Source organism: Citrobacter sp. LST-B2, from assembly GCF_057983045.1.
Genome location: NZ_CP192598.1, coordinates 1 through 922746, shown reverse-complemented (window position 1 = coordinate 922746; position 922746 = coordinate 1). Strand labels below are relative to the sequence as shown.

The following is a 922746-nucleotide window of genomic DNA, read 5'->3' as shown; positions in this document are numbered from 1 at the left end:
GACTCTTCGCCACGACGACTGGCGCGCGCCACTTCCATATGCACTTTGGTTACCAGCGGACAGGTCGCATCAAAGACAGTGAGGTCACGGCCTTTCGCTTCGTTGCGCACCGCCTGAGAGACGCCGTGCGCGGAGAAGATCAGGATCGCGCCGTCTGGCACTTCGCTGATCTGCTCGATGAAAATCGCCCCGCGTTCGCGCAGGCTGTCGACCACGTAGCGGTTATGTACCACTTCATGACGAACGTAAATCGGCGCGCCGTAGATGGCCAGCGCGTTTTCAACAATGCTGATAGCGCGGTCTACACCAGCGCAAAAACCGCGCGGGTTGGCCAACAGGATCTGCATGTTACGCCTCCAGTGCCGGATCGACTTCCAGCACTTCAATATCAAAATGAACGGTATGCCCGGCCAGCGGATGGTTAAAATCAACGGTGATGGAGTCACCGTTGATTTCGCGGATCACACCAGGCATCTCACTGCCGTCCATTGCGGTAAAGAGCATAATAGCCCCGATTTCAGGTTCGCCGGCGTCCATAAATTCGCGGCGCGAGAAATACTGAATCAGGTCAGGCGTCGTGATGCCAAACGCGGCATCCGGCTCCAGGGAAAAAGTGGTTTTATCGCCGTCTTTCAGTCCGAGAAGATGTTGCTCCAGTCCTTCAGACAGAGAGCCATCCCCCAGGCGAAAAAGCGCGGGCTTGCCGTTATTACGGGTTGACTCTGCGGTGGAGCCATCATCGAGTTTTAAGGTGAAGTGCACCAGCACCGCACTGTTACTCTGTACTGATTTAGACATGCAGGTTGCTCACTTGTTGTGACTCACCAGTTAGCCCGATGGCGCTTGCACTTATCGGGCCTACAAGGATCGCGCTATTTTATAGGCCGGATAAGGCGATTACGCCACCATCCGGCACTGTATTACGCCTGCTTTTTCGGCAGGAATCCTTCCAGGACAATCATTGCGGCGCCGATACAGATCGCACTATCGGCGAGGTTAAACGTAGCAAAATGCCAGTCCCCAACGTAGAAATCGATCATATCGACCACGAAACCATGCCACAGGCGATCGAACAGGTTCCCCAGCGCGCCGCCAATGATTAGCGCATACGCGATGTTATTCAGCTTTTGCGTCGCGCTGGAGCGATACATCATCACCGCCAGAATGACACAGATACCGATCGCGATACCGGCAAAGAACCAGCGCTGCCAGCCGCCGCTATCGGCGAGGAAGCTAAATGCCGCACCATAGTTACGCGCATAATGCAGATTAAGCGACGGGAACAGCGGCACCGTATCCCCCAGAGCAAAATTCTGGAGGATCAGGTACTTGCTGCCCAAATCGATAATCAGCACGACTACCACCAGCCACAGCCAGCGTAGCCCTGTTGAACAAAGAGGCTTACTCATCAGGCAAACTTACGTTTTTCGCCATCACCGGCGATGTTGCTGACACAGCGTCCGCAAATTTCTGCGTGTTCCGCTACCTTGCCGACATCCGTCGTGTAATGCCAGCAACGCGGGCACTTATCACCTTCGGCTTTACTCAGGGCGATTTTCAGCCCTTTGAGCAGTTCGCTCTGCTGCGCATCTGCAGGAGCCCCGGCATAGTCAGCGACTTTCGCCCCGGAGGTCAACAGGACAAATCGTAATTCATCGCCCAGTGCGGTCAGCTTCGCAGCCAGTTCAGGTTCGGCGTACAGGGTGACTGCCGCTTCCAGAGAACCGCCCACTTTCTTATCCGCACGCGCCTGTTCGATCACTTTGTTCACTTCGCCACGCACTTTCAGCAGCTCGTCCCAGAAGCTATCGTTCATCGCTTCGCTGTCCGCCAGACCAAACAAGCCTTCGTACCACTCACCGGTGAAGACATACTGCTCACGAGAACCCGGCAGGTAGCCCCAGATTTCATCTGCGGTGAAGGACATGATCGGCGCCATCCAGCGTACCAGCGCTTCCGCGATATGGTACAGCGCGGTCTGACAGCTGCGACGCGCCCGGCTTTCCGCTTTCGCGGTGTACTGACGGTCTTTGATGATGTCGAGATAGAACGACCCCATTTCGACGGAGCAGAAACGCATCAGGCGCTGTACCACTTCGTGGAAATCGTAGGCTTCGTACGCTTTCAGAATATCTTCCTGCGCCGCTTTCGCGCAGCCCACCGCCCATCTGTCCAGTACCACCATCTCTTCCGGTTTCACCATGTCTTTAGCCGGATCAAACCCGTTCAGGTTCGCCAGCAGGAAGCGCGCGGTGTTACGGATACGACGATAGCTGTCGGCAGCACGTTTGAGGATCTCATCCGATACCGCCATTTCACCAGTGTAGTCGGTTGATGCCACCCACAGACGCAGAATGTCAGCGCCCAGTTTGTTCATCACATCCTGCGGCGAAACGGTGTTACCGATAGACTTGGACATCTTGCGGCCCTGACCATCGACGGTAAAACCGTGCGTCAGTACCTGGCGATACGGCGCTTTGCCTTTCATCGCGGTGGAGATCATCAGAGACGACATGAACCAACCACGATGCTGGTCGGAGCCTTCCAGATACATATCCGCAGCATGACCGGCGAACTCCGGGCGGACATCCACGACGGAGGAGTGCGTTGAACCAGAGTCAAACCAGACGTCCAGGGTATCCGGCACTTTCACGTACTGATCGGCTTCGTCACCCAGAATGTCTTTCGGGTCGAGATCCCACCAGGCCTGAATACCGTCAACTTCAACGCGTTTTGCCACTTCTTCCATCAGTTCGATGGCGCGCGGGTGCAGCTCTTCAGTGTCCTTGTGAACGAACAGAGACATCGGCACGCCCCAGGTACGCTGACGAGAAATACACCAGTCAGGACGGTTCGCTACCATCGATTCGATACGCGCCTGACCCCAGTCCGGGATCCACTGCACGCCTTTGATCTCTTTCAGAGACTGCTCGCGCAGACCTTTCTGATCCATGCTGATGAACCACTGCGGGGTTGCACGGAAGATGATAGGTGATTTGTGACGCCAGCAGCACGGATAGCTGTGCTGCATTTTCTCAACGTGCAGCAGCGCGCCTTTTTCGGTCAGCAGCGCAACCACAATATCGTTCGCTTTAAAGACGTTCACACCGTCCAGTGTCGGATAAGTACCCGGCAGATAAGCGCCGTCCGGACCTACCGGGTTAGCAACTTCCAGACCGTATTTCTGGCCGATGACATAGTCATCCGGACCATGGCCTGGCGCGGTATGTACCGCGCCAGTACCGGCATCCAGCGTCACGTGATCGCCGAGGATCGCCGGAACGTCGAAGCCCATAAACGGATGGGTAAAGCGCAGCAGTTCAAGCTCCGCCCCTTTTACGGTGGCGAGAACGGTATAATCTGTCGCGCCAATGCGCTGCATCACGCTTTCAACCAGATCTTTTGCCAGGATCACCGCCTGACCGTCGATTTGTACCAGCGCGTAATCAAAGTCCGGCGCCACGGAAATCGCGCGGTTTGCCGGCAGCGTCCACGGTGTGGTGGTCCAGATGACCAACGAGATTGGCCCGTTGACATTCGCCACGCCAAATTTTGCCTTCACCGCGTCCTGATCCGCAGCAACAAAGGCCACGTCGATCGACGGAGAGGTTTTGTCGTAGTATTCCACTTCCGCTTCTGCCAGCGCAGAACGGCAGTCTACGCACCAGTGCACCGGTTTCGCGCCTTTATGCAGATGACCATTACCGATGATTTTGCCCAGCGCGCGGATGATGTTGGCTTCCGTTTTGAAGTCCATCGTCAGATACGGATGCGACCAGTCGCCGAGCACGCCCAGACGGATAAAGTCTTTACGTTGCCCGTCAACCTGAGTTGCAGCGTACTCACGGCACTTCGCACGGAACTCCGCCGCGGTGAATTTTTCGCCCGGCTTGCCGAATTCCTGCTCCACTTTCAGTTCGATCGGCAGACCGTGACAGTCCCAACCCGGAACGTAAGGCGAGTCATATCCCGCGAGTCCTTTGGACTTCACGATAATGTCTTTCAGAATCTTGTTAACCGAGTGACCAATATGAATGCTGCCATTCGCATAAGGAGGGCCATCATGCAGAATGAAGGTTTTTTTGCCTTTTTTGGCCGCACGAATGATGCCGTACAGGTCATCATCAGTCCAACGCGCCAGCATTCCCGGTTCACGCTTGGCGAGATCGCCGCGCATCGGGAACCCTGTTTCCGGCAAATTCAGGGTTGATTTATAGTCACTCATCAGATTCTCGGTTCCGTATTGATTACCCAGGCCTTTAAGCCGGTTTTGATAGCCCAAAAAAATCACGGGCAGTTAATTCATCTCGCGCAATCTGCGCTTTGAGTTCATCCAGCGAAGCAAATCGCTGTTCATTGCGTATTTTTTTACGCAGCACTACATCTATATGGCGACCATAGAGGTCCATTGCAACATCCAGCAGATGCACTTCCAGTTGCTGGCGCACGCCCGAAACCGTCGGACGGGTCCCGATGTTCGCCACGCCGGGCAATGGCTTCTCGCCAAGCCCCATCACTTCAACCGCATAGACCCCTTTTACCGGGGAAACCTGACGACGCAGCGGTAAGTTTGCCGTCGGGAAACCAATGGTGCGCCCGAGTTCATCACCGTGTACAACACGGCCTGAAATGGTAAACGGATGGCCCAGCAGGCTTTCGGCGAGGGCCAGGTTGTCCTGTGCCAGCGCCTGACGCACGGCGGTACTGCTGATACGCACGCCGCCTTCGCAGAAGGTTTGGGTGCTGGTAATATCGAAACCATATTCCACACCCGCCTTCTGTAATAACAAGAAATCGCCTTCGCGACCAGCGCCAAAGCGGAAATCATCTCCCACCGCGAGAAATTGCACCCCAAGACGATTCACCAGCAGTTCGCTGATAAAGGTCTGTGCCGTCAGGGCGGCGAAACGGCGGTCAAAGCGCACGCACAGCACGTAATCGACGCCGCATTGCGCGAGATAACGCAATTTTTCACGCAGGCGGGTCAGCCGCGCAGGGGCTTTGTCTGTCGCAAACAGTTCGAGCGGCTGCGGCTCAAAAATCATCACCATCACCGGTAAGCCACGCCTGCGCCCTTCTTCCTGCAAACCTTGCAGCAGCGCACGATGACCACGATGCACGCCGTCGAAATTACCAATAGTCAGCACACACCCGTGTGGGGCCTGACTGAGATTATGTATGCCGCGTATCAGCTTCATGTCTGGCTCAAAACAGTGAAAATCGCCAAAGTATACCTTGTACGGCGGTCAAGGTTAACCGGCGATTGATGTGGCGAAACAGAAAGCAGATGGATTTCATTACCCTGAGGCAAATACCGACCACAAACTGACAAAGCAATTCAATTTTTATCGCTGAAAAGCTGTATTCACAGACCGCAAGCTGGTAGAATCCTGCGCCATCACTACGTAACGAGTGCCGCTAGATTAACGGCGCTTATTTGCACAAATCCATTGACAAAAGAAGGCTAAAAGGGCATATTCCTCGGCCTTTGAATTGTCCATATAGAACACATTTGGGAGTTGGACCTTGGCTAATATCAAATCAGCTAAGAAGCGCGCCGTTCAGTCTGAAAAGGCTCGTAAGCACAACGCAAGCCGTCGCTCTATGATGCGTACTTTCATCAAGAAAGTATACGCAGCTATCGAAGCTGGCGACAAAGCTACTGCACTGAAAGCATTTAACGAAATGCAACCAATCGTGGACCGTCAGGCTGCTAAAGGTCTGATCCACAAAAACAAAGCTGCACGTCATAAAGCTAACCTGACTGCACAGATCAACAAACTGGCTTAATCGCCTGTTGATTGTTGCTTTGTGAAAAAACCCGCGCAAGCGGGTTTTTTTATGTCTGGACTATTTGTTCTGGGGCGTAAATAACGCCGAATAGTTCGTATTACAGATACGCTGTACCGCCGGATGCTGAATCATCCTCTCAGCAAAGATGGCATGGTATTCCTCCATCACATTCTCCACGCGACCGATTTCGACCACCGAATCGTCTGCGTAAAAGTCATGCGCATAGAGCGTCGGGGCCACGAAAATCGCGTTGTGCGTTGCGCCAAAGGCTTTCATCAATGCGGCGTCATCGAACTCTCCCAGAATCTCGACCTTCAGCCCCTGGGAATTAATCCAGTTCAGCAACTTGCGTCCTAACATCGAACGCCGGCCGGGGATCAGCAAACGTCGCTCTTCCAGACAGGCCGGGAAGGATTTTTCCGGTAACGGCTGGGTACACCAGAAGCTCACGCTACACTCGCCAATCTTCACCGAAAACAGCCCTTCCTGTTGCGTCGAGTCAATCGGGCAATCCGAGATAATCATATCCAGCTTATGCTGGCTGAGCTGTTCCAGCAGCATTTCGTGGGTTGATTCAAAACAGCGCAGGTGGATCTGTTCCCCTTCAACGACGGCGGCATCCAGTACGTTGCTGACCAGTCGCTTCGACAGCGCATCCGCCACCCCCACATCAAATAACAGATTGGACTCTTTGCGGTAGTTCACGATATCCAGCATCTCCTGGCTGAGAGTAAACATTTTATCCGCATAGCGAAAAACCAGCTCACCGAGCTCGCTGGGCTCCAGACCTCGCCCCTTACGCTTGAAGAGTTTGCCCTGCAGGCGTTCCTCAAGCGCTTTAATCTGTCCGGTGATAGTTTGCGGCGTTAAATAAAGCGCTTCCGCCGCACCGACCACGGACCCCTCCTTATAGACGTGCCAAAAGTAATAGAGATGGTTGTAATTAATGTGGGACATACACTCTCTCTGATAAATATCACAAAGGGGGAGCCGAACGAGGCTCCCCTGCTAACTCGCCCAATCAGACTGACGGGCGTAAACGTGCGCGCAGCAAGCTGTAGCCAATCACCGCTGACAGCAAGGAGCCAATCAGGATCCCCAGCTTCGCCCAGTTAATCAGCTCCGGATCCACGCTGCCAAAGGCCAGGCTGGCGATAAAGATCGACATCGTAAAACCAATGCCGCACAGGATGCCGACCGCCATGATTTGCGGGAATGAGGTTCCTTCCGGCAGTTGCGCCAGCTTCAGACGCAGCGCCAACCAACAGAACAGGCTGATCCCCAGCGGCTTACCTACCAGCAGGCCCGCAATAATGCCGAGCGGCAGAATGGACGTCAGTCCGTCCATCGTCACGCCCTGCAATGAAACGCCCGCATTGGCAAAAGCAAACAGCGGCAGGATCAGATACGCCACCCACGGATGCAGAACATGTTCCAGACGCTTTGCCGGGGAACGCCCGTGTTTCTCTTTCAATGGAATGAAAAAGCCGACGATCACCCCTGCCAGCGTCGCATGGACGCCGGATTTCAGCACCGCGGTCCACAGTATTGCGCCAATGAGGATGTACACCCCCGTGCGCCGGACGCCGCACAGATTCAGAATCGCCAGCAATGCTATGGCAAACGCCGCAACGCCCAGCGAAACCATCGACAGATCGTTGGTATAAAACAGAGCAATAATGACTATCGCGCCGAGATCGTCGATGATCGCCAGCGCCATCAGGAAAATTTTCAGCGCCAACGGCACCCGACTGCCGAGCAGCGCCAGAACGCCCAGTGCAAACGCAATATCCGTGGCGGCCGGGATCGCCCAGCCTTCGCGAGTGATCGGATCGGCATAGTTAAAGGCCAGGTACAGCAGCGCCGGGACAATCATTCCGCCGATGGCGGCAATCACCGGGAAAGCCGCCTGACGCAAACTCGCCAGTGAGCCCTGCATCAGCTCACGCTTAACCTCAAGGCCAATCAACAGGAAAAACACCGCCATCAGGGCGTCATTGATCCATAACAGCATGTTTTTATTGATCTCAAGCGCACCAACGCGCAGTTGGACAGGCGTCTCGAGAAAGGCGTGGTACCATCCACTGGTTACACCCATGTTGGCCATCAGCATGGCCAGTGCGGCGGCGATGATAAGAATGATGCCCCCAGAGGCATCACTGCTGAAGAAACGATGCAGATGTTTCACTTTTTATTCTCTCTATAAGGTGAATACTTCGTAATTACTATCATACTCCTCACAACTCATCGTTAAAATTAGATTATATATGGTTAAAAGATCGGTTTTTTCGAGTGAATTGTGTCATGAAGTATGACGGAATCAGCGATCGTACTGTTCGTTGCACAGACGATTGAAGGTGTAGCGGAGGTAGTCCAGCGTGGCGGTGACATTGGCTGGGGACATACGATTAAGCTGCGGTAGAAACGGATGATTATTGATGTATTGAATGAACGCCGTTGCGCCAGCAAGCGTGGCATAGCGCAACATGCTCGTTTTTTTAGTACCGGTGAGATTACATATCGCCAGTGCATAATCCCGGGTAGAAAAGGTGCGCCAGACATTGTTACGAATACCGCCACTCTGAAACATTCGGTACGGAATGTCGTTTTGCCGCGCTGAACACCCTCTTTCTCTCACAAAGGAAATATGGCAACGGCCTTGCTGAACATGCTGCAAATTCGCCATCAGGCATCCACCAAAGATAAAACATTCCTGTTCTATGTAATGTTGAACGTTGAGGGAACGTTCATCCGTCAACGCTTTCACTAACTCAAAATGTCGGTAAGCAGGCAGAACCGGTTTGACCAACATCCCTGGATCGTTTTTATGCAGCGACGCGGGGCCATAGTCCACATCGAATAAGATATTGCGGCGCATGATGATCAGCTCTTTACGCTGGACGAGATGCGTTAATGTGCCGGGTGCTAGGCGCTCTTCATAATAAGATGTGTACCGGTATTCGTCTTCTACAGGCAGCGTTGAATAATTCGTGGTGACGGCAATCACCCTGCCACTGTTCTCCTCTGCCGTGACCAGAACATACAAACAGCCGTCGCCGCCGTTAAACTTTACCCGAAAAGCACGGGTACTCATGATTAAATCCAATTTTTGGAAAATATACGCACGTTCCACCTGATTCGACTGGCGGGATAATTTTTGTAATAGCCGGTTCAGGCCCGTGCTATCGAGCGTTAACGAGGTACGAATATCTGCCAGCGAGTGTCCTTCTTGAATAAGCCTGGCGAGCGCTTCCTGGCGAGGATCGGTTTTATCCCCAACGGGAGAAATAAAAGTTTTATGGCACTGGAGACAATAGAGCCGCGGCGCTCCCTGTGTGGAAAAGCCATATTTCTTTAATGTGGCCCCTCCACAGCCCGGGCAAACTTTAATCAGACCTGACCATAGCTGATTAGCCGATTGGCGAAAAAGGTTCAGTGAACGTTCAGAAATCAGAGGGAACAAAAATCCACACGCACGACACAGGACATATTTCCCCTGCACCGAATAGTCAGGGCTATTCAACACGCCGAGGTTTTTACAGCCTGACGTTTTGCATGCATCGACATTAATACGTGAAAACATATTCACTCCCTGCGAATATCGCCTTCAAGCGAATAACGATTTTATCTCTGAAGGTGAAATACCTTTTTCATAGAGCGCTTTCATTGATTTCATTGCGGGTGCGGTGTGGGCAAAAAAGGCCTGGTAGCCCGCGCACAGGTAGTTTTGTGCAAAAGAGCCGAAGTCGGTCGGCAAAAAGCGGTGCTTAGGACAGCCGCCGTGACAGGCAAACTGCCACGGACAGGAATGGCACTCCTGCGCCATGGTTCGACGCTTCTCATCGCCAAACCGCATATTTTGCTCACTGTTATTCATCGCACGCAGTGTCGTGTTCTTAATATTTCCCAACGCGTACTGCGGATAAACAAAGTGATCGCAGTTATAGACATCACCGTTCATTTCCATTGCAAAAGCACTGCCACACGTTGGAGAAAATACGCATACCTGCGGCGGCAACCCACACCAGGCCGCCAGCGTCTGCTCAAATAACTGTATACCGATATCGCCAATATCCTGACGGAGCCAGACATCAAAAATGGCATTAAGAAACTGGCCAAATACCAGGGATTCAACAGACCATGGCATCACTGCGGCTTGCTTATCCGCAGGCGTCGCCAGCATCGAATTATTACTGGCAGACCTTCGTTCGACCAGTGGAATAAACTGCATATAGCGACTCCCGATACTTTTCAGAAACTGATAGACCAGGAGTGGATGGTGCATATTCGTGCCGTTCACCACCGTGAGCGTATTAAATTCAACATCATGGCGCACCAGACATTGAAGCGCCCGGACAACGTTAGCATGCGTCGATTTGCCGGCACGCGTCACCCGCCATTCATCATGCAATGCAGCATCACCATCAATAGAGATGCCGACCAGAAAATCCTGTTGCCTGAAAAAACGCGCCCATGCATCGTCGATCAAAATGCCGTTCGTCTGAAAGGTATTAATGATTGTTTTTCCGGCCGCATAACGCTGCTGGAGTTCAACGGCCCGCCGATAAAACGCAATCCCCATCAGCGTAGGCTCTCCTCCCTGCCACGCAAAAATAACGTCATCCACATCCTGTGCGGCGATATGCTGTTTGACGAATAATTCAAGCATCTCATCTGACATTCTGTAATGACTTTTTCTATCGGGATAGAGCTTCTCTTTCTCCAGATAAAAACAGTATTTACAGTCCAGATTGCAGACCGATCCTGTTGGTTTCACCATGACCTGACAGCTTTTTCTTTGCATCACCCTTCAGCCCTATTAATAAAAGGACCTGATTCAGCACGATGTACTGAATCAGGCGGGCAGCGCCCTAAGTGGCATACTTACTGTTCTTATTATTCGTCCATTAACTCCAGGTAACCGGTGTCGGTTTATCACCGCGAGCCTTCATTAAAGAATCATTATCAATGTTCTGTTTATATTTCAGGAATTCGCCATACATTCTTTTTTCGATTTCAGGCTGTTTACCCAACTGATTAAGCGTCTCGGAACGATCCTTTTTCAGGTTATAGAGATACTTGGGTTTATTTTCACGATCGATGATCATTTTCCAGTCGCCATCCCGAATCGCCCATTCATCGGTCGGATCATCCTGTAAAGGCATATCAATACCAAAGATCATCGGTTTTTCGCGTTTTAAGGTTTTATGCGCCAGTACGGGAGCCAGGGATTGCCCGTCATATGTACGATCGGTTGGCAGTTTAAAATTCATCATGCTTGCCAGCGTCGGCAGCCAGTCAAGACCGTAAGCCGGTGTATCCGTGACCATTCCCTGTGGAAGATGATTGCCATACTTAATAATTGCCGGAACACGAATCCCACCTTCCCACAGGTTATCTTTACGGCCACGTAACCCATCCGTCTCACCCGCGAGATTCAGTTCATATATTTTACGCGCCTCACGCGTCACCGGGCCGTTATCGCTGGTAAAAATCACAATGGTGTTCTCTTCTTCACCCATTGCTTTTATCTTATCCAGCACTTTACCGACCTGGGCATCCAGGTAACTGATGTTCGCGTAATATTCTCCCGTGCCGCGCCAGGGTTTATCCGCCCAGTCACCGTAGAACTCCTCCGGATGCTGTTTCTGATAAGCGCTCATATATTGCGAATACATATCGAGGTATTTTTTCGGAGAAGCCAACGGGCTGTGGACCTCCGTAAAGGCGACATACAAGAAAAACGGATTATCATCTTTTTTGTTATCCAGCCAGTTAACCGCTTCTGAACTGACCAGTTCACCGCTGTAAGTTTCCGCTCGACCAATGGGTTTGCCATTACGCAAAAATCCGGTCGGATACACCATGCCGTTACGCGGTCGTTCTTTTGCATTATCTAACGTGGAATCTGTCACGAACCCCGCCGCATTCACCAGACTGTAGTCAAAGCCCATATCTTTTGCCTGCGGCTGATCGGTACGCTCACCTCCCGCATTGAGGTGTAATTTCCCCATCATCGCCGTGTCATAACCCTGCTGCTTTAACAGGTTGGCAATCGTCAGTTCGTTACGGCCCAGTGCGACATTTTTTCCTTCCGGGATCCAGGAGCGGATCCCGGTGCGAAATGGCATTCGTCCGGTTAATAACCCGGCCCGAGAAGGAGAACACAACGGAGCGGGCGCATAGTAGTCGGTGAATTTCACCCCGTCCTGCGCCAGTTTGTCGATATTAGGAGTTTTTACGATTTGATGTCCATAAGTGGCCAAATCACCATAGCCCAGATCATCAGCCATAATAATGACCAGATTAGGCCGTTTATCCAACGCCGCCTGCACGGTTTGCAATGTGCTTCCGGCACATAACGCCAGACCAATCATACTGGCAACGATTGTTCTTTTCATTTCAACTCCTTTGCCTTTTATTAAAATTCATATCCGACCATATAAATCATCTGGTCACCGAAACCGTCGTAACCTAATTTATTTTCGAAATAACGCCAGGTGACCGTCGCCTTCCAGCAGGGATAGAATTTCCATGCCAGCGTCAGACCGCCATTAATGCCATAGTTACCATATTGCTGTTCCGCGTAAGCGTTATTGCGATCGAATTCAATTTCATTCCAGTTTGAGAGAACGAATTTCTCCTCAAGAAGCGTAAAATTATAGGCCGCAGTCCATCCCAGCACATAACCGTTCCAGCCACTGGTTTGCCCGTATTTCTGCGAAACATAATCGCCAGATTGATTATGTAATCCAATATACGGTTTAAAGAACCCCCAATTACCTGTCCAGCCGAGATAGCCCAGGCCATAAAACATATCAAGGTCATCGCCCCAGGTGTTTTCCCACTGACCATAAAGTTTGCCGAAGAAGGTATAGTTGGAATCAAACAGGCGGACATGGGTCATGGCTGATACCGTATGGTTACGCCCGGCAACAGAGTGATTTAAGACATTGCTTTCATAAAATGAATAAAACTCAGCCTCTTTAAAATTGATACCGAAATCTGCTGTCGCTTTCCAGACTTCGCCACGATGAACATTGACAAACCCGCTATTCCAGTCAGCATAACCCGCATTAATTGAACCGAACGCATTTTTATATTCCAGCGCCTGTGCGGAGTGGCTAAAAAGAGAAGGCGCAGCCAGCACCAGACTGGTTAATAATACGTTTTTTATCCGAGGCATTTAATCTATTCCTCATAGCTATATTTTATTCCGCAGTAAAACCCCTTTACCACGGCGACAAATACTAACTGAACAGAATCGAAGAAGAGTGATGTAAATCTCACATCAGAAGAGTTAAAGCCTGCCAAAAATAAGGTGTCAAAAAATGTTGTTTTAGAGATGCTAAGTCCATCACTTTTAATAAAGACTCATCTATTATTTTATTCTGGTGCCGTATACCTGTTTATTCAGCTTGTTATAAAAATCACATTCATTTTTATAAACTAACAGTGGGGTCCAGATAATAAAAAACCGGTATCCCCTCACAGGGAATACCGGTTTTTACTCAATGAGAACGTCGTTAGCCAGTGATTAGCGGGTCAAATCGTCAAAGAACTTTTTCACACCGTCGAAGAAACTCTTGGAGCGCGGGCTGTTATTTTCGCCGGTTGGGCCGCCAAAGCTTTCCTGCAGGTCTTTCAGCAGTTGTTTCTGCTTCTCGTTCAGACCGACCGGTGTTTCGACCACGACGCGGCACAACAAATCGCCCTGCGCGCCACCACGGACTGACTTCACGCCTTTGCCACGCATGCGGAACAGTTTTCCGGTCTGCGTTTCGCTGGGCACTTTCAGCTTCACGCGGCCATCCAGCGTCGGAACTTCAATCTCACCGCCAAGTGCAGCCATCGCAAAGTTAATCGGCACTTCACAGTACAGGTTGTTACCTTCACGTTCGAAGATCGGGTGCTGTTTCACCTGAACCTGAACGTACAGGTCCCCTGCCGGTGCGCCGTGCTCGCCAGCTTCACCTTCGCCTGAAAGACGAATGCGGTCGCCGGTATCCACGCCAGCCGGGATTTTAACCGACAGCGTTTTGCTCTTCTCGACGCGACCATGGCCGTGGCACTTGTTGCACGGATCTTTGATCAGCGTACCGCGTCCCTGACAGTGCGGACAGGTTTGCTGAACCGCGAAGAACCCCTGGCGCATCTGCACCTGACCGGAACCATGACAGGTCGGACAGGTCTGCGGCTGAGTCCCCGCTTTCGCGCCACTGCCGTGGCAAACATCACACTCTTCCAGCGTCGGAATGCGGATCTCTTTGGTCACGCCACGTACGGCTTCTTCCAGGGTGAGATCCATGTTGTAACGTAAATCGGCCCCACGCGCAGCACGTTGACGACCCCGACCACCGCCAAAGATATCGCCAAAAACGTCACCAAAGATATCGCTGAAGTCAGCGCCGCCGCCAAAACCGCCGCCGCCACCCATACCGCCTTGCTCAAACGCAGCATGTCCGTACTGGTCGTAAGCGGCGCGTTTTTGCGAGTCGGTCAGGACTTCATACGCTTCTTTGATCTCTTTAAACTTGGCTTCGGCCTCTTTATCACCCTGATTACGGTCTGGGTGAAATTTCATGGCCAGGCGCTTGTAGGCCTTTTTGATTTCACGCTCTTCCGCTGATTTGGAAACGCCTAAAATCTCGTAATAGTCTTGCTTAGCCATCTCTTTTTATCTGCCCTTAACATGCGTGCACGGGCGGAGAGGAAACCTCTTCGCCCGTGCCAGTAATTACCCGTTCAAAGGGCGATTATTTTTTGTCTTTCACTTCTTCAAACTCAGCGTCGACAACATCATCATCTTTCGCGTTGTTTGTGGAAGCGTCAGCGGAACCTGCCTGCTGCTGTGCGTGCTGCTGTTGAGCGATTTCCATCAGTTTCTGGGAAACCTGCGCCAGCTCCTGCATCTTCGCTTCGATAGCCGCTTTGTCTTCACCTTTCAGCGCCGTTTCCAGTGCGCTCAGTGCAGACTCGATAGCGGTTTTGTCGTCAGCTGGCAGTTGTTCGCCGGCTTCCTCAACCTGCTTGCGAGTGCTGTGCAACAGATGGTCACCCTGGTTGCGGGTCTGAACCAGCTCTTCGAACTTACGGTCAGACTCGGCGTTCGCTTCCGCTTCGCGAACCATTTTCTGAATTTCTTCTTCATTCAGACCAGAAGACGCCTTGATGGTGATCTTCTGCTCTTTACCGCTGTTTTTGTCTTTCGCGGAAACGTGCAGGATACCGTCAGCATCGATATCGAAGGTCACTTCGATCTGCGGCATGCCGCGCGGTGCCGGGTTGATCCCATCCAGGTTGAACTGACCCAGAGATTTGTTATCAGACGCACGTTTACGTTCACCCTGCAGCACATGGATGGTTACCGCAGACTGGTTGTCTTCCGCAGTAGAGAACACCTGGCTGTGCTTGGTCGGGATAGTGGTGTTTTTGGAGATCAGCGCCGTCATCACACCACCCATGGTTTCGATACCCAGAGACAGCGGGGTAACGTCCAGCAGCAGTACGTCTTTCACATCACCGGTCAATACACCACCCTGAACGGCAGCACCGATCGCCACGGCTTCGTCCGGGTTCACGTCTTTACGCGGTTCTTTACCAAAGAACTCAGCTACTTTCTTCTGCACCATTGGCATACGCGTCTGACCACCCACGAGGATAACGTCGTTGATATCAGATACGGACAGGCCAGCGTCCTGCAGAGCGACTTTCAGCGGCTCGATGGAACGGTTCACCAGATCTTCGACCAGGCTTTCCAGTTTCGCGCGAGTCACTTTGATATTCATGTGTTTCGGACCGGTGGCATCTGCAGTGATGTACGGCAGGTTCACGTCGGTCTGCTGCGCAGAAGAAAGCTCGATTTTCGCTTTTTCTGCCGCTTCTTTCAGGCGCTGCATGGCCAGCGGATCGTTACGCAGGTCAATGCCCTGATCTTTCTTAAATTCTTCAACCAGATAGTTGATCATACGGCTGTCGAAGTCTTCACCACCCAGGTGGGTATCACCGTTGGTTGCCAGAACTTCGAAGGTTTTTTCGCCATCAACTTCGTCGATTTCGATAATAGAGATATCGAAAGTACCACCACCGAGGTCGTAAACCGCGATAGTACGGTTACCGACTTCTTTATCCAGACCGTATGCCAGCGCAGCGGCAGTCGGTTCGTTGATGATACGTTTCACTTCCAGACCTGCGATACGACCGGCGTCTTTGGTTGCCTGACGCTGAGCATCGTTAAAGTAAGCAGGTACAGTGATAACCGCTTCCGTTACCGGTTCACCCAGGTAATCTTCAGCCGTTTTCTTCATTTTCTTCAGCACTTCAGCCGAGATCTGCGGCGGTGCCATTTTCTGACCTTTCACATCCAGCCATGCGTCGCCGTTGTCGGCGCCAATGATTTTGTACGGCATGATGGAAACATCACGTTGAACTTCTTCGTCCTGGAAGCGGCGGCCAATCAGGCGTTTAATCGCAAACAGGGTGTTTTGCGGGTTTGTCACTGCCTGACGTTTAGCCGGCTGACCAACCAGAGTTTCACCATCCTGGGTATAAGCAATGATAGAAGGCGTGGTGCGATCGCCCTCGGCGTTCTCCAGCACACGTGCAGTAGTGCCGTCCATAATCGCTACACAAGAGTTGGTAGTACCCAGGTCGATACCAATAATTTTACCCATCTAAACGTCTCCACTAAAAATTCGGTCAACATGTGGTTGTGAGTCTGTAATAAGGGCGAAACGTGCGGTTTCAACTACCCTGATTCGTTTTTTTTCAGACTCACCACTGCGGTTGACTACTAAGTGGGGTCGTAACCCACTTCATCAAGGGGGGAATGAAAAAAATTTTTGCTTTTGTTGAAATAAATCGCCTGGATGATGTGTGATGGCGATCACGGCAGAAATTCACTCTTTTCCCCCGATGAGATCATAGACAGCCCCTTCTCTCCTGATTATTATGCCGCGCCCCGAACGGCGTCATGTTTTAGCGGGGATAACTATTTCACCATTCAATTAATGATGATCTTGAGGATTTATGGGCAACACTAAGTTGGCTAACCCGGCACCGCTGGGCCTGATGGGCTTCGGCATGACCACCATTCTGCTTAACCTGCATAACGCGGGTTTCTTCGCTCTTGACGGTATTATTCTCGCGATGGGAATTTTCTACGGCGGTATCGCGCAAATTTTTGCCGGCCTGCTGGAATACAAAAAAGGGAATACCTTCGGTTTGACCGCTTTCACCTCTTACGGCTCGTTCTGGCTGACGCTGGTCGCGATCCTGCTGATGCCGAAAATGGGTCTGACAGAAGCGCCGAATGCCCAGTTCCTTGGCGCCTACCTGGGCCTGTGGGGCGTATTCACACTGTTTATGTTCTTCGGTACGCTGACGGGCGCACGCATGCTGCAGTTCGTGTTCCTGAGCCTGACGGTTCTGTTCGCTCTGTTGGCTGTGGGTAACATCGCGGGTAACGAAGCCGTGATCCACTTTGCCGGCTGGGTTGGCTTAGTGTGTGGCGCCAGCGCCATTTACCTGGCGATGGGCGAAGTGCTGAACGAACAGTTTGGCCGTACCATTCTGCCGATTGGTGAAAAACACTGATTCATCAGTATCCCCCCGCTAAGGGGGGATCATTATTACGGCTGTTGTAGCTCAGCCTGCATTTCCGTATCGCGATAATACATGTCCTGTCGCAACCAAATTCCCAGTCCCAATCCCACCAGCGACAACGCCAGCACATACCAGCCTGGAGCCATCGGCGAGACGCTCATCAGCAATGTGACGACAATCGGCGTCAGCCCACCGAAAATGGCATAAGAAACATTGTAGGAAAATGAAATGCCGGTAAAGCGGACTTCCGCAGGAAACGCGCGCACCATCACGTATGGCACTGCGCCCACCACTCCCACACACAGCCCCACCAGCCCATAAAGCAGGAACAGATATTGCGGATGTGTGCCCGCCAGGTGGTAGAACAACCCGCTCGAACAAGCCAATAACAGGCTGCCAACAATAAAGGTTTTGCTGGCGCCAACGCGGTCGACAATAAAGCCCGCCAACAGGCAACCCACGCAAAGCATAATGGTCGCCACGCTGTTTGCCTGCAACGTCAGGGCTGGGGCTAGTCCGTACTGCTTTTGCAGCCAGACTGGCGACATTAAAATCACCACCACGATCCCTGCGGAGAGCAGCCAGGTCAGAAGCATGGAGATCACCACTGCCTTCTGATGTTTCACGACGACCGACTTCACCGGCAGTTCCTGCGCCAGCGTCTTACGCTGCTGCATCTCCAGAAAGATCGGCGTTTCCTGTAACCAACGGCGTAAATACATCGCCACCAGCCCAAAAATCCCACCCAACAAGAACGGAATTCGCCAACCATAGTCATGCACGGCCTGTTGCGTTAAAAGGGTATTCACCTGAGTGGCTACTACGGAACCCAGCAGGATCCCCACCGTCAGACCCGCCGTTAGCGTTCCGCAGGCAATGCCGATACGACGTTCGGGAACGTGCTCGGCCACAAACACCCATGCACCCGGAACTTCACCGCCAATCGCCGCCCCCTGCAAAATACGCATCAGCAGCAACAATAGCGGCGCAATAATTCCCATAGAGGCGTACGTTGGCAGCAGACCAATCGCCAGCGTGGGAACCGCCATCAACAAAATGCTCAGGGTGAACATCTTTTTGCGCCCGACCAGATCGCCAAAGTGCGCCATGATGATGCCGCCTAACGGACGCGCCAGATATCCGGCAGCGAAGATGCCAAAGGTTTGAACCTGACGTAGCCATTCGGGAATATCAGCGGGGAAAAACAACTCCCCTACCACTGCAGCGAAAAAGACGAAGATAATAAAATCATAAAACTCAAGCGCGCCGCCAAGGGCGGCCAGCGTCAGCGTTTTGTAATCCTGGCGATTCAGGGGGCGTGTATGTTGTGACATAGCGAACCATAAGTCAGTGGAGCATTGTTATGAACGACAAATGTAAAGTAAAACTTACTATATCGTAAACAAATCAACACGCCACTTTCACCGCCGCTTATCTTACGAAAAGACTAATTTCAGGCGTTTATTTCACGCCTTGCGCTTTTCGGGCGAAAAGATGCTACGATTTCCGGCGCGGTTTCCACATACGGCCCTTCGAGAAGCTGTATACAATACGGTACACTTGCGAAGATACCCGCCACAACGACATTCCCTTCGGCATCCTTCACGCCTTCCAGAGTCTCTTTAATGGATTTCGGCTGGCCCGGTAAATTGAGGATTAACGCCTGCTTGCGAATCACCCCGACCTGGCGCGACAGGATCGCCGTCGGTACAAAGTGCAGGCTAATCTGCCGCATCTGTTCGCCAAAACCAGGCATCTGGCGATCGGCAACTGCGAGGGTCGCATCCGGCGTCACATCACGACGCGCAGGACCGGTGCCGCCGGTGGTCAGCACCAGATGGCAACTCATCTCGTCCACCAGCTCACACAGCGTTTGTTCGATGATGGCCTGCTCGTCAGGAATCAAGCGTGTCTGCACCTCAAAAGGGGTGGTCAGCGCCGTCGATAGCCACTCTTCCAGCGCCGGAATACCTTTATCCTGATAGACACCGCTGGAGGCGCGGTCAGAAATGGAAACTAAGCCAATACGTAAGGTGTTCATGATTATTCCATTTTAACAGTCTCGTTAAACAGAATGATACACTGCGAAGGGAAGGACAGACAGGGTTGAGAAGAGGTAGCGTGACCGGCGTACCGGTCACGCATCAATGATTACAGCAGGTCGCCGATCATTTTTTCCAGTTTTTCCTGGTCAACAGCAAACTTACGGATACCGTCCGCCAGCTTGTCTACCGCCATGGGATCCTGGTTGTGCTGCCACAGGAACTCAGACTCGGTGATGCGTTCCGGACGCGCTTTCACTTCGCCAGAGAAGGACAGTTTACGCTCGATAGCCCCTTCGCTTTCCGCCAGCTCTTTCAGCAGCGCCGGTGCGATGGTCAGGCGATCGCAGCCCGCCAGCTCAAGAATTTCACCGATGTTACGGAAGCTTGCGCCCATCACTACGGTCTCATAGCCGTGCTGTTTGTAGTATTCGTAGATCTCCGTTACGGAAACCACGCCCGGATCTTCCGCCGGCGCATACTCTTTCTTGTCGGTATTGGATTTATACCAGTCAAGAATACGGCCCACGAACGGAGAGATCAGGAATACGCCCGCTTCAGCACAAGCTCGCGCCTGCGCAAAGGAGAACAGCAGCGTCAGGTTACAGTTGATGCCTTCTTTTTCCAGCTGCTCAGCAGCGCGGATGCCCTGCCAGGTTGAAGCCAGTTTGATCAGAATGCGATCGTTACTGATGCCTGCGTCGTTATACAGCTTGATGATGCGTTTCGCTTTGGCGATAGAGGCATCGGTGTCATAAGACAGGCGAGCATCCACTTCCGTGGAGATACGACCCGGGACCAGTTTCAGGATCTCCAGACCGATGTTTACGGCCAGTTTGTCGGTAGCGTCAACAATCTGCTGCGCGCGGTCATTGCTCTGCTGCTTAGCCCACGTCACGGCGTCATCAATCAGCTTACGGTATTCCGGGATCTGCGCTGCGTTAAGAATGAGAGAAGGGTTGGTTGTGGCATCCTGCGGCTGATACAGCTTCATTGCCGCGATGTCTCCGGTGTCGGCCACCACGGTGGTGAACTGACGAAGGGAGGTCAATTTGTCCGTCATGATAGTGTTTCTCTTTAAACAGCTTGTTAGGGGGATGTAACCGGTCTGCCCTGATGATAACACGACGTTGTGACAGCGCAACCGCAGACAATGCGCTTATCCCCATGAGGGCATCTGCGGACAATTTCTGGTCCGGGCTTGATGTGACGCGCCATTCCGGTACACAACCTCATGTATACTACTCGGCCGCTATCAATTGTCCGGCAGCGTATATACTATTCGACAATTGGTAACGCTTACACAGGGTTGTTACAGCGTACCGGCAGCAACAAGAGGGATGTTAATGCCTGATTTTTTCACGTTCATTAATGATGTGCTCTGGGGATCGGTAATGATCTACCTGCTCTTCGGAGCAGGGTGTTGGTTTACCTGGCGCACAGGCTTCGTCCAGTTTCGCTATATCCGCCAGGTTGGCAGAAGTCTGAAAAACAGCATTAACCCGCAGCCGGGAGGGTTAACCTCTTTTCAGTCACTCTGCACCGGCCTTGCCGCCCGTATCGGTAGCGGTAACCTGGCGGGTGTGGCGCTGGCCATTACCGCAGGTGGACCAGGTGCGGTGTTCTGGATGTGGATCGCCGCCATCATTGGGATGGCGACCTCATTTGCTGAATGTGCCCTCGCACAACTCTACAAAGAACGCGATCGCCACGGTCAGTTTCGCGGCGGCCCCGCCTGGTATATGGCACGTGGTTTAGGCATGCGCTGGATGGGCGTGTTATTCGCCATCTTTTTGCTGATCGCCTACGGCCTGGTGTTCAACAGCGTGCAGGCCAACTCCGTATCCCGTGCTCTCAAATTCGCGTTTGATTTCCCTCCGGTTGCCACCGGTATTGTCATGGCAATTGCCGCCCTGTTGGTTATCGTCCGCGGGATCAAAGGCGTGGCGCGGATGATGCAGTGGTTTGTCCCTGTGATGGCGTTGATGTGGGTGGTCACCAGCCTGGTGGTTTGTCTGATCAACATCGACCAACTGCCGGACATCATCATTTCTATCGTCAAAAGCGCGTTTGGCTGGCAAGAAGCGGCGGGCGGCGTGGCGGGGTATACGCTGAGTCAGGCGATCACCAGCGGTTTTCAACGCAGTATGTTCTCCAATGAAGCCGGAATGGGCTCAACGCCTAACGCTGCTGCCGCAGCAGCATCCTGGCCGCCGCACCCTGCGGCACAGGGGATCGTGCAGATGATCGGCATTTTTATCGATACGCTGATCGTCTGTAGCGCAACGGCAATGTTGGTTTTACTGGCCGGTAACGACGCCACCTATGCGCCGATGGAAGGGATCCAACTGGTGCAGAAAGCGATGAATACACTGGTCGGAGAGTGGGGCGCGGCATTCGTCGCAGTCATTGTGATTCTGTTTGCCTTCAGCTCTATTGTGGTTAACTACATCTATGCGGAAAACAATCTGTACTTTCTGAAGCTGGACAATAAGCGCTTCATCTGGGCTTTACGCATTACCTCCTGTTCAACCGTCGTGGTCGGCACCTTGCTTAGCTTCCCGCTGCTGTGGCAACTGGCGGATATCATCATGGCCTGCATGGCGATCACTAACCTGACGGCAATATTGTTGCTCTCTCCGGTGGTGCGTACCCTGGCCAGCGACTACTTGCGTCAGCGTAAACTCGGCGTTCGCCCGGTCTTTGATCCACTGCGTTACCCGGACATCGGACAGCAACTGGCACCAGATGCCTGGGACGACATACCGCGAGACTAATCGCAACTATCGATCAACTCAGTCGTGTTTTTTGCTACAGTCGTAGTAAATTTCCTGCAAGGACTGGATATGCTGATTCTGATTTCACCTGCAAAAACGCTCGACTACCAGAGCCCGCTGGCAACAACGCGCCATACGCTACCTGAATTACTGGATCACTCGCAGCAACTGATTCATGTGGCGCGTAAACTTTCAGCCCCGCAAATCGGCAAGCTGATGAACATCAGCGACAAACTCGCCGATCTAAACGCCACCCGTTTTCATGACTGGCAGCCGGACTTCACGCCTGAAAACGCGCGTCAGGCCATTCTGGCTTTCAAAGGCGATGTCTATACCGGACTACAGGCCGAAAACTTCAGTGAAGCCGATTTCGATTTTGCCCAGCAGCATTTGCGTATGCTCTCAGGTTTATATGGCGTGCTGCGCCCGCTGGATCTGATGCAACCTTATCGTCTGGAAATGGGTATCCGTCTGGATAACGCCAAAGGGAAGGATCTGTATCAGTTCTGGGGCGATATCATCACGGATAAGCTTAATGAAGCGCTCGCCGCACAGGGCGACCAGGTGGTGATTAACCTGGCATCGGATGAATACTTCCGCGCCGTGAAACCGAAGAAACTGAATGCCGAGCTGATTAAACCTGTCTTCCTCGACGAGAAAAACGGTAAGTTCAAAGTCATCAGTTTCTACGCCAAAAAGGCGCGCGGCCTGATGAGCCGCTACATCATTGAAAACCGCCTGACGGAGCCTGAACAGCTCACCGGCTTTAACAGCGAGGGTTACTTCTTTGATGACGCCGCGTCTGGCAACGGCGAACTGGTGTTTAAGCGTCACGAGCAGTAATGCGCATTTCGCCGGATAGCGGCTACGCCTTATCCGGCTTTCTCATCTCCACCGCCTGACAGGCCCGGTAAGCGATAGCGCCACCGGGCAGACGGTTTAGCGCGTCATCATCAGCTTACGCAGGGCGGCAAAATCCGCCGGCAGATGTTGCGAAAGCAGCGGTAGATCCGCACGTTCTGCCAGTTCTTTCGGCAGATCCAGCGTTTCATTGAGGATCGCTTCCACGCTCTCTTTAAACTTCGCCGGGTGCGCAGTGCCGAGGAACAGACCGTACTCGCCCGGATTGAGCTGATCACGCAGGGCGCGGTAGGCCACGGCGGCATGAGGCTCAGAAGTGTAGCCCTTCGCTTTCAGTTCGCGCATCGTTTCCTGTGTGGTTTCATCATCTACAGCCGCATAACCCAGCTCATTCAGACGCCAGATTTTACGGCGGAACAACTCCTCAACGCGCGGCCAGTTGTTCGGCTGACTCACATCCATCGCGTTAGACAACGTCGCCTGGGTCGCTTTTGGCGCCCACTGCCCGTCCTGCAGGAAGCGTGGCACCGTGTCGTTAACGTTGGTGGCAGCGATAAAACGCTTCACCGGCAGGCCGAGAGATTTCGCCAGCAGGCCCGCCGTCAGGTCGCCAAAGTTACCGCTTGGAACAGAAACCACCAGCTGATTCCGCGCCTCCTGCGGCAATTGGGCAACGGCTTCAAAGTAGTAGCAAATCTGTGCCAGCAGGCGGCTGATGTTGATGGAGTTCGCCGAGTTCAACCCCAGCGCCACTTTCAGTTCTTCATCATCAAACGCCTGTTTGACCAGCGCCTGGCAGGCATCAAAATCACCATCGATGGCGACAGTTTCAATGTTACCGCCCAGCGTGCAGAACAGTTTTTCCTGCAACGGACTGATTTTACCGTTCGGATAGAGGATCACCACGCGCACGTTCGGCAGACCATAAAACGCATGCGCCACGGCCGCGCCGGTATCACCAGAGGTTGCCGTCAGAATGGTCACCGGTTTATCGCCGCTGATGTGGGTTAACATCTGCGCCATAAAACGACCGCCGAAATCTTTAAACGCCAGCGTCGGGCCATGGAACAGCTCCAGACAGCCGACATCCCCTTCCACCTGAGCAACCGGCGCCGGGAAAGCAAAGGCTGCGCGCACACGTTCTTCGAGGATCTCCTGCGGGATTTCATCGCCGATGAACGCCGAGAGGATCTTTGTGCTACGGCTGACGAAGTCCTGGTTCAGCATCTCATCCACTTCTGTCAGGTTGAATTCCGGCAGATCGTGCGGGAAAAACAGCCCCTGATTCTTGCCCAGCCCCTGCGTGACGGCCTGTGCAAAACTAACCTGTTCGTTGTGATCTTTAAGATTGTAGAGTTTCATCAATTATCCCAGTACTCGTGCGCCCGCCGTGTCCAGCCGGCAAATATGAACAAAGCCTTCCTGATTTTGCAGGTAGTGACTGCCCAGCCAGTCCGCCACGCGCTGCGCGGTCTCCGTTTTATCGCAGAGCGCAAACAACGTCGGCCCTGAACCGGAAATACCGCTGGCCAGCGCGCCAATTTCCGCGACGGCCTGACGCGCCTGAGCAAAACCAGGCAACAGACGTTCGCGATACGGTTCGGCAATCACATCCTTCATCAGTTTCGCCGCAAGCCCAGGCTGACGGGAATAGCAGGCGTGAATAAACCCGGCCAGGTGACGCCCGTGGGCAATGCAATCCTGGCGACGATACTGCGCAGGCAGGATCGCCCGCGCTTCTGCCGTGGAGACTTTAATGCCAGGATAGGCCAGTACCCACAGCCACTCATCAAAGCCTGGCACCTGCTGGCTGATAATGCCGTTTTCTTCAATCATCAACTGCATACCACCGAGAAAACATGGCGCGACGTTATCGTAGTGAATGCTGCCGGAGATACGCCCTTCCAGCTCGCCCATTATTGCCAGCAGACGCATGTCATTGAGCGGCTTGCCGCAGTACTCATTCATCGCGACCAGTGCCGCCACCACCGAGCAGGCGCTGGAACCTAATCCGGAGCCGATCGGCATATTCTTTTCCAGGGTCATCGCCACCGGAATTTGCTTACCCAGTTCCTGACAAAAACGCTCCCAGCACTGGTAAACAATATTTTCTCGCGGTTCTGGCGGTAGCTTGTCGGCAAAGCGGCCCAGATTATTCAGGCTGAAACTGTCCGCCGCCTCAACCGACACCACGTCGCCCAGCAGTGAGCCATCAACGGGCGTCACCGCCGCCCCAAGCACATCAAATCCAACGCTCATATTGGCACTGGAAGCCGGGGCATAAACTTTAACCATGTTAGACTCCTAGCTTCCATGAGAGAGTACGCAGCAGGTCAGCAAACACCCCTGCCGCCGTGACGTCGTTACCCGCGCCATAACCGCGCAGAACCAGCGGCAGCGGCTGATAGTAGTGGCTGTAGAACGCCAGCGCGTTTTCGCCGTTTTTCACTTTGTACAACGGATCGTTACCGTCCACTTCAGAAATCTTCACCCGACAGACGCCGTCTTCTTCGATGTTGCCAACATAGCGCAATACTTTGCCCTCATCACGGGCTTTTGCCACCCGAGCGGCAAAGGCATCGTCAAGCTGCGGCAGATTCGCCATAAACGCCTCAACGTCGCCTGAATCATCAAACGCTTTCGGCAGCACCGGTTCAATGACGATGTCTGACAGTTCCAGCTCACGCCCGGTTTCACGGGCGAGGATCAGCAGTTTACGCGCCACGTCCATTCCCGAAAGATCGTCACGCGGATCGGGTTCGGTGTACCCCATTTCACGCGCGATACGAGTCGCTTCAGAGAGACTCATACCCTCGTCGAGCTTACCGAAAATAAATGACAGCGAACCGGACAGGATGCCGGAGAACTTCAGCAATTCATCGCCCGCATTCAACAGGTTTTGCAGGTTTTCGATCACCGGCAGACCGGCACCCACGTTAGTGTCATAGAGGAATTTGCGCCGTGACTTCGCGGCAGCGAAGCGCAGCTGATGGTAGTAATCCATTGACGAGGTATTCGCCTTTTTGTTCGGCGTGACCACATGGAATCCTTCACGCAGGAAGTCCGCGTATTGATCGGCCACCGCCTGACTGGATGTACAATCCACAATCACCGGGTTCAGCAGGTGATATTCCTTCACCAGACGGATTAAGCGACCAAGATTGAACGGCTCTTTCGCTTCAGCCAGTTCAGCCTGCCAGTTTTCCAGATTCAGGCCATGCACATGGGTCAACAGCGCTCTCGAGTTCGCCACGCCGCACACGCGCAGATCGATATGTTTTTTCTTCAGCCAGGTTTGCTGGCGCTTAAGCTGCTCCAGTAACGCGCCGCCTACCCCGCCAACGCCAATGACAAACACTTCAATTACCTGATCGGTATTGAACAACATCTGATGGGTGACGCGTACGCCCGTCGTGGCATCGTCGTTATTGACCACGACCGAAATGGAACGCTCGGAAGAGCCCTGCGCGATAGCCACGATATTGATATTCGCGCGCGCCAGTGCGGCAAAGAATTTCGCCGAAATACCCCGCAGTGTCCGCATGCCGTCCCCAACGACGGAGATAATCGCCAGTCGTTCAGTGACCGCCAGCGGTTCCAGCACGCCCTCTTTCAGTTCGAGATAGAATTCATCCTGCAAGGCACGCTGCGCGCGGGCGCAGTCGGCCTGCGGCACGCAGAAGCTGATGCTGTACTCAGAGGATGACTGGGTAATCAGTACCACGGAAATGCCTGCGCGGGACATCACCGCAAACACGCGCGCCGCCATCCCCACCATCCCTTTCATGCCAGGACCGGAGACGTTGAACATCGCCATATTATTAAGGTTGGAAATCCCCTTCACTGGCAGATCGTCTTCATCGCGGCTGGCGCCGATCAGCGTGCCTGCCGCCTGCGGGTTACCGGTATTTTTGATGAGGCAAGGGATCTGGAACTGCGCGATGGGGGTAATGGTACGAGGGTGAAGCACTTTTGCGCCGAAATAGGAGAGCTCCATCGCTTCCTGATAAGACATCGATTTCAGCAACCTGGCGTCAGGTACCTGGCGCGGGTCACAGGTATATACACCGTCGACATCTGTCCAGATCTCGCAACAGTCGGCGCGTAAGCAGGCCGCCAGAACCGCTGCGGAGTAATCGGAGCCATTGCGCCCCAGCACCACCAGTTCACCCTTCTCATTACCGGCGGTGAACCCGGCCATCAGCACCATGTGATCGGCGGGTATACGCCCGGCGGCGATGCGGCGAGTCGATTCGGCGATATCGACGGTAGATTCGAGGTAGTGCCCCACCGCCAGCAGTTTTTCGACCGGGTCAATAACGGTAACGTGGTGGCCGCGGGCTTCCAGTAACCCCGCCATGATGGCGATCGACATCTTTTCGCCACGGCAGATGAGCGCAGCGTTAATGCTGTCCGGACACTGTCCTAGCAAGCTGATCCCATGCAGCACATGTTTGATTTGGGCAAATTCCTGCTCAACAAACACTTTCAACTGCGCCAGCGGAAAGCCCGGCTGGGCGTCGGCGAGTCCGGTTAGAAGTTCGGCAAAAATACGTTCGGCATCACTGATATTGGGTAATGCGTCCTGACCTCCGATGGTTTTTTCAATCATCGCCACCAGATGGTTGGTAATTTTAGCGGGGGCAGAAAGAACGGTCGCTACCTGCCCCTGCCTGGCATTGCTTTCCAGAATATCGGCAACCCGCAGAAAACGTTCTGCATTTGCCACTGATGTACCGCCGAACTTCAACACTCGCATGGTTGTTACCTCGTTACCTTTGGTCGAAAAAAAAAGCCCGCACTGTTCAGGTGCGGGCTTTTTTCTGTGTTTCCTGTACGCGTCAGCCCGCACCGTTACCTGTGGTAATGGTGATGGTTGTGGTAATGGTGGTGCTGATGCGTTTCATGGATGTTGTGTACTCTGTCATTATTTACCCTAAATAATTCGTCTTGCAGGAAGGCGGCAATTGCGTGAAGCCCCTGGCGCATAGAAAACGATGTGACTGGGGTGAACAAAAGTCGCCAACGCAGATGCAACTCGAAGTATGACGGGTAATCTGTCTGTGCTGTATGTCTATATTGGTTAAAGTATATGGTGAGCTAAGTCAATAAATATTTGATTTACTCACCTGACGAAACTTGTTCATGAGCTGCTAGCGAAAGGTTTATTTTCAACCAAACCCGCAGGAAAACCCCTCTTGAAATCAGCAGTTATCACCATAAATACAACTAAAGGAAAATTATTATTTTGTGACTTTTTTTTCGATATCATGGACCAGGCGGTGCAACATTGCCGTGTCTCGCTGCCCTAATTGCCCCAGACGCTGTTGCAGCCAGTCGACCAGTTTGCTGTCATCTGCAACCTCCAGAGTGGTCAACAGGCTCATGATGCGTGAGCGTAATGCCTGTAACTGAAATTCATCAGATGAATCGACTTCTTTAGCAGGTTGTTGCATTAAATTTGTTAATTGATAGCAGTAGACCATCACCGCCTGCCCCAGATTCAATGAAGGATAATCTGCAACCATTGGCACGCCGGTCAGAACATCCGCCAGTGCCAGTTCATCGTTGGTCAGTCCGGAATCTTCACGACCAAAAACCAGCGCGGTGTGATTCATCCAGGCCGATTTTTCTTCCAGCAGCGGAACCAGTTCCGCCGGCGTCGCGTAGTAGTGAAATTTTGCCCGACTGCGCGCCGTGGTAGCGACGGTAAAATCAACATCGACAAGCGCGTCCGCAAGCGTCGAAAAAACAGTAATATTATCAATAATATCGCTGGAGCCATGCGCCACCCAGCGCGTGGCGGGTTCAAGATGCGCCTGACTGTCAACGATACGCAACTGAGTGAATCCCATGGTTTTCATGGCGCGAGCCGCGGCACCAATGTTTTCCGCTCTGGCGGGAGCGACGAGGATAATAGTAATGCGCATTTTTTTACTCTTTATGCCTGTCCGCGGGCAATTGTGTGAACTATGTCAAGATATTACGCGGAGCGAATTTACAAAATTTTAACCAAAATCAGTGGAAAACCGTTTCACCTTTCATAAAAGGCGCTAAACTGTTTCCTTACTTTACTAATGTTTTTTATGTTAACAGAAACAGTATATCCTTCTGTTTATCAGAGATAATTTGATTTAAAATGAATCTCATTCATAGGATTCGCCGTGTTAATTAGTTATCCTGTGCAACTAGTTGGATTATTGCAATTTTGTGATGAAAGCTAGCATTTAGATACGATGATTTCATCAAACTGTTAACGTGCTACAATTGAACTTGATATATGTCAACGAAGCGTAGTTTTATTGGGTGTCCGGTACGTCTTAGCCTGTTATGTTGCTGTTAAAATGGTTAGGATGACAGCCGTTTTTGACACTGTCGGGTCCAGAGGGAAACTACCCACGACCAAGCTAATGATGTTGTTGACGTTGATGGAAAGTGCATCAAGAACGCAATTACGTACTTTAGTCATGTTACGCCGATCATGTTAATTTGCGACATGCATCAGGCAGGTCAGGGACTTTTGTACTTCCTGTTTCGATTTAGTTGGCAATTTAGGTAGCAAACATGCAGACCCCGCACATTCTTATCGTTGAAGACGAGTTGGTAACACGCAACACGTTAAAAAGTATTTTCGAAGCGGAAGGCTATGATGTATTCGAAGCGACTGATGGCGCGGAAATGCATCAAATCCTCTCTGAATATGACATCAACCTGGTGATCATGGATATCAACTTGCCAGGCAAAAACGGTCTTCTGTTGGCGCGTGAACTGCGCGAGCAGGCTAACGTTGCGCTGATGTTCCTGACTGGCCGCGATAACGAAGTCGATAAAATCCTCGGCCTCGAAATCGGTGCAGACGATTACATCACCAAGCCGTTTAACCCGCGCGAACTGACTATCCGTGCCCGCAACCTTCTGTCTCGTACCATGAACCTGGGTACCGTCAGCGAAGAACGTCGTAGCGTTGAAAGCTACAAGTTCAACGGTTGGGAACTGGACATCAACAGCCGTTCTCTGATCGGGCCTGATGGCGAACAGTACAAACTGCCGCGCAGTGAGTTCCGTGCCATGCTTCACTTCTGCGAGAACCCAGGCAAGATCCAGTCCCGTGCTGAGCTGCTGAAGAAAATGACTGGTCGTGAGCTGAAACCCCATGACCGTACCGTTGACGTGACCATCCGCCGCATTCGTAAGCATTTCGAATCCACGCCGGATACGCCGGAAATTATCGCGACTATTCACGGTGAAGGTTACCGTTTTTGTGGCGATCTGCAGGATTAATCGGGTTACCACCGTCAAAAAAACGGCGCTCAATGCGCCGTTTTTCTTATCTGCTTTTTGCTGAATTTACTTCCACACGCGTAGCGCATCGTCCACGGGTGCGGACGGTTTCGGCGCCGTTGGTGTTGGTGTCGGTTTCGCACGCGAGAATGCATACCAGTCAAGATGCCGCGTCAGGAACATCACGCTCCCCAGCGCCAACAGCAGCACACTCGTCCCCAACAGCAGCGCGCTGTCTTCCGAGCGCAACAGTACCCACATCACACCATCCAGCGCTAACAATGCCAGAGTGAAAACCACGCTGCTACGCCAGCCCTGTAGCACTGCCTGGAGATAAACCCCGTTCATCAGCGCGCCCACCAGGCTTGCGACAATCCATGCCAGGGTGAAACCAATATGTTCTGAGAGCGCCAGCAACAGCAAATAAAACATCACCAACGACAGCCCCACCAGCAGATACTGCATCGGGTGTAATTTTTTACCCGTCAACGTTTCGAACACAAAGAAAGCCATAAATGTCAGTGTAATCAGCAAAATGGCATATTTCGTCGCCCGATCCGTCAGTTGATACTGATCGGCAGGAGTGGCAACCGCGACGCTAAACGACGGCAGGTTATACCACCCGTCTTTTCGCGCATCCACAAACCGATCGCCCAGGTTAGTGGCAAACCAACTGCTTTGCCACTGTGCCTGAAACCCTGACTCGCTGATTTCGCGCTTGTCGGGTAGAAAATCACCGAGGAAGTTGGGATGCGGCCAGTTGCTGGTGAGCGTCATTTGGCTGCTACGTCCTACCGGAACCACCGAGAAAGCGCCGGTTCCGCTTAAATTGAGTGACATCGCCAGGTTCACATCGCGCATCGCCCATTGCGCATCCGGAAGCGGAATGTGGAGCCCTTCTCCGCGGTCTGTTAGCCCCGTCCCCGGTTCGACAGCAAGCGCCATTCCATTCACCTTCGGTGCTTTCACCACGCCAATCCCTCGTGCATCACCCACGCCAACCACGATAAACGGTTTCCCAAGGGTTATGTTGGGCCGGTTCAGTTCACTCAGTCGTGCAACATCAAACTCCGCTTTCAAGGTAACATCAGTATGCCAGACCTGCCCTTCGTAGATGCCCACTTTTCGCGGTTCAACGTTCTGGTTCCCCTCCACCATCAACGACTCCGGCAGCCAGAAGTGGATAAAACTGCGCCTGTGCTGCACCTCTTTCTCGTTTTCCAGCACGGTGTATAACTCGGTCACAGGTACGGCAATGAGCGGGCCGACCATTTTTTGCGGTCCGCTGGTACTCTGCCGAATCGCATCCTCCACCGCATCACGATAATCAGCACGTTCCACAATAATCTGCCGGACCATCATCAGGGGGATCAGCAGCAACACAATCGCGCCACCTAAGGTGACGATTTTCCAGAACAGGGGGGATTTCAACATAGCGTTCTCCTTATGCAATACCCGCAGAGTACGCACGCTATGTGGGGGGAATTTGAAGTTATGTGAAGTGACGGTGAAGTGTGAGCGTGGCCTCGACGCCGCCTTCTGGGCGGTTACGTAATTCTGCACTCCCCTTCAGCAGTCGCGCCACTTCGCGAACGAACGCCAGTCCAAGACCGCTGCTTTTGAGGCCATTCTCACGCGGCAGTGAGTAAAAGCGGTCAAATATCCGCGGTAAGGCAAAATCAGGAATGCCTGTACCCGTATCGGTCACCGTCAGCGTCACCGTCTCTGCATGCGCTTGTGCGCTGAGGGTGATCGCTCCGCCTGCCGGGGTGAAATCAATGGCATTGTCCAGCAAGTTGCCCAACGCCTGTTCCAGCAGCGCCGGCTCCGCAGAGACGCTTAACGCCGAGGGGACAATCTCCAGCGATATCGCCTTCGTCGCCAGTTGAATCGCGCGCGCGTCGCTGATTTGCGCAAACAGTTCATCGACCGCAACCGGGGAGAGGGCAATATCCTGACGGTTTTCCAGTCGCGCCTGGCGCAGCAAGGTTTCAACCAGCGCCTGCATTCGCGCATTTTGGCTGAGAATATTGTCGGTAAAGCGCTTAACAATGTCCGGAGGCGGATTTTCCCGCAGAATTTCCGCCGCGCCGCGAATGGCCGCCAACGGACTCTTTAGCTCGTGGGTGAGCGCGTATACGTACTGTTCAATGTAATTTTTGCCTTCCAGCTTCAGACGCATACTCTCCAGCGCCTGCGCCAGTTTGCGCAACTCACTGCTGCCCAGTTCAGGCAGCGGCATCGGCTGGTTTTCGGTCACGGAATCCGCATAGCGCGTCAGGCGGGCAATCGAACGGTTTATCCACCAGACCATCCCGGCGCCAATCACCAGCGCAATGCCAAGCAGAATCGCGCTGGCCCAAAGGATCCGGCGCTCGCTGCGTTTAATCACCGGTGCCATCGCGGCATTGGGTTTTCCCACGCTGAGCACGCCGATGATCTTTCCGTTGTCGACAACCGGCGCAGCAACATACATGACCGAGCTTTCCGGATCGGCGGGATCCTGCGGCGTACTGCGCGCGCCATACTGTCCACGCAGCGTTAGCCAGACATCGTTCCAGCGAGAGTAATCCTGCCCGACCGCTTTATTGACGGAATCAAACACCACTTTGCCCTGCGCATCCGTCATGTAAACATGGTATTCATTGCGGACTTTATTGATTCCGCTGATGTTGGCGCGAAAAGGACGGTTATGCAGTTGCGTAAACGCCTGCGCCAGTTGGCCATGCGCCGGGTTACCCGACAGGAGATCGTCACGCGCCAGCGCCGCCAGCAGCGTGGCAGTATCGATCAGCGTCCCTTCCGTTGCGCGCCGTACGCCAGGTTTAATCTCCTGTACAAAAATAGAAAGAACAAACCACGCAGCAACAGCGACAATCAGGAAATAGCCCAACAGCAAACGCATGCCAATGCGCATCAGAGACTCCTCAGGCTGTAACCCATCCCACGATGCGTGTTGATCGGCGAAAGCGTCGGGTTGATCGCGCGCAGTTTGGCGCGCAGCGTTTTGATGTGCGTATCGACCGTCCGGTCGTATGTATCCTGCGCATCGGCCCAGACGATATCCATCAGTTGCTGGCGCGAATAGACACGCCCTGGAGATAACAGCAGCGTTTTCAGCAGCAAAAATTCATAGCGCGTGAGTGACAGGGGCGTACCAAACCAGGCCACTTCAGCCGCCGGTTCATTCAGCTCAAAATGGCCGGTTTTGACAACAGGCGACGGCGTGGAAAACTTCTTCACCCGACGTAGCAGCGTGCGGACTCTGGCGCAGACTTCCCGCGGTGAAAACGGTTTGGCGACGTAATCGTCGGCACCGATTTCCAGACCCAGCAAGCGATCCACCTCATCGCTGCGCGCCGTCAGAAAGAGGATTGGTAACGCCGGATGGTACTCAAGCAATCGCCGGCACAGCTCAAAACCGCTGATATCCGGCAACCCGACATCGAGAATCGCTACATCCGGACACTGATGACGTGCTTTCTCCAGCGCGGGCAACCCGCGCTCAAAGGCTTCCACGCTAAACCCTTCCTGCTGGAGCATATAAATCAGGGTATCCGCGATACCCTGCTCATCTTCCACCAACCAGACCGACACCTGCTGCATAATGCTTCCCTGTTATTCGCGCCACGGCATGATAGGTACCGCGCTAATGGCATTTTTCGGCGACCCATCGACCACCTTGTCGGAATAGGCCAGATAAGCCAGCGCGTTGCGTTTGGCATCATAGAAGCGCACGACCTGTAATGATTTGAAGACCAACGAAGTGCGTTTCTTAAAGACCACTTCGCCCTGCGCTTTACCGTTCTTGATTCTGTCGCTCAGTTCTACCGGTCCTACCTGCTGGCAGGAGATGGCGGCATCAGAAGTATCTTCCGCCAGCCCCAACCCGCCTTTAATGCCACCGGTTTTGGCACGGCTGACGTAGCAGGTCACGTTTTTAACATCGGGGTCGTCAAACGCCTCCACGACGATTTTATGATCCGGCCCAAAGATCTTAAACACCGTATCGACGGAACCGATCTGCTCAGCAGATGCCAGCGGCGCCAGCATAAGCAACAGAGTGGACAGAACTAAACTCTTGTATTTCATATTGTTACCATTCTTTAAAATGACGCTGCGCAATTATTCAGCATTGTAAAAGAAACTGTTTACAGATCACAGGATTACAATAATCACGTTTTATTAGATTCAAAAAAAGCATTAATGCGCAAAAAAAACACTGAATGCTAAAACAACAAAAAATGCTATTATCCAATAATCTGATGTCAGGTGTTTGTAGTTGAAAGGATGAGGATATTTTATGGATCAGGCCGGCATTATTCGCGACCTATTAATCTGGCTGGAAGGTCATCTGGATCAGCCGCTGTCGCTTGACAATGTGGCGGCAAAAGCGGGTTATTCCAAGTGGCATCTGCAGAGAATGTTTAAGGACGTGACGGGTCATGCGATTGGCGCGTATATCCGCGCACGCCGCTTATCGAAATCTGCCGTTGCGCTTCGCCTGACGGCTCGCCCGATTCTGGATATTGCCCTGCAGTACCGCTTCGACTCTCAACAAACGTTCACCCGCGCCTTTAAGAAACAGTTTTCCCAGACGCCTGCACTGTATCGTCGTTCACCGGAATGGAGCGCATTCGGTATTCGTCCGCCTCTGCGTCTGGGCGAATTTGCCATGCCTGAGCATAAATTTGTCACTCTGGAAGATATGCAACTGCTGGGTGTCACCCAGAGTTACTCCTGTTCGCTGGAGCAAATTTCCGATTTCCGCCACGAAATGCGCTATCAGTTCTGGCACGATTTCCTCGGCCACGCGCCAACCATTCCGCCTGTACTCTATGGCCTGAACGAAACGCATCCCAGCCATGAAAAAGATGACGAGCAGGAAGTGTTCTACACCACCGCGCTGCCGCAGGATCAGGCCAACGGCTACGTACAGTCGGCACAGCCGGTGCTGTTGCAGGGCGGCGAGTATGTGATGTTTACTTACGAAGGGCTGGGAACGGGCGTTCAGGAGTTCATCCTGACGGTCTATGGTACCTGCATGCCGCTCCTGAACCTGACGCGCCGCAAGGGCCAGGATATTGAGCGGTACTACCCGGCTGAAGATGCCAAAGCCGGTGACCGCCCCATTAACCTGCGCTGCGAATTCCTGATTCCGATTCGCCGTTAGCGCTGTAGCTCATCCAACGCAGGGGCGTCCAGATGCGAGATGTCCCCTGCCGTTTCGACCACCCATCCCGGCGCCAGCCACAGGCTTTCCTGATAATCCACCCGCGAAATCGAGCAGTTACGCAGGCGTAAGCGGCGTTCAGCGTAGGCAGGAAGTCCCAGAATCGTACTGACCAGACAGCCCAGCGCAATGCCATGACTGACCAACAGCGGACGACTCCCCTGCGGCAAATCCAGGCACGCAGCGAGCGCGCCATGAACGCGATCGCTCAACTCCTGCATCGACTCCCCTTCGGGAATACGTCCGTCGACGGTGCCGTTGACTAACTGACGACGCCAGTTCTCTTCTTCTTCGGTCAGGGTATCAATATGACGTTTTTCCAGCACGCCCATGTGCAGCTCGCGCAGGCGAGCATCTAAGGTGATATCACAGCCACAGGCCTGGGCGATGATTTCAGCGGTGCGGCGGGTACGTCCCAAATCGCTACTAATGACGTGGGTGATGCCGAGACTTTTCGCGCGGTCACCAACCTGCATAGCTTGTTGCTCACCTTTAGCGGTCAGCGGACTGTCGGACTGGCCTTGAATGCGTCGCTCGGCGTTCCACTGCGTTTCACCGTGGCGAACAAGGTATACCTGTAACATGCTATTTTTCCGTATACTGCAAAGAGTTTTTATAAAATCGAGCTTAATTATGCACCATGTTGTCTCAGCAACCACCAATCCCGCCAAAATTCAGGCAATTCTACAGGCATTTAACGAGATCTTCGGTGAAGGATCCTGCCATATTGAGTCTGTGGACGTCGATAGCGGCGTACCGGAACAACCCTTCGGAAGTCCTGAAACGCGTGCTGGCGCACGGAATCGGGTCGAAAACGCCCGTCGTGCGCGCCCCGATGCCGACTTCTGGGTAGCCATCGAAGCGGGTATTGATGAAGATGCGACCTTCAGTTGGGTGGTTGTCGAAAACGCCACCCAGCGTGGCGAAGCGCGTTCTGCGACGCTGCCGCTGCCTGCGGTGATCCTTGAAAAAGTGCGCGAGGGTGAAGCGCTGGGTCCGGTAATGTCACACTACACGGGTATTGATAAGATTGGCCGAAAAGAAGGGGCGATTGGCGTGTTTACCGCCGGGAAACTGACGCGCGCCAGCGTTTACCACCAGGCCGTGATTCTGGCGCTCAGCCCGTTTCATAACGCGATTTATCGTTGAGTTCGTAAGCCGGATAAGACGAAATTGTCATCCGGCGATAGTGCGGTTGCAAGCCTGATGGCGCTACGCTTATCAGGCCTACGAAATCACTTTTCAGGCGTTTTTCAACAATATGGTTTCCAGCCACTGCCGCAGTTCGACGGGCGCCGATTTCAGGCTGTTAGAGCCGCGGGTGATCGTCGCAATCCCCGCGCCCAGCTCGTTTTTAAGCTCGCGCTGGCTCATTTCGCCACGTAATAACTCTTCGATAATGCGTACACGCGTCCCCAGCGCTTCGCGCTCATCCGGGGTCAGCATCAGTTGCAACAGCGGTAAGTGCAGATCCTCTGCATAAGACTGGCGGAGCAACTCCACAAAACGAAGCCACTCCTGATTACGTTGTTCGGCCATCGCCGATGAATAAGGGGAATGCTGGGTCATGTTATGCCGCCCTGTTGTACTCATACACGAGTACAAATCATAACATAACCCACCGGATTAATAACGTCTCTGCCACTCAGAATCGCTCATCAGGGTGTCTTTCTGCCCCATGAAATAGCGATAGTAAGCGTCGTAGGCCAGCACGTTCTTCACATAGCCACGCGTTTCCGAGAAGGGAATACTCTCGACAAACGCCACGGCGTCGATCCGTCCCGCGCTGTTGCCAAGCCAGGTGCGCACGCGCCCTGGTCCGGCATTGTAAGCTGCTGACGAGAAGATCCGATTATTGCCAAACTGCTGATAGACGTACTGCAGGTAGCTGGTGCCGATATTGATATTGGTTTCCGGATCCAGTAACTGATTCTGACTGCTGTAACCCGGAATAGAGAACATCTTCACCGTGTGCGTCGCGGTGCCTGGCATAATCTGCATCAGCCCGCTGGCGCCGACCGGCGATTTCACCTTCGGATTCCAGGCGCTCTCCTGACGCGCGATCGCCATCGCATAGCTTTGCGGAATATCTTTGCCACGGGTATAGCGGGTAAAGAGATCCTGATACGCCAGCGGGAAGCGCTCCTCCAGATGATCCCAGAGTTTACCGGCGATCGTCGCCTGCACGCTCAGATCCCACCACTGATTGTTGAAGGCATAACGCGCCAGCTGCGCCTGCTCCGTCTTCGTCCGGCTGGTGACCAGGTTTGCCCATTCGCTGCGGGCGGTGTTATCCATATTCCAGTACATCAGTTCGCGAACGCGGGCCATTTCCGCTCCCTGAGTCAGCGCGTTATTCACATCGCCAGGCGCTTTATCAATTTTCAGAACGTACTCTTCTCCCAGACGCTGCGCTGCCACCATCGGGTAGAAACCGCGCTGTTGCATCAGCGCATGCAGGATCTCTTTTGCTTCCGCTTCACGTCCTCGTTCCAGCAGCAAATCGGCCTGCCAGTATCGCCATTCGTCCTTTTCCTTCGCCTCCATCGGCAGACGCGCCAGCCAGGTGTTCAGGCCACGACGATCGCCAGTCCCGAGCGCCATGCGCACCCGACGCTCCACCAGCGTGGTGGACTGCGAGCGCATAATCGCGTCGTCTCGCCATTTCGCCTGCTCGTCGGTGACGTCGTTGCCCATTAATCGCCAGGCGACGATATCGCGCAGCTCCTGGGTTTGATCCTCATTCAACTGCTGCGCCTGTACCAGTGACGGAATCATCAGACGCGCGTTTTCCGCATCCTGACGAGCGACGCTGGCAAAGGCCACAGCGGCCATCTGACGAGTGAAATCGGTCGCGCCGGTGGTGCGCGCAAAGGTCAGGACGCTGTTCGGGTTGTTCGCCAGTGAGATAATCGCTGACGCGATAGTCTGGTACTCCGCCGGCATCTGCCCGGCCAGTACCGTCACCAGTCCAGTGTTGCCCGCTTTCATCGCCAGGCGAATGCGCTCCAGGTAAGAGAGCGGATCCTGGGTGCCAGACGCGCGCCAGACGCTGAACAGTTTGTCACAGGCATTAGGTTGGCTTTTACCGGTCAACCACAGCTCTTTCGCCCCCTGCCAGGCTTCTTCCGTTTGCCCGGTATTCCACTTCGCGTAATAGTAATTGCACTGCGCCTCGGTGGTTCTCGGCTTCTCCGGGCTAAACGCTAATAATCCGCGCCAGTCTTCACGCCGCGCCAGTTCGTTAACGAAACGCGATTCCAGCGTACGCGCTGGCGGCAGGGTTGGGTTGGCACGTACAAAGTTGGTCACCGTGACGGTCGGCTGATTCATCAGATCATCGGTGATTTGCCGATATTCCAGATAGGGATACAGGGGGTAATTCTTCAGGCCCGGCATCATCTGCTCCACGACATCCATCTGTCGGTTATCCCAGGCCTGCTTAATCTGTGCGTAACGGTTACGCTGCTCGTCCAGTGAATCGGCTCGCGCTGCCTGACTTAACGTCAGCAGGCACACACCGGCGGCAATAAGACGCCAGGTAAATCGTTGGGCTTTGTCCACAAGCTCTTCCTCTAAATATGATACGTCGCTGCAGCCTCATGCCGCCTAATGATTTCATGCTAACCAGTCATTGGCATTTACGCCACGTCGCGGACACTTTTTTACTTTTACTGCGAGTGAGATCTGCTGGCTGGGATTGAGAGGGGAAAAAGGCTACACTTCGCCTTTGAATACATCTATACCCTAAATAATTCGAGTTGCAGGAAGGCGGCAAGGAAGTGAACTCCCCAGGAGCTTACATAAGTAAGTGACTGGGGTGAACGAGTGCAGCAAACGCACATGCAGCTTGAAGTATGACGGGTATATTCATCACGATAAATACAGAGGCGAGTCCAACGTGGCCCAATTCGTTTATACCATGCATCGTGTCGGCAAAGTCGTTCCGCCGAAACGTCATATTCTTAAAAACATCTCGCTGAGCTTCTTCCCTGGCGCAAAAATCGGCGTACTGGGCCTTAACGGTGCCGGTAAGTCCACCCTGCTGCGCATCATGGCGGGCATTGATACAGATATTGAAGGCGAAGCCCGCCCGCAGCCTGGCATCAAAATTGGTTACCTGCCGCAGGAACCTCAGCTTAATCCTGAACACACCGTACGCGAGTCTGTTGAAGAAGCAGTGGCGGAAGTGGTCAACGCACTGAAAGGTCTGGATGAGGTTTACGCGAAATACGCTGAGCCAGATGCCGACTTCGATAAACTGGCCGCGCAACAGGGCAAGTTCGAAGAGATCATTCAGGCGCACGACGGTCATAACCTGAACGTGCAACTGGAGCGTGCAGCCGACGCCCTGCGTCTGCCAGACTGGGACGCCAAAATCGCGACCCTCTCCGGGGGTGAACGTCGCCGTGTCGCACTGTGCCGTCTGCTGTTAGAAAAACCTGACATGCTGCTGCTTGACGAACCGACCAACCACCTGGATGCGGAATCCGTGGCCTGGCTGGAACGCTTCCTGCACGACTTCGAAGGCACCGTAGTGGCGATTACCCACGACCGTTACTTCCTCGACAACGTCGCAGGCTGGATCCTTGAACTTGACCGCGGCGAAGGTATTCCGTGGGAAGGTAACTACTCTTCCTGGCTGGAGCAGAAAGATCAGCGTCTGGCGCAGGAAGCCTCTCAGGAAGCGGCACGCCGTAAATCTATCGAGAAAGAACTGGAGTGGGTTCGTCAGGGCGCGAAAGGCCGTCAGTCTAAGGGTAAAGCCCGTCTGGCACGCTTTGAAGAGCTGAACAGCACGGAATACCAGAAACGTAACGAAACCAACGAACTGTTTATTCCACCTGGACCGCGTCTGGGTGATAAAGTCATTGAAGTCAGCCACCTGCGTAAATCCTACGGCGACCGCGTGCTGATTGACGATCTGAGCTTCTCCGTACCGAAAGGCGCCATCGTCGGCATCATCGGTCCGAACGGCGCGGGTAAATCCACCCTGTTCCGTATGATGTCCGGTCAGGAACAGCCAGACAGCGGCACCATCACGCTGGGTGAAACCGTTAAGCTGGCCTCCGTCGATCAGTTCCGTGACGCCATGGATAACAGCAAAACCGTGTGGGAAGAAGTGTCCGGTGGGCTGGATATCATGAAGATCGGCAACACCGAAATGCCAAGTCGCGCCTATGTTGGCCGCTTTAACTTCAAAGGCACCGACCAGGGCAAACGCGTCGGCGAGCTGTCCGGTGGTGAGCGCGGTCGTCTGCATCTGGCGAAGCTGCTGCAGGTTGGCGGTAACGTTCTTCTGCTCGATGAACCGACCAACGACCTGGATATCGAAACCCTGCGCGCGCTGGAAAACGCCCTGCTGGAGTTCCCGGGTTGCGCAATGGTTATCTCGCACGACCGTTGGTTCCTTGACCGTATCGCCACCCACATTCTGGACTACCAGGATGAAGGGAAAGTGGAGTTCTTCGAAGGTAACTTCACCGAATACGAAGAGTACAAGAAGCGCACGCTGGGCGCTGACGCGCTGGAGCCAAAGCGTATCAAGTACAAACGTATCGCGAAGTAATCAACAAAATTGCCGGATGGTGGCGCACATGCCTCATCCGGCCTGGAAGGTTATTGCGCTTTGGCGGTTGCCGCAGATTGTTGACCCGCCGCAGGTTCCAACTGGAACACCACATCGACCTGATCATCAAACTGAATCGCCGCCTGCTCGTACGTTTCCTGCGCTGACACCGGTGCCGCGTCCGCTTTCATCATCCGCACCATCGGGCTTGGCTGATAGTTCGAGACATGGTAGCGCACGCTGTAAACCGGACCCAGTTTGCTGTTAAAACCGGCCGCCAGTTCCTGCGCCTGGTGAATTGCATCATCAATCGCTGCTTTACGCGCTTTGTCTTTATAAGCATCCGGTTGCGCCACACCCAACGAAACGGAACGAATTTCGTTCAGCCCCGCTTTCAGCGCGCCGTCCAGCAGTGGGTTGAGTTTATCTAACTGACGCAGCGTCACTTCGACAGTACGCACCGCACGATACCCTTTCAGAACGCTTTTGCCGTTCTGATAATCGTAATCCGGTTGGGTGCGCAGGTTCGCCGAACTAATGTCTTTTTTCGCGATCTGATTTTGCTCAAGGAAAGAAAGGTATTGCGCAACGCGCTCATCAGCCTGTTTCTTCGCCGTCGCAGCGTCTTTCGCCGCAACATTAACCTCGATTGCCAGCGTGGCAATATCAGGTGCAGCGTCCACGCTTGCCGTCCCGGAAGTCACGATGTGCGGTCCGTCAGGCAATTCGCCTGCCTGCACCGACATTGCACTGAATCCCACTAATGCCGCCAGGGCCATCACTTTGAACTTCACTGTCGCTCCTCCATGTTACGTGAGTTGCCCCAAATTTCAGGGCGCATGCAGGCAAGCTTAGCGCGAAATAGTGTGTTGTCCATCAGACAACGCTTAGAGCGCTAATGGACTGGCTCTTAATTGAACAAGGCGTGAACATGCGCAACGCCTTCTTTTGCCAGTTGAAAAGCGATGAACCACATCACCAGCCCCACCAGCGTATTGATAATCCGCTGCGCTTTTGCGGTACGCAGTCGCGGCGCGAGCCACGCCGCCAGCAGCGCCAGGCCGAAGAACCACAGGAAGGAGGCACTGACGGTGCCGAGCGCGAACCAGCGTTTGGGTTCGACATCCAGTTGTCCGCCCAGACTGCCAAGCACCACGAATGTATCCAGGTAGACGTGCGGATTCAGCCATGTCACCGCCAGCATGGTGGCGATGATCTTCCAGCGTCCCTGCTTCATCACTTCCGCGCTGGCCAGTTCCAGATTGCTACTCATTGCCGTCTTTAAAGCGCCAAAACCGTACCACAGCAAAAAAGCCACTCCGCCCCAGGTGACCAGCGCCAACAACCACGGCGACTGCATCAGTAATGCGCTACCGCCAAAAATCCCGGCGCAAATCAGCAACAGATCGCTGATGGCGCACAGGAGCGCAATCATGATGTGATACTGGCGACGTATCCCCTGATTCATCACAAACGCATTCTGTGGGCCGAGCGGAAGTATCATGGCTGCGCCAAGCGCAAGACCTTGAAAATAATACGATATCACGGTAATCATCCTGAGTGTTGTCTCTATAGCGCAGACTATAGCGCGGGATGATTATTAGCGGAAATGGATAATATTAATCGTAGATTAGGGAAATTAATGAAGAGGGGATTTTGCCGGATGCTGCGATGCGCATCCGGCATAGCATTATTCTGCCGTGACTTCTTTCACGCGTTTGAAATTCACGTCCATCTGCGGATACGGGAAGCTGATTCCAGCGGCATCAAATTCACGCTTAATCCGCTCCAGTACGTCCCAGTACACGTTTTGCAGATCGCCGCTGTTGCTCCAGACGCGCACCACAAAGTTAATCGACGACGCGCCCAACTCATTCAGACGAACCGTCATTTCGCGATCTTTCAGAATGCGATCGTCTGATTCGATAATCCCGGTGAGGATCTGTTTCACCTTATCGATATCAGAGTCGTAAGCGACGCTGATAATAAATTCATTACGGCGTACCGGCTCACGGGAAAAGTTGATGATATTGCCGGCAATGATTTTACCGTTCGGGATGACGACAATTTTACCGTCCACGGTGCGCATGGTGGTGGAGAAAATCTGCACATTCAGCACCGTCCCGGCAACGCCGCCCAGATCCACATACTCACCCGCACGGAACGGACGGAACATGACCAGCAGAACGCCTGCGGCAAGGTTAGACAACGATCCCTGCAACGCCAGACCGACCGCTAAACCGGCGGCACCGAGCACCGCAATCACCGACGCCGTCTGTACCCCTACCCGACCCAGTGCGGCAATCAGCGTGAAGGCAATAATTCCGTAGCGCACCAGCGCGGAAAGAAAGTCTGCCACGGTAGCATCGATATGCCGCGCCACCATCAGGCGATTAACCGTATTCGACACCAGACGCGCCACGATCATCCCGACAATCACAATGGCCACTGCCGCCACGATGTTGACGGCATAGCTCAACAGCAATTCCTGGTTGCGGACCAGCCAGCTCCCCGCACCGTTGATGCTGTCGACAACATTCAAATCTTCCATTACATATTCCTTGGTCATAACAAATCAGAGCAAATGAGATCAATCTCACGAAAACACCCCGTTAAAGGTAAACAATAATGGGTGAATATGCCATTTTCGTTATGTTTCAATTCTGGATATCACGGCTATTGCCGTTCTGCAGGACGATCCACCATCCGCAAAAATCCCCCCACCAGCCCATGTTTTTGTTTAAAAATTGCGGCAATTTCGCTGACCACTTTTCCACTTCCGGCATTCTTCCAGGCGATAGAAAGCGGTGACGGCTGGCGAGGATTCACCACCGAACGAGCCACCAGTGCGCCGGATTCTACGTAAGGGCGACACAGACGTTCCGGTAAAAAACCGACGCCCAGGCCACTTAAGTGACAGGCCAGCTTGGTGCTGAGATCCGGAACCTTAATCTCCTTTTGTCCGCTCAGCAGCCAGGCCACGCGACGGGTGAGCGTGCGCGACGTATCTTCAATATTGATGGCGGGGTAGCGACGCAGCATGTCGTCCGATAACACCGTTGCCGGATGGCTGGCCAACGGGTGATTCTGCGCGACCACAAACTGCCAGCTAATGTCCCCCAGTGGCAGCAGTGAAATGTTGTTTGACAACGATTCGGAACCGGTCACGCCAATCGCCAGTTGATAGTCGTCATACAGCAGCGAATCCCACACGCCCATATAGACCTGGCGGGAGATCTGGAAACGGGTGAAGGGAAATTGTTGATGCAGCCACGTCAGTAAATCAGCGGTCGTCTGCGGCTGATAGAGCAAATTATTGATAACAATATTAACCTGACGCTCAACGCCCGCATTAATCTGCTGCAACTCATCAGGCATGGCGTCCAGCCAGTTAAGCCACTGGCGACAATGTTCGAGCAGATGCTGTCCCGCCAACGTCAGGCTGACGGAACGCGTGGTTCGTAAAAAGAGCTGCGTACCCACCTGCTCTTCCAGCGTTTTGATGCGGTAACTGATTGCCGCAGGCGTTTTATGCAGTGAGCTGGCCGCACGGGAAAAACTCTCCGTCTCAGCTACCCGAATAAATGTACGTATTGTTTCCTGATCGAGCATGCTTTCCCCTTGAGTCAGCCATCAGCAACCAGCGTTGCGCCAGCGCAATCCCTAACACCATGTCAGCGCCGGAGGTGTGCCCCACCGTGAGCAGACGACGCAGTGCGTGGCCTGCGTCACGCCCGGTTTGCAAGCTGCGCATCACCCCCAACACCGGCGTCGAAAATTCGCCCACTCTGGCACTATTAAGATAGCTACAGCTTACCGAAGTTGTCAGTTGCGCAAGTTGATCCGCCGGGGGTAAAAAAAGGTGAACCGGTATCCCGGCTGCAATAAAGACCGCCAGCATTCCCGTAAGCATATCATCACCGCTGGGCGTGAGTCCGGGACCTCGTCCAATCAGCCAGCGCCAGTCTGGCGCGATGCCATTCGCCCAACGCTCCAGCCCGGCGACGATCTGCGGATAACACGCCACGGTATTGAGTGGCTGGTTGAGCGCGCCTCCCAGACCGGTTTGCTGAACACAGGAAGACAGGTCGAGCAGTGCGATAGCAGAAGGAGTCAGTTGCAGCCTGAGCTGACGCTGAGGGCGAAGGGTCACCCCCTGCCCGGTCAGCAGATCCCCGGTTTTGCACAAGCGTGAAACCGTCGTCAGGCGGGAGAACTGTGCACGACTCAACAGCACGCCGGTCGGCCCCATGCCTTTACCGTAGCGGTATAACGTCAGTAATTCGCCGTTAGCATGGCTGAAATTGATCGCCTGTGAGAAGCGACTGTGCAGCGTCCATTCACCCTCTGGAAGTCGATAAAGCCCGGCGCAGGCCAGGGCATTGAGAATGAACATAGGTTACTCCGAAATGCCGGATCGCGGCGCCACCTTATCCGGCCCACGAGTGACACCGATCCGTAGGCCCGGTGAGCGTTAGCGCCACCGGGCATTTCTGTTACGCCGTGATGTGATGCTCTTCCGCCAGCGCTTCCAACGCTTTTTCAAAGCACAGCAGCGGTGCACGTACGGTCCCCGCACCAACCTGGCCGATTCCGGCTTCGCGGTGAGCGATACCGGTGTTGATCAGCGGCGTAATCCCCGTTTCCACGACACGACGGATATCCAGCCCCAGACACGCCCCTTTGAAATCCCAGGACGGGATCTGGAACAAAGGGTTGTTGGCGAGGTAGATTTCCGCCATCTCCTCGGACGTTTCCAGCGCGGCCCCCATACCGCCCGCACCGACGAAACGCGTCACACCAGGTGCAGCAATCATGGCTGCGCCACCAATGCCCAGCGTCTCGGTAATGGCGCTATCACCGATATCCGGGTTAGCGTCAGCCTGACTGTAGCCGGTAAAGAACAAGCCCTGCGGCGTATTCACTGGCGCGGTAAACCAACGGTCGCCGGTGCCGCTGACGCGAATCCCGAACTCACGCCCGTTGCGCGTCATTGCGGTCACCACCGAACCGGCTTTAATCACTGCCGCCGCATCCATCACCGCTTTGCTGTAGGCCATCGCCAGGTTAAGGAAGAACTGATCGGTCACGCTCAGGAACTGCAGCACCTCAATGATTTCGGCTTTCGGACGATCAAGACCGGCGATCACAGGGGATAGCGTGCGCAGCAGTAACGACGAGGCCGCGATATTACGCTGATGGAATTCGTCCCCCATCGTAATCGCCTGAGCCATCATCGCCGTCAGATCCACGCCGTTCTCCATGCGCGACAAGGCCTCCTGTAACACCGGTGCCAGCGTATCGCGCATCCAGCGCAGACGCGTCTGCACATCCTCACCGTAGGCGCCGAAACGCATGACTTTGCCGATCCCTTCGTTCAGGTTGCAACAGGACTGATTGCCATGCACCACGTCACGTACGACCAGCACTGGCATGTTTGCAGAGGTGATACCGCCCATCGGGCCGACGGCGCCAACATGGTGGCACGGGATAAATTCCACTTCGCCCTGATTCAGGAGACTGACAGCTTCCTCTTCACTGGCCGCCCACCCCTCAAACAGCGATGCGCCGATACAGGCACCGCGCATAGGCCCCGTCATCTCTTCCCAGGCAATCGGCGGGCCGGCGTGCAGCAATTTACGCCCGGAGGACAATTCAACCACCGCCTCTTTCGCAGGACGGACAGCGACCCAATGTGGGCGGGCGGCTTTGATGCGTTCAATAATGGCGTCGTTGGCCTGTGCAATTGATGAATACATATCGGTACCTCTGAATTAATGTAACTGCTTGAGTAAACTGGCGAGACGCGCATTGCCACCGGCAATCGGCGCCCACTGATAATGCACAACCGGCGTGCCGCTGCTTTGCAGATCCAGCGCGAAGCTGCGCAGTCCGGCATTGATCACCTGTACGCCATCCAGCAAGGGGTTAGGTTCAACGGATGGGCGAGAGTCCTGATGATGTGTCAGGCTGATGGCGAGCAACACGGCCTCTTCCAGGGTTTCCACCACGGCGATGCCTGCATCACGCAGAATGTCGGTTTGTCCACTGCGTCCCTGTGGGTCGGCATCGGTTCCGGTGAGGGTGGCGATGGTGACCAGCGGCGCGTTTCGCGTTGCGCGAACCTGCTCGACAGCCTCAACAACGGCGCCCGCCGGATCAGCACAGGCGCCATAGCCCAGCACCACATCCAGCAGCAGCACGCCCACGTCCGGCATCGCTGCCAGCTTTTCGATTTCAATGCTGCGAGTTGTCGGGTCAATCATCGGGTGTGGTCTGCCCAACGTGTAGCTGTCATCTCCCAGATCGACAATGCGATGGCCCTGCGCGTCGAGCATGACGCCAGCAGCGTGGCTTTCACTCACTGGCACACCCAGCCCGGCCGAAAGCAACATCGCCGCTTCAGCCGCGAGCGTCCCGCCGGCATACAGCCCATAAATGCCTTTGCCAGCCACCTCGGGTTGAATCAGGCGCTGCTGAGCCACTCGCATCAGCAACACGGCCAGTTGGGCGGCATCTGAGAGCGAATTCGCCAGCCAGACATTCCCCTCACAGCGTTGTTCCGGTTTATTCCCGAGAAAGAGCGCGACCACCGGTTTACCGACCTTTTGCATCGCATTGATAATGCGGGTTCTGACCTGCGGCGACGGCGGTTTAGAGACAAACGCGATCACCCGCGTGGCATCATCAGCAGCCAGCATCTCCAGCGCCGTTAACGCACTGATGCCTCCCACTTCCGCACTCAGATCGCGTCCCCCCAAACCGATGGCATGGCTGATCCCCTGTTGGTGCAGCGCAATCTGAGAGGTGACCTCCTGAATGCCCGTTCCGGACGCCCCGATTACACCAATTCCACCGTCGGGCAACACGTTCGCGAATGCCAGTGGGCTACCGGCAATCATCGCTGTCCCGCAGTCCGGCCCCATCACAATCAGCCCTTTTTCGCGAGCCAACGTTTTCAGCTCAACTTCCTGCTCAAGCGGTACGTTATCGGAAAACATCATCACGTTTTTACCGGCCAACAGCCCCTCTTTCGCTACGGAGGCCGCATACTCCCCGGCAACCGAAACCAGCAGCAGATTAGCCTGCGGTAATTTCTGGCACGCGCTCTCCCAGCGACGCGCCTTCAGCAGTTGCTGTGAACCGCCCGAGGCGCTGGCAATTGCGCTTAACTCTTTTTCCAACTGTTCGCGGATTAATTCGAGGATCTCCGGTTGCTCGTCATGCGTTCGTACCGCCACACAAATATCGTTCGGTGTGGCCTCGACAAAATCGTCATGCCAGAAGCCCGTAGAATCCAGCATCGCTTTATTCGCTGGCGTTCCCATCATGACGGAAACCTGGTCAACTTCCGGTCGCTCACTTAATTTCCGGGAAATGATCATCAGGCTGACGGAGTCCTGAAAGCTTCCCTTTTTAATAAAGGCGTAAATCATTACCGCTACCTCTTATGTACGTTTTTCTTTCAAAAACAGCATCGCAACCAATCCAATCGCTAACAGAATGGCTGACACATAAAAACTGGATGCCAGGCTGCCCGTAATATCGCGCGCCGCGCCAGCAATAATGGGAGCAAGAATAGATGAGCTCATGCCGATAAAATTAAATAAGCCAAACGCGGTGCTGTAATTATTTTCATCAACGCTATCGGCAACCAGCGCAACCAGCACGGGATCCAGTGCCAGTTTGCCGACGAGACCGTAAATACACAGGGCGACAATCACGCCAGTCATGTTTGGCATCCAGACAATGGACAGCATGCTGATGATCGCCACCGGGACGAGGAACATAATTAACGGTTTGCGCTTACCTAATTTGTCAGACAGGCTGGAGAATAACAGCGCGCCGGGGATTGAAATCCAGGCGACCAGCGAAGAGATAAATCCAGTTTCGCTACCGGCAATACCACGTTCATTTTGCAGATAATAGGGAAGCCAGGTCAGAATAACGAAGAAACCAAACAGGCTACAGAACACCATGATATAGGTCAGAACGAGGTTGCGGTTTTTCAGAAGATCGCTGAATTTGCCTTTTTTTACCGGCTGTCCGTCGGTATCTACAGTGCGTTTCTTTTCTTTCACAAACAGCCAGATCGCAATCCCCACCAGTACTGAAGGAACCGCCATCGCGTAGAACGGCATCCGCCATGAATGGCCCTGATCGTACACCAGCCAGCTTGAGGTCATCAGTCCCAGCGCAATACCGAAGGCCATGCCGCTATTGATGATTGCGCTGCCGAGCGAGCGATATTTTTTAGGGATTTGCTCGGAAGAAAGGCCGTACTGTGGACCGTAATAGGTCCCTTCTCCCGCGCCCGTGACTACGCGGGCAAACAGCAGCGTGTACCAACTTTTTGCCCAACCGGTAACGGCCGTGAAAACGCCAAAGAGAATAAACCCAGGCACCAGCACTTTTTTCTTACCGATTTTATCACCCAGTATTCCTGCCGGGACCTGTAATAACGCATAAGAAAAATAAAACACAGAATTAAGAATGCCTAATTGCGTTCCACTTAGGCCAAACTCTTTTTCCAGCTCGCCCATCACCGGGTTCAATACCGTCCGGTCGGCGTACATGAAAATCCACCCCAGCCAGAACAGGAAAATGGTCACCCACCAGGCCGGTATTCCTTTTTTCTTCGTGACCTCAGTCACTTCACATGATTCAGACATAAGCAATCTCCCGGTAATATTTACCGTTGAACACCTCATATTATCTGACGATTGATGAGGCTTGATGTTTTAACTCTGCTCACCATATCGGGACGCGACATCATTTCGTTTGAGCAAAGTCACACAAAATCCATTGTTATAAATTCCTGGGAACTGACCGCAACATTATTAAAAAAAGTCTAACAATCATTTTTTAAATATTTTAAACAAAGTAATTAAAAATAATCCTAATTAACGCGTTATTTTTATCAGTCAATAAGCTGTCGAATAAGTCACATTATAAAAAAACCGGAACGTTATTTTGACCACGAGATATTTTTCACATTGAGGTCATAATGAAAAAGAAACTGGTCATTGCACTGGGTGGGAATGCATTATTACAGCGCGGAGAGATATTGAGTGCGGAAAACCAACAACGCAGCATTCAGGTTTTTGCGCAACGGGTAGCGACGCTGGCTCGCGATTATCAACTGGTGATTGTTCACGGAAACGGGCCTCAGGTCGGGTTGCTGGCGTTGCAGAACGCGGCCTACACGGAATCACCCGCCTGGCCGCTGGATATACTGGTGGCTGAAAGCCAGGGAATGATTGGCGCCGCCATCGCCCAGGCGCTGACGCAAAATACGGGGGGTTGCCCCGTGACCACGCTGATGACACGGGTAGAAGTAGACCCGCAGGATGAGGCGTTTGCCGCTCCGGGTAAGTACATAGGGCCCGTCTATCAACCGGATCAACAAGCTGAACTGGAACAACGCTATGGCTGGACGATGAAGGCGGATGGACAATACATTCGACGGGTCGTTCCCTCACCGATACCGCAAAACATCCTCGACGGCGAGGCCATCCAGATGCTGATGGAAGCAGGGCATACGGTGATTTGCTGTGGCGGTGGCGGCGTTCCGGTGGTGGCTCAGGGTAACGGATACGTGGGAACTGAAGCGGTGATCGACAAAGATCTGACAGCTGCGGTGTTGGCGAATACCATCAACGCCGATCATCTGCTGATCCTGACCGATGCCGATGCCGTCTATGAACACTGGGGTACTCCACAGGCGCGCGCGTTACGACATGTCACAACCGAAGAGTTGGCGCCGTTTGCGGCACCGGATGGCGCAATGGGACCAAAAGCGGCGGCGGTGATCCAGTTTGTTAAGCAAACCGGGCGTTCGGCGTTTATTGGCGCGCTGAAAGATGCACCGCAGATACTCACAGGCGAGAAAGGTACCTGCGTGACGCAGTAACCCCCTGCCGTTTGGCATTGTCGGATGGCGAGATTCTCCGGCAACCACGCAAAAAAGGCTTCCCGAAGGAAGCCTTTTTACAATCAGCGGACCAGATTACAGAACGTCAATTGCGTTCAGTTCTTTGAAAGCCTGTTCCAGACGCGTGATCATGGAAGTCTGGCCAGCACGCAGCCATACGCGCGGATCGTAGTATTTCTTGTTCGGCTGATCTTCGCCTTTCGGGTTGCCCAGCTGACCCTGCAGATACGCTTCATTCGCTTTGTAGTAGTTCAGAACACCTTCCCAGGTCGCCCATTGGGTATCGGTATCGATGTTCATTTTGACTACACCGTAGCTTACGGAGTCTTTGATTTCCTGAGCGGTAGAACCGGAACCACCGTGGAAGACGAAGTTCAGGCTGTTGTGCGGCAGGTTGTGTTTCTTAGAAACATAGTCCTGAGAGTCGCGCAGGATGGTCGGGGTCAGAACCACGTTACCCGGCTTGTAGACGCCGTGTACGTTACCGAAAGAAGCCGCGATAGTGAAACGCGGGCTGATTTTGCTCAGCTCGGTGTACGCGTAATCCACGTCTTCCGGCTGGGTGTACAGGGCAGAAGCGTCCATGTGGCTGTTGTCCACACCATCTTCTTCACCACCGGTGCAACCCAGTTCGATTTCCAGGGTCATGCCCATTTTGGACATGCGCGCCAGGTATTTGGAGCAGATTTCGATATTCTCTTCCAGTGACTCTTCAGACAGGTCGATCATGTGAGAAGAGAACAGCGGTTTACCGGTCGCCGCGAAGTGTTTTTCACCTGCGTCCAGCAGACCGTCGATCCACGGCAGCAGTTTCTTCGCGCAGTGGTCAGTGTGCAGGATAACCGGAACACCGTAGTGCTCAGCCATCTGATGTACGTGGTGCGCACCAGAGATCGCGCCCAGGATTGCCGCACCCTGAGGAACGTCAGTTTTCACGCCTTTACCCGCGATGAACGCAGCGCCACCGTTGGAGAACTGTACGATAACCGGCGCTTTAACTTTTGCAGCGGTTTCCAGAACGGCGTTGATAGAGTCGGTACCGACGCAGTTAACTGCTGGCAGAGCGAAGTTGTTTTCTTTTGCTACCTGGAAAACTTTCTGTACGTCATCACCGGTGATAACGCCAGGTTTTACGAAATCAAAAATTTTAGACATGTTACGAGTCCTGTATCTTCGGCCTTGGAAAGGGGTGCGTGCCACTTAAGCCCGCTGAAAATTGGGCAGGTTTCCCTGCCCATGAGTGTCTTACTTCTTAGCGCGCTCTTCGAGCATCGCTACTGCAGGCAGAACTTTACCTTCCACGAATTCGAGGAATGCGCCGCCGCCAGTGGAGATGTAGGAGATTTTGTCAGCAATACCGAACAGGTCGATAGCCGCCAGCGTGTCACCGCCGCCTGCAATAGAGAACGCGTTGCTGTCAGCAATTGCGTTAGCTACGATTTCAGTTCCTTTACGGAAGTTCGGGAATTCAAACACGCCAACCGGGCCGTTCCACAGAATGGTTTTTGCATTCTTCAGGATTTCAGCCAGCTGCTGTGCAGAAGCGTCGCCGATATCCAGGATCTGCTCGTCTTCTTTCACGTCGTTGACGGATTTCAGCGTGGCGGCAGCGCTTTCAGAGAACTCGGTCGCGACGCGAACGTCAGTCGGAACCGGGATATCGCACGTAGTCAGCAGACGTTTGGCTTCGTCAACCAGATCTGCTTCGTACAGGGATTTGCCCACATTGTGGCCCTGAGCGGCAACGAAGGTGTTCGCGATGCCGCCGCCAACGATCAGCTGATCAGCGATTTTGGACAGGGAATCCAGAACGGTCAGTTTGGTGGAAACTTTAGAACCGCCCACGATAGCGACCATCGGACGAGCTGGCTCTTTCAGCGCTTTACCCAGCGCATCCAGTTCTGCAGCCAGCAGCGGACCGGCACATGCGACGTCAGCAAATTTGCCGATACCGTGAGTGGAAGCCTGTGCACGGTGAGCCGTACCAAATGCGTCCATCACGAACACATCACACAGCGCAGCGTATTTTTTGGACAGCGCTTCGTCGTCTTTCTTCTCGCCTTTGTTGAAGCGAACGTTTTCCAGCACCACCAGCTCACCGGCAGCGACTTCAACGCCGTCGAGGTAATCTTTTACCAGGCGAACCGGGTTAGACAGTTTGTCTTTCAGGTAATTAACAACCGGCAGCAGAGAGAATTCTTCGTTGTACTCGCCTTCGGTAGGACGACCCAGGTGGGAAGTCACCATCACTTTAGCGCCTTGTTTCAGGGCCAGTTCGATGGTCGGCAGAGAAGCACGGATACGCGCATCGCTGGTCACTTTCCCTTCTTTAACTGGTACGTTCAGATCCGCACGGATAAAAACACGTTTACCAGCAAGATCCAAATCGGTCATCTTGATTACAGACATGGTGAATCCTCTCGTTGATTCTTGATAAAGTTTTGCAGACGCCCTTGCGCCCTACCTGAAACCTTTTGCAGCCATCGCTAACGTGGTGTCGAGCATTCTGTTAGCAAAGCCCCATTCATTGTCACACCAGACCAGTGTCTTAATAAGGTGCGCGCCACTGACCCGCGTTTGTGTACCATCAACAATGGCGCTATGCGGGTCGTGATTAAAATCGACGGAGACCAACGGTAATTCCGTATAGTCAACTATATCATGAAATGCACCTTGTGCCGCTTTTTGCAGCAACTGGTTGACTTCATTGGCTTTTACGGGCTTCATCACCGTAACGCTTAAGTCGATTGCCGTGACGTTTATCGTCGGTACCCTCACCGCAATCGCTTCAAAACGATCGTTAAACTGCGGGAAAATTCGGGTGATACCTGCCGCCAGTTTGGTATCGACCGGAATGATCGACTGACTCGCCGCGCGCGTCCGACGCAGGTCAGAATGGTACGCATCAATCACCTGCTGGTCGTGCATCGCGGAGTGAATGGTCGTCACCGTACCGGACTCTATGCCATAGGCATCATCCAATAATTTGATAATGGGAATAATACAATTCGTGGTACACGAAGCATTGGAGACGATGCGGTGGTCCGCGCGCAGTTGATCCTGATTGACGCCAAATACCACTGTGGCGTCGAGATCGTTGCTGCCAGGATGTGAAAAGAGCACTTTCTTCGCGCCAGCGGCGATATGCGCCTCGCCGTGTTCGCGGTTCCCGTAGACGCCCGTACAGTCCAGCACGATATCAACGCCGAGCTCGCGCCACGGAAGCGCCTCAAGCGAAGACTCATGCAGAATGCGAATCGCGTCGTCGCCAACTATGAGCTGCTCGCGCTCCTGGCGAACGTCCCATGCAAAACGTCCATGGCTGGTGTCATATTTCAACAAATGCGCCATGCCTGAAGCATCCGCCAGTTCATTGATTGCCACCACGGTGATTTCCGCCCGACGTCCGGATTCATATAAAGCACGAACCACATTACGTCCGATGCGACCGAAGCCATTAATCGCTACGCGTACGGTCATAGATCTCCTGCAAGGCTATCCCGATTCAGATGTGGCTGACAGAGTAATCCAGCGCATCGTTCAGGGGAACCTTACCTGTCGCAAACTGCGACTGATTGATTATTTGTCGAACATTTAATCGACTGAAACGCTTCAGCTAGAATAAGCGAAACGGGGAATAAAAGGAACGATTGTCCAGACGATTAAGCCAGCTATATGACCTGCATCACATTTTACCCGCTGTAAACGGGGGTAATTATTCCAGTAAACCGTAATAATCATCACACCTTAGCTGGAATAATTTATCATCAGGCGAGACGGTATTCCCCAGTGGCGTTCATCTCCAGTAGTAGACTCGCAGGACGACTTTCGCGCAGCACTCGCTCAACATTCGGTCCGTCTGTGCGTTCGTAAAACGCCTCGGCATCGGCTGGCGATAATCCTCCAGCCAGCTTGCGCCCCACCAGTCGCGCACGCAGGGCCTCCGCTGGCGCGCGAATAAACAGGGAAAAATCGCAGAACGCCGCCAGCGCCCGCCATCTCTCGTCATCCCGCAGCAGCCAGTTTCCTTCCACAATGACAATCGGCGTGCTCACCACAATCGCGTCTTCGACCGGATCGTGTTTTTGCCGATCATATTGCGGCCAGGTTCCTTCGCCTTCTCTAATCTGTCGCAGATTCTGCGCCAGTTTTTCAACGTCAAACGTCTCTGGCGCTCCTTTGTACGCACGCAGATGGTGCGTGTCCAGCCAGTCATTGTAATGATGGAAACCATCCATCGGGAGCGTTTGGATCGCCGGCAAAGAGGGCTCCTGACGAGAAAGCCACTCCCAAAACGTGGTCAGTGTGGATTTTCCGGTCCCGGGCGGCGCACTCAGAAACACAACGGTGCGTCGTCTGGCGTTCGCGGAATGGACGTTCGCCAGGTGCTGTAATAACGGCTTATGAACGTTCTCTATCTCATCATCATGATAATGGGCTTCAACCCGCAACCCGTTGACCATCAGTCCGATTTTCACGGTGTTAATTCCTTTAAAATTGACGTTACCGCCAGCGTCATTGCCGTCTTGACCATTCCGGAAAAACGCACCTCAGACCACGCCGCAAAATCGGCAAATTTCATCGACTCCAGCGCACTATATAAGGTCGTATTGCGGGTAATACTGTTGACGTTGCTGATAAAATCCCAGGTGATGTCATCGGCAAATCCCGGGATCTCATCCCGTTCGCTGACGTACTGATAAAACTGCGAAAAATGCGTAATATCGGCATAAAGCCATTTATCCATTTTTCCCAGCGCATAAATCAGGCGCAGCGCAACGTCAATATCATCAAGCGGCCCACTCTGGGCAAGTAACGGCTTCACTGCATATTCCACAATCTCTTCATCGTTATCGACAAATAGCGACGGCAGAAAGCGCTTAATGCCCTGTAGCAAAATGGAATGTGCCGTCGTCATAAACGAAAGTAAGTTATTTTGAGCATCCAGTTGCTCCAGCACATCGTCTTCTGTCAGCGTCGTCATTTGTTTCCCGATCAATCACCATGAATGCAGAGAGTCTATTATATTACACGTTCGATCCGCGCCGCCGATCAGTAAAGTTTGCGTACGCACCCCCTTTGCAACCTGTTGGATCCCATTCACAAGATCGCCGCCGGTCACTCCGGTCGCGCTGAAGAGGACGTCATGTCCCGCTACCAGTTCGTCGAGCGTATAGATCCGATTGACCTCGACGCCCATTTCCGCGCAGCGCTGGCGCTCCTGGGCGGCGATAAGACGATGCTCTTCGGTGTCGCCTTTCGCTTCACAAAAATCGATTAGCTCGGCCTGCATATCCCCCCCCAACGCTTTCACCGCACAGGCGGAAATCACGCCTTCTGGTGCACCGCCAATGGTATACATCAGGTCATAAGGGTTATCCTGCAAACAGGCCAGAACACTGGCGGCCACATCACCATCAGACAGGGCAAAGACTTTCACCCCCAACTGCGTGGCTTCGGCAATCGCTGGCTGAAGCCGCGGTTTATCCAGCGTGGCCATGCGCAGTCGATCCAGCGGTTTGCCCAGCGCTTTCGCCACCTGACGCAAATTATCCGCCAGGGGCCGCGCCAGGTTAATCACCCCTTTCGCCTGCCGGTTAACAACCAGCTTTTTCATGTACATATCAGGGGCATGTAACAAGCTTCCCCGCGGCGCAAACGCCATCACCGCCAGCGCATTGCTCTGCCCCATCGCAACCATCCGGGTGCCTTCAATAGGATCGACCGCGATATCAACCTCTGGCCCGCTGCCGCTGCCAACCTCTTCGCCAATCCACAGCATCGGCGCGTGATCAATCTCGCCCTCACCAATGACGATGCGCCCGCGAATAGCGATGTCATTCAAGGCCGTGCGCATCGCACTCACTGCCAGTCCATCTATTTTGTTCTTATCGCCGCAGCCGGTTTGCGGCCAGGCAGCCAGCGCTGCCTGCTCCGTGATGCGAAACAGCGGCCATGCCAACGACTTCATGCCGCCGCCTCCCCGATATCCACGCCAAACTGCGCCAGCAGATACTTTTCTGCTTTCTCATTCCAGATTCCGTGTGTCTCCTCCACAAGACGTGCCAGTTCTCTGAATAACGGATCGGTTTTGCCTTTCTCAGCGAAATCAGCAATTGCCGTCAGCGGCATCGTCACACCGTTATAGATAAGCTTCTTGCCGCCTGGAATATCCGGCAAATTCAGAACGGTATCGGGCACCGCATCGAGACCACCAATATGGGTCACCATAAACGATGGCTGAAGCTGCCCCGTCGCACTCAGTGCAATCGCCTCTTTCATGTCCTCAGTGGAACCGCCAGAGGTTCCGACTACGTGAGTGCTATTGTAATGCACGTTGTAGAAATTAAACGGCACCTTGAAACGGCTATCCGTCGGACCGGCAAAGAAGTTCAGACAGCCATCTTCTGCCAGAAGATCGTCAGCCATCTCCACGACGGCTGGCACGGCGGCATAGACAAAAACGTCATCGAACCCGGCTCCGCCCGTTAATTCGCGCAGTTGCGTCGCGGGGTCGGCCATACCGGACGAATTCACATAGGTGAGTTCGATTCCCTTGCGTGCGGCCAGTTCGACCGGCAGGAGTTTTTTAGCCTGCTCCAGACGCGTTTCATCAATATCCACCACCACCACGCGTGCCGGTTGGATCCCGCCGTTAATGGCATAATCAATCGCACCGATCCCCATTGGCCCGGCGCAGGCTAAAAGCGCAATATTGCCGCCGGGCTTAATCCCCATTCGGTGCTTATACACATAAGGCGTCGTATGATAATTCGCCTTATAGGCACCAATGATGCAACACATCGGTTCCGCCAGCGAGGCGGCCGCAAAATAAGAACCGTGGTATGGCAATACGCAACCCAGATTTATCGCAATTTCAGGGATAATCATATACGTGGCATTACCACCGAAATATTCGTAGCTGTATCCTGCGGAATAACCGCTGGGCAATCCCATTGCGGGTTGTAAAACAAAACGTTGCCCTTTTTTATATTTCCCGGTTAAATTTTTACCTACTTCAACAATGATCCCGGCACATTCGTGACCGGTAATCACCGGATGATTTTCCAGATCATCAGGAACACGTTTATGTTCACTGGCTAATGTCGCGGCCTTCCAGGTAGATAAACATACGCTGTCGGAAATCACGCTGACTAACAGTTCATTATCCGTAATTTCAGGTAATTCAAACTCACGGATACGCACATCTTGTTTGCCATATATTGCAGCCACTTTCGTTTTCATATTAACTCCAGGAACCAGAAATGCTAATTCGACGTTAAGTGATTAAATAAATCGTCAAGCAGCGGGTCGCCAATATAATTTTTAATCAACACCAGAGGCTTATGACTGACTCGTTTAACGCGGCCCTCAAGACTGGCGTGCGTCACGATAATATCGGCATCGTCAGGGACATTTTCGATGGCGTAATGTTTGACATCGATAGACAACCCGGCTTTTTCCAGGCGCTTACGAAACGTCGTTGCCCCCATCGCACTGGACCCCATTCCCGCATCACACACAAAGGCGATACGTTTGACATGGCGATATGAAAAACTGCCTTCCTGCTTCATGGCTTTGACAGCTTTGGCGGAATCACTGAACGTCTCTTCACTCTCGGCCAGACCATTTCTTTCCATTTTCAGGATCAATGAGGTGATGATAAAAGTCACTACGGTTCCCGCCGTGACGCCCGCAATCGTGGCCAGGAAAGAGCCTTTTGGCGTCAATGCCAGGTAAGCGAAAATCGACCCTGGGCTCGGACCCGCAACCAGGCCACCGCCTAACAGGTTAAACACCCATGTTCCGCTCATTCCCCCGGCAATCATGCCCACCAGGGTCAGTGGCTTCATCAGCACGTACGGGAAGTAGAGTTCGTGAATGCCGCCCAGAAAATGGATAATCATGGCGCCGGGTGCAGATTTCTTCGCCATCCCTTTACCAAAGAAGGTAAACGCCAGCAGTAAACCTAAACCGGGGCCAGGGTTTGAGGCCACCATGAAAAAGATGGATTTTCCTGTCTCCGAGGCTTGCTGCATTCCCAGCGGATAATAGACCCCCTGATCGATGGCATTATTCAGAAAGAGGATTTTCGCAGGTTCATTAATTAATGAAAGTAGCGGTAGATAACCTGCATGTACCAGTGATTCAATACACTCTTTCACAAAGTTATTGGCAATGAGGACCGCCGGGCCAATGACTTCAAACCCCAGCAGGCACAACATCATTCCGGCAATGCCTAATGAGAAGTTATTAATCACCATCTCAAAGCCTGCGGGAATACGCTGGTCCAGCAGTCGGTCAATGTATTTAATCACCAGACCACCCAGTGGCCCCATAATCATGGAACCGAGGAACATCGGGATATCTGCGCCAATAATCACGCCGATGGTACCGATCCCCCCCATCACCGCCCCGCGCTTCCCACCCACCAGATGTCCACCGGTGGAGCCAATCATAACGGGTAATAAATAGGTAATCATCGGACCGACTATTTTGGCGAAATGCTCATTGGGCATCCACCCTGTCGGAATAAATAATGCAGTAATAAAACCCCAGGCAATAAAAGCACCGATATTAGGGATGACCATTGCAGTCAAAAATCCCCCAAAAGCCTGGACCTTTGCACGAGCAGACTTGTGTTCCATGATAATATCCTGTCGAGGAGAAAATGATTATGCGCGGGCGATAATATCCGCCAGCTGTTTTTCTGATTTAGCAGCAAATAATGCTGCGAGGTTTTCCTCTTCACATAATAGTTCGCTTAAAGCCTGGATAGCGCCGATATGTGAATCGGCATTTGCCGCTGATAACCCAATAAGTAATTTTACGGGTTCGTCATCGTCGGCAAATTGTACTTCCTGTTTAAGTAGCGTTAATGACATGCCTGTTTTTAGCGCGCCGCATTCCGGACGAGCATGAGGCATCGCCACACCGGGAGCCAGAATATAATAAGGACCATTGTTGATCGTCGAATCTTTTATAGCCTGGATATAATTGGCATTCACATAATGATTTGCCAGCAACGATGCCATGGAAAAATCAATAGCTTCCTGCCAGTTCTTTGCCACCGCTTTTATTGAAATAGAAGCTTCAGGAAAATAGTCAATCAACCGCATAAATTGTCCTTATTTTATTTTTAGGGTACAGCGTCTCGCTAAAAACAAAATACGCGTGCGGCAAAATGAAAGCAATCGAGGGGAAAACAGAGACAGGGAAAAGGGGGAATAATTTAAATCATTAAAAAACAACAAATTACAAATAAAAATAAAAATAGCAAGAGCAATTATGTGACTCACATTACAATTTTGGTAATACACAAAATGTCAGTTTTGTGAAGCGGATCGACAATAACCCCTTGCCTGAGTGAAAATAAATACCGTCCCAGATGATAACGGGCCGCCGAAGCGACCCGTTAGAGACTGTTGTAATGATGATTACAGCAGTGCTTTTGCTTTCGCGACAACGTTGTCGACGGTGAAGCCGAACTCTTCGAACAGCAGCTCTGCCGGAGCAGATTCACCGAAGGTGGTCATGCCGACGATCGCGCCGTTCAGACCCACGTACTTGAACCAGTAGTCAGCGATACCGGCTTCCACTGCCACGCGAGCGGTAACCGCTTTCGGCAGTACGGATTCACGGTAAGCCGCATCCTGCTTGTCGAACGCGTCAGTAGATGGCATGGAGACCACGCGCGCTTTCACGCCTTCTGCGGTCAGTTTGTCCCATGCGGCAACCGCCAGCTCAACTTCAGAACCGGTCGCGATGAAGATAAGCTCAGGCTGGCCTGCACAATCTTTCAATACGTAGCCACCGCGCGCGATGTTCGCCAGTTGCTCTTCAGTACGTTCCTGCTGTGCCAGGTTCTGACGGGAGAGGATCAGCGCGGTCGGGCCGTCCTGACGCTCAACGCCGTACTTCCACGCCACGGCGGATTCAACCTGGTCACATGGACGCCAGGTGCTCATGTTCGGCGTGACGCGCAGAGAAGCCACCTGCTCTACCGGCTGGTGAGTCGGGCCATCTTCGCCCAGACCGATGGAGTCGTGGGTGTAAACCATCACCTGACGCTGTTTCATCAGCGCAGCCATGCGTACCGCGTTACGGGCATATTCCACGAACATCAGGAAGGTGGAGGTGTACGGCAGGAAACCACCGTGCAGGGAGATACCGTTGGCAATCGCGGTCATACCGAATTCGCGTACGCCGTAATGGATATAGTTACCGGCAGCATCTTCATTGATCGCTTTAGAACCCGACCACAGCGTCAGGTTAGACGGCGCCAGGTCAGCAGAGCCGCCGAGGAATTCTGGCAGCAACGGACCAAACGCTTCGATCGCATTCTGAGACGCTTTACGGCTGGCGATTTTCGCCGGATTAGCCTGCAGCTTAGCAATAAACTCGTTCGCTTTTGCGTCGAAATCAGACGGCATTTCACCTTTCATACGACGGGTGAACTCAGCTGCTTCCTGCGGGAAGGCTTTCGCGTAGGCGGCAAATTTCTCGTTCCAGGCAGACTCTTTCGCCTGACCGGCTTCTTTCGCATCCCACTGAGCGTAGATTTCAGACGGGATTTCGAACGGCGCGTATTTCCAGCCCAACTGTTCGCGGGTCAGTGCGATTTCTGCGTCGCCCAGCGGCGCGCCGTGGGAGTCGTGGGTACCCGCTTTGTTCGGGGAACCGAAACCGATGATGGTTTTGCACATCAGCAGGGACGGTTTGTCAGTGACGGCACGTGCTTCTTCGACTGCACGTTTGATCGCGTCAGCATCGTGACCATCTACGCCGCGCACAACGTGCCAGCCATAGGCTTCAAAACGTTTAGCGGTGTCGTCAGTGAACCAGCCTTCAACGTGACCGTCGATAGAGATACCGTTGTCATCGTAGAACGCAACCAGTTTGCCCAGCTTCAGCGTACCGGCCAGAGAGCATACCTCGTGAGAGATACCTTCCATCATGCAGCCGTCGCCCATGAACGCATAGGTGTAGTGGTCAACGATGTCATGGCCCGGACGGTTAAACTGTGCAGCCAGTGTTTTTTCAGCGATAGCCATACCGACCGCGTTCGCAATACCCTGACCCAGCGGACCGGTAGTGGTTTCCACACCGGCGGTGTAACCCACTTCCGGGTGGCCCGGAGTTTTGGAATGCAGCTGACGGAAGTTCTGCAGCTCAGACATCGGCAGATCGTAACCGGTGAGGTGCAGCAGGCTGTAAATCAACATGGAGCCGTGGCCGTTAGACAGTACGAAACGGTCACGATCGGCCCAGGACGGGTTGCTCGGGTTGTGGTTCAGGAAATCACGCCACAGGACTTCGGCAATGTCAGCCATACCCATCGGGGCACCCGGATGACCGGATTTGGCTTTCTGTACTGCGTCCATGCTCAGCGCACGAATAGCATTGGCAAGCTCTTTACGTGAGGACATTTTGACTCCAGATCGGATGATGAAGGCCATACCCGCAACGACTTGACGACAGCGCGTTTTGGGCTACGCCGGAAAAAAGTGCCAACAATGTAACCCAAGCCGCGTGTCATGTACATGGAGCATCCTTTTGCCGCTTCAGAAATCTCCGGATCACACTCGCATGTTGCGCAATCTGCTCGCCCGCTTGTTGTTCTTTTCTTTATACTTAGCGAGAGCGCGGATTCATCTGTAAATCGCGCACTTTTAGAACAATCCTCATTTCGTGTGGAAGAAAAAACATGAAGATTCGCGCGTTACTGCTTGCTATGGGCATGGCGACGGTGTTGACCGGCTGCCAGAATATGAATTCCAATGGACTGCTCTCCTCAGGGGCCGAGGCTTTTCAAGCCTACAGTCTGAGCGACACGCAGGTTATCGCGTTAAGCAACCAGGCCTGTACGGAAATGGATGGTAAAGCGACTATCGCGCCAGCCGGCAGCGAGTACGCGAAGCGCCTGAACAAAATCGCCACGGCGCTCGGCGATAACATCAACGGACAAGCGGTCAACTACAAGGTCTACATGGCGAAAGACGTGAATGCCTTCGCGATGGCGAACGGCTGTATTCGTGTCTATAGCGGCCTGATGGACATGATGACGGACAACGAAGTCGAAGCAGTGATTGGCCATGAAATGGGTCACGTTGCGCTCGGACACGTGAAGAAAGGTATGCAGGTGGCGCTGGGCACTAACGCCGTTCGTGCAGCCGCAGCCTCAGCGGGTGGGATCGTCGGCAGCCTGTCGCAATCACAGCTCGGCGATCTGGGGGAAAAACTGGTGAACTCGCAGTTCTCCCAGCGTCAGGAAGCGGAAGCGGACGACTACTCGTACGATTTGTTGCGCAAACGCGGTATCAGCCCGGCGGGTCTTGCCACCAGCTTCGAAAAACTGGCGAAACTGGAAGAAGGTCGTCAAAGCTCAATGTTTGACGATCACCCGGCCTCCGCAGAACGTGCGCAACATATTCGCGATCGTATGAAAGCAGACGGGATTAAGTAACATTCAAGCGTGCCGGATGATGGCGTAAGCGCCTTATCCGGCCTACAGAACTACAAATTTAGTCCGGTGACCGGGCGTTATTGGCGAAGCCAGTTTGAGCCTGGACAGCGCACAGCCACCGGAGCGTACACGGAGTACGTGAGGATGGCGAGCACTGCCCGGGTTCAAAATGGCGAGTAAAATAGCCCGAAACCCGTTACTCGCCTTTCTTCGCTGCCTGAATGTACAGCATCTCCAGCGCCAGCGTTGCCGCCGCCAGGGCGGTGATTTCTGACTGATCGTAAGCCGGCGCCACTTCCACCACGTCCATCCCTACGATGTTCAGATCTTTCAGGCCGCGCACCAGCTTGATGGCGCGATCGGAAGTCAGACCGCCAATCACTGGCGTACCGGTCCCCGGCGCGAATGCCGGATCCAGGCAGTCGATATCAAAGGTCAGATAGACCGGCATGTCGCCGACAATCTGTTTCACCTGAGCGATGATGTCATCAACGCCGCGATCGTTCACCTGGCAGGCGTCCAGCACGGTAAAGCCGTTGTCTTTGTCGAATTCTGTACGAATGCCGATCTGCACGGAGTGATTCGGATCGATCAACCCTTCGTTCGGCGCAGTGTAGAACATGGTGCCATGGTCGAACTCACAGCCATTCGCATAAGTGTCGGTGTGGGCATCGAAATGGACCAGCGCCATTTTGCCAAAGTGTTTCGCGTGCGCGCGCAGCAGCGGCAGCGTCACAAAGTGGTCGCCGCCAAAAGAGAGCATCCGTTTACCGGCTGCCAGCAGTTTCTCGGCGTGCGCCTGCAGTTTTTCACTCATTTCACGCGCGTCGCCAAAAGCGTAAACCAGGTCGCCGCAGTCCACCACGTTCAGACGCTCACGCATGTCGAAATTCCACGGGAAGCGGTTGTGTTCCCAGGCCAGATTCGTTGACACCTGACGGATCGCCGCCGGGCCGTGACGTCCGCCCGCGCGACCGGACGTCGCCATGTCAAACGGCACGCCAGTGATCACCCAGTCGGCATCGCTGTCATACGGCTGGAAATTCATTGGCAAACGCAGGAAACCAAAGGCGTTTGAAACCAGGGAGTTATCGTACTGATGACCTAAGGTGCTCATGGCAAAAACCTCATATTCGTCAATATAAAAAAACCCTCCCGCGTCGTTAGGCCCGACGAGAAAGGGTTTGATTCGTAAACACAGTAATTGAGTAAATTATCGCTGCTTAATTGCCCAGGTTCAAGTCGTCCGGGCATCAGCCATTATTCATCTTCAAGATACGTATAGCCGTACAGACCCGCTTCGAACTCTTCGAGGAACTGCTGCTGCAGCGCATCGTCCAGGCCGGTTTGTTTCACCTGATCGCGGAAGTGTGTCAGCAGCGTTTTCGGATCCAACTGCACATATTGCAGCATGTCCGCCACGGTATCCCCTTCATCCGACAGCTCAACTTCTACACTACCGTCCGGGAAGACAAACACGTCCACCGCTTCGGTATCGCCAAACAGGTTGTGCATGTTGCCGAGGATCTCCTGATATGCGCCGACCATAAAGAAACCGAGCATCGGCGGGTTATCCGGATCGTACTCTGGCATCGGCATGGTGGTCGCAATGCCATCGCCGTCGATGTAGTGATCGATAGCGCCGTCGGAATCACAAGTGATGTCCAACAGAACCGCACGACGTTCAGGTACCTGATCCAGTCCTTCCAGCGGCAGGACCGGGAACAGCTGATCGATCCCCCACGCATCCGGCATTGACTGGAACAGCGAGAAGTTGACGTACATTTTGTCCGCCATACGCTCTTGCAGTTCATCAATGATCGGACGATGCGCGCGGTTTTGCGGATCCAGCTGTTTCTGCACTTCGTGACACATGCTCAGATAAAGCTGTTCCGCCCAAGCACGTTCCTGCAGGCTGAAAGTGCCGGAGGAGTATCCGATGTGGATATCGTGCAAATCCATCTGGCTGTCGTGCAGCCATTCGCGCAGCGAGCGACGGGTGCCCGGCTCGTGCATCTCCTGCCAGGTTTCCCACATGCTTTGCAGCGCGCGCGGCGCGTCGTCAGCCGGAGCAACAGGCACGGTATATTCGTTACGCTCAACGCCGATGATGTTGGACACCAGCACCGTGTGGTGCGCGGTCACCGCACGACCGGACTCGGTGATCACCGTCGGATGCGGCAGACCATTTTCTTCGCAGGCATCGCCAATCGCCCAGATAATGTTGTTGGCGTATTCGTTCAGGCCGTAGTTCACCGAGCAGTCAGACTGCGAGCGGGTTCCTTCGTAGTCAACACCCAAGCCGCCGCCCACATCGAAGCACTGAATGTTGACGCCGAGCTTATGCAGCTCAACATAGAAACGGGCAGACTCACGCACACCGGTGGCGATATCACGGATATTCGCCATCTGCGAACCAAGGTGGAAATGCAGCAGTTGCAAACTATCGAGACGCCCGGCTTCACGCAGCGTTTCCACCAGTTGCAGAACCTGCGTTGCCGCCAGGCCAAATTTGGATTTTTCGCCGCCGGAGGACTGCCATTTGCCAGACCCCTGCGAAGCCAGACGCGCACGCACGCCCAAACGCGGAATGACGTTCAGACGTTCGGCTTCATCCAGCACAATGGCGATTTCCGACATCTTCTCGATGACCAGATAGACTTTATGGCCCATCTTCTCGCCAATCAGCGCCAGGCGAATGTACTCACGGTCTTTATAGCCGTTACACACAATTACCGAACGGGTCATCCCGGCATGCGCCAGGACCGCCATCAGTTCCGCTTTGGAACCGGCTTCCAGACCCAGCGGTTCGCCAGAATGGATTAAGGATTCGATGACGCGACGATGCTGGTTAACCTTGATGGGGTAAACCAGGAAATAGTCACCGTTATAACCGTACGACTCACGCGCGCGTTTGAACGCCGCGTTAATAGAGCGCAGGCGGTGTTGCAGGATCTGCGGGAAGCAAAACAGCGCCGGCAGGCGTTGCCCTTGCGCTTCACGTGCTTTCACCAGCTTAGCGAGATCGACGCGCGCTTCGGGGACGTCAGGGTCCGGGCACACGCTAATGTGACCCAACTCATTGACGTCATAGTAGTTATTGCCCCACCAGGCAATATTGTAAGTACGCAGCATCTTGCTGGCTTCCTGGGAGCTCATTGCAACCTCCTGCATGGAGCGTAGTACACCCTGTTCGCCTGCTGACGAAGGCGAACCCAAAGACATGTCGTCAGACATAGCGAACCTCAAATTTTATTAACAAGTGTAAAACAGTTGACTACTATCGCAATCCGAAGAGGCGATAACAACCCATAAACAGTCGGATTTTCCAGCAGAAAGTGCTGGTACTCCGCCTGCGCGACCGGTTTCTTTTTCATATCATTGTAAAACACGTAACCGAACTTACGTATGACGGTTCGGCGAAACCACGAGAAAACTCTTGTTTCCACAAGAGCGCCCTTGTTCAGTCCTTAGTGCCAGTTACCGGCTCTGGAGTCCTGAGAAGCGCCGAGATGGGTATAACATCGGCAGGTATGCAAAGCAGAGATGCAAATTGTGGAGGACATACGCACACCAGAACGGTGCGACAGATTCAGCAAAATACAACGGTTCATTATCTCTTATCACCTCCATGGTCGCTCCATCAGGAACGCACCCACAAGCCAAAGCTAACGTTTTAACCCGGCTGGAAGTGGCGACACGAAGAAAACGTCGTGTGCTTTTTGTATGAGCCGCGCGCCGCGTTTTATACCGACAACAGAATGAAAAAGCAAAACATAAATGCGCAGATTGTCAGCAGTGTTTGTAAAAATTTCCCCTCATGTTTTCAACATAGTGAGAGCTGATTCAAAAAACAGTGGAAATCGGGTGAAGAAGTGACCTAAAATAGCCATCCAGATGTTAATCCATCCATACCGATTAACACTCAGACTGCCAGTGTCACTAACCTGCAGGCCTTGGTAGAATCTTCTGCTTTGGCTTTTCCGCACAACAGTTTGAGCTAACCAAATTCTCCTTAGGTGAAATAAAACATGGCAAAACACCTTTTTACGTCCGAGTCCGTATCAGAAGGGCATCCTGACAAAATCGCAGACCAAATCTCTGATGCCGTGCTCGATGCTATCCTGGAACAGGATCCGAAAGCGCGCGTCGCGTGTGAGACCTACGTGAAAACCGGCATGGTTTTAGTTGGCGGTGAAATCACCACCAGCGCATGGGTCGATATCGAAGAGATCACACGTAATACCGTGCGCGAGATTGGCTATGTGCATTCCGACATGGGCTTTGATGCCAACTCGTGTGCTGTCCTGAGCGCCATTGGTAAACAGTCTCCGGATATCAACCAGGGCGTTGACCGTGCCGATCCGCTGGAACAGGGTGCGGGCGACCAGGGCCTGATGTTTGGCTATGCCACCAACGAAACCGACGTGCTGATGCCTGCGCCGATCACCTACGCGCACCGTCTGGTGCAGCGTCAGGCTGAAGTGCGTAAAAATGGTACCCTGCCGTGGCTGCGCCCGGATGCGAAAAGCCAGGTGACCTTCCAGTACGACGACGGCAAAATTGTCGGCATCGACGCGGTAGTGCTCTCCACCCAGCATGCGGAAGAGATCGATCAGACGACGCTGAAAGAAGCGGTGATGGAAGAGATCATTAAGCCGGTTCTGCCGACCGAATGGCTGAACTCTGCCACCAAATTCTTCATCAACCCGACCGGCCGTTTTGTTATCGGCGGCCCAATGGGTGACTGCGGTCTGACCGGTCGTAAGATCATCGTTGATACCTACGGCGGCATGGCGCGTCACGGTGGCGGCGCATTCTCCGGTAAAGATCCATCGAAAGTGGACCGTTCTGCAGCTTACGCAGGACGTTATGTCGCGAAAAACATCGTTGCCGCAGGCCTGGCTGACCGTTGTGAAATTCAGGTTTCCTACGCGATCGGCGTGGCTGAACCGACTTCCATCATGGTGGAAACCTTCGGTACCGAGAAAGTGCCTGCTGAGCAGTTGACGCTGCTGGTTCGCGAGTTCTTCGATCTGCGTCCGTACGGTCTGATTCAGATGCTGGATCTGCTGCACCCGATCTACAAAGAGACCGCTGCGTACGGTCACTTTGGTCGCGAACATTTCCCGTGGGAAAAAACCGACAAAGCCGCTCTGCTGCGCGACGCTGCCGGTCTGAAGTAAGCGACCGACATCCATGACGTAAGGCCAGCCTCGCGCTGGCCTTTTTTCTTTACGCCCCGCCAGAAATTCCTCCGCACGCCATTAATTGAAACCGCTTACACCATGGGGTGAAAGTACTCGTTTCAGAATAATCACTTTGCATGTTCTGGCTTTCTCTGCTGTTACATTTTATTTCAGCTAAGTCTTAAATCTACGCAAACGTGATACACCTCAGTTTAATTAATCTATAATTTTCAACTTATTAATGTAAATGACGATAAACGGGCAGTGTAACCGATTACACTTACGTGATAACAATCACATATTTTTGCGGTGTACTCACCTACCCTAATTATCAACAAAACTGATAACCCAAACGGAGGGCATAATGCCTGACAATAAAAAACAGGGGCGTTCCAATAAGGCGATGACATTTTTTGTCTGCTTCCTTGCAGCCCTGGCAGGATTACTTTTTGGCCTGGATATCGGCGTTATTGCTGGCGCATTACCGTTTATCACCGATGAATTCCAGATCTCCGCACATACTCAGGAGTGGGTCGTCAGCTCTATGATGTTCGGTGCAGCAGTCGGTGCGGTCGGCAGCGGCTGGCTCTCTTTCAAACTCGGGCGCAAGAAAAGCCTGATGATCGGCGCGATCCTGTTTGTCGCCGGTTCGCTGTTCTCCGCGGCAGCGCCGAACGTTGAAGTGCTGATCCTGTCCCGCGTCCTGCTGGGTCTGGCCGTCGGCGTGGCGTCTTACACCGCCCCGCTGTACCTGTCTGAGATCGCCCCGGAAAAAATTCGCGGCAGTATGATCTCCATGTACCAGTTGATGATCACCATCGGGATCCTCGGCGCCTATCTGTCGGATACCGCCTTCAGCTACAGCGGCGCATGGCGCTGGATGCTGGGCGTGATTATCATCCCGGCGATTCTGTTGCTGATCGGCGTCTTCTTCCTGCCGGACAGCCCGCGCTGGTTTGCAGCAAAACGGCGCTTTGTCGATGCTGAACGCGTATTGCTACGCCTGCGTGATACCAGCGCAGAAGCCAAACGCGAGCTGGATGAAATCCGCGAAAGCCTACAGGTGAAACAGAGCGGTTGGGCGTTGTTCAAAGAGAACAGCAACTTCCGTCGCGCAGTGTTCCTTGGCGTGCTGTTGCAGGTGATGCAGCAGTTCACCGGAATGAACGTTATCATGTACTACGCGCCAAAAATCTTTGAAATGGCGGGTTATACCAACACCTCAGAGCAGATGTGGGGCACCGTGATTGTCGGTCTGACCAACGTGCTGGCCACCTTCATCGCTATCGGTCTGGTTGACCGCTGGGGTCGTAAACCGACACTGACGCTGGGTTTCCTGGTGATGGCGGCCGGAATGGGGATCCTCGGAACGATGATGCATGTTGGCATCCACTCCCCGTCCGCGCAGTACTTCGCTATCGCGATGCTGCTGATGTTCATCATTGGTTTTGCGATGAGCGCCGGTCCGCTGATTTGGGTGCTGTGTTCTGAAATCCAGCCGCTGAAGGGCCGTGATTTTGGTATCACCTGCTCGACGGCAACCAACTGGATTGCCAACATGATCGTCGGCGCGACGTTCCTGACCATGCTGCAAAACCTCGGTAATGCGAATACCTTCTGGGTTTACGCTGGTCTGAATGTGCTGTTTATCCTGCTGACGCTGTGGCTGGTGCCGGAAACCAAACACGTCTCGCTGGAGCACATTGAACGTAACCTGATGAAAGGTCGTAAACTGCGCGAAATCGGCGCACACGATTAATCTGCCCTTTGCGTCCTCCCCCACGGGAGGACGCCTTCCTCTTGCAGTCCCATCCCTGTCGCACTATTCTCTGCCGTTATGAAAACCGCCCGTCTCCCTATTGCTGTCCAGCAAGCCGTCATGCGTAGTCTGCGCGATAACCTCGCTCAGGCTAACCTGAAGCTCGGCTGCAGCTATCCCGAACCCACGTTGGTGTATCAACAACGTGGCACCTCTGCCGGCACCGCCTGGCTGGAAAGTTACGAAATTCGCCTAAATCCGGTGCTGCTGATGGAAAACGTCGAAGCGTTTATCAACGAAGTGGTGCCGCACGAACTGGCGCATTTACTGGTGTGGAAGCGATTTGGTCGGGTTGCGCCGCACGGTAAAGAGTGGAAGTGGATGATGGAAAGCGTGCTCGGTGTCCCCGCACGCCGCACGCATCAGTTCGAACTGCAATCGATACGCCGCAACACTTTCCCATACCGCTGCCGGTGTCAGGAGCATCAACTGACCATCCGCCGCCATAATCGCGTGGTGCGCGGCGAAGCCACCTACCGCTGCGTCCACTGCGGCGAACCCTTAGTGCCGCTTAAATAACCAGAACTATCAGGAACTTTCCTGATCTGACTGATTGCATCACACATCAACTTTCGTTACGTTGCGGGCTCGCTTTGATACGGAGTTCATGATGTACCGTCCTCTTTTTTTGGCTACCGCCTTTTTTACGGTAGCCCTTTCGGGCCAGACGTTGGCCGCTGGCATTAACAGTTTCTCACAGGCAAAGACCGCAGGCGTCAAGGTTAACGCCGATGTCCCTGGCGACTTCTATTGCGGATGTAAAATCAACTGGCAGGGCAAGAAGGGGGTCGTCGATCTCAACTCTTGCGGCTACAAAGTGCGAAAGAACGAGAATCGCGCCAGCCGAATCGAATGGGAACACGTCGTTCCGGCATGGCAGTTTGGCCACCAACGCCAGTGCTGGCAGGAAGGTGGACGGAAAAACTGCGCCAAAGATCCGGTCTATCGCAAAATGGAAAGCGACATGCATAACCTGCAACCCGCCGTCGGTGAGGTGAATGGCGATCGCGGTAACTTCATGTACAGCCAGTGGAACGGCGGCGAAGGTCAATATGGGCAGTGCGCCATGAAAGTCGATTTCAAAGAAAAGATCGCCGAACCACCCGCCCGCGCGCGCGGTGCGATTGCGCGGACCTACTTTTATATGCGCGACCAGTACAACCTGACGCTATCCCGCCAGCAAACCCAGCTTTTCAATGCCTGGAACAGGCTGTATCCAGTTACCGACTGGGAGTGTGAGCGCGACGAACGGATCGCGAAGATTCAGGGAAACCATAACCCTTACGTGCAACGCGCTTGCCAGGCGCAAAAGAGCTAACCTACACTAGCGGGATATTTGATTAACCCCTTACCCCGCGCGGCGAGACTGCGTGGGGAGATGACGCGGATTTATAACTATGCGCATTCCCCGCATTTATCACCCAGAACCCATCACCGCCGGCAGCCAGATTTCCCTGTGCGAAGATGCCGCCAACCATATCGGACGCGTTTTGCGGATGGGGCCAGGTCAGGAACTGCAGCTGTTTGATGGCAGCAATCAGGTTTTCGCCGCTGAAATCACCCGCGCCAGCAAAAAAAGCGTCGACGTAAAGGTGCTACATGGCGAGATTGACGATCGTGAATCGCCGCTGCACATCCATCTTGGCCAGGTCATGTCGCGCGGCGAGAAGATGGAGTTCACCATTCAGAAATCGATCGAACTGGGTGTAAGCCTCATTACGCCACTTTTTTCTGAACGCTGCGGCGTTAAACTGGACAATGAACGTCTGAACAAGAAGCTCCAGCAGTGGCAGAAAATCGCCATTGCCGCCTGCGAACAGTGTGGTCGTAATCGGGTGCCGGAAATTCGCCCGGCGATGGATCTGGAAGCCTGGTGTGCAGAACAGGACGAGGGGTTGAAACTGAACCTCCATCCCCGCGCCAGCGACAGTATCAACACATTGCCGCTTCCGGTTGAGCGCGTTCGTTTGCTGATTGGCCCGGAAGGTGGGCTGTCAGCAGAGGAAATTGCCATGACCGCACGCTATCAGTTTACTGATATTCTGTTAGGACCTCGCGTTCTGCGTACTGAGACAACTGCGCTCACCGCCATTACCGCGCTTCAGGTGCGATTTGGCGATCTGGGCTAACGGAGAAGAATAATGATCAAGCTCGGCATCGTGATGGACCCCATCGCAAGCATCAATATCAAGAAAGATTCCAGCTTTGCTATGCTGCTGGAAGCGCAACGTCGTGGTTACGAACTTCATTATATGGAGATGGCCGATCTTTATCTGATTAACGGTGAAGCCCGCGCCCGCACGCGTACCCTGAGCGTCGAGCAGAACTATGATAAATGGTATGAGTTTACCGGCGAGCAGGATCTGCCGCTGGACGCCCTCGACGTCATTCTGATGCGTAAAGATCCGCCGTTTGATACCGAGTTCATCTACGCCACCTATATTCTGGAACGCGCGGAAGAAAAAGGGACGCTGATCGTCAACAAGCCGCAGAGCCTGCGTGACTGTAACGAAAAGCTGTTCACCGCCTGGTTCTCTGACCTGACGCCGGAAACGCTGGTCACTCGCAACAAAGCGCAACTGAAGGCGTTCTGGCAGAAGCACAGCGATATTATTCTCAAGCCGCTTGACGGCATGGGCGGCGCGTCGATCTTCCGTGTTAAAGAAGGCGACCCGAACCTCGGCGTGATTGCGGAAACCCTGACCGAGCATGGTACCCGCTACTGCATGGCGCAGAACTATTTGCCAGCCATTAAAGATGGCGACAAACGCGTGCTGGTCGTCGATGGCGAACCGGTTCCGTACTGCCTGGCGCGCATTCCGCAGGGTGGCGAGACCCGTGGCAACCTGGCCGCTGGTGGTCGCGGCGAACCACGTCCGTTAACCGAGAGCGACTGGGAAATTGCGCGCCGTATCGGGCCGACGCTGAAAGCCAAAGGACTGATTTTTGTCGGTCTGGATATCATTGGCGATCGTCTGACCGAGATTAACGTCACCAGCCCGACCTGTATCCGCGAGATTGAAGCCGAATTCCCGATCTCCATCACCGGGATGCTGATGGACGCCATCGAAGCACGTTTGCAAAAATAATCAGCCATGAACCAGTGCTGTAGGCCTGATAAGCGTAGCGCCATCAGGCATTAAGACACCGATGCCGGAGGGCGACACAGGCGTCTTATCCGGCCTACAGTAGTGACATCCGTGCGCTTTACCCACATACTGACCCCTGTTGCTTTTTTGAACCAGGAAACAGAACCTCTGACAATGAATTTACAGCATCACTTTCTTATTGCCATGCCTGCTCTCCAGGATCCGATTTTCCGCCGTTCAGTGGTGTACATTTGCGAACATAACGAAGATGGCGCAATGGGGATTATTGTGAATAAGCCTCTGGAAAATCTCCAGATTGAAGGGATTCTGGAAAAACTAAAAATCGCGCCAGAACCGCGCGATCCGGCGATCCGTCTGGATAAAGCAGTGATGCTTGGCGGCCCGTTAGCGGAAGATCGCGGGTTTATCCTGCACACGCCGCCGTCGCGTTTTGCCTCCAGTATCCGCATCTCGGATAACACCGTCATCACCACGTCTCGCGACGTGCTTGAAACCTTAGGCACGAATGAGCAACCTGCCGATGTGCTGGTCGCGCTCGGTTACTCCTCCTGGGAGAAAGGCCAGCTTGAACAAGAGCTGCTGGACAACGCCTGGCTGACTGCCCCTGCCGATCTCAATATCCTGTTTAAAACACCGATTGCCGATCGCTGGCGTGAAGCCGCCCGACTGATCGGTATCGACATCCTGACGATGCCCGGCGTGGCGGGGCATGCCTGATGAGTGAAACATTACTGGGCTTTGATTTTGGCACCAAAAGTATCGGCGTGGCGATTGGTCAGCGGGTAACCGGCACAGCGCGCGCCCTGCCCGCGATTAAAGCGCAGGACGGTACGCCGGACTGGAACCTGATCGAACGCCTGCTCAAAGAGTGGCAACCGGATGAGATCATCGTTGGCCTACCGCTGAATATGGACGGCACCGAGCAACCGCTCACTGCGCGCGCGCGCAAGTTCGCCAACCGCATTCACGGGCGTTTCGGCGTTACGGTCACCTTACACGATGAGCGACTCAGCACCGTCGAGGCACGCTCCGGCCTGTTTGAGCAGGGCGGCTATCGCGCGCTGAATAAAGGTAAGATCGATTCCGCCTCCGCCGTTATCATTCTCGAAAGTTACTTCGAGCAGGGCTACTGATCCCATACGTTGCTTAAAGCCGTCCTTGTGCCTGTCGCTGTTGCAGGCTCTGGGCAAAGGTCATCATCCCCATCTGCTGCCCGGTCTGAATGACATGGGGTAACTGATGGGACTTCCCTTCCCGAATCAAATTCCCCGCTGCCGGCGTGTTGATCAGCAGTTCATACAGCGCAACGCGCCCCTCCTGCTTGTCGGGCTCCAGTTTCTGCGACAGTACGGCGCGCAGACTGCCTGCCAGTTGGCTGCGCACCGGGTCTTTTTCCTGCGCCGGAAAAGAATCAATCAGTCGCTCGATCGCCTGCGCGGCACCGCGTGTATGCAGCGTCGCCAGCACCAGATGCCCCGTTTCCGCCGCCGTTAGCGCCAGACGAATGGTCTCGCTGTCGCGTAGCTCTCCCAGCAAAATCACATCCGGATCTTCACGCAGCGCCGCGCGTAAACCGGTGGCAAATGAGGCGCAGTGCAGTCCTGCTTCACGCTGCTGAATCAGGCAGCGCTGGCTGGTGTAGATATACTCGATGGGATCTTCCAGCGTCAGAATATGTCCATCGATATGCTGATTCAGCCACGTGACCATCGCCGCCAGGGTAGTTGATTTTCCGCTGCCTGTCGCCCCAGTCACCAGAATCAAACCATTCTCGCTGCGGAGCAGTTCGGGCAGCACAGAAGGCGTCCCCAGCGTTTCCAGCGTCGGGCACTGCGTCGGCAGCAGCCGTAGCGCCAGCGACGTCCCCTGCCGCTGGTGAAAGGCGCTGGCCCGCAGGCGCTGGTTATCCGCGAGCGAAACCGCGAAATCCAGTTGCCCATTTTGTCGTAACGCCGCCTGCTGCCCCTCATCCAGCCAGTCCGCTAGCAGTCCGGTAATGTCGGTTGCGGTAAAGGGTGCACGCTCCATGCGTCCCCGTTTTCGCCAGCGTGCAGGCCACGCATTGCTTAGGTGTAGATCCGAGACGTTATGCTTTACACTAAGGGCCACAATTTCTTCCATATTCATAGACAGATCCTCGGAAAATGAACGATATCGCGCATAACCTGGCACAGGTCCGGGACAAAATCTCAGCCGCCGCATCGCGTTGCGGGCGCGCTTCAGAAGAAGTTACGTTACTTGCAGTGAGTAAAACCAAACCTGCGAGCGCCATCGAAGAAGCCATCGCCGCTGGTCAGTTAGCCTTTGGTGAAAATTACGTGCAGGAAGGGGTGGAGAAAATTCGCCACTTTCGCGAGAAAGGCATTGCCGGCCTGCAATGGCACTTTATCGGCCCGTTACAGTCCAACAAAAGCCGTCTGGTGGCCGAGCACTTTGACTGGTGCCATACTCTCGACCGCCTGCGCATTGCTACCCGGCTGAACGAACAGCGTCCGGCAGAACTGGAACCGCTGAACGTGCTGATTCAAATCAACATTAGCGATGAAAACAGCAAGTCCGGTATTCCACTGGAGGAACTGGACGCACTTGCCGCTGAGGTCGTCGAATTACCGAATCTTCGTCTGCGCGGTCTGATGGCGATCCCTGCCCCTGAGTCAGATTATGTAAGGCAGTTTGAAGTTGCCCGCCAAATGGCTGTAGCATTTGCCGGGCTGAAGACGCGCTATCCTGACGTCGATACCCTGTCGCTGGGTATGTCGGATGATATGGAAGCCGCCATTGCGGCGGGTAGCACGATGGTACGTATCGGCACCGCCATTTTTGGTGCACGTGATTACACAAAAAATTAAGGAAATCTGAGGAACGCCATGAATACGTTGACCTTCTTGCTCTCAACGGTAATTGAGCTGTACACCATGGTGCTGTTATTGCGCGTGTGGATGCAATGGGCTCGCTGTGACTTTTATAACCCTTTCTCCCAGTTTGTGGTGAAAGTGACGCAACCGATTATTGGGCCGCTGCGCCGCATTATTCCCCCGATGGGACCGGTCGACAGCGCATCGCTGCTGGTTGCGTTTATCCTCAGCTTTATCAAAGCGATAGTGCTATTTAAAGTGGTGACGTTCCTGCCGATCGTCTGGATCGCCGCTGTGCTGATCGTGCTCAAAACCATCGGCCTGTTGATCTTCTGGGTGCTGCTGGTGATGGCTATCATGAGCTGGGTAAGCCAGGGCCGTAGCCCGATTGAGTATGTGCTGATTCAACTGGCCGATCCGCTGCTGCGCCCGATTCGTCGCATTCTCCCGGGTATGGGCGGCATCGATTTCTCGCCAATGATTCTCGTCCTGCTGTTGTACGTGATCAACATGGGGATTGGCGAGGTTCTGCAGGCAACCGGTAATATGCTGCTGCCGGGGCTGTGGATGGCGCTATGAGTGCCGTAACCCGCTGCGATGATGGACTGGTTTTACGGCTCTATATTCAGCCGAAAGCCAGCCGCGACAGCATTGTCGGTTTACATGGCGACGAACTGAAAGTCGCCATTACCGCCCCGCCGGTGGATGGCCAGGCGAACAGTCATCTGGTGAAGTTTCTCGGTAAGCAGTTCCGCGTGGCAAAGAGCCAGGTTGTCATTGAAAAGGGCGAACTTGGCCGCCATAAACAGGTTAAAATCATTCATCCGCAACAGATCCCGCCAGAAGTCGCGGCATTAACTGATTAGGTATCCTATGCAAAAAGTAGTCCTCGCAACCGGCAATGCCGGTAAAGTGCGTGAGCTCGCGTCGCTGCTCAGCGATTTCGGGCTTGATGTGGTAGCGCAAACGGATCTCGGCGTCGATTCTGCCGAAGAGACCGGGCTAACCTTTATTGAAAACGCGATCCTGAAAGCGCGCCATGCCGCACAAATCACCGGTTTACCGGCGATTGCCGACGACTCCGGTCTGGCCGTTGACGCGCTGGGCGGCGCGCCGGGCATCTACTCCGCGCGCTATGCCGGTGAAGACGCGAGCGATCAACAGAACCTGGAAAAGCTGCTGCATACCCTGAAGGATGTGCCGGACGAACAGCGTCAGGCGCGCTTCCACTGCGTGCTGGTCTATCTGCGTCATGCTGACGATCCTACACCGCTGGTGTGTCACGGCAGTTGGCCGGGCGTGATTGCGCGTACGGCATCAGGCAACGGCGGCTTTGGCTATGACCCAATCTTCTTCGTGCCTTCGGCAGGTAAAACCGCTGCCGAACTGACGCGTGAAGAGAAAAGCGCGATTTCCCACCGTGGACAGGCGCTGAAGCTACTGCTGGAAGCCTTACGTAATGGTTAAGTTGCCGCCGCTGAGTCTTTACATTCACATCCCGTGGTGCGTGCAGAAATGCCCGTACTGCGATTTCAACTCGCATGCATTAAAAGGTGAAGTCCCGCACGATGATTACGTCCAGCATTTGCTGAGCGATCTCGACGCTGACGTCACGTATGCGCAGGGCCGCGAAGTGAAGACGATTTTCATCGGTGGCGGTACGCCGAGCCTGCTTTCCGGCCCGGCGATGCAAACGCTGCTCGATGGCGTGCGTGCGCGCCTGAATCTGTCAGCGGATGCGGAAATTACGATGGAAGCGAATCCGGGTACGGTCGAAGCCGATCGCTTTGTCGATTATCAGCATGCCGGGGTAAACCGTATTTCTATCGGCGTGCAGAGCTTTAGCGAAGCAAAACTGAAGCGTCTGGGACGCATTCACGGCCCGCAGGAGGCCTGCCGCGCGGCGAATCTCGCCAGCGGTTTAGGCCTGCGCAGCTTTAATCTCGATTTAATGCACGGCCTGCCGGACCAGTCACTGGACGACGCCCTGGATGACCTGCGCCAGGCAATTGCGCTGAATCCGCCGCATCTCTCGTGGTATCAACTGACGATTGAACCGAATACGCTGTTTGGTTCCCGCCCGCCGGTGTTACCGGACGATGATGCACTGTGGGACATCTTCGAACAGGGCCACCAGTTGTTAACCGCCGCAGGTTATCAGCAGTATGAAACCTCAGCCTATGCCAGACCGGGCTACCAGTGTCAGCACAACCTGAATTACTGGCGCTTTGGCGATTATCTCGGCATCGGCTGCGGCGCACACGGTAAAGTCACGTTCCCCGATGGCCGCATTCTGCGCACCACCAAAACGCGCCATCCGCGTGGCTATATGCAGGGACGTTATCTGGAAAGTCAGCGCGATGTGGAGCAGGTCGATAAACCGTTTGAATTTTTCATGAACCGATTCCGTCTGCTGGAAGCCGCCCCCCGCGCTGAATTTACGCAGTATACGGGACTGAGTGAAGAGGTAATTCGTCAGCAGATCGATGACGCCATAGCCCAGGGGTATCTGACCGAATCCGCTACGCACTGGCAGATCACCCGGCACGGAAAACTGTTTTTAAATTCGCTGCTTGAGCTGTTTCTCCCCGAATGATTCTGGATGCGCCGGTGGCGCATCCCTCCCATTACCGGAGAACTCCGTGGCGTCGTAATTCATCGGTCTCTTTTTTCCAGCGATCATAGCCTTCATTGATATCGTCAATCTTGATATGCAGATCCGTCTGCTGCATACGAAGTTTAGAGGCAGCTATGTTCAGCGGATACTGTCCTTTTTCATACGCGATCCAGTCAGCTAGCGCTTTTCGGCTGAGTTCTTGCGATTTCAGAAAGACCTGCCGTCTTTGCTCTTGTATATCGAAATCTCTCTTTTGCTGAATGGGCGTTTCATAACAATTGTCACTCTTTTTATGACATGCGTCTAACGCTGGCTGATACACTTCTTTTGCATATTTCTCGGCAAACGCACTGCTGTCGTTCGCTTTGACAAAGTCATCGCGCACTTTAAACATCTTGTGGAATGCCTCTTCCCGGGTCAGTTTTTTACCATCAGACGCTTTACCCCAATAGTCATCGGCCTTTTGTTGAGCAACAGCTATTTGTTTATCCAGCGTTTTTATTTGTTCTTCGAGGTGGGCGATCGACTTTTTCTGCGCGATATATGAAGCATCAATTTGACTGAATCGGTAGTTAAAATCATCTCCATTTACGATGAGATATTTATCGTTGGTTTTAATATCAGTAATAACCCGCCCTTCATTGCTGGCTGCCGCTTGAAAGGAATAGAAATTCACCCTCCAGCCGGAAGCAGGTGTCCCTGTACTGGTTAACATCGCGGAAAATTTAACCGGTCGATCTTTTATCCAGGTACGTTCCACAAAGTAATAATCCGCAGCCATACCGATGCCGGTATAAAGATCATCACTGGAAGAGACGTCGCCCTCCGCAGACCAGGTGGCCTGATTACCAGTGGAATCAAGATTTTTTAAGGTGACAGAATTCAGTTTAAGCACGCCGTGATACTGCTTACTAAACGCATCTTTCAAGACGCAATCGCCAGGTTGAGCGACTTCCGCCCAGCTATAACCTGAAACCAGCGTAAAAAACGCCGCACCTGCTATCCATTGTCGAAACATTTGCGGACCTCCCGTCCAGAATAATGCTAACCGCCACCATCATAATTAAAATGATCGTTAGCAGATTAATGATTCACTGGTCAGAGAGATATTTCAGAAAACTGCCCCAGCCGCTTGACTGGGGCATCAGCGATTAATACTGATTAAACATCGTCTGGATCTGTTTCGGATCTTTAGTCTGAGTCAGCGCCAGTTGCAGCAGTACGCGTGCCTTCTGTGGGTTCAGAGAACCAGAGGCAACGAAACCGTACTTCGCATCATCGATTTCAGCATCCTGCGTGGTTGAACCAGTCGGTACGCGGGAAGAACGCACTACAACAGTTCCTTTATGCGCTGCGGTTGCCAGCGTATCGAAGACCGTTTTGTACAGGTTGCCGTTACCCACACCAGCGCTCACAATCCCATCATAACCGGCATCCACCAGCGCTTTTGCCGGCAGATCGGAAGCATTCGCGTAGTTATAGACGATACCGACCTTCGGCAGTTCATTCAGCTTAGAAACGTCGAACGGCGTGGAGGTGGTGTGCTTACGCGCAGGCGTACGCTGGTAGTCGATTTTACCGTTATGAATGTAGCCCAGCGGTCCGTAGTTAACGGATTTGAAGGTCGCCACATCGGTGGTGTTGGTTTTGGTCACGTCGCGCCCGTCAAGCACGGTGTCATTCATCACGACCAGCACGCCACGGTTGGCAGAGGCTTTATCCGCCGCTGTCACTACCGCGTTATAGAGGTTGAACGGACCGTCCGCGCTCATTCCGGTAGACGGACGCATTGCGCCAACCAGCACTACCGGCTTGTTGCATTTCACGGTCAGATCGAGGAAGTAAGCGGTCTCTTCCATGGTGTCAGTACCGTGGGTAATCACGAAGCCGTCGGTGCTGTCACACTCGTTATTGATCTTTTTCGCCAGGGTTAACCAGACGTCGTCGTTCATATCCTGCGAACCGATATTGACAACCTGCTCACCCTTAACGTTAGCGATATCCTTAAGTTGAGGAACGGCTTTGACCAGATTCTCTACGCCAACTTTGCCCGCCGTATAGTTGGATTTGGTTGCGGAGTCACCGCCACCGGCAATCGTCCCGCCGGTCGCTAAAATGGTAACGTTCGGTAAGGCGAGTGCTGCACCGCTGAAACCCATTACCAGTGCTGCCAGTGCCGTTTTCCTGAAAAACTCCATGTTATTTCTCCAGTTACGTGAATTTGCCGCATTATCCCAATGCCAGAGCTGAATAATGTGATTTCATCCAATTAACCAGACAAATGTATCTATCAGATTGTTAAATTTAGAGGTGGATATCAAAACGAAGCGGAAAGGCAAAAGAAAATGGCACAGAGGCGATCTGTGCCATTGTTTTATATGAAAAGTTTATTTAAGCGTGCTGACCAGCGCCTTGCGGTTATCTTCCAGCGTCACCACGCGGTTGCAGACATCTTTACCGAACTGCTGGAAATCTTTTTCCTGATTCTTCCATTCGGTCTGGATCGCGGATTGTAATCCGCCGAGGCTGCCCAGCACGCCCTGCAGTGGATTCCCACCGCCTTTCAGAACGGCTTTCGCCCCCATCTCGTTGATGCTGTCCTGCAAAATGCCGCCCATCGCCTGATTCACCAGTTGCTGACCGTCGGCACGCACCTGATCGATAGCTTTATAGTGGAAGGTCAGACCGTCGGTACGATGCTCGATAATCCGGTTCATCTGCTCTTTCAACTGGGCATCCAGTTTCGTCAGACGCCCCCGCATGTTACTGCTCTCGCCCACTTCTTTGGCGATAATTTTATCCAGCGCCACGCGCCCTTTTTCGACACGGTTTCTGGCACCTTCATCAATCCACGGCAGCGCGCTGCGCAGTTCGGCCTGGTAATCTTTCGCCTGCTCGCGCTGTGCGGCGCTCAGCGTGTACTGCTTACCGTTGTACATCACATTGCCGTCCGGCGTGATCACCAGGTTGCCGTTTTCACCCTTCACCTGCACCGTTTGCGGGCTCAGAATCACATCGTCACGCGGCGTGACGCTGCACTGGTAGTCTGCATGAGCGGTCATCGCCGTTACAGAAAGGGCTGCCGCCAGCAGCGTTTTGCGCATCATAACTTTCCCTCAAGACAAATCGGGCCAGCAAATGCTGGCCCCGTATGCGTAGTTAGTCCCACCAAACGTCGAAAAGTTCGCTGGTACGCACTTCTTCAAGTTTGTGTTCTTCCAGCCACTTACGCACAATCGCCTGATGTTCTTCAGTGCATTTGCCGATTTCCTGCATGCAGATCAGACCTTCCCAGGCCAGATAACCGCTGCCGTCAAAAGCCAGTTTGTTCGGTTCAATAACGTCATTGATAAAGTCATCAACGGTTTTATCAACCTGCTCTTCAGATGTACCTTCCGGGAAACGCCATGCTACCGAAAATCCTAATTCCTGGAATTCGTCGATATGCATTTTTTTACGCAGACGACGGCTACGGTTCTTTGCCATTATTTCACCCTCTCGAACATTAAGTCCCATACGCCATGACCAAGACGATGGCCACGTTGTTCAAATTTGGTTACCGGGCGCGATGGTGGGCGCGGTACGTAATCGTGACTCTCTGACAGGTTTTTATATCCGTCAATGGAGGACATCACTTCAAGCATGTGCTCGGCATAGGCTTCCCAGTCAGTCGCCATGTGGAACACGCCGCCCAGCTTCAGTTTGCTTTTGACCAGCTCGGCAAACGGTACCTGAACGATACGGCGTTTATTATGACGTGCTTTGTGCCACGGGTCAGGGAAAAAGAGCTGAACCATCGTTAAAGAATTGTCAGGAATCATTTTATGCAGCACTTCGACTGCGTCATGGCACATCACACGCAGGTTCTCAACGCCCTCGTCATGGGCCGACGCCAGACATGCGCCCACACCAGGCGAGTGAACTTCAATACCGAGGAAATTTTGCTCCGGACGCGCTTTCGCCATTGCCACCAGTGAGGCGCCCATACCGAAGCCAATCTCCAGCGTAACCGGCGCTTCACGGCCAAACAACGTCGCGAAATCCACCGGCTCTTCGCTGAATTCAACGCCCATCACCGGCCAGTAGTTTTCCAGCGCGTGCTCCTGCCCTTTGGTCAGCCGCCCCTGGCGACGAACAAAACTACGAATCCGGCGCAGTGGACGGCCGTTTTCATCAAATTCCGGTGAGATGACGTCGTTTTTCATAAAAGTTAAGTCTGCTTGTGATTAAGGTCTGAAAACGGGCATTATCCAAAGTTAGTTGCCGGATGCAAGTAAAGGAAGCGCTCACGCTGCGGAAAGTTCCGGTTTACACCCTGTTGCCTCTGTGCTGCAATCTTGCCCCCAACAATAATGAATTCGGTGACCATGCAAGCGTCTCAATTTTCAGCCCAGGTTCTGGACTGGTACGATAAATACGGGCGAAAAACCCTGCCCTGGCAAATTGATAAGACGCCTTACAAAGTATGGCTCTCAGAAGTGATGCTGCAACAGACCCAGGTGACGACGGTCATTCCTTACTTTGAACGGTTTATGGCCCATTTCCCGACGGTGACCGATCTCGCCAACGCGCCGCTGGACGAAGTGCTTCACCTGTGGACGGGGCTCGGTTACTACGCCCGGGCGCGCAATCTGCACAAGGCGGCGCAACAGGTAGCCACGCTGCATAACGGCGTATTCCCTGAAACCTTTGAAGACGTGGCGGCGCTCCCCGGCGTCGGGCGTTCAACCGCCGGCGCCGTGCTGTCACTCTCGTTGGGTCAACCTTTTCCGATTCTTGACGGCAACGTTAAACGCGTGCTGGCGCGCTGCTATGCTGTTAGCGGCTGGCCGGGTAAAAAAGAGGTTGAGAAAAAACTCTGGGATCTGAGCGAGCACGTTACCCCGGTGAAAGGTGTGGAGCGTTTTAACCAGGCGATGATGGATTTAGGCGCGATGGTGTGTACACGCTCAAAACCGAAATGCTCGCTGTGCCCGTTGCAGAACAGTTGTGTCGCCTGTGCGAATGACAGCTGGTCACTTTACCCTGGCAAGAAACCGAAACAGACGCTGCCTGAGCGGACAGGCTATTTTCTGCTGCTGCAACATCAGGACGAGGTCTTACTGGCTCAACGCCCGCCAAGCGGATTGTGGGGTGGGTTATTCTGTTTCCCACAGTTTGCCAGTGAAGAGGAATTACGGGAATGGCTGGCGCAACGGCATGTGAACGCTGATAATTTGACCCAACTTAACGCGTTTCGCCATACCTTCAGCCATTTCCATCTGGATATTGTGCCTATGTGGCTTACTGTGTCTTCATGCGGTTCATGCATGGATGAAGGCAACGCGCTCTGGTATAACTTAGCGCAACCGCCATCTGTTGGCCTGGCGGCTCCGGTGGAGCGTTTATTACAGCAGTTACGTACCGGTGCCCCCGTTTAACGCACCGGACGATGAAGAGGATAAGTTATGAGCAGAACGATTTTTTGCACTTTCCTGCAGCGTGAAGCAGAAGGACAGGATTTCCAGCTGTACCCGGGCGAACTGGGAAAACGCATTTATAACGAGATTTCAAAAGAAGCGTGGGCGCAGTGGCAGCACAAGCAGACTATGCTTATCAACGAAAAGAAACTCAATATGATGAACGTCGAGCATCGCAAGCTGCTGGAACAAGAGATGATCAACTTCCTGTTTGAAGGCAAAGACGTGCATATCGAAGGTTATACGCCGGAAGATAAAAAATAAGCACGTTGCCGGATGGCTCAACGCTGTCCGGCAACACCGCACAACGACAAACACAACACGCACTCCCGGAATGATGAAAAAATTTCTCGCGCTTGCCGTTATTGCGCCGTTGCTCATCTCCTGTTCCAGTTCGACCAAAAAAGGCGATTCTTATAATGAAGCCTGGATCAAGGATACCAACGGTTTTGACATTCTGATGGGGCAGTTTGCCCACAACATTGAAAATCTGTGGGGCTATCAAGAAGTGCTGATCGCCGGTCCAAAGGACTACGTGAAGTACACCGATCAGTACCAGACCCGCAGCCATATTAACTTTGACGACGGGACCATTACCGTTGAGACCATCGCCGGGACTGAACCTGCGGCACATTTGCGGCGCGCCATCATTAAAACGTTGCTGATGGGTGATGATCCCACCTCCGTCGACCTCTACTCTGATGTCGATGACATTCAGATCTCCAGAGAGCCGTTCCTGTACGGCCAGGTGCTCGATAACACAGGTCAGCCGATCCGCTGGGAAGGCCGGGCGACGAAATTCGCCGATTACCTGCTGCAAACGCGGATGAAAAGCCGCAGCAACGGGATCCGCATGATTTTCAGCGTGACAATTAACCTGGTGCCGAATCACCTGGATAAACGTGCGCATAAATACCTCGGCATGGTGCGCAAGGCATCCCATAAATATGGCATTGATGAGTCGCTGATTCTGGCGATTATGCAGACGGAGTCATCCTTCAACCCATACGCAGTAAGCCGTTCCGATGCGCTGGGGCTGATGCAGGTGGTTCAGCATACCGCCGGGAAAGACGTTTATCGTTCCCAGGGCCGCTCCGGTATCCCGAGTCGCAGCGAACTGTTCGATCCAGCCAGCAACATAGATACCGGCACCGCCTATCTGGCGATGCTCAACAATGTCTATCTGGGCGGCATCGATAACCCAACGTCACGACGCTATGCGGTGATCACCGCTTACAATGGCGGGGCGGGCAGCGTACTGCGCGTCTTCTCCAGTGATAAAGTGCAGGCCGCGAATATCATCAACAGCATGACGCCAGGGGATGTGTACCAGACGTTAACCACGCGTCACCCCTCTTCTGAATCGCGCCGTTATCTGTATAAAGTCAATTCCGCGCAAAAAACCTATCGGCGGAACTGATGCTTCTCTTCCCCGCTCCCGGTAAAACGGCGAGCGGGCGACACAAAACGTGACAAAAGTCACTTTTTCGCATTGCAAAAAGGTATTGTTTTGCAATTATTTGTCACAGGTAACAAAAAATCACCCATTGTCGTTGATAGAATCACATCATACAGTCACGGCATTTGTGCCAATCGAAACATTCATTCGCCTTCCTGTGTGAGGAAATTAACATGAATCTTAAGCTGCAGCTGAAAATACTCTCCTTTCTGCAGTTCTGCCTGTGGGGAAGTTGGCTGACCACCCTCGGCTCCTATATGTTTGTCACCCTCAAATTTGACGGTGCTTCTATTGGTGCTGTCTATAGCTCGCTGGGGATCGCGGCGGTTCTGATGCCGACCCTGTTGGGGATCGTGGCGGACAAATGGCTCAGTGCAAAGTGGGTTTACGCCATCTGTCACGTGGTGGGTGCAGTGACGCTGTTCATCGCCGCTGAAGTCACGACGCCGGGTGCGATGTTCTTTGTGATCCTGCTTAACTCACTGGCATATATGCCAACGCTTGGGCTTATCAACACCATTTCCTATTACCGCTTGCAGAACGCAGGCATGGACATCGTTACTGACTTCCCGCCGATTCGTATCTGGGGCACCATCGGTTTCATCGCCGCCATGTGGGCCGTGAGCTTCTCCGGTTTCGAACTGAGCCATATGCAGCTGTATATTGGCGCGGCGCTCTCTGTGATGCTGGTGCTGTTTACGTTGACCCTGCCGCACATTCCGGTGGCGAATCAGCAGAAGAATCAAAGCTGGACTTCTATGCTGGGTCTGGATGCCTTCGCGCTGTTTAAAAACAAGCGTATGGCTATCTTCTTCATCTTCTCAATGATGCTCGGCGCAGAACTGCAAATTACCAACATGTTCGGGAACACCTTCCTGCACAGCTTCGACAACAACCCGCTGTTCTCCGGAAGCTTTATCGTTGAGCACGCGTCGGTGATGATGTCGATCTCGCAGATCTCCGAAACCCTGTTCATCCTGACCATTCCGTTCTTCCTCAGCCGTTACGGGATCAAGAACGTCATGCTGATCAGTATCGTGGCGTGGATGTTGCGCTTCGGCTTGTTCGCCTACGGCGACCCGAGCCCGTTTGGTACCGTGCTGCTGGTTCTGTCGATGATTGTTTACGGCTGCGCCTTCGACTTCTTCAACATCTCCGGTTCGGTGTTCGTTGAGAAAGAAGTTCGTCCGGAAATCCGCGCCAGTGCGCAGGGCATGTTCCTGATGATGACCAACGGCTTCGGCTGTATCCTCGGCGGCGTGGTAAGCGGGAAAGTGGTAGAGCATTACACCCTGAACGGCATTACCGACTGGCAGACCGTGTGGCTGATTTTTGCCGGCTACTCACTGGTTCTGGCCTTTGCCTTCGTGGCGCTGTTTAAGTACAAGCACGTTCGCGTCCCGACCGGCACGCAGACCGTCGCACATTAATCTCTCTGCCGGATAAGACGCTTTTGCGTCTTATCCGGCCTACTCCGATACACCTGGCCGGATAAGCGCAAGCGCCATCCGGCATTCTCTTTCGATTATTTCAACACATATCCGTATAACCGTTTAATGCCATCGGCATCGGTTTCACTATAAACGCCCTGCAACTCCGGCGAGAACCCAGGCAGCATATTCACCCCCTCTTCCAGCGCCAGGAAATAACGCTGTACCGCACCGCCCCAGACTTCGCCCGGCACTACGCACAGCACGCCCGGAGGATACGGCAGCGCCCCTTCCGCCGCGATACGGCCTTCGGCATCACGAATGCGCACCAGTTCAACATCACCACGAATAAAGGCGCTGTGGGCATCCTGTGGGTTCAGCGCCACCGTCGGGAAACTCTCCTGACGGAACATCGCTTTTTGCAGATCCTTCACGTCAAAACTGACATACAGATCGTGCATCTCCTGACACAGTTCGCGCAGGGTGTAGTCGCGATAGCGCACCGGATATTTATTGAAGATAGTCGGAAGCACCTGTGCAAGCGGCGTGTCGTCTTCGATATGCTGTTCGAACTGTGCCAGCATCGCCGTTAAATGCGCCATTTTTTCGGGACTCTCGGCGGGCGTCAGCAGGAACAGAATCGAGTTGAGATCGCACTTCTCCGGCACAATACCGTTTTCACGCAGGTAATGGGCCAGAATGGTGGCCGGAATACCAAAATCAGTATAACGTCCGGTCTGCGCATCAATACCCGGCGTGGTGAGCAGCAGCTTGCACGGATCGACAAAATACTGATCGTCGGCATACCCTTCGAAGCCGTGCCATTTCGCTCCCGGCGCAAAGCTGAAGAAACGCCGCTCGCGGGCAATCACCTCGGTGGGATACGACTGCCACGCCTTACCCTCCACAACTGGCGGAATGAACGGCACAAGCAGCTTACAATGGGTCAGGATAGCCTTACGCGCCTCAATCCCCAGCGTCACGCACTCTGCCCACAGACGTCGACCACTCTCCCCTTCGTGGATTTTGGCATTGACATCCAGCGCGGCAAACAGCGGGTAGAACGGACTGGTTGAAGCGTGCAGCATGAACGCATTGTTCAGCCGCTTATGCGGACAGAAACGCGCCTGGCCACGAATGTGATTATCTTTCTTGTGGATCTGCGAGGTCTGTGAGAACCCGGCCTGCTGTTTATGCACCGACTGGGTGACGAAAATACCCGGATCGTTTTCATTCAGCTCCAGCAGCAGCGGCGAGCCGTCGGCCATCATTGGGATAAACTGCTCATAGCCGACCCAGGCAGAGTCAAACAGAATGTAGTCACAAAGATGACCGATTTTGTCGATCACCTGACGGGCATTGTAGATCGTGCCGTCGTAGGTTCCCAACTGGATGATTGCCAGCCTGAAGGGACGCGGCAACTCTGCCTTTTCTGCGGCTATGTCGCGGATCTGTTCGCGCAGATACGCTTCATCAAAGCAGTGTTCATCGATCCCACCGATAAAACCAAACGGGTTACGGGCAGCCTCCAGATATACCGGAGTCGCCCCCGCCTGAATAAGCGCACCGTGGTGATTCGATTTGTGGTTGTTGCGATCGAACAGCACCAGATCACCCCGCGTCAGCAGCGCATTGGTGACCACTTTATTCGCCGCTGACGTGCCGTTCAGGACAAAATAGGTTTTATCGGCATGGAAGACTTTGGCGGCAAACTTTTGCGCATCTTTGGCTGACCCCTCGTGAATCAGCAAATCCCCCAATTTCACGTCGGCATTGCACATGTCGGCACGAAAAACATTTTCACCAAAGAATTCATAGAAATGACGCCCGGCTGGGTGCTTTTTAAAGAATGCGCCGTGCTGATGTCCCGGACAGGCGAACGTGCTGTTTTTCATTTCCACATACTGCGTCAGCGTGTCGTAAAACGGCGGCAGAAGGTCTTCCTCATACAGGCTGGCGGCAGATTCCAGCTCCAGCCACTCCTGCGCAGTACCGCGAATAACGGCGGTCGCGCCTGCGGGTAGAGCTATGTTCTCTTCGGTGAGAATAAAGACCGGCAGATGAAAGCCCGTGCGTTTGAGTAACGCAAGAATGCCGCTACGGCTATCGGTAACGGTCATGACGACGGCAGCGACATCGGTAAAGTCGGTACTGTCCAGCGCCACAACGCCGCGATGAGTAGATAAACAAGAAACCAGTTCACTACTGGCGGCAATGTTCATTGATTTCATAAGCGCAAAAACCCGTTTCGGGAGAATAAGAGTCCCGGACAAGGCTCATTGCCCTGCCCCACGAGATGTTTAGGTCAAACTGGTCACCAGCTCCGACCGCCAGACATCAGTAAAAGCAGACCGTTTCTGATTTTACTGTTGTCCTGCAGTGAGCATACGTTGCCCTCACCGCATGGTGAGTAAGAGGGAAGGAATAACGAGAAGGGGCAGCCATCGCGCTAACCGGCGATGCGAAAGGCGATGTGAAGGTGTTGCGTTCATCCCATGCGGCCCCGAACAGACTGGAGAAAATTCGCGCAATCATGGCACCTTTAACCAGGAGGGGCAAGATTTAATTCTTATGCACACTTGTTGCGGTTAAACAACACTGTAAATGAGAACGAGGTCATAATAATGCACTTTGACAACATAATGAGCAGGAGCTTACGTGGTAATTGGACCTTTTATTAACGCCAGCGCCGTTTTGGTGGGTGGTGTTATTGGCGCCCTTCTTAGCCAACGTTTGCCGGAACGGATTCGTGTCTCCATGACCTCTATTTTCGGTCTCGCGTCACTTGGCATTGGTATCTTACTGGTGGTCAAATGCGCCAATCTTCCGGTTATGGTGCTGGCAACGCTGGTCGGCGCACTAATTGGTGAGTTTTGCTATCTGGAAAAGGGGATCAACACCGCCGTCGCCAAAGCGCAGACACTCTTTATGCGATCGGGTAAAAAGCAGCCCCATGAATCGTTTATCCAGAATTATGTCGCCATCATTGTCCTTTTCTGCGCCAGCGGTACGGGGATTTTTGGGGCTATGCGCGAAGGAATGACCGGCGATCCGAGCATCCTGATTGCTAAATCCTTCCTCGATTTCTTTACCGCCATGATCTTCGCCTGCTCTCTGGGTATCGCCGTGTCGGCTATCGCGGCTCCGATGCTGCTCATCCAGTTTTCACTGGCGACCTGCGCGGCGCTGATATTGCCGCTCACCACCCCCGCAATGATGGCCGATTTCAGTTCGGTCGGGGGGTTATTGCTGGTCGCCACTGGTTTACGCATCTGCGGGATTAAGATGTTTGCCGTGGTCAATATGCTCCCGGCGCTGCTCCTCGCCATGCCGCTTTCCGCCGCCTGGACCGCGTATTTCGCTTGAGAATGCGTGCAATAACAGCAAAGTGGTGATAGATTGTGCAGTCTGCGTTGAATTGAAGAAATTTCGTTGACGAAACGAGGCGGATCGGTTTTAATGCGCCCCGTTGCCCGGATAGCTCAGTCGGTAGAGCAGGGGATTGAAAATCCCCGTGTCCTTGGTTCGATTCCGAGTCCGGGCACCACCTTTCCTTTTTTATGCTTCCCTATGAATTCCCATATGTATGTAATTCAATAAGTTAGCGTAAAAATCTTTCCAGATGCGTTTTGATTTATCCCTACGTATCCGGAAAATTAGGGGTCAGATTGAGGGTTCATTCAGTTCGATGAACGGAGAGACCCTCATGTTGACTGACAGCAAGATCCGCGCCGCGAAACCCCTCGCAAAATCCTATAAGCTCACTGATGCACAAGGTCTGTACCTGACGGTATCCACCAGTGGCTCTAAGCTATGGTATTTCCGCTACCGTTTTGAAGGTAAGGAAAACCGTCTGGCCTTTGGCCCCTATCCGCAGGTTACGCTGGCAGAAGCCCGCGAAAAGCGCGATGCGGCGCGTAAGCTGCTGGTATCAGGCATTTGCCCTTCCCTGCCCCGCAAGGCGGAAAAAGCCGCCGTTGACGGCACTCACACCTTTCAGTACATCGCCACTGCATGGCACACCAGTTGCCTGAAACTCTGGTCGGCTGACCACGCCGATAAAATCCTCACCTGCCTGAAGCGCTACGTCTTTCCTGATATTGGCGCAATGGACATTGCAGAGGTTGAAACCCGCCATCTGGCGCAACTGGTTAAGACTATCGATGATAAAGGCGTGCATGACGTTGCCGGGCGGGTGCGCCAGCATCTGACCAAAATCATGCGTCACGCCGTACAGCAGGGAACGATTAAATATAATCCGGCTTACGATCTGGATGGCGTCGTGACCCCGGTTGTGACCCAACATCACCCCGCCCTGCCCCTGAAACGCCTGCCGGAGTTGCTGGACAAGATTAATGGCTACAAGGGGCGGGAACTGACCCGTCTGGCGCTGGAGCTGAATCTGCACGTTTTCCTGCGCTCCAGTGAGCTGCGCCTCGCCCGCTGGGATGAGTTCAACCTGAAAGCCCATATCTGGACGGTGCCTGCACAGCGGGAAGCGGTTAAGGGCGTGAGATTTTCATCGCGTGGCGCAAAGATGAAGGATGAGCATCTGGTGCCGTTATCCGCGCAGGCTGTCGCCCTGCTGGAGCAGATAAAGGAAATTACCGGAGATTCCGTTTTCGTGTTTGCAGGTGCGCACTCGATGAACAAGCCGATGAGTGAAAACACCATCAACAAGGCGCTGCGCGTGATTGGCTATGACACTAAAACCGAAGTGTGCGGTCATGGTTTCAGAACGATGGCCTGTAGCGCGCTGAACGAGTCCGCGCTGTGGTCGAAGGATGCCATCGAACGCCAGATGAGCCACAAGGAGCGCAACGGCGTGCGGGCGGCGTATGTGCATAAGGCGGAGCATCTGGAAGCGCGTATGGAGATGATGCAGTGGTGGTCGGATTATCTGGACGTGAGCCGCGAGGGCTACGTTGCGCCGTATATTTATGCGCGGCGGCACAAGGCGGCCTGACCCAGCGACAATATAATTTGTTTATAATGAAAAAGCAGATCCTGATTGAATCCGGATCTGCTTTTTGTATCGAAAGATTTTGTCTGCACCAGTTCAGTGTCATCGTTTACCTGCACCAGTCCGCCGTCGCCTGCCTGTGTCAGGACTGCGCCAGATATTATCGGATAAGCATCAAACTGCGCCAGTGTTAAGGCCCTTTTAGCCCTTTGGCCTTTTCCGGTCTGGCGCTGTTACCCTTAACCCCCCTTTACCTTTATCTAGCCTTTTTCCTTTTGCTGGCGCAATCATCAGAAAAATACCGTAATGCTGCACCAGAAGCCTATTAATAGGCTACACCGTTCGTAAGCACCGTTATTAAGAGGAAACCGTACAAAAAATTTCTACGTAGAAATTTTTTCGGTGGATAACGATGAATAAAGGATATTTTATAATGTGATGCCTATCAAAAATCGACCGCCAAAGCATAACCAATTGATTTATCATGAACAGTCATAAATTTAATAGTTAATAATTATTGTTCCTGTCAGTATTGATAGGAAAGCGTACAAAAAATTTTGGCCCCAAAATTTTTTGTACGAAAACCGATTAATACCCCAGAGATTAATAGGAAATCACCCCAAATTATTTGGGGGCAAATAATTTTGCACGAAAACCGATGAATAACTCGATCTTTTCAAGGTAGCGGCTATCAGTCAGTATCCCTTCGCCCGTAAACCTGCGCCACATACCGCCCGCGCCCGTCGCCGTGGCCCAAATCTATCGCCGTCATCGCCAGCGCTTCTTTATCACAAAATCCCTGCGCCAGATAATGACGGATCGCATCCTGCGCCCACGCATAGCGCAACGAGTGCGGGGAATATGTGCCAGTTAATCCGAAACGTGACGCCTGACTGTGCCAGTATTTCATCGCGCTTTTCAGGTCCGGCTTATCTATCAGCCTGCCGTGGCGATCTTCTGCCACGGCCAGCGCATTATCCAGCGCTTTCCTGACAGCGACAGCATCAAGAATAATCGTCTCACGGGGTCGCCCGCCTTTGCGGTTAAGCGAGTGTCACCACGATCCAGCGCCTGCTGCCACGTTTTCAGCGACTGTACACTCTGCACCGCCTCCTGCGAACGTAATCCCATCAGCCTTGAGAGTTCCAGCGCTGCCGCCAGCCCCGGATCTTTTACGCGGGCCGTCTCCAGCACGTCACGATAGTGCTCCGACGTGATAGCCAGCTTCGTACCGTTGCGGGATGCGCCAGACAGACCAAGAGAACGGTTGTTCAGCCGCTCACTCTGCGCCAGCCTGTCACGCCCCGCCTGTTTCAGAATGCAGCGCACCGCTGCCATCTCATTTTGCAGGGAACGCTTTGTAATGCCCTGCGCCAGCCGTTCACGGATATAACCTTCTATATGTCGCGCCTTAAGCTGCTCCAACCGGCGGATCTGCACATTCTGCGCCAGTACCAGACGTTCACAGAACCGCTGCGCCAGCTTAATGCGATCGTGAACGGTCTTGTGGCTACCGCCTGCCTGCTGCGCAAGCCGTTTCATTTCCTGCTCCAGTATTCCCATACATTCCCCTTTTCATGAATGCCGCAAACTCATTCCCCAAAAATCCAACACTGATACAGCTTTCCCCGGCGCACTGGCCGATAGCCCCTGTTTTTTTGTCGGGGCTGCGAACGATACCTGAGCGCCGGGGCGGCAGCCGTTGAGGTGTGGTGGGGCTTCGGTTGTGCTCTCAGAGCAGCCGCCCGCTTGCGCGGGTTATCCCCCGGATCGTCCAGATCCGCCTCCGGTATTGGTTCATGTTCTCCTTATGCGTAAAATGGCCTGAAAAGGCGGAGTCAGAATCCAGCCATAAGCTGGCGCAGTTGAGTTGTCTGGTGCAGGTCGAAAGGGCTGCGTGCGTCACTTTCCCGCTCTGCGCGGTTAAAGTGACGCACGGGTCTGGTGCAACGTCTGAAAATTTATCGTCTGGTGCAGTTTTACGGTCACACGGCAGCAAAGCCTGTCGGCAATGCAGGCCGCAGGCCGTGAAGCAAAAGGCGCTGAGGGTGTCAGCAGATACAGGTTAGCCGGGAAAATTCCGGCGCGGTACAGATTCAGACCAGCAGACTGGCGCAGTAAAGGATGTATCGTGTTAAAACTCAGGCCTCCGTCGCGATGCTCTGCGACCCGGTGTTTGCAGAGGTCTGCACCGGTAAACGGCTCAACCGTCCTGATAACAGGCGCTTCTTTCAGGTTGCGAAGCGTTGGACGCTGTCAACGACAGCATGGAGCAGGAGGGAGACTATGCCAGTACCGATGGTGCAGAAAGGAAAAACTGTTTTTGCGTTAAAAAGGATTTTTGCGAGTCTGGACTGCCGCGCTTCGCTTGTCATCTCCCGATCTTCTGACAGCAAAGCCATCAGAAGATCGGGAGAGACGATTTAGCCATTTTCAGGCTTGCGGTAGCGGGAAGGCCAGATTTGCTCTGGTGCAATATCTAACGCTTCGGCGATCAATCTCTCACCTTTGGGCCACTGCCTTATCAGCGCGTTTGCCAGCGTGGAGGACGCCAGCCCGGCCTGACGGGACAGCGCCGCCAGCGAAGTGCCCCGTTTTCTCAGCCCGGCGATAATGTCGGCGGAGTACCAGTCCTGCTGCATCATGCTGTCACCTCCTCGATAAACTTCACGCCATCGGTGGTACGTATCCAGCGCGGAGCCTTAAGTTCAGCGGCAAAGCACCAGACCAGCTCACACAATAATCCTGTCAGCGTCTGTTCCATTTTCGGCAGTAACGCCCGCCCCGTCAGAAGCTGCGCCAGCGTGAGTGAGTAGTCACAAAGTAATTCGGAACCGGGTTCAAAGCAGGTGGAGCTGGCGGGAAGGGTATCGGTGGTCAGGCTTTCTATCAAGTGGGGCGGAATGGGCTCGTTCAGCGTGGGACGCAGCAGCGCAAGACAGGCGGCAAGCCGTCCGTAAAGCGCCAGCCGTAGCGCCGGATCATCGCTTTCAATGAGGGTGTCGGCGAAGTTTTCGCAGTGGCTGGCCAGTACGGTGAAATCCGTGGCGGCGTTGAAGGGAACGGAAAGTAACGGGTGTGTTTGAGTGGGGATCGTAGCCATAGTGGCAGCCTCCTGTAACGTTTTATATTTCCGCCACCGGAGAGGTCAATCTCACGGGTGGCAGAACCGGACGGGGTTGACCTTACCGGCGTTACAGGGAACCGGCGCGTCTTGCGACGCCCCCGCCCGGCCCGCCATAGAGGTGTAGCCGTGCGCACGACATAAAAAAAGACGCGGGCGCGTCGTATGTCGCCTGTAACAGTTTTCAGGAGGTCAAGCCCGGCACCTGAATTTGCAGGTACGGATAAAAGATACCGCGATTAGCGGTTAACAGCAAGCGAGGTTATGGAAGACAGATCGCAAATAGAAAAAACTGTCTTTAAATTGTACGGCCATCTCAAAATAGATAATTATCAATAAATTAGCGTGGCATCAAATTATGCTTCTCAATTCGTTATTAACATAAACCGCCTTTGCATGTTAATAATCCCGGAGTAAATGATGTCTGTAGAAAACCGTTCGAAGCTGCTTCGTATGACCATCCGCAACATTGGATGTATAGGAAATGAAGGTATCGATATTGCGCTTGATAATATTGTTTGTCTGGTAGGAAAAAACAATGCCGGTAAGTCTACTGTTCTCAGAGCCTATGAGTTAGCCAAAGGAAGCGTGCCATTTGATCCCGCGCATGATCGACACCAACACGCTCAACCGGATCAGCCTTCTGAAGTACTTCTCGAAGTACATATTCCTCGAGGCATTGGCAACGTTGATGAAAAATGGAAACAGGAAAGAGATGGACTTCTTGTTGTAAAAAGCCGCTGGCAATGGTGCGCACCTGATTTTCAGAAAGTCCGTACTACCTGGGCTCCGAACGGAGACGATGGACAGGGCTGCTGGGCGGAGGATGGCAAAGCAGGCGGTGCCGATCCGGTATTTGGTTCCCGGCTTCCCAGACCGCTACGGATTGGTTCACTTGAAGATGCAGCGAAAACAGAAGAACTGTTACTTAAACTTGCTCTGTCACCTCTGTTCACAGAACTGGAAAAAGCCCGGAGTAATCCAAAATCCGATCTGGCAAAAGCGATTGAGAGTGTTTCCTCCAGTATGAATGCTCTCAGCGAGCAGCATCAGGAACATTTCAATGGTATTGCGGGTAAGATCTCGACGGGATTCAAAAGTATTTTTCCCCGACTGGATGTTAGCCTTAACGTGTGTGCGGCACCGCTTGTTCCAAAAGTTGACGAACTTATTAAAAATGGTTCGAGTTTAAGAATTTCGGATGGAAGAGCTGATACCGATTTGGTTCAGCAGGGAACAGGGGCTCGCAGAGCGTTATTCTGGGCAATGCTTCAGGTCCATAATGAGCTTAATCGCGATAAAGAGGTACGCGGCGACTATCGCAAACGCCTTGAAAAAGATATTACCGAGCTTTCGAAAAAAGTAGCGAAACCCACCAAAAAAGATGATCCGGAACAGCTGGCAGAGTATTTAGCACAGGCCAAAGCGTTACTGGATGCCCACGACAGTGGCGCACCAATCCCGGACAGCCCGGAAGATCCTGCCTTTCCCGGCTACCTGCTATTAATCGATGAACCAGAAAATGCTTTACACCCTATGGCTGCCCGAGCAGCTCAGCGTCATTTATACCAACTGGCAAAAAACCCGGACTGGCAGGTCATTCTGACTACCCATTCGCCTTATTTTATCAATCCGTTTGAAGACCACACCACTATTGTGCGTTTAGACCGGGAAAGAGATGATGACCAGTCCCCGGTAACGCCGAGAACCTATCGCTCAGATCTGATTGAATTTGAAGGCGATGATAAACAAAGGCTTCAAGCGTTACAGCATATCGATCCCAGCTTTTCTGAGGTCTTTTTTGGTTCACACCCTGTACTGGTTGAAGGCGATACGGAACATGCTGCATTTATGGCGTCCATCATAGAACGCAATCATGCGCTAATGGATCAGGTTGCTATCATCCGCGCTCGGGGAAAAGCCATACTGGTGCCGCTGATAAAAGTACTTACGCATTTCAAAATTGATTTCAGTCTGGTGCATGACGCCGATTCTCCGCTGAACTCAAAAGGAAATAGAAATGGTATGTGGACAGAAAACGAAAAAATCAAAAATGCCATCCGACAGGCCAGAAGTGAAGGACTTACGGTTCGCCACCGCGTCAGTGTGCCTGATTTTGAACGTTTTCTGGATGGAGACGAAGCGTCGAAAGATAAGCCACTAAATGCTTATCTGCAAATCACTCAGGACGAAGGCCTGGCTACTGGTGTTCAGGATTTATTGACCGCACTTATTTCTTCCGAACAGCACTCCCCTTTTGAAACAGTCAGAGATACCAGTCACTACATGCAACAATTGCTGGAGCAGGTTATTAGCTGGGCAGAGCAGCACGGTAAACAAGAGGATCCCAGATTCAGACGCAATGCGGAACCACTAAACGCTGAGGTCTGATACAGAAACCGACAGGGTCGTTCTTCATAGCGACTCTGTCATTAATTATACTAATGTAGACATGTTTTTGCTGACATCAATATGCTTGTATACCTTGATAGATATGGTCTAAAATAAAATTACATTGGTATTAAACGTCAGTACAGGAGAATCAATGTCTGTTGCCGCTCTGGCCCGCCAGCGGGTTCACCGCATGAAGCGGGGCATCCCCTTTTCCATCAGCGGATTTTACTCGCTGGGAAGTCGTGCGTCAGTACAACAGGCAATGAGTCGTCTGGTCAAAGAAGGCCTGCTGGTCCGGGTTGAACGCGGTTTTTACTCCCGGCCAAAACCATTGAAAAATCTGCCATCCGTAAACGTTGTCGCCAGCGCCAATGCCGTTGCCGCAGCATGGGCAAAAGAGCGCGGTTACAAAATCACCCTTCAGGGACTGGAAGCCGCTTACCGGTTAGGGCTACAAACGCAGGCGCCGGTTAAACGCATCTACTGGTCAAACGGCCCTACGCGAGAGTTCCGTGTCGGTAATGAGTTGGTACGGATCCAGCATAAATCAGCAAGCCGATTACGTTGGCTGAACCGGCCTGAAGGAGAGCTAATGCGCGGTTTGCTGAGTCTGGAGCAGGAATATACCCCGCCGGAAACGCTGAAGAATGCTTTTCATCGGCTGAGCATCCCGCCCGCTAAAGCCCGACAGATTGCCGGAAAGTTAATGAATGAGCCTGCGCTTCACGCATGGCGCTCACAGCTGATAACGTTGCAAAAGGCGCTCTGATGGACATTTTTGATTACTACCGGAGCGCATCGCAACGCCGTGAGCTTCAGGAAATCCTCTCTTACGCGGCGCAGCAGCATCCCTCCGGGCTGGGAGCCAGCTTTCTGGAAAAGGATCTCTGGGTAACGGAGATCCTTCGGCTGCTTTTTAATGAGGATCTGCTGGGAGATTTATCTGTCGCGTTTAAAGGTGGAACAGCGTTAAGCAAATGCTGGAACGTGATTGAGCGTTTTTCTGAAGATATCGATCTTTCTGTTCACTGGGCCGATCTGGCAGGTCACTCAGAAGAGGAAGAACAGCAGGCGTGGGAGCAAAGCACGCTAAATAACAGCCAGAATCGCCGGTTCAGAGAGCAGCAGCAAGAGCGCTTAACAGAATGGACAAACGCGCTGGCAGAACGGTTAAACCAACGCTTTCAGGCTTATGAAATTCCGGGCCTTGAAGCAAAAATGGAACCCGACAGCGGTGGCGAAAAAGTCGATATCTATTTCCCACGGGTGAAAGAAGACAGTATGGCCTATCAGCGCGATCATATTCTGTTGGAATTTGGCGGACGAAATCGTGGCAAGCCAACCGATCAGATGCCTGTTGTGAGCTATCTGTCCGGGATTGCTGGAATGGATGCACTTCTGTTACCCGCCGCGACCGTAAACGCTTATGACACCGGTTATATTCTTTGGGAAAAGCTGACGGCGCTGCACCAGTTCTGCACGCAAACCAAAGCGCCAAATTCGGCCCGACTGGCACGCCATTGGTATGATGTGGATTGTCTGCTGAGTAATCATTTTGCCAGCCCCTATGAAACGCTAGAAGCCATGCGCAATGTGGTCGAGATGAAGCAACGTCGCTGGTCTGTACCGGGTGTGGATTTTACTCAGGTGATTGTCGGAAACTTGCAACTGTTGCCTGACGATGCTGAACGGTTCGCCGCGATCGCCGGGGATCATCAAACGGCAGTGGAAGGGGGAATGTTCTTTAGTGAGCCTGACAGATTTGCTGACATTGCCGATCGTCTTCGTCATGCACAAGATGAAATCAATCGTTTTATGTGTGATTCACAGGTATAACCTGGCCCTGCCAATTGATCCCCTAGCCATATGGCATAATCCTTTTGAATAACAGGGTTTTTATGCTTGTACTCCAGCCCATTCGCGGTATTATTTTACGATCTCTCTCCCAGTTTTATGCTTACCGCCTTTGCCGCTCGTAGAACAATGCCGGGAAGCATTATCAGCGATTAAGGGCACGGAATGGGCTTCTGGATATTCGTTATTGCACTGGCTGTTATCTGGCTTCTGTTTTCCAAAAAGAAAAAGTCGCCACCCCCCAAAGTAAACAGCAAAATCATCACCAAAATAAATCATTCATCTCAACAGAAATCTCTCAATAAGCCAGACAGCAGCGTGACAAATATGCATTCTCAGGCCTTCGATGATGACGAACTGGCAACTTTTACCTTCGTTAATGGGCAAACGGTTGAATACAGCACCAGTCGTGAACAGCCGCGAGAAACCGCCGCCCGTAGCAATACCACGCCAGCGCGATGGGTCAAACCGGGAGAAAGTATCACCATTCAAAACGTCGTCATTAATCACGGTTATTTTTATTTCGGCGGGCGGTTAAAAACACATTCATCAGGAGAATATGGCTATCTTTATAACGATGGTTCCGATGCTTCGCTGGTTAACGACGCTTTCTCCATCGAACCCATTTCACGCCATTATTATGATGAATCGCTGGGATACTGGCCCACCTTTGCTACTCTCTCTCCTCGCTGTCGTGGCGCCTATCTTGACTGGCTGGCAAGCGATCGCAGCGATGCGAGCTGCCCCGTTGGTTATGTGTTTATCTATTTTTACGGTCTTGAACGCCGCGTACTGGCGGATGGCACACAAGAGGCTATTTCTGACGATGAATTCAAAGCATTATTCGAAGAGATATCGCGCCTGAGAACCGTATTTCAGGCAAGCGGTTCCTTCCGTCATTATGCAACGCAGTTGCTGGAAATGATGATCATTCTCAGACCGAAGTTACTTTCTATACATACCGAAAACGAATATTTCTCATCGAGGAGTGCATTACTGTTCAGATTGAATCTGGCGACGGTGGTCGATAAAGGACAACCTGTTTGTGCCGATCTGGCACTGGCATGGATACACTATTTTCCTGATTACACCCTGCGCACGCCTGCCCGTCGATGTCATTCTGAATTTTCCGCGTTATTCAAACAGCGTTATACCCAAAAATACGGTGACGGTATTGTCGTCAAACCCAATAAAACACGGTTGTATTTAAGCTATACCCCCGCCAGTGGTACGCTTCGGGAACTTCAGGTAAAAAAACAGATGGATCTTCCCGATCCCAGCGTTTTAAAAGCCCCAGTTCAGAAATTAATTCCTGTTGCAGAATCCTGTATCAATGCGCTGGATGCCTACAGTCGCTATCTTGGTAAAAAAGATGCCTCACCAAGTGATGTCGCCGCCATCATGCTGCTTCCCGATGAAATACTGACCGAAGATGCAGAACACCTGTTTGCTGAATTTAAACGCTGGGCAGATAAGAAAATCCGTGAACATTCAGGGCTGGCGACAGTGGCCGATTTCTGGGCCAGACTGGGTATGCCTGTACCGGATAAGATTAATAAGAAAGAAGCCGAACTGATGCAAAATTTCGCCAGGCGAGCAGGCTACGGCATTGCGCCGGATATGCGCTATCACCTTGTCCGGCCAGAGCCAGAAGGACATCTTGTTTTATTTCCTGAAGGGCATGCGGAATTCTACGTACCGTCAGCAGAATTTACGTCAGTCTCTGTGGCGCTTCGGTTAGGTGCCATGATTGCACAAATGGACAAGCGCGTGGACGTTGCTGAACAGGCCGCGCTGGAAAAAACCATTGATCACAATGATACGTTGTCGCCAACAGAAAAACGTTCGCTGCACGCCTACCTCACCTGGCGGCTCAATACGCCTGCAAATCAGGCCGGTCTGAAAGCTAAAATTGAGCAACTCAGCGATAAAGATAAATCCACTATTGGCAACGTGATTATCAGCGTCGCCTGCGCAGACGGAAAAATCGATCCGGCTGAAATTAAGCAACTGGAAAAAATCTACGCCAGCCTTGGTCTGGACAGCAGTACCGTCACCAGCGATATCCACCGACTGTCAACCGCAGAAACAACGCCGACGGCTACGTTACAAACCCCATCAGCGACGAGCGGCGCGTTTTCTCTTGATGAACGGATCCTTGCCCGTCATGAGTCTGATACCACGGACGTACGCCAGTTACTGAACACCATCTTCACCGAAGATGAACCCGCAGATGAATCCCCGGCGGAGATCCCGCCACACGCTGGCGCAGGTCTTGATGAAGCACATCACCAGCTTTACCAACGTTTGCTGGAAAAAGAGCGCTGGGCGCGAAACGAAGTCGCTGAGCTATGCCAGCAATTTAATTTGATGCTAAGCGGCGCGATTGAAGCAATTAATGACTGGTCTTTCGAACAGGTTGACGCCCCGGTGCTTGATGATGACGATGATATTTACGTTGACCTGGAAATTGCACAAGAACTCAAAGGATAATTTATGTCTGGCATTCGTATTCGTCTCAAAGAAAGAGACGCTATTATTCAGTCACTAAAGTCAGGCGTGACGCCTAAAATTGGTATTCAGCATATTCAGGTTGGCCGGGTCAACGAGATAAAAGCGCTGTATCAGGATATTGAACGTATCGCGGATGGCGGTGCAGGATTCCGGCTAATTATCGGGGAATACGGCTCAGGTAAGACATTCTTTTTAAGCGTTGTGCGCTCAATTGCACTAGAGAAAAAACTGGTGACAATCAGTGCCGATTTATCCCCGGACAGGCGTATCCACGCGACGGGTGGACAGGCGCGTAACCTTTATTCCGAACTGATGAAGAATCTGTCCACGCGCAATAAGCCGGACGGAAACGCATTATTAAGCGTGGTTGAGCGCTTTATCACGGAAGCCAGAAAAGAAGCAGAAAGCACAAATGTGCCGGTTCCGACGATTATTCACCAAAAGCTCGCTGACCTGTCTGATATGGTTGGCGGTTACGATTTCGCCAAAGTCATTGAATGTTACTGGCAGGGCCACGAGCAGGATAATGAGACATTGAAATCAAATGCCATCCGCTGGCTAAGAGGTGAATACTCCACGAAAATCGACGCCCGTAACGATCTGGGTGTGCGCACCATTATTTCTGATGCCTCTTTCTACGATTCGCTAAAGCTGATGAGCCTGTTTGTCCGTCAGGCCGGATACGCGGGTCTGTTGGTGAATCTGGATGAGATGGTCAATCTGTATAAGCTCAGTAATACGCAGGCCCGGGTTGCCAACTATGAACAGATACTGCGTATTCTGAATGACTGCCTGCAAGGGACGGCTGAATATATCGGCTTTTTACTTGGCGGTACGCCAGAATTCCTGTTCGATCCACGCAAGGGGTTGTACAGCTACGAAGCGCTCCAGTCCCGACTGGCGGAAAACAGCTTCGCTCAGCGGGCTGGTGTCATTGATTATTCGTCCCCTTCCCTGCATTTAGCCAGCCTGACGCCGGAAGAGCTCTATATTCTGTTGAAAAACCTACGTCACGTTTATTCCGGCGGCGATGCGGATAACTATCTGGTTCCTGATGATGCACTGACGGCATTCCTACGCCACTGTAGCAATACTATTGGTGATGCCTATTTCCGTACGCCACGAAACACGATTAAAGCCTTCCTGGATATGCTGGCCGTGCTGGAACAAAACCCGTCCATTCAGTGGTCGCAGTTAATTGCCGGTGTTGCGATCGCGGAAGAAAAACCCAGCGATATGGATGAAATAACGTCGGCAGAAGATACTGACGAGGACGGTCTGGCTGATTTCCGATTATGACGAACGAATACCAGCGGCTGGATCCACGCATACAGAAATGGATATATCGGCAGGGATGGGCCGATCTCCGGGAACTGCAAAAAAAAGCCATTCCACCGATATTAGCGGGCGATCGGGATGTCCTGATCAGCGCCGCGACTGCCGCGGGTAAAACGGAAGCTTTTTTCCTGCCCGCCTGTTCTGCCATTGCGGATATTCAGGGCGGTTTTGGCATTCTATACATTAGCCCACTTAAGGCCCTGATTAACGATCAGTATCGACGGCTGGAAAGCCTCGGCGATGCGCTGGAGATGCCGGTCACGCCCTGGCATGGTGACGTTGCGCAGAGCAAAAAACTGAAAGCGAAGAAAAACCCTGCCGGTATTTTGCTTATCACCCCAGAGTCGCTGGAAGCGATGCTGATCCGCAATGCGGGATGGTTAAAGCAGGCTTTCGCTCCACTGGCGTATATCGCCATTGATGAATTCCACGCCTTCATCGGTTCTGAGCGGGGTATGCAGCTTCTCTCTCTGTTAAATCGGATCGATCACCTACTGGGAAGAATCAACAATCCAGTCCCCCGAGTCGCACTCAGCGCAACGCTGGGAGAACTGGAGCGAGTACCGTTATCTCTGCGGCCAAATCAACGTCTGCCCTGCGACATTATTACTGACAGTCAGACTCACGCCACGCTAAAAGTGCAGGTGAAAGGTTATCTGGAACCGCTAACCACCTCGGGCCAGCAACCGCCGCCGTCTGCAGAGACGCAAATCTGCCATGATATCTTTCGCCTCTGTCGCGGTGATTCCCATCTGGTGTTCGCTAATAGTCGCAAACGGACCGAAAGCATTGCCGCTACGCTTAGCGATCTCAGTGAAGCGAACATCGTTCCCAATGAGTTCTTCCCCCATCACGGCTCGCTGTCCAGAGATCTGCGTGAAACGTTGGAACAGCGGCTTCAACAAGGCAACTTACCTACCACCGCCATCTGTACGATGACGTTAGAGCTTGGCATCGACATCGGTAAAGTCAGCTCCGTCGTGCAGGTTACCGCCCCCCATTCCGTAGCCAGCCTGCGCCAGCGAATGGGGCGTTCCGGTCGGCGCGACTCGCCTGCCGTATTGAGAATGCTGATTGCCGAACATGAACTGACTCCAACATCAGGCATTGTCGACCAGCTCAGGTTTCAGCTTGTTCAGTCGCTGGCCATGATCCGCTTACTTATCGGCAGCAAATGGTTTGAGCCAGCTGATACCCGGCAGATGCACTATTCCACCCTGTTCCATCAGATCCTGGCGATCGTGGCACAGTGGGGAGGCGTGCGTGCGGATCAGATCTGGTCACAGCTATGCCAGCAAGGGCCATTTCAGAAAGTCAGAATCGATGACTTCAAAACGTTATTGAAGCATATGGGGGAGCACCAGTTTCTGACCCAGCTATCAAGCGGCGAACTGGTTCTGGGCATTGAGGGCGAACGTCAGGTAAATCAATACACCTTCTATGCCGTGTTCAGCACGCCGGAAGAGTTTCGTATTGTAGCAGGGAGCAAAACACTGGGCTCTATCCCCGTTGATTCCCCCCTGATGCCTGACCAACACATTATTTTCGGCGGTCGACGCTGGAAGGTCACCGATATCGATTGTGATAAAAAAGTCATCTATGTCGAGGCGACAAAGGGTGGGCAGCCGCCGTTATTTGGCGGACAAGGAATGTCCATTCATGATGTCGTCCGCCAGGAAATGCTCACTATTTATCGGGAAGGCGACTACCGCATCACCGTTGGCGATCGCAAGGCCGATTTTGCCGATACCACGGCCAAAAACCTGTTTGATGAAGGGCTGTACTGTTTTCGCAACAATAATCTGGCTTCGGAATGTTTTATTCAGCAGGGACAGCATGTCTACATTCTTCCCTGGCTAGGCGATCAAACCGTAAACACGTTGTCGGCATTACTTATCCAACGCGGTTTCAAGGTGGACTCATTTGCTGGCGTGGTTGAAGTAGAAAAAACTACGGTCTCGGAGGTTAAACAAGCGTTATTCAGCGCACTTCAGGAAGGGCTACCTTCCGAATCCCGTCTTGCCGAAAGCATCGTTGAAAAGTGCCTCGAAAAATATGATGAGTATTTACCGGAGACGTTGCTGACGCAGGAATATGGATTACGTGCTTTTAATGTTAAGCGCGTGGAGGAGTGGCTGCAGGGGCATTTGTAGGCGAGCAAACCCAATACTCACCAACAAAATCAACGAACGATAAATGAATCAAAAAGTAACTGATAATAAGACCGGGATATTCGACTAAACGCTCTGGCTCCCAGAATATAAGGACAAGGTAAAATACAATGTCAAAAAGAGAAATTTTACGGTTGCCTGATGCTATTCATCAGGAAATTACGAAAGCAAGGAGCAATGCAGGTAAGTTCTATGCTTTTAGCGAATTCGAAACCCCATTATTAATTCAGTCGCAAGATGGTACATCCAGCGGAAAAACCTATAATGTTTTTTATCAATACATACAAGGTGTAAATGCTGCAACGTTACCCGGAAATGGGCATCGTAACCTGGTTTTTATCACCCCTTTAAAATCGCAAATTGATATTCCCTCAGAACTTGTCGAGTTGGCCAGTTCGAAGCAAATTTTGATACTCCCCTATCTCTCGCTACGCGATGTTGCGGACTTAAGTTTTACCACTTGGGTGAAACAAACAGATGGAGACGAAAAAGATAACCAGCAACGTTATCTCGACTGGATACACACTGGCTGTAACATACTAAAAGACAATACTCAGTTGATTTTTGAACGTCTGAAATCCGATGTGCAGGCAAGAGTTACACTTGAACTACGGCTTAAAGCGGAAGTAAGAGCCGGAGCCACCGACGAACAGGTTAAAATAGAAGAAGAATTACTCACCAGCGGCTATAAGCTCACAGGACGCCTACAGGAAGCGGCCATCGCATTACTTAATACCCTCAATACCGATTTCGAAACACTGCTGGAGAGAGCTGGCCAAGACAAACTCGCTGGTTTAGCAGTAGAAATGGTGAAACATCTTTTCCCATTTCATATCGCACTGTACAGGCGATGTATTCTGTTAGCGACAACTAAAAAATTTGACGGCAGCGTACTCCTTCTGAAACGAGATAATGAAGGAATTTATCATAAAAGCAGCCAGTCACTTGATCATGTTCTTGGGCAAAAAAAACACCAAGATAAAAATCCTCTGGAAGAATTAACCTCAGTTACATCGGCAGAACGTCTTGAAAAATTAAAACAGGAATACTGGGTTCATGATAGCGACTCGCCTTATGCACAGCGAGATATTCGGTTTACTTTAGTACTTGATGAAGAACACGAAGCCTACAAAATTTTCCAACAAACAGTATGCAAAATATTACTTAATGACGATCTGCAATTACCATCAATTCTTGCAACATTACATCGCGTTCTCGAATATATAGACGAATGTAGAGGGAATGAGCGAGCTCCTGGGTATGAGCCATTAGATGAATATGTTTGTGAAATAAATAACGCACTCTTGCGGTGTGATTTACGCCCCGGTTTTGATCTAAAAAAAATGACTCAATTGTTTAGTAATAATATGCTTGATGTCGTTGTTGATAGCCGGAATACAGAACAAGTGATTGCGCTTATAGGTAATGTTTTCAGCTATCAAATCCAACGCTTCTACAGAGAAGATGATCTTCGCCATATACGACTTCGTAGCCACGGACGACAATCCTATACGGAAATTTACGTAAGCGCCGAGGACGATGAAGATGCTGGAAATGATTTTAGCCTCTATGAATTATACCAAACAATCACCGCAATCCTTGCCGCTTCGGCAAAGCTTAAAAATCCATCGCGAGTTCAGCAAATGCTGTCGCAACAAGATCAGGCTAACCAAAACAATCCATTATCATTATTTATAGGTAAAGCACAGCAAATTAAGGGGGAGGCTTCATATCTTTTATCAGGAAGCTCAACGGACGAACAGTTGATTGATGATTTTTTTACTTACTTTCAACCTAAGACGCTTTTTTCATTAGCCCCTAGGGAAAAGGTTATTATTGAATCCAGCCAACTAAAGGGTTGGGTTTTACTCAAATTCCGTATGGAACTTATCAAGGAACTTCCTGAAGTCGCTCTGCTTCGTGTTCTGTATCAAACACATAATACGGTGATCCTGCTATCAGCTACCGCAGGCTTCCCTGGTACTTACAATGGGCAATATAGCCGCCCCTTTCTTGCCGACTATGCACGCCATCTCGGCTACCAGATTAGGTGCAGAGATATGGAGTCAGCCGCTCCGTTAGCAACTATCCGTGAATTAAGAAATATTCATCGTCCTGTTAATATTGAAATATTCGACGATCAAAAAAGCGAGCTTTCTCCATTAATTAATGACCCCATATTCAAAAAAGTGCTAAAGATATGGGAGGGTCATCTTGAACACTATTTAACGTATATACAACGTCATCGCTATCGTAAACGCGAATTTCATCGCGAGCTACAAGCAATGTTACTCGCAGCCTATACCACCCGGCATACTTTGTGTATTGGCCTCAGTGCTCGCTTTTTCACAGTCTTAGGTAAATTTCTGCAAGCGACGCTCAATAGCTCTACTCCTATGAATGGATTGAAAATTTTAGACACTGATAATCGGCGTGGAAATGATACACCTCGTGTATTTGAAATAACACCTTTCGACAACCTGCATACCCTACGAGTCGTCATGTTTGACTCAAAACTTAACCGTGAGGATCCCGTCCGGGACTACTTGCGTATTAATCAGCCTAATTTGACTCTTTTTATGATTTCACACTTCAAAGGGGCAGGAACCGGTCTCAACTACTACATTGCCTATCCGGAAACGGATGCTGGAGGAAAATCGCTAGAAGTTGATTTTGATGAACTTGCGATGGTATGCGATAGCTTCTGGAGTCAGGTTAACACCGCAGGCACACGCAACACACTGGAAAACTATGTAACATTACTTAAGCACTACGCTCACGGAAGTATGCTTCGTCGCGCAAATGACTTTGAAACCGACCTGGTAGATTCAGATGCAGCACGAATGCTTGATGATGAACATATAGTAGAACTTCATAAAGTAGCCATGCAGACCATTGGCCGGACTGAACGTCGCGATGCAAAAATGCAGGGGACTATCAGGTTACCTTCCGGCGTACATTTGAATGCGATACGCGTCTTCCGCGATCTGGCGCGGTATCCCGATGCCAGATCTCTGCTCGCATCACTCAGCCTCCATAACAATCGTTGGTTTGAAAAAGCGCGACACGATTTAGAAAAAGCCAGTTTCAATACGGAGAAACAGCGTGCTGATTTCGAACAACGCGTGCTAAATGCCAACGCAATGTATAAAGATTTTGAAGTCGAGTTTGTCGAAGTAATTTTAAAAGCCGCCAGAGCCGGTGACAAAAATGCTATCCAGCTTAACGAAGATTTACGCCATCCTGATAGTTTTCAAAACCCTCAAAAATATATCAACCGATTAAAACGCAATCCTATAATTAAAAACAGCGATTATATGAAATTATGCGTTGAAAATTTCTTCGTGGAGCGCACCGCCGATTTGGAAAATATTATTTTTGCAAGAACAATGCAATCAGATGGCCTTACAGATATTTCTGCGGGTAGTTCACCTTATGAGCCTGAACACTGTTTACCCCAATATCATGAGGGTATGAGTGAAGAGTGTGATGACCTTGAAAAACGCGTATTCCCAAGCCTATTGAGATTAGAATCCGAGCCATTAAAGAGGTTTATTCCTATCCCAACATTAATCCCATTGCTTATTGGGAATATTGGAGAGTGGCAATTTCATCAAGTATTAAAAGCGGCGGGAATAAAATCCTTAGCACCTGAACAGATAATTTTACAGTTAGGTAGCGAGTGCTATGAACTTTTTGATATCTACTTAATCAAAAAAGATCATCTATTCGCTATAGACGTTAAAAACTGGATGATGGGAAAGAATAACCGTGATATTTCGAAAAAATTGCACTCAAGTGCTTTAAACAAAGTAGAAATATTAAATAAGATTGTCAGCGCCAGCTCTTCTCTGAATAAAGTTTCTGCTGTCTACCTTAATACACGACATGGACTCAACTGCCTAAATGATCGCGCGGAGAAATTTAAATTCACACAAATTTTTTACTTTAACCTTTTGAAAGTTGTTTCTTATTATGAAAAAGATATTAGTTCAAATCGGTATGAATCAAAAATAAATAGAAAGATACTAATTAACCGTACACTTATGAATATGTTAGGATATGAAAATGAGTGAAATCATGGAATTAAATCAAACCAGAAATGCAGTTATAACAATGTCCTCTGAATGGGATATTCACCCTTCTCCCTATGCACCGTTAGCCAAAACACAATTATTCGATATTGCCGAACAAGTAGAGAGTGTATTGGAAAAAGTTCTTAAGTTACCTTCATCGGATGGATGGGGTATCGATGTAGCATATATTAGAAACCCTAAACCACTTGAAATTAGCCATGATGAATACATCAGCGAGGTTCATCGAGACATTAAGAAACTCTTAAGCGAAAAATTACATTTAGACGCCCCTAGAAAATTACGCTATCACTCTTTTTCATTAAAAGATTACCATCTGGCTTTATTTCTCACCCCCAATCCAAGACCTTACAGCCAATGGGCCACTGAAATAATAAAGTTAGGATTTGATCACTATAGAATAGCCCAGGAGGTTATTGCGCTACGTCTTAAGTTAATACTACTAAAGAACGCCGCCCAATATTTCACTTTATCGCCAATTTCGTATAATAGTGATTTATATTTTTCAGCAAGCTTACAAAACGATAAGCCAAACAAGAACAATGAATATTACATCGATGCTTTGAAATTTTCCATTTTTTATTCAAAGTATAATGATCTGACATTTGAACTGAAGGCTGTTTGCTTTCGAGCTCAACCAGAAGCATCAGGAATTAATACAGAGCTTGGCCGGTTGCTCATCAATGACAACAAAAATATCGACCTTATAGAAACAGTGAATGCTAAACAATTTGGCAATTTGTCTTATATGCGTTTTGCAAACAGGCCCTACTCCGGATGCCAGAACCACGCAGAAAACCTAATGCAAAAATTAATCACTGAAATTCTTAATTCAGCAAATATCGCATTTACTCCGCGTATTTTTCAAGCATCTCATCGCCAATTGGAATTTTTAGAAACGCCACATACTACGCTTCACCGTCCTCTTATTATCATTGATAATCTAAAAAAACATGAAGATGAAAAAATACATCAAAATTATCTACATTACCTCCAACAAGAATTAAATGCGGAGTCCGTAGTTGATGCTCAGGATATAAGCCATATTAGTAAGGATAAAAACTATTTAGTTCTCAATAGCTCACAGCAAAAAAATGGATCAAGTATTACATTAGAAATCATTGATGATGACGGTGAGGTTAGAAACAATAGTTTCAACACGACCTGGCAGGCTCTCGACCTTGCAAAACAGGGTAAATATGAACAACTGGATTATTACTCTAAGCTTAAAGTCGACTTCATATTAGATTTTAATGAAAATTATAAACGCGTCATTCAAGGATGTAATGTTGATTCAATACTACGCTCCCAAAAAGATCCTGAAACAGGAATTACTCGGAAAATATTAAAAAAGATAGAACCGTCCAAGTTAGCAATGCTCCGCAGCGAACTTTGGCTCAAAGAAGCAATACGAGGAGTGGGTAAGATATCGGGACTCCAAGTAGCTGATGGCTATTTTACGTTAGTAGCAACCCGTTGTCCGTGGGAAAAACGGCGTAGACAAAAAGCCTTTTATGCTGCTGTTACGCCCATAGAAATTAAAAATGGCACACTGACGATCCAAATGCCTAAGCTTTATGAACGGGAACAGGAACTACGCCACGCCGTCTCTGGTATGACGCAGGCATGTGTAGAGCAAGTCAGAGACAACGACTTTTTTCTTATCGATCATCAACGTAATGTTGTCCTGTGGCGCTATAACACAAGCCGCGTTCCACGCTTAATAGGTGCAGCGGATCGCTGTTCCCTACAGGCAGCAGAGTTCAATAATGGTGTGTTAAATAAGCGAGGCGCCGCTGATGAGACATTCCTTCCTTACTACCTTACTCCCAAGCCAAAAGGTCACCGCCCAAATCAGTACCAGCAACTGTTTATTGAAGATAATGGCTATAGCGCAAATTTGTTTTGTACTCGTAGCAATCAGCCAAATCAAAACATGGACAAAGCAGTACTAGTGTATAATCTGATGGCAAAAGATTTTGAAGGTTCTGCCATAAAAGTCATGGCAGAACCTGCTACAGAATTATTGTTGCGCACGTTTACTTATGACCTGATACGCCACCATGAAGTCAGTCAAAGCTCTCTGCTAGAGAAGATCGCTCGTATGATGTTACACAATTAAGATTATGTAATCAGGAGCAAAGCCTTCCAACATGGATTGTATCTCCTCAGTTTAAGTTGGACAGGTTTTCCCCTGATAAATATGAATACAGAAAATAAATATACTGCATCCTTAATTCGCAGCACAATCAACATCACAATGCTACTGAAGGAATCGAACTAAAGGATCGAACCAACCCGTACCTCCCCACTCTGGTACAGTATTTTGATTTACAAGCAGAAATGAGGGTCACCCTCCGGGTCTTGACAATAGATAGCAGAAGAATTTATGATGGAAATCAAATTGGTAAGTAACTGAATGTTCCCGAGTCCGGGCACCACTTATTTAGAAACGGACGTCTACTGACGTCCGTTTTGCTTTATAAAGTCAACAAGTTATCCCCTTCTGGTTGTCTACTACTGTCCGTTAAAATCTACTGGCAGCGCCCCTTATTTGTTGGTAAAAATGCTGGAAATTTCAGTTCGATGAGATTTTTACCAACATTTGCACAAGGGGGCTTATCATGCGCTTAACTGATATTGCTGTAAAAAGCGCCAAGCCTTCCGACAAGCAGATCAAGCTATCAGATGGTAAGGGGCTTTATCTGCTGGTGCATCCCAACGGTTCCAAATACTGGCAAGCGGCTTATCGCTTCGATGGTAAGCAAAAGGTCTTCTCAATTGGCACCTACCCTTCTGTATCGCTCTCAGAAGCTCGTACAAGCCTCTTAGAGATGAAATCTCTGTTAGCTAATGGAGTTGAAGTTGACCCGTTGCAGCAAAAAAAGCTGTAAAAGCTGTAAAAGCTGAGGAGCGCGGAGATTTTACGTTTGAGGCAGTGGCACGGGACTGGCACAAAAAAATGTCTGTCAGTGAGCGTTGGCAAACAAAGAAAATCATATTATGCCGTTTGATTTTTCCAAAATAAATTAACTGTTCACCGAAAACAATAAAAGAGGCTTAAAGCCTCTTTTATCGCGGTTTAAAAACTCTTAGTTTAAATGCTGATCTGTAAATAGACCCGTTTTAGTTCCAGGCATTTTTTGAGATCCCGGCCAAATGATTGTGTTGCCGATATTCCTCCGGCGTCATATTGTTCAGTAATTGATGAGGGCGTTCACAGTTATATTCTGACACCCATCTTTCCGTGATTTCCCGCACTTCATTCAGCGTTCTGAACAGATAAAAATCGAGTATTTCTGTACGGTATGTTCGGTTAAAGCGCTCAATAAAAGCATTCTGCGTCGGCTTACCCGGCTGAATAAATTCCAGTTTTACTGCATGTTGCTCTGCCCATTCAGCCAGTACAAGTGAGATAAATTCCGGACCATTATCCATGCGTAGCATGACCGGATAGCCGCGATTTGCCGCGATCCTGTCGAGTACCCGGACGACGCGCAGAGCTGCAGATTCAGATCGATTTCAATCGACAACGCCTCACGGTTAAAGTCATCAACGACATTGAACGTGCGAAAACGACAGCCACAGACCAGGGCATCATGCATAAAATCGACAGACCAGCTCTGGTTCAGCGCTTCCGGTGTGGCCAGTGGCGAGGGATTACGTACTGGCAACCGTTGTTTGCCTTTACGGCGAAAATTCAGTTTCAGCAGACAATAAATACGATGGATCCTTTTGTGATTCCACGGGTATCCCTGCCGCCGCAGAACCTGGAAAAGTTTTGGAAAACCGTACCGTGGGTATCGCTCTGCCATTGCCTGCAACGCGACAATAACGGGTTCGTCACGCGTGGTATCCGGACGGTAATGGTAAACCGTTCTGCTCAGGTTCAGACTCCGGCAGGCCTGACGGATACTGAGTCCAGATGTCATTATCAGATGAGTGACCAGCTCACGCTTAAAGGCTGGCTTTAAAGCTTTTTTTCGATAACATCTTTCAGCGCCCGGTTCTCAAGGCTCAGGTCGGCAAACATCTGTTTGAGACGCCGATTCTCGTCCTCAAGATCCTTGATCTTTTTAATATCAGAAGCCTCCATGCCGCCGTATCTGGACTTCCAGTTGTAGTAGGTGGCTTCAGATATACCGGCCTCCCGGCAGACATCCTTAACAGTTCGTCCGGCTTCAACCGATTTAATGACGGCAATGATCTGATGCTCAGTAAAACGGGCTTTACGCATAGCGATCTCCTTTGTTGGCAGATTGATTATGCCGGAGGATCTCTAAATGTGAATGGCACGATTATGCGGGATACTTACAGTATAAACTTGTAATGGATGATGGTTCACGTAGTGGGCCATCACCCTGTTAGAAAGATTTTTATTTTTTTCATGGCGCGAGAATATTTGTTTATCGATCAATGAGTCTCACTTGCCGGACTTCATAAACGAACTCTGGTTCATTTATATATTGTATAGCTATATCCCAAAGTGGATTAGTCCTGTCATTTAGGTTTTCCGCAAGTACCTTGATTTCTTCCGGCGCGTCGTCTCGGAAATATCCTTTTTTATCTTTGTTCTTATCATAACTGACTCCTGTTATCTCGAACTTTAATGGCTTTACGCGCTTAGATTTTTGTTGCTCTATGTCTTTGTGCGCGGTTTCCCATGTTAAGGCGCGAACCATCAAGTAATAGCTATGCTCATCAAACCTGCTATTTATGATGTATGAAGATTTCGGTGGATATTGTGGGTGAATTTTCCTCTTGTATAGCCCACCCGTGACAAACTTGAAGTGCAGATCGTCTGATGACATCTCATAGCGTCGACAGTTAGATATGTCTATCCAATATCCTTTTGATTGAGCCAAATTTTTTTTCACAAAGAGGATTGCACAGGCTTCCTCGGTATGAGCATATTCGCGGTATCTTTTAAGGAGTAAGTTATCCATGTGTGAGCCAACCTCGAAGTATTCATATTGCACAAATTTTAGTGTCTTTGAGACTATATAACATATGCACACATCTTCTTGTCAAGATAATAAATATTAATTTTTACAGATCTAGTTTTACTTTATTTCTTATTAGTACCATAACCATAACGTATCTTTAGACTATAAAGATAGCCTCACTGAATAACATTTACAACCAAATAACACACAATATCTGATATGGCTTTTAGTCACTTGACAAAAACTTTAAATGTATTATTGATTTATTAATGAGCATAAATATAAAAATAAAGCTCCTGTTTTGATAGCCGCCAAACAATTACAAAAAGGAGCACTAAAGGAAGGTAAAATGTTGTTTGAAGATAATATCTTTAATATGGAAAACTATAAAAGTCAAATACAAAAATACGCATTATGCTGCGATGACTTCAATGATGGTGTATATAGAAACCTAAAAGAAAGGGCGTTATTAAAAAATATATAGGGTTTAATAACAGATGGTTTGTGAATGGTTTTGTTTTCGACATAGACCATGATAATGGCGCAATCGTCTGGGATCTTGTAGGTTTACCGAAGCCTGACACGATAATACAGAGTACAAAAAATGGTCATGCGCATTTGCTCTATGCCTTAAAAAAGTCCAGTTCTAAAAACTGACTCGACAAGAATAAAACCGTTAAAGCTGGCATCAATTGTTCAATGTGGGTTTACAGAAAGATTAGATGCTGACAGAGCGTATGCAGATATTTTAATGAAAATCCTTTAAATACTAAAGAATGGCATACAACGTGGACAGATACTACGGCATATGACTTAAGCTATTTAGCTGATTTTGTTCATGATACTGTTAAGATAAAATTCTCAGAAAAAGCAAGTATAAAACTGAATGGAAAAATGTTTGCATTAAAGCGGACACAATCAGATAAAACCACATCTACTTTCAAAAACAATGATATTTCGATTACGACGATACAATCTTCATTACAAAAATCAAATATGGAAGAAGAAGGTAACGATGTCAAATTAAGCATCACCATCAGGGCAAGAAACAGTGAGAAGAAATTTTATCTGTCTGGATACTGTGGTATTTAGAAGAGTGCGTTAAGCATTCTCTTTCACATTAAACAGCCTACTGCGTCATTACAATTCCACTACCCAACTTAATAACTAAACATCGTCTATGACCAAATACGTTCTGGATAATAAAGAGAGCGGATTATAGTTTCTGAAAAAAAAGTTACGGTGAATATTAATCAGATGACTATGTTAGTGTGCCACGACAACCGCAAATCGACAGTACTGAGAACAGGGTTGAGAAGCAAAAAAATCCGTAATCCCTGGGAGATTACGGATTCTTACACAACGACTGCATCGGTCAGCTTTCGGCTTTAGAAACATGCCCGGCTATAACCGTATCCTGCTGAGAGCTCATCCCTTCACCACAATCAACGGTTCAATGTCGCTCTCTTTCTTAATAACCAGCGATTCGTCGCCACGCAGGCAGGTGCCGCCGTAGTTGCCGCCAACGGTAAAAGTGCACACCTGAATATACTTACCGGCAACGTTTGGCAGACACCAAAGCTGCTGATAAATGTTCTTCTGTGCAGCAAATTTCCCGCTGGTTTTGTCCAGCAGTTCTTCCTGATGGCTGACCAGGTCGATATTGCTGCCACAGCGACCCGCAATCGGTTTCACCGCATAACCGGTTTGCGCCAGTTCATCATTGACGACAAAATCGGTATCCAGCAGATAGCGGTGGTGCGGGAAAAGTTGCCACAGGATCGGCAGGATCGCTTTGTTACCCGGGATCACCGTCCACAGCGGCTCAAAGACCAGCACTTCCGGGCGCAGTAGCACATCGATCAACCGCACATCCTGATGGGTATGTCCGGTACGAATCGGCACGGCGGCATACTCGGTTTCGCTGACTTCACGCACCTGCTCAATCGCCGTTTCCCATGCCCAGGTTTTCCAGACGCAGTTAACCAGGCGTCCTTCACCATCAATGAGTTGTCCGGCATCGTCCCAGCGCAGTTCATCCAGCCCACGCAGGATCTTACTTTCAAACCCGGCCTGATGCAGCGCCTGCTGCATAAACTGGGCATGATAGTTCTCCTCAATATCCTTATCCTGCATGATGTGCACGAATGGACGCGCGTGGCTGTGTTTCCAGGCCCCCGCCAGCTCATTGAGCAGACCTTCCGCCGGGTTATGTCCTTTACCGGTATAGCCCTGCTCCGCCCAGCGTTCGAGGATTAGCCCCGCCTCGGTATGGCACGACGCGGAATCGGCGTTGTATTCGTACACTTTCAACCCGCGCTCATCCATACAGAAATCCATACGACCGGTGATCATATGGTGGCGACGGCGCTGCCATGAGAGACGCAAACGCGGCCAGAGGATTTTGGGAATGTCGAACAGCGCCAGCAGATTGTCGTCTTTCAGCACCTTGTCTGTAGCGTGCAGATACATCAGATGCAGCTCGTTGGTCGCTTTGATCAACTCCTGTTCGGCACTCTCGGTCATTGTGAAATACTGATACGGATCCTGATTGATCACGTGACCGTTCGCTGTCACATAGGCTTTTTGCAGCGGATCCTGTTCATCCAGCCATTTACCGTCAAACTGGCCGTTTTCTTCCAGTCTTGCCGCGCCAATCTTCAGCGAATCATTGGCGATCTCCGGCTGTGGCAGGCTGTGCCGGGTATCGTCGGTCTGGATCATCCAGCCCAGAATAGTAGTGTCGTCAAAGGTGTCTTTCAGGGTATAGCAGCCATTTTCCACCACCATCTCCAGCTCACGCGTCCACTGCTGTCCGGGAGGAAGCGGCGTGTGAATGACGTTCTGCTCGGCAATGCGGATTTTGTTATCCAGCAATTGAGTGATAATCGCGACATGGCCGGTGTCTTTAAATTCTCCGCCTTTCTGCCAGATCAGCAGCGCCCCGGCGACCGGTGCGCGAGGCGACCCGTTAGGAAACGCCTGTAGCGGCAGAATGTTGTCGTTCACCACTTCGCGCAGGAAACGCAACGAGAAAATCTCCCACGCCATGCCGACATCGGTGAACACCGCACCATAATTCAGGAAGAGGAAACGACGCGCGAATTCGACGCACTGCCATTTGTGGCCCATGTATTCGTTGTCGATGTAGCTGCGAAACGCGGCGTCATCGTCATAGTCCCGCGGGTCGAGGGAGCTGTAATCTGAAGAGTAGATCGCTACACCACCGGGGGCATAGCCCAATAATGTCCCGAACGGGGCATCCTGACTGGTCGTTCCTTTGCTCATGCACCTTACCTCAAAACTATACAGCTGGGCAGCTTCTGCTTGCCTGCCCTACACCGCCGACCATCATACACCTCAACGCAGCGGGTGCGTGCGCAACAACGAAAAATAGACAGGTGTAAATGTGCCGATCTGTTAAAGGTACGGATGGCGACCTGCTACACTGCTTCAACACAACCACTCAGAAGGCAGGTCAACATGTCAGATAACACTTATCAGCCCGCGAAAGTCTGGACGTGGGAAAAATCCAATGGCGGTGCGTTCGCCAACATCAACCGTCCTGTCTCCGGTCCGACGCACGACAAAACGCTGCCGGTCGGTAAACATCCGCTTCAGCTCTATTCGCTGGGTACGCCGAACGGCCAGAAAGTCACCATCATGCTGGAAGAACTGCTGGCACAGGGAGTGAGCGGTGCGGAATATGATGCCTGGCTGATTCGCATTGGCGAAGGCGATCAGTTTTCCAGCGGCTTTGTGGAGGTGAATCCCAACTCGAAGATCCCGGCATTGCGCGATCATTCGCAAAATCCACCGGTGCGTGTGTTTGAGTCGGGCTCGATCCTGCTGTATCTGGCAGAAAAATATGGTTATTTCCTGCCACAGGATTTAGCAAAACGTACAGAGACATTGAACTGGCTGTTCTGGCTGCAGGGTGCAGCGCCCTTCCTCGGCGGTGGTTTCGGTCATTTCTACCACTACGCGCCGGTGAAGATTGAGTACGCGATCAACCGCTTTACAATGGAAGCCAAACGCCTGCTGGACGTGCTGGATAAACAGCTGGCGAATAACGCTTACGTGGCAGGCGATGAGTACACCATTGCCGATATGGCTATCTGGCCGTGGTTTGGCAACGTGGTGCTGGGCAATGTGTACGATGCGGCAGAATTCCTTGATGCGGGCAACTATAAAAATGTGCAGCGTTGGGCAAAAGAGATAGCGGAACGTCCGGCAGTTAAACGCGGGCGAATCGTGAACCGGACCAACGGACCGTTGAATGAGCAGCTTCATGAACGTCATGATGCCAGCGATTTCGAGACCAATACCGAAGATAAGCGCCAGAATTAACGCTAAAAAATGCCGGACAGAACCTATCCGGCATTCACTCTTATGCGCTGGTGACGTCGTACTCCATACGGCGTAGTGCATCCAGCGTGGCTTTGGCTTCTTCTTCATCGATGATGCTCATCGCAAACCCCACATGCACTAACACCCACTGCCCGACCAGTTCCGCAGGACTGCCTTCACAAATCAGCGCAATATTCACATCACGCTTGATGCCGCACACTTCCACCTGCGCAAGCTGGTGAATATCTTCACCGACGGCCAGAACCTGGCCTGGAACGCCTATACACATGTCTGACTCCGCCCCATGTCACATCATGGGTTATTCAACTTCAATACTTTTCACTTTCAGCGAATCGCCGGTATCAACACGCAGTCGGTCGCCATGACAACGCGGACATTGCGCATCGTGTTGGGTGATTTCAACCGCCTGACTGCAATCCCAGCACCATGCCTGCGCCGGTTTGTAATCGATGTGCAATTCACAGCCTTGCGCCACCGTCCCCTGGCAGACAATATCAAAACTAAAACGTACCGCGCTCTCTTCAACACAGGACAGCGCGCCAATCTCCAGCCACACGCCGGTGACGCGCTTTACGCCATGCTGTTCAGCCTGCTGTTGAATGATTTCAACCGCACTCTGGCAAAGAGACAGCTCATGCATTCTGCAAACCCCGACGCCCGAACAGCAGCGCGCGACGGCTTGTCTGCGGCGCATCCGGATCGCTGACCGGCAGCGACAACAGCATGCGCGCGCAGTCATCAGCCAGACGTACGCCCTCTTCAGACGACATACTGTGATTGAGCGGTGACATCAGCGAGCAGGAGAGGTATTGCGATACACCATCCAGTTCGCCCACCGTGAATGTCATCGTGCCATACGGCAGACGCAACCCAAGCTTTTCACTGACTTTACGCACTGGCCAGAGCTGGTCTGGTCCGGGGAAAATCAGCGCGCTCAGCATCCACGGCGTAATCACACATCCCGTCCACTGCCCTTCAAACAATGTAAAGTCAGAGACATACACTGGCATATCAGGATGTAGAAAGGACAGATCGTGCATTGAACGCTGCGCAATCGCTTCAAACGCAGCCTGAACCTGTGCTTTCGGAGCAGCCTGGAACCCGGAAATCTCCTCAGACATGCGTCGCCTCCCGAGGGATCGCTTCAACGCCCGACTCACGCAGCGCAGCCAGAACCTGCGCAAGCGCAGGTTCAATCATCGCTTCAACTGTTGGCGTTAAACCAATATTCGGCTCCAGCGATTCCGGAATGACGCCAATCAGCGTCAGTTTTTTCGGAAACTCGCCGGTAAAGCGAAGGGCCGACAGAACGTCGGCCAGGCCCAATTGATGCGGGGAGATTTTGTTGGTAAACAGCGCCGGCACTTCATCATCCCGCAGGACCATGATCGTACCCGGGGTGTTTTTTCTCGAGACAATGGCGTCCGCGATGATCAGATGATCCCGGTTCGCCATGTCGCCGAGCAACTCCATACCCGCCGTACCGCCATCGAGGATTTCAACGAATTCCGGCAATTCATATCGCTGCTCTAAGGCTTCAACGATACGAACGCCGATGGCTTCATCGGTCAGCAAAATATTGCCGACCCCTAAGACTAAAATCCGCATTACAGAACCTTCACAGAGACAACTTCGTTCCCGTCAGCGTCAACAACGTGTACCGCACACGCCATACAAGGATCGAAGGAGTGAATAGTACGTACTACTTCAAGCGGTTTTTCCGGATCGGCAATCGGCGTACCTACCAGCGACTGTTCGTACGGACCGACGTCATCGTTGAAGTTACGCGGGCCGGAGTTCCAGGTTGACGGTACAACCGCCTGATAGTTACTGATGATACCGTCTTTAATCACCATCCAGTGAGAAAGCATCCCGCGCGGTGCCTCAAGGAAGCCCACACCTTTAAATTCGCCTGTCGCCGGAATATTCGGTTTCACAAACGTGGTGTGGTCGCCCTTGCCAATATTGGCGATCAGCGCACTGTACTGATTCTGCAGGATACCCTGCAGTTCACAGCAGTGAACGGTACGACCAATAATACGCCCCAGCGTAGAGTGCAACTGCGCCACTTCCAGCGTTTTGCCCGTCAGCTTCTGATAAATCGCGATGATTTCATTCAGTTTCGCTTTCGTGGCCTCACGTCCGGACGCCAGTTTAACCAGCATGTTCGCCAGCGGCCCCACTTCGACGGTTTTACCGTAGAAGGTCGGGGATTTCACCCATGAATATTTGCCATCATCCGACCAGCCGTTATATTCCGGAATGGTCGTCCCTTCCCACGGTGCCTGCGGAGCTTCGTCTTTATACCAGGCATGTTTGGCGCTCTCCTGGATCCCTTTGATCAGGTACTCGTCGGAGTGAGAGGAGATCGGACGATAGCTCGCCAGATCGGCATTCTCAATATAACCGCCAGGGAACAGGAAGCTGCCGTTTTTACCGTCGGTCGGGAATTCCGGCGCAGCCAGATAGTTGACCGCCCCCTTACCGCGCTCCAGCCATTCTGGATAGAACGCGGCGATAACCGCAGTATCGACCTTGTACACCTGTTCAACAAAGTCGCTCAGCTTGTCGATGAAAGACTTGATGTACATCAGGCGTTCCAGGTTCAGTACGCCCAGGCCGTCGAGGTTGATCGGGTTGGCAACGCCACCCACCGCCAGGTTCTGAATGTGCGGCGTTTTACCGCCCAGCAGCGCCACCACGCGGTTGGCATCACGCTGGCATTCCAGCGCCTGCAGATAGTGAGCTACCGCAATCAGGTTCACTTCCGGCGGCAGTTTCATCGCCGGATGTCCCCAGTAACCGTTGGCGAAAATCCCCAACTGGCCGCTGGCAACCAGATCTTTGATCTTGTTCTGAACTTTCGTGAACTCTTCCGCGCTGTTCAGATGCCAGGTCGACACGCCGTTCAGCATCGCTGACGCTTTTGCCGGATCGGCTTTCAGCGCCGAGGTAATATCCACCCAGTCCAGCGCCGAAAGCTGATAGAAGTGAACGATATGGTCATGAGTGGTATGCGCTGAAAGAATGATGTTACGGATGTATTGTGCGTTAACCGGAACGTCAATGTTCAGCGCGCTTTCTGCCGCACGAACCGAGGAGATCGCGTGCGTAGTCGTACAAACACCGCAAATACGTTGCACAATCATCCACGCATCACGCGGATCGCGATTTTTCACGATCTCTTCCATGCCGCGCCACATGGTACCGGAGGCCCATGCTTTTGATACAACGCCGTTTTCGATTTCGCAATCGATACGTAAGTGCCCCTCAATACGGGTTACGGGATCAATAGTAATTCTCTGGCTCATGCTTTGCTCGCCTCATGACGATTGTGATCGTTTTGTTTTAAAGGAGGAAGTATCGGCAGTAGACGAATGAGTACGATGTAAGCGCAAATCTCAATAGCCACAAAACCAATAGAAATCAACAGTTCTTCCCAGGTTGGGAAGTAGTGGTAACCGCCGCCTGGATTAAATGCCACCAGCGAATAGGACAGACGCCATGTCGCGCAACCCAGCAGCGCGCTGAGCGCAGACAGGTACAACATGCGTGAATCATTACGCCATTTAGCAACACGCAGGACGACCAGCGGGAAGACCATCAGCACGACTTCAAGCCAGAACATTGCTGAGTAGAAATCGCCGGCAAAGGCATACGACAGCTTGCCCCGGTAAACCAGCTCACCAAAGCGCAGCACGACAAAAATCGCCAACATCACGCTGATGGTGTTCGTCAACTTGATGAACAGGTTCTTCTCATCCGGGCCTTTTCCTCTCAGGCCAGCCTGAACCAGAGAGCCTTCGAAGATGACGATCGAGAAGCCCATAATAAAGGCGGTCAATACCGAGAACAGCGGCAGCATTTCATAGCTTTGCCACAGCGGATGCACTTTGTAGCCTGCCGAGATCATCAGCGAGCCCATTGAGGACTGGTGCATGGTCGGCAACAGCGCTCCGAGAGCGATGATGAAGAACATCAGCTTATTCAGGCGTTTCAGCGACACCTTCCAGCCCAGACGTTCAAACAACGCAGGGGCAAATTCCAGCGCCATCACCCCAATGTAGATGGTCATACAGACCGCCGTCTCGAACAACACCGAGTTCACGTTGAAGTGACCCGGAATGTAGAAGTACGGCAGGTTCCAGTAACGACCCACATCAATGGTAATCGACAAGCCACCCAGAGAATAACCAAACAGACTCGCCAGCAGCGCCGGACGCACCAGCGGATGGTATTGTCCCCGGTTGAAGACATACACCGCCCATGCCAGCGCCCAACCGCCACAGGCAAAGCCGGTGCCGATTAACAGGTCAAAGGCAATCCAGACGCCCCATGGGAAACCGCCGTTCAGATCGGAGACAGACCCCAATCCAAATACCAGACGCTTCACGATCAGGAGCATACAGAGGATGATTAACGGCCCGAAGATGATGACCGGTTTGCTGATAATTTTGCCGCCCAGCGGTTTAGGATCATGACTCATGATCGTCTCCTCCGTCGTGATGGTCGTTTTTGGTATTACGACGAACCAGCACGGTCAAGCCCGCCAGCACGGCCAGTGGTAGCATCATGCCTTTATACAGGGTGTGTTGAACATGTTCGGAACGCGCGCCGGTTGAAATCTCATCCAGCTTCGGCAGATCCAGATTCTCGTAAGGCACCCCGGTCAGTACCAGCACCTGAGTCCCACCGCCCTCTTTTTCACCGTAAAGATGTGGATAGTACTTCGGCACAGTATGCACGTAGGTATCGCCCGTTTTCAGGGTTTGACGCGGATAGTGGTATTCGCTGCCAGGCTTCAGCGCCAGACGCTTTTGCGCCTCGGCCATCAACTCTTCACGGGTACCAAAAATGACCGCACCGGCAGGACAAACCTCAACACAGCCCGGCAAGCCGCCCTTATCGAGACGCTCAACGCCTTTCTGGTTACACAATTCACATTTGTGAAGCGCACCAAACGGGTTGTTGTAGTCATACTTCGGCACGTTGTACGGACAGGCAACCATGCAGTAACGGCAGCCGGTACAAACGTCTTTGTTGTAATGAACGATGCCGGTTTTCGGATCTTTTTTCAGTGCGGAAACCGGGCAGACGGAAACGCAGTTGGGATCGACGCAGTGCATACACTGTTTCTTGATGTATGCATAGCCGTTCTCTTCCTGATCTTTATTCACGCCTGTACCGCTACGCCACACCTGAATGATGTTATTGGTGTACGGCGACAGTTTGTCGTTGTTCGACCAGGTCTGCTCCCCTTCCGGGTTACGCGCCGGGAAGTTGATATCCTGACACTTGGTCACACAGGCCTGACAGCCCACGCACAGCGTCGAGTCATACAACATACCCAGAGAACCGGGGATGGGCGGGCGATTTTCTGCAGCCGCGTGGCTGATAGACGGCGCAGCGCCTAACAGCAACGCCCCGCCGGAGGCTGCTTTGATAAAGTTACGTCTGTTCACGGTTATTCTCCCCGTGAGTCAGCGTTATCTTTCTTTTGCTGACGCCCCAGTTCACGTACCGCCATCACGCTGACGCCGGCTACCAGACCGACAACGCCGCCAAGCAACCCAATAGCGCCGGCAGAAATGTTGCCGCCCTCTTTCATGTTCACATCAGGTTTTTCGGAGCGGGGTGTCTGATTTTCCACGTGAGCAAGTTGGTGAATGCCCTTATGGAAACCAACGCCTTCTTCGTTGCAGCCGTAGCATGGGTGACCAATCGCCACCGGCCAGACGCCGCCAACGTCGCAGAATTGCAGTGTGGAGCAGTTGCCCCAGGTCTCAGGCCCTTTACAGCCGAGGTGGTAGAGGCACCAGCCTTCGCGGTGACCTTCATCGCCGAACTCTTTCGCAAAGCGACCCGCATCGAAGTGCGGACGACGTTCGCAGTGCTCGTGAATCAGGCGGCCATAGGCGAAGGTCGGACGGTTTTTCGCATCCAGCTTCGGCGGCTTGCCCCAGGTGATGATATGGGCGACGGTCGCCAGGAAGTTATGCGGGTTCGGCGGACAGCCCGGAATGTTGATGATGGTTTTACCCGGCAGAACTTCCTGCAGGCCAACCGCACCGGTCGGGTTCACGCCAGCAGCGGCGACGCCGCCCCATGCAGCGCAGGAACCGATAGCGATAATTGCCGCCGCGCCTTCTGCCGCTTTGCGGATATGATCCACAATGGGCTCACCGGCAACCATGCAGTAAATACCGTTATCTTTTAGCGGGATGGAACCATCAACGACCAACACATACTGCCCTTTGTATTTCTCGAGCGCATTGTGTTTGTTCTCTTCAACCTGGTGGCCGAAGGCGGCGGAAAGCACCTCATGGTATTCCAGAGAGATGGTCTCTAGGACAAGGTTTTCTACCGTAGGGTGGGTCGCGCGAAGCAGGGATTCGGTACAGCCCGTGCATTCCTGAGCACCAATCCAGACAACCGGCGGGCGCTGCGGACGGGATACCGACTCAGCCATTTCGGCGGCGGCTTTGCTGCTAAGCCCCATTGTGGCGGCGAGTGCTGCACAAAGCTTCATGAAATCACGGCGGTTGACGCCATGGGAATTGATGAGAGTGTTATCTCCAGTCATTTTATAGTTATTCCGTTACGAAGACCTGGCTCTTATTTTGCATCAATCGCAAAACCGTAACTGCGATCGGTGCGCCATTTACCACACTTTTGTTATGGTTATGTAGTCTATGATACTGCGAGGGGATACTAAAACGAAGGGAATAGCCGGTAGTGTAATTAATTAAAGCAAGATAATACCCCCTTTGGATCAACCTTCGAGTCGATAGCCGGCCATAAAAAAACGAATCGTGATGCTGGACTGATTTTCCCGAAAGAAATCCATCACCATTTCTTTATCTAACCCATAGCGACGCGTCAGGATCCCCGCTTCCCAGGCGCTGAGTTGCCTGTCGCCGGTTTTTTCAAACATGCGATGCGAGAATCCTAGTACGAAGCCACGTTTATAATCCGAACAAAATTTCGCTACGTTTCGGGCGCTGTCAGCCTGCGTGGCGTTTAATCCGGCCATCAGACCCTTGCCAAAATGATTATTCATGACCTCTCCCCAATCGCTATACAATAAATTATATAGCGATATTTTAAGCAAAGGCCAGAGGGTTCAGCGACTTTTTACTGGGCCTTAGAATGCCACCCATTCATCGCCTGCCGCTGTGGGAGTCGGGCGTCGCTGCCCGGCGGGAGCGGCACCTTTTCCGGGGAGACTGGGGGCGTCATTTTGCGATAACCGGAACTGTTGCACAGAACGTTGTAAATCTTCCGTTTGTCTCTCCAGCGCCGCAGCCGCGGCGGAAACCTGCTCCACCAGCGCGGCGTTTTGCTGCGTAACGCCATCCATCTGAGTAATCGCAACGCCCACCTGCGAAATCCCTTTGCTCTGTTCTTCAGACGCCGAGGCAATTTGTTTCATGATGGTGTTCACTTCCGTCACGCCACGCAGGAGCGCCTCCATCGTTGAGCCGGTATCCTTCACCAGCGTCGCGCCGTGGTCGACACGGCGCACGGATTCGGCAATCAGTGTTTCAATCTCTTTTGCCGCGTTTGCACTGCGGCTTGCCAGATTACGCACTTCACCTGCGACGACGGCAAATCCACGCCCTTGCTCACCCGCACGCGCCGCTTCGACCGCAGCGTTCAATGCAAGAATGTTGGTCTGGAAGGCAATGCTATTGATGACGGTCGTAATTTCCGCAATCTGCTTCGAGCTGGCGGAAATTCCGTCCATGGTCTCGACCACTTCGGACACCAGCGAACCGCCTTTTCCTGCCGTGCGTGATGCCGCATCAGCCAGAAGACTTGCCTGACGGGCGTTATCCGCATTCAGTTTCACCGTTGCGGTGAGCTGCTCCATGCTGGCAGCCGTCTCTTCCAGCGCCGCAGCCTGCTCTTCCGTTCGCGATGAAAGATCGTTGTTGCCGCTGGAGATTTCAGTGGCGCCGCGCCAGATATTATCGCTGCCAGAACGGATAGTATTCACGGCGTCGCGCAGACTGTCCTGCATCGCCCGTAATAAAGGCACTAATTGGCCGACGCAGTTGCGGCCAATATCGTCAATCGGCTGACTGAGATCGCCCTGAGCAATCTGGCGAAACTGTTGGCGGATCCGCGCCAGCGGTTTCACCAGCATGGTCACCAGATAGCGATCGGTGAAGAAGAGAATTGCAATGCCCAGGATCACCGCGCCAATGATTAGGGTACGGATGATCGACGTTTTGCCATCTACCATGACGCGGGTTTGATCGAGCATCACACCTGCGGCCTTATTAAAGCGTTCTGCACTGGCACCAAACGCCCGGCTCAACGCAGGCGTCACATTATTCGCCTGCTCACTCCATGCACTCTGCGTGCCCTGCTGCGCCAGTTGCATTTGCGGCGTGACGCCTTTATCGAGCAGATCCTGCCAGCTCGCCAGCACCGCAGCGGCAACCTCAGGATCCATCGGCCCTGGCGAGAGCGTTTTCATTTCCTGCAACTTTTTGCTCATGTTATCCAGCGCCTGCTGCACGGGAGCGAAATCCGGCGTGCCGCCACTGGCTTTCAACTCCATCGCACGACTGAGGCGGGTAACAAAGCGGAAATATTGATCGTTGCCCTGGCTGAGCACCGTCATCTGGCGAACAAGATGGCGATCGACTTCGTTGCCTTCTGACACTTTTGACAGCGCGTGAACGCTATATAATCCCACTCCTGACCAGAGAAGACAAAAGACGCCCAGTATTGTCAGCATGACAAGACGAATGGTGAAGTTTTGCAAAAGTCGCATAGATATATCCTTGCCATATTAAAGGGATTCGCCATCTGGCGAGACTCACCTTCGTTATCGGCAAAGAGTGAAGAATATATACTTACTTTTAGTTTTTTTACTCTCGCAAACAATATCCCTGGTCGCTGTATACATATAAAAGATAATGAAAAATGCCATCAGTATTAATCAATCGTTTATTTTCCTTTTTTTTATCATAAATATTTATCAAACCATCCCAACGTTCGTTTCCATGCTAATTCGGCGGCAGCCTCGTCATATCGCGGTGTGGAATCATTATGAAATCCGTGGTTTACACCGGGATAGATCCAGGCTTCATAGACCTTATTGTTGGCCTTCAGCGCGGCTTCATAGGCGGGCCAGCCTTCATTGATATTTTTATCCAGCGCCGCGTAGTGCAGCAGGATCGGCGCTTTTATCTTCGGCACATCCGCAGCGGCAGGCTGGCGACCATAAAACGGCACCGCACACGCCAGTTCAGGATAGGCCACGGCAGCGGCATTTGAGACGCCACCGCCGTAACAAAATCCGGTGATCCCCACTTTCCCGCTGGCGTCCGGGTGTTGCTTCATAAACTCGACGGCAGCGAAAAAGTCATTCATCAGCTTTGTCGGATCCACTTTCTGCTGCAAGACCTTCCCTTCTTCATCGTTTCCTGGATAGCCACCTACCGAGCTTAAACCGTCGGGTGCCAGCGCAATGTAGCCCGCTTTTGCTACCCGCCTTGCAACATCTTCAATATAAGGATTCAGCCCCCGGTTCTCATGTACCACCACCACGACTGATACCTTGCCCGTTGTGTTGACCGGCTTCACCAGATAGCCGCGCACGCTGCCATGACCGTTTGGTGACGGATAATGAATATATTCAGGCAATATATCGGGATCGGTAAATTTCACCTGTTCCGCCAGCGCGTAGTTGGGCTTGAGCATATTGAAGAGCGCCAGCGCCGTCACCCCGCCAACGGCGTACTTTGCCGCAAGATTGAGGAACTCCCGTTTTGAGATTTTCCCGTGGGCGTAGTAGTCATAATAATCGAGTAATTCTTGCGGAAAATCTTTGGCTGTCAGACGCGTCATCGCATATCTCCGGGATTTGTGATTCTATAAGCATAGAATGAAAACGCTGTTTCGAAAATTCATCACAAGAAAGGAGACATCATGTCCTGGAACGCCTCCCCTGACCGCTATGAGAATATGCAGTACCGCTACTGCGGTAACAGCGGCCTCCAACTGCCTGCGCTATCGCTCGGTCTGTGGCACAACTTCGGTCACGTACAAGCCCTCGACTCGCAGCGCGCACTGTTGCGAAAAGCCTTTGATTTAGGCATTACTCACTTTGATTTAGCCAATAACTATGGGCCGCCTCCGGGCAGCGCCGAAGAAAATTTCGGGCGTCTGCTGCGCGAAGACTTTGCCCAGTATCGTGATGAACTGATTATTTCGACCAAAGCCGGTTACGACATGTGGCCAGGTCCTTATGGTTCCGGCGGCTCGCGTAAATACCTGCTCGCCAGTCTCGATCAGAGCCTGAAACGGATGGGCCTGGATTACGTCGATATTTTCTATTCTCATCGCGTGGACGAAAACACGCCGATGGAAGAGACGGCGTCTGCGCTGGCACACGCTGTGCAAAGTGGGAAAGCGCTGTATGTTGGTATTTCGTCATACTCGCCGGAGCGGACACAAAAAATGGCTGAGCTTTTGCGCGAATGGAAGATCCCGCTGCTGATCCATCAGCCCTCTTATAACCTGCTGAACCGCTGGGTGGATAAAAGCGGTTTGCTGGATACGCTGAAAGCCAATGGCGTGGGCTGCATCGCCTTTACGCCACTGGCGCAGGGATTGCTCACCGGGAAGTATTTGAACGGCATTCCGGACGGTTCACGTATGCAGCGCGAAGGGAAGAAAGTGCGCGGTCTGACTGAGAATATGCTGACGGAAGCTAACCTCAGCAGTCTGCGTCTGCTTAATAAGATGGCGCAACAGCGCGGTCAGTCAATGGCGCAAATGGCGCTTAGCTGGCTGCTGAAAGACGATCGCGTCACTTCTGTGCTGATTGGCGCAAGCCGCCCGGAGCAACTGGAAGAAAACGTTCAGGCGTTGAAAAATTTGTCGTTCACCACAGAAGAATTGACGCAGATTGATAAGCATGTCGCTGACGGCCAACTGAACCTCTGGCAGGCATCGTCCGATAAGTAACGTTCAGCGCCGGGTAGCGTTAAGGGCTGCCCGGCCTGTGCTGTCAGTGCTTATGGCGGTTTAACCGGTCGAGGCAGCCCATCAAAAACGCCGACAAGACGAAAGTGAGATGGATAATGACGTACCACATCAGCTTGTTATCCGGCACGTTTTTCGCATCCATAAATACACGCAACAGATGAATGGAAGAGATAGCAACAATCGAGGCCGCAACTTTGTTTTTCAGTGAGGTCGCATCCATCTTCCCCAGCCAGTTCAGTTTTTCCCGTCCCTCAGCGATATCGAGTTGCGAGACGAAATTCTCATAGCCGGAAAACATCACCATTACCAGCAGTCCCCCGACCAGCGTCATATCCACCAGGGACAGCAGCACCAGAATCAGGTCAGCTTCTGCCATCGAAAAGACATTGGGCAGAACATGAAAAATTTCCTGAAAGAATTTTAGCGCCAGCGCAACCAACGCCAGCGACAAACCAAAGTAGACCGGGGCCAGCAGCCAGCGAGACGCATACATAACGTTTTCGAGAAAGCGTTCCATAAATTCCTGTGATGTTGCAAAAACCGGGCGACAGTATATCCCAATTGCGCAACATCAGATCAACATCCTCCTTAAACTTCGTCGGGATTGATCCACGGGCGCTGATACTCGGGCCACACCAGCGCCACCAGCGATGGATACGCCTCGACGCTAAACTCCCGGAAGCACTGGCGTAAGTTCAGCACATCGAGATCGGAATGGGGAACTTTTTCGCCGTTGAGACAGCGTTTTTTTATCGTGTCGTAGTATTTATACACCGCTGAATTGAGATCGCTGCAGCGTCGCTGGGCGTCAAACAGTCCTGGCGTGTCATTCAATTGCGCCATCGTCATGCGTTTTATTGTTGCGTGAAGGAAATCAATATATTCGTGATTGACGCGCCAGTACCATACCGGTGTAATAGCATTCATCAGCGCGGAGAAATGGTCCTCCCCCTCTTCTTTAGTCAGCGGTATTGATTGAGTCTCAGAGGGCAGTTCTTCAGCGTTGCGCGGTTTATTAAACTCGCGCATTAATAAAAGCACGCCGCCGGTCAACAATAGCAAGGTAATGACAGAATAAAAAATACTGTTCATAGAATGACTCCATTTTTTTTGATTCTAAAATTACCCCATGTTATTGTCAACGCGACCTGCCAAATAAAAATAACTATACATTTGATATTAAAGGATATTGTGACATGCTGCCTGAGCACCTTGTCCCACCGCGTTTTCATCTGTCAGCGTCAGGTCAGACGGAAGAAACAGTAGAAAATAATGATAATTTTACTCAGGGAAAAACAACCCTCAGTGATTATGAGGCCGATATCTTAATTAGCACAACCGCCACCGGGCAATCTAAAAATATCCTACTCGAAGAACGTGACCGTCATTTTAAAGAGCGTCTTGAGCGGGTAGCGAAAATTGAGACTTTCGCTCGGGTTATTAATGCGTTACAGGCTGAAGGCGATATCGATGCCCAGACCTTAAGTAAAATAATCACTGAAATGACCACGCATATAAATGAAAACGGCAACGAAATTTGGCTTAACTTAATTACCCGGGAGAAAGACTCACCCCTTTTCTATTCTCTGGACGACGAACAATGATTAAAGATGTTGAAGATAACAATGTCTATTTGGCTTTAGATGAGAATAAAAGCGATCAATTTATCTTAAAGCAGAATCTTGCCGCACTCATCGCCAATAAAAATGCGGTCCTCGAAAGCGTGGCGCAAGAAGTGACTTCTATTCCTGCGGCGCTGGTTCGTCTGAAATGGCAAAACCGGCGGGAAATATACGCGCTTCAGGTGAAGGAAGAGATTTATGGCGCGGCGATCAACGCCATTATCAAACAGAACCCGGCGCTGGGTGACAAAATCATGGCGCGACTGGAGAGCACCTGGCAGCATTTGCTGGCTCGTGAGACCGCCACGCTGCGACTGACGCGCAAACTGGCCGAAGGAAACACCCGCACGATTACCATCACTACCGTTGCGCTCAATGAACGTCAGGTGCAAACCCGGCGCGATGGGCAATAAAAAAGCCGGGTAGCGATAACGCCGTACCCGGCCTTTCTTTCATTGTGCCCATGGCGACAACGATTATTTCGCTTTCGCGACCTCTTCGCCGACCAGACCGATCTTCAGATAACCAGCCTGATGCAGCGTGTCCATCACCTTCATCAGGGTTTCATAGTCGACGGTTTTATCCGCACGGAAGAAGATCGTGGTGTCTTTCTTCCCTTCGGTCAGCGCGTTCAGTTCTGCCACCATGGTCTCGTCCGTCACCGGATCGTTACCAATGAACATGCTGTTGTCCGCTTTGACCGACAGATAAACCGGTTTTTCCGGACGCGGTTGCGGCGTACTGGAGGACGCGGGCAGATTGACCTTCACATCCACTGTCGCCAGCGGCGCAGCCACCATAAAGATGATCAGCAGTACCAGCATAACGTCGATAAACGGCGTCACGTTGATTTCATGCATTTCACCGTTATCGTCCAGATTTTCATTAAGACGCATTGCCATGAAGCCTTACCCTACACGTAATTTCTGCGCGGTACGCACCGGACGGGCAGATGCGCTTGCATCCAGATCCAGGTCGCGGCTTTGCAGTAACAGCACCTGTGCCGCTACATCGCCCAGCATCGCTTTAAGACCGCCAATCTGACGGGCAAAGATGTTATAGATAACCACCGCAGGAATGGCCGCAACCAGACCGATGGCTGTCGCCAGCAGCGCTTCAGCAATACCGGGGGCGACGACGGCGAGGTTAGTGGTCTGCGTTTGTGCAATCCCGATGAAACTGTTCATGATACCCCAGACCGTACCGAAGAGACCGACAAATGGCGAAATCGCCCCGATGGTCGCCAGGTAGCCATTTCCGCGCCCCATCTGACGTCCCGCTGCCGCAACGCGACGCTCCAGACGAAAACCAGTACGCTCTTTAATGCCTTCGTTGTCTTCACTGCCCTGAGACAGTTCCAGTTCGTTCTGCGCTTCATTGAGCAATTGGGTGCTTAAGCTTTTGGCGCCAAAGTTTGCTGCGATATCGCTTGCCTGATCCAGAGAGCGGGCGTCCGCCAACAGCTGCTGTTCGCGTTTAAGCCGACGCTTCAGGGAGAAGAACTCAACGCTCTTACTGAAGAAGATAGCCCAGGTGACCACTGACGCCAGAATCAGACCAATCATCACGCACTTAACCACGATATCGGCGTGCTGATACATACCCCAGACGGAAAGATCCGTCTGCATCAAATTATTACCCACTCTGTATCTCCAGGACGCAAATCACAAATTCTGAGCGTAATAATATCAAAACGACGTCGAATTGATAGTCGTTCTCATTACTATTTACATAGTGCCGCACCTTTGGTTTCTTTTCCTTGCGCTTACGCAGTAAAACGTCACGGGAGGCGATTTTGATAAAATATTGTGCTTTATCCCGTTCCTGGGGATGCGCATTTTTCCATTCGTGATAGTTTAGACGTCCAGACGTATAAAAACAGGAACCCCAACATGGCAGATAAACAACTGGACACCCGACTGGTCGGCGCAGGGCGCAGTAAAAAATACACGCTGGGCTCAGTGAATAGTGTGATTCAGCGCGCTTCTTCGCTGGTTTTTGAAACGGTCGAAGCCAAAAAGCACGCCACCCGCAACCGCGCCAACGGCGAACTTTTTTACGGGCGCCGCGGCACATTAACCCATTTCTCGCTGCAGGAAGCGATGTGTGAACTCGAAGGCGGCGCTGGCTGTGCGCTCTTCCCCTGCGGCGCGGCGGCCGTCGCCAATACGATTCTGGCTTTTGTCGAACAGGGCGATCACGTGCTGATGACCAATACGGCCTATGAGCCTAGCCAGGATTTCTGCACCAAAATCCTCGGCAAACTGGGTGTGACCACTGGCTGGTTCGATCCGCTGATTGGCGCTGACATAGTTAAGCATCTTCAGCCCAACACCAAAGTCGTTTTCCTCGAGTCTCCGGGTTCCGTGACCATGGAAGTCCACGACGTCCCGGCAATTGTCGCCGCTGTCAGACGCGTTGTGCCGGACGCCATCATTATGATCGATAACACCTGGGCGGCGGGCATATTGTTTAAAGCCCTCGACTTCGGCGTTGATATTTCGATTCAGGCCGGGACCAAGTACCTGATTGGTCACTCGGATGCCATGGTCGGCACCGCCGTTTCGAACGCCCGCTGTTGGGATCAACTGCGCGAGAATGCCTATTTGATGGGACAAATGGTCGATGCCGATACGGCCTATATGACCAGCCGCGGGCTGCGCACCCTGGGCGTGCGTCTGCGCCAGCATCATGAAAGCAGTCTGAAAATTGCCGAATGGCTGGCAGCCCATCCGCAGGTCGCGCGGGTCAATCATCCGGCGTTACCAGGCAGTAAAGGACACGAATTCTGGAAACGTGACTTTACGGGGAGCAGCGGCTTGTTCTCGTTTGTGCTGAATAAAAAGCTCAATAATGACGAGCTGTCCGCTTATCTGGATCACTTCAGCCTCTTCAGCATGGCCTATTCGTGGGGCGGTTTTGAGTCGCTGATTCTGGCCAATCAGCCTGAACAGATTGCAGAAATTCGCCCGGAAGGGGGTGTGGATTTCAGCGGCACACTGATTCGTCTCCACATTGGTTTAGAGAATGTTGACGATCTGATTGCAGATTTAGCCGCCGGATTTTCCCGCCTCGTGTAAAATTGACGCCAATGGACATCTATGCAGACACGTCGAACGAAATTGTCTGCATTTGTTGCGCCCGGGATCAAGTCATCCGGGTCCGTTCAGGAGTACAATAGGATTATTAAGGCGTAAACGCTGTTCCACAGGAAAGTCCATGGCTGTCATTCAAGATATTATCGCTGCGCTCTGGCAACATGATTTTGCCGCGCTGGCGGACCCACATGTTGTTAGCGTCGTCTACTTTGTGATGTTTGCCACGCTGTTTTTAGAGAATGGCCTGTTACCGGCCTCATTTTTGCCCGGCGATAGTCTGCTGCTCTTAGCAGGCGCATTGGTCGCGCAAGGCGTCATGAGCTTTGTTCCTACCCTGCTGATCCTGACGACAGCGGCCAGCCTCGGCTGTTGGCTCAGTTATATTCAGGGACGCTGGCTGGGCAATACGCGAACGGTAAAAGGCTGGCTGGCGCAACTTCCGGCGAAATACCACCAGCGCGCGACCTGCATGTTTGACCGTCACGGTCTGCTGGCGCTGTTGGCAGGCCGTTTTCTGGCGTTCGTGCGCACGCTACTGCCAACCATGGCGGGGATTTCCGGGCTCTCTAACCGTCGCTTCCAGTTTTTCAACTGGCTGAGCGGGCTGCTGTGGGTCGGCGTGGTCACCAGCTTTGGCTACGCACTTAGCATGATCCCGTTTGTGAAGCGCCATGAAGATCAGGTCATGACCTTCCTGATGATCCTGCCCATTTTTCTGCTGGCGGCGGGGTTGATCGGCACGGTGGTGGTAGTGATTAAGAAGAAATACTGCAGCGCCTGACCTGAATCCAGCCGGATGACACGTCGTTCATCCGGCTGACTCACAATAACGTTAACTCCCCTGCATAGTGCGGATCCGCGCCGCATCTTCCCCCGGCGTCACCCCGAAATAGCGCTTAAATTCACGACTAAACTGCGACGCGCTTTCATAACCCACCCGCATTGCCGCCGCGCTGGCCTTCATGCCGTCGTGAATTATCATCATCCGCGCTTTATGTAACCGATAGGTTTTCAGATACTGCAACGGCGATGTGCTGGTCACTGACTTAAAATTATGATGGAACGCAGAAACGCTCATATTGGCTTCGGCCGCCAGTTGTTCGACGTTGAGGTTTTCGGTGTACTTATTTTCAATGCGTTTGAGCACACGGCTAATCAGGCTGAAATGGGTCTGGCGACTCACCAGCGCCAGCAGCGCGCCGCCGCGTGGCCCGGTCAGAACGTGATAGAGGATTTCACGGATAATCTGTTTACCGAGGATCCGTGCGTCCAGCGGTCGCTCCATGACGTCGAGCAGACGTTCCGCCGCGCAGAGGATCTCTTCTGAGAGCGTGGCGGAGTTGATCCCACTTGCCGCCATCGACGGCTGAAAGTGTTCGTCTTCGCCAATGTCCATCAGCAGTTCCTGCAATTGCAGGATATCGACATTGATGCGAAATCCGGCGAGCGGTACGTCCGGAGTCGCATAGGTTTCACATTCGAAGGGTAAAGGTACGGTCAGCAGCAGGTATTCATTGGCGTCATAACGGAAAACCCGCTCATTGATGTAACCGATTTTATGACCGGAAAAGAGAAATATGATGCCGGGGTCGTACATCACGGGTGTCCGTAAACCCGGTTCAGTACCGTACAGCAGACGGATGTCCGGCAGCAACTCATTGAGCTTATGTTCATTGTTTTTCAACTACTTAACTTTATCTGTCAGCAGTAAACAGATCTCTTCGCGGTTCATAACGGGTTATTTTCTCAACGGATGACGACGCCTTGATTGTGCGCAAATTTATCGCTTTTCTCCAGCGCCCTGGAGAAATGGGCAAGACATTGGCAGAAATGAGCATTGAGAGGATAGCCGCGCACGACCACAATGTTCTCCATCCGGCAGACCCTCCTGCCCTCTTTTTTTACCCACATAAGGGAACGAGCAATGAATAACTTTAATCTGCATACCCCGACCCGCATTCTGTTTGGTAAAGGCGCAATCGCTGAACTGCGCGCACAAATCCCACAAGACGCACGCGTGCTGATCACCTACGGCGGCGGCAGCGTGAAAAAGACGGGCGTACTGGCGCAGGTCCAGGAGGCGCTGAAAGGCCTGGACGTGCGCGAATTTGGCGGCATTGAGCCTAACCCGTCGTATGAAACGCTGATGAACGCAGTCAACATCGCCCGTGAAGAGAACATTACCTTCCTGCTGGCCGTCGGCGGGGGTTCTGTTCTTGATGGCACCAAATTCATCGCTGCTGCCGCCCACTATGCGGATGGCGTTGACCCGTGGCATATCCTGCAAACCAGCGGTAGCGATATCAAAAGCGCAATCCCGATGGGTTCTGTGCTGACGCTGCCGGCGACCGGTTCTGAATCCAACAAAGGCGCGGTTATCTCGCGTAAAACCACCGGCGACAAACAGGCCTTCCATTCTGCCCATGTGCAGCCGGTCTTTGCGGTACTGGATCCGGTTTATACCTACACCCTTCCGCCACGTCAGGTGGCGAACGGTGTGGTTGATGCGTTTGTGCATACCGTTGAACAGTACGTCACATATCCGGTTGATGCCAAAATTCAGGATCGCTTCGCGGAGGGCATTCTGCTGACGCTGGTGGAAGATGGCCCGAAAGCGCTAAAAGACCCGGAAAACTACGATGTACGTGCGAACGTTATGTGGGCAGCCACCCAGGCGCTGAACGGCCTGATTGGCGCAGGCGTGCCGCAGGACTGGGCAACCCATATGTTGGGCCATGAACTAACAGCGATGCACGGTCTGGATCACGCTCAGACGCTGGCGGTCGTTCTGCCCGCACTGTGGAATGAAAAACGCGATACCAAACGCGAAAAACTGCTGCAATATGCAGAGCGCGTGTGGAACATCACCGACGGTTCTGAAGATGAGCGTATTGATGCCGCGATTGCAGCCACCCGTAATTTCTTCGAGCAACTGGGCGTCCCGACTCGCCTGTCTGGCTATGGCCTTGACGGCAGTTCAATCCCGGCTCTGCTGGCGAAACTGGAAGAGCACGGCATGACGCAACTGGGTGAGCATAAAGACATTACCCTGGATGTCAGCCGCCGCATTTACGAGGCAGCGCGCTAAGCTTTTTTCACCTCTGACTTTCGTTTTTGGGCATTTCGTCCAGACTTAAGTCACCTTACATCACCGGAGTCCCCCTCCGGTGATGAGCACATGAAGGAGGAAAAATGGCAAACCAAACCGTAATTAAGCTTCAGGATGGCAATGTAATGCCCCAACTGGGGTTAGGCGTATGGAAAGCCGGTAACGACGAGGTCGTCTCCGCCATTCATAAAGCACTGGAAGTCGGCTATCGGTCCATAGATACCGCCGCCGCCTACAAAAATGAAGACGGCGTCGGCAAAGCGTTAGCCAGCGCAGGTCTCCCCCGCGATGAGTTGTTCATCACCACCAAGCTGTGGAATGACGATCAGAAACGCCCCCGCGACGCGTTGATGGAGAGTCTGGAAAAACTCCAGTTAGATTATCTCGACCTGTATCTGATGCACTGGCCGGTTCCGGCAATCGATCACTATGTTTCCGCCTGGCAAGGCATGATCGATCTGCAAAAAGAGGGGCTGATTAAGAGCATCGGTGTGTGTAATTTCCAGGTCAACCACCTCCAGCGCCTGATTGACGAAACGGGCGTTACGCCGGTGATTAACCAGATCGAACTGCATCCGCTGATGCAACAGCGCCAGCTACACGCGTGGAATGCGACGCACAAAATCCAGACGGAATCCTGGAGTCCGCTGGCACAGGGCGGCGAAGGCGTTTTCGATCAAAAAATCATTCGTGATCTGGCGGATAAATACGGTAAAACACCGGCGCAGATTGTCATTCGCTGGCATCTGGATAACGGTCTGGTCGTGATCCCGAAATCCGTCACGCCATCGCGTATCGCCGAGAACTTCGACGTCTGGGATTTCCGTCTCGACAAAGACGAACTTGGTGAGATTGCGAAGCTCGATCAGGGCAAGCGCCTGGGGCCCGATCCGGATCAGTTCGGCGGCTAATTCCCTTCTCTTTTAATAAGCCCGGTGTTTACCACCGGGCAACCCCATTATCGCCCGGCGACTTTGGTACGCTTTTTATTGGCGGCTGGCGTCTGACGCTGATGCGCCACCGGCGTGTGTTTGGTCAGCGCCGGACGGGTGTTACGGTTCTGACGGCGCGCTTCGCGCATCTCTTCCAGCGTTGGCGCCGGTACCAGGCACTCACGGCGTCCGCCAATCAGATGCTTTTTACCCATCTCTTCCAGCGCCTGACGGATCATCGGCCAGTTAGCCGGATCGTGGTAACGCAGCAGCGCTTTATGCAGACGACGCTGCTTATCTCCCTTCGGCACCACCACATCTTCACTCTTATAGCCAATCTTACCCAGCGGGTTTTTGCCGGTGTAATACATGGTGGTCGAGTTGGCCAGCGGCGACGGATAGAAGTTCTGCACCTGATCGAGACGGAAGCGATGTTTCTTCAACCACAGCGCCAGATTCACCATATCCTCGTCACGCGTTCCCGGATGCGCGGAGATGAAGTACGGGATCAGATACTGCTCTTTCCCGGCCTGCTTCGAGTAGAGATCGAACAGTTGTTTGAAGCGGTCATAGCTGCCCATACCCGGCTTCATCATCTTCGACAACGGCCCTTCTTCGGTATGTTCCGGCGCAATCTTCAGATAACCGCCGACGTGGTGGCTCGCCAGCTCTTTGATATAGCGCGGATCTTCCACTGCGATGTCGTAACGCACGCCGGAGGCGATCAGGATCTTCTTGATGCCTTTCAGATCGCGCGCACGGCGATAGAGGTTAATCGTCGGCTCGTGGTTGGTATCCATATGCGGACAGATATCCGGATAAACACACGACAGACGACGACAGGTCTGTTCTGCGCGCGGTGACTTACAGCGCAGCATATACATGTTGGCCGTCGGTCCGCCGAGATCGGAGATCACGCCGGTAAAACCCGGCACGGTATCGCGGATCGCTTCAATCTCATTGATGATTGAATCTTCAGAACGGCTCTGAATAATGCGTCCTTCGTGTTCGGTGATCGAACAGAACGAGCAACCACCGAAACAGCCGCGCATGATGTTGATCGAGAAACGGATCATCTCGTAGGCCGGGATGCGGCTGTTGCCGTATGCCGGGTGTGGCACGCGCTTATATGGCAGGGCAAAAACGCTGTCCATCTCTTCAGTAGAGAGTGGGATCGCCGGCGGGTTGATCCAGATGTAGCGATCGCCATGCTTTTGCATCAGCGCACGCGCACAGCCTGGGTTGGTTTCATGGTGCAGGATCCGCGAAGCGTGCGCATACAGCACTTTGTCGCCCTTCACTTTTTCAAAGGACGGCAGCAGAACGTAGGTTTTTTCCCACGGTTTCGGACGCGCGGGCTGCACGGTAATGGCTTTCGCTTCCTGCTTTTTCGGGGCAACCGGTTTGTTGTCGGCGCACGGCAAATCTTCACCATACGGATGCGGGATCGGATCGATTTTCCCCGGCGTATCCAGACGCGTGGAATCGACGCCGCTCCAGCCAGGCAGCGCTTCTTTCACCATAATCGCCGTGTTACGCACATCGCGGATCTGATCGATGGTTTCACCCATCGCCAGACGGTGCGCCACTTCCACCAACGGACGCTCGCCGTTGCCAAACATCAGCATATCGGCTTTAGAATCCACCAGCACGGAACGGCGCACGGTATCAGACCAGTAATCGTAATGCGCGGTACGACGCAGGCTCGCTTCAATACCACCGAGGATCACCGGCACATCTTTCCACGCCTCTTTACAGCGCTGGGTATAGACCAGCGTGGCGCGGTCCGGGCGCTTGCCCGCGACGTTATCCGGCGTGTAGGCATCGTCATGGCGCAGGCGGCGATCGGCGGTGTAGCGGTTTATCATAGAGTCCATGTTGCCAGCGGTTACGCCAAAGAACAGGTTCGGTTTGCCCAGACGCATAAAGTCGTCTTTGCTGTTCCAGTCCGGCTGCGCAATGATGCCGACACGGAAGCCCTGTGCTTCCAGCATTCGACCACAAATCGCCATACCAAAACTCGGGTGATCGACATAGGCGTCGCCGGTTACCAGAATAATGTCGCAGCTATCCCAGCCAAGTTGATCCATTTCGTCGCGTGACATCGGCAAAAAAGGAGCGGGACCAAAACAGGCCGCCCAGTACTGAGGCCAGGAGAAGAGATCTCTGTCTGGCTGGATCAGGGATATTGCGCTCATAGTGCTTCCAAAAATGGTAAAAAAATAATCAAAGGCCGGCGATTATATGCCGGAACGAATGAGAAATCGAAGGATAATCTCTCTCGCATCGTCGCGAGAGAGAGGAGGATTACGCCGCCGGATTCACCAGAATCTGACCGATTGAACCACGGTCCGCCATTTCCAGCGTCTGGCTGTGGAAGTAAAACGGGAAATGCGCCCAGGACGGCTGTCCGTAGTAAACCAGCAGCTCTACCTGCCCATCCACCCAGACGGTATCTTTCCAGCCACGATCTTCCGGGAATGGCATCGCGCCGTTGACGTTACGCACGAGGAACGACACCCCTTCAATATGGAATGACTGCGGCATATCGGCCCGCACCGTCCAGCGCTCCCAGGAACCCTGCTGCGCAGTGATATCAATGCGGTTGACGTCCCATAACTGGCCGTTGATGCCTGGATCGTCGCCCAGACTGATGTCGCGACTGCGAATTGGCGTACCGCTCATGATCTCGGTCGGCAGCAGACGCATCGGCAGGCTGTCGGTCACCAGTGGCAACAGACCGGTTGGGCGCAGCGTTAACACCAGCGTGGACACCAGAATGCTCGACGGTTCAAAGAACCCCCGGATCCGGTCGACAATGCTCGCTGCCTCACCGCAGGTAATCGACACTTCATCGCCATTGGTCATATCAACCAGAATTTCGCGGCGCTCGCCGGGTGCCAGCGACAACTGTTTTACCGACACCGGTGCCGGCAAAAAGCCCTGGTCGCCGGAGATAACATGCAGCGCGCGACCGTCGCTCATCTGCAACTGATAACGACGGGAGTTAGAGGCATTCAGCAAACGCAGACGCACCCAGCCGCGGGACACTTCCACGTAAGGGCTTTGGACGCCGTTGACCAACAGCGTATCGCCGACAAAACCGCCGCTGCCAGGCTCGCTGTATTCCGGCGTGCCGAAGTTATCCAGCCGCTTGTCCTGAATAATAATCGGGAAGTCATCGACACCGTAATGGTTGGGGATCGGCAGCGATTTACTGACCTCATCTTCAACCAGCCACATCCCGGCCAGGCCATTATAAACCTGCTGCGCGGTACGGTTCGGCGTATTGGCGTGGTACCACAGCGTGGCGGCGTTCTGACGGATGGGCAGTACCGGCGCCCAGTCCGCGTTTGGCGACATCATGCGCGCCGGACCGCCCATCAGCGGACCCGGCACCTGGAGACCGGCGATAGTCATCGAGACGTTTTCTGCCAGACGGTTACTGTAGATCAGCTTAACGTCATCCCCTTTCCAGACGCGGATCGTCGGCCCGAGATAACGCCCGTTAATCCCCCAGACCGGCGCTCGCGTGCCCTGGGTAAAGGACCAGTGCGAACGCTGCAGCGTCATAAACAGCGGCTGGCCCCGGCGGGACTCCAGTAGCGGCGGAACGGGCAGCGGCTGTTGCTGACCGGCAGCATGGGCCCTCAGCGGAACGGCACCTGCGCACAGCGCGATCCCCGATGCCTGAATGAACTGACGCCGACTGAGTGACATATAAGCTCCATGTAAAACTGGCTAAATTACGGGCAGGAACTCGTTTCCTGCAAAAACTCGTCATACTCCAGGCTGCATGCGCGTTGGCTTGCAGCACGAATGAGTAAGCATTTATCGCTGAATCACACTTTTCCGGCGGCTTCGCGCTCGGCGACTTCTTTATCCAGTTCAGCGATCTTTTGTTCCATCAACGAGCGGCAGTGCGCGGCCAGTTCACGAACCTGATCTTTGCCATACTGACTGATATCCACCGGCGGCAGCATCTCCACAATCACCAGACCATTCTTCAGGCGATTCAGATTAATTTTATTCGAGGTATTGGAAACGCACACCGGAATAATCGGGACGCCGGCCGCAATCGCGGCATGAAACGCCCCGGTTTTAAACGGCAGCAGGCCACGACCCCGGCTGCGGGTGCCTTCCGGAAACATCCAGATGGAGATACGACGCTTTTTAAAATGATTCACCACTTCAGCAATCGTGCCGTGCGCTTTTGCGCGGTTATTACGGTCGATCAGCAGGTTCCCTGTCAGCCAGTAAAGCTGACCAAAAAACGGGATCCACAGCAGGCTCTTCTTCCCGACGGTCACGGTGGGCGGCTGCACGATATTCGCGGCGGTCACCATATCGTAGTTATTCTGATGGTTAGCGATATAGATAGCGTTGCCGTAGCTTTCCGCATCCGCGGGTTTACGGCACTCTACCTTCAGGCCGAACAACGGTGCCAGGCGACCAAACATATGCCCGAAGGTCGCGACGTGTTTTGGGTTACGCGGGCTGAGCAGGCAGTAAAGAGAACCGAAAACACAAACCAGAATGGAATAGATAACGGTAATAATAAGTCGAAAAATAAATAGCATAACAACCTCTGAAGGCCTAAGAGCCCGGGATTCTACGTCACCTGCTATCAGGTTAGGGTATTGTTAATGTGGCTCTCTGGAAAACTGTATTGTTAATCGCGACTCACGAATAAACAACGGTTTTACGGGAAATATTACTGTCATCCGGCCTGACGGTATCGTTACAACCGCAGGCCGGATAAGGTATTAACGCCGCCATCCGGCACGATAGTGTTGCCTGATGGCGGCGCGTTGCCTCTTATCAGGCCTACTTATGCCTTCAGGCGTTTAACAGCATTTTACTCTTCGCTGTCGCCACTGCTGGCACGACGTGGCGAATCAATGTCGATGCGATCGATGCGTTGCAAACCGCGCATCAACGTCCCGCGACGGCCGCGCTCGCCGGTCACTTTCTGCAATTCCTCAGGGCGCAGCTTGATTTTGCGTTTCCCGACGTGAATCGTCAGCGTACTTTGCGGCGGCAGAACATACAGCAGCGCCAGCGCATCGTCACCACGCGCCGCATCCGCAGACGGAATGTTAATGATCTTATTCCCTTTGCCTTTCGACAACTGCGGCAGATCGCTGACCGGGAACATCAGCATACGTCCGGCCGTCGTTATCGCCAGCAGCATATCCGTTTCATCTTCAATCACCACCGGCGGCATCACGCGGGCGTTTTCCGGCAGCGTGATGAGTGTCTTACCGGCACGGTTGCGCGCCACCAGATCGTTGAACGTACAGACAAAACCGTAACCCGCATCGGATGCCATCAGCAGTTTCTGCTCATCGCCTTCCATCAGCATGTGCTCAACGGTCGCGCCTGGCGGCAGCGTCAGTTTGCCGGTCAACGGTTCGCCCTGACCGCGCGCCGACGGCAGCGTGATCGGATCAATGGCATAACTACGTCCGGTGGTATCGATAAACACCACTGGCTGGTTGCTCTTCCCTTTCACAGCGGATTTAAAGCTGTCGCCCGCTTTGTAGTTCAGTCCCTGTGCGTCGATGTCATGACCTTTGGCGCTACGCACCCAGCCCATCTGCGACAACACGATCGTCACTGGCTCAGACGGCAGCATGTCGTGTTCGCTCATTGCTTTCGCTTCTTCGCGCTCGCGAAGCGGTGAACGACGATCGTCACCATAGGCGTCGGCATCGGCCTGCAGCTCTTTCTTCAGCAGGGTATTCATTTTGCGTTCAGACGCGAGGATCGCCTGTAGCTGATCGCGTTCTTTCGCCAGTTCATCCTGCTCACCGCGAATCTTCATCTCTTCCAGTTTGGCGAGATGACGCAATTTCAGTTCGAGGATCGCTTCGGCCTGCGTTTCGGTAATACCAAAACGCGACATCAGCGCGGGTTTCGGCTCATCTTCCGTACGGATGATCTCAATGACTTCGTCAATATTGAGAAACGCCACCAGCAAACCTTCCAGGATATGCAGGCGTTTGAGGACTTTCTCGAGGCGATAGTTCAGGCGACGACGCACGGTATCGCGACGGAACGCCAGCCATTCGGTGAGGATCTCCAGCAGGTTTTTCACCGCCGGACGCCCGTCAAGACCGATCATATTAAGGTTAATGCGATAGCTCTTTTCCAGATCGGTGGTGGCAAACAGGTGGTTCATCACCTGTTCCATGTCCACGCGATTGGAACGCGGCACCACCACCAGACGGGTCGGGTTTTCGTGGTCTGACTCATCGCGCAAATCGTCTACCATCGGCAGCTTTTTATTGCGCATCTGGGCGGCGATTTGCTCCAGCACGCGCGCGCCGGAAACCTGGTGCGGCAGCGCGGTAATTACCACCGCGCCGTCTTCTTTCTTCCACACCGCGCGCATGCGCACAGAGCCGCGCCCGTTTTCATAAATTTTACGAATCTCGGCGCGCGGGGTAATGATTTCCGCTTCGGTCGGGTAGTCCGGGCCGTGGACAATATCCAGCAGCTCGTCCAGCGTGGTTTTCGGCTGCTCAATCAGGGTGATCGCGGCTTTTGCCACTTCACGCAGGTTGTGCGGCGGAATATCGGTCGCCATGCCGACCGCGATACCGGTTGTACCGTTAAGCAGGATGTTCGGCAGACGCGCAGGCAGCATTTTCGGCTCCTGCATTGTTCCGTCGAAGTTTGGCACCCAGTCAGCGGTTCCCTGGCCGAGTTCACTCAGCAGCAGTTCGGCGTATCTGGACAGGCGGGATTCGGTATAACGCATCGCCGCGAAGGATTTCGGATCGTCCGGCGCCCCCCAGTTCCCCTGGCCATCAACCAGCGGATAACGGTAAGAGAACGGCTGCGCCATCAGCACCATGGCCTCATAGCAGGCGCTGTCTCCGTGCGGGTGATATTTACCCAACACGTCGCCGACGGTACGGGCGGATTTTTTAAATTTGGCGCTGGCATTCAGCCCCAGCTCTGACATCGCATAGACGATGCGGCGCTGAACGGGTTTCAGACCATCACCAATAAACGGCAACGCCCTGTCCATGATGACGTACATGGAGTAATTCAGATAGGCGTTTTCCGTGAATTCATGCAGCGCAAGGCGCTCTGCCATATCGCTCATTAATCGTGATTCCTCAACTGTAAGCCCGCCTGATACCCGGTATCTTTTCAGGCAATATTGCCGCAGATACTACCTTATCTGACGCGTTGAGTCACAAAGAAAAGGGCCGCGAACGCGGCCCTGACAGGGATTATTTGCTGACTTTACTGATTTGCTTCACGTCAATTTCAACGGAATTCCAGTCTTTATCCACTTCACCCTGAATTTCAACGGTATCCTGCGGGGTAACCGTCACGCCATTCCAGCGTTTGTGGTCGATATCGACATTGATGGTGCCTGTCGCATCTTTAAACAGATAGAGGTCATCGGAAATACGTTCAACGATGTTGCCGCGCAGCGTCACCCAGGTGTCATCACGCAAGGATTTCGCACTTTCTACCGTCGTGCTACTACCGTTAGGCCCCTGGAAGCCGCCGCTCTGCGTTTGCGTCGCGGACGGGCCAGAAAAACCACCCTGCTGCGCGGCCAGAACCGGTGCGGAGCAGAGCGCCATGACGGCAACAATTGCAGCCAGTTTTTTCATGATCATTTCTCCCTTTGATGTCATTTCACATCCATTAAATACGGTAATCCTTAACAAGTTCTTAAGGCAAAAAAAGTCTCTTTTTTGCTGTACATCACGTGCAACATCGCGGTTTACTTGCCTTTATCACAGCGGGTGCAGGGATGAAAATATGCGAATTTTACTGGTTGAAGATGATGCGTTGATTGGTGACGGCATTAAAACCGGGCTGAGTAAAATGGGCTTTAGCGTCGACTGGTTTACCGAAGGTCGTCAGGGAAAAGAAGCGCTCTACAGCGCGCCTTACGACGCGGTGATCCTCGATCTCACGCTGCCGGGAATGGACGGGCGCGATATTCTGCGCGACTGGCGCGAACAGGGAAAGCGCGAGACGGTGCTGATCCTCACCGCACGCGATGCGCTGGCCGAACGCGTCGAAGGGCTTCGACTCGGGGCCGATGATTATCTGTGTAAACCCTTTGCACTGATAGAAGTCGCCGCCAGACTGGAGGCGCTGATGCGTCGCGCCAGCGGTCAGGCCAGCAGTGAATTACGCCACGGGCGGGTGACCTTACGTCCCGGCGATCGGGTCGCGACGCTGGCGGGTGAGCCATTGATACTCAAGCCAAAAGAGTTCGCGCTTCTGGAATTGCTGATGCGTAATAAAGGTCGCGTGCTGCCGCGCAAGCTCATTGAAGAGAAGCTGTATAACTGGGACGAAGAGGTCACCAGCAATGCCGTTGAAGTGCACGTCCACCATCTGCGGCGCAAACTGGGCAGCGATTTCATTCGCACCGTTCACGGCATCGGCTATACGCTTGGCGAGGCATCATCGTGACCCAGCGACTCAGCCTGCGCGTCAGGCTTACCCTCATTTTTCTGATTCTGTCAGCCATTACCTGGGCGGCATCGAGTTTTGTCGCCTGGAAAAAAACAACGGATAACGTCGATGAACTGTTTGATACCCAGCTGATGCTCTTCGCCAAACGCCTGGTTACGCTCGATATCAATGAACTGCACGCCACCGAACGGATGGCGCATACGCCAAAGAAATTCAAACACGGTCATGTTGATGATGATGCGCTGACCTTTGCCGTCTACACCACGGACGGTAAGATGGTGCTGCACGACGGCGATAATGGTCAGAACATCCCCTATAGCTACCGCCGGGAAGGCTTTGATGACGGCAAGTTAAATGGCGATGACGATAAATGGCGTTTTATCTGGCTGACTTCCTCCGATGGTAAGTACCGCATCGTGGTCGGTCAGGAGTGGGAATACCGTGAAGATATGGCGCTGGCGATTGTGACGGCGCAACTGGTTCCCTGGCTTATCGCCCTGCCGCTGATGCTGCTGCTGTTGATTATGCTGCTGCATCGGGAGCTCATGCCGCTTAAAAAGCTGGCGCAGGCGTTGCGTCTGCGCGATCCGGAATCCAGCGAGCCGCTCAGCTCACACGGCGTCCCGAGTGAAGTGCGCCCGCTGGTCGAATCGCTCAACCAGCTTTTTACCCGTACCCATAAGATGATGGTGCGCGAACGGCGCTTTACCTCAGACGCCGCCCACGAACTGCGTAGTCCGTTAACGGCGCTAAAAGTCCAGACGGAGGTGGCGCAGCTTTCTGATGATGATCCGCAGGCACGCGAGAAAGCGCTGATGCAACTCCATACGGGCATCGATCGTGCCACGCGTCTGGTCGACCAGTTGCTGACGCTTTCCCGTCTCGACTCGCTGGATAACCTGCAGGACGTCGCCACGCTCTCTCTTGAGGAAGTGCTTCAGTCTGCGGTAATGGACATCTGGCAACCCGCGCAGCAGGCGCAGATTGATGTGCGTTTGCAGATCAACGCTCATAATGTGACGCACACCGGGCAACCGCTACTGCTCAGTTTGCTGGTGCGCAATCTGCTGGATAACGCCATCCGCTACAGCCCCAAAGGTAGCGAGGTGGATGTCACGCTTGACGCCCGGCAGTTTACGGTCAGAGACAACGGCCCCGGCGTCACGGCAGAAGTCTTGCCTCACATTGGCGAACGCTTTTATCGCCCGCCCGGACAGCAGGTTACCGGCAGCGGACTGGGCCTGTCGATTGTCCGTCGCATTGCCGCCCTGCACACAATGACAGTGTCGTTTGACAATGCGCCAGACGGGGGTTTTATCGCGACAGTGAAGTGGTAATCGTCGATTATTGCACCAGATGCAAAAGACTTTGCACATTTTGCTAATTTCACCCTACCGGCTGTTGACGTAAAATTAGCCTCAAACGCATTTCAGAGGATTAATAATGAGCAACATCCTGATTATCAACGGCGCGAAAAAATTCGCACACTCCAACGGCCAATTGAACGACACCCTGACTGAAGTCGCCGACGGCACTCTGCGCGACCTCGGGCATAGCGTCAAAATCGTCCGCGCTGACAGCGATTACGACGTGAAAGAAGAAGTGCAGAACTTCGTCTGGGCGGACGTGGTTATCTGGCAAATGCCAGGCTGGTGGATGGGTGCGCCGTGGACCGTGAAAAAATACATTGATGACGTGTTCACCGAAGGCCACGGCACACTGTATGCCAGCGATGGTCGTACCCGCTCAGATGCTTCGAAGAAATACGGCTCCGGCGGTCTGATTCAGGGGAAAAAATACATGCTTTCTCTGACCTGGAACGCACCGATGGAAGCCTTCACCGATAAAGATCAGTTTTTCCACGGCGTGGGCGTTGATGGCGTTTATCTGCCGTTCCATAAGGCGAATCAATTCCTTGGAATGGAAGCGCTGCCGACCTTTATTACCAATGACGTCATTAAAATGCCGGATGTACCACGTTCTGTTGCAGAATATCGCGAGCATCTGCAGGCGATTTTTGGTTAACTGGTAACCTGGAATTAGAAGGAGTTAACCATGCTTACAGTTATTGCTGAAATCCGCACCCGTCCGGGACAACATCACCGTCAGGCCGTCCTCGATCAGTTTGCGAAAATTGTTCCAACCGTACTGAAAGAAGAAGGCTGCCACGGCTACGCGCCGATGGTAGATCATGCGGCAAACGTGAGTTTTCAGACCATGGCGCCTGATTCAATCGTGATGATTGAGCAGTGGGAAAGCATCGCGCATCTTGAAGCGCACCTGCAAACCCCGCATATGAAAGCCTACAGCGAAGCCGTTAAGGGCGATGTGCTGGAGATGAATATTCGTATTCTGGAATCCGGTATTTAAACATACCGCGTTGCGCCGGGTCAGCCATCAGCGTCAGACCCGGCAACAGCGACCTCAGGGCAACGCTTTTTTCAATCTCCGTACCGCTTCTTCAAGCTCATCCGCCGTTGGTGTCGCAAAAGACATCCGTAGCGTCCGTTTGTCCGGCTTATCACAGAAGAAGAACTCTCCCGGCACGAATACCACTTTTTCCTGCAGTGTGCGGGAAAGCCATGCCGTGGTATCAAAATCATCACGGAACGTCCCCCACAGGAACATCCCACCCTGCGGCATATGGAATGAGATATGCTCGCCCAGTTCGCTGCGAATCGCGTCCGCCAGCAAATAGCACTTCTCACGGTACGCCTGACGAATGAGCTGAATTTGATCGTCCAGACGGCCTAACGTCAAATAGCTGGCGGCCATTGCCTGCGAATGCGCGCTGGTATGCAGATCGGTCGCCTGTTTAACGATGGTCGCTTTTTGTCTGATCCATTCCGGCAGTACCACCCAACCCACACGCAGGCCTGGAGCCAGAATCTTGGAAAAAGTCGAGGTATAAATCACCTGCTCAGGGCATCCGCTCTCTCGGGCATGCTGGAACAGCGTTTTATAGGTCTCGCCGGTGAAATTGATTTCACCGTAGGGATCGTCTTCGATGATGGCAAAGTCATGCTGTTTCGCCAGTTGAACCAACTTCTGACGACGGGAATCACTAAGAACCACGCCACCGGGGTTACCGAACGTCGGCACGATGTACACAAACTTGATCGTGTTGTTCTGCAGCAAAACTTCCAGATCGTCTACGATCATGCCGTCTTTATCGGTACCGACAGACAGAATATCCGCCTGAGACAGTTGCAGCACCTGCAAGGCGGCAAGATAGGTCGGACGTTCGACGACCACTTTGTCGCCCGGATTGATCAGCGTTCTCACCAGAATATCCAGCGACTGCTGGGACCCATTGGTCACCAGAATGGCGTCGGACGCAGTCTGAATGCCTCGCTTCTGACACAACTGAGCGATCGCTTCCCGCAGAGGCGGAAAACCTTCACTCAGACCATACTGGAACGCATCCAGAAACTGGTTTTCCATCATGTTACGCGTGGCCATTTCCAGCCCTGTATTATCAAACAGTTCCGGGCTGGGAATGCCGCCGCCCAGCGATATCACGCCAGGCATTTTGCTATGTTTGAGTAATTCCCTGATAGCGGAGGGTTTAAGGGCGTCGACGCTCTTAGACAGATGTGTGTTGTTCATCCTGTTTCCTTATTATGTATTTTTGGCGTCCATCCCCGGTCAGTGCCATAACGTCAATCCGCGTTCTCGCCTCGATTGAGCCTAATAGACCTCTCTGGCAAGATCAATCAGATATCCTGAAAGCAAAAGGGTAAGCCATGATGGCTTACCCTTTTTATTAACAATGAAACGTATAATTACCCGTCGATATCTGCGAGGTCGCCTTTTTCCTGCAACCAGTTACGGCGATCTTCAGAGCGTTTCTTCGCCAGCAGCATATCCATCATGGCGTTAGTGCGCTGATCGTCCTCATCATCAATGACGAGCTGGACCAGACGACGCGTGTTGGGATCCAGCGTGGTTTCACGCAACTGCATCGGGTTCATTTCACCCAGTCCTTTAAAGCGCTGTACGTTTGGCTTGCCTTTCTTGCGCTTCAACTGTTCCAGTACGCCCGCTTTCTCTTCTTCCGTCAGCGCGTAATAAACCTCTTTGCCGAGGTCGATTCGGTACAACGGCGGTAGCGCGACGTAGACGTGTCCGTGTTTCACCAGCGTGCGGAAATGCTTCACAAACAGCGCGCACAGTAGCGTGGCGATGTGCAGACCATCGGAGTCCGCATCCGCCAGGATACAGATCTTACCGTAACGTAACTGGCTCAGATCGTCGCTGTCCGGATCGATGCCGATCGCGACAGAAATATCGTGCACTTCCTGTGAGGCCAGTACTTCATCAGAAGAGACTTCCCAGGTGTTCAGGATCTTACCCTTCAGCGGCATGATCGCCTGATATTCACGATCGCGCGCCTGCTTGGCGGAGCCGCCCGCCGAGTCCCCTTCCACCAGGAACAGTTCGGTACGATTCAGATCCTGCGCGGTACAGTCCGCCAGTTTTCCCGGCAGCGCCGGACCGCTGGTCAGCTTTTTACGCACCACTTTTTTCGCCGCGCGCAGTCGGCGCTGAGCGCTGGAGATCACCATCTCCGCTAACTGCTCGGCTGACTGGACGTTCTGGTTCAGCCACAGGCTGAAGGCATCTTTCACCACACCAGAGACGAACGCTGCACACTGACGCGACGACAAACGTTCTTTGGTCTGTCCGGCAAACTGTGGATCCTGCATTTTCACCGACAGCACGTAGGCGCAGCGATCCCAGATATCTTCCGCTGAGAGCTTCACGCCGCGCGGCAGAATGTTGCGGTATTCGCAGAACTCACGCATCGCGTCGAGCAGCCCCTGACGCAGACCATTGACGTGCGTCCCGCCCTGCATGGTCGGGATCAGGTTCACGTAGCTTTCGGTCAGCAGTTCGCCGCCTTCCGGCAACCACAGCAGCGCCCAGTCGACCGTTTCCGTGTCACCGGAAAAATTGCCGATGAACGGTTTTTCCGGCAGCGTCGGCAGGCCGTTTACCGCTTCGCGCAGATAATCGTTCAGGCCATCCTGATAGCACCAGCGCTGTTCGCTGTTATTAACTTCATCTTTAAAGGTGATTTCAACGCCAGGGCACAGCACAGCTTTGGCTTTCAGCACGTGCGTTAAGCGCGAGACAGAAAAACGCGGGCTGTCGAAAAAGGTTTCGTCAGGCCAGAAATGGACGCTGGTGCCGGTATTACGCTTGCCGCAGGTGCCAACAACCTGCAAATCCTGAACCTTGTCGCCGTTCTCAAACGCAATGTTATACACCTGACCATCACGACGCACGTTCACTTCCACGCGCTTCGACAGAGCGTTGACCACGGAGATCCCTACGCCGTGCAGGCCGCCGGAGAACTGATAGTTCTTGTTCGAGAACTTGCCGCCCGCGTGCAGCCGACAGAGGATCAGTTCAACCGCCGGAACGCCCTCTTCCGGGTGAATGTCCACGGGCATGCCGCGACCGTCGTCGATAACTTCCAGAGATTGATCGGCATGTAAAATCACATCCACGCGTTTCGCGTGGCCCGCCAGTGCTTCATCGACACTGTTATCAATCACTTCCTGCCCAAGATGGTTAGGGCGGGTCGTATCGGTATACATCCCTGGGCGACGGCGTACCGGCTCAAGCCCAGTGAGTACCTCAATGGCATCAGCGTTATAAGTTTGCGTCATGGTTTTAATAGCAATTCGAAATGATTGTCAGCAACTGTGCAGTCCAAGGAAATCGACAATCGGGTTGAAATAATCTTCGAAGCCCGTGAATGCATGGTTTCCACCTTCAATAACAGTCTGGCGGCATGAGGCGTAATACGCCACTGCCTGGCGGTAGTCCAGCACTTCATCTCCCGTCTGTTGCAGCAGCCAGATTAAATCCGACGCTTCCAGCGGGTCGATCTGCATGACTTTAAGATCGTAAATATGGCGTGACTCTAGCACATATTGCTGCCCCGTGTAGGGGTTCTCGTTCTGACCGAGGTAGTCAGTCAACAGTTCAAATGGCCGGACAGCCGGGTTGACGACAACCGCGGGCAGCATAAAGCACTGTGACAGCCAGGTGGCGTAATAACCGCCTAATGATGATCCCACCACGCCCAGCGCCTCGCCGCCATGCTCCAGTACGATAGACTCCAGCATCTCTGCGGCATCGGCCGGATACGGCGGCAGCTGCGGCACAACCATCTCGACATGAGGATAGTGTTCGTGCAGCCAGTTTTTCAGCAGGCAGGCCTTCGCCGAACGGGGCGAGCTATTGAAGCCGTGCAGGTAAAGAAGCGTAGACATCAGTAGCCTTCAGAAGCGGTATCAGGTCGGAACTCAGTCCCTTGCAAACGACAGACGTCTGTTTTCAACGTACCGTCGGCAAACAGCTCCAGCGTACGCCAGCCAGGGCCGATGCTATCAAGGGTAAAGTTCGCACAATGGGGTTTGAACTGAACGCAGGTGGAGGGCGTCGCCAGCAGACGGCGGCCATTCCAGTCGAGATCCAGTTCCTGATGAATATGCCCGCAAAGCAGATATTTCACGCGCGGATAATTCACCAGCACGTTGTCCAGTTCCGCCGCGTTACGCAGGCTGTGTTGATCCAGCCAACTGCATCCCGCAGGCATGGGGTGATGATGCAGAAGCAACAGAGTGTGACGCTCAGGGGCCGCAGCAAGTTTACGCTCCAGCCACTCGAGCTGAAATTCGCTCAGTTCACCGTGAGGTACGCCGAAGACCTGACTGTCCAGCAGCAGAATTTGCCACTGCTCGCCAACCATGACGCATTTTGCAGGGGAGATCCCCGCCTCTTGTAATGCGCTATACATCGCAGGCTGAAAGTCATGATTACCGGGCAACCAAACGCAAGGCACACGAAAGCTTGCGATGCCTTCAGCAAAATGCTGATAAGCCGCAGCGGTTTGATCCTGAGCTAAATCACCTGTCGCCACGATCAGATCGTATTCCTGCCCCTCGGCATGAATGGCATCCAACACGGCCTGGTAGCTTTCCCAGGTGTTTACGCCCAATAGCGTTTCGTGCTTTTCGGCAAACAGGTGAGTATCAGTAATTTGTAAGATCCTGACCCTGGCCTCACCAGCCAGAGAAAGGTTTAACAGGCTTTCCAAATGGTGTCCTTAGGTTTCACGACGCTAGTAAACCGGAATCGCCATCGCTCCATGTGCTAAGCAGTATCGCAGCCAATCGGCCAGAAACTGATTAATTTGATGCTTTTCGTCGCGTTGATGCAACTTTTTATTTGGATAATCATACCGTGCTTTGAAGCGAAAGATCTGCTGACTTGAACACACTTCGGCGACCATTGCGTCATGGTAGAGCCGTACAGTCAGTGACGGCAGGCTCCAGTAGGTGATGGTCGGCGCCGTCTGCTCGATGGTCACCAGCGTGGTGTATCGGGTCGATTCAACGATCGTAATCCGATATTGTGCGTTGCCCACCTGGTAACTCACCGTTTCGCCAGGCGCATCATTACGCGGCAGCAGACGTCGCAGTTGCGAAAAGTTCGTTTCGCAAAGACGCATCATTTCAGGGAAGTCAGGTGTATAGCGCTTCATTTTTTCCACTCGTTTATTAGCTCTTTATAGTGCAGTTGCAGCCATTGCAGGGCGATGACCGAAGCCGCGTTATCAATTTTCCCCTCTTCTACCCAACGGTAAGCCTGCTCCCGGCTTACCACATGAACCCGAATGTCTTCGTTTTCATCAGCCAGACCGTGAATCCCGTTTGCGGTCGTGGCGTCCACTTCACCCACCATAATTGACGAGCGCTCACTGGTGCCGCCAGGGCTTGCCAGAAAACTGAGCACCGGTTTCGTCCGTTTTACCTCAATGCCGGCCTCTTCCATCGCTTCACGGCGGGCCACATCCTCAACGCTTTCACCCTCTTCGATCATCCCGGCCACCATTTCCAGTAGCCACGGCGTTTCACTGGTGTCATAGGCCGCGATGCGCACCTGCTCAACTAACACCACTTCATCCCGCTCAGGGTCAAAGGGTAGCAAGACTGCCGCATGGCCGCGCTCAAAAATTTCTCTACGCACTTCCTGGCTCATTTCACCGTTGAACAAACGGTGGCGAAAGCGATAAAGATCCAGCGAAAAAAAACCGCGATATAGCGTTTCTCGTGCAATAATTTCTACATCGTTTTTGGCGAAAGTTACTGGCGAGTTGCCTGATTTGCGCATTGTGCCGTCCTGTACCAATAGTGATTTAAATGTGAATTTCAAGGGCGTTTGACTGCCGTTTCATCGACCTTGTGGTAAATTGGTGCAAATTAACGCCTGATGGCACAGAACGCCAACTTTTTGCGGTGGCGGATTCTGCTAGAATCAGCAATTATTTTTAAAATTTGATCAGCGCTAAATACTGCTTCACAACAAGGAATGCAAATGAAGAAATTGCTCCCCATCCTTATCGGCCTGAGCCTGTCGGGGTTCAGCACACTGAGCCAGGCAGAGAACCTGATGCAAGTTTATCAGCAAGCACGCCTGAGCAACCCGGAATTGCGTAAATCCGCCGCCGATCGCGATGCTGCATTCGAAAAAATCAACGAAGCACGTAGTCCTTTACTGCCTCAACTGGGCTTAGGTGCCGATTACACCTACAGCAACGGCTACCGCGATGCTAACGGCGTGAACTCAAATGCCACCAGCGCGTCCTTGCAATTAACGCAGACCCTTTTCGATATGTCGAAATGGCGTGCGCTGACCCTGCAGGAAAAATCGGCGGGTATTCAGGACGTGACTTTCCAGACGGACCAGCAGACGCTGATCCTCAACACCGCGAGCGCCTATTTTAAAGTGCTGAACGCCATTGACGTTCTCTCTTACACCCAGGCGCAGAAAGAGGCGATTTATCGTCAGTTGGATCAAACCACCCAGCGTTTCAACGTGGGTCTGGTGGCCATCACTGACGTGCAAAACGCCCGTTCGCAATACGATACCGTGCTGGCCAACGAAGTGACCGCCCGTAACGATCTCGACAATGCGGTTGAAGAACTGCGTCAGGTTACCGGCAACTACTACCCGGAGCTGGCATCGCTGAACGTTGACAGCTTCAAAACCGACAAGCCGCAGGCGGTGAACGCCCTGCTGAAAGAAGCCGAAAACCGCAACCTGACGTTGTTGCAGGCACGTCTGAGCCAGGATCTGGCACGTGAGCAGATTCGCCAGGCGCAGGATGGTCACCTGCCAACGCTGGACTTAACTGCCTCTACCGGCGTATCTGATACCTCCTACAGTGGTTCGAAAACCCGCGGCAGCGCGGTAGGCTCCCAGTATGACGACAGCAACATGGGCCAGAACAAAGTCGGCCTGAGCTTCTCGCTGCCGATTTATCAGGGCGGGATGGTGAACTCGCAGGTGAAACAGGCGCAATACAACTTTGTTGGCGCCAGTGAGCAACTGGAAAGTGCCCACCGTAGCGTAGTGCAGACCGTACGTTCTTCCTTCAACAATATCAATGCGTCAATCAGCAGCATTAACGCGTACAAACAAGCGGTGGTTTCCGCCCAGAGCTCATTAGACGCGATGGAAGCAGGCTACTCCGTGGGTACACGTACTATCGTTGATGTATTGGATGCGACCACCACGCTGTACAACGCCAAGCAGCAACTGGCGAATGCGCGTTATAACTACCTGATCAACCAGCTGAATATCAAGTCAGCGCTGGGTACGTTGAACGAGCAGGATCTGGTGGCGCTGAACAACACGTTGGGCAAACCGATCTCCACCTCGCCGGAACACGTCGCGCCGGAAACCCCGCAGATGGACGCGAACGCTGACGGCTATGCCGCCAACGCGACAGCCCCCGCCACGCAACCGGCGTCGGTACGTTCTTCCAGCAGCAACGGTAAAAATCCGTTCCGTAATTAAACGCGATGACGGGGCTGCGGCCCCGTCTGAACGTAAGGCAACGTAAAGATCCCGCCATTGTTCCGCATTCCCGCCTCTTCTCGCTTCATTTTCAACCACTCATCCTCTATCCTGAGCAGTAATAACCACTGGGTCCAGGAAAGACGAAAATGAAACGGACAAAATCCATCCATCACGCCTCGTTCCGCAAAAGCTGGAGCGCACGCCATCTGACGCCTGTGGCGTTAGCCGTTACCGCTGTGTTTATGCTGGCGGGCTGTGAGAAAAGCGATGAAACCGTATCGCTGTATCAGAATGCGGATGACTGCTCGGCAGCCAATCCGGGTAAAAGTGCAGAATGTACCACCACATACAACAATGCGCTGAAAGAAGCGGAACGTACCGCGCCAAAATATGCCACTCGCGAAGATTGTATCGCTGAGTTCGGTGAAGGCCAGTGTCAGCAAGCCCCTGCTCAGGCAGGCATGGCGCCAGAAGCGCAGGCACAGCAGTCCAGCGGCAGTTTCTGGATGCCGCTGATGGCGGGTTATATGATGGGCCGCATGATGGGCGGCGGCGCGGGCTTTGCGCAGCAACCGCTGTTCAGCTCGAAAAACCCGGCCAGCCCGGCTTACGGTAAATACACCGATGCGGGTGGTAAAAACTACGGCGCCGCACAGCCTGGTCGTACGATGACGGTTCCTAAAACCGCCATGGCGCCGAAACCGGCAACCACCTCTACCGTAACGCGCGGTGGCTTCGGTGAATCTGTAGCCAAACAGAGCGCCATGCAGCGTAGCGCAAGCGGCACCTCCACGCGTTCAATGGGTGGCTGATACGCATGGAAAGAGTCAGTATTACCGAACGCCCGGACTGGCGCGATAAAGCCACGGAATACGGTTTTAATTTTCACACCATGTACGGCGAACCGTACTGGTGTGAAGATGCCTATTACAAACTCACGCTGGCCCAGGTTGAAAAGCTGGAAGATGTGACCGCTGAGCTGCACCAGATGTGTCTCAAGGTGGTCGAGAAAGTGATCGCCAGCGACGAACTAATGACCAAATTCCGTATTCCTAAGCACACCTGGGGCTTTGTTCGTCAGTCCTGGCAGACAAACCAGCCGTCGCTTTACTCGCGTCTTGATCTGGCGTGGGATGGCTCTGGCGAACCGAAGCTGCTGGAGAACAACGCCGATACTCCGACCTCGCTGTACGAAGCGGCGTTTTTCCAGTGGATCTGGCTTGAAGATCAGATCAATGCGGGCAATCTGCCGGAAGGCAGCGACCAGTTTAACAGCCTGCAGGAAAAGCTCATCGAGCGCTTCGCCGAGCTGCGTGAGCAGTACGGCTTCCAGCTTCTGCATCTGACCTGCTGTCGTGATACGGTTGAAGATCGCGGCACCATTCAGTATCTGCAGGATTGTGCAGCGGAAGCGGAGATCGCCACTGAATTCCTCTATATTGAAGATATTGGGCTGGGTGAAAAAGGTCAGTTCACGGATTTACAGGATCAGGTGATAGCCAACCTGTTCAAACTCTATCCGTGGGAGTTTATGCTGCGCGAGATGTTTTCCACTAAGCTGGAAGACGCTGGCGTGCGCTGGCTGGAGCCGGCCTGGAAAAGCATTATCTCCAACAAGGCGCTGTTGCCGCTGCTGTGGGAAATGTTCCCGAACCATCCGAACCTGCTTCCCGCTTATTTCGCCGAAGACGATTATCCGCAGATGGAAAAATTCGTCGTGAAACCGATCTTCTCGCGTGAAGGCGCAAACGTCTCCATTATCGAGAACGGTAAAACAATCGAAGCAGTGGAAGGACCGTACGGTGAAGAAGGCATGATCGTACAGCAGTTTCATCAACTGCCGAAATTTGGCGACAGTTATATGCTGATCGGTAGCTGGTTGATCAACGATCAGCCTGCCGGGATCGGTATTCGCGAAGACAGAGCGCTGATCACTCAGGATCTGTCCCGCTTCTACCCGCATATTTTTGTCGAGTAATTGAGAACGCCGGGTGGCGACTCCGCCTTACCCGGCATTAATCATCCCACCTGTACCGACAGCATACTCAGGCTGCCCATCTCGATACCATCAACCGGGATCGTCATCGGTTCTTTACCATCCCATGCGCCCAGCACATACAGCAGCGGCAGATAGTGATCCGGTGTCGGGTTCGACAGTGAGCCGCCTTCATGATCGAGATAATTGACCAACGGATGCTGCTCAACCGGTCCCTGCCAGCTCAGGTTCGCTTTGACAAAATCATTGAACGATGTCGCCCACGGATACGGGTTATTATCGCCGTGCCAGCGCGCCGTGCGCAGGTTATGCACTACGTTGCCGCTGGCCACCAGCATGATGCCTTCATCACGCAGCGCCGCCAGTTTACGCCCGATTTCAAAATGCCAGGCCGCCGGTTTGGTGCTATCAATGCTCAACTGCACCATCGGGATATCGGCATTCGGGTACATCTTTATCAGCACACCCCAAGAACCGTGGTCAAAGCCCCAGGCTTCTTTGTCGAGCGCAACCGGCACCGGTGCAAGCAAATCAACCAGGTGCTGCGCCAGTTCAGGTGAGCCGGGCGCCGGGTAATGCGTGTCGTACAACGCCTGCGGGAAACCGCCGAAATCATGAATGGTCTTAGGCGCTTCCATCGCGGTGACGCCGGTACCTCGGGTGTACCAGTGGGCAGACACCACCACAATCGCTTTCGGACGCGGCAGTGTCTCCCCAAGCTGCTGCCAGGCGCGGGTATACAGGTTATCTTCCAGAACGTTCATCGGACTGCCGTGTCCCAAAAACAATGCTGGCATACGAATTGAAGACATGATGATATCCTTACTCAGGGAGTCATTTTGATGGTCTTACAATACCCTCTTTCGATGAATGAAGAACTCTGATAACCATGATGATGATCATCAGTTATTTTGAAGGTCAGCGAGATGTATAAGGAGTCATTGATGTCAGTACCTTTAATTCTGACCTTACTGGCGGGGGCCGCCACGTTCATTGGCGCGTTTCTTGGCGTACTGGGGCAAAAGCCCTCTAATCGCCTGCTGGCGTTTTCGCTCGGATTTGCCGCCGGGATCATGCTGCTGATCTCTTTGATGGAGATGCTGCCCGCCGCGCTGGGTACAAAGGGAATGCCGCCAGTTCTGGGCTACGGCATGTTTATCATCGGCCTGCTGGGTTATTTTGGTTTGGATCGTCTGCTTCCACATGCCCACCCGCAGGATCTGATGCAAAAAAGAACGCAGCCGATTCCTGGCTCGATTAAACGTACCGCCATCCTGCTGACGCTGGGGATCAGTCTGCACAACTTCCCGGAAGGAATTGCCACCTACGTCACCGCCAGCAGTAACCTGGAGTTAGGATTCGGCGTCGCGCTGGCGGTTGCCCTGCATAATATTCCGGAAGGTCTGGCAGTCGCCGGGCCGGTCTATGCGGCCACCGGTTCTAAACGAACCGCGATTTTCTGGGCGGGCATTTCCGGGATGGCAGAAATATTGGGCGGTGTGCTGGCGTGGCTAATTCTTGGTAGCCTGGTGTCACCTGTCGTTATGGCGGCGATTATGGCCGCAGTCGCCGGCATTATGGTTGCGCTGTCGGTGGATGAACTGATGCCGCTGGCAAAAGAGATCGATCCCAACAACAACCCCAGCTATGGCGTTCTGTGCGGAATGTCGGTGATGGGGCTGAGTCTGGTCATACTTCAGACGATGGGGATCGGGTAACAGAGAGGGCAGGAAGCGGTTATTCCTGCTCTTTAGTCATGACGCGTTCTTCATCATCACGACGAAGTAATTTATTGCGGATTTCCATTAGCGCATCACGATCCTGCCGAAACGCCTTACAGTAGCGTTTCATGTGGCAAACATATCCCACGACCACCAGAACAATTAATACAATCCAGTACCAGGCAATAAACATCCTTTTACCCTTAAAATTTAACATTAACAGATATTTAGCGTTAAAATTTAACATACCTATAAGTAGGTAGGATTATATACTGGCATAGTATGAAATCGAAAAGATGATTTCGATCATAGAGAAAAAGATTGGATGTTTATTAACCGACAGGATGTTTGAAAAAGCGAAATTTGCCGGATAAGGTGCTTGCACCACTATCCGGCAAGGCAGAGTTAGCTGGCTTTACGTTCGTGCGCCTGTCGGTAAGCCACCAGGTCTTCGATCGTCACAACAGCCATATTGTGTTTGCCTGCAAAGTCGATGCACTCCGGCGCACGCGCCATGCTGCCATCATCATTGGTCAGTTCACACAGGACACCCGCCGGTTTGAAGCCCGCCAGCGTCACCAGATCGATGGTCGCTTCGGTGTGGCCACCGCGGGTCAATACGCCGCCCGGCTGAGCGCGCAATGGGAAAACGTGTCCCGGACGGTTCAGATCGGAAGGTTTTGCGCCATCGGCGATCGCCGCACGAACGGTGGTCACGCGATCGGCTGCGGAAACGCCGGTTGTAACACCTACCGCCGCTTCAATAGTCACGGTAAAACCGGTGCCATAAGCGCTGGTGTTATTTTCCACCATCATCGGCAGATCGAGTTGTTTACGACGATCTTCGGTGATGCACAGGCAGACAATACCGCTACCGTGACGGATGGTCAGTGCCATCTGCTCAACGGTCATGGTTTCTGCCGGGAAAATCATATCGCCTTCGTTTTCACGATCTTCGTCATCCAGCACCATCACACCGCGGCCTTCGCGCAGCGCAGACAGAGCGTGTTCGACACGTTCAAAAGGCGTACCAAAAGAGGAAAGTAGCGTCTGATTCATGGTAAAAAAACCTCACTAAAATTATGGTTACCAGAATCAGGGCAGTCTTAGGAGTACCGACAAGCGGCAAAAAAATAACGTGAGCGGGTCCATGCCCGACTGGATCGTTACTCTCTCCCATCCGGACTCTAACCGTCGGCCCCGGAATTACACCGGATCTGCTGACCTTTAGGTTTGCACCCAAAGCGCTCGCGGGCTTTCAACCTGAGTTGATTTACCGCCGGTGGGGAATTTCGCCCCGCCCTGAGAATAAGCGGATTAACTATAACGCTATTGATTACCTTCATCAACGCCTTTACCCGCATTAACATCACACAATTCTGGTTTATGCCTTACGCAGATCGCACTACAATGAGCGTTAACACTTACCAGTTCAGGGAAACCACTATGATTGACCCGAAAAAAATTGAGCAGATCGCTCGCCAGGTTCACGAGTCGATGCCGAAAGGGATCCGGGAGTTCGGGGAAGATGTCGAGAAGAAAATCCGTCAAACGCTGCAATCTCAGCTGACGCGTCTCGATCTGGTGAGCCGCGAAGAGTTTGATGTTCAGACCCAGGTACTGCTACGCACCCGTGAAAAGCTGGCGCTGCTGGAGCAACGTTTGAGCGAGCTGGAAGCGCGTCAGGCCACTGAAGAAGTCAAACCTGCGCCCGCCATCCCACCAGTAGAACCGCAAGCGTAAAAACAGCAACGGGCCGCAAGGCCCGTTGACATATCAATGTTCCACTTCTAACTTTCTGGCGTTCATTGCCTGCTGGCAGTAGTGCGCGTAGCGTTTGCAAAACCAGCTGCGGTGCTCTTCATCCATATTGCCGGTAACCGCCTGGATATCAACAGGGCGACCTTCAGCCTGCATTCTGGCAAAACTCCGCGCCAGGAAATCGAAATTGTTCATCGAATAAACACTGTTGTTCATTAGCATATCCTCCAGTCGGTGAATCTCTGTTAAGGTCATATGCTTTTTTCTGATACCAGTATTTACCGGGAGGCGTAGCAGGTTTGTACATATTGTGCGCAAATCAGTTGCCTGATGTCACACTTTGGGAACACGGGTGATGCCCGATTTCCAGACATCACCGCCAGTGGTTATTTATCGCTGTCTTTCTGAATTTTTTTGATGATATTGGTGGTGGAGCAACCGTCTTCAAAGTTGAGCACCAGCACTTCGCCGCCGTTGGCCCACACCTCTTCACTACCGGCAATCTCTTCTGGCTTATAGTCACCACCTTTCACCAACAGATCCGGTAATACGCCTGCAATCAGGCGCTGCGGCGTATCTTCTTCAAAGGAGACCACCCAGTCAACGGCTTCCAGCGCGGCCAGCACGATCATCCGCTGTTCGAGCGGATTCACCGGGCGCGTTTCCCCTTTCAGCCGTTTCGTCGATGCATCGCTGTTGACCGCGACAATTAAGCGATCGCCCAGCTTACGTGCGTTTGCGAGATAGGAGACGTGACCGGCGTGCAGAATGTCAAACACCCCGTTGGTCATGACGACTTTCTCACCACGCTTACGGGCACTGGCAACGGCCTGCTTCAGCTCGTCTTCTGTCATCACGCCAAAGCCGGTTTCCGCACGGCCGCGTACCGCGTTTTCCAGTTCGATAGGCGACACAGTGGAGGTCCCCAGCTTACCGACCACCACACCCGCCGCCGCATTGGCGAAGAAGCAGGCTTCTTCCAGCGAATTACCGGCAGCCAGCGTCGCCGCCAGCACACCAATAACCGTGTCGCCCGCACCGGTCACGTCATACACTTCCTGCGCCTGCGTCGGCATATGCAGCGGGGCTTTGCCCGGTTGCAGCAGTGTCATCCCTTGCTCGGAGCGGGTGACCAGTAGCGCGGAAAGCTCGAAATCGGCAATCAGCTTCATGCCACGTTCAACAATTTCTTCTTCGCTTTTGCATTTTCCTGCCACCGCTTCGAACTCAGAGAGGTTTGGCGTCAGTAGCGTCGCGCCGCGATAGCGGGCAAAATCAGTCCCTTTCGGATCGATCAGCACCGGCACTCCGGCTTTACGCGCCAGCGCGATCATCTGCTGAACGCTGGCCAGCGCGCCTTTCGCATAGTCAGACAGCACCAGCGCCCCAATCGAGCTCAGCGCCTGGTTGATACGCTCATGCAGCGGCTGCGGATCCACACCTTCAAAACCTTCTTCGAAGTCGAGACGAATCAGTTGCTGGTTGCGTGAAAGCACGCGCAGTTTGGTGATAGTAGGATGGGTCGGGACAGAAACAAAGTCGCATTTCACGTTCACGTCCGCCAGCGTTTTGCTGAGCGCGCGCGCGGCATCGTCAATACCGGTCAGTCCGACCAGGCGCGAATTTGCTCCCAGAGAGGCAATGTTCATCGCCACGTTCGCCGCACCGCCCGGACGTTCTTCGATGGTATCGACTTTCACCACCGGTACCGGCGCTTCAGGTGAAATACGGCTGGTGGGCCCGTACCAGTAGCGATCCAGCATCACATCACCGACAACCAAGACTCCTGCACGTTCAAACTCTGGCAGCGTTACTTTCATTCCTGTCTCCTGAGAGATTCAAAATTTGCGCGCGATAATAGCACACTTCATTCTTCAACCAGCCACTTCTGCCAGCTTGCCCGCACCAGCGTACGTTCCGCCTCAAAACACGTTTGCGTCACATGGCCTGGCAGCTCCTGTAAGGCAAGGTGATGTAACTCATCGCGCAGCGTGGTGTAGGCGTGGGTCAACGCCATCGCCTCCTGCTCGTCCATAATGTCGTTTTGCGCTAACAGTTCCAGAATGCGCACATTATCCGACCAGCGGGTCAGTTTGGGTTTGTCATGGGCATAACGTAGCACCAGATATTGCGTGATAAATTCGATATCCGTAATACCGCCTTCATCAGCTTTAATATCAAAGCGATCGCGATGTTTATTGCCCAGATGCGCGCGCATTTTTTCACGCATTTCGCGCACCTCGTTCTGCAACGTTTTGCCATCGCGAGGCTGCGTCATAATATCGCGACGCACCGAATCAAACTGCGAGGTCAGTTGCGGGTCGCCGTAAACCACTCGTGCGCGCACCAGCGCCTGATGCTCCCACGTCCAGGCCTCATTTTTCTGATAATCCGCAAAGGACTCTGTGGAAGTCACCAGCATCCCCGCAGCCCCAGACGGACGCAACCGGGCATCCACTTCATACAGGATGCCCGAGGAGGTGCGGGTGCTGAACAGATGCATAATGCGCTGCGCCAGCCGCAGATAGAACTGCCGCCCGTCAATTTCCCGTTCACCGTCGGTCATCACGTCAACGGGGCAGTCATGCAGGAAGATCAAATCGAGATCGGAGCTGTAGCCCAATTCCCAACCGCCCAGCTTGCCGTAGCCTACCACCGCAAAACCGCGTCCTGCACGCTCGGTAAGATGCGTCGGCTGGCCGTAGCGCGCCACCATTTGCAGCCACGCTTGTTGCACAACGGCGTCAATCATCGCCTCCGCCAGCCAGGTCAGGTGGTCGCTGACTTTCATCACCGGCAGCGTACCGGCAATATCCGCGGCGGCAATACGCAGCAGTTGCGTTTGCTTGAACTGCCGCAGGGCTTCCAGCTGTTGTTCTTCATCATCTTCCGGGACGCGCAGTAAATACTGACGTAACTCATCACGATACGCGTCGGTCGCCGTCGGCTGATAGAGCGTATTCGGATCGAGCAGTTCATCGAGCAGCAGCGGATAGCGCGCCAACTGACTGGCGACCATCGGCGACGCTGCGCAGAGCGAAATCAGATGCTTCAGTGCGCCGGGGAATTCACTCAGCAGCTCCAGATAGGTGGTGCGGGTGACAATCCCCACCAGCAGCGGCGTAATGCGCGACAGCGGGAGAGACGCGTCCTGGCGCGTGCAGACATCACTCAGCAGGTGCGGCATCAGGTGGTCGAGCACCTGGCGACCGCGCGGGCCTATCGTGCGTTTATCCAGTTCTTTACGGAAATCGGCAATCAACGCCAGCACGCGCAGGCGATCGTCATCCGTAAGATGCGACAGCACCGGCGGCGTGTCATCTTCCTGCAAGGCATCCTGCCACAGTTCGCGCCACTGTTCCGAGAGCGCATCTTCCTGCGTGTCAGTTTCGTCATCGCCTATCAGCTCGTTAAACACGCGCCGAACGTTCGCCATGTGCCCTTCCAGCGTTTCCATCAGCTGCGACCAGTTATCCGCATTCATTCCCCAGGCCAGCCGCGCCCGGTTAAGTTCATCGCCCGGCAGCGTCTGAGTCTGTTCATCGTTAATGCTTTGCAGCAGGTTTTCCAGTCGACGCAGGAAGAGGTAGGCCAGTCGCAACTGTTCGGCATCGTTTTCCGGCAGCAAATGCAGTGCGGCGATCGCGCTTAACGTCGGCAGCAGTGAACGCGATTGCAGCGACGGCTCACGCCCGCCGCGAATCAACTGAAATACCTGCACAATAAATTCGATTTCGCGAATGCCGCCCGCGCCGAGCTTGATGTTATCTTTCAGCCCCCGGCGACGAACTTCACGGGCAATCATCCCCTTCATATTGCGCAACGACTGGATCACACTGAAGTCGATATAACGGCGGAAGACGAATGGGCGCAGCATGGCGCGCAGTTCATCGACATAACGACCGTCGGTATCGCCCATGATCCGCGCCTTGACCATCGCGTAGCGCTCCCAGTCGCGCCCTTGCTCCTGGTAATAATCTTCCAGCGCCGCAAAACTCAGCACCAACGGGCCGCTGTCGCCAAACGGACGCAGCCGCATGTCCACCCGATAGACAAAACCATCCTGGGTAGGCTGATCCAGAACCTTGATCAGCCGCTGCCCCATGCGTGTAAAAAACTGCGCGTTATCGAGTTCGCGGCGTCCCCCCTGGGTAGAGCCGTGCTCAGGCCAGGCAAAGATCAGATCGATGTCCGAAGAAAAATTCAGCTCACCGCCGCCCAGTTTGCCCATGCCTAAAATCAGCAGCGGCTGTGGGATACCGTCCTGACTGCACGGCGTTCCCCATTCCCGACAGCAGGCGTCGTACAGCCAGTCGCGCGCGCTGACGATCAGCGTTTCGGCCAGATGGCTTAACTGTTGCAGAATGTCGGTATCGTCCACCAGCGACAGCGCCTGCGCCCAGGCAATGCGCACCATCACGCGGCGGCGAAACAGACGCAGCTCATGCATCAGCGCCGCTTCATCATTCACCGTTGCCAGCGCCGCCTGTAACCATTCGCCGTATTGTTGCCAATCATCGGCCTGCGGCGGCGCGCTTTCCAGTTCCGTCAGCCAGTGAGGATGTGCAATGATGCTGTCCCGCACAAAATCACTGAATGTAAGTACTGACTTCGCTTGTACGCCAGATACGGATTCAGGTAACTGCTCTGCAATGGTTTGCCAGTACTGCTGTAACGGTGACGAAAGCGGCTTCATTAAAAGGTTCCTTGTAACGTTGCCGGATGGGGGCATTACGCCTTATCCGGTCTACAAAACATGTCGATCCGTAGGCCTGATAAGCGCAGCGCCATCAGGCACTCCGGTTATCGTTTCCCGCTGTGCAACCAGAACGGTTGCTGGTTGTTCGCCTCATTGCGGAAATGTTCAATTTCAATGTGTTGGCCGTTGGCAATAGCGTGATACAGCCCTTGCCAGTTCTCCAGCCAGGCCTGAACCACCGGCGTATCGTAATACCCCGCCAGCAGCAAAACGGTGTCGATATCGCGGCGTAAACGCGGCAACTGATCGCGATACTGGTCACCCAGCGGTTGTCCAAAAACGCTTTTCAGCTCAGCGGCGGTACGCGAAAGATGGATATCGGCGAAGCGCTTGAAAGAATCCGCCATTTTGGCCTGCGCCTTTGCATCCAGAAACGGCTGCCAGGCTTTGGTCACCAGCCACTCAGTCAGCGCCAGTTTCGCCATCGCCGTTTGGGTGGTATACACCGCCGTCACGGCAGAAACCGCAGAAGCGATGGTCGCTTCCGACTGGGTGAGCAGATCACGTAAGTGAGCGCTCGCTTTACGCGGAACGATGCCGCCAAACAGCATCAGGGTGTGACGCACCAGGCCCATCGCGGCCAGCACATGCGCCTTCGCGGCCTTATTGTCGCGAACCCAGAGTTCTTCGTGGTACTGCCATTGTGCCAGCGCCAGCTCCAGAGCGGCTTCCAGCCCGTGTTCCACGCTGGCTTTCGCGGGTGCTTTCAGCACCGCAGTCGGTTTGATCTCGCGTGGAGGATTCCCCTGCGCCAGATGATATCCACGCGCCGCTTTACTCAGGCTGCCCTGGCGCAGACCCGCCTGGTTCACCAGCTGATTCGCCAGCTTCAGAACCGCCCGGGTGTCGCCGCTCAGCAGTTCAAGCTCCAGCTCGCAAATCGGCTCCGCCAGTTCACCTGCTTTCACTTCGCCTAAATCGAGGGCGATTTCAATCTGGCTGCCATCCACGGTCAACAGCCATTTTTCACGTTCAAAATCGGTGCTGAACAGCGGCTGCACGCGGGAGAGGAGATCGGCAGGCAGCTCACCGTTGGGCCACACCTCCGGCGGAAATTGCGTTAAATCCAGCGTGGGCTCATTCAGGGGAACATTGTATTCCGGTCGCTGGTGTAAACCGCCGGTCACTCGTCCGGCAATTTTTAGGGTCATCTCATAGCGACCTTTCTCCCCACGAATACGCAGCCCCATATCGTGACCACGCAACCACTTATCCTCGGTCTCGTAGTAAATATTCAACAACGGGCTGGGTGCATGATGCTCGCCTCCGAGCGTATTCAGATGGTCACGCAGCGCGTTCACGGCGTCGTGATTAACGATAAATTTTAATTCAATTTCCTGAGCCATGGCCTTGTACTTACCGGTTATGTCACATAAGAGAGAATCACGACGAACTTACGGTGATCTTTTTTGTCAGTAGATAGTATTTTGCGCCAAATTGCCATGCAACGAGCAATTTGACGGGCGTAAAAGTTTTGAAGTAGCGGTAAACCGGACACAGATGATTCCGATTGATGTTGAATGCTTTGCGTAGAGACACTGATACCACTACTATCGTTCCACTTTCTATGACAATAACGACAGCCTGATGCCAAAATTACGCCTGATTGGATTTATGTTACTCGCACTTAGCGCTACTGCCGTGTCTCACGCCGAAGAAAAGCGCTATGTCTCTGATGAACTGAACACCTGGGTCCGCAGTGGTCCGGGGGATAATTATCGCCTCGTTGGCACGGTCAACGCGGGCGAAGAAGTCACACTGTTACAAACTGACGCCAACACGAACTACGCGCAGGTTAAAGACAGCACCGGGCGGACGGCCTGGATCCCGATGAAAGAGCTGAACAGCACGCCCAGCCTGCGCACCCGCGTGCCGGATCTGGAAAATCAGGTCAAAACGCTGACCGATAAGCTCAACAATATTGACACCACCTGGAATCAACGCACGGCTGACATGCAGCAGAAAGTGTCGCAGAGCGACAGCGTGATCAATGGGCTGAAAGAAGAGAATCAGAAGCTGAAGAACGAGCTGATTGTGGCGCAGAAGAAGGTCAGCGCCGCGAATTTGCAGCTTGATGATAAGCAACGCACCATCATCATGCAGTGGTTTATGTATGGCGGCGGCGTGCTGGGACTTGGCCTGCTGCTCGGTTTGATCCTGCCGCACATGATCCCAAGCCGAAAACGCAAAGACCGCTGGATGAACTAAATCGCCTTCTCCGCCACACTGTCATATGATTAAGGGATTGTATTTCCCTGGAGAGGTGGTGTGGCGTGAAGATTTATCTGGTCGGTGGTGCGGTTCGGGATACGCTGTTAGGGCTACCGGTTAAAGATAAAGATTGGGTGGTGGTTGGTGCCACGCCGCAACAAATGCTCGACGCGGGCTACCAGCAGGTAGGTCGCGATTTTCCTGTTTTTCTCCATCCGCAAACCCACGAAGAGTATGCCCTGGCGCGTACCGAGCGTAAGTCTGGCTCGGGCTATACCGGATTCACCTGTTATGCCGCGCCGGACGTCACGCTGGAAGACGATCTCCAGCGCCGTGACCTGACCATTAATGCCCTGGCGCAAGATGGTGACGGTGAGATCGTCGATCCCTATCACGGTCGGCGCGATCTGGAGCAACGCCTGCTGCGCCATGTTTCACCAGCCTTTAATGAAGATCCGCTTCGCGTCCTGCGGGTGGCGCGTTTTGCCGCCCGCTATGCGCATCTGAGCTTCCGCATTGCTGACGAAACCATGGCCCTGATGCGCGAAATGACGCACGCCGGTGAACTGGAACACCTGACGGCAGAGCGCGTGTGGAAAGAGACCGAGAACGCGTTAACCACGCGTAACCCGCAGGTCTATTTCCAGGTCTTACGCGACTGTGGCGCGCTACGCGTGTTGTTCCCGGAGGTTGATGCGCTGTTTGGCGTCCCTGCTCCGGCGAAGTGGCATCCGGAAATCGATACCGGGATTCATACCCTGATGACGTTGTCGATGGCGGCGCTGCTCAGTCCGGAAGTTGACGTGCGTTTTGCCACGCTGTGTCATGACCTCGGCAAAGGCCTGACTCCGCCGGAGCTCTGGCCGCGTCACCACGGGCACGGCCCGGCGGGCGTCAGACTGGTCGAACAGTTATGCCAGCGCCTGCGCGTCCCGAATGAAATCCGTGATTTAGCCAAACTGGTGGCGGAGTTCCACGATCTCATTCATACCTTCCCGATACTGCAACCTAAAACCATCGTGAAACTGTTTGATTCAATCGATGCCTGGCGCAAACCGCAACGCGTAGAGCAAATTGCGCTCACCAGCGAAGCTGACGTGCGCGGACGGACGGGATTTGAAGCCGCGGATTATCCGCAGGGGCGTTTGCTGCGGGAAGCGTGGAAAGTGGCGCAATCGGTGCCCACCAAAGACGTTGTCGAGGCCGGATTTAAAGGTATTGAGATTCGCGAGGAGTTGACCCGACGCCGGATTGCGGCGCTTGCCCGCTGGAAAGAGACTCGCTTCCCGAAGGCGGTCAATTAAGGTGTGAATGCCGGATGGCGCTGCGCTCATCCGGCATGAGAGGTCGGTCAGAAAAACACCACGTAGACCGCCGCGGCGACGATAAAACGATAGATCGCGAACGGTATGAAGGAGATCCGCTTAATCAATTGCAGGAAGGTTTTGATGGCAACCAATGCAACTACGAAGGCGGTGACAAAACCGACGGCAAACATGGGGATATCAGCCGCCGTCAGAAACGACCAGCTTTTGTAGAGATCCAATGCGGTGGCCCCCATCATCATCGGTACGGCCAGCAGGAACGAAAATTCAGACGCGGCATAACGGCTCACACCCATCAGCATCCCGCCGGAAATGGTCGCCCCGGAACGGGAGAAACCCGGCCACAACGCCAGGCACTGGAAGCAGCCAATCATGAATGCCTGACGGTAAGTCATGTCGTCCAGACCCGGTGCGCGCGGTTCTTTCGGTTTCAGACACTCTGCAGCGATCAACAGTAAACCGCCCACCACCAGCGCATACATCACATTAACCGGGTTAAACAGCGATTTGATCGTATCGTGGAAGACCAGTCCCAACACCACCGCCGGGATCATCCCCAACAGAATGTGGATCAGCGTTAAACGGCCTTTACTTTCCCCTTCACGCTGCAACGGACGACCAAAGTGAATACCGATCAGGCCAAACAGACGCCGCCAGAACATCACCACTACCGCGAGAATGGACCCCAACTGGATCACCACTTCAAACGTCTTTGCCGTATCACCCTCAAATCCCAACAGGTGGCCCACAATGATCATGTGTCCGGTGCTGGAAACTGGCAAAAACTCCGTCAATCCTTCGACCACACCCAAAATTGCCGCAATCAGCAGCGAGTGCATATCGCTCATCAATAAACCCCTAAGTAGAAAAATTTACAGCGCAAAATGATCCAGCTTCATACCCTCAATAATTTGCGTGCAGCCAACGCACATGCAACCTGAAGTATGACGGGTATAGGACTCTTTTATATCCGTTTGGTTTAACAAATATGAAGATAATTATTTTTCTTTCAGATTATTGCTACGCTCAATGATTACGCCCACATTGGCCGCGCGCGCCACCGCGCCGGGCTTACTGAGTTTGATGCGCACCCACGGCGAATTAAAGCGCGTCAGCAGCAGTTCGGCCACCTCTTCGGCAACGCGCTCCACCAGCGCGAAACGCCCGCCTTCTACATGATTAACAATCGTCTCGGCGATATCCGCATAGCTCAGGCAATCGGCGACATCGTCACTTTTTGCTGATTTTCGGTTATCCCATGCCATTTCGATATCGAACACCAGCTTCTGTTCAATCGTCTGTTCCCAGTCGTAAACACCAATAGTGGTGATTACCGAAAGTTGCTCTATAAATACAATATCCATCACGACCTGCCTGCTTTTTGGCTAACCCGGATACCACTTCCGGCGAAATATGCGTATTATCCACAGAAGTAGCGTTTTACACGACATTTTCAAAACGGAACAGCTTATGAGTGCAATCGCGCCTGGAATGATCCTCTTCGCGTACCTCTGCGGCTCCATTTCCAGTGCCATTCTGGTCTGCCGCATTGCTGGCTTGCCCGATCCGCGTAGCAGCGGCTCCGGCAACCCTGGCGCGACCAATGTGTTACGAATCGGTGGCAAGGGAGCAGCCGCAGCGGTCCTGATTTTCGACGTCCTGAAAGGGATGTTGCCCGTCTGGGGCGCGTATGCGCTGGGCGTTAGCCCGTTCTGGTTAGGTCTTATCGCCATCGCCGCCTGTCTGGGGCATATCTGGCCAGTCTTCTTTGGCTTCAAAGGAGGAAAAGGCGTGGCAACAGCCTTTGGCGCTATCGCGCCTATCGGTTGGGATCTCACCGGCGTAATGGCGGGCACCTGGTTGCTCACCGTTCTGTTAAGCGGCTATTCATCGCTGGGAGCGATCGTCAGCGCGCTGATTGCCCCGTTCTATGTCTGGTGGTTCAAACCGCAGTTCACCTTCCCGGTCTCCATGCTGTCGTGCCTGATTTTGCTGCGCCATCATGACAACATCCAGCGCCTGTGGCGCCGCCAGGAAACGAAAATCTGGACCAAACTGCGCAAGAGACGCGAGAAAGATCCCGAGTGAAGTTGGCCGGAAATGGCGTTGTCCAGCCCGGCCTACAGCACCTGATAGCCCTCGTCCGGCTTGCCTAAGCGCTGCTGGCACCATGCTGCCAGAAACTCCACACAGACTCTGAGCTTCACGCTGCGGTACAGTGGTTCCTGATATACCGCCCAGATGTTGGCGCTCTGCGCATATTCCGGCAACACTCGCACCAGTTTGCCGCTTACCAGAAACGGCTGCACATCCCACTCTGAACGCAACATGATGCCTTTGCCCTCCAGCGCCCATTGCAGAACGACTTCACCGCTGTTGGAAGAGAGATGCCCGCTCACTTTGACCGATTTTTTCGTCGTGCCATTTCCCAGTTCCCATATTCCGTGCGTCATGTCACGCTCTTTTGTCACCAGGCAATCATGGTTACTTAATTCCTGCAAGGTTTTGGGTTCAGGATATTTTTGTAAATATTCTGGGGAAGCACACAATATTCTTTTATTCTTTGTTAACAAATGCGCAATATAATAATCCGGGATCTCATCGTTAATACGAATATCGAGATCGATATTATCCTGAACCAAATCAATTTGCCGATCGAAGAGTTCAAAATGGACCTGTAACTCAGGATAATTGCGCATCAATTCGGTAATCGCAGGTGCAATATGACTGCGGCCAAATCCGAAGCTACAGCCAATACGAATCATCCCTTCCGGGCGCGTTTTGATTTGCGTCACATCATCAATCAGGCGCTGATATTGCGTCAGGATCACCAGTGCCTGTTCATAACAACGCTGACCGCTTTCCGTCAGCGCCACCCCGCGCGCCGAGCGGTTAAGCAGCGTAGTGCCGAGCGTAGTTTCCAGAATCTGGATCCGCTTCGTCACAAAGGCAGGCGTTTGTCCGAGGGCGCATGCTGCGGCGCTAAAACTGCCCGTATGGACGATTTCCACCAGCACCTGAAGGTCTTTGGCTAAGGGCCAGTTTTTGAGCATTTTTCGGGGTGTCCATGATAATTGATACCTGAAGTGTAATTCGCAATCTAAGGTTAATCTCTGCCTTTGCTCAATTTTCATCATCTTTCTTCAGCATCATTCACGAACTGTTAATTGCATATACACAGTGGCAAATAATATAAAACCACACATTCAATGGTAGTTTGTGAGGGAGAATTTATTTCCAGACAAATAAAAGAACTGGAGTTGACATGATGAGCAATCAAAATAATCAAAATGCGGTTAATACGCTGACGGAAATAGTCGCCAATTTTACCGCCATGATTTCCACGCGCATGCCCGACGATGTGGTGGACAAATTAAAACAGCTACGGGATGCCGAAACCTCAAAGATGGGGCAAATCATCTACCACACGATGTTCGACAACATGCAGAAGGCTATCGATCTTAACCGTCCGGCTTGCCAGGACACCGGTGAGATCATGTTCTTCGTGAAGGTTGGCTCCCGTTTCCCGCTATTGGGTGAGTTGCAAAGTATTCTCAAGCAAGCGGTGGAAGACGCCACGGTGAAAGCGCCGCTGCGCCACAACGCGGTAGAAATTTTTGACGAAGTGAATACCGGTAAAAATACCGGTAGCGGCGTACCGTGGGTGACATGGGACATTGTCCCTGATGGCGAAGACGCGGAAATTGAAGTTTACATGGCCGGCGGCGGCTGCACGTTGCCGGGGCGCTCCAAAGTGCTGATGCCTTCCGAAGGCTACGAAGGCGTGGTGAAGTTCGTCTTTGAAAACATCTCGACGCTGGCCGTCAACGCCTGCCCGCCGGTGCTGGTCGGTGTGGGGATCGCCACCTCCGTTGAAACCGCCGCCGTGCTGTCCCGTAAAGCGGTACTGCGTCCGATCGGCACCCGCCATCCGAACCCCAAAGCGGCAGAGCTTGAATTGCGTCTGGAAGAAGGGTTGAACCGGCTGGGCATTGGCCCGCAGGGGCTCACCGGCAACAGTTCGGTGATGGGCGTGCATATTGAATCCGCCGCGCGTCACCCGTCGACCATTGGCGTCGCTGTCTCTACCGGCTGCTGGGCGCACCGTCGCGGTACGCTGCTGGTCCATTCTGACCTCTCCTTCGAAAACCTGTCTCACACCCGGAGCGCGTTATGAAAAAGATCCTCACAACCCCGATCAAAGCCGAAGACCTGGAAGACATCCGCGTTGGCGATGTGATCTATCTGACCGGTACGCTGGTGACCTGCCGCGACGTCTGCCACCGCCGCCTGATCGAACTAAAGCGCCCGATCCCCTACGACCTCAACGGTAAAGCGATTTTCCATGCCGGACCGATCGTGCGTAAGAACGGTGAAAAATGGGAGATGGTCTCCGTCGGCCCCACCACCAGCATGCGCATGGAAGCCTTTGAAAAAGAGTTCATTGAGCAGACGGGTGTCAAACTGGTGGTGGGTAAAGGCGGCATGGGGCCGCTAACGGAAGAAGGTTGCCAGAAGTTCAAGGCGCTACACGTGATCTTCCCGGCAGGCTGCGCGGTGCTGGCAGCCACTCAAGTGGAAGAGATCGAAGAAGTACACTGGATGGAGCTCGGTATGCCGGAATCGCTGTGGGTTTGCCGGGTGAAAGAGTTCGGTCCGCTGATTGTCTCTATCGACACCCACGGCAACAACCTGATCGCCGAAAACAAAAAACAGTTCGCCGAACGTCGCGGTCCCATCGTCGACGAAATCTGCGAACACGTGCATTACATCAAATAACCCTTCCGGAGAGGCCTCGGCCTCTCCCTCTTTCGCAGGGATACGACAATGGCACCTTTATCTGGTTGGTGGCGATATCTGGCTCCGCTGGTGGTCATCGCCATTATTGCTGTTTTGCCCGTCCCCACCGGTCTTGAGAGCCACACCTGGCTCTACTTTGCGGTCTTTACCGGGGTTATCGTGGGACTCATTCTGGAACCGGTACCCGGCGCAGTCGTGGCGATGATTGGGATATCAATTATCGCGGTTCTCTCGCCGTGGCTTTTGTTCAGCCCCGAACAACTCGCCCAGGACGGATTCAAATTTACGTCCAAAGCGCTCTCGTGGGCAGTTTCTGGTTTTTCTAACTCGGTGATCTGGTTGATTTTCGCCGCCTTCATGTTTGGCACCGGCTATGAAAAAACCGGCCTCGGTCGGCGTATCGCGCTGATGCTGGTGAAAAAAATGGGGCACCGCACGCTGTTTCTCGGCTACGCGGTGATGTTCTCCGAGCTGATTCTTGCTCCCGTTACACCGTCTAACTCCGCACGCGGCGCAGGGATCATCTACCCGATTATCCGCAACCTGCCGCCGCTCTATAATTCAAAACCCAACGATCCCAGCGCCCGTTCCATTGGTTCTTATATTATGTGGATGGGGATCACCGCCGACTGCGTGACCAGCGCCATTTTCCTGACGGCGATGGCACCGAACCTGCTGCTGATTGGTCTGATGAAGACCGCGTCCCATACGGCGCTGAGCTGGGGCGACTGGTTCTTAGGCATGCTGCCGCTGAGCATTCTGCTGGTTCTGTTGGTGCCGTGGCTCGCCTATGTGCTATATCCGCCCGTGCTGAAGTCGGGCGATCAGGTGCCACGCTGGGCGGAATCGGAACTCAAAGAGATGGGGCCGCTCTGCTCGCGTGAGAAAAAGATGCTGGTGCTGATGGTAGGCGCCCTGGTGCTGTGGATCTTCGGTGGGGACTACATCGATGCCGCGATGGTCGGTTACAGCGTCGTTGCCCTGATGCTGGTGCTGCGCATCATCTCCTGGGATGACATCGTCAGTAATAAATCGGCGTGGAACGTCTTCTTCTGGCTGGCCTCGCTTATCACCCTCGCAACCGGACTGAACAACACCGGCTTTATCACCTGGTTTGGCAAACTGCTGGCGAGCGGATTGAGCGGCTACTCACCGGTGATGGTGATGATCGCGCTGATCGTGGTGTTCTGGCTGTTGCGTTACTTCTTTGCCAGCGCCACGGCGTATACGTCCGCGCTGGCACCGATGATGATCGCCGCCGCGCTGGCGATGCCGGAAATTCCCTTACCGGTCTTCTGCCTGATGGTCGGTGCGGCTATTGGTCTGGGCAGCATTCTCACTCCGTATGCGACCGGACCAAGCCCTATCTACTATGGCAGCGGTTATCTGCCGACCGTGGATTACTGGCGGCTGGGGGCAATTTTCGGTCTGATTTTCCTGGTGCTGCTGCTGGCGACCGGGCTTATCTGGATGCCTCTCGTTTTGCTTTAACCCCGTTGGGGCGGCAGGGCTGTCGCCCCTTTTTTCCATAAGCGTCTCATATGACCGTTTTCCCGCCGCGCTGAGGCATACTTTTTGCTATGCAAACACCCTCACGCTGAGAAGGGAAACGCTCTGGAAACCCTTGCGCACAAGACACCGACACGGGGCTGGCAGGCCGAACTCGACCTGCGGTTTAGCCATACCGCGCACAAAACGGTGCTCACCCATGCACGCCACGTCGGTCCCCTGACGGTTCAACGGCCATTTTATCCGCAAGACGATGTTTGCCACCTCTATTTACTCCACCCGCCCGGCGGAATTGTCGGCGGTGATGAGCTGCACATTTCCGTCACGCTGGACGAAAACAGTCACGTATTAATCACCATGCCCGGCGCGGGTAAGTTTTATCGTAGCGCAGGCCCACAGGCGTGCCTGCATCAGACGTTCACGCTGGCCCCAAACGCGACGCTGGAATGGCTGCCGCAGGATACGATCCTGTTCCCCGGCGCTAACGCCAGCCTCCGCTCCGTATTTCATCTCACCGCTGAAAGCCACCTGCTGGGCTGGGATCTGCTCTGCCTCGGGCGACCGGTTATGCAAGAAACGTTCAGCCACGGCACGCTGCATAACCGTCTGGAGATCTGGCGCGACGGGCAGCCGCTGCTCATTGAACGCCTGACGCTGAGGGATGGGGATCTCTCGGCCATCGCCAGCCAGCCGTGGTGCGGTACCCTGCTCTGCTATCCGGCTACGGAACAGATGCTCGACGGTGCGCGGGAACGTCTTGCTCCGCTCGGTGATTATGCCGGGGCAACGCTCGTCGACTCACTGCTGACGGTTCGTTTTCTGGCTGACGACAACCTGATTGTTCAGCGCGTCATGCGCGAAATCTGGCAGTTTTTACGCCCGCTGTTAACCCAAAAACCACCGCACCTGCCGCGCATCTGGCAAACCTGAGAGACGCTTATGGAACTGACCCCCAGAGAAAAAGACAAACTGTTGCTCTTTACCGCCGCGCTGGTCGCAGAACGCCGACTGGCGCGGGGTCTGAAACTGAACTACCCGGAATCGGTGGCGCTCATCAGCGCATTCATCATGGAAGGCGCGCGCGACGGTAAAAGCGTCGCCTCGTTGATGGAAGATGGCCGCCACGTTCTGAACCGTGAGCAGGTGATGGAAGGCGTTCCGGAAATGATCCCGGACATCCAGGTGGAAGCGACCTTTCCGGACGGTTCGAAGTTGGTCACCGTTCACAGCCCGATCGTCTAAGGAGAACCCATGATTCCAGGCGAATACCGGATCGCAGCGGGAAACATTGCGATCAACGTAGGGCGCGAAACGCGCACGATCGTGATAGAAAACCATGGCGATCGCCCTATTCAGGTGGGATCGCACTACCACTTTTACGAGGTCAACCCGGCGCTCCGCTTTTCCCGCGAATCCGCGCTGGGTTTTCGGCTGAATATTCCGGCGGGAACGGCGGTACGTTTTGAACCGGGCCAAAAGCGAGAAGTCGAACTGGTTCGAGTGGCGGGCGCACAGCGTATTGTTGGCTTTCGCGGCGACGTCATGGGTGCGCTGGAGGTGAAGCATGGCTGAGATTTCCCGGCAGGCCTATGCCGACATGTTCGGCCCGACCACCGGCGATAAAGTACGTCTGGCGGACACGGATCTGTGGATCGAAGTGGAAAACGACCTCACCACCTATGGCGAAGAGGTGAAATTCGGCGGCGGCAAAGTGATCCGCGATGGCATGGGCCAGGGACAGATGCCGTCTCAGGAATGCGTGGACCTGGTAATCACCAACGCGCTGATCGTCGATCACTGGGGGATCGTCAAGGCGGATATCGGCATTAAAGACGGCAGGATCTTTGCCATCGGCAAAGCCGGGAATCCGGATATTCAGCCTGACGTAACGATCCCGATCGGCGTCGCCACCGAAGCGATCGCCGGTGAAGGCAAGATCGTGACCGCAGGCGGCGTGGATACCCATATTCACTGGATCTGCCCGCAACAGGCGGAAGAGGCGCTGGTCTCCGGCGTGACGACAATGATTGGCGGCGGTACCGGACCGGCAGCTGGCACCAACGCCACCACCTGTACGCCGGGGCCGTGGTACATCGCCCGGATGCTACAGGCGGCGGATACGCTGCCCGTCAATATCGGTCTGCTGGGCAAAGGCAATGGCTCCCACCCCGATGCACTGCGCGAGCAGGTTGCCGCCGGTGCCATCGGCCTGAAAATTCACGAAGACTGGGGCGCGACGCCTGCGGCTATCGACTGTGCGCTAACCGTGGCCGATGAGATGGACATTCAGGTGGCGCTGCACAGCGATACTCTGAACGAGTCAGGCTTTGTCGAAGATACGCTGGCGGCGATTGGCGATCGTACCATCCACACCTTTCACACCGAAGGGGCCGGCGGCGGGCATGCGCCTGATATCATTACCGCCTGCGCGCACCCGAATATCCTGCCCTCCTCTACTAACCCGACGCTGCCCTATACCGTCAATACCATTGATGAACACCTCGACATGCTGATGGTTTGCCACCATCTCGATCCGGATATTGCCGAAGACGTGGCCTTTGCCGAATCACGGATCCGTCGGGAGACCATCGCCGCCGAAGATGTGTTACACGATATTGGCGCGTTTTCTCTGACCTCATCGGATTCACAGGCGATGGGGCGCGTGGGAGAAGTGATCCTGCGCACCTGGCAGGTGGCGCACCGGATGAAGGTTCAGCGCGGTCCCTTGGCCGAGGAGACGGGGGAGAACGATAATCTGCGCGTGAAGCGCTATATCGCCAAGTACACCATTAACCCGGCACTGACCCACGGTATCGCTCACGAAGTCGGCTCCATTGAAGCCGGAAAGCTGGCGGATCTGGTGCTCTGGTCACCGGCCTTTTTCGGCGTAAAGCCTGCAACGATCGTGAAAGGCGGCATGATCGCCTGCGCACCAATGGGGGACATCAATGCTTCCATCCCCACGCCGCAACCGGTGCATTACCGCATGATGTTTGGCGCGCTCGGCGCGGCGCGTCATCATTCCCGGTTGACTTTTCTGTCGCAGGCGGCGGTGGAAAACGGTGTCGCACAGCAGCTCAATTTGCAAAGCCAAACCGCCGTGGTGAAAGGCTGCCGGACGGTGAAAAAAGCCGACATGATCCACAACAGCCTGCAACCGACTATCACCGTGGATGCCCAGACCTACGAGGTCCGCATCGACGGCGAACTCATTACCAGCGACCCCGCTGACGTTCTGCCGATGGCGCAACGTTACTTTTTATTTTGAGGAGCCGAGATGCTGTTATTGACGCAACGCGTTGACACCCCAGCGCACATCACCGCCACGCTGACGCTGCCGATTGATATCCGCGTGAAGAGCCGGGCGAAAGTACAGCTCAATGACGGGCGTGAGGCGGGGCTGATGCTGCCCCGAGGCTTGCTGCTGCGCGGCGGTGATTGCCTGAGCACTGAAGATGGCACGGAGGTGGTAGAAATTATCGCTGCCAGCGAAGCGGTATCGGTGGTGCGTTGCACCGATCCGTTCCTGCTTGCGAAAGCCTGCTACCACCTCGGCAACCGTCACGTCCCATTGCAAATTTTGCCGGACGAACTGCGCTATCACCACGATCACGTTCTGGACACCATGCTGCGCCAGTTCAGGTTAGAGGTGACCTTTGCCCATCTGCCGTTTGAGCCCGAGGCCGGGGCGTATGCCGGTGAATCCCACGGCCATCACCACAGCCATGCGCACTGATGCGTGACGCACAACAGCAGTTGCGTTTGCTGCAACTCGCCAGCAGCAGCCTGCCGGTGGGCTCGTTTACCTGGTCCCAGGGGCTGGAGTGGGCGGTTGAAACCGGCTGGGTGAACAGCGTGGACACCTTCGAATGCTGGCAAACCCGACAGATGGAAAATAACGTTTTCACCGTCGACCTGCCGCTGTTTGCCCGTCTGTATCACGCCTGTGAGCAGGATGATATTGACGCCGCACGCCGCTGGACCGCGTATCTGCTGGCCTGCAGGGAAACCCGCGAGCTGCGGGAAGAAGAACGTAGCCGGGGTGTCGCGTTCACCCGACTGGTGGTCGACTGGCAGCCAGAGTGCCCGCAGCAATGGCGCGCACGTTTTGCCGACAGTCAGCTCTGCGGTATGGCCTGGCTCGGCGTGCAGTGGCGCATTCCGCTGCATGACCTGGCGTTAACGCTCGGCTACAGCTGGATCGAGAGCGCCGTGATGGCCGGCGTCAAGCTGGTGCCGTTTGGCCAACAGGCCGCGCAACGGCTGATTATTTCACTTTGCGCGCAATACGCCAAAGGCATGGCGCAAGCGCTGGCGTGTCCGGACGACCGTCTGGGTTCCGCCACGCCGCTGGCGGCCATCGCCTCTGCACGCCATGAAACCCAATATTGCCGTTTATTTCGCTCCTGAGGAGAGACAATGAGTGAGTACAAACATCCCCTGCGCGTTGGCGTAGGCGGCCCGGTCGGTTCCGGTAAAACCGCCCTGCTGGAAGCGTTATGCAAAGCAATGCGCGATCGCTGGCAACTGGCGGTGGTCACCAACGATATCTACACCAAAGAGGATCAGCGGATTCTCACCGAAGCGGGCGCACTGGCGCCGGAACGTATTGTCGGTGTAGAAACCGGCGGCTGTCCGCACACCGCCATCCGCGAAGACGCCTCGATGAATCTGGCCGCGGTGGAAGCATTAAGCGAAAAATTTGGCAATCTGGATTTGATTTTTGTCGAGAGCGGCGGCGACAACCTGAGTGCTACCTTCAGCCCGGAGCTGGCGGATCTGACGATCTATGTGATCGACGTCGCCGAAGGGGAAAAGATCCCGCGCAAGGGCGGACCAGGGATCACCAAATCGGATTTCCTGGTGATCAACAAAACCGATCTCGCCCCCTATGTCGGCGCGTCGCTGGAGGTGATGGAGCGCGATACGTTGCGCATGCGCGGCGAGCGCCCGTGGACATTTACCAATTTGAAATCGGGTGACGGTCTGGCGACGATTATTGCGTTTCTGGAAGACAGAGGAATGTTGCGGATGTAGTGCGGTGTATTGCTGAGTGGCGGCTTCGCCTGACCCGGCCTGCGGTCTTGTCGATCCGGTAAATGCAGAGAATAGATTCGTAGGCCCGGTAAGCGTAGCGCCACCGGGCAGGACAAACCCTACTTAAGCTGCTGGCAGTTCCGCCAACGGCCAGCGTGGACGCACGGTCACGCCGAGATCCGCCGTGGCGCCCGCTTTAAAGCGCACCATACCGGCATAGGCAATCATCGCCCCGTTATCGGTGCAAAATTCCGGACGGGCATAAAACACCTCACCACGACGTTTTTGCATCATCTCCGCCAGCTTCGCGCGCAGCGTGCGGTTGGCGCTGACGCCGCCTGCCATCACCAGACGCTTAAAGCCGGTCTGATCCAGCGCACGTTTACACTTGATCATCAGCGTATCCACCACCGCGTCTTCAAACGCCCGGGCGATATCAGCACGGGTTTGATCATCGCCGCCGTTATTGCGGATAGTATTCGCCGCAAAGGTTTTCAGCCCTGAGAAGCTGAAATCCAGCCCCGGGCGATCGGTCATGGGCCGTGGGAAAACAAAACGTCCAGCGGTGCCCTGCGACGCCATTTTCGACAGCATCGGGCCGCCTGGATAGTCAAGCCCCAGCAGTTTGGCGGTTTTATCGAACGCTTCACCGGCGGCATCATCAATCGACTCACCCAACAGTTCATACTGTCCGACACCAGTCACGCTGATAAGCTGGGTATGTCCCCCCGACACCAACAGCGCCACGAAGGGGAATTCCGGCGGGTTATCTTCCAGCATTGGCGCCAGCAGATGTCCTTCCATGTGGTGTACGGGGATAGCGGGCACATTCCACGCAAACGCCAGAGAACGACCGACGGTTGCACCGACCAGCAGCGCGCCAACCAGACCCGGCCCTGCGGTATACGCCACCGCATCAATCTCTTTTGCACTCAGTCCCGCCTCTTTCAGCGCCGCCTGGATCAACGGCACCGTTTTGCGGACATGATCGCGGGAGGCCAGTTCAGGCACGACCCCGCCGTAGTCAGCATGTAATTTCACCTGACTATACAATTGGTTGGCTAACAGACCTTTTTCGTCGTCGTAAATGGCGATGCCGGTTTCATCGCAGGATGTTTCAATTCCCAGTACACGCATGACTTGTTTCTACCTCACTTTAATACCGCGCAGTGTAGGTCGAATGCGGGTAGATGTATACCCTCACTCCCGATTTCGTGTATACTCTCCCCCCTTATAAAAGTCCCTTTCAAAATCGCATCGGTGCTTTACAAAGCAGCAGCAATTGCAGTAAAATTCCGCACCATTTTGAAATAAGCTGGCGCTGATGCCAGCGGCAAACCGAATTTATTAAAGGTGAGAGTTACATGCCGGTAATTAAAGTACGTGAAAACGAGCCGTTCGACGTAGCACTGCGTCGCTTCAAGCGTTCCTGCGAGAAAGCAGGCGTTCTGGCGGAAGTTCGTCGTCGTGAGTTCTATGAAAAACCGACTACCGAACGTAAACGCGCTAAAGCTTCTGCTGTGAAACGTCACGCGAAGAAACTGGCTCGCGAAAACGCACGCCGCACTCGTCTGTACTAATCTCTGTCGGGGGCTGAGGCTCTCGATTCAGACCGAGTTGTAGTTGTAAGGCCGTGCTTCCGAAAGGAATGCGCGGCTTATTTTCGTTTATATACGTCATCATTCAAGCTGCCTCTGCGCTCGCTCCCCCCAGTCACGTACTGATGTACGTTCCTGAGGATTCGCTCTTTTGCCGCCTTGATGCAACCTGAATGATTTTGTGTATATGAGTCATAAAAAATAAACGGGGCATATGGCTGGACGAATCCCACGCGTATTTATCAATGACCTGCTGGCACGAACCGACATCGTCGATCTCATCGACGCGCGGGTAAAGCTGAAAAAGCAGGGCAAGAATTATCATGCGTGCTGTCCGTTCCATAACGAAAAAACCCCCTCTTTCACCGTAAACGGTGAAAAACAGTTTTATCACTGCTTCGGATGCGGCGCGCACGGCAACGTCATCGACTTCCTGATGAACTACGACAAGCTCGAGTTCGTGGAAACCGTCGAAGAACTGGCGGCCATGCATAATCTTGACGTCCCGTTTGAAGCAGGCACAGGTCCCAGCCAGATAGAGCGCCATCAACGGCAAAGCCTTTATCAACTGATGGATGGCCTGAACACATTTTATCAGCAATCTCTGATGCAACCCGCCGCTACCCCTGCGCGCCAGTATCTGGAAAAGCGAGGACTCAGTAGTGAAGTGATCGCGCGTTTTGCTATTGGCTTTGCGCCTCCCGGTTGGGACAACGTCCTGAAACGGTTTGGCGGCAATAGCGAAAATCGCCAGTCACTGGTGGATGCGGGCATGTTGGTCACCAACGATCAGGGACGCAGTTACGATCGCTTCCGCGAACGGGTGATGTTCCCCATCCGCGACAAGCGTGGCCGGGTGATAGGTTTTGGTGGTCGTGTGCTGGGTGATGCCCTGCCGAAGTACCTTAACTCCCCGGAAACCGATATTTTCCATAAGGGCCGCCAGCTGTATGGCCTTTATGAAGCGCAGCAGGATAACGCCGATCCGCAACGTCTGTTAGTAGTGGAAGGCTATATGGATGTGGTGGCGCTGGCGCAGTATGGCATTAACTATGCCGTGGCTTCGCTGGGTACTTCAACTACCGCCGATCATATCCAGCTCCTGTTCCGCGCCACGAACAACGTCATATGCTGTTATGACGGTGACCGGGCAGGACGAGACGCCGCCTGGCGCGCGCTGGAAACCGCTTTGCCGTACATGACAGATGGTCGTCAGCTACGCTTTATGTTTTTACCTGATGGCGAAGACCCCGATACGCTGGTGCGGAAAGAGGGGAAAGAGGCATTCGAAGCCCGGATGGAGCAGGCCCTGCCGCTCTCCGCGTTTTTGTTTAATAGCCTGCTGCCACAGGTGGACCTGAGCACTCCAGACGGGCGTGCGCAGTTGAGTACGCTGGCGCTGCCGCTCATCACACAGGTACCGGGTGAAACGCTGCGCATTTATCTGCGCCAGGAATTGGGAAACAAGCTTGGCATTCTGGATGACAGCCAACTTGAACGATTGATGCCAAAATTGTCTGAAAGTGGGGCTTCCCGACCCGCTCCGCAGCTAAAACGCACGACCATGCGTATACTGATAGGACTGCTGGTGCAAAATCCGGAACTGGCGCCGCTGGTGCCGCCGTTAAGCGGTCTGGATCAGAATAAACTGCCCGGACTTGGTTTATTTGCCGAACTGGTCAACACGTGTTTGTCCCAGCCCGGACTGACTACCGGACAGCTTTTAGAACACTATCGTGGCACAAATGATGCGGCCACCCTTGAAAAACTGTCGATGTGGGACGATATAGCAGATAAGGATATTGCTGAAAAAACCTTCACCGACTCACTCAACCATATGTTTGATTCGATGCTTGAGCTGCGCCAGGAAGAGCTAATTGCCCGCGAGCGCACACACGGTTTAAGCAACGAAGAACGCCGGGAACTCTGGACATTGAACCAGGAACTGGCGAAGAAATAACTGAAGCAGACAAAATCATTCGAGTTGTATCAAGGCAGCAAGAGAACGCCGCTAGCGCAGAGACAACTTGAAGGGTGAACTATTTAACGGCTTAAGTGCCGAATAGCGATCGGGAAGCCCCCGACAGCCGCACTGAGAGGCAGCGGCACAAATATAAGTACGCCCTCGCTTTAAATGTTGGCAGCAACGGCTTGCTGACGCTAATCAAACGAATTAAGTGTGGATACCGTCTTATGGAGCAAAACCCGCAGTCACAGCTGAAGCTTCTTGTCACCCGTGGTAAGGAGCAAGGCTATCTGACCTATGCCGAGGTCAATGACCATCTGCCGGAAGATATCGTCGATTCAGATCAGATTGAAGATATCATCCAAATGATCAACGACATGGGTATTCAGGTGATGGAAGAAGCACCGGATGCCGATGATCTGCTACTTGCTGAAAACACCACCAGTACCGACGAAGACGCGGAAGAAGCGGCCGCGCAAGTTCTGTCCAGCGTAGAGTCTGAAATCGGTCGTACCACTGACCCGGTTCGCATGTATATGCGTGAAATGGGTACCGTTGAACTGTTGACCCGCGAAGGCGAAATCGATATTGCGAAACGCATCGAAGACGGGATCAACCAGGTTCAGTGCTCCGTTGCCGAATATCCAGAAGCCATTACCTATCTGCTTGAGCAGTACGATCGTGTTGAGGCTGAAGAAGCCCGTCTGTCCGACCTGATCACCGGTTTTGTCGATCCGAACGCGGAAGAAGATTTGGCGCCGACCGCCACTCACGTCGGCTCTGAGTTGTCTCAGGAAGACCTGGATGACGACGAGGACGAAGACGAGGAAGAAGACGACGACAGCAGTGATGACGACAACAGCATCGACCCTGAGCTGGCGCGCGAGAAGTTCGGTGAACTGCGTACGCAGTACGAAGTCACGCGTGACACCATCAAAGCGAAAGGTCGTAGCCACGCCGATGCTCAGGCCGAGATCCTGAAGCTGTCTGAAGTGTTCAAGCAGTTCCGTCTGGTGCCGAAGCAGTTCGACTACCTGGTGAACAGCATGCGCGTCATGATGGACAGGGTTCGTACCCAGGAACGTCTGATCATGAAGCTCTGCGTTGAGCAGTGCAAAATGCCGAAGAAGAACTTCATCACCCTGTTCACCGGCAACGAAACCAGTGAAACCTGGTTCAACGCGGCTATCGCGATGAACAAACCGTGGTCCGAAAAACTGCACGATGTGGCCGATGACGTTCACCGTGGCCTGCAGAAACTGCAACAGATTGAAGAAGAGACCGGCCTGACTATCGAGCAGGTCAAAGACATCAACCGTCGTATGTCCATCGGCGAAGCGAAAGCGCGTCGTGCGAAGAAAGAGATGGTTGAAGCCAACTTACGTCTGGTTATCTCTATCGCCAAGAAATACACCAACCGTGGTCTGCAGTTCCTGGATCTGATTCAGGAAGGCAACATCGGTCTGATGAAAGCGGTCGATAAGTTCGAATACCGTCGTGGTTACAAGTTCTCCACCTACGCAACCTGGTGGATCCGTCAGGCGATCACCCGCTCTATCGCGGATCAGGCGCGCACCATCCGTATTCCGGTGCATATGATTGAGACAATCAACAAACTCAACCGTATCTCTCGCCAGATGCTGCAAGAGATGGGTCGCGAGCCGACGCCGGAAGAGCTGGCCGAGCGCATGCTGATGCCGGAAGACAAGATCCGTAAAGTGCTGAAGATCGCTAAAGAGCCGATCTCCATGGAAACCCCGATCGGTGACGATGAAGATTCGCATCTGGGTGATTTCATCGAGGATACTACCCTCGAGCTGCCGCTGGATTCTGCGACCACCGAAAGCCTGCGTGCAGCAACACACGACGTACTGGCCGGTTTGACCGCGCGTGAAGCGAAAGTCCTGCGTATGCGTTTCGGTATCGATATGAACACCGACCACACGCTGGAAGAAGTAGGTAAACAGTTCGACGTGACCCGCGAACGTATCCGTCAGATCGAAGCGAAGGCACTGCGTAAACTGCGTCACCCGAGCCGTTCTGAAGTCCTGCGTAGCTTCCTGGACGATTAATCCCGTCGCATAAACTGCAAACGCCACCTTCCCGGTGGCGTTTTTTTTACATTCCGCGCACGATCAGCGCCTCATCCAGTTCCCTGAAGGCTTCCACCAGTTTATCCAGGGTAATACGGCTCAGTCCGCTGGTATTCGGCAACACCCACACCTGCGTTGCGCCAATCGTTATGCTCTGCTTTCCCCACTCTACGCCGCGCTGGCTGAAGCCTTGTTCAAACGCCTGCTTACCTAATATCGCCAGGGCATGCGGTTGATAATCTTCAATTTTGGCAATCAGTTGACGCCCACCATCATGCAGTTCTTTACGCGAAACCTCATTAGCCTGCACCGTCGGTCTGTCGACCAGTTTGGTCACACCACAGCGAAAATCCAGCAAGTGTTCTGCTTCTTCCGGTTTGAGTTGGCGATCGGTAAAACCGGCCTGATGAATCACTTTCCAGAAACGGTTTGCCGGATGCGCAAACGGAAACCCCGTCCCGGCAGAAGAGAGCCCCGGATTGATGCCGCAGAACACGACCCGCAGCCCCGGCGCTAAAATATCATTTACCATGAATACCTCACAACGATACGTCATGAGAAAAGTATAACGGATTGAAAATACGTTGTTTAATAAAACAGCATACGTACGGTTATGGCTGGATTGCGCGCAGGAGTTACTTTATAATTCACCGCCACGGCCCCTTAGCTCAGTGGTTAGAGCAGGCGACTCATAATCGCTTGGTCGTTGGTTCAAACCCAACAGGGGCCACCAAATAAAACAAGGAGTTAGATGAGAAATCGTCTGACTCCTTTTTCTTTGGATGTGATTTGGGTCAGGTAATGGGTCAGGTAAGGAATTGCCTCTCAGCGCTCTTCATCTCGCTGACAGCGCTCCCGGATAGTGCCGGGCAATGATGTCATTCAGTTTATCGAGCAGTTCAGGCCGCTTAAAGTTGATGTGCGCGGTTCCTTTCTGAAAATACTTGATTGCAAACATCTCATCCTCGTAACGATTACTGTGTCGGTTTGTATGAATATGATCACTAAGACGACGTGTGACGTCGGCGCGGTTGTCGGGAATGGGCTGACCATCAAGGAGCATCAGCATGCGCTCAAGGTCGGCTAACCGATCCCGTTGCCAGCCCCAGTTCAGCCCAAATCCCCATCTGTCACATTTGACTAGTCCCGTAACAATGATTTTTGTGCCAAATTTGCAGGGACTATTGGTCTTATAGTTCCAGGATAGCCCCTTAAATACATTGATTACTCCTCGCTCAAACACCTCACCTTTGCTCTGATGCAGTTGCTCAAATGTGCTCAGAATGTTGGCTTCGCTAACAGCCGGAATATCCTCCCCTTCAAGGTTTTTGTACCACTCATCACGGGCCTGAGCATCCATCAGGCTTAGCATCCCCGATTTCTTCATCAGGTCTTTCCAGATACCACGATCAATATTGTGGGTGATCGCCTTCATCGCGGTTTCAGGTTTCTCCATCAGCCAGCAGTCGTAACGGTATTGCCGCACTCCCCATTCATTCGATTTGCCCCCGCCAATACTGTCGGTTAGTGTAGAAATATCACTAAGCTGATGGATAAGGATTTCTGTCAGGCTCAACGCTGCATTACGTCCGGTAACAATGCGCTCAATGCTGGTGGAGCAAATAACATCAGTGTGATCGGTTAATACCTCAGGTTCAATTGTGCTCATATTCAGGGACTCCATAAATGCACAACACCAGCCGGTTTACGGGCTGGCGCATATGCAGGTAGTGTGTGAAATGGTGGGTTATTTCGTCTTTGCGTCTTGCAGAAGTTGAAGATGACGGAGGTCACTGACATCTTTAAGCGCCTTTTCAATCCATGGCAGCAGCGCTGTCGAATCCGTCCTGTCTTCGTCGTTGTCGAAGATAATCTCGCTGCCGCAATCGATGTTGTCCTGCAGCCAGCGAATCAAAATATCGAGAGCGGTTTCAGTGGTCAATTCCGGCATGTGAAAACCTTGCGGTGATTGAGGTGGGGTTACCAGTCGAAGGTGGCAAAGCCCGGCAGCACTTCGCCAAAGGCATCCAGATGAACAATGCCAACGGCGTAGCGACGGATAAGCGTCACCACTAACCGGCGGCATGCTTTCGACAGGCCGAGACGTTTGAGATGCAAGACCGGAAACGACCATGCGCCAAGGTAGAGCAGATAACCCGAGCCGGTATAGCTAATCCATTCCGACTCGCCAAAGTCTTCATGCTGGTGTGCAAGGGTAAACAGCAGAGCATTGTCTTCCGCCGTGATATGCGCGGTGCTGCACTGGATGCCATTAACGCGCGCGAGGGGTGGCAGCGGATCTTCAACAACCAGCTTTCTGGGCTCGTCAGCAACACGCAGGGAATACCCGTTATCACAGACCACATCAATCAGCGCAGCTAGTTCAATGCCATCAATATCCACGGCGATCCGGCCCGCATTCAGAGCCAGTACGTTGAGGGTATCGGCTTCTACCGTCAGGGACAGCTTCATGGCTGCACCTCCCGGTATTTACCGGTGGTGATGTCGGTCACCGTTCTGTAATCGTTTCGGGTCATCAGTCCGGTGGCTTTGCGGGCGCGGAGAATATCGATACTGCTGAGAAGAGGCGACTGTGTTTCTGCGTTAAAACCGCGACGGTCGGTTCGTACCAGATCGTATTTCTCCACGATAAAATTCACCGCGTCGCACAGTGAGATACCGGCGTCGATATGCTCCTGAATCACGCCATCGTTGCCGAACGGAGTGTCGTTGAGTGTCAGACCGTAGTGACGATCCAACAGGTGGCTCAGAAGCCGTTGCCAGATCTCCACCGGTGACGGGCGTGGTGTAGCCTCCTGAGTTGAGGATAGTGGTTGGGTTTGCATAGTGGGATCTCTTTGTTGATGGGTAAAACGAGGGTAAGTAGTAAGAAGCTTTATGCGGTTGCCGCTGGTGTCGGATAAATCGCCAGGTATACGTAACCATGCGAGCCGAGGGAGTCGGCCTCGCAGGTCAGCCCTTTTGCATAGAGCGTGACACAGTGCTGATGGCAGGGATTGAGTTCACCGCTGGTGAGCATCAGTTCAAGCTGTTTGAGCAGCAGTGGAAATGCCTGGTCGAGATACCGTAAATCAGCGTCGCTGAACTGTCCGGTGATGTTGGCCCGGTCAGCGAGATAATGCAGACGGTTGCCCGCCTGTACCAGCCGTGCGCCAAAACAGGGCGTGATACTGCGTTTAAGCCCCCACCAGGGTTCAGTGATATCGTGGTTTACTGTCGGTATTTCATTCGACAATTTTAGCCTTCCTTAAACGTGTGTTAATTCAGCGTGACGCTGCGTAATACGACATAGGGGCCGTTGCGGCTCTGACGGCGTTCAGCGAAGACCGCGAGCACACCGCTGATATCCTGAACCTCCTGTCCGGCGTAGTGGCAGATGCTGCCAGACCATTTGTATTTACCCGTGCAGAAGGGAAACAACCGGGACTGCGGATACTGGCGGTATATCGCCATCGCCTGACGTTTACTGATAATTTTCATTGGGTTATTCTCCTGTTGTGCTACAGCCAGCCACGATCTGCAAACGAGGTGATCTCCATGCCGCCGACCACCAGGTGGTCCAGCAGGCGGATATCAACCAGGTCCAGCGCCTGCTGAATACGCGTAGTGACCTGACGGTCTGCCTTGCTGGGTTCAGCCTCCCCGGAGGGATGGCTATGGGCGACAATAACAGCGGCGCAGTTATGCTTCAGACCGGCCTTCACCACTTCGCGGGGATGGACCTGCGTATGGTTGATGGTGCCGGTAAATAGCGTTTCGTGGGCTATCAGGCGATGCTGGTTATCGAGAAAGAGCGCGGTAAACTCTTCCCGCTCCAGTGACGCGAGCTGCAGGCGCAGCCAGTCGCGGACGGCATGGCTGGAAGTAAATGATGCGCCGGTTTCACGTAGCTGGCACTCCAGCAGAGATAAGGCTTTCCAGACTGTCTGCTGGTCGGCAAGGGCTAATTCACGGGCAAACAACGGTAACTGTTGCTCCATAGCGGCTGACCTCAGTCGATGATGTGCATGATGGCGTTGCATTCCGCGTGGTTGAGCGCGAAGTCCCGCAGGCGGTAGTAGTGCTCCGTCATGGCGTCGCATTCGGTACGGCAGGCATGGTGGCTGTAAGCCATCAGACAGACCGCAATCCCTGCAGCTTCGGCACTCATGTCACCGCCGTTGCCGTTCATCGTGTTAAACAGCGACCAGAGTTCATCGTTCTCCACTTCCGGGGCCATAAACGCGCCGCCGTTGCTCAGCGTGTAAAAATTCCAGATGCCGCCGCTGTAGTCCGTGCAGAAGCGGTCCATCCACGCGAAAACGGTGGGTTCAAGGATTATCCACTGCGGTATGCTGCCGAAGTACTGCGACCAGAAGCCGATGCGTAACTCGTCAGGGACCACCGAGGCAGTAATTGCGGTATGCTCCGCAAACTGATGATTTTGTGTATTCATTAAACTATCTCCTTATGCCGGAACTGTTGTTTAACGCCCGAAAAAATCGAGCATGTTTTCTGCCATAACCCACAGGGCGCGATTAAGCTTCACATCGCCATCAATACCGGTAACAGCACGGGTGCGGCTGCTTTTCCCCTGAGCGGTTCGCCCCGACAATCCACCTTTCATCAGGTTCTCCTGCACGCGCTGGTATACGGTCCACAGGTCATCGCTGTAGTCCTCCCGGCGACGTGGGGTCAGCAACTGCGATACCGTGACCGGCTGGTGCTCCTCACCAAATCGATACTTCAGTGCGGCATTTGCCAGCGCGTGACGGGCCGGGGCTGGTAACGCCAGAGACTGCATTGCATCACGCTTCTCCTCCACCCGGTCAAACACACCGAGCACTTCGTAAGCCCCTTCAATCACCTTCTCAACAACATTCCCTTTATGCGGTACCCGCACTTCTCCGAATGACTGACCGCAGACCAGGCCATTGGTACAGACGCCGCGAAATAACCCCGGCAGCATCTGGTAGCTTGATGAGCCGTCATGGCTGTTAAGTAGAATGATTTCCGGCACCTGATGGCCGGTAAGTTGACCGGCACGACGCAGGCGAAGCATGTGTTTGGTGTGCTCCCTCTTGCTCTGGTCGCGAACCTTTGTCTGGCAGGCAAAGAACGGCTCAAAGCCTTCACGCTGCAGGCTTTCGAGGATGGTGATGGTCGGGATGTAGGTATAACGGTCTGAACGAGATTCATGCTTGTCACTCCCGAACACGCTGGGAACATGACTCATCAGCTCTTCGTGGGTCAGAGGCCGGTCACGACGTATCTGGTTTATACGGCCAAAGCGGCTGGCTAATCGCATGGGTAACTCCTTATGCAGTGGGTAAAAAGACAAAAGGCCACACTTCCCGAAGGAGGTGTGGCCTGACTTTGTTTATATCGATGATGTGCTGGTGGTGGTTATGCAGGAAATTTGCGGATGCCATCACGAGTGATATACCGGTTCAGCCAGTAACCGGCATCCGACTCAAAGTTCCAGGCTCGCCAGACCATGCGACACTCATGACGGATAACCAGACGGAAATGTGTCCCCTTGCTAATCCTCTATAGCAACACTGGTATATTGAGACGCAACCACCTCTGCCTGCTGACGCGTAAATGGCCCCTCAGGTAATTCAGTAAGTTCAGTCATACTGGCTCCTTAAAACAAAAAGCCCCTGTGGCATAAGCGACAGGGGCTGAAACGGACGAGTAATGATGGCATCAGGATGTCTTACCTCCGGCAACCGACACCGGTAGTGGGTGATAATACTGCGGATCAAACACTGACAGCGGCAGGTCAGTCTGGTAACCATCAGAGGCTTCCGTTGCCTTCATGATTTCGACGGAACTGACGTTTTCCACGCATTCGTTCTCCAGCGAGGCTTCCTGAGAGCGAGTGGCATCGCTGTCGCCAAATGCAGCCACTGCCATATTCCCCATCGCCAGCGTGTTCCCCCCTTTATCTTTCAGACGCAGGGAAAGTGTCAAAGGCCCGAATCCTTCACCACTTCCGCCGTTGTCCAGGCGAAACTGCCAGACGCAGACATTGCCTGGCACCCAGACCATGTCTGTGTTGCGGATACTGATGTAACGCTGTTCTTCGGCCTGAGCCGGTGACAGCAGACAAAGACTCAGAGCGAAAACTGAGATAACGCCTTTCAGCTTCTTCATGGATTTTTCTCCTGATTCTCCGGCAGATAGAGTTTTCCCATTTCCTTGCCATCGTGCGAATACACCACCGATTTTTCACCCGTATAGCTGTCGGTTTCAATCCTGAAACTCAGGGTGATATTGTCCGCAAGGCACAGGGCTGCCATCAGTGGTTGTACTGTTTTCTGCTGCATGTCAGCAATGTAGTAATAATTGCCTGACTCACAGCCTTCCGGTGACTGGCGGGTTTTCATCACCGTATATTGCGGTGTACCAAAGGCATCCTTCTTTACCCATTCCCGGGCAATATCGGATTTATGCGAGACAACCTTGCTGAACGGTGGTGGAGTCAGGTCCTTAAACCTGGCTATCGCTTTCACGCCAGCATCTTCCTTGCTGTCACAACCGGAAACACTGATAGCACTGATAACGGCCAGAACAGTGACAACAATACGCGGGTATGTTTTTTTCATGACGTTGATCCCTTGCTGATAATATCGTTTTGACTGCGTCAGCAGTTACCGGTACGACGGCATAGCTCAGCAAGACTCTGCTGTGCCACCCACTGTTGCAGTTCCCTGTCTTTTTCAGTACGCCGGGCTGCAAGCGCTGCCTGCTGCCGTTTGTTAACACAATTGTCCTTTACCATCATCATGACTTCCGGCGTGAACTGTTTTTTGAGTTCAGCCGCTTTTTCATCAACATTTTCAACGGCGGGATACTGGTAGAGCAGCTTGTCTTCAACGGCTGTCCAGTAGTTAGCCATCCGGTCATCAACGACAGCGAAATAACAGCCCTGACCTTCATTATTGCCCTGATAAATAATCCGGAGATGTAGCGGATATTCGTCACGGGGTTTTATATCAATGTATCTGACCGTCAGGGATTTTTTGTCTGCCAGATAAAGCGAGCCTCCATCTCTGCTGCGAAGAAAAAAGTGATTCGTCCAGGGATAATTGTCGAGTACAACCGCCTGATAGAGTGCGTTATGCATATGGTTATCATCGTATCCATCAGCGGATGTCCAGCCATCTGCCTGCATGTACTGCCAGGCCTTAACTGAACCCACGATATTTTCTGCGATGGCCGGGGTCACAGAGGTAATGCAGAGGCTGGCGGCCAGCGCCGCCGAGGTGAGTAATTTCATGCCTGTTCCTTATGGGTAAGCTGCCCGTAACTGCCGTCAGCGAGTAGTGAATGAAAAACATGAAAATGAGGTAACGCCTGTAAAAAATCCGGGTGTGACAGAATGCGGGTGAAATGTCCGTCTGGTGTGAAGGTTTCCGCGTGAAACGTCACGGAGTGAACTGTGTGCAGTGCAAAAACGGTTATCCGGGCAAGGTGTTCCCCCACCAGAAACCACTCACCGCCGCTGAAAATCAGCCGGTAGGGGGCAAGGTTGTCGCAACGGCATCCGTCAGCCAGCAGGGTTATCCTCCGCTGCTCTGATACTGCCCTGACCAGTCGCGTGAAGATGCCTGGCCGGGAAGACGGTACGGATGCCCCCTGATGCCAGATAAGGCATGGCGAGGAGTCCTTGCTACTCAGCAATGAACTGACCAGATGGTGATCCATATCAGGAAACAACGCGCCAGTGCCTGACTGACGGGCAAACTGCATTGCGGCCTCCTCCTGAATCTCCTGACGGCCTCCGGTCAGCAGACGGCAGCAGCCATCCTGATATTCGAGGTCGAGATAAATCAGACGCTCGCGGAAATCACGATGTAGGGTACGCTCCGAGACGCCAAACTCCGCCGCCAGTTTGCGCATATTCAGCGTTTCCCCCGCAAGCAGACGGCTGATAATCAGCGACAGCCGGACAGACAGGCGGTCATAACGACGCTCAGCCTGAGACATGTATTATCTCCGTGTCGGGTAAGTAGTTAATTAAGAAGGTATTACTGTAAAGGATGAGACTGACAGGTTGTGTCCGTTATACGTAGCGAAACGCCTGGCGCGAAAAGGCCGTATGGATGCCCTGTCGGCAGCAGTAACGTGCTTATGACTGGTGGTATCTTTTGCTGGTGCAGACAGGTTATGTCTGCCACATAAAAATCATCTACCGGGTGGTGAATAAACAGAGTAATCCACCACTAACCTGATAACCTTTTACTCATTCAGAAGAAAATCCAGTCCCAGACCGCGCGGGCCACCGACACCACAGTATCACGCACGGTACGAATCACAGTCTTCAACGGCGCAGGCAGAAACGATGATGATTCTGCCGTATCAAACACCCGGCCCACGGCCTCACCGAAGCCATCACGGGCCTGCGACTTTACCGGCTCCGTGCAGAGCCTCCCGTGCAGCTGTGTCGCCACCGGGCTGGTGGCGCGGTCCGGCAGACAGCGCATCATGGTCGCCACCATCTCTTCAGTACCCCAGCCGCTACAGGCAGATACCACACAGACCGGATGATGCGGTTTAAACATCGCGCTAATGGCAGCCTGCTTTTCCTGAAGGTTAGTCCATTGCTGTGCAGAAGGCGTGCTGGTGCGAGCCTCCCATTCATGGCAGGGTTCTATTTTGTCGGCCTGATTCAGCACGAACAGCACCTGCTGCTGGTAAGGTTGCATCACCCCGTGCCAGAAATGTTCATCCACCGACAGCGCCCGGTCGTCGGCTTTAATGACCCACAGCACCAGGTCCAGTTCCGGCAGCATACGCCGGTACAAGGCACGGTATTCATGGTCCCGTTGCCCGTTTTCTCCCACACCCGGTAAATCAACAATCACCAGACTGTGACGACCACTGCGCAGCCGGAAGCGCAGTATGTCGCGGGTGCAGGCGTTCACATCACTGACGGCGGAGACTTTCCCCCGAAAGAGTTCGTTACAGAGCGACGACTTACCGGCACCACTCTTGCCCATGATGCCAATCACCGGCTCGTAGTGGGTCAGATTCTGAATACGTTCAAGAATAAGCTGGCGAAGCGTATCGGGAAGCGACGCCAGCGGTTTTTCCAGGGCCTGAAGGCCATCAGTTTTATTCATACAGGGTTCTCAGCGTGAAAAACAAAAATTCCCGCGCTCCGGTCAGGGAGGCGGGGGATTCACGGAGATAATATCTATCTGAATTTATTTAGAATATAAGCAGGCTCATGTAACTGTAGCAGTGTCAACTTTACATCACAGCTCATGTTGGCTGGTGGTATTTTGCCAATAATAGACATTTACGCTTGGGTTTAGGGAAGGTGCGAATAAGCGGGGAAATTCTTCTCGGCTGACTCAGTCATTTCATTTCTTCATGTTTGAGCCGATTTTTTCTCCCGTAAATGCCTTGAATCAGCCTATTTAGACCGTTTCTTCGCCATTTAAGGCGTTATCCCCAGTTTTTAGTGAGATCTCTCCCACTGACGTATCATTTGGTCCACCCGAAACAGGTTGGCCAGGGTGAATAACATCGCCAGTTGGTTATCGTTTTTCAGCAGCCCCTTGTATCTGGCTTTCACGAAGCCGAACTGCCGCTTGATGATGCGAAACGGGTGCTCCACCTTGGCACGGATGCTGGCTTTCATGTATTCGATGTTGATGGCCGTTTTGTTCTTGCGCGGATGCTGCTTCAAGGTTTTTACCTTGCCGGGACGCTCGGCGATCAGCCAGTCCACATCCACCTCGGCCAGCTCCTCGCGCTGTGGCGCTCCTTGGTAGCCGGCATCGGCTGAGACAAATTGCTCCTCTCCATGAAGCAGATTACCCGGCTGATTGAGGTCATGCTCGTTGGCCGCGGTGGTGACTAGGCTGTGGGTCAGGCCACTCTTGGCATCGACACCAATGTGGGCCTTCATGCCAAAGTGCCACTGATTGCCTTTCTTGGTCTGATGCATCTCCGGATCGCGTTGCTGCTCTTTGTTCTTGGTCGAGCTGGGTGCCTCAATGATGGTGGCATCGACCAAGGTGCCTTGAGTCATCATGACGCCTGCTTCGGCCAGCCAGCGATTGATGGTCTTGAACAATTGGCGGGCCAGTTGATGCTGCTCCAGCAGGTGGCGGAAATTCATGATGGTGGTGCGGTCAGGCAAGGCGCTATCCAGGGATAATCGGGCAAACAGGCGCATGGAGGCGATTTCGTACAGGGCATCTTCCATGGCACCGTCGCTCAGGTTGTACCAATGCTGCATGCAGTGAATACGCAGCATGGTCTCCAGCGGATAGGGCCGTCGGCCATTGCCCGCCTTGGGATAAAACGGCTCGATGACAGCGGTCATATTCTGCCATGGCAAAATCTGCTCCATGCGGGAGAGGAAAATCTCTTTTCGGGTCTGACGGCGCTTAGTGCTGAATTCACTATCGGCGAAGGTGAGTTGATGACTCATGATGAACCCTGTTCCATGGCTCCAGATGACAAACATGATCTCATATCAGGGACTTGTTCGCACCTTCCCTAAAGCACTCGTATTGACCGTGGCGGCTACCACATTCTGTCTGATGACCAGCCCGGCGTTCGCGGTTGAGGAAACCACGCCGCAGAATATGACCTGTCAGGAATTTATGGATATGAACCCAAAAAGCATGACCCCGGTGGCCTTCTGGGTAGTGAATCGCAACACCGACTTTAGCGGCGGCGACTATGTTGACTGGCATGAAGTCGAGACCGTTTCGGTACCGAAAATGCTGCAGGAGTGCCACAAGAACCCCGCCGCTAAACTTGGCGATCTCAGCGCGGTCATCAAAAAATAACCCCCCCGGCATCAGGCCGGGGAAACCCGCCGCGCTGCGGCGGGTCCCGCTTTACTCATCGATACCGCATTCGCACGGCAGAAGGCGGCCGATAAGCTTGCGATACAAAAACGCCCCGATAATCGCCCCCACCACCGGCGCCAGCAGCGGCACCAGAAAGTAAGGGATCGCCAGCCCACCGGTAAAGGCGATCGAGCCCCACCCGGCCAGACTGGTAAACAGTTTTGGGCCGAAGTCGCGCGCCGGATTCAGCGCAAAGCCGGTTAGCGGCCCCATCGACGCGCCGATCACGGCGATCAGCAAGCCAATCAGCAACGGCGCCAGCGGCCCGCGCGGAATTCCGTTGCCGTCGTCGGTCAGGGCCATGATCATCGCCATCAGGATTGCCGTGATGGTGGTCTCAACGGCAAACGCTTGTATAAAAGTGATATGTGGATGCGGGTACGTGGAAAAGACCCCGGCCAGGTTAAGGCTGGCGGCAGTGCCGCGCACGATATGCTGACTCTGTTCAAGATCGAGAAACAGCTGGCGATAGAGCCCATACACCAGCGCGGCGGCGCAGAAGGCCCCGGCAGTCTGGGCAACAATAAACGGCAGCACCTTGCGGCGTTCAAAACAGGCGAACAGCCACAGGGCAATGGTCACCGCCGGATTAAGGTGCGCGCCGGAGACACCGGCCGTCAGGTAGATGGCCATGGCGACGCCAAGGCCCCAGATAATACTGATCTCCCACTGACCAAAGCTGGCCCCGGCGACCCGCAGCGCAGCGACGCAGCCCGCGCCGAAGAAAATGAGCAATCCGGTGCCAAGAAACTCGGCCACGCACTGCCCGGTTAAGGTAGAAGTCTGGTTCATTATCGGCATCCTGAAATAGCACGTTAAAGAGAGAGGCTGGCGCGAGCGCCCGTTTAATTCGCCTGACCGGCCAGTAGCAGCCCGGTGGCGACCGCATTGCGCGGCCCTTCTGTTCCCCGAATATTGCCCTGCCCGGCGACTACGCCATAGTGCGACAAGGCTTCCGTGATAAGCTGCGGGATCTCAAAGTCCAGCGATGAGCCGCCCACCAGCACCACAAAGGCGATATCGCGAATGGAACCGCCGGGTGAGACCTGGCGCAGCGCGCGCAGGCAGTTGGTGACAAACACTTTCTCTTTCGCCTGCCGGCGCACGAGACGAATTTTTTCCAGCGGGCTGGCGTTATCGATCGGCACCAGTTCGCCCTCCTTGATGTACACCACTTTGGCGAACACCGCCGGGCTGAGGGCTTCCCGAAAGAACTCCACCGCGCCATTCTCGTGACGAATACTGAACAGGCTTTCCACTTTGGCCAGCGGGTATTTTTTTATCGCTTCCGCCAGCGAAAGATCCTCGAGGCCCAGCTCGGTTTTAATCAACAGGCTGACCATATTCCCCGCCCCGGCGAGATGGACCGCCGTTATCTGCCCCTCCGCGTTGACGATCGCCGCATCCGTCGAGCCGGCGCCGAGATCGAGGATCGCCAGCGGCGCCGCACAGCCGGGAGTGGTTAACGCCCCGGCGATGGCCATGTTGGCCTCCACGCCGCCCACCACCACCTCGGTCTGCAGTCGGGCGCTCAGTTCGCGGGCGATAACCTGCATTTGCAGACGGTCCGCTTTCACCATCGCCGCCATCCCGACGGCATTTTCCATGGCGCACTCGCCGGCCATCCCGCCCTGCACCTTGCGCGGAATAAACGTATCCACCGCCAGCAGATCCTGGATGTATATCGCGCTCATCTCATGGCCGGTCAGGGACGCCATTACCTTGCGCACCCGCTCAAGCATGCCGCCGGCGTGAGTGCCCGGTTCGCCGCGGATGTCGCGTACCGGAGCACAGGCGCTCATCGCCTGCATGATGGCTTCCGCGCCCTCGGCGACATCGGCCTCTCCGCGGCGCTTTTCGCCGCTAATGTAGAGGTTGCCCGCCGGGATCACCCGCGACTGCACGTCCCCCTGCGGGGTCTTGAGCACCACCGCTGAACGGTTGCCAATCAGGGCGCGGGCGATGGGGACGATGGCCTGGGTCTCTTCCGGGCTTAGCCCGAAGAAGGTGGCGATCCCGTAGGGATTCGACAGGATCCGCACCACCTGGCCCGGCGCGGCCACTTCCACCGCCGCCATCACCCCCTCGGGGACCTGCTCCAGGAGCGTCACTTCATCTACCACCGGCAGGGTTTTACGCAGGCGGTTGTTCACCAGCACGCCGTCGTCCTTTTTGAGGATCGCCGCCACCACGTTGATCCCCCGGTCGAGCGCCTCATTGAGCCACCACACGGCGTCAAGGAAATCGACGGCGTCGTCAATCAGTACGATCCACCCCTCGGCATACTGCGCCGCCGGCAGCGTCGCCAGCCGCCCGAGGGCGATAGTCGTCCCCACGCCAACGCCCACCCCGCCCGGCGTCTGCGGGTTATGACCGATCATGGTCGATTCGGTGATAATGGTCTCGGTGATGGTCTCCATCGCCACATCGCCAATCACCGGCGCGGCTTCGTTAAGATAGATGCGAGAGACATCGCTCATCGACCACGGTGTTTTCGCCAGGGCCTGCTCCAGCGCGGCGAGGGTCCCGGCGATATTGTCCCGCGTCCCTTTCATGCCCGTCGTCGCGACGATCCCGCTGGCAACAAACGCCCTCGCCTGCGGGTCGTCGGACGCCAGCGCCACCTCGGTGGTGGCGTTGCCGATATCAATCCCGGCTATTAACGGCATGCTGACCTCCGCTTAGCTTCCTTTACGCAGCTTATGCCGCTGCTGATACACTTCCGCCGACTCCCGGACAAAGGCGGCATTCACTGTCGCATGCCAGGTGTGCTCCAGCTCGTCGGCGATCGCCAGCAGCTCCGCCTGCGAGGAGCGGAACGGGCGCAGCGCGTTATAGATAGCCAGAATGCGCTCGTCAGGAATGGCGATAAGCTCCGCCGCGCGGCGGAAATTGCGCGCCACCGCATGGCGCTGCATCTGCTCAGCAATCTGCGCCTGGTACTCAAGGGTCTGGCGGGAGATCCGCACATCCTGCGGGCCCACCTCGCCAGAGAGCACCTTCTCGAGGGTAATATCGGTCAATGGTTTGCCGGTAGGCGTCAGGATATGCTCCGGGCAGCGGGTGGCTAACGGATAATCCTGCACGCGCATGGTTTTCTCGCTCATGGTCACTCCCTTACTAAGTCGACGTGCAGGGTGACGGGCTCGGCGTCCTGCACCACATGTTTGGTCTCTTTGATATGAAATAGCGCGGCTTTGGCCATAAATTTCGGCCGCACCATCTGATCGTTCACCACCGGCACCGGCGAAGGTGACTCTTTGCGCGCATAGCGCGCGGCGTTTTTGCCAATCTGCCGGTAGGTTTCCAGCGTCAGCAGCGGCGCCTGGGAGAACAGCTCCAGGTTGCTGAGCGGCAGCAGATCGCGCTGATGGATGACCGTGGTCCCCTTCGACTGGATACCGATGCCGATCCCCGAGCCGCTCAGGTTGGCAGCATCCCAGGCCATAAAGGAGACGTCGGACGTGCGCAGAATGCGCACCACCCGGGCGTGAAGCCCCTCTTCTTCCACCCCGGCAATCAGCTCTTTGAGGATCGCGCCATGGGGCATATCGATCAGAGTGTGATGCTGGTGTTTATCGAAGGCAGGGCCGACGCCGATCACCACTTCATCGGCGCGTTCATCGGCAGAAGCTACCCCGCCCTCGCGGGTTTTCAGGGTAAAAGAGGGCTGAATTTGGGTTGTCTGTTGCACAGGAATACCGCCTTATTCAATGGTGTCGGGCTGAACCACGCCCGGAATATTTTTGATCTCCGCCCAGCGTTCGGCAGAGATGCGATAGCCGGTGCCCGGCCCCTGATAGTCATTGATGTCGTTGACCGCACTCACCACCTCGAACTGCCGATCGAGAATGGCCGAGGTCTGCAGGTAATCGCCGGTGACCCGCTGGCGCAGCATATTGAGAATATTGCTGGCGATATCCTCAAAGCCGCTGCGGCTCAGCGCGCCGACAATATCGAGGCCGGTGATGTTGCGCTTCATCATCTCTTCCACCGCACTCAGATCCTCCACCACGTTACGCGGCGGCATCTCGTTGCTACCGTGCGCGTAGGTGGCGGCCTCTACCTCCTCGTCGGCGATTGGCGGCAGCCCCAGCTCGCGGAAAACCGCCTGGATCGCCCGCGCCGCTTTCTGGCGAATGGCAATGGTTTCCGCCTCGGTCACCGGACGCAGGCCGCCGTCAACCATCAGGTCACGCTGCAGGATGTTGTAATCATCAAAATCTTCCGCATCGAAGTTCGAGCCGGCGAACATGTTGTCGTAGTTCGGCACCGCGCTGTAGCCGGAGAAAATAAAGTCGGTGCCCGGCAGCATCTGCATCAGGGTGCGCGCGGTGCGGCGAATATCCGAGTGGGAGAAAGTCTGGTCGTTAGCGGACGCCACTTCGAGGTCGAGCATAGAGGCGATCAGGTTTTCCGCCAGCACCGCCCGAATGCCCGACGGCACAGCGCCGGTCATGCCGATACAGCTCACCGCGCCGTTTTGCAGCCCCTGAACCCCGGCGCCTTTGGTAATGAAGATGCAGCGCGATTCGAGGTAGAGCATCGACTTGCTCTCCGAATAGCCCATCAGCGCTTCGGATCCGGTGCCGGAGGTGTAGCGCATTTTCAACCCGCGGGAGGCGTAGGCCGAGGCGAGGAACGCCTTTGACCACGGAGTATCATCGCCGTCGGTAAATACCGCTTCAGTGCCGTAGACCGACACCGTCTCGGCGTAGCTGGTTAAGCCACGCATGCCCAGCTCCAGCTCGGTGGCCTCTTCCACCGAGCACTGCGTCAACACGCCGGGACGGCCGCACTGCGAACCGACCAACAGCGCCAGGGCGTTAAACGGCGCATAGCGCGCGATACCGACCGTGGTCTCCTGTTCTGAGAAGCCGCGGATCCCGGCCTCGGCGGCGTCAGCGGCAATCTGCACCGGATTATCTTTGAGATTGGTGACGTGGCACTGGTTGGAGGGGGTCCGGCGGGCACGCATCTTCTGCAGCGCCATCATCATCTCCACCACGTTCATCTGCGCCATCACCTCGACCGCTTTGGCCGGCGTGATGGCGGTAGTGATGGCAATGATCTCCTCCCGGCTGACGTGAATATCCACCAGCATGCGGGCTATTTCCACCGCCTCCAGGCGCATTGCCTGCTCTGTGCGCTCAACGTTGATCGCGTAATCGGCGATAAATCGGTCGATCATGTCAAACTGGTCCCGGCGTTTGCCGTCCAGTTCGACGATCAGACCGTTGTCCACTTTTACTGAAGAGACCGGGTCAAAGGGGCTGTCCATGGCGATCAGCCCCTCTTCAGGCCACTCGCCAATCAGCCCGTCCTGATTGACGGGGCGCTGGGCCAGTACTGCAAATCGTTTTGATCTTTTCATTGTTCATCGGCTCAAAAGGTGAAATCCGCAGACGGTAGCGAATACGCCGGGCCAGCGTCGTTGCCGCCCGGCCATTACCGGCAATAGCGGAACTTTAAATGAGCCAGTGGTGAAAAAAATAAATTTAATTTCGTTTCAATTTGGCACACGAAATCTACCGACAGTTTCACTATGAAACTTTACTCCGGCGGCAAAAATAAAAAATGTGATCGCCCGCAATGATATAAATCAATTAATAAAAAACGCCCTTAATTACGTTTTGCCGACGCTATTTTAACCCTATTGACTAAATCATGGCGGGCGACAAAATAACGCTGACAAAAATAAAGCAAGCCAACCGAATGGTAATAGTTTTTTACTATCGCCCCCTACTGACTATTCGCGCCAGCGTTATCCTGGTGCGGGAGAGAATGATGAACAAGAGCCAACAAGTTCAGACAATCACCCTGGCCGCCGCCCAGCAAATGGCGGCGGCGGTGGAAAAAAAAGCCACTGAGATCAACGTGGCGGTGGTGTTTTCCGTGGTTGACCGCGGAGGCAACACGCTGCTTATCCAGCGGATGGACGAGGCCTTCGTCTCCAGCTGCGATATTTCCCTGAATAAAGCCTGGAGCGCCTGCAGCCTGAAGCAAGGTACCCATGAAATTACGCCAGCGGTCCAGCCAGGACAATCTCTGTACGGTCTGCAGCTTACCAACCAACAGCGAATTATTATTTTTGGCGGCGGCCTGCCAGTTATTTTTAATGAGCAGGTAATTGGCGCCGTCGGCGTTAGCGGCGGTACGGTCGAGCAGGATCAATTATTAGCACAGTGCGCCCTGGATTGTTTTTCCGCATTATAACCTGAAGCGAGAAGGTATATTATGAGCTATCGTATGTTTGATTATCTGGTGCCAAACGTTAACTTTTTTGGCCCCAACGCCATTTCCGTAGTCGGCGAACGCTGCCAGCTGCTGGGGGGGAAAAAAGCCCTGCTGGTCACCGACAAAGGCCTGCGGGCAATTAAAGATGGCGCGGTGGACAAAACCCTGCATTATCTGCGGGAGGCCGGGATCGAGGTGGCGATCTTTGACGGCGTCGAGCCGAACCCGAAAGACACCAACGTGCGCGACGGCCTCGCCGTGTTTCGCCGCGAACAGTGCGACATCATCGTCACCGTGGGCGGCGGCAGCCCGCACGATTGCGGCAAAGGCATCGGCATCGCCGCCACCCATGAGGGCGATCTGTACCAGTATGCCGGAATCGAGACCCTGACCAACCCGCTGCCGCCTATCGTCGCGGTCAATACCACCGCCGGCACCGCCAGCGAGGTCACCCGCCACTGCGTCCTGACCAACACCGAAACCAAAGTGAAGTTTGTGATCGTCAGCTGGCGCAACCTGCCGTCGGTCTCTATCAACGATCCGCTGCTGATGATCGGTAAACCGGCCGCCCTGACCGCGGCGACCGGGATGGATGCCCTGACCCACGCCGTAGAGGCCTATATCTCCAAAGACGCTAACCCGGTGACGGACGCCGCCGCCATGCAGGCGATCCGCCTCATCGCCCGCAACCTGCGCCAGGCCGTGGCCCTCGGCAGCAATCTGCAGGCGCGGGAAAACATGGCCTATGCCTCTCTGCTGGCCGGGATGGCTTTCAATAACGCCAACCTCGGCTACGTGCACGCCATGGCGCACCAGCTGGGCGGCCTGTACGACATGCCGCACGGCGTGGCCAACGCTGTCCTGCTGCCGCATGTGGCCCGCTACAACCTGATCGCCAACCCGGAGAAATTCGCCGAGATTGCTGAACTGATGGGCGAAAATATCACCGGACTGTCCACTCTCGACGCGGCGGAAAAAGCCATCGCCGCTATCACGCGTCTGTCGATGGATATCGGTATTCCGCAGCATCTGCGCGATCTGGGAGTAAAAGAGGCCGACTTCCCCTACATGGCTGAGATGGCTCTGAAAGACGGCAATGCGTTCTCGAACCCGCGTAAAGGCAACGAGCAGGAGATTGCCGCGATTTTCCGCCAGGCATTCTGAGTGTTAACGAGGGGACCGTCATGTCGCTTTCACCGCCAGGCGTACGCCTGTTTTACGATCCGCGCGGGCACCATGCCGGCGCCATCAATGAGCTGTGCTGGGGGCTGGAGGAGCAGGGGGTCCCCTGCCAGACCATAACCTATGACGGAGGCGGTGACGCCGCTGCGCTGGGCGCCCTGGCGGCCAGAAGCTCGCCCCTGCGGGTGGGTATCGGGCTCAGCGCGTCCGGCGAGATAGCCCTCACTCATGCCCAGCTGCCGGCGGACGCGCCGCTGGCTACCGGACACGTCACCGATAGCGACGATCATCTGCGTACGCTCGGCGCCAACGCCGGGCAGCTGGTTAAAGTCCTGCCGTTAAGTGAGAGAAACTGAATGTATCGTATCTATACCCGCACCGGGGATAAAGGCACCACCGCCCTGTACGGCGGCAGCCGCATCGAGAAAGACCATATTCGCGTCGAGGCCTACGGCACCGTCGATGAACTGATATCCCAACTGGGCGTCTGCTACGCCACGACCCGCGACGCCGGGCTCCGGGAAAGCCTGCACCATATTCAGCAGACGCTGTTCGTGCTGGGGGCTGAACTGGCCAGCGATGCGCGGGGCCTGACCCGCCTGAGCCAGACGGTCGGCGAAGAGGAGATCACCGCCCTGGAGCGGCTTATCGACCGCAATATGGCCGAGAGCGGCCCGTTAAAACAGTTCGTGATCCCGGGGAGGAATCTCGCCTCTGCCCAGCTGCACGTGGCGCGCACCCAGTCCCGTCGGCTCGAACGCCTGCTGACGGCCATGGACCGCGCGCATCCGCTGCGCGACGCGCTCAAACGCTACAGCAATCGCCTGTCGGATGCCCTGTTCTCCATGGCGCGTATCGAGGAGACTAGGCCTGATGCTTGCGCTTGAATTGGCTGGCGTCAATATCGTACTGCTTCATTTTGCGCCACAGGGTGGTGCGGCCGATATTGAGCAGCTGCGACATCTCCTGCACCCGCCCGCTGGTCACCCGGGCGGCGTGAATAATAGCTTCCTTTTCGATGGCGCTAAAGGTCAGGCTGGCCGGCAGCAGCGATGACGCGCTATCCCCGCCCGGCCGCTCGGAAAAGAGATATTCCGGCAGATTACTCAGGCGAATGTGGCCGTTGTCGCTGCTGATGGCGATATTCTCAATGACGCTGTTGAGCTCAAAATCATTCCCCGGCCATGAGTAGGCCACCAGCTGCGCCAGCGCGTCATCGTCCACTTTCAGTCGCGAAGAGAAACGCTTCTCCAGGCTCTTCAACCGGTTATGCACCAGCGACGGAATACTGTTGCGTCGGGCGCGCAGCGGCGGGATGACGATCTCAAAGGAGTGCAGCGCATAGTACAGCTGGCGGCTAAAGCGGTTCTGTTCCACAAGATTGGCCAGATCGACGGTGGTGGTGGCAATCACCTTCACATCCACCGGGATCAGGCGCCGGGCGTCGAGGCGGGTGAGCACGCCCTGCTTAATCACCTGCAGCAGGGCCGACTGCAGCTCCGGCGCCAGATACTCGATCTTTTCCAGAAACAGGGTGCCGCCGTTGGCCAGCTCAAGGCGGCTCAGGCGACCATTTTCATCGTCGGTAGGGGCGCTGCCCATAAAGTCCTGGCCCAGCACGCTGTCGGCATATAGCTGGCAGTTGACGGCGATGTAGGGGCCGCCCGCCCGTTCGCTTTCATTGTGGATAGCCTGGCTCAGCAGCTCTTTCCCAACCCCCTCTTCGCCGCACAGCAGCACCGGGAAGCCACCGCGCGCCGCCTGGCGGCCAAAGTGGATCAGGCGTCGGGTTTCCGGATCGTCGGCAGACATCTGCTCAAAGGTGTGGCTCACTTTACCGAGCTGGCTGGTCATCAGCTGCCGCATCTGCTCCACCGGGTGCAGCAGCAGAATAAAACTGTTGCCTTGCGCCTCGACAATCGGTTTTAAGGTGATCACCGCATCGACAAACTGATGCTGACTTTCAAAGGTGACTTCGACGTGATTCAGGCCACGGGCGTGTTTGATGGCGCGGCGCAGCAGCGCCGGGAGGGTCACCAGATCGGCGATATTTTTCCCCTGGCTGGCCTGAGCATCAAGATGCAGCAGTCTCGCCGCCTGAACATTGAGAAACTGCAGCACGCCCTGTTCGTTCCACGCCATCACCCCATCGTCCATGCTCTCCAGCAGGCCGTACATCTGATTGAGGTGACGGTTAGATTCCGCCAGCAGGCTGTCGGTAAGCAGGGAGTTACCCACCTCGCGGGCGATGGCCAGCGTCAGGGAGAGGTCGGCGCTGGACTGGTACTCGACCAGACAGCAAAGCGAGATAGAGCCGAACAGCCGCCCGTGGTTATCAAACACCGGCGTCGAGCAAAAACTCCATGGCTGTAGCGCCTGCTTAAAATGCCGATCGCCGGCGGTGTTGATCGGCTGGCCCTGCATCGCGGCCAGCGACAGCGCGCAGGTGCCGATAATGCTCTCCGCACAATAGCTGCCGTCGCGAAATCCCAGGGCAGCCAGCTGGGCCAGGGTTTGCGGCTCGCCGCAACGGCTCAGGATGCAGGCAGACTCATCAAGAATAAACAGCGCGCAGGGGCGGCCGTCCATAAACTCCCAGGCGTCTTCCAGCGCCGCCTGGCCGATGGTCAGCAGCGCGGTTTTACGCCGACAGATGGAGTCGAAGGTCAGGCCCTGGGCCTGGTGCGGCGTTTGCCAGGTTTCGCGCTGCATAAACTTGCTGCAGCGGTGCCATGACTGGGCGATGACGGAAGAGACCACCTTCCCGGTTTCCTGAGTCTGAACAGTCATATCCTTTTCCGCGTTGTACCATAGAGAACCCCTCCGGCAGCGACTGCCGGAGGGGAGAAAGAAAAACCGCTGACCTGGGCCAGCGGTTTAGCCACCGCGAATTAACGCGCCAGCCACTGCTGGCCTAACAGATCGGCGGTGAGGATAGCGGCATGGACGCTCTCCGGGGTCACCGCAAACGGCATATTATGGATGGTTTCCCCTTCCGCGCAGGTGGCTTTCGCCACCGCGGCGATTTTCTCGTCGATCCCCTCTTTGACGCCCATCTGCGCGAGCGTCACCGGCAGGCCGACGCGCTGGCAGAAGCCCAGCACCGTTTCAATCTCGTCCATCGGGCTGTTCTGTAGCACCAGCTGCGCCAGGGTACCGAAGGCCACTTTCTCACCGTGATACAGATGGTGGCACTCTTCAAGAATGGTGAAACCGTTGTGGATTGCGTGGGCGGCGGCCAGGCCACTGCTTTCAAAGCCAATGCCGCTGAGGTAAGTGTTCGCCTCGATGATGCGCTCCAGCGCTTCGGTCACTACCCCGGCCTGCGCCGCCAGACGGGCCTTTTCGCCCTCCGCCAGCAGCGTATCATAGCACAGGCGCGCCAGGCTCAGCGCCGCCACGGTGGACTGCCCGCCCGCCATGCTGATCGCCCGAGCGTCATAACAGGCTTTCGCTTCAAACCAGGTCGAGAGCGCATCGCCCATCCCGGCCACCAGCAGACGTACCGGCGCTTTGGCAATAATTGCGGTATCCATCACCACCATATCCGGGTTTTTCGGGTAGATCAGATACTCTTCAAACTCACCCGCTTCGGTATAGATAACGGACAGCGCGCTGGTTGGCGCATCGGTTGAGGCGATGGTCGGGATCACCACTACCGGCAGCTTCTGGTAATAACCAATTGCTTTGGCGGTATCTAACGTTTTCCCACCGCCAATCCCAACCACGCCGCGGCAACCGTGTTTTTTCAGAATGGCAATCAGGCGATTAATTTCAACATGGCTGCATTCACCGTTGAAGCGTTCCGCGTGGCAGCTAATGTCATGGCTGTGCAGGCCATTGAGTACCTTTTCTCCCGCCAGCTTCATGACGAAGTCGTCCGCAATCACGAAAAAGCTGTCCGCCAGATTTTTAGCGTATTGACCAAATAAGGTAGAAGCGTCAGGACCCTGGAGATATTTGGCTGGAGATTGAATAACTTTTAGCATTCCTTTCATCCTCAAATAAGTACATGTTTTTACATGGTGAGCCCTGGCGTTAACCCGTTTAGCCTGATGTTGACGGCGAAAGCGGACGTACCGGAGCGATGTAATAACTGTATGGCGAGGCGTGTACAAAAAAATCTTTCGTCATTTTGTTCTGATATGGAACAGATAAAAATGACATGCGTTTCATATTGGAACGCTTAACCACAAAAATAATGAGATTTGCGATCTCGATCCGTTCCGTTACCGCGAAATTACCGACAAACACGATGATAAATTTCCCCAATTACGCGCCATCCTGGGTAAAGCCCCGCAAAAAAGACTGACTGCGCCGTGTGGCCTGCTCTGATCGCAGGAGGAAAAAGTCGAGCGAGTTCGCATTGTGATGATTTCTCGCCTAATTAAGTTTCATTTCGGAACAAAAAACAGCAATCACGTTTCGTAATGAAACTCATTTTCGTGTTGTTTTTTTCCATGCTGACTTCGCCAGAATCTCTCTATCGCCTCCGCACCATGAACATGCATTCGGGGGGTTGTCTTACACTCAACCTCGAGGAGCCGTTATGTCTCAATTCTTTTTTAATCAACGCCCCCATCTCGTTAGCGACGTGATCGACGGTACAATTATCACCAGCCCGTGGAATAACCTGGCGCGTCTGGAGAGCGACCCGGCGATCCGTGTAGTGGTACGCCGCGATCTGAATAAAAACAACGTGGCGGTGATTTCCGGCGGCGGCTCCGGCCATGAACCGGCGCACGTCGGCTTTATTGGTAAAGGCATGCTGACCGCCGCGGTCTGCGGCGATCTGTTCGCCTCGCCGAGCGTCGATGCGGTACTCACCGCGATTCAGGCGGTGACCGGCGAGGCGGGCTGTCTGACCTGCTCCCCGTTGATTAGTACACCCCGATGTTAGTAATGTCTTCATAAGCCACATGAGGACATCCCCATGAAGAAGCGTTTTTCCGACGAACAGATCATCAGTATTCTCCGCGAAGCCGAAGCTGGGGTACCCGCCCGTGAACTCTGCCGCAAGCATGCCATTTCCGATGCCACGTTTTACATCTGGCGTAAGAAGTATGGCGGTATGGAGGTGCCTGAAGTTAAGCGCCTGAAGTCGCTTGAGGAAGAGAACGCCAGACTCAAGAAGCTGCTTGCCGAAGCCATGCTGGATAAAGAGGCGCTTCAGGTGGCTCTTGGGCGAAAGTACTGACGACAGACCAGAAGCGGGAAGCCGTGATGTTGATGTGTGATGCGACCGGTCTGTCGCAACGTCGTGCCTGCAGGCTTACAGGTTTATCCCTGTCGACCTGCCGCTATGAGGCTCACCGTCCGGCTGCTGATGCGCATTTATCAGGGCGCATCACTGAGCTGGCACTGGAGCGCAGGCGTTTTGGCTACCGTCGTATTTGCCAGTTGCTGCGCCGTGAAGGGCTTCATGTTAATCATAAGCGCGTGTACCGGCTTTATCACCTCAGTGGCCTGGGCGTAAAACGCAGAAGACGTCGTAAAGGGCTGGCAACAGAACGTCTGCCGCTGCTCCGTCCGGCGGCGCCCAATCTGACCTGGTCGATGGATTTCGTCATGGACGCACTTTCCACCGGTCGCAGGATCAAGTGTCTTACCTGCGTCGATGATTTCACAAAGGAATGCCTGACGGTCACTGTTGCCTTTGGGATTTCAGGCGTTCAGGTCACGCGTATTCTGGACAGCATTGCACTGTTTCGAGGCTATCCGGGCGTCGATGTTTTTCTGCCTAAATCGGGTTCAACGCTGGTTGTGCCGCAGCAACTGATACTTCCGGATACCGTGCGCGAGGGGATTGTCATCAACGTCGCCGAGATGCGGCTTTACTATTATCCTGCTGGCAGCAATACGGTTGAGGTTTTACCCATTGACATTGGTCAGGCGGGTAGAGAAACGCCGCGTAACTGGGTGACGGCGGTCGAACGTAAGCAGGAAGCACCAAGCTGGACGCCGACGCCAAATACCCGACGTGAATACGCCGCTCGCGGTGAAAGCTTGCCGGCTTTTGTTCCTGCCGGGCCAGAAAATCCGATGGGCCTGTATGCAATTTATATTGGCAGGCTTTATGCCATTCACGGGACAAATGCCAATTTCGGTATTGGTTTGCGGGTAAGTCAGGGGTGCATCCGTTTGCGGAATGATGACATCAAGCACCTGTTTGATACGGTGCCTGTAGGGACGCGTGTACAATTAATTGACCGACCGGTGAAATACAGCGAAGAGCCGGACGGTAGTCGCTGGGTGGAAGTACATGAGCCGCTGTCACGAAACCGTTCGGAATACGAGTCTGACAGAAAGGTGCCTTTGTCAGTCACTCCCGCTTTGCGCACCTTTATCAGCGGGAATGACGTGGATGTGAGCCGCGGGAGCCAGGCACTGGAAAGGCGCTCCGGTATGCCGGTGAACATCAGCCTGGTACAGAAGCATTATTAATTTTCAGGGCGACTTTGTTGACCTTCAGGTCGGATGGGTCGCTTTTTTAATTTGATACTGCCCCATTTTTACCACGCCAATATGGTCAGCCATTAGTTGGGCTTCGTGTTCACTGTGGGTAACCAACAGCGCCGTTTGCCCGGCGGCGCGCAAAATATCCCGTACCTCGTTGCCAAGACGCTCACGTGTGCGCTTATCCAGGCTGGAGAAGGGTTCATCCAGCAACAGGATTTCCGGATGTGGCGCCAACGCGCGCGCAAGGGCGATACGCTGTTGTTGCCCGCCGGAAAGCTCATGCGGATAGCGGTTGGCATGGCTGTGTAACTCCACCATTTTCAACAGCTCAGTCACTCTGGCCTGTTGTTCCTCACGCGGCATGCGACGCAATCCAAAGGCCACATTTTGCTGCGCGGTCAGATGGGGGAATAACGCATACTCCTGGAAGACCATGCCGACATGACGTTTTTCCGGTGGCAGATGAACGCCGGGACCGGCAACACGTCGCTGTGACACATAGATCTCTCCGTTTTGCAGGCGTTCAAATCCGGCAACTGCGCGTAGTACCGTGGTTTTTCCGCAGCCTGAGGCACCCAGCAGACAGGCAATTTCACCTTTACGTACCGACATTGAAAATCCGCTCAGTACCGATTGCTGGCTGTTGCCATAAGCAACGTGTACATCCTGGAGTCGTAATGCAATTTCTGACATTGTTGCTCTCTTAACCACGGCGAGTCATTTGGTGACGCACCAACAAAATAACCGGTAGCGTGCCAGCTAAAACAATCATTAGCGCGGCGATAGCACCTTCTTCATAGGTTCCACGTGCGGCTTCCGCATACAGTAACGTTGCCAGCGTTTCAAAATTGACCGGGCGCAAAAGCAACGTTGTTGGCAGCTCTTTCATGGCATCAGCAAAAACCAGCAGGGCACTGCTGACTAATGCCGGGCGCAGCAGGGGAAAATGGACTCGTGCAAACGTCCCCGCACCATTCTCGCCCAACAGACGAGACGCCTGTTCCAGCGAAGGTGGAATGCGGCCCAGACCAGAATCCAGCGCGCCAATGGCAATCGCCTGGAATCGCATGGCACAACAAATTACCAGCAGGATCCCTGCGGACATCAGCGGCAGGCCGCGAACATCCAGTAAATCGGCCAGCCAGCGGTCGACAGCCATGGCGGGGGGTAAAAAACCAATCGCCAGAATTGTGCCGGGAACCGCATAGCCTAAAGAGGCCAGACGCATCACGCCGCGACGAAATCCCGGCATGGCGTTGTCTGCGGCGCTATGGCGGGCGCTCCAGGCCACCAGCATACTGACACAAACCACCACCAGCGTGGTTCCCGCTGCCAGCGATAGCGTATTTTGCAATGCTGACAGTAACGAAGAGGAAAGGGGGTTCTCATCGCCTATGCGTTTGGCGCTTTCCCACATTAAAAACAGTACCGGTGCCAGAAAACCCAGTACAACCGGCAGTGAAATAACGCCACCGAGCAGCCAACCGCGCCAGCCCTGCACGCGCGAAGGTTGAATTTCCCGCAGGCTGCGGCTGCTGAATCCTTGTTTTCTGCGACCATAAAATTCCAGTGTCAGAATCAGGAATATAAACATCAGCATCATGCAGGCAATTTGCGCCGCAGCAGATAAATCAGAACGCGAGATCCATGTGGTGTACACGGTAACGGTTAACGTCTGTACCCCGAGAAACTCCGATGCGCCAATATCGTTGAGCGTTTCCAGCAGTGCCAGGCTGATCCCAACGGCCAGTGCCGGACGGGCCATGGGCAAAGCAACACGAAAAAAGGTTCCGGTTGCGCTGCATCCCAGCGTGCGTGCGGCTTCCAGTAAATGGGCGGGCTGGCTGATAAACATAGCGCGGGTTGTCAGATACACGTATGGGTAAAGCACTAATCCGAGCAGGATGATTGCGCCGGAAAGTGAGCGTAAATCTGGCAGCCGGAACTGTCTTGGGCTGTCAAAGCCCAGTAAAAAACGGATAAAGGTTTGCAGGGGGCCAATCGGATGCAGCAGATCGAGCCACGCAAAGGCCACAATGTAGGTTGGCATTGCCAGCGGCAACAGTAACGCCCAGCTAAGAATTTTACGTCCAGGAAAATCCCATGCCGTTACCGCCCATGCGCTGCCTACGCCAATCACGCCGACCATCACCGCGACACCGGCTAATAACAGCACGGTATTTTTTAGTGCGGCAGGCAGTACATACGTCAGGAGATTATCCCAGTGAGATAAATTGGCCTGGGTAGCCTGCCAAATTAGCGCAATGATCGGTGTCAGAACGCCAAGCGCTACGCACAGTGCGCCAAGATGTAGCGGCGTTAATAATGACTGCGGCCCGGAAACCAGGCCGCGTAACGTCGGAAACTGCAGAGGTTTATTGATCGAATCCAACTTTATCTACCAGCAGACTAGCTTGTTTACGATATTTAACGATTTCGGTTAACGGCGTTTTATCGACGTTGATTTCACCAATAGTTGCGCTGATAACCGGATCAAGCGTCACGCCTTTCAGTACCGGGTATTCGAAGTTCGCTTTCGCATACTGCTGCTGGGCAGGTGCGGAAACCAGATATTCCATCAGCTTAACGGCATCGGCTTTATTTGGCGCATAGCGGGCTACAGCTGCGCCACTGATGTTGACGTGTGTACCGCCATTTTCAAAGGTGGGTTTAACGACTTTAATCGCATCGCCCCACTGACGTGCATCACTGCCTTCTTTGGCGTTTTTCATATGGCCGACGTAATAGGAGTTGGCGAGACCAATATCGCAAATTCGGCCGAGAATATCGCGAGCAACATCGCGGTCGCCACCGGTAGCTTTACGCGCCAGGTTAGCTTTCACACCGCGCAGCCATTCTTCGGTCTTTGCTTCACCGTGATGAGCAATCATTGCGGCGATCAGCGCCGTGTTATACGGGTGCTGTCCGGAACGAATACAGACTTTACCTTTGTACTCAGGGCTGGCGAGTTGTTCGTAATGCCAGTTATCGATTGGCAGTGACTTCTCGGCATACAGCACGCGGGCACGCATCGACAGCGCAAACCACTGATTATCTGCGCCGCGCAGATTAGCCGGAATAGCGGTTTTTAGTGCTTCTGACTCTACAGGCTGAGTTACACCCGCTTCCACTAAATCAATGAGGTTACCGGCATCGACGGTCATCAGCAGGTCGGCAGGTGAATTTTTACCTTCAGCTTTAACGCGCTCAAGCATACCGTCCTTGATATAGACCGTACTGACTTTGATGCCGCTGGTTTTGGTCCAGCTATCAAGCAAAGGCTGGATCAGACCCGGTTCACGGGTGGTATAGAGCGTTAACGTTTCCTGAGCGAACGCCGGTAGGCTAACTGAGAAGACCAGGACAGAGGCAAATGTGATACGGCGCAGTCCGGCGCGAGGCAGAGAATTCATCGTTTATATCCCAGAGTAATTGGAACGTACAGTGAACCGAGCGGGGGGATCGTTCCTTTGGCTCGCGTACAATAAATGATAATCACTAGCACTTACAATAATTGCAAAGTTTAAACGATTTACATTTACATAACTTTACCTGATTACCCATGATTAGCAGTCAGTTACCACGAACTATACTGATCTTACGTACAGTTATCGAGGTGCGAGATCATGGCCAAAAGCAAAATCCAATTCCAGAAAGGCTACAGCCTGTTTGAGTTTCTCAAGGACTATGGCACTGAGGCTCAGTGCGAAAACGCGCTGTTCACTTGGCGTTTTCCTAACGGCTTTGTCTGCCCTGAATGTGCCAACAAGACCTGTTGTCGCCTGAGAAGGCGGCCACGTGTGTGGCAATGCAATCACTGCCGTCACCAGATGTCATTGACTGGAAACACGATTTTCGCAAACACCAAGCTCCCACTGACCAAGTGGTTTCTGGCAATGCACCTGTTGTCACAAACCAAAACAGGCTTGTCAGCGATGGAGCTAAAGCGCCAGTTGGGCGTCAAATATGACACCGCCTGGATGCTCAAGCACAAGCTGCTGCAAGCCATGAAAGAGTCCGATGACAAGCAGCCCATCAGCGGCATCATTCAGCTCGATGATGTCTACTGGGGTGGCGAGCGCCGTGGTGGCAAACGGGGTCGGGGCGCGGCAGGCAAGACGCCGTTTGTGGCAGCAGTGGCCCTGAACAAGGAAGGACATCCAATCAAGATGCGGATGACGGTGGTCGATGGTTTCAAAACCAAGTCCGTTGCTGATTGGGCAAAACGGCATATTGCCAGTGGTAGCGCGGTGATATCCGATGGATTGGCCTGTTTCAAAGCGGTCAAGGAGGCCAATTGTGAGCACCTGGGTGTTGTCACCAGGGGCAACCTGGACTGGCTGGATCATCCGGCATTCAACTGGGTAAACACGATGATAGGAAATGTGAAAAACTCGCTGCGGGGCAGTTGTCATAAGCTCGGAGCGAAGCATTTACCAAGGGAAGGTGCGAACAAGTTCCTGATATGAGATCATCATATTCATCCGGAGCGCATCCCAGAGGGACATCATGAGCCATCAACTCACCTTCGCCGATAGTGAATTCAGCACTAAGCGCCGTCAGACCCGAAAAGAGATTTTCCTCTCCCGCATGGAGCAGATTTTGCCATGGCAGAATATGACCGCTGTCATCGAGCCGTTTTATCCCAAGGCGGGCAATGGCCGACGGCCCTATCCGCTGGAGACCATGCTGCGTATTCACTGCATGCAGCATTGGTACAACCTGAGCGACGGTGCCATGGAAGATGCCCTGTACGAAATCGCCTCCATGCGCCTGTTTGCCCGATTATCCCTGGATAGCGCCTTGCCTGACCGCACCACCATCATGAATTTCCGCCACCTGCTGGAGCAGCATCAACTGGCCCGCCAATTGTTCAAGACCATCAATCGCTGGCTGGCCGAAGCAGGCGTCATGATGACTCAAGGCACCTTGGTCGATGCCACCATCATTGAGGCACCCAGCTCGACCAAGAACAAAGAGCAGCAACGCGATCCGGAGATGCATCAGACCAAGAAAGGCAATCAGTGGCACTTTGGCATGAAGGCCCACATTGGTGTCGATGCCAAGAGTGGCCTGACCCACAGCCTAGTCACCACCGCGGCCAACGAGCATGACCTCAATCAGCCGGGTAATCTGCTTCATGGAGAGGAGCAATTTGTCTCAGCCGATGCCGGCTACCAAGGAGCGCCACAGCGCGAGGAGCTGGCCGAGGTGGATGTGGACTGGCTGATCGCCGAGCGTCCCGGCAAGGTAAAAACCTTGAAGCAGCATCCGCGCAAGAACAAAACGGCCATCAACATCGAATACATGAAAGCCAGCATCCGTGCCAAGGTGGAGCACCCGTTTCGCATCATCAAGCGGCAGTTCGGCTTCGTGAAAGCCAGATACAAGGGGCTGCTGAAAAACGATAACCAACTGGCGATGTTATTCACCCTGGCCAACCTGTTTCGGGTGGACCAAATGATACGTCAGTGGGAGAGATCTCAGTAAAAACCGGAAATAACGCCAGAAATGGTGGAAAAAATAGCCTAAATAGGCTGATTCGATGTGTTTGCGGGAAAAAAATCGGCCCAGATCCGCGAAATTTTAATCAGCGAGTCAGCTTGGGAAGAAATGACCTGCTTATTCGCACCTTCCATAGCAGAAAAAAACGGACAAATTATTAGCGCTGGCTCGCATTTCTCCTGTTTATCGGCAATTAATGTTCCATAAAGGAACAAAAATTCTTTTCTACGTTCCGTTATGGAATCAATTTTGACGGCATTTTATTTTGCGCCCGCTCAGCCAGAATCACTACATCGCCGGGCTACCCTTATAGACAGGCGACCTCCCCCTACCCTACGGAGCATAAACAATGAAAAAACTGATTAACCGTGTGGAAGATGTACTGAGTGAACAGCTTATCGGCCTGGCGAAGGCGCATCCTGAACTGACGCTGCACCAGGACCCGGTCTATGTCACCCGCGCTGATGCACCGGTCGCCGGCAAAGTGGCGCTGCTCTCCGGCGGCGGCAGCGGACACGAACCGATGCACTGCGGCTACATCGGCCAGGGCATGCTCTCCGGCGCCTGTCCGGGGGAAATTTTCACCTCGCCGACGCCGGACAAAATGTTCGAATGCGCGATGCAGATTGACGGCGGCGAAGGCGTCCTGCTGATTATCAAAAACTATACCGGCGACATCCTGAATTTTGAGACCGCCACCGAGCTGCTGCACGAAAGTGGCGTTAAGGTTACCACCGTCGTGGTGGATGACGACGTGGCGGTAAAAGACAGCCTCTATACCGCCGGACGCCGCGGCGTCGCCAATACCGTGCTGATTGAAAAACTGGTCGGCGCCGCCGCCGAACGCGGCGACTCGCTGGAAGCCTGCGCTGAACTGGGCCGCCGTTTAAATAACCTTGGTCACTCGATTGGCATCGCGCTGGGCGCCTGCACCGTACCGGCCGCCGGACAGCCCTCCTTTACCCTGAAAGATGATGAGATGGAGTTCGGCGTCGGCATCCATGGCGAGCCGGGTATCGACCGCCGCCGCTTCAGCTCGCTCGACCAAACCGTCGATGAGATGTTCGATACCCTGCTGGAAAACGGCGCATACAGCCGCACGCTGCGCCAGTGGGATAACGTCAAGGGAGCGTGGCAGGAAGTGAAACAGAGCAAAACCGCGCTGCAAAACGGCGATCGGGTTATCGCGCTGGTCAATAACCTCGGCGCCACCCCGCTTTCCGAACTGTACGGCGTTTACAACCGCCTTGCCCAGCGCTGCGAAGCGTCCGGCATTGTGATTGAACGCAACCTCATCGGCAGCTACTGCACCTCGCTGGATATGGCGGGTTTCTCCATCACCCTGCTGAAAGCGGATGATGACACGCTGGCGTTATGGGACGCCCCGGTCCATACCCCAGCGCTGAACTGGGGAAAATAAGGAGCACGACATGTCACTGAACAGAACGCAAATCGTCGACTGGCTGTACCGCTGTGGCGACATTTTCACCAAACAGAGCGATTTTCTCACCGGCCTTGATAAAGAGATCGGCGACGCCGACCACGGCCTCAATATGCATCGCGGCTTCAGCAAAGTGGTCGAAAAGCTGCCGTCGATCGCCGATAAAGACATCGGTTTTATTCTCAAGAATACCGGGATGACGCTGCTTTCCAACGTCGGCGGCGCCAGCGGCCCGCTGTTCGGCACCTTCTTTATCCGCGCCGCCCAGGTCACCCAGGCGCATCAGAGCCTGACCCTCGACGAGCTTTATCAGATGATCCGCGAAGGCGCGGACGGCGTCGTCAACCGTGGTAAAGCGGAGCCGGGCGATAAGACGATGTGCGACGTCTGGCTGCCGGTGGTGGAATCCCTGCGTCATTCCAGCGAGCAACATCTGTCTATCCCTGCCGCGCTGGATGCCGCCTGCGAAGTGGCCGAGCGCGCCGCCCACGCCACCATCACCATGCAGGCGCGTAAAGGCCGCGCCAGCTATCTCGGCGAGCGCAGCATCGGGCATCAGGATCCCGGCGCGACCTCGGTGCTGTTTATGGTTCAGATGCTGGCTGCCGCCGCCAAAGAGTAAGGAAATCGCGATGGTAAACCTGGTTATTGTTTCTCATAGCGCCCGGCTGGGCGAAGGTGTCGGAGAACTGGCCCGGCAGATGTTAATGAACGATGGCTGTAAGCTGGCGATCGCCGCCGGGATCGACGATCCCGACAGCCCGATCGGCACCGATCCGATTAAAGTCATGGAGGCGATCGAATCCGTCGCCGATACCGACCATGTTCTGGTGATGATGGATATCGGCAGCGCCCTGCTCAGCGCCGAAACCGCCCTCGATCTGCTCGATCCGGCGATGGCGGCAAAGGTGCGGCTGTGCGCCGCGCCGCTGGTCGAAGGGACGCTGGCGGCCACCGTCAGCGCCGCCTCCGGCGCCGGGATCGACAAAGTTATCGCCGATGCCATGAACGCCCTGGAAGCCAAGCGGGTTCAGCTGGGTTTACCTTCGCACACGCCTGACGCCGCCGCCCCAACGCTTGCTGACGACGGCGATGCTAAATCGGTTTCAGTCATTATTAACAATCACAACGGCCTGCACGTGCGTCCGGCATCAAAGCTGGTCGCCGCGCTGGCGGGTTTTAACGCCGACCTGGTGCTGGAGAAAAACGGCAAATGCGTCACCCCGGACAGTCTGAATCAAATCGCTCTGCTACAGGTGCGCCGCCACGATAAGCTGCGCCTGCTGGCCCGCGGTCCGGACGCCGATGCGGCGCTGGCGGCGTTTCAGGCGCTGGCCGCCGATAACTTCGGCGAGTCACCGGAGGCGCAGCCGACAGCGGAACCCGCCATACCTGCGCGTGTTGAAGGCGCCGCGATGCTTTATCCGCTGGCGCCGATCCAACCGGCGCTCCCCGCCGCCGCCGACATCGCCCGCGAGCAGCAGCGCCTGCGCCAGGCGATCGACCAGACGCTGGCCGATCTCAATGCGCTCACCGAGCTGGCGGAACACAAATTTAACGCCGATATCGCGGCGATCTTCGCCGGTCATCACACCTTGCTCGACGATGAAGATCTGTTTGATGCCGCCAACGATCGCCTGCTCACCGAACAGTGCTCGGCGGAATGGGCGTGGCATCAAGTGCTGATGGAGCTCAGCCAGCAGTATCGTCAGCTGGATGACGCCTATCTGCAGGCCCGTTATATCGATGTCGACGATATTCTGCAGCGCACGCTGCGCCATCTGCAGGGTATTAAGGAGACGCTGCCATTCGCCAGTGAGCCGACGATTATTATCGCCGACAATATTTATCCCTCGACTGTACTCCAACTGGATGCCAGCAAGGTCACCGGCCTGTGCCTGCGCGACGGCAGCGAACAGTCCCACGGCGCGATTATCGCCCGCGCGGCGGGGATCGCCTGGCTATGCCAGCAGGGCGAAGCGCTGAATGATATTCAGCCTGGCGAAGCCATCACGCTCGATATGCGTCTGCAACGTCTTATTCGTCGCTAAATCCACTTTGACCGTTACCACTCCGGGGGCCCGCCTCCGGAGGGTGAGTTTTCGCTTACTGATCAGGAACCACTATGTCTCAATTCTTTTTTAACCAGCGCGCCAGCCTCGTTAACGACGTGATCGAGGGAACCATTATTGCCAGCCCGTGGAACAACCTCGCCCGCCTGGAGAGCGACCCGGCGATCCGTGTAGTGGTACGCCGCGATCTGAATAAAAACAACGTGGCGGTGATTTCCGGCGGCGGCTCCGGCCATGAACCGGCGCACGTCGGCTTTATTGGTAAAGGCATGCTGACCGCCGCGGTCTGCGGCGATCTGTTCGCCTCGCCGAGCGTCGATGCGGTACTCACCGCGATTCAGGCGGTGACCGGCGAGGCGGGCTGTCTGCTGATCGTTAAAAACTACACCGGCGATCGGCTTAACTTCGGCCTCGCGGCGGAGAAAGCACGCCGTCTTGGCTATAACGTAGAGATGCTGATCGTCGGCGACGATATTTCGCTGCCGGATAACAAACAGCCGCGCGGTATCGCCGGGACTATTCTTGTGCATAAGGTGGCGGGCTATTTCGCCGAGCGCGGCTTCAACCTCGCCACCGTCCTGCGTGAAGCGCAGTACGCAGCCAACAACACCTTCAGCCTGGGTGTTGCGCTTTCCAGCTGTCATCTGCCGCAGGAAGCGGAAAGCGCGCCGCGCCATCAGCCCGGCCACGCCGAGCTGGGGATGGGCATCCACGGCGAACCGGGAGCCTCGACGATCGCGACCCATAACAGCGCGGAAATCATGCAGATTATGGTAGAGAAGCTGACCGCCGCCCTACCTGAAACCGGCCGCCTGGCGGTGATGCTCAATAATCTCGGCGGCGTGTCGGTGGCCGAGATGGCGATTCTGACCCGCGAGCTGGCCAACACCCCACTCCATGCGCGCGTTGACTGGTTGATTGGCCCGGCTTCGCTGGTAACGGCGCTGGATATGAAAGGCTTCTCGCTGACCACTATCGTGCTGGAAGAGAGCATTGAAAAGGCGCTGCTGTCGGATGTCGAAACCGCCAGTTGGCAGAAGCCGGTGCAGCCGCGGGCTGTTAATATCATGCCGTCCGCGCTCGCCAGCGCACGCGTCGCCTTTACGCCATCGGCCAACCCGCAGGTGGGCGATTACGTGGCGCAGGTGACCAGCACCCTCTCCGGCCTCGAAACCCATCTCAACGCGCTTGACGCCAAAGTGGGCGACGGCGATACCGGCTCCACTTTCGCCGCTGGCGCGCGTGCGATTGCCGCTCTATTGCAACGCCAGCAACTGCCGCTCAATGATTTACCCACGCTGTTCGCGCTAATTGGCGAACGCCTGACGGTGGTGATGGGCGGCTCCAGCGGCGTATTGATGTCGATTTTCTTCACCGCCGCCGGGCAGAAGCTGGAGCAAGGCGCCAGCATGGCGGAAGCGCTGAACGCCGGTCTGGGGCAGATGAAATTTTACGGCGGCGCCGATGAGGGCGACCGGACGATGATTGACGCTCTACAGCCGGCGCTGGCGGCGCTGCTGGCCGAACCGGATAATCTGCAGGCCGCTTTCGCCGCGGCGCAGGCCGGCGCGGATCGCACCTGCCAGTCGAGCAAAGCCGGCGCCGGACGCGCCTCCTATCTCAATAGCGAGAGCCTGCTCGGCAATATGGACCCCGGCGCCCACGCGGTGGCGATGGTGTTTAAGGCGCTGGCGGAACGCTAAGCCTCACCCGGTGGCGCTGCGCTTACCGGGGCGACATAACACCATTGAAAGGTAGCCCGGAGAAGGCGCAACGCGCCGCCATCCGGGTTTACCACACTGCCGATTATTTGCTATGCCAGTACGCCTGCGAACGCACCAGTTGCTGATCGATACTCGGCTCCTCAAAGCGCGCCAGCAGCGATTTCACCACGCCGCCTTCTCCGGTCAGCCAGATAAAATAATCTTCTGACGGCACCTTGACCTGAGCCAGCCGCTCGGCGACGAACGCCGGGTTGTGGCCTACCACCCATTCGATATTAAAGCCGTCGAGATCCGCCAGATAATCTTTATACGAAGCATCCGCGACGGTGACGATGGCCGTCACCTGCGGCGTCACCGGCAGCTGACGTAATCCCAGCAGGCGACGGCGCAGCGCCGGCATGCCCGACTCGTCACAGACATAAAGCTGCCAGGCGTAATCTTCCGGCACCACCAGCGAGCCGGGCGCACGCCCTCGCCCCAGTTAATGCCTTCGTCGGTCACTTCCGGCGGCGTAAATACGCTGCCCGCCTGCGGGAAAAACAGTTTGGTGTGGTCGTCAAAACCTTGTGAAACAAAGCCATCCAGCGCCTCGCCCCCCAGCACGATCCGCTGGAACGCCTGGCCGATACGCTCAACGCGCAGCACGGTTAATTCGCGAAAACGTAGTTCGTTACGCACGCGCTGTGGGTAGCGTGAGGTGTTTTTTGTCATTTTTTCGCCTTCGTGAAGATAATACGATATATCTAAATTTATTTTTAAATGATAATGATTGCTAATCAAAAAGATTGCAAGCACTTTTTTGATATAGTCAGCTTGAGATTAAACAGCTATCAGCAACCCATAAAAACCATTAATAATCATCAAATTAAACAAAAATTATTTTATAGACTTGCAAGTCGATAAACTTTAGATATAAATTAGATATATCTAAATAACATCAGGAGACGATGATGCAAAACCATCATGAAGGTTGCTGTAAACATACAGAGCACCAACACGAAGGCTGCTGCAAGGGTGAAGGACATCACCACGAAAGCCGCCACAGTGAGCACCATGCAGGCTGCTGCAAAAGTGAAGAGCATCGCCACGCAGGCTGTCACCAGAAACATCACCACGAACAGGGTGCGGACGCCGCCACGGTCGCGGCGGAGGTGGTGGTCGTCGCCAGTGCATCTCCGTCACTAACAACGAAGTCGCTGCCGACGAACAGAAAAAATTGCGCGAACAGGGCTTAAGGCCTGGAGATCCTGATTGGGAAAAGTGGGGGATCTGTGATTATATCACCAAACCACGTGTACAAGCTGCTATCACAGGCAAAACGCCGAATGAACAACCGATTAAGGGCAATTATAGGTTTACAGACGAGTTCCCAATGTCTGACGGTTTTGAGGAAAATGCCGAGTTTTTCACTCTGACCTACGAAGCTGAGAAGTCGGTTAGCCACAACTTGGCCTTTGTTCGCATTGCGCCGTTGCTATGGCTACGCGCGGGTGCGCGCGGCGAACGTATTGAAAAAATACCGGGTATACGGATTTAATGGTTGATGGGGCACCTTCACCCCATCAATCTGATACCACCCTCAGATGGTTGATAGATCGACTCCGTAGTTGAGTTCCTCTGCGAAGTCCGGCAGTCCGTAACCGATGGTTTTCTTGTAGAAAGGAGAGACCTTCGCAGTCGGTGCCTTCTTCTTGTGCTTCGTGGTGTAGAGCATTCGTGCCCGCATCACCTCGAAGGAGTAACCGCGCCCTTCACGGTTCTTGTCCTTGGCCAGTCGGTTGATGGACTCCGTGTAAGCGTTGGTGACGGGCATGTCCGTCTCGAAGTAGGTCATGGTCTCTTCGCGCCAGTTTCCCACTGCCCTGACCAGATCGCTCCAGACTTCCTTTTGGCCCTTCGGGATGGTGGCTATCCACTCGTCCAGGGCGGCTTCTGCCTGGAGCCGTGTGGTGGCGTCCCAGATGCCGTAGAAGCGCTCCTTGTGCTCGTAGGCGGCCAGCAGTTGCGGGAACGCGCCTGTCCAGGTCTCCATGATGAGGCGCTCCCGGTCTGAGACTTCGTGAGCGCGTTTCAGCAGGATTTTCCGGTCTCCCTTGAGAGTCCGGCTCTGGGACGGTTTCAGCTCCTTTCTGAGGCCCTTGCGCACTCTCTCTAGGGCATCGTTGGCCATGCGCACCACATGGGACTTATCGACCACGATACGGGCCTGGGGCAGCACAGCCTTGACCGCTGCCCGGTAGGGGTTCCACATGTCCATGCTGACGATCTCGACCTTCTGCCGGTCTTTCAGCTTCATCAGGTAGTTGGTCACCACGTCCTGGCGGCGGGTGGCCAGCAGGTCGAGCAGGGTTCGCTCCTCAATGTTGGTCAGAATGCAGCGGTAGCGCTTGTTCAGGTATAGCTCGTCAATGCCCAGGATGCGGGGCGTCTCGAAGCGGTGCCAGCGCCCCAGGAACTCGGCGCGGGCGTTGAAGATGTCGCGCACCGTCTTCTCGTCCAGGCCGGTCTGTGCCGCCACAAAGGTGTAGGGGTGGTTGAAGGATTCCTTCTCCACGTACTCATGCAGCCGCAGTGTCATACGGAATCCGTCCACCATCTCCGGTAGCTGGGGCCTGAATGTTGTCTTGCAGGCCCGGCAGGTGTATCGGCGGCGGACCACCCAGAGAGTGACCCGCTTGCCGTGGATGGGCAGATCACGATAGGGAACGTCACGCTTGCCGAACCGTACGAACTCACCCTGCACGCCGCATTCCTCGCAGGCGATGGGATCGGGCACGTCCACCTGGAAGTGCATTTCGTCGTCGGTTGATTTGCAGCCCAGTACTTGGTATTGCGGCAGGTGAAGGATGTTGTCGGGAAGTTCGGTCATGGTGTTGTATAGGCGTAGGTGTCAGTCAGATCCATCCGACTCGGCATTGGTGTTTGCTTTTTTACCCAACAAGCTGCTGGAAACGAAAAGTAAGGCACCGAGGACAATTGCAATATCAGCCAGGTTGAAGGCCGGCCAATGCCAGTCTCGCCAATAGAAATCAAAGGAATCCACAACATAGCCGCGAAAGACCCGGTCAATCAGGTTGCCCATGGCGCCACCGAGGATAAGACTGTAAGCGATGGCTTCTCCTTTATGACGATTTTCAAGGATCAGCTTGATCAGAAAAATCGAGACCACTACCGCGATTCCGATAAAAAAGTAGCGCTGCCAGCCTCCACCATTCGCAAAAAGACTGAATGCGGCACCGGTGTTCCATAGGTGCACCCAGTTAAAGAACGGGGTCACCGAAACATACTCGCCATAGGCCATTGATTGCTGCACCAGCCACTTTACAGCCTGATCAGACGCTGCCAGCAGGCCCGATATGGACAATAGGGCATACGGCGAGAGCTTTTTGCCAATAATGAGCATTATTTAACCCTTCAACGCCAAAATGCGTCTGGCACCGTTAAGTACAATGCCCCCCGCGATGGTGCCGATAATCAGATCCGGATAATTGGAACCGGTCCACGCGACCAGGGCGCCGGCGGTGATGACCCCCAGGTTGATCACCACGTCGTTGGCCGAGAATATCCAGCTTGCCTTCATGTGCGCCCCGCCTTCCCGATGTTTGGATATGAGCAGCAGACAACTGGTATTGGCAATCAATGCGACGAATGCGATAGCCATCATCACCAGCGATTCAGGCTCACTACCGAATACAAAGCGTCTCACCACCTCTACGAGCACGCCCACAGCCAAGATCAGTTGCAGTACACCAGCAAGATGCGCGGCACGTACCTGCATTTTCACGCTATGTCCAACCGCATAAAGGGCAAGCCCGTACACCGCCGCATCGGCAAAATTGTCCAGGGATTCTCCAATCAGGCCGGTGGACCGGGCGATCAGACCGGCAGTCATTTCCACCACGAACAGAAGTGCATTGATGCCGAGCAACCAGCGCAGGGTCCCGGATTCTTGCTTAGCAGAAGCTGCCGAAAACTCGGCGGCCTTGATGGTCTCCGGATTTGCAGCGACGGTTTCCTGAAGCGAGGCGCCTAGCCCCAAGGTCTTCAGTTTCGAGGTGACGGGCTCGACCTCGCCGTCATGCACGACCTTCAGCCGGCGGTTCGACAAGTCGAAGGACAGCGCCCGAATCTCCTCAAAGCCGTTCAGGGCTAGGCGAATCATTCGTTCTTCTGATGGACAGTCCATCTTCGGCACGGCATAAACACTGACCCATCTCCCTGGCGCCTCGGAGGAGGCCTGTATATCGGTATCCGCTGCGGACGTTGCATCACCGCCACAGGCGCCACCACAGGATTTGCTCATGATACGACTCCACTTGAACAATGTTGTGGTACCATTTAAAACTATAAAGCTACTATAAGGTCAATAGAGTAAAGAATCCGTTGGGGAGGAGGCTGATGCGCATTGGTCAGTTGGCGCAGTTGGTAGGGGTCGAAACACAGACGATCCGCTTCTATGAACAGCAGGGCTTGTTGCCGCCGCCTGATCGGCAGGACAACGGTTACCGTGTCTATACCGAGAAGCATGGTGAGGGGCTGGCCTTCATCCGTCGCTGCAGAATCCTGGGCCTGTCACTGGCTGAGATTCACGAACTACAGAGCTATCAGGACGACCCTCATCAGCCTTGTACCGCCGTCAACGCCTTGCTCGATGATCACATCTCTCATGTGCGGTCGCAGATAACCGCTCTGCAAGCGCTTGAGAAACAACTCGTTTCACTGAGAGCGAGTTGCAACGATGACCGGGAAGTTGAGGCGTGTGGGGTTCTTGCTGGAATTAGCGAAGGAAACATGCACCAGCAGTAGGTGAAGCATCAACCAGATAATCCGATGAGATGCCGGTCTGTCTCACTCTCATGCAAAGGTAAGATCAACCATTTAATCCGCTTACCCAAAATACCTACTAAAGGATGGGAAGTGACCGATGCGTACGGTCTACTGCTAGATGTAGACCAAGCAACCCCATTCATTGAAGCCATTGATACCTCCAGTGGCGTGTGCGTGGCTTTCATCGTTACTGATGATGACCGTCACTTCCAGTCTGTAACAAAACGTTTGCCAAAAGATGTTGAACCAGTGCGGTTATACGAGTCGTACCTGACCAATTTCAGCTTCACCAGTGGGGAATGGACAGAATGAAATTTACTCTCAAGGACTATCAGCGCGATGCGGTACATGATGCTCTGGCGAATCTCAGGAAGGCTCGACGTTACTGGCACAACGAGAGCGACAAAAGCGCCTTCTCTTTAACGGCTGTAACCGGTGCGGGTAAGACCGTCATGGCTGCTGCTGCATTTGAAGCATTGTTTCATGGTGACGACGAATTTAATTTCGATGCAGATCCCGGCGCGGTGGTGATCTGGTTCAGTGATGATCCAGCACTGAATGAGCAAACCCGTTTTCGCCTGATGGAGGCGAGTGACCGTATCAACTACAACGATATGGTGGTAGTTGAACATCCCTTCAGTCGGCGTAAGTTTCAGGCTGGAAAAATCTATTTCCTTAACACGCAGAAGTTTGGCAAAAAAAGCCTCCTGGTGCGCGGGTTCGATGATAAAGGCGGCCTTTTCGAAGCAGCCCCTGATGCACAGGCTTATACGCTGTGGGATACCATCCAGAACACCATCGAAGACCCGGATCTGACCCTTTACTTAGTGCTGGATGAAGCGCACAGAGGGATGGGCTCGTCAACGGCTTCCAGTGAAGCTGCTAAGAGTACTATTGTACAACGGCTTATCAATGGTTCGGCTGGAGTGAAGGGTATTCCAGTAGTGTGGGGTATTTCCGCCACAGTTGAACGTTTCGACAAAGCCATTGCCAATGCTGGTCATCATGTCAAACTGCCGAATGTGGTGGTTGACCCCGCTAAAGTGCAGGAATCTGGACTTATCAAGGACGATATCATTCTGGGTGTGCCTGATGAAGCTGGTGACTTCGATACCGTGTGGGTACGCCGTGCTGCCGACAAACTCAGGGAAGCGACCGATGCCTGGGCAGAGTACGCAAGACAGCAGGAAACCGTGCGCGAAGTAGTGCCGCTAATGGTATTCCAGGTACCTAATACGCCTGACCCGAATGAGGTGGGGCGTTGGCTGGATACGTTATTCTCCCGTTATCCTGAATTGTCCATTGACAGTGTTGCTCATGTCTTCGGTGAACACACCACACAACGTTTCGGCCAACATCAGGTGCCTTATATTGAACCGCAGCGGGTGCAGGAATCAACCTGGATGCGAGTACTGATTGCTAAAGATGCCATCAGCACTGGCTGGGATTGCCCACGTGCCGAAGTGATGGTTTCCTTCCGCGCAGCCAGCCACAGGACGCATATTACGCAATTGTTGGGGCGTATGGTGCGTACTCCATTGGCGAGACGTATTCCGGGTAATGAGCGTTTAAACTCTGTAGAATGCCTGTTGCCCAAGTTTAATACCAATACCGTGAGAGATGTCGTCAATACCTTGTTTAAGGGCGATGATACCTCTCCTCCAAGCGGACGCATCCTGGTTAACCCTGTGGAGATGAAACCTAACCCGGCTGCTTCAGCTGAAGTATGGGAAGCATTTGAAGCGCTACCTTCTCAAACCCGACCACAGAAAGGAGCCAGACCCGCCAGACGTCTGACCGCGCTGGCACAGGAACTGGTTGATGACGGCATTCTTGATGGGGCAGTCAGGAAATCCCATGCTGCTTTGCACGCTGTTCTGGACAAGTTCCAGATAGAAAATGCCGAGAAAATCAAAAACAAACGCAATGCAGTGCTCGTCGTAGATGGTAAGGCTGTGGTTGCCAGCCTCAAGAACAAAGCAATGACCTTCAACGAATTCTGGGAGGAGGCGGACGTAACGGTGATTGATGACGCCTACCGGCGTGCAGCCCGAATTTTCAGCCCGGATGTTTCACGTACCTATGTCGAATATCTGGCCGATAAGGTTGCGGATCGAGAAGAGGATGCAGAGGAATATCTGGAAGCAATCATGGAGGCTCGTGTTACCGTTGCTGGCATGGGGCTGGTGATGGAGGTGCAGGATTACTTCGATGGCGAGGCCGATAGACTGGCGAAGGCGTGGCTGGCCGAGTACACACCGCAAATCAAGTCGTTGAAAGATGAGCGTAAAGAGGCCTATCGTCAAATCGTCGAAATGAGTACCGAACCGCAGGATGTGGATCTGGTCAGGCCGGCGAACAAGTTTGAAATGACCAGGGTGCGTGAAGGTGAAAAGGAAGCTGACCTTCCAGTCTGGAAACACCATTTGTTGTGTGACGAAAACGGGATCTATCCGGCTCTGTTGAACCATTGGGAAACCAAGGTTTTTGAGATCGAAACCAAACGTGAAGGATTTGCTTTCTGGTATCGTAATCCACAGTACACAGGGCAGTCGTCACTGGGAATCGCTTATGTTGAAGCTGAACAGTACAAGATTGTTCGTCCCGATTTCCTGTTCTTTGCCGAACAGGATGGCAAAATGGTTGTGGACCTGGTAGATCCACATAGCCTACATCTGGCTGATGCTTTGCCCAAACTGAAAGGACTTGCGCTATATGCCGAACATCATTCTGATGCTTACAGGCGAATCGAATCTGTCGCCGAAGTAAAGGGTAAATTACGAGTGTTAGATTTGAAACGGCAGGATGTGCAGGATGCTGTTGCTACCGCTGAAAATGCAGAAACGTTATTTAGTAGCGGACTTGCTGATGACTATCAGTAATCTATAGAAAATTGCGTAACGAAACTGCATTTTAGTAATTTTTTGAAACAATACAAATAAGGCCTTCTCACTGAGAAGGCCATTACCGACTTACAGTTCGATTTGGCTACAGCCGAAGTTACGGTCTCCTTCACCAAACACTTTGCTTTCAACTTTGGTCAGGTAGTCCAGTCGGGTTAACAGCGCCTGGTAGTTCTGCTGGAAGTCAGTACTATTGGTGTCTAGCACATACTTACAGTTTTCAGGAAAATGGACCAGACCAGGGTGATCGTCTCTCTCCAGTCTCAGGGCGCTGTACCAGGCTCCTGTGATCATCCCTCTAAGGTTATCGTCCTGATCGTAATCCCCGAGGTGGTAGTAAGCGTCTTTGTTGAACAACAGGCAAATGTGATAGTGGCATTTACCTGATTCAGAATACTCTTTCGCCCATATAATAAATAAAGGGCAACGGTAGATGCGTTTATCCTCACGCACCTTACGGGTACGGTCAGCCTCCAGCTTAGCTCTGAGGGATTCACGCATCCGGGATATCACCCCAGGTTCCAGGTTAGGGAAGCAACAAATATTGTCACCGTCATCAACTATCTTCGGATAGTGGAGATCGACACGTACAGCAATTAACCTAGGATACCGGTTAGTCAAATAACATAATAATTTATTAATCTTACTCTGATATTCGAGGATATGTACTCCATGAGTACCTTGATATGTTTTCATAATATATACCTGTAGTTGGTCCTACGGTCTATAGCAGACCGTATAGGGATGCCATACAGGTAGGGCTATTCATGGTCACTGTTGTCGGTATATACTGGTATCAGATTTTAGTACGGACATACTGATCTGATTACTACTCTTACTGATTAATACTGGCTAATACAGGTAGTAAGGGTATACAACGCCATTATAATACCTATCCAACATCTAAATCTGAGACGAAGGTAGCCCCAGCCTGTGATGGCTGTTTAAAAGTCACTCTGCAATTAGCTTCGAGAAAAAATAATATTTCTGATGGAATCAAACCAAATCAGTGGTCTCCACAGGCTGGATAAATATAGTTTTACCTCGCTTCGCAGCCATTATCTTACGCTGTGAGTAAAGAGTGCTTAGTAATTCGCTCACTGTCGCTTTGTTTCTGAACCGATTGGGGCCATACTGCAATATCGTGTTTTTTCTGAGATAAGGGATCGTATTTCTCACGCAATATTCTTTTATCCAACAGTAAAGATCGTGAGCCTCTGAGCCTACAAGTGTCGATTCTTGCTGTTTTGAGAAAAGCCTTACATACTCGTCCACGTACCATGAAATTATCTGTATGGCTGCTTCAACAGCAATGAGTGAAATATCTCCGCCACTCCCCTCGAAGTAGTGCAGTAAAGCAGCTACTCTCGCCATATTCTCTGTGACCTTAGAAGCATAGTCTTTGAAGTCAGAAAGAAAACCAAGCATCCCCATCTCAGATTCAACTTTATTATAAAACTCAATCATTCGTTGTTCCGCCTCAGGACAAAAAAAGAGGCATTCCCGTTTATTTTCATCATGTCGTATCATATCTTCAGTGATGATCTCCATCAATCGTTGGTGGAATACTGGCAAATGTTCGGTTGAAGTCACTGGGCTGGTAATTTTCCTGTAACCCTGGGTTGAGTCTGGCTGACAGAGCAAGGCGCGGGCAAAAAAACCTATCCCTTTAGCCATCTCTCCATTAGACTCCTGATATGCTCTAAAAATAACAGGTTGTAGCATTGCAGACAGAGTAACTCTGGCATCCTTAATAAATTGTTCCGGGCTACATTTCCTTTCCACTGAAAATGTTGAGCCATCCCACATTTTGTTGATGAAAGGCAGATCATTTAGTGTATGACCTTTAAATATGGTGCCTGCTTCATCGGAAGTTATGCCAATAGCCCGCCATTGACCACAGAGAAACTGTTTAATCGCCGCCGGAGTGGCATCATTAAACATCAACTTGTACCTTACTGGCTCTTCCGGGCGGTTTTCCATAAGAGCTTTTAATTGTGCTTCAGTCGCGGAAGAATCTTTATTTCGCCTGATCTCCGATTTCAGCTTTGATGTTAACGCCTTTTGTTGGGTATTAAACACTTGCATGTTATTTTCCCAGGTTTCATAATCCCTCATGTATTGTATAAACTTTTGTTCCTCCAAATCGTACAGCGGCTTCATTAATGCTTTATCCACACTGCTTTTCCTTTCTCCAGAATCAGCCAGTGTCAGCAAAAATAAAGATACGGGACTACGCAAATGATTAAACCGGCAAACATCAATCCCGTTTTGACTGGCAAGGGAAATAGCACCAAGGGCAGATGCGGCAACTAGCGCTAATGGTGCCTGTGTATTTTGAGTTACCTCATAAACCGCATTTCTGATAATCAATGGCAGTACTTGTACAGGGAACGGACGACTAATAAGCATGAAAACCTCTGTATAGATTAAGGATAAATTTATTTCACCTTAGCGGCTATTCCGCTATTAGTAGCGGAAATAGCAAGATGAAACCGTGTTCATTAAAGATAAAACGAACCGAAAACACGACTTTTTGATTAACGAATGCTGATCCAGCAAAGAAGATCACTCAGCAGCCAGGCACAAGATTTTGGCCCAATCGACTTACGTAAAGGGAAGCGGCCTGCTCGTTCAAGTTTCCATGCTGTAGATCGTGATACTGATGTGATACGCTGGCGTTCACGTTCACGAACCAGACGATCTGACCTCTCGCCATAGTTCTGTAAAGCCTGTAAACGCTGCTCGGGGGTAGGTTGAGTAAAAGAATTGTGCATGATTGCCTCCTGTGGTTTCGATGGAGACAATCATGTTTCAGGACGGGAGATTTGGAAAGTGATGCACTTTTGGAGATGCGCTTAGTAAGCGCTTAGTTTTTGGGTTTCTTAAGCCACTTTCTGACATCACTTGTAGTGAATGCGACCGGGAACTGAAAATCGTCCGAGGCCGCCAATTTGTTGAGTTCATCTGCAATTATAGCGGTTTTACTTTTGGAGCCACTTCCATATTTTTGACTGAACATAGTCATAAACAAATATAGACCTTTTATTTTTTCGCCCTTAATTCTTTGCCTTCTATCTGTAAATGCAGCTGGTTTTTCAAACCATTCAAGAAGTGTACTTTCTGATATATTTGCTTTCCACATTTCATCATAATCAACTTTAAATTTACTGACAACAGGAACGCCATTGTTCCTCACGACAGTTTCATGCATAAGCAAACAAACAGCAAAATTCTCTTTTTTAGTTTCAAAAACAGCCTCTTTTGATTTTTTCTCAACTGTTACGCCATTAAATTTATCATCAGGGTTGAATGAAGGAAAGACGGACTTTAGCACATTAACATCGATATAGAGATCATCATTATTGATGCCGTTATCACCGTCAAAAATCAAATAGTCCTCATCGTAAACACTATAGACATATACCGCACCAGATGAATCAGCCTTAAGACTAAATGACTCTTTATCAGTGAGAATATAATTACCATTATTAAAGGCTGCTAGTTTAGTCGGGACAACAACCCAATATCCCAATGCAGTCCCTGCGTATTCATAGTTGAAATACTCACCTTGAATTGATCTTGATATTTTAAAACCTTTAGTTATCTTCAAGTGCGATTTTAGCGGCAGGTCAGGGATGAATTTTAAAATTGAATGTGCCTTACTGTCTTCTGACAGGTAAAATTCATCCCCATTACTAATAAGCTGCTCTCCGCCTATATGTAGCGAAGGCGAAATACAGCGTGACAATCTACATTTTTTGCCATTTCCGCCAAAATACAAAAAAAGTTGTATACGTTTAGAAAACCATGCATCCAGTATTTTCTGAACGATATGCTGATCAGTTATTTTTGACAACGAAAAAAAATTAGAATTCATCCCTCTCTCCCATCAGGCAGACACTTATCATTTGTCGATAATAACAAATTAAGTGTCGCCTGACACAGCAATCGCCCCTAAAAAGTGATCCATCTTATATTTCACTACTCGGGAGTATAACTTACTATGTTCTTTTGAAGAGACTTACCACGTTGTTTTCCTGCTGTCGCTGATAGTTGTTGACCCTATCTTCCCAGATCTCAAGCGCCCTGCGCTTTTCAGGCAAGTAATCATAACGATCATAGTGTTTCGAGCTGACGTCATTCAAAGCGTGATTCTGGATACGGTCGCGGATCTCTTTGCTGATCCCCGCCTCCCCCATCAGCGTTTTACATGTGCGACGTAAATCTCGCGCTGTGAAAACTTTAAACTTAGGATTAAAAGCCCGGAAATACATGATGGAACGGGCCAGGCTATCGGTACGTACCGGTCGTTCGCCGTTGGTCGAGAGCGGGAAGATATAGGGGCTGTTACTTTCCTTAGTCAGTTCTTTCACTGAGGCTAATTCACTTAATGCCGATTCAGTCAATGGGATCAGGTGCTCCCGTTTGTTTTTCGATACATCGGCTATGACCAGTAACGTCTTTTGCTGCCAGTCAATCGCGCTCCATTGGCTGGCAATCATTTCAAACGGTCGCTGCCCGCCAGCATAAACGCAGAAGCGGATAAGGTGCTGCATCAACGGCCCAACGTTAGTTGCCTGGTCGAACTGCTCCATGACAATACGTAGCTCTTCCAGCGTTAACCATGTGTCACCAACTTTCTCCGCCGAGGATTGCTTTGGTATGGCCGATACCGGGTTAACCTCAAGCCCAAACGTAATCCCCACGCTGCTATTCATCGGATCGTTGTCGGCTTTAAGACCGTAGTTAAATGCCGCCATCAGGTAGGAACGAATTCGGTTTGCATGGACCACCGCATCTCGCTGGATAATGCCAGACAAGATCGTTTTGATCTGTAAGGGCGTGACATCCTTCGCTTTGGTCTCTCGAGGAATGACTGAATAGCACTCTTTTTCAAGTCGCTTCAGTACATCGGCCCAAGTCCGCTTATTGTCGAGCTTCATCTTGTTAACGTAACCATGTACCAGCTCTTTAAACGATCCCTGAGAACGGTGAAGCTGCATGATGTGCTGCTCAGCCAGGCGTTGTTGCTCAAGCTCTTGCTGAGGTTCTTTTCCTTCAACAAGCCAGGCCCCGTACTTTTTCGCCAGCTCATTGGCGGTCACCAATTTCATCTCAGGCCAGATACCTAACTGAATGAATCTCTCTTTCTTTCCTTTCTCAACGTAGTAACGGAAATAAAAAACTTTGCTGCCTGAAGGCTGAACCTTAACGCCAAGCCTGCCGGTACCACGCTGAGCACTGTTGCTCCACACGTAGTACGACGTGCTTTTTGTCTTCAATCCGCGTATAGCAGTCTCAGTAAGATTAGCGGCCATGAGGTTACCTTTCTAAGGATAAGCGTTACCTGACCCGATGCCCATTTTGGGTCAGGTAATGGGTCAGGTAACGATAGTACAATGAGGAGACGAGACAACCAATCAGAAACAAAAACAACATCATAACTGATTGATTATAGACAATTAAAAATACAATAAGCGTCAATAGCGAACGATTAGAAGCATGCCGATTTTATGACTCATAATCGCTTGGTCGCTGGTTCAAGTCCAGCAGGGGCCACCAGACAAAACAAGGAGTTAGATGAGAAATCGTCTGACTCCTTTTTCGTTTTACAAAAATAGAGTTGGGAAAGGCGAGACCTACGGTATTAAACGCGAAATTTTGAAAATGCTCGCCAACAGCAACTTTAGCAATATCCGAAAGCGATGGTTGGGCCTGAATCGCCGCCCAGAACGACTTTCCGTTGCTGGGGCGACATTAGTGAGAAACAGCCCTGCGCATGGGTATTTTGCCCTATCCTCATCAACAGACGAACGGATGCTGGGTTATTTAACACTTTTCTATATCCAGATATTCAGCAGACATATTAAACGATCTTACCAACCTGATATTTAAAGTAACCAATTCCAATGGTTTTTCTGAAACGCCATGGCTGCCACTCTGGCCATAAAACGTCGGCAATCATCGCGATAGCAATCCATCGGAACCAGGTCGCGAAGGTATTACTTAACCCCTGTGGTTCTTTATAGCCTTTAACCCAACCATCGTATCCCCGTTCACCAACAAGTGTGTCAGGGAAGCCGCCATCCGCATTCTGGATATCGAGAAGTTTGACCAACATATTACGTAGCCAGTATTCAATTTCATCCTGACGATGGGGACAGCGCGAATACCCATGCGCCAGAATATCGATAATATCAACATCAATACAGCTACTGCGTATTGCCACGGGTTGTTCCAGACAACGACTCATCGACTGGTTGAAATGAGGAATTGTCTCGTCAAGCGCATAAAAAATATGCAGGTTATGCGTTGCACCACAAAGTGCGAACAGCAATGCTTCCTGACTGAATTGCTGTCCTGGCCCCCAGAATCCGGAGTAGGGCTCGCTCTGCTGGTTGTGCCAACCGATCATATCCTGCAAGCGCTGGCTTGCAGGCCCCTCCGGGTGACGCTGCTTTTCGAGAAGCAGGAAACTGCCAAGGTTAACGATATTGTTTCCTTCAAGCCACGGATCGCGCATATCGCGCTGGCCTAACCATGCCCGGAAAACCAGGGGATCGAGAAAGGGCGCTAAAAAGGGCAGTTCAAGCCTGTCTAACTGTTCCAGAACCTCCAATGCCCCCATACAATAATTTGTTGCATGGAAACGCATATACTGACGTGTTTCTTCGATATCCGGGCGTTTCCATGTTTCATCCCACTGCATACCCGGTAGAAGGAAATAACCATCATCCTGTTGGTGACTTAAAATCCAGTCAGCCAGTAATTCCTTTTCCTCTATATTATCCCCTAATAATGCGCGGGCCATAGTTCCATCATAGGTTCCTGATAATAACATTTGCGGCCATTTTTCTGGCTGATGATAATCGCTGACACGCAATACGCCAGGCGTCATCCCGGCGACGCTCATGCTATTGAGCCAGTTAATACTGTTCTCTTTGGCCTGCAGAATACGTTCTTGTAAAAGACAGTCTGTTAATTTCATAAAATAACCTGTATTCAGGATTAATCGTTGTTCTGAAGGTTGATAATTATTTAAATTTTGCTGCCGACATTGTCGGTGTTAAAACATGCATAATGACAAAACCTAACAGATAAGCAAAACCACCCATCAGGAATATTGACCAATAACTCCCTGTCGCCTGCAAAATATGCCCGGTAGCTTGTGCAAAGAGTATTGAACCTATTGAGCCAATCAGGCAACCAATACCGACAACAGCGCCAACGGCTTCTTTCGGGAACATATCAGAAACACTGGTATAGAGATTGACTGACCATCCCTGATGGGCGGCAACCGCAATACCAATTAAAATAACGGCGACCCACAAATTAGACGCGGTAGAGACCAGCAAGATTGGCAATACACAAATAGCGCACAGCAGTAGTGTTAATTTACGTGCGTTGTTGACGGCTATTCCATGGTTGATCAACCATGCAGGCAAGTATCCACCGGCGAGTCCGCCAATGGTCGCCAGTATATTGATCAGAACCAATGGTGTCGCCATGTGCGCCATATCAATACCGCGACTGTCGTGTAACCATTTAGGCAACCAGAACAGGAAGAACCAGAAAATCGGGTCGGTCAGGAATTTGCACATCGCAAATGCCCAGGTCTGGCGATACTTTAATAACCCAATCCAGCTCACTTTGCATGCTGCTGGTGTGGGTTCAGACATTTCATCCTGATGGATCCACTCCAGTTCCTCCTTATTCACTTTTTTTGCTTTTTCTGGTTTTCCGTATAAGAACAGCCAGAAAACAATCCATATAAAACCGACTGCGCCGGTCACTACAAAAGCTTCACGCCAGCCCCACTGTAATGCAATCCATGGAATAATAATGGGGGCGAAAATATTCCCGACGTTTGAACCGGAGTTGAAAATACCGGTCGCAAAAGCGCGCTCTCTCCTGGGGAACCATTCAGCAGCAACCTTTACCGCTGACGGAAAGTTAGCGCTTTCGCCAACGCCCAGAAAAATCCTTGCATAAATAAACCCTGTAACAGTACTCACTGCACCATGAGCCATGGCGGCCAGGCTCCATATTGCCAGAGCAACGGGCAATATAAGGCGAGCGCCATACAGATCGACAATTCTGCCGCAGATTAATAAACCCACGGCATAGGCTGCCTGGAAGGCAGTGACAATATTGCCATATTCGATTTCTGTCCAGCCGATATCTTTTTGTAGCATGGGGGCTAACAACCCCAGGATAGAGCGATCAAGGTTATTAATAGTGACCGAGAAAAAAAGCAATGCGCAAATTGTCCATCGGTATCGACTTCTGTTTAATTGAGGCTTTGTTGCTTGTTCGCTAATACTGTGTTGTAGCTGGCTCATCTTATTACCTCTCCATGTCTGTGCTCTACAGAATATGAATCTTTCTCGCCGCTACAGTGTAAGTATCTTTAGACCGGGACAGGCAATACTCAAAAAGGAAACTGAGATCTTAACGTTCATTCGGTTTTTATTTGCAAGCAAAGTCACCTTTTTAGCTGGCTAATGTGATGAGGAACACTTCAGCACGAAAGGGAATGTGAGGTTAATCACGATTAAATTTGATGTTTTTTGAGCTACATCACAATTGCTATTTATTCAATATCTGCACACCTTCGAATGTTTTCTTCTTTGATCTGGCGGTCGTTCAGATCCGCTATTCTCCCCCCAACTTTTCTTCACGAGGAATGGCGATGTTAGAAAAATCTGACCTGGCAGATAATGCGGTCGAATGTCTGCATAACGAACACTACGATCGCGCTTATAATGTGCAAAATCTTAACTATCGCACACTCATCTTTAGCGGTGGGCGTCAACGGGAAAGCCTGGCGGGTGACTGGCACTTCACTCTTGATCTGCATGATACGGGGTTAAGGCAAAAATGGTTCTTGATGCAAAAGCAGGATGCTGAAACGCGTAAGGATCCTTACGATTATGATCCCTATTCTGGTCAGACGGTTCCTGTACCCAGCTGCTGGCAAATGTTGAAGGATAAATGGTTTTATTATGAAGGCAGCGCATGGTATACCCGTGAAATCGAGTATGCGAAGCGGGATCCGGATGAGCGTGTATTTCTACGGATAGGTGCAGCGAATTACGATTGCAAAATATTTCTTAACCATGAGTTTATCGGTAACCACTATGGTGGTTCGACGCCTTTCTGTGCTGAGTTAAGCGCAAACTTAAAAGCCGGAAACAACGTATTAATGATCTGTGTGAATAACACCCGGACAACGGACCGCCTTCCATTACGAAATAATGACTGGTTTAACTATGGGGGTATTTATCGTGAGATAGAGCTTATCCGAACACCGCGAAGCTATATTCACGATCTGTTTATCTATCTTGTTCCGGATGGCAACTATAACAGGATTGCTGCGCGCGTCGCGGTTGACGGGCCTGCGGCTGACGTTACCCTTATGATCCCTGAACTTGGGATTAATCAGATATTGCCTGTCGTTGACGGTCAGGCTGAAGTTATTTTATCCGTAAGTCCAGAGTTATGGTCACCCGAAAATCCTAAACGCTATAAAGTCAGGGCTATGCTTGGGCGCGACAGTGTCGAAGATGATGTCGGATTTCGCCAGATTGAGGTGGTGGGTACCGATATTCGGCTGAATGGAAAATCCATTTATCTGCGCGGTGTGAACTGCCATGAAGATGATTTATTCATGGGGAAAGTCACCAGTGAGGATGATATTCGCCAGCGCTTTCGTGATGCGAAGGCACTGAACTGCAACTATATGCGGCTGGCGCATTATCCTCATCATGAACTGGCGGCACGCATTGCGGATGAAGAAGGAATCATGCTGTGGGAAGAAATTCCCAACTATTGGGCAGTCGATTTTACGAATCTGTCGACACAGCGGGATGCGCATAACCAGCTGATGGAACTTATTCTGCGTGATCGTAACCGTGCCAGCGTCATTATCTGGTCCGTTGGCAATGAGAATGCGGATACGGATGAACGTTTAAGCTTCATGACATCGTTAGTGAATGCGGCACGTGATGCTGATCCCAGTCGTCTTATTTCGGCAGCCTGCCTCGTCAACCACGCAAAAATGAAGATTGAAGACAGGCTGACAGAATACCTCGATATCATCGGGTTAAATGAATACTACGGATGGTATGAAGAGAATTTTGATGACTTAATTGTGCTTGGAAAGAACTCATCACCCACAAAACCCGTGGTCATCACCGAAACCGGCGCGGAAGGCGTTCTCAGCGAAGACGCCCCTAAAACCGGTCCCTTCTCTGAGCAATATATGGCCGATGTTTATCGTAAACAAACCGAATATCTGCCAAAACTCACTTACGTTCGTGGCTTTACCCCATGGCTGCTGTATGACTATCGAACAGAGCGTCGACAAAACCCCTGGCAGCAAGGGTTCAACTGTAAAGGCCTGATTACCGCAGATAAGAAAACACGCAAAGCCGCGTTTTATGTTCTGCGGGATTTTTATGAAAATCTCAATAAAGCCGGGTCGTCATCTGACTAATCATGCTGGAGACTATCCGCCAGGGATAACAACCTGGCGGGATCAAAGAGCATTGCCAGATAATGAGGTTGCTGTTGCTCTTCCTTATCCAGCCATTCGCCGAGACGGTTTGCCAGCTGGCGAAGGCTGTGTATTTGCTTATCGAGTTCAAAGTCAGAAACGCCACGACGATTGCCATAGCGTTCCAGGATGAGTTTCATCGCAACGCCCTTCGCAACGTCAGAAAATAAATCGGTATACCATGGCACTCTATCCCAGACACGTTTGAATAACTCCCTTTTACCGTCAGGAAGAGGGGTCTGCTGTAAAAGAAAATGGAGTTAACTACGTGTATTTTGTGCCAGAAAAAGGGCGCGCTGTTTTTCCAGTAACATCAGTTGATATTGTTCAAGCCCGGTGTCGGGATCGTCTGGTGGAAAAAGTGTTGAAAGAGAAAAATCATCTGAACGCCGGGAATGAAGTTGTAAAAGTTTGACGGCCTGCTGATATGTCTTTGGCACCTGACTGTAATGATGCAAAACATGCCCCAGTATGTAAGGGGTTTTTGTCATCCACTCATGGCTGCTGATATAGAGTTGATGGAATGCATCCAGCTCAGCGTTATCGACTTTGTGCTCAAGCATATCGGTAAGCCAGCAGTGAAATGCCTGCTTTTCTGACATCCCCACTTCACGGCCAAACATTGCCAGACCGTGTAAATTTATCGAGTTGACCGAATTGATAAGAGAACTATTGGATATCCACTCCCAGCTTAAGCGACCAGAGACCGCCTCCAGGCGATCGCCTGACATATTTTCAACCCAACTGAGGCGCCCCTTGATCTCCTCCAGTAAATAACAGGGTAGCAGCGTCCAGCCATATTCCAGACCCCATAAATCAAATTCAATCCATTTGATTTTGTCTTCCAGTTGCATCAGAAGTGGATTCGTGGCAAATCCGGGACGATAGCCGTCAGGAACCGCTTTCAGCGAAACACGTACATCTCCGGGAAGCACCTGCAATGCATTAAGAAGCTGCCATGATGCAGACTCATCATCCATATAGTCTCGCAACACTAGTTTTTTCCCAAGACTACGTAGTATTTGATAAAGATAAGGAAGTGTCGATGACCAATTGGCCCGATAAGGAAGATGTTTAGGAAGAGTGACAATAACACCATCTATAGCAGGCAGCTGACTTAAAGATTCAGCGATTTTTAATTGATAGAATTTTTTCCAGAAAGCTTCATCTGCATGGGTATTTTCAATTAATGCATATTCCGGAAATTTTTCCTGAAGTTTTCCCCCAGATGGAAATGCCTCGCCCTGTAACCAGATTCGTATGCCATTTCCGTTACAGATACGGCATAACCTTTGGAGGTATAGCAGTTTCTCCTGCTGTTCACATATCAAATTTTCTTTTCCATTTTGACAATAGTCAGATGGAGAAGTCAATAACGCGAATAAATCTTGCTGATGAATAACAAGACCATTAAAACCGTCTCGTTTCATCATATTAATTACATTTTGCAAATACGGCCAGTGCCATATTAAAGATGAGTTTACTTCCAGTAGACGCAGAGGGGTCAATGCATACATACATAAATCTCATCAATGTTATTAATACAAAAGTGTATCGTTTAAAATAATTTATTATAATAGAGTATAAAGATAACACCAATAAGAAAAATAGTAAAAAACAGGTCCAAAAATCTTATAAAATTAATCGTTTTATGTTGTTAGTTTTATTTCTGTCATGATAACGTTAACGACAAATGCCGCAAGAGAAACTACTTACCGAAACTATCAATGTGAAACACTATTCTGCCACCAACGGTAACCGAAAGGGATGCTCTTCCCTGGCTGGCAAGAGCATCAAGGCAGGTTGTTGGCTTCACGCGCGCTCAACTTCGACCAGTTCCTGAAGCTGCTCACGCATGTACAATGAAAAATATTCAGGGTCTCTGATCAAAACCCGTTCACCGGCTTCAAACTTCTCAGCCCACTTAACCAGTTTTTGCGTAAATCCAGGGTTCCACCCCTCCCGCTCACCACGCGCAACGATATCCGACGCACTTGCCGGGCAGCCCAGCTCTTTCAAATATTTCAAAATTCCTTTCGCCGTGCTTTCATCCATAGGTTCTGGAGATGAGGCCGAGGTATTCATACCGTTGATGAAATCTAATGCTTTATCAATGACTGCAGGCATACTTTTATCCTTAAAATTTACCATGTAAAACACAAGACTACTCTATGACCTTAAACCGATTTCAGCCTCAAAGAAATCATTAAATTTCATTGTCCCGACGGCGCTCACTTTACTTGTTGTGCCAGTACGCCGCCACACGGACTAACTGCTGATCAAACGGTTCCTGCTCAAAGCGTTGGCTAAGATTTTTCACCACCTTCCCTTCCCCGGTGATCCAGATGAAATAATCTTCTGTCGGCACGTCAATCTGCGCCAGTCGTGCGGCAACCGCCTGCTCATCGTGTCCCAGCCATTCAATGGAAAAATCGCCCAGATGCGCGAGGTAATCCTGATATGCCGGATCGGCGACGCTCACCAGCGCGGTCACCGTCGGTTTTACCGGTAAGCGATTCAGCGCCTCAAGACGACGCCGCAACGCTGGCATACCGGACTCATCACAAACATAGAGCTGGTAAGCGTAGTCTTCCGGCACTACCAGCGAACCACGTGGTCCGCCGATGGTTAGCGTATCGCCTTCGCGCGCTTTCATAGCCCAACGGCTCGCCACACCGCCGTCGTGAATAAAGAAATCCAGCGCCAGCTCATGACGGGCTTCATCGTACAACGGTGTGTAATCGCGAGAAGCCGGACGCACGCCTTCGCCCCAGACAATCCCTTCCTCCGTTACGGTTGGCGGAACAAACCGGCTGCCGGGTTGCGGGAAAAACACCTTGCTATGGTCGTCAAAGCCGCGCGAGTTAAAGCCTTCCAGCGCATCGCCACCGAGGACAATACGCTGAAAACCCGTCCCGATGCGTTCTACGCGCAAAACGGTAAGTTCGCGAAAGCGCAGTTCATTGCGCACGCGCTGAGGGTAACGTGAAGTTTTATCCATCATTTTTGACCTTCGTGTGATAATCAGATATATCTAAATACAGTTTTCAAATGATAATGATTGTTAATAGCCAGAATTGCAAGTCATTTTTTGATAGCGTCTGCAGTGTTACTGCCTTTAAATATTTATCATTTAAATTCATAGGATTAGTAAAATTATCAACACTACCCTTGTCAAAATCTTCATTTTAGATATAAATTAGATATATCTAAACAAAAGGAGATTATCATGCGACATCATCATGAAGGTTGCTGTAAAGGCGAAGGGCATCATCACGGCGGTTGCGAACATCGTCACGGTAGAGGTGGCGGTGGTGGACGGCGTCAGCGCTTTTTTGGCCATGGGGAGCTGCGTCTGGTGATTCTGGATATTCTCTCCCGCGAAGCCAGCCACGGTTATGAGCTAATCAAAGCTATCGAGAATCTGACGCAAGGCAACTATACGCCGAGTCCTGGCGTGATCTACCCAACGCTGGATTTCCTCCAGGATCAGGCCTTTATTGCGGTTAGCGAAGAGGATGGGGGGCGTAAAAAAATCACTCTCACTGACACCGGCGCACAATGGCTGGAAGAGAATCGTGAACATCTCGGCCACATTCAGGAACGCGTCAACGCACGCAATGTCGGCTTTGAACTGCGTAAGAATCCGCAGATGAAACGAGCGCTGGAAAACTTCAAGGCAGTGCTGGATCTGAGAGTGAATCAGGGTGACATCAGCGACGCACAGTTAAAAAAGATCATTGGCGTGATCGACCGTGCGGCGCTGGAAATCACTCAGCTTGATTAAGCAGGCAAGGCGTCGCCGTCACGAACACGGAACACTTTCACCATCTCTTTTAAGTGTAACGCCTGCTCATTCAGTGACGCCGCTGCCGCAACGGACTCCTCGACCAGACAGGAGTTCTGCTGGGTGGTGGCGTCAATCAGGCCAATCGCGCTGTTGATCTGCGAAATCCCCTCGGTTTGCTCACGACTGGCCTGGCCGATCTCCCGCAGGATCACATCCATCTCCTCGACGTTGTTGACCATGCCGTTTATCAGTCCGTTAGCCTTCTCGACCAGTTGCATCCCTTCCTGGGTCTGACCGGTGGAATCCTCAATCAGATGGCGGATCTCGCTGGCAGAAGATGCGCTCTTTTGCGCCAACTGGCGTACTTCCCCTGCCACCACGGCAAACCCACGGCCATGCTCACCGGCTCGCGCGGCTTCAACAGCCGCATTAAGCGCCAGAATATTGGTCTGGAATGCAATGGAGTCAATCAGGTTGATGATGTCCGACATGCGGTTAGATGTTTCATTAATCACCCGCATTTTTTGCGTCACCTGATTCATCATCTCGCCATTGTTCTTCACAACGGTCGCCGCCCCCGCAGAGAGCTTCGTCGCTTCTCCGGTATGTTCGGCCGTGTTTTTTACCGTGGCGGTGATCTGCTCCATTGACGCGGCGGTCTGCTCAACGGAGCTCGCCTGTTCTTCGGTACGTGCAGCCAAATCCTGGTTCCCGGCGACGATCTGCGCTGCCGCGCTGGAGATATTCTCCGACCCGTTCTGGACTTCCTGGACGATCTCCAGCAGGCGAGTTTTCATTACCATCAGCGCATGCAGCAGTTCGCCGGTCTCATCTTTCTGCGTGGTGAGGATATTGCGGGTCAGGTCGCCCTCGGCAATCGCTTCGGCAAACTGCACCGCTTCATTCAGTGGCCGGGTGATGGAACGCACGATATACCACCCCATCATACAACCCGCGGCAATACCGATGAGCGCCAGCGCGATAAGCAACGCCCGGTTCGCGGTAAAGTCGCTTTCCACCTGCGCGCCAGCATGCAACATCTGCGTATCTTCAATGGCGATCAGTGCCTGAACTTTCTCTTTATAGGCCTGCTGTACATTGACCGTCGTGGTCATCATCTCCTGCATTGCCGCCTGTCGGTTATGGTTTTGAAGTGCCTGCAGAATGCGGAATCGGGAGGCGAGATATTGCTCGCGCACATCACGGATCCCGGAGATGACCTTTTTCGATTCGGCATTTAGCGGCGCAGCGTCCAGTTCATCCAGCAACACCGTAATCTGCTGGCTAATGGTGTCGAGCTTTTTCTGGGACGTCTGGGTCCACCGCCCCTCTTCGTCCATCAGCATCAACTGCTGCGTGCTGACAAAATCCTGAAAATGATCGATGAGCTTGTTGGCTTTTACCGTGATGGGATAGTCATTGGTAATGATGTTTTGCATACCGCTGTTGGCGCGGTCCAGGCTAAATAATGAAAGGCCTGAACTCACCATCATCAGTACAATAAACAATCCAAACGCGATAAATAATTTTGAGCGGATCTTCATGTTACGCAAAAACATATATTCTCCCTGGAGATAGTTTTTCTTCAGACAGATTCCTTTATCGGTAACAAACTCACTAACTTTATGATATTGATCGCTTTTTATTATCAATAACTGCCGGTAAATAGTTTTTGACGATGAATAAAGGCAGACCGATCGTTATATAAACGATTTTTTATGATGTCCAAATAGCCCAAAGACAGAAATGAAAAGATGCGAATAAAATAAAAAAACCACCCGTAGGTGGTAATGTTTAATATGTTATTAACATTATTATCACAATGACGCTTACCATTACCGGTAAGCGTTGATGCGGATAAAAGAAAGGATTAGTGCAACACCGTCACGGCATCCGCCAGACGGCTGGCACGGTGTTTAACCATGGCGGACACCTGCGCGCTCTCTTCAACCAACTCGGCGTTCTTCTGCGTGATGTCGTTAAGTTCGCCTACCGCACGCGTCAGACTGGTCAATCCGTCGGACTGTTCAAGCGTTGAATGGCTGATCTGCGCAATCAACTGAGTGACGTTTTGTACCTGAGAGACAATATCATCCATCGTACGTCCCGCGGCGTGGACCTGCTGAGAACCCGACTGCACTTTATCCGCACTGGCATCGATTAGCTTACGAATATCATTCGCCGCGCTGGCGCTGCGGCTGGCCAGATGGCGCACTTCACCCGCCACGACGGCAAACCCTTTGCCTTGCTCACCCGCCCTGGCCGCTTCAACTGCGGCGTTCAACGCCAGAATATTGGTCTGGAAAGCGATGTCGTTAATCAGCGTGGTGATGGTGCCAATGCGCTGCGTGCTGTTGGCGATGTCATCCATGGTTTTAATCACGGTGTCCATTGCTTCACCGCCCTGTGCCGCCGCGCTTCTGGCGGCAATCGACAGCTTATCGGCGGCGGATGCGGTTTCGGAGTTTTGTTTTACCGACGCCGCCATTTGATTCATGGTGGTCACCGTCTGCTGGACGTTATCGACCGTCTGACGCGTATGCTTATTCAGATCGTCGTTGCCTTTCGCTAAGGCTTCGCTGCCGTTTCTGACGCTCGACACCTGGCTTGAAACGTCGTTAATTAGCCAGCGACACATCAGACCAAGTTGCCCGACAGCGCGTAGCGTCAACCCCAGTTCATCACTGCGATTCAGATGCGCCACGCTGTTTCGCTCACCGGTCGCTACCTTCAGCGCCTGCTTCGCGACGTTCTCAATCGGACGAACAATCTGCCACTCAAACGCCGCTGTACCCAGTAGCATCACCAGCACACACATCAGTTGTGCAAGCCATGGCGCACCAGACAGGTGTAGCACCGCCGCCAATACCACGTAGATCAGCGCCATCACGCTGCGGACCCGCCAACGCACCGGCATTGCCGGTAGTTTCCCGAGCCATCCTTTACGCACCACCAGTCCTTTGTGGATCCGGCGTCGACAACGACCTTCATTGAGCGCCTTGTAAAGCGGCTCAACCGTGGCGATCTCCGCATCCGTCGCGCGGGTGCGAATTGACATGTACCCCGTCACGTTCCCCTCGCGCACCATCGGTACCGCGTTCGCCCGAACCCAGTAGTGATCGCCATTTTTACGGCGATTCTTGACGATGCCGCTCCAGGGTTCACCCTGCTGCAGGGTGTACCACATGTCAGCAAAGGCTGCTTTCGGCATGTCCGGGTGACGCACCAGGTTGTGCGGTTGCGCCAGCAATTCATTGAGTGAGTAACCGCTAATATTGACGAACGTATCGTTGGCGTGCGTGATGTAGCTGTAGAGATCGGTTGTCGACATGAGGGTCGTATCGTCATCCAGCGGTGTATTTTGCTGGGTAACGTAGAGCTGAGAAGACATAGTCGCGTCCTGTGCAAGTTATCTGGTTGTTAACTTCTTGTCAGATGTTATTTCGGCGCTAACAGATTTATCTTTAGATGTTAAATTTGATTTAGATCGCAATTTGCGATTAAACCTCATATTTTGTACGAATTCTAATTGATTGATTTAAAATACTTTCACGTTGAAACTATAAAATCACACTGTGGGTCGCGCACTGTTATCGCGCAAATTTTGCACTATTTCTGCGCAATCGCCCCTTCTGACGCCGATCTCACACGGTCTTCATTTTGCACAAAAACCCAGCAAGTGTTAACAAATGAGATTAAATGTTGCGCAATAACAGTTCTCCCTGGTGTTTATCCCGATTTTCATCAGCGCCGCCGGGATGGCGCAATCCCTGCAATACTTAAATCGGTATCATGTGATACGCGATCTCCGGGAGCATATTTTGAACAGGTTACCTTCCAGCGCATCGGCTTTGGCCTGTAGTGCGCACGCACTGAATCTCATTGAGAAGCGAACGCTTGATCATGAGGAGATGAAAGCACTTAACCGAGAGGTGATTGATTACTTCAAAGAACATGTCAATCCGGGATTTTTAGAGTATCGCAAATCTGTTACCGCCGGCGGGGATTACGGAGCCGTAGAGTGGCAAGCGGGAAGTCTGAACACGCTTGTCGACACCCAGGGACAGGAGTTTGTCGACTGCCTGGGAGGTTTTGGAATTTTCAACGTGGGGCACCGTAATCCAGTTGTGGTTTCCGCCGTACAGAATCAACTCGCGAAACAACCTCTGCATAGTCAGGAACTGCTTGACCCACTGCGGGCCATGCTGGCAAAAACCCTTGCTGCCCTGGCGCCCGGAAAACTCAAATACAGCTTCTTTAGCAACAGTGGTACCGAATCGGTCGAAGCGGCGCTGAAACTGGCGAAGGCGTATCAGTCACCACGCGGCAAATTTACCTTTATCGCCACCAGCGGCGCGTTTCACGGTAAGTCGTTGGGCGCGCTGTCCGCCACCGCCAAATCGACGTTCCGCAAGCCGTTTATGCCGCTGCTGCCGGGCTTCCGTCATGTGCCGTTCGGCAATATTGAGGCCATGCGTACCGCGCTCAGCGAGTGCAAAAAAACCGGAGATGATGTGGCTGCGGTGATTCTGGAGCCTATCCAGGGTGAAGGCGGCGTGATCCTGCCACCGCAGGGTTATCTCACCGCCGTACGTAAACTCTGCGACGAATTTGGCGCGCTGATGATCCTTGATGAAGTCCAGACCGGCATGGGGCGTACCGGCAAGATGTTTGCCTGCGAGCATGAGAACGTGCAGCCCGACATTCTCTGCCTGGCAAAAGCGCTGGGCGGCGGCGTGATGCCGATTGGCGCGACGATCGCCACCGAAGAGGTCTTCTCGGTACTGTTTGATAACCCCTTCCTGCACACCACCACCTTCGGTGGCAATCCGCTGGCCTGTGCGGCCGCGCTGGCCACCATCAATGTGCTGCTGGAGCAGAACTTACCGGCACAAGCGGAACAGAAAGGCGATATCCTGCTGGACGGTTTTCGCCAACTGGCGCGAGAGTTCCCTGACCTGGTGCAGGACGCCCGCGGGAAAGGGATGCTGATGGCAATCGAGTTTGTCGACAATGAAACCGGCTACAGTTTCGCCAGCGAGATGTTCCGCCAGCGGGTCCTGGTTGCCGGAACGCTCAACAACTCGAAAACGATCCGCATCGAACCGCCGTTAACGCTGACCATTGAGCAGTGTGAGCAAGTGCTGAAAGCCACGCGTAAAGCGCTGGCGGCGCTGCGGGTGAGCATAGAAGAGGTGTAAACAGCTTGCCGGGTGATGAAACACCATTCTGGCCTGTGAACAAATGCCCCCTGCCCGGGGGCATTTTTTGAATCCCATCACAATCATCGCATTCCCCTTTTCCCTTTTCCCTGCCGACGACTAAATTAGACACTCATCCGACCACATAACAATAATTTTACATACTGGACAATCTTATGCGCTATCCGTCGCTGTTCGCCCCGCTTGATCTTGGTTTTACTCGGCTTAAAAACCGCGTGCTGATGGGTTCAATGCACACGGGACTTGAAGAGTATCCTGATGGCGCGGAACGCCTGGCCGCTTTCTATGCCGAGCGAGCCCGGCACGGCGTCGCACTGATTGTCACGGGTGGCATCGCCCCCGCGTCGTCTGGCGTCACGATGGAAGGCGGCGCGACGCTCAATGACGCCCGTGAGGTGCCGCATCACCGCATCATCACCGACGCGGTTCATCGTGAAGGCGGGAAAATAGCGCTACAGATCCTGCATACCGGGCGCTACAGCTATCAACCACAACTGGTAGCCCCTTCCGCAATTCAGGCCCCCATCAACCGGTTTACCCCGCACGCACTGAGCCACGAAGAAATTCTGCAACTGATAGAAGACTTCGCGCACTGTGCCCAACTGGCACGGGAGGCGGGTTACGACGGCGTGGAGGTCATGGGCTCGGAAGGGTACCTGATTAACGAGTTTCTCGCCCTGCGCACCAATCAGCGCGACGATGAATGGGGCGGTGATTATACCAATCGTATGCGCTTTGCCATTGAAGTGGTACGTGCGGTGCGTCAGCGGGTGGGGAACGACTTTATTATTATCTACCGCCTGTCGATGCTTGATCTGGTGGAAAAAGGCGGCACTTTTGCAGAAACAGTGCAACTGGCGCAGGCCATTGAAGCCGCAGGCGCAACGCTCATCAACACCGGAATTGGCTGGCATGAAGCGCGCATTCCCACTATCGCCACGCCGGTACCGCGCGGCGCCTTCAGTTGGGTAACGCGTAAGCTGAAAGGACACGTTTCGCTGCCACTGGTCACCACTAACCGGATTAACGATCCGCAGGTTGCCGATGAAATTCTGGCGCGTGGTGATGCCGATATGGTGTCGATGGCGCGCCCGTTTCTCGCGGATGCCGAACTGCTGACGAAAGCGCAATCGGGGCGTACCGATGAAATTAACACCTGCATCGGCTGTAATCAGGCGTGCCTGGATCAGATCTTCGTCGGCAAAATCACGTCGTGCCTGGTGAATCCCCGCGCCTGCCATGAAACCAAAATGCCTGTTGTTCCGGCTTCCACAATAAAAAATCTGGCTGTCGTCGGCGCGGGCCCGGCGGGTCTTGCCTTTGCTATCAATGCGGCGGCACGCGGTCATCATGTCACCCTCTTTGATGCGCTGGGCGAGATCGGCGGGCAGTTTAATATTGCCAAACAGATCCCCGGTAAAGAGGAGTTTTATGAAACGCTCCGCTATTACCGTCGGATGATTGACGTCACCGGCGTCACCCTGAAACTCAATCATTATGTTGCAGCAGACGATCTGCAGGCATTCGATGAGGTGATCCTCGCCAGCGGGATCGAGCCGCGCAGGCCGCCGATCGACGGCATCGATCATCCGAAGGTTTTAACCTACCTCGATGTCCTGCGTGACAAAACCCCGGTGGGGAATCGGGTGGCGATCGTTGGCTGCGGCGGGATCGGCTTTGATACCGCAATGTACCTGAGTCAGCCCGGCGAACCCACCAGCCAGAACATTGCCGATTTCTGTGTGGAATGGGGTATCGACACCAGCCTGCAACAGGCTGGCGGATTACGTCCGGAAGGCCCGCATCTGGCTCGCAGCCCGCGTCAGATTGTGATGCTCCAGCGTAAGGCCAGCAAACCCGGCGAGGGACTGGGAAAAACCACCGGTTGGATCCATCGCACCACGTTGCTTTCACGCGGTGTGAAGATGATCCCGGCAGTCAGCTATCAGAAGATCGACGACACCGGTCTGCACGTGTTGATCGGTGGTGAAGCGCAGACGCTGGAAGTCGATAACGTCATTATTTGTGCGGGTCAAGAGCCGCGACGTGAGCTGGCAGAACCGCTGCATGCGGCGGGAAAAACGGTGCACTTAATCGGCGGCTGTGATGTAGCGTTGGAACTGGATGCCCGCCGGGCCATTGCCCAGGGCACCCGTCTGGCGCTGGGAATTTAATTCATTGCCCGGTCACATTGTGCGTGCCGGGCATGGGCAGTTCGCTTAGCGACGGCGGCCGACTTTCACCGCTTTGAGCACCACAAACTTATTGTTGGTCGCAACGGTGGCGCAGTTGCCGAAGATCTTCTTCAGCTTGTGGAAATAGTCGAGGTGACGGTTGGCGACGATATACAGCTCGCCGTTGATCTTCAGGCAGCGACGGGCGTGGTGGAACATTTCCCAGGCAATGTTATCCGTCAGTGCATGCTTCTGATGGAACGGCGGGTTGCACAGTACGGCGTTAAAGCGAAAAGGCTCAACCCCGGACAGCGCGTTGTTAATCATAAACTCACAGCGATCGATGGCTTCAGGCAGGTTAGTTTCCACATTCAGACGGCTGGACGCCACCGCCATTGGGGATTCATCGACAAACACCACGCTCGCCTGCGGATTTTTTTCCAGCAGCGTCAGACCAATTACCCCGTTGCCACAGCCGAGATCGACAATCTCCCCTTCCAGATTCTCTGGCAGGTGCTGCATAAAGAAACGTGCGCCAATATCCAGCCCGGTGCGGGAGAAGACGTTGGCATGGTTATGGATGGTCCAGTCGGTGCCTTCCAGTTTCCAGCTCAGCGTTTCCGGCGCATCAGCCAGAGCCGGCTCGCTGAAGGTGCAATTGATGAGACGCGCCTTTTTCCACGCCAGCGTGGTAGTCGTTGGACCGAGCACTTTCTCAAACAGCTCCAGCGTGGAGTTATGGATATCCCGCGCCTTCGCGCCAGCAATGATACGGGTTTGCGGGGTCACCACTTTTCGCAGCGCGCGCAGCTGTTGCTCAAGCAGTGCCAGCGTTTTCGGCACTTTGATCAGCACCACGTCCGGCGCCTGCGGGTACTCTGCCGTGCTGTCGAGAAACTTGACGCTGGACTCCGCGAGGTCGTTATGGCGCAGGTTTTCCCGCGTTGCCAGTTCGCTTAAATACGAATCACCAATGCTGTACGGCGACTGCTCCGCCAGCGCACAGCTCAGCGCACCGAAGGTATCATTCAGGATCAGCACCGGGCCGCGAATCTCCGTATCGTCCACCTGTTGCAGCAGATAATCATCGGCCGCTTCCCACGCCAACAGTGGGTTAACGTCGTCCGTTTCCGGGAAACGTTTTAGTGTCAGTGAACGGAAACCGTTGTCTGTGTGGCTCATCGGCCCTCCTGAATGGTAAAATTTCGGCGTATCCCGTAAAAGGGTGCGTGAGTATACACTTTTTATGATTTGCATGGGTGACGATGAGCCAATTAACTTACCTCCAGGGCTACCCGGAGCACCTGCTTTCTCAGGTGCGCACGCTGATTGCCGAGCAACGGCTGGGCGCGGTGCTGGAAAAGCGCTATCCGGGAACGCATGATTTCGCGACGGATAAAGCGCTCTGGCAATACACCCAGGATCTGAAAAATCAATTTCTGCGTAACGCCCCGCCGATCAACAAAGTGATGTATGACAATAAGATCCACGTGCTGAAGAATGCGCTCGGCCTGCACACAGCGGTCTCTCGCGTACAAGGCGGCAAGCTGAAAGCGAAAGCCGAGATCCGCGTCGCCACCGTGTTTCGCAACGCGCCGGAACCCTTTTTGCGAATGATCGTCGTCCACGAACTGGCGCATCTGAAGGAAAAGGAGCACAACAAGGCGTTTTATCAGCTTTGCTGTCACATGGAACCGCACTATCACCAGTTGGAATTTGATACCCGCCTCTGGTTGACGCAGTTGTCGTTAAAGGAAACTGCGCAGTAGCGCACTGGCTTTGTCATAAAGGCGTGCTAAATTGACGACAGAATCCCTTTATGGAGCCTGAAGGCATTTATGATACGTTTCGCAGTGATTGGCACAAACTGGATCACCCGCCAGTTTGTGGATGCCGCCCATGAGACCGGCAAATATAAGTTAACCGCAGTCTATTCCCGCAGCCTCGAACAGGCGCAAACCTTCGCCAATGATTACCTCGTCGAGCATCTGTTTACCTCGCTGGATGCGATGGCGCAAAGCGAGGCGATTGACGCAGTGTACATTGCCAGCCCGAACTCGCTGCACTTTCCCCAGACCCAACTGTTTCTGAGCCATAAAAAGCATGTGATCTGCGAGAAGCCACTGGCGTCGAATCTGGCCGAAGTCGAAGCCGCCATCGCCTGTGCGCGGGAAAATCAAGTGGTGCTTTACGAAGCGTTTAAAACCGCCAGTCTGCCTAACTTCCTGCTGTTACAACAATCGCTGCCGAAAGTCGGTAAAATGCGCAAAGCGTTCCTCAATTACTGTCAGTACTCGTCGCGCTATCAGCGCTATCTTGACGGCGAAAACCCGAACACCTTTAACCCGGCCTTCTCCAATGGCTCGATCATGGACATTGGCTTCTACTGCCTGGCTTCCGCTGTGGCGCTATGGGGCGAACCGCACAGCGTACAGGCCTCTGCCAGTCTGCTGGAGAGCGGTGTCGATGCCCACGGCGTGGTGGTGATGGACTACGGTGATTTCAGCGTCACCCTCCAGCATTCCAAAGTGAGTGATTCCGTTGTCGACAGTGAAATTCAGGGCGAAGCCGGATCGCTGGTGATCGAAAAAATCTCCGAATGCCAGAAGGTTTGTTTTGTTCCGCGCGGCGGGAAAACCCAGGATCTTACCCAACCGCAGCACATCAATACTATGCTGTATGAGGCACAGGCGTTTGCAGCACTGGTGGACGCCAATGAAGTGAATCACCCTGGATTGTCCAACAGTCGCATCACGGCAAAATTGTTAACCGAGATTCGTCGCCAGACCGGCGTCACCTTCCCGGCAGACGATGTCAGCCGCGCAGCGACTGCGTAAAACATTGTAAAACAGATGTTACAGGCCATTGACGGAATGCATGGCCTGTCATATTTTGTTACCTGCAAAGGGGAGTAACTTCATTGTCGGTCGATCGTCATTACGATGTGTGAAAAACCACATCCGGTCACCGGGCAACGACAAAGGAATGCGCTAACGCATTCTTTTTTTGTTGTAAGTGAGACCTTGCCGGAAGGCGAGGTCTATGCATAAAAAGCAGCGGCTGACGTCTTCTGACGTTGGCCGTTTTTTTTATGTGTAAGGAATGATGATGAATACTGTCGGCACACCGTTGTTATGGGGCGGATTCGCTGTTGTTGTGGTGATCATGCTGGCTATCGACCTCTTTTTGCAGGGGCGTCGTGGCGTACATACGATGACCATGAAGCAAGCGGCTGCCTGGTCCCTGGTCTGGGTCACGCTCTCGCTACTGTTTAACGCTGCATTCTGGTGGTACCTGGTACAAACCGAAGGCCGCGCCGTCGCCGATCCGCAGGCGCTGGCGTTCCTCACGGGTTATCTGATCGAAAAATCCCTCGCCGTCGATAACGTCTTTGTCTGGCTGATGTTGTTCAGCTACTTCTCGGTGCCGCCTGCCCTGCAACGTCGGGTACTGGTCTACGGCGTGCTGGGTGCCATCGTGCTACGTACGATAATGATTTTTGCTGGTACCTGGCTGATTACGCAGTTCGAATGGATGCTGTACGTGTTTGGCGCTTTCCTGCTGTTTACCGGGGTAAAAATGGCGCTGGCGAAAGAAGATGACGCCGGCATTGGCGATAAGCCTCTGGTGCGCTGGCTGCGCGGACATCTGCGCATGACGGATACTATCGAGAACGAACATTTCTTCGTGCGTAAAAAGGGTCTGCTGTATGCCACGCCGCTACTGCTGGTGCTGATCCTGGTGGAACTGAGCGACGTTATTTTTGCGGTCGACAGTATTCCGGCTATTTTTGCTGTTACGACTGACCCGTTCATCGTTCTGACCTCGAACCTGTTCGCGATCCTGGGCCTGCGTGCCATGTACTTCCTGCTGTCGGGAGTTGCAGAGCGGTTCTCTATGCTGAAATACGGTCTGGCGGTGATCCTGGTGTTTATCGGTATAAAGATGCTGATCGTCGACTTCTACCATATCCCGATTGCGATTTCGCTCGGCGTGGTATTTGGCATCCTGGTCGTGACGTTACTGATCAACGCCTGGGTCAACTACCAGCATGATAAGAAACAACAGGCGTAATTCTGTCGTGCCGGGCGACGCTAGCGCGTCCCCGGCCAATAGATAATCTGGCCTCTGCTTTTTGTAGAACATGTCACAATATTGTTAACACCAAGTTACAAAACATGACCGCAGCATGAAATCCAGCATATTTCGCTTCCCGAAGCGTTATCTTTCCTTATACTCAACCAGGCAAACACTTTGTTACATCCGGAAAGCGGCGTCCATAGAACGCGCGAAGGATGAGCAACAACACACTGTAAGGATCAAGAAATGACTACGCAACGTTCATCGGGGCTGCTACAGCGTTTGGCTCAAGGAAGCCTGGTTAAACAAATTTTGGTCGGTCTCGTACTGGGGATCATACTGGCATGGATTTCAAAACCGGCAGCCATTGCCGTTGGCTTGCTCGGCACATTGTTCGTCGGTGCGTTAAAAGCCGTCGCCCCGATTCTGGTTCTGATGCTGGTGATGGCGTCGATCGCCAACCATCAGCACGGGCAAAAAACCAGCATTCGCCCGATTCTGTTTCTCTATCTGTTGGGGACGTTTTCTGCGGCGCTCGCCGCGGTAGTCTTCAGCTTCGCCTTCCCTTCAACGTTGCATCTGGTCACCAGTTCGCATGATATCGTGCCGCCGTCAGGCATTGTAGAAGTACTGCGTGGTCTGCTGATGAGTATGGTCTCTAACCCCATTGATGCGCTGCTGAATGCCAACTATATCGGCATCCTGGTGTGGGCGGTCGGCCTTGGTTTTGCCCTGCGTCACGGCAACGACACCACCAAAAATCTGGTCAATGATATGTCGAACGCCGTGACCTTTATGGTGAAACTGGTGATCCGCTTTGCCCCGATTGGTATTTTTGGTCTTGTCGCATCGACCCTCGCCACCACCGGCTTCTCCACGCTGTGGGGCTACGCGCAACTGCTGGTTGTGCTGGTCGGCTGTATGGCGCTGGTCGCGCTGGTGATCAACCCATTGCTGGTATTCTGGAAAATTCGTCGCAATCCGTATCCGCTGGTTTTTGCCTGCCTGCGTGAAAGCGGCGTTTATGCTTTCTTCACCCGAAGTTCAGCAGCGAATATTCCGGTGAATATGGCGCTGTGTGAAAAACTGAATCTGGATCGCGATACCTATTCCGTTTCTATTCCGCTGGGCGCCACCATCAATATGGCGGGCGCGGCGATCACCATTACGGTGTTAACGCTGGCAGCGGTGCATACGCTGGGCGTTCCGGTGGATCTGCCCACCGCGCTGCTGTTGAGCGTGGTCGCCTCACTGTGCGCCTGCGGCGCATCCGGTGTTGCAGGTGGCTCGCTGCTGCTGATCCCGCTGGCCTGTAATATGTTTGGTATCCCGAACGATATCGCCATGCAGGTGGTTGCTGTCGGCTTTATCATCGGCGTGCTGCAGGATTCCTGTGAGACGGCGCTGAACTCCTCCACTGACGTCCTGTTTACCGCGGCAGCCTGCCAGGCTGAAGACGAACGTCTGGCGAATAACGCGCTGCGTAGCTAAGCCTTAAACCCTTCCGTCATCTGGCGGAAGGGGTCTCTTCCTGTACGCTTTTCTCAATTTTGAATGGATCGATTCCCCGGCGTTTCATACGCCAGAAACGAATAATGTTCAGCCCGTTCATCACCAGAAAACTGCCTTCAATCAGCGTTCCGCCGATCGATCCCAGCCAGAAGTTGTGTACCACCCAACAGGCAGTCGCACACCACATCACGCAGCGCACCGTTAATCCTTTACAGCGGAACAGCGCCCAGGTACTGGCGAGCGTGCCGATGATGGGCAGAATTTCCATCGCATGCTGTAGTTTCGCCAGCCCTAGCACCAGGGTGAGGATAATGAACAGCGCCATCACCCACAGTTTGCGGGTGCGCATCGACACCAGAGTACGCACGGTATTGAGTTCCGCGCTCATCCCGGCGGGCCAGGCGCCCATCAGAAAGAAGTGTACGCCTATCGTGGCGCTATAGACGGCAAGCTGGAGTCGGAAGCGGCGCTCATCGCGGTTGAAAAACGTCGTAATGCCAATCAGAAACGCGAGCACACCGACGCCCTGAGCCAGCCAATACGCGGTCATAAACGACATCAACTCCATTAACAATGCCTGATGGCGCTGCGCTTATCAGGCCTGCCAGCGTAGGCCTGATAAGGCGTTTTGCCGTCATTCGGCACTTTTTACAACGTTACGCCGCTTTTAAAGATAGCCAGTTCGCGGAAATCATTGCGTTCGTTGCAGGTCTGCTTACCGTTGGCGAAATCGACGATGGTATCAATGAACTCATTCAGCAGTTGCGGCATCGCTTTGCCGTGGATCAACTGGCCCGCATCAAAGTCGATCCAGTGCTTTTTCTTCGCCGCCAGTTCGCTGTTGGTGGCAATTTTCACCGTCGGCACAAATCCGCCGTAAGGAGTACCGCGACCGGTGCTGAACAACACCATGTGACAACCGGCACCCGCCAGCGCACTGGTGGCAACCGCATCATTACCCGGCGCGCTCAGCAGATTCAGACCGTGGGTTTTCAAACGCTCGCCGTAGCGCAGCACGTCAACCACCTGACTGGAACCCGCTTTCTGCGTGCAGCCCAACGACTTGTCTTCGAGCGTAGTGATCCCACCGGCTTTGTTACCCGGCGAAGGGTTTTCGTAAATCGGCTGATTGTGGGCGATAAAATACTGCTTGAAGTCATTGACCATGGTGACCAGTTTGCCGAACGTTTCTTCGTCGCGACAGTGACTCATCAGCAATTGCTCCGCCCCGAACATCTCCGGCACTTCGGTCAGCACGGTGGTGCCGCCGTTGGCAATCATGTAGTCAGAGAAGCGACCAAGCATCGGGTTCGCGGTGATCCCGGAAAGCCCGTCTGAACCACCACACTCCAGACCAAACTTCAGCTCGCTCAGTTTCCCCGGCTCGCGTTTGTCGTGGCGCATCACGTCATAAAGCTGATGAAGATGCTCAAGTCCCGCCTCCACTTCATCGTCCTGATGCTGACAAATCATAAAGTGCACACGCTCAGGATTGAAGTCGCCCAGCGTTTCGCGGAAGGCATCGACCTGGTTGTTTTCACATCCCAGGCCAATCACCAGCACCGCGCCGGCGTTCGGATGACGGACCATGTTTTGCAGCATGGTGCGGGTGTTGATGTGATCGTCGCCAAGCTGCGAGCAGCCGTAGGTGTGGCTGAACAGGAAGACACCGTCAGTGCCCTCAGCATCATTCGTCTCTTTCAGGAAACGGCTCTGGATCTGGCGCGCAATCCCGTTGACGCAGCCAACGGTTGGCAGGATCCAGAGTTCGTTTCGTACCCCGACGTCCCCATTAGCGCGACGATAAATCTGCACGTCGCGATCCGCCGGTTGCGCAGGAAGATCCTGAAAATCGGGTTGATAGCGATACTCATCCAAATCGCTCAGATTGGTGCGAGTATTGTGGGCGTGAATATGTTCACCCGCCGCAATGTCCGTCAAAGCATGGCCGATAGGCTGACCATACTTAATCACGTACGCCCCTTTCCTGATGTCACTCAGCGCAAATTTATGTCCGCGAGCAATATCCTGGCGAAGCGTTACGGTGTGGTTGTCCACAGTGACTTCCGTTCCCTGCGCCAAATCAGCCAGCGCGACCGCAACGTTATCCTGCACATGGATTTTGATGTATTGCATATCAACCCCGGACCTTAGTTCAGTTCAATGGCGAAGTAATCACGCGCATTGTTAAAGCAAATGTTTTTCACCATCTCGCCCAGCAGTTGACTATCTGCCGGGGCTTCACCGGCCTGCACCCAGCGGCCAACCATCTGGCAGAGAATGCGACGGAAGTATTCGTGACGGGTATAAGACAGGAAGCTGCGGCTGTCGGTCAGCATGCCGACAAAGCGGCTTAACAGACCCAATTGCGCCAGTTGCGTCATCTGACGTTCCATGCCGTCTTTCTGATCGTTGAACCACCAGCCGGAACCGAACTGCATTTTGCCCGGCATCCCTTCCCCCTGGAAGTTGCCGATCATGGTGCCCAGCACCTCGTTATCGCGCGGGTTCAGGCAGTAGAGAATGGTTTTCGGCAACAGGTTTTCTTCATTCTGTTTGCTGAGCAGTTTTGATAACTCTTCCGCCATCGGACGGTCGTTGATGGAGTCAAAGCCCACATCCGGCCCCAGCAGTTTGAACTGGCGCAGGTTGTTATTGCGCAGGGCGCCAATATGGTATTGCTGTACCCAACCGCGACGCGCATATTCCGCCCCCAGGAACACCAGCACAGCCGTTTTGAACTGCGCCACTTCATGTTCGTTCAGCGTCTCGCCTGCCAGGCGACGTGCCAGAATGCTATCCAGTTCAGCGTCGCTGGACTCTGCGAACAGCACCACATCCAGCGCGTGGTCGGAAACTTTGCAGCCGTGCGCCGCAAAATGATCCAGACGTTTGGTCAGCGCGCTTTGCAGATCGGTAAAGCGGCGAATGTCGGTGTCCGACACTTCACCCAGTTTTGCCATGTAATCGTTGAAGGTCGCCTGCTCAATATTGAAGGCTTTATCCGGACGCCAGCTTGGCAAAACTTTCACGGAGAAGCTGCTGTCTTTTGCGACCGTTGCGTGATGCTCCAGCGAATCGATCGGATCGTCAGTCGTGCCGACCATTTTCACGTTCATCTGCTGCATGATGCCGCGTGCGGAGAATTCATCCTGCGCCAGCAGTTCGTTGCACTGATTCCAGATTTCGTCCGCAGTCGACGGAGAAAGCAGCTTACCTGTCACGCCGAATGGGCGACGCAGTTCAAGGTGCGTCCAGTGGTATAACGGGTTGCCGATCGTATGCGGAACCGTCGCCGCCCACGCGTCAAACTTCTCGCGGTCGGAAGCGTCGCCGGTACACAGGCGCTCAGCGACACCGTTAGTGCGCATCGCGCGCCATTTGTAATGGTCGCCTTTCAGCCAGATGTCATACAGATTCTTGAACCGGTAGTCTTCGGCGATTTGCTGTGGCGGCAGATGGCAATGGTAATCGAAGATAGGCTGGTCTTTCGCATAATCATGATACAGACGGCGGGCAAATTCAGTATCAAGTAGAAAATCTTCTGTCATAAACGGGGTCATTATCGTCTTCCTCTCAACGAGTGCGTCTGATTGCTTATGTAGCGATGCTGACAAAGTTATCACACCAATTTCCATAACCTGTAGATATTTTCGTGAGATAGATCAATAAATACCGACAAATTGTTTACCCTCGAAGTGGTAAACATCGCCTCAAGCCGCGCCAGCTCTGGCATCGCCTAATCGAAATAATAACCACGCTAAGATTCATACTTTTGTGATGGCACTCACCTTTTAAAGTTGTATGACAAGTTATCTTTCTGCCGTCGCGATACATAAGCCGACGGAATGCATAGTTACCGATGATTCATCATCGGATTGACCGGTACGGAAACCGAATTAGCAAAATTTATTTATGGCAACGTTCGGGCGTACCGGCTTTTTTTGGTTACCCCGTCGTAAACAGCATCCTCTGCCACAGGCAGGAAGATGACCGCGATCTTTGCGGAAATAACAAAACGATGAGGTTTTACATGCGTAAAATTAAAGGGTTACGTTGGTACATGATTGCGCTGGTGACGCTTGGCACCGTGCTGGGTTACCTGACGCGTAACACTGTGGCGGCAGCTGCGCCAACTCTGATGGAAGAGTTGCACATCTCCACCCAACAGTACTCCTATATCATCGCAGCCTATTCTGCTGCTTACACTGTCATGCAACCTGTTGCCGGCTATGTGCTGGATATACTGGGCACCAAAATAGGCTATGCAATGTTTGCCGTGTTATGGGCCGTTTTCTGTGGCGCAACCGCATTGGCAGGAAGCTGGGGGGGCCTGGCGCTGGCGCGCGGCGCGGTCGGTGCGGCAGAAGCCGCGATGATCCCGGCGGGGCTGAAAGCCAGTTCCGAATGGTTCCCGGCGAAAGAACGCTCCATTGCGGTCGGCTACTTTAACGTCGGCTCCTCTATCGGTGCGATGATTGCCCCGCCGTTGGTTGTCTGGGCGATCGTGATGCACAGCTGGCAGATGGCGTTCATTATCTCTGGTGCCCTGAGCTTCATCTGGGCCATGTCCTGGCTTATCTTCTATAAGCATCCGCGTGATCAGAAAAAACTGACGGACGAAGAGCGCGACTACATTATTAATGGCCAGGAAGCGCAGCACAAAAACAGCACCAAAAAGAAAATGTCACTCGTGCAGATCCTGCGTAACCGCCAGTTCTGGGGTATCGCCCTGCCGCGTTTTCTGGCAGAACCGGCCTGGGGGACGTTTAACGCCTGGATCCCGCTGTTCATGTTCAAAGTCTATGGCTTTAACCTGAAAGAAATTGCAATGTTCGCCTGGATGCCGATGCTGTTTGCTGACCTCGGTTGCATCGTGGGGGGTTACCTGCCGCCGCTGTTCCAGCGCTGGTTTGGCGTCAACCTGATTGTCTCACGAAAAATGGTCGTTACGCTGGGTGCTGTGCTGATGATTGGCCCAGGGATGATCGGTCTGTTCACCAGCCCGTACATCGCCATTATGCTGCTGTGTATTGGTGGTTTTGCTCACCAGGCCCTGTCCGGTGCGCTGATTACACTCTCTTCTGATGTCTTTGGACGTAACGAAGTGGCCACGGCGAACGGTCTGACCGGGATGTCTGCCTGGCTGGCGAGTACGCTGTTCGCCCTGGTGGTCGGTGCGCTGGCAGACACCATTGGCTTCAGCCCGCTGTTCGCAGTACTGGCCGTGTTCGACCTGTTGGGCGCGCTGGTTATCTGGACCGTGCTGCAAAACAAACCGGCCAGTGAAGTTGATTCTGGCCCGCAGTTTGATGAACCGGCAGCGCAAAGTTAGCCTGCCGACGGATAACGCATAAGCAATCTCAGCCGCCTGCTGGCACCCGCAGGCGGCTTTTTCGTTTCTGCGTATAGAGCCAAACTCGCGAAAGTGGTATAACAAATACAGTCTGCCGTATCATGCCTGGAGTGCATATGGAAATCACCGAACCACGACGTTTGTATCAACAACTTGCTGCTGATTTAAAAGAGCGCATCGAACAGGGCGTTTACCTGGTGGGTGATAAATTGCCTGCAGAGCGTTTTATTGCCGATGAAAAAAATGTCAGCCGTACCGTGGTTCGTGAAGCCATCATCATGCTGGAAGTCGAAGGGTATGTTGAGGTCCGTAAGGGGTCCGGGATTCATGTGATTTCCAACCAACCGCGCCACCAGCAGGTCACCGACGAGTCGCTGGAGTTTGCCAACTACGGTCCTTTTGAATTACTCCAGGCGCGTCAGCTTATCGAAAGCAATATTGCAGAGTTTGCCGCCACCCAGGTCACCAAGCAGGACATCATGAAACTGATGACGATCCAGGAACAGGCGCGCAACGAAAAATGTTTCCGCGACTCCGAATGGGACCTGCAATTCCACATTCAGGTCGCGTTAGCCACGCAGAACTCCGCACTGGCCGCTATCGTGGAAAAAATGTGGACTCAGCGCAGTCACAACCCGTACTGGAAGAAACTGCACGAACATATTGATGCGCGTACCGTCGATAACTGGTGCGACGACCACGATCAAATCCTGAAGGCACTGATCCGCAAAGACCCGCATGCGGCAAAACTGGCGATGTGGCAGCATCTCGAGAACACAAAAATCATGCTGTTCAATGAAACCAGCGACGATTTTGAATTTAATGCCGACCGTTATCTGTTTGCCGAAAATCCGGTCGTTCATCTCGATACGGCGGCTAACGCGACAAAATAAACGTTCTTGATTCGACAGGCGCGCCGTTGCGCCTGTCAGTAAGCGAAAGGTATAAAGTGTCAGCCTGTGTAAATCCTCTCGCCACCCTCTCCTGCGATCAGCAAAATCACATTTCAAGGACGTGTAATTTCTATAACGGACTACGTTGACCTTTGTTACAATTAGATGCAATTCGAATTTATGTTTGTCAGTGCTTGCTTACTTCATAACTTTTAACAGGGAATAGTTCAGGCCGCGGCTTTGCGCCGTCCGCACACCATGTAAAACACTAACAATGATGCGGCGTAGCAAACTGTTTAACCCGGCGTGACGTTAACCAATTCGACCTGGAATACTGAATGGAACTTTTGACTCAATTACTGCATGCCCTCTGGGCGCAGGATTTTGAAACACTGGCCAATCCTTCCATGATTGGCATGCTGTATTTTGTTTTATTTATGATTCTGTTTCTGGAGAACGGGTTGCTGCCAGCCGCCTTTTTACCTGGCGACAGTTTGTTGGTGTTAGTGGGTGTTCTGATTGCCAAAGGCGCCATGGGCTTTCCGCAAACCATTCTGTTGCTGACCGCAGCCGCAAGCCTCGGTTGTTGGCTGAGCTATATTCAGGGCCGATGGCTGGGCAATACCCGCATCGTACAAAACTGGTTATCGCACCTGCCAGCCCACTATCATCAACGCGCTCACCATTTATTCCATAAGCATGGTCTTTCCGCCCTGCTGATTGGTCGTTTTATCGCGTTTGTTCGTACCTTGCTGCCGACCATCGCTGGCTTATCCGGCCTGAATAATGCCCGCTTTCAATTTTTCAACTGGATGAGTGGCTTGCTGTGGGTGCTGATTTTAACCAGCCTGGGTTATCTGCTGGGGAAAACGCCGGTGTTTCTGAAGTATGAAGATCAACTGATGTCATGCCTGATGCTGTTACCCGTCGTGCTACTGGTTTTTGGCCTGGGCGGTTCACTGGTCGTCCTGTGGAAAAAGAAATACGGGAATCGAGGGTAAGGGATGCTGAAACCGCGTATAACCCTTAAACAACTGGCCTGGAGCACCGCGTTTCTGCTGACGTTGAGCGCCATGCTGTTGGTCTGGTCAACGGTTCGTCAGCAAGAATCCACGCTGGCGATCCGCGCCGTCCACCAGGGGGCCAGCATGCCGGACGGCTTCTCGATCTGGCATCACCTCGACGCTAACGGCATTCGTTTTAAAAGCATTACACCAAAGAACGACACTCTGCTCATCACTTTCGATTCCAGCGCCCAGAGTGCCGCCGCCAAAGCGGTGCTCGACAAAACGCTGCCGCGCGGCTACATCATTGCCCAGCAGGATGATAACAATCAGGCCGTCCAGTGGTTGTCACGTTTACGCGATACGCCACATCGGGTAGGGTAATCTCCAGGAATCCGAATCATATCACCCACTTTGGTGATTTCTGCGATTAATGTCTATGATTAATGAGGCGATGGGGTCACCCTGTCGCTTTATCACTGGATCATCGTTCCTGAATTCATGGGGACGAGTCACAATGGAAGGTTCAAGAATGAAATACCGCATCGCTTTCGCTATCTCCCTTTTCGCTCTCAGTGCTGGCAGCTACGCTAACACGCTATGCCAGCAAAAAGAGCAGGATATTCAACGGGAGATCAGCTACGCCGAGAAGCACAATAACCAGAATCGCATCAATGGGCTAAAAAAAGCGCTCAGCGAAGTCAGGGCCCACTGTACTGACAGCAAGCTGCGTGCCGATCATCAGGAAAAAATTGCTGAGCAGAAAGAAGAGATCGCCGAACGTCAGCGCGACCTCGCCGAAGCGAAGCAAAAAGGCGATGCGGACAAAATTGCCAAACGCGAGCGTAAACTGGCTGAAGCGCGAGCGGAACTGAAAGAGCTCGAAGCTCGCGACTACTAAGTATCAGTACCACTTACTCACCTGGAGAAAACTATGTCGAAAGAAAACACATCGGAACATCTGCGCGCTGAGTTGAAATCCCTGGCCGATACGCTGGAAGAGGTGCTGAACTCCTCTGGTGATAAATCGAAAGAAGAGTTGAGTAAGATCCGCAGCAAAGCCGAGCGCGCGCTAAAAGAGAGCCGCTATCGCCTCGGTGAAACGGGTGATGCCATTGCTAAACAGACTCGTGAAGCCGCTGCGCGTGCTGATGACTATGTGCGCGAAAATCCGTGGACCGGCGTCGGGATTGGTGCGGCCGTGGGCGTCGTGCTGGGCGTTCTGCTGACGCGTCGTTAATGATGGCGGATCCTCATCACGCGCAAGGGCCCGGGAAAAGCGTTCTGGGTATCGGGCAGCGGATTGTCACTCTTCTCGTTGAGATGGTGGAAACGCGGTTACGTCTGGCCGTCGTCGAGCTTGAAGAAGAAAAGGCGAACCTTTTTCAGCTTCTGCTGATGCTGGGACTCACCATGCTCTTCGCTGCATTTGGTTTGATGAGCCTGATGGTGTTAGTCATCTGGGCCGTTGACCCGCAGTATCGGCTCAATGCGATGATTGCCACCACGGTCGTGCTGCTGGCACTGGCGCTGATTGGCGGGATATGGACGCTGCGAAAAGCGCGGCGCTCCACATTGTTACGCCATACGCGCCATGAACTGGCAAATGACCGGCAATTGCTCGAGGAGGAGAGCCGTGAGCGGTAAAGTCGAACGTGAACAACGTAAGGCCCGACTGCTTCGTGAGATCCAACAGCAACGGCTGGATCTTTCAGCCAGTCGTCGTGACTGGCTGGAAGCCACGGGCGCTTACGATCGTGGCTGGAACACCCTACTGAGTTTGCGCTCCTGGGCGCTGGTCGGCAGCAGTGTGATGGCCGTCTGGACGATTCGCCACCCTAACCTGCTCGTGCGTTGGGCAAAGCGCGGGTTTGGCGTGTGGAGCGTCTGGCGACTGGCTAAAAAGACGCTACGCTCAACCGTTGCCTGAGGGTGCTTCGCTTATCCGACTCTCACATTCCATATGTAGGCCGGATAAGGCGTAGCCGCCATCCGGCAACGGTACCAGGAGCGCTTCGCTTACCCATCCACAATATCACCCCACTACAAAATCAAATTTTTTGAAAAATATTGACAGTTTTCCTTGCTAACAATTCTCATTCTTCACGCTTATGATTCTCTCCATCGACAGCAATGACGCGGAACGCCGCGAAATTGCACCCAAAAAACAAACTCAGCAGTCTGTGTAGTTCCTGGAGAGAAGAATGAAAAAATTAGAAGATGTTGGTGTACTGGTAGCGCGTATTCTGATGCCAATCCTGTTTATTACCGCAGGTTGGGGAAAAATCACCGGTTACGCAGGTACCCAACAGTATATGGAAGCGATGGGCGTTCCGGGATTCCTGCTGCCACTGACCATTTTGCTTGAGTTCGGCGGCGGTCTGGCGATTCTGTTCGGTTTCCTGACCCGTACCACCGCGCTGTTTACCGCAGGCTTTACACTGCTGACCGCGTTTATCTTCCACAGCAACTTTGCGGAAGGCGTGAACTCACTGATGTTCATGAAAAACCTGACCATCGCTGGCGGCTTCCTGCTGCTCGGCATCACCGGTCCGGGCGCATTCAGTCTCGACCGTGTACTGAACAAAAAGTGGTAAGCGCTCTATAATGAATGAAAAAGAACGAGGGGATTTTCTCCTCGTTTTTGCTATCTGAGGGAAAAAACATGGGACAACTGATCGACGGCGTCTGGCATGATACCTGGTATGATACCAAATCCACCGGGGGCAAATTTCAACGTTCGGTATCGGCATTCCGCAACTGGCTCACGGCGGATGGTGCGCCGGGTCCTTCCGGCGAAGGCGGTTTTGCGGCAGAAAAAGATCGCTATCACCTGTATGTTTCTCTCGCCTGTCCGTGGGCGCACCGTACGTTAATCCTGCGTAAGCTCAAGGGTCTGGAGCCGTTTATCTCCGTCTCGGTCGTAAATCCACTGATGCTGGAAAACGGCTGGACCTTTGACGATGATTTTCCGGCGGCCACAGGCGATACCTTATATCAGCACGAATTTCTGTATCAGCTTTACCTGCACGCCGATCCCCATTACAGCGGCCGCGTCACCGTGCCTGTTTTGTGGGATAAAAAGAACCATACGATCGTCAGTAATGAATCTGCTGAAATCATTCGCATGTTCAATACGGCGTTCGATGCGCAAGGGGCAAAAGCCGGGGACTACTATCCCCCAGAACTGTGCAACAAGATCGACGAACTGAACGGCTGGATTTATGACAACGTTAACAATGGCGTCTATAAAGCGGGCTTCGCTACCAGTCAGCAAGCCTATGATGACGCGGTAGAAAACGTCTTTACCGCGCTGGCGCGGCTGGAGCAGATCCTCGGTCAGCATCGCTATCTGACAGGTAATCGGCTTACAGAGGCTGATATTCGCCTGTGGACAACACTCATCCGCTTTGATCCGGTGTATGTCACGCATTTCAAATGCGACAAGCATCGCATCAGCGACTATCTCAATCTGTATGGTTTCCTGCGCGATATTTATCAGATGCCAGGCATCGCGGAAACGGTCAATTTTGACCATATTCGCCACCACTATTTTCGCAGCCATAAGACGATTAACCCGACAGGCATTATCTCTATTGGCCCGTGGCAAGACCTCAAAGAACCACACGGGCGTGACAGCCGTTTCGCCAAGTGAACCCAGGCACCCTTCAGGGTGCCTGCTCAATTTACCCTTCAAATATTTACCCTCTCATCATTCGCAACTATTCTTTCTTTGATTGCTTTAAAAACAAGTGATTGACACACGATTGAGGTAAAAATGGATTGGTACTTAAAGGTTTTAAGAAATTATATCGGCTTTGGCGGACGCGCCCGGCGGAAAGAGTACTGGATGTTTATTCTGGTCAACGTCATTCTGACATTCGTTCTCGGCGTACTGGATAAACTCCTGGGCTGGCAGCGTGCCGGAGGAGAAGGCATTCTGACAACAATTTACGGAATTCTCGTCTTTTTACCCTGGTGGGCAGTTCAGTTTCGACGTCTGCACGACACCGATCGATCGGCCTGGTGGCTGTTGTTGTTACTGATCCCCGTCATCGGCTGGCTGGTGATCCTCATTTTTAACTGTCAGGACGGCACGCCCGGCGAAAACCGCTTCGGACCTGATCCAAAATCTCTCCCCTGAGAAAGTGAAAAGGCAGCGTTACCCGCTGCCTTGATCCTTTTATTTACGCTAACCTGTTGTTCTGGTTAGCGCCCGGATACTGATTCAGATTCAAAACATATTTCTTAAAACTATTAACAATAGATATATTTTTCCTGCGATTTTCTTAATTAATTAGAATGCAAATGACCTTCATAAAATACCATGCTATATTTTGCCCTCTTTTAATTAATAAGGATGTTATATGAATTGGTATTTGAGTGTAATAAAAAATTATACCGGTTTCAGCGGTCGCGCACGTCGAAAAGAGTACTGGATGTTTGCGTTAATCAACATGATCATCTGTGCAGTCCTGAATGTTATTCAGGCTGTAATCGGCATGGAAACACCCTATATCTCAATTATTTATAGCCTTGGCATTCTGCTGCCGAGCATTGCGGTGGCGATCCGTCGTTTACACGATACCGAGCGCTCCGGCTGGTGGTTGCTGCTCAGCCTGATTCCGATTATCGGAACAATCGTTATTATTGTATTCCTGTGTCAGAACGGTACTGCCGGTGCTAACCGTTTTGGTGCCGATCCTAAGCAAAACGAGATTAATTAATCCTTTTTCGGGGCAATCTTTTTGCCCCGATATCAGTCATCCGCAACGCGTTATTTTTTCATAAAGAGTTTGGGTATTTCACGCAGGCACCAGGCCTTTGCTTCTCCCATACTGTCTCGCCGCCAGGCCATAATGATGTCAATCTCGCTGGTCGATTCCGGGCTGACCACGCGCAGCCGTCCTTCTGCAATATCCTGTTCCACCAGCGGATACGGCATCGTCGCCACCCCTAATCCTGCCAGTAACGCCTGACGCTTATCTTCGATGGTGCTGACGGTAAGGCGCGCTTGCTTATCCAGCAGTTGCACGGTTAATACCGGACGTTCACGCGCGGTATCCGCGACCGCTACGCCGCGATACTTCACCCGCGTCACTTCCGACAGCGGTTCCGGCTCCTGATGAATCGGGTGATCCGGCGCGGCAACATAAACGTTCATCAGGGTATACAGCTTGCGGGAGTTAATTTCTGACGATGAACGAAAGTGCATGTCCGGTGCCACAACAATATCCGCCCGGCCCTGTTCCAGGCGTTCCCACGCCCCCGCCAGCACCTCGGTGATCACTGAAAGCTGCGTATTGGCTTTAACAGCCAGTTTGTCGATCAGCGGGAAGAAGGCCGGGGTCGGCACCAGCGCCTCGGTCACAATAGTCAGATGCGTCTCCCACCCTCGCGCCAGCGCCTCAGCGTCTGTGGTGAGCTTATCTGCCGCCTCCAGCAGCACACGCCCTCTTTCCAGCAGCATGCGCCCAACGTTAGTGAATTTTGTTCGATGTCCGGAGCGGTCAAACAACACCACATCCAGCTCTTCTTCCAGCTTCTGCATGGTGTAGCTAAGCGCTGACGGCACGCGCCCCAGTTCATCCGCCGCTGCGGCGAAGCTACCGCGGCGATCTATCGCATCCATTACGCGTAATGCCTCTAGCGTTAACGCCCTTTCTTTGGCCATATCGTTCTCATTCAGGAAATTTGAACATACCGGGCAGAATATCTGGCTAACAATGCAGCGTCCAGCCCCTTAACATAAAAGGAAGTAAAGAGAGGTCAAGAACTATGATTACTACCCGAACAGCCAAACAATGCGGACAAGCAGACTACGGCTGGCTGCAGGCCCGTTATACCTTCTCCTTTGGACACTATTTCGACCCGAAACTGCTGGGCTACGCATCGCTGCGCGTGCTCAATCAGGAAGTACTGGCACCCGGCGCGTCCTTCCAGCCGCGCACCTGGCCAAAGGTAGACGTGCTCAATCTGATTCTTGAAGGCGTTGCAGAGTATCGTGACAGTGAAGGCAACCACGTGCAGGCCCAGGCGGGTGAAGCGTTGCTGCTCGCGGCGCAGCCGGGTATCAGCTACAGCGAACATAATATCAGCAAAGACAAACCGCTTACGCGTATGCAATTGTGGCTCGACGCCTGTCCTGAGCGCGAGAATGCTCTGGTGCAGAAGACAAAACTGACGAAGGTTAAACAGCAACTGATCGCCTCACCCGATGGTGAGAACGGCAGTCTACAGCTGCGCCAGCAGGCGTGGGTACACCATATTGAGCTGGATCAGGGCGAGTCGCTGAGTTTTCAGCTTCATGGCCCGCGCGCTTATTTGCAGTCCATTCATGGCACCTTTCACGCCGTCACCCACGATGAAGCGCGTGAAGCGCTGACCTGTGGCGACGGAGCCTTTATTCGTGACGAAGCTAACATAACGCTCGTTGCCGATACGCCGTTACGCGCTTTGCTGATAGATTTGCCGGTGTAATCGGTAACCGGAGTGGTGTATGAGTAAGAAAGCAAAAAAACAGGCCCCGACAGGGAAAGTGGCAACGGCAGAAACCAACACCGCGCCCCGTGCGTTTGACTACGAGGCGATGCTGACCGAGCTGGAAGCGATTGTCGCAGACGCCGAAGTTCGTCTGTCCGAGGAAGAAGCTGCCGCCTGAACCTCATTGCCGGATGACTGCGCAAGCGCATTATCCGGCCTGCATATTCGTAGGCCGGATAGCGTCGCGCCTTCAGGCAGTCAGCCCTTCACTTAATGCGCTTTATGGGCCATGATCTCGATAATCTGTTTGTCCGTTTGCTGCATGGAATGACACGCCAACGCGCACAGGTTGGCAATAGACTGCTCCACGTCGTGCGCCACAATCCCTTCGTTACCCGTAACCGCCGTATCGTCCAACGCCATCAGCACCGCCTTCCACGCCGCAGAAGCACTGGTGGAGACCTTCATCGCGCAACTGTTAGATGCCCCATCGCAAATCATTCCGCTGACATCGCCAATCATGCTGCTGATCGCCATCGAGATCGTGCTGTAGCGCCCTTCGTCCACCAGCCAGGCCATCCCTGCCGCTGCCCCCATCGCGGCGGTCGTCGCGGCACACAGCGCCGACAGACGCGGGAGCTGATGGTGTATGTAGATCGCACTCAGATGGGAAAGCATCAGCGCACGCGCCAGTTTCTCCTCATCGGCGCCAAAGTGCTCGGCCACCACCATCACCGGTACCGTAGCGGTGATCCCCTGATTGCCGGAGCCGGAGTTACTCATGGCAGGCAGCGTCGCGCCGCCCATACGCGCATCCGACGCCGCGCTGGTTCGGATAAGGATCGCCGTCGAAAGATCGTTTGCCAGCAGACCGCGTGCGCACTGCTTTTGCAGCGTCGCACCGATATGCAGCCCCCAGGTTGCGCGCAGCCCCTCTTGTGACAGCGCGCCGTTGAGTCGGGCGGCGTCGAGAATAAAACGAATAGCGTCGAACGGTACGGTATTCACAAATGCCAGAATCTCTTCCAGCGTGGTCTCAGAAAGTACCGAGAGCGGCGATTCCTGCGCCTCATCGTCCGCGTTCGCTTGCTGAGTAAACTTCACGCCGGTATCGGTTTCGATCCGCACAATGTGAGTATGACCGCCGACAATGGTGACGCACGCCCAGCCGTCATGGCTATAGACCTTCGCGCGAGAAAACAGGATATCATCACAGGGTTGCTGCAACATCACCGACACCTTGCCCGCTTTCAGCATCGCCTTCGCATCGGCAATGGCTTGCGCGGAGGCATCCTTCAGCACCTCCAGTCCGGCATTCGCATTCCCGCCCAGTGCTCCCAGCGCGGCAGCGATGGGCAGCCCAACCATACCGGTTCCCGGCACCGTCACCCCCAGTCCGTTTTTCATCAGATTGGGCGAGACCCAGGCATCGATTCGCTCCACCGCGCCATGCAGTTCAGAGGCCGCAACCGCGGCCGCCAGCGCCAGAGAAACCGGTTCCGTACAGCCCAGCGCAGGTTTCACCTCTTCCTGTACTGCGCGGATGAAACGCTGCCACAACGGATTTTTTATAGTCTCAGACATAACAACAACCTTCAGGATAAATCAGGAAAAAGCCAGGAACGGAGATACGCACAGCAGCAAACCGGTGACGATAATCAGATACAGCGACACCCCTTTGTATTTGTGCAATGCAGGTACTTTGTAGACCAGCCAGGCGGGGATCAAACATCCCACCATGCCGAAAATAGGGCTACAAATCGACGTAAAGCTCAGAACCGGTGCGTTAAGCACAATAGCGCTCCAGGCCAGTAAAATGGCAAACACCATGATGCCACGCTGTACCAGCGTTTCATTGATCTTCTCAGCCGGCAGTTTGCGGCGCAGAATGTTCATCGCAATCCCCTGCGTGGCTTCGCGAAAGCCGAGATAGACGCCAAAGAACGCGGTCATCACGGCGAAAATATTCAGGATGACACTCACAACTTTCACCCAACCGGCGCCCGCGCCGCTGATGAACTGTGCAGCAATCGCCAACGCGGAGATATTCTGCTCATAGGCTTTAACCGCTTCGTCGTGTCCCATTGCCAGCGTAAAGGAGACGGCATAGAAGAACACGGTGACAAACAAAATGCCGAAGGCAATATTCATGGCACGTAGCGCTTTATGACGCGCCACCTCAACGGATTTCTCACGGGAACGGTAGGAAATCACCATCGGGCTCAGGGTCTGGATAAACAGGATTGAGGTCAGGGTAAACGGCAGCGTGATAATCGCATTCTTCACCAACAGCGCCATCGGCGGCAGCGCGCCAATGTTGTATAAGTGCCACATCCCAACCATCGATACGCCCAGTGCCGCCACGACCAGCAGTTTGGTCAGCACCATGCCGGTAGAAATTTTGAACAGCAGCTTTTCGCCGCGTGAGGAGATGGCGACCAGGATGCAAATCAGCACCAGACCATAGAACGGGTTATCGGATAACAGTCCCTCTGTCACACCAAAAGTATGCAAATAGGAGGCGCTGTCGTTGGTGATTGCGGTGGAATAGACAAACATCCAGATAACCAGCATCACAAAATACAGTGCGCCTAACAGGATGCCCCAGTTTTTCCCCAGATACCCACTGATGACGCTGGGATAATCTTTGCACTCCGGGGATTCCGCCAGCGTGTTAATAAACAGACGCTGGAACAGATACATGGCGGGATAACCGATGACCGATGAGAGCAAAAAGACCCACAGCCCCATCAAACCGACCTGCACCGGGAGAAAAACAATCCCCGCGCCAATCGCCATCCCGATACTCATAATGACCCAGCCGGTGTCGATGCTGTCGAATTTAATCGCTTCCCGCCATTCGCTTTCCGTCATTCCCGCCCGGCGCGCCGGGGCGCTGGCGTCGAGCACTACGCTGTTGTTCGTTGCCGTTTCCATAAAATTCTCGCTCATTATGTAGGGTATATTTTTAATTTTTGTCGTGCCGCATCAAGGCGATACGCGGTACGGGGTTTGCAGGCGAGTCATTAGAATGAAAAAAAGGATACGCTCAGGCGCAGAGAAAAACGTCACAAAATAACCCTGATATTTTCTATTGGTTAAGAAAATTTTCCTACTTAAAAAGAATTACGTGTCATTTTTTTCTAAATTTGAAGAAGATCACAACAAAAAAGCACACCGACGTGTGCTTTTAGATGGCTGACAATGGATAAAATGCCCGATGGCGCAGGTTTATCGGGCAAGCTTTCTGGCGTTCGCTAACTGCACACCACTTTGATCGCTAAACCACCGCGTGATGTTTCGCGGTACTTATCGTTCATGTCCTTACCCGTCTCGTACATCGTTTCGATGACTTTATCCAGCGAGACACGCGGTTCGGAGGTGCGGCGCAGCGCCATACGTGCGGCGTTGACCGCCTTGACTGCGTTGATCGCATTGCGCTCAATACACGGGATCTGCACCTGCCCGGCAACCGGGTCGCAGGTTAAGCCGAGGTTGTGCTCCATGGCAATTTCCGCCGCGATGCAAACCTGCGCCGGGCTACCGCCCAGCAGTTCGGTCAACCCCGCCGCCGCCATGGAACTGGCCACGCCGATCTCCCCCTGACAGCCAACTTCCGCCCCGGAAATTGACGCATTCATTTTGTACAATGCCCCAATGGCCCCTGCCGCCAGCAGATAGCGGGCAATGGAGTTGGCATTCAGCGGACGACGGAATTTATCGTAATAGGCCAGAACGGCTGGAATAATGCCGCATGCCCCGTTGGTGGGCGCGGTCACCACGCGTCCGCCCGCCGCGTTCTCCTCACTGACTGCGAGAGCAAACATGTTGATCCAGTCGATGACGTTCATCGGGTCGCTGGAGAGACTGTCACTGGAGACCAGCAGACGGCGTAACGCCACCGCGCGGCGCGGTACATTCAGCGGGCCGGGTAAGACGCCTTCGGTATTCATCCCGCGTTCTATGCCAGCGTGCATCACTTCCCAGATCTGAGCAAATCCGGCATCAATCTCCGCCTTGCTGCGCAGCGCCAGTTCGTTTTGCATCATCAGCCCGGAGACTGAAAGGCCATTGCGTTCGCACAGTTTCAGCAGTTCGCTGGCGGAATGAAAATCATAAGGGACCGGCGCTTCCACGTCATGCGCCTGACCAAAGCGCTCTTCATCCACGATAAACCCGCCGCCAATCGAGTAGTAGGTTTTACACAGCAGCGTTTCCTGGTTTTCCCAGGCGGTGATCCGCATTCCGTTCTCGTGCCTTGGCAGCGTTTCACCATGAAAAACAATGCTATCGGTAACCGGGAAATCGACGACATGTGTACCTTCAGCAACCGGCAAGCGGCCGGTACGGGTCACCTCGTCAATAAACGCGGGGATGGCGTCAATGTTGACGCTTTGCGGCGAGTTTCCGGCCAGCCCCATCATAATGGCGGTATCGGTCGCGTGGCCTTTTCCGGTCAGCGCCAGTGAACCATACAGATCAACCGACATGCGCGTCGTGCGCGATAAGCTTCCACTGCTGACCAGTTGATCGATAAACCGTTTTCCTGCATTCATCGGCCCTACGGTATGAGAGCTGGAAGGACCAATGCCAGGTTTGAAAATATCGAATGCGCTAATCATTTCTACACCCTCAGACTCGTTCAGTGGAGACCAGGTTTTCATACGCATAGTGAATCGGGGCGACCCGCAGACCGCCCCGATAACGTTACATCGCCTGGGTGAAAGTACGCGAAATGACGTCCTGCTGCTGCTCACGGGTGAGCGCGTTGAAGCGCACAGCGTAGCCGGAGACGCGGATCGTCAGGTTCGGATAGTTTTCCGGATGTTCAATGGCATCCAGTAACATCTCCTTGTTCATTACGTTAACGTTCAGGTGCTGACCGCCTTCCACGTTCGCTTCATGGTGGAAGTAACCATCCAGCAGCCCGACCAGGTTGGTTTTTCGCACCGGATCCTCTTTGCCGAGTGCCGCAGGCACAATCGAGAAAGTGTACGAAATCCCGTCCTTCGCGTAAGTGAACGGCAGTTTCGCCACGGAAGTCAGCGAGGCGACAGCGCCTTTACGGTCACGCCCGTGCATCGGGTTAGCGCCCGGCGCAAATGGCGTCCCCGCGCGACGACCGTCCGGCGTGTTACCGGTTTTCTGTCCGTACACCACATTGGAGGTAATAGTCAGAATCGACTGCGTCGGTACCGCGTTCCGGTAGGTCGGCAACACTTTAATTTTCTTCATAAAGCGTTCAACCAGATCGCAGGCAATGCTATCCACGCGCTCATCGTTATTGCCGTACTGTGGATATTCCCCTTCAATCACGAAATCGACCGCCAGCCCGTTATGGTCGCGAACCGGTTTCACCGTCGCGTACTTAATTGCAGAGAGCGAATCCGCCGCTACCGACAGTCCGGCAATCCCGCACGCCATCGTGCGATAGACGTCACGATCGTGCAGCGCCATCAGCGACGCTTCGTAACTGTACTTATCGTGCATGTAATGGATGATGTTCAGTGCGCTGATGTACTGCACCGCCAGCCAGTCCATAAAGTGGTCCAGACTGTCCATCACCGTGTCGTAGTCCAGCACGTCGTCCAGCAACGGCGCGGTTTTCGGCCCCACCTGGATTTTCAGCTTCTCATCCACCCCGCCGTTGATTGCGTACAGCAGCGTTTTGGCAAGATTGGCGCGCGCCCCGAAGAACTGCATCTGCTTACCGATAACCATCGGACTCACGCAGCAGGCGATCGCATAGTCGTCGCTGTTAAAGTCGGTCCGCATCAGATCGTCGTTTTCATATTGCAGTGACGAGGTGACGATAGAGACCTGTGCGGCATACTTTTTAAACGCGACTGGCAACGCTTCTGACCACAGCACGGTGAGGTTTGGCTCCGGTGCCGGCCCCATCGTGTGCAGCGTATGCAGATAGCGGAAGGAGTTTTTGGTCACCAGCGTGCGACCATCCAGCCCCATCCCGCCGATCACTTCGGTCGCCCAGATCGGATCGCCGGAGAACAGCGTGTCAAACTCCGGCGTACGCAGGAAACGCACCATCCGGATCTTCATGATGAAGTGGTCGATCAACTCCTGCGCCTGTTGCTCTGTCAGGATACCGGCATTGAAATCGCGCTCAATATAGATATCGAGGAACGATGCGGTGCGGCCCAGCGACATCGCGCCGCCGTTTTGCGATTTCACCGCCGCCAGATAGGCAAAGTAGACCCACTGTACCGCCTCCTGCGCATTACGCGCCGGGCGAGAGATATCACAGCCATATTTCGCCGCCATCTCCTGCATTTGCAGCAACGCGCGACGGTGCTCCGCCAGCTCTTCACGCAGGCGAATCGTGGCTTCCAGATTCTGTCCCCACTCCAGATTTGACTGGAGATCGGCGAACTGCAGCTCACGCTCACGCACCAGATAGCGGATGCCGTACAGCGCCACGCGACGATAATCACCGATAATGCGCCCACGACCATAACCGTCCGGCAAACCGGTCAGCACACCGGATTTACGGCAGCGCAGCATGTCCGGAGAATAGACGTCAAAAACGCCCTGGTTGTGGGTTTTACGCAGTTCGGTGAACAGGTACTCGAAGTTCGGATCCATCTCACGACCATAAGCATCGAACGAGCTTTTGATCATGTTGACGCCGCCAAACGGATGCAGCGCACGTTTCAGCGGTTTATCCGTTTGCAGGCCGACAATCTTCTCCAGTTCCTGCTCAATGTAACCCGCATCGTGCGCAGTAATCGTGGTCGCAATATTGGTATCGAAATCGACCGGCGCATGGGTCGCGTTTTCGATACGAATGCCCGCCATCACCTTTTCCCACAATGCCGTAGTGGCAGGCGTTGCATCAGCAAGGAAGGATTCATCCTCTTCATAAGGCGTATAGTTGTGCTGAATAAAATCACGGACATTAATTTCTTCTTTCCAGTCCGTACCTTTAAAGCCAAGCCATGCTTCGGCATACAGCATATCGCTGGTATCGATATCTACCTTCATGAAAAATAATCTCTCTACAGAACAACAAATAAATTAGGCGTATTCCACGGCTGCGTTAATGCGGCCTAATTGAATCGCATCGAGCGCAATCATTTTTTCTTCGTTCGTCGGTATTACGGCGCAAATAACCCGGGCATCAGGGGTGGAAATAATGCGCTCGCCATGAGAATTCGGTAGGTTATTTCGGTCGCTGTCGATATTCACTCCCAATACCGTCAGATGCTCAACCACCAGACGACGAATTAATACTGAGTTCTCACCAATACCGCCAGTGAAAATAATGCCGTCCAGACGGTGTAACGAAGCGGCATGTCCGGCAATATGACGGGCAATGCGGTGAACAAAGGTTTTAATTGCCAGCTGTGCGCGCTCGTGTCCTTCATGCCAGGCTTTTTCCAGCACCCTTAAGTCGGACGACAGGCCAGAAATCCCGAGCAGACCGGACTCTTTGTTCACTACCCGCTCCAGATCGCTCAGAGTCTGTTGGGTTTCACTGGCGACCCACGCCATCGCGCCGAAGTCCACGTCGCCGCTACGCGTGCCCATCATCAGCCCTTCCAGCGGCGTCATCCCCATTGACGTGTCGACGCTGTGACCATTACGGACGGCACAAATTGACGCACCGTTGCCGAGGTGGGCAATCACCAGGCCGGAGTCCTGTTCGGACAGCGCAAGCAGTTCATGCCCGCGTTGAGAAACATAGCGGTGCGACGTTCCGTGGAAGCCGTAACGCCGCACGCCCAGCTCTTCGAAATACTTCCACGGCAGGCCATACAGGTAAGCTTCTGGTGCCATGGTCTGATGGAAGCTGGTATCAAACACCGCCACCTGCGTGACGCCGGGGAACAGATGCTGTGCGGATTCAATCCCGCTCAGATTGGCGTAATTATGTAATGGTGCCAGTGGTGAAACACGGCGAATATTGTCAATGACCTCATCAGTAATAATTGCTGACTCGGTAAAAATATTTCCGCCGTGGGCAATACGGTGGCCAATTAAGGCCACGCTGTCATTTAAATTACGTTTTTCCAGTTCAAACGCAATCGCCTTTAATGCGCCTTCGTAGCTGTGGTGAGCCAGCGTCACTGGCTCACCTCCATTTACCGATAAGAACGCATTTTCCGAGTTAATACCATCCGCAATGCCTGCCATTAATACGTCGCAGTTATTTGCATCCAGTACTGAAAACTTAATTGAAGACGATCCACAATTAATAACCAGAACTATCGGAAACTCATTCATTTCACTACTCCGCTCATCCTGAGCTTAAGGATTAAAACAGTTTGTACACGATGTTCAGAATGGTCAGCAGACCGATGACGGTGACAAACACGTTATCCAGACGACCGCGATATTTCGCCAGTGACGGTGCCTTACGAATGGCATACATCGGCAGCAGGCACAGCAGTGAGGCAATAATCGGCGCACCCATCGCTTCAATCAGGTCCAGAATGTTCGGGTTGGCGTAAGCCACAATCCAGGTGGACCCCATGATGAAGATCATGCTGATGGTGTTGAGTTTGCCGGAGGAAACCTTCGTTTTATCGCCTTTGTAACCGAACTTCAGCACCAGACCATTCAGCCCTTCCAGCGTGCCCAGGTAGTGACCGAAGAAGGATTTGAAGATGGCAACCAGCGCAATAATCGAGGCGCCATATTCCAGCACGATGGCGAAAGTCGACTTCGTTCCGGACAGGGAAGCGAAGTGGTTTGCCAGATAAGACAGTACCGGAATGTTCTGTGCTTTCGCATCTGCCATGTTTGCCGGAGAGAGCGTGAACAGGCAGCTAAAGGCGAAGAACATAACCACAGCGACCATCAGCATGCTGGCGCGAGAGATGATCTGAGAACATTTCTGCTCGGTGTATTCACGGCCAAAATCTTTCTCATATTCTTCACGTTTAGAGACCACGAAAGACGAAACGATCGGCGAGAAGTTGAACGAGAACACCATGATGGAAATCCCCAGCCACACGGTGACCAGAATGCCATCGTGACCGGTTAAGGCGATATTACTGATATCGACCTGGTCGATCACCGCAGAGTTCCAGTAAGGGATCAGCGACAGCGAGATCAGCACCAGGCTGGCAATGAACGGCCATACCAGGTAGCTCATCACTTTAACCATCAGATCCTTACCAAACCAGATAACGAACGCCATCAGCAGCAGCAGGAACAGCGCCACAAAACCACGGTTCAGCGCCGGCAACTGTAACTGGTTTTCCCAGAACGTCATGAACGTGTTGGTAATGGTGACGCCATAAATCCACAGCAGCGGACAAATCGCGAAGAAATAGAGGAACGTGATGACCACGCCGCCCGTCTTACCAAAGTGCTCTTCAACCGTTTCCGTGATGTTGCCGGACGGGTTTGACCCAGACAGACACAGACGCGCCAGCGCACGGTGGCAATAAAAAGCGATGGGGTACGCCAGTACCAACATCAAAAGAATGGGGATTAAGCCGCCAAATCCTGCGCGGATGGGGAAGAACAACACCCCGGCGCCGATGGCTGTACCAAATAAACCCAGTGTCCAGGTGGTGTCTGATTTACGCCAGGACGACTGTTTTGTCTGGCTGGATACAATGCTGTCAGAAGTACTCATATCCTATCCTCAACGAAGAGATTAATAGCCGGATTTACGCGTCTGCTAAACCCGTAATTTGCGATACACGAGAAAGATCGATATTGCCGCCAGAAATAATGCTGACCGTTTTTCTGTTCTGGATATAGGCATCTAATTTCCCGCTTAATAAAGCAGCACATGCCAGTGCACCAGCACCTTCTGTCACCACTTTGTTGCGTTGAATTAAAGCAATCATGCTGTTACGAATTTCGTCTTCGCTGACCAGGACAATGTCATCCACTAATTCACGCACAATTTCGTAAGTTAATTTACCCGGGCGGGAAACATCACAACCATCCGCCAGGGTGCCGGTCGTTCGGTGCGTGGTTATTTCTCCAGCCTGATAAGACGCCGCCATGCCGTGTACGTTTTCAGACTGCACACCAATCACTTTAATGGTCGGGTTAATAGATTTAATAGCAATAGCAATACCGGCGATTAAACCGCCGCCGCCGATAGGAACAATCACGTTATCGACGTCATACAGGTCTTCCATAATTTCCAGACCGATAGTACCCTGGCCGGCAATCACTTTCGGATCGTCATAAGGCGGGATAAAAATACGCCCTTCCATTTCGACAATCTCACTGACTTTGGCGATAGTGTCGTTGAAGTTATCGCCGTGCAGCACTACTTCCGCCGAGTAGTCACAGGTGGCGGCCACTTTCGATTTCGGCGCCCCCTTCGGCATCACCACTTTGCCATCAATACCCAGCATCGCGCAGGAGAGAGAAACCCCTTGAGCGTGGTTACCCGCTGAACAAGCGACAACGCCTTTACGTTTTTCCGCATCCGTCAATGAACTGAGTTTGTTAAATGCGCCACGAATTTTAAATGAGCCGGTACGCTGCATGTTTTCAAACTTAAGGAATATTTCCCCTTTGCAGCGCTCACTAAAATAGTTTGAGCGAGGCATGCCTGTTTTATATATTTTCCCCGCCAGTCGTTTTTTTGCTTCGAGGATATCTTCAATGGCAACCGGGAGATCGTAAGTAATGTGCATTGTAACCTCTTACCTGATAGTAAAGTAATAGATAGCCGTAACCAACGTCTGATATTAAGAACGATGGTATGAATTGAGGATTAAATTAAATTTAATCGGTTAGTTAATTTCAATTAATTGCTTTCGTCTGCAACCTTTATAAGATGAATACTCTTTGGCTAATTCAACCAAAACCGATGCGGCTTTTTTAATACGATAGTTTTTTGACCATATTGCGGCATAGCGAGCAATGGGTAACGATTCTTCCACAGGGAGAGTAATAAACTGGTTCGAACCAAAGGGTGCGGCCATATCGCACGGAATCACTGTCAGAAAATTAGCATTGAGAACAAGATTGTAAATGGTCACAACGGAGTCGGTTTTAACGATGTTTTCGATGCTAATGCCATTTCTTTGCAGGGTGGTGAGGAGTTCGCTGTAGTAGCCCATATTCGTTTGTGGCAACACCCACTGTTCGTTCTGCAACGATTCCAGTGTGGTGGTGCCGGTGCATGTTCGGGACTTATTCGCCACCAGCACGAACTCCGACTCAAAAAGCGGTTCGACGTGCAGATCCTGCAATTTCATTTCATCGCTGAGCGTACCAATCGCAAAGTCCAGTCGCCCGTCGCGGATCGCCGGCAGGAATGAGGAGAGTTGCGCCTCATACATGGAGACCTGTGATTTTGGGTAGACCTCTTTGAACTTCTGGATCATATCGGACATAAAGGTAAAGCCAATCAGCGAAGGAAACCCGAATGAGATATCAACCACCGTGTTGTCGGTCATGCTGTTCATCTCATTCACCATGTTCTTCATCTCACGGGTGATGGATTCGGACCATGAGAGTAAAACCTGCCCTGCCTGAGTTAAGGTGACGCCGGTATTTTTGCGAACCACCAACTCAACGCCAAAATAAGCTTCAATATCGTTAATAATTTTACTAACAGCTGGCTGAGTTAACCCTAACTCTTTTGCCGCAGAACCGATAGAACCGCTTCTGATTACTTCCTGAAAGACCACCAACTGCTGTGTTTTTGGGAGAGCAAACGTATTCATATCGACCTGCGTTAATAACCTTGTTGACGGCGTGAAGTGTAACAAATTACATGAAGCAGGATATGTGCGACCACTCACAAATTGCCTTCACCTATATTTCAAGTGGTTATTTGTAAATAAATAAACCTTTTGCATTCAATTAGTTATATAAACATCATGTCACTTTAGTCTGATTTTTGTCAAAAAAATAGGGGGGGATAACAATATTTTATGGCGATAACACGCGTTATTTTCCCCTCATATCTAAAAATGAGGAATGACGATATTTCAAGCAATTATCGTGCAGTTAATGGTCAATTTGTTCATTAAATTTAATGCGCAATCCCTCAAATTTAATTATGTTTAAAACATAAATTGGATTAAATAATGTTATACATCACATTTTTTAGCCCTGTTTGTTTATAAATAAACATTGAATTTATCAATAATTAAATATATACACACAAACAATTATCATTCACAACAATATATTAACACTGAGTTTCTCTGTTTTTGCAGCGCGTAATTTTGTGAAGTCGATCGATTGCTTTTTGTTTCTATCGAGATATTCATAGAAAGTAGCGTTTTGTGTTGGCTGTCACATAACAAGAAATTTCTTAATAGCCGCAGGTTCCAGAACGCTGCCGGATGGCGATGCGACGTATCTTATCTGCCCTACAGGTTCCCGTTCCCCTTCACCGTTCACAGGCCTGATAAGCGAAGCGTCATGACCGGTAAGCCGCTTTCTTCCAGGTATAGCGTCGTGGACAGTCATTCATCTACATTATCTACAAAGCAAAACCCCGCCTGGTGGCGGGGTTCTTAAAGTGGTGAAGCTGACCGGTAAGCCGCTTTCTTCCAGGTATAGCGTCGTGGACAGTCATCGTCTACATCATCTGCAAAGCAAAAACCCGCCGAAGCGGGTTTCTACATGAAAGTGGTGAAGCTGACCGGTAAACCGCTTTCTTTCAGGTGTAGCGTCGTGGACAGTCATTCATCTACATTATCTACAAAGCAAAACCCCGCCTGGTGGCGGGGTTCTTAAAGTGGTGAAGCTGACCGATAAGCCGGGTTCTGTCGTGGACAGTCATTCATCTAGGCCAGCAATCGCTCACTGGCTCAAGCAGCCTACCCGGGTTCAGTACGGGCCGTACCTTATGAACCCCTATTTGGCCTTGCTCCGGGTGGAGTTTACCGTGCCACGGACTGTTACCAGCCGCGCGGTGCGCTCTTACCGCACCCTTTCACCCTTACCTGATCCCACTTGCGTGGGCCATCGGCGGTTTGCTCTCTGTTGCACTGGTCGTGGGTTTCCCCCCCAGGCGTTACCTGGCACCCTGCCCTATGGAGCCCGGACTTTCCTCCCCTCCGCCTGTCTCCCCCGAAAGGGACGACGACGAAGCGGCGACTGTCTGGTCAGCTTCGGCGCGCAGTATAGAGGGTTTGCACGCCCTTGTCACCCTGCACTGCGCATTCCCACCGCCAGCGTCGCCGCAATGTTTCGCGACGCCCGGTAAATGTTGTCAAATGCGCCGCGAAAGGCCTCTTCCAGCGTGCCAATACTGGTCAATACGCTGAATACAGCATCGATACCATATTGATGCACCACGCCGACATCCCGCGTCAGACTGCCCGCAATGCCAATCACCGGCTTGTGGTATTTCTTCGCCACGTTAGCCACGCCCACCGGCACTTTGCCGTGAATGCTCTGGCTGTCGATGCGCCCTTCACCGGTAACAACCAGCGTACAGTCGTGAATATGCTCTTCCAGATTAAGCGCCTGGGTGACGATCTCAATCCCGCTTTTCAACTCCGCGCCGAGGAATGCCATCAGCGCTGCCCCCATGCCGCCCGCCGCACCTGCGCCTGGGACGTTTTTCACATCCACACCCAGTGATTTTTTAATAATATCCGCGTAGTGAGCCAGATTGCGGTCCAGTTCGAGGATCAGCGGTTCCGTCGCCCCTTTTTGCGGGCCAAAGATCCGAGAAGCTCCCTGTTCGCCCACCAGCGGATTGGTCACATCACAAGCAACGCGAATAGCACAATGTTTAATGCGCGGATCCAGACCAGACACATCAATGGTATTGAGAGTGTTCAGACTACCGCCGCCGTAGCCAATTTCAGTTCCGTTGGCATCACACAGCTTCGCGCCCAGCGCCTGAACCATCCCGGCACCGCCGTCATTGGTCGCGCTCCCGCCAATGCCGATAATAATATTGCTCGCCCCACTGTCCAGCGCCTGCAAAATAAGCTCCCCGGTGCCGCGCGAAGTGGTAATCAGGGGGTTACGTTTTTCGGGGGGGACCAGCGCCAGTCCGCTGGCGGCCGCCATTTCAATAAACGCGGTCTTTCCATCGTCTGACATGCCCCAGTTGGCATTCACTTTTTCACCCAGCGGTCCGGTCACCAGAGCGGAATGTGCAGAACCGTGTGTGGCGGCAATCATGGCTTCAACCGTCCCCTCACCCCCATCGGCGACCGGAACGGAAACATACTGCGCATCGGGGAAAATTTCCCGAAATCCTTTTTCTATCGCCTGCGCTACCTCAGTAGCAGAAAGGCTTTCTTTATAAGAGTCTGGGGCAATTACGATTTTCATGATGATCGCCTGTTACTGCACAACGCCGGATGGCGCTTTACTTATCCGGCCTACAATCCAGGCCCGGATCGCGATACGCCATCCGGGCGCAAGGTCATTAGCGAGTGACTTCCACTTTCGCCAGTTTTTCGTAATAGCATGCCAGAGCACTGTGGTCGGCGGTTCCCAGGCCATCAGCACGCAGCGCCTGCATCATCTCCATAACAGCCGCGGTCAGCGGAAGCTGAGCACCAACACCGTGAGACGTATCCAGCGCGTTTGCCAGATCTTTAATGTGCAGATCGATACGGAAACCCGGCTTGAAGTTACGATCCATCACCATCGGCGCTTTCGCATCCAGGACGGTGCTGCCTGCCAGACCACCACGGATCGCCTGATAAACCAGATCCGGGTTTACGCCGGCTTTGGTTGCCAGGGTCAGCGCTTCAGACATCGCGGCAATGTTCAGCGCCACAATCACCTGGTTCGCCAGTTTGGTGACGTTCCCCGCCCCGATATCACCGGTATGAACAACAGACCCCGCCATCGCTTTCAGCAGATCGTAGTATTTATCGAAAATCGCTTTGTCGCCGCCAACCATCACCGACAACGTGCCGTCGATCGCCTTCGGCTCACCGCCGCTCACCGGCGCGTCCAGCATATCGATGCCCTTAGCTTTCAGCGCGTCGCTGATCTCACGGCTCGCCAGCGGCGCGATGGAGCTCATATCGATCAGCACCGTCCCCGGTTTCGCCCCTTCGATAATGCCGCCTTCGCCTAGCGCAACCTCTTTCACATGCGGAGAGTTTGGCAGCATGGTGATGATCACATCACACTGCTCAGCAATCGCTTTGGCGTTAGAAGCGGTTTCTGCACCTGCCGCGATAACGTCAGCGATCGCTTCAGGATTACGGTCAGAAACCACCAGCGAGTAACCTGCTTTCAGGAGGTTTTTACTCATTGGTTTACCCATGATACCCAGGCCAATAAAACCAACTTTCATCGTCATATCAATTATCTCTCTTGTGTCGGTGGTGGTTATTTCTTAAAGGAATCAGCCAGTTTCTGCGTGGCGGAACGGAACACGCCCAGGTCGCTGCCGACGGCAACAAACGTGGCTCCCCATTCCAGATAGCGACGGGCGTCGGCATCAACTGGTGCCAGAATGCCGCTCGGTTTGCCGTGCGCTTTCGCCCGGGCAAAGATGTGCTGAATGGCTTTCTGCACCTCAGGATGAGACGCATTGCCGAGGTGGCCTAACGCCGCAGCCAGATCGCTTGGACCAACGAAAATACCGTCGACACCTTCGGTGGCGGCGATAGCATCGACGTTATCCACGCCCTGCTGGCTCTCAATCTGCACAATGATGGTGATGTTTTTGTTGGACTGCGCGAAGTAATCCGGGACGGTGCCAAACATGTTGGCGCGATGCGATACGGACACGCCACGGATCCCTTCAGGCGGATAGCGCGTCGACGCAACGGCGTTCACCGCCTCTTCTTCTGTTTCAACAAACGGGATCAGGAAGTTGTAAAAACCGATATCCAGCAGACGCTTGATAATCACCGGCTCGTTAGTCGGTACACGCACCACCGGCGCGCTGGAACTGCCTTTCAGTGCCATCAGTTGCGGAATAAAGGTAGAGACATCATTTGGCGCATGCTCGCCATCCAACACCAGCCAGTCGAAGCCCGCCAGTCCTAAGACTTCGGTACTGATGGGGCTTGCCAGCGCTGACCAGCAACCAATCTGAATCTGATGCGCAGCCAGCGCTGCTTTGAACTTGTTCGGGAAGATGTCGTTATTCATCACTTTTACCTTGTCACTTAACCGTTAATTATTTCTGCAGTTCCATACGTTTAATGTCACCGACAATAAACAGGTAACACACCATTGCCATCAGCGCGGAACAGCCAACGAATACCAGCGCGGCGTTGAAGGAATGCAGTTCACTTACCAGGTAACCGATAACCAGTGGCGTTACGATAGATGCCACGTTGCCAAAGACGTTAAATACCCCGCCACACAGGCCCACAATCTCTTTCGGCGCGGTGTCCGAAATCACCGGCCAGCCCAGTGCGCCAAATCCTTTACCAAAGAAGGCCAGCGCCATCAGCGTCACCACCAGCGCGGTGTTGTCGGTGTAGTTGCACAAAATGATGGTGGAAGCCAGCAGCATTCCCAGCACAATTGGCAGCTTACGCGCAACGGTGATAGAAAAACCGCGCTTAATCAGATAGTCCGAGAACACGCCGCCCAGTACGCCGCCAGCGAAACCACATAGCGCCGGAATCGAAGCCACCAGACCCACTTTCAGGATCGACATTCCTTTTTCCTGAACCAGATAAATCGGGAACCAGGTCAGGAAGAACCAGGTGATCGTGTTGATGAAATACTGTCCAAAGAACACGCCAAGCATCATGCGGTTGGTCAATAACTGCTTGATGTAATGCAGTTTTGGACCACTTGCCATGGAGCTGCCCGGTTTTTTGTGGTCCATATCCACGACCGCACCGTTTTCAGAGATGAACTTCAACTCTTCTGCGGACATCCGCGGGTGATCAGTGGGGTTATGAATCAGTTTGACCCACAGCGCCGTCAGGACAAACCCAATCACGCCCATCACAGTGAAGACGTGCTCCCAGCCCCAGGCAAAGGTCAACCAGCCCAGCAGCGGCGAGAACAGTGCCAGTGAAAAATACTGAGCAGAGTTAAAGATTGCCGACGCGGTTCCACGCTCTTTGGTCGGGAACCAGGCCGCAACAATACGGGCGTTTGCCGGGAACGAAGGCGCTTCCGAGAAACCCAACATAAAGCGCATAAAGAACATGGAAACCCCGGCCCAGGCCAGCGGGAACATATCCACGAAGCCTTGCAGGAAGGTGAACAGCGACCAGAAAAACAGGCTCCAGGTGTACACTTTTTTCGAACCAAACTTATCGAGCAGCCAGCCGCCGGGAATTTGCATCAGCAGGTATGCCCAGCCAAAGGCAGAGAAGATGTAGCCCATTGACACAGCACTCAGCTGCAACTCTTTGGCGACTTCGGTACCGGCAATGGATAGCGTCGCCCGGTCCGCGTAGTTAACCGCTGTAACAATAAAAATTATCAGCAGAATTAAATAGCGGGTATGCGTACCTTTCTTTTTTTCTACAACGGTATCCAGGATCATTTTATTTACCTCAGGCACTTAAGCAGACACATTTATTATTATTTATTGATGACAGACGCTATCGCTTATTAATAAATACAGATACTCATTTCGTGATTCAGTATAATCAGGCAGAGAGCATTACGCATTGTGCAGATGCTCATTAACGATGCTAATTACAAATAATATCTTGAGCAAATGCACATAACGCTGGGCGCTGATGCACATATTTACGCTTTACCGCCCCTGATAGCCGGGCTTTCACCATAACGAGTGATCTGGATCACATTCTTATTTTTGAACTCCTGACATCCTTATTTCACGACAGGTCTTCCTTATTTTAATAATCAGATTCGCAGAATCTTTCTATATTATTATCACCCCGGTTGGAGAATACTGGACAATGGCCAACATCGACATCAGACAAGAATCGCCGAGCGCATTTTATATAAAGGTCCACGAAACAGATAATGTGGCGATCATTGTTAATGACAATGGTTTGAAAACCGGGACGCGATTCCCGGATGGACTGGAGCTGATTGAACATATTCCACAGGGACATAAAGTCGCGCTGGTGGATATTCCGGTTCATGGTGAAATCATACGTTACGGTGAAGTGATCGGCTACGCCGTGCGCGACATTCCGCGCGGAAGCTGGATTGATGAATCCATGGTTGAGCTACCGACAGCGCCGCCGTTGAACACGCTGCCACTGGCGACCAAAGTTCCGGAACCGCTGCCGCCGCTGGAAGGCTATACCTTTGAAGGCTACCGCAACGCTGATGGTAGCGTAGGCACCAAGAATCTGCTCGGCATCACCACCAGCGTGCACTGTGTGGCGGGTGTGGTGGATTATGTCGTCAAAATCATTGAGCGCGATCTGCTGCCTAAATACCCGAACGTCGATGGTGTGGTCGGACTTAACCACCTGTACGGTTGCGGCGTGGCAATTAACGCGCCGGCAGCTGTGGTGCCGATCCGCACCATCCATAACATCTCGCTGAACCCAAACTTTGGCGGCGAAGTGATGGTCATTGGCCTGGGCTGTGAAAAACTGCAGCCGGAACGTTTACTGGAAGGTACTGACGATGTGCAAAGTATTCCGGTCGACAGCGCCAGCATCGTCAGCCTTCAGGACGAAAAGCATGTGGGCTTCCGTTCCATGGTCGATGATATCCTGCAGGTCGCTGAGCGCCATCTGGTTAAACTGAATCTGCGCCAGCGCGAAACCTGCCCGGCCTCTGAACTGGTTGTCGGCATGCAATGCGGCGGCAGCGATGCGTTTTCCGGCGTGACGGCAAACCCGGCAGTGGGCTACGCCTCTGACCTGCTGGTACGCTGCGGCGCTACGGTAATGTTTTCCGAAGTCACCGAAGTGCGTGATGCGATCCATCTGTTGACGCCGCGCACCATCAACGAAGCGGTGGGCAAACGTCTGCTGGAAGAGATGGCCTGGTACGACAACTATCTCGATATGGGGAAAACCGATCGCAGCGCTAACCCCTCTCCGGGTAACAAAAAAGGGGGGCTGGCGAATGTGGTGGAAAAAGCGCTGGGCTCCATTGCGAAATCCGGTAAAAGCGCGATTGTCGAAGTGCTCTCCCCAGGCCAGCGCCCGACCAAACGCGGTCTGATTTATGCCGCAACGCCCGCCAGCGATTTTGTCTGCGGCACGCAGCAGGTCGCGTCCGGGATCACCGTCCAGGTGTTCACCACGGGTCGCGGTACCCCCTATGGCCTGATGGCCGTGCCGGTGATTAAGATGGCGACCCGTACCGAACTGGCAAAGCGTTGGTACGATTTGATGGATATCAACGCGGGCACCATCGCCACGGGTGAAGAGACCATTGAGGAAGTCGGTCAGAAGCTGTTCGAATTTATTCTTGATGTCGCCAGTGGCCGTAAGAAAACCTTCTCCGATCAATGGGGATTGCATAATCAGTTGGCCGTCTTTAACCCGGCACCAGTGACCTGATATTTTCGAAACGAAAGCAACCGAGAAAACGGGGAATAATCCCCGTTTTTCTTTCCTGTCCGTGAAAGATAAGGTGATAATGCTCGCAGTTTTGAAGGTTAATTTTTCACCCGCCCTTTTTCGCTTTTCGTCGGTAGAAAAATCCTAACCCGTTGAAAGAAAGAACAATGCCTGAGGCCTCCCTTTTCGCTCTCTTTTCGTTTTGATAAAAGAGAAACCTACCGAAAAGCCGGGGTGTTTTAATGCGATAATTCGCTCATTTTTCCCCCTTTGACTTTCCCCTTTGTTAAACACAAGATTCAATGGCTTCTGTAATTTACCTCACCGACATTCTGACCCGAATAAAGAGGGAAGTTATGTATACCTTGAATAAAAATAATGTCGCCCTGGCATGCCTTTTTTCCTGTTTACTGGCCGCACCGGTTGCCGCCAGTGCTGAAGGCCAGACGACAGAAAAACCCGTTAAATTACGCTACACGCTATGGGATCGAAATCAACTTCCCGGCGAACAGCAACTGGTTAATGAATTTGAAAAAAATAACCCCGGTGTAAAAGTTGAAATTGAACTAACGCCCTATGACCAATATTTCATAAAACTCAGTTCAGCGGTCGGGGGAAATGTGGCGCCGGATGTATTCTGGATGAATATGCCGAATTTTCAGCAGTACGTTAAAAACGGCATGCTGGAACCACTAACTCCTTATTTAAAAGACACATCATCACCACATCTTGATGATTTCGTGAAAAGCTCTGTCGATGCTTATCAGTACCAGTCTCAACAATACGCTATTCCACGGGATATCGACGCGATTGCCGTGTGGTATAACAAAAAAATGTTTGATCAGGCTGGCGTAACCTATCCCGATAAAAACTGGACGTGGGACGATTTAAAACAGAAATCAGAACAGTTACGTAAAAAGCTGGATCAGCATTCTTATCCGTTGGCGATGGATCTCGGCAGCGGTCAGGACAGCTACTTTAACCTGCTGCTGCAGGCCGGCACTCAGATTGTCCTGCCTGAGGGTAAAACGGACGTTGCCAGCGACAACGCGATTGCCATGTATCGCGACGTTCAGGGAATGCTGAAGGCAGGATTGCTCCAGCCGCCAGGCGAAATGAAAGCCGCCGATGTCTTCCAGTCCAATCGGGTGGCGATGATCTACGCGGGCTCGTGGTGGGCGCTGCCGTTCTCGCAAAACGAACTGATTAACGATCATGTCGGCGTCGTTCCGATGCCCAAAATGGCAGAACAGGCTGGCGTCTCTCATAGCCTGGCATTCGCCATGTCTGCCAAAAGCCAGCATAAAGAGGCCGCCTGGAAATTCATTGAATTCATGAGCTCAGAACATGCGCAGCAAACGCTGGCAGCGGGCAAAGTGGTGATTCCGGCCAATCAGAAAGTCGCCAAAGCATGGGCGGAAGGCTTTAAGGATGTTGATGTTTCCGCCTATATCGATTCACTGGCGTTTTCTCATAAATATCCCACCGCCGGTTCAAATACCGCGAAATGGAATAGCATTCTCAACGACGGGCTGAAAAAAGTCTGGATGGGAAATGATCCGCAACAGGTTATGCCGGGTGTCGCCAAACGCGTTGAGCGTGAAATGCAGAAATAATCGTGAGGGAGCCTTGCTCCCTCTCACCTCTCCTGCGTTAACCCATTTATTGTTTGTAAAGTGAGCATCCCGGAGTCTGTATGAGCTATTCAGATGAAGCGGCATCCCCGCCGTTATCGGCCAGGGAACCCAATAAAAATTCCCTGACCCGACTGGAAAAAGAAGAACGTTTCTGGGGGTGGATAATGATTCTGCCGCTGTTGGCAGGATTAGTTATTTTTTACTTTACGCCGTTCTTCCAGAACGTATTTTACAGTTTTACCGATCTGGGCGAGTTTCAGATCTGGACGACAATCAGTCTGGATAATTACATTAATTTATTCAGCGATGATGAATTCCGTTCGTCGATAGTGAATACGCTGGCCTATGTTTTTATTTGTGTGCCGGTGATCACGGTCCTGTCTTTACTGCTGGCGATTGGTTTAAACCAGGCGATTCGCGGTCAGTGGCTGTTCCGTACGCTGTTATTTCTTCCGGCCGTTACGATGCCTGCCGCCATTGCGATGGTCTGGCAGTGGTTGATGAACCGTAATTTCGGTTTACTCAATCAGATCCTGGCTTATTTCGATATTCCCGCCATTGGTTGGTTATCCGATCCGGATATTGTCCGTCTGAGCACCTCACTGGTTATTATCTGGTCGGCTATCGCTCTGAAGATGATCATTCTGCTCGCCGGCTTGCAGGGGATCCCGAAGCAGATTTATGAAGCCATGTCTCTGGATGGCATCAGTAAACTGCGCGGCTTCTGGTCAATTACCCTGCCGCTAATGATCCCGACGCTGTTCTTCGTTCTGGTGATCTCGTTTATCGAAACGCTGCAAATATTCGATGTGGTGTATCTGCTGTTTGGCAGTTCTTCCATGGTGGACGATCAGACCATGACCATCGCTTATCTCTTTTATAAATACGCCTTTATCTACCATGAAAAAGGGTACGCCTCCGCGATTGCCGTGGTGATTTTCGTTATCACGATGGTACTGACCCTGCTGCAGATATGGATAGGCAAACGGCTTAAAGCACAGTAAGGCAACCACTATGTTCATGACAAAACGTGAAAAATGGCTGATTTATGGCCTGATGATCCTGGCGACGCTGGTCACGGTGGTTCCCTTTCTCTGGATGATCATCACCTCGTTTAAAACCCAGGCGGAAAGTATTGCCTTTCCGCCGATCCTGCTGCCCGCCAATCCGGGGTTTCAGGCGTACGATAAAATCTTGCATGAGATGCCGTTTGGTAGCTTTTATTTTAACTCGATCGTTTCCACGCTGGTTATCGTCATCTTACAGACGCTGATTGCCGCGATGGCGGCGTATGGTTTCTCCCGCCTGCGTTTTAAAGGGCGCGATCTCCTCTTTATGCTCTGCATTTCGATTCTGATGGTTCCCGGACAGATCTTTTTGATCCCGCAGTTTTTAACGATCGAGAAAATAGGTCTGCTGAACTCCATTCCAGGCCTGGTGCTGCCGGGATTATTCAGTATTTATAGCGCCTTTTTATTGCGCCAGTTTTTTCTTTCCGTACCGAAAGAGCTGGAAGAAGCGGCCATTATGGATGGTTATAACCATTTAACGATCTTTTTCAAAATCATGCTGCCGCTGATTAAACCGGGACTTATCGCCTGCGTCATTATTAACGGGTTGTGGAGCTGGAATAACTTAATGTGGCCGCTCATCGTCAATACCTCAATGGACAAAATGACGCTGCCGGTGGGTCTGGCCTCGCTCTCCGGTCGCGCCGGGGTGGAGTATCCCATGCTCATGGCGGGAGCGTTGCTCGCGATTATCCCCATGTTGTTACTTTATATCTTCTTCCAGCGCTATTTCATTCGTGGCATCGCCGGTGCCGGAATTAAAGGATAAGGGGCATTATTATGTCAGGCATTCAATTACAGTCAGTAGGCAAAATCTATCCGAATGGCTTTCAGGCGATTCATGGGGTTGACCTTGAAATTCACGATGGCGAATTTATGGTTTTTGTCGGGCCATCCGGCTGCGCCAAATCAACGTTACTGCGCATGATCGCCGGTCTGGAAGAGATTACTCATGGTCATATTTCCATTGGCGAACGGTGCGTTAACGACCTGCTGCCAAAAGAACGTGGCGTGGCGATGGTTTTTCAAAACTACGCCCTCTATCCCCACATGACGATCTACAAAAATATGGCCTTCAGCCTGCAGGGCAAAATGAACAAGCAGGAGATAGATGTTCGTGTGCGGGAAGCCGCGCGCAAACTGGAAATCGAAACGCTACTCGACAAAAAACCGGGTCAACTTTCAGGGGGTCAGTGCCAGCGCGTTGCCGTCGGCAGAGCCATTGTGCGTAAGCCTGAGGTGTTTTTGTTTGATGAGCCGTTGTCCAATCTCGACGCCAAACTGCGCGTGTCAATGCGCGTGCGCCTGACGGAACTTCACCGCCAACTGCGTCACGAAGGCGTGAACGCGACAATGGTGTATGTCACACACGATCAGATTGAAGCGATGACCATGGGTGACCGCATTTGCGTACTCAACGGTGGACGGATCATGCAGGTCGACACGCCGGGCAATATCTACCATCAGCCAAAGAATAAATTCGTGGCGGGTTTCATTGGTAACCCGGCAATGAATATCCATCTTCTGGGGCTCGACCCGCACACGCACGGACTGCGTCTGAATGACGCGCTGACCTTGCCCTTAACCGCACGACTGATCTCCCAACTGACGGATTATCCGCACGACAGCGTCTGGTTTGGCATTCGTCCGGAGGCGATTCAGTTGGCGCAGCACAACGATCCTGCGGCTTTCGACGCCCGGATCACCAACGTGGAAAGAATGGGCAATGAAGATCTGCTGCATTTCGATATCGGTGCACAGCAAATGATCCTGCGAGTCAATTCGTCACCGGACTGGAGTCCGCTGCCCGGCGAATCGATCAGGGTGAAATTCAATCTTGAAGCCGCCTTTTTATTCGATAAGCAGAATGAAGAAAATTTAGCCAGTGCCTGAAGTCGCGAACGTCATCATCAGGTGCAAGCAATCCAGTTTGTTTTTTTAATGCCCCGCCGCGCAGAACAACGCGAACGCAGGCAAGGGCAAAATGAGAGGCTTATATGTGTGCAAAGAAAGTGACCGTGTTAGTGGTGGGCGCAGGCGCGCGCGGCGAAATCTATTCTCGCTACGCGCTTGAACATCCGGACCGCATGCAGGTGGTCGGCGTGGCGGAACCCAGAGAGGCGTATCGCCAACAGTTTGTCGCTCAGCATCAAATTGAGCAGGAAAACATCTTTCGCGACTGGAAAGAGGCGGCGGCCCGCCCACGAATGGCAGATGTCGTACTGATTTGTACTCAGGATACGATGCACAAAGAGCCTGCCGTCGCGTTTGCCGACCTCGGCTATCATATTTTGCTGGAAAAACCGATCGCTCCCACGCCGGAAGAGTGCCGCACCATCATCGCTGCGGTGAAGCGCAACAACGTCTTATTGGGTGTCGCCCACGTTCTGCGCTACACCCGCTATACGCAAAAACTCAAGTCCCTGCTCGACAGCGGGGTGATTGGCGATATCGTCAGCATGCAGCATCTTGAGCCGGTGGGTTACTGGCACCAGGCGCACTCTTTCGTTCGCGGCAACTGGCGTAACGAAGCGGAATCGTCGTTTATGCTGTTACAGAAATCCTGCCACGATATGGACTGGATCCGCTACATCATGGGCGATCGCTGTCAGGCTGTGACCTCATTTGGCAACCTGAGTCATTTCGTAAAGGAGAACCAGCCGGAGGGTGCCGCCGACCGCTGCCTGGATTGCCAGGTTGAGGCGAGCTGCCCCTGGTCAGCCTGCAAAATTTATCTCGGCGAGGATCACAAATGCACGCCACATTTCCGTCGCGTGCTGACGGCGGATCCCACCGAGGAAAATGTCCGTCAGGCGCTGCGCGAAGGTCCGTATGGCCGCTGCGTTTATCGCTGTGATAACGACGTAGTGGATCATCAGGTGGTCAACTTGCGTTTCGCGCATCAGCAAACCGTGACGTTCACCATGACCGCCTTTACCCGTATGGAAGATCGAAAGACGCGTCTTTTCGGTACGAAAGGCTATCTCGAGGGCGATGGCGATCAGATCCGGGTGTTTGATTTTCTGACGGACAGCGAGACGCTCTACACGATCGACGAGATCGCCGCAGGTACGCAGACCCAGATGGGAGGCCACGGCGGCGGGGATTACTATCTGATGGATCGCTTTATTCACGCCGTGATGGCGGGCGATCAAAGTATGATTCTCTCCGGCCCGGATGAATCGCTGGAAAGTCACTTAATGGTCTTTGCCGCAGAGCGCGCTCGCAAGGAAAACTGTCTGGTTACACTGTGAAATTCGAGGAGATGTGGCATGTTTTACGGTGTTGATATTGGCGGCACAAAAACTGAAATTGTCGCCTTTGATAAGGAAATGCAGGTTTGCTGGCGCAAGCGCGTAGCCACGCCGGTTCAGGATTACGAACTCTTTCTCTCGACCTTTACCTCGCTCATCGACACCGCCGACTGGGCTACGGGAATGCAGGGCAAAATCGGCATTGGCATGCCTGGATTGATGGACAGACATACCGGAAAGCTGCTGTCGTCGAACGTCCCCTGTCTGACCGGACGGCAGGTGATGGACGATCTGGCGCACCGACTCAACCGCTCGGTGGCCCTGGACAATGACTGCTGCTGCTTCGCGCTGTCAGAGGCGCATACCCAGCAGGCCCGTCAGTTCTCGCGAATCTTTGGCGCCATTATTGGCACCGGCATGGGCGGAGGACTGGTGATCGACGGGCAGCTCTATCGTGGGCGCAACCGGATGGCCAGTGAGTTTGGGCATTTACCGCTACCCGCCACCTTTATGCGCCGTTATAACCTGCCGGAGATCACGTGCGGCTGCGGCTTACAGGGCTGTCTGGAGCGCTACCAGTCCGGCCCCGGTTTACTCTGGCTGCATAAGCACTTTAGCGGGGAACAGCTCAAAATGGAGACGCTGCTGGAAAATTACCGTCATGGCAACGCCAGCGCCGTCGCCACGGTTGAGGCGTGGATGGATATGCTGGGCTGTACGCTGGCGCAGTTGCAGCTCATTCTGGATGTCGACGCCTTTGTTCTGGGCGGCGGCGTCTCTAACATTGAGGAAATTTACACCTTACTGCCCGGCGCCATGTCGCGCTATCTCTTCCCGGGGCTCGCCCCCGCGAATGTCTTCCCGGCCGTGCATGGCGCATCCAGCGGCGTACGCGGTGCCGCCCTGCTGCTGGTCGAACAGGATGCACTGATGCACTAAGCGATCGCCGGCAAAACACGCTTTTGCCGGCGTTCTCTCTTATTCATCCACGATAACGACATCCACCCCCATCTGGCTGAGCGCCTGATGATAATGCTCCGGAATACCACTGTCGGTAATCACCCGGTCAATACCGCTGATTTCACTGATCATGCAAAAACTTTTGCGGCCGAACTTGCTGGAATCCGCGACGACCGTAACCTCCTGCGCTACCTGACACATCACCTGGTTAAGGTGCGCTTCCCCTGGATGCGGCGTGGTGATCCCGGCTTCCAGACAAAATCCATCAACGCCCAAAAAGAGCTTATCAAACCGATACTGTCTGAGCTGATGTTCCGCTGAAGGACCATACAGCGAGTAAACGCTTTGCCTGACATTTCCCCCTAATATCATGACATCCACCCGTTCAAAATTGGCGAGTTCCCAGGCAATGTTCAGCGCATTGGTCATCACCACCAGATCGCGACGACTTTTAAGCAACGGAGGAATAAGCGTGGTGGTCGAGCCAGAATCGAGAATCAACGTGTCGCCATCTTTGACAAAACTGGCCGCTTTTTCGGCAATCCGCGATTTCACATCGCGGTTCAGCCGGTCTTTGTCCTGTAAGGGGCGATCGAGGGCAAAGTGTTGATTTAATACGGCGCCGCCATAAGAACGCATGACGCAGCCTTTCTGCTCGAGATAACGTAAGTCATTGCGGATAGTGACGCTTGAGACGCCGAAATGCACGCTCAGGGGTTCGACACGAACACTACCTTGATCGCATAACAGATCGATGATTTGCTCGCGACGTCTTAAGTTATCCAGCATTGCTTTTGCTCCATTGCATATTGTTATGTTTTAGCGATTTATCGCTTTCGTTTTCTTTTTAATATATTAAATCAGAAGACTTAAGGCGAATTTGTGAACGCGTCCGCAGCGCGGATTTTGGCAAAAAAGCCTGTTTTTCTTTCGTTTTATCTAAACCGAAAATGAAAAATGCGAAACATCGAAAAGCGTGCAGGACAGGTGAGCGGGAGAAGGAGACGAAAAATCAGTGAAAAAACGAAAGCGGGTTCGGCAAAAACCCGCTGACATTTTTCTTTTTGCTTAATTGAAGGACATCACATTTTTGTGATTTTCACGACGCCGCCTGGACGATAATGACCTCAACGCCACTGCGATGAAACTCCTTCAGGCTCTCTTCCGGGATGCCTTCATCGACGATGATGGTGTGAATACGTTGGGTATCAATAATTTTATGCAGGCTCGAGCGGTTAAATTTACTGGAGTCGGTGACCACGATAATCCGTTCCGCCACTTCACACATCCGGCGATTTAGCCGGGCTTCGTCTTCGTTATGAGTACTGACGCCTCGCTCTAAATCAATGGCGTCGACGCCCAGAAACAGCATATCGAAGTGATAATTCTGCAACGACTGCTCGGCCTGGTCGCCATAAAACGACTGCGACTGACGGCGCAGATGACCACCGGTCATCAACAATTCCACGCCGTCTGCTTCCAGTAAGGCATTGGCGACGTTCATCCCGTTGGTCATTGCAATCACGTCGCTATGCTGACGCATCAGGCGCGCAATCTCATAGGTCGTGGTACCGGAGTCCAGGATCACGCGGTGACCCGGTTTGATCAACTCCACAGCCGCTTTGGCGATACTGCGTTTCACCGCCGTGTTCAGTGAGCTTTTATCTTCGACGGAAGGCTCCGCACCTGGCGTATTACTGTCGCAAATCAATGCGCCGCCATAGGCGCGAACGGCGATCCCCTGCTTTTCCAGGAACGCCAGATCGTTGCGGATCGTCACCGTGGAAACGCCAAACAATCCCGAAAGATCGTTCACCTGTACGCTTCCTTGCTGCCGCAACCGCTGGATAATTTGCTCACGCCTTTCGCTGGTGCCTGACACCCGCTTGTCTCCAGAAGCATCGGTATTGCTCATAAGAAATCCTTTGGCTAATTCTTTCGTTTCATTTCGTTTCGCCTATTAACGCCTTTCTTTTATCGGAATGCAAGCCGAAAAAAGTCGACCTGAAGGGCAAAAAACCCCGCTGAATGCTTTCATTATGTTTCTTTTGTGAAACAGATCGGAAAACTATTATCTTTCGTTTTATTTTTATAAGACCATGATGCAGTATCAAGTGAAACAAAACGAAAGATTGTATGTCGCAGTTATCTGACCTGGAGAGGAAAGTGAAACATCTGACTGATATGGTGGAACAGCATAAACGAGGTAAGACAAACGGAATTTACGCCGTTTGTTCCGCGCATCCGTTGGTGCTGGAATCCGCAATACGTTACGCACAGGCAAATCACTCGCCGCTGCTGATTGAAGCAACCTCAAATCAGGTTGACCAGTTTGGCGGTTACACGGGCATGACCCCAGCCGATTTTCGCCATTTTGTCTGCCAATTGGCCGACTCACTTAATTTCCCTCAGGAGCAACTGATTCTGGGGGGCGACCACCTCGGCCCTAATCGTTGGCAAAACCTGGCCGCAGAACCGGCAATGACCAATGCCGACGAACTGATCAGAAGCTATGTCGCCGCCGGATTCAAAAAAATCCACCTTGATTGCAGCATGTCCTGCCAGGGCGATCCCGTGCCATTGACCGATGCCATCGTCGCGGAACGTGCCGCGCGCCTGGCGAAGATTGCCGAAGAGACCTGCATTGCTCATTTTGGCGAGTCTGATCTGGTTTATGTGATTGGCACTGAAGTGCCGGTACCGGGCGGAGCCCATGAGACGCTCACCGAACTGGCTGTCACCACGCCTGAGGCCGCACGAGCGACACTGGAAGCCCATCGTCACGCCTTTGAAAAGCAGGGACTCAATGCCATCTGGCCCCGTATCATCGCGCTGGTGGTACAACCCGGCGTTGAGTTCGACCATACCCACATCATTGATTATCAGCCACAAAAAGCCGTCGCGTTAAGCAAGATGGTGGAAGCGTATGACACGCTGGTTTTTGAGGCGCACTCCACGGACTACCAGACGCCGCAGTCGCTGCGCCAGTTAGTGAAAGATCACTTTGCCATCCTGAAAGTCGGCCCGGCTCTGACCTTCGCCCTGCGCGAAGCGCTGTTCTCGCTGGCCGCCATTGAAGAAGAGTTACTCCCGGCAAAAGCCTGTTCCGACCTGCGTCATGTCCTTGAGAGCGTCATGCTCGATCGTCCGGAATACTGGCAGAGCCACTACCACGGCGATGGCAATACCCGCCGTCTGGCGCGGGGCTACAGCTATTCCGATCGTGTTCGTTACTACTGGCCAGACAGCCAGATTGATGAGGCGTTTGAACGACTGGTGCGCAATCTGGCGGATGAGCCGATTCCCCTGCCGCTCATTAGCCAGTATTTACCTTTGCAGTACGTGAAAGTGCGCGAGGGAGATCTCAATGCCACACCGCGAGAACTCATCATCAACCATATTCAGGACATACTGCAGCAGTACCATGCCGCCTGCCAGGGCGTAACGTCCCAAAACGGATAACAAAAAAGAGGAACACGCTATGCCAAATATTGTACTCAGCCGTATCGACGAAAGACTCATTCATGGTCAGGTCGGGGTGCAGTGGGTCGGATTTGCGGGGGCAAATCTGGTCCTGGTCGCCAACGATGAGGTGGCAGAAGACACTGTGCAACAGAACCTGATGGAGATGGTGCTGGCAGAAGGGATCGCCGTGCGCTTCTGGTCGCTGCAAAAAGTGATCGACAACATTCACCGCGCCGCCGACCGGCAGAAGATTTTGCTGGTCTGTAAATCCCCCACCGATTTCCTCAAACTGGTCGAAGGTGGGGTGCCTGTTACACGCATCAACGTCGGCAATATGCACTACGCCAATGGCAAACAACAGATTGCCAAAACGGTCTCTGTCGACTCGACCGATATTGCGGCGTTTAACGGCCTGAAAGCCGCCGGGGTGGAATGCTTTGTTCAGGGCGTTCCGACAGAACCTGCGCAGGATCTCTTTAAACTCATCTGAGGCCTTCACCATGGAAATTAGTCTGTTACAGGCTTTTGCATTAGGTATCCTCGCCTTTATTGCCGGCCTGGATATGTTCAACGGATTAACACACATGCACCGCCCGGTGGTGCTTGGGCCGCTGGTCGGCCTGATTCTGGGCGATCTGCATACCGGTATTTTAACCGGCGGTACGCTGGAACTGGTGTGGATGGGACTCGCACCACTGGCAGGCGCGCAACCGCCAAACGTCATTATCGGCACTATCGTGGGTACGACGTTCGCCATTACAACTGGGGTGAAACCGGATGTCGCCGTGGGCGTCGCCGTGCCGTTTGCCGTGGCGGTGCAGATGGGGATTACGTTCCTGTTCTCCGTGATGTCCGGGGTGATGTCCCGCTGCGATCGCATGGCGGCGAATGCCGACACCGCCGGTATTGAACGGGTCAACTATCTGGCGTTACTGGCACTGGGGATTTTCTATTTTCTGTGTGCGTTTCTGCCGATTTACTTCGGTGCAGAGCACGCGAAAACGGCCATTGATGTTCTGCCGGAACGGCTGATTGACGGTCTCGGCGTCGCAGGCGGCATCATGCCAGCCATCGGCTTTGCCGTACTGCTGAAAATCATGATGAAAAACGTCTATATCCCTTACTTTATCATCGGCTTCGTGGGAGCCGCCTGGCTCAAACTGCCGGTACTGGCGATCGCCGCTGCGGCACTGGCCATGGCGCTGATCGACCTGCTGCGTAAATCTCCAGAACCGACGCAATCTGCGGCCCAGAAAGAGGAATTCGAAGATGGCATCTAATCAACAAACGCTTCCGACTGTTTCCGACAGCGACGAAACGCTACTTTCCGGCGTAAACGAAAACATCTATGAAGATCAGAGTATTGGCGCAGAGCTGACCAAAAAAGATATCAACCGGGTGGCCTGGCGTTCCATGCTGTTGCAGGCGTCGTTTAACTACGAACGTATGCAGGCTTCCGGGTGGCTGTACGGGCTGCTGCCTGCGCTTAAAAAGATCCACACCAATAAACGCGATCTGGCGCGCGCCATGAAAGGCCACATGGGTTTCTTCAATACCCACCCCTTCCTGGTGACGTTTGTCATTGGCATCATTCTGGCGATGGAGCGCTCAAAACAGGACGTTAACAGCATTCAGAGCACCAAAATTGCCGTTGGCGCGCCGCTTGGCGGGATTGGCGATGCGATGTTCTGGCTGACGCTGTTGCCTATTTGCGGCGGCATTGGGGCCAGTCTGGCCTTGCAGGGTTCCATCCTCGGCGCAGTGGTCTTTATTGTGTTATTTAACGTGGTGCATCTGGGTCTGCGTTTTGGCCTGGCGCACTATGCTTATCGTATGGGGGTCGCCGCCATTCCGCTCATCAAGGCCAATACGAAGAAAGTGGGCCACGCGGCGTCTATCGTCGGGATGACGGTCATTGGCGCACTCGTGGCGACCTATGTGCGTCTGAATACCACGCTCGAAATCAAGGCGGGTGATGCGGTCGTTAAGCTCCAGGCAGACGTGATCGACAAACTGATGCCCGCTTTTTTACCGCTGGTCTATACCCTGACGATGTTCTGGTTAGTCCGTCGTGGCTGGAGTCCGCTGCGCCTCATCGGTATCACCGTGATACTGGGCGTCGTCGGCAAGTTCTGTCACTTCCTGTAAAGCAAAGAGGTCTTCGATGTTAGGTATTATTTTGACGGGGCACGGTGGGTTTGCCAGCGGTATGGAAAAAGCGATGAAACAGATCCTCGGCGAGCAGTCGCAGTTTATCGCCATCGACTTTCCGGAAACCTCCACCACTGCGCTGCTCAACTCGCAGCTTGAGCAGGCGATCGAACAACTGGACGGCGAGGAAGATATCGTTTTCCTGACCGACCTGCTTGGCGGCACGCCGTTTCGCGTCGCCTCTACGCTGGCGATGCTGAAACCAGGCCGGGAAGTGATCACTGGCACCAACCTGCAATTGCTGCTGGAGATGGTGCTGGATCGCGAAGGACTCAGCAGCGAAGCATTTCGTGTGCAGGCGCTGGAGTGCGGGCATCGCGGCCTGACCAGCCTGGTCGATGAGCTGGGGCGTTGTCGCGAGGAGCACCCCATCGAGGAAGGAATATGACGCAGGTTTTGCGTGCCAGACGCCTGCTCACCGAGCAGGGCTGGCTGGACGATCATCAGTTGCGCGTTGAAGAAGGCATCATCACGACCATCGAGCCGATTGCTCCGGGCATCACCGTGCGCGACGCCGAGCTACTGTGTCCCGCCTATATCGACACCCACGTCCACGGTGGCGCGGGGGTCGATGTGATGGACGATGAACCGGACGCACTGGACAAGCTGGCGATGCACAAAGCACGTGAAGGGGTTGCCAGTTGGCTCCCCACCACCGTCACCGCGCCGCTGAAGACGATTCACCGTGCGCTGGAGCGCATCGCTCAACGCTGTTATTCCGGCGGGCCTGGCGCCCAGGTGCTCGGAAGTTATCTGGAAGGGCCCTACTTCACGCCGCAGAATAAAGGTGCTCATCCCCCGGAGCTGTTTCGCGAGCTGGACCTCACGGAACTTGATGAGCTGGTCGCCATGTCACGACAGACCCTGCGGGTGGTGGCGCTGGCACCGGAAAAACCGGGCGCCTTGCAGGCGATTCACCATCTCAGGCAACAGGGTATACGGGTGATGCTGGGGCATAGCGCGGCAAGTTGGGCGCAAACCCAGGCCGCCTTTGACGCAGGCGCGAGCGGACTTGTGCACTGCTACAACGGTATGACCGGACTCCATCACCGTGAACCAGGAATGGTTGGCGCAGGACTCACCGATCCACGCGCGTGGCTGGAGCTCATCGCCGACGGGCACCACGTCCATCCGGCCGCCATGAAGCTCTGTTGCTGCTGTGCCAAAGAGAGGCTGGTGCTGATCACCGATGCGATGCAGGCCGCCGGTATGCCCGACGGAAACTACACGCTGTGCGGTGAAAAGGTCGACATGCATGGCGGAATCGTGCGAACCGCATCGGGTAGCCTGGCAGGCAGTACGTTGTCGGTAGATGCGGCAGTGCGCAATATGGTTGAACTGACAGGAATCGCCCCTGAGGAGGCGATCCATATGGCCTCGCTCCATCCAGCGCAACTGCTGGGGATCGACAGCCACTTAGGATCGTTAGCCGTGGGCAAACGTGCCAACATGTTCGCTCTCAATGGCGGACTGCATTTACAACAGATCTGGATTCAGGGTCAGCGCCTCCCCCTTTGACCCTTTTTTTCTCCAGGGCCTTCGATCATGAATCGTAAGGCCTTTCTTTTCCTTTCGCTTAAGAAAACCCTCACCTCAGAACTTTCAGAGAGAATTATTACAGATCAATAAGATAAAAACGCTCTCCGTACAATCGATCACACTTTTCGTTTTATTTCATTTCGCATCATTGAACTTTCGATTTCTTTCCTATAGATTTTAATCAATCGATCATGTGAACAAGTGAAACGAAACGAAAGATAGCGACATTTTGCCAGCGTCTGATGTGGAATTCACAAGACTAAGGACTTACGATATGCCAGAAACCTATACCCCTGCAGCGGCAACCACCGGAACCTGGACTGAAGAAGAGATCCGCCAGCAGCCTGCCAGTTGGATCCGATCGCTGACGAACATTGACGCGATACGTACCACGATCGACAACTTTCTTGCGCCACTACTGCGTAAAGACGATCTGCGGATCGTGCTGACCGGGGCAGGTACCTCGGCATTCATTGGCGAGATCATCTCTCCCTGGCTTGCCAGCCACACGGGGCAAAACATCAGCGCCGTTCCGACCACCGATCTGGTCACCAATCCTATGGATTATCTGAATCCGGCGCATCCGCTGCTGCTGGTCTCGTTTGCCCGTTCCGGCAATAGCCCGGAAAGCGTCGCCGCAGTGGAACTGGCAAACCAGTTCGTCCCTGAGTGCTATCACCTTTCGATCACCTGCAATGAAGCGGGCAGCCTGTACCAGAACGCGGTGGCAAGCGATAACGCTTTTGCTCTGCTGATGCCGGCAGAAACACACGATCGCGGTTTTGCGATGACCAGCAGTATTACCACCATGATGGCCAGTTGCCTGGCGGTGTTCGCACCGAAACTCATCAACAGCCAGACCTTCTGCGACGTCGCGGATCGCTGCCAGACGATCCTGTCCTCACTAGGTGATTTCAGCCACGGCGTGTTTGGCAATGAAAACTGGAAACGGATCGTCTACCTCGGCAGCGGCGGATTGCAGGGTGCCGCGCGTGAATCGGCCCTGAAAGTCCTGGAACTGACCGCCGGTAAGCTGGCGGCATTTTACGATTCTCCAACCGGCTTCCGTCATGGACCGAAATCACTGGTGGATAACGAAACGCTAATAGTGGTGTATGTCTCCAGCCATCCTTATACCCGGCAGTACGATCTCGATCTGCTGGCCGAGCTGCGTCGCGATGATCAGGCCATGCGCGTTGTTGCCATTGCAGCCGAAAGCGATTCCATTATCGAAGCCGGCCCGCACATTTTGCTGCCGTCTGCGCGTCATTTCATCGATACCGAACTGGCGTTCTGCTACCTGATGTATGCCCAGGTCTTTGCGCTCACCCAGTCCATTGCAGTCGGTAATACGCCGGATACCCCTTCCCGCAGCGGTACGGTCAACCGCGTGGTGCAGGGCGTCGTTATTCACCCGTGGCAGGCTTAAGAGGATCCGATCATGAGTATCATTTCCACGAAGTATCTCTTGCAGGATGCCCAGGCAAAAGGCTACGCCGTTCCGGCCTTCAACATCCATAATGCCGAGACGATCCAGGCGATCCTCGAAGTGTGTAGCGAAATGCAATCACCCGTGATCCTCGCCGGTACGCCAGGCACCTTTAAACATATCGCGCTGGAAGAGCTTTACGCGCTGTGCACCGCCTACTCCACCACCTACGGCATGCCGCTGGCGCTGCATCTCGATCATCATGAATCGCTGGACGACATTCGCCATAAAGTGAACGCAGGAGTGCGCAGCGCCATGATCGACGGTAGCCATTTTCCGTTTGAAGAAAACGTGAAGCTGGTGAAATCGGTGGTGGATTTCTGCCACGCCCGCGATTGCAGCGTCGAAGCGGAGCTGGGGCGACTGGGTGGCGTCGAAGATGACATGAGCGTTGACGCAGAAAGCGCCTTTCTGACCGATCCGCAGGAGGCCAAACGCTTTGTTGAGCTGACCGGCGTCGACAGCCTTGCCGTCGCCATCGGTACCGCGCACGGCCTGTACACCAAAAAGCCGAAAATCGATTTCCAGCGTCTGGCTGAAATTCGTGAAGTGGTGGATATTCCGCTGGTGCTACATGGCGCGAGCGATGTGCCTGACGAGTACGTGCGCCGCACGATAGAACTGGGCGTCTGTAAGGTTAACGTCGCCACTGAACTGAAAATTGCCTTTGCCGATGCCGTGAAAGCGTGGTTTGCCGACAACCCACAGGGCAACGATCCGCGCTACTACATGCGCGTCGGTATGGATGCAATGAAAGAAGTCGTGAGAAGTAAAATCAATGTCTGTGGATCGGCCAATAAACTTTTAGTCGACCACGAGTTATCGTAAGCGAGTCGGCTTTATCATCACTACACAAAAGCGCTATCTGATTAATATCAGGTAGCGCTTTCTGACCAAATAGCGGAGGAGAATAACGAGATTACATCACGCTGAATTAATTAATGAATGCGATACGGTAAGAATAATATATTTCAACAAGTTCAGTCATTCAATTATTTTATGGTGAGGATTTAAGTATGAGCAGTCCAAATATCCTGTTAACGCGTATTGATAACCGACTGGTGCATGGTCAGGTGGGTGTCACCTGGACATCAACGATCGGTGCCAATCTGCTGGTCGTCGTGGATGATGATGTCGCTCAGGATGAGATTCAGCAGAAATTAATGAGCATCACCGCAGAAACCTACGGTTTCGGTATCCGCTTCTTCTCTATAGAAAAAACTATCAATGTCATCGGTAAAGCAGCGCCGCATCAGAAGATCTTCCTGATTTGCCGCACCCCGCAAACAGTCAGAAAGCTGCTCGAAGGCGGTATCACGCTTAACGACGTGAACGTCGGCAATATGCACTTCTCAGAAGGCAAAAAGCAGATCAGCAGTAAAGTTTATGTCAATGAGCAGGACCTTAATGATCTGCAGTTCATTAAGAAACATGGCGTAAACATTTTTATTCAGGATGTCCCTGGCGATCAAAAAGAAGCGATCCCGGAGTAAATAACAAGCCAACGTTTTCATAGTAAAGGGACTTATTTATATGAGGTGTTTACAATGAATGAAATAACGCTTTTACAAGGGATATCCCTCGCGGCACTAGTCTTCTTTCTGGGAATCGATTTTTGGCTGGAAGCCTTGTTTTTATTCAGACCAATTATTGTCTGTACGCTCACTGGCGCCATTCTTGGCGACATTCATATTGGTTTGATCACCGGCGGTCTGACCGAACTGGCTTTTGCTGGTTTGACGCCCGCCGGCGGCGTACAACCGCCAAACCCCATCATGGCAGGATTGATGACAACGGTGATCGCCTGGTCTACCGGCGTGGATGCCAAAACCGCCATCGGCCTTGGCCTGCCGTTCAGTCTGCTGATGCAATATGTGATTCTGTTCTTCTATTCCGCTTTTTCCCTGTTTATGTCCAGAGCCGACAACTGCGCAAAAGAAGCCAACACCCGCGCATTTTCCCGTCTGAACTGGCTAACGACGCTGATTGTCGCCTGCTCTTACGCGATTATCGCGTTTCTGTGTACCTATCTGGCGCAGGGTGCCATGCAGGCGCTGGTGAAAGCCATGCCCGCCTGGCTTACTCATGGTTTTGAAGTCGCGGGCGGTATTCTGCCTGCCGTTGGTTTTGGTCTGCTGCTGCGCGTGATGTTCAAAGCACAGTACATTCCTTATCTGATCGCCGGCTTCCTTTTTGTCTGCTACATCCAGGTCAACAACCTTCTCCCGGTCGCTGTCCTCGGCGCGGGCTTCGCCGTGTACGAGTTTTTCAATGCCAAAGCTAAACAGCAGGCGCAACCCCAGCCTGCCGCCCATAAAAATGATGATGAAGAGGATTACAGCAATGGGATCTGAAATCAGTAAAAAAGACATTACCCGTCTTGGCTTCCGCTCTTCGCTTCTGCAGGCGAGCTTTAACTATGAAAGGATGCAGGCGGGCGGCTTTACCTGGGCGATGCTGCCGATTCTGAAAAAAATCTATAAAGATGATAAGCCGGGCCTGAGTGCGGCCATGAAAGATCATCTGGAATTTATCAATACCCACCCAAACCTCGTCGGTTTTCTGATGGGGCTGCTTATCTCCATGGAAGAGAAAGGAGAAAACCGCGACACCATTAAAGGCCTGAAAGTGGCGCTGTTTGGCCCTATTGCCGGGATTGGTGATGCCATTTTCTGGTTCACTTTGCTGCCGATCATGGCGGGGATCTGCTCCTCTTTCGCCAGCCAGGGCAATTTGCTGGGGCCGATTCTGTTCTTCGCCGTTTATCTGATGATCTTTTTCCTGCGCGTCGGCTGGACTCACGTCGGCTATTCGGTTGGGGTAAAAGCCATTGATAAGGTGAGGGAAAACTCGCAGATGATCGCCCGCTCGGCAACCATCCTCGGGATCACGGTGATTGGCGGTCTGATCGCGTCTTACGTCCATATTAATGTCGTGACCTCTTTTGCCATCGACAGCACGCACAATGTGGCACTACAAAAGGACTTCTTTGATAAGGTCTTCCCGAACATTTTACCCATGGGCTACACGCTGTTGATGTACTACCTGCTGCGGGTGAAAAAAGCACATCCGGTATTGCTAATCGGTGTCACCTTCGTGCTTTCTATCGTCTCTTCCGCACTCGGCATTTTGTAAACTGAACGGGGCGCGACAGTACGTGCGCCCCTCGTCAAAAGGATGACTGACCAATGCAATGCATACAGTACTGCGACCACTACGATGCGCTCAGCGATCGCGCCAGCGAACGATTGATTCAGGTTATACAGGACAAACCTGACGCGACGATTTGCCTGGCGACCGGTGCCACACCTGAACTGACCTATCGTTTCTTTGTCGAGAAAATACAAAAGAATCAAGTTGATATCCGAAACGTGACCTTCGTGAAGCTCGATGAATGGGTGGGGATTCCCTTACACACACCGGGTACCTGTGAATCGTTCCTGCAACAGCACATCGTGCAACCGCTTGGCCTGCGCCCGGAACAGTTGATCGGCTTTCAGTCGGAAAATATCGATGAGAAAGAGTGCGAACGCGTGACGGATTTGATTGCCCATCGGGGTGGCCTTGATTTATGCGTACTGGGTATCGGCAAAAATGGTCATCTGGGGCTGAACGAGCCGGGAACCGCGCTGGAGCCGTGTTGCCATATCAGCAGGCTTGATGACCAAACGCGCCATCATGACATGCTGAAAACGGCCGGTCGTCCGGTGACACACGGTATCACGCTGGGACTGAAGGAGATCCTCAATGCAAAAGAAATTTTGCTGCTGATTGCCGGGGATGGCAAGCAGGCCGCTGTCGAAAAATACCTGACCGCTACCGTGACGACGGCTGTTCCGGCCTCGTTTTTGTGGCTGCATGACAATACGACATGCTTACTGGATGGCTCGCATTATTCTGATCGGTAGCCACTCATCTCAGCAGACACGCTACAACTTTGCAGCGTGTCTGCTGAATTTACTCCCCCTGCTGCTCCAGCGCGTACTTATACAGCGCGTTCTTCTTCACGCCGTGGATTTCTGCCGTCAGCGCTGCCGCTTTTTTTAGTGGCAGCTCGGTCTGTAAGAGTGCGAGAGTGCGCAAAGCATCGGCGGGCAGGTCATCTTCCTGCGCCTTGTGCCCCTCCACAATCAGCACCATCTCGCCTTTGCGCCGGTTCTCATCTTCTTTCACCCACGCCAGCAGTTCACCTACCGGTGCGCCGTGGATCGTCTCCCAGGTTTTGGTCAGCTCGCGCGCCAGCACCACATAACGGGATTCGCCCCACACTGCGACCATATCTTCCAGACTGTCTAACAGGCGATGGGTGGATTCATAGAAAATCAGCGTACGCGGTTCGGTTTCAATAGCTTTCAGCGCGTCACGGCGTCCCTTTGATTTCGCTGGTAAAAAACCTTCATAGCAGAAGCGGTCGGACGGCAACCCCGCCGCGCTTAACGCGGCAATCGCCGCACAGGGACCCGGCAACGGCACCACACGAATGCCTTGCTCACGACAGGTACGCACCAGGTGATAACCCGGATCGTTGATCAGCGGCGTCCCGGCATCAGAAACCAGCGCGATGTTTTGCCCCTCTTTCAATTTCGCTACCAGCGTTTCTGCTTTTTGCTGTTCGTTATGATCGTGCAGGGCGAACAGTCGGGCATTAATCGCAAAATGCTGCAATAATAATCCGGTATGACGAGTATCTTCCGCGGCAATTAAATCAACGGCTTGTAACACTTCGAGCGCACGCTGGGTAATATCAGACAAATTCCCAATTGGAGTAGGTACAATAAAGAGTTGGCCGCGAGAATTCTCCGCCGATTCGTGTTGTGTCATTGTGTCGTCCGTATTGCCGATTTAATATTGAGCATTGCGTATAAAAAATATCACTGGATACAGTATGGTACCCTTAACATTCTCTCGTTTAAAAGCCGCGCGCTGTCTGCCCATCGTTCTGGCAGCCCTGATTTTCGTCGGCTGTGGCACCCAGGCGCCCGATCAGAGCACTGCCCATATGCAGGGCACAGCGCAAGCTGATTCCGGCTTTTATCTGCAACAGATGCAGCAAAGCGCAAATGATAGCAAGACCAACTGGCAATTACTCGCCATTCGTGCACTGCTGAAAGAAGGCAAAAGCCAGCAGGCTATCGAACTGTTTAATCAGTTGCCGCAGGATCTGAATGATTCCCAGCGCCGGGAACAGTCGCTGTTAGCCGTTGAAATCAAACTGGCACAGAAAGATTTTACCGGCGCGCAGTCGCTGCTGGAAAAGCTTACCCCGTCTGATTTTGAGCAAAATCAACAGGCTCGTTACTGGCAGGCGCAGATTGACGCCAGCCAGGGCCGTCCGTCACTCTCACTGCTGCGCGCCCTGATTGCTCAGGAACCGCTGCTTAGCGAGAAGGATAAGCAGAAAAACATCGACGCCACCTGGCAGGCGCTGTCGTCAATGACGCCAGAGCAGGCCCAGGCTCTGGTGATCAATGCCGATGAAAACGTATTGCAGGGCTGGCTGGATCTGCAACGCGTCTGGTTTGATAACCGCAGCGATCCGGACATGATGAAAGCAGGTATTGCCGACTGGCAAAAACGCTATCCGCAGAATCCAGGCGCAAAAATACTGCCAACCCAACTGGTTAACGTACAGAGCTTTAAGCCCGCGTCCACCAGCAAAATCGCCCTGTTGCTGCCGCTAAATGGTCAGGCTGCGGTGTTTGGTCGCACCATTCAACAAGGCTTTGAAGCCGCCAAAAATCTCGGTACGCAACCGGTCGATACGCAGCCCACCGCGCAACCGACTCCGGTTGCGGCCACAACGCCAGCAGACCCGCAGCCGCAGCTGACAGATGGCGTCGCCAGCCCTTCTCAGGCGTCAGTGAGTGATTTGACCGACGAACAGCAGGCCGATCAGCCTGCTCCGGTCAGCGCGCCGCAGGCTACGTCGGCGCAGCCAGCCACCGCAAGCGCGGCGGCAAATCCTTCCGCAGAACTGAAAATTTATGATACCAGCGCCCAACCGCTCGATCAGATCCTGGCGCAGGTTCAGCAGGATGGCGCGAGCATCGTGGTCGGTCCGCTGCTGAAAAACAATGTCGACGAACTGGTCAAAAGCAACACCCCGCTGAACGTACTGGCGCTTAACCAGCCGGAATCGGTACAGAGTCGGGCAAACATCTGTTACTTCGCTCTCTCACCGGAAGATGAAGCGCGTGATGCCGCGCGCCATATTCATGAACAGGGTAAACAGTCACCGCTGCTACTGATCCCGCGTAGCGCGCTTGGCGATCGTGTTGCTAACGCCTTTGCCCAGGAGTGGCAAAAACTGGGAGGCGGTACGGTATTGCAGCAGAAATTTGGCTCAACGGCGGAGCTGCGTATGGGCGTTAACGGCGGTTCCGGCATTGCCTTAACCGGTAGCCCGGTTGCCGCGAGCACGCCGTCTCAACCTGGCGTCACTATTGGCAATTTAACCATCCCGGCCCCACCAACGGATGCGCAAATCAGCGGTAACGGAGGTCGCGTGGACGCCGTCTATATTCTGGCAACCCCGAATGAGATAGCCTTCATCAAGCCGATGATCGCCATGCGCAACGGTAGCCAGAGCGGTGCAACGCTGTACGCCAGCTCACGTAGCGCGCAAGGGAATGCCGGCCCAGACTTCCGTCTGGAAATGGATGGCCTGCAGTACAGCGAGATCCCAATGCTGGCAGGCGCGAACCCGTCGCTGATGCAGCAGGCACTCGGTGCCGTGCATAACGACTATTCGCTGGCGCGCATGTATGCAATGGGCGTCGATGCCTGGTCGCTGGCCAACCATTTCTCCCAGATGCGTCAGGTGCAGGGCTTTGAAATTAACGGGAATACCGGCGCGCTGACCGCCAGTCAGGACTGTGTGATTAACAGGAAGTTATCATGGCTCCAGTACCAGCAAGGGCAGATCGTCCCCGCCAGTTAACGAGCAAGCAGACTGGTGACGCGTGGGAAACCACCGCGCGTCGCTGGCTTGAGCGCAAGGGACTGCATTTCATCGCCGCCAACGTGCGTGAACGCGGCGGCGAAATTGATCTGATTATGCGTGATGGCAAGACAACCGTCTTTATTGAGGTCCGCTACCGACGCTCTGCGGCATTCGGTGGCGCCGCTGCCAGTGTGACGCACAGCAAGCAACGCAAAGTATTACAGGCCGCCCGTTTGTGGCTCGCGCGCCACAATGGGAGTTTTGATACTGTGGATTGCCGGTTCGATGTGTTAGCCTTCACCGGAAATGACGTTGAGTGGTTGAGAAATGCCTTTACCGACTGCTCATAATTGAAGATTCAGAGCAGACCCATTGGGCATATATTGTTGCAGCCAGTCTGGACACGGACAACGCGGAACCACCGGCGCGTACATGTTGTACGTGAGGAGTGGGAGTACCGCCCAGGTCCAAATGGCAAATAAAATAGCCTGATGGATTAGCTCTTAAGGATTAGCGTGTTAGACAGAATCAAAGTCTGCTTTACCGAAAGCATTCAAACGCAAATTGCCGCGGCAGAAGCCCTCCCGGATGCTATCTCTCGTGCCGCCATGACGCTGGTTCATTCACTGCTCAATGGCAACAAAATTCTCTGTTGTGGTAATGGGACATCCGCTGCCAACGCACAGCATTTTGCTGCCAGCATGATCAACCGTTTTGAAACAGAACGTCCTAGTTTACCTGCGATTGCACTAAATACGGATAATGTGGTCTTAACAGCGATTGCCAACGACCGCCTGCATGACGAAGTGTATGCAAAACAGGTTCGGGCGTTGGGTCATGCGGGTGATGTCTTACTGGCCATCTCGACGCGCGGTAACAGCCGCGATATCGTGAAGGCCGTGGAAGCAGCGGTCACGCGAGACATGACGATTGTGGCATTGACCGGATATGACGGGGGTGAACTGGCTGGACTGTTAGGGCCACAGGATGTTGAGATCCGCATCCCTTCGCATCACAGCGCACGCATTCAGGAAATGCATATGCTGACGGTAAACTGCCTGTGCGATCTGATCGATAACACGCTTTTCCCCCACCAGGATGATTAAGGAGTACACATGAAGGCTTTATCGCCAATCGCAGTCCTTATTTCTGCTCTGCTGTTGCAAGGTTGTGTGGCCGCCGCTGTTGTCGGAACCGCCGCCGTTGGTACCAAAGCAGCAACAGATCCACGTAGCGTAGGCACTCAGGTGGACGATGGAACCCTGGAACTGCGCGTCAACAGTGCGCTGTCGAAAGATGCACAGATCAAGAAAGAAACGCGAATTAACGTGACGGCTTATCAAGGTAAAGTGTTGCTGGTCGGCCAGTCGCCGAATAGCGAGCTCTCCTCACGCGCCAAACAGATTGCAATGGGCGTCGATGGTACCACCGAAGTCTATAACGAGATCCGTCAGGGTGAGCCGATTGGTATGGGCACCGCCTCAAACGACACCTGGATCACCACCAAAGTACGCTCTCAGTTATTGACCAGCGACCAGGTTAAATCTTCCAACGTGAAGGTGACAACCGAAAACGGTGAAGTGTTCCTGTTAGGCCTGGTGACCGAACGTGAAGCCAAAGCCGCGGCGGATATCGCCAGCCGGGTCAGCGGCGTGAAGCGCGTCACCACGGCGTTTACGTTTATCAAGTAAGTCGTTGTGTGCCGGATGACGGCGTAAGCGCCTTATCCGGCCTACAGAATGTACGACCGTAGGCCGGGCAAGCGAAGCGCCCCCGGCATTGCTGTTTTATATCAACGCAATACTTCCCACCATCACACCCGAAATCGCCACCAGCGCACCGGTCATCCACAGCGCTTTTGCCGGAAACGCTTTACGTAGCATAATCAGCGACGGCAGGCTGACGGCGGGTAATGTCATCAGCAGTGCCAGCGCAGGCGCAGTTCCCATTCCTGCCAGCATCATGGTCTGCACAATCGGGATTTCTGCGGCAGTTGGGATCACAAACAGACAACCGGCTACCGCCAGCGCAATCACCCACAGCAGGCTGTTATCAATAGCGCCATCGGCATGAGGGAACAGCCAGACGCGCGCCGCACCCAGTACCAACACTGCCAGAATATAGACCGGGATGGTGCTCCAGAACAGCATCCATAGCGCTTTACCCCAGCGAACAAAGAACCCGCCCTGCTCGTCCGGCTGCGTGATTTCCACCGGCAATTCAGTCTGCGGAGGCTCTTTCACCCATTTTTGTACCAGCGTCGCCACTACCAGCACCATCGCCAGTCCAGCGACCAGACGGATCGCCGCGAAATGCCAGCCAAGGACAAAGCCCATAAACACCAGCGTCGCCGGGTTTAACAGTGGATTCCCCATCCAGAATGCCAGCGCACCGCCCATCGAAACCTGCTGGCGACGCATCCCCGCCGCCACCGGTGCAGCACAACAGGTACACATCATGCCGGGCAGAGAGAAAAGCGTACCGAACAGCGTGCCGCGAAAACGTGCCTGTCCAAGCGTGCGTAACAGCCAGTCACGCGGGATCAGAACCTGAATCAGCGAGCCGAGGATCACCCCCAATACCGCTGCCTTCCAGACCGCAATGAAATAGACCATCGCATAGTCCCAGGCTGCCTGCCAGGGGTTCGCATCGGCCTGCGCCAGAATAGATTTTCCGATACTGTGTGTTTCTGCGGCGGTGAAGGCTTTACCGTAGTAAGGTTGCCATTTCACATACCAGAGACCAACAATGACGACGAGAAAGAAAAGAGCGGGTTTCCACCATTGAAACGGTGTTGCCGCCTGAGACGAAGACTGACCAGCCATAGCATTCCCCAGGGAGTGTTAGATAATTTTGCCGGTGAATACTACGCCTTTGGGAAATGTTTGGAAATGCTATATTGACGCCGCCTTTTCCCGCAGTTGAGACGATGTCAGGATTGTTACCCCGTCATGTTCAGGCGCAAGCGCTTCTGCCAGCATCGCGCGCGCCACGTCCCGCGCCTCAATCGATTTCCAGTTGCCCGGCAGCAACCGGAACAACGGTGCAAACAGGGTTTCGTTCATCCGCTGCTTTGACCGATCGCCGAGCAGCATCGACGGACGCGCAATCGTCAGCGTTGGCCAATCTTGCGCAATCAGCGCCTCCTCCATTTCCCCTTTTACGCGGTTATAGAAAAACGGCGAATGGGCATTGGCCCCCATCGAACTCACCACCAGCATATGCTGCGCCCCCAGGCGGAGACCGGTCAACGCGGTGTCGACCACCAGCGTATAGTCGGCATGGATAAACGCCTCTTTACTGCCCGCTTCACGGCGGGTCGTGCCCAGGCAGCAAAAAACAATATCGACAGGATCGGTGACCTGCGCCAGCGCATCGGTCAGTTGCGGATCGTGGGGATTATAGACGCCAGGCATATCCGCCAGCGGACGTCGCGTTGGCGCGGCAATGGAATGGATCTTCGGTTCATTAAGCAACATCCGCAGTAAATGTCCGCCAACCAACCCGGTCGCCCCGGTAATCAGTACCTGACTCATCCTCGCTCCTTTCCAGAATTGTCCGCCTTGCACCCTCAGCCCTATCGACCAGGCTTAGTAGTTCACAAGGTAATTATCCATCATCAGGGAAAAATTGCCTTATCCAATGCAGATCCAGCGGAGGAAGCATGAGTAAGAAGATTGCCGTTTTAATCACTGACGAGTTTGAGGACTCAGAATTCACCTCACCCGCAGCAGAGTTTCGTCAGGCCGGGCATGAGGTTATTACGATTGAAAAACAGGTAGGTAAAACCGTAAAAGGGAAAAAAGGCGAAGCCAGCGTCACGATTGATAAAGCGATTGATGAAGTGCGTCCGGCCGATTTCGATGCATTGCTGTTACCTGGCGGCCATTCACCGGATTACCTTCGCGGTGATGACCGTTTCGTCACCTTTACGCGCGATTTCGTGAACACGGGTAAACCGGTCTTCGCCATCTGTCACGGACCACAGTTGCTGATCAGCGCCGATGTGATTCGCGGGCGTAAACTGACCGCCGTTAAACCGATCATTATCGACGTGAAAAACGCCGGTGCAGAATTTTACGATCAGGAAGTGGTGGTTGATAAAGACCAACTGGTGACCAGTCGAACCCCTGACGATCTGCCGGCGTTCAATCGCGAAGCCTTACGCATTCTCGGTGCCTGACTGACGTAACCACACTAATTTTTTGCCAAAACCCAGGGTGTTGTCGGTGAACTTGAGTTCATCCACGCGGATTTCCCATACCGGCGCGGACAGCATTCTGGCAACCGGGAAGCGGCGAAGATAGGCCTGTCGTGCCGCGTCGCTTTCCTCCCCAACCAGTTGGCGAATCTCGCCTTTAAACTGCACGCCGCGAATCAATGCGACCGTTTTCGGTTGGCCATTTACCGTTCCGGCAACGGGCGCTCGCGAACCAGACATCTGCACATGACGCGTTTTCTCCTCCGTCAGCAGATAAAAAGCGACCTTTTTTACGTCATAAATATAAAACGCATTCGCGCACCACAATTCCCCGTCGCGATGCACGCACCAGGTCACAACGTGTTGTTTAGCCAGCCAACGACTGATCGCAGTGAGTGTTTCCATCTCGGTTCTCTTTTATACTGGATGACAGAAACGTAACACGCCGAAGGCCACGATGACACCCTGGTATCTTTATCTGATCCGCACCGCCGACAATGCCCTGTATACCGGGATCACGACCGACGTGGCACGCCGCTACCGGCAGCATCAATGTGGTAAAGGCGCGAAAGCGCTACGGGGGAAAGGGGAACTGACGCTGGCATTTTCCGCGCCGGTTGGCGACCGTTCACTGGCGCTACGCGCAGAATACCGGGTCAAACGCCTCACCAAGCGGCAGAAAGAGCGACTTGTCGCAGAAGGCGAAGGGTTTGCAGCATTACTGAATGACCTGCAAACCCCGACGCTTAAAAACGATTAAAGTGATCGTGATACTCGACCAGTCCCGTGACGCCGCTTAATGCATCATCCGCTAAGCGATGCACCTGGAACGCACTTTCCGTGCCTGGCCAGCGGCAATGCAGATCGTGGTGGGCGGCCAGTTCGAAACCAAAACGGCTGTACAGTGCCGGATCGCCCAGGGTGACCACGGCGGCATAGCCAAATTCATTGAGTGAATCCAGTCCTTCATAAACCAGTTGGCGGGCCAGACCTTGTCCACGATAGTTTTCGTCTACCGCCAGCGGTGCCATACCAACCCACTGCAGATCTTCGCCCTGCACGTCGACGGGGCTGAATGCCACATAACCCACCACCTGACCTTCATCGTCGGTGGCGACCAGACCGAGCGTCAGAAAACCATCTTCACGTAGGTCGTGAACCAGTTTCGCTTCCGCATCGCTTTCGAATGAACGACGCAGCAGGGCATCAATGCCGGGGGCGTCAATGGGAATTTCTACTCGAATCAGCATGGTTCACCTACCGATGTTTGTTTGGTTTCTGGCGAGTATTTCATGCCCGCCTCAACAAAATCCGCCAGTTGCAGCAGCATAACACGCAACGCTTTGGGCATCTGCTCCAGGTCAATGGCATCCATCAGGTTTTTCACATACAACCCTAACTCCGTATCCCCTTCGATCACCAGACGGCGTTGGAAGAAGAGCGTATCCGGATCCTGCTTACGTGCGGCGATCATCAACAGATCGCTGGCATCAGCGCTAAAACTCACGTCGGCTTGCGCATCCTCGCAGACGATCAGTTTGTCATTCTCGACCGAGGTATACCACTTCAGGCCGATATCGCGAACCGTAATGCTTAACCAACGGCCTTCCAGGAATTCCAGTTCACCGTCTGCCAGGGCCTGGCGAAACTGCCAGCTCAGGACCTGTTGCAGAACCTGGCGTTGCAGTGCAAAGGGCGTCAGTTTAACTGGCACACTCATCAGAGACGGACCGAAATGTACTAAGCGTGAACGCAGCTTATCTAACACGAGCTTTACTCCCTGTTTCAATTATCCTGCTATTTTGCCATATCAGATAAACGACATAGCGGCGTAAATCAACAATTGCGTACGAAATCTCTACCTCTTTATTACTGATATCAATACGACTTTAACTGCCTTAAATCAAAAATTGTCGCAGCAAGGTTAACTAAAATCCTTGTTCGTTAACAATTATGCGTCCCAGGCGGCGCAATCTTCAGGATAAATTATGGAGCTGCTCTGCCCTGCCGGAAATCTCCCGGCGCTTAAGGCGGCCATCGAAAACGGCGCTGATGCTGTTTATATCGGGCTTAAAGATGATACCAACGCCCGCCACTTCGCCGGCCTTAACTTTACCGAGAAGAAATTGCAGGAAGCGGTGAGTTTTGTCCATCAACACCGCCGCAAATTGCACATCGCCATTAACACCTTTGCGCATCCAGATGGTTATGCCCGCTGGCAGCGCGCGGTGGATATGGCCGCGCAACTGGGTGCGGATGCGCTGATCCTTGCCGATCTCGCGATGCTTGAGTATGCCGCAGTTCGTTATCCGCATATTGAGCGCCATGTCTCTGTTCAGGCTTCGGCAACAAATGAAGAAGCGATCAACTTTTATCATCGCAATTTTGACGTTGCCCGCGTCGTCCTGCCACGCGTGCTCTCGATTCATCAGGTGAAACAGCTTGCCCGCGTGACGCCGGTGCCGCTGGAAGTTTTTGCTTTCGGCAGTCTATGCATTATGGCGGAAGGTCGCTGTTATCTCTCGTCCTGGTTAACCGGTGAATCTCCTAATACGGTAGGCGCCTGTTCCCCTGCCCGCTTTGTACGCTGGCAGCAGACGCCACAGGGGCTGGAATCTCGTCTGAATGAAGTGTTGATCGACCGCTATCAGGATGGGGAAAACGCCGGTTATCCGACGCTGTGTAAAGGGCGTTACCTGGTTGACGGTGAGCGTTACCACGCACTGGAAGAACCAACCAGCCTGAACACGCTGGAATTGCTGCCGGAACTACTGGCGGCGAATATTGCCTCGGTGAAAATCGAAGGCCGTCAGCGCAGCCCGGCCTATGTCAGCCAGGTCGCGAAAGTGTGGCGTCAGGCGATCGACCGCTGTGTGGCCGACCCGCAAAACTATACGCCGCAAGCAGCCTGGATGGAGACGCTCGGCGCGATGTCCGAAGGCACTCAGACGACGCTTGGCGCGTATCACCGTAAATGGCAGTGAGAAAAGCAATGAAATATTCCTTAGGGCCGGTGCTTTACTACTGGCCGAAAGAGACGCTGGAAGACTTTTATCAGCAGGCCGCTGCCAGCAGCGCGGATGTTATCTATCTCGGTGAAGCGGTGTGCAGCAAACGCCGCGCCACGAAAGTCGGCGACTGGCTGGATATGGCGAAGTCGCTCGCCGGTAGCGGTAAGCAGGTGGTACTTTCAACGCTGGCGCTGGTACAAGCCTCTTCTGAGCTGAATGAGCTGAAGCGTTATGTCGAAAACGGCGACTTTTTGCTGGAGGCCAGCGATCTTGGCGTGGTGAATATGTGCGCCGACCGCAAACTCCCGTTTGTCGCCGGACACGCGCTGAACTGCTACAACGCGGTCACGCTGCGCCTGCTGCTCAAACACGGAATGGTGCGCTGGTGCATGCCGGTAGAACTGTCCCGCGACTGGCTGGTGAACCTGCTCAATCAGTGTGATGAACTGGGGATTCGCCAGCAGTTTGAAGTGGAAGTCCTGAGCTACGGGCATCTGCCACTGGCTTACTCCGCTCGCTGTTTTACCGCTCGTTCGGAAGACCGGCCGAAAGATGAATGCGAAACCTGCTGCATCAAGTACCCGAATGGCCGCGACGTGCTCTCCCAGGAGAATCAACAGGTGTTCGTCCTCAATGGCATTCAGACCATGAGCGGCTATATCTACAATCTGGGGAACGAATTGACGTCAATGCAGGGACTGGTGGATATTGTGCGTCTGTCACCGCTGGGAACCGAGACATTCGCGATGCTTGACGCCTTCCGCGCCAACGAAACGGGGCACGCGCCGTTGCCGCTTACCGCGCACAGCGATTGCAATGGCTACTGGAAACGGCTGGCGGGTCTCGAACTGCAGCCCTGATAAATAGCTCACTTTGTTAACAACATTAACTAATCTTTAATGCAGTATGAAAAGATTAACTGGTAACAAAGTGAGCCGTTATGACTGACAAAACCATTCCTTTCTCGGTGCTGGATCTGGCACCGATTCCTGACGGATCTTCAGCAAAAGAGGCGTTCTCGCACTCGCTGGATCTCGCCCGCCTCGCGGAAAAACGAGGCTACCACCGCTACTGGCTGGCGGAACACCACAACATGATCGGTATCGCCAGTGCAGCAACGTCGGTACTGATTGGCTATCTGGCCGCCAACACCCGGACTTTGCACCTCGGTTCCGGCGGCGTCATGCTTCCCAATCACTCACCGCTGGTCATTGCCGAGCAGTTCGGTACGTTGAATACGCTCTATCCGGGACGCATTGATCTCGGCCTGGGCCGCGCGCCGGGCAGCGACCAGCCGACAATGCGAGCCCTGCGTCGCCATATGGGCGGCGATATCGATAACTTCCCTCGCGACGTCGCTGAGCTGGTGGACTGGTTTGACGCACGCGATCCAAACCCGCAGGTGCGCCCGGTGCCTGGCTACGGCGAGAAGATCCCGGTCTGGCTGTTAGGTTCCAGCCTCTATAGCGCGCAGTTAGCCGCACAGCTTGGCCTGCCGTTCGCTTTTGCCTCCCACTTCGCACCGGATATGCTGTTCCAGGCGCTGCATCTGTACCGCACGCAGTTCCGGCCATCCGCGCGGCTGGAAAAACCGTATGCAATGGTGTGCATCAACATCATTGCCGCCGACAGTAACCGTGATGCAGAGTATCTTTTCACCTCGATGCAGCAGGCTTTCGTCAAGTTGCGGCGTGGCGAAACGGGCCAACTCCCGGCGCCGATTCAAAATATGGATCAGTTCTGGTCGCCGTCAGAACAGTATGGTGTGCAACAGGCGCTGAGCATGTCGCTGGTGGGTGATAAAACGAAAGTACGCCACGGACTGGAGTCTATTCTGCGTGAAACCCAAGCGGACGAGATCATGGTTAACGGGCAGATTTTTGACCATCAGGCGCGTCTGCACTCGTTTGATCTGGCGATGGATGTGAAAGAAGAGTTGGTGGGGTAGTTTTTGCCCGGTGGCGCTTCCACTTACCTGGCCTACGAGATCGCGTAGGCCGGATAAGGTGTAGCCGCCATCCGGCACAAAAGACTTACTGGTACACAGGCAATAAATTAAAGCTCGACAGGATATGTACCAGCGCGTTACCGACACCAAAAACCAGAATCAGGACAATCATCGGCTTACCACCCCAGACACGGAATTTCGGGCTACCAAAGCGCTGACGCGATTTACGTGCCAGCAACGCCGGTACAATCGCGGCCCAGATGGTCGCCGCCAGTCCTGCATAACCAATGGCATACAGGAAACCGTTCGGCCACAGCAACCCACCGGCGATTGGCGGCACAAAGGTAAGCAGCGCCGTTTTGAAGCGCCCCAGCGCCGAATCATCGAAACCAAACAGATCCGCCAGATAGTCAAACAGTCCCAGCGTCACGCCGAGGAATGAACTCGCCACCGCAAAGTTGGAGAACACCACCAGCAACAGGTCCAGACTGCGACTGTTCAGCACGCCGCTTAGCGCCTGAACCAACACATCAATATTGCCGCCCTTCTGCGCGATACCGATAAACTCTGGACGCGGAATGTTTCCCATCGTTCCCAGCAACCAGACGGAGTAGAGCACCAGCGCCAGCAGCGTACCGTAGACCAGGCACTTCACAATAGTGCGCGGATCTTTGCCGTAGTATTTCATCAGGCTCGGGACGTTACCGTGGTAACCAAAGGACGCCAGACAGAATGGCAGCGTCATCAACAGGTACGGCGTATAAGAGGCGTGACTTTCCGAGACGTTAAACAGCGTGGTCGGCGTGACGTGCCCGAGCAGACTGCCGAAGGTCAGGAAAAAAGTAATGACTTTCGCACCCAGCACGATCGCCGTCATGCGACTCACCGCTTTGGTGCTCAACCACACCACAAACGCCACCAACAGGGCAAAGCCAAACCCTGCCGCACGCGCAGGCACATTCAGCGACATTTCGCTGAAGGTATGGTGCAAAATCGAACCGCTCGCCGAAATATAGGCGTAGGTCAGGATATAGAGCACGAAGGCAATAGAAATACCGTTGACGACGTTCCAGCCTTTGCCCAGCAGATCTTTGGTGATGGTGTCGAAGCTTGAACCGATACGATAGTTGAGGTTGGCTTCGAGGATCATCAAACCGGAATGCAGCATGCAGAACCAGGTAAAGACCAGCGCCGCCATTGACCAGAAAAACCACGCCCCGGACATGACCACCGGCAGAGAGAACATCCCTGCGCCGATAATGGTGCCGCCGATGATCACCACGCCGCCGAGCAGCGAAGGTGATGTCTGGGTGGTGGTTAGTGTTGCCATTTAGCGATTTCTCCAGCGAATAATGTTGTGACGGCATTTTAATGTGTTGCACCGTACCAGTACAATAGTACAAATGAAATAAAAAAAGCCCCGATAGTTTTACCGGGGCTGTATCTATTACTTTACGTCAGTAAGCAAGATGTTTACGCGTCACGACGACGGCTGGAGCCTTCTTCACGACGTGGTGCACGGCTACCTTCGCGACGTTCGCCGCTGAAACGACGCCCATCACCACGACCACCTTCACGACGCTCGCCACCAAAGCTACGACCACCGCCACGACGTTCAGTGTGCGGCTGTGCATCGCCCAGCAGCTGCATGTTCATCGGCTTGTTCAGGATGCGAGTGCGCGTAAAGTGCTGCAGGACTTCACCCGGCATACCTTTCGGCAGTTCGATGGTGGAGTGCGAAGCGAACAGCTTGATGTTACCAATGTAACGGCTGCTGATGTCGCCTTCGTTTGCAATCGCGCCAACGATATGACGAACTTCAACGCCATCATCACGGCCCACTTCAATGCGGTACAGCTGCATATCGCCAACGTCACGACGTTCACGACGCGGACGGTCTTCACGGTCGCCACGCGGGCCACGATCGTTACGGTCACGCGGACCACGATCGTCACGGTCGCGGAACTCACGCTTCGGACGCATCGGCGCATCTGGCGGCAGAATCAGCGGACGTTCGCCCTGCGCCATCTTAAGCAGAGCGGCAGCCAGAGTTTCGATATCCAGCTCTTCGTCTTCCGCCGTCGGCTGCAGTTTCGCCAGCAGCGCACGGTACTGATCCAGATCGCTGCTTTCCAGCTGCTGCTGTACTTTAGCCGCGAATTTTTCCAGACGACGTTTGCCCAACAGTTCTGCGTTCGGCAGTTCAACTTCCGGAATGGTCAGCTTCATCGTGCGTTCAATGTTACGCAGCAGACGACGCTCGCGGTTCTCAACGAACAGCAGCGCACGGCCTGCACGACCCGCACGACCGGTACGACCGATACGGTGAACGTAAGACTCGGAATCCATTGGGATATCGTAGTTTACGACCAGACTGATACGCTCAACGTCCAGGCCACGGGCCGCAACGTCGGTTGCAATCAGAATATCCAGACGACCGTCTTTCAGACGTTCCAGGGTCTGCTCACGCAGCGCCTGGTTCATGTCGCCGTTCAGCGCGGCGCTGTTATAGCCGCTACGCTCCAGCGCTTCAGCCACTTCCAGAGTCGCGTTTTTGGTACGAACGAAGATAATCGCCGCATCAAAATCTTCCGCTTCCAGGAAACGCACCAGCGCTTCGTTTTTACGCATGCCCCAGACAGTCCAGTAACTCTGGCTGATGTCCGGACGGGTAGTGACGCTGGACTGAATGCGCACTTCCTGCGGCTCTTTCATGAAGCGGCGGGTAATGCGACGAATCGCTTCCGGCATGGTGGCAGAGAACAGAGCGGTCTGATGACCTTCCGGGATCTGCGCCATGATGGTTTCAACGTCTTCGATGAAGCCCATACGCAGCATTTCATCGGCTTCGTCCAGTACCAGACCGCTCAGACGAGACAGATCCAGGGTACCGCGTTTTAAGTGATCAAGCAGACGACCCGGCGTACCGACGACGATCTGCGGCCCTTGACGCAGGGCGCGTAACTGCACGTCATAACGCTGGCCGCCGTACAGGGCAACCACGTTCACGCCGCGCATGTGTTTAGAGAAATCCGTCATCGCTTCGGCTACCTGAACCGCCAGTTCGCGGGTCGGGGCCAGCACCAGAATCTGAGGTGCCTTCAGCTCAGGATCAAGATTGTTGAGCAGCGGTAAAGAGAACGCTGCCGTTTTGCCGCTACCGGTCTGGGCCATACCCAGAACATCGCGACCGCCCAGCAGATGCGGAATGCACTCTGCCTGGATTGGAGATGGTTTTTCGTAACCCAGATCGTTAAGGGCTTCAAGGATAGGAGCCTTCAGGCCCAGATCTGCAAAAGTGGTTTCGAATTCAGCCATGTAGTACGTGTGCCTCAAAATTAATGGCGGCCAGTCTACATAACTCATCATGAAATTGATCTGCAATTTTCATTGAAAAGTGTGAACCGGCTCAAAGTAGGTGTATTAACGAACAACAACGCCCTCACCCGCGAAGGTGATGGCAATCAAAAAAGATTACGGGCTGATGTGTACGTCAGCTATTGCTGGTCCGATTCTGCCAGGTCATCTTGGTCCTGGCCCAGGAGCGATAATTCCAACAATGCATATCGGTGCTCAACAAAGTTATGAACGTTGTTAGCCACCGCCAGTTTGAACAATGCCTTAGCGTTGTCCAAATCCCCCAGACTTAGGTAGTACTTACCTAAATAGAAGTTGGTTTCACTGAGATGCTCAGCGAGCGAGGTGTTATCCGTTGCGTCCGCCTTGAGCCTATCCATCAGCGTTGCTTCGCTAATGTTGCCCAGGTAGAACTCGACAATGTTCCATCCCCATTGTTCTTTATCCGATTTCTCGAAGCGCTGTTTCAGCGCGACTTTTGCCTGCTTCTCATCGAGCTTCTGCTCGGCGAGATAAAGCCACAGGCTGCGGAAAGGATCATTGGGATCGTCTTGATAAAACGCCAGCAGATCATCTTGCGCTAACTTGTCGCGACCGCCGTAATACAATGCGATACCGCGATTTAAGTGCGCGTAGTTGTAAGTTGGATCAAGCTCAAGTACAGAATCAAACGCTTCATAGGCAGCATCAAAATTGCCTGCCTGCGTTAAATAAATGCCTAAGTAATTGAATACTTCAGGCATATCAGGTCGGATTGCCAGCGCTTGTGAAAAATCATTTCGCGCCAATGCCCTCAGACCGAGACTATCATACAACACTCCGCGCTCATATAAAAGCTGTGCGCGTTCGTCATCGGTTAAAGCCCGACTGGCAAGAATTTGTTCCATGCGTGCCAGAATCACTTCCTGCTGCAAAGTCGGTTGCAATGGTACTGCGAGGACTTCACTCTTACGCCAGGTGGAGTTACTGCATCCAGCCAGCGTGAGTGCTGTTGCCACGAAACACCAGCGCAAAAAAGGCTTCATTTCCCACTCCCGAAGACAACGATTAATTGAACGTCCTGTTCCCCGGTTGCTAACAAGGCGTCCTGCCAGGTTAAAAGCCCTCCGCAACGGCGGAGGGCAAATGGCAACCTTACTCGCCCTGTTCGCTTACCGGAGCTTCCGGTGCGGCGGCAGGCTGAGATTGTTCAGTTGCTTCTTTAATGCTCAGACGTACACGGCCCTGGCGGTCAACTTCCAGAACTTTAACCGGTACTTCCTGGCCCATCTGCAGGTAATCGGTCACTTTCTCAACGCGCTTATCTGCGATCTGCGAGATGTGTACCAGGCCTTCTTTACCGCCGCCGATGGCAACGAACGCACCAAAGTCAACGATACGGGTCACTTTACCGTTGTAGATACGGCCCACTTCGATTTCTGCGGTGATCTCTTCGATACGGCGAATTGCGTATTTCGCTTTTTCACCGTCGGTTGCTGCGATTTTCACGGTACCGTCATCTTCGATTTCGATGGTGGTGCCAGTCTCTTCGGTCAGCGCACGGATCACAGAACCGCCTTTACCGATCACATCTTTGATTTTGTCCGGGCTGATCTTAATGGTGTGGATACGCGGTGCAAACTGAGAAATGTCGCCGCGTGGCGCGTTAATCGCCTGTTCCATCACGCCCAGGATATGCAGACGCGCACCTTTAGCCTGGTTCAGAGCAACCTGCATGATCTCTTTGGTGATACCTTCAATTTTGATATCCATCTGCAGCGCAGAGATACCGTCGCGGGAGCCCGCAACTTTGAAGTCCATATCGCCCAGGTGATCTTCGTCGCCCAGGATGTCAGACAGAACAACGTAGTTGTCGCCTTCTTTCACCAGACCCATCGCGATACCCGCAACGGCCGCTTTGATCGGCACGCCTGCGTCCATCAGCGCCAGAGAGGCACCACACACGGAAGCCATGGAAGAAGAACCGTTGGATTCGGTGATTTCAGAAACCACACGCACGGTGTACGGGAATTTATCCAGATCCGGCATCACTGCCAGCACGCCGCGCTTCGCCAGACGACCGTGACCAATTTCACGACGCTTCGGAGAACCGACCATGCCGGTTTCGCCGACGCAGTACGGAGGGAAGTTGTAGTGGAACAGGAAGTTGTCAGTACGCTCGCCCATCAGTTCGTCGAGGCTCTGCGCATCACGGGTGGTACCCAGGGTTGCGGTAACCAGCGCCTGAGTTTCGCCACGGGTGAACAGTGCGGAACCGTGGGTACGTGGCAGTACGCCAGTACGCACGTCCAGACCACGGATCATGTCTTTTTCGCGGCCATCAATACGCGGTTCGCCGGCCAGTACACGGCTACGCACCACGTTTTTCTCGATTGCGTGCAGGATTTCACCCAGTTCGTTAGCGTCCAGGGACTCATCTTCTGCAACCAGCGTTGCGATGGTTTCAGACTTGATCACGTCAACCTGAGCATAACGCTCTTGTTTGTCGGTGATACGGTAAGCGTCGCTCAGGCGAGATTCTGCCAGGGCTGCAACGCGCGCGTTCAGCGCTTCGTTCACCGCTTCCGGCTGCCAGTCCCAACGTGGTTTACCGGCTTCTTTCACCAGTTCGTTGATTTCTTTGATAACCACCTGCTGCTGTTCGTGACCAAACACGACAGCACCCAGCATCTGGTCTTCACTCAGCAGTTCTGCTTCGGATTCAACCATCAGTACGGCGGCTTCCGTACCGGCAACGACCAGATCCAGTTTGCTCTCTTTCAGCTCGTCCTGAGTCGGGTTCAGTACGTACTGGTCATTGATATAACCCACACGTGCCGCACCGATTGGGCCGTTGAACGGAATACCAGACAGAGACAGTGCAGCAGAGGCACCGATCATCGCGACGATATCCGGGTTAACCTGCGGGTTAACGGAAACGACGGTTGCGATAACCTGAACTTCGTTCACGAAACCTTCCGGGAACAGCGGACGAACCGGGCGGTCAATCAGACGCGCGATCAGAGTTTCGCCTTCGCTTGGACGGCCTTCACGACGGAAGAAGCTACCTGGGATGCGGCCAGCAGCGTAGGTACGCTCCTGATAGTTAACGGTCAGCGGGAAGAAGTCCTGACCCGGCTTCGCTTTTTTCTGGCCGACAACGGTCACGAATACCGCCGTGTCATCCATGCTAACCATAACAGCGGCAGTGGCCTGACGGGCCATCATGCCGGTTTCCAGCGTAACGGTATGCTGACCGTACTGGAATTTACGAACGATCGGATTAAGCAAAATAATATCCTTTCCAATTTTTTGGCGACACAGACTGAATCGCCGTTAATACCCGATCTTCTGCGCATCCTCGCGACTAATGACAACCCTAACCCATACGAAATTGGGTAAAGCCTCTCATTAGCCGCGCGAACCTCTGCAACGGAAGATCATTCATAGCAACAATACAATAGTTTCCAGTGAATTGCTGCCATCTGCTTGAAAAAAGGGGCCATGAAGGCCCCCTTTTACGAAACTCGCAAGAATTAGCGACGCAGACCCAGACGCTCGATCAGCGCGGTGTAGCGTGCAACATCTTTACGTTTCAGGTAGTCGAGCAGTTTACGACGCTGAGAAACCATGCGCAGCAGACCACGACGGCTGTGGTGATCTTTTTTGTGCTCTGCAAAGTGGCCCTGCAGGTGGTTAATCTGTGCAGTCAACAGTGCAACCTGAACATCGGTAGAACCGGTGTCGTTTGCATCACGACCAAACTCAGAAACGATTTTAGCTGTAGCTTCAGTACTTAGAGACATTTTAAAACTCCAAAGTATTAAGTATGAAAGGACGCCGATCTCTAATTCAGCGTTCCCAGTGTACGCCAGGTGAACTGTTAAAAAATTCACGCGACGTTAAGCGGCAGTATTCTACTCGTAGCGCCTTCTTATCGCAAGACGAACGCGTGCTACGCCGGATACTCCACCACTAATCGGCGAGGCGCCACGCGACCTTCGTCGTCGATCTCGCCCATACCGATAAATTTACCGTCATCACCTTCCGTGACACGGACTAACCCTTCCTGCGGGGCGCCGTTCGTGCGAACCGGGTTACCGTTTTTGAAGTAAACCGATGATGTTAGCGGCAAATTAACGACAGGGTAGTCCGATGCCGGACTGTCCATCGGCATCAACAGCGGATCAAGCAACTGTGCTGCCGGGATCCCCTGTTGCTCCGCCTGTTCGACCATTTCACGCAGACGCTCCAGCGTGACCATACGATCCACCGGATATTTGCTGACCGTCAGACGACGCAGGAAGATCACATGCGCGCCACATCCCAGCTTCTCACCCAGATCGTCAATAATAGTACGAATATAAGTGCCTTTCGAACAGTGCACTTCCAGCTCCAGTTCATCCCCTTCATGACGGATAAACAACAGCTCGTAAACGGTAATCGGTCGGGCTTCACGCGGCACTTCAATGCCCTGACGCGCGTATTCGTACAGTTTTTTACCCTGATACTTCAGCGCCGAATACATCGATGGCACCTGCTCGATATCACCGCGGAACGTGTCCAGCGCGGCCGCCAGTTGCTCGGGGGTGAAGGCGACCGGGCGCTCCTGTACGATTTGCCCATCGGCATCGGACGTGTCTGTACGCTGTCCCAGACGGGCAATCACCCGATAACGCTTGTCAGAATCCAGCAGATACTGCGAAAACTTGGTCGCTTCCCCGAGGCAAATCGGCAGCATGCCGGTCGCTAACGGATCCAGCGCCCCGGTATGCCCGGCGCGATTGGCGTTATAAATGCGTTTAACTTTTTGCAGTACGTCATTGCTGGACATGCCCTGCGGCTTATCCAGCAGCAGGACACCGTGAATGTCGCGACCACGACGACGAGGACGACTCATTAGTCCTCCTTGCTGTCGTCCGGGTTTACACGACGTTCTTCGTCATGTTTAACCACGTTGGTCACCAGGTTGGACATGCGCATCCCTTCCACCAGCGAATTATCGTAGAAGAAGGTCAGTTCCGGCACGATACGCAGTCGCATCGCTTTACCCAGTAGGCTACGGATGAAGCCGGACGCTTCCTGTAACGCTTTGATGCCTGCCTTGATAGCGTCTTCATCTTTGTCATTCAGGAAGGTGACATACACTTTGGCATACGCCAGATCGCGAGACATTTCGACACCGGAAACGGTGGTCATCATGCCCAGACGCGGGTCTTTAATTTCGCGCTGCAGGATGATTGCGATCTCTTTTTGCATCTCCTGTCCCACGCGCTGCGGGCGACCAAATTCTTTCGCCATAATAAATTCTCCAGACAAAAAAGGGGCCCTAAGCCCCTTTTAAAAATTATTGCCGGGTGGCGCTTCGCTTCCCCGGGCTACGCAAAACCATCTTCTAAGTATTTTGGGTTGCAACAAGGCAACAAGGGCGTGAATCCCCGGAGCATATAACTATGTGACCGGGGTGAACGCTCGTAGCCAACGCAGTGGCGGCCCAAAAGACGACGAAGATTATGCGATGGTACGTTGAATCTCGATGATCTCGAACACTTCGATCATATCGCCAACGCGAACGTCGTTGTAGTTCTTCACGCCGATACCACATTCCATACCGTTACGGACTTCGTTAACGTCATCTTTGAAGCGGCGCAGGGATTCCAGCTCGCCTTCGTAGATAACCACGTTGTCACGCAGGACGCGGATTGGGTTGTGACGTTTGATCGTCCCTTCGGTAACCATACAGCCCGCGATGGCACCAAATTTCGGTGATTTGAACACATCACGAACTTCAGCCAGACCGATGATCTGCTGTTTCAGTTCCGGAGACAGCATACCGCTCATCGCCGCTTTCACTTCATCGATCAGGTTATAGATGACGGAGTAGTAGCGCAGATCCAGGCTTTCGGATTCAATCACTTTACGCGCAGAGGCATCCGCACGAACGTTGAAGCCAACCAGAATCGCGTTGGACGCTGCGGCCAGGGTTGCGTCGGTTTCGGTGATACCACCGACACCAGAACCGATGATCTTCACTTTCACTTCGTCGGTAGACAGTTTCAGCAAGGAGTCGGAGATCGCTTCCACAGAACCCTGAACGTCGGCCTTCAGCACGATGTTCACTTCGTGAACTTCGCCTTCGGTCATGTTGGCGAACATGTTCTCGAGTTTAGATTTCTGCTGACGTGCCAGTTTCACTTCACGGAATTTGCCCTGACGATACAGTGCAACTTCACGTGCTTTCTTCTCGTCACGTACCACGGTCACTTCGTCACCGGCTGCCGGAACACCGGACAGACCCAGGATTTCCACCGGAATGGACGGACCTGCTTCCAGAACTTCCTGACCCAGTTCGTTACGCATCGCACGAACGCGACCGTATTCGAAGCCGCACAGTACGATATCGCCTTTATGCAGCGTACCTTCGCGCACCAGTACGGTAGCAACCGGACCACGACCTTTATCCAGGAAGGATTCGATAACCGCACCGCTCGCCATCCCTTTACGGACCGCTTTCAGTTCGAGAACTTCGGCCTGCAGCAGGATCGCATCCAGCAGTTCGTCGATACCAGTACCTGCTTTTGCAGAAACGTGGACGAACTGGCTCTCACCGCCCCACTCTTCCGGCAGAATGCCATACTGGGACAGTTCGTTTTTAACGCGATCCGGATCGGCTTCCGGCTTATCGATTTTGTTTACTGCAACCACAACCGGCACACCCGCCGCTTTCGCGTGCTGGATAGCTTCGATGGTCTGCGGCATCACGCCGTCGTCTGCTGCAACAACCAGAACCACGATATCCGTTGCCTGTGCACCACGAGCACGCATGGAGGTAAACGCGGCGTGGCCCGGGGTGTCCAGGAAGGTGATCATACCGTTGTCGGTTTCAACGTGGTAAGCACCGATGTGCTGGGTAATACCACCCGCTTCGCCAGAGGCCACTTTCGTTGAACGAATGTAGTCCAGCAGAGACGTTTTACCATGGTCAACGTGACCCATGATGGTCACCACAGGTGCGCGCGGTTCAGCCGCAGCACCCGTATCACGGTCGCTCATTACGGCTTCTTCCAGCTCGTTCTCACGACGCAGGATAACTTTGTGGCCCATTTCCTCGGCAACCAGCTGTGCGGTTTCCTGGTCGATCACCTGGTTGATGGTCGCCATTGCACCCAGCTTCATCATCGCTTTGATGACCTGAGAGCCTTTAACCGCCATCTTGTTCGCCAGATCGCCAACGGTGATGGTTTCGCCAATCACAACGTCACGGTTAACAGCCTGCGCTGGCTTCTGGAAGCCCTGCTGCAGTGCGGAACCTTTACGCTGTTTGCCGCCTTTACCACCGCGAACCGCGGCACGCGCTTCTTCACGGTCGGCTTTGGATTCAGCGTGTTTGTTGCCTTTCTTCGCCGGACGCGCCGCTTTCGTGTTGCGGCCACGGCCACGACCGCCTTCCACTTCACGATCGTTTTCGTCTTCGGCCTGGCGAGCGTGCTGAGAAGTGGTGACATGATAATCGCTCTTATCTTCTTCCACTTTTTCCTGCTCAGCCCACACGCCTGCGTTCTCTTCCGCCATACGGCGAGCTTCTTCCGCTACGCGGCGCGCTTCTTCTTCAAGCTTGCGACGTGCTTCTTCTTCCGCTTTACGCTTCAGCTCTGCAGCTTCATTCTCACGGCGGGCTTTCTCGGCCTGGGCGGTTTTGGTCATATCGTCAGTCTGTTGATTGCTCACTTTGTCTTTTTCCGCAGCTTCGCGTTTCGCTTTATCAGCGGCGTCACGCTTAGCTTGTTCTGCGGCCTCACGGTCAGCTTTTTGTTGCGCCTCGCGTTTGGCCATTTCTTCAGCCTCACGACGGGCCTGCTCTTCCGCTTCACGCTGCGCTTGCTCTTCCGCGGCAAGGCGTTCGGCCTCTTGCGGATCACGTTTCACAAAGGTGCGCTTCTTGCGGACTTCGATTTGTACCGATTTGCTTTTTCCACCGGTACCTGGAATGTTCAGGGTGCTACGCGTTTTACGCTGCAGCGTCAGCTTATCCGGGCCAGAACCATTTTCACGGTTCAGGTGCGCCAGTAAAGTCTGTTTTTCTTGTGCGGACACAGAGTCATCAGCAGACTTCGGGATACCGGCATCAGCAAATTGCTGTACCAGGCGATCCACGGAGGTCTGTATCTCTGCGGCCAGCGTTTTTACGGTTACATCTGTCATGCTGTTCCTTCCTGCTACAGTTTATTACGCTTCGTCGCCGAACCAGCAAATATTACGGGCAGCCATAATCAGCTCACCGGCTTTTTCGTCGGTCAACCCTTCGATATCAGCCAGATCATCAATGCCCTGTTCGGCGAGATCTTCCAGCGTACAAACACCACGGGCAGCCAGTTTGAAGGCCATATCGCGATCTAATCCTTCCAGATTCAGCAGATCGTCAGCCGGCTTGTTATCACCGAGGCTTTCTTCCTGGGCCAGTGCCAGAGTGGTCAGTGCGTTTTTAGCACGCTCGCGCAGTGCTTCAACGGTCGGCTCATCAAGGCCATCGATTTCCAGCAGTTCTTTCATTGGCACGTAGGCCAGTTCTTCCAGAGTGGCAAACCCTTCTTCAACCAGAACAGTGGCGAACTCTTCATCAATATCGAGATATTTGGTGAAGGTATCGATCGCGGCATGTGCTTCAGCCTGATGTTTAGCCTGGAGGTCATCAACGGTCATCACGTTGAGTTCCCAACCGCTTAATTGCGAAGCCAGGCGGACGTTCTGACCATTACGTCCAATTGCTTGCGCCAGGTTACCGGCTTCAACGGCGATATCCATGGTGTGTTTATCTTCATCCACCACGATAGACGCAACGTCAGCCGGTGCCATAGCGTTAATCACGAACTGCGCCGGGTTATCATCCCACAGGACGATATCGATGCGCTCGCCGCCCAGCTCGGTCGAAACCGCCTGAACGCGTGCGCCACGCATACCAACACACGCGCCGACCGGGTCGATACGCTTGTCGTTGGTTTTCACCGCGATTTTCGCACGGGAACCCGGATCGCGAGCTGCGGCCTTAATTTCAATCACTTCTTCGCCAATTTCCGGCACTTCAATGCGGAACAGTTCAATCAGCATTTCCGGCTTGGAACGGGTCACGAACAGTTGCGCGCCGCGTGCTTCCGGGCGAACAGAGTAAAGAACGCCACGAATACGGTCGCCAGGGCGGAAGTTTTCACGCGGCAGCATGTCTTCGCGCAGGATCACCGCTTCAGCATTGCTGCCCAGATCCAAAGAGATATTATCGCGGTTCACTTTCTTCACCACGCCGGTGATGATTTCACCTTCGTGTTCACGGAACTGATCAACAACCATCGCGCGTTCAGCTTCACGAACCTTCTGTACGATAACCTGTTTTGCGGTCTGGGTAGTGATACGGTCAAAGGTCACAGATTCAATCTGATCTTCAACGTAATCGCCCAGGTTCAGGCTTTCGTCTTCAAAACGTGCGGCTTCCAGCGTGATTTCTTTCGTCGGCTGGGTCACTTCTTCAACAATCACCCAACGACGGAAAGTGTCAAAATCACCGCTTTTACGATCGATTTCTACGCGAACGTCAATCTCTTGTTCATATTTTTTCTTTGTCGCTGTAGCCAGCGCACTTTCCAACGCTTCAAAAATTTTCTCGCGTGGCAGCGCCTTTTCATTGGATACGGCTTCAACAACAGCCAAAATTTCTTTGTTCATCGCGGGCTTTTCACCTCATCCAGACTGTTAAAAGTGGGGAACCAGGTTCGCCTTCTGGATATTACTCAGCGCGAACACTTCATCTTTTCCTTCGACTGTGACGGTGATCATTTCACCATCTACCGCTTTGATAACGCCCTGCCATTTACGGCGGTTCTGTACCGCCATGCGGAGTACCAGCGAAACATCTTCACCCAGGAAACGCACATAGTGTTCAGCAGTGAACATTGGGCGGTCGAGACCCGGTGAGGAGACTTCCAGGTTGTAAGCCACAGTAATAGGATCTTCAACGTCCAGAACTGCGCTCACCTGGTGGCTCACATCAGCACAATCATCAACATTGATGCCATCTTCACTATCAATATAGATGCGCAGTGTGGATGTGCGACCGCGAATAAATTCGATGCCGACCAGTTCGTAACCTAAGGCCTCAACTGGCGCTGTAATCATCTCTGTTAATTTTTGCTCTAATGTGGACAAGCCCACCCCCAAGACATAAAAAAAGGGCCTAAAGCCCAGTTATTCTGTAGTCAGATAACAAAAAACCCCGAAAAATCGGGGCTTTAGATAACTGAACCCTATAACCGCAACTGCGGTCTGGAGAACCTTCCGAAAGAATTTTTTTCAAATCCAGCTACGAAGGCCATGGTCTTCACAGTATATTTGAAAAAGAACTCTAAGGGAAAGTGGTTGCGGGGGCCGGATTTGAACCGACGACCTTCGGGTTATGAGCCCGACGAGCTACCAGGCTGCTCCACCCCGCGCCTGAAACGTGGCAAATTTTACTCGTTTTGGGTAAAAGATGCAAATACTGCTGGGATTTGGTACCGAGGACGGGACGTAAAATCTGCGCGTATTATATTGATTACCCCCCCATTGTGTCAACCTTGTTAACGACATAACCTGACATGCCGTCATCAGCGTAATTTACGGAAATAAACACGAAACTCTTCCTGTCTCCGTAAAAAGATGATTAAATGAAAACTCATTTATTTTGCATAAACATGCACTGAGAGCAGAAAGCCGATCTCACCATCAGTCTATCAAGCAGGGTTTTATTTTATGACGACGATTCTCAAGCATCTTCCGGTAGGTCAACGTATTGGTATCGCTTTTTCCGGCGGCCTGGACACCAGCGCGGCACTGCTGTGGATGCGACAAAAAGGGGCTGTCCCATATGCATATACTGCGAACCTGGGTCAGCCAGACGAGGAGGACTATGATGAGATCCCTCGTCGTGCAATGGAATACGGTGCAGAGAACGCTCGACTGATCGACTGCCGTAAACAACTGGTTGCTGAAGGTATCGCCGCGATTCAGTGTGGGGCATTCCATAACACCACTGGCGGGCTCACCTATTTCAATACTACGCCGCTCGGTCGTGCAGTCACCGGCACTATGCTGGTTGCAGCGATGAAAGAAGACGGCGTCAATATCTGGGGCGACGGCAGTACCTATAAAGGAAACGACATCGAGCGTTTCTATCGCTATGGCCTGCTGACCAACGCTGAACTACAGATCTACAAACCGTGGCTGGATACGGACTTTATCGATGAACTGGGCGGTCGTCATGAGATGTCTGAGTTTATGATCGCCTGCGGTTTCGACTACAAAATGTCCGTCGAAAAGGCCTACTCCACGGACTCCAACATGCTCGGCGCGACGCACGAAGCCAAAGACCTCGAGTTTCTGAACTCAAGCGTTAAGATCGTCAACCCAATCATGGGCGTGAAGTTCTGGGATGAGAACGTGAAGATCGCCGCGGAAGAAGTCACCATTCGCTTCGAACAGGGTCATCCGGTCGCGCTGAATGGTAAGACCTTCAGTGACGATGTGGAAATGATGCTGGAAGCGAACCGCATCGGCGGGCGTCACGGACTGGGAATGAGTGACCAGATTGAAAACCGTATTATTGAAGCCAAAAGCCGCGGTATTTACGAAGCCCCTGGGATGGCGCTGCTGCATATCGCCTATGAGCGTCTGCTGACTGGTATCCACAACGAAGACACCATTGAGCAGTACCACGCCCACGGCCGTCAGTTAGGTCGCCTGCTCTATCAGGGTCGTTGGTTCGACTCTCAGGCGCTGATGTTGCGTGATAGTCTGCAGCGTTGGGTCGCCAGCCAGATTACCGGTGAAGTGACGCTGGAACTGCGTCGCGGCAACGACTATTCGATCCTCAATACCGTGTCCGACAACCTGACCTACAAGCCAGAGCGTCTGACAATGGAGAAAGGTGACTCCGTGTTCTCACCGGACGATCGTATTGGGCAGTTGACCATGCGTAACCTGGACATCACCGATACCCGGGAGAAGCTGTTCGGCTATGCACAGTCAGGGCTGCTTTCTGCCTCTTCGGCTACTGGTTTGCCCCAGGTTGAAAACCTGGAAAACAAAGCGAAGTAACGATTTGATAATTAAATGAAGGCCGCGAAAGCGGCCTTTTTTATCTATGCCAGATAAGTGCAATCCCATGGAGCATAACTTATTAATGATATCTGCTGGATATAGTAGAGGATTTCTACACATCAGAATGTAACAGCAAAAAAGCACTCCTGGGATTATTGATAATAATATTATTCTATTCCCAATTGAGCGAATTTTTATTTATCCTGTATTTCATTCACCTCGTAACTAATGAAAATTGTTCTTCAACGCTGATTTTCGGATTTTTATATTTGCACTCAAAAAGTCATCCTCGATATTCTTTTCATAAACGATGAAGATTAAACCAATTTGGTAATTATCTGAATCAATTGTTAATGAAGAAGCAAAAGGATGTTGCTTATGTATAGTTATAATGAAAATAATTGTCTGAAAATAAAAATGCTTACTATAACGATCATGATGGCGTTAGCACCGTGGAAGGCTATCGCGGTCAACGATGGTACCGTTATGGCTGGCGCGAACCAGACAATAACCTTAACGCCAGGTGGACAATATACGAATACCGCCTCCACTGTTGTTCTGGACGCTTACCGCACCGGAGGTATCATCAGCGGTAACAACGTGGAGATTTATGCTGACCGTACGCTTTATGGTGCGACATATACGCTTTTGAGAGCATATGGAGGTGGGGAAATTCGATTGTCGAATTCGACAGCCAGTCTGACTTCAACCACACAGTCAGGCTCTTATCACGATCGGCTTTTTTTGGCTCAGGATGCTGGAAGTCTATTAAATATTGCCAATACATCACTATGGAGTTATGCCTATCTTGGCGAAGTAAGTAATGGTGCATCTGCGGTTATCAGCAACAGTACAGTCTCCACTGGGCGAGGCGTGAAGGTTACTGGCACCGGCTCGCACCTGGATATAAACAATGATTCTGATATCACCATTCGTGGAGATAGCTACGGTTTAGATGATACAGGAATTAAGGTCACCGGCGGCGCCACGCTGAATATTGAGAACAGTCGGATTACTGTTCTGGATAACGGGGATGATTCAAGCTCATCATTACCGCCGAATCCGGCAGCCATTACCGTCTCGAATGCTCTGGCCCCGAGCGATCTTGCAACCAGAGCCACATTAAATAACCTCTCGATTGAAACAAGAGGTTATCAGTCAAATGCCGTGACTGTCACTCACGGAAATGTCTCCGCAGCGATGAACAATCTCACTATTGTCACACGCGGTCTGGGATCACATGGACTTTATATTGATGCAACTGCAAATGTTGCCTCTTCACTCTCCAATTCTTCCATTGAGACGTTTGGTTACTCCGGCGTAGGGGCGCAAGTCATAGATAATACAGAGTTGACACTGGATAACATCGATATCACATCTCACGGATACCGCTCAACCGGGATTATCGCTGCCCAGAGGGGGAGCGGTTTACCCCAGACAACAATCCTGACCGCCACAGACATCGATATTACCATGAATGGTAAAGACAGTATCGGTGTGGAAAATACCCGGTCTAAAACCTACCTGAATGATATTCGACTCACGCTTAGAGGTGATAACTCTACGGCCGTCAGTGTTGGTGCGTATATTTATGAGGCCACAGCCCATATTGACAACCTGACAGCACAAGTTTCAGGCAATAACTCGACGGGGATGTTTCTCGGCGGAAGCCCGGATATCAGATTCAATCAGAACAGCATAAACATGACAGGTAATAATAGTCATGGTTTGCTGGTCGGCTACCAGACAATAAGCTCCAGCAGCGCGTTACCGATGGTTGAAAGCCATATTGAAACCCGGGATGGCTACGCAGTGCGAACGATTAATACCGACCTTAATCTTGATTTAACCCGCTCGACGCTGACGGGACGTAGCGGCGGAGAGGCAGGTACAGCGGTCAGTGTCGAAGACAACGGCGCGTACCAGTCCGGTGTGGTGAACGTCGCTGCCAACGACAATTCGCACATTTTTGGTGATGCGGTTTCGCGTTCTGCTAATGCCACGGCGCTGAATATCGCCCTGAATGGTTCATCAACAATGACCGGTCGTATTGTTCGCGGGTACAGTATGGCGCTGGATGAGACCAGCCGCTGGAATGTGACAGGGGATTCCGATATTACGAGCCTGACGAATACAGGCACAGTGGCATTTACTCCACCTGGGGAGAACGGCGTCTTCAAAACCATTACTGTCGGAAATTATCTGGGTGGCGGTACGTTAATCATGAATACTGCGCTGGGCGATGATAGCTCAGCAACCGACAAACTGGTCGTGACAGGTGATACTGCCGGAACCACCAGACTGTATGTAAACAATTTCCATGGGTCCGGCACCACAACGGTAAATGGTATAGAAGTGATAAGCGTGGGCGGGCAATCAGATGGCCTGTTTACGCTTGAAAATCGCGCTCTGGCCGGGGCATACGAATATTTCCTGCATCAGGATGAGGGTGACTGGTATTTGCGCTCTGCACTGGCTCCAGAACCAGAGCCAGAGGACCCTGTGGAACCGGAAATACCGGTCAACGATCCTGAAGAACCAGAATCACCAGAAATACCGGGCAATGACACGCCAGTTGCACCTCCATCGCCCGCTGCGGAAACCGAGCAGAAACCGCAAATTTATCGCCCTGAAGCCGGGGCCTATCTCGCCAACATGGCAGCGGCAAATCGTCTTTTCAGCCATACCCTGAAAGATCGTGAAGGTCGGGCACAAGATTCCAGCATATGGTTACGGCAACAGGCGTTCCGTAGTAAATCACAAGACGGCAGCGGTCAGTTGCAGATGCGCGGAAACAGCTATGTCATTCAGGGAGGCGGTGAACTGTGGAGTGGTCAATTCAGCGAACAGGATAGACTCGGTGTAGGCATCATGGCGGGTTATGGCTACAGCCGCGGGAATACGCAATCCACAAAAACACATTATGACGCCAAAAATAGCCTCCATGGCTACAGCGTGGGCACTTACGCCACCTGGTATCAAAATTCAGAGTCCCGCAACGGCCTGTATATCGATAGCTGGTTGCAATACAGTGCGTTTCGCGCATCGGTGAATGGCGATGGAGTGGCGAGCGAAAGTTATAACATCAGTGGTCTGAGCGGTTCACTGGAGAGTGGCTATCGTCAACCGCTGCACCAGAGCGCTAATGGCTCGCTTTTCATCACCCCGCAGGCACAGGTCATCTGGAGTGGCATTAAAGCCGATCCTCATCAGGAAGTGAACGGTACGCGAGTTGACGGTAGCGCCGGCACCCAAACACGTCTTGGTCTGAATCTTTCGTACGACACGCTGAATGCGCAAACCAGGGGTAAGCAGTTTACCGTTTACGGTGAGGTCAATTGGCTGCACAACACCCGGAATGTCAATGCCACGCTGGACAACGTCAGGGTTGAACAGGCTGGAAGTCGCAATGTCGGGGAAGTGAAACTGGGTCTTGAGGGCCAGGTGACGGACACCCTCACCCTCTGGACAAACCTTGCACATCAGGTTGGAACGAAGAGCTACTGTGATACCTCGGCAAATATCGGTATTAAGTACCATTTTTGAGTCGATGATAACGCACTGAAGCGACCGTATTCTGGAAACAGTCTCAGTCCGCACAGAGAAGCCGTATCGATGTTCTCCTGACTGACTTTTCAGGGTACGGTTATCAAATAACTCCAACCTAATCGACAATATCTGCCCGGGCTAGTCCCGGGTTCTTTTTATCCGCATCCTGATGCGCCAGCCAACAGTAAGATCGCCGTGGAAGCATTCTGGGTTATCAAAGGAGCGGGTAAAAATGAGGAAGGACGTCAGCATTACGCAGGCTTCAGATACGACAATGGACGTCTATTGACGTCCATTGCTTGAATATTGGTACCGAGGACGGGACTTGAACCCGTAAGCCCTATTGGGCACTACCACCTCAAGGTAGCGTGTCTACCAATTCCACCACCTCGGCACAGAAATCTTACTGTGGGATATCGCTGCTCGGCTTAGCCGGAGCAGTTGGCTGAGGCTGTTCGGTTTTCGCCGGCGCGCTCAGATTTTCCCACTCACTTCCTTTATTGGTTTTGTTGCTGTTGATATTGCCCAGCACCAGACTGATGATAAAGAACAACGTCGCCAGCACAGCCGTCATACGGGTCATGAAGTTACCAGAACCACTTGAACCAAACAGCGTAGCGGAAGCGCCTGCTCCGAAGGAGGCTCCCATATCAGCGCCTTTACCTTGCTGCAGCATGATCAAGCCCACAAGGGCAATTGCCACAATAAGGAAAACTACCAAAAGAGCTTCGTACATAATCAACCTGTTCCTTGCGGAGTTGCCGCATACCAATTGCTTCTAACCAATAAAGCGGGATATTTTACTGTTTCCCACTGAAGCGGGTGTGAATACTAACCAAAGCGAATGACCTTCGCAAGGGCAATTTTAGTGCATTGTATCAACTGCGGAAAAAAACAGCAAAAGCCGGGTTTCCCTTTAATAAAAAGGCAGCAAATGCCGCCTTTTTATGCAGTTAAGTCTGTATTACACCGCTTTAACCGCATCCGCAATGCGATGGGCAAACTCGGTCACCTGGGCTTCATCTTCGCCTTCAACCATCACGCGGATTAACGGCTCAGTGCCCGATTTACGCAGCAATACACGTCCACGACTTCCCAGCGCAGATTCTACGTCCGCAGTCACGGCTTTCACCGTATCATTTTCCAGCGGATCGCCGCTACCGGCGGTGTAACGCACATTTACCAGGATCTGCGGGAACATTTTCATGCCGCTGCAGAGATCGTGAAGGCTCATGTGGTTACGCACCATCGCCGCTACTACCTGCAAACCGGCAACAATGCCGTCACCGGTGGTGGTTTTATCCAGCAGAATGACGTGACCAGAGTTTTCCGCCCCGATACGCCAGCCTTTTTCCTGCATTTTTTCCAGCACGTAGCGGTCACCGACTTTCGCACGGGTAAACGGAATGCCGAGTTGCTTGAGCGCCAGTTCCAGCCCCATATTGCTCATCAGCGTCCCGACCGCGCCACCGCGCAGTTGTCCCTGACGCAGGGCTTCACGGGCGATGATATACATGATCTGATCGCCATCGACTTTATTGCCTTCATGGTCAACCATGATCACGCGGTCACCGTCACCATCCAGCGCGATACCCAGATCGGCTTTTTCCGCGAGCACGCGGGCCTGCAAGGCACGCACATCGGTGGCACCGACTTCTTCGTTAATATTCACGCCATTGGGCTCACAGCCAATGGTAATCACTTTCGCACCCAGTTCACGCAGCACGTTAGGCGCAATGTGGTAGGTTGCCCCGTTAGCGCAATCCACCACAATTTTAAGTTCGTTCAGGCTTAACTCGTTCGGAAAGGTGCCTTTGCAAAATTCAATGTAGCGCCCTGCTGCATCAACGATGCGGCTGGCTTTACCGAGCTCAGCGGAGTCCACACAGGTGATCTCTTTTTCCATCTCCGCTTCAATGGCTTCTTCGACGGCGTCGGGTAGTTTGGTACCGTCGATGGAGAAGAATTTAATACCGTTGTCATAGAACGGGTTATGCGATGCGGAGATCACAATCCCGGCTTCGGCGCGGAAAGTACGCGTCAGGTAAGCAACTGCAGGCGTCGGCATTGGGCCCGTAAACGAGGCGGACAACCCTGCTGCCGCCAGACCCGCTTCAAGTGCTGACTCCAGCATGTAACCGGAAATACGGGTATCTTTGCCGATGATGATTTTACGCGAGCCGTGGCGCGCCAGGACTTTACCGGCCGCCCAGCCCAACTTCAGTACAAAATCAGGCGTAATCGGCGCATCGCCCACACGGCCCCGGATCCCATCAGTGCCAAAATATTTACGGTTACTCATAGCGTTTGTTTTCCTTTGCGGACAATGTGGCTTCCACCACACGCATCGCTTCTACGGTTTCTTTGACGTCATGGACACGAATGATCTGCGCCCCCTGCATAGCAGCAATGACCGCACAGGCAAGGCTACCGCTCAGACGCTCTGATGGGCCCACATTGAGCAGTTGGCCCACCATCGATTTACGTGACATTCCCACCAGCAGCGGCAGGTTAAAATGGTGAAATTCAGCCAGTCGCGCCAGTAATGTATAGTTATGGGAGAGATTTTTACCGAAACCGAATCCCGGGTCGAGCAACAATTTCTCTTTTGCGATGCCTGCCCTTTCACAACGTGCTATTTGCTCAATAAAGTAGCGATTTACCTCGGCAAACACGTCCTCATATTTGGGCGCTTCCTGCATGGTCTTCGGCTGTCCCTGCATATGCATCAGACAAACCGGTAAACCAGTTTCTGCCGCCGCCTCCAGCGCGCCGGGTTCAGAGAGCGAGCGAATATCGTTAATGATGTGAGCACCGACTCTTGCCGATTCGCGGATCACTTCAGGCTTTGAGGTATCAACAGAAATCCAGACTTCAAAACGTTGGGCAATCGCCTCAACCACCGGGATAACACGCGCCAGTTCCTCTTCCACACTCACATCCGCCGCACCGGGGCGCGTAGACTCACCGCCGACATCAATGATAGTCGCCCCGGCATTAATCATCAGATTGGCATGTTTCACTGCCTCAATCAGCGTGTTGTGCGTTCCACCATCCGAGAAAGAGTCTGGCGTGACGTTAAGGATCCCCATCACATGAGGATGGCTGAGATCCAGTGAAGTGCCCTGGGCATAGAGTTTCATGGTGTTATCCCTGGTATAAATTGATAAGAAAAAACCCCGGAGCAAGCCCCAGGGTTTTCAATTAAACGCAGTCATCAACAACGGTAACTTATTTGTCGCCTAACTGCTCTGACATGGTATTACCTGGGTTCGGCGTGCGCGGTTCATCAACCGGGCGCGGCGCACGAGGCGTGCCATTGTTGTCAGAATTGTTAGAGCCCGGTTCTTCCCAGCCAGCTGGCGGGCGAACATCGCGGCGAGCCATCAGGTCATCAATCTGCGGCGCATCGATGGTCTCATATTTCATGAGCGCATCTTTCATGGCGTGCAGGATGTCCATGTTGTCATTCAGGAGCTGGCGTGCACGATTGTAGTTACGCTCAATCAGTGCTTTCACTTCCTGGTCGATGATACGCGCGGTTTCATCGGACATATGTTTCGCTTTTGCAACGCTACGACCGAGGAATACTTCGCCCTCTTCTTCCGCATACAACAGCGGACCGAGTTTGTCGGAGAAGCCCCACTGGGTCACCATGTTACGCGCCAGGTTAGTGGCCACTTTAATGTCGTTCGACGCACCGGTAGAAACATGTTCAACACCGTAGATGATCTCTTCTGCCAGACGACCGCCGTACAGCGTGGAGATCTGACTTTCCAGCTTCTGGCGGCTGGCGCTGATCGCGTCGCCTTCAGGCAGGAAGAAGGTCACACCCAGCGCACGACCGCGCGGGATAATCGTCACTTTATGCACCGGATCGTGTTCCGGTACCAGGCGACCGATAATCGCATGGCCTGCTTCGTGGTACGCGGTTGATTCTTTCTGCGCTTCCGTCATCACCATGGAGCGACGTTCCGCACCCATCATGATTTTGTCTTTCGCTTTCTCGAACTCAACCATCGACACGACGCGCTTGTTGCCACGAGCAGCAAACAGTGCCGCTTCGTTCACCAGGTTCGCCAGGTCCGCACCGGAGAAGCCCGGCGTACCACGGGCAATGATTGCCGCGTCGATATCCGGCGCCAGTGGTACACGACGCATATGGACTTTCAGGATCTGTTCACGACCGCGAACATCTGGCAGGCCCACGACGACCTGACGGTCGAAACGACCTGGACGCAACAGCGCAGGGTCAAGAACATCCGGACGGTTGGTTGCCGCGATAACGATGATACCTTCGTTACCTTCGAAACCATCCATTTCAACCAGCATCTGGTTCAGCGTCTGCTCACGTTCATCATGACCGCCACCCAGGCCTGCGCCACGTTGGCGACCCACGGCATCGATTTCATCGATGAAGATAATGCACGGTGCCGCTTTCTTCGCTTGTTCGAACATGTCACGCACACGAGATGCACCAACACCGACGAACATTTCCACGAAGTCAGAACCTGAAATCGTAAAGAATGGAACCTTCGCTTCACCTGCAATGGCTTTCGCCAGCAAGGTTTTACCGGTACCCGGAGGACCGACCATCAGGACGCCTTTCGGGATTTTACCGCCCAGTTTCTGGAAGCGGCTCGGCTCGCGCAGGTATTCAACCAGTTCCGCTACCTCTTCTTTCGCTTCGTCACAACCTGCGACGTCGGCAAACGTGGTTTTGATCTGATCTTCCGTCAGCATGCGCGCTTTGCTCTTACCGAACGACATGGCACCTTTGCCACCGCCGCCCTGCATCTGACGCATAAAGAAGATCCAGACGCCGATCAACAGCAGCATTGGGAACCAGGAAATGAAGATGGAAGCCAACAGGCTCGGTTCTTCTGGTGGTTCACCCACAACCTTGACGTTCTTAGTCAGCAGGTTATCAAGCAGCTTCGGATCGCTTACCGGAATGTAGGTCGTGTAACGGTTACTATCTTTCTTGGTAACGTTGATCTCACGTCCGTTGATACGTGCTTCACGAACCTGGTCGTTGTTGACCTCTTGCAGGAAGGTAGAGTAATCCACCTTACGGCCATTAGACTCGCTGGGCCCAAAGCTCTGGAATACTGACATCAGCACAACGGCAATGACCAGCCAGAGTATTAGGTTTTTCGCCATGTCACTCAAGGGATTAACCTCTTATTACAACTGTGTTAAAAACAGCGTCAGGATACTCTATATCCAGCGTCTTTCAAACTTTCGTCTGAAATCGACCAGTTATGGTTTACGCCCGGTCGCTACAATATACACTTCACGCGAACGTGCGCGAGAAGAGTCCGGTTTACGAACTTTCACCTTCGTAAACAGGGAGCGAATTTCCCTTAGGTACTCATCGAAACCTTCGCCCTGGAACACCTTCACTACAAAACTGCCACCCGGCGCTAGCACATCACGACACATTTCTAACGCCAGTTCCACCAGATACATGGCACGGGGGATATCCACCGCTGGTGTTCCGCTCATGTTTGGTGCCATATCTGACATGACAACCTGGACTTTACTGTCACCCACGCGTTCCAGCAGCGCTTTCATGACAAGTTCATCACGAAAATCGCCCTGAAGAAAGTCCACACCAACGATAGGATCCATAGGTAAAAGATCACAAGCGATGATACGGCCTTTGCCGCCAATCTGCGAGACCACATACTGTGACCAGCCTCCTGGCGCAGCACCGAGATCGACTACCGTCATCCCCGGCTTAAAAAGTTTGTCACTTTGCTGTATTTCATCAAGTTTAAACCAGGCACGGGAACGCAACCCCTTTTTCTGTGCCTCTTGAACATATTTATCGCTAAAGTGTTCCTGAAGCCAGCGACTCGAGCTGGCAGAACGCTTCTTACCTGTCATTTAACTTTCCCATCGGGGCAGAACATCGTTGCCATACGGCGTAAATTTCCACGCACTATTTGGCGATATATGGGAGATGGCGGTAGAATGACCCGTTTTCAATCCCAACGTAAGCAAAAATATACGATGAATCTGAGTACTAAACAAAAACAGCACCTGAAAGGTCTGGCACATCCGCTCAAGCCGGTCGTTATGCTTGGCAATAATGGTTTGACCGAAGGGGTACTGGCCGAGATTGAACAAGCGTTAGAGCACCATGAACTCATCAAGGTGAAAGTCGCGTCTGAAGATCGCGAAACAAAAACCTTGATCGTGGACGCTATCGTGCGCGAAACCGGCGCCTGTAATGTACAGGTCATCGGTAAAATGCTGGTGCTTTATCGCCCGAGTAAAGAACGCAAAATCTCGCTGCCACGCTAAGAATATCCTAAAGTCGAACACAAAACCTGTGTAAAACGAGGGATTTCCCGCAAGCAGGAGAGCAAAATGCCACGCTCTCTTCGTTGATAAAAGGCCGCTATGCGGCCTTTTTCCTTTCTTTACAATACATCAACATCTTGAGCACTTACAGGTATTCTACCTTAGTGATTTCATATTCGACTTCGCCGCCTGGCGTTTTGATCACCACGACGTCATCCTGTTCTTTGCCAATCAGGCCGCGTGCAATCGGCGAATTGACGGAAATCAGGTTCTGTTTGAAGTCCGCTTCGTCATCGCCCACGATACGCCAGGTCTGCTCTTCGTCGTTATCAAGGTTCAGAACGGTGACCGTCGCGCCAAAGACAACGCGACCGTTATTCGGCATTTTGGTGACATCGATGACCTGAGCATTCGACAACTTCGCTTCGATGTCTTTGATACGACCTTCACAGAACCCCTGCTGTTCACGCGCCGCATGATATTCCGCATTCTCTTTCAGATCGCCATGCTCACGCGCTTCGGCAATAGAGGCGATAATTTCAGGACGGCGCACAGATTTCAGAAAATCCAGCTCTTCGCGTAATTTTTCTGCACCACGTAAGGTCATCGGAATCGCTTGCATTTGTTATACCTCTTGAACATTCCTGTAGGGGGCGATTGCTGTGCCCCGGCTGTTAAGCCTGCCCCGGTATGGCGTCATACCCGGACCAGAAGCAAAAAAATACCGACCCGGACGCAAGGTCCAGGTCAGCTACAATTCTTAATTTGATACTCATTTTACCCTGGAGTTCCCTATGGGTCATCGTTTACTTTCCAGGGCATTGCGCCGTAGTATGTCGGCTTGTTTCCAGGTTGTTAGCGCGAGATTATGCGATTTTCCAGATTTATCATCGGATTGACCACCAGTGTAGCGTTCAGCGTCCAGGCCGCGAACGTTGACGAGTACATCAACCAGCTCCCTGCCGGAGCTAACCTTGCCCTCATGGTCCAGAAGGTCGGCGCCCCGACTCCCGCAATTGATTATCATAGTCAGCAAATGGCACTTCCTGCCAGTACGCAGAAAGTGATTACCGCGCTGGCGGCCTTAATTCAGCTTGGCCCTGACTTCCGCTTTACGACCACGCTGGAGACCAAAGGCAGCGTTGATGCGGGCGTTCTCAAAGGTGATTTAGTGGCGCGATTTGGTGCCGATCCGACGCTAAAAAGGCAGGATATTCGGAATATGGTGGCGAACCTGAAAAAAGCAGGCGTCACGCAAATCACCGGAAACGTCCTGATTGATACCTCTGTTTTTGCCAGTCACGATAAAGCGCCGGGATGGCCCTGGAACGACATGACCCAGTGCTTCAGCGCGCCGCCTGCGGCCGCCATTGTCGATCGAAACTGCTTCTCGATTTCGCTCTACAGCGCGCAAAAAGCGAACGATTTGGCCTATATTCGCGTAGCGTCTTACTACCCGGTCACCATGTTCAGCCAGGTTCGCACCCTCCCACGCGGCTCTGCGGAGGCGCAATATTGTGAACTGGACGTGGTTCCGGGCGATTTAAACCGCTTCACGTTGACCGGGTGTCTGCCGCAGCGTGCCGACCCTCTGCCGCTGGCATTTGCCATTCAGGACGGCGCCAGCTATGCCGGGGCGATCCTGAAAGATGAACTCAAACAGGCCGGTATCACCTACAGCGGAACCTTATTACGCCAGACACAGGTTAATGAGCCAGGCACCATTGTGGCCAGTAAGCAGTCTGCGCCGCTGCACGATCTGCTTAAGATTATGCTGAAAAAGTCGGACAACATGATTGCCGACACCGTCTTCCGAATGATTGGTCACGCACGGTTTAATGTACCGGGAACGTGGCGTGCGGGCTCCGATGCTGTGCGGCAGATCCTGCGTCAACAAGCCGGAGTCGATATTGGCAATACGATTATTGCCGACGGCTCCGGCCTGTCGCGCCATAACCTGATCGCCCCTGCCACCATGATGCAGGTTCTGCAATACATCGCGCAGCATGACAACGAGCTGAATTTCATCTCAATGCTGCCGCTGGCGGGCTATGACGGCTCTCTGCAGTACCGTGCGGGTCTGCATCAGGCGGGCGTCGATGGTAAGGTCTCAGCGAAAACGGGATCATTGCAAGGGGTGTACAACCTGGCGGGCTTTATTACCACCGCCAGCGGGCAACGGATGGCGTTTGTACAATATCTGTCGGGTTATGCGGTAGAACCTGCCGATCAACGTAACCGCCGCATTCCTCTGGTTCGCTTTGAAAGCCGATTGTACAAAGATATCTATCAGAATAACTGAGTCCGCAAAAACAAAAACCCCGGCAACATGTCCGGGGTTTTCCTGAGATTAACGCTTATAGATGAACTCGACGCCTTCTTCGTCGTCTTCGTCCCAGTCGTCATCCCAGTCGTCTTCCGCTTCTTCTTCCACTTCAGCGATTTGCTGGCGATGATAATCATCCCACATGAACTCGACTTTCTCTGGCTGCTTAGCTTCTTCCGCCTGAGTAATCGGGTTCTCGATAATAAAGGTCATCACATCCCAGCAGAGATCTTTTACGCCCAGTTGGCTGGCGGCAGAGATCAGATAGTATTTATCTTCCCAGCCCAGCGCCTGGGCGATAGCTTTGGCTTTCTCTTCCGCTTCGACTTTGTCCAGCAAATCGATCTTGTTGAACACTAACCAGCGCGGTTTAGCTGCCAGATCCTGACTGTATTTTTCCAGCTCGCCGATGATGATGCGCGCATTCTCAACCGGATCGGAGCCGTCGATAGGATCGATGTCAATGAGATGCAGCAGTACGCGGCAACGCTCAAGGTGTTTCAGGAAGCGGATACCCAGACCGGCACCTTCCGCAGCGCCTTCAATCAGCCCCGGAATGTCCGCCACCACGAAGCTCTTCTCGTTATCCATACGGACAACACCGAGGCTCGGCACCAGCGTGGTAAACGGATAATCCGCCACTTTAGGCTTCGCCGCAGAGACCGCACGGATAAAGGTCGATTTACCGGCATTTGGCATCCCCAGCATGCCCACATCCGCTAGCAGCATCAGCTCCAGCAGCAGATCACGCTTGTCACCCGGCGTCCCCATCGTTTTCTGACGTGGCGTACGGTTGACGGAAGATTTGAAACGGGTGTTACCCAGACCGTGCCAGCCGCCTTTTGCGACCATCAGACGCTGACCGTGCTTAGTCATGTCGCCCATGGTTTCGCCCGTGCCCTGATCGATCACACGCGTACCTACCGGCACTTTAATCGTGACATCTTTCCCGCGTTTACCGGTACAGTCACGGCTGGCGCCATTCTGGCCTCGTTCTGCGCGGAAAGATTTCTCAAAACGGTAATCGATCAGGGTGTTCAGGTTTTCGTCGGCTTCCATCCAGACGTCGCCACCATCACCGCCATCGCCACCGTCCGGGCCGCCTTTCGGGATGTATTTCTCACGGCGGAAGCTTACGCAACCATTGCCGCCATCGCCTGCAACGACCAGAATCGTTGCTTCATCAACAAACTTCATTTTACTCTCCGTAAATCATTCGCCTGAGCGGGGCTGCGATACCACCGATTCATGCTTACGTAATCCGCCCCAAATACGATGACCAATGGCGGAGTACATCGCGCCCGCAACCACGACAAACGCACCGAGATAACCGAGAAGGTTTAACATCGGTCTGGCGAAGAAATCGGGCCAGGCCATAGATAAAAGATCTGAAAATAACAGCGTAAACAGCGGGGTGAGCGTGATTAATGCGCTCACCTGCGCTGCCTGCCAACGCGCCATCGCTTCCGCCAGGGCGCCATATCCTACCAGTGTATTCAGCCCACAGAAAATTAAACAGGCAAGCTGCCAGTCACTGAGCTGGGCTATCACGCCGGGCTTCGCCAGCGGCAATAGCACTATCGTACATAAAGTGTACAGTAAAAACAGAATCTGCGGTGATGCCAGACGCCGCAATAACACCTTTTGCGCGACACCATAGCTTACCCAGACCGTAGCCGCACCGACGCCAAAAATGACGCCCCAGGTGTAATCGGTCAGCCTGGTAAAAATTTCGATCAGACTGGTGTTGAAGAACATCACCAGTCCGCACAACAGCATTATCGCGCCGACAATCTGCGTACCGCGCATTTTCTCTTTAAGGATAAATACGCTCGCGACCATCATGCCCACTGGCGACAGTTGGCCGATCACCTGCGAAGCCGTTGGGCTTAAATACTGCAGGGAAGAGCTGAACAGGATGAAGTTGCCAAAGAGCCCACCGGTAGCAATTGCCAGCAGAACCAGCCAGCGCGCTTTGCGAAAAATTCGCAGCGGCGGAAGCTTACGCTTCGCGGCCAGAATCGCCCCGAGGCCAATACTGGCGATTAAAAAACGGTAAAAAACGATGGTAGGAGGCTCCATCACCTCCAGCACCTGCTTCATAGCAATTGGCAAAGCCCCCCAACATACCGCCGTTGTGAGCGCCAAAAGAATACCAATGCCAGCCTGCTGCTTCATGCCCGTTTCCCTGCAAGGGCTCGTTATCCGGTGCAAAGCGGTTTCACGAGCATATTTACCGGTCGTCGAATGTAAAAAGCCCCGCAACAGGGTGCGGGGCTTTTATCCGTTACCGGACCACGAAAAACTTACTCAGCAACGATGCTGATGTATTTACGGTTGTTCGGGCCTTTAACTTCAAATTTCACTTTACCGTCTGCTTTAGCAAACAGAGTGTGGTCACGACCGCAACCTACGTTAGTGCCAGCGTGGAACTTGGTACCACGTTGACGAACGATGATGCTACCCGCCAGAACGGATTCGCCACCGAAACGCTTAACGCCCAGGCGTTTAGCTTCTGAATCGCGACCGTTACGAGTTGAGCCGCCAGCCTTTTTATGTGCCATTTAAATCTCTCCTCAGGTCTTAGGCGCTGATGCCAGTAATTTTCACATCAGTGAACCACTGACGATGGCCCTGCTGCTTACGATAGTGTTTACGACGACGAAACTTAACGATTTTAACTTTCTCGCCACGACCGTGAGCAACAACTTCAGCTTTGATAACGCCGCCATCAACGAAAGGAACGCCGATTTTGACTTCTTCACCGTTTGCGATCATCAGAACTTCAGCGAATTCAACAGATTCGCCAGTTGCGATGTCCAGCTTTTCCAGGCGAACGGTCTGACCTTCGCTTACTCGGTGTTGTTTACCACCACTTTGGAAAACCGCGTACATAAAAAACTCCGCTTCCGCGCACACCTTTTCAATGATTCAGAGTGCGCTATAAATATTCACAATAGGGCGCGAATATTACGCAAAACGTGAGCCTTTGACAAGTGCTACAGTCAATACATGAAGAAAAAAAACACAACGTGTACGGTAACGTTTATCTGCGGCGTTTTTTCAGTACAATCAGCATATATTTCTAACCCTAAACCCTAAGTTACCTTGCCGCATGATGAGGTAAACGGGGCGAAAAGCCCGGCTTTTGCGATGAATTTAGAAAAAATCAACGAGTTAACCGCGCAAGATATGGCGGGTGTCAATGCGACAATCCTTGAACAGCTTAATTCCGACGTCCAACTGATCAATCAGTTAGGCTATTACATTGTGAGCGGTGGCGGTAAACGCATTCGCCCGATGATTGCCGTCCTCGCGGCGCGCGCCGTTGGCTATCAGGGAAATGCCCATGTCACGATCGCGGCATTGATCGAATTTATCCACACCGCCACCCTGCTTCATGACGATGTGGTGGATGAATCCGATATGCGCCGGGGTAAAGCCACTGCGAACGCCGCGTTTGGTAATGCCGCCAGCGTGCTGGTTGGCGATTTTATCTATACCCGAGCTTTCCAGATGATGACCAGCCTCGGCTCGCTGAAAGTGCTGGAGGTGATGTCTGAAGCTGTGAACGTCATTGCTGAAGGTGAAGTCCTGCAGTTAATGAATGTTAACGACCCTGACATTACGGAAGACAGCTATATGCGGGTGATCTACAGTAAAACAGCGCGTCTGTTTGAAGCGGCGGCGCAGTGTTCCGGTCTCCTCGCGGGCTGTAGTGAAGCCGAGGAAAAAGGACTGCAGGACTATGGTCGCTATCTGGGCACTGCATTCCAGTTGATTGACGATCTGCTGGACTATAACGCCGACGGCGAACAGCTCGGTAAAAATGTCGGTGATGACCTGAACGAAGGCAAACCGACGTTACCGCTGCTGCATGCGATGCGTAACGGTACGCCAGAGCAGGCACAAATGATTCGCCATGCGATCGAGCAAGGCAATGGCCGACATCTTCTGGAGCCCGTGCTGGAAGCGATGAACGCCTGCGGCTCACTGGAATGGACACGTCAACGTGCGGAAGAAGAGGCTGACAAAGCCATCGCCGCGCTGCAGGTGCTGCCGGATTCCCAATGGCGCGAAGCGTTGATCGGCCTGGCGCATATCGCCGTCCAGCGCGATCGCTAATAACGATGGAATCATCCCGCCACTCTGCGCGGGATGATTCATAAAAGATCTAATAAAACCCGCCGAATCTCTCTATTCCGCTGCAAGCAAAGCAATAACTCTTAATAAATTCTGAATATTCAAACTCTTTACTTGAACATATTAGAACAACAATTCTCTGGGAGTATAGTGTCTTCTGCAAATTGATGGTGCAAATCAACGATGAATGACCATAAACGAGGGGATAAATGGAGAGCAAACTCATTGACTGGCATCCGGCAGATATCATTGCTGGATTACGTAAAAGAGGGACATCAATGGCTGCCGAGTCACGCAGAAACGGATTAAGTTCCTCCACGCTGGCAAACGCCTTAACCCGACCATGGCCGAAAGGCGAGCTGATCATTGCGAAAGCGCTCGGAACGGATCCCTGGGTGATCTGGCCTTCACGATACCATGACGCAAAAACTCATGCGTTTATCGACAGAACGCGCATGATGCGGGCGTCACGTCGTGACAAACAGGATGTAGAGTAAGGCACAAAGCAGTAGCCCCAGCCATTGGCAATGGGGCTACTGATTTCATTGACGCTTATTCGGCTTTCACGCGCTCGATATTGGCACCCAGGGCGCGCAGTTTATCTTCGATACGCTCGTATCCGCGATCGATATGATAAATACGATCCACGACCGTCGTCCCTTCTGCAATACATCCCGCCAGCACCAGACTGGCCGACGCACGCAGATCCGTTGCCATCACCTGCGCACCGGAGAGCTTATCCACACCGTGACAAATCACGGTATTGCTTTCGATTTCTGCATGAGCGCCCATACGGCTCAGCTCAGGCACGTGCATAAAGCGGTTTTCAAACACGGTTTCCGTGATGAATCCGGTCCCTTCCGCTACCAGGTTCAGCAACGTGAACTGGGCCTGCATGTCCGTCGGGAATGCCGGGTGCGGTGCAGTGCGCACGTTGACAGCTTTCGGACGTTTACCGTGCATGTCGAGGCTAATCCAGTCTTCACCCACTTCGATATCCGCGCCGGCATCGCGCAGTTTCGCCAGTACCGCGTCCAGCGTATCCGGCTGCGCGTTACGACAGAGGATTTTGCCGCGAGAAATTGCCGCTGCGACCAGGAAAGTCCCGGTTTCGATACGGTCCGGCAATACGCGATAGACACCACCGCCCAGACGTTCTACGCCTTCGATGGTGATACGATCGGTACCCTGGCCGGAAATTTTCGCTCCCAGAGCAATCAGGAAGTTGGCCGTGTCGACAATTTCTGGTTCACGTGCGGCGTTTTCAATGATGGTGGTGCCTTCCGCCAGCGTGGCAGCACACATGATGGTGACCGTTGCGCCAACGCTGACTTTATCCATGACGATATGCGCGCCTTTCAGACGACCATCCACGGAGGCTTTCACATAGCCTTCTTCCAGCGTGATCGTGGCGCCCAGTTGCTCCAGACCGGTGATATGCAAGTCAACCGGACGTGCGCCGATCGTGCAACCGCCAGGCAGAGAAACCTGGCCCTGACCAAAACGGGCCACCAACGGTCCCAGCGCCCAAATTGATGCGCGCATGGTTTTTACCAGGTCATACGGTGCGCAGAAAACATTAACGTCGCGGGCATCGATGTGCACGGAGCCATTGCGTTCCACTTTGGCGCCAAGCTGACTCAGCAGTTTCATCGAGGTATCAACGTCCTTCAGTTTCGGGACGTTCTGGATCTCTACCGGCTCTTCCGCCAGCAACGCCGCGAAAAGGATCGGCAGAGCGGCGTTTTTCGCGCCAGAAATTGTGACTTCGCCCTCGAGCCGGGTTGGCCCTTGTACACGAAATTTATCCATGATGTTGTTCTCAGTTAAAATTCATCGTCGTTACCGGTGTGACACCCGTAACTCAAAAACCGTTTAGTTTGCGATCGCGCGCCCATTCTGCGGGGGTATACGCTTTGATCGACAGGGCATGAATGCGATTGTCCGCAATGTACTCCATCAGCGGCGCATAGACCGACTGCTGCTTCTTCACCCGGCTCATGCCGTCAAACATCTCACCCACGGCAATAACCTGAAAGTGACTGCCATCGCCAGAGACGTGGACTTCCTGGAGGGAGAGTGCGTTCATCAGCACGCTCTGAATTTCATTATTTTCCATGGGCTCTTCATTCGTCAGATTGTGAATACAGCCCAACATCTTAGAGCAAAGTTGCGCTGTCATAAATAAGCAAAAAGCCTCGCGGGTCAATCCAGCGAGGCTGTAGATAATAACGTACTGATATTACTGACGCGGAAGCACGTCAGCAGGCAGATTATAGAGTTCCGCCAGGGTAAAGACTTTGTCATTCACCCCCGACAACGACACGTTGTTGCCCTGCTGTTTCGCCAGACTGATGAGATGGACCAGCAGCGCCAGTCCCCCCGTATCCACTCGGGAAACCTGACTGAGGTCGATGCAGGTGACACCGGTCATTGCTTCAATGCGCGCATCCCACAAAGGATTAAGCACATCCTGGTCCAGTTCTCCCACCAGCGCCAGCTTGTCACCGTCACGCGTCCAGTTGAGTGACTGAGTCATTACTTCTTCTCTTCCAGCGTGATTTTTTGCTGCGCGATAGATTTCAGTTGCGCCGTCAGTCCATCGATCCCTTTAGTACGCAGCAGATCGCTCCACTCGTTCTGTTTGGTAGTGATCATGCTGACGCCTTCGGCGATCATGTCATAGGCCTGCCAGTGACCCGTCTGAGTGTTTTTACGCCACTGGAAGTCCAGACGCACCGGAGGACGGCCGTTGGGATCGAGGATGGTTACACGGATCGGAACGATGCTCGCATCACCCAACGGTTGTTCCGGAGCAATCTGATACGTCTGACCGTGATACATCGCCAGCGCCTGGCCGTAGGCCTGTTTCAGGTATTCACGAAACGCGGCGAAGTAGGCTTCACGCTGAGCCGGAGTGGCTTCTTTGTAGTAACGCCCCAACACCAGCGCGCCAGCATATTTCACCTGCACATACGGCAGCAGTTCCTGGTCAACCACGTCACGCAGATAGTCCGGATTAGAACGGATTTTCGGCTGTTCGTTTTTCAGGCGGTCGAAGGTTTTCTGCGCCGCTTCATTCATCAACTTGTAAGGGTTGGTCTGATCGGCTGCAATGGCGGTGCTCAGCGGTGCAATCACCAGCAGAGCCACCATCATTAAACGCTTAAGCATAATTCGATTCTCCTGAGATTAATTCGTTGTGCCCGCAGGCCCAGTGGCTTCATTATGGCCTTCGGTCGGCGCCGACGCATCGCCAGAATTCTTATTGTCATCGCCTTTACTGTTGCTGTTGTAAAGGAACTGACCAATCATATCTTCCAGCACCATCGCGGATTTGGTGTCCTGGATTGTGCCGCCATCTTTGAGGATAGACGTTCCCAGCTCAGGATCTTCAAAACCGACGTTCAGCGCCAGATACTGTTCCCCCAGCAGACCGGACGTCCGGATGCTCAGCGAACTGGTATCAGGGATGTGGTTATAGCGCTCTTCGATGTCCAGCGTCACGCGCGGTAAATAGGTCTTCGGATCCAGAGAGATATCCGCCACGCGCCCCACCACCACACCACCGATACGCACCGGCGAGCGCACTTTCAGGCCGCCGATATTATCGAATGTCGCGTAAATCGTGTAGGTCGGTTCTGTGCGCATAGAGGTCACATTAGCCGCCTTCAGGCAGATAAACAGTGCGGCCAGCAATGCGGCTAATAAGAAGATCCCCACCCAAATTTCATTTTTTTTCGTTTGCATGAACTCAATTCCCAAACATCAATGCGGTCAGTACAAAGTCCAGACCCAGAACGGCCAGCGACGAGTGCACAACGGTGCGTGTGGTTGCCCGGCTGATTCCCGCCGAGGTCGGAATCGCATCATACCCATTGAATAATGCAATCCAGGTTACCGTAATGGCGAACACCACGCTTTTAATCAAACAGTTGACCAGATCCAGACGCCAGTCGACGGCATTCTGCATCGCAGACCAGAAGAAGCCAGCATCAATCCCCTTCCAGCTTACGCCGACCAGAGAACCGCCCCAGATCCCGACGGCCACAAACAAAATCGTCAACATCGGCAGCGAAATCACGCCCGCCCAGAATCGCGGAGAGATCACCCGGCGCAGGGGATCGACAGCCATCATTTCCATACTGGAAAGCTGCTCGGTCGCGCGCATCAGGCCAATTTCAGCGGTGAGTGCAGAGCCCGCACGCCCCGCAAATAACAACGCGGCGACAACCGGACCGAGTTCACGCAGCAGCGACAGTGCCACTAACATCCCCAGACTGGTTTCCGCGCTATAGGTGGTAAGTACCAGATAGCCCTGCAGCCCCAGCACCATGCCGATAAACACGCCAGAAACAATAATGATCAGCATCGACAGGACGCCCACATTATAAAGCTGGCGCACCAGCAACGGCGCGTGCTTACGAAATTCCGGTTTGCCGACCAGCGCATTGAACAACATTAACCCGGCGCGCCCGAACGTTCTGAGAGTTTTAATCCCCTTGTGTCCCAGCGTCGCCAGTGCATTTAACAGCATGAGTGGCTTAACTCCCTGTTCCGAGTAAATCAGAGTGATAATCGCCCGCAGGATAGCGGAACGGGACCGGCCCGTCTGCAATGCCATCCAGGAACTGACGCACACGCGGGTCGTCATTCTCTTGCAACGCCTGCGCGCTGCCGTGGGCCACAATCTTTTTGTCCGCCATAATATAGGCGTGATCGGCAATGCTCAGGACTTCCGGCACATCGTGAGAGACCACGACGCAGGTCACGCCCAGCGCATTGTTTAATTCAGAAATCAGTTTGACCAGCACGCCCATGGTGATCGGATCCTGTCCGACAAACGGTTCATCAAACATGATGAGATCCGGCTCCAGCGCAATGGCGCGTGCTAACGCCGCCCGGCGCGCCATCCCACCGGACAGTTCAGAGGGCATCAGTTTTGCCGCGCCGCGCAGACCGACAGCTTCCAGTTTCATCATCACCGTGCTCTTCAGTAACGGCGGGGGAAGCGTGGTATGTTCGCGTAGCGGATAGGCCACGTTATCAAACACGTTCATGTCGGTGAACAGCGCCCCGGACTGAAACAGCATACTCATCCGTTTGCGTACCGTGTAGAGGCGCGAGCGAGACATCTCAGGAATGTTCTCGCCATCAAACAAGATCTCCCCCTTGTCTGGCACAATTTGTCCGCCGATCAGACGCAAGAGCGTCGTTTTACCGATGCCCGATGGCCCCATGATCGCGGTTACCTTGCCACGCGGTACGGTCAGAGAGATGTTATCGAAAATGCAGCGGTCGCCGCGCGTAAAGCTGACATCGCGCATATCGACTAAATTCGCCACAGACTGCCCCATTGATTCATCCTTCGTGTTGCTTGTTGATCTCAGCATGGCGTGGAATTCAGCCATGAACCCAACATATTTACAGAATATTACCCGTGCTGGTTAGCTAAAGCTGGCATTTGTTTTACTTTTTAGCTGCATAAAGTCAAAATTAAGACTTCGTTACGGTTTCCAGACGATCCCGGTGGACCGGCGAGTATACCTGAAGAAAGGACTTTAGATGCTTTTAGCAACGGCGCTGTTAATTATTGGTTTATTATTGGTCGTCTACGGCGCCGACCGCCTGGTTTTTGCCGCGTCAATCTTATGTCGAACCTTTGGGATCCCGCCGCTGATTATCGGTATGACGGTAGTCAGTATAGGCACATCTCTGCCTGAAATTATTGTTTCTGTCGCCGCCTCTCTGCACGGGCAGTTAGATTTAGCCGTCGGCACCGCGCTCGGCTCTAACATTACTAACATTTTGTTGATCCTCGGGCTTGCCGCGCTGATCCACCCTTTTACCGTGCATTCCGATGTTCTGCGTCGCGAATTACCGCTAATGTTGCTGGTTAGCGTGGTGGCCGGATCCGTACTGTATGACGGACAACTCAGCCGCAGCGATGGTATCTTTCTTTTACTGTTAGCCGTGTTATGGCTGCTGTTCATTGTTAAAATCGCCCGTCTCGCTGAGCGTCAGGGCAATGACAGCCTCACCCGGGAACAGGTTGCCGAGTTGCCGCGTGAAGGCGGATTACCGGTGGCGTTTTTATGGCTGGGCATTGCGCTGATTATCATGCCGATGGCGACCCGAATGGTGGTGGATAACGCCACTGTGATTGCCAATTTCTTCGCGATGAGCGAACTGACGATTGGCCTGACGGTGATCGCAATTGGCACCAGCCTGCCTGAACTGGCAACCGCTATCGCTGGCGTGCGCAAAGGTGAGAACGATATCGCAGTGGGCAATATCATCGGCGCGAACATTTTTAACCTCACCATTGTTCTCGGCCTTCCCGCTCTGATTACGCCGGGTGACGTCAATCCGCTGGCGTTCAGCCGTGACTACAGCGTGATGCTGCTGGTGAGCATCATCTTTGCATTACTTTGCTGGCGGCGTCCCCGCCAGTCCGGTCGCGGCGCGGGCGTGCTGCTGACCGGCGGTTTTATCGTATGGCTGGCGATGCTGTATTGGCTATCGCCACTTCTCGTTGGATAACTGGAAACAGACATATGTCGCACTTAGCGTTACAACCGGGTTTTGACTTTCAGCAAGCCGGCAAAGAAGTTCTGGCGATTGAACGTGAAGGCCTGGCGGAGCTCGATCAGTACATCAACCAGGATTTCACTCTCGCCTGTGAGAAAATGTTCAACTGCACCGGCAAAGTGGTGGTGATGGGCATGGGGAAATCGGGGCATATTGGCCGCAAAATGGCCGCGACCTTTGCCAGCACCGGCACCTCTTCCTTCTTCGTTCATCCGGGCGAAGCCGCCCACGGCGATCTGGGAATGGTGACCTCGCAGGATGTAGTGATTGCCATCTCCAACTCCGGGGAATCCAGCGAGATCGCGGCCCTGATTCCAGTTCTTAAGCGACTGCAGGTTCAGCTTATCTGCATCACCGGGCGACCAGAAAGCAGCATGGCGCGTGCTGCGGATGTCCATCTGTGTGTTAAAGTACCGCAAGAAGCCTGTCCGCTTGGACTGGCCCCGACAAGCAGCACCACCGCTACATTAGTGATGGGCGATGCGCTGGCGGTGGCGTTATTAAAGGCGCGCGGCTTTACCGCTGAGGATTTTGCTCTGTCGCATCCGGGCGGTGCGCTAGGGCGTAAACTGCTGTTGCGCGTGAACGATATTATGCATACGGGTGATGAAATCCCGCATGTCACCAAAGAAGCCAGCCTGCGCGATGCGCTGCTGGAGATAACCCGCAAGAACCTCGGGATGACCGTGATTTGCGATGATGCGATGAAGATCGACGGTATCTTCACCGACGGTGATTTACGTCGCGTCTTTGATATGGGCGTTGATGTGCGCCAGCTCGGTATCGCCGACGTGATGACGCCAGGGGGCATTCGCGTGCGTCCAGGAATACTGGCGGTCGATGCCCTGAACTTAATGCAGTCTCGTCATATCACCTCCGTAATGGTTGCCGATGGCGACCAGTTACTCGGTGTGTTACATATGCATGATCTCCTGCGTGCAGGCGTTGTGTAGAAATTCAAGGATAAAAAGAAATGAGCAAAGCAGGTGCGTCGCTTGCGACCTGTTATGGACCCGTCAGCGCAGACGTCATCGCCAAAGCAGAGAATATCCGTCTGCTGATTCTTGATGTCGATGGCGTGCTGTCGGATGGCCTGATTTATATGGGCAACAACGGTGAAGAGCTGAAGGCTTTCAACGTCCGTGACGGTTACGGGATCCGTTGTGCGCTGACGTCTGATATCGACGTCGCCATCATTACCGGACGAAAGGCTAAACTAGTAGAAGATCGGTGTGCCACACTGGGGATCACGCACCTGTATCAGGGGCAGTCGGACAAGCTGGTCGCCTTTCACGATCTGTTGGCAAAACTGGCGATTGCGCCGGAAAAGGTGGCCTACGTCGGTGACGATCTGATTGACTGGCCGGTGATGGAAAAAATTGGCCTGAGCATTGCCGTTGCGGATGCGCATCCGTTACTGCTTCCGCGCGCGGATTATGTCACGAAAATCGCGGGCGGACGCGGCGCGGTACGAGAAGTCTGTGATTTATTATTACTGGCGCAGGGTAAGCTTGATGAGGCCAAAGGGCAATCGATATGAGTAAAGCCAGACGTTGGGTTATCATTCTACTGTCATTGGCCGTGCTGGTGCTGATTGGGATTAACCTGGCCGATAAAGACGACACGGCGCAGGTGGTGGTGAATACGAGCGATCCGACCTATAAGAGCGAGCATACGGATACCGTTGTCTACAGTCCGGAAGGTGCGCTGAGCTATCGTTTGATCGCCCAACATGTTGAGTATTATTCCGATCAGGCCGTTTCGTGGTTCACACAACCCGTATTAACGACGTTTGATAAGGACAAGATCCCGACGTGGTCAATCAAGGCTGATAAAGCCAAGCTAACCGAGGATCGAATGCTGTATCTTTATGGTCACGTTGAAGTCAACGCGCTGGTGCCTGACGCTCAACTTCGCAGAATTACCACCGATAACGCGCAGATCAATCTGGTGACGCAGGATGTTACCTCTGAAGACCTCGTCACGTTATACGGAACAACATTTAACTCCAGCGGACTGAAAATGCGCGGCAACTTACGCAACAAGAACGCCGAGCTGATTGAAAAGGTTAGAACCTCCTATGAAATTCAAAACAAACAAACTCAGCCTTAATCTTGTGCTTGCCAGCTCACTTCTGGCCGCCAGCATTCCGGCGTTCGCCGTCACGGGCGATACCGAACAGCCGATCCACATCGAATCGGACCAGCAGTCTCTGGATATGCAGGGCAACGTCGTGACCTTCACCGGTAATGTCATTGTGACCCAGGGCACTATCAAAATTAACGCCGATAAAGTGGTCGTTACCCGCCCTGGCGGTGAAGAGGGTAAAGAGGTCATTGATGGCTTCGGCAACCCGGCCACGTTCTATCAAATGCAGGACAACGGTAAGCCGGTAAAAGGCCATGCGTCGAAAATGCATTATGAACTGGCGAAAGATTTTGTCGTGCTCACCGGCAATGCGTATCTGGAACAGCTCGACAGCAACATCACCGGTGACAAAATTACCTATCTGGTGAAAGAGCAGAAAATGCAGGCCTTCAGTGAGAAAGGCAAGCGTGTGACCACCGTTCTGGTTCCGTCGCAGTTGCAGGACAAAAACAAAAACCAGGCTCCGGCTCAGAAAAAGAGTAACTAATTCGTTATGGCAACATTAACTGCAAAGAATCTGGCGAAGGCCTACAAGGGCCGCCGCGTCGTGGAAGATGTCAGCCTGACCGTCAACTCGGGCGAGATTGTCGGTCTGCTTGGGCCGAACGGTGCGGGTAAAACCACCACCTTCTACATGGTCGTCGGCATTGTGCCGCGCGATGCCGGTAACATCATTATTGATGATGAAGACATCAGTCTGCTGCCGTTGCACGCCCGCGCGCGCCGCGGAATTGGCTATCTGCCGCAGGAAGCGTCGATTTTTCGCCGCCTGAGCGTGTACGATAACCTGATGGCCGTACTACAAATTCGTGACGATCTCACCAGCGAACAGCGTGAAGACCGCGCTAACGAGCTGATGGAAGAGTTCCACATTGAGCATCTGCGCGACAACATGGGTCAGTCACTCTCCGGCGGGGAACGTCGCCGTGTGGAAATCGCCCGCGCCCTCGCCGCCAACCCGAAATTTATCCTGCTGGATGAACCCTTTGCCGGCGTTGACCCCATCTCCGTTATCGATATCAAACGCATTATTGAGCATCTGCGTGACAGCGGTCTCGGCGTGTTGATTACCGACCATAACGTCCGCGAAACGCTGGCCGTGTGTGAACGTGCCTATATCGTGAGCCAGGGACACCTGATCGCGCACGGCACGCCGACAGAAATCCTGCAGGACGAACACGTGAAGCGCGTATACCTTGGGGAAGACTTCAGACTCTGATAGGGTAGAAGTTTGCGACGTCATAGCGGGAGAAAACGACTCTGAACATGAAGCAAGGTTTGCAACTCAGGCTGAGCCAACAACTGGCGATGACGCCGCAGCTACAACAGGCGATTCGTCTGTTGCAGTTGTCCACGCTGGAACTGCAGCAGGAACTCCAGCAAGCGCTGGAAAGCAATCCGTTGCTGGAACAAACCGATCTTCACGACGAAGTTGATACCCGCGAAACTCAGGACAGCGAAACGCTGGATACCGCCGACGCGCTCGAACAAAAAGAGATGCCGGAAGAGTTGCCGCTTGACGCCAGCTGGGATGAAATCTACACCGCCGGAACGCCGTCGGGCACCAGCGGCGACTACATTGACGATGAGCTCCCCGTTTACCAGGGTGAAACCACGCAGACTCTACAGGATTACCTGATGTGGCAGGTGGAACTCACCCCGTTCTCCGATACCGACCGCGCAATCGCCACGTCGATTGTAGATGCCGTTGACGATACCGGTTATCTCACCGTTTCGCTGGACGACATCCTCGACAGCATGGGCAATGATGAGGTCGGCCTTGATGAAGTCGAAGCCGTACTCAAACGTATTCAGCGGTTTGATCCCGTAGGCGTGGCGGCAAAAGATCTGCGCGATTGCTTACTGATCCAGCTCTCGCAATTCGACAAATCGACCCCCTTCCTTGAAGAAGCCCGGTTGATCATCAGCGATCATCTCGATCTGCTGGCGAACCACGACTTCCGCACTCTGATGCGCGTCACTCGTCTCAAAGAAGAGGTGCTCAAAGAGGCGGTCAATCTGATTCAGTCACTCGATCCCCGACCCGGGCAGTCGATCCAGACCGGCGAACCGGAATACGTGATCCCGGATGTGCTGGTACGCAAGCATAACGGTCACTGGACGGTTGAGCTCAACGGTGACAGCATTCCCCGCTTGCAGATCAATCAGCACTACGCCGCCATGTGCAACGGTGGGCGTAATGACGCCGACAGCCAGTACATCCGCAGTAATTTGCAGGATGCGAAGTGGTTGATTAAGAGTCTGGAAAGCCGCAATGATACCCTGCTGCGCGTCAGCCGTTGCATCGTTGAGCAGCAGCAAGCCTTCTTTGAGCAAGGCGAAGAATTTATGAAACCGATGGTGCTGGCTGACATCGCCCAGGCCGTCGAGATGCACGAATCGACCATTTCTCGTGTGACGACGCAGAAGTATCTGCACAGTCCACGCGGCATTTTTGAACTGAAGTATTTTTTCTCCAGCCATGTGAATACCGAGGGGGGTGGCGAAGCGTCCTCCACGGCGATCCGCGCACTGGTGAAGAAGTTGATTGCGGCGGAAAACCCCGCGAAGCCTTTGAGCGACAGCAAGCTAACATCGATGCTGTCGGAACAAGGCATCATGGTGGCGCGCCGCACCGTTGCGAAGTACCGAGAGTCTTTATCCATTCCGCCGTCAAACCAGCGCAAACAACTGGTTTGACCCAACCGATAAGGAAGACACTATGCAGCTCAACATCACTGGAAACAACGTCGAGATCACAGAAGCCCTGCGTGACTTTGTGAATACCAAGTTCGCCAAACTCGAACAGTATTTTGACAGGATCAATCAGGTCTATATTGTGTTGAAAGTGGAAAAGGTTACCCACATCTCGGATGCAACACTGCATGTAAACGGTGGCGAAATTCACGCCAGCGCGGAAGGTCAGGATATGTATGCGGCCATTGATGGCCTGATTGACAAGCTGGCAAGACAGCTCACCAAACACAAAGATAAATTGAAACAACACTAATTGTCCGGGCAGTTAGCGGGTGCAGGACGGCCTGTTGTGCAGAACAACAGGCCATTTGTACAGTTAGCGCTCCGAATCCGTTCCGCTGTTGTGGGACGGATTCTTAGGTGAAATTATGATAAATAACGATACGACTCTACAACTGAGTAGTGTACTTAACCAGGAATGTACGCGCAGTGCCGTTCACTGCCAGAGCAAAAAACGCGCGCTGGAAATCATCAGTGAACTGGCTGCAAAACAGCTCAGTCTACCGCCGCAGGTCGTTTTTGAAGCGATCCTGACGCGCGAAAAAATGGGCAGTACCGGCATCGGCAATGGGATCGCCATCCCGCACGGTAAGCTGGAAGAAGATACCCTGCGCGCCGTCGGCGTGTTTGTGCAACTGGAAACGCCCATCGCCTTCGATGCGATTGATAATCAACCTGTTGATCTGCTTTTTGCACTGCTGGTGCCTGCGGATCAAACCAAAACGCACCTGCATACACTATCGCTGGTGGCTAAGCGTCTGGCGGATAAAACCATCTGCCGTCGACTGCGCGCCGCACAGAGCGATGAAGAGTTGTATCAAATCATCACTGACACCGAAGGCGGTCAGGATGAAGCGTAACTCCCCTTTTTCCGTGGTGAGGAGAAACAGTACATGGTACTGATGATCGTCAGCGGTCGTTCAGGGTCAGGTAAATCTGTCGCCCTGCGCGCGCTGGAAGATATGGGCTTTTACTGCGTGGATAACCTTCCCGTCGTATTGTTACCCGATCTGGCTCGCACGCTTGCCGAACGCCAGATTTCGGCTGCCGTCAGCATTGACGTACGCAATATGCCAGAGTCGCCGGAAATTTTTGAGCAGGCGATGAACAACCTGCCCGAGGCGTTCTCGCCGCAGTTGCTGTTCCTCGATGCCGATCGCAACACGTTGATTCGTCGCTACAGCGATACGCGTCGTTTGCACCCTCTCTCCAGCAAGAACCTGTCGCTGGAAAGCGCCATTGATCAGGAAAGTGACCTGCTGGAACCGCTGCGTTCTCGCGCCGACCTGATCGTCGACACCTCAGAAATGTCGGTGCATGAACTGGCTGAAATGCTGCGGACCCGCCTGTTGGGTAAACGTGAGCGTGAACTGACGATGGTGTTTGAGTCCTTCGGCTTTAAGCACGGGATCCCCATCGATGCCGATTACGTTTTCGACGTCCGCTTTCTGCCAAACCCGCACTGGGATCCGAAACTGCGTCCAATGACCGGTCTCGACAAGCCCGTCGCCGCCTTCCTCGACAGACACACAGAAGTACACAATTTTATCTACCAGACTCGCAGCTATCTTGAGCTATGGTTACCCATGCTGGAGACCAACAACCGTAGCTATCTGACCGTGGCTATCGGTTGTACCGGCGGGAAACACCGTTCGGTGTATATTGCAGAACAGCTGGCAGACTACTTCCGCTCACGCGGTAAAAACGTACAGTCACGCCATCGTACGCTGGAAAAACGCAAAACATGACCGTGAAGCAAACTGTTGAAATCACGAACAAGCTGGGCATGCATGCCCGGCCAGCAATGAAGCTCTTTGAATTAATGCAGGGATTTGACGCGGAAGTCCTGCTACGAAATGATGAAGGCACCGAAGCGGAAGCCAACAGCGTCATCGCATTACTGATGCTGGACTCCGCCAAAGGCCGACAGATTGAAGTTGAAGCCTCCGGTCCGCAAGAGGTTGAAGCGCTGGCGGCCGTCATCGCTCTTTTCAATTCGGGATTCGACGAAGACTGAGTTAGCTCGTTCCGCGGATACCTTCACAGAAAACGCCACCAGGCGTTTTTTTCATTTTTGCCCCCCTAAACTGTACAATTCGTGCGCTTTTTAACTTAAGAATTACCTTAAGAAAACCTTAAGACAAGTCGTTTAGGTTTCATTTAACCTGAGTGTTCATACTGGATTATTGTCAGTAAATATTTCCAGGATATCACTCATGATTCGTTTATCAGCAGAGACTCCCCTGGGCACCGGACGACATCGTAAGTGTTATGCGCATCCGGATGATGCCCAACGTTGTATTAAGATCGTTTACAACAGTGGACACGGCGGCGACAAAGAGACACAGCGTGAACTGAAGTACTATGCTCACCTCTCTCGCTACCTGAAAGACTGGAGCGGTATCCCTCGCTATTACGGCACGGTCGAGACCGACTGCGGAACGGGTTACGTTTACGATGTGATTGCCGATTACGACGGCAAGCCGTCCATCACTCTCACCGAATTTGCCAAACAATGTCGTTACGAAGACGACTTTGCCGTGCTGCGTCAGCTGCTGAAGACGCTAAAACGCTACCTGCGTGACAACCATATCGTCACCATGACGCTGAAACCACAGAACATTCTTTGTCACCGTATCAGCGAATCGGAAGTGGTGCCGGTGGTTTGCGATAATATTGGCGAAGGGACGTTGATCCCGCTGGCGACCTGGTCAAAATGGTTCTGCCATCGTAAGCAGGAAAGACTGTGGCAGCGTTTTATCGCCCAACCGGTACTGGCCGTCGCGCTGGAAAAAGACGTCCACCCGAAAGAACGCAGCGGATTGTCACTCTCTTCGCGCGAGGCGTAATGCAGATTTAATGCAGGTGGTGGCGGGTCATAAACGACTCCCCACCCAACTGACGCATTTGACGCAGTATCCACGCCTGACGGCTACGCACATAGCCTGAAGGTGCTGCGACCTTAAAGCGCAGAGGATTGGGTAATACAGCGGCAAGCAGCGCCGCTTCTGACTGAGTCAATCGGCTGGCCGGTTTGCCAAAATAGCGCTGTGCGGCGGCTTCGACGCCAAATACGCCATCACCAAATTCCGCGATATTCAGGTAAACCGTCAGGATCCGCTTCTTGCTCCAGACCGTCTCTACACCGACGGTAAGTCCGGCTTCCAGCCCTTTCCGCAACCAGCTACGCCCATCCCAGAGAAAGAGATTTTTAACCGTTTGCTGTGACAATGTTGACGCGCCGCGAATGCGGTTTTCATTACGTTCGTTATGTGACAGCGCTTTTTCGATAGCAGCAACGTCAAAACCCCAGTGGTCCGGGAAGGTCTGGTCTTCTGCGGCAATCACCGCGAGTCCCATCCACGGAGAGATTTCATCCATACTCACCCAGTCGGAATGAGCAACATAGCCAAAGTCACCCTGTAGCCAGGCACCGATCTGCCGCTCAACCATTACCGCTGAAAAAGGCACAGGCACCACGCTAAACAGCGCAATGCCACCGCCCCAGAAAACGGCGAGGATAATCACGACGCGCAATATCACTCGCCTCAGAAAGGCGAAAACTCCTTTTTTCATTCCGCCAGGACCAGCACGCGTGATACCAGTTTTTCGATCCCCATTGCCGCCTGAGCGATGTCCTGCGCCAACATGTAGGCCGGTGTGGTGACGATTTTATTATCTTCATCAACGACGATATCATCGACCGGGCACGGCACATGCTCCGCCCCCATCTCTTCCAGCACTTCCGCTGTATCAATATCGGTCCCGATTGTCAGACGTAGCGGAAAGTCGAAGATTTTCGGCAGCATCGCCGGGGCGATGCACATAAAACCCAGCGGCTTGCCCGACTGATGCATCGCCAGAGCGAGCCCGGCTAAATCCGGATCAACCCGGCATTCACTGCCCTGACTGGCAAAGTTGCTCAAATTTTTGGCCGCGCCAAAACCACCGGGAACAATCAGCGCATCCAGATCGGCTGAGACTGCCTGAGAAAGCGGACGAATGTTGCCGCGTGTAATACGGGCCGCTTCAATCAGTACATTACGGGTTTCCGCCATCGGTTCGCCCGTCAGATGATTAATCACATCGGCCTGCGCTTTGTCGGGCGCAAAGCAGACGGCCTGCGCGCCGCTGCGGGCAATGGACAGCAACGTCAGTACGGTTTCATGAATTTCAGCACCGTCATACACACCGCATCCACTGAGAACTACGCCAATTTTTTTCATTCAAATGTCCTTTTCACCACTATCTGCAGCACATTAATAATTGTGATTAAAATGCTACGCTTCACACATTTAACTGATTCATGTAACAAAGCATTTAAGATTTGCTATCTTAACTGCGTGCGGCCCGAATTTACGCGCTGCGCCTTTTAAATCACAATTATAACTTACGGCGCAGCCATGATTTCCCTGGTGTTGGCGCAGTATTCGCGCACCCCGGTCAAGCCGGGGTCATTTTTTTCCAGCGTTCGCCACCCAGGCCTTTAATACCGCAACGTCGTGTTGCCACTCCTGTTTCATCTCTTCAATCCATTCCCCCACGTTATCTTCCCATGCTGGAAGATCGGGTGACTGGATCTGCTGCCCCAGCTGTTGCAGATGACGAAGGCCAACAGAACCCGCCGCCCCTTTAATTTTATGCCCTTCTTCAACCACGCCTTTTTTGTCACGCGCGGTCAGATTGGATTCCAGAACGCTTAAATAACCTGGCATCATCTTCTCGAACACCGCCAGGCCATCGGTAATTAGTTTCGGCCCCACCAGCTCTATGTACTGTTCCAGCATCGGAATATCTAATAGCGCTTGCGATTTACTGCTCTCTTCAGATTTCACCGTGCACTCCTCCTCATCTTGGGTATCCCAGTACTTCTTAATCATGGCGGTTAACGCCGGTACCGACAGCGGCTTGCTCAGCACGTCATCCATACCGGCATCCAGATACTCTTTTTTATCTTTCAGGACGTTTGCCGTCAGCGCCACCAGCGGCGGCAGATCTTCACGCGCATAACGCTGGGTCAGTTCGCGTGAAATATCGAGGCCCGTCATATCCGGCAACTGAATATCCAGCAACACCAGGTCGTATTCGCCCGGCGTGAACATCTCCAGCGCCGCTTTCCCGGTCATCGCGACATCCACGCTATTACCGAGTTTTTCCAGCACCGAGCGCGCCACAATGACGTTCAGTTCGATATCTTCCACCAGCAGGACATTTAACGCCGGTAGCGGCAAATCGTCATCCTCAAACGCATCTTCAACTTCTTCAGCCACCGCTGGCGCATGGACGGTCAGAGTAAAGATTGAGCCTTTACCTGGCTGACTTGCCACGGTGATATCTCCACCCATGTTTTTCGCCAGACGACGCGAGACCGCCAGACCGATGCCTGTACCGGTCGCTGGTTTTCCGCCGTGACTGTCTTTCACCTGATAATACATGGCGAAGATTTTGTCCTGCTCATCCTGCGGAATGCCGATGCCGGAATCTTCCACTTCAAAGTGCAGAGTACTGCCGGCATCGTAACGTACGCGCACGGTCACCTGGCCCTGCTGGGTAAATTTCACCGCGTTGCTGATCAGGTTCCACAGGATCTGCCGCAGACGCGTGCCGTCAGTCACCACTTTATGCGGCAGCGGCAAGGTCGGGTCGAGCACAAAACGCAGCCCTTTCTGCTGCGCCTGCAGGCCGGAGAGGTTCTCCAGATCGGCCATGAAGCTGGTGAAATCCACTGGCTGGTTATCCAGTTGAACCTTACGCCGCTCCATCTTATCCATATCAATGATATCGTTGAAGATGTTCCCCAACGTCACGGCGGAGACATGGATCGTTTTCAGGTATTTTTCCTGTTCGGCCGTCAGCTCAGTGTCCAGCAGAATACGACTCAGACCGACAATTCCGTTCAGCGGTGTGCGCAGCTCGTGGCTAATGGTGGAAATAAAGGTGGTTTTATCGCGGCTGGCGCGCTCAAGCGCATCCTGATAGCGCTTGCGCTCGGTAATATCGCGACCAAAACCCATCAGGCCATGACGTTTACCAACGCGATCGTAATAAGGCACTTTGCGGATTTCAAAACAGGCTTTGCGCCCGTCGGGATAATCAAGCCATTGCTCATAGGTCAGCGACACATTATGGCGGAAAACTTTTTCGTCGGTCTCAATGACTTTTTCGGCGGCTTCCGGCGAGTACACATCAGCAGGCTTTAAATGAACCAGTTGTTTTTCGCTTTTGCCGGTGAGCAACTCCATCGCCCGGTTACAGCCGGAAAACTCTTTATCTTCGTTGCGATAAAAAACCAAATCCGGCGAGGCATCCAGAAAAGAACGTAAAAAAGAGGATTGCTGTTCAAGTTGGATCTGCGCCTCTTCGCGCTCTTTGATCTCAACTTTGAGCTGCTCAAACGTGGACTGGCGTTCCGCCTCTGCCTTTTCGCGGTCAGCAATCTCCTGATTCAGCTGCGAAATATTATCTTTCAGTTGGACGTTGAGCTTGAGGTCGCGCTCACGCATCTCTTCCAGCTTTTGCACCAGTCGGGATAACCGCTGACGGGATTCTTCCAGTTGCTCCACCACCACCGACAAAAAATAGACCGCCCAGGGGGTGATTAACAAACCAAAGAAAATGGAGCGGATGACATCGATCTGTTCGACCCGACCATGTAGCACCATGGTGACCGCCATCTGCACCACAATTGCCAGCACAACGAGCGCTAACGCCAACAACAGCGAAAAGCGCACCAGACCCAATTTCATCATCAGGTCCACATAGTACTGCGCCAGCATACGAATTTGCTTCATCAGGGATTTCCTTTACGACAACCTGGCACAATAATACTCAATTCTGGGCAAGACGTTGAAGAATGTGCAAGAAATGCGAATGCCCGTCATAGTTCAGGCGTCAGGCGGAACCCATGCCCGTCCGATCGCAGAACCCTGCACGCCATGCGTATTCAGATAACGATCCAGCTCGACCATCCCGGTCCAGCGGTTTTCGCACCACAACGGTGCCAGCAGCGTGGGACGGCGCGCGCTGGCGGAAATACGATGATAAATCACCTCCGGCGGGGTATGACGGATCATCTCGCCTGCGGTTCGCGTGTAGTCATCCAGTTCAATCCCGTTCAGACGCCCTGCTTCCCACGCTCTGGCCATAATGCTGCCCTTCACGATGTGCAGCGGATGCAGTTTGATGCCATCCACTCCCGTCTCCACCACCCGCTCAAGCGTTTGCAGGCATTCCGCTTGCCGTTCTCCCGGCAGGCCGACAATAAGGTGCGAACAAACTTTCAGGCCGCGCTCACGGGCAAGGCGGGTTGTGCGCTGATAACAGGCAAAATCGTGACCACGATTAATACGGTGCAGCGTTTTGTCATGCGCGGTCTGCAGCCCCAGCTCCAGCCACACTTCATAGCCCTGGTCTTTATACTCACAGAGCAGATCGAGAACCGCCTCCGGTACGCAGTCGGGACGCGTTCCCACGCACAGCCCGACAATACTGGCCTGACTGACCGCCTGCTGATACATCGAGCGCAACACCTGCACTTCAGCAAAGGTACTGGTATAGGCCTGGAAATAGGCCAGATAGCGTTTCGCACGATTAACCAGATGCGCCTGGTGCGCGAGTTGTTCGGCGATCGAATGATGCTGCTGCGCTTCATCCGCAAAAGAGGCAACATTACAGAAAGTGCAGCCGCCGCGTCCGATGGTGCCATCGCGATTTGGACAGCTAAATCCGCCGTGGAGCGTCAGTTTATGAACCTTTTGCCCATAACGCCGAGAAAGATCCCCACCAAACATATTGACTAATTTCTGTAACTGCATAATCTGATAGACCGCGCCTTGAAAAGAGGCCAAAGCCTGCCATTTTTAACCCTTGTCGGCGATGACCTGGATCAATCGCCCTGGCAGGCTTTTATCAATTGCATATTCAGTCAAAATAAACGATATTTCATTCACAACCCAGCCAATTACTTTTCCTTATCTCCGGTCATTTTTTTTATCTTCTGACGTCGATTGCGCAAAAACAGTATCATGAAATGCCATATCGCAACAAACCAGCACAAAACACTACATCTGACGACGAATAAAGCGGAGACATGAGCTAACAAGCGGTTATGACAGTGAGACAGATCACACTCCTCGCCTCGTTTCCAGTACGTTAATTCAATGTCAAAATGATATTATTTTCAATATTTTCATGAAGATAAATGCTCTATAGCACATTATTAGAGAAATAAGATTGCCATTTGACCTGTGTGTGGATTCCCGATAACGTGGAAATCCGCTGGAAGCTTTCTGGATGAGCGGTGTGCTCATCATATTTATGCAGTAATTGAGATTCCCTCTGACAGCAAGTCCTCAAACTTGTTTGACCTAAGCGAAATGGATAAAGAGGGCGAATGCGAGGTACGCGTATGACACGCAAACCCCGTCGCCATGCTCTTGGTGTGCCCGTGCGCAAACGGTATCGGAAGGGGGTCTCGCAGAGCCTGGGGAGGTTCACTGATATGTTGTACGATAAATCCCTTGAGAAGGATAACTGTGGTTTCGGCCTGATCGCCCACATAGAAGGCGAACCTAGCCACAAGGTAGTGCGTACCGCCATACACGCACTGGCCCGAATGCAGCACCGTGGCGCAATCCTCGCTGATGGTAAAACCGGCGATGGTTGTGGTCTGCTGCTGCAAAAACCTGACCGTTTTTTCCGCATCGTTGCGCAAGAGCACGGCTGGCGTTTAGCCAAAAACTACGCGGTTGGCATGATCTTCCTGAACAAAGACCCTGAACTGGCCGCCGCCTCTCGCCGTATTGTCGAAGAAGAGCTTCAGCAGGAAACTCTGTCGATTGTTGGCTGGCGTGATGTGCCGACCAACGAAGGTGTACTGGGTGAAATCGCCCTCTCCTCCCTGCCGCGTATTGAACAAATTTTTGTGAATGCCCCTGCGGGATGGCGTCCGCGCGATATGGAACGTCGTCTGTTCATCGCCCGTCGCCGTATTGAAAAACGACTACAGGAAGACAAAGACTTCTACGTCTGTAGCCTGTCAAACCTGGTCAACATCTATAAAGGTCTGTGTATGCCAGCGGATCTGCCGCGCTTCTACCTGGACCTCGCGGACTTGCGTCTGGAATCGGCCATTTGCCTGTTCCACCAGCGTTTTTCCACCAACACCGTGCCGCGCTGGCCGCTGGCGCAGCCGTTCCGCTACCTGGCGCACAACGGCGAAATCAACACCATTACCGGTAACCGCCAGTGGGCTCGCGCCCGCACCTATAAATTCCAGACCCCGCTGATACCGGATCTGCACGACGCCGCGCCGTTCGTTAACGAAACCGGCTCCGACTCCAGTTCCATGGATAATATGCTGGAACTGCTGCTGGCGGGCGGGATGGACATCATCCGCGCCATGCGTCTGCTGGTGCCGCCAGCCTGGCAGAACAACCCGGATATGGATCCGGATCTGCGCGCCTTCTTTGACTTTAACTCCATGCATATGGAGCCGTGGGACGGCCCGGCCGGTATCGTCATGTCCGACGGGCGTTTCGCCGCCTGTAACCTCGACCGTAACGGTCTGCGTCCGGCGCGCTATGTCATCACCAAAGACAAGCTGATCACCTGCGCATCTGAAGTCGGGATCTGGGACTACCAGCCTGACGAAGTGGTCGAAAAGGGCCGTGTCGGCCCCGGCGAACTGATGGTTATCGACACCCGCAGCGGTTGCATTCTGCACTCCGCCGAAACGGACGACGACCTGAAAAGCCGCCATCCGTATAAAGAGTGGATGGAGAAAAACGTCCGCCGCCTGGTGCCGTTTGAAGATCTGGCAGACGATCAGGTGGGCCAGCGTGAACTGGACGACGATACGCTCGCCAGCTACCAGAAACAGTTTAATTACAGCGCCGAAGAACTGGATTCCGTTCTCCGCGTGCTCGGCGAAAACGGTCAGGAAGCGGTCGGTTCAATGGGTGACGATACCCCGTTTGCCGTGCTTTCCAGCCAGCCGCGCATCATTTACGACTACTTCCGCCAGCAGTTTGCCCAGGTGACGAACCCACCTATCGATCCGCTGCGTGAAGCGCATGTCATGTCGCTGGCGACCAGCATCGGTCGCGAGATGAACGTCTTCTGCGAAGCGGAAGGCCAGGCGCACCGTCTGAGCTTTAAATCACCAATTCTGCTGTACTCTGATTTCCAGCAGCTCACTACGATGAAAGAAGAACATTATCGCGCCGACCGGCTCGATATCACCTTCGATGCGACGCAAACCACGCTGGAAGAGACAGTCAAAGCGCTGTGCGATACCGCCGAGCAAATGGTCCGCAGCGGCACCGTTCTGTTGGTACTGACAGACCGTAATATCGGCAAAAATCGCCTGCCGGTACCGGCGCCGATGGCCGTCGGCGCAGTACAAACGCGCCTGGTTGAGCAGAACCTGCGCTGCGACGCCAACATCATTGTCGAAACCGCAAGCGCTCGCGATCCGCATCACTTCGCCGTGCTGCTGGGCTTTGGCGCGACGGCCATTTACCCATACCTCGCGTATGAGACGCTGGGCCGTCTGATCGACACTCAGGCGATCGCCAAAAACTACCGTACCGTGATGCTGAACTACCGTAACGGCATCAATAAAGGGCTATACAAAATCATGTCCAAAATGGGCATCTCGACCATCGCCTCCTACCGCTGCTCCAAACTGTTTGAAGCGGTGGGCCTGCATGATGATGTCGTGAATCTCTGCTTCCAGGGCGTGGTCAGTCGCATCGGCGGCGCGGGCTTTGCAGACTTCCAGCAGGATCTGCTGAACCTGTCCAAACGCGCATGGCTGGCACGTAAACCTATTTCACAGGGCGGCCTGCTGAAGTATGTGCATGGCGGCGAATACCACGCCTACAACCCGGACGTGGTACGAACCCTGCAACAGGCGGTTCAGAGCGGGGAATACAGCGACTATCAGGAATACGCAAAGCTGGTCAACGAGCGTCCCGCGACGACACTGCGCGATCTGCTGGCAATTAATCCTGGCGACAACGCGGTCAGCATCGAGGAAGTCGAACCGGCGAGCGAACTGTTCAAACGTTTTGATACCGCGGCAATGTCGATCGGCGCACTAAGCCCGGAGGCACATGAAGCACTGGCTGAAGCGATGAACAGCATCGGCGGTAATTCCAACTCCGGCGAAGGCGGCGAAGACCCGGCGCGCTACGGCACCAATAAAGTGTCACGCATTAAGCAGGTGGCCTCTGGTCGCTTCGGTGTCACCCCGGCGTACCTGGTTAACGCCGACGTGATTCAGATTAAAGTCGCCCAGGGTGCGAAACCGGGAGAAGGTGGTCAGCTACCGGGTGATAAAGTGACCCCGTACATCGCCAAACTGCGCTACTCGGTACCGGGCGTGACGCTGATCTCCCCGCCGCCGCACCACGATATCTACTCTATCGAGGATTTAGCGCAGCTGATTTTCGATCTGAAGCAGGTGAACCCGAAGGCGATGATCTCCGTGAAGCTGGTGTCCGAACCGGGCGTCGGTACCATCGCGACCGGCGTGGCGAAAGCCTACGCTGACCTGATCACCATCGCCGGCTACGACGGCGGTACCGGCGCGAGCCCGCTCTCTTCAGTAAAATACGCAGGCTGTCCGTGGGAACTGGGCCTGGTGGAAACCCAGCAGGCGCTGGTCGCCAACGGCCTGCGTCATAAGATCCGTTTGCAGGTCGATGGCGGTCTGAAAACCGGCGTGGATATCATCAAAGCGGCGATCCTCGGTGCAGAAAGCTTCGGCTTCGGTACCGGCCCGATGGTGGCGCTGGGCTGTAAATACCTGCGTATTTGCCATCTCAACAACTGTGCAACCGGTGTGGCAACCCAGGACGACAAACTGCGCAAGAACCATTATCACGGTCTGCCGTTCAAAGTAACCAACTACTTTGAGTTTATCGCACGCGAAACGCGCGAACTGATGGCGCAGCTTGGCGTGACGCGTCTGGTGGATCTGATTGGCCGTACCGACCTGCTGAAAGAACTGGACGGGTTTACCGCCAAACAGCAGAAACTGGCGCTGTCCCGGCTGCTGGAAACCGCGGAGCCGCATCCCGGCAAAGCGTTGTACTGCACCGAGAACAACCCGCCGTTTGATAACGGTGTACTGAACGCACAGTTGCTGCAACAGGCGAAACCGTATGTTGATGAGCGCCAGAGCAAAACCTTCTGGTTCGATATTCGTAACACCGATCGTTCTGTTGGCGCGTCGCTCTCGGGATATATTGCTCAGACCCACGGCGATCAGGGGCTGGCCTCTGACCCAATTAAAGCGCACTTCAGCGGTACCGCAGGCCAGAGCTTCGGTGTCTGGAACGCGGGCGGCGTGGAGCTGTACCTGACCGGCGATGCTAACGACTATGTCGGCAAAGGCATGGCGGGTGGTCTGCTGGCGGTGCGTCCTCCGGTCGGTTCCGCTTTCCGTAGCCATGAAGCGAGCATCATTGGCAACACCTGCCTGTATGGTGCGACCGGGGGTCGTCTGTATGCCGCAGGGCGTGCGGGTGAGCGTTTCGGGGTGCGTAACTCCGGTGCGATCACCGTGGTGGAAGGGATTGGCGACAACGGGTGCGAATACATGACCGGCGGAATCGTCTGTATCCTCGGCAAAACCGGAGTGAACTTCGGCGCGGGTATGACGGGCGGGTTCGCCTACGTGCTGGATGAAGATGGTGAGTTCCGTAAACGTGTAAACCCGGAACTGGTCGAAGTGCTGGGCGTTGACGAACTGGCTATCCACGAAGAGCATCTGCGTGGCCTGATCACCGAACACGTGCAGCATACCGGTTCTCAGCGCGGGGAAGAGATTCTGGCTAACTGGTCAGCCTTCGCTAACAAATTCGCGCTGGTTAAACCGAAGTCCAGTGATGTGAAAGCACTGTTGGGTCACCGTAGTCGTAGCGCAGCAGAGCTGCGTGTGCAGGCGCAGTAAGGGGTAGCAGCAATGAGTCAGAACGTATACCAATTTATCGACCTGCAGCGCGTTGATCCGCCGAAGAAGCCGCTGAAGATCCGCAAAATCGAGTTTATCGAAATCTACGAACCGTTTTCAGAAGGTCAGGCAAAAGCACAGGCGGATCGTTGTCTTTCCTGCGGTAACCCGTACTGTGAGTGGAAATGCCCGGTTCATAACTACATTCCGAACTGGCTGAAGCTCGCCAATGAAGGACGCATTTTTGAAGCTGCGGAACTGTCTCACCAGACCAACACGCTGCCGGAAGTGTGCGGTCGCGTGTGCCCGCAGGACCGTTTGTGTGAAGGTTCTTGTACGCTGAACGACGAGTTCGGTGCCGTCACCATCGGCAACATCGAGCGTTATATCAATGATAAAGCGTTCGAAATGGGCTGGCGTCCGGATATGACCGGCGTTCGCCAGACTGACAAGCGGGTTGCGATCATCGGTGCCGGTCCAGCCGGGCTGGCTTGTGCCGACGTGTTGACCCGCAATGGCGTGAAGGCCGTGGTGTTTGACCGTCATCCAGAGATTGGGGGCCTGCTGACCTTTGGCATTCCGGCCTTCAAGCTGGAAAAAGAGGTGATGACTCGCCGCCGTGAAATTTTCACTGGCATGGGAATCGAGTTCAAACTGAATGTGGAAGTGGGACGTGACGTACAGCTCGACGACCTGCTGCAAGAGTACGATGCGGTATTCCTCGGCGTCGGCACCTATCAGTCCATGCGTGGCGGGCTGGAAAACGAAGACGCCGATGGCGTATTTGACGCCCTGCCGTTCCTGATCGCCAATACGAAGCAGATCATGGGCTTTGGTGAAACGACCGACGAACCGTACGTCAATATGGAAGGTAAACGCGTGGTGGTGCTGGGCGGTGGCGATACCGCCATGGACTGTGTGCGGACCTCCGTTCGTCAGGGCGCAACGCATGTCACCTGTGCCTATCGCCGTGACGAAGAAAACATGCCGGGTTCCCGACGCGAAGTGAAAAACGCGCGTGAAGAAGGTGTGGAGTTCCAGTTCAACGTGCAGCCGCTGGGTATTGAAATCAATGCGAATGGTAAAGTCAGCGGCGTGAAAATGGCACGTACCGAAATGGGTGCGCCGGATGCGAAAGGCCGCCGTCGTGCGGAAATCGTCCCCGGTTCCGAACATGTGGTTCCGGCGGATGCCGTTGTGATGGCGTTTGGCTTCCGCCCCCATAACATGGAGTGGCTGGCAAAACACAGCGTCGAACTGGATTCTCAGGGCCGTATTATCGCGCCGGAAGGCAGCGATAACGCCTTCCAGACCAGCAATCCGAAAATCTTCGCCGGCGGTGACATTGTGCGTGGTTCGGATCTGGTGGTGACCGCCATTGCCGAAGGCCGCAAAGCGGCTGACGGGATCATGAACTGGCTGGAAGTGTAGTAAACCTTTCTGACTCCCCTGCTCTGAGTTCTCGCTCAGGGATGGGGAGTCACCCTTTCTTTTCGCTATATCCCACCTTCATTCTTCGAAAGCGGCTCGCAAATTTCGCCGTAAATGAATGTAATGGGCTGAGTAGAATTGACCGTATATCCCTTTAAATGTACTGATAGCGAGATATTTTCAATCCGTAACTATCATGTCAGGGATAATATGATGGCAACAACATCGGCACAGCCCGCCGGCGATTATCAGCAAATCCACAACGGCATAATCCATCTGCTGGATACTGCCAGGACAGAGACCGTCCGCAATATCAACGCGATCATGACGGCGACGTACTGGGAAATAGGTCGACGTATTGTCCAGTTTGAGCAGGGCGGTGAAACGCGGGCAGCTTATGGTGCTCAACTGATTGAGCAACTGTCCATAGATTTAACCCGGCGCTATAAGCGTGGTTTCTCAACCGGCAACCTGCGGCAAATTAGAGCTTTTTACCTATATTTTCAGCATATTGAAATTCACCAGACACTGTCTGGCGAAACTTTAAATCTCAAACAACTCGCCAGGATATTCCCGCTGCCCTGGTCAGCCTATGTCCGTCTCCTGTCAGTTAAAAACCCCGATGCCCGCACCTTTTACGAGAAAGAAACATTACGCAACGGTTGGTCAGTACGACAACTCGCTCGGCAAATCGCGTCTCAGTTTTACGAACGTACGCTGCTGTCTCATGATAAACCCGCGTTGCTGCAACAGGCTGCGCCCACCGTGCCCGAAGTCTTACCAGAACACGCAATACGCGATCCCTTTATTCTCGAATTCCTCGATCTGAAAGATGTGTATTCTGAATCCGATCTGGAAGAAGCACTGATTAACCATCTGATGGAGTTTATGCTTGAACTCGGGGACGATTTTGCGTTTGTCAGCCGACAGCGCCGGTTACGCATTGACGATAGCTGGTTTCGCGTCGACCTGCTTTTCTTCCATCGCCGCTTGCGTTGTCTGTTAGTTGTTGACCTGAAAATGGGCAAATTCAGCTATGCCGATGCACGACAAATGAACATGTACCTTAACTACGCCAAAGAGCACTGGACAATGCCGGGGGAAAATCCGCCAGTAGGGTTAATCCTGTGTGCGGGAAAAGGGGCTGGAGAAGCGCACTACGCGCTGAACGGTTTACCGAATACCGTGATGGCAAGTGAATATAAAGTGCAATTGCCTGACGAAAAATTACTGGCAGATGAACTCATTCGTTCGCAATTGGCACTGACAGCGCAGCAAGCGGTATCCTCAGAAACATCATTGACAAAATAATGAACGGGATGGATGTGTAAAGCGTAAGACCGGATGGTAAAAACCATCCGGCATTTTCATGCGACTAACAGGCTGGCGCGAACCTTGACGACAACTTTCTTAATCTCTTTCGGTTCTCCCACGCTGCACCCCGGTTTGTGCGGCTCTCCGGGCATTAACACCGCGAACATGCCTGGCTGTAGGGTAATGGTCTGACTACCCGCTATCTCGCGACAAAGCTGATAATCCTCTTCAACATGTACCTCTTCACATTGCCGCGCAGAATCCGCCACGCCGAAATGAATGCGTTCCTCTCCCGCCAGCAGTAGCTGGATATCGATGTATTGCTCGTGCAGTTCGGCCTTTTTCTCTGAGGCCGATTGCGTGGCAAACTGCATTACGTTCATAAAGATATCGTCCCCGCGTAGCTCAACGCGACCAGGGGATTGCTCCTGCGGTCTGGCGGTCAACGCCAGCGTCAGCGCCTCTTCCAGCACGGGATGTAAACCGGCAGCAGACAACGAACGAACTTCACCTAATATCATCTTTCTCCCCTTTCGCTAACAATGCCGCGCCCAGCAGTCCCGCGTCGTGGCGGTAGTGTGCCGGGCTTAATTCTACGTGATAAACCGAAGGCATCCGTTCGAGACAGGCGCGGACCTGCGACAGATACCCTTGCGCCAGCCCAACGCTGCCGCCGACAACCACCCGCTGACAATCGGTGACCGCTTTCGTATCGGCAATCAGCCGTGCCAGCACCTGTGCGGAGTCAGCGACAAGTCGGTGGGCCTGTTCATCCCCTTCTGCCGCGCGGGCAAAAATGGTTTTCGCATCGCATCCGGCAAGCGAGCCTTGCGCTGCGGCAGCAATACCGCGTCCCGACGCGATAGCCTCGACACATCCCACTCGTCCACAGCCGCACACCGGCCCATTAGGGTCCGCGAGGGTATGACCCAGATGTCCGGCCAAACCACCGGTACCGGTGACTAGCTGACCGTCGCTGACCACACCGCCGCCGACGCCGGTTGAAACGGTGATAAACACCATATCCCGCGTTTCATCGGCAATTGCATGATATTCCGCCCATGCGGCAGCCTGTGCATCGTTGATCGCCAGCGTTGGTAAGCCGGTGAGGGCTTCTAACGTCTGCACCAGCGGAAAGTGAAGCAACCCGCCCAAATTAGAGGGATTTATCGCCAACAGGTGGCCTTCGCGGATAATCCCCGTCGAGGCTATCGCCACCCGATGCGCTTGCGACTGCAACGGTTGCACCAGTGTTTTCAGCGCGTCGCGTAGTGCCGGAGACGTTTTACTAGCAGGGGTGGGCAGCTCACGACGTTCGCGAATCTGCAAATCATCCTCCACCAGCGCGGCGGCGAGTTTCGTACCGCCAATATCAATGGCCAGCGTCGTCATAGCACCGCCCTTTTCAACGCTGTGTTATACCATTCACAGATGTGCTCCAGCCGGGTAATCGCAGATCCGACCGTCACTGCCCAGGCGCCGTGACGCATTGCTTCACCGGCCTGCGCCGGGGTATTGTAGCGGCCTTCAGCAATCACCCGGCACCCGGCTTCACTCAGCGATTTCACTAGCGCCAGATCCGGTTCATCAGGGGTTTCTGCGGTGGTGTAACCCGAAAGCGTGGTGCCAATAATGTCTGCACCGAGCGCCTGACAGGCCAGGCCGTCCTCCTGTGAAGAGCAATCGGCCATTGCCAGCAACTGGTGGTGATGGATACGCGCCAGTAGCACCGCAACCGGCACCGGACGCACGCGGTCGGTGCCATCAATCGCGATAATGTCCGCGCCAGCCTGCGCCAGCGCATCGACATCCTCCAGAAACGCGGTGATGCGCACTGGAGAATCCGCGAGATCGCGTTTGAGAATACCGATTATCGGTACGGAAACCACGGCACGCGTCGCATTCAGATTCTCAATCCCTTCAATACGTAACGCGACGGCCCCAGCCTGCTCTGCCGCCAGCGCCATCGCCGCCACAATCTCGGGTTTATCCAGTGGGCTGCCGGGAACCGGCTGACAGGAGACAATCAAACCACCACGCGCGGCAATGCTTTTATCCAGTTGTGCAAGTAACGACATACTTCTTCCCTTACGTGTATTGCCCGGTGCAGGACCGGGCAAGTGGATTAACTTTTGCTTTTGACTAAGGGGCTTTTATCGCCGCCGAACGGGATAGCGCCGCTGAACGGCTTACCGTCAATGGCGTCATGGGTACGCAGCGCCTCCGGTCGCAGCCAGCGCTGGACGCGGGATGGCATATCCAGACCAATCAGTAGAATCACCACAAAGGTCAGGCTGAAAGAGAGCGATCCCAACGCGGTGCCCAGATCCAGTCGTTGGGCAATCAGCGCCCCCAGAATCGGTGCCAGCGCCCCGCCGAGCGCCCCGACGTTATAGGTGAAACCCAGACCCGCCGCACGCTGATCGGTATCGAAATAACCGCCAATCAGTTTCGGTAAGATTCCGGAGATCCCTTGCCCCAGCATCTGCTGGAAAAACAGAAGTAAACCAAGTACCCAGACATTGGTACCGCCAATGGCAAACACCGGAATGATCAGCAATTGTGAGGCCAACAGACTGTAAACATAAGCTTTGCGGGTCCCCAGCCAGTCACCAAGGAAGCCGCCGACGCAGCAGCCGACCGCAGCACCAAAGCCGCTAAAGAAGAGTACGCGCGCCACGGTGGAAGGATCGTATGCCAGTTCCGTTTTCAGATAGGTGGGCAACAGCGCCTGAATCGGCCACGAGTAGAGGAAAGCAAACAGGACAACAATCATGAGCATCACGCCCGTCGGCCAGCGCTTGCCGCTACTTTGTACCATGAAGCTGATAAAGATCACCGCGCACAGCAAACCCAGTACCGCGACAATCGCCGCATTTTGCAGGTCCCCGGCAAAACAGAACCACAGTGCGATCGCCGCCGCTGTCGTCATCAGAATGTTGACGACGCGATGCTCACCCCGATAGAGAATATCGACCATCGTGCGTACCGGCGCTTTGCCTTCATGCTTCTCTTTCCAGTCCTCTGCTTCCGGTATGTTTTTGCGCAGCCAGAGGGCAAAAATAATCGGCAGAATGCCAATGAAGAACAGCGCGCGCCAGCCCCAGACCGGCACCACCAGGCTGTAGACCTGAGCCGCAATCACGGCACCAACGGAGAACCCCGAGATCAGAAAACCACTGGCCTTATTACGCAGATGTTTTGGCCAGCTTTCAATAACATAGGTCGCACTGGAACCGTATTCGCCCGCCATCCCCATGCCAATCACCAGTCGGGCGATAAACATAGTGGTGTAACCCGGCGCAAAACCACAGGCCAGCGTTCCCATTGAAAACAGAATAATACTGGTGACCATCGCCAGACGACGCCCATACCGGTCACCCATCGCGCCCAGCATTAACCCGCCAAACCAGCGTGAAATAAAGGCTGCCGAAATCAGGCTCGCCGCCTGAACCGTCGTCAGCCCGAACTCTCCTTGTACTTCCGTCAGCACAAGGGCTATCAACACAAAATCAAAACCATCCAGCAAATATCCCAACCATGCGGCGGAGAATGCCCGCCATTGCGCCCGGTTGAGATGGCGATACCACGGGATGCTTTGGGTAGAAGTACTCATTTTACTCTCCCGACGATTTTTGTTGTTGTGCCGGATAACGATTCAGCCTTATCCGGCACACTATGCTTTTTTGTCGGCCGGGTAAGCGCAGCGCCCCCGGCACTACGTTACGCGGTTACGCCTTCTCTGCCATTAACTGCTGCGCCAACGCCTTCAGTTCCGGCAGATATTTTTCATCCACGGGGGCAAACGGCTTACGGCACAGCGGTACAGAAACCACGTCCATATAGTGCAGAACCGTTTTCAGCCCACGGAACACGCCAGCCTTAATGAGGAGATCGATAACCTTATTGCACTCTGTTTGCAGTTTTTGCGCAGTCCGGATATCTCCTTCTTTGAGCGCTTTCACAATTCCCAGATATCGCCAGCCCATGATGTTGTAAGTGCTGCCGATACCGCCGTCCGCTCCGGCCAGCAGGCCTGAAGCGAAAATTTCGTCATAACCGTTATAAAGCACCAGATCCGGATGCTCGCGACGGATCTGCTCCATCTGGAACAGATCGCCCGATGTTTGCTTCAGTGCACCTACGCCCGGCAGGGTGACCAACGTGTTGATCTGATCCAGCGTTAACTTCACGCCGCTCAACGCCGGAATGTTATAGACCACCATCGGCAAACCATCCGCCGAATCAATAATGGCCCGGTAATGATCGCAGTGCTCTTCAAAGCTGAACGGATAGTAGAACGGCGTCACCGCAGAGACCGCGTCAAAGCCGTAACGATGCGCGGCACGGGCGAGCTGCTGGCTCTCATGGGTGCTGACCGTTCCAACGTGAGCGATCAGCGTGACTTTGCCCTTCGCCTCTTCCGCGACGACTTCCAGCACCTGCTCCCTTTCCGCACAGCTCTGTACAAAGGCTTCGCCGGTGGAACCGCCCACGTACAGCCCATCGATCCCCTGAGCGATGTTAAAACGCACCAGCCGGCGCAGGCTTTCAATATCCAGCTTCTGTTGGTTATCGAAAGGGGTTAACAACGCTGGCATTACGCCTCGTAACTCTTTTGCCATAACGACCTCTGTCATGATTAGTGTTATCTAACTGCATACCTTTATACCTGTTATACCAGATCAAATAAGCAGCAATACAATACAGAACGCTTATAGTGCGATCTGCTTCACTAAACGATCGTCAGGATCGCGATCACTTACGCATTTTTGAATGTTGACCGAGGGCGTGCCAGGTGGCGGAAACGCTGTTGAGATGAGATTGCAGTGCGCGATCGGCCTCATCTGGATCGCGTCGGCGAATCGCATCAACGATAGCGATATGCTGCTGATAACTTACGTTATTATGCTCGAAGAGCTCGCGATCCGGCACGGTCGGGCGAGCGGCGATCAGCCAGTCCAGCAGCGCAACGTGGATCGCCATAAAGATCGGATTGCCGGGGATCTCCGCCAGCACGCGATGAAAATCGACATCTGAACGGATGAACAGCGTATTGTCATCCAGCGACTGGCTGTTGATCTCCAGCGCTTTTGCCAGCAGATCGATCTGTTCTTCTGTGGCATTCTCCGCTGCATAACGCACGAGACTGGACTCAAAGAACAGGCGCAACTGCTCAAAGTGGGCAATGCCGCCAGGATGTGCGAGGAAATCTTTTGCCATTCCGGACAGCTCACCAATGATGGTATCCGCCGAAGGACGGGAAACACGGGCACGTTCGCCGTTGTTGATTTGCACCAGGCCTTTACGCTTCAGCGCGGCCAGTGCCTCACGCACAGAGGGACGACCGACGTTGAAAAAGGCCATCAGTTCCCGTTCGGACGGCAACTGTTCCCCCTCGCCGAACTCACGGCGACGGATCATCTGCTCTAACTCTTCCTCGACCATTTCCGACAGCTTTTTTCGCGCCAGCGGACGACGGCGAAGGCTACGCCCAATAGTGGCTGGAGAATCTTCTGCTTGAGAATCGAATGCGTTCATAAGACCTATTTGCGAGTCACGGTGACAAACAACAGCAGGCTCATCGTAACACAGGATCGGAAGGAGGGTGAAACCACGGTCGGTGCGATCAAAAACAGGCCCAGCGGGGCCTGTTTTCATCTATTTAACAACACGTAATGCCGGTCGCCCACCACGCGGCGGCGGCGGATCGTCATCCGGATTGTTGTCATCGTCATGATCCGGTTTATCACCATCAATGACTGACATAACGGTTTCGCTCTCTGCGCCAGAAGTCGCGTCATCATCATTAAGACTGGCAACATCTTCGTCATAGGCCGCTTCCGGTTCAAACATCGTTCCGGCACCGTTTTCACGCGCATAAATAGCCAGCACTGCCGCTAATGGCACAGAAACCTGACGCGGAACGCCGCCGAAACGCGCATTAAAACGCACCTCATCGTTAGCCAGTTCCAGATTCCCCACCGCGCGCGGTGCAATGTTCAGGACAATCTGCCCGTCGCGGGCATATTCCATCGGAACATGCACACCCGGCAACGTCACATCCACCACCAGGTGCGGCGTGAGCTGGTTGTCCAGCAACCACTCATAAAATGCACGCAGCAGATACGGACGGCGCGGTGTTAGCTGTGACAAATCCATCAGTATTAACCCCGGCCAAGACGCATTTCGCGTTCAGCTTCGGTTAAGGACGCCAGGAAAGAATCACGCTCAAAGACGCGGGTCATGTAACCCTTCAGCTCTTTCGCGCCCGCACCGCTGAACTCAATACCCAGCTGCGGCAGACGCCACAACAGCGGCGCCAGGTAGCAATCCACCAGGCTGAATTCATCGCTCAGGAAATACGGTTTCTGACCGAATACCGGTGCAATCGCCTGCAGTTCTTCACGCAGTTGTTTGCGAGCAACGTCAGCTTCTGAAGCAGACCCGTTAACGATGACGTTCATCAGCGTATACCAGTCTTTTTCGATACGGTGCATGTACAGGCGGCTTTCGCCACGTGCTACCGGGTAAACCGGCATTAATGGCGGATGCGGGAAACGCTCATCCAGGTATTCCATAATGATGCGAGATTCCCACAGGGTCAGCTCACGATCTACCAGTGTCGGGACGCTCTGATTCGGGTTGAGGTCAATCAGATCCTGAGGTGGATTGTCCTTTTCCACGTGCTCGATCTCGAAACTTACACCTTTCTCAGCCAGCACAATGCGGACCTGATGGCTATAGATGTCAGTAGGACCAGAAAACAGCGTCATTACCGAACGTTTGTTGGCAGCGACAGCCATGAAAACCTCCAGGTATATTCAGAATTTTTACTGCTACCAGCCATCGCATGGCCAGTCAGAAGTGATGTCACCCACGTCGGAAAAGTCATCATCGTTCAAAAAGCAAACAAAAAATGAGCAATACCCGATATTTGGGCAGAAAATTGGATGATAGTTTACCAGATTTTGTGACCTTTGTGGTGAGTCGATTCTGGAAATGGGGAAAAAGAGGGTTTTGTCAGAGGATTACGCCAGATTTATCCATAAAAAAACCCGCCGAAGCGGGTTTTTTCGCCAACCGTAATCTGCCAAAGGCAGAAAACAATTAACGTTTGGAGAACTGCGGACGACGACGTGCTTTACGCAGGCCGACTTTCTTACGTTCAACCTGACGAGCATCACGAGTAACGAAGCCTGCTTTACGCAGTTCGGAACGCAGGGACTCGTCGTACTCCATCAGAGCGCGGGTGATACCGTGACGGATCGCACCAGCCTGACCAGAGATACCACCACCTTTAACAGTGATGTACAGATCCAGTTTCTCAACCATGTCGACCAGTTCCAGCGGCTGACGAACTACCATGCGGGCAGTTTCACGACCAAAGTACTGTTCCAGAGAACGTTGGTTGATAACGATTTTGCCGTTGCCCGGTTTGATGAAAACGCGAGCTGCGGAACTTTTGCGGCGACCAGTGCCGTAGTATTGATTTTCAGCCATTGCCTATAATCCCGATTAGATGTCAAGAACTTGCGGTTGCTGTGCCGCGTGGTTGTGCTCGTTGCCAGCGTAAACTTTCAGTTTACGGAACATAGCACGACCCAGCGGGCCTTTTGGCAGCATGCCTTTAACCGCGATTTCAATCACACGCTCAGGACGGCGAGCAATCATCTCTTCAAAGGTCGCTTCTTTGATACCACCGATGTGACCGGTGTGGTGATAGTACACTTTGTCAGTACGCTTGTTGCCGGTTACAGCAACTTTGTCAGCGTTCAGAACGATGATGTAATCACCGGTATCTACGTGCGGAGTGTATTCCGCTTTATGCTTACCGCGCAGGCGAATAGCCAGTTCAGTAGCCAGACGGCCCAGAGTTTTACCGGTCGCGTCAACAACGTACCAGTCGCGTTTTACGGTTTCTGGTTTAGCTGTAAAAGTTTTCATTAAAAGCTTACCCAATAAATAAGTTACACGTTGGTGAACACCCAAACGTTATGTCAGTTGAGGTTCACACGACAAAGTCCGGCAAACCTACCCCTTCGAATAGCCAATGCCAGCACACAAAAAGTTTTGGGAAAAAAACTTTCTTGTAACGTGGGGTCGCAAGATTATAGAGAAGTCGGGGTCAAAGATCGACCCCTTTCTGTGATTTGCACAACAGTTTATTGGCCGCGATCAGGGCATGTGTTCTTGCTTGAGATATTCCTCGCTCTGCATCTCCTGCAAACGCGACAGACAGCGCTGGAATTCGAACTTCAGTCGCTCCCCCTGATACACCTCATATAAAGGCACAGCGGCGCTTACCACCAGCTTGACGTGGCGTTCGTAAAATTCATCCACCAGCGCGATAAAACGACGCGCTTCGCTTTCCATTAACGGTGTCATCACCGGCACGTCAAACAGCATAACCGTATGGTAGAGGCGTGACAGCGCAATATAGTCGTGCTGGCTGCGGGCATCAATGCACAGCGTATGAAATGAGACCGCCAGCGTCTGGTTTTCCATGCCCAGCGTCGGCAATGGACGATGATTAATCTCCAGAACCGGTCCCTGCTGTTCACGTTTGGTGCCAGCCAGCGCCAGCCAGAGGTTATCCATCTGCTGCTGCGTTTCTTTATTCAGTGGTGAGAGCCACAAATGCGCCTGGGTCAACGTCCGCAGTCGATAATCCACGCCTGCGTCTACGTTCATGATGTCGCAATGCTGCTTAATCGCATCGATGGCGGGAAGAAAACGCGTACGCTGTAACCCGTTACGGTACAGCTCATCTGGCGGAATATTCGAAGTTGCCACCAGCGTAATACCGCGCGCAAACAGCGCCTTCATCAGGCCGCCGAGCAGCATGGCATCGGTAATATCAGACACAAAAAACTCATCAAAGCACAGCACATCTGTTTCTGCCTTAAAACGGTCGGCCACGATGTCGAGCGGATCGGTTTGTCCCTGCAGCGCGGTTAACTCCTCATGCACGCGCAGCATGAAGCGATGGAAGTGCAGACGCTGCTTACGAACGCCAGGCAGGCTGTGGTAGAACAGATCCATCAGCCAGGTTTTCCCCCGACCAACGCCCCCCCACATATATAAGCCTCGCACCGGCGCGCTGTGTACCTCTTCCTTTTTCCCCAGCAGTTTGCCCACGCGGGCCATAAACCCTTTTGCGTCGGGAACCGCAGGGGGGTTCGCCGTTAACGCCTGGTAAATGATCTCCAGGCGATTGACCGCTTCTCTCTGCACGTCGTCGGGTTGGTGAGTGCCTTCGTTAATGGCTTTCAGGTAACGCGATGTGGGGGTAAAGCTCTGCATGATGTTATTGTTATTCCTTGAAAATCGGTGTGCCGTCGTTCACGGTTGACGAAAAAAAGGCCGTTCTACACTACGCGATATAAAGACGGGATTCCACTTCTGTGGGATTAGCGGTTATAGTGGCAGTATCAGGCGCAGGCATGGAGCCTAAAGCCAACACCCTACGGAAACAAAAGACAACGGGAGATGTTCATGACCTGGGAATATGCGCTAATTGGGTTAGTCGTCGGCATCATCGTCGGTGCTGTAGCCATGCGTTTTGGTAACCGGAAATTACGCCAGCAACAGGCGTTGCAGTACGAACTGGAAAAGAATAAAGCTGAGCTGGAAGAGTACCGCGAAGAACTGGTCAGCCATTTTGCCCGCAGCGCCGAGTTGCTGGACACCATGGCTCACGATTACCGTCAGCTGTATCAGCACATGGCGAAAAGCTCCAGCAGCCTGCTGCCGGAACTGTCTGCGGAATCTAACCCGTTCCGTAACCGTCTGGCTGAATCTGAAGCCGGCAACGACCAGGCTCCGGTACAAATGCCGCGTGACTACTCCGAAGGCGCATCCGGCCTGCTGCGTAGTGGCGCAAAGCGCGACTGACTGCACAGCGATAATATTTTTCCTGGGCGCAGCGATTGCGCCCACCTCTTCTCTCCCGTCCCGACTATCATTTAATCATTATCCGCATTGTTAGCAGACTGAAAATTCAATAACATCAAACTGTTTTGAATCGTCTTTCCCTTTACTCAAGGTACGAGAGCAGGATCAATGAAAATACAAACCCAGCTGTTGAGTGCATTAGCGTTAAGTGTCGGGTTAACTCTCTCGGCGCCGTTTCAGGCCATTGCGTCGATCCCAGGCCAGGTTCCCGGCCAGCCCGCGCTTCCCAGTCTTGCCCCGATGCTCGAAAAAGTGCTGCCTGCCGTCGTTAGCGTGAAGGTTGAAGGCACCGCCACTCAAACGCAGAAAGTCCCGGAAGAGTTTAAAAAATTCTTTGGCGATGATCTGCCCGATCAGCAGGCACAGCCGTTTGAAGGACTGGGTTCCGGGGTCATTATCGATGCCGCAAAAGGCTATGTTCTGACCAACAATCATGTGATTAATCAGGCGCAGAAAATCAGCGTTCAGTTGAATGACGGGCGTGAATTCGAGGCCAAACTGATTGGCAGCGACGATCAAAGCGACATCGCCCTGCTGCAAATTCAAAACGCCAGCAAGCTGACGCAAATCGCCATCGCCGACTCGGATAAACTGCGCGTTGGTGATTTTGCTGTGGCGGTCGGTAACCCGTTTGGTCTGGGGCAAACCGCCACCTCCGGTATCGTCTCCGCGCTGGGACGCAGTGGGTTGAACCTGGAAGGTCTGGAGAACTTTATTCAAACCGATGCTTCAATCAACCGCGGGAACTCCGGCGGCGCGCTGCTTAACCTGAACGGCGAGCTGATCGGTATTAACACCGCTATTCTTGCGCCTGGCGGCGGCAGCGTCGGGATCGGTTTTGCCATCCCCAGCAATATGGCCCGCATCCTGGCGCAGCAGCTGATTCAGTTTGGTGAAATCAAGCGGGGCCTGTTGGGGATTAAAGGGACCGAAATGTCCGCCGACATCGCCAAAGCATTCAAGATAGATGTGCAGCGCGGTGCCTTTGTCAGCGAAGTACTGCCAAACTCCGGTTCAGCCAAAGCGGGCATTAAGTCCGGCGATGTGATTACCAGTCTCAACGGCAAACCGCTCAACAGTTTTGCTGAGCTGCGCTCCAGGATTGCCACCACAGAACCCGGTACTAAAGTGAAGCTGGGCCTGTTGCGTAACGGCAAACCGCTGGAAGTGGAAGTGACACTTGATACCAGCACCTCGTCATCTGCCAGCGCGGAGATGATTGCCCCGGCATTACAGGGTGCGACGCTGAGCGATGGTCAGCTCAAAGACGGCAGCAAAGGTATCAAAATTGACAGCGTTGAAAAGAGCAGTCCCGCCGCGCAGGCTGGTTTGCAGAAGGATGATGTGATCATCGGGGTCAACCGTGACCGCGTGAATTCTATCGCTGAGATGCGCAAAGTGCTGGAAGCCAAACCGTCTATTATTGCGCTACAGATCGTCCGCGGTAACGAGAGCATTTATCTGCTCCTGCGTTAAATCCAGACGACCGGGCATCAGCCTCGCGTGTGATGTCCGGTTAACTCGTGATATGCTGCTGCCGTTCCCTTTATTAATGACGCCTCCATCATGTTAGTGAAGCTCTTACGTTCGGTCGCAATTGGTTTGATTGTTGGTGCCATTCTTCTGGCCGCCATGCCTTCGCTACGCAAAATCAACACGCTTTCTGCACCGCAATATGACAGTGCCGACGAGACGCCCGCCAGCTATAACTCTGCGGTACGTCGTGCGGCCCCCGCTGTGGTCAACGTCTATAACCGCAGTATGAACAGCACCGCGCATAATCAGCTGGAAATCCGCACCCTGGGTTCAGGTGTAATCATGGATCAGCGCGGCTACATCATTACCAACAAGCATGTGATCAACGATGCCGATCAAATCATCGTCGCCTTGCAGGATGGACGTGTGTTTGAAGCGCTGCTGGTTGGCTCCGATACGCTGACCGACCTGGCGGTACTGAAAATCAACGCCACTGGCGGTCTGCCGACGATTCCGATCAACGCCGGACGTTCACCGCATATCGGTGACGTAGTCCTGGCGATCGGTAACCCTTATAATCTCGGACAAACCATCACCCAGGGCATTATCAGCGCCACGGGGCGTATCGGCCTGAACCCAACCGGACGACAGAACTTCCTGCAAACGGATGCCTCGATCAACCACGGTAACTCTGGTGGGGCACTGGTGAACTCGCTGGGTGAGCTCATGGGTATCAACACCCTGTCGTTTGATAAAAGCAACGACGGCGAAACGCCGGAAGGGATTGGCTTTGCCATTCCGTTCCAGCTGGCAACCAAAATTATGGATAAGCTGATCCGCGATGGCCGTGTTATCCGTGGCTACATTGGGATTGGTGGTCGTGAAATTGCCCCACTGCACACGCAGGGCGGCGGTATGGACCAAATCCAGGGGATCGTCGTGAACGAAGTGGCGCCGGATGGCCCGGCGGCGCAGGCCGGTATTCAGGTTAACGATCTGATTATCTCCGTGAACAGCAGACCGGCGGTCTCCGCACTGGAAACCATGGACCAGGTAGCAGAGATTCGACCAGGTTCGGTCATTCCGGTGATTGTCATGCGTGATGATAAGAAGCTGACGCTACAGGTCACTATTCAGGAATACCCGGCAACCAATTAGTTATCGGCAATCAGGCAATAAAAAACCGGAGACATATTGCTCCGGTTTTTTTATGGCTTCGCGGTTCGCTTACTTGTTAACGAACTCTTCACCCAGTTGAATATCTTTCTTCAGGGTATCCAGCATACCTTCCAGCGCATTCTGCTCGAATGCGCTCAGTTTGCCGATAGACTGACGCTCTTCGACGCCGTTTTTACCCAGCAGCAGCGGCTGCGAGAAGAAACGTGCGTACTGACCGTCACCTTCAACGTAGGCACATTCAACAACGCCTTTTTCGCCCTGCAGTGCGCGCACCAGAGAAAGACCGAAACGAGCGGCCGCCTGGCCCATAGACAGGGTTGCCGATCCGCCACCCGCCTTCGCTTCAACCACTTCGGTACCTGCGTTCTGAATACGCTTGGTCAGGTCAGCGACTTCCTGGTCAGTGAAGCTCACGCCCGGGATCTGCGACAGCAGTGGCAGAATGGTCACGCCAGAGTGTCCGCCGATAACCGGAACTTCAACTTCAGTCGGCAGTTTACCTTTCAGTTCCGCCACAAAGGTGTTGGAGCGGATGATATCCAGCGTGGTTACGCCAAACAGTTTATTTTTGTCGTAAACGCCCGCTTTTTTCAGTACTTCTGCTGCAATAGCGACGGTGGTGTTCACCGGGTTGGTGATGATACCGATGCAGGCTTTTGGACAGGTCGTCGCGATCTGCTGTACCAGGTTCTTCACGATGCCCGCATTGACGTTAAACAGGTCGGAACGATCCATACCCGGTTTACGCGCTACACCTGCGGAGATCAGCACCACGTCCGCACCGTGCAGTGCAGGGGTCGCGTCTTCACCGGAGAAGCCTTTGATTTTCACAGCAGTTGGGATATGGCTAAGATCTACAGCCACACCGGGAGTCACTGGAGCGATGTCGTACAGGGAGAGTTCTGAACCTGAAGGCAGTTGGGTTTTTAACAGTAGTGCAAGCGCCTGGCCGATACCGCCGGCAGCGCCGAGGACTGCGACTTTCATCCTAAACTCCTTATTATATTGATAAACTAGTGTTTGTTGCTCCGCGGCGGCGACGTTAAACCACAAATTCGATGAATACAATCACCCGTATTCAATTCTGTGTTGTCACGCGAATTTAGCTTTTATGCATTTAATTGACGTAATCCGAAGCTGTCTGTGCAGTAGAGCAACTTTCCAACAGGTGGTGACAATATACCCTACTACCAGCCCAAAACAACATCAATTTGATAACAATTAATTTACTTTTAAGCTTATTTGCGAGGCGTGACACAGGCATGTTTCTTGATAACAATATTTGATAAAATTCCGCTCTTTCATAACATTATTTCAGCCTTCACTTGGGCAGACTATTTGCATAAAAATTCATCTGTATGCATAATAATGTTGTTTCCACTCTCATACTACGGGTGACTTATGCGAAGCTCAGCTAAGCAAGAAGAATTAGTTAAAGCGTTTAAAGCGCTACTTAAAGAAGAAAAATTCAGCTCTCAGGGCGAAATTGTCCTCGCATTGCAGGATCAAGGCTTTGATAACATCAACCAGTCCAAAGTGTCACGCATGCTGACAAAGTTTGGGGCAGTCCGTACCCGCAATGCGAAAATGGAGATGGTGTACTGCCTTCCGGCTGAACTGGGCGTACCCACCACCTCCAGCCCACTGAAAAACCTGGTTCTTGATATCGATTTTAACGATGCAGTGGTGGTGATCCACACAAGTCCTGGCGCGGCGCAGTTGATCGCCCGCCTGCTGGACTCGCTGGGTAAAGCTGAAGGCATTCTGGGCACCATCGCCGGGGATGACACCATCTTTACCACCCCGGCTAATGGCTTTACGGTAAAAGATCTCTACGAAGCCATTCTGGAGCTGTTCGAACAAGAGCTCTGACCCTCTCACCCCGTCGTCTGAGGCGGCGGGGTAAAACCCTGCTTTAACGTTCACTTCCCGTTATTTTATCTGCCTGTTATTTAGCAAATAGTGCGTTTATCTGCCCAAAATCATTCAAGCAGTGAATATGCTCATGCAAAACCGCACAAATCGCAAAATTTCATATCCATATGATTTTATTAGATATAAACAAAAAACCATCACTTTTTAATTCCAGACAGGCATAAAAAAATAAATTTTCATTACTTACGCATTGCTGAAACCATTAGCGTGGTATTAATTTATCACGTGATTAGTGTATGCTTGATTTTGTGATGAGGGTCACGAAACGAAGACCCCCAATAATAAATTCGACGAGGTACTTATCATGAAAATCAAAACAACTGTTGCTGCGTTAAGCGTTCTCTCTGTTCTTTCATTCGGCGCATTCGCCGCAGATTCTATCAACGCAGAACAAGCACAAAATCGCGAAGCGATTGGCTCTGTCTCCGTAAGTGCAATCGGCTCCAGCCCAATGGACATGCATGAAATGCTGAACAAGAAAGCCCAGGAAAAAGGCGCATCAGCGTATCAGATCACCGAAGCCCGTAGCGGTGACACCTGGCATGCCACTGCCGAATTGTACAAATAAACCCTCGTCGTCTAGTCCGACGACCTTGCCCCCGACTGTCGGGGGCTTTTTTATCTCTCAATGACGAACATTAAAACGCAACTGACCTTCCAGTTCTTCTTCTGCTTCATCAAACAACAAAATCAGTGCGCCATAACGCCGGCGTGATTTCTCGGGTAGATGTACAAACTCGATCTCCAGCGGTAACGGCAGCGCTTCACTCATGATGATGTCCCACAGAGAGTCGAGATCGCTTACTTTCTCTTTGGCCAGGCCAAACATTCGCGCAAACTCACGATAAAAGTCGTCCTGATCCTCAATTTCATCAAAATCAAATGTATAGATATTCATCTATCGCCACCTTCCCGATATCGGTCTGACTACAGGCCGCCAATATGCAGGGTTTTCACTTCCAGAAATTCGTCTAACCCCAGAACCGATCCTTCACGTCCCAGCCCGGACTCTTTCACCCCGCCAAACGGTCCCAACTCGGTGGAAACCGCACATTCGTTTATCCCGATCATACCGCTCTCAATAGCCTGAGAGACGCGGAACACCCGTTGTAGGTTTTGCGTATAGAAGTAAGCGGCCAGGCCAAACGGCGTGTTGTTCGCGCGCTCAATTACCTCTTCTTCTCGGGTAAAGCGGAAGCAAGCGGCAACCGGTCCAAATGTCTCTTCGCTCGCCAGTTTCATGTCATCACGACATTCACCCAATACCGTTGGTTGCCAGAAGTTACCGCCGAGTGCGTGCGCTTTCCCGCCCGCCAGCACTTTGGCTCCTTTCGCAACGGCATCTTCCACATGCTCACGCACTTTATCGACCGCAGACGGTTCGATCAGCGGCCCGACGACGACGCCGTCATCCAGGCCATTCCCCACCTGCAATGCCTGAACCGCATCGGCCAGTTTGCGGGTGAATTCGTCGTAGACACTCTCCTGGATATAAAAACGGTTCACGCTGACACAAACCTGCCCGGCATTACGGAACTTATTGGCAATAGCGCCTTTTACCGCCGCATCGATGTCCGCATCGTCAAACACGATATAGGGAGCATTGCCACCGAGTTCCATCGACACTTTTTTCATGGTTTCCGCGGCGTTACGCACCAGCGTTTTGCCGACAGCCGTTGAACCGGTGAACGAAATTTTGCGCACCGCATGGCTTGCCATGATGGCATCGCTGATTTCCGGTGTATTGCCCGCTACGGCATTGAGCACGCCATCAGGGACCCCCGCTTTCTTCGCCAGCGTAAGCAGCGCAAAGGCACTCAGCGGCGTGTTATTGGCCGGTTTTATCACCCCGGTACAGCCCGCCGCCAGCGCCGGGCCGAGCTTACGGGTCAGCATCGCCATCGGGAAATTCCACGGCGTAATGGCTGCCACAACACCAATCGGTTCGCGGGTCGCCAGAATGCGAGAGCCGGGTTTGATCGGCGGGATAATTTCGCCATTGGCACGCTTCGCCTGCTCGGCAAACCATTGGATAAAGCTGGCAGCGTATTCGACCTCACCCTCGGCTTCTTTCAGCGGTTTCCCCTGTTCGGTGGTCATCAACCGTCCCAGCCAGCTTTTGTTTTCGATGATCAATTCATACCAACGGTACAGAATTGCCGAGCGCTCTTTTGCCGTTTTTGCCCGCCAGGCAGGAAATGCCTTACTGGCCGCGGCAATCGCCTCCTCGGTCTGCTGTTTTCCTGCTTTCGCCACCTTCGCGATCGTGTCGCCGGTCGCCGGATTAATCACATCAAAGGTGGTATCAAGCGTTTTCCACTGCCCATCAACCAGATATCCCGTCTGAAAAAGTTCGTTGTCCTGAAGCGTTTGCATGGTGTTTTCTCCTTCTGATGTCCTGCATTGCGCACATCGAATAAGTATAGCCATAAAAAAACCGACGCTTTTGGCATCGGTTTCTGAGGGTTAGCTGTCGGTTAGCGCATGCTGGTACTTGTGCAACATACCGGTCAGCCGTTTCACCGGTTCGGTGACCTGCGGGGGCGCTTCCCAGACTCGCAGCTTTTCCTGATACACGTCCAGCTCATCCAGTAGCTGACCAAAGTAGCGTCGACGCTTGTCGTCATTCACGGCTGAAATGACATGATCCGCCGTACGACGCAACTGCTGGTGGAACGCGGAGAGATCGTCGTTGACCGGAATCGGCGCATCCCGCAGACGCTGGTGCGCAATGATCATGGTCAGCGCCAGACGGAACTTCGGCAAATCCCCCGGGAATTTATTCATCAACAGAAACAGCTGCTGATAAAGCGCGGGAAGATGGTTCTCTTTGCGTCGTACCACGTTGGTGGTCATCGCTGACACCGCCGCAGAAACAAACTGGTTGAGCAGCACACGACCCGTACGATCGCGAGAATTATCGCGCACAATCACAATGACCAGAAAGGCCAGTACGCAGCCCACAATCTGCCCTAACGCACTGTCCAGGAACTGGCTGAAGTGGAAGGTCATCGGGTTATCCAACACGATAATGTTAATGGTACTGGCCAGCGCGCCCATCGACCCCAGACGCCGCTTCTGTACTTCGATCCCCAAAAAGAATCCCAGCACCGCGAGGCTCAGACAAAGCAACAGCATGCTCTGTTGGGTATTGGGGAGGATCACCAGAAAATAGAGCGCCCCCAACGGCAGCGCGGCAAGCGTACCGTAGATAAAGTCGATAGCGACCATGCGTGGGTTCGGCAGACGCATCGCCAGCGAAGTCACCACCGCAATCATCACCATTGCGCCGTTACCGGAAGTCCAGCCTGTCCACAGCCAGAACAGCGTTCCCAGCACACAAGAGAGCGTGGTGCGCCAGAAGTTCACCATGGCATGGTGACGTTCCGCGGACTCGACTTTCACCACCGGTTCTCCCTGCAACACCTCCTCTTCCGTGGCGCTGATTTTGGTATTGCTGATCACGCCACGCTTCAGCAGCAGATAGCGCGTTGCCGCCCCAGCCCAGGTATATAGCGTGACGGGCGTTTCACGCTCACCGGTCCAGGCAATCACCCGGCGCAGGCGCTTAAGCTGCTTATGCACATCCTGCGCGGTTTCAACCGGCATGGCGAAAAACTCGCGGAAGGTATCGGTGATCAGCTCAGGACGCGTGTTCTGGATCAGATAGGTTTCGCAAGATTGCGTAATCATGGTCAGCGACAGGGTATTGATCGCCTTCAGGCGGCGATTCGCCCGCGCCCAGCGGGAGGATTCCATGTTCAGGTTGCTGCGCATTCCTTCCAGCGCCGTGGCCCGACGTACCAGATCGCCCCAGGCTTTGTCCACTTCTTCGCTATCGCCATGTTTAATGCACAACTGCATCAGTTGGTACTGCGCCACCAGCAGGCTATCCAGCTCACGATCGACCTCTTGCTTGATCGATCGTGGAGAAAAGAGCAGATCTGCGATAATGGCGCAGACAATCCCGATGACAATCTCGCTACAGCGTTCTACAGCAAACTGCGGCGTAAGCAGCGGTTCGGTTTGAATAGTGATGACAATAATCAGCGCGGTGTAGCCCGATAACCCCCATGCATAGGAGTTCTCAACGCGCACCAGCGAAGAGATCCACGTACAAAACCCCGCCCAGATACAGCACACCAGAATCATCAGCAAAGGTGCGCGGATCATCGCAATGATGATCACCAGTGCCGCAATACAACCAATAAAGGTGCCGACAATGCGCAACATCCCGCGATAACGAATCGCGCCAGAATACGGTTCACCGCCAGCGGCAAAGGCCGGACCCGCCGCGACAATCGCCGCCGTCAGCACCGCCCAGCGTGGTGTTTCAAGCTGAAAGTGAAAGCCAATAAACAACGCCAGGACAATCGCGCAGGCCAGTTTGACCGCAAAGCGAATGTGCTGGTTGGCGATGGAAAAAATGCCCATCGCGATTAACCAAATTCGCGCAGACGGTGCGCCATTTTACGGAAGAACGAATCATTATTTTCGTCACGATCCTGCTTGCCGGTGATCACGACAGTCGCCGTGGTGCCGGCAGGCCACAGATTTTCCTGCTGATCGTCAAGCTGGATACGCACCGGAACGCGCTGCGCCAGGCGTACCCATTCCAGATTGGAATCGATCGTCGCCATGCCTTTATCGTCGCGGGTACTGCTGGCATTGGTGACCCCTGCCGCGATGCTATCGACTCGCCCTTTTAACACCTTATTGCTACCCAACGGGGTAATTTCTGCGCGATAGCCCGGACGGACGCCCTCCAGCTTGGTCTCTTCCATATAGGCCAGCACATAGAAGGAGTTCTGTTTCACCAGCGCCACGGCGGTAGAGCCTCGGGTAATAAACTCACCGGTATAGACGTTCAGGTTGGTCACCCATCCATCCGCAGGCGCGCGAATGACGGTGCGTTCGAGATCTAACCTGGCGAGGTCGCGAGTCGCCTGCGCTTTAGCCAACTGATGTAATACGGTTTGCAGAACGTTATTGGCCTGATCAATCTCTTCACGGGACATCGCCTGGACGCCAAGACGGTTACGACGTCCGGCTTCCTGGCGTTTCTCTTGCGCCAGCACCTGATAATAGGCGACGTCGGCTTCGGCCTCTTCCAGCGCTTTTTGGTAGCGCGGTTGATCGATGGTGAACAGCACCTGATCTTTCTTCACCAGTTGATTATCATGCACCTTAACGGCAGTGATGAGTCCGGCAACGTCCGGCGCGATGGCAACCACGTCTGCGCTGAATCGGGCATCACGCGTCCACGGTGATTCAGTGTAATAGACCCAGGCGCGGAAAATAGCGATGAATGCCAGGATGACCAGTACGAGGGTAATGGCCGTACGGGAGATTTTTCTTGTTAGTGTTTTCACTTCAACCTCAAACGAACAGGCGCGATATCAAGTAAAAGAGACAGCAATACAGCGCAGTATTAAACAGAGCCGGATGCCAGACAAAATCATAGATGCCCGTAGGCACAAGCACCCGGCGCACCAGCCAGAAAATCGCCAGTGACAGAAGCAATTCAAAGAATATCGGTGGGAAGGACAGACCAAACACCACGATAACGGGAAACAGACTCATATTGACCTTGATATTGTAGAGAGTGCAGGCGATACAGTTTTCAGCAAATGTCGACGCGGAGAAGGGCAAGGAAAGCCAGGCGAGAGCGACATAGCCTTTATTTGAATAATAATATATTACCGTAACTGTTATGCTGTTATCTATAATATGTGATCTAAATCACTTTTAAGCCAGAGTGAATAATGGAACGATTAAAGCGCATGTCGGTGTTCGCGAAAGTGGTGGAATTTGGTTCCTTCACCGCCGCTGCCAGACAGCTACAAATGAGTGTTTCGTCGATTAGCCAGACGGTGGCAAAACTGGAAGATGAGCTGCAGGTCAAGCTGCTGAACCGCAGCACGCGTAGCATTGGCTTGACTGAAGCCGGGAAAATTTATTATCAGGGCTGTCGGCGTATGCTGCATGAAGTGCAGGATGTTCACGAGCAGCTTTATGCCTTTAACAACACGCCGATTGGTACGCTGCGCATTGGTTGTTCTTCAACCATGGCACAAAATGTCCTCGCGGGGATCACCGCTAAAATGCTCAAAGAGCACCCTGGCCTGACGGTCAATCTGGTCACCGGTATTCCGGCCCCCGACCTGATTGCCGACGGTCTGGATGTGGTTATCCGCGTGGGTGCCCTCCAGGATTCAAGCCTGTTTTCCCGTCGCCTGGGTGCAATGCCGATGGTGTTATGCGCGGCGAAACGCTATCTCGCACAGTATGGGACACCGGAAAAACCGGCCGATCTCACCAACCACTCCTGGCTGGAATACAGCGTGCGTCCGGATAATGAGTTTGAGCTGATCGCCCCGGAAGGGATCTCCACGCGACTGATCCCACAGGGACGCTTTGTGACCAACGATCCAATGACCCTCAGCCGCTGGCTGACCGCCGGCGCAGGGGTGGCCTACGTCCCGCTGATGTGGGTGATCAATGAGATCAACCGGGGCGAGCTTGAGATCTTACTGCCGCGCTACCAGTCCGATCCGCGTCCGGTCTATGCGCTGTATACCGAAAAAGACAAACTGCCGCTGAAAGTACAGGTAGTGATTAACTATTTGACCGACTATTTCGTCGACGTGGCACAGATTTTTCAGGGAATGTATGGTCGGGGAAAAGAAAAGTGAGAAATTGCCCGGTGGCGCTGCCGCTTACCGGGCCTATGGGAGCATCAGTTGTTGACCGGACAGGCGTAAACCACTATCCGGCAACGGACAGTCAGGCGGTGCCGCCGACCGTCAGGTTATCCACTTTCAGCGTCGGTTGACCCACGCCCACCGGCAGGCTCTGACCTTCTTTGCCACAGACGCCGACGCCGTTATCCAGCTTCAGGTCGTTACCGACCATCGAAATCTGCTGCATCGCTTCGATACCTGAACCAATCAGCGTAGCCCCTTTCACCGGCTTCGTCACTTTGCCTTTCTCAATCAGATACGCCTCTGAGGTAGAGAAAACGAACTTACCGGAGGTGATATCCACCTGACCGCCGCCAAAGTTTGGCGCATAGATCCCGTACTCTACGGACTCAATGATCTCCTGCGGCGTGGATTTACCCGGCAGCATATAGGTGTTGGTCATACGCGGCATCGGCAGATGCGCATAAGACTCGCGGCGACCGTTTCCGGTCGGCGCAACGCCCATCAGGCGCGCATTCAGTTTGTCCTGCATGTAACCTTTCAAAATGCCGTTTTCGATCAATACATTGTATTGACCCGGCGTGCCTTCGTCGTCAATGGCCACCGACCCCCGGCGATCCGCCATCGTCCCATCGTCCACCACGGTGCACAGTTCAGAGGCGACCAGTTCGCCCATATGACCGCTGAATACCGATGTGCCGCGACGGTTAAAGTCCCCTTCCAGGCCATGTCCCACCGCTTCGTGCAGCAGTACGCCAGGCCAGCCAGCCCCCAACACAACGGGCAGCGTCCCGGCAGGTGCGGCGACCGCAGACAGGTTCACCAGCGCCATGCGCACGGCCTCTTTCGCCCACGCGTCGGCGCGGACGTCGCCATCCAGATCGGCGAGGAAATAATCGTAGCCAAAACGCCCACCGCCACCGCTGGCGCCGCGCTCACGTTTTCCGTCTTCTTCCACCTGTACGCTGACCGACAGGCGCACCAGCGGACGCACATCGGCGGCCAGTGTCCCGTCAGTAGCGGCAACGAGGATCAATTCATACACGCCGGTCAGGCTGGCCGACACTTCCTGCACGCGTTTATCCGCTTCACGGGCAACTTTATCGACGCGGCGCAGGATATCGAGCTTCTCTTCACGGCTCATGCTTTGCAGCGGATCGACAGAGGTGTACAGCGCAGGATACTCAACGGCACCGAGGGTCTTCACTTTCCCGTCGCCATTGTCACGCACGATGGTACGCGCGGCGCGCGCACTCTGTTCCAGCGCCTGCAGACTGATCTGGTCAGCATAGGCAAACCCGGTTTTTTCACCGCTCACTGCGCGAACACCAACGCCCTGATCGATATTGTAAGAACCATCTTTAATGATGCGGTCTTCTAAAACCCAGGATTCGTGATAGCTCGACTGAAAATAGAGATCGCCGTAATCAAGACGACGTTCGGCCAGTTGGCCCAGAATGGCAAACAGATCCTGATGTTTCAGGCCGTTCGCCGCTAGCAATTGTTCACTTACCAGGTTCAGACTCATCGTTATTGCTACTCGTTAATGACTGCAGATAGAGGATCTATGTACTGAGAGTGGGGCAATTCCTTGCCCCCGTCAAATCATTGCGAATTTTCTTTCCGCGGCTGGCGCAGGACTTCGTTGATTTGTGGTTTGTCGACCGGACCGGTGATCCGATAGCGCAGAATCGAGACTTTACTCCATAGCGGTCCTAGCACTTTACTGGCGGCAAAGACTGCCGCACCAACGATCGGGTTCACCGCAAACGCGGCGGCTACCCCCACCGTGGCGGAGATTTCCGGTGCCACCACCGCTTCAATATCCAGCTCGCGGCGCACCAGGTTGACCGACCCTTTCATGGCGATATCCGCTTCCAGCCCATCTACCAGCGTGTCGTCCGTATGCAATATGCCGTCTTTGATCCAGGCAGTGCTGCGAATGGAGTCGAAGTAAAAACCTTCATTGAAGGTATCGCTAAAATCGAAGCGTAGTTTACGCAGCAGCGCGTCAAAGCTCAGCAAGCGCAGCAACTGTCCCGCGTGCCCGGTGCTTAGCTCGGTGATCTCCCCTTTACCCAGACGGGTGCGGATAATGCCGTTCAGCGAGGCTTCCTCCGGCTTCCACGGCGGATTGCGCCAGTGCAGATCGTAATCCACTTTGAACGACGCGTTGCGAATCGGTGTAGAGACGCCAAAGAACCCTGCCGCGGCGTCAATTTTGTTACCCCGCAGTTTTCCTTTTAAAGAGGTACGCTCGCTGCCAGGGGTGTTAACCCACTGTCCGTCCACCGTCAGCCTGGTGAAACCGGTGTCCAGCAGACCGTTACTCAGGTTCAGAGTGTCACCCTGAATGGCCACATCCGCATCGATGCGTCCGTATTTCTGTCCCCACATCCAGCACTCTTCACAGCGTAACTGGACGTCAGGCCAGCCACGGAAACTAACGCGTTCTACGGATGCAAATGCCGATGCCGGCGTGTCGCTGTTATCCGTTTTGGCCACGGTGGGGTTGTAATAGAGGTATTTGATATTTGCCAGCCACGGCGCGTTATTGCGCATTGCCAGCGTTGCGTTGATCTCACGCCCCTGCGCCTCGACTTTAGTGCCATTCGATGCCGGTTCAGACACGAGGCTCAGGTTGTTCCACTGTTGTCCGCCCAGCGTTAACCCTGGCGTGCGCAGCGTAATGTGTTGCGGGAAGTTCGCGCTGGCGCCAACGTTGTCCACCGCACCTTTCTGGAACAGGGCCAGCCATTGTGCGCCATCCATCGCGGGCAGATTCAGCTCAATGCCTTCGCGTTCAGGCAAGGGCGGCGGCGTCCGGCTTTCCGCCGTCCAGATCGCGCGATCCAGCGTCAGCTTCTGATTTAACAGCCAGCGGCTGTTAAAATGATTTTCCTGTCCGGCGCTACCGGTCAGAGTAAAGCTACGCAGGTCGCCCGTTGCTTTAATTTTAACGGGTAATGCCTCACCCGCGCTTTTATCCAGCGGAGAAGGTAAGTGACTGCTCACATTCCTGAGATCGCCGTTCAGCTCAACATTGTAGGTCGTGCCGGAATGATACGGCAGGTCGATACCCACTTTACCGTCCCACGTCAGACTGCCGCTGAGCGCGTCATTAATTTGTGATGGCAGAACGCCAGTACGAGCGGGCTGCCAGTTACCGTTAAGATTCACCGCAACCTGATAGGCTTTCGTCCCTTCCGTGGTGGTGAAATCAACGTTCACTGGCTGATTAAACCAGTTCGCCGTCATCGGCTCGCTTTTCAGGTTGCCGTTGGTAAAGCTGAATTTGCCGCTGAGGTTTTTCAGGGTGCTGTCGAGCGGTTTGATAAACAGGCTATTATCGCGCAGCGACACATCGCCTTTTGCGGTAACTAATTCGCCGTCCAGCGGGATATCCAGATGTAAGCGAGCATTCACATCGCCGTCGATCTGCAGTTGCTCAAGCGTGGCACCCAGCGAATCCTTCAACGGCGTGTCGTCAAAATACGGACCTACCGCCTTGCCTGGCCCCTGAATATCAGCATCAATCAGCAACTTCTCTTTGGCGTAGTCCGGGATGATCGCCGTCAGGTTCGTGGCCTTCACGCCGCCTAAATTGACGCCATCGGTTTTCATCCACAGGCCGTCATTCAGGAAATCCAGCTCGATATTCAGGTCGGTCAGTGCAGGCCAGTCCGGCTGAAAGGCAAATTTCGCATTGCGTAGTGGAACCAGCACTTCAAATTGGCCTTCGTTGTGCTTGTACGGGAACAAATGCGGATTACCGCCATACACCAGCGTCGCGTTTTCCGCTTCTCCACCCTGAATCGCACCGCTGAGATAGTCCACCAGCGCCTTGCCCATCAGATTTTCCGGGAAGTAACGCCAGGCCTGAGAGCCGTCATCAGTGCTGATACCCGCCAGAATCCCCAGCCAGGGGTCATCGCCTGTCGGCTGTAGATAGCGGAAGCCGCCACGCGCATGGACCGCTTTCGCTTTCACATCAATATTACGTCCGTCCAGCTGAAAACCGTTGTCATTCTTTAGCCAGTTCAGCGTGGCAACGCCGTCTTCAATTTCTAATGGCGCACGGAAGACCGTTTCGTAGGGCATTTTGGCCTGTTTCATCGACGCGGTCAGCGCGCCATTTTCCACACTCCCGGAGAGCGTTCCGGAGAAGTGCTCTGCCCCTGGCAACAGCTTCCACTGTTTCCACGCCAGATCGCGCCATGAGGCCTGAAAACGCGTCTTTTCCGTGGCCTGAAGCGGGATATCCAGCGCCAGGGTATCGATATTTCCGCTCGGTTGGGTGGCAAGCCAGATGTCACCCAGCTCGGGCGAAAGCTTCGACACCATCGGGCGTAGCCCCTCAAGCCCGGTCAACTCCAGATGGCTGGCGCGGATGCGCAGTTCGTCACTGCGTTTTCCGTCTGCGCCACCGACTTCCTGCTCGGGGATCCAGGCGAGCTGTAGCGCACCGCGCGGCCAGGCCTTGCCGTCCATCGTGATGCGAGTATCGGGAATAGAAAACTGCCAACCCGGCTGTTCACGACTGATATGCGCCGTCAGATTGTCGACAGAGAGCGTATGGAGGTTATTGTCGCCTTTCCAGCTCGCGCCCCCCTGTTTCAGCCAGACATCGCCACCGGCGATCTCCCCTTTGCTGATAGTCATCCAACCTTCGAGGCTAAAGCGCGCGGTCTCCAGCGCCACGTTATCCTGCATCCATTTTCCCAGCCACGGCTTCACGTCGATATCGTCGGCCTGCAACCAGACCCGACCATTATTCAGCAACCCTTCATCATCACGCAGATCCATGCGCACCTGCATGACGCCGTGCTGACCGGTCAGACTGGAGAGGCTGACTTGTCCTTCCGCGCGGTGGCGGTTTTTACCATTAACCCAGGTCAGTTGCGGAATCGCCAGTTCGGCGCGCTGACCGGAGAGCGTCAGAAAGCTGATTTGACTGTCGCGGAGATCGAAGTGATCGAACTGGCGCAGGAAAAGATCGTTGATTCGGCTGGCTTCCAGACCGTCACCGCTTTCGCTGCGTTCAATCGGCGTGTTGGTACGGAAATTCAGTTGCCAGAAGGTGAGATCGCGAAATTGCCAGCGCATGTGCAGCAAACTTTGCCAGACATCCAGCGCCAGGGTAACGCGTTTTACCGAAAATTCGCCACCGTCTTTCAGTTCCGCGCGGATATCACGTGCTTCGAGAGTGGGACCAAAATTTTGCCAGTTGGCGGAGATCTGGCTGGCCTTGACCGGCAGCCCCGTCGCAGACTCAATTTTGCTGAGGATCGTCGGACGCCAACTGTCGAGATGCGGTAATGCCAGGCGCAAACCACTGACCAACAGCGCTACGACAACGACGAGCGCGGCTCCAGTGAGCAATAATATCCCCGGCAATCGCCTCACGCGTCTCTCCTTGTCTGCCTGAAAATGCGCCGCCCGTCACGCGGCACCGTATCGGTTTACATCATTACGACGTCAAACTGCTCCTGGTTATAGAGCGGTTCAATTTGTACTTTCACCTGTTTGCCGACAAAAATCTCAACTTCCGCCAGCGCGTGCGACTCTTCCCCTTTCAGGGTTTCCGCCACTGCCGGAGAAGCATAGACCAGGAAGCGGTCGGAGTCGTAGGCATGGTGCACGCGAACGATCTCACGCATGATCTCATAGCAGACAGTTTCCACCGTCTTCACCGTGCCGCGTCCGTGACAGGTCGGACATTCGTTGCACAACACATGCTCCACGCTCTCACGCGTGCGCTTGCGCGTCATCTCCACCAGACCCAACTGCGAAAAACCGTTAATGCTGGTTTTCACCCGATCTTTACTCAGCGCCTGCTCAAGCGAATGCAGTACCCGGCGACGGTGATCCTCATTATTCATGTCGATAAAATCGATAATAATGATACCGCCGAGATTACGCAGTCGCAGCTGACGGGCAATCGCCTGGGTCGCTTCAATATTAGTGTTGAAGATGGTGTCATCAAGATTACGATGGCCGACAAACGCGCCGGTATTGATATCGACGGTGGTCATCGCTTCAGTTTGATCGATAATCAGATAGCCGCCGGATTTCAGTTCCACTTTACGCTCCAGCGCTCGCTGGATTTCATTCTCAACGTCAAAGAGATCGAAAATCGGCTGGCGTCCGCTGTAATGCTCCAGCTTGCTGGTCATTTCCGGGATGTATTCCGCAGTAAACTCCAGCAGGGCTTCATAGGTCAGACGGGAATCCACGCGAATGCGGTCTAACTGTGCGTCAGCAAAATCACGCAGTACACGCTGCGCCAGCGCCAGCTCGCCATACATCTGGTAACGCGTCTGCGGACGCTTTTTGCGCTCCATCACTTTGGTCCAGACGCGCTTGAGGTACGCGGCGTCTGACGCCAGATCGTCTTCACAAACGCCTTCTGCCGCAGTGCGGATGATAAATCCCCCCTGCTCGTCACAGTACTCAGCGACCACTTTCTTCAGGCGCTCACGCTCGGCTTCACTTTCGATACGCTGAGACACACCCACGTGCGAGGCGCCGGGCATAAAGACCAGATAACGAGACGGTAAAGTGATGTCGGTGGTCAGACGCGCGCCTTTGGTGCCCAACGGATCTTTCACCACCTGCACCATCAGATCTTGCCCCTGACGCACCAGCTCCGAAATATCGCGAACAGTAAACTGCTTCTGCTCTTCACCCGCCACGCATTCGGTGTGCGGCATAATGTCGGAAGCGTGAAGAAACGCGGCTTTATCCAGCCCAATATCTACAAAAGCCGCCTGCATACCCGGAAGTACGCGACTGACCCGACCTTTGTAGATATTGCCTACGATCCCGCGTCGCGCTTCGCGCTCAATATGAATTTCTTGCAGAATACCGCCATCAATGTACGCCACGCGTGTTTCCGATGGCGTTACGTTTACCAACAATTCAGCCGTCATGTGTATCCCTTTTCTCACGCAGTGAGTTAAAATTGCTCAGCAACTCATACGTTTCAACCAGCGGTAAGCCGACTACGGCGTGATAGCTGCCATTTATCTTCCTGACAAAACAGCCACCCCGCCCCTGAATACCGTATGCACCTGCTTTATCCATCGGTTCACCGCTGGCGATATAGTCAGCGATATCCGCATCCGTCAACGCTCTGAACGTCACCTCGGTCATCACCAGGCAGTCAAGCACATACTGGCTATCCGCCAGCGCAACGGCCGTCATCACCTGATGCGTTTGCCCGGACAATTTGCGCAACATCAGCGCCGCATGGTGTGCGTCACGTGGCTTCTCTAACACTTCTCCGTTGAGGATAACGATGGTATCCGCCCCCAGAACAGGGAGATCGCGCGGCGTCTGCGCCACGCCGGCCTGGGCTTTTTCCCGCGCCAGACGCGACACATATTGCTGTGCGCTTTCCCCCTCGCCACGCGTTTCTTCGATTCCCGTAACAATACGTTCGAAAGAAACGCCTAACTGCGTGAGCAGTTCCTGACGACGCGGCGAACCGGAAGCTAAGTATAGAGATGTCATAGAAACCTTTATTGCACTGCAAATTGCTGGCGGACTTTACGCATCAGCAAGAAAAGCCACGGCCAGAGCACTCCGTTGACTACACTACTCCAGAACACTTCAGGTCTGAAAGAGACGTTGATCACTAAAAACTCTGACCAGAAAACAATAATATCCACCACCAGCGAAAGCAACATCACCACCAGTGCCTGCTGCCAGAGCGCCAGATTGCGAAAGAGCTGAAATTTCAGCGCAACCAGGTAAGCGATGATGCTCATCGACAATGCCCGCACGCCAAGCGTGGAACCACTAATGAGATCCAGTATGGCACCCATCACGAAACCTGTGCCCACATTGACGCGATGCGGCAGGGCGAGGATCCAGTAGAGTAAAATAAGCAGCACCCAGTTTGGCCGAAAGACAATGATCTCATCCGGCCAGGGCATCACTTGCAATAACAGAGCGATAAAGAACGAGAGCCAGATAACCCAGCGACCCTGGCTACGATAGCTTGCCACTACTGGCCTCCCGGCGCACGCGCTGGAGGCGGCGTCGCACCCGCTGGCGGAGCGGCAGGTGATGACGTGATACCGGTTGCTGGCGCAGGCACGGGCGACGGCGGCCCCATCATGTCCGGAGACGGCAACACTTGCGGCATCATCTGCATCAGACGTTCATTCGCCACGCGATGCACATCTTCCGGCGTCATCGGGTTGGCGCCGTTACGGTCAGCCCCCCACAGCAACAGCAGATAGCGCAGACGCTGTAAGCCCGCAGTAGGACGCGCCTGAATCACGGTGTAAGCACGTTGAGTATCCAGCTTAACGGAAGAGACCACGCCAACCGGATAGCCTTCCGGGAAACGACCGCCCAGACCAGACGTAACCAGCACATCGCCAACGCGAATATCGGTATTGGCTGGCAGGTGTTCGAGTTGCAGATCGTCGGTGCAGCCGTTACCGGCCGCGATCACCCGGATGTCGTTGCGCAACACCTGAATGGGTAAGGCATGCGTGGCATCACAAATCAGCAGGACGCGGCTGGTCAGCTTCGCCACCGCGACGACCTGACCGACAACGCCTTTGTCGCTGATTACCGGTTGGCCTTCGTAAACGCCGTTCACGCTGCCTTTGTCGATAACCACCTGGTCGCTGTAGGGATCGTTAACCGTGGAGATGACCTGCGTCACCATCTTTTGTTCATCCTGACGCAGCGGCGAACCCAGCAGCTCGCGCAGGCGCGCGTTCTCCTGTTTGTACTGCCCCAGCATCAACAGTTCACTGTTTTTCAGCAGCAGTTCCTGGCGCAGCGCCCGGTTTTCAAGCTCAAGCTGGTCGCGTGAGGCGAGCGTTTGCGAGACGCCATCAAGCAGTTCACGGGGACCATTGGAAATAAAGTAGAAAGGACTGACGGCGGTATCCATGTAGGTACGGATCTGACTGAACGTACCCAGGCGGCTGTCGGCAATAATAACGCCGAGCGCCACCAACACCGCCAGAATAAGGCGAATCTGTAGCGAGGGGCCACGGCTAAAAATTGGCTTCATAAGTTTGCGTATTCTCGTATCAGAGTCGGCAGGACAGCATAATGCTCTCCTGCCGGCACCCGATTACTCTTCGCTGAACAGGTCGCCGCCGTGCATGTCGATCATTTCCAGCGCTTTGCCGCCGCCACGCGCCACACAGGTCAGCGGGTCTTCAGCGACAACAACTGGAATACCGGTTTCTTCCATTAACAGACGATCAAGGTTACGCAACAGCGCGCCACCGCCAGTGAGCACCATTCCGCGCTCGGAGATATCAGACGCCAGTTCCGGCGGGCACTGTTCCAGTGCAACCATCACCGCGCTAACGATACCGGTCAGCGGCTCCTGCAGGGCTTCCAGAATCTCGTTAGAGTTCAGGGTGAAGCCGCGAGGAACACCTTCTGCCAGGTTACGACCGCGCACTTCGATTTCGCGCACTTCGTCGCCCGGATAAGCAGAACCAATTTCATGCTTGATACGCTCTGCGGTGGCTTCACCGATCAGAGAACCGTAGTTACGGCGCACATAATTAATGATGGCTTCATCGAAGCGATCGCCGCCGATACGAACAGAAGAAGAATAGACCACACCGTTCAGGGAGATAACGGCGACTTCCGTCGTACCGCCACCGATGTCCACAACCATCGAGCCGGTTGCCTCAGAAACGGGCAGACCCGCACCGATTGCCGCCGCCATCGGCTCTTCAATCAGGAAGACTTCGCGGGCGCCAGCGCCCTGTGCGGATTCACGAATAGCACGACGCTCAACCTGAGTGGCACCAACCGGTACGCACACCAGCACTCGCGGGCTTGGACGCATAAAGCTGTTGCTGTGCACTTGCTTGATGAAGTGCTGGAGCATTTTTTCAGTCACGAAGAAATCGGCAATAACGCCGTCTTTCATTGGGCGAATAGCAGCAATGTTGCCCGGCGTACGACCCAGCATCTGCTTCGCATCATGACCTACTGCAGCCACGCTTTTCGGTGAACCGGCACGATCCTGACGAATGGCCACAACGGAAGGCTCATTCAATACGATGCCTTGTCCTTTTACATAAATGAGGGTATTCGCGGTACCCAGGTCAATGGACAAGTCATTGGAAAACATGCCACGAAATTTTTTCAACATACTAAGGGATAATCCTGAAAGCTGGGGCGGAAAACAAAATCCGCTTACTTTACCAACCACACGCAGCAGCGACAAGGCGCAAAAATCATCTGCTACGGTGAAAATTAGTGCAGTTCGTTTCCTTTGTTACAAATCTCTACCTGAGTCCCTCAGGGCTGAGTACTTCAGCAGCAATCCTCGCCCTCATTTGCAACCGGTTTAAGGTCATTCACCTGCATATGTGCTGTTACAAAATGGCGAGCAGACAAGCACACCCCCATGAAGGCACAGCGCGCGTTATTCTACGTGAAAACTGAACAAACGGCAGGTTAAACCGAGTATCTTTGAGAATATTTTTTCACATTGGTATCCAGCGGCTGGGAGGCAGCAAAAAAATCCCCCTGTCCACCGGAAACACCACGCGCTGTCAGCGTCTGCCACTCACCGCGCGAACGTACACCCGTTGCGTAAACCTGGGTGCTGGTGCCTGAGCACGCCTCCACCAGGCTTTGAACCAGCAACTGGTTTTCCGTTCGCTTCTCAATGTTCCTGACCAGACTCGGATGGAGCTTGATCAATTCCACATTGAGTTCCTTAATCCAGCTGGTACTCACCAGCGTTAAGCCCGCCTGCGTGACGGCAACCCGAACGCCTAATGCATTCACTAAGCGGATAACGGGCTGCAACCGGCTGATGTGTTGACCTACATCCGCCTCCGCAAGTTCAATAATTATGCGTTTTCGTTGCGATTTTTCACACTGCATCAAGGTATCGCGTAACCAACGCTGAAAACGTGGACGAATCAGCGACTCTACCGTCACCTGCATCGCCAGATTCTCTTCCGGCCAGTAGTTTAGCAGCGGGATGACGCGGCTTATTTGTAAGCGGTCATACTCTTCTGATAAACCGAACTGTAACACCATCGGCATGTATTCCGCCGTGCTGACCTCTTCATTACCATCAAAGATGCGGCACATCAGTTCCCGATGATGCACATGTCCGTCCCGAGTGACGGCCGGTTTCTGATAAATTCGCGGGCCGCCGCGGCTGAGCATCTGCTCAATCAGCGTTCGCCAGCGCACGTTGCCACGCCCTTTTTCCGGCAACGAGTCGTCATACACCGCCCAGCTATTTCCGCCCTGCAACACAGCATTGCGGGTCGCCGCCTCTGCATGTTCCATCACCTGTTCAGTCGACTGCCCGCTACGCCAGGCGCAAATGCCGATATGTACCATATCGTCACGATCGAGCATTTTATTAGTCGGAAGTGCATCGACTGCTTTTAAAAGTTGTCCGGCTACGCTTTCCGCCTCTTTCAAAGTGCGGTGCGGCAGCAAAACGGCAAAGTCGCTGCGATGGTAGCGCGCCAGTAGCGACCCCGGAAAACGCATCATAAAAGTGGACAATAAATTGATCAGACTAAACAGCTCTTCTTCGGCGAGGTTACGCCCCCAACTGTCGCGCAACAGGTTAAAGTCCGGCAGGCGAATCATCATCACCACGCCATGCGCGCCGATCTTCTCCTGATCGTCCAGCAACGTCGCCAGTTGGTTGTCAAAAAAGAGCCGATTGCTGAGGCCGGTTTTGGTGTCCTGCGCGGCGTAAGAGCGAATCAGCGTATCGAGACGGCTCCGCTGCTCCTGGGCGCTCTGGATTTCGGACAACAGCATATCCAGCGCGCTACTGGTGCGCGCCGGCCATTCATAGACCGTACCCCGTACACTGGCTCCCCGTTCTCCATTCAAAATTCGCGTCGAACGCATCTCCAGCAGTTCCTGACCGGAAAGTTGACGCTGTAGCCAACGTACCGACAGAAACAGCATCAGTACAATAAAACCAATGGCCAGCGTGAGCGGTGCCGTCGTCATCAGTGAATGAAAATAGTTACCCATCGGATCCTGATAGACCAGATCCATCGTCATTCCCGGGTGCTTCATCAGCGGAACCGAGAGCTCGCGAAAGAGATTACTGGTGCCAACCGGGCGATAGCTACTGTTACGGGTTTGGCTATAAATGACCTTTTCACCCTGCAGCAGATCGACGCGTACGACGTCGGCAGACACCATCAGTTCGTCAATTTGCGATGTTAACTGTTTGAAATCGCGTGAAACAAGATGCGTGTCAATGGCTGTCGCCACCGCCTGGACACGATGGGCCATCTTGTACTGGATGGCGTTGTAAAAGCTCAGCGAGCAGCCGATCAGGGTGACAAAGATCGTTAACCCGGTGAGCAGCGTGACAAAAGCTGAGAATTTCGTCGTTAATCGCATCCTTGAGTTAACTCCGACGGTTGAATTGCGACACGAAACTGCTTAACCAAACGCAAAATTCGTCCGGTTGCGCAAAGAGTGAGTGCATACTACCAAATCAGGTGTATCTGGCAATTTATTGCGTTGCATCGGATTCACGTTTCAATTAGCGAGTATAGTCTTCAGACGTCATTTTCCAATCCACCATGCAGAATTGAGGACAGGTTATGCAGGCTTTGATCTTAGAACAGCAGGACGGTAAAACCCTTGCTTCCGTGCAGACTCTTGAAGAAAGTCGGCTGCCGGAAGGCGATGTCACAGTGGATGTCCACTGGTCCAGTCTGAACTATAAAGATGCGCTCGCCATCACCGGAAAAGGAAAAATCATCCGCAACTTTCCGATGATTCCTGGCATTGATTTCGCTGGCACCGTTCGGACCAGCGAAGATCCTCGTTTTCATGCGGGGCAGGAGGTGTTGCTGACCGGTTGGGGCGTTGGCGAAAATCATTGGGGTGGTCTGGCAGAACAGGCACGCGTGAAAGCGGACTGGCTGGTTGCGCTGCCAAAAGGGCTGGACAGCCGTAAAGCGATGGTGATCGGCACTGCCGGGTTTACTGCCATGCTGTGCGTGATGGCGCTTGAAGAGGCGGGCATTCGTCCGCAAGACGGTGAAATCGTGGTCACCGGCGCCAGCGGCGGTGTCGGCAGTACCGCGGTCGCGCTGCTGCATAAACTGGGCTATCAGGTTGTTGCGGTGTCCGGACGTGAAAGCACCCATGATTATCTCCGCCAGTTGGGCGCAAGCCGTATTCTGGGTCGTGATGAGTTCGCCGAATCCCGTCCACTGGAAAAACAACTGTGGGCCGGGGCAATTGATACCGTGGGTGATAAAGTGCTGGCGAAAGTGCTTGCGCAAATGAACTACGGGGGCTGTGTCGCCGCCTGTGGTCTGGCGGGCGGTTTTGCCCTGCCAACGACAGTGATGCCGTTTATTTTGCGCAACGTTCGTCTGCAAGGGGTGGATTCTGTGATGACACCACTGGCGCGCCGTGCTCAGGCCTGGCAGCGTCTGGTGAATGACTTACCGGAATCATTCTATGCACAGGCAGCAACGGAAATTTCACTGGCTGAGGCGCCGAAGTTCGCCGATGCCATCATTAATAACCAGGTACAAGGCCGTACGCTGGTTAAAGTGAAGTAAACACAAACGCCGTAGAAATTTACACTTAATTAACGAAATTTCGCTGCGCACTGACAGACTCCCTGCCATAGTAACTACGCATTATATGTACGCCTGGAGTCTGTTATGAAGAAATTACGTCCACTCAAAGAAGCCGATGTCACTGCCGAATCGGCTTTCTTTATGCATCGCCGCCAGGTGCTGAAAGCGCTGGGGATCGGGGCTGCCACGCTGTCGCTGCCGATATCCGCGCAGGCGGATCTGTTGAGCTGGTTCAAAGGCAACGATCGTCCACCCGCGCCCGCCGGCAAACCGCTGGAATTCAGCAAACCCGCCGCATGGCAAAACACGCTGCCTTTAACGCCAGAAGATAAAGTCACTGGCTACAACAACTTCTACGAGTTTGGTCTGGATAAGGCCGATCCTGCCGCCAATGCGGGCAGCATGAAAACCGATCCCTGGACGTTGAAAATCAGTGGTGAAGTGGCTAAACCATTAACCCTGGATCACGATGCGCTCACCACACGCTTTCCTTTAGAGGAGAGGATTTACCGGATGCGCTGTGTTGAAGCCTGGTCGATGGTGGTGCCGTGGATTGGCTTTCCTTTACATAAGCTGCTGGCGCTCGTCGAACCCACCAGCAATGCAAAATATGTCGCGTTCGAGACGCTTTATGCGCCGGACGACATGCCGGGACAAAAAGATCGCTTCATTGGCGGCGGTTTGAAATATCCTTATGTCGAAGGACTGCGCCTGGACGAGGCAATGCATCCCCTGACGCTGCTGACCGTTGGTGTATACGGTAAAGCATTACCGCCGCAAAACGGCGCGCCTGTACGCCTGACAGTGCCGTGGAAATATGGCTTTAAAGGCATTAAATCGATCGTCAGCATTAAACTGACCCGCGAGCGGCCCCCCACCACCTGGAATCTTGCCGCTGCCGATGAGTACGGTTTTTACGCTAATGTGAATCCGCATGTTGATCACCCGCGCTGGTCGCAGGCAACGGAACGATTTATCGGCGCAGGCGGGATTCTGGATGTCCAACGGCAACCCACCCTACTGTTTAACGGCTATGCCGATGAAGTGGCCTCGCTGTATCGCGGCCTGAACTTGCGGGAGAATTTCTAAGTGCGGCTGAGTGCAAAGCAGATTACCTGGCTGAAAGTGGCGCTTCATCTGGCGGGATTGCTACCATTTCTCTGGCTGTTCTGGGCCATTAACAACGGCGGGCTCAGCGCCGATCCGGTAAAGGACATCCAGCACTTTACCGGTAGGACAGCTCTGAAATTTTTGCTCGCTGCCTTGCTGGTCACGCCGCTCGCACGCTACGCTAAACAGCCATTATTGATACGCACCCGTCGTCTGCTGGGGTTATGGTGTTTCGCCTGGGCTACGCTGCATCTGACCAGTTACGCGCTGCTGGAGTTAGGTATCCATAATCTCGGATTGTTGGGACGAGAACTGATTACGCGCCCGTATTTAACGCTTGGGATCATCAGTTGGCTCATCCTGCTCGCGCTGACGCTAACATCAACACAGGCAGCACAACGAAAATTGGGTAAGCGCTGGCAATTTTTGCACAACTTCGTCTATCTGGTGGCGATCCTCGCGCCGATACATTATCTGTGGTCGGTGAAGATTGTGTCACCTCAACCCATCATTTATGCTCTGCTCGCACTGCTGCTTTTGGCCTGCCGTTACAAGAAGTTCCGCCAGTGGTGGCGCTAGTTCGGCGAACTGTGCAGTCGGTTACAAAATGCAGAGACTCGGATGTTATTTGTGTGTTAGCGGTTGATTATCTTCCCTGATAAGACCAGTATTTAGCTGCCAATTGCTACGAAATCATTATAATGTGCGACCTTGGCTCCCTGGACAGCGTTTTTAGACCGCTGAAAAGGTGACAATCGAGCATTGAAGGTATATTTTGTTTTTTGCCGGAGGATTGCAGCAAATCGCTGCATGTTAACCGACAAGTCTCACATGAATCGTTGAGGCGGAATATACCGGCGTCCTGGCCGGCGCAAGCCGTTTTGCCATCGGGACTCACGCTTTACAGACAGCGCTTAATGCCTGTCACAATCACACTAAACAAAGAGTACGGAACCCACTCATGGATATTCGTAAGATTAAAAAACTGATCGAGCTGGTTGAAGAATCAGGCATCTCCGAACTGGAAATTTCTGAAGGCGAAGAGTCTGTACGCATCAGCCGCGCAGCGCCAGCAGGTAGCTTCCCGGTGATGCAACAAGCCTACGCTGCACCAATGATGCAGCAGCAACCGGCTCTGTCTAACGCAGTTGCTCCGGCAGCAGAAGCGCCGGCAGCCGCCGCAGCAGAAATCAGTGGTCACATCGTACGTTCCCCAATGGTTGGTACTTTCTACCGCACCCCGAGCCCGGACGCTAAAGCGTTCATCGAAGTGGGTCAGAAAGTCAATGTAGGCGATACCCTGTGCATCGTTGAAGCCATGAAAATGATGAACCAGATCGAAGCGGACAAATCAGGTACCGTGAAAGCTATCCTGGTCGAAAGTGGTCAACCGGTAGAATTTGACGAGCCGCTGGTCGTCATCGAGTAACGAGGCGAACATGCTGGATAAAATTGTTATCGCCAACCGCGGCGAGATTGCATTGCGAATTCTTCGTGCCTGTAAAGAACTGGGTATCAAGACTGTCGCTGTGCACTCAAGCGCGGATCGCGATTTAAAACACGTATTGCTGGCGGATGAGACGGTTTGTATTGGTCCGGCTCCGTCCGTAAAAAGCTATCTGAACATCCCGGCTATCATCAGCGCCGCTGAAATCACTGGCGCGGTAGCGATTCACCCGGGTTATGGCTTTCTCTCTGAGAACGCCAACTTTGCTGAGCAGGTTGAACGCTCTGGCTTTATCTTCATCGGCCCGAAAGCGGACACCATCCGTCTGATGGGTGACAAAGTATCGGCGATCACCGCGATGAAGAAAGCTGGCGTCCCGACCGTACCGGGTTCTGACGGCCCGCTGACCGACGATATGGATGCGAACCGTGCCCATGCAAAACGCATCGGCTATCCGGTTATCATCAAGGCGTCCGGCGGCGGCGGCGGTCGCGGTATGCGCGTAGTACGCGGCGATGCCGAACTGGCGCAATCCATCTCCATGACCAAAGCGGAAGCGAAAGCAGCTTTCAGCAACGACATGGTTTATATGGAGAAATACCTCGAGAACCCACGCCACATCGAAATTCAGGTGCTGGCAGACGGTCAGGGTAACGCGATTTATCTGGCGGAACGTGACTGCTCTATGCAGCGTCGTCACCAGAAAGTCGTCGAAGAAGCACCGGCACCGGGTATTACCCCAGAACTGCGTCGCTTCATTGGCGAGCGTTGCGCGAAAGCCTGTGTGGATATCGGCTATCGCGGCGCGGGCACCTTTGAATTCCTGTTCGAAAACGGCGAGTTCTACTTCATTGAAATGAACACCCGTATTCAGGTTGAACACCCGGTTACCGAAATGATCACCGGTGTTGACCTGATCAAAGAACAGTTGCGCATTGCTGCTGGCCAGCCGCTGTCGATCAAGCAAGAAGAGGTGCAGGTCAAAGGCCACGCGGTGGAATGCCGTATCAATGCTGAAGACCCGAACACCTTCCTGCCGAGCCCGGGTAAAATCACCCGCTTCCACGCGCCAGGCGGTTTTGGCGTGCGCTGGGAGTCGCATATCTATGCCGGTTACACCGTACCGCCATACTATGACTCCATGATCGGCAAGCTTATCTGCTACGGCGAAACCCGTGATGTGGCGATTGCCCGCATGAAAAACGCGCTGCAGGAACTGATCATCGACGGTATTAAAACCAACGTTGATCTGCAGACGCGCATCATGAACGACGAGCACTTCCAGCAAGGTGGTACTAACATCCACTATCTGGAGAAAAAGCTCGGCCTCACTGAGAAGTAATTCTCGGTGCACAGCAAAATGGGCTCGGAAGAGCCCATTTTTTTACACCGATTTATCTTCTTCTAAGGCCCGAATTTTCGGGCCTTCTCTTTTTACCGGCGAGAAGAAAATTCAGACATTACGGAATATTTTCCACCACCCAGAAAGAGCATACAAAACCCACCACACAGATATATAGCCTGTAACTCCAGGGCCCATGATCCCTGAGGCGTCAGAGCCAATACTTTCCCGTCCATCACCAGATATGTCGCAAACAGCATTGTGAAGGTAAAAATTGCCGCCGCATAACGTGTCATGACGCCGAGAATCAGCATTAACGGCGCGACGATTTCGCCGATGAACGATCCCCACGCGATAAAAGCCGGCAAATGGTGAGATTCCAGCAGGAACACGACTGCGCCAAGTCCGTGTTTCGCTTTCGCTACGCCATGAAAAAGCATAAGCCCACCAAAGACTACTCGCAGTATTAATTTTGCCGCATCCGGGTTATTAGTATATCGATGAAATACTTCATTCCATTGTTTTAACATTCTGTGCAACTCCATTTCATCCCTTGCTTTAATAGGTATACTGGAAACCTATCCGGAAACGTGTTTGCCTGTCGTCTTGCAGTCTGTTAACGGAGACATTGCCAATCTCAATATAAGGTGCCCAGTTTTTGGTGACAGAGTAGGCGACCTTCATGTCATGCTCATAGTCAGCGTGACTTTCATTATAAATATCGGTATTGGCATGTAAGTAAACAAAGTTGTATTCAAACTTCCAGTCACCGGTCTTATAGCCAAGCCACGCGTCATAACGCCCAGTTGCTTTATTATTCAGGTCTTCATTATCCTGCAAAGTGTAATCATAACGATAGCGCAGGTTCAGATAAAAACCGTTACCCAGTATGGTCCCGAGTAACAGGTTAGGTTTATAGATGGTATTACCCGAATTACTATCAATATTAAAAGCAGGGATCAAATACATTTTGGGATTAAGGATAAAGCGATAGCTGATAGTGGCTTCACTACCGTTATTATCTAATTCATTAAAAGGCTCATTTGCATCGTCACCACTTGATTTATAACGGGTCTCGACAGAGAAACCGAATTGGTTATCAAACCGATGCGCAAAATAGATACGATCTTTATTAATTTTTCCATCATCGAAGTAGTCGTGACGTAAATCGATAACAGATTCAGCGGCCAGGACATTGCAGCTAACCAGTATTGCCACCGCACTAATAGTCATTCTCTTATTTAATTTCATATTAAAGTCCATGTATGAACGCAAAAAAAGACCTTTCCGTCTCTGACAGAATTAAGAAAAGGCATTGCCACTGAGAATCTCGCTACTCAGAAAACCCGATAACAGGTTCAGCGCCGGTTAAGAATATTATTGTTATATCACCCTGTAAATTGCAGTCATTAATAAAATATGAGATCTGGCGAGCAAAATAAGAGGCATAAGAAAACATCCATATAAATAGCCATTGAGAAAAAACAGCGCATTCATCGACTTTATATAGTCGTCACAGCTTATTACGTCATTAATTAATAACATACCGTTAGTCGCCTTATTATTAATTAATAACGGAGGAGCTATCTAATTTAGGTACTTTGCCCAATAAAAACGAGAGTAATCAATATTATTATCTAAAACAAAAATAGAAAAATAAAAATAGAATACGTTGATTTTCAGAACAGTTCGTTTTGATTAATTGATCGTGATTATTTTGTCTCCTCACCCCACAGGGGCAAGATCGTTCTTCAGCCGCCACCTTTCTCTCCCCCCTGACCTGCGGCTTAAGGTACAATCCCCGCTTTCTTTTTCAACAAGGGACAAAAAATGGACAAACGTTTTGTTCAGGCCAATAAAGAAGCGCGTTGGGCGCTATGGCTGACCCTTCTCTATCTGGCTGCCTGGCTCGCCGCAGCTTACATTCCAGGGGTGACGCCGGGCATAACCGGGTTGCCGCACTGGTTTGAAATGGCTTGCCTGTTAACACCGCTGATCTTCATTTTGCTGTGCTGGGCCATGGTGAAATTTATCTATCGTGACATTCCCCTGGAGGATGACGATGCAGCTTGAAGTCATTCTGCCGCTGGTTGCCTATCTGGTTGTTGTGTTCGGTCTTTCTGTTTATGCCATGCGTAAACGGCAGACCGGCACCTTCCTGAATGAATATTTTCTGGGTAGCCGTTCCATGGGGGGGATCGTCCTGGCGATGACCCTGACCGCGACATACATCAGCGCCAGCTCATTTATTGGTGGACCTGGTGCGGCCTATAAATACGGACTGGGATGGGTGTTGCTGGCGATGATTCAGCTTCCCGCCGTCTGGCTTTCGCTGGGGATACTCGGCAAGAAATTCGCCATCCTTGCCCGTCGCTATAATGCCGTCACCCTCAACGACATGCTGTTTGCCCGCTACCAGAGTCGCCTGCTGGTGTGGCTGGCGAGCCTCAGCCTGCTCGTGGCGTTTGTCGGTGCCATGACCGTGCAGTTCATCGGCGGCGCACGCCTGCTGGAAACGGCGGCGGGTATTCCCTATGAAACAGGCCTGCTGATTTTCGGTATCAGTATCGCGCTGTATACCGCGTTCGGCGGCTTTCGTGCCAGCGTACTTAACGACACAATGCAGGGACTGGTGATGCTGATTGGCACCATCGTGCTGCTGGTCGGTATCGTGCATGCGGCCGGTGGCCTGAGCCATGCCGTAGAGACCTTAAACACCATCGACCCAAAACTGGTTTCACCGCAGGGCGCCGATGACATTCTGTCTCCGACCTTTATGACCTCATTCTGGGTACTGGTCTGTTTTGGTGTGATCGGTCTGCCGCATACGGCGGTGCGCTGCATCTCCTACAAAGACAGCAAAGCGGTACACCGCGGGATAATCATCGGTACCATCGTGGTGGCGATCCTGATGTTTGGTATGCATCTTGCCGGCGCGCTGGGTCGTGCGGTTATCCCTGACCTGACGGTGCCGGATCTGGTGATCCCCACGCTGATGGTCAAAGTGCTGCCGCCTTTCGCCGCCGGGATCTTCCTTGCCGCGCCAATGGCGGCCATTATGTCGACGATCAACGCCCAGTTGCTGCAAAGTTCCGCTACGATCATTAAAGATCTCTATCTTAATATTCGCCCGGAACAGTTGCAGAACGAGACGCGGTTGAAACGAATATCGGCGATGATCACCCTCATCTTAGGCGCGCTGCTCTTACTTGCCGCCTGGAAACCGCCAGAGATGATCATCTGGCTGAATCTGCTGGCGTTTGGCGGTCTGGAAGCCGTGTTCTTGTGGCCGCTGGTGCTTGGCCTTTACTGGGAGCGCGCGAATGCGACCGGAGCGCTGAGTGCGATGATTGTCGGCGGCGTGCTGTATGCGATTCTCGCCACCTTTAACGTTCAGTACCTGGGCTTCCATCCGATTGTGCCCTCGTTGCTGCTAAGTTTGCTGGCTTTCCTGGTCGGAAACCGTTTCGGTTCTCCTGCCCCGCAAGCCGCTGTATTGACTACTGATAAATAAAGAGTTTGCCATGCCATGGATCCAATTAAAACTGAACACGACGGGCGCTAACGCGGAAGCATTGAGCGATGCCCTGATGGAAGCGGGTTCCGTTTCCATCACCTTCCAGGACACGCACGACACGCCGGTTTTTGAGCCATTGCCGGGCGAAACACGCCTGTGGGGCGACACCGACGTTATCGGTCTGTTTGATGCCGAAACCGACATGAAAGAAGTCGTCGCCATCCTGGAACACCATCCGCTGCTGGGCGTCGGGTTCGCGCATAAAATTGAACAACTGGAAGATAAGGACTGGGAACGCGAGTGGATGGATAACTTCCACCCCATGCGTTTTGGCGAACGCCTGTGGATCTGCCCAAGCTGGCGCGACGTGCCGGATGAAAATGCCGTCAACGTAATGCTCGACCCCGGTCTGGCGTTTGGTACCGGCACTCATCCCACCACCTCACTGTGCCTGCAGTGGCTCGACAGTCTCGATTTAACCGGTAAGACCGTTATCGACTTTGGTTGCGGTTCCGGCATCCTCGCAATTGCCGCACTGAAACTGGGCGCCGCAAAAGCGATCGGTATCGATATTGATCCGCAGGCGATTCAGGCCAGCCGTGATAACGCCCAGCGTAATGGTGTATCAGAACGTCTTGAACTCTACCTGCCACAGGATCAGCCAGACGCCATGAAAGCCGACGTAGTGGTCGCCAACATTCTGGCAGGCCCATTACGCGAGCTGGCACCGTTAATCAGCGTCCTGCCCGTTACAGGTGGTCTGCTGGGCCTTTCCGGTATCCTTGCCAGCCAGGCGGAAAGTGTTTGTGAAGCTTATGCCGATCTCTTCGCTCTCGATCCGGTGGTGGAGAAAGAAGAGTGGTGTCGAATCACGGGCCGTAAGAAGTAACCCTGTCTCCCGCGCGTGGCCGTACTACCGGCCACGTTTTTCAGCATTTCGCCCGCTCCTTCCTCTTCCTCTCATACGGTAAAATAGACGCGTAACTCATTGAAGTTACAAATATAAAAATCTATTTTATTCATTGGAAGAATTTCATGAACCCTTTTTTGAGCAAGGCAACTCTTCTCGCGTTAAGCATCATGTCATCCACCGCAATGGCGTCACACTGGAGCTATGAGGGTGAAGGATCCCCGGAACACTGGGGCGCACTCAGTGAAGAGTATAAAACCTGTCAGACCGGGATGAATCAGTCCCCAATAAACATCGACCAGTCGGCAAATGCCCACCTGAAGCCCCTGAAAACCCACTACACTGAGGGCCCCATTACTCTCATTAACAATGGTCATACAATCCAGGCCGCGTTAAAGAGCGCAACGGCTGATACCATCGCGATTGACGGGACTCCGTTTACATTGCAGCAATTCCACTTTCATGCCCCAAGCGAAAATACGGTTCACGGTAAACATTACGCGATGGAAATGCATCTTGTGCACAAAGACGCAAATGGTGCTATCGCCGTTGTTGCGGTCATGTTTGATAAAGGGGCGGCAAACACTGAGCTGGACAAACTGTGGGCGACTATGCCTGAACAAACCGGGCAGGACGCTAACGTCACCTCACAAATGGATCTGAATGCCCTGCTGCCGAAAAACAAACGCTTTTGGCGTTTCAGCGGTTCACTGACCACACCGCCCTGCTCTGAAGGGGTAACCTGGATTGTCATGAAGCACCCTCTGACGCTGTCCGCCGCGCAGTTAGAAAAATTCAGCCATACGATGCATCATGACAATAATCGTCCGCCCCAACCGCTGAACGGTCGTGTCGTGGTCGAGTGATGACCGATGCGTTGCGCAATCATCTGCTGAAATGAGAGCGATGTCACATTAACTCAAGATAATCTGCTGATTAATTCAGCAGATTATCTTGCAAGCCCGCGCAGATTCGAAGAAAAAATGAGAAGTTACGCAAAATTATAAGCGTACAGAATTTCGTCACGCTTTTGTAATGCAATGATTTGTATGGCTAATTATTTTATGGCGTTGACGTTAACGGCGATTCTTTGATCCACCGCAGAGGATTGGTCAAAGTTTGGCCTTTCATCTCGTGCAAAAAATGCGTAATATACGCCGCCTTGCAGTCACAGTATGGTCATTTCTTAACTCATGCGCATCGGACAATACCAGCTTAGAAATCGCCTGATCGCAGCGCCCATGGCTGGCATCACTGACAGACCTTTTCGGACGCTGTGTTATGAGATGGGAGCCGGATTGACCGTATCCGAGATGATGTCGTCTAACCCGCAGGTTTGGGAAAGCGACAAATCCCGTTTACGGATGGTGCACGTTGATGAGCCAGGAATTCGCACGGTGCAAATTGCCGGTAGCGACCCTGTTGAGATGGCCGATGCCGCACGGATTAACGTGGAAAGCGGCGCCCAGATTATTGATATCAATATGGGGTGTCCGGCTAAAAAAGTGAATCGCAAGCTCGCAGGTTCAGCCCTCTTGCAGTACCCGGATTTAGTGAAGTCGATACTAACCGGGGTGGTTAATGCAGTGGACGTTCCTGTGACCCTGAAGATTCGCACCGGCTGGGCTCCGGAACACCGTAACTGCGTAGAGATTGCCCAACTGGCTGAAGACTGTGGCATTCAGGCTCTGACCATTCATGGACGCACCCGCGCCTGTTTGTTCAATGGAGACGCTGAGTACGACAGTATTCGGGCAGTTAAGCAGAAAGTTTCCATTCCGATTATCGCGAATGGTGACATTACTGACCCGCTTAAAGCCAGAGCTGTGCTTGACTATACGGGGGCTGATGCCCTGATGATAGGCCGCGCAGCTCAGGGAAGACCCTGGATCTTTCGGGAAATCCAGCATTATCTGGACACTGGGGAGTTGCTATCCCCCCTGCCTCTGGCAGAGGTTAAGCGCTTGCTTTGTGCGCATGTTCGGGAACTGCATGACTTTTATGGCCAGGCAAAAGGGTACCGAATAGCGCGTAAACACGTCTCCTGGTATCTCCAGGAGCACGCTCCAAATGACCAGTTTCGGCGCACATTCAACGCCATTGAGGATGCCAGCGAACAGCTGGAGGCGTTGGAGGCATACTTCGAAAATTTTGCGTAAACAGAAATAAAGAGCTGACAGAACTATGTTCGAACAACGCGTAAATTCTGACGTACTGACCGTTTCTACCGTTAACTCTCAGGATCAGGTAACCCAAAAACCCCTGCGTGACTCGGTTAAACAGGCACTGAAGAACTATTTTGCTCAACTGAACGGTCAGGATGTTAATGACCTCTATGAGCTGGTACTGGCTGAAGTAGAACAGCCCCTGTTGGACATGGTGATGCAATACACCCGTGGTAACCAGACCCGTGCTGCCCTGATGATGGGCATCAACCGTGGTACGCTGCGTAAAAAATTGAAAAAATACGGCATGAACTAATCTCGATTAGCTAATTGCTTGTTTAAAAAGGCGCTACTCGGCATGGGGAAGCGCCTTTTTTATACGCCTCTTTTGTGGAGCCGATATGAACTCACGATGTGAGCCACACTACTTTGGTGATGAATCTGCGTCGATCATCCACGGAGATGCGCTGACAGAACTCAAGAAACTCCCCGCTGAAAGCGTCGATTTAATCTTTGCCGACCCGCCTTACAATATCGGAAAGGATTTTGACGGGATGGTCGAGTCCTGGGACGAAGACATCTTCCTGGGCTGGCTGTTCGCGTGCATTGAGGAGTGTCATCGGGTGCTGAAAAAACAGGGCACGATGTACATCATGAACAGCACCGAAAACATGCCGCATATCGATCTCAAATGCAGAACGCTGTTTACCATCAAAAGCCGGATTGTCTGGTCTTATGACAGTTCAGGCGTGCAGGCGAAGAAATTCTTTGGCTCAATGTACGAACCGATCCTGATGATGGTCAAAGATGCCCGACAGTACACTTTCAACAGTGACGCTATTCTGGTTGAGACCAAAACCGGTGCGAAAAGAGCGCTGATTGACTACCGTAAAAACCCACCACAGCCTTACAACACGCAAAAAGTTCCGGGCAACGTCTGGGAATTTCCCCGCGTGCGTTATTTGATGGATGAATATGAAAACCATCCGACGCAAAAACCTATCGCCCTGCTAAAACGGATCGTTTTGGCCTCCTCCAATCCTGGCGATACGGTGCTGGATCCCTTCGCCGGCAGCTTTACGACAGGTGCTGTGGCCGTGGAATCGGGACGTAAATTCATCGGTATTGAGGTCAATAATGAGTATGTGAAGATGGGGCTCAGACGGCTGAACATCAGCTCACACTACTCCCAGGAAGAGCTGACGAAAATCAAAAAGAGAAAGACGAAAAACCTGTCGAAAAAGAGTCGAACGGCGTCAGATGTGGTGAAGATGACAGCAAAGTAAAAGCATTGTAAGCCTGCTTTTCAGGACGCATTTTTCGTGTATATTTCCTGCACGCTTGGGCATGAATACACAGGATTTGGCAATGATTCGTAAGTATTGGTGGCTGGTTGTTTTTGCGGTCTCCGTGTTCCTTTTTGATGCGTTACTGATCCAGTGGATTGAACTGATCACCACAGAAGTCGATAAATGCCGCAATATGGATTCTGTCAATCCGCTCAAGCTGGTCAACTGTACCGAATTACAATAGCGTGTCATTGATAGACAGGAGAAATGATTATAGGGTTTCCGATGTTAATTGCATGACATATCCATCAGGAATTAACATCCTTAATACATTATCCACCAGCGCCGGTGCCTGCTGATAAAGATCGTAGCGGGTAGAATTCATCAACCAGTTTTTCACGATCCCGCTAAAACTACCGTGAATAATAATTAACACAACGTCTAAATCCAGGGTTCTGGAAATTAACCCTTCCGTCATACTCGCCTGCAACGCGTCGCGTAGTCCCCTCTGGCTAAACCCAATTTTCTCGCGTATTTCCTGTTCTGATATCATCCCCTCATGAAATTCACATTTATGATATAAAATTTGCAGCAAGGCCTGCTGCCGGGGAATTTCCGCGATATATTGCAATCCGGCAATTAACTTTTCGCGCAACCGCTGCAAGGGATTATCGCAGTCATGCAAAGCTAACCGGTCCTGAATAAGATCACGTAATGGCGGTTGCTGTAGCCAGAGTTCATTGAAGAGCTGCGTTTTGTTGTCAAAATGCCAGTAGATAGCCCCCCGCGTGACCTGGGCCGCGTCGGCAATGTCGTTAAGCGTCGTGTTGCCAACGCCTCGCGTGGCAAACTGGATGATTGCAGTCTCAATCAAATGTTGTCGCGTTTTTAACGCTTCGGCTTTTGTTCTTTTAGCCATAAGTTATCGTTTCAGGAGCAGGATAAAAAACAGAAATATGGCAATTCACAATTGCCGTTCAAAAAGAACTGTATCACCCCATCCGTTCCGAGATGAAACAAAAGCGAATAGCCTCAGCACAAAACATTCAATCAAATAACCCCCACAAATAAAAACCAACAAAAACATTCATACAACAAATGTACATTTCCAAATATATTAGCCAGCAACAAGGCATGACAAAGAAAAACAAAATGAAAAGACAAAGCCATCACTTTTTTGTTTTTACGTGCCGTAGACCCGGCCATAAAATAACTATCGCTTACATCGCACGCTAATAATTTGTAGGATAGCCAACTATTATTTCTTCGTGCACGTTATCGCCTTACCGTTATCCGGTAAATAACGAGCTATTGGTTTTTAAGGAACAGTAATGACGAAACATGCCAGGTTTTCACTCCTGCCCTCATTTATCCTCATCTCTGCTGCGTTACTTGCCGGTTGTAACGATCAGGGAGATAAGCACGCTCAGGCAACCGAACCGCAGGTGACCGTTCATGTGGTTACCGCCGCGCCATTAGCAGTAACCACCGAACTGCCAGGACGCACCTCGGCATTCCGCATTGCAGAAGTTCGTCCACAGGTCAGTGGTATTGTTCTCAAAAGAAACTTCACCGAGGGCAGCGATGTTCAGGTCGGGCAGTCACTGTATCAGATCGATCCTGCCACTTATCAGGCAGATTACGATAGCGCGAAAGGGGAACTGGCGAAAAGTGAAGCTGCCGCCGCCATCGCACACCTGACGGTTAAGCGCTATGTTCCGCTGGTAGGGACAAAATACATTAGCCAACAGGAATACGACCAGGCGATTGCAGATGCGCGTCAGGCCGATGCGGCAGTCATTGCCGCACGAGCCGCAGTGGAGAGCGCACGTATCAATCTTGCTTACACCAAAGTCACCTCGCCGATCGATGGTCGTATTGGCAAATCCAGCGTGACGGAAGGTGCGCTGGTCACTAATGGCCAGGCAACAGCACTGGCTACCGTGCAGCAACTCGATCCCATCTATGTCGATGTCACACAGTCCAGCAGCGACTTTATGCGACTGAAGCAGTCCGTTGAACAGGGCAGCCTGCATAAAGACAGCGCCAGCAGCAGCGTCCAGTTGGTGATGGAAAATGGTACGGCGTATCCCCTGAAAGGGACATTGCAGTTTTCGGATGTCACGGTGGACGAAAGCACAGGCTCCATCACCCTTCGCGCCGTCTTCCCTAACCCACAGCACGCTCTGCTGCCGGGGATGTTTGTTCGCGCTCGCATTGACGAAGGTGTTCAGCCCAACGCTATTTTGATCCCCCAGCAGGGCGTAACGCGTACGCCTCGTGGCGATGCGACGGTACTGGTCGTCAATGACCAGAGCCTGGTTGAGCCACGCGCCGTTGTCGCTTCGCAGGCTATCGGCGACAAATGGCTGATTAGCGAAGGCCTACATCCAGGCGATCAGGTGATTGTCAGCGGATTACAAAAAGCCCATCCCGGCACGAAAGTGAAAGCTACCACGGATGCCAATACTCCTGCGGCAAAAGCGGCGCAATAAGGTAACCGAACATGGCAAATTTCTTTATCAGGCGTCCTATTTTTGCCTGGGTTCTGGCCATCATACTGATGCTGGCGGGCGCTCTGGCGATTATGCAACTGCCCGTTGCGCAATACCCAACTATCGCGCCACCAGCGGTAGCCATTTCCGCGAACTATCCAGGGGCAGATGCGCAAACGGTGCAGGATACGGTGACTCAGGTTATCGAACAGAATATGAACGGTATCGATAACCTGATGTATATGTCCTCCACCAGCGACTCTGCGGGTAGCGTGACCATTACGTTAACCTTTCAGTCCGGAACCGACCCGGATATTGCCCAGGTGCAGGTACAGAACAAACTGCAGCTGGCGACGCCATTGCTGCCTCAGGAAGTTCAACAGCAAGGGATTAGCGTAGAAAAGTCGAGCAGCAGTTTCTTGTTGGTGGCGGGGTTTGTCTCTGACGATCCGCAAACGACCCAGGACGATATCTCCGACTACGTCGCCTCAAACGTAAAAGATACGATCAGCCGCCTGAACGGTGTAGGTGACGTCCAGCTGTTTGGCGCACAGTACGCGATGCGTATCTGGCTGGATGCGAATCGGCTGAACAAGTACCAGCTCACACCGGTCGATGTGATCAATCAACTAAAAATACAGAACGACCAGATCGCAGCAGGTCAGTTGGGCGGAACGCCTGCTCTACCGGGGCAGCAACTGAACGCCTCTATCATTGCGCAGACGCGACTGAAAGATCCTGAGGAATTCGGCAAAGTCACATTACGGGTAAACAGCGATGGCTCTGTCGTTCGCCTTAAAGATGTCGCTCGTATCGAGCTGGGGGGAGAAAACTATAACGTTGTCGCCCGAATTAACGGTAAACCGGCTGCGGGTCTGGGGATCAAACTGGCGACCGGGGCCAACGCTCTGGATACCGCCAAAGCGATTAAAACCAAACTCGTTGAGCTGCAACCCTTCTTCCCGCAAGGGATGAAAGTGGTTTACCCGTATGACACCACGCCGTTTGTGAAGATCTCCATTCACGAAGTGGTAAAAACACTGTTCGAAGCGATCGTCCTGGTCTTCCTCGTGATGTATCTGTTTTTACAGAATATCCGCGCAACGCTCATTCCGACGATTGCGGTTCCCGTTGTGCTATTGGGTACATTTGCCGTGCTCTCGGCGTTTGGCTACTCGATCAACACCCTGACGATGTTTGGGATGGTGCTGGCGATCGGCCTGCTGGTCGATGACGCCATTGTGGTAGTGGAAAACGTTGAACGTGTGATGATGGAAGAAAAGTTGCCGCCCAAAGAGGCAACCGAGAAATCCATGTCGCAGATCCAGGGGGCGCTGGTTGGGATCGCGATGGTGCTGTCTGCCGTCTTCATCCCGATGGCCTTTTTCGGCGGCTCCACCGGGGCTATTTATCGCCAGTTTTCCATCACGATTGTGTCGGCAATGGCGCTTTCGGTTCTGGTAGCATTGATCCTGACGCCGGCACTTTGCGCAACGCTGCTAAAACCAGCGTCCGCCGAACACCACGAGAAGAAAGGCGGATTTTTCGGCTGGTTTAATGCCAAATTTGATCTCAGCGTTAACCACTACACCAACAGTGTCAGCGGCATTGTGCGCAAAACCGGACGCTACCTGCTCCTTTACATCCTGATTGTTGTCGGAATGGGGGTACTGTTTTTCCGTCTCCCCACTTCCTTCCTGCCTGATGAAGATCAGGGCGTATTCATGACGATGGTTCAGCTACCCGCAGGTTCAACCCAGGAACGAACCCAAAATGTATTGGATCAGGTCACCCATTACTACCTGACTCACGAAAAAGCGAACGTTGAAAGCGTGTTTACGGTCAACGGTTTTAGCTTTAGCGGCCAGGCGCAGAACGCGGGTCTGGCCTTCATCAGCCTGAAGCCCTGGGATGAGCGTAGCGGCAAGGAAAACAGCGTTGAAGCGGTAATTGCGCGTGCAACTCGCGCGTTCAGCCAGATCCAGGATGGACTGGTCTTCCCCTTCAACATGCCGGCGATAATTGAACTGGGCACCGCGACGGGTTTCGATTTTGAACTGCTTGACCAGGGGGGGTTGGGGCACACAGCGCTAACATCAGCACGTAATCAGTTAATGGGTATGGTGGCTCAGCATTCCGATCTGCTGGTCCGTGTTCGACCTAACGGCCTGGAGGATACCCCTCAGTTCAAGCTGGATGTCGACCAGGAAAAAGCACAGGCGCTTGGCATTGCGCTGTCAGACATTAACGAAACCATCTCTGCGTCGTTAGGCGGCAGCTATATTAACGACTTCATTGACCGCGGACGAGTAAAGAAAGTGTATGTTCAGGCAGATGCGAAATTCCGTATGCTGCCAGAAGATATCAATAATCTGTACGTTCGTAGTGCTAACGGCGAGATGGTCCCTTTTTCAGCCTTCAGCTCAGCCCGCTGGGTGTATGGTTCTCCGCGCCTGGAACGCTTCAACGGTATGCCATCGATGGAGTTGTTGGGTGAGGCGGCCCCCGGTCGAAGCACCGGTGAAGCGATGGCCATGATGGAAAGTCTCGCGTCAAAACTGCCTAATGGTATTGGTCATGACTGGACGGGGATGTCATATCAGGAACGTTTGTCCGGCAATCAGGCGCCGGCACTGTATGCTATCTCGCTGATCGTCGTGTTCCTCTGTCTTGCCGCGCTGTATGAAAGCTGGTCCATTCCGTTCTCGGTGATGCTGGTGGTCCCGCTCGGCGTGGTGGGTGCCCTTTTGGCCGCTTCCCTGCGTGGGCTAAATAACGACGTCTATTTTCAGGTCGGACTGTTAACCACGATTGGGCTTTCCGCGAAAAACGCCATTCTGATCGTGGAATTTGCCAAGGATCTGATGGAGAAAGAAGGTCGTGGCCTGATCGAGGCAACGCTTGAGGCTGCGCGCATGCGCCTGCGCCCTATTCTGATGACCTCACTCGCCTTCATCCTCGGCGTAATGCCGCTGGTCATCAGTCGCGGGGCAGGGAGTGGCGCCCAGCATGCAGTCGGAACCGGTGTGATGGGAGGGATGCTGACAGCAACGCTGCTGGCTATCTTCTTTGTCCCGGTGTTTTTTGTGGTCGTCAGAGGCCGGTTTAACAAATCCCAGCGTTAATGTGTAAATTAAGGCGTCTACGGACGCCTTTTTCCTTCAGGTATCTTTCTTTATTTATTAAACAGATAGTCATTTGCACTGCGGAATACTAAATTCACTCCTTCATTATTTTTACAATTCACATGAATTGAGATTATTCCATATGCCAATCTTTTTTTAAGCGGTGGTAAAATTCATTTCGTATTCGCAAAGCAGCATTCCCTGTTGCTGCATTTAGCGGAACGCTTATTTTTGAGGTAACACCATGAAAAGATTAATTCCAGTAGCATTGCTCACTGCATTGCTGGCGGGCTGTGCACACGATTCCCCCTGCGTTCCGGTTTATGATGATCAAGGACGTCTTGTTCATACCAACACCTGTATGAAAGGGACGACTCAGGATAACTGGGAAACCGCAGGCGCCATTGCTGGCGGGGCCGCAGCGGTTGCAGGCCTGACGATGGGGATCATCGCACTGTCAAAATAACATTCTCAGAGCGCGGTACTTGCCGCGCTCTTAGCCTAAGAATACGGTTTTTCATATCATTCAATGTGTTGAAAAATACGTGTTCTAATACATTTTAATAATCAATAACGTCCAACCCTTTCTCTTTTCGCATTTATCTTTCAATACTCACGCTCTCGATATTCACGCCTGAAATCGTTATTTCATTTTGCGAGCATTATTTTAAATATTTTGCTCCAAAATGTGGCTTACGTTTCAATTTCGCACTATTTCAGGGCGCTGATTTTATTTTTTCCTGTCTACACTCTGCTTATTGCGTCGGATATTCACGCGCAAAACCTGGCATTACCTTTGCTTAGAAGAGTATGGCCAATGCCACAGACAGGTTAAAGACGTTGCAGAACGTCTCTCTATAACAATAATTTCTTTGCCACACAGGATGCATTATGAAAAAGATGATGATAGCCACACTGGCTGCGGCCGGTGTGCTGCTTGCGGTTGCCAATCAGGCACATGCGGGAACCACGCTGGATGCTGTAAAAAAGAAAGGGTTCGTACAATGCGGTATCAGTGACGGTCTTCCCGGTTTTTCTTACGCTGACGCGGACGGGAAATTCTCCGGGATAGATGTGGATGTTTGCCGTGGCGTTGCCGCCGCCGTCCTGGGAGATGATACAAAAGTAAAATATACCCCTCTCACCGCAAAAGAACGCTTCACCGCATTACAGTCTGGCGAAGTCGATCTTCTCTCCCGTAATACGACCTGGACCTCCTCACGTGATGCAGGAATGGGCATGTCCTTCACTGGCGTTACCTATTACGATGGCATTGGTTTCCTGACCCACAACAAAGCGGGTCTGAAAAGCGCGAAAGAGTTAGATGGTGCCACCGTTTGTATTCAGGCGGGAACAGATACGGAACTGAACGTGGCGGATTATTTCAAAGCCAACAACATGAAATACACCCCGGTGACTTTTGACCGCTCAGATGAGTCGGCAAAAGCGCTGGAGTCCGGACGTTGCGATACCCTCGCCTCTGACCAGTCCCAACTGTATGCCCTGCGCATCAAACTCAGCAACCCGGCTGAATGGCTTGTACTGCCAGAGGTGATCTCGAAAGAGCCGCTGGGGCCAGTTGTTCGTCGCGGTGATGACGAATGGTTCTCTATTGTGCGTTGGACGCTGTTTGCCATGTTGAATGCCGAAGAGATGGGCGTGACATCGAAGAATGTCGATGAGAAAGCGGCGAACCCGGCAACACCAGATATGGCACATCTGCTGGGCAAAGAAGGCGACTACGGCAAAGATCTGAAGCTCGACAATAAATGGGCTTACAACATCATCAAGCAGGTGGGTAACTATGCGGAGATCTTTGAACGCAACGTCGGATCGGAAAGCCCACTGAAGATCAAACGTGGACAGAACAATCTCTGGAATAACGGCGGCATTCAATACGCACCGCCGGTGCGTTAAGTCGTTGTGATGTAACGGGCGCCGCACTAGCGGCGCTCAGTTCAGAGTTATGGTTACCGAGGCTTTCTTATGTTCCATCGCCGCTCAAGTGTAAAAGGGTCGCTCTCCTTTTCAAACCCTGCGGTCCGCGCCTGGCTGTTCCAGATCCTCGCCATTCTTGCGGTCGTTGCAGTTGCTATCTATCTCATTCATAACACGATTAATAATCTAAGCAGTCGCGGCATTACCTCGGGCTTTGCCTTTCTCGACCGTAGCGCTGGGTTTGGCATCGTCCAGCACTTAATCGACTATCAGCAGGGTGACACGTACGGACGTGTTTTTGTGGTGGGTTTGCTTAACACGCTGCTGGTTTCCGCGCTGTGTATTGTCTTTGCGTCATTTATCGGCTTCTTTCTCGGGCTGGCGCGCCTTTCAGATAACTGGTTACTGCGTAAACTCTCGACGATTTATATTGAGACCTTTCGTAATATCCCGCCTCTGCTGCAAATCTTTTTTTGGTACTTCGCGGTTCTGCGCAATTTGCCCGGCCCCCGTCAGGCCGCAAGCGCGCTGGATATGGTCTTTCTGAGTAATCGGGGACTCTATATCCCGTCTCCGCAGTTAGGGGAAGGCGTACTCGCTTTCGTGCTCTCGGCAGTGATTGCCATTGCGCTGTCCGTGGGTCTGTTCCGCTTCAATAAAATGCATCAGATGAAAACGGGACAACTTCGCAGAACCTGGCCTACTGCATTAAGCCTGATTGTGCTGCTGCCGCTCATCGCGCATTGGCTTTTTGGCGCGGCGCTGCACTGGGATATCCCACAACTACGCGGCTTCAACTTCCGTGGCGGAATGGTGCTCATTCCTGAACTGGCAGCCCTGACGCTGGCGTTATCGGTATATACCTCGGCGTTTATTGCCGAAATCATTCGTGCAGGCATTCAGGCCGTTCCCTACGGTCAACATGAAGCCGCCCGTTCTCTCGGGTTACCTAATACTGTGACCCTTCGCCAGGTCATCATTCCTCAGGCACTTCGCGTCATTATTCCACCGCTGACCAGCCAGTATCTGAATATTGTGAAAAACTCATCGCTGGCCGCCGCCATTGGCTATCCCGACATGGTATCGCTGTTCGCCGGTACGGTACTTAATCAGACCGGACAGGCCATCGAAACGATCGCCATCACGATGTCGGTGTACCTGATCATCAGCCTGAGCATCTCGCTGCTGATGAACATCTATAACCGGCGAATCGCCCTCATTGAGCGCTAAGGAATCATGATGACAAAAGCACTGCTGTCTCATCCCATGCGCCCGGCCAGTAACGGCCCTGGTCGTTCGATCGTATGGGTACGGAAGAACCTCTTTTCTAGTTGGTCAAACAGCCTGCTGACGCTGTTCTGTCTGTGGCTGATGTGGGAGTTAATTCCCCCTTTGCTGAACTGGGCGTTCCTGCAGGCCAACTGGGTGGGCTCCACGCGTGCTGACTGTACCAAAGCGGGCGCCTGCTGGGTGTTTATTCATGAACGATTTGGACAATTCATGTATGGATTGTACCCACATGATCAGCGTTGGCGTATCAACCTGGCGTTGATCATTGGGTTGGCTTCCATTGTGCCGATGTTCTGGAAAGCGTTGCCGGGTCGCGGGCGTTATATCGTCGTCTGGGCCGTGATCTACCCGATCACTGTCTGGTTCCTGTTGTATGGCGGATTTCTTGGTCTGGATCGCGTTGAAACACGCCAATGGGGTGGGCTGACGCTGACCTTAATCATCGCATCCGTCGGGATCGCGGGGGCACTGCCATTAGGAATTTTGTTGGCACTGGGACGTCGCTCCCACATGCCCGTCGTGCGGATCTTATCCGTCATTTTTATCGAGTTCTGGCGTGGCGTCCCGCTGATCACCGTCCTGTTTATGTCTTCGGTCATGCTGCCGCTGTTTCTGTCAGAAGGAACCAGCATCGATAAGCTTATCCGGGCGCTGGTTGGCGTGATCCTCTTCCAGTCGGCCTACGTCGCGGAAGTGGTTCGTGGGGGGCTGCAGGCATTACCGAAAGGGCAATACGAAGCAGCAGAATCGCTGGCGTTGGGCTACTGGAAAACCCAAGGGCTGGTCATTCTTCCCCAAGCCCTGAAGCTGGTGATTCCCGGACTGGTGAACACCATTATTGCCCTGTTTAAGGATACCAGTCTGGTCATCATCATCGGTTTGTTCGATCTGTTCAGCAGCGTGCAGCAAGCGACAGTTGACCCTGCCTGGCTGGGTATGTCGACAGAAGGCTATGTCTTCGCTGCTCTGATTTACTGGATTTTTTGTTTCAGCATGTCGCGCTATAGCCAGCATCTGGAAAAGCGCTTTAACACCGGGCGTACACCGCACTGAGGATTCTATGAGCCAACTATTAATACAACCTGCCGACGCGATGATTACGCTGGAAAACGTCAATAAGTGGTACGGACAGTTTCATGTCCTTAAGGATATCAACCTGCGCGTTAAACAGGGGGAACGCATTGTGTTATGTGGGCCTTCAGGTTCGGGAAAATCAACCACCATCCGCTGTATTAACCATCTGGAAGAACATCAACAGGGACGAATTATTGTCGATGGCATTGAGTTGAATGAAGACATCCGCAACATCGAGCGCGTCCGACAGGAAGTCGGCATGGTATTCCAGCACTTCAATCTCTTTCCTCATCTGACGGTTTTGCAAAACTGTACGCTGGCACCGATTTGGGTGCGTAAGATGCCGGTAAAAGAAGCCGAAGCGCTGGGGATGCACTACCTGGAACGTGTGCGTATTGCAGAGCACGCACATAAATTTCCAGGGCAGATCTCCGGAGGACAGCAACAACGCGTGGCCATTGCCCGCTCGCTATGTATGAAACCCAAAATTATGCTCTTTGATGAACCCACGTCGGCGCTGGATCCCGAAATGGTGAAAGAGGTGCTGGATACGATGATTGGCCTGGCGCAATCAGGAATGACAATGCTTTGCGTCACGCATGAGATGGGATTTGCCAGAACGGTGGCTGACAGGGTGATCTTCATGGATCGTGGGGAAATTGTTGAGCAGGCCCCGCCGGATGAGTTTTTTGCACATCCTAAATCAGAACGTACTCGAGCATTCCTGTCTCAGGTGATTCATTAGTCGTTTGCTCTGCCGGGTGACGGCTTCACCTTACCCGGCCTACCGTTTTTTCGGCGTATAAACGCAAAAAGGCCATCCTTTCGGATGGCCTTCTCACTTGTTTGATGTCTGGCAGTTCCCTACTCTCGCATGGGGAGACCCCACACTACCATCGGCGCTACGGCGTTTCACTTCTGAGTTCGGCATGGGGTCAGGTGGGACCACCGCGCTACAGCCGCCAGACAAATTCTTTTCCACTGTGCCGAACTTTAACCTAATTAAGTGGTGCTGATACCCAGAGTCGAACTGGGGACCTCACCCTTACCAAGGGTGCGCTCTACCAACTGAGCCATATCAGCACGCTAAATTTGATGCCTGGCAGTTCCCTACTCTCACATGGGGAGACCCCACACTACCATCGGCGCTACGGCGTTTCACTTCTGAGTTCGGCATGGGGTCAGGTGGGACCACCGCGCTACAGCCGCCAGGCAAATTCTGTTTATTAACCCGCCTTTCGCCGGTTAATCTAATCTGTAATCAGGCTGAAAATTTTCTCAATCCGCCAAAACAGCTTCGGCGTTGTAAGGTTAAGCCTCACGGTTCATTAGTACCGGTTAGCTCAACGCATCGCTGCGCTTACACACCCGGCCTATCAACGTCGTCGTCTTCAACGTTCCTTCAGGACCCTTAAAGGGTCAGGGAGAACTCATCTCGGGGCAAGTTTCGTGCTTAGATGCTTTCAGCACTTATCTCTTCCGCATTTAGCTACCGGGCAGTGCCATTGGCATGACAACCCGAACACCAGTGATGCGTCCACTCCGGTCCTCTCGTACTAGGAGCAGCCCCCCTCAATTCTCCAGCGCCCACGGCAGATAGGGACCGAACTGTCTCACGACGTTCTAAACCCAGCTCGCGTACCACTTTAAATGGCGAACAGCCATACCCTTGGGACCTACTTCAGCCCCAGGATGTGATGAGCCGACATCGAGGTGCCAAACACCGCCGTCGATATGAACTCTTGGGCGGTATCAGCCTGTTATCCCCGGAGTACCTTTTATCCGTTGAGCGATGGCCCTTCCATTCAGAACCACCGGATCACTAAGACCTGCTTTCGCACCTGCTCGCGCCGTCACGCTCGCAGTCAAGCTAGCTTATGCCTTTGCACTAACCTCCTGATGTCCGACCAGGATTAGCTAACCTTCGTGCTCCTCCGTTACTCTTTAGGAGGAGACCGCCCCAGTCAAACTACCCACCAGACACTGTCCGCAACCCGGATTACGGGCCCACGTTAGAACACCAGCCATTAAAGGGTGGTATTTCAAGGATGGCTCCACACGAACTGGCGTCCGCGCTTCAAAGCCTCCCACCTATCCTACACATCAAGGACCAGTGTTCAGTGTCAAGCTATAGTAAAGGTTCACGGGGTCTTTCCGTCTTGCCGCGGGTACACTGCATCTTCACAGCGAGTTCAATTTCACTGAGTCTCGGGTGGAGACAGCCTGGCCATCATTACGCCATTCGTGCAGGTCGGAACTTACCCGACAAGGAATTTCGCTACCTTAGGACCGTTATAGTTACGGCCGCCGTTTACCGGGGCTTCGATCAAGAGCTTCTCCTTACGGATAACCCCATCAATTAACCTTCCGGCACCGGGCAGGCGTCACACCGTATACGTCCACTTTCGTGTTTGCACAGTGCTGTGTTTTTAATAAACAGTTGCAGCCAGCTGGTATCTTCGACTGATTTCAGCTCCACGAGTAAATCGCTTCACCTACGCATCAGCGTGCCTTCTCCCGAAGTTACGGCACCATTTTGCCTAGTTCCTTCACCCGAGTTCTCTCAAGCGCCTTGGTATTCTCTACCTGACCACCTGTGTCGGTTTGGGGTACGATCTGATGTTACCTGATGCTTAGAGGCTTTTCCTGGAAGCAGGGCATTTGTCACTTCAGCACCGTAGTGCCTCGTCATCACGCCTCAGTGTTAAAGTGAACCGGATTTACCTGGAACACACACCTACACGCTTAAACCGGGACAACCGTCGCCCGGCCAACATAGCCTTCTCCGTCCCCCCTTCGCAGTAACACCTGGTACAGGAATATTAACCTGTTTCCCATCGACTACGCCTTTCGGCCTCGCCTTAGGGGTCGACTCACCCTGCCCCGATTAACGTTGGACAGGAACCCTTGGTCTTCCGGCGAGCGGGCTTTTCACCCGCTTTATCGTTACTTATGTCAGCATTCGCACTTCTGATACCTCCAGCATGCCTCACAGCACACCTTCACAGGCTTACAGAACGCTCCCCTACCCAACAACACTTAGTGTCGCTGCCGCAGCTTCGGTGCATGGTTTAGCCCCGTTACATCTTCCGCGCAGGCCGACTCGACCAGTGAGCTATTACGCTTTCTTTAAATGATGGCTGCTTCTAAGCCAACATCCTGGCTGTCTGAGCCTTCCCACATCGTTTCCCACTTAACCATGACTTTGGGACCTTAGCTGGCGGTCTGGGTTGTTTCCCTCTTCACGACGGACGTTAGCACCCGCCGTGTGTCTCCCGTGATAACATTCTCCGGTATTCGCAGTTTGCATCGGGTTGGTAAGCCGGGATGGCCCCCTAGCCGAAACAGTGCTCTACCCCCGGAGATGAATTCACGAGGCGCTACCTAAATAGCTTTCGGGGAGAACCAGCTATCTCCCGGTTTGATTGGCCTTTCACCCCCAGCCACAAGTCATCCGCTAATTTTTCAACATTAGTCGGTTCGGTCCTCCAGTTAGTGTTACCCAACCTTCAACCTGCCCATGGCTAGATCACCGGGTTTCGGGTCTATACCCTGCAACTTAACGCCCAGTTAAGACTCGGTTTCCCTTCGGCTCCCCTATTCGGTTAACCTTGCTACAGAATATAAGTCGCTGACCCATTATACAAAAGGTACGCAGTCACCCCATAAAGAGGCTCCCACTGCTTGTACGTACACGGTTTCAGGTTCTTTTTCACTCCCCTCGCCGGGGTTCTTTTCGCCTTTCCCTCACGGTACTGGTTCACTATCGGTCAGTCAGGAGTATTTAGCCTTGGAGGATGGTCCCCCCATATTCAGACAGGATACCACGTGTCCCGCCCTACTCATCGAGCTCACAACACATGCAATTTTGTGTACGGGGCTGTCACCCTGTATCGCCGGCCTTTCCAGACCGTTCCACTACCACACATGCTGATTCAGGCTCTGGGCTGCTCCCCGTTCGCTCGCCGCTACTGGGGGAATCTCGGTTGATTTCTTTTCCTCGGGGTACTTAGATGTTTCAGTTCCCCCGGTTCGCCTCGTTAACCTATGGATTCAGTTAACGATAGTGCAACGAATTGCACTGGGTTTCCCCATTCGGACATCGCCGGTTATAACGGTTCATATCACCTTACCGACGCTTTTCGCAGATTAGCACGTCCTTCATCGCCTCTGACTGCCAGGGCATCCACCGTGTACGCTTAGTCGCTTAACCTCACAACCCGAAGATGTTTCTTTCGATTCATCATCGTGTTGCGAAAATTTGAGAGACTCGAACACACCATTAACAGTGTGTCGTTTCAATTTTCAGCTTGATCCAGATTTTTAAAGAGCAAAACTTCGCAGCGCACCCTTTCAGGTACACTCTGAAGTTTTCTTGATTACGTTCTACAGTATGGTGGAGCTATGCGGGATCGAACCGCAGACCTCCTGCGTGCAAAGCAGGCGCTCTCCCAGCTGAGCTATAGCCCCATACAGTGTAGTCAGAACCTCTGTACCGATAATTTTTCCTGAGACAAGGCGTGGAATGGCGAAGCATACTTAAAGTATGCGAGTCGTTTCACAACGCAGTATTCAGGGAAAATTTGGTAGGCCTGAGTGGACTTGAACCACCGACCTCACCCTTATCAGGGGTGCGCTCTAACCACCTGAGCTACAAGCCTGTAGAGGTTTTACTGCTCGTTTTTCATCAGACAATCTGTGTGGGCACTACAAAGGCAGGTTCTTTAAGGTAAGGAGGTGATCCAACCGCAGGTTCCCCTACGGTTACCTTGTTACGACTTCACCCCAGTCATGAATCACAAAGTGGTAAGCGCCCTCCCGAAGGTTAAGCTACCTACTTCTTTTGCAACCCACTCCCATGGTGTGACGGGCGGTGTGTACAAGGCCCGGGAACGTATTCACCGTGGCATTCTGATCCACGATTACTAGCGATTCCGACTTCATGGAGTCGAGTTGCAGACTCCAATCCGGACTACGACATACTTTATGAGGTCCGCTTGCTCTCGCGAGGTCGCTTCTCTTTGTATATGCCATTGTAGCACGTGTGTAGCCCTGGTCGTAAGGGCCATGATGACTTGACGTCATCCCCACCTTCCTCCAGTTTATCACTGGCAGTCTCCTTTGAGTTCCCGGCCTAACCGCTGGCAACAAAGGATAAGGGTTGCGCTCGTTGCGGGACTTAACCCAACATTTCACAACACGAGCTGACGACAGCCATGCAGCACCTGTCTCACAGTTCCCGAAGGCACCAAGGCATCTCTGCCAAGTTCTGTGGATGTCAAGACCAGGTAAGGTTCTTCGCGTTGCATCGAATTAAACCACATGCTCCACCGCTTGTGCGGGCCCCCGTCAATTCATTTGAGTTTTAACCTTGCGGCCGTACTCCCCAGGCGGTCTATTTAACGCGTTAGCTCCGGAAGCCACGCCTCAAGGGCACAACCTCCAAATAGACATCGTTTACGGCGTGGACTACCAGGGTATCTAATCCTGTTTGCTCCCCACGCTTTCGCACCTGAGCGTCAGTCTTCGTCCAGGGGGCCGCCTTCGCCACCGGTATTCCTCCAGATCTCTACGCATTTCACCGCTACACCTGGAATTCTACCCCCCTCTACGAGACTCAAGCCTGCCAGTTTCGAATGCAGTTCCCAGGTTGAGCCCGGGGATTTCACATCCGACTTGACAGACCGCCTGCGTGCGCTTTACGCCCAGTAATTCCGATTAACGCTTGCACCCTCCGTATTACCGCGGCTGCTGGCACGGAGTTAGCCGGTGCTTCTTCTGCGGGTAACGTCAATGGCTAAGGTTATTAACCTTAACCCCTTCCTCCCCGCTGAAAGTACTTTACAACCCGAAGGCCTTCTTCATACACGCGGCATGGCTGCATCAGGCTTGCGCCCATTGTGCAATATTCCCCACTGCTGCCTCCCGTAGGAGTCTGGACCGTGTCTCAGTTCCAGTGTGGCTGGTCATCCTCTCAGACCAGCTAGGGATCGTCGCCTTGGTGAGCCGTTACCTCACCAACAAGCTAATCCCATCTGGGCACATCCGATGGCAAGAGGCCCGAAGGTCCCCCTCTTTGGTCTTGCGACATTATGCGGTATTAGCTACCGTTTCCAGTAGTTATCCCCCTCCATCGGGCAGTTTCCCAGACATTACTCACCCGTCCGCCACTCGTCAGCAAAGCAGCAAGCTGCTTCCTGTTACCGTTCGACTTGCATGTGTTAGGCCTGCCGCCAGCGTTCAATCTGAGCCATGATCAAACTCTTCAATTTAAGTTTGATGCTCCTAGAATTAAACGTCGTAATGAATTACGTGTTCACTCTTTGAGACTTGGTATTCATTTTTCGTCTTGCGACGTTAAGAATCCATGTCACTCTGAGTGCCCACACAGATTGTCTGATAAATTGTTAAAGAGCAGTTGCGACGCGCTTTAGCGCTCTGTCGCGAGGTGGCGTATATTACGCTTTCCTCTTTCAGAGTCAACCCTGATTTTCAGGATTTTTCTCTTCGCTGTGACGACCATCTTGTGAAGCGTTCCACTTTGTCGTCTCAACGGAGGCGCATTATAGGGATCCCATTTTTTTGCACAAGCCTTTTTTAGATCTTTTTTTCCGTTCGCTGCTTTTTCATCCCTTTCGCTCCATTCATGCGCAATTTGGCGAATTTTTGATAGCTAAAGCACTTGCGCAAGGCCAGAAATGCAACCAAAGTCATCATTACTGTTCTCTTTCCTTGAGGTAAACATGTCTGACGTATTACGTCCTTATAAGGATCTTTTCCCACAGATTGGCCAACGGGTGATGCTCGACAGCAGCAGTGTGATCATTGGCGACGTTCGCCTGGCAGACGATGTGGGGATCTGGCCGCTTGTCGCGATCCGTGGCGATGTAAATTACGTTGCGATCGGGGCGCGTACGAATATTCAGGATGGCAGCGTGTTGCATGTCACGCACAAATCCGCCTCCAACCCGGATGGCAACCCGCTCATTGTAGGAGAAGATGTGACGGTCGGGCATAAAGTGATGTTGCACGGCTGCATCATTGGCAACCGGGTCCTGGTCGGTATGGGATCGATTCTGCTGGATGGCGCGGTGATTGAAGACGACGTAATGATTGGGGCGGGAAGCCTGGTACCGCAAAACAAACGCCTAGAGAGCGGCTATCTCTATTTGGGGAGCCCGGTCAAACAGATCCGGCCGCTAACAGAGGAGGAGAAAGCGGGTCTGCAATACTCCGCCAGAAATTATGTGAAATGGAAAGACGAGTATCTCGCTCAGGGTAACCAAACCCAGCCATGATCGTCTTCTTGCTGGGACTGGATCAATGCTTCCGCTTCTTCTTCCAGATCCCAGCGATGTTCGCAAAAGTGAGCTAACCATTGTTCCGTCGTTTCACCATCAAAGCGATTCGCCAGCGTTTCTCCCTTAATAGCGCACATTAACTGCATGCCATTAACCAGCGCGGGAAAGCAAACCGCTTTTTTCTGCGCGTCCCACTCTTCCCGGTCTGGAAACTGGATGGCCTGATTCATGCGGATAACTCCTGCTTGAGACGCGCAATCACTGGCTCAATTTCCGGCAACACGCCGTGCCAGAGCAGAACGGCATGAGCTGCTTGTCCCACCAGCATCCCCAGGCCATCGGCATAACGTTTCGCGCCCTGGCGTTCACACCAGGAGAGAAACGGCGTATTGCCCTTTTGGTAGAACATGTCGTAACAACATACGGACGAACGAATGAGCGATGCCGGGATCGCCGGGATCTCACCGCTGATGCCGCTGGAGGTGGCATTGATGATCAGATCAAACTCATGTCCTTCCAGCTCATCCATACCCAGCGCCTGCACGCTACCTGTATGTGCAAAAACCTGTGCCAGTTCTTCCGCACGGGATGCCGTCCGGTTAACAATCGTCACCCCGCAATCCAGAGAAAGCAGCGGTAACAATACACCACGCGAAGCGCCACCCGCGCCAATCAGCAGGATACGTTGCCCCGGCTGGATAAATGACAGACGTTCGAGGTCACTTAGCAGACCGATGCCGTCGGTGTTGTCACCCAGCAACCGACCATCTTCGAGCCGCTTGATCGTATTCACCGCACCGGCCAGGGCTGCACGCTCGGTGAGTTCATCGGCGCGGGCAAATGCTTCTTCTTTAAATGGCACTGTGACGTTCACTCCTTTACCGCCGTCGGCAAAGAACGCGTTCAGTGTGTTGATGAAATCATTAACAGGCGCCAGCACACGGCCATACGGATGCGCAATCTGCAGCTGCTGCGCAAATTGCTGATGAATAAACGGCGATTTGCTGTGCGCGATTGGATTACCAAAAACAGCATAGGTTTCCATCATCTTACCCCTGTCGAAACAACTCGCCCGTCAGGGCATCACGGATTTCCGAAGGATTCAATCGACCTCCGGTTTCTCCTGACACCACCGGGAAGTCTGTACCAAACTGTGTGCGAACTTCCTCAACCGTACGGCAAGGGGGTAATCCACTCAGGTTGGCGCTGGTTGAAACCAACGGTTTGCCATAAGCCTGGCACAAGGCGACCACCAGCGGATGATCCGTCACGCGCACCGCCAATGAATCAAAACGCCCCGTCAACCAACGAGGCGTCGTCGCTGGCGCAGGGAAAACAAAGGTCACCGGACCAGGCCAACGAGCAAACACGGCATCACGCTGGGCATCGGTCAACATACTGTCGTCAATATACGGCTTGAGCTGCTCAAAACTGGCGGCGATCAAAATTAACCCTTTATCCACCGGACGCTGTTTCAAGGCCAACAGACGATTTACGGCCACTTCGCTATCGGGATCGCACCCGACGCCAAAGACGGCTTCTGTTGGATAGGCGATGACATTCTCTTTATTCAGTACCTCTATTGCGTCAGCGATAGGGTCTGTTGGCAGGTTATTATTCACTTGTTTGTTCCGCCGAAACCGGCTTTCCACATTGTTTACTGGCGCAAAAGTGCTTCACACCCTGCGCGGTTTTCTTTTCGATGAGTAGCGGATAGTGGCACTCAGGACACTCTCCGGCTACCGGTTTGAAGTTAATGACAAACTGGCACTCCGGATAGCGATCGCAGGAGTGGAAGGTTTTGCCATAACGGGAACGCCGCTGGACCAGATGGCCCGTCTGGCATTGAGGGCAGGTAATAGCGGTTTCATCGGGTTTATCAATGAGCTCGGTATGCTCACATTCTGGATAGTTGCTGCAGCCGATAAACATACCAAAACGCCCCTGGCGCAACACCAGTTCGCTGCCGCAGTCAGGGCAATGTTTCCCCTCCAGAACTTTGACGATATGTCCGTCCGCTGAGGATTTCAACGGACGGATATAGTCACATTCCGGATAGTGCGAGCAACCAAGAAACGGACCGTGTTTCCCGGAGCGAATCACCAGTTCAGCCCCGCACTGTGGACAGGGCTCATTTTTACGCACCGAAAACAGTGCTGATTTAGCCATAACAACTCATGCTGAATTAAGGTTGATTAATGCAGCATACCTTCATTCACTTCAAAGAGTAATTCTTCCATTTGCTGATATGCATTTTCACAACCTGGAATATTGAACAAAACCATCAGGATGACCCACTTCAGGTCTTCCAGGTCGAATTCTGCGGTATCCAGCGCGAGCACACGTTCAATCACCATTTCTCGCGTTTCGAGGTTTAGCACCTGAATCTGCTCAAGGAATAACAGGAATCCCCGGCAACTGGCATCCAGTCGGTCACACTCTTCTGGGGTATAAATACGCACAGAGAGAGGATCGGAGGCGAGCTGCATCGGCTCGGCAAGACCTTCCTGGTAGTCAGCAAGCTTTTCCAGCCACAGGAGCGCGTTGTAGATGTCTTCACGATCAAAACCAGCGTCGGTAAGATCCCGTTCAAGTTTGTCCTGATCCACACGTAATTCAGCTTCATTGTGGATATATGTCTCAAACAAATACATTAGTACGTCGAACATGGCATGCCCTCCTCAATCGGACATAGCCGCCGGGTACAACTGCGATCCATCCTGCTAACTCCAGTTCGAGTAGCTGAGCCACTACCTCTGGCACAGGTTGGCCGGCACGTTCAGCGACGACGTCAACAGGTGTTACCTCATCTCCTACGTTAGCCAGGAGCTCGGGAAATGGCAATGCTGCGCCTTCCTGATCTGATGAATAAAGTGATTTTTCAGGCTCATCTGGCAGCCAATGCAAGCCGTACTGCAAATTTTCCATGATTTCATCTGGGGCCGTCACAAGGGTGGCACCCTGCTTCACCAGCCAGTGTGGCCCTTCGCTTCCGGGGCTGCCGAGGGGGCCAGGGATAGCGAACACCTCTCGTCCTTGCTCTAACGCACAGCGCGCGGTGACCAACGAGCCACTGCGTAATGCCGCCTCAACCACCAGAACCCCTTTACTCAGACCGCTAATGATACGGTTCCGGCGGGGAAAGTTGCGCGGTAAAGGGGCCATCATTAACGGAAATTCGGACACCAGCGCGCCTCCCGTTTCCAGCAACGCATCGGCCATCCCGGCATGTCGGCGGGGATAGACGGATTGCAGGCCGTTGCCTAATACGGCAATGCTTTTCCCCTTTGCCTGGATCGCCGCCCGATGGGCGATGCCATCAATACCTCGCGCCAGACCGCTGGTAATGGTGATATCCCAACTGGCCAGTTTCTCACAAAACATCTGCCCCCATCGTTCGCCATACCAGGACGGCGTTCGGCTTCCCACGACGGCGAGTTGAAAATCATGGAGACATCGCGGGGAGCCAACGACAAAAACCGCACCGGGATAATCTTCAATGGCGCGAAGCTGCGCAGGATAATCTTCACTGTCTGCCAGTAATAAGTCATGGTGCGGCGACTCAAGCCAGCGAAGGGTTATTTCCAGTTCTTTTTCCGGAAAGGTCAAAAAGCGCGTTGCCTGGGAAGGGGAAAGGCCGGCACGCCGCAATGCGGCGATATCAATAGCCGGCTGTGATATCAGTCCGTGAGCGACGCGCACCATCTCATCGCCGAACAACTCATTCACAGCCATTAAACGTAGCCAAATTTCGGTACGGGTCATCCTTATCCCCCTGCCACAAGCAGTCTTAGCAATCTTTGCGATTGGTCACTGATGCTGTCAATCAGAGGGGGATTTGTCTAGAATAGAGGTAATAATCTTTCCAACTCCTGAACACAACTCTGGATAACTATGTCAGTTTTGCAAGTGTTACATATTCCGGACGAGCGCCTTCGCAAAGTCGCAAAGCCGGTAGAAGAAGTGAATGCAGAAATTCAGCGTATCGTCGATGATATGTTCGAGACGATGTACGCGGAAGAAGGTATTGGCCTCGCAGCAACTCAGGTTGATATTCATCAGCGGATTATCGTCATTGACGTGTCGGAAAATCGTGACGAACGCCTGGTGTTAATTAACCCGGAACTGCTGGAAAAAGAAGGCGAGACCGGTATTGAAGAAGGTTGTCTGTCTATTCCGGAACAGCGTGCTTTAGTGCCGCGTGCTGAGAAAGTGAAAGTTCGCGCGCTCGATCACGAGGGTAAACCGTTTGAACTGGAAGCCGACGGCCTGCTGGCTATCTGTATTCAGCACGAGATGGATCACCTGGTCGGTAAACTGTTTATCGATTATTTGTCACCGCTGAAGCAGCAACGTATTCGTCAGAAAGTTGAGAAACTCGACCGCCTGAACGCACGAGCTTAAGGACAAGAATCACCGTGTCAGACTCACTACGTATTATTTTTGCGGGTACACCTGACTTTGCAGCGCGTCATCTTGACGCGCTGTTGTCTTCTGAACATCACGTCGTCGGGGTATTTACCCAGCCCGATCGCCCGGCAGGTCGGGGAAAAAAACTGATGCCGAGCCCGGTAAAAGTGCTGGCAGAGGAAAAAGGCATTCCGGTTTTCCAACCCGTTTCCTTGCGCCCGCAGGAAAACCAGCACCTGGTTTCTGACCTGAATGCAGATGTTATGGTCGTCGTCGCGTATGGTCTGATTCTGCCGAAAGCCGTGCTGGATATGCCGCGTCTCGGTTGCATTAACGTCCACGGTTCGCTGCTGCCGCGCTGGCGCGGCGCGGCGCCCATTCAACGTTCTCTTTGGGCTGGGGACGCCGAAACGGGCGTGACCATTATGCAAATGGACGTGGGTCTCGATACGGGCGATATGCTCTATAAGCTCGCCTGCCCCATCACCGCGCAAGACACCAGCGGCACACTGTACGACAAGCTGGCGGATCTTGGTCCGCAGGGGCTGATCGAAACGCTGAAGCAGTTAGCTGAGGGCCGTGCAAATCCGCAAGTGCAAGATGAATCGCTAGTCACTCACGCAGAAAAGCTCAGTAAAGAAGAAGCGCGCATCGACTGGTCGCTTTCTGCGACACAACTGGAACGTTGCATTCGCGCATTCAATCCCTGGCCGATGAGCTGGCTGGAAATTGACGGCCAGCCGGTAAAAGTCTGGCAGGCATCCGTGATAGAGACGCCGACGCTGGCAGAACCGGGAACCATCCTTGACGCCACGAAACAAGGCATTCAGGTCGCGACCGGCAACGGAGTCCTGAACCTGCTCTCATTGCAACCCGCCGGAAAAAAAGCGATGAGCGCCCAGGATCTTCTGAATTCACGTCGGGAATGGTTCATTCCTGGCAACCGTCTGGTCTGACGGTCACTTCTGATAACGCCCGGTGTTACCGGGCCTTTTTATTTTTGCGGTTATGAATAAGAAACTTAACTTACGCAGTATGGCGGCGCAGGCCGTTGAACAGGTCGTCGAGCAAGGGCATTCACTGAGTAATGTCCTGCCGCCGCTACAACAAAAAGTCTCCGATAAAGACAAAGCGCTGCTACAGGAACTCTGTTTTGGGGTTCTGCGTACGCTGTCGCAACTCGACTGGTTGATCAACAAACTGATGTCCCGCCCAATGACGGGAAAACAGCGCACCGTGCATTACCTGATAATGGTGGGATTCTATCAATTACTGCATACCCGAATTCCTCCACATGCAGCGCTGGCGGAAACGGTCGAAGGTGCCGTAGCGATAAAGCGCCCGCAGCTTAAGGGGCTAATAAACGGTGTTCTGCGTCAGTTCCAGCGTCAACAAGAAGTACTGCTCGCGGAATTCGCCAGCAGCGACGCGCGTTTTCTGCACCCTGGCTGGCTACTTAAACGCCTGCAAAAGGCGTACCCCACCCAATGGGAAGCGATTATTGATGCCAACAATCAGCGCCCCCCGATGTGGCTACGTGTGAATCGCATACACCATACGCGCGACAACTGGCTGGCATTGCTCGAAAACGCCGGGATGAAAGGTTTCACTCATCCCGACTATCCCAATGCCATCCGTCTGGAAACAGCAGCACCGGTCCATACGCTTCCTGGGTTCGATGAAGGATGGGTCACCGTTCAGGACGCCTCTGCTCAGGGATGCGTGGCCTTCCTTGCTCCGCAAAACGGCGAACACATTTTAGATCTGTGTGCAGCACCAGGCGGTAAAACCACCCACATCCTCGAAGCGGCTCCCGAAGCAAACGTGCTGGCAGTTGATGTGGATGAACAACGACTCTCCCGCGTTTATGACAACCTGAAACGTCTTGGGATGAAAGCGACGGTTAAGCAGGGTGATGGGCGTTTCCCTGCACAATGGTGCGGCGAGCAGCAGTTTGATCGTATCCTGTTAGATGCCCCCTGCTCTGCAACCGGAGTTATCCGTCGTCACCCGGATATCAAATGGCTTCGCCGCGATCGTGATATTACCGAACTGGCAAAGCTACAGGCTGAAATTCTTGATGCCGTCTGGCCGCATCTGAAATCCGGCGGCACGCTGGTCTATGCCACCTGTTCCGTTTTGCCGGAAGAGAACAGTCAGCAGGTTCACGCCTTCTTACAGCGTACGACGGATGCCATGCTGAGCGAGACAGGCACACCCGAAATGCCGGGTCTTCAAAATCTGCCGGGTGCAGAAGACGGTGATGGCTTCTTTTACGCTAAGCTAATCAAAAAGTGATGGGATAACGGGTCACGACTGATGAAAATAATCATTCTGGGCGCAGGACAGGTGGGTGGAACGCTGGCAGAGAACCTGGTCGGCGAGAACAACGACATCACCGTGGTGGATACCAACGGTGAACGCCTGCGCAGCCTGCAGGATAAGTTCGATCTGCGTGTCGTTCAGGGACACGGCTCGCACCCACGCGTGCTGCGTGAAGCCGGGGCGGATGATGCGGATATGCTGGTTGCCGTGACCAGTTCTGATGAAACGAACATGGTTGCCTGCCAGGTGGCTTATTCGCTGTTTAATACGCCGAACCGAATCGCCCGTATCCGCTCTCCCGATTATGTCCGTGATGCGGACAAGCTGTTCCACTCAGAAGCCGTACCTATCGATCACCTGATCGCGCCCGAACAACTGGTCATCGACAGCATTTACCGCCTGATCGAATATCCAGGCGCATTACAGGTCGTCAATTTCGCAGAAGGCAAAGTGAGCCTTGCCGTCGTAAAAGCCTATTACGGTGGCCCACTGATCGGGAACGCGCTCTCAACGATGCGGGAGCATATGCCGCATATCGATACCCGCGTTGCGGCGATTTTCCGTCACGACAGACCGATCCGCCCACAGGGCTCCACCATTGTCGAAGCGGGCGACGAAGTCTTCTTTATTGCCGCTTCCCAGCACATTCGTGCGGTGATGAGCGAACTGCAACGCCTCGAAAAGCCTTACAAGCGCATCATGCTGGTTGGCGGCGGTAACATCGGGGCAGGTCTGGCGCATCGTCTGGAAAAAGATTACAGCGTGAAATTGATCGAACGCGATCAACAGCGCGCTGCCGAGCTGGCCGAAAAACTTCAGAATACGATCGTCTTTTTTGGCGACGCCTCGGATCAAGAATTGCTGGCCGAAGAGCATATCGATCAGGTCGATCTGTTTATTGCCGTTACCAACGACGATGAAGCTAACATCATGTCAGCGATGTTGGCTAAGCGCATGGGGGCGAAAAAGGTGATGGTGTTGATTCAACGCCGCGCTTATGTCGATCTTGTTCAGGGTAGCGTGATCGATATCGCGATCTCTCCCCAGCAAGCAACCATCTCGGCTCTCCTTAGCCATGTGCGAAAAGCGGACATTGTTGGCGTCTCTTCATTACGCCGTGGCGTCGCAGAAGCGATTGAAGCTGTCGCTCACGGCGATGAAAGCACCTCACGCGTTGTCGGCCGAGTCATCGACGAAATCAAACTGCCGCCAGGCACGATTATTGGTGCTGTCGTGCGTGGTAACGATGTGATGATTGCTAATGACAACTTACGCATCGAACAAGGCGATCACGTCATTATGTTTCTGACGGATAAAAAGTTTATTACCGACGTCGAACGCTTATTCCAGCCAAGTCCTTTCTTCCTTTAACATTGAAGGGTGCATTGTTTGCACCCTTTTTAATCCCCTGATTTATCAAGGCTTAATTCATAATCTTAATCTCAATACTTAAATGGCAAATGCCTTAACATTTGTTAAACTTATTAACGTCAGCTGCATAGGGAGAATATAATGAGCATTATTAAAGAGTTTCGCGAATTCGCGATGCGCGGGAATGTTGTCGATTTGGCAGTGGGTGTCATTATCGGTGCGGCGTTCGGTAAAATTGTATCGTCACTGGTTGCCGATATCATTATGCCGCCGCTGGGTTTGTTAATTGGTGGGATCGATTTTAAACAGTTTGCCGTCACATTGCGTGATGCGCAGGGAGATATCCCGGCCGTTGTGATGCATTATGGCGTGTTTATTCAGAATATCTTCGACTTTGTGATTGTCGCCTTTGCTATTTTCATGGCAATTAAGCTCATTAACAAACTCAATCGTAAGAAAGAAGAGCCGGCGGCTGCACCTGCACCGACGAAAGAAGAAGTCTTGCTTACTGAGATCCGCGACCTGCTGAAAGAACAGAATAATCGTTCTTAACAGACCGCAGAAAGCAGAAGGCCAGTGGTAAAAAAGTGATTCACTTTCTTGCCACTGGCCTCCCAGTTACCCCGGTTACCGTGTTTGCCTTTACGTAAATAACTCCCTTTCCCTTTCTTATTCTTTTCAACACGCTGTCTGAATAGCGGGTCATGTAATAATGCCTCAATGGCATTGTCCTTTATCTGCCCTTTCGTATGCTGATAACGACTCATAATAACTCCAGTTTGTAGTTTAACGGCGGGAGTGTAGTCCCACCTGTCTGATAAATCAACAGCCCGACGCCACTCCACTGGCTCCTTGTTCAAGAGCTTCCAGAATTGAGCAGTACACACTGCTATGCGCAGTGCCACAGCAGGCATCGTTCAAACGCTGCAATGAACGCTGCATGCTTTGCAGTTCGGCAATACGAGCTTCAACTTCTTTCAGCCTGTCCTGCACGATCCCTTTGGATTCCTGACAGGTATGATGTTCAGGATCGATACGGATCGATAACAATTCACGGATCGACTCAAGGGTAAAGCCAAGCTGTCGGGCATAGCGGATGAATTTAAGCCGTTGAAGATCCTTTTCCGTATATAACCGGAAACCGCCTTCAGTGCGCACCTCATGCTCCATCATCTGCTGCTTTTCATAGTAGCGGATCGTATCAGGGGTCACTTCCGCCAGCTTTGCTAACTCACCAATGCGATACATGTCCACTCCATTAATTATCGTTAATTTTATGCAGCAACTTATCAGCATACTCAGCGCGTAAAAATTCCGTGCTCAGACCGGACTGCCGCAGCTTCAGTTCCAGCAGTGACAAACGCCGACTCACTTCCTGATACTGCGGATCATCCTGCCGCAGGCCTTTCAGCAGATCCAACAACTGGATGGCTTCTTTCCGCTGCTCCAGTTCGGGTGGGAGACAGCCTGCGTTCTTCAGTAAGCGATAACCGGCACGTAGCTCATCAGGCACATGTGAATCATCATCCAGCACCAACGGTTGGCCAGCGCCGCGAAGATCTTCAAACTCACCTTTTCTTTGTGCATCGATGATATGACGCTCTGCCCACTGGTCCAGTAACCACATAATGACTCCAGGGGATGAACAAAAAGAGTACAGATATTGTAGATAAGTGGGGGTGCTGCGGATATAAAAAAACCCGCCGAGGCGGGTTTTTTTACGTTACTACAGATTACTCTGCAGCAGCTTCTGCTTTCGACTCAGAGCGATCAACCAGCTCGATGTATGCCATCGGCGCATTGTCGCCTGCACGGAAGCCACACTTCAGAATGCGAGTGTAACCACCGGCGCGGCTCGCGAAACGCGGGCCCAGCTCGTTAAACAGTTTTGCCACGATCTCGTTATCACGAGTGCGGGCGAATGCCAGACGACGATTAGCTACGCTATCAGTCTTGGCAAGAGTAATCAGCGGCTCAACTACGCGACGCAGCTCTTTCGCTTTAGGCAGGGTCGTCTTGATGATTTCATGACGAACCAGTGAACCTGCCATGTTGCGGAACATAGCCTGGCGATGGCTGCTGTTGCGGTTCAGTTGACGACCACTCTTACGATGGCGCATGACCTTATCCTTCTCAGTAAAACCTTAACCTGTGATCCGGTTACTCGTCAGCGATGCTTGCCGGTGGCCAGTTTTCCAGGCGCATGCCCAGAGACAGTCCACGGGAAGCCAGCACGTCTTTAATCTCAGTAAGAGATTTTTTACCAAGGTTAGGCGTCTTAAGAAGCTCAACCTCAGTACGCTGTACCAGATCACCGATATAGTGGATAGCTTCTGCTTTAAGGCAGTTAGCAGAGCGGACAGTCAATTCCAGATCGTCAACAGGGCGCAGCAGGATCGGATCGAATTCTGGTTTCTCTTCTTTCACTTCCGGCTGACGTACATCACGTAAATCAACGAAAGCTTCCAGTTGTTCTGCCAGAATGGTCGCCGCACGACGAATCGCCTCTTCAGGATCGATTGTGCCGTTGGTTTCCATTTCGATGACCAGCTTGTCCAGGTCGGTACGCTGTTCTACACGCGCTGCTTCAACATTGTAGGCAATACGCTCTACAGGGCTGTAGCATGCGTCGACCAGCAGACGGCCGATTGGGCGCTCATCTTCTTCCGAATGAATTCGGGTAGAAGCCGGCACATAACCACGACCGCGCTGAACTTTGATACGCATGCTAATAGACGCGTTCTCATCGGTCAGGTGGCAGATCACGTGCTGCGGCTTGACGATTTCGACATCCCCGTCATGGGTAATGTCGGCTGCAGTCACAGGGCCAATGCCAGATTTATTCAAGGTAAGAATAACTTCATCTTTACCCTGAACTCTCACCGCCAGCCCTTTCAGGTTGAGCAGGATTTCCAGGATATCTTCCTGAACGCCTTCTTTGGTGCTGTACTCATGTAGTACACCATCAATCTCAACCTCGGTCACCGCGCAACCCGGCATCGATGAGAGCAGAATACGGCGCAGTGCGTTACCCAGAGTATGGCCGAAGCCACGCTCTAAAGGCTCAAGGGTCACCTTGGCGTGCGTCGAACTCACTTGCTCGATATCTACCAGGCGCGGTTTTAGAAACTCTGTCACAGAACCCTGCATTGTGTCCTCTCTTTGGTACTAAGCTTTACTTGGAGTAAAGCTCGACGATCAGGTGTTCGTTAATGTCCGCAGACAGATCAGAACGCTCAGGCTTACGCTTGTACGTACCTTCCATCTTGCCAGCATCAACTTCCAGCCAGGTTGGCTTTTCACGCTGCTCAGCCAGCTCCAGAGCGGCTTTCACGCGAGACTGCTTCTTCGCTTTCTCACGAATGCTAACAACGTCATTCGGACTAACCTGATAAGAAGCGATGTTAACAACACGACCGTTTACCATAATCGCTTTATGGCTAACCAGCTGACGTGCTTCTGCACGAGTGGCGCCGAAGCCCATACGGTATACAACGTTGTCCAGACGACCTTCCAGCAGAGCCAACAGGTTTTCACCGGTGTTGCCTTTCAGACGTGCTGCTTCTTTGTAGTAGTTACGGAACTGACGCTCCAGCACACCGTAGATACGGCGAACTTTTTGCTTTTCACGCAACTGCACACCATAGTCAGACAGACGCGGTTTACGCGCACCGTGCTGGCCAGGAGCTTGTTCAATTTTACACTTGGTATCGATCGCGCGAACGCCAGACTTAAGGAATAAGTCGGTGCCCTCACGACGGCTCAGCTTGAGCTTAGGACCCAAATATCTTGCCATTTTCTATCTCCAACTAACCTGGAAAACGAAGCGTTATACGCGACGTTTTTTCGGCGGACGACAACCGTTATGAGGGATCGGAGTCACATCAGTAATATTAGTGATGCGGAAACCAGCGGCGTTCAGAGCACGAATAGTAGATTCGCGGCCTGGACCCGGACCTTTAACCATAACTTCCAGATTCTTGATGCCGTATTCTTTTACGGCGTCAGCGCAACGCTCTGCTGCAACCTGAGCTGCGAACGGAGTAGATTTGCGAGAACCACGGAAACCGGAACCACCGGCTGTTGCCCAACCCAGCGCGTTACCCTGACGATCAGTGATAGTCACGATGGTGTTGTTGAAAGAAGCATGGATATGAGCCACGCCGTCAGAGACTTGTTTTCTTACACGTTTACGTGCACGAATTGGTGCCTTTGCCATTATTCAATCACCCCGATTATTTCTTGATCGGTTTGCGCGGACCCTTACGGGTACGTGCGTTGGTCTTAGTACGCTGACCGCGCACTGGCAGACCACGACGATGACGCAAACCGCGATAGCAACCAAGATCCATCAGGCGCTTGATGCTCATGCTGATTTCACGGCGCAGATCACCTTCAACGACAAATTTGGCAACTTCGTCACGCAGCGTGTCGATTTGTCCTTCAGACAGCTCACTGATCTTAACATTTTCAGCGATACCCGCTGCAGCCAGGATGGCTTTAGAACGGGTCTTACCGATGCCGTAGATCGACGTTAACGCGATCACAGCATGTTTTTGATCAGGAATGTTAATGCCTGCTATACGGGCCACTATGCACTCCTACTATTTAATATGTACGCACCATGCTGAAAAGCCCGTTTTCAGGATACTCAAATGGAAACGTACAGACATACAAAAGATTGGCTGGCTAATCTAGCCAGCTCAACCCAACTTTGCAAGAAAAATATGCGAATAAATCAGCCTTGGCGCTGTTTATGCTTCGGCTCGGCACTGCAAATCACACGGATGACACCATCACGCTTAACGATTTTGCAGTTACGGCATAATTTCTTGACGGAAGCACGAACTTTCATTTTTACTCTCCGTAACTTCTCGGGCGACCAATTATCGGCCGTAGCCTTTCAGGTTCGCCTTCTTCAATGCAGACTCGTACTGACTAGACATCATCAGAGTTTGCACTTGAGCCATAAAGTCCATAATCACGACAACAACGATAAGCAGTGAGGTCCCACCGAAGTAGAACGGTACTTTCATTGCATCACGCATGAACTCCGGGATCAGGCAGATAAAGGTAATGTAGAGCGCACCGACCAAGGTCAGGCGGGTCATTACTTTATCGATATACTTCGCCGTTTGCTCTCCCGGACGAATTCCTGGTACAAATGCACCGGACTTCTTCAGGTTATCTGCTGTTTCACGCGGGTTGAAGACCAACGCCGTGTAGAAGAAACAGAAGAAGATGATTGCAGACGCATAGAGTAACACATAAAGCGGTTGCCCAGGCTGCAAATACAGCGAAATTGTTGTCAGCCAGTTCCAACCAGTACCGCCCCCGAACCATGACGCGATGGTTGCCGGGAACAGAATAATACTGGAAGCGAAGATTGCCGGGATTACCCCCGCCATATTCACTTTCAGCGGTAAATGTGTGCTCTGTGCAGCATAGACACGACGACCTTGCTGACGTTTAGCGTAGTTTACCACAATGCGGCGTTGACCACGCTCAACAAATACAACAAAGAACGTCACTGCAAATACTAATACTGCAACCAACAGCAACACGAGGAAGTGCAGGTCGCCTTGACGCGCTTGCTCGATAGTATGGGCAATGGCTGGCGGGAGGCCCGCGACAATACCGGCGAAGATAATGATCGAGATACCGTTACCGATACCACGTTCAGTAATCTGTTCGCCCAACCACATCAGGAACATCGTCCCTGTGACCAGACTGACAACAGCGGTGAAGTAGAATGCAAAGCCTGGATTCATCACCAGACCTTGCATACCAGGCATATTCGGCAGACCGGTAGCAATACCGATCGACTGGAATATGGCCAACACCAGAGTACCGTAGCGGGTGTACTGGCTGATCTTACGACGACCAGACTCCCCTTCTTTCTTAATTTCTGCCAGCGTTGGGTGAACCACCGTCAGCAGCTGGATAATAATTGATGCCGAAATATACGGCATAATACCCAGGGCAAAGATAGAAGCACGGCTGAGAGCACCACCAGAGAACATGTTAAACATTTCAATGATGGTGCCTCGCTGTTGCTCAAGCAGTTTGGCAAGTACAGCGGCATCAATACCAGGGATCGGAATGAAAGAGCCAATACGGAACACGATAAGCGCACCGATAACAAACAGCAGTCTGCGTTTCAGCTCGCCTAAGCCACCTTTGGCACTTTGAAAATCTAATCCCGGTTGTTTAGCCATCTGCTACTTATTCCTCGATTTTACCGCCAGCAGCTTCGATAGCAGCACGAGCGCCTTTAGTAACACGCAGACCACGAACAGTTACCGGAGTAGTGACTTCACCAGCCAGGATCACTTTCGCGAACTCGATCTGGATACCGATAATGTTAGCCGCTTTCAGCGTGTTCAGGTCTACAACACCGCCTTCCACTTTCGCCAGGTCAGACAGGCGAACTTCGGCTGTAATCGCTGCTTTGCGAGAAGTGAAGCCGAATTTCGGCAGACGACGGTACAGAGGCATCTGACCACCCTCGAAACCGCGACGTACGCCACCGCCAGAACGAGACTTCTGACCTTTGTGACCACGACCACCGGTTTTACCGAGGCCAGAACCGATACCACGACCCAGGCGTTTACCCGCCTTTTTGGAGCCTTCGGCCGGAGACAGAGTATTTAAACGCATCTCTTACTCCTCAACTTTAACCATGAAGGAAACCGCGTTGACCATACCACGAACAGCAGGAGTATCCTCGCGCTCTACGGTGTGACCAATACGACGCAGACCCAGGCCAAGCAGCGTTGCCTTGTGTTTCGGCAGACGACCGATTGCACTGCGGGTTTGAGTAATTTTAATAGTCTTTGCCATGGTTTATTTCCCCAGAATTTCTTCAACGGATTTACCACGCTTGGCAGCGACCATTTCTGGAGAATTCATATTTTCCAGGCCATCAATAGTTGCACGAACCACGTTGATCGGGTTGGTGGAACCATATGCTTTAGCCAGAACGTTATGAACTCCAGCAACTTCCAGAACGGCGCGCATTGCACCACCGGCGATAATACCGGTACCTTCGGAAGCTGGCTGCATGAATACACGAGAACCCGTGTGAACACCTTTAACCGGGTGTTGCAGGGTGCCGTTGTTCAGCGCGACGTTAATCATATTGCGACGGGCTTTTTCCATCGCTTTCTGGATCGCTGCTGGAACTTCACGCGCTTTACCGTAACCAAAACCAACGCGACCGTTACCATCGCCTACTACAGTCAGAGCTGTGAAGGAGAAAATACGACCACCTTTTACGGTTTTAGATACGCGGTTTACCGCGATCAGCTTTTCCTGCAGTTCGCCAGCTTGTTTTTCGATGTGAGCCATCTTACACCTCTACCTTAGAACTGAAGGCCAGCTTCACGGGCAGCATCTGCCAGTGCCTGGACACGACCATGATATTGGAACCCGGAACGGTCAAAGGACACATCTTTGATGCCTTTTTCCAGAGCGCGTTCAGCGACAGCTTTACCCACAGCTGCAGCCGCGTCTTTGTTACCGGTGTACTTCAGTTGTTCAGCGATAGCTTTTTCTACAGTAGAAGCAGCTACCAGAACTTCAGAACCGTTCGGTGCAATTACCTGTGCGTAAATATGACGCGGGGTACGATGTACCACCAGGCGAGTTGCGCCCAGCTCTTTGAGCTTGCGGCGTGCGCGGGTCGCACGACGGATACGAGCAGATTTCTTATCCATAGTGTTACCTTACTTCTTCTTAGCCTCTTTGGTACGCACGACTTCGTCGGCGTAACGAACACCCTTGCCTTTGTAAGGCTCAGGACGACGGTAGGCACGCAGATCTGCTGCAACCTGGCCGATCACCTGCTTATCAGCGCCTTTCAGCACGATTTCAGTTTGAGTCGGACATTCTGCAGTAATCCCTGCCGGCAGCTGATGGTCAACCGGGTGTGAGAAACCTAATGACAGGTTTACTACGTTCCCTTTAACCGCTGCACGATAACCTACACCAACCAGCTGCAGCTTCTTAGTGAAGCCTTCGGTAACACCGATAACCATTGAGTTCAGCAGGGCACGCGCGGTACCAGCCTGAGCCCAACCGTCTACGTAACCATCACGCGGACCGAAGGTCAGTGCATTATCTGCATGTTTAACTTCAACAGCATCGTTGAGAGTACGAGTCAGCTCGCCGTTTTTACCTTTGATCGTAATAACCTGACCGTTGATTTTTACATCAACGCCGGCAGGAACAACGACCGGTGCTTTAGCAACACGAGACATTTTTTCCTCCGATTAGGCTACGTAGCAGATAATTTCGCCACCAAGACCAGCCTGGCGCGCTGCACGATCAGTCATAACACCTTTAGAGGTAGAAACAACCGCGATACCCAGACCCGCCATAACTTTCGGCAGCTCATCTTTACGTTTATAGATGCGCAGACCTGGGCGACTGACACGCTGAATGCTTTCTACAACAGCTTTACCCTGGAAATACTTAAGAGTCAGTTCCAGTTCCGGCTTGGTGTCGCCTTCAACTTTAAAATCTTCAATAAAACCTTCTTCCTTCAGCACGTTGGCAATTGCCACTTTCAGCTTGGAGGAAGGCATGGTGACCGCAGCTTTGTTCGCGGCCTGACCGTTACGGATACGGGTCAGCATATCCGCGATCGGATCTTGCATGCTCATCTGTCTTTACTCCCGTGATTCAATTGGTGACAATTACCAGCTAGCCTTTTTCAAGCCTGGTACTTCACCGCGCATAGCGGCTTCACGTAGCTTGATACGGCTCAACCCGAACTTGCCCACATAACCATGTGGACGACCTGTTTGACGGCAGCGGTTACGCTGACGAGACGGGCTGGAATCACGCGGCAGAGACTGCAGCTTAAGAACAGCGTTCCAACGATCTTCGTCGGAAGCGTTCACATCAGAGATGATCGCTTTCAGTTCAGCGCGTTTCGCGAAGTATTTATCAGCTAAAGCTACGCGTTTTACTTCGCGTGCTTTCATTGATTGCTTAGCCATTCAGTAACCCTACCTTACTTGCGGAACGGGAAGTCAAAGGCAGCCAGCAGAGCACGGCCTTCTTCGTCAGATTTCGCAGTAGTGGTAATGGTAATATCCAAACCACGAACGCGGTCGACTTTATCGTAGTCGATTTCTGGGAAGATGATCTGCTCACGGACACCCATGCTGTAGTTACCACGACCGTCGAATGACTTAGCGGACAAGCCACGGAAGTCACGGATACGCGGTACAGCAATAGTGATCAGGCGCTCAAAGAACTCCCACATGCGTTCGCCACGCAGAGTTACTTTACAGCCGATCGGATAGCCCTGACGGATTTTGAAGCCTGCAACAGATTTGCGTGCTTTGGTGATCAACGGCTTTTGACCGGAGATTGCTGTCAGATCAGCTGCTGCATTATCCAGCAGTTTCTTGTCAGCGATCGCTTCACCAACACCCATGTTCAGGGTGATCTTCTCGACCCGAGGGACTTGCATGACAGAATTGTAGTTAAACTCAGTCATGAGTTTATTAACTACTTCGTCTTTGTAGTAATCATGCAGTTTCGCCATCGTACTACTCCAAATTACTTGATAGTTTCGCTGTTAGACTTGAAGAAACGGACTTTTTTGCCGTCTTCGAATCTAAAGCCTACACGGTCAGCCTTGCCGGTTGCCGCATTGAAGATTGCAATGTTAGAGATCTGAATAGCTGCTTCTTTCTCTACAATGCCGCCTGGTTGGTTCAGAGCCGGAACCGGCTTCTGGTGTTTCTTAACCAGGTTGATACCTTCAACGATGACCTTGCCGGAAGACAGGACATTCTTAACTTTACCGCGTTTACCTTTATCTTTACCGGTTAACACGATAACTTCGTCATCACGACGGATTTTCGCTGCCATGATTCGCTCCTTAGAGTACTTCTGGTGCCAGAGAGATAATTTTCATGAACTTCTCGTTGCGAAGTTCACGAGTTACCGGCCCAAAAATACGCGTACCGATAGGCTGCTCGCTGTTATTGTTTAAAATAACGCATGCATTACCATCGAAGCGAATGACAGAACCGTCCGGGCGACGAACACCCTTCTTGGTGCGCACCACTACCGCCTTCAGCACATCACCTTTTTTGACCTTACCACGCGGAATTGCTTCTTTGATGGTGATCTTGATGATGTCGCCTACGCCTGCGTAGCGACGGTGCGAGCCACCCAGAACCTTGATACACATTACGCGACGTGCACCGGAGTTGTCGGCGACGTTCAGCATAGTCTGTTCTTGGATCATTTTAGTGCTCCGCTAATGTCAACTACTACTGAGACCCGAAATCAGGTCGTTAAAAAAGCCCCATATCGAGGGCGCGGCATTATAACACCGCTCTCAGGATATGGGTAGAAAAAATAAACGGCCCATCGCTGAGCCGTTTATTCGTTGAGAACGCGTACTGTATTACAGAACCGCTTTCTCTACAACGCGAACCAGCGTCCAGGACTTAGTCTTGGACAGCGGACGGCATTCACGGATTTCAACCTTGTCGCCGATACCGCATTCGTTGTTCTCGTCATGTACGTGCAGTTTGGTCGTACGCTTAATGAATTTACCGTAGATCGGGTGTTTCACAAAACGTTCGATAGCAACAACAATGGATTTCTCCATTTTGTCGCTAACAACGCGACCTTGCAGAGTACGGATTTTATCGGTCATTACGCACCCGCCTTCTCAGTCAGTAAAGTCTTAACGCGTGCGACATCACGACGCACTTGCTTCAACAGGTGAGACTGTTGCAGCTGGCCACTTGCAGCCTGCATACGCAGGTTGAACTGCTCACGCAGCAGGTTCAGCAGCTCGGTGTTCAGCTCTTCAACACTCTTCTCACGCAGCTCTTTTGCTTTCATTACATCACCGTCTTAGTTACAAAGGTGGTTTTAATCGGCAGTTTCGCTGCTGCCAGCTTGAATGCTTCACGGGCCAGCTCTTCCGGTACGCCGTCCATTTCATACAGGACTTTACCCGGCTGAATCAAGGCAACCCAATACTCCACGTTACCTTTACCTTTACCCATACGCACTGCCAGCGGCTTTTCAGTGATCGGTTTGTCCGGGAATACACGGATCCAGATCTTACCTTGACGCTTAACTGCACGGGTCATAGCACGACGTGCTGCTTCGATCTGACGGGCAGTCAGACGACCACGGCCAACAGCTTTCAGACCGAAGCTGCCGAAGCTAACATCCGCGCCAGCAGCCAGACCGCGGTTACGGCCTTTGTGCATTTTACGGAATTTTGTACGCTTTGGTTGTAACATCAGCGACGCTCCTTATTTACGGCCTTTACGCTGCTGCTTTTTAGGTTGAGCAGCCGGTTTTTCCGGTTGTTCAACAGCAGCCATACCACCCAGGATCTCGCCTTTGAAGATCCATACCTTAACGCCGATTACACCGTAAGTGGTGTGCGCTTCAGAGGTGTTGTAGTCGATGTCAGCACGCAGAGTGTGCAGCGGTACGCGACCTTCGCGGTACCATTCGGTACGTGCGATTTCCGCGCCGCCCAGACGGCCGCTAACTTCAACTTTGATCCCTTTAGCGCCCAGACGCATTGCGTTCTGTACAGCACGCTTCATCGCACGACGGAACATAACACGACGTTCCAGCTGAGAAGTGATGCTGTCAGCAACCAGTTTTGCGTCCAGTTCAGGTTTACGAACTTCGGCGATATTGATCTGTGCAGGAACGCCAGCGATATCCGCTACGACCTTACGCAGTTTTTCTACGTCTTCACCTTTCTTACCGATAACGATACCCGGGCGAGCAGTGTGAATAGTCACACGGATGCTCTTAGCCGGACGCTCGATAACGATACGAGATACGGACGCTTTAGCCAGTTCCTTAGTCAGGTACTGACGTACTTTAAAATCGCTGTCCAGGTTGTCAGCGAATTCTTTGGTGTTCGCAAACCAGGTAGAGTTCCATGGTTTTACAATACCCAGGCGAATACCATTAGGATGTACTTTCTGACCCATTGCTAGTCTCCAGAGTCTCAGCGATCGGACACAACCACAGTGATGTGGCTGGTGCGCTTCAGGATGCGATCTGCACGACCTTTTGCACGCGGCATAATGCGCTTCATGCTCGGGCCTTCGTCTACGAAAATTTTCGTAACTTTCAGATCGTCAATGTCAGCGCCATCGTTGTGTTCAGCGTTAGCAATGGCAGATTCCAGTACCTTCTTGACCAGTACAGCCGCTTTCTTGTTGGTGTAGGTCAGAATATCCAGAGCCTGCGACACTTTCTTACCGCGAATCAGGTCAGCAACAAGGCGAACCTTCTGAGCAGAAGAACGAGCATGGCGATGTTTAGCGATAGTTTCCATCTCTTCCTCCTACCTTATTTCTTCTTCGCTTTTTTATCAGCAGCATGGCCGCGATAAGTACGAGTCGGTGCGAATTCACCCAGTTTGTGACCGACCATTTCATCGGTTACAAATACTGGAACGTGCTGACGACCATTATGGACAGCGATGGTCAAACCGATCATGTTAGGAAAGATCGTTGAACGACGGGACCAAGTGCGCAGGGGCTTCTTGTCTCCGCTTTCCACCGCTTTCTCTACCTTCTTCAGCAAGTGCAGGTCAATAAAAGGACCTTTCTTGAGAGAACGTGGCATGGCTTATCCTCTAAAATTATTTGCTACGGCGACGTACGATGAATTTATCAGTACGCTTGTTGCTGCGGGTCTTCTTACCTTTGGTTTGAACGCCCCACGGAGTTACCGGGTGCTTACCAAAGTTACGACCTTCACCACCACCATGTGGGTGGTCGACTGGGTTCATCGCGGTACCGCGAACGGTCGGACGAACACCACGCCAGCGTGCAGCACCTGCTTTACCCAGAACGCGCAGCATATGCTCAGCATTGCCAACTTCGCCCAGAGTTGCACGGCAGTCTGCTTCGACTTTACGCATTTCACCAGAACGCAGACGCAGGGTGACATAAGCACCATCACGAGCAACGATCTGAACGTAAGTACCAGCGGAACGTGCCAGCTGACCGCCTTTACCTGGTTTCATTTCTACGTTATGAACGGTAGAACCAACCGGGATATTGCGCATCGGCAGGGTGTTGCCTGGTTTGATTGCAGCATCAACGCCAGATTGGATCTGGTCGCCCGCTTTCAGGCCTTTAGGGGCCAGGATGTAACGGCGCTCACCGTCTTTGTACAGAACCAGCGCGATGTTCGCGGAACGGTTCGGATCGTACTCAAGACGTTCAACAACTGCCGGAATACCATCTTTGTTGCGTTTGAAGTCAACAATACGGTATGCCTGCTTGTGGCCACCACCGATATGACGGGTGGTGATACGGCCATTGTTGTTACGACCACCGGATTTGCTGTTTTTTTCCAGCAATGGAGCAAAAGGTTTGCCCTTGTGCAGCTCAGGGTTAACCACTTTAACTACGTGGCGACGACCCGGAGATGTCGGTTTACATTTAACAACTGCCATTGTATTACTCCTCCGACTTACTCAGCGCCGCCAACGAAGTCCAGATTCTGGCCTTCCTTCAGGGTGACGTAAGCTTTTTTCCAGTCGCTACGACGACCGATACGCTGTCCGTGACGTTTAACTTTCCCTTTAACAACCAGGGTGTTAACGACTTCGACTTCGACTTCAAACAGTTTCTGCACAGCAGCTTTGATCTCTGCTTTGGTCGCGTCTTTAGCAACTTTGAGAACGATGGTGTTAGTTTTTTCCATCGCAGTAGACGCTTTTTCAGAAACGTGCGGTGCACGCAGCACCTTCAGCAGACGTTCTTCACGAATCATGCCAGCATCTCCTCAACTTGCTTAACAGCATCAGCAGTCATTACGACTTTGTCGAAGGCGATCAGACTAACCGGGTCGATACCAGTTGCATCGCGTACGTCAACCTTGTGCAGGTTGCGCGCAGCCAGGAACAGGTTTTCGTCCAGCTCACCGGTGATGATCAGCACATCTTCCAGAGCCATGTCTTTCAGTTTCTGTGCCAGCAGCTTAGTTTTAGGCGCTTCAACAGAGAACTTCTCGACAACGATCAGACGATCCTGACGTACCAGTTCGGACAGAATGCTTTTCAGCGCGCCGCGGTACATCTTTTTGTTTACTTTTTGACTGTGGTCCTGCGGACGAGCAGCGAAGGTTACGCCACCGGAACGCCAGATCGGGCTCTTGATAGAACCTGAACGCGCACGGCCGGTACCTTTCTGACGCCACGGTTTTTTGCCTGAACCAGTTACTTCAGCACGAGTCTTCTGAGCACGAGTACCCTGACGAGCACCAGCTGCATAAGCAACAACAACCTGGTGAACCAGCGCTTCGTTGAAATCACGACCGAAGGTAGTTTCGGAAACAGTCAGCGCGCTCTGCGCGTCTTTCAATACTAATTCCATTGCTATCCCCTTACGCCTTCACAGCTGGTTTAACGATCAGGTCGCAACCGGTTGCACCCGGAACACCACCTTTAACCAGCAGCAGGTTGCGCTCAGCGTCAACGCGTACTACGTCAAGGCTCTGAACGGTTACACGCTCGTTACCCATCTGGCCTGCCATTTTCTTGCCTTTGAACACTTTGCCCGGAGTCTGGTTCTGACCGATAGAACCCGGAACGCGGTGAGACAAGGAGTTACCGTGAGTCGCGTCCTGGGTACGGAAGTTCCAGCGCTTAACGGTACCTGCGAAACCTTTACCTTTAGAGGTACCGGTTACGTCAACTTTTTTAACGTCAGCAAACAGTTCAACGCTAATGCTCTGACCAACAGTGAATTCTTCACCATCTGCCAGACGGAACTCCCACAGGCCGCGGCCAGCTTCTACGCCAGCTTTAGCAAAGTGACCAGCTTCCGGCTTGGTTACACGGTTAGCTTTTTTAGCACCCGTGGTAACCTGAATAGCACGATAGCCATCGCTAGCCAGATCTTTAACCTGAGTAACGCGGTTTGCTTCAACTTCGATTACGGTTACTGGGATAGATACGCCATCTTCAGTGAAGATGCGGGTCATACCCACTTTTTTACCGACTAAACCAATCATTGTATCAACCTCTCAATCGCTCGATGACCTGATTAACCCAGGCTGATCTGCACGTCTACACCGGCAGCCAGGTCCAGACGCATCAGAGCATCAACGGTTTTTTCAGTTGGCTCAACGATGTCAACCAGACGCTTGTGAGTACGAATCTCGTACTGATCACGCGCGTCTTTGTTGACGTGCGGAGAGATCAGAACGGTGAAACGCTCTTTGCGGGTCGGCAGCGGGATCGGACCACGGACTTGCGCACCAGTGCGCTTAGCAGTCTCGACGATTTCCGCGGTTGATTGATCGATCAGACGATGATCAAACGCTTTAAGGCGGATACGGATTCTTTGGTTCTGCATGAGACCAGAGCTCCAATTATTTTATAAACGAAAATGATTACTCCTCAGACCCATTACGATTGATGGGAGAGTGTAACCGTTCTTACGTAGCTCCCCGATTGGGAGCATTGTTAGACAGCCAAATCGGCTATCCGAGGTTCAGATCGAACCTGCCGTCAATTAAGACAAGCCCGCGCATTATACGCAAATATCAGTCTGAAGCAAGTGTCGCGTAGATATTAAACACTTCGCGCGTAATGCGAACAGGGTTCCGGGATTGTATGTTGTGAAAGAAACACAGCGGATTTACTGGAAAGCATCCCGCAATACCCATAATAGCGCCTTGCTCCCTTATCAACCTTCTTTAAAGTAACGCCATGGTTGATGGAGGATGACACGATGTCTGCTGCCCTACCCTTTCTGCTGCTGTATACCGCATTGTCTTTGACTCTGAGTTTCTGCGATATGCGCAGCAGACGACTGCCGGACCGGTTTACCTGCCCGTTGCTGTGGGGTGGATTCATCTTTCACCTGTGCATCATCCCGACACAACTTGCCGATGCCGTATGGGGCGCCGTCGCGGGTTACGCCAGCTTTGCCTTTATCTACTGGAGTTATTGGCTGCTTCGTAAGCGAGAAGGACTCGGCTATGGTGATGTGAAATTCCTTGCCGCACTAGGTGCCTGGCATGGGTGGATGTTTTTGCCTTCATTAGTCTTTTGGGCGGCGCTACTGGGGTGTTTCGGTATCGTGGTTGTGGGGATAGTGCATGGAAAATCGGCATTAAAAAACCCGCTGCCTTTTGGGCCATTTCTGGCAGCTGCGGGTTTCATCACCGGATATTGTCGTCTCACCTCAGGGGCGATTAGCTGGTCACTTTGATTTGCGACTGCAGATAATTTTGCAGGCCAATTTTCGAGATGAGATCCAGTTCTGTCTCCAGCCAGTCGATATGTCCTTCTTCATCCGCAAGGATTTCGATCATCATATCCCGGCTGACATAATCATGAACGGTATCGGCATAGGCGATAGCTTCACGTAAGTTTTTCGCCCCTTCGAGCTCTAACCGAAGATCGGACTGCAGCATCTCTTCGACATCTTCGCCAATCCCCAATTTGCCGAGATCCTGTAGGTTCGGGATCCCTTCCAGAAACAAAATACGCTCAATATATTTATCCGCGTGTTTCATTTCATCGATGGATTCATGGTACTCGATCTCATTGAGGCGAGTCAGGCCCCAATTTTTGAACATACGTGCATGGAGAAAATACTGGTTGATCGCGACAAGCTCATTTCCCAATAGTTTATTGAGATAATTTATGATTTTAACATCACCTTTCATTTTATTGTCCCTCCGCTTCCACTCTCCAGAGCATAGATGGGGCTACAGGGATGTCAAAAAAAAGAGTGTGACTCAGGCGATCTCTTTAAATTCTGGCATTTGCATTAATTCATCCTGCATGACTTCGCGTGCCGCACGAACGCATTTACCGCATTGATTTCCCACAGGAATAAACTTGCGTAACTGCTGGAAGGATTGAGGATGAAACTGACGTACCGCCTGGCGAATTTTTTTATCACTTACACCATTACACAAACAAACGTACATGATCGCTCCCGTTCAATTTCTGCGCAAAGTGTAAATGAGAATAGTTATAATTACAATAGCACAATTATCTCTGCGTAACGGGAGCGGAGTTAAAATTGCGAAGAAATGTGACAAGACAAATAACGGGCAGCAAAAAGGGCGCCGAAGCGCCCTTTTTAAGTGCAGAACTAATGAGTAATTATTAGCTCATTACTTTAGCAACAACGCCCGCACCTACAGTACGGCCGCCTTCACGGATTGCGAAACGCAGACCGTCGTCCATCGCGATCGGGTGGATCAGGGTAACAACCATTTTGATGTTGTCGCCCGGCATTACCATCTCAACGCCTTCCGGCAGTTCGATGGTGCCAGTCACGTCAGTTGTACGGAAGTAGAACTGCGGACGGTAGCCTTTGAAGAACGGAGTATGACGGCCGCCTTCGTCTTTGGACAGGATGTACACTTCGGATTCGAACATCGTGTGCGGCTTGATGGTGCCCGGCTTAGCCAGTACCTGACCACGTTCGATTTCTTCACGTTTGATACCACGCAGCAGAACACCAACGTTCTCACCCGCACGGCCTTCGTCCAGCAGTTTGCGGAACATTTCAACGCCAGTACAGGTAGACTTGGCAGTCTCTTTGATACCAACGATTTCAACTTCTTCGCCCACTTTGATGATACCGCGTTCTACACGACCGGTAACAACGGTACCACGACCGGAGATGGAGAATACGTCTTCGATCGGCAGCAGGAACGGCTTGTCAATCGCACGCTCTGGTTCCGGGATGTAAGAATCCAGGAAGCCAGCCAGTTCGATGATTTTCGCTTCCCACTCTGCGTCGCCTTCCAGCGCTTTCAGAGCAGAACCACGAACGATCGGGGTGTCGTCGCCCGGGAAATCGTACTGAGACAGAAGTTCACGAACTTCCATTTCTACCAGTTCCAGCAGCTCTTCGTCATCAACCATGTCGCATTTGTTCAGGAACACGATGATGTACGGAACGCCTACCTGACGACCCAGCAGGATGTGCTCACGAGTCTGCGGCATCGGGCCGTCAGTCGCAGCAACAACCAGGATCGCGCCGTCCATCTGCGCAGCACCGGTGATCATGTTTTTAACATAGTCGGCGTGGCCCGGGCAGTCTACGTGTGCGTAGTGGCGAGTCGGGGTGTCATATTCAACGTGAGAAGTGTTGATGGTGATACCACGAGCTTTTTCTTCCGGCGCGTTATCGATCTGATCGAATGCGCGAGCAGCACCGCCGTAGGTTTTAGCCAGTACGGTAGTGATTGCAGCAGTCAGGGTAGTTTTACCGTGGTCAACGTGGCCGATGGTGCCGACGTTAACGTGCGGTTTTGTACGTTCAAATTTTTCTTTAGACACGGCTATATTCCTTACTATAGCGCTCTCCCCTTGTGGAGAGAGCACGGGACTTAGGTTTTAATCCTGTGGATTATTTACCACGGGCTTCGATTACGGCCTGAGCAACGTTGTTCGGTGCATCATCATACTTCAGGAATTCCATAGTGTATGATGCGCGACCTTTGGTCAGAGAACGCAGCTGAGTTGCATATCCGAACATTTCAGACAGCGGAACTTCAGCGTGGATCTTAACGCCAGTGACTTCGGATTCCTGACCGCGCAGCATACCGCGACGACGGCTCAAGTCACCGATAACATCACCGGTGTTTTCTTCCGGCGTTTCTACCTCAACCTTCATGATTGGCTCAAGCAGAACTGGTTTAGCTTTCTTAAAGCCTTCTTTAAAGGCAATAGACGCAGCCAGTTTAAACGCCAGTTCAGAGGAGTCAACGTCATGGTAAGAACCGAAGTGCAGACGAACACCCATATCAACAACCGGGTAACCTGCCAGCGGACCGGCTTTCAGCTGCTCCTGGATACCTTTATCAACGGCAGGGATGTATTCGCCAGGGATTACACCACCTTTAATGTCGTTGATGAACTCGTAGCCTTTCGGGTTAGAACCCGGCTCCAGCGGGTACATGTCGATAACAACATGACCATACTGACCGCGACCACCAGACTGCTTGGCGTGTTTACCTTCGATATCGGTAACTTTCGCACGAATCGCTTCGCGGTAAGCAACCTGAGGTTTACCGACGTTCGCTTCAACGTTGAATTCACGCTTCATACGGTCAACGATGATGTCGAGGTGCAGTTCACCCATACCGGCGATAATGGTCTGGTTAGATTCTTCGTCAGTCCATACACGGAATGACGGGTCTTCTTTAGCCAGACGGCCCAGAGCCAGACCCATTTTTTCCTGGTCAGCTTTGGTTTTCGGTTCTACGGCGATGGAGATTACCGGCTCAGGGAATTCCATACGCTCCAGAATGATCGGCGCATCCGGGTCACACAGGGTGTCACCAGTGGTTACGTCTTTCAGACCGATCGCAGCAGCGATGTCGCCCGCGCGAACTTCTTTGATCTCTTCACGTTTGTTAGCGTGCATCTGAACGATACGACCAAAACGCTCACGTGCAGCTTTCACGGAGTTCAGTACGGTATCACCAGAGTTAACCACACCGGAGTACACACGGAAGAAGGTCAGGTTACCCACGAACGGGTCAGTAGCGATTTTGAATGCCAGTGCAGAGAAAGGCTCTTCGTCGCTTGCGTGACGCTCAGCAGGCGTGTCTTTACCGTCGTCCAGGATACCGTTGATCGCAGGTACGTCAACCGGGGATGGCAGGTAATCAATTACCGCATCCAGCATCGCCTGAACACCCTTGTTCTTAAATGCAGAACCACAGGTTACCAGGATGATTTCGTTGTTCAGAACGCGCTGACGCAGAGCTTTTTTGATCTCTTCTTCAGTCAGTTCTTCACCACCCAGGTATTTCTCCATCAGCTCTTCAGAAGCTTCCGCTGCGGACTCGATCAGGTTCTGGTGCCATTCTTCAGCCAGTTCCTGCATGTCAGCCGGGATATCTTCGTAAGTGAAGGTAACGCCTGCATCTGCTTCGTTCCAATTGATGGCTTTCATTTTCACCAGGTCAACAACACCGGTGAACGCTTCTTCAGCGCCAATCGCCAGCTGCAGCGGAACAGGGTTCGCGCCCAGACGGGTTTTGATCTGACCAACAACTTTCAGGAAGTTCGCACCCATACGGTCCATTTTGTTAACGAACGCAATGCGTGGAACTTTATATTTGTTTGCCTGACGCCATACGGTTTCAGACTGCGGCTGAACACCACCAACTGCGCAGTAAACCATTACCGCACCATCAAGAACACGCATGGAACGTTCTACTTCGATAGTGAAGTCAACGTGCCCCGGGGTGTCGATGATGTTTACGCGATGCGGTTCATACTGCTTAGCCATACCAGACCAGAATGCAGTAGTCGCTGCGGAAGTGATAGTAATACCACGTTCCTGCTCCTGCTCCATCCAGTCCATGGTGGCTGCGCCGTCATGAACTTCACCGATTTTATGGTTTACACCGGTGTAGAACAGAATACGTTCGGTAGTAGTGGTTTTACCGGCGTCGATGTGCGCACTGATACCGATGTTACGGTAGCGTGCGATGGGTGTTGTACGAGCCATTTGATTCCTCGTTTATCTTTTAGGCGTTCAATTTAAGTAGCCCAAAGCGGGCTGCTTACTGGAAGCGCCCGCCTGGTGACTAAAACTCCGAAGGGATTACCAACGGTAGTGTGCGAACGCCTTGTTGGCTTCGGCCATACGGTGAACGTCTTCACGTTTCTTAACTGCAGTACCTTTGTTTTCTGCAGCATCGGAAAGTTCGTTCGCCAGGCGCAGAGCCATGGATTTATCACCGCGTTTACGAGCAGCTTCAACGATCCAACGCATTGCCAGGGCATTACGACGAACCGGACGGACTTCAACTGGTACCTGATAAGTAGAACCACCAACGCGGCGAGACTTAACTTCGACAGTCGGGCGCACGTTTTCGAGAGCTACTTCGAAAGCTTCCAGTTCAGATTTACCAGAACGCTGAGCCAGGGTCTCCAGCGCGCTGTATACGATTGTTTCGGCAGTAGATTTTTTACCATCTACCATCAGGATATTTACAAATTTAGCCAGCAGTTCTGATCCGAACTTCGGATCCGGCAGAATTTTACGCTGACCAATGACGCGACGACGTGGCATGGAAATACTCCGTTGTTAATTCAGGATTGTCCAAAACTCTACGAGTTTAGTTTGACATTTAAGTTAAAACGTTTGGCCTTACTTAACGGAGAACCATTAAGCCTTAGGACGCTTCACGCCATACTTGGAGCGAGCTTGCTTACGGTCTTTAACGCCGGAGCAGTCAAGCGCACCGCGTACGGTGTGGTAACGAACACCCGGGAGGTCTTTAACACGACCGCCACGGATCAGGATCACGGAGTGCTCCTGCAGGTTGTGACCTTCACCACCGATGTAGGAAGTCACTTCGAAACCGTTAGTCAGACGAACACGGCATACTTTACGCAGTGCGGAGTTCGGTTTTTTAGGAGTGGTAGTATATACACGAGTACATACACCACGTTTTTGCGGGCATGCTTCCAGCGCAGGCACGTTGCTTTTTGCAACTTTGCGAGCGCGTGGTTTGCGTACCAGCTGGTTAACTGTTGCCATTAAATAGCTCCTGGTTTTAGCTTTTGCTTCGTAAACACGTAATAAAACGACCTCATACAATATGAGGACGCCGAATTTTAGGGCGGTGTCGAAAAGGTGTCAAGAAATATACAACGATCACACAATCACCAGGCCATCTGGCTGGCGTGCTTAACCGTAAGTCTGACGAAGTCAGTATAGTCAACCCTGACGACACTGTCTGAAATTTGACCACCCAAACCCCGGGCGTCAATGTCTTCTTTCAGTGCATATACCGTTATGGGGGTGTTTTGCAGGCTTTCAAGGAAGCGACAGCCTTCGACTGCGGCGGTAACGCCATCCTGGAGCAACAAAAGTTCATCCCCTTCTGCAAGCAGGCGCAGGATTGCAGAGAAATCAGAGTGCCACGCGGAGCGGTGTAAAGTATGCAGCATGAAAACCTCAGAATCTCAGGATGACATCGTAGTTGCCCAGTTCACGACGCAGCGCGTCTGGTTCCAGCGGCGTCGTCTCAACGACAAAACTGGCCCCTTCTTCGAGTCCACGCTCGCGCAGCGAGGCGGCGCATAACCAGCACTGTTCGATATCGTACAATCCCAGCAGTTTGAAGGTCGCAATATAGTCGCGGGCCAGAATCACATCCGGCTTTTGTTCCTGCAGGATCTGAAAGACGCCATCACCTATAAAGAAGACGCCGATCTCTTCTGTTAACGCCGACGTCGCCAACAGCGCGTCCAGCCCTTCACGGCCAGAAGCACTACCGTGCGGCACGGTGGAAAAGACAAAGGCAATACGTTTCATCAAAACTGTACCACGCGATCGCAGGTCAATGAGGCTTGTGCCAACGCGCCCAGTCCGCTGAGGGTAAAACCCGGCTGCAGATTGGCGGACGCCAGTCCCAGTCGGCCCGCTTCAGTTTCATCTACCACACCGCGGCGCAGCGCCGCCGCCACACAAATGTTCAGCTCAACGCCATGCTGTGTATTCATCTGTTGCCATGCCCGGACCAGATCAAATTCATCACTGGCCGGAGAGGTCAACTGGTTGGCGTTATACACCCCTTCCCGATAGAAAAAGACGCTGCTTAACGTATGGCCTTCTTCAAGCAAAGCCTGAGCAAACTGCAATGCGCTGCTCGCCTGCTGGGTACCATACGCCGGACCGGTAACCACAATGGCAAAACGCATTACTTATCTTGCCCCTGAAAGTCGCCGCTCTTGAACTGGCGAATATAGAGGTACACGGTGTGCTTGGAGATGTTCAGACGATCGGCGACCTGATTGATGGCATCCTTAATATCGAAGATACCCTTCTCATACAGATTCAGGACGATCTGGCGGTTCTTGGCATTATTGGAGACATTACGATCGGCGTTCACCTCTTCAATGGTGAACTCCAGCGTCTGCGTCACCAGATCTTCCACGGAAGAGGCGAAGTTAACAGACGATCCCACTTCCGGGGTCTCCGGGGGAATAAAGGTATTCATGATCTGCGAAAACGGGACATCAAGGTTCATGTTGATGCACAGCAGACCAATCACACGATGCTCGCGATTGCGAATGGCAATCGTCACTGACTTCATCAGAACGCCGCTTTTCGCACGGGTAAAGTAGCATTTGGAGACGCTGCTATCTGCACCGGTCATATCGTGCAGCATCCGTAACGCAAGGTCAGTAATCGGCGAACCGATTTTTCGTCCCGTATGTTCGCCGTTGGCAATGCGAATGGCGGAACATTTCAAATCCTGCAAAGAGTGCAAAACGATTTCACAGTGGGAACCAATGAGCATCGCTAACCCGTCCACCACCGCTTCGTAGGATTTCAGAATATCAAAGTCGGTTTGATCGAAAGGACGTTGATCCAGTAAATCAAGCTCACTGGTTTCGTTGGTTAAAAGCGACCTGGACATGAAAAAAAACACTCCTTTTCAGGAGCCTGTCGTTATGTTTTCAGGGCAGGCTCATTAATTTTGTGGATGATTAAATTAATACAGTGGTGGTTCCACTTTCCACTATTAATTATATCCGGCCTGCACAAAAAAAACCGCCGCTCTGTTCGGCGGCGGTTCTCAGTTTTTATTTTTTAGCGGCATCTGCTGCTTTTGCATCAGCTTCAGCTGCTGCTTCTGGCTTGGCATCCGCCTTCGGTGCTGGCTTGATGTCCAACAGTTCTACGTCGAATACCAGCGTGGAGTTAGCCGGGATCCCCGGAACGCCGGTTTTACCGTAAGCCAGTTCTGGTGGGATGACCATCTTAATCTTCCCACCTTTCTTAATGTTCTTCAGACCTTCAGTCCAGCCAGGGATCACACCGTCCAGACGGAAAGAGAGCGGTTCGCCACGGGTGTAGGAGTTATCAAACTCTTTACCGTCGATCAGCGTACCTTTGTAGTTCACCACCACCGTGTCGCTGTCTTTCGGCGCTTCGCCTGTACCGGCTTTCTCAACTTTGTAGAGCAGGCCAGTCGAAGAGGTCTTCACATCTTTCTCTTTCGCAAACTTGGTGCGGAACTCTTTACCTTTGGCTTCGTTGTCAGCTGCGTCTTTTTCCATCTTCGCCTGGGCGGAAGCTTTCACGCGTGCTTCAAAAGCCTGCAGAGTCTGCTCGATTTCCTGGTCAGACAGTTTGCTCTTATTAGCAAACGCATCCTGCACACCGGCGATCAGCTGGTCTTTGTCCAGTTTGATGCCCAGTTTTTCCTGTTCTTTCAGGGAGTTTTCCATATAGCGACCCAGCGATGCACCCAGTGCGTAAGCCGATTTCTGGTCGTCATTTTTGAACGCAGCTTTGCTGTCAGCAGCGGCGGCGGCCGGTTTTGCGGCGTCCGCTGCGAAGGTGATCGGGGCGTGCAGAGCAACGGCCATCGTGGTCGCCAGCAAAGTGACTTTAAACAGTGATTTCATCCATATCTCCAGGGCCGGGGCATCTCACCCCATGGTTAACTTTACTATGAGAAGCGTACTATAAAGCGTTGTTGAACAAATCAACATACGGACATGCCTGATTCTCGCTACTTTTGAGACTCTTTTTGTTTAAATTAGTTTCGACAAGACTGAATCAGGGCTGTGTATTCAGACAAAGTTAAGTAGAATCCGCCGCGACCATAGACAATCGATGAGGTGAATCATGCAGGACACAACGATGGAAACCCGGCTGGCCGAGCTGGAAAGTCGGCTGGCTTTTCAGGAAATCACCATTGAAGAGCTCAACGTAACGGTAACCGCTCACGAGATGGAAATGGCCAAATTGCGCGATCATCTGCGACTGCTGACGGAAAAGCTCAAAGCGAGCCAGCCTTCCCACATCGCCTCCCAGGCCGAAGAGACGCCACCGCCTCATTATTGAGACGTAAAAAAAGCGGGTTAAACCCGCTTTCTTGTATCCGATGGCACCAACACTTATCGGACGGTCTCATAAATACCCAAAGGATTTCGAGTCACCGCAAGGCGGCAAGCTTGAGCAAGCCCCGGGAGCATAGAAAACTATGTGACCGGGGTTCGAAAGCGCAGCCAACGCTGCGGTGGTTTGAAAGACGACGGGTATTAGTGGCAACCGCAGCCGCCGTTGCCTTTACCGCCGCCACCGCAGCAGCCTTCGCCGCCGTGCTCGTGACCGTGATCATGGCCGTGACCGCCGCAGCAGCCGTCGTGATCGTGGTCATGGTCGTGACCGTGCGCACCGTGAACGTGGCCGTGAGCCAGTTCTTCTTCGGTCGCTTCGCGGATCGCCACAACTTCAACGTTGAATTTCAGATTCTGACCCGCCAGCATGTGGTTGCCGTCAACCACAACGTGGTCGTCTTCCACTTCGGTAATTTCTACCGGTACCGGGCCCTGGTCAGTTTCCGCCAGGAAACGCATGCCAACCTGCAGCTCATCAACGCCCATGAAGACGTCTTTTGGAACGCGCTGCACCAGGTTTTCATCATACTGACCGTAAGCGTCGTTCGCGCCTACCGCAACATCGAATTTGTCGCCAACATCGTGACCTTCCAGCGCTGTTTCCAGGCCAGAGATCAGGGAACCGTGACCATGCAGGTAGTCCAGCGGCGCACTCACCGGAGACTCATCAACCAACACACCGTCTTCTGTACGTACCTGATAGGCCAGGCTGACCACCAGGTCTTTTGCTACTTTCATGATATCTCCTGAGCGTGGGAAAATTGCTGGCGCAGATTGTAGCGGAAATCTGCACCTGTGTACCCTTTAGCTTAAAAAATCTCGGGCCATATCGCTAGTCTGGATGAAAGATCCCAATCACTTGCTCTTCTTTGCGAACGTGATCGCGGACTTCTTTATCCGCTTCCCGCATCTGATGTCCGCACTTAACGCATTCAACAATATCGATATTATTCTCGCGCCACATCGCCAGAGAATCCTGCGCCTGGCAGGAAGGGCATTTCGCCCCTGCAATAAAACGTTTACGGATTGCCATACTTATCCTCTATTCGAATTCATCCCAGCCATCCAGTTGGCGTCGTTCTTGTTGCATCTCGCGCTGGAAAATCTCCTCCAGCTCGCGTCTGGCTTCTCTGGCGCGAGAGATTTGTACCGTATCAGCATGCATTGGGATGAGCTCCCTCAGCATCCGCATATCCAGCCGGCGGAAATGCAGTTGCGCCCGCTGCGCCTGATGGGGATGCATCCCCAACGACACCAGCGTTTTGCGTCCCAGTTCCAGCGCACTGGAAAAGGTCTCACGGGAAAACTGTGATACCCCTGCCTGTAATAACTCATGCGCTTCAACACGTCCGCGCGCTCGCGCAAGAATATGCAAATGCGGGAAATGCTGCTGACAGATCGCCACCAGCTTCATCGTATCTTCCGGTTCATTACAGGTAATGACGATAGATTCCGCCGCCTCTGCGCCCGCGGAACGTAGCAGATCCACCTGCGTCGCATCGCCGTAATAGACCTTATAGCCATATTTACGCATCAGGTTCACCGCGCTGATGTCCCGCTCCAGCACGGTAATGCGCATTTTATTCGCCATCAGCAAACGGCCGATAACCTGACCAAAACGACCAAAGCCCACTACGATGACCTGCGGCTTATCATCCTCAACCCACGGCATTTCATCTTCTTCATCCGGGCCGTTAAGCTGGCGGGATAGCCATTTATCGATAAGCTTCATCAGCATCGGCGTGGTCATCATCGACAACGTGACGGTCACCAGCAAAAGCGCCATCTGATCGCCCTGAAACAACCGCTGCGACGACGCGGTTGAGAACAGCACAAAAGCGAACTCTCCGCCCTGGCTCAACACGCCCGCAAACTGCATTCTTTCAGAACCGCGCAGGCCGTACAGTCGCGCCAGCAGATAAAGCACCAACGTTTTGACCGCCACCAGCACCCCCACGCTTGCCACAACCCACAGCAGATGGGTATACAGCACGCCCAGATTGAGTGACATCCCGACAGAAATAAAGAAGAGACCCAGCAGCAGTCCTTTAAACGGATCGATCGCGGTTTCCAGCTCATGCCGATATTCGCTTTCCGCTAACAGCACCCCGGCGATAAACGTGCCGAGCGCCATCGACAGCCCCAGCGCATCCATAAACAATGCCGATCCCAGCACCAGCAGCAGCGTGGCGGCGGTAAACACTTCACGCACGCCGGAGGCGGCAATAAACCGGAACACCGGACGCAGCAGATAGCGTCCACCAATCAGCATGCCAGCAAACGCCAGCACCTTCATACCGATCTTCATCCAGTCAAAGTCTTCATCGGCCGAACCGGCTAACAGCGGTACCAGCGCGAGCGCCGGGATCACCGCCAGATCCTGGAACAGCAAAACCGAAAAGCCCAACTGCCCGGATTCGCTGCGATTCATCCCTTTTTCGCGCATCAGTTGTAGTGCCATCGCAGTGGAAGACATTGCCAGGCCTATCCCGCCGACGACCGCCGCAGGCCACGAGAAATCGGTCAACATTAGCAGTCCGGCCAACAGCGCCGCACTCAGCAGAACCTGCGCCGCACCCACGCCAAAGATAGAACGCCGAAGCTGCCAGAGCTTCGACGGGTTCAGCTCCAGCCCAATAATAAACATCAGAAACACGACGCCGAGTTCAGAGAAGTGGAGAATCTCATCTACGTCGCTGATGAACCCCAGCCCCCACGGACCAATAGCAATCCCCGCAAGCAAATAGCCCAATACCGCGCCAATCCCCAGCCGCGATGCCAAAGGCACCGCAGCCACCGCCGCGAAGAGAAACAGCACTCCTGCCAGCATTAAATCGGAACCTTCCATCAGCGGCCTCCCACAGGAACGGGATGAGCAAGCCAGTCGCCATACGCTTTTGCATGGCTTTCCAGCTCCTGCGCGCTTTGTCGTCTGGCCCAGTAGATAATAATGGGACTCAACCAGTGCATCCGGCACATCCCTGCCGTCAGTTCGAATGGCCGTAGTACATCGCTCATCGGATAGCGATTCAGCGCGTCATAGCGATAGGCGCTCTCCGGTTCCCCGGTTGTTATCACGCTCCGCCAGTACTTTCCCGCTAACTGATTTCCCCCGGGGCCGCTGGCAAAGCCACGGCTCAATACGCGGTCCAGCCACTCTTTCAGCAACGCCGGACAGCTATAGGTGTACAGCGGATGCTGAAACACGATCACGTCATGCTCACGCAGTAGCGCCTGCTCATGCGGGATATCGATAAAAAAATCAGGATAGTGCGCGTAGAGATCGTGCACCGTAACGTTGCTGAGCTGCGTGGCCGGCTTAAGCAGTACCCGGTTAGCCACCGAGTCCTGAGATTCCGGATGGGCATACAGCAGCAAGACCTTTGCTGGCTGAGACATCATCCCCCTCCCGGTTTATTTCTGTTTTTGTGTATCGTCGTCGTTTTGGGCTACCATTGCGGCCCGGTGCGGAAAATGGCCCACACCTTACATTATCATAATGATAAATTAACATAGTCTGAACATACGGCGCCTTATGATTGTTTTCTCCTCGTTACAAATTCGTCGCGGCGTGCGCGTCTTACTGGACAATGCCACTGCCACCATCAATCCGGGCCAGAAAGTGGGCCTGGTGGGTAAGAACGGCTGCGGGAAATCTACCCTGCTGGCATTGCTGAAAAATGAAATCAGCGCAGATGCCGGCGGTTTTAGCTTTCCCGGTAGCTGGCAGCTGGCGTGGGTGAATCAGGAAACACCAGCTCTGCCCCAGCCCGCGCTGGAATATGTTATTGACGGTGACCGCGAATATCGTCAACTGGAAGCCCAGTTGCATGACGCTAACGAACGTAACGACGGACACGCCATTGCCACCGTCCACGGCAAGCTGGATGCCATCGACGCCTGGACCGTACGCTCCCGTGCAGCCAGCCTGTTGCATGGTCTCGGTTTCTCTAATGAACAACTGGAACGTCCAGTCAGCGACTTTTCCGGCGGCTGGCGTATGCGTCTCAACCTGGCTCAGGCGCTGATTTGTCGCTCCGATCTCCTCCTGCTCGATGAACCAACCAACCACCTCGATCTGGATGCGGTTATCTGGCTGGAAAAATGGCTAAAGAGCTATCAGGGCACTCTGATTCTGATCTCTCACGACCGTGATTTCCTCGATCCGGTTGTGGATAAAATCATTCATATCGAACAGCAAACGATGTTCGAGTACACCGGCAACTACAGCGCGTTTGAAATTCAGCGTGCCACGCGTCTGGCCCAGCAACAGGCGATGCATGAAAGCCAGCAGGAGCGCGTGGCGCATCTGCAAAGCTATATCGATCGCTTCCGCGCCAAAGCCACGAAAGCAAAACAGGCACAGAGCCGTATTAAGATGCTGGAACGCATGGAGCTGATTGCCCCGGCGCATGTCGATAACCCGTTCCATTTCAGCTTCCGCGCGCCGGAAAGCCTGCCGAATCCGCTCTTGAAGATGGAGAAAGTGAGCGCCGGTTACGGCGAACGCATCATTCTGGATTCAATCAAACTGAACCTGGTGCCAGGATCGCGTATTGGTTTGCTGGGACGTAACGGTGCGGGTAAATCCACGCTCATTAAACTGTTGGCGGGCGAACTCGCGCCGGTGAGCGGTGAAATTGGCCTGGCAAAAGGCATTAAGCTCGGGTATTTCGCCCAGCATCAACTTGAGTATTTGCGCGCGGATGAGTCGCCGTTGCAGCATCTGGTGCGACTGGCGCCACAAGAACTGGAACAGAAACTACGCGATTACCTGGGTGGCTTCGGCTTTCAGGGCGATAAAGTCAGCGAAGAGACGCGTCGTTTCTCCGGCGGTGAAAAAGCGCGACTGGTGCTGGCGCTGATCGTCTGGCAGCGTCCGAACCTGTTGCTGCTCGATGAACCGACTAACCACCTTGATCTCGACATGCGCCAGGCATTAACCGAAGCGCTGATTGAATTTGAAGGCGCGCTGGTGGTCGTATCGCACGACCGCCATTTGCTGCGCTCCACAACCGACGATCTGTATCTGGTGCATGACCGCAAGGTCGAGCCGTTCGATGGCGATCTGGAAGATTATCAGCAGTGGCTGAGCGATGTGCAGAAGCAGGAAGGCCAGTCCGACGAGACGCCAAAAGAGAACATCAACAGCGCGCAAGCGCGTAAAGATCAGAAGCGTCGGGAAGCTGAACTGCGGACGCAAACCCAGCCGCTGCGTAAAGAGATCGCCCGTCTGGAAAAAGAGATGGAGAAGCTGAACGCACAGCTGGCGCAGGCAGAAGAGAAGCTGGGTGACAGCGAACTTTACGACCAGAGCCGCAAAGCCGAGCTGACGGAATGTCTGCAACAGCAGGCCAGCGCCAAAGCCGGGCTGGAAGCGTGCGAACTGGCCTGGCTGGACGCCCAGGAACAGCTTGAGCAGATGCTGAGCGAGTAACGGTGATGACACACGTAATCCTTCACGACCCAGAGATGCCAAATGGCAGCAGTGACGAATTTCGCCCGATGCGCGGTATCAGTAACTGCCATCTACAGACCATGTTGCCGCGTTTGATCCGCCGAAAGGTGAATTTCGACGCCCACTGGCAGCGTCTGGAATTGCCCGACGGCGACTTTGTCGATCTGGCATGGAGTGAAGATCCGCATCAGGCGAAGCACAAGCCGCGCCTGGTGGTCTTTCATGGTCTGGAAGGCAGCCTGAACAGTCCGTACGCACATGGCCTGATTGAAGCGGCAAAGAATCGTGGCTGGCTTGGCGTGGTGATGCACTTTCGCGGTTGCAGCGGCGAACCGAATCGCCTGAACCGTATTTATCACTCCGGTGAAACCGAAGACGGAACCTGGTTCTTAGGCTGGTTGCAGCGGGAATTTGGCCACGCGCCGACGGCCGCCGTAGGCTATTCGCTCGGCGGAAATATGTTGGCATGCCTGCTGGCTAAAGAAGGGAAAAACATCCCGCTTGATGCGGCGGTCATTGTCTCGGCTCCCTTTGTACTGGAAGCATGCAGCTATCATATGGATAAAGGCTTTTCCCGTATTTATCAGCGCTATCTGCTCAACCTGCTGAAAGCTAACGCATCGCGCAAGCTGGCGGCTTATCCAGGCTCGCTGCCGGTGAGCCTGGCGCAGTTGAAGTCCCTGCGCCGGATCCGTGAGTTTGACGATCTGATCACTGCCAAAATTCACGGCTTCGCCGATGCTATCGACTACTATCGTCAGTGCAGTGCCATGCCCTTGCTCAGCGACATCGCCATTCCGACGCTGATCATTCACGCGAAAGACGACCCGTTTATGGATCATCATGTGATCCCCAAAGCAGAAGATTTACCGCCGCAGGTGGAATATCAGTTAACCGAACATGGCGGGCACGTTGGATTTATTGGCGGGACGCTACGTCGGCCAGAAATGTGGCTGGAATCGCGCATCCCTGACTGGCTGACACCGTATCTGGAGGTCTAATCATGCAAATCCCCTGGCAGGACCTTTCCCCCGAGACGCTGGACAATCTGATCGAAAGCTTTGTGTTGCGCGAAGGTACCGATTATGGTGAACATGAACGTACCCTTGAACAAAAAGTCGCCGACGTCAAACGCCAGTTACAGTGTGGCGAAGCGGTGCTGGTGTGGTCTGAGTTGCACGAAACCGTCAATATCATGCCGCGCAAGCAATTTCGCGAATAACCCGCACGCTATCGGCCGACTATAATAAAAAATCAATTTATTGATGGAGTTAACATGTCTGCCAAACATCCGGTGATTGCGGTAACAGGATCCAGCGGCGCGGGGACCACCACCACCAGCCTCGCGTTCCGTAAAATTTTTGCGCAGCTCAACCTGCGCGCAGCCGAGGTGGAAGGCGACAGTTTTCACCGCTATACCCGTCCGGAAATGGATATGGCGATCCGCAAAGCACGCGACGCCGGACGCCACATCAGCTATTTTGGCCCCGACGCCAATGACTTCGGTCTACTGGAGCAGACGTTTATCGAGTACGGTCAGACGGGCAAAGGCCAGTCGCGTAAATATCTGCATACCTATGATGAAGCCGTGCCATGGAATCAGGTACCGGGGACGTTTACCCCGTGGCAACCCCTGCCGGAACCCACTGACGTATTGTTCTATGAAGGCCTGCACGGCGGCGTCGTCACGCCCCAGCATGAGGTCGCAAGACATGTTGATCTCCTGGTCGGCGTGGTCCCCATCGTTAACCTGGAGTGGATCCAGAAGCTTATCCGCGACACCAGCGAACGAGGCCATTCTCGTGAGGCGGTGATGGATTCGGTGGTGCGTTCGATGGACGACTATATCAACTACATCACGCCGCAGTTCTCCCGCACCCACATTAACTTCCAGCGCGTTCCCACCGTCGACACCTCGAACCCATTCGCGGCCAAAGGCATTCCGTCACTGGATGAGAGCTTTGTCGTGATTCATTTCCGTAATCTGGAAGGAATCGATTTCCCCTGGTTGCTGGCGATGCTGCAGGGGTCATTCATTTCCCACATCAATACATTGGTGGTACCCGGCGGCAAAATGGGGCTGGCAATGGAACTCATCATGTTGCCGCTGGTGCAGCGACTGATGGAAGGCAAGAAGATCGAATAAACGATGGGAAGTGCGCGATGGCGCTACGCTTATCGAGCCTACAAATCAGGGATCTGTAGGCCGGACCAGGCGCTAGCCGCCATCCGGCGACAGGAAAAATTACGCCGCAATCACTTCATATGAATGGGTAATGTTGACCGCTTTTCCCAGCATCAGCGCCACAGAGCAGTACTTCTCCGCTGACAGGTCGACCGCACGCGAAACGGCGGCATCTTTCAGATCGTTACCGGTGACAATAAAGTGCAGATTGATGTGGGTGAACAGGCGTGGCGCCTCTTCGCGACGTTCTGACGTCAGTTTCACTTCGCAGTTCGTCACATCCTGACGGCCTTTTTGCAGGATAGAAACCACGTCAATGGCGCTGCAACCGCCCGCTGCCATCAACACCATTTCCATCGGGCTCGGCGCTTTATCACCAGAGTTACCGTCCATCAAAATCTGGTGTCCGGAAGCCGACTCACCAAGGAAGGTTAACCCCTCAACCCATTTAACACGCGCTTGCATATTTTTTAACTCCAGTGCGTCAATTTTCCTGACAGATTACGCGTACATAACATTTCTCGCAACGGAAGGCGACCTCCGTCATGCTGAAGCGAGACACCAGGAGACACACGGCTAAAGCTATGCTAAAACAGTCAGGATGCTACAGTAATACATTGATGTACTGCATGTATGCAGAGGACTTCACATTAAAGGCTGCAGTGAGTTTTTGACAGCCTCTTCCCAGGACGCGGGAAGCACATTTTTGCAACCCCAGAGACAGCGGCATTTTTTGGCTCTGGAGACAGCTTATAACAGAGGATAATCGCGCATGGTGCTTGGCAAACCGCAAACAGACCCGACACTTGAATGGTTCTTGTCTCATTGCCACATTCATAAGTACCCGTCCAAGAGCACGCTGATTCACCAGGGTGAAAAAGCAGAAACGTTGTACTACATCGTTAAGGGCTCAGTGGCAGTGTTGATTAAGGATGAGGAAGGCAAAGAAATGATCCTTTCTTATCTGAATCAGGGTGATTTTATTGGCGAACTGGGCCTGTTTGAAGAAGGCCAGGAACGTAGCGCATGGGTTCGGGCGAAAACAGCGTGTGAAGTGGCTGAAATTTCTTACAAGAAATTCCGTCAGTTGATCCAGGTGAACCCGGATATTCTGATGCGCCTCTCTTCCCAAATGGCTCGCCGTCTGCAAGTCACTTCAGAGAAAGTCGGTAACCTGGCCTTCCTCGACGTGACCGGTCGTATCGCCCAGACTCTGCTGAATCTGGCGAAACAACCTGATGCGATGACTCACCCGGACGGCATGCAGATCAAAATCACTCGCCAGGAGATTGGCCAGATCGTTGGCTGCTCTCGCGAAACCGTTGGTCGTATTCTGAAGATGCTGGAAGATCAGAACCTGATCTCCGCTCACGGTAAAACGATCGTCGTTTACGGCACTCGTTAATCTCATCGGAAATGACGCGCTACCCGCTAGCGCGTCATTTTTGTTTTGCCAATGTGGCGCAGACTGATTTATCACCCAGAAATCAATTATGCACTACGTCAAACGCTGGTGCTCTGTTTGCCCGTGGCCGTCGGACTGATCATCGGGCAGTTACATCTGGGCCTGCTCTTCTCTCTCGTTCCCGCCTGCTGCAACATTGCCGGGCTTGATACTCCGCACAAACGCTTTTTCAAACGTCTGATTATCGGTGCGTCGCTGTTTGCCGGCTGTAGCCTGATCATGCAGCTACTGCTGGCGCAAGCGGTGCCGTTACCCCTGATCCTGACCGGCCTGACGCTCACGCTCGGCGTCACCGCTGAATTGAGCTCCCTTCACGCGCGTTTGCTTCCGGCCTCGCTGATCGCGGCGATTTTCACACTGAGCCTGGCAGGAAATATGCCGGTCTGGGAACCGCTGCTGATCTACGCGCTGGGCACGCTGTGGTATGGCTTGTTTAACTGGTTCTGGTTCTGGCTCTGGCGCGAACAGCCGCTGCGCGAGTCGCTGAGCCTGCTGTACCGGGAACTGGCGGATTACTGCGAAGCGAAATACAGCATGCTGACCCAGCATACCGACCCGGAAAAAGCCCTGCCGCCGCTTCTGGTGCGCCAGCAGAAGGCCGTCGACCTCATCACCCAGTGCTATCAGCAGATGCACATGCTGTCGGCGCATCACAATAATGACTATAAGCGGATGCTGCGCGCCTTTCAGGAAGCGCTGGATCTGCAGGAACATATCTCCGTCAGTTTGCATCAACCGGAAGAGGTGCAAAAGCTGGTCGAGCGCAGTCACGCGGAGCAGGTGATACGCTGGACGGCGCAAACGGTCGCCGCTCGCCTGCGCGTACTGGCGGATGACATTCTGTATCACCGGCTGCCGACGCGGTTCACCATGCAAAAGCAGATTGGCGCGCTGGAAAAAATTGCTCATCAGCATCCGGATAACCCCGTCGGGCAGTTCTGTTACTGGCACTTCAGCCGTATCGCCCGCGTACTGCGCACCCAGCGACCATTGTACGCCCGCGATCTGATGGCCGATAAGCAGCGTCGGCTACCGCTGCTGCCGGCGTTGAAAAACTACCTCTCGCTGAAATCTCCGGCGCTCCGCAGCGCCGGGCGGATCAGCGTCATGCTCAGTATCGCCAGTCTGATGGGAACCGCGCTGCATCTGCCGAAGCCTTACTGGATCCTGATGACGGTGCTGTTTGTGACACAAAACGGTTACGGCGCCACCCGCGTGCGTATTCTGCACCGTTCGGCGGGAACGCTGGTGGGGCTGATTATCGCAGGCGTAACACTGCACTTTCATATTCCTGAAGGATATACGCTGGCGCTGATGCTGGTGATCACCCTGGTCAGCTATCTGACCATCCGCAAAAACTACGGCTGGGCGACCGTGGGATTTACCGTCACGGCGGTGTACACCCTGCAACTCCTGACGCTGGACGGCGAACAGTTCATCATTCCGCGATTTGTCGACACGGTGATAGGCTGCCTGATTGCGTTTGGCGGCACCGTTTGGTTATGGCCACAATGGCAGAGCGGACTGTTGCGTAAAAACGCCCATGATGCGCTGGAGGCCGATCAGGAAGCTATTCGTCTGATTCTGAGTGACGATCCGCAGGCCACACCGCTGGCTTATCAGCGTATGCGCGTCAATCAGGCGCACAACACGCTGTTTAACTCACTGAATCAGGCGATGCAGGAGCCAGGCTTTAACACGCACTATCTGGCGGACATGAAGCTGTGGGTGACGCACAGTCAGTTTATCGTCGAACATATCAATGCCATGACCACGCTGGCGCGTGAGCATACGATGCTGACGCCGGAACTGGCGCAGCGATATCTGCAATCGTGCGAAATTGCCATCCAACGCTGTCAGCAGCGGCTGGAATACGACGGGCCGGGCAGTTCGGGGGATGTGAATATTCTGGAAGCGCCCGAAGCGCTCACCCACGGCCCCTTAAGCACGCTGGAACAGCATCTGCAACGCGTGCTGGGGCACCTGAACACGATGCATACTATCTCGTCTGTCGCATGGCGTCAGCGGCCGCACCATGGGATCTGGCTCAGCCGCCGGTTACGGGATATGCGGGGTTAACACGGATTGCCGGATACGCGCGTTATCAGCACCAGGCCTGATAAACGCCGCGCCGTCAGGCACACCGTTAACCGATAACCTTCGCCACAGCCTGTGCAAAACGCTGCATCCCTTCGTCGATATCCGCCTCTTCCACCACCAGCGATGGGGCAAAGCGCATCACATCAGGACCGGCATTCAACACCATCACACCCGCGTCGGCTGCCGCATAGAGGAAATCACGCGCACGCCCTTTGTATTGTGATTTCAGCTCGGCCCCAATCAACAGCCCCATACCGCGAATATCGCTGAACACGTGGTACTGCTCATCAATCTGCTGCAGATGTTGAACGAATCTCTGGCGTTTTGCACTCACGCCTCCCAGAACCTCTGGCGTGTTGATGATGTCGAACGCGGCTTCCGCCACCGCGCAGGCCAGCGGGTTACCGCCGTAGGTCGAACCATGAGAGCCGACATGAAACGCCGAGGCGATTTCCTGCGTCGTCAATACCGCGCTCACCGGGAAGCCGCCGCCCAGCGCTTTCGCGCTGGTGAGGATATCCGGCGTCACGCCATAGTGCATATAGGCAAACAGATCGCCGGTACGCCCCATTCCGCTTTGTACTTCATCAAACACCAGCAATGCCTGGTGCTCGTCGCAGAGCTCGCGCAGCCCTTGCAGGAACTCCGGCGTCGCGGCCAGAACGCCACCTTCTCCCTGTACCGGCTCAACCACCACCGCGCAGGTATGGTCATCCATCACCGCTTTCACCGCATGGAGATCGTTAAACGGTACATGGATGATATCCGCCGGTTTCGGCCCAAAGCCATCGGAATACTTCGGCTGACCGCCCACCGTGACGGTAAACAACGAGCGACCGTGGAACGCGTTATGAAAGGCAATGATTTTGGTTTTGAACGGGCTATGGCGCACGCAGGCGTAATGACGCGCCAACTTGAACGCCGTTTCGTTGGCTTCTGTTCCCGAGTTCATAAACAGCACGCGCTCGGCAAAGGTGGCATCGATTATTTTCCGTCCCAGACGCAGCGCGGGTTCGTTGGTGAAGACGTTACTGGTATGCCAGAGCGTTTCGCCCTGCGCTTTTAACGCATCGACCAGTACAGGATGGCAATGCCCCAGCGCGGTCACCGCAATTCCGCCCGCGAAATCAACATAGTCTTTGCCCTGCTGATCCCAGATCCGGCTGCCTTTGCCTTTTACCGGAATAAATTCCGCCGGTGCATAAATCGGCAGAATGACTTCATCGAAAGTTGCCCGGGTTACTGCCGTTTGTTCAGTTGCCATCTCATGCCCATCCAGTTATGCAAAAATGAATGTGAAAATATAATCACAAAATATGCATAAAAAATCACAGGATAGCAATCACAAATCACCGATTGAGGAAATTTTCCAGCAATTGATGTCCCTGCTCGCTGAGAATACTCTCCGGGTGGAACTGCACCCCTTCCAGATCCCACATCGTATGGCGAATCCCCATAATTTCCTGTGTTTCGCTCCAGGCGGTCACCTCAAAGCAGTCTGGCAGTGTGGTGGGGTCGATGATGAGCGAGTGATAGCGGGTGACGGTAAGCGGGTTAGTTACCCCCTGAAACACGCCCTGTCCCGTATGGTGGATGGGCGACGTTTTTCCGTGCATCACTTTTTCGGCGCGTACGATCGTTGCGCCAAAAGCCTGCGCCATCGCCTGATGCCCCAGGCAGACACCCAGTATCGGCAAACGTCCGGCATAGTGGCGAATCACCTCCAGCGAAATTCCGGCATCATCCGGGGTGCAGGGACCGGGCGAAATGACGATTTTTTGCGGCTGTAGCGCATCGATCTGCGACAGCGTCAATTCATCATTGCGCTTAACCTGCACGTCAGCGCCCAGCTCACAAAAATACTGGTAGAGGTTCCAGGTGAAAGAATCGTAGTTATCGATAAGCAGGATCATGGCGGCTCCGGTCGAGGAAAACCGCGCTATTCTACTCAGTTTCCTCGGCTTCGCTTACCCCTTTACGAAATATCGCCTGCAATGCGCTAAGGTCGCCCATCGCCCCTTCCTGATTCGCCCGACGCCACTCCGCCACCGGCACATCTGCCCAGTGAAGAAGATACCCCGCATGAATAGCCAGCTGTTCGAAGAAAATCCGCTGCGCCATGCCGCTGCCAAGACGAAACGGATGTAGCACGTTGATCTCACAGTAATAATGTGCAAGGCGACTGACGAACTTCTCTTTTGGCAGCCCCATCAGGTAGCCCTCTTCTTCCAGATCCTGCATCAGGGCATTTCCCTCTTTTTCGATGTACGCGAAATGGCAGAAACGGGTATCACCCTGATAGATATCCACTTCACGCAGATGACCCGCCCAGTCAAAGACGTCCTGGTAAAGCTGCCGATGAATCGCGCACAGATGAGGCAAGCCGCGCTTCGCCGGGCCCAGTTCGATAGTCGCCGCTCGTAGTGCAGTCAGTTCATAAGCGGCCTGTTCCAGACGTGCAACCTGGTGGATCCCCAGACGGTTACGCATCACATTCAGTCCGGGGTAAAGATACGGATCGCGGTCGTCGCCGATTTTATCGCTCATAGTGCCTCCGGAGTTCTTCCAGACGCGCCAGCGCCTCTGCGGGATTAAGCGTGACTAACGGACTTTCGACGCCCTCAAGACGGCGGCTGGCCTGGAAATTCACGTTGCGCTGCTGTTCCCAGAGCCGGGATTTTTGCCTGTCGGTGAGTTTTTTCACTTTACGCCTCCCTGATTGATCCGTGTTTGCCACAAGTATAAGCAGCAAAACGCGGTTACGCAGGGAAGATAAAGCAACGCGGGCCTGCAATGCCCGCGCGGGAAAGGATTACGGCAGAACTTTGGCGGAGAGGATAACCACTGGTTTTGACGGCACATTCTGGTAAGGGCCGACATCATGGGTCGGCACCTGGGAAATCTTATCGGCCACCTCCATCCCTTTCACAACTTTACCAAATACGGCATAGCCGAAATCACGCTGGCCGTGATCGAGGAAGGCATTATCGGCCACGTTGATAAAGAACTGGCTGGTCGCGCTGTCTTTATCAGCAGTACGCGCCATCGCGATGGTGCCGCGCGTGTTACGCAAGCCATTATCGGCTTCGTTTTTAATCGGGGGATTAGGTTTCTTCTGCTGCATCTGCTCGGTGAAGCCACCGCCCTGGACCATAAAGCCGGGAATTACACGGTGAAACGTGGTGTTGTTATAGAAACCATTGTTCACATAATCGACAAAGTTTTGCACTGAAACAGGCGCTTTCTGGCTATTCAGTTCCAGTTCAATATTACCTGCAGAGGTCGTCAGCAAAACGTGCGGATCCCCTTTTGCTGCCAGCGCTGCGGGAGAGAGAGCAGAAAGGGCGAAAACAGCTGCAACAGCCGCCAGGGTCGATTTGAGCATGAGATTTCCTTTAGGAGAGCGGTAACAAAAGCCAGTGGTTTGATTCTAAAGAGCCTTCAGGGACAAGGCCATCCCTTTACCTAATTTTACGTACCTGAAACATATGTAACTTCATCAAAGCATTAATTATTGTGACTTACATCACCTTTAAAAATGTAACAGATCCTGTAATTTCCGATAAAAGTTTAAATGCATCACTAAAAAGCCTAAAATCCGCCCGTTCCCGGCGCCGTCAATGCGCTTTACTTCCATTTACAGGCCAGTCATGACTAACAGCAATCGTATCAAGCTCACATGGATTAGCTTTCTCTCCTACGCCCTCACCGGTGCGTTGGTTATTGTCACCGGGATGGTGATGGGAAACATCGCAGAGTATTTCCAGCTGCCAGTTTCCAGTATGAGTAACACTTTCACCTTCCTGAACGCCGGTATCTTGATCTCAATTTTCCTTAATGCCTGGCTGATGGAAATTGTTCCGCTGAAAACGCAACTGCGCTTTGGCTTTATCCTGATGGTACTGGCCGTTGCCGGTCTGATGTTCAGCCACAGTCTGGCTTTATTCTCTGCCGCAATGTTTGTGCTGGGACTGGTCAGCGGGATCACCATGTCCATTGGTACGTTCCTGATTACGCAGATGTATGAAGGCCGTCAGCGCGGCTCCCGTCTGTTGTTTACCGACTCCTTCTTCAGCATGGCTGGGATGGTTTTCCCGATGGTCGCCGCGTTCCTGTTGGCGCGCAGCATCGAATGGTACTGGGTGTACGCCTGCATCGGTCTGGTCTATGTCGCTATTTTTCTTCTGACCTTTGGTTGTGAATTCCCGCCGCTGGGCAAACACGCGCCGCAAAGCGATACACCCATCGTGAAAGAGAAATGGGGCATTGGCGTCCTGTTTCTGTCTGTCGCTGCGCTGTGTTACATCCTCGGTCAGTTGGGCTTTATCTCCTGGGTACCCGAGTACGCGAAAGGGTTGGGGATGAGCCTGAACGATGCCGGTACGCTGGTCAGCAACTTCTGGATGTCATACATGTTTGGGATGTGGGCATTCAGCTTCATTCTGCGTTTCTTTGATTTGCAGCGCATTCTGACTGTACTGGCGGCACTGGCCACCGTGCTGATGTACTTGTTCATCACCGGGACGCCTGAACATATGCCGTGGTTTATTCTGGCTCTCGGCTTTTTCTCCAGCGCCATCTATACCACTATCATCACCCTGGGTTCGCAGCAAACCCGCGTAGCCTCGCCAAAACTGGTTAACTTCGTCCTGACCTGCGGCACCATCGGCACCATGCTGACGTTTGTCGTCACCGGTCCTATCGTGGCGCACAGCGGTCCTCAGGCGGCCTTGCTCACCGCGAATGGCCTGTACGCTATCGTCTTCGTGATGTGCTTTATCCTCGGTTTTGTGACCCGTCATCGTCAGCATGAGGCCCCGACAGCACAGTAACGTGATTTGCCGGATGGCGATCCTCTTTATAGGCCGGATAAAACGCTACCGCCATTCGGCCTTTTCTCGTTTCTCTTCCCTTCCTCGAAGGATGTAAGGCAGCCAATCTTTAGTGGTAGCCCTCTTCTGCTAAAAACCCCCTCATTTTGTACGTTATTTGTACAATCGCGAAAAGTCTGATATTTCCACAACTTAAGAAAATGCTGTCAAATCAGCAATATACTCCTTAAGAGGTATATAAAGGTGAATTTGATTTGCATCAATAAGTGGGGGTGCTGAATCGTTAAGGTAGGCAGTAATAGAAAAGAAATCGAGGCAAAAATGAGCAAAGTCAGACTCGCTATTATCGGTAATGGTATGGTCGGCCATCGCTTTATTGAGGACCTTCTTGATAAATCCGACGCTGCCAATTTTGATATTACTGTTTTCTGCGAAGAACCCCGCAAGGCATACGACCGTGTGCACCTGTCATCCTACTTCTCACACCACACCGCCGAAGAACTGTCTCTGGTTCGCGAAGGATTTTACGAGAAGCACGGCGTTAACGTGCTGGTCGGCGAACGTGCGATTACCATCAACCGCCAGGAAAAAGTGATTCACTCCAGTGCGGGCCGTACGGTTTACTACGACAAGCTGATTATGGCGACCGGTTCTTATCCGTGGATCCCGCCGATTAAAGGTTCCGAAACCCAGGACTGCTTCGTTTATCGTACCATTGAAGACCTCAACGCGATTGAATCCTGTGCTCGTCGCAGCAAGCGTGGTGCGGTCGTCGGCGGCGGTCTGTTAGGTCTGGAAGCGGCAGGCGCGCTGAAAAACCTCGGCGTGGAAACTCACGTAATTGAATTCGCCCCGATGCTGATGGCTGAGCAGCTTGACCCTATGGGCGGCGAACAGTTGCGTCGCAAGATTGAAAGCATGGGCGTGCGCGTGCACACCAGCAAAAACACCCAGGAGATCGTCCAGCAAGGCACTGAAGCCCGTAAAACGATGCGTTTTGCCGACGGTAGCGAGCTGGAAGTGGACTTCATCGTCTTCTCGACCGGTATTCGCCCACGCGACAAACTGGCGACCCAGTGTGGTCTGGAGGTTGCGCCACGCGGCGGGATCGTGATCAACGATGCCTGCCAGACGTCCGACCCGGATATCTACGCCATCGGTGAATGTGCCAGTTGGAACAACCGGGTATACGGTCTGGTCGCGCCGGGCTACAAAATGGCGCAGGTCGCCGTTGACCATATTCTCAATAACGAAAACGCCTTCGAAGGCGCAGATTTAAGCGCCAAGCTGAAACTGCTGGGCGTTGACGTCGGCGGTATTGGCGACGCACATGGCCGCACGCCGGGTGCCCGTAGTTACGTTTACCTCGACGAAAGCAAAGAAGTCTACAAACGCCTTATCGTAAGCCAGGATAACAAAACCCTGCTCGGCGCTGTGCTGGTGGGAGATACCAGCGATTACGGCAACCTGCTGCAACTGGTACTGAATGCCATCGAACTGCCGGAAAACCCGGACTCGCTGATCCTGCCGGCCCATGCCGGCAGTGGTAAACCGTCTATTGGCGTGGATAAACTGCCGGACAGCGCGCAGATTTGCTCCTGTTTCGACGTCACCAAGGGGATGCTGGTCGCCGCCATCAACAAAGGCTGCCACACCGTTGCCGCGCTGAAAGCCGAAACCAAAGCCGGTACCGGCTGCGGCGGCTGTATCCCACTGGTTACCCAGGTGCTGAACGCCGAACTGGCGAAACAGGGTATCGAAGTGAACAACAACCTGTGCGAGCACTTTGCTTACTCGCGCCAGGAACTGTTCCACCTGATTCGAGTGGAAGGCATCAAAACCTTCGAGGAGCTGCTGGCAAAACACGGTAAAGGTTATGGCTGCGAAGTGTGTAAACCGACCGTGGGCTCTTTGCTGGCTTCCTGCTGGAATGAGTACATTCTGAAACCGCAGCACACCCCGCTGCAGGATACTAACGACAACTTCCTGGCGAACATCCAGAAAGACGGGGCCTACTCTGTGATCCCACGCTCTGCCGGCGGTGAAATCACGCCGGAAGGTCTGGTTGCCGTAGGTCGTATCGCCCGTGAATTTAATCTGTACACCAAAATCACCGGTTCTCAGCGTATCGGCCTGTTCGGCGCGCAAAAAGACGACCTGCCGGAAATCTGGCGCCAACTGATTGAAGCTGGCTTCGAAACCGGCCATGCCTACGCCAAAGCGCTGCGCATGGCGAAAACCTGTGTGGGCAGCACCTGGTGCCGTTATGGCGTGGGTGACAGCGTGGGCTTCGGCGTTGAGCTGGAAAACCGCTACAAAGGCATTCGCACCCCGCACAAGATGAAGTTCGGCGTTTCCGGCTGTACCCGTGAATGTGCCGAAGCCCAGAGCAAAGACGTCGGTATCATCGCTACCGAGAAAGGCTGGAACCTGTACGTCTGCGGTAATGGCGGGATGAAACCGCGTCATGCGGATCTGCTGGCAGCGGATATCGATCGTGAAACGCTGCTCAAATATCTCGACCGTTTCATGATGTTCTACATCCGTACGGCGGACAAACTGACCCGTACCGCCCCGTGGTTAGACAACCTGGAAGGCGGCATTGAGTATCTGCGTTCCGTCATCATCGACGACAAACTAGGTCTGAACGAACATCTGGAAGAAGAGATGGCCCGTCTGCGCGAAGCCGTAGTCTGCGAGTGGACGGAAACCGTCAACACGCCATCTGCCCAGACGCGTTTCAGACACTTTATCAACAGCGATAAACGCGATCCGAACGTCCAGGTAGTGCCTGAACGTGAACAGCATCGTCCGGCCACGCCGTATGAACGCATCCCGGTCACTCTGGTGGAGGAAAACGCATGAGCCAGTGGACAAACATCTGCCACATTGATGACATCCTGCCCGCAACCGGCGTCTGCGCGTTGTTAGGTGAGGAACAGGTCGCTATTTTTCGTCCGTATCACAACGACCAGGTGTTTGCGATCAGCAACATCGACCCGTTCTTTGAATCCAGCGTGCTGTCTCGCGGATTGATTGCGGAACATCAGGGCGAATTGTGGGTCGCCAGCCCGTTGAAAAAACAGCGCTTTCGCCTGAGCGACGGCCTGTGCATGGAGGATGAACGTCATTCCGTGGCGCACTACGACGCGCGGGTGAAAGACGGCATTGTGCAGTTGCGCAGTTAATGAATTTTAGGGAGGCGCAACGCCTCCCTTTTTAACGTATTGGCAGTCCTGTTTTTTCGTAGGTCTAATGGCGGCATAAAGGCCTTATCCGGCCTACGGTTACGTTTTTATTTCATTTTTTATGGGTAATCACAGTCATGTTCACAGATACAATTAACAAATGTGCGGCTAACGCTGCGCGCATCGCACGCCTGTCGGCAAATAACCCGCTCGGCTTCTGGGTCAGTTCTGCGATGGCAGGGGCTTACGTTGGCCTCGGTATCATCCTGATTTTCACTCTCGGTAACTTACTCGATCCGTCCGTGCGTCCGCTGGTGATGGGTGCGACCTTTGGGATTGCCTTAACGCTGGTCATTATTGCTGGTTCCGAACTGTTTACCGGTCACACGATGTTCCTGACGCTTGGCGTCAAAGCGGGCACCATCAGCCAGGGGCAGATGTGGGCGATTTTGCCGCAGACCTGGTTGGGTAACCTGGTGGGTTCCGTGTTCGTCGCACTGCTGTACAGCTGGGGTGGCGGTAGCCTGCTACCGGTCGATACCAGCATCGTACACTCGGTCGCGCTGGCGAAAACCACGGCGCCGGCAACGGTACTGTTCTTCAAAGGCGCGCTGTGTAACTGGCTGGTTTGTCTGGCAATCTGGATGGCGATCCGTACTGAAGGCGCTGCGAAATTTATCGCTATCTGGTGGTGTCTGCTGGCGTTTATCGCGTCCGGCTATGAACACTCAGTTGCCAACATGACGCTGTTCGCCCTCTCCTGGTTCGGACACCACAGCGAAGCCTATACCCTGGCGGGGATTGGTCATAACCTGCTGTGGGTAACACTCGGCAATACTTTGTCCGGTGTCGTGTTCATGGGGTTAGGTTATTGGTATGCTACGCCAAAATCGGAGCGACCTGCTCCGGCAAAAATCAACCAAACTGAGGCTACAGCCAATAATTAAGGGGTAATGTCGTGGATCATTTGCCTATATTTTGTCAACTACGCGACCGCGACTGTCTGATTGTCGGCGGTGGTGATGTCGCAGAACGCAAAGCACGGTTACTGCTGGAAGCAGGCGCTCGTTTAACGGTTAATGCGCTGGCGTTTATTCCGCAGTTCACCGTATGGGCAAATGAAAACATGTTGACGCTGGTGGAAGGACCGTTTGATGAAGCCCTTCTCGACCCGTGCTGGCTGGCGATTGCCGCGACCGATGATGATGCGGTGAATCAGCGCGTGAGCGATGCTGCAGAATCCCGCCGTATCTTCTGTAACGTCGTGGATGCGCCGAAAGCCGCCAGTTTCATCATGCCATCGATTATCGACCGTTCACCGCTAATGGTGGCGGTCTCTTCCGGCGGCACCTCACCGGTGCTGGCCCGTCTGCTGCGTGAAAAACTGGAATCCGTTTTACCTCAACATTTGGGTCAGGTTGCACATTATGCCGGGCAACTTCGTTCCCGGGTGAAAAAACAGTTTGCCACGATGGGTGAACGTCGCCGCTTCTGGGAAAAGCTGTTTGTTAACGACAGGCTGGCACAGTCGCTGGCGAATGCCGACCATAAAGCGGTAGAAGAAACCACCGAGCAGATGCTCAGCGAGCCGTTGGATCATCGCGGTGAAGTGGTGCTGGTGGGTGCAGGCCCTGGCGATGCCGGACTTCTGACGCTAAAAGGGTTGCAGCAGATCCAGCAGGCCGATGTGGTGGTCTATGACCGTCTGGTGTCTGACGACATCATGAACCTGGTGCGTCGCGACGCCGACCGTGTGTTTGTCGGTAAACGCGCGGGTTATCACTGCGTGCCGCAGGAGGAAATTAACCAAATCCTGCTGCGTGAAGCGCAACAGGGCAAACGTGTCGTCCGTCTGAAAGGCGGTGACCCGTTTATCTTTGGTCGTGGTGGTGAGGAGCTGGAAACACTGTGCCATGCCGGTATTCCGTTTTCCGTGGTGCCGGGAATAACCGCGGCATCCGGCTGTTCCGCCTACTCCGGCATTCCGCTGACACACCGTGACTACGCCCAGAGCGTACGTCTGGTTACCGGGCACCTGAAGACCGGCGGCGAACTGGACTGGGAAAACCTGGCGGCAGAAAAACAGACGTTGGTGTTTTACATGGGGCTAAATCAGGCGGCCACTATCCAGCAAAAACTGATCGAATTTGGCATGCAGGCCGATATGCCGGTCGCACTGGTTGAAAACGGCACCTCGGTGAAACAGCGGGTAGTCAAAGGTGAACTGAATAATCTCGGCGAACTGGCAACACAGGTTGCAAGCCCGGCGCTAATCATTGTGGGGCGCGTGGTGGGATTACGTGAAAAACTAAACTGGTTCTCTAATCACTAAGCCTTAATTGTCGGTAAGGTCAGCATCGTCTGGCCTTATTTTTTTGGCCCTAAAATACAAGTTCCAGATCCGGACATTATATTAACTCATTAATTTTAAAATGATTACCCCTTCCACCCCTCCCGCATGCCTATTCCCTTACTGACGCGAAAAATAGATTACGTTATCGTCGACCCCGGTTAGCGAATGAAGATTCACTAATTCAATTGATGGTTAAAAAATTATATTTTTTACATAGGGAATGTAAATGAACACATTTATCAAAATGGCACTCTTAGGTGCGGCACTGGCAACCCTGACAGCTTGTACAGGTCACATCGAAAACCGTAATAAGACCTGCTCTTATGACTATCTTCTGCACCCTGCCATTTCTATTTCTAAGATGATTGGCGGCTGCGGCCCGACCGCAGAATAATCTCGCTGATCATTGCGCCGATACAAAAAAACCGGGAATCTCCCGGTTTTTTCATTTCGCGTACCCGTTACGGCCTGGCAACAAAACCAATCGCTTCATAAACCGCTTTCAGCGTAGCTGATGCACGCGCGCCCGCTTTTTCCGCGCCGTCTTTCATCACCTGTTGCAGGAAGGCTTCGTCGTTACGGTAACGATAATAACGCTCCTGCAACTCAGTCAGCATGCCGGATACCGCATCGGCGACTTCGCCTTTCAAGTGACCATACATCTTGCCTTCAAACTGTTTTTCCAGTTCGGGAATACTCTGTCCGGTCACGGCGGAGAGAATATCCAGCAGGTTAGAGACGCCCGCCTTGTTCTGCACATCGTAGCGCACCACCGGCGGCTCTTCGGAATCCGTTACCGCGCGTTTAATCTTCTTGACCACGGATTTCGGATCTTCCAGCAGGCCAATCACGTTGTTGCGGTTGTCGTCCGACTTGGACATCTTTTTCGTCGGCTCCAACAGAGACATCACGCGGGCGCCTGATTTAGGAATAAACGGCTCAGGAATTTTGAAGATGTCGCCATACAGCGCGTTGAAACGCTGAGCGATATCGCGGCTCAGTTCCAGGTGCTGTTTCTGGTCTTCGCCCACCGGCACCAGGTTGGTCTGATACAGCAGGATATCTGCTGCCATCAGTACCGGGTAGTCAAACAGACCAGCGTTGATGTTCTCAGCGTAGCGCGCTGACTTATCTTTGAACTGGGTCATACGGCTCAGTTCGCCAAAGTAGGTGTAGCAGTTCAGCGCCCAGCTCAGTTGCGCATGTTCAGGCACATGAGACTGAACGAAAATGGTGCTTTTCTCAGGATCGATACCACACGCGAGGTAGAGCGCCAGCGTATCCAGCGTCGCTTTACGCAGTTGCTGGGCATCCTGACGAACGGTGATAGCATGCTGGTCAACGATACAATAGATGCAATGGTAATCATCCTGCATGTTCACCCACTGACGCAGTGCACCCATGTAGTTACCAATGGTCAATTCACCTGAGGGCTGTGCGCCACTAAAAACGATGGGCTTAGTCATTTTTCGATTCCTGATTTTCGCTATGCGGAAGCCCGAGAGCGGGCAGTAGTTCATTAATGCGGTCATACATGACGTCTGGCTGGCTCAGCGCGATGGGTTCACCATAGTTGTAACCATAGGTGAGGCCAACGGACGGGCAGCCAGCGGCTTTTGCCGCCTGAATATCATTACGCGAATCCCCCACGAAGAGCAATTGCTCTGGCGCAATGCCGAGCTTACTTGCCACCAGCAGCAGCGGATCCGGATGTGGTTTTTTGTTCTGGACGTCGTCACCGCCAATAACGACGCTGAAATATTTACTGATATCCAGCGCGTCGAGCAATGGCGCAACAAACGGCGTCGGCTTGTTGGTCACCAGACCGAGCGGCAGTCCTTTGGCGTGCAGTGCGCCCAGCGTGTCGGCGACATCAGGGAACAGAAACGTCCCTTCTTCTGCAACATCTCCGTAGTAGCGGTCAAATAGCTTACGCAGAATACGGACCTGCTCCTCGGCGGGAATATCATCATCGACCGGCGGCTTGCCCATCGTCTTACGAAGTGTGGCGCGCTCCTGACGAGACCAGGTTAACGCCCGCTCCATCAATACATCAGCACCATTACCAATCCAGGTAATGACGCGCTCTTCACCGGCAACCGGCAGCTCCAGCGCATACAGCGCCATGTCCACTGCGGCGCTCAATCCCGGCGCGCTGTCCACCAGCGTTCCGTCGAGGTCAAAGGCAACGCCCCGAATATCCTGCAATTTATCCATGACTTACCTTCGCCAGTTCGCTGCGCATGTCATCAATGACTTTTTTGTAGTCTGGCTGATCGAAGACGGCGGAACCGGCGACAAACATATCGGCTCCTGCGGCGGCGATTTCAGCTATGTTACTCACCTTCACGCCGCCATCCACTTCGAGGCGAATGTCGTAACCCGACTCGTCAATGCGACGACGGACTTCGCGCAGTTTGTCCAGCGTTTGCGGAATGAAAGATTGACCGCCAAAGCCTGGGTTAACGGACATCAACAGGATCACATCCAGCTTGTCCATTACATAGTCCAGATAGCTTAATGGTGTCGCCGGATTGAAGACCAGCCCGGCTTTACAGCCGTGCTCTTTAATCAGTTGCAGCGATCGGTCAACGTGTTCGGAGGCTTCCGGATGAAAGGTAATGATGCTGGCGCCCGCGGCTGCGAAATCCGGGATGATTCGATCGACAGGTTTCACCATCAGATGCACATCGATGGGAGCCGTAATGCCATATTTACGCAGGGATTTCAGTACCATCGGACCCATGGTCAGATTCGGTACATAGTGGTTGTCCATGACGTCAAAATGCACGACGTCACCACCGGCAGCCAGAGCTTTCGCGGTGTCCTCACCCAGGCGAGCAAAATCAGCCGACAGGATTGAGGGGGCAATCAAATACTGTTTCATCCGCTTCTCCTTGAGAATTATTTATTCGCGGGTGAAACGACTCCTGGTTTGTACAGAGCCAGCAGTTCGTCCACCTTTTTACGTGTGCCGCCGTTGCTGCTTATACTGCGCCGCACTTTGACCTGAAAATGTTCCGCCGCTTTATACCATTCGCGGGTATCCGGCGTGTCATGGTTCGAAATTAACACCGGGATCTGCTTACTGACCAGCTTTTCGGCCATTTTAGCCAGATGGGCCTGCTCTTTCGGGCTGAAGCTATTGGTATGATACGCGGTGAAATTCGCCGTTGCTGACAGCGGGGCGTAGGGCGGATCGCAATAGACAACCGAGTTCGCATCCGCTTGCTCCATACACTCATCATATGAGAGGCAGTGGAATTCCGCATTCTGCGCTTTTTCCGCAAAGTGATACAACTCAGCTTCCGGGAAGTAAGGCTTTTTGTAACGTCCAAACGGCACGTTAAACTCACCGCGCAGATTATACCGGCACAGGCCGTTGTAACCATATCGGTTCAGATAAAGGAACAGAACCGCACGACGGAAAGGATCCTGGCTGGCGTTGAACTCTTCACGGAACTGATAGTAGAGCTCAGCCTGATTGGTTTCCGGGTTAAACAGTTCACGGGAAGCCTTCACGTACTCGTCGGTACGGGTCTTCACGATCTTATAGAGACTGATGAGGTCGCTATTGATATCGGCAAGAATATAACGAGAAAAGTCGGTGTTAAGAAACACCGACCCTGCACCCACAAAGGGTTCGACCAGGCATTCGCCCTGCGGTAAATGCCGTTTGATGTCGTCAAGCAGGGGATATTTACCCCCTGCCCACTTCAGAAAAGCGCGATTTTTTTTCATGCTGACTAACTAATTACACCTTCTCCGGCTGTGGAGAAAGCTCCGACAGCATCCTGCGCTTTAACATTATTTCAGATCGGCCTGTACCTGATGCAACGGTTTGGCCCACGGATTTTTTGCCTGCACATCGGCTGGCAGCGTGGAAACCGCGCGTTTCGCATCTTCTTTCGAGGCATACACGCCAGACACCAGAACATACCACGGTTGGCCGTTACGCGTCGTCTGATACACCACATAGTTTTTCAGATTCTCTTTCTTCGCCCAACCATTCAGGTTGTCGTAGTTTGAAGAGCTGCTGAGCTGCAGGGTGTAATGACTGGACGGTGCGGACTTCAGCGATCCGACGTTACCGGCGCTTTTAGCGCCAGATGCGCTACCTGCCGTTGCCGCTGGCGCGGTCTGAGCAGGTGCTGGCGTTTGCGCGGGCGCTGCTGTCTGTGCCGGTGCGGTGCTGACCGTCGCTTTTGGCGTCGTCGTGGCCGTAGGCGCTGCGGGTTCAGTCCGTTTAGGCTGAGCCGCCGGTTTCGGTGCTGCGGACGTCGTTTTCGCGGTGGTCTGCGGTTTCTTCGGCTCGATCACAGCCTGTTTACGTTCAGGTCGCTGGGCGCTGGCGGCGGGTGCCGTCGCCGTCTGGCTTGACGCAGTACCATTACGCACGGGCGCAACGGTCGCCGGTTCTGTTGGCAGCGTAGAGTTTACCGCCACATTATTTAGCTGTTCCTGACCCTGCGGTTGCGTCAGTGCATTATTCAGATCGCCCTGCACTTCTACACGCTGTTGACCTTCTGTGGTCACAGGCGTTTGACCCTGCGTTGGCGTGGAGGAGATTGGTGGCAAAGAAACATCCTGCTGCGTGTTGCCCGCAGTCTGTTCAGCGGAAGTGCTTCCCGGAGCGGGTTGGGCGCCGTTTGCCTGGTCAGCGGCATTGCCGGTGAGATCGATATTCTTCTCGCCAGACGCCGTTTGTTCACTTGAAGACGGGGTGGAAGGCGCTTTCAGCGCGGAGCCAATACCGATGATCAGCAGCAGCAGGACCAGCACGCCCACGCCCATCATCATGTACTGACGAGAAGCGGGTTTACCGGCGGCTTTTTTACGCTTACGCGGACGACGCTCGACGCGTTCTTCATCCACGAACTCTTCATCATCGGATTCGTAATCCTCTTCCCTCTCTTGCTCATCAAGGCGTTCTTTACGCCCGCGTGCAGGACGGCGATCGTCAGCGTCCAGATCAACATCATCAAAGTTGATCTGCGGTTCTCCGCGTTCTGAAGATTGACGAGAACGACCAGTACGACGATCGCTGGGATCGGGTTTCAGCTCGTCTTCTGGTTTGAATTCATCCATTTAACACCCCACTCAAAGGCTAATGCTTACGACGTTGCAACTAACCTGAATCTAAATGGCCGATACGTGAGCCGTATCAGTCCGCCTTTCTTGTTGTTACGCCTGCTGGCAATCAGCAATAGCGTTAAGAACCACCTCGTGCGACACGCCGCCGCGTACTTCACTTTTCCCTATCGCCAGCGGAAGGACTAAGCGCATTTCTCCCGCCAACACTTTTTTATCACGCAACATGTGCGGCAGGTAAGCCTGCGCGGACATCTCGCGCGGTCCGTGGATCGGCAAGCCGGCACGTTTAAGTAACGTGACGATGCGCTGCGTATCTTCTGGCGCAAACTGCCCCAGACGTTCCGACGTCCGCGCAGCCATTACCATACCTGCTGCGACCGCTTCACCATGTAACCAATTGCCATAACCCATTTCAGCTTCAATGGCATGACCGTACGTGTGCCCCAGATTCAGTAAAGCACGTAAGCCGGTTTCGCGCTCGTCTGCGGCAACAACTTCGGCTTTCAGCTCACAACAACGACGAATACACCAGGCCATTGCCGGTCCGTCCAGACGCAGTAGCGCATCCAGGTTCTCCTCCAGCCAGCTAAAGAATTCGCCATCCAGGATAATGCCGTACTTGATCACTTCCGCCAGACCGGATGCCAGTTCACGGGCAGGGAGCGTTTTCAGACAGTCGAGATCCACCACCACGGAGGCCGGCTGGTAAAACGCGCCGATCATGTTTTTGCCGAGGGGATGGTTTACGGCGGTTTTACCGCCAACGGAGGAGTCAACCTGCGACAAAAGTGTCGTCGGGACCTGGATGAAGCGTACACCGCGCTGATAGCTGGCAGCGGCAAAACCGGTCAGGTCGCCAATGACGCCGCCGCCCAGTGCGACCAGCGTCGTATCACGACCATGCGGTTTTTGCAGCAAGGCGGTGAATACCGTATCCAGCACCGTCAGGCTTTTGTACTGCTCGCCGTCAGGCAGGATGACGCTATCAACGTTCACACCCGCTTGTTCAAGTACGCTGCTAATCTTATCAAGATAAAGGGGAGCCAAGGTTTCGTTGGTGACCAACATAACCTGATCGCCCGATTTCAGCGGTAAGAATGAAGCTGGTTCGTTAAACAAACCAGCCGCGATGGTGATAGGGTAACTACGTTCCCCGAGAGTGACGGTAATCCTCTCCATGACGCGACATCCACCTTAATGACTTATACCCGCTTACCGAGTGTGTATTAAGCCAGAATCAGTTGCTTTCCAGCATATGAATAATCTGGTTTGCAACGACTTTGGCGCTCTGATCATCGGTACGAATGGTTACGTCGGCAATCTCTTCATACAGCGGATTGCGTTCGTCGGCCAACGCTTCCAGAACTTCACGAGGCGGCGCTTCTACCTGCAACAGCGGACGTTTTTTATCGCGCTGCGTACGCGCAAGTTGTTTTTCGATGGTCGTTTCGAGATAGACCACGACGCCACGCGCGGAAAGACGATTACGGGTTTCACGCGATTTTACAGAGCCACCACCGGTAGCCAGCACAATACCCTGTTTTTCCGTCAATTCGTTGATGACTTTCTCTTCACGATCGCGGAAGCCGTCTTCACCTTCTACGTCGAAGACCCAGCCCACATCAGCTCCGGTTCGTTTCTCAATCTCTTGATCAGAATCGTAAAATTCCATATTGAGTTGTTGAGCTAACTGGCGCCCAATAGTGCTTTTTCCGGCACCCATAGGCCCAACCAGAAAGATATTGCGTTTCTCTGCCATTTTTTCGGTACTACTAAGACTATTCGTTAATGATAAACCCGCGTCGCAGACACTGAGCGCAGCAGGACATGAACTGAAACCTCATAAGATATTGCGAGAGTCAGACTGAAAATTATCTCAATACTCAAGCAGGTTTGGCAACTGAATAAATCATCAAACCAGATTGTAGACAACCCGAGTCGGCATTGCCGGACGGCGATGAGAAGTACCGACTCTCAAATCGGTACTCCTTGTATGCTAAATAGCTGCGCACGTCAAATCCCTGAAACGAGTTAAGTGCAAAAACAACGGTGTTTCATGCATAAATCATTCTGTCGAGACCAATCTGGGCGTAATAAATACCACCAACTCACGACGTTCGTTTTCTTTCCCATCGTGGCGAAAGAGTTGTCCAAACCAGGGAATATCACCTAACAGCGGAATACTGTCCTTCCCGGTTTTACTCTTGTTTGAAAAAATGCCGCCCAGCGCCAGCGTCTCTCCACTTTTCACCTCGACCTGCGTTTCAATTTCCTGCTTATCGATGGCCAGTACCTCGCCATCCGCTTGTTGCAGCATCTGCCCCGACATGTTCTGACTGATACGTAGCTTCAGGCGGATCCGCCCCTTCGGTAAAACCGTTGGGGTGACTTCCATCCCTAGCACGGCCTCTTTAAATTCAACCGACGTCGCACCGCTTTCGCCGCTGGAAACCTGATAGGGGATCTCGCTCCCTTGCTTGATGCTGGCAGGCTGTAGGTGAGAAGCCAGCAGTCGCGGACTGGCGATAATATCGAGCTGTTGCTGTTGCTCCAGTGCAGACAGCTCCAGATCCAGCAACCGCCCATTAATACGACCAATATTGAACCCGACGCGGGTGGTCGCATTCGCGACCGAGAGATCGCTGGCTATCGTTGTCACTTGCCCCACCGCACCGGCCTTCTCGGCCTCTGCCAGTGTCCATTTCACCCCCAGTTCACGCAGACTTTTTTCATTAATGGTGACGATATGCGCCGCCAGTTCGACCTGTTCTATCGGGAGATCCATTTGTGCCACCCACTGTTCCACCAGCGCCAGCGTCGGCGAGTTATCCCTGACCAGCAGTCGATTGGTACGCTTATCTACCGTGAGGCTACCTTTGGCACTCAGCAGTTTATCCCCCGCTTTCGCCAGTTCAGTGGCATCGGCGTAATGCAGGGCAATATGCCGATTCTCCAGCGGTAAGTTCGCCTGGCGTCTTGCGACCTCCGCCTCCTGTCGCGCCGCCTCTTCGCTCTGCCAGCTCTCGGAATGCACATGTAAAATCGCCCCTTCCTGACGTAACACCAGTCCAGCGCTTTTCACTACCGTCTGGAGCGCCTGTTTCCACGGGACATCCGTCAGATGCAACGACACCACGCCGCTGACATCCGGCGATATCACGAGGTTTTTTCGCTCCTGTTCAGCCAGTGCCTGAAGAACCTGCGTGACGGGCACGTCATCCACCACCAGCGTCACGTTCTGGTTTTTTCCGGCCTGAACCGGCTGCAGGATGGCGATCAACACCACCAGTATCCATTGCTTCATTACCCTCTCCTTGTCGTTGCCACTGCCACTGGGGCGGGTCACACTCTTTACCTGTGCTCATTGTCAGCGTCTGTGCCGTGAGTTGCACGATAGTCCAGCCATTATCCAGAACCTCATGTTGCTCGACACGCCGCCAGTGATGCTGCCCGTCCTGAAGCAGTCCAATATTTCGCTCTCCCCTGCTCACCATCCCCTGGTATTGCCATTGCGCCAGCTCGGCACCATGGCAATGATCTTCAGGCTGGCGGAACGGATCGCGCATGCCGGTCAGCATCAACAATGAAAGAGCCACCAACACCGCGTTCTTACCCTTCATGGAGAGACTCCAGCATGAGCGTCAACACTCGCTCGTCGTTTTCTGCTTTCAGCGAAAATGCACTCACGGACATGCCTCGCGCCGCCAGGTATCCGAACAATGACACCATCGCCTCCCAAGGCGCCTTCACCGCAAGTTCTCCGCCCTGCGCCGATGGACGCCAGTACAGTAGCTGCATATTCGGCACCTGAAGCGTGAGCGGTGAAAACACCGGCGTTTGCGATGCCGATGAAAGCTGTGCCTCTGCCTGCGCGCCAGAGAGTTGATACAACGTTGAACTGAGCTGGCGGTTGGCCACCCGTTGCTGGCTAAGCGCACCCTCATCACGCATTCCCGGGAAGAACAGAAAAGACAACGCGATCGTACTTAACGCAGCCACCCAACTTACCCAGCAGACAATGCGGGTACGCGGCGAAAAAGCGCACCAGGTGTCAAAGAGGGCGATCATGCGCTTCTCTCCATATCACACGGTACTGGAACTGCCAGTATCCCTGCGCATCCTGCAGGGTGGCGCCGGTATGGTTTATCTCAAACATCGGCGAGTCGCGCAGGGCGGCTTCCAGTGCGCTGAGCGCAGAAAAGGTGAGCGCTTTTCCACTGAGTTCCAGTGAGCTCTGCTGGTAGTCCATACTGGTTAGCCAGGCCTGTGCCGGCACACTCAACGCAAGACTTTCCAGCGCGGGCTGCCAGCGGCGGGTCTGCTCGCGCAATCTGTCTCGTTGAATGACCTGCTGCGCCTGACGCTGGCGCGCCTCAAGCCGGGGTTTCACTGTCGTAAGCGCCGTGGCAAGTTGTTGCTCCGCCTGCAACAACACCCCATTTGCCTGCCCGCTCGTGGCGCGGGCGAGATATCCGATCAGCGTTAGTGCCAGCACGATCGCCGCTGATGCGCCGAATAGCCCACCCCACATACGCAGACAGGCATTACGCCGCTGTTGCCGCCAGGGCAAAAAATTGACGGGAGGATGCATCAACGCATTTCTCCCAGCGCCAGTCCTAGCGCAACGGCGAATGCATGACCTTCCCTGGGTACGGGAGGCTGACGAATTGAAACCGCCCGCCAGGGGTCAAACCCCTCGTCTGCGCAGAGCGCCACCTCTTCGCTTCTGAGGGAGAGTCCGGCAGCCAGGTCGTGAAGATGAGCTATCTCTGCCCGCGATTTGCGCCCCCATGCGTTGCGCGTCGCCCACAGCCACTGCGTGTCATCGCGCCACACCAGGCAGGTTTGTTCCGGGGAAAGAAAAGGCAGCAGACGCTGCAATGCGCAGGCATCTGGGGTGATCGCCGTGACGTTTACACCGAGTGTTTTCGCCAGCGTTAACAGAGCCGAAATCTCTTTGTCCTGCGCGGCGGTGACCGTATAGGCCGGGGCGAGCGCATCTTCGCTATAGTCAAAGCGCAGAGCTGCCGACTCCATATCCAGTTCACGCGCCATCGAACCGGTCAACCAGGCCGTTTGTTCACGCTCGCGAAGCGACATTGAAGGGCGGGGAAAGCGCTTTTGCCGCGTCCGACTCGCAGGAAAAGAGAGGTGTATATGGTGGCGTTGCGGCAGCTCGCGACTCCACGGTTGTAACACCGCCACAAGTTGTTCGGCGTCGTGGAAATGTCCGTCGCTGATTGTGTGTTGCGCCAGCGGCAGACGCCACCAGCGCTGTAGATACCAACCTGACGCGCCGCGAACGACGGCAACCGCCAGGGCTTCGTGTGGCTGAATGTGCAGGCCGACTTGCCAGAATCTGAAAGCCATTGCTGATGATCTCCTTATCACCCGTCGCTCTCACGGGTATATCAATGCGTCTGGCTTGCCTTTATACTACCGCGCGGTTGTTTATAAACTGCCCAAATGAAACTAAATGGGAAATCTCCGGTGAAGTTCGTAAAGTATTTATTGATCCTTGCAGTATGTTGCATCCTGCTGGGAGCAGGCTCGATTTATGGCCTCTATCGCTATATTGAGCCACAGTTACCTGACGTCGCGACGCTTAAAGATGTGCGTTTGCAGATCCCGATGCAGGTTTACAGCGCAGATGGCGAGCTCATTGCGCAATATGGTGAAAAACGTCGTATTCCGGTGACGCTCAATCAGATCCCGCCGGAAATGGTCAAAGCCTTTATCGCCACAGAAGACAGTCGTTTCTATGAGCACCACGGCGTTGACCCGGTGGGGATTTTCCGTGCGGCAAGCGTAGCGCTGTTCTCCGGTCACGCCTCGCAAGGGGCGAGTACCATCACGCAGCAGCTCGCAAGAAATTTCTTCCTCAGTCCTGAACGCACGTTGATGCGTAAGATTAAGGAAGTGTTCCTGGCGATCCGCATTGAGCAGTTGCTGAGTAAAGATGAGATCCTCGAACTCTATCTGAACAAGATCTACCTCGGTTACCGCGCTTATGGCGTCGGGGCGGCGGCGCAGGTCTATTTCGGTAAATCAGTCGACCAGTTGGATCTGGGTGAGATCGCGGTAATTGCCGGCCTGCCGAAAGCGCCTTCTACCTTTAACCCGCTTTATTCGATGGACCGCGCGACCGCACGTCGTAACGTGGTGCTGTCGCGCATGCTGAGCGAAGGGTACATCACTCAGGCACAGTACGATCAGGCGCGGAATGAGCCGATCGACGCCAACTATCATGCGCCGGAAATCGCCTTCTCCGCCCCGTACCTGTCAGAAATGGTGCGTCAGGAGATGTACAACCGTTATGGCGAAAACGCCTATGAAGACGGTTACCGCATTTACACCACGATCACCCGTAAGGTGCAGCAGGCCGCGCAACAGGCGGTACGTAATAATGTGCTGGACTATGACATGCGCCACGGCTATCGCGGTCCGGCCAACGTGCTGTGGAAAGTGGGTGAAACCGCATGGGACAGTAAGAAAATCACCGATACGCTGAAAGCGCTGCCAACTTACGGGCCGTTGCTGCCAGCGGTGATCACCAGTGCAAACCCGCAGGAAGCGACGGCGACTCTGTCAGACGGCACTTCGGTCTCGCTGCGGATGGAGGGCATTCGTTGGGCGCGTCCTTATCGTTCGGATACTCAGCAAGGCCCGACGCCGCGTAAGGTCACTGACGCGGTGCAGACCGGTCAGCAGATCTGGGTGCGGAAGATGGGCGAAGCCTGGTGGCTGGCGCAGGTTCCGGATGTGAACTCCGCGCTGGTCTCTATCAATCCGAAAAACGGGGCCGTGCTGGCGCTGGTCGGCGGTTTTGACTTTAACCAGAGCAAGTTCAACCGTGCCACTCAGGCGCTGCGTCAGGTCGGTTCTAACATTAAGCCGTTCCTCTACACTGCCGCGATGGACAAAGGTCTGACGCTGGCGAGTATGCTGAACGACGTGCCAATTTCTCGCTGGGATGCTGGCGCCGGTTCCGACTGGCGTCCGAAAAACTCACCACCGCAGTACGCAGGCCCGATTCGTTTACGTCAGGGGCTGGGCGAATCGAAAAACGTAGTAATGGTACGCGCCATGCGGGCCATGGGCGTGGACTACGCGGCGGAATATCTGCAGCGTTTCGGCTTCCCGGCACAAAACATTGTGCGTACCGAATCCCTGGCGCTGGGCTCCGCGTCATTTACCCCGCTACAGGTGGCGCGTGGTTATGCCGTCATGTCGAACGGCGGCTTCCTGGTCGATCCCTATTTCATCAGCAAGATTGAAACGGACCAGAACGGCGTAATTTTCGAAGCGAAGCCGAAAATCGCCTGCCCGGAGTGTGATATTCCGGTGATTTACGGTGATACCCAGAAATCCAACGTTCTGGAAAACAGCAACGTCGAAGATGTCTCCATCTCTGGCGAGCAGCAGAACGCCGCCGTGCCAATGCCCAAACTGGAGCAGGCAAATCAGGCGTTAGTGGCGCAGACCGGGGCGCAAGAGTACGCACCGCACGTGATCAACACGCCGCTGGCTTTCCTGATCAAGAGCGCGCTGAATACCAACATTTTCGGCGAACCCGGCTGGATGGGTACAGGTTGGCGTGCAGGTCGTGATCTGAATCGCCACGATATCGGCGGTAAAACCGGGACCACCAACAGCTCGAAAGACGCCTGGTTCTCCGGCTACGGTCCAGGGGTAGTCACCTCCGTATGGATTGGATTTGACGATCACCGCCGTGACCTGGGGCGCACCACCGCCTCTGGCGCGATCAAAGATCAAATCTCTGGCTACGAAGGCGGTGCGAAAAGTGCGCAACCCGCGTGGGATGCTTACATGAAAGTGGTGCTGGAAGGGGTTCCTGAGGAGCCGCTGACGCCGCCACCAGGCATCATCACGGTCAATATCGATCGCAGCACCGGACAACTGGCAAACGGCGGTAACAGTCGGGCAGAATATTTCATCGAAGGCACGCAGCCGACACAGCAGGCGGTGCATGAGGTGGGAACGACCATCACTGACGGTGGTGAGACACACGAACTGTTCTAAATAAAAAAGGCGCTGCGGCGCCTTTTTTCATTCCTTCAGGGTGCTCGTTTACAGCCGTCCCTGCCCTTTCAGCCATTCGCGTACAAGAAACAACGCGCTCACGTTTCGTGCTTCGGTAAAGTCGGGGTCTTCCAGCAGATCCATCAGATGCGCCAGCGGCCAGCGCACCTGCGGCAACGGTTCGGGTTCATCGCCTTCCAGTGACTCGGGAAAAAGGTCTTCCGCCACCACGATATTCATCTTGCTGGAAAAGTAAGACGGCGCCATGCTGAGTTTTTTTAAAAAAGTCAGATCGTTTGCCCCAAACCCGACCTCTTCTTTCAGTTCCCGGTTCGCCGCTTCAAACACGCTTTCACCCGGGTCGATCAACCCTTTGGAAAAGCCCAGCTCATAGGACTCCGTTCCCACCGCGTATTCACGAATCAGAATCAGGTGATCGTCAACGATCGGAACAATCATTACCGCTTCACGGGTCGAGGGACGCATCCGTTCATAGACACGACGCACGCCGTTGCTGAATTCGAGGTCCACGCTTTCAACGCTAAATAGCCGCGACTGCGCGACAGTTTCGACGTTCAGAATGGTGGGTTTTTGTAATGATTTGCTCATCGTGAGAATCTATGCCGTGAAATCAGTCGTTATTGTGCGATACGCAACACGGTTTCGGCAATGCGAATTGCCAGTTATTTACATTTATGTAACCTAATAAAAATATAATTCCTATTTCAAATTAAAAGTCAATAGGTTGAAATAGGTCCAGGAATTTGCTGATATTCCGCTTTTGCAGGTTTTGCTATCATCAGCATTCACTGGGATGCGCTGAAAAATGCTCAAGTTCAACTCCATGCTTGCCGATAGCCAACCACGGGATCACGTTCATTGTGACAGGGTGCGACTGACCACACCTGACAGATTAAGTAAGATGGGGAAAGCATGAGCACCATTCTGATTTTTTTAGCGGCGTTGCTGGTCTGCGCATTGCTGGCCTGGTGGCGACTTAACGTTCGTGCCAGACGGCGTAAGCTGCCGTGGACAAATGCATTCTCAGAGGCGGCAACGCGCAAACTCACGCCTGAAGAACGCAGCGCCGTTGAAAATTATCTTGATAGCCTGAGTCAAATCCAGCAGGTACCCGGTCCGACGGGTGCCAGCGCAGCCCCTGTTTCCCTGACGCTGAATGCTGAAAGCAATAACGTCATCATTCTGACCCACTCAATCACCCGCTACGGCATCACGACGGACGATCCGAATAAGTGGCGCTACTACCTCGATTCCGTCGAAGTCCATCTGCCTCCCTTTTGGGAACAGTACATTAATGATGAAAACAGCGTTGAGTTGATCCACACCGATACGCTGCCGCTGGTGATCTCGCTAAATGGTCATTCCCTGCAAGAGTATATGCAGGAGGCGCGTGGTTACGCGCTGCAACCGACCACATCCACACAGGCGTCGATTCGCGGCGAAGAGAGCGAACAAATTGAGTTGCTGAACATTCGTCAGGAGACGCATGAAGAATATGCGCTCAGCCGCCCGGCCGGTTTCCGCGAAGCGCTGTTAATTGTCGCCGCCTTCCTGCTATTCTTTTTCTGTCTGGTTACGCCGGACGTCTTTGTGCCGTGGATGGTGGGCGGAGCCGTGCTGTTGCTGGCGGCAGGATTGTGGGGCTTATTCGCGCCGCCATCGAAATCCGCACTACGCGAAATTCACTGCCTGCGGGGAACGCCGCGCCGCTGGGGACTGTTTGGCGAAAATGACCAGGAGCAGATCAACAATATCTCGCTGGGGATTATCGACCTGGTGTATCCAAGCCACTGGCAGCCTTACATTGCGCAAGATCTCGGCCAGCAAACAGATATTGATATTTATCTCGATCGCCACGTCGTGCGTCAGGGACGGTTTTTATCCCTGCATGACGAGGTTAAACACTTCCCGTTGCAGCACTGGGTACGCAGCACGATCATCGCCGGTGGCTCACTGCTGGTGCTGATGATGCTGTTATTCTGGATCCCGCTCGATATGCCGATTAAGTTCACGCTGTCGTGGATGAAAGGTGCACAAACCATCGAAGCGACCAGCGTAAAACAGCTTGAACAGTCCGGCGTGCGCGTCGGCGACACGTTAAATCTTCGCGGGACCGGCATGTGTAATATTCATGCGCAGGGCACCTGGAGCGCACAAACCAGTTCACCGTTTATGCCGTTTGACTGCTCGCAAATCATCTGGAATGACGCCCCTGCGCTACCGTTGCCGGAATCCGATCTAGTGAACAAAGCCACTGCGCTCTCGCAGGCCGTTAACCGCCAGTTGCACCCCAAACCGGAAGATGACTCTCGCGTCAGCGCGGCCTTGCGCTCCGCCATTCAGAAATCGGGCATGGTGCTGCTGGATGATTTTGGCGATATCGTCCTGAAAACCGCCGAGTTGTGCGCGGCAGAAGACGAGTGCGTACGCCTCAAAAATGCGCTGGTAAACCTGGGGAACAGTAAAGACTGGAGCGCGCTGGTGAAACGGGCCAACGCGGGCAAACTGGATGGTGTTAACGTTCTGCTGCGTCCCGTCAGCGCCGAATCGCTCGACAATCTGGTTACCACCTCCACGGCGCCCTTTATTACCCGCGAGACCGCCCGCGCCGCCCAATCGCTGAACAGTCCCGCTCCTGGCGGATTCCTGATTGTCAGCGATGAAGGCAGCGATCTGGTCGATCAGCCCTGGCCGACCGTATCGCTGTACGATTACCCGGCGCAGGAACAGTGGAGCGCCTTCCAGCGACTGGCACAAATGCTGATGAACACGCCGTTTAGCGCCGAAGGGATTGTCACCAATATCTATACTGACGCCAATGGCACGCAGCATATCGCCCTGCACCGCATCCCTGATCGTTCTGGTTTGTGGCGTTACCTCGGCACCACGCTGCTGATGCTGACGATGTTAGCCTGCACACTCTATAATGGCGTACAGGCATTCCGCCGCTACCAGCGTCATCGCACCCGCATGATGGAGATTCAACAGTACTATGAAAGCTGTCTGAATCCGAAGCTCATCAGCGCTCCGGAAAGCCTCATCTGATAACATGTCTGCGGCACCGGGTGTGCTACCCTGTGCCGCATCGCGTTTTCTTCTGGAGAGTTCCCATGCATAATGATATTGCCTGGCAGAACGTGGATACCGTTCTGTTAGACATGGACGGCACGCTGCTCGACCTGGCGTTTGATAACTACTTCTGGCAAAAGCTGGTGCCTGAGACCTACGGCGCGCAGAACGGGATCTCGCCACAAGAGGCGCAGGAACGCATCCGCCAGGAATATCATGCCGTGCAGCATACGCTAAACTGGTACTGTCTTGATTACTGGAGCGACCGTCTGGGTCTGGATATCTGCGCGATGACTACCGCAATGGGGCCGCGAGCGGTGTTACGTGACGATACAATCCCCTTTTTAGACGCGCTCAAAGCCTGCGGTAAACGGCGGATTTTGCTGACCAATGCGCATCCGCATAATCTGGCCGTGAAGCTGGAGCATACCGGTCTGGCCTCACACCTTGATTTATTACTTTCTACCCACACATTTGGATATCCCAAAGAGGATCAGCGGTTATGGCGCGCCGTGGCGGAAGAAACGGGAATGAGTGCAGAGAAAACGCTGTTTATCGACGATAGCGAACCTATTCTCGATGCGGCGGCGAAGTTTGGTATTCGTTATTGCCTCGGCGTGACTAACCCCGACTCTGGCGTTGCGGAAAAACAGTATGCGCGCCATCCGTCATTGAATGACTACCGCCGACTGATCCCCTCACTGATGTGAAGGAGACGCCATGAAAGAGAAGCCCTCGGTTGAGGTCAGACTGGATAAATGGCTTTGGGCTGCGCGGTTTTATAAAACCCGCGCACTGGCCCGCGAAATGGTGGACGGCGGGAAAGTTCACTATAACGGACAGCGCAGTAAGCCAAGCAAGATCGTCGAACTGAACGCCACGCTAACGCTGCGTCAGGGCAACGACGAGCGAACGGTGGTGATCAAGGCGATCACCGAGCAGCGTCGTCCGGCCAGCGAAGCCGTCACTCTGTACGAAGAGACAACGGAAAGCATAGAGAAACGCGAAAAAATGGCGCTGGCGCGTAAGCTTAACGCTCTGACCATGCCGCACCCGGACAGGCGACCGGACAAAAAAGAACGCCGTGACCTGTTACGATTTAAACACGGCGACAGTGAATAACTGTCGCCCGCTAGAGAGATGATTATGCCGCAACATGACCAATTACACCGCTATCTGTTTGAAAATTTTGCCGTGCGCGGCGAACTGGTAACCGTATCGGAAACCCTGCAACAGATCCTCGAAAACCATACTTATCCGCAGCCAGTGAAAACCGTTCTCGCGGAGTTACTGGTTGCCACCAGTCTGCTCACGGCGACGCTGAAGTTCGCCGGTGATATCACCGTTCAGCTCCAGGGTGATGGTCCGCTGAGCCTCGCGGTGATCAACGGCAACAACAATCAGCAGATGCGTGGTGTGGCGCGCGTCCAGGGCGAGATCCCGGAAGATGCTGACCTGAAAACGCTGGTCGGTAATGGTTATCTGGTCATTACCATTACCCCGGAAGAAGGCGAGCGTTATCAGGGCGTTGTCGGTCTGGAAGGCGATACGCTGGCAGCATGTCTGGAAGATTACTTCCTGCGTTCTGAGCAATTGCCAACCCGTCTGTTCATTCGTACCGGTGATGTTGACGGGAAAGCCGCTGCCGGCGGAATGCTGTTGCAGGTGATGCCAGCCCAGGATGCGCAAGCGGATGACTTCAACCATCTGGCCACGCTGACCGAAACTATCAAGGCGGAAGAGCTACTGACCCTGCCAGCCAATGAAGTGCTGTGGCGTCTGTATCACGAAGAAGAGGTCACCCTTTACGATCCGCAGGACGTTGAGTTCAAATGCACCTGCTCGCGCGAACGCTGTGCTGGCGCACTGAAAACGCTGCCGGACGAAGAGGTGGATAGCATTCTGGCGGAAGAAGGCGAAATCGATATGCATTGCGACTATTGCGGGAGCCACTACCTGTTCAATGCCATGGATATTGCCGAGATCCGTAATAACGCCTCCCCTGCCGATCCGCAGGTTCACTGATCGATATCCTGAACCGGTCGGATGACGCGATGCGTCTCCGACCGTCCGCACTAAATTCCGCACTTTTTGCTAAAATTTTCTTTCGTGGTGAATCGATATTTTGTATGTAAGTGGTTTGTTAATTTCTCGCATGAATGCGATTACACTCACAACATTCCCGTGAAAAATACTAATCCTTAACCTTTTAGGAACATTTTCCACAACTAAAAAGTCATTCCTGCCATAATAAGCCCCGCTTCGTGACTGGAGTCACAGCGTTTTCAGTCAATCGTGATTTTGTCCAGATAAGTAAATCTATGAGCCTTGTCGCGGTTAACACCCCCAAAAAAACCTTACTATTCCAGGTAATACATATTGGCTAAGGAGCAGTGATATGCGCGTGAAACGATTAACCCCGCAAGATCTCAAGGCTTATGGTATCAGCGACGTTCAGGATATCGTCTACAACCCCAGCTATGAAACCCTTTATCAGGAAGAGCTAGACCCAAGCCTGGAAGGTTATGAGCGTGGTGTGTTGACGAACCTGGGTGCCGTTGCAGTTGATACCGGTATTTTCACCGGACGTTCGCCGAAGGATAAGTACATTGTTCGTGATGACACCACGCGTGATACGCTGTGGTGGTCCGACAAAGGAAAAGGCAAGAACGACAACAAACCGCTATCCCAGGAAACCTGGCAGCACCTGAAAGGATTAGTCACTAAACAACTTTCCGGTAAACGTCTGTTTATCGTTGATGCTTTCTGTGGCGCAAACGCCGATACTCGCCTCTCTGTCCGCTTCATTACCGAAGTGGCGTGGCAGGCGCATTTCGTGAAGAACATGTTCATCCGCCCAAGCGATGACGAACTGGAAGGCTTTGAGCCTGACTTTATCGTGATGAACGGCGCGAAGTGCACGAACCCACAGTGGAAAGAGCAGGGTCTGAACTCCGAAAACTTTGTCGCCTTCAACCTGACCGAACGTATCCAGCTGATTGGTGGTACCTGGTACGGCGGCGAAATGAAGAAAGGTATGTTCTCGGTGATGAACTATCTGCTGCCGCTGAAAGGCATTGCCTCCATGCACTGTTCCGCCAACGTGGGCGAGAAAGGCGACGTTGCGGTGTTCTTCGGTCTTTCCGGCACCGGGAAAACCACCCTCTCCACCGACCCGAAACGCCGTCTGATCGGCGATGACGAGCACGGCTGGGATGACGATGGCGTGTTCAACTTTGAAGGCGGTTGCTACGCAAAAACGATCAAGCTGTCGAAAGAAGCGGAACCGGAAATCTACAACGCTATCCGCCGTGATGCGCTGTTAGAAAACGTCACCGTGCGCGACGATGGGACTATCGATTTTGACGACGGCTCGAAAACCGAGAATACCCGCGTTTCCTATCCTATCTATCACATCGAAAATATCGTTAAACCGGTTTCCAAAGCCGGCCATGCCACGAAGGTGATCTTCCTGACCGCTGATGCTTTTGGCGTGCTGCCACCGGTTTCTCGCCTGACCGCCAACCAGACGCAGTACCACTTCCTGTCTGGCTTCACGGCTAAACTGGCGGGTACGGAACGCGGTGTCACCGAGCCGACGCCAACCTTCTCCGCCTGCTTCGGCGCGGCATTCCTGTCGCTGCATCCGACGCAGTATGCTGAAGTGCTGGTGAAACGCATGCAGGCCTCAGGTGCGCAGGCATACCTGGTCAACACTGGCTGGAACGGTACGGGCAAACGTATCTCCATCAAAGATACCCGCGCCATTATCGACGCTATCCTGAACGGTTCTCTGGACGATGCAGAAACCTTCAACCTGCCGATGTTTGATCTGGCGATCCCGACCGAACTTCCAGGCGTGGATACCCGTATTCTCGACCCGCGTAATACCTACGGGTCTCCGGAACAGTGGCAGGAAAAAGCCACTGCGCTGGCGAAACTGTTCATCGAGAACTTCGAGAAATACACCGATACGCCAGCAGGCGAAGCATTGGTCAGTGCCGGGCCGAAGCTGTAAGTCAGTCCGGATAAAGTAAAAATAACAAGGGAGGCATTTCGCCTCCCTTTTTTTACGCCTCTTTAGTCGTCCCCTGGACGCGGACCACAGGAACCGGTAGCCAGGCGCGGATAGAGAGCCCGCCCCGCTCGCTGGTGCCGATCTCCAGCAGCCCGTTATGGTTGTCCACGATACGCTGCACAATCGCCAGTCCCAGACCGGTTCCGCTGGTGCTACGCGCACTGTCGCCACGGACAAACGGCTGGAACAGGTGTTTACGCTGCTCAGGCTTAATGCCGGGGCCATCATCTTCCACCTGGAACCAGGCGCGATGCGGTTCCGTCCCGCTACTGACTTTGATCCATCCGTTGCCATAACGCGCAGCGTTCACCACCATGTTGGCGACTGCACGCTTGATAGACAGCGGGTGCATCTTCACCTGAATGCTACCCGGCTGAAGCGCCGTCTCAATTTCGCGCTCATAGCCACTTTCTGCCGCCACCACTTCGCCCAGCACGGCGTTGAGATCGGCCATCTCCATCGGCATCTCCTGCCCGGTGCGCAGGTAGTCGATGAACTGTTCAATGATCGCGTTGCACTCTTCGATATCTTTATTGATGGACTCCGCCAGATAACCATCCTGCTCGCCCATCATCTCTGTCGCCAGACGAATACGCGTCAGCGGGGTGCGGAGATCGTGACTGACCCCCGCCATCAGCAGCGTTCGGTCATCCGCGAGCTGCTTCACCCCGGCTGCCATATGGTTGAAGGCGCGGGTCACCGAGCGGACCTCAGAGGCGCCGTACTCACGCAGCGGCGGTGGAATAATGCCTTTCCCTACCTGCAGCGCGGCATGTTCGAGATCCACAAGGGGTCGGTTTTGTATACGTATAAACAGCCACGCCCCCCCTATTGCCAACAACATGATGGCCAGCGTATAGCGAAACAGCGGGGAGAAATCGCCCTGATGAATTTCCGTTAACGGAACGCGCACCCAGATATTGGGTGACAGCCAGGTTTTCAGCCAGACAACCGGCGAGCTTTTGTTGACCTCAACGCGCACTTCCGTCGGCCCGCCCAGCTGCTGCGCCATCTGATGGCTTAAAAATTCATAGTGTTGCGCCCAACGCAGTCCCGCCTCTTCGGCGGCTTCGTTGGAATAAAGAGAAATCCCCAGCTCACGGTAAATTTCCCGGCGAAAAGCGGGAGGCACCACCAGTTGCGTGCCGTCCTCCAGTTGCAGTTTATCGGTCATCAGCATACGCACTTCGTAGGCCAGGACCTTATTAAACTGCTGGAGACTCGGCAGAATCGCAAAGTTCAGCACCACCAGATAGGTCGTCACCAGACTGACAAACAGCAGGGTGACGATGAGCAGCAGCGTGCGGGCAAATGAACTTCGTGGCGAGAAGCGCATTCGCCTCATGCTTTAGAACCGTCCGGTACAAAAACGTAACCCAGGCCCCACACGGTCTGGATATAACGCGGATGAGCGGGATCTTCTTCCACCATGCGGCGCAAACGAGAAATCTGTACGTCGATGGAACGCTCCATTGCGGAATACTCACGACCACGCGCCAGGTTCATCAGTTTGTCACGGGACAGCGGCTCGCGCGGGTGGCTCACCAGCGCTTTCAGTACCGCAAATTCACCACTAGTGAGCGGCATCGGCTCGTCTTCACGGAACATTTCGCGAGTGCCCAGGTTTAATTTGAACTTACCAAAAGCGATGACCGCCTCTTCCTGAGAAGGCGCGCCCGGCAGTTCGTTCGCCTGACGACGCAGCACCGCCCGAATACGCGCCAGCAGTTCGCGTGGGTTAAACGGTTTCGGGATATAGTCATCGGCGCCGATTTCCAGCCCGACAATACGGTCAACTTCTTCCCCTTTCGCCGTGACCATGATGATCGGCATCGGGTTACTCTGGCTGCGCAGACGGCGGCAAATAGACAGGCCATCTTCACCCGGCAGCATCAGATCCAGTACCATAAGGTGGAAAGATTCGCGGGTTAGCAGGCGATCCATTTGCTCGGCGTTAGCGACGCTTCGAACCTGGAAGCCCTGTTCGGTCAGATAACGCTCCAGCAGCGCGCGCAGGCGCATGTCGTCATCGACCACCAGAATTTTATAGTTCTCTTGCATTGTTTGTACTCCCAAAGGTTCGCAACAATTGAAGGTATGTATTCTTAAAAAAGCTTACGTTCGTCACCAGCGAATTCTGGTATGAATTCCAGGCTAAATTGTTACAAAGCATATTTAACAGCAGCTTAAGTATACAATGAAACGCGCAGCACATTATTTATTCTGTTATCAGGGTGACGTAATACGAATTGTGCGCTTCGTCACAGACTTAAAGGTAATCAATAAGATGAAAACGCCTCTGATCACCCGGGAAGGGTACGAAAAACTCAAAAGTGAGCTTAATTACCTCTGGCGTGAAGAACGCCCGGAAGTCACAAAAAAGGTGACCTGGGCGGCGAGTCTGGGTGACCGCAGTGAGAATGCCGACTATCAGTATAATAAAAAGCGCCTGCGTGAGATCGACCGACGCGTCCGTTACCTGACTAAATGCATGGAGAATTTGAAGATCGTCGATTACTCCCCGCAGCAGGAAGGCAAAGTGTTTTTCGGCGCATGGGTAGAAATTGAGAATGACGATGGCGATACCCGTCGCTTTCGGATTGTCGGCTACGATGAAATTTTTGGCCGCAAAGATTATATCTCCATCGACTCGCCGATGGCGCGCGCGCTGCTGAAAAAAGAGGTCGGCGATCTCGCGGTGGTCAACACGCCTGGTGGGGAAGCAAGCTGGTACGTGAATGCGATCGAATACGAAAAATGAGCAGGAACAATCCGAAGCCCCGCGCTATGGCTGGCGTTTTTGCCCATCAATCCGTATAACTGTTCCCTGATTTTTTACTCAGTAGATGAAGCCAATCCATGATGAATGATTCTTTCTGCCGCATTATTGCGGGTGAAATTCAGGCCCGGGCCGACCAGGTCACCGCTGCCGTTCGCCTGCTTGACGAAGGGAACACCGTGCCGTTTATCGCACGTTACCGTAAGGAAATCACCGGCGGCCTGGATGATACGCAACTGCGTAATCTGGAGACCCGACTGGGCTATTTGCGCGAACTGGAAGAGCGCCGTCAGGCCATTCTCAAGTCCATTTCCGAGCAAGGCAAACTGACCGATGATCTGGCGACTGCCATCAACGGCACGTTAAGTAAGACCGAACTCGAAGATCTTTACCTCCCGTATAAACCCAAACGCCGCACCCGTGGACAGATAGCGATTGAAGCCGGTCTGGAACCGCTGGCCGACCTGTTGTGGAACGACCCGTCACACGATCCGGACACCGAAGCGGCAAAATATATCGATGCAGAGAAAGGGGTTGCCGACAGCAAAGCCGCGCTTGATGGCGCACGCTATATCCTGATGGAACGCTTTGCCGAAGACGCCGCGCTGCTGGCGAAGGTACGTGACTATCTGTGGAAAAATGCCCATCTGGTTGCCAGCGTAGTCAGCGGTAAAGAAGAGGAAGGCGCAAAATTCCGCGACTATTTCGATCATCACGAGCCGATCGCCTCCGTGCCTTCTCACCGTGCGCTGGCAATGTTCCGCGGCCGTAATGAAGGCGTGTTGCAGCTTTCGCTGAATGCCGATCCGCAGTTCGATGAGCCGCCGAAAGAGAGCTACTGCGAGCAGATCATTATGGATCACCTCGGCCTGCGTCTGAACAACGCACCGGCAGACAGCTGGCGCAAAGGCGTGGTGAGCTGGACGTGGCGTATCAAGGTGCTTATGCACCTCGAGACCGAGCTGATGGGGACTGTCCGCGAGCGCGCGGAGGACGAAGCAATCAACGTATTCGCCCGCAACCTGCACGACCTGTTGATGGCGGCACCAGCGGGTCTGCGTGCCACTATGGGCCTCGATCCGGGTCTGCGTACCGGGGTAAAAGTCGCCGTGGTGGATGGCACTGGTAAGCTGGTCGCCACCGATACCATCTATCCTCACACCGGTCAGGCGGCGAAAGCCGCCATGGTAGTGGCTGCGCTGTGTGAGAAGTACAATGTGGAACTGGTGGCGATTGGTAACGGCACCGCCTCGCGTGAAACCGAACGCTTCTTCCTCGATGTACAGAAACAGTTCCCGAAAGTGACGGCGCAGAAAGTGATCGTCAGCGAAGCCGGGGCGTCAGTCTATTCCGCGTCAGAACTGGCAGCCCAGGAGTTCCCGGATCTCGACGTCTCGCTGCGCGGCGCGGTCTCTATTGCGCGCCGTCTGCAGGATCCGCTCGCTGAGCTGGTGAAAATCGATCCGAAATCGATCGGCGTCGGTCAGTATCAGCATGACGTCAGCCAGACACAGTTAGCCCGTAAGCTGGACGCGGTAGTGGAAGACTGTGTGAACGCCGTCGGCGTTGATTTGAATACGGCATCGGTTCCGCTGTTAACCCGTGTAGCCGGTCTGACCCGAATGATGGCGCAGAATATCGTGGCCTGGCGCGACGAGAACGGGCAGTTCCAGAATCGTCAGCAACTGCTGAAAGTCAGCCGACTGGGACCGAAAGCCTTCGAACAGTGCGCAGGCTTCCTGCGTATTAACCACGGTGATAACCCGCTGGATGCCTCCACCGTTCACCCGGAAGCCTATCCGGTCGTGGAACGTATTCTGGCGGCAACCCAACAGGCGCTGAAAGATCTGATGGGCAACAGCAGCGAACTGCGCAATCTGAAAGCCGTCGATTTCACCGACGACAAGTTCGGTGTCCCGACCGTCAGTGACATCATCAAAGAGCTGGAGAAACCAGGTCGCGATCCGCGTCCGGAATTCAAAACCGCGCAGTTTGCCGATGGCGTTGAAACCATGAACGATTTGCAGCCGGGGATGGTTCTCGAGGGTGCCGTCACCAACGTCACCAACTTTGGTGCGTTTGTGGATATCGGCGTTCACCAGGATGGACTGGTTCACATCTCATCGCTGTCGAACAAGTTTGTTGACGATCCCCACACCGTGGTGAAAGCGGGCGACATCGTGAAGGTGAAAGTACTGGAAGTTGACCTGCAACGTAAGCGTATTGCCCTGACGATGCGTCTGGACGAACAGCCGGGTGAAACCAATGCCCGTCGCGGCGGCGGCAATGATCGTCCGGCAGCGAAAGCGGCAAAACCACGTACTCGTGAAGCGCAGCCCGCCGGTAACAGCGCGATGATGGATGCGCTGGCGGCAGCAATGGGTAAAAAACGTTAAGTTTAGATCGAGTGCCGGATGGCGGCGGAACCGCCCTGTCCGGCCCTTTACCGCATCCACCTTCTCCATCGCGTTATATTTATCACGCCATTAACAGATGAAACCTTAATTAAACATTAACAACGTTAATTTATTAAGAATTCAAATCATTTCACCTGCTGGTTATTATTTTTGAGCCATATCAAAAATGACGCAGATTATTATTCAAACCTACATTCCGTCACATTTAATCGGTTGAAGATAAAAACCATTCTCATTATCATTGCATTGTTGATTATTTACTCTTTCCTTCGTTGGCTAATCATCTGGTCTCATGCCGCGCCCCTTTGCCCCATGAGGTAAACATCCAGTTAGCGAGAAACAAGTAGGTTCTTATGCAATTTGCTCCAGATACTGCGTGGAAAATCACTGGTTTTTCCCGAGAAATAAGTCCTGCATACCGTCAGAAACTGCTTTCCCTCGGCATGCTCCCGGGTTCCTCATTTAACGTGGTGCGCGTCGCCCCCTTAGGCGATCCTGTCCATATTGAAACGCGTCGCGTTAGCCTGGTATTGCGTAAAAAAGACCTGGCATTATTAGAAGTGGAAGCGGTTTCCTGTTAATACAGTGAGTCTATAACGATGAAAAAATTAACCATTGGCTTAATTGGTAATCCAAATTCCGGCAAGACAACCCTGTTTAACCAACTGACCGGTGCGCGCCAGCGCGTAGGCAACTGGGCTGGGGTCACCGTGGAACGTAAAGAGGGGCAATTCACGACCACGGATCATCAGGTCACGCTGGTCGATCTGCCCGGCACGTATTCGCTCACTACCATCTCTTCGCAAACCTCTCTGGATGAGCAGATTGCCTGCCACTACATTCTGAGCGGCGACGCCGACCTGTTAATTAACGTGGTAGATGCCTCAAATCTTGAGCGTAACCTCTATCTGACGCTGCAACTGCTTGAGCTGGGCATTCCCTGCATTGTTGCACTCAACATGCTCGACATTGCGGAAAAACAGAAAATCCGCATTGATATCGATGCCCTTTCAACCCGCCTTGGCTGCCCGGTCGTCCCGCTGGTTTCTACCCGTGGACGCGGTATCGAAGCGCTGAAGCTGGCGATTGACCGCCACAGCAAGAACGAAAACGTTGAACTGGTGCATTACGCCCAGCCGCTGCTGCGTGAGGCCGATAAACTGGCAAACGCCATGGCTAAAGAAATGCCGGTACAACAGCGCCGCTGGCTCGGCCTGCAAATGCTGGAAGGGGATATCTACAGCCGGGCATACGCCGGTGACGCTGCTGCGCAACTGGATATTTCGCTGGCGCATCTGAGCGACGAGATGGACGACCCGGCACTGCATATCGCCGATGCGCGTTACCAGTGCATTGCGGCGATCTGCGACGTGGTGAGCAATACTTTAACAGCAGAACCCAGCCGCTTTACAACGGCGGTGGATAAAATCATCCTCAACCGTTTTCTCGGTCTGCCGATCTTCCTGTTTGTGATGTACCTGATGTTCCTGCTTGCCATTAACATTGGCGGCGCGCTGGCCCCGATTTTTGATGCTGGCTCTGTGGCGATTTTTATTCACGGTATCCAGTGGATCGGTTATACCCTTCACTTCCCGGACTGGCTGACCATTTTCCTCGCCCAAGGGCTGGGCGGTGGGATTAACACCGTTCTGCCGCTGGTTCCGCAGATCGGCATGATGTACCTGTTCCTCTCGTTCCTCGAAGACTCCGGTTACATGGCGCGCGCAGCGTTTGTGATGGACCGTCTGATGCAGGCGCTGGGACTGCCGGGCAAATCATTCGTCCCGCTGATTGTCGGCTTTGGCTGCAACGTGCCATCGGTGATGGGGGCCCGCACCCTGGATGCGCCACGTGAGCGTCTGATGACGATCATGATGGCACCGTTCATGTCCTGTGGGGCACGACTGGCGATTTTCGCCGTGTTTGCGGCGGCCTTCTTCGGGCAGAACGGCGCGCTGGCGGTGTTCTCCCTGTATGTGCTGGGCATTGTGATGGCGGTTCTGACCGGCCTGATGCTCAAACACACGATCATGCGTGGCGAAGCGTCTCCGTTTGTTATGGAGCTTCCGGTTTATCACGTCCCGCATATCAAGAGTCTGATCATCCAGACCTGGCAGCGCCTGAAAGGGTTTGTGCTGCGCGCCGGTAAAGTGATCGTCATTGTCAGCATCTTCCTGAGCGCGTTTAACAGCTTTTCACTCAGCGGCAAGATTGTCGATAATATCAACGATTCGGCGCTGGCCTCCGTCAGTCGCGTCATCACTCCCATCTTTAAACCGATTGGTGTTCATGAAGACAACTGGCAGGCAACGGTTGGGCTGTTCACGGGTGCGATGGCGAAAGAAGTGGTGGTCGGTACACTCAACACGCTCTATACCGCAGAAAACATTCAGGATGAGGAATTTAATCCGGCTGAATTTAATCTTGGCGATGAGCTGCTGAGCGCGCTGGATGAAACCTGGCAGAGCCTGAAAGATACTTTCAGCCTGAGCGTACTGGCGAACCCTATTGAAGCCAGCAAAGGCGACGGAGAAATGGCGACTGGCGCAATGGGCGTCATGGATGCGAAATTTGGCAGCGCGGCGGCAGCCTACAGCTACCTGATTTTCGTCCTGCTGTATGTTCCCTGCATCTCGGTAATGGGGGCAATTGCCCGTGAATCGAGCCGCGGCTGGATGGGCTTCTCCATTCTGTGGGGGCTGAACATCGCCTACTCGCTGTCAACCCTGTTCTACCAGGTCGCCAGCTACAGTGAGCATCCGCGCTACAGTCTGGTTTGTATCCTGGCCGTGATCCTGTTTAACGTTGTGGTGCTGGGACTGCTGCGCCGGGCGCGTAGCCGGGTGGATGTCAATCTGCTGGCCACGCGGAAAAAAGCCAGCGATTGCTGCGCCAGTACAACCACCGGCGATTGTCACTAAGGTGTCACGATGGCTTCGCTAATTCAGGTTCGCGATTTATTGGCCTTGCGGGGGCGCATGGAGGCAGCGCAAATCAGCCATACATTGCAAACGCCGCAGCCGATGATCGACGCCATGCTCAGTCAACTGGAAATGATGGGTAAAGCTATGCGGATTCAGGAAGAACCTGACGGCTGTCTCTCCGGAAGCTGCAAAAGTTGCCCGGAAGGCAAAGCCTGCCTGCGTGAATGGTGGGCGCTGCGTTAAGGTATTACGGAGAGTCCGCAAGCAGCACGGCGTTTGTATGGTGCGTCGTTGCCACTGGTGGTTACCGTCGTTCCTGATGACGAGATTATGCTGCATCGCGCGGAACCATTAATCTCCGGCCCAGTAAGTAAGACACTTTCCGGGCATTTTTCTTCGCGTTACAGTCTTTGCTTTAGCGCCACCAGCGTCTGACAGAATTCATCAGGATGCGAAATAAACGGGGCATGCGCTGCCCTGGCAAAGATAAACGATTCGCTCGCTGGCCATAGTGCATCAAGCAGTGGCACCACCTTGCGGGGAACCAACCCGTCAAGATAGCCGTACAAACGCAGGAACGGTACCGTTAACGATGTCAGTGACTCGCGCAGATCAACCGTTTTCAGGATCTCCAGCCCTCCGTTAAGCACATCTACCGGCGGCATCGGCAGCGCCAGCACGGTCTTTTTCAATGCGCGTGCATCCTGACGCGCCGTTTCCGTTCCCATCGTTTGCAATGCCAGAAAGCGCTCTACCGTCCGCTGGAAGTCTTCACTCAGTTGCTGCTGGAACCCCGCCAGGACTTCCGGCTTAATCCCCGGCCAATTTTCACGTGCGCTGAAACAGGGCGATGACGCCACCGTCACCAGCGCCTGAACGCGCTCGGGATGAGTTAATGCCACCTGGCTCGCCACTAACCCGCCAAGACTCCAGCCGAGCCAGATAGCGCTCTCTGGCGCCAGTTCCAGGACGCGCTCCGCCATTTCCTCAAGCGTCATGGCCCCAAAACCCTGGCTGCGGCCAAAACCCGGTAAATCGACCAGATGCAGCGTGAAATGCGAGCTCAGTTCCTCGCTAATGCAATGCCATACTTCGGCGTTAAGTCCCCATCCGTGCAGCAGCACAAGATGACAATTTCCCTCTCCACGGGTCTGCCACCAGATGTCATTCATCAGTTACTGTTCTCTTTTCGCCAACAAGGATGAATCTATGCTAACAGTACCGGGATTATGCTGGCTATGCCGAATGCCGCTGGCGCTGAGTCGTTGGGGGATCTGTTCTGTATGCGAACGCGCTGCGCGTCGGCACGTCTCGCTCTGTCCACGATGTGGACTCCCCTCCGCGCATCCCACAATGGCCTGCGGGCGCTGCCTGCAAAAACCGCCGCCCTGGCAGCGACTGATTACCGTCAGCGATTATGCCCCGCCGCTCAGCACGCTCATTCATCAACTTAAGTTTTCCCGGCGCAGCGACATCGCCCCCGCGCTGTCGCGCGTTTTGCTGCTGGAGGTATTGCAGGCGCGTCGTCAGACCGGGCTGACCCTGCCGGACAGGCTGATTAGCGTTCCTCTATGGCAGCGCCGCCACTGGCGCAGGGGGTTTAATCAGAGCGATCTGTTGTGCCAGTCGCTGTCTCGCTGGCTGCGCTGTCCCTGGGACAGTCGAAGCGTTACGCGCATTCGCCCTACCGCCACTCAGCACCATCTCAGTGCCAGATTGCGCAAGCGCAACCTGAAAAATGCCTTTCGCCTTGAATTGCCGGTGAAGGGACTCCATATGGTTGTTGTGGATGATGTCATCACGACCGGGAGTACCGTCGCGGAGATCGCACAGCTGCTTTTACGCAACGGCGCGGCGACTGTCCAGGTATGGTGCCTGTGTCGAACCTTGTAGAGCCTCGATGATGGGCGTATTATAACCAACTAAAATAGTCAACTATTAGGCCATTACTATGATCCGTATTTCCGATGCTGCACAAGCGCACTTTGCCAAACTGCTGGCAAATCAGGAAGAAGGGACACAAATCCGTGTATTTGTGATTAATCCCGGTACGCCTAACGCTGAATGTGGCGTTTCTTATTGTCCGCCGGACGCCGTGGAAGCAACCGACACCGCCCTGAAATTTGACCTGCTGACCGCTTATGTTGATGAGCTGAGCGCGCCCTATCTGGAAGACGCTGAGATCGATTTCGTGACCGATCAACTGGGTTCCCAACTGACGCTAAAAGCGCCGAACGCGAAAATGCGTAAAGTGGCTGACGATGCGCCGCTGATGGAACGCGTGGAGTATATGCTCCAGTCGCAAATCAACCCGCAGCTTGCCGGTCACGGTGGTCGTGTCTCTCTGATGGAGATCACCGACGAAGGCTACGCCATTCTGCAGTTTGGTGGCGGCTGTAACGGCTGTTCCATGGTCGATGTGACCCTGAAAGAAGGGATCGAGAAGCAGCTGCTGAACGAGTTCCCGGAACTGAAAGGCGTTCGCGACCTGACCGAACACCAGCGTGGCGAACACTCCTACTACTAAGTTCGCTGCTCGCGTATTGCCCGATGGCGCTAACGCTTATCGGGCATAGCGCCCCTCTTTGCGTCTTTTGCAATATCCTCTTCGATAATTTGACCTGCCTCGCATAATTTAAATTTTGCCTGCCGGGGTGATTCTCAATCACCCTATGTTACCCGTATCATTCATATGGGCACCAAACACACACATCACATCCGACTAAACTAGATAGTTTTAAGGGTAATCCGTCGAGGTGCCGTTACGTCTCTGTTCCCGGTTGGGACAGACGTAGTTTGTCGTCAAAACATTGACGTTACCCATAACAAATTGAAAGGCCAGGTAAATCATGCCATTAGTCATCGTTGCTATCGGTGTAATTTTGTTATTACTCCTGATGATCCGCTTCAAAATGAACGGTTTCATCGCTCTCGTCCTGGTGGCGCTTGCGGTTGGATTGATGCAAGGAATGCCGCTCGATAAAGTCATTGGCTCCATCAAAGCGGGTGTCGGCGGCACCCTGGGAAGTCTTGCCCTGATTATGGGCTTTGGCGCCATGCTCGGCAAAATGCTGGCAGACTGCGGGGGTGCGCAACGTATCGCCACCACGCTGATTGCGAAATTTGGTAAGAAACACATTCAGTGGGCCGTGGTATTAACCGGTTTCACCGTCGGTTTTGCACTGTTCTATGAAGTGGGCTTTGTGCTGATGCTGCCGCTGGTGTTCACTATTGCCGCCGCGGCTAACATCCCGCTGCTGTATGTCGGTGTTCCGATGGCTGCGGCGCTCTCCGTCACGCACGGCTTCCTGCCCCCGCACCCAGGCCCGACCGCTATCGCGACCATTTTCCATGCCGACATGGGTAAAACCCTGCTGTTTGGTACGATCCTGGCAATCCCGACCGTCATTCTGGCGGGTCCGGTCTTCGCTCGCTGCCTGAAAGGCATCGATAAGCCGATCCCGGAAGGTCTGTACAGCGCGAAAACCTTCACGGAAGAAGAGATGCCGAGCTTTGGCGTCAGCGTCTGGACCTCACTGGTTCCGGTGGTACTGATGGCAATGCGCGCTATTGCAGAGATGATCCTGCCGAAAGGCCATGCGTTCCTGCCTGTTGCCGAGTTCTTTGGTGACCCGGTGATGGCAACCCTGATTGCAGTCCTGATCGCCCTGTTCACCTTCGGTCTGAACCGTGGCCGTTCAATGGATCAGATTAACGATACGCTGACCTCTTCCATCAAAATTATCGCAATGATGCTGTTGATCATCGGCGGTGGCGGTGCGTTCAAGCAGGTGCTGGTCGACAGCGGCGTGGACAAATACATTGCGTCCATGATGCACGAAACCAATATTTCTCCGCTGCTGATGGCATGGTCTATCGCCGCCGTTCTGCGTATCGCGCTGGGTTCTGCTACCGTTGCCGCAATTACGGCGGGTGGAATTGTCGCACCGCTGATCGCAACCACCGGCGTCAGCCCTGAGCTGATGGTTATCGCTGTCGGTTCCGGTAGCGTTATCTTCTCTCACGTAAACGACCCTGGCTTCTGGCTGTTCAAAGAGTACTTTAACCTGACCATCGGCGAGACTATCAAGTCCTGGTCGATGCTGGAAACCATTATCTCTGTCTGTGGACTGATTGGCTGTCTGCTGCTGGGAACGGTGGTTTAACGCTAAAAAGAACCCGCCAGTTGGCGGGTTCTTTATTTTTACGTCTTCTTCGCTGCCGCTTTTCGCCGTTTATCCAGATCCTTAATCAGCTTGTTCACCCGTTCATCGGCAAACATCGCTTCAAGAGTCACGGAGAGCTTACGACGCCAGTTTTTGTACTCTGAACTGGTCCCCGGAATGTTGACCGGTTCCGCCATATCCAGCCAGTCTTCCGGCTGCAACCCTAATAACGCACTGTTACTGTCGGCGATATAACGCTGCATCCCCCGATTGAGCATCGGCGTCATCGCCATCAGCGAAGCCTTACGCCCGGCACGTTTTGGCAGGCAACCGTACTTGTGCAGCGCATCTAATAGCCCTTGTTTCGCCCGCTCACGGTCCTGATACAGTCCGCGCAGCACCACTTCATCAGGATACAGTCCCAGCGCTTTGCCCAGCGTCAAATCACCGCTGTCCCAATAACCTTTGAGCGTAGGAAGATCATGCGTCGTCGCGACAGCCATTGATTGTTCCGGATACGCTTTCGGCGCACGGTAGTTCTTCTCATGGTCGTTCTCGAAATAGAGCACTTTGTAGGAGTACACGCCGCTGCTTCGCAGTTTGCCAACAATCTCCACCGGAACGGTACCCAAGTCTTCACCAATCACCATGCAATGGTGACGCTGACTTTCCAGCGCCAGAATCGACAACAGGTCGTCGACCGGATAGTGAACATAGGCGCCGTGGTCGGCGGTTTCACCGTAGGGGATCCACCACAACCGCAGCATCGACATGACATGATCGATGCGCAGCGCGCCGCAGTTTTGCATATTCGCCCGCAGGAGTTCGATAAACGGCTCGTAGGCACGCGCCGTAATGATATGCGGATCCATCGGCGGCAGGCCCCAGTTCTGTCCAAGCGGACCGAGGATATCCGGCGGCGCGCCAACAGAGGCTTTCAGGCAATACAGCTCGCGATCGCACCAGGTTTCCGCCCCACCTTCCGCCACGCCCACCGCCAGATCGCGATACAGGCCAATTGGCATCTTAAAGCCCTGACTGGTTTCCCAGCAGGCGGCAAACTGGATGTACGCCAGCCACTGTAACCAGAGATAAAAATCCACTTCATCACGATGTTCGTGACAGAATTTTTCCACCTCCGGCGAATCAACAGACTGATACGCTTCCGGCCAGGCCGGCCAGCCCCAGCGCAGTTCATCCTCTTTCACCTGCCAGGCATGCAGCGCATCAAACGCCGCCTGCCAGTACAGGCTGTCGCCTTCCTGAGCCACGAACGCCCGGAATGCCGCCATCTGTTCATCGTCGCGCGTGGCAAACCCTTTCCATGCCATGCGCAGCGCGGTCATCTTCAGCGTGGTGACTGCCGAGTAATCCACCCATTGGGCATCCCGCGCCTGTTGCAGTATTTTCTGCGTATCGGGCATCTGCCACCAGGCCTGCGCTTCTTGACTCAGGCGAAAATCATCGACAGCGTTCACATCAATGTAAATGACGTTCAGCCAGCGACGTGAAGACGGGCTGTACGGGCTGGCGCTCTCCGGGTTTGCCGGATAGAGCGCGTGGATCGGATTGAGGCCGATAAACGCCCCCCCGCGTTTTGCTACATCCACCAGCATTGACTTCAGATCGCCGAAATCACCGATTCCCCAGTTGTGCTCTGAACGCAGCGTATAGAGCTGTACGCAGGCACCCCAGAGTTTCTGCCCGGTCAGCAGCGCCTGCGGCTCGTAGCAGCGTTTTGGCGCCACGATGATGCGGCAATGGTGTCGCTGTTCATCCTGCGTCAGGGTCAACGTGTGATAACCCAGCGGCAGCTTTGTCGGCAGAGTAAAGGATTTCCCGCCGGTGGCGTGCCCCTTAAACTGCCCCCCCTCTTCGGTGGTCAACAGCCAGTTGAATTCACCGTGTCCCTCTACCGCTAGCGACATCTTTTTGCCTGCGGTGTAGACCATCACATTCGGCACCGCCGTCACTGCTACCTTTGCGGCGGCAGCGGTACGGTGCATAGCATCCAACAAACGTCGCTTGGTTTCGGCACCAATTGACTGCGGCTTGCCGTGGGCATTGATATAATTGGGACTGATCCCCGCCGCCAGCGCGGCATTATCCAGACGTTTGCTATCCATCGCGCTTCCTTAGCGTTTCGCCTGCCAGATTCGGGTCTGATAATCGCGAATGGAGCGATCCGAGCTGAACATACCGCAGCGTGCGGAGTTCAGGATCGCCGCACGCGTCCAGGCCTCCTGGTCACGATACAACACATCCACCTGTTTCTGCGCCTCAACGTAGGCCGCAAAGTCCGCCATCACCAGATACGGATCGCCCCCCTGTTTGCCTATGCTGTGCAGCATCTGATCAAAGGCATGCTTATCGCCGGCGCTGAACTTACCGCTCTCCAGCTCTTTCAGCACGGCATCGAGCACTTTATCCTTTTTGCGCCATTTCAGCGGATCGTAGCCTTTGGCTTTCAGCGCCTTCACCTGTTCCACGGTATGCCCAAAGATAAAGATATTCTCATCACCCACTTTCTCGGCGATTTCTACGTTCGCGCCGTCCAGGGTGCCGACCGTCAGTGCGCCGTTTAGCGCCAGCTTCATGTTGCCGGTGCCGGAAGCTTCTTTCCCCGCTGTGGAGATCTGCTCGGAGATATCCGCCGCCGGAATCAGCATTTCTGCTGCTGACACGCAGTAATCCGGCAGGAACACCACTTTCAGTTTGTCGCCGACGTTCGGGTCGTTATTAATGGTTTCCGCCACCTTGTTAATGGCAAAGATGATGTTTTTCGCCAGGTAGTAACCCGGAGCCGACTTCGCGCCAAACAGGAACACGCGCGGTACGCGATCGGCCTGCGGGTTTTCGCGAATCTCTTTATACAACGCCAGGATATGCAGCAGGTTCAGGTGCTGACGTTTGTATTCGTGCAGACGCTTAATCTGAATATCGAAAATCGCCTGCGGGTTAATCTCAATCCCGGTACGAACTTTCACAAACTCAGCCAGACGTACCTTATTGGCCTGCTTGATATCACGCCAGGTCTTGCGGAATTTAGCATCATCAGCGTACTTCTCAAGATTGATCAACTGATCGAGATCGTTCGCCCACTCTTTTTTCAGCGTTTTATCAAACAGCGCAGCCAGTTCCGGGTTGCACTGTTTGATCCAGCGACGCGGCGTGATGCCGTTGGTCACGTTATGGAACTTGTTCGGCCACAGTTGGTGATATTCCGGGAACAGATCTTTCACCACCAGATCGGAGTGCAGCGCGGCAACGCCGTTGACCGCAAAGCCGCTGACGACGCACATGTTCGCCATGCGCACCTGTTTGTCGTGAACCACCGCCAGCTTTGCCCAAACCTGCTTGTCGCCAGGCCAGGTTTTATCGACCAGCGTCTTAAAGCGATCGTTAATCTCTTTGATGATCTGCATATGACGCGGCAGCAGCGCTTTCACCAGCTTCTCATCCCAGCACTCCAGCGCTTCTGGCATCAGGGTATGGTTGGTATAGGCGAACGTTTTGCTGGTGATCGCCCAGGCGTCGTCCCAGCTCATCTGATGCTCGTCAAGCAGCACGCGCAGCAGTTCCGGAATCGCAATGGTCGGATGGGTATCGTTCAGTTGAATGACTTCGTAATCCGCCAGCTCATGCAGTTTGCGGCCAGCCAGATGATGACGACGCAGAATGTCTGCCACTGAACAGGCGCACTGGAAGTATTGCTGCATCAGACGCAGCTTCTTACCCGCCGTGTGGTTATCGTTCGGGTAAAGCACTTTGGTCAGTTTATCGGCGTCAATCCCCTGCTGTTCCGCACGCAGAAAATCACCGTCATTAAATTTGGTCAGGTTAAACGGATGAGCGTGAGTGGCCTGCCACAGACGCAGCGGTTGCGCCACGCCGTTACGGTAGCCCAGCACCGGCAGATCCCACGCCTGCCCGGTAATCACAAAACCGGGTTCCCAGTGACCGCCTTTTGTCACCTTACCGCCAATACCCACCTGCACATCAAGCTGCTCGTTATGACGGAACCACGGATAGCTGCCGCGATGCCAGTCATCCGGCGCTTCCATTTGCTGACCGTCGGCAAAGGATTGACGGAACAGGCCGTACTGATAGTTCAGACCATAACCGGTGGCAGATTGACCCACGGTCGCCATTGAGTCCAGGAAGCAGGCGGCAAGACGCCCTAATCCTCCGTTGCCCAGCGCCGGGTCGATCTCTTCTTCCAGCAGATCGGTCAGCTGGACGTCGTACGCTTTCAGCGCATCGCTCACCGCCTGATACCAGCCCAGGTTAAGCAGATTATTCCCCGTCAGACGACCAATCAGGAACTCCATCGAGATGTAGTTCACATGGCGCTGATTTTTCGCCGGTTTCGCCACAGGTTGGGCACAGAGAAGTTCCGCCAGCGCGCCGCTGACGGCGTGCCACCATTGACGGGACGTCATCTCGTGAGCTGACAGTAAACCGAAACGCTGCCACTGACGTGTCAGGGCTGCCTGAAATTGCTCTTGATTGAAGGTTGGCTGTGACATAGGAATTCCGGGTCCTTTGGTAAAAAACAACGTTATCGCTAGTTTGCCAGGCTCAATGTTGACCTTCCTCATCCCACTCTTGATTAGGCGGGGAGGAGTAGTGGGGATGAGCGTAAAAGTGTGATCGGTGCCACTCTCGCGTACCGCACCCGACTGTTCAGATCCCAGTCATACACTTATTTTAATCCATTTTTATATTTTACCTGGCTCTAATCACAGAATCAGGGATGAAATGATATAACGCGGGTATGAAGAATCTCTCTGGTTTCAAGTCCATATAAAAACAAAACCAGTTGAAATGACAATAATACAAGCGCACACTAAATTTATTGTATTTTAATATATTATCACCACTAATAAATCAAAAGGAAATAATATGTCCCATTTATCCTGGCTCACGCTGACAGGAGAGATTCAGGGAGATATATCAGCGCAGTGCGGCTCCCGGAGTTCAATAGGTAATAAATCTCAAACCCGTCATATTGATCAGATAATGATTTACGCACTTGAACATGAAACATCACGGCAACAAAATGTTTGTCATCATGAATTGCAAATAATTAAGCCCGTTGACCGTTCGTCGCCGTTACTCAGCAAAGCCATCAACGATAACGAAACGCTTGAGTGTGAACTCGACCTGTATCGCGTTAATCCAGGAGGTCAACAGGAGATCTACTATAAAATTAAATTATTCAAAGCTCATATTTCTAACATCAAAATAATTGTGCCGCATAATATTATTGAAAATGGAAACGAAGCACAGGAACGTGTTTGTTTTACGTATGAATCCATCAGTTGGGAACACTGTATGGCGAGCACCAGCGCATTTAGCTTTTGGAGCGACCGACTCTTCTGAGTCTGAATAACATATATAAGGAAATAGCATGCGTCATCGTCCCTCTTCTTCGTTGTACGAGAACACTTCACGTCATCCCGATGGCGATCCGCTGCGCGGCTCAGCAGACATCCACTGGAGTTCAATGAACCCTGTGCAGCGCGATATGGCTTTTATGGATGGATCATTCATCACACAACACCACCATATCCTCCTGTTGACGATAGAAGAAGCACAGCAAGTCGTGGATGACTTAATGGGAGGAATTGATCAGTTTTTTTCGTACCGCGCAGCGCCGGGGAATATGAAAGATGGACTGGATGCCTTTCGCAGTCTGTCTAAGCTCACAACATATTACAACCCGGCTAACGAATTGGTTTTTAACTTTACTGTATTAAAAATAAAAGCGATCGAGTACAACGTGGGCGGCAAAGCCTATATAAAAATTACGGGATACCCTGCGTTACGCCGTATTCTTAACGGGACCCGCTACGGTGCCAGGCATCCGCAAATACTGGAAATGGCCATCGGTAAACGTGGGCTTTACAATAGTATCAGGAGTGGCGTCAGATATTGCCTCTATTTTTCTCTGGCCTGGCGAGCTATCGAATTGATTTTTAAATCAGATTATCAGATGGTGGATTTTCTGGTCGATATTTCAATGGACATGGCTAAAGCGGTAGTGTCGGGGGTTTTGATTGGGGTGGTCGCGGGCCTGGCAATTTTAGCTAGTGCGCCTGTAATTGTTACTACCGGCATTATCGTTTTGGCGGGCATTTTACTTAATTGCACACTAAATGTCCTTGATGAAAAAACAGGGCTATCAAATGCGTTAAAAGAAAAGCTTCGTGATTATATACATCATCATAAAAATTACGATTATGGATTCGACTCTCCCTACTTTGACTCATTTTAAGGAGGACTTATGAAGAAATTATTTATGCGGCTAATGTATTTTTTGCTGATTATATTTCTCCTTGGCATTCTTGATTTACAAATATTTGGTTTTGTTATGACCGATTTTTTATCATTGATAAGAATGGGTGATGTAATCACATATCACCATACGTGCTTACTAATAAGTGGAATACCGTTAATGTTGTATACAACCTTTGCTATGGTACGGGTTTTATTCAGCAATGATTTGCAATACAAAGCCCTTCCTGATCCTTTTGAAGTCTGGGTGCTGGGCACTGGCGCGCTCTTTTTTGCTATCGGCTTTATTGCAAACTTTATTGTCCTGTTTTTATTTCTGGTATCGTCATATCACTCCTGCCCACAGGACAACCTTCATGATTATCATGTGATTGATGTTAAGCTTTGCGAAACCCTTGTTGATAATCGTAGTTTCTGGTAATCATTAATGAAAAAAATAAAATTACGTCTTACCGCTTTTTTCCTAATTATTTCCCTCCTCGGAATCCTGCATTTCTTATTATTTGGCAGAATAATGACTGATTTTTTATCCTTGATAAGAATGGGGGATGTTATCAGCTACAATAAAACATGCATTGTGCTTGGCGGCGCACCGGCACTCATTTTAGCATTAATTTTATGCATTATGGCTTTATTTAGTAAAGATGTACATTCCAGTATTCCTGAATCAATAGAAACGCCAGTGAGCTTTATTGTTGTCATATCTTTTATTATCGGTTTTATTGCTAACTTTATTGTGCCATTTCTCTTGCTGGCACTTTCCTACCATTCCTGCCCGCAGGACAACCTTCATGATTATCATGTGATCGATATAAAACTTTGCGAAACCCTTGTTGATAATCGTAGTTTTTTTAATCGCTCATTTTAAGGAGGTCTTATGAAAAAATTATTTAAGCGGTTAATGTGCCTTTTATTAATTACCTTCCTCCTTAGCATGCTTTATGCATTAATATTTGGTAATGTAATGACCGATTTCTTATCTTTGATAAGAATGGGTGACGTAATCACTTATCACCATACGTGCTTACTGATAAGTGGAATACCGTTAATGTTGTATACAACCTTTGCTATGGTACGGGTTTTATTCAGCAATGATTTGCAATACAAAGCCCTTCCTGATCCTTTTGAAGTCTGGGTGCTGGGCACTGGCGCGCTCTTTTTTGCTATCGGCTTTATTGCAAACTTTATTGTCCTGTTTTTATTTCTGGTATCGTCATATCACTCCTGCCCACAGGACAACCTTCATGATTATCATGTGACTGATGTTAAGCTTTGCGAAACCCTTGTTGATAATCGTAGTTTCTGGTAGGAGCAGTCATAGAAACTGCTAATAATAACGAGAATAAGATTACCTTTTTTTATATCGATAACATCCTCACCTTTTGATTACCCTTTGTCGGTAAAAATTTTATCACGGTAAGTTACAATTTCGCCTGTCACAGAGAGGATCGTAAGCCTATACAAAGTGTCAGGACTCTTCAGCAAAAGTAAATACCCCGGCATCCCCTCCGCCAACCGTATCCAGTAGAGGTTATCCATCAGATAAATTTGTGATGTAGTGCAAATTAAGGCGGTTCATTACCGGACATACCTTGCAAAAGTTCCTAATCTGGCCGACCTTATATCTATTAATTACGAAGCGCAAAAAAAATCGCAGTCCCCCATTTTCCACAGTGAAGTGTTAACTATGTTGATTCCGTCCAAACTAAGTCGTCCGGTTCGTCTCGACCATACAGTGGTCCGTGAGCGCCTGTTGGCTAAACTTTCCGGCGCGAACAATTTCAGGCTGGCCCTGATCACAAGTCCTGCAGGTTATGGGAAGACTACGCTCATTTCACAATGGGCCGCCGGGAAAAGTGAACTCGGCTGGTACTCACTGGATGAGGGCGACAACCAGCAGGAGCGTTTTGCCAGCTATCTGATTGCCGCGGTACAGCAGGCCACTAACGGTCATTGCACCACCAGCGAAGTGATGGTGCAAAAACGGCAGTATGTCAGTCTGACTTCGCTTTTTGCGCAGCTCTTTATTGAGCTGGCGGAATGGCATCGCCCGCTGTATCTGGTCATCGACGATTACCATCTGATCACTAATCCGGTGATTCATGAGTCCATGCGCTTCTTCCTGCGTCATCAGCCTGAAAATCTCACGCTGGTGGTACTGTCGCGTAATTTACCGCAGTTGGGGATTGCCAACCTGCGCGTGCGCGACCAGCTTCTGGAGATAGGCAGTCAGCAACTAGCCTTTAATCATCAGGAAGCCAAACAGTTTTTTGACCGCCGCTTATCCTCCCCCATCGAAGCCGCCGAAAGCAGCCGGATGTGTGACGATGTGGCAGGCTGGGCGACCGCATTACAGCTCATCGCCCTCTCTGCGCGGCAAAACAACCACTCTGCGCATCAGTCGGCACGCCGTCTGGCGGGAATTAACGCCAGCCATCTTTCAGATTATCTGGTCGATGAAGTGCTGGACAGCGTCGATGTCAGCACCCGCCTTTTCCTGCTGAAAAGTGCAGTTTTACGGTCAATGAACGATGCGCTGATTGTACGTGTAACCGGCGAAGAAAATGGTCAGATGCGGCTGGAAGAGATCGAGCGGCAAGGGCTTTTCCTGCAACGGATGGATGACTCCGGCGAATGGTTCAGTTATCACCCGCTGTTTGGCAGTTTCCTGCGCCAGCGCTGCCAGTGGGAACTGGCGACCGAGTTACCTGATATCCATCGCGCCGCAGCGGAAAGCTGGATGGCGCAGGGTTTCCCCAGCGAAGCCATCCACCATGCGCTGGCGGCCGGCGATGCGCATATGCTGCGCGATATTTTGCTTAACCACGCGTGGGGATTGTTTAACCACAGCGAACTGGCGCTGCTGGAAGAGTCACTAAAAGCGCTGCCGTGGGAAAGCCTGCTGGAAAACCCGCGTCTGGTGTTGTTACAGGCCTGGCTGATGCAGAGCCAGCATCGCTACAGCGAAGTAAACACCCTGCTGGCCCGTGCCGAACAAGAGATTCAGGGCGTGATGGACAGCACGCTGCATGCCGAGTTTAACGCGCTCCGCGCTCAGGTGGCGATCAACGACGGCAATCCCGATGAGGCTGAACGCCTGGCGAAACTGGCGCTGGATGAGTTGCCCATCGCCTTGTATTACAGCCGTATTGTTGCAACCTCGGTGCACGGCGAAGTGCTGCACTGTAAAGGCGACCTCTCTCGCTCCTTAACGCTGATGCAGCAGACCGAACAGATGGCGCGTCATCATGATGTCTGGCACTACGCGCTCTGGAGTTTGATCCAGCAGAGTGAAATCCTCTTTGCCCAGGGATTCTTGCAGGCCGCCTGGGAAACCCAGGAGAAAGCGTTCCAGTTGATTAAAGATCAGCATCTGGAACAGTTGCCCATGCACGAATTTCTGGTGCGCATTCGTGCCCAACTGCTGTGGGCGTGGGCGCGACTGGATGAAGCGGAAGCCTCTGCGCGCAGCGGTATCGAAGTGCTTTCCGCCTTTCAGCCGCAGCAACAATTACAGTGTCTGGCGCTGTTGGTGCAGTGCTCGTTGGCCCGTGGCGATCTGGACAATGCCCGCAGCCATCTCAACCGCCTGGAGAATCTGCTGGGCAACGGTCACTACCATAGCGACTGGATCTCAAACGCCGATAAAGTTCGGGTGATCTACTGGCAAATGGTCGGCGATAAAAAGTCGGCCGCCAACTGGCTGCGCCAGACGCCGAAACCGGAGTTTGCCAATAACCACTTCCTGCAAGGCCAGTGGCGTAATATCGCCAGAGCGCAAATTCTGCTGGGCGAATTTGAACCCGCAGAAATCGTACTCGAAGAGCTGAATGAAAATGCGCGCAGTCTGCGCCTGATGAGCGATCTTAACCGTAACCTGCTGCTGCTCAACCAACTTTACTGGCAGGCCGGGCGCAAAAATGACGCGCAGCGCGTGCTGCTTGATGCCCTGCAATTAGCCAATCGCACCGGATTCATCAGCCATTTCGTGATTGAAGGCGAGTCGATGGCGCAGCAACTACGCCAGCTTATTCAACTGAATACTCTGCCGGAACTGGACCAACACCGCGCACAGCGCATTCTGCGTGAGATCAACCAGCATCACCGCCACAAGTTCGCCCACTTTGACGAAAGCTTTGTTGAGCGCCTGCTGAACCACCCGGAAGTACCAGAGCTAATTCGCACCAGCCCGCTGACGCAGCGCGAATGGCAGGTGCTGGGGCTGATCTATTCCGGCTACAGCAACGAGCAAATCGCTGGCGAACTGGCGGTAGCGGCGACCACCATCAAGACGCATATCCGTAATTTGTATCAAAAACTGGGCGTGGCGCACCGTCAGGATGCGGTCCAACACGCGCAGCGACTGCTGAAAATGATGGGTTATGGGGTGTAATGTTGCCCGGCTGCACCCACGCTGACCGGGCAGTCTCTTCATCAACGCGTTAACACAGTTCCAGTTGAATATGGTTATCGGTGATCACCTTCATTACCCCTGCTGGTGGCAGAGCATCGGTATATACCGCATCCACCAGACTGATACTGCCCATATTCACCATCGCATTACGGCCAAACTTCGAATGATCCGTCACCAGTATGACGTGGCGGGAATTCTCAATAATTGCGCGCTTGGTACGCACCTCGTGATAGTCGAATTCCAGCAGCGAGCCGTCACTGTCGATGCCGCTGATCCCCAGAATGCCGAAGTCCAAGCGGAACTGAGAAATAAAGTCGAGCGTCGCTTCGCCAATAATACCGCCGTCCCGACTGCGAAGTTCACCACCCGCGAGAATAATGCGAAAATCCTCTTTTACCATCAGCGTGTTCGCCACGTTGAGGTTGTTGGTCACAATACGTAAATTGCTGTGGTCGAGTAGCGCGTACGCCACGGCCTCGGGCGTGGTCCCGATATCAATAAACAGCGTTGAACCGTTAGGGATCTGCGAGGCAACTTTACGCGCAATACGCTCTTTTTCCGCCGTCTGCGTGGCTTTACGATCGTGCCACGGTGTGTTGACGGAACTGGACGGTAGCGCCGCGCCACCGTGATGACGCAGAATCATGTTTTGTTCGGCCAGGTCATTGAGATCCCGGCGAATCGTTTGTGGGCTAACGGAGAAATGCTCCACCAGCTCTTCAGTACTGACGTATCCCTGTTTTTTTACCAGCTCAATGATTGCATCATGTCGTTGTGTTTGTTTCATTGTTATTCCCTGGAACTATGTTCGTTTTCGCGCATTTAACGTATCCGCGAACGCCATTGCCAACCCAACTGCCAGCCCGGCGATATGTGCGCCATTGGCCATCGACATCCCAAACAAATCAAACCATCCGGCGACGATCCAAATCAGCGCGAAAATAATCAGCCCGCGCTGCAGGTAGATTCCGCTTTGCGGATCGCGCTCGCCACGCAGCCAGACGTAACCCATCAGCGCATAAACGACGCCGGAAAGCCCGCCGAACCACGGGCCGCTAAACTTATGCTGCACATATCCGCTCAGTAGGGCGCTGATGACCGTAATCACTATCAGTTTGCCGCTGCCTAAACGTTTTTCAACCGCACCGCCAAGATACCACCACCACAGCAGGTTGAAGAGGATATGCATCAGCGAAAAGTGCATGAAGGCGTGAGTGAAGTAGCGCCAGACGTCAAACTGTAATGATGGGTCAAACGGCCAGGCCAGCCACACCATTACGGTTTGATCGCCAACGATATTCATGACGATAAATACCAGAATACAGGCCGCCATAATCAGCCAGGTGACCGGGCCGGCACGCTCACGCAGTGTGGCAATAAACGGGAAGCGGCGATAACGCAGTCCACTGCCAGTATGACCGGACTGCCAACTGGCCGCGAGATAGCGCGGATCGCCAGGGTTCTCCATAAAACGCGCCAGCTCAGCATGCACACGTTCGGCCTGCGTTTCATCCGCCAGCCAGACATCGCTTTGATGATGTTGTTGAATGGTCAGGATAACGCCCTGCGTCGCCATGTAATCAACAAAGGCCTGTGCCACGCGGGGGTTAGCAAAAGAGGTAATCATCAACATGGTTGCTGTCGCTTAATCCATACAAAAGAGGACAGTATATATACCCTTCTTATTTCAAGCTGCATCTTTGTTGGCTACAAAGACGAACCGTATGCCACTTCGGCAGGGAAATGGCGATGCCAGGCGTCAAATCCGCCGTCTACGCTGTAGACCGCGTCATAGCCTTGCTGAAGCAAATATTGCGCCGCGCCTTTGCTGCTGTTGCCGTGGTAGCACATGACCAAAACCGCCGTATCGAAATCGTGATCGCGCATAAACGAGCCCAGCGTGTCGTTCGTCAGGTGAAATGCCTGGGGAGCATGCCCCATCGCATAACTTTGTGGATCGCGGATATCCACCAGTACCGCCGCGCCCTGATGCAGCTTCTGGTGCGCTTCTTCAACATTAATACATTCAAACTGATCCATACATTCTCTTCTTTATCGTGCAGGTGAAACGTTTTCGGCATTTTATCCGTTAGTGTACGTCCCCATGGGAGTGAAACGCCATAATGTTATATGTATCACTGTAAATTGTTTATTCGATGTTACCAATGGAGCGTTTCTTTGCTATTATGCTCGATAACGAACATTTATGAGCCATAACGAAAGCGCACGAGGGCAGCATGGAAACCAAAGATCTGATTGTGATAGGGGGAGGCATCAACGGTGCCGGTATCGCGGCAGATGCCGCTGGACGCGGTTTATCCGTGCTGATGCTGGAAGCGCAAGATCTTGCGTGCGCAACCTCCTCTGCCAGTTCTAAACTCATCCACGGTGGCTTGCGCTACCTGGAACACTACGAATTCCGGCTGGTGAGCGAAGCGCTGGCTGAACGCGAAGTGCTGCTGAAAATGGCCCCGCATATTGCCTTCCCAATGCGCTTTCGCCTGCCGCATCGCCCTCACCTGCGTCCGGCATGGATGATTCGTATTGGTCTGTTTATGTACGATCATTTAGGTAAACGCACCAGCTTACCGGGTTCTGCCGGTTTGCGTTTTGGCGCAGAGTCGGTACTGAAACCGGAAATTGTGCGCGGTTTCGAATATTCCGACTGCTGGGTCGACGATGCGCGTCTGGTGCTGGCCAATGCCCAGATGGTGGTGCGAAAAGGTGGGGAAGTGTTAACCCGCACTCGTGCAACCTCTGCGCGTCGCGAAAACGGTCTGTGGATCGTCGAAGCCGAAGATATCGATACCGGTAAGACATTCACCTGGCAGGCGCGTGGGCTGGTCAACGCCACGGGTCCATGGGTAAAAGAATTTTTCGACGAAGGTATGCATTTGCCTTCGCCATACGGTATTCGCCTGATCAAAGGCAGCCACATCGTGGTGCCGCGCGTCCATACCCAGAAACAAGCCTACATTCTGCAAAACGAAGATAAACGCATTGTGTTTGTTATTCCGTGGATGGATGAGTTCTCCATCATCGGCACCACCGACGTCGAGTACAAAGGCGATCCGAAAGCGGTGAAAATAGACGAAAGCGAAATCAATTACCTGTTGAAAGTCTATAACGCGCACTTTAAGAAACAGCTTGGTCGTGACGATATCGTCTGGACCTATTCCGGTGTGCGCCCGCTGTGCGACGACGAGTCGGATTCACCACAGGCCATCACCCGCGATTACACGCTGGATATTCATGATGAAAATGGCAAAGCGCCGCTGCTTTCTGTCTTCGGCGGTAAACTGACCACCTACCGTAAGCTCGCCGAGCACGCGATGGAGAAACTGTCGTCGTACTATCAGGGCATTGGCCCGGCATGGACCAAAGATTGCGTGCTGCCAGGCGGTGAAATCGGTGGCGATCGCGAAGACTACGCGGCGAGACTGCGCCGTCGTTATCCGTTCCTGACCGAATCGCTGGCGCGCCATTACTCACGCACCTACGGAAGCAACACAGAGTGGATCCTCGGCGAAGCCACCTCTGTCGCGGATTTAGGCGAAGATTTCGGCCATGAGTTCTACGAAGCAGAGCTGAAATATCTGGTAGACCACGAATGGGTTCGCCGTGCAGACGATGCGCTGTGGCGTCGTACCAAAGAAGGGATGTGGCTCAACGCCGAACAGCAGTCTCGCATGACCCAGTGGCTGGCAGAGTACGTCGCGAAACATCAGCTTTCACTGGCATCGTAATCTCCTCACGCCCGATAGCGACACGCTATCGGGCGTTTTTATGTTTCCCTCTACAACACAACGCGCACTGCGGTAACGAAACACTTACTTCCCCGCCCCTGAAATCCTCAAAAAACACCGCCATTCCCCGTATGGAATACGTTGCCTGTTCGCGTGTGCGTTCTTTATCCGGCGAAAATCGGTAACCAGAATCAGCCTGTCAGCCATTCCCCTTTGTTTTCAACCCTCTTTTTTTTCGTGCCAGAACACTTTCCGGTGAGTGTTGCAGCAGGATATGAAGCAAATCACAAAATATAACCTTGCTGAGAATATGGAATTGACGCTCAAAATTTATCCCCTCATAGTATCTGTATACAGAACAATAGTTCTATATACAGAACAAACTACCTCTACTATTAAGGGATGCGCTAATGGGCATTGAACTCGATAAACCAACTACGCGAGGGCGCTGGCTGCACATCATTCCAGCCACCATCCTCGTTTATATCGTGGCTTACATGGACAGGACGAACATCGCAATTGGGATTGCGGGAGGAATGGACGAAGACCTGGGGATGACCGCCTCGTTTGCCGGTCTGGTCGCCGGTATTTTCTTTATTGGTTATATCTTTTTGCAAATTCCCGGCGGTCAAATTGCGGAACGATACAGTGCCAAGAAATTAATCGCCTGGACCATCGTCGCATGGGGCGGGTTCGCGCTGCTGACAGGCTTCGTCCAGACTCCAACCCAATTACTGATTATCCGCTTTGTCCTTGGCGTCGCTGAGGGTGCGGTCTATCCCGCTATTCTGGCGCTGATCGGTCACTGGTTCCCTAATGAAGAACGCGCAAGAGCGATTGCCTATTTCCAGATGAACCTTGCCGTGGCCTCAATCATCACCGGGCCGCTTTCCGGCTGGCTGATCGAAACCTATGGCTGGCGAGAAATGTTCATCATCGAAGGCTTACTTTCTCTCGGCCTGCTGTTCGTCTGGCTGCCTTTGGTTTCTGACCATCCTCATCAGGCCAAATGGCTGGATCCTAAAGAGCGCGCCTGGATCGAACAGAAACTGCAGGCCGATCGCGCACTGACGATCGCCGGTGAGACAAGCAGCATTCGCAATGTTCTGAGCAGCATTAACTTATGGAAACTGATCGGTATCTATTTCTTCGTGCAGGTTGGTTTCTACGGCTTCGCCCTCTGGATGCCAAACCTGATTAAACACCTGACCGGCAGCGGAATGACTATCGTCGGCTTACTGACTGCGGCACCGTACATTTTGTGCATCGTCGGTCAGTACTACATTGCCAAATGGTGCGACAAAACCATGAATCGCCGCCTCTATACGGCAATTCCGTTGCTGGGCTTTGCCGCCTGTCTCGCACTCTCCCTGCTGTTGAAAGATAACATCTGGCTGGCGTACGGCATGATGGTCATCTGCGGCTTCTTCCTGCAGGCCTATGCGGGACCGTTCTGGACATTACCGCCATTACTCTTCTCTCCCAACGTGCTGGGCGGCGTACGCGGCACCATCAACGCATTAGGCAACATTGGCGGTTTTATTGGTCCTTATCTGGTGGGCCTGTTAACCGTCACATTCTCACAAACCGCAGGGATGACGGTGCTGGTTGCCGCACTCCTCATCGCCGTCGCGCTGCTGTTCAGTTTACCTTCGGTTACTGCCCGTCCTGCAGGCAGTAGCAACCCTCATCATGCATCGGCGCCTGAGACGTCGCTCAAACAAGAAGGAATCGCCAAATGAGTCAGAAATGCCAACACGCCCGTGACCTGTGGTCACAACTGGACGCCCTGCGTCTGGGGATGAATTACACCAAAGAAGATGTCAATAAACTGCAGGTTCTGGTGGATGATTGCTATGGCGAAAGTCATCCCGGTAGCTTTCATCTTAATCATCTGGGCGATGAAGCCGTCTTAGGCATTCACGAAAGCGGCGGTCGTGGCGTTCGTCACCACGTGACCGATATTTGTGATGGCTGGGGTCAGGGTCATGACGGGATGAACTATATCTTAGCCTCCCGTGAGGCTATCGCGAACATGGTCGAAATTCATGCTTCCGTCGTACCATACGATGCCGGTATCTTGATCTCCAGTTGTGATAAATCGATCCCGGCGCATCTGATCGCCGCTGCGCGCCTGAATCTACCGATGCTGCATATCCCCGGCGGCTCAATGCGTCCGGCACCGAATATGAGCACGTCCGATCTCGGTGGTATTACCGCCAAACTCAAGAAAGGCGAGATAGGCATCCAGCAGGTGGAAGCCATGCAGCAGTGCGGTTGCCCGACAGCAGGCGCGTGCCAGTTTATGGGCACCGCCAGCACGATGCAGTGCATGTCTGAAGCGCTCGGTCTTGCCTTACCGGGAAGCGCATTGCTGCCCTCGACATTGGCGGAAATTCGCCGCATCGCGCGAAACGCCGGTCATCAGGCGTTATACCTGGCAGAGAAAAATATCACGACGCATAAAATCCTCACGCCTGCCGCCTTTGAAAACGCCATTAAGGTCCATGCCGCCATCGGTGGCAGCACCAACGCCATGATCCATCTCCCGGCGATAGCCCATGAACTGGGTTGGGAACTGAAACCTGAGTTGTTTGACCAGATAAACAATGAGATCCCTTACCTCACCAACATTCAACCCAGCGGTCAGTATGTGACTGAAATGATGTGGTTCGCGGGCGGCGTGCCGATGGTGCAATGGTATCTTCGCGACTATCTGGATCTGGATGTCCTGACGGTGACTGGCCGGACGCTGGGGGAAAACCTGGAAATGCTCCATCAGTCCGGTTTCTTTACCCGCAACCACGGTTATCTGAGTAATTATCGGGTCAGCCCGGAAGAGGTGATTCGTAAGCCGGAAAACGCCACCAAGAAAGGGTCGATTGCCGTGTTAAAAGGCAATATCGCACCAGAAGGCGCAGTCATTAAATATGCCGCCTGCGCGCCAGAGATGCACCACCATACCGGCCCTGCGCGCGTTTTCAATTCGGAAGAGGATGCCCAACAAGCCATTATTCATAACCACATCGAACCGGGTGATGTCATTTTTATCCGTTATGAAGGGGCTAAAGGTTCGGGAGCACCGGAGATGCTCATGACCACAGACGCGATTGTTTACGACAAACGTCTTGATGGCAAAGTCGCCCTGATTACCGATGGTCGTTTCTCCGGCGCAACCAGCGGCCCTTGCGTCGGCCATGTTTCACCGGAAGCCGCCGATGGCGGTCCCATTGCGCTTGTCGAAGACGGCGACCTCATCGAAATGGACGTCAAGGGGCGCAAGCTCAACATTGTGGGTATTCACGGTGAGTACAAAACAGAAGAAGAAATTCAGCACTGTCTTGAACGCCGTCGGACAAACTGGACAAAACCGGATTATTCAAATCGACGCGGCGTCTTTAAGCAATTTACGACCAACGCAACCTCATTAATGGCGGGAGCCTGGATTAAATAACGTCCCTGGTGGGCGGCATTATCGCCAGCCCACCTGCTTTTAAGGATAAAATCATTATGCAAACTGAAAAATTCAACGGTGTCTTTCCGCCTGTTCCGACCATTGTTAATGCCCAGGGGAAATTAGATAAGAAAGGGATGGCGACCTTACTTGACCATCTTATTGCGAACGAGGTTAATGGCGTATTATTACTTGGCAGCGGCGGTGAGTTCTGCCATATGACAAAAGAGCAGCGTCTGGAAGCCGCTGAGTTTTGCGTTCAACATATCAATCATCGAATTCCGGTGTTGTTAGGGATCAGCAGTACCAGCACGCAAGACGTCATTGATTACGGTCGGCATGCTGACAGTCTGGAAGTCGATGCCGTACTGGTCCTCAATCCTTATTATGCACGACTGACCGATGAGTATATTTATCACCATTTCAAAACTGTCGCCGAAAGTATCAACACGCCGGTTATTCTCTATAACTTTCCGGCGCTTACCGGCCAAGATCTCAGCATTGATTTAATTACCCGGCTGGCACATGACATTCCCAATATCATTGGCATTAAAGATACCGTGGATAACATTAGCCATATTCGCGAAATTATCAATACCGTACGACCGGCTCGCCCTGATTTTGTTATTTTCTCTGGTTACGATGAATATATGATGGACACGTTGATCCTGGGAGGAAATGGCGGGATCCCTGCAACTGCTAACTTTGCTCCGCAGTTAACCTGTGGAATTTATCGTGCCTGGCGCGAAAAAGAATATGAGACCTTGTTTCGCCTGCAACGTCGACTGTCTGCGTTATCAACTATTTACAGTCTGGATACGCCTTTCTTCGGGATTATCAAAAAAGCCATTCAACTCAGTGGCATTGATATCTCGGTTGAGGTCATGCCGCCAGTGCAACCGGCAAATGAGGCACATATCACCAGCCTGAAAAAGGTTCTACAGCGCGCCGGGTTGTAACTCTCATCAGCGGGCTTAGCGCCCGCCTTTTCATTTAGCAGCGAAAAGACTAGCGCAACATCGACGACAGGCGACGACTGGCATCCATCATCTGCATGGCAAGCGTTTCTCGTTTATCATCCGGGATCTGGAACGCGACGCCTGACACACTCAAGGCCGCCACCACCTTCCCTTCGGCATTAAATATGGGCACCGCGATACAACGGACGCCTAAAGAATCTTCTTCGTTATCATAGCCCCAACCGCGCTGACGGATCCCGGCTAATTCCTGCTTGAGGATATCCACATCGGTAATCGTCGTTTCGGTATAGCGCGTCAGAACCTGATCGGGCGGCAGCAACTCATCCAGCTCTTCCGAATTAAGCCAGGCAATCAGCACTTTCCCCAGACCAGAACTGTGCAGCGAAAGGCGCTTGCCCTCCCAACTACGGATCACAATTGCCTGTGGGCTTTCCAGCTTGAGAAGATAAATAGGAGAGTCGCCTTCAAGTACGCCAAGATGACAGGTTAAACCCGTCGCATTACGAATTTCTTCCAGTACGGGCAGCGCGATTTTTTTAATATCGTACTGTTCAGCGGCTTTATTCCCTAATTCGTAGAGCCGTAACCCAAGATAATATTTGTCTTTTTCCTGACGCAATAAGCCATGCGCAACCATGCCCGTCAGTAAAGAAGAGGTACTGCTTTTTGCGATTCCTGAATTTTGATGAATTTGCGTGAACGTCGCGCCATCGCATTCCATCAGATAAGCGAAGACGCGCATAATTTTGTCGAGGGCAGGAATCGATGTTGTGATTTTTTTCATATACTTATCAATTAATTATAATTAATTCCTCGGACACTATACACCAGCAGACGGTTATTATTCCATATCAATGCGCAATCACCGCGCACAAAAAAGGAGCCCGAAGGCTCCTTTTTTAACATGACGACTTACAACCGTACCGGATCAATATGCCAGATGTGGTCAGCATACTCCTGGATGGTCCTGTCAGAGGAGAAGTAGCCCATGTTGGCGATATTGAGCATCGCTTTGGCGGTCCACTCTTCCGGACGTCCGTACAGGTCGTCCACCTTGTCCTGACAATCGACATAGCTGCGGTAGTCCGCCAGTACCTGATAGTGATCGCCGAAGTTGATCAGCGAATCCACCAGATCACGATAACGCCCAGGCTCTTCCGGGCTGAACATGCCGCTGCCGATTTGGGTCAGCACCTGATGCAGTTCCTCATCTTTATCGTAATATTCACGCGGTTTATAGCCCTGCCTGCGCAGTTCTTCGACCTCTTCTGCCGTGTTACCAAAGATAAAGATGTTCTCTTCGCCAACGTGTTCCAGCATCTCCACGTTCGCCCCGTCCAGCGTACCAATAGTCAACGCGCCGTTGAGTGCGAACTTCATGTTGCTGGTGCCGGAGGCTTCGGTCCCCGCCAGCGAAATCTGCTCAGACAGATCTGCCGCCGGAATGATCAGCTGTGCCAGGCTCACGCTGTAGTTGGGGATAAACACCACTTTCAGCTTATCGCCAATCTGCGGATCGTTATTGATGACTTTCGCGACGTCATTAATCAGGTGAATGATGTGCTTCGCCATGTAATAGGCCGACGCAGCCTTACCGGCAAAAATATTCACCCGCGGCACCCACTGCGCATCAGGATCGGCCTTAATGCGGTTGTAGCGCGTAATCACGTGCAGCACATTCATTAGCTGACGCTTGTACTCATGAATGCGCTTGATCTGGACATCAAACAGCGATTTTGGATTCACTACCACGTTGAGTTGCTGCGCGATATAGTTTGCCAGCCGCTTTTTGTTTTCCAGCTTCGCCTGACGCACCGCATGATTGACCAGCGGGAAATCACAGTGCTGTTCAAGTTCATGCAGTTGGCTCAGATCGGTACGCCATGTACGGCCAATGTTCTCGTCCAGAACGCCGGAAAGCGACGGGTTTGCCAACGCCAACCAGCGGCGCGGCGTCACTCCATTCGTCACGTTGCAGAAACGGGTCGGGAAAATGGTCGCAAAATCCGCGAACAGCGACTGCACCATCAGGTTAGAGTGCAACTCGGAAACACCATTCACCTTATGACTCACCACCACCGCCAGCCACGCCATACGTACGCGGCGACCATTGGACTCGTCAATGATCGACGCGCGTCCCAGCAGACCGGTATCGTTCGGATACTGCTCCTGCAACGTTTTCAGGAAGTAGTCGTTAATTTCAAAGATGATCTGCAGATGGCGCGGCAGGATTTTGCCCAGCATATCCACCGGCCAGGTTTCCAGTGCTTCGCTCATCAGCGTGTGGTTGGTGTAGGAAAAAACCTGGCAGCACACTTCAAACGCGTCGTCCCAGGTGAACTGATGTTCGTCAATCAGCAGACGCATCAGCTCCGGGATCGACAGCACCGGGTGCGTGTCATTCAGGTGAATGGCAATCTTATCCGCGAGGTTGTCGTAGGTTTTGTGCAACTGATAGTGACGGCTCAGGATATCCTGCACCGTTGCCGAGACCAGGAAATACTCCTGACGCAGACGCAGTTCGCGTCCGGAATAGGTGGAGTCATCCGGATACAGCACGCGCGACACGTTCTCGGAGTGGTTTTTATCTTCCACTGCCGCGAAGTAATCGCCCTGGTTGAATTTACCGAGGTTAATTTCGCTACTGGCCTGCGCATTCCACAGACGCAGCGTGTTGGTGGCGTCAGTGTCATAACCGGGGATAATCTGGTCGTAGGCGACCGCGAGGATCTCTTCGGTTTCAAGCCAGCGTGTTTTTTTGCCTTCCTGCTGAATACGTCCGCCAAAGCGAACTTTGTACCGCGTGTTATGGCGTTTGAATTCCCACGGGTTACCATATTCCAGCCAGTAATCAGGAGACTCTTTCTGTCGCCCATCGACGATGTTCTGCTTGAACATCCCGTAGTCGTAGCGGATACCATAGCCACGCCCCGGCAGCCCTAAGGTTGCCAGCGAATCCAGGAAACAGGCAGCCAGCCGCCCGAGACCGCCGTTACCGAGACCCGGGTCGTTTTCTTCATCGATGAGTTCTTCAAGATCTAATCCCATCGCTTCCAGAGCGCCCTGGACATCGTCATAAATCCCCAACGATAACAGCGCATTGGAAAGGGTACGTCCAATCAGAAATTCCATCGACAGGTAATAAACCTGGCGGGTTTCCTGGGACAGTTGGGCTCGGTTAGAACGCAGCCAGCGCTCCACAAGACGATCGCGCACCGCAAACAGCGTCGCGTTCAGCCATTCATGCTTATTGGCAATAACCGGGTCTTTACCAATCGTGAACATCAGCTTGTAAGCGATAGAGTGCTTAAGCGCTTCTACGCTCAGCGTCGGCGATGCATAGGTAAATGGAGCATTCATAATGATGATTCCTGAATATCTATTTCAAGCGATAGTAAAGCTCGCGGTATGACTTCGCCGCGACTTGCCAGCTAAAATCCATCGCCATCGCTTGCCGTTGCACAAACCGCCAGAGCGAAGGTCGAGACCACAGCACGAAAGCGCGCCGGATAGCCCGTAGCAGGGACCAGGCGTTGCTGTCCTCAAACACAAACCCGCTGGCGATGCCATCGGCAAGGTTTTCCAGCGAGCTGTCGGACACCGTATCTGCCAGTCCACCGGTACGCCGTACCAGCGGCAACGTACCGTACTTCAGCCCGTAGAGTTGCGTTAAGCCGCACGGTTCAAAGCGGCTCGGTACCAGAATGACGTCCGCGCCGCCCATGATGCGGTGCGAAAACGCTTCGTGATAGCCAATCTGCACACCGACCTGACCGGGATATTCGGCAGCGGCGGCAAGGAAACCTTCCTGCAACACCGGATCGCCCGCCCCCAGCAGTGCGAGTTGTCCGCCCTGCTCCAGCAGGCCCGGCAACGCCTCCAGCACCAGGTCCAGCCCCTTCTGGCTGGTCAGGCGACTGACGACGGCAAACAGCGGAACCTTGTCATTGACCTTGAGTCCCATTGCTATCTGCAACTGGCGTTTGTTTTCCGCCTTCTCTTCCAGCGAATCCCGCGTATAGCGCGACGCCAGCAAGAGATCCGTCTCTGGACTCCAGATTTTCTCATCCACCCCGTTCAGAACGCCAGAAAGCCGCCCTTCACGATGGCGCTGTTGCAGCAACCCTTCCATACCGTAGGCAAACTGCGGCTCGGTGATCTCCCGCGCATAGGTCGGGCTGACCGCCGTGATGTGGTCGGCGTAGTACAGACCGGCCTTCAGGAATGAAATCTGACCGTTAAACTCCAGCCCATGCATGTTAAAGAACGACCATGGCAGTTGGATGTCATTCATATGCTGTGCATAAAACATGCCCTGATACGCCAGGTTGTGCACGGTAAACACCGATTTCGCCGGACGTCCGCGCGCGGCCAGATACGCAGGCGCCAGGCCAGCATGCCAGTCGTGCGCATGCACCACGTCCGGGCGCCAGAATGGATCAAGCCCACAGGCCATTTCACATCCTACCCATCCCAGCAGCGCAAAACGCAGTACGTTATCGGTGTAGGCAAACAGGTTCGTATCGTGATACGGACTCCCCGGACGATCGTAAAGATGCGGGGCATCAATCAGGTAAATCCCCACACCGTTGTAATGACCAAACAGCAGACTAATCCTGCCCGCGAATGTGTCGCGACGGCTGACTACTTGCGCATCCGTGATGCCCCGACGAATGTCGGGAAACGCGGGCAGCAAAACGCGGGCATCAACACCATCCGCGATTTGCGCCGCCGGCAACGCGCCAATCACATCTGCCAGACCACCTGTTTTCAACAGGGGAAACATCTCCGAACATACATGTAAAACCTGCATTCTCACTCCTGTTTGACCTGCAGTTTGCGCAACATTTCGCGCGTCACCAGCACAATGCCTTCCTCGGAACGGTAGAAGCGACGGGCATCTTCTTCCGCATTTTCGCCAATCACCATGCCTTCAGGGATAACGCAGGCACGATCGATAATGCAGCGACGCAGGCGGCATGAGCGTCCTACCCAGACTTCGGGTAGCAACACTGCCGAATCAATATTACAGAATGAATTCACCCGCACGCGCGGGAACAGAACGGACTGCACTACGACGGAACCGGAAATAATACAGCCGCCCGAAACCAGTGAGTTCAGCGTCATGCCGTGGCTTCCCGAGCGGTCCTGCACAAATTTCGCCGGCGGTAGCGATTCCATGTGGGTGCGAATCGGCCAGTTCTGATCGTACATATCCAGTTCCGGGGTCACGGATGCCAGATCGAGGTTTGCTTTCCAGTAGGCTTCCAGCGTTCCGACGTCACGCCAGTACGGCTCGGACTCAGGATCCGACTGAACGCAGGACAACGGGAAAGGATGTGCATAAGCCATGCCAGCTTTGGTGACTGTCGGAATAATATCTTTGCCGAAGTCATGGCTTGAGCCTTCGTCGCTGTCATCCTTTTCCAGCAACTCATAAAGGTAATCAGCATCAAAAATGTAGATCCCCATGCTGGCGAGCGATTTCGTGGCATCGCCTGGCATGGCGGGTGGGTTCGCCGGTTTTTCCACGAACTCAATAATCTTATCGTTTTCATCGACCGCCATTACGCCGAACGCGCTGGCCTCTTCGATCGGCACCGGCATACAGGCGACGGTGCAGCGCGCGCCTTTCTCGACGTGGTCGATCAGCATGCGGGAGTAATCTTGCTTATAGATATGGTCACCCGCCAGGATCACCACATATTCCGCCTTATAGCGACGGATGATATCCAGGTTCTGCGTCACCGCATCCGCCGTGCCGCGATACCAGTTTTCGCCCTGCATTCTTTGTTGAGCAGGCAGCAAATCGACAAACTCATTCATCTCCTCGCTGAAGAACGACCAACCACGCTGAATATGCTGTACCAGAGTGTGAGATTGATATTGCGTGATGACGCCAATACGGCGGATCCCGGAGTTAAGACAGTTGGATAACGCAAAATCAATAATGCGAAACTTACCACCAAAGTGAACGGCCGGTTTTGCACGTTTGTTGGTTAAATCTTTCAGACGAGTGCCACGTCCGCCCGCCAGAATCAGGGCAACCGATTTCAACGGCAACTGGCGCGCCAACATTAAACGATCATTCTTCTCTAAACTCACCATGACTAACTCCTTTTTGATCATCTCTGGAACACACACAGTCCGTGCGCAGGTCCCGGCCAGACAGCCGTAATTACCGGATTATCCTCTCCGGCAAACGGGGGAACAGCGCGCCATTCCCCTTCAGGTAAAACAATTTCAGCAGTATCAAGCGCGGCATTGATGGCAATAAGAAAACGATCCGACAGCAGGATTTGTATCTGCATTGGCCCGTTTTGCCATTCATCCGCACTCAGTGGTTGCGCGTAGCGATTAAGCCAGCGCACGTTGCCATCTCCCTCTTCCCACCAGTAGTCTCCCACCAGCGCCGGGATTTGCTGGCGCAGTTTGATTAATGCGGCGGTAAAATCGATTAATCCCCCGCTCGCCTGCGACCAGTCCAGCCAGGTCAACGCATTGTCCTGGCAATAGGCGTTGTTGTTGCCATGCTGACTGTGTCCGTGTTCATCACCGGCCAGTAACATGGGCGTTCCCTGAGAAAGTAAAAGCGTCGTCAGCAACGCATGAATGCTGTCGCGGCGACGTTCGACGACCTCCAGAGTGCCGCCTAATCCTTCTTTACCATGATTATTGCTATGGTTATTGTCGGTTCCGTCCCGATTTTCCTCTCCGTTTGCCTCATTGTGTTTCTGATTGAAACAAACGCAGTCTCTGAGCGTAAAACCGTCATGCGCGGTGACCAGATTGACGGAAGCGGAAGGTTTGCGTCCATCGCGCTTAAACACGTCGCTGGAGGCCGCAAAACGCCCGGCAAACTCGCCGAGCGACACATTGCGCTGTAGCCAGAAGCGGCGTGACGCATCGCGAAAATGATCGTTCCACTCCGCGAACGGCGCAGGGAAATTCCCCACCTGATACCCACCGGCCCCGATATCCCAGGGTTCAGCGATAAGCTTAACGCCGGACAGCACCGGGCACTGTTTGATGGCGGTAAACAATGGTGCATCCTGGCTAAACGCCGGCGTACGCCCCATCACCGATGCCAGATCAAAACGAAAACCATCGACATGGCAGGTTTCAACCCAGTAACGCAGGCATTCAAGGGCATACTCCACCACGCAAGGATGGCTGAGATTGAGCGTGTTACCGCAACCGGTCCAGTTGTGATAATCACCATCCTCTCTGATCCAATAATAGCTACGGTTGTCGATTCCGCGCAGGGAGATGAGCGGCCCGTCCCGATCCAGCTCAGCGCTGTGGTTGAGTACAATGTCGAGAATGACCTCAATGCCGGCTTTGTGCAGCGCCTTAACAGCATCGCGGAATTCATCCAGTGCCGTCTCTGGCGAGCAGGCATAGGCTGGATGCAGCGCAAACAGCGCGACGGGGTTGTAGCCCCAATAGTTCGACAACCCCAGCCGTTGTAAACGCGGTTCACTGGCGAAATGCGCCACGGGCAACAATTCCAGCGCGGTAATCCCCAAATGCTTCAGATAATCGATCATCACCGGATGACCAAGCGCGTGGTACGTGCCGCGAATCTCTGCCGGGATTTGCGGATGCAGGTAGGTTAAACCTTTGACATGTGCCTCATAGATGACGGTATTGCCCCACGGCGTGCGCGGCGGGGCATCGTCTTCCCAGTCATAGCGATCGACGGTCACCACGCACTTCGGCGCAATGGCGACGTTATCGCGATGATCCGGCTGGTCATAACCCGCATGCATCAGCGGGTCATCTTTCAGGTCGCCCTCTACGCGACGCGCGCAGGGATCAATCAGCAGCTTAGCCGGATTAAACCAGTGACCCTGCGCTGGCTGCCACGGCCCATGCACACGGTAGCCATAACGCAGACCGGGACGAGCGTCGACCAGATAGCCGTGCCAGACATCTCCGGTGCGCGCTGGCAGGTCGTAGCGCTGCTCATTGCCCGACGCGTCAAACACACACAGCTCAACGCGCTCGGCATGGGCGGAAAAGAGCGTGAAATTCACGCCATGTCCGTCATACGTTGCGCCATGCGGTGTGGCGTTACCGGCAACCAGTTGCGTCATTCCGCCTCCCGAACCAGCCAGATTGTCGACAGCGGCGGCAGCGTCAGACTCAGGGATTGCGGGCGTCCGTGGCTGGAAATCTCATCGGTATGGACCGCCCCGCCGTTCCCGGCATTGCTGCCGTGGTAGTGCATCGAGTCAGTATTGAGAATTTCGCGCCATTTACCCGGCTGATTGACGCCAAAGCGGTAATCGTGACGCGGCACCGGCGTGAAGTTGCTGGCGACGATAATTTCGTTCCCGACCTTATCGCGACGGACAAAAATCAGTACTGAACGTTCTTTATCATCGACAACCAGCCATTCGAAGCCGTAAGGGTCAAAGTCGAGCTCATGTAACGCTTTGTGGTGACGATAGGTCAGGTTGAGGTCGCGCACCAGACGCTGCACACCGTGGTGCCAGTTGTCGCCGCCTTCCAGCAAATGCCAGTCAAGGCTGGCGTCATGATTCCACTCGCGCCCCTGAGCGAATTCGTTGCCCATAAACAGCAGTTTTTTACCCGGGAAGGCCCACATCCAGCCATAGTAAGCGCGCAGGTTGGCAAATTTCTGCCACGCGTCGCCCGGCATGCGGTCGAGAATCGATTTCTTACCGTGGACCACTTCGTCATGCGACAACGGCAGAACGAAGTTTTCGGTATAGTTGTAGAGCATGCCGAAGGTCAGCTTATCGTGATGATATTGACGATAAACCGGATCCAGCTTCATGTAATCAAGGGTGTCGTGCATCCAGCCAAGGTTCCACTTGTACCAGAAACCCAGACCGCCCATATCCTGCGGTCGGGAGACGCCCGCGAAATCCGTCGACTCTTCCGCCATGCTCACCGCCCCCGGCACCTGCTCACCGAGAATGCGGTTGGTATTGCGTAAAAACTCAATCGCTTCCAGGTTTTCGCGGCCGCCGAATTCATTCGGGATCCACTCGCCCTCTTTGCGACTGTAATCGCGATAAATCATCGACGCCACGGCATCCACGCGCAGGGCGTCAATACCAAAGCGTTCAATCCAGTACAGGGCGTTGCCTACCAGATAGTTACTGACTTCACGACGACCGTAGTTGTAGATCAGCGTGTTCCAGTCCTGGTGATACCCTTCGCGCGGGTCGCTATGCTCGTACAGTTTGGTGCCATCGAACTCCGCGAGAGCAAAATCATCCGACGGAAAGTGGCCCGGCACCCAGTCAAGGATGACGTTCAAGCCCGCCTGATGCGCGGCGTTCACGAAATAACGGAAATCATCGCGCGTGCCAAAACGACGCGTTGGCGCATAAAGTCCCGTTGGCTGATAACCCCAACTGCCGTCAAACGGATGCTCATTCACCGGCAGCAGTTCGAGATGGGTAAAGCCCATCCATTTCACGTACGGGATGAGCTGGTCAGCCAGCTCGCGATAGCTCAGCCAGAAGTTGTTGTCGGTATGGCGACGCCACGAGCCCAGATGGACTTCATAAATGGAGATTGGCGCGTCAAACTGGTTCGCTTTTTTGCGCGCCTCGGTCTGTTCCACTTTTTCGGGCAGACCGCAAATGAGCGAGGCCGTTTCCGGACGCATCTGTGCTTCAAAGGCGTAAGGGTCGGCTTTCACCCGCAGATTACCGTTGGCGTCGATCATCTCATATTTGTAGAGCTGACCATGCTGTGCGCCGGGGATAAACAGTTCCCAGATGCCGCTTTCTTTGCGCAGACGCATCGGGTGACGGCGACCATCCCAGAAGTTAAATTGTCCGACTACGGAAACGCGGCGCGCATTCGGCGCCCAGACGGAGAAACGCGTCCCCGTGACGCCATCCATGGTGTCCGCATGCGCCCCCAGCGTTTCATACGGACGCAAATGGGTGCCTTCCGACAGCAGCCAGGCATCCATATCCTGAATAAGAGGACCAAAACGGTAGGGATCATCAATCAGATTTTGCTGGCCGTGCCAGACAACAGCGAGCTGGTAGCGAAAAGGATTTTTACGACGAGGTAATACACCGCTGAAAAAACCGCGTGAGTCGAGGCAGTCCAGTTTGCCGACTTTGCGCCCGGTTTTAGGTTCGATCACCCACACTTCAGTGGCGTCAGGTAAAAGCGCGCGGACTTCGAGTCCGGCTGAGGTCTGGTGCATACCGAGTACGGAAAAAGGATCCGCAAAATGGCCTGCGATTAGCGCATTAATCACGTCTCTATCGATACGATCGGACATGGTTTTCATCCTGTTTTTTGGTGTCACTCCTCCAACTGATTTTCGACATCAGTCAGCGACACTTTTTTTGACCTGAACGGTGCAGCACAATTGTGCATCCTCTCTGCCCCGTCCTACCTTCAGGTAAAGCCCTGATACTGAGATCAGGACACCCTTAAAGAATAGCCAACACTTTCATTAACTCCTGCATAAAGACTATACATTTGCGTTTACTCCTTTTTTACGCATAAAAAGGGGTGACTCAGCACCCCTTGTAAACCAACGCGATTACGCCAGATGGCGCAACATACGTCGCAACGGCTCTGCAGCCCCCCAGAGCAACTGGTCGCCTACCGTAAAGGCTGACAGGAACTCCGGTCCCATGTTCAGCTTACGCAGACGGCCAACTGGCGTGGTCAACGTGCCGGTAACGGCCGCTGGGGTTAACTCACGCATGGTGATATCCCGATCGTTTGGCACCACTTTCGCCCACGGATTGTGAGCCGCCAGCAGTTCTTCCACGGTCGGAATGGAAACGTCTTTTTTCAGTTTGATAGTGAATGCCTGGCTGTGGCAACGCAGCGCGCCAACGCGCACGCACAGGCCATCGACCGGAATGACGGATGAGGTATCAAGGATTTTGTTAGTTTCCGCCTGGCCTTTCCACTCTTCGCGACTCTGGCCGTTATCAAGCTGTTTGTCGATCCACGGAATCAGGCTACCTGCCAGCGGGACGCCAAAGTTATCTACCGGCAGTTCGCCGCTACGAGTCAGTTGGGTAACTTTGCGTTCGATATCGAGAATAGCGGAGGAAGGCGTTGCCAGTTCATCAGCGACGTAGTTATGCAACTGGCCCATCTGGTTGAGCAATTCGCGCATATGACGCGCGCCGCCGCCGGAGGCCGCCTGGTAGGTCGCGACCGACACCCAGTCCACCAGGTCATGGGCAAACAGACCGCCCAACGACATCAGCATCAGGCTAACGGTACAGTTACCGCCGACGAAGGTTTTAATCCCGTTGTTCAGGCCCCGGGTGATGACATCCTGGTTAACCGGGTCAAGGATAATGATAGCGTCATCTTTCATGCGCAGCGAAGAGGCCGCGTCAATCCAGTAACCCTGCCATCCGCTTTCACGAAGCTTTGGATAGATTTCGTTGGTATAATCGCCGCCCTGACAGGTCACAATGATATCGAGCGCTTTCAGCGCGTCCAGATCGAAAGCGTCCTGAAGTGTGCCGGTCGAGGTACCGCCGAACGTCGGCGCGGCCTGCCCAAGCTGGGAAGTTGAAAAGAAAACAGGGCGAATGGCGTCGAAGTCGCGCTCTTCAACCATGCGTTGCATGAGAACAGAGCCGACCATACCGCGCCAGCCGATAAAACCAACATTTTTCATAGCGTTTTTTCCTGCAAAGATGTGTGCTGTGTATGCTGACCAGTGTCCTACTGGCTCATCCTTCACCATACAAAAAGCAGCCAAAGTCGCAAGTGAATTTAATCAATGATAGCGATGCCATCAGAAATGCGACTTATCCCGCTGCTTAAGCGAGCAGAAAGTCCGAGGCAATTATCAGGGAATTTGAGTTATGAATGAAATCATTTCTGCAGCCGTTTTATTGATCCTGATTATGGATCCGCTCGGTAATTTGCCCATTTTCATGTCCGTACTGAAACATACCGAACCGAAGCGGCGTCGGGCAATCATGGTGCGCGAGCTGTTCATTGCGCTGTTACTGATGCTGATTTTCCTTTTCGCGGGCGAGAAAATTCTCGCATTCCTGAATTTGCGAGCCGAAACGGTTTCAATATCCGGGGGCATTATTCTGTTCCTGATTGCCATCAAGATGATCTTCCCCAGTGCCACCGGAAACAGCGCAGGCCTTCCGGCAGGCGAAGAGCCCTTTATTGTCCCGCTGGCGATCCCGTTAGTTGCCGGCCCAACGATTCTGGCCACGTTGATGTTGTTATCGCATCAGTATCCTAATCAAATGGGGCATCTGGTGATTGCCTTGCTGCTGGCCTGGGGCGGTACGTTTGTGATTCTGCTGCAGTCGTCGCTGTTTCTGCGTCTGCTGGGTGAGAAAGGGGTAAATGCGCTGGAACGCCTGATGGGATTGATTCTGGTGATGATGGCGACCCAGATGTTCCTGGACGGCATCCGGATGTGGATGAAGGGATAAAACAATAGGGCCGGGCGATTGCCCGGCCTACCTTTTTTCAACTGAGCAGTGAAAACGCCACCATACCCACAATCGCACCCACGGTGCCGAGGATGGTTTCCATCATTGTCCAGGTCTTCAGCGTTTGTGCTTCTGTCGCACCGGTGAATTTCCCGAACAGCCAGAAACCGGCATCGTTCACGTGGCTGACGACGATCGACCCCCCCGCGATACAGATAGACAGTGCCGCCATCTGCGCCCCGGAGAAATTCAGTTGTTCAATTACTGGCATCACCAGTCCCACCGCCGTTAAGCAGGCTACGGTCGCGGAGCCCTGAATGATACGCACCGCTGCCGCCAGCACGAAGCAGGTAATGGCAATCGGCAAGCCCATCCCGGTCAGCGCTTCACCCAGCGCCGGCCCCACGCCAGAATCCACCAGCACCTGCTTGAAGACACCGCCAGCACCAATCACCAACAGGATTATACCCGCCGGTTGCAGCGCGTGACCGCAAATCTCCATGACCTTATCTTTCGGCATCCCCTGACGCATCGCCAGGCCGTAAATCGCCACCAGACAAGCCACCAGAATCGCGGTGAACGGGTGACCGACAAATTCAAACCACTGGTAAGCCGTAGAACCGACCGGCACAAAACGTGCGGCGATGGTTTTCAGTCCCACCAGCACCAGCGGCAACAGGATCAGCGACAGACTGAAGCCAAAGGACGGCATTTTGCCCTCGCCCAGATGCGGTTCGGTAATATCGTCTGGAATATTCAGCTCAACGTAGCGGCTGATAAAGTTGCCCCACAGCGGCCCTGCGATAATCATCCCTGGAATGGCGGCACACAGACCAATCAGAATCATCCAGCCAAAGTCGGCGTGCATCTGAGAAGCGAGCAGCATCGGCGCAGGCCCCGGCAGCAGAAATGCCGCGGCCGCCGCCACGCCCGCAAACAGCGGGATCACCAACTTCACCAGGTTTGTACCGGTATGACGCGCCATCGAGAATGCGACGCTTATCAGCAGAACAATGGCCACTTCAAAGAACAGCGGCAGCGCGCAAATCAGTCCCGCCAGCCCAATCGCATAATGCGCGCGACTGTGGCCGAAGGATTTCAGCATTTTGACCGCAATCTGATCGACTGCGCCCGTTTCATGCAAAATCTTGCCAAACATGGCCCCCAGAGCGACCACAATCGCCAGGAAGCCCAGCGTACCTCCCATCCCTTTTTCCATTGTCGCCGCGATTTTATCGAGCGGCATACCGGAAAAGAGACCTGCACCAATAGACACCACCATCAAAGCAACGAAGGCGTGCATACGCGCCTTCATCACTAAAAACAACAGCAGCAGAACGGAGCCTACTGCTGTTAAAACAAGCGTTAATGTACTCAAAACTTACTGCCTTTTATTAATGACCTCGATGGTGCTGGCAACAACACCTTCCAGTGGCTGATCGATATCCACCACCAGTACGTCGCTTTCGTCTGCACCCGGTTCTTGCAGGGTTTCAAACTGCGTCACCAGCATCTGGGTTTTGAAGAAATGGCCTTTACGCGCCTTCAGACGGCTTTCGATCACGTCGAAATCGCCTTTCAGGTAGATGAAAGAAAGGTTCGGGTTACCGTCACGCAGCAGATCACGGTAATGTTTTTTCAGTGCGGAACAGACGATCAGCGAAACCTTATTGGTACGCTGCATCGCAAACGCGGCGTCATTCAGCGCCTGCAACCACGGCTTACGGTCGTCATCATTGAGCGGCTCACCGGAGGCCATTTTCTCAATGTTGCGACGCGGATGGAGAAAATCGCCATCAAGAAACGCGGCATGCAGTTGATGCGCCACTTCGCTGGCGACAGCGGATTTACCGCTGCCCGATACGCCCATCAGAACGTAAATGTGGTGATCATGATTAGTCGTGCTCAAAGTGGTGCCCCCACAGTACAAGGATCAGGAATTGTTACGGGTAACTGTTATCGGTAACATTGTCCAACCTGACTAAAACAGAAGCAATATCCAAACGTGCGAGAAGTGAATAAGTGTGAGCTACTTCAAATTTGTCGGGTTAAATAGATCCACCCGGTGACAAGGTGAAACCTAAATCTAACATTTTTGGCGTGACGCTCTCCCCACGAATACGCGCCAGCAGACGCTCTGCGCCAATGCTGCCCATACGCTCACGCGGCGTCAGCACGCTGGCCAGACGCGGTTCCATCACCTGACCGATATCATGGCCGTGAAAACCAGCGATCGCCATGTCATCCGGGATCCTCAACCCTAAACGCTGGCATTCAAAGGCCGCGCCCACCGCCAGGTCATCGTTAGTGCAGAAAATACCGTCCAGTTGCGGGTATTCACGACGCGCCTGACGGATAAGCTCAATCCCCGAAGAGTAAGAAGAAGACTGCTCCACCATCACACTGTAGGGCAACAGACCGGCATCCAGCATTGCCTGTTCGTAACCCTTCTGTTTGATGATAGTACGTTCGTCAAGACGTGCCCCCAGATAGGCGATATGACGATGCCCGCGTGCAATAATCGCGGCGGTCATTTGACGCGCGGCTTCAAAGTTGTCAAAACCGACTGCGATATCGAGGCAGGGCGACTGACTGTCCATCAGTTCAACCACCGGAATCCCCGCCACTTCGATCATTTTCAACGTGCGCGGCGTGTGGGTACGTTCAGTCAGGATCAGACCATCGATGTTCCAGGAGAGCATCGACTCCAGACGCTCCTGTTCCATCTCCGGCTTATAACCGTAGTGCGCCAGCATGGTTTGATAACCATGCGCATCCGTCACGGTCTCAATACCGCGTAAAACTTCGGCAAAAACCTGGTTGGTTAACGACGGCAGCAGTACGCCAATGGCCCGACTAGTGGCGTTGGAGAGGATATCAGGTGCGCGATTGGGAATATAACCCAGTTCATCAAGTGCAGCAGCGATCTTGCCCCGCAATGCAACGGAGACTTGCTCCGGATTACGCAAAAAACGGCTGACCGTCATTTTGGTCACACCAACACGGTCAGCTACATCCTGAAGTACGGGTCTTTTCTTCTTCATCGTCCTGAGAAATCGTAAGTGAGAGATTTGCTCAGTTTATCACGGACAAAGCACAACCTTCCCCGTTTAAAGGGAAGGTTGCGTAATTATTTATACAGGCGGCAGATCAAACAGCAGGATTTCACTATCGCTGTCAGCATGAATTGACAGCGCCTGCTCATCCCAAATCGCCAGACCGTCGCTGGTGGTGGCTTTCGTGCCGTTAATGCTCACCTCGCCTTTTACCACCTGGATCCAGACGCGACGTTCAGCAGCAATCTGGTGTACTGACTGCTCACCTTTCACCAGCGCCCAGCGATACAGTTCCATATCCTGGTACACTTTCAACGAGCCGTCGCGAGCGTCCGGTGACAACACCAGTTGTTTACCCTGTGTGGCGTCGAAGCGGCGCTGCTCGTAACGCGGCGTGATGCCGGTTTTTTCCGGAATGATCCAGATCTGATACAGACGCAGACGATCCGTTTTGCTCGGGTTGTACTCAGAGTGCCGGATCCCGGTCCCCGCGCTCATAATCTGGAATTCACCTGCCGGCACCTGCTCTTTATTGCCCATGCTGTCCTGGTGTTCTACTGCGCCTTCCAGCACGTAGGTCAGAATTTCCATGTCTTTATGCGGGTGGGTACCGAAACCCTGACCGGCGTCAATCACGTCGTCGTTAATCACGCGCAGTGCCGAGAAACCCATAAAGTTGGGATCGTAGTAGTCAGCAAAAGAGAACGTATGCCAGGAATCCAGCCAGCCATGATTCGCGTGGCCACGGTCGTTTGCTTTGCGTAAGTAGATCATTATGTTCACCCCCAGATGTTTTCGATGGAGTAAGTGTGGACCGAATCCATCATCAATCATAGAGGGTGAAAATTGACTCCTCTGTTCAAAAATTATGAACAAGTACAGAGGAGTCAGTCTGGCTTATCGGGCAAGGGTAATCGTGGCCGGTGAAGCCTGTTCGAACGCCCGTTCGAGGAGTTCAAGGTTGGTCAGAACGTCAGATTCCTTGACGTAATTTGGCGCGCCCGTGGTGAGAGTGTCATACAGCGCATCATAGACACGCCCGTAGTCGCCCGTTTCCGGTTTGATCTCTTCTTTCACCGTCACCCCTTCGTCGTTAACGTACTCCAGCACGCCAACGGAATCGTCTGCCGCAAAGCCTGGCTCACCCGGCATGATGTTGGCCTTCAGGCTGGTTTCCTGCTGGTCAATACCGTATTTGATAAACGACCCCTTGGTGCCATGCACGATAAACTTCGGATAGTCGATTTTCACCAGATGGCTGGTTTTGACGATGGCCTTTAAATCGCCGTAAAACAGTTGCGCTTCAAAGGTGTCGTCCGGATTGGCCTTATTGCGCAGGCTGCGGATATCGTACGCCACGTGGTCCGGACGACCGAACAGCGAGATAACCTGATCCATCGTGTGTACGCCCAAGCCATAAAACGCGCCATCCTGCGGTAAACCAGGTTGGGTCTCCGCGACCGGGCGGTAGTAATCAAAGTGGCTTTCCAGTTCCACAATCTTACCCAGCTTACCGCTTTCAATCGCCTTTTTGGCGGTCAGGAAACAGGAGTCAAAGCGACGGTTTTGATACGGCGTCACCGTCAACCCTTTGCTCTGTGCCAGTTCAAACAGCACCTTCGCTTCAATCATTGTCGGGGTGAAGGGTTTCTCAACCAGCACGTTCTTCCCGGCCTCCAGCGCCCGTTTCGCGTAGTCAAAGTGGCTGTCGGCGTGGGTACAGATGATAACCAGCTTGACCTGCGGATCATCGAAAATTTCATTGAGATCGCTGGTGAAGTGGATGTGTGAGTAGATCGGCGCCTGCTCTTCCGGCTTCGCACGACGGCGAAAGATATGGGCCACATGCCAGGTATCTTTACGATGAAGGACATACGGGAGATGGTAGCGAGTCGCGCTCTTGCCGAACCCGATAAATGCGCAATGTAACGTCATGGTGGCGTCCTTTTTGGAAAAAAAAGATGCATACACCATAGCGCAAAGCACAGAGAGACTAAATGCGGAACCTCTCCTGAGGACGCGCTGGCGCACCTGGAAACGGATTGCTCGCGCCTCGGGCGTGAGTGGCGCAGGCAGATTATTCACGGCCTGCGCACAGCAGCCGGAGCGTACTTAATGTACGTGAGGAGCTCGGGCACTTCCCCGGGACAAAATAACAAGTCAGCCTGGCTGAAAAAAAACCAAAAAAAAGCCAGCACCCGGCTGGCTAAAATAATACTGGAAGCAATGTGAGCAATGTCGTGCTTTCAGGTTCTCCGCAAGGGTCTTCCTGAACGCATAGCAATAATAATCATTCTCATTCGCAGTTGTCCAGCGATTTCTTCAAAAAAATGCAGTTGACGACATTTTTAATCTCAGCGACTGTAAAGACTCAATAACCCCTAAAGGAGATCGGGAATGAGTGAGATAGTGATACGCCATGCTGAAACCAAAGATTACGACGCGATTCGTCAGATCCATGCCCAGCCGGAGGTGTATCACAACACGCTACAGGTTCCTCATCCATCCAGTGAGATGTGGCAGGCGCGACTCGCCGAACAGCCCGGCATCAAACAACTTGTGGCCTGCATTGACGATCGCGTGGTTGGACATTTGTGCATTGCCGTCGTTCAGCGTCCACGCAGGAGTCACGTTGCCGATTTCGGTATTTGTGTTGATGCGCAATGGCAAAACCGCGGTGTCGCCAGCGCATTAATGCGGACCATGATCGACATGTGCGACAACTGGCTGCGCGTTGAACGCATCGAATTAACGGTGTTTGTCGATAACGCCCCCGCCATAGCCGTGTATAAAAAATATGGTTTTGAAATTGAAGGCACCGGCAAGAAGTACGGCCTGCGTAACGGCGAGTACGTCGATGCCTATTTTATGGCGCGGATGAAGTGACAAATTGCCCGGTGGCGCTACGCTTACCGGGCATACAGCTGCACAAACGTAGGCCGGGTAAGGCGAAGCCGCCACCCGGCAACAAAATCAATACCCCGCCGTTAAATCGTCCACAGTGCGTGGGTCTGATGCGCCATACAGCGCGCCGTCCGGACCTACCATAATGCTCTGTGTGCTACCCATCGCTTCTTTCAGCGCAACCTTCTGCCCTTTTTGCTCAAGTAGTTTGAGGGTATCCGGACTAAAGCCTTTCTCCACACGCAGCTCATCCGGCAGCCACTGATGATGGAAACGCGGCGCGTTGGTCGCTTCCGCCACATTCATCCCGAAATCGATGCTGTTGACCACCATTTGCAGCACAGTCGTGATAATCCGGCTCCCACCCGGACTGCCCGTAACCAGCCAGGTTTTACCGTCTTTCACCACGATGGTGGGCGACATTGACGACAGCGGACGTTTCTTAGGCCCAACGGCGTTGGCATCGCCTCCCACCAGACCATAGACATTTGGCACGCCCGGCTTAGCTGAGAAGTCATCCATCTCGTTATTCAGCAGAATGCCGGTATCCCCCGCCACAATGCCGGTCCCGAAGGTGGTGTTGAGGGTATAAGTGACCGCCACGGCGTTACCGTCTTTATCCACCACCGAGAAGTGAGTGGTCTGGTTACTCTCGTAGGGCGCCAGTTTGCCAGGGCGAATTTCGCTGGAGGGTTTCGCCTTGTTGATATCGATCCGTTCGGCAATCGATTTGGCGTAATCTTTGTTGGTCAGCGCCTGCCACGGCACCTTCACAAAATCCGGGTCGCCCAGGTATTCCGAACGATCGGCGTAGGCCTGTTTCTCCGCTTCCGCCATCACCTGCATGGCGTCCGCACTGCCGAAGCCGTATTGCTTCATGTCGAAGTTTTCAAGGATATTCAGGATTTGCACGATGTGGATCCCGCCAGAGGACGGCGGTGGCATCGAGAAGACCTGATATCCGCGATAGTCACCGCTAATTGGCGTGCGCTCTACCGCTTTATAGCCCGCCAAATCCTCTTTGGTCATCAGCCCGCCATTTTTCTGCATCTCCTGCGCAATCTGGTCGGCAATCTCCCCTTTATAAAAGGCATCCGGCCCCTTTTCCGCAATCAACTCCAGGCTTTTCGCCAAGTTTTTTTGTACCAGTTTGTCGCCCTTTTTCAGCGGCTCACCGTCCTTCCAGAAAATGGCTTTGCTGTTTTCGTGATTCGGAATGACTTCACTGCCGTAGGTTTTTAGATCGTCCGCCAGCGCATCGTTAACTACAAAGCCCTCTTCCGCCAGTTTGATCGCCGGACGCACCACCTTGTTGAGCGGCAGGGTGCCATATTTTTCCAGCGCCAGAGAGAACCCGGCCACGGTGCCCGGCGTGCCGGACGCCAGATGGGAGGTCAGCGATTTTTTACTGTCCGGATTGCCCTGGTCGTCAAGGAACATATCGCGCGTGGCGTTAGCGGGTGCCATTTCGCGAAAATCGATCGCCGTGGTCTTACCGTCTTTAGTACGCAGCAACATAAAACCGCCGCCGCCCAGATTCCCGGCCTGCGGATGCGTGACCGCCAGCGCATACCCTACGGCGACCGCAGCATCCACGGCGTTCCCGCCCTGTTTGAGAATATCCACCCCAACCTTCGTGGCCATGGCATCTACCGAGGCCACCATCCCCTGCCTGGCGCGAACGGGATGGAACACATCCTCTTCCACCCCATACGACACCGGAGGGGGTGAAGGGGGGACGGCGAGCACACTGAAACAGCTTCCTGAGAGCAGAGCAGCAAGGGCTACCCGGCGTAAAAACGTCGGTTTCGTCATCGTTATTCTCCAAAGATGTGGGGTCAGCCCCCCACTAAGCCTGGTGCATAACTCTGAAATGATCCTCGTTTCGCCGGGAAAGGGGTAAACTTAAGAGAGACCTCAGTGGAGGAATGATGATGAAACGATACGTAATTTTGACAGCGCTACTGCCGTTTGCCTGTCTCGCACAGCCGATTAACACGCTGAACAATCCGAACCAGCCGGGCTATCAGATCCCCAGCCAGCAACGGATGCAGACGCAGATGCAGACGCAGCAGATCCAGCAGAAAGGAATGCTGAATCAGCAGTTAAAAACGCAGACGCAGCTTCAGCAGCAAAATCTGCAAACACAGATGAACAACAATCAGCAGCGGATCCAGCAGGGTCAGGTACGCGAGCAGCCGTTGCCCAATACCAACGGCGGCATGTTGAGCGGCGGTACGCGTCTGGAGAGCGGCCAGCAGCACATGCTACCGCCGCGGCAGAATGGCGATATGCTTAATCCGCAGCAGTAAAGTCCGGGCCAATCACGTCAATCGCATCCGTACAGATGCAGTCCACGCCCCAGCGTAGCAGTTCAGCCGCACGCTGGGGTTTGTTGACGGTGTAGACCAGAATATGTAATCCCGCCGCTTTAAGCTGTCTGACCCGCGCTTCATCCAGTAGCTTGTGATTCAGGTGAATCGACACGCACGCCAGGCGAGTGGTCAGTTCGCGCCAGTCATCACGCCACTCGTCAAATAACAACCCTCGCGGCAGCTCTGGTACGGCGGCCTGCGCCGCTTCCAGCGCATCAATTTCAAATGACGACAGCAGCGGCGCAGTCATCCCCTGCCACAGCTCACGCGCAGCGAGAGCAATCACTTTCCCCGTCAGCGGTCCGGTTCCGGTAGTCGGTTTAATTTCGATATTGGCCATCAGGCCATGCTGGCGACAACGCGCGGCCACCTGCGAGAGCAACGGCAGCGGTTCGCCTTTAAACTCGCCGCTGTACCAGCCACCGGCATCCACCCGCAGCAAATCCTGCCAGTTGAGCTCTCCCGCCACGCCCCAGCCGTTGCTGGTGCGCTCAAGGTTATCGTCGTGCAGCAGGAAAATTTCCCCGTCCTTCGACAGCTTCGCGTCAAACTCGATCATGGTGTGCCCGTAATGCGCGCCGACGTCGATCGCCGCCAGCGTATTTTCCGGCGCCAGTTTACCGCCGCCGCGATGGGCGACGATGCGGGGATACGGCCAGTTACTCATACACGTTTTCCTGTTTCACCATCAAAAAGGTGCAAATGATTTTCCGGCAGATGCAGCCACAGCGTGCTGCCTGCCTTTGGGCGTTCCTGATGGGCCAGACGCACCACCAGTTTCTGATCGCCCCAGCGACCGTGCGCCAGATTATCGGCGCCCAACATCTCCAGCGTGTCCATCACCAGCGGCACACCGCCCTCCGCCTGGGAGCTTAGCGTAATATGTTCCAGGCGGATACCCAGCGTCATTTTTCGCCCGGCGTAGCCACGATAGTACCAATTGATGGGCAGCGCCATGCCGCTTTCCAGTTCGAAGTGCGTACCCGCATGGCTGATACGTCCTTCCAGCAGGTTCATCGCCGGGCTGCCGATAAAGCTCGCCACAAAGCGGCTGGCCGGTTTTTCATAGACCTCTACCGGCGTGCCAATCTGCTCGGCAATACCTTTGTTCATCACCATCACGCGCTGGGCGAGCGTCATGGCTTCGACCTGATCGTGGGTCACGTATAGCGAGGTAGTTTTCAGACGACGGTGCAGGTGCTGAAGCTCCAGACGCATCTGTACGCGCAGTTTGGCATCGAGGTTCGACAGCGGCTCATCAAACAGGAAAACCGCAGGGTCGCGCACAATGGCACGCCCCATCGCCACACGCTGGCGCTGACCGCCGGAGAGTTCGCGCGGACGACGTTTGAGCAGACCATCCAGTTCGAGAATACGCGCCGCTTCTTTCACCCGCTGTTCGATGTGTCCCTTGCCCATCCCACGGATTTTCAGCCCCCACGCCATGTTCTCTTCCACGCTCATGTGCGGGTAGAGCGCATAGTTCTGGAAGACCATCGCGATGCCCCTGTCTTTCGGCTCCATTTCAGTCACGCGCTGACGGTCAATCCAGATATCGCCGCTGGTGACGTGCTCCAGCCCGGCCACCATCCGCAGAAGCGTTGATTTCCCGCAGCCGGACGGGCCGACCATCACAATGAACTCACCGTCCGCCACGTCCAGCGTCAGCGGTTGAATCACCTGGGTTTTGCCATCCCAGCTTTTGGTTACTGCCTGTAATTTTAAACCTGCCATCTTATTTCTCACTATCGACCAGGCCGCGGACAAACGCGCGCTGCATGGCTAAAACAATGACTACGGGTGGGATAAGGGTGAGCAGCATTGCCGCCATCACCTGATTCCACAAGGTGGTGCCTTCGCCGGTGGCAATCATGCCTTTGATCCCCGCCACGGCAGTCCCCAGATTGACGTCGGTAATAATCAGCAACGGCCACAGATACTGGTTCCAGCCGTAGATAAAGGTGATGACGAACAGCGCCGCCAGATTGGTTTTCGACAACGGCAGCACGATGTCGCGGAAAAATCTCATCGGCGAAGCGCCATCAATGCGCGCCGCTTCGATCAGCTCATCCGGCAGGGTCATAAAGAACTGGCGGAACAGAAAAGTGGCGGTTGCCGATGCCATCAGCGGTAGCGTCAATCCTGCGTAACTGTCGAGCATATTCAAATTGGCAATCACTTCCACCGTCGGGAAAATACGCACTTCGACCGGCAGCATCAGGGTGATAAAAATCATCCAGAAGAACAGGTTACGCAGCGGAAAACGAAACCAGACGATAGCAAAGGCAGAAAGCATCGAGACCGCGATTTTCCCCACCGTAATGCCAAACGCCATGATGAAGCTGTTAAGCATCATCAGCCAGAACGGCGCGCTGTTCACACCGACGCCGTTGGCCCAGATGTTTTTCATGTTTTCCAGCAGATGCGTACCAGGGATAAGCGTCATCGGCGTTTCAAACACCGCGTTGTTGTCCAGCGTCGCCGCGACAAACGCGACGTACAGCGGGAACAAAATTACGACAATCCCCAGAATCAGCATGGTGTGGCTGAATATTGTCAGCCCGCGACGGTTCTCAATCATTGGTAACGCACCTTACTTTCCACATAGCGGAACTGCACCACCGTCAGAATGATGACGAGGAACATCAGTACCACCGACTGCGCGGCGGACGCAGAGAGATCCAGCCCGGCAAACCCTTCACGATAGATCTTATAAATCAGCGTCGTAGTAGCCTGAACCGGACCGCCTGCGGTCGCGGCATCGATCACCGGGAACGTATCGAAGAAGGCGTAGACCAGATTGACCACCAGCAGGAAGAAACTCACCGGCGCGATCAGCGGTAACGCCAGCCTGAAAAAGCGACGAACAGGCCCTGCGCCATCGATCGCGGCGGCTTCAACCAGCGAACGTGGGATCGATTGCAACGCGGCAAAGAAGAAAAGGAAGTTGTAACTAATCTGCTTCCAGACGGAGGCAAAAACTACCAGGAACATCGCCTGCCCGCTGTTCTGTGCATGGTTCCAGTCATAACCAAACTGCTCAAGGAAGTAGGTAATTAGCCCACGTCCTGGGTTAAACAGGAAAATCCACAGCACGGCGGCTACCGCAGGGGCCACGGCATAGGGCAGTAGCATCAGCGTCTGATACAGACGACTGCCGCGCACGACGTAATCCACCAGCGCTGCGAAGAACAACGATACCAGCAGGCCGCTGAAGGTCACCAGCGCGCTGAATTTGATCGTCGTCCAGAAAGCGTCGAGATAGTAGCGGTCATGAAACAGCGTGACGAAATTATCCAGTCCCACGAACTGACTGGAAAGCCCAAACGGATCGACGCTTAGTAGCGAGTACCACAACGCTTCGCCTGCAGGCCAGATAAAGAAAATAACGGTGATCGCCAGCTGTGGCGCAACCAGCAAATAAGGCAGCCAACGCGAGCGAAACACCGGACGGGATGATGACATTGAGATTTGATTCCTGAACAATGCAGGGTGGCGGCTACACCTTACCCGGCCTGCATGTAGTTCGTTTTAGGCCCGGATCGCTACGCGCCACCGGGCAAGTCACAGATTACGATTTGGTCGACTGCTCAAAGCGGCGCAGCAACTGATTACCACGTTCTACCGCAGAGTCCAGCGCCTGCTGTGGCGTTTTTTTGCCGGTCCACACGCTTTCCAGTTCTTCATCAACGATGGTGCGAATCTGCGGCATATTGCCCAGTCGCAGCCCTTTGGTGAACGGCAACGGCGGTTTGTTCAGCATCTGGCGGGTCGCAATGTCTGCCCCGGGATTCTTGTCATAGAAGCCCTGCTCACGAGTCAGGTCATAAGCCGCTTTGGTGATCGGCAGATAACCGGTTTTCTGATGCCATTCGGCCGCATTTTCCGGTTTTGCCAGGAAGTCGAGGAACTCGGCCACGCCTTTGTAGGTGTCGCTGCCTTTGCCCTGCATTACCCACAGGCTCGCGCCGCCGATGATGGCGTTCTGCGGTGCGCCTTTGGCATCCGCATCGTAAGGCATCATGCCTACGCCATAGTTGAATTTGGCGTAATGACGGATATCCGCAAGCGAACCGGACGAGGCGGTGGTAATAGCGCAATCGCCGTTGTAAAACTTCTCGGTGGATTCATCTTTACGCCCGAAATAACTGAAATCGCCCTTCTTGTTCAGATCGGCAAGCAGCGCGATGTGTTTTACCTGTTCTGGCTTGTTGAACTCCAGCACCGCATCAGTGCCGTCGAAGCCATTGTTCTGGGTCGCCACCGGCAAACCGTGCCAGGCGCTGAAGTTTTCAATCTGGATCCACCCCTGCCAGCCGCTGGCGTAGCCACACTTCATCCCTGCGGCTTTCAGCTTCGCGGTGTAATCCGCCAGATCCTGCCAGGTTTTCGGCGGCTGCTCCGGATCTAAGCCCGCTTTTTTGAAGGCGTCTTTGTTGTAGTACAGCACCGGCGTAGAGCTGTTAAATGGCTGAGACAACAGATGCCCGGATTTCGAATCGGTGTAGTAACCGGAAACGGTCGGAACAAACTGTGACTCGTCGAAGTTGATGCCCGCATCCTTGAACACTTCGTAAACCGGTTTAATCGCTTTTGAGGCCATCATCGTCGCGGTGCCGACTTCATAAACCTGCAGCAGCGCCGGTGCATTTCCGGTACGGAACGCGGCGATACCGGCGCTCAGGCTCTGCTCGTAGTTACCTTTGTACACCGGCACAATCTTGTAATCCGGGTGGGTGTCGTTGAAACGTTGCGCCAGGGAGTCAACTTCTTTACCCAACTCCCCTTCCATGGAATGCCAGAATGGAATGGTGGTAACGGCCATTGCGTTTGTCGCAAAAGCCAGACCAACCGCCAGACCCAAAGCTGTGTGTCGTAACGATGTCATTGTCATCATCTCTCTTATTGTGCCGGATGCGCGAAATCACGCGTTTTATGCTCGCGAGGTAACATGACATGCGCGAATGACAGAAAGATAACCGTCAGATGACGAAGCGGTGACAGCCAGGCTTCAGGTGAATGACGTTTCAGTGGCAAGAAAACAAAAAAAGCCGGGTGGCGGCTTCGCCTTACCCGGCCTGCATCAGGTGTAAATATCGAATGTCGTGTAGGCCGGATAAGACGCCATGCGCCGCCATCAGGCATCACAAACCGCTTAACCGCCTAAATACGCGCTGCGTACCGCTTCGTTTGCCAGCAATGCGTCGCCGGTGTCTTCGAGAACGACATGACCGTTCTCCAGCACGTAGCCACGATCGGCCAGCTTCAGCGCCTGATTAGCGTTCTGCTCAACGAGGAAGATGGTCATTCCCTGCTCGCGCAGTTGTTCGATAGTGTCGAAGATCTGCTGGATGATAATCGGCGCCAGCCCCAGAGATGGCTCATCAAGCAGCAGCAGGCGCGGTTCACTCATCAGCGCACGACCAATCGCCAACATCTGCTGTTCACCGCCGGACATGGTGCCCGCACGCTGAATACGACGCTCATGCAGACGCGGGAACAATTCGTATACCCACTTGATGCGTGCCTGAAACTGATCGCGCTCGGCAAAAAAACCGCCCATCGCCAGATTCTCTTCCACCGTCATGCGGGAAAACACGCGACGCCCTTCCGGAACGATCGCCACCGCTTCACGCATGATTTTCGCCGTTTGCCAGTCGGTAATGTCTTTGTCATCAAACACAATCCGACCGCTGGTCGCACGCGGATCGCCACACAGCGTGCCAAGCAGCGTGGTTTTTCCCGCGCCGTTGGCACCAATCAAGGTCACAATTTCTCCCTGATTGATGTGCAGGCTCACCTCGTGCAGCGCCTGAATTTTGCCGTAGTGGGCACTGACTTTGTCAAAGGACAACATGACTTTTTCCATCTTATGCCTCACCAAGGTATGCACGGATCACGTCCGGGTTATTTCGAATCTGTTCCGGCGTCCCGTTCGCCAGCGGCGTGCCCTGGTTCACCACGTAAATACGGTCGGAAATCCCCATTACCAACTTCATATCGTGTTCAATCAGCAGAATGGTGGTGTTGTGATGGTTGCGCAGTTCGGCAATCAGCTCGTCCAGCTCTTTGGTCTCTTTCGGGTTAAGACCCGCAGCCGGTTCATCCAGCATCAAAATTTCTGGCTGCGTCACCATACAGCGGGCGATCTCCAGACGGCGCTGGTCGCCATAAGCCAGGTTACTGGCCTGACGGTTCGCATGCTCCAGCAGCCCGATACGCTCAAGCCAGGTGGCCGCGCGATCCAGCGCTTCGCTCTGCGCCCGACGAAACGCCGGGGTTTTCAGCAGACCGGAAAACACGCCTGTTTTCAGTTGCTGATGCTGTGCCACCAGCAGGTTTTCAATCACCGTCATTTCGCGAAACAGACGCACGTGCTGGAAAGTTCGCACCACGCCCATCCGGGCAATTTGTTGCCCCGGCAGCCCTTCAAGGTGCTGATCGCGAAGCTTAATGGTGCCCCCCGTCGGCTTATAAAAACCGGTCAGGCAGTTAAACACCGTGGTTTTACCGGCGCCGTTCGGCCCAATCAGCGACACAATTTCTTGCGGATGCAGCTCCAGTTCAACGTTGTTCACCGCCAGCAGACCGCCGAAGCGCATCATCAGACCGTTAACCGATAATAATGGCTGACTCATGCCTGCTCTCCTTTCGCTTCCCCGTTTTTCAGTTTCAACTGTGGACGGGTCATCGGCAGCAAACCCTGCGGACGCCAGATCATCATCAGTACCATCAAACCACCCAGCATTAACATGCTGTATTCGTTGAAATCACGCATCAGTTCACGCGACACCACCAACAGAATGGCCGCGAGGATCACCGCAAACTGGGACCCCATCCCGCCGAGCACCACAATCGCCAGCACAAACGCCGATTCGGCAAAAGTGAACGATTCTGGGCTGACAAACCCCTGACGCGCCGCGAACAGCGTACCGGCGAAACCGGCAAACGCGGCGCTGATGGTAAAGGCGGTCAGCTTGATGCGCGTGGGGCTCAGACCCAGAGAGCGACAGGCGATCTCATCTTCACGCAGCGCTTCCCACGCTCGCCCCAGCGGCATACGCAGCAGACGGTTAATCACAAACAGGCTCAGCACCACCAGCAGCAGCGCGACCAGATAGAGGAAAATCACGCGATCGGACGGATCGTATTTCACATTGAAGAAGTTGCTGAAGGTATCCCAGCCGCCTTCACGTGCGCTGCGGCTGAACTCGAGACCGAACAGCGTCGGTTTCGGGATCTGGCTGATGCCGTTCGGACCGCCGGTGATTTCAGTATTGTTGAGCAGCAGAATACGGACGATCTCACCAAATCCCAGGGTGACGATTGCCAGGTAGTCGCCACGCAGACGCAGCACCGGGAAGCCCAGCAGGAAACCCGCCGCCGCTGCGACCAGTCCCGCCAGCGGCAGGCAGGTCCAGAAGCCGAGACCGTAATAGTGGTTCAGCAGCGCAAAAGTGTACGCGCCAATTGCGTAGAAACCGCCGTAGCCTAATACCAACAGGCCGGAAAGCCCGACGACAACGTTCAGCCCCAGGCCGAGAATGATATAAATCATGGTCAGCGTGGCGATATCCACCGTGCCGCGCGAGACCATAAACGGCCACGCCACGGCAATCACCAGCAGCGCAATCAGGAACAGCTTCTGCTTTACGGTTGAGCCATCAATCGCTGGCAAAATAAACTTCGGCCCGGAGACGCTTTTCAGGCTCTTCTGGAATACCGGACGCAGCATCTGGAAGAAAAAGACCACGGCAGTGCCGATAAACACCCACTGCCAGCGGATGTCGGCAGCGGTGTCCACCACCAGTTTGGTGCCATCCAGTTCCAGTTGAACGCCCATAAAGACGCCCGCCAGCACGAAGAACATCGCGGCAGAGAGCAGCGCCATCGCAAAATGCATCGGTTTCATACTTTCTCTACCTCCGGACGGCCCAGAATCCCGGTCGGCATCACCAGCAGTACCAGAATCAGCAGGGCGAACGACACCACGTCTTTGTATTCCGTACTCAGATAAGCAGAAGAAAGCGCTTCCGCGACGCCCAGAATCAGGCCGCCGATCATCGCGCCTGGAATGCTGCCGATCCCGCCAAGTACCGCTGCGGTAAAGGCTTTCATCCCGGCCATAAAGCCGATATAGGGATTGATCACCCCGTAGAATTGCCCGAGCAGCACGCCGGCCACTGCCGCCATCGCTGCGCCAATCACAAAGGTCAACGCAATCACGCGGTCCGTGTTAATCCCGAGCAGGCTGGCCATTTTCAGGTCTTCCGCACATGCACGGCAGGCACGTCCCATGCGGGAGTAACGGATAAAAATGGTCAGTGCCAGCATCGCCAGGAAGGTCACAACCCAGATGACCAGTTGCATGGTGGTGATCGAGGCGGAGAAGTTTTCGCTGGCCCCCACGACCCATTGCCCGTTGAACAGGCTGGGCAGCGCCACGTCACGTGAACCTTCCGTCAGGCTGACGTAGTTTTGCAGGAAGATAGACATCCCAATCGCGGAGATCAGCGCAATCAGACGTTTGGAATTCCGGACGGGCCGATACGCCACCCGCTCAATGCTCCAGCCGTAGGCGCTGGCAATGATAATCGCCCCAATGAATCCGGCCGCCACCAGCAACCAACTGGTATCGATCCCCATCATCATGAGTGCCGCGATAATCATAAAAGAGACATAGCTACTGATCATGTATACCTCGCCGTGGGCGAAGTTGATCATGCCGATAATGCCGTACACCATGGTGTAACCGATGGCGATCAGCGCATAGGTGCTTCCCAGCGTGACGCCGTTAAACATCTGCTGCAAAAAGTACAGGAACTGCTCGGACATAAAAAAACCTTTCTATTTCCGCCCGCGTGAACGGGCGGTGGGATAATTATTTGGCTGCCGTGGATGACCCATCGGCGTGCCACTGGAAGACACCAAATTCAAATCCCTTTAGATCGCCTTTTTCATCCCATTTCAGCGGCCCAATGACGGTATCAGCACCGTTTGCTTTTAAATCTTTCACCAGATCCAGCGGCGCTTTGCTGCCAGAACGGTCCATTGCCGTTGCCAGTGACTGCACAGCAGCGTAGGTGATCCACACATACGGACCGGTCGGATCTTTTTTATCGGCTTTCAGCGCATCAACAATCGCTTTGTTGTCCGGATCCTGGTCATAGCGTTTTGGCATGGTGACCAGCATGCCTTCAGCTGCTTCACCGGCGATATTCGACAGCGATGCATTGCCCACGCCTTCCGGCCCCATGAACGTGGTTTTCAGCCCGACGGAGCGCGCCTGGCGCAGCATCTGCCCCATTTCCGGGTAGTAGCCGCCGTAGTACACAAAGTCGATGTTCTCTTTTTTCAGGCGCGCAAGCAGCGCGGAGAAATCTTTCTCGCCTGCGGTGATGCCATCAAAGAAGACGATATTGGCGTTTGCCGCTTTCAGCGCATCCTGAACAGAGCGCGCCAGGCCTTCACCGTACTGCTGTTTGTCGTGAATGATGGCGATGCGCTGCGGTTTTACGCTCTCAAGAATGTATTTTGCCGCGGTCGGTCCCTGAGAAGAATCCAGTCCCGCGGTACGCATGATGTGCGCGTAGCCGCGCTGCGTCAGTTCCGGGTTGGTCGCACCAGGCGAGATCATCAGAATGCCTTCATCTTCGTAAATATCCGACGCAGGCTGAGTCGAAGAGGAGCAGAGGTGACCAATCACATACTGAATACCGTCGTTGACGATTTTGTTCGCCACCGCCACGGCCTGTTTTGGATCGCAGGCGTCGTCATATTCCACAGCGACCAGCTTGTCGCCGTTGATGCCGCCTTTGGCGTTGATGTCTTTGATGGCCTGACGCGCGCCGTTAAATTCCATGTCGCCCCACTGCGCCACTGGACCCGACATCGCGCCGACAACAGCAACTTTAATATCCTCTGCCATTGCCGCCTGTGACATCGCCAGTGCAATCACCCCTGCGATGACCGTTTTCGCATTCCGTTTCATTTACTGAATCCCCATTCGTGATGTACTTATTTTCTATTTATATGGTTAAAAAGCAGACTGTGCTTTTTTTGCACTACACTATTTTTACCAGTCTGATTAATGGTTTAGCGCAGTATTTTCCGCAAATACAGCGTAAAACCTCTATTTTTCAGTCTATTAAGAACAGATAATATTCTGCTTTTCACCATAGATAAACAAAAAAAAGCACACTTGTCAGCATAAAATAACGGGACAATGAGCCGAATAAAACACTACCTTCCAGGGTATTATCCTGCCTGTTTTTCATTCTCTGATGTTTCGAACTGAGGTTCTGACCGTCATAAAATTAATCACCTGCCAAATGATTTAAAAAAGAGAAAGCGTCCGGTTGAATTATTTCGGTACACTTGCACTCTCTTTTGTGATTTGGACATGCTGTCGATGAAGCTGACCATCATTCGTTTAGAACACTTTAGCGATCAGGATCTGATCGACCTGGGCAAAATCTGGCCGGAGTATTCCGCCGCCTCTTTAAGCGTAGATGAAACGCACCGGATCTACGCGGCACGATTTAATGAGCGGTTGTTAGGCGCCGTAAGGGTCACCCCGAGCGGCACTCAGGGCGCGCTGGATTCGCTGCGCATCCGTGACGTCACGCGGCGTCGGGGGGTGGGAAAATATCTGGTGGAAGAAGTGATCCATGATAATCCGAACGTCTCCTCCTGGTGGATGGCGGATGTCGGCGTGGAAGACCGGGGCGTCATGGCGGCGTTTATGCAGGTACTGGGCTTCACCGCACAGCAAAACGGCTGGGAAAAACGTTAAAAAAGCCGGGTGGCGGCTTCGCCTTACCCGGCTGGCTATATTCTCTGCTGCCTTTTCCCAAGAATTTCGTGTTGCAGGAAGGCGGCAAGGGATGACATCCCCGGAAGCTTACCGACGTAAGTGACCGGGGTTGAATAACACAGCCAATGCACCTGCAATGCGCAATGACGCCGTGTAAATTACTTCGCGTCGGTCGCCGTGCCGTTGGCATGCCAGTCGAAGACGCCGAATTCAAAGCCTTTCAAGTCACCCTTCTCATCCCACGACAGCGGTCCCATGACGGTATCCACGGAGTTCGCTTTCAGCCAGGTGGCGATTTCAGCCGGATCGGCTGACTGGTTCAGGCCCGCCTGCAAAGATTGCAGCGCGGCGTAGGTGGTCCACACGAACGCCCCGCTCGGATCTTGTTTTTTCGCCTTGATCGCATCAACGATAGGTTTGTTCGCAGGTACCTGGTCGTAGTTCTTCGGTTTGGTCACCAGCAGACCTTCGGCCGATTCACCGGCGATGTTAGACAGGGAAACGTTGGCTACCCCTTCAGGACCCATGAACTGCGTTTTCAGACCTGCAGCACGTGCCTGACGCAGGATCTGCCCCATTTCCGGGTGATAACCGCCGTAGTAAACGAAGTCGATATTCTCTTTCTTCAGACGCGCCACCAGCGTGGAGAAGTCTTTCTCACCGGCGGTGATACCGTCAAAGAACACCACGTTAGCGTTGCCCTTCTTCAGATTTTCCTGCACGGCACGCGCCAGACCTTCACCGTACTGTTGTTTGTCGTGAACGATCGCGATGCGCTGCGGCTTCACTTTTTCCAGAATGTATTTCGCGGCGGTCGGACCCTGGTCTGAGTCCAGGCCCGTGGTGCGCAGCACCAGCTTGTAGCCGCGAGAGGTCAGCTCCGGTGCCGTTGCCGCCGGGGTGATCATCAGAATGCCTTCGTCTTCGTAGATGTCAGACGCGGGCTGAGTGGAAGAGGAGCACAGGTGGCCGATAACGTATTTGATGCCGTCATTAATCACTTTGTTGGCGACTGCGACCGCTTGTTTCGGGTCACAGGCATCATCATATTTAACGATCTGCAGTTTTTCGCCTTTGATTCCGCCTTTGGCATTAATGTCTGCAACCGCTTGTTCTGCGCCAGTAAACTCCTGGTCGCCGTACTGGGCTACCGGACCGGACATCGCACCGACAACAGCGACTTTAATATCGGCCTGAGCCATTGTGCTGAATGCCAACGCGATACATCCTGCCAGTAACGCTTTACCCTTCATATTCATCCTGACCTTCCCCATTCTTATGGTTATTACGACTATTGTGATGTTGTTGTGTAGCGCTTTATTTCGATTATAGGTGTGCAGCTCGCGCATTTTCAGCACACTCTGCTAAAACATACCCCATTTTTATAGTTTTGGAATAGCTAATTTCATATTCAAATAATAAGTGAACGACATAGCGTCGTGCCGCCCGGTAATGGACGGCACAGGTTTATCGTGTCAGCGAGTGGGTGATAATGCCGAGCGCCTGACGAAATTGCGCGTCAGGGATGGTGAGCGGATAAAGAAAACGGATGACGTTGCCATACACGCCGCAACTCAGTAGCAGAAGTCCTTCCTGCAAGGCGCGATCCTGCACCTGCCGCGTGAATTCCGGGGAAGGTTTTCCGCTATGCGGATCGTTGAATTCTACCGCCACCATCGACCCCTGCGCGCGAATATCGGCAATAAACGGGCAGTCCGCTTTTGCCTGGTTCAACGCCTCGACCAGCGTCGTGCCCAATGTAGCGGCGCGGGCGCAGAGCTGTTCTTCATCAATCACATCCAGCACCGCGTGTGCCGCAGCAACCGCCAGCGGGTTACCGGCATACGTTCCCCCCAGACCACCAGGCGCAGGGGCATCCATCACTTCGGAACGGCCAGCGACCGCAGAGAGCGGCATACCGCCTGCCAGGCTTTTCGCCATCGTCATCAGATCAGGCTGTACGCCATGATGCTCCATCGCAAACAGTTTGCCGGTACGGGCAAAGCCGGTTTGCACCTCATCGGCGATCAACAAGATACCGTGGGTATCGCACAACGCCCGCAGCGCCTGCATGAACTCCGTTGGCGCAATATTAAAACCCCCTTCGCCCTGAACCGGTTCAAGAATGATGGCGGCAACCTGATCTGGCGCGATATCGGCTTTGAAAATGCGCTCCAGACTTTGCAGCGCATCGGCGGTGCTCACACCATGTAACGCATTAGGGTACTGAGCGTGATAAACCGAACCAGGGAACGGGCCAAAACCGATTTTGTAAGGTGCCACTTTACCGGTCAGCGCCATCGTCATGAAAGTCCGCCCGTGGAAAGCGCCGCCAAAGGTAATGAGCCCGGGTCGTTTGGTATATGCGCGGGCAATCTTCACCGCGTTTTCCACCGCTTCTGCCCCGGTGGAGAAGAATGCCGTCTTCACCGGCCCGTCAATCGGCACACGTTTATTGATACGTTCCGCCAGTCGGACATAGCTTTCGTAGGGAACAATCTGGTAAGCGGTATGAGTAAAAGACTGGAGCTGTTTTTCGATGGCGGCGATGATTTTTGGGTGACGATGCCCGGTATTCAGCACCGCAATACCAGCGGCAAAATCGATCACCTCACGGCCTTCCACATCCCACAATGTTGCGTTTTCCGCCCTCTCAGCGTAAAAGCCACACATCACGCCGATCCCGCGCGGCGTCGCCTGCAAACGCCGTTCATTCAGTTCGTTATTCTTCATTTTCTTCCCCTAAGATGCGCACAACCCATCGGTAAGTGTTTGCCAGGGGGGAGGAATTCGCCAGATCAGGCGCTAAAAAAACAAAAACCCCGGACAGTTATCCAGGGTTTTAGCGGGGGCTTCGCGGGAGTTACGCTTCGATAGCGGCGCGAAGTTTTTTCATGGCGTTCTTTTCAAGCTGACGCACACGTTCTGCGGAAACACCGTAGCGATCGGCCAGTTCCTGCAGCGTAGATTTGTTATCTTCGTCCAGCCAGCGGGCGCGGATAATATCCTGGCTACGCTCGTCGAGACCTTCCATCGCATGGGTCAGTTTGTTGGCAGCCTGATCTTCCCAGTTATCCTCTTCAATGCCGTCGGCAAAGTTAGAGGTTTTATCCTGCAGATACAGGACGGGCGCCATCGGCTGGCTGTCGGACTCATCGTCCGGGGACATATCAAACGTCATGTCCTGCGCCGCCATACGAGATTCCATCTCGCGGACGTCTTTACTGGAAACACCCAGCTCACGCGCCACCATTTCCACTTCATCCTGATTAAACCAGCCCAGACGCTGCTTGGTTTTACGCAGATTAAAGAACAGCTTACGCTGTGCTTTAGTGGTCGCCACTTTCACGATACGCCAGTTACGCAGGACATATTCGTGGATCTCAGCTTTAATCCAGTGCACGGCGAAGGAAACCAGGCGCACACCCACTTCCGGGTTGAAACGGCGCACGGCTTTCATCAGGCCGATATTCCCTTCCTGAATGAGATCCGCCTGCGGCAGGCCATAGCCCGCATAGTTACGAGCAACATGAACAACAAAGCGCAGGTGAGACAGGATCAGCGTCTTAGCTGCTTCCAGATCGCCCTGGTAATGCAGCTTTTCAGCCAGTGCCCGTTCCTCGTCAGCCGACAACATCGGCCACGCGTTCGCAGCCCGGATGTAAGACTCCAGGTTACCAACAGGGGCTAAAGCTAAATTTTGCATTTCTTTGGTCATTCAAATCCTCTCAATTTTTATCGTCTGGCACCACAGCGATAGATATCAGCAACAACCGTGCCAGCGTTAATGAGCAACGAGATTAGCATTCACTCTTTTATCAGACCGTGATTTTATCCACAAGTTCAATGCAACGTTGTGTATAAATTACGCACAAATTGTGACATGAAGATGAAAAGTGGGGAAGAGACAACAGGAACTCTTTCCCTGCGAACGGAAACCCATTGCAGGGAAAGATTATATCACGGTTTTTTTAATCAGGAGTAAAGTGACGTAAATGTTGAACCGTCGCGAGCCACGCCGCCACCCAGCCGATCATCGAGCAAACCAGCAGCAGTAACAGGCACTCATCGAACGATAAGCCATTGAGATCAAACTTCGTTCCGAAAACTTGCGCCACTTCCGTGACCGCCGACGACAGTCGTAACACCAAAATTTCTGACAAAATCAGTGAAAGAAATGCGCCAGAAAAACCGAGCAATGCGCCGCCGTACAAGAACGGACGCAGGATAAATCCATCCGTCGCACCAATCAGTTTTTGCACGTTAATCGTATCGCGACGGGCAAAGATGCTCAGCCGCACGCTGTTACCAATGACGAGGAAGACGGCGGCAACCATCAGCACACCAATCATCGCCGACACTCGCCCGACCAGACCGGTCAGCGCCGCCAGACGGGCAAACCAGCTGTCGTCCATCCGCACTTCATCAATCCCGTTAATACGAGAGACGCGGTCGCGCAGCGTATTCAGCGAATCGGTGCTCTGGAAGTCGAGTTTCGGGATCACCACCGCCACCGCAGGCAAGGGATTCTCTTCCAGCATATCCAGCGCGCCGCCGAAACCGGACCAGTTGCGGAATTCGCCGAGGGCATCTTCACGAGAAAGGTAATTCACCTTCTCCACACCCTGCTCAGCCTGCAACTGGGCGACGACGCCTGCCGCCGCATCATCATCCAGCGTTTTTTGCAGATAAACGGTGATCTGCGGAGACGGGTAATACTGCGTCGCTGCCTGGTTAACGTTTTTGTAGACCATGTAGCAGACGCTCGGCAGAGTCAGGGAGATGGCAATCACCATCACCGTCAGAAACGTCGCCAGCGGTTTGCTTTTCAGATCCTGTAACGCGCCCTGGAACGCATAGCGCACCTGCTCGTTAAAGACGTTGGTTTTACGTGAGTTCGGCTTTGGCGACGGTTTCGCCCGCTTCGGCGCGTTACGTCCACCGTCACCGGAGGAGCCGCCGGAACGACGAAAACGGTCCAGCCGTCCGCCGAACTGTTTGATTTGATTGATAGCGTCGCGCTTATTCACGGGCTTCGCCTCCATGCAAATGGCCATCACTCAGGGTAAGCATACGGTACGACCGACGGGAAATGAGCCCGATGTCGTGCGTCGCCATCAGCACCGTCACCCCGACGCGGTTAAACTCTTCGAACAGACGCAGAATCCCTTCCGACAGCGCGTCATCCAGGTTACCGGTCGGTTCATCCGCCAGCAGTACCGCTGGCTTGTTCACCACCGCACGGGCGATCCCGACACGCTGCTGTTCACCCCCGGAGAGCTGAATCGGGAAGTTTTTCGCTTTGTCCAGCAGTCCAACCTTGTCCAGCGCCGCCGATACGCGACGACGAATATCATCCCCGCTGGCACCGGCGATAATCAGCGGGATCGCCACATTGTCGAATACCGTTCGGTCCATCAACAGGTGGTGATCCTGGAAAATCATGCCGATCTGACGACGCAAAAACGGCACTTCACGGTTTTTCAGTCGCGTGATGTCATGCCCACTGAAGAGGATTTTCCCGGCGCTGGGCCGCTCAATCCCACAGATAAGCTTCAGCAGGGTACTTTTCCCCGCGCCGGAGTGGCCGGTCAGAAACGCCATCTCGCCCGGCTGCATATGGAATGTGACCCCTTGCAGCGCTTGTCTCCCACCGAGATAGGCCTTGCTGACATGTTCAAAGCGAATCATTGTTAATCCTCTCGGGCAAAAAGTGCCTCTATAAAATCGTCCGCCTTAAACGGACGTAAATCCTCGATACGTTCGCCCACACCAATATAGCGGATAGGGATGCCAAACTGATCGGCCACCGAGAAGATCACCCCACCTTTCGCCGTACCGTCCAGCTTGGTCAGGGTAATACCGGTCAGGCCCACCGCTTCATGGAACAGTTTGGCCTGGCTTATCGCATTCTGCCCGGTGCTGGCATCAAGCGTCAGCATAACTTCATGCGGCGCGTCTTCGTCCAGTTTCTTCATCACGCGAACGATTTTTTTCAGTTCTTCCATCAGGTGCGATTTGTTTTGCAGACGACCTGCGGTATCGGCAATCAGCACATCAATGTGTCGCGCCTTCGCGGCCTGAATGGCGTCGAAGATAACGGAAGCGGAATCCGCGCCGGTATGCTGGGCAATCACCGGAATATTGTTACGCTGACCCCAGACCTGCAACTGTTCGACCGCTGCGGCGCGGAACGTATCGCCCGCCGCCAGCATCACGGATTTCCCTTGCTGTTCAAACTGGCGCGCCAGCTTACCGATGGTGGTGGTTTTCCCCACCCCATTCACGCCGACCATCAGAATAACAAACGGCGTTTTACCTTCAACGTTCAGCGGTTCATCGACTTTCGCCAGAATCTCGCCCATCTCGTCTTTCAGCAGTCCGTACAGCGCTTCAGCATCTTTAAGCTGTTTGCGGCTGGCGCCTTCCGTCAGATTGGCGATGATTTTGCGCGTGGTTTCCACGCCCACATCGGCAATCAGCAGTTGTTCTTCCAGCTCTTCAAACAGATCATCGTCGATTTTTTTACCACGGAACAGACTGATAAATCCGGAACCGAGGTTTTCTTTGGTTTTCAGTAAACTGCGTTTCAGACGCGCGAAAAAACCTTCTTTGGTCGGTTTTTCCTGTTCCTGAATCATCTCTTCGACCGGCGCGTCTTTTTCCGCCAGCGGAACGATCATTTGCGCGTCTTCCGCCGCTTCCGCCGCCAGCGCTTGTGCTTCCAACTCTTCGTCGGTCAGTTCCGGTTCGTTTTGCGCCTCTTCTTCTACCGCTTCAACAATCTCAACGGTTTCCGCTTCGGCCTGCCACTCTTCGGCGGAGGTTTCCTCTTCGGCTTTCACCTCTTCCGGCAACGGCAGCTCTTCGTGCGCAACGGCAATCTGCGGCTCAACCTGCGCGTCAACATGCTCTTTCGCGACAGTGGGTTCTGCTGACTGGATGGTTTCGATTTCCTGAACCTGTTCCGTCACCTCAACCACTTCCTCAGCAAAGGCTTCAGCCTCTTCTTTGCTGTGAAGCGGCGCTTGCGCTTCTACGTCAGCCGCCGTTTCAACGGGTTCGTCGGACGGTAATTGCGCTTCAACACCCTGCTGATCTTCGGTTTTTTGTTCTTGTTCCTGCTCTTTTTCACCAAAGCCCAGCCAGGAAAAGAAGCCACGTTTTTTCTGTTTTGCCATCTGCGATTACGCTCCTGGGGACTCATTCTCTTGCCGCTTTGAGGCATCCTGAATGATTTTGTGTATAGACGCTAAAAAAAATGATGAAATAGTCTATCACTTTACTTAATCCACATCACCGCCTGGAATCATCTGCACGCGGCGGTTTGAGCAACAGAAATGAAAAAAACGAATCACTCAGGTAGCGGCCAAATCCGCATTATTGGCGGACAATGGCGCGGCCGCAAACTCCCGGTCCCCGATAGCCCTGGTCTCCGTCCGACAACGGATCGCGTGCGTGAAACGCTGTTTAACTGGCTGGCACCGGTGATAGTAGAAGCCCAATGTCTGGACTGTTTTGCCGGAAGCGGCGCACTGGGGCTGGAAGCGCTATCACGCTATGCCGCTGGCGCCACGCTGCTGGAGAGGGATCGCGCAGTCTCTCAGCAGTTACAAAAGAACCTGGCTACGCTGAAAGCAGGGAATGCAAAAGTCGTTAACACGAATACCCTGACATTCCTGACGCAGTCAGGCACGCCGCATAACGTGGTATTTGTCGATCCGCCGTTTCGTAAAGGGTTACTGGAAGAGACCTTAAACCTGCTGGAAACTCACGGCTGGCTGGCGGATGTTGCCTGGATTTACGTGGAAAGCGAAGTGGAAAACGGTCTGCCGCCCGTGCCGACGAACTGGTCATTGTACCGGGAAAAAATCGCCGGGCAGGTCGCGTACCGTTTGTATCAACGCGAAGCACAAGGAGAAAGCGATGCTGATTAATCTTGGTCGACTACTGATGCTCGGCGTGTGGGCATTCTTATTGTTAAACCTGGTGCAACCCTTCCCGCGACCGCTCAACATCTTCGTTAACGTCGCCCTCGTGTTCATGGTACTGATGCACGGCATGCAGCTGGCGCTACTGAAGTCCACCCTGCCCAAAGACGGACCGCAAATGACCACCGGTGAGAAAGTCCGTATTTTCCTGTTTGGCGTGTTTGAGCTGCTGGTCTGGCAGAAGAAGTTTAACGTTAAAAAGTAATACGGCATGAAGGTGCCGGATAGCGCTTCGCTTATCCGGCTTACCCAGGTGAGCGGTTTCCCGTCTTATGGCTGAGCAACAAACTCGACGAAGCGCGACCCTTTGTAGCTTAGCGTCCCTTTATCCCCCACCGTCAGCGCATGATACTGACGCGCCTCCAGGCGGAAGGTCTTTTCCAGCCCGCCGTTCTGTGGTTTAAAGCTCACCTCATAGCGCATACTGGTTCCCGCTGGCGTGACCTGCTGCTGTCGGGAACGTCGGTCGTTGATGGGCTTTTCACGTTTATTGCTGACCACCATTTGCGCCTGACGAAGCGGTGCCGCATCGTTATCGGCTTTTTCCCGCCGCTGTTGCATAAAGCGGAATGAGGCGGCAACGATAATTAACACAATGATAATAATGAAGAAAAGTGGCGGCTTACTCATATTGATAACCCATCAGAAAATGCGGAAATAAGCATACCCTGCCCGTTATGGTGTTGTCATCAGGCGGTCGCGGCCTCTACACTGAACATCAGGGTTGTGAGCATACCGCTTACGAAAAAATAACGAATTCAAGGAACTATGATGCTTTGGTCGTTTATCGCTGTCTGCCTTTCCGCATGGTTATTTGTGGATGCCTCCTACCGTGGACCCGCCTGGCAACGCTGGGTCTTTAAACCCGTCACCTTATTACTCCTGCTGTTACTGGCCTGGCAGGCGCCGATGTTCAACGCCGTGAGCTATCTGGTGCTGGCCGGTCTTTGCGCCTCACTGGTTGGCGATGCGCTAACATTATTGCCGCGTCAGCGACTGCTCTATGCGATTGGCGCCTTTTTCCTCTCGCACCTGTTGTACACCATCTATTTTGCCAGCCAGATGACGCTCTCTTTCTTCTGGCCGCTACCGCTGGTGCTGATGGTGCTGGGCGCGCTGCTGATTGCGGTGATCTGGACACGCCTTGAAGAACTGCGCTGGCCGGTGTGTACCTTTATCGCCATGACGCTGGTGATGGTCTGGTTAGCCGGTGAGCTGTGGTTTTTCCGCCCCACCGCACCTGCGCTGTCGGCGTTTTTGGGCGCGTCGCTGCTGTTCATTGGCAACATCGTCTGGCTGGGCAGTCATTACCGCTGTCGTTTCCGCGCGGACAACGCTATCGCCGCCGCCTGCTACTTTGCCGGGCACTTCCTGATCGTCCGCTCGCTTTATCTCTAATAACGCTTGACTCTGGAGTCGACTCCAGAGTGTATCCTCCGGTTAATGAGAAAATTATCATCAACCGGAGGATGCCATGTCGATACCTGCTCACAATGGCAAAAAAGCCCCACAATTTTCATCTTTCAAGCCAGCTCCCACGCCGCAGAAGCCCGATGACTGCTGCTGCGAAGGCGCATGCTCAGCCCCTGAACCTATTGTTGAAACGGTAAAAGGCACCCGCTATAGCTGGAAAGTATCCGGGATGGACTGCGCCGCCTGCGCCCGCAAAGTAGAAAACGCGGTGCGCCAGGTCAGCGGCGTCAACCAGGTTCAGGTGCTGTTTGCCACCGAGAAACTGGTCGTCGACAGCAACGGCGATCTTCGCCTGCAAATCGAGCATGCGGTGCAAAAAGCGGGTTACACCCTACGCGATGAACAGGCGAAGGAAGAAACGCCTGAATCCCGCTTTAAAGAGAACCTGCCGCTGCTCACGCTTCTCGTCATGATGGCGCTCAGTTGGGGACTGGAGCAGTTCAACCATCCGTTCGGCCAACTGGCATTCATCGCCACGACGCTGGTCGGCCTGTTCCCGATTGCCCGCCAGGCGCTACGGCTGATAAAAACCGGCAGTTGGTTTGCCATTGAAACGCTGATGAGCGTCGCGGCTATCGGGGCGCTGTTCATCGGTGCCACAGCAGAAGCGGCGATGGTATTGCTGCTGTTCCTGATTGGCGAACGCCTCGAAGGCTGGGCCGCCAGTCGCGCCCGCAAAGGGGTCAGCGCGCTGATGGCGCTGAAACCGGAAACCGCGACACGTCTGCGCGACGGCGTACGCGAAGAGGTGGCGATCAACACGCTGCAACCGGGCGACATCATTGAAGTCGCTGCCGGGGGACGTCTCCCTGCCGACGGTAAACTGGTCTCTGGTTTTGCCAGTTTTGATGAGAGTGCGTTGACGGGAGAATCGATCCCGGTGGAACGCGCCACCGGTGAAAAAGTCCCGGCGGGGGCGACCAGCGTGGACCGTCTCGTCACGCTGGAAGTGCTCTCTGAACCGGGTGCCAGCGCGATTGACCGCATTCTGAAGTTAATCGAAGAGGCCGAGGAGCGTCGTGCGCCAATCGAGCGTTTTATCGACCGCTTCAGCCGAATTTATACGCCGGCGATTATGGCCGTCGCCCTGCTGGTGACGCTCGTCCCGCCGCTGCTGTTCGCGGGATCCTGGCAGGAGTGGATTTATAAAGGGTTAACGCTGCTGCTAATCGGCTGTCCGTGTGCGCTGGTCATCTCTACACCGGCAGCCATCACTTCTGGACTGGCGGCAGCAGCTCGTCGCGGGGCATTGATTAAAGGCGGCGCGGCGCTGGAACAGTTGGGCCGTATCACCCAGGTCGCCTTTGATAAAACCGGGACGTTGACCGTCGGGAAACCGTGCGTCACGGCAATTCATCCGGCCACCGGCGTCAGTGAGTCTGAACTGCTGGCGCTGGCAGCGGCTGTCGAGCAAGGCGCAACGCATCCACTGGCGCAGGCCATTGTGCGCGAAGCACAAACCGCAGGGCTGACGATCCCATCCGCCGAGGGGCAACGGGCGCTGGTAGGGTCAGGGATTGAAGCGCAGGTGAATGGCGAAAGCGTTCTGATTTGCGCTGCCGGGAAACGTCCTGCCGACGCCTTTGCCGGAGAGATTAACCAGCTTGAAAGCGCCGGGCAGACGGTCGTTCTGGTCCTGCGCAATGAGACCGTGATCGGCGTCATCGCCCTGCAGGATACGCTACGCGACGATGCCCGTTCCGCCATCCGCGAACTGAATGCGCTGGGCGTGAACGGCGTGATCCTGACTGGCGATAACCCGCGCGCGGCAGCCGCCATTGCTGGCGAGCTGGGTCTGACGTATAACGCCGGGCTGCTACCGGAAGATAAAGTGAAGGCGGTCACCACGCTCAATCAACAGTCGCCGCTGGCAATGGTGGGGGATGGCATTAACGATGCGCCGGCGATGAAGGCCGCCGCTATCGGGATCGCGATGGGTAGCGGCACCGATGTGGCGCTGGAAACGGCGGACGCCGCACTGACGCATAACCGCCTTACCGGGCTGGTGCAGATGATCCAACTGGCGCGTGCGACCCACGCCAATATCCGTCAGAACATCACCATTGCGCTGGGACTGAAGGGGATATTTCTTGTCACCACGCTGCTCGGAATGACCGGTCTGTGGCTGGCGGTGCTGGCGGATACCGGGGCAACGGTGCTGGTTACCGCCAATGCGCTCAGATTGTTACGTAAAGGATAACGTTTTTTTGCCGGATGGCGCTAACGCTTATCCGGCATAACAAGATTACTGGCCTTTACGCACCAGATAGCGGTACGGCAGAGAGTCAGTCTCTTTTGCCACCAGCTCATGCTCCATAAACGTACAGAAGCCGGGAATGTCGCGGGTGGTCGCCGGGTCGTCCGCCACAATCAGCAGCGTTTCGCCGGTCCGCATGTTGCGTACGGTTTTACGCACCATCATCACCGGTTCCGGGCAGCGGAGCCCCTGGGCATCAAGGGTATGGTCGGGAGAGGAAAACAGATCGCTCATCGTGGTCTCATTCACTAAAAAAACGGCTGTAGTTTACGCTCAGTTCGGAAGTAAGCCAATCAGGTTAACGATTGCGTGAAAAATAGCCATTGCAATGCCACCGCAAAGCAGTATTATGCGGCGGCCTGAAAAAAGGAAGACGCGTTATAGGCGCCATCAGTTTGTTTAAGGTCAGCGCACAGCGCCCGGAGCGTACACGTCGTACGTGAGGAGCGCGAGCACTGCCCGAGAGCAAAATGGCAAGTAAAATAGCATCTGGCACGAATTGGGTTCCCTCACCCCAATCATCAATTAAAAAGGTACAATATGGCTCCGTTCACACAATCGCAGCGCGTAAAAGCGTTGTTCTGGCTATCGCTATTCCATCTGCTGGTGATCACCTCCAGTAACTATCTGGTCCAGCTCCCGGTCTCCATTTTTGGTTTCCATACCACCTGGGGCGCGTTTAGCTTTCCGTTTATTTTCCTCGCTACCGATCTGACCGTGCGCATTTTTGGCGCGCCATTGGCCCGTCGAATTATCTTTGCGGTGATGATGCCAGCGTTGCTGATCTCTTATGTGATTTCGTCGCTGTTCTATATGGGCTCCTGGCAGGGATTCGGGGCACTGATGCACTTCAATCTGTTTGTCGCCCGTATCGCAGTCGCCAGCTTTATGGCCTATGCACTGGGACAAATTCTCGATGTGCATGTCTTTAACCGCCTGCGACAGAACCGCCGCTGGTGGATGGCCCCGACCGCCTCAACGCTGTTTGGCAACGTCAGCGATACCCTTGCCTTTTTCTTCATTGCCTTCTGGCGCAGTCCGGATGCCTTCATGGCCGAGCACTGGATGGAAATCGCCATCGTCGATTACTGTTTCAAAGTGCTGATCAGCATCCTGTTCTTCCTGCCGATGTATGGCGTATTGCTGAATATGTTGCTGAAAAAACTGGCAGATAAATCTGAAATCCCGGCGATGCAGACAAGTTGAGCTAAAGGTTCCTTTTCCGGGTTGTGATAAGATGAACGGATGCGCCGTTATGGCCGTTTATCGAAAGGAAGAAGTCAATGCGTAATCTGGTTAAATATGTCGGTATTGGCCTGCTGGTTATGGGGCTGGCGGCCTGTGATAATAGTGATACAAAAGCGCCGGCAGAAGGCACGGCGGCAGAAAGCAACGCAACCGGTCAGCCGGTTTCTCTGCTGGATGGCAAACTGAGTTTCTCACTGCCGGCAGATATGACGGACCAGAGTGGCAAGCTGGGTACGCAGGCCAACAATATGCACGTCTACTCTGACGCGACCGGCCAGAAAGCGGTGATTGTCATCGTCGGTGATAACAGCAACGAAGAGCTGTCCGTGCTGGCAAAACGCCTTGAAGATCAGCAGCGCAGCCGTGACCCGCAGTTGCAGGTGGTGACCAACAAATCCATCGAGCTGAAAGGTCACACGCTGCAACAGTTAGACAGCATCATCTCGGCGAAAGGCCAGACCGCTTACTCTTCTGTGGTGCTGGGAAAAGTCGATAACCAACTGCTGACTCTGCAAATTACGCTGCCAGCGGACGACCAGCAGAAAGCGCAGACGGCCGCTGAAAACATCATCAATACGCTGGTTATTCAGTAACCATCAGGACGACGAGACGGCCTCTGGCGATTCCTGCAGAGGCCGTTTTTTTAACCGCCAGGTTAGCAGCAACGCAACCGCCACCAGCCCTGCCGCCGCCAGGTAAATGACCGGCACGCCAGCCCAGGTCATCACCAGCCCAGCCAACGGTCCCGTCACCCCCAGCGACAGATCCATAAACACCGTATACGTCGCCAGCGCCGAGCCCTGATTCTGCTGCGGCACCGCTTTGACCGCCACCACGCCAAGCGCCGGGAAGACCAGCGAAAAACCCATTCCTGTCAGCAGCACACCGATTTTTGCCATCCACGGCATCATCGCCACTCCCACCAGCAGCAGTCCGACTATCTCGACGCTAAAGCAGATCATCGCCACATTCAGACCGCCCAGGCGATTGATGCCGTTGGGAAACAGCAAACGCGTTCCGACAAACGCACAGCTAAACAGGGTGAGCGCGAATGCCGCGCCATCCCAGCCTTTGGCGTCATAGAACAGCGTGATAAAGGTGGCTATCACCCCGAAACCCGCCGAGGCCAGCGCCAGGGCCATTCCGTATAGCCAGACGCGTCCAAGCACCGCGCGAAACGGCAAAGGCTTCCCTTTGCTCGCTTTCACCGCAGGGCGCGGAATCGCTAACAAAATGGCCAGCAGCGCGATACCCATGATAATCAGCGCTAATCCCTGTAGTCCGCCCCAACGGTAAAACAGCACGCCGAGCGGCGCGCCGACCGCCATCGCCCCGTAAGTCACAATACCGTTCCAGGAGATCACCCGCCCGATGTGCAACGAGCCCACCACGCCAACACCCCATAGCGTCGAGCCGGTCCCGGCGAAACTCTGTCCAATCCCCAGAATCACGCGGCCCAGACACAGCAGCAGCAAACTGACAACCGGCCAGCTACTGGCGCTTCCTGCCAGAAAATAGCCCGCCCCGCTGAGAAAACAGCCGCACAGGCCAAAAACCACAATCTTTTTTGGCCCGAGCAGATCAGCATAGCGTCCGGCATGAGGGCGACTGAGCAAAGTCGCGAAGTATTGCAGGCTGATGACCAGCCCCGCCCAGAAGGCGCTAAACCCCATAACATCATGCACATAGCCAGGCAAAACCGCGAGCGGCAGGCCGATGGTCAGGTAGCTGGCACAGTTGAACATCACAACAGAAACAATGCGCAGATTGAGGCGCAATCCAGTAAGCGCCGGTTCAGCGACGGGTTCGGGCATGGGGATCACCACGTTTTTACAACAATGTTTCATTTCTACCACGCCACGCCGGGAAAATCAGCAGCCAGATTAGGAATATCGGCAGCCAGCGAGCCGCTACACTTAATGAAAATCAAAAAAGGATGTAAACATGACAACCCCTCAACCCGACAAAGCCGGTCTACATATTCTGCTCAAACTGGCCTCGCTGGTCGTCATTCTCGCCGGGATCCACGCCGCCGCAGATATCATTGTGCAACTATTACTGGCGCTCTTTTTCGCCATTGTCCTCAATCCACTGGTCACCTGGTTTATCCGGCGGGGAGTGAAACGCCCTGTGGCGATCACCATTGTGGTGGTCGTGATGCTGTTCGTGCTCACCGCGCTGATTGGCGTGCTGGCGGCCTCGGTGAATGAATTTATTGCCATGCTGCCGAAATACAACAAGGAGCTGACACGTAAGCTTTTGTATCTGCAAGATATGATGCCATTTCTGAATCTGCATATGTCGCCAGAGCGCATGTTGCAACGCATGGATTCGGAGAAAATTGTCACCTTCACCACCACGCTGATGACCGGCCTCTCGGGGGCGATGGCCAGCGTTGTGTTGTTGGTGATGACGGTTGTCTTTATGTTGTTTGAGGTCCGCCATGTGCCCTACAAAATGCGTTTTGCACTGCACAATCCGCAAATCCACATCGCCGGACTGCACAGGGCGCTGAAGGGGGTCTCTCACTATCTGGCGTTAAAAACGCTGCTCAGCCTGTGGACCGGGGTCATTGTCTGGTTGGGGCTGGAACTGATGAACATTCAGTTTGCCCTGATGTGGGGAGTGCTGGCGTTCCTGCTGAACTATGTACCCAATATTGGCTCGGTGATTTCCGCCGTTCCACCGATGGTTCAGGCGCTGCTTTTCAACGGCGTTTATGAGTGTGTGCTGGTGGGGGCGCTGTTCCTGGTGGTCCATATGGTATTGGGCAACATGGTTGAACCGCGCATGATGGGGCATCGCCTGGGCATGTCGACGCTGGTGGTGTTCCTTTCTTTACTGATCTGGGGCTGGTTGCTCGGCCCGGTGGGGATGTTGCTCTCCGTTCCCCTGACCAGCGTCTGTAAAATCTGGATGGAGACCACAACGGGCGGCAGCAAACTGGCAATATTACTGGGCCCTGGGCGACCGAAAAATCGATTACCGGGATAAACCCGCCCTACCAACCAGGGTAGTTTTATTCCCTTACCGGTGAAAGTATTATAAGGCGCGCTTTTGTTACCTGGATGTTTCAATAAGCGCGGTTTCCTTCGCGAAATGAGTTCCAGGTTTTTCCGCAGTGCATTTAATTCAAATTAAATGGTATCGACAATTTAATTTAAGTGAAAATTAACTAATACCATGATAATCCGGAAGATAAACGTCTTCAGCCTGCATGAATTAATTTCAGAATTTTCACGGTGTCCCGTCAAAGTTAACATTAAAAATAGTCGGTATCATTGTAACTAAAACGCAATTCAGAAATGCATTCAACGTTAATATAAATAGTAATTTTGATAGGGAGTTTTCATGAAACAATACATTAAGTGGTTTGCGGCGATTGCCGTTGTCGGTGCGCTGGCAGGTTGTGCGCGTACTGCCCCCATCGATCAGGTGCACTCTTCGGTGACCGCAGGCCATACTCAGGATCAGGTGAAAAACGCGATCCTGAAAGCAGGCGTTCAGCGTAAATGGATCATGACGGAAGCGGGTCCGGGCGTGATCAAAGCGCGTCAGCAGTCTCGCGACCACGTTGCAGAAGTGCGTATTACCTACACCGCCTCCAGCTACGATATCAAATACGACAGCAGCTTCAACCTGCAGGCTTCTGGCGGTAAAATTCATAAAAACTACAACCGTTGGGTCCGTAACCTGGATAAAGATATTCAGTTGAACCTGTCTGCGGGTGCGGGTCTGTAATATCTCCTAAAGTCGGGTCGTTTGCGGCCCGATAACCTCTTTTTGTCTTTTAACAGGTTGTACTCGCTATGTACGAACAGGACTCCCTCAGCGCACTGGATGCGATCACGGAAGCGCAGCGTATCGCCTTCGCCCCCATGCTGTTTCAAACCGCACTTTGCCTGCGAAATGCTGATGTGCTGGCGTATCTTGACCGCCAGGGAAAACAGGGTGCAACACTGGAAGAGATCACCGAAAACAGTCACGTTAACGAATATGCAGTCGGTGTCTTGCTGGATATGGGATTAAGCGGACGCATCATCACCCATAAAGCGGGACGCTATTATCTGGCGAAAATCGGACATTTCCTTTTGCATGACACGATGACTCGCGTGAATATGGATTTCACCCACGACGTCTGTTATCAGGGATTGTTCTTTTTAGAGAATGCTCTGAAAGAAGGAAAACCGTCCGGGTTAAAAGTGTTTGGCGACTGGCCAACTATTTATCCGGCATTGTCGCAATTACCGCCGTCCGCGCGTGAAAGTTGGTTCGCCTTCGATCATTACTATTCTGACGGGGCGTTTGACGCCGCATTACCGCATGTATTCGCCAGTTGTCCTGCAACCCTGTACGATGTAGGCGGAAATACGGGAAAATGGGCAATACGCTGTAGTCAATTCGACGAAAATATCGCGATAACGTTATTAGATTTGCCACAACAAATTGCACTTGCCCGCGAAAATATCGAAAATGCAGGATTATCCGATCGCATCGGTTTTCATGCGGTGGATATGCTTGGCGATGCGCCTTTACCCACTCAGGCCGATATCTGGTGGATGAGTCAATTTCTTGACTGTTTTTCACCGGAGCAAATTGTCGCCATGCTCAGCAAGGTTGCCCGTGTGATGAAACCCGGCGCAAGACTGTGCATTATGGAGCTGTTCTGGGATGCGCAGCGTTTTGAAGCCGCCTCATTCAGTTTGAATGCGTCTTCGCTTTATTTTACCTGCATGGCGAACGGCAACAGCCGTTTCTACAGCGCAGAGAAATTTTATGGCTATCTGGACAAGGCAGGGTTCCAGGTGGACGAACGCCACGACAACTTAGGCGTTGGACATACCTTATTGATATGTCAAAAGAAAAAATAACAAAGTAGCATCTGAACGCTACTGGAATCACCGGTTTACCGCGGACGCGCGTTGATGAAATTCTCACTAAACATTACCGACTGGCGGGCGATGGCGCCAGGTCTGAGCGAATTGATACAGTGGCTGCAATGGTCACGGCATCCGCACGCCATCGATCCGTCGGCGGCACAAGGCAAACTGCGTGAACTGCCGATGATGACCGCCCGTCGTCTAAGCTCCGGCAGTAAACTGGCCGTCGAGTGCGGACTGGCGATGTTGCGTCGCCACGATATTGATGCGGTGCTATACACCAGTCGCCACGGAGAGCTCGAACGTAACTACCGGATTCTGCACGCGCTGGCGACAGAACAGGCGCTCTCGCCGACCGATTTTGCCCTGTCGGTACACAATTCAGCGGTGGGCAACCTGACTATCGCGGCTAAACACCCTATCGTCTCGTCATCACTTTCCGCCGGGCGCGATACCTTCCAGCAGGGGCTATGTGAAGTCATCTGCCTGCTACAGGCGGGTTATCAGCGCGTGCTTATGGTCGATTTCGACGGTTTTCTTCCCGAGTTTTACCACCCGCGCCTTCCGGAAAATATGCCAACCTGGCCGTACGCCACCGCGCTGGTCTGCGAAGCAGGTAACGACTGGGTGTGTCAGAGCGAACCGGCTCAGGCTGGCGCTGAAACGCCACTCCCGCAAAGCCTGTTGTTTTTACAGCACTATTTGCAGAATGCCCGCTCGTTTAGCCTTCCGGGTGAGCGAGTGAACTGGCACTGGAGTCGGTCATGAAAGGGGTTATCTCCACGCTGAACCGACTCTGGCGAATCGCCATGACCGGCTTCTGCTTCGCCCTCTTCGGACTCGGCGGGCTGCTGCTTTCGGTCGTCTGGTTTAACGTTTTATTAGTGTTCGTATGGGACAATGCCCGGCGTCGCCGCATTGCCCGACGCAGCATTGCCGCCAGCTTCCGTCTCTTTTTAACGGTAACCCGAGTGCTGGGCGTGCTGGATTATCAGATGAACGGGGTGGATATTTTGCGTCAGGAACGCGGATGTCTGGTGGTCGCCAATCACCCCACCCTGATCGATTATGTCCTGCTGGCGTCGGTGATGCCCGAAACAGACTGTCTGGTGAAGAGCGCGCTGCTGAAGAACCCGTTCCTCAGCGGCGTAGTGCGTGCTGCGGATTATCTGGTGAACAGCCAAGCCGACGCCCTGTTACCGGCCAGTCAGCAACGCCTGGCGCAGGGCGATACGATTTTAATTTTCCCCGAAGGCACCCGCACTCGCCCCGGCGAGACCATGACGCTGCAACGCGGCGCGGCGAATATCGCCGTGCGCTGCGGCAGCGATATTCGCGTGGTGACCATCCATTGCAGCCAGCGCATGCTGGATAAAGAAAGCAAATGGTATCAGGTGCCGCCCGTAAAACCGCTGTTTACCGTCGAGGTACGCGAGCGGGTAAAGATCGACCACTTTTACGACGCAAATTTACAAGAACCGGCGCTGGCGGCAAGACAGCTAAACCGGCATCTTTTGCTTCAATTACAACCAGGTACGTTACCTCTCTCAGGAATTAATGATGCAAGCGCTTTATCTTGAAATTAAAAATCTCATCATAACAACATTGAATCTGGACGAACTGTCAACAGACGACATTGACACCGAGGCGGCGCTGTTTGGCGACGGCCTGGGGCTGGACTCGATTGATGCCCTGGAACTGGGACTGGCGGTAAAAAATCAGTACGGCGTGGTGCTGTCTGCGGAAAGTGAAGAGATGCGCCAGCACTTCTTCTCCGTCGCCACGCTGGCATCGTTCATTAATGCGCAACGTGCCTGAGGAGAGTCCGTTATGACCGATCAACACGCCATTTATAACGAAGTCTCTGCGCTGCTGGTTAAGCTGTTTGAGATAGACCCACAGGAAATCAAACCTGAAGCGCGTCTGTACGACGATCTTGAGCTGGACAGCATCGATGCGGTCGACATGATCGTCCATCTGCAAAAGAAAACCGGTAAGAAGATCAAACCGGAAGAGTTCAAAGCCGTACGCACCGTGCAGGATGTCGTTGACGCGGTAGAACGCCTGCTTAAAGAAGCCTGATTCGCCGTGTCGGGCGTTCGCGCGTTGCCTGTGCTGACAGGCGTGCTGCTGCTTGCCTGGCCTTTCCTGATTTGGTTTGGCCTGGCGCACCACAGCCTGCAGTGGTTACTGCCGCTGATGGCACTATTGCTGTTCTTACGCTTTCGCCAGACCCGGCGACAGGCGGGTCCGTTGCGCGTCGTCACCCAGGTGGTGGCCGCAGTGGGTATCACCCTGTGCGTCGCCAGCTACCTGCTTAAAACCCATCAGCTTCTGCTGTTTTATCCGGTTGTGGTGAATGCCGTCATGCTTGCCGTTTTTGGCGGTTCGCTCTGGTCATCGATGCCCATCGTTGAACGACTGGCGCGACTGCGCGATCCCCAACTCCCGGCTGTGGCGGTGCGTTACACCCGCCGGGTGACGCAGATCTGGTGCGCCTTTTTTATCTTCAACGGCGGCGTGGCGTTGTTTACCGCCCTCCACGGCGATATGGCAATGTGGACCGCATGGAATGGCATGATTGCCTACCTGCTGATGGGGTTACTGATGGGCAGCGAATGGCTGGTACGCCATTGGATGATGAATCGAGACTTGCAATGAAACAGACCCTGACGCTTGCCGAATGGCTCACCTCCCCCCGTCCAGCGAACACGCCTGTCGCCTGGCAGGATGAACGCCACTGGACGCTCGGTCACTTGCGCCACGATGTCGCGCTGTTGATGACACGCCTGCAACAGCAAAAAGGCGATCGCTGGGCGCTCTGTTTTGAAAACAGCTATCTGTTTATTGTCGCGCTGCTGGCGACCCTGCATGCAGGGAAAACACCCGTGATCCCGGGGCATAACCGCGTCTCTTTGCTCGACGAACAGCGGGCGTTGTTTGACGGCGTACTGAGCGATAAAACGCTCGGCTGGCAGGGGCCGCTGTGGGTGGTTAGCTCAGCAATGACGCTCAGCGATGAAGCGTGCCTCTTCCCACCCCTTCGCCACGATGCATATGTCGAGCTGTTTACCTCCGGCTCGACGGGGCAACCGAAGCGCATCGTCAAACCCATTGCCCGTCTGGACCATGAAGCCGAACTGCTGGCGGCGCGCTTTGCCGACCGCCTGGCGGGGTGCAGAGTGGTAGCCTCCGTCGTGCCGCAGCATCTGTACGGTCTGACGTTTCGTATTTTCCTGCCAATGGCGCTCGGTCTGCCGCTGCATGCGGCCATGCTCTACTACGCGGAGCAACTGGCTGCGTTGGGTCACGAACATCGCTATGTGTTTATCAGCAGCCCGGCGTTTTTAAAACGTCTCGACCACCAGCTTCCCGCACCGCCGGTGGCAATGATTTTGTCGGCTGGCGGCATGTTACCGTGGCAGGACGTCACGCAAACCGCCGCCTGGCTGAACGTCTGGCCGGATGAAATCTACGGCAGCACCGAAACCGGTATTCTGGCCTGGCGCTATCGCCAGCAGGAGAATGTCACCTGGCTGCCCTTCCCAGGCGTGTCATTTACCGCAGAAGATGCCGCATTTCGCGTCTTTTCTCCGCTGATTGCCGACGCTAACGGTCTGCTGCTTGACGATATCCTGCAGTTTGAGCCAAACGGTCAGTTCCGCCTGATGGGACGCCGTGGACGGGTCGTTAAAATTGAAGAGAAGCGTATTTCGCTCAGCGAAGTCGAACAACGCCTGCTGGAACTAAAGGGCATCCGCGAGGTCGCCGCCCTGCCGATCACCCGTGGCGGTCGCCAGGGCGTGGGCGTACTGCTGGTACTGGATGACGAGGCGCGCCATCGCTGGCAGAACAGCGGTGGAAAAACCCAGGAGCTGACGTGGCGGCGAGCACTGCTACCGTGGCTCGAGCCGGTCGCCGTACCGCGTTACTGGCGGGTGATCGACGAAATCCCGGTCAACAGTATGAATAAGCGTGTCTATGCGCAATTACAGGAGTTGTTTCATGATACCCCATGAAATTGAGCGCCATCAGGCACAGCCCCAACAGGTCGAGATCGTCTTGCATCTCGATCCTTCTCTTTTTTGGTTTAGCGGCCATTTTGCCGTGCAGCCGCTGCTGCCGGGCGTCGCACAGATTGACTGGGTGATGCACTATGCCACCACTCTGCTCGCTCCCGGCTGGCGTTTTCACAGCATTCAGAACGTGAAGTTCCAGGCACCGCTGCTGCCGGAAAACACCGTCACGCTAACGCTGAGCTGGCAGGAAGCGCGTCAGATCCTGACGTTCAGCTATCAACGCCACGATGGCGACGCGCGCCATACCGCCAGCAGCGGGAAGATCCGGCTATGTCGTTAACCTTTTCCCCCTGCGTGCTGATCCCCTGCTATAACCACGGCGCCATGATGCCGCGTGTCCTGACACGCCTGCAGCCGTTTAATCTGCCGTGTATTGTGGTGGACGACGGCAGCGATGCCGCCACGCAGCAGGAACTGGACAGACTCGCCGAGGACACCTCCGGTCTGACCTTAATCCGTCTGGCGGAAAATGCCGGAAAAGGCGCGGCGGTGATCCGCGGATTAGAGGCGGCGGCAGAGGCCGGATTTACCCATGCCGTCCAGGTCGATGCCGACGGTCAACATGCCATTGAAGACATTCCAAAACTGCTGGAACTGGCGCAGGCCCATCCCGCCGCGCTGATCTCCGGACAGCCGATTTACGATGATTCCATTCCCCGTTCGCGTCTGTACGGGCGCTGGATAACCCATGTCTGGGTATGGATTGAAACCCTTTCCCTGCAACTGAAAGACAGTATGTGCGGCTTTCGCGTCTACCCTGTCGCCCCCACGCGCCAGCTGGCGCAGCGGGTAACGCTCGGTAAGCGAATGGATTTTGACACCGAAGTGATGGTGCGTCTCTGGTGGCAGGGCACCCCCAGCTATTTTGTCCCGACTCGCGTGACCTATCCGCCGGACGGGCTGTCGCACTTCGATGCTTTCAAAGATAACTGTCGCATTTCGCTGATGCATACGCGCCTGTTCTTCGGCATGTTGCCGCGCATCCCGTCACTGCTGCTGCGTCGAACGTCGCCGCACTGGGCGCGCCAGCAGGAGGTGAAAGGGCTGTGGGGAATGCGCCTGATGTTGCTGGTCTGGCGGCTGCTGGGACGCAAAGCGTTCACCTTGCTGCTGTATCCGGTGGTCGGTGTTTACTGGCTGACGGCGTCCACCGCTCGCCAGGCCTCACAGAACTGGATCGCCCGCGTGCGTGAGCAATTGGCCGCGCGGCAGAGACCGGTGCCGGCTAACCTCACCAGCTACCAACACTTCCTGCGTTTTGGTAACGCGATGCTCGATAAAATCGCCAGTTGGCGCGGTGAACTGCATTTTGGTCGCGACGTGGTGTTTGCGCCAGGGGCTGAAGCAGCGCTGAATGTGAGCGATCCTCGCGGCAAGCTGCTGCTGGCCTCGCACCTGGGCGATGTTGAAGCCTGTCGCGCGCTGGCGCAGTTGCAGGGCAGCAAAACCATCAACGCGCTGGTGTTCAGCGATAATGCCCGGCGTTTTAAGCAGATTATGGAAGAGATGGCCCCGCAGGCCGGACTCAACCTGATGCCAGTGACCGACATCGGCCCGGACACCGCCATTGCGCTCAAAGAGAAGCTGGAGCGCGGGGAATGGATTGCTATTGTCGGCGATCGCATTGCGGTAAATCCCCAACGTGGCGGCGATTGGCGCGTCTGCTGGAGTCGTTTCATGGGGCAAGCCGCCCCGTTCCCGCAGGGGCCATTTATCCTCGCCTCGATTTTGCGCTGCCCGGTGGATCTCCTCTTTGCCCTGCGTCAGCAGGAGAAGCTGTGCATTCACTGCGAGCCGTTCGCCGATCCGCTGGTCTTGCCGCGCGCCGAACGCCAGCAGGCGCTACAGCAGGCCATCGACCGCTATGCCGAACGTCTTGAACATTACGCGTTACAGTCGCCGCTCGACTGGTTTAACTTTTTCGATTTCTGGCAATTGCCGGAACCCAAAAACAAGGAGTAAAGGGTGCTGAACGATCCCCGCTTTACGGCTGAAGTCGAGCTGACCATTCCGTTTCATGACGTCGACATGATGGGCGTGGCATGGCACGGCAACTACTTCCGCTACTTCGAAATTGCCCGCGAAGTGCTGCTTAACCAGTTCGACTATGGCTATCGCCAGATGAAAGCCTCCGGCTACCTGTGGCCCGTGGTGGATACCCGCGTGAAATACCGCCATCCGCTGACCTTTGAGCAGCGCATTCGCGTGCGGGCGCGTCTGGAAGAGTTCGAAAACCGCCTGCGCATTGGCTATGAAATTTTCGATGCCGAAAGCGGGAAACGCGCGACGACGGGCTACACCATTCAGGTCGCGGTGGAAGAGAAAAGCCGCGAAATGTGCTTCGTCTGCCCGGACATTCTGTTTGAACGAATGGGGGTGACGCCATGAGGTTTCTGCCGCTGCTGGCACTGCTCGTCAGCCCGTTCGTCAGCGCCCTGACACTGGATGAACTGCAACAGCGCTTTACCGAACAGCCGGTGATCCGCGCGCATTTCGATCAAACCCGGACGATAAAAGATCTGCCGCAGCCGCTGCGATCCGCAGGAACAATGTTGATCGCCCGCGACCAGGGGCTTTTGTGGGATCAAACCCGTCCGTTCCCGATGCAATTGCTGCTGGACGATACGCGAATGGTGCAGGCCATCAACGGTCAGCCGCCGCAGACTATCACCGCCGATAACAACCCGCAGATGTTCCAGTTTAACCACCTGCTGCGCGGGCTGTTTCAGGCCGACCGCAAAGTGCTGGAGCAAAACTTCCGCGTGGAGTTTGCAGATCGCGGAGAGGGCCGCTGGACGCTACGCCTGACGCCTGTCACCACGCCACTGGATAAGATCTTTGCCACCATCGACCTGGCCGGAAAAACCTATCTGGAACGTATTGAGCTAAACGACAAACAGGGCGACCGCACGGATATCGTGCTTTCCCAACACCAACTGACGCCTGCGCAACTGACTGATGACGAACGCCAACGCTTTGCCGCCCAGTAAACGCCCCGCGCTGTTATGGGGAATCGCCTGCATCATGATGCTGGGCGTGTTGCTGATGTTGCTGCCTCAGGCGCGGCTCAACAGCAGCGTGCTGGCGATGCTGCCAAAACAGGCGCTGGGAGCGATTCCGCCAGCCCTGAATGACGGCTTTATGCAGCGTCTTGACCGCCAGCTGGTCTGGTTGGTCAGTCCCGGTAAAAAGGCGGACCCGACAATCGCCCGTAACTGGCTGGCGATGCTGCAACAATCACAGGCGCTGGCTGAGGTAAAAGGCCCAATGGATGCCAACAGCCAACAGGCGTGGGGCGAGTTCTTTTGGCAGCACCGCAACGGTTTGATCGACCCGCAAACTCGCACCCGCCTACAAAACGGCGGCGACGCGCAGGCGCAATGGATCCTGTCTCAGCTCTATTCCGCGTTTTCCGGCGTCAGCGGTAAAGAGCTGCAAAACGACCCGCTAATGCTGATGCGCGGCTCACAGTTAGCGATGGCCGAAAATGGTCAGCGTCTGCGGCTGATGGACGGCTGGCTGGTGGCGCAGGACCGCGAGGGAAATTACTGGTATCTGCTGCATGGCGAACTGGCCGGTTCGTCGTTCGATATGCAACAGACGCATCATCTGGTGACCACGCTCAGCGCGCTTGCGGAGGCGCTGAAAGCGCGCTATCCCCAGGCGCAGCTACTGTCGCGTGGCACGGTATTCTACAGCGATTACGCCAGCCAACAGGCAAAACAGGATGTCTCCACGCTTGGCGTGGCGACAGTGCTGGGCGTGCTGCTGCTGATTGTCGCGGTGTTCCGCTCGCTGCGCCCGCTGCTGCTGTGTCTGCTGTCGATTGGCATTGGCGCGCTGGCGGGAACCGTCGTCACGCTGCTGTTCTTCGGTGAACTGCATCTGATGACGCTGGTGATGAGCATGAGCATCATCGGCATCTCCGCCGACTACACGTTGTATTACCTGACCGAACGGATGGTGCATGGCGCGGAAACCTCGCCCTGGAAAAGTCTGGCAAAAGTGCGAAATGCCCTGCTGCTGGCGCTGCTGACCACCGTCGCGGCCTACCTGATTATGATGCTCGCCCCCTTCCCCGGCATTCGCCAGATGGCGGTATTTGCGGCGGCAGGACTGAGCGCCTCGTGCCTGACGGTGATTTTCTGGCATCCGTGGCTGTGTCGCGGGCTACCGGTGCGTCCGGTTCCGGCGATGGTGCTGATGCTGCGCTGGCTTGCCGCCTGGCGACGCAATAAAACGCTTTCCGTCGGTTTGCCGGTGGCACTCGCGCTTTTCTCACTGGCTGGTCTGGCGACCCTACGCGTGGATGATGATATCTCCCAGTTGCAGGCGCTGCCGCAGCACATTCTGGCGCAGGAAAAAACCATTACTACGCTGACCGGACAGAGTGTCGATCAGAAGTGGTTTGTGGTGTACGGCGACTCCGCCCAGCAGACGCTGGAACGGCTGGAAGCCTTTGTCCCCGCGCTGGCGCAGGCGAAAAAAGAGGGACTGCTCAACGGCTATCGCACGATCCCGTTGAATTCACTGGCTCGTCAGCAGCAGGATCTCGCCTTGCTGAAAAACGCTGCGCCCACGGTCATTCAGGCCCTGAACAACGCTGGGCTGACGACGGTCAATCCCGATCTAGCCCCTATGCCGGTAACCGTTGACGCCTGGCTTGCCAGCCCGGCCAGCGAAGGTTGGCGACTGTTGTGGTTGAGCCTGCCTCACGGCGAAAGCGGTGTACTGGTGCCCGTGGAAGGCGTGACCCAGAGCGCTGCGCTCAACGCGCTTAGCGAGAAATATCCCGGTGTCGCGTGGGTCGATCGCAAAAGCACCTTTGACAACCTGTTTGCACTGTATCGCAACGTACTGACCGGTTTATTGTTTATCGCGCTGGCGGTAATTGCCTGCGGCGCGATCGCGCGGTTGGGCTGGCGCAGAGGATTGGTCAGCCTCGTGCCGTCGGTGCTCTCTTTGGGTTGCGGTCTGGCGGTGCTGGCATTGAGCGGGCATGCGGTCAATCTGTTCTCGCTGTTGGCGCTGGTACTGGTGCTGGGGATCGGCATTAACTACACGCTGTTTTTCAGTAATCCGCGTGGGACGCCGCTCACTTCCCTGCTGGCTATCACGCTGGCGATGATGACCACTCTGCTGACGCTCGGCATGCTGGTCTTTAGCGCCACCCAGGCGATCAGCAGTTTTGGCATTGTGCTGATCAGCGGCATTTTTACCGCGTTCCTGCTTTCCCCTCTGGCGATGCCGACGAAAAGAGAGAAAAAACGAAAATGATTAAACATCTTTTTACCGGATGGCGGCTACGCCTTATCCGGCCTGGCGGGTCAACAGGTTGGCGTAGACCCAATAAGCGTAGCGCCATCGCGCAGTTAGCGCTGGGCCTCTTTGCGCTGTTACTCACCGGCTGCAGCCACTCGCCAAAAGATCAGCAAGGCCGCCCGCAGGCGTGGCTGGAGCCAGGTACGCGGGTGACACTGCCTGCGCCGGGTATCACTCCGGCAGTGAACGCTCAGCAGTTGCTCACCGGCCGCTTTAACGGCAAAACCCAGTCGCTGCTGGTGATGCTGAATGCCGATGATAAAAAAATCACGCTGGCGGGGCTGTCGTCGGTGGGTATTCGTCTGTTCCTCGTCACTTACGATGACAAAGGGTTGCACACCGAGCAGTCCATCGTGGTTCCACAATTGCCGCCCGCCAGTCAGGTGCTGGCTGACGTCATGCTCAGCCACTGGCCGATTAGCACCTGGCAGCCGCAGTTGCCGAAAGGCTGGACGTTGACGGACAGCGGCGACAGGCGTGAACTGCGTAATGCTCGCGGCACGCTGGTGACCGAAATCACCTACCTGAACCGCAAAGGCAAGCGCGAGCCGATCAGCATCGAACAGCATGTCTTTAAATACCACATCACCATTCAATATCTGGGTGACTGATATGATTTACATTTCTGCGGTGGGCATGATTAACGCGTTGGGCAACGATACCGATGAAATCGCCGCCAACCTGACGCATGGCGTTGCACCCGGCATGCGCCCGCGCACCGGCTGGTTACAGGGGCATCCGCACGCGGTACTTGCTGGCGTGGACGGCGAACTGCCCGCCATTCCGGACGACTTTAGCGCCCACCGTTCGCGCAACAATCAGCTGCTGCTGGCGGCGCTCAGGCAGATCCAGCCGCAGGTGGATGAGGCCATTGCGCGCTACGGTCGCGATCGGGTTGCGGTGGTGCTCGGCACCAGCACGTCCGGTCTGGATGAAGGCGACACACACGTTAACCTGACGCTGAACGGCGAAGAGAGCCATCACTGGCAGTACGCGCAGCAGGAACTGGGCGACCCGTCGCGCTTTCTCAGCCACTGGCTGAAGCTGGACGGTCCGGCATTCACCCTCTCCACCGCCTGCTCCTCCAGCGCTCGCGCTATCATCAGCGGACGCCGCTTAATTGAATCCGATCTCGTGGACGTCGCCATCGTCGGCGGCGCAGATACCCTGAGCCGGATGCCGATCAACGGCTTCCACAGTCTCGAATCGCTCTCGCCGACGCGCTGTCTGCCGTTTGCCCGCGACCGAAGCGGTATTACTATTGGCGAAGGCGCGGCGCTGATGCTGTTGACCCGCGAGCCACAGCCCATCGCGCTGCTTGGCGTAGGGGAATCCAGCGACGCGCACCATATTTCGGCACCGCACCCGGAGGGCGTTGGGGCCATTCGCGCCATCCAGCAGGCGCTGGACAATGCCGGTCTCATCCCCGAACAGTTGGGTTACATCAATCTGCATGGCACCGCCACGCCGCTGAACGACCAGATCGAATCCAGGGTGGTCAACGCGCTGTTTGGCGAGCGCGTCCCGTGCAGCTCGACCAAACACCTGACTGGCCACACGCTGGGCGCGGCAGGGATTACCGAAGCGGCGCTCAGCATGCTGATGTTGCAGCATGACCTGCCTCTGCCAGTACAGGACTTTAGCCTGTCGCCGCGCGATCCGGCGCTGCCGCCCTGCGGCATCATCGAGCAACCTCAGCCGCTTGAACGCCCGTTTATCTTGTCGAATTCGTTCGCCTTTGGCGGCAATAACGCCAGTATTCTGCTCGGGAGAATGTCATGAGCCACTATTTATCACCCGGCGAATACCTGCCGCACGACGCGCCCATGCTGCTACTCGAAGAGGTGGTTCGCGTGGGCGAAGACACCGCCGTTTGTTGCGTCACGGTGGCGAGCGGCGGCGTTCTCGCACCGTTCCTTGATCCGCAAGGCAATTTACCCGGCTGGTTCGCACTGGAACTGATGGCGCAGACCGTCGGCGTCTGGTCCGGCTGGCACCGCCATCAGCAGGGTCAGGGAGCGATCTCACTCGGGATGGTGCTCGGCGCGCGCGAACTGATTTGCACAGCCGGCGTTCTGCCCGCAGGAAAAACCGTATCCATTACCGTTAAGTTGTTGATGCAGGACGACCGTTTCGGCAGCTTCGAATGCGCGATTACCGCCGACGAAGAGACACTGGCGACAGGCCGCGTTAATACCTTCCAGCCATCGGCAGAAGAACTTCATTCTCTATTTCAACAAGGAGCGTCCGCATGAGTCGTTCAGTTTTAGTTACCGGCGCCAGCAAAGGCATCGGTCGCGCAATCGCCCGACAGTTGGCAGCGGACGGCTTTGTGGTCGGCGTCCACTACCATCGTGATGCACAGGGCGCGCAGGAGACGCTGGATGCCATTCTCGCCGTCGGTGGCGCAGGGCGTCTGCTCAGTTTCGACGTGGCGAACCGCGAGCAGTGCCGCGAAGTACTGGAACAGGATATCGAGGCGCATGGCGCATGGTACGGCGTAGTCAGCAATGCAGGCATTGCCCGCGATGCCGCCTTCCCGGCACTCAGCGACAGTGACTGGGACACGGTGATCCACACTAACCTCGACAGTTTTTATAACGTCATTCAGCCGTGCATCATGCCAATGATCGGCGCGCGCCAGGGCGGTCGGATTATCACCCTGTCGTCGGTGTCCGGCGTAATGGGCAATCGTGGGCAGGTAAACTACAGCGCCGCCAAAGCCGGGATTATCGGCGCCACCAAAGCGCTGGCGATTGAACTTGCGAAACGCAAAATAACCGTCAACTGCATCGCGCCGGGGCTGATCGACACCGGAATGATCGAAATGGAAGAGGCCGCGTTGAAGGAAGCGATGGCGATGATCCCAATGAAACGCATGGGTCAGGCGGACGAAGTCGCCGGGCTTGCCAGCTATTTGATGTCGGATGTGGCGAGCTACGTCACCCGTCAGGTGATTTCCATCAATGGAGGGATGTTATGACACGTCGCGTGGTGATAACGGGCATGGGCGGCGTCACCGCCTTTGGGGAAAACTGGCAGGATGTTTCCGCCCGACTGCAGGCCTATGAAAACGCCGTGCGCAAAATGCCGGAGTGGCAGGTTTATGACGGGCTACATACCCTGCTGGGCGCACCGATCGATGATTTCACGCTGCCGGAGCATTACACCCGTAAGCGCATCCGTGCGATGGGTCGCGTGTCGTTGATGTCTACCCGCGCCACCGAACTGGCGCTCGAACAGGCTGGACTGATTGGCGACGACGTGCTCACCAACGGGGAAACGGGTATTGCGTATGGCTCATCCACCGGCAGTACTGGCCCGGTGAGCGAATTTGCCACCATGCTGACCGAAAAGCACACCAATAACATTACCGGCACCACCTATGTGCAGATGATGCCGCACACCACCGCCGTCAATACCGGGCTGTTTTTCGGCCTGCGCGGACGCGTGATCCCCACCTCCAGCGCCTGCACGTCCGGCAGCCAGGCGATTGGCTATGCGTGGGAAGCGATTCGCCACGGTTATCAAACCGTGATGGTAGCAGGCGGCGCGGAAGAGTTGTGCCCGTCGGAAGCGGCGGTGTTTGATACGCTGTTCGCCACCAGTCAGCGCAACGATCAACCGAAAACCACGCCGTCGCCGTTCGATGAACAGCGCGATGGGCTGGTGATTGGCGAAGGCGCCGGGACGTTGATCCTTGAAGAACTGGAACACGCCAAAGCACGCGGCGCGACGATTTACGGTGAAATCATCGGGTTTGCCACCAACTGCGACGCCGCGCATATCACCCAGCCGCAACGGGAAACCATGCAAATTTGTATGGAACAGTCGCTGAAAATGGCAGGATTAAACGCGCTGGATATCGGCTATATTTCCGCACACGGTACGGCGACGGATCGTGGCGATATTGCGGAAAGTCAGGCGACTGCCGCAATTTATGGCGATAATGTGCCAATCTCCTCGCTGAAAAGTTATTTTGGGCATACCCTTGGTGCCTGTGGCGCGCTGGAAGCCTGGATGAGTCTGCAAATGATGCGTGAAGGCTGGTTTGCGCCTACGCTAAACTTAAAACAGCCCGACGCCAACTGCGGCGCGCTGGATTACATCATGGGTGAAGCCCGCAAGATTGATTGTGAATTCTTACAGAGCAACAACTTTGCGTTTGGCGGCATCAATACGTCCATCATCATTAAACGTTGGTCCTGACATGTATCGGATCGTACTGGGAAAAGTTTCGACACTCAGCGCAGGCGCCTTGCCGTCTGCGTTAACCGATCTGGCGCCGCAGGGTCCGCGACGCGCACGCTGGCTGGCCGGTCGCGTTCTGCTTTCCCACACCCTCTCGCCGCTGCCGGAGATTGTTTACGGCGAACAGGGGAAACCCGCGTTTTCACCCGAGACGTCGCTGTGGTTCAACCTGAGCCATAGCGGTGACGATATCGCCCTGCTGCTGAGCGACGAAGGCGAAGTGGGTTGCGATCTCGAAATCATCCGCCCACGCGCCAACTGGCGCTCGCTGGCAAATGCGGTCTTCAGCCTCGGCGAACATGCCGAAGTGGAAGCGGAACATCCGGATCGGCAGCTCGCCGCCTTCTGGCGCATCTGGACGCAAAAAGAGGCAATCGTGAAACAACGCGGCGGCAGCGCGTGGCAGATCGTCAGCGTCGACAGCACCTTTGACTCCGGGCTTTCGCTGAGCCATTGCCAGCTCGATAACCTGAGCCTGGCCGTCTGCACTCCCACGCCCTTTACCCTGAACGCAGACGCGGTGCAGTGGCTGGAAACGGTCTGACATCGCAAACATACGATTTTCGTATAATTCGCGTGTTTGACCGCTCTTCTCTTGATCCAGAACACGTCAAAAGTATGATGATTCTTTAGAATCGTCATACTCATAAAGTCGTACCTCTACATCATTCGGGATCACCATTTTGTCCAGACTACGCCGCACACTTTTTGCGCTGCTGGCCTGTGCGTCATTCCTTACGCACGCCGCTGCCACTGATGAAATTACGACCGCCTGGCCGGTCAACGTTGGGCCGCTTAACCCTCATCTGTATACCCCTAACCAAATGTTCGCCCAGAGCATGGTCTATGAGCCGCTGGTAAAGTATCAGGCCGATGGTTCGGTCATTCCGTGGCTGGCAAAAAGCTGGACCCACTCAGCGGATGGCAAAACCTGGACGTTTACCCTGCGTGATGATGTGACCTTCTCAAATGGTGAAGCGTTCGACGCCCATGCGGCGGCGGAAAACTTCCGCGTGGTGCTCGATAACCGCCAGCGTCACGCCTGGCTGGAACTGGTCAATCAGATCGTCGACGTGAAAGCGCTCGACAAAAACCAGCTCCAAATCACCCTGAAAAGTGCCTATTACCCGTTCCTGCAAGAGCTGGCGCTGCCGCGCCCGTTCCGGTTTATCGCGCCGTCGCAATTTAAAGACAACGAAACGATGCGCGGTATTAAAGCGCCGATTGGCACGGGGCCGTGGGTACTGAAAGCGTCGAAGCTCAATCAGTACGATGTGCTGGTACGCAACGATCGCTACTGGGGTGAAAAACCACAGATTCAAAAAATTACCATCAAAGTGATCCCGGATCCGACGACCCGCGCTGTCGCGTTTGAAACGGGCGACATCGACCTGTTATACGGTAACGAAGGGTTGTTGCCGCTCGATACCTTCGCCCGTTTCAGTCAGAACCCGAACTACCGTACCCAGCTTTCTCAGCCGATTGAAACGGTAATGCTGGCACTCAACTCAGCAAAAGCACCGACCAATGAGCTGGCGGTACGTGAAGCGCTGAACTATGCGGTGAACAAGAAATCATTGATCGACAATGCGCTGTACGGCACGCAGCAGGTCGCCGACACGCTGTTTGCACCTACCGTTCCTTATGCCAACGTTGGCCTGAAGCCACGTCAGTACGACCCGCAGCAGGCGAAAGATCTGCTTGAAAAAGCCGGCTGGACGCTACCCGCCGGCAAAGACATTCGTGAGAAGAACGGCCAACCGCTGCGCATTGAGCTGTCATTCATTGGCACCGACGCGCTGAGCAAATCGATGGCGGAAATTATTCAGGCCGATATGCGCCAGATTGGCGTTGATGTTGCACTTATTGGCGAAGAAGAGAGCAGTATTTATGCCCGCCAGCGCGACGGACGCTTCGGAATGATCTTCAACCGCACCTGGGGCGCGCCGTACGATCCGCACGCCTTTATGAGTTCGATGCGCGTGCCGTCACATGCGGATTACCAGGCTCAGCAGGGGTTAGCTGACAAAGCGTTAATTGATAAAGAGATTGGTGAAGTACTGGAAACCACCGACGACACCCAGCGTCAGGCGCTGTACAAAGACATCCTGACCCGTCTGCACAACGACGCGGTCTATCTGCCCATCAGCTATGTCTCGATGATGGTGGTCGCCAGACCTGAACTGGGCACAATTCCGTACGCGCCTATCGCCTCTGAAATCCCGTTTGAACAGATTAAACCGGTGAAACCCTGATGTTGCGTTATGTACTGCGGCGCATTCTGCTGCTGATTCCGATGATTTTCGCCGCCTCGGTGATTATCTTTCTGATGCTGCGCCTGGGCACCGGCGACCCGGCGCTCGACTATCTGCGCTTATCGAACCTGCCGCCGACGCCGGAAATGGTGGCCTCAACCCGCGTGATGCTGGGCCTTGATCAGCCGCTTGTCGTGCAGTACGGCACCTGGCTGTGGAAGGCGCTGCATTTGGATTTTGGCATCTCGTTCGCCACCCAGCGCCCGGTGCTGGATGACATGCTGAATTTCCTGCCCGCGACGCTGGAGCTGGCGGGCGCGGCGCTGGTGCTGATCCTGCTGACTTCCGTGCCGCTCGGTATCTGGGCGGCGCGTCACCGCGACCGTCTGCCGGATTTCGTCGTGCGACTGATTGCCTTCCTCGGCGTGTCGATGCCGAACTTCTGGCTCGCCTTCCTGTTGGTGATGTTCTTTTCGGTCTGGCTGCAATGGCTGCCCGCAATGGGCTACGGCGGCTGGCAGCATCTTATTTTACCCGCGGTATCGATCGCCTTTATGTCCCTGGCGATCAACGCCCGACTTCTGCGCGCCAGCATGTTAGAAGTCGCCGGGCAGCGTCACGTCACCTGGGCGCGTTTGCGCGGGTTGAACGACAAACAAACCGAGCGCCGCCATATTTTGCGTAATGCGTCGCTGCCGGTCGTCACCGCGGTCGGGATGCACATCGGCGAACTGATTGGCGGGACGATGATTATCGAGAACATCTTTGCCTGGCCGGGCGTCGGCCGCTATGCCGTGTCGGCGATATTTAACCGCGACTACCCGGTGATTCAGTGCTTTACGCTGATGATGGTGGTGGTCTTCGTGGTCTGTAACCTGATTGTTGATCTGCTGAACGCCGCGCTGGACCCACGCATTCGTCGTCATGAAGGAGCGCACTCGTGAACTTTTTCCTCTCTTCACGCTGGTCGGTTCGTCTGGCCATGATTGTCATCGCCCTGCTGGCGGTGATTGCGCTGACCAGCCAGTGGTGGCTGCCGTATGATCCGCAAGCGATCGATTTACCCTCGCGCCTGTTGGCCCCGGACAGCCAGCACTGGCTGGGTACGGACCATCTGGGACGCGACATTTTCTCTCGCCTGCTGGCGGCGACCCGCGTGTCGCTGGGTTCGGTGATGGCCTGTCTGCTGCTCGTGCTGGCGCTGGGACTGATTGTTGGCGGCAGCGCTGGACTGCTGGGTGGTCGTGTCGATCAAGCCACCATGCGCGTCGCCGATATGTTTATGACCTTCCCGACCTCCATTCTGTCGTTCTTCATGGTCGGCGTGTTGGGCACGGGACTCACCAACGTGATTATCGCCATCGCCCTGTCACACTGGGCGTGGTATGCGCGGATGGTGCGCAGCCTGGTCATCTCTCTGCGTCAGCGCGAGTTTGTTCTCGCATCACGGCTTTCCGGCGCAGGTCATGTCCGGGTATTCATCGACCATCTGGCCGGGGCGGTGATCCCGTCTTTGCTGGTGCTGGCCACGCTGGATATTGGACATATGATGCTGCACGTTGCTGGGATGTCTTTCCTCGGCCTTGGCGTGACAGCACCGACGGCGGAATGGGGGGTGATGATTAACGACGCCCGCCAGTATATCTGGACTCAGCCGCTGCAAATGTTCTGGCCGGGGCTGGCGCTGTTTATCACCGTGATGGCCTTCAACATGGTGGGTGACGCCCTGCGCGATCACCTGGATCCTCATCTGATCACGGAGCATGCCCACTGATGCCACAGCACATTGAACTGCAAAACATCGCTTTAGTGGCCGATCGCCCGCTGGTGCACGGTGTGTCGTTAACGCTCAAACGCGGACGTGTGCTGGCGCTGGTGGGTGGCAGCGGTAGCGGTAAATCATTGACCTGCGCGGCGGCACTTGGGATTTTGCCCGCTGGCGTACGCCAGACAAACGGAACGCTGCTCGCTGACGGCAAACCGGTGTCGCCTCGATCCCTGCGTGGGTTCAAAATTGCCACCATTATGCAAAATCCGCGCAGCGCGTTTAATCCCCTGCATACGATGGCGACCCACGCACGGGAAACCTGTCAGGCGTTGGGTAAACCGGCAGATGACGCCACGCTCGTCAACGCCCTGCAAGCCGTGGGCCTGGAGCAGGCCGATCGCGTGCTGAAGCTCTACCCGTTCGAGATGAGCGGCGGCATGCTACAACGCATGATGATCGCGATGGCGGTACTGTCCGATGCGCCGTTTATCATCGCCGATGAGCCGACCACCGATCTGGATGTGGTGGCACAGGCGCGCATCCTCGATCTGCTGGAGAGCATTATGCAGAGCCGGGCACCGGGCATGCTGTTGGTGACTCACGATATGGGTGTGGTCGCGCGACTGGCCGACGATGTGGCAGTGATGGATAACGGAAACATCGTCGAACAGGGTGACGTGGAAACCCTGTTCAGGACACCCCAACACGCCATCACCCGCGGTCTGGTGTCGGCACATCTCGCTCTGTACGGTATGGAGTTAGCCTCATGACTTTACTCAGCGTCACAGACCTTTCTCATCAGTACGCCCACGCCAGCCTGGGCGGAAAACATCAGCAGGTGCTGAAAGCGGTCTCTTTGCATCTGAAAAGCGGCGAAACCGTTGCCTTGTTAGGGCGCAGCGGCTGCGGAAAAAGCACGTTAGCGCGTCTGCTGGTCGGTCTGGAATCGCCCAGTCAGGGAAGCGTAAGCTGGCGCGGTGAACCGCTGGCAAAACTGAACCGGGCTAAACAAAAGGCGTTTCGCCGCGATATCCAGATGGTCTTTCAGGATTCCATTAGCGCAGTGAATCCGCGTAAAACCGTCTGTGAGATCCTGCGTGAGCCGATGCGTCATTTACTCTCGTTGTCCAAAGCCGAACAGCTGGCGCGGGTACGCGAGATGCTTCACGCCGTCGATCTGGAGGAAAACCTGCTGGATAAACGTCCGCCACAGCTCAGCGGCGGTCAGCTCCAGCGCGTCTGTCTGGCCCGCGCACTGGTGGTAGAGCCGAAACTGTTGATTCTCGATGAAGCGGTGTCGAATCTCGATCTGGTGTTGCAGGCAGGCGTCATTCGTCTGCTCAAAAAAATACAGCAGCAGTTTGGTACCGCCTGCCTGTTTATCACCCACGATCTGCGGCTGGTGGAACGATTTTGCCATCGTGTGATGGTGATGGAGGACGGGCAGATCGTTGAGACACAGACTGTGGGTGAGGCATTAACCTTTTCCTCCGAGGCCGGTCGTGTGCTACAAAAGGCGGTACTCCCCGCATATCCCGTGCGCCGTCGCGCCATTTCGTAAGGTTGATATCTGATGCAACGAGTCACCATCACGCTTGATGACGATTTACTGGAAACGCTGGATAGCCTGAGCCAGCGCCGTGGTTACAACAACCGCTCCGAAGCCATTCGTGACATTCTGCGCGGCGCGCTGGCGCAGGAAACCACGCAAGAGCACGGCACCCAGGGCTTTGCGGTGCTCTCCTACGTGTATGAACATGAGAAGCGTGATTTAGCCAGTCGCATTGTCTCAACGCAGCACCATCACCATGATTTGTCCGTCGCCACACTGCATGTGCATATCAACCATGACGACTGTCTGGAGATTGCCGTCCTGAAAGGCGACATGGGCGATGTTCAACATTTTGCCGATGATGTTATCGCCCAGCGCGGCGTGCGCCACGGCCATTTGCAGTGTTTGCCGAAGGAAGAGTAAGCCTCAACGATGCCGCCGGGGGCGCTGCGCTTGCCCGGCCTGCCTTTGCACTCCCGTAGGCCGGATAAGACATCGTCGCCATCCGGCATCTGATTACGCCATCGTGCCAATCGTCTTTCTGAACCGCAGCAATGCGATCAGGAAGAACGCCGCGCCAATGGCGAGAAGCGTCAGAAACTGCGGCCAGACAATGCTGAACCCGGCGCCGCGATAGAGTATGGCCTGCGCAAGGCTGACGAAGTGGGTAGTCGGCATCGTCAGCATGATGTCCTGCACCACCTGCGGCATGCTTTCGCGCGGCGTGGAGCCGCCGGAAAGCATTTGCAGAGGCAAAAGCACCAGAATCATCAACAGCCCCAGTTGCGGCATGGAGCGCGCCAGCGTACCCATAAAAATGCCGATCGACGTGGTGGCGAACAGACTCAGCGCCACACCCAACATGAACAGCGGAATGGACCCTTCAATTGGCACGCCGAGCGCCCCTTTCACCATCAACATCAGCGACAGCCCCGAGACCACCAGCACCACCAGTCCCATTGACCAGACTTTCGCCATCATGATCTCAAACGGGGTGATCGGCATCACCAGCAGGTGTTCCACCGTACCGTGTTCACGTTCGCGTATCAGCGCCGAACCGGTCAGCACAATCGCCAGCATGGTGATGTTATTGATGATCGCCATCACCCCGCCAAACCACGCCGGATCGAGGTTCGGGTTGAAGCGCATTCGGGTCTCCAGCGAAACCAGCGGTTCACTGTTATCGCGATAACGCGCGACAAAACTGTTCACTTCACCGCTGATGATATTCTGGATGTAGCTGTTGCCAGTGAACGCCTGGCTCATGCGCGTGGCGTCAACATTCACCTGAATATCGGGTTGCCTTCCGGCCAGCACGTCCCGTTGAAAGTTTGGCGGAATATTGACCGCAAAGGTATAGCGACCCGCATCCAGCCCGGCATCCATCTCATCGGCGGTGATCATCTCCGGCGGTAAAAACCACGGACGGTAGAAGCTGTTGACGATACGATTCGAGAGTTGAGACTGGTCCATATCGGCAATGGCAATCGGCGCGAGATGCAGCGACCCCGGCAGCACGGTCGCGGAGGAGTACACCGAGACGGTAAAGGCAAACACGATCAGCGTCAGCATCGCCTTATCGCCCAACAGACTGCGCAACTCCTTGATGCCTAAATTATAAATATTGCGTAGTCGGCGCATCACCCCTCCTGTTTTTTCAGCAACAGCACGCTCAGCCCCATCACCACCGGAATGGCGATCAGCAGCGGTACAAACAGCGGCCAGAGATCGGTAAGATCCAATGCTTTCGAGAATGTGCCCCGGGCGATCGTCAGGAAATGGCTGGTTGGATAGATCTCGCCGATCCACCGTCCTGGTCCTTCCAGCGACGCCACCGGATCGATCATCCCGGAGAACTGCGTCGCCGGGATCAGGGTAATGATGGACGTGCCAAAAATCGCCGCAATCTGACTCTTCATGAACGTGGAGATCAGCAGCCCCATTCCCGTGGCGATGGTGACATACAATAGCGCGGCCAGGCTGAGCGTGAGGAAACTGCCCTTGTGCGGTACGCCAAACACAAACACCGACAGGGCGCACAACAGCAGGAAGTTCAGCATCCCCAGCGCGATATACGGCAACTGTTTACCGAGCAAAAATTCACTGCGGGTGGTGGGCGTGACATACAGATTGATGATCGACCCCAGTTCTTTTTCCCGCACCACGCTCAGTGCGCTCAGCATCGACGGGATCATCATCAGCAACAGCGGAATGACCGCCGGAACAATCGCTGGCAGACTTTTCACATCCGGGTTGTAGCGATAGCGTGTTTCAATGGTCATGAGTCCACTCTGCCCTACTGGCGTCGGCTGGCGGCTCGCCACGTCCTGTAGCCAGCTCTGGTGCATCGCCTGCACGTAGCCTTTTACCGTCTCGGCACGGCTGGGCATGGCACCATCCACCCAGACGCCAATCTCCACCGGCGTCCCGCGCGCAATGTCACGACCAAAGTTAGGTGGGATTTCGATGGCTACTGCCACCTCGCCGGAACGCATCCGCCGGTCGAGATCGTCATAGCTGGTCAACGGCGGTTGTTCAATGAAGTAGCGTGAGCCTGCCAGATTCAATGACCAGGCCTGGCTGCTGACGGTTTGATCGCGATCGAGCACGGCAAAACGCAGGTTTTCGACGTCCATGCTGATGCCGTAACCCATGATCAGCATCAGGATCACCGTGCCCAGCAGCGCCAGCGTCGAACGCACCGGATCGCGCCTGAGTTCCAGCGCTTCGCGACGACTGTAGCTGAACAATCGCCGCAGGCTGAATCCCTGACGCGGTGGCTTCGCCTCTTCATGCTTTGTGTCCACCGGCACAGAGGTTTCAGGCGCCGGGCCCGCAGCCTCCTGGAGCCAGGAGATAAACGCCTCTTCAAGGCTTGCAGCCCCGCGCCGCTCAACCAGTTCCTGCGGCGTACCGCTGGCGAGCACTTTTCCAGCATGCATTAACGACATACGGTCACAGCGCTCGGCTTCGTTCATAAAGTGAGTGGAGATAAAAATGGTCACTTTGTCCTGACGCGACAAATCGACCATCAATTGCCAGAACATGTCCCTCGCCACCGGGTCAACGCCGGAGGTCGGTTCGTCGAGGATCAACATTTCCGGGCGATGGATCACCGCCACTGCCAGCGACAGCCGCTGGCGAATGCCAAGCGGGAGCGACTCGGGCAACGAATCCTCAACCTCTGCCAGCATAAAACGTTCGCTCATCTCCTGAACGCGCCGGGGGATTTCCGCTTCGGGGATGTGAAACAACCGGGCGTGGAGTTCCAGGTTTTGTCGAACGGTCAGCTCGCTGTACAGCGAAAACGCCTGCGACATGTAGCCCACCCGACGACGGGTGTCGATATCCTTCGGGTCGACTGGTTGACCGAACAGCCAGGCCTCACCTTCACTGGCAGGCAGCAGCCCGGTCAGCATCTTCATGGTGGTCGATTTACCGCAGCCGTTGGAACCGAGGAAGCCAAAAATCTCCCCACGCGGGATGCGGAAGTTCACGTGATCGACGGCGACAAAATTGCCAAAGCGCATGGTCAGGTCTTTTGCCTCAATGGCAATGTCTTCCTGCTCTGCGTGATACGGCGGAATCACCACCGGCTGATACGCCTGCCGCTGCGCCTGCGGTAACAGGGCGATAAACGCCTGCTCCAGCGTCGCGCTGGCGGTTTTATCGCGGAGTTCCTGCGCGCTGCCGGTCGCCAGCACCTCGCCTGCGTTCATCGCCACCAGCCAGTCGAAACGCTCGGCCTCTTCCATATACGCCGTCGCCACCAGCACACTCATGTTGGTCTGCCGCTGACGAATATTCTCTATCAGATCCCAGAACTGGGCGCGAGACAGGGGATCAACGCCGGTGGTCGGTTCATCCAGTATCAATAATTCCGGGTCATGGATCAGCGCACAGCACAGACCCAACTTCTGTTTCATCCCGCCCGAGAGTTTCCCCGCCGGACGATCGCGAAACGGCGCCAGACCGGTGCTGTTCAGTAACTCCGTAATCCGCGCTTCGCGCTCGGCTTTGTCATGACCGAACAAACGGGCGAAGAAGTCGACGTTCTCATACACCGACAACGTGTGATACAGGTTTTTTCCCAGGCCCTGCGGCATCCACGCAATACGCGGGCAGACGTCACGACGGTGTTTCGGATCGCGCATATCGCCGCCCAACACCATGACGTTGCCTTGCTCAATCACCCGGGCACCGGAAATGAGCGACAGCAGGCTTGATTTCCCCACGCCGTCGGGGCCGATCAACCCCACCATGCAGCGCGCGGGGATATCCAGCGTGATGTTATTCAGCGCCACCGTGGTCCCGTAATGCTGACTCACGCCGTCAAGGTGCGCCACGGGAGGAACGGGAACCAGCGCCAGAGCGGTCATTGCGGCAACCTCACCGCCAGCGAGTCAGGCCAGGGAAGCTGTTCGTTCAGTCTCACCCACGCCATGCCTGGCAAGCCGGTTTTGACATATTCCAGATGCTGCTGGAGTAATTCAGGGGGGATACGCGCCTTGACGCGAAACATCAGCTTCAGGCGCTCATCGCTGGTTTCAACGGTTTTCGGCGTGAACTGCGCGACGCTGGCGACAAAACTGATCGTGGCGGGAATACGCAGGTCCGGCGCGGCATCAAGCACCAGACGGGCTTCACCGCCAATTTTCAGCAGACCTGCTTGTTCGGTGGGCAGAAAGAATGTCATGTAAACATCGCTGAGATCGACCATATTCAGCACCCGACCGCCCGCCGCCAGTACTTCTCCCGGCTCCGCCACGCGGTACTGAACCCGGCCATCACGCGGGGCTTTAAGCTCGCTGTCTTCGATATCCGCGACAATCCGCCGTTCGGTCGCCTGCGCGGCGTCGACGCGGGTTTGCGCCTGGATAATGCTGGTGCGCGCGGCTTCAATCGCTGCTTTCGTCGCAGAGACCTGCGCCTTTGCCGACTCCAGCGCCGCGCGTGCGCTTTCCGCGGCGGCACGATCGTCATCCAGTTGTTGCGCCGAGACCGCGCCACGCTGGGAGAGCGAGCGGGAACGGACGTGACGTTTGGAGACAGAATCCAGCTCGGCTTCACGCTGTTTCACTACCGACTGGGCAGCGCGGGTTTCGCTTTGCCGCTGTTCGAGCAGCGCCCGTGCAGCCGCCACGGCGCTTTCGGCCTCTTTGATTTGTGCGATGGCTTCCAGCCGTTGCTCCTGCAACACGCGGGTATCCATCTTCGCCAGCACTTCGCCCTGGCGAACGAACTGCCCCTCCGTCACGAGGATGGTATCAATACGTCCGGCGATTTTGGTGGCAATGTCCACTTCCGTCGCCTCGATTCTGCCGTTGCTGGCAGCAAAACCGTCCGGTACGCCTGCGGGCCGTAGACCCCACCACACGCCAGTAGCGATCACCACCAGTGCGCCCACAACCCACCACGTCAGATGACGTTTAATGTTGTCCATAATCGACCCGCCATAATCCCTGTTAGAAAACAATGCGTGTCACAAAACCCCACTGAACGGGCGTTCAGCGGTATCTTCCCTCCGGGATGAGAAGGAAAAAGTGAGAGTAGCCGGGCGGCGTACAGACGTCATGACTGCGCTCGCCGTGAAGGAAAGTGAATGACAGAGAAGTGCGAAAAACGGGTAGTAATGTTGTCATCATCAGCGTTCCTGGCCGTAAATGAAACACGCATACTCATAGCTAGTATCAATGGAATACTAGCATCATTATGGGTGATGTCTATTCGCTTATGGTTGGTAATGATATACAGGGTGAATGACTTTACTCCCCTGTGTGTAGAGACATTAAAGTTGTATCCTTTAACCTGAAAAAGACTTTAAAGTTGTAAAGTTTTAAAAAAACACATACAAAACATGATGCTAAGTGTGTATCACACGCTGTTCCAACATTATGCCTTGATGTTCTTGCAGGAACTGCAATTTACAGGAGGAAAAAGGTGTTTTTGTAGTTATCTGGCGTTACGTGACAGTGTTGGTCAGATACTTCCACCTCTTCAGAGTTAAAGTTTGATATATGGGAAAAAAAACGCTCCCGGACAGGAGCGTAAGCCAGTGACTTCGGCGTCAAATGAGGGTCTAACAAGTGGAGCTGCGGGTTAATTCTGGGTGATCTGACTGCGATGCTTATCAGCCTGCTGCTGGTGAACAACGGAAGACTGACCATTATTCGCCTTCTCATGTACAGCTGCGGCCTTCTCATGCTCGCTCATTTCAGAAAATGACTTTGCTGTTTCGTTGGTAGCTCCGGGTTTAGCTTTCATCATTTTTTTATGCATTTCAGCCATGTCCTGGTGGGCAGCAGAATTGCTGTTTTGCATCATGTCATGGGACATTGCGGCCTGATCGTGACTGCTCATATCCATCATTGTCATGCTGTCTCCCTGAATTGCACTTTTTTCAGCAGATGACTGCATCTGGTGGGCAGGTGCCTGTGCATTATTTACCTGGTCATGCATGTTCATTGTCTCTGCAGCCATGGCAGATGAAGCGGCAGCCATAATGGCAACAAATGATACGAGAATCTTTTTCATGGTTGGGTCTCCGGTGTTTACATACCCAAACAATCAATGGCTTATAACAGAGAAAGCAGTTGATCTCAGGGCGGGTTAATCATCACTCCAGGAACCAGGTGATTGTGTTATCACGCTGCTCCTGATTTATGAATAATTATAAAAAACCGCCTCTGTTTATCGCGTGACTGAATGATGACAATTTTGTCACCTTCCAGGTTTCTCCTGAACAACGGGATTAATCCATTAACAGGCGCACTTTGAACACAATTTCCCGCCCCTGCTGTTCTGCTGACAGCTCGCCGCCGTGAGCATGAATGATCGACCTTGTAATTGATAATCCCAGCCCCGCGCCTTCCGTGTTGTGGACCCTAGATGAGTCTGCGCGATAGAACCGGTCAAACAGGCGTTCCAGATTAGCGGGAACCGGGCCAGACATCGTATTCGTAATCATCACGTTCACACAGTCACTGTCACGCTCAAGGTGTATCGCTGTACAGGTGTTATCGGGAGAATACTTGATTGCATTGGAAAGCAGGTTACTGAAAGCACGTCGGAGCATATCGCTGTCTCCGGCAACAACGCCCTCTCCTTCAACCGTGATTGTCTTTCCTGTTTCGTCTGCCAGGGGCTCGAACAACTCACGTAATTCATTCAGTTCGGCTGCCAGATCCACATCATGTTTATCCAGCCGCAGCAGACCATGCTCTGAACGTGCCAGAAAAAGCATGTCACTGGTCATTCGTGACAACCTTTTCAGTTCTTCCAGGTTAGCGAATAAAATTTCGCGGTAATGCGAAACATCCCTTTCCTTAGCCAGTGCAAACTGCGTCTGCATCATCAGATTACTGACTGGTGTGCGCAGCTCATGCGCGATGTCAGACGAGAAATCTGACAGTTTCCGGAATGCCCCCTCCAGGCGATCAAACATATTATTGAACTCCTGCATGGTCTCAGAGATTTCCGGCGGAGCCAGATCGGGATTTAGACGCTGATCCAGGCTGTGTACGGTCATGGAGGAAGCCAGACTGGTCATTTCCCGTAGCGGTTTCAGACCAATACGTGTGGTCAGCCAGCCCAGAAAAACAGAAATAAAGACCAGACCGATATTGAACCAGAACAGCCAGGTACTGAGTTTGTCCATAAACAGGGTGTGATACCCAGTATCCGTGGCAACCGTAATGATGACATGTTTGCTTTTACCCTGTTCCGGCGTCACGGCAACCCGCCGCGAGATACTGCGGTACACGGTGTTATTTTCTTCCGTCTGGATCATATAGTCGAGAATATCACCCGACTTATTAAGCAGGACCGCTGGAACAACAGAATTTTTGGCATAGAGTTCAACAATTTTTTCATTTTCCATGTTTTTTATAGAAATGAATAAGCCATTGTGCCCCACCATCGCATCGTTTATTTTTTCTGATAATGACTTAATATCCGTTTTGTTCCTGAACGTCTCTGTTTTAAGAAACTCTTCGGTGAGCTGAAGTTTACCTGTCAGAAAATCGCGGTCCTGATTATCGAAATAGCCATTAAGGGTGCTAATCAGGATAAAACTTGATAACCACCATACCGTAAGCATCACCGCAGAAAAAATCAGGCTCAGGCGTGTGGTCAGGGAAATTTTGAACCTCACTCTTCTCTGATCTCCAGGACATATCCGGCACCGCGAACGGTATGGATCAGTTTTGGCTCAAAGTCATCATCAATTTTACTTCTCAGACGTCTCACGGCGACATCAATCACATTCGTATCACTGTCAAAATTCATGTTCCAGACCAGGGACGAGATAAGACTCCTGGGTAACACTTCTCCGGTGCGTTGCAGCAGCAACTCAAGCAGAACGTATTCTTTACCGGTGAGATGGATCTTCTTCCCCGAACGGATCACGGTCCGGCGCACCATATCAACGGTCATATCGGCGATGGTGCAGACTGTTGCGGCCTGCGAGCGTGCCCGGCGCAGTAGGGTTCTTACACGTGCAACCAGCTCCGTAAAATCAAAGGGCTTAATCAGGTAGTCATCTGCGCCAAGCTCCAGTCCTTTCACTTTGTCCCGCACGTTGTCCTTTGCGGTTAAAAACAGGACCGGTTCTTCGTGCCCGGACTCCCTCAGTGCGCTGATGATTTGCCACCCGTCGAGGAAAGGCAGCATCACGTCCAGTATTATCAAATCATACTGTCCCTTCGACGCGGCCCCGAGACCATCGCGGCCATTATTAAAGAGATCGGCCTGATAGCCTTCCTCAACCAGTCCCTGCTGCAGGTAACGACCTGTTTTTTGTTCGTCTTCAACGATTAAAATACGCTGCATGGTCAACTCGCTGATATGAAAGTAAAAATCTCACGCATGAGCTTTGGCTGTCCCCTAGCTGACCTGAGACGGAGCAAGCATTCCGAGCCACGCTACGGCGCCCAGAATGATAATCGCAACAACGAATTCTGTCAGGATGCTGTTTCGCATCAGGGCAACGCTGCGATCATAATTCCCTTCCCTGACCATAACTTCAAGCCGGGGACCCAGGTGAAACCGGTTTGCTGCAGCCAGAAGAAGCATCAGAACAAACAGAGCCGTCTTGGCAAGCAATATCCTCCCCCAGGAACTGTTGAATAAGGGAGTTAAGTTACCCTCAGCAATATACAGATAGTTGACCAGCGCACTCAGGATCAGGGCTACAACAATCACCGTTCCTGCCGTGGCAAATTTTGCCAGGGAGTCAGATATCACAATGACGCTCTGTGCATTATGCTCGTTTCTGCGCATCAGCAGGATAGCAAATGCAACCAGAGCACCTGTCCAGGCACCTGCAGCGCCGAGATGGGTCAGATCGCTCAGTAAATGGAGATAGTAATGCAGACCGTCATGCATAACGGCGTGTCCTCCCCAGGCAAGTGTAGCCAGCGCCACGCCCCCACTCATCGTCATCAGCAGGCAGGACAATACTCTCTTATTAGTGTAAAGGAACAAAGCACCGAGTGTGGTAAACAGGGCACAGAGCCTGACAATCCAGCTAATACCCACATCAGTTTCTTCTATCACCATCTCGATAACATGGATGGATAATTCTCTGAGGTCAGTTACTCCACTCATGGCATTAGATACCAGGAGCATATTAATGCCAGTAAGAATGATGCCTGTAACAACAGCAAAGGTTATAAACGACCTGAAATTAGTCAGGTTATAGGTTTCATGTCTGACACCGCTTATTCCATATATCTGAAAAAATGGCAATCCAAATATTACCATCAAATCCAGATAAAGAAGAAAACGAATAACAATCATAATCAGGTCGTTCATAATATTACTTCACTGTAAAGGTGTAATTACCGGTAATAGGGTGCGTATCTGAAGAAACCGCGCGCCAGTCAACACGATAAGTGCCAGCGGGTAAAGGCTCTCGCGGAATAATGACCATCGATTTAGGGTCAGCGCCTGGCGCCACTTTTGCCGCGACCGGCATCGGAGAATGTGATGACATGCCTTTCATACCCGTCATCGTTAATTTTGCACCTGAGAATTTCACGGTCAGATTTTCCGAGAAATTAAGCTGAATCTTTTCCGGGGCCGCTACGGCTGAATCAGCCTGTGGCACAGAGCTTTTTAATTCCGGATGGGCCATAGCAGAGAAAGCAACGCCCATAACGAGGCCACCTGTAAGAATGGCTTTATTTAAAATCGACATTTTATTTACCTGTTTAGTTGAGTGTTTTATATCAGTGCGTTAAAACCAGATTCTGGCTCCCGCCAGGAATACTACCTGATGGTCTTTCTCACCTTCTCTTTTCGCCATATCGGATGTTTTCCCGTAAAGTTGATTCCAGGAAACGCCTATATAGGGTGCAAACTCACGGCGTATTTCATAGCGCAGCCGGAGCCCCAGCTCTGTGTCAGTCAGTCCCCTGCCGCGACCCCGCGATTCATCATCCTGACTGTAGAAATTCACCTCATAGGATGGCTGGAGTATGAGCCGGTTAGTCAGTAAAACGTCGTATTCTCCTCCCAGACGAAGGGCTGCTTTTCCGCCATTACTGACAAAACCCGTAATTTCAGACTCAAAATTATAGAGTGCCAGCCCCTGAAAACCGACAGCAGCCCAGGTCCGGGCAGAAGCAGGTCTGAAATCCTGCCTGACACCCGCAACCAAATCCCACCATGGGCCAACCGCATGTCCCCAGAGTAACTGCGCTTCAGCCGCCTCCGTTTCCCCATTGCTTCGTTCACCTTCACTCTTTAGCCAAATCCGATCTGTGTCGCCTCCAATCCAGCTGTTAACACTCCAGCTGAAATTGTTGGTGTTATCCGACCGTTGCCATTCCAGTTGATCCAGCAGAACCAGATAATTAATCGCACTGTCGTGAATCGCATGCCCCTGTAAATTGCCGAATGCAGCCTTCCGGTCGGCATCGGTAACAGGCGGAATTGGCGTTCTGCTCTCAGTTACAATGGGCTCCATTGACGTCATCTCAGTGAAATTCTCATCTGCTGGCATCTGCATGGCAGACATGTCGTGCCCGGCGTGGGGATCTGCAGAGACGGAGCCCGCCGCAATAGAAAGCTGTGAGGTAAACAAACCGGCGACCAGAACAGGTATGGCCTTCAAATTTCTCTTCATTCGCATCATTCCTCCACCCGGACTTCACGAAACATTCCCATTTCCATGTGATAGAGCAAATGGCAGTGATACGCCCAGCGGCCAAGCGCATCTGCTGTCACTCTGTAACTGCGTTTTGTACCAGGGGGAACATCTATTGTGTGTTTACGAACCATGAAATTACCGTTTTCATCTTCCAGATCGCTCCACATACCATGCAGGTGAATGGGGTGAGTCATCATGGTATCGTTGATCAGCGTGATCCTGAGCCGCTCACCGTATTTCAGCAGCACCGGTGCGGCATCTGAAAACTTGATTCCGTTAAATGACCAGGCAAACTTTTCCATGTGGCCGGTTAAATGCAGTTCTATGGTACGGCCAGGTTCACGTCCGTCAGGATCCTCAAAGCGGCTTTTCAAATCCGCGTACGTGAGAACCTTTCTTCCGTTATTTCGAAGACCAATACCCGGATCATTTAATTTCGGAGAGACGCTCATCGCCTGCATATCAACCAGTGGGTTATCCGTTTCTGACGCAGGATGACTTTGCATACCCGGCATTCCGGCCATCCGGGAATGATCCATACCGGCCATGCTGCTGTGATCCATGGGCGCGGAGGATGTCCCGCTATCCGGAAGGTCAGCACCGTCCATAGACATCATCTCTCCGCTGTTATCCATGCCTCCCATCTGGCTGTGGTCCATTCCTGCCATATCATGTCCCATTCCCCCCATACCCATATCTTCCATGGTCAACAGAGGACGGGGATCGAGGGGGGGAACGGCAGCACTTAACCCCTCTCTCGTGGCCAGTGTCCCTCGAGCGTAACCGGTCCTGTCCATGGATTGTGCGAAGATGGTATAGGCCTCACCCTGAGGCTCCACAATGACATCATAGGTTTCGGCAACGGCAATCCTGAATTCGTCAACGGTAACCGGGTTTACATACTGGCCATCTGCAGCCACGACCGTCATTTTCAGCCCGGGGATACGGATATCGAAATAGGTCATTGCCGAGCCGTTGATAAACCGTAAGCGTATCTTTTCACCGGGACGGAACAGTCCGGTCCAGTTTTTCAGCGGGGCCTGCCCGTTCATGAGATAGGTGTAGGTGTAGCCACTGACATCCGCGAGGTCAGTCGGATTCATTTTCATTTCAGCCCACATTTTCCGATCGGCAATGGTGGCTGACAGCCCCCTGGTATTCACGTCGCGGAAAAAAGAGCCAACGGTTGGTTTATTGAAATTGTAGTAATCCGACTGTTTTTTTAATTTTTTCAGCAGGCTGTGAGGATTTTCATCGGTCCAGTCAGACAACATGACCACATGCTCACGATCGTAAGTAAACGGTTCTGGCTCCCCGGCATCGATGATAATGGCACCGTATACCCCCTCCTGTTCCTGCAGACCGGAATGGCTGTGGTACCAGTAAGTCCCGTTCTGCTTAACCTTAAAGGTGTAAACGTAGGTATCATCAGGCTCTATGCCCATAAAACTCAGCCCCGGAACACCATCCATATTGGCCGGAAGAATAATGCCGTGCCAGTGAATGGACGTCTGTTCATTAAGACGGTTTTTGACCTTCAGGGTAATGGTGTCACCTTCTTTCCAGCGAAGAACGGGCCCCGGCAGGCCTCCATTGATTGTTTTGGCCTGACGCTCACTGCCCGTGATATTGACGGCCGTTTCACCAATGGTCAGGTCAAACTGAGTACCCTGCAGGGATGCGGCAACTGGCAGGCTCAGACTGGAACGCGCATTGAAACTCCATACGCCAAGACTTCCGGCTACGCCAGAGAGGGTTAACCCCTTCAGGAAAGTTCGTCGAGACGTTTTCAACAGCATGCGCATTCCCTTATTTAAAGTATGGTTACTGACAGAATTCGAGAACCGATTTAAATTAAATTACTGGTTCATCCACTTACAATGAAATGAATCTAGCACACCTTAAGAAACAAATTCATTACAATCGTGTAATGTACATAGCTGTATTACATTTACGTCATCTTCCCCACAGGTTGATTATTTTTATATATGATCATAAGGACATCTTTTATGTACCTCAGAAGGTAATTACACATGAATATATTAATCACGACCACTGCGTTTACAGCTTTATTTTGTGGGGCAGCTTTTGCTCAGTCCAGTAATATTGCCCATGAAGCACATCGATTTGTTAATAATGCCTCAGCCGTCAGTCATGTGAATTCCTCGACGCATGAAAACTTACCGGACAGGGTTAATAAAAACAACACGCCCTCATTCTCTGAAATGAATGAACATGAAAGGGCCATTGTTGCTCATTCATTTATGAACAACAGCGCGTCCTATGCGCATCAGAAAATGATTGAGGAACATAAAAAAATGCTGTCCGGCAGTGATGCAAATTCAAAGACCTCGTCTTCTTCTTTTAACGAACTGAATGCCGGAGAAAAAGCCGCTCTCGTGCATGAGCAGGTCAATAATGCCGGTGCGGAAGCACATCAGACGCAGGCAAGAAAGCTTCGCGGGCTGTATTCGACCAGGTAACTGCAGGCGGGTTAGTGCTTAGCGTCAGGTGCGCAGCAGGGCTTTACTGACGGGTTACGTAGCAGGACATGAGCCCCATATTGCTCTGCCGTAACCTGTTTCAGTCCCGTTAATCATCACCGTCGGGCTGGTCATACAGTTCCCAGAGCTTCAGGAGCAAACGGGAAACAAGATATGTTACAAAAATGACGACCATCAACGGTGCTCCCGATTAACTGACAGATGACACGCCTCCTGAAAACCCCTAGCATACGCCGCAGTGTTCATGCTAACGGCGAATTCCAGTAAATGTATTCTACCGATGTCGTAAAAGAAAATGCCTACCTTTCAGCCACCCGCTCGGGGCTGGAATCGAACGAGATCGCTACTCTTCAGCGCTCCTTGCCTTCCCGGTTTAATCTGCGGCATTTGAAAAAAAATGAATCATTAAAACTCGTACTGCAAAAGAAAGCGGGAAAATCACGTGTCGTGGCCTATAAATTTACGTCCGGTTCATTTAATTACACGGCGTATCGTATATCAGATAAAAAGTTCTATAACCTTTCCGATACTTCCGGGAAAGGCAGTCTCGATTATCCGTTACCGGCCACAGCAAGACTCAGTTCGCCTTTCAATCCTGCAAGACTTAACCCGGTATCGGGAAAAGTGAGTCCCCATAATGGCATTGATTATTCCATGCCCATGAACACGAAAATAGTCAGCGTCATCGACGGAAAAATCACCCGGGCCGAATACAACAGTACCATGGGATATTTTGTTGAAGTAACGGGAAAAGCCGGTGTTAAAACTCGCTATCTCCACCTCAATAAAATACTCGTTACTAAAGGGGCCAGGGTTACACGGGGAGGTGCTATTGCGTTATCCGGTAACAGCGGACGTTCATCCGGTCCTCATCTGCATTACGAGCTGGTCATCAATAACAACCCTGTTAACTCTCTGGCGTTCCGGGCAGCGGCACCCGCTGATAACAAACTCGAACAGCATGCCTTTGCGCATGCCAGAGACTACGAACGATACCTGGACTGATAACGGGACCGCGACGCGGCCCCGTCTGCCGGATTAATTTTTTTTATCGTTTTCACTTCCGTGATGTTGATGATCTCCATGCCCTCCGTGGCCGTGGAAAAGATGCATTAGCGGGCAGACCAGCAATAACAGATATGGCCAGTAACCTGCCACATGTGACCAGTGTTCGCGCAGGAGGGCAAATGCCGCGATCGCGGCGACAGCAATAAGCGCATAGGTGGTACTTTTCATACTGGACTCCTTCTGTTCGTAACTGACCCTTCACTCAGTGTTATTTCCCGAGCCTGACACTTTTCAGACGCAACGCATTCACAATGACGCTGACGGAGGAAAGAGCCATGGCCGCCGCCGCAATAACTGGCGACAGCAGTATTCCATACACAGGATAAAGCAGACCTGCAGCCACAGGCACGCCAAGTGCGTTGTAGATAAATGCAAAAAACAGATTCTGACGGATATTTTTCATGGTGATCTCTGACAGATGACGGGCCCTGTTCAGTATCATCAAGTCGCCTTTGAGAAGGGTGACTCCGGCACTTTCAATTGCCACATCTGTACCCGTTCCCATGGCTATACCCACGTCAGCCGCTGCCAGCGCCGGGGCATCATTCACACCGTCTCCGGCCATCGCAACCACATGGCCAGACTCTTTCAGTCGGGTTATCACTGCTTTTTTGCCATCCGGCAGAATTCCGGCTTCAACCTCATCTATTCCCAGTTTCCGTGCGACTGCTTCAGCAGTAAGCTGGTTATCCCCGGTGAGCATAACGATGCGGATCCCCGCCTGACGCAAAGCTTTAAGCGCATCCGGCGTGGTTGTTTTCACGGGATCCGAGATAGCTATCAGGCCTGCAAGGTCCCCGTCTGTGGCCACATAGATAACGGTAGCGCCTTCCATCCGCAACGTATCCGCAACGGCCTTTTGATTATCAATAACTATACTGTTTTCCTGCATAGCCAGTTCATTACCAATAACAACCCGTTGACCTTCGACATCGCCTGAGACACCTTTACCCGACGGTGCATCGAAATGAGTGACTGCGGGTATTGCGATCCCCTTTTCCTGTGCTGCTTTAACTACTGCCATACCCAGCGGATGCTGCGAGCCTTTTTCCACTGCGGCTGTTACACGCAAAAGAGATGTTTCCCCACCCGGATTGAGACTGATAATCCCTGTCACCGTAGGCGAACCTTCCGTGAGCGTGCCTGTTTTGTCGACAACCAGCGTGTCCACTTTTTCAAGACGCTCAAGGGCTTCGGCATTCCTGATTAACACCCCGGCCTGGGCTCCTTTGCCCACCCCCACCATTATCGACATCGGCGTGGCCAGCCCCAGCGCGCAGGGACAGGCAATAATCAGGACCGACACAGCCGCAATGAGACCGTGCGCCATCCTGGGCTCGGGCCCCCAGACAGACCAGATCACGAAAGCAACAACCGCGATAAGTATCACCAGAGGAACAAACCAGCCTGAAACGCTGTCAGCCATTCTCTGGATGGGGGCACGCGAACGCTGTGCATCAGCGACCATCTGAACAATTCGTGAGAGCATTGTTTCATCACCGACTTTCTCTGCACGGATGATGAGACTCCCTGTCTGATTAATGGTCCCCCCGATGACAGGGTCACCCTCCGTTTTGGTAACCGGCATAGATTCCCCGGTCACCATCGATTCATCAACGGTTGTTTTGCCTTCGATCACGATACCGTCGACCGGAATACTCTCTCCAGGTCTGATGCGGAGCTTATCGCCAGGCAGGACATCTTCCGCATTAATATCCGTTTCATGACCGTCATGATCCAGCCGTCTGGCGGTTTTGGGGGCAAGGTTCAGAAGCGCAGTAATGGCGCCTGAGGTTTGTTCCCGTGCCCGCAGCTCAAGAACCTGTCCCAGCAGAACAAGCACCGTAATAACTGCTGCGGCTTCAAAATAAACGGCCACCAGGCCATCCATGTTTCTGAACGATGCAGGAAACCAGGAGGGGAAGACGGTTGCAATGACGCTGTAAACCCAGGCTACGCCGGTCCCCATTGCAACAAGGGTAAACATATTCAGGGAGCGGTTACGTAACGACATTCCGGCCCGGGCGAAGAATGGCCAGCCACACCACAACACGACAGGGGAGGCCAGAAGCAGCTGCAGCCATGTGTTGTACTGTGGCGGTACTGTATTCCTCAACTCGGGAAACAGATGAGATCCCATTTCGAGTACCAGAACCGGAAACGCCAGCAACAACCCCAGCCAGAAGCGTCTTGTCATGTCGTGAAGTTCATCACTCGGCCCCGTGGATGCCGTAGCTACGAGCGGCTCCAGTGCCATTCCACAGACAGGACAGCTTCCGGGACCACTGCGGCGTATCTCCGGGTGCATCGGACATGTCCACACACCTTCAGAATTCTCTTTTTCCGCCTGGTGGTGAGGCTGTTTTATCTGATCAGGGCTGACTTCGTGATGATCGTGGTGATGGTGATGGGAATGTTCACTGGCATCTTCGGTAAGATAACGATCGGGATGGGCTTTAAATTTACTCTCACAGCTGGCGGAGCAGAAATAAAGTTGATGGTCTTGGTATCGAATGCTGCTGTGCGCCCTGTCGGGCAGGATGGCCATCCCGCACACGGGATCTCTCACCTTATGCAATACGTGGCCCTCGTCCGGGGATAATGTCTGCTCAGAAGCAGTCTGGTTGTTGTGTTGCACTGCATTGTCATTTTTCACAGTAACTCTCCTTATGCATACCGAAGCATCTTCTGTCTTCAGGGTATGTCATGGATGCGATTACCACGAATATCGCCGGCACAGGAGTGCCTGCTACCGGCGTCCCGTTATCAGCCGTTCCGCTGACTATTCGATTCGCTGGAAGACTTTTTTACTTCCATCCGGTGAGAATGCGATAACATCGTAAGCCTCTTTTCGGGCTCCCATCTCCATTCCAGGACTTCCTGCTGGCATACCGGGGGTGGCGAGACCGTATATACCTGAACCAGACTGCATTGCCTTATGTATCGTTGTCGCAGGCACATGGCCTTCAATGATCAAATTACCGGCAACCGCGGTATGACAACTTCGCAGTCCTGCAGGAATAGCATGCTTTTCTTTCAGGGCTGACAGCGCCTGATCATTCATGACGTGAGTTCGTACTTCAAACCCGTCTTTTTCCATCGCCTTGCCCCACAGGGAACAACAGCCACAGTTTTCAGATTTGTACATATCAATCACTTTTTCACTCGCCATCGCGGGCAGTGAAAGGCCGAGAGCCAGCGCCATCAGAACCACTTTTTTCATACTCACCTCTGTATATTATCGATTTAAACCCTGACGTCAGGGTGAATCAGTAAAGAAGGACACCCACAGGGGGTGCCCTTTCAGGTTCAGGACACGCTTTTTTTATGTCTGCGCAGCCAGATTAATTTGTAGGCGGCAGGAATAATGAACAGGGACAGCAGCGGAGCCGTGATCATCCCACCAATCATGGGTGCCGCGATACGGCTCATGACTTCTGAACCTGCACCGGTTCCCCAGAGTATTGGCAGCAGACCCGCAATGATCACCGCCACGGTCATGGCTTTCGGCCGGACACGCAGTACGGCACCATGATAGAGGGCTTCATCAAGGCCTTCCGGTGTGAACGTCTCTTTACGGGACAATTCCGGGTGCGCTTCAATGGCATGACGCAGATACATCAGCATGACCACGCCAAACTCTGCTGCCACCCCGGCCAGAGCGATAAACCCCGTTCCGGTTGCGACAGACATATGGAAGCCCTGCCAGTACAGGAACCATATCCCGCCAACCAGGGCGAACGGCAGGCTCATCAGGATCAGCAGGGCTTCATCAACCCGGCGGAATGCCAGATACAACAGGATGAAGATGATCATCACCGTCATCGGCACCATCAGCTTCAGTTTCTTGTTGGCATGCTCAAGCAGTTCAAACTGTCCGGAGAATGACACGCTGGTACCCGGTCTCAGTTTCACTTTCTGACTGATCGCCGTTTTAATGTCATTAACCACCGACACCATATCCCTGCCGCGCGCGTCAATGTAAATCCAGCTGGCTGGACGGGCATTTTCCGTTTTCAGCATAGTCGGCCCGGAAACGACCTTAATATCCGCAACATCGCCCAGCGTGATCTGCTGCTTCATCGGGGTCAGGATCGGCATCTGTTTCAGGGCCTGCGGGCTGTTCCGGTAATCCTGCGGATAGCGGATATTAATCGGGTACCGGGCCACGCCTTCAACCGTTTCCCCTACCGTCGCGCCGCCGATGGCTGATGAGATGAACAGCTGCACATCGCCCACCGTCATTCCGTAGCGGGAGGCTTTTTCCCGGTTGATATCCACATCAATGTAGCGCCCGCCTTCCAGTCGCTCTGCGAGAGCAGACACTACGCCGGGTACGGTTTTGGCGACCGCTTCGATACTCTGCGCCGTTGCATCGATATCGGACAGAACCGTTCCGGACACCTTGATACCTATCGGGCTTTTGATCCCGGTTGAGAGCATATCAATACGGTTACGGATTGGCGGCACCCAGAGGTTTGCCAGCCCCGGTAAACGGACGGTCCTGTCGAGTTCTTCAATAATCTTGTCAATCGTCATGCCTGGACGCCACTGATCCTCAGGTTTGAGCTGGATCGTGGTTTCAACCATTTCGAGCGGTGCGGAATCCGTGGCGGTCTCTGCTTTACCGGTCTTGCCAAATACAGAGGCCACTTCAGGAACGCTTTTGATTAACTTGTCCGTCGTCTGCAGGAGCGCTGCAGCTTCAGCCGGAGAGACACCCGGCAGGGTCGACGGCATATACAACAGGTCGCCCTCGTTAATCTTCGGCAGAAACTCACCGCCCACCTGGCTCAGCGGCCAGATAACGGTGAAAATGGACAAGGCCGCAACCAGCAGGGTTGTTTTTGGCCAGTGGAGAACCCGCAACAGCAATGGATGATACGCTTTGATCAGTACCCGGTTCAGGGGGTTACTGGTCTCTGCAGGAATTTTCCCCCGGATCCAGAATCCCATCAGAATCGGAATGACGATGATGGCCAGCGCGGCCGCGCCCGCCATGGAGTACGTTTTCGTGAATGCCAGCGGGCCAAACAGACGTCCTTCCTGACCTTCCAGGGTAAAGATAGGAATAAAGGACAGGGTGATGATCAGCAGGCTGATAAACAGTGCGGGTCCCACTTCAACGGAGGCATCGGTAATCACCTTCCAGCGGGTGGCGTTGTCAATCTGCTCACCCGGATGCTGATGATCCCACTCCTCAAGCCGCTTATGCGCATTCTCAATCATCACAATGGCGGCATCCACCATCGCACCGACGGCAATCGCTATCCCTCCCAGCGACATGATATTGGCGTTCAGTCCCTGGAAGTGCATGACGATAAAGGCGATACACAGACCAAGCGGCAGAGAGATAATCGCCACCAGGGCAGAACGTACGTGCCACAGGAACAGGGCACAGACGATGGCCACCACGATAAACTCTTCCAGAAGTTTGGAACTGAGGTTATCAATCGCCCGGTCGATGAGCTGGCTGCGATCGTAGGTGGTCACGATTTCAACGCCTTCCGGCAGGCTGGCCTTCAGCGTCTCAAGTTTATCCCTCACTGCCGTGATAACGTCGCGTGCATTTTTACCCGACCGCAGGATCACCACGCCGCCAGCGACTTCGCCCTGGCCGTTCAGCTCGGCAATACCACGCCGCATTTCAGGCCCGGTCTGCACGCGGGCAACATCCCGCAGATAAACCGGCACGCCGTTCTCGCCTGTTTTCAGGACGATGTTATTAAAATCATCAATGCTCTGAAGATAACCGCTGGCACGGACCATATACTCAGCTTCGGCCATTTCAACGGATGAGCCACCGGCCTCCTGGTTAGACGATTCAAGGGCCTGTTTCACTTCGGGCAGGCTGATACCATACTGAGACAATTTTACCGGATTGACCTGAATCTGGTACTGTTTCACCACGCCGCCAACCGAAGCGACCTCAGCCACGTTCGGGATGGTTTTCAGCTCAAATTTCAGGAACCAGTCCTGCAGAGAACGCAGTTCTGAAAGGTCGTGTTTTCCGCTGCGATCGACAAGGGCATATTCAAATATCCAGCCCACCCCCGTGGCGTCCGGACCGATTTCAGAACTCACACCGGCGGGCAGTTTTCCCTGTACCTGGTTCAGGTACTCCAGCACGCGGGAACGGGCCCAGTACAGATCGGTGCCGTCTTCAAAAATGACATACACATACGAATCACCGAACTGTGAAAAACCACGCACGGTTTTTGCGCCAGGCACGGACAGCATGGTGGTGGTAAGTGGATAGGTGACCTGGTTTTCTACAATCTGCGGGGCCTGGCCGGGATAGCTGGTTTTGATAATGACCTGCACATCTGACAGGTCAGGCAAGGCATCGACAGGCGTGTTAATAATCGTCCATGTGCCCCAGATGCTGAGAAACAGGGCCCCCATCATGACCAGGAAACGGTTGGCGACAGAGCGCCGGATAATCCATTCAATCATCGTCGTCTCCTCAGTGCCCTGAATGCATATTTACAGGCTGGTCAGACATTGCTGGCATACTGCTTTCTGTTTTTTCAGGGTGGCGCATACGTTCCAGTGCGCCCGTAATATTGGCTTCAGAGTCAATGAGGAACAGGCCACTGACCACCACGGTATCGCCTTCATTCAGGCCGGAGCCGATGCCGGACTGTTGCTGTGACTCATGCAGAACGTGGATCTGTTTCGGCACAAACTTGCCTTCATCATCAACAGTAATCACGCGCTGTTCTTTGCCGGTATCGATAACGGCCTGGCTTGGTATCAGCAGCATCTCCTGGCTTCTGGTATTCAGTTTCAGATAGGCATTCATGCCCGGCTTGAGAAACTCATCCTTATTAGAAACCTGGAGACGGACCTGAAGCGTACGGGTTGTCTGATCCACGCTGGGAAGAATGTTCCATTTTTCGACATGGAATGTTTTATCCGGATAAGCCGGTACCGAAATTTCAAACTGCGACGTATCTTTCAGCAGATATGCGATAGATTCTGGCACTGCAGCGCTGATCCAGACCGGGTCCATCCCCTGAATCTGAGCCACTACTTTATCTTTCGAAATATTCATGCCGGTGCGCAGGTCAAACGCAGTAATGACACCATCAATAGGTGCTTTAATGGTAAAACGGGTCTGGATTGTGCGGGTTGAACGCAGCCTTTGAATATCCTCTTCCGGCATACCAGCCAGACGAAGTCGCTCCAGAACCCCTTTTATCTGGGTTGACGTACCACCGGTGCTGGATAACAGAAGGAATTCACTCTGTGCTTCCACCCAGTCCGGAATGGTAATATCGATAAGTGGCGTCCCCTTCTTCACATGATCGCCAATCGTCATGGGGTAGACTTTTTCGACAAACCCGTCAGAACGCGCCTGCACAATAACAAACTGATACTCGTTATAGCTGACATTAGCCGGGATTGTCTGAGAATAATTCAGCATTCCTCGCGTGACTTTTTGCGTTTTTAATCCCAGATTCTGAACCTGGGTTGGGTCGATACGGATCCCGCCACTGCTTTTATCGCCACTGTCATCAGCATATTTTGGCACCAGGTCCATATCCATAAAGGGCGATTTTCCGGGTTTATCAAATTTGGTATCCGGTTTCATTGGGTCATACCAGAAAAGCACCTTTCGTTCCGGTGCCTTTTGTTCTGTTTTTTCTGTCTTTTGTGCTGAGTTTACATACTGCCAGGCAGTAACCGATATCAGCCCCCCTGCTATGAGGCTGCTGATAATTATTGCAGCATATTTTATCTTTAAAGAAGCCATACAATTTTCCGCTAAAAAATCAAAACACCTGGCATATGCGCCTGACGGTTAACTCACACATATACCTATGTGAATGTACAGGCGCACAGGATGTAATCGCTCCGGACAGCCAATCAGGACTGCGTCACGTTAATGCTTTTGAGTAAGGAGATATTGCCCTGCTGAATAAACGAGAAATCGACATGGTTGCCTGTTTTCAGGGCATTAATAGCATTGTCTGCATTAACAAAAGTAAAGCGCATGGTCATTGCAGGCCAGCCCACCGCCGGGATTGCTTCGTGCGAAATGGTAATCTTTTTACTATTCATATCAATGTCTTTAACGATACCGGTGCCCTTGATAACCTGCTGTACCGAAGCATCACTGGCAGCATTCATATCGCCATGCTGATGTGTTTCAGCATGAAGACCGGCAGAAAACATGACAGAGAAGGCACCAAATAAAACGGCTTTAAGTGAATTACGCATTTTTAATTTCCTGATTAATTGAATAAATTTACTCTACCCAACCGCCACCCAGCGCGGTAAACAGATTAATTTCGTTAACCTGTCGGGAATAGGTAAGATCGAGAATGGTTTGCTGCGTCGCGAAGAGGGAACGTTCTGCATCCAGCACTTCGATGTAACTGACAGCACCACTTGCATACAATCCTCTGGCACGCTGTAGAGTTATCTGTAGTGAATCAAGATAACGCTGCTGTGACTCAAGTTGCTGGCTAAGGCTGTCGCGCAGCGCAAGCGTGTCGGAAACATCCTTAAAGGCTGACTGAATTTTTTGTTCGTAATTAACCACCGACTGTTGCTGGCGAATTTCAGCCAGCTTCAGATTGGCTTTATTCCTGCCAGCATTAAAAATAGGAATTTCAATTTTAGGGATAAAATTCCACATTCCACTTCCTGACGTAAACAGGCTTGACAGCTCCGTACTGCTTGCGGAAAGACCACTGGTCAGGGTAATGGAGGGGAAAAAGGCCGCTCGCGCTGCGCCAATATTGGCATCAGCCGCTTTCAGCTGATATTCCGCTTCCATAATATCCGGTCGCTGCAGCAAAATTTGTGACGACAGATTTGGTGGCAATTTTACTGGTGCGATCTCCCCGCCTTTCATCCCTTTTTCTGACGGAAGTGCGCGGTACGTTCCCAGCACCAGTTGCAGGGCATTGTTTGCCTGAGCCAGATCGCCTTCTCGTTTGGCTATTTCGGCGCGGGTACTTTCGATTTGTCCTCTCGCCTGTTCAAGTGCCAGAACGTTCGTACTCCCGGTCACGAGCTGTTGCTCAACGAAAGCATAGGACTGTTCATAATTTTTCAGCGTTTCCCGCGCAATACGGAGTTGTTCGTACGCCAGTTGCTGGCTGAAATAGCTCTGTGAAACGCTGGAGACCAGCAGGATGTGTACGGCCCGACGGGCTTCTTCGCTGGCAAAGTAGTTCTGGCGATCAGCCTCACTCATGTTCTTAAGTTTGCCAAAAAAATCGAGCTCATAGCTGAGCTCCAGACCCGCGTCGTACTCCTGCGTGGTCGGCTTGTCACCTTTCAGACCACCGTTGTATGTGATCCCGGATGAGGCATTCAGCTGGGGATAACGATCTGCATCCGTGACGTTGAACTGGGCCCGGGCCTCTTCAACCTTCAGGGCAGCCATTCTCAAATCACGGTTATTAGTCAGGGCTTCACCGATCAGCCTGCTGACCTGGGGATCGACAAAAAAGTTTCGCCAGCCCGTATCCTGATAGCTGTTTACCGCAGGCGTCAGACTGTTTTTAGACAATGAAAACTGCTGGGGAACCGGAGCTGGCGGACGCTGATATTCAGGTGCCAGAGAAACACAACCAGCCAGGATGAATATGGTACTGATGCTGAGTAATTTTAATTTGAACATAACGCTTCTCGTCCAGGCAGACCTGGTAAATGGTTCAAACGAAGTCCAGAGTATTGATAGGGATACTTTACCTAACGCTCTCTGTTTGCCGGGTGACAGGATAATGACAATGTTGTCATTTTTGCTGTAATCCGTTGATAACGATCGTGGGCGCAATAGAATGACATTAGCAGCCAGCCGGGGAGCAAGATGAAAATATTGATCGTCGAAGACGAAATTAAAACAGGTGAATATCTCAGCAAAGGGCTTACAGAGGCAGGGTTCGTAGTGGATCACGCTGATAATGGTCTTACCGGATATCATCTCGCCATGACAGCCGAGTATGATTTAGTCATTCTGGACATCATGCTGCCTGATGTGAACGGCTGGGATATCATCCGCATGCTGCGCACTGCCGGAAAGGGTATGCCGGTCTTACTGCTGACAGCCCTCGGCACGATCGAACACAGGGTCAAAGGACTGGAACTGGGTGCGGACGATTATCTGGTTAAACCCTTTGCGTTTGCCGAACTGCTCGCCCGGGTGAGAACCCTTCTGAGGCGGGGAAACACGATGATCACGGAAAGCCAGTTTAAGGTGGCTGACCTCTCGATTGATCTCGTATCCAGAAAAGTCAGTCGCGCCGGAAACCGCATTGTGCTCACCAGTAAAGAGTTCAGCCTGCTGGAATTCTTCATTCGCCATCAGGGAGAGGTTCTTCCCCGCTCCCTGATTGCCTCTCAGGTCTGGGACATGAATTTTGACAGCGACACTAATGCGATCGATGTCGCAGTAAAGCGACTCCGCGCTAAAATAGACAACGATTACGGGACAAAGCTGATCCAGACAGTCCGGGGCGTGGGCTACATGCTGGAGGTCCCGGATGCATAGCAAACCTTCCAGACGCCCTTTCTCACTCGCTCTGCGGCTGACCTTTTTTATCAGCCTGTCCACGATACTGGCTTTTATCGCCTTCACCTGGTTTATGCTGCATTCTGTTGAAAAGCATTTTGCCGAGCAGGATGTCAGCGATCTTCAACAAATCAGCACCACACTGAACCGTATACTGCAGTCCCCGGTGGATCCGGATGATAAAAAAATAAGCAAAATAAAGGAATCAATTGCCAGCTACCGCAACGTTGCCCTTTTGCTCCTCAATCCCAGGGGTGAAGTGCTCTTTAGCTCAGCTCAGGGGGCGGCACTACGCCCGGCAGTGAATTCAGCAGATTTTAGCGAGCACAGCCGCGCACGGGATGTCTTTCTCTGGACGGTGGAGGATCCTGCGGGACCGATGGATACCGGGTCCGAAATGAAGATGGAAACATACAGGATTATCGCCTCCTCTGGTCAGGCGATATTTCAGGGCAAACAGCAGAACTATGTCATGCTGACTGGCCTATCCATTAATTTCCATCTCCATTACCTCGATGCGCTGAAAAAGAACCTGATTGCGATTGCCGTCGTGATAAGCCTGTTGATTGTTCTGATCATTCGAATCGCTGTCCGTCAGGGGCACCTGCCCCTTCGTAATGTCAGCAATGCCATTAAAAACATCACCTCCGAGAATCTTGATGCGCGACTGGAACCGACACGCGTTCCCATTGAGCTGGAGCAACTGGTTATCTCGTTCAATCATATGATTGGAAAGATTGAGGATGTCTTTACCCGCCAGGCCAATTTCTCTGCCGATATCGCGCATGAGATCAGAACGCCCATCACCAATCTGGTGACGCAGACTGAAATCGCACTGAGTCAGGATCGAACACAGAGGGAACTTGAGGATGTCCTCTATTCCAGTCTTGAAGAGTATAACCGGATGACCAAAATGGTCAGCGATATGCTGTTCCTGGCACAGGCAGATAATAATCAGCTGATACCTGACAGGGTCATGTTTGACCTCAGAGCGGAAGTCATGAAAGTCTTCGAGTTTTTCGAAGCCTGGGCCGAAGAACGCAATATCACGCTCAAATTTAACGGGATGCCCTGCCTGGTTGAGGGAGATCCACAAATGTTCAGAAGGGCGATCAATAATCTGTTATCCAATGCCCTGCGTTATACCCCGGAGGGACAGGCAATCACCGTCTCAATAAGAGAGCAGGAGAGCTTTTTTGACCTTGTGATTGAAAATCCGGGGAAACCGATCCCTGAAGAACATTTATCAAGGCTGTTTGACCGTTTTTATCGGGTGGATCCATCCAGACAACGAAAAGGAGAAGGCAGCGGCATCGGCCTTGCGATTGTGAAGTCAATCGTGGAAGCACATCACGGAAGAGTGCAGGTGGAATCAGACGTACGCTCCACGCGTTTTATCTTATCCGTGCCCAGACTGGAGAAAATGATCCCGGAAACCCAATGCTGAAAATAAAGATGTAAATGACAAAGATGTCATTAGCCTGTCATGCAGCAAACAGAAGCCATTCGATATAATTAGTGCAACTTATCAGGAAGGCTGGATTGCTTCATCAATACCCGGCGTCAGAGTACGCCAGGAAATGAATATCCAGCCCTCTTCCGGAGAAATAAACGCTGCCGAACTTGTTTCAGTTATGGAACTGAAAACACCGGTTGTACTTCCCCGGACATCACTAATTCAGAAATGGAGAGTTATCATGAAAAATATCGTATTAGCATCTTTGCTGGGCTTTGGTTTAATTTCTTCGGCCTGGGCCACTGAAACCGTGAATATCCATGAGCGGGTCAACAATGCACAGGCACCTGCTCACCAGATGCAGTCTGCTGCGGCTCCTGTCGGGATCCAGGGGACTGCACCTCGTATGGCCGGTATGGACCAGCATGAACAGGCCATTATTGCTCATGAAACCATGACGAACGGGTCGGCGGATGCGCACCAGAAAATGGTGGAAAGTCATCAGAGGATGATGGGAAGTCAGACCGTTTCCCCTACCGGGCCGTCGAAGTCATTAGCGGCAATGAATGAGCATGAAAGAGCTGCAGTTGCCCATGAATTTATGAATAACGGTCAGTCTGGCCCACATCAGGCCATGGCCGAAGCGCATCGTCGCATGCTCAGTGCAGGCTGACGGCGAGGGAAGTATCTGTGCTGTCCTTATTTCCTTGATAGATTTTTCCGTAACCGGATATATGGCAACATCTTTGCCCCCTACAGGGGGCATTTTTATCAGATTCTGCTACAGTTAACGGGCATCAACGCTAAAAGGATATTTTTTATGAAAGCCAGAAACACTTTATTTGCAGTATTAATGTTATCCCTGCCAGCGATTTCAGCAGAACATTCAGAAATGAAAATGACTGATATGTCTACCTCGGCTTCGTCACAGGAATATATGGCTGGCATGAAAGACATGCATGACAAAATGATGGCTGCCGTAAATGAGTCCGATCCCGACAAGGCTTTTGCGAAAGGCATGGTAGCGCACCATGAAGGGGCAATAGCAATGGCTGAGACCGAGCTCAAATACGGAAAAGATCCGAAAATGAGAAAGCTCGCGCAGGACATCATTAAAGCTCAAAAAGGTGAAATTGAGCAGATGAATAAATGGCTTGATAGTCAAAAGTAAACATTGTAGAAATGTCACGACAAGCGTGATTTTACATCGTTCCTGGGCGCGGGAGTCGGTTAATCTTTATATAATTCAAACCCGATTAATTTCGGGTTTTTACTACTCTGTACTCCGGTCCTTTGTTGAGGACCGGAATATATGCACCTGAGATGCTTATTTAATACATTATCTCGTCATGGATACAATGTCGCTCAGGATCTCAACCAGCTCGCTTCTCTCCTGCGTTCCGTCATGATAGGTTGATCTTGAGATGATTCTTTCTGATGTCATCTGAGGCCAGAATTTATCTAGTACATTATCGGGTTTCATTCCCACAGCCCGGCCGATTATTTTTTTAGCGTCACAGGTGTCCGTAAACGTGACGGCTACACCAGTAATTTCCTCGATAAGATCCGGGCACAGATAGTTTTCTATCTCACGTTTGCGCGTAGCGAAAAATACCTTACCGGCCTCCTCTACTTCTTTTTTACGCTTCTGGATGGACAGAACCTGTGCAGGGTCTCCCCCAATATCGGAGTCCAGAAATACGCACCAGGGAAGCCCCAGATCTTTGGCCAGATTCAATGTAACCCAGTGTTTGACGCTACCACACCCTCCTATGAGGACTGGCACTATTTTCACGTCCTCCAGAGAGGCTGGCAGCGCACCTGACTGTTTTAATGAACTGGCCGCATGCCTCAGGAAAGTAACATCCGACTTTCCCTCTACCAGAACAATCCCCTGCGCCCTTTCCATACCGGTCTCTGGCAGCACCCCCAGGCTTTCAGTGGCTTCCTTCAGCACTGCGTCATCCGGCATTTTTACTACGGGTTCACCCGCCTCATTTCGGGTAACATAACGTACGCCTTCGACAGGGATTAATCCGGCCAGCGCCGGGACATGGGTGGTGACGATAATCTGACGGTGCGGCTGGCCTGCCAGTGCCAGTAACGCTTTCATCAGCATCATCTGATAGTTCGGATGCTGTGACGTTTCAGGCTCCTCTATGGCATAAATCACATTTCTGGGCGTCCCCGCGACATTCTTTTCAGCCTCAGCCCGAAAAAAATTCAACAGGATAAGCCTCCTTATCCCGCTGCCGCGCTTATTGATGGGGATGCCATTTTCCCCGTCCAGGGTGAAATTGAAGGTCCACTTGGGTTTCTCCTTAAATCGTGGAGTCAGTTCACTGGCGAGTTCGGGGGCCATTTCACGTAATTTATCCAGCGTTCTCTGTGCGACATCCAGGACGCTGTCCTGAATCTCATTTTCCAGCGCTGTAATTTTGTCCTGCAGCGCAGCCTGAGCGTCTTTTACGGCCTGCTGTAAGGGGTTTTTAGCTTCGGAATCCCCGTCGCTGCTTTCCCTGTCGGCTTTGAAAATCGCATACGTGGGCAGCAAATCGAGGATCTTACCCCATAATGATTTTGTGTCGGTTCCGAACTCTTTATCGACATCCAGCATAATTTCCGAACAGGTATAGGGGGCTGCGGCTTCCCTGATGGCCTGACGCCATAACGATGCAGTGCGTTTATCCGCCACATTTTTTTCAACTTCTTTTCCCACCGCCTTGAGCTCAGAAATTTTCATGCCCAGTAAATTTCTCAGGGGCTCCTCATCCGGGTGGATGCAGCGGATGCAGGTCTGCTCCGGTTTTCCTGAGGTCGTTGCTTTAAACGTTTTGACGATTTCAAAATTGCCGTCCTCATTCAGCAGATGTTCTGAGGCGAGCGTGGTCTGCACCCTGTCGTCGATCATGATAAAATCGGGCAGGTCATCAAATTCACAGGCTATTTCAAAACGGCCGTCCCCTTCTCTTAGGCTGAAACAGTTCATGTCATTCTTGTCAGCCTTCATTCCTTCTGTTTCAAAAAAAATAGCCAGCGCTTCCAGAAGCGTTGATTTCCCAAAGTCATTACGACCGACAATACCCGTCATGCTTTCATCAATAATGATTTCAGTAGAGTTTCTGTAGCCTCTGAAGTTTTTCAGTTTTAATTTTCTGAGCCGCATATGAAGTCCTGTGTGTAAGAAAGCGTTTTGCTGCAACCTGAATACAAAATATATTTTCAAATGCCTGCCAACAAGCAGGGATAACCGTTATTCAGAATATCTTAACGACATTTCGGGATTATGATCTGGTCGCGCTTTCAGAACTTTACTGCCCCTCAAAACACCGGAAACTAACTTGTGGTTGGTTACATGGCAAAGTTAAAACTCCAGAATCACGGGTAATGATTTCAATGCTTATTATATTTTTTGGAATTGACTCATGAGCTTTATAATTTAAATGATAATAATAACCATTCTTTTATGCGTAATATTTGCTACTGACACTGATGAATTTAAAAGAAGATAGATTTTCATTTACGGATTATTTCCTAAATTCATCGATAATGTGATCGACATAAAATTTTCACTGAAGAATGAAGAGATAATTTAAGGCCGAGCGAAATAGCTCAAAATGGTGTATTTAACATAACAGAAGAAATGAAAGGCTCTATCGCAACCTGATACTTCAGGCCGCTAAGGGGTTAATCTTGTTGAAGAAAAATTAGACCGGGAAGCGCCAGGCGTCACCATTTCTCCCGCCTGGCTGGAAGTGAAGAATAATTGTGCATAGCTCCGTATTCGGGCTTTGCATCTGACAATGGTTCCCTGGATGAAAGTACGATCTCCACTCCAAGGACGCTGAACACCCTAAACAAACGCTCAAAACCCGCACTTGCAGGGTTGGCCTCTAGTCGGGCATAAGTTTGCTGTGTTATACCCAAACGTTCAGAAACATCTTTTTGCGTCAGTCCATTGGCTTTGCGAAAGCCGATTAAAACAGGACGTAACTGATTCAAAGTCTTCAAAGCGTATTGAGTGTTCATAAGTGACCTTCCGTATCGACGAGTTAACAAGCATAACGCAGGGATTTACAGCATATAGGCTGTAATGCTCATTAACAGACTATAGGCTGTAATACGAATCCTGCCAAGATGCGGCATCTTTCAAATACAAGGCCGTATTGGGTAAGCAGTACACCGTTATATAGCACCCCTTGCCCCTTTGCTGGAGAGGGACCCACGTGATCGCAGGTCTTTTAGACGTTGTTGCTAACCGGCATCATACACAGGTGGTAACCCCCAGGGAATCTCTATGAGTGATAATTTATTCCTGCCCCAGTCAAAATATAAAACCTTATCTAACTAGCTTTCTTAGTATTTTATAAATGAAGTGAAATTAGCGAAGAAGTTTTACATTGTAAAGTGAGCAAAAATATTTACCATTCAACTGGCAAAATTTACAATCTGCAGCCCTTAGCCTGAGAAAATGCACATTAACAGAATAATCATCAAGTCCGATAGAGGCATAACTTACGTCCTCAAAAATATCAGAAATAAATGAGTTGAAATTACAAAAATTAACTTCACTTAACATCTTGAACACCGCAGACATATATCTATCATGCATTATCTTGACTTCGATAACCTTAGATAAACTTGAATGCGACTTACATTTGAAGAGATCAAAGAGAAAGTAAATCAGCATATTTTTATTGTCCGAAATCCATTTTAAAATTTTATTACGTGCACATGGTAATATATACACTGGATTTTTGAAAGGGTTTGAAACGTCAACCACAAGGGAACAATAACCATGAGGATTTATTCCACTTATAATTAAGTCACTAAGTCCTTTCACTGCATTCAAATAGTTATCAAAACAAACCTCATATAAACTGGTACTATGAACTGCACATTTAGATTCAAACAACCATCTATGACGCAGATAACCAATGCCTTTAGAGTGTATATCTTCAACAATACATTTGTGACAGTAACGAATGTTTGAGATGTTTACCAATGGATATGAATTAGTTATGTGAAAATTTTTCCGACAGGCATCTTCAACAGCGTTAAAATACCCGTAAACACCAGAAGATAACGACACTATATTGGAAGTTAGTATATAACCATTTCTAGTGGCAAGAATGTCATATATATCCTGCAAGCTATGCAATTTGTACATATCAATCAGTTCGAAACGAGGAAAGGCATCGTACCTTAGTGCGCCATGCTTTGATATTATGTTCCTGCAATTGGATAAGTTATACATTATCTGTGAACGCAGAAGAAAACTGTGCCACAATTCATTTTCGTAAACCATATAACTCCCTCTTATTTAATTAGTTCCATTTTTCTGAGAAGTATCATTGTCATTGGTAGTTTATCTCTGTATTTCAAAAGCCAGCCATGCCCTCCCAGTAAAGCATCTAGACTTGTAAGTGACATCGAGTACTGCCCCTGAGATAAAACATCATTTATTAATGATGATGAGATAATATCTCTCTCGCTCCAGTCTACTCTTTTATTTTTATAGCATCGTATTGTTTTAGGAAGACAGGAATTAAGCCAGTCACATTCATGTTTATTTAGCCAATAGAAACTTGCATAACAACTTTCTTTGACTAACTTTCGTGTTATAGAAACGGATTGATTATGTATAAATCTTAATATTTTCTGCTTATGACGCCGTCTTAAAGAATCTTTTTTACATTTTTTACGCCATGAGCATAAACCGTAACAAGATGAAATTACAGAGGATACAGCTCCTTCCGATAATGAGTTTTTCTCAGCTATGGATGCCAGACTAAACCCCCTTACAGCCATAGACTTGATAAGCAATTCAGTGAATATATTAATTTTTGTGTTTCGCTTAAACGCCCTCAGGTATTTTTTATAAATAAGTGTTTTAATGTAACATCTGCTGCGACTAAATTCCTTCCCAAGGTTGCTAACACTAGTATTATTTTCAACTATATGAAAACTGTATTTCTTATGACTTTTAAAGATTTCTTTCTTTTTATTAGTACGACTTCCTGCATACGTTGGCCAGCAAGTATTTAACAAACAATAACAAAGCAAAAGATGCTTTGTGGGATGCTGACAACATTTGTCTTTGAGTATAGGCTCCCAGTAATGATAATCAGTTAGGGATGTTGGTATAAGTCCCGATGAACCCTCCCCAAATAACTGGCACTTAGCATAAACATGTGCGTAGAATACATTTTTCTTTAAATTTCCATCCAATGATAATAAATTCAACTTTTTAAGTACATCCATGTAATTGGGGTGTGTAATATCTTTTCTTCTGATTATATTTAGGGACTCATAACAAAACTTAGCAAAATCGAAGTCTATCTCATTGCTAAGTTGTTCTGTATACGAAACAGGAGGCATCAGTCCAATACGTATGTGCGGTGAAGAAGGGACATGGATGCTTTCAAGCGCTACCGGATGCCGATGGCAGGTTGTAACCCCATGAAGCTGATGCGCCAGATGCCAATAAGTAACACCATAATGAAAAGTATCTTCACGAGCGCAAACCGGGCAAAACTTCAATAGTGTGCGCTGCCCTAGTGAAAAATTACTAAGGCGGCACAATCGATTAAGCCTGGCAGGGGTCGTGTTGAAATCCATAATTTCATTACGACTGATTGGTAGTGCCCAGGCAAAAAGAGGGAGTAAAGTCTGTTCATGCCAGAGCTGATCTGCACTTTCGGATGTATGAAGAGAAATAGCCTTTAATCCTGAATTGAGAATTGGATGGACGTTCATATCAGGTTTGTTGAAAATGATCGTTAACAGAGAAGATGGGGACATACCGTACACGGTAGTTGTCCGACAAAACCGGCTGAACAAGGATTCATCAGGCAAAACAGGCAACATTCTCATTTCCCACACCTCTCTTTGACCGTTACGAACTGTTACCTCATTACAATTTATTAAGTGGATCTATATTTATAAGCCCGCAACGCTGAAGAGCATCGTAGGTATTTTTCTTTTCAGCTGTTCTGTTGATAACAAGATCGTGGTCAAGAGACAGTATTTTCTCGTCGAAATTGCGCAAAACCTCGTCTATTTTTCCTACGAATTCCTTGTGCTGTGGCCTGTCTATATCCCCAGGGATCAAAGACTTTAGGGACTTCTCTGCCATGATTTTAGCCGAAGCATCACCCTCATTAGATGCAGAGAGCCATTTAGCTTCCTCATCTTCAGTCGCGGCCCCCGGGAGTGGAGTATCCTTATATTCCTCCGTATGACTCACGAGTACCGGTACAGAGGCCGACAAGACTGCGCCAGTGATGATTTCATTGCCGCTACCGATAACCTTTAATTGTGCCCCCCGATAAATCATCTGAGCCAATCCAATATTGCCTTTAGATAAAATGAATAATTTTTCGTTTAACTCATCATTTAATGGAGTTTCAACATTTGTCCATTGTAATGGCCATAAATAATGAATAAACGATTGCCAGTCTTGTGAATCGTATCTAACATTCTTAATTTTCATGTAACCACCAGACTCTGCCCGCCTGGCAATTCTCATTTTCTTTGTCAGCGTCTCGTCAAAAGGATGATTTCCACAAAAAACCATAGATACCCCCATGGAATCTACAATTTCATGTAAAAAATCAATCAACTTACTCTCACCCCCGGTTCTTGAAAATTTAAGCCTCTGCATTTCATCAATAACAAGGATACCCAAAAATGATGATTTAATTCTTTGTGCAATCTGGCGAGCCAGAGCACCATTTCTAATCTCAGGTGTAGTTCGTTCAATACCAATTGCATCATCTAATTTTTGTAAAATCTCTTCACAAAGGTCTCTCACACTTGAATTGTATGGACAATTAATCTTTACCCATACAATTTGCTTACTGAAGCCGGGAAAAACTCCTTTATAGCTGCTGTGTTCTATAATCTGAGGGAAATGATCCATGACTTGCTCAATCATGGTAGTTTTTCCAGAACCACTCATTCCAACTATCGTAATAGTTTCAGCCTGGGATTTAAAATATCCACTTTCTGGCTCAATATCAGGACGCTCATTTCCATAGTAATGAAGATATTGAATTGTTCCGCTTTTTAAAGGATTACGAGCTGCATAGCTTTCCCTAAGTGCCCGTAAGATCATCTTATAAGCCTGGATAAGATTGGTTTGAGGGCAACGGAATTTCTTTATACGTTCGACATACTGCTCTCTAACATTCGCCGGGGCAGTCCAGCGGATTTTTTCGTCAATTTCGGGGAAATAACTCATTTCCAGAAGTACTTCATCTTCCGTAAGCGCTTCAGGAAGTGCTTCAATTAAGGGATTGCCACGATACTCAGGTAACTCCTGTTCTTTATATATCGCTGAAACGCGCCGTATAAGATTCATTATTCTGCGTCCTCAGTCTTCTTCTTACCTTTTAACCATCTTTGTTTCTCCTCCCGGCCAGGCAAAAGCAGAACATTACTGGATGAAGGAAGTAGGGGTTCAGATCTTCCATTAGCAACATGAGTTCGCCCTAATGAATCAAGTTCATTTTTCCTGTTCTTTTTAATATCTTTACCATGTACCCGGCGAGATTCGTATATTTCATTTAATCTTTCGTTACCTTTCCTGTTAAATTCATCTTTATTATTGATATTGCTGAGCGAATCCAGAGTAAATAAATTAATTTCTTTTTGAGTATCTACCCAATCAGCCATTACATCTGTATCAAGATGAGCTTTCCCTTTAAATACATCTCTTTTCTTAAGTAGGTAATGTTTTTTGAAAATGCTATTTTTGTCAAATCTTACATATATATAATCTACGCAATTGTCATCTATTCTTGCTTCACAAGTGGTTCTTCCAAATACTCTGACACCTGATGCAATTTCAGGATCACATTCATAAAAAAGATTATTGTACTGAATCCCACCGGCGGTAATGTTAGCGTTCACAGGGATTAACAATCGTGCGATCACTTCGTCGGCCCCAACGGCTCTTGCGCTGAATCTCCCGTGCTTTAAGCTTATCATCCAACTATTTTTTGGTGATATTACGAGATCATTTTCAATCAGTAAGGGATTGATATAAGCCAGTTCCTCATACGTTCTCTGATTATGTGCAAGTATCTCCCGAATCAGTAAAGACGTGACCTCCTGAATCGTTAAACAAGCCCTGGATTGCGGTGTTGGCTCTCCTTTAACAATCTTTCCCCTTCGTGTTGTTCCAATAAGCCTATGAATAACCTCATCATTCAGAATGCCGAAACAGCGTTCAACAATGCTTTTTCTGTCGCCTCTACCGACTGGCGCAAACTCAAGTTTTGTCAGGGGGGTCATCTCTTCCTGAGGTTTAAGACCAATCATCTCCCCGTTGTCACACATCAATGTTAATGGAATGTGAGAACAAGGCCAATCATCATCAGTAATAGAGATTCCAAATAATCTACAATATTCTTTTTTTGGCATAAAGCAATTTGCTAACGCTTGTCGGGCGGCTCGCCATGAAGCATGGTATAAAGAAACATGAAGGCCAACAATCATTCTTGTTGCACGATCCACCACTGTATAAATAGTAGGACGCCCAATGACTTTTCGTCTGTTTAAACTCGAAATAAGATGTACATCAGCGACAGTTGAGTCTATTTCGAAAACATCACCCGGCAAAACAGTTGTATTAGCCACACTACCTAAAAGCGCCCGCATTTTGAGGTCTATTTCTTTTTTCGTGTTCTTCTTATTTATCGAGAAATCTTTAGTGAAGAGTTTTTTATTCCAGTATGAAAATTGTTTTAAAGAAGGAACATATGGAGCTCTATTTTCTAGGTTTGCTGTTTTAATTTCATCCCTAAAATACAAATCAATATGTCTCTCTAATGTTTTCTTTATCGTATCTCCGTTAACTTTATAATGATACGTAATGAGAGATTTTCTAATATTATTTATATCTCTTTCATTAAGAATGAAAACACGTGATCGTTCATTAGGTAATGCTCTGTTTTTTTTGGAATTCCCAAGTTTAATTTCATGTTTGATTCTACTTTTCCCAGCGGCGCCACAGTTCGAGAATGCGGGTAGCAATGCATAAATATCCTGCCCATGTCGCCAATACAACGCCAGAAGCGTTCTGATAGTATATTGTGATATTTTTTTATTTCTTGAGTAATCCATTAAAAGGTGCGACTTTTTATGTAATGCATAGTCGAACAGAAACATTCTGTCATCTACAAGATCTTTAATGATATTGTAATTTTCATCTCGCCTTCCTCTGTCTTTATCTGTTAATTCTTTCTCATCTACTAACATATATGAAGGATATATATAATCTTTACAAGTTATGCTATTTGATTCAATATAATATTTAAACATTGAAAATGAGAAAGGGATTGGCTTACCCGTTCTTTCTGATTTTATTTTAAACAAAATTAACAAATCGACCTTTCTGTCAAAATCCAAAACACGGTAAAGTCCCTCTGCAAGCAAATCAGTGCCTTGAGAGAGCCAGACTGAATTCCTAATAATATCCATTTGCGTTCAGTCCTATATAGTGGTCATTGGAAATTATCTTTATCAGACCGGTTTCGAGTATTGGATATGATAAATCAACATTTATCATTTTTAATCCAATCATTGCCTGCAATAACATCATCGCTTCTTGTGCATCTACCCCAAAGATTGATGAAATCATTGCACGTAGTCCTACTATGGGATAAACATCTGGTTTAAGCTTCCATAGGATTTTATCAAGAGGATATTTATCATAAAATTCAGAACCATCTCTTAATACAGAAGTAGCCCAGCAAATGTTTTTACCGACGACGTTATTGAGTTCCGAGCCAACATAAATTTGAAACTCAACATCAATCAACTGCCAAAACATCCTCTCTATTTCAAGTTTTTGGGCTTCGCGTTCAGGTATGCTCTCGTTATGTTTTACTGCTATAGCTTTGTATCGAAGTCCGCCTTCAGGAGTTCTCAAGGTCAGTAAAAAATCGGTTGTCATAACATTCAGAACTTCGACAGGTACTCCTCTTACTCCCCTCACCATAGGATGTTGAAAATGTAGATGATTTGCTATTTGTTGGGTAAGCCGGAGAGGAAAGAGTGGGAATTGTTCCCGGATATCAATCACCGAGTCATTAAACTCAGCCAGATAGAAAAAGTTACTTTCGACAGAAGAAAGGAGATGATGGTTTCGAAACGTCTTAAGGCCAAAGACTATCGAACGGTTTCCACGGGATTTAACGTCCTGAGCTCTAAGCCAGGGCTGATAACTTTGGCCATAGCCCACTCCTATGCCGTCACCTAGCGCATTTTCATAATCCAAATAGGATTTGAGACGCCTACCCCTAGCCATGATCGTACCCTAAAAACGACATTGATACGTACCTATATGTGCATTTTATAGTCTCCAACCCTATAACCACACATTCAGTAAGTATACAACATTAGCGTCGTTTTTTGAGAATGGTTACAACTTTAGTGCTTTGTGTACAACTTTATTGTCCTCGGACACCCTGCAAGATCCTGCGCACATGCCCAGGCGCTGGACCACGCCCACTGGAAGTTATAACCGCCCAGCCAGCCGGTGACGTCCATCACTTCGCCGATAAAGTAAAGACCCGGCACCTTGCGCGCTTCCATGGTACGTGACGACAGTTCGTGGGTGTCTACCCCGCCAAGCGTCACTTCTGCCGTGCGATAGCCTTCAGTGCCGTTCGGCTGTACGCGCCAGTCGGTCAACGTGTCGATCAGCGTCTGCTGGTCGCGCACGTTGAGCTGTTTGAGCGAGACGTCAGGGATCTGCCCGAGCTGTTGCAGGCACTCGACCAGACGCTTCGGCAGCAGTATCGCCAGCGTATTCTTCAGGCTTTGATTCGGATGGGCGCTGCGCTGTTCGTTCAGGACGTCATTCAGACTGACATCTGGCAGTAAATTAATGCTGACAAATTCGCCTGGCTGCCAGAAGCTGGAAATTTGTAAAACCGCAGGACCAGAAAGGCCGCGATGGGTAAAGAGCAGATTTTCACGAAAGACGGTACCGTCCTGCGCGGTGATGACCGACGGAACGGAAACGCCAGACAGCACCTGAAGCTGCTCCAGCAGCGGTTTGTGCAGGGTAAACGGCACCAGCCCGGCGCGGGTTGGCAGAACGTTCAGACCAAACTGTTCGGCAATTTTATAGCCAAACGGTGACGCGCCCAGACCGGGCATCGACAGTCCGCCGGAGGCAATCACCAGCTTTTTCGCACCGACAGTCGCCCCGTTCAGCGCCAGCGTAAAACCGTCGTCATCCTGCGCAACGCTCAGCACTTCACTGCGTAAGCGCAGGGTTACATTGCCTTTTTCACATTCCGCCACCAGCATATCGACGATTTGCTGCGCGGAGTCATCGCAAAAAAGTTGCCCGAGCGTTTTTTCATGCCAGGCGATGCCGTGCTTACTGACGAGATCGATAAAATCCCACTGGGTATAGCGCGCCAGCGCAGATTTGCAAAAATGCGGGTTTTGGCTTAAATAAGCCGCTGGCTCAACATAAAGGTTGGTAAAGTTGCAGCGACCCCCACCGGACATGAGGATCTTACGGCCAGGCTTCTTTCCATTATCAATAAGCAGCACCCGACTGCCGGCCTGTCCTGCCTGTGCTGCACAGAACATACCTGCCGCGCCAGCGCCTATAATAATGGCATCAAACCTTTCCACTTTACGTTCCTCTCTGAATTCAGGGCGTGAATTGTAAAGTTATCTCAGTGGTCGCACCAGCGACAAAATCCTTAGGAAGAAGTATTTATATGAAATATATAAGATAATTCTTTATGGGCACTATTGTATTCAGACGTTAAATCAAAAAAAGTCTATATTTCACTTTGCCCGCGCCGCTAAAGTCACTGATAATGCGCCGCGTTCATGTCCTCAAGATGGCGTAACGTCCTATGCTACATTTGTTTGCTGGCCTGGATTTACATACCGGGCTTTTATTATTGCTTGCTCTGGCTTTTGTGCTGTTCTACGAAGCAATCAACGGCTTCCATGATACAGCCAACGCAGTCGCAACCGTGATCTACACCCGTGCGATGCGTTCGCAACTTGCGGTGGTCATGGCTGCGGTGTTCAACTTCTTTGGTGTGCTGCTGGGCGGTCTCAGCGTAGCCTATGCCATCGTGCATATGTTACCGACCGATCTCCTGCTCAACATGGGATCTTCGCATGGACTTGCGATGGTGTTCTCCATGCTGCTCGCCGCGATCATCTGGAACCTGGGTACCTGGTACTTTGGGTTACCCGCCTCCAGTTCCCACACGCTGATCGGCGCGATTATCGGCATCGGTTTAACCAATGCCCTGATGACCGGCACGTCAGTGGTGGACGCACTCAACATCCCGAAAGTCATCGGTATTTTTGCCTCGCTGATCGTCTCGCCCATCGTTGGCCTGGTGGTTGCAGGCGGCCTGATTTTCCTTCTGCGTCGCTACTGGAGCGGGACTAAAAAACGTGCCCGTATTCACCTCACGCCAGCGGAACGTGAAAAGAAAGACGGCAAGAAAAAGCCGCCGTTCTGGACCCGTATCGCCCTGATTCTTTCGGCTATCGGCGTGGCCTTCTCGCATGGCGCGAACGACGGTCAGAAAGGCATTGGTCTGGTCATGCTGGTTCTGATTGGTGTGGCGCCGGCGGGCTTCGTGGTAAATATGAATGCTTCGGGTTATGAAATCACCCGTACCCGTGATGCCATCAACAACGTCGAAATCTACTTCCAGCAGCATCCTGATCTGCTGAAACAGGTGACGGGCGTCGATCAGCTGATTCCGTCTCCGGAACCGGCCGCAACGCAGCCGGCAGAATTCCACTGCCATCCGGCAAACACCCTTAACGCGCTGGATCGCGCGAAGGCGATGTTGTCGAACAATGTGGAAAGCTATGACAAGCTGAGCGTTGAGCAGCGCGGCCAACTGCGTCGCATCATGCTGTGCATTTCCGACACGACCGATAAAGTGACGAAACTGCCGGGCGTGAGCGCTGACGACCAGCGTCTGCTGAAGAAACTGAAAACCGATATGCTGAGCACCATTGAGTATGCGCCAATCTGGATCATCATGGCGGTCGCGCTGGCGCTGGGTATTGGTACCATGATCGGCTGGCGCCGCGTGGCGACCACCATCGGTGAGAAGATTGGTAAAAAAGGCATGACCTATGCTCAGGGGATGTCTGCGCAAATGACGGCAGCTGTCTCTATCGGTCTGGCCAGCTACACCGGGATGCCGGTGTCCACCACCCACGTACTCTCTTCCTCCGTCGCGGGGACGATGGTTGTCGACGGTGGCGGTCTGCAACGTAAAACGGTGACCAGCATTCTGATGGCGTGGGTGTTCACATTACCCGCCGCGATTCTGCTGTCCGGTACCCTGTACTGGATCTCGCTGAAGCTGATTTAAGCGCAAAGAGAAAAGAAATTACCGTAGCAAGCGGGTCAGGAAACTGGCCCGCTTTTTTTTTGCTCAGTGCCAAATCAACAGGGCAATAAGACTGACCACCACGAGCCCACATAGCGCGCTGGTCAGAATGAACTGACGACGTACCCGCTCACAGCGGCGGATAAACTCATCATCATGATGATCGCGGTAGCGCTGGGCGTAGATATACCACACCAGGCGTACCTGCTTATTGGGTTGGCCGTGCGAGGTGAAAAAGCCGCCCCCATCAACATACTGATAGAGCAAAGGATCGCAACCACGAAGTACCACGAGCAGCGCGCGTAGCGACGAGAAATAGCGCGCCATATTCACAATGCAAACAACACATAATGCCCAGAATAATGCAACGGTGCTTATCATACGACCTCCCCGGCGACCCGCCCACGGAGCTCCGCTCCGGGACTACCGCTCCCCGAAACTTGCCAGACAGTCAATGAAAAAGTACGACTAAAAACCGCTCGTTTTGAGCTTATCATCAGAGCGGCTCTCTAAATAGTGTAGGAGATCAGTTAATTTTTTTGCCAGAAGGTTAATCACTATCAATGCAATTATCTAAATATTTTGTTTAACTATTTGGTAAGCAAGGCGGATTGACGGATTATCCAGGTCGCTATACTGTAAGGATAGTCTCTACAATTCACTTCATCGCGGCTGAGCTAGCCCCGCGTAGACATATCGCACAGTTCGCAGGACGCGAGTGACGCAAGGTAGAAAAATCGCTAGCTGGCTGGTCATCGACAACTTTATGGAAGGAGTAATACTATGGCTTACAAACATATTCTCATCGCGGTTGATCTTTCTCCGGAAAGCAAAGTTCTGGTAGAAAAAGCCGTCTCTATGGCACGGCCGTACAACGCAAAAGTTTCCCTTATCCACGTTGATGTGAACTACTCTGACCTGTATACCGGCCTGATCGACGTCAATCTGGGCGACATGCAAAAACGCATTTCTGAAGAAACTCACCACGCGCTGACCGAACTGTCCACCAACGCAGGCTATCCGATTACCGAAACCCTGAGCGGCAGCGGCGATCTGGGTCAGGTGCTGGTTGACGCCATCAAGAAATACGACATGGACCTGGTCGTTTGCGGTCATCACCAGGACTTCTGGAGCAAACTGATGTCCTCCGCGCGCCAGCTGATCAACACTGTTCACGTCGATATGCTGATTGTTCCGCTGCGCGACGAAGAAGAATAAAACATCGCTAACCGGGTTATCCGGTCATGTCAGAGCGCCCGCCTTTGCGGGCGTTTTTGTTTCTGTCCTCTCCACAAGCGATCAGTACAACCTCCCATCCCTCCAATCATAATTAGTGTGATCAACTGATTAGAACGAAATCAATCTGTATAATACTCTACGCTACCGGCTAATGGCCGCAGTCTATAACAGAGTCAGACTTTTTCGGCGCGTTTCGTATTACGCGTTCATACTTTTCGGGATGGCATTGAAAGGCGAAGCAATATGAATACATCTGCACCAACGGGTTTGCTGCAGCAACCCCGCCCGTTCTTCATGATCTTTTTTGTCGAGTTATGGGAACGATTTGGCTATTACGGCGTTCAGGGTATCCTGGCGGTTTTCTTTGTTAAGCAACTGGGATTCTCACAAGAGCAGGCGTTTATCACCTTCGGTGCCTTTGCCGCACTGGTCTACGGTCTGATCTCGATTGGGGGGTACGTTGGCGACCACCTGCTCGGCACCAAACGTACGCTGGTGCTGGGCGCGGTTGTGCTGGCGCTTGGTTACTTCATGACGGGAATGTCGCTGCTCAAACCGAACCTTATTTTTATCGCGCTTGGGACGATTGCCGTCGGCAACGGTCTGTTTAAAGCGAACCCGGCAAGCCTGCTCTCCAAATGCTATCCGCCAAAAGATCCACGTCTGGATGGCGCATTCACACTGTTCTACATGTCGATAAACATCGGTTCGCTGCTGTCGCTGTCGCTGGCGCCGGTGATCGCAGATAAGTTTGGTTATGCCGTCACCTATAACCTGTGCGGGGCAGGGCTGATTGTCGCGCTGCTGGTCTATTTCGCCTGCCGCGGGATGGTGAAAGATATCGGTTCCGAGCCAGACCATCTGCCGATGAGCTTCCGCAATCTGCTGTATGTCCTGATCGGCACCGTGGCGATGGTCTTTCTCTGCGCCTGGTTGATGCACAACGTGAAAATCGCCAACCTGGTGCTGATTGTTCTGTCGATTGCGGTGACCATTATCTTCTTCCGCCAGGCTTTCAGGCTGGATAAAACCGGGCGCAACAAGATGTTTGTGGCGTTTATCCTGATGCTCGAAGCGGTACTGTTTTACATTCTGTATGCGCAGATGCCGACATCACTGAATTTCTTTGCCATCAATAACGTTCACCATGAGATCCTCGGTTTCACTATTAACCCGGTGAGCTTTCAGGCACTGAACCCGTTCTGGGTGGTGGTTGCCAGCCCGGTGCTGGCGGCGATCTACACGCGTCTGGGTAGCAAAGGCAAAGACCTGACGATGCCGATGAAGTTTACCCTCGGGATGTTCCTGTGCTCGCTGGGCTTTCTGACCGCCGCAGCGGCAGGCATGTGGTTTGCCGATGCGCAGGGACTGACGTCACCGTGGTTTATCGTACTGGTTTATCTGTTCCAGAGCCTCGGCGAGTTGCTGATTAGCGCGCTGGGGCTGGCGATGGTCGCGGCACTGGTTCCGCAGCATCTGATGGGCTTTATTCTTGGGATGTGGTTCCTGACGCAGGCTGCTGCGTTCCTGCTGGGGGGTTACGTCGCGACCTTTACTGCCGTCCCGGAAAACATCACCGATCCGCTGCAGACATTGCCGATCTATACCGGCGTGTTCAGTAAAATCGGGCTGGTGACGCTGGCTGTCACCGTCGTAATGGCGCTGATGGTGCCGTGGCTGAACCGGATGATTAATACACCGGATACCGCGCAATAATCGTGATTGCCGGATGGCGGCTCACGCCTCATCCGGTCTACCCACACCGCGTCGTAGCCCGGATACGCGAAGCGCCATCAGGCGATCTGTTCATCCACCAGAGGCGTGCCGGGATAAATATCAAACCGGTGCCCTTTGGTCACCACCGCATTCGGCGTAGCAACATCCGCCAGCGGCGGCGCGTAGTCCGGGCGTTTCACCACCACGCGTTTGGTTGCGAGCTGACGCGCTGGTTCCAGCAAGCCGTCGGCGTCCAGATCCGGGCCCACCAGCGACTGAAAGACCCGCATCTCTTTTTTCACCAGCGCGCTTTTCTGTTTGTGGGGAAACATCGGGTCGAGATAGACCACCTGCGGACGCGGCGTGATATCCGTCAGCGCCGTCAGGCTGGAGGCATGGATCAGCTGCAGTCGTGCCTGCAACCACGGGCCGATTTCCGCATCGGCATAGCCGCGCGCCAGACCATCATCAAGTAGCGCCGCCACCACCGGGTTACGCTCCAGCATCCGCACATGACAGCCGACCGAGGCCAGAACGAATGCATCACGCCCCAGACCCGCAGTCGCATCGACGACATCTGGCAAATAGTCGCCTTTAACGCCCACCGCTTTTGCCACCGCTTCACCGCGACCGCCGCCGAACTTGCGGCGATGGGCCATCGCCCCGCCGACAAAATCCACGAAAATACCGCCGAGCTTCGGTTCATCGCGCTTACGCAACTCCAGATGCTCCGGTGTCAGCACCAGCGCCATCAGGTTGTCTTCGTCGTGTTCCAGTCCCCAGCGGGAGGCCAGAACAGATAAGGCGCCGTCTCCGGCGCCTGTTTCATCCAGTAAACAAATTTTCACTGAAGAACTAGCCTTTAATTCCGTAATGCTCAAGCATCGCGTCGAGCTGCGGCTCGCGGCCACGGAAACGTTTGAACAGTTCCATTGGCTCTTCAGACCCGCCACGCGTCAGGATGTTATCCAGGAATGACTGGCCGGTATCGCGATTGAAAATGCCTTCTTCTTCGAAGCGAGAGAACGCATCCGCAGCCAGCACATCAGCCCACAGGTAGCTGTAATACCCCGCCGCATAACCACCGGCGAAAATGTGACTGAATGCATGCGGGAAACGCCCCCAAGACGGCCCCGGCACCACGGCGACCTGTTTTTTGATTTCCGCCAGCGTTTCGAGGATTTTCGCCCCTTGCTGCGGGTCAAATTCCGCATGCAGACGGAAGTCAAACAGACCAAACTCCAGCTGACGCAGGATAAACAGCGCCGCCTGGTAGTTCTTCGCCGCCAGCATTTTATCCAGTAATTCCTTCGGCAGCGGTTCGCCAGTCTCGTAATGGCCGGAGATAAACGCCAGCGCGTCCGGTTCCCAGCACCAGTTTTCCATAAACTGGCTCGGCAGCTCGACCGCATCCCACGGCACGCCGTTGATCCCGGAAACGCCAGCGGTCTCGATGCGGGTCAGCATGTGATGCAGGCCGTGACCAAATTCGTGGAACAGAGTGATCACTTCATCGTGGGTGAACAGCGCCGGTTTGCCATTCACCGGGCGGTTAAAGTTACAGGTCAGGTAAGCGACCGGTTTTTGCAGTGAGCCGTCGGATTTACGCATCTGACCGACGCAGTCATCCATCCACGCCCCGCCGCGTTTGTGCTCACGGGCATAGAGATCGAGATAGAAGCTGCCGCGCAGTTCATTGTTTTCGTCATACAGCTCAAAGAAACGCACGTCCGGATGCCAGACATCCACATCCTTACGCTCTTTTGCGGTAATACCATAAATACGTTTCACCACTTCAAACAAGCCGTTAACGGCTTTGTTTTCCGGGAAGTACGGACGTAATTGCTCATCACTGATGCTGTAGAGATGCTGCTTCTGTTTTTCGCTGTAGTACGCGATATCCCACGGGTTCAGCTCATCGACGCCAAACTCCGTTTTCGCGAAGGCGCGCAGTTGCGCCAGCTCTTTCTCGCCTTGCGGACGCGCGCGTTTTGCCAGATCGGTTAAAAACTCCAGCACCTGCTGCGGGTTTTCCGCCATTTTGGTGGCGAGCGATTTAAAGGCATAGCTTTCAAAGCCCAGCAGTTGCGCCAGCTCGTGGCGCAGGGCGAGAATTTCCGCCATCACCGGGCTGTTGTCCCATTTTCCGGCGTTAGGTCCTTGATCGGACGCCCGGGTCACATAGGCACGATACATCTCTTCACGAAGCTGCCCGTTGTCACAGTAAGTCATCACCGGCAGGTAGCTCGGGATATCCAGCGTCAGCAGATAGCCTTCCTGCTCTTTCGCTTCAGCCTGTGCTTTTGCTGCCGCCAGCGCGCTTTCCGGCATCCCGGCCAGCTCTGCTTCATCAGTAATCAGCTTCGTCCAGCCCATGGTGGCGTCGAGGACGTTGTTGCTGTACAGGTTGCCCAGTTCAGACAGGCGGGTGGCGATCTCACCGTAGCGCTGCTGTTTTTCTTTCGGCAGGCCAATCCCGGAGAGTTCAAAATCACGCAGCGCGTTATCCACGGCTTTTTTCTGTGCGGTGTTCAGCGTGGCGTAATGATCGCCGTCACGCAGGTCGCGGTATGCCTTGTATAAACCTTCATGCTGACCGACCCAGGTGCTGTATTCCGATAGCAGCGGCAGGGTTTGCTCGTAGGCTTCGCGCAGTTCCGGGCTGTTTTTTACTGAATTCAGATGGCTGACCGGAGAAAAAATACGCCCCAGGACGTCATCGACTTCCGCCAACGGTTGGCAAAGATTTTCCCAGCTGTAGGGTGCGCCCTGTGCTACGACGCGCTCCACATTCTCACGGCAGTCGTTCAGCGCTTTGGTTACCGCCGGGACCACATGTTCCGGCTGAATGTTGGAAAAAGGCGGTAGCTCGAAAGGCGTCAGTAAAGGATTGGTCATAAACGCTGTCCTGTTAGAATAAGGTGAATGTCGCGCGCGTCCGGCGCTGTGCAATATCCCTGTAGAATGGGGATAAGTGTAGAGGATTTCAATGCCAGGCGTTGCGCTTTCGCGGCAGCGGTGAGTTTTCTGTATACTGTGGCGATAGGCTTTTTATTCGCCCGAAAGCGTGACGCTAATCGGGCCTACGTTTACAACCTGGAACACGTTTACCCATGCTCAGTTATCGCCACAGCTTCCACGCTGGCAACCACGCCGACGTTCTTAAACACACGGTTCAGAGCCTGATCATCGAGTCGCTCAAAGAGAAAGAGAAGCCGTTTCTCTATCTGGACACCCATGCAGGCGCGGGCCGTTATCAGCTAAGCGGCGAGCATGCTGAACGCACTGGTGAATACCTGGAAGGTATCGCCCGCATCTGGCAGCAGGACGATCTGCTGGCCGAACTCGAGCCGTACATCGGCGTGGTCAAACACTTCAACCGTAGCGGGCAACTGCGTTACTACCCCGGCTCCCCGCTGATCGCGCGTCAACTGCTGCGCGAGCAGGACAGCCTGCATATGACGGAGCTGCATCCGAGTGATTTCCCGCTGCTGCGAGGTGAATTCCAGAAAGATGAACGTGCCCGCGTAGCCCGTGCCGACGGCTATCAGCAACTGAAGGCAAAGCTGCCGCCGGTCTCTCGTCGTGGTTTGATTCTCATCGACCCGCCTTACGAGATTAAATCGGACTACCAGGCCGTTGTCGCCGGGATTAGCGAAGGCTATAAACGTTTTGCCACTGGGACGTATGCGCTGTGGTATCCGGTCGTGTTACGCCAGCAAATCAAGCGCATGGTGCACGATCTGGAAGCGACCGGCATCCGTAAAATCCTGCAAATTGAGCTGGCGGTCCGCCCGGACAGCGACCAGCGCGGCATGACCGCCTCCGGCATGATTGTGGTCAACCCGCCGTGGAAGCTGGAAGCACAAATGAACACAGTGCTACCGTGGCTGCACAGCAAGCTGGTGCCAGCGGGTACCGGGCATACCTTGGTAAACTGGATCGTGCCAGAGTAATTGCAGCCATCGGTGGAAACTATTGATTTCAGGTATACAATCGCGGCAATCAGAACGTAAGGAAAAGACGCATGAGCAAGCATTATGACTACATCGCCATCGGCGGTGGCAGCGGCGGTATCGCCTCGATTAACCGTGCAGCCATGTACGGCCAGAAGTGTGCGCTGATTGAAGCCAAAGCGCTGGGCGGCACCTGCGTTAACGTCGGGTGCGTCCCGAAAAAAGTAATGTGGCATGCTGCGCAGATCCGTGAAGCGATCCACCTGTATGGTCCGGACTACGGGTTTGACACCACGATCAATAAATTCAACTGGGATACGCTGATTGCCAGCCGTACTGCCTATATCGACCGCATTCACACCTCGTATGACAACGTGCTGGGTAAAAATAACGTTGATGTGATCAAAGGTTTTGCCCGCTTCGTCGATGCCAAAACCATTGAAGTCAACGGTGAAACAATTACTGCCGATCACATTCTCATCGCCACGGGGGGTCGTCCGAGCCACCCGGATATTCCGGGCGTGGAATACGGTATCGACTCCGATGGTTTCTTTGAACTGCCGGCCCTGCCGGAGCGCGTCGCGGTTGTCGGTGCCGGTTATATCGCCGTTGAACTGGCGGGCGTGATTAACGGTCTGGGTGCCAAAACCCATCTGTTCGTGCGTAAGCATGCGCCACTGCGCAGTTTTGACCCGATGATTACCGAAACGCTGGTGGAAGTGATGAATGCCGAAGGCCCGACGCTTCACACCCACGCCATTCCGAAAGCGGTCGTGAAAAACGCCGACGGTAGCCTGACGCTTGAACTGGAAGACGGTCGCAGTGAAACGGTCGATTGCCTGATTTGGGCGATTGGTCGTGAACCGGCAACCGATAATTTCAACCTGGCAGCGACCGGGGTAAAAACCAACGACAAAGGGTATATCGTCGTCGATAAATACCAGAATACCAGCGTGGACGGGATTTATGCGGTCGGGGATAACACCGGCGCTGTCGAGCTGACGCCAGTTGCTGTTGCGGCAGGTCGCCGTCTTTCTGAGCGCCTGTTTAACAACAAGCCGGACGAGCATCTGGACTACAGCAATATTCCTACCGTGGTCTTCAGCCACCCGCCGATTGGCACCGTAGGTCTGACCGAACCGCAGGCGCGCGAGCAGTATGGCGATGCGCAGGTGAAAGTGTATAAATCTTCGTTTACTGCAATGTATACCGCGGTAACCTCACACCGTCAGCCGTGCCGCATGAAGTTAGTCTGCGTCGGCCCGGAAGAGAAAATCGTCGGCATCCACGGTATCGGCTTTGGCATGGATGAAATGTTGCAGGGCTTTGCAGTAGCGCTGAAAATGGGCGCCACCAAGAAAGACTTCGACAACACCGTGGCCATTCACCCGACGGCAGCGGAAGAGTTTGTGACCATGCGTTAATGTTCCTGACCCCGTGATTTCACGGGGTTTTTTCTGCAATTTAAAAATGGACAATTTAGTTCCTCCTCATAACACGACTTTCCCCCGGGTATAAATTAAAATCCGCAGCAATACTTGCCGCGCTAATAGTATCTAATGCTATTTATTTTAAGAGGTTTTACCCGATGAGAAAGACATTACTTCCTGCTTTAATTGCCGTCGTTTTATTCCCGATTGTGACACTCCCGGCGCATGCCACCGCGCGGGCTGAAAAACGTCAGGACGCCCGTGAGATCCGCCAGGATGCCCGTCAGGACGGTCGTGAAACAAAACGGGAATGTGTCCGGAATAACGATGAAAGTAATTCCCAGTGCCGCCAGGATAAACGTGAAAACCGCCGCGAAGGGCGTCGTGACGCGCGTGATGAGAAATGGTAATCCCCGTATTCAGCGGGGTGGGAAACCTTATCCAGGCGACGTCCCGACAATATTCACAATTCGTTTCATTCGAATGTTCCGAAAATAGGGATTCGCCAGTCGACACGTAATAAAAATTATCACCGGTTATCAATGTATTGTGCTTTTTTCCCGGTTTGCGGCGATTGTGTAAACGTGATCTGCCGCACACTTTGCACCGCACACACCGAAGCGAATGTCTACGCTTAAAAGACAGCCGGGCAACACCCGTATCCTTTACGACGCCATCCGGAGGTCTTTCTCATTATGATCAACCAGAAACTGCAACACGCCCCGTCAGAGGAAATCACGATCGACGTTGATCTTTTCTACGAAACGGATCCGTGCGAGTTAAAACTGGATGAGATGATTGAAGCAGAACCGGAACCTGAGATGATTGAGGGGCTCCCCGCCTCTGACGCCCTGACACCAGCCGATCGCTATCTTGAACTGTTCGAGCATGTACAATCCTCGAAAATTTTTGCCGACAGCAAAACGTTTCCTGACTGTGCGCCGAAAATGGATCCGCTCGATATTCTGATTCGCTACCGCAAAGTCCGTCGTCATCGGGATTTCGATTTACGCCGCTTTGTCGAAAATCACTTCTGGCTGCCTGAAGTCTTCGACAGCGCGTATGTTTCCAACCCGGAAAATTCGCTGAAAGAGCATATCGACCAGTTGTGGCCGGTACTCACCCGCGAGCCGCAGGATCATATTCCGTGGTCATCGCTGCTGGCGCTACCGCAATCCTATATCGTGCCAGGTGGTCGATTCAGCGAAACCTACTACTGGGATTCCTATTTCACCATGCTGGGTCTGGCGGAAAGCGGTCGCGAAGACCTGCTGAAATGTATGGCAGATAACTTTGCGTGGATGATTGAAAACTACGGCCATATTCCGAACGGCAACCGTACTTATTACCTCAGCCGCTCGCAGCCGCCGGTGTTTGCGCTGATGGTCGAACTGTTCGAAGAGGACGGCGTTCGCGGCGCACGGCGCTACCTCGACCATCTGAAGATGGAGTATGCCTTCTGGATGGACGGCGCAGAGTCGCTGGTGCTCAACCAGGCATATCGCCATGCCGTCAGGATGCCGGACGGTTCACTGCTCAACCGCTACTGGGATGACCGCGACACGCCGCGCGATGAATCATGGCTGGAAGATGTGGAAACTGCCAAACATTCTGGTCGTCCGCCGAACGAGGTGTACCGCGATCTGCGCGCCGGTGCGGCATCGGGCTGGGACTATTCTTCCCGCTGGCTACGTGACCCCACACGACTGGCGAGCATTCGCACCACGCAGTTTATCCCTATCGATCTCAACGCCTTTCTGTTCAAACTGGAGAGCACCATCGCCAATATTTCAGCGCTAAAAGGCGAACGTGACGTTGAGGCACTGTTCCGCCAGAAGGCGAGCAATCGACGGGCTGCCGTCAACCGCTATCTGTGGGATGAGGAAAATGGCTGCTTTCGCGACTATGACTGGCGGCGGGAGCAAATGGCGCTGTTCTCTGCCGCCAGCATTGTCCCGCTTTACGTCGGGATGGCGACCCATGAACAGGCCGATCGGCTGGGGGATACCGTGCGTGCTCGCCTGTTGACGCCCGGCGGCATTATGGCCTCCGAGTACGAAACCGGCGAGCAGTGGGATAAACCCAACGGTTGGGCGCCGCTACAATGGATGGCAATTCAGGGTTTTAAGATGTACGGCGATGATGCGCTGGGAGACGAAATCGCCCATAGCTGGCTGCAGACGGTGAATCAGTTTTATCAGCAACATCATAAGCTTATTGAGAAATACCATATCGCCAGCGGCACCCCGCGCGAAGGGGGCGGCGGCGAATATCCGTTGCAGGATGGCTTTGGCTGGACCAACGGCGTCGCACGGCGCCTGATTGGGCTGTATGGAGAACCATAACGGTTACTCTATCACGTCAAAAATGGCGCGCTGAATCTTCAGCCATTTCTCGTTATCCGCGCTGGGATCGGCGCGGAAACGCCGCTCTGCCTGCCCGGTATCATGCTGCTGTCGCGCTATCACCGCAGGCACTGTGCAGAAACGCTTCAGATAAGCTTTGTGTTCGCCCGTCAGCGGCGCACCACCGGACATGGCGTGACCCAACGTATTGATAAAGCGTCGACACGGTTTGCTTTCATCCATCTGCGAGGGGTAGCGCAACAGTAACTCGAGGACATCGGTATTGTTGCGGGCAAACGCCGTTTCGGTCCACGAGACCTGCCAGTTCATACCGCCTTGCAAAAAAAGCGCGGTGACCCGGGTGTCATTGCGATCGATCGCCGCACGCATGTTAAACACATCCCAGGTGATCCCCATCTGTGTCACCATTTCGCGTGCGGAAGGCAATTCGCGCTTGGGCTCTGCCTGGGTGATCTTGATGTTCGGCGCGGGCGCGGGCGGTTGCGAACTCACTAACCACGCTCCACCGCCCAGGATGGCGATCACCATGAGCCCCACCGCGCCCCAGAGCACGCCAGTGATCAGTTGTTCACGTTCTTCCGCCGTGCGCAGCGAACGCTTGCGCAGGGGTTCAATGGATTCGCCAATTTCCTCGGTATCGCCTCCCGCCTGACGATCCTTTTTCCGCGCCTCCTCCCAAAACTGCGCCAGTTGCCCCTCTTCCACAATCATTAACGCCGCCGGATTAATGCGGGCGCGCCCTTGCTCATAGGCCCGCTGGACAGGACGGACAATATGCTGAAACTGGCAGGAGAGTAATGTCAACTGTGCCGAAGACAGCGGCTCCCCGGCCAGCACCGTGTTACGCGCCTGGCGACAGTCATCGAGAAACACCCGCAGCGTCAGGCGCGGTTCAACAAACAGGTTCAGCACTGACGCATCGTTAAAGATGCCGGAATAGTGGCGGGTGAAGGTCTTTTTATCGACAATCATCAGCGCCAGCTCGCTAAAACGCATCCCATTCAGCGGATCCTGGCGTTCACCCAGCTTAATCCAGCGTCTGAGCTTATCCGCGCCAAAGTTGTCTTTGAGGTAATTATTGAGCTGCGTTTTATCCGGCCACATCTGCGAGATAAGCGCAGTCAGGGTTAACTCAATCGTGCGTAACTGCCGTTCTGCGCGTACTTGCTGACTGTGGTCGGCCTCTTCAATGTCCGTTTTAAAATTGAGTAACGATTGATGATGGCGCAGCAATTCCAGCGACCTGACCACGCGCAGGGCGGCAATCAGTTGGTTCTCACTGACCTCCTGCCCGCTGTCATATTGCGGTACGCACTGCTGGAGATGGCGCAGTTGCAGCGTGAACTGGCTCAGTTGCGCGTCGTTGAGATGCAAACGCCGGGCGACCTGGCTCCAGCCGCCCAGGTTCAGCCGGGCCTGATCCAGGTGTTCCAGAAACCATCGCGGATCTTTACCGTCAGAGGCATGCACCCCCAGCATCAGCAGGATCTCCACCGAGGCCTGGCGGATAATCCCCAGACAGTGTTCAAAGGTTGTGCGTGTCGTCAAAACGCTAATCGTCATTCTCTTCCTTCGCTAAAAGCGCCCCCATACGGAGACCATTAATTTTGCTTTAGTTCTTTGTTTTAATTATTAGTTTTTATAGATATAACAAGTTCAATAATTAATACAGTGACCGCTACGTGAACATTGAGAAATATCCCAGGAGATAGCTCTGTGCCCATACTGAAAACAGCCCGCCTGACCTGTCGCCCGATAACCTCTGCCGACTGGCCCTTTTTTCTCGCGCTGCAGCAGGATCCGGACGTGATGCGTCATGTGGCCGACGCGCGAAGTGAGCGCGACATTCGGGAAGCGTTCGATTCTCGCTTACCGACATGGCATCCGGGCGACGCACACTGGCTGTGTTTGCTCCTGTGCGATAACGAAAGCCACAAGCCGCTCGGGGTGACGGGCTATATTCATCGAGGGGAAGTCTGTGCTGAGGTCGGGTTCTTGCTGACGCCCGGCGCGCAGGGAAAGGGATACGGGACAGAATCACTACGCGCCGTCTGCGATTACGCATTTACCACCGGCGGTCTGCGCCGTCTGACCGCTTGTGTCACTGAAGGTAATCAGGCTTCCCGGCATGTGCTGGAGAAAGTGGGATTTATACTGGAAGGGACGCTCAGGGAGAGTTACTGGCTACAACAGCGCTGGCAGAATGATTGGCTGCTGGGGTTATTAAAACAGGAATATATTACGACCGCAGGATCCCGGTCGTAATATCACTGCAGGGTATTAAGGCTGAACCAACAGCATCGCCGCCTGGGTGCGATTTTTAACATCCAGTCGGCGGTAGAGTGATTCAAGATGCGCTTTCACCGTTCCGGTACTGATATTTAACGCCCGGCCAATTTCCTTATTTGACTCGCCTGATGCCAGCATCGTCAAAATTTCCCTCTGCCGGGCGCTTAATGCATGAATATCACGATATTCCGCAGCCGGAGTCGTTAGCCATTCGCCAGGTAAAAACATCATCCCCATCGCAACGCTATTGATCGCCAGTACAAATTTTTCCGGTTCAGAATCGCGGGAAATAATCGCGAGCACATTATATTGCGTCAGTTCCTGTAATCCTTTTTTCGCGCAGTCCGTCGCGATAATTAAAGTTTTGACGAGGGGGAACTGTTGCACCGTTTTTTGCAGGATCCAACGGCAAAACTCACCGTCAAGATCGCCATCCAGCATGAGCAGGGCTTCCGGGTTTTCTTCCAGTTTATACCAGAGTTCATCGGCCTGACTGACACCCTGAATACTCACTCCTGGAATTCGTTGCTGTAAACTGATTTTCATTCCATGAATAAATATTGACTGCCTGTCAAACATGATGATTTGCATTACTCTCTCCACCGTTTCCGATAATAACATTAAGGAGGGGAAGGGTATTACCCGATGGGTAAAATAAACATTCGCCATTTGGCGGGGGGCCATTTTACAGATATCACGTCGGGAGAGAAGTAAAAAAACATTTTTTTACAGCTGAAACACGAGAATTACATCCGGGGATAAAAAACGGGCAATGACTTAAGGAATTCCTTATATTTTACCCCCCCCATTATCTTAATTAAAAATTAAATCTCAGTGAGAATAACGAACGCGCAGGAGAAAAGAAATTATCGCCTGCGCGAAATTATGTTACAGAATTAAAATTCGCATTTCATGATCATTCATCGCACGTAAAGGCTCGCTGAATTCAGCTTACAGGAACATCCCGCCCGAGACTTCAATACGCTGCGCCGTCATCCATGCCAGTTCGTCGCTGAGTAACGCCGCAATCGCATCGCCAATATCATCGGGCAAACCGGCGCGGCCCAGCGCCGTCTGCGAAGCCACATACGCATTCAGTTCTTTATTATCCCGCAGATGGCCACCGCCAAAATCGGTCTCAATGGCGCCGGGCGCAATGGCATTCACCGAGATCCCACGCGCGCCCAGTTCTTTCGCCTGGTAGCGCGTCAGCACTTCCATCGCCCCTTTCATTGACGCGTAGGCGGCATACCCCGGCAGGGCAAAACGCGCCAGCCCGGTTGAAACATTAAGAATACGTCCGCCCTCGTTAATCAACGGCAACAGGTGCTGCGTCAGGAAAAACGGGCCTTTAAAATGGATGCGCATCAGTTCGTCAAACATCTCTTCTGAGGTGTCAGCATACGGCGCGTATAGCCCGATCCCGGCATTGTTCACTAAATAATCAAACGTCTCTCTGTTCCAGTGCGTTTGCAACTGCGTTTTCACCTCAGAGGCAAAAGCTGCAAAACTGGCACTATCACCGACATTCAATTGAATTGCTGCCGCTTTCCTGCCTTTTTGCTCAATTTCAGCGACGACATCCCGCGCCGCCTGCTGTTGACTGTGGTAAGTAAAGAGAATATCCGTTCCTTTGTCCGCCAGCTTAAGCGCGGCATTTTTACCCAGCCCGCGGCTCCCGCCGGTCACCAATGCGATACGTTGCGTCATAAGAAACCTCATTTCAGCTGTTGTGTGGATTGAGGTAAAGCTTATTAGGTGATAGAAAAACAATAAATGTCGCTAATTGCGCATGACTGTTTCATCTGGAACAACAATAGGGCTACAGGATGGATAAAATTCATGCAATGCAGTTATTCATTCGTGTCGCAGAGCTGGAGAGTTTTTCTCGCGCAGCCGACACGCTCGGACTCCCGAAAGGTAGCGTATCGCGCCAGATTCAGGCGCTGGAAAACCATCTTGGCACCCAGCTTTTACACCGCACCACGCGGCGGGTACAACTGACGCAGGACGGCATGGTCTATTACGAACGGGCGAAAGATCTGTTGAGCAATCTGGATGAACTGGACGGTCTGTTTCAGCACGATCCCACCAGCATCAGCGGTAAGCTACGAGTCGATATGCCGGTTGGCGTCGCGCGAAATCTGGTGATCCCCCGCCTGCCCGCCTTTTTGCAGCAGTACCCTGGGATTGAACTGGAGCTCAGCAGCAGTGACCGACTGGTGGATTTGATCCGCGAAGGTTTTGACTGCGTGGTGCGCGTCGGCACGCTGAAAGACTCGGGACTGATCGCGCGTCCGCTGGGCAAGCTTACCGTGATCAACTGCGCCAGCCAACAGTACCTGACGCGTTTTGGCTATCCGGAAAGCCTTGAAGACCTCGCCTCCCATGCGGTAGTACATTACTCGCAAAATCTGGGAACACGACCGCCAGGCTTTGAAATCGCCACCAGCAGCGGGACACAGTGGATAAAAACCGGCGGTACGCTAACGGTTAACAGCACCGAAACCTATCACGCCGCCTGTCTGGCTGGGCTGGGAATTATTCAGGTTCCGCGCGTCGGGGTTCGTGAGGCGTTACGCAATGGCACGCTCGTTGAGGTGCTGCCGCAATACCGCGCCTTGCCGATTCCGGTATCGCTGCTTTACCCACACCGGCGTAATCTTTCACGCCGTGTGCACCTGTTTATGGAGTGGCTGACCGGGGTAATGAAGGACTACGTGGACTGAGACGCTATACTGTCCAGAGAATTAACAAAAAAAGGACGCCTGACCTGATGATGCAGGATAACGACGTAAAACGCCCCACTCAGGAACTTGAACACGACCCGGTACGCAAAATCGACACGACCGGGGACGCCGAGCACGAGAAGAAAAGCACCGCCAGCGAGACGCTGAAAACGGTGACCACCACCGTCGAAAAAATCCAGCGCATTCCGATGATTGCGCATCTGCTCCGCGCGGCTGAACGCTTTAACGATCGGTTAGGTAACCAGTTCGGCGCGGCCATTACCTACTTCTCGTTTTTGTCGATGATCCCCATCCTGATGGTGTCGTTTGCCGCCGCAGGCTTTATTCTTGCCTCGCATCCCACGCTGTTGCAGGACATCTTCACTAAAATCCTGATGAACGTCAGCGACCCGACGCTTGCCGCTACGCTGAAAAGCACCATCAATACGGCGGTACAGCAGCGTACCACCGTTGGTCTGGTCGGGTTAGGGATCGCCCTCTACTCCGGGATTAACTGGATGGGCAACCTGCGCGAGGCGATCCGCGCCCAGTCGCGGGACGTCTGGGAGCGCACGCCGCAGGATCAGGAAAAAATCTGGATCAAATATCTCCGCGATTTCATCTCACTGATTGGCCTGTTGATTGCACTGATTGTGACGCTGTCGATCACCTCGGTCGCCGGTTCGGCGCAACAGATGATTATCTCCGCCCTCTATCTCGACAGCATTGAGTGGCTAAAGCCCACCTGGCGGTTGATTGGCCTGGCGATCTCCATTTTTGCCAACTACCTGTTGTTCTTCTGGATTTTCTGGCGTCTACCGCGTCATCGTCCACGTAAAAAGGCATTGATTCGCGGCACGCTGATTGCGGCGATTGGCTTTGAAGTCATTAAAATCATCATGACCTGGACGCTGCCGGCGCTGGTGAAATCGCCCTCTGGCGCGGCGTTTGGTTCCGTACTGGGACTGATGGCGTTCTTCTACTTTTTCGCACGTCTGACGCTGTTCTGCGCGGCGTGGATTGCAACCGCCGAATACAAAGACGATCCCCGGATGCCGGGCAAAACGCACCGTTGATGCGCGGTATTATGCCGGATGGCGCTGTGCTTATCCGGCCTCCCCTTCACCCGCTACCCAGGCCAGATAAGTGTCTTACCTCGCCAGCCGGCAATATGTTCAGGCACTTACTTCCGCCTCGCTCCGTTCATTTAGCACATAAATCCAGTCCTTAACTTTTATTTAACCAAAAACCAGTTTTATCCACTAATTTTTAAATTATGTGAAGCATTTCATGGACGAGAAATCGCAGGCGCAAACATTATCCGCTTTTTGCCTGATTTTTAACCATATCGAGCGATTGTTACAGATTGAAATGTCGCTTTTGCTGTGCGTAATATGGCCGTTCGTTCGCCAAAAAATAAGAAAATACTATGCAAGCAACCGCCACCACACTCGATAACGAACAGGAACATACTCCGGTCAATTCGCGCAATAAGGTCGTCGTCGCCTCGCTCATTGGCACCGCCATTGAGTTCTTCGACTTCTATATTTATGCGACCGCCGCCGTGATTGTCTTCCCGCACATCTTCTTCCCGCAGGGCGACCCGACAGCGGCAACGCTACAGTCGCTCGCCACGTTTGCCATCGCCTTTGTCGCGCGTCCAATTGGTTCCGCGCTCTTCGGCCACTTTGGCGATCGGGTAGGACGTAAAGTGACGCTGGTGGCGTCTTTGCTGACAATGGGGATCTCAACGGTGATCATCGGCCTGCTGCCAGGCTATGCCACCATTGGCATTTTCGCCCCACTTCTGCTGGCGCTGGCTCGTTTTGGGCAGGGGCTGGGACTGGGTGGTGAATGGGGCGGCGCGGCGCTGCTGGCGACAGAGAACGCCCCGCCGCGTAAGCGCGCGCTGTATGGCTCGTTCCCGCAACTGGGCGCACCGATTGGCTTTTTCTTTGCTAACGGCACCTTCCTGCTGCTCTCCTGGCTGCTGACGGATGAGCAGTTCATGAGCTGGGGCTGGCGCGTTCCGTTTATCTTCTCAGCGGTGCTGGTGATTATCGGCCTGTACGTCCGCGTTTCCCTGCATGAGACGCCGGTTTTCGCTAAAGTGGCCGCCGCGAAAAAACAGGTGAAAATCCCGCTGGGTACGTTGCTGACTAAACACGTTCGCGTGACCATCCTCGGCACGTTCATCATGCTGGCGACCTATACGCTGTTCTATATCATGACCGTGTATTCGATGACGTTCAGTACCGCCGCTGCGCCGGTCGGTCTGGGCCTGCCGCGTAACGACGTGTTGTGGATGCTGATGATGGCGGTGATTGGCTTTGGCGTGATGGTGCCGGTCGCCGGTCTGCTCGCAGACGCGTTTGGTCGCCGCAAGAGCATGGTCATCATCACCACAATGATTATCCTGTTCGCGCTGTTCGCCTTTAAACCGCTGCTGGGCTCCGGCAATCCGGCGCTGGTCTTCGCCTTCCTGCTGCTTGGACTGAGCCTGATGGGGCTGACGTTCGGGCCGATGGGCGCACTGTTGCCTGAGCTGTTCCCGACTGAAGTGCGTTACACCGGCGCATCGTTCTCCTATAACGTCTCTTCGATTCTCGGGGCATCCGTCGCACCGTATATCGCCGCGTGGTTGCAGTCCAATTATGGTCTTGCCGCCGTAGGAACCTACCTGGCATCGATGGCGGCATTAACCCTGATCGCGCTACTGTTAACTCACGAAACGCGTCATCAGTCGCTGTAATCTTTACATGCCGGGTAGTGGCGACGCCTTACCCGGCACTGCGCATCACTTCTTCAGCTGCGACAATATCGTCCGGCACTGGTTGGCGTCACCTTCTGACGGTGAAATCAGCGCCAGCAGCGCGGCGGCAGGCGTCACTAACGTCGCCAGCGCCGCGGCTACCGCGCCACGCGCAATCAACGGCCCGGCCTTTACCCCCGCCTGAGGGTTCTTAAACGTTCCGCGCACATACAACGGCGAACGCAAGGTAATAATGCGGATGCCTTTGCTCTCCGGGTCGATGGTCAAATCCAGCTGTTCGGAGGCAAAGCTCGCCGTCCCGGTGACGTTGATCAGCGCGTTTTCAGTGTCGAACGCGAAAATTTGTGGGCGCGCCACGCCGTTTACGATATCCAGATTCGCCGCCGCGCAGTTAACCCGCACTTCGTCATCGCCAAAGATCTGCCCGACGATGAAGTTCCCGACGTTCAGACCGACAATCTCCATCAGGTTGCGGCTAATCAGTCCGTCGTTCATCAGCAGTTTCAGGTTGCCGTTGCTGTTACCCAGCAGCGCCGCCACGGAATTCCCGGTCCCGCGAAATTCGGCGTCACCGCTCATCTCCCCCAGCGTTTTCTGCATCAGTTCAACGTCCGGCATCAGTTCTTTCAGTTTTAAACGCCGCGCCTGAATATCCGCACGCCCCTGCATTGGCTTTTTATCCCCTTCCAGATGGATATTCGCATTGATGCTGCCGCCCGCCAGACCAAACTTCAACGGTTGCAGACGCAGATCGGCATTCTGCAGAAGAATGTGGGTCGAGAGATCGCTGACAGGCAGGCTGCTGCCATGTTCAATACGCCGTCCTTTAAAGCGCACATCGGCATCCATCACGTTCCATTTGTCCGTTTCGAAGCGGTCATAAGGCAGTACTTTGTCCGCGGGTTGTACGCTCTTCTCGCCCTTTTTCTGTTCCGAACGCTGCGCTTTTTCTGTGCCTTTACCGGAATCGACGCCGATTAGCGGTCCTAAATCCGCCAGCCTGAGCTGGCGCGATTCCACCTCACCTTCCAGCTTCGGACGCGGTTTCCCTGTCGTATAGGTCAGCGAGCCGTGAATATCGCTGTCGCCGATCCGCCCATTGAATCCCCGGTAGTCAAACACCGATGATGCGTTGGTATCGATTTTCGCCACCAGCCGACCGTCCGTTTCGAACGGCGGCGTATCCGGCAGCAGCACTCCCGTCAGATCGTACAGCTCACCCAGGGAATCCCCGGAGAATTTCAGTTGCAGATCGACGCCGCCCATCTTCATTGGGTCCTTAACCACGCCCACCAGCGCCACCCGGGTATTGCCGGAACGGAAATCAGCCTGTACCGGAAACGCTGCCCCTTCGCTACGCAGCGCCAGCATGCCGCCCATTTTTCCCGTTCCGGTGAGCGGTTCGCCGTTGTATCGCCCCTGCGCCTTCAGACCAAATACGTAGTCTTCAACCTTCGCGTTATCGCCTTTCGCCTTATTTCCCGTGACTTCACTGAACGGCAACGGTTTGCCCAGCGGATCGACCAGGATCTCAATATCAGCTTTACTGACCTTATCGTCGATAGCGATCCGCCCCTGATCGAAGAGAATAGTGTCCAGCCGGAAGGACCAGTCAGACGGCTGCGCATTCGGGTCTTTGTTTTCGCTATTCGCGAGGTCGAAGGTCCAGTTATTGTTTTTCTCGGACAGGCGAATCAGCCGCGCATCGGGTTTCACCAGCTTGATCCACGGCAGCCAGACGGTTTTGCTTAACAACGCCAGCGGGGCGATCGTCGCGTCGACGCGGGGAAGGTGCACCATCGTCACTTCAGGAATGTCGGGGGGATTGCCGAGGATAATATCTTCAGCATGTACGTGCGGCCACGGCACCCAACTGCGCCAGCCGGTCTCCTGCTTCTGGCGTTCCCAGACAACGCCTAAATCACCGCGAATAGCGAACGGTCGGTTAAGTTCGGTAGAGACTTTCTGGTTGATGGTCGGTTTGAGGCGGTTCCAGTCAAATGTCGCTATCAACACGATAACGACCACGATCAACAACAAGAAAGTCCCTGTGATCACTGCAGTTATTTTTCCGGCTTTGGTCATAGTTAGCATCCTCACGTCTTTCCTTGCCTGTCCTAAAGATAGTCCAGCCAGACGGAGTTAGCGGAAACTGCCGGTTTTTACAGTGACAGAATGACCTCATCGAGGCAGGCGAACGGGACCGGGCGCGACAGAAAATAGCCCTGTGCGGCAAAGGCTGGAGAACGTTGTACGTCGCGCCACTCTTCCAGCGTTTCCACCCCTTCAACGATCACGCCGCGGCAATAGCGGTTCATCAGTTGCAGCAGCATGGTGAAGAGATTGCGCCCCTCTGGCGTCTGGCGAAGCATCACGAACAGTTCGCGCGCGACTTTAATGTAGTCATAACGGACTTCATTCAGCGCAGAGAAATTCGCCATCCCGGTGCCGAAATCATCCAGCCACAGCGGACCAAATTCGCACATGCTGGCAAACGAGGATTCTTTTGGCAGATGGATATGTTCGACCAGCTCAAAACGCAGCCACGGCATCCGCTCAATCATCTGCACCATGTTGGGTTGCTGGCGCATGGCGAGGAGCGTCGGGCCATCGACATTCACAGAGGCCAGCAATTCATGACGCTGGAAAAAGTCGGTCTTCTGCTCCAGTAGCTGAAGTTGTTCTTTGACGATATCAATGCGATGGCGCACCGCCACCCCGGCAAAATAACGGTCAGGCGCGATACGTTGGGTTGGATTGTCCGGATGCGTCACCACCGTCAACAACTCAACGGCTAACAGGCGTCCGTCGGTCCGGTAAATCGGCTGATAAGTGTAAGCACGCTCGCACTGCAGCCAAAAGCGCCGATCCTGCAAGCTTTCAACGCTCGCCTCGGAATTGCTTCGCTGCTGGATAACCTGGTTTATCATCTCAGATGTCCCGTGATTAAGTGTGTTACTGCCCCGACTCGTCAAAGGTTATCGGCCTTCGGACGGAGAACTTTATGTTCAGCCTCGCGCAAAATCGAAAACGGTTTTGTAAAAATCAATGCAGAATACGGACTGGCTCAAAAAAAATTTTGGAACGTTGTTTTAATATGATTGACCACCTAACACCCACAGCGCACACTAACGCTAACTTTTTTTAAGCAGGTTCACGACTATGTCCAAAAAGATTGCCGTGATTGGCGAATGCATGATTGAGCTGTCACAGAAAGGCGCAGATGTTCAGCGCGGATTCGGTGGCGACACATTGAATACCTCCGTTTACATTGCCCGTCAGGTTGATGCTGCGGCGCTCTCCGTGCACTACGTCACGGCGCTGGGCACGGACAGTTTCAGCCAGCAGATGCTCGAGTCATGGCAAGGCGAAAACGTGGATACCTCGCTGACGCAGCGCATGGAAAACCGTCTGCCTGGCCTCTACTACATCGAAACGGACAGCACCGGTGAGCGGACGTTCTATTACTGGCGCAACGAAGCAGCAGCGAAATTCTGGCTGGAGAGCGAACAGTCAGCGGCTATCTGCGAAGAGCTGGCGACCTTTGATTATCTCTACCTGAGCGGTATCAGCCTCGCGATCCTGAGCCCATCCAGCCGCGACAAACTGCTGTCGCTGCTGCGAGAATGCCGCGCCAACGGCGGGAAAGTGATTTTCGACAACAACTATCGTCCGCGCCTGTGGGCCAGCAAAGAAGAGACCCGGCAGGTGTATCAGAAGATGCTGGAATGCACTGATATTGCCTTCCTGACGCTGGACGACGAAGATTTGCTCTGGGGCGTGAAGCCGGTTGAAGAGGTGATCGCCCGGACGCATGCCGCGGGTGTGCAGGAAGTGGTGGTGAAACGCGGTGCGGATTCGTGCCTGGTGTCTGTCGACGGTAACGCACCGATCGACGTTCCTGCGGTGAAACTGCCGAAAGAAAAAGTGATCGATACCACCGCCGCTGGCGACTCGTTCAGCGCCGGGTATCTGGCCGTTCGCCTGACCGGCGGCGATGCAGTTAACGCTGCCAAACGAGGCCACCTGACCGCCAGCACCGTTATTCAGCATCGCGGGGCGATTATCCCACGCGACGCCATGCCGCAGTAAGACCAACGCCGCAGGCGCGGCGTAAACGCCTTATCCGGCCCGGGAAACGCGTTCTTCCAGGCCGGATAAGCGCAGCACCATCAGGCAATCCACCCCTACCGTGCAGCCGGAATATCTGTCACTTCCGGATGCGCATCGTCCGTTTCTGCCGGTGTCGCCGCGGCAGTCACCGGCGCCATGATTTGATCCCACGTCGCCTGCAACTCTTTCATGTTGAATTCCGGTTCGCCTTTCGGCTGTAGCAGAATCAGCGCCATATCCTGCGACAACTGCTGACGCAGATCCTGATTCAACATCTCAACGGTCAGGCTGTTCAGGAAGTCCTGACGCAAACGCTGGTACTGTTCAGGCGCGATATCTACGACCTGATTTTGCAGCGAGCGCAGACGCTGACTGATGAGAATATCGGTATCGGTACGAGCGTAGGTCGCAAACAGTTTCTGCAGTTCCAGATTCTTTTGCGCCACCAGGGCGTTGAACTCTTCTTCCGGCAGGCCGTTATCACGTACCTTCGCCAGTTCACGCGCCACGGTGCTCAGATTGGCGGAAATCTTGTCGTTTGGCGATTCGATGTTGATTGCGCACTGCGCGCGCAGGAACAGCACGCGGCAGTCAAAGCCGAGGCCGATATCTTTCGCGTTGTTCTTACTCAGCGCCTGCTGGACGTGCCAGAACAGCGCCTCACGCGCTAAATCCGCGCGCCAGTAGCGCAACAGCGCGGCAGACTCGCGAATCGGCTGCCACGGCGTATCCCACATGACAGAGAGACGATCCTGGCGCACCGCGTCGGTCATAATGCTCACCGCCTCCGCACGCAACGGCGAGAGCGTCGGCACCGGCGCAGGGGTTTCACGTTTCCCTTTCAGTTCACCAAAGGTTTTGTTGATTTGCTCGGCCACCGACCGCGCATCAACGTTGCCGACAACAATCAGCGTCATCGCGTCTGGGGTGTACCACTTCTGGTAGAACTCATGCACTTTCTCCGCGTCCACCGGCATTTTTACCGGCTCGGCAGGATCGTGACCCAACAGCGCCGACCCTTTCAGACGATAGCGCCACCAGCCGTCTTTCGTATCGACGGGCAGCGTGGTGACCATGTCTTCTGTGTTTAGCGCATGATTGACGACGTCGGGGGTGATCGTCAGTTTGCCCATCGTGTTCGCCAGATAGTTCAGCGACTCTTTCAGCAGGTCGCTGCGGTTATTGGGCAGGCTGAGATTGTACTGTGTGGAGTCGTAAGAGACGGTGACGGGCGGCATCGGACGTTTAGGGTCAAAACCCTGCTGCCACAGTGAACGTGCCTGCGCGGCATCAAGGCCGCCACTTTGGGTTAACGCAATACGGGGAATAAGATGACTGAAACCGCTCTGTTGAGTACTTTCGGCGAGCGAACCGGTATTTACCTGCAGGCGGACCTCGATACGGTCGCTGGGTCGCTGCGGGGTGGCTAACACTTGCCACTGTAAACCATTCGCCAGCGTCCCCTGTTGCCATGCTGGGTCAGGCTGGAGCGCATCTGCCTGCACATAGCCAGCAGTGGCCATCATCAGCAAACCGCCCGCTAAAAGTCGAATTTTTGTGCCCTGCATGTGAACCCCTGATCAACAATCCTGGTAATAAAAAGACAACCCCAGTTGGGCTTGTCTGAATATGACGTTAAAAACACTTCGTGTTAGACCGCAAGAACATGAAAATGTCACGGAAGAAGTGAAATAAACCCGATACCTCCATGTTGAAGGATTCGGGCCCAGGGGTCAATTATGCGCAGGAGCCCGCAGCCCCACAAGGGACTGCGGTCATAAGTATCGAAATTAAGAGGATATTTCGTGCGTTTTGCCTTCAGGTGCACGATTATTCAGCACATCATCAAGCTTCTTGTGGTCCAGTTCTTTCACCCACTTCGCGACCACGACCGTTGCCACGCCGTTACCGACCAGATTGGTCAGCGCACGGGCTTCAGACATGAAACGGTCGATACCGAGGATAAGCGCCAGACCGGCAACCGGCAGATGGCCAACCGCAGAGATAGTGGCCGCCAGCACAATAAAGCCACTTCCGGTCACGCCCGCCGCCCCTTTCGAGGAGAGCAGCAGTACCACCAGCAGCGTAATCTGATGGAAGATATCCATATGACTGTTGGTGGCCTGGGCGATAAACACCGCCGCCATCGTCAGGTATATCGAGGTTCCATCAAGGTTAAACGAATAGCCGGTGGGAATCACCAGCCCCACAACCGACTTGCGACAGCCAAGCTTTTCCATCTTGTCGAGCATACGCGGTAACGCAGACTCGGAAGAGGACGTCCCCAGCACGATCAGCAGTTCTTCACGAATATAGCGGATAAACTTAAAGATGCTGAAGCCTGTTGCACGGGCGATCGAACCCAGCACAACAACCACAAACAGGATACAGGTGATGTAGAAGCAAACAATCAGTTGCCCCAACTGCACCAGCGTACCCACGCCATATTTACCGATGGTAAACGCCATCGCCCCGAACGCCCCGATTGGCGCCAGACGCATGATCATGTTGATGATGCCGAAAATGACCTGCGAGAAGCTTTCAATGACGTTGAAAATCAGTTGGCCTTTGCTGCCCAGACGATGCAGGGCAAACCCAAACATCACCGCAAACAGCAGAACCTGCAAGATGTTACCGCTGGCAAAGGCGCCAATGACGCTGCCCGGGATAATATCCATCAGGAAGCCTACGATTCCCTGGTCTTTTGCCTGTTCGGCGTAAATCGCTACCGCTTTTGCATCCAGCGTTGCCGGATCAACGTTCATCCCGGCACCGGGCTGCACCACGTTAACGATGATGAGACCAATGATCAGCGCAATCGTACTGACAATCTCAAAGTAAAGCAGCGCAACTGCACCTGTACGGCCCACCGCTTTCATACTTTCCATGCCTGCAATGCCAGTCACGACAGTACAGAAGATAACCGGTGCGATGACCATCTTGATCAGCTTAACGAACGCGTCGCCAAGCGGTTTCATTTGTGCGCCTAATTCAGGGTAGTAATGGCCAAGGAGAATACCAATGGCAATTGCTGTCAGGACCTGAAAGTAGAGGCTTTTAAACAGAGAGATTTTCATAGGGTGTCCTTGAAGTAAAAACCACAGGTCTTATAAGGTTTTGGTTAACCTGCGGCCTTAAAATAACACCCAGACAACATCACAGAAATGCACCAGGATCATAATTGAAACAAAAATGTTAAAAACCTTGAACTGGCTCGCACAAGCCGGACCTTTTTAAAGTATTGTAATCACATCAATTGTGCTTCAGATAACGTTCTTCGAAGGTTTCAGCGGGTACCGCACGGGCATAAAGGAAGCCCTGAGCGATTTCAACCCCCGCCTGCGCCAGCCATTCACGCTGCGCTTCGGTCTCGACGCCTTCCGCCACCATCTGCAAATTCAGACTGCGCGCCAGCAGGATAATCGCCGAGACCATGCTGTTATCTTCCGGCAGGCCATCGACAAACATTTTGTCGATTTTCAGCACGTCGATGGGCAGGGATTTCATGTGCTGGAGCTGGCGCAGCCCCGCGTAGCCCATGCCAAAATCGTCCAGCGCGATACGCACGCCGGCGTTACGCAACGGACGCAGTATCGCCACGGCGGCATGCGGGTCGTCGATCCGCCGACTCTCCGTCACTTCCAGAATGAGCGTACCCGGCTGGATACGATAACGATTTAACAGTTCCAGCATGTCTGACACCATATTCGGGTGCATCAACTGGAGCGCCGACAAATTGACCGACAGCGGCAGCGTGATCCCCCGTTCCTGCCAGGCAGCGAGCTGACGACAAGATTCTTCCAACACCCAGTGGCCCACGGTGACCATCAGGCCGCAGGACTCAATCCGCTCAATCAACCCTTCCGGCAATTCCCAGCTCCCGTCGGGCTGCTGCATACGCAGCAACGCTTCGGCGCTGACCACGTTGCCGCTGCTCATCTCCACCTGAGGCTGCAACCAGAGGGCAAAGCGGTGATTGTCCAGCGCGGTGAGAATATCGCTCTCCTCGGTCAGCCGTTTCTGGGCGATTGCCATCTGCTCAGGATCGAAGAACTGAATCTGATTTTTGCCCTTGCGCCGGGCGGTAAACGCTGCGGATACCGCGCGCCCGTAGAGCTGTTCGGCGCTGAGATCGCCGTAATACATCGCTACACCAATGCAGCAGCTTGGGCGAAGTTGGATCCCCTGCACCGGCAGTCGCTCATTGATGATAGTGAGTACTTGCTGACCCAATGTGATCGCGTGCCACGGCTCTTTGACGCCGTGAGCGATAATGGCAAAATCGTAACCGCTGATCTGCGCGAGCACCATTCTCGGTGACAGCACCGATTTCAGTTTCTCCACCAGCGTCAGCAGCAGAATTTCCCGCTGCGCCTCTTTCAGCACGCCCGCCGTATCGCGCAGCGTTTCGCAGGTGACAATCATCAGCGCCGTGGTGTGCTGACGCGACACGACCTGCTCGAGCAGCCCCATCAGGAACGCTTTGTTCGGCAGGTCAGAGACCGGAAAACGCATCGCGTTATCCGTCTGCTCTTCGCTGTGGCGCTGGACCAGTTGTTGATTGAGGTTGTAGCTGCGCACCAGCAGACCAATCTCATCGTCATGATGCAGACGCGGCAACGCCAGCTGATGTCCAATCAAATCCTGTTGCGGAATGTTATTCAGCTCGCGGGCAATTTTGCGCAGCGGGTGCAAAATCAGGCGATTCACGCACCAGCTAATGGCGACTGTTAGCATCAGGGATAAAAGTAAGTAAATGGTCACTAACGTAGACAGCGTGCTCATCACAAACTTATACATGCGGAATGAGTCGGCCTGGAGCACCAGATATGCCAGCGGTTGCGGATTTGCAGGACGTTCAAGTGAATAGACAGGCAGCGAGATCTGCACCGGCAGTTCGAAGAGTCGGGTTATCATGACTGGAACGGGCCGTTCAGGGATAAAGCTCATGCGCAGCGCCTGAAACTGATTCGGTAGCACCACATCGGCCCGTTGCACCACCCCCGCCGGTTTGATACTGGCAAGAATCGCTTCGGCTCCGGGAATATCGGCTTTTAAAATTGAGGCAGACAGCGGTTCACGTACCGAACGGGCAATACTTTCCAGTTGCGTCGCCGTGTTGTAGCGGTTCTGCTGCACCAGATGAAACAGCAAAACGGTACAAAACAGAAACACAAACACCATGACAACGGCAGCCACCATTGCCATCTGCTTAATTGTTAACGAGCGACTGACGCGCAATATTGTCTCCCCCGGATATCCCAGATTGCCGCCCGAGTATACCCGATCGCGGCGGCATTGAGAGAGGCTGTGTCTGAAAAGGATTTTTCTGATTACCAGTCCGCGTAAGGCACCAGCGGCTGCGGCGGTAAATCCATATCGCCCTGCCAGCCTGCGGCGGAATAACGAACATACAGCAGTAAATGGCTAGGCGCGTAGTCTTTTGCCTGTTGAATATCCACCGCGGTCCCGACAAACCAGTTCGAGGTCACCCGACGCTCAATCAGCGCCCGCGCGGTATAACCAAAGCCCTGGCTGCTTCCACCACCGTTAGTTTGGTCGATGGCTTCCTGGTGGTAATCCGACGGAATCAGATTCAACAACGGATAACGCGGCATGGTTTTGGTGCGCGAATGCGACCAGGAAACCGAACCGCCCAGTTCCCAGGACCAGTTTTCCGTCCGCTGACGCCACATTACCGGCACCGCGAAGGACAGGTATTCCTGCGGACTGTAGTAGCCACCGTGGCCCAGCGAATAACCGCTCAGGTCTTTGTCGTAGTGCCAGATCATATTGTTCAGACCTACGGTGACACGGCGATTATTCTCGTTGATGATCTTGTAGTAGTAACCCGTCATCCACCGGACGCGCCAGTTATCTTCGACATTTTTCCCGGTTAACCGATCGGCGCCGAGTGAAGCCCAGACGCCGTTGGCTTCACCTTTGTCGTAGCTGAGGCTAATCCCGCCGCCATCGGCACGAACGCCACCCCATTTTTTACCGGTGTTGACGTCGTTGCTGTCACCGTTGTGGCTCTGCGCATCTTTCTGTCCGCCAAAGGCCAGCAGCGAACTGGAAATCGGACGGCGGTGCGCGTTCAGGGTATAACCCAACGGCCCAATGTCATTGCTGTAACTGACGCCGCCGACCACATCGACAACGTTGAAGCCCATCGGCGTGGTGCCGATATCCCAACTCCAGGTGTCATTCTTCCAGCCAACGGCGACGCTCGCCCCCGTGTCCGACTGGCTGCGACTGCCGCTACAGTCTTCCAGCGTACAGGTGCCCCAGTTATTCTTGTAGCGACCATTGTCATCAGTCGAGAAGCTACCTGCATTCATGTTGACCAGATCGGTACGGAAGAACATACGACCGTCCGAATACGGCGCATCCACATGCAACATAGTGGTATGCGCTTTTAGATCAGAATAGCCGCCGGTACCGCTCGATCCCCAGTAGTCATGCTCCAGCGTGACGTTCAGATCCTGTTGACGATACAAATCCGCCGCATCGCTGCGCACGCCACGCTTCAGCCAGTCATCTTTTTCATCGTTACGGGTCAGACGGGTAAAGGTGTCATTATCCTGCGGACGCGTTGGCGTAATACCGGACGCCACCATCGCATCTTTGTACGTATCCAGCGCCTGTTGCGGCTCGCCGCTCTGCGCCTGGAAATGCGCGGCGTCACGCAGCACCATTGCGCTTTCCATTGATGGCGGCTGCGCTTTGGCCTGCGGAATCAACGTATTGAAGGTCTGTTGTGCCGCAGCGGTATCGCCAAGCTGCATTTGTGCCAGTGCGATTCGCCGCTGCATGTTGATTGACGGCGTCTGCGTTGCGGGCAGTTTTGCCAGTTGCGCTCGCGCGGCAGGCTTGTCGCCCTGGGCGATGTACACTTCCGTCAGCCCCAGCATCGCATCGACATTATCCGGTTCGCGCGCCAGCACGGCGTCGTATGAACCTCGCGCCGCATTGTATTCCCTGCGCTGCTGCGCCCAGTCGGCCAGCGTTAAATCGAGACGGGTGGAGGCAGGCTGTTGACGTAACAGCGCTTCAGCCTCGGCTTCCCGGCCGCTGTCGCGCAGACGATTCGCCGTTTCCAGCACCTGGTTGCTTTGCAGGCGATCGGCCAGTTCCTGAATGTTACTGTTCCACTGACTGCGCGGCAGGCTGTTGATATGCGCCAACGCCGCCCGATCCTGATCATTGCCGGACAGGTACAGCCCATACGCATACACCTGTTCCGGATCGTTGGGTTTCTGACGCGCCAGCGCGCTCATCTGCGCATCAGCCTGACTACGCTGCCCGGCCTGCCATAGATCGCGTGACAGACGATAGGTTATCCAGACGCTCCCCGGATCCAGCGCCAGTCGGCGGCGTTGCAGTTCCGCGGCCTGTGCCCAGTTGCCCTGGTTCTCCAGCGTTTCGGCCTGCTGCGCCAGACGATCGTTTTCCAGTCCGCGTTCAATATCATCAATGCTGCGACGCTGGCTGGCAGAGAGCGTGGCAATAAACGCGGAGGCTTTCTCCGGCGACTGCGCGCGATAGAGGTTTGCCAGACCGCGTACGGCATTGGTATTGCCGCTGTCCATGCGCAGCGTCTGCTGGTAATAGCGCTCGGCAGCCGGATAATCTTTCCGCGCCATTGCTGCATCGCCCAGCCCCAGTACCGCATAGCTGTCGGTATTGTCGATGTTTCTGGCCTGTTGATAGAGACGTTCAGCCTGGTCAATATTGTTGGCTTTGAGCGCGGCATCGCCCTGCTGAATCGCCAGCCAGTAACTGTTCACTTTCAGCAGGCTTTCCCACTTGCTGCGACTCCCGCTCTGCGGATCCATCGCCAGCGCTTTCTTAAACTGCGCAACGGCGCTGGCGCGATCGCCTCGCTGAGAGTAGGCCTGCCCCAGTGCACCCACGGCTTCGCTGTCGTTTTGGTTGGCTCTCACCGCCTGCTGTAATTCTGAAACCGCCCGTCCGCCCTGGCCTGCGTCGACTGCCGCCAGCCCCTGCGCACGCGCGCGGAATGTCGGATCGGAAAGCTGTTTTTGCTGTTCGCTAAGCTTACTGCGTGCCGCAGCCACGCTGTCCCCCTCACTGAATACCGTGAGGTATTTTTGCAGCGCCTTCACGCTGGCATCGCTGACCGGCAGATCTTTGATCTGGGTGTACCAGATCGTGGACGCGGCATTCCGCCCGGTGTTGGATTTGGCCATCTGCTCCAGAACCACAAAGCCTTCGGCCGGGCGATCGTTATCAAACAACAGCTGTGCCAGCGTATTTTGCAATGTGTTATTGCCCGGACTGCGGGCGTTAATCGCCTTGAGCTGATTAATCGCCTGATTGCGGCGGGCCGGAATTTTTGCCACCGCGCTCCAGTACTCCACTTCCAGGTCGCCTTCCGGCGGGTTGCCCTTGAATAACTTATCATAGGCGGCAACCGCCTCTGCGGCATGCCCGGTTGTCGCCTGTAGACGCGCCTGCTGTAACGACTGACGCCCATCCGGCGTCGCTAACAGCATGGTGGTTTGCGACGATTTATAGGCATTAGAACCCGGCGCTAATTGAGAAAGTCGATCAAGCTGTTTCTGCGCGCCGTCGTTATCGCCCTGACGCAGCAGGTAACGAAAGCGAGCGGCAATGACGTCAGGATTATTCGGGTCCATCAGTTCGAGGCGATAGAGCGACTGGCGCACCAGATCTTCGCGGTGCGTTGCTTCTCCCAGCCGCACCTGCTCCAGCAACTGCTGTTGCGCCGACGGCGCGGCGTCGGCAAAGGGCATCAGGGCAATGCCGAGTGAAACCCCGAGTAAACTTAATTTGAACTTGCGCATTCCTGGCCCCAGTCAGGTAGTAACTCACCTTTGGCGGTGAAGCGATAACGATGCTGATCCCACCCTTGTCCGAAGAGGGTTAGCACGTAGCTGTAATAGGCATCGCTGCCGGGGAAATGGTCTGTTACGCGCTGTCGCTGCACCGCTTGTGCGTCGCGGTTTTGCAGGAAAGGCAGTAAGGCCGCAGAAAAGCCTACCGGGCCATTGCCCTGCGCTTTGCCGCTGGCGACGTCCACTTTCTCCGGCGGGAGACCGTTTTTAGTTGTCAGGGTTGCCATCGGTTTGAATTTTGCCAGCAGCCGTGCTTTCTGCGGGTCGCCGTCATGCATCATGCCCACCCACAGATAGACGCGAATCGCGTCGTAACTGCTGACCAGCGTTTTCTCTGCCTTCAGTTGCCAGCCTTTGTTTTTCTCGTAACGAACCCAGTCCGGTGAGAAACCTTTCGGCGCCGTTTCTAACAGAAGTCGCTGGTTGGTTTCACGCAGAGTGGACCATGGCGCGTCGAAACGGGTGAAATACTGCGCCAGCTGCGGTGGCAGATAGCTCGGATTAAAGCGCCAGGTGTTGGCGTCGGCAAAACCAATCTTGCCGGGTAACAGCATGGAGCCCAGCCCCGGCACCGTCACCACTTCTTCGCTGGCAATGCGTTTCAACAAGGCTTTGCCGATCTCGGTATAGCGCGGTTCTTTCCACAAGCGTCCCGCCTCCAGCAGCGACCACGCGATCCAGATATCACCGTCAGAAGCAGAGTTGCTATCCAGCACCGCCCAGGTGGAGGGATCTTTCTGCCCCCACAGCCAGGCGGGCAGATGATCTTTTAGTGAACCTTGTGCCAGATTATTCTCTGTCCATGCCAGCAGCGTATCAAAAGCCTGGCGATCGTTAGCGGCGAGGGCAAAGAACATCGCATAGCTTTGCCCTTCCGAGGTGGTGATTTTGCGTGCGTCGCTGGGATCAATCACCCGCCCTTCCTGACTGATGTAATCCTTTTTAAATTGATCCCACTCAGGCCAGGTACAGGCCGCCTGTACACTCAGCGCGGCCAGCATTAACACCATGACTATCCCACTTCGCAACGCGTTCATTATTTATCACTCATGATCCGGATCGAGACGGCGGCGACTGATGATGCGCAGCAGACGCCACAGCACCCAGGCCAGTAATACCACACTGATCGCCGCCAGCACCGCTAACAGCACCGGATGGTTAGCCAGCGCGTACCACAGACGTTCAAACCACGGCAGGTGACCCACATAGTAGATCTCGCCGACGCGTAAACTGCTCACGCCAGATTCACGGATCACCGAGACGGAACCAAACATCGCCGCCCGTTTGCCGCTGTCATTGATGGCCTGGTTCAGCAACTCATAGCCGCGCGGACTATCCGCCAGCAGCGCCACCACGCTACGCTGATCGTGAAACGGCGACTGGAAGCCGACGACCGCTGCCATCGGTCCACTCGACGTTACCGTCGCCTGCGCATCCGCTTTGCGATCGGCTTCATCCGGCATGATGCTCGGGAACGTCGTCTGGCGCATTGGGGTTTTCACCCAGCTTTCTGCCGCCTGAACCAGCAGGTCGATACGCTTGTCGTCTTTCAGTTTGTCCGGGATCGAGCCGATAATCAGGATGTCCGCATCTTTGCCCTGAATCTGGCTGCTGTCATCGGTGATAGTCAGGTTAATCGCCGGGAAGCCGGTTTGCGCGCCAATAGTGCCTGTCGCGTCGAGCAGTGTTTCCATCTGCGCTTCGTTCGGCGTTTTCGGCATCACGGTGAGGGTTTCCGACAGATCCGCCATGCGGCTGAACGGGAAGCCCGCGTTCGCAAACGCGCGCAGATCCGGCATCGCTATGAAGTGGTAGTACTTCGAGAAGTCGATGGTGGAGTCGTCGCCAATCACCACATGGTTCGGCACCGGCTGGAAGGTAATACAGTTTTCAACCGAGCCGCCCGGCATCGGGTTCATGTACTCGAAGCTAAACCGCAACTGGTTCATCGCGCCCAGCTTCAGCGCCGGAATGGCGACATCCGTTTTCCCGTCCAGCAGTCCTTGCAACACCGGCAGACGCAGCAACAGACGATTGCTCTTCTCATTGCTGGTCAGACTAAAGGCTTGCAGGAACTGGTTGTTCAGACTGATATCCATGCGCGAACTGTCTTTGGTCGGCGGCGTGGTGTAACGGTAATTGAGATTCATATCAATACCGGTACTGCGCAGCAGATAGAGATCCGGCGGCAGGTTCAGCGAGACGTTGATCGCGGCAGGTTCCATCCCGGTGGACTGCAACTGCTCTTCATAGGTTTTCAGTTCACCGAAGGTGACCGGGCGATCGGTGCGCACCCAGTTTGGCGCATCGTACGGTTTACGCGGCAGCAGCGGTTTCACCTCGTTGACTTCCACACGGCTCCCGCGGAAGAGAATATTGCCCTGGGCGATCCCTTTCGCGGCCTGCAGCAGATCGTTGTCGTCACGACCGAACACCACCAGCAGTTTCACGTAAGGGTTATCCGGATGGCTGATCATTTCGATCACCGGCGCTTTCACCGGCGGATGTTCACGCAGGAAATCAGGTCGCTTGTCGTTAGTGGCAAAGACGATCGCATTACGATCTGGCAGCGTGTTGTACAGCACCGGGAAGTGCTGGCCTCGCCAGCCCGCCCGGGAACCAAACCAGGACGATACGATCGACGCAGCCTGTTGCAGGGTACGATCCGGCGAGCCGGCAAAGACCATGGGCAGCGTCACCGCGCGGTTGTCGCGTGGATCGAAGAACGGTACCGGGAAGTGCGAGAGATCGTTTTGCACTTCCAGCGTCTGGTAGGTGAGGTCCAGCATGCTGCTGCGACCGACGTCCAGCCACAGCGTACTGCTGGCCGGGTTTTCACAAACTTGCTGATAGTGGCCGACAAACTCCAGCCGCACACGGTTAAAGTCGGTGATAAACAATGGGTTGATCGGCATTTGCGCCAGCGTCTTTTTGCCCAACTGTTCCTGGGTGACCGGCAGCACGCCCATCAGCTCATCGTTCAGATAGACCTTGAGCTGCGACTGTATCGGCAGCAGGGATGGCGACGGGGTGTACTCCAGATTCAGCACGGCTCTGGAGACCACTTCATCGCTACGCATGCCAAATTCAATACTGCCATTAGGGTTCACGCCACGCAGCACCATGCTGCCCGGCGGCGGCGCGATCTGCGCAAACGTCAGTTTCACGTCACGAGATGGGCCATTCTGCGCCACAATCGGCGCATCAGCTCCCTGAACGCCCGGCATCACCTGACCCACCGGCTGATTTTCATCTGCCTGTGCAGGGGTGGCCGCCGCCGGGGCCACGGTTGGCTCAGTGTTTATCAATGGTTGCGTTGCCGGCGTCGCATTCGTCATGAATGAAGGGATTGCGCTCATCCCCATTGCCACTGCACAAATCCAGGAAAGTTTTCTTTTCATCGCGTTATCATCATTGTTGAGCCATAACCTGATCCGGCTGTTGCACCGCCACCTCGTCCTGCTCCGGACGGCGTGGAATGAACGACACAACCCAGGAAACCAGAGAAGTCAGAGACCGGAAAACTATTTTCACGGAAGATGGGGAGAATTCCGCAAGATGGCGATAGCCACGGAAACCCAGCTTCAGAATATCCAACAGGCTTTCCAGCGGCTTATCTTCCGGATAGCTGTCCTGCCAGAGCGCCCATGTATCAGCACGGGCAAACGTACACTGCACAAAATCGATATGCTGTTTGGTGGTCAGCGGCATCAGTTGCAGCCCCACCTGTTCACCCCAAACGCGCGCTACCTGTGTCGGGAAGACATATTCCTGCTGGCCGCGTTTGAGCAGTAAATTCACCTTCTGCCCTTCCAGCACCTGGGCCTGACCGTTGATCTTGATCCCCAGACCGCCGTCGGAGAAATCATGGACGGTGCACGAGAACAGATGTCCGTCCTCACGGGCAATCGCCGCTGGCATAGAAATTTCAACACGGTGTGAGCGGCGAACCTGTTTACTTTCAACCGATACCGCCACCGCGCCGCCGAGGATAATCAGGTTGTAGAACACCCACACCAGGCTGACGATAACAGTCAGCATTTCGTTTTCCGGCCCGTAGAAGTAACGCCAGACGCCGACCGCCACACCGAACAGGTTAAGCAGTACCAGGTAGATGTACGGACGGGAAATCACCCAGTCGACATACTCTTCTTCTACCAGTCCGCCCTTTGCAGTGACGTTAAACTTCCCTTTGTGCGGGTTAATCAGCGCCACCAGCGTCGGCGGCGCAATGTACCAGGCCAGCACCGTTTCGTAGATCTCACTCCAGAAGGAGTGGCGGTACTTGCCCTGAATCTTCGAGTTGGTCAGGCTGGCGTGAACCATGTGCGGCAGGACGAACAGCGCAATCATCAGCGCGGGCGCATAGATGATATAGGCATGCAGTAGCAGGAACGCCAGCGGAGCGGTCAGGAAGATCAGCCGTGGAACACCTGACAGGAAGTGGAACATGGCATTGACGTAACATAATCGCTGAGCGAACTTCAGCCCCTTGCCGGTCAAGGGGTTATCGAGTCGGAAAATCTGTACCATTCCGCGCGCCCAGCGAATGCGCTGACCGATGTGAGCAGATAAGCTTTCGGTCGCCAGCCCTGCCGCCTGCGGAATGCGCATGTACGCGGAGGTATAACCGCGACGGTGCAGACGCAGCGACGTATGCGCATCCTCAGTCACCGTCTCAACGGCAATACCACCAATCTCATCGAGCGGTTTACGGCGAATCACCGCACAAGAACCGCAGAAGAAGGTGGCATCCCACATGTCATTACCGTCCTGTACCAGACCGTAAAACAGCGTGCCTTCGTTTGGCGTCTTGCGAAAACGCCCGAGGTTACGTTCAAACGGGTCCGGGGAGAAGAAGTGGTGCGGCGTCTGCATCATCGCCAGCTTCTTGTCTTTCAGGAACCATCCCATCGTCATTTGCAGGAACGAACGCGTCGGCACGTGGTCGCAGTCAAAGATCGAAACGAACTCGCCTTTGGCGTATTTCAGCGCATTGTTAATGTTCCCGGCTTTGGCGTGCTCATGGGTGGTGCGGGCGATATATTTCACCCCCACGGTCTGGGCGAACTGGCGGAACTCTTCACGTCCGCCATCGTCGAGGATCCAGATATTGAGCTTATCTTTCGGCCAGTCGATACCCAGCGACGCGTAAATGGTGTTCTTCACTACGTGCAGATCTTCGTTGTAAGTCGGCACAAAGATATCGACCGACGGCCACTGCGACATATCTTTTGGCAGCGGCACCGGCTGGCGGTTCAGCGGCCAGACGACCTGGAAGTAACCCAGCACCAGCACAATCCACGCATAGGTTTCGGCAAACAGCAGGATCAACCCGCAGACCAGACTCACCGGATCGTCCCAGTTCAGCGTGGAGGTATAGCGCCACCAGATATAGCGGCACGATACCGTCAGCGACAGCACAATCAGCATCAGCGCGGAGAAGCGCCCCGGCATGCGGCGCACGATCAGCGCAACGCCCCACAGCAGTATCAGGAAGATGAATTGCGCCAGCGGGTTAAACGGCTGGGTCACGCATATCAGCGCCAGAATCAACGAAAAAGTGACAATAATCCCGATGATAAAGCGACGCGCGCCAGAGCTCAGGTGACCAAGCTCTTTTTGTTTATCCAGGTGCGTGGTGTTTTGCGTCACGCGTCCCGGTAGCGCATCCATCCACTGGTGATAACGCCCTCTGACGCCTTGCAGACGGGAGAAGGTTTGCCAGCGAGGCTGCGTCGTCTCCTGACGCGGCGAGGTCGCCATCAGCCAGAGGGTCTGAATGGCATAACGGGCAGGATCTAACGGGCGCGGGCGCGCGGCGTTGATATGAGGATAGAGCACTTTACGCTCGGCACGGATACGCTGCCAGCGCGGGTGCTCCAGCGGGATGAAGACCCATGCGAGAATCACCCACAGGCAACCCAGCGCCGCGCTGAAAGGCGACGCGCCATGACGACGATAACCCTGATAGCGCTCGCTTAAGCGGGCGCTCACCGGCGGAATAAGCAACCACCGGGACAGGACACTCATGATGCGCTCCCGACAGGAGTTTTTTGACCTGCGTAATGTAATAAACACCAGTTTGCCAGCGTCAGCACTTCTTCTGCGGCCAGTGAGTCACTGCGGTATTCCCCCAACGGCTGTTTGGCCGCCATGCACTCAGCCATCGCTTCATCGCGGTGAATCACCATCGGCAGCAGACGACGCTGACTCTGTAGCCAGACCTGGTAGAGATCGTCCTGCAACTGGCTGCCAACACGTAAGTCGTTAATTAAAATATGCGCGCCCGCCGGCAGCGATTGCTGATGCAAACGGACATGGCAGTTGGTGTCGGCTTTGACAATCGCCAGCGTGTGGTCGCACTCATTGACCAGTTGTCGGGTTAACGGCGCGGAACCCGGCGGCAGATCCAGTAAAATCCATGAGTAACGCCCACTCTCTTTCAGCGCACGGATGCCCGCCGCGATGCCGCCCAGTCGTTCCAGCCAGCGGTCAGGATATTCCCGCTCCTGCGCCGTCAGTTGACCAAACGGCAGCAAATCAAGCTGCGAGGTATAACGCATCCCGCCTTCCTGCCAGTCACGACCATCAAGTATCGCTCTGGCCCAGCCGTCGCGATGAGAAAAATCGACGTTGAATGACAGGCGCAACAAATTATCGGGGCTGGTATCCACAACCAGGACGTTTTCCCCTAATAATTGCAATGACCAGGCCAGTGCAGCCGCGATCGACGTCGTGCCCACTCCGCCTCGTATGCCCTGAAGTCCCAGAATGGCCATCCACGGCTTCCTTATTGTTGTTGCGCAAATTCAGCCAACAGCGGCCAGCGTTTAATCGCGGCGGCGAGCTGTTCACGCTGGGAAATATCAGTGTAATCAAATTCTGGCAATGAAAAAGCCTGGCTTAATGCCAGGAAGTCGTTTTGAAAGGTATAGCCCAATGTTGAATCAGTTTGCGTGCCGGGTTCGTTGTCAGACATTTTGTTTTATCCCTTTGAATAGACTCGCCATGCTTCAAACATTTTTTCTTTTCGCATTCCGCTTCGTTCTCACCGAAATTCGGCAAGGCCAGATGCTGCTCATTTTCTGTCTTGTTGTTTCGTGAAAATACGCGTCATGGAATCGGAAAGGCCGATGTTACAAGGCTTCTTGCTCGCCAAATCGATTCACATGCTAAATCTGATACGTTTTAATTTCAATGTTAGGTTTATTTCTGAGCTTTCGCTAGTAAACTGATAAACAGATAAAATAGCGACCCGAGGAACGCTGTGGACCCTGTATTTTCAATTGGCATCTCATCATTATGGGATGAACTACGCCATATGCCAGCCGGCGGAGTCTGGTGGGTTAACACCGATCGCGTTGAAGACGCTATCAGCCTGGCGAATCAAACGATTGCCTTTCAGACCGGGACGGCAAAAGTCGCGGGCATTTCCATGGGCAGCGATCCCGGGAAGATATTCAAATTAGATGAATCTCACGGTCCGGAAAAAATTCAGTTATTTTCCATGCCAAATTCGGAAAAGGGTCTACAATTTATGACCCGCGATTTGCTGTGTTCCGTGGACCCGACGCATTACTTATTCATTCTTATTTGCGCAAATAACGGCTGGCAAAATATACCAGCTGAACGTTTGCGTCTGTGGCTGGATAAAATGAATAAATGGACGCGTCTCCATCACTGTTCTGTAGTGGTGCTTAACCCCGGCAATAATAACGATAAACAATTCTCTCTTTTAATGGGGGAATATCGCTCGCTTTATGGCCTCGCCAGTATGCGCTATCAGGGCGATCAGCATTTGTTTGATATTGCCTTCTGGTGTAATGAAAAAGGGGTTAGCGCTCGTCAGCAACTCACCGTCCGCCATCATGAAGGGCAGTGGGAACTGGTGCAAAAAGAAGAGGCTGAAATCCAGCCCCGTAGCGATGAAAAGCAGATCCTGAGTAATGTCGCCGTGCTGGAAGGGGCGCCGCCACTCTCCGAGCACTGGAAATTATTCGATAATAATGAAGCTTTATTCAATGAGGCGCGTACCGCACAGGCGGCAACGTTGATCTTTTCGCTTCAGCAAAACAGCCAGATTGAGCCCCTGGCACGGAGCATCCATACTCTGCGTCGCCAACGCGGAAGCGCGCTGAAAATCCTTGTGCGGGAAAACATCGCCAGCCTGCGCGCCACCGACGAACGCCTGCTATTAGGCTGCGGTGCCAATATGGTGATTCCGTGGAACGCGCCACTCTCGCGCTGTCTGACGCTGATTGAAAGCGTTCAGGGTCAGCAATTTAGTCGCTACGTGCCGGAAGATATCACGACGCTGCTGTCGATGACCCAGCCGATGAAACTGCGCGGTTTCCAGAAATGGGACGTGTTCTGTGAAGCGGTAAATAACATGATGAGCAACACCCTGCTGCCTGCCGACGGGAAAGGGGTGATGGTGGCGCTGCGGCCCGTTCCGGGTATCCGCGTTGAACAAGCCTTAACGATGTGTCGCCCGCACCGTACCGGCGATATCGTCACTATTGGCGGCAACCGCCTGGTGCTGTTCTTGTCGTTTTGCCGCGTCAACGATCTCGATACCGCGCTCAATCATATCTTCCCACTCCCGACCGGCGATCTCTTCTCTAACCGCATGGTCTGGTTTGAAGATAATCTCATCAGCGCTGAGCTGGTGCAGATGCGCTTACTGGCGCCAGAACAGTGGGGACAACCGTTGCCGCTGACCCAAAACGTGAAACCCGTCATCAATGCCGAGCATGACGGCAAGACGTGGCGGCGTATTCCACAACCGCTACGCTTACTGGACGATGAAACGGAGCACTCATCATGATGACTATCAGCGATATCCTGCAAATCATCGTTGTTTGTGCACTGATTTTCTTCCCGCTGGGGTATCTGGCGCGCCATTCACTGCGCCGGATCAGCAATACGACCCGGCTGTTATTTGCAAAACCTCGTTATGTTAAACCGGCCGGAACATTGCGCCGCACGGTGATTTCCAGGGCAACGAAAAAATGACTCAACAAACACAAAACGCATCACTGCCTTCACCTCTCTGGCAATACTGGCGCGGTCTTTCTGGCTGGAACTTCTATTTTCTGGTCAAGTTCGGCCTGCTCTGGGCGGGCTATCTGAATTTTCACCCGCTGCTGAATCTGGTCTTTATGGCCTTCCTGCTGATGCCGATTCCGCGTTACAGCCTGCATCGCATGCGTCACTGGGTCGCCATTCCGATCGGTTTTGCTCTGTTCTGGCACGACACCTGGCTGCCAGGTCCGGAAAGTATTATGAGCCAGGGCTCGCAGGTGGCAGGCTTTAGCACGGACTATTTACTCGATCTTGCCACGCGCTTTATCAACTGGCAGATGATTGGCGCCATGTTTGTCCTGTTGGTCGCGTGGCTGTTTTTATCACAATGGATTCGGGTTACCGCCTTCGTGGTGGCGATTCTGGTCTGGCTGAACGTCCTGACGCTGGCGGGTCCGAGTTTCTCTTTGTGGCCGGCGGGTCAACCGACGACCACGGTGACCACCACGGGCGGTACGGCAGCAGAAACGGTCGCGACCGCTGGAGGAGCACCGGTCGTTGGTGATATCCCGGCACAAACCGCACCGCCGACCTCGGCGAATCTCAACGCATGGTTGAATACGTTCTACAATGCGGAAGCGAAGCGCAAAACGCCTTTCCCATCAGCGCTCCCTGCCGATGCGCAGCCGTTTGAACTGTTAGTCATCAATATCTGCTCACTCTCCTGGTCCGATATTGAAGCCGCAGGGCTGATGTCGCACCCGCTGTGGTCGCACTTTGATATCCAGTTTAAACACTTCAATTCCGCCACGTCGTACAGCGGCCCGGCGGCGATTCGCCTGCTACGCGCCAGCTGCGGACAGCCCTCGCACACGAACCTGTATCAACCCGCAGGCAATGAATGCTATCTGTTTGATAACCTGTCAAAACTGGGCTTTACGCAGCACCTGATGATGGGCCATAACGGCGAATTCGGCGGCTTCCTGAAAGAGGTTCGTGAAAATGGCGGCATGCAGGCTGAACTGATGGATCAGAAAGGCTTACCTGCGCCGCTGCTGGGCTTTGATGGTTCCCCGGTGTATGACGACACCGCCGTGCTACAGCGGTGGATGGAAACCACGGAAAAAGATAAGGACTCCCGTAGCGCCACTTTCTACAACACCCTGCCGCTCCACGACGGTAACCACTATCCCGGCGTCAGTAAAACGGCGGATTACAAAGCGCGCGCACAGAAATTCTTTGATGAACTGGATGCGTTCTTCACCGAGCTGGAGAAATCGGGTCGTAAGGTCATGGTGGTTGTCGTACCGGAACACGGCGGCGCGCTGAAAGGCGACAGAATGCAGGTCTCTGGCCTGCGTGATATTCCGAGCCCCTCGATCACCAACGTCCCGGCTGGCGTGAAATTCTTCGGCATGAAAGCGCCGCATCAGGGTGCGCCGATCGTCATTAATCAGCCAAGTAGCTATCTGGCCATTTCTGATCTGGTGGTACGCGTGCTTGACGGTAAGATCTTCTCCGAAGACAGCGTGGACTGGGCAAAACTCACCAGCAACCTGCCACAAACGGCTGTGGTCTCGGAAAACGCCAACGCGGTGGTTATCCAGTATCAGGACAAACCGTACGTCCGTCTGAATGGCGGCGACTGGGTGCCATATCCGCAATAACGAACCAGGCCGCAAGGATCGCCCTTGCGGCCTGGTTCGGGCGCATGTTGCCACTGCGGCAGGCAGACGCCCATCAGCGCATTACTTCCTGCTACGTAGCCAGTTCACAACCATACCCGCAATGATACCGGCAATGGCTGGAGCCGCTATACCCTAAATAATTCGAGTTGCAGGAAGGCGGCAAGGGAGTGAATCCCCAGGAGCTTTCTCTGGTAAGTGACTGGGGTGAGCGAGCGCAGCTAACGCACCTGCAACTTGAAGTATGACGGGTATAAATCATGCCAGAAAGCCATGCCTGGCTGAGTCAACGCCATATCGCCGCCTGTGTTGCAATGGCAACCGTTCGCGGCTATCGTTGAGGTGCAAGGTAAGCCCCCGTTTAGTTGCCAGGTTTATACCAGACAACGTGCGGGGGTTTTCTCTTTCCAGCAACTCACGCCGCCAGGGATCAAGCCCCCGCAACGCTGCGCCTCACCGGGAAACACCGGCTTACCGCCGATTCTACGATAACCCGCCAGGCCCGACATCCAACATGCTTTCGCTTTGCGCGACGCCTCGCAATCAGCCAACTGGCAGAGACCTACACTCTTCTGTAGAATTGCGTCCCCTCGCGGTCATCAAGCCGTGACGGCTCTTTTTGGCAGGGGACTCCATGCAGCACGACACATCACCACTTTCCGATCACCGCGTATCCGGCAAACCGGCGTCGCAGAGTTTACCGTTTACCCGCTACGATTTTGGCTGGGTGTTGCTGTGCATCGGCATGGCGATTGGCGCAGGAACGGTATTAATGCCGGTGCAGATTGGGTTAAAAGGCATCTGGGTCTTTATTACTGCCTCTTTGATTGCCTATCCGGCCACCTGGATCGTGCAGGATATCTACCTGAAAACGCTCTCCGAGAGCGAAACCTGTAACGACTATACCGATGTCATCAGCCATTACCTGGGGAAAAACTGGGGCGTCTTCCTTGGCGTGATCTACTTCCTGATGATTATCCACGGCATATTTATTTACTCGCTTTCCGTGGTGTTCGACAGCGCGTCGTACATTCGCACCTTCGGTCTGACTGACGCCGACCTTTCGCAGTCATTGATCTACAAGGTGGCAATTTTTGCGGCGCTGGTGGCGATCGCCTCCGGCGGCGAGAAGTTGCTTTTTAAAATCTCCGGCCCAATGGTGGTAGTGAAAGTCGGTATCATCGTGGTGTTTGGACTGGCGATGATCCCACACTGGAACCTGAGCAATATCACCGCTTTCCCGCAAGCTTCGGTGTTCTTTCGCGACGTGTTGCTCACCATTCCGTTCTGCTTCTTTTCGGCAGTCTTCATTCAGGTTCTTAATCCGATGAATATTGCCTATCGCAAACGTGAAGCGGACAGACTCCTGGCAACCCGTATGGCGATTCGCACGCACCGTATCAGCTATATCACGCTCATTGCGGTGATCCTGTTTTTCTCCTTCTCGTTTACCTTCTCCATCACCCACGAGGAGGCGGTCTCCGCCTTTGAGCAAAACATTTCGGCGCTGGCGTTAGCCGCACAGGTTATTCCAGGCCCGATTATCCACATCACCTCGACGGTGCTGAATATCTTTGCGGTGCTGACGGCGTTCTTTGGGATCTACCTGGGGTTCCACGAGGCGATGAAGGGCATCATTTTGAATGTGCTGGGGCGCATCGTTAACGTCGGAAATATTCCTCCGCGCATCATTACGCTGGGTATTTGCGCGTTTATTGTCACCACGCTGGTGATTTGGGTTTCGTTCCGCGTCTCCGTGCTGGTGTTCTTCCAGCTCGGCAGCCCGCTGTACGGGATTGTCTCCTGCCTGATTCCGTTCTTCCTGATTTATAAAGTCAGCCAGTTGGAAAAACTGCGCGGCCTGAAAAGCTGGCTGATTTTGCTGTACGGCGTTTTGCTCTGTTTGTCGCCGCTACTGAAGCTGATCGAGTAAATGCCTTACCTGGCCTACAAATCACCGTAGGCCAGGTAAGGCGAAGCCGCCATCAGGCACTTTTGTCAGATCGCTGTCTTCTGCGGGTTCTCATCCTGGTCAACCGCAAAACAGGCGACCAGTTGACCGTCGTAGTCTTTCAACTGCGGCTGCAACTGGGTGCAGGGGCCGAAGCGACGACGGCAGCGGGCGTTGAAGGCGCAACCCGGCGGCGGATTCAGCGGGCTGGGCAGCTCGCCGGTCAGTTTGATGCGCTCGCGGCGTTCGTCCGGATTCAGACGCGGCGTGGCGGAAAGCAGTGCCTGGGTATACGGGTGACGCGGGTTATTGAAGATCTGATCCTTCGTCCCCTTCTCCACACAACGGCCTAAGTACATCACCATCACTTCATCCGCAATGTGTTCGACGACCGACAGGTCGTGGGAGATAAAGACGTAGGACAGCCCCAGTTCCTGCTGCAAATCCATCATCAGGTTCAGCACCTGCGCACGGACAGAAACATCGAGCGCAGAGACCGGTTCATCGGCAATCACCACATCCGGATCGAGCATCAGCCCACGGGCAATGGCGATACGCTGGCGCTGACCGCCGGAGAACATGTGCGGATAGCGATCGTAGTGCTCGGTTTTCAGCCCCACTTTCGCCATCATCGCCAGCGCTTTTTCACGGCGCTGCTCTTTGCTCAGCGAAGTGTTGATCAGCAGCGGCTCTTCCAGAATCTGACCCACTTTCTTACGCGGATTCAGTGAACCATACGGGTTCTGGAACACAATCTGGATTTTCTGCCGACGCAGTTTCTGCGCATGCGGATCGTGCTTAAGCAGATCCTGTCCCTGGTAATACAGTTCACCGCCGGTCGGCGTTTCAATCATCGTCAGCAGACGGCCAAGCGTGGATTTCCCGCAGCCGGATTCGCCCACTACCGCCAGCGTTTTGCCGCGTTCAAGGGTAAAAGAGACCCCATCGAGCGCTTTCACCAGACGTTCAGGAGAGAAAATTCCCTTCTTCACCGGGTAGTGTTTTTTCAGGTCGATCGCCTGCAACAGCGGTTGTTGCGAGGTGGCCTCATGCGTACTCATAGTGTGGGCCTCCCGGCATCATCGAGTGGGTAATGACATTTCGACTGACGACCGCCATCCAGCAGGGCCAGTTCAGGTTCTTCACTGCGGCATTTGTCCGTTGCATAGGGGCAACGCGGGTTCAGCAGACAGCCCAACGGGCGGTCATATTTCCCCGGCACCACGCCAGGCAGTGAGGCCAGTCGCGCTTTATCCTGAGCAAACTCCGGCAACGCGCGCAGCAACGCCTGGGTGTAAGGATGACGCGGCGCGCGGAAAATATCGTGCGCCGCCCCCGTTTCCACCACCTGGCCGGCGTACATGACAATGATTTTGTGCGCGGCTTCCGCCACCAGCGCCAGGTCATGAGTGATGAGCACCAACGCCATGTTCTCTTTCTGCTGCAGTTCCAGCAGCAGCTCGATGATTTGCGCCTGGATGGTCACATCCAGCGCCGTCGTCGGTTCATCGGCAATCAACAGCTTTGGTCGACAGGCAATCGCCATCGCAATCATCACGCGCTGGCTCATCCCACCGGAAAGCTGATGCGGATACACGTCCAGACGCGAGGCCGGATCGGGGATCCCCACCTGGTTCAGCAGGTCAATCGCCCGCTGACGACGGGTTTGCTTGTTACCACCCTGATGCACCTTGATCGCTTCCATAATCTGGAAACCGACGGTGTAGCACGGATTCAGGCTGGTCATCGGGTCCTGGAAAATCATCGCCACTTCAGCGCCAACCAGATTACGGCGCTCTTTCTCAGAAATACGCTTCAGATCCTGGCCGTTGAACAGCAGATTTTCCGCCATCACGCGGCCTGGATAATCAATCAGCCCCATAATCGCCAGCGAACTGACCGATTTTCCTGAGCCTGACTCACCGACAATACCAACCACTTCGCCCTGATTCACACTGTAGCTGATGCGGTCTACGGCGCGAAATTCGGAACCAACATCGCCGAAATGCACCGATAATTTATCTACATTTAATAACGCCATCTCGAACCTCTTACTGCTTCAGTTTGGGATCGAGCGCGTCACGCAGACCGTCACCCATCAGGTTAAATGCCAGCACCGTCAGCAGGATCGCCAGACCCGGGAAGGTCACGACCCACCAGGCGCTTTGTGCGAACTGCAACACATCAGCGAGCATGGTGCCCCACTCCGGTGTTGGCGGTTGCGCACCCATGCCCAGGAAGCCAAGCGCGGCCATATCGAGAATGGCGTTAGAGAAACCGAGCGACGCCTGAACGATCAGCGGCGCAAGGCAGTTCGGGAAGATGTTGATGAACATCTGGCGCATCGCGCCGGCCCCCGCCACGCGGGAAGCGGTCACGTAGTCGCGGTTGACCTCCACCAGCACAGCGGCGCGCGTCAGTCGCACATAGTGAGGCAGCGCCACGAACGTCAGTGCCAGCGCGGCGTTACCAATCGAGGGACCGAAGACCGCCACCAGCACCAGCGCGAGCAGCAGGCTCGGCAGCGCCAGCATGATATCGACGATACGCATAATGATGTTATCAACGATGCCGCCGAAATACCCGGCCACAAGGCCCAGCACGACGCCCATCACCAGCGACAGCACCACCACCAGACAGCCCACCAGCAACGACAGACGCGCGCCATACATCAGGCGCGACAGGATATCGCGGCCCACGTCGTCAGTTCCCAGCAGATGCGCCAGCGTGCCGCCTTCCTGCCAGGCCGGCGGTGCCAGCAGGGTATCGCGGAACTGGTCAGCCGGGTTATACGGCGCCAGGAAGTTGGCGAATACCGCAATCAGGATCATGATCGCGACGTACACCAGCCCCACCACAGCGCCCTTGTTGCGTTTAAAATAGTGCCAGAACTCCTGCATCGGCGTCATCGGCACCGGCGCAGCAATAACTTTATTTTCAGTAACCTGTGACATGATGGCCCCTTACTTCTTATGACGAATACGCGGGTTCACCACGCCGTACAGCAGGTCGACCAGCAGGTTGACGAGAATAATCATCGTCGCCACCAGTAACACCCCACCCTGCACAACCGGATAATCGCGACGTTGCAGCGCATCAATCAGCCAGCGCCCAAGGCCAGGCCACGAGAAAATGGTTTCGGTCAGAATGGCGCCCGCCAGCAGCGTTCCCACCTGTAGACCAATCACGGTCACCACCGGCAGCATGGCGTTACGCAATGCGTGAATGATGATGACGCGCATACGCGTCAACCCTTTGGCACGCGCGGTACGGATGTAATCTTCGCCCAGCACTTCCAGCATCGATGAACGAGTCATTCGCACAATCACTGCCAGAGGGATGGTGCCAAGCACCATCGCGGGCAGGATCATATGCACCACAGCATCAATAAAATTGCCCTCTTCACCCCAGATTGCGGTGTCGATCAGCATAAAACCGGTCAACGGGTTCGAGTCATCAAGGAACACCATGTCGCTCACGCGCCCGGAGACGGGGGTCAGGTTGAGCTGCACGGAGACCAGCATGATCAGCATCATGCCCCACCAGAAGATCGGCATGGAATAGCCGGTCAGCGCCAGGCCAACAGCAGTATGATCGAAAATGGAACCGCGCTTAACGGCGGCCAGCACGCCCACGGGAATCCCCACGGCGGTAGCGAAAATCATGGCGCAGACACCCAGTTCCAGCGTCGCTTTAAAGCGAGGCACGAACTCGTCCCACACCGGTAAACGGCTTTTCAGCGAGATGCCTAAATCACCATGCATAACCCCCCAGATGTAATGGAGGTACTGCTGCCACATCGGCTTATCGAGACCGAGTTCAGCCAACAGTTGAGCATGACGCTCAGGGGAGATACCACGCTCACCTGCCATGATCATCACCGGATCGCCGGGGATCATATGGACAAAAGCAAAGGTGAGAAGAGTGATACCGATAAACGTGGGGATGACGAGTCCCAAACGTCGGAGAATGAACTGCAACATAACCCGGATTCTCTCTAATGACGCACGGCCTGGAACCGTGAGTCTGTATTGCTCACAAATCTTATCCCCTCCTCAATGAGAAGGGGATAAAGCATTACTGCCGGGTGGCGCTACACGTACCGACTTAACGGTGTGTAGCGCTTACCTGGCGTTGCTTTTATTATTCGATAGAGACGTTTTCGAAGTGGTGTTTACCTAATGGATCAACCACGTAGCCTTTGACTTCTTTACGCACTGGCTCGTACACGGTGGAGTGAGCCACGATCAGCGCCGGAGCCTGATCGTGCATCACGACCTGAGCCTGTTTGTAGAGTTCAATACGCTTGTTGTGGTCGTCGGTCGCACGCGCCGGTTGAATCAGATCTTCAAACGGCTTGTAGCACCAGCGAGAGTAGTTGGAACCGTCTTTCGCCGCCGCGCAGCTGAACAGGGTCGCGAAGAAGTTATCCGGATCCCCATTGTCGCCGGTCCAGCCCATCATTACCGCCTGATGCTCACCCGCTTTGGCGCGCTTCAGATACTCGCCCCACTCGTAGGTCACAATCTTGGCCTGAACGCCAATCTTCGCCCAGTCGGCCTGAACCATCTCAGCCATACGGCGAGCGTTCGGGTTGTACGGACGCTGTACTGGCATTGCCCACAGTTCAACGGTAAAGCCTTTATCCTGACCGGCTTCTTTCAGCAGGGCTTTCGCTTTCTCAGGATCGTAAGTGTAGTCTTTAACGTCGTCGTTATAGCCCCACATGGTTGGCGGGATCAGGTTCTTCGCCGCAACGCCAGCACCCTGATAAACGGCTTTGATGATCGCGTCTTTGTTCACCGCGTAGGTCAGCGCCTGACGTACTTTGACGTCATCAAACGGTTTCTTCTCGGTATTGAAAGAGAGATAGCCGACGTTCAGACCCGCCTGCTCCAGCAGGTTGATGTTTTTATCCTGCTTCATGCGCGCGATGTCAGCCGGGTTCGGGTACGGCATCACCTGGCATTCGTTCTTCTGCAGTTTGGCGTAACGCACGGAAGCGTCAGGCGTAATAGAGAAGACCAGACGGTCGATCTGCGGCTTAGTGCCCCAGTAACCTTCAAACGCTTTGTAGAGAATACGGGAGTCTTTCTGGTACTGCTGCAGCTGGAACGGACCGGTACCGATTGGGTTCAGGTCTACTTTTTCCGGCGAGCCAGCTTTCATCATATTGTCGGCATATTCTTTAGAAAGAATAGAGGCAAAGTCCATCGCCAGGTCAGCGAGGAACGGCGCTTCAGGACGCGTCAGCACGAACTGAACGGTGTTATCGTCCACTTTCTTCACTTCACTGATCAGGTCTTGCAGGCCCATGCCTTCAAAGTATTCATAGCTGCCGCCAGAGACTTTGTGGTACGGGTTCTGTGCGTTTTTCTGACGATCGAAAGAGAACACCACGTCATCGGCGTTGAAATCACGCGTCGGTTTGAACTCTTTATTGTCCTGCCACTTCACACCCTGACGCAGGTGGAAGGTGTAGGTTTTACCGTCTTCACTGATTTCCCACTTCTCAGCGAGGCCCGGAATAACTTCCGTGGTGCCGGTTTTGAATTCAACCAGACGGTTATAGATAGGTACTGAGCTGGCGTCATAGGTTGTGCCAGAGGTAAACAGCTGCGGGTTGAACCCTTCAGGTGAACCTTCTGAACAATAAACCAGAGTTTTAGCTTGTACACTTGCTGCGACAGTCATAGCCACAAGGCTCAGACCAAGCTTCAGCATCCCTGACTTCTTCAAGGAAATACTCATTCTTCTGCTCCAAATGTGATGTTGTTGTTTTACCCTTTGCAGTGGGTTTGCACCGCCTGGCCTTTTTTGTTTTTTAACCGGCTGGGTCGGCGTTAAGAGGTGGGGATTCCGTTCACATAAACGACTGAGTAGCAGCGCGGATTCTCCATGAAATGCCCCTCATGCCCTACAATCTGTCAACAGAATGTGAAAACGTCAATACAGGTATCCATGATTTACAACAACGGTGAGAATTCGCAAACAAAGATTAAAAAAACTTCAGGCGGGTATTTTCAGCAGAGAAATTTATGCTACGCCCAGAACACCAGAATAAACACCTTAATATTTCGCAACATTTGGTGATTAACAATCGTGCAGAATATGAAAAATTTCTGACGAAATGCTGCATATCTGAGCGATAAATCCCACGAACGTTAAAACGCACAGCGGAAAATGCTAGCGCCAGCCATAAGTAACGCAAAAAAAGATTCATGCATAGATAAAAAAAGACAATGGAATATGTCACAAAACCGTTAACAAATAGTGAGAAGTGATGCGCACTTTTTTGTTGATGTTCCGCAAGAATGGATATTTACCTGATGATGCGATTTCGTAGGCGGGATAAGGCGAATGCCGCCATCCGGCAGTGTGCACCGAATGCCTGATGGCGCTTCGCTTATCAGGCCTACAAAAGCAAAAAACCCTGCTCGTTGAGCAGGGTTTTGAATTTGGTCGGTGATAGAGGATAACTCGCCACATCGTGGCTCGCCCTGCGGGCCGTTGCTATCGCAACGTTCTCTCGCTCCGCTCGAGTCGAACCTCTTCCCCCGGAGGTTCTCATCCTCCCAGGCTTCGAATGCAAAAAACCCTGCTCGTTGAGCAGGGTTTTGAATTTGGTCGGTGATAGAGGATAACTCGCCACGTCGTGGCTCGCCCTGCGGGCCGTTGCTGTCGCAACGTTCTCTCGCTCCGCTCGAGTCGAACCTCTTCCCCCGGAGGTTCTCATCCTCCCAGGCTTCGAATGCAAAAAGCCCTGCTCGTTGAGCAGGGCTTAAAATTTGGTCGGTGATAGAGGATTCGAACCTCCGACCCCTTCGTCCCGAACGAAGTGCGCTACCAGGCTGCGCCAATCACCGAATGCGGGGCGCATCTTACTGCGCAGGTGCGCCCCCGTCAATCCCTTAGTATCAAAATGCCCTTTGATCGGCGAGAAAGTCGTCAGCCCGCTTACTGCGCGACGTTTTTCTGTCCGTCAGGGATATGACACCAGTTGTTGTTCTCATTAATTCCGCCATTCGGCGAGGTATAACCGAGACAACCCATGATGGTGTCGTACAGCTCCACATGACGGCGCGGCACCTTCATTTCCGCTTCCTTCTTCAGGTGCGCGAACGCCTGGGCGTTGGCCGGGTTCTCCAGGTATTTATCAGACATCCAGACCATCATCGGCACGCGGAACTGCTCCGGTGGTGCCATCTTACGTGGCGTACCGTGCAGGTGCTCGCGCTCATTGATTGACTCACCGTGGTCGGCAGCGTAGAACACAATCGCTTTCTTATCGCGTACCTGATCAATCACCGTGTCGATAAAATGATCGACGTAGGTAATCGAGTTATCGTATGAATTAATCATCAGGTCTTTTGGGCACTTACGATCGATAGCGTAACATTCCGGCTTCCACTGAGCGAACTCGCGCGGATAACGCTGAGTGTAGTTGTAGTGAGAGCCCTTAGTGTGCAGCACAATCAGATGCTTACCCTGCGGGTTTTCCTGCAGCGAACGATCAACCTCATTGACCAGCAGCATGTCATCCACGGCTTTACCCCGGTTACGTGGCTCAGCAGCAATTTGTTCGCGATAGGCAATGTTGTCGGCCATCGTGTTGCTGTAAAACCACATTTCACTCTGCATCGCGTAGAGATCGGAACTAAAGCCTAACTGCTTGAGCACCGCAAAGACGTTTTGCTCTTTCAGCGTACGCTGTGGGTTGTCTTCGGCCCCACCCTGACGAACGAACATACAGCGCAGCGACAGTTTCGTCGCGGTATCGCAGGAATAACCACGATACATCACGACGTTCTTCTCTTTGGCAAGCTTCGGCGTGGTGTCGCGTTCATAGCCTAACATTCCCATATGATCCCAGCGTGTAGTTTCACCAATAATGAAAATCACGTAAGTGTCATCCAGGTTCTGTGTCGGGGTATAGGTGAATTTCTTCGCCGGGTTGATGAGCGATTTGTTATCCGATGATTCATCCACCTGCGCCCAGGCATACAGGCCCAGTGCAGACAGCCAGTTTGACGGCAGATAAGAGTTCGCCAGTACGCCGCCGTAACTCGGCATATCGACACCGGCAATACGATCGGCACGCTTCTGATGCATCTCCAGAAGACGAATTGGCACCCAGACTAGCAGCCCCGCCATCAGCACAATCAGCGCGCTGCGCCAGCGCACTTTTGGCGTGCAGAGCTGACGCCAGAAGGTATCCGTCGAGCGGTTAAACCAGATGAAGATCAGCGGGAGAAAACTCACCGCCACCAGCCAGAGGACAAACGTCCAGCCGACCACCTCTTTGGAGAGATCGATATCCGTGGTCATGACCGAGGCAACGATGCCGTAACCGATCATCACGTTCATAAAGGTCATGTAATAACTTGCGCCCGCTGAAATCAGCACCAGCAACGAAGCCAGAACACGCCACACCGTCCTGCCCATCAGTGACAGGAGTCGTAAAAAGAAGAACGTTGCCAGCACAGTGCCAGCCAGTTCAACCACCGCGGAGATTCCATTCCAGAGGGTAAAGTCTTGCGCGTAACCGTCAAACCGACGGAGGTAAACCGCGCCATTCATAAACAGACCGATATAGATCGCGAGCAAAAAACTCAGCTTTTGCTGCGACATCGACGTAATGTATCTCATGCAAGCAAGCCCTGGAAATCGAGGGGTTAACACAGCCTGCGCAACGGCGACATCCGCCGGGCAGGTGAAATTGCGAAGGTAGTCAAATAGTAAAATCGACACGCGCGGCTAAGTAGACCACAAGCAGCAAAGAAAGTGGCAACAGAGAATGTGATCGAAAGAGATATTTACAAAAAATCAAGTTTGAAAGCAGACTATTCACAGCAGATATAACAAAAAAAGGCCAGCTCATCGGCTGGCCTGTAGAAAATCTTACCGGATATCAGGCGTGTGCCATTTCCAGCACCTCGCGTTTTGGCTGACGAATGGTGGTGGAGAGCGCCAGCGAGAGAATCAACAATGCAAAGATGACACAGAAAGTCACGTAGAACCCACCGAACAGCGACGCGATAATCGAACCGCAGATGCTGCCAATCCCAAAGCCGAGATAAATCACACCATAATTTTTCGCCAGATTGTTCAGACCGAAGAACTCGCTGACCAGTGACGGGAAGACGGTGATCGTCCCGCCAAAGTTAAAGGCGATGCAGGCAATGGCAGCAAAGAAAGTCAGCGCATTCAGCGGCGCAAACAGCAGAGCGGCCATCCCCACCAGCGACACCACCTGACCAATGGTGATCACACGGATACGGGCAATTTTATCGGACAGGATCCCCAGCACCAGACGGCCGGAGAGGTTAGCAATAGAAATCACCGTCACCGCATTGGCCGCCGACGCCACGTCCATATGCGCCAGCCCCTGAGCGATATCTTTCGCCACGCCAATCACATACAGTCCGCTCATGCACGCCGTCAGGAACATCACCGCCAGCATCCAGTACTGCGGTTTACGCATAGATTGTGCCAGGGTGTAGTCGTTTTCTACAACACCATTTTGCGTTTTGACCTCCTGATTCGGCGCATCTTTCATTAGCGTAGAGCCGAAGACAATCATCACCAGCACAATCGCGCCCCAAATCACAAAGGTGTTTTCCAGACCAACGGTTGCCAGAAGTTGGCTGTCGATAAATTTGAAACCCAGGCTTCCCAGACCATAAGAACCAATGGCAAAGGCAGAAATTAGCCCTTTACGCTCCGGGAACCACTTCACGCAGTTGGACAGTGTTAACAGATAGCCCGCGCCATCGGCCAGGCCTACCAGCACGCCTGCGCTCAGCCACAGCATCATCAGGTTACTGGAGTGCGCGGTCAGGAAGAAACCCAGCCCGAGCAGTATACCGGACGCCATGGTGACGCGCTTCACGCCAAAACGTTCCTGTAACTTCCCGGCGACAGAAGAGGAGATCGCCAGACCTAAGCTCAACAGACCAAAGGAAAAAGCTACCTGGCTGACGGGTTCACCCAGTTTTTCTGAAAGCACGCCATTAAACAGGCTCCAGGTATACACAGAACCTAAGGCGAATTGCGTAATGATGGTACCGATAAGGGTCAACCAACGGGTGCGCTGATACGATGCGGTCTTCATGGCAGTCTTCCTGCATAAGCAAAAGGGATAAATTCTCTGCCAACAACCATAACGAAATGCATTTTATGCAGGGAAAAAACGGCATGAAGTGCCATCAGAACGGAATGAAATGCCTGGAATGCGGAATGAATGACAAGACAAAAATTCATTGAATGAATTTTTTCCCGGTCAGTTAGTGCCTACTATCGCCACAAACACTGTTATCACTGCGTTTAAATTGTAAATTGCAGGTTAAAACCTGGCACTTACCCCCATCGTGTAGAGGTAGTCGGTACTGTTGGCGGTATTTTCCGCCTGCGAGAGCGCAGCATAAGCCGCCATGTGCTGATTGAGCAGCATATCTGCGCCTACCGTCACGTCCAGCCAGTTGTTGTCCTGAGTGGTCGCCGTCATTCGACTGAGTCCCGACTGCGCCTTCCAGATATTTTCGCCAAACTGCTGGTTATAGCTGATTTGCGCCCACGGTCGCAGATCGCCAAACTGCGAATTCACCCGCCAGCCCAGCGTACTGACGCTGGCATGCCATAACGGGTCGGGCGACTGGCTGACCACGCTATCGCCAAATTCGTTATAAATAGCGGGCGTGGTGCCATCGTAATGTAATGCCGCCACCGGTCCGGTCGTGATGTCGCCAGAGACGGGAAAATTCCAGCCCATACTCATGCCGCTGGTGGCCTCCGTGGGTGAAGCTTGCTCAAGATTCACCGCCAGACCCGGCACAGTTTGTGTCGTCCGGATACGTTCCGCCAGAATGTCGTCATAGCGCGGTTGGTGATCGCTGTCCCATGTATAGCGTTCAGTCGTATATCCAGGCGTATTATCAACGATATATTCTTGCTGCCAGGCACGGGCTGTGTTGATGTAAAGCGAACAAACTACGCCGCTCGCCAGGAGAATAATTTCCCGGCGACCACTGCATTTTTTTATCATCATCAATGCGACTCCAGAAGAGAGCCGAAATCGGCGATATTATTGTCATTGTAATTAAGGATGACAGGCGAAAGCCCTGTATTAAATATTGTCTTTTTCGCGGGAGCGTCAAGGCACCCGGAACGATATTTTTATGGCAAGTCAAAGAGCGAGGGAAGTATGGAACGTTGCGGTTGGGTCAGTCAGGACCCCCTTTATATTGCCTATCATGATAACGAATGGGGCGTACCCGAGCACGACGGTAAAAAACTGTTCGAAATGATCTGTCTGGAAGGCCAACAAGCTGGCCTTTCGTGGATCACCGTCCTCAAGAAACGCGAGAATTATCGCACTAACTTCCACCAGTTTGATCCCATCCGCGTGGCAGCCATGCAGGAAGACGATGTGGAAAGACTGCTGCTTGATGCCGGGATCATCCGCCATCGGGGGAAAATTCAGGCCATCATCGGCAATGCCCGGGCATACCTGGCGATGGAGCAAAACGGCGAACCGTTTGCCGACTTCGTCTGGTCATTCGTGGATAACCAGCCACAAATCACCCGCGCCGCCGCGTTGGGCGAAATCCCGACCTCTACGCCCGCCTCCGACGCCCTGTCGAAAGCGTTAAAAAAACGGGGATTCAAGTTCGTCGGCACCGCTATTTGCTACTCCTTCATGCAGGCCTGCGGACTGGTCAATGACCACATCACCGGCTGTTTCTGTCATCCAGGAGATAAACATGATTCGCGAGTTTCATAGTGCTGACATGACGCCATTGCTGGCGTTGTGGTTGGAAAGCACCATCTATGCGCATCCTTTTATCGCAGAACGCTACTGGCATGAGAGCGAGGCAGTGGTGCGCGATGTTTACCTGCCCGCCGCCAGAACCTGGGTCTGGGAGGAAGACGAGGCGCTGAAAGGGTTTGTGAGCGTCATGGACGGGCGTTTTTTAGGGGCGTTGTTTGTCGCCCCGGATGCGTTACGTAGCGGGATAGGGAAAGCGCTGGTACAGCATGTTCAGCAGTGTTTTGACGTGCTGAGCCTTGAGGTATACCAAAAAAACCAGAACGCGGTGAATTTCTACCACGCGCTGGGCTTTCGTATCGAAGACAGCGCATGGCAGGAAGATACCCAGCATCCCACCTGGATTATGGGCTGGCGGGCGGAGTAAACGCCGTAAGCGTAAGCGCTGGCCCGCTGTATTTCTCCAGCCACGCCAGCGCGGTATTGCCCGCGCAGCCGTTCCCCAAACGCGAACTGGGCAGGTCTTTGGTCAGCACATTCACCGCGCCGTTTTTACAGATGCCTCCCGCGGCAGGGTCAAGGTCCGGCCATGCCCCTTCATGAATGCAGATAACGCCAGGTTTGATACCGTCAGTGACCACGGCGCCTGCAAGGATCTGACCACGGTGATTCCAGATGCGTACCACATCACCGTCACGGATGCCGCGCGCCTGAGCATCCTGCGGGTGAATCGTCGCCGGCTCACGATCTGCCACCGCATACCGTTCACGCAGGTGACTGTAGTTAAGCTGGCTGTGCAGACGATGCGCCGGGTGCGCCGACACAATCTGTAGTTGCTCCGGTTCGGCGTTGCCGTGCCACTCATCCGGTTCCAGCCACATCGGGTGTCCGGGGCAATCTGCATAGCCGTAACCGGCAATTCGCTGTGAGTAAATCTCGATCTTACCGCTGTCGGTTTTCAGCGGATGCGCGTTCGGGTCACGACGAAAATCCGCAAAGCGGATAAACTGCGCATTGACCGGATTTTCCGGCATTTCAATCAGTTGATTCGCTTCCCAGAATTCGGCAAACGGCGGCAGCGTCACCTGCTGGCTGGCCCCGCGCTGCCCGGCAATCGTATAAAACGTCTCCAGCCATTCCAGTTCGCTCTTCCCTTCGGTAAAGCGTTGATAACCGCCCGCTTCCCAGCGTTCGCTCAGCGCGGCAAAAACATCGAAATCATTGCACGCTTCGTACTGCGGCGGCACGACCTGCTTCATGGGCACCAGATGCTGGTTACTGTAATCCCCGGTCATGGTGAGATCGTTACGCTCAAAGGAAGTCGTCGCAGGCAGCACAATATCGGCATGCTTCGCCGCCGCGGTCCAGAAGCATTCGGAAATCACCACCAGCTCCGGTTTTTGCCAGGCGCGAATCAGTCGGTTGGTGTCCTGGTGATGGGTAAAATTCGCCCCACCCGCCCACCAGATGAAGCGGATATCCGGGAAGTGGCGGTTCATCCCGTTATGCTGATACGGCGCGCCGGGGTTTTCCAGCGCTTCCACAATGCGCGCCACCGGGATTTTCTCCACCGCGTCGGTCCCGCCTTGCAGGCTGCCCTGCATTGACGCCAGCACGGCAGAACGGCGGGTCGGATTCCCCCCGTTAGCAAAGTGATAGGAAAGACCAAAACCACCGCCAGGTATGCCAGGCTGGCCCAGCATGGCGGACAGGGTGACAATCATCCAGTGCTTTTGTTCGCCAAACTGCTGGCGTTGCATGCCCCAACCGGCCATCAGCATAATGGTATTTTTATGGAACAATTCTGCCAGTTCACGGATTTTCGCCGCCGGAACGCCGCAAATCGGGTCCGCCCACTCTGCCGTTTTGGCAATACCGTCGCTCACACCCAACAGATAGTCTGAAAAGACCTCATAGCCCGTGGTACAGCGGGCAAGAAACGCCTCGTCATGCCAGCCATTTTCCACCAGCGTATGCGCAATACCGAGCATCAGCGCCACGTCGGTCCCCATGTGCGGCGCAATCCATTCCATCTTATCGCCAAAGAAATCAACGGTTTCCGATCGCATGGGATCAATGCAGATCAGCCGTTTCCCGCTTTCGCGTAGCGCGTCAAAGTAAGGGATCCCCTGTTCATCCGACGCATTCCAGGCAATTTTCAGGGTATTCAGCGGGTTGGCACTCCATAACACCACCACCTCGCTGTGTTCGAGAATCACCGGCCAGCTGGTTTGCTGTTGATAGACTTCGCTGCCGCCCACCACGTACGGCATGATGGCCTGCGCCGCGCCGGTAGAATAGTCGCCCAGATGTCCGGTATAGCCGCCCGCCAGCGCCATATAACGTTGTAATAACGTCGCCGACTTGTGCAGAACACCGTTGGAACGCCAGCCGTAAGAACCGGCAAAAATGGAGGCGGGGCCATACGTATCGCGAATGCGTTTATGCTGCGCATGAATCAACGCCAGCGCCTCGTCCCAGCTCACACGCACAAACTCATCCTGCCCGCGCACACCCTGCGGTTGTTCCGGCGAAGCCAGAAACCCTTTTCGTACCATCGGATAGCGTACCCGGCTTTGACTGTGCACCTGATCGCGAACCGCGCTTTGCAGCGAATTGGGATGCGAAGTGGGCAGCGCCCCCCGGGAGGAGAGCACCGTTTCTCCGTCCGTTTCGACAAGTATTGGCCCCCAATGGGCGGCGGTTAACACCGAATAATGCGTCGTCAAGCCAGGCGCTCCTGCAGATGAGATGATGTATTACGGCGTTCAATGTTACTTACAAATTTCAGAGAGATCCCTGGAATTTTCTTCATCTACACACGTCATAATCAACCGCCACGGTCGCTGTGGCAAAAAATAAGAATGTCATTAAGGAATTAAGATGAAGAAACGTGTTTTAGTCATTGCCGCTATCGTGAGCGGCGCCCTGGCGGTTTCTGGCTGCACAACCAACCCTTACACCGGCGAACGCGAAGCGGGTAAATCTGGCATTGGCGCAGGCATTGGATCGCTGGTGGGCGCGGGTATCGGCGCTCTCTCCTCGTCGAAGAAGGATCGCGGTAAAGGCGCACTGATTGGTGCCGCGGCAGGGGCAGCGCTCGGCGGCGGCGTCGGTTATTACATGGACGTCCAGGAAGCAAAACTGCGCGACAAAATGCAGGGAACCGGCGTAAGCGTGACGCGAAGTGGCGATAACATCATTTTGAACATGCCGAATAACGTCACCTTCGACAGCAGCAGCGCCACCCTGAAACCGGCAGGTGCCAACACGCTGACCGGCGTGGCGATGGTACTGAAGGAATACGAAAAAACCGCCGTCAATGTGATCGGGTATACCGACAGCACCGGCGGCCAGGATCTGAACATGCGTCTGTCACAGCAGCGTGCGGACAGCGTAGCCAGCGCACTGATCACCCAGGGCGTTGCCGCCAACCGCATCCGCACCAGCGGCATGGGTCCGGCAAATCCGATCGCCAGCAACAGCACGGCGGAAGGGAAAGCCCAGAACCGTCGTGTCGAAATTACGTTAAGTCCGATTCAGTAACGGTTGTGCCGGGTGGCGGCATTGCCTTCCCCGGCTTTAAACCCACCAACAGGCCCGGTAAGCGTAGCGTCGCCGGGTCTTTTCGCGCTAAGGTATGCTCACCCAAAGCAAGGAATTCAGCGATGAGCAAATCAACACGCCCCACCATCAGCGATGTCGCGAAAGCGGCAAAAACCGGTAAAACCAGCATTTCACGTTATCTCAACGGCGAAAAACACCTGCTTTCCGATGCCCTGCTGGCGCGTATTGAAAAAGCCATTGCCGATCTCGACTATCGCCCCAGCCTGATGGCTCGTGGCCTGAAACGAGGTCGCACCCGTTTGATTGGCCTGATCATTGCCGATATCACCAACCCCTATTCCGTCCACGTGTTAAGCGGTATCGAGGCCGCCTGTCGCGAGAAAGGCTTTACGCCGCTGGTCTGTAACACCAATAACGAGGTGAACCAGGAATTGCACTATCTCGATCTGCTGCGCAGTTATCAGGTCGAAGGTATTGTGGTCAACGCCGTGGGGATGCGTGAAGAGGGGTTGAATCGCCTGCAACAGTCCGCGTTGCCGATGGTACTGATCGATCGCAAAATCCCTGACTTCGCCTGCGACGTCGTCGGGCTGGACAACACTCAGGCCGCCACCACCGCCACCGAACACCTGATTGAACAAGGCTTTGAAGCACTGCTGTTTCTCAGCGAACCGCTGGGGATGGTCAATACCCGTCGTGAACGTCTGAGCGCCTTTCGGGCAACACTGGCACGTTATCCGGGCGTTGTCGCCGAAAACGCCGAAGTTCCGCTTTCCGAGAATACGCAACTCGATAACACCTTACGCCAGTTCCACCAGCAGCATCGCGGGATGCGCAAGGCAGTGATTTCCGCTAACGGTGCGCTCACCCTTCAGGTCGCCCGTTCACTGAAGCGCATTGGCCTCAACTGGGGCAGCGATATTGGTCTGTTGGGGTTCGATGAGCTGGAATGGGCCGAACTGGCAGGGGTCGGGATCACGACTCTGAAACAACCCACGTGGCAGATTGGTTATGCCGCTGTCGAACAAGTGGTACGCAGGATTGAAGGCGGCAGCGACGCCATTCATGAACAGGTTTTCTCCGGCGAGCTGATCGTTCGCGGCTCCACTGCCCGATAATTTTCCTTCGTGATGGTGATCATAATTTCGACACATCACGCTTTTCTTTGGAACCGGTTCCATCTAGCGTAATCACATTAGCGTGAGTTCTGGAGTTCCTATGCAAAGAAAACTGATAGTGGTCACCACTGCCTATGGCCACGACACTGTCCGCGCTGCCGGTGGACAAACCGCGATGCTGCCTATCATTGCCGGTGCAGGTGCAGACGGCGTCGAAATTCGCCGCGAACTGTTTACTGACGCTGAGCTCAGCGCCCTGACCACCCTGGCGTCAGCCATCGAATGCTTCGATCTGCTGGCCTGCTATTCCGCGCCACAACCGCTGTTCATGGACGATGGCCGCCTCAATCCACAACTGCCGTCACTGCTTCAGGAAGCGCAAACGCTGCGCGCGCTATGGCTGAAGGTTTCGCTGGGCCATTTTGTCCGCGCAGAACAATTTGACACCCTGCGCGACTGGCTGGAAAGCAGCGGTATGGCGCTGGTAGTCGAGAACGACCAGACCGCCTGCGGACAACTGGCCCCCATGCAACGTTTTAACGCCGCCTGTCAGCAACATGCGCTGCCTGTACACCTGACGTTTGATATGGGCAACTGGCTGTGGGTAGGCGATTCGCCAGAAGAGGCCGCTCGTCAACTGTCAAAGTCAGTGGGTTATGTTCACGTTAAAGCCGCCACCGCGCACCACGACAGCTATCGCGCCGTTCCCCCGGACCAGGCAGAGCCCCGCTGGCTCGACCTGCTCAAGTTGTTGCCCACCGACGTTCCGCGCGGCATTGAATTCCCGCTGGAAGGGGCCGATCTGACGGCGGTTACCCGCCACTACGTCGATTTGTTACGTAAGGAGTAAGGCATGAAGCATTCACTGGATGTCATCACAATCGGCGAAGCGATGGCGATGTTTGTAGCAACGCAGACCGGCGATCTGGCCGAGGTTGAGCAGTTTATCAAGCGTGTTGCCGGTGCCGAACTGAACGTTGCCACCGGCCTGGCACGACTGGGACTGAAAGTCGGCTGGGTGAGCCGCGTAGGTAACGACAGCTTTGGTCGCTTTGTTCTCAACTCACTGAAAAAAGAGGGGATTGATGCGCAGGGAGTCACGCTGGATGAGCGCTACGCAACCGGCTTTCAGCTAAAATCTAAAGTTGAAAATGGAACCGATCCCATTGTGGAGTATTTCCGTAAAGGTTCCGCCGCTAGCCATCTGTCCGTTGCGGACTACCACGACTCGTATTTCTCCAGTGCCCGTCATCTGCATCTGAGCGGCGTCGCTGCGGCGCTTTCCCCCAGTTCCTATGAACTGCTGGCGCACACGGCGCGCACGATGAAAGCCCAGGGCAAGACACTCTCATTTGACCCCAACCTGCGTCCGGTGCTGTGGAAAAGTGAAGCCGAGATGGTTGAGAAACTGAATCGTCTCGCATTCCAGGCCGACTGGGTATTACCGGGCCTGAAGGAAGGGATGATTTTAACCGGACAACAGACGCCAGAAGGGATTGCGGATTTCTATCTCCGTCACGGCGTGAAAGCCGTGGTGCTGAAAACAGGCGCAGACGGCGCCTGGTATAAAACCGCCGACGGCGAAAAAGGCAGCGTTGCCCCGGTCAAAGTGGACAACGTAGTCGATACGGTCGGTGCCGGCGATGGCTTTGCCGTCGGCGTCATCAGCGCCTTACTGGAAGGTCGTACGCTGTCGCAGGCCGTCACACGCGGCAACAAAATTGGCGCACTGGCCATTCAGGTACAGGGCGACAGCGAAGGCTTACCCACACGTGAAACGTTAGGCGAATAACCTTACGTAATGATAACAGCCCCCTGTACCCTACAGACAGCGGCGGCAGAAACAACAGAGGTTGATTATGGCAAACTCAACAAATGCAGCAAAACGCTGGTTGTACATCATGCCTATCGTGTTCATCACGTATAGTCTGGCGTATCTTGACCGTGCAAACTTCAGCTTCGCGTCCGCCGCGGGCATTAACGAAGACCTTGGCATCACCAAAGGGATCTCATCCCTGCTCGGCGCCCTGTTCTTCCTCGGCTATTTCTTCTTTCAGATCCCCGGCGCGGTGTATGCCGAACGCCGGAGCGTACGCAAACTGATTTTTGTCTGCCTGATTTTATGGGGCGGTTGCGCGTCGCTGACCGGGATGGTCAGCAATATCCCGGCGCTGGCCGCTATTCGCTTTATTCTTGGGGTAGTGGAAGCCGCTGTTATGCCAGCGATGCTGATTTACATCAGTAACTGGTTTACGAAGTCGGAGCGTTCGCGAGCAAATACCTTCCTGATCCTCGGTAACCCGGTGACAGTCCTGTGGATGTCAGTGGTGTCTGGTTACCTGATCCAGGCGCTCGGCTGGCGTGAGATGTTCATCATCGAAGGGGTTCCCGCCATTCTGTGGGCCTTCTGCTGGTGGGTGCTGGTGAAAGACAAACCGGCGCAGGTCGGTTGGCTGACCGAGTCCGAAAAAACGGCGTTGCAAACGCAACTCGAACAAGAGCAGCAGGGGATTAAGGCTGTACGCAACTACGGCGAAGCGTTCCGCTCCCGTAATGTGATCCTGTTATGCATGCAATATTTCACCTGGAGTATTGGCGTCTACGGCTTCGTGCTGTGGCTGCCATCAATCATCCGCGAAGGCGGCGCGAATCTGGGAATGGTCGAAGTGGGCTGGCTCTCTTCTGTCCCGTATCTGGCAGCCACCGTGGCGATGATTATCGCCTCCTGGGCCTCGGATAAATTACAGAACCGTAAGCTGTTCGTCTGGCCTCTGCTGCTGATTGCCGCGTGCGCTTTTATCGGTTCCTGGGCCGTCGGCGCGAATAACTTCTGGGCCTCTTATACCCTGCTGGTGATTGCCGGTGCGGCGATGTACGCCCCGTATGGCCCGTTTTTCGCCATCATTCCGGAGATGTTGCCGCGCAACGTTGCCGGTGGCGCAATGGCGCTAATCAACAGTATGGGCGCGCTGGGCTCGTTCCTCGGCTCGTGGTTTGTCGGTTACCTCAACGGCGCCACCGGCAGCCCGTCCGCCTCGTACATTTTTATGGGGGTGGCGCTTTTCGCCTCAGTATGGCTAACTTTAATTGTTAAGCCTGCTAATAATCAGCACGTCCCGGTTGGCGCACGCCACGCGTAAACTTTCACTCATGGAGAGTCATATGAAGCCGTCCATTATTCTCTACAAAGCGTTACCTGACGATTTACTGCATCGCCTGGAAGAACATTTCACCGTCACCCAGGTGCCGGACCTGAGCCCGCAGACGGTTGAACAACACGCGCAAGCCTTTGCCAGTGCTGAAGGTCTGCTGGGCTCCAGCCAAACCGTCGATACCGCGCTGCTGGAGAAAATGCCGACGCTCCGCGCAACCTCAACGATCTCCGTGGGGTATGACAATTTCGATGTGGATGCGCTGAACGCACGTAAGGTACTGCTGATGCATACGCCCACCGTGCTGACGGAAACCGTTGCCGATACGATCATGGCACTGGTGCTATCGACCGCTCGCCGCGTTGTGGAAGTGGCCGAGCGCGTGAAGGTCGGCGAATGGACCTCCAGCATTGGTCCTGACTGGTTTGGTATTGATGTGCACCACAAAACGCTGGGGATTGTCGGGATGGGACGCATTGGTCTTGCGCTGGCACAGCGCGCCCACTTCGGCTTCAACATGCCGATTCTCTACAACGCCCGCCGCCACCATCAGGAAGCGGAAGAGCGCTTCAACGCCCGCTACTGTGACCTCGATACGCTGTTGCAGGAATCAGACTTTGTCTGCCTGATCCTGCCGCTGACCGACGAGACGCATCATCTGTTTGGCGCAGAGCAGTTCGCTAAAATGAAATCCTCTGCCATCTTCATTAATGCCGGACGTGGTCCGGTGGTCGATGAAAACGCGCTGATTGCCGCACTGCAACAGGGCGAAATACACGCTGCCGGTCTGGATGTGTTTGAGCAAGAGCCACTACCGGTTGATTCACCGTTGTTGTCGCTGAGTAACGTTGTGGCGGTACCACACATTGGTTCAGCCACCCACGAAACGCGCTATAACATGGCGGCCTGCGCGGTAGATAATCTGATTGATGCGCTGCAAGGAAAGGTCGAGAAGAACTGCGTGAACCCGCAGGTTGCGGGGTAACAAAAACAGCCGGGAGGCGCTATCGCCTGCCCGGCAGCTCCATCACTGAATAGCGTTAACCGCCGCAGTCCAGGCCTTGTTAAATGCCTGATGCTGCGAGGCCAGCGGCCCAATCAATGCGTTGTACTGACTTGCCTGCTGCGAAGTCGGGAACTGAATACCATTCGCCACAAAACTCACCTGCGTATCCTGCTGCGCGACAAAATCACCCACCTGGACCAGTTGCTGAGTGAAGATCTGCGCGGCCGGGATCAGCGGCTGCAACGCGTCTGCGGGCGTCGTCACCACTTTCTTATACACCTGGTCAAACACCGGCTTCAGGTCATCGGCCTGTTTCAGTGCGCCATGCGCCGCATCGGCCTGCAGTTTCGCATTCTGCAACTGCTGACCCAATACGCCGAGAGAACCGTTCAGGTCACGCAGCGGCCCACGTTGCGTCACATAATCCTGTGGCACACGGATGGCATTAACGCTATCAACAACCGGACGCAACGCGGAATCCATCGCCTGGTTCACCTGCTGTGAGTAGCCATACAAAATCGCGTAATCAGAAACAAACGGACCGAACTGTTTTTTCTGATCGGCGGTCAGGGTGGGTAGACGCTCGCCGCTACGCATCACCGTATTCTGTAGAAAATCGACAAACGCTTTACGCTGATCGCCTTCTTTATCAAAACACCCACTCAGGCTAACTACCATTAACAACGCCGCAAGAGGCGCAAACCAGCGAGAGCAGGACTTACCTGTCGCCATTTTAATACTCCTTTCACCCAAAAATGCGCACTGCGCAATACGCGTGCCTTACGGCTTACAAGGATAGTCCAGGTCAGGCTCGCAGGATACCCCTTCCGCGTAATCTTGTGGCGGAAATTCGTCTGGCGAAATAGCGATGACCAAATTGTTATTTTATTGTTAAACACATCACATTTACCACCTCTGTCCTGAGGGCATTAACAAGAAGTAGTTCTATGATTTTAATAGCTTTTCAGCATTAAGTCGGCCAGTGAAGGGGCAATTCGTACGATTATCGCACGTTAACCTCGGTGGGGTGATTGCCGAACACGGGCTTCAATGTTTTGATTAATTGAACGATTAACGAATAAACGTTCGATAATCGCACAATTAATCCTAACGCTTGCGGTGGAGAAAATAAAAACCCCCTCTGTCCCCCGCGTTGCTTTCGCAGGAATGACCGCATGACAAACAAAACGACTGATATTCAAGCGTTTATTAACGAGCATCCCTTTTCAAAATACCAGTGGATGATTCTCGTGCTGTGCTTTGTGACCGTCGCGATGGACGGATTCGATACCGCGATTATCGGCTTCATCGCCTCCGATCTCGTTCAAGAGTGGGGCGTTGAAAAATCCGCGCTCGGCCCGGTCATGAGCGCCGCGCTGGTGGGGCTTGCCGTCGGAGCGCTCACCGCGGGTCCAATGGCTGACCGCATCGGTCGCAAAAAAGTCCTGATTATGTCGATTCTGGTGTTTGGCGGCTTCAGCCTGCTCACCGCCTTTGCCAGCACGCTGAACCAACTGACCGCATTGCGCTTTTTAACTGGTCTGGGTCTGGGGGCGGCAATGCCCAATGCCGCGACCCTGATGAGTGAATACGCGCCAGAACGCCGTCGCGCGCTGCTGGTGAATCTGATGTTCGTCGGATTCCCGATTGGCTCGTCGATGGGTGGGTTTGTCTCCGCCTGGCTGATCCCGCATTACGGCTGGCAAAGCGTACTGATCCTCGGCGGCGTGATGCCGCTGGTGCTGGCAGTGGTGTTGATCGTTTTACTGCCGGAATCTGCCCGTTATCTGGTGGTTAAGAACAAATCACAGCAGCAGATTGGCACCATTCTGCGCCGTATCGCCCCGCTACCGGAAGCGACGCACTTTGTCCTGCGTGAAACCGGCCAGATTAAAGAGAAATCAGCGCTGGGCGTCATCTTCTCGCCGCGTTACGCACTGGGTACGGTAATGCTGTGCCTGACCTACTTTATGGGGTTGCTGATCTTCTATCTGCTGACCAGTTGGCTGCCGCTGCTGATCCGTGAAACAGGGGCCACGCTGAGCCAGGCGTCCATCATTACCGCCTTGTTCCCGTTGGGCGGCGGAATTGGCGTCCTGGTGCTGGGCGCGCTGATGGACAAATTCAACCCGAACAAAGTGGTGGCGGTCGGCTGGTTGTTGACCGGGGTGTTTGTCTGCCTGGTTGGGTTCTCCACCAGCAGCCTGGTGCTCATGGGGGTGATGGTTTTTATCGCCGGGACAATCATGAACGGCGCACAATCGTCCATGCCCGCGCTGGCGGCGGGTTTTTACCCCACACAGGGCCGCGCGACTGGTGTGGCATGGATGTTAGGTCTGGGCCGTTTCGGCGGCATCCTCGGTGCGTTTAGCGGCGCCTTCCTGATGCAGGCGCAACTCGCGTTCGAAACCATCTTTACATTCCTGGCCATTCCGGCGTTAGTGTCTGCCTTTGCCTTGATGGTGAAATACTGGGCAGGTAAACGCCAGCTCTCTGGCGCATCAACGCCGACAGAATCACCGACTCACGCCGCGCAAAAAGCCTGATTTTTCCTCCTGGCAGGTAATCGCCTGCCAGGAAATAGTCATATTTTCGTAATCTTTACATTTCACATTACCACGCGGGATATAGTGCCCGTTATCAAATCGTTAGCAAGCTACAAATCCGCCGCCTTCTCGCCGCTGAAACGAGTCTTGTTCCCCTCTTAAACTGTGACGCCCAACGCGCTTTCTCATTTACGACTATTCTTAACTGGCTTCGATGAAATTCACGATCTCGCTGTGTGATTTAAAGGAGTTCTCAATGGAATCTAAAGATCCAATGTTTGAGCTGCTGAGCAGCCTGGAACAAATTGTTTTTAAAGAAGAAACATCAAAAATCACCCTGACGCATAAGCCAAGTCCCTTTAGCGAATTTGAACAATTACGCCGGGGGAGCGGGCTGGAAACGGATGATTTCGCCAGAGCGTTAGGCGTAACGGTTGCACTGGTACAGGAGTGGGAATCAAAACGCGTTAAACCCTCCAGTACCGAATTGAAGCTGATGCGCCTGATACAGGCTAACCCGGCATTGAGTAAGCAGTTGATGGAGTAATCGACAATCATTGATGAACGGTCCTGATACAGGACCGTTTTCTGACCACTTAACCTATCGGGCGAAAAATAACAGTTGCATCCCCAGGCGTTACATGAGTTAATGCGTTCCACGGTTTGACGTACAGACCATTAAAGCAGTTTAGTAAGGCAGTCCCCTTCAAGAGTTATCGTTGATACCCCTCGTAGTGCGCATTTCCTTAACGCTTAAAAAATCTGTAGAGCACGCCATATCGCCGAAAGGCACACTTATTTTTTAAAAGGTAATACACTATGTCCGGTAAAATGACTGGTATCGTAAAATGGTTCAACGCTGACAAAGGCTTCGGCTTCATCACTCCTGACGATGGCTCTAAAGACGTGTTCGTACACTTCTCTGCTATCCAGAACGATGGCTACAAATCTCTGGACGAAGGTCAGAAAGTTTCCTTCACCATCGAAAGCGGCGCTAAAGGCCCGGCAGCTGGCAACGTAACCAGCCTGTAAGCTTAGATAAGCTCAGAATTCAAGATCCCTGCCAGACGGCGGGGATTTTTTTTATCTCTTGCCCGCCTTTCGATATCCCTGTTTCCCTTCTTTGCATTACTTTACCTGGCCAGCCTTTGACCTTTCCCTAAGGGTAAGCTTTATAGTGAAAACCCTGTTTTTCACATGGAATTGACGCTATGTCCAGACTCCCGTTGTTCTTCACGCTAGGTTTACTCACCAGCGGCGCCGCGTTTGCTGCATCGCCAGAAGCCACATTCCTTGCCGAACATGGTCTTGCCGGTAAGTCAGTCGAGCAGATCGTGGATACCATCGATCAAACGCCACAATCCCGCCCGCTGCCGTATTCGGCTTCCATCACCAGTACCGAGTTAAAACTCGCTTCTGATGGGCAGATGTATACCCTGCCGTTGGGCGAAAAATTCTATCTCTCGTTTGCACCTTACCAGCAGCAGACGCACCCGTGCTTTAACCACAGTTTGTCCGGCTGCCAGGGTGAAATGCCGGACACGACGTTCAACGTTAAAGTGACGGATAACAAAGGCAATGTGCTGATTCAGAAACCGCTCAAAAGCTATCAGAACGGGTTTATCGGCGTCTGGTTGCCGCGCAATATTGAAGGGACAATAGAAGTGGGCTACAACGGCAAAACGGCATCACACGCCATTGCCACGAAGGATGACAGCCAGACCTGTCTGACGGAATTGCAGTTGCAGTAACTCTTCCTGTCCCGTCCATAAAAAAACCTGCCCGAGGGCAGGTTTCAGCGTTTGTTTGCGGTGGTGACTTGCGCGATGTTTATTGCAGCAGCGAAATATCCGCCACACGCAGGAACAGCTCACGCAGTTTTTCCAGCATCGAGAGGCGGTTGATACGCAACTCTTTATCCTCGACGTTCACCATCACTTTTTCGAAGAATAAATCGACCGGCTCGCGCAGTTCAGCCAGCTCCACCAGCGCGTCCTGGTAACGGCCTTCGGCAAAGTACGGTTCGAGCTTGTCACGCAGTACCACAACCTGCATCGCCAGCGCGATCTCTTCTGGCTCTTTCAACGTTGAGGCATTAACACGCTCGTTCAGCGTCTCATCAGACTTCGCCAGGATGTTAGAGACACGCTTGTTGGCTGCCGCCAGCGCAGATGCCGCTTCCAGCGTACGGAAGTGCGAGACCGCCTTCATACGCGCGTCAAAATCAGCCGGACGGGTCGGACGACGTGCCAGCACCGCCTGGATGGTATCCACGGTGTAACCTTCATCCTGATACCAGGCCCGGAAGCGACCGAGCATAAAGTCGATCACGTCATCCACAACGTTCGCGTTGGTCAGCTTATCACCGTACAGACGCACCGCTTCCTCGGTCAGCGTTTGCAGATCGAGGTTCAGGTTCTTCTCAACGATAATGCGCAGCACGCCCAGCGCAGCACGACGCAGCGCAAACGGGTCTTTGTCCCCTTTCGGGTGCTGACCGATACCGAAGATTCCCGCCAGGGTGTCCATCTTATCCGCAATCGCCAGTGCGCAGGCAATCGGGTTAGACGGCAGGTCATCACCGGCAAAGCGCGGTTGATACTGTTCGTTCAGAGCGACGGCAACATCTTCCGCTTCACCATCGTGGCGAGCATAGTGCATGCCCATTACGCCCTGGGTATCGGTGAATTCGAAGACCATGTTGGTCATCAGGTCACATTTCGACAGCAGGCCCGCACGGGTGGCATGGTTAACGTCTGCGCCAATCTGACCGGCAATCCAGCCCGCCAGCGCCTGAATACGATCGGTCTTGTCGCGCAATGTACCCAGCTGCTGTTGGAACAGCACGGTTTGCAGACGCGGCAGGTGATCTTCCAGTCGTTTTTTACGGTCAGTATTGAAGAAGAACTCGGCATCCGCCAGACGCGGGCGCACCACCTTCTCGTTACCGGAGATGATTTGCTGAGGATCTTTCGATTCGATGTTCGCAACGAAGATGAAGTTCGGCAGCAGTTTGCCGTCGTTGGCGTAGACCGGGAAGTACTTCTGGTCACCTTTCATGGTATACACCAGCGCTTCAGAGGGTACCGCGAGGAATTTCTCTTCGAATTTCGCCGTCAGTACCACCGGCCATTCCACCAGCGAGGTCACTTCTTCCAGCAGGCTGTCGCTCAGATCGGCATTACCGCCAATAGTACGCGCCGCGTCTTCGGCATCCGCTTTGATTTTGGCTTTACGCTGTTCGTAGTCGGCAATGACCTTACCGCGCTCCAGCAGGATTTGCGGATACTGGTCAGCATTGTCAATGGTGAACTCCGGCTCGCCCATAAAGCGATGGCCGCGAATAATGCGATCGGACTGAATACCCAGAATGGTCGCCGGAATGACTTTGTCGCCCAGCAGCAGGGTCACGGTATGAACCGGACGTACGAAATGCACGTCGCTTGCTCCCCAGCGCATCAGTTTCGGGATCGGCAGTTTCGCCAGCGATGTAGCGATCATGTTCGGCAACAGCGCTTCGGCGCTTTCGCCTTTCACGTGTGCACGATACAGCAGCCATTCGCCTTTATCGGTGGTCAGACGCTCAGCCTGATCAACGGTAATACCACACCCCCGAGCCCAGCCTTCTGCCGCTTTGCTCGGTTTGCCTTCGGCATCAAATGCCTGGGCAATCGCCGGACCGCGTTTTTCAACTTCGCGATCGGGCTGGGATTCCGCCAGATTAGCGATTTTCAGCGCCAGACGACGCGGTGCCGCAAACCATTCAACATGGCCGTGCGCGATGCCGGCGTTATCCAGCTCCGCCGTCACGTTCGCAGCAAAGGATTCCGCCAGGCTGCGCAGGGCTTTTGGTGGCAGCTCTTCAGTGCCGATTTCCACCAGGAAAGTTTTCTCAGACATGGCCGCCTCTTATTTGTCTTTATTGCACATCGGGAAGCCGAGGGCTTCACGGGAAGCGTAGTAAGCTTCTGCCACTGCTTTAGTTAGGGTACGAATACGCAGAATATAGCGCTGGCGTTCGGTAACGGAGATGGCTTTACGCGCATCCAGCAGGTTGAAGCTATGGGCGGCCTTCAGAATACGCTCGTAGGCAGGCAGCGGCAGCGGCGTTTCCAGCGCCAGCAGTTGCTGCGCTTCTTTCTCGTACTGCTCAAAGCAGGTGAACAGGAAGTCCACGTCCGCGTATTCGAAGTTGTAGGTGGATTGCTCCACTTCGTTCTGATGGAACACGTCGCCATACGTGGTTTTACCCAACGGGCCGTCGCTCCAGACCAGGTCGTAAACGCTGTCTACGCCCTGAATGTACATGGCCAGACGTTCCAGACCATAAGTGATTTCACCGGTGATCGGCTTACATTCCAGTCCGCCGACCTGCTGGAAGTAAGTGAACTGTGTCACTTCCATCCCGTTCAGCCACACTTCCCAGCCCAGACCCCAGGCACCCAGCGTCGGGTTTTCCCAGTTATCTTCCACGAAGCGAATGTCGTGGATGGTTGGATCCATACCCAGCTCTTTCAGCGACCCGAGATACAGCTCCTGGATGTTGTCCGGAGAGGGCTTAATCACCACCTGAAACTGATAGTAGTGCTGTAAACGGTTCGGGTTTTCGCCATAGCGTCCATCAGTTGGACGACGAGAAGGTTGCACATACGCGGTTGCCATCGGTTCTGGCCCCAACGCACGCAGGCTGGTCATCGGGTGCGAGGTACCTGCACCCACTTCCATGTCCAAAGGTTGAACAATGGTACAGCCCTGACGAGCCCAGTAATCCTGTAATGTCAGGATCAGGCCCTGGAAGGTCTTGGTATCAAACTTTTGCATAGTATTTCGTGCTGGATACGTGTGGTTTTAAAAGGAAGGGTTCAGTATACCCGCTGACTGCAAGATATACAGTACGAAACGGGAAAAAGGCAGGGCTTAACGCATGGAAAGATGTAAAAACTGCCCATCCGCGTCAAAAGAGCAGACAAAACTCTCTTTACGGAAGGTAGCGCCGCGCATCTCATAACTTCCCTGAAATTGTTCAAAGCCCGTAACAACAATTTTCTGCGTACCGGTATTATAGCGTCGCGCAGCCTGATCTTTGCACAGCGCTTCCATATCCAGCGTGCGCGCGGGGCTGACTTTCACTTTCTGCGCCTTTTGTGTCGGCGATGGCTGGGAGGGTGTACATCCTGCCAGCAACAGAATCACCATTGCTGGAAAAAAAGATTTCATCATCATTTTATTACCGCCTAATTTACTGATCAGTCTTATTATTATTACGTTCGGTGTGGCAGACGCATTTTGCGAATCTCATCGGACCATCACAACCTTTAGTGTAAAAACTCAGATTAATCCAGCGGGACAGGCTGACAAAATGTGAGTCAGACCATTTTTGAAACGAAAACAGAGGAACTGATGCAGCCCAAAATTTTCTGGATTGATAACCTGCGAGGGATCGCCTGTCTGATGGTGGTCATGATTCACACCACAACCTGGTACATCACCAATGCACAGAGTGTCAGTCCCGTTAACTGGGATCTTGCCAACGTACTGAATTCGGCTTCACGCGTCAGCGTGCCGCTATTTTTTATGATTTCGGGCTACCTCTTTTTTGGCGAGCGCAGCGCACAACCACGCCATTTTTTACGCATCGCGCTGTGCCTGCTGTTCTACAGCGCCGTTGCCCTGCTCTACATCACATTATTTACTTCGATTAACGCCGAACTCTCCTTAAAAAATCTGCTGCAAAAACCGGTGTTCTATCATCTGTGGTTTTTCTTCGCGATCGCTGTGATCTATCTGGTCTCGCCGCTGATTGAGGTGAAAAACGTGAGTGGCAAAATGCTGCTGGTGCTGATAGTGGTCATTGGCATTCTCGCCAATCCGAATACCGTGTCGCAAAAAGTCGGCGGATTCGAGTGGCTCCCCATTAATTTGTATATCAACGGCGATACCTTTTACTACATTTTGTACGGGATGCTGGGACGCGCTATCGGCATGATGGAGACACAAAAACGCGCGCTTTCCTGGTTAAGCGCGGGGCTTTTCGTGGTGGCGGTGTGGGTCATCTCTCGTGGGACGTTGCATGAACTACAGTGGCGCGGCAATTTTGCCGATACGTGGTATCTCTATTGCGGCCCCATGGTCTTTATCTGTGCAGTCGCGCTACTGACGCTGGTGAAAAACACGCTGAATACGCAAACGGTCCCTGGGCTGGGGCTGATTTCACGCCATTCACTCGGCATTTATGGCTTTCATGCGCTCATTATTCATGCCTTGCGCACCAGCGGTCTGGAAATCAAACGCTGGCCGCCGCTGGATATGTTGTGGATTTTCAGCGCGACCCTCGTGGCCAGTTTACTGCTTTCAATGCTGTTACAACGCATCGATACGCGCAGGCTGGTCAGTTGATGTTGAAATGCCCGGTCGTGGCGCCGGGCATTTCAGAGAGGCTAAAACCGTTATCAGGGAGAGCGCCGTCTCAGACGCCGTAACAAATAGCAAGCCAGGAAACCCCACAGCAAAGTGATCCCCTTTTTATTTAATGATCCGATGCACGAATCAGGCGTACAAAACCCAGTAGACCCATAAAGAGCGCCACCGGATAGAGACCCCGCCCACTCAGTGATAGCGGCGCGTTGAGGATGCCGACCAGAAACAACCCCAGCGTGATAAGCGCGACCAGTTGGCACACGGTAACGACGCTATCGTCCAGTTGGTCGCGTTTTTCCTCACGTAGATAAACGTATGTGACAAACATTGCGGTCACCAGGACACCGAGGAAATAACCTTTTCCGCTCAGTAAGGGACATGCCATCCCTAAGCCGATAACGTAAGTCGATGTGCCTGAGATGAGCAACAACCAGGAAATTAACGTTGAGCTTTTCACTGGGATCTCCTTATCCAACGGATGCAGATTAGGGATAACCTATGAAAGACAACACTGAAAAATGAACAGAAAATGGAATTTCAGAATAAATCCATATATTTAATTTATTGATCAATTATTTATATGCTTTGGGTTAATCCCTCCTGCAAAACAGGAGGGATTCAGGCTCAAGACATGAGTGGAAGTAGCTGCTGATAAAGACGACGGAAGGTTTCCCGGCGCTGTTGATAAACGCTATGGCGTTGCCTGTCAGGCATGTGTGTTTGTTCAAGCGGAAGTTGCGGTAATAACTCGGCTAATGGCTTCTCCGGATTCATCGCAATTTGCGCCAGACGAGCGGCACCCAGTGCCGGCCCCACATCACCACCGGTGCGATAATCCAGTTGCAGGCCACTGATATCCGCCAGCATTTGCCGCCAGTACGCGCTGCGCGCACCGCCGCCGATCAGCGTGATGCTTTGCGGCTTCACCCCACAGGCATGTACCACATCCATCCCGTCGGCCAACGCATAGCCCACGCCTTCCAGCACCGCGCGCGCCAGCTCAGCCGGTCCATGCTGATGGGTCAGACCAAAGAACACGCCTTTCGCCTGCGGATTATTGTGCGGCGTACGTTCACCTGAAAGATACGGCAAGAACCAGACAGGGTCGGCTGCCTCATCAGCCTGCTGCGCCGCATCAATCAGCGCCGGCACCGTATTCAGACCGGTTAATGTTGCCGCCCAGTCCAGACAGGAGGCTGCACTTAGCATCACCGACATCAGATGCCAGCGCTCAGGCAACGCATGGCAAAAGCTGTGTACTGCGCTTTCGGGCTTGCTCAGGAAACCGTCACTGACGGCAAAATAGACGCCGGACGTTCCCAGTGACAGCATGGCCTGATCGGCATTGACCATCCCTACGCCGACTGCGCCCGCCGCATTGTCGCCACCGCCTGCAACGACAGAAACCGCAGGCATATCCCACGCCATTGCGACATCAGGCAGCAATTTGCCGGTAATCTCACTCCCTTCGAATAACGCGGGCATATGGTCACGGGTCAGGCCGCAGGCATTCAGCATCACGTTACTCCAGTCACGTTTTTCCACATCCAGCCACATCGTTCCCGCAGCGTCAGACATATCGCTGGCAAATTCACCGGTCATGCGTAAACGCAGATAGTCTTTCGGTAGCAGCACCTTTGCCACCTGCCGGAACACCGCTGGCTCGTGGCGCTGTACCCACAGCAGCTTCGGAGCCGTGAATCCAGGCATCATCAGGTTACCCGTGATGGCGCGCGACTGCGGTACCATTGACTCCAGCAACGCACACTCCTCGCCACAACGTCCGTCATTCCACAGAATGGCCGGTCGCAGCACCTGTTGCTGGCTGTCGAGCAACGTCGCGCCATGCATCTGCCCGGCAATCCCCAGCGCTTTCACTTGACTTAACGAATGCTGCTTGCCCAACGCCTTCAGGGCGCGGTCGGTCGCCAGCCACCACTGTTCGGGATCTTGCTCCGACCAGAGCGGATGAGGACGAGAGACGGTGAGTTTTTCCGTTTGCGATGCGACCACCTCGCCTTGCTCATTGAGCAAAATCGCTTTCACGCCCGAGGTGCCAAGATCGATCCCAATATACATAGAGTGGGTTCCTTAAACTGAAATGCCCGGTGCCACAACGCTCACCGGGCTTGTCAAATCACCGACCAGGAAACGCTGCGTCACCCGGCGATATCGATTATTTATCGAACAGGTAATGATTCACCAGATTTTCCAGCTGTTCCTGATGACCGCTCTGATGCACCGGCGCCAGGTTGTGCTGTTCAGCATAATGCGCCAGTTCGCTTAACGACATCTGTCCTTTCAGGATCTGCTGGCCAAGTTCGCTACTCCAGCCGGCATAACGTTTCGCGACGCGCTTATCCAGCTCGCCATCCTCAATCATGCGCGCGGCAATTTTCAGCGACAGCGCCATCGTGTCCATCGCGCCAATATGGCCATAGAACAGATCGTATTTATCCGTACTCTGACGGCGCACTTTGGCGTCAAAGTTCAGGCCACCGGTGGTGAAACCGCCCGCTTTAAGGATTTCGTACATCACCAATGCGTTCTCTTCTACGCTGTTCGGGAACTGGTCGGTATCCCAGCCCAGCTGCGCGTCACCCCGGTTGGCATCGACAGAGCCAAACAGACCCAGCGCAATCGCCGTGGCGATTTCGTGGTGGAACGAGTGACCTGCCAGCGTCGCGTGGTTAGCCTCAATATTCAGTTTGATCTCTTTTTCCAGACCAAACTGCTTGAGGAAGCCGTAAACGGTCGAGGCGTCGTAATCATACTGATGCTTGGTCGGTTCCTGCGGCTTCGGCTCAATCAGCAGCGTGCCCTGGAAGCCCGTTTTGTGCTTGTGCTCAACCACCATTTGCATGAAGCGGCCAATTTGCTCACGCTCCTGACGCAGGTCGGTATTCAGCAAGGTTTCGTACCCTTCACGACCGCCCCACAGCACGTAGTTTTCACCACCCAGTTTGTGCGTGGCGTCCATCGCCGTTACCACCTGGGTGGCCGCCCAACTGAACACTTCTGGATCCGGGTTCGTCGCCGCCCCGGCACCATAACGGGGGTTGGTGAAGCAATTTGCCGTACCCCACAGCAGTTTCACGCCGCTCTGCTCTTGTTTCTCTGCCAGCACATCCACCATTTCGGCGAAGTTATTTTTGTACTCTTTCAGCGACGCGCCTTCCGGCGAAACATCGACATCATGGAAGCAGTAGAACGGAACGTGCAGCTTGTGGAAAAATTCAAACGCGACGTCCGCTTTACGTTTTGCCAGCGCCAGCGCATCCCCCGGTTGCTGCCACGGACGATTAAACGCCCCGACACCAAACATATCAGCCCCGTTCCAGCAGAAGGTATGCCAGTAGCAGGCTGCAAAACGCAGATGATCTTCCATCCGTTTGCCCAATACGATCTCATCAGGATTGTAATGACGGAATGCTAACGGATTAGTGGAACGGGGGCCTTCATAACGAACGCGATCGAGTTGGTCAAAATATGCCTGCATAATGAACTCCATAATCAGGAAATACGACGAGAATAGGTCATGTCGTAATATTGAGCACTCCCCTCCCGTTGCTCAATTATGTTATTTCACACTGCTATTGAGAGAATTCACAAGTGTGCGCCACCTCGCAAAATAAAAATATCCATTTGCAAAAAATGGGTACTCTGCTGGCATAAATGCAACATTCAGTCTTCACCGTAAAAAGTACGATCCTGGTCATAATTCAGGAAATAAACCAAATTTCGTAACCGCAAGATAAAAATCTGTAATTGTCTTCCCCGTATGAATTGCTAAATTCTGCAACGTCTTATGCTGTGATTGTTACTTTTATTGTTGCTCCCTCTAACGAAAGGCATCACGATTATGAAGATGAAGAATCTCTTACTCACTGTCTGCACCTCCCTTTTGCTCACCAGCGTGGCGGGACATGCCAAAGAAATTAAAATCGGCATGGCGATTGATGACCTGCGCCTCGAACGCTGGCAGAAAGATCGCGATATTTTCGTCAGCAAAGCCGAATCGCTTGGCGCAAAAGTCTTTGTCCAGTCCGCGAACGGGAATGAAGAAACCCAGATGTCGCAGATTGAAAATATGATTAACCGAGGAGTGGATGTCCTCGTTATTATTCCTTATAACGGACAAGTATTAAGTAACGTGGTTAAAGAGGCGAAACAGGAAGGTATTAAAGTTTTAGCTTATGACCGCATGATCAATGACGCAGACATCGATTTCTATATTTCATTTGATAACGAAAAAGTCGGTGAATTACAGGCCCAGGCATTAGTTGAACGTGTCCCTCAGGGAAATTATTTTCTGATGGGCGGCTCGCCGGTCGATAATAATGCCAAACTCTTCCGCGCCGGGCAGATGAAAGTTTTAAAACCGTATATCGATTCCGGAAAAATAAAGGTGGTTGGCGATCAGTGGGTTGACGGCTGGCTGCCGGAAAATGCGCTGAAAATTATGGAAAACGCCTTAACCGCGAACAATAACAACATTGACGCCGTTGTCGCCTCCAATGACGCGACGGCAGGCGGTGCGGTTCAGGCGCTCAGTGCGCAAGGGCTTTCAGGAAAAGTGGCGATTTCAGGTCAGGACGCCGACCTTGCGGGTATCAAGCGCATTGTCGCAGGAACACAAACAATGACCGTGTATAAACCGATTACGCTGCTGGCCAATACCGCCGCCGAAATCGCCGTAGAACTGGGTAACGGACAGCAGCCTAAAGCCGACGCTACGTTAAACAACGGTCTGAAAGATGTCCCCTCCCGCTTATTGACGCCGATTGACGTTAACAAAAACAACATCAATGAGACCGTGATTAAAGACGGATTCCATAAGCAGAGCGAACTGTAAGCGCAGCGCCCCAGCGATGGCTGCGGGCGCGCATTTCCCACTACGCCCGGTTCTCTCATTGGCTACTGCGGAGTCGCTATGTCCTGTCTACTTGAAATGAAGAACATCACCAAAACCTTCGGTGTCGTCAAGGCGATTGATAACGTCAGCCTCAGACTGAATGCCGGTGAAATTATTTCATTATGCGGCGAGAATGGCTCAGGTAAATCGACGCTGATGAAAGTACTGTGCGGTATTTATCCCCATGGCAGTTACGAAGGTGAAATTGTATTTGCCGGAGAAACGCTACAGGCCAACCATATTCGTGATACCGAGCGCAAAGGGATTGCCATCATCCATCAGGAGTTAGCGCTGGTTAAGCACTTAACCGTGCTGGAGAATATTTTCCTCGGTAGCGAAATAAGCCGTCATGGCGTGCTGGATTACGACATGATGACCCTGCGCTGCCAAAAATTGCTCAGGCAGGTCAGTCTGGCAATTTCGCCCGATACCCGGGTGGGCGAACTGGGCCTTGGTCAGCAACAGCTGGTTGAAATTGCGAAAGCGCTGAATAAACAAGTGCGCCTGCTGATTCTGGACGAGCCGACAGCGTCACTCACCGAACAGGAAACAACGGTGCTGCTGGAGATCATCCGCGATCTGCAACAGCACGATATCGCCTGCATCTACATTTCACACAAGCTGAACGAAGTGAAAGCCATTTCCGACACGATCTGCGTGATCCGTGATGGCAAGCATATTGGCACCCGCGACGCGGCTGGCATGAGCGAAGACGATATTATCACCATGATGGTTGGCCGCGAACTCACTGCACTCTACCCCAGCGAACCTCACACCACGGGTGAAGAGATTTTACGCGTTGATCACCTCACGGCCTGGCATCCCGTCAATCGCCATATCCGGCGCGTGAATGACGTTTCCTTCTCACTAAAGCGCGGCGAAATCCTGGGGATTGCTGGTCTGGTCGGCGCGGGACGCACGGAGCTTGTTCAGTGTCTGTTTGGCGTCTGGCCCGGGCGCTGGGAAGGAGAGGTGGTGATTGACGGTCAGTCCGTTAACATCCGCAACTGCCAGCAGGCCATCGCCCACGGGATCGCCATGGTTCCGGAGGACCGCAAACGCGATGGTATTGTGCCGGTCATGGCGGTGGGGAAAAACATTACCCTCGCCGCGCTTGATCAGTTCACTGGCAAGGTAAGCCAGTTAGATGATGCCGCCGAATATAAATGCATCCTCGAATCCCTGCAACGTCTCAAAGTCAAAACGTCTTCTCCTGAGTTGGCGATCGGACGTCTGAGCGGTGGGAATCAACAAAAAGCCATTCTGGCGCGCTGCCTGTTGCTTAACCCGCAAATTCTCATCCTTGATGAGCCTACCCGGGGCATCGATATCGGCGCGAAATATGAAATCTACAAGCTCATTAACCAGCTCGTTCAGCAGGGTATCGCCGTAATTGTCATTTCGTCTGAATTGCCCGAAGTGCTGGGGCTCAGCGACCGCATTCTGGTGATGCATGAAGGAAAACTGAAAGCCAACCTGGTCAATCATAACCTGACGCAAGAGCAGGTGATGGAAGCCGCTTTGAGGAGCGAACATCATGTCGAAAAACAATCCGTCTGACGTTAAACTCACCGCCCCACTGACGGGCGTTTTTCCTGGGATTAAATCGCTGAATCTACAGGTGTTCGTGATGATCGCGGCCATCATTGTGATCATGCTGTTCTTTACCTGGACAACGGACGGTGCGTATCTCAGCGCACGTAACGTCTCCAACCTGCTCCGCCAGACCGCGATTACGGGGATCCTGGCGGTCGGCATGGTATTCGTCATCATCTCAGCGGAAATCGATCTCTCCGTCGGTTCCATGATGGGACTGCTGGGCGGCGTCGCGGCTATCTGCGACGTCTGGCTGGGTTGGCCGCTGCCGTTCACCATTATCGTCACGCTGGCGCTGGGATTGCTGCTCGGCGCCTGGAATGGCTGGTGGGTCGCTTACCGCAAAGTTCCCTCATTTATTGTGACTCTGGCCGGGATGCTGGCGTTTCGCGGTATCCTCATCGGCATCACCAATGGTACAACCGTATCGCCGACCAGCTCCGCCATGTCGCAGATTGGGCAAAGCTACTTATCCAATGGATTGGGCTTCACCCTCGGCGCGATGGGTTTGATGGCGTTTATCGGCTGGCAGTGGCGCGGGAGCATGCGCCGGCAGTCCCTGGGTCTTGATGCCCCGGCGTCAACCAGCGTAGTGGGCCGCCAGGCATTAACTGCCGTGATTGTGTTAGGCGCCATCTGGCTGTTGAATGATTATCGCGGTGTGCCGACGCCCGTTCTGCTGCTGGTATTTTTGCTGCTCGCCGGGATGTTCATGGCGACACGAACCGCATTTGGCCGACGTATTTATGCCATAGGGGGCAATCTGGAGGCCGCCCGTCTTTCCGGCATTAACGTCGCGCGGACCAAACTGGCGGTGTTCGCCATCAATGGTCTGATGGTGGCGATTGCCGGGCTCATCCTCAGTTCGCGTCTCGGTGCCGGGTCGCCATCGGCGGGAAACATCGCCGAACTGGACGCCATTGCCGCCTGCGTCATCGGCGGAACCAGCCTGGCGGGTGGCGTCGGCAGCGTTGCCGGCGCAGTGATGGGTGCATTTATTATGGCTTCTCTGGATAACGGAATGAGTATGATGGATGTCCCAACGTTCTGGCAGTATATCGTGAAGGGAGCGATTCTGTTGCTGGCAGTATGGATGGATTCAGCGACAAAACGCCGCGCCTGAACTGCTGAAAAATAGGGCTATTTTTATGCCGGTCATTCCTGTCCGGCATTGTCGTTTATGAAAGAGTGAGCAGAGACAGAACCATGTTTGATAAACGTCACCGTATTACCCTGTTATTTAATGCCAATAAAGCCTACGACCGTCAGGTGGTGGAAGGGGTCGGTGAATATCTACAAGCCTCGCAATCCGAATGGGACATCTTCATTGAGGAGGACTTCCGCGCCCGCATTGATAACATCAAAGAGTGGTTAGGTGATGGCGTGATTGCTGACTATGACGACGATGAAATCGCACGATTGTTAGTTGACGTCCATGTGCCCATCATCGGTGTCGGAGGCTCCTATCATCTGGCGGAAAATTATCCTCCTGTCCATTATATTGCCACCGATAACCATGCTCTCGTTGAGAGCGCCTTTTTGCACCTGAAAGAAAAAGGCGTCAACCGCTTTGCCTTCTACGGCCTGCCGGCCTCCAGCGGAAAGCGCTGGGCGGCGGAACGCGAGCATGCCTTCCGCCAGTTGGTGGCGGAGGAGAAGTATCGGGGGGTGGTGTATCAGGGACTGGAAACCGCGCCTGAACTCTGGCAACACGCGCAAAATCGACTGGCGGACTGGCTGCAAACCCTGCCGCAGACGGGTATTATCGCGGTCACTGACGCCCGCGCCCGCCATGTTCTTCAGGTCTGCGAACACCTGCATATTCCGGTACCCGAAAAGCTGTGCGTCATTGGCATTGATAACGAGGAACTGACCCGCTATCTGTCACGGGTTGCGCTGTCATCGGTGGCTCAGGGCGCGAGGCAAATGGGCTATCAGGCGGCAAAGCTGCTACATCGCCTGCTGGCCGATGAGGAACTGCCGCTCCAGCGCATCCTGGTGCCTCCGGTGCGCGTCGTTGAACGTCGTTCGACAGACTACCGTTCCCTCTCCGATCCCGCCGTTATTCAGGCGATGCACTATATCCGTAACCACGCCTGCAAAGGCATCAAGGTGGATCAGGTACTGGATGCAGTTGGGATTTCACGTTCCAATCTGGAGAAGCGGTTTAAAGAAGAAGTGGGAGAGACCATTCATGCGGTGATCCACGCTGAAAAGCTGGAGAAAGCGCGTAGCCTGTTGATTTCCACGACGCTGTCGATCAACGAAATCTCGCAGATGTGCGGCTATCCTTCGCTGCAGTATTTCTATTCCGTTTTTAAGAAAGAGTACGACACGACGCCGAAAGAGTATCGCGATCTGAACAGTGAAGTGTTGATGTGATGGGGTGGGACCGAAACAAAAACGCCTTCTTTGCAGAAGGCGTTCGGGGATTACATATGGGCTGCGATTAATCGCTGGTTATCCTGATACATCGCGAACAGATAATTGTTGTAACTCTGCCCCTTCGTTGAATAACCCTTCAGCTTATGAATCATCGCTGTCGCCGTTACTTCCTGATCCGCTTTACGCAACTGTGCGCGTGATTTACGGAAAGAGGCGTAAGCCGGATGCGTGTTCAGATTGATTACATAGGCGCTGACCGACTCTTTGACGGAATCGAACTGCGAGTAACCTTTCACTTTACCTGGCGCATTGTTACAACTCCCTTTAGCACACTTCATGCCGAACAGGTTGTTATTGCTACGCGCAAGCTTAGAAGTACCCCAACCGCTTTCTGCCGCAGCCATCGTCGCCACCATACTGGTCGGGATGATGTCTACGCGCTCCAGCAACGTATTCCACGGAATACTCCGGGTGTTGCCCGACCATTTCACCTTGTAGCGCTTCGCAATATCTTTCATGCGCTTACGCTCAGTCGGTGACCAGCGATTCTGATACTGCTTTGAGATCAGCCAGTTACGATCGGCAGTAATCGCCGCATTTTGACTGGTAATATAAGGCATAACCGTCCGGAGAAACGCTTTTTTCCTTGGTGTTCCGGAAGGGTATTTTCGCAAATCAGGAAGTGAACTGCTCTTTGCACTATTGCGAGAATACTCTTGTTTACTGCTTACCTGTTTATTACTTGTCTTGGTTACGTGGGACTTTTGACTCGATGTTGTTGTGTGCGTCTTTGCCAGCACCTCACCCGAAAATACGATGGTGAGTAACATAAGAATCATTGCCCCATATCGTCGTATGGGAGTCAATATCATTAGGTCTCCTGGTCGGATTGAATCATTCCAACACCTTATATTTTTCACAATTTTGAGAGTTGAATCTCAAATCATATCAAAAATAGCGATCAAGAGCACCCTAATGAATAGGCCAATTCCGAAACCGTGTCACGCATAAACTATCCCACAAGGAACTAATTCGAACGATTTGTGGTGGTTATCGCAAATTAAGGCTATTTTTTGCCCAAAATCACTCATCCGCGCCCCTCATCCTGGTTGAATGCAGTTGAAGGATGAGTTTCGTCAGCGGGTTCTCAGGCAAACTGGTTAAAATCGCCGCAAAAAGGACCGCACAATGAAACTTGCTGCCATCGCCCTCGCGCTACTGCCAGGCATCACGAGCGCCGCTACATGGACGTCTCAGGGCTTCCCCTCTTTTACCGCGGAGGGAATCGGTAAGTTTGCCAGTCACGCTGAATTGACGAAGGGTACTCGTTCCTTAACGCTCAATTTTGACCAACAGTGCTGGCAGCCGGCTAATACGATAAAACTCAATCAGATGCTGTCGCTGATCCCGTGCGAAGGCACCCCGCCACAGTGGCGTCTGTTCAAAGATGGCCGTTATACGCTGGAAATCGATACCCGTTCTGGTACGCCAACGTTAATGATTACGCTGCCGCGCAAAGCCGAACCTACCGCCAATGTGGCGCGCCAGTGTCCGAAGTGGGATGGAAAGCCACTGACGTTAGCGGTCGCGCAGACTTTCCCGGAAGGGAGCGTGGTACGCGATTTTTACAGCGGACAGACCGCCACGGTGAAAAACGGTCAGATAACCCTGCAACCCGCACCTGCCAGCAATGGCCTGTTACTGCTGGAACGGGCAGAGACCGACGCACCAGCGCCGTTCGACTGGCACAACGCCACGGTCTATTTTGTGCTCACCGACCGCTTCGAGAACGGCGATCCGTCCAATGACCAGAGTTATGGTCGCCATAAGGACGGCATGGAGGAAATCGGCACGTTTCATGGCGGCGATTTACGCGGTCTGACTCACAAACTGGATTATCTGCAACAACTGGGCGTGAATGCATTATGGATAAGCGCTCCGTTCGAACAGATCCACGGCTGGGTGGGTGGCGGCACGAAAGGCGATTTCCCGCACTATGCCTACCACGGTTATTACACGCAGGACTGGACCACGCTTGATGCCAACATGGGCAACGAAGCCGACCTGCGTGCGCTGATTGACGGCGCACACCGGCGCGGGATCCGCATTCTGTTTGATGTCGTAATGAACCACACCGGCTACGCCACGCTGGCAGACATGCAGGAATATCAGTTCGGCGCGCTCTACCTTTCTGGCGATGAGCTGAAAAAAACGCTCGGTGAGCGCTGGACAGACTGGAAACCTACCGCCGGGCAGAGCTGGCACAGCTTCAATGATTACATCAACTTTAGCGATAAGGCCGCCTGGGAAAAATGGTGGGGGAAAGCGTGGATCCGCACTGACATTGGCGATTACGACAATCCTGGCTTTGACGATCTCACAATGTCGCTGGCTTTCCTGCCGGATCTGAAAACCGAATCGACGACCCCATCTGGTCTGCCGGTGTTTTATCAACATAAAGCCAACACGCGCGCGAAAGCCATTGAGGGCTACACGCCCCGGGATTACCTGACCCACTGGCTGAGTCAGTGGGTGCGCGATTACGGTGTCGATGGATTTCGCGTCGACACGGCAAAACACGTCGAACTTCCGGCCTGGCAACAGTTAAAAACGCAGGCCAGCGCGGCACTGGTTGAATGGAAAAAAGCGAATCCGGACAAAGCGCTCGATGATAAGCCGTTCTGGATGACGGGTGAAGCCTGGGGTCACGGCGTAATGCAGAGCGACTACTATCGCCACGGTTTTGACGCGATGATCAACTTTGACTATCAGGAGCAGGCCGCAAAAGCCGTCGATTGCCTGTCAGGTATGGAGCTCGTCTGGCAGCAGATGGCGGAAAAGTTACAGAGTTTCAATGTATTGAGTTATCTCTCCTCGCATGATACTCGTCTGTTCCGTGAAGGCGGAGATAAAGCCGCTGAGTTGCTACTGTTAGCGCCCGGCGCTGTACAAATATTCTATGGCGATGAGTCCGCGCGACCTTTCGGCCCCACAGGCTCTGATCCGTTACAGGGCACACGCTCTGAGATGAACTGGCAGGATGTCAGCGGAAAATTGGCCGACAACGTTACCCACTGGCAGCGCCTCGGTCAGTTCAGAGCCCGGCATCCGGCCATCGGCGCAGGCAGGCAAACCACGCTCTCACTCAAACAGGGATACGGCTTCGTTCGCCAGCACGGCGACGATTCGGTGATGGTCATCTGGGCAGGCCAGCGTTAACGTAAACCGGCGTCTGAGGTCAGAACCCCTCAGACGCAGCAAAACAAAACACTACACTGAAGAAAATTATAAGCATAAAACGTCAAAGCACCCGTTTCAGCTCGATTTGCACCCTGCCAGTGCTAGCGTTAAGGTAACTCACTTCGACTCAGCGTTTGACAGACCATCCGTTATGACATTTTCACTTTTCGGCGACAAATTCACCCGCCATTCAGGCATTACCCGCCTGATGGAGGACCTCAACGACGGTTTACGCACCCCAGGCGCAATCATGCTGGGCGGCGGTAATCCGGCACAAATCCCGGCGATGCAGGATTACTTCCAGACGCTCCTGACTGAGATGCTGGAAAACGGCAAACTCACTGATGCGCTTTGCAATTATGACGGCCCGCAGGGGAAAACCGAGCTGCTGACCACGCTTGCTTCGCTGCTCCGTGAAAATCTGGGTTGGGATATCGAACCGCAGAATATTGCGCTAACAAATGGCAGTCAGAGTGCGTTTTTCTACTTGTTTAACCTCTTTGCAGGCCGCCGCGCTGATGGGACCACCAAAAAGGTATTGTTCCCTCTCGCACCGGAATATATCGGCTATGCGGATTCCGGGCTGGAAGAGGATCTGTTCGTCTCGGCGCGTCCCAATATTGAGCTGCTGCCAGAGGGTCAGTTCAAGTATCACGTAGATTTCGAACATCTGCATATTGGTGAAGAGACCGGGATGATCTGCGTCTCCCGGCCAACTAACCCGACGGGTAACGTCATCACAGATGAAGAGCTGATAAAACTCGATACGCTTGCCAACCAGCACGACATTCCACTGGTCATTGATAATGCCTATGGCGTGCCGTTCCCGAGCATTATTTTCAGCGAAGCGCGCCCGCTGTGGAATCCCAACATTGTGCTGTGCATGAGTCTCTCCAAACTGGGACTGCCCGGCTCACGCTGCGGTATCATCATCGCCAATGAAAAAATCATCACGGCCATCGCCAATATGAACGGCATCATTAGCCTTGCGCCAGGCGGGATTGGGCCGGCCATGATGTGCGAAATGATTAAGCGTAACGACCTGATGCGACTGTCAGAAACAGTCATCAAACCGTTCTATTTTCAGCGTGTTCAGCAAACCATTGCGATCATTCGCCGCTATTTACCTGAAAATCGCTGCTTAATTCACAAACCAGAAGGGGCAATTTTCCTCTGGCTGTGGTTCCAGGATTTGCCGATCACCACCGAGTTACTCTACCAGCGTCTGAAAGCACGCGGCGTACTGATGGTGCCGGGACATTACTTCTTCCCGGGCCTCGATAAACCCTGGCCGCACACGCACCAGTGTATGCGCATGAACTATGTTCCCGATCCGGAGAAAATTGAAGCTGGGGTGAAAATTCTGGCTGAAGAGGTGGAGCGCGCCTGGAAGGAAAATCAGTAACGCCATCCCGGCCTGATCGGGCCGGGTAATGCGCTTATAAAGGCTGAGCGTGCAGACGCTGGCGCTGCACGCTCGCCGCATCCACACACTTCAATGCCCCTGTCGGGCAAGCCTCCACGCAGGCTGGCCCCGTATCACGATGCCAACAGAGATCGCATTTCACCGCCTGTACGCGCGAGGTTTGTGCAACAACGTTCATTGCGCCGAACGGGCACGCCAACATGCAGCTTTTACAACCAATACAGCGCACCTGCTCAACAAAAATGTGTCCACGATCGCGACGAATGGCCTGTGTCGGGCAAACATTGGCGCACGGTGCGTCTTCACACTGATGACAGGCAACGGCGGTGGTAAAGGTATTTTCCTTAATAACCCGGATGCGCGAGACAAAGTGTTCTGCTGACACCGCGGCACAGTCCTGATTCTCCTGATGCGAGACCACGCAAGCGACTTCACAGGTACGACAGCCAATACACTTAGTCGCATCCGCCATGATAAACCGGTTCATTGCACCCTCCCCCCGCCATAAAACTACAGAGTGCCAGAGAGAATAGCGCGGCTGCCTTGATCAAACAGGGGAAATGGTCGAATTTTGTCAGATGCCAGAAACGTTCAGGGAATTCGCCTTATACTTACGACCGGATTTCTGCCTGACGCATAAAAAAAACCCTGGGCGTTGACGTCCAGGGGAATAATCCGCAGGCGACATCACGCTGCGGAATAAGCTGGCACCCGATTGAGTGATATCTATATTTGATAATCTGCCTCATCAACCGCACTGTAGAGCGGTTGAATATTATCCAGTGCCAGTATGTATCCGCTTCCTTTTACGCTAACGATGGAATGCTGAGGTAATCCCAGCAAATATAATTTGTTGTTGAGATTTTTAACCATCGTAGACAAACGCTGTGTGGAAGCACTTAATTCATTTTTTTCCCAGACGTTGACGAGTAACTCATCTTTTGAAACATAATGGGTCCTGGCGTTCAGTAAAAGATAAACAAACAAGCGTAGCATTGTGCGGTTAAAAAATACGCCACCAAATGCAATAACACTGTCCATTTTATTTACCGGCAGCCTGAAAATTCTCGACTCACTGATATCAAAAAATATTTCCCGACCTATCATAAATCCATGTAACTGGTATTCCATCATTACATACTCACGTTTTACTGAACTATCGATAGCTAAACATGTGTAAGTCCTTGTAGATATTGTCTTACGCAAGTTTAAAAAAAATAGAGTTAATTTCAATAGATACCTGAAGCGTTCATTTTAATCTCGCCGCAAGCAAAGTGCAGACTGAATACCTAAAAGATCAATCCAGGCGCTGTTAAATAATCTCTAAAAACAAATTAGTAGAGCGTTATTCTATTTCAGTGTGAATATTCGACAATACAAGTTAAACGGGCATATTTATCACAAATTACAGCTTAATATGCTGCATGGATCAATAATGCGTCATGGAGAGGGAAAGTGACTCCCGGCAACAGTGCGTTCCGGGACAATTATTATTACAGTGTAGTTCTCTTAACTGAAGAGCGGTAGAAATATGCCGAACAGCGGCAGACCTGTGAATTGACCCAATCCCAGGCCGGGACAATGGCCGCTGTCCGGCAATTCTTCTTATTCTTTTAGAAGCGCCAGCTCACGCCTGACATGAAAGTAAAGCTGTCATCACGGTCGATCATCGGGCTGTCTTTGATTTCATCTGGCAGCACGCTGTAAGCCGCGCTCGCCATCAGAATAATGTTGTCAGTGACGGGGTATTTTGCGGTCAGGCTGACGTAAGGAACCCAACTGTCCTGTGCGGAATAGCGATCCAGACCACTGCGACGGGATTCACTGCCTGACACACCGTAATAGTAGTCGTTGAAATTTTCATCGTAGTAAAGCACGCCAGCAGACGGGATCAAAGCAAGCTGTCCGACAGGAATTTTACGGAACAGTGATAATTCTCCCATCCAGCCATTGCTGTTATCCAGAACATCTGCGGCCGCAGAAACTTTCATGCTGCCCCAATTTTCATGATGATACCAGGCCGCGCCCGCCATTATCGTACTGTCACGCTTGTCGAGCTTTTTCATGACGTGGTCGTCGTTATCGCCAGGATCAAATTCCAACGGCATCCAGGAAGCGGTCAGACTAAATTCATTTTGTTCACTTTTAGACAAAATGTAGCCCAGCGTGGTTTGCCGAACATAGAATGATTCGCCTTCATAACTAATGAGGGGAATAGCATGGGTATTTTCATTATACCCGCGATAAGGAGATTCATTATATATCGCACCCGCACCAATGGATAATTCCGAAGCAGATGCACTGGCGATAAAGGAGAAAGCAAATAGTGCCACTATATTGCGTTTAATTAACATGCCCGACGTTCCATTTAAAATAAGCCACAAAGCGCCGAAATAATAATGCTTACAAATTCGTCGGTGCAAGGCACATATTTATATAGTAATATATAAAAACTTATATATATTGGGCTGCTGTGATGAATAAATTACAACTCAAGCATCGGGAATTAAAGATCATCTCGGTCATTGCCGCCAGTGAAAACATCAGTCATGCCGCAACTGTTCTCGGCATCGCCCAGGCCAACGTCAGCAAATATCTTGCTGATTTTGAATCAAAAGTCGGCCTTAAGGTTTTTGACCGGACGACCCGGCAACTGACGCTGACCCCTTTTGGTGCGGCGCTTCTGCCCTACATTAATGATATGCTCGACAGAAACGCGCAGCTAAATCATTTCATTGCTGATTATAAACACGAAAAGCGAGGGCGAGTAACGGTGTACGCGCCGACAGGCATCATCGCTTACTTATCGAAACAGGTTATCGCCAGAATTAAAGACATTGGCGACATCTCTTTGTCGCTGAAAACCAGCAACCTTGAGCCAAAAGCCTTTTATGAAGGCGTCGAGTTTCCTGACGACTGTGACGTGTTAATTACCTATGCCCACCCGAAAGATGAATCACTGGTTGCCAGTTTTATTACCAAATATGCAGTGACGGCCTTTGCCAGCCAGACTTACCTTGAAAAGCACCCGCTAAGCCGACCTGAAGACCTTGAGCATCACTCCTGCATCCTGATCGATTCTATGATGATTGATGATGCCAACATCTGGCGCTTCAACAGTGCCGGCAGTAAAGAGATGCGCGACTATCGCGTGACGGGGAACTACGTTTGTGACAATACCCTGTCGGCGCTGGAACTGGCGCGCAACCATCTGGGTATTGTGTTTGCACCAAATGAAAGCGTGAAAAACGATCTGAAGGCCGGGACGCTCGTCCCTTGCTTTTCAGAACAGCATGAGTGGTGGCTGGACCTGGTCGCGATCTTCCGCAAGCGGGAGTACCAGCCCTGGCGAGTTCAGTATGTACTGGATGAGATGCTACGGGAAATCCGCAACCAGCTTGCTCAGACGCAACTGTTGCGTCCCGAGCAAGACTCAATCATCGATAATTAATGATCGAGATAAAGGTAATGTACCCAACTGGTCATGCGCAACAATACTTTACGCATGACCGAGACATGGCTGAAATGGTCGGAGTAGACCGCGACCTGTGCATAAATTCCATCCGGTAATGCACGTAAATCAGCATGATCGTTCAACTCGATTGTGGCAATGACACCTTCCGCCCCCGGTACCGTATTCAACGACTGTAACGTCCCGGTCGACTGGTATGTCCCACCAGGCACTGCAGGACTGATGGCAGCCAGCTTACCGCTGAATACCTTGCCCGGTAAGGCATTGAATACCACTTCCGCGTCATCGCCGGGTTCCAGTCGCAGCAACGAGTTCTGGCGGAATTGCGCGACAATTTGTCGCTTCTGAGCAGGAATAAATACCATCACCGGGCGCAGAGGCAGCGAGGCGGCATAGGTTCCCGGGCGAATCAGCACCTGGGTTACATAACCGTCACTCGGCGCGCGAACGATGGTTTGTTCCAGGTTATATTCCGCCTCGGCCAACTGCGCTTTCAGACTGGCTATCTGTGAGTGCTCACCCATTACCTGGCTGTCTAACTGGCTTTGAATCTGCTGTTGTTCCGCCGCTGACGATTTAACCGAAGCCTCCTGCGCCAGGTAGTTCTGCCGTGCGACGTCAATGTCGCGCTCAGAGAATGGATTCACCTTCGCCTGACTCCCCTGCGCATAACGCTGATACTCCTTCGCAAACTTGTCTCGCGTGGCTTTTGCCTGCTGGGTATTGGCGGTCATTTCATCCAGTTCGGCACCCAGCGCATGCTGCTTATGTTGCGCCGTCACAATATCCGCCAGCAGACGATCCACCCTGGCCTGATAGCGCGTGGGATCAAGCCTGAACAGCACTTCACCTTTTTTAATCAGCGTATTTTTCTTATCCGTCACTTCAATCACTACGCCAGTGACCTGCGGAACAACGGGAATAGACACCACCGCTTTTTGCGCTTTAAATGTATAGGGGTGGTTGTAATTCATTAATAAGATTAAACCGCTGACAATAAATATTCCCCCCAGCGCCGCCGTCGGTATGGTCCATTTATTAACGGGAATGTTGAAGATCTTAAAAATCGCCCATGCGAAAGCCACATAGGTCAGGATAATCAGTAAATCCATAATTAATACTCGCCAGAAGAGGATTTCAGATCAGCCAATTGTTTTTCCAGCCCGGCAATACGCTCCTGGAGTTGCACAACACCAGATTCAGTATTTTGCATTCCCCACCCGCGTTCCGGACGATAGAGCGTGGCCCAAATCCACAAGAAAGGCCAGATAACATGTAATGTAAACAAACTCACCCACCCCGCGACATGAATAGCATCGGCATGAGGATGATTGCGTTTTTTCGCAATTAAATAGGGAATATCATGTAAAATAATAATTCCGTAGAAAATGACGAGAAATACAAAAATCAGCACCCCAAGCGCAAAATAATCGAGAAACATATTCCTCCCAGAGAATAGAATCAAAAAAAAGAGTTTGAGAATGATAGTGGAATGACCAGATGCCCTGCAATTCTCATATTTATATATCGACATATGGTTTTTTATATACAGTCCATTTTTTAGTATGTTGTTTTTTATGCACATCGCAGTTTATTATGTTTAAACATCAATACAAGGGAACAAAAATGAACAACGCGGAAACCTCATCCACCGTCAGCCTTAAGCGCATCAAAGCGGTCACTATTTACCGTTTATTACTTATTGGCCTTGGTATCCCAATGATATCTTTCAGTTTTATTTGTGGCGTTTTGAGTCTCTTCGGCTTTGACCTGGTAAAATGGAACGATCAACCCGTGCATGGTGTAATGGCGATTCCTGCCGCGCTGTTCAGCGGTGTGTTTATCACCGTACTGTTCACCGTTTTCATCGGGTCGATTGCCTGCCTGGGACTGTGGGTCTACAGCCGTTTCCGTCCGTTACAGGTAAAGGTGTTGGATTAATCGTTATGCCCGATAAGCAAAGCGCCATCGGGCATAACGCGGTCAGTTAAAAGAGTCCCAGCGGTTTATCGGAGTAGCTCACCAGTAAACATTTTGTCTGCTGATAGTGCTCCAGCATCATCTTGTGGGTTTCGCGTCCAATCCCCGACTGCTTGTAGCCACCAAAGGCCGCATGAGCCGGGTAAGCATGGTAGCAGTTGGTCCATACGCGTCCTGCCTGAATACCGCGTCCCATTTTATACGCCAGGTTACCGTTACGGCTCCAGACGCCCGCTCCGAGGCCGTACTGGGTATCGTTGGCTAGCTCAAGCGCCTCGTCCATTGTTTTGAACGTGGTCACCGCCAGTACCGGGCCAAAGATCTCCTCCTGGAACACGCGCATATTATTCTTACCAGACAGGATGGTCGGCTCGAGGTAATAGCCGTCTTTCAGTTCACCTTCAAGCTGCTTACGCCGCCCACCGGTCAGGACATCCGCACCTTCTTTCTTACCGATATCAATGTAATTCAGGATAGTTTCCATCTGCCCATGAGAGACCTGTGCCCCCATTTGCGTCACGCTGTCCAACGGGTTACCGCTGCGGATACTTTCTACGCGGCGAATCGCGCGCTCCATAAAGCGTTCGTAGATGGATTCCTGCACCAGCGCGCGGCTCGGACAAGTGCACACTTCACCCTGGTTAAAGGCAAAGAGCGCAAAACCTTCCAGCGCCTTATCGAAAAATGCATCTTCTTCGTCCATCACGTCGGCGAAGAAAATGTTCGGTGATTTCCCGCCCAGCTCCAGAGTGACCGGGATGATATTCTGCGTGGCATATTGCATGATCTGCTGCCCGACTTCCGTCGAGCCGGTGAATGCCACTTTAGCAATACGCTTCGAAGTTGCCAGATACTCGCCAATCTCTCCACCCGCGCCGTTCACTACGTTCACTACGCCAGGCGGGAGGAGATCGCCAATCACTTCCATCAGCAGTAAAACGGATAGCGGCGTCAGGCGGGCAGGTTTAAGCACTACGCAGTTTCCTGCCGCCAGCGCGGGCGCCATTTTCCAGCTCGCCATCAATAAGGGGAAGTTCCACGGGATAATTTGTCCGACCACGCCGAGTGGTTCGTGGAAGTGATAAGCTACAGTGTCGCTATCCACTTCACTGATCCCGCCCTCCTGGGCGCGAATACAGGAGGCGAAATAGCGGAAATGGTCGATTGCCAGCGGGACATCCGCCGCGCTGGTTTCACGGATCGGCTTACCGTTATCCCAGGTTTCCGCCGTCGCCAGCAGTTCGAGGTTCTGCTCCATACGGTCGGCAATCTTGAACAGAATCGCCGCCCGATCCTGAACAGAAGTATGCGCCCACTGGTCTTTCACCTTGTGGGCAGCGTCGAGCGCCAGGTCAATGTCCCTTTTACCGGAAGAAGCCACTTCGCATAACAGTTGCCCGGTGACGGGCGTCAGGTTCTGGTAATACTCGCCGTCACTCGGGGCAACCCAGTCACCACCGATAAAGTTGTCGTAACGGGCCTTTAACTTCAGGGGAAAACCGTACTCGCCGGGCTGAATACGGGGAGGGTTATTGGTCATGATCGTCTCCTTGCTCCAGGTGTATAACAAGGGTAGACGGGGCTGGCGATTTTCTCGCCAGCCGCTTATAGGTTTACGATAGCGGTCACGAATTACATCGCCGCACGATAGATCGCCATAATCTCGTCGTGCGTGGCCTGAATTGGGTTAGTCAGACCGCAGGCATCTTTCAACGCATTAGCCGCCAGCACCGGAATATCTTCTTCTTTCACGCCCAGGGCTCGCAGACCCGCCGGGATATTCACCTGCTGCGCCAGCGCGCGGATCGCCTCGATACAGGCTTCTGCGCCTTCGGCGTCGGTCATCCCTGCAACTTGAACCCCCATAGCTGCCGCGCAATCACGCAGACGCGCTGCGGCCACCTGGCTGTTGAATACCTGAACGTGTGGCAGCAGGACGGCATTACACACACCGTGCGGCAGGTCATAGAAACCGCCTAACTGGTGCGCCATCGCGTGGACGTAACCTAATGACGCATTATTGAAGGCCATCCCCGCCAGGAACTGCGCATAGGCCATCGCTTCACGCGCATGCACATTGCCGCCCGATTCCACGGCAACGACCAGATTATCAGAAATCATGGTCATCGCTTTCAGGGCGCAGGCATCCGTGATCGGCGTAGCGGCCACAGAAACATAGGCTTCAATCGCATGGGTCAGCGCGTCCATGCCGGTCGCCGCCGTCAGCGATTTTGGCATGCCGATCATCAGCGAAGAGTCATTTACCGAGAGCAGTGGCGTGACGTGTTTATCCACAATCGCCATTTTGATGTGACGGTCAACGTCAGTGATGATGCAGAAACGCGTCATTTCAGAGGCCGTCCCTGCCGTAGTGTTAATGGCAATCATCGGCAACTGTGGTTTTGCCGAGCGATCGACACCTTCATAATCGCGAATATCACCCCCATTCGCCGCCACCAGCGCAATCCCTTTGGCGCAATCATGTGGGGAACCGCCACCCAGCGAAATAACGCTGTCACAATCATTTTCTTTCAGGATTTTCAGGCCGTCGGCGACATTAATTGTCGTCGGATTAGGGTGTGTACCATCAAATATGACGCTGAAAATATCATGTTTCTGCAATGCTTTTTGAATATCACCCGCCATGCCTAATTTCGTCAGCACACTGTCGGTGACAATTAACGTCCGACGAAAGCCATATTCCACCATAGCATTCATTGCATCTTTTAATGAATCAGCCCCAATTATATTCACAGAAGGAATATAAAATGTAGAAGCAGCCATATGCTCAATCCTTAATAGTTTTTGAAGGGATTGCAGCATACGAACGAATCTCAGGAGAAAATATGATCACAGCGGTGTTTATTTAATGAAAAAATAAAAGAGCACATTAGGCTACAAATTAATGGGCTCTTTTCGTCTCAACCTATTTATTAGGTCAATTCTTTCTTATTTTTAATAAATTGTATTATTCCTTTGCCGGAAATAATAACGCATCGCGTAACAGGTGATCATTTCCACGACGACGCGTAAAGCCAATCCGGTCGAAATATTCCAGTATCTGAATCGCCAGCTTTCGTCCTACGCCCAACCGATCGCGAAAATCCGCCGCGCAGGTTGAACCTTTCTCCTGATCCAGTTCGCGGATCATGCTGGCGAAAGCCACAATGCGATCGTTACGGTAGTAACGATCTTTTACGATCGCCGTAATCATCCCCTGCTGCGCCGCCTGCCGCAACACCAGACGCATGGTCTGCTCCTCGGTCGCGGTTTCACGCGCGAGATCGCGGACCCACCAGGGCTCGTCACCAAATAACGGCGCGGCTTTAAGCCAGGTAGCCTGCTGTTCGTCAGTAAACCCTGCCTTGTGATCCGGCAGATGCAACCAGCCATGGTGGCTGTGAATATCGCCGCTGTCGCGCATTTGTTCAATCAACAACAGCACCAGCGCTTCATCTTCCATCGGCAGCGCCATACGGCGCAGGCGTTCGCGCCCCGGACCAGGCTCATCACGATGTTGTTCATGGTAAGTCGCCAGCGTGTCGAGGATTTTGCGCTGCCAGCGTGCGGCAACTTCCGCATTCAGCAGGCTGTAACCTGCCTGAATAAATCCATGCTGGTGAATGAGCGAACGCATACCGTAGCCATTTAGCTGGCGCGCCCACGCAAAATCGGGCAGATTGACCGCCCCGCGTTGCAGGTGGACCACCAGCGCGGCACCGTCATCTTTCGCCGCCGCCAGTGACGCCAGCCATTGCAGATACTCGGGTTTACGTTTGCCGCGACGTGGCGGATTAAGTGCAACCACCCGCGCCCCGGCAAGCGTCGCGCGCGCGGAGATATCGCGCAGCACCAGCCGGTCGTTATCGGCCAGCAGCAGAGGCGTATCAAACACCAGTTCCGCCAGGTTAGCTTCCAGCAGCGATACCCGCCCGGTCACATGACTCGCCGCATGGTGAATATGTAGCGGCTGCCACTGCGTAAGCGGGACGTGGCTTTCCAGCGCGACGATCACCCGCGTGAACGGCTCAGGCGGGGCGTCTGAAAGCAGCCAGTCACCCCGGTTAAGCTGCTCCTTTTCAGCATCGCCGACGATATTCAGCGCGATGCGCTGCCCGGCATGAGCATGCTCACTCGCCTGGTTTTGCGCGTGAAGTCCGCGCACGCGCACAGATGCGTTCACACCGGTCAGCCACAGCGTATCCCCAACGTTTACTTCACCGCTCAGCGCGGTGCCGGTCACCACCAGCCCGGCGCCTTTTACAGTAAAGGCACGATCGATAGCCAGTCTGAACGTCTGATTCCGGGCGTGTTCGCGGGCGGGCAGTTGCTGCAAATGTTCGCGTAACGCCTCAATCCCGCGACCTTCATTCGCGGCCGTCACAAATAGCGTCGCCTGCGCAAAGCCATACTCACGCAGGACATCCTCCACCTGCTGTTGGACCTCTTGCACCCGCGTATCATCCACACGGTCAGCTTTGGTCAGCGCCACCGTCAGCGTCGGATTCCCGGTCAATTGCAGGATCGCCAGGTGTTCGCGCGTTTGCGCCATCACGCCATCGTCACAGGCTACCACCAGCAACGCGTGATCGATTCCGCCCACGCCCGCCAGCATGTTTGAGAGAAACTTCTCGTGACCGGGAACATCGATAAAGCCCAGCACGCGCCCGTCTGGCTGCGGCCAGTAGGCATAGCCCAGGTCGATGGTCATGCCACGCTTTTTCTCTTCCGGCAGGCGATCGGCATTCACGCCGGTAATGGCCTGCAGCAGCGTCGTTTTCCCGTGGTCGACATGTCCGGCGGTCGCAATAATCATTTCAACAACATCTCCATAAACCGGGTCTCATCTTCAAGACAGCGTAAATCCAGCCACAGTCGGCCCTCGTAAATCCGGCCGATAACAGGAACCGGTAGCTCACGCCAGCGGGTCGCCAGGGCTTCAAGACGGCTTCCGCGGCCGTCGTGCGGTGTAAAGGTTAATGCCGCGCTGGGGAGCCGATCAACCGGCAAAGAGCCACTGCCGATTTGCGACAGGCAGGGCTGTACGCTCACCGCAAACTCCGCACCATAGTGCGCGGCCAGCGGCGCCAGAAGCCGCTCCGCCTGAGACTGAATCGCTTCTTTACGTCGGGTCAACAGGCGCAGCGTCGGCAGTTTCTCGGCCAGCGCTTCCGGGTGGAGATACAGACGCAACGTTGCTTCCAGCGCAGCAAGGGTCATTTTATCCGCCCGCAACGCACGTTTAAGCGGATGACGCTGCAATTGCGCAATCATCTCTTTCTTACCGACGATGATCCCAGCCTGCGGACCGCCCAATAGCTTGTCGCCCGAGAAGCTCACCAGGCTGACACCCGTGGCAATCAACTGCTGCGGCATTGGCTCTTTCGGCAGGCCGTACTGGCTCAAATCGACCAGCGAACCACTACCAAGATCGGCCACAACAGGAATATCCAGCGCCTGGCCGATCTGGACCAGCTCCGTTTCATCAACAGAGTGGGTAAACCCTTCGATGCTGTAATTACTGGTATGTACCTTCATCAGCAGGCCGGTGTTTTCATTTACCGCCTGGCGATAGTCATCGGCATGCGTCCGGTTAGTGGTTCCCACTTCATGTAGCGTACACCCAGCCTGACGCATCACATCCGGGATACGAAACGCGCCGCCGATCTCCACCAGCTCACCGCGTGATACCACCACCTCTTTACCGGCGGCGGTGGCGGCCAGCATCAGCAGTACCGCCGCCGCGTTGTTATTCACAATGCAGGCATCTTCCGCGCCGGTGATACGGCACAGCAATTCCGCCAGTGCGCGGTCACGATGCCCGCGTCCCGCGCCGTCCAGATCATACTCCAGCGTCACCGGCGAGCGCATGGCCTGCGTGACAGCCGCGACGGCCTCTTCAGCCTGTAAAGCGCGACCCAGATTGGTATGTAACACCGTGCCCGTCAGGTTAATCACCGGGCGCAGCGCACTCTGGGCCTCTTTTTCCAGCCGAAGGTTCACCTCCTGCGCCCAGTCTTCACACCACGCTGGCAACGCCTGCGTGTCGCGTATCACCTCTCTTGCTTCATCAAGCAATTGACGAAGCAGATCAACGACACGGGTATGCCCGTGAGTCTCACGCAGGGTAAGAAATTCACTTTCACGCAATAAGCGATCAATGGCGGGAAGCTGACTATAGAGCGAACGGGTTTCGGTCGTCATGAAAAGGCCTGGCTGTGGGTGACCCTCCCCACAACGGGGAGGGATATCGACATAGAGGGGATTGTAACGTGAGATTGCCTGGACGGACAGAATATGAATCAAGCCTTTGGGGGTTCAGTGCGGGCAAAACTCTCGCGCTGAAACAGCGTCTCCACCAGCTTGACCAGGTGAGGTCGGCTCACGCACCAGCCCGGTGAGACGCGGCGGAAGTTGAGATAGCCCACCGCGCAGGCAATGGCGATGGTCGCCAGATCAACCGTGTCAGGTTTAATCGTCCCGTCGACCAGGTACGCTTCCAGCGCATCCAGACTGCGGTTAATTTTCTCGCGCTGGCGCAACAGTTCGGTTTCCGATTGCTGCGCGGCGGGACGTGCCTGCTCGCGCACCGACACCAGACCGGCGTCCATAATCCCATCGGCCAGTGCCTCAAGTTGACGGACTTTCAGCGAGGCCAGCGGTTCACGCGGCAGCATCGCTGGCGCAATATCCAGCAGTTCAATGTATTCGGCGATAATTGGCGAATCGAACCAGTACTCCCCATCGTCAGTCACCAGCGCCGGTACTTTTCCTAACGGATTGTACTGCGCGACGCCATTTTCCGCGTTGTAGGGCAGTTCATTAACAAATTCGAATGTGATGCCTTTTTCCAACAGCAGGATCGAAATTTTTCGTACAAACGGGCTGGTGTAGCTACCAATGAGTTTCATGATCAGTCCTTTTCGCCAACACAAAACAATGAGTATGGCTCACGCAGCGGGAAAAGGCAGGTGACGGCGTTCTCAATGATCCAAATAAAGGTAGTGCATCCAACTGGTCATGCGCAGTAACACCTTACGCATGACCGAAACATGGGCGAAATGGTCGGAATAGACTGCCACTTGCGCGTAGATGCCGTCGGGTAACGCATCCACATCGGCATTCGGGTCCAGTTCAATCGTCGCCAGGACGCCATCGGTCCCGGGCACCACCGTCAGGGACTGTAAAGCCCCCTGAGCCTGATACGAGCCGCCCGGCACCACAGGCAATATGCTGGTCAACTTACCGTGAAAAACTTGCCCAGGAAGCGCGTTAAATACCACCTCCGCGTCGTCGCCGGGTTCAAGACGAAGCAGCGAGTTCTGCCGAAACTGAGCGACGATCTGCCGCTTTTGTTCGGGGATAAAGACCATCACCGGACGCAGCGGTAGCGCGGCAGCGTAGGTACCGGGTCGTATCAGCACTTGGGTGACGTAGCCGTTGCTGGGCGCGCGAATAATGGTCTGTTCGAGGTTGTATTTCGCCTCTGCCAATTGCGCCCTCAGGCTGGCAATCTGCGACTGTTCGCCGTTAACCATGCTGTCTAACTGGCTTTGAATTTGCACCTGCTCAGCCACTGAACCCTTCACCAGCGCATCCTGCGCCAGATAATTTTGCCGGGCGTTATCAATATCGCTTTCTGAGAAGGGGTTCACCCGCGCCTGGCTGCCCTTCAGGTAACGCTGATAATCTTTATACAGCCGATCGCGCTCCGCAGAGACCCGCGTCGTATTAGCCTGCGCTTCTGAGAGCTGGGCTTTCAGCGTCTGGATATTATGCGTGGCGGTGACCAGATCGGCCTGTAACCTGTCCACGCGCGCCTGATAGCGAACCGGGTCGAGTTTAAATAGCACTTCACCCTTTTTAATCAGTTGGTTATTTTTATCCGTCACCTCGCTGACAATTCCGGTAACCTGCGGCGTAACAGGAATGGAAATAACGGCTTTTTGCGCAGTAAAGGTATACGGATGGTTATAGTTCATTAACAGGATCAGGCCGCTGACCAGAAATACACCGCCTAATGCCGCCGTCGCCAGCGTCCATTGATTCACCGGTATGCGGAATATTTTGAAGACTACCCACGCCAGCGCGACGTAGGTTAATACAATCAACAGATCCATGATTAACTCTCCGGAAACGTCGTATTGTCAGCCGTGTTAACTTCGGCCAGTTTTTTCTCGAGTTGTGTAATACGCGCAGATAACGCGGCAATTTCAGGATCAGGATCTTGTCCCGGCGACGTGATGTGATTATGCATCCCCCAGCCGCGTTCCGGTTGGTAGAGGGTTGCCCAAATCCACAAAAACGGCCAGATCACATGGAGCGTAAACAGACTCACCCAGCCTGCGGTATGAATAGCATCGGCATGCGGGTGGTTGCGTTTCTTCGCAATTAAATAGGGGATATCATGGATGGCAATAACGCCGTAAAAAATCACCAGAAAGACGAAAATCAGCACACCTAACGCGAAATAATTTAGAAACATATCCGCCTCGACTTCACGCCCATTTGAGTTTTTATTGCAGGCAGCCGAATGCAATTTGGCTGATGATTTGAACATAATGTGAGTTATGCATTTTCGCCATCACGCCAAAGACTATTTTTCACGCCAGATGGTTATTTAATGACATCAGGCCAGGTGACAACGAGAGGAATCTGCCCAGGATCACATCGGGACAAATCTGGATGAATATTTCTTGTGATTCAGATCACAAACATTCAACAAACAGCCAAAGACAAAACGTGAATTAAATCACAAATTAATGCCATTAATGGTTCAGAACGACGGTTTGTTGTTTTTTTACACAGCAGTTTTGTGATTAATGTCACATCAATTACCTCCCTACCCCCTATATTTATGTGACACAAATCACATTAAAGGTCGCTGACTGGACAGCTTAACGATTCAGTGCCAGATTTCGCAGTATCTACAGGGTCCGGCTACCTCTGCCGCTACATTAACAAAACCTCGGGCTTCCAGCCTGCGCGATAGCAAACATAAGAAGGGGTGTTTTTATGTCATCCGATATTAAGATCAAAGTGCAAAGCTTTGGTCGATTCCTCAGCAATATGGTGATGCCAAATATCGGCGCGTTTATCGCGTGGGGTATTATCACTGCACTATTTATTCCGACAGGGTGGTTGCCAAACGAAACGCTGGCGAAGCTGGTTGGCCCAATGATCACCTATCTCCTGCCGCTGCTGATCGGTTATACCGGCGGTAGACTGGTGGGTGGCGAACGCGGCGGCGTGGTGGGCGCAATCACCACCATGGGCGTGATCGTCGGCGCAGACATGCCGATGTTCCTCGGTGCAATGATCGCCGGTCCTCTGGGCGGCTGGGCAATCAAACATTTCGATGGTTGGGTAGACGGTAAGATCAAATCCGGTTTTGAGATGCTGGTGAATAACTTCTCCGCTGGCATCATCGGTATGATCCTCGCCATTCTGGCATTCCTCGGCATTGGTCCAGCAGTTGAAGTTCTGTCGAAAGTGTTGGCTGCAGGCGTTAACTTCATGGTTGTCCATGACATGCTGCCGCTGGCGTCTATCTTCGTTGAACCAGCGAAAATCCTGTTCCTGAACAACGCTATCAACCACGGTATCTTCTCACCTCTGGGTATTCAGCAGTCCCATGAGTTGGGTAAATCCATCTTCTTCCTGATTGAAGCCAACCCGGGTCCGGGGATGGGTGTTCTGCTGGCGTACATGTTCTTTGGTCGCGGTAGCGCTAAACAGTCTGCAGGCGGTGCGGCAATCATCCACTTCCTGGGCGGTATCCACGAAATTTACTTCCCGTATGTGCTGATGAACCCGCGTCTGATCCTCGCCGTTATCCTCGGCGGTATGACGGGTGTGTTTACGCTGACTCTCCTGAACGGCGGTCTGGTTTCTCCGGCGTCTCCGGGTTCTATCCTGGCTGTGCTGGCGATGACGCCAAAAGGCGCCTACTTCGCTAACATCGCGGCAATCTGTGCGGCGATGGCGGTCTCCTTCGTTGTCTCTGCCATTCTGCTGAAAACCAGCAAAGTGAAAGAAGACGATGACATTGAAGCGGCGACCCGCCGTATGCATGACATGAAAGCAGAATCCAAAGGCGGTACTCCGCTGTCTGCTGGCGATGTCACCAACGACCTGAGCCACGTGCGTAAAATCATCGTTGCCTGTGATGCCGGTATGGGTTCCAGCGCAATGGGCGCCGGTGTACTGCGTAAGAAAGTGCAGGATGCCGGTCTGAGCCAGATCTCGGTCACCAACAGCGCGATTAACAACCTGCCGCCGGATGTTGACCTGGTCATCACTCACCGCGATCTCACCGAACGTGCGATGCGTCAGGTTCCGCAGGCGCAGCATATTTCGCTGACCAACTTCCTCGACAGCGGCCTGTACTCCAGCCTGACCGAGCGTCTGGTTGCCGCTCAGCGCCACACTGACAATGAAGTCAAAGTCCGCGACAGCCTGAAAGACAGCTTTGACGAAGGGGATAACAACCTGTTCAAACTGGGTGCGGAGAATATCTTCCTCGGACGTACGGCAACGACCAAAGAAGAAGCGATTCGCTTCGCCGGTGAGCAGTTGGTGAAAGGCGGTTACGTTGAGCCAGAATATGTCGATGCGATGCTGGAACGTGAGAAACTGACCCCAACCTATCTGGGTGAGTCTATCGCCGTTCCGCACGGTACCGTTGAAGCGAAAGACCGCGTACTGAAAACCGGCGTCGTGTTCTGCCAGTATCCGCAAGGCGTTCGTTTCGGTGAAGAAGACGACGACATCGCCCGTCTGGTGATCGGTATCGCCGCTCGCAACAACGAGCACATTCAGGTGATTACCAGCCTGACCAACGCGCTGGATGACGAATCCGTCATCGAACGCCTGGCTAACACCACCAGCGTTGATGAAGTGCTGGCGCTGCTGGCGGGTCGTAAGTAAACCCCGAGGCCCGGTGACATTGCGCTTATCGGGCCGACCCAATCCTCTCCTTTGTGGAGAGGGTTTGGGTGAGGGAGCAACAGATAACCCCTCACCCCAGCCCTCTCGGGTAAAAACATTAATGAAGGTTACTACTATGAAAGCATTACATTTTGGCGCAGGTAATATCGGTCGTGGCTTTATCGGCAAACTGCTGGCGGACGCGGGGATACAACTGACATTCGCTGATGTAAATCAGGTCGTGCTCGACGCCCTGAATGCCCGTCATAGCTACCAGGTTCACGTTGTGGGTGAAAATGAGCAGGTGGATACCGTGACTGGCGTCAATGCGGTAAGCAGCATTGGCGATGATGTTGTTGAGCTGATCGCCCAGGTTGACCTGGTCACTACGGCCGTTGGCCCGGTCGTGCTGGAGCGCATCGCTCCGGCCATCGCCAAAGGCCTGGTCAAACGCAAAGCGCAAGGGATCACCACCCCGCTGAACATCATCGCCTGTGAAAATATGGTACGAGGCACCACTCAACTGAAAGGTCATGTGCTGAACGCGCTGGCTGAAGACGACAAAGCCTGGGTTGACACCCATGTCGGCTTCGTGGATTCCGCCGTTGACCGCATCGTGCCGCCGTCAGCCTCTGCGACCCACGACCCGCTGGAAGTGACTGTCGAAACCTTCAGCGAGTGGATCGTTGACCAGACCCAGTTCAAAGGCGAGCTGCCGAACATCCCGGGAATGGAATTAACTGATAACCTGATGGCATTTGTCGAACGTAAACTCTTCACGCTGAACACCGGGCATGCTATAACCGCGTACCTCGGAAAATTGACCGGTCATCAGACCATCCGCGACGCGATTCTCGACGAGAAAATCCGCGCAGTGGTCAAAGGGGCGATGGAAGAGAGCGGCGCGGTGCTGATCAAACGCTACGGTTTTGATGCCGACAAGCATGCGGCATACATTCAGAAAATCCTCGGTCGTTTTGAAAACCCGTATCTGAAAGATGACGTTGAGCGCGTTGGTCGCCAGCCGCTGCGTAAACTGAGCGCGGGTGACCGTTTAATCAAACCGTTGCTGGGTACGCTGGAATACCATTTGCCGCACGCTAACCTGGTCAAAGGGATTGCTGCCGCGATGCACTTCCGTAGCGAAGACGATCCGCAGGCGCAGGAGCTGGCCGCGCTGATCGCCGAGAAAGGCCCACAGACTGCGCTGGCCCAGATTTCCGGGCTGGATATCAACAGCGATGTCGTTGCCGAGGCCGTTAGCGCATATAACGCAAAGTAATGATGCTGGAACTGGCGCAGGAGCCCCTGCGCCTGATTAATAGATTGTCAGATATGCAGGCAATAATGGAACAAACCCAGGCCTTTGAAAATCGTGTGCTTGAGCGTCTGAATGCTGGCAAAACCGTACGGAGCTTCCTGATCACCGCCGTGGAGTTACTCACCGAGGCGGTAAACATTCTGGTGCTTCAGGTGTTTCGCAAAGATGACTACGCAGTGAAGTACGCTGTAGAACCGTTACTCGACGGCGACGGACCGCTGGGCGATCTGTCTGTGCGCCTGAAACTGATCTACGGTCTGGGCGTCCTCAGTCGTCCTGAATATGAAGACGCAGAGCTGCTGATGGCGATGCGCGAAGAGATGAATCATGACGGCAATGAGTATGCCTTTACGGATGATGAGATTCTCGGGCCGTTCGGTGAACTGCACTGCGTACTGGCGCTGCCACCCCCGCCGCAGTTTGACGCCGCCGACCCCAGTTTGTACGCCATGCAAATCCAGCGCTACCAGCAAGCGGTGCGCTCGACGATGGTTCTCTCCCTGACTGAGCTGATTTCTAAAATCAGCTTAAAAAAAGCCTTCCAGAAGTAGGCCTCGCTCTGCCTGCTACTCCTTTTCCTGCACGGGTTGATACAGGCGCCGGTAATAATTCAGTCGTTGCAGGTACATCTGCGCATTTTCTGCAGGCACTTCGCTCGGAACGTCATCATGCGCAGGCATTTTATTCAGATACTCTTTAAACGCCTGACTTGAGGCCATAAAATCCACAGCTTTATCAATCAGAAGCGGAACATTCTCGCCTATTTTTGCCATGTTATCTCCTCCATGCGGTCCCGCCGTGCTTAAGCGCAACGGTCAATTTTAGTGTAGGATCGCCCGCGTCATAACATTAAGGAAAACGTGCTTAATCCATTGGCGGCAAATTATCTCTTACATGATCCTGTTATGGTCTAAAATGTTTAATTAATCAGTCTGTTATAAAAATAGTTAGCAAATGAATACTCGCGTTATTTGATTATTATTATCCCATTAGTTGTGAATAAACCCGCTCTGCGCGCATACTATAGGCCATTCACTATATTTCTATCAGAAGCCATCCCATGAAAGAAGTCGAAAAAAACGAAATCAAACGTCTGAGCGATCGCCTCGACGCTATCCGCCACCAGCAGGCCGATCTGTCCCTGGTTGAAGCCGCCGATAAATACGCTGAGCTGGAAAAAGAGAAAGCCACACTGGAAGCAGAAATCGCCCGTCTGCGTGACGTTCACAGTCAAAAACTGAGCAAAGAGGCGCAGAAACTGATGAACCTGCCGTACCGTCGTGCGATCAGCAAAAAAGAGCAGGCCGATATGGGCAAGCTGAAGAAAAGCGTGCGCGGTCTGGTAGTGGTTCATCCAATGACCGCCTTAGGCCGCGAAATGGGCCTGCAAGAGATGACTGGCTTCGCAAAGACCGAGTTTTGATTTTTTATACCGGGCAGCACGTCCGCTGTCCGGCCCTCCCTTAATTGGCCCTACCAATCCCCTTCAGTTACGACCACTGGTTCACAATTCATTAATTTAAGCCTACACTGCCGTTGCCAATAAATAACATTTGATTAACCATTCGTTGTCATTATCCCTACACAACAATATTGGCAGGACCACTTTTACACATAATGTGACGAAAAGATGAGCACAGACTCACTGCATTGTGCGTGTGGTCCTCAGGAGACCTGCAATGAATCTCTGGCAACAAAACTACGATCCGGCCGGTAACATCTGGCTTTCCAGTCTGATCGCATCGCTCCCGATTCTGTTTTTCTTTTTCGCGCTGATTAAGCTCAAGCTGAAAGGCTATGTTGCCGCTTCGTGGACGGTGATGATCGCGCTGGCCGTGGCGCTGCTCTTCTACAAAATGCCGGTCGATCACGCACTGGCCTCGGTGGTGTACGGTTTCTTCTACGGTCTATGGCCGATTGCCTGGATCATTATCGCCGCAGTGTTTGTTTACAAAATCTCGGTGAAAACCGGGCAGTTCGACATCATCCGCTCGTCCATTCTGTCGATTACCCCTGACCAGCGTTTGCAAATGCTGATCGTCGGCTTCTCATTTGGCGCCTTCCTCGAAGGGGCGGCGGGATTTGGTGCCCCCGTTGCCATCACTGCCGCGCTGCTGGTAGGTCTCGGGTTTAACCCGCTGTATGCCGCTGGACTGTGCCTGATCGTCAATACCGCGCCCGTGGCGTTTGGTGCCATGGGGATCCCGATTCTGGTCGCCGGCCAGGTGACTGGGCTGGACAGCTTTGAAATCGGCCAGATGGTGGGTCGTCAGTTACCGTTCCTGACAATTATCGTACTGTTCTGGATCATGGCGATCATGGATGGCTGGCGCGGCGTGAAAGAGACCTGGCCTGCGGTCATGGTGGCGGGTGGTTCATTCGCTATTGCTCAGTACCTCAGCTCCAACTTTATCGGCCCGGAATTGCCGGACATCATCTCCTCGCTGGTCTCGCTGGTCTGTCTGACGCTGTTCCTGAAACGCTGGCAGCCGGTTCGCATCTTCCGCTTTGGCGATATGGGCGCATCACAAGTTGATCAGACGCTGGCACGCACGAACTATACCGCCGGACAGGTTGTTCGCGCCTGGTCGCCGTTTCTGTTCCTGACGGCCACCGTAACCCTCTGGAGCGTGCCGCCGTTTAAAGCCCTGTTCGCTCCCGGCGGCGCGCTGTACGACTGGGTGATTAACATCCCGGTCCCGTTCCTCGACAAACTGGTTGCCCGCATGCCGCCCGTGGTTCACGAAGCCACCGCCTACGCGGCAGTGTATAAATTTGACTGGTTCTCCGCGACCGGCACCGCCATCCTGTTCGCCGCACTGCTGTCAATCGTCTGGCTGAAGATGAAGCCTTCCGCCGCCATTCAGACCTTCGGCAGCACGCTGAAGGAACTGGCGCTGCCGATCTACTCCATCGGGATGGTGCTGGCCTTTGCGTTTATCTCCAACTATTCCGGGCTCTCTTCGACGCTGGCGTTAGCGCTGGCGCACACGGGCAGCGCCTTTACCTTCTTCTCGCCGTTCCTCGGCTGGCTGGGGGTATTCCTGACCGGTTCAGATACCTCATCTAACGCGCTGTTTGCCGCCCTGCAGGCAACTGCCGCACAGCAAATCGGCGTGTCCGATGTGCTGATGGTGGCGGCCAATACCACTGGTGGCGTCACCGGAAAAATGATTTCGCCGCAGTCCATCGCCATCGCCTGTGCGGCGGTCGGACTGGTCGGCAAAGAGTCGGATCTGTTCCGTTTTACCGTCAAACACAGCCTGATTTTCACCTGCATGGTGGGCGTTATCACCACGCTTCAGGCTTACGTCTTAACCTGGATGATTCCATGATCGTGATGCCCAGACGCCTGTCGGACGAGGTTGCCTCTCGTGTGCGGGCGCTGATTGAAGAACAACAGCTGGAAGCGGGCATGAAATTGCCCGCCGAGCGCCAACTGGCGGTACAGCTTGGCGTCTCGCGTAACTCGCTGCGCGAAGCGCTGGCAAAGCTCGTCAGCGAAGGCGTGCTACTCAGCCGTCGCGGCGGTGGCACGTTTGTCCGCTGGCAGCATGAAGAGTGGTCTGAACAAAACATCGTTCAGCCGCTGAAAACCCTGATGGCCGACGACCCGGATTACAGTTTCGATATTCTCGAAGCCCGACACGCCATCGAAGCCAGTACGGCCTGGCATGCGGCGATACGCGCCACCACGGCCGACAAAGAGAAAATCAAACTCTGCTTTGACGCCACGCTCAGCGAAGACCCGGATCTTGCCTCACAGGCCGACGTTCGTTTTCATCTGGCTATCGCCGAAGCCTCGCATAACGTGGTGCTGTTACAAACGATGCGCGGGTTCTTCGACGTTCTGCATTCGTCGGTGAAGCAAAGCCGACAGCGCATGTATCTCGTTCCGCCCGTCTTTTCCCGGCTGACGGAGCAACATCAGGCCGTACTGGATGCCATTCTCGCGGGCGACGCCGACGGCGCGCGTAAGGCGATGATGGCGCACCTCAGTTTCGTCCATACCACCATTAAACAATTTGATGAAGACCAGGCCCGCCAGGCGCGCATTACCCGTCTGCCCGGCGACCACAATGAAAATCCCAGGGAGAACAAAGCATGATTATTTCAGCCGCCAGCGATTATCGCGCCGCAGCCCAGCGCATTCTGCCCCCGTTCCTGTTTCACTACATCGACGGCGGCGCGTATGCGGAGCATACCCTGCGGCGTAACGTGGAAGACTTATCGGACGTGGCGCTACGCCAGCGCGTGCTGAAAAACATGTCTGACTTGAGCCTGGAAACCACGCTGTTTAACGAAAAACTGTCGATGCCCGTGGCGCTGGCGCCGGTCGGGCTGTGCGGCATGTATGCCCGCCGTGGCGAAGTGCAGGCTGCAGCGGCAGCCGATGCGAAAGGGATCCCGTTTACCCTTTCTACCGTCTCCGTATGCCCGATAGAAGAAGTCGCGCCCACTATTAACCGTCCGATGTGGTTCCAGTTGTATGTTCTGCGCGACCGTGGATTCATGCGTAATGCGCTGGAACGGGCAAAAGCGGCGGGCTGCTCAACGCTGGTCTTTACGGTCGATATGCCGACGCCGGGGGCACGCTATCGTGACGCTCACTCCGGGATGAGCGGCCCGAATGCCGCGCTGCGTCGCTACTGGCAGGCGGTCACTCATCCACAGTGGGCGTGGGACGTCGGTCTGAACGGTCGTCCTCACGATCTCGGCAATATCTCCGCTTACCTCGGCAAGCCAACCGGACTGGAAGATTACATCGGCTGGCTGGCAAACAACTTTGATCCGTCAATTTCATGGAAGGACCTTGAGTGGATCCGGGAGTTCTGGGATGGTCCGATGGTGATAAAAGGGATCCTCGATCCGGAAGACGCCCGCGACGCCGTTCGCTTTGGTGCAGATGGGATTGTGGTCTCTAACCACGGAGGCCGTCAGTTGGACGGCGTGCTCTCTTCCGCGCGCGCACTGCCCGCCATTGCCGATGCGGTGAAAGGCGATATCGCCATTCTCGCGGACAGCGGTATCCGTAACGGGCTGGACGTGGTGCGAATGATTGCGCTGGGCGCAGATACCGTTTTGCTGGGCCGTGCGTATCTGTACGCGCTGGCGACGGCAGGTCAGGCGGGAGTGGCAAACTTGCTGAATCTGATTGAAAAAGAGATGAAAGTTGCCATGACGCTGACCGGTGCGAAATCCATCACCGACATCAGCAAGGATTCCCTGGTACAGGAAATCAACAAGCTCCCTGCCGCACTGGCACCGCTATCGCAAGGTGATGCGGCGTAATGAAAGTGTTATTCTGCCCCCCGTAATTAAGGGGGCAGCATGCTCAACATCGTCTTATTTGAACCAGAAATCCCGCCGAACACGGGCAACATCATTCGTCTGTGCGCAAACACAGGCTTTCGTCTGCATATTATTGAGCCGATGGGCTTTACCTGGGACGACAAACGCCTGCGCCGCGCGGGACTGGATTATCATGAATTTACTGCGGTGGTTCGCCATCATGATTACGCTGCATTTCTCGAAGCTGAAAAACCGCAGCGCATGTTCGCGCTGACGACCAAGGGCACGCCTGCACACAGCGCGGTGAGCTATCAGGATGGCGACTATCTGATGTTTGGTCCGGAGACGCGCGGTCTGCCAGCCAGCATTCTCGATGCCCTGCCCGCTGAACAAAAAATACGTATTCCGATGATGCCGGACAGCCGCAGTATGAACCTGTCAAATGCCGTGTCGGTGGTGGTGTATGAGGCGTGGCGCCAGTTGGGATATCCTGGCGCAGTCTTGCGCACACTTTGAATCGTCGGATGGCGGCTGTCGCCTTATCCGACCTGCGGTTTTGTAGGCCCGGTAAGCACAGCGCCACCGGGCAAGAGATCAAATACCGTCGCCGTACTCAAACGTATGGTGTATCCCGTTGAAATGCTGATCCATATCCATTGACGGCTTATCGCTGTCTGGCTTACCGACAATGCGCGCCGGGACGCCAGCGGCGGTGGTGTGCGGCGGAACGGGCTGTAACACCACGGAACCGGCGCCAATTTTTGCCCCACGTCCGACTTCGATATTGCCGAGGATTTTCGCCCCCGCGCCAATCATCACGCCTTCACGAATTTTGGGATGACGATCGCCACTGGTTTTACCGGTCCCGCCGAGGGTGACCGATTGCAGGATCGACACGTCATCTTCGATCACCGCCGTCTCACCGACGACAATGCCGGTGGCATGATCGAGCATAATCCCACGACCAATCTTCGCCGCGGGGTGAATATCCACCTGGAACGTCACGGAGACCTGGTTTTGCAGGAAGATTGCCAGCGCGCGGCGGCCTTCATTCCATAACCAGTGACCAATACGGTAGGCCTGCAAGGCATGAAAACCTTTCAGGTACAAAAGCGGAGTGGAGTATTTATCGACCGCCGGGTCACGCGTGCGGACGGCCTGAATATCACAGGCTGCTGAGGCGATCATTTCCGGGTCTGCTGCGTACGCTTCTTCGACCACTTCACGGATCGCAATGGCGGGCATAATGGGCGATGCCAGTTTGTTCGCCAGCATGTAGCTTAGCGCACTGCCCAGATTCTCATGCTTGAGTAGCGTTGCGTGGTAAAAACTGGCCAGCATAGGCTCACAGTCTGCCAGAGCGCGGGCTTCGGTTTTTATATTGTTCCAGACGATATCCAGTTCTTCACACGGCATTGCGGGCTCCAGGTAATGAGGCTAACGACCGGCCCGTTCTTCGCGGGCCGGGTCATTTTTTAAAAACGGATCCTTGAGACTAGTGGCTGCTTCGCTCATCCTTGCGTGCACGACCTAATAACGTCAATGCTGCCTCGCGCGCGTTTTTTCCGCAATATAATACTTGATAAATTTCCTCGGTTATTGGCATTTCGACACCAAAACGGTGCGCCAACTCGCGAACTTCTTTTGTATTGCGGTAGCCTTCAACCACCTGTCCAATCTTGTCCTGCGCGCCTTGTACATCCATGCCCTGACCGAGCATCATGCCAAAACGGCGGTTGCGCGACTGGTTGTCGGTACAGGTCAGCACCAGATCGCCTAACCCGGCCATTCCCATAAAGGTCTGGGGATCGGCGCCCAGCGCCGCGCCCAGACGCGACATCTCTGTCAAGCCACGCGTAATTAGCGCAGTACGGGCGTTAGCGCCAAAACCAATGCCGTCAGACATTCCTGCGCCGATCGCAATCACGTTCTTCACCGCGCCGCCCAACTGAACGCCGATAAAATCCGGGTTGCTGTAGACACGGAAACTCTTACCGCAGTGCAGCAGTTGCTGTAAGTCATCAGCAAAGGTGTCGTCAGTGGAGGCCAGGGAGATGGCCGTCGGCATGCCTGCCGCCAGCTCTTTCGCGAACGTCGGTCCGGAAATCACTGCCAGCGGGATTTTATCGCCCAGCGCTTCACGGGCAACATCCTGCAACAGGCGTCCCGTCTCTGCTTCCAGCCCTTTGGTTGCCCAGACCAGACGCGCGTCAGGACGTAGCAGAGGCTTAATCTGTCGCAATACTTCGCCAAAGACATGGCTTGGCACGACCACCAGAATATCGCGGCTGGCCGCCAGCGCAGTAGCTAAGTCGCTTTCGAGGCGTAACGTATCGGGGAAAGGCACATCCGGGAGGAACGCGACGTTGCAGCGATCGTGCTCAAGGGTCGCGATATGTTTAGGATCGTGGCCCCACAGGACAACCTGGTGGCCATTTCTTGCCAGGGTGATGGCAAGAGCGGTGCCGTACGAGCCGGCACCGATCACAGTCATTGAAGCATTACTTTGGTTCATCAGGCATCCTGATGTTCTTCAGTACCTTCGCCAGCCTGCTGCTGTAAATAGTTCATGAACAGCGCATCAAAGTTAACCGGCGCAAGGTTCAGTTGCGGGAACGTACCGCGTGAAACCAGGCTGGTGATGCATTCGCGGGCATACGGGAACAGAATGTTCGGGCAGTATGCGCCCAGGCAATGCGCCATCTGGGTGCCTTCGATTCCGCTGATAGAGAAGATACCGCCTTGCTGAACTTCGCACAGGAACGCCGTTTCTTCACCGAGGGAAGCCGTTACGGTAACACGCAGCACCACTTCGTATACGTCATCTGCCAGTTGAGTAGATGCTGTATCCAGATCAAGTTTAACCTCTGGCTGCCAATCTTTCTGAAAAACATGCGGCGCATTTGGCGCTTCGAAAGAGACATCTTTGGTGTAAATACGCTGGATCTGGAAAGCCATTTCGGTGTTGTTTTGTTCTGACATGTGTAGAAAACCCTTTAGTGTTGTCCTTAAATAGCGCTTGATGCCAATAACATGGCCCAGCGTTAGCTCAGCAGGGGATCAAGTCCACCACGCGCATCCAACGCATACAAGTCATCACAGCCGCCAATGTGCTGTGCATCAATAAAAATCTGTGGAACCGTCGTACGACCGCTGCGCTTGATCATCTCTTCACGCTTCACGGCATCGCCGTCGATCGGCAGTTCCTGGAAGCTCACACCCTTGCTGTTCAGCAGCGCTTTCGCACGATGGCAAAACGGGCAGGTTGCTTTAGTGTAGATCTCGATATTGGCCATACTTATCTCCAAATTCGTTTACGTCGGGAAAATTATTTCCCACGAACCAGCGGCAGATTCTCACCGCTCCAGCCCGCAACGCCTTCTTTCAGCACAGACACGTTCTCAAAGCCTGCTTTGATCAGCGCGTTTGCCGCTTCCTGGCACTGCATGCCGGAACCATCGACCACGATAACCGGTTTGTCTTTGTGTTTTTCCAGCTCGCCCACGTTGTTCGCTTTGATTTCGCTCGGCAGCAGGTTAATGGAACCCGCGATATGGCCTTTGCGGAAATCGTCACGCTGACGTAAATCCACGATAACGGCGTCTTCTTTGTTGATACGACGCGTGGCTTCGCCGCGAGTGATGACCTTAACTTTCGACGTCAGGCCTTTAAACGTGGTGAACAAAACCGCCACCAGTAACGCAATCCAGGCGATACTCAGTATGGGATGGCGGCTAACAAATTGCATAATTTCTTGCATGGGGGGTAACAACTCCCGACTCAGTGATTAAAAAAACCAGGACAGGAGTATACCTGCGCGTTGGCGCAAATACAGCCAGCGCGTGCAATGGATTGCATTTTTGCGGGGCACTACGGAAAAAAAAGTGCAAATCCGTACCATCCGTGAACCAGCCTGCCCCATTCTTTGATCTTCTGAGGCTATTTTATCGATTCAGCTGTAGTAAAATTACGCAATTATTTTTGTCTCTTGAGTGTGAGGTTTCGCAATGTCGGTTTCTAAAAAACCTATGGTACTGGTGATTCTGGATGGCTATGGCTACCGTGAAGACAGCCAGGATAACGCCATTTTTAATGCCAAAACCCCGGTAATGGATGCGCTGTGGGCAAAACGCCCGCATACCCTGATCGATGCTTCCGGTCTGGAAGTGGGCCTGCCCGATCGTCAGATGGGTAACTCCGAAGTCGGTCACGTTAACCTGGGTGCGGGCCGCATCGTGTATCAGGACCTGACCCGTCTGGACGTTGAAATTAAAGAACGCACTTTCTTTGCCAACCCAACGCTGACCGCCGCGGTTGACCAGGCGAAAAATGCCGGTAAAGCCGTGCACATCATGGGTCTGCTCTCTGCCGGTGGCGTCCATAGCCACGAAGATCACATCATGGCGATGGTTGAACTGGCCGCTGAGCGTGGCGCAGAGAAAATCTATCTGCATGCTTTCCTCGATGGCCGCGATATGCCGCCACGCAGCGCAGAGTCTTCGCTGAAAAAATTCGAAGAGAAATTTGCCGCGCTGGGCAAAGGTCGCGTCGCCTCCATCATTGGCCGTTACTACGCGATGGACCGCGACAACCGTTGGGATCGCGTGGAGAAAGCGTATGACCTGATGACGCTGGCGCAGGGTGAATTCCAGGCTAATACCGCCGTTGAAGGTCTGCAGGCCGCCTATGCCCGCGATGAAAACGATGAATTCGTGAAAGCCACCGTGATCCGCGCCGCAGGCCAGGCCGATGCCGCGATGGAAGACGGCGACGCGCTCATTTTCATGAACTTCCGTGCTGACCGCGCGCGTGAAATCACCCGTGCTTTTGTTAACGCCGACTTCGACGGCTTCGCGCGCAAGAAAGTGGTTAATCTGAACTTCGTGATGCTGACCGAATACGCTGCGGACATCAAAACGGCCGTTGCCTATCCGCCCGCCTCGCTGGCGAACACGTTTGGCGAGTGGATGGCGAAGAATGACAAAACGCAGCTGCGTATCTCTGAAACCGAAAAATACGCCCACGTCACCTTCTTCTTCAACGGCGGCGTTGAAGAACCGTTCACCGGTGAAGACCGCATCCTGATCAACTCACCGAAAGTGGCGACCTACGATCTGCAGCCGGAAATGAGCTCCGCAGAGCTGACCGAAAAACTGGTAGCCGCTATCGAAAGCGGGAAATACGACACCATCATCTGTAACTACCCGAACGGCGACATGGTCGGTCATACCGGTGTGATGGAAGCGGCGGTTAAAGCGGTTGAAGCGCTGGACCACTGTGTTGAGCAGGTGGCAAAAGCGGTTGAGTCCGTTGGCGGTCAACTGCTGATCACCGCTGACCACGGCAACGCCGAGCAAATGCGCGATCCGGCAACCGGTCAGGCGCACACCGCGCACACTAACCTGCCGGTTCCGCTGATTTATGTCGGCAACAAAAATGTGAAAGCGGTGGAAGGCGGCAAACTTTCCGATATCGCCCCCACCATGTTGACGCTGATGGGCATGGAAATCCCGCAAGAGATGACTGGTAAGCCGCTGTTCATCGTGGAATAATCCTTCCCCATGAGGGGAAAGACGATAAATAGCGAAAATGGGGCCATGAAACCAAGACGGTTTTCAGTCAGGCCCTTGATTTACGCCAGCGTGGTGAGCGCTGGCGTATTGTTGTGCGCCTTTTCCGCCCACGCGGATGACCGCGATCAGCTTAAATCCATTCAGGCAGATATCGCCGCCAAAGAACGTGCTGTTCGTCAGCAACAGCAACAACGTTCTGGCCTGCTTGCGCAACTGAAGGCGCAGGAAGAGGCCATCTCCGCCGCCGCACGCCAGTTACGTGAAACGCAAAACACGCTTGCGCAGCTGAACAAACAAATCGATGAGATGAATGCTTCTATTGCGAAGCTGGAACGGCAGAAAGCCAACCAGGAGCGCAGCCTCGCCGCGCAGTTGGATGCCGCGTTTCGCCAGGGTGAACACACCGGTATTCAGCTTATCCTCAGCGGTGAAGAGAGCCAGCGCGGCCAGCGTTTGCAGGCCTACTTTGGTTATCTGAACCAGGCGCGCCAGGAGACGATCAACGAGTTGAAGCAGACTCGCGAAGAGGTCGCCGCCCAGCGTGCCGAACTGGAAGAGAAGCAGAGTCAGCAACAGACGCTGCTGTATGAACAGCGCGCCCAGCAGGCGAAGCTTGAACAGGCGCGTAACGAACGTAAGAAAACCCTCGCCGGGCTGGAATCCTCCATTCAGCAAGGCCAGCAACAGCTCAGTGAACTGCGCGCCAACGAATCCCGTTTGCGTAACAGCATTGCCCGTGCCGAGGCGGCCGCCAAAGCCCGTGCCGAACGCGAAGCACGCGAGGCGGAAGCGGTACGTAATCGCCAGAAAGAGGCCACCCGCAAAGGCACCACGTACAAGCCCACAGACAGTGAGAAATCGCTGATGTCGCGCACCGGCGGTCTGGGTTCGCCACGCGGCCAGGCATTCTGGCCCGTTCGCGGTCCCACGCTGCATCGCTATGGCGAACAACTGCAAGGTGAGCTACGTTGGAAGGGGATGGTTATCGGTGCGTCTGAAGGCACTGAAGTGAAAGCCATTGCCGATGGTCGCGTCATTCTGGCGGACTGGCTGCAGGGATACGGACTGGTCGTCGTCGTTGAACACGGCAAGGGCGACATGAGTCTTTATGGCTACAACCAGAGTGCGCTGGTCAGTGTCGGTACGCAGGTTCGCGCCGGCCAGCCGATTGCGCTGGTGGGTAGCAGCGGGGGTCAGGGTCGACCGTCGCTCTATTTCGAAATTCGTCGCCAGGGTCAGGCCGTCAATCCACAACCGTGGTTGGGAAGATAAGTTTTGCCTCAGTTTCGTCGTACTGTTCTTTCATTCGCCAGCCTGCTGGCATTCGCCTCCCCTGTTTTTGCTGGCAAACTCGCCATCGTCATTGACGATTTTGGCTACCGACCGCATTACGAAAATCAGGTGCTGGCGATGCCCTCTCAAATCTCCGTCGCCGTGCTACCCAATGCGCCTCATGCGCGCGAAATGGCGACCAAAGCGCATAACAGCGGTCATGAAGTGCTGATCCATCTGCCGATGGCACCGCTGAGTAAACAGCCGCTGGAGAAAGACACCCTACGTCCGGAGATGAGCAGCGACGAAATTGAACGGATCATACGCGAGGCGGTTGGCAAAGTGCCTTACGCGGTGGGGCTCAACAACCATATGGGCAGCGCAATGACTTCCAGCCTGTTTGGTATGCAAAAAGTGATGCAGGCGCTGGAACGCTACGATCTCTATTTTCTCGACAGTATGACCATCGGTAACAGTCAGGCGATGCGTGCCGCATCCGGAACCGCCGTAAAAGTGATTAAACGGAAAGTGTTTCTCGACGACACGCAAAACGACGCGGACATTCGCCGCCAGTTTACCCGCGCGATTGATCTGGCACGCCGCAACGGTTCTGCCATCGCGATAGGCCACCCTCATCCGTCGACGGTACGTGTGTTACAGCAAATGGTGTATAACCTGCCAGCCGACATCACCCTTGTCCGTCCGAGCAGCCTGCTCAATGAGCCGCAGGTAGATACCTCCACGCCGAATTTGACACCGCCGAAAACCAACGACGCTCCGCGAAATCCATTCCGCGGCGTGGCGTTGTGTAAAGCGAAGAAACCTGTAGAACCGGTCTATACCAGTCGATTCTTCAGCGTGTTAAGTGAAAGCATCAGTCAGAGCACGCTGGTGAACTGGTTCCAGAATCAGTGGCAAGGCTGGGGAAAATCGCCCCGCGATAACAGCGTTAACCCAGGTTAAGCGCTTTACGTGCAGTACGATGGTGCGAACGCGTTTTGTCGCGCCATTGGTACAATCTCACTGACCACAGTAACGCCTGATAGGCGACCTTGGCGCTGCGCACGTTCATTATCATACGTTTATACATCCCCGAGGTAAAAATCTCGGCGATCATTCGCTGACGCGTCAAAATATCGGGTTCTTTGCGCACGGAATGACAAACACGCAATGCTTCATACGTTATTTGTTGATGAAATTCAGGATAGATTGTAATCCTGTCTGCGTAATTCCGATTCAGCTTCTCTAATAATCGGGTGATCTTAATGTAATGTCGCTGATAGTTCAGATTTTTATTACCCTGACGTTTCAGTCGGCTGACAGAATTATTATGTAAGAAATATTTATACAAGGATTCTTCCGTATAACGCGCACGCAGCGCGTTAAACATAAATTCCGTGGTCCACACAATATCCTGATGATGTAATCCGGGAATAAAGCGGATGTTATTCTTTTCAATCACATCCCGACGATAAACCCCCATCCACACCACGTGGGTCCAGCGGCGGGATGAAAGCGCCATACGCAGCCAGTCAGGACCGGTGAGTACGCCGGTTGAACGGATCCGGTCGGTCGGAATAGATTGCCAGGTCACGCCGGTATCCCGCTCGCTCCAGTCGGCATTGCACTGCGCGACGTCCAGATCGTCCTCCAGCGCCATTGTCATTAGCGTTTCGTACATGTGCGGATAGACGAGGTCATCGGCATCAACAAATGCGATGTACTTACCACTCGCCACCTCCATCCCGCGGTTACGGGCGACCGATGCTCCGGCATTCGCCTGGTGGAGCAGTCGTACATGAGGATAGTTTTCGGCGTAATACTTTGCTATATCAACAGAATTATCCGTTGACCCGTCATTGACAATAATAATTTCCAGGGCAGTCCATGTTTGCGCGATGAGAGATTCCATGCAGGCTTTAAAATCATTACCCGCATTATATAACGGGATAATAACACTGAGTCTGTTTGTACTTTTCATCATAATAAATTACCGAATGCCTTTGAAGTTATCCGCCTTTTTACAGCCTTTGTATTAAGAAACGATTAAGGCTGATAATAATATTTGTAAAGGCTCCAGGAGACTTCAGCTTAGGGGCATCAGGTAAACAGCAATATAAGACTACGACGCAATTACGAATTATTTATGACAATGACAATTCTTTACAGCTTTCCAGATATTCCTCAGGAAATAAGGCCGGATTTTCCGGCCTTATCTGATTAATTCCAGCTGAGAATGACTTTCCCGGACTGGCCTGAACGCATGGCGTCAAAGCCTTTCTGGAACTCATCAATCGAGAAGCGGTGGGTGATGATCGGCGACAGATCCAGACCAGACTGAATCAGCGCGGCCATCTTGTACCAGGTTTCGAACATCTCGCGGCCGTAAATGCCTTTAATGAACAGCCCCTTAAAGATCACCTTCGTCCAGTCGATAGACATGTCTGAGGGAGGAATGCCCAGCATCGCAATCCGACCACCGTGATTCATGGTGTCAAGCATCGCGCGGAATGCTGGCGGCGCACCGGACATCTCCAGGCCAACATCAAACCCTTCAGTCATGCCCAGTTCGTCCATCACCTCATTCAGGCTCTCTTTCGACACGTTGACTGCGCGGGTGATACCCATCTTACGCGCCAGTTCAAGACGGTATTCGTTCACGTCGGTGATCACCACGTTGCGTGCGCCCACGTGCTTCGCTACCGCCGCCGCCATGATACCGATAGGGCCAGCCCCCGACACCAGCACGTCTTCGCCGACCAGATCGAACGACAACGCCGTATGCACCGCATTGCCAAACGGGTCAAAGATGGAGGCCAGGTCATCCGAGATATTGTCCGGAATTTTGAACGCGTTGAACGCCGGGATCACCAGGTATTCTGCGAAACAGCCCGGACGGTTCACGCCCACACCTGTGGTATTACGGCACAGGTGCGTGCGTCCGCCACGACAGTTACGGCAGTGTCCGCAGGTAATGTGCCCTTCCCCAGACACGCGGTCGCCGATTTTGAAGCCTTTCACTTCCTGACCGATACCGACCACTTCGCCAACGTACTCATGGCCGACAACCATAGGAACCGGGATGGTTTTTTGCGACCATTCATCCCAGTTATAGATGTGAACGTCAGTGCCGCAGATGGCTGTTTTACGGATTTTAATCAGCAGATCGTTGTGGCCGACTTCCGGTTCCGGAACGTCGGTCATCCAGATGCCCTCTTCCGCTTTCAGTTTGGATAACGCTTTCATCTCACATCCTCAGGCAATAACGCCCAGTTGTTTACCAATGCGGGTGAAGGCTTCCACCGCGCGGGTGATTTGTTCCGGAGTATGCGCCGCAGACATCTGAGTACGAATGCGCGCCTGGCCTTTCGGAACAACCGGATAGAAGAATCCTGTGACGTAAATGCCCTCTTTTTGCAGCTCGCGGGCAAAATCTTGTGCAATCACCGCGTCACCCAGCATCACCGGGATAATCGCGTGATCGGCACCCGCCAGAGTAAACCCGGCGGCAGACATTTGCTCACGGAACTGACGCGCGTTAGCCCACAGGCGATCGCGCAGTTCACCACCAGACTCAACCATCTCCAGCACTTTGATGGAGGCAGCGACAATCGCCGGCGCCAGCGAGTTAGAGAACAGATACGGGCGAGAGCGCTGACGCAGCCATTCAACCACCTCTTTGCGCGCGGCGGTATAGCCACCAGACGCGCCGCCAAGCGCTTTACCCAGCGTGCCGGTGATGATATCTACGCGGCCCATCACGTCGCAGTACTCATGGGAACCACGACCGTTCTCTCCGACAAACCCCACCGCGTGAGAGTCATCGACCATCACCAGCGCGTTGTATTTGTCAGCCAGATCGCACACGCCCTTCAGGTTGGCGATGACGCCGTCCATTGAGAACACGCCGTCAGTGGCAATCAGCACATGACGAGCCCCGGCGTCGCGCGCTTCTTGCAGACGCGCTTCCAGTTCCTGCATATCGTTGTTGGCATAGCGGAAGCGCTTTGCTTTACACAGACGCACGCCGTCAATGATAGAGGCATGGTTCAGGGCATCGGAAATAATCGCATCCTCGGCGCCGAGCAGCGTTTCGAACAGGCCGCCGTTGGCATCAAAGCAGGAGGAGTAAAGAATGGCATCTTCCATGCCGAGGAATTCAGCCAGCTTTTGCTCAAGCTGTTTATGGCTGTCCTGGGTGCCGCAGATAAAGCGCACCGACGCCATCCCGAATCCGTGAGAATCCATACCGGCTTTTGCCGCAGCAATCAGCTCTGGATGGTTCGCCAGCCCCAGATAGTTGTTGGCACAGAAGTTAATGACGTGGCTACCATCCGCCACCGTGATATCGGCCTGCTGAGCAGACGTAATAATGCGCTCTTCTTTAAACAATCCTTCCGCACGGGCGGTTTGCAGATCGTTGGTTAACTGTTTGTAAAAATCCCCACGCATTGCGATTCTCCAGACTGGGCAAATTTCAGCACATCTTACCTAACCCTGGACGCTGATACGAGATGACGCATTATCACTTCTTTAAAATGCAGGATAAATCACGCGTACCCACACGACCATTCGGTGAATGGCTGAAGCCAACGCTATGTAGTGATATGATAAGAGGTATTCGTGTCTGAGATTGTCTCTGACTCCATAATTCATAGGTTACAGTTATGATCATCGTTACCGGCGGCGCGGGCTTTATCGGCAGCAACATCGTTAAGTCCCTGAATGATAAAGGTATCACCGATATCCTGGTGGTGGACAACCTGAAAGACGGCACCAAGTTTGTTAACCTGGTGGATCTGAACATTGCCGACTATATGGATAAAGAAGATTTCTTAATCCAGATTATGGCGGGCGAAGAGTTCGGCGAGATCGAAGCCATTTTCCACGAAGGGGCCTGCTCTTCCACCACCGAGTGGGACGGCAAGTACATGATGGATAACAACTATCAGTACTCCAAAGAGCTGCTGCATTACTGCCTGGAGCGCGAAATTCCGTTCCTGTATGCCTCTTCCGCTGCCACCTATGGCGGTCGCACGTCTGACTTCATCGAATCCCGCGAATATGAGAAACCGCTGAACGTTTACGGTTACTCTAAATTCCTGTTTGACGAGTATGTGCGTCAGATCCTGCCAGAAGCCAATTCACAGATCGTCGGCTTCCGTTACTTCAACGTCTACGGACCCCGCGAAGGCCATAAAGGTAGCATGGCAAGCGTGGCTTTCCATCTCAATACGCAACTCAACAACGGCGAAACGCCGAAGCTGTTTGAAGGTAGCGAAAACTTCAAGCGTGACTTCGTGTACGTCGGCGACGTGGCGGATGTAAATCTGTGGTTCTGGGAGAACGGCGTGTCCGGCATCTTTAACCTGGGTACCGGTCGTGCAGAATCCTTCCAGGCGGTGGCAGATGCCGCGCTGGCATACCATAAGAAAAGTGAACTTGAGTACATTCCGTTCCCGGAAAAACTGAAAGGTCGCTACCAGGCATTTACTCAGGCCGATCTGACCAACCTGCGCGCTGCGGGCTACGATAAGCCCTTCAAGACCGTTGCCGAAGGCGTTACGGAATATATGACCTGGCTGAACCGCGACGCGTAAGGCAGGCAATCTATGAGGATTCTGGTGATTGGCCCGTCCTGGGTAGGCGACATGATGATGTCGCAAAGTCTCTATCGCACGCTCAAGGCGCGCTATCCCCAGGCGATAATCGATGTGATGGCACCGGCATGGTGCCGTCCGTTGTTATCGCGGATGCCGGAAGTCAACGAGGCAATTCCAATGCCGCTCGGCCACGGCGCACTCGAACTTGGCGAACGCCGCAAACTGGGTCACAGTCTGCGTGAAAAACGCTACGATCGCGCTTACGTGTTGCCCAACTCGTTTAAATCAGCGCTGGTTCCTTTCTTTGCCGGTATCCCTCACCGTACGGGCTGGCGCGGTGAAATGCGCTACGGCCTGCTTAACGATGCGCGCGTACTGGATAAAGCCGCCTGGCCCTTAATGGTCGAGCGTTACGTGGCGCTGGCCTACGATAAAGGCGTGATGCGCACGGCGAAAGATCTGCCGCAGCCGCTATTGTGGCCGCAACTCCAGGTGAGCGAAGGTGAAAAGTCGTTAACCTGCAGCGCGTTTTCGCTTTCTGACGAACGTCCGATGATTGGCTTTTGCCCCGGCGCGGAGTTCGGTCCGGCAAAACGCTGGCCGCACTACCATTATGCGGAACTGGCGAAACAGCTCATCGATGAAGGCTATCAGATAGTGCTGTTTGGCTCGGCGAAAGATCATGAGGCTGGAAACGAAATTCTGGCGACATTGAGTGATGAACAACAGGCGTGGTGTCGTAACCTGGCGGGCGAAACACAGCTCGAACAGGCGGTCATATTGATTGGCGCGTGTAAAGCCGTTGTCACCAACGACTCCGGCCTGATGCACGTCGCCGCGGCGCTGAATCGCCCGCTGGTCGCTCTCTATGGCCCAAGTAGCCCGGATTTCACCCCGCCTCTGTCACATAAAGCACGTGTGATTCGCCTGATAACGGGCTATCACAAAGTACGCAAAGGCGATGCCGCCGAAGGCTATCATCAGAGTCTGATCGACATTACGCCGACGCGCGTACTGGAAGAACTCAACAGTCTGTTACTGCAAGAGGAAGCCTGACGAATGCGGGTTCTGATCGTCAAAACGTCCTCAATGGGTGATGTGCTACATACCCTGCCGGCACTCACGGATGCACAACAGGCCATCCCCGATATTCAGTTTGACTGGGTGGTTGAAGAAGGGTTTGCGCAGATACCGTCCTGGCATGCCGCGGTGAACCGTGTCATCCCCGTGGCGATTCGCCGTTGGCGTAAAGCCTGGTTTTCCGCGCCGATTAAAGCAGAACGCAAAGCCTTTCGCGATGCCGTACAGGCTGAGCGCTATGACGCTATCATCGACGCCCAGGGACTGGTGAAAAGCGCGGCGCTGGTCACACGTCTGGCGCATGGGGTTAAACACGGTATGGACTGGCAAACCGCGCGTGAACCGCTGGCCAGCCTGTTCTATAATCGCCGCCATCATATTGCCAGACAACAGCATGCCGTAGAGCGTACGCGCGAACTGTTTGCAAAAAGTTTAGGCTATCAAAAACCGGCGTCGCAGGGCGATTATGCCATTGCGCAGCATTTCCTTACCTTCGGAAGTACGGGTGAACAGCCCTATGCCGTCTTTTTGCATGCAACAACGCGCGATGATAAGCACTGGCCGGAAGCAAACTGGCGAGCGTTAATCGGTCTGTTAGCTGACAGTGGGATAAGCATTAAATTGCCCTGGGGCGCGCCTCATGAAGAAGCACGGGCGAAGAGGTTATCTGAGGGATTCGCTCACGTTGAGGTATTACCGCGAATGACGCTGGAAGGCGTCGCACGCGTGCTGGCGGGAGCAAAATTTGTCGTTTCAGTCGATACGGGGTTAAGCCATCTGACCGCCGCACTCGATCGACCTAATGTCACGTTGTACGGTCCTACGGATCCAGGGCTCATTGGTGGTTACGGGAAGAACCAGGTGGCGTGTCGTGCGCCAGGAAATCAATTAGCAATGCTAAACGCTGATTCAGTCCGCGACGAACTATCATCATTATTATAAAGGTAATTGAATGCCAACCTTGAGTCTTATCAGTCCCTGGCGCCACTACGCCACGAAGACGTCTTCAGCACTGGAAGTAACAACTTATTTGCTCTGTGCCATCACGCTGATTGTCGCAATGTTTGATAATACGCTAAGCATGAAGTTATATAATGTTACGGCGATATTGGGTCTGTTGGCGCTGCTATTACGCGGTAAACCTGAAAGCTATTCGGTACAGTATTGGTTGCTACCGCTCGCTATTTTTATCATCGGCGCGCTGGACGTCGTCTGGTATTCCGCCTTTAAGGTTGATCATTCTCCCTTTCGCGCGACCTATCACAGTTATTTGAACACGGCGAAAATCTTTCTCTTTGGCGCTTTTCTTACTTTGCTGGCGCTGACGTCAAGAATTCGCTTTAAGAAAGAGTTACCGCTTTATATCCTGTATTCGCTGTCATTTTTTATCGCGGGATATGCATATTACATAAAATCCACTACTGGCATGGCTCGTCTTGATTTCGGCATTGGTACGGCTACGGGCGCCGCCTACTCCATTATGTTTGTCGGGATTGTCAGCGGAATATCGATTCTCTACACCCAGCGGAATCACCCGATATTATTTTTATTGAATGCCATCGCGATATTCTATGCCCTGGCACTTACCCAGACGCGTTCCACTCTGTTGATCTTCCCGGTGATCTGTGCGCTGTCGTTGGTTGCCGGGTATATCAAGTCGCCAAAAAAACTCTTCTTTTCAGTCATTGGCTTTTTGATTGCGCTGGTTGTCCTGATCGCCATATTCAGTAAGCCGATTTATAACCGTTATCATGAAGGTGTTTCAGATTTGAATCGCTACAGTCAGGGCAACAGCAATAGTTCTCTGGGCGCTCGGCTGGCGATGTATGAGATTGGTTTTGATATCTTTAAAGACGCGCCGTTCGCGGCACGCTCGGCCGATACGCGGGCACAGCGAATGACGGAATTAGCGAAAGAACATAAGTACCTGCAAGGCGCACTCGAATTTTCGAATGTCCATTTGCACAATGAACTCATCGAAGCCGCCTCACTGAAAGGGATTGCCGGGGTTCTGTCGACGCTTTTCTTCTATATCGCGTTGTTCTTTACGGTCTATTATCACCGTTCGCTGGGACTGTTTGCATTAACGTTAGCCGCCATTGGAATCGGGCTGAGTGATGTTATTCTCTGGTCTCGGAGCGTACCAATCATCTTAATAACCGCGATCGTTTTAATGCTTTTCCTCAAGAAAAACCGACAGCACGGCGATATTGCGTCACAATAACCTGACGATCAGAAGTGAGCTATCACTCACTTCTGGTGTTTTGACAGCAACCCCTCTACCGATTCAGTCAGCACCTTCAGGCTAATATCCTTCACCGTATACGTCGGAGAGACCACCTGTAACGCATTGCAGTTATTCGGTGCCCAGATAAGGTGTGAGGGGTAGGTCGTTTGTCGCGCATTTGGATAAAGCGCGAGCGTAGGAATTTCATATGCCGATGCAATATGGACCAGTGCAGTATCCACGGAGATGACATACTGACTGAATTTTGTCAGTGCAACCGTATAAATGAATTCTTTAAAGGGCAGTGATTCAATGCCCGGTATCGCAATAGAGCGAATATCTTCGGCTAAGCCGGTAAAAATAATTCGGTAATCCGGATACTGTTTACAGAGATGCGAATAAATCGTACCGATCTGCTCATCAGACAGCCGGCAGATTTTCTTTGCCCCTAATGCATTGATAATAATTATTTTTGAGTCGCCAACAAAATTCAGAACATCTTTTTCAACCGACTCTGGCAGAGGTAAATCATAACTCACATCAAATTCATGACGTTCATCGCCATAAAAATGACGCAGTATTTCACTGGCCCGTGTACACATGTGCGCCGTTAACTTCTCATCATGCGGATGGTAAACGGTGTAGTAACGTTTATACCACTTATCAAAACCCAGGATATGAGCGTGTCTGACACCCGACAGCAACAGGCTGTGACCAAAGGAAGGCATGGTTTCAAAAGGATCAAGTACGATATCGAAAGATTCGCGGGAAAGACATTTACGTAATGCCAGTACATCACTGATTGCATTTGATTTTTTAATATAAAACTGATGTATGCGACGATTACCAGAAAGAAACGCTTTCCCCGTTTCTGTGGTTAATATTGACAGTTGTACACCACGATTAGTCAGTTCGCGATACAGCGAACTCAATACAATTAAATCGCCTAACTTGTTGTTATCATGGATTAGCAAGCAAGTCTTAATCTTGTCTGCATTAATTTTTGCTTTCTTTTTCCTGGCGAAGAAAAATGACAAAAAATTAATCTTAATTTTATTAATGCAGAATCTTTTTTTCTTATGAAAAGCACCTAAACCCATGCGAGTTACCACACTACAAATATAAAAGAGGTTAATACTAACTTACATAAGAATCGGCACGATCGTGAAGATCGTGCGCATTGTTCCTGATGTGCTGTCTGGAGGGTAACGCTGCGACATCCGCTGCCTTAATATAGGGAATAATATCATAGCTTATTGCGGTATCGTCAGACAGATTATAGATATTAAAGTCGTCAACGCTCTCACACATGAACTGGAAAAATGGCAGAATTTTGATTAAATCCTTGCTCAGTTCAGAAGGCATTGGATTGCGACTCTCATCATAAAAACGCGCACAGCTTCCGGTGATATCTAATCCGGAACAGATCGTGTTGTCATAACCTAATGAATACGCTATCTGCATCGCCGTATACGCCACTGTATGGCATGAGCAGTAACCTAAACTGATATCTTTACTAAATCCCACCAGTCTTTTACGTTTAGAAATGGGCACCCGAATCAAGAGGTTCTTATTCCATTTTGAAAGCATTTCTAGCTTCAGTTTCTTGAAAAAGCCGCCTTTTTCACGTTTATAAAATGCGCGTAAAATCAAACAATGAGTCCGCATATATTTCTTATCTTCTTCAGTAGCGGCTTCATAAACATCCATATTAACGACAGTAAACTTACTCGCCCGGCTAAATTTATAAAAATCGTGACGTCTTTGTAGCAAAAAACGCGCATCTGTTAAGACATAAATGAAGGGAGTAATATTATTACTGAGCAAGTATTCCGCAGCGCCGTTAACAGTAATGACATCATTGTTCTGCAAAAGAGAAAGCGGTGTCCATCGGGAGGTGGGTCCCGATAAGAAAATGATCACGTTATCAGATGTTCTGTTGGCAATAAGTTGCTGAACACCTGCTCGAGTTATAAACTTAACATTACTCATATGAAACCTGTAGGTTTGTCATGCAACTTAAATCACGATGAATCTTTGAGGAAAGTGTTCATGGTTTATCTTTAGCGAGGATGAGCAAACCAGACCGACCAGATTTGCTCACAAAATATACAAACTCATTTTTGCATTTAGAACGACTAAAAGCAATATTCTAAATAATCACATTGAAGCTTAGCGCACACTTTTACCTTTCAGACGGCGCAGGAAATTCCGCCATTTTTTCTTATAAACCAGCAGATAAAACCCCAAGTCTTTTCTATTATTTTCAATACCATAGTGGCGTTCTAAATCAATACGATCTTTCGCCATTCTCTGTCGGGAGGGTCTTTTTCCGGACAGATCGATTATTCTTATTTCATCATTTTGTAATATGAAGTTACCTTTATGCGGATCACCTGAGACCATACCATGCTGATGCAACCCTTGAATGGATTGCTTTATCTTCTCTTTCACATCATCGGAGATGACAGGCAGGTCTACCAGTTCAACCCCCTCGATATACTCAATGATCATGATGTAAGTATGCACATAACGAAGGGTCTTCACTTCAGCAAGCAAATAAAAGTCATTTAAGGCGTCAAAACCTTCCTGCCGCACGCGATCGGTCTGGTAAAAAAGCTTTTCGTAGTAATCCCCTTTAACCAACGACTTAAAAAATCGCTCAGTATTTTTTACTTTAGGGTGAAATACTTTCAGGATATATTTCCCATGGTCAGTATCAATTAATACGACCTTGGTATCCTCAATACTACGAAAGACTCTTAACACTTTAAGATTATGCGTTAAAAAATCATTGAAAATATCAATGTATTTCTCGCCATCTTGTTTTACAAATACGGTATAGTTTTTAATTTTTGTTTCAGTGATCATAATTATAAAGGTATTATTTCGCTAAAATTTTACGATAGAGGTACGCTACACCCGCAATTACTCCACGCAGATAATGTTTTTGAACCAAAAGATGTTTATATCTTTTTTTATACTCAACCATCGTTCGCGCATCTTTAGCAGGAACCCCTTTCCACGGTGATTTAATAAATGCATTAGTATAATAAATCGCGGAGGGATAATTTGCCCAGGCATGCCAGGGTTTTGTCGCCCCTGTATAGTGAATCAGTTTTGTATCAGCATGGATTATATTTAAATATTTTTTATGCGTCTTATCGCTTAATTCACTTTTAATGGTATAAATTGTATTGTATTCACGAGGTAAAAAATTAACTTTATCGCGCAGCAGTATATTCAGGACATCCTGATCCGGATATTTAAAAAAAGTTGCACTTCCATCACTGTCTGTCAAAAGAGACAACGCCCTGGCAGTTAATTGGTTCTCAGCCCATCGCCTTAGATTTATCAAGACAACACCGGAGTTGAAATATCGACCCTGAAGATTAAAAGAGGGTAGCCTTTCATTTACCCTAGACTGTATTGAGTCAACATCTTTTACCACGGCAGCGACGTTATCATTGAGATCAAGGTCCAGAAGATAGTCCAGAGAGCCTTTGCAAATGACATCAGCATCAAGATACAGCAATTTTTCCAGTTTATAGTGAAAAAAATCAAAAGCGAAAAGTCGAAAATACATGGCTCTTGACCAGACCTGTGTTTTCGGCAATACCTCAAGGCATTTGACATTGATAAGGTATAATGAAATTTTTATCTTATGCTCTTGCACCAGCGCTTCAATCTTATCAACGAAGCTTTGTGTATAGTTATCGCAGATAATATGAAAAGCAACATTTATATCATTATGAATTAATACCGAGGTAATAGACACCCCGACACCATCAAGATAGTTTTCATCAATTCCATAAGAGATATTTAATGTATTACCATTATTATCATAGCGCTCATCAAAAACTTTATATTCTGCTATCTCTATTTCAGGAAATGAGTCCACTGCGCCACCTATAATTATATTTATTTAATAATTTTGCTTTTAAAGTAAAGTGCATAATCTACCAGACCAGAGAAATATTGCTTCTGGTTGAACATATGCTTCGCCGCATAACGCAACTGATGACTGTTGTTAGGTTTCAGCAATTCAACATTACACCAGGGTGATAACTTTTTCGCATTCAAAAAGCTTTGCGCGATAGGGTAGTTGCCCCATTGATGCCAGGGCTTAGTCGGCCCAATATAATGAATGAACACCGTATTTTCATCCACAGGGTTAACCACATCACGCTTTAATTCGTAATTGATGCTGAATTGGGTATTAAACTTCTTGCCAATAAAACGCGCCTTGCCGACCAGCAACATATTCAGTACATCCTGGTCCAGGTGAGTGATACGCTGTACTACATCAGGATCGCGTAACATCTCGATAGCCTTGCGGGAAATATCTTCAGCAGTCCAGACAGGAAGATTAATCAGCAAAAAGCCCGCATTAAAGTAGCCAGAAACCAGTCCCGGCGTTGCCAGACTGACTGAGCGTTTCGTCCACCACTCTGACTCTCCCTCCGCTACCACGGCCGCAATTTCATGTTCAGCAAACTGGAGGTCAATCAGTTCTTGTACACTTCCCTGACAGGCAATATCTGCATCCAGATACAGTACCCTGTCTATTTTTCCAGCGAAGTGGTCGGCGATAATAAACCGGAAGTACGTTGCATATGACCAGTTTTTAGTACTTGGTAATAATTTCAACTGCTCACAGTCAACGAGATACACCACGATTTGGGTGGCGTATTGCTTTGCCAACGCATTAAATCGCGCCTGTTCATCATTGCTAAATGAGTCCGTAAAGACATGAAAGGAAAATGGTGTATCGGGGTTAGCAATCAGTATTGACGCAATGGACACACCGCAACCAAAAAGGAAGTTCTTGTCGATGCCATACGCAATATTAAAGTTATCAACATCACTATATTCTGCATAGTTATAATCTAAAGTCAGCTGAATGACTTTTTCTTCAAAATACGTTTGAGTCATAGTGATCACTTATTGATTTTGGAAAATATCGCACTTCTTAAATGCTGGAAATAGACTTCATTATAGAAGTTTTCTATCGTCTCAGGAATAAGATGACTATCATACTTCATCTGACCTGAGAGGATTTGATTGAGCAGATGAGTAAACTGTTGGAGATCCTTCGGAGGATACAATTCACCATTGATACCCGGTTTGATCATATCCCGTGGACCAGACATACAGTCAGAGCTAATGCAAGGAATGCCATACGACATGGCTTCAAGTATCGCCATGCCAAATCCCTCAAAGGATGACGTGAGCAACAATGCCGATACTTTTTTAATGTCATTTCGAACTACCTGCCATGGATTGACCTGCCAACCATGCCAGGTAATACGATTATCAATCCCCAGTTCTCGTCCATAGGACTGACATTTTTCAAAATCTGAACCGTCACCAACGACATGCAACCGCCATTCGCCTTCCGCATGGGATAATCCATCCAGCAGATCCTTAATCCTTTTTTGCCCTTCAAACTTCATCCTTCCGACATACAGAAAGACTGCGGGTTGGCCTTTTTCTGGTTGTGGAATAATTTCTGACTTTCTGGAAACGGGATTATAAACAACGGTAATATTTTTTTGATCAATACCCCGTTCGATCATCTGGTGTTTGATACCACTACTGATTGCCAGATGATAATCTGCCCAGCTAACACATTCGGCGTGTTTTTTATGATCCAGCGAAAAATGTGGCCAGGAGAATATCGTAAAATTCTGCTCTGCTTTCTTCCGCGCTTTACTGGCGAACAGGCAAGACAGCACATCAATACAGATCACCACATCGGGTTCTGTTTTCTTTAGCCAGTGGCTAAACGTGTGGATATGCTTTGCCCGACGTAAAAAGCCCAGACGGATAGTGGAGAAAGAGCATGAGTAGTTAATACCGCTTAACCATGCCTTATCCATTTTGTCATGTCGGCAAAAGAAAAACATCTCACACTGGATTGCAGAATGTTCAGCCTGAAAGTTGTTGATAACATCCCGGATGACCGTTTCCATTCCACCAAACCCGGACACAGCTTCGCCAATAAATGCGATTTTCATAATTTTTTGCTTTACATTAAATATTGAGCCATCGTTATTGATACTCATTGTTCTTGAATTCGTTGATTATCGTTTCCAACATGCAGTCAGGACTGTATTTATATAAAATATCATGTGTAACAGGCTCGACAGGCGCATCAAGAAAAGACTCAAACTGATCCCACACATGATATCCTAGGATAAAGAAACGTTCTTTTACATATATATCAGAATTCAATATACTTTTATTATTGGTGATTACTTTTTTATTAAAATACAGGGCTTCTAATATACGTAAAGTCCAGCCAGTTTGATCTTCCCGTGTTATGTCAATAAGTACATCTGATGCCAACGAGCGTTTTAAATTTTCATTAAAGGATAAAGGTTTATTTATTATATAACTCGAATCATACTTGCTGTTATCATCACCGACAACGTTAAAATCCAGGGTGACATTGTATGACATTAACGTGCTTGCAAGTTCCGTTAATAACTTTAACCTGTTTTTATCTTTACCCAAGAAATAGCAAACTGATTTTTCGTTTCTTCTTTCATCAGAAATATACTGTGTTACTTCATGGAGTCCAACAGGGAAAAATTGCTCTAAATGTTTTACTTTTTGAACCTTAATATCCTTTCGCTCAAAATCATAAATAAAATCAAAAGAGTCTGCATGTTTTTCAATAAATGACTCATTCACAGAGTTTCTTAACAGAAGAACTTTATGACATTTTAGATTAGTAATGATTTGAGGGGTGATGCCTTTAGTTATAACACTATCATTAAATACGGCAATGTCGTGCGATTCCAACCCCTGGAGATAGGTTTTAATAAACTGCTTCCCCAACCAATTGGTATTGATGTCTAGTTTTCTTATTTTTTTTGCAACCCACACATACCGGGATGGGACTGAAATATTAGCTACCTGATAATGTTTTTGTAGGTAACCAATCATGTTTAGTTCATAATCAGCTTTCCAGTTTATAAAATATACTGTCATCTAAGATCACACTATCAGTGTTTTATAAATACACAAATAAAAAATCTAAATCATAGACCTTTACGTTGTGTCCGCTCTCTGATTTGCACAGCTTTTGTCTCGGCATGTGATATCAGGTTCGATTCTTCGTGCAGAATCGTTTTCAGCGAAGCATCAAAATAAACCCGCATAAACCGCCAGATATCCCGCTGTGTCAACCCGATGTTTAGCGACGAAAAATAGAGGCCAATCAGGTCTTTATCACGCCAGCGGCGAGGAACTTTCGTACGAATCTGTGCCCTGTGTAGATCAATAACCGAAATCTTTAAGTCTTCTTTATTGCCTGAAAAAGGCAGATGCAGCAGGAAGTGGCAGATATAGCAATCACGGTGATTGATTCCACCAGCGTGCATCTTGCGCACCATCGTGGCCACACGGTCAATAATCATCCACTTGACGTTGACGTCCGGTGGATTCGTTGCCCAATCCACACAATAGTCTTCCAGACTAATGGTCGGCGTGAGATCTTCGGTAATAATAAACGACGTTTTGGTCAGAGGGTTGAGCCCTTTCTCACCGAAACCAACTCCATACATCGTATCCACGCCTAAATCCTGGAGGCGATGAATAGCGTTCCATTCTCTGTCAGCGCCCAAAACCGGCATCCGCAGCGAGAGAAGGTTTTTGACAATTTCCTTGAGAGAAGTACCCCGATGCCATTTAAGGAAATAGCTTTTCCCCGCCAGTTCAAATCGCAGCGTACGACGAGTTTCCAGCTCCCTGAAGACTTCACCCTGCAGCGTTTTGACTTCCTCAAACGCGTCTTTCCCGCGCCATAATGTGGCTAACGGTTCTTTCAATTCAACCATCCAGACCACCTGTAATAATGTCCGCCGCCTTTTCCGGCAGACTGTACAAATCTTGCGTATCCGCATAATGCCGCGCGTTTTCTGCCCACGCTGCACGCAATGACGGCTGGGTCAGCGCTTTACGCAAAATGTCGTTCAACGCGTCCTGCCGCCAGGGTTCTTCAATGACATCGCCACAGTTAACCTGCGTAATATAATGCGCATAACCGCAAACGGCCGTGGTCAACACTGGCAAGCCAGCAGTAATCGCCTCCAGCAGAACAATACCTGCCGCTTCCTGATAGGCCGGGTGCAGTAACAAATCGGCGGCAGCCATCAACTCCGCGACATCATTGCGTCCGGAGAAAAAATGTACATTACTGCGCACGCCGCGTTTTTCTGCCAGCGCTTCAAATTTGCGTGGCTTATCCTGACCGACAATATACAAAAGTGTGTTATGCCGCAGCGCCGCCGGAAGTGACGCAAGTGCTTCAATCGAACGATCCACCCCTTTGCGGGTAAAATCAGAGCCAACCTGCAACAGTAAGTTTTGCTGCTCCGAAATACCGTTCTTCTGGCGAACGATTTCACGGGCATTCGGGATTTGCGCACTGTATTTTCTGTCCGGGTAAATCCCCGGAGGGAGAATATGAAAACGCTCCGCTTCGGTTTGATAATGCTTCTGGAAATCAGCAATCTGCGTATCCGTCAGCATTAATAACTGCGTCGGTTTACCCTGTTCAAACGTTGCCCGTTCAAACGCCGCATAATGACGATAACGGGAGGTCAGACGATAGAAAAAGCCTTTTTCTTGCTCAACTTTTTCGGCATAACAGACATCCGCGGCAAAATAGACATCCAGGCCTGGCATCTTGTTAAACCCTACGACCCTGTCAACGGGATGCTCACGCAAATGCGCCTGTACCCAGGCATAATATTCCGCATTACGCCCATGGTTGGTCCGCGATTTAACCGGTACACGAATGAGCTCAAAAGCATCCGGGCATTCTCCGTCCCACGATTGGGTATAAATACGGACCTGATGACCTCGGGCTGCGACGGTTTGCGCAATGCGCATAAAGTCACGTTGTAGTCCGCCGAACGGAAAATACTTATACAAACAAAAAGCCACGATCATACTGGCGCATCCATTTCGATAATTTGCGCGTTCTGCGGCAACAGTTTTTCCGTTGCCGCAATCACATCCTCAACGGGAATAACGGACATATATTTTTTGTTACGGTCCAGCTCAGATCGTTTAGGCATCGGCTGATAGTCCCCTGCCCAGAACTGAATAATATTGTCAGTCCAGGGGCGCCAGAAGACATGGTCTGTCGCGCCAAATAGACATATCACCGGCGTTTTGACCGCCGCGGCGATATGCCCTGGGGCTGAATCAACGCCAATAAAAAGGGCGGCATGATCAATCAGCGCGCCTAATTCCGGGAATCGGGTTTTACCTGCCAGCCCGGTTACCGGTTTGGTTTCGCACCCCAGCGCAATCTCTTCCACACAGGCTAAATCGTCAGCAGAAGGGCCGGACGTCAGCACGACCTGATAACCACGACGTTCAAGAGCATCAATGACGCGGGAAAATTTGTCATTATCCCAGCACTTAAATAACTGCCTTGCCGTAGGTTGAATCACCACATACTGATGCGTCACGCCAAGCTGGCGCAACTGCCGACGCATATTCTCCCAGTGTTCAGGTCGATAGCTCATCGTCGTTTCAGTAACAATATGCTCCAGCCCCAGCGGTTTGAGTGCTGACAGCGTACGTTCGACAACGTGTTCGCCGGAATAGGGAACGAGATGGGTAAAACTCTGTTTCCAGAATGCAGACTGCCGGTTGGCGAAATCCTGGGATATTTTTACTTTTGCGTGTAAAAAACGGACAATCAGCGCCACGATCCACTGATCGGTCAGGTTGATGACCAGATCATATTGGTTGTTGCGTAAGGTCTTAATCAGCGAAAGCGTATTTTTAATTTTCTCTGCCGCCCCTGTTCCCTTATTACTGATGCCATAAAGGGTATTAATCTCGGGGTTTTCCGACAAAATAGGCATCGTATCCTGGTAAAGAAGCATATCGATTTTGGCGTCAGGATAGTTCTGCTTCAGCGTACTGATAACGGGAGTGGTTAATAGCATATCCCCGTGGAAACGCATCTTGATGACCAGAATTTTTCGAAAAGGCTTTTCCACACGCGACTCTTTTGTTGTGATTGTCCGATAAAGTTAAGCAGAAAACAGCACGCTACCGCCCCAGGCTCAACAGCTACCCGATCACTGATATTGCACTGACTTTTACGCGCTAGTGTATCACTTCTTTCGCTGCGATCCGACTCGAATAAATTAACCGCAAAGTGGGTGTTTTTCTTTTTTAAATCAAATCGATATTAACCTGAGCATCGTTTTTTTCGTCACCGATTGGCTCGGTTAACAACGGCAATAGCAGTAAAAATCAATAAATGGCATAAAAATTCAAAAAAGATGAGCCGGGCTGGCGGAATAAGTCGGACTTAAAGCTATTTAAGTCAAAAACAGGAAAAGTAATGGTAAAGCCCTGGCTAAATACATAGAATCCCCAGCACATCCATAAGTCAGCTATTTACTATGCTCGAATTGCTTTACACCGCCCTTCTCTACCTTATTCAGCCTTTGATCTGGATACGGCTTTGGGTGCGCGGACGTAAGGCCCCGGCCTACCGTAAACGCTGGGGTGAACGCTACGGTTTTTACCGTCGCCCCCTGAAACCGGGCGGGATTATGCTCCATTCCGTCTCTGTCGGCGAAACACTGGCAGCCATTCCTTTGGTTCGCGCCCTGCGACATCGCTACCCCGATCTACCGATCACGGTCACCACGATGACGCCAACCGGCTCCGAGCGTGTCCAGTCAGCCTTCGGTAGCGATGTTCAGCACGTCTACCTGCCTTACGATTTACCCGATGCGCTGAGTCGCTTTCTGAACAAGGTTGATCCTAAGCTGGTGCTGATTATGGAAACGGAGCTATGGCCGAACCTGATTGCCGCGCTTCATAAACGGCATATTCCACTGGTCATCGCCAATGCGCGTCTTTCTGCCCGCTCCGCTGACGGTTACGCGAAGTTGGGGAAATTTATCCGCCGAATCCTTCGTCGTATTACGCTAATTGCAGCGCAAAATGAAGAGGATGGTCAGCGCTTTGTGACGCTGGGCGCGAAGAACAATCAGGTGACCGTCACCGGCAGTCTGAAGTTCGATATTTCCGTGACGCCACAGCTTGCCGCAAAAGCTGTTACGCTGCGTCGCCAGTGGGCGCCGCATCGCCCGGTGTGGATCGCAACCAGTACTCATGATGGTGAAGAGAGTATTATCATCGCCGCGCATCAGGCATTGTTACACCAGTTCCCCAACCTGCTGTTGATTCTGGTCCCGCGTCATCCGGAACGCTTCCCGGATGCGATTAACCTCGTGCGTGAAGCCGGGCTAAGCTATACCACCCGTTCCTCCGGCGAAGTCCCCTCGGCCAGTACCCTGGTCGTTGTAGGTGACACGATGGGTGAACTGATGCTGCTTTACGGAATTGCGGATCTGGCATTTGTCGGAGGATCACTGGTTGAACGTGGCGGACATAACCCGCTGGAAGCCGCGGCACACGCAATTCCGGTGCTAATGGGACCCCATACCTTCAATTTCAAAGATATTTGCGCCCGTCTGGAGCAGGCCAGCGGTTTGATTACGGTCACGGACGCCACAAGTCTTGCCAAAGAGGTTTCCTCTTTACTGACCGATGCCGATTATCGTAATTTCTATGGTCGTCACGCAGTTGAAGTTCTCTATCAAAACCAGGGGGCGTTACAGCGCCTGCTACAGCTGCTGGAACCTTATCTGCCACCGAAAACGCATTGAGGGCTGTTATGCAAAAACGGGCGATTTATCCAGGTACTTTTGATCCGTTGACGAACGGCCATATCGATATCATCACGCGTGCTACGCAGATGTTTGATCATGTCATTCTGGCGATTGCGGCAAGTCCCGGTAAAAAACCGATGTTCAGCCTTGAAGAACGTGTCGCGCTGGCTCAGCAGGCCACTGCCCATCTGTCTGGCGTTGAAGTGCTAGGTTTTAGCGATCTGATGGCCAACTTTGCGCGTGAGCAACAGGCCAACATCCTGATTCGTGGATTGCGCGCCGTCGCGGATTTTGAATACGAAATGCAGTTGGCCCACATGAATCGGCATTTGATGCCAGAGCTGGAAAGCGTCTTTCTGATGCCTTCTAAAGAGTGGTCCTTCATCTCATCGTCACTGGTGAAAGAAGTGGCCCGCCATCAGGGTGATGTCACCCACTTCCTTCCCGAGAATATTCATCAGGCGCTGTTGGCAAAGCTCAAATAGCGCCCCGCATCCGGGACGCCCCGTCTTACTTCTGGCACTGACGGCAATAGAACGTCGCACGCTGCGCGTGTTTCGATGCTACGATCGGCGTTCCGCACACTCTGCATGGCTCACCTTTACGGCCATAGACCTGCAACTCTTGAGCAAAATAGCCCGGTTTACCATCGCTTTGCAGAAAATCTTTCAGCGTCGTTCCCCCCTGTTCTATTGAACGCAGCAGAACGGCCTTAATCACGCGCACCAGCAGTTCATATTCAGCCGGCGACAATGACGACGCCAGACGGTCAGGATGAATACCCGCAGCAAACAGGGATTCACTGGCGTAGATATTTCCGACCCCCACGACCAGCTTATTATCCATCAACCAGGGTTTAATCGCCGTTTTCTTCTTCGCACATTTCTGTTGCAGGTATTCGCCGTTGAAAGCATCGCTTAGCGGTTCAGGACCGAGATGCGCCAGTACGTTGTGCCCTTCCAGTTCTTTCGTCCACAGCCAGGCACCAAAGCGACGGGGATCGATGTAGCGCAGGACTTTACCGTTACTCATCACTAAATCGACATGGTCATGTTTTTCTGCCGGCAGTTCTTCAGGAAGGATACGTAGACTGCCTGACATCCCCAGGTGAATGATGATCCAGCCATCGGGTAGCTCCAGCAGAAGGTATTTCGCACGGCGCTGAACGCTGAGCACCGGTTTGTCGCTCAGACGGTAGATCTCTTCTGATACCGGCCAACGCAGACGTCCATTACGCACATTGGCATGCAGAATGGTTGCCCCGACCAGATGCGGTTCAATACCGCGGCGGCTGGTTTCGACTTCAGGTAATTCAGGCATAACGTCTCCGGCTGTGTATCAGGTCTCACTAATATGGGGATGGCCAGAAAACAAAAAACCCCGCCGAAGCGAGGTTTTTCATTACAGCAAAGCGAGACTTACTTAATTTTCGCTTCTTTGTAGAGAACGTGCTGACGGACAACTGGATCGAATTTTTTCAGTTCCAGTTTTTCCGGCTTAGTACGTTTGTTCTTCGTGGTGGTATAGAAGTGACCAGTACCAGCAGAAGAAACCAGCTTGATCTTCTCACGAATACCTTTAGCCATGATTTATTTCCTCTTAGTACTTAGTACTTTTCGCCACGGGCACGCAGTTCAGACAGAACTGTATCGATGCCTTTCTTATCAATTACACGCATACCTTTAGCAGATACACGCAGGGTGACAAAACGCTTTTCGCTCTCAACCCAGAAACGGTGAGAGTGCAGGTTAGGCAGGAAACGGCGTTTAGTCGCGTTCAGTGCGTGGGAACGGTTGTTACCGGTCACCGGACGCTTGCCAGTAACTTGGCAGACTCGGGACATGTCTATTCTCCAAAAATCAAATTAGCTCGAGCTTCGTATGGGGTATCGGCGCCTCGTCAGGCTTTACAGCCCGGTCATCGCGGTTCTACACCTCACCCTTCAAGCTGCCTTAACGCAACGTGAATGATTGGGTGTCTAAGTGAACACTCGATTGCCAGGCCCAAATGCCAAACCCGAGATTCTCAAAGGTGGCGTAGTATACGCTGAGTCAGCGATGTGCTCAAGTCCCGAACAGACAAAGATCCCGATGGATCGCGCAAAGTGCGTCAAATCCAACCTCGTTCCGCAAACGAAACGTACTCTCCGCGTCCAATGACAAGGTGATCAAGCACACGGATATCCATGAACTGACAGCATTTTACGACACGCTCGGTGATAAGTTTATCCGCTTTGCTCGGCTCTGCACACCCCGACGGATGATTATGGGCAAGGATCACCGCAGATGCATTGATTTTTATCGCTTCACGAATAATTTCACGCGGATGGATCTCAACATGGGTGAGTGTGCCAGAGAAAAGGCGGCTATGTTTAATGACATGGTGTTGAGAATCGAGAAAAACCACCATGAAAACTTCCCGCGCCTCCCCCGCTAATTGGCTCTGCAAAAAATCCCGTGTTAACACCGGGCTGAGTAATGGGTTCGTACCTTTTATTTGCACTTCATAAAAGCGCCTGGCCAGTTCCGCGATGCCTTTAAGCTGCGCATACTTTGCTACGCCAATCCCTGTCACCGCGCTGAATTGAGAGTAGTCCGCCGTCAACAAGCTATAAAGAGAGCCAAAATGTTCCAGGATCTCTTTTGCCAGTGCAAAGACATCTTTCCCGGGCGTTCCGGTCCGTAAGAAGAGCGCCAGTAGTTCGTCATCCGTCAGCGTATCGACCCCAAGCGCCAACAGTTTTTCCCTCGGCAGCACATATTCAGCAGTTTCCATCCCCACACCTCCTCATGCCAGCATGCATGGTGGCACGGCCCGTAGGGGGAATCGACGTACAATTTTCACTCCTGCGTAGCGCCTCGCAAAGTGATTCATGGGTGAACGCACGACAGTTTACGGATTGTGATAAAATATCCGCCTTCTGGTGTAATCCAACAGGAATGATCATGATGAGCCTGGCCGGTAAAAAAATCGTTCTCGGCGTCAGCGGCGGCATTGCTGCCTACAAAACCCCTGAACTGGTGCGTCGTCTGCGCGAACGCGGCGCTGATGTCCGTGTGGCAATGACCGAGGCGGCTAAAGCCTTTATTACCCCACTCAGCTTACAGGCGGTTTCCGGGTATCCCGTTTCCGACAGCCTGCTGGATCCCGCGGCAGAGGCCGCAATGGGCCATATTGAGTTAGGAAAATGGGCCGACCTGGTGATTCTCGCCCCGGCCACCGCAGATCTTATCGCGCGTGTCGCAGCCGGCATGGCAAACGATCTGGTGTCTACGATTTGTCTGGCTACCCCTGCGCCCGTTGCTGTTTTACCGGCAATGAACCAGCAGATGTACCGGGCTGCGGCAACGCAGCATAATCTGGGCGTTCTGGCTTCTCGTGGGTTGCTCATCTGGGGACCAGACAGCGGCAGCCAGGCATGCGGTGATGTAGGGCCGGGCCGTATGCTGGATCCTTTAACGATTGTCGATATGGCCGCGGCACATTTCGTCCCTGTCAACGATCTGCAACATCTTAACATCATGATTACCGCGGGCCCGACGCGCGAACCGCTCGATCCGGTGCGCTACATTTCCAACCACAGCTCCGGCAAAATGGGGTTTGCCATCGCCGCCGCCGCAGCCCGTCGCGGGGCGAACGTTACGCTGGTCGCCGGCCCGGTATCATTACCCACGCCGCCTTTTGTACAGCGTGTTGATGTGATGACCGCTCTGGAAATGGAAGCGGCGGTACAATCCGCCGTCCAACAGCAACATATTTTTATCGGCTGCGCTGCCGTAGCAGACTATCGCGCCGCAATTGTCGCCCAGGAAAAAATTAAGAAACAAGCAACACAAGGTGATGAATTAACAATAAAAATGGTCAAGAACCCAGACATCATCGCCGGGGTTGCCGCACGTAAAGACCATCGCCCCTATGTCGTTGGGTTTGCCGCGGAAACGAATAATGTGGAAGAATATGCCCGGCAAAAACGTATCCGTAAAAACCTTGATTTGATCTGTGCAAACGATGTTTCGCTTTCAACTCAAGGGTTTAATAGCGACAGCAACGCTTTACACCTTTTCTGGCAGGATGGAGATAAAGTCTTACCGCTTGAGCGCAAAGCACTCCTGGGCCAATTATTACTCGACGAGATCGTGACCCGTTATGATGAAAAAAATCGACGTTAAGATTCTGGACCCGCGTGTCGGCAAGCAATTCCCGCTGCCGACGTATGCCACCTCCGGCTCCGCCGGACTTGACCTGCGGGCTTGTCTCGATGACGCCGTAGAACTGGCGCCGGGCGCAACCACGCTGCTGCCAACCGGGCTGGCTATTCACATCGCCGATCCGTCTCTGGCTGCCGTCATCCTGCCGCGTTCGGGTCTGGGCCATAAGCATGGTATCGTGCTGGGCAACCTGGTGGGGTTGATTGATTCTGACTATCAGGGGCAGCTAATGGTATCCGTCTGGAACCGTGGTCAGGACAGTTTTACCATTGAGCCGGGCGAACGTATCGCACAGATGGTCTTTGTGCCAGTCGTGCAGGCCGAATTTAATCTGGTGGAAGAGTTTGATGCCACCCACCGTGGTGAAGGCGGTTTCGGCCATTCCGGTCGTAAGTAAGAAAGTTACGCATCCCGATAACGTCATAACATCACCGCAAGCCCTGGGTTTGCGGTCATAGTGTGGATGCTCGCCTGCAAGTGCTTATTTTCAGGGGTATTTTGTAACATGGCAGAAAAACAAACTGCGAAAAGGAATCGTCGCGAAGAAATACTTCAGTCTCTGGCGCTGATGCTGGAATCCAGTGATGGAAGCCAGCGCATCACAACAGCAAAACTGGCGGCTTCTGTCGGCGTTTCCGAAGCGGCATTGTATCGCCACTTTCCCAGCAAGACCCGCATGTTCGATAGCCTGATTGAGTTTATCGAAGACAGTCTGATCACCCGTATCAATTTGATTTTGAAAGATGAAAAAGATACTCACGCGCGTGTGCGCCTGATTGTGTTATTGATTCTGGGTTTCGGCGAACGCAATCCTGGCCTGACGCGCATCCTGACTGGACATGCGTTGATGTTTGAACAAGATCGCCTGCAAGGACGTATCAACCAACTGTTCGAACGCATTGAAGCACAACTGCGCCAGGTATTGCGGGAAAAGCGGATGCGTGAAGGTGAAGGGTACGTGACGGATGAAACGTTACTGGCAAGTCAACTGCTCGCCTTCTGCGAAGGTATGCTGTCGCGCTTTGTGCGTAGCGAATTCAAATACCGTCCTACGGATGATTTTGATGCCCGCTGGCCACTGCTCGCCGCGCAACTGCAGTAATGTTTGCCGGATAGCGCACGCGTTATCCGGCCACTCACGTTAAACGCCGAACGCTTCCCGATACGCCCGCACCGCTGCCAGATGCTCTGCCATTTCCGGCTTCTCTTCCAGATAGGCAATCAGGTCTTTCAGGGTGATGATGGAAATCACCTTACAGCCATAATCGCGCTCGACTTCCTGAATGGCAGAAATCTCGCCACGTCCGCGTTCCTGACGATCCAAAGAGATCAGCACACCAGCCAGCGTTGCACCATTGGCCTGGATGATTTCCATCGATTCCCGGATGGCCGTACCAGCGGTGATCACATCATCTACCAGCATCACGCGGCCTTGTAATGCGCTGCCAACCAGATTGCCACCTTCTCCGTGATCTTTGGCTTCTTTGCGGTTAAAGCAGTACGGCAGGTCTTTGTCATGATGTTCCGCCAGCGCGACCGCCGTGGTCGTCGCAATGGGAATGCCTTTGTAAGCCGGGCCAAAAAGCAGATCAAATTCAATGCCAGAATCCACTAATGCTTCAGCGTAAAAACGGCCTAACAGTGCCAGATCGCGCCCGGTATTAAACAGGCCGGCGTTGAAGAAATAGGGGCTCTTGCGCCCGGATTTCAGCGTGAACTCGCCAAACTTGAGTACCTGTTTGTTAAGCGCAAACTCAATAAACTGGCGTTGATAGGGTTTCATGGATTCGCTCCTCATTTCACTTTCATCGTTGACAAAATCTACGGACAAAAAAAAGGCGACTCATTGGTCGCCTTAAAATCAATTCTCTAGCGCCGCCTTCTGCGTCGCAACAATGGATTCGATTCCCCCTCGGGCCAGTGCCAGCAAGGTGAGAAGTTCTTCATGGCTGAACGGCTCACCTTCTGCCGTCCCCTGCACCTCAATGATTCGTCCATCTTCGGTCATCACCACGTTCATGTCGGTTTCCGCCGCTGAGTCTTCAACGTACTCTAGATCGCAGAGCGCTTCGCCGTTAACGATCCCCACGGATACCGCAGCAACCATCCCTTTCATCGGATTGGTTTTCAGCTTACCGCTGGCCACCAGTTTGTTCAGCGCATCTGCCAGCGCCACACAGGCACCGGTAATGGAAGCGGTACGCGTGCCGCCATCGGCCTGGATCACATCGCAGTCCAGGGTGATAGTAAATTCACCCAACGTTTTGAGATCGACTGCAGCGCGCAGCGCACGGGCGATCAGACGCTGAATTTCCATTGTACGGCCGCCCTGCTTGCCTTTTGCGGCTTCGCGCGCGTTACGGGTATGCGTTGCACGCGGCAACATGCCATATTCAGCGGTGATCCAGCCCTGGCCCTGACCTTTCAGAAAACGCGGTACGCCTTCTTCAATCGAGGCCGTGCACAGCACTTTGGTATCTCCAAATTCGACCAGCACCGAGCCTTCAGCGTGTTTTGTATAGTTACGGGTCAGGGTTACGGGACGCACCTGATTAGCGCTACGGCCTGCTGGACGCATATTGAGATCTCCGGCTTAAACGAATGTGGCTGCGCATTATACGGACTTCCGGCGGTTATTCCTATCCTGACAAGGCCGGGATGGCTATAATCCTCCCATCTCTCCTTTAAAAACAGGAACGTCTATGATCCGCAGTATGACCGCCTACGCCCGGCGTGAAATCAAGGGTGAATGGGGTAGCGCCACCTGGGAAATGCGCTCGGTAAACCAGCGTTATCTGGAAACTTACTTTCGTCTGCCGGAACAGTTCCGTAGCCTTGAGCCTGTTGTTCGTGAACGCATTCGTACGCGCCTGACGCGCGGTAAAGTCGAATGCATGCTGCGCTTTGAACCCGATGCCAGCGCGCAGGGCGAGCTCATCCTGAATGAAAAGCTCGCAAAACAACTCGTGAATGCGGCTAACTGGGTCAAAATGCAGAGTGATGAAGGGGAAATCAATCCGGTCGATATCCTGCGCTGGCCCGGTGTTATGGCAGCACAGGAGCAGGATCTGGACGCCATTGCTGCAGAAATCCTGACCGCACTCGACGGCACGCTCGACGATTTCATCGTTGCCCGCGAAACGGAAGGTCAGGCACTGAAAACGCTGATCGAACAACGTCTGGAAGGTGTCAGCGCTGAAGTTGTTAAGGTCCGCGCCCATATGCCAGAAATTCTGCAATGGCAGCGCGAGCGTCTGGTCGCTAAGCTTGAAGACGCTCAGGTCCAACTGGAAAACAACCGTCTGGAACAAGAACTGGTCCTGATGGCACAGCGCATTGATGTGGCAGAAGAACTGGATCGCCTGGACGCCCACGTTAAAGAAACCTACAACATCCTGAAGAAAAAAGAGGCAGTAGGCCGCCGTCTGGACTTCATGATGCAAGAATTCAATCGAGAATCGAATACGCTGGCGTCAAAATCCATTAATGCGGAAGTGACCAATTCCGCCATCGAACTGAAAGTTTTAATCGAGCAAATGCGCGAGCAGATCCAGAATATCGAGTAACGTTTCACGCGATCTCGCGTTGTCTCACTAAGTCTCGTCAGGATAAAAAGGCCATTGTAAATCATGGCCTTTTTTGTTTTATATAGTCTCATATCGTATCACTACAGCGCGTGTTCTGCGTGTACTTAAAGGTGTACTTATTCAGGTTTAAGTACACACATTTAAGTACACCCCCTCTGATGATGAGAGACATATGGGAAAACTGACAGACATACAAATCCGTACATGGATTAGAAACAATGAGCACTTTGCGGGTCGCTCTGACGGGAATGGGTTATACATATGTTTTCCAGAGACTTATAGCGCCCCATTCTGGCGATTTCGCTACAAAATGGCGGGCAAAGCCAGAGTTATGCTGATTGGCTATTACTCCAGCATTTCGCTCGCGAAAGCGCGAGAAATCGCAAAAGAGCTTTCCGCTCGTGTTGCTCTGGGACATGACGTAGCGGGAGAGAAGCAAGAACGTAAAGCTGAAGCGCTGAAGAAGATGGAAGAAGAGAAACATGCGCTCCGTGTTTCAGAACTAGCTGCGGAATACTTTGAACGTCAGATTCTCAATCGGTGGAAGCATCCTGACATTCTGCGCCGTCGTATAGACAAAGACATCAATCCAACAATCGGGCATCACAGAATCGAAGATGTCAAACCCTGGCATATCGACGATATGCTGCAAAAAATCGTCCAGCGTGGCGCTCCGACAGTCGCCAATGACGTGCTTCGATGGACTCGCCGTATTTTTGATTACGGTATCAAACGACATATGCTTGAAAGCAATCCTACTAGTGCTTTTGAAATCTCAGATGCTGGCGGACAGGAACAAAGCAGAGAGCGCTGGCTCAGCCGTGAAGAATTGATGAAGCTCTTCCAGGCTATGCCCATGACAAAAGGCTTCTCACGTCAAAACGAGCTGACAATGAAGCTTCTGCTGGTGTTTTGCTGCCGTAAGATGGAGCTTTGCGGGGCACGCTGGGAGGAGTTTGATCTTGATGAAGCTATCTGGCACTTACCCGCAGAGCGGGTTAAGAATGGCGATGCGATCGATATCCCTATCCCTGCACCTGCGCTTAAATGGCTAAAAGAGCTGCATCAGATGTCCTGTAATAGCCAGTGGGTGCTTCCAGCCAGAAAGATGCAGCACCGTATGATCCCTCACATACAAGAAAGCACATTGCCTGTGGCCTTAAGCAAGGTAAAGGGTAATCTTCCTGGTGTACCTAATTTTACTATTCATGACTTTCGGCGTACCGCGCGATCGCATCTGGCGGCATTAGGGGTTGATCCGGTAGTTGCAGAGCGTTGTCTGAATCACAGGATCAAAGGCGTTGAGGGGATATATAACCGTTATCAGTATTTTGATGAGAGGAGGCAAGCGTTAGAGCTATGGGCTGACTTGCTTGTTTCTTTGGAAAGAGGTGAGGGTTATAACGTGATGCCGTTGAGAAAGAGCAAAGTGTGAAGAGTATTGGCACATAATCGATTTGATAGTCGTCTATGTGCCATAAGCGGACCAAAACTAGAGCATTACGAATCAGGAGAAGAATGAAATGGCTATCCCTGCGATGAGTAACCCAAAGCCTCAAAATTGAAAGACACCACAATTAGCCCATTTACCTAAATGGCCCAAAAATATTAACTACAGCTAGAGATTTTTACAGTTGTAGGTAGCGATGAACAACCAGATTGATGAAATTTGAACGACACAGACCCTGTGTCGTTCAAATGCCTGAAAGCTAGCTTGATGTAGGATTGCTGCTTAAACGCAGAATCAACATACCTGTAATCACGGCCAGAAGAGACCCCGCCAGAACACCTACTTTCACCTCGTCGATAAGCAACTCATTCCCGGCAAAAGCAAGATTTCCGATAAACAGGCTCATCGTAAAGCCAATCCCGCAAAGCACTGATACGCCATATACCTGTATCCAGTTACTGTTTTCAGGTCGACATGCGATGCCAAGTTTAACAGCAAGCAGGGAAAGGCCAAAAATACCCACCTGTTTACCAAGAAAGAGTCCCATAGCCACGCCAACCGGGACGGAAGAAAGCAGGTCGTCCATTGTCATTCCCGAAAGCGCGACGCCGGCATTAGCGAATCCAAACAAAGGAAGAATCAGGAAGGTGACCCAAGGATTGATAATGTGTTCAAGTCTGTCGAGTGGCACTCTGCCATCTCTGTCCTTTGTTCTTAACGGAATGCAGAAAGCCAGCAGAATGCCTGCTATTGTAGCATGCACGCCGGACTGTAACATGAAGTACCAGAGTAGTGCCCCTGTCAGAATGTAGGGAAGTAACCGGGTTACGCCGGTGCGGTTGAGTAGAATCAGAAGCGCGACCATAACTGCGGCAGCGCCCAACATTACAAGTGAAATGTCGCTGGTGTAGAAGAGGGCAATAATGGTCACTGCGCCCATATCATCAAGAATCGCCAGTGCAGACAAAAATATTTTCAGGGATGGAGGGACACGACTTCCCAGAAGCGCTAACACGCCAAGAGCAAATGCAATGTCGGTTGCAGCAGGTATTGCCCAGCCAGCAAGCGTATCGGGGTGAGCGCGGTTAAGTCCGACATAAATCAGGGCGGGAACGACCATTCCCCCTATTGCCGCAAAACCCGGCAGCGCACGCTGACTCCAGGTTGACAACTGCCCGATCAGTAATTCACGTTTGATTTCCAGACCGACCATCATAAAAAAGGCCGCCATCAGTGCGTCATTTATCCAGTGCTCTACTGACAACCCAACGGCTTTGGTATCCAGTAAAGCCTCGTACCCTGCACGCAATGGGGAGTTGGCTACTGTGATGGCAGCGAGAGAGGCAAGGATCAGCACGACCCCCCCCGCTATGGGGGAACTAAAGAAATCTGAAACAGGCTTAATGACCCTACCGGTCATTCCTGATGGATACTGCGACATTCATACCTCCCAAAGATATGTAAAAAAGTATTGAAACCAGTTAAACCATTGCAGCCTGGCAAAAAAGGAGATGACAGGCTGCAATGGTTTCATTTCATACAAATTAATCTTATATATTAGGGAGTTAGGGATACATAAGAATGCTTTATATTTTATCACGAAATCATCATGTCTCTTACCAGTAAAGGTAAAGTATCGTAAAGAGCTCTCTTCATTATATTTTCGTAACAGAACAAGTATTAAGAGATGGCTGTTGAGGTTCTGTTTATGTTTATCATGAGATGCTGAAGGATTAATTTCATACGACTAATTAATCAAAGCCGCTAACGATTAATGTTGCAGCCTCACAGAGGACTGAAGGACTGATATCTCCTGTTTGCCCTCTATGAGTGGGTCAGAGTTTAACCTTCCCGATACTCAGGATATTTCGCCATGAACCCTGTAAAATCCACCACTCAGTTACCCCTTTCTCAGAAGGTGCTTTTTAGAAAAAGAGCCATGACAGCTTTTCTGTCAGTTCTGGTTATGACCGGGTTACTGCTCATTGTTTTGTGCCGCCTGATTCTTCAGTTTTCGGTACTCTAATCTATGGATTGCAGCAATCTCGCCAGAGTGGCCTCATTACGTATTGTATTTTATGGTCCGGCCCCCTCCACATCAGCCGGACATTTTATTTTCAGGTAATCACTATGACTTCTGATACTCCGCGTAAATCGCTGTGGGACAAGCTTCATATTGACCCGGTATTTATGCTCCTTATCCTTGCTCTGCTTTGCTACAGCGAAATGGTCATCTGGAGCGCCAGTGGTCAGGATGAAGGAATGATGATCCGTAAGTCAGGACAGATAATTGCGGGTCTTTTCGTCCTTATCGTCATGGCAAGGATTCCCCCCCGGCTTTATGAGAACTGGGCGCCAGCCCTCTACATAATCTGCATTTTGTTGCTAATCGCGGTAGATGCGTTTGGCGCAATATCCAAAGGAGCGCAACGGTGGCTGGACCTGGGTTTTGTCAGGTTTCAGCCTTCAGAAATAGCTAAGATAGCCGTACCGCTAATGGTTGCACGCTTCATCAACCGGGATACCAGTCCGCCAGGCATGAAAAACACATTACTGGCTTTAATATTGATACTATGTCCGACTCTACTGATAGCCATTCAACCTGATATGGGAACATCCATACTGGTTGCATTGTCAGGCCTGTTTGTTCTCTTTTTGGCAGGGCTAAACTGGAAATTGATTGCAGGGGCGATTGCAGCGCTCGGAGCGTTTCTGCCAGTGTTATGGTATTTCCTCATGCACGACTACCAGCGGAGAAGAGTATTGATGCTTCTTGATCCAGAATCCGACCCTCTGGGAGCGGGCTACCACATAATCCAGTCCAAAATAGCGATAGGTTCAGGTGGACTTCACGGAAAGGGGTGGCTGCATGGGACCCAGTCCCAACTCGACTTTCTGCCGGAACGGCACACTGATTTTATTTTTGCTGTGTTGGCGGAGGAGCTGGGGATGATGGGAGTGTTGATACTGGTTGCGCTGTATCTTGCATTGATTATGCGTGGACTATGGATAGCCTCTCAGGCACAAACAGTTTTTGGGCGCGTTATGGCCGGAAGTGCCATGTTAATACTGTTCGTCTATGTTTTTGTGAATATCGGTATGGTCAGCGGTATCCTGCCTGTTGTTGGTGTTCCTCTGCCACTGGTCAGCTACGGTGGGTCTGCGCTTATTGTTCTGATGGCCAGTTTTGGTATCGTTATGGCTGTTCACACGAACCGTAAGATGCTCTCTAAAAACGTGTGAACCCGGGCGAACTAGCCGCACAATTGTGCGGCTGTGCGGCATTTTCTTCGGAACGCATTCCGTTCAACCGAAATATAATCATTACCCTGCAATAGTGACGAGATAAAAGCCTGCAGCAGTCACCATATTCTTCACCTGAAAAGGTCCAATTTTCGCTCATAGCAGACACAGCGTCTGGCAGCTTTATGCCAGAAACAGGCGTTGCTAGACCGGTCTGTACTTACCAATGTGGGGGCAGGTCAAGGGAATTACGTGTAATACCGCTATATTTTCCGAGTCCCGCATGGTATTTCGGTTGCGTTGGTCGATATCTAGTATATGAGTAAGAATGAGAAGAGCATTAAAAATGCCGCTAGTGAGAGTCTCTAGCGGCTCTAAGCATGAGTAGCTTTTCTGTTCACACCAGACGGAGCGAGGCCTTTGATGGTGAGGTTTTGCTGCTATTGCCGCCGCTGATTGCCGCCACACCGTAAAGCAGACTGCTCAGTTCATCAAGAGGCACGTTAAGCGCATCACTCAACTGAGTTAGGTGAATGCCGTTACCCGCCAGAGCGTTCATCATTTTTTCAATAATGAGCGACCTTTCACGCTCAATTCCTCCCGGCTCACCGGTTCGATACCCCTTTGCCGTTGCATCGCGCATCAGGCTGTTATACTGCCATTCCGTCAGCACGTTCAGATTTCGCATTCTAACAATCAGAGCCATCGCTGAGACTTTCCAGAGCGATTTCAACTGCACGATTTTGTCGAACGTCGGGAACGTCATCTTGACGGCCATCACGTTGTCCGGGGGCATCAGAAATGCTGACGCAAAAGCATCCGCTTCACGTTCAGCATCCTGCCCTTTAACGTCACCATGACGGTGAAGGACCAGGTGGGCCAGCTCATGTGCCGCATCGAAACGACTGCGTTCACCTGACTTGCGTGTGTTGAGGAAGATGTAAGGGACATCATCTTTCCAGAAGGAAAAAGCATCGATACTCGCCGTTTCCTCTGAAAGCCAGAACACCTTAACACCGTGCTTCTCTAAAAGATGAACAACGTTGGTGATACTCTTTTTACCAATTCCCCAAGCTTCGCGCACCGTTTGAGCGGCCACCTCAGACTCACTTCCACGGAGATTCGGCAGATCAGGCTGCGGCAGTGTGAAGCGGGTGCTGAAATACTCACTCAGCATAACCCCTAACGCACCAGCTCCAATTGCTGCATGCTGGTCGGCGGCTTTTGTCGTGCGCAAAGAACGAAATGAAACCGTCAGTGGATCGATAGTTTCAACGTCATCCCCGAAGAAAAAGGACTCTGGGTATTTCAGAGCCCTAGCGTACGCTTGGACCGTCTCTGGCGTGGGTTCATACAGGCAATAGGCTTTTTCGTACTCAATTACAATACGGCTGGAGAGCCCCATTTGTTCTGCCAGTTCTTTAAGGGTCAGCTTACGTCTAATCCGTGCTAGCTTGAGCCGGGACGGATTAAAAAGACGTTTGCCGTCATCAATAGGGTTACTCATTTGCTTTCAATAGAAATTGATATGTCATCATCGAAATCCTCATCAGGGAAAATATCCGCGCCTTCAAACGGCAGAGGACTCAAAATAATGCGCTCACTCCATGCGCTTACGCGGGCAAATCCGTCCTGATTCACCATTCCTACTGGGTACGACACCTCGCAGCGGACCTCTTTGTCAGCCGCATCATAATAATACAGGACGATATAAGTGCGGGTACTGTCTATGGGCGTGATTTCAGATTTGCCTGAATACAATGTATCCGTCTGGAACATATCAACTGTGCCAGGATTGCTGTGAACAATCGAGCGCGTTGCCTCACCTTTTGCATTTTTGGTTTTCGGCAATCCATCGGGACGTCCGGTGTGTTTGTCACCCGAGGTGATAATCAGATTAACCCCTCTGGCTGGGTTAACGACCATTTCCATTCGCTTGACCACTTCAGGAGACCAGCCGTTACCCTTGCCAATCAATACACGGCGTGTCGCGGCAACCATCTCACTCCAGAAACGGAACCCTGCATCCACTGCGGGGTGAAGCTTGCTGGATTTGCGCCGCTCGTACAAAGCAGACGTTAGAGCTGCATGAATGTCGTTTTCTGAAAAACCCAGTTCATTAAGTACAACATCTGAATCAGCTTCGGTATACAAGATACTATGAGGCATGGTCATGAAAGTCTCTCCGTCAGGTTCACTTCTTGATTTCAACATAATAATTATGTTGAAATCAAGAAGTGAACACTAAAAAGTCATGACAGTTCTAACTTATTCCTTCACATTCCCGTGACCTGCTCACAGCTCACTAACCAACCGCGATGCTTATAGCGCCTTATCAGCAGTGGAAAGAATCGTGAACTTCCACACCTTCCTCATGGCGGACCATATGACCTTACTCTCTATACATTCAGTGCCAAAAGCGGGGTACATTGAATATTAAAGCAACAGCATAGAGAACTGCGCTGAAGTACAGTAAAATCTGTTAGTTAAAGAGTACTTATTGCGATATTTCAGTAAATATCTGGAGAAAAAAATGGAATCTGAAAGTTCTTTTATTGCTAAGCAGTTGAGGTTTTTCACTGCAACCCTTTATGCACAGATCAAACTTAGTACACGAGATGGGTTAACCGATTTGCCTAAAAACCAGGAAATCTCTTTGCTTTCCTTAATCAACTTAGCATTTGGGACAGACTTTATAGATTTAAATAGCATCAGGCAAAATTTTCCTGGCTTCGATTACGGTAGCCTTTCGATGAAGACTGGCCTTCAAATGACAGCAACTGTAACAAAGCAAAAGTTCCAGAATACATTCGACAAGCATAATAATAATGCACTCCTGAAGCAAAACTACCCTAAAATTTGGTTCTTCTTACTAACAGTTGAACCTATTAATCCATCGGTAAAACTTTCCTCACCTGATATCGAGTATGTTACCTTATTTGATATGGTTAGTATGGTCCTTAAAAAAAGTATGGATTTCCAAGTCTTATTTCTTGATTCTTTAAAAAATGAATACAGTCGTTATTTTGCATTCAGCATAGCTCCAGGGCATTCTTTTTCTCTATCTACAGCAATTCCAGTTCCAGCGGATCTTATGTTGTTTAACGAATCTATTTGTACTGATGAGTGGTTCCCTGATAACCCAGGTGAAGGCTATCTTAAAGTTTTCAATTTTATTGATAGTTTTCAAAAGCAACTCAGCAAATGCTCTAGGCAAGCGAGAGAAATTCTTGTTTCCATCATTAAACTTGCTACAATACCAAAACATCAAAACGAAAAAATTATTGTCTATGCTGATACGGTACTAGGCAGCCTTAATATTGATGAAAAAACAATATCTTCTTTCGAATATCACTATAATTTCCTTGAACTAAATGATCTTGTCGAAAAATTAGATGACTACCAGGGAATGTATACTGTTGGTGATGATGTATATATAAAAAATAGGATGCAATTTGTACTAAACTATGGAATGTATGAGCCAGAATTAAATATATACTCCGCATTACTTATTTTTTACTTAAATAGACATAGTTTTAACGATTTTGAGAATGCCTTTTTGAATTGTGATTTTTCTAAACTTTCAGATAACTTGTGCTAATATTTGTTTTAAACGGCCGCATGGTATTGTGGCCGTTTTACCACTTCATAATACACAATTTGATAAAGGTTACATGATGTCCGTCCTAGCTTGTAATAGGCATCCCCATTTCACTGCAAAAATAAATCAGTTACAACATTGTAGCCACCGAAAATGATTTGTATTCAATACAGTAAAATATTATCATCGTTTCACTCCCAGTCTAGTTAACTATTCCTATTTGTACTTCCCATCCATAGAACCAATAGCAGAAACACCACAATAGTTTTCGCAACTACGAGTAATAATATTGACAGAACCATCTTTCAATTCACTAATTACTGCTACACATGCACTCAATGAGTCGCTGTAAACCCAACGATTTCGCTGCCCTGCGCCTGCACCGACACGTTCGGCAATGCCCTCCATATTACAAACACCAGAAGCATTACCGTGAGATGCATTAATATTAAATTCAGCAGTGTCACTCCCCGTCGACAACGATAAAGCGCCGTTTCGCTTAACGTATTCAGCTGCATGCGCCATAGTAAAGCTACTGGCCAATAACAAAGTTATAACTATCTTTTTCATTACTACTCCTTTATATATCGTTAAATATTAAAAATTTTTTTACCAACAAATCATTACCGATAAAACTTTGTACTGGAATATCCTTGTTTTCGTGTTTCCATACGTTGAGTATCATAGGTGTTCCCACACTTAATGCACGAATAAATATTGGTAATATTATATCGCTCTTCTGTCCAGTTTGACTTTATAATAACTTGTTTCCCATAATGAGGACCTCTTGTATCCCCACCAACCACGCCGTGGTTTTGAGTTTTACTCCTGGGTATAGCTGATAAAAATTCTCTTTTAGTATCTATTAGTTTTATACTATATGAAGCATTACAGGTTTTACATCTAAGGCCACTTGAAATAAAATAAAAAACCACTTTTACAATAGGAAACAAAAGCAGTAAAAAAATTAACGCACTGACAATTAAACGAATAGGTATTTCCCCTGGCGTGAATATATAGCCTATACCTGAAACAACCCCCGCTCCCCCCACTCCATATAACCATGAATGAACGTTCGCTTCGCGCTTAATTTCATCTTGCTCGTTATTCACACTACCTCCTAAATTAACTCACATTATTCATTATAAATAACATAGATCTACTTACATTTCGTATTACTTAATCAACCAATTGTATATGTATAGGATATATAGGGAGACTCAATAACCCTGAACGTTCCCGCACCAACAACATGGTTCATTACTTTTACATTCTGGATAGATGATTTTTCGCGTAATTGTGCTCGATAGTAAAACGCAGAATATGCCACCAAGCCTTCCCCCCAGCTAATATCTCTTGTTGGGGCAATAATTGCATTGCAGAATGATTTGTGTAGGGTAAATAACTCTTCTGCACCATTACCAACAGAGCAACTTGAGAAACAAATGCATTTCCCTCTTAATATCGGCCAAGCAAGTCGATCTAAATCTCGCCATGTAATAATAGCATCATCTGTTAGAGCAAAGCCTCTATCATATCCATGAGCACTAATGTGGACATATTTTATATTTTCTCTTTGAGCGATTTTTAACGCTTTAATGAGCATTTTCTCATTGATAGCCTCAATGCTTTTGGCATTGACACCTTGTAATTGAAGTATACGCTTTAATGTTTCTCCTTCACCTCTGCCATCATAAATATCCTGATCACTACGTGATTCAATAATCAATACTTCCTGTTTTTTCATCAGCCACGCCAAACAAGATATTCGTTTATGAGTTTGTTATAAACATACCAAAAAGATCCCATCTTCAGTTCAAGGAGTTGGTTACCGCAAAAGCGTTAGATTACGAGGTATCCACAGACTTGCTCCCTTCACCCAGCGACTATAGATGCGCAAAATTCATTTATAATCCATAGATGATGTTCATACAAGAGAAAAAAGGCCACAAACTTCCATCTATAGACATTTTACGGAAGTGAAGAGCAGTATATGGCCCAGTTACCCTCAGATAGTGCAGACAAACAGGTAGGCCAACGCATTCAAATGCGTCGTAAAGAGCTGGGAATGACAGCCCAGCACTTAGCGGAGCTTGTGGATATATCCCACCAACAGCTTTCGCGTTATGAACGTGGAACAAACAAGATCAACGTAGCCCATCTCGTGAACATCGCGGTTAAGCTCAACACACCGATTAGCTGGTTTTTCATTGATTGCTTCTCGACGTTTGAAAATGATGTCCTGAAACAACAGGATTTCGCACCTGTAAGAGATGCAGACTTGAAGAGTCGACTTGATAATATATGGCCTCGCTTAACACATGAGCAGAGGCGCATATTGATTATGTTTCTTGATAAATACACAAAATAACAACAATAAGCTATGGCTATTTTAGCCAATATCTTTCAAGATTCATAATCAAGGGATTTTTTATCCATTTCTACCATTTTCTCAACGATCTTTTCTTCACATAAAAGTTCTTCAACAAATTTTTTGATTTCAAATTTATTAACTTTGCTAGTTAAAGTTCTCAGTTCATCATGTTTTACTTGTTTCACTGTATTTCCTAGCGGTGATAGAGGTGTCTGAATATCTTTATTATTTAGTTCATCCAATATCTCTTTGTAACTTAAATTCTGTTCGTGTTTTAAATGACTAACGAGTTGATGTAAGTGCAGTAATTTCTGAGAACCCTCTGTTTTTGGTTTATACGTTGTTACATGACCTGAAACTCTCAATAGATATTTCATAACTCCCGAATAGGTTTCTATAAGGTTATATTTCCCTTTCTCTGGGCGACGATAACCTAGAATCTCACATAATTCTATTAGCTTATCATAATGAGAGTCATCAAGCCTTATTGATAACTTTTTATCCCCAAGATTATCCAGTTTTTTCTTGCGCCTGTTTTGATATTCAATGTACTTCTCACGCCGATGAGCCAACTCTACTTCTTCTCGAATTTCACCTTTCTTAACCATGTATTTTCCTACCTGAATCAAACAAGTTTTCGATCTGATCATCAGATTAACATGGCAGCCACGCATTCAAGTAAAAAATCTGATGATCAGATAAAAAATCCGTTCTGCACACAAACAAATCCCAACCAACCAATTGATATTTACGTGAAAAAATTAAATTTCAAAAAATCTGTAAAGACTGGCCGCATCAATTGGATGCGTAAACCAAACGGGCTTTTACGATGCACACCTCACGTCTGATCAAACTAAAAACCGTCCTTGAATACTGCGCTTTTTCAAAAGCGACGCTATATCGCCAGATCAAGGCAGGTCACTTTCCTGAGCCTGTTCGTTTGACTGGTGGAATCGCCAGTACAAATGAATCCTCACGTGCCGTTGCATGGCGAGAAGAGGAAATACTGCAATGGATTGCCAATCGTCAAAAAGTGTCGTTAGCAGAAACCAAAATTTGATGACGTTTATGGGTCAGAAAATCCCATCCCTCTAATAGCACGTTATATGCACATAGATATGAATAGTGAGAGTAATAACTGATATTGATTCATATGCTGATTATGGCCTCATATGGGCTGTAACTCTCACTATTCTGAGAAGGAATAGTTATGTTATTACACAGAAGCAACATAGATATATGCCAATCTTTAAATATCGGTAACGGTAATGACGGGCATAACCTAAGAATAAGAATTGATAAGTTAACTGTAGTTAGTGATTTTCTTCCTGAAGAGGAAAAAAAGGAAGCGTATAGTAAACTGGAAAAAATGAACCAGCGGAGTGAAAGGAAATATCGAGTTGAATACATTAAAAACAAAAAGGAAAAACCTTATCGCAAATCACTAAATATATACAGTAGAAAGAAGAACTCCCCAGTTCTAGTGCACATTGATTATGTTCCGAAGCATCCTAATACAGGAGGGCTACGTTTTGATTTTAATCCCCAACATATGAAAAAAGCAAAAATAGATGCTTTAGTATCATGGATAAATGGCAACTTAGGGGAGATATTTTATCGGCTACTTGTTCGAGCTTGGGTTACAAGAATTGACGTAGCTCTTGATGTATATAACTGCAAGCTAGATGATTACCTATGGGGATTAAAAAATGCAGGGAAGAGCACGTATTACGATACTGAAAATGGATTACCTGGGGTTAGAATAGGCAGCAATCGCTCTCTTCTACATATTCATTGTTATGAAAAAGTTAATGCACGCCGTGACAGAAAACTCATTCTGAAGGATCGTGCCAAACTTATTAATATCAATCTGGATGAGCATAAGCGCTTCTTGCGTATCGAAGCTCGATACAAGCCAGGCGCTAAACCAACCAGTAAGAAAAAGGATGCCTTGATGCTATCCCAACTTATGGAGATGAGAAACCCCTTCAAACGACTCCAGGTCTGCTCTAAGGGCTTAGGGATGGAGCTGCTTAACAAAGGATACCTTCATGCCCTGCCCAAAGAGCCCAGCGTCATAGCTTTGAAGAGTGGTCTTAAGCAACAGCTAGGGCGTTCACGCTTGACTGCCATGCTTACCAGACATAAAACAGTGCTTTTCGATGAACGTGAGATCTGGAATCTATGGCCACGCTGCGTTGAGCAATTAAGCAGCATATACAACATAGCATCTGCTTGCGGTGTACTTAAGGGTGTAGCTAATCGAAAAGACGATTAGATAAAACACTTGTAAATCAAAGCATATATAGCACTACTCAACATTCAGATCCAACATCGAGTAAGGTGTCTTTCCGCGTAGCCCGTCAGCCAATGGCGGTGCTACGTTTTTCATGACTCACGCTAAATTGTGGACATCTTCAGTTTAGTTTTTCTCATTCATTTTATTGATAAAAAAACCCTCATACCACGCACCACCGCAGAAGAATAACGATTTCACATTACCTGAAGTTATTAAAAATCACTCACCTTAGAAAATCTCAATCGTGACGACGAGCACAAATCGTTACTCTTTGTCCCCAAAATACTGGGGGGAGTCATGCTGTTACACGTTTTGTACCTGATAGGAATCACTGCCGAAGCCATGACCGGCGCGCTGGCGGCGGGTCGTCGTCGGATGGATACATTCGGCGTCATTATTATTGCCACCGCAACAGCCATCGGCGGTGGCTCTGTCCGCGATATTCTGCTCGGCCACTATCCTCTGGGCTGGGTTAAACATCCCGAATACGTGATTATTGTCGCCACAGCGGCAGTCCTGACGACTATTGTGGCTCCCGTCATGCCCTACCTGCGCAAGGTGTTCCTGGTACTGGATGCCTTAGGCCTGGTGGTTTTTTCCATTATCGGCGCCCAGGTGGCCCTGGATATGGGGCATGGGCCAATCATTGCCGTCGTTGCAGCAGTCACCACCGGCGTCTTCGGTGGAGTGCTGCGCGATATGTTCTGTAAACGTATTCCGCTCGTTTTTCAGAAAGAGCTGTACGCCGGGGTTTCATTCGCCTCTGCCGTGCTGTATATCGTCCTGCAACACTATGTTTCCAGTCAGGATATCGTGGTTATCTCAACCCTGATGTTTGGCTTTGTCGCCCGGCTTCTGGCGCTGCGCCTTAAACTGGGTTTGCCGGTGTTTTACTACCACCACGAAAGCCACTAAGGAATGAAGCTCTCAATCTGCTGAGCTGCCAACCAGTGGCTCAGCTGTTTGACCTCCGCGTTGTCCAGCCATGTCATCACCTGACGTGCGCGACGCGGGCCGACTGCCGGAAGTTGTTGCCAGTACAATTCAGTTCGCCCTGACAACTGCCGCCATGAACGATCGCCACTGGCATTGAGCGCCACCAGTGGTAACGGGATGCCTAACGCTTGTATCCAGCGAATAAAAGGCTGTTTTCTAACCAAATTAAACTGATGCCATACCTGCTCACCTTTTGCTTTCGCAAATCCCGGCGTGTGCTGAATCTGCTCCTGAGTTAAAGCCAGCCATGAAAAGATATGTTCAAAGTGATGCTGCTGATGAAGCGCCCGCCAGCCCGCCTCACCCACACCGTCCAGCTTTAAAACAGCGCCAGAGCCCAACCAGACCAGGCGGGAGATAAACTGTTCCTGACACGATGCGGAAGCAAAAAAGCAAGTCAATGAATTGAAGCGATTATCAGGAGGTATCGGTTTAACCCGGTCTGAACTCCGCCAGACGACATCGTCAATACGTGGGATCCCCTGTCCAGCAAGGCTCACCAGGATTTGATCGCCAGGGGCAATATCCCACTCTTTCCAGCGATTTACAGAACCGATATTCACCCGTTGTACCCGTTTATCATCCAGCATGACGGGGGCAAGTGTTGCTACAACGGCGATTTTTCCGCTTTTGCCGACCATAAATTGAATCGCGGTGACCTCCGCCACCTGCGCAACGGGTGGGTATTTCCAGGCAACCAGCCAACTCCCTTGCCCTGGTAACCACTGGTGGGACGCAGGTTCCTTGTCCATTCGCACAACGACCCCATCGGTAACGAAGGGTAAAGCGGACGTCCACCAGTGCGTACGCGCCCGCTCCACGGCCTCAACGTTGTCAACTGGCAGCGTGAATGCCTTCGCTAGTGTAAAACCCGCTGCACTCAACTGGTTGACTCTTTCGGACATTGTCTGCGGGCCATCAGGCCAGGCCCAGATAAAAATCCCCAGTGATGATAAGTCGCTTACGCTGGTCTTGCGCATCAGCAGACCCGCCACCTTCGAACGGGCATTCATCCCGCCCATTTTTTGCTGGATATGCCCTTCCCGTCGCAGAAAGATCTCACCCTGTAACACGCTGTTTGTCAGCGCCCCCGCCACGGTTTGCGGCACGGCTGGCATCAGCTGTACTTTTTGCGTCCAGTCTTCGCCCTTCAGGCCATCGCCACGGCTGATCGCCTGCGTCAGTTTGCCATGTTGATATTTCAGCGTAACCGCCACACCATCAACCTTCGGCTGTACCCACAAATCGTTGTGCCCGCGCATCCATTGCTGCACAGCTCGCTTGTCAGGCAGCTTTTGTACCCCGGTATGGGCGACGGGATGAGGGACCGTACCACCCGGTGAAGGCAACGCCTGGCTGGGCGGAGAGTCGTCAGCAAAACAGTGCTGCCACTGAAGCAGTCGTGCATGCAGTTGATCGTAGACGCCGTCTTCGACCACACTCACTCCCTCTTTCCAGTAGGCGTCATCCCACTGCGCAATTTGCTGTTGCAAACGAGAGATCTCTTCGTGAGCCCTCGCAGACGACCATACCGGACATACCGCCCAGGACTGCGCCTGCCATAACCACAACCCCATCAATATCGCTGTCCCAACTTTCATCGCCACTCTCCGCTGTACGTTTCCAGGCAGATATAGCGCGTTGTGTGGGCAGCGCCGAGCGACAAAAGTGTAGATTGCGTTCAGGCTTCCAGTGATTCCGCTCATTTGCAGAGAATGTTGCGTAAATCAGGAAACAGGCGCGCAAAAAGCAATAATCTGGCGTAAAAAGTGTGACAAAGACTACGTCGCGTAGCGGTGACGTGTATAATAAGCCCGTATGTAGGTTCATTTTCGATAATCACATACGTAAGATACTCATGGCTCAAGGCACGCTTTATATTGTTTCTGCCCCCAGTGGCGCGGGTAAGTCCAGCCTGATTCAGGCTTTGTTAAAAACCCAACCGTTGTATGACACCCAGGTTTCTGTTTCGCACACGACGCGCGCTCCGCGCCCGGGTGAAGTTCACGGCGAACATTATTTCTTTGTGGATCATGACGAATTCAGAACCATGATTGGCAACGACGCGTTTCTGGAACACGCAGAAGTTTTTGGCAATTACTATGGCACCTCGCGTGAAGCCATTGAGCAAGTGCTGGCTTCCGGGGTAGATGTCTTTCTCGATATCGACTGGCAGGGCGCGCAACAAATTCGTAAGAAGATGCCGCATGCGCGCAGTATCTTTATTTTGCCGCCGTCTAAACTGGAACTGGACCGCCGTTTGCGGGGTCGTGGACAGGATAGCGAAGAGGTGATTGCGAAACGTATGGCGCAAGCTGTTGCAGAAATGAGCCATTACGCCGAATATGATTATCTTATTGTGAATGATGACTTCGACACCGCCCTGGGCGATCTGAAAACCATTATTCGCGCCGAACGTCTGCGCATGAGCCGCCAAAAGCAGCGTCATGACGCTTTAATCAGCAAACTGTTGGCAGACTGAACCCACTTTCAGTATCATGCCCAGTCATTTCTTCACCTGTGGAGCATTTTAAGTATGGCACGCGTAACTGTTCAGGACGCTGTAGAGAAAATTGGTAACCGTTTTGACCTGGTACTGGTCGCCGCGCGTCGCGCTCGTCAGATGCAGGTAGGCGGAAAGGATCCGCTCGTACCGGAAGAAAACGATAAAACTACCGTAATCGCGCTGCGCGAAATCGAAGAAGGTCTGATCAACAACCAGATCCTCGACGTCCGTGAGCGCCAGGAACAGCAAGAGCAGGAAGCCGCTGAATTACAAGCCGTAACCGCCATTGCTGAAGGTCGTCGTTAATCACAAAGCGGGTCGCCCTTGTATCTGTTTGAAAGCCTGAATCAACTGATTCAACACTACCTGCCGGAAGACCAAATCAAACGTCTTCGGCAGGCGTATCTCGTTGCACGTGACGCTCACGAGGGCCAGACACGTTCAAGCGGTGAACCTTATATCACGCACCCTGTTGCCGTAGCCTGTATTCTGGCCGAGATGAAACTCGACTATGAAACACTGATGGCTGCGCTGCTGCATGACGTGATCGAAGATACTCCCGCCACCTACCAGGACATGGAGCAGCTGTTTGGTAAAAGCGTTGCTGAACTGGTAGAGGGGGTGTCGAAGCTTGATAAACTCAAGTTTCGCGATAAGAAAGAGGCGCAGGCCGAAAACTTTCGCAAGATGATTATGGCGATGGTGCAAGATATCCGCGTCATTCTCATCAAACTCGCCGACCGTACCCACAACATGCGCACGCTGGGCTCATTACGCCCGGACAAACGTCGCCGCATCGCCCGTGAAACCCTCGAGATCTATAGCCCGCTGGCGCACCGTTTAGGTATTCATCACATTAAAACCGAGCTTGAAGAGCTGGGTTTTGAGGCGCTGTACCCGAACCGCTATCGCGTGATTAAAGAGGTGGTTAAAGCCGCTCGCGGCAACCGCAAAGAGATGATCCAAAAAATCCTCTCTGAAATCGAAGGGCGACTGCAGGAAGCGGGAATTCCATGCTGTGTGAGTGGTCGTGAAAAGCACCTCTATTCCATCTATTGCAAGATGGTGCTTAAAGAGCAGCGTTTCCATTCCATCATGGATATCTATGCGTTCCGCGTAATCGTCCATGACGCCGACACCTGCTATCGCGTGCTCGGCCAGATGCACAGCCTCTATAAACCGCGTCCTGGACGGGTAAAAGACTACATCGCCATTCCAAAAGCGAACGGCTATCAGTCTTTGCACACGTCGATGATCGGTCCACACGGCGTTCCGGTTGAAGTCCAAATCCGTACAGAGGATATGGACCAGATGGCCGAAATGGGGGTCGCGGCGCACTGGGCTTATAAAGAGCACGGCGAAACCAGTACTACCGCGCAGATTCGTGCCCAGCGCTGGATGCAAAGCCTGCTGGAACTGCAACAAAGCGCAGGTAGCTCGTTTGAATTTATCGAGAGCGTGAAATCCGATCTGTTCCCGGATGAGATTTACGTTTTCACACCGGAAGGGCGCATTGTCGAACTGCCTGCCGGTGCCACTCCTGTCGACTTTGCTTATGCGGTGCATACCGATATCGGTCATGCCTGCGTCGGCGCACGCGTCGACAGACAGCCCTATCCGCTGTCACAGCCGCTGACCAGCGGTCAGACGGTCGAAATCATTACCGCGCCGGGGGCTCGTCCGAACGCGGCATGGCTTAACTTCGTCGTCAGTTCAAAAGCCCGCGCCAAGATCCGCCAGTTGCTGAAGAACCTCAAGCGCGATGATTCTGTCAGTCTGGGACGTCGCCTGCTCAACCATGCGTTAGGTGGCAGTCGTAAGCTGGCTGAAATCCCGCAAGAGAGTATCCAGCGTGAACTTGAGCGGATGAAGCTTGCGACGCTTGACGATCTGCTGGCAGAAATCGGCCTCGGCAATGCCATGAGCGTGGTGGTAGCGAAAAACCTGCAGCAGGGCGATGCCTCCGCAATCCAACCTGCTATGCCCGGCCACGGTCATTTGCCTATTAAAGGCGCAGATGGCGTGCTGATTACCTTTGCCAAATGCTGTCGTCCGATTCCGGGCGATCCGATCATTGCCCACGTCAGTCCGGGTAAAGGCCTGGTCATTCACCATGAATCCTGCCGTAACATCCGTGGTTACCAGAAAGAGCCAGAGAAGTTTATGGCGGTGGAATGGGACAAAGAGACGGAGCAGGAATTCATCACCGAGATCAAAGTGGATATGTTTAACCACCAGGGTGCGCTGGCAAATCTGACGGCGGCGATCAACACCACCACCTCTAATATTCAGAGCCTGAATACTGAAGAGAAGGATGGTCGCGTCTACAGCGCCTTTATTCGCCTTACTGCGCGCGACCGTGTTCACCTGGCGAATATCATGCGCAAAATTCGCGTGATGCCTGACGTGATAAAAGTCACCCGTAACCGAAACTAGTTTTATGAACCTACAGCGCTATGCACGTATTTGTGAGATGCTCGCCAGGCGCCAGCCGGACCTGACCGTTTGCATGGAGCAGGTCCACAAACCTCATAACGTTTCTGCGATTATTCGTACTGCAGATGCCGTCGGCGTCCACGAAGTCCACGCCGTCTGGCCAGGCAGTCGTATGCGCACCATGGCCTCAGCAGCGGCAGGCAGCAACAGTTGGGTGCAGGTGAAAACCCACCGCACAATTGGCGATGCCGTCACGCATTTAAAAGGCCGGGGCATGCAGGTTCTGGCAACTCATCTCTCTGATAATGCCGTCGATTTCCGCGAAATCGATTACACACGTCCGACCTGTATCCTGATGGGGCAGGAGAAAACGGGTATTACCCAGGAAGCGCTGGACCTGGCGGATCAGGATATCATCATCCCGATGATCGGCATGGTTCAATCGCTTAACGTTTCCGTTGCTTCAGCGCTGATTCTGTATGAAGCGCAGCGCCAGCGGCAGAATGCCGGGATGTATCTGCGCGAAAACAGCATGTTGCCGGAAGGCGAACAGCAGCGCCTGTTGTTTGAAGGCGGCTATCCGGTACTGGCGAAAGTCGCCAAACGCAAAGGGCTGCCCTATCCGCATATCAATCAGCAAGGTGCGATTGAAGCCGATGATGCCTGGTGGTCCACCATGCAGGCGGCGAAGTAAATCATGAGTGGGCGCCTGTTAGATGCTGTCCCGCTCAGTTCACTAACGGGCGTTGGCGCAGCGCAGAGCAGCAAACTGGCAAAAATTGGTCTGCACACCGTGCAGGATCTGCTGTTACACCTCCCTCTGCGTTATGAAGACCGCACCCAACTCTATCCCATTGGCGAACTGCTGCCCGGCGTATACGCCACTGTCGAAGGGGAAGTGCTGAACTGTAACATCACTTTCGGGGGTCGCCGGATGATGACCTGTCAGATCAGCGACGGTACCGGCATCCTGACAATGCGCTTTTTCAACTTCAACGCGGCGATGAAAAACAGCCTCGCCACCGGACGACGCGTACTGGCTTATGGCGAAGCGAAGCGCGGGAAGTACGGTGCAGAGATGATCCACCCGGAATACCGTGTCCAGGGCGATCTCAGTACACCAACATTGCAGGAAACCCTCACCCCGGTTTATCCCACTACCGAAGGGGTGAAACAGGCAACACTGCGCAAGCTCACCGATCAGGCGCTGGATCTGCTGGATACCTGCGCCATTGCCGAACTCTTACCGCCGGAATTGCTGCAGGGCATGCTCAGTCTGCCTGAAGCGCTTCGCACGCTGCATCGCCCACCGCCGACGCTCCAGTTAAGCGATCTCGAAACCGGGCAGCACCCGGCGCAACGTCGTCTGATTCTGGAAGAGTTGCTGGCGCATAACCTGAGTATGCTGGCGCTCCGTGCAGGCGCACAGCGTTTTCATGCTCAACCACTGAGCGCCAACGACACGCTGAAAAATCAACTGTTAGCCTCGCTGCCCTTTAAGCCGACTGGTGCGCAAGCCCGCGTGGTAGCGGAAATCGAGCACGATATGGCGCTCGATATCCCCATGATGCGTCTGGTGCAGGGTGATGTCGGCTCCGGTAAAACGCTGGTCGCCGCACTCGCCGCTCTGCGAGCGATTGCGCATGGAAAACAGGTCGCGCTGATGGCCCCGACCGAGTTACTGGCGGAGCAGCATGCCAACAACTTCCGTAACTGGTTTGCTCCACTGGGTGTCGAAGTCGGCTGGCTGGCGGGCAAGCAGAAAGGCAAAGCGCGTCTGGCGCAACAAGATGCGATTGCCAGCGGACAGGTACAAATGGTGGTAGGAACGCACGCGATCTTTCAGGAACAGGTGCAGTTCAACGGTCTTGCGCTGGTCATCATCGACGAGCAGCATCGTTTTGGCGTGCATCAGCGCCTCGCACTGTGGGAAAAAGGCCAGCAACAGGGTTTCCATCCGCATCAGTTGATCATGACCGCTACGCCTATTCCTCGGACGCTGGCGATGACCGCCTACGCAGATCTCGATACCTCCGTCATTGACGAACTGCCCCCCGGACGCACTCCCGTCACAACGGTTGCCATTCCAGATACGCGTCGCAGCGATATTATTGACCGCGTGCGCAACGCCTGTACGCAGGAAGGTCGCCAGGCCTACTGGGTCTGTACGCTGATTGAAGAATCTGATTTGTTAGAAGCGCAGGCCGCTGAAGCCACATGGGAAGAGTTAAAACTCGCGTTACCAGAACTAAACGTCGGGCTGGTCCACGGGCGCATGAAGCCTGCCGAAAAACAGGCGGTGATGGCGGCGTTTAAACAGGGCGAACTGCACCTGCTTGTCGCCACCACGGTGATTGAAGTCGGTGTGGATGTCCCTAATGCCAGTCTGATGATCATCGAAAACCCGGAACGTCTCGGTTTAGCACAGTTACACCAGCTACGTGGACGCGTCGGCCGTGGCGCGGTGGCCTCACACTGCGTACTACTCTACAAGTCGCCGTTATCGAAAACGGCCCAGAAACGCCTGCAGGTGTTACGCGACAGCAGCGATGGCTTTGTGATTGCGCAAAAAGATCTCGAAATTCGCGGACCCGGTGAATTGCTGGGTACGCGGCAGACGGGGAATGCCGAATTCAAAGTGGCGGATTTACTGCGAGATCAGGCCATTATTCCGGAAGTTCAGCGTATTGCTCGTCATATTCATGAACGTTACCCACAAGAGGCAAAAGCGTTAATCGAACGCTGGATGCCTGAAACAGAACGCTATTCTAACGCCTGATCCTGATGGCGATGCAAAAGCGCGGTGGTTCATCACCACCGCACCTTCTCGTTATTGCGCAAAAATAGGCAACAGTAAATACAATTTAATCACCAGCGCGTTGACGATATCAATGAAAAACGCGCCGACCATCGGCACCACCAGAAACGCCATATGGGATGGACCAAAACGTTCGGTAATCGCCTGCATATTGGCAATCGCGGTTGGCGTCGCCCCCAGACCAAAGCCGCAGTGTCCCGCCGCCAACACAGCTGCATCGTAGTTTTTGCCCATCATTCGCCAGGTGACAAATATCGCGTACAGCGCCATAAAGATGGACTGCACCACCAGGATTGCCAGCATCGGCAGCGCCAGTGAAGCCAGTTCCCACAGCTTCAGGCTCATCAGCGCCATGGCCAGAAACAGCGACAGGCTGACGTTCCCGAGAACAGAGACTGCACGCTCAAAAACGCGATAAAAACCTACCAGCGCCAGGCCGTTACTGACAATCACGCCGACAAACAACACGCAGACAAACGTGGGCAGCTCAAACACTGTCCCCGCCAGCAATTGCGCAACGATCTTACCCACGGTGAGACAGATGGCGATAAGCGCAATGGTTTCAATCAGTACCAGCGAGGTGATCATGCGCCCGACGTCCGGCTTTTCAAAGGCGGTAGGCACTTCCAGATCGTCCGGAATACCGTCCGGCGTGGTGGAGTGTTTGACCAGATAACGTGCCACAGGCCCGCCGATCAGCCCACCAAGAACCAGACCAAAGGTGGCGCACGCCATCGCCACTTCCGTCGCGTTAGCAAAGCCGTAGCGTTCGATAAACAGCTTGCTCCAGGCGGCACCAGTACCGTGGCCGCCAGACAACGTGATCGAACCAGCAATCAACCCCATCAGTGGATCAAGTCCCAGCAGGCTGGCCATCCCAATGCCGATGGCATTTTGCATCAGCAGCAACCCCACGACGACGATCAGGAAAATTCCCACCACGCGACCGCCCGCCCGTAAGCTGGCGATGTTGGCGTTTAAACCGATGGTGGCGAAAAACGCCAGCATCAGCGGATCGCGCAACGTCATATCGAAATTCACTTCCCAGCCCATGCTCTTTTTCAGTACTAACAGGGCCAATGCGACCAGCAACCCACCAGCAACGGGTTCAGGAATCGTATATTTCTTGAGGAAGGAGACTGACTGAACCAGTTTACGCCCCAGTAGCAACGTCAGCGTTGCGGCAACGAGGGTTGATAAGGTATCGAGTTGAAACATACAAAGCTCCTTGAGTACGTCTGAATCAGTTACGCACTGATGTCTTATTCCTGCGGATATTTTTAGCTTTTAGTAGTAATTCGGCATGGATTTTAAGCAGAAAAGAGGGAAAAGTTATATAAAAATGTGATTTCATCTATTTTAAATATTAAGAATACCCACTCGCAAACGTTTGCTTTTACCATCTGGTCAGATAAAATGCCCGCTTTGTCATCACGGGATTATCATTGATGTCTGTTAACACCCTCGAGTCGGAAAATGCGCAACCGGTTGCGCAGACTCAAAACAGCGAACTGATTTATCGTCTTGAAGATCGCCCGCCGCTTCCGCAAACCCTGTTTGCCGCCTGTCAGCATCTGTTGGCGATGTTCGTTGCGGTCATTACGCCGGCGCTGCTCATCTGTCAGGCGCTGGGGTTACCGGCTCAGGATACGCAACACATTATCAGTATGTCGCTGTTCGCCTCTGGCGTGGCCTCCATTATTCAGATTAAAGCCTGGGGTCCGGTGGGTTCAGGGTTGTTATCGATTCAGGGCACCAGTTTTAACTTCGTGGCACCGCTGATTATGGGCGGTACCGCACTGAAAACCGGCGGTGCAGACGTCCCCACGATGATGGCGGCGCTGTTTGGCACCCTGATGCTGGCCAGTTGCACGGAGATGGTGCTCTCCCGGATTCTGCATCTCGCGCGTCGTATCATCACCCCGCTGGTCTCGGGCGTAGTGGTGATGATTATCGGTCTGTCGCTGATTCAGGTGGGGCTGACGTCCATCGGTGGTGGTTATGCCGCGATGAGCGACAACACGTTCGGAGCGCCCAAGAATCTGATGCTGGCAGGCGTTGTGCTGCTGCTGATTATTCTGCTCAACCGCCAGCGTAACCCGTACCTGCGCGTGGCTTCACTGGTTATCGCTATGGCGGCGGGCTATGCGCTGGCATGGTTTATGGGCATGCTGCCGGAAAACAACGCGCCAGCCTCCCAGGATCTGATCATGGTGCCGACGCCGTTGTACTACGGGCTGGGCATTGACTGGAATCTGCTGCTGCCGTTGATGCTGGTGTTTATGATTACCTCGCTGGAAACCATCGGCGATATCACCGCAACGTCCGACGTTTCCGAACAGCCCGTCTCTGGCCCGCTGTACATGAAACGTCTGAAGGGCGGTGTGCTGGCAAACGGCCTGAACTCCTTCGTCTCTGCGGTCTTTAACACTTTCCCAAACTCCTGTTTCGGACAGAACAACGGGGTCATTCAGTTAACCGGCGTGGCCAGCCGCTACGTTGGCTTTGTGGTTGCGCTGATGCTGATCGTGCTCGGTTTGTTCCCGGCGGTGAGCGGCTTTGTGCAGCATATCCCTGAGCCAGTGCTCGGCGGGGCAACGCTGGTTATGTTCGGGACTATCGCGGCCTCTGGCGTGCGCATTGTTTCCCGCGAACCCCTGAACCGCCGCGCAATCCTGATTATTGCGCTGTCACTGGCTGTCGGTCTTGGCGTCTCTCAGCAGCCGCTGATCCTCCAGTTTGCACCTGACTGGGTGAAAAACCTGCTCTCTTCCGGTATTGCTGCGGGTGGTATAACCGCTATCGTACTGAACCTGAGTTTCCCGCCTGAAAAGCAGTAAAGGCTATGCGACGGTGATTCAAATTCACCGTCGCTATCATACTCTTTCACGATTCCTGCCTTGAGGATTGCGCGTAAATCGTGCATAACTCAACTATGTGCCCTTCGCAGGATGGAAGACCATGAAATTTATTGGAAAGCTGATTCTCTATGTGCTGATCGCCCTTCTGGTGGTGATTCTCGGCCTCTATTTCCTGCTGCAAACGCGCTGGGGCGCAGAACACATCAGTGCCTGGATATCTGAGCACAGCGACTATCAGTTATCCTTTGAGGCGATGGACCATCGTTTTTCTTCTCCTTCACATATCCTGCTGAAAAACGTCACCTTTGGGCGTGATGGTCAACCAGCCACGCTCGTGGCAAAAGCGGTCGATATTGGGCTGAGTACTCGCCAACTGACACATCCACGGCATGTCGATACGATCCTGCTTCAAAACGGTACCCTTAATATTTCGCCTCAGACGGCACCGCTCCCCTTTCAGTCTGACCGCCTGCAGTTGCAGGATATGGCGCTTAATAGCCCGGGCAGCGAGTGGGATCTGAGCGCTCAGCGGGTTAATGGTGGCATCATTCCCTGGCTGCCCGAAGCCGGTAAAGTGCTCGGCAGCAAAGCGCAGATTCAGCTCAGCGCGGGTTCTCTGACACTAAATGACGTTCCTGCTGCTAACGTACTGATTGAAGGCAGTATCGATAACGAACAGGTGACATTAAGCACTATCGGCGCAGATATCGCGCGCGGTGCGTTAACCGGTGTAGCAAAACGCCATGCTGATGGCAGTTGGATGGTGGAGAATCTGCGGCTGAACGACATCCGACTGCAAAGCGATAAATCGCTGGCCGACTTTTTCGCGCCGCTGAACGCCATTCCATCGCTACAGATTAATCGCCTTGAGGTCACTGACGCGCGTCTACAGGGACCAGACTGGGCAGTCACTGACCTTGACCTTAGTTTGCGCAATCTGACCTTCAGCAAGGACGACTGGCAGACGCAGGAAGGCAAATTGTCGATGAATGCCAGCGAGTTCATTTTTGGCTCGTTGCATCTGTTCGACCCTATTCTGAATGCCGAGTTTTCGCCGCAAGGTATCGCGCTGCGCCAGTTCACTACCCGCTGGGAAGGCGGAATGGTCAGGACTTCCGGCAACTGGCTGCGGGAAGGTAAAGCCCTTATCCTCGATGACGCAGCCATCGCGGGCATCGAGTACACCCTGCCGGAAAACTGGAAACAGCGCTGGATGCAACCGCTGCCGACATGGCTGAACAGCCTGACGCTGAAGAAATTTACTGCCAGCCGCAACCTGGTGATTGATATCGACCCGACATTCCCGTGGCAGTTGACCGCGCTGGATGGTTATGGCGCGAATCTGGGGCTGGTCCAGAACCAGAAATGGGGCGTCTGGAGCGGAAACGCGACCCTGAATGCCGCCGCCGCCACCTTCAACCGCGTTGACGTGCGCCGCCCCTCCTTGTCTTTAGCTGCCAACGCCAACACGGTGAATATCAGCGAACTGAGCGCTTTTACGGAAAGAGGGATTCTGGAAGCGACCGCCAGCGTGTCACAGTTACCGCCGCGCCAGACACAGATCAGCCTGAATGGCCGCGGTGTCCCGGTGAACGTTCTACAGCAATGGGGCTGGCCGGCACTGCCGATCGCCGGTGACGGTAATATTCAGCTGACAGCCAGCGGAACGGTGCAGGCAGACGCGCCGCTCAAGCCCACAGTGAATGGGCAATTGCACGCCGTGAATGCGAATAAACAGCAGGTCACGCAAACCATGCAGGCCGGAGTCGTCTCCGCGGGTGAAGTGACGTCGACCGAACCGGCCCCCGTTTCCCCCGCGCCCGTTACGCCATAATCTCTCCTTAGCGCTCCCGGATATTCATTATCCGGGAGCGTTCTGTCTCTGAGGGGGCGGTTTGGATATTAAAAATTATTGCATATCAAGATTGTTTTTTACCCTCTCATATCTTGATGGGGCAGTTCAGTGTTCATACCAAACTCTTTTAAGAAGCTCCTTTCTGCTTCAGGGCTTCACTATATTTAACGTATAATCTTTACTGAAATAGCTAGCTGGAGCGATCATGCTTCCATATATTCCACCGCTAATATTTATTTTTATAGCGCCCGTTTTTGTGGGTACGCCATAGACTTCAATACAGTTATGATCCTTAGTATCCCTTGTATCAGCTGTAATCACTGAGTCAGGTAATCGACAATTACGTAAAAAAATCCCTGTATCATCAGGTTCTATAACACCTGCTTTTCTTTGTACTCCACCAAAAACACGTCCGCCCAAGATTTTAATTTTATAAAGATATGGTTTGCCTACTTCGGCTTCTGGTAATATTTTGTTATTCGGCATATATTCAGCCTTTGGACTTAAAATACTGCACCCTGAAAGAGACACCAGGCATATGATTATGAAAAAACGAAAATATAACATGATTATTTCAATGGTTTAAAAACCACCCCTCCAAAGAACCGACGAATAAAGAATGATAGATCTTTCTGTGATTTTATTTGCTCTGACACTTCACCCCATGAGAATAGACTTAAATTAACAAAGCCGTCATTCCCCTGAGTCACAGGGCCATTCCAGACAATCCAGTGAGTCGGATATGTGGTATGCTCGGCAGAACTGTCTCTTAACAAACTATCATTAATAAGCGTGACTACTTTATATCCCTGTGCAACATATTTATTTAACGCATTGATTCCCTGGACTCCTACCTGAGAAACGCCGACATTACTAAATACTTTTTCATAGCCTGCTTTTTCAAACCAGTCTGTTAGTGTATGCCACAAGGTAACACCGGCGACAGGGGAATCAAGGGTATCAAAACTAAATATCGCATTTTCTGAATCCCTTAGGCCTGCAAGCGTCATCCAGTCAAGTCCTGAGATATTGTCATAAAACTGACCCGCAGGATGGCGGCATCCCTCACCAGGTTCTATCTTAAGGTCACCGATTCTGGTTTTACCATATCGCCAAAGTTCACGAGCAGCCTGTGCATAAACATCAGGGCGATCTTTTTGCAGACAGTAAAAAAAAGTAGCAGGACCACACAGACTAGCCCCTAATTGAGAAGGATAAGAGAGATTGCAGAATCTATCCTGAATATCTGCTTCAATTTTGTTTTTTTCAAACGGATCCAGAGGAGTTCCGATAGGATATTCTCTAGCAATAAATGGGCGTTCTGGGATAGTGATTTTAATTTGCTTTATTTCACCCCCTTGACCTTCAGGCTTCATGGTTCCTTTTGATTCAAAATAACAAGGGTTCTCCCGCTTGACTGAAGACAAGGCTTTGCCTGACGCGAATTCTTCCAATGTATACATCTTAGTGAACGGAACAGGCGTTACACAGTGCGTATGTAACATCGTTTTTCGATAAACCTTCATTTCCATAATATAAATAGTCGAGAGTGATTCATTTATATTTCTGGTCATATGCTTCTGTGTTTCATAATTCCCGAGAAACTGCTGTTTTTGCACATCCACAAGAAGGTGTTTATTCCTTTCAGTGTCCATGCGGTAAATTTGCAGGTCATACAGAAGTGAATCAGCCGGGACATTAGAATTAATACGGGTACTGAGTTGGTAAATTGCCATAATTAATCCATTAATAAATATGACGGGCATTGTGAAAAGTCAATGTATTCCGCATTGGGCAGGTGTATTGTGTGGCAGAGCAGAAAACGTAATGGTCTGGGTAATGGCACAATACTCTCACCCGTGGCAACATAAGTTAGCCCTTCTTCGGTCCAGTTCTGAGCCATCAGTTCAAAGTAGCCATCACAAATACTGCATGATAGCTTGTCGCCGATCCTGGCTATTGCTTTATTTACCTCAAACCGGGACGCGGTGACAGAAATGATTTCTCCATAACTCGTTTTATCACCCAAACAAATGAGTGCCGCTGCCATCATTAATCCCTCAATATATAAGCAGTTATGTCTACCGATATTATACAACAATCACGACTTAACCAAAATCAATCGATTCTGAACGAGCTGTTCCAGCAGCTCTTTTACCCGGTCGGTGAACAGATCTTCCGTCGATTCCCTAAATCAACCCGGAGGGAAAGTGTATCAATGCCCTATGCCTCAGTTGCGATATTCCTGAGCAGTGTGAACCTGGAAGAGATGAAAATTCACTGGAGTGAAGTAGTACACCTGGCGTCCTCGGCAAAGCAGGGAACCGTAATGGCATCCCTGATACTAAAAAAAGCTTGTCGGCAATCCCAAACAAACTGGACTTGCAAAAGTTGGCCGCATTGAGCGAATCCTGTTTATGCTCGACTGGTTCCGTACTCCTCTACCACGTTGGCAGGTACTGGCGGGTTGGGATAAAGGTGAAACCTGTAATGCATAAAAGACTGAATAACAAAGAAAAACTGCTGTCACATTTGTCGCCATTAGGCTAGTAGCATATTAATCTGACAGCTGATTATACTGAAAAAACAAACATATAACTGCTTACGGTAAGTTTCGTTCTCCAAGCTGCCCCTATGAAAGCGAAACAGGTATTCATTTATCGGCTATTTGTGCCTATTTTCCGCAACAGGTTTTCATCCCCACCGGGAGTTGTTATAACAATTACGTTGGAAGTCTTATTTAATAATTACAAACACCCTACATAAAATAAAGGAATAGCCATGTCTGTAATACGTCAACGTATTCTGGCGGATATGCAAAGATTCTCCAGAGCAATGATCGGGGCGGTCTTGTTCTTACCTGTTATTGGCTTAATCCTGGCATTAAGTTCAATATTAACTAACCCGACACTTATTTCCGAAACCAGCTTTTTACATCAAATAGGTCAACTCCTCGGTGATACCTTCTGGCCATTATTTGGCAACCTGGGACTGCTTTTCTGTGTCGGCATCAGCTATGGTCTGGCGAAAGATAAAAAAACCGAAGTCGCGCTGGTTGCCGTCATGTGCTTTATTATGTTTTTGGGCGCCAATCACTCCTGGCTGGAATATACTCACGGCATCGCTGAAAAGGTCAATGGCGAATATTATGGCACCGGACAAACGCAAATTTTAGGTTTTGTCGTTGTTGATATGGGGATCTTTTTAGGGATTATTCTCGGCTGCACCATTGCCTGGGTCCATAATAAAGTCTCTGAAATAGAGTTGCCGGGCGCACTCTCGATGTACGGCGGCGCAAAACTGACCTTAATCGCCATGACGCCGGTGATCCTTTTTTACGCCATTGCCTTTACCTGGTTCTGGCCGTTCATCACGCACGGCATCGCGGCATTAACCAGTTTCATGAAAAACGCCGGGGTGGCAGGCGTCTTCGTGTACGGCTTTTTTGAAAAATTCCTGATCCCAACAGGGCTGCACCACTTTGTCTGGTCTCCCTTCCAGTTGACCCAGATTGGCGGCACTCTGAACGTTGACGGGCAGGTGGTCTCCGGGACGCAAGCCATCTTCCTGGCCTACATGCGCCATCCGGATCTCACCCCGGTAATGAACGAAGCACTGCGCTTTTCCCAGCAGGGCATGACGACAATCTTTGGTCTCTCCGGTGCAGCGCTGGCGTTTTACCACACCGCCACGCCGGAGAAGAAAATGATGGCGAAGGCGATTCTGTTGCCCGCTATTATTACCTCTATCCTCACCGGAATTACCGAACCGATTGAATTTACATTCTTATTTATTTCGCCGCTGTTATGGCTGATTCACGCCACGCTGACCGCCGCCTCTCAGGCAATTTGCGATCTGCTGACGGTTCGTCCGTGGGGCGCGTCCGGACTCATTGAGTTTCTGATATATAACCTGCCGTTACCGGCAGCCCTCACCCGCTGGCCGCTATACGTTCTAATCGGTATCGGGCAATTCGCCGCGTACTACGTCATTTTCCGTACGCTGGTCATCAGGCTGAACCTGAAAACACCAGGGCGCGAAGATGACGGCGAAGTGAAACTCTACAGTAAAGAAGATTACCGCAATAAAAAGGCCAAAGCAGGTCAGGCCGTCACCGATGAGATCATTAAAGGCTTAGGTGGCAAAGAGAACATTATTTCTGTTGATAACTGTTTTACCCGATTACGCGTCGCGCTCCATCATCCCGACAAAATTGATGAAGCCTTATTAAAAAGTACCGGCGCCAATGGCGTAGTGCGTAATCAAAATGAAGTTCAGGTTATTTACGGTGTGAGGGTTGGACAGGTTCGAGCCCGGGTAGATAACTGGCTGGCAAATAATTAATCAGGAGTTGTTATGAAATTAACCGTATTAGGCGGGGGCGGCGTTCGTTCCGCGTTCCTGGCGAAATCTCTGGCCTATAATGCGCATCGTATTGGTTTACAGGAAGTGGTGTTCCTCGATAACGCAGAAGAGAACCTGAAAATTTTCGGCGAAATCGCCCGTTATGTTTTTGCCACGATTCGACCTGATATTCGTTTCAGCCTGACGACGGATCCGGTATCCGCGTTAAAGAACAGCAATTATGTCATCACTACGCTACGCGTCGGCGGCGATGAAAGCCGTGTGCGCGATGAACGTATCGCGCTCAACCATAACACATTAGGTCAGGAAACCACCGGGGCGGGTGGTTTTGCGATGGCGATGCGGTCGATTCCCGCCATTCTTAATTACTGCCGTCTGATTGAAGAACATGCCGCACCCGATGCCATTCTGTTCAACTTTACTAACCCTTCCGGACTGGTTACCGAGGCGATCATCAAATCCGGGTTCAAACGTCGGGTTTATGGCATTTGCGATGCCCCTTCAGAGTTGATTCGCGAACTGCCTGCCATCCTCAACTGCGACGAAGCGGATTTGAAAGTGGAGTGCTATGGTCTGAACCACTTCTCGTGGTTTACCCATTTCACCGTGAAAGGTGAGGACGTCACCGACAAACTGGTGAGCAACCCGGCGCTGTACAGCAAAACGGCGATGCAGTACTTCTCACCGGTGCTGGTTCAGCTTTGCGACAAGCAATTGCTGAATGAATATCTCTATTACTACTACTATCGCGAAGTGGCGCTGAAAGCGATTCAGGATGCACCGGAAACGCGCGGTGAAGCTATCGCGCGGATCAACAAGGAAATGCGCGAGGAACTGCAGAATGTGGATGCGCAGGCAAACCCGGAAGCCGCATTCGATATCTGGATGAAACACTATCTGCGCCGCGAAAATAGCTATATGCAGAGTGAGTCGCATCAGGAAAAATTCAACACCCGCACGCCGCTAACGCTGCAACAGTTTATTGAAGAACCGGATAGCGGCGGTTACGCAGGGGTGGCGCTGGATATTCTCGAAGCCGTGAACAGCGCCACCAGCAAACGCATCGTTGTCTCACTGCAAAACAATGGCACGCTGGATTTCTTACGCCCGGATGATGTCATTGAGATCAGCTGTGATCTGAGCAAAGAGGGGCTGAAACCGGTGACGCCGATCCACGTACCGGACGCGCAGAAAAACATGATCTCCTGCGTGAAAGAGTACGAGCGTCTGGCAGTGGACGCCATCATGCGCAAAGATAAATTTCTGGCAATCCGCGCATTAATGGCGCATCCGCTGATTGGCTCCTGGTCGTTGGCCGAAAAGTTGGTTGGCGAGTATCTCGACGAAGCACAGTTTAGCGACTGGAAATGATCGTTCCCGGGGCGTCGAGTGGCGCCCCGCCCGGATTTTGCATAAACCAGAGCTTCAGCAAATGTTCGAATCCCAGGATGCAGTAACCAAAGAAAGGGTTGCTCCAGTAGATATCATCATCAAACTTTTGCGGATCGTGAATGATGACGGCGGTGTTTGCCGCCTGGGCCAGGGGGCTTTGATAGTCACCGGTAAAGCAGACAAGGTCGGTATTTTTACCTTCCAGCGCCTTGACCCAATTTAATGCCGAACTGCTGCGACCAGATTTAGACACCAGCCAGATAGAATCGAATTTTGCAGCCGTTTTTTGTTCCAGTATTTCGTAGTCCGGCCAAAGTGCCAGGCTGGCATTCACGCCAATCACCAGGAATTTATTATAAATATATTGCGCAATCAGTTGTGAGAAACCGCTGCCATGAATAAGAATACGGTCGTGCTGCAGACGATTTAATAGCAACGCGAGGTTTTCGGTTGGCTGGACATTCATAAAGTTAATATCATTGGTCACATCAAGTTTTGGCATTGTAATATTAAATTTAATGAAATACACCAGCTCCAGCCAGCCGCTAAATTTGAGCTTTTTCGCCAGACGGACCAGCGATGACGGATTGCTGTAACAGTGTTCCGCGACGGTGCGGATACCCTCACGAATGCATTGTTCTGGATTATTCTGAATAAAGCGCAGTACGGTAACTTCTGTCTTACTTAATTTTACATCACGAAATACATTTTCCAGTTCCATTTTCTGCTCCTGTGAGTGCAGAATAAATTTATCATTTTTTAAAGTAAACGGTCTGTGCAACAGGTCACTTCATCACAATTTCATATTAAAAAAAGAAATGAATAAAAATCTGACATTACTCGCCATGATATTTTTCTTATGGGGCAATATAACCGCCATTAACAGCGTGCTGATCATCTTTTTCTATCAGTATTTCCATCTGTCGTGGTCGCAGTCTATTTTCATTACCGTTATTTTTTACGTGGCCCCTTTTCTGACCTGTCTGCCCTGTTCAATGCTAATTGAACGCCAGGGGTACCGTAAGGTGTTGCTGCTGTCGTTAACGTTGTCGGTTGCGGGATGCCTGCTGTTCGCTCTGGCGTTGCAGCTGGATTCCTTCGCCCTGTCACTGTTGGCGATGTTTGTCGTGGCGACGGGCGTGGCGGCGATGCAGGTTGTCGCGAATCCCTATCTGACATTGCTCAGCGCACCGCACAAACGCATTGGCAATCTGTGTCTGGCCTCTGCGGTTAATTCGCTGGGAACCACGCTGGCGCCCATGCTGGTTGCGCTCCTCCTGGCGTTTTCCCCTATCGATATCCTGGCGCGTGAAGAACCTATCAGTGCGCTCTGGCTTTGCCTCGCCTGCTTTTCGCTGGCATTGATTGCAGGGGTTTTCTGGATCCGCCTGCCGGATGTGGCGCGCCCGGAAAAAGCCGCGTCAGGAACGTATAACGCCTGGAAGAACAGAGAACTGTTATTCAGTGTGGCGGCGATTTTTATCTATGTCGGCGTCGAAGTGAGTCTTGCGACCAGTCTGGTAAAATATCTCATCACCATCGGCGGCTGGAGCACTACTGTTGCGATGTCGCTGGTCTCTTTTTACTGGGGAGGTGCGCTGGCGGGTCGTTTTCTTTATGGTTTTCTCGCCGACAAAACAGGCAATTACACGCCGTTTCTGATGGCGACGCTGGCCTGTGCAACGGCGGTGATGATGGCGATATGGCTGAACAATACCACTGGCGGTTATCTGCTTATCCTGACCGGTTTAGGAAACTCAATTCTCTATCCGATTATCTTCGGGCACACCATCAACAAAAATCCGGCCATCGCCAATATTTCTGCCGCAGCAATGGTGATGGCCGGCATTGGTGGTGCGGTTATACCCTTACTTCAGGCTGCTTGTATTGATGGACTCAACCTCCGGTTCAGCTTTCTATTACCGGTCGCGTTGTATCTGCTACTGGCGCTGTGGGGGCGGCTGAACCTCCACCCCCTCGGTACATCAACTTAAAGCGAAATGACGATCTCATGACTTTGCGGCGTCACCATCACGCCCAGTTCGCTTCCCCGGTGTGAAGCGCCGCGAATACCGCTAATCTGCGCGATGTTACGCAGGCACAACGTCCAGTCGTGCGCATCCCCCTTGCCCGTCACGGTGAGGGTGTTGCCATTGCGCTTAGCAGTCAACGTAAAGATAACCGAACCGTCAGCAGCAGGGACGTCGCACACGGCTTCACGTCCCTCCTCGAGCGCGAACAACTGGAAGGCAGTGCCTTCGTTCCACGCGTAATCTGGTTTCTGATTATTACGGCCCAGCGCCAACAGGGTGTTGTCACGCACATACACTGGCAGACTCAGGAAGTCATGCTGCTGTTTGTACCAGCGGCCGCCCTGTACGACGTCATTGCGCCACAGATGCGTCCAGCGTCCTTCCGGCAAGTAAAACTGCACCTCCCCCGTTTCCGAGAATACCGGCGCCACCATCACTGAATCCCCTAGCATATACTGGCGATCGAGATAATCGCAGGCCGGATCGTCCGGGAACTCCAGCATCATGGCGCGCATCATTGGCGTGCCCCGCTCGTGTGCGCGAGCCGCTTCACGGTACAGGTACGGCATCATGCGGCACTTCTGCTCGGTGAAGAAACGCACCACATCGCAGGATTCCTCATCATACGCCCAGGGCACACGATAGGATTTGCTGCCGTGCAGGCGACTGTGGCTGGAGAGCAGACCAAATGCACACCAGCGTTTATAAACGTGTGCCGGCGCGGTGTTTTCGAAGCCGCCGATATCGTGGCTCCAGAAGCCAAAACCGGACAAGCCAATGGACAGGCCGCCGCGCAGGCTTTCTGCCATTGACTCATAGTTGGCGTAGCAGTCGCCGCCCCAGTGTACCGGAAACTGCTGTGCGCCCACCGATGCGGATCGGGCGAACAGCACCGCCTCTTTTTCGCCAACGGTCTCTTTCAGCACGTTCCACACCAGTTCGTTGTAGATGTAGGCATAATGGTTGTGCATTTTCTGCGGATCGGAACCATCAAACCATTGCACATCGGTCGGGATACGCTCGCCGAAGTCGGTCTTGAAGCAGTCAACACCGATATCCACCAGACCTTTCAGTTTATTGGCATACCATTCACAGGCCTGCGGATTGGTGAAGTCATAAATCGCCAGCCCCGGTTGCCATTTATCCCATTGCCACAGGGAACCGTCCGGACGTTTCAGCAGGTAGCCTTTCTCTTTCAGCTCCTTGAAAATCGGCGATTTCTGTCCGATGTACGGGTTGATCCATACGCAGACCTTCAGCCCTTTCTCCTTCAACCGACGAATCATTCCTTCCGGGTCGGGGAACGTCACCGGATCCCATTCGAAGTCGCACCACTGAAAAGCCTTCATCCAGAAGCAGTCAAAGTGGAAGACGTGCAGCGGCAGATTGCGCTCAGCCATGCCGTCGATAAAGCGGTTTACCGTCGCTTCATCGTAGTTGGTGGTGAACGAAGTGGTCAGCCACAGGCCAAACGACCAGGCAGGCGGCAACGCCGGACGCCCCGTGAAGCGGGTATAGCGGTTCAACACTTCTTTCGGCGTCGGACCGTCGATCACGAAATATTCGAGATATTCGCCCTCGACGCTGAACTGCACTTTCGACACTTTCTCCGAACCGACTTCAAACGAGACGCACTGTGGATGGTTGACCAGCACGCCATAGCCACGGTTGGTCATATAAAACGGGATGTTCTTATAGGATTGCTCGGTGCTGGTGCCGCCATCGCGGTTCCAGGTTTCTACCGTCTGACCATTACGCACCAGCGCGGTAAAGCGCTCGCCCAGACCGTAAACCGTCTCGCCGACGCCCAGATCCAGGCGCTCGAACATGTAGTTCCGCTGGGTGGTGGTGTCCTGCACATAGCCGTTGTTCTTCAACTGACTACCGGTAATGCGCACACCGTTACGCAGGAAATCCAGCGACCAGCACTCACCTTTAGTGACGCGCACGCTTAAGTTACCGCTTTTCAGCTCAGCAACCTCAGCGGTGTTTTGGATATCGACCTTCACGTCCTGTAAAACGTTGAGCGGGTAATGCGGACCGTTATCCAGCGCCCCCTGAAAGTGTTCCATACGCACGCCCACAATCCCTTCCTGCGGCGAAGAGAAACGCAATGTAAAGAGCGGAGTATCCAGTTGCCAGGTGCGTTCGCGGACATCACGCGGCGCGGCATAAACCACCAGTTCGTTACCGTGCTGTTCCACATCAAACACCTGGACTGGATGAAGTAAATTAAGGCCAGGCTGAATCAGCCAGTTTCCATCGCTAATCTTCATACTCTGTTCCTTTAGTTCTGAAATTCGTTATGCGTAAATTCCTGCTGATTGCGACGCGCGCCCTGTGCCAGTTGGTCGAGGATGTTTCTCAGGTAAGGCGTTTTCAGGGTGTAGAAGCGTTTGGCAATCACGGCACTCAGCAGATAGCAGATGGCCGGGACGATTGTGAACAGGGCAATAATGATGTTGATGGTGGCGTTGTTCTGCGTTTTCGCCGCCGCGTCGTAGCCACCGCCTGCCAGCATCCAGCCAATAAGCGCGCCACCGAGCGCCAGACCCAGTTTGAGTACGAACAGTGTGCCCGCAAAACTGATACCGGTCAGACGTTTACCGTTGCACCATTCGCCATAATCGACGGTATCGGACATCATCACCCACTGGATCGGCGTCACCAGCTGGTGCAACACGCCAATCACGAAGATAAAGACGAACATGGTGATGTCGGCCTGCATCGGGACAAAGAACATCGCGAGGCTAACCACGGCCAGGGCCGCGTTGGTCCACCAGAAGATGCTGACTTTGCATTTCCAGTCGGTGAGGGGTTTTGCCAGCGCGGAGCCAATCAGGTTACCAACACAGTAGGTGGTCAGGAAGGCGACGAATACTTCCGGCGTCCCCAGGATCCAGGTGACGTAATACATCATCGCGCCACCGCGTACGCAGACGGCGAGAATATTGAGGATGGTCAGCAGACCCACAATCCGCCACTGGTCGTTTTGCCAGATATCGCGGAGATCTTCGCGCATTGAGGTTGTGCTCGGTGGCGCTTCGATACGCTCTTTGGTGGTGAAGAAGCAAAACGCCAGCATCAGGAATGCCACTACCGACAGCACTGCAATCCCACCCTGAAATCCCAGCGCTTTGTTATCACCGCCAATGAGATTCACCAGCGGCATCATCAGCACGGTCGAGAGCATCCCGCCCGCCGTCGCCAGCACAAAGCGCCAGGATTGCAGAGAAATACGCTGCGTGGGGTCATTAGTGATCACCCCGCCCAGTGCGCAATACGGGATATTCACCACGGTATAAAGCAGCGTCAGCAGCGTATAGGTGATAGCAGCGTAAATCATCTTACCGTTCAGGCTGAGGTCCGGCGTGCTGTATGCCAGGACGCAAACAAGGCCAAACGGCAGCGCGCCAAACAGCACCCACGGACGGAATTTGCCCCAACGGGAACGCGTGCGATCCGCCAGCAGTCCCATGCACGGGTCTGAAATGGCGTCCAGCGCGCGCCAGTAAAAACATGGTGCCGACAAAACCGGCGGGAATACCGAAAATATCGGTATAAAAAAACATCATATACAGCATGACGTTATCAAAAATGATATGACTGGCAGCGTCGCCCATCCCGTAGCCAATCTTCTCCTTAACAGACAAAATATGAATAGTCATAACGCATCCTTTCGCGCTCTCATGCGCACTGGTACCGGTTACCGTTTTTGTAAACCATTCGCGCTAGCGACGGATATTCCGATATCTCGTTATTAAATTACGATTCTTGTTTTCTGTGATCGCGGTTGCGCCAGAAGATGTGAGAAAATGTAACTAGAGGAATTTATGAGGATTTATATGAAACCGATCATGGTAAGAAGAAAGGGAAGTTAAAAAAGTGAGTGAGGGGGTGTGGAAACGTCAGGAAGTAGCTATAATGCGCCCCGCCTCCATGTAGCAATGCAGGCGCGGAAGATCGTCGTCTCCGGTGAGGCGGCTGGACTTCAAATCCAGTTGGGGCCGCCAGCGGTCCCGGGCAGGTTCGACTCCTGTGATCTTCCGCCAAAATATCATGCCCTATTCCCGCTTCAGAAAGCCTAAAACGCCTTCTACATTCGAGTTTCGCGCGGTTTTCATCGCGTCTCTTACAACACCATCACCATCTCGTGCCACGCCATCCCGCCGTGATCGGATTCAGACGGTTTGACGTAGCGATAGCCAAAGTGAGCATAAAGATCGACATGACGATCTTTACACATCAGGTGAATCGTCTTTTTGTGCATCGCTTTCATCCGCGCCACAAATTCACGCATCATCAGTGAAGAATAGCCTTTCCCCTGAAAATCCGGGTGCACCACCACCGACATAATCACCGCATTGGGCGCATCCGGATCGTGGCCTACCAGTTCCTTAAAAGCCTCGTCAGACATCACCACTTCCCAGGCGCAACCGGCATTAATAAAGCCAGCCACCTCGCCGTTCAGCTCCATACACATAAATCCCTGCGGATAGCGCTGGATACGGGTAGCAATCTTTTCCCGGGTTGCCGCTTCATCGCCTTCATAGGCGAGCGTTTCAATCTCATAACAGCGGTCAACATCGGCGGGCGTGGCCTGACGGAATAGCGGAGTGGGCATGCGTTTACCTTTTTTTGAATCAACTGGACTGCCTCATCATACCCGCAGATAACACGGTTTACGCTGATGGTATTCACATGAAAATGAAAGGGATGCACAAAGCCCGGCGTGATGTTATTCGCCGGACCATTTGCGGATGTGCGAGCAGATTGACGCATTGCGTCATGAAATCAGCTAGCCGGGTAGTCCAGATACCCTTCTTTCCCGCCACCAAAGAACGTCTCTTTAATTGGCGCATTCAGCGGCAAGTCATTTTTTAGTCGATGTGGCAGATCCGGGTTAGCAATAAATGGACGACCAAAACCGATCAGATCGGCCCAGCCGTTCGCCAGCGCCTCTTCTGCACGGATTTTGGTGTATTTACCGGAGTAAATCAACGTGCCGTGGAAGATAATACGCAGCGCTTCTTTAAACGCGGCAGGCATGACCGGCGCATCTTCCCAGTCCGCTTCGGCGATATGAATATAGGCAATGCCTAGCTCGTTCAGCACGCTGGCTGCCGCCAGATAGGTCGCTTCCGGGGTATCATCTTTTGACCCCATCAGCGTGGTCAGCGGAGCGAGACGAATACCCACGCGCTCTTTACCAATCGCCGCAGAGACCGCCGTCACCACCTCCCGCATAAAGCGCAGACGGTTTTGCAGCGAGCCGCCGTATTCGTCGTCACGCAGGTTGGCCTGCGAGTCAATGAACTGATTGATCAGATAGCCGTTCGCCCCATGCAGTTCAATGCCGTCAAATCCTGCAGCGATAGCATTACGCGCCGCCTGAGCATAGTCATTGACAATAGCCGGGATCTCTTCCAGCGTCAGGGCGCGCGGCATGTCATGCTGCACCATCTCGCCGACGCCATTTTCCGGGCCGCGCCCTTCCACATCGACAAAGACTTTCACCCCTGGCGCCTGAATGGCAGAAGAAGAGACCGGCGCGGCGCCGCCAGGTTGCAGAACGGTGTGTGAAACACGACCGACGTGCCACAACTGAGCGAAGATTTTACCGCCCGCCTTGTGCACGGCGTCGGTGACTTTTTTCCAGCCAGCAATCTGTGCATCGGAATAGATACCCGGCGTCCAGGCATAGCCCTGACCCTGCTGGCTGATTTGCGTGCCTTCGCTAATGATAAGCCCCGCGCTGGCACGCTGCGCGTAATAGTCCGCCATCATGTCAGTCGCGACGTCGCCTGCCCCGGCGCGAGAACGCGTCATCGGCGGCATAACAATCCGGTTTTTTAACGGCAAGGCATTCAGCGCATAGTGATCGAATAACATAATGGGTTTCCCTCGCGATTATTTATACAGTTCTGCACTCATGGTGACGGTATTGCCCATTCGAGCGCTGGTGATTTTGTATTCAGAGGCGTTCATCTCTTTCGCTTTTTGCGCAATCACTGCTTCAGCAGAATCCAGCGTGGTGCCAGACGCCGTAACGCTCTGTGCAGAGGCGCTAAAGGTCATAGCAGAGAACAGAGAAGCAGTAATAACAGCGATAATGGTTTTCATGTTTAATCCCAGAGTAAATTGATTGGTTGGCGTTGAATAACGCGTTGGGAGAAGAATACGCTGACGACCTGATGACATAAATGATACAAATGGCAATAGACTATTGCGTTTTTGTTCACAATAAGAGGAGAACGGATCGCCAGTGATTTTGGCTCTGCGCGTTTGACCTGCCATCAGACAAACCACTGCGCTTTGAAGAAGGCCACTATGGCGAGATACAGATTCAGGGCTTTACCCGATCTGAGGAAGCGAACGGGATCGATAAAAGCAAAGACTTAACGCAACAGGTAGGGTAATGATTTCAGCAATACTCCAGCCTGTTACGCCAAAGTCGTTCTGTCCTGCGAAATATCTTAACGATATCGATCATCAGGATTGTTTTTTTACCTTCAAAGAAAACTGTTTCGGTGTTATGCCAAAGAACTCTTTAAAGTTACGAATAAAGTATGAAGTACTGGTATAGCCCACTTCATTGGCAATACTGTTAATATGCTTCTCAGTCGTGGTGATGAGTTTCGCCGCCTGATGCATGCGAATATCCAACACCAGCGTATTAAAATTATTACTCTCTTTCTCCAGCTTTTTACGAATCGACACCTCCGACATATGTAAAATGTTCGCCAGATCTGCCAGCCTCCACGATTTAGAGAGATCGGCTTCAATGATTGACTTCAGTCGTTCAGTAAAGGTGGTATCCGTTGATACCGACAAGGAATAAACTAAGGATTCTATATCCCTCATTTTAGAAAGAAGATAGGTTATTTTATAAACTTGTCGGTGTTGTGGGACATCGCTTCCCGTTAATCGTTTGAAGATTTTTGTATCTGTTTCATCAACAGGACAGGTAAATATTTTACGCCGCGTCTGGTTGACTCTTTGCGGATCTAACAACAGCGGTTCCATCACCTTACAGATACAACTCAACACATCACTATCAACGTGATAGAGCTCATAAGGAACCCCTTTACCTAGCACTTTTAATGCAACATCAATCACTGTGTTTTTTTCGATATAACAAAGTGATTCAGGGGGTACATTAAAGGACTGCCCATCTTTCGTTTTTATAAGCAGTTGCGCATCCCGTAGATAGATAATCGCACAGTTATAAAAACGTATCTTTTTCAGCACCAACAGATTGTTGTGTGCATAACTTTCCTTAGCCGGAAAATTAAGGGTACTTAAAGCACTTTGACTATTCATACAGTCACCCCCATGCTTTGTATGCATATAATTTCATGGGTTATCAGCCATGTAAATTCGGAATTTTTTAATTAACGAAATAGTTTATAATTTTAATTATTACTTTTTTAACTATGCATTTCTTTAAAATACATAGCGTTACCCAGTGGCTTTGGTGATGTAGTTAACAATTTTAATATTTTCAACAGGAAATTACACGTAGAAACAGCAATCAGGTATTTGACACCAGAAAAAAATCATTAAGCAGCAGCGGCAGTTTTCTGGTGGACTCCGCGCCGAGTTTAATTTTTATCTCGCGTATCCTATAATAAATAGTATTTTCCTTTAGCTGTGTTAACGTCGCGATCTCCCTGACTTTCTTCCTTTTAAAAAAGTACAAATAGACAATTTTTCGTTCATCCTCCGTAAAGTCGTTGAACACAGAAACAGGCGAAGGTCTGCTGCTTGTCAGGACTCGCAGTTTCTTACAACGGTACGCAATCTGATCGAGGGACAGACACGTCACCGGGAGTTTCTCCATAAGAAAACTGTAAGCAAAGTAATCGTCCTTGTCGCAGACCAGATATATTTTATTATATTTATTAAGCACATCATGATCAGATTCAATCTCTCTGTACTCATGACATTTAATATCTGGATCATCATTAGAGAGCAATGACAACCCATAATTAAAATAGGCATTTTTACTTGCCAACAAAAAAGCAACCGACATAAGAACTCTTAGTTATCAAATGTATTAGACACCTTAACTAAAAGGGACTATAAAGTATGAAAAGTGCAAAAACCACCCTAAAAAATAACCCATTGCGATAAAATTATGCACACTAACTTGTTGCGTAAATGGATTTAATTCTCACTCACATTTAATCCATAAAAAAGCCTGAACTATAGGTTCAGGCTTTTACTGACTCACCTGTTAAAATCAGAATGAATAACGGATATTGGCGTTAATTGCCTTATCGATATCGTAATGACCGAAGGCCGAACGCTCTATATTAAGACTAATCCTGGTGTTTTCTTTAATTCTGGCATTAACACCTAAACTGAAGTTAACCCGGCTATCTTTACCATTCTTAATATGAGTTTCCCCGGCAAAATCATGAACAACCGTCTCTGCCGGTTTAAACAGGTCATACTGATAATGAACGCCCGCCAGCGCCGTCAGTTCCCAGTCTTTCCCTCTGAACGTTTTTCCGGATTCCACCCCCGTACGACCAATCAACGGATTCTCCTGCTTACGCTGCATACGGATGTCTGAACCTGCAGACTGCCAGTCAAACCGGGTTCCTGACACTGAGCCATAAACCAGTTCCGTCTGCGGCTGGATAAAAGTTTCGCCGGGTAGCGAGAAGCGCCAGCCGGTTTCTGCACCCAGATACCAGGAGTGCGAGCGGTAATCCTGCTCCGGCATTCCGGTTTCACTCGCCGAATAGTGGTTGTCGTGGCGAACATATTTACCGATGGCATCCACATACAGCCCGGAGTCAAACATCGCGGAAGCATAAAGACCGATACCGGTTGATTTTGTCTGACCGGACCAACCATCGCCATGGCTGTTACTGTGAGTGAACGTTGCCGTCACACCGGTAAACAGGTCACCACCGTCAAACGCGTGCTTTCTGTCAGCGCCAGCCTGCAGGTGAGTCCAGCTGTCTGAATAACCCGCATCTGCGGAACCGGTACCGCTGAAGACTCGCGCCCACGCCCCGGTTTCACCGTGGGTGTTGCGCAGGTCGCCCATGCGATAGTTCAGGTTGTTCATCTCCGTCAGGAAGTTTTTAAATCCCGTATTCATAATGGCTTTACTGGCCTGCACCGCCGCATTGTCCTGCTGCACGTCAAACCCTTCCAGTCGCCATTGTTTGCTGTTCCCGCTCTCCACGATACCCATCTGCGGCGTGAAGGTATGAACACCCGCGCGCTGTGTCACCGTTTTGAGCGTGAACACATCGGCAGCCGTCGCTTTCGGTGCCGTGACTAACGCGACGGGCGATGTTTCCTTACTCACTGAAGCCACAGACGGGACAACAACCAGCGCATTGTTTTTACCGGTCAGCGACTGCTTAACCGTTACCGTATCTGCCGTTTTACCGTCAGTGTTCATGATGAACTGGCTGTTGCTGGCCGTTAGAGTGTCCACCGTCAGAGAACCCGCTGCGCCGGTATTGCCAAAGCGCACCTGTGAACCTTTCAGGTCGAGAGATTTCACCACGGACTGCCCGTCCGCCTGCCAAAGAGTATTCGTCATCACCGCGCCTGCCAGTGGCGCACTCAGGTTGCCACCATAAGCTGTGAACAGATTCTCACGGGCATCCTCTGCCGTACCAACATTCAGGCTGGCAGCATCATCCGCCTTGATATTGCCTGTTATTACGCTACCCGCGCCGACATTCAGCGTGGTGCCCTGCCCGTCAAGACGCCAGCGCTCAGCCGAGTACGCTCCGGTTAACAGCGAAAGCGTTGATCCTGTACCGGCAGTCACTTCACTGTCAGAAACCAGCCCCGACGTTGCCGTCAGCTTCGCGCCATCTGCCAGTGACAGCGGCGAGTGGCTGAAACGGCTGAACTGGCTGAGAACGGCATCACTGGACGCCACGGTCACCGAACTGTCTGCGCTGTCAATCCCGCCGCTAAAGTGTTCATTAATGTTGAGGGTGGAGCCGTTCTTCAGCTGTACGCGTCCGGTGAAACGGCTCTGATCGGCGTCGTTTGTCGCTTGTGACTGCCCGAATGACGGCGTGGTCTTCACCCCGTTCCCGTCATTGAGATCGATAAAGAGGTTTTCACTGCCCAGCGTTACGGTGGAATGGTCGGCATTAATATTTGTATTAAGGCTGGCATTCCTCGCCAGACTGAAATCAGCGTTGTACAGATCAAGCTGCTTCATGCTGAACTGGCGGGTTTCCCAGTCACTCTGGGTAAAGGAAACCGGCTGAGTGAGAACAGAGTTGTCGCCCAGCGCCTTCAGCTTATCCGCCACAGCCTGAGTGCTCACAGCATGGATAACCGGATGCCCCTGGACAAACAGACGGCCATTTTGCTGGGTGAAGCTCCCCTGCGTGTTCATCCCGCCATCCATGACAAAGTCGTTCTGCGTTCCAGGTGTAACGGTATTTTTGACATCAACATTGCCGGTGAAGTGGCCGTGCCAGATATTGGCAACTGCCGTTGTGGCATCTGCTTTATTGAAATCCAGGTTGACGGAGGCCTGTTTCCCGCGGTTGGTCAGGATCGCCCCGTCGTCCGCGCCGTTAAGCTGATGGAAGGTGAGGCTGTTACCGTTGATGTCGAGCTTACCGCCGCGATAACCCCATTTGATATTGTCGGGATTAACCTGTTTGTCATCACTTAACACAACGGTTGGGCGACCGCTCACAATACTGACATTATTAAAGGCCTGAACGTTGCCATCGATGTCCGGTCGTTGTGCCAGAACCACCGTCCCTTCGCCAACATTCAGCCCACCTGGATTGATACCCGTACCATTCACTTTCAGTGTCCCGGTACCGAGCTTATGCAAATTATCACCCTGAACACCGTTCACCTGCCAGTCGACGGTATGATCGCCGTTAACAATGATTCCGCCACCTTTCCAGGTCTGAGAATCCAGGGGCTTAATAATGTAATCATCATCAAAGGTCAGCGTCCCTGCCCCCTGGTCAACGGTATTTTCTAACACCACAGAGCCGCCCCCCTGGAAGATGAGATCTTTACCGCTGTTCAATGAAGCAGGCCAGGTTGCCCCCTGATTACCATGCATTGACCATGAGGCCGCCCCCTGGGTTAATGCGCCAACGCCGGTTTTGTCATCATAAGTCCAGTGAATATCACCTTCATTTTTTTGTGAATGGATTGGGGCATCAGCGTTCAGCTTCATGGTTTCAACCACGTCACCGACAGGGATTACTGTATAATAGTTAGTCTTACCCGATAACCCCGCATAAGAATTGAGTACTCCAACTACAACCCATTTGTTTTGCTGTGCATCCCAGCCAAATAATGGAGAGCCACTGTCCCCAGGAGTACCATAGGTGGAAAGAGGGGTATCTGTTGTGATAGTGAAAAAACGCCAGCTAGAAGTATATGGTGGATTTACTATTCCTCCTGTTTTATAAGAGTATCCCCCTGCGAGTTGTGTCAATTTGCCACTCTCATCTTTGACATATTGCGTTCCCGTACCGACCCGATAGAAAACGGGAAACCGCTCTGTATTCTGATATGTACCATTTTCAATCCCCGCACTGGTCATATCAAGAGGCACAATCTCTGTCACAATTTTATTCAGTCGAGGCCGATGGAAATCCCACTCGTGATTATTTCTTTCAACCAGGTTATAGGTGGTGTCGTCACTGTAACCAAACTTCACCTGTTTATAACCCACGTTGTGTTTCACGCTGACGATATATTGCGGTGCAACTAACGTTCCAATACCATTTGTGTCAGTTGAACTGAAATCTATCATGGGCGCTTTATTTAGCGTGGTAACGATAGATCCATTTTTATCATATAGCGGGATGTTTTCTGCGCCTGGCTTAAACAGGCCTTTGTTCTCAGCAAAATCGCGATATGTCTGGTAAGGAATACTGTGTACGCTAACTGAAGCCTCTGATGATAGAGGACATACTAATCCTGTCATGCTGATAAGCAAGGCATTCAGGGTTGTTCGTACTATTTGACATTTCCTTATCCTCCTTATCCCTCTACTGACTTCTGAAACGACAACAGCTTCGCCCTTTCTGTTCTTTTTTATTGCATATACTTTATTCACTTTATCCCCCGGGAACTATCAGATTAAAACACTAAAAATCAATAAAAACCAGAATCAGTCAATAAAATAACGGGGCTTTTTTATTCTTATATCCTGAAAGAGTATTATGATAAATACACTATCATCTTTACTCTATTTTATATCTCCCTTACAAAAAATAAAAAAATTAGTTACGAAAACTGAAACTATATAACTAACGAAATGACAAATAAAAAAAGCCGATAGGAAAGTAACAAACGCCATTTTAGGATTTGCCATCGAATTCCCAAGGCAATATATTCTGCCTCGCTCATTAAGATTGTTATGAGCTGACTTTAGAATTAAGCCTATTACTAATGGAGTATAAAATGAAAAAGCTGATTTTAGGTTCGGCAATTGTGGCGGTTCTGGGTGTAGCGTCTAGTGCTATGGCTGCGCCAAACACTGGTACTGTAAACTTTACGGGTTCTGTTTCGACCGCCACTTGCGAAGTTAGTGTAAAAGATAGCAGTGGTACGAGTGTTAGCACTGTTAATTTAGGCACTATTGCAAATACAGCAGCAAACGGGGCACAAGTAGCTTTTAAGCTCGTTCCTCAAAGGCCTGATTGTCTTGCAAAAGCTCAAGCTAATGTTTCTTGGTCTTCTCCGACACTAACGGATGTAGGCATCGCTAACGCTGCAGCAGGTGGCACTAACGCCTTTATGAACCTGGTCGGTACAAATGCAGTCAAACAGGGTGCTGAGGCTGCAATTAAAGCGGGTGCAACCTCTTTAGATTATAATTCCACCAAAGGTGGTATCGCCTCCTTCGATTATAGTGCCTGGCTGAGCAAACCAAGCACTGGCACACTTACTGCTGGTCCATTCTCAGCCTCTGCAAGCTATGTAATCGCATATAAATAAATATCTTTCATAAAAAGGGAGCCTTGGCTCCCTTAATTAAATAAGGTACATGTTGGCAAGGAAAAGTAATGAAAATAAAAGTATTATGTATCGCTATCATTTTTCATTTATGGTCGAATGAAGTTCTTGCCGACGATTTCAATTACAGTTTTATCCGTGGTGGCAGCAAAGAGGTACCAGAAGTACTAAAGAATACCGGACAAAACATCCCGGGGAACTATGTTGTCGATCTACTTTTTAATGGTTCTAAAACAGCGACCTCTGTGGAACTAACACTCAGCAATGCTGATGCAGAGCATATTTGTCTTTCGGATAAATGGTTACAGGGAAAAGGCATTTTTCTTAATAAAGAATTCTATAAACAGTATCTTAACCCCACACGCAACTGCTATCTTCTTGATAAAGAGAAGAACAGTCGGGTTAAATTTGATCCTTCCCTGCAGGAGTTGTCGATCGAGATGCCTCAGGCTGGCTTTATCGATAATAAAAAAGAAGGCGGTGCCTGGGATTATGGCAGTGCCGGTTTCAAACTCGCCTATGATGTCAATACATCAAAATCAAGTGACCAGGATCGGACAACATACGGCAATATCGAAGGCCAGATCAATATAGGCGAATGGGTTCTGCTTGGGAGAGGATACGCGTATCAGGGAGAAAAATTCCAGAGCAATAACCTGCTGTTAACGCATGCGATAAAATCGATAAAATCAGATATCCTGATTGGTAAAACCCAGTCTTACAATACCCTGAACGATGGTTTTACCTTTTATGGCGCACAGTTAAAATCCAATCAGGATATGTATCCCTGGGACTCGCAGTCTTATGCCCCGGTAATTAATGGTATTGCCAGAACACATGCCCGTGTCACCGTCGAACAAGGCGGATACACATTAAAATCGTTCGTGGTCCCGCCGGGTCCTTTTGTGATTAACGATCTGACCGGCGTGTATTCGGGTGACATTGTTTTGAAAATTTATGAAGAGGATGGTTCAGTAAAAGAACAGCGATTCCCGGTCGCTGTGCTGCCCAATTTATTAAAACCTGGCAATTACAATTACAATATCGCGGTAGGTAGTAAAGTTGACCAATACAGTGACAAGCGTGATGATGATAGTTTATTCGCGCAGATGACCTATGATTATGGTTTTGAGCCCTTTACGCTCAATACCTCTGCACTGGTAGATAAAAACTATAACAACGTTGGCCTGGGTTTTATCCGTTCTTTCGGCTGGTTTGGTGCCATGGCAATGAGTGGCAACCTGTCGCAGGCAAAATACCATAATGGCAAAACGATGAACGGCTTTAGCGCATCGGTGAAATATGCCCGTGCCTTAGGTGAAAACGCGAATTTACAGTTAATCGGTTATCGCTTTAACTCAGAAAATTACATTGACTACGCGGATTTTAACTATCGCTATTACAATCTGTTAAACAACAGACCCAAACAGCGGTATGAATCGATTATTACCTATCAACTCCCGGAAATGAATGTGTTCTTAAACATGTCAGCCTGGAAGGAAGATTACTGGGACACTTCCAGTGAGGTAGGGGCAAACGTAAATCTCAGCAAGAGTTTTAATAATATATCAGTCTCCCTGAATGCCGGATATTCCAGACTGCAGGGGATGGAAAGTGATTATAACGCCGGGGTATCCCTTAGCGTACCCTTCAGCGTGTTTGATAAATCGCACTACAGCTTCTCTGGCATAAACTATGATCGCCGTAATGGCACGAATTTCAATACCGGTGTTGCGGGAAGTGTTAATTCACGCCTGAGCTATAATGCGTCCATCAGTCAGTCACGCAACACCAGAGGAAGTGCGATTTCAGCGTCTTATCTGTTTGACGAGGTTCAAACCTCGGCAAGCTATTCGCAAATGGGGAACACTTCCAGTTCTTCCTTCCAGGTTGGCGGAAGTATTATCGGGTTGCCAGATGCAGGTATTCTTTTTACGCCTGTGAAAAATGATGAAATTGCGATTGTGCAAATGGAAGATATTCCCGGCGTCAGATTTAACGGCTCTATGCCGGGCGATAAAAAAGGTCGAGCCGTTATACCGTTAACGGCTACAACAATAACACCATTACGGTCAATGCCGACAACTTGCCACAAAGCGTCGAATTGACAGAAAACGCAATTAATGTCACGCCGACAGAAAATGCCATTATCTACAAAAAAGTGAAATACAGAAAAATTAACACGTATATTGTCAAAGTTATCAGCAGTAATGGTTTTGTTATTCCAATGGGGAGTATCGCTAAAAACGCAGAAAACCAGGAAATTGGCTACGTCAACAACGGCGGGATTCTGTTAATGAATCTTGAAGATAAAGATGAAGGGATCATATCTGTAGGTGACTGCAAATTCGATTCACGATCGCTGCAGAAAGATTCGGGTAAAGCACAGGAGATTAAGTGTGGCTAAGAACAATACACTGAGAACGTTTTTCTTTTCTGCGTCACTGTTTTTATTTACGGCATCAAGTCATGCGGCATTTGTCCTTAACAGCACACGTTATGTATTTGATGAAAAAAGAGAGAATATCTCTGTACAGGTTGATAACCAGTCCGCTCAGGAATATGGCGGACAGATATGGATTGAAAACCAGGACCAAAACGACAAGAACGTCTATTTTGTGCCCAGCCCAACGTTTTTTAAAGTGGCCGATCAGCACAAACAAATCCTGCGTATCCTGAAAATTAATAATGCGTTACCAAAAGACAAAGAATCGCTTTTCTGGATCAATATCCAGGAGATCCCTAAAGCACCCAAAGAAGGTATGAATGCATTATCCATTGCGCTGCATACCCAGGTCAAAATGTTTTATCGCCCTGACGCACTGAAAGAGAAAAGGGAAAACGCCGAACAACAGATTAAAATGATAAGCAGTGAGGGCAACACCATCCTCTGGAACGATACACCCTATTACTTTGCGATCATCAGTGTTAAACAACACGGAACGCCCATTAAAGTTAGTGACGATATTAAAGAAAAATTATCTGTCTTTGCGCCAGGTGAAAAAGTTTCTCTGGGTAAAACAATTACCGGTAGCAACCTTAGCATTGTAGCGTTTGATGATTATGGCGTTGACAAAGAGTATAAATTAAACAAATCCTGACACGCAAAGGTTTTTATTATGTATAAATACATATTTGCTCTTTTAATAGCTTTTTTATCACTTAGTTCATTACCTGTCCAGGCAAAGGATTGCTCTGGCGGAACAATAACTTTCGATAGAGATCCCTCCAGCGATATGTATCATTGGGCGTATGGTTATACGTCAGAGAAAAATGGTCCTGTAATAGCAATGCAGATAAGCATAACAAACGGTATGTCCTGTGATGCGGATTATATAGATTTCTTAACCCCGCAAAGTAAAATGGCTATGAAAATAACCAGTGGTGGGACCTGTAAAAATTCCAATACTATAACAACATCCTATCCGGGCATTGAGTGGCAGCTCGAAGGTATGCATTGCGACTCGGGTTCCTGGCTTACCTCCGATATGATTAAGCCGGGAGAAAGAGTTGACTGGCCTTCTGGCACAGTCCTCGGCAAAGCGAAGCTTATTGTGAATGATGAGTACTGGATGAAAAACACTCAAACTGGTCAACATAATGTTACTGTTCCAGTGCTTTCTATTGGGCGTACTGTTCTCAACAGCCCTTCAGTCGAAGTTAATAATGCTTTAGGGGGATCAACGATATCTTTTTATATAAATGATATCGGCACTTGCTCAATGAGTCTCATTCCAGAAAATATTGACTTTGGAAAATTAACACCCAGCGACGTGAATCGAGGTTTGTATAAAGAGCTATTAGTTTCATACTCTTGCAAAAATAAAGCATTAATCAATGGTCTCTATGTCCGTTTAGACCCTGAAAATGTAGTCGATGCAGCGAATGGTATGTTTAGTGCCAATGATACTAATGGCCGGAAGTTAAATTTCCAGATAACCAGACTGTACGGGAGTGAACAAATTATCCCTCTCAATACTAATTATCAGCTCTATTCGCAAACACAAAAAAATATTGATGATAGTGCTAGATTCAGAATCAACGTCAAACCATCAACACCGTTTCCTGCCGGAAAGGTTTCTACGTACCTGAATGTTTCGCTAATATACAGATAAGCTGGATTAATTATGCTCAGATGGTTAGCCTTTTTTTTGATACTTTTTTCAATTCACAATGCCTCTGCGTCGAAATCAGTGCAGAGAAAAGCTACGATAAACGCCGAGTTAGCCTTAAACACGTGCGCATTATCTCTCTCTCCGGCAAATCTGAATTTTCAACAAATCGGCTTTAGCCAGTTTGAAAATAACGCAACAACGCCACAGACAGTTGATCTGAATATTGCATGCAGTTGGCCTGCAACCGGGATCTCACTGAAATTTTCGCCCGCTGCAGGCGTTTCCACGAGCAGCACTAACCTAATGAAAACGGGTTTATCCGGCGTTGGGCTTGCGTTGGCATGGAAAAATGCATCCGGCACAGATTTTACGCCGCTAGAATTGAATAAGTCTTTTGTTCCCGCATCAACTGCATTAAGTAACCAAAATGAAACGCTTGGTCAGTTCCAGCTGTTGCCAAAAAAAATTCCTGAAGAAACGCTTCAGGCCGGGAATATTTCCACTAGTCTGACTGTCGAGGTAACCTATGATTGACAGGACATGTCTATTTTTTCCGTTACTGGTGGGGCTGTTAAGCGCTACAACGGCACTTAACAGTCACGCCGCACAAACGGCAAGCGTAAGTCTTCCCATTTCAATGCAGGTCACTAATCCTCAGTGCCAAATCAACAAAGGGCTTGGCCTGCCTGAAACCGTGCAACTTCCGCTGATTACCACATCAGGTGCCTTATTAGGCGATAATAATGTTGAAGTTCCCCTCGTGATTGACTGTGTCAGTGATATCACCAAATTTGAGGTTACTCTGGCTGGGGGCAGTAATTCGAAACTCACTACGTCAAATAATATGGTTGATATTACCTTGTCATGGAAGCAGGGTGGAGGTGCGGTTGAATTCGGCACGCCGGTCGAGTTAAGTAAAGCGCCTTTTCTGGTAAGCCAAAAGCAGTTTGATGGCACCTTGTTGGCAAGAGTGTCTCCCCATACCGGTACAATACCGGCGGGTAATTACACCGCCAGTTTACCCATTACATTTACCTATTATTAAGATGGTATAAACACAAGCCGGGGAACGCTCCCCGGCCTTTAAATACGTTAATCAAACACCCCGTTAATAATCGCCGTGACCACGGCGGTACTGAGCGCAATCAGCACTAAATCATCCCCAACAATTTTCCATTCATAGCCAGGATAATAAGGCAGTTGCCCCAACATGGATGCCGGTACGGTTTTTTTCGCGATGCCCGGAGGGAGCGGTTTTCCACGCGCCAGGTTTTTCGCAATGCCCGGAGGCAGAGAATCATATCCCGTCAGGCCGTAGTTCACCGCCAGATGACGCGCTGTCGCGAAACTGATGTCAGACTCGACGTGATCGGGTTTGCCGTAATTTTTACGATGATCGGATGAACCGTTGTTTTTCTGGGCCGAATTTCCTTTTTGCCCGTTATTTCCCTGGTTGCCCTTATTTCCATGATTGCCACTGCTGTTGCCCTGGCCGCCTCCGCCATGACCATTTCCGTTACCATTCCCCGGATTCGCCATGACCGGCGCAGCGAACAGAGAGAGTGAAACCAGTGTGGCCAGCACTGCCGTTAAACCACGACGCTTACCCATGATGTGTTCCTTCCAGATGATGTTCCACTTTGACAATAGTGCGCCGCCATCAAGTACGCAATGTCAAATATTCCTGGTTTTGCATTGGCTCGCAGGCCATTAAAATAACCTTTTGTGTGGAGGGTAACGGCTGTGCCTTATCTGCTATCATGCCTGCAAATAGCGTCGAAAAAACACAGCCGAGGAAAACATGGGGTCCACCAGAAGAGGGATGCTGAACGTTCTGATTGCTGCCGTATTATGGGGAAGTTCCGGCGTTTGCGCGCAGTACATCATGGAGCAAAGCCAGATGTCGTCGCCATTTCTGACCATGACGCGTCTGATCTTCGCCGGACTCATTCTGCTGATGCTCTCCTTTGTCCACGGCGACAAAATTTTTTCCCTTTTCAAAGACCGCAAAGACGCTCTGAGTCTGCTGATATTTTCTGTCGTCGGCGCGCTGACCGTACAACTCACCTTCCTGCTGACCATCGAAAAGTCCAACGCCGCGACCGCCACCGTGCTGCAATTTCTGTCTCCGACGATTATCGTGGCGTGGTTCGCGCTGGTACGTAAGGCCCGTCCCGGCGTATTGGTGCTGACGGCAATCCTCACCTCCCTGATCGGCACCTTTTTACTGGTAACGCACGGCAACCCTACTTCGCTGTCAATTTCACCCGCCGCGCTGTTCTGGGGGATCGCCTCCGCATTTGCCGCCGCGTTTTATACCACCTACCCGTCAACGCTGATTGCACGTTACGGCACTTTGCCGATTGTCGGCTGGAGTATGTTAATCGGCGGGATGATCCTGCTGCCGTTTTACGCTGGAGAGGGCACGGATTTCGTGGTGAATGGCAGCCTGATTCTGGCGTTTTTCTACCTGGTGGTGATCGGCACGTCACTGACGTTCAGCCTGTATCTGAAGGGGGCGCAGATGATTGGCGGGCCGAAAGCGAGCATTTTAAGCTGTGCCGAACCGCTGAGCAGCGCGTTGCTGTCATTGCTCTTGTTGGGCATTACCTTCACGCTGCCGGACTGGCTGGGCACACTGCTGATTCTGTCGTCCGTGGTGTTGATCTCGATGGATTCTCGCCGCCGCGCCAGAACCGTTTGACATCACTGGCGCGGCAACGCTCATCTTACCAACCCGGCACCGCGCCGCCGTTAAAGATTTTCTCCGCCGCTTTGGCGACTTCCGGCGACTGATAGGACTGCAAAAATTCCTTCACGTTTTGCGCGTCTTTGTTGTCTTCCCGCGCCACCAGAATGTTCACGTACGGCGAATTTTTATCTTCGATAAACACGCTGTCATGAACCGGAGAAAGCCCGGTTTGCTGAATGTAGGTCGTGCTGATGATCGCTACATCGACTTTCGGGTCGTCAAGTACTCGCGGCAGCTGCGCGCCTTCCAGTTCCATAATCTGCAAGTGACGCGGATTATCGGTGATATCCAGCGCCGTCGGCAGCAGACCTTTCCCTTCTTTCAGGGTAATCAGCTTCTCTTTTTGCAGCAGCAGAAGCGCGCGTCCCAGATTAGTCGGATCGTTCGGGATCGCCACCGTCGCGCCCTCTTTCAGTTGATCCACCGTTTTAATTTTTTTCGAATAGCCTGCCATCGGGAAGACAAAAGTATTCCCTACCGCCACCAGCTTATAGTTGTGCGCCTGGTTATCCTGCTCAAGGAACGGACGATGCTGGAAAACGTTGGCATCCAGTTCGCCGTGGTTGGTGGCGTCATTCGGCAACAGCGAGCCGCTGAAACCGACCAGCTCAACGTCGAGGCCGTACTTCTCTTTCGCCACTTTTTTGGCAACTTCCGCGACATCCTGCTCGGCACCGTTAATCACACCCACTTTAATGTGCTTTGCATCGCTGCTCTGCTGATCGCACCCGACCAGCAACAATCCCGCCAGCAGTACCGCCGCCCCTGTCCGTAAATGAGGTATCGTCAATTTCACGTTTTTATCCTTTTGAAATAACCGCCTGATGAGTAATGAAATGACTATAGCGGGAAGGGCACGGCGGTTTAAAAAACGAAAAGGTATCAATAAGAAGAAAAAAGCATAAAGGGAGAATATGCGAAAATCCTGATGGCGCTGCGCTGACCACACGCAGCGCCATTCGGCTCAGACCAGCGCTTTGATGATGTCCATTAACCTGACAATATCTTCAGGACGTGTATTCCCGGTTTGCGGATCGATAATCGAACTGTACACATGCGGCATCACGCGCGGCACTCCCGCCTCCAGGCAGGTCTGCAATATGACGCCGAAATTATCCAGATCGATACCACCGGTCGGTTCAATCAGCGTCATGCCGTTACGCGCCGCGCTGCTCGCCAGTACGTACAGCTCCGGCAGCGACTTCTCCCCGCCCATCGGAAAGAATTTGGCCGCGTGCGCCCCCATATCCTGCATCATCCGCACGGCGGCATCGCAGGAGACGCGCGCTGGCGTCCCCTGACTGCTGCTGACGCCGGTGGAAATCAACACGTCACCAGGCGTTCCCGTCGGGCTGACCAGCGCATTGATATGGGTCTGTTCTCCCCCCGTCGCCGCCAGCGCGCCTGCGGCAAAACCGCTGCCGGTAAAGGTCTGGTTGACGTGCGCCGGATGAACCTTTGCGGCAATCATCGCCGCCTTGTAATACTGCGCCGGATCGCCCGCCCCCAGCCCGACCGAAATCGACGGCACGTCCGCCATCCAGCGCTTCACCTCCTGAACACCTTCGTCGACCGACGAAAATTGCGCAGACAGGATGCCAATCACTGCGTGTCCCTCGGCGGCGTCATAGATTTCCCTGGCGTTAGCGATATCTTTCGCCAGCACGTTAATCGCCACACGCTGACGATAAAAATTAATCTGCTGCATGTTCTGCAATCTCCTTAAGTCGCGCCACAATCAACGCCATTTCCCCCTCAGCGACCGTACGTGGGTCGAGGCTGAATACGCCCTGATGGAGGTTATAGCGCCGTGCGTAAATGGCGATATCGCCACTTCGCAGTTGGGCTTCGACGTCGCGCGCGTCCAGACCAAACACCTGCGCATCAACCCGAACGCGAATGCGCCAGATGGCACGCCCGGCTTCGTCCTGCTCGATATCGGCGGTCAGCCCGCGAATGGCCGAAATCGCCTCCACCGTCGGTTGCAACTGCTCGGCGGTCACCACGGTCTGCCCCTGGTGATAATTTTCCAGCGCATACACCAGCCCGACCATGTTCTCCTTGCCGATTTTCATCGCTCTGGCAATCCCGTGATGTTGCGCTTTACAGGCGGCGATCCACGTTTTATTGCCGGTGATAAACCCGGAGGTCGGCGCATTGAAGGCTTTCGCCCCGCTGTAGATAACCATATCCGCCCCGCTCGCCACCCAGGCGTGTAAATCCTCCTCGGCGGCGGCATCGACAATCAGCGGCAGGTTGTGGATCTGCGCCACTTGTACAAAGTCGTCAATGCTGAGCATGCCTTTTTGCACGCAGTGGTGCGATTTCACATACAGCAGTGCGGCGGTCTCGTCAGTAATGGCGCTCTCCAGTTGCCAGCGTGCGGCCAGGTTACTCGAACCGACTTCCACAACGCGCCCACCGCCCAGACGAATGGCGCTGGTAATCGGCGCGCCGTAGTCCACGTTATGACCGCGCAGCATCACTACCTCGTTGGCCATTCCGCTGCTGTCCGGCATCAGCGACACGCGAAGCGGGTCGCCACGAGTAATGGCGGCGGCAACGGCGATGGCGATCCCTGCCGAGGCGCAGGAGGTCACGTAGCTGTCCTGCGCGCCGGTAAAGCGGGAAACCAGTTCACCGGTTCGGTCCACCAGCTTGTCGATCTCGACAAAGGCCGAGGCCGCGCGCGCCGTTGCCTGCATCACCTCCGGCGCGACGCTGGAGACGCCAAGAATCGTCATCTTGCCGCAGGCGTTAATCACCTGTTTTAGCCCCAGCTGTTGATAAATATTCTCTGTCATGGCTTACAACACTCCCAGCAGCGAACACACCACGCTCAGCGCCACAATCGACAGCAGAATGGTGGTGTAACGCGGACCCTTTTTCACCAGGAAGATATAGATGGCAAATACCGCCGCCAGCGGCAGCAGGCCTGGCGCGATAGAGTCAAGGATCTGCTGCACGACCACTTCAGAACCCTTCAGGGCGCTGATTTTCAACGGTGTGGTGATCTTGACGTAGCTTGCCGACAGCGCGCCCATCATGATCAACCCCAGCACGTTCGCGCCGTAGATCAGTTCTTTGATTCGCCCCCCCTGCAATAACCCGACGATAGAATCACGTCCCAGGGTGTAGCCTTTGTGGATCAGACCGTAGCTGATCGCCAGGGTAATCGCCGGATAGAGGATCAGCGGTGCAATACCGCCAAACGCGCTGCCATTAGCGGCGAAAGGGATGAAAATCGCAATCAGCAGCGGCATGACGGCGGCCCAGACAATGGAGTCGCCCATCCCGGCCAGCGGCCCCATCAGACCGGTTTTAATCCCGGTAATTGAGGCATCGCTGATCGGCTCGCCGCGCGTTTTTTGTTCTTCCATGGCGATGGAAATCCCCTGGATCACCGCGCCAAATGTTTGCTCGGAGTTGAAGAAGTTCAGGTGCCGTTTCAGCGCCTCCACCTGTTCCTCTTTTTGCGGGTAGAGCTTTTTGATGATCGGTGTCATCGAGGCGCAGAAAATCAGGCTCTGCAGACGTTCATAAGAGTTGGAGACTTCCGCGCCCAGCCAGTAGATAAACCACGCTTTAGTGATATCCGCTTTGGTTAACGCCCCGGTCGTCCGTGCGCGCTCAACCAGTTCATGCTGCATTACGTCGCTGCTCATCATGCTGCTCCTTCATTTTTCGCCAGGCCTTTAATCAGGAAGGCCACACAGGTACCGAAGATCGCCATCGCCATGATGTCTACCTTGAGGTACAGCACCGCGAAGAATCCGCCGATAAACCACGGCAGCAGGCTCTTTTTACCGATCACCATAATGGTGATTGCGAAGCCCAGCGCCGGCAGGATCCCGCCCATGATTTCAAAGGAGTGGGTCAGCCAGTGCGGCATCAGTTTGAGGAAACTTTCCACCACGTCCTGACCGAAGTAGTTCGCGGCAAACACCACCGGGAAACGCAGCGCCAGTCCGAGTAACGCCGGGTAGAGGAACGCACAGCGCATAATGCCCGACATGTTCGCTGTTTCCGCGTGCTTATCAGCCATATGCACCCAGGCGGCGTTCAGGGTACGACGCAACTGGTCAAGGAAGACGCCGATTACGCCGAAGGGGATCGCCAGCGCAATGGCCAGGTTCGGATCCATCCCGGCTTTCACCGCGATGGGAATCGAGATACAGGCCGCCAGCGCCGGATCTGACGGCACGTTACCGCCAGGCGTGGAGGTCACGCCGAGATAAACGAGCTGCATCCCGGCACCGATAATCATCGCAGTCTGCATATTGCCAAGCAGCAGCCCGACGAAAACAGCCACCACCACCGGCTGAAGCAGCATGGCAGAGAAGGTGTAGCCAAGGCGTAAGCGGGCAAACCAGTAATACAACCCCATGAGGCTTGCAAAAACTAAGGTATCCATAGTGTTATCCCATTATCAGAGAATTAGAATTTTTTCAGGATATCGTCCAGCGACTGCGGTTTATCTTCCGGGATAGTCTGGAAGAACACCTGAATCCCACGACTTTTCAGGTCGTTCAGAATGCCAACGTCTTTTTCATCGAGCGTAATGTTCTGGAATACCGCTTTGCGGTTCGGTCCACCGCCCAGCCCCCCCACCTGAATCGTGGAGACATCAAACCCCTGTTGTACGGCCTGCTGAATCGCCGCCAGAGAAGGGAACAGCACCAGCACATTGCCGTCGCCCAGTTGGTTCTCTTGCCATGAGGCGGCAAAGCTCAGGTTGCTGTAGCAGTCCACTTTGATGTTCGGCGGCGCGGCCATCAGGTAGATGTTTTTCATAAACGGATCGGCATCCAGTTCATCGCTGACCACCGCGATGCAGTTGGCCTGGGACTGCCCGACCCACTTCGTCACCACCTGTCCGTGGATCAGTCGGCTATCGATACGACATAACACGATGTTTGCCATGATGATTTTCCTTATTGTGATTGTTGTAATTGACGGACGTGAGCGACAACGTCCAGGCAACTGCTGCGTCCGGCGTCCACCAGTTCGCTGACGCAGGTAGTCAGTGAACCGTGTTCACGTCTGTCCAGCGCTTCCAGCAGCAGTGATGCGTTGAGTCCGGAAACGACCGCCACCGGATAATCCGCACTCAGCCGCGCCGCCACGTTGGATGTCGTGCCGCCCACAAAATCGGTCAGAATCAGTGAGCCTTCCGGCATGGTTTTCACCACGTCTTCAACACGCTGATAAAACTCACCCAGCGTATCGACGGGCATCAGCGCAATTTCTGTCACGCCTTTAATTTCGCCCATCACCATGCGCAGGCTGTTACAAAGCTGTTGTCCCCAGCCGCCATGGGTCAGCAGCAGAATGTCGGGCAACGGTTGAGTGGTAGTCAAAATGGCCTCCTGGCGCGATTACATTTACACGCAAGGAAAGAGCAAAGGCTGTGCCAGTATTTGTGTCACACGAGGGGGAAAGGAGAGCGGGCAAGGCGCAACGCCTCGCCCATTAAGGGATCAGCTATAAAGCAGTTCGTAGATATAAAAATATTCCGCATCCGATAACCGGATGGCATAGGCCTCTTCGATCGGCAGAAACGCAGATTTAATGACACTAAACGCGCGGGGATCCAGATTCGGTTTGTTTTCCAGCGCCATCTGTAACGGTTTACGGTTGATCACGATACGCTCAACCATGCAACAGCAGTGGATCAGGAAGCGTAGTGTCACCTGGCGACTGGGTTTGAGGGAAAGCGCAGTCGTCAGATGGTTAAGCACGCCCTCCATCTCTTTCAGAATGCGCTGCGGGTTGAGCACTGAAATATGATTGATGATGCTCTCCATGGTCAGCGCGCTGATAAAGCGCATCGCGCTGCGCTCCATCTCCAGACGGCGCTCGGCGCTGGAGAGATCCGGCGTCAGCAGGCTTAACACCAGCTCCGGCCCCTGCTCAGAGAACAGTTCTTCCAGCGAGATAAACGGAATATCCGGCAGTCCGGGCTGGAAAGTCCCGACAATCCCTGCCAGTCGCTCATTGGCATTCAGCGCCTGCTGGACACGTTCGAGACTGCGCACGTCGTTGTAATCGAGGATCACCATTCGCGTGTCCTGCGACATCAGTTCGCCGAAGCTCTCCTCGAGCACTTTTTTAATTTTTTCCGCCGTTCCCATGCCGGTAATGCAGGAAACGACCAGCACTTTGCCGCCGTTTTCCTGCTGCGGCGTACACAGCTGGCAGGGGATATTTTTGCTCTGCATCAGCGCCGCCAATTGGGGTAAATCGCTGGTTTCGTAGCTTAAATCCAGCCCAACCTCCAGCAGACTGGTCAGCGTGATGTTGGGCATCAGCAGTACGTCTATCTGAAATAACTTGCTGATCGTACTGCCGAAATGTACCAGTGAACCGATGTCGACCATCAGGATCAGCCGCTGATAGCGTTGGGTCTGAATAATCTGGGTCAGCGTTTCCAGCGTGTCATGTACCGACTGCTCAAACGGCATGTCGACTGCGCTGAACAGGTCGCGTTCCAGTACACGGTTAACATACTGCGCCATGCTGGTCGCGGTGGTCGCGCCGTGAGCGACCAGAATCACCCCGCAATCCGGACTGGCATCAATGCGCTGGCGGTAATGACGACACTCTTTCAGGAACAGGCACAGCCAGACCACTTCCGTCGCCGGGCACTGAATATGCAGCAGTTCATTAATTTTGCGGCACAGCAGCGTGGCGTTATCGTATTCATCTTTGCAGCGATCGAGGATCAGACTGGAAGAGTAGAGCTGGGGAATCAACCCGCGCTGGACGTAGCCAATCAGCGCCAGGAAGTGCTTGCGCAGCGGATTCACCAGGTTTTCCGGCAGCGTAAACGTAAGCACCTGTTCCACGCAGCCGATCAACAGCGTCACGCGTTCTTCGATTTGATCGCCATAACGCGGTGGATGCGCCACGCTATCGCGACTGTAGAGGCCATATTCGAAAATCGAGCTGAGCTTGTTTTTCAGGATAGCCAGCGTTTCCGCCGGCGGGACATTACTGTTGCGCAGATTGACATATTCACGGGTCAGGAAGCTGTAAAACAGATCGCTCTCTTCGATTTCCGCCCCGGTCGCCAGCGACGTTTTCAGCGCCGGTAACGTGCGCGCATCAATGTTCAGCCGCTCTTTCCCTTCAAACAAGGCATCGACCAACAGGCGCTGTTCCGGCGTGGCGTGAAACGGTATCTCCGCCAGCCGTTTATCCAGTTGTAGTGTGTCATTATGTTCCGTCATTCCTGACGCCCACGCCTGGGCGCACAGGAACTGGATATCACTCTTCAACTGACCAATGTTGCCCTCCAGCGGTTTGTTCAACAGCCAGAGCAGTAGCGTTTTGTCGATGCTGACCGTGCGCTCGATTTTGCGACTTTCACGCTGCAGGAAACCAACAATCAGCTCCACTTGTTCTTCAATCGATCGCTGACGAATCCCCGGCAAATCGATGCTTACCTGAATGCGTCGCTGGAAGGTACGCAACAGCGACGAATTCGCCGGTTCCGTGGTGGCGCAAATCAGCCGTACCGAGATCGAACGCGCCTTACTGCTGTCCCCCAGCGGACGGTACTCACCCTTATCAAGAATAGAGAACAGTTTTTCCTGACCTTCGTAGGGCAGACGGTGCACTTCATCGAGCAGCAAATAGCCGCCGTCTGCCTGCTCAACCAGACCGGGTTTATTCTCGTTCGCGCCGGTAAATGCCCCCTGACGATGGCCAAACAGGTGGGAAGAGAGCAGTTCCGGGTTATGGGCGTACTCGGCGCAGTTAAAGTAGACCAGCGGCGGTGGGGAACCGGCGGACTTTTCGCAGGCGAAGCGGTGCATCAGTTCGGCAAAAAAGGTTTTCCCCACGCCAGATGGGCCGGTCAGCAGTACGTGCAAACCTTGCGGATAGAGCACGGCGGCGCGGCCTTTTTCAACCGCATCGCGCAGGCTGCGGTCATAGCCAATCAGGCCGGTGAAAGGATCGTCGTCGCCCGTATTTTCCGTTTGCGGAAGCAGGTCAGCCACCGAGCGCACCTCGCGCTCGCTACTCTCCAGTTTGCGCCCCAGCAATGTCTCCAGCGTCTGGCGGTGCAGGAAGAACACCGGACGCCCCCGGCTTTTAATCGCCAGACCGTCATTCCACAGTTGGTTGAGATCTTTACTGACCGAGTTGCGCGCCAGCCCCAGGTTGAAGCCAATGGCCTCCGCGGTGAATGCCGTCTCCTGCGCCAAATCGGCACGATCCAGCCCACGCGTCAGCCTTTCAAGCTCTCCCAGTACGATCTCGATCCGTCTCATCTTTTTACCGCTTAAGAATTAAATGATTGTTCAGAACATACACTATTCTGCTATGCAAGAAAGTGAATCGGCGTCCAGACGTCACGGTGAATGCCTCCGGTCATCAAAATGTTTTCGATAAATAATGCCGGGCAGCCCCTTTTTCCGGGAAGTCCTCAAGGGTCAGTTGCAGTTGATAACCGTTCTTCTGGTAGAACGGCAGCGCCTGAAAACTCAGGGTATCGACCAGCGCATGGAGACAACCTCTTTCGCGAGCGGCGTGCTCTGCGGCCTGGATTAGCTGGCTACCGTAACCGCCTTTACGCAGGGATTCATGCATCCATAAAAAATCAATGCTCAACCATTCCCCTTTGATTTTGCCAATCAATCCCCCCCGAATTTTCTGCTGCTCGTCACGCCAGTAAACCGCCAGATCGCCAAAATTTCTCGTTTGCAGAAACTGAAAATTGTAAGCGCGCAATCCGGTGAGCAGTGCATTTTGATCGTCTTCGGTAACGGTATCGGTAATTTGTATCTGCATTCTATCCTCCTGAAAAAATACAACTTTTTGCTGAAGCCTTTTCCGACTTTCGCACGGGCTGCTGAGAGAGTCGTACACCATCTACACTTACTCTTGAAATGATGCGCATCGACTACAAGGATTATTACCATGAAACGAGCCGTTTTACCGATCATTGCCGCCCTTTTCTTGATGCCAACGCTGGCGCAGGCCGACTCGCCTTACGGCGCACTGCAATCCGTGCACGAAAAAAATACGATACTCAACGATTTACGCAAAATTTGTACGCCGCAAGGTTCGCCTTCAGACGAGGCGTGGGAAAAAACGATCATGGCGAATGAAGGCAATCAGCAGCACATCCGCGAGGCGGCGGTGGCGATGGAAAGGAACAATCAGAGCAACTACTGGGAAGCGCTCGGTAAGGTGGAATGCCCGGATATGTAGCGTGAAGCCTATGCCTCACGCCCGTTAATTAGCTTACCGCTGGCGAACATCCGGAATGATGAGGTCGCCGCGCAGCACATACGATCCCAACATGCTCTGCGTTTTTTCATTCAGCCAGCTGACAATCCGCGCCGCCATCGCATCCATGGAGTATTCGATTGCCGGGATGGTCGGGATCCCCGGCAGATGCAGCGAACCGGCGAGGCTGAAGATCATAATATCTTCCGGAACCGACTTATTAAACGCCTGCAATTGTGGGATCACCCGCTGAGCCTGCTGCTCATCCGCCACCAGCAGGGCGTTAAAGTTGAGCGTGGAGGCGTTATTCAACAACTCCTGTAGCGCGACCGAGGAAGAGGTGGCTTCCATAAACACCAGGTTACGGTTAAAGGGCAGGAAGTTCTTCTCCAGCGCGTGTTTGTAGCCAAGTAGCACCTGTTCGGAGAATCCCATCCCTTCAGGATGAATGAGGGCAATCTGCCGTCGATTCTGGCTAATCAGATAGTTACAGGCCGTTTCGGTGGCAAAGCTGTGGTCAAACTGAATACTGGTCACATCGTCGCCCGCTTCCAGGCAATCCACCAGAATGACGTTTTCCTGGCTGATATTCAGCGGGAAACGCGCCCCAATAATCAGCACATCGTCACACAGGCCACAACTTAATTCATCAAGGGCGCTCATCACCTCTGCTTTGGTGTTGGCAAAGCGGAGCAACAGATGCTTTTGGTGCTGGCTCAGATGTTTTTCCAGTGCGTAAAGGTAGCCCGTCGTCTGGTTAATGTTGTCCTGCGCGCAAATCACGCCAATGCAACCGGTGCTCTGGCTGAGTAATGACTGGGCAATCACATTCGGACGATAGTTCAGTTCATCCACCGCCTTTAACACGGCAAGACGACTGGCTTCCTTCACACCACGCGATCCGCTCAACACGCGCGACACCGTGGCTTTAGACACGCCAGCCAAACGCGATACATCGTTGATAGTAGACATCATTCTCCCCTGACAGAGCCTGCCTGGCTCCTTCAATCCTGAATTTAACATTGGCTCAAATAATCACCACACGCAGTATAGCTGTTTCCGTTTTTCATGGAAATCGATTTTCCGTTTCCACTCAAAAAGTATGAAATAGCACCAAAACCGTGAGCCAAATCCAAATAATTAGCCTTATAAGAATAAGATCTTGACGGTTGTCACAGTTCCGTTTGCTTCATATGGAAACCGGTTTCCGTATGATATCAAATCAGACTCGCAATAAGTTTTTACATTTTGAGGATGGTTAATAATGTTCAGGATTATGTTGTGTTGCTCTGCAGGGATGTCCACCAGTCTGCTGGTTCGTAAAATGGTCGAAGCCGCAGAAGAGCGGAAGCTGCCAGTCCAAATTGATGCATATGGCGTTTCCGAATTTGACATTCAGTTTCCAAATTACCAGGTGGTGCTGCTTGGCCCCCAGGTAAAATACATGCTTAACACGCTCTCAGAGAAGGCTGCCACCCAAAACATCCCCGTAAAAGCCATTGATATGCAGGATTACGGAATGCAACGCGGTGACAAGGTGCTGGATTTTGCTCTGTCGCTGATTGAAGCGGCACATTAGAAAGGTGTCATTATGAGTTCGTTATATCAGTCAATGGTTGCTGTCATAGAACAATCCATCACCCCTCTTGCCGGTAAACTGGGCCAGCAAAAGTATGTGATTGCGATTCGTGATGGTTTTACCGCGGCGCTGCCGTTTATGATCATCGGCTCGTTCATGCTGGTGTTTATTTTTCCGCCGTTCTCTGCCGAAACCACCAACAGCTTTGCCCGTGGCTGGCTCGATTTCTCCGCCACGTATCGTGAACAGTTGATGCTGCCGTTTAACCTCAGCATGGGCGTTATGACGTTCTTCATCTCTGTGGGCATTGGCGCCAGTCTGGGCCGTCAGTTTAATCTCGATCCAATCATGTCCGGCCTGCTGGCGTTTATGGCCTTTTTACTGGTCGCCGCCCCGTATGCCGACGGGAAAATCTCCACCCAGTACCTTTCCGGTCAGGGGATCTTTACCGCGCTGATCACCGCCATCTATGCCACGCGCGTTTATGCCTGGCTGAAGCAGCACAACATCACTATCCGTCTGCCGAAAGAGGTTCCGACCGGCGTCGCCCGTTCGTTTGAGATCCTCATTCCGGTTCTGGTGGTCATTGCGACGTTACACCCGCTGAACCTGTTTATTGAAGCGCAGACCGGCATGATCATTCCGCAGGCGATCATGCACCTGCTGGCGCCGTTGGTTTCCGCGTCTGACTCCCTGCCGGCGATTCTGCTTTCGGTCCTGATGTGCCAGATTTTCTGGTTTGCTGGTATTCACGGTTCGCTGATCGTCACAGGCATTATGAACCCATTCTGGATGGCCAACCTTTCCGCGAACCAGGCGGCGCTGGCAGCAGGCGCGGCATTGCCACACGTCTATTTACAAGGTTTCTGGGATCACTACCTGCTGATCGGCGGCGTGGGCTCGACTTTACCACTGGCCTTCCTGCTGCTGCGTAGTCGCGTTACCCATCTGCGGACGATCGGCAAAATGGGCATCGTCCCTAGCTTCTTCAACATTAATGAGCCTATTCTGTTCGGTGCGCCGATCATCATGAACCCGATGCTGTTTATCCCGTTCGTTTTCGTGCCCATGATCAACGCCGTACTGGCTTACACCGCAACCCGCCTGGGCTGGCTGGATCAGGTGGTGTCACTGACGCCGTGGACCACGCCCGCACCGATTGGCGCCTCCTGGGCGGCAAACTGGGCCTTTAGTCCGGTGGTGATGTGTCTGATCTGTATGGTGATGTCAGCGTTGATTTACCTCCCGTTCCTGCGCGCTTACGAACGTTCTCTGCTGAAGACAGAAGAGCAAAAAGCCCAGGATGCCGTCTCCGTGGCGAACGCTGCCCGTAGCAACTCATAATGAATCAAGGAGTCAGAACAATGAGATACCGTTTTCCTGAAAACTTCTGGTGGGGCAGTGCCTGCTCAGCGCTGCAAACCGAAGGGGATAGCCTGAACGGCGGCAAAAGCCAGACCACATGGGATGTGTGGTTCGACCGCCAGCCAGGTCGTTTCCATCAGGGGGTTGGCCCGGCGAACACCTCAACCTTTTATCAGCACTGGAAACAGGACATCGCGCTGCTGAAGCAGTTGAAACATAACAGCTTCCGCACCTCGTTAAGCTGGTCGCGCCTGATTCCAGACGGCACGGGCGAGGTGAATCCAGAAGCGGTGGCGTTCTATAACAACGTTATCGACGAACTGCTGGCACAGGGTATCACGCCGTTTATCACGCTGTTTCACTTCGACATGCCGATGGTGATGCAGGAGAAAGGCGGCTGGGAAAACCGTGACGTCGTGGAAGCCTTTGGCCGCTACGCGCAGACGTGTTTCGAATTGTTCGGCAACCGCGTTAAGCACTGGTTCACCTTTAACGAGCCGATTGTGCCGGTAGAAGGCGGCTATCTGTATGACTTCCATTACCCCAACGTGGTGGATTTCAGACGCGCAGCCACCGTGGCGTATCACACCGTGCTGGCGCACTCGACGGCGGTTCGCGCTTATCGTGCGGGCAACAACGACGGCGAAATCGGTGTCGTGCTCAACCTGACGCCTTCTTATCCGCGCTCACAGCATCCGGCGGATGTGAAAGCCGCGCACCATGCGGATCTGCTGTTCAACCGCAGCTTCCTCGACCCGGTGCTGAAAGGGGAATATCCGGCGGATCTGGTGGCGTTACTGAAAGAGTACGATCAATTGCCCGCCTGCCAACCAGGTGACGCACAGCTGATTGCCGATGGCAAAATCGACCTGCTGGGCATTAATTATTATCAGCCCCGCCGCGTAAAATGCCGCGATACCGCCATCAATCTGAATGCGCCATTTATGCCGGAGTGGTTGTTTGATTATTATGAAATGCCAGGCCGTAAAATGAACCCTTACCGGGGCTGGGAAATTTATGAGCCGGGTATTTACGATATTATTACCAATCTGCGTGATAATTACGGCAACCCGCGCTGCTTTATTTCTGAAAACGGAATGGGTGTAGAAAACGAACAGCGATTTATTCAGAACGGGCAAATTAACGACAGTTACCGTATTGAATTTGTCTCTGAACATCTTAAATGGCTACATAAAGGGATCAGTGAAGGCTGTCAGTGCCTTGGTTACCATATGTGGACCTTTATTGATAACTGGTCATGGCTCAACGGATATAAAAACCGCTATGGTTTTGTCCAGTTAGATTTAGACACGCAAAAACGTACGGTGAAAAAGAGCGGCGAGTGGTTCGCCAATACCGCCGAACATAACGGATTCGATTAAGAGATATTTACAATGATTGCATTAGAAGAAGCAGTAATGGAAATTATCGTCAATGCCGGACAGTCCCGCAGTCTGTGCTTCGAGGCGCTTCACGCTGCGCGTGCAGGCAACATTGACGAGGCGAAAAGCCTGCTTCGGGAGGCGGACGGTTACGCCCGTCAGGCCCACCACATGCAAACCAAATTGATCGAACAGGATGCCGGGGAAGCCCGGCAACCCATGACGTTAATTATGGTGCATGCGCAGGATCATTTAATGACATCGCTGCTAGCCCGCGAACTGTCAGAAGAAATTATTCATCTCTACCAACGTTAATTTAAATCTATACCCAATGGATTTCGAGTTGCGTCGAGGCGGCAAGAGAGAATTCCCTGGTGCTTACTCAACTAAGTGACTGGGGTGAACGAACGTAGCCAACAAAGAAACAGCTTGAAAGTCGAAGGGTAATAATAATAAACGGAGACGCTATTACGATTAAATAAACGCATTCTGTACCCGCACCTATAAATAACAGATCAACTTGTTTTGGTGATAGCGAATTACACCAAGGCGGGATGGTTATTATCTTAAAATAAATTAATGCGCACATCTCTTCAGAATGCTCAATGCAAACTGAAGGATAAAACGTAAATGAGATAACCATGAACATGATAAAAAAACTTCCATTAGCCATGGCGGTCGTGGCCGCGCTTTGCCCGATTTCTGTACTCGCACAGGAATTTACGCAGGAACAAATCGACGCCATTGTCGCCAAAGCCGTAGACAAAGCCCTTGCGGAACGTCAGGCGAAAATGGACGCTGCTGTGGCGAAAAAAACCGATGTGATTGTTGAGCCGCAAAGCGCCGCGCAGTCACCCGATATGGCCATCCCGTTCGGTGTGAAATTCAGCGGCTATGCGCGTTACGGCGCGCACTTCCAGAGCGGCGATCAGAAGTACGTCGGCGTGGACGGTTCCTATAACGGCGCGTCCGCCATTGGTCGTCTGGGTAACGAAGGCAACGGCGGCGAATTCCAGCTTTCCAAAGCATTCAAAGGCGACAACGGTGCGATCTGGGATATCAACGTGATGATCGACCACTGGGGCGACGAGGTGAACCTCAAAAAGGCCTACGCAGGGGTGACCAACGTTCTGGAATCCAACCCGAATGCCTATATCTGGGCGGGGCGCGACTTCCACCAGCGTCCGCAACAAGGGATCAACGACTACTTCTGGATGAACCACGACGGCCAGGGTGCCGGGGTGAAGAACTTCGATATTGGCGGCGTGCAGTTTGACGTGGCGACCGTGGCCGCCGTGGAATCGTGCAGCCCGGAAGTGATGGAAGATGAGGCCAACCCGTCACGCATCACCTGTACCGGCGGTTCCGGCACCGGTGACAAAGGCAACTACGCCGTGACCTCAAAAATTCACGGCATGAAACTCGGTCCGTTGGATCTGGAAATCTATGCCAACTATGGTTTTGACTCGAAAGCGGTCGATAGCGACGATCGCCTGAAGGCCTGGCAGGGCGCGTTTGTCGTCAGCCACACCAATGACAGCGGCGTCAACAAAGTGATCGCCCGTTACTCTGATAACTCCGACAACAGCGTCTACAACAAAACCGACGATCTGACCGCGATTTACGCCAGCTTCGAAGGGAGCCACAAGTTTACGCAGCAGGCGCAGGTTGAATACCTGTTGGCATTCCATGACTACGACAACAGCGCCGATCAGAGTGAAAATCGCAAGAACTATGGTGCTATTGTGCGTCCAATGTACTTCTGGAACGACGTGCACTCCACCTGGCTGGAAGCGGGCTATCAGCGTGTCGACTATGATAACGGCGGCGATAACAAAGGCTGGAAGCTGACGCTGTCGCAGAACATGTCGATTGCAATGGGGCCGGAGTTCCGCCCGATGCTGCGCTTCTACGTCACCGGCGGCAAAGTGGATAACGACCGCACCGCTCGCGTGAACGGCACGGATGACGAAACGCTGGACGATTTCAACGTCGGCGCGATGTGGGAAGCGTGGTTCTGATGAGCCATATCGCGTTATGCCGGAAGGCGGCATAAATGCCTTATCCGGCCTACAGGTCTCCGTACCGTAGGTCGGATAAGCGCAGCGCCATTCGACAAACAGAGTGTGAGATCATTGCATACCCTTTATGCGAACTTTCGCTGCCACCAGAAGCGCCGTCAGCAGCATCAGGCTGCCGGAAAGCATCAGGGGCGACAGCAGGCCAAGGTTATCGAGTGCATAGCCTCCCACCGCGGCCCCACAGGTATTGGCAAGCTGGATCACGGCGACCTGGACGGATCCAGCCTTTTCTGCCTGATCGGCAAGCGATCGGGTAATCCATGTCGACCACCCCACCGGCACCAGTGCAAACGCCAGTCCCCAGATAATCGCAATGCCCGCCGCCACAATCTTGTCGCTGCCCCACAGCGTAAGCACCAACGCACTCAGCGCCAGTACCAGCGGCGCACCGGCTAATGCCAGCTTGACCGAGCGTTTAAGAATCACAGACGACAGCGAGGTGCCAACAAAACTGGCGATGCCAAAGCTCAGCAGCACCAGCGTCAGGCCATCGACATCAAAGCCCGCCAGATTCATATACACCGGGCGGATATAAGTGAAGAACGCAAACTGGCCGGCAAAGGACATAAAGATGGCGATCATCCCTGCCGCAACACCGGGACGATTCAACAAGCTGAACATGTTTTGCTTCTGATGAGAAGGCTCACCGGGCAGCGACGGCAGTGATTTCACCACCCAGACCATACACAGCACGCCCATCACCGCTGCGGCGTTAAAGACGTGACGCCAGCCAATAATGCCGCCTAAAAAACTGCCCAACGGCGCAGCAATCACCAGCGCGATAGAAACCGCGCCGAAAATCACTGACAGCGCTTTTGGCACGGTACGCGGCGGAACCAGGCGCATGGTCAGCGACGCCGACATCGCCCAGAATCCACCCAGCGCCAGTCCCAGACAGGCGCGTCCCACCAGCAATAACGCAAAGGAGTTGGCAAAAGAGACCAGCAGGCAGGAGAGGGTCAGTAACACGGAGAACAGAATCACCACATAACGACGATCCGTTGCCTGAATGATCTGCGTGATAAACAGGCTGGCAAACATGGCGACAAACGCGGTGACAGTCACCGACTGTCCGGCAACGCCTTCAGAAATCCCCAGGTCCTGCGCCATTGGCGTCAACAGACTGACAGGTAAAAACTCGACGGTAATCAGGCAAGCGACACAGAACGCCACGGCAAATACCGCCGACCAGTTCGGGCGGGCGACAACGTCAGCGCGGGTTTTTTCTTCGATACATTCACTCATTTATGCGACCTGCGTGGTGTTCTGGTGGAAAAGTCACGCAGTGTAACATTTTAATTGTGACGCATTTAACGTTTTGGCAACTATTTGTCCGATGGCTACCCCTGCCTTACGCTTCACTTGCGTAACAACATTCGTATCCATATTGCTCTTAATGCAGCCAGTGCACGCCGTCTTCAGGCTGAAAAAAGGCGTTGTAGCGCATCTGGAAGGCGTTGATGTCCTGCATATCCGGATCAACCTCGCGTAAGAAACCGAGCGCCAGACGTACCTGCGCATCGGTGACTGGCGCAGCCAGCCTGGCCTTTTGCAGCAGGCGATGCCACTGCAACAGGTTCTGCTCGCTGCCGTCCACAATGACGCTCTGCCAGATCAACAAAACCTGAGCGGCATTTTGCAGATGTGACTCGTCGGGGCGATGGAGATACTGCATAAATGCCTCACCCTGCGCTTTTCCCATCTGATCGATCATCGATTCTACCGCCACCACATCAATATTCAGGCGCTCGCTCAAGCGGCGAATCGCCCGCCGGGATCCGGAAGTGAGTACCCGAAACCCGATAACAAACACCACCGCCAGTGTGGCCAGCATTATCCAGATCATGCGTTCTCCTGCTTTATCAGCGCTCATGATATCTGGAAACGGTCCGTGAATACTAATCCACCAGAATGATTTTCAGCGCAAAAAGCACCGCGACCACAACGACGCACAGGTTCAGTTCCCGCCAGCGTCCGGTAAACACTTTCATGATGCAGTACGACATAAAGCCAAGCGCGATCCCCTCAGTAATGGAAAAACTAAAAGGCATCATCACCGTGGTGATAAACGCAGGAACCGATTCGGTTAAATCATCCCAGTTAACGCGGGAAAGGCTGGAGGTCATCAGCACACCGACAAAGATCAGCGCGCCTGCCGTTGCATAAGCGGGAACCATACTCACCAGCGGAGAAAAGAACATCACCAGCAGGAAGAGCACACCAACCACCACCGCCGTCAGGCCGGTACGCCCGCCAACCGCCACGCCCGAGGTGCTCTCAATATAGGCTGTCACAGACGAGGTGCCGATAAACGCCCCGGCAACCGAGCTCACACTGTCGACATACAGTGCCCGCCTCATACCAGGAAACTTACCGTCGCTACCGATTAACCCGGCTTTATCCGTCACACCAATTAATGTTCCTGATGAATCAAACAAATTGATGAGCATGAACGAAAAGATAATCCCGGCCAGATTAAGCGATAAAGAACCACTTAAATCGACCTCACCCATCACTCCGCTAATACTGGGAGGCACAGAATAAATGCCGCTAAAATGGACATCACCGAAAAATAACCCACAGCAGGAGGTGACGACAATAGAGATCAGCACCGCAGCATGAAAATGACGTGATGACAGCACGGTAATAATAAAGAAACCTAAAATCCCCAGTAATACGCTGTGAGAGCTTAAGTTACCAATGGTCACCAGGGTGTCTTTATTTGCAATAATGACGCCCGAATTTTTTAATCCCATCAACGCAATAAATAAACCAATACCACTGGTGATGCCGATACGTAAATTAATCGGGATATTGGAAATCATCCAGTAACGGATGCGAAAAAGGGTGAGTAAAAATAGTCCGACCGCCCCCCAGAAGATAGCCCCCATTCCCGTTTGCCAGCTTACCCCCATTGCTCCCACCACCACAAAGGCAAAAAACGCGTTCAATCCCATCGCCGGCGCTAATGCAACGGGAAGGTTAGCGACGAGGCCCATCGCGATGCTGCCAATACCGGCGATGAGACACGTGGTGACAAACACCACTTTGGGGTCCATCTGCGCGGCCCCAAGTATTTGCGGGTTAACAAAAACAATGTACACCATGGTTAAAAACGTCGTCATCCCGGCAATCGTTTCGGTCCGCACGTCGGTGCCATGCTGGCGGAGTTTAAATAATCGCGAAAGGTGATTTGAATCATGCTGCACGTCATCACTGATATCATTATTCATTTTTCTCATCCATTTATGAAGATATAAGCAGGCCTCATTTAAAACATCTCCTGTCTTTAATTCAGTGATTGTAATCACAATGCAAATGCCCGTTAATCGATAAACTTAAAATAATTACCCGGTATTTCTTAATGATAAATAATAATCAAATTGATAAAATCAAAATGAGAAAAATATGAATAACAGCATAAGTCATAAATTTCATTATATTAGCCGTCAGGAACAGCAAGAATTGTTAGCCGTTGCACGCGGCGAAGCGGTTGCTGATTATATTATTGATAATGTCATCCTTCTCGATATTATCAATGGCGGAGAAATGACTGGTCCTATTGTGATCAAAGGGCGGCATATCGCGGGCATCGGGGCGGAGTATCGTGACGCTCCGGCATTACGGCGCATCGACGCCCACGGCGCAACAGCGGTACCCGGCTTTATCGACGCTCACCTGCACATTGAATCCAGCATGATGACGCCAGTGACCTTTGAAACCGCGACGCTGCCGCGCGGGCTCACCACCGTCGTGTGCGATCCTCATGAAATCGTCAATGTGATGGGCGAAAAAGGATTCTCCTGGTTTATCCGCTGCGCCGAACAGGCGAAGCAGAATCAGTATCTGCAGGTGAGTTCCTGCGTTCCCGCTCTGGAGGGATGTGATGTGAATGGCGCACATTTCTCCCTCGACCAGATGCTGGCCTGGCGCGATCACCCGCTGGTCGCCGGACTGGCCGAAGTGATGGATTACCCAGGCGTCATTGCCGGACAGGATGCGCTGCTCGATAAAATGGACGCCTTTCGCCATCTGACGCTGGACGGCCACTGCCCAGGAATGAGCGGTAAGGCGCTCAACGCCTACATCGCCGCCGGGATCGAGAATTGTCACGAGAGCTACACACTGGAGGAGGGGCATCGCAAGTTGCAACGCGGAATGGCGCTGATGATCCGCGAAGGTTCCGCCGCCCGCAACCTCGACGCGCTGGCACCGCTGATCAACGCTTTTAACAGCCCACAGTGCCTGCTCTGTACCGACGATCGCAATCCCTGGGAAATTGCGCATGAAGGGCATATCGACGCCCTGATTCGCCGACTGATTTTACAGCATAACGTCCCGCTACACGTCGCTTATCGCGTCGCCAGTTGGTCTGCCGCTCATCATTTTGGCCTGCGCCATCTTGGCTTGCTGGCCCCCGGAAAACAGGCGGATATTGTCCTGCTCAGCGATGCCCGCAACGTGACGGTACAGCAGGTGTTTGTCAAAGGAGAACCCGTTGACACTGAACGTCTGAAAGCCGATGAACCGGCAAGGCTGGCGCAAACCGTTCCGCCGTATGGCAATACCATTGCGCGCCACCCCGTTTGCGCCAATGACTTCCCGCTGCATTTCACCCCCGGCAAACGCTATCGGGTGATCGATGTTATCCCTAACGAACTGGTGACAGGCGCCAGTGACTGCGAGTGCACCGCGGAGGGCTTCGATCGTCATGATATTTGCTATATCGCCGTGCTTGAACGCTACGGTCGCCAGTCGCCCCCGGCCTGTAGCTTATTAGGTGGATTCGGACTGCGTGAAGGCGCGCTGGCGGCCACGGTCAGCCATGACAGTCATAATATTGTGGTGATCGGTCGCAGCGCTGAAGAGATGGTTCTGGCTGTTAATCAGGTGATTGACGATGGCGGCGGGCTTTGCGTCGTTCGTAACGGCCAGGTACAATGCCACTTGCCGCTGCCGATTGCCGGGTTAATGAGCACCGACACCGCCGATTCGCTGGCGGAGCAGATCGATGCGCTAAAAGCAGCAGGTCGCGAATGTGGCTCTCTGCCCGACGAGCCGTTTATCCAGATGGCGTTTCTCTCCCTGCCGGTGATCCCCGCGCTAAAACTCACCAGCCAGGGGCTGTTTGACGGTGAAACGTTTACCTTCACTTCCCATGAGATCGCTGACTGATACCAGCCAACCATCGCCAAACACATGCATAAAAAAGCCCAGCGCGCAGGCTGGGCAAAATGTTACCAATTACACACTTAAGCGGTTCTTAACTGCTGAATTTTTCTTTCCCGGCGAATTTTGCGCTCTTCCATAACCGCAACCATCGCCATCAGGCAGATGCAGCCAATCGCGGCGGCGTCCAGCGCAGCGAAGGTACCCGCCCAGCCGGTCAAACCAAACACTGGCGTACCGTCGGCAATCATCCCCAGACCTAACTTGGCAAAGCTATCGCCGATCAAGTACGCAAAGGTACCCTTGATACCGTCCGCCGCGCCAATGGCTTTTTTCGGAACAAAACCCACCGCCGCCACGCCAATCAACAGTTGCGGGCCAAACACCAGGAAGCCGAGCGCAAACAGTGACGCGAGATAGACATACTGGTTGCTGGCATGTTGGTACACGCCAAGCGTCGCGATGATCAGCGCCAGCGCCACGCAGGCCACCAGCGCACGGCGACCGTTCGCCAGATCCGAGAGCCAACCCCACAGCAGCGTACCGACCAGCGCCCCCACCTCAAACAAGGTAAAGCCCTGAATTGCCACCTCTTTGGACAGTTTCAGCTCCTGGAAAGCGTACACGGTAGACCACTGATCGATGCCGATACGCACCACGTACAGGAAGATGTTCGAGAAACAGAGCAGCCAGATCACTTTGTTTTTCAGCACGTATTCAACGAAGATCTGCCATTTGGTCATGTCATTTTCTTCGGTCTCTTTATCCTCTTCGCTGATCTCTTCGCCGAACAGTTCTTCAGCTTTACCGAGACCATACGATTCCGGCGAGTCGCTACCAAAGCGCAGACCGATAAAGCCAACAATCAGAGCGATAATAGACGGGAAGATAAACATCCCAATCACGTGTCCGTCGAACAGCACGTTCGCACCGAACAGCGCCACGCCTGCCGCACCTGCGCCGCCAAGGTTATGAGAGATATTCCAGAAGCCGAGGAAAGTGCCGCGCTTACGGCGAGGCGTCCATTTGGTGATAGTGGAATAGCTGCACGAGCCGCCGGTGCTCTGGAAGAAACCACTCAGGGCATAGAAGGCGATCATCAGGAACAGGCTTACGGAACCCGTTCCCATGCTGGCGCTGAAGCCGAGCATACAAATTGCAGAGAGGATCAGCATAAACGGCAGGAACTGCTTGGTGTTTTTGCCGTCCGCATAATAGGAAACCAGCGTTTTACCCACGCCGTAGGTGATGGAGAACCCCAGACCAATCATCCCCAGTTGCGTCATGCTCAACCCGTAGGTGGAAATCATATCGTTCTGGGCGATGTTAAAGTTCTTGCGGATCAAATACATAGTCAGGTAGCCGATGAAGACCACCAGATAAGACTGCATGAACGGTTTGAACCACATCTTGCGCCGCACATCGAGCGGCAGATCCAGGGTCGGTTTACGCACCTGGTTTAGAAAAGCCAGCATAGGACACTCCCGGGCTAATTTTTATACCTGCGAATGGCAGGCATTGTAAAAATCAGTCGGGAGACATGCCTGAGACAGCGTCCAGGCGAAACCGGGAAAATTTCTTAGTTTTGCCCCACTCGCGGTAAAAAAGTGAACTGCATCACGCTTCGCTGGCCTCACGTGGAGCCTGGGCGTTGAGGAATGGCAGTAACAGCAGGGCGGAGATCCCGGCAGCGATAGCGATGACCACGAAGAAACCGGTCCAGTGCCAGGTTTCCAGTACCTGCGCCAGCGGCCAGCCGGAAAGCGATGCACCGAGATAAGCAAACAGCCCAACAAATCCGGTTGCCGCCCCTGCCGCCTCTTTGTGCGAACACTCCGCCGCCGCCATACCGATCAGCATCTGCGGGCCAAAGACAAAGAATCCGGTGGTGAAGAAGCAGGCCGCCTGCATTACATAACTGGCAAACGGCATCAGCCACAGTGAACCCACCGAAAGCAAAATTCCGGCGGCAAAAATCAGGTTCATCGGCCCGCGATTGCCGTTGAACAGTTTGTCTGACCCCCAGCCCGCCACCAGCGCGCCGATAAATCCGCCCAACTCGAACATCGTCACCGCCATGTTGGCGGACACCAGATCGACGCCCAGCGTCTCGGACATATACAGATTGCCCCAGTCGTTGATGGCGGCGCGCACCACGTACACCAGCACATAACAGAGTGATAGCAACCAGATATAAGGGTTGAGCAGCACGTATTTCGTGAGGATCTCTTTACGGGTCAGTCCCGCGCCCTCCTGTTGCTGAGCAATTTCCAGGGCATCGTGCTGCCAGTCGCCTACCGGTGGCAGCCCCACGGCCTGCGGACGGTCGCGCAGTCGCCAGCAAAGAAAAATCCCGACGACGATCGCCAGCATTCCGGCCATCATCATCCCGGCACGCCAGCCATAATGCAGTGCCGCAGCAGCCATGACGATCGGAATCAACGCACCGCCAACGTTGTGCGCGGTATTCCAGATAGCCCACCAGCCGCCGCGCTCGTTGCGCGAATACCATGCTGTCAGCAGACGTGCGCACACCGGCGCGCCCCATCCCTGGAAGAAAGCGTTCAGCGCCCACAGCAGGGCAAACGCCCAGAGCGAAGTGGAAAAACCAAACAGAATATTGACGATGCCGGTGGCAATCAGCCCTATCCCCATAAAATAGCGGGCGTTAGAACGATCGCTGACGATGCCGGAAACGAATTTCGACACGCCATAGGTGATGTAAAACAGCGTCGCCAGCAGGCCGATATCGCTGCGGGTTAACACGCCGTTGGCGAGAATGTCCGGGACGGCGGCGTTAAAACTTTTCCGCGTGAAATAGAACAGGGCGTAGCCCAGCCAGATGGTCAGCAGAATATGGCGACGCCAGTAGCGATAAAGATCGTCGATCTCGCGCTTGTCCGTTAACTGCGGCGCATTCGCCGGGGCGTTAAAAAAGGTTAGCATTGCCGCTCCTCAAACGTAACGCAGGGGTAGCGAGACGCTGACTCGCGTACCGTGCGTGCAGGAAATCGTCAGCGAACCGCCGAGCGCCGTAACGCGCTCGCGCATCCCGGTCAGGCCAAAACCCTGCTGACCGGAGCCCGGCGGCAGACCGCTGCCGTCATCCTCAATCACCAGCATCAGCCGCTCGTCCTGCTGCCAGCCCTGCAGCGTCACCGCGCTGGCGTTGGCATGTTTCACTATATTGTTCAGCCCTTCCTGACAGACGCGAAACAGCGTCACCCGCAAACCCTCGCTGAGCGCCGTCTCGTCGATCCGCCAGTCGAGATGGCTGACGATACCGCGACTTTCCAGCTCCATTTCCCGCATCAACGAGCGGATCGCCTGTTCCAGCGTTAAATCATCCAACTGGCGCGGACGCAGGCGTCCCAGCAGGCGGCGCACGGAATCATAGACGCCCAGCGAAAGCTGTTCGATAAGCTGTCCGCTCTGCTTCACGCCGCCGTTTTCAACCGCCAGCCGCTGCACGATTCCGGCCTGAGTACGGATCGCGGTGATGGTCTGGCCGATATCATCGTGCAACTCACGCGCCACGTCGCGGCGTACGCTCTCTTCCGTTTCCAGCAGGCGCTCCGCCAGCCGGTGATTGCGCGCCAGTTCGTTTTGCAGCGACTGGTTCAGCTCGCGCAGACGCTGAATACCCGCGCCAAGCAGCAGTCCGGTCAGGCTTTGCGCCAACAGGGAGAGCAATAAATCTACGGGGTGATCGTGCCAGGTCTGGCTGGCAATCAGCGCGATAGCGTTCATCAGGGTTGCGATCAGTGCCCCCTGCCAGCCGTAATGCCAGGCCAGCGCAATAATCGGCAGCGCCAGACAGAAGGGGGTAAATCGCGAAAGCTCTGCGGGTAATCCCAACTGGAGCCACAGACTGACGCTAAACAGCAGCAGATACCAGATCAGGTGCCGACCGCGCCAGTTCACCGGTTGCGACACCAGCGCCGGACCCAACGGCAGCCAGGTCGTACTGGTCAGATAGTGCCAGAACACCAGGCAGATCGGTGCCAGCGTCAATCCGCCGGTCAGGGTCAGCAGCAGCGCATTCCAGGCTTCTTCCCCCTGTCCCAGCCAGGGTAGCGACTGCAACAGCGCTGCCGCCGTCAACGCCGCGCCCTGAAGCAGCAGCGTTCGCCAGTCACGCTGATGGCGATAACGGGAGATCAGCGCCACGGGCAGCAGCGTCAGCAGGCCGCCAATCAGCAAAAGGGGAAGATGCTCCAGCGCCACTTCCTGCGCCAGCCAGAAGGTCAGCAGCCATTCCGCGCCCAGCAATACCGGCCAATAGCCGCGTGGACATTGCAGCATCAGCCCCAGGCGCAAACCAAACGGGAACAGCAGTACCGCCAGTTCCGGACGCTCAACCAGATGCAGGCTGATGCTCCACAGACAAAACCAGGCGGCAGAGAAAATAAAAAAACAGGCGAGAACGGTGATAAACCGTGACAACAGGGTTTTCATTGCCAGCCGTCAAACATGCGCCGCGCCAGCTCAACGTCATTGCTGACGCCCAGTTTTTCCATCAGGTTTGCGCGATGGACGTGCACCGTTTTCGGCGATAGCCCCAGCTCGACAGCAATCTCTTTTACCGCCATCCCCTGCGCCAGTTTTTCCGCCACCTGGCGCTCGCGCCGGGTCAGCGGATCCTGGCGGCCAGCCGCCAGTTTGACGGCGATTTCTGGCGTCAAATAACAGCCGCCGGTAGCCACGGTATGTACTGCGGCAATCAGTTCATCCGGGCTGCAGCGTTTGGAGAGAAAGCCGCGCGCCCCGGCGTTCAGCGCCTGTTCCACCAGCGCCGGGCTGTCGTGTACCGAGAGCATGATGGTCGCCATCCCTTTTGGCAACTGGCTCAACAGCTCCAGACCGGAGATATCCGGCATCGAGATGTCGCAAATACACACCTGAACACCGCGTCCCGGCAATCCCGCCAGCGCCTCACGCCCCGAGCCAAACTCGGCGACCACCTGTAAATCGGCCTCCAGCCCAAGCAATTGGGCAAAGCCGGAGCGAACGATAAGGTGGTCGTCTATAAGGGCAACGGTAATCATGGCTCTGTCCTGGCGGGTAAAAAAAACGCGCTTACCTTAACGATAAGCGCGTTGCTGTTCAAGCCTTGAGCGATCAGGCGATACCCGTGGTGACCGTAAAACTCCGCGTTTGCTGCGGCGGCACGTCAAGTAATGAGCCATTTCGCTGGGCGGCGAGAAAGCCTTCCGGACGGCAGGTGGCGGGCAGGGCGAATGCTGCGACCTGCTGATCGCCGTTATACAGGATCCAGCGGGTGACATAGTTGAGTTCCGAACTGGCGAAACGGGTGACAAACGTGGTGCCATCCGGGGCGATCATGCGGAATTCGGGTTTATCCGTATACCTGTCCAGTTTGTCGGCAAAGAAGACGATTTCCGGATCGTAAAAGTCAGGTTCATTGAGCGCGGCCAGCGACGCGTCGCCTTGTAAGATCCGCTGATTAAACGCCAGCCACTGTGCGGTGGGTTTCACATGCGCCGGGACCGATTCGCGAAGCCGCAGCGCCTCATCCGGGATATTCTGGCTGAAAGTGGCTTCCGGTACGTACGCATAGTTCATGTGGCACATGTACTGTAACGGCATCGCGACGGATGCGAGGTTAGTGACGGCCATCTGAATATCAAACAGCGCGCTCGCTTTATGCATCACCACCGCAGGCTGCGCCTGGTAATGATGACCGAATCCCATCACATACTCGTAGCGTCCGGTCACGCGCAGACTGTCGCCGTCCAGTTCCAGCCAGGCCTCGTCCATCGCGGCGCAGGCCATTTCACCGTGCAACGGGTGCGTATCTTCCGGCGACGGGCAGCCATTGGCCAGCAGGCCGGAATGGAAGGCAAAACAGCCATAGGTCGCCACGACTTCCGTTGCGGGTTTCGGCTGGCGGAACATGTTGCGCATGGTCAGATCGTGACCATCAAACCGGGCATCCCAGATCATCTGCCCCATCCAGGGCAGAATCACCAGATGACCACGACTGTTCTGCACCTTCAGCCCTTCCACACCGCTGGCATAACGAAAGGCAGTGACCGTGAAATCACAGTTCTCCAGCAGGACTTGAGGATGTTCACCAAAGAGCGTCCGCCACAGCGTAATACGTGTTGTCATCATCGTTCTCCTCAGGATGCAGTCGCTTCAGCCAGGCTGCGCACTTTGCTTTCACGCCAGAAGTAAACCCCTACGTAAACGAAGCACAGCATGGAGACGAGGAACGAGAGTTGTAGCGAGTGGAACATATCCGCCACATAACCCTGAATCGCCGGAACCACGGCGGCGCCAACGATGGCCATCACAATCACCGCACCCGCCATTTCAGTATGTTCGTTATCGACCGTATCCAGCGTACCGGCATAGATGGTCGCCCAGCAAGGTCCAAACAGAATGCTCACCAGTACCGCGACGTATACCGCGCTAAAGCTCGGAGCCAGCGAAACATAGGCAAGGAACAGCGCGCCGATAATGGAGTAAAGGATCAGCACCTTTTCCGGATTAAAACGGGTCATCAGGATGTTGGCGATAAACTTACCGATAAAGAAGCAGGCAAAGCTATAGACCATGAAGTTAGAAGCATCACGCTCGTTGATATCGCCCAACTCCAGCGCCAGACGGATGGTGAATGACCACACGGCAACCTGCATTCCCACGTACAGAAACTGCGCCACAATACCGTGGCGGAAACGGGCATTGCTCGCCAGATAGCGCAATGTGTCCATCGCTGACGGGCGTTTATGGTTGGCGGTTTGCGCTACTTTGCAGGTCGGGAAGCGGGTCAGCAGGAACAGTACCATCACCACCACCAGAACCATAATCATGTACTTATACGGCTCAAGGGTGTTTTCCAGCATCAACACTTTAAAGTTATGGATCTGCTCGGCATTCATCCCCGCCATCTGTTTTTCCAGACTATCGCCTTCGGAAAAGACCAGATATTTACCCAGCAAAATGCCGGACGCCGCGCCAATCGGATAGAAAGTCTGACTGATATTCAACCGTAAGGTGGCGTAGGCTTTTGGACCGATCATCGAACTGTAGGTGTTCGCCGCGGTTTCCAGGAAGCTCAGACCAATGGCAATCGCGAAGATCGCCGCAAGGAACATGGTGTAAGTGGCCATGTGTGAGGCCGGGAAAAAGAGCGTACAGCCGACGATATACAGCGTCAGGCCGATTAATATCGCTACTTTATAACTGGTCTTTTTAATCACCAGGGATGCCGGAATCGCAATTAAAAAATAACCGCCATAAAAGGCGCTCTGAACTAATGCTGAGGCAAAGTTGCTGAGTGAAAATACGCTTTTGAATTGCGTAATCAAAATATCATTTAATGCGGCTGCGCATCCCCATAACGGGAATAAACAGGATAACAAAATAAACTGGAACAGAGGGGTCTTATTCAGATATCCATCGGGCATCTGAATGATGTTTTTATCGTTCATAGTGCTACCTTTTACAGTGCAGGAGTATTATTCGTTTAGGGTAAGAAATTCATTAAATTGTTCGATACTCGGATAAGAGGATTGTGTGCCTTTCCCGGTAACGCTAAACGCAGCGAAAAGGACGGCTTTCTTCATCGCGGCTTCGACATCTCCGCTCTGGACATAGTAATGGGCAAAGCAACCGATAAAAGCATCGCCTGCGCCGCTGGTATCAACAGCATTAACGCGAAACGCCGGAACATGAACTTCCTGGTCACGCGTCATCCATAACGCACCTTTTTCGCCCATGGTGACAATAATATTGTTTAACCCTTTATCCACCAGGGATCGGGCGGCGGTACGAATATGATCATACGAGTCCACCGACATGCCGGTTAATATTTCCAGCTCGGTTTCATTCGGTACAAAGAAATCACATTTACAGGCGTACGACATATCTAATTCCCGCAATGCCGGAGCGGGATTTAATAACACTTCAATGCCATGCTTTTTGCCAAATTCAATGGCGTGATAAACCGTCTCCAGCTGAACTTCCAGTTGCAAGACAATAAGCTGACATTTTTTTAAATCTTCCGCAGCGCGATCGATATCTTCCGGAGAGAGGAATTTGTTCGCCCCTTTAATAATAAGAATGCTGTTACTGGAGTTCGCATTCACAAAAATCGGCGCCACGCCGCTACTGGTACACGGGACTTTTTCGACATAGGTGGTGTTGATGCCCCAGGATTCGAGATTGCGAATCGTGTTATCCGCAAAGATATCGTCACCGACTTTGGTCAGCATCAGCACTTTCGAATTGAGTTTCGCCGCAGCAACAGCTTGATTCGCACCTTTACCACCGCAGCCGATTTTAAACGCTGGCGCTTCCAGGGTTTCCCCTTCTTTGGGCATCTGATTGGTGTAGGTGATGAGATCCACCATGTTAGAGCCAATAACCGCGATATCCATTTTACTACCTCTCAGAAACAATCACACAACAATGATATTAAAATAACATTATCATGTTACTTCCGTATCATTTGTGACTACGATCGCGATTGGAAGATCATTTCACTGTTTATTTATTAGGCGCATTATGCACATGCAATCACCCTTCCCCATCCATCAATAGTTACAATTAACTGAAATTAAACTAGTTATAATCAAAGAAACGCGAACGAACGCGCTTTTAATTCCTGCCTGCCGGACGTATAGTAATGCAGCAACATAATGTTCCAGTGGACACAAAAATGTTACTAATGGAACATACGCAACATGAATCGCGGAGAAGGTGAATGGAAACCAAGCAAAAAGAACGTATTCGACGTCTGATGGAACTGTTGAAGAAGACCGACCGCATCCATCTGAAAGACGCCGCGCGGATGCTGGAGGTTTCCGTGATGACCATCCGCCGCGACCTTAGTCAGGATGACGAACCGTTACCCCTGACGCTGCTCGGCGGCTATATCGTCATGGTGAATAAACCTGCCGCGTCCTCTCACGCCCCGCTGCCTGCGGTTAAAACCCATCATCGCGACGATTTGCCTGTCGCGATCCTGGCGGCCGGTCTGGTGAGCGAAAACGATCTGATCTTTTTTGATAATGGTCCGGAGATGCCGTTGGTGATCAGCATGATCCCGGACGAGATCACCTTTACCGGGATCTGCTACTCGCACCAGGTTTTTATCGCGCTCAATGAAAAACCCAACGCCACAGCGATCCTCTGCGGGGGAACCTATCGGGCGAAGAGCGATGCGTTCTACGATGCCAATAACCCGTCACCACTGGATTCACTGAATCCGCGGAAAGTCTTTATCTCCGCCAGCGGCGTACACGAGCACTTCGGCGTCAGTTGGTTTAACCCGGACGACCTTGCCACTAAGCGTAAAGCGATGGAGCGCGGACTACGTAAAATTTTACTGACGCGTTACGCCCTGTTCGATGAGGTCGCTCCCGCCAGCATCGGCCCGCTTTCCACCTTTGATGTCCTGATATGCGATCGTCCGTTACCGGCAGATTACGCCACCCACTGCCGGAACGGTTCTGTCAACGTGATTACCCCTGATTCAGACGGCGATTAATTTACTCAAAGAACACGGCAATTTTGTTGAACATCGTCGGGTCTGACTGATTACGTACCACTTTCACCACATCTTCCAGCTTATCGATTTGGCTAATCATCTGCTCCAGACGCTGATCGTCGTTGACCAGAAGCCAGATGCGGCTCTGGTCGCTACTCTGAATCGGCAGACAGAGGATGCCCTCGACGTTAAATGCACGGCGGGCAAAGAGTCCGCAAACGTGGGTCATAACGCCTGGGTGGTTGCGGACGGTGAGTTCCAGAATGACGTTCTCATGTGATTGTTTCTGCATGGCTTATTCCCCCACCATCTCTGTATTTGCCGCGCCTGGCGGTACCATTGGATACACTTTTTCTTCCGCATCAATGCGGACATGGATCAGCGCCGGTCCCGGCCGACTGATGATCTCCTGCAATGCCGCCTGCGGGTCCGCTTCGTTATTCAGATCGCAGGTATGCAAACCAAATCCGGCAGCAATCTGCATGAAGTTGATGGTTCCCGGATAGGTCGCCGCAAAAACGCCCTGCTTGTAAAACAGACTCTGCTGTTGATGCACCAGCCCCAGCGCTTCGTTATTCATCAGGATGATTTTCACATCCAGTTGGTTTTCGCTGGCGGTCGCCATCTCCTGAATGTTCATCATCAGACTGCCGTCGCCGGAGAAGCACAGTACTTTCTTATCCGGGTTCGCCAGCGCCGCGCCAATTGCCGCCGGCAGACCAAATCCCATGGTGCCCAGCCCGCCAGAGGTCAGCCACTGGCGTGGACGGTTCAGCGGATAGGCCTGCGCCGCCCACATCTGATGCTGGCCCACGTCGGTAGTGATAATCGCGTTGTCGTCCACACAGGCCGCCACAGCGTTGATCAGACCATAATGACTGAGTGGGTCGCTTTCCTGTGGAATGGTACACGGAAATTCACGTTGCAAATCGCTGACCAACTGGTGCCACTCTGCGCGCGGTTTCGCCTCAATTTGTGGAATCAGTTGCGCCAGCACGTCATCCACATCCGCCTGAATCGCGATGTGCGGCTGCTTGATTTTACCCAGCTCCGCGCGGTCGATATCGACGTGGATAATTTTGGCGTTCGGGCAGAACTGCTCGGTTTTGCCTATCGCCCGGTCATCAAAACGCGCGCCCAGCACGATCAGCAGATCCGCCTCTTGCAGGATGAAGTTGGTGCTGCGTGCGCCGTGCATCCCTAACATGCCTAACGACAACGGATGCGCTTTCGGCAGCATTCCCAGCGCCATCAACGTCATGGTGGTCGGCAACTGCGCCTTTTCCGCCAGTTCACGCACCCGCTGTGGCGCATTAATCACCCCACCACCGAGGTACAACACCGGGCGCTGTGCAGCGTTAATCATTGCGGCTGCGTCACGAATGCTGTCTGCACTGAAGTCCGGCGTCGCCATTTTCTGTGCCGGTTCTGGCATCTCGTCAATCTCGAGGACCGCCATCTGGATATCCTTAGGTATGTCTATCCACACCGGGCCAGGACGTCCGGACTGAGCAAGACGAAATGCGTCGCTCATCACCTGCGGGAGTTCATCGATATGTCTGACCAGATAGTTATGTTTTGTGATGGGGATAGAGATGCCGTAGGTGTCCACTTCCTGGAAGGCGTCGGTGCCGATCATGGAGGCCGGAACCTGCCCGGTGATACACACCATAGGGATAGAATCCAGGCGCGCATCGGCGATAGCGGTCACCAGATTGGTCGCGCCCGGCCCGCTACAGGCCATGCACACCGCCGGTTTGCCGTCGGTGCGCGCCATGCCCTGCGCAATGAACCCCGCTCCCTGCTCGTGGCGCGCCAGAATATGGCGGATTTGCGTGCTCTGACTTAAGGCATCATAGACGGGGAGAATCGATCCACCGGGAATCCCAGTGACAATCTTAATGCCCTGACGTTCCAGAAAATGAACGATGAATTCAGCGCCCGTAAAATGCGTACGCTGGGATGTTGATGTTGTGCCCGAACTTGCCATGCTCCAGTCCTTTTGTTCTGGGCCGACGCTCCGGACAGGTCTCTTAAACGAAAAACCCCGCCCGGTTTGCGCCGGCGGGGTTTTGGAATCGTGTGTTGTTCCGGACCCTACGGCGCATTGCCGACGACCACCACCACACGCACGACGACCGCTGCGCGAGATGGCGCAGTGTTTAGTAGGGTCGCAGTCAGCATGGAAGGGTTCATTAGGGACCTTGTCTGTTTAATGATTAACAGGATTTATACAAGCACAGCTTTCATAACCTGACAACGGAAAAATTTTCATCTGCGTAAAAATGCGTCGACGATCACGTTTCGCTAATAAAAACCCCTGAAAACAAAAAACCCCGCCGGAGCGAGGTTTTTTCAGCGGGATGCGGTTGGTTGCCGCAAAGCACACTGTGTTATGTCAACAGCAAAAGTATACGCGTTCTGCGAAGAACACGCAATTTCGGCACGGATTTTGACGCTTTTGAGTATGGATCAGAAGTTCAGTACTGTCCACAAATACCTGTTCATTCATACAGTATTTATCTATAATATCTCCGTACGCAGTGTGTCAGGTGGGGCCGCATCGTAAACCGGCGCAACAAAGTCCTGGCTGAAACGGGTGGTGCCGTCAGCGCCTTAACCCCCCCGGTGAGCACACTGTGTTATGTCAACAAAGGTGCTGATAACAGGCGGCGGAAAGGCACGTCAGCACCGTGCTCCTTTGCTAAAGGAGACGCGTATGAGCCTCGTGGATATCGCTATTCTTATCCTGAAACTCATTGTTGCAGCCATGCAACTGCTTGATGCTGTTCTGAAATACCTGAAGTAATTCAGATTCAAGTCGCACTAAAGGGGAGCGGGCAACCGCTCCCCTTTTACATCGCAGATGCTTATGCGGTGATGATATGTTACGTTTTTATGACATTCCCTGATGACGTCTGCGCTATGACCCTTACCGTTTTCTGCATTTTGCTGTTCGCCGCACTGCTGCACGCCAGCTGGAACGCCATTGTGAAAGCCGGGAACGACAAACTCTACGCCGCCATCAGCGTCAGCGGTTCCGCCGCCATTATGGCGCTCCTGTGCCTGCCCTTTGCGCCACCACCCTCAACCGCCAGCATCCCGTTTTTAGCGGCCTCGACCGCATTACAGGTGGTCTACACCGTACTGGTCGCCAGAACGTATACCGTTTCGGATATGAGTCAGACCTATCCGCTGATGCGCGGGACGGCGCCGCTACTGGTGGCCATCATCAGCGTACTTTTTCTTGGCGACAGCCTGTCCGCCCTGGCCTGGACGGGTATCGCGGTGATCTGCGCCGCCATCCTCGGCATGGCCTTTAACGGTCGGACTCGTTCGCAGCAAGGTATTGTGCTCGCCCTGATTAACGCCTGTTTCATCGCCGGATATACGCTGGTCGACGGCACCGGCGTCAGGCTCTCGGAAACCGCGCTGGGATACACGCTCTGGACCTTCTTTTTGAACGGTTCCTGCCTGCTGGGATGGGCGATGATGGCCCGTCGTCGTGAGGCATTGCGCTATCTGACGCAGCACTGGAAGAAGGGGATTTTTGGCGGCATTGCCACCATGGGCTCTTACGGACTGGCGCTCTGGGCGATGACGCTTGCACCGCTGGCGGTGGTCGCTGCACTGCGTGAAACCTCAATCCTGTTTGGCGCGCTGATCGCCTGGCTACTGCTGAAAGAGCGGGTGGTGGGGTTGCGCCTGGTGGCTGCTGGCGGGATTGCCGCTGGCGCCATTCTGTTACGCCTGTCCTAGAACTCAAATTCGGCAACATTTGTTGCCGCTTTTTGTTTACATATCCTGCCGTTCACTCCCTTTCCATTCCCGCTCACCATCTGGCCTTCTTTTTTTAGTGTGGTAGATTTCACTCGCATTTATGGGAATGCGTAGCACCTTATTCTTATTTTTTCTCTTTTTGAATAGTATTCAGCGAAATGAAAAGGCAAAGAAACGTCAATTTGTTGTTGATGTTGGTATTACTTGTGGCTGTGGGTCAGATGGCACAAACCATTTATATCCCTGCCATTGCCGATATGGCACGCGAGCTAAACGTTCGCGAAGGGGCCGTGCAAAGCGTGATGGCAGCGTATCTGCTGACCTATGGCGTATCGCAACTGTTTTATGGCCCGCTGTCCGACCGCGTCGGACGCCGACCGGTGATCCTCGTCGGGATGTCGATTTTTATGCTTGCCACGCTGGTCGCGATTACGACTCACAGCCTGACGGTGCTGATCGCCGCCAGTGCGTTGCAGGGAATGGGGACCGGCGTCGGCGGGGTAATGGCTCGAACCTTACCGCGCGATCTGTACGAAGGCACACAGCTGCGCCACGTCAACAGCATGTTGAATATGGGCATCCTGGTCAGTCCGCTGCTGGCCCCGCTGATTGGCGGGCTGCTGGATACAATGTGGAACTGGCGCGCCTGTTACGTTTTCCTGCTCGTGCTCTGTGCGGGCGTCACTTTCAGCATGGCGCGCTGGATGCCGGAAACGCGTCCTACTGGCGCGCCGCGCACGCGGCTGATTGCCAGCTATAAAACCTTGTTTGGTCACAGCGCGTTTAACTGCTATCTGCTGATGCTGATTGGCGGACTGGCAGGGATCGCAGTGTTCGAAGCGTGCTCCGGCGTGCTGATGGGCGCAGTGTTAGGGCTGAGCAGTATGGTGGTGAGCATCCTGTTTATCCTGCCGATTCCGGCGGCGTTTTTCGGCGCATGGTTTGCCGGTCGCCCGAATAAGCGCTTCTCCACGCTAATGTGGCAGTCGGTGGTGAGTTGTCTGCTGGCCGGGCTGATGATGTGGATCCCCGGTTGGTTTGGCGTGATGAATGTCTGGACGCTGCTGATCCCCGCCGCGCTGTTCTTCTTCGGTGCCGGGATGCTGTTCCCGCTGGCAACCAGCGGCGCAATGGAGCCGTTCCCGTTCCTCGCCGGTACAGCAGGCGCGCTGGTAGGCGGCCTGCAAAACATTGGCTCCGGCGTACTGGCGTGGCTTTCCGCGATGCTGCCACAAACCGGGCAGGGCAGCCTCGGTCTGCTGATGACGCTTATGGGGCTGCTGATTTTACTGTGCTGGCTGCCGTTGGCGGCGCGTTTTTCACACCAGGGGCAGGCGATTTAATGACCGTGTGGCCGGGCGTTTCGCAGTCCGGCGCAATCATCGCCAGTAACAGCGGTTCGAGCGCGGGCCGCCATGCCCCCTCTTCCCCGTCGTAAAATTGCGTATCGGCGTTGATCGCATAGGGAATTTTCGCTTTCTTCAACTCGCAGGCCATAAACGTGGCAAAGGCCAGCTGTGAAGAGGACGGGGGATTCTTACTGGTTTCTCCCGTGGCCCAACCGCCAACCCAGCTGACATGCCCGCTTTTTTGTTGCCAGTGCACCGCGCTAGCGATGCGCGCGCGAATCGCCGCTTTCTCTGTCGCCGTCCCCGACGTCCAGGGGTATTTACCGTTATTTTTCACCGCTCCCCACGGGAAGATATGCCATTCCGCCAGGACATAGTTCTGGCTTTGCGGCGGCAAGCGCAGATTCGTCAGATCTTCCGGCGCGGCACGCAGACGCGGCGCGACAAAAATCATCCGTTGCGGATCAATAGCATGGATAGTGCGAATGGTCTTTTCGTACACCCGGTTCAGGGAGGCCAGATTATGATTCAGCTTACCGGCCGGTTCGTAAATCAGATCAAACCCCAGCAGCGGCGCGCGGTGAGCGAAATAGTGCGCTACTGCGACCCACCAGTTGGTCACCTCTTTTTCGTTGCTCGCACTGGGATCATTTTTATACTCGTCGGCCTGGTAGGCGATAACCGGAATGACGCCATACTGCTCGCAAGCTTCCACCAGCTTGCGCAGATGAATAAGCCGCGCCTCGGTGGGTTCTCCCGCCACCCGAATGCGTACATGGGTAATCCCTTTCGCGTGGAAGTCCCGCACCACCAGCGGGTCAAACTCCCGGATACCCTGTTCCGTGCGTGCCCAGTCGACGTCCATCCCCACACCGAGCTGCTGCGCATAATGTGTTGCCGTCAGCGGCGGTTGCGCTGCCCCCAGGGCGAAACTGACCAACACGAAGAGCGAGACGAGCGGTTTAATCACGATGACCCTCAGTAATGTTGCAAGCGCTATCACGTATTTAGCACGCTTTTTTAGTTATCGCGTAGCAGTTTCGCTTTGGGAAAACGGCTTCGCCTGCTCACGTAGCCAGGTGATAAAGGCATCAATTTTCGGCCATTGTCTGCCGGGTAACGTCGTCATGTAGTAATGCTGATGACAGGTCAACGCCATCTCACCAAACGGGGCGACCAGCTCACCGCTTTCGAGCCGCTTCTGTACCAGCCGTTTACGCCCCATCGCCACGCCGATATGGTTCATGGCGGCAATCACCGCTAAATTAGAACGATCGAAGCCAATTCCTGACGATGTCGGCAAATTCACTGAAAAATGTTGTGCCCAACTATGCCATTCATCGGTTCCTGAATCATTGCTCCAGGCCTGACGGTCATGCAGCAGCGTGCAGTGCGGCAAATTCACCAGCGAGCCCATTAAATCAAAACGCCGGGCATAATCCGGGCTACAAACGGGGAGAATCGCTTCATCCATTAAAAAGTGATGTTCCAGTTGGGCAGATGGCGCATCGTCAAAATAGAGTGCCAGATCGACCCCGGCGCGCTGCAGGTTTACGTTGTCGTTGCCGGTTAAGATCGTGAGCGAGATTGATGGATAGCGGCGGGTAAAGTCACCCAGCGCAGGCACCAGCCAGCACTGCGCGATAGACGGGCGAGAATAGACGGTCAACGTCCCGGAGAGTTCCTGATTTTTGATATCGAGGATCTCCTGGTTCAGCGTATCCAGCGACGATTTCAGCGCCCAGAACACCCGCTTACCTTCATGGGTAAGTTCCACTTTGCGGTGCGAACGGACGAAAAGCTGGATCCCCAACTCCTCTTCCAGTTGGTTAATGCGGTGGCTGATAGCGCTGGGACTCAGCGACAGTTCGTCTGCGGCCATCGCAAACGACTGATGTCGCGCGGCCACTTCAAACGTGTACAGTTTCGATAATTGCCAGCCATTGAGGAGATGGTTTCTGACTTCGCGAAGGGGTTCCATTTATACCTCGGTGACTTCAGCTTCAGTCCGGCGAAGTGTAAAAAAAATCGCAGAAAAAATCAGCATAAAGATGAATGAGGGTGAACCATATCGCAAAATTGCGCGAATATTCGATGTAAATCACCTCTTTGATTCAATCTGATTCATGTGAGTGAGGATTTATATCGTTTGTCAGCCCACGCCGAATTTTTGTCCAATAGGGACAGGTTAATCACAGGGCAAGGTGAGATATGCACTCTCAAATCTGGGTTGTGAGCACGCTGCTAATTAGCATTGTGTTAATTGTATTGACCATCGTGAAATTCAAATTCCACCCGTTCCTGGCACTGCTGCTCGCCAGTTTCTTTGTGGGAACCATGATGGGCATGGGGCCGCTGGATATGGTCAACGCCATTGAGAGCGGGATTGGCGGTACGCTGGGCTTTCTCGCCGCCGTCATCGGTCTGGGTACGATTCTCGGCAAAATGATGGAGGTTTCCGGCGCAGCAGAACGCATCGGCTTAACGCTCCAGCGCTGTCGCTGGCTCTCTGCTGACGTCATTATGGTGCTGGTGGGGCTGATTTGCGGGATCACGCTGTTCGTTGAAGTTGGCGTGGTACTGTTAATTCCGCTGGCGTTCTCCATCGCGAAAAAAACCAACACCTCGCTGCTGAAACTGGCAATCCCGCTGTGTACCGCGCTAATGGCCGTTCACTGCGTCGTACCACCGCACCCGGCAGCGCTGTTTGTCGCCAATAAACTGGGCGCGGATATTGGTTCAGTGATCGTCTACGGCCTGTTGGTTGGCCTGATGGCGTCGCTGATCGGCGGCCCGCTGTTCCTGAAATTTCTCGGCAATCGCCTGCCGTTCAAACCGGTTCCCGCTGAGTTTGCAGACCTCAAGGTACGCGAAGAAAGCACGCTGCCGTCGCTGGGCGCAACGCTGTTTACCGTCCTGCTACCGATTGGTTTAATGCTGGTGAAAACCGTTGCTGAACTGAACATGACCAAAGGCAGCACGCTGTACACCCTGCTGGAATTTATCGGTAACCCGATCACCGCGATGTTTATTGCCGTCTTCGTGGCGTATTACATTCTCGGTCTGCGCCAGCATATCGGCATGAGCACCCTGCTCACCCATACCGAAAACGGTTTTGGTTCTATCGCCAATATTCTGCTGATTATCGGGGCGGGCGGGGCATTCAACGCCATCCTCAAAAGCAGCGGTCTGGCAGACACGCTGGCGGTGATCCTTTCCAATATGGATATGCACCCGATTCTGCTGGCCTGGCTGGTGGCGCTGATTCTGCACGCGGCAGTCGGTTCAGCCACCGTTGCGATGATGGGCGCCACGGCGATTGTCGCGCCGATGCTGCCGCTTTATCCCAACGTCAGTCCGGAGATTATCGCCATTGCCATCGGTTCCGGTGCCATTGGCTGCACGATCGTCACCGACTCCCTCTTCTGGCTGGTTAAGCAATACTGCGGCGCCACCCTGAATGAGACGTTCAAATACTATACGACCGCGACATTCATCGCCTCGGTCATTGCACTGGCTTGCACATTCCTGCTTTCCTTTATCATCTAAGCGCAAAGAGACGTCCTATGGAAAACATACAAAAACTCATCGCCCAGTATCCTTTGGTGGAGGATCTGGTGGCTTTGCGAGAAACGACCTGGTTCAATCCCGGAACGACCTCTCTGGCGGAAGGTTTACCCTATGTAGGGCTGACGGAACAAGACGTTAAGGGTGCCCACGCCCGTCTGGCGCGCTTTGCGCCGTATCTGGCCAAAGCCTTCCCGGAAACCGCTGCGAGCGGGGGGATTATTGAATCTGAGGTTGTTGCCATTCCGGCCATGCAGCAGCGTCTGGAAAAACAGTACGGCCAGAAAATCAGTGGCGAAATCCTGCTGAAAAAAGATAGCCATCTGCCCATTTCCGGCTCGATTAAAGCGCGCGGCGGCATTTATGAAGTGCTGACGCACGCCGAAAAACTGGCGCGGGAAGCCGGGATGCTGACCCCAGACGAGGATTACAGCGTTCTGCTTTCTCCGGAGTTCAAAGCCTTCTTTAGCCAGTACAGCATCGCGGTGGGGTCAACCGGCAACCTGGGGCTTTCTATCGGCATTATGAGCGCCCGCATTGGCTTTAACGTCACAGTGCATATGTCTGCGGATGCCCGGGCGTGGAAGAAAGCCAAACTGCGCAGCCACGGCGTCACGGTTGTTGAATATGAAGAAGATTATGGCGTGGCGGTTGAACAGGGCCGTAAAGCGGCGGAGTCCGATCCGAACTGCTTCTTTATCGACGATGAAAACTCCCGCACGTTGTTTTTAGGCTATGCCGTTGCGGGGCAGCGTCTGAAAGCGCAATTCGAACAGCAAGGCCGCGTGGTGGATGCCGATCACCCATTATTTGTTTACCTGCCGTGCGGCGTGGGCGGTGGCCCCGGCGGGGTGGCGTTTGGTCTGAAACTGGCATTTGGCGATAACGTACACTGCTTCTTTGCTGAACCGACGCATTCCCCTTGCATGCTGCTGGGTGTGTATACCGGTCTGCATGATGCGATCTCCGTGCAGGAGATCGGTATCGATAACCTGACGGCGGCAGACGGCCTGGCGGTAGGGCGGGCATCAGGCTTTGTCGGCAGAGCGATGGAACGCCTGCTCGATGGGTTATATACCCTCAGCGATCAGTCCATGTATGACATGCTGGGCTGGCTGGCACAGGAAGAGAACATCCGTCTGGAACCGTCAGCACTGGCGGGAATGGCCGGGCCTCAGCGTGTTTGTGCATCCACTGACTATCAGCAAATGCAAGGGATTAGCGCTGAGCAGCTCAATAATGCAACGCACCTGGTCTGGGCGACGGGCGGCGGCATGGTACCAGAAGCAGAAATGGCGCAATACCTGGCGAAAGGGCGCTAACGCCCGGCACGCAGCATCGCCATCAGCTCTGCCGGTGAGCGATGCTGCCTGATCAGATCACGCATCACGCGCATGTGCGGCGCGCTATGACAGATAAAGTGGCGGTATCCGGCGCACAGCATGCTTTTCCCGCTCTCATCCCGATGTTTAGGGCAATCACCATGACAAAAGCGCAGCAGCGAACAGGCCTGACACGCTGCGCTTAACGTGGTTCTTTTCAGCTCTCCAAAAGCTTTCGCCTGCGGACTGGCATTGAGCGCCTTCAGCGGCGTGTGATGAATGTTGCCCAGCCGGTACTGCGGATAAACATAGTGATCGCACTGATACAAATCACCATTGGCTTCCAGCGCGAAAGCGTGACCACAGTCCTGACTTAGCGCGCACATCTGCGACGGATAGCCGCACCACACGCCCAGCGTCGAGTCAAAGAGCTGAATATACACACGGCCAATATCTTCCCGTACCCAGATATCAAATACCGATTTAAGAAACTGCCCCCATGCCTGTGATTCGACCGATTCCGCCGTCAGCTTGCCGTGCTCATCCAGCTCAACGAGCGGAATAAACTGTAAAAAAGGCGTCCCTAGCTGGCGAAGATAGTGATACATCCGCTCCGGCTGGTTGCTGTTGAGGCGATTCACCACCACCAGCAGGTTGAACTCCACGCGGTATTCGACCAGTTTTTGCAGCGCAGTCATCACTTTTTGATGGGTTGGATTGCCGCGACGGCTGACGCGAAAGGCATCATGCAAATCAGCAGGACCGTCCAGTGAGAGTCCCACCAGCCAGTTATTGTCGTGCAGAAAGCGACACCATGCGTCATTGAGCAAAATACCGTTGGTCTGAAAAGCATTCTGGATCTGCTTTCCCGCGCCGAACTGCTTTTGCAACGCCACCACACGATGAAAAAAATCCAGACCGCAGAGCGTCGGTTCTCCTCCCTGCCAGGCAAACAGAACATCTGGCCCTGGCTGTGCGGCAATATGCTGCTGAATAAACGTCGATAACGTGATGTCATCCATCACCGGGTGGGCGGGTTTATCAATGTAAAAGCAGTAACGACAATCCAGGTTACAACGTGAACTGGCCGGCTTGGCCATGACCTGACATCCTGTCATGCTAAATTCCCGAGAAATACGATAAGTTGGCGAACGTGCGTTACAGCAAACAGTATTGCGAGAGATAACACCGCGAGGGAGATCATAAATTTGTCACGAACCGCGCGTGACTGGACAAAATCAATATGCGAGACATCCATCAGATTACGCTTGCGCGTATAGCGCCAGAGGATCACAACCACGATAGCCAGCACCGCGATAGAGACCCAGAACAAGAATCCCGCCTGATGCCAGTGATGTTTTATCGCCAGCGCCATCAGCGCACCGTAGCCCAGCAGCGTGCGAAACCATGCCAGCGATGTGCGCTCCGGCTGCAGTCCCGGATCGGACAGGCGACGGGCCTTACGGCTATCCGGCATACAGCACCAGCGCCATGACCACAATCGCCACAATGGTCAATATCAGACTGATGATCAGCAGGCTTCGGGTATAGGGCAAATCCTCTTTCAGCCGCATCGCCTTTTCATTGCGCAGCCAGCGCAGATAACCGTAAATCGCCAGACCGCCAGCGAACAAACAGAGCAGCAGCGCCAACAGCTCGCGGATCACCGGCGTGGCGAAGTCCGGCGCCAGTTGGTCAAGCCCAACGCCGGCGGCCAGGAAACCCAGCGCGGTGCGGATCCACGCCAGAAAGGTACGCTCGTTTGCCAGTGAGAAGCGGTAATCCGGGGCTTCTCCGAGGCGGGAAATCTTCATTTAACCCCCTACTGAATGCGTAAAAATGCGTATGAAATAACCGCAATATTACCTGAGCACCTGGATAAATAGCATTAATAAACTCTGTAACTCAGGTCGATGCATGTAGCGTTTGCGAAACCAGTTTCATTTCTTCCATGGTGAATCGACAGAAGCATCTGGCGATGAATACGCAGTACCGCCACCGCAAAACCCTGGCGTTATCGCACGGCTAAAATGGGAGATTGTGCACCTGTTGGCTGAAAATGACGTGCTACGAGCATTTCCAACGCCTGGGTGTGGAAAAACCGGACGCCACAACGGGTTAGTAAGAAAGCGTGATGTGTTGAACGATGCTGACCGGCAACCCGATGGATGCCGGTCGATATGAGCAGATCTAACTTAATCCCCAGAAAATCACCGCCAGCAGTTGAGGCGTGATAATCCGCAGGAACATCACCAACGGATACACCGTCGCATACGACAGCGCCGCCGCGCCGCTGGTGGCATGCAGGTTGTTTGCAAACGCCAGCGCCGGTGGATCGGTCATCGAACCGGCCAGCATCCCGCACAGCGTCAGGTAGTTCATTTTGGCAAAAATACGCGCCAGTAAACCGACGGTGATAAGCGGGATAGCAGTAATAAAAATACCGTAGCCCACCCAGCTCAGACCATCGCCCTGCGTCAGCGTATCGATAAAATCACCACCTGATTTCAGCCCTACCACGGCCAGGAACAGCACAATCCCCAGTTCACGCAGCGCCAGGTTCGCACTTGGCGGCATAAACCAGTACAGCTTACCAATGCTGCCGATACGCCCCAGAATCAGCGCCATAATCAGCGGTCCGCCCGCCAGCCCCAGCTTTAACGCCACCGGAAAGCCGGGAATAAAGAGCGGAATAGACCCCAGCAACACCCCCAGACCGATGCCAATAAACACCGGCAGCATCTGCACCTGCTGCAGTTTTTGCTGGGCGTTACCGACAACATTGGCAACGGCATCAATCGAGGCAGGTCGTCCCACCAGATTAAGGATGTCACCAAATTGCAGGCTGGCATCGCTGCTGGCCACCAGTTCAACGCCCGCACGGTTCAGTCGAGAAATCACCACGTCGTAACGCTCTTTAAAGTGCAAATCACGGATGCGTTTGCCGAGCACTTTTTCGTTGGTGACCACGACGCGTTCGACGCGCAAATCGGTGCCGCGGGTGGACAGTGAGGTGTCCACCTCCTGACCTATCACCAGTCGTGCGTTATGCAGATCGCCCGGCTGACCAACGAGGTGCAGCAAATCACCCAGTTGAATCACCGTTCCCGGCGACGGCACCATCAGCGTCTCTTCACGCTTCAGTCGTGAGCAGATGATTTTATCGCTGTTAAGGATCGGCACATCCTGAATCGCCATATTGTTGAGATTGGGGTTCTCAACGCGGATATTGATGGTCTGAATCAGCGAGTGACCGTTAGTGAGCGTCGATTCATGCTGTTGCGCTTCCGCTTCCACATTGACGCGAAATATCATGCGCATCAGCCACATGGTCAGCAAAATACCGCAAATCCCAAACGGATACGCCATCGCGTAGCTCATCCCCATCTGGTCCACCAGCTCCATTGGCGTACCCAGATCGCGCAGGATTTGTTGTCCGGCCCCCAGCGCCGGAGTATTGGTGACCGCACCGGAGAAAATCCCCAGCACCACCGGCAGCGGAATAGCAAACACTTTATGCAGGATAGCGGTAACCAGTCCTCCGATGATGACGATCAGAATCGCAAACAGATTGAGACGCAGGCCAGAAACCCGCAGCGAGGCGAAGAACCCTGGCCCCACCTGAATCCCAATGGTGTAGACGAACAGAATCAGGCCAAATTCCTGGATAAAATGCAGCATATCGCCGCTCAGCGTCACCCCAGCCTGATCAACGAAGTGGCCGACGATAATGCCGCCGAACAACACGCCGCCGATGCCAAAGCCGACACCCCGCACCTTGATGTTGCCGATCCACAATCCGACAACCGCCACCAACGCCAGAACGCTGACCGTCAATGCTATATCACTCATTTTTTATTCCCTGTGAATAACATTTCAATTTACATGGATTATGACTGAACCGTTCAGGCATAGATGCAAGATGGCGCACATTCTCATGCTGCCGAAACGGTAAAGCACCCTTATGATGAGCGTTTCTTCCCCCTTTTTTCTTCATCGTAACCTGACGTTGCTGAATGCTTTCTTCTGGTAAGGGCATCATACCCTAAAACCCGGTGTTATCTTCGTGCACAAAAAAGCCCCGTCATTTCTGGCGGGGCAAAGGCAAGGAGCTAAATTAGCTATTTAATGCGGGACGTTCGCTGATGGCGATACGTTGCGGAGCAACCGCTTCCGGGACATTACGGGTCAAATCGATGTGCAACAACCCGTTGGTAAATGTCGCGCCGGACACCTCCATATTTTCAGCCAGGGTAAAGCTCAGGCTGAACGACTGGGTGACCAGCCCCTGATGCAACCATTTGGTCTCTTTTTCAGGCTGCTGCGGTGTGCCTTTTACGGTCAGGCGGGTGCCTTCCAGCTGAATATCCAGGTCTTCCTGACGGAAACCGGCCAACGCAAGCGTAATGCGATAGTGGTTATCGTCACTTTTTTCAATGTTATAGGGTGGGAAGCTCTGGCTTTCACCGGTGTTTTGTAACGCGTTGGCCAGTTTGTCAAAACCGATCCATTGACGCAGCAGCGGGGATAAATCGTAGTTACGCATAATCATTCTCCTTCTAAGAAGCGAGTTTTCACTACACCCTGCAACGCAAGCGGTTTAGGGCATAGTCGTACCTGCAAATCCGTAGATTTGCATAGGCCCCCTGTCGGCGAGCCCGGGATAACAGGCCGCGCAACGCGGCCCGTCAGAATTAATTGATTTCGATACGGCGCGGTTTGTTCGCTTCCGGAATCACGCGCTCAAGATCGATGTACAGCAGACCATTGACCAGATTCGCGCCGCGAACATGGATGTTCTCAGCTAACTGGAACTTACGCTCAAAGTTGCGCTCCGCGATACCCTGGTAAAGGTAGGTCCGTTCTTTTTGCTCGTCCGCATGTGCGCCTTTCACCACCAGCAGGTTGTCTTGTGCGGTAATTTCCAGCTCGCTCTCGGCGAAACCGGCAACGGCGATGGCAATGCGGTAATGGTTTTCGTCTACCAGCTCAACGTTATACGGAGGGTAGCCGCCGTTACTCTGGCTCTGATTGCTTTCCAGCAGGTTAAACAGGCGGTCAAAACCAATAGCAGAACGGTACAGCGGGGATAAATCAAAGTTACGCATAATCAATAGCTCCTGAAATCAGCGAGAAGTTAAATGACCTTCCATCATGGACAGGTCCGGTAGTCAGAACACCCATCAGGCGTGCTCTTCATTTGCCTACACCATCAAAATGGGTCTGAATACGCACATTTCAAGCCGTCCAGGCTGACTTTTTTTTGCAGTTTGCTGTCTATTGCATAGACTGGGTGGGGACAGCACTAATCGTTAAAGTGCGATAGCCGCCACAGTGCGATGTGATGAGGATGTTATTTCTGGCAAGGGATCGCTATAACTCATCATGCAAACACCGATGATTAACAGATGAATAAATCATGATAAGAAATGTGTTGTTAACGCTGATGATGTGCAGTGGGATGGTTTTACTGAGTGGTTGCTCCAGCGTAATGTCACATACCGGTGGTAAAGAGGGAACTTATCCTGGCACCCGCGCCAGCGCCACGATGATAGGTGACGATGAGACAAACTGGGGTACCAAATCGCTGGCGATACTGGATATGCCCTTTACGGCAGTAATGGACACGATCCTGTTACCGTGGGATCTGTTCCGTAAAGACAATTCAGTCAGATCGCGTGTCGAAAGAAGCGAGGAGAGAACACGGATAACCAACTCCGTGATCCCTCCGGCGAAAATGCCCGCCCCCTGATTACCGCCCGGTTTCTGTCATCCACAGTTGACGGAAACCGTCTACATCTTCCATCCACGCCACAAACTGACCATCAGGCGAGAAAACCACAGCATCCCCAGAAGGCGGAGTGCCGTGATTCTGCGTTAAAAACGTGATCTCTCCGCTGCGCGCATCACAGCAGGCAATGCGGTTATCCACCACGCATCCCAGCCATTTTCCTGACGGATGCCAGTTAAACGCGGACTGAACCCCGGTAGCATGACGGGTCAACTGGCGGGGCTCCCCGCCCTGTGGCGAAATCAACCACAGTTGCACGATACCAGCCTCATCGCGCATCAGGAACGCAATCTCCGTCGCCTGCGGATTACTTCGCACCCAATGACGCGGAACCGTTGCCAGTCCTGGGAAACGACGTGCATGGGTGAACGTCAGGCGGCGCTGTGTCACTCCGCGCGGCGGTGCGGGCAGCGTGGAATCCGTACCTTCCAGCGGGGCATCACCTGGCATTTTCCAGCCCGCCTCCGTCTGCGGGAGTTCAACCAGAAACAGCTCCGGTATTTTCTCGCCCTTTTCAGACATTGTGTCGCCGATAAACGCCAGCGCATGATTTCCCACCCAGCCCTCTTCGTAGGCGCGAGAAATCTCATCGCTGCCCGGCGTGGGTTCGGGCGTCGTCTGGCTGACCAGCACGCACCAGTGGCTGCCGCTGTATTCTCTTGGATGCTGCGCCGACACCGTCACCGGCCCATAAGTCAGTGCGACGCCCACGTTGCGTAAATCCAGCGCCAGCTCGCGTTCATGCATGACATGATCGTTGTAGGTAAAGCTGACAAACTCACCGTTCGGGCTGAAAACATGAACATGGCTGCCGCCGCGCAGTGCACCCGGCGTGTACGGTGAAGTGATATCCATCGCGTCCAGATTCGTCACTTTCCCCTGTTCGGCAATCACGCCGCGACGATGATGAAAGTCATAGTGCCACGTCGCATCCGGGTTTTCAGGCCCATGAATAAATACATATTTCTCCGCCAGCGGATGCACCGTTACCACACCGACATGCGCTCCCTGCGTCGCGCGATAAATCACCTCCTGCTCACCGGTATGGACATTCACCCTTTCAATGGTTTCGCCAGTGAAAGACGCTCCTGACGGGCGAACGTCAAACACCAGCCAACGGCTGTCCGCCGTCCAGGCCCGGGTATTGGTAAGCTGATGATTACGCGGCGTAAAGGTGATTTGCTTCATGGGATACTCAGGTCAGGAACAATTTCATCAATCATACTTCACAAGGACTTCACTTTCAGGCATTAGCGTAGTGCCATCTTCATTTTTTGCGGACAAAAAGATGGAACATTTCGACGTAGCGATTATCGGTCTCGGCCCGGCCGGCGCAACGCTGGCGCGTAAATTGAGCGGTAAAATGCGCGTGCTTGCGCTGGATAAAAAACGTCACTGCGGCAATGAAGGGTTCACCAAACCCTGCGGCGGTTTACTGGCACCGGATGCACAGCGTTCGTTTATTCGCGACGGCATTACGCTGCCGGTGGACGTCATCGCCAATCCGCAAATTTTCAGCGTTAAAACGGTGGATGTCGACACCTCACTGACGCGCAACTACCAGCGCAGCTATATCAACTTCAACCGTCATGCCTTTGATTTATGGATGAAATCGCTGATCCCGGATGAAGTACAGGTGTATCACGACAGCCTGTGTCGAAAAATCTGGCGAGAAGAGGGGAAGTGGCACGTGATTTTTCGCGCCGACGGTTGGGAGCAACAGATTACCGCCCGCTATCTGGTGGGGGCCGACGGAGCAAATTCGCTGGTGCGTCGCTATCTTTATCCGGAACATCAGATTCGCAAATATGTCGCCATCCAACAGTGGTTCGCAGAAAGTCATCCGGTCCCGTTTTATTCCTGCATTTTCGATAACGCTGTGACGGATTGTTACTCCTGGAGTATCAGCAAAGACGGCTATTTCATCTTTGGCGGCGCTTATCCCATGAAAGACGGCCTGGCGCGCTTTGACGCGCTAAAAGAGAAAATGGCGGCCTTTCAGTTCCGCTTCGGCGAGCCGATGAAAAGCGAGAAATGTACTGTACTCTTTCCGTCACGCTGGGCAGATTTCGTCTGCGGTGAAGATAACGCATTTCTGATTGGCGAGGCCGCCGGGTTCATCAGCGCCAGTTCACTGGAGGGGATTAGCTACGCCCTGGATAGCGCGGAGATCCTCAAGGCTGTTCTGCTGCTGGATGCGCCGGAGAGGAACCGCGCTTACCGGAAGGCCACCCGCCAACTGCGCGTTAAACTGTATGGCAAAATCCTGAAGAGTCGTTGTTTGACTGCGCCCGTATTGAGAAGCGCGATTATGCGAAGCGGCATCGCGCATATCCCGCTAAGCCAGGATGACCAGCCCACCACAACGTCTGGCGGGCTGGTAAAGGAGTATTAACCTACGCGTTTTACATCACCCACCAGCAGGATGTAAGAGAGCGCGCCAATCAGGGCAACGGCTGAGATATAAACCAGCGCGGGACCAAAGCCATAGTCCTGCGCAAGGTAGCCAATCACCAGCGGAACCGTAATCCCGCCCAGCCCACCAACAAAGTTAAAAACGCCACCGGTCAGGCCGATGAGGCGCATCGGCGCCAGCGAAGAGACCAGTGACCAGGTGATGGAAGTAAAGCCGTTACCGAAGAACGCCACCGCCATCAGGGTCATAATCCACACCGGATCGTTGGTGTAGTTTGCACCCATGATGCAGGTGGAGATTAACAGACCACAAATAATCGGCGTTTTACGCGCCACGCCCAGCGAAAAGCCTTTTTTCACCAGCTTATCCGCCAGCCATCCGGAAAGCAGTACGCCAAAGAACGCCGCGAGGAACGGTACGGTGGTCATAAAACCCGCCTTCAGCGCGGTAATGCCTTTTTCCTGTGTCAGGTAGTTCGGGAACCACGTCAGGAAGAACCACAGCGTCGAGGTGACGGCAAACTGGCCCAGATAAACGCCCACCAGCTTACGGTGGAACACCAGTTTCCAGTCCGCTTTGGTCAACGGCTGACGCGCCTCTTTCTTAACGGGTGCATCGCCATCCACCAGGCCGCCGCCGTCGCGAATATAGTCCAGTTCCGCTTTGGTGATACTTTTGGTCAGACGAGGCGGTTGATACACTTTAAACCAGACCAGCGACCAGATAATGCCAATCCCCCCGGTGACAATGAACACCCAGTGCCAGCTCAGCATCTCCTGGATCCAGATCAACAGCGGGGTCAGGAACGCCAGGCCGACAAACTGTCCGGAGGTATAAAAACCGACGGCGGAGGCACGTTCATGCTCAGGGAACCAACTCGTCACCATGCGGTTGTTGGTAGGGAACGCCGGGGCTTCGAATATCCCGGTAATGGCGCGCAGGCCAATTAACGACATCAACCCCGTGGCGAAGCCCTGGAAGAGGGTTGCCACCGACCAGCCAAATATCGCGATAAAGTAGGTCAGACGGGAACCGACGCGGTCAAGGAACCAGCCGCCGGGGATCTGGCATAGGGTATACAACCAGGCAAAAGCCGAGAAGACATAGCCCATTTCCGCTTTCGTAATACCAAACTCTTCCTGAATATGCGCCGACGCCACCGCAAGGTTGGCGCGGTCGACATAACAGATGACCACGGTAATAAAGATCATAATCAGCGTCAGGTAACGGCGACGCCCGGTTTTTGCAGCAGTAACTGGAATATCCATCGCAATCTGTCTCCAGATTTTGGGCATAGCGAAGCCGCTCACCATGCCCGGTAATTTACAGAGGGTGTTTGTTTTATTTTTAAAATTAAAAAATTACGCTAATGCGCTAAATAATTCGTGCTGGGGGAAGGCGGCTAGTTTTCGCATCCCCGGGAGCATACAAAAGTATGTGACCGGGGTAAGAAAACGCAGCCAACGCACCACCAGCGCGAAGTATGACGCGCATTTACCACTCGGCGACCGAACCATCCTCATGCCGCCACAGCGGATTACGCCAGTCCGGCGCATTTTTGCTTAGCTCAATGACTTTGGCTTCATCAATATCCACGCCAAGGCCCGGCTTCATTAATGGTTTAAAGAACCCGCCTTCCATGTTGAAATCGTCTTTGTTTTTCACAAAGTCGAGCAGTTCCGCGCCCTTGTTATAGTGAATCCCCATGCTCTGTTCCTGGAACACGGCATTACGTGAAACAAAGTCGACATGCAGACACGCTGCCAGCGCAATCGGTCCCAGCGGACAGTGCGGAGCCAGCGCCACATCATAAGCTTCCGCCATTGCGGCAATTTTGTAACACTCGGTAATACCGCCCGCATGTGACAGGTCCGGCTGCAAAATCGCCAGCCCGCCCGCTTCCAGCACCCGTTTAAACTCGAAGCGCGAGAACATACGTTCACCCGCCGCGATCGGAATATGGGTCTGTTCCGCCAGTTTCGGGTAGTACTCTGCCTGTTCCGCCAGCACCGGCTCTTCAATAAACAGCGGGCAATAAGGCTCCAGCTCTTTAATCAGCACTTTCGCCATCGGCGCGCTGACGCGTCCGTGGAAATCCAGACCAAACTCAATTTCATTGCCAAAGGCTTCGCGGATTTGCGCCACGGTGTTGACCGCGCGATCGACCGCCCGTGAATTATCAATCACGCCCATCTCTTCGCAGCCGTTGAGCTTGAAGGTGTCAAAGCCGATATTCCGCAATTGCTTAATGCCGTCGATCACTTCCGCAGGACGATCGCCGCCAACCCAGCTGTAGGCTTTGATTTTGTCGCGTACCAGGCCGCCCATCAGTTGCCAGACCGGCGCGTTCAGCACTTTACCTTTGATATCCCACAATGCCTGGTCGATGCCAGCGATGGCGCTCATCAGTATCGGGCCGCCGCGGTAGAAACCTGCGCGATACATGACCTGCCACAGGTCATTAATGCGCGCCGGGTCCTGACCAATCAGGTAATCGCCCAGTTCATGCACCGCCGCTTCGACGGTACGGGCGCGGCCTTCAATCACCGGCTCGCCCCAACCAACAACGCCTTCGTCGGTTTCAATTTTCAGGAACATCCAACGTGGAGGTAAACGGTACGTGGTGAGTTTGGTTATTTTCATTTCACTGCCTCTCGATATGCCTTAACAAATGCTGCCGCCTGCTGCGCGGTGCGCGCTACGGACTGCCCGGCGCGATACAGATCGCTGCCCAGTCCCGCACCCACACACCCGGCTTTCATCCACTGCGCCAGGTTGTCTGGCGTTACGCCGCCCACGGCAAAGACCGGTACACTGGCGGGTAATACCGCTTTCAGCGCTTTGATGTAATCCGGTCCAAAGGCCGATGACGGGAAAATTTTCAGCGCCTGCGCGCCAGCATCCAACGCGGTAAAGGCTTCTGTGGCGGTGGCGCATCCCGGACAGACCGTCATGCCGTAACCCACCGCACGGCGAATGACCTCCGCATTGATATTTGGCGTCACAATGAGCCGACAGCCCATCTTCGCCAGGCGATCCACCAGCTCCGGTTGTAATACCGTTCCGGCACCGATCAGCGCGTTATCACCAAACGCATCCACCACGGCCGGAATGCTCTTTTCCCACTCGGGGGAGTTAAGCGGGATCTCCACCGCGTCAAATCCGGCGTCGATCACTGCGCCAACGTGCTCAAGCGCCTCCTCGGGGGTAATGCCGCGCAAAATCGCAATAAGCGGAAGATTAGTTTGCCACTGCATGGGCGATGCTCCTTATACCTGCCTGAAATGCCGTATCGCCGGGGACCGCGGAAACGTCACGCCCCATGGCGTGGAACGCCTGCTGATAGCGTGATGTCAGCGATGCGCCTGCGACAATCGTGATGGCCTGCTCGTGCGCGATGAAATCACGCATGCTGGCGACCTCTGCGCCAATCAACAGGCCAGAGAGAAACTCACTGACCTGCTCGCGCGGGAGATTTCCCAGCACGTGCGAGGCACGAACCTCAAAAAGTTGTGGCAAAACGGCAGGGGAGTCGATCCCGCGCGCAAGCCCGGCGGCAAAGGCGTCTGAAGAGGTTTGCTGTTCCGGCAAACCAGCGCCCACCAGCGAATGTTGCAGTAGCAAATGGTGTAGTTCACCGGTCATCACGGTACGAAAATCGTGAATTTGCTCTGCGTCAGCCTGCACCCATTTGCAGTGCGTCCCCGGCATGACATAGACAGAAGAAGGAGAAAGCGTGCGTGCGCCGAGCAGTTGTGTCTCTTCGCCGCGCATCACATTGTGGTTATCGTCGCGCGAAACACACAAGCCAGGAATAATCCAGACATTGTCGCCAACGGGCGTTAACTGCTCACCAATGGCAGCGAAAGAGGCAGGAACCGGCAGATACGGGGCAATCTTCCAGCCCACGTTGCTACCGACCATTCCGGCCATAACCACCGGTGTGGCGCTGTCGCGCCAGTTTTGTGTGACTTCTGCTAACACCGCCTCGGGGGATTTACCGTTCAGACGCGTAACGCCTGCTTCTGATTGCCTGCTTTCCAGGCATTTGTCGCCCTGGTAAAGCCAGGCGCGCAAATTGGTCGATCCCCAGTCAATTGCGATGTAGCGAGCTGTCATGTGATTTCCTTCAACCTTCGTGTCGAGCTGGCGATCATGGTCAGGGCCGCCTGCTCTGCCGCATTGCTATCCTGATGCCGTATCGCATCGAATAGCGCCTTATGTTCCTGGAGCGTTTTTGGCATGTTGGCTTCATCGCCCATCCAGGTCCGTTCAAATACCGCCCGCTGAAGCGAAGTGATTGCCACGCTCAGCTGTTGCAAAACCGGGTTATGCACTGACTGCAATACCGCCTCGTGATAGCGGATATCCGCTTCATTAAAGGCCTCCCGATCCTGGTTGTTGGCGATCATGTCATTGAGCGCCGATTCAATTTCAGCCAAATCACTCGAGGTCGCGCGTTCCGCTGCCCAGCGGGCAATCGCGGGTTCCACCAGATTTCGGACCTCGCTCATCGCACTGATGAGCCGCGGGTCGTAATCGTTTTCCAGTACCCATTGCAACACGTCGGTATCGAGGTAATTCCACTGATTCCGCGATGTGACAAAGGCACCGCGATAACGCTTCATTTCAATCAGCCGCTTTGCCATTAGCGAGCGGAACACTTCGCGAATGATATTGCGTGAGGTTTCAAACTCCTCACACAGCTCCGCTTCAGCAGGGAGTGCGGCACCCGGTACGTATTTACCGCTGACAATCTGTTTGCCCAGCGTGATCACGATGCGATCGGTTTTATTGAGAGTCATGGAGAGTCCTTGTGCTCTGGATGGTCCTCTCTACTTTACCGTTATCGCTGAAATTCGCCTCATTTTTGTAGTACTAACGTGATGCTATACAGTGTTGTTATGCACTCAATGTAGTACAACATAGATATGTTGTACTACAATTTAGATCACAAAAACGACAATTGGTAATAAAAATGTTATGAGGAGTAAACGGCGGGGATAAAAAAACCCGCGATCAACGCGGGTCATGGCAAACCATCCAGAGGGATTACTTCAGGACGTGCTGCTCAATGGCATACGCAACGCCATCGTCCAGATTTGATTTGGTGACAAAGTTGGCAATCTCTTTCACCAGGGGAATGGCGTTATCCATCGCTACCCCAAGCCCGGCATACTCGATCATCGCGATGTCATTTTCCTGATCGCCAATCGCCATAATTTCTTCCGGTTTGATGCCCAGCGCATCAGCCAGTGATTTCACACCAGTGCCTTTATTGACGCGTTTATCGAGGATTTCGAGGAAGTACGGCGCACTTTTCAGCACGGTATATTTCTCTTTCACTTCTGCCGGAATACGGGCGATGGCCTGATCGAGGATCGCGGGCTCATCAATCATCATCACTTTCAGGAACTGGGTTTGCGGATCCATCTTTTCCGCTTCGCAGAACACCAGTGGAATGGTCGCGACATAGGATTCATGTACGGTGTAATAGCTGATATCACGGTTTGCGGTATACAGCGTGGTACGGTCCAGCGCGTGGAAGTGCGAGCCGACCTCGCGGGAGAGTTTTTCCAGATAGCGGTAATCGTCATAGCTCAGCGCGGTTTGTGCGACAGTGCTACCATCGCCCGCTTTCTGCACCAGCGCACCGTTATAGGTAATGCAGTAGTCGCCGGGTTGTTCCATATGCAGCTCTTTCAGATAGCTGTGTACACCCGCATACGGACGACCGGTGGTCAGTACCACGTTTACCCCTTTTTCACGGGCTGCGGCAATCGCACGTTTAACCGCCGGTGAAATGGTGTGATCGGGTAACAGAAGGGTGCCATCCATATCGATAGCAATGAGTTTGATAGCCATGAATTCCCCGCATTCAATGAGTCCTGACTCATGCTAACGCGATTCCGCTCAAAAAACAGCAGCGAAAAGGGGGATAAGAAGGGGAATCACGATTCCCCTTTTGACGATCAATTGTAGGCCTGATAAGCAACGCGCCATCAGGCATCACGCAGGATCTTGCCGGATGGCGGCGTAAAACCGCCTTATCCGGCTTATAGACAGGGATTAGATATCGATATTTGCCGCTTTCAGGGCGTTCTCTTCGATAAACGCACGACGTGGTTCTACCGCGTCGCCCATCAGCGTGGTGAACAACTGGTCAGCAGCAATCGCATCCTTCACGGTAACGCGTAACATGCGACGGCTTTCCGGATCCATGGTGGTTTCCCACAGCTGATCCGGGTTCATCTCGCCCAGACCTTTATAACGCTGAATAGCCAGACCACGACGTGACTCTTTCACCAGCCAGTCCAGCGCCTGTTCGAAGCTGGCAACCGGTTGACGACGTTCACCGCGTTCGATGAAGGCATCTTCTTCCATCAGGCCGCGCAGTTTTTCACCCAGCGTGCAGATACGGCGGTATTCCGCCCCCGTTACAAACTCGTGATCCAGCGCGTAGTCGGTGTCCACACCGTGGGTACGCACACGCACGATCGGTTCAAACAGATTCTGTTCCGTATTGTGCTGGATATCGAATTTCCACTGGCTACCGTGCTGCTCTTTCTCGTTCAGCTCGGTAATTAACGCGTTCACCCAACGGGTCACGGTCTGCTCGTCTGAAAGATTGTCTTCAGTCAGCGTCGGCTGATACACCAGCTCTTTCAGCATTGCTTTCGGGAAGCGACGCTCCATACGACCAATCATTTTCTGCGTGGCGTTGTACTCAGAAACCAGTTTTTCTAACGCTTCACCAGACAGCGCCGGTGCGCTGGCGTTGGTGTGCAGCGTTGCACCGTCCAGCGCGATGGAGATCTGGTACTGGTCCATCGCCTCATCGTCTTTAATGTACTGTTCCTGCTTGCCTTTCTTCACTTTATACAGCGGCGGCTGGGCAATGTAGACGTGGCCACGCTCAACAATTTCTGGCATTTGACGATAGAAGAAGGTCAACAGCAGCGTACGAATATGCGAGCCGTCGACGTCCGCATCGGTCATGATAATGATGCTGTGATAGCGCAGTTTGTCCGGGTTGTACTCGTCACGACCGATACCGCAACCGAGCGCGGTGATCAGCGTCGCCACTTCCTGCGAAGAGAGCATCTTGTCGAAGCGCGCTTTCTCTACGTTGAGGATCTTACCCTTCAGCGGCAGAATCGCCTGGTTCTTGCGGTTACGCCCCTGTTTTGCAGAGCCGCCCGCGGAGTCCCCTTCCACAAGGTACAGTTCGGACAGCGCCGGGTCGCGTTCCTGACAGTCCGCCAGTTTGCCAGGCAGACCCGCCAGATCCAGCGCCCCTTTACGACGCGTCATTTCACGCGCACGGCGGGCTGCTTCACGGGCACGGGCCGCATCAATAATTTTACCGACCACGATTTTGGCGTCAGACGGGTTTTCCAGCAGGTATTCGCTCAGCAGTTCGTTCATCTGCTGTTCTACCGCCGATTTCACCTCAGAGGAGACCAGTTTATCTTTGGTCTGCGAGGAGAACTTCGGATCCGGCACCTTCACGGACACCACGGCAATCAGACCTTCACGGGCATCATCACCGGTAGCGCTGACTTTCGCTTTTTTGCTGTAGCCTTCTTTGTCCATGTAGGCGTTCAGGGTACGGGTCATCGCCGCACGGAAACCTGCCAGGTGCGTACCGCCGTCACGCTGCGGAATGTTGTTAGTAAAGCAGTAGATGTTTTCCTGGAAGCCGTCGTTCCATTGCAGTGCAACTTCCACGCCGATACCGTCTTTTTCGGTGGAGAAATAGAAGATATTCGGGTGGATTGGCGTTTTGTTCTTGTTCAGATACTCAACGAACGCCCTGATGCCACCTTCATAGTGGAAATGGTCTTCTTTACCATCGCGCTTGTCTTTCAGGCGAATAGAGACGCCAGAGTTCAGGAACGACAGTTCGCGCAGACGCTTCGCCAGAATCTCGTATTCGAACTCCGTGACGTTAGTAAAGGTTTCGTGGCTCGGCCAGAAACGCACCATCGTACCGGTTTTATCGGTATCGCCAGTGACTGCCAGCGGTGCCTGCGGAACGCCGTGCTCGTAGATCTGACGGTGGATTTTGTTATCGCGCTGGATAACCAGTTCCAGTTTCTGTGACAGGGCGTTCACCACGGAGACACCCACACCGTGCAGACCGCCGGAGACTTTATAGGAGTTATCGTCGAATTTACCGCCTGCGTGCAGAACGGTCATGATCACTTCCGCCGCCGATACGCCTTCTTCCGGGTGAATACCGGTCGGGATGCCGCGTCCATCATCCTGTACGGAGACAGAGTTGTCGGCATGGATGGTGACAATAATGTCTTTACAGTGACCCGCGAGCGCTTCGTCGATAGCGTTATCTACCACCTCGAATACCATATGGTGCAGACCGGTGCCGTCATCCGTATCGCCGATATACATACCCGGGCGCTTACGCACCGCATCCAGTCCTTTCAGGACTTTGATACTGGAGGAGTCATAAGAATTCGACATCAACGTTTCTCGCTCATTTAAACTTGGGTTAATCCGTTATTTTACCCTTTTCCACGGTGAACATCTTCGAATTTTTGTCCGACATGTCCAGAACGTGTTCAGCGCTGATTGCGCTGACAAAGACCTGTGATTGCGTCGCTTTTAATCGACTGGCTAACAGTCCGCGACGCGCATCATCAAGCTCTGAGGCAAAATCATCTATCAGGTAGAGACACCGCCGCCCGCTTTCACGGGTGAGGAACTCCCCTTGCGCCAGACGTAAGGCGCACATTAGCAGCTTTAACTGCCCACGCGACAAGGTATCTTCTACCGGCGCACCGTCGGCGCGAATGCGGAAATCCGCTTTATGCGGGCCGTGCGCGGTGTAAGTCAACATGCGGTCGCGTTCAAAACCACGTTCCAGCACCTCGGCATAATCAGTCTCTTTCTCCCAGCCGCGCTGAAAAGAGAAGGAGAGAGAAAATTCAGGAAGAAACTGCTGGCAAGTATCCGCCATATCCTGTGCGATACCGGCGCTGTACTCCGCGCGCCAGGTGCTGATTTGTTCCGCCAGCGGGATCAGTTCTTTATCCCACGGACGCAGTTGCTCGTAACGACTCACCTGGCGCAGCGCCGCATTGCGCTGCTTGAGCAGACGCTTCAGGTTGCTCCAGGCGGTGAAGAATCCAGCTTCATTGTGAAAGCATCCCCAATCGAGGAACGCTCTTCTGTATTTGGGGCCGCCGTTGAGTAAAGTAAACCCCTCAGGGGTGATCAGTTGCATCGGCATCAACAGCGCCAGCTCCGCCACCTTGTGGCCGTCAGTGCCGTCGATACGCACTTTACTGTCACCCAGCTTATCTTTAGTTAACCCAATCGAGGTTTCCCGCTCATTCCCCTGCAATCGCCCATGAAGAACAAACGACTCCTGCTCGTGACGAATGACGCGACCAATCTGCAAACTGCGAAACGCCCGGCCGTGGCCGAGCGTATAGATGGCTTCCAGAACGCTGGTTTTACCGCTGCCGTTCGCGCCAACCAGGAAGTTAAAGCCGGGGGATAACGCGAGATCCGCATTTTCAATATTGCGGAAATCTTTGATTAAGAGTCGGGATAGCGACATATTTCAGAGCATCATCCAGGGGGCGTGAGTGTCGCAGCCAGTTCGTTTACCGCCAGTGCGCAGAAAGCGGAGCGTACACGAAGTACGTGAGCATTTCGAGCACTGCCGGAAAACGAAATGGCAAGTAAACCAGCCCCTTTCAGATTCTACAATCTCATTGGCATAACAACGTAAGCCGCACTTTGCGACGCCGCATCTTCAATTTGTACGCTCGACACGGAGTCAGTCAGCATGATGCGCACGTTTTCACACTTCAGCGCATTCAGGACATCTAATACGTAGCTGACGTTAAAGCCGATCTCCATTTCAGTCCCCGGGTAGGTGACATCCAGAATCTCTTCGGCTTCCTCCTGTTCCGGGTTGTTCGCCGTGATTTTGAGCTGATTTTCACTCACATACAGACGCACGCCGCGGAACTTCTCGTTCGACAGGATCGCCGCGCGGGCAAAAGCCTGCTTGAGGATATCGCAGCCGGCTTCCAGATGTTTATCCGGATTCTTCGGCAGTACGCGACGGTAATCCGGGAAACGGCCGTCCACCAGCTTAGACGTAAAGATAAAGTCGCCAACGTGTGCGCGGATGTTGTTGCTGCCAATCTGCACGCGCAGCGGGTTATCGCCGCCGTCGAGCATACGCATCAGTTCAATCACACCTTTACGCGGCACGATCACCGAATGGTTGGGCAGCGACTGACCAACAGGCATAGAGCAAACCGCCAGACGGTGACCATCAGTTGCCACGGTACGCAACTCTTCACCTTCGGTCTCAAACAGCATGCCGTTTAAGTAGTAACGCACGTCCTGATGCGCCATGGAGAACTGCGTGGCTTCAATCAGACGCTTCATCGTCGCCTGCGGCAGGGTGAATTCTACCTCGCTCTGCCAGTCATCCAGATTCGGGAAGTCGGCGGCAGGCAGCGTGGACAGCGAAAAACGACTGCGGCCCGAACGTACCAGCATGCGATCGCCTTCCAGCTGGACGGCGATTTCCGCCCCTTCCGGTAGGCCACGGCAGATATCAAAGAACTTCCGCGCCGGGACAGTGGTGGCGCCGGGCTCATGCGGCTGAATCAACGCAACGCGGGCCACCATTTCCATTTCAAGATCGGTACCCGTCAGCGAAAGCGCACCGTCAGCCACCTGCAGCAACAGGTTGCCAAGAATAGGCAGCGTAGGACGACCACCCAGCGGACCGCTGACCTGCTGAAGCGGCTTTAATAAATGTTCACGTTCAACGGTAAATTTCATAGCGTCACGAAGATAATGTTCTGATTAAGTTTGAGAAATCTTCTTTAATATCATGGCTTTCTTCACGCAACTGCTCAATCTTACGGCAGGCATGAAGCACCGTAGTGTGGTCGCGGCCACCAAACGCATCGCCAATTTCCGGCAAGCTGTGGTTGGTGAGCTCTTTCGCCAACGCCATGGCCATCTGACGCGGACGCGCTACCGAGCGAGAACGACGCTTGGACAGCAAATCCGCAATTTTAATTTTGTAATACTCCGCCACCGTCTTCTGAATATTGTCGATGGTGACCAGTTTTTCCTGTAACGCCAGCAGATCGCGCAGCGCTTCGCGAACGAAGTCGATGGTAATCGCCCGACCGGTAAAGTTGGCGTTGGCAATCACACGGTTCAGTGCCCCTTCCAGCTCACGCACGTTAGAGCGTAGACGCTTGGCAATAAAGAAGGCCACTTCACCCGGCAGACGAATATCATTTTCGTCGGCCTTTTTCATCAGGATCGCCACGCGCGTTTCCAGTTCTGGCGGTTCGATCGCCACCGTCAGCCCCCAGCCGAAGCGGGATTTCAGACGATCCTCAACGCCGTTGATCTCTTTTGGATAACGATCCGAAGTCAAAATGATCTGCTGATTACCTTCAAGAAGGGCGTTAAAGGTGTGGAAAAATTCTTCCTGAGATCGTTCTTTATTAGCGAAGAACTGGATGTCATCGATGAGGAGGGCGTCGACGGAACGATAATAGCGTTTAAACTCTTCGATCGCGTTGTTTTGCAGGGCTTTTACCATGTCCTGGACAAAGCGTTCGGAGTGCATATACACCACTTTGGCATTAGGTTTGCGCGCCATAATGCCGTTTCCCACCGCGTGCAACAGGTGGGTTTTACCCAGACCGGTGCCGCCATAAAGGAACAGCGGGTTATAGGCGCCACCAGGATTGTCTGCCACCTGACGCGCCGCCGCGCGAGCCAACTGGTTGGATTTACCTTCAACGAAGTTATCAAACGTGTGTTTGACGTTAACGTTAGAGCGATAGGTGGGTTCTGCCGGCGCAGGCACATTGTCCCAGCCAGGACGCGCCGCGACAGGCGACGCGCGCTGCGGCTGAACCTGGTGCGCCACCTGAGCCGGTGCGGCGACGTTGTTGTTCACGGGCGCCTTCAGCGTCTGGCTGACGGGCTTCGTCCCGACCTCAAAACGCAGTTGCGGGGCATCTGCGCCGCAGAAATTATTCAGCAGCCCATTGATATTGTTAAGGTACTTGTCTCTTACCCAATCGAGCACAAAACGGTTTGGCGCATACAAAGCCAGCGTGTTATCGCTCAGTTCCGCCTGCAAAGGGCGTATCCACATACTGAATTCTGTGGCTGGTAACTCATCCTGCAATCGGGCAAGACACTGCTGCCAAAGCGAAAGTGACAC

Annotated in this window: 868 protein-coding genes, 9 tRNA genes, 4 rRNA genes, 3 other RNA genes, 15 pseudogenes, 1 riboswitch and 2 other annotated features (1 of these 902 only partly in view); of the genes and pseudogenes, 380 read left to right on the top strand and 519 right to left on the bottom strand. The window is 53.0% G+C overall.

Going from position 1 to position 922746, the window contains the following annotated elements; translation table 11 throughout:
- The 6 genes and pseudogenes from ispH to ACQ0PY_RS04470 all read right to left on the bottom strand — a co-directional run.
- Positions 1-347, bottom strand: the 5' portion of a protein-coding gene (ispH, locus tag ACQ0PY_RS04495) for a 4-hydroxy-3-methylbut-2-enyl diphosphate reductase (protein ID WP_042998000.1). Its footprint begins 604 nt before the window's first position; 347 of the gene's 951 nt are visible here — the first part of the coding sequence; it begins with the start codon at positions 345-347; its stop codon lies beyond the left edge, outside the window.
- 1 nt (position 348) lies between these two features.
- A complete protein-coding gene (gene fkpB / locus ACQ0PY_RS04490) occupies positions 349-798 on the bottom strand; it encodes an FKBP-type peptidyl-prolyl cis-trans isomerase (RefSeq protein WP_042998001.1) in 450 nt (149 codons plus the stop codon).
- Between the two features lie 122 nt (positions 799-920).
- Positions 921-1409, bottom strand: a complete 489-nt coding sequence (gene lspA / locus ACQ0PY_RS04485) for a signal peptidase II (RefSeq protein WP_042998002.1) — start codon at positions 1407-1409, stop codon at positions 921-923.
- Positions 1409-4225: an isoleucine--tRNA ligase gene (gene ileS, locus ACQ0PY_RS04480; protein WP_043001723.1), complete on the bottom strand. Its 2817-nt coding sequence runs from the start codon at positions 4223-4225 to the stop codon at positions 1409-1411. Before ileS ends, lspA (ACQ0PY_RS04485) begins: the two co-directional genes overlap by 1 nt.
- Before the next feature lie 34 nt (positions 4226-4259).
- Positions 4260-5198, bottom strand: a complete 939-nt coding sequence (ribF, locus tag ACQ0PY_RS04475; protein WP_042998003.1) for a bifunctional riboflavin kinase/FAD synthetase — start codon at positions 5196-5198, stop codon at positions 4260-4262.
- 7 nt (positions 5199-5205) lie between these two features.
- Positions 5206-5418, bottom strand: a pseudogene (locus ACQ0PY_RS04470) (DUF2575 domain-containing protein); the annotation flags it as partial.
- A gap of 108 nt (positions 5419-5526) precedes the next feature.
- On the opposite strand from ACQ0PY_RS04470, the gene rpsT reads away from it, so the two are divergent.
- On the top strand, positions 5527-5790 hold the full coding sequence (rpsT, locus tag ACQ0PY_RS04465) for a 30S ribosomal protein S20 (RefSeq protein WP_003018940.1): 264 nt from the start codon (positions 5527-5529) through the stop codon (positions 5788-5790).
- Positions 5791-5850: 60 nt separating this feature from the next.
- Here rpsT and nhaR read toward each other — a convergent pair whose 3' ends face one another.
- The 8 genes from nhaR to dnaK all read right to left on the bottom strand — a co-directional run bounded on the left by nhaR (position 5851) and on the right by dnaK (position 16466).
- Entirely contained in the window at positions 5851-6750 is a 900-nt protein-coding gene (nhaR, locus tag ACQ0PY_RS04460) for a transcriptional activator NhaR (RefSeq protein WP_042998004.1), read from the bottom strand.
- Positions 6751-6814: 64 nt separating this feature from the next.
- Positions 6815-7981 (bottom strand): Na+/H+ antiporter NhaA, encoded by a 1167-nt coding sequence (gene nhaA / locus ACQ0PY_RS04455; RefSeq protein ID WP_042998005.1) that lies wholly within the window; start codon positions 7979-7981, stop codon positions 6815-6817.
- Between the two features lie 132 nt (positions 7982-8113).
- On the bottom strand, positions 8114-9376 hold the full coding sequence (locus tag ACQ0PY_RS04450; RefSeq protein WP_061070549.1) for a transposase-like zinc-binding domain-containing protein: 1263 nt from the start codon (positions 9374-9376) through the stop codon (positions 8114-8116).
- A gap of 24 nt (positions 9377-9400) precedes the next feature.
- On the bottom strand, positions 9401-10600 hold the full coding sequence (locus ACQ0PY_RS04445) for an anaerobic sulfatase maturase (protein WP_082010059.1): 1200 nt from the start codon (positions 10598-10600) through the stop codon (positions 9401-9403).
- Positions 10601-10700: 100 nt separating this feature from the next.
- Positions 10701-12194, bottom strand: coding sequence for a sulfatase family protein (locus ACQ0PY_RS04440; protein ID WP_104445683.1), 1494 nt, complete (start codon positions 12192-12194; stop codon positions 10701-10703).
- Between the two features lie 20 nt (positions 12195-12214).
- The gene (locus ACQ0PY_RS04435; protein WP_099433612.1) at positions 12215-12979 is read right to left on the bottom strand and encodes an outer membrane protein OmpK; all 765 of its coding nucleotides are present in this window, start codon (positions 12977-12979) and stop codon (positions 12215-12217) included.
- A gap of 351 nt (positions 12980-13330) precedes the next feature.
- Positions 13331-14464, bottom strand: a complete 1134-nt coding sequence (dnaJ, locus tag ACQ0PY_RS04430) for a molecular chaperone DnaJ (protein ID WP_042998009.1) — start codon at positions 14462-14464, stop codon at positions 13331-13333.
- 85 nt (positions 14465-14549) lie between these two features.
- Positions 14550-16466, bottom strand: a complete 1917-nt coding sequence (dnaK, locus tag ACQ0PY_RS04425) for a molecular chaperone DnaK (RefSeq protein ID WP_042998010.1) — start codon at positions 16464-16466, stop codon at positions 14550-14552.
- Positions 16467-16821: 355 nt separating this feature from the next.
- On the opposite strand from dnaK, the gene satP reads away from it, so the two are divergent.
- The gene (satP, locus tag ACQ0PY_RS04420; protein WP_042998011.1) at positions 16822-17388 is read left to right on the top strand and encodes an acetate uptake transporter; all 567 of its coding nucleotides are present in this window, start codon (positions 16822-16824) and stop codon (positions 17386-17388) included.
- Between the two features lie 35 nt (positions 17389-17423).
- Here the strand turns inward: satP and ACQ0PY_RS04415 are convergent, their stop codons facing one another.
- The 3 genes from ACQ0PY_RS04415 to tal form a co-directional block, all read right to left on the bottom strand.
- Positions 17424-18731 carry an MFS transporter gene (locus ACQ0PY_RS04415; protein ID WP_054176428.1) on the bottom strand — a complete coding sequence of 436 codons (1308 nt, stop codon included), beginning with the start codon at positions 18729-18731 and terminating at the stop codon, positions 17424-17426.
- A 119-nt stretch (positions 18732-18850) separates the two neighbouring features.
- A complete protein-coding gene (gene mog, locus ACQ0PY_RS04410) occupies positions 18851-19438 on the bottom strand; it encodes a molybdopterin adenylyltransferase (RefSeq protein ID WP_042998013.1) in 588 nt (195 codons plus the stop codon).
- 110 nt (positions 19439-19548) lie between these two features.
- Positions 19549-20502 (bottom strand): transaldolase, encoded by a 954-nt coding sequence (tal, locus tag ACQ0PY_RS04405; RefSeq protein WP_042998014.1) that lies wholly within the window; start codon positions 20500-20502, stop codon positions 19549-19551.
- A gap of 283 nt (positions 20503-20785) precedes the next feature.
- On the opposite strand from tal, the gene ACQ0PY_RS04400 reads away from it, so the two are divergent.
- Positions 20786-22216: an alanine/glycine:cation symporter family protein gene (locus tag ACQ0PY_RS04400; protein ID WP_042998015.1), complete on the top strand. Its 1431-nt coding sequence runs from the start codon at positions 20786-20788 to the stop codon at positions 22214-22216.
- Positions 22217-22285: 69 nt separating this feature from the next.
- Positions 22286-23059: a peroxide stress protein YaaA gene (gene yaaA / locus ACQ0PY_RS04395; RefSeq protein WP_044267357.1), complete on the top strand. Its 774-nt coding sequence runs from the start codon at positions 22286-22288 to the stop codon at positions 23057-23059.
- A gap of 96 nt (positions 23060-23155) precedes the next feature.
- On the opposite strand, the gene thrC is transcribed toward yaaA, so the two are convergent.
- The 6 genes from thrC to yjjY all read right to left on the bottom strand — a co-directional run bounded on the left by thrC (position 23156) and on the right by yjjY (position 29546).
- Complete coding sequence (gene thrC, locus ACQ0PY_RS04390) at positions 23156-24439, bottom strand: threonine synthase (protein WP_042998017.1); 1284 nt, start codon at positions 24437-24439, stop codon at positions 23156-23158.
- Positions 24440-24442: 3 nt separating this feature from the next.
- A complete protein-coding gene (gene thrB / locus ACQ0PY_RS04385) occupies positions 24443-25372 on the bottom strand; it encodes a homoserine kinase (RefSeq protein ID WP_058587604.1) in 930 nt (309 codons plus the stop codon).
- 1 nt (position 25373) lies between these two features.
- Positions 25374-27836, bottom strand: a complete 2463-nt coding sequence (thrA, locus tag ACQ0PY_RS04380; protein ID WP_042998019.1) for a bifunctional aspartate kinase/homoserine dehydrogenase I — start codon at positions 27834-27836, stop codon at positions 25374-25376.
- Positions 27837-27862: 26 nt separating this feature from the next.
- Positions 27863-27983, bottom strand: a sequence feature (Thr leader region).
- Positions 27919-27984, bottom strand: coding sequence for a thr operon leader peptide (thrL, locus tag ACQ0PY_RS04375; protein ID WP_001386572.1), 66 nt, complete (start codon positions 27982-27984; stop codon positions 27919-27921). It overlaps the preceding feature by 65 nt.
- 336 nt (positions 27985-28320) lie before the next feature.
- A complete protein-coding gene (locus ACQ0PY_RS04370; RefSeq protein ID WP_109739859.1) occupies positions 28321-29007 on the bottom strand; it encodes a tRNA/rRNA methyltransferase in 687 nt (228 codons plus the stop codon).
- Positions 29008-29405: 398 nt separating this feature from the next.
- Positions 29406-29546 carry a YjjY family protein gene (gene yjjY, locus ACQ0PY_RS04365; protein WP_042998021.1) on the bottom strand — a complete coding sequence of 47 codons (141 nt, stop codon included), beginning with the start codon at positions 29544-29546 and terminating at the stop codon, positions 29406-29408.
- Positions 29547-29641: 95 nt separating this feature from the next.
- Between yjjY and arcA the strand changes: the two genes are divergently transcribed.
- Positions 29642-30358, top strand: a complete 717-nt coding sequence (gene arcA / locus ACQ0PY_RS04360) for a two-component system response regulator ArcA (RefSeq protein ID WP_001194359.1) — start codon at positions 29642-29644, stop codon at positions 30356-30358.
- Positions 30359-30424: 66 nt separating this feature from the next.
- Here arcA and creD read toward each other — a convergent pair whose 3' ends face one another.
- From creD to creA, 4 genes are read right to left on the bottom strand one after another with little or no spacing between them, the layout of a single operon-like run.
- Positions 30425-31792 (bottom strand): cell envelope integrity protein CreD, encoded by a 1368-nt coding sequence (creD, locus tag ACQ0PY_RS04355; RefSeq protein WP_042998022.1) that lies wholly within the window; start codon positions 31790-31792, stop codon positions 30425-30427.
- Between the two features lie 58 nt (positions 31793-31850).
- The gene (gene creC, locus ACQ0PY_RS04350) at positions 31851-33275 is read right to left on the bottom strand and encodes a two-component system sensor histidine kinase CreC (protein WP_109739858.1); all 1425 of its coding nucleotides are present in this window, start codon (positions 33273-33275) and stop codon (positions 31851-31853) included.
- Complete coding sequence (gene creB / locus ACQ0PY_RS04345; RefSeq protein ID WP_042998024.1) at positions 33275-33964, bottom strand: two-component system response regulator CreB; 690 nt, start codon at positions 33962-33964, stop codon at positions 33275-33277. Before creB ends, creC begins: the two co-directional genes overlap by 1 nt.
- A 12-nt stretch (positions 33965-33976) precedes the next feature.
- Complete coding sequence (gene creA, locus ACQ0PY_RS04340; protein ID WP_042998025.1) at positions 33977-34450, bottom strand: protein CreA; 474 nt, start codon at positions 34448-34450, stop codon at positions 33977-33979.
- Positions 34451-34661: 211 nt separating this feature from the next.
- Here creA and robA point away from each other — a divergent pair, with 211 nt between their 5' ends.
- Entirely contained in the window at positions 34662-35531 is an 870-nt protein-coding gene (gene robA / locus ACQ0PY_RS04335) for an MDR efflux pump AcrAB transcriptional activator RobA (protein ID WP_044255635.1), read from the top strand.
- On the opposite strand, the gene gpmB is transcribed toward robA, so the two are convergent.
- On the bottom strand, positions 35528-36175 hold the full coding sequence (gene gpmB / locus ACQ0PY_RS04330; protein ID WP_044264833.1) for a 2,3-diphosphoglycerate-dependent phosphoglycerate mutase GpmB: 648 nt from the start codon (positions 36173-36175) through the stop codon (positions 35528-35530). The genes robA and gpmB overlap by 4 nt on opposite strands.
- Positions 36176-36224: 49 nt before the next feature.
- Between gpmB and yjjX the strand changes: the two genes are divergently transcribed.
- A complete protein-coding gene (gene yjjX, locus ACQ0PY_RS04325; RefSeq protein ID WP_042998028.1) occupies positions 36225-36740 on the top strand; it encodes an inosine/xanthosine triphosphatase in 516 nt (171 codons plus the stop codon).
- Between the two features lie 93 nt (positions 36741-36833).
- Here yjjX and trpR read toward each other — a convergent pair whose 3' ends face one another.
- Positions 36834-37160, bottom strand: coding sequence for a trp operon repressor (gene trpR, locus ACQ0PY_RS04320; protein WP_042998029.1), 327 nt, complete (start codon positions 37158-37160; stop codon positions 36834-36836).
- Positions 37161-37217: 57 nt separating this feature from the next.
- Entirely contained in the window at positions 37218-39155 is a 1938-nt protein-coding gene (gene sltY, locus ACQ0PY_RS04315) for a murein transglycosylase (RefSeq protein WP_042998030.1), read from the bottom strand.
- Positions 39156-39492: 337 nt separating this feature from the next.
- On the opposite strand from sltY, the gene ettA reads away from it, so the two are divergent.
- A complete protein-coding gene (gene ettA, locus ACQ0PY_RS04310; RefSeq protein ID WP_044255637.1) occupies positions 39493-41160 on the top strand; it encodes an energy-dependent translational throttle protein EttA in 1668 nt (555 codons plus the stop codon).
- A gap of 50 nt (positions 41161-41210) precedes the next feature.
- Here ettA and ACQ0PY_RS04305 read toward each other — a convergent pair whose 3' ends face one another.
- The 8 genes from ACQ0PY_RS04305 to ACQ0PY_RS04270 form a co-directional block, all read right to left on the bottom strand.
- Positions 41211-41954 carry an oxidative stress defense protein gene (locus ACQ0PY_RS04305; protein ID WP_042998032.1) on the bottom strand — a complete coding sequence of 248 codons (744 nt, stop codon included), beginning with the start codon at positions 41952-41954 and terminating at the stop codon, positions 41211-41213.
- A gap of 116 nt (positions 41955-42070) precedes the next feature.
- Positions 42071-42706 (bottom strand): arginine exporter ArgO, encoded by a 636-nt coding sequence (argO, locus tag ACQ0PY_RS04300; protein WP_043001725.1) that lies wholly within the window; start codon positions 42704-42706, stop codon positions 42071-42073.
- A gap of 144 nt (positions 42707-42850) precedes the next feature.
- Positions 42851-43711: a small-conductance mechanosensitive channel MscS gene (locus tag ACQ0PY_RS04295; protein WP_042998033.1), complete on the bottom strand. Its 861-nt coding sequence runs from the start codon at positions 43709-43711 to the stop codon at positions 42851-42853.
- Positions 43712-43836: 125 nt separating this feature from the next.
- On the bottom strand, positions 43837-44772 hold the full coding sequence (allS, locus tag ACQ0PY_RS04290; protein ID WP_042998034.1) for an HTH-type transcriptional activator AllS: 936 nt from the start codon (positions 44770-44772) through the stop codon (positions 43837-43839).
- The gene (locus ACQ0PY_RS04285) at positions 44729-45556 is read right to left on the bottom strand and encodes an oxamate carbamoyltransferase subunit AllH family protein (protein ID WP_044264824.1); all 828 of its coding nucleotides are present in this window, start codon (positions 45554-45556) and stop codon (positions 44729-44731) included. The genes allS and ACQ0PY_RS04285 overlap by 44 nt, the downstream gene beginning before the upstream one ends.
- Positions 45557-45656: 100 nt before the next feature.
- A complete protein-coding gene (locus ACQ0PY_RS04280) occupies positions 45657-46919 on the bottom strand; it encodes a YlbE family protein (protein WP_042998036.1) in 1263 nt (420 codons plus the stop codon).
- Positions 46920-46934: 15 nt separating this feature from the next.
- Positions 46935-48596 (bottom strand): acyl-CoA synthetase FdrA, encoded by a 1662-nt coding sequence (locus tag ACQ0PY_RS04275; protein WP_042998037.1) that lies wholly within the window; start codon positions 48594-48596, stop codon positions 46935-46937.
- 12 nt (positions 48597-48608) lie between these two features.
- The gene (locus tag ACQ0PY_RS04270) at positions 48609-49832 is read right to left on the bottom strand and encodes an MFS transporter (RefSeq protein WP_042998038.1); all 1224 of its coding nucleotides are present in this window, start codon (positions 49830-49832) and stop codon (positions 48609-48611) included.
- Positions 49833-50167: 335 nt separating this feature from the next.
- On the opposite strand from ACQ0PY_RS04270, the gene ACQ0PY_RS04265 reads away from it, so the two are divergent.
- Entirely contained in the window at positions 50168-51073 is a 906-nt protein-coding gene (locus ACQ0PY_RS04265; RefSeq protein WP_042998039.1) for a carbamate kinase, read from the top strand.
- Between the two features lie 96 nt (positions 51074-51169).
- Here ACQ0PY_RS04265 and fbaA read toward each other — a convergent pair whose 3' ends face one another.
- The 10 genes from fbaA to tkt all read right to left on the bottom strand — a co-directional run bounded on the left by fbaA (position 51170) and on the right by tkt (position 62523).
- Positions 51170-52249 carry a class II fructose-bisphosphate aldolase gene (gene fbaA / locus ACQ0PY_RS04260; protein ID WP_042998040.1) on the bottom strand — a complete coding sequence of 360 codons (1080 nt, stop codon included), beginning with the start codon at positions 52247-52249 and terminating at the stop codon, positions 51170-51172.
- 90 nt (positions 52250-52339) lie between these two features.
- Positions 52340-53503 (bottom strand): phosphoglycerate kinase, encoded by a 1164-nt coding sequence (pgk, locus tag ACQ0PY_RS04255; protein WP_109739857.1) that lies wholly within the window; start codon positions 53501-53503, stop codon positions 52340-52342.
- Between the two features lie 51 nt (positions 53504-53554).
- Positions 53555-54574, bottom strand: coding sequence for an erythrose-4-phosphate dehydrogenase (epd, locus tag ACQ0PY_RS04250; RefSeq protein ID WP_042998041.1), 1020 nt, complete (start codon positions 54572-54574; stop codon positions 53555-53557).
- Positions 54575-54861: 287 nt separating this feature from the next.
- Entirely contained in the window at positions 54862-55572 is a 711-nt protein-coding gene (locus tag ACQ0PY_RS04245) for a nucleoside/nucleotide kinase family protein (protein WP_044255644.1), read from the bottom strand.
- A complete protein-coding gene (locus ACQ0PY_RS04240; protein ID WP_042998043.1) occupies positions 55569-56078 on the bottom strand; it encodes an MltR family transcriptional regulator in 510 nt (169 codons plus the stop codon). The genes ACQ0PY_RS04245 and ACQ0PY_RS04240 overlap by 4 nt, the downstream gene beginning before the upstream one ends.
- A 15-nt stretch (positions 56079-56093) precedes the next feature.
- The gene (gene glpX / locus ACQ0PY_RS04235) at positions 56094-57065 is read right to left on the bottom strand and encodes a class II fructose-bisphosphatase (protein ID WP_090049065.1); all 972 of its coding nucleotides are present in this window, start codon (positions 57063-57065) and stop codon (positions 56094-56096) included.
- The gene (locus ACQ0PY_RS04230) at positions 57062-58339 is read right to left on the bottom strand and encodes a zinc-binding dehydrogenase (RefSeq protein WP_109739856.1); all 1278 of its coding nucleotides are present in this window, start codon (positions 58337-58339) and stop codon (positions 57062-57064) included. Before ACQ0PY_RS04230 ends, glpX begins: the two co-directional genes overlap by 4 nt.
- Before the next feature lie 23 nt (positions 58340-58362).
- A complete protein-coding gene (locus ACQ0PY_RS04225; protein ID WP_042998046.1) occupies positions 58363-59742 on the bottom strand; it encodes a PTS mannitol transporter subunit IIBC in 1380 nt (459 codons plus the stop codon).
- 27 nt (positions 59743-59769) lie between these two features.
- A complete protein-coding gene (gene cmtB, locus ACQ0PY_RS04220) occupies positions 59770-60213 on the bottom strand; it encodes a PTS mannitol transporter subunit IIA (RefSeq protein ID WP_042998047.1) in 444 nt (147 codons plus the stop codon).
- A gap of 318 nt (positions 60214-60531) precedes the next feature.
- Positions 60532-62523 (bottom strand): transketolase, encoded by a 1992-nt coding sequence (gene tkt, locus ACQ0PY_RS04215; protein ID WP_042998048.1) that lies wholly within the window; start codon positions 62521-62523, stop codon positions 60532-60534.
- 278 nt (positions 62524-62801) lie between these two features.
- Between tkt and loiP the strand changes: the two genes are divergently transcribed.
- Positions 62802-63560, top strand: a complete 759-nt coding sequence (loiP, locus tag ACQ0PY_RS04210) for a metalloprotease LoiP (protein WP_042998049.1) — start codon at positions 62802-62804, stop codon at positions 63558-63560.
- A gap of 196 nt (positions 63561-63756) precedes the next feature.
- On the opposite strand, the gene speB is transcribed toward loiP, so the two are convergent.
- The 4 genes from speB to ACQ0PY_RS04190 form a co-directional block, all read right to left on the bottom strand.
- Positions 63757-64677: an agmatinase gene (speB, locus tag ACQ0PY_RS04205; protein ID WP_002434404.1), complete on the bottom strand. Its 921-nt coding sequence runs from the start codon at positions 64675-64677 to the stop codon at positions 63757-63759.
- Between the two features lie 143 nt (positions 64678-64820).
- Positions 64821-66797, bottom strand: a complete 1977-nt coding sequence (gene speA, locus ACQ0PY_RS04200; protein ID WP_042998051.1) for a biosynthetic arginine decarboxylase — start codon at positions 66795-66797, stop codon at positions 64821-64823.
- A gap of 8 nt (positions 66798-66805) precedes the next feature.
- Complete coding sequence (gene yqgB / locus ACQ0PY_RS04195) at positions 66806-66937, bottom strand: acid stress response protein YqgB (RefSeq protein ID WP_043001726.1); 132 nt, start codon at positions 66935-66937, stop codon at positions 66806-66808.
- A gap of 93 nt (positions 66938-67030) precedes the next feature.
- A complete protein-coding gene (locus ACQ0PY_RS04190; protein ID WP_269460499.1) occupies positions 67031-67174 on the bottom strand; it encodes a hypothetical protein in 144 nt (47 codons plus the stop codon).
- 417 nt (positions 67175-67591) lie between these two features.
- Between ACQ0PY_RS04190 and metK the strand changes: the two genes are divergently transcribed.
- The 8 genes from metK (at position 67592) to ruvX (ending at position 74811) form a co-directional block, all read left to right on the top strand.
- Positions 67592-68746 (top strand): methionine adenosyltransferase, encoded by a 1155-nt coding sequence (gene metK / locus ACQ0PY_RS04185; protein ID WP_046401615.1) that lies wholly within the window; start codon positions 67592-67594, stop codon positions 68744-68746.
- Between the two features lie 367 nt (positions 68747-69113).
- Positions 69114-70508, top strand: coding sequence for a galactose/proton symporter (galP, locus tag ACQ0PY_RS04180; protein WP_042324088.1), 1395 nt, complete (start codon positions 69114-69116; stop codon positions 70506-70508).
- Between the two features lie 78 nt (positions 70509-70586).
- Positions 70587-71087: a SprT family zinc-dependent metalloprotease gene (locus tag ACQ0PY_RS04175; RefSeq protein ID WP_044255652.1), complete on the top strand. Its 501-nt coding sequence runs from the start codon at positions 70587-70589 to the stop codon at positions 71085-71087.
- Positions 71088-71178: 91 nt separating this feature from the next.
- Complete coding sequence (gene endA / locus ACQ0PY_RS04170) at positions 71179-71886, top strand: deoxyribonuclease I (protein ID WP_044263980.1); 708 nt, start codon at positions 71179-71181, stop codon at positions 71884-71886.
- A gap of 79 nt (positions 71887-71965) precedes the next feature.
- Complete coding sequence (gene rsmE, locus ACQ0PY_RS04165) at positions 71966-72697, top strand: 16S rRNA (uracil(1498)-N(3))-methyltransferase (RefSeq protein ID WP_042998055.1); 732 nt, start codon at positions 71966-71968, stop codon at positions 72695-72697.
- A 12-nt stretch (positions 72698-72709) separates the two neighbouring features.
- Positions 72710-73657 carry a glutathione synthase gene (gene gshB, locus ACQ0PY_RS04160; protein WP_044255655.1) on the top strand — a complete coding sequence of 316 codons (948 nt, stop codon included), beginning with the start codon at positions 72710-72712 and terminating at the stop codon, positions 73655-73657.
- A 174-nt stretch (positions 73658-73831) separates the two neighbouring features.
- Positions 73832-74395, top strand: a complete 564-nt coding sequence (locus tag ACQ0PY_RS04155) for a YqgE/AlgH family protein (RefSeq protein WP_042998057.1) — start codon at positions 73832-73834, stop codon at positions 74393-74395.
- Positions 74395-74811 (top strand): Holliday junction resolvase RuvX, encoded by a 417-nt coding sequence (gene ruvX, locus ACQ0PY_RS04150; protein WP_109739854.1) that lies wholly within the window; start codon positions 74395-74397, stop codon positions 74809-74811. The genes ACQ0PY_RS04155 and ruvX overlap by 1 nt, the downstream gene beginning before the upstream one ends.
- Before the next feature lie 13 nt (positions 74812-74824).
- Here ruvX and ACQ0PY_RS04145 read toward each other — a convergent pair whose 3' ends face one another.
- Positions 74825-75805, bottom strand: a complete 981-nt coding sequence (locus tag ACQ0PY_RS04145; protein WP_061070563.1) for a type IV pilus twitching motility protein PilT — start codon at positions 75803-75805, stop codon at positions 74825-74827.
- Positions 75806-75822: 17 nt separating this feature from the next.
- Here ACQ0PY_RS04145 and ACQ0PY_RS04140 point away from each other — a divergent pair, with 17 nt between their 5' ends.
- Genes ACQ0PY_RS04140 through hemW form a run of 5 tightly spaced genes read left to right on the top strand, consistent with a single transcriptional unit; the run spans position 75823 to position 79129 of the window.
- Positions 75823-76527, top strand: coding sequence for a YggS family pyridoxal phosphate-dependent enzyme (locus ACQ0PY_RS04140; protein ID WP_061070564.1), 705 nt, complete (start codon positions 75823-75825; stop codon positions 76525-76527).
- Between the two features lie 18 nt (positions 76528-76545).
- A complete protein-coding gene (locus tag ACQ0PY_RS04135) occupies positions 76546-77112 on the top strand; it encodes a YggT family protein (RefSeq protein ID WP_042998061.1) in 567 nt (188 codons plus the stop codon).
- The gene (yggU, locus tag ACQ0PY_RS04130; protein ID WP_044255664.1) at positions 77109-77399 is read left to right on the top strand and encodes a DUF167 family protein YggU; all 291 of its coding nucleotides are present in this window, start codon (positions 77109-77111) and stop codon (positions 77397-77399) included. Before ACQ0PY_RS04135 ends, yggU begins: the two co-directional genes overlap by 4 nt.
- 7 nt (positions 77400-77406) lie before the next feature.
- Positions 77407-78000, top strand: a complete 594-nt coding sequence (locus ACQ0PY_RS04125; protein WP_044263976.1) for an XTP/dITP diphosphatase — start codon at positions 77407-77409, stop codon at positions 77998-78000.
- Entirely contained in the window at positions 77993-79129 is a 1137-nt protein-coding gene (hemW, locus tag ACQ0PY_RS04120) for a radical SAM family heme chaperone HemW (protein ID WP_042998064.1), read from the top strand. Before ACQ0PY_RS04125 ends, hemW begins: the two co-directional genes overlap by 8 nt.
- 31 nt (positions 79130-79160) lie before the next feature.
- Here hemW and ACQ0PY_RS04115 read toward each other — a convergent pair whose 3' ends face one another.
- The 5 genes from ACQ0PY_RS04115 to trmB all read right to left on the bottom strand — a co-directional run bounded on the left by ACQ0PY_RS04115 (position 79161) and on the right by trmB (position 83355).
- Positions 79161-80168 (bottom strand): DUF1202 family protein, encoded by a 1008-nt coding sequence (locus ACQ0PY_RS04115; protein ID WP_109739853.1) that lies wholly within the window; start codon positions 80166-80168, stop codon positions 79161-79163.
- A 133-nt stretch (positions 80169-80301) separates the two neighbouring features.
- The gene (gene ansB, locus ACQ0PY_RS04110; protein WP_042998066.1) at positions 80302-81348 is read right to left on the bottom strand and encodes an L-asparaginase 2; all 1047 of its coding nucleotides are present in this window, start codon (positions 81346-81348) and stop codon (positions 80302-80304) included.
- Between the two features lie 189 nt (positions 81349-81537).
- A complete protein-coding gene (locus ACQ0PY_RS04105; protein ID WP_109739852.1) occupies positions 81538-82257 on the bottom strand; it encodes a YggN family protein in 720 nt (239 codons plus the stop codon).
- Positions 82258-82309: 52 nt separating this feature from the next.
- Positions 82310-82636, bottom strand: a complete 327-nt coding sequence (locus ACQ0PY_RS04100; RefSeq protein WP_042998068.1) for a YggL family protein — start codon at positions 82634-82636, stop codon at positions 82310-82312.
- Positions 82636-83355, bottom strand: coding sequence for a tRNA (guanosine(46)-N7)-methyltransferase TrmB (trmB, locus tag ACQ0PY_RS04095; protein WP_042998069.1), 720 nt, complete (start codon positions 83353-83355; stop codon positions 82636-82638). The genes ACQ0PY_RS04100 and trmB overlap by 1 nt, the downstream gene beginning before the upstream one ends.
- Before the next feature lie 162 nt (positions 83356-83517).
- Between trmB and mutY the strand changes: the two genes are divergently transcribed.
- From mutY to ACQ0PY_RS04075, 4 genes are all read left to right on the top strand, one after another.
- Positions 83518-84570, top strand: coding sequence for an A/G-specific adenine glycosylase (gene mutY, locus ACQ0PY_RS04090; RefSeq protein WP_109739851.1), 1053 nt, complete (start codon positions 83518-83520; stop codon positions 84568-84570).
- Between the two features lie 27 nt (positions 84571-84597).
- Complete coding sequence (locus ACQ0PY_RS04085) at positions 84598-84873, top strand: oxidative damage protection protein (RefSeq protein ID WP_042998071.1); 276 nt, start codon at positions 84598-84600, stop codon at positions 84871-84873.
- Between the two features lie 73 nt (positions 84874-84946).
- Positions 84947-86029: a membrane-bound lytic murein transglycosylase MltC gene (gene mltC / locus ACQ0PY_RS04080; RefSeq protein WP_072040062.1), complete on the top strand. Its 1083-nt coding sequence runs from the start codon at positions 84947-84949 to the stop codon at positions 86027-86029.
- 212 nt (positions 86030-86241) lie between these two features.
- A complete protein-coding gene (locus tag ACQ0PY_RS04075) occupies positions 86242-87498 on the top strand; it encodes a nucleoside permease (protein WP_044255678.1) in 1257 nt (418 codons plus the stop codon).
- A 95-nt stretch (positions 87499-87593) separates the two neighbouring features.
- Here ACQ0PY_RS04075 and ACQ0PY_RS04070 read toward each other — a convergent pair whose 3' ends face one another.
- The gene (locus ACQ0PY_RS04070; protein ID WP_109739850.1) at positions 87594-89729 is read right to left on the bottom strand and encodes an ornithine decarboxylase; all 2136 of its coding nucleotides are present in this window, start codon (positions 89727-89729) and stop codon (positions 87594-87596) included.
- Between the two features lie 427 nt (positions 89730-90156).
- On the opposite strand from ACQ0PY_RS04070, the gene ACQ0PY_RS04065 reads away from it, so the two are divergent.
- The 3 genes from ACQ0PY_RS04065 (at position 90157) to ACQ0PY_RS04055 (ending at position 92464) form a co-directional block, all read left to right on the top strand.
- Entirely contained in the window at positions 90157-90864 is a 708-nt protein-coding gene (locus ACQ0PY_RS04065; RefSeq protein WP_042998075.1) for a DUF554 domain-containing protein, read from the top strand.
- A gap of 105 nt (positions 90865-90969) precedes the next feature.
- Positions 90970-91045: transfer RNA gene (locus ACQ0PY_RS04060), tRNA-Phe, on the top strand.
- A gap of 159 nt (positions 91046-91204) precedes the next feature.
- Positions 91205-92464, top strand: coding sequence for a tyrosine-type recombinase/integrase (locus ACQ0PY_RS04055; RefSeq protein WP_109739836.1), 1260 nt, complete (start codon positions 91205-91207; stop codon positions 92462-92464).
- Positions 92465-93152: 688 nt separating this feature from the next.
- Here the strand turns inward: ACQ0PY_RS04055 and ACQ0PY_RS04050 are convergent.
- The 3 genes and pseudogenes from ACQ0PY_RS04050 to ACQ0PY_RS04040 form a co-directional block, all read right to left on the bottom strand.
- Positions 93153-94024 (bottom strand): annotated as a pseudogene (locus ACQ0PY_RS04050) (integrase domain-containing protein).
- An 860-nt stretch (positions 94025-94884) separates the two neighbouring features.
- Positions 94885-95106, bottom strand: coding sequence for a helix-turn-helix domain-containing protein (locus ACQ0PY_RS04045; RefSeq protein ID WP_109739834.1), 222 nt, complete (start codon positions 95104-95106; stop codon positions 94885-94887).
- Positions 95103-95564, bottom strand: coding sequence for a hypothetical protein (locus tag ACQ0PY_RS04040; RefSeq protein ID WP_104445699.1), 462 nt, complete (start codon positions 95562-95564; stop codon positions 95103-95105). Before ACQ0PY_RS04040 ends, ACQ0PY_RS04045 begins: the two co-directional genes overlap by 4 nt.
- Positions 95565-96002: 438 nt before the next feature.
- Between ACQ0PY_RS04040 and ACQ0PY_RS04035 the strand changes: the two genes are divergently transcribed.
- From ACQ0PY_RS04035 to ACQ0PY_RS03995, 9 genes and pseudogenes are all read left to right on the top strand, one after another.
- On the top strand, positions 96003-97976 hold the full coding sequence (locus ACQ0PY_RS04035) for an ATP-dependent nuclease (RefSeq protein WP_231912846.1): 1974 nt from the start codon (positions 96003-96005) through the stop codon (positions 97974-97976).
- Positions 97977-98130: 154 nt separating this feature from the next.
- Positions 98131-98748, top strand: coding sequence for a DUF6088 family protein (locus ACQ0PY_RS04030; protein ID WP_034940173.1), 618 nt, complete (start codon positions 98131-98133; stop codon positions 98746-98748).
- A complete protein-coding gene (locus ACQ0PY_RS04025) occupies positions 98748-99815 on the top strand; it encodes a nucleotidyl transferase AbiEii/AbiGii toxin family protein (RefSeq protein WP_104445701.1) in 1068 nt (355 codons plus the stop codon). The genes ACQ0PY_RS04030 and ACQ0PY_RS04025 overlap by 1 nt, the downstream gene beginning before the upstream one ends.
- Positions 99816-99998: 183 nt before the next feature.
- The gene (locus ACQ0PY_RS04020) at positions 99999-102326 is read left to right on the top strand and encodes a tellurite resistance TerB family protein (RefSeq protein ID WP_109739832.1); all 2328 of its coding nucleotides are present in this window, start codon (positions 99999-100001) and stop codon (positions 102324-102326) included.
- 3 nt (positions 102327-102329) lie between these two features.
- Positions 102330-103646 (top strand): ATP-binding protein, encoded by a 1317-nt coding sequence (locus tag ACQ0PY_RS04015; RefSeq protein ID WP_109739831.1) that lies wholly within the window; start codon positions 102330-102332, stop codon positions 103644-103646.
- Positions 103643-105838, top strand: a complete 2196-nt coding sequence (locus ACQ0PY_RS04010) for a DEAD/DEAH box helicase (protein ID WP_109739830.1) — start codon at positions 103643-103645, stop codon at positions 105836-105838. Before ACQ0PY_RS04015 ends, ACQ0PY_RS04010 begins: the two co-directional genes overlap by 4 nt.
- A gap of 128 nt (positions 105839-105966) precedes the next feature.
- Positions 105967-109932 carry a hypothetical protein gene (locus tag ACQ0PY_RS04005; protein ID WP_109739829.1) on the top strand — a complete coding sequence of 1322 codons (3966 nt, stop codon included), beginning with the start codon at positions 105967-105969 and terminating at the stop codon, positions 109930-109932.
- Positions 109925-112072 (top strand): hypothetical protein, encoded by a 2148-nt coding sequence (locus ACQ0PY_RS04000; protein ID WP_164566088.1) that lies wholly within the window; start codon positions 109925-109927, stop codon positions 112070-112072. The genes ACQ0PY_RS04005 and ACQ0PY_RS04000 overlap by 8 nt, the downstream gene beginning before the upstream one ends.
- Before the next feature lie 502 nt (positions 112073-112574).
- Positions 112575-112903, top strand: a pseudogene (locus ACQ0PY_RS03995) (Arm DNA-binding domain-containing protein); the annotation flags it as partial.
- 173 nt (positions 112904-113076) lie between these two features.
- On the opposite strand, the pseudogene ACQ0PY_RS03990 reads toward ACQ0PY_RS03995, so the two are convergent.
- Positions 113077-114187 (bottom strand): annotated as a pseudogene (locus ACQ0PY_RS03990) (IS3 family transposase).
- A 169-nt stretch (positions 114188-114356) separates the two neighbouring features.
- Positions 114357-114896, bottom strand: coding sequence for a hypothetical protein (locus tag ACQ0PY_RS03985; RefSeq protein ID WP_044255706.1), 540 nt, complete (start codon positions 114894-114896; stop codon positions 114357-114359).
- A gap of 504 nt (positions 114897-115400) precedes the next feature.
- On the opposite strand from ACQ0PY_RS03985, the gene ACQ0PY_RS03980 reads away from it, so the two are divergent.
- Complete coding sequence (locus ACQ0PY_RS03980; protein WP_231912847.1) at positions 115401-115553, top strand: replication initiation protein; 153 nt, start codon at positions 115401-115403, stop codon at positions 115551-115553.
- A 10-nt stretch (positions 115554-115563) separates the two neighbouring features.
- Positions 115564-115662, top strand: a complete 99-nt coding sequence (locus tag ACQ0PY_RS03975) for a hypothetical protein (RefSeq protein WP_317987699.1) — start codon at positions 115564-115566, stop codon at positions 115660-115662.
- A 662-nt stretch (positions 115663-116324) separates the two neighbouring features.
- On the opposite strand, the gene gss is transcribed toward ACQ0PY_RS03975, so the two are convergent.
- Positions 116325-118184: a bifunctional glutathionylspermidine amidase/synthase gene (gene gss / locus ACQ0PY_RS03970; RefSeq protein WP_054177121.1), complete on the bottom strand. Its 1860-nt coding sequence runs from the start codon at positions 118182-118184 to the stop codon at positions 116325-116327.
- A gap of 195 nt (positions 118185-118379) precedes the next feature.
- Between gss and yghU the strand changes: the two genes are divergently transcribed.
- Positions 118380-119246, top strand: coding sequence for a glutathione-dependent disulfide-bond oxidoreductase (gene yghU, locus ACQ0PY_RS03965; protein ID WP_042998136.1), 867 nt, complete (start codon positions 118380-118382; stop codon positions 119244-119246).
- A 40-nt stretch (positions 119247-119286) separates the two neighbouring features.
- On the opposite strand, the gene hybG is transcribed toward yghU, so the two are convergent.
- From hybG to yghX, 11 genes are all read right to left on the bottom strand, one after another.
- A complete protein-coding gene (hybG, locus tag ACQ0PY_RS03960) occupies positions 119287-119535 on the bottom strand; it encodes a hydrogenase maturation factor HybG (protein WP_042998137.1) in 249 nt (82 codons plus the stop codon).
- Positions 119536-119565: 30 nt separating this feature from the next.
- Positions 119566-119907, bottom strand: coding sequence for a hydrogenase maturation nickel metallochaperone HypA (gene hypA / locus ACQ0PY_RS03955; protein ID WP_042324177.1), 342 nt, complete (start codon positions 119905-119907; stop codon positions 119566-119568).
- Entirely contained in the window at positions 119900-120388 is a 489-nt protein-coding gene (gene hybE, locus ACQ0PY_RS03950) for a hydrogenase-2 assembly chaperone (protein ID WP_061070586.1), read from the bottom strand. Before hybE ends, hypA begins: the two co-directional genes overlap by 8 nt.
- Positions 120381-120875, bottom strand: coding sequence for a HyaD/HybD family hydrogenase maturation endopeptidase (locus tag ACQ0PY_RS03945; protein ID WP_109739828.1), 495 nt, complete (start codon positions 120873-120875; stop codon positions 120381-120383). Before ACQ0PY_RS03945 ends, hybE begins: the two co-directional genes overlap by 8 nt.
- The gene (gene hybC, locus ACQ0PY_RS03940) at positions 120875-122578 is read right to left on the bottom strand and encodes a hydrogenase 2 large subunit (protein ID WP_042998140.1); all 1704 of its coding nucleotides are present in this window, start codon (positions 122576-122578) and stop codon (positions 120875-120877) included. Before hybC ends, ACQ0PY_RS03945 begins: the two co-directional genes overlap by 1 nt.
- Positions 122575-123753, bottom strand: coding sequence for a Ni/Fe-hydrogenase cytochrome b subunit (hybB, locus tag ACQ0PY_RS03935; RefSeq protein WP_042998141.1), 1179 nt, complete (start codon positions 123751-123753; stop codon positions 122575-122577). Before hybB ends, hybC begins: the two co-directional genes overlap by 4 nt.
- On the bottom strand, positions 123743-124729 hold the full coding sequence (gene hybA / locus ACQ0PY_RS03930) for a hydrogenase 2 operon protein HybA (RefSeq protein ID WP_042998142.1): 987 nt from the start codon (positions 124727-124729) through the stop codon (positions 123743-123745). The genes hybB and hybA overlap by 11 nt, the downstream gene beginning before the upstream one ends.
- 2 nt (positions 124730-124731) lie before the next feature.
- Positions 124732-125850, bottom strand: coding sequence for a hydrogenase 2 small subunit (gene hybO, locus ACQ0PY_RS03925; RefSeq protein WP_042998143.1), 1119 nt, complete (start codon positions 125848-125850; stop codon positions 124732-124734).
- Positions 125851-126039: 189 nt separating this feature from the next.
- On the bottom strand, positions 126040-126327 hold the full coding sequence (locus tag ACQ0PY_RS03920) for a DUF2623 family protein (RefSeq protein WP_042998144.1): 288 nt from the start codon (positions 126325-126327) through the stop codon (positions 126040-126042).
- 84 nt (positions 126328-126411) lie between these two features.
- Positions 126412-128052 carry a methyl-accepting chemotaxis protein gene (locus ACQ0PY_RS03915; RefSeq protein ID WP_042998145.1) on the bottom strand — a complete coding sequence of 547 codons (1641 nt, stop codon included), beginning with the start codon at positions 128050-128052 and terminating at the stop codon, positions 126412-126414.
- A gap of 194 nt (positions 128053-128246) precedes the next feature.
- Complete coding sequence (gene yghX, locus ACQ0PY_RS03910) at positions 128247-129131, bottom strand: YghX family hydrolase (protein WP_109739827.1); 885 nt, start codon at positions 129129-129131, stop codon at positions 128247-128249.
- An 81-nt stretch (positions 129132-129212) separates the two neighbouring features.
- Between yghX and ACQ0PY_RS03905 the strand changes: the two genes are divergently transcribed.
- Entirely contained in the window at positions 129213-130253 is a 1041-nt protein-coding gene (locus ACQ0PY_RS03905; protein ID WP_042998147.1) for an aldo/keto reductase, read from the top strand.
- Between the two features lie 43 nt (positions 130254-130296).
- Here ACQ0PY_RS03905 and ACQ0PY_RS03900 read toward each other — a convergent pair whose 3' ends face one another.
- Positions 130297-130791 carry a TIGR00645 family protein gene (locus ACQ0PY_RS03900; RefSeq protein WP_042998148.1) on the bottom strand — a complete coding sequence of 165 codons (495 nt, stop codon included), beginning with the start codon at positions 130789-130791 and terminating at the stop codon, positions 130297-130299.
- A gap of 71 nt (positions 130792-130862) precedes the next feature.
- The gene (locus tag ACQ0PY_RS03895; RefSeq protein ID WP_042998149.1) at positions 130863-131366 is read right to left on the bottom strand and encodes an ESA_00282 family adhesion-associated protein; all 504 of its coding nucleotides are present in this window, start codon (positions 131364-131366) and stop codon (positions 130863-130865) included.
- Positions 131367-131470: 104 nt separating this feature from the next.
- On the opposite strand from ACQ0PY_RS03895, the gene ACQ0PY_RS03890 reads away from it, so the two are divergent.
- Positions 131471-131878, top strand: coding sequence for a hypothetical protein (locus tag ACQ0PY_RS03890; RefSeq protein ID WP_042998150.1), 408 nt, complete (start codon positions 131471-131473; stop codon positions 131876-131878).
- On the top strand, positions 131878-132309 hold the full coding sequence (locus ACQ0PY_RS03885; protein WP_043001747.1) for a hypothetical protein: 432 nt from the start codon (positions 131878-131880) through the stop codon (positions 132307-132309). The genes ACQ0PY_RS03890 and ACQ0PY_RS03885 overlap by 1 nt, the downstream gene beginning before the upstream one ends.
- Positions 132310-132372: 63 nt before the next feature.
- Here ACQ0PY_RS03885 and exbD read toward each other — a convergent pair whose 3' ends face one another.
- Together exbD and exbB are read right to left on the bottom strand one after the other, a co-directional pair.
- Positions 132373-132798, bottom strand: coding sequence for a TonB system transport protein ExbD (gene exbD / locus ACQ0PY_RS03880; RefSeq protein WP_042324207.1), 426 nt, complete (start codon positions 132796-132798; stop codon positions 132373-132375).
- Between the two features lie 6 nt (positions 132799-132804).
- Positions 132805-133539, bottom strand: coding sequence for a tol-pal system-associated acyl-CoA thioesterase (gene exbB / locus ACQ0PY_RS03875; RefSeq protein WP_042998151.1), 735 nt, complete (start codon positions 133537-133539; stop codon positions 132805-132807).
- Positions 133540-133788: 249 nt separating this feature from the next.
- Between exbB and metC the strand changes: the two genes are divergently transcribed.
- Both metC and yghB read left to right on the top strand, forming a co-directional pair.
- Positions 133789-134976, top strand: coding sequence for a cystathionine beta-lyase (metC, locus tag ACQ0PY_RS03870; protein ID WP_044255725.1), 1188 nt, complete (start codon positions 133789-133791; stop codon positions 134974-134976).
- Between the two features lie 139 nt (positions 134977-135115).
- Positions 135116-135775, top strand: coding sequence for a DedA family general envelope maintenance protein YghB (gene yghB, locus ACQ0PY_RS03865; RefSeq protein ID WP_042998153.1), 660 nt, complete (start codon positions 135116-135118; stop codon positions 135773-135775).
- A 51-nt stretch (positions 135776-135826) separates the two neighbouring features.
- Here the strand turns inward: yghB and ACQ0PY_RS03860 are convergent, their stop codons facing one another.
- Positions 135827-136678 carry an AraC family transcriptional regulator gene (locus ACQ0PY_RS03860; protein WP_334263175.1) on the bottom strand — a complete coding sequence of 284 codons (852 nt, stop codon included), beginning with the start codon at positions 136676-136678 and terminating at the stop codon, positions 135827-135829.
- A gap of 62 nt (positions 136679-136740) precedes the next feature.
- The gene (locus tag ACQ0PY_RS03855) at positions 136741-136869 is read right to left on the bottom strand and encodes a hypothetical protein (RefSeq protein ID WP_099433653.1); all 129 of its coding nucleotides are present in this window, start codon (positions 136867-136869) and stop codon (positions 136741-136743) included.
- A gap of 49 nt (positions 136870-136918) precedes the next feature.
- Here ACQ0PY_RS03855 and yqhD point away from each other — a divergent pair, with 49 nt between their 5' ends.
- The gene (gene yqhD, locus ACQ0PY_RS03850; RefSeq protein WP_042998155.1) at positions 136919-138082 is read left to right on the top strand and encodes an alcohol dehydrogenase; all 1164 of its coding nucleotides are present in this window, start codon (positions 136919-136921) and stop codon (positions 138080-138082) included.
- A 104-nt stretch (positions 138083-138186) separates the two neighbouring features.
- The gene (dkgA, locus tag ACQ0PY_RS03845; protein WP_042998156.1) at positions 138187-139014 is read left to right on the top strand and encodes a 2,5-didehydrogluconate reductase DkgA; all 828 of its coding nucleotides are present in this window, start codon (positions 138187-138189) and stop codon (positions 139012-139014) included.
- A gap of 47 nt (positions 139015-139061) precedes the next feature.
- On the opposite strand, the gene ACQ0PY_RS03840 is transcribed toward dkgA, so the two are convergent.
- The 5 genes from ACQ0PY_RS03840 to ACQ0PY_RS03820 form a co-directional block, all read right to left on the bottom strand.
- On the bottom strand, positions 139062-141233 hold the full coding sequence (locus ACQ0PY_RS03840; RefSeq protein WP_044255731.1) for a YgiQ family radical SAM protein: 2172 nt from the start codon (positions 141231-141233) through the stop codon (positions 139062-139064).
- Positions 141234-141342: 109 nt separating this feature from the next.
- Positions 141343-142755, bottom strand: coding sequence for a cell division protein FtsP (gene ftsP, locus ACQ0PY_RS03835; RefSeq protein WP_042998158.1), 1413 nt, complete (start codon positions 142753-142755; stop codon positions 141343-141345).
- Positions 142756-142877: 122 nt separating this feature from the next.
- Positions 142878-143615, bottom strand: coding sequence for a 1-acylglycerol-3-phosphate O-acyltransferase (gene plsC, locus ACQ0PY_RS03830; RefSeq protein ID WP_042998159.1), 738 nt, complete (start codon positions 143613-143615; stop codon positions 142878-142880).
- 278 nt (positions 143616-143893) lie between these two features.
- Positions 143894-146152, bottom strand: a complete 2259-nt coding sequence (parC, locus tag ACQ0PY_RS03825) for a DNA topoisomerase IV subunit A (RefSeq protein WP_044265602.1) — start codon at positions 146150-146152, stop codon at positions 143894-143896.
- A gap of 130 nt (positions 146153-146282) precedes the next feature.
- Positions 146283-146675 (bottom strand): YgiW/YdeI family stress tolerance OB fold protein, encoded by a 393-nt coding sequence (locus ACQ0PY_RS03820; protein WP_042324346.1) that lies wholly within the window; start codon positions 146673-146675, stop codon positions 146283-146285.
- A gap of 151 nt (positions 146676-146826) precedes the next feature.
- Here ACQ0PY_RS03820 and qseB point away from each other — a divergent pair, with 151 nt between their 5' ends.
- The 4 genes from qseB (at position 146827) to ACQ0PY_RS03800 (ending at position 149865) form a co-directional block, all read left to right on the top strand.
- Positions 146827-147492 carry a quorum sensing response regulator transcription factor QseB gene (gene qseB, locus ACQ0PY_RS03815; RefSeq protein WP_109739826.1) on the top strand — a complete coding sequence of 222 codons (666 nt, stop codon included), beginning with the start codon at positions 146827-146829 and terminating at the stop codon, positions 147490-147492.
- Positions 147483-148832 carry a quorum sensing histidine kinase QseC gene (gene qseC / locus ACQ0PY_RS03810; RefSeq protein ID WP_042998162.1) on the top strand — a complete coding sequence of 450 codons (1350 nt, stop codon included), beginning with the start codon at positions 147483-147485 and terminating at the stop codon, positions 148830-148832. The genes qseB and qseC overlap by 10 nt, the downstream gene beginning before the upstream one ends.
- Before the next feature lie 106 nt (positions 148833-148938).
- A complete protein-coding gene (locus ACQ0PY_RS03805; protein WP_044329019.1) occupies positions 148939-149520 on the top strand; it encodes an NAD(P)H-dependent oxidoreductase in 582 nt (193 codons plus the stop codon).
- A gap of 30 nt (positions 149521-149550) precedes the next feature.
- Positions 149551-149865 (top strand): putative quinol monooxygenase, encoded by a 315-nt coding sequence (locus ACQ0PY_RS03800; protein ID WP_042998164.1) that lies wholly within the window; start codon positions 149551-149553, stop codon positions 149863-149865.
- A gap of 54 nt (positions 149866-149919) precedes the next feature.
- Here the strand turns inward: ACQ0PY_RS03800 and ACQ0PY_RS03795 are convergent, their stop codons facing one another.
- From ACQ0PY_RS03795 to nudF, 6 genes are all read right to left on the bottom strand, one after another.
- Entirely contained in the window at positions 149920-151104 is a 1185-nt protein-coding gene (locus ACQ0PY_RS03795; protein WP_109739825.1) for an aminotransferase-like domain-containing protein, read from the bottom strand.
- 176 nt (positions 151105-151280) lie between these two features.
- Complete coding sequence (gene parE, locus ACQ0PY_RS03790) at positions 151281-153173, bottom strand: DNA topoisomerase IV subunit B (protein ID WP_042998166.1); 1893 nt, start codon at positions 153171-153173, stop codon at positions 151281-151283.
- Positions 153174-153200: 27 nt separating this feature from the next.
- On the bottom strand, positions 153201-153782 hold the full coding sequence (gene yqiA / locus ACQ0PY_RS03785) for an esterase YqiA (protein WP_042998167.1): 582 nt from the start codon (positions 153780-153782) through the stop codon (positions 153201-153203).
- The gene (cpdA, locus tag ACQ0PY_RS03780) at positions 153782-154609 is read right to left on the bottom strand and encodes a 3',5'-cyclic-AMP phosphodiesterase (RefSeq protein ID WP_109739824.1); all 828 of its coding nucleotides are present in this window, start codon (positions 154607-154609) and stop codon (positions 153782-153784) included. Before cpdA ends, yqiA begins: the two co-directional genes overlap by 1 nt.
- A gap of 24 nt (positions 154610-154633) precedes the next feature.
- Positions 154634-155056, bottom strand: coding sequence for a DUF1249 family protein (locus tag ACQ0PY_RS03775; RefSeq protein ID WP_042998169.1), 423 nt, complete (start codon positions 155054-155056; stop codon positions 154634-154636).
- The gene (nudF, locus tag ACQ0PY_RS03770; protein WP_042998170.1) at positions 155053-155685 is read right to left on the bottom strand and encodes an ADP-ribose diphosphatase; all 633 of its coding nucleotides are present in this window, start codon (positions 155683-155685) and stop codon (positions 155053-155055) included. Before nudF ends, ACQ0PY_RS03775 begins: the two co-directional genes overlap by 4 nt.
- Before the next feature lie 204 nt (positions 155686-155889).
- Here nudF and tolC point away from each other — a divergent pair, with 204 nt between their 5' ends.
- The 3 genes from tolC (at position 155890) to ACQ0PY_RS03755 (ending at position 159355) form a co-directional block, all read left to right on the top strand.
- Positions 155890-157374 carry an outer membrane channel protein TolC gene (gene tolC / locus ACQ0PY_RS03765; RefSeq protein WP_042998171.1) on the top strand — a complete coding sequence of 495 codons (1485 nt, stop codon included), beginning with the start codon at positions 155890-155892 and terminating at the stop codon, positions 157372-157374.
- A 149-nt stretch (positions 157375-157523) separates the two neighbouring features.
- The gene (locus tag ACQ0PY_RS03760; protein ID WP_042998172.1) at positions 157524-158189 is read left to right on the top strand and encodes a DUF1190 family protein; all 666 of its coding nucleotides are present in this window, start codon (positions 157524-157526) and stop codon (positions 158187-158189) included.
- Positions 158190-158194: 5 nt separating this feature from the next.
- A complete protein-coding gene (locus tag ACQ0PY_RS03755; RefSeq protein WP_042998173.1) occupies positions 158195-159355 on the top strand; it encodes a glutathionylspermidine synthase family protein in 1161 nt (386 codons plus the stop codon).
- Between the two features lie 41 nt (positions 159356-159396).
- Here ACQ0PY_RS03755 and ygiD read toward each other — a convergent pair whose 3' ends face one another.
- Positions 159397-160185, bottom strand: coding sequence for a 4,5-DOPA-extradiol-dioxygenase (gene ygiD, locus ACQ0PY_RS03750; RefSeq protein ID WP_042998174.1), 789 nt, complete (start codon positions 160183-160185; stop codon positions 159397-159399).
- Between the two features lie 132 nt (positions 160186-160317).
- On the opposite strand from ygiD, the gene zupT reads away from it, so the two are divergent.
- Positions 160318-161091: a zinc transporter ZupT gene (gene zupT / locus ACQ0PY_RS03745; RefSeq protein ID WP_042998175.1), complete on the top strand. Its 774-nt coding sequence runs from the start codon at positions 160318-160320 to the stop codon at positions 161089-161091.
- A 19-nt stretch (positions 161092-161110) separates the two neighbouring features.
- Here zupT and ACQ0PY_RS03740 read toward each other — a convergent pair whose 3' ends face one another.
- Entirely contained in the window at positions 161111-161287 is a 177-nt protein-coding gene (locus ACQ0PY_RS03740) for a hypothetical protein (protein ID WP_042998176.1), read from the bottom strand.
- A 212-nt stretch (positions 161288-161499) separates the two neighbouring features.
- Positions 161500-162153 carry a 3,4-dihydroxy-2-butanone-4-phosphate synthase gene (ribB, locus tag ACQ0PY_RS03735; RefSeq protein WP_042998177.1) on the bottom strand — a complete coding sequence of 218 codons (654 nt, stop codon included), beginning with the start codon at positions 162151-162153 and terminating at the stop codon, positions 161500-161502.
- A 105-nt stretch (positions 162154-162258) separates the two neighbouring features.
- A riboswitch (FMN riboswitch) is annotated at positions 162259-162408 on the bottom strand.
- A 132-nt stretch (positions 162409-162540) separates the two neighbouring features.
- Here ribB and ubiK point away from each other — a divergent pair.
- A complete protein-coding gene (gene ubiK / locus ACQ0PY_RS03730) occupies positions 162541-162837 on the top strand; it encodes a ubiquinone biosynthesis accessory factor UbiK (protein ID WP_042324283.1) in 297 nt (98 codons plus the stop codon).
- Positions 162838-162870: 33 nt separating this feature from the next.
- Here the strand turns inward: ubiK and glgS are convergent, their stop codons facing one another.
- From glgS to ACQ0PY_RS03710, 4 genes are all read right to left on the bottom strand, one after another.
- Positions 162871-163077 (bottom strand): cell surface composition regulator GlgS, encoded by a 207-nt coding sequence (glgS, locus tag ACQ0PY_RS03725; RefSeq protein ID WP_080343280.1) that lies wholly within the window; start codon positions 163075-163077, stop codon positions 162871-162873.
- 164 nt (positions 163078-163241) lie between these two features.
- Entirely contained in the window at positions 163242-164675 is a 1434-nt protein-coding gene (gene hldE / locus ACQ0PY_RS03720; protein ID WP_042998180.1) for a bifunctional D-glycero-beta-D-manno-heptose-7-phosphate kinase/D-glycero-beta-D-manno-heptose 1-phosphate adenylyltransferase HldE, read from the bottom strand.
- A 47-nt stretch (positions 164676-164722) separates the two neighbouring features.
- The gene (gene glnE, locus ACQ0PY_RS03715) at positions 164723-167551 is read right to left on the bottom strand and encodes a bifunctional [glutamate--ammonia ligase]-adenylyl-L-tyrosine phosphorylase/[glutamate--ammonia-ligase] adenylyltransferase (RefSeq protein ID WP_109739823.1); all 2829 of its coding nucleotides are present in this window, start codon (positions 167549-167551) and stop codon (positions 164723-164725) included.
- A 107-nt stretch (positions 167552-167658) separates the two neighbouring features.
- Positions 167659-168960, bottom strand: a complete 1302-nt coding sequence (locus ACQ0PY_RS03710) for a CYTH domain-containing protein (protein WP_044328098.1) — start codon at positions 168958-168960, stop codon at positions 167659-167661.
- A gap of 241 nt (positions 168961-169201) precedes the next feature.
- Here ACQ0PY_RS03710 and ACQ0PY_RS03705 point away from each other — a divergent pair, with 241 nt between their 5' ends.
- Entirely contained in the window at positions 169202-169822 is a 621-nt protein-coding gene (locus tag ACQ0PY_RS03705) for a TIGR04211 family SH3 domain-containing protein (protein ID WP_042998183.1), read from the top strand.
- Between the two features lie 65 nt (positions 169823-169887).
- Complete coding sequence (locus ACQ0PY_RS03700; protein WP_044265588.1) at positions 169888-171129, top strand: multifunctional CCA addition/repair protein; 1242 nt, start codon at positions 169888-169890, stop codon at positions 171127-171129.
- 47 nt (positions 171130-171176) lie between these two features.
- Here ACQ0PY_RS03700 and bacA read toward each other — a convergent pair whose 3' ends face one another.
- A complete protein-coding gene (gene bacA / locus ACQ0PY_RS03695) occupies positions 171177-171998 on the bottom strand; it encodes an undecaprenyl-diphosphate phosphatase (protein ID WP_042998185.1) in 822 nt (273 codons plus the stop codon).
- Between the two features lie 150 nt (positions 171999-172148).
- A complete protein-coding gene (folB, locus tag ACQ0PY_RS03690) occupies positions 172149-172514 on the bottom strand; it encodes a bifunctional dihydroneopterin aldolase/7,8-dihydroneopterin epimerase (protein ID WP_042998186.1) in 366 nt (121 codons plus the stop codon).
- A gap of 106 nt (positions 172515-172620) precedes the next feature.
- Between folB and plsY the strand changes: the two genes are divergently transcribed.
- The gene (plsY, locus tag ACQ0PY_RS03685; protein ID WP_042998187.1) at positions 172621-173238 is read left to right on the top strand and encodes a glycerol-3-phosphate 1-O-acyltransferase PlsY; all 618 of its coding nucleotides are present in this window, start codon (positions 172621-172623) and stop codon (positions 173236-173238) included.
- A 32-nt stretch (positions 173239-173270) separates the two neighbouring features.
- On the opposite strand, the gene ttdR is transcribed toward plsY, so the two are convergent.
- Positions 173271-174203, bottom strand: coding sequence for an L-tartrate utilization transcriptional activator TtdR (ttdR, locus tag ACQ0PY_RS03680; protein ID WP_099433658.1), 933 nt, complete (start codon positions 174201-174203; stop codon positions 173271-173273).
- A 212-nt stretch (positions 174204-174415) separates the two neighbouring features.
- Here ttdR and ttdA point away from each other — a divergent pair, with 212 nt between their 5' ends.
- From ttdA to ureG, 10 genes are all read left to right on the top strand, one after another.
- A complete protein-coding gene (ttdA, locus tag ACQ0PY_RS03675) occupies positions 174416-175327 on the top strand; it encodes a L(+)-tartrate dehydratase subunit alpha (protein WP_086512708.1) in 912 nt (303 codons plus the stop codon).
- Positions 175324-175929, top strand: a complete 606-nt coding sequence (gene ttdB, locus ACQ0PY_RS03670; RefSeq protein WP_042324302.1) for a L(+)-tartrate dehydratase subunit beta — start codon at positions 175324-175326, stop codon at positions 175927-175929. Before ttdA ends, ttdB begins: the two co-directional genes overlap by 4 nt.
- A 48-nt stretch (positions 175930-175977) precedes the next feature.
- The gene (locus ACQ0PY_RS03665) at positions 175978-177441 is read left to right on the top strand and encodes an anion permease (RefSeq protein ID WP_042998189.1); all 1464 of its coding nucleotides are present in this window, start codon (positions 175978-175980) and stop codon (positions 177439-177441) included.
- A 123-nt stretch (positions 177442-177564) separates the two neighbouring features.
- Positions 177565-178389 (top strand): urease accessory protein UreD, encoded by an 825-nt coding sequence (locus ACQ0PY_RS03660; protein ID WP_197028124.1) that lies wholly within the window; start codon positions 177565-177567, stop codon positions 178387-178389.
- 9 nt (positions 178390-178398) lie between these two features.
- A complete protein-coding gene (locus ACQ0PY_RS03655) occupies positions 178399-178701 on the top strand; it encodes an urease subunit gamma (protein WP_042998190.1) in 303 nt (100 codons plus the stop codon).
- A gap of 9 nt (positions 178702-178710) precedes the next feature.
- Positions 178711-179031 carry an urease subunit beta gene (locus ACQ0PY_RS03650; RefSeq protein ID WP_061070593.1) on the top strand — a complete coding sequence of 107 codons (321 nt, stop codon included), beginning with the start codon at positions 178711-178713 and terminating at the stop codon, positions 179029-179031.
- Positions 179024-180727, top strand: a complete 1704-nt coding sequence (gene ureC, locus ACQ0PY_RS03645; RefSeq protein WP_109739822.1) for an urease subunit alpha — start codon at positions 179024-179026, stop codon at positions 180725-180727. Before ACQ0PY_RS03650 ends, ureC begins: the two co-directional genes overlap by 8 nt.
- 9 nt (positions 180728-180736) lie before the next feature.
- Entirely contained in the window at positions 180737-181195 is a 459-nt protein-coding gene (gene ureE, locus ACQ0PY_RS03640) for an urease accessory protein UreE (protein WP_042998193.1), read from the top strand.
- Positions 181195-181869, top strand: a complete 675-nt coding sequence (locus ACQ0PY_RS03635; protein WP_042998194.1) for an urease accessory protein UreF — start codon at positions 181195-181197, stop codon at positions 181867-181869. The genes ureE and ACQ0PY_RS03635 overlap by 1 nt, the downstream gene beginning before the upstream one ends.
- Before the next feature lie 9 nt (positions 181870-181878).
- Positions 181879-182496 carry an urease accessory protein UreG gene (gene ureG / locus ACQ0PY_RS03630; protein WP_044255783.1) on the top strand — a complete coding sequence of 206 codons (618 nt, stop codon included), beginning with the start codon at positions 181879-181881 and terminating at the stop codon, positions 182494-182496.
- A 123-nt stretch (positions 182497-182619) separates the two neighbouring features.
- Here the strand turns inward: ureG and tsaD are convergent, their stop codons facing one another.
- Positions 182620-183633, bottom strand: coding sequence for a tRNA (adenosine(37)-N6)-threonylcarbamoyltransferase complex transferase subunit TsaD (gene tsaD / locus ACQ0PY_RS03625; protein ID WP_042998195.1), 1014 nt, complete (start codon positions 183631-183633; stop codon positions 182620-182622).
- Positions 183634-183860: 227 nt separating this feature from the next.
- On the opposite strand from tsaD, the gene rpsU reads away from it, so the two are divergent.
- The 3 genes from rpsU to rpoD all read left to right on the top strand — a co-directional run bounded on the left by rpsU (position 183861) and on the right by rpoD (position 188132).
- Complete coding sequence (gene rpsU / locus ACQ0PY_RS03620) at positions 183861-184076, top strand: 30S ribosomal protein S21 (RefSeq protein ID WP_001144069.1); 216 nt, start codon at positions 183861-183863, stop codon at positions 184074-184076.
- A gap of 232 nt (positions 184077-184308) precedes the next feature.
- On the top strand, positions 184309-186054 hold the full coding sequence (dnaG, locus tag ACQ0PY_RS03615) for a DNA primase (protein ID WP_044265580.1): 1746 nt from the start codon (positions 184309-184311) through the stop codon (positions 186052-186054).
- Positions 186055-186287: 233 nt separating this feature from the next.
- The gene (rpoD, locus tag ACQ0PY_RS03610) at positions 186288-188132 is read left to right on the top strand and encodes an RNA polymerase sigma factor RpoD (RefSeq protein WP_042998197.1); all 1845 of its coding nucleotides are present in this window, start codon (positions 186288-186290) and stop codon (positions 188130-188132) included.
- Positions 188133-188178: 46 nt separating this feature from the next.
- Here the strand turns inward: rpoD and mug are convergent, their stop codons facing one another.
- Positions 188179-188685, bottom strand: a complete 507-nt coding sequence (gene mug, locus ACQ0PY_RS03605; RefSeq protein ID WP_109739821.1) for a G/U mismatch-specific DNA glycosylase — start codon at positions 188683-188685, stop codon at positions 188179-188181.
- Between the two features lie 125 nt (positions 188686-188810).
- Between mug and ACQ0PY_RS03600 the strand changes: the two genes are divergently transcribed.
- Positions 188811-188886: transfer RNA gene (locus ACQ0PY_RS03600), tRNA-Ile, on the top strand.
- A gap of 102 nt (positions 188887-188988) precedes the next feature.
- On the opposite strand, the gene ACQ0PY_RS03595 is transcribed toward ACQ0PY_RS03600, so the two are convergent.
- The 16 genes and pseudogenes from ACQ0PY_RS03595 to ACQ0PY_RS03520 all read right to left on the bottom strand — a co-directional run bounded on the left by ACQ0PY_RS03595 (position 188989) and on the right by ACQ0PY_RS03520 (position 198606).
- Entirely contained in the window at positions 188989-189822 is an 834-nt protein-coding gene (locus ACQ0PY_RS03595; RefSeq protein WP_221929605.1) for a DUF4942 domain-containing protein, read from the bottom strand.
- 78 nt (positions 189823-189900) lie between these two features.
- Complete coding sequence (locus ACQ0PY_RS03590) at positions 189901-190104, bottom strand: DUF957 domain-containing protein (RefSeq protein ID WP_032669203.1); 204 nt, start codon at positions 190102-190104, stop codon at positions 189901-189903.
- A 29-nt stretch (positions 190105-190133) separates the two neighbouring features.
- Positions 190134-190625, bottom strand: a complete 492-nt coding sequence (locus ACQ0PY_RS03585) for a DUF5983 family protein (protein ID WP_032672023.1) — start codon at positions 190623-190625, stop codon at positions 190134-190136.
- Complete coding sequence (locus ACQ0PY_RS03580; protein ID WP_032669201.1) at positions 190622-190999, bottom strand: TA system toxin CbtA family protein; 378 nt, start codon at positions 190997-190999, stop codon at positions 190622-190624. Before ACQ0PY_RS03580 ends, ACQ0PY_RS03585 begins: the two co-directional genes overlap by 4 nt.
- A 50-nt stretch (positions 191000-191049) precedes the next feature.
- Positions 191050-191409, bottom strand: coding sequence for a type IV toxin-antitoxin system YeeU family antitoxin (locus tag ACQ0PY_RS03575; RefSeq protein WP_023567998.1), 360 nt, complete (start codon positions 191407-191409; stop codon positions 191050-191052).
- A gap of 23 nt (positions 191410-191432) precedes the next feature.
- On the bottom strand, positions 191433-191654 hold the full coding sequence (locus ACQ0PY_RS03570; RefSeq protein ID WP_023567997.1) for a DUF987 domain-containing protein: 222 nt from the start codon (positions 191652-191654) through the stop codon (positions 191433-191435).
- Between the two features lie 20 nt (positions 191655-191674).
- Complete coding sequence (gene radC, locus ACQ0PY_RS03565) at positions 191675-192154, bottom strand: RadC family protein (RefSeq protein WP_032669200.1); 480 nt, start codon at positions 192152-192154, stop codon at positions 191675-191677.
- 11 nt (positions 192155-192165) lie between these two features.
- Complete coding sequence (locus ACQ0PY_RS03560) at positions 192166-192609, bottom strand: antirestriction protein (RefSeq protein ID WP_032669199.1); 444 nt, start codon at positions 192607-192609, stop codon at positions 192166-192168.
- Between the two features lie 30 nt (positions 192610-192639).
- Complete coding sequence (locus ACQ0PY_RS03555) at positions 192640-193461, bottom strand: DUF932 domain-containing protein (RefSeq protein WP_032669198.1); 822 nt, start codon at positions 193459-193461, stop codon at positions 192640-192642.
- A 98-nt stretch (positions 193462-193559) separates the two neighbouring features.
- Positions 193560-193791 (bottom strand): annotated as a pseudogene (locus tag ACQ0PY_RS03550) (DUF905 domain-containing protein).
- A gap of 71 nt (positions 193792-193862) precedes the next feature.
- Positions 193863-194312, bottom strand: coding sequence for an IrmA family protein (locus ACQ0PY_RS03545; RefSeq protein ID WP_032669197.1), 450 nt, complete (start codon positions 194310-194312; stop codon positions 193863-193865).
- Entirely contained in the window at positions 194309-194764 is a 456-nt protein-coding gene (locus tag ACQ0PY_RS03540; protein WP_000754598.1) for a YfjS/YafY family lipoprotein, read from the bottom strand. The genes ACQ0PY_RS03545 and ACQ0PY_RS03540 overlap by 4 nt, the downstream gene beginning before the upstream one ends.
- A gap of 38 nt (positions 194765-194802) precedes the next feature.
- Positions 194803-195438, bottom strand: coding sequence for a hypothetical protein (locus tag ACQ0PY_RS03535; RefSeq protein WP_020837117.1), 636 nt, complete (start codon positions 195436-195438; stop codon positions 194803-194805).
- Entirely contained in the window at positions 195435-196148 is a 714-nt protein-coding gene (locus ACQ0PY_RS03530) for a WYL domain-containing protein (RefSeq protein ID WP_032669194.1), read from the bottom strand. The genes ACQ0PY_RS03535 and ACQ0PY_RS03530 overlap by 4 nt, the downstream gene beginning before the upstream one ends.
- 260 nt (positions 196149-196408) lie before the next feature.
- Complete coding sequence (locus ACQ0PY_RS03525; protein ID WP_032669193.1) at positions 196409-197284, bottom strand: GTPase family protein; 876 nt, start codon at positions 197282-197284, stop codon at positions 196409-196411.
- Positions 197285-197625: 341 nt separating this feature from the next.
- Positions 197626-198606 carry an IS5-like element ISKpn26 family transposase gene (locus ACQ0PY_RS03520; RefSeq protein ID WP_063963100.1) on the bottom strand — a complete coding sequence of 327 codons (981 nt, stop codon included), beginning with the start codon at positions 198604-198606 and terminating at the stop codon, positions 197626-197628.
- A gap of 112 nt (positions 198607-198718) precedes the next feature.
- Between ACQ0PY_RS03520 and hdeB the strand changes: the two genes are divergently transcribed.
- A complete protein-coding gene (gene hdeB / locus ACQ0PY_RS03515) occupies positions 198719-198970 on the top strand; it encodes an acid-activated periplasmic chaperone HdeB (protein ID WP_007372196.1) in 252 nt (83 codons plus the stop codon).
- 51 nt (positions 198971-199021) lie between these two features.
- Here hdeB and ACQ0PY_RS03510 read toward each other — a convergent pair whose 3' ends face one another.
- The 5 genes from ACQ0PY_RS03510 to ACQ0PY_RS03490 are packed head-to-tail and all read right to left on the bottom strand — an operon-like array spanning position 199022 to position 204407.
- Positions 199022-199825 carry an MIP/aquaporin family protein gene (locus tag ACQ0PY_RS03510; RefSeq protein ID WP_032669189.1) on the bottom strand — a complete coding sequence of 268 codons (804 nt, stop codon included), beginning with the start codon at positions 199823-199825 and terminating at the stop codon, positions 199022-199024.
- Positions 199826-199878: 53 nt separating this feature from the next.
- Positions 199879-201702, bottom strand: a complete 1824-nt coding sequence (locus tag ACQ0PY_RS03505; RefSeq protein ID WP_002917661.1) for a diol dehydratase reactivase subunit alpha — start codon at positions 201700-201702, stop codon at positions 199879-199881.
- A 12-nt stretch (positions 201703-201714) separates the two neighbouring features.
- Positions 201715-202140 carry a glycerol dehydratase small subunit DhaB3 gene (locus tag ACQ0PY_RS03500; protein ID WP_002917670.1) on the bottom strand — a complete coding sequence of 142 codons (426 nt, stop codon included), beginning with the start codon at positions 202138-202140 and terminating at the stop codon, positions 201715-201717.
- 2 nt (positions 202141-202142) lie between these two features.
- Positions 202143-202727: a propanediol/glycerol family dehydratase medium subunit gene (locus tag ACQ0PY_RS03495; protein ID WP_002917672.1), complete on the bottom strand. Its 585-nt coding sequence runs from the start codon at positions 202725-202727 to the stop codon at positions 202143-202145.
- Between the two features lie 12 nt (positions 202728-202739).
- Positions 202740-204407 carry a propanediol/glycerol family dehydratase large subunit gene (locus ACQ0PY_RS03490; protein WP_002917676.1) on the bottom strand — a complete coding sequence of 556 codons (1668 nt, stop codon included), beginning with the start codon at positions 204405-204407 and terminating at the stop codon, positions 202740-202742.
- A 413-nt stretch (positions 204408-204820) separates the two neighbouring features.
- Here ACQ0PY_RS03490 and ACQ0PY_RS03485 point away from each other — a divergent pair, with 413 nt between their 5' ends.
- Genes ACQ0PY_RS03485 through ACQ0PY_RS03470 form a run of 4 tightly spaced genes read left to right on the top strand, consistent with a single transcriptional unit; the run spans position 204821 to position 207339 of the window.
- Positions 204821-205249 carry a GlcG/HbpS family heme-binding protein gene (locus ACQ0PY_RS03485; RefSeq protein ID WP_014599267.1) on the top strand — a complete coding sequence of 143 codons (429 nt, stop codon included), beginning with the start codon at positions 204821-204823 and terminating at the stop codon, positions 205247-205249.
- A gap of 21 nt (positions 205250-205270) precedes the next feature.
- Positions 205271-206434 (top strand): 1,3-propanediol dehydrogenase, encoded by a 1164-nt coding sequence (dhaT, locus tag ACQ0PY_RS03480; protein WP_023336801.1) that lies wholly within the window; start codon positions 205271-205273, stop codon positions 206432-206434.
- 20 nt (positions 206435-206454) lie between these two features.
- Positions 206455-206808: a glycerol dehydratase reactivase beta/small subunit family protein gene (locus ACQ0PY_RS03475; RefSeq protein ID WP_002917678.1), complete on the top strand. Its 354-nt coding sequence runs from the start codon at positions 206455-206457 to the stop codon at positions 206806-206808.
- Positions 206809-207339, top strand: a complete 531-nt coding sequence (locus ACQ0PY_RS03470) for a cob(I)yrinic acid a,c-diamide adenosyltransferase (RefSeq protein WP_004210508.1) — start codon at positions 206809-206811, stop codon at positions 207337-207339.
- Here the strand turns inward: ACQ0PY_RS03470 and dhaR are convergent.
- Positions 207317-209242, bottom strand: a complete 1926-nt coding sequence (gene dhaR / locus ACQ0PY_RS03465) for a dihydroxyacetone kinase operon transcriptional regulator DhaR (RefSeq protein ID WP_042921246.1) — start codon at positions 209240-209242, stop codon at positions 207317-207319. The genes ACQ0PY_RS03470 and dhaR overlap by 23 nt on opposite strands.
- A 101-nt stretch (positions 209243-209343) precedes the next feature.
- Positions 209344-210441, bottom strand: a complete 1098-nt coding sequence (locus ACQ0PY_RS03460; RefSeq protein ID WP_042922263.1) for a glycerol dehydrogenase — start codon at positions 210439-210441, stop codon at positions 209344-209346.
- Between the two features lie 560 nt (positions 210442-211001).
- On the opposite strand from ACQ0PY_RS03460, the pseudogene ACQ0PY_RS03455 reads away from it, so the two are divergent.
- From ACQ0PY_RS03455 to ACQ0PY_RS03445, 3 pseudogenes are all read left to right on the top strand, one after another.
- Positions 211002-211316: pseudogene (locus ACQ0PY_RS03455) on the top strand (dihydroxyacetone kinase subunit DhaK); the annotation flags it as partial.
- Positions 211317-211385: 69 nt separating this feature from the next.
- A pseudogene (locus tag ACQ0PY_RS03450) lies at positions 211386-212173 on the top strand (IS3-like element ISSen4 family transposase); the annotation flags it as partial.
- A pseudogene (locus ACQ0PY_RS03445) lies at positions 212171-212896 on the top strand (L,D-transpeptidase family protein); the annotation flags it as partial. The pseudogenes ACQ0PY_RS03450 and ACQ0PY_RS03445, both read left to right, overlap by 3 nt.
- A gap of 24 nt (positions 212897-212920) precedes the next feature.
- On the opposite strand, the gene ACQ0PY_RS03440 reads toward ACQ0PY_RS03445, so the two are convergent.
- Genes ACQ0PY_RS03440 through ACQ0PY_RS03430 form a run of 3 tightly spaced genes read right to left on the bottom strand, consistent with a single transcriptional unit; the run spans position 212921 to position 216324 of the window.
- Positions 212921-213604, bottom strand: coding sequence for an ABC transporter ATP-binding protein (locus tag ACQ0PY_RS03440; RefSeq protein WP_032669186.1), 684 nt, complete (start codon positions 213602-213604; stop codon positions 212921-212923).
- Between the two features lie 10 nt (positions 213605-213614).
- Complete coding sequence (locus ACQ0PY_RS03435) at positions 213615-215303, bottom strand: ABC transporter permease (RefSeq protein ID WP_032669185.1); 1689 nt, start codon at positions 215301-215303, stop codon at positions 213615-213617.
- A complete protein-coding gene (locus tag ACQ0PY_RS03430) occupies positions 215287-216324 on the bottom strand; it encodes an extracellular solute-binding protein (RefSeq protein WP_032669183.1) in 1038 nt (345 codons plus the stop codon). Before ACQ0PY_RS03430 ends, ACQ0PY_RS03435 begins: the two co-directional genes overlap by 17 nt.
- A 213-nt stretch (positions 216325-216537) precedes the next feature.
- Between ACQ0PY_RS03430 and ACQ0PY_RS03425 the strand changes: the two are divergent.
- From ACQ0PY_RS03425 to ACQ0PY_RS03395, 7 genes and pseudogenes are all read left to right on the top strand, one after another.
- A pseudogene (locus ACQ0PY_RS03425) lies at positions 216538-217353 on the top strand (IS1595-like element ISKpn3 family transposase); the annotation flags it as partial.
- 67 nt (positions 217354-217420) lie between these two features.
- The gene (locus ACQ0PY_RS03420) at positions 217421-218401 is read left to right on the top strand and encodes an IS5-like element ISKpn26 family transposase (RefSeq protein WP_032669182.1); all 981 of its coding nucleotides are present in this window, start codon (positions 217421-217423) and stop codon (positions 218399-218401) included.
- Positions 218383-218577, top strand: a complete 195-nt coding sequence (locus ACQ0PY_RS03415) for a hypothetical protein (protein ID WP_306292842.1) — start codon at positions 218383-218385, stop codon at positions 218575-218577. The genes ACQ0PY_RS03420 and ACQ0PY_RS03415 overlap by 19 nt, the downstream gene beginning before the upstream one ends.
- A gap of 188 nt (positions 218578-218765) precedes the next feature.
- On the top strand, positions 218766-219836 hold the full coding sequence (dhaK, locus tag ACQ0PY_RS03410; RefSeq protein WP_020077889.1) for a dihydroxyacetone kinase subunit DhaK: 1071 nt from the start codon (positions 218766-218768) through the stop codon (positions 219834-219836).
- A gap of 10 nt (positions 219837-219846) precedes the next feature.
- On the top strand, positions 219847-220479 hold the full coding sequence (gene dhaL, locus ACQ0PY_RS03405; RefSeq protein ID WP_007372179.1) for a dihydroxyacetone kinase subunit DhaL: 633 nt from the start codon (positions 219847-219849) through the stop codon (positions 220477-220479).
- Between the two features lie 10 nt (positions 220480-220489).
- Entirely contained in the window at positions 220490-221908 is a 1419-nt protein-coding gene (gene dhaM, locus ACQ0PY_RS03400) for a dihydroxyacetone kinase phosphoryl donor subunit DhaM (RefSeq protein ID WP_032669181.1), read from the top strand.
- Between the two features lie 74 nt (positions 221909-221982).
- A complete protein-coding gene (locus tag ACQ0PY_RS03395) occupies positions 221983-223632 on the top strand; it encodes a glycerone kinase (RefSeq protein ID WP_032669180.1) in 1650 nt (549 codons plus the stop codon).
- A 103-nt stretch (positions 223633-223735) separates the two neighbouring features.
- On the opposite strand, the pseudogene ACQ0PY_RS03390 reads toward ACQ0PY_RS03395, so the two are convergent.
- A pseudogene (locus ACQ0PY_RS03390) lies at positions 223736-224364 on the bottom strand (siderophore-interacting protein).
- Positions 224365-224603: 239 nt separating this feature from the next.
- Here ACQ0PY_RS03390 and ACQ0PY_RS03385 point away from each other — a divergent pair.
- Both ACQ0PY_RS03385 and ACQ0PY_RS03380 read left to right on the top strand, forming a co-directional pair.
- A pseudogene (locus ACQ0PY_RS03385) lies at positions 224604-224821 on the top strand (PadR family transcriptional regulator); the annotation flags it as partial.
- 48 nt (positions 224822-224869) lie between these two features.
- Complete coding sequence (locus ACQ0PY_RS03380) at positions 224870-225190, top strand: hypothetical protein (RefSeq protein WP_044066934.1); 321 nt, start codon at positions 224870-224872, stop codon at positions 225188-225190.
- A 42-nt stretch (positions 225191-225232) separates the two neighbouring features.
- Here the strand turns inward: ACQ0PY_RS03380 and ACQ0PY_RS03375 are convergent, their stop codons facing one another.
- The 3 genes from ACQ0PY_RS03375 to ACQ0PY_RS03365 are packed head-to-tail and all read right to left on the bottom strand — an operon-like array spanning position 225233 to position 227956.
- A complete protein-coding gene (locus ACQ0PY_RS03375; RefSeq protein WP_032669179.1) occupies positions 225233-226522 on the bottom strand; it encodes an ISL3-like element ISPpu12 family transposase in 1290 nt (429 codons plus the stop codon).
- 21 nt (positions 226523-226543) lie between these two features.
- Positions 226544-227056, bottom strand: a complete 513-nt coding sequence (gene lspA, locus ACQ0PY_RS03370; protein WP_003821921.1) for a signal peptidase II — start codon at positions 227054-227056, stop codon at positions 226544-226546.
- A gap of 3 nt (positions 227057-227059) precedes the next feature.
- The gene (locus tag ACQ0PY_RS03365; protein ID WP_004364974.1) at positions 227060-227956 is read right to left on the bottom strand and encodes a cation efflux transmembrane domain-containing protein; all 897 of its coding nucleotides are present in this window, start codon (positions 227954-227956) and stop codon (positions 227060-227062) included.
- A 95-nt stretch (positions 227957-228051) separates the two neighbouring features.
- On the opposite strand from ACQ0PY_RS03365, the gene cadR reads away from it, so the two are divergent.
- From cadR to ACQ0PY_RS03350, 3 genes are all read left to right on the top strand, one after another.
- Entirely contained in the window at positions 228052-228459 is a 408-nt protein-coding gene (gene cadR / locus ACQ0PY_RS03360) for a Cd(II)/Pb(II)-responsive transcriptional regulator (protein ID WP_004364961.1), read from the top strand.
- 111 nt (positions 228460-228570) lie between these two features.
- The gene (locus ACQ0PY_RS03355; protein ID WP_032669177.1) at positions 228571-228792 is read left to right on the top strand and encodes a hypothetical protein; all 222 of its coding nucleotides are present in this window, start codon (positions 228571-228573) and stop codon (positions 228790-228792) included.
- Positions 228789-231362, top strand: coding sequence for a DEAD/DEAH box helicase (locus ACQ0PY_RS03350; protein WP_055321947.1), 2574 nt, complete (start codon positions 228789-228791; stop codon positions 231360-231362). Before ACQ0PY_RS03355 ends, ACQ0PY_RS03350 begins: the two co-directional genes overlap by 4 nt.
- 90 nt (positions 231363-231452) lie before the next feature.
- Here the strand turns inward: ACQ0PY_RS03350 and ACQ0PY_RS03345 are convergent, their stop codons facing one another.
- From ACQ0PY_RS03345 to ACQ0PY_RS03325, 5 genes are all read right to left on the bottom strand, one after another.
- A complete protein-coding gene (locus tag ACQ0PY_RS03345; protein WP_032669173.1) occupies positions 231453-232079 on the bottom strand; it encodes an inovirus Gp2 family protein in 627 nt (208 codons plus the stop codon).
- A gap of 300 nt (positions 232080-232379) precedes the next feature.
- A complete protein-coding gene (locus ACQ0PY_RS03340) occupies positions 232380-233795 on the bottom strand; it encodes a YfjI family protein (protein ID WP_446894182.1) in 1416 nt (471 codons plus the stop codon).
- Positions 233796-233923: 128 nt separating this feature from the next.
- The gene (locus ACQ0PY_RS03335) at positions 233924-234160 is read right to left on the bottom strand and encodes a helix-turn-helix transcriptional regulator (protein WP_044066940.1); all 237 of its coding nucleotides are present in this window, start codon (positions 234158-234160) and stop codon (positions 233924-233926) included.
- A gap of 92 nt (positions 234161-234252) precedes the next feature.
- The gene (locus tag ACQ0PY_RS03330) at positions 234253-235263 is read right to left on the bottom strand and encodes a hypothetical protein (protein ID WP_032669170.1); all 1011 of its coding nucleotides are present in this window, start codon (positions 235261-235263) and stop codon (positions 234253-234255) included.
- 124 nt (positions 235264-235387) lie between these two features.
- Positions 235388-236704, bottom strand: a complete 1317-nt coding sequence (locus ACQ0PY_RS03325; protein ID WP_032669169.1) for a tyrosine-type recombinase/integrase — start codon at positions 236702-236704, stop codon at positions 235388-235390.
- A 262-nt stretch (positions 236705-236966) separates the two neighbouring features.
- Here ACQ0PY_RS03325 and ACQ0PY_RS03320 point away from each other — a divergent pair, with 262 nt between their 5' ends.
- Complete coding sequence (locus tag ACQ0PY_RS03320; RefSeq protein WP_125339409.1) at positions 236967-237281, top strand: hypothetical protein; 315 nt, start codon at positions 236967-236969, stop codon at positions 237279-237281.
- On the opposite strand, the gene ACQ0PY_RS03315 is transcribed toward ACQ0PY_RS03320, so the two are convergent.
- Both ACQ0PY_RS03315 and ACQ0PY_RS03310 read right to left on the bottom strand, forming a co-directional pair.
- A complete protein-coding gene (locus tag ACQ0PY_RS03315) occupies positions 237253-238374 on the bottom strand; it encodes a hypothetical protein (protein WP_054177285.1) in 1122 nt (373 codons plus the stop codon). The genes ACQ0PY_RS03320 and ACQ0PY_RS03315 overlap by 29 nt on opposite strands.
- A gap of 46 nt (positions 238375-238420) precedes the next feature.
- A complete protein-coding gene (locus ACQ0PY_RS03310) occupies positions 238421-239728 on the bottom strand; it encodes an MFS transporter (protein WP_051642263.1) in 1308 nt (435 codons plus the stop codon).
- 350 nt (positions 239729-240078) lie between these two features.
- Between ACQ0PY_RS03310 and ACQ0PY_RS03305 the strand changes: the two genes are divergently transcribed.
- Complete coding sequence (locus tag ACQ0PY_RS03305) at positions 240079-241884, top strand: glycoside hydrolase family 2 protein (RefSeq protein ID WP_054177283.1); 1806 nt, start codon at positions 240079-240081, stop codon at positions 241882-241884.
- On the opposite strand, the gene ACQ0PY_RS03300 is transcribed toward ACQ0PY_RS03305, so the two are convergent.
- From ACQ0PY_RS03300 to ACQ0PY_RS03285, 4 genes are all read right to left on the bottom strand, one after another.
- Positions 241881-242084, bottom strand: coding sequence for a hypothetical protein (locus tag ACQ0PY_RS03300; RefSeq protein ID WP_150547170.1), 204 nt, complete (start codon positions 242082-242084; stop codon positions 241881-241883). The two genes, ACQ0PY_RS03305 and ACQ0PY_RS03300, sit on opposite strands and share 4 nt — an antisense overlap.
- A gap of 120 nt (positions 242085-242204) precedes the next feature.
- Positions 242205-243461 carry a hypothetical protein gene (locus ACQ0PY_RS03295; protein WP_150547169.1) on the bottom strand — a complete coding sequence of 419 codons (1257 nt, stop codon included), beginning with the start codon at positions 243459-243461 and terminating at the stop codon, positions 242205-242207.
- A 295-nt stretch (positions 243462-243756) separates the two neighbouring features.
- On the bottom strand, positions 243757-244095 hold the full coding sequence (locus tag ACQ0PY_RS03290) for a DUF1889 family protein (RefSeq protein ID WP_071888470.1): 339 nt from the start codon (positions 244093-244095) through the stop codon (positions 243757-243759).
- 85 nt (positions 244096-244180) lie between these two features.
- Complete coding sequence (locus ACQ0PY_RS03285) at positions 244181-244945, bottom strand: siderophore-interacting protein (protein ID WP_090049163.1); 765 nt, start codon at positions 244943-244945, stop codon at positions 244181-244183.
- Between the two features lie 228 nt (positions 244946-245173).
- Between ACQ0PY_RS03285 and ACQ0PY_RS03280 the strand changes: the two genes are divergently transcribed.
- Positions 245174-245731: a PadR family transcriptional regulator gene (locus ACQ0PY_RS03280; RefSeq protein ID WP_042998211.1), complete on the top strand. Its 558-nt coding sequence runs from the start codon at positions 245174-245176 to the stop codon at positions 245729-245731.
- Here the strand turns inward: ACQ0PY_RS03280 and ACQ0PY_RS03275 are convergent.
- Positions 245728-247293, bottom strand: coding sequence for a methyl-accepting chemotaxis protein (locus ACQ0PY_RS03275; protein ID WP_109739818.1), 1566 nt, complete (start codon positions 247291-247293; stop codon positions 245728-245730). The genes ACQ0PY_RS03280 and ACQ0PY_RS03275 overlap by 4 nt on opposite strands.
- 311 nt (positions 247294-247604) lie before the next feature.
- Positions 247605-249125 (bottom strand): methyl-accepting chemotaxis protein, encoded by a 1521-nt coding sequence (locus ACQ0PY_RS03270; protein ID WP_109739817.1) that lies wholly within the window; start codon positions 249123-249125, stop codon positions 247605-247607.
- Positions 249126-249555: 430 nt separating this feature from the next.
- Here ACQ0PY_RS03270 and ygjG point away from each other — a divergent pair, with 430 nt between their 5' ends.
- Together ygjG and ACQ0PY_RS03260 are read left to right on the top strand one after the other, a co-directional pair.
- Positions 249556-250935 carry a putrescine aminotransferase gene (gene ygjG, locus ACQ0PY_RS03265; protein WP_172961315.1) on the top strand — a complete coding sequence of 460 codons (1380 nt, stop codon included), beginning with the start codon at positions 249556-249558 and terminating at the stop codon, positions 250933-250935.
- Between the two features lie 176 nt (positions 250936-251111).
- Positions 251112-253130, top strand: coding sequence for an oxidoreductase (locus ACQ0PY_RS03260; RefSeq protein WP_109739816.1), 2019 nt, complete (start codon positions 251112-251114; stop codon positions 253128-253130).
- Positions 253131-253175: 45 nt separating this feature from the next.
- Here the strand turns inward: ACQ0PY_RS03260 and rlmG are convergent, their stop codons facing one another.
- Complete coding sequence (rlmG, locus tag ACQ0PY_RS03255; RefSeq protein WP_044255811.1) at positions 253176-254312, bottom strand: 23S rRNA (guanine(1835)-N(2))-methyltransferase RlmG; 1137 nt, start codon at positions 254310-254312, stop codon at positions 253176-253178.
- Between the two features lie 83 nt (positions 254313-254395).
- Between rlmG and ACQ0PY_RS03250 the strand changes: the two genes are divergently transcribed.
- The 4 genes from ACQ0PY_RS03250 (at position 254396) to sstT (ending at position 258701) form a co-directional block, all read left to right on the top strand.
- Positions 254396-254899 (top strand): M48 metallopeptidase family protein, encoded by a 504-nt coding sequence (locus ACQ0PY_RS03250; protein ID WP_044255814.1) that lies wholly within the window; start codon positions 254396-254398, stop codon positions 254897-254899.
- Positions 254900-254968: 69 nt separating this feature from the next.
- Positions 254969-255967, top strand: a complete 999-nt coding sequence (locus ACQ0PY_RS03245; protein WP_061070603.1) for a Gfo/Idh/MocA family protein — start codon at positions 254969-254971, stop codon at positions 255965-255967.
- Between the two features lie 271 nt (positions 255968-256238).
- Positions 256239-257204 carry a TerC family protein gene (locus ACQ0PY_RS03240; protein WP_042998219.1) on the top strand — a complete coding sequence of 322 codons (966 nt, stop codon included), beginning with the start codon at positions 256239-256241 and terminating at the stop codon, positions 257202-257204.
- Positions 257205-257456: 252 nt separating this feature from the next.
- Positions 257457-258701: a serine/threonine transporter SstT gene (gene sstT / locus ACQ0PY_RS03235; protein ID WP_042998220.1), complete on the top strand. Its 1245-nt coding sequence runs from the start codon at positions 257457-257459 to the stop codon at positions 258699-258701.
- Between the two features lie 16 nt (positions 258702-258717).
- Here sstT and ACQ0PY_RS03230 read toward each other — a convergent pair whose 3' ends face one another.
- The 3 genes from ACQ0PY_RS03230 to uxaC all read right to left on the bottom strand — a co-directional run bounded on the left by ACQ0PY_RS03230 (position 258718) and on the right by uxaC (position 262285).
- A complete protein-coding gene (locus tag ACQ0PY_RS03230) occupies positions 258718-259272 on the bottom strand; it encodes a YgjV family protein (protein ID WP_046487516.1) in 555 nt (184 codons plus the stop codon).
- 98 nt (positions 259273-259370) lie between these two features.
- Positions 259371-260858, bottom strand: coding sequence for a UxaA family hydrolase (locus tag ACQ0PY_RS03225; protein ID WP_044265554.1), 1488 nt, complete (start codon positions 260856-260858; stop codon positions 259371-259373).
- 14 nt (positions 260859-260872) lie between these two features.
- A complete protein-coding gene (uxaC, locus tag ACQ0PY_RS03220) occupies positions 260873-262285 on the bottom strand; it encodes a glucuronate isomerase (RefSeq protein WP_109739815.1) in 1413 nt (470 codons plus the stop codon).
- A 470-nt stretch (positions 262286-262755) separates the two neighbouring features.
- On the opposite strand from uxaC, the gene exuT reads away from it, so the two are divergent.
- The 12 genes from exuT (at position 262756) to ACQ0PY_RS03160 (ending at position 270702) form a co-directional block, all read left to right on the top strand.
- Positions 262756-264057 (top strand): hexuronate transporter ExuT, encoded by a 1302-nt coding sequence (gene exuT, locus ACQ0PY_RS03215; protein WP_042998223.1) that lies wholly within the window; start codon positions 262756-262758, stop codon positions 264055-264057.
- 137 nt (positions 264058-264194) lie between these two features.
- Positions 264195-264971, top strand: coding sequence for a transcriptional regulator ExuR (gene exuR / locus ACQ0PY_RS03210; RefSeq protein ID WP_042998224.1), 777 nt, complete (start codon positions 264195-264197; stop codon positions 264969-264971).
- Positions 264972-265309: 338 nt separating this feature from the next.
- Positions 265310-265972 (top strand): DedA family general envelope maintenance protein YqjA, encoded by a 663-nt coding sequence (yqjA, locus tag ACQ0PY_RS03205; RefSeq protein WP_042998225.1) that lies wholly within the window; start codon positions 265310-265312, stop codon positions 265970-265972.
- 3 nt (positions 265973-265975) lie between these two features.
- A complete protein-coding gene (gene mzrA, locus ACQ0PY_RS03200; protein WP_042998226.1) occupies positions 265976-266359 on the top strand; it encodes an EnvZ/OmpR regulon moderator MzrA in 384 nt (127 codons plus the stop codon).
- 148 nt (positions 266360-266507) lie between these two features.
- The gene (locus ACQ0PY_RS03195; protein WP_042998227.1) at positions 266508-266876 is read left to right on the top strand and encodes a DUF1090 domain-containing protein; all 369 of its coding nucleotides are present in this window, start codon (positions 266508-266510) and stop codon (positions 266874-266876) included.
- A gap of 33 nt (positions 266877-266909) precedes the next feature.
- A complete protein-coding gene (locus ACQ0PY_RS03190) occupies positions 266910-267215 on the top strand; it encodes an ElaB/YgaM/YqjD family protein (protein WP_042998228.1) in 306 nt (101 codons plus the stop codon).
- Between the two features lie 2 nt (positions 267216-267217).
- Entirely contained in the window at positions 267218-267622 is a 405-nt protein-coding gene (locus tag ACQ0PY_RS03185; RefSeq protein WP_043001753.1) for a phage holin family protein, read from the top strand.
- Positions 267612-267905: a YqjK-like family protein gene (locus tag ACQ0PY_RS03180; protein WP_042998229.1), complete on the top strand. Its 294-nt coding sequence runs from the start codon at positions 267612-267614 to the stop codon at positions 267903-267905. The genes ACQ0PY_RS03185 and ACQ0PY_RS03180 overlap by 11 nt, the downstream gene beginning before the upstream one ends.
- Before the next feature lie 274 nt (positions 267906-268179).
- Positions 268180-268572: a DoxX family protein gene (locus ACQ0PY_RS03175; RefSeq protein ID WP_042998230.1), complete on the top strand. Its 393-nt coding sequence runs from the start codon at positions 268180-268182 to the stop codon at positions 268570-268572.
- A gap of 68 nt (positions 268573-268640) precedes the next feature.
- Positions 268641-269630, top strand: a complete 990-nt coding sequence (locus tag ACQ0PY_RS03170; RefSeq protein WP_109739814.1) for a glutathione S-transferase family protein — start codon at positions 268641-268643, stop codon at positions 269628-269630.
- A 123-nt stretch (positions 269631-269753) separates the two neighbouring features.
- Positions 269754-270119 (top strand): DUF805 domain-containing protein, encoded by a 366-nt coding sequence (locus tag ACQ0PY_RS03165; protein WP_044255823.1) that lies wholly within the window; start codon positions 269754-269756, stop codon positions 270117-270119.
- A gap of 223 nt (positions 270120-270342) precedes the next feature.
- Positions 270343-270702 (top strand): DUF805 domain-containing protein, encoded by a 360-nt coding sequence (locus tag ACQ0PY_RS03160; RefSeq protein ID WP_044255826.1) that lies wholly within the window; start codon positions 270343-270345, stop codon positions 270700-270702.
- 50 nt (positions 270703-270752) lie between these two features.
- Here ACQ0PY_RS03160 and yhaJ read toward each other — a convergent pair whose 3' ends face one another.
- A complete protein-coding gene (yhaJ, locus tag ACQ0PY_RS03155; RefSeq protein WP_044255829.1) occupies positions 270753-271649 on the bottom strand; it encodes a DNA-binding transcriptional regulator YhaJ in 897 nt (298 codons plus the stop codon).
- Between the two features lie 104 nt (positions 271650-271753).
- Between yhaJ and ACQ0PY_RS03150 the strand changes: the two genes are divergently transcribed.
- Entirely contained in the window at positions 271754-272455 is a 702-nt protein-coding gene (locus tag ACQ0PY_RS03150; RefSeq protein ID WP_042998235.1) for a pirin family protein, read from the top strand.
- 19 nt (positions 272456-272474) lie between these two features.
- Positions 272475-272636 (top strand): hypothetical protein, encoded by a 162-nt coding sequence (locus tag ACQ0PY_RS03145; RefSeq protein WP_164566090.1) that lies wholly within the window; start codon positions 272475-272477, stop codon positions 272634-272636.
- Between the two features lie 92 nt (positions 272637-272728).
- Here ACQ0PY_RS03145 and ACQ0PY_RS03140 read toward each other — a convergent pair whose 3' ends face one another.
- The 13 genes from ACQ0PY_RS03140 to garP form a co-directional block, all read right to left on the bottom strand.
- A complete protein-coding gene (locus ACQ0PY_RS03140) occupies positions 272729-274042 on the bottom strand; it encodes an L-cysteine desulfidase family protein (protein WP_044255832.1) in 1314 nt (437 codons plus the stop codon).
- Between the two features lie 21 nt (positions 274043-274063).
- Positions 274064-275395 carry an SLC5/6 family protein gene (locus ACQ0PY_RS03135; protein ID WP_042998237.1) on the bottom strand — a complete coding sequence of 444 codons (1332 nt, stop codon included), beginning with the start codon at positions 275393-275395 and terminating at the stop codon, positions 274064-274066.
- 320 nt (positions 275396-275715) lie between these two features.
- Entirely contained in the window at positions 275716-277080 is a 1365-nt protein-coding gene (gene tdcG, locus ACQ0PY_RS03130; RefSeq protein WP_109739813.1) for an L-serine ammonia-lyase, read from the bottom strand.
- A gap of 85 nt (positions 277081-277165) precedes the next feature.
- Positions 277166-279460, bottom strand: coding sequence for a 2-ketobutyrate formate-lyase/pyruvate formate-lyase (gene tdcE / locus ACQ0PY_RS03125; RefSeq protein WP_109739812.1), 2295 nt, complete (start codon positions 279458-279460; stop codon positions 277166-277168).
- A gap of 33 nt (positions 279461-279493) precedes the next feature.
- Positions 279494-280702, bottom strand: a complete 1209-nt coding sequence (tdcD, locus tag ACQ0PY_RS03120; protein WP_109739811.1) for a propionate kinase — start codon at positions 280700-280702, stop codon at positions 279494-279496.
- A 31-nt stretch (positions 280703-280733) separates the two neighbouring features.
- Positions 280734-282065 (bottom strand): threonine/serine transporter TdcC, encoded by a 1332-nt coding sequence (gene tdcC, locus ACQ0PY_RS03115; RefSeq protein WP_042998241.1) that lies wholly within the window; start codon positions 282063-282065, stop codon positions 280734-280736.
- Between the two features lie 34 nt (positions 282066-282099).
- Positions 282100-283089, bottom strand: coding sequence for a bifunctional threonine ammonia-lyase/L-serine ammonia-lyase TdcB (gene tdcB, locus ACQ0PY_RS03110; protein ID WP_042998242.1), 990 nt, complete (start codon positions 283087-283089; stop codon positions 282100-282102).
- Between the two features lie 99 nt (positions 283090-283188).
- The gene (gene tdcA / locus ACQ0PY_RS03105) at positions 283189-284127 is read right to left on the bottom strand and encodes a transcriptional regulator TdcA (RefSeq protein WP_044255844.1); all 939 of its coding nucleotides are present in this window, start codon (positions 284125-284127) and stop codon (positions 283189-283191) included.
- A gap of 1026 nt (positions 284128-285153) precedes the next feature.
- An RNA gene (gene rnpB, locus ACQ0PY_RS03100) (RNase P RNA component class A) lies at positions 285154-285530 on the bottom strand.
- A gap of 32 nt (positions 285531-285562) precedes the next feature.
- Positions 285563-286708: a glycerate 2-kinase gene (garK, locus tag ACQ0PY_RS03095; RefSeq protein ID WP_109739810.1), complete on the bottom strand. Its 1146-nt coding sequence runs from the start codon at positions 286706-286708 to the stop codon at positions 285563-285565.
- Positions 286709-286805: 97 nt separating this feature from the next.
- Positions 286806-287696 carry a 2-hydroxy-3-oxopropionate reductase gene (gene garR, locus ACQ0PY_RS03090; protein ID WP_042325204.1) on the bottom strand — a complete coding sequence of 297 codons (891 nt, stop codon included), beginning with the start codon at positions 287694-287696 and terminating at the stop codon, positions 286806-286808.
- 29 nt (positions 287697-287725) lie between these two features.
- Complete coding sequence (gene garL, locus ACQ0PY_RS03085) at positions 287726-288496, bottom strand: 2-dehydro-3-deoxyglucarate aldolase (protein WP_042998245.1); 771 nt, start codon at positions 288494-288496, stop codon at positions 287726-287728.
- 28 nt (positions 288497-288524) lie between these two features.
- Positions 288525-289859: a galactarate/glucarate/glycerate transporter GarP gene (garP, locus tag ACQ0PY_RS03080; RefSeq protein ID WP_044255850.1), complete on the bottom strand. Its 1335-nt coding sequence runs from the start codon at positions 289857-289859 to the stop codon at positions 288525-288527.
- Between the two features lie 382 nt (positions 289860-290241).
- Here garP and garD point away from each other — a divergent pair, with 382 nt between their 5' ends.
- The 7 genes from garD (at position 290242) to ACQ0PY_RS03045 (ending at position 298713) form a co-directional block, all read left to right on the top strand.
- The gene (gene garD, locus ACQ0PY_RS03075; protein ID WP_090050691.1) at positions 290242-291813 is read left to right on the top strand and encodes a galactarate dehydratase; all 1572 of its coding nucleotides are present in this window, start codon (positions 290242-290244) and stop codon (positions 291811-291813) included.
- Between the two features lie 356 nt (positions 291814-292169).
- Positions 292170-293429 carry an ABC transporter substrate-binding protein gene (locus tag ACQ0PY_RS03070; protein WP_054176910.1) on the top strand — a complete coding sequence of 420 codons (1260 nt, stop codon included), beginning with the start codon at positions 292170-292172 and terminating at the stop codon, positions 293427-293429.
- Between the two features lie 80 nt (positions 293430-293509).
- Positions 293510-294454 carry a carbohydrate ABC transporter permease gene (locus tag ACQ0PY_RS03065; RefSeq protein WP_109739809.1) on the top strand — a complete coding sequence of 315 codons (945 nt, stop codon included), beginning with the start codon at positions 293510-293512 and terminating at the stop codon, positions 294452-294454.
- A 10-nt stretch (positions 294455-294464) separates the two neighbouring features.
- On the top strand, positions 294465-295289 hold the full coding sequence (locus tag ACQ0PY_RS03060) for a carbohydrate ABC transporter permease (RefSeq protein WP_080343276.1): 825 nt from the start codon (positions 294465-294467) through the stop codon (positions 295287-295289).
- A gap of 11 nt (positions 295290-295300) precedes the next feature.
- Positions 295301-296413, top strand: coding sequence for an ABC transporter ATP-binding protein (locus tag ACQ0PY_RS03055; RefSeq protein WP_061070614.1), 1113 nt, complete (start codon positions 295301-295303; stop codon positions 296411-296413).
- Positions 296414-296517: 104 nt separating this feature from the next.
- Positions 296518-297774 carry a Gfo/Idh/MocA family protein gene (locus ACQ0PY_RS03050; RefSeq protein WP_109739808.1) on the top strand — a complete coding sequence of 419 codons (1257 nt, stop codon included), beginning with the start codon at positions 296518-296520 and terminating at the stop codon, positions 297772-297774.
- An 18-nt stretch (positions 297775-297792) separates the two neighbouring features.
- On the top strand, positions 297793-298713 hold the full coding sequence (locus ACQ0PY_RS03045) for an ROK family protein (protein WP_109739807.1): 921 nt from the start codon (positions 297793-297795) through the stop codon (positions 298711-298713).
- 39 nt (positions 298714-298752) lie between these two features.
- On the opposite strand, the gene agaR is transcribed toward ACQ0PY_RS03045, so the two are convergent.
- Both agaR and ACQ0PY_RS03035 read right to left on the bottom strand, forming a co-directional pair.
- Positions 298753-299523, bottom strand: a complete 771-nt coding sequence (gene agaR / locus ACQ0PY_RS03040) for a transcriptional repressor AgaR (protein ID WP_042998253.1) — start codon at positions 299521-299523, stop codon at positions 298753-298755.
- A gap of 310 nt (positions 299524-299833) precedes the next feature.
- The gene (locus ACQ0PY_RS03035) at positions 299834-300649 is read right to left on the bottom strand and encodes a DeoR family transcriptional regulator (protein ID WP_042998254.1); all 816 of its coding nucleotides are present in this window, start codon (positions 300647-300649) and stop codon (positions 299834-299836) included.
- Positions 300650-300918: 269 nt separating this feature from the next.
- Between ACQ0PY_RS03035 and kbaZ the strand changes: the two genes are divergently transcribed.
- From kbaZ to ACQ0PY_RS02975, 12 genes are all read left to right on the top strand, one after another.
- Positions 300919-302196, top strand: a complete 1278-nt coding sequence (gene kbaZ / locus ACQ0PY_RS03030) for a tagatose-bisphosphate aldolase subunit KbaZ (RefSeq protein WP_043001755.1) — start codon at positions 300919-300921, stop codon at positions 302194-302196.
- A gap of 19 nt (positions 302197-302215) precedes the next feature.
- Positions 302216-302689, top strand: a complete 474-nt coding sequence (gene agaV, locus ACQ0PY_RS03025) for a PTS N-acetylgalactosamine transporter subunit IIB (protein ID WP_042998255.1) — start codon at positions 302216-302218, stop codon at positions 302687-302689.
- A gap of 10 nt (positions 302690-302699) precedes the next feature.
- On the top strand, positions 302700-303479 hold the full coding sequence (agaW, locus tag ACQ0PY_RS03020; RefSeq protein ID WP_042998256.1) for a PTS N-acetylgalactosamine transporter subunit IIC: 780 nt from the start codon (positions 302700-302702) through the stop codon (positions 303477-303479).
- Positions 303469-304347: a PTS N-acetylgalactosamine transporter subunit IID gene (gene agaE / locus ACQ0PY_RS03015; protein WP_042998257.1), complete on the top strand. Its 879-nt coding sequence runs from the start codon at positions 303469-303471 to the stop codon at positions 304345-304347. Before agaW ends, agaE begins: the two co-directional genes overlap by 11 nt.
- Before the next feature lie 16 nt (positions 304348-304363).
- Entirely contained in the window at positions 304364-304798 is a 435-nt protein-coding gene (gene agaF / locus ACQ0PY_RS03010; protein ID WP_150547130.1) for a PTS galactosamine/N-acetylgalactosamine transporter subunit IIA, read from the top strand.
- A complete protein-coding gene (gene nagA / locus ACQ0PY_RS03005; protein WP_446894181.1) occupies positions 304795-305928 on the top strand; it encodes an N-acetylglucosamine-6-phosphate deacetylase in 1134 nt (377 codons plus the stop codon). Before agaF ends, nagA begins: the two co-directional genes overlap by 4 nt.
- A gap of 295 nt (positions 305929-306223) precedes the next feature.
- Complete coding sequence (locus ACQ0PY_RS03000) at positions 306224-307378, top strand: AgaS family sugar isomerase (protein ID WP_042998259.1); 1155 nt, start codon at positions 306224-306226, stop codon at positions 307376-307378.
- 12 nt (positions 307379-307390) lie between these two features.
- The gene (gene kbaY / locus ACQ0PY_RS02995) at positions 307391-308266 is read left to right on the top strand and encodes a tagatose-bisphosphate aldolase subunit KbaY (protein WP_044267500.1); all 876 of its coding nucleotides are present in this window, start codon (positions 307391-307393) and stop codon (positions 308264-308266) included.
- A 188-nt stretch (positions 308267-308454) separates the two neighbouring features.
- A complete protein-coding gene (gene agaB / locus ACQ0PY_RS02990; RefSeq protein ID WP_042998261.1) occupies positions 308455-308931 on the top strand; it encodes a PTS galactosamine transporter subunit IIB in 477 nt (158 codons plus the stop codon).
- Positions 308932-308985: 54 nt separating this feature from the next.
- The gene (gene agaC, locus ACQ0PY_RS02985) at positions 308986-309792 is read left to right on the top strand and encodes a PTS galactosamine transporter subunit IIC (protein WP_042998262.1); all 807 of its coding nucleotides are present in this window, start codon (positions 308986-308988) and stop codon (positions 309790-309792) included.
- A complete protein-coding gene (agaD, locus tag ACQ0PY_RS02980; protein ID WP_042998263.1) occupies positions 309782-310573 on the top strand; it encodes a PTS galactosamine transporter subunit IID in 792 nt (263 codons plus the stop codon). The genes agaC and agaD overlap by 11 nt, the downstream gene beginning before the upstream one ends.
- Positions 310574-310626: 53 nt before the next feature.
- Positions 310627-311346, top strand: a complete 720-nt coding sequence (locus ACQ0PY_RS02975) for a galactosamine-6-phosphate isomerase (RefSeq protein ID WP_042998264.1) — start codon at positions 310627-310629, stop codon at positions 311344-311346.
- 49 nt (positions 311347-311395) lie between these two features.
- Here ACQ0PY_RS02975 and rsmI read toward each other — a convergent pair whose 3' ends face one another.
- Positions 311396-312259: a 16S rRNA (cytidine(1402)-2'-O)-methyltransferase gene (gene rsmI, locus ACQ0PY_RS02970; protein WP_042998265.1), complete on the bottom strand. Its 864-nt coding sequence runs from the start codon at positions 312257-312259 to the stop codon at positions 311396-311398.
- 64 nt (positions 312260-312323) lie between these two features.
- Between rsmI and ACQ0PY_RS02965 the strand changes: the two genes are divergently transcribed.
- The 4 genes from ACQ0PY_RS02965 (at position 312324) to dolP (ending at position 316072) form a co-directional block, all read left to right on the top strand.
- A complete protein-coding gene (locus ACQ0PY_RS02965; RefSeq protein WP_099433671.1) occupies positions 312324-314378 on the top strand; it encodes a penicillin-binding protein activator in 2055 nt (684 codons plus the stop codon).
- A complete protein-coding gene (locus ACQ0PY_RS02960) occupies positions 314336-314731 on the top strand; it encodes a YraN family protein (protein ID WP_044263617.1) in 396 nt (131 codons plus the stop codon). The genes ACQ0PY_RS02965 and ACQ0PY_RS02960 overlap by 43 nt, the downstream gene beginning before the upstream one ends.
- A 165-nt stretch (positions 314732-314896) precedes the next feature.
- Entirely contained in the window at positions 314897-315487 is a 591-nt protein-coding gene (gene diaA, locus ACQ0PY_RS02955; RefSeq protein WP_023246631.1) for a DnaA initiator-associating protein DiaA, read from the top strand.
- Between the two features lie 9 nt (positions 315488-315496).
- Positions 315497-316072 carry a division/outer membrane stress-associated lipid-binding lipoprotein gene (gene dolP / locus ACQ0PY_RS02950; RefSeq protein ID WP_042998268.1) on the top strand — a complete coding sequence of 192 codons (576 nt, stop codon included), beginning with the start codon at positions 315497-315499 and terminating at the stop codon, positions 316070-316072.
- Positions 316073-316168: 96 nt separating this feature from the next.
- Here the strand turns inward: dolP and ACQ0PY_RS02945 are convergent, their stop codons facing one another.
- Together ACQ0PY_RS02945 and ACQ0PY_RS02940 are read right to left on the bottom strand one after the other, a co-directional pair.
- A complete protein-coding gene (locus ACQ0PY_RS02945) occupies positions 316169-317206 on the bottom strand; it encodes a permease (RefSeq protein ID WP_044255902.1) in 1038 nt (345 codons plus the stop codon).
- Between the two features lie 69 nt (positions 317207-317275).
- Positions 317276-317917 (bottom strand): NAD(P)H-binding protein, encoded by a 642-nt coding sequence (locus ACQ0PY_RS02940; protein ID WP_044255906.1) that lies wholly within the window; start codon positions 317915-317917, stop codon positions 317276-317278.
- A 128-nt stretch (positions 317918-318045) separates the two neighbouring features.
- Between ACQ0PY_RS02940 and yhbO the strand changes: the two genes are divergently transcribed.
- Positions 318046-318564 carry a protein/nucleic acid deglycase gene (yhbO, locus tag ACQ0PY_RS02935; RefSeq protein WP_104445740.1) on the top strand — a complete coding sequence of 173 codons (519 nt, stop codon included), beginning with the start codon at positions 318046-318048 and terminating at the stop codon, positions 318562-318564.
- Here the strand turns inward: yhbO and ACQ0PY_RS02930 are convergent.
- Positions 318544-318987 (bottom strand): YhbP family protein, encoded by a 444-nt coding sequence (locus tag ACQ0PY_RS02930; RefSeq protein ID WP_054176901.1) that lies wholly within the window; start codon positions 318985-318987, stop codon positions 318544-318546. The two genes, yhbO and ACQ0PY_RS02930, sit on opposite strands and share 21 nt — an antisense overlap.
- 52 nt (positions 318988-319039) lie before the next feature.
- Here ACQ0PY_RS02930 and ACQ0PY_RS02925 point away from each other — a divergent pair, with 52 nt between their 5' ends.
- Positions 319040-319342, top strand: coding sequence for a GIY-YIG nuclease family protein (locus ACQ0PY_RS02925; protein ID WP_042998272.1), 303 nt, complete (start codon positions 319040-319042; stop codon positions 319340-319342).
- Here the strand turns inward: ACQ0PY_RS02925 and ACQ0PY_RS02920 are convergent.
- Positions 319329-319832, bottom strand: coding sequence for a GNAT family N-acetyltransferase (locus ACQ0PY_RS02920; protein WP_042998273.1), 504 nt, complete (start codon positions 319830-319832; stop codon positions 319329-319331). The genes ACQ0PY_RS02925 and ACQ0PY_RS02920 overlap by 14 nt on opposite strands.
- On the bottom strand, positions 319826-320350 hold the full coding sequence (gene ubiT / locus ACQ0PY_RS02915) for a ubiquinone anaerobic biosynthesis accessory factor UbiT (RefSeq protein ID WP_042998274.1): 525 nt from the start codon (positions 320348-320350) through the stop codon (positions 319826-319828). Before ubiT ends, ACQ0PY_RS02920 begins: the two co-directional genes overlap by 7 nt.
- 220 nt (positions 320351-320570) lie before the next feature.
- On the opposite strand from ubiT, the gene ubiU reads away from it, so the two are divergent.
- The 3 genes from ubiU (at position 320571) to ACQ0PY_RS02900 (ending at position 323541) form a co-directional block, all read left to right on the top strand.
- Complete coding sequence (gene ubiU, locus ACQ0PY_RS02910) at positions 320571-321566, top strand: ubiquinone anaerobic biosynthesis protein UbiU (protein WP_042998275.1); 996 nt, start codon at positions 320571-320573, stop codon at positions 321564-321566.
- Positions 321567-321574: 8 nt separating this feature from the next.
- Complete coding sequence (locus ACQ0PY_RS02905) at positions 321575-322453, top strand: U32 family peptidase (RefSeq protein WP_042998276.1); 879 nt, start codon at positions 321575-321577, stop codon at positions 322451-322453.
- A gap of 80 nt (positions 322454-322533) precedes the next feature.
- Entirely contained in the window at positions 322534-323541 is a 1008-nt protein-coding gene (locus tag ACQ0PY_RS02900; protein ID WP_042998277.1) for a luciferase-like monooxygenase, read from the top strand.
- Between the two features lie 85 nt (positions 323542-323626).
- Here ACQ0PY_RS02900 and mtr read toward each other — a convergent pair whose 3' ends face one another.
- The 12 genes from mtr to ACQ0PY_RS02840 all read right to left on the bottom strand — a co-directional run bounded on the left by mtr (position 323627) and on the right by ACQ0PY_RS02840 (position 337355).
- Positions 323627-324871, bottom strand: coding sequence for a tryptophan permease (gene mtr, locus ACQ0PY_RS02895; protein WP_042998278.1), 1245 nt, complete (start codon positions 324869-324871; stop codon positions 323627-323629).
- Between the two features lie 143 nt (positions 324872-325014).
- Positions 325015-326859, bottom strand: coding sequence for an ATP-dependent RNA helicase DeaD (deaD, locus tag ACQ0PY_RS02890; protein WP_125339389.1), 1845 nt, complete (start codon positions 326857-326859; stop codon positions 325015-325017).
- A complete protein-coding gene (yrbN, locus tag ACQ0PY_RS02885; RefSeq protein ID WP_010723222.1) occupies positions 326852-326932 on the bottom strand; it encodes a protein YrbN in 81 nt (26 codons plus the stop codon). The genes deaD and yrbN overlap by 8 nt, the downstream gene beginning before the upstream one ends.
- Positions 326933-327038: 106 nt before the next feature.
- The gene (gene nlpI / locus ACQ0PY_RS02880) at positions 327039-327923 is read right to left on the bottom strand and encodes a lipoprotein NlpI (RefSeq protein ID WP_109739803.1); all 885 of its coding nucleotides are present in this window, start codon (positions 327921-327923) and stop codon (positions 327039-327041) included.
- A gap of 109 nt (positions 327924-328032) precedes the next feature.
- Positions 328033-330168: a polyribonucleotide nucleotidyltransferase gene (gene pnp / locus ACQ0PY_RS02875; protein ID WP_042998281.1), complete on the bottom strand. Its 2136-nt coding sequence runs from the start codon at positions 330166-330168 to the stop codon at positions 328033-328035.
- A gap of 245 nt (positions 330169-330413) precedes the next feature.
- Positions 330414-330683, bottom strand: a complete 270-nt coding sequence (gene rpsO / locus ACQ0PY_RS02870) for a 30S ribosomal protein S15 (RefSeq protein WP_000059465.1) — start codon at positions 330681-330683, stop codon at positions 330414-330416.
- 149 nt (positions 330684-330832) lie between these two features.
- Positions 330833-331777 carry a tRNA pseudouridine(55) synthase TruB gene (gene truB, locus ACQ0PY_RS02865; RefSeq protein ID WP_090050699.1) on the bottom strand — a complete coding sequence of 315 codons (945 nt, stop codon included), beginning with the start codon at positions 331775-331777 and terminating at the stop codon, positions 330833-330835.
- Complete coding sequence (gene rbfA, locus ACQ0PY_RS02860) at positions 331777-332178, bottom strand: 30S ribosome-binding factor RbfA (RefSeq protein WP_042998283.1); 402 nt, start codon at positions 332176-332178, stop codon at positions 331777-331779. The genes truB and rbfA overlap by 1 nt, the downstream gene beginning before the upstream one ends.
- 210 nt (positions 332179-332388) lie before the next feature.
- Positions 332389-335079, bottom strand: coding sequence for a translation initiation factor IF-2 (infB, locus tag ACQ0PY_RS02855; RefSeq protein WP_042998284.1), 2691 nt, complete (start codon positions 335077-335079; stop codon positions 332389-332391).
- A gap of 24 nt (positions 335080-335103) precedes the next feature.
- Entirely contained in the window at positions 335104-336591 is a 1488-nt protein-coding gene (nusA, locus tag ACQ0PY_RS02850; protein ID WP_042325113.1) for a transcription termination factor NusA, read from the bottom strand.
- Positions 336592-336618: 27 nt separating this feature from the next.
- Complete coding sequence (rimP, locus tag ACQ0PY_RS02845; protein ID WP_150547131.1) at positions 336619-337071, bottom strand: ribosome maturation factor RimP; 453 nt, start codon at positions 337069-337071, stop codon at positions 336619-336621.
- A 207-nt stretch (positions 337072-337278) separates the two neighbouring features.
- A tRNA-Met gene (locus ACQ0PY_RS02840) sits at positions 337279-337355 on the bottom strand.
- Positions 337356-337653: 298 nt separating this feature from the next.
- Here ACQ0PY_RS02840 and argG point away from each other — a divergent pair.
- On the top strand, positions 337654-338997 hold the full coding sequence (gene argG / locus ACQ0PY_RS02835) for an argininosuccinate synthase (protein ID WP_044255923.1): 1344 nt from the start codon (positions 337654-337656) through the stop codon (positions 338995-338997).
- Between the two features lie 381 nt (positions 338998-339378).
- Positions 339379-342546: an autotransporter outer membrane beta-barrel domain-containing protein gene (locus tag ACQ0PY_RS02830; protein WP_157959974.1), complete on the top strand. Its 3168-nt coding sequence runs from the start codon at positions 339379-339381 to the stop codon at positions 342544-342546.
- A gap of 310 nt (positions 342547-342856) precedes the next feature.
- Here ACQ0PY_RS02830 and ACQ0PY_RS02825 read toward each other — a convergent pair.
- From ACQ0PY_RS02825 to rlmE, 6 genes are all read right to left on the bottom strand, one after another.
- Positions 342857-342943: transfer RNA gene (locus ACQ0PY_RS02825), tRNA-Leu, on the bottom strand.
- A 9-nt stretch (positions 342944-342952) separates the two neighbouring features.
- On the bottom strand, positions 342953-343285 hold the full coding sequence (gene secG, locus ACQ0PY_RS02820; protein WP_109739800.1) for a preprotein translocase subunit SecG: 333 nt from the start codon (positions 343283-343285) through the stop codon (positions 342953-342955).
- A 228-nt stretch (positions 343286-343513) separates the two neighbouring features.
- Positions 343514-344851, bottom strand: coding sequence for a phosphoglucosamine mutase (gene glmM / locus ACQ0PY_RS02815; protein WP_042998287.1), 1338 nt, complete (start codon positions 344849-344851; stop codon positions 343514-343516).
- Positions 344844-345692, bottom strand: a complete 849-nt coding sequence (folP, locus tag ACQ0PY_RS02810; RefSeq protein WP_042998288.1) for a dihydropteroate synthase — start codon at positions 345690-345692, stop codon at positions 344844-344846. The genes glmM and folP overlap by 8 nt, the downstream gene beginning before the upstream one ends.
- Before the next feature lie 88 nt (positions 345693-345780).
- On the bottom strand, positions 345781-347712 hold the full coding sequence (gene ftsH, locus ACQ0PY_RS02805; protein WP_044255934.1) for an ATP-dependent zinc metalloprotease FtsH: 1932 nt from the start codon (positions 347710-347712) through the stop codon (positions 345781-345783).
- A 99-nt stretch (positions 347713-347811) separates the two neighbouring features.
- Positions 347812-348441, bottom strand: a complete 630-nt coding sequence (rlmE, locus tag ACQ0PY_RS02800) for a 23S rRNA (uridine(2552)-2'-O)-methyltransferase RlmE (protein WP_042291855.1) — start codon at positions 348439-348441, stop codon at positions 347812-347814.
- 126 nt (positions 348442-348567) lie between these two features.
- Here rlmE and yhbY point away from each other — a divergent pair, with 126 nt between their 5' ends.
- Positions 348568-348861 (top strand): ribosome assembly RNA-binding protein YhbY, encoded by a 294-nt coding sequence (gene yhbY / locus ACQ0PY_RS02795; RefSeq protein WP_041686369.1) that lies wholly within the window; start codon positions 348568-348570, stop codon positions 348859-348861.
- Positions 348862-349006: 145 nt separating this feature from the next.
- Here yhbY and greA read toward each other — a convergent pair whose 3' ends face one another.
- Positions 349007-349483 (bottom strand): transcription elongation factor GreA, encoded by a 477-nt coding sequence (gene greA, locus ACQ0PY_RS02790; protein WP_042998290.1) that lies wholly within the window; start codon positions 349481-349483, stop codon positions 349007-349009.
- Positions 349484-349729: 246 nt separating this feature from the next.
- Here greA and dacB point away from each other — a divergent pair, with 246 nt between their 5' ends.
- The gene (gene dacB, locus ACQ0PY_RS02785) at positions 349730-351163 is read left to right on the top strand and encodes a serine-type D-Ala-D-Ala carboxypeptidase (protein WP_044263639.1); all 1434 of its coding nucleotides are present in this window, start codon (positions 349730-349732) and stop codon (positions 351161-351163) included.
- A 48-nt stretch (positions 351164-351211) separates the two neighbouring features.
- On the opposite strand, the gene cgtA is transcribed toward dacB, so the two are convergent.
- The 4 genes from cgtA to rplU all read right to left on the bottom strand — a co-directional run bounded on the left by cgtA (position 351212) and on the right by rplU (position 354082).
- The gene (gene cgtA, locus ACQ0PY_RS02780) at positions 351212-352384 is read right to left on the bottom strand and encodes an Obg family GTPase CgtA (RefSeq protein WP_042998292.1); all 1173 of its coding nucleotides are present in this window, start codon (positions 352382-352384) and stop codon (positions 351212-351214) included.
- A gap of 15 nt (positions 352385-352399) precedes the next feature.
- Positions 352400-353365: a DMT family transporter gene (locus tag ACQ0PY_RS02775; RefSeq protein ID WP_109739799.1), complete on the bottom strand. Its 966-nt coding sequence runs from the start codon at positions 353363-353365 to the stop codon at positions 352400-352402.
- A gap of 128 nt (positions 353366-353493) precedes the next feature.
- Complete coding sequence (gene rpmA / locus ACQ0PY_RS02770) at positions 353494-353751, bottom strand: 50S ribosomal protein L27 (RefSeq protein WP_003861831.1); 258 nt, start codon at positions 353749-353751, stop codon at positions 353494-353496.
- Between the two features lie 19 nt (positions 353752-353770).
- On the bottom strand, positions 353771-354082 hold the full coding sequence (rplU, locus tag ACQ0PY_RS02765) for a 50S ribosomal protein L21 (RefSeq protein ID WP_003025032.1): 312 nt from the start codon (positions 354080-354082) through the stop codon (positions 353771-353773).
- Positions 354083-354340: 258 nt separating this feature from the next.
- Here rplU and ispB point away from each other — a divergent pair, with 258 nt between their 5' ends.
- Together ispB and sfsB are read left to right on the top strand one after the other, a co-directional pair.
- Positions 354341-355312 (top strand): octaprenyl diphosphate synthase, encoded by a 972-nt coding sequence (gene ispB, locus ACQ0PY_RS02760; RefSeq protein WP_042998294.1) that lies wholly within the window; start codon positions 354341-354343, stop codon positions 355310-355312.
- A 227-nt stretch (positions 355313-355539) separates the two neighbouring features.
- Complete coding sequence (gene sfsB, locus ACQ0PY_RS02755; protein ID WP_042998295.1) at positions 355540-355827, top strand: DNA-binding transcriptional regulator SfsB; 288 nt, start codon at positions 355540-355542, stop codon at positions 355825-355827.
- A gap of 55 nt (positions 355828-355882) precedes the next feature.
- On the opposite strand, the gene murA is transcribed toward sfsB, so the two are convergent.
- From murA to mlaF, 7 genes are all read right to left on the bottom strand, one after another.
- Positions 355883-357142, bottom strand: a complete 1260-nt coding sequence (gene murA, locus ACQ0PY_RS02750; protein ID WP_044329009.1) for a UDP-N-acetylglucosamine 1-carboxyvinyltransferase — start codon at positions 357140-357142, stop codon at positions 355883-355885.
- Positions 357143-357194: 52 nt separating this feature from the next.
- Positions 357195-357449 carry a BolA family iron metabolism protein IbaG gene (gene ibaG, locus ACQ0PY_RS02745; RefSeq protein ID WP_042325065.1) on the bottom strand — a complete coding sequence of 85 codons (255 nt, stop codon included), beginning with the start codon at positions 357447-357449 and terminating at the stop codon, positions 357195-357197.
- A gap of 123 nt (positions 357450-357572) precedes the next feature.
- Entirely contained in the window at positions 357573-357869 is a 297-nt protein-coding gene (mlaB, locus tag ACQ0PY_RS02740) for a lipid asymmetry maintenance protein MlaB (RefSeq protein WP_042998297.1), read from the bottom strand.
- A complete protein-coding gene (gene mlaC, locus ACQ0PY_RS02735; protein ID WP_042998298.1) occupies positions 357869-358504 on the bottom strand; it encodes a phospholipid-binding protein MlaC in 636 nt (211 codons plus the stop codon). Before mlaC ends, mlaB begins: the two co-directional genes overlap by 1 nt.
- An 18-nt stretch (positions 358505-358522) precedes the next feature.
- Entirely contained in the window at positions 358523-359080 is a 558-nt protein-coding gene (gene mlaD / locus ACQ0PY_RS02730; protein ID WP_043001758.1) for an outer membrane lipid asymmetry maintenance protein MlaD, read from the bottom strand.
- A 4-nt stretch (positions 359081-359084) separates the two neighbouring features.
- Positions 359085-359867, bottom strand: a complete 783-nt coding sequence (gene mlaE / locus ACQ0PY_RS02725; protein WP_044255944.1) for a lipid asymmetry maintenance ABC transporter permease subunit MlaE — start codon at positions 359865-359867, stop codon at positions 359085-359087.
- A gap of 7 nt (positions 359868-359874) precedes the next feature.
- The gene (gene mlaF, locus ACQ0PY_RS02720) at positions 359875-360687 is read right to left on the bottom strand and encodes a phospholipid ABC transporter ATP-binding protein MlaF (protein WP_042998300.1); all 813 of its coding nucleotides are present in this window, start codon (positions 360685-360687) and stop codon (positions 359875-359877) included.
- A 208-nt stretch (positions 360688-360895) separates the two neighbouring features.
- Here mlaF and ACQ0PY_RS02715 point away from each other — a divergent pair, with 208 nt between their 5' ends.
- The 12 genes from ACQ0PY_RS02715 (at position 360896) to yrbL (ending at position 369675) form a co-directional block, all read left to right on the top strand.
- Entirely contained in the window at positions 360896-361873 is a 978-nt protein-coding gene (locus ACQ0PY_RS02715) for a calcium/sodium antiporter (RefSeq protein WP_042998301.1), read from the top strand.
- 14 nt (positions 361874-361887) lie between these two features.
- Positions 361888-362874: an arabinose-5-phosphate isomerase KdsD gene (gene kdsD, locus ACQ0PY_RS02710; protein ID WP_042998302.1), complete on the top strand. Its 987-nt coding sequence runs from the start codon at positions 361888-361890 to the stop codon at positions 362872-362874.
- 20 nt (positions 362875-362894) lie between these two features.
- Complete coding sequence (gene kdsC, locus ACQ0PY_RS02705; protein ID WP_109739798.1) at positions 362895-363461, top strand: 3-deoxy-manno-octulosonate-8-phosphatase KdsC; 567 nt, start codon at positions 362895-362897, stop codon at positions 363459-363461.
- Entirely contained in the window at positions 363458-364033 is a 576-nt protein-coding gene (gene lptC / locus ACQ0PY_RS02700; protein ID WP_044255950.1) for an LPS export ABC transporter periplasmic protein LptC, read from the top strand. Before kdsC ends, lptC begins: the two co-directional genes overlap by 4 nt.
- Entirely contained in the window at positions 364002-364556 is a 555-nt protein-coding gene (gene lptA / locus ACQ0PY_RS02695) for a lipopolysaccharide ABC transporter substrate-binding protein LptA (RefSeq protein WP_042325045.1), read from the top strand. The genes lptC and lptA overlap by 32 nt, the downstream gene beginning before the upstream one ends.
- Before the next feature lie 6 nt (positions 364557-364562).
- A complete protein-coding gene (lptB, locus tag ACQ0PY_RS02690) occupies positions 364563-365288 on the top strand; it encodes an LPS export ABC transporter ATP-binding protein (protein WP_044263650.1) in 726 nt (241 codons plus the stop codon).
- 47 nt (positions 365289-365335) lie between these two features.
- On the top strand, positions 365336-366769 hold the full coding sequence (rpoN, locus tag ACQ0PY_RS02685) for an RNA polymerase factor sigma-54 (protein ID WP_109739797.1): 1434 nt from the start codon (positions 365336-365338) through the stop codon (positions 366767-366769).
- Between the two features lie 22 nt (positions 366770-366791).
- A complete protein-coding gene (hpf, locus tag ACQ0PY_RS02680; protein WP_003025078.1) occupies positions 366792-367079 on the top strand; it encodes a ribosome hibernation promoting factor in 288 nt (95 codons plus the stop codon).
- Between the two features lie 115 nt (positions 367080-367194).
- Positions 367195-367686 carry a PTS IIA-like nitrogen regulatory protein PtsN gene (gene ptsN, locus ACQ0PY_RS02675; RefSeq protein ID WP_042325036.1) on the top strand — a complete coding sequence of 164 codons (492 nt, stop codon included), beginning with the start codon at positions 367195-367197 and terminating at the stop codon, positions 367684-367686.
- 33 nt (positions 367687-367719) lie between these two features.
- Positions 367720-368574 carry an RNase adapter RapZ gene (gene rapZ, locus ACQ0PY_RS02670; protein WP_012908509.1) on the top strand — a complete coding sequence of 285 codons (855 nt, stop codon included), beginning with the start codon at positions 367720-367722 and terminating at the stop codon, positions 368572-368574.
- Complete coding sequence (gene npr / locus ACQ0PY_RS02665; protein ID WP_042998307.1) at positions 368571-368843, top strand: PTS phosphocarrier protein NPr; 273 nt, start codon at positions 368571-368573, stop codon at positions 368841-368843. Before rapZ ends, npr begins: the two co-directional genes overlap by 4 nt.
- A gap of 199 nt (positions 368844-369042) precedes the next feature.
- Entirely contained in the window at positions 369043-369675 is a 633-nt protein-coding gene (gene yrbL / locus ACQ0PY_RS02660) for a PhoP regulatory network protein YrbL (RefSeq protein WP_042998308.1), read from the top strand.
- 7 nt (positions 369676-369682) lie between these two features.
- Here yrbL and mtgA read toward each other — a convergent pair whose 3' ends face one another.
- The 4 genes from mtgA to mnmL all read right to left on the bottom strand — a co-directional run bounded on the left by mtgA (position 369683) and on the right by mnmL (position 374640).
- Positions 369683-370402 (bottom strand): monofunctional biosynthetic peptidoglycan transglycosylase, encoded by a 720-nt coding sequence (gene mtgA / locus ACQ0PY_RS02655; protein WP_090050704.1) that lies wholly within the window; start codon positions 370400-370402, stop codon positions 369683-369685.
- On the bottom strand, positions 370399-371052 hold the full coding sequence (gene elbB / locus ACQ0PY_RS02650; protein WP_042998310.1) for an isoprenoid biosynthesis glyoxalase ElbB: 654 nt from the start codon (positions 371050-371052) through the stop codon (positions 370399-370401). The genes mtgA and elbB overlap by 4 nt, the downstream gene beginning before the upstream one ends.
- 228 nt (positions 371053-371280) lie before the next feature.
- Positions 371281-373617: an aerobic respiration two-component sensor histidine kinase ArcB gene (arcB, locus tag ACQ0PY_RS02645; protein ID WP_042998311.1), complete on the bottom strand. Its 2337-nt coding sequence runs from the start codon at positions 373615-373617 to the stop codon at positions 371281-371283.
- A 93-nt stretch (positions 373618-373710) separates the two neighbouring features.
- Complete coding sequence (mnmL, locus tag ACQ0PY_RS02640) at positions 373711-374640, bottom strand: tRNA modification radical SAM protein MnmL/YtqA (protein WP_081048487.1); 930 nt, start codon at positions 374638-374640, stop codon at positions 373711-373713.
- Positions 374641-375326: 686 nt separating this feature from the next.
- Here mnmL and gltB point away from each other — a divergent pair.
- The 3 genes from gltB to ACQ0PY_RS02625 all read left to right on the top strand — a co-directional run bounded on the left by gltB (position 375327) and on the right by ACQ0PY_RS02625 (position 382529).
- On the top strand, positions 375327-379787 hold the full coding sequence (gltB, locus tag ACQ0PY_RS02635; RefSeq protein WP_044255961.1) for a glutamate synthase large subunit: 4461 nt from the start codon (positions 375327-375329) through the stop codon (positions 379785-379787).
- Positions 379788-379799: 12 nt separating this feature from the next.
- On the top strand, positions 379800-381218 hold the full coding sequence (gene gltD, locus ACQ0PY_RS02630; RefSeq protein ID WP_042998313.1) for a glutamate synthase subunit GltD: 1419 nt from the start codon (positions 379800-379802) through the stop codon (positions 381216-381218).
- Positions 381219-381431: 213 nt separating this feature from the next.
- Positions 381432-382529, top strand: a complete 1098-nt coding sequence (locus ACQ0PY_RS02625) for a PDDEXK nuclease domain-containing protein (RefSeq protein ID WP_109739796.1) — start codon at positions 381432-381434, stop codon at positions 382527-382529.
- A 56-nt stretch (positions 382530-382585) separates the two neighbouring features.
- On the opposite strand, the gene nanQ is transcribed toward ACQ0PY_RS02625, so the two are convergent.
- From nanQ to sspA, 8 genes are all read right to left on the bottom strand, one after another.
- On the bottom strand, positions 382586-383053 hold the full coding sequence (gene nanQ / locus ACQ0PY_RS02620; RefSeq protein WP_109739795.1) for an N-acetylneuraminate anomerase: 468 nt from the start codon (positions 383051-383053) through the stop codon (positions 382586-382588).
- Positions 383040-383924 (bottom strand): N-acetylmannosamine kinase, encoded by an 885-nt coding sequence (nanK, locus tag ACQ0PY_RS02615; protein WP_109739794.1) that lies wholly within the window; start codon positions 383922-383924, stop codon positions 383040-383042. The genes nanQ and nanK overlap by 14 nt, the downstream gene beginning before the upstream one ends.
- The gene (locus ACQ0PY_RS02610) at positions 383921-384610 is read right to left on the bottom strand and encodes an N-acetylmannosamine-6-phosphate 2-epimerase (RefSeq protein WP_061069290.1); all 690 of its coding nucleotides are present in this window, start codon (positions 384608-384610) and stop codon (positions 383921-383923) included. Before ACQ0PY_RS02610 ends, nanK begins: the two co-directional genes overlap by 4 nt.
- 47 nt (positions 384611-384657) lie before the next feature.
- On the bottom strand, positions 384658-386148 hold the full coding sequence (locus tag ACQ0PY_RS02605; protein ID WP_044263663.1) for an MFS transporter: 1491 nt from the start codon (positions 386146-386148) through the stop codon (positions 384658-384660).
- 115 nt (positions 386149-386263) lie between these two features.
- Positions 386264-387157 (bottom strand): N-acetylneuraminate lyase, encoded by an 894-nt coding sequence (gene nanA / locus ACQ0PY_RS02600; RefSeq protein WP_054176886.1) that lies wholly within the window; start codon positions 387155-387157, stop codon positions 386264-386266.
- 133 nt (positions 387158-387290) lie between these two features.
- On the bottom strand, positions 387291-388082 hold the full coding sequence (gene nanR / locus ACQ0PY_RS02595) for a transcriptional regulator NanR (protein WP_080343284.1): 792 nt from the start codon (positions 388080-388082) through the stop codon (positions 387291-387293).
- A gap of 111 nt (positions 388083-388193) precedes the next feature.
- The gene (sspB, locus tag ACQ0PY_RS02590; RefSeq protein WP_042998320.1) at positions 388194-388694 is read right to left on the bottom strand and encodes a ClpXP protease specificity-enhancing factor; all 501 of its coding nucleotides are present in this window, start codon (positions 388692-388694) and stop codon (positions 388194-388196) included.
- A gap of 5 nt (positions 388695-388699) precedes the next feature.
- Positions 388700-389338: a stringent starvation protein SspA gene (gene sspA / locus ACQ0PY_RS02585; protein WP_042998321.1), complete on the bottom strand. Its 639-nt coding sequence runs from the start codon at positions 389336-389338 to the stop codon at positions 388700-388702.
- Positions 389339-389451: 113 nt separating this feature from the next.
- On the opposite strand from sspA, the gene ACQ0PY_RS02580 reads away from it, so the two are divergent.
- Positions 389452-389646, top strand: coding sequence for a hypothetical protein (locus tag ACQ0PY_RS02580; RefSeq protein WP_099433685.1), 195 nt, complete (start codon positions 389452-389454; stop codon positions 389644-389646).
- On the opposite strand, the gene rpsI is transcribed toward ACQ0PY_RS02580, so the two are convergent.
- The 3 genes from rpsI to zapE all read right to left on the bottom strand — a co-directional run bounded on the left by rpsI (position 389643) and on the right by zapE (position 391838).
- Positions 389643-390035, bottom strand: a complete 393-nt coding sequence (rpsI, locus tag ACQ0PY_RS02575) for a 30S ribosomal protein S9 (RefSeq protein ID WP_000829818.1) — start codon at positions 390033-390035, stop codon at positions 389643-389645. The genes ACQ0PY_RS02580 and rpsI overlap by 4 nt on opposite strands.
- Before the next feature lie 15 nt (positions 390036-390050).
- Complete coding sequence (gene rplM / locus ACQ0PY_RS02570) at positions 390051-390479, bottom strand: 50S ribosomal protein L13 (RefSeq protein ID WP_042998322.1); 429 nt, start codon at positions 390477-390479, stop codon at positions 390051-390053.
- A gap of 231 nt (positions 390480-390710) precedes the next feature.
- Positions 390711-391838 (bottom strand): cell division protein ZapE, encoded by a 1128-nt coding sequence (gene zapE / locus ACQ0PY_RS02565; RefSeq protein ID WP_109739793.1) that lies wholly within the window; start codon positions 391836-391838, stop codon positions 390711-390713.
- 192 nt (positions 391839-392030) lie between these two features.
- Between zapE and zapG the strand changes: the two genes are divergently transcribed.
- The 3 genes from zapG to degS all read left to right on the top strand — a co-directional run bounded on the left by zapG (position 392031) and on the right by degS (position 395123).
- On the top strand, positions 392031-392429 hold the full coding sequence (gene zapG / locus ACQ0PY_RS02560) for a Z-ring associated protein ZapG (protein ID WP_043001761.1): 399 nt from the start codon (positions 392031-392033) through the stop codon (positions 392427-392429).
- A 168-nt stretch (positions 392430-392597) separates the two neighbouring features.
- On the top strand, positions 392598-393965 hold the full coding sequence (gene degQ / locus ACQ0PY_RS02555) for a serine endoprotease DegQ (protein WP_042998324.1): 1368 nt from the start codon (positions 392598-392600) through the stop codon (positions 393963-393965).
- Between the two features lie 90 nt (positions 393966-394055).
- Positions 394056-395123: an outer membrane-stress sensor serine endopeptidase DegS gene (degS, locus tag ACQ0PY_RS02550; protein ID WP_042998325.1), complete on the top strand. Its 1068-nt coding sequence runs from the start codon at positions 394056-394058 to the stop codon at positions 395121-395123.
- Between the two features lie 69 nt (positions 395124-395192).
- On the opposite strand, the gene mdh is transcribed toward degS, so the two are convergent.
- Positions 395193-396131, bottom strand: a complete 939-nt coding sequence (gene mdh / locus ACQ0PY_RS02545; RefSeq protein WP_042998326.1) for a malate dehydrogenase — start codon at positions 396129-396131, stop codon at positions 395193-395195.
- A gap of 414 nt (positions 396132-396545) precedes the next feature.
- Between mdh and argR the strand changes: the two genes are divergently transcribed.
- Positions 396546-397016 (top strand): transcriptional regulator ArgR, encoded by a 471-nt coding sequence (argR, locus tag ACQ0PY_RS02540; protein ID WP_042324992.1) that lies wholly within the window; start codon positions 396546-396548, stop codon positions 397014-397016.
- A gap of 367 nt (positions 397017-397383) precedes the next feature.
- Positions 397384-397647: a peroxide/acid stress response protein YhcN gene (yhcN, locus tag ACQ0PY_RS02535; protein ID WP_042998327.1), complete on the top strand. Its 264-nt coding sequence runs from the start codon at positions 397384-397386 to the stop codon at positions 397645-397647.
- 57 nt (positions 397648-397704) lie between these two features.
- Here yhcN and ACQ0PY_RS02530 read toward each other — a convergent pair whose 3' ends face one another.
- The 5 genes from ACQ0PY_RS02530 to aaeX all read right to left on the bottom strand — a co-directional run bounded on the left by ACQ0PY_RS02530 (position 397705) and on the right by aaeX (position 402662).
- Entirely contained in the window at positions 397705-397977 is a 273-nt protein-coding gene (locus ACQ0PY_RS02530) for a barstar family protein (protein WP_042324989.1), read from the bottom strand.
- Positions 397978-398006: 29 nt separating this feature from the next.
- A complete protein-coding gene (locus ACQ0PY_RS02525; protein ID WP_044263668.1) occupies positions 398007-399455 on the bottom strand; it encodes an NAD-dependent succinate-semialdehyde dehydrogenase in 1449 nt (482 codons plus the stop codon).
- Positions 399456-399545: 90 nt separating this feature from the next.
- A complete protein-coding gene (gene aaeB, locus ACQ0PY_RS02520; protein WP_042998329.1) occupies positions 399546-401513 on the bottom strand; it encodes a p-hydroxybenzoic acid efflux pump subunit AaeB in 1968 nt (655 codons plus the stop codon).
- 5 nt (positions 401514-401518) lie between these two features.
- Entirely contained in the window at positions 401519-402451 is a 933-nt protein-coding gene (aaeA, locus tag ACQ0PY_RS02515; protein ID WP_042998330.1) for a p-hydroxybenzoic acid efflux pump subunit AaeA, read from the bottom strand.
- 7 nt (positions 402452-402458) lie between these two features.
- Positions 402459-402662, bottom strand: coding sequence for a p-hydroxybenzoic acid efflux pump operon protein AaeX (gene aaeX / locus ACQ0PY_RS02510; RefSeq protein ID WP_000051841.1), 204 nt, complete (start codon positions 402660-402662; stop codon positions 402459-402461).
- Between the two features lie 182 nt (positions 402663-402844).
- Between aaeX and aaeR the strand changes: the two genes are divergently transcribed.
- Entirely contained in the window at positions 402845-403774 is a 930-nt protein-coding gene (aaeR, locus tag ACQ0PY_RS02505; protein ID WP_042998331.1) for an HTH-type transcriptional activator AaeR, read from the top strand.
- A 91-nt stretch (positions 403775-403865) separates the two neighbouring features.
- On the opposite strand, the gene tldD is transcribed toward aaeR, so the two are convergent.
- The 8 genes from tldD to csrD form a co-directional block, all read right to left on the bottom strand.
- Positions 403866-405311, bottom strand: a complete 1446-nt coding sequence (gene tldD, locus ACQ0PY_RS02500; RefSeq protein ID WP_109739792.1) for a metalloprotease TldD — start codon at positions 405309-405311, stop codon at positions 403866-403868.
- 77 nt (positions 405312-405388) lie between these two features.
- Positions 405389-409189 (bottom strand): AsmA2 domain-containing protein YhdP, encoded by a 3801-nt coding sequence (gene yhdP / locus ACQ0PY_RS02495; protein WP_109739791.1) that lies wholly within the window; start codon positions 409187-409189, stop codon positions 405389-405391.
- A gap of 56 nt (positions 409190-409245) precedes the next feature.
- Entirely contained in the window at positions 409246-410715 is a 1470-nt protein-coding gene (gene rng, locus ACQ0PY_RS02490; protein ID WP_042998334.1) for a ribonuclease G, read from the bottom strand.
- Complete coding sequence (locus ACQ0PY_RS02485; RefSeq protein WP_044327102.1) at positions 410705-411298, bottom strand: Maf family protein; 594 nt, start codon at positions 411296-411298, stop codon at positions 410705-410707. The genes rng and ACQ0PY_RS02485 overlap by 11 nt, the downstream gene beginning before the upstream one ends.
- A gap of 8 nt (positions 411299-411306) precedes the next feature.
- Positions 411307-411795, bottom strand: coding sequence for a rod shape-determining protein MreD (gene mreD / locus ACQ0PY_RS02480; RefSeq protein WP_042998336.1), 489 nt, complete (start codon positions 411793-411795; stop codon positions 411307-411309).
- Positions 411795-412823: a rod shape-determining protein MreC gene (mreC, locus tag ACQ0PY_RS02475; protein WP_042998337.1), complete on the bottom strand. Its 1029-nt coding sequence runs from the start codon at positions 412821-412823 to the stop codon at positions 411795-411797. Before mreC ends, mreD begins: the two co-directional genes overlap by 1 nt.
- 63 nt (positions 412824-412886) lie before the next feature.
- Complete coding sequence (gene mreB / locus ACQ0PY_RS02470) at positions 412887-413930, bottom strand: rod shape-determining protein MreB (protein WP_000913396.1); 1044 nt, start codon at positions 413928-413930, stop codon at positions 412887-412889.
- Between the two features lie 308 nt (positions 413931-414238).
- Positions 414239-416179, bottom strand: a complete 1941-nt coding sequence (csrD, locus tag ACQ0PY_RS02465; RefSeq protein ID WP_044263678.1) for an RNase E specificity factor CsrD — start codon at positions 416177-416179, stop codon at positions 414239-414241.
- A 206-nt stretch (positions 416180-416385) separates the two neighbouring features.
- Between csrD and acuI the strand changes: the two genes are divergently transcribed.
- From acuI to accC, 5 genes are all read left to right on the top strand, one after another.
- On the top strand, positions 416386-417360 hold the full coding sequence (acuI, locus tag ACQ0PY_RS02460) for an acrylyl-CoA reductase (NADPH) (protein WP_109739790.1): 975 nt from the start codon (positions 416386-416388) through the stop codon (positions 417358-417360).
- A 105-nt stretch (positions 417361-417465) separates the two neighbouring features.
- Entirely contained in the window at positions 417466-418470 is a 1005-nt protein-coding gene (msrP, locus tag ACQ0PY_RS02455) for a protein-methionine-sulfoxide reductase catalytic subunit MsrP (protein ID WP_042998340.1), read from the top strand.
- A complete protein-coding gene (gene msrQ / locus ACQ0PY_RS02450; RefSeq protein ID WP_109739789.1) occupies positions 418471-419070 on the top strand; it encodes a protein-methionine-sulfoxide reductase heme-binding subunit MsrQ in 600 nt (199 codons plus the stop codon).
- 382 nt (positions 419071-419452) lie between these two features.
- Positions 419453-419920: an acetyl-CoA carboxylase biotin carboxyl carrier protein gene (accB, locus tag ACQ0PY_RS02445; RefSeq protein ID WP_042998342.1), complete on the top strand. Its 468-nt coding sequence runs from the start codon at positions 419453-419455 to the stop codon at positions 419918-419920.
- A gap of 10 nt (positions 419921-419930) precedes the next feature.
- The gene (gene accC / locus ACQ0PY_RS02440; RefSeq protein ID WP_042998343.1) at positions 419931-421280 is read left to right on the top strand and encodes an acetyl-CoA carboxylase biotin carboxylase subunit; all 1350 of its coding nucleotides are present in this window, start codon (positions 419931-419933) and stop codon (positions 421278-421280) included.
- Between the two features lie 92 nt (positions 421281-421372).
- On the opposite strand, the gene ACQ0PY_RS02435 is transcribed toward accC, so the two are convergent.
- Both ACQ0PY_RS02435 and ACQ0PY_RS02430 read right to left on the bottom strand, forming a co-directional pair.
- Positions 421373-421810, bottom strand: coding sequence for a DoxX family protein (locus ACQ0PY_RS02435; protein WP_044255997.1), 438 nt, complete (start codon positions 421808-421810; stop codon positions 421373-421375).
- Positions 421811-421838: 28 nt separating this feature from the next.
- Positions 421839-422531, bottom strand: coding sequence for an oligogalacturonate-specific porin KdgM family protein (locus tag ACQ0PY_RS02430; RefSeq protein WP_157959975.1), 693 nt, complete (start codon positions 422529-422531; stop codon positions 421839-421841).
- Between the two features lie 579 nt (positions 422532-423110).
- On the opposite strand from ACQ0PY_RS02430, the gene ACQ0PY_RS02425 reads away from it, so the two are divergent.
- The 8 genes from ACQ0PY_RS02425 (at position 423111) to ACQ0PY_RS02390 (ending at position 429405) form a co-directional block, all read left to right on the top strand.
- Positions 423111-423353, top strand: a complete 243-nt coding sequence (locus ACQ0PY_RS02425; protein ID WP_042998345.1) for a YhdT family protein — start codon at positions 423111-423113, stop codon at positions 423351-423353.
- On the top strand, positions 423343-424794 hold the full coding sequence (gene panF, locus ACQ0PY_RS02420) for a sodium/pantothenate symporter (protein ID WP_042998346.1): 1452 nt from the start codon (positions 423343-423345) through the stop codon (positions 424792-424794). Before ACQ0PY_RS02425 ends, panF begins: the two co-directional genes overlap by 11 nt.
- Positions 424795-424804: 10 nt before the next feature.
- Positions 424805-425686, top strand: coding sequence for a 50S ribosomal protein L11 methyltransferase (prmA, locus tag ACQ0PY_RS02415; RefSeq protein WP_042998347.1), 882 nt, complete (start codon positions 424805-424807; stop codon positions 425684-425686).
- Between the two features lie 146 nt (positions 425687-425832).
- Complete coding sequence (locus ACQ0PY_RS02410) at positions 425833-426573, top strand: carbonic anhydrase (protein ID WP_061069300.1); 741 nt, start codon at positions 425833-425835, stop codon at positions 426571-426573.
- Between the two features lie 327 nt (positions 426574-426900).
- Entirely contained in the window at positions 426901-427866 is a 966-nt protein-coding gene (gene dusB / locus ACQ0PY_RS02405) for a tRNA dihydrouridine synthase DusB (RefSeq protein ID WP_044327070.1), read from the top strand.
- Positions 427867-427891: 25 nt separating this feature from the next.
- On the top strand, positions 427892-428188 hold the full coding sequence (gene fis / locus ACQ0PY_RS02400) for a DNA-binding transcriptional regulator Fis (RefSeq protein ID WP_000462905.1): 297 nt from the start codon (positions 427892-427894) through the stop codon (positions 428186-428188).
- Positions 428189-428273: 85 nt separating this feature from the next.
- Positions 428274-429158, top strand: coding sequence for an adenine-specific DNA-methyltransferase (gene yhdJ, locus ACQ0PY_RS02395; RefSeq protein WP_044263680.1), 885 nt, complete (start codon positions 428274-428276; stop codon positions 429156-429158).
- Positions 429159-429240: 82 nt separating this feature from the next.
- The gene (locus tag ACQ0PY_RS02390) at positions 429241-429405 is read left to right on the top strand and encodes a DUF2556 family protein (protein WP_042998358.1); all 165 of its coding nucleotides are present in this window, start codon (positions 429241-429243) and stop codon (positions 429403-429405) included.
- 27 nt (positions 429406-429432) lie between these two features.
- Here the strand turns inward: ACQ0PY_RS02390 and envR are convergent, their stop codons facing one another.
- Positions 429433-430080, bottom strand: a complete 648-nt coding sequence (envR, locus tag ACQ0PY_RS02385) for an acrEF/envCD operon transcriptional regulator (RefSeq protein ID WP_109739787.1) — start codon at positions 430078-430080, stop codon at positions 429433-429435.
- 412 nt (positions 430081-430492) lie between these two features.
- Here envR and ACQ0PY_RS02380 point away from each other — a divergent pair, with 412 nt between their 5' ends.
- From ACQ0PY_RS02380 to ACQ0PY_RS02350, 7 genes are all read left to right on the top strand, one after another.
- Entirely contained in the window at positions 430493-431656 is a 1164-nt protein-coding gene (locus ACQ0PY_RS02380; RefSeq protein WP_109739786.1) for an efflux RND transporter periplasmic adaptor subunit, read from the top strand.
- An 11-nt stretch (positions 431657-431667) separates the two neighbouring features.
- Positions 431668-434781, top strand: coding sequence for an efflux RND transporter permease subunit (locus tag ACQ0PY_RS02375; RefSeq protein WP_109739785.1), 3114 nt, complete (start codon positions 431668-431670; stop codon positions 434779-434781).
- 244 nt (positions 434782-435025) lie between these two features.
- Positions 435026-435247, top strand: coding sequence for a putative periplasmic lipoprotein (locus ACQ0PY_RS02370; protein WP_000825639.1), 222 nt, complete (start codon positions 435026-435028; stop codon positions 435245-435247).
- Between the two features lie 425 nt (positions 435248-435672).
- On the top strand, positions 435673-436698 hold the full coding sequence (locus ACQ0PY_RS02365) for an amino acid ABC transporter substrate-binding protein (protein WP_042998362.1): 1026 nt from the start codon (positions 435673-435675) through the stop codon (positions 436696-436698).
- Between the two features lie 69 nt (positions 436699-436767).
- Complete coding sequence (locus ACQ0PY_RS02360; protein WP_044256018.1) at positions 436768-437949, top strand: amino acid ABC transporter permease; 1182 nt, start codon at positions 436768-436770, stop codon at positions 437947-437949.
- Positions 437950-437958: 9 nt separating this feature from the next.
- Positions 437959-439062, top strand: a complete 1104-nt coding sequence (locus tag ACQ0PY_RS02355; protein WP_044263691.1) for an amino acid ABC transporter permease — start codon at positions 437959-437961, stop codon at positions 439060-439062.
- Positions 439063-439069: 7 nt separating this feature from the next.
- Positions 439070-439828, top strand: a complete 759-nt coding sequence (locus tag ACQ0PY_RS02350) for an amino acid ABC transporter ATP-binding protein (RefSeq protein ID WP_042324914.1) — start codon at positions 439070-439072, stop codon at positions 439826-439828.
- A gap of 106 nt (positions 439829-439934) precedes the next feature.
- On the opposite strand, the gene rrf (ACQ0PY_RS02345) is transcribed toward ACQ0PY_RS02350, so the two are convergent.
- The 7 genes from rrf (ACQ0PY_RS02345) to ACQ0PY_RS02315 form a co-directional block, all read right to left on the bottom strand.
- Positions 439935-440050: ribosomal RNA gene (gene rrf, locus ACQ0PY_RS02345) — 5S ribosomal RNA — on the bottom strand.
- A 40-nt stretch (positions 440051-440090) separates the two neighbouring features.
- Positions 440091-440166, bottom strand: a tRNA-Thr gene (locus tag ACQ0PY_RS02340).
- 14 nt (positions 440167-440180) lie between these two features.
- A 5S ribosomal RNA gene (rrf, locus tag ACQ0PY_RS02335) occupies positions 440181-440296 on the bottom strand.
- A 94-nt stretch (positions 440297-440390) separates the two neighbouring features.
- Positions 440391-443296 (bottom strand): 23S ribosomal RNA (locus ACQ0PY_RS02330).
- 181 nt (positions 443297-443477) lie between these two features.
- Positions 443478-443553, bottom strand: a tRNA-Ala gene (locus tag ACQ0PY_RS02325).
- A 114-nt stretch (positions 443554-443667) separates the two neighbouring features.
- Positions 443668-443744: transfer RNA gene (locus tag ACQ0PY_RS02320), tRNA-Ile, on the bottom strand.
- A gap of 69 nt (positions 443745-443813) precedes the next feature.
- Positions 443814-445355 (bottom strand): 16S ribosomal RNA (locus ACQ0PY_RS02315).
- The 16S, 23S and 5S rRNA genes sit together here with 3 tRNA genes alongside, the layout of an rRNA operon.
- A gap of 471 nt (positions 445356-445826) precedes the next feature.
- Here ACQ0PY_RS02315 and ACQ0PY_RS02310 point away from each other — a divergent pair.
- The gene (locus ACQ0PY_RS02310) at positions 445827-446381 is read left to right on the top strand and encodes a gamma carbonic anhydrase family protein (RefSeq protein ID WP_042998365.1); all 555 of its coding nucleotides are present in this window, start codon (positions 445827-445829) and stop codon (positions 446379-446381) included.
- Here ACQ0PY_RS02310 and ACQ0PY_RS02305 read toward each other — a convergent pair.
- The 6 genes from ACQ0PY_RS02305 to dprA are packed head-to-tail and all read right to left on the bottom strand — an operon-like array spanning position 446357 to position 450149.
- Positions 446357-446614: a DUF1488 family protein gene (locus ACQ0PY_RS02305; RefSeq protein WP_109739784.1), complete on the bottom strand. Its 258-nt coding sequence runs from the start codon at positions 446612-446614 to the stop codon at positions 446357-446359. The genes ACQ0PY_RS02310 and ACQ0PY_RS02305 overlap by 25 nt on opposite strands.
- Positions 446611-447429: a shikimate dehydrogenase gene (gene aroE / locus ACQ0PY_RS02300; protein ID WP_080343322.1), complete on the bottom strand. Its 819-nt coding sequence runs from the start codon at positions 447427-447429 to the stop codon at positions 446611-446613. The genes ACQ0PY_RS02305 and aroE overlap by 4 nt, the downstream gene beginning before the upstream one ends.
- A gap of 4 nt (positions 447430-447433) precedes the next feature.
- Positions 447434-448006, bottom strand: a complete 573-nt coding sequence (tsaC, locus tag ACQ0PY_RS02295; protein ID WP_044265313.1) for an L-threonylcarbamoyladenylate synthase type 1 TsaC — start codon at positions 448004-448006, stop codon at positions 447434-447436.
- A complete protein-coding gene (locus tag ACQ0PY_RS02290; RefSeq protein WP_334263319.1) occupies positions 447999-448553 on the bottom strand; it encodes a DNA topoisomerase family protein in 555 nt (184 codons plus the stop codon). Before ACQ0PY_RS02290 ends, tsaC begins: the two co-directional genes overlap by 8 nt.
- A gap of 26 nt (positions 448554-448579) precedes the next feature.
- Positions 448580-449053: a DUF494 family protein Smg gene (smg, locus tag ACQ0PY_RS02285; protein ID WP_012908442.1), complete on the bottom strand. Its 474-nt coding sequence runs from the start codon at positions 449051-449053 to the stop codon at positions 448580-448582.
- Complete coding sequence (gene dprA / locus ACQ0PY_RS02280) at positions 449025-450149, bottom strand: DNA-protecting protein DprA (protein WP_099433259.1); 1125 nt, start codon at positions 450147-450149, stop codon at positions 449025-449027. Before dprA ends, smg begins: the two co-directional genes overlap by 29 nt.
- A 129-nt stretch (positions 450150-450278) precedes the next feature.
- On the opposite strand from dprA, the gene def reads away from it, so the two are divergent.
- The 5 genes from def to mscL all read left to right on the top strand — a co-directional run bounded on the left by def (position 450279) and on the right by mscL (position 455042).
- On the top strand, positions 450279-450788 hold the full coding sequence (def, locus tag ACQ0PY_RS02275) for a peptide deformylase (RefSeq protein ID WP_109739783.1): 510 nt from the start codon (positions 450279-450281) through the stop codon (positions 450786-450788).
- 14 nt (positions 450789-450802) lie between these two features.
- Complete coding sequence (fmt, locus tag ACQ0PY_RS02270; protein ID WP_044265317.1) at positions 450803-451750, top strand: methionyl-tRNA formyltransferase; 948 nt, start codon at positions 450803-450805, stop codon at positions 451748-451750.
- A gap of 52 nt (positions 451751-451802) precedes the next feature.
- Entirely contained in the window at positions 451803-453092 is a 1290-nt protein-coding gene (rsmB, locus tag ACQ0PY_RS02265; protein ID WP_109740605.1) for a 16S rRNA (cytosine(967)-C(5))-methyltransferase RsmB, read from the top strand.
- 21 nt (positions 453093-453113) lie between these two features.
- Positions 453114-454490 (top strand): Trk system potassium transporter TrkA, encoded by a 1377-nt coding sequence (trkA, locus tag ACQ0PY_RS02260; protein ID WP_042998372.1) that lies wholly within the window; start codon positions 453114-453116, stop codon positions 454488-454490.
- A 141-nt stretch (positions 454491-454631) separates the two neighbouring features.
- On the top strand, positions 454632-455042 hold the full coding sequence (gene mscL / locus ACQ0PY_RS02255) for a large-conductance mechanosensitive channel protein MscL (protein WP_042326268.1): 411 nt from the start codon (positions 454632-454634) through the stop codon (positions 455040-455042).
- Here the strand turns inward: mscL and arfA are convergent.
- The 31 genes from arfA to rpsJ all read right to left on the bottom strand — a co-directional run bounded on the left by arfA (position 455039) and on the right by rpsJ (position 469879).
- Positions 455039-455257 (bottom strand): alternative ribosome-rescue factor ArfA, encoded by a 219-nt coding sequence (arfA, locus tag ACQ0PY_RS02250; RefSeq protein ID WP_042998373.1) that lies wholly within the window; start codon positions 455255-455257, stop codon positions 455039-455041. The genes mscL and arfA overlap by 4 nt on opposite strands.
- Positions 455258-455312: 55 nt before the next feature.
- Positions 455313-455738, bottom strand: coding sequence for a Zn(2+)-responsive transcriptional regulator (gene zntR / locus ACQ0PY_RS02245; RefSeq protein ID WP_044257546.1), 426 nt, complete (start codon positions 455736-455738; stop codon positions 455313-455315).
- 10 nt (positions 455739-455748) lie between these two features.
- Positions 455749-456117 carry a DnaJ family domain-containing protein gene (locus ACQ0PY_RS02240; RefSeq protein ID WP_044265318.1) on the bottom strand — a complete coding sequence of 123 codons (369 nt, stop codon included), beginning with the start codon at positions 456115-456117 and terminating at the stop codon, positions 455749-455751.
- Between the two features lie 106 nt (positions 456118-456223).
- A complete protein-coding gene (rplQ, locus tag ACQ0PY_RS02235) occupies positions 456224-456610 on the bottom strand; it encodes a 50S ribosomal protein L17 (RefSeq protein WP_001216372.1) in 387 nt (128 codons plus the stop codon).
- Between the two features lie 40 nt (positions 456611-456650).
- Entirely contained in the window at positions 456651-457640 is a 990-nt protein-coding gene (locus tag ACQ0PY_RS02230; protein WP_001162094.1) for a DNA-directed RNA polymerase subunit alpha, read from the bottom strand.
- A 25-nt stretch (positions 457641-457665) separates the two neighbouring features.
- Positions 457666-458286 carry a 30S ribosomal protein S4 gene (gene rpsD, locus ACQ0PY_RS02225; protein ID WP_000135226.1) on the bottom strand — a complete coding sequence of 207 codons (621 nt, stop codon included), beginning with the start codon at positions 458284-458286 and terminating at the stop codon, positions 457666-457668.
- Positions 458287-458319: 33 nt separating this feature from the next.
- Positions 458320-458709, bottom strand: coding sequence for a 30S ribosomal protein S11 (gene rpsK, locus ACQ0PY_RS02220; protein WP_001029684.1), 390 nt, complete (start codon positions 458707-458709; stop codon positions 458320-458322).
- 16 nt (positions 458710-458725) lie between these two features.
- Positions 458726-459082, bottom strand: coding sequence for a 30S ribosomal protein S13 (gene rpsM / locus ACQ0PY_RS02215; RefSeq protein WP_012908431.1), 357 nt, complete (start codon positions 459080-459082; stop codon positions 458726-458728).
- A 146-nt stretch (positions 459083-459228) separates the two neighbouring features.
- Positions 459229-459345, bottom strand: a complete 117-nt coding sequence (gene rpmJ, locus ACQ0PY_RS02210; RefSeq protein WP_000868187.1) for a 50S ribosomal protein L36 — start codon at positions 459343-459345, stop codon at positions 459229-459231.
- A 31-nt stretch (positions 459346-459376) separates the two neighbouring features.
- Positions 459377-460708 (bottom strand): preprotein translocase subunit SecY, encoded by a 1332-nt coding sequence (secY, locus tag ACQ0PY_RS02205; RefSeq protein WP_001118864.1) that lies wholly within the window; start codon positions 460706-460708, stop codon positions 459377-459379.
- Positions 460709-460715: 7 nt separating this feature from the next.
- Complete coding sequence (gene rplO, locus ACQ0PY_RS02200; protein WP_001238917.1) at positions 460716-461150, bottom strand: 50S ribosomal protein L15; 435 nt, start codon at positions 461148-461150, stop codon at positions 460716-460718.
- A 3-nt stretch (positions 461151-461153) separates the two neighbouring features.
- Positions 461154-461333 carry a 50S ribosomal protein L30 gene (gene rpmD / locus ACQ0PY_RS02195; RefSeq protein ID WP_001140434.1) on the bottom strand — a complete coding sequence of 60 codons (180 nt, stop codon included), beginning with the start codon at positions 461331-461333 and terminating at the stop codon, positions 461154-461156.
- Positions 461334-461336: 3 nt separating this feature from the next.
- Positions 461337-461840: a 30S ribosomal protein S5 gene (gene rpsE, locus ACQ0PY_RS02190; RefSeq protein ID WP_000940121.1), complete on the bottom strand. Its 504-nt coding sequence runs from the start codon at positions 461838-461840 to the stop codon at positions 461337-461339.
- Positions 461841-461854: 14 nt separating this feature from the next.
- Positions 461855-462208, bottom strand: a complete 354-nt coding sequence (gene rplR, locus ACQ0PY_RS02185) for a 50S ribosomal protein L18 (RefSeq protein ID WP_000358956.1) — start codon at positions 462206-462208, stop codon at positions 461855-461857.
- 9 nt (positions 462209-462217) lie between these two features.
- Positions 462218-462751, bottom strand: a complete 534-nt coding sequence (gene rplF, locus ACQ0PY_RS02180) for a 50S ribosomal protein L6 (RefSeq protein WP_012135817.1) — start codon at positions 462749-462751, stop codon at positions 462218-462220.
- Positions 462752-462763: 12 nt separating this feature from the next.
- Positions 462764-463156: a 30S ribosomal protein S8 gene (rpsH, locus tag ACQ0PY_RS02175; RefSeq protein ID WP_000062611.1), complete on the bottom strand. Its 393-nt coding sequence runs from the start codon at positions 463154-463156 to the stop codon at positions 462764-462766.
- A gap of 33 nt (positions 463157-463189) precedes the next feature.
- The gene (rpsN, locus tag ACQ0PY_RS02170; RefSeq protein ID WP_001118929.1) at positions 463190-463495 is read right to left on the bottom strand and encodes a 30S ribosomal protein S14; all 306 of its coding nucleotides are present in this window, start codon (positions 463493-463495) and stop codon (positions 463190-463192) included.
- A 14-nt stretch (positions 463496-463509) separates the two neighbouring features.
- Positions 463510-464049: a 50S ribosomal protein L5 gene (gene rplE, locus ACQ0PY_RS02165; protein WP_001096206.1), complete on the bottom strand. Its 540-nt coding sequence runs from the start codon at positions 464047-464049 to the stop codon at positions 463510-463512.
- Between the two features lie 14 nt (positions 464050-464063).
- Positions 464064-464378, bottom strand: coding sequence for a 50S ribosomal protein L24 (gene rplX / locus ACQ0PY_RS02160; protein ID WP_015962742.1), 315 nt, complete (start codon positions 464376-464378; stop codon positions 464064-464066).
- A gap of 10 nt (positions 464379-464388) precedes the next feature.
- Complete coding sequence (rplN, locus tag ACQ0PY_RS02155; RefSeq protein WP_000613954.1) at positions 464389-464760, bottom strand: 50S ribosomal protein L14; 372 nt, start codon at positions 464758-464760, stop codon at positions 464389-464391.
- Positions 464761-464922: 162 nt separating this feature from the next.
- Positions 464923-465177: a 30S ribosomal protein S17 gene (rpsQ, locus tag ACQ0PY_RS02150; protein WP_002438707.1), complete on the bottom strand. Its 255-nt coding sequence runs from the start codon at positions 465175-465177 to the stop codon at positions 464923-464925.
- Positions 465177-465368, bottom strand: coding sequence for a 50S ribosomal protein L29 (gene rpmC / locus ACQ0PY_RS02145; RefSeq protein WP_000644742.1), 192 nt, complete (start codon positions 465366-465368; stop codon positions 465177-465179). The genes rpsQ and rpmC overlap by 1 nt, the downstream gene beginning before the upstream one ends.
- Positions 465368-465778, bottom strand: coding sequence for a 50S ribosomal protein L16 (gene rplP, locus ACQ0PY_RS02140; RefSeq protein ID WP_000941208.1), 411 nt, complete (start codon positions 465776-465778; stop codon positions 465368-465370). Before rplP ends, rpmC begins: the two co-directional genes overlap by 1 nt.
- A gap of 12 nt (positions 465779-465790) precedes the next feature.
- On the bottom strand, positions 465791-466492 hold the full coding sequence (gene rpsC, locus ACQ0PY_RS02135; RefSeq protein ID WP_000529945.1) for a 30S ribosomal protein S3: 702 nt from the start codon (positions 466490-466492) through the stop codon (positions 465791-465793).
- A gap of 17 nt (positions 466493-466509) precedes the next feature.
- Positions 466510-466842: a 50S ribosomal protein L22 gene (gene rplV, locus ACQ0PY_RS02130; protein WP_000447529.1), complete on the bottom strand. Its 333-nt coding sequence runs from the start codon at positions 466840-466842 to the stop codon at positions 466510-466512.
- Positions 466843-466856: 14 nt separating this feature from the next.
- Positions 466857-467135, bottom strand: coding sequence for a 30S ribosomal protein S19 (rpsS, locus tag ACQ0PY_RS02125; RefSeq protein ID WP_001138117.1), 279 nt, complete (start codon positions 467133-467135; stop codon positions 466857-466859).
- A gap of 16 nt (positions 467136-467151) precedes the next feature.
- Positions 467152-467973 carry a 50S ribosomal protein L2 gene (rplB, locus tag ACQ0PY_RS02120; RefSeq protein WP_000301864.1) on the bottom strand — a complete coding sequence of 274 codons (822 nt, stop codon included), beginning with the start codon at positions 467971-467973 and terminating at the stop codon, positions 467152-467154.
- A gap of 17 nt (positions 467974-467990) precedes the next feature.
- Entirely contained in the window at positions 467991-468293 is a 303-nt protein-coding gene (gene rplW / locus ACQ0PY_RS02115; RefSeq protein WP_000617546.1) for a 50S ribosomal protein L23, read from the bottom strand.
- Entirely contained in the window at positions 468290-468895 is a 606-nt protein-coding gene (gene rplD / locus ACQ0PY_RS02110; RefSeq protein ID WP_000424395.1) for a 50S ribosomal protein L4, read from the bottom strand. The genes rplW and rplD overlap by 4 nt, the downstream gene beginning before the upstream one ends.
- Before the next feature lie 10 nt (positions 468896-468905).
- Entirely contained in the window at positions 468906-469535 is a 630-nt protein-coding gene (gene rplC / locus ACQ0PY_RS02105; protein ID WP_042998378.1) for a 50S ribosomal protein L3, read from the bottom strand.
- Positions 469536-469567: 32 nt separating this feature from the next.
- A complete protein-coding gene (gene rpsJ / locus ACQ0PY_RS02100) occupies positions 469568-469879 on the bottom strand; it encodes a 30S ribosomal protein S10 (RefSeq protein ID WP_001181005.1) in 312 nt (103 codons plus the stop codon).
- A gap of 378 nt (positions 469880-470257) precedes the next feature.
- Here rpsJ and ACQ0PY_RS02095 point away from each other — a divergent pair, with 378 nt between their 5' ends.
- Positions 470258-470740, top strand: a complete 483-nt coding sequence (locus ACQ0PY_RS02095) for a prepilin peptidase (RefSeq protein ID WP_042998379.1) — start codon at positions 470258-470260, stop codon at positions 470738-470740.
- Here the strand turns inward: ACQ0PY_RS02095 and bfr are convergent.
- The 11 genes from bfr to fkpA form a co-directional block, all read right to left on the bottom strand.
- A complete protein-coding gene (gene bfr / locus ACQ0PY_RS02090) occupies positions 470724-471200 on the bottom strand; it encodes a bacterioferritin (protein WP_042998380.1) in 477 nt (158 codons plus the stop codon). The two genes, ACQ0PY_RS02095 and bfr, sit on opposite strands and share 17 nt — an antisense overlap.
- A gap of 72 nt (positions 471201-471272) precedes the next feature.
- The gene (gene bfd / locus ACQ0PY_RS02085; RefSeq protein ID WP_012135433.1) at positions 471273-471467 is read right to left on the bottom strand and encodes a bacterioferritin-associated ferredoxin; all 195 of its coding nucleotides are present in this window, start codon (positions 471465-471467) and stop codon (positions 471273-471275) included.
- 181 nt (positions 471468-471648) lie between these two features.
- The gene (tuf, locus tag ACQ0PY_RS02080; protein WP_109739782.1) at positions 471649-472833 is read right to left on the bottom strand and encodes an elongation factor Tu; all 1185 of its coding nucleotides are present in this window, start codon (positions 472831-472833) and stop codon (positions 471649-471651) included.
- 70 nt (positions 472834-472903) lie between these two features.
- Positions 472904-475018, bottom strand: a complete 2115-nt coding sequence (fusA, locus tag ACQ0PY_RS02075; protein ID WP_042322790.1) for an elongation factor G — start codon at positions 475016-475018, stop codon at positions 472904-472906.
- 96 nt (positions 475019-475114) lie between these two features.
- Entirely contained in the window at positions 475115-475585 is a 471-nt protein-coding gene (rpsG, locus tag ACQ0PY_RS02070) for a 30S ribosomal protein S7 (RefSeq protein ID WP_042998382.1), read from the bottom strand.
- A gap of 96 nt (positions 475586-475681) precedes the next feature.
- Entirely contained in the window at positions 475682-476056 is a 375-nt protein-coding gene (gene rpsL / locus ACQ0PY_RS02065) for a 30S ribosomal protein S12 (RefSeq protein ID WP_000246815.1), read from the bottom strand.
- 125 nt (positions 476057-476181) lie between these two features.
- Entirely contained in the window at positions 476182-476469 is a 288-nt protein-coding gene (gene tusB, locus ACQ0PY_RS02060; RefSeq protein ID WP_042998383.1) for a sulfurtransferase complex subunit TusB, read from the bottom strand.
- A gap of 7 nt (positions 476470-476476) precedes the next feature.
- Positions 476477-476836 carry a sulfurtransferase complex subunit TusC gene (gene tusC, locus ACQ0PY_RS02055; protein WP_044263779.1) on the bottom strand — a complete coding sequence of 120 codons (360 nt, stop codon included), beginning with the start codon at positions 476834-476836 and terminating at the stop codon, positions 476477-476479.
- On the bottom strand, positions 476836-477222 hold the full coding sequence (gene tusD, locus ACQ0PY_RS02050; protein WP_042998385.1) for a sulfurtransferase complex subunit TusD: 387 nt from the start codon (positions 477220-477222) through the stop codon (positions 476836-476838). The genes tusC and tusD overlap by 1 nt, the downstream gene beginning before the upstream one ends.
- On the bottom strand, positions 477222-477944 hold the full coding sequence (locus tag ACQ0PY_RS02045) for a helix-turn-helix transcriptional regulator (protein WP_042286247.1): 723 nt from the start codon (positions 477942-477944) through the stop codon (positions 477222-477224). Before ACQ0PY_RS02045 ends, tusD begins: the two co-directional genes overlap by 1 nt.
- Before the next feature lie 166 nt (positions 477945-478110).
- Positions 478111-478938, bottom strand: a complete 828-nt coding sequence (gene fkpA / locus ACQ0PY_RS02040) for an FKBP-type peptidyl-prolyl cis-trans isomerase (protein WP_044263781.1) — start codon at positions 478936-478938, stop codon at positions 478111-478113.
- Positions 478939-479161: 223 nt separating this feature from the next.
- Between fkpA and ACQ0PY_RS02035 the strand changes: the two genes are divergently transcribed.
- Positions 479162-479380 (top strand): protein SlyX, encoded by a 219-nt coding sequence (locus ACQ0PY_RS02035; protein WP_042998387.1) that lies wholly within the window; start codon positions 479162-479164, stop codon positions 479378-479380.
- Between the two features lie 197 nt (positions 479381-479577).
- Here ACQ0PY_RS02035 and slyD read toward each other — a convergent pair whose 3' ends face one another.
- From slyD to kefG, 4 genes are all read right to left on the bottom strand, one after another.
- Entirely contained in the window at positions 479578-480174 is a 597-nt protein-coding gene (gene slyD, locus ACQ0PY_RS02030; protein WP_042322804.1) for a peptidylprolyl isomerase, read from the bottom strand.
- A gap of 94 nt (positions 480175-480268) precedes the next feature.
- The gene (locus ACQ0PY_RS02025; protein ID WP_042998388.1) at positions 480269-480469 is read right to left on the bottom strand and encodes a YheV family putative zinc ribbon protein; all 201 of its coding nucleotides are present in this window, start codon (positions 480467-480469) and stop codon (positions 480269-480271) included.
- Between the two features lie 9 nt (positions 480470-480478).
- A complete protein-coding gene (gene kefB / locus ACQ0PY_RS02020) occupies positions 480479-482284 on the bottom strand; it encodes a glutathione-regulated potassium-efflux system protein KefB (protein ID WP_054176465.1) in 1806 nt (601 codons plus the stop codon).
- Positions 482284-482835: a glutathione-regulated potassium-efflux system ancillary protein KefG gene (gene kefG / locus ACQ0PY_RS02015; protein WP_042322810.1), complete on the bottom strand. Its 552-nt coding sequence runs from the start codon at positions 482833-482835 to the stop codon at positions 482284-482286. The genes kefB and kefG overlap by 1 nt, the downstream gene beginning before the upstream one ends.
- A gap of 136 nt (positions 482836-482971) precedes the next feature.
- On the opposite strand from kefG, the gene ACQ0PY_RS02010 reads away from it, so the two are divergent.
- The 4 genes from ACQ0PY_RS02010 to ACQ0PY_RS01995 are packed head-to-tail and all read left to right on the top strand — an operon-like array spanning position 482972 to position 487040.
- Positions 482972-484873: an ABC transporter ATP-binding protein gene (locus tag ACQ0PY_RS02010; RefSeq protein ID WP_109739781.1), complete on the top strand. Its 1902-nt coding sequence runs from the start codon at positions 482972-482974 to the stop codon at positions 484871-484873.
- Positions 484874-484878: 5 nt separating this feature from the next.
- Complete coding sequence (locus tag ACQ0PY_RS02005) at positions 484879-485895, top strand: hydrolase (RefSeq protein ID WP_224788353.1); 1017 nt, start codon at positions 484879-484881, stop codon at positions 485893-485895.
- A 2-nt stretch (positions 485896-485897) separates the two neighbouring features.
- Positions 485898-486116: a YheU family protein gene (locus ACQ0PY_RS02000; protein WP_042998391.1), complete on the top strand. Its 219-nt coding sequence runs from the start codon at positions 485898-485900 to the stop codon at positions 486114-486116.
- A 54-nt stretch (positions 486117-486170) separates the two neighbouring features.
- The gene (locus ACQ0PY_RS01995) at positions 486171-487040 is read left to right on the top strand and encodes a phosphoribulokinase (RefSeq protein WP_042998392.1); all 870 of its coding nucleotides are present in this window, start codon (positions 486171-486173) and stop codon (positions 487038-487040) included.
- Between the two features lie 99 nt (positions 487041-487139).
- On the opposite strand, the gene ACQ0PY_RS01990 is transcribed toward ACQ0PY_RS01995, so the two are convergent.
- A complete protein-coding gene (locus ACQ0PY_RS01990) occupies positions 487140-487544 on the bottom strand; it encodes an OsmC family protein (RefSeq protein ID WP_042998393.1) in 405 nt (134 codons plus the stop codon).
- Positions 487545-487851: 307 nt separating this feature from the next.
- Here ACQ0PY_RS01990 and crp point away from each other — a divergent pair, with 307 nt between their 5' ends.
- A complete protein-coding gene (gene crp / locus ACQ0PY_RS01985; protein WP_000242758.1) occupies positions 487852-488484 on the top strand; it encodes a cAMP-activated global transcriptional regulator CRP in 633 nt (210 codons plus the stop codon).
- A gap of 51 nt (positions 488485-488535) precedes the next feature.
- Complete coding sequence (locus ACQ0PY_RS01980) at positions 488536-490623, top strand: YccS/YhfK family putative transporter (RefSeq protein ID WP_044253459.1); 2088 nt, start codon at positions 488536-488538, stop codon at positions 490621-490623.
- Positions 490624-490690: 67 nt separating this feature from the next.
- Here ACQ0PY_RS01980 and argD read toward each other — a convergent pair whose 3' ends face one another.
- From argD to ppiA, 5 genes are all read right to left on the bottom strand, one after another.
- The gene (gene argD / locus ACQ0PY_RS01975; RefSeq protein ID WP_044253462.1) at positions 490691-491908 is read right to left on the bottom strand and encodes a bifunctional acetylornithine/succinyldiaminopimelate transaminase; all 1218 of its coding nucleotides are present in this window, start codon (positions 491906-491908) and stop codon (positions 490691-490693) included.
- 85 nt (positions 491909-491993) lie between these two features.
- The gene (pabA, locus tag ACQ0PY_RS01970) at positions 491994-492557 is read right to left on the bottom strand and encodes an aminodeoxychorismate synthase component 2 (RefSeq protein WP_109739780.1); all 564 of its coding nucleotides are present in this window, start codon (positions 492555-492557) and stop codon (positions 491994-491996) included.
- 31 nt (positions 492558-492588) lie between these two features.
- Positions 492589-493191: a putative adenosine monophosphate-protein transferase Fic gene (locus ACQ0PY_RS01965; protein WP_042998398.1), complete on the bottom strand. Its 603-nt coding sequence runs from the start codon at positions 493189-493191 to the stop codon at positions 492589-492591.
- Entirely contained in the window at positions 493181-493348 is a 168-nt protein-coding gene (locus ACQ0PY_RS01960; RefSeq protein WP_044263790.1) for a YhfG family protein, read from the bottom strand. Before ACQ0PY_RS01960 ends, ACQ0PY_RS01965 begins: the two co-directional genes overlap by 11 nt.
- A gap of 108 nt (positions 493349-493456) precedes the next feature.
- Positions 493457-494029 carry a peptidylprolyl isomerase A gene (ppiA, locus tag ACQ0PY_RS01955; RefSeq protein ID WP_042998400.1) on the bottom strand — a complete coding sequence of 191 codons (573 nt, stop codon included), beginning with the start codon at positions 494027-494029 and terminating at the stop codon, positions 493457-493459.
- A 265-nt stretch (positions 494030-494294) separates the two neighbouring features.
- On the opposite strand from ppiA, the gene tsgA reads away from it, so the two are divergent.
- The 6 genes from tsgA (at position 494295) to ACQ0PY_RS01925 (ending at position 501411) form a co-directional block, all read left to right on the top strand.
- On the top strand, positions 494295-495476 hold the full coding sequence (gene tsgA / locus ACQ0PY_RS01950; protein WP_044253471.1) for an MFS transporter TsgA: 1182 nt from the start codon (positions 494295-494297) through the stop codon (positions 495474-495476).
- Between the two features lie 321 nt (positions 495477-495797).
- Positions 495798-498341 (top strand): NADPH-nitrite reductase large subunit, encoded by a 2544-nt coding sequence (nirB, locus tag ACQ0PY_RS01945; RefSeq protein ID WP_109739779.1) that lies wholly within the window; start codon positions 495798-495800, stop codon positions 498339-498341.
- Positions 498338-498664 carry a nitrite reductase small subunit NirD gene (gene nirD, locus ACQ0PY_RS01940; protein ID WP_042998403.1) on the top strand — a complete coding sequence of 109 codons (327 nt, stop codon included), beginning with the start codon at positions 498338-498340 and terminating at the stop codon, positions 498662-498664. Before nirB ends, nirD begins: the two co-directional genes overlap by 4 nt.
- A 137-nt stretch (positions 498665-498801) precedes the next feature.
- A complete protein-coding gene (gene nirC, locus ACQ0PY_RS01935; protein ID WP_042998404.1) occupies positions 498802-499611 on the top strand; it encodes a nitrite transporter NirC in 810 nt (269 codons plus the stop codon).
- Between the two features lie 11 nt (positions 499612-499622).
- The gene (gene cysG / locus ACQ0PY_RS01930) at positions 499623-500996 is read left to right on the top strand and encodes a siroheme synthase CysG (RefSeq protein WP_042998405.1); all 1374 of its coding nucleotides are present in this window, start codon (positions 499623-499625) and stop codon (positions 500994-500996) included.
- 247 nt (positions 500997-501243) lie between these two features.
- Positions 501244-501411: a DUF4223 family protein gene (locus tag ACQ0PY_RS01925; RefSeq protein ID WP_042998406.1), complete on the top strand. Its 168-nt coding sequence runs from the start codon at positions 501244-501246 to the stop codon at positions 501409-501411.
- A gap of 67 nt (positions 501412-501478) precedes the next feature.
- Here ACQ0PY_RS01925 and trpS read toward each other — a convergent pair whose 3' ends face one another.
- The 12 genes from trpS to ACQ0PY_RS01865 all read right to left on the bottom strand — a co-directional run bounded on the left by trpS (position 501479) and on the right by ACQ0PY_RS01865 (position 511481).
- Positions 501479-502483, bottom strand: a complete 1005-nt coding sequence (trpS, locus tag ACQ0PY_RS01920) for a tryptophan--tRNA ligase (protein ID WP_090050276.1) — start codon at positions 502481-502483, stop codon at positions 501479-501481.
- A complete protein-coding gene (gph, locus tag ACQ0PY_RS01915) occupies positions 502476-503234 on the bottom strand; it encodes a phosphoglycolate phosphatase (protein WP_109739778.1) in 759 nt (252 codons plus the stop codon). The genes trpS and gph overlap by 8 nt, the downstream gene beginning before the upstream one ends.
- Complete coding sequence (rpe, locus tag ACQ0PY_RS01910; RefSeq protein WP_042998409.1) at positions 503227-503904, bottom strand: ribulose-phosphate 3-epimerase; 678 nt, start codon at positions 503902-503904, stop codon at positions 503227-503229. Before rpe ends, gph begins: the two co-directional genes overlap by 8 nt.
- Positions 503905-503921: 17 nt before the next feature.
- Positions 503922-504758, bottom strand: a complete 837-nt coding sequence (gene dam, locus ACQ0PY_RS01905) for an adenine-specific DNA-methyltransferase (RefSeq protein WP_042998410.1) — start codon at positions 504756-504758, stop codon at positions 503922-503924.
- Positions 504759-504824: 66 nt separating this feature from the next.
- Complete coding sequence (damX, locus tag ACQ0PY_RS01900; RefSeq protein WP_042998411.1) at positions 504825-506105, bottom strand: cell division protein DamX; 1281 nt, start codon at positions 506103-506105, stop codon at positions 504825-504827.
- A 96-nt stretch (positions 506106-506201) separates the two neighbouring features.
- Positions 506202-507290 carry a 3-dehydroquinate synthase gene (gene aroB, locus ACQ0PY_RS01895; protein WP_109739777.1) on the bottom strand — a complete coding sequence of 363 codons (1089 nt, stop codon included), beginning with the start codon at positions 507288-507290 and terminating at the stop codon, positions 506202-506204.
- 58 nt (positions 507291-507348) lie between these two features.
- Positions 507349-507870, bottom strand: a complete 522-nt coding sequence (gene aroK, locus ACQ0PY_RS01890) for a shikimate kinase AroK (protein WP_042322869.1) — start codon at positions 507868-507870, stop codon at positions 507349-507351.
- 306 nt (positions 507871-508176) lie between these two features.
- A complete protein-coding gene (hofQ, locus tag ACQ0PY_RS01885) occupies positions 508177-509415 on the bottom strand; it encodes a DNA uptake porin HofQ (RefSeq protein WP_109739776.1) in 1239 nt (412 codons plus the stop codon).
- Positions 509327-509731, bottom strand: coding sequence for a HofP DNA utilization family protein (locus ACQ0PY_RS01880; RefSeq protein ID WP_042998414.1), 405 nt, complete (start codon positions 509729-509731; stop codon positions 509327-509329). The genes hofQ and ACQ0PY_RS01880 overlap by 89 nt, the downstream gene beginning before the upstream one ends.
- Positions 509721-510179 carry a HofO family protein gene (locus ACQ0PY_RS01875; protein WP_042998415.1) on the bottom strand — a complete coding sequence of 153 codons (459 nt, stop codon included), beginning with the start codon at positions 510177-510179 and terminating at the stop codon, positions 509721-509723. The genes ACQ0PY_RS01880 and ACQ0PY_RS01875 overlap by 11 nt, the downstream gene beginning before the upstream one ends.
- Entirely contained in the window at positions 510163-510702 is a 540-nt protein-coding gene (locus ACQ0PY_RS01870; protein WP_042998416.1) for a PilN domain-containing protein, read from the bottom strand. The genes ACQ0PY_RS01875 and ACQ0PY_RS01870 overlap by 17 nt, the downstream gene beginning before the upstream one ends.
- Positions 510702-511481 carry a type II secretion system protein GspL gene (locus tag ACQ0PY_RS01865; RefSeq protein WP_044263801.1) on the bottom strand — a complete coding sequence of 260 codons (780 nt, stop codon included), beginning with the start codon at positions 511479-511481 and terminating at the stop codon, positions 510702-510704. Before ACQ0PY_RS01865 ends, ACQ0PY_RS01870 begins: the two co-directional genes overlap by 1 nt.
- 120 nt (positions 511482-511601) lie before the next feature.
- Here ACQ0PY_RS01865 and mrcA point away from each other — a divergent pair, with 120 nt between their 5' ends.
- The gene (mrcA, locus tag ACQ0PY_RS01860; protein ID WP_166444183.1) at positions 511602-514154 is read left to right on the top strand and encodes a peptidoglycan glycosyltransferase/peptidoglycan DD-transpeptidase MrcA; all 2553 of its coding nucleotides are present in this window, start codon (positions 511602-511604) and stop codon (positions 514152-514154) included.
- A gap of 48 nt (positions 514155-514202) precedes the next feature.
- Here mrcA and nudE read toward each other — a convergent pair whose 3' ends face one another.
- Positions 514203-514763: an ADP compounds hydrolase NudE gene (gene nudE / locus ACQ0PY_RS01855; RefSeq protein WP_042998419.1), complete on the bottom strand. Its 561-nt coding sequence runs from the start codon at positions 514761-514763 to the stop codon at positions 514203-514205.
- A gap of 324 nt (positions 514764-515087) precedes the next feature.
- Here nudE and igaA point away from each other — a divergent pair, with 324 nt between their 5' ends.
- The 5 genes from igaA (at position 515088) to pckA (ending at position 521262) form a co-directional block, all read left to right on the top strand.
- Positions 515088-517220 carry an intracellular growth attenuator protein IgaA gene (gene igaA, locus ACQ0PY_RS01850; RefSeq protein ID WP_044263804.1) on the top strand — a complete coding sequence of 711 codons (2133 nt, stop codon included), beginning with the start codon at positions 515088-515090 and terminating at the stop codon, positions 517218-517220.
- A 65-nt stretch (positions 517221-517285) separates the two neighbouring features.
- Positions 517286-517954 carry a GMP/IMP nucleotidase gene (gene yrfG, locus ACQ0PY_RS01845; protein WP_109739774.1) on the top strand — a complete coding sequence of 223 codons (669 nt, stop codon included), beginning with the start codon at positions 517286-517288 and terminating at the stop codon, positions 517952-517954.
- Positions 517955-517964: 10 nt separating this feature from the next.
- Complete coding sequence (gene hslR, locus ACQ0PY_RS01840; protein ID WP_044253504.1) at positions 517965-518366, top strand: ribosome-associated heat shock protein Hsp15; 402 nt, start codon at positions 517965-517967, stop codon at positions 518364-518366.
- Between the two features lie 24 nt (positions 518367-518390).
- Positions 518391-519269 (top strand): Hsp33 family molecular chaperone HslO, encoded by an 879-nt coding sequence (gene hslO, locus ACQ0PY_RS01835; RefSeq protein ID WP_043001765.1) that lies wholly within the window; start codon positions 518391-518393, stop codon positions 519267-519269.
- A 373-nt stretch (positions 519270-519642) separates the two neighbouring features.
- Positions 519643-521262, top strand: a complete 1620-nt coding sequence (gene pckA, locus ACQ0PY_RS01830; RefSeq protein WP_042998423.1) for a phosphoenolpyruvate carboxykinase (ATP) — start codon at positions 519643-519645, stop codon at positions 521260-521262.
- Between the two features lie 52 nt (positions 521263-521314).
- On the opposite strand, the gene envZ is transcribed toward pckA, so the two are convergent.
- Both envZ and ompR read right to left on the bottom strand, forming a co-directional pair.
- Entirely contained in the window at positions 521315-522667 is a 1353-nt protein-coding gene (envZ, locus tag ACQ0PY_RS01825; RefSeq protein ID WP_042998424.1) for a two-component system sensor histidine kinase EnvZ, read from the bottom strand.
- Positions 522664-523383, bottom strand: a complete 720-nt coding sequence (gene ompR / locus ACQ0PY_RS01820; RefSeq protein WP_001157751.1) for an osmolarity response regulator transcription factor OmpR — start codon at positions 523381-523383, stop codon at positions 522664-522666. Before ompR ends, envZ begins: the two co-directional genes overlap by 4 nt.
- 226 nt (positions 523384-523609) lie before the next feature.
- Between ompR and greB the strand changes: the two genes are divergently transcribed.
- The 5 genes from greB to feoC all read left to right on the top strand — a co-directional run bounded on the left by greB (position 523610) and on the right by feoC (position 529685).
- The gene (gene greB, locus ACQ0PY_RS01815) at positions 523610-524083 is read left to right on the top strand and encodes a transcription elongation factor GreB (protein WP_109739773.1); all 474 of its coding nucleotides are present in this window, start codon (positions 523610-523612) and stop codon (positions 524081-524083) included.
- A 98-nt stretch (positions 524084-524181) separates the two neighbouring features.
- On the top strand, positions 524182-526497 hold the full coding sequence (locus ACQ0PY_RS01810; RefSeq protein ID WP_054176473.1) for a Tex family protein: 2316 nt from the start codon (positions 524182-524184) through the stop codon (positions 526495-526497).
- Positions 526498-526871: 374 nt separating this feature from the next.
- The gene (feoA, locus tag ACQ0PY_RS01805) at positions 526872-527099 is read left to right on the top strand and encodes a ferrous iron transporter A (RefSeq protein WP_042998427.1); all 228 of its coding nucleotides are present in this window, start codon (positions 526872-526874) and stop codon (positions 527097-527099) included.
- A gap of 18 nt (positions 527100-527117) precedes the next feature.
- Positions 527118-529439: a Fe(2+) transporter permease subunit FeoB gene (feoB, locus tag ACQ0PY_RS01800; RefSeq protein WP_042998428.1), complete on the top strand. Its 2322-nt coding sequence runs from the start codon at positions 527118-527120 to the stop codon at positions 529437-529439.
- A 9-nt stretch (positions 529440-529448) separates the two neighbouring features.
- Complete coding sequence (feoC, locus tag ACQ0PY_RS01795) at positions 529449-529685, top strand: [Fe-S]-dependent transcriptional repressor FeoC (RefSeq protein WP_042998429.1); 237 nt, start codon at positions 529449-529451, stop codon at positions 529683-529685.
- A 158-nt stretch (positions 529686-529843) separates the two neighbouring features.
- On the opposite strand, the gene bioH is transcribed toward feoC, so the two are convergent.
- Complete coding sequence (gene bioH, locus ACQ0PY_RS01790) at positions 529844-530614, bottom strand: pimeloyl-ACP methyl ester esterase BioH (protein WP_044263808.1); 771 nt, start codon at positions 530612-530614, stop codon at positions 529844-529846.
- Between the two features lie 37 nt (positions 530615-530651).
- Here bioH and gntX point away from each other — a divergent pair, with 37 nt between their 5' ends.
- From gntX to gntT, 3 genes are all read left to right on the top strand, one after another.
- On the top strand, positions 530652-531335 hold the full coding sequence (gene gntX, locus ACQ0PY_RS01785; RefSeq protein WP_044327482.1) for a DNA utilization protein GntX: 684 nt from the start codon (positions 530652-530654) through the stop codon (positions 531333-531335).
- Positions 531336-531393: 58 nt separating this feature from the next.
- On the top strand, positions 531394-531969 hold the full coding sequence (gene nfuA / locus ACQ0PY_RS01780; RefSeq protein ID WP_042998432.1) for a Fe-S biogenesis protein NfuA: 576 nt from the start codon (positions 531394-531396) through the stop codon (positions 531967-531969).
- A 322-nt stretch (positions 531970-532291) separates the two neighbouring features.
- Entirely contained in the window at positions 532292-533608 is a 1317-nt protein-coding gene (gntT, locus tag ACQ0PY_RS01775) for a gluconate transporter (RefSeq protein WP_042998433.1), read from the top strand.
- 38 nt (positions 533609-533646) lie between these two features.
- Here gntT and malQ read toward each other — a convergent pair whose 3' ends face one another.
- Positions 533647-535734 carry a 4-alpha-glucanotransferase gene (gene malQ / locus ACQ0PY_RS01770; protein ID WP_104010276.1) on the bottom strand — a complete coding sequence of 696 codons (2088 nt, stop codon included), beginning with the start codon at positions 535732-535734 and terminating at the stop codon, positions 533647-533649.
- Between the two features lie 9 nt (positions 535735-535743).
- Positions 535744-538137: a maltodextrin phosphorylase gene (malP, locus tag ACQ0PY_RS01765; protein WP_109739771.1), complete on the bottom strand. Its 2394-nt coding sequence runs from the start codon at positions 538135-538137 to the stop codon at positions 535744-535746.
- Positions 538138-538513: 376 nt separating this feature from the next.
- On the opposite strand from malP, the gene ACQ0PY_RS01760 reads away from it, so the two are divergent.
- The 6 genes from ACQ0PY_RS01760 (at position 538514) to malT (ending at position 544301) form a co-directional block, all read left to right on the top strand.
- On the top strand, positions 538514-538993 hold the full coding sequence (locus tag ACQ0PY_RS01760; RefSeq protein WP_044263814.1) for an Hcp family type VI secretion system effector: 480 nt from the start codon (positions 538514-538516) through the stop codon (positions 538991-538993).
- 28 nt (positions 538994-539021) lie between these two features.
- On the top strand, positions 539022-539888 hold the full coding sequence (locus tag ACQ0PY_RS01755; protein ID WP_109739770.1) for a hypothetical protein: 867 nt from the start codon (positions 539022-539024) through the stop codon (positions 539886-539888).
- A gap of 9 nt (positions 539889-539897) precedes the next feature.
- Positions 539898-540329, top strand: coding sequence for a DUF1240 domain-containing protein (locus ACQ0PY_RS01750; RefSeq protein WP_109739769.1), 432 nt, complete (start codon positions 539898-539900; stop codon positions 540327-540329).
- A gap of 6 nt (positions 540330-540335) precedes the next feature.
- Positions 540336-540776: a DUF1240 domain-containing protein gene (locus ACQ0PY_RS01745; RefSeq protein ID WP_109739768.1), complete on the top strand. Its 441-nt coding sequence runs from the start codon at positions 540336-540338 to the stop codon at positions 540774-540776.
- Positions 540777-540785: 9 nt separating this feature from the next.
- Entirely contained in the window at positions 540786-541217 is a 432-nt protein-coding gene (locus ACQ0PY_RS01740; RefSeq protein WP_044263825.1) for a DUF1240 domain-containing protein, read from the top strand.
- 378 nt (positions 541218-541595) lie between these two features.
- Positions 541596-544301, top strand: coding sequence for an HTH-type transcriptional regulator MalT (malT, locus tag ACQ0PY_RS01735; RefSeq protein ID WP_044253525.1), 2706 nt, complete (start codon positions 541596-541598; stop codon positions 544299-544301).
- A 49-nt stretch (positions 544302-544350) separates the two neighbouring features.
- On the opposite strand, the gene ACQ0PY_RS01730 is transcribed toward malT, so the two are convergent.
- The 3 genes from ACQ0PY_RS01730 to glpE all read right to left on the bottom strand — a co-directional run bounded on the left by ACQ0PY_RS01730 (position 544351) and on the right by glpE (position 546362).
- Positions 544351-545109, bottom strand: a complete 759-nt coding sequence (locus tag ACQ0PY_RS01730) for a DeoR/GlpR family transcriptional regulator (protein ID WP_042998447.1) — start codon at positions 545107-545109, stop codon at positions 544351-544353.
- A gap of 15 nt (positions 545110-545124) precedes the next feature.
- Positions 545125-545955 carry a rhomboid family intramembrane serine protease GlpG gene (glpG, locus tag ACQ0PY_RS01725; RefSeq protein WP_042998448.1) on the bottom strand — a complete coding sequence of 277 codons (831 nt, stop codon included), beginning with the start codon at positions 545953-545955 and terminating at the stop codon, positions 545125-545127.
- Positions 545956-546029: 74 nt separating this feature from the next.
- Positions 546030-546362 (bottom strand): thiosulfate sulfurtransferase GlpE, encoded by a 333-nt coding sequence (glpE, locus tag ACQ0PY_RS01720; protein ID WP_109739767.1) that lies wholly within the window; start codon positions 546360-546362, stop codon positions 546030-546032.
- Positions 546363-546559: 197 nt separating this feature from the next.
- Between glpE and glpD the strand changes: the two genes are divergently transcribed.
- The 4 genes from glpD to ACQ0PY_RS01700 all read left to right on the top strand — a co-directional run bounded on the left by glpD (position 546560) and on the right by ACQ0PY_RS01700 (position 552481).
- Positions 546560-548068 carry a glycerol-3-phosphate dehydrogenase gene (gene glpD / locus ACQ0PY_RS01715; protein ID WP_044253534.1) on the top strand — a complete coding sequence of 503 codons (1509 nt, stop codon included), beginning with the start codon at positions 546560-546562 and terminating at the stop codon, positions 548066-548068.
- A gap of 410 nt (positions 548069-548478) precedes the next feature.
- A complete protein-coding gene (locus ACQ0PY_RS01710; protein WP_109739766.1) occupies positions 548479-549810 on the top strand; it encodes an MFS transporter in 1332 nt (443 codons plus the stop codon).
- The gene (gene ilvD, locus ACQ0PY_RS01705) at positions 549807-551522 is read left to right on the top strand and encodes a dihydroxy-acid dehydratase (protein WP_446894180.1); all 1716 of its coding nucleotides are present in this window, start codon (positions 549807-549809) and stop codon (positions 551520-551522) included. Before ACQ0PY_RS01710 ends, ilvD begins: the two co-directional genes overlap by 4 nt.
- 53 nt (positions 551523-551575) lie before the next feature.
- A complete protein-coding gene (locus tag ACQ0PY_RS01700) occupies positions 551576-552481 on the top strand; it encodes a dihydrodipicolinate synthase family protein (RefSeq protein ID WP_054176523.1) in 906 nt (301 codons plus the stop codon).
- 49 nt (positions 552482-552530) lie between these two features.
- On the opposite strand, the gene ACQ0PY_RS01695 is transcribed toward ACQ0PY_RS01700, so the two are convergent.
- The 7 genes from ACQ0PY_RS01695 to asd form a co-directional block, all read right to left on the bottom strand.
- Positions 552531-553286: an IclR family transcriptional regulator gene (locus ACQ0PY_RS01695; RefSeq protein WP_042998453.1), complete on the bottom strand. Its 756-nt coding sequence runs from the start codon at positions 553284-553286 to the stop codon at positions 552531-552533.
- Between the two features lie 128 nt (positions 553287-553414).
- Positions 553415-555862, bottom strand: a complete 2448-nt coding sequence (gene glgP / locus ACQ0PY_RS01690; protein ID WP_044263852.1) for a glycogen phosphorylase — start codon at positions 555860-555862, stop codon at positions 553415-553417.
- Between the two features lie 19 nt (positions 555863-555881).
- The gene (gene glgA / locus ACQ0PY_RS01685; RefSeq protein WP_042322968.1) at positions 555882-557315 is read right to left on the bottom strand and encodes a glycogen synthase GlgA; all 1434 of its coding nucleotides are present in this window, start codon (positions 557313-557315) and stop codon (positions 555882-555884) included.
- 2 nt (positions 557316-557317) lie between these two features.
- Complete coding sequence (gene glgC / locus ACQ0PY_RS01680; RefSeq protein WP_042998455.1) at positions 557318-558610, bottom strand: glucose-1-phosphate adenylyltransferase; 1293 nt, start codon at positions 558608-558610, stop codon at positions 557318-557320.
- Between the two features lie 17 nt (positions 558611-558627).
- Positions 558628-560601, bottom strand: coding sequence for a glycogen debranching protein GlgX (gene glgX, locus ACQ0PY_RS01675; RefSeq protein WP_042998456.1), 1974 nt, complete (start codon positions 560599-560601; stop codon positions 558628-558630).
- Positions 560598-562784: a 1,4-alpha-glucan branching enzyme gene (glgB, locus tag ACQ0PY_RS01670; RefSeq protein WP_042998457.1), complete on the bottom strand. Its 2187-nt coding sequence runs from the start codon at positions 562782-562784 to the stop codon at positions 560598-560600. The genes glgX and glgB overlap by 4 nt, the downstream gene beginning before the upstream one ends.
- Before the next feature lie 267 nt (positions 562785-563051).
- Positions 563052-564158, bottom strand: a complete 1107-nt coding sequence (gene asd, locus ACQ0PY_RS01665) for an aspartate-semialdehyde dehydrogenase (protein ID WP_042998458.1) — start codon at positions 564156-564158, stop codon at positions 563052-563054.
- 190 nt (positions 564159-564348) lie between these two features.
- Between asd and yhgN the strand changes: the two genes are divergently transcribed.
- The gene (gene yhgN, locus ACQ0PY_RS01660; protein WP_042998459.1) at positions 564349-564942 is read left to right on the top strand and encodes an NAAT family transporter YhgN; all 594 of its coding nucleotides are present in this window, start codon (positions 564349-564351) and stop codon (positions 564940-564942) included.
- Positions 564943-564979: 37 nt separating this feature from the next.
- On the opposite strand, the gene gntU is transcribed toward yhgN, so the two are convergent.
- The 5 genes from gntU to ACQ0PY_RS01635 all read right to left on the bottom strand — a co-directional run bounded on the left by gntU (position 564980) and on the right by ACQ0PY_RS01635 (position 569933).
- Complete coding sequence (gntU, locus tag ACQ0PY_RS01655) at positions 564980-566320, bottom strand: gluconate transporter (protein WP_042998460.1); 1341 nt, start codon at positions 566318-566320, stop codon at positions 564980-564982.
- 3 nt (positions 566321-566323) lie between these two features.
- Positions 566324-566851 (bottom strand): gluconokinase, encoded by a 528-nt coding sequence (gene gntK, locus ACQ0PY_RS01650; RefSeq protein WP_042998461.1) that lies wholly within the window; start codon positions 566849-566851, stop codon positions 566324-566326.
- A 139-nt stretch (positions 566852-566990) separates the two neighbouring features.
- The gene (gene gntR / locus ACQ0PY_RS01645) at positions 566991-567986 is read right to left on the bottom strand and encodes a gluconate operon transcriptional repressor GntR (RefSeq protein ID WP_042998462.1); all 996 of its coding nucleotides are present in this window, start codon (positions 567984-567986) and stop codon (positions 566991-566993) included.
- 90 nt (positions 567987-568076) lie between these two features.
- Positions 568077-568772 (bottom strand): pirin family protein, encoded by a 696-nt coding sequence (locus tag ACQ0PY_RS01640; RefSeq protein WP_043001767.1) that lies wholly within the window; start codon positions 568770-568772, stop codon positions 568077-568079.
- Between the two features lie 123 nt (positions 568773-568895).
- Positions 568896-569933, bottom strand: coding sequence for an oxidoreductase (locus tag ACQ0PY_RS01635; RefSeq protein WP_061070634.1), 1038 nt, complete (start codon positions 569931-569933; stop codon positions 568896-568898).
- A gap of 462 nt (positions 569934-570395) precedes the next feature.
- Here ACQ0PY_RS01635 and yhhY point away from each other — a divergent pair, with 462 nt between their 5' ends.
- Positions 570396-570884 carry an N-acetyltransferase gene (yhhY, locus tag ACQ0PY_RS01630; RefSeq protein ID WP_042998463.1) on the top strand — a complete coding sequence of 163 codons (489 nt, stop codon included), beginning with the start codon at positions 570396-570398 and terminating at the stop codon, positions 570882-570884.
- 87 nt (positions 570885-570971) lie between these two features.
- Here yhhY and ggt read toward each other — a convergent pair whose 3' ends face one another.
- Positions 570972-572717 (bottom strand): gamma-glutamyltransferase, encoded by a 1746-nt coding sequence (gene ggt / locus ACQ0PY_RS01625; protein WP_109739763.1) that lies wholly within the window; start codon positions 572715-572717, stop codon positions 570972-570974.
- Between the two features lie 119 nt (positions 572718-572836).
- Between ggt and ACQ0PY_RS01620 the strand changes: the two genes are divergently transcribed.
- Positions 572837-573214 (top strand): DUF2756 family protein, encoded by a 378-nt coding sequence (locus ACQ0PY_RS01620; RefSeq protein WP_042998465.1) that lies wholly within the window; start codon positions 572837-572839, stop codon positions 573212-573214.
- Here ACQ0PY_RS01620 and ugpQ read toward each other — a convergent pair.
- From ugpQ to livK, 10 genes are all read right to left on the bottom strand, one after another.
- Positions 573198-573944, bottom strand: a complete 747-nt coding sequence (ugpQ, locus tag ACQ0PY_RS01615) for a glycerophosphodiester phosphodiesterase (protein ID WP_334263146.1) — start codon at positions 573942-573944, stop codon at positions 573198-573200. The two genes, ACQ0PY_RS01620 and ugpQ, sit on opposite strands and share 17 nt — an antisense overlap.
- Positions 573941-575011: a sn-glycerol-3-phosphate import ATP-binding protein UgpC gene (locus ACQ0PY_RS01610; protein WP_109739762.1), complete on the bottom strand. Its 1071-nt coding sequence runs from the start codon at positions 575009-575011 to the stop codon at positions 573941-573943. Before ACQ0PY_RS01610 ends, ugpQ begins: the two co-directional genes overlap by 4 nt.
- A 1-nt stretch (position 575012) precedes the next feature.
- Entirely contained in the window at positions 575013-575858 is an 846-nt protein-coding gene (gene ugpE / locus ACQ0PY_RS01605; protein WP_044327552.1) for a sn-glycerol-3-phosphate ABC transporter permease UgpE, read from the bottom strand.
- A complete protein-coding gene (ugpA, locus tag ACQ0PY_RS01600) occupies positions 575855-576742 on the bottom strand; it encodes a sn-glycerol-3-phosphate ABC transporter permease UgpA (RefSeq protein ID WP_099433893.1) in 888 nt (295 codons plus the stop codon). The genes ugpE and ugpA overlap by 4 nt, the downstream gene beginning before the upstream one ends.
- A 106-nt stretch (positions 576743-576848) precedes the next feature.
- Positions 576849-578165 (bottom strand): sn-glycerol-3-phosphate ABC transporter substrate-binding protein UgpB, encoded by a 1317-nt coding sequence (gene ugpB / locus ACQ0PY_RS01595; protein WP_044253566.1) that lies wholly within the window; start codon positions 578163-578165, stop codon positions 576849-576851.
- A 267-nt stretch (positions 578166-578432) separates the two neighbouring features.
- On the bottom strand, positions 578433-579146 hold the full coding sequence (livF, locus tag ACQ0PY_RS01590) for a high-affinity branched-chain amino acid ABC transporter ATP-binding protein LivF (RefSeq protein ID WP_044253570.1): 714 nt from the start codon (positions 579144-579146) through the stop codon (positions 578433-578435).
- A gap of 1 nt (position 579147) precedes the next feature.
- The gene (gene livG / locus ACQ0PY_RS01585) at positions 579148-579915 is read right to left on the bottom strand and encodes a high-affinity branched-chain amino acid ABC transporter ATP-binding protein LivG (RefSeq protein WP_042998472.1); all 768 of its coding nucleotides are present in this window, start codon (positions 579913-579915) and stop codon (positions 579148-579150) included.
- Positions 579912-581189 (bottom strand): branched chain amino acid ABC transporter permease LivM, encoded by a 1278-nt coding sequence (gene livM, locus ACQ0PY_RS01580; RefSeq protein ID WP_042998473.1) that lies wholly within the window; start codon positions 581187-581189, stop codon positions 579912-579914. The genes livG and livM overlap by 4 nt, the downstream gene beginning before the upstream one ends.
- The gene (livH, locus tag ACQ0PY_RS01575; RefSeq protein ID WP_042998474.1) at positions 581186-582112 is read right to left on the bottom strand and encodes a high-affinity branched-chain amino acid ABC transporter permease LivH; all 927 of its coding nucleotides are present in this window, start codon (positions 582110-582112) and stop codon (positions 581186-581188) included. Before livH ends, livM begins: the two co-directional genes overlap by 4 nt.
- A 46-nt stretch (positions 582113-582158) precedes the next feature.
- Complete coding sequence (gene livK, locus ACQ0PY_RS01570; RefSeq protein ID WP_058587458.1) at positions 582159-583268, bottom strand: high-affinity branched-chain amino acid ABC transporter substrate-binding protein LivK; 1110 nt, start codon at positions 583266-583268, stop codon at positions 582159-582161.
- Between the two features lie 420 nt (positions 583269-583688).
- On the opposite strand from livK, the gene panM reads away from it, so the two are divergent.
- On the top strand, positions 583689-584072 hold the full coding sequence (panM, locus tag ACQ0PY_RS01565) for an aspartate 1-decarboxylase autocleavage activator PanM (RefSeq protein ID WP_109740602.1): 384 nt from the start codon (positions 583689-583691) through the stop codon (positions 584070-584072).
- A 179-nt stretch (positions 584073-584251) separates the two neighbouring features.
- Here panM and livJ read toward each other — a convergent pair whose 3' ends face one another.
- The 6 genes from livJ to ftsY all read right to left on the bottom strand — a co-directional run bounded on the left by livJ (position 584252) and on the right by ftsY (position 591274).
- Positions 584252-585352, bottom strand: coding sequence for a branched chain amino acid ABC transporter substrate-binding protein LivJ (gene livJ, locus ACQ0PY_RS01560; RefSeq protein WP_142764811.1), 1101 nt, complete (start codon positions 585350-585352; stop codon positions 584252-584254).
- Positions 585353-585560: 208 nt separating this feature from the next.
- Complete coding sequence (locus ACQ0PY_RS01555; RefSeq protein ID WP_054176487.1) at positions 585561-586826, bottom strand: 4-aminobutyrate--2-oxoglutarate transaminase; 1266 nt, start codon at positions 586824-586826, stop codon at positions 585561-585563.
- A gap of 130 nt (positions 586827-586956) precedes the next feature.
- The gene (gene rpoH / locus ACQ0PY_RS01550; protein WP_042998479.1) at positions 586957-587811 is read right to left on the bottom strand and encodes an RNA polymerase sigma factor RpoH; all 855 of its coding nucleotides are present in this window, start codon (positions 587809-587811) and stop codon (positions 586957-586959) included.
- A gap of 253 nt (positions 587812-588064) precedes the next feature.
- Positions 588065-589123 (bottom strand): permease-like cell division protein FtsX, encoded by a 1059-nt coding sequence (gene ftsX / locus ACQ0PY_RS01545; RefSeq protein ID WP_042998480.1) that lies wholly within the window; start codon positions 589121-589123, stop codon positions 588065-588067.
- Positions 589116-589784, bottom strand: coding sequence for a cell division ATP-binding protein FtsE (ftsE, locus tag ACQ0PY_RS01540; protein WP_042998481.1), 669 nt, complete (start codon positions 589782-589784; stop codon positions 589116-589118). The genes ftsX and ftsE overlap by 8 nt, the downstream gene beginning before the upstream one ends.
- A 2-nt stretch (positions 589785-589786) precedes the next feature.
- The gene (ftsY, locus tag ACQ0PY_RS01535) at positions 589787-591274 is read right to left on the bottom strand and encodes a signal recognition particle-docking protein FtsY (protein WP_109739761.1); all 1488 of its coding nucleotides are present in this window, start codon (positions 591272-591274) and stop codon (positions 589787-589789) included.
- 159 nt (positions 591275-591433) lie between these two features.
- Here ftsY and rsmD point away from each other — a divergent pair, with 159 nt between their 5' ends.
- Positions 591434-592030 (top strand): 16S rRNA (guanine(966)-N(2))-methyltransferase, encoded by a 597-nt coding sequence (gene rsmD, locus ACQ0PY_RS01530; protein ID WP_042998483.1) that lies wholly within the window; start codon positions 591434-591436, stop codon positions 592028-592030.
- Complete coding sequence (locus ACQ0PY_RS01525) at positions 592020-592289, top strand: DUF1145 family protein (RefSeq protein ID WP_042998484.1); 270 nt, start codon at positions 592020-592022, stop codon at positions 592287-592289. The genes rsmD and ACQ0PY_RS01525 overlap by 11 nt, the downstream gene beginning before the upstream one ends.
- Before the next feature lie 65 nt (positions 592290-592354).
- On the opposite strand, the gene ACQ0PY_RS01520 is transcribed toward ACQ0PY_RS01525, so the two are convergent.
- The gene (locus ACQ0PY_RS01520) at positions 592355-592714 is read right to left on the bottom strand and encodes a DUF2500 domain-containing protein (protein WP_099433894.1); all 360 of its coding nucleotides are present in this window, start codon (positions 592712-592714) and stop codon (positions 592355-592357) included.
- Between the two features lie 141 nt (positions 592715-592855).
- Between ACQ0PY_RS01520 and ACQ0PY_RS01515 the strand changes: the two genes are divergently transcribed.
- Together ACQ0PY_RS01515 and zntA are read left to right on the top strand one after the other, a co-directional pair.
- Positions 592856-593482 (top strand): lysoplasmalogenase, encoded by a 627-nt coding sequence (locus ACQ0PY_RS01515; RefSeq protein WP_044253586.1) that lies wholly within the window; start codon positions 592856-592858, stop codon positions 593480-593482.
- A gap of 76 nt (positions 593483-593558) precedes the next feature.
- Positions 593559-595757: a Zn(II)/Cd(II)/Pb(II) translocating P-type ATPase ZntA gene (gene zntA / locus ACQ0PY_RS01510; protein ID WP_109739760.1), complete on the top strand. Its 2199-nt coding sequence runs from the start codon at positions 593559-593561 to the stop codon at positions 595755-595757.
- A gap of 45 nt (positions 595758-595802) precedes the next feature.
- Here the strand turns inward: zntA and tusA are convergent, their stop codons facing one another.
- Positions 595803-596048, bottom strand: coding sequence for a sulfurtransferase TusA (tusA, locus tag ACQ0PY_RS01505; protein ID WP_042998488.1), 246 nt, complete (start codon positions 596046-596048; stop codon positions 595803-595805).
- Between the two features lie 306 nt (positions 596049-596354).
- Between tusA and ACQ0PY_RS01500 the strand changes: the two genes are divergently transcribed.
- Positions 596355-597020: a 7-cyano-7-deazaguanine/7-aminomethyl-7-deazaguanine transporter gene (locus tag ACQ0PY_RS01500; protein ID WP_042998489.1), complete on the top strand. Its 666-nt coding sequence runs from the start codon at positions 596355-596357 to the stop codon at positions 597018-597020.
- 77 nt (positions 597021-597097) lie between these two features.
- A complete protein-coding gene (locus ACQ0PY_RS01495) occupies positions 597098-597655 on the top strand; it encodes a DcrB family lipoprotein (RefSeq protein ID WP_109739759.1) in 558 nt (185 codons plus the stop codon).
- A 3-nt stretch (positions 597656-597658) separates the two neighbouring features.
- Here ACQ0PY_RS01495 and ACQ0PY_RS01490 read toward each other — a convergent pair whose 3' ends face one another.
- Entirely contained in the window at positions 597659-598909 is a 1251-nt protein-coding gene (locus tag ACQ0PY_RS01490) for an MFS transporter (protein ID WP_071888335.1), read from the bottom strand.
- Positions 598910-599006: 97 nt separating this feature from the next.
- Here ACQ0PY_RS01490 and ACQ0PY_RS01485 point away from each other — a divergent pair, with 97 nt between their 5' ends.
- The 26 genes from ACQ0PY_RS01485 (at position 599007) to nikR (ending at position 621592) form a co-directional block, all read left to right on the top strand.
- Positions 599007-600056, top strand: coding sequence for an AI-2E family transporter (locus ACQ0PY_RS01485; RefSeq protein WP_044253594.1), 1050 nt, complete (start codon positions 599007-599009; stop codon positions 600054-600056).
- Positions 600057-600425: 369 nt separating this feature from the next.
- Positions 600426-600803, top strand: coding sequence for a hypothetical protein (locus ACQ0PY_RS01480; RefSeq protein WP_125340073.1), 378 nt, complete (start codon positions 600426-600428; stop codon positions 600801-600803).
- A 68-nt stretch (positions 600804-600871) separates the two neighbouring features.
- Positions 600872-601933: a methyltransferase gene (locus ACQ0PY_RS01475; protein WP_042998494.1), complete on the top strand. Its 1062-nt coding sequence runs from the start codon at positions 600872-600874 to the stop codon at positions 601931-601933.
- Positions 601934-601987: 54 nt separating this feature from the next.
- Entirely contained in the window at positions 601988-602710 is a 723-nt protein-coding gene (locus ACQ0PY_RS01470) for a beta-ketoacyl synthase chain length factor (protein WP_044263897.1), read from the top strand.
- Entirely contained in the window at positions 602689-603522 is an 834-nt protein-coding gene (locus ACQ0PY_RS01465) for a lysophospholipid acyltransferase family protein (RefSeq protein WP_369700151.1), read from the top strand. The genes ACQ0PY_RS01470 and ACQ0PY_RS01465 overlap by 22 nt, the downstream gene beginning before the upstream one ends.
- The gene (locus ACQ0PY_RS01460; RefSeq protein ID WP_042998497.1) at positions 603503-603760 is read left to right on the top strand and encodes a phosphopantetheine-binding protein; all 258 of its coding nucleotides are present in this window, start codon (positions 603503-603505) and stop codon (positions 603758-603760) included. The genes ACQ0PY_RS01465 and ACQ0PY_RS01460 overlap by 20 nt, the downstream gene beginning before the upstream one ends.
- Before the next feature lie 12 nt (positions 603761-603772).
- Positions 603773-604024, top strand: a complete 252-nt coding sequence (locus ACQ0PY_RS01455) for an acyl carrier protein (protein WP_042998498.1) — start codon at positions 603773-603775, stop codon at positions 604022-604024.
- A gap of 6 nt (positions 604025-604030) precedes the next feature.
- Positions 604031-604603: a COG4648 family protein gene (locus ACQ0PY_RS01450; protein WP_044263899.1), complete on the top strand. Its 573-nt coding sequence runs from the start codon at positions 604031-604033 to the stop codon at positions 604601-604603.
- A complete protein-coding gene (locus ACQ0PY_RS01445; RefSeq protein WP_044263900.1) occupies positions 604600-605961 on the top strand; it encodes an AMP-binding protein in 1362 nt (453 codons plus the stop codon). Before ACQ0PY_RS01450 ends, ACQ0PY_RS01445 begins: the two co-directional genes overlap by 4 nt.
- Positions 605948-606301 (top strand): ApeI family dehydratase, encoded by a 354-nt coding sequence (locus ACQ0PY_RS01440; RefSeq protein ID WP_044263902.1) that lies wholly within the window; start codon positions 605948-605950, stop codon positions 606299-606301. Before ACQ0PY_RS01445 ends, ACQ0PY_RS01440 begins: the two co-directional genes overlap by 14 nt.
- Complete coding sequence (locus ACQ0PY_RS01435; RefSeq protein WP_044263904.1) at positions 606292-607983, top strand: glycosyltransferase family 2 protein; 1692 nt, start codon at positions 606292-606294, stop codon at positions 607981-607983. The genes ACQ0PY_RS01440 and ACQ0PY_RS01435 overlap by 10 nt, the downstream gene beginning before the upstream one ends.
- A 3-nt stretch (positions 607984-607986) precedes the next feature.
- Complete coding sequence (locus ACQ0PY_RS01430) at positions 607987-608409, top strand: acyl-CoA thioesterase (RefSeq protein WP_044263905.1); 423 nt, start codon at positions 607987-607989, stop codon at positions 608407-608409.
- Positions 608406-609011, top strand: coding sequence for a LolA family protein (locus ACQ0PY_RS01425; RefSeq protein WP_044263906.1), 606 nt, complete (start codon positions 608406-608408; stop codon positions 609009-609011). The genes ACQ0PY_RS01430 and ACQ0PY_RS01425 overlap by 4 nt, the downstream gene beginning before the upstream one ends.
- Positions 608980-611298 carry an MMPL family transporter gene (locus ACQ0PY_RS01420; RefSeq protein ID WP_150547126.1) on the top strand — a complete coding sequence of 773 codons (2319 nt, stop codon included), beginning with the start codon at positions 608980-608982 and terminating at the stop codon, positions 611296-611298. The genes ACQ0PY_RS01425 and ACQ0PY_RS01420 overlap by 32 nt, the downstream gene beginning before the upstream one ends.
- Positions 611298-611954 (top strand): DUF3261 domain-containing protein, encoded by a 657-nt coding sequence (locus tag ACQ0PY_RS01415; protein WP_371811608.1) that lies wholly within the window; start codon positions 611298-611300, stop codon positions 611952-611954. The genes ACQ0PY_RS01420 and ACQ0PY_RS01415 overlap by 1 nt, the downstream gene beginning before the upstream one ends.
- Position 611955: 1 nt before the next feature.
- Positions 611956-613125 carry a beta-ketoacyl-[acyl-carrier-protein] synthase family protein gene (locus ACQ0PY_RS01410; protein WP_109739756.1) on the top strand — a complete coding sequence of 390 codons (1170 nt, stop codon included), beginning with the start codon at positions 611956-611958 and terminating at the stop codon, positions 613123-613125.
- On the top strand, positions 613122-613598 hold the full coding sequence (locus ACQ0PY_RS01405; RefSeq protein WP_042998507.1) for a hotdog family protein: 477 nt from the start codon (positions 613122-613124) through the stop codon (positions 613596-613598). The genes ACQ0PY_RS01410 and ACQ0PY_RS01405 overlap by 4 nt, the downstream gene beginning before the upstream one ends.
- Positions 613595-614326, top strand: a complete 732-nt coding sequence (locus ACQ0PY_RS01400) for a 3-ketoacyl-ACP reductase FabG2 (RefSeq protein WP_054176495.1) — start codon at positions 613595-613597, stop codon at positions 614324-614326. The genes ACQ0PY_RS01405 and ACQ0PY_RS01400 overlap by 4 nt, the downstream gene beginning before the upstream one ends.
- On the top strand, positions 614323-615552 hold the full coding sequence (locus ACQ0PY_RS01395) for a beta-ketoacyl-ACP synthase (RefSeq protein ID WP_109739755.1): 1230 nt from the start codon (positions 614323-614325) through the stop codon (positions 615550-615552). Before ACQ0PY_RS01400 ends, ACQ0PY_RS01395 begins: the two co-directional genes overlap by 4 nt.
- Position 615553: 1 nt before the next feature.
- Entirely contained in the window at positions 615554-616138 is a 585-nt protein-coding gene (gene acpT / locus ACQ0PY_RS01390) for a 4'-phosphopantetheinyl transferase AcpT (protein WP_061069332.1), read from the top strand.
- 136 nt (positions 616139-616274) lie between these two features.
- The gene (gene nikA / locus ACQ0PY_RS01385) at positions 616275-617849 is read left to right on the top strand and encodes a nickel ABC transporter substrate-binding protein (protein WP_109739754.1); all 1575 of its coding nucleotides are present in this window, start codon (positions 616275-616277) and stop codon (positions 617847-617849) included.
- Positions 617849-618793 (top strand): nickel ABC transporter permease subunit NikB, encoded by a 945-nt coding sequence (nikB, locus tag ACQ0PY_RS01380; protein ID WP_044253638.1) that lies wholly within the window; start codon positions 617849-617851, stop codon positions 618791-618793. The genes nikA and nikB overlap by 1 nt, the downstream gene beginning before the upstream one ends.
- Positions 618790-619623, top strand: coding sequence for a nickel ABC transporter permease subunit NikC (nikC, locus tag ACQ0PY_RS01375; RefSeq protein ID WP_042998516.1), 834 nt, complete (start codon positions 618790-618792; stop codon positions 619621-619623). Before nikB ends, nikC begins: the two co-directional genes overlap by 4 nt.
- Positions 619623-620387, top strand: coding sequence for a nickel import ATP-binding protein NikD (gene nikD, locus ACQ0PY_RS01370; protein ID WP_061069334.1), 765 nt, complete (start codon positions 619623-619625; stop codon positions 620385-620387). Before nikC ends, nikD begins: the two co-directional genes overlap by 1 nt.
- Positions 620384-621178 (top strand): nickel import ATP-binding protein NikE, encoded by a 795-nt coding sequence (nikE, locus tag ACQ0PY_RS01365; protein ID WP_109740652.1) that lies wholly within the window; start codon positions 620384-620386, stop codon positions 621176-621178. The genes nikD and nikE overlap by 4 nt, the downstream gene beginning before the upstream one ends.
- Before the next feature lie 12 nt (positions 621179-621190).
- Positions 621191-621592 (top strand): nickel-responsive transcriptional regulator NikR, encoded by a 402-nt coding sequence (nikR, locus tag ACQ0PY_RS01360; protein ID WP_042323093.1) that lies wholly within the window; start codon positions 621191-621193, stop codon positions 621590-621592.
- A 93-nt stretch (positions 621593-621685) separates the two neighbouring features.
- On the opposite strand, the gene ACQ0PY_RS01355 is transcribed toward nikR, so the two are convergent.
- The 10 genes from ACQ0PY_RS01355 to pcoA form a co-directional block, all read right to left on the bottom strand.
- Positions 621686-622810, bottom strand: coding sequence for an ABC transporter permease (locus ACQ0PY_RS01355; RefSeq protein ID WP_044327558.1), 1125 nt, complete (start codon positions 622808-622810; stop codon positions 621686-621688).
- The gene (gene rbbA, locus ACQ0PY_RS01350) at positions 622810-625548 is read right to left on the bottom strand and encodes a ribosome-associated ATPase/putative transporter RbbA (RefSeq protein ID WP_109739753.1); all 2739 of its coding nucleotides are present in this window, start codon (positions 625546-625548) and stop codon (positions 622810-622812) included. Before rbbA ends, ACQ0PY_RS01355 begins: the two co-directional genes overlap by 1 nt.
- The gene (locus tag ACQ0PY_RS01345) at positions 625545-626612 is read right to left on the bottom strand and encodes an HlyD family secretion protein (RefSeq protein ID WP_109739752.1); all 1068 of its coding nucleotides are present in this window, start codon (positions 626610-626612) and stop codon (positions 625545-625547) included. The genes rbbA and ACQ0PY_RS01345 overlap by 4 nt, the downstream gene beginning before the upstream one ends.
- Before the next feature lie 656 nt (positions 626613-627268).
- A complete protein-coding gene (gene pcoE / locus ACQ0PY_RS01340; protein ID WP_000723069.1) occupies positions 627269-627703 on the bottom strand; it encodes a copper resistance system metallochaperone PcoE in 435 nt (144 codons plus the stop codon).
- 217 nt (positions 627704-627920) lie between these two features.
- Complete coding sequence (pcoS, locus tag ACQ0PY_RS01335) at positions 627921-629321, bottom strand: copper resistance membrane spanning protein PcoS (RefSeq protein WP_354657870.1); 1401 nt, start codon at positions 629319-629321, stop codon at positions 627921-627923.
- Entirely contained in the window at positions 629318-629998 is a 681-nt protein-coding gene (gene pcoR / locus ACQ0PY_RS01330; RefSeq protein WP_001188930.1) for a copper response regulator transcription factor PcoR, read from the bottom strand. The genes pcoS and pcoR overlap by 4 nt, the downstream gene beginning before the upstream one ends.
- A gap of 54 nt (positions 629999-630052) precedes the next feature.
- Positions 630053-630931 carry a copper resistance inner membrane protein PcoD gene (pcoD, locus tag ACQ0PY_RS01325; protein ID WP_229692861.1) on the bottom strand — a complete coding sequence of 293 codons (879 nt, stop codon included), beginning with the start codon at positions 630929-630931 and terminating at the stop codon, positions 630053-630055.
- 55 nt (positions 630932-630986) lie between these two features.
- A complete protein-coding gene (pcoC, locus tag ACQ0PY_RS01320) occupies positions 630987-631367 on the bottom strand; it encodes a copper resistance system metallochaperone PcoC (RefSeq protein ID WP_000025662.1) in 381 nt (126 codons plus the stop codon).
- Positions 631368-631406: 39 nt separating this feature from the next.
- Positions 631407-632297 carry a copper resistance outer membrane transporter PcoB gene (pcoB, locus tag ACQ0PY_RS01315; protein ID WP_001378118.1) on the bottom strand — a complete coding sequence of 297 codons (891 nt, stop codon included), beginning with the start codon at positions 632295-632297 and terminating at the stop codon, positions 631407-631409.
- A gap of 5 nt (positions 632298-632302) precedes the next feature.
- A complete protein-coding gene (gene pcoA, locus ACQ0PY_RS01310; protein ID WP_000925240.1) occupies positions 632303-634120 on the bottom strand; it encodes a multicopper oxidase PcoA in 1818 nt (605 codons plus the stop codon).
- A 234-nt stretch (positions 634121-634354) separates the two neighbouring features.
- Here pcoA and ACQ0PY_RS01305 point away from each other — a divergent pair, with 234 nt between their 5' ends.
- Entirely contained in the window at positions 634355-634804 is a 450-nt protein-coding gene (locus ACQ0PY_RS01305; RefSeq protein WP_048229081.1) for a copper resistance protein, read from the top strand.
- A gap of 288 nt (positions 634805-635092) precedes the next feature.
- The gene (locus ACQ0PY_RS01300; RefSeq protein WP_000287501.1) at positions 635093-635830 is read left to right on the top strand and encodes a peptidoglycan DD-metalloendopeptidase family protein; all 738 of its coding nucleotides are present in this window, start codon (positions 635093-635095) and stop codon (positions 635828-635830) included.
- A 33-nt stretch (positions 635831-635863) separates the two neighbouring features.
- Here ACQ0PY_RS01300 and ACQ0PY_RS01295 read toward each other — a convergent pair whose 3' ends face one another.
- The 7 genes from ACQ0PY_RS01295 to silC form a co-directional block, all read right to left on the bottom strand.
- Positions 635864-636061 carry a DUF2933 domain-containing protein gene (locus tag ACQ0PY_RS01295; protein WP_000843494.1) on the bottom strand — a complete coding sequence of 66 codons (198 nt, stop codon included), beginning with the start codon at positions 636059-636061 and terminating at the stop codon, positions 635864-635866.
- 40 nt (positions 636062-636101) lie between these two features.
- Positions 636102-638549, bottom strand: a complete 2448-nt coding sequence (gene silP / locus ACQ0PY_RS01290) for an Ag(+)-translocating P-type ATPase SilP (protein WP_001353604.1) — start codon at positions 638547-638549, stop codon at positions 636102-636104.
- Positions 638550-638675: 126 nt separating this feature from the next.
- Positions 638676-639116 carry a DUF411 domain-containing protein gene (locus ACQ0PY_RS01285; RefSeq protein ID WP_000758228.1) on the bottom strand — a complete coding sequence of 147 codons (441 nt, stop codon included), beginning with the start codon at positions 639114-639116 and terminating at the stop codon, positions 638676-638678.
- Positions 639117-639202: 86 nt separating this feature from the next.
- On the bottom strand, positions 639203-642349 hold the full coding sequence (gene silA, locus ACQ0PY_RS01280; protein ID WP_000574029.1) for a Cu(+)/Ag(+) efflux RND transporter permease subunit SilA: 3147 nt from the start codon (positions 642347-642349) through the stop codon (positions 639203-639205).
- Positions 642350-642359: 10 nt separating this feature from the next.
- Entirely contained in the window at positions 642360-643652 is a 1293-nt protein-coding gene (gene silB / locus ACQ0PY_RS01275; RefSeq protein ID WP_174335093.1) for a Cu(+)/Ag(+) efflux RND transporter periplasmic adaptor subunit SilB, read from the bottom strand.
- Between the two features lie 113 nt (positions 643653-643765).
- Complete coding sequence (gene cusF, locus ACQ0PY_RS01270; protein WP_166444361.1) at positions 643766-644119, bottom strand: cation efflux system protein CusF; 354 nt, start codon at positions 644117-644119, stop codon at positions 643766-643768.
- Positions 644120-644147: 28 nt separating this feature from the next.
- Complete coding sequence (gene silC, locus ACQ0PY_RS01265) at positions 644148-645533, bottom strand: Cu(+)/Ag(+) efflux RND transporter outer membrane channel SilC (RefSeq protein ID WP_047067158.1); 1386 nt, start codon at positions 645531-645533, stop codon at positions 644148-644150.
- Between the two features lie 189 nt (positions 645534-645722).
- Between silC and silR the strand changes: the two genes are divergently transcribed.
- The 4 genes from silR to copM all read left to right on the top strand — a co-directional run bounded on the left by silR (position 645723) and on the right by copM (position 649051).
- The gene (gene silR / locus ACQ0PY_RS01260) at positions 645723-646403 is read left to right on the top strand and encodes a copper/silver response regulator transcription factor SilR (RefSeq protein WP_000697969.1); all 681 of its coding nucleotides are present in this window, start codon (positions 645723-645725) and stop codon (positions 646401-646403) included.
- Positions 646396-647871 (top strand): copper/silver sensor histidine kinase SilS, encoded by a 1476-nt coding sequence (gene silS / locus ACQ0PY_RS01255; protein ID WP_064148682.1) that lies wholly within the window; start codon positions 646396-646398, stop codon positions 647869-647871. The genes silR and silS overlap by 8 nt, the downstream gene beginning before the upstream one ends.
- Before the next feature lie 250 nt (positions 647872-648121).
- Entirely contained in the window at positions 648122-648553 is a 432-nt protein-coding gene (silE, locus tag ACQ0PY_RS01250; RefSeq protein ID WP_000790485.1) for a silver-binding protein SilE, read from the top strand.
- 147 nt (positions 648554-648700) lie between these two features.
- Positions 648701-649051 carry a CopM family metallochaperone gene (gene copM, locus ACQ0PY_RS01245; RefSeq protein WP_000647571.1) on the top strand — a complete coding sequence of 117 codons (351 nt, stop codon included), beginning with the start codon at positions 648701-648703 and terminating at the stop codon, positions 649049-649051.
- A gap of 168 nt (positions 649052-649219) precedes the next feature.
- Here the strand turns inward: copM and ACQ0PY_RS01240 are convergent, their stop codons facing one another.
- From ACQ0PY_RS01240 to ACQ0PY_RS01205, 8 genes are all read right to left on the bottom strand, one after another.
- A complete protein-coding gene (locus ACQ0PY_RS01240) occupies positions 649220-651046 on the bottom strand; it encodes an AAA family ATPase (protein ID WP_001239419.1) in 1827 nt (608 codons plus the stop codon).
- 563 nt (positions 651047-651609) lie between these two features.
- Complete coding sequence (locus tag ACQ0PY_RS01235; RefSeq protein WP_001097216.1) at positions 651610-651909, bottom strand: helix-turn-helix domain-containing protein; 300 nt, start codon at positions 651907-651909, stop codon at positions 651610-651612.
- A 352-nt stretch (positions 651910-652261) separates the two neighbouring features.
- Positions 652262-653188: a hypothetical protein gene (locus tag ACQ0PY_RS01230; protein WP_048229079.1), complete on the bottom strand. Its 927-nt coding sequence runs from the start codon at positions 653186-653188 to the stop codon at positions 652262-652264.
- 11 nt (positions 653189-653199) lie between these two features.
- Positions 653200-654756 (bottom strand): TnsD family Tn7-like transposition protein, encoded by a 1557-nt coding sequence (locus ACQ0PY_RS01225; protein WP_001324699.1) that lies wholly within the window; start codon positions 654754-654756, stop codon positions 653200-653202.
- A gap of 40 nt (positions 654757-654796) precedes the next feature.
- Positions 654797-656245, bottom strand: coding sequence for an ATP-binding protein (locus ACQ0PY_RS01220; protein WP_001049180.1), 1449 nt, complete (start codon positions 656243-656245; stop codon positions 654797-654799).
- The gene (locus ACQ0PY_RS01215; RefSeq protein ID WP_000351437.1) at positions 656245-658368 is read right to left on the bottom strand and encodes a transposase; all 2124 of its coding nucleotides are present in this window, start codon (positions 658366-658368) and stop codon (positions 656245-656247) included. The genes ACQ0PY_RS01220 and ACQ0PY_RS01215 overlap by 1 nt, the downstream gene beginning before the upstream one ends.
- Positions 658355-659197, bottom strand: coding sequence for a TnsA endonuclease N-terminal domain-containing protein (locus ACQ0PY_RS01210; protein ID WP_000090707.1), 843 nt, complete (start codon positions 659195-659197; stop codon positions 658355-658357). Before ACQ0PY_RS01210 ends, ACQ0PY_RS01215 begins: the two co-directional genes overlap by 14 nt.
- Before the next feature lie 122 nt (positions 659198-659319).
- Positions 659320-660543 (bottom strand): BaiN/RdsA family NAD(P)/FAD-dependent oxidoreductase, encoded by a 1224-nt coding sequence (locus ACQ0PY_RS01205; RefSeq protein ID WP_109740653.1) that lies wholly within the window; start codon positions 660541-660543, stop codon positions 659320-659322.
- Between the two features lie 230 nt (positions 660544-660773).
- Here ACQ0PY_RS01205 and pitA point away from each other — a divergent pair, with 230 nt between their 5' ends.
- Positions 660774-662273, top strand: coding sequence for an inorganic phosphate transporter PitA (gene pitA, locus ACQ0PY_RS01200; RefSeq protein WP_042998523.1), 1500 nt, complete (start codon positions 660774-660776; stop codon positions 662271-662273).
- A gap of 63 nt (positions 662274-662336) precedes the next feature.
- Here pitA and uspB read toward each other — a convergent pair whose 3' ends face one another.
- Positions 662337-662672 carry a universal stress protein UspB gene (uspB, locus tag ACQ0PY_RS01195; RefSeq protein WP_042998524.1) on the bottom strand — a complete coding sequence of 112 codons (336 nt, stop codon included), beginning with the start codon at positions 662670-662672 and terminating at the stop codon, positions 662337-662339.
- A 402-nt stretch (positions 662673-663074) separates the two neighbouring features.
- Here uspB and uspA point away from each other — a divergent pair, with 402 nt between their 5' ends.
- Positions 663075-663509 (top strand): universal stress protein UspA, encoded by a 435-nt coding sequence (gene uspA / locus ACQ0PY_RS01190; RefSeq protein WP_000323571.1) that lies wholly within the window; start codon positions 663075-663077, stop codon positions 663507-663509.
- A 264-nt stretch (positions 663510-663773) separates the two neighbouring features.
- Positions 663774-665246: a dipeptide/tripeptide permease DtpB gene (gene dtpB / locus ACQ0PY_RS01185; protein WP_109740654.1), complete on the top strand. Its 1473-nt coding sequence runs from the start codon at positions 663774-663776 to the stop codon at positions 665244-665246.
- A gap of 77 nt (positions 665247-665323) precedes the next feature.
- On the opposite strand, the gene rsmJ is transcribed toward dtpB, so the two are convergent.
- Together rsmJ and prlC are read right to left on the bottom strand one after the other, a co-directional pair.
- Positions 665324-666094, bottom strand: a complete 771-nt coding sequence (rsmJ, locus tag ACQ0PY_RS01180; protein ID WP_109740655.1) for a 16S rRNA (guanine(1516)-N(2))-methyltransferase RsmJ — start codon at positions 666092-666094, stop codon at positions 665324-665326.
- Between the two features lie 7 nt (positions 666095-666101).
- A complete protein-coding gene (prlC, locus tag ACQ0PY_RS01175; protein ID WP_044253702.1) occupies positions 666102-668144 on the bottom strand; it encodes an oligopeptidase A in 2043 nt (680 codons plus the stop codon).
- Positions 668145-668359: 215 nt separating this feature from the next.
- On the opposite strand from prlC, the gene ACQ0PY_RS01170 reads away from it, so the two are divergent.
- The 4 genes from ACQ0PY_RS01170 to ACQ0PY_RS01155 all read left to right on the top strand — a co-directional run bounded on the left by ACQ0PY_RS01170 (position 668360) and on the right by ACQ0PY_RS01155 (position 672977).
- Positions 668360-669202 carry a 23S rRNA (adenine(2030)-N(6))-methyltransferase RlmJ gene (locus ACQ0PY_RS01170; protein ID WP_109740656.1) on the top strand — a complete coding sequence of 281 codons (843 nt, stop codon included), beginning with the start codon at positions 668360-668362 and terminating at the stop codon, positions 669200-669202.
- A gap of 71 nt (positions 669203-669273) precedes the next feature.
- Positions 669274-670626 carry a glutathione-disulfide reductase gene (gene gorA, locus ACQ0PY_RS01165; RefSeq protein WP_042998529.1) on the top strand — a complete coding sequence of 451 codons (1353 nt, stop codon included), beginning with the start codon at positions 669274-669276 and terminating at the stop codon, positions 670624-670626.
- A gap of 164 nt (positions 670627-670790) precedes the next feature.
- Positions 670791-671042, top strand: coding sequence for a DUF2059 domain-containing protein (locus tag ACQ0PY_RS01160; protein WP_044253705.1), 252 nt, complete (start codon positions 670791-670793; stop codon positions 671040-671042).
- A 285-nt stretch (positions 671043-671327) separates the two neighbouring features.
- Complete coding sequence (locus tag ACQ0PY_RS01155) at positions 671328-672977, top strand: alpha,alpha-trehalase (RefSeq protein ID WP_042998531.1); 1650 nt, start codon at positions 671328-671330, stop codon at positions 672975-672977.
- 3 nt (positions 672978-672980) lie between these two features.
- On the opposite strand, the gene ACQ0PY_RS01150 is transcribed toward ACQ0PY_RS01155, so the two are convergent.
- Positions 672981-674561 (bottom strand): STY4199 family HEPN domain-containing protein, encoded by a 1581-nt coding sequence (locus ACQ0PY_RS01150; protein ID WP_042998532.1) that lies wholly within the window; start codon positions 674559-674561, stop codon positions 672981-672983.
- Positions 674562-674714: 153 nt separating this feature from the next.
- On the opposite strand from ACQ0PY_RS01150, the gene ACQ0PY_RS01145 reads away from it, so the two are divergent.
- Positions 674715-675263 (top strand): GNAT family N-acetyltransferase, encoded by a 549-nt coding sequence (locus ACQ0PY_RS01145; protein ID WP_109739750.1) that lies wholly within the window; start codon positions 674715-674717, stop codon positions 675261-675263.
- A 15-nt stretch (positions 675264-675278) separates the two neighbouring features.
- Here the strand turns inward: ACQ0PY_RS01145 and ACQ0PY_RS01140 are convergent, their stop codons facing one another.
- Positions 675279-675878 (bottom strand): helix-turn-helix transcriptional regulator, encoded by a 600-nt coding sequence (locus tag ACQ0PY_RS01140; RefSeq protein WP_042998534.1) that lies wholly within the window; start codon positions 675876-675878, stop codon positions 675279-675281.
- Between the two features lie 360 nt (positions 675879-676238).
- On the bottom strand, positions 676239-676997 hold the full coding sequence (locus ACQ0PY_RS01135; protein WP_044253710.1) for an SDR family NAD(P)-dependent oxidoreductase: 759 nt from the start codon (positions 676995-676997) through the stop codon (positions 676239-676241).
- Between the two features lie 119 nt (positions 676998-677116).
- On the opposite strand from ACQ0PY_RS01135, the gene ACQ0PY_RS01130 reads away from it, so the two are divergent.
- The 3 genes from ACQ0PY_RS01130 to ACQ0PY_RS01120 all read left to right on the top strand — a co-directional run bounded on the left by ACQ0PY_RS01130 (position 677117) and on the right by ACQ0PY_RS01120 (position 680768).
- On the top strand, positions 677117-678016 hold the full coding sequence (locus ACQ0PY_RS01130) for a LysR family transcriptional regulator (RefSeq protein WP_109739749.1): 900 nt from the start codon (positions 677117-677119) through the stop codon (positions 678014-678016).
- Between the two features lie 47 nt (positions 678017-678063).
- Complete coding sequence (gene yhjD, locus ACQ0PY_RS01125; protein WP_109739748.1) at positions 678064-679092, top strand: inner membrane protein YhjD; 1029 nt, start codon at positions 678064-678066, stop codon at positions 679090-679092.
- A 353-nt stretch (positions 679093-679445) separates the two neighbouring features.
- Complete coding sequence (locus tag ACQ0PY_RS01120) at positions 679446-680768, top strand: MFS transporter (protein ID WP_042998538.1); 1323 nt, start codon at positions 679446-679448, stop codon at positions 680766-680768.
- Between the two features lie 45 nt (positions 680769-680813).
- On the opposite strand, the gene ACQ0PY_RS01115 is transcribed toward ACQ0PY_RS01120, so the two are convergent.
- Entirely contained in the window at positions 680814-682874 is a 2061-nt protein-coding gene (locus tag ACQ0PY_RS01115) for an AsmA family protein (protein ID WP_044267258.1), read from the bottom strand.
- 77 nt (positions 682875-682951) lie between these two features.
- Entirely contained in the window at positions 682952-683719 is a 768-nt protein-coding gene (gene pdeH, locus ACQ0PY_RS01110; RefSeq protein WP_042998540.1) for a cyclic-guanylate-specific phosphodiesterase, read from the bottom strand.
- Positions 683720-683951: 232 nt separating this feature from the next.
- Between pdeH and kdgK the strand changes: the two genes are divergently transcribed.
- Positions 683952-684881: a 2-dehydro-3-deoxygluconokinase gene (gene kdgK, locus ACQ0PY_RS01105; RefSeq protein WP_046401659.1), complete on the top strand. Its 930-nt coding sequence runs from the start codon at positions 683952-683954 to the stop codon at positions 684879-684881.
- A gap of 95 nt (positions 684882-684976) precedes the next feature.
- On the opposite strand, the gene ACQ0PY_RS01100 is transcribed toward kdgK, so the two are convergent.
- The 9 genes from ACQ0PY_RS01100 to bcsR form a co-directional block, all read right to left on the bottom strand.
- Positions 684977-686470, bottom strand: coding sequence for a M16 family metallopeptidase (locus ACQ0PY_RS01100; RefSeq protein WP_042998542.1), 1494 nt, complete (start codon positions 686468-686470; stop codon positions 684977-684979).
- A gap of 222 nt (positions 686471-686692) precedes the next feature.
- Complete coding sequence (gene dctA, locus ACQ0PY_RS01095; protein WP_042323143.1) at positions 686693-687979, bottom strand: C4-dicarboxylate transporter DctC; 1287 nt, start codon at positions 687977-687979, stop codon at positions 686693-686695.
- A 175-nt stretch (positions 687980-688154) separates the two neighbouring features.
- A complete protein-coding gene (hmsP, locus tag ACQ0PY_RS01090) occupies positions 688155-690143 on the bottom strand; it encodes a biofilm formation regulator HmsP (RefSeq protein ID WP_072011089.1) in 1989 nt (662 codons plus the stop codon).
- A gap of 92 nt (positions 690144-690235) precedes the next feature.
- The gene (gene bcsC / locus ACQ0PY_RS01085) at positions 690236-693733 is read right to left on the bottom strand and encodes a cellulose synthase complex outer membrane protein BcsC (protein ID WP_109739747.1); all 3498 of its coding nucleotides are present in this window, start codon (positions 693731-693733) and stop codon (positions 690236-690238) included.
- A complete protein-coding gene (bcsZ, locus tag ACQ0PY_RS01080) occupies positions 693715-694821 on the bottom strand; it encodes a cellulose synthase complex periplasmic endoglucanase BcsZ (protein ID WP_109739746.1) in 1107 nt (368 codons plus the stop codon). Before bcsZ ends, bcsC begins: the two co-directional genes overlap by 19 nt.
- A gap of 6 nt (positions 694822-694827) precedes the next feature.
- Positions 694828-697185: a cellulose biosynthesis cyclic di-GMP-binding regulatory protein BcsB gene (gene bcsB / locus ACQ0PY_RS01075; protein ID WP_109739745.1), complete on the bottom strand. Its 2358-nt coding sequence runs from the start codon at positions 697183-697185 to the stop codon at positions 694828-694830.
- Between the two features lie 10 nt (positions 697186-697195).
- On the bottom strand, positions 697196-699817 hold the full coding sequence (gene bcsA, locus ACQ0PY_RS01070) for a UDP-forming cellulose synthase catalytic subunit (RefSeq protein ID WP_044267246.1): 2622 nt from the start codon (positions 699815-699817) through the stop codon (positions 697196-697198).
- Positions 699814-700566 carry a cellulose biosynthesis protein BcsQ gene (gene bcsQ, locus ACQ0PY_RS01065; protein WP_044267245.1) on the bottom strand — a complete coding sequence of 251 codons (753 nt, stop codon included), beginning with the start codon at positions 700564-700566 and terminating at the stop codon, positions 699814-699816. The genes bcsA and bcsQ overlap by 4 nt, the downstream gene beginning before the upstream one ends.
- Positions 700567-700577: 11 nt before the next feature.
- Positions 700578-700766, bottom strand: a complete 189-nt coding sequence (gene bcsR, locus ACQ0PY_RS01060) for a cellulose biosynthesis protein BcsR (protein WP_042323607.1) — start codon at positions 700764-700766, stop codon at positions 700578-700580.
- Positions 700767-701054: 288 nt separating this feature from the next.
- Here bcsR and bcsE point away from each other — a divergent pair, with 288 nt between their 5' ends.
- The 3 genes from bcsE to bcsG are packed head-to-tail and all read left to right on the top strand — an operon-like array spanning position 701055 to position 704478.
- Positions 701055-702614: a cellulose biosynthesis c-di-GMP-binding protein BcsE gene (gene bcsE / locus ACQ0PY_RS01055; protein ID WP_042998549.1), complete on the top strand. Its 1560-nt coding sequence runs from the start codon at positions 701055-701057 to the stop codon at positions 702612-702614.
- Positions 702611-702802: a cellulose biosynthesis protein BcsF gene (gene bcsF / locus ACQ0PY_RS01050; protein ID WP_042323160.1), complete on the top strand. Its 192-nt coding sequence runs from the start codon at positions 702611-702613 to the stop codon at positions 702800-702802. Before bcsE ends, bcsF begins: the two co-directional genes overlap by 4 nt.
- On the top strand, positions 702799-704478 hold the full coding sequence (bcsG, locus tag ACQ0PY_RS01045) for a cellulose biosynthesis protein BcsG (protein WP_044253740.1): 1680 nt from the start codon (positions 702799-702801) through the stop codon (positions 704476-704478). Before bcsF ends, bcsG begins: the two co-directional genes overlap by 4 nt.
- 81 nt (positions 704479-704559) lie before the next feature.
- Here bcsG and ACQ0PY_RS01040 read toward each other — a convergent pair.
- A pseudogene (locus ACQ0PY_RS01040) lies at positions 704560-704628 on the bottom strand (type I toxin-antitoxin system toxin Ldr family protein); the annotation flags it as partial.
- Positions 704629-705130: 502 nt separating this feature from the next.
- Between ACQ0PY_RS01040 and ACQ0PY_RS01035 the strand changes: the two are divergent.
- The gene (locus ACQ0PY_RS01035; RefSeq protein ID WP_044253742.1) at positions 705131-706429 is read left to right on the top strand and encodes an SLC5/6 family protein; all 1299 of its coding nucleotides are present in this window, start codon (positions 705131-705133) and stop codon (positions 706427-706429) included.
- A gap of 65 nt (positions 706430-706494) precedes the next feature.
- Here the strand turns inward: ACQ0PY_RS01035 and dppF are convergent, their stop codons facing one another.
- The 11 genes from dppF to ACQ0PY_RS00980 all read right to left on the bottom strand — a co-directional run bounded on the left by dppF (position 706495) and on the right by ACQ0PY_RS00980 (position 717494).
- Entirely contained in the window at positions 706495-707508 is a 1014-nt protein-coding gene (gene dppF, locus ACQ0PY_RS01030) for a dipeptide ABC transporter ATP-binding subunit DppF (protein ID WP_042998553.1), read from the bottom strand.
- Entirely contained in the window at positions 707505-708488 is a 984-nt protein-coding gene (dppD, locus tag ACQ0PY_RS01025; RefSeq protein ID WP_042998554.1) for a dipeptide ABC transporter ATP-binding protein, read from the bottom strand. Before dppD ends, dppF begins: the two co-directional genes overlap by 4 nt.
- A gap of 10 nt (positions 708489-708498) precedes the next feature.
- Complete coding sequence (gene dppC / locus ACQ0PY_RS01020; RefSeq protein ID WP_042998555.1) at positions 708499-709401, bottom strand: dipeptide ABC transporter permease DppC; 903 nt, start codon at positions 709399-709401, stop codon at positions 708499-708501.
- A gap of 9 nt (positions 709402-709410) precedes the next feature.
- Positions 709411-710430, bottom strand: a complete 1020-nt coding sequence (gene dppB, locus ACQ0PY_RS01015; protein WP_042998556.1) for a dipeptide ABC transporter permease DppB — start codon at positions 710428-710430, stop codon at positions 709411-709413.
- Between the two features lie 160 nt (positions 710431-710590).
- On the bottom strand, positions 710591-712198 hold the full coding sequence (gene dppA, locus ACQ0PY_RS01010) for a dipeptide ABC transporter periplasmic-binding protein DppA (protein ID WP_044253744.1): 1608 nt from the start codon (positions 712196-712198) through the stop codon (positions 710591-710593).
- Between the two features lie 708 nt (positions 712199-712906).
- Positions 712907-713039: non-coding RNA, RtT sRNA (locus ACQ0PY_RS01005), on the bottom strand.
- A gap of 32 nt (positions 713040-713071) precedes the next feature.
- A non-coding RNA gene (locus ACQ0PY_RS01000) (RtT sRNA) lies at positions 713072-713204 on the bottom strand.
- Positions 713205-713236: 32 nt separating this feature from the next.
- Positions 713237-713313, bottom strand: a tRNA-Pro gene (locus ACQ0PY_RS00995).
- A gap of 91 nt (positions 713314-713404) precedes the next feature.
- The gene (gene eptB, locus ACQ0PY_RS00990; RefSeq protein WP_044253746.1) at positions 713405-715096 is read right to left on the bottom strand and encodes a kdo(2)-lipid A phosphoethanolamine 7''-transferase; all 1692 of its coding nucleotides are present in this window, start codon (positions 715094-715096) and stop codon (positions 713405-713407) included.
- Positions 715097-715358: 262 nt separating this feature from the next.
- Positions 715359-716561 carry an L-lactate MFS transporter gene (locus ACQ0PY_RS00985; RefSeq protein WP_044253750.1) on the bottom strand — a complete coding sequence of 401 codons (1203 nt, stop codon included), beginning with the start codon at positions 716559-716561 and terminating at the stop codon, positions 715359-715361.
- Between the two features lie 231 nt (positions 716562-716792).
- Positions 716793-717494 (bottom strand): autotransporter outer membrane beta-barrel domain-containing protein, encoded by a 702-nt coding sequence (locus ACQ0PY_RS00980; protein ID WP_109739744.1) that lies wholly within the window; start codon positions 717492-717494, stop codon positions 716793-716795.
- A 156-nt stretch (positions 717495-717650) separates the two neighbouring features.
- On the opposite strand from ACQ0PY_RS00980, the gene tag reads away from it, so the two are divergent.
- Both tag and ACQ0PY_RS00970 read left to right on the top strand, forming a co-directional pair.
- Entirely contained in the window at positions 717651-718229 is a 579-nt protein-coding gene (gene tag / locus ACQ0PY_RS00975; RefSeq protein WP_334262944.1) for a DNA-3-methyladenine glycosylase I, read from the top strand.
- Complete coding sequence (locus ACQ0PY_RS00970) at positions 718210-718641, top strand: N-acetyltransferase (protein ID WP_042998562.1); 432 nt, start codon at positions 718210-718212, stop codon at positions 718639-718641. The genes tag and ACQ0PY_RS00970 overlap by 20 nt, the downstream gene beginning before the upstream one ends.
- Here ACQ0PY_RS00970 and ACQ0PY_RS00965 read toward each other — a convergent pair.
- Positions 718619-720943 carry a molybdopterin guanine dinucleotide-containing S/N-oxide reductase gene (locus tag ACQ0PY_RS00965; RefSeq protein ID WP_109739743.1) on the bottom strand — a complete coding sequence of 775 codons (2325 nt, stop codon included), beginning with the start codon at positions 720941-720943 and terminating at the stop codon, positions 718619-718621. The genes ACQ0PY_RS00970 and ACQ0PY_RS00965 overlap by 23 nt on opposite strands.
- Before the next feature lie 154 nt (positions 720944-721097).
- Here ACQ0PY_RS00965 and ACQ0PY_RS00960 point away from each other — a divergent pair, with 154 nt between their 5' ends.
- The 6 genes from ACQ0PY_RS00960 to ghrB all read left to right on the top strand — a co-directional run bounded on the left by ACQ0PY_RS00960 (position 721098) and on the right by ghrB (position 727036).
- Positions 721098-721760, top strand: coding sequence for an OmpA family lipoprotein (locus ACQ0PY_RS00960; protein WP_042998563.1), 663 nt, complete (start codon positions 721098-721100; stop codon positions 721758-721760).
- A 122-nt stretch (positions 721761-721882) separates the two neighbouring features.
- Positions 721883-722899: a LacI family DNA-binding transcriptional regulator gene (locus tag ACQ0PY_RS00955; RefSeq protein WP_042998564.1), complete on the top strand. Its 1017-nt coding sequence runs from the start codon at positions 721883-721885 to the stop codon at positions 722897-722899.
- Between the two features lie 100 nt (positions 722900-722999).
- Positions 723000-723749 carry a sugar phosphate isomerase/epimerase family protein gene (locus tag ACQ0PY_RS00950; protein WP_109739742.1) on the top strand — a complete coding sequence of 250 codons (750 nt, stop codon included), beginning with the start codon at positions 723000-723002 and terminating at the stop codon, positions 723747-723749.
- Positions 723750-723752: 3 nt separating this feature from the next.
- Positions 723753-724691: a sugar kinase gene (locus tag ACQ0PY_RS00945; RefSeq protein WP_109739741.1), complete on the top strand. Its 939-nt coding sequence runs from the start codon at positions 723753-723755 to the stop codon at positions 724689-724691.
- Positions 724692-724758: 67 nt separating this feature from the next.
- Positions 724759-726039: an MFS transporter gene (locus tag ACQ0PY_RS00940; RefSeq protein WP_044253759.1), complete on the top strand. Its 1281-nt coding sequence runs from the start codon at positions 724759-724761 to the stop codon at positions 726037-726039.
- Positions 726040-726061: 22 nt separating this feature from the next.
- Positions 726062-727036 (top strand): glyoxylate/hydroxypyruvate reductase GhrB, encoded by a 975-nt coding sequence (ghrB, locus tag ACQ0PY_RS00935; RefSeq protein ID WP_044253762.1) that lies wholly within the window; start codon positions 726062-726064, stop codon positions 727034-727036.
- A gap of 42 nt (positions 727037-727078) precedes the next feature.
- On the opposite strand, the gene ACQ0PY_RS00930 is transcribed toward ghrB, so the two are convergent.
- A complete protein-coding gene (locus ACQ0PY_RS00930) occupies positions 727079-727789 on the bottom strand; it encodes a DUF3053 domain-containing protein (protein ID WP_109739740.1) in 711 nt (236 codons plus the stop codon).
- 443 nt (positions 727790-728232) lie between these two features.
- Here ACQ0PY_RS00930 and ACQ0PY_RS00925 point away from each other — a divergent pair, with 443 nt between their 5' ends.
- The 4 genes from ACQ0PY_RS00925 to cueP all read left to right on the top strand — a co-directional run bounded on the left by ACQ0PY_RS00925 (position 728233) and on the right by cueP (position 731354).
- On the top strand, positions 728233-729603 hold the full coding sequence (locus ACQ0PY_RS00925; protein WP_061069352.1) for an MFS transporter: 1371 nt from the start codon (positions 728233-728235) through the stop codon (positions 729601-729603).
- Between the two features lie 256 nt (positions 729604-729859).
- Positions 729860-730150 (top strand): HTH-type transcriptional regulator, encoded by a 291-nt coding sequence (locus ACQ0PY_RS00920; protein WP_042998571.1) that lies wholly within the window; start codon positions 729860-729862, stop codon positions 730148-730150.
- Between the two features lie 272 nt (positions 730151-730422).
- Positions 730423-730635: a transcription antiterminator/RNA stability regulator CspE gene (gene cspE, locus ACQ0PY_RS00915; RefSeq protein ID WP_000014594.1), complete on the top strand. Its 213-nt coding sequence runs from the start codon at positions 730423-730425 to the stop codon at positions 730633-730635.
- A gap of 179 nt (positions 730636-730814) precedes the next feature.
- A complete protein-coding gene (cueP, locus tag ACQ0PY_RS00910; RefSeq protein ID WP_061069353.1) occupies positions 730815-731354 on the top strand; it encodes a copper-binding periplasmic metallochaperone CueP in 540 nt (179 codons plus the stop codon).
- A 79-nt stretch (positions 731355-731433) separates the two neighbouring features.
- On the opposite strand, the gene glyS is transcribed toward cueP, so the two are convergent.
- The 3 genes from glyS to ACQ0PY_RS00895 all read right to left on the bottom strand — a co-directional run bounded on the left by glyS (position 731434) and on the right by ACQ0PY_RS00895 (position 734826).
- Positions 731434-733503 carry a glycine--tRNA ligase subunit beta gene (glyS, locus tag ACQ0PY_RS00905; protein WP_044253773.1) on the bottom strand — a complete coding sequence of 690 codons (2070 nt, stop codon included), beginning with the start codon at positions 733501-733503 and terminating at the stop codon, positions 731434-731436.
- Positions 733504-733512: 9 nt separating this feature from the next.
- Positions 733513-734424, bottom strand: a complete 912-nt coding sequence (gene glyQ, locus ACQ0PY_RS00900; protein ID WP_042323214.1) for a glycine--tRNA ligase subunit alpha — start codon at positions 734422-734424, stop codon at positions 733513-733515.
- A 96-nt stretch (positions 734425-734520) separates the two neighbouring features.
- A complete protein-coding gene (locus ACQ0PY_RS00895) occupies positions 734521-734826 on the bottom strand; it encodes a YsaB family lipoprotein (protein ID WP_109739739.1) in 306 nt (101 codons plus the stop codon).
- 177 nt (positions 734827-735003) lie between these two features.
- On the opposite strand from ACQ0PY_RS00895, the gene ACQ0PY_RS00890 reads away from it, so the two are divergent.
- The gene (locus ACQ0PY_RS00890; protein ID WP_109740601.1) at positions 735004-735999 is read left to right on the top strand and encodes an acyltransferase; all 996 of its coding nucleotides are present in this window, start codon (positions 735004-735006) and stop codon (positions 735997-735999) included.
- Positions 736000-736129: 130 nt separating this feature from the next.
- Here ACQ0PY_RS00890 and yiaB read toward each other — a convergent pair whose 3' ends face one another.
- From yiaB to xylA, 3 genes are all read right to left on the bottom strand, one after another.
- Positions 736130-736477: an inner membrane protein YiaB gene (gene yiaB, locus ACQ0PY_RS00885; protein ID WP_042998575.1), complete on the bottom strand. Its 348-nt coding sequence runs from the start codon at positions 736475-736477 to the stop codon at positions 736130-736132.
- A 167-nt stretch (positions 736478-736644) separates the two neighbouring features.
- A complete protein-coding gene (xylB, locus tag ACQ0PY_RS00880) occupies positions 736645-738099 on the bottom strand; it encodes a xylulokinase (protein ID WP_109739738.1) in 1455 nt (484 codons plus the stop codon).
- Positions 738100-738196: 97 nt separating this feature from the next.
- Entirely contained in the window at positions 738197-739519 is a 1323-nt protein-coding gene (xylA, locus tag ACQ0PY_RS00875; protein ID WP_042998577.1) for a xylose isomerase, read from the bottom strand.
- 363 nt (positions 739520-739882) lie between these two features.
- Between xylA and xylF the strand changes: the two genes are divergently transcribed.
- From xylF to xylR, 4 genes are all read left to right on the top strand, one after another.
- A complete protein-coding gene (xylF, locus tag ACQ0PY_RS00870; RefSeq protein ID WP_042998578.1) occupies positions 739883-740875 on the top strand; it encodes a D-xylose ABC transporter substrate-binding protein in 993 nt (330 codons plus the stop codon).
- A gap of 78 nt (positions 740876-740953) precedes the next feature.
- Positions 740954-742495 (top strand): xylose ABC transporter ATP-binding protein, encoded by a 1542-nt coding sequence (locus ACQ0PY_RS00865; protein ID WP_042998579.1) that lies wholly within the window; start codon positions 740954-740956, stop codon positions 742493-742495.
- Complete coding sequence (gene xylH, locus ACQ0PY_RS00860) at positions 742473-743654, top strand: xylose ABC transporter permease XylH (RefSeq protein ID WP_109739737.1); 1182 nt, start codon at positions 742473-742475, stop codon at positions 743652-743654. Before ACQ0PY_RS00865 ends, xylH begins: the two co-directional genes overlap by 23 nt.
- 83 nt (positions 743655-743737) lie before the next feature.
- Positions 743738-744913 (top strand): D-xylose utilization transcriptional activator XylR, encoded by a 1176-nt coding sequence (gene xylR / locus ACQ0PY_RS00855; RefSeq protein ID WP_109739736.1) that lies wholly within the window; start codon positions 743738-743740, stop codon positions 744911-744913.
- A gap of 50 nt (positions 744914-744963) precedes the next feature.
- On the opposite strand, the gene ACQ0PY_RS00850 is transcribed toward xylR, so the two are convergent.
- Positions 744964-745788 carry a protein bax gene (locus ACQ0PY_RS00850; protein WP_042998582.1) on the bottom strand — a complete coding sequence of 275 codons (825 nt, stop codon included), beginning with the start codon at positions 745786-745788 and terminating at the stop codon, positions 744964-744966.
- A 316-nt stretch (positions 745789-746104) separates the two neighbouring features.
- Between ACQ0PY_RS00850 and malS the strand changes: the two genes are divergently transcribed.
- Positions 746105-748135 (top strand): alpha-amylase, encoded by a 2031-nt coding sequence (gene malS, locus ACQ0PY_RS00845; RefSeq protein WP_109739735.1) that lies wholly within the window; start codon positions 746105-746107, stop codon positions 748133-748135.
- Positions 748136-748307: 172 nt separating this feature from the next.
- Positions 748308-749561: a valine--pyruvate transaminase gene (avtA, locus tag ACQ0PY_RS00840; protein ID WP_042998584.1), complete on the top strand. Its 1254-nt coding sequence runs from the start codon at positions 748308-748310 to the stop codon at positions 749559-749561.
- Between the two features lie 34 nt (positions 749562-749595).
- On the opposite strand, the gene ACQ0PY_RS00835 is transcribed toward avtA, so the two are convergent.
- The 3 genes from ACQ0PY_RS00835 to ACQ0PY_RS00825 all read right to left on the bottom strand — a co-directional run bounded on the left by ACQ0PY_RS00835 (position 749596) and on the right by ACQ0PY_RS00825 (position 751936).
- Complete coding sequence (locus ACQ0PY_RS00835) at positions 749596-750069, bottom strand: 4Fe-4S dicluster domain-containing protein (protein ID WP_042998585.1); 474 nt, start codon at positions 750067-750069, stop codon at positions 749596-749598.
- 239 nt (positions 750070-750308) lie between these two features.
- On the bottom strand, positions 750309-750716 hold the full coding sequence (locus tag ACQ0PY_RS00830) for a winged helix-turn-helix domain-containing protein (protein ID WP_224267565.1): 408 nt from the start codon (positions 750714-750716) through the stop codon (positions 750309-750311).
- A 479-nt stretch (positions 750717-751195) separates the two neighbouring features.
- On the bottom strand, positions 751196-751936 hold the full coding sequence (locus ACQ0PY_RS00825; RefSeq protein WP_109739734.1) for a MipA/OmpV family protein: 741 nt from the start codon (positions 751934-751936) through the stop codon (positions 751196-751198).
- A gap of 122 nt (positions 751937-752058) precedes the next feature.
- On the opposite strand from ACQ0PY_RS00825, the gene ACQ0PY_RS00820 reads away from it, so the two are divergent.
- Positions 752059-753033, top strand: coding sequence for a LysR family transcriptional regulator (locus ACQ0PY_RS00820; RefSeq protein ID WP_042998587.1), 975 nt, complete (start codon positions 752059-752061; stop codon positions 753031-753033).
- Here ACQ0PY_RS00820 and ACQ0PY_RS00815 read toward each other — a convergent pair.
- Together ACQ0PY_RS00815 and ACQ0PY_RS00810 are read right to left on the bottom strand one after the other, a co-directional pair.
- On the bottom strand, positions 753030-754166 hold the full coding sequence (locus ACQ0PY_RS00815) for an HlyD family secretion protein (protein WP_042998588.1): 1137 nt from the start codon (positions 754164-754166) through the stop codon (positions 753030-753032). The two genes, ACQ0PY_RS00820 and ACQ0PY_RS00815, sit on opposite strands and share 4 nt — an antisense overlap.
- 2 nt (positions 754167-754168) lie before the next feature.
- Positions 754169-754495: a DUF3302 domain-containing protein gene (locus ACQ0PY_RS00810; protein ID WP_042998589.1), complete on the bottom strand. Its 327-nt coding sequence runs from the start codon at positions 754493-754495 to the stop codon at positions 754169-754171.
- A 185-nt stretch (positions 754496-754680) separates the two neighbouring features.
- Between ACQ0PY_RS00810 and ACQ0PY_RS00805 the strand changes: the two genes are divergently transcribed.
- A complete protein-coding gene (locus ACQ0PY_RS00805; protein WP_042998590.1) occupies positions 754681-754995 on the top strand; it encodes a hypothetical protein in 315 nt (104 codons plus the stop codon).
- A gap of 46 nt (positions 754996-755041) precedes the next feature.
- Here the strand turns inward: ACQ0PY_RS00805 and aldB are convergent, their stop codons facing one another.
- The 7 genes from aldB to ACQ0PY_RS00770 all read right to left on the bottom strand — a co-directional run bounded on the left by aldB (position 755042) and on the right by ACQ0PY_RS00770 (position 763519).
- Positions 755042-756574: an aldehyde dehydrogenase AldB gene (gene aldB / locus ACQ0PY_RS00800; RefSeq protein ID WP_042998591.1), complete on the bottom strand. Its 1533-nt coding sequence runs from the start codon at positions 756572-756574 to the stop codon at positions 755042-755044.
- A 92-nt stretch (positions 756575-756666) separates the two neighbouring features.
- Positions 756667-757818: an L-threonine dehydrogenase gene (yiaY, locus tag ACQ0PY_RS00795; RefSeq protein WP_042998592.1), complete on the bottom strand. Its 1152-nt coding sequence runs from the start codon at positions 757816-757818 to the stop codon at positions 756667-756669.
- Positions 757819-758002: 184 nt separating this feature from the next.
- Positions 758003-759850 (bottom strand): selenocysteine-specific translation elongation factor, encoded by a 1848-nt coding sequence (gene selB, locus ACQ0PY_RS00790; protein WP_109739733.1) that lies wholly within the window; start codon positions 759848-759850, stop codon positions 758003-758005.
- Entirely contained in the window at positions 759847-761238 is a 1392-nt protein-coding gene (selA, locus tag ACQ0PY_RS00785; protein ID WP_109739732.1) for an L-seryl-tRNA(Sec) selenium transferase, read from the bottom strand. The genes selB and selA overlap by 4 nt, the downstream gene beginning before the upstream one ends.
- A gap of 98 nt (positions 761239-761336) precedes the next feature.
- A complete protein-coding gene (locus tag ACQ0PY_RS00780; protein WP_042998595.1) occupies positions 761337-761945 on the bottom strand; it encodes a glutathione S-transferase in 609 nt (202 codons plus the stop codon).
- Between the two features lie 72 nt (positions 761946-762017).
- Positions 762018-763154 (bottom strand): HlyD family secretion protein, encoded by a 1137-nt coding sequence (locus ACQ0PY_RS00775; RefSeq protein WP_044267535.1) that lies wholly within the window; start codon positions 763152-763154, stop codon positions 762018-762020.
- 2 nt (positions 763155-763156) lie between these two features.
- Positions 763157-763519 (bottom strand): DUF3302 domain-containing protein, encoded by a 363-nt coding sequence (locus tag ACQ0PY_RS00770; RefSeq protein ID WP_044254559.1) that lies wholly within the window; start codon positions 763517-763519, stop codon positions 763157-763159.
- Between the two features lie 530 nt (positions 763520-764049).
- On the opposite strand from ACQ0PY_RS00770, the gene mtlA reads away from it, so the two are divergent.
- The 3 genes from mtlA to mtlR all read left to right on the top strand — a co-directional run bounded on the left by mtlA (position 764050) and on the right by mtlR (position 767835).
- Positions 764050-765963: a PTS mannitol transporter subunit IICBA gene (gene mtlA / locus ACQ0PY_RS00765; protein WP_042998597.1), complete on the top strand. Its 1914-nt coding sequence runs from the start codon at positions 764050-764052 to the stop codon at positions 765961-765963.
- Between the two features lie 136 nt (positions 765964-766099).
- The gene (gene mtlD, locus ACQ0PY_RS00760; protein ID WP_042998598.1) at positions 766100-767245 is read left to right on the top strand and encodes a mannitol-1-phosphate 5-dehydrogenase; all 1146 of its coding nucleotides are present in this window, start codon (positions 766100-766102) and stop codon (positions 767243-767245) included.
- Positions 767246-767247: 2 nt separating this feature from the next.
- Positions 767248-767835, top strand: a complete 588-nt coding sequence (gene mtlR, locus ACQ0PY_RS00755) for a mannitol operon repressor MtlR (protein ID WP_046401674.1) — start codon at positions 767248-767250, stop codon at positions 767833-767835.
- Positions 767836-767850: 15 nt separating this feature from the next.
- Here the strand turns inward: mtlR and ACQ0PY_RS00750 are convergent, their stop codons facing one another.
- Positions 767851-768057, bottom strand: a complete 207-nt coding sequence (locus ACQ0PY_RS00750; protein ID WP_109739690.1) for a hypothetical protein — start codon at positions 768055-768057, stop codon at positions 767851-767853.
- Positions 768058-768344: 287 nt separating this feature from the next.
- Between ACQ0PY_RS00750 and ACQ0PY_RS00745 the strand changes: the two genes are divergently transcribed.
- The 5 genes from ACQ0PY_RS00745 to trmL all read left to right on the top strand — a co-directional run bounded on the left by ACQ0PY_RS00745 (position 768345) and on the right by trmL (position 773092).
- Positions 768345-768707 (top strand): YibL family ribosome-associated protein, encoded by a 363-nt coding sequence (locus tag ACQ0PY_RS00745; protein ID WP_042998601.1) that lies wholly within the window; start codon positions 768345-768347, stop codon positions 768705-768707.
- A gap of 256 nt (positions 768708-768963) precedes the next feature.
- Positions 768964-770619, top strand: a complete 1656-nt coding sequence (lldP, locus tag ACQ0PY_RS00740; RefSeq protein WP_044254331.1) for an L-lactate permease — start codon at positions 768964-768966, stop codon at positions 770617-770619.
- On the top strand, positions 770616-771392 hold the full coding sequence (gene lldR, locus ACQ0PY_RS00735; protein ID WP_042998603.1) for a transcriptional regulator LldR: 777 nt from the start codon (positions 770616-770618) through the stop codon (positions 771390-771392). The genes lldP and lldR overlap by 4 nt, the downstream gene beginning before the upstream one ends.
- Positions 771389-772576, top strand: coding sequence for an FMN-dependent L-lactate dehydrogenase LldD (gene lldD / locus ACQ0PY_RS00730; RefSeq protein WP_042998604.1), 1188 nt, complete (start codon positions 771389-771391; stop codon positions 772574-772576). Before lldR ends, lldD begins: the two co-directional genes overlap by 4 nt.
- Positions 772577-772615: 39 nt before the next feature.
- Positions 772616-773092 carry a tRNA (uridine(34)/cytosine(34)/5-carboxymethylaminomethyluridine(34)-2'-O)-methyltransferase TrmL gene (trmL, locus tag ACQ0PY_RS00725; protein ID WP_042998605.1) on the top strand — a complete coding sequence of 159 codons (477 nt, stop codon included), beginning with the start codon at positions 772616-772618 and terminating at the stop codon, positions 773090-773092.
- Between the two features lie 78 nt (positions 773093-773170).
- On the opposite strand, the gene cysE is transcribed toward trmL, so the two are convergent.
- The 5 genes from cysE to ACQ0PY_RS00700 all read right to left on the bottom strand — a co-directional run bounded on the left by cysE (position 773171) and on the right by ACQ0PY_RS00700 (position 776336).
- A complete protein-coding gene (gene cysE, locus ACQ0PY_RS00720) occupies positions 773171-773992 on the bottom strand; it encodes a serine O-acetyltransferase (RefSeq protein WP_042998606.1) in 822 nt (273 codons plus the stop codon).
- A 79-nt stretch (positions 773993-774071) separates the two neighbouring features.
- A complete protein-coding gene (gpsA, locus tag ACQ0PY_RS00715; protein WP_042998607.1) occupies positions 774072-775091 on the bottom strand; it encodes an NAD(P)H-dependent glycerol-3-phosphate dehydrogenase in 1020 nt (339 codons plus the stop codon).
- On the bottom strand, positions 775091-775558 hold the full coding sequence (secB, locus tag ACQ0PY_RS00710; protein ID WP_003024155.1) for a protein-export chaperone SecB: 468 nt from the start codon (positions 775556-775558) through the stop codon (positions 775091-775093). The genes gpsA and secB overlap by 1 nt, the downstream gene beginning before the upstream one ends.
- Positions 775559-775620: 62 nt before the next feature.
- Positions 775621-775872, bottom strand: coding sequence for a glutaredoxin 3 (gene grxC, locus ACQ0PY_RS00705; protein WP_012908148.1), 252 nt, complete (start codon positions 775870-775872; stop codon positions 775621-775623).
- A 32-nt stretch (positions 775873-775904) separates the two neighbouring features.
- Positions 775905-776336 carry a rhodanese-like domain-containing protein gene (locus ACQ0PY_RS00700; RefSeq protein WP_042998608.1) on the bottom strand — a complete coding sequence of 144 codons (432 nt, stop codon included), beginning with the start codon at positions 776334-776336 and terminating at the stop codon, positions 775905-775907.
- Between the two features lie 247 nt (positions 776337-776583).
- Here ACQ0PY_RS00700 and gpmM point away from each other — a divergent pair, with 247 nt between their 5' ends.
- The 3 genes from gpmM to ACQ0PY_RS00685 are packed head-to-tail and all read left to right on the top strand — an operon-like array spanning position 776584 to position 780384.
- Positions 776584-778128, top strand: a complete 1545-nt coding sequence (gene gpmM, locus ACQ0PY_RS00695; protein ID WP_109739691.1) for a 2,3-bisphosphoglycerate-independent phosphoglycerate mutase — start codon at positions 776584-776586, stop codon at positions 778126-778128.
- A gap of 9 nt (positions 778129-778137) precedes the next feature.
- Positions 778138-779421: a murein hydrolase activator EnvC gene (gene envC, locus ACQ0PY_RS00690; RefSeq protein ID WP_042998610.1), complete on the top strand. Its 1284-nt coding sequence runs from the start codon at positions 778138-778140 to the stop codon at positions 779419-779421.
- Positions 779422-779424: 3 nt separating this feature from the next.
- Positions 779425-780384, top strand: a complete 960-nt coding sequence (locus tag ACQ0PY_RS00685; RefSeq protein ID WP_044254340.1) for a divergent polysaccharide deacetylase family protein — start codon at positions 779425-779427, stop codon at positions 780382-780384.
- Here ACQ0PY_RS00685 and ACQ0PY_RS00680 read toward each other — a convergent pair.
- The 3 genes from ACQ0PY_RS00680 to kbl all read right to left on the bottom strand — a co-directional run bounded on the left by ACQ0PY_RS00680 (position 780371) and on the right by kbl (position 783873).
- Complete coding sequence (locus tag ACQ0PY_RS00680) at positions 780371-781405, bottom strand: glycosyltransferase (protein ID WP_042998612.1); 1035 nt, start codon at positions 781403-781405, stop codon at positions 780371-780373. The two genes, ACQ0PY_RS00685 and ACQ0PY_RS00680, sit on opposite strands and share 14 nt — an antisense overlap.
- A gap of 236 nt (positions 781406-781641) precedes the next feature.
- A complete protein-coding gene (gene tdh, locus ACQ0PY_RS00675) occupies positions 781642-782667 on the bottom strand; it encodes an L-threonine 3-dehydrogenase (RefSeq protein WP_042998613.1) in 1026 nt (341 codons plus the stop codon).
- A gap of 9 nt (positions 782668-782676) precedes the next feature.
- Complete coding sequence (kbl, locus tag ACQ0PY_RS00670; RefSeq protein WP_042998614.1) at positions 782677-783873, bottom strand: glycine C-acetyltransferase; 1197 nt, start codon at positions 783871-783873, stop codon at positions 782677-782679.
- A gap of 215 nt (positions 783874-784088) precedes the next feature.
- Between kbl and rfaD the strand changes: the two genes are divergently transcribed.
- The 4 genes and pseudogenes from rfaD to ACQ0PY_RS00650 form a co-directional block, all read left to right on the top strand.
- Positions 784089-785021: an ADP-glyceromanno-heptose 6-epimerase gene (rfaD, locus tag ACQ0PY_RS00665; protein ID WP_042998615.1), complete on the top strand. Its 933-nt coding sequence runs from the start codon at positions 784089-784091 to the stop codon at positions 785019-785021.
- 12 nt (positions 785022-785033) lie between these two features.
- Positions 785034-786080: an ADP-heptose--LPS heptosyltransferase RfaF gene (gene rfaF / locus ACQ0PY_RS00660; RefSeq protein WP_109739692.1), complete on the top strand. Its 1047-nt coding sequence runs from the start codon at positions 785034-785036 to the stop codon at positions 786078-786080.
- A gap of 3 nt (positions 786081-786083) precedes the next feature.
- Positions 786084-787046, top strand: coding sequence for a lipopolysaccharide heptosyltransferase RfaC (rfaC, locus tag ACQ0PY_RS00655; RefSeq protein WP_099433928.1), 963 nt, complete (start codon positions 786084-786086; stop codon positions 787044-787046).
- 10 nt (positions 787047-787056) lie between these two features.
- Positions 787057-788061, top strand: a pseudogene (locus tag ACQ0PY_RS00650) (O-antigen ligase family protein); the annotation flags it as partial.
- A gap of 101 nt (positions 788062-788162) precedes the next feature.
- Here ACQ0PY_RS00650 and ACQ0PY_RS00645 read toward each other — a convergent pair.
- The 11 genes from ACQ0PY_RS00645 to rfaQ all read right to left on the bottom strand — a co-directional run bounded on the left by ACQ0PY_RS00645 (position 788163) and on the right by rfaQ (position 798362).
- On the bottom strand, positions 788163-788255 hold the full coding sequence (locus ACQ0PY_RS00645; RefSeq protein WP_418225177.1) for a hypothetical protein: 93 nt from the start codon (positions 788253-788255) through the stop codon (positions 788163-788165).
- Between the two features lie 99 nt (positions 788256-788354).
- Positions 788355-789431: a glycosyltransferase family 9 protein gene (locus tag ACQ0PY_RS00640; RefSeq protein ID WP_109739693.1), complete on the bottom strand. Its 1077-nt coding sequence runs from the start codon at positions 789429-789431 to the stop codon at positions 788355-788357.
- Between the two features lie 37 nt (positions 789432-789468).
- Positions 789469-790323, bottom strand: coding sequence for a 3-deoxy-D-manno-oct-2-ulosonate III transferase WaaZ (gene waaZ / locus ACQ0PY_RS00635; protein WP_109739694.1), 855 nt, complete (start codon positions 790321-790323; stop codon positions 789469-789471).
- A 180-nt stretch (positions 790324-790503) separates the two neighbouring features.
- Complete coding sequence (gene rfaY / locus ACQ0PY_RS00630; protein WP_044267560.1) at positions 790504-791202, bottom strand: lipopolysaccharide core heptose(II) kinase RfaY; 699 nt, start codon at positions 791200-791202, stop codon at positions 790504-790506.
- A gap of 13 nt (positions 791203-791215) precedes the next feature.
- Entirely contained in the window at positions 791216-792232 is a 1017-nt protein-coding gene (locus tag ACQ0PY_RS00625) for a glycosyltransferase family 8 protein (RefSeq protein ID WP_109739695.1), read from the bottom strand.
- A 20-nt stretch (positions 792233-792252) separates the two neighbouring features.
- Positions 792253-793266 (bottom strand): lipopolysaccharide 3-alpha-galactosyltransferase, encoded by a 1014-nt coding sequence (waaO, locus tag ACQ0PY_RS00620; protein ID WP_109739696.1) that lies wholly within the window; start codon positions 793264-793266, stop codon positions 792253-792255.
- Between the two features lie 5 nt (positions 793267-793271).
- The gene (waaB, locus tag ACQ0PY_RS00615; protein WP_054177216.1) at positions 793272-794351 is read right to left on the bottom strand and encodes a lipopolysaccharide 1,6-galactosyltransferase; all 1080 of its coding nucleotides are present in this window, start codon (positions 794349-794351) and stop codon (positions 793272-793274) included.
- Positions 794352-794385: 34 nt separating this feature from the next.
- Positions 794386-795330 (bottom strand): WaaS/CpsH family glycosyltransferase, encoded by a 945-nt coding sequence (locus ACQ0PY_RS00610; protein WP_150547117.1) that lies wholly within the window; start codon positions 795328-795330, stop codon positions 794386-794388.
- Between the two features lie 50 nt (positions 795331-795380).
- Complete coding sequence (gene rfaP / locus ACQ0PY_RS00605) at positions 795381-796178, bottom strand: lipopolysaccharide core heptose(I) kinase RfaP (protein ID WP_109739698.1); 798 nt, start codon at positions 796176-796178, stop codon at positions 795381-795383.
- Positions 796171-797295, bottom strand: a complete 1125-nt coding sequence (locus ACQ0PY_RS00600) for a glycosyltransferase family 4 protein (RefSeq protein WP_334262946.1) — start codon at positions 797293-797295, stop codon at positions 796171-796173. Before ACQ0PY_RS00600 ends, rfaP begins: the two co-directional genes overlap by 8 nt.
- On the bottom strand, positions 797292-798362 hold the full coding sequence (gene rfaQ / locus ACQ0PY_RS00595) for a lipopolysaccharide core heptosyltransferase RfaQ (RefSeq protein WP_072185418.1): 1071 nt from the start codon (positions 798360-798362) through the stop codon (positions 797292-797294). Before rfaQ ends, ACQ0PY_RS00600 begins: the two co-directional genes overlap by 4 nt.
- A gap of 411 nt (positions 798363-798773) precedes the next feature.
- Between rfaQ and waaA the strand changes: the two genes are divergently transcribed.
- Together waaA and coaD are read left to right on the top strand one after the other, a co-directional pair.
- A complete protein-coding gene (gene waaA, locus ACQ0PY_RS00590; RefSeq protein WP_109739700.1) occupies positions 798774-800051 on the top strand; it encodes a lipid IV(A) 3-deoxy-D-manno-octulosonic acid transferase in 1278 nt (425 codons plus the stop codon).
- A gap of 8 nt (positions 800052-800059) precedes the next feature.
- The gene (gene coaD / locus ACQ0PY_RS00585) at positions 800060-800539 is read left to right on the top strand and encodes a pantetheine-phosphate adenylyltransferase (RefSeq protein ID WP_042998629.1); all 480 of its coding nucleotides are present in this window, start codon (positions 800060-800062) and stop codon (positions 800537-800539) included.
- 25 nt (positions 800540-800564) lie between these two features.
- Here the strand turns inward: coaD and mutM are convergent, their stop codons facing one another.
- From mutM to radC (ACQ0PY_RS00565), 4 genes are all read right to left on the bottom strand, one after another.
- Positions 800565-801374: a bifunctional DNA-formamidopyrimidine glycosylase/DNA-(apurinic or apyrimidinic site) lyase gene (gene mutM / locus ACQ0PY_RS00580; protein ID WP_109739701.1), complete on the bottom strand. Its 810-nt coding sequence runs from the start codon at positions 801372-801374 to the stop codon at positions 800565-800567.
- Positions 801375-801472: 98 nt separating this feature from the next.
- A complete protein-coding gene (rpmG, locus tag ACQ0PY_RS00575) occupies positions 801473-801640 on the bottom strand; it encodes a 50S ribosomal protein L33 (RefSeq protein WP_003024094.1) in 168 nt (55 codons plus the stop codon).
- Between the two features lie 20 nt (positions 801641-801660).
- Positions 801661-801897, bottom strand: coding sequence for a 50S ribosomal protein L28 (gene rpmB / locus ACQ0PY_RS00570; protein ID WP_002436699.1), 237 nt, complete (start codon positions 801895-801897; stop codon positions 801661-801663).
- 266 nt (positions 801898-802163) lie between these two features.
- The gene (gene radC / locus ACQ0PY_RS00565) at positions 802164-802829 is read right to left on the bottom strand and encodes a RadC family protein (protein ID WP_042998631.1); all 666 of its coding nucleotides are present in this window, start codon (positions 802827-802829) and stop codon (positions 802164-802166) included.
- Positions 802830-803002: 173 nt separating this feature from the next.
- Between radC (ACQ0PY_RS00565) and coaBC the strand changes: the two genes are divergently transcribed.
- The 3 genes from coaBC (at position 803003) to slmA (ending at position 805364) form a co-directional block, all read left to right on the top strand.
- Positions 803003-804223: a bifunctional phosphopantothenoylcysteine decarboxylase/phosphopantothenate--cysteine ligase CoaBC gene (gene coaBC / locus ACQ0PY_RS00560; RefSeq protein WP_090050294.1), complete on the top strand. Its 1221-nt coding sequence runs from the start codon at positions 803003-803005 to the stop codon at positions 804221-804223.
- On the top strand, positions 804201-804659 hold the full coding sequence (gene dut / locus ACQ0PY_RS00555; protein ID WP_042998633.1) for a dUTP diphosphatase: 459 nt from the start codon (positions 804201-804203) through the stop codon (positions 804657-804659). Before coaBC ends, dut begins: the two co-directional genes overlap by 23 nt.
- Positions 804660-804767: 108 nt before the next feature.
- Positions 804768-805364, top strand: a complete 597-nt coding sequence (gene slmA, locus ACQ0PY_RS00550) for a nucleoid occlusion factor SlmA (protein WP_042998634.1) — start codon at positions 804768-804770, stop codon at positions 805362-805364.
- Positions 805365-805403: 39 nt separating this feature from the next.
- On the opposite strand, the gene pyrE is transcribed toward slmA, so the two are convergent.
- Positions 805404-806045: an orotate phosphoribosyltransferase gene (pyrE, locus tag ACQ0PY_RS00545; protein ID WP_042998635.1), complete on the bottom strand. Its 642-nt coding sequence runs from the start codon at positions 806043-806045 to the stop codon at positions 805404-805406.
- A gap of 78 nt (positions 806046-806123) precedes the next feature.
- Positions 806124-806840, bottom strand: a complete 717-nt coding sequence (rph, locus tag ACQ0PY_RS00540) for a ribonuclease PH (RefSeq protein ID WP_042998636.1) — start codon at positions 806838-806840, stop codon at positions 806124-806126.
- Positions 806841-806964: 124 nt separating this feature from the next.
- Between rph and ACQ0PY_RS00535 the strand changes: the two genes are divergently transcribed.
- Positions 806965-807828, top strand: a complete 864-nt coding sequence (locus ACQ0PY_RS00535; protein WP_042998637.1) for a YicC/YloC family endoribonuclease — start codon at positions 806965-806967, stop codon at positions 807826-807828.
- A 193-nt stretch (positions 807829-808021) separates the two neighbouring features.
- Positions 808022-809284, top strand: a complete 1263-nt coding sequence (locus ACQ0PY_RS00530; RefSeq protein ID WP_334262947.1) for a tyrosine-type recombinase/integrase — start codon at positions 808022-808024, stop codon at positions 809282-809284.
- 274 nt (positions 809285-809558) lie between these two features.
- Here the strand turns inward: ACQ0PY_RS00530 and nhaA (ACQ0PY_RS00525) are convergent, their stop codons facing one another.
- The gene (nhaA, locus tag ACQ0PY_RS00525; protein ID WP_193543515.1) at positions 809559-810740 is read right to left on the bottom strand and encodes a Na+/H+ antiporter NhaA; all 1182 of its coding nucleotides are present in this window, start codon (positions 810738-810740) and stop codon (positions 809559-809561) included.
- A 689-nt stretch (positions 810741-811429) separates the two neighbouring features.
- Here nhaA (ACQ0PY_RS00525) and mrdB point away from each other — a divergent pair.
- Entirely contained in the window at positions 811430-812542 is a 1113-nt protein-coding gene (gene mrdB / locus ACQ0PY_RS00520) for a peptidoglycan glycosyltransferase MrdB (RefSeq protein ID WP_193543514.1), read from the top strand.
- Between the two features lie 397 nt (positions 812543-812939).
- Here the strand turns inward: mrdB and ACQ0PY_RS00515 are convergent, their stop codons facing one another.
- Positions 812940-814049 carry a helix-turn-helix domain-containing protein gene (locus ACQ0PY_RS00515; RefSeq protein WP_334262948.1) on the bottom strand — a complete coding sequence of 370 codons (1110 nt, stop codon included), beginning with the start codon at positions 814047-814049 and terminating at the stop codon, positions 812940-812942.
- Positions 814046-814717, bottom strand: a complete 672-nt coding sequence (locus tag ACQ0PY_RS00510) for a hypothetical protein (protein ID WP_334262949.1) — start codon at positions 814715-814717, stop codon at positions 814046-814048. The genes ACQ0PY_RS00515 and ACQ0PY_RS00510 overlap by 4 nt, the downstream gene beginning before the upstream one ends.
- Positions 814718-815075: 358 nt before the next feature.
- Between ACQ0PY_RS00510 and ACQ0PY_RS00505 the strand changes: the two genes are divergently transcribed.
- Positions 815076-816143, top strand: a complete 1068-nt coding sequence (locus ACQ0PY_RS00505) for an SMEK domain-containing protein (protein ID WP_334262950.1) — start codon at positions 815076-815078, stop codon at positions 816141-816143.
- 216 nt (positions 816144-816359) lie between these two features.
- Here the strand turns inward: ACQ0PY_RS00505 and ACQ0PY_RS00500 are convergent, their stop codons facing one another.
- The 3 genes from ACQ0PY_RS00500 to ACQ0PY_RS00490 form a co-directional block, all read right to left on the bottom strand.
- The gene (locus tag ACQ0PY_RS00500; RefSeq protein ID WP_334262951.1) at positions 816360-816713 is read right to left on the bottom strand and encodes an acyl-CoA dehydrogenase; all 354 of its coding nucleotides are present in this window, start codon (positions 816711-816713) and stop codon (positions 816360-816362) included.
- A 53-nt stretch (positions 816714-816766) separates the two neighbouring features.
- On the bottom strand, positions 816767-817255 hold the full coding sequence (locus tag ACQ0PY_RS00495; RefSeq protein WP_334262952.1) for a hypothetical protein: 489 nt from the start codon (positions 817253-817255) through the stop codon (positions 816767-816769).
- Between the two features lie 71 nt (positions 817256-817326).
- A complete protein-coding gene (locus tag ACQ0PY_RS00490; protein ID WP_334262953.1) occupies positions 817327-817890 on the bottom strand; it encodes a hypothetical protein in 564 nt (187 codons plus the stop codon).
- 246 nt (positions 817891-818136) lie between these two features.
- Here ACQ0PY_RS00490 and ACQ0PY_RS00485 point away from each other — a divergent pair, with 246 nt between their 5' ends.
- A complete protein-coding gene (locus tag ACQ0PY_RS00485) occupies positions 818137-818514 on the top strand; it encodes a helix-turn-helix domain-containing protein (RefSeq protein ID WP_334262954.1) in 378 nt (125 codons plus the stop codon).
- Positions 818515-818549: 35 nt separating this feature from the next.
- Here ACQ0PY_RS00485 and ACQ0PY_RS00480 read toward each other — a convergent pair whose 3' ends face one another.
- A complete protein-coding gene (locus ACQ0PY_RS00480) occupies positions 818550-819125 on the bottom strand; it encodes a hypothetical protein (RefSeq protein ID WP_334262955.1) in 576 nt (191 codons plus the stop codon).
- Positions 819126-819346: 221 nt separating this feature from the next.
- On the opposite strand from ACQ0PY_RS00480, the gene ACQ0PY_RS00475 reads away from it, so the two are divergent.
- The 3 genes from ACQ0PY_RS00475 to ACQ0PY_RS00465 all read left to right on the top strand — a co-directional run bounded on the left by ACQ0PY_RS00475 (position 819347) and on the right by ACQ0PY_RS00465 (position 821731).
- Entirely contained in the window at positions 819347-819577 is a 231-nt protein-coding gene (locus tag ACQ0PY_RS00475) for a helix-turn-helix transcriptional regulator (RefSeq protein WP_334262956.1), read from the top strand.
- A 150-nt stretch (positions 819578-819727) separates the two neighbouring features.
- Entirely contained in the window at positions 819728-820795 is a 1068-nt protein-coding gene (locus tag ACQ0PY_RS00470) for a hypothetical protein (protein WP_334262957.1), read from the top strand.
- A 318-nt stretch (positions 820796-821113) separates the two neighbouring features.
- Positions 821114-821731 (top strand): trimeric intracellular cation channel family protein, encoded by a 618-nt coding sequence (locus ACQ0PY_RS00465; RefSeq protein ID WP_042998638.1) that lies wholly within the window; start codon positions 821114-821116, stop codon positions 821729-821731.
- On the opposite strand, the gene ligB is transcribed toward ACQ0PY_RS00465, so the two are convergent.
- Positions 821728-823413 (bottom strand): NAD-dependent DNA ligase LigB, encoded by a 1686-nt coding sequence (ligB, locus tag ACQ0PY_RS00460; RefSeq protein ID WP_058587386.1) that lies wholly within the window; start codon positions 823411-823413, stop codon positions 821728-821730. The two genes, ACQ0PY_RS00465 and ligB, sit on opposite strands and share 4 nt — an antisense overlap.
- A gap of 257 nt (positions 823414-823670) precedes the next feature.
- Between ligB and gmk the strand changes: the two genes are divergently transcribed.
- The 5 genes from gmk to recG are packed head-to-tail and all read left to right on the top strand — an operon-like array spanning position 823671 to position 829533.
- Positions 823671-824294 carry a guanylate kinase gene (gene gmk, locus ACQ0PY_RS00455; protein ID WP_042998640.1) on the top strand — a complete coding sequence of 208 codons (624 nt, stop codon included), beginning with the start codon at positions 823671-823673 and terminating at the stop codon, positions 824292-824294.
- 54 nt (positions 824295-824348) lie between these two features.
- Positions 824349-824624: a DNA-directed RNA polymerase subunit omega gene (gene rpoZ, locus ACQ0PY_RS00450; RefSeq protein ID WP_000135058.1), complete on the top strand. Its 276-nt coding sequence runs from the start codon at positions 824349-824351 to the stop codon at positions 824622-824624.
- 18 nt (positions 824625-824642) lie between these two features.
- Positions 824643-826754 carry a bifunctional GTP diphosphokinase/guanosine-3',5'-bis pyrophosphate 3'-pyrophosphohydrolase gene (spoT, locus tag ACQ0PY_RS00445; RefSeq protein WP_109739702.1) on the top strand — a complete coding sequence of 704 codons (2112 nt, stop codon included), beginning with the start codon at positions 824643-824645 and terminating at the stop codon, positions 826752-826754.
- 4 nt (positions 826755-826758) lie between these two features.
- Complete coding sequence (gene trmH / locus ACQ0PY_RS00440) at positions 826759-827448, top strand: tRNA (guanosine(18)-2'-O)-methyltransferase TrmH (protein WP_042998642.1); 690 nt, start codon at positions 826759-826761, stop codon at positions 827446-827448.
- A 3-nt stretch (positions 827449-827451) separates the two neighbouring features.
- On the top strand, positions 827452-829533 hold the full coding sequence (recG, locus tag ACQ0PY_RS00435; protein WP_044254388.1) for an ATP-dependent DNA helicase RecG: 2082 nt from the start codon (positions 827452-827454) through the stop codon (positions 829531-829533).
- A gap of 51 nt (positions 829534-829584) precedes the next feature.
- On the opposite strand, the gene gltS is transcribed toward recG, so the two are convergent.
- Positions 829585-830790, bottom strand: a complete 1206-nt coding sequence (gene gltS, locus ACQ0PY_RS00430) for a sodium/glutamate symporter (protein WP_042998644.1) — start codon at positions 830788-830790, stop codon at positions 829585-829587.
- Positions 830791-831020: 230 nt separating this feature from the next.
- Here gltS and xanP point away from each other — a divergent pair, with 230 nt between their 5' ends.
- Both xanP and ACQ0PY_RS00420 read left to right on the top strand, forming a co-directional pair.
- The gene (gene xanP / locus ACQ0PY_RS00425) at positions 831021-832412 is read left to right on the top strand and encodes a xanthine/proton symporter XanP (RefSeq protein ID WP_109739703.1); all 1392 of its coding nucleotides are present in this window, start codon (positions 831021-831023) and stop codon (positions 832410-832412) included.
- A gap of 121 nt (positions 832413-832533) precedes the next feature.
- The gene (locus ACQ0PY_RS00420) at positions 832534-834267 is read left to right on the top strand and encodes an AsmA family protein (RefSeq protein ID WP_054177229.1); all 1734 of its coding nucleotides are present in this window, start codon (positions 832534-832536) and stop codon (positions 834265-834267) included.
- A 168-nt stretch (positions 834268-834435) separates the two neighbouring features.
- Here ACQ0PY_RS00420 and ACQ0PY_RS00415 read toward each other — a convergent pair whose 3' ends face one another.
- The 3 genes from ACQ0PY_RS00415 to ACQ0PY_RS00405 form a co-directional block, all read right to left on the bottom strand.
- Complete coding sequence (locus tag ACQ0PY_RS00415) at positions 834436-834774, bottom strand: hypothetical protein (RefSeq protein ID WP_099433934.1); 339 nt, start codon at positions 834772-834774, stop codon at positions 834436-834438.
- Between the two features lie 83 nt (positions 834775-834857).
- A complete protein-coding gene (locus ACQ0PY_RS00410; RefSeq protein WP_042998647.1) occupies positions 834858-836024 on the bottom strand; it encodes a hypothetical protein in 1167 nt (388 codons plus the stop codon).
- A 2-nt stretch (positions 836025-836026) separates the two neighbouring features.
- Positions 836027-836341: a PAAR domain-containing protein gene (locus tag ACQ0PY_RS00405; RefSeq protein ID WP_224788348.1), complete on the bottom strand. Its 315-nt coding sequence runs from the start codon at positions 836339-836341 to the stop codon at positions 836027-836029.
- A 201-nt stretch (positions 836342-836542) separates the two neighbouring features.
- Here ACQ0PY_RS00405 and ACQ0PY_RS00400 point away from each other — a divergent pair.
- The 3 genes and pseudogenes from ACQ0PY_RS00400 to ACQ0PY_RS00390 form a co-directional block, all read left to right on the top strand.
- Positions 836543-836783 (top strand): annotated as a pseudogene (locus ACQ0PY_RS00400) (Tn3 family transposase); the annotation flags it as partial.
- Positions 836784-837069: 286 nt separating this feature from the next.
- On the top strand, positions 837070-838632 hold the full coding sequence (locus tag ACQ0PY_RS00395; RefSeq protein ID WP_044254394.1) for a PTS transporter subunit EIIC: 1563 nt from the start codon (positions 837070-837072) through the stop codon (positions 838630-838632).
- Between the two features lie 12 nt (positions 838633-838644).
- The gene (locus tag ACQ0PY_RS00390; protein WP_109739707.1) at positions 838645-840024 is read left to right on the top strand and encodes a family 4 glycosyl hydrolase; all 1380 of its coding nucleotides are present in this window, start codon (positions 838645-838647) and stop codon (positions 840022-840024) included.
- Here ACQ0PY_RS00390 and ACQ0PY_RS00385 read toward each other — a convergent pair.
- On the bottom strand, positions 840008-840766 hold the full coding sequence (locus tag ACQ0PY_RS00385) for a MurR/RpiR family transcriptional regulator (RefSeq protein WP_042998650.1): 759 nt from the start codon (positions 840764-840766) through the stop codon (positions 840008-840010). The genes ACQ0PY_RS00390 and ACQ0PY_RS00385 overlap by 17 nt on opposite strands.
- 97 nt (positions 840767-840863) lie before the next feature.
- On the opposite strand from ACQ0PY_RS00385, the gene ACQ0PY_RS00380 reads away from it, so the two are divergent.
- Positions 840864-842039: an MFS transporter gene (locus tag ACQ0PY_RS00380; protein WP_046401680.1), complete on the top strand. Its 1176-nt coding sequence runs from the start codon at positions 840864-840866 to the stop codon at positions 842037-842039.
- Here ACQ0PY_RS00380 and yicI read toward each other — a convergent pair.
- Positions 842036-844354: an alpha-xylosidase gene (gene yicI / locus ACQ0PY_RS00375; RefSeq protein WP_109739708.1), complete on the bottom strand. Its 2319-nt coding sequence runs from the start codon at positions 844352-844354 to the stop codon at positions 842036-842038. The genes ACQ0PY_RS00380 and yicI overlap by 4 nt on opposite strands.
- An 11-nt stretch (positions 844355-844365) precedes the next feature.
- Positions 844366-845746, bottom strand: a pseudogene (locus ACQ0PY_RS00370) (glycoside-pentoside-hexuronide family transporter).
- A gap of 289 nt (positions 845747-846035) precedes the next feature.
- Between ACQ0PY_RS00370 and ACQ0PY_RS00365 the strand changes: the two are divergent.
- Positions 846036-846130, top strand: a tRNA-Sec gene (locus ACQ0PY_RS00365).
- Between the two features lie 80 nt (positions 846131-846210).
- Here the strand turns inward: ACQ0PY_RS00365 and ACQ0PY_RS00360 are convergent.
- The 6 genes from ACQ0PY_RS00360 to ACQ0PY_RS00335 form a co-directional block, all read right to left on the bottom strand.
- On the bottom strand, positions 846211-846702 hold the full coding sequence (locus ACQ0PY_RS00360; protein WP_044254500.1) for a GNAT family N-acetyltransferase: 492 nt from the start codon (positions 846700-846702) through the stop codon (positions 846211-846213).
- A gap of 170 nt (positions 846703-846872) precedes the next feature.
- Positions 846873-847970 (bottom strand): alkene reductase, encoded by a 1098-nt coding sequence (locus tag ACQ0PY_RS00355; RefSeq protein WP_109739709.1) that lies wholly within the window; start codon positions 847968-847970, stop codon positions 846873-846875.
- An 18-nt stretch (positions 847971-847988) separates the two neighbouring features.
- The gene (locus ACQ0PY_RS00350) at positions 847989-848201 is read right to left on the bottom strand and encodes a YdgH/BhsA/McbA family protein (RefSeq protein ID WP_044263563.1); all 213 of its coding nucleotides are present in this window, start codon (positions 848199-848201) and stop codon (positions 847989-847991) included.
- A 369-nt stretch (positions 848202-848570) separates the two neighbouring features.
- Entirely contained in the window at positions 848571-849401 is an 831-nt protein-coding gene (locus ACQ0PY_RS00345; RefSeq protein WP_044328463.1) for an AraC family transcriptional regulator, read from the bottom strand.
- A gap of 211 nt (positions 849402-849612) precedes the next feature.
- The gene (locus ACQ0PY_RS00340) at positions 849613-850113 is read right to left on the bottom strand and encodes a helix-turn-helix transcriptional regulator (RefSeq protein ID WP_044263569.1); all 501 of its coding nucleotides are present in this window, start codon (positions 850111-850113) and stop codon (positions 849613-849615) included.
- Between the two features lie 210 nt (positions 850114-850323).
- Complete coding sequence (locus ACQ0PY_RS00335) at positions 850324-854169, bottom strand: S6 family peptidase (protein WP_109739711.1); 3846 nt, start codon at positions 854167-854169, stop codon at positions 850324-850326.
- 347 nt (positions 854170-854516) lie between these two features.
- Between ACQ0PY_RS00335 and ACQ0PY_RS00330 the strand changes: the two genes are divergently transcribed.
- The 7 genes from ACQ0PY_RS00330 (at position 854517) to ACQ0PY_RS00300 (ending at position 860231) form a co-directional block, all read left to right on the top strand.
- Positions 854517-855053 carry a fimbrial protein gene (locus tag ACQ0PY_RS00330; RefSeq protein ID WP_446894179.1) on the top strand — a complete coding sequence of 179 codons (537 nt, stop codon included), beginning with the start codon at positions 854517-854519 and terminating at the stop codon, positions 855051-855053.
- Positions 855054-855121: 68 nt separating this feature from the next.
- Positions 855122-857179: a PefC/AfrB family outer membrane usher protein gene (pefC, locus tag ACQ0PY_RS00325; protein WP_224788359.1), complete on the top strand. Its 2058-nt coding sequence runs from the start codon at positions 855122-855124 to the stop codon at positions 857177-857179.
- The gene (locus ACQ0PY_RS00320; RefSeq protein WP_224788360.1) at positions 857176-857478 is read left to right on the top strand and encodes a hypothetical protein; all 303 of its coding nucleotides are present in this window, start codon (positions 857176-857178) and stop codon (positions 857476-857478) included. The genes pefC and ACQ0PY_RS00320 overlap by 4 nt, the downstream gene beginning before the upstream one ends.
- Positions 857471-858172, top strand: coding sequence for a fimbrial chaperone (locus ACQ0PY_RS00315; protein WP_109739712.1), 702 nt, complete (start codon positions 857471-857473; stop codon positions 858170-858172). The genes ACQ0PY_RS00320 and ACQ0PY_RS00315 overlap by 8 nt, the downstream gene beginning before the upstream one ends.
- An 18-nt stretch (positions 858173-858190) precedes the next feature.
- Positions 858191-859186, top strand: coding sequence for a fimbrial protein (locus ACQ0PY_RS00310; RefSeq protein ID WP_109739713.1), 996 nt, complete (start codon positions 858191-858193; stop codon positions 859184-859186).
- 12 nt (positions 859187-859198) lie between these two features.
- The gene (locus ACQ0PY_RS00305) at positions 859199-859720 is read left to right on the top strand and encodes a fimbrial protein (RefSeq protein ID WP_109739714.1); all 522 of its coding nucleotides are present in this window, start codon (positions 859199-859201) and stop codon (positions 859718-859720) included.
- Entirely contained in the window at positions 859713-860231 is a 519-nt protein-coding gene (locus tag ACQ0PY_RS00300; RefSeq protein ID WP_109739715.1) for a fimbrial protein, read from the top strand. The genes ACQ0PY_RS00305 and ACQ0PY_RS00300 overlap by 8 nt, the downstream gene beginning before the upstream one ends.
- 47 nt (positions 860232-860278) lie before the next feature.
- Here ACQ0PY_RS00300 and ACQ0PY_RS00295 read toward each other — a convergent pair whose 3' ends face one another.
- Positions 860279-860797: an anti-virulence regulator CigR family protein gene (locus ACQ0PY_RS00295; protein ID WP_044254526.1), complete on the bottom strand. Its 519-nt coding sequence runs from the start codon at positions 860795-860797 to the stop codon at positions 860279-860281.
- A gap of 190 nt (positions 860798-860987) precedes the next feature.
- On the opposite strand from ACQ0PY_RS00295, the gene ACQ0PY_RS00290 reads away from it, so the two are divergent.
- The gene (locus ACQ0PY_RS00290) at positions 860988-861890 is read left to right on the top strand and encodes a carboxylate/amino acid/amine transporter (protein ID WP_044263588.1); all 903 of its coding nucleotides are present in this window, start codon (positions 860988-860990) and stop codon (positions 861888-861890) included.
- A gap of 25 nt (positions 861891-861915) precedes the next feature.
- Here the strand turns inward: ACQ0PY_RS00290 and nlpA are convergent, their stop codons facing one another.
- The 9 genes from nlpA to ACQ0PY_RS00245 form a co-directional block, all read right to left on the bottom strand.
- Positions 861916-862734, bottom strand: a complete 819-nt coding sequence (gene nlpA / locus ACQ0PY_RS00285; RefSeq protein WP_044254530.1) for a lipoprotein NlpA — start codon at positions 862732-862734, stop codon at positions 861916-861918.
- A gap of 168 nt (positions 862735-862902) precedes the next feature.
- Positions 862903-863646: a 2-dehydro-3-deoxy-phosphogluconate aldolase gene (gene dagF / locus ACQ0PY_RS00280; RefSeq protein WP_099433948.1), complete on the bottom strand. Its 744-nt coding sequence runs from the start codon at positions 863644-863646 to the stop codon at positions 862903-862905.
- A complete protein-coding gene (gene dgaE, locus ACQ0PY_RS00275; RefSeq protein WP_044263591.1) occupies positions 863633-864742 on the bottom strand; it encodes a D-glucosaminate-6-phosphate ammonia lyase in 1110 nt (369 codons plus the stop codon). The genes dagF and dgaE overlap by 14 nt, the downstream gene beginning before the upstream one ends.
- 3 nt (positions 864743-864745) lie before the next feature.
- On the bottom strand, positions 864746-865606 hold the full coding sequence (locus ACQ0PY_RS00270; RefSeq protein ID WP_161215577.1) for a PTS system mannose/fructose/sorbose family transporter subunit IID: 861 nt from the start codon (positions 865604-865606) through the stop codon (positions 864746-864748).
- Entirely contained in the window at positions 865603-866352 is a 750-nt protein-coding gene (locus tag ACQ0PY_RS00265) for a PTS mannose/fructose/sorbose/N-acetylgalactosamine transporter subunit IIC (RefSeq protein WP_042323417.1), read from the bottom strand. Before ACQ0PY_RS00265 ends, ACQ0PY_RS00270 begins: the two co-directional genes overlap by 4 nt.
- A 23-nt stretch (positions 866353-866375) precedes the next feature.
- Complete coding sequence (locus ACQ0PY_RS00260; RefSeq protein ID WP_109739716.1) at positions 866376-866861, bottom strand: PTS sugar transporter subunit IIB; 486 nt, start codon at positions 866859-866861, stop codon at positions 866376-866378.
- Positions 866862-866872: 11 nt separating this feature from the next.
- A complete protein-coding gene (locus tag ACQ0PY_RS00255; RefSeq protein ID WP_042998687.1) occupies positions 866873-867298 on the bottom strand; it encodes a PTS sugar transporter subunit IIA in 426 nt (141 codons plus the stop codon).
- Positions 867299-867418: 120 nt separating this feature from the next.
- Positions 867419-870217 (bottom strand): transcriptional regulator DagR, encoded by a 2799-nt coding sequence (gene dagR, locus ACQ0PY_RS00250; RefSeq protein ID WP_044254535.1) that lies wholly within the window; start codon positions 870215-870217, stop codon positions 867419-867421.
- Between the two features lie 103 nt (positions 870218-870320).
- Entirely contained in the window at positions 870321-870737 is a 417-nt protein-coding gene (locus ACQ0PY_RS00245; protein WP_044254537.1) for a GNAT family N-acetyltransferase, read from the bottom strand.
- Between the two features lie 129 nt (positions 870738-870866).
- Between ACQ0PY_RS00245 and ACQ0PY_RS00240 the strand changes: the two genes are divergently transcribed.
- The gene (locus ACQ0PY_RS00240; protein ID WP_044254539.1) at positions 870867-871160 is read left to right on the top strand and encodes a YicS family protein; all 294 of its coding nucleotides are present in this window, start codon (positions 870867-870869) and stop codon (positions 871158-871160) included.
- A gap of 33 nt (positions 871161-871193) precedes the next feature.
- Here the strand turns inward: ACQ0PY_RS00240 and ACQ0PY_RS00235 are convergent, their stop codons facing one another.
- The gene (locus tag ACQ0PY_RS00235) at positions 871194-872150 is read right to left on the bottom strand and encodes a LacI family DNA-binding transcriptional regulator (RefSeq protein WP_042998691.1); all 957 of its coding nucleotides are present in this window, start codon (positions 872148-872150) and stop codon (positions 871194-871196) included.
- Positions 872151-872442: 292 nt separating this feature from the next.
- Between ACQ0PY_RS00235 and ACQ0PY_RS00230 the strand changes: the two genes are divergently transcribed.
- From ACQ0PY_RS00230 to ACQ0PY_RS00210, 5 genes are all read left to right on the top strand, one after another.
- Entirely contained in the window at positions 872443-872757 is a 315-nt protein-coding gene (locus tag ACQ0PY_RS00230; RefSeq protein WP_042323435.1) for a PTS sugar transporter subunit IIB, read from the top strand.
- 12 nt (positions 872758-872769) lie between these two features.
- Positions 872770-874101 (top strand): PTS sugar transporter subunit IIC, encoded by a 1332-nt coding sequence (locus ACQ0PY_RS00225; RefSeq protein ID WP_042998692.1) that lies wholly within the window; start codon positions 872770-872772, stop codon positions 874099-874101.
- 20 nt (positions 874102-874121) lie between these two features.
- On the top strand, positions 874122-875504 hold the full coding sequence (locus ACQ0PY_RS00220) for a glycoside hydrolase family 1 protein (RefSeq protein ID WP_044263598.1): 1383 nt from the start codon (positions 874122-874124) through the stop codon (positions 875502-875504).
- A gap of 12 nt (positions 875505-875516) precedes the next feature.
- Entirely contained in the window at positions 875517-875819 is a 303-nt protein-coding gene (locus tag ACQ0PY_RS00215) for a PTS lactose/cellobiose transporter subunit IIA (protein WP_008786514.1), read from the top strand.
- Between the two features lie 326 nt (positions 875820-876145).
- A complete protein-coding gene (locus ACQ0PY_RS00210; RefSeq protein ID WP_042998694.1) occupies positions 876146-877525 on the top strand; it encodes a carbohydrate porin in 1380 nt (459 codons plus the stop codon).
- 111 nt (positions 877526-877636) lie between these two features.
- On the opposite strand, the gene nepI is transcribed toward ACQ0PY_RS00210, so the two are convergent.
- The 3 genes from nepI to ACQ0PY_RS00195 all read right to left on the bottom strand — a co-directional run bounded on the left by nepI (position 877637) and on the right by ACQ0PY_RS00195 (position 880818).
- Positions 877637-878830: a purine ribonucleoside efflux pump NepI gene (nepI, locus tag ACQ0PY_RS00205; protein WP_044254545.1), complete on the bottom strand. Its 1194-nt coding sequence runs from the start codon at positions 878828-878830 to the stop codon at positions 877637-877639.
- 148 nt (positions 878831-878978) lie between these two features.
- On the bottom strand, positions 878979-879431 hold the full coding sequence (locus tag ACQ0PY_RS00200) for a DUF1198 domain-containing protein (RefSeq protein ID WP_044254547.1): 453 nt from the start codon (positions 879429-879431) through the stop codon (positions 878979-878981).
- 52 nt (positions 879432-879483) lie between these two features.
- A complete protein-coding gene (locus ACQ0PY_RS00195; protein WP_044328002.1) occupies positions 879484-880818 on the bottom strand; it encodes an NCS2 family permease in 1335 nt (444 codons plus the stop codon).
- Between the two features lie 175 nt (positions 880819-880993).
- Between ACQ0PY_RS00195 and adeD the strand changes: the two genes are divergently transcribed.
- Positions 880994-882760 carry an adenine deaminase gene (gene adeD, locus ACQ0PY_RS00190; RefSeq protein WP_109739717.1) on the top strand — a complete coding sequence of 589 codons (1767 nt, stop codon included), beginning with the start codon at positions 880994-880996 and terminating at the stop codon, positions 882758-882760.
- Positions 882761-882837: 77 nt separating this feature from the next.
- Here the strand turns inward: adeD and uhpT are convergent, their stop codons facing one another.
- The 7 genes from uhpT to rbsK all read right to left on the bottom strand — a co-directional run bounded on the left by uhpT (position 882838) and on the right by rbsK (position 891162).
- Complete coding sequence (gene uhpT, locus ACQ0PY_RS00185; RefSeq protein ID WP_042998701.1) at positions 882838-884229, bottom strand: hexose-6-phosphate:phosphate antiporter UhpT; 1392 nt, start codon at positions 884227-884229, stop codon at positions 882838-882840.
- Positions 884230-884371: 142 nt separating this feature from the next.
- Positions 884372-885700 carry an MFS transporter gene (locus ACQ0PY_RS00180; RefSeq protein WP_044326829.1) on the bottom strand — a complete coding sequence of 443 codons (1329 nt, stop codon included), beginning with the start codon at positions 885698-885700 and terminating at the stop codon, positions 884372-884374.
- Positions 885701-885709: 9 nt separating this feature from the next.
- Positions 885710-887212, bottom strand: a complete 1503-nt coding sequence (gene uhpB, locus ACQ0PY_RS00175) for a signal transduction histidine-protein kinase/phosphatase UhpB (RefSeq protein WP_044256147.1) — start codon at positions 887210-887212, stop codon at positions 885710-885712.
- Positions 887209-887802: a response regulator transcription factor UhpA gene (gene uhpA / locus ACQ0PY_RS00170; RefSeq protein ID WP_042998704.1), complete on the bottom strand. Its 594-nt coding sequence runs from the start codon at positions 887800-887802 to the stop codon at positions 887209-887211. Before uhpA ends, uhpB begins: the two co-directional genes overlap by 4 nt.
- A 73-nt stretch (positions 887803-887875) precedes the next feature.
- Positions 887876-888889 carry an aldose 1-epimerase family protein gene (locus ACQ0PY_RS00165; RefSeq protein WP_042998705.1) on the bottom strand — a complete coding sequence of 338 codons (1014 nt, stop codon included), beginning with the start codon at positions 888887-888889 and terminating at the stop codon, positions 887876-887878.
- A gap of 11 nt (positions 888890-888900) precedes the next feature.
- A complete protein-coding gene (gene fucP / locus ACQ0PY_RS00160; RefSeq protein WP_109739718.1) occupies positions 888901-890214 on the bottom strand; it encodes an L-fucose:H+ symporter permease in 1314 nt (437 codons plus the stop codon).
- Between the two features lie 27 nt (positions 890215-890241).
- A complete protein-coding gene (gene rbsK, locus ACQ0PY_RS00155; protein ID WP_054177162.1) occupies positions 890242-891162 on the bottom strand; it encodes a ribokinase in 921 nt (306 codons plus the stop codon).
- Positions 891163-891488: 326 nt separating this feature from the next.
- On the opposite strand from rbsK, the gene ACQ0PY_RS00150 reads away from it, so the two are divergent.
- The gene (locus ACQ0PY_RS00150; RefSeq protein WP_042998708.1) at positions 891489-892274 is read left to right on the top strand and encodes a DeoR family transcriptional regulator; all 786 of its coding nucleotides are present in this window, start codon (positions 891489-891491) and stop codon (positions 892272-892274) included.
- A 1-nt stretch (position 892275) separates the two neighbouring features.
- Here the strand turns inward: ACQ0PY_RS00150 and ilvN are convergent, their stop codons facing one another.
- From ilvN to ivbL, 3 genes are all read right to left on the bottom strand, one after another.
- Positions 892276-892566, bottom strand: coding sequence for an acetolactate synthase small subunit (gene ilvN / locus ACQ0PY_RS00145; protein ID WP_042998709.1), 291 nt, complete (start codon positions 892564-892566; stop codon positions 892276-892278).
- A 3-nt stretch (positions 892567-892569) separates the two neighbouring features.
- Positions 892570-894264: an acetolactate synthase large subunit gene (ilvB, locus tag ACQ0PY_RS00140; RefSeq protein WP_109739719.1), complete on the bottom strand. Its 1695-nt coding sequence runs from the start codon at positions 894262-894264 to the stop codon at positions 892570-892572.
- Between the two features lie 107 nt (positions 894265-894371).
- Positions 894372-894470, bottom strand: coding sequence for an ilvB operon leader peptide IvbL (gene ivbL / locus ACQ0PY_RS00135; protein ID WP_042998711.1), 99 nt, complete (start codon positions 894468-894470; stop codon positions 894372-894374).
- A gap of 523 nt (positions 894471-894993) precedes the next feature.
- Between ivbL and tisB the strand changes: the two genes are divergently transcribed.
- From tisB to emrD, 3 genes are all read left to right on the top strand, one after another.
- Positions 894994-895083, top strand: a complete 90-nt coding sequence (tisB, locus tag ACQ0PY_RS00130; RefSeq protein ID WP_042323479.1) for a type I toxin-antitoxin system toxin TisB — start codon at positions 894994-894996, stop codon at positions 895081-895083.
- Between the two features lie 116 nt (positions 895084-895199).
- On the top strand, positions 895200-896033 hold the full coding sequence (locus ACQ0PY_RS00125; RefSeq protein ID WP_054177161.1) for a DMT family transporter: 834 nt from the start codon (positions 895200-895202) through the stop codon (positions 896031-896033).
- 179 nt (positions 896034-896212) lie between these two features.
- Complete coding sequence (emrD, locus tag ACQ0PY_RS00120) at positions 896213-897397, top strand: multidrug efflux MFS transporter EmrD (protein ID WP_109739720.1); 1185 nt, start codon at positions 896213-896215, stop codon at positions 897395-897397.
- Here the strand turns inward: emrD and ACQ0PY_RS00115 are convergent.
- Together ACQ0PY_RS00115 and dsdC are read right to left on the bottom strand one after the other, a co-directional pair.
- On the bottom strand, positions 897324-898373 hold the full coding sequence (locus ACQ0PY_RS00115) for a cellulase family glycosylhydrolase (protein WP_150547156.1): 1050 nt from the start codon (positions 898371-898373) through the stop codon (positions 897324-897326). The genes emrD and ACQ0PY_RS00115 overlap by 74 nt on opposite strands.
- Before the next feature lie 54 nt (positions 898374-898427).
- Positions 898428-899384 carry a DNA-binding transcriptional regulator DsdC gene (gene dsdC, locus ACQ0PY_RS00110; protein WP_109739722.1) on the bottom strand — a complete coding sequence of 319 codons (957 nt, stop codon included), beginning with the start codon at positions 899382-899384 and terminating at the stop codon, positions 898428-898430.
- A 230-nt stretch (positions 899385-899614) separates the two neighbouring features.
- On the opposite strand from dsdC, the gene dsdX reads away from it, so the two are divergent.
- Positions 899615-900952 (top strand): D-serine transporter DsdX, encoded by a 1338-nt coding sequence (gene dsdX, locus ACQ0PY_RS00105; RefSeq protein WP_042998716.1) that lies wholly within the window; start codon positions 899615-899617, stop codon positions 900950-900952.
- A 17-nt stretch (positions 900953-900969) separates the two neighbouring features.
- The gene (gene dsdA, locus ACQ0PY_RS00100) at positions 900970-902292 is read left to right on the top strand and encodes a D-serine ammonia-lyase (protein ID WP_042998717.1); all 1323 of its coding nucleotides are present in this window, start codon (positions 900970-900972) and stop codon (positions 902290-902292) included.
- Here the strand turns inward: dsdA and ACQ0PY_RS00095 are convergent.
- From ACQ0PY_RS00095 to ibpA, 6 genes are all read right to left on the bottom strand, one after another.
- Positions 902289-903410 carry an anaerobic sulfatase maturase gene (locus tag ACQ0PY_RS00095; RefSeq protein ID WP_157959976.1) on the bottom strand — a complete coding sequence of 374 codons (1122 nt, stop codon included), beginning with the start codon at positions 903408-903410 and terminating at the stop codon, positions 902289-902291. The two genes, dsdA and ACQ0PY_RS00095, sit on opposite strands and share 4 nt — an antisense overlap.
- A complete protein-coding gene (locus ACQ0PY_RS00090) occupies positions 903407-903769 on the bottom strand; it encodes a DUF202 domain-containing protein (RefSeq protein WP_042998719.1) in 363 nt (120 codons plus the stop codon). The genes ACQ0PY_RS00095 and ACQ0PY_RS00090 overlap by 4 nt, the downstream gene beginning before the upstream one ends.
- Positions 903759-904106: a YidH family protein gene (locus ACQ0PY_RS00085; RefSeq protein ID WP_042998720.1), complete on the bottom strand. Its 348-nt coding sequence runs from the start codon at positions 904104-904106 to the stop codon at positions 903759-903761. The genes ACQ0PY_RS00090 and ACQ0PY_RS00085 overlap by 11 nt, the downstream gene beginning before the upstream one ends.
- A 376-nt stretch (positions 904107-904482) precedes the next feature.
- Positions 904483-906144 (bottom strand): putative transporter, encoded by a 1662-nt coding sequence (locus ACQ0PY_RS00080; RefSeq protein ID WP_042998721.1) that lies wholly within the window; start codon positions 906142-906144, stop codon positions 904483-904485.
- Positions 906145-906409: 265 nt separating this feature from the next.
- The gene (gene ibpB / locus ACQ0PY_RS00075; RefSeq protein WP_042998722.1) at positions 906410-906838 is read right to left on the bottom strand and encodes a small heat shock chaperone IbpB; all 429 of its coding nucleotides are present in this window, start codon (positions 906836-906838) and stop codon (positions 906410-906412) included.
- 148 nt (positions 906839-906986) lie between these two features.
- The gene (gene ibpA / locus ACQ0PY_RS00070) at positions 906987-907400 is read right to left on the bottom strand and encodes a small heat shock chaperone IbpA (protein ID WP_042998723.1); all 414 of its coding nucleotides are present in this window, start codon (positions 907398-907400) and stop codon (positions 906987-906989) included.
- Positions 907394-907468: a sequence feature (ROSE (Repression Of Heat Shock gene Expression) occurs in the 5'-region of heat shock genes and acts as an RNA thermometer to modulate expression.), on the bottom strand. Its footprint overlaps the gene before it by 7 nt.
- A 243-nt stretch (positions 907469-907711) precedes the next feature.
- Between ibpA and ACQ0PY_RS00065 the strand changes: the two genes are divergently transcribed.
- Positions 907712-908044, top strand: coding sequence for a YceK/YidQ family lipoprotein (locus ACQ0PY_RS00065; RefSeq protein ID WP_042998724.1), 333 nt, complete (start codon positions 907712-907714; stop codon positions 908042-908044).
- On the opposite strand, the gene ACQ0PY_RS00060 is transcribed toward ACQ0PY_RS00065, so the two are convergent.
- Positions 908045-909271 carry a YidR family protein gene (locus ACQ0PY_RS00060; RefSeq protein ID WP_109739724.1) on the bottom strand — a complete coding sequence of 409 codons (1227 nt, stop codon included), beginning with the start codon at positions 909269-909271 and terminating at the stop codon, positions 908045-908047.
- Positions 909272-909371: 100 nt separating this feature from the next.
- Between ACQ0PY_RS00060 and cbrA the strand changes: the two genes are divergently transcribed.
- Positions 909372-910478: a colicin M resistance lipid reductase CbrA gene (cbrA, locus tag ACQ0PY_RS00055; protein WP_109740600.1), complete on the top strand. Its 1107-nt coding sequence runs from the start codon at positions 909372-909374 to the stop codon at positions 910476-910478.
- On the opposite strand, the gene ACQ0PY_RS00050 is transcribed toward cbrA, so the two are convergent.
- From ACQ0PY_RS00050 to dnaA, 10 genes are all read right to left on the bottom strand, one after another.
- Complete coding sequence (locus ACQ0PY_RS00050; protein ID WP_109739725.1) at positions 910475-911812, bottom strand: MFS transporter; 1338 nt, start codon at positions 911810-911812, stop codon at positions 910475-910477. The genes cbrA and ACQ0PY_RS00050 overlap by 4 nt on opposite strands.
- 181 nt (positions 911813-911993) lie before the next feature.
- Positions 911994-913142, bottom strand: coding sequence for a galactonate dehydratase (gene dgoD / locus ACQ0PY_RS00045; RefSeq protein ID WP_109739726.1), 1149 nt, complete (start codon positions 913140-913142; stop codon positions 911994-911996).
- Positions 913139-913756: a 2-dehydro-3-deoxy-6-phosphogalactonate aldolase gene (locus tag ACQ0PY_RS00040; protein ID WP_109739727.1), complete on the bottom strand. Its 618-nt coding sequence runs from the start codon at positions 913754-913756 to the stop codon at positions 913139-913141. Before ACQ0PY_RS00040 ends, dgoD begins: the two co-directional genes overlap by 4 nt.
- On the bottom strand, positions 913740-914618 hold the full coding sequence (locus ACQ0PY_RS00035; protein ID WP_042998729.1) for a 2-dehydro-3-deoxygalactonokinase: 879 nt from the start codon (positions 914616-914618) through the stop codon (positions 913740-913742). Before ACQ0PY_RS00035 ends, ACQ0PY_RS00040 begins: the two co-directional genes overlap by 17 nt.
- Positions 914615-915304: a D-galactonate utilization transcriptional regulator DgoR gene (gene dgoR, locus ACQ0PY_RS00030; protein ID WP_042998730.1), complete on the bottom strand. Its 690-nt coding sequence runs from the start codon at positions 915302-915304 to the stop codon at positions 914615-914617. The genes ACQ0PY_RS00035 and dgoR overlap by 4 nt, the downstream gene beginning before the upstream one ends.
- 247 nt (positions 915305-915551) lie before the next feature.
- Positions 915552-916364, bottom strand: coding sequence for a sugar-phosphatase (yidA, locus tag ACQ0PY_RS00025; protein ID WP_109739728.1), 813 nt, complete (start codon positions 916362-916364; stop codon positions 915552-915554).
- A 204-nt stretch (positions 916365-916568) separates the two neighbouring features.
- Positions 916569-918983 (bottom strand): DNA topoisomerase (ATP-hydrolyzing) subunit B, encoded by a 2415-nt coding sequence (gene gyrB / locus ACQ0PY_RS00020; protein WP_042998732.1) that lies wholly within the window; start codon positions 918981-918983, stop codon positions 916569-916571.
- Positions 918984-919011: 28 nt separating this feature from the next.
- A complete protein-coding gene (gene recF / locus ACQ0PY_RS00015) occupies positions 919012-920085 on the bottom strand; it encodes a DNA replication/repair protein RecF (RefSeq protein WP_042998733.1) in 1074 nt (357 codons plus the stop codon).
- A 146-nt stretch (positions 920086-920231) separates the two neighbouring features.
- Positions 920232-921332 (bottom strand): DNA polymerase III subunit beta, encoded by a 1101-nt coding sequence (dnaN, locus tag ACQ0PY_RS00010; protein WP_042998734.1) that lies wholly within the window; start codon positions 921330-921332, stop codon positions 920232-920234.
- 4 nt (positions 921333-921336) lie between these two features.
- Positions 921337-922746, bottom strand: coding sequence for a chromosomal replication initiator protein DnaA (gene dnaA, locus ACQ0PY_RS00005; protein ID WP_042998735.1), 1410 nt, complete (start codon positions 922744-922746; stop codon positions 921337-921339).

Coding starts and splice junctions, on each gene's coding strand:
- fkpB (WP_042998001.1), bottom strand. CDS start 798: ATGTCTAAATCAGTACAGAGTAACAGTGCGGTGCTGGTGCACTTCACC.
- lspA (WP_042998002.1), bottom strand. CDS start 1,409: ATGAGTAAGCCTCTTTGTTCAACAGGGCTACGCTGGCTGTGGCTGGTG.
- ileS (WP_043001723.1), bottom strand. CDS start 4,225: ATGAGTGACTATAAATCAACCCTGAATTTGCCGGAAACAGGGTTCCCG.
- ribF (WP_042998003.1), bottom strand. CDS start 5,198: ATGAAGCTGATACGCGGCATACATAATCTCAGTCAGGCCCCACACGGG.
- nhaR (WP_042998004.1), bottom strand. CDS start 6,750: ATGTCCCACATTAATTACAACCATCTCTATTACTTTTGGCACGTCTAT.
- ACQ0PY_RS04450 (WP_061070549.1), bottom strand. CDS start 9,376: ATGTTTTCACGTATTAATGTCGATGCATGCAAAACGTCAGGCTGTAAA.
- ACQ0PY_RS04440 (WP_104445683.1), bottom strand. CDS start 12,194: ATGAAAAGAACAATCGTTGCCAGTATGATTGGTCTGGCGTTATGTGCC.
- ACQ0PY_RS04435 (WP_099433612.1), bottom strand. CDS start 12,979: ATGCCTCGGATAAAAAACGTATTATTAACCAGTCTGGTGCTGGCTGCG.
- dnaJ (WP_042998009.1), bottom strand. CDS start 14,464: ATGGCTAAGCAAGACTATTACGAGATTTTAGGCGTTTCCAAATCAGCG.
- dnaK (WP_042998010.1), bottom strand. CDS start 16,466: ATGGGTAAAATTATTGGTATCGACCTGGGTACTACCAACTCTTGTGTA.
- satP (WP_042998011.1), top strand. CDS start 16,822: ATGGGCAACACTAAGTTGGCTAACCCGGCACCGCTGGGCCTGATGGGC.
- ACQ0PY_RS04415 (WP_054176428.1), bottom strand. CDS start 18,731: ATGTCACAACATACACGCCCCCTGAATCGCCAGGATTACAAAACGCTG.
- mog (WP_042998013.1), bottom strand. CDS start 19,438: ATGAACACCTTACGTATTGGCTTAGTTTCCATTTCTGACCGCGCCTCC.
- tal (WP_042998014.1), bottom strand. CDS start 20,502: ATGACGGACAAATTGACCTCCCTTCGTCAGTTCACCACCGTGGTGGCC.
- ACQ0PY_RS04400 (WP_042998015.1), top strand. CDS start 20,786: ATGCCTGATTTTTTCACGTTCATTAATGATGTGCTCTGGGGATCGGTA.
- yaaA (WP_044267357.1), top strand. CDS start 22,286: ATGCTGATTCTGATTTCACCTGCAAAAACGCTCGACTACCAGAGCCCG.
- thrC (WP_042998017.1), bottom strand. CDS start 24,439: ATGAAACTCTACAATCTTAAAGATCACAACGAACAGGTTAGTTTTGCA.
- thrB (WP_058587604.1), bottom strand. CDS start 25,372: ATGGTTAAAGTTTATGCCCCGGCTTCCAGTGCCAATATGAGCGTTGGA.
- thrA (WP_042998019.1), bottom strand. CDS start 27,836: ATGCGAGTGTTGAAGTTCGGCGGTACATCAGTGGCAAATGCAGAACGT.
- ACQ0PY_RS04370 (WP_109739859.1), bottom strand. CDS start 29,007: ATGCGCATTACTATTATCCTCGTCGCTCCCGCCAGAGCGGAAAACATT.
- yjjY (WP_042998021.1), bottom strand. CDS start 29,546: ATGACTAAAGTACGTAATTGCGTTCTTGATGCACTTTCCATCAACGTC.
- arcA (WP_001194359.1), top strand. CDS start 29,642: ATGCAGACCCCGCACATTCTTATCGTTGAAGACGAGTTGGTAACACGC.
- creD (WP_042998022.1), bottom strand. CDS start 31,792: ATGTTGAAATCCCCCCTGTTCTGGAAAATCGTCACCTTAGGTGGCGCG.
- creC (WP_109739858.1), bottom strand. CDS start 33,275: ATGCGCATTGGCATGCGTTTGCTGTTGGGCTATTTCCTGATTGTCGCT.
- creB (WP_042998024.1), bottom strand. CDS start 33,964: ATGCAGCAGGTGTCGGTCTGGTTGGTGGAAGATGAGCAGGGTATCGCG.
- creA (WP_042998025.1), bottom strand. CDS start 34,450: ATGAAATACAAGAGTTTAGTTCTGTCCACTCTGTTGCTTATGCTGGCG.
- robA (WP_044255635.1), top strand. CDS start 34,662: ATGGATCAGGCCGGCATTATTCGCGACCTATTAATCTGGCTGGAAGGT.
- gpmB (WP_044264833.1), bottom strand. CDS start 36,175: ATGTTACAGGTATACCTTGTTCGCCACGGTGAAACGCAGTGGAACGCC.
- yjjX (WP_042998028.1), top strand. CDS start 36,225: ATGCACCATGTTGTCTCAGCAACCACCAATCCCGCCAAAATTCAGGCA.
- trpR (WP_042998029.1), bottom strand. CDS start 37,160: ATGACCCAGCATTCCCCTTATTCATCGGCGATGGCCGAACAACGTAAT.
- ACQ0PY_RS04295 (WP_042998033.1), bottom strand. CDS start 43,711: ATGGAAGATTTGAATGTTGTCGACAGCATCAACGGTGCGGGGAGCTGG.
- allS (WP_042998034.1), bottom strand. CDS start 44,772: ATGCTCGATCAGGAAACAATACGTACATTTATTCGGGTAGCTGAGACG.
- ACQ0PY_RS04285 (WP_044264824.1), bottom strand. CDS start 45,556: ATGTTCATTCTCAATGCCCTGGCCTGCGCCGGGCTTTATCGACTTCCA.
- ACQ0PY_RS04280 (WP_042998036.1), bottom strand. CDS start 46,919: ATGTATTCATCAATTGCACAGGCCAACGACGCCATTATTGAACGCATC.
- ACQ0PY_RS04275 (WP_042998037.1), bottom strand. CDS start 48,596: ATGATTTACGCCTTTATTAAAAAGGGAAGCTTTCAGGACTCCGTCAGC.
- ACQ0PY_RS04270 (WP_042998038.1), bottom strand. CDS start 49,832: ATGTCTGAATCATGTGAAGTGACTGAGGTCACGAAGAAAAAAGGAATA.
- ACQ0PY_RS04265 (WP_042998039.1), top strand. CDS start 50,168: ATGAAAAAGAAACTGGTCATTGCACTGGGTGGGAATGCATTATTACAG.
- fbaA (WP_042998040.1), bottom strand. CDS start 52,249: ATGTCTAAAATTTTTGATTTCGTAAAACCTGGCGTTATCACCGGTGAT.
- pgk (WP_109739857.1), bottom strand. CDS start 53,503: ATGTCTGTAATCAAGATGACCGATTTGGATCTTGCTGGTAAACGTGTT.
- epd (WP_042998041.1), bottom strand. CDS start 54,574: ATGACCGTACGCGTAGCGATTAATGGCTTCGGTCGCATCGGACGTAAT.
- ACQ0PY_RS04240 (WP_042998043.1), bottom strand. CDS start 56,078: ATGACGACGCTGACAGAAGACGATGTGCTGGAGCAACTGGATGCTCAA.
- glpX (WP_090049065.1), bottom strand. CDS start 57,065: ATGAAGTCGTTGGCATGGCCGCTGTTTCGCATCACGGAGCAGGCAGCG.
- ACQ0PY_RS04230 (WP_109739856.1), bottom strand. CDS start 58,339: ATGAAAACGAAAGTGGCTGCAATATATGGCAAACAAGATGTGCGTATC.
- ACQ0PY_RS04225 (WP_042998046.1), bottom strand. CDS start 59,742: ATGGAACACAAGTCTGCTCGTGCAAAGGTCCAGGCTTTTGGGGGATTT.
- cmtB (WP_042998047.1), bottom strand. CDS start 60,213: ATGCGGTTGATTGACTATTTTCCTGAAGCTTCTATTTCAATAAAAGCG.
- tkt (WP_042998048.1), bottom strand. CDS start 62,523: ATGTCCTCACGTAAAGAGCTTGCCAATGCTATTCGTGCGCTGAGCATG.
- loiP (WP_042998049.1), top strand. CDS start 62,802: ATGAAGATTCGCGCGTTACTGCTTGCTATGGGCATGGCGACGGTGTTG.
- speB (WP_002434404.1), bottom strand. CDS start 64,677: ATGAGCACCTTAGGTCATCAGTACGATAACTCCCTGGTTTCAAACGCC.
- speA (WP_042998051.1), bottom strand. CDS start 66,797: ATGTCTGACGACATGTCTTTGGGTTCGCCTTCGTCAGCAGGCGAACAG.
- yqgB (WP_043001726.1), bottom strand. CDS start 66,937: ATGAAAAAGAAACCGGTCGCGCAGGCGGAGTACCAGCACTTTCTGCTG.
- ACQ0PY_RS04190 (WP_269460499.1), bottom strand. CDS start 67,174: ATGAACCGTTGTATTTTGCTGAATCTGTCGCACCGTTCTGGTGTGCGT.
- metK (WP_046401615.1), top strand. CDS start 67,592: ATGGCAAAACACCTTTTTACGTCCGAGTCCGTATCAGAAGGGCATCCT.
- galP (WP_042324088.1), top strand. CDS start 69,114: ATGCCTGACAATAAAAAACAGGGGCGTTCCAATAAGGCGATGACATTT.
- ACQ0PY_RS04175 (WP_044255652.1), top strand. CDS start 70,587: ATGAAAACCGCCCGTCTCCCTATTGCTGTCCAGCAAGCCGTCATGCGT.
- endA (WP_044263980.1), top strand. CDS start 71,179: ATGTACCGTCCTCTTTTTTTGGCTACCGCCTTTTTTACGGTAGCCCTT.
- rsmE (WP_042998055.1), top strand. CDS start 71,966: ATGCGCATTCCCCGCATTTATCACCCAGAACCCATCACCGCCGGCAGC.
- gshB (WP_044255655.1), top strand. CDS start 72,710: ATGATCAAGCTCGGCATCGTGATGGACCCCATCGCAAGCATCAATATC.
- ACQ0PY_RS04155 (WP_042998057.1), top strand. CDS start 73,832: ATGAATTTACAGCATCACTTTCTTATTGCCATGCCTGCTCTCCAGGAT.
- ruvX (WP_109739854.1), top strand. CDS start 74,395: ATGAGTGAAACATTACTGGGCTTTGATTTTGGCACCAAAAGTATCGGC.
- ACQ0PY_RS04145 (WP_061070563.1), bottom strand. CDS start 75,805: ATGAATATGGAAGAAATTGTGGCCCTTAGTGTAAAGCATAACGTCTCG.
- ACQ0PY_RS04140 (WP_061070564.1), top strand. CDS start 75,823: ATGAACGATATCGCGCATAACCTGGCACAGGTCCGGGACAAAATCTCA.
- ACQ0PY_RS04135 (WP_042998061.1), top strand. CDS start 76,546: ATGAATACGTTGACCTTCTTGCTCTCAACGGTAATTGAGCTGTACACC.
- yggU (WP_044255664.1), top strand. CDS start 77,109: ATGAGTGCCGTAACCCGCTGCGATGATGGACTGGTTTTACGGCTCTAT.
- ACQ0PY_RS04125 (WP_044263976.1), top strand. CDS start 77,407: ATGCAAAAAGTAGTCCTCGCAACCGGCAATGCCGGTAAAGTGCGTGAG.
- hemW (WP_042998064.1), top strand. CDS start 77,993: ATGGTTAAGTTGCCGCCGCTGAGTCTTTACATTCACATCCCGTGGTGC.
- ACQ0PY_RS04115 (WP_109739853.1), bottom strand. CDS start 80,168: ATGTTTCGACAATGGATAGCAGGTGCGGCGTTTTTTACGCTGGTTTCA.
- ansB (WP_042998066.1), bottom strand. CDS start 81,348: ATGGAGTTTTTCAGGAAAACGGCACTGGCAGCACTGGTAATGGGTTTC.
- ACQ0PY_RS04105 (WP_109739852.1), bottom strand. CDS start 82,257: ATGATGCGCAAAACGCTGCTGGCGGCAGCCCTTTCTGTAACGGCGATG.
- ACQ0PY_RS04100 (WP_042998068.1), bottom strand. CDS start 82,636: ATGGCAAAGAACCGTAGCCGTCGTCTGCGTAAAAAAATGCATATCGAC.
- trmB (WP_042998069.1), bottom strand. CDS start 83,355: ATGAAAAACGACGTCATCTCACCGGAATTTGATGAAAACGGCCGTCCA.
- mutY (WP_109739851.1), top strand. CDS start 83,518: ATGCAAGCGTCTCAATTTTCAGCCCAGGTTCTGGACTGGTACGATAAA.
- ACQ0PY_RS04085 (WP_042998071.1), top strand. CDS start 84,598: ATGAGCAGAACGATTTTTTGCACTTTCCTGCAGCGTGAAGCAGAAGGA.
- mltC (WP_072040062.1), top strand. CDS start 84,947: ATGAAAAAATTTCTCGCGCTTGCCGTTATTGCGCCGTTGCTCATCTCC.
- ACQ0PY_RS04075 (WP_044255678.1), top strand. CDS start 86,242: ATGAATCTTAAGCTGCAGCTGAAAATACTCTCCTTTCTGCAGTTCTGC.
- ACQ0PY_RS04070 (WP_109739850.1), bottom strand. CDS start 89,729: ATGAAATCAATGAACATTGCCGCCAGTAGTGAACTGGTTTCTTGTTTA.
- ACQ0PY_RS04055 (WP_109739836.1), top strand. CDS start 91,205: ATGTTGACTGACAGCAAGATCCGCGCCGCGAAACCCCTCGCAAAATCC.
- ACQ0PY_RS04045 (WP_109739834.1), bottom strand. CDS start 95,106: ATGATGCAGCAGGACTGGTACTCCGCCGACATTATCGCCGGGCTGAGA.
- ACQ0PY_RS04040 (WP_104445699.1), bottom strand. CDS start 95,564: ATGGCTACGATCCCCACTCAAACACACCCGTTACTTTCCGTTCCCTTC.
- ACQ0PY_RS04035 (WP_231912846.1), top strand. CDS start 96,003: ATGATGTCTGTAGAAAACCGTTCGAAGCTGCTTCGTATGACCATCCGC.
- ACQ0PY_RS04030 (WP_034940173.1), top strand. CDS start 98,131: ATGTCTGTTGCCGCTCTGGCCCGCCAGCGGGTTCACCGCATGAAGCGG.
- ACQ0PY_RS04025 (WP_104445701.1), top strand. CDS start 98,748: ATGGACATTTTTGATTACTACCGGAGCGCATCGCAACGCCGTGAGCTT.
- ACQ0PY_RS04020 (WP_109739832.1), top strand. CDS start 99,999: ATGGGCTTCTGGATATTCGTTATTGCACTGGCTGTTATCTGGCTTCTG.
- ACQ0PY_RS04015 (WP_109739831.1), top strand. CDS start 102,330: ATGTCTGGCATTCGTATTCGTCTCAAAGAAAGAGACGCTATTATTCAG.
- ACQ0PY_RS04010 (WP_109739830.1), top strand. CDS start 103,643: ATGACGAACGAATACCAGCGGCTGGATCCACGCATACAGAAATGGATA.
- ACQ0PY_RS04005 (WP_109739829.1), top strand. CDS start 105,967: ATGTCAAAAAGAGAAATTTTACGGTTGCCTGATGCTATTCATCAGGAA.
- ACQ0PY_RS04000 (WP_164566088.1), top strand. CDS start 109,925: ATGAGTGAAATCATGGAATTAAATCAAACCAGAAATGCAGTTATAACA.
- ACQ0PY_RS03985 (WP_044255706.1), bottom strand. CDS start 114,896: ATGGATAACTTACTCCTTAAAAGATACCGCGAATATGCTCATACCGAG.
- gss (WP_054177121.1), bottom strand. CDS start 118,184: ATGAGCAAAGGAACGACCAGTCAGGATGCCCCGTTCGGGACATTATTG.
- yghU (WP_042998136.1), top strand. CDS start 118,380: ATGTCAGATAACACTTATCAGCCCGCGAAAGTCTGGACGTGGGAAAAA.
- hybG (WP_042998137.1), bottom strand. CDS start 119,535: ATGTGTATAGGCGTTCCAGGCCAGGTTCTGGCCGTCGGTGAAGATATT.
- hypA (WP_042324177.1), bottom strand. CDS start 119,907: ATGCATGAGCTGTCTCTTTGCCAGAGTGCGGTTGAAATCATTCAACAG.
- hybE (WP_061070586.1), bottom strand. CDS start 120,388: ATGTCTGAGGAGATTTCCGGGTTCCAGGCTGCTCCGAAAGCACAGGTT.
- ACQ0PY_RS03945 (WP_109739828.1), bottom strand. CDS start 120,875: ATGCGGATTTTAGTCTTAGGGGTCGGCAATATTTTGCTGACCGATGAA.
- hybC (WP_042998140.1), bottom strand. CDS start 122,578: ATGAGCCAGAGAATTACTATTGATCCCGTAACCCGTATTGAGGGGCAC.
- hybB (WP_042998141.1), bottom strand. CDS start 123,753: ATGAGTCATGATCCTAAACCGCTGGGCGGCAAAATTATCAGCAAACCG.
- hybO (WP_042998143.1), bottom strand. CDS start 125,850: ATGACTGGAGATAACACTCTCATCAATTCCCATGGCGTCAACCGCCGT.
- ACQ0PY_RS03920 (WP_042998144.1), bottom strand. CDS start 126,327: ATGAATAATCATTTTGGCAAGGGTCTGATGGCCGGATTAAACGCCACG.
- ACQ0PY_RS03915 (WP_042998145.1), bottom strand. CDS start 128,052: ATGCGACTTTTGCAAAACTTCACCATTCGTCTTGTCATGCTGACAATA.
- yghX (WP_109739827.1), bottom strand. CDS start 129,131: ATGACGCGTCTGACAGCCAAAGATTTTCCGCAAGAATTACTCGATTAT.
- ACQ0PY_RS03905 (WP_042998147.1), top strand. CDS start 129,213: ATGTCCTGGAACGCCTCCCCTGACCGCTATGAGAATATGCAGTACCGC.
- ACQ0PY_RS03900 (WP_042998148.1), bottom strand. CDS start 130,791: ATGGAACGCTTTCTCGAAAACGTTATGTATGCGTCTCGCTGGCTGCTG.
- ACQ0PY_RS03895 (WP_042998149.1), bottom strand. CDS start 131,366: ATGAACAGTATTTTTTATTCTGTCATTACCTTGCTATTGTTGACCGGC.
- ACQ0PY_RS03890 (WP_042998150.1), top strand. CDS start 131,471: ATGCTGCCTGAGCACCTTGTCCCACCGCGTTTTCATCTGTCAGCGTCA.
- exbD (WP_042324207.1), bottom strand. CDS start 132,798: ATGGCAATGCGTCTTAATGAAAATCTGGACGATAACGGTGAAATGCAT.
- metC (WP_044255725.1), top strand. CDS start 133,789: ATGGCAGATAAACAACTGGACACCCGACTGGTCGGCGCAGGGCGCAGT.
- yghB (WP_042998153.1), top strand. CDS start 135,116: ATGGCTGTCATTCAAGATATTATCGCTGCGCTCTGGCAACATGATTTT.
- ACQ0PY_RS03855 (WP_099433653.1), bottom strand. CDS start 136,869: ATGGAGAACATTGTGGTCGTGCGCGGCTATCCTCTCAATGCTCATTTC.
- yqhD (WP_042998155.1), top strand. CDS start 136,919: ATGAATAACTTTAATCTGCATACCCCGACCCGCATTCTGTTTGGTAAA.
- dkgA (WP_042998156.1), top strand. CDS start 138,187: ATGGCAAACCAAACCGTAATTAAGCTTCAGGATGGCAATGTAATGCCC.
- ACQ0PY_RS03840 (WP_044255731.1), bottom strand. CDS start 141,233: ATGAGCGCAATATCCCTGATCCAGCCAGACAGAGATCTCTTCTCCTGG.
- ftsP (WP_042998158.1), bottom strand. CDS start 142,755: ATGTCACTCAGTCGGCGTCAGTTCATTCAGGCATCGGGGATCGCGCTG.
- plsC (WP_042998159.1), bottom strand. CDS start 143,615: ATGCTATTTATTTTTCGACTTATTATTACCGTTATCTATTCCATTCTG.
- parC (WP_044265602.1), bottom strand. CDS start 146,152: ATGAGCGATATGGCAGAGCGCCTTGCGCTGCATGAATTCACGGAAAAC.
- ACQ0PY_RS03820 (WP_042324346.1), bottom strand. CDS start 146,675: ATGAAAAAACTGGCTGCAATTGTTGCCGTCATGGCGCTCTGCTCCGCA.
- qseB (WP_109739826.1), top strand. CDS start 146,827: ATGCGAATTTTACTGGTTGAAGATGATGCGTTGATTGGTGACGGCATT.
- ACQ0PY_RS03805 (WP_044329019.1), top strand. CDS start 148,939: ATGAGCAACATCCTGATTATCAACGGCGCGAAAAAATTCGCACACTCC.
- ACQ0PY_RS03800 (WP_042998164.1), top strand. CDS start 149,551: ATGCTTACAGTTATTGCTGAAATCCGCACCCGTCCGGGACAACATCAC.
- ACQ0PY_RS03795 (WP_109739825.1), bottom strand. CDS start 151,104: ATGAACAACACACATCTGTCTAAGAGCGTCGACGCCCTTAAACCCTCC.
- parE (WP_042998166.1), bottom strand. CDS start 153,173: ATGACGCAAACTTATAACGCTGATGCCATTGAGGTACTCACTGGGCTT.
- yqiA (WP_042998167.1), bottom strand. CDS start 153,782: ATGTCTACGCTTCTTTACCTGCACGGCTTCAATAGCTCGCCCCGTTCG.
- ACQ0PY_RS03775 (WP_042998169.1), bottom strand. CDS start 155,056: ATGAAGCGCTATACACCTGACTTCCCTGAAATGATGCGTCTTTGCGAA.
- nudF (WP_042998170.1), bottom strand. CDS start 155,685: ATGCGCAAATCAGGCAACTCGCCAGTAACTTTCGCCAAAAACGATGTA.
- tolC (WP_042998171.1), top strand. CDS start 155,890: ATGAAGAAATTGCTCCCCATCCTTATCGGCCTGAGCCTGTCGGGGTTC.
- ACQ0PY_RS03760 (WP_042998172.1), top strand. CDS start 157,524: ATGAAACGGACAAAATCCATCCATCACGCCTCGTTCCGCAAAAGCTGG.
- ACQ0PY_RS03755 (WP_042998173.1), top strand. CDS start 158,195: ATGGAAAGAGTCAGTATTACCGAACGCCCGGACTGGCGCGATAAAGCC.
- ygiD (WP_042998174.1), bottom strand. CDS start 160,185: ATGTCTTCAATTCGTATGCCAGCATTGTTTTTGGGACACGGCAGTCCG.
- zupT (WP_042998175.1), top strand. CDS start 160,318: ATGTCAGTACCTTTAATTCTGACCTTACTGGCGGGGGCCGCCACGTTC.
- ACQ0PY_RS03740 (WP_042998176.1), bottom strand. CDS start 161,287: ATGTTTATTGCCTGGTACTGGATTGTATTAATTGTTCTGGTGGTCGTG.
- ribB (WP_042998177.1), bottom strand. CDS start 162,153: ATGAATCAGACGCTACTTTCCTCTTTTGGTACGCCTTTTGAACGTGTC.
- ubiK (WP_042324283.1), top strand. CDS start 162,541: ATGATTGACCCGAAAAAAATTGAGCAGATCGCTCGCCAGGTTCACGAG.
- glgS (WP_080343280.1), bottom strand. CDS start 163,077: ATGCTAATGAACAACAGTGTTTATTCGATGAACAATTTCGATTTCCTG.
- hldE (WP_042998180.1), bottom strand. CDS start 164,675: ATGAAAGTAACGCTGCCAGAGTTTGAACGTGCAGGAGTCTTGGTTGTC.
- glnE (WP_109739823.1), bottom strand. CDS start 167,551: ATGAAGCCGCTTTCGTCACCGTTACAGCAGTACTGGCAAACCATTGCA.
- ACQ0PY_RS03710 (WP_044328098.1), bottom strand. CDS start 168,960: ATGGCTCAGGAAATTGAATTAAAATTTATCGTTAATCACGACGCCGTG.
- ACQ0PY_RS03705 (WP_042998183.1), top strand. CDS start 169,202: ATGCCAAAATTACGCCTGATTGGATTTATGTTACTCGCACTTAGCGCT.
- bacA (WP_042998185.1), bottom strand. CDS start 171,998: ATGAGCGATATGCACTCGCTGCTGATTGCGGCAATTTTGGGTGTGGTC.
- folB (WP_042998186.1), bottom strand. CDS start 172,514: ATGGATATTGTATTTATAGAGCAACTTTCGGTAATCACCACTATTGGT.
- plsY (WP_042998187.1), top strand. CDS start 172,621: ATGAGTGCAATCGCGCCTGGAATGATCCTCTTCGCGTACCTCTGCGGC.
- ttdR (WP_099433658.1), bottom strand. CDS start 174,203: ATGCTCAAAAACTGGCCCTTAGCCAAAGACCTTCAGGTGCTGGTGGAA.
- ttdA (WP_086512708.1), top strand. CDS start 174,416: ATGATGAGCAATCAAAATAATCAAAATGCGGTTAATACGCTGACGGAA.
- ttdB (WP_042324302.1), top strand. CDS start 175,324: ATGAAAAAGATCCTCACAACCCCGATCAAAGCCGAAGACCTGGAAGAC.
- ACQ0PY_RS03665 (WP_042998189.1), top strand. CDS start 175,978: ATGGCACCTTTATCTGGTTGGTGGCGATATCTGGCTCCGCTGGTGGTC.
- ACQ0PY_RS03655 (WP_042998190.1), top strand. CDS start 178,399: ATGGAACTGACCCCCAGAGAAAAAGACAAACTGTTGCTCTTTACCGCC.
- ACQ0PY_RS03650 (WP_061070593.1), top strand. CDS start 178,711: ATGATTCCAGGCGAATACCGGATCGCAGCGGGAAACATTGCGATCAAC.
- ureC (WP_109739822.1), top strand. CDS start 179,024: ATGGCTGAGATTTCCCGGCAGGCCTATGCCGACATGTTCGGCCCGACC.
- ureE (WP_042998193.1), top strand. CDS start 180,737: ATGCTGTTATTGACGCAACGCGTTGACACCCCAGCGCACATCACCGCC.
- ACQ0PY_RS03635 (WP_042998194.1), top strand. CDS start 181,195: ATGCGTGACGCACAACAGCAGTTGCGTTTGCTGCAACTCGCCAGCAGC.
- ureG (WP_044255783.1), top strand. CDS start 181,879: ATGAGTGAGTACAAACATCCCCTGCGCGTTGGCGTAGGCGGCCCGGTC.
- tsaD (WP_042998195.1), bottom strand. CDS start 183,633: ATGCGTGTACTGGGAATTGAAACATCCTGCGATGAAACCGGCATCGCC.
- rpsU (WP_001144069.1), top strand. CDS start 183,861: ATGCCGGTAATTAAAGTACGTGAAAACGAGCCGTTCGACGTAGCACTG.
- dnaG (WP_044265580.1), top strand. CDS start 184,309: ATGGCTGGACGAATCCCACGCGTATTTATCAATGACCTGCTGGCACGA.
- rpoD (WP_042998197.1), top strand. CDS start 186,288: ATGGAGCAAAACCCGCAGTCACAGCTGAAGCTTCTTGTCACCCGTGGT.
- mug (WP_109739821.1), bottom strand. CDS start 188,685: ATGGTAAATGATATTTTAGCGCCGGGGCTGCGGGTCGTGTTCTGCGGC.
- ACQ0PY_RS03595 (WP_221929605.1), bottom strand. CDS start 189,822: ATGAGCACAATTGAACCTGAGGTATTAACCGATCACACTGATGTTATT.
- ACQ0PY_RS03590 (WP_032669203.1), bottom strand. CDS start 190,104: ATGCCGGAATTGACCACTGAAACCGCTCTCGATATTTTGATTCGCTGG.
- ACQ0PY_RS03585 (WP_032672023.1), bottom strand. CDS start 190,625: ATGAAGCTGTCCCTGACGGTAGAAGCCGATACCCTCAACGTACTGGCT.
- ACQ0PY_RS03580 (WP_032669201.1), bottom strand. CDS start 190,999: ATGCAAACCCAACCACTATCCTCAACTCAGGAGGCTACACCACGCCCG.
- ACQ0PY_RS03570 (WP_023567997.1), bottom strand. CDS start 191,654: ATGAAAATTATCAGTAAACGTCAGGCGATGGCGATATACCGCCAGTAT.
- radC (WP_032669200.1), bottom strand. CDS start 192,154: ATGGAGCAACAGTTACCGTTGTTTGCCCGTGAATTAGCCCTTGCCGAC.
- ACQ0PY_RS03560 (WP_032669199.1), bottom strand. CDS start 192,609: ATGAATACACAAAATCATCAGTTTGCGGAGCATACCGCAATTACTGCC.
- ACQ0PY_RS03555 (WP_032669198.1), bottom strand. CDS start 193,461: ATGCGATTAGCCAGCCGCTTTGGCCGTATAAACCAGATACGTCGTGAC.
- ACQ0PY_RS03545 (WP_032669197.1), bottom strand. CDS start 194,312: ATGAAGAAGCTGAAAGGCGTTATCTCAGTTTTCGCTCTGAGTCTTTGT.
- ACQ0PY_RS03540 (WP_000754598.1), bottom strand. CDS start 194,764: ATGAAAAAAACATACCCGCGTATTGTTGTCACTGTTCTGGCCGTTATC.
- ACQ0PY_RS03535 (WP_020837117.1), bottom strand. CDS start 195,438: ATGAAATTACTCACCTCGGCGGCGCTGGCCGCCAGCCTCTGCATTACC.
- ACQ0PY_RS03530 (WP_032669194.1), bottom strand. CDS start 196,148: ATGTCTCAGGCTGAGCGTCGTTATGACCGCCTGTCTGTCCGGCTGTCG.
- ACQ0PY_RS03525 (WP_032669193.1), bottom strand. CDS start 197,284: ATGAATAAAACTGATGGCCTTCAGGCCCTGGAAAAACCGCTGGCGTCG.
- ACQ0PY_RS03520 (WP_063963100.1), bottom strand. CDS start 198,606: ATGAGTCATCAACTCACCTTCGCCGATAGTGAATTCAGCACTAAGCGC.
- hdeB (WP_007372196.1), top strand. CDS start 198,719: ATGACCAGCCCGGCGTTCGCGGTTGAGGAAACCACGCCGCAGAATATG.
- ACQ0PY_RS03510 (WP_032669189.1), bottom strand. CDS start 199,825: ATGAACCAGACTTCTACCTTAACCGGGCAGTGCGTGGCCGAGTTTCTT.
- ACQ0PY_RS03505 (WP_002917661.1), bottom strand. CDS start 201,702: ATGCCGTTAATAGCCGGGATTGATATCGGCAACGCCACCACCGAGGTG.
- ACQ0PY_RS03500 (WP_002917670.1), bottom strand. CDS start 202,140: ATGAGCGAGAAAACCATGCGCGTGCAGGATTATCCGTTAGCCACCCGC.
- ACQ0PY_RS03490 (WP_002917676.1), bottom strand. CDS start 204,407: ATGAAAAGATCAAAACGATTTGCAGTACTGGCCCAGCGCCCCGTCAAT.
- ACQ0PY_RS03485 (WP_014599267.1), top strand. CDS start 204,821: ATGAACAAGAGCCAACAAGTTCAGACAATCACCCTGGCCGCCGCCCAG.
- dhaT (WP_023336801.1), top strand. CDS start 205,271: ATGAGCTATCGTATGTTTGATTATCTGGTGCCAAACGTTAACTTTTTT.
- ACQ0PY_RS03475 (WP_002917678.1), top strand. CDS start 206,455: ATGTCGCTTTCACCGCCAGGCGTACGCCTGTTTTACGATCCGCGCGGG.
- ACQ0PY_RS03470 (WP_004210508.1), top strand. CDS start 206,809: ATGTATCGTATCTATACCCGCACCGGGGATAAAGGCACCACCGCCCTG.
- dhaR (WP_042921246.1), bottom strand. CDS start 209,242: ATGACTGTTCAGACTCAGGAAACCGGGAAGGTGGTCTCTTCCGTCATC.
- ACQ0PY_RS03460 (WP_042922263.1), bottom strand. CDS start 210,441: ATGCTAAAAGTTATTCAATCTCCAGCCAAATATCTCCAGGGTCCTGAC.
- ACQ0PY_RS03440 (WP_032669186.1), bottom strand. CDS start 213,604: ATGTCAGAAATTGCATTACGACTCCAGGATGTACACGTTGCTTATGGC.
- ACQ0PY_RS03430 (WP_032669183.1), bottom strand. CDS start 216,324: ATGAATTCTCTGCCTCGCGCCGGACTGCGCCGTATCACATTTGCCTCT.
- ACQ0PY_RS03420 (WP_032669182.1), top strand. CDS start 217,421: ATGAGCCATCAACTCACCTTCGCCGATAGTGAATTCAGCACTAAGCGC.
- dhaK (WP_020077889.1), top strand. CDS start 218,766: ATGAAAAAACTGATTAACCGTGTGGAAGATGTACTGAGTGAACAGCTT.
- dhaL (WP_007372179.1), top strand. CDS start 219,847: ATGTCACTGAACAGAACGCAAATCGTCGACTGGCTGTACCGCTGTGGC.
- dhaM (WP_032669181.1), top strand. CDS start 220,490: ATGGTAAACCTGGTTATTGTTTCTCATAGCGCCCGGCTGGGCGAAGGT.
- ACQ0PY_RS03395 (WP_032669180.1), top strand. CDS start 221,983: ATGTCTCAATTCTTTTTTAACCAGCGCGCCAGCCTCGTTAACGACGTG.
- ACQ0PY_RS03375 (WP_032669179.1), bottom strand. CDS start 226,522: ATGACCGAACTTCCCGACAACATCCTTCACCTGCCGCAATACCAAGTA.
- lspA (WP_003821921.1), bottom strand. CDS start 227,056: ATGCTCATTATTGGCAAAAAGCTCTCGCCGTATGCCCTATTGTCCATA.
- ACQ0PY_RS03365 (WP_004364974.1), bottom strand. CDS start 227,956: ATGAGCAAATCCTGTGGTGGCGCCTGTGGCGGTGATGCAACGTCCGCA.
- cadR (WP_004364961.1), top strand. CDS start 228,052: ATGCGCATTGGTCAGTTGGCGCAGTTGGTAGGGGTCGAAACACAGACG.
- ACQ0PY_RS03350 (WP_055321947.1), top strand. CDS start 228,789: ATGAAATTTACTCTCAAGGACTATCAGCGCGATGCGGTACATGATGCT.
- ACQ0PY_RS03345 (WP_032669173.1), bottom strand. CDS start 232,079: ATGAAAACATATCAAGGTACTCATGGAGTACATATCCTCGAATATCAG.
- ACQ0PY_RS03340 (WP_446894182.1), bottom strand. CDS start 233,795: ATGCTTATTAGTCGTCCGTTCCCTGTACAAGTACTGCCATTGATTATC.
- ACQ0PY_RS03335 (WP_044066940.1), bottom strand. CDS start 234,160: ATGCACAATTCTTTTACTCAACCTACCCCCGAGCAGCGTTTACAGGCT.
- ACQ0PY_RS03330 (WP_032669170.1), bottom strand. CDS start 235,263: ATGAATTCTAATTTTTTTTCGTTGTCAAAAATAACTGATCAGCATATC.
- ACQ0PY_RS03325 (WP_032669169.1), bottom strand. CDS start 236,704: ATGGCCGCTAATCTTACTGAGACTGCTATACGCGGATTGAAGACAAAA.
- ACQ0PY_RS03320 (WP_125339409.1), top strand. CDS start 236,967: ATGAGAAATCGTCTGACTCCTTTTTCGTTTTACAAAAATAGAGTTGGG.
- ACQ0PY_RS03315 (WP_054177285.1), bottom strand. CDS start 238,374: ATGAAATTAACAGACTGTCTTTTACAAGAACGTATTCTGCAGGCCAAA.
- ACQ0PY_RS03310 (WP_051642263.1), bottom strand. CDS start 239,728: ATGAGCCAGCTACAACACAGTATTAGCGAACAAGCAACAAAGCCTCAA.
- ACQ0PY_RS03305 (WP_054177283.1), top strand. CDS start 240,079: ATGTTAGAAAAATCTGACCTGGCAGATAATGCGGTCGAATGTCTGCAT.
- ACQ0PY_RS03300 (WP_150547170.1), bottom strand. CDS start 242,084: ATGAAACTCATCCTGGAACGCTATGGCAATCGTCGTGGCGTTTCTGAC.
- ACQ0PY_RS03295 (WP_150547169.1), bottom strand. CDS start 243,461: ATGTATGCATTGACCCCTCTGCGTCTACTGGAAGTAAACTCATCTTTA.
- ACQ0PY_RS03290 (WP_071888470.1), bottom strand. CDS start 244,095: ATGGTAAATTTTAAGGATAAAAGTATGCCTGCAGTCATTGATAAAGCA.
- ACQ0PY_RS03285 (WP_090049163.1), bottom strand. CDS start 244,945: ATGGATAAAACTTCACGTTACCCTCAGCGCGTGCGCAATGAACTGCGC.
- ACQ0PY_RS03280 (WP_042998211.1), top strand. CDS start 245,174: ATGCGACATCATCATGAAGGTTGCTGTAAAGGCGAAGGGCATCATCAC.
- ACQ0PY_RS03275 (WP_109739818.1), bottom strand. CDS start 247,293: ATGTTTTTGCGTAACATGAAGATCCGCTCAAAATTATTTATCGCGTTT.
- ACQ0PY_RS03270 (WP_109739817.1), bottom strand. CDS start 249,125: ATGTCTTCTCAGCTCTACGTTACCCAGCAAAATACACCGCTGGATGAC.
- ACQ0PY_RS03260 (WP_109739816.1), top strand. CDS start 251,112: ATGCGCTATCCGTCGCTGTTCGCCCCGCTTGATCTTGGTTTTACTCGG.
- rlmG (WP_044255811.1), bottom strand. CDS start 254,312: ATGAGCCACACAGACAACGGTTTCCGTTCACTGACACTAAAACGTTTC.
- ACQ0PY_RS03250 (WP_044255814.1), top strand. CDS start 254,396: ATGAGCCAATTAACTTACCTCCAGGGCTACCCGGAGCACCTGCTTTCT.
- ACQ0PY_RS03245 (WP_061070603.1), top strand. CDS start 254,969: ATGATACGTTTCGCAGTGATTGGCACAAACTGGATCACCCGCCAGTTT.
- ACQ0PY_RS03240 (WP_042998219.1), top strand. CDS start 256,239: ATGAATACTGTCGGCACACCGTTGTTATGGGGCGGATTCGCTGTTGTT.
- sstT (WP_042998220.1), top strand. CDS start 257,457: ATGACTACGCAACGTTCATCGGGGCTGCTACAGCGTTTGGCTCAAGGA.
- ACQ0PY_RS03230 (WP_046487516.1), bottom strand. CDS start 259,272: ATGACCGCGTATTGGCTGGCTCAGGGCGTCGGTGTGCTCGCGTTTCTG.
- ACQ0PY_RS03225 (WP_044265554.1), bottom strand. CDS start 260,858: ATGCAATACATCAAAATCCATGTGCAGGATAACGTTGCGGTCGCGCTG.
- uxaC (WP_109739815.1), bottom strand. CDS start 262,285: ATGACCCCGTTTATGACAGAAGATTTTCTACTTGATACTGAATTTGCC.
- exuT (WP_042998223.1), top strand. CDS start 262,756: ATGCGTAAAATTAAAGGGTTACGTTGGTACATGATTGCGCTGGTGACG.
- exuR (WP_042998224.1), top strand. CDS start 264,195: ATGGAAATCACCGAACCACGACGTTTGTATCAACAACTTGCTGCTGAT.
- yqjA (WP_042998225.1), top strand. CDS start 265,310: ATGGAACTTTTGACTCAATTACTGCATGCCCTCTGGGCGCAGGATTTT.
- mzrA (WP_042998226.1), top strand. CDS start 265,976: ATGCTGAAACCGCGTATAACCCTTAAACAACTGGCCTGGAGCACCGCG.
- ACQ0PY_RS03195 (WP_042998227.1), top strand. CDS start 266,508: ATGAAATACCGCATCGCTTTCGCTATCTCCCTTTTCGCTCTCAGTGCT.
- ACQ0PY_RS03190 (WP_042998228.1), top strand. CDS start 266,910: ATGTCGAAAGAAAACACATCGGAACATCTGCGCGCTGAGTTGAAATCC.
- ACQ0PY_RS03185 (WP_043001753.1), top strand. CDS start 267,218: ATGGCGGATCCTCATCACGCGCAAGGGCCCGGGAAAAGCGTTCTGGGT.
- ACQ0PY_RS03175 (WP_042998230.1), top strand. CDS start 268,180: ATGAAAAAATTAGAAGATGTTGGTGTACTGGTAGCGCGTATTCTGATG.
- ACQ0PY_RS03170 (WP_109739814.1), top strand. CDS start 268,641: ATGGGACAACTGATCGACGGCGTCTGGCATGATACCTGGTATGATACC.
- ACQ0PY_RS03165 (WP_044255823.1), top strand. CDS start 269,754: ATGGATTGGTACTTAAAGGTTTTAAGAAATTATATCGGCTTTGGCGGA.
- ACQ0PY_RS03160 (WP_044255826.1), top strand. CDS start 270,343: ATGAATTGGTATTTGAGTGTAATAAAAAATTATACCGGTTTCAGCGGT.
- yhaJ (WP_044255829.1), bottom strand. CDS start 271,649: ATGGCCAAAGAAAGGGCGTTAACGCTAGAGGCATTACGCGTAATGGAT.
- ACQ0PY_RS03150 (WP_042998235.1), top strand. CDS start 271,754: ATGATTACTACCCGAACAGCCAAACAATGCGGACAAGCAGACTACGGC.
- ACQ0PY_RS03145 (WP_164566090.1), top strand. CDS start 272,475: ATGAGTAAGAAAGCAAAAAAACAGGCCCCGACAGGGAAAGTGGCAACG.
- ACQ0PY_RS03140 (WP_044255832.1), bottom strand. CDS start 274,042: ATGTCTGAGACTATAAAAAATCCGTTGTGGCAGCGTTTCATCCGCGCA.
- ACQ0PY_RS03135 (WP_042998237.1), bottom strand. CDS start 275,395: ATGGAAACGGCAACGAACAACAGCGTAGTGCTCGACGCCAGCGCCCCG.
- tdcG (WP_109739813.1), bottom strand. CDS start 277,080: ATGATTAGCGCATTCGATATTTTCAAACCTGGCATTGGTCCTTCCAGC.
- tdcE (WP_109739812.1), bottom strand. CDS start 279,460: ATGAAGGTAGATATCGATACCAGCGATATGCTGTATGCCGAAGCATGG.
- tdcD (WP_109739811.1), bottom strand. CDS start 280,702: ATGAATGAGTTTCCGATAGTTCTGGTTATTAATTGTGGATCGTCTTCA.
- tdcC (WP_042998241.1), bottom strand. CDS start 282,065: ATGAGTACTTCTGACAGCATTGTATCCAGCCAGACAAAACAGTCGTCC.
- tdcB (WP_042998242.1), bottom strand. CDS start 283,089: ATGCACATTACTTACGATCTCCCGGTTGCCATTGAAGATATCCTCGAA.
- tdcA (WP_044255844.1), bottom strand. CDS start 284,127: ATGAATACGTTTGCTCTCCCAAAAACACAGCAGTTGGTGGTCTTTCAG.
- garK (WP_109739810.1), bottom strand. CDS start 286,708: ATGAAAATCGTAATTGCCCCAGACTCTTATAAAGAAAGCCTTTCTGCT.
- garR (WP_042325204.1), bottom strand. CDS start 287,696: ATGACGATGAAAGTTGGTTTTATTGGCCTGGGTATCATGGGTAAACCA.
- garL (WP_042998245.1), bottom strand. CDS start 288,496: ATGAATAACGACATCTTCCCGAACAAGTTCAAAGCAGCGCTGGCTGCG.
- garP (WP_044255850.1), bottom strand. CDS start 289,859: ATGATCCTGGATACCGTTGTAGAAAAAAAGAAAGGTACGCATACCCGC.
- garD (WP_090050691.1), top strand. CDS start 290,242: ATGGCCAACATCGACATCAGACAAGAATCGCCGAGCGCATTTTATATA.
- ACQ0PY_RS03070 (WP_054176910.1), top strand. CDS start 292,170: ATGTATACCTTGAATAAAAATAATGTCGCCCTGGCATGCCTTTTTTCC.
- ACQ0PY_RS03065 (WP_109739809.1), top strand. CDS start 293,510: ATGAGCTATTCAGATGAAGCGGCATCCCCGCCGTTATCGGCCAGGGAA.
- ACQ0PY_RS03060 (WP_080343276.1), top strand. CDS start 294,465: ATGTTCATGACAAAACGTGAAAAATGGCTGATTTATGGCCTGATGATC.
- ACQ0PY_RS03055 (WP_061070614.1), top strand. CDS start 295,301: ATGTCAGGCATTCAATTACAGTCAGTAGGCAAAATCTATCCGAATGGC.
- ACQ0PY_RS03050 (WP_109739808.1), top strand. CDS start 296,518: ATGTGTGCAAAGAAAGTGACCGTGTTAGTGGTGGGCGCAGGCGCGCGC.
- ACQ0PY_RS03045 (WP_109739807.1), top strand. CDS start 297,793: ATGTTTTACGGTGTTGATATTGGCGGCACAAAAACTGAAATTGTCGCC.
- agaR (WP_042998253.1), bottom strand. CDS start 299,523: ATGCTGGATAACTTAAGACGTCGCGAGCAAATCATCGATCTGTTATGC.
- ACQ0PY_RS03035 (WP_042998254.1), bottom strand. CDS start 300,649: ATGAGCAATACCGATGCTTCTGGAGACAAGCGGGTGTCAGGCACCAGC.
- kbaZ (WP_043001755.1), top strand. CDS start 300,919: ATGGTGGAACAGCATAAACGAGGTAAGACAAACGGAATTTACGCCGTT.
- agaV (WP_042998255.1), top strand. CDS start 302,216: ATGCCAAATATTGTACTCAGCCGTATCGACGAAAGACTCATTCATGGT.
- agaW (WP_042998256.1), top strand. CDS start 302,700: ATGGAAATTAGTCTGTTACAGGCTTTTGCATTAGGTATCCTCGCCTTT.
- agaE (WP_042998257.1), top strand. CDS start 303,469: ATGGCATCTAATCAACAAACGCTTCCGACTGTTTCCGACAGCGACGAA.
- agaF (WP_150547130.1), top strand. CDS start 304,364: ATGTTAGGTATTATTTTGACGGGGCACGGTGGGTTTGCCAGCGGTATG.
- nagA (WP_446894181.1), top strand. CDS start 304,795: ATGACGCAGGTTTTGCGTGCCAGACGCCTGCTCACCGAGCAGGGCTGG.
- ACQ0PY_RS03000 (WP_042998259.1), top strand. CDS start 306,224: ATGCCAGAAACCTATACCCCTGCAGCGGCAACCACCGGAACCTGGACT.
- kbaY (WP_044267500.1), top strand. CDS start 307,391: ATGAGTATCATTTCCACGAAGTATCTCTTGCAGGATGCCCAGGCAAAA.
- agaB (WP_042998261.1), top strand. CDS start 308,455: ATGAGCAGTCCAAATATCCTGTTAACGCGTATTGATAACCGACTGGTG.
- agaC (WP_042998262.1), top strand. CDS start 308,986: ATGAATGAAATAACGCTTTTACAAGGGATATCCCTCGCGGCACTAGTC.
- agaD (WP_042998263.1), top strand. CDS start 309,782: ATGGGATCTGAAATCAGTAAAAAAGACATTACCCGTCTTGGCTTCCGC.
- ACQ0PY_RS02975 (WP_042998264.1), top strand. CDS start 310,627: ATGCAATGCATACAGTACTGCGACCACTACGATGCGCTCAGCGATCGC.
- rsmI (WP_042998265.1), bottom strand. CDS start 312,259: ATGACACAACACGAATCGGCGGAGAATTCTCGCGGCCAACTCTTTATT.
- ACQ0PY_RS02965 (WP_099433671.1), top strand. CDS start 312,324: ATGGTACCCTTAACATTCTCTCGTTTAAAAGCCGCGCGCTGTCTGCCC.
- ACQ0PY_RS02960 (WP_044263617.1), top strand. CDS start 314,336: ATGGCTCCAGTACCAGCAAGGGCAGATCGTCCCCGCCAGTTAACGAGC.
- dolP (WP_042998268.1), top strand. CDS start 315,497: ATGAAGGCTTTATCGCCAATCGCAGTCCTTATTTCTGCTCTGCTGTTG.
- ACQ0PY_RS02945 (WP_044255902.1), bottom strand. CDS start 317,206: ATGGCTGGTCAGTCTTCGTCTCAGGCGGCAACACCGTTTCAATGGTGG.
- ACQ0PY_RS02940 (WP_044255906.1), bottom strand. CDS start 317,917: ATGAGTCAGGTACTGATTACCGGGGCGACCGGGTTGGTTGGCGGACAT.
- yhbO (WP_104445740.1), top strand. CDS start 318,046: ATGAGTAAGAAGATTGCCGTTTTAATCACTGACGAGTTTGAGGACTCA.
- ACQ0PY_RS02930 (WP_054176901.1), bottom strand. CDS start 318,987: ATGGAAACACTCACTGCGATCAGTCGTTGGCTGGCTAAACAACACGTT.
- ACQ0PY_RS02925 (WP_042998272.1), top strand. CDS start 319,040: ATGACACCCTGGTATCTTTATCTGATCCGCACCGCCGACAATGCCCTG.
- ACQ0PY_RS02920 (WP_042998273.1), bottom strand. CDS start 319,832: ATGCTGATTCGAGTAGAAATTCCCATTGACGCCCCCGGCATTGATGCC.
- ubiU (WP_042998275.1), top strand. CDS start 320,571: ATGGAGCTGCTCTGCCCTGCCGGAAATCTCCCGGCGCTTAAGGCGGCC.
- ACQ0PY_RS02905 (WP_042998276.1), top strand. CDS start 321,575: ATGAAATATTCCTTAGGGCCGGTGCTTTACTACTGGCCGAAAGAGACG.
- ACQ0PY_RS02900 (WP_042998277.1), top strand. CDS start 322,534: ATGACTGACAAAACCATTCCTTTCTCGGTGCTGGATCTGGCACCGATT.
- mtr (WP_042998278.1), bottom strand. CDS start 324,871: ATGGCAACACTAACCACCACCCAGACATCACCTTCGCTGCTCGGCGGC.
- deaD (WP_125339389.1), bottom strand. CDS start 326,859: ATGGCTGAATTCGAAACCACTTTTGCAGATCTGGGCCTGAAGGCTCCT.
- yrbN (WP_010723222.1), bottom strand. CDS start 326,932: ATGAAAATTGCAGATCAATTTCATGATGAGTTATGTAGACTGGCCGCC.
- nlpI (WP_109739803.1), bottom strand. CDS start 327,923: ATGAAGCCTTTTTTGCGCTGGTGTTTCGTGGCAACAGCACTCACGCTG.
- rpsO (WP_000059465.1), bottom strand. CDS start 330,683: ATGTCTCTAAGTACTGAAGCTACAGCTAAAATCGTTTCTGAGTTTGGT.
- truB (WP_090050699.1), bottom strand. CDS start 331,777: ATGAGTCGTCCTCGTCGTCGTGGTCGCGACATTCACGGTGTCCTGCTG.
- rbfA (WP_042998283.1), bottom strand. CDS start 332,178: ATGGCGAAAGAATTTGGTCGCCCGCAGCGCGTGGGACAGGAGATGCAA.
- infB (WP_042998284.1), bottom strand. CDS start 335,079: ATGACAGATGTAACCGTAAAAACGCTGGCCGCAGAGATACAGACCTCC.
- nusA (WP_042325113.1), bottom strand. CDS start 336,591: ATGAACAAAGAAATTTTGGCTGTTGTTGAAGCCGTATCCAATGAAAAG.
- argG (WP_044255923.1), top strand. CDS start 337,654: ATGACGACGATTCTCAAGCATCTTCCGGTAGGTCAACGTATTGGTATC.
- ACQ0PY_RS02830 (WP_157959974.1), top strand. CDS start 339,379: ATGTATAGTTATAATGAAAATAATTGTCTGAAAATAAAAATGCTTACT.
- secG (WP_109739800.1), bottom strand. CDS start 343,285: ATGTACGAAGCTCTTTTGGTAGTTTTCCTTATTGTGGCAATTGCCCTT.
- glmM (WP_042998287.1), bottom strand. CDS start 344,851: ATGAGTAACCGTAAATATTTTGGCACTGATGGGATCCGGGGCCGTGTG.
- folP (WP_042998288.1), bottom strand. CDS start 345,692: ATGAAACTCTATGCCCAGGGCACTTCACTGGATCTCAGCCATCCTCAT.
- ftsH (WP_044255934.1), bottom strand. CDS start 347,712: ATGGCGAAAAACCTAATACTCTGGCTGGTCATTGCCGTTGTGCTGATG.
- rlmE (WP_042291855.1), bottom strand. CDS start 348,441: ATGACAGGTAAGAAGCGTTCTGCCAGCTCGAGTCGCTGGCTTCAGGAA.
- yhbY (WP_041686369.1), top strand. CDS start 348,568: ATGAATCTGAGTACTAAACAAAAACAGCACCTGAAAGGTCTGGCACAT.
- greA (WP_042998290.1), bottom strand. CDS start 349,483: ATGCAAGCGATTCCGATGACCTTACGTGGTGCAGAAAAATTACGCGAA.
- dacB (WP_044263639.1), top strand. CDS start 349,730: ATGCGATTTTCCAGATTTATCATCGGATTGACCACCAGTGTAGCGTTC.
- cgtA (WP_042998292.1), bottom strand. CDS start 352,384: ATGAAGTTTGTTGATGAAGCAACGATTCTGGTCGTTGCAGGCGATGGC.
- ACQ0PY_RS02775 (WP_109739799.1), bottom strand. CDS start 353,365: ATGAAGCAGCAGGCTGGCATTGGTATTCTTTTGGCGCTCACAACGGCG.
- rpmA (WP_003861831.1), bottom strand. CDS start 353,751: ATGGCACATAAAAAGGCTGGCGGCTCAACTCGTAACGGTCGCGATTCA.
- rplU (WP_003025032.1), bottom strand. CDS start 354,082: ATGTACGCGGTTTTCCAAAGTGGTGGTAAACAACACCGAGTAAGCGAA.
- ispB (WP_042998294.1), top strand. CDS start 354,341: ATGAATTTAGAAAAAATCAACGAGTTAACCGCGCAAGATATGGCGGGT.
- sfsB (WP_042998295.1), top strand. CDS start 355,540: ATGGAGAGCAAACTCATTGACTGGCATCCGGCAGATATCATTGCTGGA.
- murA (WP_044329009.1), bottom strand. CDS start 357,142: ATGGATAAATTTCGTGTACAAGGGCCAACCCGGCTCGAGGGCGAAGTC.
- ibaG (WP_042325065.1), bottom strand. CDS start 357,449: ATGGAAAATAATGAAATTCAGAGCGTGCTGATGAACGCACTCTCCCTC.
- mlaB (WP_042998297.1), bottom strand. CDS start 357,869: ATGACTCAGTCACTCAACTGGACGCGTGACGGTGACAAGCTGGCGCTG.
- mlaC (WP_042998298.1), bottom strand. CDS start 358,504: ATGCTTAAGCGTTTAATGATGGTGGCTCTGCTGGTGATTGCACCGCTG.
- mlaD (WP_043001758.1), bottom strand. CDS start 359,080: ATGCAAACGAAAAAAAATGAAATTTGGGTGGGGATCTTCTTATTAGCC.
- mlaE (WP_044255944.1), bottom strand. CDS start 359,867: ATGCTGTTAAATGCACTGGCGACGCTGGGACACAAGGGGATTAAAACT.
- mlaF (WP_042998300.1), bottom strand. CDS start 360,687: ATGGGGCAGTCTGTGGCGAATTTAGTCGATATGCGCGATGTCAGCTTT.
- ACQ0PY_RS02715 (WP_042998301.1), top strand. CDS start 360,896: ATGCTTTTAGCAACGGCGCTGTTAATTATTGGTTTATTATTGGTCGTC.
- kdsD (WP_042998302.1), top strand. CDS start 361,888: ATGTCGCACTTAGCGTTACAACCGGGTTTTGACTTTCAGCAAGCCGGC.
- kdsC (WP_109739798.1), top strand. CDS start 362,895: ATGAGCAAAGCAGGTGCGTCGCTTGCGACCTGTTATGGACCCGTCAGC.
- lptC (WP_044255950.1), top strand. CDS start 363,458: ATGAGTAAAGCCAGACGTTGGGTTATCATTCTACTGTCATTGGCCGTG.
- lptA (WP_042325045.1), top strand. CDS start 364,002: ATGAAATTCAAAACAAACAAACTCAGCCTTAATCTTGTGCTTGCCAGC.
- lptB (WP_044263650.1), top strand. CDS start 364,563: ATGGCAACATTAACTGCAAAGAATCTGGCGAAGGCCTACAAGGGCCGC.
- rpoN (WP_109739797.1), top strand. CDS start 365,336: ATGAAGCAAGGTTTGCAACTCAGGCTGAGCCAACAACTGGCGATGACG.
- hpf (WP_003025078.1), top strand. CDS start 366,792: ATGCAGCTCAACATCACTGGAAACAACGTCGAGATCACAGAAGCCCTG.
- ptsN (WP_042325036.1), top strand. CDS start 367,195: ATGATAAATAACGATACGACTCTACAACTGAGTAGTGTACTTAACCAG.
- rapZ (WP_012908509.1), top strand. CDS start 367,720: ATGGTACTGATGATCGTCAGCGGTCGTTCAGGGTCAGGTAAATCTGTC.
- npr (WP_042998307.1), top strand. CDS start 368,571: ATGACCGTGAAGCAAACTGTTGAAATCACGAACAAGCTGGGCATGCAT.
- yrbL (WP_042998308.1), top strand. CDS start 369,043: ATGATTCGTTTATCAGCAGAGACTCCCCTGGGCACCGGACGACATCGT.
- mtgA (WP_090050704.1), bottom strand. CDS start 370,402: ATGAAAAAAGGAGTTTTCGCCTTTCTGAGGCGAGTGATATTGCGCGTC.
- elbB (WP_042998310.1), bottom strand. CDS start 371,052: ATGAAAAAAATTGGCGTAGTTCTCAGTGGATGCGGTGTGTATGACGGT.
- arcB (WP_042998311.1), bottom strand. CDS start 373,617: ATGAAGCAAATTCGTATGCTGGCGCAGTACTATGTGGACCTGATGATG.
- mnmL (WP_081048487.1), bottom strand. CDS start 374,640: ATGCAGTTACAGAAATTAGTCAATATGTTTGGTGGGGATCTTTCTCGG.
- gltB (WP_044255961.1), top strand. CDS start 375,327: ATGTTGTACGATAAATCCCTTGAGAAGGATAACTGTGGTTTCGGCCTG.
- gltD (WP_042998313.1), top strand. CDS start 379,800: ATGAGTCAGAACGTATACCAATTTATCGACCTGCAGCGCGTTGATCCG.
- ACQ0PY_RS02625 (WP_109739796.1), top strand. CDS start 381,432: ATGGCAACAACATCGGCACAGCCCGCCGGCGATTATCAGCAAATCCAC.
- nanQ (WP_109739795.1), bottom strand. CDS start 383,053: ATGATATTAGGTGAAGTTCGTTCGTTGTCTGCTGCCGGTTTACATCCC.
- nanK (WP_109739794.1), bottom strand. CDS start 383,924: ATGACGACGCTGGCCATTGATATTGGCGGTACGAAACTCGCCGCCGCG.
- ACQ0PY_RS02610 (WP_061069290.1), bottom strand. CDS start 384,610: ATGTCGTTACTTGCACAACTGGATAAAAGCATTGCCGCGCGTGGTGGT.
- ACQ0PY_RS02605 (WP_044263663.1), bottom strand. CDS start 386,148: ATGAGTACTTCTACCCAAAGCATCCCGTGGTATCGCCATCTCAACCGG.
- nanA (WP_054176886.1), bottom strand. CDS start 387,157: ATGGCAAAAGAGTTACGAGGCGTAATGCCAGCGTTGTTAACCCCTTTC.
- sspB (WP_042998320.1), bottom strand. CDS start 388,694: ATGGATTTGTCACAGCTAACACCGCGCCGTCCGTATCTGCTGCGTGCA.
- sspA (WP_042998321.1), bottom strand. CDS start 389,338: ATGGCTGTCGCTGCCAACAAACGTTCGGTAATGACGCTGTTTTCTGGT.
- ACQ0PY_RS02580 (WP_099433685.1), top strand. CDS start 389,452: ATGAGCAATACCCGATATTTGGGCAGAAAATTGGATGATAGTTTACCA.
- rpsI (WP_000829818.1), bottom strand. CDS start 390,035: ATGGCTGAAAATCAATACTACGGCACTGGTCGCCGCAAAAGTTCCGCA.
- rplM (WP_042998322.1), bottom strand. CDS start 390,479: ATGAAAACTTTTACAGCTAAACCAGAAACCGTAAAACGCGACTGGTAC.
- zapE (WP_109739793.1), bottom strand. CDS start 391,838: ATGCAGAGCTTTACCCCCACATCGCGTTACCTGAAAGCCATTAACGAA.
- zapG (WP_043001761.1), top strand. CDS start 392,031: ATGACCTGGGAATATGCGCTAATTGGGTTAGTCGTCGGCATCATCGTC.
- degQ (WP_042998324.1), top strand. CDS start 392,598: ATGAAAATACAAACCCAGCTGTTGAGTGCATTAGCGTTAAGTGTCGGG.
- degS (WP_042998325.1), top strand. CDS start 394,056: ATGTTAGTGAAGCTCTTACGTTCGGTCGCAATTGGTTTGATTGTTGGT.
- mdh (WP_042998326.1), bottom strand. CDS start 396,131: ATGAAAGTCGCAGTCCTCGGCGCTGCCGGCGGTATCGGCCAGGCGCTT.
- argR (WP_042324992.1), top strand. CDS start 396,546: ATGCGAAGCTCAGCTAAGCAAGAAGAATTAGTTAAAGCGTTTAAAGCG.
- yhcN (WP_042998327.1), top strand. CDS start 397,384: ATGAAAATCAAAACAACTGTTGCTGCGTTAAGCGTTCTCTCTGTTCTT.
- ACQ0PY_RS02530 (WP_042324989.1), bottom strand. CDS start 397,977: ATGAATATCTATACATTTGATTTTGATGAAATTGAGGATCAGGACGAC.
- ACQ0PY_RS02525 (WP_044263668.1), bottom strand. CDS start 399,455: ATGCAAACGCTTCAGGACAACGAACTTTTTCAGACGGGATATCTGGTT.
- aaeB (WP_042998329.1), bottom strand. CDS start 401,513: ATGGGCATTTTTTCCATCGCCAACCAGCACATTCGCTTTGCGGTCAAA.
- aaeX (WP_000051841.1), bottom strand. CDS start 402,662: ATGAGTCTGTTTCCCGTTATCGTGGTGTTTGGTCTGTCCTTCCCACCG.
- aaeR (WP_042998331.1), top strand. CDS start 402,845: ATGGAACGATTAAAGCGCATGTCGGTGTTCGCGAAAGTGGTGGAATTT.
- tldD (WP_109739792.1), bottom strand. CDS start 405,311: ATGAGTCTGAACCTGGTAAGTGAACAATTGCTAGCGGCGAACGGCCTG.
- rng (WP_042998334.1), bottom strand. CDS start 410,715: ATGACGGCTGAATTGTTGGTAAACGTAACGCCATCGGAAACACGCGTG.
- ACQ0PY_RS02485 (WP_044327102.1), bottom strand. CDS start 411,298: ATGACATCTCTATACTTAGCTTCCGGTTCGCCGCGTCGTCAGGAACTG.
- mreC (WP_042998337.1), bottom strand. CDS start 412,823: ATGAAGCCAATTTTTAGCCGTGGCCCCTCGCTACAGATTCGCCTTATT.
- mreB (WP_000913396.1), bottom strand. CDS start 413,930: ATGTTGAAAAAATTTCGTGGCATGTTTTCCAATGACTTGTCCATTGAC.
- csrD (WP_044263678.1), bottom strand. CDS start 416,179: ATGCGATTAACGACGAAATTCTCAGCTTTTGTCACGCTGCTCACCGGG.
- acuI (WP_109739790.1), top strand. CDS start 416,386: ATGCAGGCTTTGATCTTAGAACAGCAGGACGGTAAAACCCTTGCTTCC.
- msrP (WP_042998340.1), top strand. CDS start 417,466: ATGAAGAAATTACGTCCACTCAAAGAAGCCGATGTCACTGCCGAATCG.
- accB (WP_042998342.1), top strand. CDS start 419,453: ATGGATATTCGTAAGATTAAAAAACTGATCGAGCTGGTTGAAGAATCA.
- accC (WP_042998343.1), top strand. CDS start 419,931: ATGCTGGATAAAATTGTTATCGCCAACCGCGGCGAGATTGCATTGCGA.
- ACQ0PY_RS02435 (WP_044255997.1), bottom strand. CDS start 421,810: ATGTTAAAACAATGGAATGAAGTATTTCATCGATATACTAATAACCCG.
- ACQ0PY_RS02430 (WP_157959975.1), bottom strand. CDS start 422,531: ATGAAATTAAATAAGAGAATGACTATTAGTGCGGTGGCAATACTGGTT.
- ACQ0PY_RS02425 (WP_042998345.1), top strand. CDS start 423,111: ATGGACAAACGTTTTGTTCAGGCCAATAAAGAAGCGCGTTGGGCGCTA.
- panF (WP_042998346.1), top strand. CDS start 423,343: ATGCAGCTTGAAGTCATTCTGCCGCTGGTTGCCTATCTGGTTGTTGTG.
- prmA (WP_042998347.1), top strand. CDS start 424,805: ATGCCATGGATCCAATTAAAACTGAACACGACGGGCGCTAACGCGGAA.
- ACQ0PY_RS02410 (WP_061069300.1), top strand. CDS start 425,833: ATGAACCCTTTTTTGAGCAAGGCAACTCTTCTCGCGTTAAGCATCATG.
- dusB (WP_044327070.1), top strand. CDS start 426,901: ATGCGCATCGGACAATACCAGCTTAGAAATCGCCTGATCGCAGCGCCC.
- fis (WP_000462905.1), top strand. CDS start 427,892: ATGTTCGAACAACGCGTAAATTCTGACGTACTGACCGTTTCTACCGTT.
- yhdJ (WP_044263680.1), top strand. CDS start 428,274: ATGAACTCACGATGTGAGCCACACTACTTTGGTGATGAATCTGCGTCG.
- ACQ0PY_RS02390 (WP_042998358.1), top strand. CDS start 429,241: ATGATTCGTAAGTATTGGTGGCTGGTTGTTTTTGCGGTCTCCGTGTTC.
- envR (WP_109739787.1), bottom strand. CDS start 430,080: ATGGCTAAAAGAACAAAAGCCGAAGCGTTAAAAACGCGACAACATTTG.
- ACQ0PY_RS02380 (WP_109739786.1), top strand. CDS start 430,493: ATGACGAAACATGCCAGGTTTTCACTCCTGCCCTCATTTATCCTCATC.
- ACQ0PY_RS02375 (WP_109739785.1), top strand. CDS start 431,668: ATGGCAAATTTCTTTATCAGGCGTCCTATTTTTGCCTGGGTTCTGGCC.
- ACQ0PY_RS02370 (WP_000825639.1), top strand. CDS start 435,026: ATGAAAAGATTAATTCCAGTAGCATTGCTCACTGCATTGCTGGCGGGC.
- ACQ0PY_RS02365 (WP_042998362.1), top strand. CDS start 435,673: ATGAAAAAGATGATGATAGCCACACTGGCTGCGGCCGGTGTGCTGCTT.
- ACQ0PY_RS02360 (WP_044256018.1), top strand. CDS start 436,768: ATGTTCCATCGCCGCTCAAGTGTAAAAGGGTCGCTCTCCTTTTCAAAC.
- ACQ0PY_RS02355 (WP_044263691.1), top strand. CDS start 437,959: ATGACAAAAGCACTGCTGTCTCATCCCATGCGCCCGGCCAGTAACGGC.
- ACQ0PY_RS02350 (WP_042324914.1), top strand. CDS start 439,070: ATGAGCCAACTATTAATACAACCTGCCGACGCGATGATTACGCTGGAA.
- ACQ0PY_RS02310 (WP_042998365.1), top strand. CDS start 445,827: ATGTCTGACGTATTACGTCCTTATAAGGATCTTTTCCCACAGATTGGC.
- ACQ0PY_RS02305 (WP_109739784.1), bottom strand. CDS start 446,614: ATGAATCAGGCCATCCAGTTTCCAGACCGGGAAGAGTGGGACGCGCAG.
- aroE (WP_080343322.1), bottom strand. CDS start 447,429: ATGGAAACCTATGCTGTTTTTGGTAATCCAATCGCGCACAGCAAATCG.
- ACQ0PY_RS02290 (WP_334263319.1), bottom strand. CDS start 448,553: ATGGCTAAATCAGCACTGTTTTCGGTGCGTAAAAATGAGCCCTGTCCA.
- smg (WP_012908442.1), bottom strand. CDS start 449,053: ATGTTCGACGTACTAATGTATTTGTTTGAGACATATATCCACAATGAA.
- dprA (WP_099433259.1), bottom strand. CDS start 450,149: ATGACCCGTACCGAAATTTGGCTACGTTTAATGGCTGTGAATGAGTTG.
- def (WP_109739783.1), top strand. CDS start 450,279: ATGTCAGTTTTGCAAGTGTTACATATTCCGGACGAGCGCCTTCGCAAA.
- rsmB (WP_109740605.1), top strand. CDS start 451,803: ATGAATAAGAAACTTAACTTACGCAGTATGGCGGCGCAGGCCGTTGAA.
- trkA (WP_042998372.1), top strand. CDS start 453,114: ATGAAAATAATCATTCTGGGCGCAGGACAGGTGGGTGGAACGCTGGCA.
- mscL (WP_042326268.1), top strand. CDS start 454,632: ATGAGCATTATTAAAGAGTTTCGCGAATTCGCGATGCGCGGGAATGTT.
- arfA (WP_042998373.1), bottom strand. CDS start 455,257: ATGAGTCGTTATCAGCATACGAAAGGGCAGATAAAGGACAATGCCATT.
- zntR (WP_044257546.1), bottom strand. CDS start 455,738: ATGTATCGCATTGGTGAGTTAGCAAAGCTGGCGGAAGTGACCCCTGAT.
- ACQ0PY_RS02240 (WP_044265318.1), bottom strand. CDS start 456,117: ATGTGGTTACTGGACCAGTGGGCAGAGCGTCATATCATCGATGCACAA.
- rplQ (WP_001216372.1), bottom strand. CDS start 456,610: ATGCGCCATCGTAAGAGTGGTCGTCAACTGAACCGCAACAGCAGCCAT.
- ACQ0PY_RS02230 (WP_001162094.1), bottom strand. CDS start 457,640: ATGCAGGGTTCTGTGACAGAGTTTCTAAAACCGCGCCTGGTAGATATC.
- rpsD (WP_000135226.1), bottom strand. CDS start 458,286: ATGGCAAGATATTTGGGTCCTAAGCTCAAGCTGAGCCGTCGTGAGGGC.
- rpsK (WP_001029684.1), bottom strand. CDS start 458,709: ATGGCAAAGGCACCAATTCGTGCACGTAAACGTGTAAGAAAACAAGTC.
- rpmJ (WP_000868187.1), bottom strand. CDS start 459,345: ATGAAAGTTCGTGCTTCCGTCAAGAAATTATGCCGTAACTGCAAAATC.
- secY (WP_001118864.1), bottom strand. CDS start 460,708: ATGGCTAAACAACCGGGATTAGATTTTCAAAGTGCCAAAGGTGGCTTA.
- rplO (WP_001238917.1), bottom strand. CDS start 461,150: ATGCGTTTAAATACTCTGTCTCCGGCCGAAGGCTCCAAAAAGGCGGGT.
- rpmD (WP_001140434.1), bottom strand. CDS start 461,333: ATGGCAAAGACTATTAAAATTACTCAAACCCGCAGTGCAATCGGTCGT.
- rpsE (WP_000940121.1), bottom strand. CDS start 461,840: ATGGCTCACATCGAAAAACAAGCTGGCGAACTGCAGGAAAAGCTGATC.
- rplR (WP_000358956.1), bottom strand. CDS start 462,208: ATGGATAAGAAATCTGCTCGTATCCGTCGTGCGACCCGCGCACGCCGC.
- rplF (WP_012135817.1), bottom strand. CDS start 462,751: ATGTCTCGTGTTGCTAAAGCACCGGTCGTTGTTCCTGCCGGCGTTGAT.
- rpsH (WP_000062611.1), bottom strand. CDS start 463,156: ATGAGCATGCAAGATCCGATCGCGGATATGCTGACCCGTATCCGTAAC.
- rpsN (WP_001118929.1), bottom strand. CDS start 463,495: ATGGCTAAGCAATCAATGAAAGCACGCGAAGTAAAACGCGTAGCTTTA.
- rplE (WP_001096206.1), bottom strand. CDS start 464,049: ATGGCGAAACTGCATGATTACTACAAAGACGAAGTAGTTAATAAACTC.
- rplX (WP_015962742.1), bottom strand. CDS start 464,378: ATGGCAGCGAAAATCCGTCGTGATGACGAAGTTATCGTGTTAACCGGT.
- rplN (WP_000613954.1), bottom strand. CDS start 464,760: ATGATCCAAGAACAGACTATGCTGAACGTCGCCGACAACTCCGGTGCA.
- rpsQ (WP_002438707.1), bottom strand. CDS start 465,177: ATGACCGATAAAATCCGTACTCTGCAAGGTCGCGTTGTTAGCGACAAA.
- rpmC (WP_000644742.1), bottom strand. CDS start 465,368: ATGAAAGCAAAAGAGCTGCGTGAGAAGAGTGTTGAAGAGCTGAACACC.
- rplP (WP_000941208.1), bottom strand. CDS start 465,778: ATGTTACAACCAAAGCGTACAAAATTCCGTAAAATGCACAAAGGCCGT.
- rpsC (WP_000529945.1), bottom strand. CDS start 466,492: ATGGGTCAGAAAGTACATCCTAATGGTATTCGCCTGGGTATTGTAAAA.
- rplV (WP_000447529.1), bottom strand. CDS start 466,842: ATGGAAACTATCGCTAAACATCGCCATGCTCGTTCTTCTGCTCAGAAG.
- rpsS (WP_001138117.1), bottom strand. CDS start 467,135: ATGCCACGTTCTCTCAAGAAAGGTCCTTTTATTGACCTGCACTTGCTG.
- rplB (WP_000301864.1), bottom strand. CDS start 467,973: ATGGCAGTTGTTAAATGTAAACCGACATCTCCGGGTCGTCGCCACGTA.
- rplW (WP_000617546.1), bottom strand. CDS start 468,293: ATGATTCGTGAAGAACGTCTGCTGAAGGTGCTGCGTGCACCGCACGTT.
- rplD (WP_000424395.1), bottom strand. CDS start 468,895: ATGGAATTAGTATTGAAAGACGCGCAGAGCGCGCTGACTGTTTCCGAA.
- rplC (WP_042998378.1), bottom strand. CDS start 469,535: ATGATTGGTTTAGTCGGTAAAAAAGTGGGTATGACCCGCATCTTCACT.
- rpsJ (WP_001181005.1), bottom strand. CDS start 469,879: ATGCAGAACCAAAGAATCCGTATCCGCCTTAAAGCGTTTGATCATCGT.
- ACQ0PY_RS02095 (WP_042998379.1), top strand. CDS start 470,258: ATGTCTGCTGCCCTACCCTTTCTGCTGCTGTATACCGCATTGTCTTTG.
- bfr (WP_042998380.1), bottom strand. CDS start 471,200: ATGAAAGGTGATGTTAAAATCATAAATTATCTCAATAAACTATTGGGA.
- bfd (WP_012135433.1), bottom strand. CDS start 471,467: ATGTACGTTTGTTTGTGTAATGGTGTAAGTGATAAAAAAATTCGCCAG.
- fusA (WP_042322790.1), bottom strand. CDS start 475,018: ATGGCTCGTACAACACCCATCGCACGCTACCGTAACATCGGTATCAGT.
- rpsG (WP_042998382.1), bottom strand. CDS start 475,585: ATGCCACGTCGTCGCGTCATTGGTCAGCGTAAAATTCTGCCGGATCCG.
- rpsL (WP_000246815.1), bottom strand. CDS start 476,056: ATGGCAACAGTTAACCAGCTGGTACGCAAACCACGCGCTCGCAAAGTT.
- tusB (WP_042998383.1), bottom strand. CDS start 476,469: ATGCTGCATACTTTACACCGCTCCGCGTGGCACTCTGATTTCTCTGCA.
- tusC (WP_044263779.1), bottom strand. CDS start 476,836: ATGAAACGTATTGCCTTTGTCTTTTCCACCGTGCCGCACGGTAGTGCT.
- tusD (WP_042998385.1), bottom strand. CDS start 477,222: ATGCGTTTTGCCATTGTGGTTACCGGTCCGGCGTATGGTACCCAGCAG.
- ACQ0PY_RS02045 (WP_042286247.1), bottom strand. CDS start 477,944: ATGTCCAGGTCGCTTTTAACCAACGAAACCAGTGAGCTTGATTTACTG.
- fkpA (WP_044263781.1), bottom strand. CDS start 478,938: ATGAAATCACTGTTTAAAGTCACTTTGCTGGCGACCACGATGGCCGTT.
- ACQ0PY_RS02035 (WP_042998387.1), top strand. CDS start 479,162: ATGCAGGACACAACGATGGAAACCCGGCTGGCCGAGCTGGAAAGTCGG.
- slyD (WP_042322804.1), bottom strand. CDS start 480,174: ATGAAAGTAGCAAAAGACCTGGTGGTCAGCCTGGCCTATCAGGTACGT.
- ACQ0PY_RS02025 (WP_042998388.1), bottom strand. CDS start 480,469: ATGGCAATCCGTAAACGTTTTATTGCAGGGGCGAAATGCCCTTCCTGC.
- kefB (WP_054176465.1), bottom strand. CDS start 482,284: ATGGAAGGTTCCGATTTAATGCTGGCAGGAGTGCTGTTTCTCTTCGCG.
- kefG (WP_042322810.1), bottom strand. CDS start 482,835: ATGTCTCAGCCAGCAAAGGTCTTGCTGCTGTATGCCCATCCGGAATCT.
- ACQ0PY_RS02010 (WP_109739781.1), top strand. CDS start 482,972: ATGATTGTTTTCTCCTCGTTACAAATTCGTCGCGGCGTGCGCGTCTTA.
- ACQ0PY_RS02005 (WP_224788353.1), top strand. CDS start 484,879: ATGACACACGTAATCCTTCACGACCCAGAGATGCCAAATGGCAGCAGT.
- ACQ0PY_RS02000 (WP_042998391.1), top strand. CDS start 485,898: ATGCAAATCCCCTGGCAGGACCTTTCCCCCGAGACGCTGGACAATCTG.
- ACQ0PY_RS01995 (WP_042998392.1), top strand. CDS start 486,171: ATGTCTGCCAAACATCCGGTGATTGCGGTAACAGGATCCAGCGGCGCG.
- ACQ0PY_RS01990 (WP_042998393.1), bottom strand. CDS start 487,544: ATGCAAGCGCGTGTTAAATGGGTTGAGGGGTTAACCTTCCTTGGTGAG.
- crp (WP_000242758.1), top strand. CDS start 487,852: ATGGTGCTTGGCAAACCGCAAACAGACCCGACACTTGAATGGTTCTTG.
- ACQ0PY_RS01980 (WP_044253459.1), top strand. CDS start 488,536: ATGTGGCGCAGACTGATTTATCACCCAGAAATCAATTATGCACTACGT.
- argD (WP_044253462.1), bottom strand. CDS start 491,908: ATGGCAACTGAACAAACGGCAGTAACCCGGGCAACTTTCGATGAAGTC.
- pabA (WP_109739780.1), bottom strand. CDS start 492,557: ATGATCCTGCTTATCGATAACTACGATTCTTTCACCTGGAACCTCTAC.
- ACQ0PY_RS01965 (WP_042998398.1), bottom strand. CDS start 493,191: ATGAGCGATAAAATCGGCGACGACCGCGATCCGTATCTTTACCCCGGA.
- ppiA (WP_042998400.1), bottom strand. CDS start 494,029: ATGCTCAAATCGACCCTGGCGGCTGTTGCAGCTGTTTTCGCCCTTTCT.
- tsgA (WP_044253471.1), top strand. CDS start 494,295: ATGACTAACAGCAATCGTATCAAGCTCACATGGATTAGCTTTCTCTCC.
- nirB (WP_109739779.1), top strand. CDS start 495,798: ATGAGCAAAGTCAGACTCGCTATTATCGGTAATGGTATGGTCGGCCAT.
- nirD (WP_042998403.1), top strand. CDS start 498,338: ATGAGCCAGTGGACAAACATCTGCCACATTGATGACATCCTGCCCGCA.
- nirC (WP_042998404.1), top strand. CDS start 498,802: ATGTTCACAGATACAATTAACAAATGTGCGGCTAACGCTGCGCGCATC.
- ACQ0PY_RS01925 (WP_042998406.1), top strand. CDS start 501,244: ATGAACACATTTATCAAAATGGCACTCTTAGGTGCGGCACTGGCAACC.
- trpS (WP_090050276.1), bottom strand. CDS start 502,483: ATGACTAAGCCCATCGTTTTTAGTGGCGCACAGCCCTCAGGTGAATTG.
- gph (WP_109739778.1), bottom strand. CDS start 503,234: ATGGATAAATTGCAGGATATTCGGGGCGTTGCCTTTGACCTCGACGGA.
- rpe (WP_042998409.1), bottom strand. CDS start 503,904: ATGAAACAGTATTTGATTGCCCCCTCAATCCTGTCGGCTGATTTTGCT.
- dam (WP_042998410.1), bottom strand. CDS start 504,758: ATGAAAAAAAATCGCGCTTTTCTGAAGTGGGCAGGGGGTAAATATCCC.
- damX (WP_042998411.1), bottom strand. CDS start 506,105: ATGGATGAATTCAAACCAGAAGACGAGCTGAAACCCGATCCCAGCGAT.
- aroB (WP_109739777.1), bottom strand. CDS start 507,290: ATGGAGAGGATTACCGTCACTCTCGGGGAACGTAGTTACCCTATCACC.
- aroK (WP_042322869.1), bottom strand. CDS start 507,870: ATGGCAGAGAAACGCAATATCTTTCTGGTTGGGCCTATGGGTGCCGGA.
- hofQ (WP_109739776.1), bottom strand. CDS start 509,415: ATGAAGCAATGGATACTGGTGGTGTTGATCGCCATCCTGCAGCCGGTT.
- ACQ0PY_RS01880 (WP_042998414.1), bottom strand. CDS start 509,731: ATGAAGGGTAAGAACGCGGTGTTGGTGGCTCTTTCATTGTTGATGCTG.
- ACQ0PY_RS01875 (WP_042998415.1), bottom strand. CDS start 510,179: ATGATCGCCCTCTTTGACACCTGGTGCGCTTTTTCGCCGCGTACCCGC.
- ACQ0PY_RS01870 (WP_042998416.1), bottom strand. CDS start 510,702: ATGCATCCTCCCGTCAATTTTTTGCCCTGGCGGCAACAGCGGCGTAAT.
- ACQ0PY_RS01865 (WP_044263801.1), bottom strand. CDS start 511,481: ATGGCTTTCAGATTCTGGCAAGTCGGCCTGCACATTCAGCCACACGAA.
- nudE (WP_042998419.1), bottom strand. CDS start 514,763: ATGAGCAAATCATTACAAAAACCCACCATTCTGAACGTCGAAACTGTC.
- igaA (WP_044263804.1), top strand. CDS start 515,088: ATGAGCACCATTCTGATTTTTTTAGCGGCGTTGCTGGTCTGCGCATTG.
- yrfG (WP_109739774.1), top strand. CDS start 517,286: ATGCATAATGATATTGCCTGGCAGAACGTGGATACCGTTCTGTTAGAC.
- hslR (WP_044253504.1), top strand. CDS start 517,965: ATGAAAGAGAAGCCCTCGGTTGAGGTCAGACTGGATAAATGGCTTTGG.
- hslO (WP_043001765.1), top strand. CDS start 518,391: ATGCCGCAACATGACCAATTACACCGCTATCTGTTTGAAAATTTTGCC.
- pckA (WP_042998423.1), top strand. CDS start 519,643: ATGCGCGTGAAACGATTAACCCCGCAAGATCTCAAGGCTTATGGTATC.
- envZ (WP_042998424.1), bottom strand. CDS start 522,667: ATGAGGCGAATGCGCTTCTCGCCACGAAGTTCATTTGCCCGCACGCTG.
- ompR (WP_001157751.1), bottom strand. CDS start 523,383: ATGCAAGAGAACTATAAAATTCTGGTGGTCGATGACGACATGCGCCTG.
- greB (WP_109739773.1), top strand. CDS start 523,610: ATGAAAACGCCTCTGATCACCCGGGAAGGGTACGAAAAACTCAAAAGT.
- ACQ0PY_RS01810 (WP_054176473.1), top strand. CDS start 524,182: ATGATGAATGATTCTTTCTGCCGCATTATTGCGGGTGAAATTCAGGCC.
- feoA (WP_042998427.1), top strand. CDS start 526,872: ATGCAATTTGCTCCAGATACTGCGTGGAAAATCACTGGTTTTTCCCGA.
- feoB (WP_042998428.1), top strand. CDS start 527,118: ATGAAAAAATTAACCATTGGCTTAATTGGTAATCCAAATTCCGGCAAG.
- feoC (WP_042998429.1), top strand. CDS start 529,449: ATGGCTTCGCTAATTCAGGTTCGCGATTTATTGGCCTTGCGGGGGCGC.
- bioH (WP_044263808.1), bottom strand. CDS start 530,614: ATGAATGACATCTGGTGGCAGACCCGTGGAGAGGGAAATTGTCATCTT.
- gntX (WP_044327482.1), top strand. CDS start 530,652: ATGCTAACAGTACCGGGATTATGCTGGCTATGCCGAATGCCGCTGGCG.
- nfuA (WP_042998432.1), top strand. CDS start 531,394: ATGATCCGTATTTCCGATGCTGCACAAGCGCACTTTGCCAAACTGCTG.
- gntT (WP_042998433.1), top strand. CDS start 532,292: ATGCCATTAGTCATCGTTGCTATCGGTGTAATTTTGTTATTACTCCTG.
- malQ (WP_104010276.1), bottom strand. CDS start 535,734: ATGGATAGCAAACGTCTGGATAATGCCGCGCTGGCGGCGGGGATCAGT.
- malP (WP_109739771.1), bottom strand. CDS start 538,137: ATGTCACAGCCAACCTTCAATCAAGAGCAATTTCAGGCAGCCCTGACA.
- ACQ0PY_RS01760 (WP_044263814.1), top strand. CDS start 538,514: ATGTCCCATTTATCCTGGCTCACGCTGACAGGAGAGATTCAGGGAGAT.
- ACQ0PY_RS01755 (WP_109739770.1), top strand. CDS start 539,022: ATGCGTCATCGTCCCTCTTCTTCGTTGTACGAGAACACTTCACGTCAT.
- ACQ0PY_RS01750 (WP_109739769.1), top strand. CDS start 539,898: ATGAAGAAATTATTTATGCGGCTAATGTATTTTTTGCTGATTATATTT.
- ACQ0PY_RS01745 (WP_109739768.1), top strand. CDS start 540,336: ATGAAAAAAATAAAATTACGTCTTACCGCTTTTTTCCTAATTATTTCC.
- ACQ0PY_RS01740 (WP_044263825.1), top strand. CDS start 540,786: ATGAAAAAATTATTTAAGCGGTTAATGTGCCTTTTATTAATTACCTTC.
- malT (WP_044253525.1), top strand. CDS start 541,596: ATGTTGATTCCGTCCAAACTAAGTCGTCCGGTTCGTCTCGACCATACA.
- ACQ0PY_RS01730 (WP_042998447.1), bottom strand. CDS start 545,109: ATGAAACAAACACAACGACATGATGCAATCATTGAGCTGGTAAAAAAA.
- glpG (WP_042998448.1), bottom strand. CDS start 545,955: ATGTTGATGATTACCTCTTTTGCTAACCCCCGCGTGGCACAGGCCTTT.
- glpE (WP_109739767.1), bottom strand. CDS start 546,362: ATGGATCAGTTTGAATGTATTAATGTTGAAGAAGCGCACCAGAAGCTG.
- glpD (WP_044253534.1), top strand. CDS start 546,560: ATGGAAACCAAAGATCTGATTGTGATAGGGGGAGGCATCAACGGTGCC.
- ACQ0PY_RS01710 (WP_109739766.1), top strand. CDS start 548,479: ATGGGCATTGAACTCGATAAACCAACTACGCGAGGGCGCTGGCTGCAC.
- ilvD (WP_446894180.1), top strand. CDS start 549,807: ATGAGTCAGAAATGCCAACACGCCCGTGACCTGTGGTCACAACTGGAC.
- ACQ0PY_RS01695 (WP_042998453.1), bottom strand. CDS start 553,286: ATGAAAAAAATCACAACATCGATTCCTGCCCTCGACAAAATTATGCGC.
- glgP (WP_044263852.1), bottom strand. CDS start 555,862: ATGAATGCTCCATTTACCTATGCATCGCCGACGCTGAGCGTAGAAGCG.
- glgA (WP_042322968.1), bottom strand. CDS start 557,315: ATGCAGGTTTTACATGTATGTTCGGAGATGTTTCCCCTGTTGAAAACA.
- glgC (WP_042998455.1), bottom strand. CDS start 558,610: ATGGTGAGTTTAGAGAAGAATGATCGTTTAATGTTGGCGCGCCAGTTG.
- glgX (WP_042998456.1), bottom strand. CDS start 560,601: ATGACGCAACTGGTTGCCGGTAACGCCACACCGCATGGCGCAACGTAT.
- glgB (WP_042998457.1), bottom strand. CDS start 562,784: ATGTCCGATCGTATCGATAGAGACGTGATTAATGCGCTAATCGCAGGC.
- asd (WP_042998458.1), bottom strand. CDS start 564,158: ATGAAAAATGTTGGTTTTATCGGCTGGCGCGGTATGGTCGGCTCTGTT.
- yhgN (WP_042998459.1), top strand. CDS start 564,349: ATGAATGAAATCATTTCTGCAGCCGTTTTATTGATCCTGATTATGGAT.
- gntR (WP_042998462.1), bottom strand. CDS start 567,986: ATGAAGAAGAAAAGACCCGTACTTCAGGATGTAGCTGACCGTGTTGGT.
- ACQ0PY_RS01640 (WP_043001767.1), bottom strand. CDS start 568,772: ATGATCTACTTACGCAAAGCAAACGACCGTGGCCACGCGAATCATGGC.
- ACQ0PY_RS01635 (WP_061070634.1), bottom strand. CDS start 569,933: ATGACGTTACATTGCGCATTTATCGGGTTCGGCAAGAGCGCGACTCGC.
- yhhY (WP_042998463.1), top strand. CDS start 570,396: ATGAGTGAGATAGTGATACGCCATGCTGAAACCAAAGATTACGACGCG.
- ggt (WP_109739763.1), bottom strand. CDS start 572,717: ATGACGAAACCGACGTTTTTACGCCGGGTAGCCCTTGCTGCTCTGCTC.
- ACQ0PY_RS01620 (WP_042998465.1), top strand. CDS start 572,837: ATGAAACGATACGTAATTTTGACAGCGCTACTGCCGTTTGCCTGTCTC.
- ugpQ (WP_334263146.1), bottom strand. CDS start 573,944: ATGAGTAACTGGCCGTATCCCCGCATCGTCGCCCATCGCGGCGGCGGT.
- ACQ0PY_RS01610 (WP_109739762.1), bottom strand. CDS start 575,011: ATGGCAGGTTTAAAATTACAGGCAGTAACCAAAAGCTGGGATGGCAAA.
- ugpE (WP_044327552.1), bottom strand. CDS start 575,858: ATGATTGAGAACCGTCGCGGGCTGACAATATTCAGCCACACCATGCTG.
- ugpA (WP_099433893.1), bottom strand. CDS start 576,742: ATGTCATCATCCCGTCCGGTGTTTCGCTCGCGTTGGCTGCCTTATTTG.
- ugpB (WP_044253566.1), bottom strand. CDS start 578,165: ATGACATCGTTACGACACACAGCTTTGGGTCTGGCGGTTGGTCTGGCT.
- livF (WP_044253570.1), bottom strand. CDS start 579,146: ATGGAAAAAGTCATGTTGTCCTTTGACAAAGTCAGTGCCCACTACGGC.
- livG (WP_042998472.1), bottom strand. CDS start 579,915: ATGAGTCAGCCATTATTATCGGTTAACGGTCTGATGATGCGCTTCGGC.
- livM (WP_042998473.1), bottom strand. CDS start 581,189: ATGAAACCGATGCATTTTGCGATGGCGCTGCTCTCTGCCGCGATGTTC.
- livH (WP_042998474.1), bottom strand. CDS start 582,112: ATGTCCGAGCAGTTCCTGTACTTTTTGCAGCAGATGTTTAACGGCGTC.
- livK (WP_058587458.1), bottom strand. CDS start 583,268: ATGAAACGGAATGCGAAAACGGTCATCGCAGGGGTGATTGCACTGGCG.
- panM (WP_109740602.1), top strand. CDS start 583,689: ATGAAGCTGACCATCATTCGTTTAGAACACTTTAGCGATCAGGATCTG.
- livJ (WP_142764811.1), bottom strand. CDS start 585,352: ATGAATATGAAGGGTAAAGCGTTACTGGCAGGATGTATCGCGTTGGCA.
- ACQ0PY_RS01555 (WP_054176487.1), bottom strand. CDS start 586,826: ATGAAGAATAACGAACTGAATGAACGGCGTTTGCAGGCGACGCCGCGC.
- rpoH (WP_042998479.1), bottom strand. CDS start 587,811: ATGACCAAAGAAATGCAAAATTTAGCTTTAGCCCCTGTTGGTAACCTG.
- ftsE (WP_042998481.1), bottom strand. CDS start 589,784: ATGATTCGCTTTGAACATGTCAGCAAGGCCTATCTCGGTGGGAGACAA.
- ftsY (WP_109739761.1), bottom strand. CDS start 591,274: ATGGCAAAACAGAAAAAACGTGGCTTCTTTTCCTGGCTGGGCTTTGGT.
- rsmD (WP_042998483.1), top strand. CDS start 591,434: ATGAAAAAAACGAATCACTCAGGTAGCGGCCAAATCCGCATTATTGGC.
- ACQ0PY_RS01525 (WP_042998484.1), top strand. CDS start 592,020: ATGCTGATTAATCTTGGTCGACTACTGATGCTCGGCGTGTGGGCATTC.
- ACQ0PY_RS01520 (WP_099433894.1), bottom strand. CDS start 592,714: ATGAGTAAGCCGCCACTTTTCTTCATTATTATCATTGTGTTAATTATC.
- ACQ0PY_RS01515 (WP_044253586.1), top strand. CDS start 592,856: ATGCTTTGGTCGTTTATCGCTGTCTGCCTTTCCGCATGGTTATTTGTG.
- zntA (WP_109739760.1), top strand. CDS start 593,559: ATGTCGATACCTGCTCACAATGGCAAAAAAGCCCCACAATTTTCATCT.
- tusA (WP_042998488.1), bottom strand. CDS start 596,048: ATGAGCGATCTGTTTTCCTCTCCCGACCATACCCTTGATGCCCAGGGG.
- ACQ0PY_RS01500 (WP_042998489.1), top strand. CDS start 596,355: ATGGCTCCGTTCACACAATCGCAGCGCGTAAAAGCGTTGTTCTGGCTA.
- ACQ0PY_RS01495 (WP_109739759.1), top strand. CDS start 597,098: ATGCGTAATCTGGTTAAATATGTCGGTATTGGCCTGCTGGTTATGGGG.
- ACQ0PY_RS01490 (WP_071888335.1), bottom strand. CDS start 598,909: ATGAAACATTGTTGTAAAAACGTGGTGATCCCCATGCCCGAACCCGTC.
- ACQ0PY_RS01485 (WP_044253594.1), top strand. CDS start 599,007: ATGACAACCCCTCAACCCGACAAAGCCGGTCTACATATTCTGCTCAAA.
- ACQ0PY_RS01475 (WP_042998494.1), top strand. CDS start 600,872: ATGTACGAACAGGACTCCCTCAGCGCACTGGATGCGATCACGGAAGCG.
- ACQ0PY_RS01470 (WP_044263897.1), top strand. CDS start 601,988: ATGAAATTCTCACTAAACATTACCGACTGGCGGGCGATGGCGCCAGGT.
- ACQ0PY_RS01460 (WP_042998497.1), top strand. CDS start 603,503: ATGCAAGCGCTTTATCTTGAAATTAAAAATCTCATCATAACAACATTG.
- ACQ0PY_RS01455 (WP_042998498.1), top strand. CDS start 603,773: ATGACCGATCAACACGCCATTTATAACGAAGTCTCTGCGCTGCTGGTT.
- ACQ0PY_RS01445 (WP_044263900.1), top strand. CDS start 604,600: ATGAAACAGACCCTGACGCTTGCCGAATGGCTCACCTCCCCCCGTCCA.
- ACQ0PY_RS01440 (WP_044263902.1), top strand. CDS start 605,948: ATGATACCCCATGAAATTGAGCGCCATCAGGCACAGCCCCAACAGGTC.
- ACQ0PY_RS01435 (WP_044263904.1), top strand. CDS start 606,292: ATGTCGTTAACCTTTTCCCCCTGCGTGCTGATCCCCTGCTATAACCAC.
- ACQ0PY_RS01425 (WP_044263906.1), top strand. CDS start 608,406: ATGAGGTTTCTGCCGCTGCTGGCACTGCTCGTCAGCCCGTTCGTCAGC.
- ACQ0PY_RS01420 (WP_150547126.1), top strand. CDS start 608,980: ATGACGAACGCCAACGCTTTGCCGCCCAGTAAACGCCCCGCGCTGTTA.
- ACQ0PY_RS01410 (WP_109739756.1), top strand. CDS start 611,956: ATGATTTACATTTCTGCGGTGGGCATGATTAACGCGTTGGGCAACGAT.
- ACQ0PY_RS01405 (WP_042998507.1), top strand. CDS start 613,122: ATGAGCCACTATTTATCACCCGGCGAATACCTGCCGCACGACGCGCCC.
- ACQ0PY_RS01400 (WP_054176495.1), top strand. CDS start 613,595: ATGAGTCGTTCAGTTTTAGTTACCGGCGCCAGCAAAGGCATCGGTCGC.
- ACQ0PY_RS01395 (WP_109739755.1), top strand. CDS start 614,323: ATGACACGTCGCGTGGTGATAACGGGCATGGGCGGCGTCACCGCCTTT.
- acpT (WP_061069332.1), top strand. CDS start 615,554: ATGTATCGGATCGTACTGGGAAAAGTTTCGACACTCAGCGCAGGCGCC.
- nikB (WP_044253638.1), top strand. CDS start 617,849: ATGTTGCGTTATGTACTGCGGCGCATTCTGCTGCTGATTCCGATGATT.
- nikD (WP_061069334.1), top strand. CDS start 619,623: ATGCCACAGCACATTGAACTGCAAAACATCGCTTTAGTGGCCGATCGC.
- nikE (WP_109740652.1), top strand. CDS start 620,384: ATGACTTTACTCAGCGTCACAGACCTTTCTCATCAGTACGCCCACGCC.
- nikR (WP_042323093.1), top strand. CDS start 621,191: ATGCAACGAGTCACCATCACGCTTGATGACGATTTACTGGAAACGCTG.
- ACQ0PY_RS01355 (WP_044327558.1), bottom strand. CDS start 622,810: ATGCGCCGACTACGCAATATTTATAATTTAGGCATCAAGGAGTTGCGC.
- rbbA (WP_109739753.1), bottom strand. CDS start 625,548: ATGACCGCTCTGGCGCTGGTTCCCGTTCCTCCCGTGGCGCACCTTGAC.
- ACQ0PY_RS01345 (WP_109739752.1), bottom strand. CDS start 626,612: ATGGACAACATTAAACGTCATCTGACGTGGTGGGTTGTGGGCGCACTG.
- pcoE (WP_000723069.1), bottom strand. CDS start 627,703: ATGAAAAAGATTCTCGTATCATTTGTTGCCATTATGGCTGCCGCTTCA.
- pcoR (WP_001188930.1), bottom strand. CDS start 629,998: ATGCAGCGTATTTTAATCGTTGAAGACGAACAAAAAACAGGTCGTTAC.
- pcoD (WP_229692861.1), bottom strand. CDS start 630,931: ATGGTAATATTTGGATTGCCATTTTTTCAGATATATGGAATAAGCGGT.
- pcoC (WP_000025662.1), bottom strand. CDS start 631,367: ATGTCGATTTTAAATAAAGCCATTCTTACAGGTGGCCTCGTTATGGGC.
- pcoB (WP_001378118.1), bottom strand. CDS start 632,297: ATGAAGAGAAATTTGAAGGCCATACCTGTTCTGGTCGCCGGTTTGTTT.
- pcoA (WP_000925240.1), bottom strand. CDS start 634,120: ATGCTGTTGAAAACGTCTCGACGAACTTTCCTGAAGGGGTTAACCCTC.
- ACQ0PY_RS01305 (WP_048229081.1), top strand. CDS start 634,355: ATGAATATATTAATCACGACCACTGCGTTTACAGCTTTATTTTGTGGG.
- ACQ0PY_RS01300 (WP_000287501.1), top strand. CDS start 635,093: ATGTATTCTACCGATGTCGTAAAAGAAAATGCCTACCTTTCAGCCACC.
- ACQ0PY_RS01295 (WP_000843494.1), bottom strand. CDS start 636,061: ATGAAAAGTACCACCTATGCGCTTATTGCTGTCGCCGCGATCGCGGCA.
- ACQ0PY_RS01285 (WP_000758228.1), bottom strand. CDS start 639,116: ATGAAAAAAGTGGTTCTGATGGCGCTGGCTCTCGGCCTTTCACTGCCC.
- silA (WP_000574029.1), bottom strand. CDS start 642,349: ATGATTGAATGGATTATCCGGCGCTCTGTCGCCAACCGTTTCCTGGTC.
- silB (WP_174335093.1), bottom strand. CDS start 643,652: ATGGCTTCTTTAAAGATAAAATATGCTGCAATAATTATCAGCAGCCTC.
- cusF (WP_166444361.1), bottom strand. CDS start 644,119: ATGCGTAATTCACTTAAAGCCGTTTTATTTGGTGCCTTCTCTGTCATG.
- silC (WP_047067158.1), bottom strand. CDS start 645,533: ATGTTCAAATTAAAATTACTCAGCATCAGTACCATATTCATCCTGGCT.
- silR (WP_000697969.1), top strand. CDS start 645,723: ATGAAAATATTGATCGTCGAAGACGAAATTAAAACAGGTGAATATCTC.
- silS (WP_064148682.1), top strand. CDS start 646,396: ATGCATAGCAAACCTTCCAGACGCCCTTTCTCACTCGCTCTGCGGCTG.
- silE (WP_000790485.1), top strand. CDS start 648,122: ATGAAAAATATCGTATTAGCATCTTTGCTGGGCTTTGGTTTAATTTCT.
- copM (WP_000647571.1), top strand. CDS start 648,701: ATGAAAGCCAGAAACACTTTATTTGCAGTATTAATGTTATCCCTGCCA.
- ACQ0PY_RS01240 (WP_001239419.1), bottom strand. CDS start 651,046: ATGCGGCTCAGAAAATTAAAACTGAAAAACTTCAGAGGCTACAGAAAC.
- ACQ0PY_RS01235 (WP_001097216.1), bottom strand. CDS start 651,909: ATGAACACTCAATACGCTTTGAAGACTTTGAATCAGTTACGTCCTGTT.
- ACQ0PY_RS01230 (WP_048229079.1), bottom strand. CDS start 653,188: ATGGTTTACGAAAATGAATTGTGGCACAGTTTTCTTCTGCGTTCACAG.
- ACQ0PY_RS01225 (WP_001324699.1), bottom strand. CDS start 654,756: ATGAGAATGTTGCCTGTTTTGCCTGATGAATCCTTGTTCAGCCGGTTT.
- ACQ0PY_RS01220 (WP_001049180.1), bottom strand. CDS start 656,245: ATGAATCTTATACGGCGCGTTTCAGCGATATATAAAGAACAGGAGTTA.
- ACQ0PY_RS01215 (WP_000351437.1), bottom strand. CDS start 658,368: ATGGATATTATTAGGAATTCAGTCTGGCTCTCTCAAGGCACTGATTTG.
- ACQ0PY_RS01210 (WP_000090707.1), bottom strand. CDS start 659,197: ATGGCTAGGGGTAGGCGTCTCAAATCCTATTTGGATTATGAAAATGCG.
- pitA (WP_042998523.1), top strand. CDS start 660,774: ATGCTACATTTGTTTGCTGGCCTGGATTTACATACCGGGCTTTTATTA.
- uspB (WP_042998524.1), bottom strand. CDS start 662,672: ATGATAAGCACCGTTGCATTATTCTGGGCATTATGTGTTGTTTGCATT.
- uspA (WP_000323571.1), top strand. CDS start 663,075: ATGGCTTACAAACATATTCTCATCGCGGTTGATCTTTCTCCGGAAAGC.
- dtpB (WP_109740654.1), top strand. CDS start 663,774: ATGAATACATCTGCACCAACGGGTTTGCTGCAGCAACCCCGCCCGTTC.
- prlC (WP_044253702.1), bottom strand. CDS start 668,144: ATGACCAATCCTTTACTGACGCCTTTCGAGCTACCGCCTTTTTCCAAC.
- ACQ0PY_RS01170 (WP_109740656.1), top strand. CDS start 668,360: ATGCTCAGTTATCGCCACAGCTTCCACGCTGGCAACCACGCCGACGTT.
- gorA (WP_042998529.1), top strand. CDS start 669,274: ATGAGCAAGCATTATGACTACATCGCCATCGGCGGTGGCAGCGGCGGT.
- ACQ0PY_RS01160 (WP_044253705.1), top strand. CDS start 670,791: ATGAGAAAGACATTACTTCCTGCTTTAATTGCCGTCGTTTTATTCCCG.
- ACQ0PY_RS01155 (WP_042998531.1), top strand. CDS start 671,328: ATGATCAACCAGAAACTGCAACACGCCCCGTCAGAGGAAATCACGATC.
- ACQ0PY_RS01150 (WP_042998532.1), bottom strand. CDS start 674,561: ATGACGATTAGCGTTTTGACGACACGCACAACCTTTGAACACTGTCTG.
- ACQ0PY_RS01140 (WP_042998534.1), bottom strand. CDS start 675,878: ATGCAAATCATCATGTTTGACAGGCAGTCAATATTTATTCATGGAATG.
- ACQ0PY_RS01135 (WP_044253710.1), bottom strand. CDS start 676,997: ATGACGCAACGTATCGCATTGGTGACCGGCGGGAGCCGCGGGCTGGGT.
- ACQ0PY_RS01130 (WP_109739749.1), top strand. CDS start 677,117: ATGGATAAAATTCATGCAATGCAGTTATTCATTCGTGTCGCAGAGCTG.
- yhjD (WP_109739748.1), top strand. CDS start 678,064: ATGATGCAGGATAACGACGTAAAACGCCCCACTCAGGAACTTGAACAC.
- ACQ0PY_RS01120 (WP_042998538.1), top strand. CDS start 679,446: ATGCAAGCAACCGCCACCACACTCGATAACGAACAGGAACATACTCCG.
- ACQ0PY_RS01115 (WP_044267258.1), bottom strand. CDS start 682,874: ATGACCAAAGCCGGAAAAATAACTGCAGTGATCACAGGGACTTTCTTG.
- pdeH (WP_042998540.1), bottom strand. CDS start 683,719: ATGATAAACCAGGTTATCCAGCAGCGAAGCAATTCCGAGGCGAGCGTT.
- kdgK (WP_046401659.1), top strand. CDS start 683,952: ATGTCCAAAAAGATTGCCGTGATTGGCGAATGCATGATTGAGCTGTCA.
- ACQ0PY_RS01100 (WP_042998542.1), bottom strand. CDS start 686,470: ATGCAGGGCACAAAAATTCGACTTTTAGCGGGCGGTTTGCTGATGATG.
- dctA (WP_042323143.1), bottom strand. CDS start 687,979: ATGAAAATCTCTCTGTTTAAAAGCCTCTACTTTCAGGTCCTGACAGCA.
- bcsC (WP_109739747.1), bottom strand. CDS start 693,733: ATGCGCAAGTTCAAATTAAGTTTACTCGGGGTTTCACTCGGCATTGCC.
- bcsZ (WP_109739746.1), bottom strand. CDS start 694,821: ATGAACGCGTTGCGAAGTGGGATAGTCATGGTGTTAATGCTGGCCGCG.
- bcsB (WP_109739745.1), bottom strand. CDS start 697,185: ATGAAAAGAAAACTTTCCTGGATTTGTGCAGTGGCAATGGGGATGAGC.
- bcsA (WP_044267246.1), bottom strand. CDS start 699,817: ATGAGTGTCCTGTCCCGGTGGTTGCTTATTCCGCCGGTGAGCGCCCGC.
- bcsQ (WP_044267245.1), bottom strand. CDS start 700,566: ATGGCCATTCTGGGACTTCAGGGCATACGAGGCGGAGTGGGCACGACG.
- bcsR (WP_042323607.1), bottom strand. CDS start 700,766: ATGTCTGACAACGAACCCGGCACGCAAACTGATTCAACATTGGGCTAT.
- bcsF (WP_042323160.1), top strand. CDS start 702,611: ATGATGACTATCAGCGATATCCTGCAAATCATCGTTGTTTGTGCACTG.
- bcsG (WP_044253740.1), top strand. CDS start 702,799: ATGACTCAACAAACACAAAACGCATCACTGCCTTCACCTCTCTGGCAA.
- ACQ0PY_RS01035 (WP_044253742.1), top strand. CDS start 705,131: ATGCAGCACGACACATCACCACTTTCCGATCACCGCGTATCCGGCAAA.
- dppF (WP_042998553.1), bottom strand. CDS start 707,508: ATGAGTACGCATGAGGCCACCTCGCAACAACCGCTGTTGCAGGCGATC.
- dppD (WP_042998554.1), bottom strand. CDS start 708,488: ATGGCGTTATTAAATGTAGATAAATTATCGGTGCATTTCGGCGATGTT.
- dppC (WP_042998555.1), bottom strand. CDS start 709,401: ATGTCACAGGTTACTGAAAATAAAGTTATTGCTGCGCCGGTGCCGATG.
- dppB (WP_042998556.1), bottom strand. CDS start 710,430: ATGTTGCAGTTCATTCTCCGACGTTTGGGACTCGTCATCCCCACGTTT.
- dppA (WP_044253744.1), bottom strand. CDS start 712,198: ATGAGTATTTCCTTGAAGAAGTCAGGGATGCTGAAGCTTGGTCTGAGC.
- eptB (WP_044253746.1), bottom strand. CDS start 715,096: ATGAGATACATTACGTCGATGTCGCAGCAAAAGCTGAGTTTTTTGCTC.
- ACQ0PY_RS00985 (WP_044253750.1), bottom strand. CDS start 716,561: ATGAAGACCGCATCGTATCAGCGCACCCGTTGGTTGACCCTTATCGGT.
- ACQ0PY_RS00980 (WP_109739744.1), bottom strand. CDS start 717,494: ATGATGATAAAAAAATGCAGTGGTCGCCGGGAAATTATTCTCCTGGCG.
- tag (WP_334262944.1), top strand. CDS start 717,651: ATGGAACGTTGCGGTTGGGTCAGTCAGGACCCCCTTTATATTGCCTAT.
- ACQ0PY_RS00970 (WP_042998562.1), top strand. CDS start 718,210: ATGATTCGCGAGTTTCATAGTGCTGACATGACGCCATTGCTGGCGTTG.
- ACQ0PY_RS00960 (WP_042998563.1), top strand. CDS start 721,098: ATGAAGAAACGTGTTTTAGTCATTGCCGCTATCGTGAGCGGCGCCCTG.
- ACQ0PY_RS00955 (WP_042998564.1), top strand. CDS start 721,883: ATGAGCAAATCAACACGCCCCACCATCAGCGATGTCGCGAAAGCGGCA.
- ACQ0PY_RS00950 (WP_109739742.1), top strand. CDS start 723,000: ATGCAAAGAAAACTGATAGTGGTCACCACTGCCTATGGCCACGACACT.
- ACQ0PY_RS00945 (WP_109739741.1), top strand. CDS start 723,753: ATGAAGCATTCACTGGATGTCATCACAATCGGCGAAGCGATGGCGATG.
- ACQ0PY_RS00940 (WP_044253759.1), top strand. CDS start 724,759: ATGGCAAACTCAACAAATGCAGCAAAACGCTGGTTGTACATCATGCCT.
- ghrB (WP_044253762.1), top strand. CDS start 726,062: ATGAAGCCGTCCATTATTCTCTACAAAGCGTTACCTGACGATTTACTG.
- ACQ0PY_RS00930 (WP_109739740.1), bottom strand. CDS start 727,789: ATGGCGACAGGTAAGTCCTGCTCTCGCTGGTTTGCGCCTCTTGCGGCG.
- ACQ0PY_RS00925 (WP_061069352.1), top strand. CDS start 728,233: ATGACAAACAAAACGACTGATATTCAAGCGTTTATTAACGAGCATCCC.
- ACQ0PY_RS00920 (WP_042998571.1), top strand. CDS start 729,860: ATGGAATCTAAAGATCCAATGTTTGAGCTGCTGAGCAGCCTGGAACAA.
- cspE (WP_000014594.1), top strand. CDS start 730,423: ATGTCCGGTAAAATGACTGGTATCGTAAAATGGTTCAACGCTGACAAA.
- cueP (WP_061069353.1), top strand. CDS start 730,815: ATGTCCAGACTCCCGTTGTTCTTCACGCTAGGTTTACTCACCAGCGGC.
- glyS (WP_044253773.1), bottom strand. CDS start 733,503: ATGTCTGAGAAAACTTTCCTGGTGGAAATCGGCACTGAAGAGCTGCCA.
- glyQ (WP_042323214.1), bottom strand. CDS start 734,424: ATGCAAAAGTTTGATACCAAGACCTTCCAGGGCCTGATCCTGACATTA.
- ACQ0PY_RS00895 (WP_109739739.1), bottom strand. CDS start 734,826: ATGATGATGAAATCTTTTTTTCCAGCAATGGTGATTCTGTTGCTGGCA.
- ACQ0PY_RS00890 (WP_109740601.1), top strand. CDS start 735,004: ATGCAGCCCAAAATTTTCTGGATTGATAACCTGCGAGGGATCGCCTGT.
- xylB (WP_109739738.1), bottom strand. CDS start 738,099: ATGTATATTGGGATCGATCTTGGCACCTCGGGCGTGAAAGCGATTTTG.
- xylA (WP_042998577.1), bottom strand. CDS start 739,519: ATGCAGGCATATTTTGACCAACTCGATCGCGTTCGTTATGAAGGCCCC.
- xylF (WP_042998578.1), top strand. CDS start 739,883: ATGAAGATGAAGAATCTCTTACTCACTGTCTGCACCTCCCTTTTGCTC.
- ACQ0PY_RS00865 (WP_042998579.1), top strand. CDS start 740,954: ATGTCCTGTCTACTTGAAATGAAGAACATCACCAAAACCTTCGGTGTC.
- xylH (WP_109739737.1), top strand. CDS start 742,473: ATGTCGAAAAACAATCCGTCTGACGTTAAACTCACCGCCCCACTGACG.
- xylR (WP_109739736.1), top strand. CDS start 743,738: ATGTTTGATAAACGTCACCGTATTACCCTGTTATTTAATGCCAATAAA.
- ACQ0PY_RS00850 (WP_042998582.1), bottom strand. CDS start 745,788: ATGATATTGACTCCCATACGACGATATGGGGCAATGATTCTTATGTTA.
- malS (WP_109739735.1), top strand. CDS start 746,105: ATGAAACTTGCTGCCATCGCCCTCGCGCTACTGCCAGGCATCACGAGC.
- avtA (WP_042998584.1), top strand. CDS start 748,308: ATGACATTTTCACTTTTCGGCGACAAATTCACCCGCCATTCAGGCATT.
- ACQ0PY_RS00835 (WP_042998585.1), bottom strand. CDS start 750,069: ATGAACCGGTTTATCATGGCGGATGCGACTAAGTGTATTGGCTGTCGT.
- ACQ0PY_RS00830 (WP_224267565.1), bottom strand. CDS start 750,716: ATGATGGAATACCAGTTACATGGATTTATGATAGGTCGGGAAATATTT.
- ACQ0PY_RS00825 (WP_109739734.1), bottom strand. CDS start 751,936: ATGTTAATTAAACGCAATATAGTGGCACTATTTGCTTTCTCCTTTATC.
- ACQ0PY_RS00820 (WP_042998587.1), top strand. CDS start 752,059: ATGAATAAATTACAACTCAAGCATCGGGAATTAAAGATCATCTCGGTC.
- ACQ0PY_RS00815 (WP_042998588.1), bottom strand. CDS start 754,166: ATGGATTTACTGATTATCCTGACCTATGTGGCTTTCGCATGGGCGATT.
- ACQ0PY_RS00810 (WP_042998589.1), bottom strand. CDS start 754,495: ATGTTTCTCGATTATTTTGCGCTTGGGGTGCTGATTTTTGTATTTCTC.
- ACQ0PY_RS00805 (WP_042998590.1), top strand. CDS start 754,681: ATGAACAACGCGGAAACCTCATCCACCGTCAGCCTTAAGCGCATCAAA.
- aldB (WP_042998591.1), bottom strand. CDS start 756,574: ATGACCAATAACCCTCCCCGTATTCAGCCCGGCGAGTACGGTTTTCCC.
- yiaY (WP_042998592.1), bottom strand. CDS start 757,818: ATGGCTGCTTCTACATTTTATATTCCTTCTGTGAATATAATTGGGGCT.
- selB (WP_109739733.1), bottom strand. CDS start 759,850: ATGATTATTGCGACCGCCGGACATGTCGACCACGGGAAAACGACGCTG.
- selA (WP_109739732.1), bottom strand. CDS start 761,238: ATGACGACCGAAACCCGTTCGCTCTATAGTCAGCTTCCCGCCATTGAT.
- ACQ0PY_RS00780 (WP_042998595.1), bottom strand. CDS start 761,945: ATGAAACTCATTGGTAGCTACACCAGCCCGTTTGTACGAAAAATTTCG.
- ACQ0PY_RS00775 (WP_044267535.1), bottom strand. CDS start 763,154: ATGGATCTGTTGATTGTATTAACCTACGTCGCGCTGGCGTGGGTAGTC.
- ACQ0PY_RS00770 (WP_044254559.1), bottom strand. CDS start 763,519: ATGTTTCTAAATTATTTCGCGTTAGGTGTGCTGATTTTCGTCTTTCTG.
- mtlA (WP_042998597.1), top strand. CDS start 764,050: ATGTCATCCGATATTAAGATCAAAGTGCAAAGCTTTGGTCGATTCCTC.
- mtlD (WP_042998598.1), top strand. CDS start 766,100: ATGAAAGCATTACATTTTGGCGCAGGTAATATCGGTCGTGGCTTTATC.
- mtlR (WP_046401674.1), top strand. CDS start 767,248: ATGCTGGAACTGGCGCAGGAGCCCCTGCGCCTGATTAATAGATTGTCA.
- ACQ0PY_RS00750 (WP_109739690.1), bottom strand. CDS start 768,057: ATGGCAAAAATAGGCGAGAATGTTCCGCTTCTGATTGATAAAGCTGTG.
- ACQ0PY_RS00745 (WP_042998601.1), top strand. CDS start 768,345: ATGAAAGAAGTCGAAAAAAACGAAATCAAACGTCTGAGCGATCGCCTC.
- lldP (WP_044254331.1), top strand. CDS start 768,964: ATGAATCTCTGGCAACAAAACTACGATCCGGCCGGTAACATCTGGCTT.
- lldR (WP_042998603.1), top strand. CDS start 770,616: ATGATCGTGATGCCCAGACGCCTGTCGGACGAGGTTGCCTCTCGTGTG.
- lldD (WP_042998604.1), top strand. CDS start 771,389: ATGATTATTTCAGCCGCCAGCGATTATCGCGCCGCAGCCCAGCGCATT.
- trmL (WP_042998605.1), top strand. CDS start 772,616: ATGCTCAACATCGTCTTATTTGAACCAGAAATCCCGCCGAACACGGGC.
- cysE (WP_042998606.1), bottom strand. CDS start 773,992: ATGCCGTGTGAAGAACTGGATATCGTCTGGAACAATATAAAAACCGAA.
- gpsA (WP_042998607.1), bottom strand. CDS start 775,091: ATGAACCAAAGTAATGCTTCAATGACTGTGATCGGTGCCGGCTCGTAC.
- secB (WP_003024155.1), bottom strand. CDS start 775,558: ATGTCAGAACAAAACAACACCGAAATGGCTTTCCAGATCCAGCGTATT.
- grxC (WP_012908148.1), bottom strand. CDS start 775,872: ATGGCCAATATCGAGATCTACACTAAAGCAACCTGCCCGTTTTGCCAT.
- ACQ0PY_RS00700 (WP_042998608.1), bottom strand. CDS start 776,336: ATGCAAGAAATTATGCAATTTGTTAGCCGCCATCCCATACTGAGTATC.
- gpmM (WP_109739691.1), top strand. CDS start 776,584: ATGTCGGTTTCTAAAAAACCTATGGTACTGGTGATTCTGGATGGCTAT.
- envC (WP_042998610.1), top strand. CDS start 778,138: ATGAGGGGAAAGACGATAAATAGCGAAAATGGGGCCATGAAACCAAGA.
- ACQ0PY_RS00680 (WP_042998612.1), bottom strand. CDS start 781,405: ATGATGAAAAGTACAAACAGACTCAGTGTTATTATCCCGTTATATAAT.
- tdh (WP_042998613.1), bottom strand. CDS start 782,667: ATGAAAGCGTTATCCAAACTGAAAGCGGAAGAGGGCATCTGGATGACC.
- kbl (WP_042998614.1), bottom strand. CDS start 783,873: ATGCGTGGGGATTTTTACAAACAGTTAACCAACGATCTGCAAACCGCC.
- rfaD (WP_042998615.1), top strand. CDS start 784,089: ATGATCATCGTTACCGGCGGCGCGGGCTTTATCGGCAGCAACATCGTT.
- rfaF (WP_109739692.1), top strand. CDS start 785,034: ATGAGGATTCTGGTGATTGGCCCGTCCTGGGTAGGCGACATGATGATG.
- rfaC (WP_099433928.1), top strand. CDS start 786,084: ATGCGGGTTCTGATCGTCAAAACGTCCTCAATGGGTGATGTGCTACAT.
- ACQ0PY_RS00645 (WP_418225177.1), bottom strand. CDS start 788,255: ATGATTGGTACGCTCCGAGACCAGAGAATAACATCACTCAGCCCGATT.
- ACQ0PY_RS00640 (WP_109739693.1), bottom strand. CDS start 789,431: ATGGGTTTAGGTGCTTTTCATAAGAAAAAAAGATTCTGCATTAATAAA.
- waaZ (WP_109739694.1), bottom strand. CDS start 790,323: ATGAGTAATGTTAAGTTTATAACTCGAGCAGGTGTTCAGCAACTTATT.
- rfaY (WP_044267560.1), bottom strand. CDS start 791,202: ATGATCACTGAAACAAAAATTAAAAACTATACCGTATTTGTAAAACAA.
- waaO (WP_109739696.1), bottom strand. CDS start 793,266: ATGACTCAAACGTATTTTGAAGAAAAAGTCATTCAGCTGACTTTAGAT.
- waaB (WP_054177216.1), bottom strand. CDS start 794,351: ATGAAAATCGCATTTATTGGCGAAGCTGTGTCCGGGTTTGGTGGAATG.
- ACQ0PY_RS00610 (WP_150547117.1), bottom strand. CDS start 795,330: ATGACAGTATATTTTATAAACTGGAAAGCTGATTATGAACTAAACATG.
- rfaP (WP_109739698.1), bottom strand. CDS start 796,178: ATGGTTGAATTGAAAGAACCGTTAGCCACATTATGGCGCGGGAAAGAC.
- ACQ0PY_RS00600 (WP_334262946.1), bottom strand. CDS start 797,295: ATGATCGTGGCTTTTTGTTTGTATAAGTATTTTCCGTTCGGCGGACTA.
- waaA (WP_109739700.1), top strand. CDS start 798,774: ATGCTCGAATTGCTTTACACCGCCCTTCTCTACCTTATTCAGCCTTTG.
- coaD (WP_042998629.1), top strand. CDS start 800,060: ATGCAAAAACGGGCGATTTATCCAGGTACTTTTGATCCGTTGACGAAC.
- mutM (WP_109739701.1), bottom strand. CDS start 801,374: ATGCCTGAATTACCTGAAGTCGAAACCAGCCGCCGCGGTATTGAACCG.
- rpmG (WP_003024094.1), bottom strand. CDS start 801,640: ATGGCTAAAGGTATTCGTGAGAAGATCAAGCTGGTTTCTTCTGCTGGT.
- rpmB (WP_002436699.1), bottom strand. CDS start 801,897: ATGTCCCGAGTCTGCCAAGTTACTGGCAAGCGTCCGGTGACCGGTAAC.
- radC (WP_042998631.1), bottom strand. CDS start 802,829: ATGGAAACTGCTGAATATGTGCTGCCGAGGGAAAAACTGTTGGCGCTT.
- coaBC (WP_090050294.1), top strand. CDS start 803,003: ATGAGCCTGGCCGGTAAAAAAATCGTTCTCGGCGTCAGCGGCGGCATT.
- dut (WP_042998633.1), top strand. CDS start 804,201: ATGATGAAAAAAATCGACGTTAAGATTCTGGACCCGCGTGTCGGCAAG.
- slmA (WP_042998634.1), top strand. CDS start 804,768: ATGGCAGAAAAACAAACTGCGAAAAGGAATCGTCGCGAAGAAATACTT.
- pyrE (WP_042998635.1), bottom strand. CDS start 806,045: ATGAAACCCTATCAACGCCAGTTTATTGAGTTTGCGCTTAACAAACAG.
- rph (WP_042998636.1), bottom strand. CDS start 806,840: ATGCGTCCAGCAGGCCGTAGCGCTAATCAGGTGCGTCCCGTAACCCTG.
- ACQ0PY_RS00535 (WP_042998637.1), top strand. CDS start 806,965: ATGATCCGCAGTATGACCGCCTACGCCCGGCGTGAAATCAAGGGTGAA.
- ACQ0PY_RS00530 (WP_334262947.1), top strand. CDS start 808,022: ATGGGAAAACTGACAGACATACAAATCCGTACATGGATTAGAAACAAT.
- nhaA (WP_193543515.1), bottom strand. CDS start 810,740: ATGTCGCAGTATCCATCAGGAATGACCGGTAGGGTCATTAAGCCTGTT.
- mrdB (WP_193543514.1), top strand. CDS start 811,430: ATGACTTCTGATACTCCGCGTAAATCGCTGTGGGACAAGCTTCATATT.
- ACQ0PY_RS00515 (WP_334262948.1), bottom strand. CDS start 814,049: ATGAGTAACCCTATTGATGACGGCAAACGTCTTTTTAATCCGTCCCGG.
- ACQ0PY_RS00510 (WP_334262949.1), bottom strand. CDS start 814,717: ATGACCATGCCTCATAGTATCTTGTATACCGAAGCTGATTCAGATGTT.
- ACQ0PY_RS00505 (WP_334262950.1), top strand. CDS start 815,076: ATGGAATCTGAAAGTTCTTTTATTGCTAAGCAGTTGAGGTTTTTCACT.
- ACQ0PY_RS00500 (WP_334262951.1), bottom strand. CDS start 816,713: ATGAAAAAGATAGTTATAACTTTGTTATTGGCCAGTAGCTTTACTATG.
- ACQ0PY_RS00490 (WP_334262953.1), bottom strand. CDS start 817,890: ATGAAAAAACAGGAAGTATTGATTATTGAATCACGTAGTGATCAGGAT.
- ACQ0PY_RS00485 (WP_334262954.1), top strand. CDS start 818,137: ATGGCCCAGTTACCCTCAGATAGTGCAGACAAACAGGTAGGCCAACGC.
- ACQ0PY_RS00480 (WP_334262955.1), bottom strand. CDS start 819,125: ATGGTTAAGAAAGGTGAAATTCGAGAAGAAGTAGAGTTGGCTCATCGG.
- ACQ0PY_RS00475 (WP_334262956.1), top strand. CDS start 819,347: ATGCACACCTCACGTCTGATCAAACTAAAAACCGTCCTTGAATACTGC.
- ACQ0PY_RS00470 (WP_334262957.1), top strand. CDS start 819,728: ATGTTATTACACAGAAGCAACATAGATATATGCCAATCTTTAAATATC.
- ACQ0PY_RS00465 (WP_042998638.1), top strand. CDS start 821,114: ATGCTGTTACACGTTTTGTACCTGATAGGAATCACTGCCGAAGCCATG.
- ligB (WP_058587386.1), bottom strand. CDS start 823,413: ATGAAAGTTGGGACAGCGATATTGATGGGGTTGTGGTTATGGCAGGCG.
- gmk (WP_042998640.1), top strand. CDS start 823,671: ATGGCTCAAGGCACGCTTTATATTGTTTCTGCCCCCAGTGGCGCGGGT.
- rpoZ (WP_000135058.1), top strand. CDS start 824,349: ATGGCACGCGTAACTGTTCAGGACGCTGTAGAGAAAATTGGTAACCGT.
- trmH (WP_042998642.1), top strand. CDS start 826,759: ATGAACCTACAGCGCTATGCACGTATTTGTGAGATGCTCGCCAGGCGC.
- recG (WP_044254388.1), top strand. CDS start 827,452: ATGAGTGGGCGCCTGTTAGATGCTGTCCCGCTCAGTTCACTAACGGGC.
- gltS (WP_042998644.1), bottom strand. CDS start 830,790: ATGTTTCAACTCGATACCTTATCAACCCTCGTTGCCGCAACGCTGACG.
- xanP (WP_109739703.1), top strand. CDS start 831,021: ATGTCTGTTAACACCCTCGAGTCGGAAAATGCGCAACCGGTTGCGCAG.
- ACQ0PY_RS00420 (WP_054177229.1), top strand. CDS start 832,534: ATGAAATTTATTGGAAAGCTGATTCTCTATGTGCTGATCGCCCTTCTG.
- ACQ0PY_RS00415 (WP_099433934.1), bottom strand. CDS start 834,774: ATGCCGAATAACAAAATATTACCAGAAGCCGAAGTAGGCAAACCATAT.
- ACQ0PY_RS00410 (WP_042998647.1), bottom strand. CDS start 836,024: ATGGCAATTTACCAACTCAGTACCCGTATTAATTCTAATGTCCCGGCT.
- ACQ0PY_RS00405 (WP_224788348.1), bottom strand. CDS start 836,341: ATGATGGCAGCGGCACTCATTTGTTTGGGTGATAAAACGAGTTATGGA.
- ACQ0PY_RS00395 (WP_044254394.1), top strand. CDS start 837,070: ATGTCTGTAATACGTCAACGTATTCTGGCGGATATGCAAAGATTCTCC.
- ACQ0PY_RS00390 (WP_109739707.1), top strand. CDS start 838,645: ATGAAATTAACCGTATTAGGCGGGGGCGGCGTTCGTTCCGCGTTCCTG.
- ACQ0PY_RS00385 (WP_042998650.1), bottom strand. CDS start 840,766: ATGGAACTGGAAAATGTATTTCGTGATGTAAAATTAAGTAAGACAGAA.
- ACQ0PY_RS00380 (WP_046401680.1), top strand. CDS start 840,864: ATGAATAAAAATCTGACATTACTCGCCATGATATTTTTCTTATGGGGC.
- yicI (WP_109739708.1), bottom strand. CDS start 844,354: ATGAAGATTAGCGATGGAAACTGGCTGATTCAGCCTGGCCTTAATTTA.
- ACQ0PY_RS00360 (WP_044254500.1), bottom strand. CDS start 846,702: ATGCCCACTCCGCTATTCCGTCAGGCCACGCCCGCCGATGTTGACCGC.
- ACQ0PY_RS00355 (WP_109739709.1), bottom strand. CDS start 847,970: ATGTTATTCGATCACTATGCGCTGAATGCCTTGCCGTTAAAAAACCGG.
- ACQ0PY_RS00350 (WP_044263563.1), bottom strand. CDS start 848,201: ATGAAAACCATTATCGCTGTTATTACTGCTTCTCTGTTCTCTGCTATG.
- ACQ0PY_RS00345 (WP_044328463.1), bottom strand. CDS start 849,401: ATGAATAGTCAAAGTGCTTTAAGTACCCTTAATTTTCCGGCTAAGGAA.
- ACQ0PY_RS00340 (WP_044263569.1), bottom strand. CDS start 850,113: ATGTCGGTTGCTTTTTTGTTGGCAAGTAAAAATGCCTATTTTAATTAT.
- ACQ0PY_RS00330 (WP_446894179.1), top strand. CDS start 854,517: ATGAAAAAGCTGATTTTAGGTTCGGCAATTGTGGCGGTTCTGGGTGTA.
- pefC (WP_224788359.1), top strand. CDS start 855,122: ATGAAAATAAAAGTATTATGTATCGCTATCATTTTTCATTTATGGTCG.
- ACQ0PY_RS00310 (WP_109739713.1), top strand. CDS start 858,191: ATGTATAAATACATATTTGCTCTTTTAATAGCTTTTTTATCACTTAGT.
- ACQ0PY_RS00305 (WP_109739714.1), top strand. CDS start 859,199: ATGCTCAGATGGTTAGCCTTTTTTTTGATACTTTTTTCAATTCACAAT.
- ACQ0PY_RS00300 (WP_109739715.1), top strand. CDS start 859,713: ATGATTGACAGGACATGTCTATTTTTTCCGTTACTGGTGGGGCTGTTA.
- ACQ0PY_RS00295 (WP_044254526.1), bottom strand. CDS start 860,797: ATGGGTAAGCGTCGTGGTTTAACGGCAGTGCTGGCCACACTGGTTTCA.
- ACQ0PY_RS00290 (WP_044263588.1), top strand. CDS start 860,988: ATGGGGTCCACCAGAAGAGGGATGCTGAACGTTCTGATTGCTGCCGTA.
- dagF (WP_099433948.1), bottom strand. CDS start 863,646: ATGCAGCAGATTAATTTTTATCGTCAGCGTGTGGCGATTAACGTGCTG.
- dgaE (WP_044263591.1), bottom strand. CDS start 864,742: ATGACAGAGAATATTTATCAACAGCTGGGGCTAAAACAGGTGATTAAC.
- ACQ0PY_RS00270 (WP_161215577.1), bottom strand. CDS start 865,606: ATGATGAGCAGCGACGTAATGCAGCATGAACTGGTTGAGCGCGCACGG.
- ACQ0PY_RS00265 (WP_042323417.1), bottom strand. CDS start 866,352: ATGGATACCTTAGTTTTTGCAAGCCTCATGGGGTTGTATTACTGGTTT.
- ACQ0PY_RS00260 (WP_109739716.1), bottom strand. CDS start 866,861: ATGGCAAACATCGTGTTATGTCGTATCGATAGCCGACTGATCCACGGA.
- dagR (WP_044254535.1), bottom strand. CDS start 870,217: ATGAGACGGATCGAGATCGTACTGGGAGAGCTTGAAAGGCTGACGCGT.
- ACQ0PY_RS00245 (WP_044254537.1), bottom strand. CDS start 870,737: ATGCAGATACAAATTACCGATACCGTTACCGAAGACGATCAAAATGCA.
- ACQ0PY_RS00240 (WP_044254539.1), top strand. CDS start 870,867: ATGAAACGAGCCGTTTTACCGATCATTGCCGCCCTTTTCTTGATGCCA.
- ACQ0PY_RS00235 (WP_042998691.1), bottom strand. CDS start 872,150: ATGTCTACTATCAACGATGTATCGCGTTTGGCTGGCGTGTCTAAAGCC.
- ACQ0PY_RS00230 (WP_042323435.1), top strand. CDS start 872,443: ATGTTCAGGATTATGTTGTGTTGCTCTGCAGGGATGTCCACCAGTCTG.
- ACQ0PY_RS00225 (WP_042998692.1), top strand. CDS start 872,770: ATGAGTTCGTTATATCAGTCAATGGTTGCTGTCATAGAACAATCCATC.
- ACQ0PY_RS00220 (WP_044263598.1), top strand. CDS start 874,122: ATGAGATACCGTTTTCCTGAAAACTTCTGGTGGGGCAGTGCCTGCTCA.
- ACQ0PY_RS00215 (WP_008786514.1), top strand. CDS start 875,517: ATGATTGCATTAGAAGAAGCAGTAATGGAAATTATCGTCAATGCCGGA.
- ACQ0PY_RS00210 (WP_042998694.1), top strand. CDS start 876,146: ATGAACATGATAAAAAAACTTCCATTAGCCATGGCGGTCGTGGCCGCG.
- nepI (WP_044254545.1), bottom strand. CDS start 878,830: ATGAGTGAATGTATCGAAGAAAAAACCCGCGCTGACGTTGTCGCCCGC.
- ACQ0PY_RS00200 (WP_044254547.1), bottom strand. CDS start 879,431: ATGATCTGGATAATGCTGGCCACACTGGCGGTGGTGTTTGTTATCGGG.
- ACQ0PY_RS00195 (WP_044328002.1), bottom strand. CDS start 880,818: ATGAATAATGATATCAGTGATGACGTGCAGCATGATTCAAATCACCTT.
- adeD (WP_109739717.1), top strand. CDS start 880,994: ATGAATAACAGCATAAGTCATAAATTTCATTATATTAGCCGTCAGGAA.
- uhpT (WP_042998701.1), bottom strand. CDS start 884,229: ATGCTGGCTTTTCTAAACCAGGTGCGTAAACCGACCCTGGATCTGCCG.
- ACQ0PY_RS00180 (WP_044326829.1), bottom strand. CDS start 885,700: ATGCTAACCTTTTTTAACGCCCCGGCGAATGCGCCGCAGTTAACGGAC.
- uhpB (WP_044256147.1), bottom strand. CDS start 887,212: ATGAAAACCCTGTTGTCACGGTTTATCACCGTTCTCGCCTGTTTTTTT.
- uhpA (WP_042998704.1), bottom strand. CDS start 887,802: ATGATTACCGTTGCCCTTATAGACGACCACCTTATCGTTCGCTCCGGC.
- ACQ0PY_RS00165 (WP_042998705.1), bottom strand. CDS start 888,889: ATGACAACACGTATTACGCTGTGGCGGACGCTCTTTGGTGAACATCCT.
- fucP (WP_109739718.1), bottom strand. CDS start 890,214: ATGAACGATAAAAACATCATTCAGATGCCCGATGGATATCTGAATAAG.
- rbsK (WP_054177162.1), bottom strand. CDS start 891,162: ATGGATATCGCGGTTATTGGCTCTAACATGGTGGATCTCATCACCTAC.
- ACQ0PY_RS00150 (WP_042998708.1), top strand. CDS start 891,489: ATGGAAACCAAGCAAAAAGAACGTATTCGACGTCTGATGGAACTGTTG.
- ilvN (WP_042998709.1), bottom strand. CDS start 892,566: ATGCAGAAACAATCACATGAGAACGTCATTCTGGAACTCACCGTCCGC.
- ilvB (WP_109739719.1), bottom strand. CDS start 894,264: ATGGCAAGTTCGGGCACAACATCAACATCCCAGCGTACGCATTTTACG.
- ivbL (WP_042998711.1), bottom strand. CDS start 894,470: ATGAACCCTTCCATGCTGACTGCGACCCTACTAAACACTGCGCCATCT.
- tisB (WP_042323479.1), top strand. CDS start 894,994: ATGAGCCTCGTGGATATCGCTATTCTTATCCTGAAACTCATTGTTGCA.
- ACQ0PY_RS00125 (WP_054177161.1), top strand. CDS start 895,200: ATGACCCTTACCGTTTTCTGCATTTTGCTGTTCGCCGCACTGCTGCAC.
- emrD (WP_109739720.1), top strand. CDS start 896,213: ATGAAAAGGCAAAGAAACGTCAATTTGTTGTTGATGTTGGTATTACTT.
- dsdC (WP_109739722.1), bottom strand. CDS start 899,384: ATGGAACCCCTTCGCGAAGTCAGAAACCATCTCCTCAATGGCTGGCAA.
- dsdX (WP_042998716.1), top strand. CDS start 899,615: ATGCACTCTCAAATCTGGGTTGTGAGCACGCTGCTAATTAGCATTGTG.
- dsdA (WP_042998717.1), top strand. CDS start 900,970: ATGGAAAACATACAAAAACTCATCGCCCAGTATCCTTTGGTGGAGGAT.
- ACQ0PY_RS00095 (WP_157959976.1), bottom strand. CDS start 903,410: ATGACAGGATGTCAGGTCATGGCCAAGCCGGCCAGTTCACGTTGTAAC.
- ACQ0PY_RS00090 (WP_042998719.1), bottom strand. CDS start 903,769: ATGCCGGATAGCCGTAAGGCCCGTCGCCTGTCCGATCCGGGACTGCAG.
- ACQ0PY_RS00085 (WP_042998720.1), bottom strand. CDS start 904,106: ATGAAGATTTCCCGCCTCGGAGAAGCCCCGGATTACCGCTTCTCACTG.
- ACQ0PY_RS00080 (WP_042998721.1), bottom strand. CDS start 906,144: ATGAGTGATATAGCATTGACGGTCAGCGTTCTGGCGTTGGTGGCGGTT.
- ibpB (WP_042998722.1), bottom strand. CDS start 906,838: ATGCGTAACTACGATTTATCCCCGCTGCTGCGTCAATGGATCGGTTTT.
- ibpA (WP_042998723.1), bottom strand. CDS start 907,400: ATGCGTAACTTTGATTTATCCCCGCTGTACCGTTCTGCTATTGGTTTT.
- ACQ0PY_RS00065 (WP_042998724.1), top strand. CDS start 907,712: ATGATAAGAAATGTGTTGTTAACGCTGATGATGTGCAGTGGGATGGTT.
- ACQ0PY_RS00060 (WP_109739724.1), bottom strand. CDS start 909,271: ATGAAGCAAATCACCTTTACGCCGCGTAATCATCAGCTTACCAATACC.
- cbrA (WP_109740600.1), top strand. CDS start 909,372: ATGGAACATTTCGACGTAGCGATTATCGGTCTCGGCCCGGCCGGCGCA.
- ACQ0PY_RS00050 (WP_109739725.1), bottom strand. CDS start 911,812: ATGGTGAGCGGCTTCGCTATGCCCAAAATCTGGAGACAGATTGCGATG.
- dgoD (WP_109739726.1), bottom strand. CDS start 913,142: ATGAAAATAACCAAACTCACCACGTACCGTTTACCTCCACGTTGGATG.
- ACQ0PY_RS00040 (WP_109739727.1), bottom strand. CDS start 913,756: ATGCAGTGGCAAACTAATCTTCCGCTTATTGCGATTTTGCGCGGCATT.
- ACQ0PY_RS00035 (WP_042998729.1), bottom strand. CDS start 914,618: ATGACAGCTCGCTACATCGCAATTGACTGGGGATCGACCAATTTGCGC.
- dgoR (WP_042998730.1), bottom strand. CDS start 915,304: ATGACTCTCAATAAAACCGATCGCATCGTGATCACGCTGGGCAAACAG.
- yidA (WP_109739728.1), bottom strand. CDS start 916,364: ATGGCTATCAAACTCATTGCTATCGATATGGATGGCACCCTTCTGTTA.
- gyrB (WP_042998732.1), bottom strand. CDS start 918,983: ATGTCGAATTCTTATGACTCCTCCAGTATCAAAGTCCTGAAAGGACTG.
- recF (WP_042998733.1), bottom strand. CDS start 920,085: ATGTCGCTATCCCGACTCTTAATCAAAGATTTCCGCAATATTGAAAAT.
- dnaN (WP_042998734.1), bottom strand. CDS start 921,332: ATGAAATTTACCGTTGAACGTGAACATTTATTAAAGCCGCTTCAGCAG.